Origin of the sequence: Orientia tsutsugamushi str. Boryong, assembly GCF_000063545.1 — a bacterium.
Taxonomy (GTDB): domain Bacteria; phylum Pseudomonadota; class Alphaproteobacteria; order Rickettsiales; family Rickettsiaceae; genus Orientia; species Orientia tsutsugamushi_C.
Map to the genome: position 1 here is coordinate 692057 of NC_009488.1, position 922746 is coordinate 1614802.

At 30.6% G+C, this 922746-nt stretch carries 722 protein-coding genes, 10 tRNA genes, 1 rRNA gene, 2 other RNA genes and 245 pseudogenes (2 of these 980 only partly in view); 450 read left to right on the top strand and 530 right to left on the bottom strand.

Annotation, left to right across the window (positions count from 1 at the left end; genetic code table 11):
• The 6 genes and pseudogenes from trbC (OTBS_RS03365) to OTBS_RS13970 all read left to right on the top strand — a co-directional run.
• Positions 1 to 262, top strand: partial view of a type-F conjugative transfer system pilin assembly protein TrbC gene (gene trbC, locus OTBS_RS03365; RefSeq protein ID WP_011944350.1) — the 3' portion only. The gene continues 59 nt to the left of window position 1, outside the view; the window shows 262 of its 321 coding nt (coding positions 60-321); the start codon falls outside the window, past its left edge; the stop codon is at positions 260 to 262.
• Positions 259 to 1950, top strand: a pseudogene (traN, locus tag OTBS_RS18245) (conjugal transfer protein TraN). The gene trbC (OTBS_RS03365) and the pseudogene traN (OTBS_RS18245) overlap by 4 nt, the downstream one beginning before the upstream one ends.
• 20 nt (positions 1951 to 1970) lie before the next feature.
• Positions 1971 to 2147 (top strand): hypothetical protein, encoded by a 177-nt coding sequence (locus OTBS_RS18250; RefSeq protein ID WP_193777005.1) that lies wholly within the window; start codon positions 1971 to 1973, stop codon positions 2145 to 2147.
• A 33-nt stretch (positions 2148 to 2180) separates the two neighbouring features.
• On the top strand, positions 2181 to 3215 hold the full coding sequence (locus OTBS_RS03385; protein WP_232488890.1) for a tetratricopeptide repeat protein: 1035 nt from the start codon (positions 2181 to 2183) through the stop codon (positions 3213 to 3215).
• Positions 3215 to 3730 (top strand): TraD N-terminal domain-containing protein, encoded by a 516-nt coding sequence (locus tag OTBS_RS13965; protein WP_232488891.1) that lies wholly within the window; start codon positions 3215 to 3217, stop codon positions 3728 to 3730. Before OTBS_RS03385 ends, OTBS_RS13965 begins: the two co-directional genes overlap by 1 nt.
• 38 nt (positions 3731 to 3768) lie before the next feature.
• A complete protein-coding gene (locus OTBS_RS13970) occupies positions 3769 to 3867 on the top strand; it encodes a type IV secretion system DNA-binding domain-containing protein (RefSeq protein ID WP_157866333.1) in 99 nt (32 codons plus the stop codon).
• Here the strand turns inward: OTBS_RS13970 and OTBS_RS16105 are convergent.
• The 5 genes from OTBS_RS16105 to OTBS_RS11665 form a co-directional block, all read right to left on the bottom strand.
• A complete protein-coding gene (locus OTBS_RS16105) occupies positions 3845 to 5164 on the bottom strand; it encodes a toprim domain-containing protein (RefSeq protein WP_041621173.1) in 1320 nt (439 codons plus the stop codon). The two genes, OTBS_RS13970 and OTBS_RS16105, sit on opposite strands and share 23 nt — an antisense overlap.
• On the bottom strand, positions 5109 to 5819 hold the full coding sequence (locus OTBS_RS13980; RefSeq protein ID WP_041621174.1) for a hypothetical protein: 711 nt from the start codon (positions 5817 to 5819) through the stop codon (positions 5109 to 5111). Before OTBS_RS13980 ends, OTBS_RS16105 begins: the two co-directional genes overlap by 56 nt.
• A 629-nt stretch (positions 5820 to 6448) precedes the next feature.
• Positions 6449 to 7999, bottom strand: a complete 1551-nt coding sequence (locus OTBS_RS03405) for an AAA family ATPase (RefSeq protein WP_041621175.1) — start codon at positions 7997 to 7999, stop codon at positions 6449 to 6451.
• Entirely contained in the window at positions 7984 to 8796 is an 813-nt protein-coding gene (locus OTBS_RS17545) for an AAA family ATPase (RefSeq protein ID WP_269763899.1), read from the bottom strand. The genes OTBS_RS03405 and OTBS_RS17545 overlap by 16 nt, the downstream gene beginning before the upstream one ends.
• A 17-nt stretch (positions 8797 to 8813) precedes the next feature.
• Complete coding sequence (locus OTBS_RS11665; protein ID WP_080571828.1) at positions 8814 to 9296, bottom strand: MobA/MobL family protein; 483 nt, start codon at positions 9294 to 9296, stop codon at positions 8814 to 8816.
• Positions 9297 to 9678: 382 nt separating this feature from the next.
• On the opposite strand from OTBS_RS11665, the pseudogene OTBS_RS03420 reads away from it, so the two are divergent.
• From OTBS_RS03420 to OTBS_RS03435, 4 genes and pseudogenes are all read left to right on the top strand, one after another.
• Positions 9679 to 10554 (top strand): annotated as a pseudogene (locus OTBS_RS03420) (IS982 family transposase).
• Between the two features lie 336 nt (positions 10555 to 10890).
• Positions 10891 to 12627 carry a hypothetical protein gene (locus OTBS_RS10250; RefSeq protein WP_011944623.1) on the top strand — a complete coding sequence of 579 codons (1737 nt, stop codon included), beginning with the start codon at positions 10891 to 10893 and terminating at the stop codon, positions 12625 to 12627.
• An 810-nt stretch (positions 12628 to 13437) separates the two neighbouring features.
• A pseudogene (locus OTBS_RS03430) lies at positions 13438 to 13894 on the top strand (conjugal transfer protein TraD).
• Between the two features lie 102 nt (positions 13895 to 13996).
• Positions 13997 to 14542: a hypothetical protein gene (locus OTBS_RS03435; RefSeq protein ID WP_011944624.1), complete on the top strand. Its 546-nt coding sequence runs from the start codon at positions 13997 to 13999 to the stop codon at positions 14540 to 14542.
• A 67-nt stretch (positions 14543 to 14609) separates the two neighbouring features.
• Here OTBS_RS03435 and OTBS_RS03440 read toward each other — a convergent pair whose 3' ends face one another.
• From OTBS_RS03440 to OTBS_RS13985, 5 genes are all read right to left on the bottom strand, one after another.
• Positions 14610 to 15203 carry an HD domain-containing protein gene (locus OTBS_RS03440; RefSeq protein ID WP_011944625.1) on the bottom strand — a complete coding sequence of 198 codons (594 nt, stop codon included), beginning with the start codon at positions 15201 to 15203 and terminating at the stop codon, positions 14610 to 14612.
• Positions 15204 to 15337: 134 nt separating this feature from the next.
• Positions 15338 to 15718 carry an ATP-binding protein gene (locus OTBS_RS16110; protein ID WP_232488892.1) on the bottom strand — a complete coding sequence of 127 codons (381 nt, stop codon included), beginning with the start codon at positions 15716 to 15718 and terminating at the stop codon, positions 15338 to 15340.
• Between the two features lie 26 nt (positions 15719 to 15744).
• Positions 15745 to 16161 (bottom strand): hypothetical protein, encoded by a 417-nt coding sequence (locus tag OTBS_RS16115; RefSeq protein ID WP_232488893.1) that lies wholly within the window; start codon positions 16159 to 16161, stop codon positions 15745 to 15747.
• Positions 16100 to 16927: a sensor histidine kinase gene (locus tag OTBS_RS03455; RefSeq protein ID WP_011944626.1), complete on the bottom strand. Its 828-nt coding sequence runs from the start codon at positions 16925 to 16927 to the stop codon at positions 16100 to 16102. Before OTBS_RS03455 ends, OTBS_RS16115 begins: the two co-directional genes overlap by 62 nt.
• Before the next feature lie 354 nt (positions 16928 to 17281).
• Complete coding sequence (locus OTBS_RS13985; protein WP_232488894.1) at positions 17282 to 17422, bottom strand: hypothetical protein; 141 nt, start codon at positions 17420 to 17422, stop codon at positions 17282 to 17284.
• Positions 17423 to 17618: 196 nt separating this feature from the next.
• On the opposite strand from OTBS_RS13985, the gene OTBS_RS03460 reads away from it, so the two are divergent.
• Both OTBS_RS03460 and OTBS_RS03465 read left to right on the top strand, forming a co-directional pair.
• Positions 17619 to 19523: a hypothetical protein gene (locus OTBS_RS03460; RefSeq protein ID WP_011944627.1), complete on the top strand. Its 1905-nt coding sequence runs from the start codon at positions 17619 to 17621 to the stop codon at positions 19521 to 19523.
• Positions 19524 to 20007: 484 nt separating this feature from the next.
• A pseudogene (locus tag OTBS_RS03465) lies at positions 20008 to 20820 on the top strand (DNA adenine methylase).
• A gap of 3 nt (positions 20821 to 20823) precedes the next feature.
• On the opposite strand, the pseudogene OTBS_RS03470 reads toward OTBS_RS03465, so the two are convergent.
• Positions 20824 to 21315, bottom strand: a pseudogene (locus tag OTBS_RS03470) (hypothetical protein).
• A 104-nt stretch (positions 21316 to 21419) separates the two neighbouring features.
• Here OTBS_RS03470 and OTBS_RS11675 point away from each other — a divergent pair.
• Positions 21420 to 22245: pseudogene (locus OTBS_RS11675) on the top strand (IS5 family transposase).
• Between the two features lie 426 nt (positions 22246 to 22671).
• Here the strand turns inward: OTBS_RS11675 and OTBS_RS16120 are convergent.
• The 4 genes and pseudogenes from OTBS_RS16120 to OTBS_RS03495 form a co-directional block, all read right to left on the bottom strand.
• A pseudogene (locus tag OTBS_RS16120) lies at positions 22672 to 22854 on the bottom strand (IS110 family transposase); the annotation flags it as partial.
• A gap of 270 nt (positions 22855 to 23124) precedes the next feature.
• Positions 23125 to 23529: a FoF1 ATP synthase subunit delta/epsilon gene (locus OTBS_RS03485; protein ID WP_011944629.1), complete on the bottom strand. Its 405-nt coding sequence runs from the start codon at positions 23527 to 23529 to the stop codon at positions 23125 to 23127.
• A complete protein-coding gene (atpD, locus tag OTBS_RS03490; protein ID WP_011944630.1) occupies positions 23526 to 24962 on the bottom strand; it encodes a F0F1 ATP synthase subunit beta in 1437 nt (478 codons plus the stop codon). Before atpD ends, OTBS_RS03485 begins: the two co-directional genes overlap by 4 nt.
• Before the next feature lie 349 nt (positions 24963 to 25311).
• A complete protein-coding gene (locus tag OTBS_RS03495; RefSeq protein ID WP_050897520.1) occupies positions 25312 to 26451 on the bottom strand; it encodes a glycosyltransferase family 4 protein in 1140 nt (379 codons plus the stop codon).
• 35 nt (positions 26452 to 26486) lie between these two features.
• Here OTBS_RS03495 and OTBS_RS03500 point away from each other — a divergent pair, with 35 nt between their 5' ends.
• Both OTBS_RS03500 and OTBS_RS18255 read left to right on the top strand, forming a co-directional pair.
• Complete coding sequence (locus tag OTBS_RS03500) at positions 26487 to 27260, top strand: alpha/beta hydrolase (protein ID WP_011944632.1); 774 nt, start codon at positions 26487 to 26489, stop codon at positions 27258 to 27260.
• Between the two features lie 22 nt (positions 27261 to 27282).
• Positions 27283 to 27378, top strand: a pseudogene (locus tag OTBS_RS18255) (IS982 family transposase); the annotation flags it as partial.
• A 271-nt stretch (positions 27379 to 27649) separates the two neighbouring features.
• On the opposite strand, the gene OTBS_RS03505 reads toward OTBS_RS18255, so the two are convergent.
• Positions 27650 to 29512 (bottom strand): lytic transglycosylase domain-containing protein, encoded by a 1863-nt coding sequence (locus OTBS_RS03505; protein WP_232488897.1) that lies wholly within the window; start codon positions 29510 to 29512, stop codon positions 27650 to 27652.
• A 176-nt stretch (positions 29513 to 29688) separates the two neighbouring features.
• On the opposite strand from OTBS_RS03505, the gene OTBS_RS03510 reads away from it, so the two are divergent.
• A complete protein-coding gene (locus tag OTBS_RS03510) occupies positions 29689 to 30627 on the top strand; it encodes an ACP S-malonyltransferase (protein ID WP_011944634.1) in 939 nt (312 codons plus the stop codon).
• Between the two features lie 1160 nt (positions 30628 to 31787).
• Here the strand turns inward: OTBS_RS03510 and OTBS_RS16125 are convergent.
• From OTBS_RS16125 to OTBS_RS03530, 6 genes and pseudogenes are all read right to left on the bottom strand, one after another.
• Positions 31788 to 32066, bottom strand: a complete 279-nt coding sequence (locus OTBS_RS16125) for a transposase (RefSeq protein ID WP_232488898.1) — start codon at positions 32064 to 32066, stop codon at positions 31788 to 31790.
• Between the two features lie 406 nt (positions 32067 to 32472).
• Complete coding sequence (locus OTBS_RS16130) at positions 32473 to 32667, bottom strand: helix-turn-helix domain-containing protein (protein WP_041621180.1); 195 nt, start codon at positions 32665 to 32667, stop codon at positions 32473 to 32475.
• A gap of 52 nt (positions 32668 to 32719) precedes the next feature.
• Positions 32720 to 32815, bottom strand: a pseudogene (locus OTBS_RS13990) (IS5/IS1182 family transposase); the annotation flags it as partial.
• Positions 32816 to 33046 carry a hypothetical protein gene (locus tag OTBS_RS03525; RefSeq protein ID WP_041621181.1) on the bottom strand — a complete coding sequence of 77 codons (231 nt, stop codon included), beginning with the start codon at positions 33044 to 33046 and terminating at the stop codon, positions 32816 to 32818. It abuts the pseudogene before it with no gap.
• Positions 33047 to 33061: 15 nt separating this feature from the next.
• Positions 33062 to 33118 (bottom strand): annotated as a pseudogene (locus OTBS_RS18260) (hypothetical protein); the annotation flags it as partial.
• Between the two features lie 16 nt (positions 33119 to 33134).
• Positions 33135 to 33317 carry a hypothetical protein gene (locus OTBS_RS03530; protein WP_041621182.1) on the bottom strand — a complete coding sequence of 61 codons (183 nt, stop codon included), beginning with the start codon at positions 33315 to 33317 and terminating at the stop codon, positions 33135 to 33137.
• A 438-nt stretch (positions 33318 to 33755) separates the two neighbouring features.
• Here OTBS_RS03530 and OTBS_RS16140 point away from each other — a divergent pair, with 438 nt between their 5' ends.
• From OTBS_RS16140 to OTBS_RS16155, 4 genes are read left to right on the top strand one after another with little or no spacing between them, the layout of a single operon-like run.
• Positions 33756 to 33968 carry a hypothetical protein gene (locus tag OTBS_RS16140; RefSeq protein ID WP_041621183.1) on the top strand — a complete coding sequence of 71 codons (213 nt, stop codon included), beginning with the start codon at positions 33756 to 33758 and terminating at the stop codon, positions 33966 to 33968.
• Entirely contained in the window at positions 33931 to 34182 is a 252-nt protein-coding gene (locus OTBS_RS16145) for a reverse transcriptase domain-containing protein (RefSeq protein ID WP_232488899.1), read from the top strand. The genes OTBS_RS16140 and OTBS_RS16145 overlap by 38 nt, the downstream gene beginning before the upstream one ends.
• 15 nt (positions 34183 to 34197) lie before the next feature.
• Positions 34198 to 34353 (top strand): hypothetical protein, encoded by a 156-nt coding sequence (locus OTBS_RS16150; protein ID WP_232488900.1) that lies wholly within the window; start codon positions 34198 to 34200, stop codon positions 34351 to 34353.
• Positions 34353 to 34736 carry a reverse transcriptase domain-containing protein gene (locus OTBS_RS16155; protein ID WP_041621184.1) on the top strand — a complete coding sequence of 128 codons (384 nt, stop codon included), beginning with the start codon at positions 34353 to 34355 and terminating at the stop codon, positions 34734 to 34736. The genes OTBS_RS16150 and OTBS_RS16155 overlap by 1 nt, the downstream gene beginning before the upstream one ends.
• Before the next feature lie 383 nt (positions 34737 to 35119).
• Here the strand turns inward: OTBS_RS16155 and OTBS_RS13995 are convergent.
• Together OTBS_RS13995 and OTBS_RS03550 are read right to left on the bottom strand one after the other, a co-directional pair.
• Positions 35120 to 35260 (bottom strand): annotated as a pseudogene (locus OTBS_RS13995) (IS110 family transposase); the annotation flags it as partial.
• A 699-nt stretch (positions 35261 to 35959) separates the two neighbouring features.
• Positions 35960 to 36835: an IS982 family transposase gene (locus tag OTBS_RS03550; protein ID WP_011944636.1), complete on the bottom strand. Its 876-nt coding sequence runs from the start codon at positions 36833 to 36835 to the stop codon at positions 35960 to 35962.
• A 291-nt stretch (positions 36836 to 37126) separates the two neighbouring features.
• On the opposite strand from OTBS_RS03550, the gene OTBS_RS03555 reads away from it, so the two are divergent.
• The 4 genes from OTBS_RS03555 (at position 37127) to OTBS_RS03570 (ending at position 39780) form a co-directional block, all read left to right on the top strand.
• Positions 37127 to 37591 carry a sensor histidine kinase gene (locus tag OTBS_RS03555; protein WP_011944637.1) on the top strand — a complete coding sequence of 155 codons (465 nt, stop codon included), beginning with the start codon at positions 37127 to 37129 and terminating at the stop codon, positions 37589 to 37591.
• Between the two features lie 5 nt (positions 37592 to 37596).
• Positions 37597 to 38103, top strand: coding sequence for an ATP-binding protein (locus OTBS_RS03560; protein ID WP_041621047.1), 507 nt, complete (start codon positions 37597 to 37599; stop codon positions 38101 to 38103).
• A gap of 41 nt (positions 38104 to 38144) precedes the next feature.
• Positions 38145 to 38732 carry an HD domain-containing protein gene (locus OTBS_RS03565; protein ID WP_041621046.1) on the top strand — a complete coding sequence of 196 codons (588 nt, stop codon included), beginning with the start codon at positions 38145 to 38147 and terminating at the stop codon, positions 38730 to 38732.
• Between the two features lie 121 nt (positions 38733 to 38853).
• Positions 38854 to 39780: an Rpn family recombination-promoting nuclease/putative transposase gene (locus OTBS_RS03570; protein WP_011944581.1), complete on the top strand. Its 927-nt coding sequence runs from the start codon at positions 38854 to 38856 to the stop codon at positions 39778 to 39780.
• Between the two features lie 78 nt (positions 39781 to 39858).
• Here OTBS_RS03570 and OTBS_RS03575 read toward each other — a convergent pair.
• From OTBS_RS03575 to OTBS_RS11705, 8 genes and pseudogenes are all read right to left on the bottom strand, one after another.
• Positions 39859 to 40113, bottom strand: a pseudogene (locus OTBS_RS03575) (conjugal transfer protein TraD); the annotation flags it as partial.
• 346 nt (positions 40114 to 40459) lie between these two features.
• Positions 40460 to 41653 carry a reverse transcriptase domain-containing protein gene (locus OTBS_RS03580; RefSeq protein ID WP_080571830.1) on the bottom strand — a complete coding sequence of 398 codons (1194 nt, stop codon included), beginning with the start codon at positions 41651 to 41653 and terminating at the stop codon, positions 40460 to 40462.
• Between the two features lie 364 nt (positions 41654 to 42017).
• Entirely contained in the window at positions 42018 to 42152 is a 135-nt protein-coding gene (locus tag OTBS_RS17550; RefSeq protein ID WP_269763911.1) for a hypothetical protein, read from the bottom strand.
• A 186-nt stretch (positions 42153 to 42338) separates the two neighbouring features.
• Positions 42339 to 44978 (bottom strand): ankyrin repeat domain-containing protein, encoded by a 2640-nt coding sequence (locus OTBS_RS03585; protein WP_232488901.1) that lies wholly within the window; start codon positions 44976 to 44978, stop codon positions 42339 to 42341.
• A gap of 419 nt (positions 44979 to 45397) precedes the next feature.
• A pseudogene (locus OTBS_RS18265) lies at positions 45398 to 45597 on the bottom strand (IS110 family transposase); the annotation flags it as partial.
• Positions 45598 to 45682: 85 nt separating this feature from the next.
• Positions 45683 to 45751 (bottom strand): annotated as a pseudogene (locus OTBS_RS18270) (hypothetical protein); the annotation flags it as partial.
• 100 nt (positions 45752 to 45851) lie between these two features.
• Positions 45852 to 46112 carry a transposase gene (locus OTBS_RS03590; RefSeq protein ID WP_331831655.1) on the bottom strand — a complete coding sequence of 87 codons (261 nt, stop codon included), beginning with the start codon at positions 46110 to 46112 and terminating at the stop codon, positions 45852 to 45854.
• 159 nt (positions 46113 to 46271) lie between these two features.
• Positions 46272 to 47096: pseudogene (locus OTBS_RS11705) on the bottom strand (IS5 family transposase).
• Positions 47097 to 47572: 476 nt separating this feature from the next.
• Here OTBS_RS11705 and trpS point away from each other — a divergent pair.
• Both trpS and OTBS_RS16160 read left to right on the top strand, forming a co-directional pair.
• Positions 47573 to 48580 carry a tryptophan--tRNA ligase gene (gene trpS, locus OTBS_RS03605; protein WP_011944639.1) on the top strand — a complete coding sequence of 336 codons (1008 nt, stop codon included), beginning with the start codon at positions 47573 to 47575 and terminating at the stop codon, positions 48578 to 48580.
• Between the two features lie 135 nt (positions 48581 to 48715).
• Positions 48716 to 48850, top strand: a complete 135-nt coding sequence (locus OTBS_RS16160) for an ankyrin repeat-containing protein (RefSeq protein WP_011945064.1) — start codon at positions 48716 to 48718, stop codon at positions 48848 to 48850.
• Positions 48851 to 49120: 270 nt separating this feature from the next.
• Here OTBS_RS16160 and OTBS_RS03610 read toward each other — a convergent pair whose 3' ends face one another.
• Positions 49121 to 50314, bottom strand: a complete 1194-nt coding sequence (locus OTBS_RS03610; protein WP_080571831.1) for a reverse transcriptase domain-containing protein — start codon at positions 50312 to 50314, stop codon at positions 49121 to 49123.
• A gap of 668 nt (positions 50315 to 50982) precedes the next feature.
• Complete coding sequence (locus tag OTBS_RS16165; protein ID WP_410517963.1) at positions 50983 to 51108, bottom strand: transposase; 126 nt, start codon at positions 51106 to 51108, stop codon at positions 50983 to 50985.
• 574 nt (positions 51109 to 51682) lie between these two features.
• Between OTBS_RS16165 and ppdK the strand changes: the two genes are divergently transcribed.
• A complete protein-coding gene (gene ppdK / locus OTBS_RS03615; protein WP_050897522.1) occupies positions 51683 to 54358 on the top strand; it encodes a pyruvate, phosphate dikinase in 2676 nt (891 codons plus the stop codon).
• Between the two features lie 507 nt (positions 54359 to 54865).
• A protein-coding gene (locus OTBS_RS11730) for an IS5 family transposase (RefSeq protein ID WP_157866335.1) occupies positions 54866 to 55689 on the top strand; the annotation gives its coding sequence in 2 pieces (ribosomal slippage) (positions 54866 to 55253 and positions 55253 to 55689; 825 coding nt in all).
• 404 nt (positions 55690 to 56093) lie between these two features.
• Here the strand turns inward: OTBS_RS11730 and OTBS_RS03630 are convergent.
• Complete coding sequence (locus tag OTBS_RS03630) at positions 56094 to 56768, bottom strand: queuosine precursor transporter (RefSeq protein ID WP_011944642.1); 675 nt, start codon at positions 56766 to 56768, stop codon at positions 56094 to 56096.
• A gap of 948 nt (positions 56769 to 57716) precedes the next feature.
• Between OTBS_RS03630 and ssrA the strand changes: the two genes are divergently transcribed.
• From ssrA to OTBS_RS11745, 7 genes and pseudogenes are all read left to right on the top strand, one after another.
• Positions 57717 to 58086, top strand: a transfer-messenger RNA (tmRNA) gene (gene ssrA / locus OTBS_RS11735).
• A 38-nt stretch (positions 58087 to 58124) separates the two neighbouring features.
• Positions 58125 to 58853 (top strand): F0F1 ATP synthase subunit A, encoded by a 729-nt coding sequence (locus OTBS_RS03640; RefSeq protein WP_011944644.1) that lies wholly within the window; start codon positions 58125 to 58127, stop codon positions 58851 to 58853.
• Between the two features lie 55 nt (positions 58854 to 58908).
• A complete protein-coding gene (locus OTBS_RS03645) occupies positions 58909 to 59133 on the top strand; it encodes a F0F1 ATP synthase subunit C (protein ID WP_011944645.1) in 225 nt (74 codons plus the stop codon).
• 7 nt (positions 59134 to 59140) lie between these two features.
• Complete coding sequence (locus tag OTBS_RS03650; protein ID WP_011944646.1) at positions 59141 to 59638, top strand: ATP synthase subunit B; 498 nt, start codon at positions 59141 to 59143, stop codon at positions 59636 to 59638.
• Positions 59639 to 59675: 37 nt separating this feature from the next.
• The gene (locus tag OTBS_RS03655) at positions 59676 to 60116 is read left to right on the top strand and encodes a hypothetical protein (RefSeq protein ID WP_080571832.1); all 441 of its coding nucleotides are present in this window, start codon (positions 59676 to 59678) and stop codon (positions 60114 to 60116) included.
• A 512-nt stretch (positions 60117 to 60628) separates the two neighbouring features.
• On the top strand, positions 60629 to 60838 hold the full coding sequence (locus OTBS_RS16170; RefSeq protein WP_232488902.1) for a transposase: 210 nt from the start codon (positions 60629 to 60631) through the stop codon (positions 60836 to 60838).
• A gap of 7 nt (positions 60839 to 60845) precedes the next feature.
• Positions 60846 to 61245: pseudogene (locus OTBS_RS11745) on the top strand (transposase family protein); the annotation flags it as partial.
• A gap of 28 nt (positions 61246 to 61273) precedes the next feature.
• Here the strand turns inward: OTBS_RS11745 and OTBS_RS11750 are convergent.
• Positions 61274 to 62097, bottom strand: a protein-coding gene (locus OTBS_RS11750; protein ID WP_157866337.1) for an IS5-like element ISOt6 family transposase whose coding sequence is annotated in 2 segments (ribosomal slippage) — positions 61274 to 61710 and positions 61710 to 62097 — 825 coding nt in all. Because the reading frame shifts where the segments join, the coding sequence is not laid out codon by codon here.
• A 75-nt stretch (positions 62098 to 62172) separates the two neighbouring features.
• On the opposite strand from OTBS_RS11750, the pseudogene OTBS_RS03675 reads away from it, so the two are divergent.
• Positions 62173 to 62580: pseudogene (locus tag OTBS_RS03675) on the top strand (transposase family protein); the annotation flags it as partial.
• Positions 62581 to 62861: 281 nt separating this feature from the next.
• Here OTBS_RS03675 and OTBS_RS03680 read toward each other — a convergent pair.
• From OTBS_RS03680 to OTBS_RS11755, 6 genes and pseudogenes are all read right to left on the bottom strand, one after another.
• Positions 62862 to 65150 (bottom strand): FtsK/SpoIIIE family DNA translocase, encoded by a 2289-nt coding sequence (locus tag OTBS_RS03680; RefSeq protein WP_011944648.1) that lies wholly within the window; start codon positions 65148 to 65150, stop codon positions 62862 to 62864.
• Positions 65151 to 65240: 90 nt separating this feature from the next.
• Positions 65241 to 65612, bottom strand: a complete 372-nt coding sequence (locus tag OTBS_RS03685; RefSeq protein ID WP_011944649.1) for a DUF2672 domain-containing protein — start codon at positions 65610 to 65612, stop codon at positions 65241 to 65243.
• 32 nt (positions 65613 to 65644) lie between these two features.
• Positions 65645 to 67312, bottom strand: coding sequence for an energy-dependent translational throttle protein EttA (gene ettA / locus OTBS_RS03690; protein ID WP_011944650.1), 1668 nt, complete (start codon positions 67310 to 67312; stop codon positions 65645 to 65647).
• 140 nt (positions 67313 to 67452) lie between these two features.
• Positions 67453 to 68286: a hypothetical protein gene (locus OTBS_RS03695; protein WP_011944651.1), complete on the bottom strand. Its 834-nt coding sequence runs from the start codon at positions 68284 to 68286 to the stop codon at positions 67453 to 67455.
• Positions 68287 to 68672: 386 nt separating this feature from the next.
• Positions 68673 to 68867 carry a transposase gene (locus OTBS_RS03700; protein WP_050897523.1) on the bottom strand — a complete coding sequence of 65 codons (195 nt, stop codon included), beginning with the start codon at positions 68865 to 68867 and terminating at the stop codon, positions 68673 to 68675.
• Positions 68868 to 68932: 65 nt separating this feature from the next.
• Positions 68933 to 69476: pseudogene (locus tag OTBS_RS11755) on the bottom strand (IS982 family transposase); the annotation flags it as partial.
• 27 nt (positions 69477 to 69503) lie between these two features.
• On the opposite strand from OTBS_RS11755, the pseudogene OTBS_RS14005 reads away from it, so the two are divergent.
• The 3 genes and pseudogenes from OTBS_RS14005 to cutA form a co-directional block, all read left to right on the top strand.
• Positions 69504 to 69599 (top strand): annotated as a pseudogene (locus OTBS_RS14005) (IS5/IS1182 family transposase); the annotation flags it as partial.
• A gap of 1151 nt (positions 69600 to 70750) precedes the next feature.
• Positions 70751 to 72103, top strand: a complete 1353-nt coding sequence (gene ffh, locus OTBS_RS03710) for a signal recognition particle protein (RefSeq protein WP_011944652.1) — start codon at positions 70751 to 70753, stop codon at positions 72101 to 72103.
• 55 nt (positions 72104 to 72158) lie between these two features.
• A complete protein-coding gene (cutA, locus tag OTBS_RS03715; protein ID WP_011944653.1) occupies positions 72159 to 72515 on the top strand; it encodes a divalent-cation tolerance protein CutA in 357 nt (118 codons plus the stop codon).
• Positions 72516 to 72715: 200 nt separating this feature from the next.
• Here the strand turns inward: cutA and OTBS_RS18275 are convergent.
• Positions 72716 to 72838 (bottom strand): annotated as a pseudogene (locus OTBS_RS18275) (hypothetical protein); the annotation flags it as partial.
• Positions 72839 to 73267: 429 nt separating this feature from the next.
• Here OTBS_RS18275 and OTBS_RS03720 point away from each other — a divergent pair.
• From OTBS_RS03720 to OTBS_RS11785, 10 genes and pseudogenes are all read left to right on the top strand, one after another.
• Entirely contained in the window at positions 73268 to 74098 is an 831-nt protein-coding gene (locus tag OTBS_RS03720) for a hypothetical protein (protein WP_011944654.1), read from the top strand.
• Between the two features lie 206 nt (positions 74099 to 74304).
• Entirely contained in the window at positions 74305 to 74970 is a 666-nt protein-coding gene (gene gmk / locus OTBS_RS03725) for a guanylate kinase (protein WP_011944655.1), read from the top strand.
• 133 nt (positions 74971 to 75103) lie between these two features.
• Positions 75104 to 75478, top strand: a complete 375-nt coding sequence (locus OTBS_RS03730) for a hypothetical protein (protein ID WP_011944656.1) — start codon at positions 75104 to 75106, stop codon at positions 75476 to 75478.
• Positions 75469 to 77748: a Sca4 family protein gene (locus OTBS_RS03735; protein ID WP_011944657.1), complete on the top strand. Its 2280-nt coding sequence runs from the start codon at positions 75469 to 75471 to the stop codon at positions 77746 to 77748. Before OTBS_RS03730 ends, OTBS_RS03735 begins: the two co-directional genes overlap by 10 nt.
• A gap of 193 nt (positions 77749 to 77941) precedes the next feature.
• Positions 77942 to 78259, top strand: a pseudogene (locus OTBS_RS11765) (IS630 transposase-related protein); the annotation flags it as partial.
• Positions 78260 to 78420: 161 nt separating this feature from the next.
• The gene (locus OTBS_RS16175; protein WP_232488904.1) at positions 78421 to 79974 is read left to right on the top strand and encodes a hypothetical protein; all 1554 of its coding nucleotides are present in this window, start codon (positions 78421 to 78423) and stop codon (positions 79972 to 79974) included.
• 98 nt (positions 79975 to 80072) lie between these two features.
• Positions 80073 to 80183: pseudogene (locus tag OTBS_RS17555) on the top strand (DNA helicase); the annotation flags it as partial.
• 236 nt (positions 80184 to 80419) lie between these two features.
• Positions 80420 to 80530, top strand: a pseudogene (locus OTBS_RS11775) (bifunctional (p)ppGpp synthetase/guanosine-3',5'-bis(diphosphate) 3'-pyrophosphohydrolase); the annotation flags it as partial.
• A gap of 429 nt (positions 80531 to 80959) precedes the next feature.
• The gene (locus tag OTBS_RS03745; RefSeq protein WP_041621193.1) at positions 80960 to 81229 is read left to right on the top strand and encodes an Arm DNA-binding domain-containing protein; all 270 of its coding nucleotides are present in this window, start codon (positions 80960 to 80962) and stop codon (positions 81227 to 81229) included.
• A 7-nt stretch (positions 81230 to 81236) separates the two neighbouring features.
• Positions 81237 to 82059, top strand: a protein-coding gene (locus OTBS_RS11785; protein ID WP_157866327.1) for an IS5 family transposase whose coding sequence is annotated in 2 segments (ribosomal slippage) — positions 81237 to 81622 and positions 81621 to 82059 — 825 coding nt in all. Because the reading frame shifts where the segments join, the coding sequence is not laid out codon by codon here.
• Here the strand turns inward: OTBS_RS11785 and OTBS_RS03760 are convergent.
• The 6 genes and pseudogenes from OTBS_RS03760 to OTBS_RS16195 all read right to left on the bottom strand — a co-directional run bounded on the left by OTBS_RS03760 (position 82019) and on the right by OTBS_RS16195 (position 86668).
• Entirely contained in the window at positions 82019 to 82201 is a 183-nt protein-coding gene (locus tag OTBS_RS03760) for an Rpn family recombination-promoting nuclease/putative transposase (protein WP_041621194.1), read from the bottom strand. The genes OTBS_RS11785 and OTBS_RS03760 overlap by 41 nt on opposite strands.
• Positions 82186 to 83282 (bottom strand): annotated as a pseudogene (locus tag OTBS_RS18280) (toprim domain-containing protein). The gene OTBS_RS03760 and the pseudogene OTBS_RS18280 overlap by 16 nt, the downstream one beginning before the upstream one ends.
• A gap of 25 nt (positions 83283 to 83307) precedes the next feature.
• Positions 83308 to 83985 (bottom strand): hypothetical protein, encoded by a 678-nt coding sequence (locus OTBS_RS03775; protein WP_041621197.1) that lies wholly within the window; start codon positions 83983 to 83985, stop codon positions 83308 to 83310.
• 181 nt (positions 83986 to 84166) lie between these two features.
• A complete protein-coding gene (locus OTBS_RS17560) occupies positions 84167 to 85363 on the bottom strand; it encodes an ATP-dependent RecD-like DNA helicase (protein ID WP_041621063.1) in 1197 nt (398 codons plus the stop codon).
• Positions 85348 to 86457, bottom strand: a complete 1110-nt coding sequence (locus OTBS_RS17565; RefSeq protein ID WP_269763913.1) for a MobA/MobL family protein — start codon at positions 86455 to 86457, stop codon at positions 85348 to 85350. Before OTBS_RS17565 ends, OTBS_RS17560 begins: the two co-directional genes overlap by 16 nt.
• Positions 86435 to 86668: a hypothetical protein gene (locus tag OTBS_RS16195; RefSeq protein ID WP_162097307.1), complete on the bottom strand. Its 234-nt coding sequence runs from the start codon at positions 86666 to 86668 to the stop codon at positions 86435 to 86437. The genes OTBS_RS17565 and OTBS_RS16195 overlap by 23 nt, the downstream gene beginning before the upstream one ends.
• Positions 86669 to 86942: 274 nt before the next feature.
• Between OTBS_RS16195 and OTBS_RS03785 the strand changes: the two are divergent.
• Positions 86943 to 87397: pseudogene (locus OTBS_RS03785) on the top strand (conjugal transfer protein TraD).
• 87 nt (positions 87398 to 87484) lie between these two features.
• On the top strand, positions 87485 to 88063 hold the full coding sequence (locus OTBS_RS03790) for a hypothetical protein (RefSeq protein ID WP_011944262.1): 579 nt from the start codon (positions 87485 to 87487) through the stop codon (positions 88061 to 88063).
• A gap of 77 nt (positions 88064 to 88140) precedes the next feature.
• On the opposite strand, the gene OTBS_RS03795 is transcribed toward OTBS_RS03790, so the two are convergent.
• The 11 genes and pseudogenes from OTBS_RS03795 to OTBS_RS16210 all read right to left on the bottom strand — a co-directional run bounded on the left by OTBS_RS03795 (position 88141) and on the right by OTBS_RS16210 (position 96526).
• Positions 88141 to 88716: an HD domain-containing protein gene (locus OTBS_RS03795; protein ID WP_011944658.1), complete on the bottom strand. Its 576-nt coding sequence runs from the start codon at positions 88714 to 88716 to the stop codon at positions 88141 to 88143.
• Positions 88717 to 88950: 234 nt separating this feature from the next.
• Positions 88951 to 90334, bottom strand: a pseudogene (locus tag OTBS_RS03800) (replicative DNA helicase).
• Positions 90335 to 90409: 75 nt separating this feature from the next.
• The gene (locus OTBS_RS18285) at positions 90410 to 90652 is read right to left on the bottom strand and encodes a DnaA N-terminal domain-containing protein (RefSeq protein ID WP_332370167.1); all 243 of its coding nucleotides are present in this window, start codon (positions 90650 to 90652) and stop codon (positions 90410 to 90412) included.
• A gap of 14 nt (positions 90653 to 90666) precedes the next feature.
• Entirely contained in the window at positions 90667 to 91068 is a 402-nt protein-coding gene (locus OTBS_RS18290) for a hypothetical protein (protein WP_332370166.1), read from the bottom strand.
• A 356-nt stretch (positions 91069 to 91424) separates the two neighbouring features.
• Positions 91425 to 91949, bottom strand: coding sequence for a hypothetical protein (locus OTBS_RS18295; protein WP_080571834.1), 525 nt, complete (start codon positions 91947 to 91949; stop codon positions 91425 to 91427).
• A 102-nt stretch (positions 91950 to 92051) separates the two neighbouring features.
• Positions 92052 to 92270 (bottom strand): hypothetical protein, encoded by a 219-nt coding sequence (locus OTBS_RS03810; protein WP_011944659.1) that lies wholly within the window; start codon positions 92268 to 92270, stop codon positions 92052 to 92054.
• A 74-nt stretch (positions 92271 to 92344) separates the two neighbouring features.
• A protein-coding gene (locus OTBS_RS11815; RefSeq protein ID WP_157866341.1) for an IS5-like element ISOt6 family transposase occupies positions 92345 to 93168 on the bottom strand; the annotation gives its coding sequence in 2 pieces (ribosomal slippage) (positions 92345 to 92781 and positions 92781 to 93168; 825 coding nt in all).
• Between the two features lie 715 nt (positions 93169 to 93883).
• Positions 93884 to 94630, bottom strand: a complete 747-nt coding sequence (locus tag OTBS_RS03825; RefSeq protein WP_173361692.1) for a rhodanese-like domain-containing protein — start codon at positions 94628 to 94630, stop codon at positions 93884 to 93886.
• 115 nt (positions 94631 to 94745) lie between these two features.
• Positions 94746 to 95381: a hypothetical protein gene (locus tag OTBS_RS03830; RefSeq protein WP_011944661.1), complete on the bottom strand. Its 636-nt coding sequence runs from the start codon at positions 95379 to 95381 to the stop codon at positions 94746 to 94748.
• A gap of 300 nt (positions 95382 to 95681) precedes the next feature.
• Positions 95682 to 95996, bottom strand: coding sequence for a transposase (locus tag OTBS_RS16205; RefSeq protein ID WP_232488905.1), 315 nt, complete (start codon positions 95994 to 95996; stop codon positions 95682 to 95684).
• A 152-nt stretch (positions 95997 to 96148) separates the two neighbouring features.
• On the bottom strand, positions 96149 to 96526 hold the full coding sequence (locus OTBS_RS16210) for a helix-turn-helix domain-containing protein (protein WP_041621200.1): 378 nt from the start codon (positions 96524 to 96526) through the stop codon (positions 96149 to 96151).
• 723 nt (positions 96527 to 97249) lie between these two features.
• Here OTBS_RS16210 and OTBS_RS14020 point away from each other — a divergent pair.
• A pseudogene (locus tag OTBS_RS14020) lies at positions 97250 to 97345 on the top strand (IS5/IS1182 family transposase); the annotation flags it as partial.
• Positions 97346 to 97639: 294 nt separating this feature from the next.
• Here the strand turns inward: OTBS_RS14020 and OTBS_RS03850 are convergent.
• Positions 97640 to 98794 carry a class I SAM-dependent methyltransferase gene (locus OTBS_RS03850; protein ID WP_041621201.1) on the bottom strand — a complete coding sequence of 385 codons (1155 nt, stop codon included), beginning with the start codon at positions 98792 to 98794 and terminating at the stop codon, positions 97640 to 97642.
• A 591-nt stretch (positions 98795 to 99385) separates the two neighbouring features.
• On the opposite strand from OTBS_RS03850, the gene OTBS_RS17570 reads away from it, so the two are divergent.
• Entirely contained in the window at positions 99386 to 99508 is a 123-nt protein-coding gene (locus tag OTBS_RS17570; protein WP_269459332.1) for a hypothetical protein, read from the top strand.
• Positions 99509 to 100392: 884 nt separating this feature from the next.
• Here the strand turns inward: OTBS_RS17570 and OTBS_RS17880 are convergent.
• A complete protein-coding gene (locus OTBS_RS17880) occupies positions 100393 to 100608 on the bottom strand; it encodes a type IV secretion system DNA-binding domain-containing protein (protein ID WP_041621202.1) in 216 nt (71 codons plus the stop codon).
• 776 nt (positions 100609 to 101384) lie between these two features.
• On the opposite strand from OTBS_RS17880, the gene OTBS_RS15070 reads away from it, so the two are divergent.
• From OTBS_RS15070 to OTBS_RS03870, 3 genes are all read left to right on the top strand, one after another.
• Positions 101385 to 101951 carry a hypothetical protein gene (locus OTBS_RS15070; RefSeq protein WP_173361677.1) on the top strand — a complete coding sequence of 189 codons (567 nt, stop codon included), beginning with the start codon at positions 101385 to 101387 and terminating at the stop codon, positions 101949 to 101951.
• A 41-nt stretch (positions 101952 to 101992) separates the two neighbouring features.
• Positions 101993 to 103099 carry a hypothetical protein gene (locus tag OTBS_RS15075; RefSeq protein ID WP_232488906.1) on the top strand — a complete coding sequence of 369 codons (1107 nt, stop codon included), beginning with the start codon at positions 101993 to 101995 and terminating at the stop codon, positions 103097 to 103099.
• A 730-nt stretch (positions 103100 to 103829) separates the two neighbouring features.
• A complete protein-coding gene (locus tag OTBS_RS03870) occupies positions 103830 to 105950 on the top strand; it encodes a hypothetical protein (RefSeq protein ID WP_011944664.1) in 2121 nt (706 codons plus the stop codon).
• A gap of 289 nt (positions 105951 to 106239) precedes the next feature.
• Here OTBS_RS03870 and OTBS_RS03875 read toward each other — a convergent pair whose 3' ends face one another.
• Complete coding sequence (locus tag OTBS_RS03875) at positions 106240 to 107046, bottom strand: DNA adenine methylase (protein ID WP_011944665.1); 807 nt, start codon at positions 107044 to 107046, stop codon at positions 106240 to 106242.
• A 717-nt stretch (positions 107047 to 107763) separates the two neighbouring features.
• On the opposite strand from OTBS_RS03875, the gene OTBS_RS16215 reads away from it, so the two are divergent.
• The 3 genes from OTBS_RS16215 (at position 107764) to OTBS_RS03890 (ending at position 110069) form a co-directional block, all read left to right on the top strand.
• A complete protein-coding gene (locus tag OTBS_RS16215; protein WP_011944666.1) occupies positions 107764 to 108018 on the top strand; it encodes a hypothetical protein in 255 nt (84 codons plus the stop codon).
• A 76-nt stretch (positions 108019 to 108094) separates the two neighbouring features.
• The gene (locus OTBS_RS16220; RefSeq protein WP_011944667.1) at positions 108095 to 109366 is read left to right on the top strand and encodes an ATP-binding protein; all 1272 of its coding nucleotides are present in this window, start codon (positions 108095 to 108097) and stop codon (positions 109364 to 109366) included.
• Positions 109367 to 109499: 133 nt separating this feature from the next.
• Positions 109500 to 110069, top strand: a complete 570-nt coding sequence (locus OTBS_RS03890) for an HD domain-containing protein (protein ID WP_011944668.1) — start codon at positions 109500 to 109502, stop codon at positions 110067 to 110069.
• 23 nt (positions 110070 to 110092) lie between these two features.
• On the opposite strand, the gene OTBS_RS03895 is transcribed toward OTBS_RS03890, so the two are convergent.
• The 3 genes and pseudogenes from OTBS_RS03895 to OTBS_RS03905 form a co-directional block, all read right to left on the bottom strand.
• The gene (locus OTBS_RS03895; RefSeq protein WP_041621203.1) at positions 110093 to 110605 is read right to left on the bottom strand and encodes a hypothetical protein; all 513 of its coding nucleotides are present in this window, start codon (positions 110603 to 110605) and stop codon (positions 110093 to 110095) included.
• A gap of 152 nt (positions 110606 to 110757) precedes the next feature.
• Positions 110758 to 111033 (bottom strand): hypothetical protein, encoded by a 276-nt coding sequence (locus tag OTBS_RS03900; protein WP_011944670.1) that lies wholly within the window; start codon positions 111031 to 111033, stop codon positions 110758 to 110760.
• A 73-nt stretch (positions 111034 to 111106) separates the two neighbouring features.
• Positions 111107 to 111541 (bottom strand): annotated as a pseudogene (locus tag OTBS_RS03905) (conjugal transfer protein TraD).
• A gap of 293 nt (positions 111542 to 111834) precedes the next feature.
• Here OTBS_RS03905 and OTBS_RS18300 point away from each other — a divergent pair.
• From OTBS_RS18300 to OTBS_RS03935, 4 genes and pseudogenes are all read left to right on the top strand, one after another.
• Positions 111835 to 114310, top strand: a pseudogene (locus OTBS_RS18300) (AAA family ATPase).
• Between the two features lie 181 nt (positions 114311 to 114491).
• Positions 114492 to 115169, top strand: a complete 678-nt coding sequence (locus tag OTBS_RS03920; RefSeq protein ID WP_041621197.1) for a hypothetical protein — start codon at positions 114492 to 114494, stop codon at positions 115167 to 115169.
• Between the two features lie 25 nt (positions 115170 to 115194).
• Positions 115195 to 116291: pseudogene (locus tag OTBS_RS18305) on the top strand (toprim domain-containing protein).
• A pseudogene (locus OTBS_RS03935) lies at positions 116276 to 117212 on the top strand (Rpn family recombination-promoting nuclease/putative transposase). Before OTBS_RS18305 ends, OTBS_RS03935 begins: the two co-directional pseudogenes overlap by 16 nt.
• A 1-nt stretch (position 117213) precedes the next feature.
• Here the strand turns inward: OTBS_RS03935 and OTBS_RS03940 are convergent.
• From OTBS_RS03940 to OTBS_RS04020, 17 genes and pseudogenes are all read right to left on the bottom strand, one after another.
• Complete coding sequence (locus OTBS_RS03940; protein WP_011944671.1) at positions 117214 to 118170, bottom strand: type IV secretion system DNA-binding domain-containing protein; 957 nt, start codon at positions 118168 to 118170, stop codon at positions 117214 to 117216.
• A 313-nt stretch (positions 118171 to 118483) separates the two neighbouring features.
• Positions 118484 to 119784: pseudogene (locus OTBS_RS03945) on the bottom strand (conjugal transfer protein TraH).
• Positions 119781 to 120487 (bottom strand): annotated as a pseudogene (locus tag OTBS_RS03950) (conjugal transfer protein TraF). Before OTBS_RS03950 ends, OTBS_RS03945 begins: the two co-directional pseudogenes overlap by 4 nt.
• 5 nt (positions 120488 to 120492) lie before the next feature.
• Positions 120493 to 122184, bottom strand: a pseudogene (gene traN, locus OTBS_RS18310) (conjugal transfer protein TraN).
• Positions 122181 to 122501, bottom strand: a complete 321-nt coding sequence (gene trbC, locus OTBS_RS03965; protein WP_011944350.1) for a type-F conjugative transfer system pilin assembly protein TrbC — start codon at positions 122499 to 122501, stop codon at positions 122181 to 122183. Before trbC (OTBS_RS03965) ends, traN (OTBS_RS18310) begins: the two are co-directional and overlap by 4 nt.
• 80 nt (positions 122502 to 122581) lie before the next feature.
• Positions 122582 to 123405: pseudogene (locus OTBS_RS03970) on the bottom strand (TraU family protein); the annotation flags it as partial.
• A gap of 52 nt (positions 123406 to 123457) precedes the next feature.
• Entirely contained in the window at positions 123458 to 123748 is a 291-nt protein-coding gene (locus tag OTBS_RS03975; protein ID WP_011944249.1) for a hypothetical protein, read from the bottom strand.
• Positions 123748 to 124212, bottom strand: a complete 465-nt coding sequence (locus tag OTBS_RS03980; RefSeq protein ID WP_011944248.1) for a TrbI/VirB10 family protein — start codon at positions 124210 to 124212, stop codon at positions 123748 to 123750. Before OTBS_RS03980 ends, OTBS_RS03975 begins: the two co-directional genes overlap by 1 nt.
• Before the next feature lie 111 nt (positions 124213 to 124323).
• A complete protein-coding gene (locus OTBS_RS03985; RefSeq protein ID WP_011944247.1) occupies positions 124324 to 124725 on the bottom strand; it encodes a hypothetical protein in 402 nt (133 codons plus the stop codon).
• Complete coding sequence (locus OTBS_RS03990) at positions 124722 to 125246, bottom strand: type IV conjugative transfer system protein TraE (RefSeq protein ID WP_232489023.1); 525 nt, start codon at positions 125244 to 125246, stop codon at positions 124722 to 124724. Before OTBS_RS03990 ends, OTBS_RS03985 begins: the two co-directional genes overlap by 4 nt.
• A gap of 26 nt (positions 125247 to 125272) precedes the next feature.
• Positions 125273 to 125608 (bottom strand): hypothetical protein, encoded by a 336-nt coding sequence (locus OTBS_RS03995; protein WP_011944246.1) that lies wholly within the window; start codon positions 125606 to 125608, stop codon positions 125273 to 125275.
• A 125-nt stretch (positions 125609 to 125733) separates the two neighbouring features.
• A complete protein-coding gene (locus tag OTBS_RS04000) occupies positions 125734 to 126972 on the bottom strand; it encodes a tyrosine-type recombinase/integrase (protein WP_080571797.1) in 1239 nt (412 codons plus the stop codon).
• Between the two features lie 130 nt (positions 126973 to 127102).
• Positions 127103 to 127303: a hypothetical protein gene (locus OTBS_RS04005; RefSeq protein WP_011944470.1), complete on the bottom strand. Its 201-nt coding sequence runs from the start codon at positions 127301 to 127303 to the stop codon at positions 127103 to 127105.
• 102 nt (positions 127304 to 127405) lie between these two features.
• Positions 127406 to 127585, bottom strand: a pseudogene (locus tag OTBS_RS11860) (transposase); the annotation flags it as partial.
• A 16-nt stretch (positions 127586 to 127601) separates the two neighbouring features.
• On the bottom strand, positions 127602 to 131039 hold the full coding sequence (locus OTBS_RS04010; protein ID WP_011944672.1) for a sodium:solute symporter family transporter: 3438 nt from the start codon (positions 131037 to 131039) through the stop codon (positions 127602 to 127604).
• Positions 131040 to 131450: 411 nt separating this feature from the next.
• Positions 131451 to 131527, bottom strand: a tRNA-Ile gene (locus tag OTBS_RS04015).
• A 150-nt stretch (positions 131528 to 131677) separates the two neighbouring features.
• Entirely contained in the window at positions 131678 to 133237 is a 1560-nt protein-coding gene (locus OTBS_RS04020) for an NADP-dependent isocitrate dehydrogenase (RefSeq protein WP_011944673.1), read from the bottom strand.
• A gap of 173 nt (positions 133238 to 133410) precedes the next feature.
• Here OTBS_RS04020 and hemC point away from each other — a divergent pair, with 173 nt between their 5' ends.
• The 7 genes from hemC to OTBS_RS11880 all read left to right on the top strand — a co-directional run bounded on the left by hemC (position 133411) and on the right by OTBS_RS11880 (position 141705).
• Positions 133411 to 134307, top strand: a complete 897-nt coding sequence (gene hemC / locus OTBS_RS04025; RefSeq protein WP_011944674.1) for a hydroxymethylbilane synthase — start codon at positions 133411 to 133413, stop codon at positions 134305 to 134307.
• A 300-nt stretch (positions 134308 to 134607) separates the two neighbouring features.
• Positions 134608 to 135828 (top strand): MFS transporter, encoded by a 1221-nt coding sequence (locus tag OTBS_RS04030; protein ID WP_011944675.1) that lies wholly within the window; start codon positions 134608 to 134610, stop codon positions 135826 to 135828.
• Positions 135829 to 136789: 961 nt separating this feature from the next.
• Positions 136790 to 137613 (top strand): IS5-like element ISOt6 family transposase gene (locus OTBS_RS11870; RefSeq protein ID WP_157866345.1). Its coding sequence is split into 2 segments (ribosomal slippage): positions 136790 to 137177 and positions 137177 to 137613, totalling 825 coding nucleotides; the frame shifts between segments, so codons are not numbered across the junction.
• The gene (locus OTBS_RS16250) at positions 137600 to 137851 is read left to right on the top strand and encodes a hypothetical protein (protein WP_041621208.1); all 252 of its coding nucleotides are present in this window, start codon (positions 137600 to 137602) and stop codon (positions 137849 to 137851) included. Before OTBS_RS11870 ends, OTBS_RS16250 begins: the two co-directional genes overlap by 14 nt.
• 35 nt (positions 137852 to 137886) lie before the next feature.
• Entirely contained in the window at positions 137887 to 138714 is an 828-nt protein-coding gene (locus OTBS_RS04050; protein WP_041621209.1) for a reverse transcriptase domain-containing protein, read from the top strand.
• Positions 138715 to 139871: 1157 nt separating this feature from the next.
• A complete protein-coding gene (locus OTBS_RS16255; protein WP_232488909.1) occupies positions 139872 to 140090 on the top strand; it encodes a hypothetical protein in 219 nt (72 codons plus the stop codon).
• Positions 140083 to 141705 (top strand): RAP domain-containing protein, encoded by a 1623-nt coding sequence (locus OTBS_RS11880; protein WP_011944676.1) that lies wholly within the window; start codon positions 140083 to 140085, stop codon positions 141703 to 141705. Before OTBS_RS16255 ends, OTBS_RS11880 begins: the two co-directional genes overlap by 8 nt.
• An 88-nt stretch (positions 141706 to 141793) precedes the next feature.
• On the opposite strand, the pseudogene OTBS_RS11885 reads toward OTBS_RS11880, so the two are convergent.
• A pseudogene (locus tag OTBS_RS11885) lies at positions 141794 to 141913 on the bottom strand (DNA helicase); the annotation flags it as partial.
• A gap of 346 nt (positions 141914 to 142259) precedes the next feature.
• On the opposite strand from OTBS_RS11885, the gene OTBS_RS04065 reads away from it, so the two are divergent.
• Positions 142260 to 144128, top strand: a complete 1869-nt coding sequence (locus OTBS_RS04065; protein ID WP_011944677.1) for a hypothetical protein — start codon at positions 142260 to 142262, stop codon at positions 144126 to 144128.
• A gap of 566 nt (positions 144129 to 144694) precedes the next feature.
• Here the strand turns inward: OTBS_RS04065 and OTBS_RS04070 are convergent.
• Positions 144695 to 145708, bottom strand: a complete 1014-nt coding sequence (locus OTBS_RS04070) for a serine/threonine dehydratase (protein WP_011944678.1) — start codon at positions 145706 to 145708, stop codon at positions 144695 to 144697.
• A gap of 137 nt (positions 145709 to 145845) precedes the next feature.
• Here OTBS_RS04070 and lon point away from each other — a divergent pair, with 137 nt between their 5' ends.
• Positions 145846 to 148185: an endopeptidase La gene (gene lon, locus OTBS_RS04075; RefSeq protein WP_041621473.1), complete on the top strand. Its 2340-nt coding sequence runs from the start codon at positions 145846 to 145848 to the stop codon at positions 148183 to 148185.
• A 76-nt stretch (positions 148186 to 148261) separates the two neighbouring features.
• Here lon and OTBS_RS04080 read toward each other — a convergent pair whose 3' ends face one another.
• The 3 genes from OTBS_RS04080 to OTBS_RS04090 form a co-directional block, all read right to left on the bottom strand.
• Entirely contained in the window at positions 148262 to 148912 is a 651-nt protein-coding gene (locus tag OTBS_RS04080) for an HdaA/DnaA family protein (RefSeq protein WP_011944680.1), read from the bottom strand.
• Positions 148913 to 149041: 129 nt separating this feature from the next.
• Complete coding sequence (locus OTBS_RS04085) at positions 149042 to 149791, bottom strand: ComF family protein (RefSeq protein WP_011944681.1); 750 nt, start codon at positions 149789 to 149791, stop codon at positions 149042 to 149044.
• Positions 149772 to 150809, bottom strand: a complete 1038-nt coding sequence (locus OTBS_RS04090) for a tRNA (adenosine(37)-N6)-dimethylallyltransferase (RefSeq protein WP_011944682.1) — start codon at positions 150807 to 150809, stop codon at positions 149772 to 149774. The genes OTBS_RS04085 and OTBS_RS04090 overlap by 20 nt, the downstream gene beginning before the upstream one ends.
• Before the next feature lie 70 nt (positions 150810 to 150879).
• Between OTBS_RS04090 and OTBS_RS04095 the strand changes: the two genes are divergently transcribed.
• The 3 genes from OTBS_RS04095 (at position 150880) to OTBS_RS04105 (ending at position 153228) form a co-directional block, all read left to right on the top strand.
• Positions 150880 to 151497: a ribonuclease HII gene (locus OTBS_RS04095; protein ID WP_011944683.1), complete on the top strand. Its 618-nt coding sequence runs from the start codon at positions 150880 to 150882 to the stop codon at positions 151495 to 151497.
• Positions 151498 to 152059: 562 nt separating this feature from the next.
• A complete protein-coding gene (locus OTBS_RS04100; protein ID WP_011944684.1) occupies positions 152060 to 152311 on the top strand; it encodes a DUF2312 domain-containing protein in 252 nt (83 codons plus the stop codon).
• A gap of 476 nt (positions 152312 to 152787) precedes the next feature.
• Entirely contained in the window at positions 152788 to 153228 is a 441-nt protein-coding gene (locus tag OTBS_RS04105; RefSeq protein ID WP_041621211.1) for an Arm DNA-binding domain-containing protein, read from the top strand.
• A 306-nt stretch (positions 153229 to 153534) separates the two neighbouring features.
• On the opposite strand, the gene OTBS_RS04110 is transcribed toward OTBS_RS04105, so the two are convergent.
• Complete coding sequence (locus OTBS_RS04110) at positions 153535 to 154557, bottom strand: reverse transcriptase domain-containing protein (protein ID WP_232488910.1); 1023 nt, start codon at positions 154555 to 154557, stop codon at positions 153535 to 153537.
• Between the two features lie 6 nt (positions 154558 to 154563).
• Here OTBS_RS04110 and OTBS_RS04115 point away from each other — a divergent pair.
• Positions 154564 to 154980 (top strand): annotated as a pseudogene (locus OTBS_RS04115) (transposase); the annotation flags it as partial.
• Between the two features lie 128 nt (positions 154981 to 155108).
• Here OTBS_RS04115 and OTBS_RS10290 read toward each other — a convergent pair.
• The gene (locus OTBS_RS10290; RefSeq protein WP_011944685.1) at positions 155109 to 157058 is read right to left on the bottom strand and encodes an autotransporter outer membrane beta-barrel domain-containing protein; all 1950 of its coding nucleotides are present in this window, start codon (positions 157056 to 157058) and stop codon (positions 155109 to 155111) included.
• 1145 nt (positions 157059 to 158203) lie between these two features.
• A pseudogene (locus tag OTBS_RS17885) lies at positions 158204 to 158506 on the bottom strand (IS982 family transposase); the annotation flags it as partial.
• 90 nt (positions 158507 to 158596) lie between these two features.
• On the opposite strand from OTBS_RS17885, the pseudogene OTBS_RS04130 reads away from it, so the two are divergent.
• Positions 158597 to 159039: pseudogene (locus OTBS_RS04130) on the top strand (IS982 family transposase); the annotation flags it as partial.
• 19 nt (positions 159040 to 159058) lie between these two features.
• Here the strand turns inward: OTBS_RS04130 and OTBS_RS11905 are convergent.
• Positions 159059 to 159881, bottom strand: a protein-coding gene (locus OTBS_RS11905; RefSeq protein WP_157866351.1) for an IS5 family transposase whose coding sequence is annotated in 2 segments (ribosomal slippage) — positions 159059 to 159494 and positions 159493 to 159881 — 825 coding nt in all. Because the reading frame shifts where the segments join, the coding sequence is not laid out codon by codon here.
• A 64-nt stretch (positions 159882 to 159945) separates the two neighbouring features.
• Here OTBS_RS11905 and OTBS_RS16260 point away from each other — a divergent pair.
• Positions 159946 to 160101 (top strand): annotated as a pseudogene (locus tag OTBS_RS16260) (IS982 family transposase); the annotation flags it as partial.
• A gap of 104 nt (positions 160102 to 160205) precedes the next feature.
• On the opposite strand, the gene OTBS_RS04145 reads toward OTBS_RS16260, so the two are convergent.
• From OTBS_RS04145 to OTBS_RS11915, 6 genes are all read right to left on the bottom strand, one after another.
• Complete coding sequence (locus tag OTBS_RS04145; RefSeq protein WP_011944686.1) at positions 160206 to 162362, bottom strand: hypothetical protein; 2157 nt, start codon at positions 162360 to 162362, stop codon at positions 160206 to 160208.
• A gap of 594 nt (positions 162363 to 162956) precedes the next feature.
• Complete coding sequence (locus OTBS_RS14045) at positions 162957 to 163094, bottom strand: hypothetical protein (RefSeq protein ID WP_157866353.1); 138 nt, start codon at positions 163092 to 163094, stop codon at positions 162957 to 162959.
• Positions 163095 to 163098: 4 nt separating this feature from the next.
• Positions 163099 to 163500, bottom strand: a complete 402-nt coding sequence (locus tag OTBS_RS11910) for a DnaA N-terminal domain-containing protein (RefSeq protein ID WP_232488911.1) — start codon at positions 163498 to 163500, stop codon at positions 163099 to 163101.
• A gap of 3 nt (positions 163501 to 163503) precedes the next feature.
• On the bottom strand, positions 163504 to 163914 hold the full coding sequence (locus OTBS_RS16265) for a hypothetical protein (RefSeq protein WP_232488912.1): 411 nt from the start codon (positions 163912 to 163914) through the stop codon (positions 163504 to 163506).
• The gene (locus OTBS_RS15080) at positions 163907 to 164194 is read right to left on the bottom strand and encodes a hypothetical protein (protein ID WP_173361678.1); all 288 of its coding nucleotides are present in this window, start codon (positions 164192 to 164194) and stop codon (positions 163907 to 163909) included. Before OTBS_RS15080 ends, OTBS_RS16265 begins: the two co-directional genes overlap by 8 nt.
• 73 nt (positions 164195 to 164267) lie before the next feature.
• The gene (locus tag OTBS_RS11915) at positions 164268 to 164810 is read right to left on the bottom strand and encodes a hypothetical protein (RefSeq protein ID WP_232488913.1); all 543 of its coding nucleotides are present in this window, start codon (positions 164808 to 164810) and stop codon (positions 164268 to 164270) included.
• A gap of 142 nt (positions 164811 to 164952) precedes the next feature.
• Here OTBS_RS11915 and OTBS_RS04155 point away from each other — a divergent pair.
• Positions 164953 to 165708, top strand: a pseudogene (locus OTBS_RS04155) (Rpn family recombination-promoting nuclease/putative transposase); the annotation flags it as partial.
• A 1-nt stretch (position 165709) separates the two neighbouring features.
• On the opposite strand, the gene OTBS_RS04160 reads toward OTBS_RS04155, so the two are convergent.
• From OTBS_RS04160 to OTBS_RS14865, 22 genes and pseudogenes are all read right to left on the bottom strand, one after another.
• Positions 165710 to 166666, bottom strand: a complete 957-nt coding sequence (locus OTBS_RS04160; RefSeq protein WP_011944687.1) for a type IV secretion system DNA-binding domain-containing protein — start codon at positions 166664 to 166666, stop codon at positions 165710 to 165712.
• Positions 166667 to 166979: 313 nt separating this feature from the next.
• Positions 166980 to 168280 (bottom strand): annotated as a pseudogene (locus OTBS_RS04165) (conjugal transfer protein TraH).
• Positions 168277 to 168981: pseudogene (locus tag OTBS_RS04170) on the bottom strand (conjugal transfer protein TraF). The pseudogenes OTBS_RS04165 and OTBS_RS04170 overlap by 4 nt, the downstream one beginning before the upstream one ends.
• A gap of 5 nt (positions 168982 to 168986) precedes the next feature.
• Positions 168987 to 170612 (bottom strand): conjugal transfer protein TraN, encoded by a 1626-nt coding sequence (traN, locus tag OTBS_RS04175; protein WP_232488837.1) that lies wholly within the window; start codon positions 170610 to 170612, stop codon positions 168987 to 168989.
• Between the two features lie 58 nt (positions 170613 to 170670).
• On the bottom strand, positions 170671 to 170991 hold the full coding sequence (trbC, locus tag OTBS_RS04180) for a type-F conjugative transfer system pilin assembly protein TrbC (protein WP_011944350.1): 321 nt from the start codon (positions 170989 to 170991) through the stop codon (positions 170671 to 170673).
• 80 nt (positions 170992 to 171071) lie between these two features.
• A pseudogene (locus OTBS_RS04185) lies at positions 171072 to 171895 on the bottom strand (TraU family protein); the annotation flags it as partial.
• Between the two features lie 52 nt (positions 171896 to 171947).
• Complete coding sequence (locus tag OTBS_RS04190) at positions 171948 to 172238, bottom strand: hypothetical protein (RefSeq protein ID WP_011944249.1); 291 nt, start codon at positions 172236 to 172238, stop codon at positions 171948 to 171950.
• Positions 172238 to 172702, bottom strand: coding sequence for a TrbI/VirB10 family protein (locus tag OTBS_RS04195; protein ID WP_011944248.1), 465 nt, complete (start codon positions 172700 to 172702; stop codon positions 172238 to 172240). Before OTBS_RS04195 ends, OTBS_RS04190 begins: the two co-directional genes overlap by 1 nt.
• A 111-nt stretch (positions 172703 to 172813) precedes the next feature.
• The gene (locus tag OTBS_RS04200; RefSeq protein WP_011944247.1) at positions 172814 to 173215 is read right to left on the bottom strand and encodes a hypothetical protein; all 402 of its coding nucleotides are present in this window, start codon (positions 173213 to 173215) and stop codon (positions 172814 to 172816) included.
• A complete protein-coding gene (locus OTBS_RS04205) occupies positions 173212 to 173763 on the bottom strand; it encodes a TraE/TraK family type IV conjugative transfer system protein (RefSeq protein ID WP_011944688.1) in 552 nt (183 codons plus the stop codon). Before OTBS_RS04205 ends, OTBS_RS04200 begins: the two co-directional genes overlap by 4 nt.
• A complete protein-coding gene (locus tag OTBS_RS04210) occupies positions 173763 to 174098 on the bottom strand; it encodes a hypothetical protein (RefSeq protein WP_011944246.1) in 336 nt (111 codons plus the stop codon). Before OTBS_RS04210 ends, OTBS_RS04205 begins: the two co-directional genes overlap by 1 nt.
• Before the next feature lie 91 nt (positions 174099 to 174189).
• Entirely contained in the window at positions 174190 to 174891 is a 702-nt protein-coding gene (locus OTBS_RS10295; protein WP_162097316.1) for a tyrosine-type recombinase/integrase, read from the bottom strand.
• Positions 174816 to 175061 (bottom strand): phage integrase central domain-containing protein, encoded by a 246-nt coding sequence (locus OTBS_RS14860; RefSeq protein WP_050897527.1) that lies wholly within the window; start codon positions 175059 to 175061, stop codon positions 174816 to 174818. Before OTBS_RS14860 ends, OTBS_RS10295 begins: the two co-directional genes overlap by 76 nt.
• A gap of 70 nt (positions 175062 to 175131) precedes the next feature.
• On the bottom strand, positions 175132 to 175296 hold the full coding sequence (locus OTBS_RS18315; protein WP_410517964.1) for an Arm DNA-binding domain-containing protein: 165 nt from the start codon (positions 175294 to 175296) through the stop codon (positions 175132 to 175134).
• 29 nt (positions 175297 to 175325) lie between these two features.
• A complete protein-coding gene (locus OTBS_RS16270) occupies positions 175326 to 175478 on the bottom strand; it encodes a hypothetical protein (protein WP_232488819.1) in 153 nt (50 codons plus the stop codon).
• Between the two features lie 439 nt (positions 175479 to 175917).
• A pseudogene (locus OTBS_RS11925) lies at positions 175918 to 176107 on the bottom strand (Rpn family recombination-promoting nuclease/putative transposase); the annotation flags it as partial.
• 168 nt (positions 176108 to 176275) lie between these two features.
• The gene (locus tag OTBS_RS16275; RefSeq protein ID WP_041621214.1) at positions 176276 to 176569 is read right to left on the bottom strand and encodes a hypothetical protein; all 294 of its coding nucleotides are present in this window, start codon (positions 176567 to 176569) and stop codon (positions 176276 to 176278) included.
• Positions 176541 to 177722, bottom strand: coding sequence for a toprim domain-containing protein (locus OTBS_RS16280; protein WP_041621215.1), 1182 nt, complete (start codon positions 177720 to 177722; stop codon positions 176541 to 176543). Before OTBS_RS16280 ends, OTBS_RS16275 begins: the two co-directional genes overlap by 29 nt.
• A gap of 340 nt (positions 177723 to 178062) precedes the next feature.
• On the bottom strand, positions 178063 to 178689 hold the full coding sequence (locus tag OTBS_RS04230) for a hypothetical protein (protein ID WP_232488914.1): 627 nt from the start codon (positions 178687 to 178689) through the stop codon (positions 178063 to 178065).
• A 173-nt stretch (positions 178690 to 178862) separates the two neighbouring features.
• On the bottom strand, positions 178863 to 180413 hold the full coding sequence (locus tag OTBS_RS17580; protein WP_050897528.1) for an AAA family ATPase: 1551 nt from the start codon (positions 180411 to 180413) through the stop codon (positions 178863 to 178865).
• On the bottom strand, positions 180398 to 181507 hold the full coding sequence (locus tag OTBS_RS17585; protein ID WP_269763914.1) for a MobA/MobL family protein: 1110 nt from the start codon (positions 181505 to 181507) through the stop codon (positions 180398 to 180400). Before OTBS_RS17585 ends, OTBS_RS17580 begins: the two co-directional genes overlap by 16 nt.
• Complete coding sequence (locus OTBS_RS14865) at positions 181485 to 181718, bottom strand: hypothetical protein (RefSeq protein WP_162097307.1); 234 nt, start codon at positions 181716 to 181718, stop codon at positions 181485 to 181487. The genes OTBS_RS17585 and OTBS_RS14865 overlap by 23 nt, the downstream gene beginning before the upstream one ends.
• Positions 181719 to 181992: 274 nt before the next feature.
• On the opposite strand from OTBS_RS14865, the pseudogene OTBS_RS04240 reads away from it, so the two are divergent.
• Positions 181993 to 182447: pseudogene (locus OTBS_RS04240) on the top strand (conjugal transfer protein TraD).
• 73 nt (positions 182448 to 182520) lie between these two features.
• Here OTBS_RS04240 and OTBS_RS16285 read toward each other — a convergent pair.
• Complete coding sequence (locus OTBS_RS16285) at positions 182521 to 183456, bottom strand: hypothetical protein (RefSeq protein ID WP_011944691.1); 936 nt, start codon at positions 183454 to 183456, stop codon at positions 182521 to 182523.
• Positions 183457 to 183973: 517 nt separating this feature from the next.
• Positions 183974 to 184534: pseudogene (locus OTBS_RS04250) on the bottom strand (HD domain-containing protein).
• 77 nt (positions 184535 to 184611) lie between these two features.
• On the opposite strand from OTBS_RS04250, the pseudogene OTBS_RS14050 reads away from it, so the two are divergent.
• A pseudogene (locus OTBS_RS14050) lies at positions 184612 to 184707 on the top strand (IS5/IS1182 family transposase); the annotation flags it as partial.
• 49 nt (positions 184708 to 184756) lie between these two features.
• Here the strand turns inward: OTBS_RS14050 and OTBS_RS04255 are convergent.
• From OTBS_RS04255 to OTBS_RS04270, 4 genes are all read right to left on the bottom strand, one after another.
• Positions 184757 to 185293, bottom strand: a complete 537-nt coding sequence (locus OTBS_RS04255) for a sensor histidine kinase (RefSeq protein ID WP_041621217.1) — start codon at positions 185291 to 185293, stop codon at positions 184757 to 184759.
• 22 nt (positions 185294 to 185315) lie between these two features.
• A complete protein-coding gene (locus OTBS_RS04260; protein ID WP_232488915.1) occupies positions 185316 to 185933 on the bottom strand; it encodes an ATP-binding protein in 618 nt (205 codons plus the stop codon).
• Positions 185934 to 185997: 64 nt separating this feature from the next.
• Entirely contained in the window at positions 185998 to 186687 is a 690-nt protein-coding gene (locus OTBS_RS04265; protein WP_232488916.1) for a sensor histidine kinase, read from the bottom strand.
• 96 nt (positions 186688 to 186783) lie between these two features.
• Complete coding sequence (locus OTBS_RS04270) at positions 186784 to 187056, bottom strand: hypothetical protein (protein WP_011944693.1); 273 nt, start codon at positions 187054 to 187056, stop codon at positions 186784 to 186786.
• A gap of 366 nt (positions 187057 to 187422) precedes the next feature.
• Here OTBS_RS04270 and OTBS_RS04275 point away from each other — a divergent pair.
• Positions 187423 to 188224 (top strand): annotated as a pseudogene (locus OTBS_RS04275) (DNA adenine methylase).
• 3 nt (positions 188225 to 188227) lie between these two features.
• On the opposite strand, the gene OTBS_RS04280 reads toward OTBS_RS04275, so the two are convergent.
• The 3 genes and pseudogenes from OTBS_RS04280 to OTBS_RS04285 form a co-directional block, all read right to left on the bottom strand.
• Positions 188228 to 188731, bottom strand: a complete 504-nt coding sequence (locus tag OTBS_RS04280) for a hypothetical protein (protein WP_041621477.1) — start codon at positions 188729 to 188731, stop codon at positions 188228 to 188230.
• Positions 188732 to 188777: 46 nt separating this feature from the next.
• Positions 188778 to 188960, bottom strand: a pseudogene (locus tag OTBS_RS14055) (ankyrin repeat domain-containing protein); the annotation flags it as partial.
• Positions 188932 to 189495 carry a hypothetical protein gene (locus OTBS_RS04285; protein ID WP_041621220.1) on the bottom strand — a complete coding sequence of 188 codons (564 nt, stop codon included), beginning with the start codon at positions 189493 to 189495 and terminating at the stop codon, positions 188932 to 188934. The gene OTBS_RS04285 and the pseudogene OTBS_RS14055, both read right to left, overlap by 29 nt.
• A 288-nt stretch (positions 189496 to 189783) precedes the next feature.
• Here OTBS_RS04285 and OTBS_RS11950 point away from each other — a divergent pair.
• Positions 189784 to 190124: pseudogene (locus tag OTBS_RS11950) on the top strand (helix-turn-helix domain-containing protein); the annotation flags it as partial.
• A gap of 674 nt (positions 190125 to 190798) precedes the next feature.
• On the opposite strand, the gene hpf reads toward OTBS_RS11950, so the two are convergent.
• Complete coding sequence (gene hpf, locus OTBS_RS04290) at positions 190799 to 191149, bottom strand: ribosome hibernation-promoting factor, HPF/YfiA family (protein ID WP_011944696.1); 351 nt, start codon at positions 191147 to 191149, stop codon at positions 190799 to 190801.
• Between the two features lie 296 nt (positions 191150 to 191445).
• On the opposite strand from hpf, the gene OTBS_RS04295 reads away from it, so the two are divergent.
• The gene (locus OTBS_RS04295) at positions 191446 to 192942 is read left to right on the top strand and encodes a sensor histidine kinase (protein WP_041621479.1); all 1497 of its coding nucleotides are present in this window, start codon (positions 191446 to 191448) and stop codon (positions 192940 to 192942) included.
• 229 nt (positions 192943 to 193171) lie between these two features.
• Here the strand turns inward: OTBS_RS04295 and OTBS_RS14060 are convergent.
• Positions 193172 to 193267: pseudogene (locus tag OTBS_RS14060) on the bottom strand (IS5/IS1182 family transposase); the annotation flags it as partial.
• Positions 193268 to 193972: 705 nt separating this feature from the next.
• Between OTBS_RS14060 and OTBS_RS04305 the strand changes: the two are divergent.
• Positions 193973 to 195427, top strand: coding sequence for a replicative DNA helicase (locus tag OTBS_RS04305; RefSeq protein WP_041621480.1), 1455 nt, complete (start codon positions 193973 to 193975; stop codon positions 195425 to 195427).
• Positions 195428 to 195915: 488 nt separating this feature from the next.
• Here OTBS_RS04305 and OTBS_RS04310 read toward each other — a convergent pair whose 3' ends face one another.
• Complete coding sequence (locus OTBS_RS04310) at positions 195916 to 197088, bottom strand: ankyrin repeat domain-containing protein (RefSeq protein ID WP_011944497.1); 1173 nt, start codon at positions 197086 to 197088, stop codon at positions 195916 to 195918.
• Between the two features lie 85 nt (positions 197089 to 197173).
• Between OTBS_RS04310 and OTBS_RS18320 the strand changes: the two genes are divergently transcribed.
• Together OTBS_RS18320 and OTBS_RS18325 are read left to right on the top strand one after the other, a co-directional pair.
• Positions 197174 to 197386 (top strand): reverse transcriptase N-terminal domain-containing protein, encoded by a 213-nt coding sequence (locus OTBS_RS18320; protein ID WP_157866309.1) that lies wholly within the window; start codon positions 197174 to 197176, stop codon positions 197384 to 197386.
• A 189-nt stretch (positions 197387 to 197575) separates the two neighbouring features.
• Entirely contained in the window at positions 197576 to 197746 is a 171-nt protein-coding gene (locus tag OTBS_RS18325) for a hypothetical protein (protein ID WP_410517959.1), read from the top strand.
• A 17-nt stretch (positions 197747 to 197763) separates the two neighbouring features.
• On the opposite strand, the gene OTBS_RS11970 is transcribed toward OTBS_RS18325, so the two are convergent.
• A protein-coding gene (locus tag OTBS_RS11970; RefSeq protein WP_157866351.1) for an IS5 family transposase occupies positions 197764 to 198586 on the bottom strand; the annotation gives its coding sequence in 2 pieces (ribosomal slippage) (positions 197764 to 198199 and positions 198198 to 198586; 825 coding nt in all).
• Positions 198587 to 198930: 344 nt separating this feature from the next.
• Between OTBS_RS11970 and OTBS_RS04325 the strand changes: the two genes are divergently transcribed.
• Entirely contained in the window at positions 198931 to 199215 is a 285-nt protein-coding gene (locus OTBS_RS04325) for a co-chaperone GroES (RefSeq protein ID WP_041621221.1), read from the top strand.
• Positions 199216 to 199287: 72 nt separating this feature from the next.
• A complete protein-coding gene (gene groL / locus OTBS_RS04330; RefSeq protein WP_011944700.1) occupies positions 199288 to 200952 on the top strand; it encodes a chaperonin GroEL in 1665 nt (554 codons plus the stop codon).
• Positions 200953 to 202102: 1150 nt separating this feature from the next.
• Here the strand turns inward: groL and acpS are convergent.
• Genes acpS through OTBS_RS04345 form a run of 3 tightly spaced genes read right to left on the bottom strand, consistent with a single transcriptional unit; the run spans position 202103 to position 205048 of the window.
• Positions 202103 to 202498: a holo-ACP synthase gene (acpS, locus tag OTBS_RS04335; RefSeq protein ID WP_011944701.1), complete on the bottom strand. Its 396-nt coding sequence runs from the start codon at positions 202496 to 202498 to the stop codon at positions 202103 to 202105.
• Between the two features lie 10 nt (positions 202499 to 202508).
• Complete coding sequence (locus OTBS_RS04340) at positions 202509 to 204644, bottom strand: RelA/SpoT family protein (protein ID WP_011944702.1); 2136 nt, start codon at positions 204642 to 204644, stop codon at positions 202509 to 202511.
• A 17-nt stretch (positions 204645 to 204661) separates the two neighbouring features.
• A complete protein-coding gene (locus tag OTBS_RS04345; RefSeq protein ID WP_157866356.1) occupies positions 204662 to 205048 on the bottom strand; it encodes a hypothetical protein in 387 nt (128 codons plus the stop codon).
• 366 nt (positions 205049 to 205414) lie between these two features.
• Between OTBS_RS04345 and OTBS_RS04350 the strand changes: the two genes are divergently transcribed.
• The 5 genes from OTBS_RS04350 (at position 205415) to tatA (ending at position 208746) form a co-directional block, all read left to right on the top strand.
• Positions 205415 to 206155: a Bax inhibitor-1/YccA family protein gene (locus OTBS_RS04350; RefSeq protein WP_011944704.1), complete on the top strand. Its 741-nt coding sequence runs from the start codon at positions 205415 to 205417 to the stop codon at positions 206153 to 206155.
• Between the two features lie 173 nt (positions 206156 to 206328).
• Positions 206329 to 206658 carry a hypothetical protein gene (locus OTBS_RS04355; protein ID WP_011944705.1) on the top strand — a complete coding sequence of 110 codons (330 nt, stop codon included), beginning with the start codon at positions 206329 to 206331 and terminating at the stop codon, positions 206656 to 206658.
• Between the two features lie 61 nt (positions 206659 to 206719).
• Positions 206720 to 207058: a cytochrome c-type biogenesis protein CcmH gene (locus tag OTBS_RS04360; protein ID WP_232488917.1), complete on the top strand. Its 339-nt coding sequence runs from the start codon at positions 206720 to 206722 to the stop codon at positions 207056 to 207058.
• 19 nt (positions 207059 to 207077) lie between these two features.
• Entirely contained in the window at positions 207078 to 208067 is a 990-nt protein-coding gene (gene obgE / locus OTBS_RS04365; RefSeq protein ID WP_011944707.1) for a GTPase ObgE, read from the top strand.
• Positions 208068 to 208587: 520 nt separating this feature from the next.
• The gene (gene tatA / locus OTBS_RS04370; protein WP_011944708.1) at positions 208588 to 208746 is read left to right on the top strand and encodes a twin-arginine translocase TatA/TatE family subunit; all 159 of its coding nucleotides are present in this window, start codon (positions 208588 to 208590) and stop codon (positions 208744 to 208746) included.
• A 424-nt stretch (positions 208747 to 209170) separates the two neighbouring features.
• On the opposite strand, the gene OTBS_RS04375 is transcribed toward tatA, so the two are convergent.
• Both OTBS_RS04375 and OTBS_RS14065 read right to left on the bottom strand, forming a co-directional pair.
• A complete protein-coding gene (locus OTBS_RS04375; RefSeq protein WP_232488918.1) occupies positions 209171 to 209593 on the bottom strand; it encodes a hypothetical protein in 423 nt (140 codons plus the stop codon).
• Between the two features lie 1364 nt (positions 209594 to 210957).
• Positions 210958 to 211053: pseudogene (locus OTBS_RS14065) on the bottom strand (IS5/IS1182 family transposase); the annotation flags it as partial.
• Between the two features lie 725 nt (positions 211054 to 211778).
• Between OTBS_RS14065 and OTBS_RS04380 the strand changes: the two are divergent.
• Complete coding sequence (locus OTBS_RS04380) at positions 211779 to 211988, top strand: integrase (RefSeq protein WP_041621222.1); 210 nt, start codon at positions 211779 to 211781, stop codon at positions 211986 to 211988.
• A 15-nt stretch (positions 211989 to 212003) separates the two neighbouring features.
• Here OTBS_RS04380 and OTBS_RS04385 read toward each other — a convergent pair whose 3' ends face one another.
• The 19 genes and pseudogenes from OTBS_RS04385 to efp all read right to left on the bottom strand — a co-directional run bounded on the left by OTBS_RS04385 (position 212004) and on the right by efp (position 226192).
• Positions 212004 to 212972 carry an IS110 family transposase gene (locus tag OTBS_RS04385; RefSeq protein ID WP_080571841.1) on the bottom strand — a complete coding sequence of 323 codons (969 nt, stop codon included), beginning with the start codon at positions 212970 to 212972 and terminating at the stop codon, positions 212004 to 212006.
• Positions 212973 to 213143: 171 nt separating this feature from the next.
• Complete coding sequence (locus OTBS_RS16295; protein WP_041621223.1) at positions 213144 to 213347, bottom strand: conjugal transfer protein TraG N-terminal domain-containing protein; 204 nt, start codon at positions 213345 to 213347, stop codon at positions 213144 to 213146.
• A gap of 190 nt (positions 213348 to 213537) precedes the next feature.
• A pseudogene (locus tag OTBS_RS14080) lies at positions 213538 to 214641 on the bottom strand (conjugal transfer protein TraH); the annotation flags it as partial.
• The gene (gene traF / locus OTBS_RS14085; protein ID WP_410517951.1) at positions 214629 to 215111 is read right to left on the bottom strand and encodes a conjugal transfer protein TraF; all 483 of its coding nucleotides are present in this window, start codon (positions 215109 to 215111) and stop codon (positions 214629 to 214631) included. The pseudogene OTBS_RS14080 and the gene traF (OTBS_RS14085), both read right to left, overlap by 13 nt.
• A 304-nt stretch (positions 215112 to 215415) precedes the next feature.
• Positions 215416 to 216597 (bottom strand): ankyrin repeat domain-containing protein, encoded by a 1182-nt coding sequence (locus OTBS_RS04405; protein ID WP_011944711.1) that lies wholly within the window; start codon positions 216595 to 216597, stop codon positions 215416 to 215418.
• Positions 216598 to 216742: 145 nt separating this feature from the next.
• A pseudogene (gene traN, locus OTBS_RS18330) lies at positions 216743 to 218455 on the bottom strand (conjugal transfer protein TraN).
• The gene (gene trbC / locus OTBS_RS04420; RefSeq protein ID WP_011944350.1) at positions 218452 to 218772 is read right to left on the bottom strand and encodes a type-F conjugative transfer system pilin assembly protein TrbC; all 321 of its coding nucleotides are present in this window, start codon (positions 218770 to 218772) and stop codon (positions 218452 to 218454) included. Before trbC (OTBS_RS04420) ends, traN (OTBS_RS18330) begins: the two are co-directional and overlap by 4 nt.
• A gap of 80 nt (positions 218773 to 218852) precedes the next feature.
• A pseudogene (locus OTBS_RS04425) lies at positions 218853 to 219676 on the bottom strand (TraU family protein); the annotation flags it as partial.
• Positions 219677 to 219728: 52 nt separating this feature from the next.
• The gene (locus OTBS_RS04430) at positions 219729 to 220019 is read right to left on the bottom strand and encodes a hypothetical protein (RefSeq protein WP_011944249.1); all 291 of its coding nucleotides are present in this window, start codon (positions 220017 to 220019) and stop codon (positions 219729 to 219731) included.
• On the bottom strand, positions 220019 to 220483 hold the full coding sequence (locus OTBS_RS04435; RefSeq protein WP_011944248.1) for a TrbI/VirB10 family protein: 465 nt from the start codon (positions 220481 to 220483) through the stop codon (positions 220019 to 220021). Before OTBS_RS04435 ends, OTBS_RS04430 begins: the two co-directional genes overlap by 1 nt.
• Before the next feature lie 111 nt (positions 220484 to 220594).
• Positions 220595 to 220996: a hypothetical protein gene (locus tag OTBS_RS04440; RefSeq protein ID WP_011944247.1), complete on the bottom strand. Its 402-nt coding sequence runs from the start codon at positions 220994 to 220996 to the stop codon at positions 220595 to 220597.
• Positions 220993 to 221544 carry a TraE/TraK family type IV conjugative transfer system protein gene (locus OTBS_RS04445; RefSeq protein WP_011944688.1) on the bottom strand — a complete coding sequence of 184 codons (552 nt, stop codon included), beginning with the start codon at positions 221542 to 221544 and terminating at the stop codon, positions 220993 to 220995. The genes OTBS_RS04440 and OTBS_RS04445 overlap by 4 nt, the downstream gene beginning before the upstream one ends.
• A complete protein-coding gene (locus OTBS_RS04450; RefSeq protein WP_011944246.1) occupies positions 221544 to 221879 on the bottom strand; it encodes a hypothetical protein in 336 nt (111 codons plus the stop codon). Before OTBS_RS04450 ends, OTBS_RS04445 begins: the two co-directional genes overlap by 1 nt.
• A 125-nt stretch (positions 221880 to 222004) precedes the next feature.
• Complete coding sequence (locus OTBS_RS04455) at positions 222005 to 223243, bottom strand: tyrosine-type recombinase/integrase (protein ID WP_080571797.1); 1239 nt, start codon at positions 223241 to 223243, stop codon at positions 222005 to 222007.
• A gap of 130 nt (positions 223244 to 223373) precedes the next feature.
• Entirely contained in the window at positions 223374 to 223574 is a 201-nt protein-coding gene (locus OTBS_RS04460) for a hypothetical protein (protein ID WP_011944470.1), read from the bottom strand.
• 150 nt (positions 223575 to 223724) lie between these two features.
• Positions 223725 to 223814, bottom strand: coding sequence for a hypothetical protein (locus OTBS_RS18335; protein ID WP_410517965.1), 90 nt, complete (start codon positions 223812 to 223814; stop codon positions 223725 to 223727).
• 305 nt (positions 223815 to 224119) lie between these two features.
• The gene (gene tsaB / locus OTBS_RS04465) at positions 224120 to 224821 is read right to left on the bottom strand and encodes a tRNA (adenosine(37)-N6)-threonylcarbamoyltransferase complex dimerization subunit type 1 TsaB (protein ID WP_011944712.1); all 702 of its coding nucleotides are present in this window, start codon (positions 224819 to 224821) and stop codon (positions 224120 to 224122) included.
• A gap of 19 nt (positions 224822 to 224840) precedes the next feature.
• A complete protein-coding gene (locus OTBS_RS04470) occupies positions 224841 to 225626 on the bottom strand; it encodes a hypothetical protein (RefSeq protein WP_011944713.1) in 786 nt (261 codons plus the stop codon).
• Positions 225623 to 226192, bottom strand: a complete 570-nt coding sequence (gene efp, locus OTBS_RS04475) for an elongation factor P (protein ID WP_011944714.1) — start codon at positions 226190 to 226192, stop codon at positions 225623 to 225625. Before efp ends, OTBS_RS04470 begins: the two co-directional genes overlap by 4 nt.
• A 205-nt stretch (positions 226193 to 226397) precedes the next feature.
• Between efp and clpX the strand changes: the two genes are divergently transcribed.
• Entirely contained in the window at positions 226398 to 227651 is a 1254-nt protein-coding gene (gene clpX / locus OTBS_RS04480) for an ATP-dependent Clp protease ATP-binding subunit ClpX (protein ID WP_011944715.1), read from the top strand.
• 127 nt (positions 227652 to 227778) lie between these two features.
• Here clpX and proS read toward each other — a convergent pair whose 3' ends face one another.
• The 4 genes from proS to gap form a co-directional block, all read right to left on the bottom strand.
• Positions 227779 to 229080, bottom strand: a complete 1302-nt coding sequence (gene proS, locus OTBS_RS04485) for a proline--tRNA ligase (protein WP_011944716.1) — start codon at positions 229078 to 229080, stop codon at positions 227779 to 227781.
• A gap of 13 nt (positions 229081 to 229093) precedes the next feature.
• Positions 229094 to 229387 (bottom strand): hypothetical protein, encoded by a 294-nt coding sequence (locus OTBS_RS04490; protein ID WP_011944717.1) that lies wholly within the window; start codon positions 229385 to 229387, stop codon positions 229094 to 229096.
• Positions 229388 to 229410: 23 nt separating this feature from the next.
• Complete coding sequence (locus OTBS_RS04495) at positions 229411 to 230622, bottom strand: phosphoglycerate kinase (RefSeq protein WP_011944718.1); 1212 nt, start codon at positions 230620 to 230622, stop codon at positions 229411 to 229413.
• 81 nt (positions 230623 to 230703) lie between these two features.
• A complete protein-coding gene (gene gap, locus OTBS_RS04500; protein ID WP_011944719.1) occupies positions 230704 to 231720 on the bottom strand; it encodes a type I glyceraldehyde-3-phosphate dehydrogenase in 1017 nt (338 codons plus the stop codon).
• 274 nt (positions 231721 to 231994) lie between these two features.
• On the opposite strand from gap, the gene OTBS_RS04505 reads away from it, so the two are divergent.
• Positions 231995 to 234448: a virB4 protein precursor gene (locus OTBS_RS04505; RefSeq protein WP_011944720.1), complete on the top strand. Its 2454-nt coding sequence runs from the start codon at positions 231995 to 231997 to the stop codon at positions 234446 to 234448.
• On the top strand, positions 234448 to 238974 hold the full coding sequence (locus OTBS_RS04510) for a hypothetical protein (RefSeq protein ID WP_011944721.1): 4527 nt from the start codon (positions 234448 to 234450) through the stop codon (positions 238972 to 238974). The genes OTBS_RS04505 and OTBS_RS04510 overlap by 1 nt, the downstream gene beginning before the upstream one ends.
• A gap of 697 nt (positions 238975 to 239671) precedes the next feature.
• On the opposite strand, the pseudogene OTBS_RS16320 reads toward OTBS_RS04510, so the two are convergent.
• A pseudogene (locus OTBS_RS16320) lies at positions 239672 to 239910 on the bottom strand (transposase); the annotation flags it as partial.
• 1252 nt (positions 239911 to 241162) lie between these two features.
• Entirely contained in the window at positions 241163 to 242272 is a 1110-nt protein-coding gene (locus tag OTBS_RS04515) for a reverse transcriptase domain-containing protein (RefSeq protein WP_080571842.1), read from the bottom strand.
• Between the two features lie 165 nt (positions 242273 to 242437).
• Here OTBS_RS04515 and OTBS_RS15085 point away from each other — a divergent pair, with 165 nt between their 5' ends.
• From OTBS_RS15085 to OTBS_RS10325, 3 genes are all read left to right on the top strand, one after another.
• The gene (locus OTBS_RS15085; protein WP_041621224.1) at positions 242438 to 242971 is read left to right on the top strand and encodes a hypothetical protein; all 534 of its coding nucleotides are present in this window, start codon (positions 242438 to 242440) and stop codon (positions 242969 to 242971) included.
• Between the two features lie 73 nt (positions 242972 to 243044).
• Complete coding sequence (locus OTBS_RS15090; RefSeq protein ID WP_232488919.1) at positions 243045 to 244139, top strand: hypothetical protein; 1095 nt, start codon at positions 243045 to 243047, stop codon at positions 244137 to 244139.
• Positions 244140 to 244379: 240 nt separating this feature from the next.
• Entirely contained in the window at positions 244380 to 245255 is an 876-nt protein-coding gene (locus tag OTBS_RS10325) for an ankyrin repeat domain-containing protein (RefSeq protein WP_011944722.1), read from the top strand.
• A gap of 60 nt (positions 245256 to 245315) precedes the next feature.
• On the opposite strand, the pseudogene OTBS_RS04535 reads toward OTBS_RS10325, so the two are convergent.
• Positions 245316 to 246117, bottom strand: a pseudogene (locus OTBS_RS04535) (DNA adenine methylase).
• Positions 246118 to 246468: 351 nt separating this feature from the next.
• Here OTBS_RS04535 and OTBS_RS16325 point away from each other — a divergent pair.
• On the top strand, positions 246469 to 248070 hold the full coding sequence (locus OTBS_RS16325; RefSeq protein WP_011944723.1) for an ATP-binding protein: 1602 nt from the start codon (positions 246469 to 246471) through the stop codon (positions 248068 to 248070).
• Between the two features lie 100 nt (positions 248071 to 248170).
• Positions 248171 to 248746, top strand: coding sequence for an HD domain-containing protein (locus OTBS_RS04550; protein ID WP_011944724.1), 576 nt, complete (start codon positions 248171 to 248173; stop codon positions 248744 to 248746).
• Between the two features lie 77 nt (positions 248747 to 248823).
• Here the strand turns inward: OTBS_RS04550 and OTBS_RS04555 are convergent, their stop codons facing one another.
• Both OTBS_RS04555 and OTBS_RS04560 read right to left on the bottom strand, forming a co-directional pair.
• Positions 248824 to 249402 carry a hypothetical protein gene (locus OTBS_RS04555; protein WP_011944262.1) on the bottom strand — a complete coding sequence of 193 codons (579 nt, stop codon included), beginning with the start codon at positions 249400 to 249402 and terminating at the stop codon, positions 248824 to 248826.
• Between the two features lie 87 nt (positions 249403 to 249489).
• Positions 249490 to 249944 (bottom strand): annotated as a pseudogene (locus tag OTBS_RS04560) (conjugal transfer protein TraD).
• A 274-nt stretch (positions 249945 to 250218) separates the two neighbouring features.
• Between OTBS_RS04560 and OTBS_RS16330 the strand changes: the two are divergent.
• The 3 genes from OTBS_RS16330 to OTBS_RS17595 are packed head-to-tail and all read left to right on the top strand — an operon-like array spanning position 250219 to position 252186.
• Positions 250219 to 250452 (top strand): hypothetical protein, encoded by a 234-nt coding sequence (locus OTBS_RS16330; protein ID WP_162097307.1) that lies wholly within the window; start codon positions 250219 to 250221, stop codon positions 250450 to 250452.
• Positions 250430 to 251539 carry a MobA/MobL family protein gene (locus OTBS_RS17590; protein ID WP_269763914.1) on the top strand — a complete coding sequence of 370 codons (1110 nt, stop codon included), beginning with the start codon at positions 250430 to 250432 and terminating at the stop codon, positions 251537 to 251539. The genes OTBS_RS16330 and OTBS_RS17590 overlap by 23 nt, the downstream gene beginning before the upstream one ends.
• Positions 251524 to 252186 carry an AAA family ATPase gene (locus OTBS_RS17595; protein WP_050897530.1) on the top strand — a complete coding sequence of 221 codons (663 nt, stop codon included), beginning with the start codon at positions 251524 to 251526 and terminating at the stop codon, positions 252184 to 252186. Before OTBS_RS17590 ends, OTBS_RS17595 begins: the two co-directional genes overlap by 16 nt.
• A gap of 17 nt (positions 252187 to 252203) precedes the next feature.
• Here the strand turns inward: OTBS_RS17595 and OTBS_RS12005 are convergent.
• Positions 252204 to 253026, bottom strand: a protein-coding gene (locus OTBS_RS12005) for an IS5 family transposase (RefSeq protein ID WP_157866362.1) whose coding sequence is annotated in 2 segments (ribosomal slippage) — positions 252204 to 252639 and positions 252638 to 253026 — 825 coding nt in all. Because the reading frame shifts where the segments join, the coding sequence is not laid out codon by codon here.
• A gap of 174 nt (positions 253027 to 253200) precedes the next feature.
• Here OTBS_RS12005 and OTBS_RS04580 point away from each other — a divergent pair.
• The 3 genes from OTBS_RS04580 (at position 253201) to OTBS_RS14095 (ending at position 255527) form a co-directional block, all read left to right on the top strand.
• Positions 253201 to 253983, top strand: a complete 783-nt coding sequence (locus tag OTBS_RS04580; protein ID WP_041621226.1) for a toprim domain-containing protein — start codon at positions 253201 to 253203, stop codon at positions 253981 to 253983.
• Between the two features lie 646 nt (positions 253984 to 254629).
• Positions 254630 to 255202 carry a hypothetical protein gene (locus OTBS_RS04585; RefSeq protein WP_041621227.1) on the top strand — a complete coding sequence of 191 codons (573 nt, stop codon included), beginning with the start codon at positions 254630 to 254632 and terminating at the stop codon, positions 255200 to 255202.
• A gap of 178 nt (positions 255203 to 255380) precedes the next feature.
• Entirely contained in the window at positions 255381 to 255527 is a 147-nt protein-coding gene (locus OTBS_RS14095) for a hypothetical protein (protein ID WP_157866365.1), read from the top strand.
• Positions 255528 to 255649: 122 nt separating this feature from the next.
• Here OTBS_RS14095 and OTBS_RS04590 read toward each other — a convergent pair whose 3' ends face one another.
• Positions 255650 to 256183 carry a hypothetical protein gene (locus OTBS_RS04590; protein ID WP_011944725.1) on the bottom strand — a complete coding sequence of 178 codons (534 nt, stop codon included), beginning with the start codon at positions 256181 to 256183 and terminating at the stop codon, positions 255650 to 255652.
• A gap of 205 nt (positions 256184 to 256388) precedes the next feature.
• On the opposite strand from OTBS_RS04590, the gene OTBS_RS04595 reads away from it, so the two are divergent.
• On the top strand, positions 256389 to 257459 hold the full coding sequence (locus OTBS_RS04595; protein ID WP_041621228.1) for a toprim domain-containing protein: 1071 nt from the start codon (positions 256389 to 256391) through the stop codon (positions 257457 to 257459).
• A gap of 50 nt (positions 257460 to 257509) precedes the next feature.
• Positions 257510 to 258422 (top strand): annotated as a pseudogene (locus tag OTBS_RS04600) (Rpn family recombination-promoting nuclease/putative transposase).
• Position 258423: 1 nt separating this feature from the next.
• Here the strand turns inward: OTBS_RS04600 and OTBS_RS04605 are convergent.
• Positions 258424 to 258738, bottom strand: coding sequence for a type IV secretion system DNA-binding domain-containing protein (locus tag OTBS_RS04605; protein ID WP_232489046.1), 315 nt, complete (start codon positions 258736 to 258738; stop codon positions 258424 to 258426).
• A 76-nt stretch (positions 258739 to 258814) separates the two neighbouring features.
• Here OTBS_RS04605 and OTBS_RS12010 point away from each other — a divergent pair.
• A pseudogene (locus OTBS_RS12010) lies at positions 258815 to 259639 on the top strand (IS5 family transposase).
• Here OTBS_RS12010 and OTBS_RS04620 read toward each other — a convergent pair.
• Positions 259599 to 259835 (bottom strand): annotated as a pseudogene (locus tag OTBS_RS04620) (type IV secretion system DNA-binding domain-containing protein); the annotation flags it as partial. The pseudogenes OTBS_RS12010 and OTBS_RS04620 overlap by 41 nt on opposite strands.
• Before the next feature lie 247 nt (positions 259836 to 260082).
• Here OTBS_RS04620 and OTBS_RS04625 point away from each other — a divergent pair.
• The 6 genes and pseudogenes from OTBS_RS04625 to OTBS_RS04650 form a co-directional block, all read left to right on the top strand.
• Positions 260083 to 260460 (top strand): annotated as a pseudogene (locus tag OTBS_RS04625) (IS110 family transposase); the annotation flags it as partial.
• A gap of 522 nt (positions 260461 to 260982) precedes the next feature.
• Positions 260983 to 262649, top strand: a pseudogene (locus OTBS_RS18340) (DnaA N-terminal domain-containing protein).
• Between the two features lie 8 nt (positions 262650 to 262657).
• Positions 262658 to 263009 (top strand): annotated as a pseudogene (locus OTBS_RS04635) (DnaB-like helicase N-terminal domain-containing protein); the annotation flags it as partial.
• Positions 263010 to 263111: 102 nt separating this feature from the next.
• Positions 263112 to 263454: pseudogene (locus OTBS_RS04640) on the top strand (DnaB-like helicase C-terminal domain-containing protein); the annotation flags it as partial.
• A 724-nt stretch (positions 263455 to 264178) separates the two neighbouring features.
• Entirely contained in the window at positions 264179 to 264601 is a 423-nt protein-coding gene (locus OTBS_RS04645; RefSeq protein WP_157866369.1) for a hypothetical protein, read from the top strand.
• Complete coding sequence (locus tag OTBS_RS04650) at positions 264594 to 271493, top strand: hypothetical protein (RefSeq protein WP_011944727.1); 6900 nt, start codon at positions 264594 to 264596, stop codon at positions 271491 to 271493. Before OTBS_RS04645 ends, OTBS_RS04650 begins: the two co-directional genes overlap by 8 nt.
• A 970-nt stretch (positions 271494 to 272463) precedes the next feature.
• Here the strand turns inward: OTBS_RS04650 and OTBS_RS17895 are convergent.
• The 19 genes and pseudogenes from OTBS_RS17895 to cyaY form a co-directional block, all read right to left on the bottom strand.
• Positions 272464 to 274902: pseudogene (locus OTBS_RS17895) on the bottom strand (type IV secretion system DNA-binding domain-containing protein); the annotation flags it as partial.
• A pseudogene (locus OTBS_RS04670) lies at positions 274902 to 276202 on the bottom strand (conjugal transfer protein TraH). The pseudogenes OTBS_RS17895 and OTBS_RS04670, both read right to left, overlap by 1 nt.
• Positions 276199 to 276903 (bottom strand): annotated as a pseudogene (locus tag OTBS_RS04675) (conjugal transfer protein TraF). The pseudogenes OTBS_RS04670 and OTBS_RS04675 overlap by 4 nt, the downstream one beginning before the upstream one ends.
• Positions 276904 to 276908: 5 nt before the next feature.
• Positions 276909 to 277811 carry a conjugal transfer protein TraN gene (locus OTBS_RS16345; RefSeq protein ID WP_332370185.1) on the bottom strand — a complete coding sequence of 301 codons (903 nt, stop codon included), beginning with the start codon at positions 277809 to 277811 and terminating at the stop codon, positions 276909 to 276911.
• Positions 277801 to 278535, bottom strand: a complete 735-nt coding sequence (locus OTBS_RS16350) for a hypothetical protein (RefSeq protein WP_041621235.1) — start codon at positions 278533 to 278535, stop codon at positions 277801 to 277803. Before OTBS_RS16350 ends, OTBS_RS16345 begins: the two co-directional genes overlap by 11 nt.
• Before the next feature lie 58 nt (positions 278536 to 278593).
• Positions 278594 to 278914: a type-F conjugative transfer system pilin assembly protein TrbC gene (gene trbC / locus OTBS_RS04690; protein WP_011944350.1), complete on the bottom strand. Its 321-nt coding sequence runs from the start codon at positions 278912 to 278914 to the stop codon at positions 278594 to 278596.
• Between the two features lie 80 nt (positions 278915 to 278994).
• A pseudogene (locus OTBS_RS04695) lies at positions 278995 to 279818 on the bottom strand (TraU family protein); the annotation flags it as partial.
• A 52-nt stretch (positions 279819 to 279870) separates the two neighbouring features.
• Positions 279871 to 280161 (bottom strand): hypothetical protein, encoded by a 291-nt coding sequence (locus OTBS_RS04700; RefSeq protein WP_011944249.1) that lies wholly within the window; start codon positions 280159 to 280161, stop codon positions 279871 to 279873.
• Positions 280161 to 280625 (bottom strand): TrbI/VirB10 family protein, encoded by a 465-nt coding sequence (locus OTBS_RS04705; protein WP_011944248.1) that lies wholly within the window; start codon positions 280623 to 280625, stop codon positions 280161 to 280163. The genes OTBS_RS04700 and OTBS_RS04705 overlap by 1 nt, the downstream gene beginning before the upstream one ends.
• 111 nt (positions 280626 to 280736) lie before the next feature.
• The gene (locus tag OTBS_RS04710) at positions 280737 to 281138 is read right to left on the bottom strand and encodes a hypothetical protein (RefSeq protein ID WP_011944247.1); all 402 of its coding nucleotides are present in this window, start codon (positions 281136 to 281138) and stop codon (positions 280737 to 280739) included.
• The gene (locus OTBS_RS04715; protein WP_011944688.1) at positions 281135 to 281686 is read right to left on the bottom strand and encodes a TraE/TraK family type IV conjugative transfer system protein; all 552 of its coding nucleotides are present in this window, start codon (positions 281684 to 281686) and stop codon (positions 281135 to 281137) included. Before OTBS_RS04715 ends, OTBS_RS04710 begins: the two co-directional genes overlap by 4 nt.
• The gene (locus OTBS_RS04720) at positions 281686 to 282021 is read right to left on the bottom strand and encodes a hypothetical protein (RefSeq protein ID WP_011944246.1); all 336 of its coding nucleotides are present in this window, start codon (positions 282019 to 282021) and stop codon (positions 281686 to 281688) included. Before OTBS_RS04720 ends, OTBS_RS04715 begins: the two co-directional genes overlap by 1 nt.
• 91 nt (positions 282022 to 282112) lie before the next feature.
• Positions 282113 to 282814 (bottom strand): tyrosine-type recombinase/integrase, encoded by a 702-nt coding sequence (locus OTBS_RS10340; protein ID WP_162097316.1) that lies wholly within the window; start codon positions 282812 to 282814, stop codon positions 282113 to 282115.
• On the bottom strand, positions 282739 to 282984 hold the full coding sequence (locus OTBS_RS14870) for a phage integrase central domain-containing protein (RefSeq protein ID WP_050897527.1): 246 nt from the start codon (positions 282982 to 282984) through the stop codon (positions 282739 to 282741). The genes OTBS_RS10340 and OTBS_RS14870 overlap by 76 nt, the downstream gene beginning before the upstream one ends.
• 70 nt (positions 282985 to 283054) lie before the next feature.
• Positions 283055 to 283219, bottom strand: coding sequence for an Arm DNA-binding domain-containing protein (locus OTBS_RS18345; protein WP_410517964.1), 165 nt, complete (start codon positions 283217 to 283219; stop codon positions 283055 to 283057).
• A gap of 29 nt (positions 283220 to 283248) precedes the next feature.
• Complete coding sequence (locus OTBS_RS16355) at positions 283249 to 283401, bottom strand: hypothetical protein (protein ID WP_232488819.1); 153 nt, start codon at positions 283399 to 283401, stop codon at positions 283249 to 283251.
• 913 nt (positions 283402 to 284314) lie between these two features.
• A pseudogene (locus OTBS_RS12055) lies at positions 284315 to 285116 on the bottom strand (transposase family protein).
• Positions 285117 to 285440: 324 nt separating this feature from the next.
• Positions 285441 to 287168, bottom strand: coding sequence for an ABC transporter ATP-binding protein (locus OTBS_RS04745; protein WP_232488921.1), 1728 nt, complete (start codon positions 287166 to 287168; stop codon positions 285441 to 285443).
• On the bottom strand, positions 287161 to 287493 hold the full coding sequence (gene cyaY / locus OTBS_RS04750; protein ID WP_011944730.1) for an iron donor protein CyaY: 333 nt from the start codon (positions 287491 to 287493) through the stop codon (positions 287161 to 287163). Before cyaY ends, OTBS_RS04745 begins: the two co-directional genes overlap by 8 nt.
• Positions 287494 to 287983: 490 nt before the next feature.
• On the opposite strand from cyaY, the pseudogene OTBS_RS14120 reads away from it, so the two are divergent.
• From OTBS_RS14120 to OTBS_RS04765, 6 genes and pseudogenes are all read left to right on the top strand, one after another.
• Positions 287984 to 288239 (top strand): annotated as a pseudogene (locus tag OTBS_RS14120) (transposase); the annotation flags it as partial.
• 157 nt (positions 288240 to 288396) lie between these two features.
• Positions 288397 to 292512 (top strand): Ulp1 family isopeptidase, encoded by a 4116-nt coding sequence (locus OTBS_RS04755; RefSeq protein WP_011944731.1) that lies wholly within the window; start codon positions 288397 to 288399, stop codon positions 292510 to 292512.
• A 209-nt stretch (positions 292513 to 292721) separates the two neighbouring features.
• Entirely contained in the window at positions 292722 to 293135 is a 414-nt protein-coding gene (locus OTBS_RS16360; protein WP_157866373.1) for a hypothetical protein, read from the top strand.
• Positions 293136 to 293229: 94 nt separating this feature from the next.
• On the top strand, positions 293230 to 293451 hold the full coding sequence (locus OTBS_RS16365) for a hypothetical protein (protein ID WP_232488922.1): 222 nt from the start codon (positions 293230 to 293232) through the stop codon (positions 293449 to 293451).
• Between the two features lie 47 nt (positions 293452 to 293498).
• The gene (locus tag OTBS_RS16370) at positions 293499 to 294251 is read left to right on the top strand and encodes a DnaA N-terminal domain-containing protein (RefSeq protein WP_232488923.1); all 753 of its coding nucleotides are present in this window, start codon (positions 293499 to 293501) and stop codon (positions 294249 to 294251) included.
• A gap of 37 nt (positions 294252 to 294288) precedes the next feature.
• Positions 294289 to 295376 (top strand): annotated as a pseudogene (locus OTBS_RS04765) (DnaB-like helicase C-terminal domain-containing protein); the annotation flags it as partial.
• Between the two features lie 24 nt (positions 295377 to 295400).
• Here OTBS_RS04765 and OTBS_RS04770 read toward each other — a convergent pair.
• From OTBS_RS04770 to hemE, 7 genes are all read right to left on the bottom strand, one after another.
• The gene (locus OTBS_RS04770) at positions 295401 to 295904 is read right to left on the bottom strand and encodes a hypothetical protein (RefSeq protein ID WP_041621237.1); all 504 of its coding nucleotides are present in this window, start codon (positions 295902 to 295904) and stop codon (positions 295401 to 295403) included.
• Positions 295905 to 298043: 2139 nt separating this feature from the next.
• Complete coding sequence (locus OTBS_RS04775; protein ID WP_011944732.1) at positions 298044 to 298433, bottom strand: hypothetical protein; 390 nt, start codon at positions 298431 to 298433, stop codon at positions 298044 to 298046.
• 960 nt (positions 298434 to 299393) lie between these two features.
• Positions 299394 to 300560: a reverse transcriptase domain-containing protein gene (locus OTBS_RS04780; protein ID WP_080571845.1), complete on the bottom strand. Its 1167-nt coding sequence runs from the start codon at positions 300558 to 300560 to the stop codon at positions 299394 to 299396.
• Between the two features lie 364 nt (positions 300561 to 300924).
• Positions 300925 to 301125 (bottom strand): hypothetical protein, encoded by a 201-nt coding sequence (locus OTBS_RS16375; RefSeq protein ID WP_011944733.1) that lies wholly within the window; start codon positions 301123 to 301125, stop codon positions 300925 to 300927.
• A 377-nt stretch (positions 301126 to 301502) separates the two neighbouring features.
• A complete protein-coding gene (locus tag OTBS_RS04790) occupies positions 301503 to 301937 on the bottom strand; it encodes a CopD family protein (RefSeq protein ID WP_011944734.1) in 435 nt (144 codons plus the stop codon).
• A gap of 8 nt (positions 301938 to 301945) precedes the next feature.
• Entirely contained in the window at positions 301946 to 302980 is a 1035-nt protein-coding gene (hemH, locus tag OTBS_RS04795; RefSeq protein ID WP_011944735.1) for a ferrochelatase, read from the bottom strand.
• A complete protein-coding gene (hemE, locus tag OTBS_RS04800; RefSeq protein WP_011944736.1) occupies positions 302973 to 304001 on the bottom strand; it encodes a uroporphyrinogen decarboxylase in 1029 nt (342 codons plus the stop codon). The genes hemH and hemE overlap by 8 nt, the downstream gene beginning before the upstream one ends.
• Before the next feature lie 1486 nt (positions 304002 to 305487).
• Between hemE and rho the strand changes: the two genes are divergently transcribed.
• From rho to OTBS_RS16380, 3 genes and pseudogenes are all read left to right on the top strand, one after another.
• The gene (gene rho, locus OTBS_RS04805) at positions 305488 to 306993 is read left to right on the top strand and encodes a transcription termination factor Rho (RefSeq protein ID WP_011944737.1); all 1506 of its coding nucleotides are present in this window, start codon (positions 305488 to 305490) and stop codon (positions 306991 to 306993) included.
• 741 nt (positions 306994 to 307734) lie between these two features.
• On the top strand, positions 307735 to 307923 hold the full coding sequence (locus tag OTBS_RS15415; protein WP_011944738.1) for a hypothetical protein: 189 nt from the start codon (positions 307735 to 307737) through the stop codon (positions 307921 to 307923).
• 89 nt (positions 307924 to 308012) lie between these two features.
• Positions 308013 to 308348: pseudogene (locus OTBS_RS16380) on the top strand (hypothetical protein).
• 24 nt (positions 308349 to 308372) lie between these two features.
• On the opposite strand, the pseudogene OTBS_RS12090 reads toward OTBS_RS16380, so the two are convergent.
• Positions 308373 to 309196: pseudogene (locus tag OTBS_RS12090) on the bottom strand (IS5 family transposase).
• A 292-nt stretch (positions 309197 to 309488) separates the two neighbouring features.
• Between OTBS_RS12090 and OTBS_RS04820 the strand changes: the two are divergent.
• Both OTBS_RS04820 and mnmG read left to right on the top strand, forming a co-directional pair.
• Positions 309489 to 310772 (top strand): hypothetical protein, encoded by a 1284-nt coding sequence (locus OTBS_RS04820; RefSeq protein WP_011944739.1) that lies wholly within the window; start codon positions 309489 to 309491, stop codon positions 310770 to 310772.
• Between the two features lie 660 nt (positions 310773 to 311432).
• Positions 311433 to 313301, top strand: coding sequence for a tRNA uridine-5-carboxymethylaminomethyl(34) synthesis enzyme MnmG (gene mnmG, locus OTBS_RS04825; RefSeq protein WP_011944740.1), 1869 nt, complete (start codon positions 311433 to 311435; stop codon positions 313299 to 313301).
• 139 nt (positions 313302 to 313440) lie between these two features.
• On the opposite strand, the gene tmk is transcribed toward mnmG, so the two are convergent.
• From tmk to OTBS_RS12095, 7 genes and pseudogenes are all read right to left on the bottom strand, one after another.
• Positions 313441 to 314094 carry a dTMP kinase gene (gene tmk / locus OTBS_RS04830; RefSeq protein WP_011944741.1) on the bottom strand — a complete coding sequence of 218 codons (654 nt, stop codon included), beginning with the start codon at positions 314092 to 314094 and terminating at the stop codon, positions 313441 to 313443.
• Positions 314087 to 315160: a cell division protein ZapE gene (gene zapE, locus OTBS_RS04835; RefSeq protein ID WP_011944742.1), complete on the bottom strand. Its 1074-nt coding sequence runs from the start codon at positions 315158 to 315160 to the stop codon at positions 314087 to 314089. Before zapE ends, tmk begins: the two co-directional genes overlap by 8 nt.
• Before the next feature lie 70 nt (positions 315161 to 315230).
• Positions 315231 to 315914, bottom strand: a complete 684-nt coding sequence (locus tag OTBS_RS04840; protein ID WP_041621239.1) for a uroporphyrinogen-III synthase — start codon at positions 315912 to 315914, stop codon at positions 315231 to 315233.
• An 8-nt stretch (positions 315915 to 315922) separates the two neighbouring features.
• Positions 315923 to 317287, bottom strand: coding sequence for a ribosome biogenesis GTPase Der (gene der / locus OTBS_RS04845; protein WP_011944743.1), 1365 nt, complete (start codon positions 317285 to 317287; stop codon positions 315923 to 315925).
• 60 nt (positions 317288 to 317347) lie between these two features.
• Positions 317348 to 320017: a DNA polymerase I gene (gene polA / locus OTBS_RS04850; RefSeq protein ID WP_041621487.1), complete on the bottom strand. Its 2670-nt coding sequence runs from the start codon at positions 320015 to 320017 to the stop codon at positions 317348 to 317350.
• 450 nt (positions 320018 to 320467) lie between these two features.
• Positions 320468 to 321904: pseudogene (locus tag OTBS_RS04855) on the bottom strand (sodium:solute symporter family protein); the annotation flags it as partial.
• Between the two features lie 679 nt (positions 321905 to 322583).
• A protein-coding gene (locus OTBS_RS12095; protein WP_157866375.1) for an IS5-like element ISOt6 family transposase occupies positions 322584 to 323407 on the bottom strand; the annotation gives its coding sequence in 2 pieces (ribosomal slippage) (positions 322584 to 323020 and positions 323020 to 323407; 825 coding nt in all).
• 226 nt (positions 323408 to 323633) lie between these two features.
• Between OTBS_RS12095 and OTBS_RS04870 the strand changes: the two genes are divergently transcribed.
• The 4 genes and pseudogenes from OTBS_RS04870 to OTBS_RS04885 form a co-directional block, all read left to right on the top strand.
• Entirely contained in the window at positions 323634 to 324464 is an 831-nt protein-coding gene (locus tag OTBS_RS04870) for a thioredoxin domain-containing protein (RefSeq protein WP_011944747.1), read from the top strand.
• 509 nt (positions 324465 to 324973) lie between these two features.
• Complete coding sequence (locus OTBS_RS04875; RefSeq protein WP_232488924.1) at positions 324974 to 325432, top strand: IS630 transposase-related protein; 459 nt, start codon at positions 324974 to 324976, stop codon at positions 325430 to 325432.
• 1 nt (position 325433) lies between these two features.
• The gene (locus OTBS_RS12100) at positions 325434 to 325598 is read left to right on the top strand and encodes a hypothetical protein (protein ID WP_232488925.1); all 165 of its coding nucleotides are present in this window, start codon (positions 325434 to 325436) and stop codon (positions 325596 to 325598) included.
• A 701-nt stretch (positions 325599 to 326299) separates the two neighbouring features.
• Positions 326300 to 326764, top strand: a pseudogene (locus OTBS_RS04885) (transposase); the annotation flags it as partial.
• A 19-nt stretch (positions 326765 to 326783) separates the two neighbouring features.
• Here OTBS_RS04885 and OTBS_RS12110 read toward each other — a convergent pair.
• Positions 326784 to 327608, bottom strand: a pseudogene (locus OTBS_RS12110) (IS5 family transposase).
• 64 nt (positions 327609 to 327672) lie between these two features.
• On the opposite strand from OTBS_RS12110, the pseudogene OTBS_RS12115 reads away from it, so the two are divergent.
• Positions 327673 to 328077: pseudogene (locus OTBS_RS12115) on the top strand (transposase); the annotation flags it as partial.
• Positions 328078 to 328437: 360 nt separating this feature from the next.
• Here OTBS_RS12115 and secF read toward each other — a convergent pair.
• The 4 genes from secF to OTBS_RS04915 all read right to left on the bottom strand — a co-directional run bounded on the left by secF (position 328438) and on the right by OTBS_RS04915 (position 333884).
• Positions 328438 to 329364: a protein translocase subunit SecF gene (gene secF / locus OTBS_RS04900; RefSeq protein WP_041621243.1), complete on the bottom strand. Its 927-nt coding sequence runs from the start codon at positions 329362 to 329364 to the stop codon at positions 328438 to 328440.
• Positions 329365 to 329447: 83 nt separating this feature from the next.
• The gene (mutS, locus tag OTBS_RS04905) at positions 329448 to 332117 is read right to left on the bottom strand and encodes a DNA mismatch repair protein MutS (protein ID WP_011944749.1); all 2670 of its coding nucleotides are present in this window, start codon (positions 332115 to 332117) and stop codon (positions 329448 to 329450) included.
• Between the two features lie 52 nt (positions 332118 to 332169).
• Positions 332170 to 333702: an Npt1/Npt2 family nucleotide transporter gene (locus OTBS_RS04910; RefSeq protein WP_011944750.1), complete on the bottom strand. Its 1533-nt coding sequence runs from the start codon at positions 333700 to 333702 to the stop codon at positions 332170 to 332172.
• A 105-nt stretch (positions 333703 to 333807) separates the two neighbouring features.
• Positions 333808 to 333884: transfer RNA gene (locus OTBS_RS04915), tRNA-Arg, on the bottom strand.
• A 182-nt stretch (positions 333885 to 334066) separates the two neighbouring features.
• Between OTBS_RS04915 and rsmI the strand changes: the two genes are divergently transcribed.
• A complete protein-coding gene (gene rsmI / locus OTBS_RS04920; RefSeq protein WP_011944751.1) occupies positions 334067 to 334924 on the top strand; it encodes a 16S rRNA (cytidine(1402)-2'-O)-methyltransferase in 858 nt (285 codons plus the stop codon).
• A gap of 1 nt (position 334925) precedes the next feature.
• Here rsmI and serS read toward each other — a convergent pair whose 3' ends face one another.
• Together serS and tatC are read right to left on the bottom strand one after the other, a co-directional pair.
• Positions 334926 to 336215, bottom strand: coding sequence for a serine--tRNA ligase (gene serS, locus OTBS_RS04925; RefSeq protein WP_011944752.1), 1290 nt, complete (start codon positions 336213 to 336215; stop codon positions 334926 to 334928).
• On the bottom strand, positions 336193 to 336960 hold the full coding sequence (tatC, locus tag OTBS_RS04930) for a twin-arginine translocase subunit TatC (RefSeq protein ID WP_011944753.1): 768 nt from the start codon (positions 336958 to 336960) through the stop codon (positions 336193 to 336195). Before tatC ends, serS begins: the two co-directional genes overlap by 23 nt.
• Before the next feature lie 145 nt (positions 336961 to 337105).
• Between tatC and rsmG the strand changes: the two genes are divergently transcribed.
• From rsmG to OTBS_RS12120, 5 genes and pseudogenes are all read left to right on the top strand, one after another.
• Positions 337106 to 337702 (top strand): 16S rRNA (guanine(527)-N(7))-methyltransferase RsmG, encoded by a 597-nt coding sequence (gene rsmG / locus OTBS_RS04935; protein ID WP_011944754.1) that lies wholly within the window; start codon positions 337106 to 337108, stop codon positions 337700 to 337702.
• Between the two features lie 6 nt (positions 337703 to 337708).
• Positions 337709 to 338506 carry a ParA family protein gene (locus OTBS_RS04940; RefSeq protein ID WP_011944755.1) on the top strand — a complete coding sequence of 266 codons (798 nt, stop codon included), beginning with the start codon at positions 337709 to 337711 and terminating at the stop codon, positions 338504 to 338506.
• 11 nt (positions 338507 to 338517) lie between these two features.
• Entirely contained in the window at positions 338518 to 339399 is an 882-nt protein-coding gene (locus tag OTBS_RS04945) for a ParB/RepB/Spo0J family partition protein (protein WP_011944756.1), read from the top strand.
• Positions 339400 to 339833: 434 nt separating this feature from the next.
• Positions 339834 to 340157: pseudogene (locus OTBS_RS17900) on the top strand (transposase); the annotation flags it as partial.
• A 64-nt stretch (positions 340158 to 340221) separates the two neighbouring features.
• Positions 340222 to 341052 (top strand): annotated as a pseudogene (locus tag OTBS_RS12120) (IS5 family transposase).
• A gap of 516 nt (positions 341053 to 341568) precedes the next feature.
• Here OTBS_RS12120 and OTBS_RS04965 read toward each other — a convergent pair.
• Positions 341569 to 341850: an NADH dehydrogenase ubiquinone Fe-S protein 4 gene (locus OTBS_RS04965; RefSeq protein WP_011944757.1), complete on the bottom strand. Its 282-nt coding sequence runs from the start codon at positions 341848 to 341850 to the stop codon at positions 341569 to 341571.
• A 53-nt stretch (positions 341851 to 341903) separates the two neighbouring features.
• On the opposite strand from OTBS_RS04965, the gene OTBS_RS04970 reads away from it, so the two are divergent.
• Positions 341904 to 342143, top strand: a complete 240-nt coding sequence (locus OTBS_RS04970) for an exodeoxyribonuclease VII small subunit (RefSeq protein ID WP_011944758.1) — start codon at positions 341904 to 341906, stop codon at positions 342141 to 342143.
• An 880-nt stretch (positions 342144 to 343023) separates the two neighbouring features.
• A protein-coding gene (locus OTBS_RS12125; protein ID WP_157866377.1) for an IS5-like element ISOt6 family transposase occupies positions 343024 to 343847 on the top strand; the annotation gives its coding sequence in 2 pieces (ribosomal slippage) (positions 343024 to 343411 and positions 343411 to 343847; 825 coding nt in all).
• A gap of 296 nt (positions 343848 to 344143) precedes the next feature.
• On the opposite strand, the pseudogene OTBS_RS04985 reads toward OTBS_RS12125, so the two are convergent.
• Positions 344144 to 344751: pseudogene (locus OTBS_RS04985) on the bottom strand (IS982 family transposase); the annotation flags it as partial.
• Positions 344752 to 344911: 160 nt separating this feature from the next.
• Between OTBS_RS04985 and OTBS_RS04990 the strand changes: the two are divergent.
• The 8 genes and pseudogenes from OTBS_RS04990 to OTBS_RS12150 form a co-directional block, all read left to right on the top strand.
• Entirely contained in the window at positions 344912 to 346636 is a 1725-nt protein-coding gene (locus OTBS_RS04990; protein WP_011944759.1) for a hypothetical protein, read from the top strand.
• A 221-nt stretch (positions 346637 to 346857) separates the two neighbouring features.
• Positions 346858 to 347403 (top strand): annotated as a pseudogene (locus tag OTBS_RS18350) (ankyrin repeat domain-containing protein); the annotation flags it as partial.
• 96 nt (positions 347404 to 347499) lie between these two features.
• Entirely contained in the window at positions 347500 to 347730 is a 231-nt protein-coding gene (locus OTBS_RS18355; RefSeq protein WP_410517966.1) for an ankyrin repeat domain-containing protein, read from the top strand.
• Between the two features lie 99 nt (positions 347731 to 347829).
• On the top strand, positions 347830 to 348327 hold the full coding sequence (locus OTBS_RS05005) for a hypothetical protein (RefSeq protein ID WP_193777006.1): 498 nt from the start codon (positions 347830 to 347832) through the stop codon (positions 348325 to 348327).
• 56 nt (positions 348328 to 348383) lie between these two features.
• A pseudogene (locus OTBS_RS12135) lies at positions 348384 to 349256 on the top strand (IS630 family transposase).
• Positions 349257 to 349277: 21 nt separating this feature from the next.
• Positions 349278 to 349355 (top strand): annotated as a pseudogene (locus tag OTBS_RS14140) (transposase family protein); the annotation flags it as partial.
• A 486-nt stretch (positions 349356 to 349841) separates the two neighbouring features.
• Positions 349842 to 350054 (top strand): annotated as a pseudogene (locus OTBS_RS18360) (IS982 family transposase); the annotation flags it as partial.
• Between the two features lie 351 nt (positions 350055 to 350405).
• A pseudogene (locus tag OTBS_RS12150) lies at positions 350406 to 350983 on the top strand (IS5 family transposase); the annotation flags it as partial.
• A 219-nt stretch (positions 350984 to 351202) separates the two neighbouring features.
• Here the strand turns inward: OTBS_RS12150 and OTBS_RS16390 are convergent.
• Positions 351203 to 351277, bottom strand: a pseudogene (locus OTBS_RS16390) (conjugal transfer protein); the annotation flags it as partial.
• 189 nt (positions 351278 to 351466) lie between these two features.
• Positions 351467 to 353293, bottom strand: coding sequence for a hypothetical protein (locus OTBS_RS05030; protein WP_011944762.1), 1827 nt, complete (start codon positions 353291 to 353293; stop codon positions 351467 to 351469).
• A gap of 311 nt (positions 353294 to 353604) precedes the next feature.
• On the opposite strand from OTBS_RS05030, the pseudogene OTBS_RS12155 reads away from it, so the two are divergent.
• From OTBS_RS12155 to OTBS_RS05050, 4 genes and pseudogenes are all read left to right on the top strand, one after another.
• Positions 353605 to 354407: pseudogene (locus OTBS_RS12155) on the top strand (IS5 family transposase).
• 20 nt (positions 354408 to 354427) lie between these two features.
• Positions 354428 to 354664 (top strand): hypothetical protein, encoded by a 237-nt coding sequence (locus tag OTBS_RS05040; protein WP_041621248.1) that lies wholly within the window; start codon positions 354428 to 354430, stop codon positions 354662 to 354664.
• Positions 354640 to 355737 (top strand): toprim domain-containing protein, encoded by a 1098-nt coding sequence (locus OTBS_RS05045; RefSeq protein ID WP_041621249.1) that lies wholly within the window; start codon positions 354640 to 354642, stop codon positions 355735 to 355737. The genes OTBS_RS05040 and OTBS_RS05045 overlap by 25 nt, the downstream gene beginning before the upstream one ends.
• A complete protein-coding gene (locus OTBS_RS05050) occupies positions 355722 to 356201 on the top strand; it encodes an Rpn family recombination-promoting nuclease/putative transposase (RefSeq protein ID WP_232488928.1) in 480 nt (159 codons plus the stop codon). The genes OTBS_RS05045 and OTBS_RS05050 overlap by 16 nt, the downstream gene beginning before the upstream one ends.
• Here the strand turns inward: OTBS_RS05050 and OTBS_RS12160 are convergent.
• The 4 genes and pseudogenes from OTBS_RS12160 to OTBS_RS05065 form a co-directional block, all read right to left on the bottom strand.
• Positions 356167 to 356700, bottom strand: a pseudogene (locus tag OTBS_RS12160) (conjugal transfer protein TraC); the annotation flags it as partial. The gene OTBS_RS05050 and the pseudogene OTBS_RS12160 overlap by 35 nt on opposite strands.
• 487 nt (positions 356701 to 357187) lie before the next feature.
• Positions 357188 to 357418, bottom strand: a complete 231-nt coding sequence (locus OTBS_RS05055; RefSeq protein ID WP_041621250.1) for a TraC family protein — start codon at positions 357416 to 357418, stop codon at positions 357188 to 357190.
• Positions 357399 to 357692, bottom strand: a complete 294-nt coding sequence (locus OTBS_RS05060; protein WP_011944763.1) for a hypothetical protein — start codon at positions 357690 to 357692, stop codon at positions 357399 to 357401. The genes OTBS_RS05055 and OTBS_RS05060 overlap by 20 nt, the downstream gene beginning before the upstream one ends.
• A gap of 13 nt (positions 357693 to 357705) precedes the next feature.
• The gene (locus tag OTBS_RS05065) at positions 357706 to 358176 is read right to left on the bottom strand and encodes a TrbI/VirB10 family protein (RefSeq protein ID WP_011944764.1); all 471 of its coding nucleotides are present in this window, start codon (positions 358174 to 358176) and stop codon (positions 357706 to 357708) included.
• Positions 358177 to 358591: 415 nt separating this feature from the next.
• Here OTBS_RS05065 and OTBS_RS05070 point away from each other — a divergent pair.
• Positions 358592 to 359758 (top strand): annotated as a pseudogene (locus OTBS_RS05070) (reverse transcriptase domain-containing protein).
• Between the two features lie 334 nt (positions 359759 to 360092).
• Entirely contained in the window at positions 360093 to 360959 is an 867-nt protein-coding gene (locus OTBS_RS12170) for an IS630 family transposase (protein ID WP_011944765.1), read from the top strand.
• 105 nt (positions 360960 to 361064) lie between these two features.
• On the opposite strand, the gene OTBS_RS05080 is transcribed toward OTBS_RS12170, so the two are convergent.
• Positions 361065 to 361868 (bottom strand): DNA adenine methylase, encoded by an 804-nt coding sequence (locus OTBS_RS05080; RefSeq protein WP_011944766.1) that lies wholly within the window; start codon positions 361866 to 361868, stop codon positions 361065 to 361067.
• A 475-nt stretch (positions 361869 to 362343) separates the two neighbouring features.
• Between OTBS_RS05080 and OTBS_RS05085 the strand changes: the two genes are divergently transcribed.
• The 4 genes from OTBS_RS05085 (at position 362344) to OTBS_RS05100 (ending at position 365696) form a co-directional block, all read left to right on the top strand.
• Positions 362344 to 363060, top strand: a complete 717-nt coding sequence (locus OTBS_RS05085; protein WP_011944767.1) for a hypothetical protein — start codon at positions 362344 to 362346, stop codon at positions 363058 to 363060.
• 351 nt (positions 363061 to 363411) lie between these two features.
• Positions 363412 to 364155, top strand: coding sequence for a sensor histidine kinase (locus OTBS_RS16395; RefSeq protein ID WP_011944768.1), 744 nt, complete (start codon positions 363412 to 363414; stop codon positions 364153 to 364155).
• Between the two features lie 7 nt (positions 364156 to 364162).
• Positions 364163 to 365020, top strand: a complete 858-nt coding sequence (locus OTBS_RS16400) for a sensor histidine kinase (RefSeq protein WP_011944769.1) — start codon at positions 364163 to 364165, stop codon at positions 365018 to 365020.
• A gap of 100 nt (positions 365021 to 365120) precedes the next feature.
• A complete protein-coding gene (locus OTBS_RS05100; RefSeq protein ID WP_011944770.1) occupies positions 365121 to 365696 on the top strand; it encodes an HD domain-containing protein in 576 nt (191 codons plus the stop codon).
• A 36-nt stretch (positions 365697 to 365732) separates the two neighbouring features.
• On the opposite strand, the gene OTBS_RS05105 is transcribed toward OTBS_RS05100, so the two are convergent.
• Positions 365733 to 366266: a hypothetical protein gene (locus tag OTBS_RS05105; protein WP_041621251.1), complete on the bottom strand. Its 534-nt coding sequence runs from the start codon at positions 366264 to 366266 to the stop codon at positions 365733 to 365735.
• A 93-nt stretch (positions 366267 to 366359) separates the two neighbouring features.
• Positions 366360 to 366815 carry a conjugal transfer protein TraD gene (locus OTBS_RS05110; RefSeq protein ID WP_011944772.1) on the bottom strand — a complete coding sequence of 152 codons (456 nt, stop codon included), beginning with the start codon at positions 366813 to 366815 and terminating at the stop codon, positions 366360 to 366362.
• A 293-nt stretch (positions 366816 to 367108) separates the two neighbouring features.
• Here OTBS_RS05110 and OTBS_RS12180 point away from each other — a divergent pair.
• From OTBS_RS12180 to OTBS_RS05125, 3 genes and pseudogenes are all read left to right on the top strand, one after another.
• Positions 367109 to 369578 (top strand): annotated as a pseudogene (locus OTBS_RS12180) (AAA family ATPase).
• 880 nt (positions 369579 to 370458) lie between these two features.
• Entirely contained in the window at positions 370459 to 371562 is a 1104-nt protein-coding gene (locus OTBS_RS16405) for a toprim domain-containing protein (protein ID WP_232489038.1), read from the top strand.
• A 50-nt stretch (positions 371563 to 371612) separates the two neighbouring features.
• On the top strand, positions 371613 to 372524 hold the full coding sequence (locus OTBS_RS05125; protein WP_011944584.1) for an Rpn family recombination-promoting nuclease/putative transposase: 912 nt from the start codon (positions 371613 to 371615) through the stop codon (positions 372522 to 372524).
• Position 372525: 1 nt separating this feature from the next.
• Here the strand turns inward: OTBS_RS05125 and OTBS_RS05130 are convergent.
• The 17 genes and pseudogenes from OTBS_RS05130 to OTBS_RS16425 all read right to left on the bottom strand — a co-directional run bounded on the left by OTBS_RS05130 (position 372526) and on the right by OTBS_RS16425 (position 385419).
• Positions 372526 to 374281 (bottom strand): annotated as a pseudogene (locus OTBS_RS05130) (type IV secretion system DNA-binding domain-containing protein).
• A complete protein-coding gene (locus OTBS_RS16410) occupies positions 374281 to 375003 on the bottom strand; it encodes a tetratricopeptide repeat protein (protein ID WP_162097311.1) in 723 nt (240 codons plus the stop codon). The pseudogene OTBS_RS05130 and the gene OTBS_RS16410 overlap by 1 nt, the downstream one beginning before the upstream one ends.
• 176 nt (positions 375004 to 375179) lie before the next feature.
• Entirely contained in the window at positions 375180 to 376610 is a 1431-nt protein-coding gene (locus tag OTBS_RS16415) for a conjugal transfer protein TraG N-terminal domain-containing protein (protein WP_232488825.1), read from the bottom strand.
• 8 nt (positions 376611 to 376618) lie between these two features.
• On the bottom strand, positions 376619 to 376795 hold the full coding sequence (locus OTBS_RS16420) for a hypothetical protein (protein WP_162097308.1): 177 nt from the start codon (positions 376793 to 376795) through the stop codon (positions 376619 to 376621).
• A gap of 127 nt (positions 376796 to 376922) precedes the next feature.
• Positions 376923 to 378223: pseudogene (locus OTBS_RS05150) on the bottom strand (conjugal transfer protein TraH).
• Positions 378220 to 378924 (bottom strand): annotated as a pseudogene (locus OTBS_RS05155) (conjugal transfer protein TraF). The pseudogenes OTBS_RS05150 and OTBS_RS05155 overlap by 4 nt, the downstream one beginning before the upstream one ends.
• A 5-nt stretch (positions 378925 to 378929) precedes the next feature.
• The gene (gene traN / locus OTBS_RS05160) at positions 378930 to 380555 is read right to left on the bottom strand and encodes a conjugal transfer protein TraN (RefSeq protein ID WP_232488837.1); all 1626 of its coding nucleotides are present in this window, start codon (positions 380553 to 380555) and stop codon (positions 378930 to 378932) included.
• A gap of 58 nt (positions 380556 to 380613) precedes the next feature.
• Positions 380614 to 380934, bottom strand: a complete 321-nt coding sequence (trbC, locus tag OTBS_RS05165) for a type-F conjugative transfer system pilin assembly protein TrbC (RefSeq protein ID WP_011944350.1) — start codon at positions 380932 to 380934, stop codon at positions 380614 to 380616.
• Positions 380935 to 381014: 80 nt separating this feature from the next.
• A pseudogene (locus tag OTBS_RS05170) lies at positions 381015 to 381838 on the bottom strand (TraU family protein); the annotation flags it as partial.
• Positions 381839 to 381890: 52 nt separating this feature from the next.
• Positions 381891 to 382181 carry a hypothetical protein gene (locus OTBS_RS05175; RefSeq protein WP_011944249.1) on the bottom strand — a complete coding sequence of 97 codons (291 nt, stop codon included), beginning with the start codon at positions 382179 to 382181 and terminating at the stop codon, positions 381891 to 381893.
• Positions 382181 to 382645 carry a TrbI/VirB10 family protein gene (locus OTBS_RS05180; RefSeq protein ID WP_011944248.1) on the bottom strand — a complete coding sequence of 155 codons (465 nt, stop codon included), beginning with the start codon at positions 382643 to 382645 and terminating at the stop codon, positions 382181 to 382183. The genes OTBS_RS05175 and OTBS_RS05180 overlap by 1 nt, the downstream gene beginning before the upstream one ends.
• Positions 382646 to 382756: 111 nt before the next feature.
• A complete protein-coding gene (locus OTBS_RS05185) occupies positions 382757 to 383158 on the bottom strand; it encodes a hypothetical protein (RefSeq protein ID WP_011944247.1) in 402 nt (133 codons plus the stop codon).
• Entirely contained in the window at positions 383155 to 383706 is a 552-nt protein-coding gene (locus OTBS_RS05190; protein WP_011944688.1) for a TraE/TraK family type IV conjugative transfer system protein, read from the bottom strand. Before OTBS_RS05190 ends, OTBS_RS05185 begins: the two co-directional genes overlap by 4 nt.
• A complete protein-coding gene (locus tag OTBS_RS05195; protein WP_011944246.1) occupies positions 383706 to 384041 on the bottom strand; it encodes a hypothetical protein in 336 nt (111 codons plus the stop codon). The genes OTBS_RS05190 and OTBS_RS05195 overlap by 1 nt, the downstream gene beginning before the upstream one ends.
• Positions 384042 to 384132: 91 nt before the next feature.
• Positions 384133 to 385002, bottom strand: a complete 870-nt coding sequence (locus OTBS_RS05200; RefSeq protein WP_050897536.1) for a tyrosine-type recombinase/integrase — start codon at positions 385000 to 385002, stop codon at positions 384133 to 384135.
• A 70-nt stretch (positions 385003 to 385072) separates the two neighbouring features.
• A complete protein-coding gene (locus OTBS_RS18365) occupies positions 385073 to 385237 on the bottom strand; it encodes an Arm DNA-binding domain-containing protein (RefSeq protein ID WP_410517964.1) in 165 nt (54 codons plus the stop codon).
• Positions 385238 to 385266: 29 nt separating this feature from the next.
• Positions 385267 to 385419: a hypothetical protein gene (locus tag OTBS_RS16425; protein WP_232488819.1), complete on the bottom strand. Its 153-nt coding sequence runs from the start codon at positions 385417 to 385419 to the stop codon at positions 385267 to 385269.
• Positions 385420 to 386456: 1037 nt separating this feature from the next.
• Here OTBS_RS16425 and OTBS_RS05205 point away from each other — a divergent pair.
• Together OTBS_RS05205 and OTBS_RS05210 are read left to right on the top strand one after the other, a co-directional pair.
• A complete protein-coding gene (locus OTBS_RS05205) occupies positions 386457 to 386861 on the top strand; it encodes a hypothetical protein (RefSeq protein ID WP_232488929.1) in 405 nt (134 codons plus the stop codon).
• A gap of 322 nt (positions 386862 to 387183) precedes the next feature.
• Positions 387184 to 388317 (top strand): hypothetical protein, encoded by a 1134-nt coding sequence (locus tag OTBS_RS05210; protein ID WP_157866379.1) that lies wholly within the window; start codon positions 387184 to 387186, stop codon positions 388315 to 388317.
• A 242-nt stretch (positions 388318 to 388559) separates the two neighbouring features.
• Here OTBS_RS05210 and OTBS_RS05215 read toward each other — a convergent pair.
• Positions 388560 to 388978: pseudogene (locus OTBS_RS05215) on the bottom strand (transposase); the annotation flags it as partial.
• Positions 388979 to 389255: 277 nt separating this feature from the next.
• Between OTBS_RS05215 and OTBS_RS12195 the strand changes: the two are divergent.
• Together OTBS_RS12195 and OTBS_RS14155 are read left to right on the top strand one after the other, a co-directional pair.
• On the top strand, positions 389256 to 390008 hold the full coding sequence (locus tag OTBS_RS12195) for a reverse transcriptase domain-containing protein (RefSeq protein WP_232489049.1): 753 nt from the start codon (positions 389256 to 389258) through the stop codon (positions 390006 to 390008).
• A 590-nt stretch (positions 390009 to 390598) separates the two neighbouring features.
• Positions 390599 to 390694, top strand: a pseudogene (locus OTBS_RS14155) (IS5/IS1182 family transposase); the annotation flags it as partial.
• A gap of 105 nt (positions 390695 to 390799) precedes the next feature.
• Here the strand turns inward: OTBS_RS14155 and OTBS_RS05225 are convergent.
• The 8 genes from OTBS_RS05225 to OTBS_RS05260 are packed head-to-tail and all read right to left on the bottom strand — an operon-like array spanning position 390800 to position 397395.
• Complete coding sequence (locus OTBS_RS05225) at positions 390800 to 391144, bottom strand: ferredoxin family 2Fe-2S iron-sulfur cluster binding protein (RefSeq protein WP_011944774.1); 345 nt, start codon at positions 391142 to 391144, stop codon at positions 390800 to 390802.
• 16 nt (positions 391145 to 391160) lie between these two features.
• Positions 391161 to 393011, bottom strand: a complete 1851-nt coding sequence (hscA, locus tag OTBS_RS05230; protein WP_011944775.1) for a Fe-S protein assembly chaperone HscA — start codon at positions 393009 to 393011, stop codon at positions 391161 to 391163.
• A complete protein-coding gene (gene hscB / locus OTBS_RS05235; RefSeq protein ID WP_011944776.1) occupies positions 392998 to 393501 on the bottom strand; it encodes a Fe-S protein assembly co-chaperone HscB in 504 nt (167 codons plus the stop codon). The genes hscA and hscB overlap by 14 nt, the downstream gene beginning before the upstream one ends.
• An 11-nt stretch (positions 393502 to 393512) precedes the next feature.
• Positions 393513 to 393887, bottom strand: coding sequence for a HesB/IscA family protein (locus tag OTBS_RS05240; RefSeq protein WP_011944777.1), 375 nt, complete (start codon positions 393885 to 393887; stop codon positions 393513 to 393515).
• 12 nt (positions 393888 to 393899) lie between these two features.
• Positions 393900 to 394325, bottom strand: a complete 426-nt coding sequence (iscU, locus tag OTBS_RS05245) for a Fe-S cluster assembly scaffold IscU (protein WP_011944778.1) — start codon at positions 394323 to 394325, stop codon at positions 393900 to 393902.
• A 41-nt stretch (positions 394326 to 394366) separates the two neighbouring features.
• Positions 394367 to 395638, bottom strand: coding sequence for an IscS subfamily cysteine desulfurase (locus OTBS_RS05250; RefSeq protein WP_050897538.1), 1272 nt, complete (start codon positions 395636 to 395638; stop codon positions 394367 to 394369).
• Between the two features lie 14 nt (positions 395639 to 395652).
• Positions 395653 to 396948: a cysteine desulfurase family protein gene (locus OTBS_RS05255; RefSeq protein ID WP_232488931.1), complete on the bottom strand. Its 1296-nt coding sequence runs from the start codon at positions 396946 to 396948 to the stop codon at positions 395653 to 395655.
• Positions 396949 to 397395, bottom strand: coding sequence for an Rrf2 family transcriptional regulator (locus OTBS_RS05260; protein WP_011944779.1), 447 nt, complete (start codon positions 397393 to 397395; stop codon positions 396949 to 396951).
• A 204-nt stretch (positions 397396 to 397599) separates the two neighbouring features.
• On the opposite strand from OTBS_RS05260, the gene OTBS_RS05265 reads away from it, so the two are divergent.
• Entirely contained in the window at positions 397600 to 398301 is a 702-nt protein-coding gene (locus OTBS_RS05265; protein ID WP_011944780.1) for an alpha/beta hydrolase, read from the top strand.
• Positions 398302 to 398329: 28 nt separating this feature from the next.
• On the opposite strand, the gene OTBS_RS05270 is transcribed toward OTBS_RS05265, so the two are convergent.
• Positions 398330 to 398420: transfer RNA gene (locus OTBS_RS05270), tRNA-Ser, on the bottom strand.
• A 174-nt stretch (positions 398421 to 398594) separates the two neighbouring features.
• Between OTBS_RS05270 and ftsA the strand changes: the two genes are divergently transcribed.
• Genes ftsA through OTBS_RS05285 form a run of 3 tightly spaced genes read left to right on the top strand, consistent with a single transcriptional unit; the run spans position 398595 to position 402858 of the window.
• Complete coding sequence (ftsA, locus tag OTBS_RS05275; protein WP_011944781.1) at positions 398595 to 399842, top strand: cell division protein FtsA; 1248 nt, start codon at positions 398595 to 398597, stop codon at positions 399840 to 399842.
• Entirely contained in the window at positions 399821 to 401122 is a 1302-nt protein-coding gene (locus OTBS_RS05280) for a hypothetical protein (RefSeq protein WP_011944782.1), read from the top strand. Before ftsA ends, OTBS_RS05280 begins: the two co-directional genes overlap by 22 nt.
• Complete coding sequence (locus OTBS_RS05285; RefSeq protein WP_011944783.1) at positions 401107 to 402858, top strand: glycosyltransferase family 2 protein; 1752 nt, start codon at positions 401107 to 401109, stop codon at positions 402856 to 402858. The genes OTBS_RS05280 and OTBS_RS05285 overlap by 16 nt, the downstream gene beginning before the upstream one ends.
• A gap of 465 nt (positions 402859 to 403323) precedes the next feature.
• Here OTBS_RS05285 and OTBS_RS12200 read toward each other — a convergent pair.
• Positions 403324 to 403560, bottom strand: a pseudogene (locus OTBS_RS12200) (transposase); the annotation flags it as partial.
• Between the two features lie 449 nt (positions 403561 to 404009).
• Between OTBS_RS12200 and OTBS_RS17905 the strand changes: the two are divergent.
• From OTBS_RS17905 to OTBS_RS05300, 4 genes and pseudogenes are all read left to right on the top strand, one after another.
• The gene (locus OTBS_RS17905; protein ID WP_332370186.1) at positions 404010 to 404168 is read left to right on the top strand and encodes a hypothetical protein; all 159 of its coding nucleotides are present in this window, start codon (positions 404010 to 404012) and stop codon (positions 404166 to 404168) included.
• 568 nt (positions 404169 to 404736) lie between these two features.
• On the top strand, positions 404737 to 404997 hold the full coding sequence (locus OTBS_RS16430; protein ID WP_041621158.1) for a hypothetical protein: 261 nt from the start codon (positions 404737 to 404739) through the stop codon (positions 404995 to 404997).
• A 77-nt stretch (positions 404998 to 405074) separates the two neighbouring features.
• Positions 405075 to 405221: a hypothetical protein gene (locus OTBS_RS16435; protein ID WP_232489039.1), complete on the top strand. Its 147-nt coding sequence runs from the start codon at positions 405075 to 405077 to the stop codon at positions 405219 to 405221.
• A 57-nt stretch (positions 405222 to 405278) separates the two neighbouring features.
• Positions 405279 to 406345 (top strand): annotated as a pseudogene (locus OTBS_RS05300) (DnaB-like helicase C-terminal domain-containing protein).
• Positions 406346 to 406553: 208 nt separating this feature from the next.
• Here OTBS_RS05300 and OTBS_RS05305 read toward each other — a convergent pair.
• The 6 genes from OTBS_RS05305 to OTBS_RS05330 all read right to left on the bottom strand — a co-directional run bounded on the left by OTBS_RS05305 (position 406554) and on the right by OTBS_RS05330 (position 415115).
• A complete protein-coding gene (locus OTBS_RS05305) occupies positions 406554 to 407558 on the bottom strand; it encodes a tyrosine-type recombinase/integrase (RefSeq protein ID WP_080571820.1) in 1005 nt (334 codons plus the stop codon).
• Positions 407559 to 408129: 571 nt separating this feature from the next.
• Positions 408130 to 408519 (bottom strand): hypothetical protein, encoded by a 390-nt coding sequence (locus OTBS_RS05310; RefSeq protein WP_041621253.1) that lies wholly within the window; start codon positions 408517 to 408519, stop codon positions 408130 to 408132.
• A 269-nt stretch (positions 408520 to 408788) separates the two neighbouring features.
• The gene (gene rpoD / locus OTBS_RS05315; RefSeq protein WP_011944785.1) at positions 408789 to 410633 is read right to left on the bottom strand and encodes an RNA polymerase sigma factor RpoD; all 1845 of its coding nucleotides are present in this window, start codon (positions 410631 to 410633) and stop codon (positions 408789 to 408791) included.
• Entirely contained in the window at positions 410617 to 412392 is a 1776-nt protein-coding gene (dnaG, locus tag OTBS_RS05320; RefSeq protein ID WP_011944786.1) for a DNA primase, read from the bottom strand. The genes rpoD and dnaG overlap by 17 nt, the downstream gene beginning before the upstream one ends.
• 919 nt (positions 412393 to 413311) lie before the next feature.
• Entirely contained in the window at positions 413312 to 414472 is a 1161-nt protein-coding gene (dprA, locus tag OTBS_RS05325) for a DNA-processing protein DprA (protein ID WP_011944787.1), read from the bottom strand.
• Between the two features lie 40 nt (positions 414473 to 414512).
• Positions 414513 to 415115, bottom strand: a complete 603-nt coding sequence (locus OTBS_RS05330) for a peroxiredoxin (RefSeq protein ID WP_011944788.1) — start codon at positions 415113 to 415115, stop codon at positions 414513 to 414515.
• Between the two features lie 1112 nt (positions 415116 to 416227).
• Here OTBS_RS05330 and OTBS_RS05335 point away from each other — a divergent pair.
• Entirely contained in the window at positions 416228 to 417394 is a 1167-nt protein-coding gene (locus OTBS_RS05335) for a reverse transcriptase domain-containing protein (protein ID WP_080571853.1), read from the top strand.
• Between the two features lie 1664 nt (positions 417395 to 419058).
• Here the strand turns inward: OTBS_RS05335 and OTBS_RS16440 are convergent.
• The 3 genes and pseudogenes from OTBS_RS16440 to OTBS_RS05340 form a co-directional block, all read right to left on the bottom strand.
• Positions 419059 to 419196: a hypothetical protein gene (locus OTBS_RS16440; RefSeq protein WP_232488933.1), complete on the bottom strand. Its 138-nt coding sequence runs from the start codon at positions 419194 to 419196 to the stop codon at positions 419059 to 419061.
• A 408-nt stretch (positions 419197 to 419604) separates the two neighbouring features.
• Positions 419605 to 419700: pseudogene (locus OTBS_RS14165) on the bottom strand (IS5/IS1182 family transposase); the annotation flags it as partial.
• 189 nt (positions 419701 to 419889) lie between these two features.
• Positions 419890 to 419966 (bottom strand) — tRNA-Ile (locus tag OTBS_RS05340).
• A gap of 1337 nt (positions 419967 to 421303) precedes the next feature.
• Here OTBS_RS05340 and OTBS_RS05345 point away from each other — a divergent pair.
• Both OTBS_RS05345 and OTBS_RS05350 read left to right on the top strand, forming a co-directional pair.
• Positions 421304 to 422470 carry a reverse transcriptase domain-containing protein gene (locus OTBS_RS05345; RefSeq protein ID WP_080571854.1) on the top strand — a complete coding sequence of 389 codons (1167 nt, stop codon included), beginning with the start codon at positions 421304 to 421306 and terminating at the stop codon, positions 422468 to 422470.
• A gap of 753 nt (positions 422471 to 423223) precedes the next feature.
• The gene (locus OTBS_RS05350) at positions 423224 to 424711 is read left to right on the top strand and encodes an ankyrin repeat domain-containing protein (RefSeq protein WP_011944791.1); all 1488 of its coding nucleotides are present in this window, start codon (positions 423224 to 423226) and stop codon (positions 424709 to 424711) included.
• 81 nt (positions 424712 to 424792) lie between these two features.
• Here OTBS_RS05350 and OTBS_RS18370 read toward each other — a convergent pair whose 3' ends face one another.
• Positions 424793 to 424936, bottom strand: a complete 144-nt coding sequence (locus OTBS_RS18370; protein WP_157866494.1) for an HNH endonuclease — start codon at positions 424934 to 424936, stop codon at positions 424793 to 424795.
• Between the two features lie 562 nt (positions 424937 to 425498).
• Here OTBS_RS18370 and OTBS_RS05355 point away from each other — a divergent pair.
• The 4 genes from OTBS_RS05355 to tsf all read left to right on the top strand — a co-directional run bounded on the left by OTBS_RS05355 (position 425499) and on the right by tsf (position 430113).
• Positions 425499 to 427151, top strand: coding sequence for a leucyl aminopeptidase (locus tag OTBS_RS05355; protein WP_011944792.1), 1653 nt, complete (start codon positions 425499 to 425501; stop codon positions 427149 to 427151).
• Positions 427135 to 427986, top strand: a complete 852-nt coding sequence (locus OTBS_RS05360; RefSeq protein WP_011944793.1) for a division plane positioning ATPase MipZ — start codon at positions 427135 to 427137, stop codon at positions 427984 to 427986. The genes OTBS_RS05355 and OTBS_RS05360 overlap by 17 nt, the downstream gene beginning before the upstream one ends.
• A gap of 340 nt (positions 427987 to 428326) precedes the next feature.
• On the top strand, positions 428327 to 429187 hold the full coding sequence (gene rpsB, locus OTBS_RS05365; protein ID WP_041621501.1) for a 30S ribosomal protein S2: 861 nt from the start codon (positions 428327 to 428329) through the stop codon (positions 429185 to 429187).
• On the top strand, positions 429184 to 430113 hold the full coding sequence (tsf, locus tag OTBS_RS05370; protein WP_011944795.1) for a translation elongation factor Ts: 930 nt from the start codon (positions 429184 to 429186) through the stop codon (positions 430111 to 430113). Before rpsB ends, tsf begins: the two co-directional genes overlap by 4 nt.
• Positions 430114 to 430192: 79 nt before the next feature.
• Here the strand turns inward: tsf and pheT are convergent, their stop codons facing one another.
• Positions 430193 to 432631 (bottom strand): phenylalanine--tRNA ligase subunit beta, encoded by a 2439-nt coding sequence (gene pheT, locus OTBS_RS05375; protein WP_011944796.1) that lies wholly within the window; start codon positions 432629 to 432631, stop codon positions 430193 to 430195.
• On the bottom strand, positions 432628 to 433662 hold the full coding sequence (pheS, locus tag OTBS_RS05380; RefSeq protein ID WP_011944797.1) for a phenylalanine--tRNA ligase subunit alpha: 1035 nt from the start codon (positions 433660 to 433662) through the stop codon (positions 432628 to 432630). Before pheS ends, pheT begins: the two co-directional genes overlap by 4 nt.
• A gap of 1272 nt (positions 433663 to 434934) precedes the next feature.
• Here pheS and OTBS_RS16450 point away from each other — a divergent pair.
• Positions 434935 to 435015: pseudogene (locus OTBS_RS16450) on the top strand (conjugal transfer protein); the annotation flags it as partial.
• A gap of 334 nt (positions 435016 to 435349) precedes the next feature.
• Here OTBS_RS16450 and OTBS_RS18375 read toward each other — a convergent pair.
• Positions 435350 to 435475 (bottom strand): transposase, encoded by a 126-nt coding sequence (locus OTBS_RS18375; RefSeq protein ID WP_232488934.1) that lies wholly within the window; start codon positions 435473 to 435475, stop codon positions 435350 to 435352.
• Positions 435476 to 436085: 610 nt separating this feature from the next.
• On the opposite strand from OTBS_RS18375, the gene OTBS_RS14180 reads away from it, so the two are divergent.
• The 21 genes and pseudogenes from OTBS_RS14180 (at position 436086) to OTBS_RS05470 (ending at position 451147) form a co-directional block, all read left to right on the top strand.
• On the top strand, positions 436086 to 436241 hold the full coding sequence (locus OTBS_RS14180) for a hypothetical protein (protein ID WP_157866381.1): 156 nt from the start codon (positions 436086 to 436088) through the stop codon (positions 436239 to 436241).
• Between the two features lie 157 nt (positions 436242 to 436398).
• Positions 436399 to 436580 (top strand): annotated as a pseudogene (locus OTBS_RS14185) (IS5/IS1182 family transposase); the annotation flags it as partial.
• A gap of 50 nt (positions 436581 to 436630) precedes the next feature.
• On the top strand, positions 436631 to 437374 hold the full coding sequence (locus OTBS_RS05385) for a tyrosine-type recombinase/integrase (protein WP_011944997.1): 744 nt from the start codon (positions 436631 to 436633) through the stop codon (positions 437372 to 437374).
• 125 nt (positions 437375 to 437499) lie between these two features.
• Entirely contained in the window at positions 437500 to 437835 is a 336-nt protein-coding gene (locus OTBS_RS05390) for a hypothetical protein (protein WP_011944246.1), read from the top strand.
• Positions 437835 to 438386, top strand: a complete 552-nt coding sequence (locus OTBS_RS05395) for a TraE/TraK family type IV conjugative transfer system protein (protein ID WP_011944688.1) — start codon at positions 437835 to 437837, stop codon at positions 438384 to 438386. Before OTBS_RS05390 ends, OTBS_RS05395 begins: the two co-directional genes overlap by 1 nt.
• Positions 438383 to 438784 (top strand): hypothetical protein, encoded by a 402-nt coding sequence (locus OTBS_RS05400; protein ID WP_011944247.1) that lies wholly within the window; start codon positions 438383 to 438385, stop codon positions 438782 to 438784. Before OTBS_RS05395 ends, OTBS_RS05400 begins: the two co-directional genes overlap by 4 nt.
• A gap of 111 nt (positions 438785 to 438895) precedes the next feature.
• A complete protein-coding gene (locus tag OTBS_RS05405) occupies positions 438896 to 439360 on the top strand; it encodes a TrbI/VirB10 family protein (RefSeq protein WP_011944248.1) in 465 nt (154 codons plus the stop codon).
• Positions 439360 to 439650 (top strand): hypothetical protein, encoded by a 291-nt coding sequence (locus OTBS_RS05410; RefSeq protein ID WP_011944249.1) that lies wholly within the window; start codon positions 439360 to 439362, stop codon positions 439648 to 439650. Before OTBS_RS05405 ends, OTBS_RS05410 begins: the two co-directional genes overlap by 1 nt.
• 52 nt (positions 439651 to 439702) lie before the next feature.
• Positions 439703 to 440526 (top strand): annotated as a pseudogene (locus tag OTBS_RS05415) (TraU family protein); the annotation flags it as partial.
• An 80-nt stretch (positions 440527 to 440606) separates the two neighbouring features.
• Positions 440607 to 440927 (top strand): type-F conjugative transfer system pilin assembly protein TrbC, encoded by a 321-nt coding sequence (gene trbC / locus OTBS_RS05420; protein WP_011944350.1) that lies wholly within the window; start codon positions 440607 to 440609, stop codon positions 440925 to 440927.
• A pseudogene (gene traN / locus OTBS_RS05425) lies at positions 440924 to 441925 on the top strand (conjugal transfer protein TraN); the annotation flags it as partial. The gene trbC (OTBS_RS05420) and the pseudogene traN (OTBS_RS05425), both read left to right, overlap by 4 nt.
• A gap of 68 nt (positions 441926 to 441993) precedes the next feature.
• On the top strand, positions 441994 to 443340 hold the full coding sequence (locus OTBS_RS05430; protein WP_041621254.1) for an ankyrin repeat domain-containing protein: 1347 nt from the start codon (positions 441994 to 441996) through the stop codon (positions 443338 to 443340).
• Complete coding sequence (locus OTBS_RS05435; RefSeq protein WP_050897539.1) at positions 443334 to 443810, top strand: hypothetical protein; 477 nt, start codon at positions 443334 to 443336, stop codon at positions 443808 to 443810. Before OTBS_RS05430 ends, OTBS_RS05435 begins: the two co-directional genes overlap by 7 nt.
• Positions 443804 to 444136 carry a hypothetical protein gene (locus OTBS_RS05440; RefSeq protein WP_041621255.1) on the top strand — a complete coding sequence of 111 codons (333 nt, stop codon included), beginning with the start codon at positions 443804 to 443806 and terminating at the stop codon, positions 444134 to 444136. The genes OTBS_RS05435 and OTBS_RS05440 overlap by 7 nt, the downstream gene beginning before the upstream one ends.
• Before the next feature lie 11 nt (positions 444137 to 444147).
• On the top strand, positions 444148 to 444300 hold the full coding sequence (locus OTBS_RS14190; protein ID WP_157866383.1) for a hypothetical protein: 153 nt from the start codon (positions 444148 to 444150) through the stop codon (positions 444298 to 444300).
• A 417-nt stretch (positions 444301 to 444717) separates the two neighbouring features.
• A complete protein-coding gene (traF, locus tag OTBS_RS05445; RefSeq protein ID WP_410517952.1) occupies positions 444718 to 445197 on the top strand; it encodes a conjugal transfer protein TraF in 480 nt (159 codons plus the stop codon).
• A pseudogene (locus tag OTBS_RS05450) lies at positions 445194 to 446479 on the top strand (conjugal transfer protein TraH). Before traF (OTBS_RS05445) ends, OTBS_RS05450 begins: the two are co-directional and overlap by 4 nt.
• A pseudogene (locus OTBS_RS18380) lies at positions 446479 to 448365 on the top strand (conjugal transfer protein TraG N-terminal domain-containing protein); the annotation flags it as partial. The pseudogenes OTBS_RS05450 and OTBS_RS18380, both read left to right, overlap by 1 nt.
• A 36-nt stretch (positions 448366 to 448401) precedes the next feature.
• Positions 448402 to 449124 carry a tetratricopeptide repeat protein gene (locus tag OTBS_RS14895; protein WP_162097311.1) on the top strand — a complete coding sequence of 241 codons (723 nt, stop codon included), beginning with the start codon at positions 448402 to 448404 and terminating at the stop codon, positions 449122 to 449124.
• Positions 449124 to 449971 (top strand): annotated as a pseudogene (locus OTBS_RS05465) (type IV secretion system DNA-binding domain-containing protein); the annotation flags it as partial. The gene OTBS_RS14895 and the pseudogene OTBS_RS05465, both read left to right, overlap by 1 nt.
• Positions 449972 to 450178: 207 nt before the next feature.
• A complete protein-coding gene (locus OTBS_RS05470) occupies positions 450179 to 451147 on the top strand; it encodes an IS110 family transposase (protein ID WP_080571857.1) in 969 nt (322 codons plus the stop codon).
• Positions 451148 to 451273: 126 nt separating this feature from the next.
• Here the strand turns inward: OTBS_RS05470 and OTBS_RS05475 are convergent.
• The 3 genes and pseudogenes from OTBS_RS05475 to OTBS_RS16470 form a co-directional block, all read right to left on the bottom strand.
• Positions 451274 to 451849 (bottom strand): annotated as a pseudogene (locus OTBS_RS05475) (HD domain-containing protein).
• A gap of 100 nt (positions 451850 to 451949) precedes the next feature.
• Complete coding sequence (locus OTBS_RS16465; RefSeq protein ID WP_011944799.1) at positions 451950 to 452807, bottom strand: sensor histidine kinase; 858 nt, start codon at positions 452805 to 452807, stop codon at positions 451950 to 451952.
• A 4-nt stretch (positions 452808 to 452811) separates the two neighbouring features.
• Positions 452812 to 453558, bottom strand: coding sequence for a sensor histidine kinase (locus tag OTBS_RS16470; protein ID WP_011944800.1), 747 nt, complete (start codon positions 453556 to 453558; stop codon positions 452812 to 452814).
• 348 nt (positions 453559 to 453906) lie between these two features.
• On the opposite strand from OTBS_RS16470, the pseudogene OTBS_RS12285 reads away from it, so the two are divergent.
• Positions 453907 to 454103 (top strand): annotated as a pseudogene (locus OTBS_RS12285) (DNA adenine methylase); the annotation flags it as partial.
• Positions 454104 to 454210: 107 nt separating this feature from the next.
• Here the strand turns inward: OTBS_RS12285 and OTBS_RS05490 are convergent.
• Complete coding sequence (locus OTBS_RS05490; protein ID WP_041621256.1) at positions 454211 to 454735, bottom strand: hypothetical protein; 525 nt, start codon at positions 454733 to 454735, stop codon at positions 454211 to 454213.
• 484 nt (positions 454736 to 455219) lie between these two features.
• On the opposite strand from OTBS_RS05490, the pseudogene OTBS_RS05500 reads away from it, so the two are divergent.
• Positions 455220 to 456020, top strand: a pseudogene (locus tag OTBS_RS05500) (DNA adenine methylase).
• Between the two features lie 16 nt (positions 456021 to 456036).
• On the opposite strand, the gene OTBS_RS05505 reads toward OTBS_RS05500, so the two are convergent.
• Entirely contained in the window at positions 456037 to 456558 is a 522-nt protein-coding gene (locus tag OTBS_RS05505) for a hypothetical protein (protein ID WP_011944804.1), read from the bottom strand.
• A gap of 101 nt (positions 456559 to 456659) precedes the next feature.
• Positions 456660 to 457034 (bottom strand): ankyrin repeat domain-containing protein, encoded by a 375-nt coding sequence (locus OTBS_RS05510; protein WP_011944805.1) that lies wholly within the window; start codon positions 457032 to 457034, stop codon positions 456660 to 456662.
• A 516-nt stretch (positions 457035 to 457550) separates the two neighbouring features.
• On the opposite strand from OTBS_RS05510, the gene OTBS_RS15545 reads away from it, so the two are divergent.
• Genes OTBS_RS15545 through OTBS_RS15555 form a run of 3 tightly spaced genes read left to right on the top strand, consistent with a single transcriptional unit; the run spans position 457551 to position 459264 of the window.
• The gene (locus OTBS_RS15545) at positions 457551 to 457802 is read left to right on the top strand and encodes a reverse transcriptase N-terminal domain-containing protein (RefSeq protein WP_198407835.1); all 252 of its coding nucleotides are present in this window, start codon (positions 457551 to 457553) and stop codon (positions 457800 to 457802) included.
• Positions 457759 to 458772, top strand: coding sequence for a group II intron reverse transcriptase/maturase (gene ltrA, locus OTBS_RS15550; RefSeq protein WP_198407836.1), 1014 nt, complete (start codon positions 457759 to 457761; stop codon positions 458770 to 458772). The genes OTBS_RS15545 and ltrA overlap by 44 nt, the downstream gene beginning before the upstream one ends.
• Complete coding sequence (locus OTBS_RS15555) at positions 458773 to 459264, top strand: HNH endonuclease (RefSeq protein WP_050897540.1); 492 nt, start codon at positions 458773 to 458775, stop codon at positions 459262 to 459264. It abuts the gene before it with no gap.
• A 121-nt stretch (positions 459265 to 459385) separates the two neighbouring features.
• Here OTBS_RS15555 and OTBS_RS05525 read toward each other — a convergent pair whose 3' ends face one another.
• The 6 genes and pseudogenes from OTBS_RS05525 to OTBS_RS17925 form a co-directional block, all read right to left on the bottom strand.
• Entirely contained in the window at positions 459386 to 459658 is a 273-nt protein-coding gene (locus tag OTBS_RS05525) for an ankyrin repeat domain-containing protein (RefSeq protein WP_011944806.1), read from the bottom strand.
• A gap of 39 nt (positions 459659 to 459697) precedes the next feature.
• The gene (locus OTBS_RS05530) at positions 459698 to 460273 is read right to left on the bottom strand and encodes an HD domain-containing protein (RefSeq protein WP_011944576.1); all 576 of its coding nucleotides are present in this window, start codon (positions 460271 to 460273) and stop codon (positions 459698 to 459700) included.
• A gap of 227 nt (positions 460274 to 460500) precedes the next feature.
• Positions 460501 to 461883 (bottom strand): annotated as a pseudogene (locus OTBS_RS05535) (replicative DNA helicase).
• Positions 461884 to 461958: 75 nt separating this feature from the next.
• Complete coding sequence (locus tag OTBS_RS17915) at positions 461959 to 462207, bottom strand: DnaA N-terminal domain-containing protein (RefSeq protein ID WP_232488979.1); 249 nt, start codon at positions 462205 to 462207, stop codon at positions 461959 to 461961.
• 14 nt (positions 462208 to 462221) lie between these two features.
• Positions 462222 to 462623: a hypothetical protein gene (locus OTBS_RS17920; protein ID WP_041621268.1), complete on the bottom strand. Its 402-nt coding sequence runs from the start codon at positions 462621 to 462623 to the stop codon at positions 462222 to 462224.
• Positions 462624 to 462979: 356 nt separating this feature from the next.
• The gene (locus OTBS_RS17925; RefSeq protein ID WP_041621267.1) at positions 462980 to 463504 is read right to left on the bottom strand and encodes a hypothetical protein; all 525 of its coding nucleotides are present in this window, start codon (positions 463502 to 463504) and stop codon (positions 462980 to 462982) included.
• A gap of 172 nt (positions 463505 to 463676) precedes the next feature.
• On the opposite strand from OTBS_RS17925, the pseudogene OTBS_RS05545 reads away from it, so the two are divergent.
• Positions 463677 to 463910: pseudogene (locus OTBS_RS05545) on the top strand (HD domain-containing protein); the annotation flags it as partial.
• 430 nt (positions 463911 to 464340) lie between these two features.
• On the opposite strand, the gene OTBS_RS05550 reads toward OTBS_RS05545, so the two are convergent.
• Both OTBS_RS05550 and OTBS_RS05555 read right to left on the bottom strand, forming a co-directional pair.
• Positions 464341 to 465432, bottom strand: coding sequence for a hypothetical protein (locus tag OTBS_RS05550; RefSeq protein ID WP_011944807.1), 1092 nt, complete (start codon positions 465430 to 465432; stop codon positions 464341 to 464343).
• A gap of 190 nt (positions 465433 to 465622) precedes the next feature.
• Positions 465623 to 466440, bottom strand: a pseudogene (locus tag OTBS_RS05555) (DNA adenine methylase).
• Between the two features lie 348 nt (positions 466441 to 466788).
• On the opposite strand from OTBS_RS05555, the gene OTBS_RS16480 reads away from it, so the two are divergent.
• The 3 genes and pseudogenes from OTBS_RS16480 (at position 466789) to OTBS_RS05570 (ending at position 469073) form a co-directional block, all read left to right on the top strand.
• On the top strand, positions 466789 to 467535 hold the full coding sequence (locus tag OTBS_RS16480; RefSeq protein ID WP_011944800.1) for a sensor histidine kinase: 747 nt from the start codon (positions 466789 to 466791) through the stop codon (positions 467533 to 467535).
• A gap of 4 nt (positions 467536 to 467539) precedes the next feature.
• Positions 467540 to 468397, top strand: coding sequence for a sensor histidine kinase (locus OTBS_RS16485; RefSeq protein ID WP_011944799.1), 858 nt, complete (start codon positions 467540 to 467542; stop codon positions 468395 to 468397).
• A 100-nt stretch (positions 468398 to 468497) separates the two neighbouring features.
• A pseudogene (locus tag OTBS_RS05570) lies at positions 468498 to 469073 on the top strand (HD domain-containing protein).
• 126 nt (positions 469074 to 469199) lie between these two features.
• On the opposite strand, the gene OTBS_RS05575 reads toward OTBS_RS05570, so the two are convergent.
• The 10 genes and pseudogenes from OTBS_RS05575 to OTBS_RS16510 form a co-directional block, all read right to left on the bottom strand.
• The gene (locus OTBS_RS05575; protein ID WP_080571857.1) at positions 469200 to 470168 is read right to left on the bottom strand and encodes an IS110 family transposase; all 969 of its coding nucleotides are present in this window, start codon (positions 470166 to 470168) and stop codon (positions 469200 to 469202) included.
• 207 nt (positions 470169 to 470375) lie between these two features.
• A pseudogene (locus OTBS_RS05580) lies at positions 470376 to 471223 on the bottom strand (type IV secretion system DNA-binding domain-containing protein); the annotation flags it as partial.
• Entirely contained in the window at positions 471223 to 471945 is a 723-nt protein-coding gene (locus OTBS_RS14900) for a tetratricopeptide repeat protein (protein WP_162097311.1), read from the bottom strand. The gene OTBS_RS14900 and the pseudogene OTBS_RS05580, both read right to left, overlap by 1 nt.
• A 36-nt stretch (positions 471946 to 471981) precedes the next feature.
• Positions 471982 to 473868: pseudogene (locus OTBS_RS18385) on the bottom strand (conjugal transfer protein TraG N-terminal domain-containing protein); the annotation flags it as partial.
• Positions 473868 to 475153, bottom strand: a pseudogene (locus tag OTBS_RS05595) (conjugal transfer protein TraH). The pseudogenes OTBS_RS18385 and OTBS_RS05595, both read right to left, overlap by 1 nt.
• Positions 475150 to 475875: pseudogene (locus OTBS_RS05600) on the bottom strand (conjugal transfer protein TraF). The pseudogenes OTBS_RS05595 and OTBS_RS05600 overlap by 4 nt, the downstream one beginning before the upstream one ends.
• 4 nt (positions 475876 to 475879) lie before the next feature.
• On the bottom strand, positions 475880 to 476035 hold the full coding sequence (locus OTBS_RS16505) for a hypothetical protein (RefSeq protein WP_232488937.1): 156 nt from the start codon (positions 476033 to 476035) through the stop codon (positions 475880 to 475882).
• 21 nt (positions 476036 to 476056) lie between these two features.
• Positions 476057 to 476446: a Panacea domain-containing protein gene (locus OTBS_RS05605; protein WP_011944808.1), complete on the bottom strand. Its 390-nt coding sequence runs from the start codon at positions 476444 to 476446 to the stop codon at positions 476057 to 476059.
• A 109-nt stretch (positions 476447 to 476555) separates the two neighbouring features.
• Positions 476556 to 476864 carry a tetratricopeptide repeat protein gene (locus OTBS_RS05610; RefSeq protein WP_011944810.1) on the bottom strand — a complete coding sequence of 103 codons (309 nt, stop codon included), beginning with the start codon at positions 476862 to 476864 and terminating at the stop codon, positions 476556 to 476558.
• Between the two features lie 153 nt (positions 476865 to 477017).
• The gene (locus OTBS_RS16510) at positions 477018 to 477311 is read right to left on the bottom strand and encodes a helix-turn-helix domain-containing protein (RefSeq protein ID WP_041621258.1); all 294 of its coding nucleotides are present in this window, start codon (positions 477309 to 477311) and stop codon (positions 477018 to 477020) included.
• A 299-nt stretch (positions 477312 to 477610) separates the two neighbouring features.
• Between OTBS_RS16510 and OTBS_RS05620 the strand changes: the two genes are divergently transcribed.
• Positions 477611 to 478642, top strand: a complete 1032-nt coding sequence (locus tag OTBS_RS05620) for an ankyrin repeat domain-containing protein (RefSeq protein WP_041621259.1) — start codon at positions 477611 to 477613, stop codon at positions 478640 to 478642.
• A 309-nt stretch (positions 478643 to 478951) separates the two neighbouring features.
• Positions 478952 to 479775, top strand: a protein-coding gene (locus OTBS_RS12320; protein WP_157866385.1) for an IS5-like element ISOt6 family transposase whose coding sequence is annotated in 2 segments (ribosomal slippage) — positions 478952 to 479339 and positions 479339 to 479775 — 825 coding nt in all. Because the reading frame shifts where the segments join, the coding sequence is not laid out codon by codon here.
• Between the two features lie 124 nt (positions 479776 to 479899).
• On the opposite strand, the gene OTBS_RS05635 is transcribed toward OTBS_RS12320, so the two are convergent.
• Complete coding sequence (locus OTBS_RS05635; RefSeq protein WP_080571859.1) at positions 479900 to 480868, bottom strand: IS110 family transposase; 969 nt, start codon at positions 480866 to 480868, stop codon at positions 479900 to 479902.
• A gap of 416 nt (positions 480869 to 481284) precedes the next feature.
• On the opposite strand from OTBS_RS05635, the pseudogene OTBS_RS14215 reads away from it, so the two are divergent.
• Positions 481285 to 481380 (top strand): annotated as a pseudogene (locus OTBS_RS14215) (IS5/IS1182 family transposase); the annotation flags it as partial.
• Between the two features lie 315 nt (positions 481381 to 481695).
• Here the strand turns inward: OTBS_RS14215 and traN (OTBS_RS18390) are convergent.
• The 10 genes and pseudogenes from traN (OTBS_RS18390) to OTBS_RS05690 all read right to left on the bottom strand — a co-directional run bounded on the left by traN (OTBS_RS18390) (position 481696) and on the right by OTBS_RS05690 (position 489137).
• Positions 481696 to 483393: pseudogene (traN, locus tag OTBS_RS18390) on the bottom strand (conjugal transfer protein TraN).
• Positions 483390 to 483710, bottom strand: coding sequence for a type-F conjugative transfer system pilin assembly protein TrbC (gene trbC, locus OTBS_RS05650; RefSeq protein ID WP_011944350.1), 321 nt, complete (start codon positions 483708 to 483710; stop codon positions 483390 to 483392). Before trbC (OTBS_RS05650) ends, traN (OTBS_RS18390) begins: the two are co-directional and overlap by 4 nt.
• Before the next feature lie 80 nt (positions 483711 to 483790).
• Positions 483791 to 484614 (bottom strand): annotated as a pseudogene (locus OTBS_RS05655) (TraU family protein); the annotation flags it as partial.
• A 105-nt stretch (positions 484615 to 484719) separates the two neighbouring features.
• Positions 484720 to 484956 (bottom strand): hypothetical protein, encoded by a 237-nt coding sequence (locus OTBS_RS05660; RefSeq protein WP_011944813.1) that lies wholly within the window; start codon positions 484954 to 484956, stop codon positions 484720 to 484722.
• Positions 484956 to 485420: a TrbI/VirB10 family protein gene (locus OTBS_RS05665; protein WP_011944814.1), complete on the bottom strand. Its 465-nt coding sequence runs from the start codon at positions 485418 to 485420 to the stop codon at positions 484956 to 484958. The genes OTBS_RS05660 and OTBS_RS05665 overlap by 1 nt, the downstream gene beginning before the upstream one ends.
• Positions 485421 to 485531: 111 nt before the next feature.
• Entirely contained in the window at positions 485532 to 485933 is a 402-nt protein-coding gene (locus OTBS_RS05670; protein ID WP_011944247.1) for a hypothetical protein, read from the bottom strand.
• Positions 485930 to 486481: a TraE/TraK family type IV conjugative transfer system protein gene (locus tag OTBS_RS05675; protein ID WP_011944688.1), complete on the bottom strand. Its 552-nt coding sequence runs from the start codon at positions 486479 to 486481 to the stop codon at positions 485930 to 485932. Before OTBS_RS05675 ends, OTBS_RS05670 begins: the two co-directional genes overlap by 4 nt.
• Positions 486481 to 486816, bottom strand: a complete 336-nt coding sequence (locus OTBS_RS05680; RefSeq protein WP_011944246.1) for a hypothetical protein — start codon at positions 486814 to 486816, stop codon at positions 486481 to 486483. Before OTBS_RS05680 ends, OTBS_RS05675 begins: the two co-directional genes overlap by 1 nt.
• A 125-nt stretch (positions 486817 to 486941) precedes the next feature.
• Positions 486942 to 488180 (bottom strand): tyrosine-type recombinase/integrase, encoded by a 1239-nt coding sequence (locus OTBS_RS05685; RefSeq protein ID WP_080571797.1) that lies wholly within the window; start codon positions 488178 to 488180, stop codon positions 486942 to 486944.
• A 450-nt stretch (positions 488181 to 488630) separates the two neighbouring features.
• Entirely contained in the window at positions 488631 to 489137 is a 507-nt protein-coding gene (locus OTBS_RS05690; RefSeq protein ID WP_231966179.1) for an SCO family protein, read from the bottom strand.
• 1067 nt (positions 489138 to 490204) lie between these two features.
• Between OTBS_RS05690 and OTBS_RS14220 the strand changes: the two are divergent.
• Positions 490205 to 490321 (top strand): annotated as a pseudogene (locus OTBS_RS14220) (IS5/IS1182 family transposase); the annotation flags it as partial.
• 53 nt (positions 490322 to 490374) lie between these two features.
• Positions 490375 to 490572: pseudogene (locus OTBS_RS14225) on the top strand (helix-turn-helix domain-containing protein); the annotation flags it as partial.
• Positions 490573 to 490579: 7 nt separating this feature from the next.
• On the opposite strand, the pseudogene OTBS_RS05695 reads toward OTBS_RS14225, so the two are convergent.
• Positions 490580 to 491334: pseudogene (locus OTBS_RS05695) on the bottom strand (transposase); the annotation flags it as partial.
• Positions 491330 to 494766: pseudogene (locus OTBS_RS05700) on the bottom strand (sodium:solute symporter family transporter). The pseudogenes OTBS_RS05700 and OTBS_RS05695, both read right to left, overlap by 5 nt.
• Positions 494767 to 495512: 746 nt before the next feature.
• On the opposite strand from OTBS_RS05700, the gene dnaQ reads away from it, so the two are divergent.
• The 4 genes from dnaQ (at position 495513) to OTBS_RS05720 (ending at position 498772) form a co-directional block, all read left to right on the top strand.
• Complete coding sequence (dnaQ, locus tag OTBS_RS05705) at positions 495513 to 496181, top strand: DNA polymerase III subunit epsilon (RefSeq protein ID WP_011944817.1); 669 nt, start codon at positions 495513 to 495515, stop codon at positions 496179 to 496181.
• A gap of 219 nt (positions 496182 to 496400) precedes the next feature.
• Positions 496401 to 496910, top strand: a complete 510-nt coding sequence (locus tag OTBS_RS05710; RefSeq protein ID WP_011944818.1) for a CarD family transcriptional regulator — start codon at positions 496401 to 496403, stop codon at positions 496908 to 496910.
• Positions 496911 to 496933: 23 nt separating this feature from the next.
• The gene (tsaD, locus tag OTBS_RS05715; RefSeq protein ID WP_011944819.1) at positions 496934 to 497968 is read left to right on the top strand and encodes a tRNA (adenosine(37)-N6)-threonylcarbamoyltransferase complex transferase subunit TsaD; all 1035 of its coding nucleotides are present in this window, start codon (positions 496934 to 496936) and stop codon (positions 497966 to 497968) included.
• A gap of 12 nt (positions 497969 to 497980) precedes the next feature.
• Complete coding sequence (locus tag OTBS_RS05720; protein ID WP_011944820.1) at positions 497981 to 498772, top strand: NAD kinase; 792 nt, start codon at positions 497981 to 497983, stop codon at positions 498770 to 498772.
• Positions 498773 to 498873: 101 nt separating this feature from the next.
• Here the strand turns inward: OTBS_RS05720 and OTBS_RS05725 are convergent, their stop codons facing one another.
• The 3 genes from OTBS_RS05725 to tolQ form a co-directional block, all read right to left on the bottom strand.
• Positions 498874 to 499959 carry a hypothetical protein gene (locus OTBS_RS05725; protein ID WP_232488940.1) on the bottom strand — a complete coding sequence of 362 codons (1086 nt, stop codon included), beginning with the start codon at positions 499957 to 499959 and terminating at the stop codon, positions 498874 to 498876.
• Positions 499960 to 500083: 124 nt separating this feature from the next.
• Positions 500084 to 500542, bottom strand: coding sequence for a protein TolR (gene tolR, locus OTBS_RS05730; RefSeq protein WP_011944822.1), 459 nt, complete (start codon positions 500540 to 500542; stop codon positions 500084 to 500086).
• Positions 500543 to 500547: 5 nt separating this feature from the next.
• On the bottom strand, positions 500548 to 501237 hold the full coding sequence (gene tolQ / locus OTBS_RS05735) for a protein TolQ (protein WP_011944823.1): 690 nt from the start codon (positions 501235 to 501237) through the stop codon (positions 500548 to 500550).
• A 163-nt stretch (positions 501238 to 501400) separates the two neighbouring features.
• On the opposite strand from tolQ, the gene hemB reads away from it, so the two are divergent.
• Positions 501401 to 502414: a porphobilinogen synthase gene (gene hemB / locus OTBS_RS05740; RefSeq protein WP_011944824.1), complete on the top strand. Its 1014-nt coding sequence runs from the start codon at positions 501401 to 501403 to the stop codon at positions 502412 to 502414.
• 220 nt (positions 502415 to 502634) lie between these two features.
• On the opposite strand, the gene OTBS_RS14235 is transcribed toward hemB, so the two are convergent.
• On the bottom strand, positions 502635 to 502799 hold the full coding sequence (locus tag OTBS_RS14235; RefSeq protein WP_157866389.1) for a hypothetical protein: 165 nt from the start codon (positions 502797 to 502799) through the stop codon (positions 502635 to 502637).
• A gap of 325 nt (positions 502800 to 503124) precedes the next feature.
• Here OTBS_RS14235 and OTBS_RS05745 point away from each other — a divergent pair, with 325 nt between their 5' ends.
• Complete coding sequence (locus OTBS_RS05745; protein WP_011944825.1) at positions 503125 to 505581, top strand: hypothetical protein; 2457 nt, start codon at positions 503125 to 503127, stop codon at positions 505579 to 505581.
• Between the two features lie 316 nt (positions 505582 to 505897).
• Here the strand turns inward: OTBS_RS05745 and prfB are convergent.
• Positions 505898 to 507002, bottom strand: a protein-coding gene (prfB, locus tag OTBS_RS05750; RefSeq protein WP_157866391.1) for a peptide chain release factor 2 whose coding sequence is annotated in 2 segments (ribosomal slippage) — positions 505898 to 506932 and positions 506934 to 507002 — 1104 coding nt in all. Because the reading frame shifts where the segments join, the coding sequence is not laid out codon by codon here.
• A 150-nt stretch (positions 507003 to 507152) separates the two neighbouring features.
• Between prfB and lepA the strand changes: the two genes are divergently transcribed.
• A complete protein-coding gene (gene lepA / locus OTBS_RS05755) occupies positions 507153 to 508958 on the top strand; it encodes a translation elongation factor 4 (protein ID WP_011944826.1) in 1806 nt (601 codons plus the stop codon).
• A 39-nt stretch (positions 508959 to 508997) separates the two neighbouring features.
• Positions 508998 to 509264: pseudogene (locus tag OTBS_RS16535) on the top strand (transposase); the annotation flags it as partial.
• 357 nt (positions 509265 to 509621) lie between these two features.
• Here the strand turns inward: OTBS_RS16535 and OTBS_RS14240 are convergent.
• Positions 509622 to 509717, bottom strand: a pseudogene (locus OTBS_RS14240) (IS5/IS1182 family transposase); the annotation flags it as partial.
• Positions 509718 to 509746: 29 nt separating this feature from the next.
• Between OTBS_RS14240 and OTBS_RS17930 the strand changes: the two are divergent.
• Positions 509747 to 509893 (top strand): annotated as a pseudogene (locus tag OTBS_RS17930) (conjugal transfer protein); the annotation flags it as partial.
• A gap of 705 nt (positions 509894 to 510598) precedes the next feature.
• On the opposite strand, the gene OTBS_RS05760 reads toward OTBS_RS17930, so the two are convergent.
• Complete coding sequence (locus OTBS_RS05760; RefSeq protein WP_050897503.1) at positions 510599 to 511735, bottom strand: reverse transcriptase domain-containing protein; 1137 nt, start codon at positions 511733 to 511735, stop codon at positions 510599 to 510601.
• A 592-nt stretch (positions 511736 to 512327) separates the two neighbouring features.
• On the opposite strand from OTBS_RS05760, the gene OTBS_RS12365 reads away from it, so the two are divergent.
• A protein-coding gene (locus OTBS_RS12365; protein ID WP_157866279.1) for an IS5 family transposase occupies positions 512328 to 513151 on the top strand; the annotation gives its coding sequence in 2 pieces (ribosomal slippage) (positions 512328 to 512715 and positions 512715 to 513151; 825 coding nt in all).
• A gap of 23 nt (positions 513152 to 513174) precedes the next feature.
• Here OTBS_RS12365 and OTBS_RS14245 read toward each other — a convergent pair.
• The 5 genes and pseudogenes from OTBS_RS14245 to ssb all read right to left on the bottom strand — a co-directional run.
• A pseudogene (locus OTBS_RS14245) lies at positions 513175 to 513328 on the bottom strand (IS5/IS1182 family transposase); the annotation flags it as partial.
• Positions 513329 to 513714: 386 nt separating this feature from the next.
• Positions 513715 to 513954, bottom strand: a pseudogene (locus OTBS_RS05775) (helix-turn-helix domain-containing protein); the annotation flags it as partial.
• Positions 513955 to 514808: 854 nt separating this feature from the next.
• Positions 514809 to 515633, bottom strand: a pseudogene (locus tag OTBS_RS12370) (IS5-like element ISOt6 family transposase).
• A gap of 191 nt (positions 515634 to 515824) precedes the next feature.
• Positions 515825 to 516667, bottom strand: coding sequence for an alpha/beta fold hydrolase (locus tag OTBS_RS05790; protein WP_232488941.1), 843 nt, complete (start codon positions 516665 to 516667; stop codon positions 515825 to 515827).
• A gap of 96 nt (positions 516668 to 516763) precedes the next feature.
• Complete coding sequence (gene ssb, locus OTBS_RS05795) at positions 516764 to 517231, bottom strand: single-stranded DNA-binding protein (protein WP_011944828.1); 468 nt, start codon at positions 517229 to 517231, stop codon at positions 516764 to 516766.
• A 972-nt stretch (positions 517232 to 518203) separates the two neighbouring features.
• On the opposite strand from ssb, the gene OTBS_RS05800 reads away from it, so the two are divergent.
• On the top strand, positions 518204 to 519370 hold the full coding sequence (locus OTBS_RS05800) for a reverse transcriptase domain-containing protein (RefSeq protein ID WP_080571863.1): 1167 nt from the start codon (positions 518204 to 518206) through the stop codon (positions 519368 to 519370).
• A 296-nt stretch (positions 519371 to 519666) separates the two neighbouring features.
• Here the strand turns inward: OTBS_RS05800 and OTBS_RS12390 are convergent, their stop codons facing one another.
• From OTBS_RS12390 to OTBS_RS12400, 6 genes are all read right to left on the bottom strand, one after another.
• Positions 519667 to 520224: an ankyrin repeat domain-containing protein gene (locus OTBS_RS12390; protein WP_011944830.1), complete on the bottom strand. Its 558-nt coding sequence runs from the start codon at positions 520222 to 520224 to the stop codon at positions 519667 to 519669.
• 88 nt (positions 520225 to 520312) lie between these two features.
• Positions 520313 to 520450: a hypothetical protein gene (locus OTBS_RS14255; RefSeq protein WP_157866353.1), complete on the bottom strand. Its 138-nt coding sequence runs from the start codon at positions 520448 to 520450 to the stop codon at positions 520313 to 520315.
• A 4-nt stretch (positions 520451 to 520454) separates the two neighbouring features.
• Complete coding sequence (locus tag OTBS_RS12395) at positions 520455 to 520856, bottom strand: DnaA N-terminal domain-containing protein (RefSeq protein WP_232488911.1); 402 nt, start codon at positions 520854 to 520856, stop codon at positions 520455 to 520457.
• 3 nt (positions 520857 to 520859) lie between these two features.
• The gene (locus OTBS_RS16540) at positions 520860 to 521270 is read right to left on the bottom strand and encodes a hypothetical protein (RefSeq protein WP_232488912.1); all 411 of its coding nucleotides are present in this window, start codon (positions 521268 to 521270) and stop codon (positions 520860 to 520862) included.
• Positions 521263 to 521550: a hypothetical protein gene (locus tag OTBS_RS15140; RefSeq protein ID WP_173361678.1), complete on the bottom strand. Its 288-nt coding sequence runs from the start codon at positions 521548 to 521550 to the stop codon at positions 521263 to 521265. Before OTBS_RS15140 ends, OTBS_RS16540 begins: the two co-directional genes overlap by 8 nt.
• 73 nt (positions 521551 to 521623) lie before the next feature.
• Positions 521624 to 522166 carry a hypothetical protein gene (locus OTBS_RS12400; protein WP_232488913.1) on the bottom strand — a complete coding sequence of 181 codons (543 nt, stop codon included), beginning with the start codon at positions 522164 to 522166 and terminating at the stop codon, positions 521624 to 521626.
• A gap of 154 nt (positions 522167 to 522320) precedes the next feature.
• On the opposite strand from OTBS_RS12400, the gene OTBS_RS17605 reads away from it, so the two are divergent.
• The 6 genes and pseudogenes from OTBS_RS17605 (at position 522321) to OTBS_RS18395 (ending at position 525731) form a co-directional block, all read left to right on the top strand.
• Complete coding sequence (locus tag OTBS_RS17605; protein WP_410517953.1) at positions 522321 to 522494, top strand: transposase; 174 nt, start codon at positions 522321 to 522323, stop codon at positions 522492 to 522494.
• A gap of 113 nt (positions 522495 to 522607) precedes the next feature.
• Positions 522608 to 523024 (top strand): annotated as a pseudogene (locus OTBS_RS17610) (transposase); the annotation flags it as partial.
• A 624-nt stretch (positions 523025 to 523648) separates the two neighbouring features.
• Complete coding sequence (gene greA, locus OTBS_RS05820) at positions 523649 to 524128, top strand: transcription elongation factor GreA (RefSeq protein ID WP_011944831.1); 480 nt, start codon at positions 523649 to 523651, stop codon at positions 524126 to 524128.
• 46 nt (positions 524129 to 524174) lie between these two features.
• Positions 524175 to 525074, top strand: coding sequence for an RNA polymerase sigma factor RpoH (rpoH, locus tag OTBS_RS05825; RefSeq protein WP_011944832.1), 900 nt, complete (start codon positions 524175 to 524177; stop codon positions 525072 to 525074).
• Between the two features lie 278 nt (positions 525075 to 525352).
• Positions 525353 to 525448 (top strand): annotated as a pseudogene (locus tag OTBS_RS14260) (IS5/IS1182 family transposase); the annotation flags it as partial.
• Positions 525449 to 525482: 34 nt separating this feature from the next.
• The gene (locus OTBS_RS18395; RefSeq protein WP_041621263.1) at positions 525483 to 525731 is read left to right on the top strand and encodes a transposase; all 249 of its coding nucleotides are present in this window, start codon (positions 525483 to 525485) and stop codon (positions 525729 to 525731) included.
• A gap of 306 nt (positions 525732 to 526037) precedes the next feature.
• On the opposite strand, the gene OTBS_RS05835 is transcribed toward OTBS_RS18395, so the two are convergent.
• From OTBS_RS05835 to OTBS_RS12420, 15 genes and pseudogenes are all read right to left on the bottom strand, one after another.
• Positions 526038 to 526580 carry a copper chaperone PCu(A)C gene (locus tag OTBS_RS05835; RefSeq protein WP_041621264.1) on the bottom strand — a complete coding sequence of 181 codons (543 nt, stop codon included), beginning with the start codon at positions 526578 to 526580 and terminating at the stop codon, positions 526038 to 526040.
• A gap of 2065 nt (positions 526581 to 528645) precedes the next feature.
• Positions 528646 to 529029: a PRANC domain-containing protein gene (locus tag OTBS_RS16550; protein WP_041621265.1), complete on the bottom strand. Its 384-nt coding sequence runs from the start codon at positions 529027 to 529029 to the stop codon at positions 528646 to 528648.
• 32 nt (positions 529030 to 529061) lie between these two features.
• The gene (locus OTBS_RS16555) at positions 529062 to 529613 is read right to left on the bottom strand and encodes an ankyrin repeat domain-containing protein (RefSeq protein ID WP_232488942.1); all 552 of its coding nucleotides are present in this window, start codon (positions 529611 to 529613) and stop codon (positions 529062 to 529064) included.
• Positions 529614 to 529636: 23 nt separating this feature from the next.
• Positions 529637 to 530038 (bottom strand): ankyrin repeat domain-containing protein, encoded by a 402-nt coding sequence (locus tag OTBS_RS16560; RefSeq protein ID WP_232488943.1) that lies wholly within the window; start codon positions 530036 to 530038, stop codon positions 529637 to 529639.
• A gap of 359 nt (positions 530039 to 530397) precedes the next feature.
• Positions 530398 to 530745 (bottom strand): annotated as a pseudogene (locus OTBS_RS05850) (TraC family protein); the annotation flags it as partial.
• A complete protein-coding gene (locus OTBS_RS05855) occupies positions 530726 to 531055 on the bottom strand; it encodes a hypothetical protein (RefSeq protein ID WP_011944836.1) in 330 nt (109 codons plus the stop codon). The pseudogene OTBS_RS05850 and the gene OTBS_RS05855, both read right to left, overlap by 20 nt.
• The gene (locus tag OTBS_RS05860; protein ID WP_011944248.1) at positions 531055 to 531519 is read right to left on the bottom strand and encodes a TrbI/VirB10 family protein; all 465 of its coding nucleotides are present in this window, start codon (positions 531517 to 531519) and stop codon (positions 531055 to 531057) included. The genes OTBS_RS05855 and OTBS_RS05860 overlap by 1 nt, the downstream gene beginning before the upstream one ends.
• A 111-nt stretch (positions 531520 to 531630) precedes the next feature.
• On the bottom strand, positions 531631 to 532032 hold the full coding sequence (locus OTBS_RS05865; protein WP_011944247.1) for a hypothetical protein: 402 nt from the start codon (positions 532030 to 532032) through the stop codon (positions 531631 to 531633).
• Positions 532029 to 532553, bottom strand: coding sequence for a type IV conjugative transfer system protein TraE (locus OTBS_RS05870; RefSeq protein ID WP_232489023.1), 525 nt, complete (start codon positions 532551 to 532553; stop codon positions 532029 to 532031). Before OTBS_RS05870 ends, OTBS_RS05865 begins: the two co-directional genes overlap by 4 nt.
• Before the next feature lie 26 nt (positions 532554 to 532579).
• Positions 532580 to 532915 (bottom strand): hypothetical protein, encoded by a 336-nt coding sequence (locus OTBS_RS05875; RefSeq protein WP_011944246.1) that lies wholly within the window; start codon positions 532913 to 532915, stop codon positions 532580 to 532582.
• Between the two features lie 125 nt (positions 532916 to 533040).
• A complete protein-coding gene (locus OTBS_RS05880) occupies positions 533041 to 534279 on the bottom strand; it encodes a tyrosine-type recombinase/integrase (RefSeq protein WP_080571797.1) in 1239 nt (412 codons plus the stop codon).
• A 130-nt stretch (positions 534280 to 534409) separates the two neighbouring features.
• Positions 534410 to 534610 (bottom strand): hypothetical protein, encoded by a 201-nt coding sequence (locus tag OTBS_RS05885; RefSeq protein ID WP_011944470.1) that lies wholly within the window; start codon positions 534608 to 534610, stop codon positions 534410 to 534412.
• Positions 534611 to 534694: 84 nt separating this feature from the next.
• Positions 534695 to 534832, bottom strand: coding sequence for a hypothetical protein (locus tag OTBS_RS16565; protein ID WP_232488944.1), 138 nt, complete (start codon positions 534830 to 534832; stop codon positions 534695 to 534697).
• 96 nt (positions 534833 to 534928) lie between these two features.
• Positions 534929 to 535321: a hypothetical protein gene (locus OTBS_RS16570; protein WP_232488945.1), complete on the bottom strand. Its 393-nt coding sequence runs from the start codon at positions 535319 to 535321 to the stop codon at positions 534929 to 534931.
• Positions 535322 to 535358: 37 nt separating this feature from the next.
• The gene (locus tag OTBS_RS12420; protein ID WP_232488946.1) at positions 535359 to 536141 is read right to left on the bottom strand and encodes a hypothetical protein; all 783 of its coding nucleotides are present in this window, start codon (positions 536139 to 536141) and stop codon (positions 535359 to 535361) included.
• Positions 536142 to 536344: 203 nt separating this feature from the next.
• Here OTBS_RS12420 and OTBS_RS12425 point away from each other — a divergent pair.
• A pseudogene (locus tag OTBS_RS12425) lies at positions 536345 to 536512 on the top strand (transposase); the annotation flags it as partial.
• Positions 536513 to 536641: 129 nt separating this feature from the next.
• Here OTBS_RS12425 and OTBS_RS14270 read toward each other — a convergent pair.
• From OTBS_RS14270 to OTBS_RS05905, 4 genes and pseudogenes are all read right to left on the bottom strand, one after another.
• Positions 536642 to 536737, bottom strand: a pseudogene (locus OTBS_RS14270) (IS5/IS1182 family transposase); the annotation flags it as partial.
• Positions 536738 to 537136: 399 nt separating this feature from the next.
• Positions 537137 to 538873: a pentapeptide repeat-containing protein gene (locus OTBS_RS05895; RefSeq protein ID WP_232488947.1), complete on the bottom strand. Its 1737-nt coding sequence runs from the start codon at positions 538871 to 538873 to the stop codon at positions 537137 to 537139.
• 131 nt (positions 538874 to 539004) lie between these two features.
• Entirely contained in the window at positions 539005 to 540474 is a 1470-nt protein-coding gene (locus OTBS_RS05900; protein WP_011944838.1) for a sigma-54-dependent transcriptional regulator, read from the bottom strand.
• A 140-nt stretch (positions 540475 to 540614) separates the two neighbouring features.
• Positions 540615 to 541958, bottom strand: a complete 1344-nt coding sequence (locus OTBS_RS05905; RefSeq protein ID WP_232488948.1) for a sensor histidine kinase — start codon at positions 541956 to 541958, stop codon at positions 540615 to 540617.
• A gap of 798 nt (positions 541959 to 542756) precedes the next feature.
• Between OTBS_RS05905 and OTBS_RS05910 the strand changes: the two genes are divergently transcribed.
• Positions 542757 to 542831 (top strand) — tRNA-Phe (locus tag OTBS_RS05910).
• A gap of 33 nt (positions 542832 to 542864) precedes the next feature.
• Here OTBS_RS05910 and OTBS_RS05915 read toward each other — a convergent pair.
• Both OTBS_RS05915 and OTBS_RS05920 read right to left on the bottom strand, forming a co-directional pair.
• Positions 542865 to 544913, bottom strand: coding sequence for a ComEC/Rec2 family competence protein (locus tag OTBS_RS05915; RefSeq protein WP_011944840.1), 2049 nt, complete (start codon positions 544911 to 544913; stop codon positions 542865 to 542867).
• A gap of 159 nt (positions 544914 to 545072) precedes the next feature.
• Positions 545073 to 545822 (bottom strand): hypothetical protein, encoded by a 750-nt coding sequence (locus OTBS_RS05920; protein WP_041621266.1) that lies wholly within the window; start codon positions 545820 to 545822, stop codon positions 545073 to 545075.
• Positions 545823 to 546143: 321 nt separating this feature from the next.
• Between OTBS_RS05920 and OTBS_RS17935 the strand changes: the two genes are divergently transcribed.
• The 6 genes and pseudogenes from OTBS_RS17935 (at position 546144) to OTBS_RS05950 (ending at position 550175) form a co-directional block, all read left to right on the top strand.
• The gene (locus OTBS_RS17935) at positions 546144 to 546668 is read left to right on the top strand and encodes a hypothetical protein (RefSeq protein ID WP_041621267.1); all 525 of its coding nucleotides are present in this window, start codon (positions 546144 to 546146) and stop codon (positions 546666 to 546668) included.
• Positions 546669 to 547024: 356 nt separating this feature from the next.
• The gene (locus OTBS_RS17940) at positions 547025 to 547426 is read left to right on the top strand and encodes a hypothetical protein (protein WP_041621268.1); all 402 of its coding nucleotides are present in this window, start codon (positions 547025 to 547027) and stop codon (positions 547424 to 547426) included.
• Positions 547427 to 547440: 14 nt separating this feature from the next.
• The gene (locus OTBS_RS17945) at positions 547441 to 547689 is read left to right on the top strand and encodes a DnaA N-terminal domain-containing protein (RefSeq protein WP_232488979.1); all 249 of its coding nucleotides are present in this window, start codon (positions 547441 to 547443) and stop codon (positions 547687 to 547689) included.
• A gap of 75 nt (positions 547690 to 547764) precedes the next feature.
• Positions 547765 to 549147, top strand: a pseudogene (locus OTBS_RS05940) (replicative DNA helicase).
• 227 nt (positions 549148 to 549374) lie between these two features.
• Positions 549375 to 549590 (top strand): annotated as a pseudogene (locus tag OTBS_RS10405) (bifunctional (p)ppGpp synthetase/guanosine-3',5'-bis(diphosphate) 3'-pyrophosphohydrolase); the annotation flags it as partial.
• An 81-nt stretch (positions 549591 to 549671) separates the two neighbouring features.
• Entirely contained in the window at positions 549672 to 550175 is a 504-nt protein-coding gene (locus OTBS_RS05950; protein ID WP_011944266.1) for a hypothetical protein, read from the top strand.
• A gap of 3 nt (positions 550176 to 550178) precedes the next feature.
• On the opposite strand, the pseudogene OTBS_RS05955 reads toward OTBS_RS05950, so the two are convergent.
• Positions 550179 to 550992: pseudogene (locus OTBS_RS05955) on the bottom strand (DNA adenine methylase).
• Between the two features lie 601 nt (positions 550993 to 551593).
• Between OTBS_RS05955 and OTBS_RS05960 the strand changes: the two are divergent.
• The 4 genes and pseudogenes from OTBS_RS05960 to OTBS_RS05975 all read left to right on the top strand — a co-directional run bounded on the left by OTBS_RS05960 (position 551594) and on the right by OTBS_RS05975 (position 554862).
• On the top strand, positions 551594 to 552184 hold the full coding sequence (locus tag OTBS_RS05960) for a hypothetical protein (protein ID WP_232488949.1): 591 nt from the start codon (positions 551594 to 551596) through the stop codon (positions 552182 to 552184).
• Positions 552185 to 552542: 358 nt separating this feature from the next.
• On the top strand, positions 552543 to 552797 hold the full coding sequence (locus OTBS_RS16580; RefSeq protein ID WP_011944844.1) for a hypothetical protein: 255 nt from the start codon (positions 552543 to 552545) through the stop codon (positions 552795 to 552797).
• Positions 552798 to 552873: 76 nt separating this feature from the next.
• On the top strand, positions 552874 to 554145 hold the full coding sequence (locus OTBS_RS16585) for an ATP-binding protein (protein ID WP_232488950.1): 1272 nt from the start codon (positions 552874 to 552876) through the stop codon (positions 554143 to 554145).
• Positions 554146 to 554279: 134 nt separating this feature from the next.
• Positions 554280 to 554862 (top strand): annotated as a pseudogene (locus tag OTBS_RS05975) (HD domain-containing protein).
• A gap of 114 nt (positions 554863 to 554976) precedes the next feature.
• Here OTBS_RS05975 and OTBS_RS16590 read toward each other — a convergent pair.
• From OTBS_RS16590 to OTBS_RS05985, 4 genes and pseudogenes are all read right to left on the bottom strand, one after another.
• Entirely contained in the window at positions 554977 to 555114 is a 138-nt protein-coding gene (locus tag OTBS_RS16590; RefSeq protein WP_157866393.1) for a hypothetical protein, read from the bottom strand.
• A 20-nt stretch (positions 555115 to 555134) separates the two neighbouring features.
• Positions 555135 to 555182: pseudogene (locus OTBS_RS17950) on the bottom strand (hypothetical protein); the annotation flags it as partial.
• The gene (locus OTBS_RS05980; protein WP_080571868.1) at positions 555169 to 556380 is read right to left on the bottom strand and encodes a tetratricopeptide repeat protein; all 1212 of its coding nucleotides are present in this window, start codon (positions 556378 to 556380) and stop codon (positions 555169 to 555171) included. The pseudogene OTBS_RS17950 and the gene OTBS_RS05980, both read right to left, overlap by 14 nt.
• A 324-nt stretch (positions 556381 to 556704) precedes the next feature.
• On the bottom strand, positions 556705 to 557160 hold the full coding sequence (locus tag OTBS_RS05985; protein WP_011944846.1) for a conjugal transfer protein TraD: 456 nt from the start codon (positions 557158 to 557160) through the stop codon (positions 556705 to 556707).
• 275 nt (positions 557161 to 557435) lie between these two features.
• On the opposite strand from OTBS_RS05985, the gene OTBS_RS14290 reads away from it, so the two are divergent.
• The 8 genes and pseudogenes from OTBS_RS14290 (at position 557436) to OTBS_RS06010 (ending at position 562840) form a co-directional block, all read left to right on the top strand.
• Positions 557436 to 557918 carry a MobA/MobL family protein gene (locus OTBS_RS14290; protein WP_080571828.1) on the top strand — a complete coding sequence of 161 codons (483 nt, stop codon included), beginning with the start codon at positions 557436 to 557438 and terminating at the stop codon, positions 557916 to 557918.
• A 17-nt stretch (positions 557919 to 557935) separates the two neighbouring features.
• Positions 557936 to 558208, top strand: a complete 273-nt coding sequence (locus OTBS_RS15155; protein WP_173361679.1) for a hypothetical protein — start codon at positions 557936 to 557938, stop codon at positions 558206 to 558208.
• A gap of 80 nt (positions 558209 to 558288) precedes the next feature.
• Positions 558289 to 558756 (top strand): AAA family ATPase, encoded by a 468-nt coding sequence (locus tag OTBS_RS17615; protein ID WP_269763917.1) that lies wholly within the window; start codon positions 558289 to 558291, stop codon positions 558754 to 558756.
• Between the two features lie 83 nt (positions 558757 to 558839).
• Positions 558840 to 559031, top strand: a complete 192-nt coding sequence (locus OTBS_RS17620; RefSeq protein WP_232489037.1) for an AAA family ATPase — start codon at positions 558840 to 558842, stop codon at positions 559029 to 559031.
• 34 nt (positions 559032 to 559065) lie between these two features.
• Positions 559066 to 559938, top strand: coding sequence for a hypothetical protein (locus OTBS_RS16605; protein ID WP_050897543.1), 873 nt, complete (start codon positions 559066 to 559068; stop codon positions 559936 to 559938).
• Positions 559939 to 560119: 181 nt separating this feature from the next.
• Entirely contained in the window at positions 560120 to 560797 is a 678-nt protein-coding gene (locus tag OTBS_RS05995; RefSeq protein ID WP_041621197.1) for a hypothetical protein, read from the top strand.
• 25 nt (positions 560798 to 560822) lie between these two features.
• Positions 560823 to 561919 (top strand): annotated as a pseudogene (locus OTBS_RS18400) (toprim domain-containing protein).
• Positions 561904 to 562840, top strand: a pseudogene (locus tag OTBS_RS06010) (Rpn family recombination-promoting nuclease/putative transposase). Before OTBS_RS18400 ends, OTBS_RS06010 begins: the two co-directional pseudogenes overlap by 16 nt.
• A 1-nt stretch (position 562841) precedes the next feature.
• Here the strand turns inward: OTBS_RS06010 and OTBS_RS06015 are convergent.
• The 10 genes and pseudogenes from OTBS_RS06015 to OTBS_RS16620 form a co-directional block, all read right to left on the bottom strand.
• Positions 562842 to 563798, bottom strand: coding sequence for a type IV secretion system DNA-binding domain-containing protein (locus OTBS_RS06015; protein WP_011944671.1), 957 nt, complete (start codon positions 563796 to 563798; stop codon positions 562842 to 562844).
• 313 nt (positions 563799 to 564111) lie between these two features.
• Positions 564112 to 565415 (bottom strand): annotated as a pseudogene (locus OTBS_RS06020) (conjugal transfer protein TraH).
• Positions 565412 to 566116 (bottom strand): annotated as a pseudogene (locus OTBS_RS06025) (conjugal transfer protein TraF). The pseudogenes OTBS_RS06020 and OTBS_RS06025 overlap by 4 nt, the downstream one beginning before the upstream one ends.
• A 5-nt stretch (positions 566117 to 566121) precedes the next feature.
• The gene (gene traN / locus OTBS_RS06030; RefSeq protein WP_232488951.1) at positions 566122 to 567747 is read right to left on the bottom strand and encodes a conjugal transfer protein TraN; all 1626 of its coding nucleotides are present in this window, start codon (positions 567745 to 567747) and stop codon (positions 566122 to 566124) included.
• A 58-nt stretch (positions 567748 to 567805) separates the two neighbouring features.
• Positions 567806 to 568126: a type-F conjugative transfer system pilin assembly protein TrbC gene (trbC, locus tag OTBS_RS06035; protein WP_011944350.1), complete on the bottom strand. Its 321-nt coding sequence runs from the start codon at positions 568124 to 568126 to the stop codon at positions 567806 to 567808.
• Positions 568127 to 568206: 80 nt separating this feature from the next.
• Positions 568207 to 569153: pseudogene (gene traU, locus OTBS_RS06040) on the bottom strand (conjugal transfer pilus assembly protein TraU).
• Between the two features lie 50 nt (positions 569154 to 569203).
• Complete coding sequence (locus OTBS_RS06045; protein ID WP_011944620.1) at positions 569204 to 569392, bottom strand: hypothetical protein; 189 nt, start codon at positions 569390 to 569392, stop codon at positions 569204 to 569206.
• Between the two features lie 82 nt (positions 569393 to 569474).
• On the bottom strand, positions 569475 to 570134 hold the full coding sequence (traW, locus tag OTBS_RS06050; protein WP_011944619.1) for a type-F conjugative transfer system protein TraW: 660 nt from the start codon (positions 570132 to 570134) through the stop codon (positions 569475 to 569477).
• Positions 570131 to 572621: pseudogene (locus OTBS_RS15445) on the bottom strand (TraC family protein). Before OTBS_RS15445 ends, traW (OTBS_RS06050) begins: the two are co-directional and overlap by 4 nt.
• Positions 572602 to 572790, bottom strand: a pseudogene (locus OTBS_RS16620) (conjugal transfer protein); the annotation flags it as partial. The pseudogenes OTBS_RS16620 and OTBS_RS15445, both read right to left, overlap by 20 nt.
• 218 nt (positions 572791 to 573008) lie before the next feature.
• Between OTBS_RS16620 and OTBS_RS12490 the strand changes: the two are divergent.
• Positions 573009 to 573314 (top strand): annotated as a pseudogene (locus OTBS_RS12490) (DNA adenine methylase); the annotation flags it as partial.
• 366 nt (positions 573315 to 573680) lie between these two features.
• Here the strand turns inward: OTBS_RS12490 and OTBS_RS06060 are convergent.
• The 3 genes and pseudogenes from OTBS_RS06060 to OTBS_RS06070 form a co-directional block, all read right to left on the bottom strand.
• Positions 573681 to 573971 (bottom strand): annotated as a pseudogene (locus OTBS_RS06060) (TraE/TraK family type IV conjugative transfer system protein); the annotation flags it as partial.
• A gap of 26 nt (positions 573972 to 573997) precedes the next feature.
• On the bottom strand, positions 573998 to 574333 hold the full coding sequence (locus OTBS_RS06065; protein ID WP_011944246.1) for a hypothetical protein: 336 nt from the start codon (positions 574331 to 574333) through the stop codon (positions 573998 to 574000).
• Positions 574334 to 574458: 125 nt separating this feature from the next.
• The gene (locus tag OTBS_RS06070) at positions 574459 to 575202 is read right to left on the bottom strand and encodes a tyrosine-type recombinase/integrase (RefSeq protein ID WP_011944997.1); all 744 of its coding nucleotides are present in this window, start codon (positions 575200 to 575202) and stop codon (positions 574459 to 574461) included.
• A gap of 169 nt (positions 575203 to 575371) precedes the next feature.
• Between OTBS_RS06070 and OTBS_RS12495 the strand changes: the two genes are divergently transcribed.
• From OTBS_RS12495 to OTBS_RS06105, 8 genes and pseudogenes are all read left to right on the top strand, one after another.
• Positions 575372 to 576194 (top strand): IS5 family transposase gene (locus OTBS_RS12495; RefSeq protein WP_157866279.1). Its coding sequence is split into 2 segments (ribosomal slippage): positions 575372 to 575760 and positions 575759 to 576194, totalling 825 coding nucleotides; the frame shifts between segments, so codons are not numbered across the junction.
• Positions 576195 to 576676: 482 nt separating this feature from the next.
• Positions 576677 to 576805: a hypothetical protein gene (locus OTBS_RS17625; RefSeq protein ID WP_269763897.1), complete on the top strand. Its 129-nt coding sequence runs from the start codon at positions 576677 to 576679 to the stop codon at positions 576803 to 576805.
• 9 nt (positions 576806 to 576814) lie between these two features.
• Positions 576815 to 577612, top strand: coding sequence for a reverse transcriptase domain-containing protein (locus OTBS_RS06085; RefSeq protein WP_269763933.1), 798 nt, complete (start codon positions 576815 to 576817; stop codon positions 577610 to 577612).
• A gap of 407 nt (positions 577613 to 578019) precedes the next feature.
• Positions 578020 to 578649: pseudogene (locus tag OTBS_RS06090) on the top strand (conjugal transfer protein TraH); the annotation flags it as partial.
• Positions 578650 to 578856: 207 nt separating this feature from the next.
• Complete coding sequence (locus OTBS_RS06095; protein ID WP_080571873.1) at positions 578857 to 579783, top strand: IS110 family transposase; 927 nt, start codon at positions 578857 to 578859, stop codon at positions 579781 to 579783.
• A gap of 974 nt (positions 579784 to 580757) precedes the next feature.
• Entirely contained in the window at positions 580758 to 580886 is a 129-nt protein-coding gene (locus tag OTBS_RS18405; RefSeq protein WP_109234817.1) for a hypothetical protein, read from the top strand.
• A gap of 138 nt (positions 580887 to 581024) precedes the next feature.
• Entirely contained in the window at positions 581025 to 581594 is a 570-nt protein-coding gene (locus OTBS_RS06100; protein ID WP_011944850.1) for a hypothetical protein, read from the top strand.
• A gap of 101 nt (positions 581595 to 581695) precedes the next feature.
• Positions 581696 to 581768: transfer RNA gene (locus OTBS_RS06105), tRNA-Thr, on the top strand.
• A 78-nt stretch (positions 581769 to 581846) separates the two neighbouring features.
• Here the strand turns inward: OTBS_RS06105 and OTBS_RS06110 are convergent.
• Both OTBS_RS06110 and mtaB read right to left on the bottom strand, forming a co-directional pair.
• On the bottom strand, positions 581847 to 582839 hold the full coding sequence (locus OTBS_RS06110; protein ID WP_011944851.1) for an NAD(P)H-dependent glycerol-3-phosphate dehydrogenase: 993 nt from the start codon (positions 582837 to 582839) through the stop codon (positions 581847 to 581849).
• Positions 582840 to 582901: 62 nt separating this feature from the next.
• A complete protein-coding gene (mtaB, locus tag OTBS_RS06115) occupies positions 582902 to 584173 on the bottom strand; it encodes a tRNA (N(6)-L-threonylcarbamoyladenosine(37)-C(2))-methylthiotransferase MtaB (RefSeq protein ID WP_011944852.1) in 1272 nt (423 codons plus the stop codon).
• Positions 584174 to 584670: 497 nt separating this feature from the next.
• On the opposite strand from mtaB, the pseudogene OTBS_RS16625 reads away from it, so the two are divergent.
• Together OTBS_RS16625 and OTBS_RS16630 are read left to right on the top strand one after the other, a co-directional pair.
• Positions 584671 to 585084, top strand: a pseudogene (locus OTBS_RS16625) (transposase); the annotation flags it as partial.
• Positions 585082 to 585249 (top strand): hypothetical protein, encoded by a 168-nt coding sequence (locus tag OTBS_RS16630; protein ID WP_232489052.1) that lies wholly within the window; start codon positions 585082 to 585084, stop codon positions 585247 to 585249. The pseudogene OTBS_RS16625 and the gene OTBS_RS16630, both read left to right, overlap by 3 nt.
• On the opposite strand, the gene OTBS_RS18410 is transcribed toward OTBS_RS16630, so the two are convergent.
• The gene (locus tag OTBS_RS18410; protein ID WP_157866395.1) at positions 585246 to 585344 is read right to left on the bottom strand and encodes a hypothetical protein; all 99 of its coding nucleotides are present in this window, start codon (positions 585342 to 585344) and stop codon (positions 585246 to 585248) included. The genes OTBS_RS16630 and OTBS_RS18410 overlap by 4 nt on opposite strands.
• Before the next feature lie 347 nt (positions 585345 to 585691).
• Positions 585692 to 586300, bottom strand: a complete 609-nt coding sequence (locus tag OTBS_RS06125; RefSeq protein ID WP_011944853.1) for a hypothetical protein — start codon at positions 586298 to 586300, stop codon at positions 585692 to 585694.
• A gap of 315 nt (positions 586301 to 586615) precedes the next feature.
• On the opposite strand from OTBS_RS06125, the gene OTBS_RS06130 reads away from it, so the two are divergent.
• The 4 genes and pseudogenes from OTBS_RS06130 to OTBS_RS16635 all read left to right on the top strand — a co-directional run.
• Complete coding sequence (locus OTBS_RS06130; RefSeq protein WP_011944854.1) at positions 586616 to 587542, top strand: AEC family transporter; 927 nt, start codon at positions 586616 to 586618, stop codon at positions 587540 to 587542.
• A 19-nt stretch (positions 587543 to 587561) separates the two neighbouring features.
• Positions 587562 to 588863 carry a malic enzyme-like NAD(P)-binding protein gene (locus OTBS_RS06135; protein ID WP_050897544.1) on the top strand — a complete coding sequence of 434 codons (1302 nt, stop codon included), beginning with the start codon at positions 587562 to 587564 and terminating at the stop codon, positions 588861 to 588863.
• Positions 588864 to 589454: 591 nt separating this feature from the next.
• Positions 589455 to 589766 (top strand): annotated as a pseudogene (locus OTBS_RS12505) (conjugal transfer protein TraD); the annotation flags it as partial.
• A gap of 103 nt (positions 589767 to 589869) precedes the next feature.
• A pseudogene (locus tag OTBS_RS16635) lies at positions 589870 to 589997 on the top strand (conjugal transfer protein TraD); the annotation flags it as partial.
• Here OTBS_RS16635 and OTBS_RS12510 read toward each other — a convergent pair.
• Positions 589989 to 590330 (bottom strand): annotated as a pseudogene (locus tag OTBS_RS12510) (transposase); the annotation flags it as partial. The pseudogenes OTBS_RS16635 and OTBS_RS12510 sit on opposite strands and share 9 nt — an antisense overlap.
• A gap of 29 nt (positions 590331 to 590359) precedes the next feature.
• Between OTBS_RS12510 and OTBS_RS14315 the strand changes: the two are divergent.
• Positions 590360 to 590455, top strand: a pseudogene (locus tag OTBS_RS14315) (IS5/IS1182 family transposase); the annotation flags it as partial.
• On the opposite strand, the gene OTBS_RS16640 reads toward OTBS_RS14315, so the two are convergent.
• Positions 590442 to 590858, bottom strand: a complete 417-nt coding sequence (locus OTBS_RS16640) for a hypothetical protein (protein ID WP_011944856.1) — start codon at positions 590856 to 590858, stop codon at positions 590442 to 590444. The pseudogene OTBS_RS14315 and the gene OTBS_RS16640 sit on opposite strands and share 14 nt — an antisense overlap.
• Before the next feature lie 366 nt (positions 590859 to 591224).
• On the opposite strand from OTBS_RS16640, the gene OTBS_RS06150 reads away from it, so the two are divergent.
• Positions 591225 to 592034 carry a DNA adenine methylase gene (locus OTBS_RS06150; RefSeq protein WP_011944857.1) on the top strand — a complete coding sequence of 270 codons (810 nt, stop codon included), beginning with the start codon at positions 591225 to 591227 and terminating at the stop codon, positions 592032 to 592034.
• 3 nt (positions 592035 to 592037) lie between these two features.
• Here the strand turns inward: OTBS_RS06150 and OTBS_RS06155 are convergent, their stop codons facing one another.
• Positions 592038 to 592547: a membrane protein gene (locus OTBS_RS06155; protein WP_011944858.1), complete on the bottom strand. Its 510-nt coding sequence runs from the start codon at positions 592545 to 592547 to the stop codon at positions 592038 to 592040.
• 97 nt (positions 592548 to 592644) lie between these two features.
• Positions 592645 to 593292 (bottom strand): annotated as a pseudogene (locus OTBS_RS16645) (ankyrin repeat domain-containing protein).
• A 69-nt stretch (positions 593293 to 593361) separates the two neighbouring features.
• On the opposite strand from OTBS_RS16645, the gene OTBS_RS12515 reads away from it, so the two are divergent.
• Together OTBS_RS12515 and OTBS_RS06180 are read left to right on the top strand one after the other, a co-directional pair.
• A protein-coding gene (locus OTBS_RS12515; protein WP_157866397.1) for an IS5-like element ISOt6 family transposase occupies positions 593362 to 594185 on the top strand; the annotation gives its coding sequence in 2 pieces (ribosomal slippage) (positions 593362 to 593749 and positions 593749 to 594185; 825 coding nt in all).
• Entirely contained in the window at positions 594172 to 594633 is a 462-nt protein-coding gene (locus OTBS_RS06180) for a sensor histidine kinase (protein WP_011944859.1), read from the top strand. Before OTBS_RS12515 ends, OTBS_RS06180 begins: the two co-directional genes overlap by 14 nt.
• A gap of 100 nt (positions 594634 to 594733) precedes the next feature.
• On the opposite strand, the pseudogene OTBS_RS12520 reads toward OTBS_RS06180, so the two are convergent.
• The 4 genes and pseudogenes from OTBS_RS12520 to OTBS_RS06200 form a co-directional block, all read right to left on the bottom strand.
• Positions 594734 to 595558: pseudogene (locus tag OTBS_RS12520) on the bottom strand (IS5 family transposase).
• A gap of 227 nt (positions 595559 to 595785) precedes the next feature.
• Positions 595786 to 596367: pseudogene (locus tag OTBS_RS17630) on the bottom strand (tetratricopeptide repeat protein); the annotation flags it as partial.
• Positions 596368 to 596385: 18 nt separating this feature from the next.
• On the bottom strand, positions 596386 to 596580 hold the full coding sequence (locus OTBS_RS15450; protein ID WP_050897486.1) for a tetratricopeptide repeat protein: 195 nt from the start codon (positions 596578 to 596580) through the stop codon (positions 596386 to 596388).
• Positions 596581 to 596904: 324 nt separating this feature from the next.
• Positions 596905 to 597359, bottom strand: a pseudogene (locus tag OTBS_RS06200) (conjugal transfer protein TraD).
• A gap of 274 nt (positions 597360 to 597633) precedes the next feature.
• On the opposite strand from OTBS_RS06200, the gene OTBS_RS14920 reads away from it, so the two are divergent.
• The 5 genes from OTBS_RS14920 (at position 597634) to OTBS_RS16660 (ending at position 603093) form a co-directional block, all read left to right on the top strand.
• Positions 597634 to 597867: a hypothetical protein gene (locus OTBS_RS14920; RefSeq protein WP_162097307.1), complete on the top strand. Its 234-nt coding sequence runs from the start codon at positions 597634 to 597636 to the stop codon at positions 597865 to 597867.
• Positions 597845 to 598954 (top strand): MobA/MobL family protein, encoded by a 1110-nt coding sequence (locus tag OTBS_RS17635; RefSeq protein ID WP_269763918.1) that lies wholly within the window; start codon positions 597845 to 597847, stop codon positions 598952 to 598954. Before OTBS_RS14920 ends, OTBS_RS17635 begins: the two co-directional genes overlap by 23 nt.
• Positions 598939 to 600489 carry an AAA family ATPase gene (locus OTBS_RS17640; RefSeq protein WP_050897545.1) on the top strand — a complete coding sequence of 517 codons (1551 nt, stop codon included), beginning with the start codon at positions 598939 to 598941 and terminating at the stop codon, positions 600487 to 600489. The genes OTBS_RS17635 and OTBS_RS17640 overlap by 16 nt, the downstream gene beginning before the upstream one ends.
• 629 nt (positions 600490 to 601118) lie before the next feature.
• On the top strand, positions 601119 to 601829 hold the full coding sequence (locus OTBS_RS14325; RefSeq protein ID WP_041621174.1) for a hypothetical protein: 711 nt from the start codon (positions 601119 to 601121) through the stop codon (positions 601827 to 601829).
• Positions 601774 to 603093 (top strand): toprim domain-containing protein, encoded by a 1320-nt coding sequence (locus OTBS_RS16660; RefSeq protein WP_041621273.1) that lies wholly within the window; start codon positions 601774 to 601776, stop codon positions 603091 to 603093. The genes OTBS_RS14325 and OTBS_RS16660 overlap by 56 nt, the downstream gene beginning before the upstream one ends.
• Here OTBS_RS16660 and OTBS_RS14335 read toward each other — a convergent pair.
• From OTBS_RS14335 to OTBS_RS06280, 15 genes and pseudogenes are all read right to left on the bottom strand, one after another.
• Positions 603071 to 603169, bottom strand: coding sequence for a type IV secretion system DNA-binding domain-containing protein (locus tag OTBS_RS14335; protein WP_157866333.1), 99 nt, complete (start codon positions 603167 to 603169; stop codon positions 603071 to 603073). The genes OTBS_RS16660 and OTBS_RS14335 overlap by 23 nt on opposite strands.
• A gap of 38 nt (positions 603170 to 603207) precedes the next feature.
• Positions 603208 to 603723, bottom strand: coding sequence for a TraD N-terminal domain-containing protein (locus OTBS_RS14340; protein ID WP_232488891.1), 516 nt, complete (start codon positions 603721 to 603723; stop codon positions 603208 to 603210).
• The gene (locus OTBS_RS06225; protein ID WP_232488953.1) at positions 603723 to 604415 is read right to left on the bottom strand and encodes a tetratricopeptide repeat protein; all 693 of its coding nucleotides are present in this window, start codon (positions 604413 to 604415) and stop codon (positions 603723 to 603725) included. The genes OTBS_RS14340 and OTBS_RS06225 overlap by 1 nt, the downstream gene beginning before the upstream one ends.
• Positions 604403 to 604504: pseudogene (locus OTBS_RS18415) on the bottom strand (hypothetical protein); the annotation flags it as partial. The gene OTBS_RS06225 and the pseudogene OTBS_RS18415, both read right to left, overlap by 13 nt.
• A 48-nt stretch (positions 604505 to 604552) precedes the next feature.
• Positions 604553 to 604984: pseudogene (gene traF, locus OTBS_RS16670) on the bottom strand (conjugal transfer protein TraF); the annotation flags it as partial.
• 5 nt (positions 604985 to 604989) lie between these two features.
• A pseudogene (gene traN / locus OTBS_RS18420) lies at positions 604990 to 606681 on the bottom strand (conjugal transfer protein TraN).
• On the bottom strand, positions 606678 to 606998 hold the full coding sequence (trbC, locus tag OTBS_RS06240; RefSeq protein WP_011944350.1) for a type-F conjugative transfer system pilin assembly protein TrbC: 321 nt from the start codon (positions 606996 to 606998) through the stop codon (positions 606678 to 606680). Before trbC (OTBS_RS06240) ends, traN (OTBS_RS18420) begins: the two are co-directional and overlap by 4 nt.
• 80 nt (positions 606999 to 607078) lie before the next feature.
• Positions 607079 to 607902 (bottom strand): annotated as a pseudogene (locus OTBS_RS06245) (TraU family protein); the annotation flags it as partial.
• Positions 607903 to 607954: 52 nt separating this feature from the next.
• Complete coding sequence (locus tag OTBS_RS06250; protein ID WP_011944249.1) at positions 607955 to 608245, bottom strand: hypothetical protein; 291 nt, start codon at positions 608243 to 608245, stop codon at positions 607955 to 607957.
• Positions 608245 to 608709 carry a TrbI/VirB10 family protein gene (locus tag OTBS_RS06255; RefSeq protein WP_011944248.1) on the bottom strand — a complete coding sequence of 155 codons (465 nt, stop codon included), beginning with the start codon at positions 608707 to 608709 and terminating at the stop codon, positions 608245 to 608247. The genes OTBS_RS06250 and OTBS_RS06255 overlap by 1 nt, the downstream gene beginning before the upstream one ends.
• A gap of 111 nt (positions 608710 to 608820) precedes the next feature.
• Positions 608821 to 609222, bottom strand: a complete 402-nt coding sequence (locus OTBS_RS06260; RefSeq protein ID WP_011944247.1) for a hypothetical protein — start codon at positions 609220 to 609222, stop codon at positions 608821 to 608823.
• The gene (locus tag OTBS_RS06265) at positions 609219 to 609770 is read right to left on the bottom strand and encodes a TraE/TraK family type IV conjugative transfer system protein (RefSeq protein WP_011944688.1); all 552 of its coding nucleotides are present in this window, start codon (positions 609768 to 609770) and stop codon (positions 609219 to 609221) included. Before OTBS_RS06265 ends, OTBS_RS06260 begins: the two co-directional genes overlap by 4 nt.
• On the bottom strand, positions 609770 to 610105 hold the full coding sequence (locus OTBS_RS06270; RefSeq protein ID WP_011944246.1) for a hypothetical protein: 336 nt from the start codon (positions 610103 to 610105) through the stop codon (positions 609770 to 609772). Before OTBS_RS06270 ends, OTBS_RS06265 begins: the two co-directional genes overlap by 1 nt.
• 125 nt (positions 610106 to 610230) lie before the next feature.
• Complete coding sequence (locus OTBS_RS06275; RefSeq protein WP_080571797.1) at positions 610231 to 611469, bottom strand: tyrosine-type recombinase/integrase; 1239 nt, start codon at positions 611467 to 611469, stop codon at positions 610231 to 610233.
• A gap of 130 nt (positions 611470 to 611599) precedes the next feature.
• On the bottom strand, positions 611600 to 611800 hold the full coding sequence (locus OTBS_RS06280) for a hypothetical protein (protein ID WP_011944860.1): 201 nt from the start codon (positions 611798 to 611800) through the stop codon (positions 611600 to 611602).
• Between the two features lie 515 nt (positions 611801 to 612315).
• Here OTBS_RS06280 and OTBS_RS06285 point away from each other — a divergent pair.
• Positions 612316 to 612669: a hypothetical protein gene (locus OTBS_RS06285; protein WP_232488954.1), complete on the top strand. Its 354-nt coding sequence runs from the start codon at positions 612316 to 612318 to the stop codon at positions 612667 to 612669.
• Here the strand turns inward: OTBS_RS06285 and OTBS_RS12555 are convergent.
• Positions 612629 to 613452 (bottom strand): IS5-like element ISOt6 family transposase gene (locus tag OTBS_RS12555; RefSeq protein ID WP_157866399.1). Its coding sequence is split into 2 segments (ribosomal slippage): positions 612629 to 613065 and positions 613065 to 613452, totalling 825 coding nucleotides; the frame shifts between segments, so codons are not numbered across the junction. The genes OTBS_RS06285 and OTBS_RS12555 overlap by 41 nt on opposite strands.
• Positions 613453 to 614351: 899 nt before the next feature.
• Here OTBS_RS12555 and OTBS_RS16690 point away from each other — a divergent pair.
• Together OTBS_RS16690 and OTBS_RS06305 are read left to right on the top strand one after the other, a co-directional pair.
• A complete protein-coding gene (locus OTBS_RS16690; RefSeq protein WP_232489055.1) occupies positions 614352 to 614657 on the top strand; it encodes an RAP domain-containing protein in 306 nt (101 codons plus the stop codon).
• 62 nt (positions 614658 to 614719) lie between these two features.
• A complete protein-coding gene (locus tag OTBS_RS06305; protein ID WP_041621276.1) occupies positions 614720 to 615544 on the top strand; it encodes an IS5-like element ISOt6 family transposase in 825 nt (274 codons plus the stop codon).
• Between the two features lie 355 nt (positions 615545 to 615899).
• Here the strand turns inward: OTBS_RS06305 and mreC are convergent, their stop codons facing one another.
• The 3 genes and pseudogenes from mreC to OTBS_RS12560 all read right to left on the bottom strand — a co-directional run bounded on the left by mreC (position 615900) and on the right by OTBS_RS12560 (position 618614).
• Positions 615900 to 616751 carry a rod shape-determining protein MreC gene (gene mreC, locus OTBS_RS06310; protein ID WP_011944863.1) on the bottom strand — a complete coding sequence of 284 codons (852 nt, stop codon included), beginning with the start codon at positions 616749 to 616751 and terminating at the stop codon, positions 615900 to 615902.
• A gap of 6 nt (positions 616752 to 616757) precedes the next feature.
• Positions 616758 to 617825, bottom strand: coding sequence for a rod shape-determining protein (locus tag OTBS_RS06315; protein ID WP_011944864.1), 1068 nt, complete (start codon positions 617823 to 617825; stop codon positions 616758 to 616760).
• 100 nt (positions 617826 to 617925) lie between these two features.
• Positions 617926 to 618614: pseudogene (locus OTBS_RS12560) on the bottom strand (2-oxo acid dehydrogenase subunit E2).
• 411 nt (positions 618615 to 619025) lie between these two features.
• On the opposite strand from OTBS_RS12560, the gene OTBS_RS06325 reads away from it, so the two are divergent.
• Positions 619026 to 620192: a reverse transcriptase domain-containing protein gene (locus OTBS_RS06325; protein ID WP_080571877.1), complete on the top strand. Its 1167-nt coding sequence runs from the start codon at positions 619026 to 619028 to the stop codon at positions 620190 to 620192.
• A 688-nt stretch (positions 620193 to 620880) separates the two neighbouring features.
• Here the strand turns inward: OTBS_RS06325 and OTBS_RS06330 are convergent.
• Both OTBS_RS06330 and OTBS_RS14355 read right to left on the bottom strand, forming a co-directional pair.
• On the bottom strand, positions 620881 to 621501 hold the full coding sequence (locus OTBS_RS06330) for an ATP-dependent Clp protease proteolytic subunit (protein WP_011944867.1): 621 nt from the start codon (positions 621499 to 621501) through the stop codon (positions 620881 to 620883).
• A 177-nt stretch (positions 621502 to 621678) separates the two neighbouring features.
• A pseudogene (locus tag OTBS_RS14355) lies at positions 621679 to 621774 on the bottom strand (IS5/IS1182 family transposase); the annotation flags it as partial.
• A gap of 296 nt (positions 621775 to 622070) precedes the next feature.
• On the opposite strand from OTBS_RS14355, the pseudogene OTBS_RS12570 reads away from it, so the two are divergent.
• Together OTBS_RS12570 and OTBS_RS12575 are read left to right on the top strand one after the other, a co-directional pair.
• Positions 622071 to 622541 (top strand): annotated as a pseudogene (locus tag OTBS_RS12570) (transposase family protein); the annotation flags it as partial.
• 117 nt (positions 622542 to 622658) lie between these two features.
• A pseudogene (locus tag OTBS_RS12575) lies at positions 622659 to 623478 on the top strand (IS5 family transposase).
• A 559-nt stretch (positions 623479 to 624037) separates the two neighbouring features.
• Here the strand turns inward: OTBS_RS12575 and map are convergent.
• The 5 genes and pseudogenes from map to OTBS_RS17645 form a co-directional block, all read right to left on the bottom strand.
• Positions 624038 to 624844 carry a type I methionyl aminopeptidase gene (gene map, locus OTBS_RS06355; protein WP_371220264.1) on the bottom strand — a complete coding sequence of 269 codons (807 nt, stop codon included), beginning with the start codon at positions 624842 to 624844 and terminating at the stop codon, positions 624038 to 624040.
• A gap of 1065 nt (positions 624845 to 625909) precedes the next feature.
• Positions 625910 to 626497: pseudogene (locus OTBS_RS12580) on the bottom strand (transposase); the annotation flags it as partial.
• A gap of 857 nt (positions 626498 to 627354) precedes the next feature.
• Positions 627355 to 627564 (bottom strand): hypothetical protein, encoded by a 210-nt coding sequence (locus OTBS_RS15460; protein WP_041621281.1) that lies wholly within the window; start codon positions 627562 to 627564, stop codon positions 627355 to 627357.
• Positions 627551 to 628374 (bottom strand): IS5-like element ISOt6 family transposase gene (locus tag OTBS_RS12590; protein WP_157866401.1). Its coding sequence is split into 2 segments (ribosomal slippage): positions 627551 to 627987 and positions 627987 to 628374, totalling 825 coding nucleotides; the frame shifts between segments, so codons are not numbered across the junction. The genes OTBS_RS15460 and OTBS_RS12590 overlap by 14 nt, the downstream gene beginning before the upstream one ends.
• Before the next feature lie 7 nt (positions 628375 to 628381).
• Positions 628382 to 628507 (bottom strand): hypothetical protein, encoded by a 126-nt coding sequence (locus OTBS_RS17645; RefSeq protein WP_269763919.1) that lies wholly within the window; start codon positions 628505 to 628507, stop codon positions 628382 to 628384.
• A gap of 811 nt (positions 628508 to 629318) precedes the next feature.
• On the opposite strand from OTBS_RS17645, the pseudogene OTBS_RS14365 reads away from it, so the two are divergent.
• Positions 629319 to 629414 (top strand): annotated as a pseudogene (locus tag OTBS_RS14365) (IS5/IS1182 family transposase); the annotation flags it as partial.
• Here OTBS_RS14365 and OTBS_RS18425 read toward each other — a convergent pair.
• On the bottom strand, positions 629374 to 629508 hold the full coding sequence (locus OTBS_RS18425; protein ID WP_080571878.1) for a hypothetical protein: 135 nt from the start codon (positions 629506 to 629508) through the stop codon (positions 629374 to 629376). The pseudogene OTBS_RS14365 and the gene OTBS_RS18425 overlap by 41 nt on opposite strands.
• A 229-nt stretch (positions 629509 to 629737) precedes the next feature.
• A complete protein-coding gene (locus OTBS_RS06380) occupies positions 629738 to 629926 on the bottom strand; it encodes a hypothetical protein (RefSeq protein ID WP_041621283.1) in 189 nt (62 codons plus the stop codon).
• A gap of 624 nt (positions 629927 to 630550) precedes the next feature.
• Between OTBS_RS06380 and OTBS_RS06385 the strand changes: the two genes are divergently transcribed.
• From OTBS_RS06385 to gatB, 6 genes are all read left to right on the top strand, one after another.
• A 16S ribosomal RNA gene (locus OTBS_RS06385) occupies positions 630551 to 632054 on the top strand.
• 848 nt (positions 632055 to 632902) lie between these two features.
• Positions 632903 to 633640, top strand: coding sequence for a response regulator transcription factor CtrA (ctrA, locus tag OTBS_RS06390; protein ID WP_011944869.1), 738 nt, complete (start codon positions 632903 to 632905; stop codon positions 633638 to 633640).
• Positions 633641 to 633775: 135 nt separating this feature from the next.
• Positions 633776 to 635512 carry a ribonuclease J gene (locus OTBS_RS06395; RefSeq protein WP_011944870.1) on the top strand — a complete coding sequence of 579 codons (1737 nt, stop codon included), beginning with the start codon at positions 633776 to 633778 and terminating at the stop codon, positions 635510 to 635512.
• An 82-nt stretch (positions 635513 to 635594) separates the two neighbouring features.
• Complete coding sequence (gene gatC / locus OTBS_RS06400; protein WP_011944871.1) at positions 635595 to 635894, top strand: Asp-tRNA(Asn)/Glu-tRNA(Gln) amidotransferase subunit GatC; 300 nt, start codon at positions 635595 to 635597, stop codon at positions 635892 to 635894.
• On the top strand, positions 635894 to 637372 hold the full coding sequence (gene gatA / locus OTBS_RS06405) for an Asp-tRNA(Asn)/Glu-tRNA(Gln) amidotransferase subunit GatA (RefSeq protein WP_011944872.1): 1479 nt from the start codon (positions 635894 to 635896) through the stop codon (positions 637370 to 637372). The genes gatC and gatA overlap by 1 nt, the downstream gene beginning before the upstream one ends.
• A 2-nt stretch (positions 637373 to 637374) precedes the next feature.
• Complete coding sequence (gene gatB, locus OTBS_RS06410) at positions 637375 to 638835, top strand: Asp-tRNA(Asn)/Glu-tRNA(Gln) amidotransferase subunit GatB (RefSeq protein ID WP_011944873.1); 1461 nt, start codon at positions 637375 to 637377, stop codon at positions 638833 to 638835.
• Positions 638836 to 638844: 9 nt separating this feature from the next.
• Here gatB and OTBS_RS06415 read toward each other — a convergent pair.
• A pseudogene (locus OTBS_RS06415) lies at positions 638845 to 639176 on the bottom strand (hypothetical protein); the annotation flags it as partial.
• Here OTBS_RS06415 and OTBS_RS16695 point away from each other — a divergent pair.
• Positions 639168 to 639278 (top strand): annotated as a pseudogene (locus tag OTBS_RS16695) (DNA methyltransferase); the annotation flags it as partial. The pseudogenes OTBS_RS06415 and OTBS_RS16695 overlap by 9 nt on opposite strands.
• 402 nt (positions 639279 to 639680) lie before the next feature.
• On the opposite strand, the gene OTBS_RS16700 reads toward OTBS_RS16695, so the two are convergent.
• Both OTBS_RS16700 and OTBS_RS16705 read right to left on the bottom strand, forming a co-directional pair.
• On the bottom strand, positions 639681 to 640484 hold the full coding sequence (locus OTBS_RS16700; protein ID WP_232488955.1) for a hypothetical protein: 804 nt from the start codon (positions 640482 to 640484) through the stop codon (positions 639681 to 639683).
• Between the two features lie 282 nt (positions 640485 to 640766).
• Complete coding sequence (locus OTBS_RS16705; protein ID WP_041621285.1) at positions 640767 to 641735, bottom strand: hypothetical protein; 969 nt, start codon at positions 641733 to 641735, stop codon at positions 640767 to 640769.
• A gap of 273 nt (positions 641736 to 642008) precedes the next feature.
• On the opposite strand from OTBS_RS16705, the gene OTBS_RS16710 reads away from it, so the two are divergent.
• The 7 genes and pseudogenes from OTBS_RS16710 to OTBS_RS06455 all read left to right on the top strand — a co-directional run bounded on the left by OTBS_RS16710 (position 642009) and on the right by OTBS_RS06455 (position 653087).
• Positions 642009 to 642191: a hypothetical protein gene (locus tag OTBS_RS16710; RefSeq protein ID WP_232488956.1), complete on the top strand. Its 183-nt coding sequence runs from the start codon at positions 642009 to 642011 to the stop codon at positions 642189 to 642191.
• A 22-nt stretch (positions 642192 to 642213) separates the two neighbouring features.
• Positions 642214 to 642408, top strand: a complete 195-nt coding sequence (locus tag OTBS_RS16715; RefSeq protein WP_041621286.1) for a hypothetical protein — start codon at positions 642214 to 642216, stop codon at positions 642406 to 642408.
• 1152 nt (positions 642409 to 643560) lie between these two features.
• Positions 643561 to 644256, top strand: a complete 696-nt coding sequence (locus OTBS_RS06435) for a hypothetical protein (RefSeq protein ID WP_011944874.1) — start codon at positions 643561 to 643563, stop codon at positions 644254 to 644256.
• A 483-nt stretch (positions 644257 to 644739) separates the two neighbouring features.
• Positions 644740 to 645156 carry a transposase gene (locus tag OTBS_RS16720; RefSeq protein ID WP_232488957.1) on the top strand — a complete coding sequence of 139 codons (417 nt, stop codon included), beginning with the start codon at positions 644740 to 644742 and terminating at the stop codon, positions 645154 to 645156.
• A 1133-nt stretch (positions 645157 to 646289) separates the two neighbouring features.
• Positions 646290 to 647054 (top strand): annotated as a pseudogene (locus tag OTBS_RS12610) (IS5 family transposase).
• A 335-nt stretch (positions 647055 to 647389) separates the two neighbouring features.
• Positions 647390 to 648784 (top strand): hypothetical protein, encoded by a 1395-nt coding sequence (locus tag OTBS_RS06450; RefSeq protein ID WP_011944875.1) that lies wholly within the window; start codon positions 647390 to 647392, stop codon positions 648782 to 648784.
• Between the two features lie 1045 nt (positions 648785 to 649829).
• The gene (locus tag OTBS_RS06455) at positions 649830 to 653087 is read left to right on the top strand and encodes a hybrid sensor histidine kinase/response regulator (protein ID WP_011944876.1); all 3258 of its coding nucleotides are present in this window, start codon (positions 649830 to 649832) and stop codon (positions 653085 to 653087) included.
• Between the two features lie 270 nt (positions 653088 to 653357).
• On the opposite strand, the pseudogene OTBS_RS06460 reads toward OTBS_RS06455, so the two are convergent.
• Positions 653358 to 654659 (bottom strand): annotated as a pseudogene (locus tag OTBS_RS06460) (reverse transcriptase domain-containing protein).
• A gap of 588 nt (positions 654660 to 655247) precedes the next feature.
• On the opposite strand from OTBS_RS06460, the gene OTBS_RS12625 reads away from it, so the two are divergent.
• From OTBS_RS12625 to OTBS_RS18430, 3 genes and pseudogenes are all read left to right on the top strand, one after another.
• Positions 655248 to 656071, top strand: a protein-coding gene (locus OTBS_RS12625) for an IS5-like element ISOt6 family transposase (protein ID WP_157866403.1) whose coding sequence is annotated in 2 segments (ribosomal slippage) — positions 655248 to 655635 and positions 655635 to 656071 — 825 coding nt in all. Because the reading frame shifts where the segments join, the coding sequence is not laid out codon by codon here.
• 177 nt (positions 656072 to 656248) lie between these two features.
• A pseudogene (locus tag OTBS_RS14380) lies at positions 656249 to 656494 on the top strand (transposase family protein); the annotation flags it as partial.
• A gap of 102 nt (positions 656495 to 656596) precedes the next feature.
• Positions 656597 to 657268: pseudogene (locus tag OTBS_RS18430) on the top strand (transposase family protein); the annotation flags it as partial.
• Positions 657269 to 658118: 850 nt separating this feature from the next.
• On the opposite strand, the gene OTBS_RS12640 reads toward OTBS_RS18430, so the two are convergent.
• A complete protein-coding gene (locus OTBS_RS12640; RefSeq protein WP_041621288.1) occupies positions 658119 to 658391 on the bottom strand; it encodes a hypothetical protein in 273 nt (90 codons plus the stop codon).
• Positions 658392 to 658573: 182 nt separating this feature from the next.
• Between OTBS_RS12640 and OTBS_RS14385 the strand changes: the two are divergent.
• The 3 pseudogenes from OTBS_RS14385 to OTBS_RS18435 all read left to right on the top strand — a co-directional run.
• Positions 658574 to 658669: pseudogene (locus tag OTBS_RS14385) on the top strand (IS5/IS1182 family transposase); the annotation flags it as partial.
• Between the two features lie 26 nt (positions 658670 to 658695).
• Positions 658696 to 659246: pseudogene (locus tag OTBS_RS14390) on the top strand (IS982 family transposase); the annotation flags it as partial.
• Positions 659247 to 659252: 6 nt separating this feature from the next.
• Positions 659253 to 659333 (top strand): annotated as a pseudogene (locus tag OTBS_RS18435) (DNA adenine methylase); the annotation flags it as partial.
• An 18-nt stretch (positions 659334 to 659351) separates the two neighbouring features.
• On the opposite strand, the pseudogene OTBS_RS14395 reads toward OTBS_RS18435, so the two are convergent.
• A pseudogene (locus OTBS_RS14395) lies at positions 659352 to 659447 on the bottom strand (IS5/IS1182 family transposase); the annotation flags it as partial.
• 649 nt (positions 659448 to 660096) lie between these two features.
• On the opposite strand from OTBS_RS14395, the gene OTBS_RS18440 reads away from it, so the two are divergent.
• Complete coding sequence (locus OTBS_RS18440; protein ID WP_371219420.1) at positions 660097 to 660159, top strand: hypothetical protein; 63 nt, start codon at positions 660097 to 660099, stop codon at positions 660157 to 660159.
• A 294-nt stretch (positions 660160 to 660453) separates the two neighbouring features.
• Here the strand turns inward: OTBS_RS18440 and OTBS_RS10460 are convergent, their stop codons facing one another.
• Positions 660454 to 661173, bottom strand: a complete 720-nt coding sequence (locus tag OTBS_RS10460; RefSeq protein WP_050897547.1) for an aconitase family protein — start codon at positions 661171 to 661173, stop codon at positions 660454 to 660456.
• Positions 661174 to 661655: 482 nt separating this feature from the next.
• Between OTBS_RS10460 and ccmA the strand changes: the two genes are divergently transcribed.
• The 7 genes and pseudogenes from ccmA (at position 661656) to OTBS_RS06525 (ending at position 670310) form a co-directional block, all read left to right on the top strand.
• Positions 661656 to 662261 (top strand): heme ABC exporter ATP-binding protein CcmA, encoded by a 606-nt coding sequence (ccmA, locus tag OTBS_RS06490; protein WP_011944877.1) that lies wholly within the window; start codon positions 661656 to 661658, stop codon positions 662259 to 662261.
• Complete coding sequence (locus OTBS_RS06495; protein ID WP_011944878.1) at positions 662258 to 662908, top strand: heme exporter protein CcmB; 651 nt, start codon at positions 662258 to 662260, stop codon at positions 662906 to 662908. Before ccmA ends, OTBS_RS06495 begins: the two co-directional genes overlap by 4 nt.
• A 153-nt stretch (positions 662909 to 663061) precedes the next feature.
• On the top strand, positions 663062 to 664201 hold the full coding sequence (locus OTBS_RS06500) for a DUF2670 domain-containing protein (protein ID WP_011944879.1): 1140 nt from the start codon (positions 663062 to 663064) through the stop codon (positions 664199 to 664201).
• 165 nt (positions 664202 to 664366) lie between these two features.
• Complete coding sequence (petA, locus tag OTBS_RS06505) at positions 664367 to 664978, top strand: ubiquinol-cytochrome c reductase iron-sulfur subunit (RefSeq protein WP_080571927.1); 612 nt, start codon at positions 664367 to 664369, stop codon at positions 664976 to 664978.
• 154 nt (positions 664979 to 665132) lie between these two features.
• A complete protein-coding gene (locus OTBS_RS06510; RefSeq protein WP_011944881.1) occupies positions 665133 to 666329 on the top strand; it encodes a cytochrome b in 1197 nt (398 codons plus the stop codon).
• A gap of 1372 nt (positions 666330 to 667701) precedes the next feature.
• A pseudogene (locus OTBS_RS14400) lies at positions 667702 to 667797 on the top strand (IS5/IS1182 family transposase); the annotation flags it as partial.
• An 83-nt stretch (positions 667798 to 667880) separates the two neighbouring features.
• Positions 667881 to 670310 carry a hypothetical protein gene (locus OTBS_RS06525; RefSeq protein WP_162097319.1) on the top strand — a complete coding sequence of 810 codons (2430 nt, stop codon included), beginning with the start codon at positions 667881 to 667883 and terminating at the stop codon, positions 670308 to 670310.
• A 339-nt stretch (positions 670311 to 670649) separates the two neighbouring features.
• Here the strand turns inward: OTBS_RS06525 and OTBS_RS06530 are convergent, their stop codons facing one another.
• The 5 genes and pseudogenes from OTBS_RS06530 to OTBS_RS17650 all read right to left on the bottom strand — a co-directional run bounded on the left by OTBS_RS06530 (position 670650) and on the right by OTBS_RS17650 (position 675814).
• A complete protein-coding gene (locus OTBS_RS06530; protein ID WP_041621291.1) occupies positions 670650 to 671933 on the bottom strand; it encodes an amino acid permease in 1284 nt (427 codons plus the stop codon).
• Between the two features lie 265 nt (positions 671934 to 672198).
• A pseudogene (locus OTBS_RS18445) lies at positions 672199 to 672444 on the bottom strand (transposase); the annotation flags it as partial.
• Between the two features lie 1113 nt (positions 672445 to 673557).
• Entirely contained in the window at positions 673558 to 674364 is an 807-nt protein-coding gene (locus tag OTBS_RS06535; RefSeq protein ID WP_011944885.1) for a uracil-DNA glycosylase, read from the bottom strand.
• A 550-nt stretch (positions 674365 to 674914) separates the two neighbouring features.
• On the bottom strand, positions 674915 to 675643 hold the full coding sequence (locus OTBS_RS06540) for a reverse transcriptase domain-containing protein (RefSeq protein WP_232488822.1): 729 nt from the start codon (positions 675641 to 675643) through the stop codon (positions 674915 to 674917).
• A gap of 42 nt (positions 675644 to 675685) precedes the next feature.
• Positions 675686 to 675814: a hypothetical protein gene (locus OTBS_RS17650; protein WP_269763920.1), complete on the bottom strand. Its 129-nt coding sequence runs from the start codon at positions 675812 to 675814 to the stop codon at positions 675686 to 675688.
• Between the two features lie 529 nt (positions 675815 to 676343).
• On the opposite strand from OTBS_RS17650, the gene OTBS_RS06545 reads away from it, so the two are divergent.
• Entirely contained in the window at positions 676344 to 677582 is a 1239-nt protein-coding gene (locus OTBS_RS06545; RefSeq protein WP_080571797.1) for a tyrosine-type recombinase/integrase, read from the top strand.
• 231 nt (positions 677583 to 677813) lie between these two features.
• Here OTBS_RS06545 and OTBS_RS10470 read toward each other — a convergent pair whose 3' ends face one another.
• The 4 genes and pseudogenes from OTBS_RS10470 to OTBS_RS16740 all read right to left on the bottom strand — a co-directional run bounded on the left by OTBS_RS10470 (position 677814) and on the right by OTBS_RS16740 (position 679101).
• On the bottom strand, positions 677814 to 678515 hold the full coding sequence (locus OTBS_RS10470) for a tyrosine-type recombinase/integrase (RefSeq protein ID WP_162097315.1): 702 nt from the start codon (positions 678513 to 678515) through the stop codon (positions 677814 to 677816).
• Positions 678440 to 678826 carry a phage integrase central domain-containing protein gene (locus tag OTBS_RS16735; RefSeq protein ID WP_050897507.1) on the bottom strand — a complete coding sequence of 129 codons (387 nt, stop codon included), beginning with the start codon at positions 678824 to 678826 and terminating at the stop codon, positions 678440 to 678442. Before OTBS_RS16735 ends, OTBS_RS10470 begins: the two co-directional genes overlap by 76 nt.
• A 33-nt stretch (positions 678827 to 678859) precedes the next feature.
• Positions 678860 to 678919: pseudogene (locus OTBS_RS18450) on the bottom strand (DUF4102 domain-containing protein); the annotation flags it as partial.
• A gap of 29 nt (positions 678920 to 678948) precedes the next feature.
• A complete protein-coding gene (locus tag OTBS_RS16740; RefSeq protein WP_232488819.1) occupies positions 678949 to 679101 on the bottom strand; it encodes a hypothetical protein in 153 nt (50 codons plus the stop codon).
• Positions 679102 to 679539: 438 nt separating this feature from the next.
• Between OTBS_RS16740 and OTBS_RS12690 the strand changes: the two are divergent.
• Together OTBS_RS12690 and OTBS_RS06555 are read left to right on the top strand one after the other, a co-directional pair.
• Positions 679540 to 679815, top strand: a pseudogene (locus OTBS_RS12690) (transposase); the annotation flags it as partial.
• A 9-nt stretch (positions 679816 to 679824) separates the two neighbouring features.
• A pseudogene (locus OTBS_RS06555) lies at positions 679825 to 680144 on the top strand (transposase family protein); the annotation flags it as partial.
• Between the two features lie 33 nt (positions 680145 to 680177).
• Here OTBS_RS06555 and OTBS_RS06560 read toward each other — a convergent pair.
• From OTBS_RS06560 to OTBS_RS06580, 5 genes are all read right to left on the bottom strand, one after another.
• A complete protein-coding gene (locus tag OTBS_RS06560) occupies positions 680178 to 681119 on the bottom strand; it encodes an acetylglutamate kinase (RefSeq protein WP_011944886.1) in 942 nt (313 codons plus the stop codon).
• Positions 681067 to 681690, bottom strand: a complete 624-nt coding sequence (gene yihA, locus OTBS_RS06565; protein ID WP_041621292.1) for a ribosome biogenesis GTP-binding protein YihA/YsxC — start codon at positions 681688 to 681690, stop codon at positions 681067 to 681069. Before yihA ends, OTBS_RS06560 begins: the two co-directional genes overlap by 53 nt.
• Positions 681687 to 683390, bottom strand: a complete 1704-nt coding sequence (yidC, locus tag OTBS_RS06570) for a membrane protein insertase YidC (RefSeq protein WP_011944888.1) — start codon at positions 683388 to 683390, stop codon at positions 681687 to 681689. Before yidC ends, yihA begins: the two co-directional genes overlap by 4 nt.
• A gap of 1659 nt (positions 683391 to 685049) precedes the next feature.
• A tRNA-Val gene (locus tag OTBS_RS06575) sits at positions 685050 to 685126 on the bottom strand.
• Positions 685127 to 685136: 10 nt separating this feature from the next.
• Positions 685137 to 686555, bottom strand: coding sequence for an amino acid permease (locus OTBS_RS06580; protein WP_011944889.1), 1419 nt, complete (start codon positions 686553 to 686555; stop codon positions 685137 to 685139).
• A gap of 408 nt (positions 686556 to 686963) precedes the next feature.
• On the opposite strand from OTBS_RS06580, the gene OTBS_RS14925 reads away from it, so the two are divergent.
• Positions 686964 to 687371, top strand: a complete 408-nt coding sequence (locus OTBS_RS14925; protein ID WP_011944890.1) for a hypothetical protein — start codon at positions 686964 to 686966, stop codon at positions 687369 to 687371.
• Positions 687372 to 687400: 29 nt separating this feature from the next.
• On the opposite strand, the gene gyrB is transcribed toward OTBS_RS14925, so the two are convergent.
• Entirely contained in the window at positions 687401 to 689806 is a 2406-nt protein-coding gene (gene gyrB, locus OTBS_RS06590; RefSeq protein ID WP_041621520.1) for a DNA topoisomerase (ATP-hydrolyzing) subunit B, read from the bottom strand.
• 134 nt (positions 689807 to 689940) lie between these two features.
• Here gyrB and OTBS_RS06595 point away from each other — a divergent pair, with 134 nt between their 5' ends.
• From OTBS_RS06595 to OTBS_RS06630, 8 genes are all read left to right on the top strand, one after another.
• Entirely contained in the window at positions 689941 to 690801 is an 861-nt protein-coding gene (locus OTBS_RS06595) for a TIGR01459 family HAD-type hydrolase (RefSeq protein ID WP_011944892.1), read from the top strand.
• 359 nt (positions 690802 to 691160) lie between these two features.
• Positions 691161 to 691235 (top strand) — tRNA-Glu (locus OTBS_RS06600).
• A 140-nt stretch (positions 691236 to 691375) separates the two neighbouring features.
• Positions 691376 to 691693, top strand: coding sequence for a monovalent cation/H(+) antiporter subunit G (locus OTBS_RS06605; RefSeq protein ID WP_232488959.1), 318 nt, complete (start codon positions 691376 to 691378; stop codon positions 691691 to 691693).
• Between the two features lie 65 nt (positions 691694 to 691758).
• The gene (locus OTBS_RS06610) at positions 691759 to 692280 is read left to right on the top strand and encodes a DUF4040 domain-containing protein (protein WP_232488960.1); all 522 of its coding nucleotides are present in this window, start codon (positions 691759 to 691761) and stop codon (positions 692278 to 692280) included.
• A 20-nt stretch (positions 692281 to 692300) separates the two neighbouring features.
• A complete protein-coding gene (locus OTBS_RS06615; protein WP_011944895.1) occupies positions 692301 to 692735 on the top strand; it encodes a Na(+)/H(+) antiporter subunit B in 435 nt (144 codons plus the stop codon).
• Positions 692713 to 693114, top strand: coding sequence for a cation:proton antiporter subunit C (locus tag OTBS_RS06620; RefSeq protein ID WP_011944896.1), 402 nt, complete (start codon positions 692713 to 692715; stop codon positions 693112 to 693114). The genes OTBS_RS06615 and OTBS_RS06620 overlap by 23 nt, the downstream gene beginning before the upstream one ends.
• Positions 693107 to 694597, top strand: coding sequence for a proton-conducting transporter membrane subunit (locus tag OTBS_RS06625; RefSeq protein WP_011944897.1), 1491 nt, complete (start codon positions 693107 to 693109; stop codon positions 694595 to 694597). Before OTBS_RS06620 ends, OTBS_RS06625 begins: the two co-directional genes overlap by 8 nt.
• A gap of 9 nt (positions 694598 to 694606) precedes the next feature.
• Positions 694607 to 696079, top strand: a complete 1473-nt coding sequence (locus OTBS_RS06630; RefSeq protein ID WP_011944898.1) for a proton-conducting transporter membrane subunit — start codon at positions 694607 to 694609, stop codon at positions 696077 to 696079.
• Positions 696080 to 697120: 1041 nt separating this feature from the next.
• On the opposite strand, the pseudogene OTBS_RS14410 reads toward OTBS_RS06630, so the two are convergent.
• Positions 697121 to 697216 (bottom strand): annotated as a pseudogene (locus OTBS_RS14410) (IS5/IS1182 family transposase); the annotation flags it as partial.
• Positions 697217 to 697402: 186 nt separating this feature from the next.
• Here OTBS_RS14410 and OTBS_RS12700 point away from each other — a divergent pair.
• Positions 697403 to 697810, top strand: a pseudogene (locus OTBS_RS12700) (transposase); the annotation flags it as partial.
• Here OTBS_RS12700 and OTBS_RS12705 read toward each other — a convergent pair.
• Positions 697803 to 698628, bottom strand: a protein-coding gene (locus OTBS_RS12705; protein WP_157866407.1) for an IS5 family transposase whose coding sequence is annotated in 2 segments (ribosomal slippage) — positions 697803 to 698238 and positions 698237 to 698628 — 828 coding nt in all. Because the reading frame shifts where the segments join, the coding sequence is not laid out codon by codon here. The pseudogene OTBS_RS12700 and the gene OTBS_RS12705 sit on opposite strands and share 8 nt — an antisense overlap.
• 52 nt (positions 698629 to 698680) lie before the next feature.
• On the opposite strand from OTBS_RS12705, the pseudogene OTBS_RS06650 reads away from it, so the two are divergent.
• Both OTBS_RS06650 and OTBS_RS06655 read left to right on the top strand, forming a co-directional pair.
• Positions 698681 to 699187: pseudogene (locus OTBS_RS06650) on the top strand (IS982 family transposase); the annotation flags it as partial.
• Positions 699186 to 699629 (top strand): annotated as a pseudogene (locus OTBS_RS06655) (DNA adenine methylase); the annotation flags it as partial. The pseudogenes OTBS_RS06650 and OTBS_RS06655, both read left to right, overlap by 2 nt.
• Before the next feature lie 289 nt (positions 699630 to 699918).
• Here OTBS_RS06655 and OTBS_RS06660 read toward each other — a convergent pair.
• The 6 genes from OTBS_RS06660 to OTBS_RS16750 form a co-directional block, all read right to left on the bottom strand.
• Positions 699919 to 702057 carry a hypothetical protein gene (locus OTBS_RS06660; protein WP_011944900.1) on the bottom strand — a complete coding sequence of 713 codons (2139 nt, stop codon included), beginning with the start codon at positions 702055 to 702057 and terminating at the stop codon, positions 699919 to 699921.
• Positions 702058 to 702651: 594 nt separating this feature from the next.
• A complete protein-coding gene (locus OTBS_RS14415) occupies positions 702652 to 702789 on the bottom strand; it encodes a hypothetical protein (protein WP_157866353.1) in 138 nt (45 codons plus the stop codon).
• Between the two features lie 4 nt (positions 702790 to 702793).
• Positions 702794 to 703195, bottom strand: a complete 402-nt coding sequence (locus OTBS_RS12710; protein ID WP_232488911.1) for a DnaA N-terminal domain-containing protein — start codon at positions 703193 to 703195, stop codon at positions 702794 to 702796.
• A 3-nt stretch (positions 703196 to 703198) separates the two neighbouring features.
• A complete protein-coding gene (locus OTBS_RS16745) occupies positions 703199 to 703609 on the bottom strand; it encodes a hypothetical protein (protein ID WP_232488912.1) in 411 nt (136 codons plus the stop codon).
• A complete protein-coding gene (locus OTBS_RS15175; RefSeq protein WP_173361678.1) occupies positions 703602 to 703889 on the bottom strand; it encodes a hypothetical protein in 288 nt (95 codons plus the stop codon). Before OTBS_RS15175 ends, OTBS_RS16745 begins: the two co-directional genes overlap by 8 nt.
• A 328-nt stretch (positions 703890 to 704217) precedes the next feature.
• Positions 704218 to 704505 carry a hypothetical protein gene (locus tag OTBS_RS16750; protein WP_232488962.1) on the bottom strand — a complete coding sequence of 96 codons (288 nt, stop codon included), beginning with the start codon at positions 704503 to 704505 and terminating at the stop codon, positions 704218 to 704220.
• Positions 704506 to 705119: 614 nt separating this feature from the next.
• On the opposite strand from OTBS_RS16750, the gene OTBS_RS16755 reads away from it, so the two are divergent.
• The 13 genes and pseudogenes from OTBS_RS16755 (at position 705120) to OTBS_RS06730 (ending at position 714890) form a co-directional block, all read left to right on the top strand.
• Entirely contained in the window at positions 705120 to 705272 is a 153-nt protein-coding gene (locus OTBS_RS16755; RefSeq protein ID WP_232488819.1) for a hypothetical protein, read from the top strand.
• Positions 705273 to 705394: 122 nt separating this feature from the next.
• A complete protein-coding gene (locus OTBS_RS16765; RefSeq protein ID WP_050897479.1) occupies positions 705395 to 706405 on the top strand; it encodes a tyrosine-type recombinase/integrase in 1011 nt (336 codons plus the stop codon).
• A gap of 91 nt (positions 706406 to 706496) precedes the next feature.
• Positions 706497 to 706832 (top strand): hypothetical protein, encoded by a 336-nt coding sequence (locus tag OTBS_RS06675; RefSeq protein WP_011944246.1) that lies wholly within the window; start codon positions 706497 to 706499, stop codon positions 706830 to 706832.
• Positions 706832 to 707384: pseudogene (locus tag OTBS_RS06680) on the top strand (TraE/TraK family type IV conjugative transfer system protein). The gene OTBS_RS06675 and the pseudogene OTBS_RS06680 overlap by 1 nt, the downstream one beginning before the upstream one ends.
• Positions 707381 to 707782: a hypothetical protein gene (locus OTBS_RS06685; RefSeq protein ID WP_011944247.1), complete on the top strand. Its 402-nt coding sequence runs from the start codon at positions 707381 to 707383 to the stop codon at positions 707780 to 707782. Before OTBS_RS06680 ends, OTBS_RS06685 begins: the two are co-directional and overlap by 4 nt.
• Before the next feature lie 111 nt (positions 707783 to 707893).
• Positions 707894 to 708358 carry a TrbI/VirB10 family protein gene (locus OTBS_RS06690; RefSeq protein WP_011944248.1) on the top strand — a complete coding sequence of 155 codons (465 nt, stop codon included), beginning with the start codon at positions 707894 to 707896 and terminating at the stop codon, positions 708356 to 708358.
• Positions 708358 to 708648, top strand: coding sequence for a hypothetical protein (locus OTBS_RS06695; protein WP_011944249.1), 291 nt, complete (start codon positions 708358 to 708360; stop codon positions 708646 to 708648). Before OTBS_RS06690 ends, OTBS_RS06695 begins: the two co-directional genes overlap by 1 nt.
• 52 nt (positions 708649 to 708700) lie before the next feature.
• A pseudogene (locus OTBS_RS06700) lies at positions 708701 to 709524 on the top strand (TraU family protein); the annotation flags it as partial.
• A gap of 80 nt (positions 709525 to 709604) precedes the next feature.
• Positions 709605 to 709925, top strand: a complete 321-nt coding sequence (trbC, locus tag OTBS_RS06705; RefSeq protein ID WP_011944350.1) for a type-F conjugative transfer system pilin assembly protein TrbC — start codon at positions 709605 to 709607, stop codon at positions 709923 to 709925.
• A pseudogene (gene traN, locus OTBS_RS18455) lies at positions 709922 to 711613 on the top strand (conjugal transfer protein TraN). The gene trbC (OTBS_RS06705) and the pseudogene traN (OTBS_RS18455) overlap by 4 nt, the downstream one beginning before the upstream one ends.
• A 5-nt stretch (positions 711614 to 711618) precedes the next feature.
• A complete protein-coding gene (locus OTBS_RS06720) occupies positions 711619 to 712323 on the top strand; it encodes a conjugal transfer protein TraF (RefSeq protein WP_011944901.1) in 705 nt (234 codons plus the stop codon).
• A pseudogene (locus OTBS_RS06725) lies at positions 712320 to 713620 on the top strand (conjugal transfer protein TraH). Before OTBS_RS06720 ends, OTBS_RS06725 begins: the two are co-directional and overlap by 4 nt.
• A 313-nt stretch (positions 713621 to 713933) precedes the next feature.
• Positions 713934 to 714890: a type IV secretion system DNA-binding domain-containing protein gene (locus tag OTBS_RS06730; RefSeq protein WP_041621523.1), complete on the top strand. Its 957-nt coding sequence runs from the start codon at positions 713934 to 713936 to the stop codon at positions 714888 to 714890.
• A gap of 1 nt (position 714891) precedes the next feature.
• On the opposite strand, the gene OTBS_RS06735 is transcribed toward OTBS_RS06730, so the two are convergent.
• The 5 genes from OTBS_RS06735 to OTBS_RS16790 form a co-directional block, all read right to left on the bottom strand.
• Entirely contained in the window at positions 714892 to 715803 is a 912-nt protein-coding gene (locus OTBS_RS06735; RefSeq protein WP_011944584.1) for an Rpn family recombination-promoting nuclease/putative transposase, read from the bottom strand.
• 50 nt (positions 715804 to 715853) lie between these two features.
• The gene (locus OTBS_RS16780) at positions 715854 to 716957 is read right to left on the bottom strand and encodes a toprim domain-containing protein (RefSeq protein WP_232489038.1); all 1104 of its coding nucleotides are present in this window, start codon (positions 716955 to 716957) and stop codon (positions 715854 to 715856) included.
• Between the two features lie 880 nt (positions 716958 to 717837).
• Positions 717838 to 719034, bottom strand: a complete 1197-nt coding sequence (locus OTBS_RS17655) for an ATP-dependent RecD-like DNA helicase (protein WP_041621204.1) — start codon at positions 719032 to 719034, stop codon at positions 717838 to 717840.
• Positions 719019 to 720125: a MobA/MobL family protein gene (locus tag OTBS_RS17660; RefSeq protein WP_269763921.1), complete on the bottom strand. Its 1107-nt coding sequence runs from the start codon at positions 720123 to 720125 to the stop codon at positions 719019 to 719021. Before OTBS_RS17660 ends, OTBS_RS17655 begins: the two co-directional genes overlap by 16 nt.
• Entirely contained in the window at positions 720103 to 720336 is a 234-nt protein-coding gene (locus OTBS_RS16790) for a hypothetical protein (RefSeq protein WP_162097307.1), read from the bottom strand. Before OTBS_RS16790 ends, OTBS_RS17660 begins: the two co-directional genes overlap by 23 nt.
• 274 nt (positions 720337 to 720610) lie before the next feature.
• On the opposite strand from OTBS_RS16790, the pseudogene OTBS_RS06750 reads away from it, so the two are divergent.
• Positions 720611 to 721065: pseudogene (locus OTBS_RS06750) on the top strand (conjugal transfer protein TraD).
• Between the two features lie 87 nt (positions 721066 to 721152).
• Positions 721153 to 721731 carry a hypothetical protein gene (locus OTBS_RS06755; RefSeq protein WP_011944262.1) on the top strand — a complete coding sequence of 193 codons (579 nt, stop codon included), beginning with the start codon at positions 721153 to 721155 and terminating at the stop codon, positions 721729 to 721731.
• 77 nt (positions 721732 to 721808) lie between these two features.
• Here the strand turns inward: OTBS_RS06755 and OTBS_RS06760 are convergent, their stop codons facing one another.
• Complete coding sequence (locus OTBS_RS06760) at positions 721809 to 722384, bottom strand: HD domain-containing protein (RefSeq protein ID WP_011944724.1); 576 nt, start codon at positions 722382 to 722384, stop codon at positions 721809 to 721811.
• 100 nt (positions 722385 to 722484) lie between these two features.
• The gene (locus tag OTBS_RS16795) at positions 722485 to 724086 is read right to left on the bottom strand and encodes an ATP-binding protein (protein WP_011944723.1); all 1602 of its coding nucleotides are present in this window, start codon (positions 724084 to 724086) and stop codon (positions 722485 to 722487) included.
• Positions 724087 to 725249: 1163 nt separating this feature from the next.
• Between OTBS_RS16795 and OTBS_RS06775 the strand changes: the two genes are divergently transcribed.
• Both OTBS_RS06775 and OTBS_RS06780 read left to right on the top strand, forming a co-directional pair.
• A complete protein-coding gene (locus OTBS_RS06775; protein WP_011944903.1) occupies positions 725250 to 727118 on the top strand; it encodes a hypothetical protein in 1869 nt (622 codons plus the stop codon).
• Positions 727119 to 728087: 969 nt separating this feature from the next.
• Positions 728088 to 728900, top strand: a pseudogene (locus OTBS_RS06780) (DNA adenine methylase).
• A 3-nt stretch (positions 728901 to 728903) separates the two neighbouring features.
• Here OTBS_RS06780 and OTBS_RS06785 read toward each other — a convergent pair.
• The 13 genes and pseudogenes from OTBS_RS06785 to OTBS_RS16810 form a co-directional block, all read right to left on the bottom strand.
• Positions 728904 to 729407, bottom strand: a complete 504-nt coding sequence (locus tag OTBS_RS06785; protein WP_011944266.1) for a hypothetical protein — start codon at positions 729405 to 729407, stop codon at positions 728904 to 728906.
• A gap of 81 nt (positions 729408 to 729488) precedes the next feature.
• Positions 729489 to 729704: pseudogene (locus OTBS_RS10490) on the bottom strand (bifunctional (p)ppGpp synthetase/guanosine-3',5'-bis(diphosphate) 3'-pyrophosphohydrolase); the annotation flags it as partial.
• A 227-nt stretch (positions 729705 to 729931) separates the two neighbouring features.
• Positions 729932 to 731314 (bottom strand): annotated as a pseudogene (locus tag OTBS_RS06795) (replicative DNA helicase).
• Positions 731315 to 731389: 75 nt separating this feature from the next.
• Positions 731390 to 731638 carry a DnaA N-terminal domain-containing protein gene (locus OTBS_RS17960; protein WP_232488979.1) on the bottom strand — a complete coding sequence of 83 codons (249 nt, stop codon included), beginning with the start codon at positions 731636 to 731638 and terminating at the stop codon, positions 731390 to 731392.
• 14 nt (positions 731639 to 731652) lie between these two features.
• A complete protein-coding gene (locus OTBS_RS17965; protein ID WP_041621268.1) occupies positions 731653 to 732054 on the bottom strand; it encodes a hypothetical protein in 402 nt (133 codons plus the stop codon).
• Between the two features lie 356 nt (positions 732055 to 732410).
• Complete coding sequence (locus tag OTBS_RS17970; RefSeq protein WP_332370165.1) at positions 732411 to 732698, bottom strand: hypothetical protein; 288 nt, start codon at positions 732696 to 732698, stop codon at positions 732411 to 732413.
• Entirely contained in the window at positions 732695 to 732937 is a 243-nt protein-coding gene (locus tag OTBS_RS17975; protein ID WP_332370164.1) for a hypothetical protein, read from the bottom strand. The genes OTBS_RS17970 and OTBS_RS17975 overlap by 4 nt, the downstream gene beginning before the upstream one ends.
• 102 nt (positions 732938 to 733039) lie before the next feature.
• The gene (locus OTBS_RS06805) at positions 733040 to 733258 is read right to left on the bottom strand and encodes a hypothetical protein (RefSeq protein ID WP_011944659.1); all 219 of its coding nucleotides are present in this window, start codon (positions 733256 to 733258) and stop codon (positions 733040 to 733042) included.
• Positions 733259 to 733766: 508 nt separating this feature from the next.
• Positions 733767 to 734075: pseudogene (traF, locus tag OTBS_RS14440) on the bottom strand (conjugal transfer protein TraF); the annotation flags it as partial.
• 641 nt (positions 734076 to 734716) lie between these two features.
• Positions 734717 to 735235 (bottom strand): tyrosine-type recombinase/integrase, encoded by a 519-nt coding sequence (locus tag OTBS_RS06815; protein ID WP_041621298.1) that lies wholly within the window; start codon positions 735233 to 735235, stop codon positions 734717 to 734719.
• Positions 735232 to 735366: a hypothetical protein gene (locus OTBS_RS17665; RefSeq protein WP_269763922.1), complete on the bottom strand. Its 135-nt coding sequence runs from the start codon at positions 735364 to 735366 to the stop codon at positions 735232 to 735234. The genes OTBS_RS06815 and OTBS_RS17665 overlap by 4 nt, the downstream gene beginning before the upstream one ends.
• Before the next feature lie 17 nt (positions 735367 to 735383).
• Complete coding sequence (locus tag OTBS_RS16805; protein ID WP_232489072.1) at positions 735384 to 735683, bottom strand: hypothetical protein; 300 nt, start codon at positions 735681 to 735683, stop codon at positions 735384 to 735386.
• Positions 735684 to 735686: 3 nt separating this feature from the next.
• Positions 735687 to 735848: pseudogene (locus OTBS_RS16810) on the bottom strand (hypothetical protein); the annotation flags it as partial.
• Between OTBS_RS16810 and OTBS_RS06825 the strand changes: the two are divergent.
• Positions 735799 to 736202, top strand: a pseudogene (locus OTBS_RS06825) (transposase); the annotation flags it as partial. The pseudogenes OTBS_RS16810 and OTBS_RS06825 overlap by 50 nt on opposite strands.
• 203 nt (positions 736203 to 736405) lie before the next feature.
• Here the strand turns inward: OTBS_RS06825 and OTBS_RS06830 are convergent.
• The 5 genes from OTBS_RS06830 to OTBS_RS16820 form a co-directional block, all read right to left on the bottom strand.
• Positions 736406 to 737758 (bottom strand): PQQ-binding-like beta-propeller repeat protein, encoded by a 1353-nt coding sequence (locus tag OTBS_RS06830; protein ID WP_041621300.1) that lies wholly within the window; start codon positions 737756 to 737758, stop codon positions 736406 to 736408.
• A 59-nt stretch (positions 737759 to 737817) separates the two neighbouring features.
• Complete coding sequence (locus tag OTBS_RS06835; protein WP_011944906.1) at positions 737818 to 738498, bottom strand: DUF2659 family protein; 681 nt, start codon at positions 738496 to 738498, stop codon at positions 737818 to 737820.
• A gap of 138 nt (positions 738499 to 738636) precedes the next feature.
• Positions 738637 to 738855 (bottom strand): transposase, encoded by a 219-nt coding sequence (locus tag OTBS_RS17670; RefSeq protein ID WP_050897550.1) that lies wholly within the window; start codon positions 738853 to 738855, stop codon positions 738637 to 738639.
• A gap of 2 nt (positions 738856 to 738857) precedes the next feature.
• The gene (locus OTBS_RS17675) at positions 738858 to 739202 is read right to left on the bottom strand and encodes a transposase (protein WP_269763923.1); all 345 of its coding nucleotides are present in this window, start codon (positions 739200 to 739202) and stop codon (positions 738858 to 738860) included.
• On the bottom strand, positions 739087 to 739407 hold the full coding sequence (locus tag OTBS_RS16820; protein WP_232489056.1) for a hypothetical protein: 321 nt from the start codon (positions 739405 to 739407) through the stop codon (positions 739087 to 739089). Before OTBS_RS16820 ends, OTBS_RS17675 begins: the two co-directional genes overlap by 116 nt.
• A 458-nt stretch (positions 739408 to 739865) precedes the next feature.
• Between OTBS_RS16820 and OTBS_RS12765 the strand changes: the two are divergent.
• A pseudogene (locus tag OTBS_RS12765) lies at positions 739866 to 740197 on the top strand (helix-turn-helix domain-containing protein); the annotation flags it as partial.
• Here the strand turns inward: OTBS_RS12765 and OTBS_RS12770 are convergent.
• Positions 740198 to 741022, bottom strand: a pseudogene (locus tag OTBS_RS12770) (IS5 family transposase).
• A 56-nt stretch (positions 741023 to 741078) separates the two neighbouring features.
• Here OTBS_RS12770 and OTBS_RS06860 point away from each other — a divergent pair.
• Positions 741079 to 741591 (top strand): annotated as a pseudogene (locus tag OTBS_RS06860) (transposase family protein); the annotation flags it as partial.
• Between the two features lie 22 nt (positions 741592 to 741613).
• Here OTBS_RS06860 and OTBS_RS06865 read toward each other — a convergent pair.
• From OTBS_RS06865 to OTBS_RS06920, 12 genes and pseudogenes are all read right to left on the bottom strand, one after another.
• Positions 741614 to 742557: pseudogene (locus OTBS_RS06865) on the bottom strand (type IV secretion system DNA-binding domain-containing protein); the annotation flags it as partial.
• A pseudogene (locus tag OTBS_RS06870) lies at positions 742557 to 743857 on the bottom strand (conjugal transfer protein TraH). The pseudogenes OTBS_RS06870 and OTBS_RS06865, both read right to left, overlap by 1 nt.
• A pseudogene (locus OTBS_RS06875) lies at positions 743854 to 744558 on the bottom strand (conjugal transfer protein TraF). Before OTBS_RS06875 ends, OTBS_RS06870 begins: the two co-directional pseudogenes overlap by 4 nt.
• A 5-nt stretch (positions 744559 to 744563) precedes the next feature.
• Positions 744564 to 746189, bottom strand: coding sequence for a conjugal transfer protein TraN (traN, locus tag OTBS_RS06880; protein ID WP_232488951.1), 1626 nt, complete (start codon positions 746187 to 746189; stop codon positions 744564 to 744566).
• Between the two features lie 58 nt (positions 746190 to 746247).
• The gene (trbC, locus tag OTBS_RS06885; RefSeq protein WP_011944350.1) at positions 746248 to 746568 is read right to left on the bottom strand and encodes a type-F conjugative transfer system pilin assembly protein TrbC; all 321 of its coding nucleotides are present in this window, start codon (positions 746566 to 746568) and stop codon (positions 746248 to 746250) included.
• Between the two features lie 80 nt (positions 746569 to 746648).
• Positions 746649 to 747595, bottom strand: a pseudogene (gene traU, locus OTBS_RS06890) (conjugal transfer pilus assembly protein TraU).
• 50 nt (positions 747596 to 747645) lie between these two features.
• Positions 747646 to 747834, bottom strand: a complete 189-nt coding sequence (locus OTBS_RS06895) for a hypothetical protein (protein ID WP_011944620.1) — start codon at positions 747832 to 747834, stop codon at positions 747646 to 747648.
• Positions 747835 to 747916: 82 nt separating this feature from the next.
• The gene (gene traW / locus OTBS_RS06900) at positions 747917 to 748576 is read right to left on the bottom strand and encodes a type-F conjugative transfer system protein TraW (protein WP_011944619.1); all 660 of its coding nucleotides are present in this window, start codon (positions 748574 to 748576) and stop codon (positions 747917 to 747919) included.
• A pseudogene (locus OTBS_RS15565) lies at positions 748573 to 750709 on the bottom strand (ATP-binding protein); the annotation flags it as partial. The pseudogene OTBS_RS15565 and the gene traW (OTBS_RS06900), both read right to left, overlap by 4 nt.
• A gap of 24 nt (positions 750710 to 750733) precedes the next feature.
• Positions 750734 to 751129, bottom strand: a pseudogene (locus OTBS_RS16825) (IS630 family transposase); the annotation flags it as partial.
• Positions 751130 to 752562: 1433 nt separating this feature from the next.
• Positions 752563 to 754302 carry a heme lyase CcmF/NrfE family subunit gene (locus tag OTBS_RS06915; RefSeq protein ID WP_232488964.1) on the bottom strand — a complete coding sequence of 580 codons (1740 nt, stop codon included), beginning with the start codon at positions 754300 to 754302 and terminating at the stop codon, positions 752563 to 752565.
• Between the two features lie 136 nt (positions 754303 to 754438).
• Complete coding sequence (locus tag OTBS_RS06920; protein WP_011944909.1) at positions 754439 to 755707, bottom strand: HlyC/CorC family transporter; 1269 nt, start codon at positions 755705 to 755707, stop codon at positions 754439 to 754441.
• A 1258-nt stretch (positions 755708 to 756965) separates the two neighbouring features.
• Between OTBS_RS06920 and OTBS_RS10515 the strand changes: the two genes are divergently transcribed.
• The 7 genes from OTBS_RS10515 (at position 756966) to OTBS_RS06955 (ending at position 765570) form a co-directional block, all read left to right on the top strand.
• Positions 756966 to 757136, top strand: a complete 171-nt coding sequence (locus tag OTBS_RS10515; RefSeq protein WP_157866413.1) for a hypothetical protein — start codon at positions 756966 to 756968, stop codon at positions 757134 to 757136.
• A 99-nt stretch (positions 757137 to 757235) separates the two neighbouring features.
• Positions 757236 to 757877, top strand: a complete 642-nt coding sequence (locus OTBS_RS06930; protein ID WP_011944910.1) for a superoxide dismutase — start codon at positions 757236 to 757238, stop codon at positions 757875 to 757877.
• A gap of 40 nt (positions 757878 to 757917) precedes the next feature.
• Positions 757918 to 760809 carry a 2-oxoglutarate dehydrogenase E1 component gene (locus tag OTBS_RS06935; RefSeq protein ID WP_011944911.1) on the top strand — a complete coding sequence of 964 codons (2892 nt, stop codon included), beginning with the start codon at positions 757918 to 757920 and terminating at the stop codon, positions 760807 to 760809.
• Positions 760809 to 762086 carry a 2-oxoglutarate dehydrogenase complex dihydrolipoyllysine-residue succinyltransferase gene (gene odhB / locus OTBS_RS06940; RefSeq protein ID WP_011944912.1) on the top strand — a complete coding sequence of 426 codons (1278 nt, stop codon included), beginning with the start codon at positions 760809 to 760811 and terminating at the stop codon, positions 762084 to 762086. Before OTBS_RS06935 ends, odhB begins: the two co-directional genes overlap by 1 nt.
• A 5-nt stretch (positions 762087 to 762091) precedes the next feature.
• Positions 762092 to 763570 (top strand): hypothetical protein, encoded by a 1479-nt coding sequence (locus tag OTBS_RS06945; RefSeq protein WP_011944913.1) that lies wholly within the window; start codon positions 762092 to 762094, stop codon positions 763568 to 763570.
• Between the two features lie 292 nt (positions 763571 to 763862).
• The gene (locus tag OTBS_RS06950; protein ID WP_011944914.1) at positions 763863 to 765164 is read left to right on the top strand and encodes an MFS transporter; all 1302 of its coding nucleotides are present in this window, start codon (positions 763863 to 763865) and stop codon (positions 765162 to 765164) included.
• A gap of 157 nt (positions 765165 to 765321) precedes the next feature.
• On the top strand, positions 765322 to 765570 hold the full coding sequence (locus OTBS_RS06955) for a YraN family protein (RefSeq protein ID WP_011944915.1): 249 nt from the start codon (positions 765322 to 765324) through the stop codon (positions 765568 to 765570).
• A 467-nt stretch (positions 765571 to 766037) separates the two neighbouring features.
• Here the strand turns inward: OTBS_RS06955 and OTBS_RS06960 are convergent, their stop codons facing one another.
• The 5 genes from OTBS_RS06960 to OTBS_RS06985 all read right to left on the bottom strand — a co-directional run bounded on the left by OTBS_RS06960 (position 766038) and on the right by OTBS_RS06985 (position 772592).
• Positions 766038 to 766862 (bottom strand): cytochrome c oxidase subunit 3, encoded by an 825-nt coding sequence (locus tag OTBS_RS06960; protein WP_011944916.1) that lies wholly within the window; start codon positions 766860 to 766862, stop codon positions 766038 to 766040.
• A gap of 181 nt (positions 766863 to 767043) precedes the next feature.
• Positions 767044 to 768021, bottom strand: coding sequence for a Holliday junction branch migration DNA helicase RuvB (gene ruvB, locus OTBS_RS06965; RefSeq protein WP_011944917.1), 978 nt, complete (start codon positions 768019 to 768021; stop codon positions 767044 to 767046).
• The gene (gene ruvA, locus OTBS_RS06970) at positions 768021 to 768638 is read right to left on the bottom strand and encodes a Holliday junction branch migration protein RuvA (protein WP_011944918.1); all 618 of its coding nucleotides are present in this window, start codon (positions 768636 to 768638) and stop codon (positions 768021 to 768023) included. The genes ruvB and ruvA overlap by 1 nt, the downstream gene beginning before the upstream one ends.
• Positions 768639 to 768882: 244 nt before the next feature.
• The gene (locus tag OTBS_RS06975) at positions 768883 to 771024 is read right to left on the bottom strand and encodes a hypothetical protein (RefSeq protein WP_011944919.1); all 2142 of its coding nucleotides are present in this window, start codon (positions 771022 to 771024) and stop codon (positions 768883 to 768885) included.
• Positions 771025 to 771407: 383 nt separating this feature from the next.
• Positions 771408 to 772592, bottom strand: coding sequence for a multidrug effflux MFS transporter (locus OTBS_RS06985; RefSeq protein ID WP_232488966.1), 1185 nt, complete (start codon positions 772590 to 772592; stop codon positions 771408 to 771410).
• 414 nt (positions 772593 to 773006) lie between these two features.
• Here OTBS_RS06985 and OTBS_RS06990 point away from each other — a divergent pair, with 414 nt between their 5' ends.
• The 17 genes and pseudogenes from OTBS_RS06990 (at position 773007) to OTBS_RS07070 (ending at position 788294) form a co-directional block, all read left to right on the top strand.
• Positions 773007 to 773192: a hypothetical protein gene (locus OTBS_RS06990; RefSeq protein ID WP_041621303.1), complete on the top strand. Its 186-nt coding sequence runs from the start codon at positions 773007 to 773009 to the stop codon at positions 773190 to 773192.
• A 736-nt stretch (positions 773193 to 773928) separates the two neighbouring features.
• Positions 773929 to 774207, top strand: coding sequence for a transposase (locus OTBS_RS18460; RefSeq protein ID WP_410517967.1), 279 nt, complete (start codon positions 773929 to 773931; stop codon positions 774205 to 774207).
• Positions 774208 to 774468: 261 nt separating this feature from the next.
• Entirely contained in the window at positions 774469 to 777906 is a 3438-nt protein-coding gene (locus OTBS_RS07000) for a sodium:solute symporter family transporter (protein WP_011944921.1), read from the top strand.
• A gap of 16 nt (positions 777907 to 777922) precedes the next feature.
• Positions 777923 to 778102, top strand: a pseudogene (locus OTBS_RS12800) (transposase); the annotation flags it as partial.
• Between the two features lie 102 nt (positions 778103 to 778204).
• The gene (locus OTBS_RS07005; protein ID WP_011944470.1) at positions 778205 to 778405 is read left to right on the top strand and encodes a hypothetical protein; all 201 of its coding nucleotides are present in this window, start codon (positions 778205 to 778207) and stop codon (positions 778403 to 778405) included.
• Positions 778406 to 778535: 130 nt separating this feature from the next.
• Positions 778536 to 779774: a tyrosine-type recombinase/integrase gene (locus tag OTBS_RS07010; RefSeq protein ID WP_080571797.1), complete on the top strand. Its 1239-nt coding sequence runs from the start codon at positions 778536 to 778538 to the stop codon at positions 779772 to 779774.
• Positions 779775 to 779899: 125 nt separating this feature from the next.
• Positions 779900 to 780235, top strand: a complete 336-nt coding sequence (locus tag OTBS_RS07015; protein WP_011944246.1) for a hypothetical protein — start codon at positions 779900 to 779902, stop codon at positions 780233 to 780235.
• Entirely contained in the window at positions 780235 to 780786 is a 552-nt protein-coding gene (locus tag OTBS_RS07020) for a TraE/TraK family type IV conjugative transfer system protein (RefSeq protein WP_011944688.1), read from the top strand. Before OTBS_RS07015 ends, OTBS_RS07020 begins: the two co-directional genes overlap by 1 nt.
• Positions 780783 to 781184 carry a hypothetical protein gene (locus tag OTBS_RS07025; protein WP_011944247.1) on the top strand — a complete coding sequence of 134 codons (402 nt, stop codon included), beginning with the start codon at positions 780783 to 780785 and terminating at the stop codon, positions 781182 to 781184. Before OTBS_RS07020 ends, OTBS_RS07025 begins: the two co-directional genes overlap by 4 nt.
• A 111-nt stretch (positions 781185 to 781295) precedes the next feature.
• Entirely contained in the window at positions 781296 to 781760 is a 465-nt protein-coding gene (locus OTBS_RS07030) for a TrbI/VirB10 family protein (RefSeq protein WP_011944248.1), read from the top strand.
• Positions 781760 to 782050, top strand: coding sequence for a hypothetical protein (locus OTBS_RS07035; RefSeq protein ID WP_011944249.1), 291 nt, complete (start codon positions 781760 to 781762; stop codon positions 782048 to 782050). Before OTBS_RS07030 ends, OTBS_RS07035 begins: the two co-directional genes overlap by 1 nt.
• Before the next feature lie 52 nt (positions 782051 to 782102).
• A pseudogene (locus OTBS_RS07040) lies at positions 782103 to 782926 on the top strand (TraU family protein); the annotation flags it as partial.
• 80 nt (positions 782927 to 783006) lie between these two features.
• Positions 783007 to 783327 carry a type-F conjugative transfer system pilin assembly protein TrbC gene (gene trbC / locus OTBS_RS07045; RefSeq protein WP_011944350.1) on the top strand — a complete coding sequence of 107 codons (321 nt, stop codon included), beginning with the start codon at positions 783007 to 783009 and terminating at the stop codon, positions 783325 to 783327.
• Positions 783324 to 785015, top strand: a pseudogene (traN, locus tag OTBS_RS18465) (conjugal transfer protein TraN). Before trbC (OTBS_RS07045) ends, traN (OTBS_RS18465) begins: the two are co-directional and overlap by 4 nt.
• 5 nt (positions 785016 to 785020) lie before the next feature.
• A pseudogene (locus OTBS_RS07060) lies at positions 785021 to 785727 on the top strand (conjugal transfer protein TraF).
• Positions 785724 to 787024: pseudogene (locus tag OTBS_RS07065) on the top strand (conjugal transfer protein TraH). Before OTBS_RS07060 ends, OTBS_RS07065 begins: the two co-directional pseudogenes overlap by 4 nt.
• Positions 787025 to 787337: 313 nt before the next feature.
• Positions 787338 to 788294 (top strand): type IV secretion system DNA-binding domain-containing protein, encoded by a 957-nt coding sequence (locus OTBS_RS07070; protein WP_011944671.1) that lies wholly within the window; start codon positions 787338 to 787340, stop codon positions 788292 to 788294.
• A 1-nt stretch (position 788295) separates the two neighbouring features.
• Here OTBS_RS07070 and OTBS_RS07075 read toward each other — a convergent pair whose 3' ends face one another.
• Genes OTBS_RS07075 through OTBS_RS16850 form a run of 3 tightly spaced genes read right to left on the bottom strand, consistent with a single transcriptional unit; the run spans position 788296 to position 790329 of the window.
• Positions 788296 to 789207 (bottom strand): Rpn family recombination-promoting nuclease/putative transposase, encoded by a 912-nt coding sequence (locus OTBS_RS07075; RefSeq protein ID WP_011944584.1) that lies wholly within the window; start codon positions 789205 to 789207, stop codon positions 788296 to 788298.
• A 50-nt stretch (positions 789208 to 789257) separates the two neighbouring features.
• A complete protein-coding gene (locus tag OTBS_RS16845) occupies positions 789258 to 789668 on the bottom strand; it encodes a hypothetical protein (protein WP_041621304.1) in 411 nt (136 codons plus the stop codon).
• Entirely contained in the window at positions 789640 to 790329 is a 690-nt protein-coding gene (locus tag OTBS_RS16850) for a toprim domain-containing protein (protein ID WP_041621305.1), read from the bottom strand. Before OTBS_RS16850 ends, OTBS_RS16845 begins: the two co-directional genes overlap by 29 nt.
• A gap of 258 nt (positions 790330 to 790587) precedes the next feature.
• Here OTBS_RS16850 and OTBS_RS07090 point away from each other — a divergent pair, with 258 nt between their 5' ends.
• Positions 790588 to 792180: an ankyrin repeat domain-containing protein gene (locus OTBS_RS07090; RefSeq protein WP_232488967.1), complete on the top strand. Its 1593-nt coding sequence runs from the start codon at positions 790588 to 790590 to the stop codon at positions 792178 to 792180.
• An 80-nt stretch (positions 792181 to 792260) separates the two neighbouring features.
• On the opposite strand, the gene OTBS_RS17680 is transcribed toward OTBS_RS07090, so the two are convergent.
• Genes OTBS_RS17680 through OTBS_RS14935 form a run of 3 tightly spaced genes read right to left on the bottom strand, consistent with a single transcriptional unit; the run spans position 792261 to position 795116 of the window.
• The gene (locus tag OTBS_RS17680) at positions 792261 to 793811 is read right to left on the bottom strand and encodes an AAA family ATPase (RefSeq protein WP_050897528.1); all 1551 of its coding nucleotides are present in this window, start codon (positions 793809 to 793811) and stop codon (positions 792261 to 792263) included.
• Positions 793796 to 794905, bottom strand: a complete 1110-nt coding sequence (locus OTBS_RS17685; RefSeq protein WP_269763918.1) for a MobA/MobL family protein — start codon at positions 794903 to 794905, stop codon at positions 793796 to 793798. Before OTBS_RS17685 ends, OTBS_RS17680 begins: the two co-directional genes overlap by 16 nt.
• The gene (locus tag OTBS_RS14935; RefSeq protein ID WP_162097307.1) at positions 794883 to 795116 is read right to left on the bottom strand and encodes a hypothetical protein; all 234 of its coding nucleotides are present in this window, start codon (positions 795114 to 795116) and stop codon (positions 794883 to 794885) included. Before OTBS_RS14935 ends, OTBS_RS17685 begins: the two co-directional genes overlap by 23 nt.
• 276 nt (positions 795117 to 795392) lie before the next feature.
• On the opposite strand from OTBS_RS14935, the pseudogene OTBS_RS07100 reads away from it, so the two are divergent.
• The 4 genes and pseudogenes from OTBS_RS07100 to OTBS_RS17695 all read left to right on the top strand — a co-directional run bounded on the left by OTBS_RS07100 (position 795393) and on the right by OTBS_RS17695 (position 798120).
• Positions 795393 to 795847 (top strand): annotated as a pseudogene (locus OTBS_RS07100) (conjugal transfer protein TraD).
• Between the two features lie 324 nt (positions 795848 to 796171).
• Positions 796172 to 796366, top strand: coding sequence for a tetratricopeptide repeat protein (locus OTBS_RS14455; protein WP_050897486.1), 195 nt, complete (start codon positions 796172 to 796174; stop codon positions 796364 to 796366).
• Between the two features lie 18 nt (positions 796367 to 796384).
• A pseudogene (locus OTBS_RS17690) lies at positions 796385 to 797068 on the top strand (tetratricopeptide repeat protein); the annotation flags it as partial.
• A 227-nt stretch (positions 797069 to 797295) separates the two neighbouring features.
• Positions 797296 to 798120 (top strand): annotated as a pseudogene (locus OTBS_RS17695) (IS5-like element ISOt6 family transposase).
• Positions 798121 to 799051: 931 nt separating this feature from the next.
• Here the strand turns inward: OTBS_RS17695 and lipB are convergent.
• Positions 799052 to 799678 (bottom strand): lipoyl(octanoyl) transferase LipB, encoded by a 627-nt coding sequence (lipB, locus tag OTBS_RS07120; RefSeq protein WP_011944926.1) that lies wholly within the window; start codon positions 799676 to 799678, stop codon positions 799052 to 799054.
• A 121-nt stretch (positions 799679 to 799799) separates the two neighbouring features.
• On the opposite strand from lipB, the gene murD reads away from it, so the two are divergent.
• From murD to OTBS_RS16875, 4 genes are all read left to right on the top strand, one after another.
• Positions 799800 to 801179: a UDP-N-acetylmuramoyl-L-alanine--D-glutamate ligase gene (gene murD / locus OTBS_RS07125; RefSeq protein ID WP_232488969.1), complete on the top strand. Its 1380-nt coding sequence runs from the start codon at positions 799800 to 799802 to the stop codon at positions 801177 to 801179.
• 6 nt (positions 801180 to 801185) lie between these two features.
• The gene (locus OTBS_RS07130; protein ID WP_011944928.1) at positions 801186 to 802313 is read left to right on the top strand and encodes an FtsW/RodA/SpoVE family cell cycle protein; all 1128 of its coding nucleotides are present in this window, start codon (positions 801186 to 801188) and stop codon (positions 802311 to 802313) included.
• A 3-nt stretch (positions 802314 to 802316) separates the two neighbouring features.
• A complete protein-coding gene (murG, locus tag OTBS_RS07135) occupies positions 802317 to 803396 on the top strand; it encodes an undecaprenyldiphospho-muramoylpentapeptide beta-N-acetylglucosaminyltransferase (RefSeq protein WP_011944929.1) in 1080 nt (359 codons plus the stop codon).
• Positions 803397 to 804153: 757 nt separating this feature from the next.
• Entirely contained in the window at positions 804154 to 804264 is a 111-nt protein-coding gene (locus tag OTBS_RS16875) for a hypothetical protein (RefSeq protein ID WP_232489057.1), read from the top strand.
• Positions 804265 to 805288: 1024 nt separating this feature from the next.
• Here the strand turns inward: OTBS_RS16875 and OTBS_RS12845 are convergent.
• The 4 genes and pseudogenes from OTBS_RS12845 to OTBS_RS07160 form a co-directional block, all read right to left on the bottom strand.
• Positions 805289 to 806113 (bottom strand): annotated as a pseudogene (locus OTBS_RS12845) (IS5 family transposase).
• Between the two features lie 419 nt (positions 806114 to 806532).
• Positions 806533 to 807747: an aspartate kinase gene (locus OTBS_RS07150; protein ID WP_011944930.1), complete on the bottom strand. Its 1215-nt coding sequence runs from the start codon at positions 807745 to 807747 to the stop codon at positions 806533 to 806535.
• A gap of 280 nt (positions 807748 to 808027) precedes the next feature.
• Positions 808028 to 808525, bottom strand: a complete 498-nt coding sequence (locus tag OTBS_RS07155) for an SH3 domain-containing protein (protein WP_011944931.1) — start codon at positions 808523 to 808525, stop codon at positions 808028 to 808030.
• On the bottom strand, positions 808506 to 810248 hold the full coding sequence (locus OTBS_RS07160; protein WP_011944932.1) for a cation:proton antiporter: 1743 nt from the start codon (positions 810246 to 810248) through the stop codon (positions 808506 to 808508). The genes OTBS_RS07155 and OTBS_RS07160 overlap by 20 nt, the downstream gene beginning before the upstream one ends.
• A 172-nt stretch (positions 810249 to 810420) precedes the next feature.
• On the opposite strand from OTBS_RS07160, the gene OTBS_RS07165 reads away from it, so the two are divergent.
• Together OTBS_RS07165 and OTBS_RS07170 are read left to right on the top strand one after the other, a co-directional pair.
• A complete protein-coding gene (locus OTBS_RS07165) occupies positions 810421 to 810993 on the top strand; it encodes a 5-formyltetrahydrofolate cyclo-ligase (RefSeq protein ID WP_011944933.1) in 573 nt (190 codons plus the stop codon).
• A complete protein-coding gene (locus OTBS_RS07170) occupies positions 810990 to 811601 on the top strand; it encodes a CvpA family protein (RefSeq protein ID WP_011944934.1) in 612 nt (203 codons plus the stop codon). Before OTBS_RS07165 ends, OTBS_RS07170 begins: the two co-directional genes overlap by 4 nt.
• Before the next feature lie 198 nt (positions 811602 to 811799).
• Here the strand turns inward: OTBS_RS07170 and OTBS_RS07175 are convergent.
• Positions 811800 to 812600 (bottom strand): annotated as a pseudogene (locus OTBS_RS07175) (conjugal transfer protein TraC); the annotation flags it as partial.
• Positions 812581 to 812910 carry a hypothetical protein gene (locus OTBS_RS07180; RefSeq protein ID WP_041621308.1) on the bottom strand — a complete coding sequence of 110 codons (330 nt, stop codon included), beginning with the start codon at positions 812908 to 812910 and terminating at the stop codon, positions 812581 to 812583. The pseudogene OTBS_RS07175 and the gene OTBS_RS07180, both read right to left, overlap by 20 nt.
• 242 nt (positions 812911 to 813152) lie before the next feature.
• Here OTBS_RS07180 and OTBS_RS07185 point away from each other — a divergent pair, with 242 nt between their 5' ends.
• Entirely contained in the window at positions 813153 to 815744 is a 2592-nt protein-coding gene (locus tag OTBS_RS07185; protein ID WP_011944935.1) for a hypothetical protein, read from the top strand.
• Between the two features lie 34 nt (positions 815745 to 815778).
• A complete protein-coding gene (locus OTBS_RS07190) occupies positions 815779 to 818268 on the top strand; it encodes a hypothetical protein (RefSeq protein ID WP_011944936.1) in 2490 nt (829 codons plus the stop codon).
• A gap of 82 nt (positions 818269 to 818350) precedes the next feature.
• On the opposite strand, the gene OTBS_RS16880 is transcribed toward OTBS_RS07190, so the two are convergent.
• Positions 818351 to 818581: a transposase gene (locus OTBS_RS16880; protein ID WP_332370189.1), complete on the bottom strand. Its 231-nt coding sequence runs from the start codon at positions 818579 to 818581 to the stop codon at positions 818351 to 818353.
• 36 nt (positions 818582 to 818617) lie between these two features.
• On the bottom strand, positions 818618 to 818836 hold the full coding sequence (locus tag OTBS_RS16885) for a transposase (RefSeq protein ID WP_332370190.1): 219 nt from the start codon (positions 818834 to 818836) through the stop codon (positions 818618 to 818620).
• Between the two features lie 438 nt (positions 818837 to 819274).
• On the opposite strand from OTBS_RS16885, the pseudogene OTBS_RS17980 reads away from it, so the two are divergent.
• Both OTBS_RS17980 and OTBS_RS14470 read left to right on the top strand, forming a co-directional pair.
• Positions 819275 to 819394 (top strand): annotated as a pseudogene (locus OTBS_RS17980) (reverse transcriptase); the annotation flags it as partial.
• A 750-nt stretch (positions 819395 to 820144) separates the two neighbouring features.
• Positions 820145 to 820285 (top strand): hypothetical protein, encoded by a 141-nt coding sequence (locus OTBS_RS14470; RefSeq protein ID WP_157866419.1) that lies wholly within the window; start codon positions 820145 to 820147, stop codon positions 820283 to 820285.
• Here OTBS_RS14470 and OTBS_RS14475 read toward each other — a convergent pair.
• The 4 genes and pseudogenes from OTBS_RS14475 to OTBS_RS17985 all read right to left on the bottom strand — a co-directional run.
• A pseudogene (locus OTBS_RS14475) lies at positions 820245 to 820340 on the bottom strand (IS5/IS1182 family transposase); the annotation flags it as partial. The gene OTBS_RS14470 and the pseudogene OTBS_RS14475 sit on opposite strands and share 41 nt — an antisense overlap.
• Positions 820341 to 820823, bottom strand: a complete 483-nt coding sequence (locus OTBS_RS07195) for an Arm DNA-binding domain-containing protein (protein WP_041621309.1) — start codon at positions 820821 to 820823, stop codon at positions 820341 to 820343.
• Between the two features lie 130 nt (positions 820824 to 820953).
• Entirely contained in the window at positions 820954 to 821154 is a 201-nt protein-coding gene (locus OTBS_RS07200) for a hypothetical protein (protein ID WP_011944470.1), read from the bottom strand.
• A gap of 102 nt (positions 821155 to 821256) precedes the next feature.
• Positions 821257 to 821721 (bottom strand): annotated as a pseudogene (locus tag OTBS_RS17985) (transposase); the annotation flags it as partial.
• A gap of 200 nt (positions 821722 to 821921) precedes the next feature.
• Between OTBS_RS17985 and OTBS_RS14480 the strand changes: the two are divergent.
• Positions 821922 to 822017, top strand: a pseudogene (locus OTBS_RS14480) (IS5/IS1182 family transposase); the annotation flags it as partial.
• 572 nt (positions 822018 to 822589) lie between these two features.
• Here OTBS_RS14480 and OTBS_RS07205 read toward each other — a convergent pair.
• Entirely contained in the window at positions 822590 to 824617 is a 2028-nt protein-coding gene (locus OTBS_RS07205) for an Rne/Rng family ribonuclease (protein ID WP_011944937.1), read from the bottom strand.
• A gap of 770 nt (positions 824618 to 825387) precedes the next feature.
• Between OTBS_RS07205 and OTBS_RS07210 the strand changes: the two genes are divergently transcribed.
• A complete protein-coding gene (locus OTBS_RS07210; protein ID WP_011944938.1) occupies positions 825388 to 829554 on the top strand; it encodes a bifunctional (p)ppGpp synthetase/guanosine-3',5'-bis(diphosphate) 3'-pyrophosphohydrolase in 4167 nt (1388 codons plus the stop codon).
• 33 nt (positions 829555 to 829587) lie between these two features.
• Here OTBS_RS07210 and OTBS_RS14485 read toward each other — a convergent pair.
• Positions 829588 to 829683, bottom strand: a pseudogene (locus OTBS_RS14485) (IS5/IS1182 family transposase); the annotation flags it as partial.
• A 312-nt stretch (positions 829684 to 829995) separates the two neighbouring features.
• Between OTBS_RS14485 and OTBS_RS07215 the strand changes: the two are divergent.
• Positions 829996 to 831987: a hypothetical protein gene (locus OTBS_RS07215; RefSeq protein WP_011944939.1), complete on the top strand. Its 1992-nt coding sequence runs from the start codon at positions 829996 to 829998 to the stop codon at positions 831985 to 831987.
• A gap of 431 nt (positions 831988 to 832418) precedes the next feature.
• Here OTBS_RS07215 and OTBS_RS07220 read toward each other — a convergent pair whose 3' ends face one another.
• The 6 genes and pseudogenes from OTBS_RS07220 to ubiE all read right to left on the bottom strand — a co-directional run bounded on the left by OTBS_RS07220 (position 832419) and on the right by ubiE (position 838221).
• Positions 832419 to 833492, bottom strand: a complete 1074-nt coding sequence (locus OTBS_RS07220) for a reverse transcriptase domain-containing protein (RefSeq protein ID WP_232488970.1) — start codon at positions 833490 to 833492, stop codon at positions 832419 to 832421.
• Positions 833493 to 833856: 364 nt separating this feature from the next.
• A complete protein-coding gene (locus tag OTBS_RS17700) occupies positions 833857 to 833991 on the bottom strand; it encodes a hypothetical protein (protein WP_269763911.1) in 135 nt (44 codons plus the stop codon).
• A 186-nt stretch (positions 833992 to 834177) separates the two neighbouring features.
• Positions 834178 to 835071 carry a hypothetical protein gene (locus OTBS_RS07225; protein ID WP_011944940.1) on the bottom strand — a complete coding sequence of 298 codons (894 nt, stop codon included), beginning with the start codon at positions 835069 to 835071 and terminating at the stop codon, positions 834178 to 834180.
• Positions 835058 to 835878, bottom strand: a pseudogene (locus OTBS_RS12875) (IS5 family transposase). Before OTBS_RS12875 ends, OTBS_RS07225 begins: the two are co-directional and overlap by 14 nt.
• Before the next feature lie 193 nt (positions 835879 to 836071).
• A complete protein-coding gene (ubiB, locus tag OTBS_RS07235) occupies positions 836072 to 837451 on the bottom strand; it encodes a 2-polyprenylphenol 6-hydroxylase (protein WP_011944941.1) in 1380 nt (459 codons plus the stop codon).
• Positions 837448 to 838221, bottom strand: a complete 774-nt coding sequence (gene ubiE / locus OTBS_RS07240) for a bifunctional demethylmenaquinone methyltransferase/2-methoxy-6-polyprenyl-1,4-benzoquinol methylase UbiE (RefSeq protein WP_011944943.1) — start codon at positions 838219 to 838221, stop codon at positions 837448 to 837450. Before ubiE ends, ubiB begins: the two co-directional genes overlap by 4 nt.
• 593 nt (positions 838222 to 838814) lie before the next feature.
• On the opposite strand from ubiE, the gene rimP reads away from it, so the two are divergent.
• From rimP to rbfA, 4 genes are all read left to right on the top strand, one after another.
• On the top strand, positions 838815 to 839297 hold the full coding sequence (gene rimP / locus OTBS_RS07245) for a ribosome maturation factor RimP (protein ID WP_011944944.1): 483 nt from the start codon (positions 838815 to 838817) through the stop codon (positions 839295 to 839297).
• Between the two features lie 15 nt (positions 839298 to 839312).
• Positions 839313 to 840815 (top strand): transcription termination factor NusA, encoded by a 1503-nt coding sequence (gene nusA, locus OTBS_RS07250; protein ID WP_011944945.1) that lies wholly within the window; start codon positions 839313 to 839315, stop codon positions 840813 to 840815.
• A 246-nt stretch (positions 840816 to 841061) separates the two neighbouring features.
• Positions 841062 to 843608, top strand: coding sequence for a translation initiation factor IF-2 (gene infB, locus OTBS_RS07255; protein WP_011944946.1), 2547 nt, complete (start codon positions 841062 to 841064; stop codon positions 843606 to 843608).
• Positions 843609 to 843638: 30 nt separating this feature from the next.
• A complete protein-coding gene (gene rbfA, locus OTBS_RS07260; RefSeq protein ID WP_011944947.1) occupies positions 843639 to 844001 on the top strand; it encodes a 30S ribosome-binding factor RbfA in 363 nt (120 codons plus the stop codon).
• A 411-nt stretch (positions 844002 to 844412) separates the two neighbouring features.
• On the opposite strand, the gene OTBS_RS07265 is transcribed toward rbfA, so the two are convergent.
• Both OTBS_RS07265 and OTBS_RS16900 read right to left on the bottom strand, forming a co-directional pair.
• Positions 844413 to 845141 carry a reverse transcriptase domain-containing protein gene (locus OTBS_RS07265; protein WP_232488822.1) on the bottom strand — a complete coding sequence of 243 codons (729 nt, stop codon included), beginning with the start codon at positions 845139 to 845141 and terminating at the stop codon, positions 844413 to 844415.
• A 42-nt stretch (positions 845142 to 845183) separates the two neighbouring features.
• Complete coding sequence (locus tag OTBS_RS16900) at positions 845184 to 845396, bottom strand: hypothetical protein (RefSeq protein WP_232488971.1); 213 nt, start codon at positions 845394 to 845396, stop codon at positions 845184 to 845186.
• Between the two features lie 6 nt (positions 845397 to 845402).
• On the opposite strand from OTBS_RS16900, the pseudogene OTBS_RS07270 reads away from it, so the two are divergent.
• Positions 845403 to 845834: pseudogene (locus OTBS_RS07270) on the top strand (transposase); the annotation flags it as partial.
• A 173-nt stretch (positions 845835 to 846007) separates the two neighbouring features.
• On the opposite strand, the pseudogene OTBS_RS07275 reads toward OTBS_RS07270, so the two are convergent.
• Positions 846008 to 846415 (bottom strand): annotated as a pseudogene (locus tag OTBS_RS07275) (transposase family protein); the annotation flags it as partial.
• 75 nt (positions 846416 to 846490) lie between these two features.
• Here OTBS_RS07275 and OTBS_RS12880 point away from each other — a divergent pair.
• A protein-coding gene (locus tag OTBS_RS12880; protein ID WP_157866421.1) for an IS5-like element ISOt6 family transposase occupies positions 846491 to 847314 on the top strand; the annotation gives its coding sequence in 2 pieces (ribosomal slippage) (positions 846491 to 846878 and positions 846878 to 847314; 825 coding nt in all).
• 28 nt (positions 847315 to 847342) lie between these two features.
• Here the strand turns inward: OTBS_RS12880 and OTBS_RS12885 are convergent.
• A pseudogene (locus OTBS_RS12885) lies at positions 847343 to 847742 on the bottom strand (transposase family protein); the annotation flags it as partial.
• 123 nt (positions 847743 to 847865) lie between these two features.
• Positions 847866 to 848696, bottom strand: coding sequence for a glutamine synthetase (locus OTBS_RS07295; protein ID WP_041621312.1), 831 nt, complete (start codon positions 848694 to 848696; stop codon positions 847866 to 847868).
• On the opposite strand from OTBS_RS07295, the gene pgeF reads away from it, so the two are divergent.
• From pgeF to nusB, 10 genes are all read left to right on the top strand, one after another.
• Positions 848695 to 849426 (top strand): peptidoglycan editing factor PgeF, encoded by a 732-nt coding sequence (pgeF, locus tag OTBS_RS07300; protein WP_011944949.1) that lies wholly within the window; start codon positions 848695 to 848697, stop codon positions 849424 to 849426. The two genes, OTBS_RS07295 and pgeF, sit on opposite strands and share 2 nt — an antisense overlap.
• Entirely contained in the window at positions 849419 to 850129 is a 711-nt protein-coding gene (gene ccmC, locus OTBS_RS07305) for a heme ABC transporter permease CcmC (RefSeq protein WP_011944950.1), read from the top strand. The genes pgeF and ccmC overlap by 8 nt, the downstream gene beginning before the upstream one ends.
• A gap of 5 nt (positions 850130 to 850134) precedes the next feature.
• Positions 850135 to 850455, top strand: coding sequence for a ferredoxin FdxA (gene fdxA / locus OTBS_RS07310; RefSeq protein WP_011944951.1), 321 nt, complete (start codon positions 850135 to 850137; stop codon positions 850453 to 850455).
• A 135-nt stretch (positions 850456 to 850590) separates the two neighbouring features.
• Positions 850591 to 851415 carry a DsbA family protein gene (locus OTBS_RS07315; RefSeq protein WP_011944952.1) on the top strand — a complete coding sequence of 275 codons (825 nt, stop codon included), beginning with the start codon at positions 850591 to 850593 and terminating at the stop codon, positions 851413 to 851415.
• Positions 851416 to 851543: 128 nt separating this feature from the next.
• Positions 851544 to 852071, top strand: coding sequence for a ClpXP protease specificity-enhancing factor SspB (locus OTBS_RS07320; protein WP_011944953.1), 528 nt, complete (start codon positions 851544 to 851546; stop codon positions 852069 to 852071).
• Positions 852071 to 852577, top strand: a complete 507-nt coding sequence (gene rnhA / locus OTBS_RS07325; protein ID WP_011944954.1) for a ribonuclease HI — start codon at positions 852071 to 852073, stop codon at positions 852575 to 852577. The genes OTBS_RS07320 and rnhA overlap by 1 nt, the downstream gene beginning before the upstream one ends.
• Positions 852549 to 852911, top strand: coding sequence for a complex I NDUFA12 subunit family protein (locus OTBS_RS07330; protein WP_011944955.1), 363 nt, complete (start codon positions 852549 to 852551; stop codon positions 852909 to 852911). Before rnhA ends, OTBS_RS07330 begins: the two co-directional genes overlap by 29 nt.
• Positions 852912 to 852915: 4 nt before the next feature.
• The gene (mlaD, locus tag OTBS_RS07335) at positions 852916 to 853401 is read left to right on the top strand and encodes an outer membrane lipid asymmetry maintenance protein MlaD (protein WP_011944956.1); all 486 of its coding nucleotides are present in this window, start codon (positions 852916 to 852918) and stop codon (positions 853399 to 853401) included.
• Positions 853402 to 853403: 2 nt separating this feature from the next.
• Entirely contained in the window at positions 853404 to 854675 is a 1272-nt protein-coding gene (hisS, locus tag OTBS_RS07340) for a histidine--tRNA ligase (protein ID WP_011944957.1), read from the top strand.
• Between the two features lie 11 nt (positions 854676 to 854686).
• Complete coding sequence (nusB, locus tag OTBS_RS07345; protein ID WP_011944958.1) at positions 854687 to 855175, top strand: transcription antitermination factor NusB; 489 nt, start codon at positions 854687 to 854689, stop codon at positions 855173 to 855175.
• 984 nt (positions 855176 to 856159) lie between these two features.
• Here nusB and OTBS_RS07350 read toward each other — a convergent pair.
• Complete coding sequence (locus tag OTBS_RS07350) at positions 856160 to 856828, bottom strand: glutathione S-transferase family protein (RefSeq protein WP_011944959.1); 669 nt, start codon at positions 856826 to 856828, stop codon at positions 856160 to 856162.
• A gap of 19 nt (positions 856829 to 856847) precedes the next feature.
• Positions 856848 to 857232: RNase P RNA component class A (rnpB, locus tag OTBS_RS10760), an RNA gene on the bottom strand.
• A 238-nt stretch (positions 857233 to 857470) separates the two neighbouring features.
• Between rnpB and OTBS_RS14490 the strand changes: the two genes are divergently transcribed.
• The 3 genes and pseudogenes from OTBS_RS14490 to OTBS_RS07360 all read left to right on the top strand — a co-directional run bounded on the left by OTBS_RS14490 (position 857471) and on the right by OTBS_RS07360 (position 858479).
• Positions 857471 to 857662: a hypothetical protein gene (locus tag OTBS_RS14490; protein WP_041621314.1), complete on the top strand. Its 192-nt coding sequence runs from the start codon at positions 857471 to 857473 to the stop codon at positions 857660 to 857662.
• Positions 857634 to 857932, top strand: a pseudogene (locus OTBS_RS12890) (transposase family protein); the annotation flags it as partial. The gene OTBS_RS14490 and the pseudogene OTBS_RS12890, both read left to right, overlap by 29 nt.
• The gene (locus tag OTBS_RS07360; RefSeq protein WP_011944960.1) at positions 857919 to 858479 is read left to right on the top strand and encodes an HD domain-containing protein; all 561 of its coding nucleotides are present in this window, start codon (positions 857919 to 857921) and stop codon (positions 858477 to 858479) included. The pseudogene OTBS_RS12890 and the gene OTBS_RS07360, both read left to right, overlap by 14 nt.
• A 77-nt stretch (positions 858480 to 858556) precedes the next feature.
• Here the strand turns inward: OTBS_RS07360 and OTBS_RS07365 are convergent, their stop codons facing one another.
• Together OTBS_RS07365 and OTBS_RS07370 are read right to left on the bottom strand one after the other, a co-directional pair.
• Positions 858557 to 859126 carry a hypothetical protein gene (locus OTBS_RS07365; protein ID WP_011944961.1) on the bottom strand — a complete coding sequence of 190 codons (570 nt, stop codon included), beginning with the start codon at positions 859124 to 859126 and terminating at the stop codon, positions 858557 to 858559.
• A gap of 96 nt (positions 859127 to 859222) precedes the next feature.
• A pseudogene (locus OTBS_RS07370) lies at positions 859223 to 859677 on the bottom strand (conjugal transfer protein TraD).
• A gap of 292 nt (positions 859678 to 859969) precedes the next feature.
• On the opposite strand from OTBS_RS07370, the pseudogene OTBS_RS07375 reads away from it, so the two are divergent.
• Positions 859970 to 860155, top strand: a pseudogene (locus tag OTBS_RS07375) (conjugal transfer protein TraA); the annotation flags it as partial.
• Here the strand turns inward: OTBS_RS07375 and OTBS_RS18470 are convergent.
• The 4 genes and pseudogenes from OTBS_RS18470 to OTBS_RS07385 all read right to left on the bottom strand — a co-directional run.
• Positions 860154 to 860414, bottom strand: a pseudogene (locus tag OTBS_RS18470) (sensor histidine kinase); the annotation flags it as partial. The pseudogenes OTBS_RS07375 and OTBS_RS18470 sit on opposite strands and share 2 nt — an antisense overlap.
• 21 nt (positions 860415 to 860435) lie before the next feature.
• On the bottom strand, positions 860436 to 861260 hold the full coding sequence (locus tag OTBS_RS07380; protein WP_041621317.1) for an IS5 family transposase: 825 nt from the start codon (positions 861258 to 861260) through the stop codon (positions 860436 to 860438).
• 65 nt (positions 861261 to 861325) lie between these two features.
• A pseudogene (locus OTBS_RS17990) lies at positions 861326 to 861582 on the bottom strand (sensor histidine kinase); the annotation flags it as partial.
• A gap of 354 nt (positions 861583 to 861936) precedes the next feature.
• On the bottom strand, positions 861937 to 862653 hold the full coding sequence (locus OTBS_RS07385) for a hypothetical protein (RefSeq protein ID WP_011944963.1): 717 nt from the start codon (positions 862651 to 862653) through the stop codon (positions 861937 to 861939).
• Positions 862654 to 863127: 474 nt separating this feature from the next.
• Here OTBS_RS07385 and OTBS_RS07390 point away from each other — a divergent pair, with 474 nt between their 5' ends.
• Complete coding sequence (locus tag OTBS_RS07390) at positions 863128 to 863934, top strand: DNA adenine methylase (RefSeq protein ID WP_011944665.1); 807 nt, start codon at positions 863128 to 863130, stop codon at positions 863932 to 863934.
• Between the two features lie 289 nt (positions 863935 to 864223).
• On the opposite strand, the gene OTBS_RS07395 is transcribed toward OTBS_RS07390, so the two are convergent.
• The 3 genes from OTBS_RS07395 to OTBS_RS15210 all read right to left on the bottom strand — a co-directional run bounded on the left by OTBS_RS07395 (position 864224) and on the right by OTBS_RS15210 (position 868829).
• Entirely contained in the window at positions 864224 to 866392 is a 2169-nt protein-coding gene (locus tag OTBS_RS07395) for a hypothetical protein (RefSeq protein WP_011944965.1), read from the bottom strand.
• Positions 866393 to 867127: 735 nt separating this feature from the next.
• Positions 867128 to 868222, bottom strand: coding sequence for a hypothetical protein (locus tag OTBS_RS15205; protein WP_232488824.1), 1095 nt, complete (start codon positions 868220 to 868222; stop codon positions 867128 to 867130).
• A gap of 73 nt (positions 868223 to 868295) precedes the next feature.
• Positions 868296 to 868829 (bottom strand): hypothetical protein, encoded by a 534-nt coding sequence (locus OTBS_RS15210; protein WP_041621224.1) that lies wholly within the window; start codon positions 868827 to 868829, stop codon positions 868296 to 868298.
• Positions 868830 to 868994: 165 nt separating this feature from the next.
• Here OTBS_RS15210 and OTBS_RS07410 point away from each other — a divergent pair, with 165 nt between their 5' ends.
• The gene (locus OTBS_RS07410) at positions 868995 to 870134 is read left to right on the top strand and encodes a reverse transcriptase domain-containing protein (protein ID WP_080571891.1); all 1140 of its coding nucleotides are present in this window, start codon (positions 868995 to 868997) and stop codon (positions 870132 to 870134) included.
• Between the two features lie 921 nt (positions 870135 to 871055).
• On the opposite strand, the gene OTBS_RS07415 is transcribed toward OTBS_RS07410, so the two are convergent.
• Positions 871056 to 872567, bottom strand: a complete 1512-nt coding sequence (locus tag OTBS_RS07415) for a YifB family Mg chelatase-like AAA ATPase (protein ID WP_011944966.1) — start codon at positions 872565 to 872567, stop codon at positions 871056 to 871058.
• 403 nt (positions 872568 to 872970) lie between these two features.
• On the opposite strand from OTBS_RS07415, the pseudogene OTBS_RS14495 reads away from it, so the two are divergent.
• The 3 genes and pseudogenes from OTBS_RS14495 to OTBS_RS07425 form a co-directional block, all read left to right on the top strand.
• Positions 872971 to 873072: pseudogene (locus OTBS_RS14495) on the top strand (IS110 family transposase); the annotation flags it as partial.
• A 37-nt stretch (positions 873073 to 873109) separates the two neighbouring features.
• Positions 873110 to 873908: pseudogene (locus OTBS_RS12910) on the top strand (IS5 family transposase).
• 464 nt (positions 873909 to 874372) lie between these two features.
• Complete coding sequence (locus tag OTBS_RS07425) at positions 874373 to 875500, top strand: reverse transcriptase domain-containing protein (protein ID WP_232488973.1); 1128 nt, start codon at positions 874373 to 874375, stop codon at positions 875498 to 875500.
• Between the two features lie 987 nt (positions 875501 to 876487).
• Here the strand turns inward: OTBS_RS07425 and OTBS_RS07430 are convergent.
• The 4 genes and pseudogenes from OTBS_RS07430 to OTBS_RS18475 all read right to left on the bottom strand — a co-directional run.
• Positions 876488 to 877459, bottom strand: a complete 972-nt coding sequence (locus OTBS_RS07430; RefSeq protein WP_011944968.1) for a hypothetical protein — start codon at positions 877457 to 877459, stop codon at positions 876488 to 876490.
• An 82-nt stretch (positions 877460 to 877541) separates the two neighbouring features.
• Positions 877542 to 878903, bottom strand: a complete 1362-nt coding sequence (ftsZ, locus tag OTBS_RS07435; RefSeq protein ID WP_011944969.1) for a cell division protein FtsZ — start codon at positions 878901 to 878903, stop codon at positions 877542 to 877544.
• Between the two features lie 205 nt (positions 878904 to 879108).
• Positions 879109 to 880374: a UDP-N-acetylglucosamine 1-carboxyvinyltransferase gene (gene murA, locus OTBS_RS07440; protein WP_011944970.1), complete on the bottom strand. Its 1266-nt coding sequence runs from the start codon at positions 880372 to 880374 to the stop codon at positions 879109 to 879111.
• A gap of 637 nt (positions 880375 to 881011) precedes the next feature.
• Positions 881012 to 881101 (bottom strand): annotated as a pseudogene (locus OTBS_RS18475) (IS5/IS1182 family transposase); the annotation flags it as partial.
• 222 nt (positions 881102 to 881323) lie between these two features.
• On the opposite strand from OTBS_RS18475, the gene OTBS_RS07445 reads away from it, so the two are divergent.
• Positions 881324 to 882019 carry a hypothetical protein gene (locus OTBS_RS07445; protein WP_041621319.1) on the top strand — a complete coding sequence of 232 codons (696 nt, stop codon included), beginning with the start codon at positions 881324 to 881326 and terminating at the stop codon, positions 882017 to 882019.
• Positions 882020 to 882533: 514 nt separating this feature from the next.
• Positions 882534 to 882619: transfer RNA gene (locus OTBS_RS07450), tRNA-Leu, on the top strand.
• Between the two features lie 1497 nt (positions 882620 to 884116).
• Here OTBS_RS07450 and OTBS_RS07455 read toward each other — a convergent pair.
• The 3 genes and pseudogenes from OTBS_RS07455 to OTBS_RS07465 all read right to left on the bottom strand — a co-directional run bounded on the left by OTBS_RS07455 (position 884117) and on the right by OTBS_RS07465 (position 887818).
• Positions 884117 to 884962: a YihY/virulence factor BrkB family protein gene (locus OTBS_RS07455; protein WP_011944973.1), complete on the bottom strand. Its 846-nt coding sequence runs from the start codon at positions 884960 to 884962 to the stop codon at positions 884117 to 884119.
• Between the two features lie 439 nt (positions 884963 to 885401).
• Positions 885402 to 886224: pseudogene (locus OTBS_RS12930) on the bottom strand (IS5 family transposase).
• Between the two features lie 1363 nt (positions 886225 to 887587).
• The gene (locus tag OTBS_RS07465; RefSeq protein ID WP_011944975.1) at positions 887588 to 887818 is read right to left on the bottom strand and encodes a hypothetical protein; all 231 of its coding nucleotides are present in this window, start codon (positions 887816 to 887818) and stop codon (positions 887588 to 887590) included.
• A gap of 205 nt (positions 887819 to 888023) precedes the next feature.
• Between OTBS_RS07465 and OTBS_RS07470 the strand changes: the two genes are divergently transcribed.
• The 6 genes from OTBS_RS07470 to nuoF are packed head-to-tail and all read left to right on the top strand — an operon-like array spanning position 888024 to position 892574.
• Positions 888024 to 888395 carry an NADH-quinone oxidoreductase subunit A gene (locus OTBS_RS07470; protein ID WP_011944976.1) on the top strand — a complete coding sequence of 124 codons (372 nt, stop codon included), beginning with the start codon at positions 888024 to 888026 and terminating at the stop codon, positions 888393 to 888395.
• Between the two features lie 12 nt (positions 888396 to 888407).
• Positions 888408 to 888923 carry a NuoB/complex I 20 kDa subunit family protein gene (locus tag OTBS_RS07475; protein ID WP_011944977.1) on the top strand — a complete coding sequence of 172 codons (516 nt, stop codon included), beginning with the start codon at positions 888408 to 888410 and terminating at the stop codon, positions 888921 to 888923.
• Positions 888924 to 888933: 10 nt separating this feature from the next.
• On the top strand, positions 888934 to 889521 hold the full coding sequence (locus tag OTBS_RS07480; protein WP_011944978.1) for an NADH-quinone oxidoreductase subunit C: 588 nt from the start codon (positions 888934 to 888936) through the stop codon (positions 889519 to 889521).
• A gap of 25 nt (positions 889522 to 889546) precedes the next feature.
• Positions 889547 to 890737 (top strand): NADH dehydrogenase (quinone) subunit D, encoded by a 1191-nt coding sequence (nuoD, locus tag OTBS_RS07485; protein ID WP_011944979.1) that lies wholly within the window; start codon positions 889547 to 889549, stop codon positions 890735 to 890737.
• Positions 890734 to 891312 (top strand): NADH-quinone oxidoreductase subunit NuoE, encoded by a 579-nt coding sequence (gene nuoE, locus OTBS_RS07490; protein ID WP_011944980.1) that lies wholly within the window; start codon positions 890734 to 890736, stop codon positions 891310 to 891312. Before nuoD ends, nuoE begins: the two co-directional genes overlap by 4 nt.
• Positions 891306 to 892574, top strand: coding sequence for an NADH-quinone oxidoreductase subunit NuoF (gene nuoF / locus OTBS_RS07495; protein WP_011944981.1), 1269 nt, complete (start codon positions 891306 to 891308; stop codon positions 892572 to 892574). The genes nuoE and nuoF overlap by 7 nt, the downstream gene beginning before the upstream one ends.
• Positions 892575 to 892977: 403 nt before the next feature.
• Here nuoF and OTBS_RS07500 read toward each other — a convergent pair whose 3' ends face one another.
• Positions 892978 to 893691, bottom strand: a complete 714-nt coding sequence (locus OTBS_RS07500) for a hypothetical protein (protein WP_011944982.1) — start codon at positions 893689 to 893691, stop codon at positions 892978 to 892980.
• A 411-nt stretch (positions 893692 to 894102) separates the two neighbouring features.
• Here OTBS_RS07500 and OTBS_RS17705 point away from each other — a divergent pair, with 411 nt between their 5' ends.
• Positions 894103 to 894267 (top strand): hypothetical protein, encoded by a 165-nt coding sequence (locus tag OTBS_RS17705; RefSeq protein ID WP_410517968.1) that lies wholly within the window; start codon positions 894103 to 894105, stop codon positions 894265 to 894267.
• On the opposite strand, the pseudogene OTBS_RS14515 reads toward OTBS_RS17705, so the two are convergent.
• Positions 894227 to 894322 (bottom strand): annotated as a pseudogene (locus OTBS_RS14515) (IS5/IS1182 family transposase); the annotation flags it as partial. The gene OTBS_RS17705 and the pseudogene OTBS_RS14515 sit on opposite strands and share 41 nt — an antisense overlap.
• A gap of 495 nt (positions 894323 to 894817) precedes the next feature.
• Between OTBS_RS14515 and OTBS_RS07505 the strand changes: the two are divergent.
• The 5 genes from OTBS_RS07505 (at position 894818) to dusB (ending at position 899004) form a co-directional block, all read left to right on the top strand.
• Positions 894818 to 896317, top strand: coding sequence for an Npt1/Npt2 family nucleotide transporter (locus tag OTBS_RS07505; protein WP_011944983.1), 1500 nt, complete (start codon positions 894818 to 894820; stop codon positions 896315 to 896317).
• Positions 896318 to 896563: 246 nt separating this feature from the next.
• Complete coding sequence (locus OTBS_RS07510) at positions 896564 to 896923, top strand: TrbC/VirB2 family protein (RefSeq protein ID WP_050897555.1); 360 nt, start codon at positions 896564 to 896566, stop codon at positions 896921 to 896923.
• Between the two features lie 59 nt (positions 896924 to 896982).
• The gene (locus OTBS_RS07515) at positions 896983 to 897339 is read left to right on the top strand and encodes a TrbC/VirB2 family protein (RefSeq protein ID WP_041621322.1); all 357 of its coding nucleotides are present in this window, start codon (positions 896983 to 896985) and stop codon (positions 897337 to 897339) included.
• A 161-nt stretch (positions 897340 to 897500) separates the two neighbouring features.
• On the top strand, positions 897501 to 897980 hold the full coding sequence (gene ruvC, locus OTBS_RS07520) for a crossover junction endodeoxyribonuclease RuvC (RefSeq protein WP_041621530.1): 480 nt from the start codon (positions 897501 to 897503) through the stop codon (positions 897978 to 897980).
• Between the two features lie 55 nt (positions 897981 to 898035).
• Positions 898036 to 899004, top strand: coding sequence for a tRNA dihydrouridine synthase DusB (dusB, locus tag OTBS_RS07525; protein ID WP_011944985.1), 969 nt, complete (start codon positions 898036 to 898038; stop codon positions 899002 to 899004).
• 28 nt (positions 899005 to 899032) lie between these two features.
• Here dusB and OTBS_RS07530 read toward each other — a convergent pair whose 3' ends face one another.
• Complete coding sequence (locus tag OTBS_RS07530; protein ID WP_011944986.1) at positions 899033 to 899371, bottom strand: DUF167 family protein; 339 nt, start codon at positions 899369 to 899371, stop codon at positions 899033 to 899035.
• Positions 899372 to 899532: 161 nt separating this feature from the next.
• Between OTBS_RS07530 and ubiG the strand changes: the two genes are divergently transcribed.
• Positions 899533 to 900273, top strand: coding sequence for a bifunctional 2-polyprenyl-6-hydroxyphenol methylase/3-demethylubiquinol 3-O-methyltransferase UbiG (gene ubiG / locus OTBS_RS07535; protein ID WP_011944987.1), 741 nt, complete (start codon positions 899533 to 899535; stop codon positions 900271 to 900273).
• Here ubiG and prmC read toward each other — a convergent pair.
• On the bottom strand, positions 900260 to 901126 hold the full coding sequence (gene prmC, locus OTBS_RS07540) for a peptide chain release factor N(5)-glutamine methyltransferase (protein ID WP_041621323.1): 867 nt from the start codon (positions 901124 to 901126) through the stop codon (positions 900260 to 900262). The genes ubiG and prmC overlap by 14 nt on opposite strands.
• A 1-nt stretch (position 901127) precedes the next feature.
• Positions 901128 to 901982, bottom strand: coding sequence for a tRNA pseudouridine(38-40) synthase TruA (gene truA, locus OTBS_RS07545; RefSeq protein WP_011944988.1), 855 nt, complete (start codon positions 901980 to 901982; stop codon positions 901128 to 901130).
• Between the two features lie 141 nt (positions 901983 to 902123).
• On the opposite strand from truA, the gene rplM reads away from it, so the two are divergent.
• The 6 genes and pseudogenes from rplM (at position 902124) to OTBS_RS14525 (ending at position 906713) form a co-directional block, all read left to right on the top strand.
• Positions 902124 to 902606: a 50S ribosomal protein L13 gene (gene rplM, locus OTBS_RS07550; RefSeq protein ID WP_011944989.1), complete on the top strand. Its 483-nt coding sequence runs from the start codon at positions 902124 to 902126 to the stop codon at positions 902604 to 902606.
• Positions 902607 to 902609: 3 nt separating this feature from the next.
• A complete protein-coding gene (rpsI, locus tag OTBS_RS07555; protein WP_011944990.1) occupies positions 902610 to 903101 on the top strand; it encodes a 30S ribosomal protein S9 in 492 nt (163 codons plus the stop codon).
• Positions 903102 to 903229: 128 nt separating this feature from the next.
• A tRNA-Met gene (locus OTBS_RS07560) sits at positions 903230 to 903306 on the top strand.
• Between the two features lie 193 nt (positions 903307 to 903499).
• Complete coding sequence (locus OTBS_RS07565; RefSeq protein ID WP_232488974.1) at positions 903500 to 904177, top strand: hypothetical protein; 678 nt, start codon at positions 903500 to 903502, stop codon at positions 904175 to 904177.
• 975 nt (positions 904178 to 905152) lie between these two features.
• A pseudogene (locus OTBS_RS14520) lies at positions 905153 to 905248 on the top strand (IS5/IS1182 family transposase); the annotation flags it as partial.
• A 1324-nt stretch (positions 905249 to 906572) separates the two neighbouring features.
• On the top strand, positions 906573 to 906713 hold the full coding sequence (locus OTBS_RS14525) for a hypothetical protein (protein ID WP_157866425.1): 141 nt from the start codon (positions 906573 to 906575) through the stop codon (positions 906711 to 906713).
• A gap of 45 nt (positions 906714 to 906758) precedes the next feature.
• Here OTBS_RS14525 and OTBS_RS12940 read toward each other — a convergent pair.
• Positions 906759 to 907580 (bottom strand): annotated as a pseudogene (locus tag OTBS_RS12940) (IS5 family transposase).
• A 295-nt stretch (positions 907581 to 907875) separates the two neighbouring features.
• Here OTBS_RS12940 and OTBS_RS07580 point away from each other — a divergent pair.
• The 3 genes from OTBS_RS07580 to OTBS_RS07585 all read left to right on the top strand — a co-directional run bounded on the left by OTBS_RS07580 (position 907876) and on the right by OTBS_RS07585 (position 912484).
• Positions 907876 to 909192, top strand: coding sequence for a hypothetical protein (locus tag OTBS_RS07580; RefSeq protein WP_232488975.1), 1317 nt, complete (start codon positions 907876 to 907878; stop codon positions 909190 to 909192).
• A gap of 3 nt (positions 909193 to 909195) precedes the next feature.
• A complete protein-coding gene (locus OTBS_RS18480; protein ID WP_232488976.1) occupies positions 909196 to 909609 on the top strand; it encodes a hypothetical protein in 414 nt (137 codons plus the stop codon).
• Positions 909610 to 910333: 724 nt separating this feature from the next.
• Positions 910334 to 912484, top strand: coding sequence for a hypothetical protein (locus OTBS_RS07585; protein WP_011944992.1), 2151 nt, complete (start codon positions 910334 to 910336; stop codon positions 912482 to 912484).
• A 289-nt stretch (positions 912485 to 912773) separates the two neighbouring features.
• Here OTBS_RS07585 and OTBS_RS07590 read toward each other — a convergent pair whose 3' ends face one another.
• Complete coding sequence (locus OTBS_RS07590) at positions 912774 to 913580, bottom strand: DNA adenine methylase (protein WP_011944665.1); 807 nt, start codon at positions 913578 to 913580, stop codon at positions 912774 to 912776.
• Between the two features lie 717 nt (positions 913581 to 914297).
• Between OTBS_RS07590 and OTBS_RS16920 the strand changes: the two genes are divergently transcribed.
• The 4 genes from OTBS_RS16920 (at position 914298) to OTBS_RS14535 (ending at position 918240) form a co-directional block, all read left to right on the top strand.
• The gene (locus tag OTBS_RS16920; protein WP_011944844.1) at positions 914298 to 914552 is read left to right on the top strand and encodes a hypothetical protein; all 255 of its coding nucleotides are present in this window, start codon (positions 914298 to 914300) and stop codon (positions 914550 to 914552) included.
• A 76-nt stretch (positions 914553 to 914628) separates the two neighbouring features.
• Positions 914629 to 915900, top strand: a complete 1272-nt coding sequence (locus OTBS_RS16925; RefSeq protein ID WP_232488977.1) for an ATP-binding protein — start codon at positions 914629 to 914631, stop codon at positions 915898 to 915900.
• Between the two features lie 133 nt (positions 915901 to 916033).
• Positions 916034 to 916609, top strand: coding sequence for an HD domain-containing protein (locus tag OTBS_RS07605; RefSeq protein WP_011944994.1), 576 nt, complete (start codon positions 916034 to 916036; stop codon positions 916607 to 916609).
• Between the two features lie 392 nt (positions 916610 to 917001).
• Positions 917002 to 918240, top strand: a complete 1239-nt coding sequence (locus OTBS_RS14535) for a hypothetical protein (RefSeq protein WP_157866427.1) — start codon at positions 917002 to 917004, stop codon at positions 918238 to 918240.
• Here OTBS_RS14535 and OTBS_RS14540 read toward each other — a convergent pair.
• Positions 918200 to 918295, bottom strand: a pseudogene (locus tag OTBS_RS14540) (IS5/IS1182 family transposase); the annotation flags it as partial. The gene OTBS_RS14535 and the pseudogene OTBS_RS14540 overlap by 41 nt on opposite strands.
• Positions 918296 to 918696: 401 nt before the next feature.
• Between OTBS_RS14540 and OTBS_RS16930 the strand changes: the two are divergent.
• The 3 genes and pseudogenes from OTBS_RS16930 to xth all read left to right on the top strand — a co-directional run bounded on the left by OTBS_RS16930 (position 918697) and on the right by xth (position 920367).
• Positions 918697 to 918966: a hypothetical protein gene (locus OTBS_RS16930; RefSeq protein WP_232488978.1), complete on the top strand. Its 270-nt coding sequence runs from the start codon at positions 918697 to 918699 to the stop codon at positions 918964 to 918966.
• A 270-nt stretch (positions 918967 to 919236) separates the two neighbouring features.
• Positions 919237 to 919419 (top strand): annotated as a pseudogene (locus OTBS_RS07615) (bifunctional (p)ppGpp synthetase/guanosine-3',5'-bis(diphosphate) 3'-pyrophosphohydrolase); the annotation flags it as partial.
• A gap of 162 nt (positions 919420 to 919581) precedes the next feature.
• Positions 919582 to 920367, top strand: a complete 786-nt coding sequence (xth, locus tag OTBS_RS07620; protein ID WP_011944995.1) for an exodeoxyribonuclease III — start codon at positions 919582 to 919584, stop codon at positions 920365 to 920367.
• Positions 920368 to 920408: 41 nt separating this feature from the next.
• On the opposite strand, the pseudogene OTBS_RS07625 reads toward xth, so the two are convergent.
• Positions 920409 to 920863 (bottom strand): annotated as a pseudogene (locus tag OTBS_RS07625) (conjugal transfer protein TraD).
• Positions 920864 to 921137: 274 nt separating this feature from the next.
• Between OTBS_RS07625 and OTBS_RS14940 the strand changes: the two are divergent.
• The 3 genes in view from OTBS_RS14940 to OTBS_RS17715 are tightly spaced (each overlapping or abutting the next) and all read left to right on the top strand, a layout consistent with a single transcriptional unit that may run on beyond the window.
• Positions 921138 to 921371: a hypothetical protein gene (locus OTBS_RS14940; RefSeq protein WP_162097307.1), complete on the top strand. Its 234-nt coding sequence runs from the start codon at positions 921138 to 921140 to the stop codon at positions 921369 to 921371.
• Entirely contained in the window at positions 921349 to 922458 is a 1110-nt protein-coding gene (locus OTBS_RS17710; protein WP_269763918.1) for a MobA/MobL family protein, read from the top strand. Before OTBS_RS14940 ends, OTBS_RS17710 begins: the two co-directional genes overlap by 23 nt.
• Positions 922443 to 922746 carry the beginning of an AAA family ATPase gene (locus OTBS_RS17715; RefSeq protein WP_050897545.1) on the top strand. Its footprint extends 1247 nt past the window's final position, so only the first 304 of its 1551 coding nucleotides appear in the window; the start codon lies at positions 922443 to 922445; its stop codon lies off the right edge, out of view. Before OTBS_RS17710 ends, OTBS_RS17715 begins: the two co-directional genes overlap by 16 nt.

Consider the following 922746-nt stretch of genomic DNA (forward strand, 5'->3'; position numbering starts at 1 on the left):
AAGCTATTTTGCTGAATCTCAAAAGGCTGGAGCTCAATTGATTATGCGTGGGTTAATTAATAACTCATTTACACAAACAAAGAATAAAACTATGGAGCTTGGTATTAGCTTCGATATAGATCCTAGCTTGTTTGAACAATATAAAATTGATGTTGTTCCTGTGATAGTAATAGATGATGAAAAAAGAGGATTAACCAAGAAATTAACTGGCCATATTCCTTTAGCAATAGCATTAGAAATTATGAATGAGAATACTCAATGAGATTATTATCTATATTAACTTTTTGATAGTGCTCAATATTAGCTGTTGTTTAGCTTCAATGCAAAGCAGTTATAATGAAGCTAGCAACTATAATGTAAATCTTGGAAATTCTTCAAATACACAAGAATTATTTCATCAAGGTAGTAATGTCAATTATCCTAACAATGATGAGGATTTAACCTACCATGGCCGTAATCAGCTTGGTACAGAAAGTGGGGCAATGTTATTTCAAGCTGAAAACAGTAAAAACAATGCCTTAACTCAACATAATATCAACGATCAAAATTATATGATAGCTAATTCAATGAGAATTGAATCTGATCCTTTAAGTGCCCTTGATAGCAGTAACTTCGTAACTCAGACAAGTAAAACTAATACTGAAATTATTCAAAGTTGTAATGAAGGTAGTAATTTTAACATTGAACTTATTCGAGAATTAAATGTTGAGTGCAGATTAGAGAATGTATGGCTTTCTTGGCAAAACCGGCAAATGGAATTTGCAACAGAAGAAATAGTAGAGAATCATAGTAATTGGCTTAATGGTCGTGCAGATTTCCATGACGTAGATAAAAATAATGAAAAAATATACAAGTTAGCAGGTGATAGCCAAATGGCTGCAAGACGAATGAGGAGTGCTGTTGCTGATAGGCTTGGCGTATCTATAGAGCATATTGGAACAAAGTTTATATTATATCAAAAAGAGGTAAAATATGTATACTTCGCTATGACTACAGAGATAAGACTCAAGAACTAAGGGAAGTAGCAGAATATTGGCAAGTTGTAAAGCCTGAACTTGAACAATTAATAGAAAGTAATGAATGCTATGAGGCGAATAGACTCAACTATGAGAGTGGTGATAGAGTATTTTTTGACAAGTTTAGAGTCAATCGTTCATATTGGAAACAAAAGATTGTTTTTTCATGTACTAGCGATCCAAAAGATGGTTGCAAACACCTTAAAATTCAAAATTGTGAATTAAAAACAGCACTTGCCAAAAATCAGTAGCAAATATTTGTTTACTATGGCAGCACGATTATAGCTGTTCAACTGAGAAGCAAACAATGCTACACTCATCATTGCGTAATAACTCAATTTTTTGTTTAGGAGGTAATTGCAACACTCCAACTATTATACCAAATAGAGATATAGCTAAAGTAGCTCATCTAGCAATGCTAAATCAGATGAGCAAGGACATTAAAACAAATCCCGTTTCTGTATTTTCAGGTAAACATCGAAAATGCAAAAAAGATGTATTTAGTTTTTTGAATTGCTGCTCTTCAATGACTGGCTGGGGGCGTGATATAGGCTTATCGCAATGCAAATCTAAGGAACAAGAATTAGCTCTATATAGAAAAAAAGGTTACTGCTATTACATTGGAACCTATTGTTCTTCAAGAATTCCGATATTGGGTATTTGCCTAGCTAGAAAGTCTACTTATTGCTGCTTTCAGTCAAAACTTGCAAGAATTTTTCAGGAAGAAGCAAGAAAGCAGCTAAAAATAGACTTCGGTACACCTGAATGTCCAAAGTGTAGAGGCCTTACTGTTGAAGAGTTACAAAAAGTTGATTTCACTAAAATCAATATGGATGAACTATTTGGAGATATACTCACTAAGGCTCAAAACAGCATGAACAAAGACATTATTGCAGGAATCAAAGATAAAGTTCATCGTATGCAACAAACTTAGTCTAAATGAGCAGATTATTAATGTTTATGATATTAATTAGTCATTTATCCACTGTTGATGCTTCACCAACAAGATTTTTATGGTACAATGATAAACATGGTCATGAGCTTGATGACTCTGCTGCTAATTCTAAGTTGATGAGTAGGCCTCATGACCAGAGAATCGAGGAATTAAAGGAGCGATTTAATCGAGCTTAGCGTATAGCGCTGGATAATCCAACGCTCGAAAATGTGATTACAGCTCAAAGATTGCAGAAGCAAATCATGGAGAAGGCTCATAAGTTTGCTACTATGTGGCAACTAGCTACTCTACTTGATTACCAACTGATTAATGCTAATGAGCCTGCTAATAGCTTACATAGAAAGCTATATCAAGAAAAATCAGAGCAGAAAGAAGCTATAGAAAATTATAATTTAGCTATTAAGAACAAACCTGATTTTGCAGAAGCTTATAATAACAAAGGAGCATCTTATGGGAAGTTAGAAAAAGATAAAGAGGCTATAACACTTTGTAATCTTGCAATTAAGTATAAACCTCATTTTGCAGAAGCTTATAATAATAAAGGAGTTTCTTTGGCTATATTAGGAAAGTATGAAGATGCGCTGGAAAATTTTGATATTGCTATTAAGTACAGATCAGATAATCCAGAAGCTTATTATAACAAAGGTATAGCGTTAATGTATTTAGGCTACATTCAAGAAGCTATTGAAAACTATGATACAGCTATTAGATACAGACCAAATTATTCAGAAGCATATCATAATAAAGGATTAACTTTAGCATTTTTAGGACAATTTCAGAAAGCAATAGAACATTTTGATTTAGCTATTAAATACGATCCTAATGATGCAACAGCATACTGTAATAAAGGTTATGTGCTAAGTATGTTAAAAAGGTATTCTGAAGCAATAGAAAGCTGCAATCTAGCAATTAAATACAATCCAAATTGTGCAGAGGCTTACTACCGTAGAGGAATGATTTTTGAGAAATTAGGTAAACACCAAAAAGCGATAGAAAATTTTGACATTGCTATCGCTATTAAGTACAAACCTAATTTTGCTGAAAACTATCTTGAAAAAGGAATTTCATTAGTAAGTTTAGGACAGTACTCAAAAGCTAAGGAGAATTTTAACTTAGCTATTAAATATAATCCTAATATCATTGCAGAATACGAAGCAATGTTTAAAAAGTTAACAGAATTAGAGAATTTTACTGGAGTAAAAGAGTATGAGCAAAAACTACAGATTTTGAAAAAATACTCTTGATGAATTTTCAGAATCAAGGCAATTTCACAAGGGGATCGCAGTTATTTGCTCATAAGTTAAGAATGTTTGGGCAAGGTAGTGCCAATGTTTTTACAATTGGGTTAGGATTATCGATATTCTGGATTATATGTCGATTATATCAAAAAGTTTTTCTGAGCAGTTTGTATTATTTTGCGATTGAGCGATATGTACAGCTTAAGCTAACAATTGGTGAACATTTTTATGATATCGATCAAATAGGAATCGTATTTTATAGTTTAAGGTTTAAAAAATGGATACACCTCAATGCTCAGGACTTTCTACATGAATTTTATACAGGTCAACATGGATTTAAAATACAGCAATTATGGGAATTCTTAATCAATTCAGCATTGTTAGAAGGATTAATTGTTTTTGCTATTGGTGTAATAATCTCAATTGTTTTCTTTAAGGCTCAAGGTAAAAAAACGATTATTAAGGCCAAAATTAGAGGCGCTGATTTTGTAGAGTATCCCAATGCCTATCTAAAATACTAAAAAACGCTAAAAAGGCCTCAAAAATCTGTTTTAGAGGCTTGCCATTAGTAAAGAATAGTGAAAGGTTACACATTCTTATTACTGGAACAACAGGTACTGGTAAAACTAATATGCTTAATGAACTGCAACATTCGTAATATCATTTTGTTTTGCTATACTATTATTTTCTGTTTGAGTAAGTTTGGTTGTTTCAACTGCCTTAGTCAGTTTAGTAATTTCAGGTTCTATAATGTCTCTAATTGACTGGTCTCCACAAGTTTGCAGAAGATTATTAAAATCACCATTTTCTGGTGGTTTGACTATACAAGTTATCGCTCCCTTCATTTCTAACGTTTTTGCAGCTTTAATTACAGTATTATTAGTTATAGAATTTTTGCTATCATTATCTGCTGCAATGATGATTTTTTCACCAGGAAATGGTGAATAATTTGTCAAATTCGAAATTCCTGCACTAGCAATGATATTACCTTTAATGCCTGATTGCTGCAAGCTCAATGCTGTTTCGGCGCCTTCTGCTATAATTGTTATATTAGGGTCATTCGCATTTCGTTTTGCTATTGTTATGAACGATCCACTGATTTTACCGAAAGATCTTCTGTTAATTGAAATATTCGCCTTATCTCCTGCCAAATTTAGATATACAGCCTGTACTCCGGTAATTTCTCCTTTTGAATTTCTTGCAAATGCTGTAAATGCTGGATAATTTTCTCTCGTTTGAGTATCAAACAGTATACTTGCTTTTAAGTCTGAACTTGCAGTGCTTTTGTCAAAAGTAATATCACGATTTTCAAGATACTTGTTTACTACTTCTGCATGTGGATTCTTATCTATATCATAACCATGTATTCTGCTTGATAGTTCATACAAGTTTTGAACTTTTGCGATTTTAACACTTTCAGGTTGTTGAGTATATTGTTGAGAATCGTCAGTCCTAAGCTGTCTATGATACCGTTGGCTAATATTAGACATTCCAACTATAGTTTTCAAATATTCCTTTGCCTCAAAAAAGCTGTATCCTTTTTCTCTTTGAACCAGGGATAATAAATCACCCTTTTGTCCTGTACTAAAGTCATACCATTTTCCAGCGTATTTGCCCTCGGTGGTTACTTGTATTTTGCCAGTGTCTCCCCAACGTATTCTTCCATGTCTAGATAGGCGCTTATTTGGATCTCCAAGAACATCACGAGCTATAGTGTCAGCTCTATAAGCTATTGCATCCCTCAATTTTTGTAGTTCTTCCTGGCTATTTGAATAATAATCGTTTTGTCTATAGTTTTGAGCAGATTGATATTGCCTTACTTCATTTGCTTGAACATTATTATTCTCATCTTTTGAATTCATAGACTCTGTCTTAGCTGTGCTAAGCTGCTCTATTAGATTAGCAACATTTTTTCGTAGCTTGCACGTTGTAGTACAGCCGTACTTGCTCTGCATTCCCTATCATGCTTATGTTAGAACTTTCTATGCCTACACCATTATTATGAAGAACATATACATCTTTTTTGAAAGCCGTTTGTGGGTTACAAATTGTCGTAGCATATCCATGTTTAAAGCTTATTTTATTCAAATCAAAGCTTACCTCGTTTCCTGTATCTGTCTTAGCTACAAACTTATTTTCATCAATTGATACTAGAGTTGCAAATTCACTGTTTTGTATTTGTAAATCCTTATCGTTTGTTTGAAAAATAATTCTGTCTCCAGCCATGTAGTTAGCATATTTTTTTGATTCAGCTCCTGAAATTAAAATGCTGTATTCTGGGCCTTTTAGATCACCATTTTCCTTCATATAATTTCTGATGTGTTGATTAATATTTTCAGCTTCCTTATGACCAGCAATTATCAAGCGGTCATGCGGCTCAACTTTACTATTTTTCCAATCATTGATTAATTGGTTTATTGATTCTTTCAGAGTGTTATTAGCCTTTAAGCTATTATGATCACTAAGCAGCACTATACCATCAGCAATATCACCATTTATCAACTTTACAGCCACGTTGTGGTTCCAGCTGTTAGCCTTAGAATTTTCTATCTCTGTTTTTGAATTATGAATGTTATTGAAATTATTTGAATCATTGATTTTGTCAGTCATATAAAACCTCACCTTCGCGTCACTAAATTGTTTTGCGGTATAAACATTTGCTATTTTTACCGTTTGAATTATAATTTTATTGCTAAGTGATTATTGAGATAGTTTTCCTGTTAAATGTAGAGCTTGCAAAAGTTCAAATGCTTTCAGTATTCTCTTAGCGTGGCATAATGCGAATTACATAGATTATACTGTGAGATGTTTTATATCTATTACTTTAACTTGAATAGTTAATAAAAGAAGTAGCAATAATTGGAGTATTAAGATATACTGACGGTATAATTCTAGATTAAGTATTTATTGGTTAAAGCTGCGATATAAAAATAAGACGTAGATATACACAATAATTGATGCAATTATAAGATTAAACACAAGATTAAGACGCCATGGTCAGTATTATTGCCATAGTGCGACAGAAGAGTATATTAGTTTTATTATAGTTGCATCAATTATTATGTATACTATACTTAATCACTACAAATCTAAGTTAGTTTAATAATACATAGTAAGATTAGATTTTTCAATAATAATCTTTGGAGTCTAAATTTCTCAACTATTTGACACTAAATTAGAGCTTTATTTGTTTATTTACTATTTTTACGTAGGCATGTGTGTAATTTCTATCTTCAGTACTACCGTCTAACTCCAATTTTTGGAGATATATCAGTTTTTACAATTTGTTCAGGGTCTGTTTTTACGTTCTGATTATTAACTAATTTCATGATTTCAGGTATCACAAGCTCCTTAACAGCTGTGGCTCCTTTATTTTTTAGCATTTCGTTAAAATCTTCACCTTCTGAAGGAACTACGATGCTAGTGATTGCTCCTTTACTTTTCAGTACTTTTGCAGCATCGTTTATAGTGCTTACATATTCTTTATTCTGTTTATCATTATTTGCAGCTATAAGAATCTTTTCTCCTTGAAATGGTTGATAGTACTTCAAATTATTAACATTTGAGCTATATACCATTCTGCTATCAATGCCAGCTTCCTGAAAACTTGATATCGTTTTTCCTTCTGCAGACAAAATGGTTACATCATAATTGTACTGTCTTTGTTCTTTGATTTGCATAAACAATGGAGTAGAAATATCTTTGGTGGTACATTGCTTTATGCAATTCTCTTGCTGGACTCTTTCTACTTTAGCTTCTTGCTCTGGTTTAGCAGTAAAGTGATAATATTCTTCATTCACATGAGATCTATCATTGATATCATTGATTATAGACTTAAACCAGTTTTCGATTTTACTAAAAACAGTTGTCTTTGTCCGTGCTTTCTCCAAATCATGAGCAGTTTTCAGAGTTATGCTAGCTGATTTATCATTTGGTCTGCTAAGCTGATTTATTAAGCTGTTAATGCTTCTAGTTGCTTCCTTATTGCAATATAGCTGTAATTTCTCTATATGCCTTGTCATAGCTACGTATGAGCTGCTTATATTACTTACTCCATTATGTAAAACGTATACATCTTTTATAGAAGCTCCCTGGGCCTTATAAACAGTACTTGCATAACCATGTTTAAATTGTATTTTGCTTGGGTCAAAACTCACATCTTGTCCTGCATCTGTCTTAGCTACAAATTCATTTTTATTAACCGAAGTTAAAGTTGCAAATTCACTATTTTGTATTTGTAAATCCTTATCGCTTTTTTGAAATACAATTCGATCTCCAGCCATGTAGGACTCTTTCCTTCCAGCTATTGAACGCCTATATTCTGTGCCTTGTAGCGTGCCATTAGCTTTTAACAAAGATCTAATACTTGAATTAAGAATGTCTACCTCTTTATTACGTACTGTAATTACCAATTTTTCATGTAGCTTAAACTTGCTTAGACTCCAGTTGTATCTTAACTTACTCATTGAGTCCTGCAACGTATTATCAAACTTAATACATTTATTTTGTCTCAGTAATGTTATACCGCTTAAAATATTACTCTCAGCAAACTTTGTTGCTGCTTCTCTACTCCAGTTTTCACTTTGTCTTCGAATATTCACTAAAACATGTGAACTGAAAATATTACTCAGCATCTCAAACATTCCGCCTCTTTCTATTGAAGCTAACTGCTTTTCATCTCCAGCAAGTATCAGTTGACAATTATTGTTTCTAACTACTCTAAACAGCTCTGCATATTCTCTAGTAGCAACCATTCCAGCTTCATCTACTACTATTAACCTATTTTGCATAAAAATTTTTTTTTTCGATTATACAAAAATCCTTTTACTGTATAGACTTCCTTATAACCTTTGCTCCTCAGCTCTGATACCGCTTTATGAGTAGGAGCAAGTCCAATAACATTTTGTCCACGATTTGTTGCAATTTTATATGCTTTTGCTAAAACAGTGGATTTACCTGTTCCAGCTCTTCCTCTTAGTACTCTAACTCCACTAGTGCTAAGCAAAATATGCCTTAGAGCTTGTTTCTGTTCTTCACTAACATTTGCTAGACCTTCTATATCACTTTTAAGATTGTAAATATCGTTGTAATAAACTTGATTATTGATTTTATTAGCTATTCTTATTATTCTTACTTCCTCGTCTCTAACATCAGTTGTAGTAAAATATTTGCTACTTTCACCATCATCATGATATAACTCTAGTATTCTATTTGAACTGAACACTTGCTGAACTAACATTCCCCTTTCTGTTAGGTCTGGTATATCTTTTACTGCTTTTTCAATATCCTGCTTAGTAAAAATAGATTTGTAATGTGTTATAGCATCCGTTATTACATCAACATCCTTAATAATTTTTAAATTAGCCTCTTTACGTAACTCATTTTCATTTGCAACTTCATTAATTAAACCCCTAATTCTAGTAGGGCCAATATGCTCTTGCGGTACTGCACTTATCTTATCAACTCTATTTGTTAAGCCTAATTTAGCAAAATATGCATTAATTATTTCCTTCACTTTTTCATGAATCATCTCAGCTTCTAGAATAATAAATGCCTTACCTTTTGATGTTCTGAATTTAGGCTCCAAGTCAACAGCTTTACCACCTAATTCTTCGCCATTCTCTTTAATCTTCTTGTAGTAACCAATATATGCGCATGCCAGTTTTTATCTCCTCTATGAAGCTTATGAATGTCTATCTGTACTCCAAGACCATTTTGCACCCATTCCATTGCATCAACTATTTCATGTGTAATCTTTATTCTATCTTCTAAATTCAATTCCTTATCGTCTGGCAGTGCTATTACGATATCCTTCAACAACTTACTGTTTCTTCGTTTTTCTGTTTGTTCCACCTCATTCATTAATCTTTGGACATTCTTGAATTTTTGATTTACATAATCTGGTATCAGTACTGTATGATATACGTTATCTTTCTTATAAGAGAAGTTATACCTTATATTTGTCTGCTCATTTTTAACAATAGTTCTTGCATTATACGCTGCCTTACAACAACTATCTCCTCCTTTACTTCTACTTAAAAATTCAATCATTGCAAACTGTATAGCCATCTCAACACCAATTCTCACCTGAGTTTTAAGTTAGCATGGTTTTTTTGATTTTGCTAGCACAAACTTCTTTTTTTTAACACTCAATCGGCTAATGAGTGCTCATTTTTTAGCAGTAAACTTTCAAGTTTACATATTGCGTATAAGCTTATTCTTTAATGAAGCTTCTAACCTGAATTCACGTTTTTTTGACTATAATTATTTGATGTTGGTTTGGCAGGTGCGGTTTTTTTCTTTACTGGAATTTTATTTTGATATATTCTTGCCTGATTTTTTTATCTTTCTGAATTACTAACAACGCCAATTTAGGATAAGGAAAATATGAAAGGTAGTGAATAAAAGGTATACAAAGAGAGGATGTTGAGTTAAAAAGAAAATTTAAATAAAAAAGGAATAATCCAACATGAAAAAATGTATCATAACAGTATACTATTTAATAGACAATTTTTGCAAGATATATCAAGAGTGGGAAAAACAGAGATTAATACCAAGTAGCAATCAAAGGAACAGAGATGGAAAGTTGTCCTTAGCTGAGTTATTAACAATAGCGATATATTTTTATTTGTCTCCATGCAAGGATTTTAAAAATTATTATCTATATTACTTGAGTCATAAGTATAAAGGATACTTTTGTTTACCAAGCTATAGTAGAATAATACAACTGTAGCCTAGAATGTTGCTACCGCTAGCTGTATTAATGCATTATCTGAAAGGAGAAGAGACTAGTATATATTACATCGATTCTACAAAGTTAGCAATTTGTCATAATAAACGTATTTCTAGCAATAGAGTTTTTAACAGAATTTCTAAAATTGGTAAGAGTAGTTATGGCTGGTTCTTAGGCTTTAAGCTACATATTATAATCAATAATAAAGGTGAAATAATGTCAGTTAAAATTACTAAAGGCAATAAAAGCGATCTATCTATAGCTTCAGTTATTTCTGAAGGCTTATCTGGTAAATTGTTTGGTGATAAAGCCTATATATCTAAAGAGTTATTTCATCAACTGTTGTCCAATGGTCTACGTTTATTTACTAATCTTCGCAAAGATATGAAAACATATTTATTGGACATAGATGATAAGCGTTTATTAAATAAACGTTCCTTAATTGAGTCTGTTTTTAATGTACTAAAAAAACATATGCATTTAGAGCATACTCGACATCGCTCTCCTATTAATTTCTTTGTTCATATCATTGCTTCTCTTGCTTCTTATTCTATCTCCAAACTTAATCACTATCTTATCTCCTCTTCTTCCTATTCTAACTCCTTATCCTAAATTGGCGTTTAAAAAGCCGTTTTTTTGCAGGGAAATATGGTGGAAATTTTTTTTTTAATTCTTATATCTGAAAGGCTTATGGTAACTGCTTCTTTAATTTACTGACACTATGTAAGCTTTGCATAAGCCTTAATTATTTTTAATTAAAAAAGTATTCAAAAACAGGAAAATTTCCAGTAATTTTAAAGAAAAGAAATCGATAATAACTATAACTTAATTTGTATATCTTCAAATTTTATAAGTTAAATGAGTATACAAAATATATGTTCTAGCCTACTCGTTATATTAAACTCAGATTTCTTAAACTTTGGCATATAGCAACTAGCGACAAATAACATGCGTACAAAAGATGAAAATTATAGAATAGCAGTAAAAAAATTATGTGAGAAATTTAAGGCATATACCTATGAAATAAACCAAGTTCAGCATTATGAATCTGTTGATTATACAGATTCATACAAAGAAGAACATAGTGTAAATATACCTGGCATTGCTTCTTTTGCTCAAGCCTTGAAGGGTTATCAACTGCTTATTGATTGTTATCTATTTCTGTCTGATAATACCTGTTTGGAACTTGAAGAAATAAGCTATCATATTAATGAGATGTTTAAGCACAGACTTTATATTGATTTAGCTGATGGATTCGATCGTAAGTATTACAAGAATCTATTAAGTAAAAGAATGGATGATATAGAAAATAAAAAAGCAGCTTACATAGCTCATGTTGAGCGAGCAGTATTCAGTAGAGAAGATGGCACCATTGTTGATGGCAAACATGCTACTATTGTAAAGTATTCTAAAGATGATAATGGATATTATAAAATAATTTATAATGCTGGTTACGGAGTTAGGAAGGCTAATATGGCTCTTCAAGATAAAGAGGAATTATTAAAAGTTGCAAAAATTACTGATTATAAAAACAAGACACTGAATGCATATTACAGCGGAATTAAGTATTATATACCTGAAGATATCTTCTCTACAGAAGAAATAGAAGAATTAATAACTGCAGAGTTATACGATCGTGCGCTACAAAGTTCATTTAATAACCCAAGTGCTGCTAGTACAAAATTAGTAACACAGCAATTATATGGTAATTGTACTACCAGATGTATTAGAGAAGCAGTACGAGATAATATTGATGAAGCAGTATTTAGAGACTTATACTGCTTTATTACATTAGTTCCATATTCAAGTAAGTTGAAAATGTTGGAAAAACTAATAGATAAACCATTAGCAATTGGAATGCCAATTTTAGAAGAATGCAAAAAATCACTTACTCCAAATGAAAGATTTTTTAGTGAGTTACAATATAAAGTTAATAATATTTTGAGCATTAGCTCAGATGCATCTGTTAAAAATTTACAGCTTATAAAACTTCTAGACACAACTCACCCATTAATGTTACTAGACGATGGCTATCAATTTCTAGCTGATGTTATTGCTATGAAGCTTATTGATGCTGATATTATACAAAAGAATGTAGATAAATCACAAGCAGAAGTAGTATATAGTACTGACCTCTACTTAAATTTTGGCAATTTATATGATCAAGGATATAACTTTATTACTAAAAAATGTTTAATTAATGAGATAACAACCATGATTTTGTCATCTGATATTGCAAATCAATGTATGAGTGTAGAAAATATCAAGTATATAGTTAGAAAGCTGTTTTTTCCAGTAATTCAAGATAATGATTTATATTTAACTAAACCATTACTTTTGCCTATTAAGGAAAGATTATTGCAATGTATTGCAGACTATAACAGTAAATTTACATCAGATGCTTTAATGTTAAGTGAAGATTTAAATCAAGTTCTTAATTCTTGGCGTAATGCTTGTCTACAAGATTCAAAAATTGCTTCGATTATTAAAGCGCAAATAATTGGTGGAGATGCTGCACCGATAAATGTATTTGAACATTCTATAAAAAAAGAAAAAGTAATTTTAGAAACAAATGTGATAAAAAAAGGATATGTAAAGGAGGCCAAGCATGCGTTAGATTTAAATAGTAAGAAAGATCAATTAATACTAAGAGGCAGAAATAAAAAATATACTATAAGCAGATGAGATGTAACGATCTTTTGTTGCAAACATTTGCAATTAACCTTAAATTTATCAAAAAATACATTATCGCTACTGTCACAGTAGATTATATTTACCTCATAGCATAAATTGCTGATACATCTTAGCCATAAACTTGCTTACCATTAATATAGAAGTTCCAACTCCACCAGTATTTATAACGCCAGATTAGGATAAGGGAAAGCATGAAAAGCATAATGAAAAAGGCCTACAAGAGATAATATACAATTAAATTATGCGATATATTTAAATATAATTTCAATTAATAACGGTTTATTTATTGCTCATATTTTTACAAGTATTAGTTCGTAATACTATACTTAATAACTTAAACATTGACCATTGTAATACTTGTATATTATCTCTTTCTAAGCGTTTCTTATTCTAAATTTGCATTTGCAGACATGCGAGCAATAAATAAACCGTTATTAATTGAAATTATATTTAAATATATCGCATAATTTAATTGTATATTATCTCTTGTAGGCCTTTTTCATTATGCTTTTCATGCTTTCCCTTATCCTAATCTGGCGTTTATAATACATTTTTTCATGTTGGGTTATTCCTTTTTTATTTAAATTTTCTTTTTAACTCAACATCATCTCTTTGTATACCTTTTATTCACTACCTTTCATATTTTCCTTATCCTAAATTGGCGTTACTAGACATCGCTCTCCCATTAATTTCTTTGTTCATATCATTGCTTCTCTTGCTACTTATTCTATCTCCAAACTTAATCCCTATCTTATCTCCTCTTCTTCCTATTCTAACTCCTTATCCTAAATTGGCGTTAACATGGCAAATCTTATGCAGCAAAAAATTACTCTCCAACAAAAAAAGGCTAAGCTAATCATGGATGAGGTTAACCTCAAAATCAAAGAACGTAAAATGCGTACTCGACGTCTTATCGAAATGGGTGGACTAGTCGCTAAGGCTAAGCTTGATCACTTATCAGCAAACACTTTATTTGGTGCGATTGGTTTCACTAAAAGAAACTTTAACACAACATCCAAATGTTCAGAATCATTGGACTACAATCGGTAAAGATATTTTTGATAAAGAACAGCAAAATAAAGCTGCTGTGATTTTAAAATTTTCCTCTGAACCAGACGAAAACACTAAGCACCACATTCGCCTTCATGGCTTAAAATGGAACAGTTTTCGTCAAGAATGGTGCGGCAATGTTAAGGACATTGAGGCCTTAAAGAATTGCCTTCTCAATGTTCAGTGCAAACTAGAGCTTGTATCTTAGTTTTTAAATACTTATATGAACTAAACAGAACTTGATAATATAGCTAATATAATTTATAAATCAGAAGTGTAATACAATATTTATTAACAACAAGGGTGATTTATGTATAGTACTAATTTTTATCAAGCTGAATCTAGTAGCGAAAGTTCGATAAATATAGCGCAGCTAGCTACAACTTTTACATTAAAAAAAGAAGGCAATAATACTTTAATCTTGATTGGATGGAGTAATATTGAATATGCCAATATTATTCAACAAGTAAAATTGAATTGTAATAGAGAAAAAGAATCAGTTAGTTATCGTTATGTAGATAGTGATAGTAGTTATATAGCAATAGAATATCATGAGTACGCTGTACAAACATGCAATACATTATACGCAGTAGAAAACTTTAATTATGACCAACTTATGTCTGTAGTATTAAAGTATGATCATGAACCTCTTAATTATCAAAGACAAAAGTCATTAGATAATAAGGATTTAACCATTGCATGTAATGATTTGAGTGAAAATCTACTAGAGCAATTAGATACATTCACTGATGACGATAGACTTGCCTATTATAGTGATAATATTCGTGTTCATAATCAGGATCAATTTAGAGATTTTGTAGGTAATATACTATTAATTGATGATCCAGAACGATAATATATCTATGCCAAGCAGCTATACTCCATTGTGAAAGTAGAAATATATGTAATGCTATGTATGCTAGTTAGAAAAAGTTTGTATTCCAACTAGCATAAAGCTCACAGTATTTATTTAGCTCTATGGCAATTTCTGGTAATTTAAGATATTCAGCAAGAGGTATAAATTCTTGCTGAGTTTCAATAACGATTTTTTGTCTTTTTTCATAAGGTTTTATGTGTATGGTTTGAATATTATGTAGTCGATCGAAAAGCTTAATTAATAATAGTTCTGTTTTATTTTGGCTATAAAATGTTTGAATCATTTCTCTAGAACTGATTTTTTTATTATCCTTAATTCTGGTGAGGTCTGAAACCTGTTCTGCAATATTATTACCAAATTCTTGACTTATTATTTCTTTGGTTAGTGTTGTGTCTTCGAGTGTATCATGTAGTATTGCTGTAATAATTGTATCAGTTTCAAAGCTGTAGTCTGATACCATATAAGCTACTTCTAATGGATGCATATAATATGGCTCTCCTGTATCTCGAAGTTGTTTGTCATGATATTTTTTAGCGTAAAGTATTGCTCTTTCAACTTTATCAAGATCAATTTTAGTATTAAATCTTACGTTGGTTTCAAACAGCTTATTTAGTAAGCTCTCGCTATAAAAGTCTATCATTTTCCATCTCCAAATAATCTTTAATAAATTATACCATAATTTAAACTTTTTATATGCTTCAATCTCAGACAAAGTCTAGGAAAGAAGCAAATCAAATTGTAAAATTTTTAATCATTAAAATGTGTTATTTTTGATTAAAAAAATTGTACTGGAATATTGCAAGTAATGGTTGTAAACTTGCCTTTCTCACTTTCTATTTCCATTTCTCCATTAAGTTGATTAATAAGGTAATTTACAAACCATAATCCTGATTCTAACATTTGTGGATAGTCTCGTACCAACTCAAAATCAGCTAATTTAGCTTTTATATCTCCTAATTTTTCTTTTGAAATACTGCTTCCTTTATCGTGTATTCTAAATTGTAGTATGTTATCGCTTTTTATATAATTTTTTACAGTAAACAAATGAACTGTAATTATAACCTTGCAGCTGTGATTAAATCTAATGACTCCTCCTATTAATTGACTTAATATAGCTTGTAAGTGATCACTATTTCCAATCACAATATCCTTCATTTTGTACTGAAAATTGTAATTGATTTTTATATCTTTCTCTTTTGCAATGTCTTAAGTCTCATGACAGCATCCTTTACTAGCTTTTGTATGCTAAATTTTTTTAAACATAAATTTTCATTCTCAATTTCGCTTCTAAGCGTGTAAACTACATCATTACAGTACTCTTGGAGATTTACTGCTCGATTTAATATTGTTTCCAGCTTATCTTTATTTTTTGAATCACTTAACATGATCTCGCTTGCTAGCCTTACAATTTCACTAGTTGCAATATTAAATCTATATTTGATATTCTGTATCAGATTCACACAATATTCTTTCAATGATTCAGCTACCTCGACCTGATACTTAGCTTTTCTTAACTTTGTTATTATCTCTATATATTCATCGATATTCTCCCTTTCTCCATTCACTAGCGTAATTGGTATTGGAGGAATTTGTACCATCCATTGGTTTTTCATAACATTCGCCAAAAGAAGAGTTAAAACTAGTTATTGGCACTTCAAATGCAAAAGTTATGTAATTATTTTCCTCTTTTGCTCTTAGCCTTCCTTTTAGCTGATGTATAAGATGTTTAATAAATGCTAATCCTTCTCCTAGTTCTTGATATGTTACCAAATTCAAATTCTCTAGTTCGGAATTTATTCTTTCTAATTTTTCTTTAGAAGGGCTTAGTACTATGTTTTGTACTGTAAATTGTAATATTTCTGAATACTGATTGATGTTAATAGTAATCTTGCTATGCTTACTACTATTTATAATAGCACTACCAATTAACTGACTTATTACTGCTTTTATTCTAAAACTATCTCCAATCAGAACCGTCTTTATGTCATTTTGAACATTTAGCTTTATATTCTCATTTTCAAAATGTTTCCTCATTCTGATAACGGTATTATTTATTAGCAATTCTATGTTAAATGTTTCAATCCTTACATTTGTTGATGCTATGTATTGTCTAAATAAAAAAATCATTCCATTTAGAGAAGTTATTATATTTACTTTTTTTCTGTCGTAGTTATTTACTATTAGCCTAAAATATTGTATCCACTCTATGCAATTTATGCTTACTTGCTCAGATTCCTCTAGCTGGCAGTATAGTTTTTGCATTTCAGAATCTATCTGTTTTATTGTTGTGCTATTAATTCCTTCTGTAGATAATTTTTCAGTTAATTTATTGATTTTATTTTGACCTTCGTATTCTATAGGCATAGAATTACACTGCTGTTTTAAGTGTTAAAATAGTTATGCTAGAGATTAAAAAGATAAATTTAGTTGTTTATATGCTTTTAATCTCTATCGGAATATTATCTAAATCTTGAATCTCAGATAACATCAGGTATACAGTATCATTTCATTTTTTGTCAGTACATGACTTTTTGTCATAATTATGAAAATTTTTTCATAATATTACACATTGATGCGAAATTATCGCATTGTTATTTACACCGAAAAAAGCAAAATCTCATTCAAAATGAGATATGCAATTTATCTCTGTATAAAAAGACTTTGATAATTTAGTATATTAACTGAAAAAGTTCTGGACTTATCTTCTTTGCTCTTAATTTAAACATCAGGTTCAAACACATCTTTAAAACGACCTACAATATCCAAAATATAAAAATCAAGGGCTGTATTAACTAAGTCAAGATCTTTTTTCTCTATAGAATTAAAGTCTTCTTTTATTTCAAGCTGCCCTTGAGCCAATAGTACTTGTTTGATAGTTACTTTTCTTTGTTTCGGATTAATGCAATGATAATTTCAAAATATAACAATGTTGTTAAAAGTTATTGATTGTTATTGATAACAGTATATAATTTTACTAGTGATTATTCATTTAACATATAATAACCGATATTACAGTGTTAACTATTTAGATTATTAATTTTAAGGGTGAAGTATTATGTATGAAGATATACCTGAAACGGATATAAATAAATTATATGATGAGTTTATCAATCATAGTTATGAAATAAATTTAGTACACCATTTTGAATCTGTTGATAGATCAAATAATCATGATAATATAAATGTACCAGGTAGTACGAGTGAAATAGCGTTATCTGGATATATAAATCTAATTAACTGTTATAAAGCTTTATTTAATAAAGATTGTATAGAACTTAAGAATATTACTTATCATCTTGAACAAATGTTAAAAAGTAAATTTTATATAGAGCTTTTAAGAGATAAATATGCATTTTTTACAAAATTATGTAACGGTGAATGCGTTTATGATGATTTTGGAATTCTTTTTGCAAATATGGAACAAAATGATGATACATATACTTATGCAAAAAAGATGGCTGACAGAGGGATGCAATGGATTCAAACTGTAGAAATAATAAAAAAATCACGTGATTTAGATCATAGAGGAGAAACTTATATAGACTTTAGTACTGTTAGTACTGTTAGTACTGTTAGTACTGTTAGTACTGTTAATGCTGTTGATAATGTTGACAATTTAAGTCATTTGAATATCGCAAAGTATTATCGTGATAATAATACAAACGTCAATTATGGAGTCTTATATAACCCAGACAACACAGTAATGTCTAATCATTATCGTATTGCTACATCAAAAAGCACAAATGACTATGATGAACTTAAGAAAATAGATGAACTTAAGAAAAGAGAATGTCTTACTAAGGATCAAGTAGTTTTTACAGGAATACACTATATGATTAGTGGTTCGGTAACTGATGATATAAGACAAAAAAAAATGTTTTATTTCACTGATTCTTCTGAACTAATGCTATTAGAGCCTACCCCAGTCAATAAAATACCAGTAATTAATCCTCGTTATAGTAATTGTTCAACACGAACTGTTAGAGAGGTATTGAGAGATAATCTTCCTGATCAAATATTTAGAGAGTTATATGATTTTATTACTTTAGTTCCATATTCCAGTAAATTAGAAATGTTAGAAAGTGTTATAGGTGGGCTGTCATCATCAAATATAAAACATTCTACTGAACTTCCTACTTTAGGATCACTTACTGCAGATGAAGTTAAGGAAAATTTTCTTAGCATATTTCAATTTAAGGTAAACAATATTTTAGGAATTAAGCCTACAGTTCCAATTCATGACTTACACTTAATTGAATTGACACGCTATCTATATGTTAATGCACCATTAGTATTATACAGTGAAGGACTAAAATTTTTAGCAGAATCTAAAGCTATATATTTGATCAATGCAGGTGTTATAAAAGCAAATTCTGATCAATCTCAAGCAATGATAGATACAATGTTATCAAATTTTCTTATACCAGAACAGTTTGTTGTAAAATATGGTGGCTACTATACTACTGGATATAATCTTATTACTAAAAAATGTTTGCTTATGGATGTATTTATAAACGAATCGCTGTTAGATACAACACCTATAGATGCAAATAACCAATCTAATACTAAAACAAATTGGGACTCTATAAATGCAGAAGATAAAAAATATATAGTGCAGAAACTATTTTCTAGTACACTGAAAGATTCTGACTTTTATTTAAATAAAAAAATACTTTTCGTTATTAAGGAAGTATTACTTCAATCTGCTGAACATACTCTTAAAGATGATTTCTTAGATAATTCTCCATTACCTTTAGATATTAAAGATGAAATTGTTAATTCCTGCCGCAGATCTTGTCTTCAAAATCATAAAATAGATTTACCTGTCAGAGCTCAAATAGCTGGAGATAATTACTCTTCGAAAAACGCATTGAAGAATTTAAAGTTGGGCATAGAAACTGAGATAATACCGAAAGGACATGTTGCAAAAATAAAGAGTGAGTTAGAGTCAGAACTTTGACAAAAATATTAAGAAATTGCTTTTAAAATTTTAATTGCACATTAGGTACAAAATTTAAGCTATATGGAATGGAGAATTTTTTTGTTTATTGTTATTCTTATCACTAATAATCATAGCATTACTTTTGCTGTTTGAAGTAGTGATTAAAGAGTAGCTAGAGATTCATTTATACCTTTAATAGCAGATTCTGAAGTTTTAATGAAATAACCTCTAGCTAAATATTATCTAAATCTTGAATCTCGGATAACATCAGGTATACAGTATCATTTCATTTTTTGTCAGTACATGACTTTTTGTCATAATTATGAAAGATTTTTTCATCTTTTTTAAAATAGATGCGAAATTATCACATTGTATCTTTAGCTTCAAAAACATCATTCAAAAAAGATTTATAAAAAAAGCTCTGCAGCAGTTATTATTACTGGCTTTAAGGCTTATTTTCTACTATAATTCATAGTAGAGATTTAATTAATCAAAAATTCTTGTGTCAATAGCAATTTCTAATGAACCAAAGCCTTTTTTCCACTGGGTTGGAGGCAAAAGGAGAATTGTTGCTAAACTAATAAAGCATCTTCCTTCAGGGCCATACTATAATTACTATGAACCATTCCTTGGAGGTGGGGCTTTATTTTTTCAAGTTAGGCATCTGTTTAAACAATGTTTTTTGTCTGATATTAATCTCAACTTAATTACTAGTTATCACGCTGTAAAAAAGAATCCAAATGAAGTCAACAGGTTACTAAATCTATATCACAAAAACCATTCTGAAAATCTCTACTATAAAATAAGAGACAATTATTATAGTAATGATCCTAACGATATTACTGCAAAATTTATATATCTTAATAAATATTCCTTTAGGGGAATTTATAGGCTAAACAGAGATGGTACATCTGCTCAAACATTTTCTGATAAGTGATATCTTAAGCTTCATATTTGCTCTAGAATAAACAAATGTAGTAAACTTTTAACCGATGTATCAATTTGCGCAATGGATTTTTCATTTATAGAGCCTCAACAAAATGACTTTGTTTATTTCGATCCTCCTTACCACCAATCAGGAGAAAGGTTCTACACTAGAGTCCCATTTGATGAAAAAGAGCAAATCAGACTACGAGATTTTGTATATGAACTAAACAATAAAGGTGTTAAAATTATGCTTTCAAATAATAACACTACCTTCATTAAAGACTTATACAAAGACTTCTTCATTACTCATATTGGAGTTACATACTCAATCAATCAAAAACGCAATCTCGTTAATGAGCTAATCATTACTAACTATAAAACTTGCTAGTTATTAAATGTGAACCCGCCATCCAACACGTATATGAATAGGAAGTGGTCTATAGTTAGCTATTGTGGAGCATTCAATATCTAAATATGCATCTCTTGATAAGTTTATTGTTGTGCCAACTCACAAATCTATACCAGTACCACTGCAACACGCGAGAACTGATACTAGGCCACCTGTAACAAAAATTGATGCTTTGTTACCTTCAATTATATTGTAATAATAATTTCCTTGAACAAAGTTATCTCTACAGTTGTGATGACACATAAATCCTAATCTTACATCCATTCTGTGACGATCTAATCTATAACCAATTCCAGCTTCTAATGTATCGTAGTTAGTAGCAATACCAGTTGAAAATTTTATATAGAATTGTGAAGTATCAATACTATCTTTGAAAGCATTGAAGTTTACATTATTATTTGCTGTACATATCGATGGTGAAAGCAATATAGCTATTATTATACAAGGTTGTAAAAGTGATTTCAAAATACTCATAGCAGTATCTATCTAATTTAATATTTTCTATAAACTTAATAGACTTCTTTCGAAACTAGAGAATGATGTAGAATAGTGTTATAAAAATCTGATTTGAAGTAACAATGAAATTAGATCAGATTAAAGAGTTAAAGGATGAAAAATTTCGTCGATTAACAGTAGTAAGGAAGGGAACATTCTCAAAGATGGTGGATATTTTGAGGAAAGCTGATGGTGTTAAGAAATCAAAAGGAGGGCGTAAAAATAAGCTCAATTTGGAGGAACAGTTATTGATGGCCTTAGAATACCTTAGAGAATACCGTACTTATTTTCATATAGGTCAGAACTATGGGATTAGTGAAAGTTCAGCATATAAAGCTGTAAAATGGGTAGAAGACACCTTAGTTAAACACCCAAACTTTGCTCTTCCAGGTCGTAAAGCTCTAATGAATAGCGATATGAATTATGAAGTAGTCTTGATTGGTGCTACTGAGAGTCCTATAGAAGGACCTAAAAAAAAATAAAAATTCTATTATTCAGGAAAGAAGAAAAAGCATACACTAAAAACTCAAATAGTGGTAGACAAGAAAACGCACCAAGTAATATGTACAGATTTTTCTAACGGTAAAAAACATGACTTTAGATTATTTAAGGAATCCAAAATTCTTATCCATCCTAAGATTAAAGCGATTACTGATACAGGATATCAAGGTATACAAAAAATTCGCAATAATTCTGCATTACCAAAGAAAAAAAGCAAGAAAAATCCTTTAACTAAAAATGATAAAAAGAATAATCGTAGGTTAGCAGGAGAAAGAGTTGTCAATGAAAATGTTATTGGTATGCTAAAAACGGTTCAAAATTATTGCTGACAAATATCGAAATAGACGTAAAAGATTCGGTCTTAGATTTAATTTGATCTCTGGCATTTATAATTTTGAACTACCTTAACCAGTTTCGAAAGAAGTCTATTCTCTCTTTGTATACCTTTTATTCTCTACATTTCATATTTCCACTTATCCTAATCTGGCGTTTACAACATCTCAAGGCAAAAAAAGAAAAGAGATTAAAATTTCATGATAAGATAAAAAGGTCAAAGACAAAGGAAAGGTTATTGTCTTTACGCATGATAGCAGTCTTGTTCATAGTGCACCTAGAACTGAACGGATATAGCTAAACTACTATAAAACAGTTATAATAATTTGGATGTATGATAAAAAAGATGGACACATATTAGAATATTTACCGTATTATTCTCTTAAATCCTATTGAGAAAAAATAGTTTTAAGCTAAATCAGGAAGAATAAAAGATCACTCTGACTTAAACACCATTTTCAAAAAGTATACAACATAACTGTTTTATACTGTTTTAGCTATATAATCGTATAGATATTGTGCTAAGCATTTTCAGTAAATCCCCCAGCTGCTTCCATACAAACATGATCCGTGATTATCTCCTCTGCTTTTTAAGCATGTTACTAATTTGTAAAATCCATCAGCATTATTATTAAACTTTTTTATTTGCACTTTATTATTAATTAACACAGCTGCATTAAATATCTCTTATACTATTCATAATCACTGCTTTTATGTTAAATTTAACTGAATATCTTGAAATCAACCTTGTAAATACAGAATTTTTAGCCTAAGAATACTGCCGGTTTTTTTTGTTATTCAAAAAAGCTAGTTACTTATCTTGAGTACAAGCTATTAGCCTAAGGAGCAGACCTATTACTAGCTTCCTTTTGTGTTATTGCTATAACTTTTATTTTATTATAACTTCACATATTTTCATCATATAAGGATACATTTAGTAATAAATAATACTATCTAACTTAATAATTCTAAATTAGCAATTAAAAATTTATGCTCTTCTTGTAATAAAGTGCTCTGTTTTGACGAAGTTACAGCATTAATTTCCTCAATTTTAGCTTTTATTTTGAGTCCATCTATGTGCGTACAATTCATTGCAAACATTGAAATTATATCTACTACTTGAGAATCAACTTTTACTATTCCACCGCTAATAGTAAAACGATCAATATTTCTATCATTATAATGAACCTCTACTATTCCAAATTTTAATACAACTAGCATAGGTAAATGTTGAGGTAAAACCGCTAACACTCCCTCCAAACCTGGAAGTACTAACATGTCAACAGTATTATTATTGTATATTATTTTTTCTAAAGCTAAAATTTTAACTATAAGCGTTGTACTATTTATAGGTTTCATAATGTTTTAGATTTTTCAATAGCTTCATCAATACTACCAACCATGTAAAAAGCCATTTCTGGCAAATCATCATATTTTCCCTCAATCAGCCCTTTGAATCCATAAATTGTATCTTCTAAACTAACAAATCTACCTTGTTTACCTGTAAACACTTCCGCAACATGAAAAGGCTGAGTTAAAAACCTCTGTATTTTTCTAGCTCTAGAAACAATTCTTTTCTCATCATCTGACAATTCATCTACACCTAATATAGCTATTACATCTTGTAATGACTTGTATGTTTGCAAAATTTCTTGTACCTGAGTAGCTACTGAATAGTGTTCTTGTCCTATTACATTAGCATCAAGAATTTGTGAACTACTATTTAACGGATCAACAGCTGGATAAATACCAAGCTCAGCAATTTTACGACTAAGAACTGTAGTAGCGTCAAGATGTGCAAAACAAGCTACTGGAGCTGGATCAGTTAAATCATCAGCTGGCACATAAATTGCTTGTATTGAAGTAATAGCTCCAAATTTTGTCGATGTAATCCGCTCCTGTAAACTTCCTATATCAGTAGCTAAGGTAGGCTGATAACCAACTGCAGACGGAATACGTCCTAATAATGTAGATATTTCTGCTCCTGCTTGAGTAAATCTAAAAATATTATCAATAAATAATAGAACTTCACCTTCGTTCATATCCCGAAATGACTCTGCTATTGTTAAGCCAGTTAATGCCACTCTAGCTCTTGCTCCAGGAGGTTCATTCATTTGCCCAAACACCAAAGTAACTTTAGAATTTTCTAACTTATTAAGATCAATTATATTAGATCCAACCATTTCTTTATATAAATCTCCACCTTCTCTAGTACGCTCTCCAACTCCAGTAAAAACTGTATAACCTTTATAAGCCTTAGCTACATTGTTAATAATCTCCATTATTAATACAGTTTTACCAACTCCAGCACCACCAAAAAGGCCAATTTTTCCTCCACTGATGTATGGAGTAAGTAAATCTATTACTTTAATACCAGTAATTAGTATTTTTCTCGAAGTAGATTGATTGATAAACTTTGGAGCATCTTTATGTATTTGCGAAAAGTTGTCGCATTTAATTGGACCTAAATCATCTATTGGTTGTCCAACTACATTCAATATCCTTCCTAAAATTGATTTACCAACTGGTACTTTAATTTGTTCTCCAGTATCAATTACTTCAGCTCCTCTAAATAATCCATCAGTTGAGTTCATAGCTAGACATCGTACTATATCATCTCCTATGTGTTGTAAAACTTCCAGAACTATTTTTTCATTATTAATAGTGCACTCTAAAGCATTTAAAATATGCGGTAAGTCTTTACCTGCAAAACTAACATCAACAACAGCTGAAACTACTTGTACAACCTTACCAACTTTGGATTGCTGTTTATATTTGGCTTTTAACTTCATTGGTAAATCGAAATTCGTTTAAAGTATACGCTCAGTATAATATGCTTTATACTATGCTACAATAGAAAAAATAACAAATATAAACAATTGTAAATTAGATTTTCTGCAAAATACAAAACAAAATTTAGGATATGTATGCTTCTAATAAAGTTAAGGTAGAGAGAGAAGAGATTGTAATAACGGTAGCATCTGCAAAATGCCATATGCATTAACTCTATAAATCTGTTATAGCTTACTATCTTTGAAAAGTCTTTTTTATAATGTGTACTCAGACAATATTAATAAAAATCTTTAATTTTAGCTATATCATAACTAGCCCTAGCTAAAAAACTATAATTTTTTATTATAATCATAATTCATTGTAAACACTTAAAGTCTTGCTTTGCATTTGTTGTAAAGAAAATTGCAATAATGTAGATTGCCTTGCTTGCTTGCGCATAGTTTGCATTTTATTACTAGTTAAATTTAGTAGTACATACTTAATTTTCTCTGATAAATCCTGTACATCAGATGCGTTAATATGAAACCCTGTAACTTCATCAGCAATAGTTTCCATGGTACTACCAATATTGCTAGCAATTATGACTTTTTCCATAGCTTGAGCTTCAACTATAACACGACTAAAGGCTTCTGGCTCAATTGAAGGGCAAAGAACAATATCAGCTAAGGCATATAATTCTGGTAAATGAGCTGTAGATCCAAAAATTTGAATTTTGCTTTGCAGCTTATAATGCATAATCTTCTTTTTTATTTCATTAGTAAAATTACGATTAGATAATATATCTCCAGTCATGATACAATAAAAATCGCAATCCTTGATTGCATTTAAAGCTTCAATCACAATTTCATGCCCTTTTCTTTTAGTCATTTTTGCTGGTAACAATATTACACAAGTATCTTTGGGAATATTATACATTGCCTTGCACTGCTCTAACTTTTTTGGTGAAATGTTGTCAGGATTAAAGTACTCTAAATCAATGCCACGATGTATTACTCTGATTTTTTCCTCAGGCACATTGTAATGTTTTATAATATGATCTTTCACAAAGTTTGAAACTACAATAACTATATCGCCTTTAACCAGAATACTGTTATACATTTTCTTAATTAAAGTTGAAAAATTATAAAACCCATGAAAGGTAGTAATAAATTTAATTTTAGTCTTACGAGCTGCAAGATATGAGCTAAAAGCTGAAGCTCTTGACCTAACATGTATTATGTCTACTTTCTGTTGTTTTATGATGTCAGATAGTATTGTATGATTATACCAAATAACAAATGGATTTTTACTTGCAGTATTTACTAGATAATGTGTGCTGCCAGTATTATTTAACTGCTCAAGTAGTACTCCACCAGATGATGCTACTAAGGATTTATAGCCACTTTGTACCAAATAGTTAGCAATGTCAATAGTACTACGCTCAACACCAACATTTACGAGTGATGGTACGACTTGTAAAATTGTTTTTTTATGGTAAGTTATACTCATAATATTTTTCAATCTTTAATATTGATACTAAATAAATGCATAAAATTTATACCTTAGATGATGGTAGGTTTATTGCTTACAGGCAACATAAAAGTCAAAAAAACAGTTTAATTAATATTATTTTTCTCCATGGTATGATGTCCAACATGTCAGGTAAGAAGTCTAGTTATTTATATCAACTATGTCAAGAAGAAGATCTCAACTTCTTAGCTTTTGACAATTATGGCCATGGTAATTCTTCTGGTCGATTTATTGATCAAACCATTGAGAGTTGGTTTGATGCAACTCGAGCTATTATGTATCACACTAGCAATAATTTTAAGAATATTATTGTTGGCTCGAGTTTAGGAGGTTGGTTAGCAATGCTAGCTGCTATTAAAAACGAAATTGAAATTAGTGGAGTAGTTGCTTTAGCTCCTGCAATAGATTTTACAGAAACTTTAATTTGGAATAAGCTTACTGAAAAAAATAAAAACAGTATGATTCATACAGGATATATTGAATTGGGTGGAACAGGAAATACGTGTAACAATAAGTATCATATAAGTTATAATCTAATATGTAATGCTAGGAAATATTTATTATTAAATAAACCTACTATTAATATTCAGTGTCCTATTGCTATTATTCATGGTATGCAGGATCAAGAGGTGCCATATCAAGGCTCTATAGATCTAATTAATAAAGTTCAAACTCATTATTCTACTCTTAAGCTACTAAAATATGCCGACCATTTTCTTTCAGATTCTGTTAGCTTAAGTCATATATCTTATGCTATCAAGGAAATTATTAATGCCAGATTAGTGTAATGAAGAATGATTGGCGAGTAACCGTTCCTTAATTGAGTCTATATTTAATGTATTCAAAAAACATCTACATTTAGAGCATACTAGACATCGTTCTCTTATTAATTGTTTCATATATAATCGCTCCTCTTGCTAGTCATTCTATCTCCAAACTTAATTCCAATCTTATCTCATGTTCTTTTTCTTCTACTTCAGTATTATGCTCTAGCGTTTATAATAGTATAATAGAAGTATTAATAAACAATAGAAAAAAAGACATTTGCCAAAATGGTTTATCACGAGCTCATTGCCTTACTTAAGCACGATATGGGTTCTAAATAGAATAGTAATAGGTTCTACGCTGACTATACCTAGATTTTGACTTACTTCTTATATCAAGCTCTTAATTTAAATCAAAATAAGAAATCCATATAATATATTTCATTACGCTGCTGATGAAGAATAGTTCTGTATACATGGACATTTTCTAATACTCTCTGTACATAATTTCGTTTGTCAGATGGAATAATTTCTATCCAATCAATCACTTTATACTTATCATCTTTATATTTACGTGGATCACCATAAATTTCTATCCAACCCTTCATTCCTGTTCTACCTCTAACTCGAGATGGACCAGCATTATATGAAGCAGTAGCTAATACATATGAACCATCATTAATATCTAGCATTCTTTTCCAGTAGTGACTACCAAGGTTAATATTATAACTAGGATCAGTAATAAGCTTAGTAGCTACATATGGAATTTTTAGAAATTTAGTAGCAACATCTTTTGCTGTTGCTGGCATTATCTGCATTAATCCTTGATCATTAGATGCTCCAATAGCTGATTGATCAAACATTGATTCATGCATAATAACGCTGTACAATATGTCCTTATCTATGTGAGAATCTATCATGTTATATGGTGTTGGATAAGAATAGTGAGTAGGGAATAAAGCTTCACATTCAGCAAATTTAATTAATTTTGCAACATAAGAAACGTCTTTTATACCAGTTAATTCTTGTATATTAATTAGTCTGTGTATAATAGCGTACATTTCGATATTATTACAAGCGTGTCTGATAGCTTGTACTGCATATACTTTTGATAATTCTGGTAAATTATTACTTAGTAACATTTCAGCAGCTGTTACGCATTCAATATCGCTAAACTCAATATTGTCTATGTTAATTTGCAAATCAGAGAATAGTGGCAACACTTTATTCTCAGTTTCAAGAATAGCTAATTGTCCATAAAAGGTATATGGATACTGAGTAGCTTTTTTATAATAATCCTGAGCAATTTGACTGTTTCCTGCTACTTGATTAGCTCTACCTAGCCAATAATATGATTTTGATATATCTATAGGTTTTGTAACTTGTTGTGCCATGTTAGTAAAATAAGTAATAGCATCAGCTGAATTATGTAAAAACCTAAGAGCAATCCAGCCAGCTAGCCAATTATATTCGATAGAAGTATATACATCATCCACTATAGCATTCTTTATAATGTTATATGCAGCAGAGTAATTATGTGTAGCTAGCAATCCTTTTGCAGCCTCTGATCTTAATTGCCACCATAATTTTGAAGAAAATAAAAAATTATCTGTAATTTTTGACTCTAGAACTTGAGAAAAAAGTTGTTCTAGTTCAGAGCTATAATCATTATTTTTCAATTTATATGTTAAAATGCTATATAATACTTCATTTTTATAACGCTGAGTTGTTGGTAACTGTGCAAATAATTTCTCTGTATTATTATCATTACTAGCTGCTGCAACCATAAAATTCAAAACTTGTTGATTTAGTTTTTTTTTACCAGCCTTGCTTAACAAAGCTTTAGCATTAGGTATTTTATTTGTTAATATAAACTGTGTGATCTTAGCATAATAATCGTCTATTGTTAACAAATCACAAAAATTATCTAAAAAAGGTATTATATAGTCAGAATCGCAAAACCTCCAGGCAGTATGTATTATCTTATTTCTTATGTCCAAATCTGTTATAAGCTTATAAGCAGCTAAAGCATAATAATAATAGCCTTTAGCTGTTTGAGGAGGTGTTTTATTAAACCATCTAATTATTAAATTTTGATCAGTAAAATGATTAATAACTTTCTCTGCACGTTTAGCTATATGATTTTTTTGCGGATGATTTGGATTAGCTTGTAAAAAAGCTATAACATCTTCAAATGTTATGCTACTGTCAGAATACAGAAATTTTTGCGCTAAGGCTATCTTGTATAAAATTTCGTTGCCAGAATTTTCAGCCATCAATACAGCTTCATCCCACTGTTTATTTCTTAGATGCTGATATGTTATGTTTTCATAAGAATCTTGAGCGCATACTGAGTACAATAAATAAATATTGATAACAACAGTAAAAAAGATTAACTTAATGATTTTCATATTTAATATCCAACTCTAGAATATATAACAAAAGAATATCTATGTATACAGTATTTGTTTTTCCTGGTCAAGGAGTACAATTTGTTGGTATGGGAAAAGACTTATATGATAATTTTCCTGTAGCTAGAGATGTTTTTCATGAGGTAAACGATATTATTGCAGAAAAATTAACTGATATTATATTTAATGGTCCTATCAGTACTCTAACATTAACTAAGAATGCTCAACTAGCAATTATTGCAGTTTCAATGGCAATAATTAGAGTATTGGAGCAACAAGCTACTATGGAATGTTATCAAATGGCAGATTATGTAGCTGGCCATTCTTTGGGTGAATACAGCGCACTGTGCGCAGCTGGTGCTTTATCATTAGATGAAGTTACGAAGATACTTAAGGTTAGAGCTAATGCTATGCATGCTGTAGCATCTAGATGTGATGGTAGTATGGCGGCTTGTCTTGGTGTTACCATGGAAGAATTAAATCCAATTCTTGACTATTGTTCCACTATAGGAGTCTGCGAAATTGCTAATGACAATATATTGGGGCAAGTAGTTATTAGTGGTCATACTACTGCAATTAACTTAGCAATGAATATGTTGCGCGCTAAAGGCAAGAGAGCTATCAAATTAAACGTAAGTGGTCCTTTTCACTGTTCGCTAATGGCAGATGCTACAAGCATATTTAGGCAAGCTATTGATAAAGTAAATATTCAACCTACCAAAATGATTGTTGTAGCTAATTACAGCGCTAATATTGTTACTACGCCTATTGATATTAAAAATTGCCTAATAAGACAGATTGAAGGGAAAGTAAGGTGGCGAGAAACTTTAGATTTACTACAACAAAAAAATGTTAGTAGACTAATTGAAATAGGTCCTGGCAAAGTTTTAATTAATCTAGCAAAAAAAGGGCAGTATACTTTTAAATGTAGTAGCATCAATTCAATATTTGAAATTGATGCTTTCTTAAATAATATATAGCATTTTTTTAATTGAAAATTGAAGCATAAAAAATTATATTGCTATAACTTAAACTTATGCAAAAACAATAAAAAGCGTCTAGAATCTAAGCTTCAGTTTATTATTGAAACTATCAAATCACTTGTCCAAAAGTAATAAAGGAATGGAACTAAAAAGCTTTTTTGTTAAATTGAGTAAATACCTTATATAAAGCAACAATAGACTTCTTTCGGCCATAGAATAGTATAGAGTGTATGAATTAAGTAGTATGATAACAAAGAAATATTGCCATTTTCCCATACCATAATGTATTGACAAGTAAAGGTGATGTAGTTTAGTTATCCCAGTTTCTATCATACGTCACATCAAACGTAATGTATGGGTTTTACGTATTACGCTTTTCCTGATAACTTCATATCATTGCATATAGCTTATCTGAAGTTACTGCTTTCAAAGATCTATAACTATACCACTATAAAACAGTTATATTATATAATCATTTACAACGAAGTTTGAGTATAGAAAGAAGCGATAAAATTAATATAATCTGTTGGTTATAAAGTTATTTTCTTGCTACCTTATTCTCTAGATTTAAATCCGATAGAACAGTTTTGGGCTAATATAAAGCTGTGAATTAGGAATCAAATTACTCAATTTGGTAAATTTTATGAATCTATTATCGCTTTTTTCTATGCTCAAACCTCATTGTAAATGACTATATATGTCCCTGAAAAAAGTTTCAGTTTGACATGAAGTTTCTTTCATGTTTGGGCAAATTTTTTTTCTGGTAAGGTTATATTTTCTTCTTTTTCTTTTTTGTTATAGTGCTGAAAATTTTTTAGAAGTTTTATGCAATTGACATTATGTAACTTAACATTGTCTTTAATTATTATCCTATTTTCAACTTCAATAGTTAGCTTTCTCCATTCTGTTGGAATGATATTTCCAATAAAGTTATAAAATATTATGTGATTATTGTGTGAGTAGACCTAACCAATCGCTCAATTAGAACCATCTTCAGAGCCTGATTTGCAGAATTACCGCATTCTTATTCCCGAAAAATAAGATAAGCTTTATGCCTGATTTGTTGGAAAATTTACTCTTTTAACGCCAGATTATGATAAGAAAAAATATGAAAAGCATAATGAAAAAGGTCTACAAGAGATAATGTACAATTATAATTATGCAATATATTTATAGTCATTTACAAATGAAGTTTGAGCATAGAAAAAAGAGATAATAGAATTAGCAAATTGAGTAATTTGATGTTTAATCCACAGCTTCATATTAGCCGAAAACTTTTCTATCGGATTTAAATCTGGAGAATAAGGTGGAAGAAAAATAACTTTACAACCAACAGATTCTATTAACTCTTTAGTTTTTTTAGACTTATGAAAAGCAGCATTATCCATTACTACAAACTGAGCAGGCTCTAACTCATTAATTAATACCTGCTGCACCCAAGCTTCAAATAATCTTGTATTACATATGCACCATTAAATATCATAGGTGCGATTGATTTATTATTAACATAACCAGCTATAATATTTGTACGCTCGTAATATTTACCACTCTTTTTGCTGCTTACATGAGTTCCTTTTTTCTCCACCCTCTATTCTTGCATATAGACATTTCAATGCCACTTTCATCTATGTATACCAAGTTTTCCTTAGGTATAGCACACTTATTCACTTGTTGATATTTTTCTCTTATTTCTGGTTTTGCTTCCATGTAGGTAAACGTTTTTTTTATAACTATAGCCGAATTTTTTCATATAATAACTCGCTACCCTTATTGAAATTCCAAAATGTTTCCCTGCTTGTGCCAGAGTTAGATTTTGATTTAGCGAAATGTATTTTTCAAATTCTATCTTATATATTTTCCTTTTTTACCAAGACGATCTCTTTCTTTATAATGACCTTCTGATTTATATCTTTTATACCAATTTCTTACTGTGTTTGCTGCTATATCAAATTTTACTGAAGCAGCATTACAACTTTTTCCTTGATTAACACATTTTATTACTTTCTCCCAAAAGTCTTGGCTATATGATTTTGGCATTTTCTTTTCAGAATACTATGCTTAAACTTCATTAGACTTCTTTCGAAACTGGTTAACGTAGTTCAAAATTATAAATACCAGAGATCAAATTAAATCTAAGACCGAATCTTTCACGTCTATTTCGATATTTATCAGCAATAATTTTGAACTACGTTAACCAGTTTCGAAAGAGGTCTAATGCTTGTGCATAAGTATGTACTCTGTCAGCATTCTCTTTCCAGTTTATAGTATATATTTTGGCATACTCTTCAATATACTTATAACACAGCTCTTTGAATGTAATATCGTTAGCTTTTCTTTCTCTTTCTTTTATACGTTTCTCATTTTCTTCTATCTGTTGTTGACGTTTTACTGCTCTTGGATCTATTCCTTTCGCCATTAATGTCTTTAATTCTCTTGCTATTTTTCTAGCTTCTTTAATAGATAAATCTGGAAATACCCCTATCGTTATTTTTAAACTCTGGTTTTTAAATTTTTGTTCTAAAAACCCATGTTTTTCTTACTCTTACTCCACGGACTACCCATGAGATTTTCAGTTTAAGTCCTATTGTATCTGGATCGTGGATAATTAATAATTTTTCTCCCTCAGGGATATTAATTTTATTTAATAACCGCTTTCTAAACTTTGATGATAATGATATTGAAGGCATAATTACCCCACATAATATTAATGTTGATATTATTAATATATATTACGCTTTATTAAACATCTGATATAAATTATGCTTTTTTTGATATCAAATTTTTTATACTAAATTTGTTCATTATACGTATAACTTGAAAATCATTTATCAATCCTAGGTTGTATATATTTTTCGATCATTAGATTAACCCCTAGATTGAAAACTGGATCCAAATTCCCTAAATTTTTTTTCAACCTTTTGCTTTAATTTTTTTGTTATATTGACAAATATTGTAATTATATTTATAGTTAAAGTTGAAGATTGATTATAAATATTAATAAAAGTTAACATAAGTTAATAGTAGGTTCTATAAAGTGTAGAAGTTAATAAAAATTAACCTTTCTTCTCCCTTATACTTGATCTACCTTTGCACATTTTCCTATAGAACATCTTATTGATTTAAAGATGTTAGAAGAACAATATAAGGAACTCGATAGCAAGAAAGCGATAGGAATAGATGGTATAACCAAAGAGGATTATGGTAAGAAGTTGAAAGCAAATCTGCTCTCGCTTCTTACTAGAATTTGCAATGGGAAATATCAGGCTAAACCTGCACGAATAACGGAAATTCCAAAAGAAGATGGAGGGCAAAAGACCTTTGATAATATCATGTTTTGAAGATAAGATAATCGAGTCTACAGTAAGCAAGATATTAAACTCTGTGTTTGAGCCAATATTCTTAAAGTATTCCTATGGATTTCGACCTAAATTAAATGCACACGACGCTTTAAGGGAGTTAAATAGACTTACGTATAACTTCAATAAAGGGGCTATAGTAGAGATTGATATAACAAAGTGTTTCAATACAATCAAGCATTGTGAGTTGATGTAATTTCTAAGACTAGTTATGAAACTGATTGAAACACCAATCATAGAAAATGGTACTATAGTTACTAACAAAGAAGGTTGTCGTCAAGGATCAATAGTTTCACCAATTCTGGCAAATGTCTTTCTGCATTATGTTATAGATAGCTGGTTGCAAAAATCAGCAAAGAAAACTTAATGGGACAAACAGGAATGGTGAGGTACTGCGACGATATGGTATTTGTCTTTGAAAAGGAAACAGATGCGAAAAGGTTTTATGATGTTTTGCCTAAAAGGTTAAATAAGTATGGGCTAAATATCAATGAAGCTAAATCACAAATGATTAAATCTGGTAGAGACCATGCTGCAAATTTAGCCAAACAAGACAAGAAGATCGCAAGTTATAATTTTCTTGGATTTACTTGCTATTGGGGCAAATCAAGATTTGGCACAACATGGAGACTAAAATATACCTCAAGGAGAGATCGTTTTACTGAGAAACTGAAAGGACTGAGAAAATATTTGCGTAGTCAGTCAGCTAAATACGCAAGACAAAACGCAGGCATTATCACAAGTCATTAGAGTTATTAGGTGAATGGATCAACTATCATGGTATATCTGATAATAAAAGACGAGTAAGTTCATTTATCAACCAAAGTAAACGGGCAATATATAACTGGTTTAATAGAATGGGAGGAAAACGTAAGATGAATTGGAAAAGACTAACCGAGATACTTAAAAGAGTAAATTTTCCTAAAATTGGAAAGATTGTCTCAATGTTCTAGACAACAAATAAGGCATAATGCTTATCTTATTTTTGAGAGCCGGATGCGGTAATTCTGCAAGTCCGGTTCTGAGGAGAGGCCTAATTGAGCAATTGGTTAGGTCTACTCACAAAATAAGGAATACAAAAATAGATCAATTAGCTGCTGTAGTTCTTGAATATAAGGTGTTTGTGGATGCTAAGCTTTTGGTTTCATTGCCTCAAAAAAGTATGATATTAATGCACTGTCTGCTTTATCTGTTTTTGTACAATTAAGTCTATTCATTGCAAAACCTTTAATACGTGCAGGATTTACTACGCTGACTTTATAGCTATAGCCAAACTACTATAAAACAATTATAATAATAAAATGCAATGAAAAAGTAATTAATATGACATATTCGATATATTTTGGAAAAAAGTGCTAACATAAATGAAGGAGAAAAAATTAGTTTTGAAAAAGTATCAAAACGTTTTGAGATATGAAAGAATACAGTATTTGTATGAAGTAAAAGCATATTGCTGTAAAAAAACAGAAACATAGCTCCAAGAAAAATCTCTATTGAAAAACTAAAAGAAGATGTGAGTCAACATAGTTAGGCATATCAATATGAAAGAGCTGAACGACTAGGAGTAAGTAAGTCTAGTAACGTCAGTTTAGGACAAGAAAAAGTATGAAAGATATAATACAAAAGGTCTACAAGAGATATTATGTAATATCTTTAAATATAGTTTCAATTAATAACAGTTTATTTATTGCTCACATGTCTGTAAATGCAATTTTAGGATAAGAAACAATTAGAAATATGTAATATACAAGTGTTATAATAGTGAATGTTTATGAAAGAATATTTGTAGAAATATGAGCAATAAATAAACGGTTATTAATTAAAACGACAGATAATATATAATTATACATTATCTTTTGTATACATTTTACTCACTACCTTTCATATTTTCTCTTATCCTAAATTAGCATTAGTATACAAAAAGCATTAAAGAGATTAAATATTACATATAAAAAAAGCTTTAAAACGTCAATTTAGGATAAGGAGTTAGAAGAAGAAGAAGAAGAGATAAGATGGAGATTAAGTTTAGAGATAGAATAACTAGCAAGAGAAGCAATTATATGAACAAAGAAATTAAGAGGAGAGCAGTGTCTAGTATGCTCTAAAAGCATATGTTTTTTTAGTACATTAAAGACAGGTTCAATTAAGGAACGTTTATTTAATAAGCGCTTATCTTCTATGTGCAATAAATATGTTTTCATATCTTTACGAAGATTAGTAAATAAACGTAGAGCATTGGACAACAGTTGATGAAATAACTTTTTAGATATGTAAGCTTTATCACCAAACAATTTACCAGATAAGCCTTTAGAAATAACTGAAGCCATAGATAGGTCGCTTTTATTGCCTTTAGTAATTTTAACTGACATTATTTCGCCTTTATTATTGATTATAAGATGAAGCTTAAAGCCTAAGAACCAGCCATAACTACTCTTACCAATTTTAGAAAATCTGTTAAAAACTCTATTGCTGGAAGTACGTTTATTATGACAAATTGCTAACTTTGTAGAATCGATGTAATATATACCAGTCTCATCTCCTTTCAGATAATGCATTAATACGGCTAATAGTAGCAACATTCTAGGTAATAGTTGTATTATCCTACTATAGCTTGGCAAGCAAAAGTATTCTTTATACTTATAACGCAAGTAATATAGATAATAATTTTTAAAATCCTTGCATGGAGATAAATAAAAATATATCGTTATTGTTAATAACTCAGCTAAAGATAACTTTCCATCTCTGTTCCTTTGATTACTACTTGGTATTAATCTCTTTCTTTCCCACTCTTGATATATCTTGCAAAAATTATCTATTAAATAGTATACTGTTACAATACATTTTTTCATGTTGGGTTATTTCATTTTTATTTAAATTTTCTTTATAACTCAACATTCTCTCTTTGTATACCTTTTATTTACTACCTTTTATATTTCCTCTTATCCTATTCTAGCGTATTTAAATATATTGCATAATTTAATTGTACATTATCTCTTGTAGACCTTTTTCATTATGCTTTTCATACTTTTTCTTATCCTAAACTGACGTTACAAGACTACTGTAACAGGATAGTTTACTCACTTAGAGGCCAAATTAAGCTTCAAAATGTACATTCAAAAAAATTTAGCATACAAAAACTATTGAAGGATACAATTAGCTCGCTGAAAGAAATTGCTGAAGATAGAGAAATATCGATCAGTTACAATGTTCAGGATAACATCAATGATATTGTTATTGGAGATAGTTGTCTATTGCAAACTATACTTAGTCAATTAATAAGTGGAGCTATTAGAGTTAATAAATTCTGTCAGGTTGATGTTATAGTTAGGTTATTTACTTCGCCGTATCGAAAGGCGAATGAAAAAGACAGAATATTAAGATTCATAGTACGTGATAACGGAAAAGGTATTTCACAAGAAAAACTACAAGAAATAAATGCAAAATTTACTGATTTGCATCCAGCATTAGAGTATCCAGAAATATTAAACTCGAGTCTAGAATTTGCAAATTACATTGTTAACAAACTAAGTGGCAAATTAGAAATAAAGAGCGAGGCAAATAAGTTCACAGCTATTACTTGCGATATACCAGTACAACTTAATTAAAAGATATGGAAGCATTTTATGAGTCATACTATAAAATCTGGAGATTTTGGTATTCAGGCAAAAGTAAATGTAATATTAGAGCACTGAAGCCATTCACAGAAAATAAAGGAATAAATCTTAGCTGCAATTTTAAAAATGATATAAAAGATTTAATCATTGTAAATAGTATTCAAATACAGGCAGTACTAACACTATTAATTTGCAATGCTACTAATAGTAAATGCAGCGAAATTAGTGTTGAAGTTGATTTGCTACCTTCTACAAATCAAAAGACAAATTATAGAATATTACAATTAATTGTTCGTAATAATGGAATTGGAATTTCAGCTGAGAAAGTGAAAAAGATAAATAATGAGCTCAGAAACTTACATATCAAAAGCTATGCAGTACTAGGATCTGAATTACTACTCGTTAAACAGTTTATACATGAAATTACTGGAAAAATTAAACTAGAAAGTAAGCAAGGCAAGTATACAGCCTTCACGTATAGTATACCTATAGAAGTTCATTGAGAAACTGAAAATTAGAATTATTAATGGAGATGGAGGAAATAATGTTGGCATTTTTAAATTGTGAACATATCAATAAACTACTTGATAAGCTGGACTTGATTAATCATAGTTTTAATAAACACATTGATCTTGATAAAGTAAAAAAAGCTATATTTTATGCAAAAAAATATCATAGCAATCAAAAGCGAGATACAGGAGAACTATACTACACACATCCATTAGAAGTAGCCCACATGGTATCAGACCACACCTTTAAAACTGATATAATTATTACTGCAATATTACACGATGTAATTGAGGATACAAAACTAACCAAAGAAAAGATAGCAATGGAATTTAATAATAACATTGCCGAGCAAGTTCTAGCTCTTATAAGAAACATATGTGGTAAGAAAACCAGTTCCATGAAAATGATTAAAACATTAGTGAATCAAGATAAAGTAGAGCTATTACTAATCAAACTATTGGACAGATTGGATAATATTAAAACTATATTCATAAAGCCAGCCAAAAGAAGACAAGAAATCATACTAGAAACGCAGCAAGAATTTATACCTCTTGCTGAATACCTTAAATTACCAGAGATTGCTATAGAGCTAAATAAATACTGTGAGCTTTATGCTACCTAATAAACTAAAGTTTAATAGGGGGTTAATGTAGTGAATTGCAGAAATTAAAATTCAATAAGAGAATGTTCATGTAAGTTATTTTGTTGTATAATTTAAAAAGAATAGAAAATATGAAAAATATATGCATTTATCAAGATTTTTAGATCCAAAGAATGATGTAGCATTTAAAAAGATATTTGGATCAGAAAAAAACAAGGACATACTAATACATTTTCTGAACGATATATTATTGTTTGAAGGGAATAGAGAAATAACAGAAGTAGAGTTTTTAGGTACGATATTAGACGCTGATATAGCGTCCAAAAAAGAATCAATAGTAGATGTTTTGTGTAAAGATAAAAACGGAGCGCAATATATAATAGAAATGCAAGTAGATCCTACACAAGGATTTGAAAAAAGAGCGCAGTATTATGCAGCAAAAGCATATGGTAGGCAACCAAATAGAGGAAAGGAAGGAAAATACTCAGACCTAAAGGAAGTTATATTTATAGCTATAGCAGATTATAAATTGTTTCCAAACAAAGAAGACTATATATCAAGGCATGTAATATTGGATAAAAAGACATATGAGCATGATCTAAAGGACTTTTCATTTACCTTTATAGAATTACCAAAATTTAAAAAAAATAGAGTGGAAGAGTTAAGTGATATAACAGAGAAGTGGTGCTATTTTTTTAAACATGCAAAAGAAACAACATTAGATGGATATCATAAAATAATAGGTGAAGATTTAATAATCAAAAGAGCGTATGAGGCATTAGATCAGTTTAATTGGAGCGAAGACGAACTAATAACCTATGAACAAGAGTTAAAGCGTATATGGGATAATAAAGCAGTAGAAGATTATAAACTCGAACGCGCTAAAGCTGAAGGTAAAGCTGAAGGTAAAGCTGAAGGTAAAGCTGAAGGTAAAGCTGAAGGCAAAGCTGAAGCAAAAAAAGATTTTGCAATAAAATTATTGAAATCTGAATTATCAGTTGAGACAATTGCTGAATATACGGATTTATCAATACAAGAAGTATTAAATTTAAAAAATAGCGTAAAATAATAAGAAATATACAACATACAAAATTTTACCTTTAATGTGTTGTATGCTATTTCTATTAAATCATATAGATGCCTTATATCACACTACAAGTTCTATACTATACTGAACATTGAGAAGGGTATTCTTTAAGGCCTCAATATCTTTAACATGGCCGCACCATTCTTGACGAAAGCTATTCCATTTTAAGCCATGAAGGCGAATGTGGCGCTTAGTGTTTTCATCTAGTTCAGAGGAAAATTTTAAAATCACAGCAGCTTTATTTTGCTGTTCCTTATCAAAAATATTTTTACCGATTGTAGTCCAATGATTCTGAACATTTGGATGTAAAGATAGCTGGTTCAAAAAAAAGTAGCATTATTTTTTGAACTCTAAGATTTATGTGAGTAGACCTAACCAATTGCTCAATTAGGCCCCTCCTCAGAACCGGAGTTGCAGAATTACCGCATCCGGCTCTCAAAAATAAGATAAGCATTATGCCTTATTTGTTGTCTAGAACATTGAGACAATCTTTCCAATTTTAGGAAAATTTACTCTTTTAAGTATCTCGGTTAGTCTTTTCCAATTCATCTTACGTTTTCCTCCCATTCTATTAAACCAGTTATATATTGCCCGTTTACTTTGGTTGATAAATGAACTTACTCGTCTTTTATTATCAGATATACCATGATAGTTGATCCATTCACCTAATAACTTTAATGACTTGTGATAATGTTTGTGTTTTATCTTGCTTGTTTAGCTGACTACGCAAATATTTTCTCAGTCCTTTCAGTTTCTCAGTAAAACGATCTCTCCTTGAGGTATATTTTAGTCTCCATGTTATGCCAAATCTTGATTTTCTCCAATAGCAAGTAAATCCAAGAAAATTATAACTTGCGATCTTCCTGCATTGTTGGGCTAAATTTGCAGCATGGTCTCTACCAGATTTTATCATTTGTGATTTAGCTTCATTGATATTTAGCCCATACTTATTTAACCTTTTAGGCAAAACATCATAAAACCTTTTCGCATCTGCTTCCCTTTCAAAGACAAATACCATATCGTCGCAGTACCTCACCATTCCTGTTTGTCCCATTAAGTTTTCTTTGCTGATTTTTGCAAACCAGCTATCTATAACATAATGCAGAAAGACATTTGCCAGAATTGGTGAAACTATTGATCCTTGACGACAACCTTCTTTGTTAGTAACTATAGTACCATTTTCTATGATTGGTGTTTCAATCAGTTTCATAACTAGTCTTAGAAATTTCTTGTCAGATATTCTCTTTCTTAGAAATTCCATCAACTCACAATGCTTGATTGTATTGAAACACTTTGTTATATCAATCTCTACTATAGCCCCTTTATTGAAGTTATACGTAAGTCTATTTAACTCCCTTAAAGCGTCGTGTGCATTTAATTTAGGTCGAAATCCATATGAATACTTTAAGAATATTTGCTCAAACACAGAGTTTAATATCTTGCTTACTGTAGACTCGATTATCTTATCTTCAAAACATGATATTATCAAAGGTCTTTTGCCTCCATCTTCTTTTGGAATTTCCGTTATTCGTGCAGGTTTAGCCTGATATTTCCCATTGCAAATTCTAGTAAGAAGCGAGAGCAGATTTGCTTTCAACTTCTTACCATAATCCTCTTTGGTTATACCATCTATTCCTATCGCTTTCTTGCTATCGAGTTCCTTATATTGTTCTTCTAATATCTTTAAATCAATGATATGTCCAAGATTATTAAACTTTATGTCTTGATTTAGATTATTAAACTTTATGTCTTGATTTAGATTATTAAACTTTATGTCTTGATTTTTCGATGATAGCAACTTTATACGCTCAAGTTTCGTTAACCATGTATTTCTGTCTATGCTGTGTACAGCCATTGTTTCCCTCTTGCATTCTTACTTTTCTGCTAACCCTTTGCTCCACCCACATTACTAGGTTTCATCACTACTATGGCTAACTCAGCCATCCTTACACCATCTCCAAAGCCTTATGTTTCATCACTTGTACTTTGAATACTTACTTAATTACGTAAGAGTTATAAGGACTTCTCAAGTTGTGTCATTAATCTTTACAAACTCGCTGACGCCTGCGACCCCGGTGGTTGAAAATTTTTGGATTTTTACTAGTTTGACCTCCAATCTTCTTTTGCCTACTATGTGCTAGAACATATCGGCTTCCACTACATCTCACTTTCAGGGCTATCACGTTCACCATTTGGTTTCGGCTCGAATGTTTCACTGTCTACGCTTTACTACTGTCGTTACCTTCAGCAGCACAAGACTCGCTATATGGTGGATCTAGCTTCTCCTTCCATAACTGGACTTTCACCAGTAAGATTAATTCACCTTTTCTTGACGCACCAACTATATCTATCATATCTTCTTATATCGAACTCGTGTATAATATAGCATATTCATTATATAGAATTTGTGTTAATTCAGGAATTAAATATTCCTAACATTGTTTTTGTGTAAGGAATACTTAAACATAATTAGTTATTTTAACATTGCTGTAATGCTTAATCCATCTACTTTATGCTCTATTTTTTATATCAAACTTGCGTTATAATAAGCTTCTTCCAGATAACGAAAAGCCTTCATCTTTGCTGCTACCTAGTATTTCTCTGTCTTCATTATTTTCACAATGACTTTCTGCTAAATCGCTTGTATCAGTTATATCTAATGTTGTAAATTCATCAATCATGCACTTGGTTTCAACTTTTGCATGAATTTGTTCGCTTAATGAACATGATTGTGCAGTAGCAGCGCTTTCCTCTGGTGGTATGAACGATTTTTCTATTTTAAATTTATCTACTTCAGTGCAATTGACAGGGCATGTAGAGTTTTTAGTAATATACTTACTTTTGACTATATTTTTTTGAAGAGTAGAATGAGTAGCTAATTTGTTAAATATTATTAGAATTTTATTCTCTGGATTTATGTAAAGAGTAGTAGCAATAAGGCGCAAATCCCTGCTAATAAGTTTTAATTCTATTACCTTATTATCTTTAACGTGTAAAATTTTTATTCCACTGCATTTTTTTTGTCTATGTATTATACCTTTTTCTAATGCTGCCTGACATTGTTGCTTTGTAACAGTGTCAAGCTGCCGTGATATCTTTTCATCAATAATTGCAAATAATCCATCTGAGTTTATAAAAGATGAGCTATTGGCTATGGATGTAGTATTATTAGATGATATTATTCTTTGATCATCAATATGCCAATGTGTAGTATTTAAGTCTGCCTCTATCTCATTTTGAGATTCTGCTTGAAAAAGTCTTGGTAATGCTTCTAAGATACTATCTTCATCACTAGATTGGCACTCTACATTTTCTTGCAAAGAATACTTGTTAACTTCTTCTTCTTCTGAATTAACTTTCTGCTGAAACAAAGCTTGTAATGCTGCTAATATTGTATCTTCATTATCAGATTGATGCTTGATCTTTTTTTGCATAGCACTTTGATCAAGTTCTTTTGCTTTACTGTATAAAATTGAACATACTTTACTATTCTGTGACTTTTGCTCAAGTTCTTTAAGAAATTTGCTTGCTAACTTACGTTTAGCATGTTTAGCACTATTATCGCTATTACTGTATAGTACATATTTATGATATAATATATGCGGTTGTGATGTAGGATATTGTGTGCTGTATTTTTGTAAAAATTTTATTCCTTCATTATATAACTCTGCTTTAGCATAAATTAATAACGTGTTTTTGATTATTGAGAAAGCTATTGCTGGATCAGGAAATAAACTCAGCCCAGATTCTGCAATTTGAATAGCATGGGTGAGAGTTTGTAAATCTTGCGCATGAGTACATATAAAAACATAAGTATTAACAAAGTATGGATATTTCCAGCCTAGATTTTCTATTAATTTATTATGTTTCTTTATATTAGCTGACTTATTAAACTTAACACTTGATAATTCTTCTAATTCAGCTACTTCTTTTACAAGATCTGTAACTTTGACAGAAGTATATTGTTTAAATTTTAATTTCTGAGTTATTAAACACAAATCTTTGAAAGATTTAGGTAAATTACCATGCTGTATACACTCGTTTGCATCTTGTTCCTTATTACATGCTTGATAAATATTAATTTTATTAACCAATGCTCTAAAACATTTAGTAGCTAGTTTTGGTAATAAACTAGATCTGCAAGTTTCTATAGCTTTATCAAGATAGAATATAGCTTTACGTGAGGTATACAGTGATTCATAAAGAAATGCTAAACTAATACATGCTTCTGCTTTATCCTCTGGATTAACTACTGCTGCTGGATTAAATAGTAATTCTGCGTAATAATTTGCTTTATCCACATTTAGTTCCTTACAAGCCCTAGATATCATATAACAGTATAGACCATGAAGTTTATCTATTTGTATAAGGTCTTCATTTTGTGGAATAATAACAGTATTTAATAGATTCTCTAGTGCTGTTTGAGCCCTATCTGTAAGTTCAAAGCATGTAGCAGAAAAAGATATGAAGTTTAGAACATGTCTTTTGTGAGCTAATCCAAAACTGCTTGATGTCAATATTTTGGAAGTAGATTCTAATAATTTTAGAAAATATTTTTGAGATTTGCAGGATAATACTTTGATAAAAAGGATTGTACATGTTTGAAAATCATTTTGATTATGATCTTCTATTTGGAATGGATTCTCATAAAGTTGCCGAGAAAACAACTGCATTTGTAATGATTGAGCTTTGAATTTGCAATGAGTATTTAATAGTTTAGTTTGTCCTTTAAGTCTATAATGTATTCTAAGGGTTGTTGTATATATACATTGATGAGATTGAATGTCAATCTCATCCTTCCATATTGCAACATGAATTGGTCTAAAGTTGCAACTATTTGGTTTTGTATAGTCTACACTATTCATTTTTAATAATAGCTTTACACCTTCTAGGTTACCACCTAATATTGCATTACCAAGGATAGTATTGCCATTACCAGGACTTAATGCATTGAGATCAAGATTAAATTTAGGATTTAATAGGAGCTTAAGATTTCTGTTTGCTTTGAAGTAAGCGGCATAATGTACTGCTTCATGTGCATGATCTGTAATTAGCGATGGAAAAAGTCTGCTTAGCGCTCTTAGAGACCAATAATACTTATCTTGTATTGCAAAATGCTCAATTAAAGCTTTCCACTGATTTTGAGGTAGCATTAATGTATCATATTGCCGAACTTTCATTTCCTTTAATAGTATTTGGAATACCACAGAATCATTATTACTAATTGAATAAATTATACAGGCTGCTGTCTGCGCTTGATTTTTTAATAGATGATCAAGAGCTTGCTCAACAGCGTTCTTAAGTTTGATTTTCATGATACAATTTTATATAAAATAAATAATCTTGTTCAGTATTAGTGATTTCAAAAGCAATGGAGGTTAAGACAAAGCTAAAATTCAACATTGGTTTATCTTAAAGTTCTTTGCTTTTTTAATGCTGATTTCTTGTAATTATTAAAATTTATTGTATTATTCTTAAACATATTAGCGCTGTTATAACTTTCATGAAATGAACAAAGATTATACAGTAATTGTATATTATATTATATTTTTGGCCATTTGTCTATGGATTTCATCAAATAAAAGCTAAACACTATGTGCTAGAATGAGTTGAATATATAGTAAATTAGAGATAGCATGTTAAAAATCAAGAAAAATGATAAACATGTTTGTTTGCCACTATCAGATGATAAACGATCAGCAAATTGCCTAATATAATACAATTATGTTTTAATGCAGACATTTCAGGAATATAAAAAGCTTTACGTAGGTCTGAATTACCAATTTTAGAGATTCTACTGTAGCTAGACCACTATAAAACAGTTATGTTATATATTTTTTTGAAAAGCATCTCTAAGCCACAGTGATATTTCATTCTCCTTGATTTAGCTTGAAACAATTTTTTCAATAGGATTTAAATCATGAGAATAAGGAGGTAAATACTCTAATATATGTCTATCTTTTTATAGCAAGCCTATATAAAACAGTTATAATAGTTTGGCTATTACTATGACCTAAGTATATTTTTCAAAAAGTATATAATATATAACTGTTTTATAGTGATTTAGCTGTAATTTTTAAATGAGTATGTTTATGAAAACTTGCATTGCCTACTATAACTACAGAATTATTAGGTAATTTCTGAATTAAATCCTGTTCTATCAAACAGTTAAAAATAGCAGTATTAACATCGCAGTCAAAAATTGATACTGTTAGCAGACATTTGTCTACTAATGCTCCTATAACATTAGTTTTCTTTGATGGATGCCAATCATAAACTCTATAACACCTCATGCCTGCATATCCGTAAGTTATAGTTGTACTATGAACAAACCTCTCTCATCCGTAAAAACAATAACTTTTCATTTGTCTTTGTGCCTTTTTATCCTATTCTAACATTTTAATCTCTCTTCTTTTTTTGCCTTCTGATATTTTATAGCTTTTTTTAGTACATTAGACCTCTTTCGAAACTGGTTAAGGTAGTTCAAAATTATAAATGCCAGAGATCAAATTAAATCTAAGACCGAATCTTTTACGTCTATTTCGATATTTGTCAGCAATAATTTTGAACCGTTTTAGCATAGCAATAACGTTTTCATTGACAACTCTTTTTCCTGCTAACCTACGATTATTCTTTTTATCATTTTTAGTTAAAGGATTTTTCTTGCTTTTTTTCTTTGGTAATGCAGAATTATTGCGAATTTTTTGTATACCTTGATATCCTGTATCAGTAATCGCTTTAATCTTAGGATGGATAAGAATTTTGGATTCCTTAAATAATCTAAAGTCATGTTTTTTACCGTTAGAAAAATCTGTACATATTACTTGGTGCGTTTTCTTGTCTACCACTATTTGAGTTTTTAGTGTATGCTTTTTCTTCTTTCCCGAATAATAGAATTTTTATTTTTTTTTAGGTCCTTCTATAGGACTCTCAGTAGCACCAATCAAGACTACTTCATAATTCATATCGCTATTCATTAGAGCTTTACGACCTGGAAGAGCAAAGTTTGGGTGTTTAACTAAGGTGTCTTCTACCCATTTTACAGCTTTATATGCTGAACTTTCACTAATCCCATAGTTCTGACCTATATGAAAATAAGTACGGTATTCTCTAAGGTATTCTAAGGCCATCAATAACTGTTCCTCCAAATTGAGCTTATTTTTACGCCCTCCTTTTGATTTCTTAACACCATCAGCTTTCCTCAAAATATCCACCATCTTTGAGAATGTTCCCTTCCTTACTACTGTTAATCGACGAAATTTTTCATCCTTTAACTCTTTAATCTGATCTAATTTCATTGTTACTTCAAATCAGATTTTTATAACACCATTTTACATCATTGTATAGTTTCGAAAGAAGTCTTATGTAATAATTTAATCTCTTTAATGCTTTTTGTACACCAGACTTACTTACTCATAGTCCTTTAGCTCTTTCGTATTAATATGTGTCACTATATTGGCTCACATCTTCATTTTAGTTTATCAATAAAGGCTTTTATTGGAGCTCTGTTTCTGTTTTTTAACTACAATATGTTTTTACTAAATACAAATACTGTATTCTTTCCTATCACAAAATATTTTGATACTTTTTCAAAAGTAATTTTCTCTCTTCCCTTTATGTCCAGTACTTTTTTCCAAAATATATCGAATATGTCATACTAATTACTTTTTTATTTTAATACTTCAAAATTAGAATTTAAAAAATTATTAATGCTAAAAACTTCAAATATGTTTATAATAAACACCATTTAAAACATTTAAAGTCAGGTATATTAATGTCCAAACGTATATTATCTGGTATACAGGTTACAGGAAAGCAGCATCTTGGCAATTATTTAGGATCTATACAGAAATGGGTTCAAATGCAATCAAAATTTCAGTCCATATTTTTTCTTGCTAATCTACATTCAATTACTACTTCACAAGAATCATTGAAACTAAGTGAGTCGATATTTAGTTCAGCTTGCATGCTTCTAGCATGCGGAATAAATCCCAAACAATCAATAATTTTTCTTCAATCTGATGTTAAAGAACATTCAGAGCTTGCATGGATACTAAATTGCGTTACTCCACTTGGACAATTAAAACGAATGACTCAATTTAAAGATAAAACTATCAAATGCAGCTCAAATAATATCAACTTAGGATTGCTAGCATATCCTGTACTGATGGCTGCAGATGTTCTGTTATATCAAGCAGATTTAGTACCAGTTGGGGCTGATCAAAAGCAACATTTAGAACTAGTAAGAGATATAGTTAAAATAATCCATCATAAGTTTAATGATGATACCATTTTCAAGTTACCGGAACTATTTATAGATCATACAGCAGGAAAAATCATGAGTCTAAAAGATGGCAGAAAAAAAATGAGTAAGTCAGATATCTCTGATTTTAGTAGAATTAATCTAACTGATTCACAAGACGTTATTTTTAGAAAGTTGCAAAAAGCAAAAACTGATTGCTATACTCAAATCACATATGACCCTACAAGCAGACCAGAGATTTCTAATCTAATTAATATATTTGCTGCACTATCTAATAAAACCACTAATGATATAGTAAAAGAATATGAATATGCAGAATTAACTAAATTTAAAAAAGACTTAGCAATGTTAATTATTGATTGTCTTAACCCTATTTTGAAAGAATATAATAATTATATGAATAATTTAGATTATGTTAATCAAGTATTGATTACAGGGGCTAATCAGGCTAAAATAATAGCTGAAAAAACCATAACAAAAGTAAAACAAAAATTTGGACTACAAATTTTGTCAACATAAATATGATATCTAAATCTAAAACTAAATATGCTTTACATCGAGCTATTAAAGAGGCGATATTGAAAAAGTACAGCAAGAATAGCACACTTTGTAAATTCAAAATATAAAGATGGTATCACCGCTTTACATGTATCTTTGAAATATAAGAATCTACATATTGCTAAGATTTTGCTGAACAATGGAGCTAACGTAAACGCAAAAAATAATGATGGGCACACTGCTTTACCATCTTGTTGTTGTGTGAGTAGACCTAACCAATTGCTCAATTAGGCCCCTCCTCAGAACCGGACTTGCAGAATTACCGCATCCGGCTCTCAAAAATAAGATAAGCATTATGCCTTATTTGTTGTCTAGAACATTGAGACAATCTTTCCAATTTTAGGAAAATTTACTCTTTTAAGTATCTCGGTTAGTCTTTTCCAATTCATCTTACGTTTTCCTCCCATTCTATTAAACCAGTTATATATTGCCCGTTTACTTTGGTTGATAAATGAACTTACTCGTCTTTTATTATCAGATATACCATGATAGTTGATCCATTCACCTAATAACTCTAATGACTTGTGATAATGTTTGTGTTTTATCTTGCTTGTTTAGCTGACTACGCAAATATTTTCTCAGTCCTTTCAGTTTCTCAGTAAAACGATCTCTCCTTGAGGTATATTTTAGTCTCCATGTTATGCCAAATCTTGATTTTCTCCAATAGCAAGTAAATCCAAGAAAATTATAACTTGCGATCTTCCTGCATTGTTGGGCTAAATTTGCAGCATGGTCTCTACCAGATTTTATCATTTGTGATTTAGCTTCATTGATATTTAGCCCATACTTATTTAACCTTTTAGGCAAAACATCATAAAACCTTTTCGCATCTGCTTCCCTTTCAAAGACAAATACCATATCGTCGCAGTACCTCACCATTCCTGTTTGTCCCATTAAGTTTTCTTTGCTGATTTTTGCAAACCAGCTATCTATAACATAATGCAGAAAGACATTTGCCAGGATTGGTGAAACTATTGATCCTTGACGACAACCTTCTTTGTTAGTAACTATAGTACCATTTTCTATGATTGGTGTTTCAATCAGTTTCATAACTAGTCTTAGAAACTTCTTGTCAGATATTCTCTTTCTTAGAAATTCCATCAACTCGCAATGCTTAATTGTATTGAAACACTTTGTTATATCAATCTCTACTATAGCCCCTTTATTGAAGTTATACGTAAGTCTGTTTAACTCCCTTAAAGCATCGTGTGCATTTAATTTAGGTCGAAATCCATAGGAATACTTTAAGAATATTGGCTCAAACACAGAGTTTAATATCTTGCTTACTGTAGACTCGATTATCTTATCTTCAAAACATGATATTATCAAAGGTCTTTTGCCTCCATCTTCTTTTGGAATTTCTGTTATTCGTGCAGGTTTAGCCTGATATTTCCCATTGCAAATTCTAGTAAGAAGCGAGAGCAGATTTGCTTTCAACTTCTTACCATAATCCTCTTTGGTTATACCATCTATTCCTATCGCTTTCTTGCTATCGAGTTCCTTATATTGTTCTTCTAATATCTTTAAATCAATGATATGTCCAAGATTATTAAACTTTATGTCTTGATTTAGATTATTAAACTTTATGTCTTGATTTAGATTATTAAACTTTATGTCTTGATTTTTCGATGATAGCAACTTTATACGCTCAAGTTTCGTTAACCATGTATTTCTGTCTATGCTGTGTACAGCCATTGTTTCCTCTTGCATTCTTACTTTTCTGCTAACCCTTTGCTCCACCCACATTACTAGGTTTCATCACTACTATGGTTAACTCAGCCATCCTTACACCATCTCCAAAGCTTTATGTTTCACCACTTGTACTTTGAATACTTACTTAATTACGTAAGAGTTATAAGGACTTCTCAAGTTGTGTCATTAATCTTTACAAACTCGCTGACGCCTGCGACCCCGGTGGTTGAAAATTTTTGGATTTTTACTAGTTTGACCTCCAATCTTCTTTTGCCTACTATGTGCTAGAACATATCGGCTTCCACTACATCTCACTTTCAGGGCTATCACGTTCACCATTTGGTTTCGGCTCGAATGTTTCACTGTCTACGCTTTACTACTGTCGTTACCTTCAGCAGCACAAGACTCGCTATATGGTGGATCTAGCTTCTCCTTCCATAACTGGACTTTCACCAGTAAGATTAATTCACCTTTTCTCTTGACGCACAGACCGAATCTTTTACGTCTATTTCGATATTTATCAGCAATAATTTTGAACTACCTTAAGCAGTTTCGAAAGAGGTATAATTATGTTTTAATGTAGGTATATAGCTAAACCAGTATAAAACAGTTATGTTATATACTTTTTGAAAAGCGTGTCTAAGTTACAGTGATATTTCATTCTGCTTAATTTATCTTGAAACTATTTTTTCAATAGAATTTAAATCAGGAGAATAAGGAGGTAAATACTCTAATATATGTTTATCTTTTTCTATCATGATTTTTAAATGATGACTTTTATGAAAACTTTGTATTATTGATCACAACTACAGAATTATTAGGTAATTCCTGAATTAAATCATGTTCTATGCAACAGTTTAAAATAGCAGTATTAACATTGCATTCAAAATTGATACGGTTGCAGAGATTTATCTACTAATGCTCTTGTAGCTAAGTCACTATAAAACAGTTATATGATTTACTTTTCAAAAGTATATCTAGCTCATAGTGATAGCCAAACTATTATAACTGTTTTATAGTAGTTTAGTTATATAAAATTAGTTCTCTTTGACTGATGCAAATCATAAACGCAGTAACATCTTATACCTTTTGCTGCATATCCGTAAGTTCTAGCTGTACTGTGAACAAAACCACTTTCATCATAAAGACAATAATAGAAAAAATTAAGAGATACGATTTACAAACAATGTTATATTATAAATAAATACTACTTTCTATACTTTTTTAGCTATTGCTATATGTTAAATTATATAAGCATAAAATTAATAACTTTGAAAATAACATGACCTAACTTAATAATTAGTTTATGCAAATACTATACAATCATTTAGAGGCAATATTATGACAAAGTGGATTTATCGATTTTCAAGTATGTCTGCAAACTTACCTCATATTAATTCAGTAGGCCAATCCTGTAATATAATAGAGGATAATCTGCAAAATCTACTTGGTAACAAAGGTATAACACTTGCTCAGATGTTTAGTCAAAAGCTACCTGTACCGCATGGTTTTATTATATCAACTAAATTATATCGTTACTATCGGCAAAATAATGATTCTCTACCAAGTGATTTCATATCTGATTTAAAATCATCTATTCTAGATTTAGAACATCAAACTGGAAAAAATTTTGGTGATTATAATAATCCGCTATTGGTTGCAGTAAGGTCTAGTGCTGCAGTATCTATGCCTGGAATTATGAACACTATACTTAATCTAGGTATAAATGATATTATAGTTGAAGGATTAAGTACTGCAACAGGTAATAGAATTTTTGCATTAGATACTTATGTGCGCTTTATTCAAACTTATGGACAAGTAGTTATGGGAGTATCACCCGCAGAATTTGAACTTGCTTTAAATCAGTTTAAAACATTAAATAATATTACTAGTCAAGAGCAGCTAACTCCAGAACATTTGCATAATCTAATTACAATTTTTAAGCAAATTATTCATAAAGAAACTAAACAAGAATTTCCACAAGATGTTAATATTCAATTACACCAAGCTATTCAAGCAGTATTAAAATCATGGATGAACCACCATGCTATTACGTATAGAAAACTTAACAATATTTCAGAAAATATTGGAACTGCTATTATTGTACAAACTATGGTTTTTGGTAATATGGGTAGTGATTCAGCAACAGGAGTAGTGTTTACTAGAAATCCTTTAACAGGTGATAATAAACTATATGGCGAATTTTTAATTAATGCTCAAGGAGATAACGTTGTATCTGGAGCTAGTATACCTAATTCCATATTAAGTGATAATAAGGATCAAAAATGCACCTTAAAGTATGCTATGCCTAAGATGTATGAAGAGTTATTACAGCATTGCAAACAATTGGAACAGCATTACTGTAATATTCAAGATATTGAATTTACTATAGAAAAGCAGAAATTATATATATTACAGACAAGATCCGCAAAATGCACAGCATTAGCAACTATTAAGGCACTAGTAGATATGGTTGCCTCTGGGTTAATAACTAAAAAAGATGCGATAGCTAAAATCAATCCAATGTCACTCAATCAATTACTACACTCATATATTGATGAAAGTGAGAATTATAAAGTAATAACTCAAGGACTTCCGTCTACATCAGGAGCTGTAACTGGAGTAATTGCATTATCAGTAGCTGCTGCTGAAAAATTATCTAATCAACATCATAAAGTGATTTTTATATGTTCGAATATTAGTCCAGAAGACATTAAAGCTATGCATATATCTTCTGGCATTTTAACTACTGGTGGAAATACAACTTCTCATGCAGCAATTCTTAGCAGAGCATTAGGAAAGCCATATATTTGCGCTGCTAAAGATGTTATAATTGACCAACAGAATGGACTGATAAAGATAGGCGATATTAGTTTGTATCAAGGCAGTAAAATTACTATAGATGGTAACAGTGGTAAAGTATTTGTAGGAGAAGTAAGATTACTACAGCCAGAATTTTCTAAGGAATGCCAATTATTTATGGAGTGGGCTGATGAAATAAAAACAGTTGAGGTAAAGGCTAATGCAGATACTAGCGATGATGTAAAATTAGCACTGCGACTTGGGGCAACATCTATCGGTCTTTGCCGTACTGAGCATATGCTTCTTGAGGACAACAAAATTAGCCTAGTTCAGGAGACAATTATTGCTGATAATGATAAATGTAGATTGAATGCGCTTGAAAAATTGTTTTTGTTGCATAAAGCTGATTTTAAAGAGCTATTTGCTGCTACAATGCAAACCCCAATTAATATCAGGCTACTTGACGCACCATTACATGAATTTCTACCTACAACATTTACAACTGCACACAATAGAATCATAGATAATCTAAACATTTCTCAAGAAACGTTTAATGCAAGAATTAACACGTTAAAGGAAGTAAATCCTATGTTAGGTCATAGAGGTTGTAGAATCGGTATAAGTTTCCCTGAAATTTATGAAATGCAGGTTCAAGCAATATTTGAAGCTGCAGCTGAAATATTACTTGAGTTAAAAGTTATGCCTAAAATTGAAGTTACTATACCGTTAATTAGCCATAAAAAAGAGTTGCAATTGTTAAAGCAAATAATTTATAAAATAGTAGAAAAAGTAGAACAGCAAAAATTACTTAAATATAGATGTAAGTTTGATTATACAATAGGAACTATGATTGAATTGCCTAGAGCTGCTCTTCAGGCATATGAACTGGCTCAGGAAGTGGATTTTTTCTGTTTTGGTACTAACGATTTAACGCAAACTACATATGGTATTTCAAGAGATGATTCTACATCTTTTATTAATCAATATATTGAAAATGATATTTTTGCAGCTGATCCTTTTGCAACTTTAGATTGCGAAGCTGTAGGTGAATTAATTCAAATAGCCATTGAACGTGGCAGAACTGCTAAAAAACATCTGAAAATAGGAATTTGTGGTGAACATGCTGCTGATTTAAATTCAGTAGAATTTTTTCATAAAGTTAAAGTAGATTCAATATCATGTTCGCCATATAAAATTCCAATTGCTAGATTAGCAGCAGCACAAGCAGCATTAAAAAATAATTAACTACGAGTTAGATATAAGAAATAATGTAAAAAATCTAGAAGAATAAATTTTAATGCTTATAGCTTAATTCGAGAAGGTAGTTGCACATTGTAAAGATAAAAAGACAGAATCAAAAAAGTCCTTCTTAAAAAAGAAACAGAAATTTTGTTAGGTTTAAAAACATAAGCAAGGCAATGCAGAGAGGACATTAGTTTGAAAATTCATAACAAGACCTATAGCAAGTGTGATCAATATGAAAAAGATGTTCTGACTGACCATTATATAGTTTCTATAAAAATGCCAGTTTCCAGGTATACAGAAGGTAACCAACTTAATGCATCTCTGATAAGTGAAACATGGTAAGCATATTACTAGGCATATGATAGTAGGTAAGAGAGGCCTTAGAAAGTAAACGACACTGAGTCGAAAGACTAAAAGAATTAATAACTATAGTCATTTACAATAGACTTCTTTCGAAACTATACAATGATGTAAAATGGTGTTATAAAAATCTGATTTGAAGTAATAATGAAATTAGATCAGATTAAAGAGTTAAAGGATGAAAAATTTCGTCGATTAACAGTAGTAAGGAAGGGAACATTCTCAAAGATGGTGGATATTTTGAGGAAAGCTGATGGTGTTAAGAAATCAAAAGGAAGGCGTAAAAATAAGCTCAATTTGGAGGAACAGTTATTGATGGTCTTAGAATACCTTAGAGAATACTGTACTTATTTTCATATAGGTCAGAACTATGGGATTAGTGAAAGTTCAGCATATAAAGCTGTAAAATGGGTAGAAGACACCTTAGTTAAACACCCAAACTTTGCTCTTCCAGGTCGTAAAGCTCTAATGAATAGCGATATGAATTATGAAGTAGTCTTGATTGATGCTACTGAGAGTCCAATAGAAAGACCCAAAAAAAACAAAAATTCTATTATTCAGGAAAGAAGAAAAGGCATACACTAAAGACTCAAATAGTGGTAGACAAGAAAACACGCCAAGTAATATGTACAGATTTTTCTAACGGTAAAAAACATGACTTTAGATTATTTAAGGAATCCAAAATTCTTATCCACCCTAAGATTAAAGCGATTACTGATACAGGATATCAAGGTATACAAAAAATTCACAATAATTCTGCATTACCAAAGAAAAAAAGCAAAAAAAATCCTTTAACTAAAAATGATAAAAAGAATAATCGTAGGTTAGCAGGAGAAAGAGTTGTCAATGAAAACGTTATTGCTATGCTAAAACGGTTCAAAATTATTGCTGACAAATATCGAAATAGACGTAAAAGATTCGGTCTTAGATTTAATTTGATCTCTGGCATTTATAATTTTGAACTACCTTAACCAGTTTCGAAAGAGGTCTAATGAAGTTTGAGTATATAAAAAGCGATAATAGCATCATAAGATTTACCAACATGATATTTTATACGCAAACTTCATTGTAAATGACTATAGACTCTTCATTAAACCAGTTTCGAAAGAGGTCTAATATATTTTTTCATGTTGGGTTATTTCTTTTTTATTTAAATTTTCTTTTTAACTCAACATTATCTCCTTGTATACATTTTATTCACTACCTTGCATATCTTCCATTATCCTGATCTGGCGTTATTAGACTATAGTTAGAATAAGAATTGCAGTAATAGTATACAGAAAAGCGTAATAGAAGGAATAAAAAAAGATAAGAGGGAGTATAAAGATCTCAAAACTAAATAAAAAATAGTAATAAGCTTACATCTCTATATGACCTATTTTTTATATTGAACTCTGGTTAGTATAGTTACTGCTAGGTAAAATAGTGGAGTACTTAATATAGTAAATAATAATTTAAAAGTATAGCTGTTAAATATTAAATTAAATGCTATCTGAATAGGTAGAATTTTAAATATACATAAAAATCCTACAACAATACACGTATCAATAAACAAAGAAATTGCAGTACTGACATTATTTCTGACTAATAAATATTTTCCCTTAGTCAGTGATTTTAATCCTAGATATATGTTTATATCAACAATTTGCGATATATAACTAGCTAATAACGAACCAACAAAAGCTATATGATACATACTAAACATTTGATTAAAAAGATTATTATCAATTTTAGACCAGCTAGTTGCATTAAGTAAACTGAAAACTTTAATGATTACAGCAACTAATATATTCATTAATATTGCCATTCTAATGCAGTATTTTGCATGATTTTTTCCATAAAATTCAGCTATTATATCTGTAATTAGAAAATTTATAGGATACAATATAGCTCCTACAGAAAGTTCAAAAATATGCAACCCGAAAAACGGCAAATAAACAAATTTTTGATAAACCATATTGTTAGTTATAACTAATACAGAAAATAGAACACATAATGCTATGTATAATTTATTCTGATCAGTTAATATTAATATATTCTTTTGATGCATTACTCTATAAATACTGGATTAGGATGATGAAAAGTATGAAAATTATAGCATAAAAGGTATATAAAGGGAAAATGTTGAATTACAAAGAAAATTTAAATAAAAATAAAACAACCCAACATGAAAAAATGTATTATAACAGTATACTATTTAATAGATAATTTTTGCAAGATATATCAAGAGTGGGAAAGAAAGAGATTAATATCAAGTAGTAATCAAAAGAACAAAGATGGAAAATTATCCTTAGCTGAGTTATTAACAGCAGAAAAGGATATAATCATAAAAGTCTTCAAAGGTAATATTTCGTTATAACTTTTAATACATTACATAAAATACAACTTAATTCAGAACTATGTATTTAACATTTGCTGATCTAATATTTTTAGCAAATATGCCTGGTGTAATATCCATTCTTAATAACTGATTATTCTTTGTAAGCTTTCTGTATTACACTTTTCATACTTTCCATTATCCTAATCTGGCGTTACTATCCTTATTAATAAGCTGCTGTACTTTTTCAATATCACAATCTTTAATAGCGATATATAAAGCATATTTAGTCTTAGATTTAGATATCATATATTTAATCGCTTCATTCTTAATTATTTACTATATTAACTAGCATTAAGTCTACAATTGTTAATACTGCTATTTTTAACTGTTAGAATAGAATAGGATTTAATTCAGAAATTATCTAATAATTCTATGGTTGTGATAGACAATGCAAGTTTTCATAAAAGTCCTCATTTAAAACTATGATAGAAAAAGATAGACATAGACATATATTAAAGTATTTACCTCCATGATTTAAATCTTATTAAAAAAATTGTTTCAAGCTAAATCAAGAAGAATCAAATATCACTGTGATGTAGACGCCTTTTTCCAAAATGATATAACATAACTGTTTTATACTGTTTAGCTATATAACCTCATATTGCATATTAATAATATGTTATTGTAAATAAAAAATCATAATGTTATAATTAATAAGCTAATAAGCTATGGCAATAAGTTTTATTAAGAATAGAGGTAGTGGACCCGGGGGCAGTACTCGGCACCTCCACCAAGCTATGAAGTAGTTGTGTTTTACGGGGGTGACAAAGTTTCGACACACCTAATAAAATAATAAATTTTGCCCGATATGATTCCGTCGTTTTAAGCAGTATTTATAAAAATTGTTTAAATGGGTCAAAAAAAGAAATGCAAATGATAACATAAAGCATTCTACAGACGGTAATTTCCAATTGAGTGCATTAGCAGCTTAAGGAAATTGGCGTACTGAGCGGTAGTAGGGCTTACCGGGCAACAGAAAAGCCCTAATTAATCTACTTAAAACACAAAAATATACTATTTCTTGTAATGTTAGCTAATCCATTAAGCCAGTTTTTGATTAAACCTATTATACCTCTAAAAGCGCTAGGTTATAATATCAGCATTACTAACTCAGCAGTGGCTATGATATTTGTCAGCATAGCCGCTAGTTTGTTGTTGATTATAGCATTTGTTAATAGTAAACTTGTTCCTTCAAGGTGGCAAGCTTTTGGAGAAATATTATACGAGTCAAACATAAAACTAGTACATAGCATTATAGGTCCACAAGGGAAAGTTTTTTTTCCTTTGATACTTACTTTATTTCTTTTTATTAGTCTTGGTAACATTATTGGAATGGTTCCACATGCCTTTACATTTACTAGCCATATAATAGTTACATTCAGTTTAGCAATGATAGTATTTACTACTACTTTAGTTTATGGCATCTATAGACACAAGTTAGGATTTTTTTCGTTATTCTTACCCAAAAATATACCTCTTTGGTTAGCACCGATAATGGTCATAATTGAATTATGTGTTTTCATTTCTAAACCAATTAGTTTATCTCTACGACTAACTGCAAATATGGTAGCAGGACATATATTACTAAAAATTATTGCTTGGTCTATTGTTAGTTTAACTTGGTTTTTTAAGCCATTGCCTATAGCTTTAGTTATTGTACTCATTGGATTTGAATTATTTATTTCTATCCTACAAGCATATATTTTTACAATTTTATCTTGTGTATATTTAAGAGATGTAGTAAATTTACATTGAAAATATAGTATGTAATACTATATTTAAATAACAAAATTATACAGGAGATTAATGCATGGACCCTATATCTTTTAAGTACATAGCTATAGCTTTCATGGCGTTTGGCATGGCTGGAGCAGCATTAGGAGTTGCAAGCATATTTAATGCACTGATGAATTCTATAGCCCGTAACCCTTCAGCTATTGAAGATTTACAGAAGGCTGCTTTAATTGGAGCTGGACTAGCTGAAGCTATGGGGTTATTTTCGTTTATTTTGGCAATATTATTAATGTTTACTTAAAAAGTATATGCCTCAATTAGATTATATTTTTTTTCCTACACAGTTATTTTGGTTAGTTATTACTTTTACTTTTTTATTATTAATGATCAACTTTGTAATTGTACCTTTAGCTGAAAAGCTCTTTAGCAAAAGAAATGATCATATTTCTTCATACATCAAAAAAGCCGAGCAAACTAATATTCAAATACAAAAAATTAATGAAGAGGTTAGCCGTATTGCTCGCATGTCTGAACTTGAAGCTGAAGAAATTATAAACCAGGCAAAAAAATCTACTGAAGAAATTTATAATCAAAGATTGATGAAACATTCTCAAAAAATTGATCAAAAAGTTACAGATTGTATTGCCGAAATTGAAAAAATGACAATAAATTTTCAAAATAGTTATAAAGAGCAAGTAATTAAATATTCACAAGATCTCATAAAAAAACTTACGAATCATGAAGCTAATATTGATCAGTTGCATAAGTATTATAATAAATTAAATAACAATAAAACAATTAATTAAGAGAGTATAAAAGTGCTACTTTGTTTTATTCTATTTTATTATTATTTGCTATAGGCCTTTTAAGAACTTTTTAATAAATATTTTAGACTGTAAAATCAAAAATATAAGAAGCAAAATAGACCAGTCAATCTCTATCAGTAATAATGCTGAAGAAATGCTTATTGAAGCTAAAAAAAAGTTAATAGAAGCAAAACATAGAAAAATAACTACAGTTACCCAAGCGCAAAAGATAGCTAATAACATTACTGAATCAAGATTAAACGAGTTAGAGATAAGAATCAAAGAATATGAATTGCACGCTCATGAGAGAATTGAATACGAGAAATATAAAGCTAAAGAAAGAATATTTAGCCATTTTTTTGATTTTTCTAGTAATATTGCTTTAAAGTATATTAATAATACACTACAAAATCCTACAACAAATATGATAACAAGCATGATTGATAATAAGTATAAAAATCAAAATGCCAACCACTAAAAAATTAATATTCTTATCTAAATTAGATACTATAACTTATGCAAAATGAGTGATATTAATATAAAATTTATATGAGGAAAAAAGCTTTTAAAATGAAAGTCAAAACCTATAGTTTAAATTAACAACTATTACAGCTATAATAGTAAAATATAGCATAAATCTTATTTCTTTGAGTTAGTTAAATTGCTTTAACACCGAATGTATATGACATAAATGAGTTATGTTCTACCTCTATGCCTATAATCTTAAAGTCTACGTATTTTGCAAGATATATCAAGAGTGTAAAAGAAAGAGATTAATACCAAGTAATGATCAAAGGAACAGAGATGGATAGTTATCCTTAGCTGAGTTATTAACAATAGTGATATATTTTTATTTATCTTCATGCAAGGATTTTAAAAATTATTATCTATATTACGCACGTAATAAGTATAAAGGATACTTTTGTTTACCAAGTTATAGTAGAATAATACAACAGAATGTTGCTACCACTCAAATGCATTGTCTAGGAGATGAGACAGGTATATTATATCGATTCTATAAAGTTAGCAATTTATCATAACAAATATATTTCCAGCAATAGAGTTTGTAATAAAATTTCTAAAATTTGCAAGAGTAGTTATTGCTTGTTCTTAGGCTTTAAGCTACATCTTGTAATTAATAATAGACTTCTTTCGAAACTAGACAATGATGTAGAATGGTGTTATAAATATGTGATTTGAAGTAATAATGAAATTAGATCAGATTAAAGAGTTAAAGGATGAAAAATTTCGTCGATTAACAGGAGTAAGGAAGGGAACATTTGCAAAGATGGTGGATATTTTGAGGAAAGCTGATGGTCTTAAGAAATCAAAAAGTAGGCGTAAAAATAAGCTCAATTTGGAGGAACAGTTGCTGATGGTCTTAGAATACCTTAGAGAATACTGTACTTATTTCCATATAGGTCAGAAACTATGGGATTAGTGAAAGTTCAGCATATAAAGCTGTTAAATGGGTAGAAGGCACCTTAGTTAAACACCCAAACTTTGCTCTTCCAAGTCGTAAAACTCTAATGAAGAGTGATATGAATTATAAAGTAGTCTTGATTGATGCTACTAAGAGTCCTATAGAAAGACATAAAAAAAACAAAAATTCTATTAGACCTCTTTCGAAACTGGTTAAGGTAGTTCAAAATTATAAATGCCAGAGATCAAATTAAATCTAAGACCGAATCTTTTACGTCTATTTCGATATTTGTCAGCAATAATTTTGAACCGTTTTAGCATAGCAATAACGTTTTCATTGACAACTCTTTTTCCTGCTAACCTACGATTATTCTCTTTATCATTTTTAGTTAAAGGATTTTTCTTGCTTTTTTTCTTTGGTAATGCAGAATTATTGTGAATTTTTTGTATACCTTGATATCCTATATCAGTAATCGCTTTAATCTTAGGATGGATAAGAATTTTGGATTCCTTAAATAATCTAAAGTCATGTTTTTTACCGTTAGAAAAATCTGTACATATTACTTGGTGTGTTTTCTTGTCTACCACTATTTGAGTCTTTAGTGTATGCCTTTTCTTCTTTCCTGAATAATAGAATTTTTGTTTTTTTTGGGTCTTTCTATTGGACTCTCAGTAGCATCAATCAAGACTACTTCATAATTCATATCGCTATTCATTAGAGCTTTACGACCTGGAAGAGCAAAGTTTGGGTGTTTAACTAAGGTGTCTTCTACCCATTTTACAGCTTTATATGCTGAACTTTCACTAATCCCATAGTTCTGACCTATATGAAAATAAGTACGGTATTCTCTAAGGTATTCTAAGGCCATCAATAACTGTTCCTCCAAATTGAGCTTATTTTTACGCCCTCCTTTTGATTTCTTAACACCATCAGCTTTCCTCAAAATATCCACCATCTTTGAGAATGTTCCCTTCCTTACTCCTGTTAATCGACGAAATTTTTCATCCTTTAACTCTTTAATCTGATCTAATTTCATTGTTACTTCAAATCAGATTTTTATAACACCATTTTACATCATTGTATAGTTTCGAAAGAAGTCTATTATTCATGAAAGAAGAAAAGGCATACACTAAAAACTCAAATAGTGGTAGACAAGAAAACCAACCAAGTAATATGTACAGATTTTTCTAACGGTAAAAAACATGACTTTAGATTATTTAAGGAATCCAAAATCCTTATCCATCCTAAGATTAAAGCTATTACTGATATAGGATATCAAGGTATACAAAAAATTCACAATAATTCTGAATTACCAAAGAAAAAAAGCAAGAAAAATCCTTTAACTAAAAATGATAAAAAGAATAATCTTAGGTTAGCACGAGAAAAAGTTGTGAATGAAACCGTTATCGGTATGCTAAAACAGTTCAAAATTATTGCTGACAAATATCGAAATAGACGTAAAAGATTCGGTCTTAGATTTAATTTGATCTCTGGCATTTATAATTTTGAACTACCTTAACTAGTTTCGAAAGATGTCTATTATAAAAAAGTTGAAGCAAAAGGTAGAAAATAAGTAGACTAAAAATTTAGGAAATTGAGTACTAATTTTTAATTCAGATGTTCAACTGATAATTGAACTTAAAGAGGCTTGAGCTGTATGATACCAAAGCATCATGTGCAGTTCTTATGGAACGTAGAAGTAGCAACATGTTCTTTGTTATGAAGCACAGTTAAAAACTCATAATGTCTTTTTTGCGTAAGCCCATGCTATTAAATCTAAGCTAATATCAAGTAGCGCTGTTACTCTTTTATTAAAATCTCTCTTTTGCCACTATGATTTGGAGGGCTAACAACTCCCTCTCGTTCCATTTTTTCAACTATTAATGCTGCTCTATTATACCCTATTCGTAAACATCTTTGAATATAACTCGTAGAAACTCTTTTATCTGTTTTAATGATCTGTACAGCCTGCTTATATAAACTTTCATCATCTGTTGATTCATCACCATTTGATGAAAAAGAAGTAATATTTATGTTATCATCTGATATCTCAGTAATATTATCAATATACTGTGGAGTTGCTTGAGCCCTTAAAAATTTAGCAACTTGCTCAACTTCACTATCATCTACAAAAGGAGCATGCACTCTTTTAATAGTGGTTCCATTACCCATATATAACATATCACCCATACCTAGTAACTGCTCAGCTCCCATTTCTCCTAAAATAGTTCTACTATCAATTTTTGATGTCACCTTAAAACTAATTCTACTTGGAAAATTTGCCTTTATTACTCCTGTAATAACATCCACAGAAGGCCGCTGAGTTGCCATAATAATATGAATTCCTGCAGCTCTTGCCATTTGCGCTAGCCTTTGTATTGATGATTCAATGTCTTTACCAGCTACTATCATTAAATCAGCCATTTCATCTACTATAATAACTATAAATGGCAACTTTTCTAATGGAATAGGTATTGACTCATATATAGGCTGCCCTGTTTCGTGATCAAAACCAGTATGTAAAGTCTTAGCCAAAGTTTGCTTTTTTGCAATCGCTTCCTCAATTCTGCTATTATAACCAGCAATGTTTCTAACTCCCAAAGTAGACATTAATCTATATCTGTTTTCCATTTCTTTAACTCCCCATTTTAAAGCAATAATTGCTTTGCTAGGATCAGTTACTACAGGTGTAAGTAAATGAGGGATGCCTTCATACACTGATAATTCAAGCATTTTAGGATCAATCATAATAAATTTACACTCATTAGGAGTAAGACGATAGAGCAATGAAATAATCATAGCATTAATTGCTACTGATTTTCCAGAACCAGTTGTTCCAGCTACTAGTAAATGAGGCATTTTAGCTAAATCGATTATTTCTGGCTCCCCGCTTAAATCTTTACCAAGGATAATTGGTAGAGATTTATCAGATTTCTGATATTCAGCTGACTCTATCAATTCTCTAATACTAAAAAACATTCTATGTAAATTAGGTAATTCAATTCCTAAAACATTTTTACCTGGAATAACTGATATTCTGGTAGATAAGGCACTTAAAGACCTAGCTATATCATCAGATAAACCAATAACACGTGAAGATTTAGTTCCAGCGGCTGGTTCAAATTCATATAATGTAACAACTGGTCCTTGATTAATGTTAAAAATATGCCCTTTAATTCCAAAATCATTCAATATTTTTAACAATTGTTTGGAATTATAAATCAACTTTTCTTCACTTTCTGGTGCTACATTACGGTTATCATATTGTCCTAGTAGATCAACTTCAGGTAAAACAATAGTTTGGTCAGTATTACTCTTATGATTTATAGCAACATCATTATTTTTATCCCAACTAAAATTACTATCAGAGAACGGAGAAACACTAGGCATCACAGCGTTATCATTACCATCTTCTTCGTCTTTTATTAGCAAATCATTATCATTATTGCATACAACCAACTGATGCTGCTGTAACTGCCCATCTGAATCATTATTACGAGTCAAATATTTTAAACTTATCAGTCCAACAAAAAAATTTTTTATATAAATAAAAGCATGTGCAGCAAGTGAGCGTATTAATGGTATAATATTTGATAACGGATAGTCTATAATAAACGATAGATTGACTATCAGAATTGCTATCATAATGCTGTTAATTCCTATAACAGTGCTATGGTTAAAGATTTTAACTAAATCATAGATACTGCTGCTGATAATTCCCTTATACTGAAAATCTAGGCTCTCAATATTACTTATAAAATAAGAACACTCCAATATTATTATTATGGCAGATAAAATCTTGAGTTTTAAATATCTTATTTCTTGCTGAAAATAATATTTCCTTCCTAATGCAAACAAAAATATTGGAAAAAAAAATGCTGTTGAGCCTAAAATAGCTATCAGCATTCTAGTAAAATTAGCTCCAGCATGCCCTAACAAGTTGTTTGGTGTAACATCAGTCGCGATATTAAATCCAGGATCATTACTATCATATGACAATAATACCAAGAAAATTAAGAAGGAAGTAATAAAGCAAAGCGCAGACTTGAATCTGCTATCCTCAAATATTATTTTCAAGATATTAAACATTACAATCTTCTCTTAAATCAATATCATTATAGGTAATATAAGAAACTTTAGATGTAATAACAGCTAGAAAGCTAATAAACTCGATGCTACTTAACTATCTTTTTTCTTATTGTAACTTTGTTTTTTTATCATTATAAAATATTTCTTTATAGAAGGTAAGTTATAATCTCCATGATATGTTTCTCCTTGCTCTGCAATTTTTTGTAGATAAAAATTCATTTGGTCTACCTTAGATTTATCAATATCACTGTTAGTATTACTAATTAAATTTAAAGTATGATTATTATAATCCTCATCTTCTTTATCATCTAAGTCAAGGCTAGATAATATCTCATGATACGCACGTTGCAACAGCAACTTTAATGAGTAAATTTGTTTAAGTAAATACTTTATATCATGAGGCTTTGCAACCAATATTGCAATTATAACAACAACAATAATCTCGCCAAAAGATAATCCCATTTTATGCCAAAATTAATATATTAAAATTTAACTTATACAAATTTTTTATGTTTATATTTAGGATTTTTAGTGTCATGACCACAAATTTTAGTCATATAACTATGATAGTCTTGATAATTACCTTCAAACCAGGTTGCATTACTGGATTGGTCAAATGCAATAATATGAGTTGCAATTCTATCTAAAAACCACCTATCATGTGTTACTACTATAACACAGCCAGCAAAGTCTAAAATAGCTTCTTCCAGCGCCCTTAAAGTTTCAACATCTAAATCATTAGATGGTTCGTCAAGAAGAATAACATTAGCCCCCCATCTCAGTAATTTAGCCAGATGTACTCTATTACGTTCTCCACCAGATAACTGACCTACTTTTTTTTGTTGATCGCTACCTCGAAAGTTAAATGCAGCACAATATGCTCTACTTTTAACAATTGTATTACCAAGCTGCATCTCATCCAACCCACCTGAAATCTCCTCCCATACTGTTTTGCTATCATCTAGGTGATCTCTAGATTGGTCAACATAACCTAATTTAACTGTTGAACCTATTTTAATAGTACCACTATCAGCTGTATCCTTACCAACGATCATATTTAATAAAGTTGATTTACCAGCTCCGTTTGGTCCTATTATACCAACAATTGCTCCTGGAGGGATTTTAAAGCTAAAATCTTGTAGCAAGACTCGAGAGTTAAAACTTTTAGATATATTATTTCCTTCAATAACTAAATCTCCAAGGCGTGGTCCATTTGGAATAATAATTTGCGCAGGGCCAACTTTTTTTTCATTTTGTTGATTAACTAGATCATTATATGCTGTAATTCTAGCTTTACTTTTAGATTGTCTAGCTTTAGGAGATTGATTTATCCACTCTAATTCTTTTTTAAGATACTTTCTTATATTGCTTTCTTCTTTTTCCTCAATAGCAAGTTTTTTTTCTTTAAGATCAAGCCATTGAGAATAATTGGATTGCCATGGCACACAAACTCCTCGATCTATTTCTAATATCCACTGTGCTACATTATCAAGAAAGTACCGATCATGAGTAATAGATACAACTGTACCTTTATACGCTTTTAAATAGTTTTCAAGCCATGAAACTGATTCAGCATCAAGATGGTTAGTTGGCTCATCGAGTAATAATATATCAGGCTTTTCCAACAACAACTTACATAATGCTACCCTACGCTTCTCTCCACCAGAAATTTGATCGATTTTAGCATCTTTACTAGGACATCTTAATGCTTCCATAGCAATATCAATTTCACGATCCAAATTCCATGCATCAATAGCATCAATCTTTTCTTGTAATTCAGCTTGTTTTGCTAGCAAATCTGACATTTCATCATCTGTCATTTCTTCAGCAAATTTAGAGCTAATACTAGTAAATTGATTCAATAGATCTGTTTTTTCTTTTAAACCATCTGAAATATTTTCTCCAACATTTTTATTTAAATCTAACGGTGGTTCTTGAGCTAAATAGCCAATTTTAACTCCATTAGCTGCCCAAGCTTCACCATCAAATTCCTTATCAAGTCCTGCCATAATTTTTAACAGTGTAGACTTTCCAGCACCATTTGGACCTATTATACCAATCTTTGCACCAGGAATAAATGACAGCCAGGTTTCTTTTAAGATTGGCTTTCCATTAATTACCTTACTTAATCCTTTCATTACATAAACATACTGATAGGACATTATTACCTTTTATTTATTTAAATTCTTATAATTATGTTATCGCTATATTATAACTAAAAATAATCATATTGCTATAAATGGCAATATGATTATTTTTAGTTAAATTTCATGTTTCTCTAGGAAGATTGGTTTAAACCTTCTCAAAGAGAAAAACCTTGTGCCCCTGAACCTTCTCCTTTAGAGTTTTTGTCTTTATCAGACTGTGATGACTGCCTAGAATGACCAACTTTTGCAGCAAATGATTGTTGCGATAGTTGCATAGATAGCGCAGTACTATACTTATCAACAGCTTGTTCTACTAAGTTTTGCAACTCATTAATAGCAACTTGACTGTACCTTTTTACTTCTTTAGTAATTTCATTCTTTACTTCTTCACCAAGAGTATTAAGCCTCTGCATATCTACAGTTTCGATAGCCTTTTGCGCAGTTTCGCTTAATTTATTCTTTAATTCAGATAAGAAATTTGGGCTTGGTGTACTGGTTTCAGATATATACTCAGCTAGCTTACATGGATCTAATAACTGACTATAATTCTCACATGACGCTGTGCTAGCTTCTTCCATACTGCTATGTTGTTCTAATTTGCCAGATACTAGATCATATAGAGCCTTTATGCACTTAAAGCAAGCAGAAACTACAGCTGAAACTATAGCAGCAACCAATACAGCCTTAGCAGATCCTGCTGGAGCAGCTAATACTTCTGGATGTTTTCTGCAAAATTCCTTGCATTTCCCTAAACATTGCACAGCAATTCCACCAACTGCAGTAGCAGTATCTACTAAGCATCTTACTTGAGTAGATTCTTCTGTATTCCAAATACCATCTATATTATCATACCCATCTTTCATTGACTGGCATAGCTCTTGTAATAGTTCTCTACTATCCTCAAGTAAACTATTTTTCATTAAACTTTCTACAGTTTGAATACCTTGCCCTAAAACTTGGCTTATGTTTTGCAAAAAAAGATTTTTCATATTATTTATCTTATTAACTTTAATAAACTTATAGAGACATAATATGTTATATTTTATTAAAGACAAATGAATTCAATGATATTTTAGTTATAAACCGTAATAATTTTTACGTTATATGTATATTTAAAACACACTTAATAAGTAAGTCTGCATGATTTAACCCATATCTTATATAGCTTCTGCAAAAAATCATATGCGACAAAAAGCATACAATATAATTGACTTACTAAAAATTTACAAACTTTGATTGTATCAAAATCATTAAATGCACTCTATGAATCGTATATAATCCTGCTGTCAAAATTACAGAATTGAATGATACCACGCATATCAAGTATCAAACCTTGGGCAGATTGGAGTAATATAGCTAAGCTACTATAAAACAGTTATGTTATATACTTTTCGAAAATAGTCTCTAAGTTACATTGATATTTCATTCTGCTTGATTTATCTTGAAACAATTTTTTCTCAATAGAATTTAAATCAGGAGAATAAGAAGGTAAATACTCTAAATATTGTCCATCTTTTTCTATCCTAGTTTTTAAATGAGAACGTTTATGAAAACTTGCATTGTTGATCATAACTACAGAATCATTAGGTAATTTTTGAATTAAATCATGTTCTATCCAACAGTTAAAACGTCAATTTATGATAAGGAGTCAGGAGAAGAAGAGATAAGATGGGAATTAAGTTTAGAGATAGAATAACTAGCAAGAGAAGCAATTATATGAACAAAAAAATTAAGAGGAAAACGGTGTTTAGTATGCTCTAAATGCATATGTTTTTTTAGTACATTAAAGACAGACTCAATTAAAGAACGTTTATTTAATAACCGATTATCTTGTATGTCCAATAAATATGTTTTCATATCTTTGCGAAGATTAGTAAATAAACGTAGAGCACTGGAGAAGAGTTGATGAAATAATGCTTTAGATATGTAAGCTTTATCACCAAACAATTTAACAGAAACCACTTTAGAAATAATTGAAGCTACAGATAGATCGCTTTTATTGCCTTTAAGTAAATTTAACTGACATTATTTCACCTTTATTATTAATTGCAAGATGTAGCTTAAAGCGTAAGAAGCAGACATAACTACTTTTACCAATTTTAGAGATTCTGTTAAAAACTCTATTGCTTGAGGTACGTTTATTATGACAAATTGCTAACTTTGTAGAATCGATGTAATAGACCTCTTTCGAAACTGGTTAACGTAGTTCAAAATTATTGCTGATAAATATCGAAATAGACGTGAAAGATTCGGTCTTAGATTTAATTTGATCTCTGGTATTTATAATTTTGAACTACGTTAACCAGTTTCGAAAGAAGTCTAATATATACCAGCCTCTTCTCCTTTCAGATAATGCATTAATACGGCTAATGGTAGCAATATTCTAGGCCACAGTTGTATTATCCTACTATAGCTTGCTAAACAAAAGTATCCTTTATACTTATGACTCAAGTAATATAGATAATAACTTTTAAAATCCTTGCATGGAGATAAATAAAAATATATCGCTATTGTTAATAACTCAGCTAAGGACAACTTCACACCTCTGTTCCTTTGATTACTACTTGGTATTAATCTCTTTCTCTCCTACTCTTGATATATCTTGCAAAAATTGTCTATTAAATAGTATACTGTTATAATACATTTTTTCATGTTGGGTTATTCCTTGTTTATTTAAATTTTTTTTATAACTCAACATTCTCTCTTTGTATACCTCTTATTCTCTACATTTCATATTTCCACTTATCCTAATCTGGCGTTATAGATCTTTGAAAGCAATAACATCCGATATGCTATAGGCAATGATATGAAGTTATCAGAAAAGTGTAATACTGGAAATCCATATGTTACGTTTGATGGTGCTGGTGATGGAAACATGGCTAACTAAACTACTGCGCCTTCACTCGACTATATAGTCATTTACAATGAAGTTTGAGCATAGAAAAAGCGACAATAGCATCATAAGATTTACCAACATGATATTTTATACGCAAACTTCATTGTAAATGACTATACTTATGGAACGGAGATATAGCAACATTTCTTTGTTACCCGACAAATTGAAGAATTTTATCACTATTGAATACATACATTAAAAGCTTATTATCTTTTTGCTGTGTTGTAGTAGCAAACTATTTTGCAATACTTACTTTTTCTACTCTCTGACATATTTCTTATGTTGAATTTATGTTGTTTGGTAAGGTATATGCTCAAGTGATAAGAAGTTATTATGAAAGATGTAATACTGTAAATTTACACATATGAAAAATAGTAATATTTGTTTTCTATTACTAAACTGAATAGTGCTTTAATGAGTTGATTGAAGTTGCTTTTTGACTTAAAAAAGCATAGTATCTTAATATAGATTATGTTATATATTTATAGGAATAAGTAAAAATCAACAATTTTTAGCAGTAAAATATTTAACCAATTTCATGAACTTAAGATAGAAGTATGTTTCAAACTTTAACTCAAAAACTTAGTAATATTTTCGATAAGATTAAAGGTAGTACTGCTCTATCTGAACAACAAGTTTTAACAATAGCACGGGAAGTAAGAATTGCATTATTAGAGGCAGATGTTTCATTAGTAGTTATTAAAGATTTTATTAATAATGTTGTAGAAAAAGCTAAAGGGCAGGAAGTTATTCGTTCTGTAACACCAGGCCAGATGGTTATTAAAATTATTAGCGATGAGATGATAAAGGTCCTTAGCAGCTCAGAAACAGAACAAGCACTGCGCATTGAGTTTGAGCCACCTGTAAACATTATGATGATTGGTCTACAAGGTAGCGGAAAAACAACTACAACGGCTAAATTAGCAATGAAGCTTGCTAAAAAAAATAAAAAAGTTATGGTTGTATCACTAGATATTTATAGACCAGCTGCTAGAGAACAGCTCGAAACATTAGTGCGAAATCACGAAACTATACTATCATTACCTATAGTTTCAAATGAGAATGTGTTTCAGATTATAGCACGAAGTACTAAGGAAGCTAAGTTGCTTGGTTGTGATGTAGTAATTTATGATACTGCAGGTCGTCTACATATTGATGAGACAATGTTGCAAGAGCTAAGTAATATAAAAGAAATAATTACCCCTAAAGAAATACTTTTAGTAGTTGATTCACTTATTGGTCAAGAATCAGTCAATGTAGCTAATCAATTTAATCAAACATTGAATATTTCTGGCGTAGTATTAACTAAAATTGACGGTGATTCAAGAGGAGGAGCAGCATTAAGTATTAAATATGTTACTGGCAAGCCAATAAAATTTCTTGGCATAGGAGAAAAAACTAATGATTTAGAGGAATTTCATCCAGAAAGAATTGCTTCACGGATATTAGGTAAAGGTGATATTGTTTCTCTAGTAGAGAAAGCAGCTGAAGTAATTAGTAAAGAGGATGCAGCTAAATCAGTTGAGAAATTAAAAAAAGGCAGTTTTAATCTTGAGGATTACTATCAACAGCTGCAAAACATTAATAAGATGGGAGGAATTAGCTCAATACTTAATCTTATGCCTGGAATAAATAAACTATTGCCGAAAATTGATCAAAATCCATTTGATCAAAACAGTGTAAAGTTACAACAGGCAATAATTTTATCAATGACAAGGCATGAAAAATTAAATCCAGATATAATTAATGGAAAACGAAAAAAACGTATTGCAGCTGGCTCAGGAACATCAGTTCAAGAAGTCAATAAGCTATTGAAACAATTTCAAAATATTACTTCTTTGCTTAAAAGTGGAATGAAAGGTAATAATATACTAAGAGATAAATTTAATAATTTGAAAAATTTTTTCTAAGTTATTTGAACAAAGGTTTTAATTTAGCAACTAAAGAGCTGCAAAATTTAAGTATATGATTGACTATGAAAATAATAGTTCTAATACAGAAGATTATATCATTATATTAACTACTATTGCTTCTAATCATAAAACTGAACAAATCGCTAGCAAGCTGGTGAAACTCAATCTTGCCGCATGTATACAAATCGATAAGGTACGTAGTATATATTTTTGGAAAAATGATATTTGCAAGTCTAGTGAATATAGATTAATGATTAAAACCATAAGCACTAATTATCAAGATATTGAAAATGTAATTCGTCAACTTAGTGATTATGATAATCCACAAATTATTCAGTTAAAGCTATCTGCTGGTAGCAATGAGTATTTAAATTGGATTTCTAAAAGCTGTAAGAAGCAAAGCCAATAGACTACTTCAAAGATCTTAAGTTAAAAATATGACAGCTGCTCTTTTTAATGGTAAAGTTATTGCTCCTTTTTTATTTGATGGGTAATTATAATAAAAGCATTTTTGAGTCTTATGTAGAGCTTGCATAGCTCTATCTCTCATAGTAGTTAAGTGGACCGTTTATTAGCAATATCATATAATAGATTAATTCAGACAGGTTATTATACATTGTAAAATGGAAAATATGGCATCAAAAAGGTCGTTAAATAAGTGAGATCTTTACATATGTTATTTTTAACTTTAAACCAATAATGCTCAATTAGATTTACATCTGGAGAATAAGGAGGTAAATACTACTCTAAATATATATGTTCATCTGTATTCTTTCCTATCACAAAACGTGTTAATACTAATTCAAAACTGATTTTCTCTCTTTCATTTATGTGTCCAGCATCTTTTTTCTGAAATCTATAGAATATGTCATACTAATTACTTTTTCATTACATCTTAACATGTTATTATAATTGTTTTATAGTAGTTTAGCTATATTTTGCTATGTTAATTATATTAAGCTCTAGTTGTAATAGCGTCATGAGTTGTGATATTTTTTCATTATAGAACAATAAGTTTTTGAAAGAGATATAAATTTGTTAGTCTTTATTTTACATAAAATAAGTAAAATACTATAGTAGAAATACTTTTAGTAATTTGCATTAAATAGTGATATACTAAATGTATATAGTAATATTAAAAAATACAAAAAAGTAATTATTATGACCACAGATAACAAACACATTCATGGTAACCATCCAGACAAAAAACCAGGGCCTGGATTTATTGAGAAACTAAAATTGATACTACAGCAACTCAAGGCTTTGTACATGACATTTAAATCATTACTAGAAGATAATACACACGAAAACACACAAAATTTGGAAGAATTAGTCAAACTACTTGCTCAACTTCAAAGTAATTTAGAAGATCATATTGATAAATGCAGTAATACTGTATCAAAACCACAAGAGCAAAGTAACAAACAAAACAATAATCAGCAAATACAAAATAGTAATATTGATAACTGCTCAGTAACTTCGCAAGATGCTACAGTATCATCAAAACAAACTCAGAATATAATACCACCACCATCACCACCACCTCCACCACCTCCACCACCTCCTTTTCAAGCTCAGAAAGAAAGGTCTGAAACATCATCAAAAAAAAAACAACAAAAAGAAGAAGATGATTCAATCAAGCCAGTAAAACCATCTCCTCAGGAGCTACTAGATAGTATGAAAAGGTTGAAGCATGTAGATAAAGACGACAATTCAGATCGTGGTAAGAAACCTTTTGATAATTCTTTAATGGATGAACTGAAAAAACAGTTAAAAAGCCGTAGGAGTGGAATAGCAGGTGATATAGATAAAGAAAAAAATAAAAAAAATCCTAAATTAGAAGGTATGGCAAGTAGCTTATCACAAGCTATACCTTATGTACCTAACAGCAAGGATGGTGATAAAGAAAAACCGATCGTTCCTCCTAAACCAAGTTTCGCAGCTCAATTAACAAATAAATCGAACCAAAAGAACAATAGTAGAGACAGGTAACCCACTTAGCTAAAGGATATATTCTTACATTACATTTTACACATATAAAAGCTAATTTTGAGCTTTTATATGTAATTGCTCTTCTTAATAAAGCGTCATACAATAGAATAGCTTTTATGCAAATAATTATAATATGATATGTTGTATTTTACTTTTAAAAATTAAGTTATTGAATAATAATACAATTTAGAATATATTGACTTACCATGTTTATTAGTTTTCCAAAACCTGCTATAGCACTTATAATATCATCTCCATCTGGGGCTGGGAAATCAAGCTTAGCTCATGCGGTTATTCAAAATAATATCAATATTAAATTCTCTGTTTCAATGACAACTAGAGAAAAACGTAATAATGAAATAAATGGCAAAGACTATATCTTTGTGACAAAAGAACAATTCGAACAGGAAATTAACAACAATACACTTCTTGAATTTTCTAAAGTATTCAACAACTACTATGGCATTCCAAAAGCTGGGGTGTTAGAAGATCTTAGTCAAGGTCAGAGCATTATTTTTGATATCGATTGGCAAGGCGCTAAAACAATACGAAAGGCTCTGAAATGTTATGTCGTTAGTGTATGCATACTTCCTCCATCAATGCAAGAGCTAGAAAATAGATTAAAAAAACGTAATAAAGATTCTCCAGAAACTATTCGCTACCGTTTAGAACAAGCAAAAGAAGATATTAAGCATTATAGCGAATATGATTATGTAATAGTAAATGACCGCTTTGATCAAGCATTACTTGCTTTGCAATCAATACTGATAGCTGAACAGCATAAGTTAAAAAGACTGAGTTTTAAAAATGATACACTGTTAAATTATGAACAATTGTTACAAAGAGATGCATGCTTTAATTATAGACAATGAAATATTGATCTTTTATTTTATTTTACATAAAATGAGGAAAATTGTATAAAAAATGTTTTAGAACTCAAATTAAATTGAGGTACACTAAAATTATATTACAATATTACATAACAAAACATTTAAAGTAATTATTATGGCTCGAGACAATAAACCAATTAGCAACAAATCTTCAGGCTTAATATCAAAATCACAAAAGCAAAATATTAAAGATCTTGGCAAGAAAATAGATTTAATGATACAACAAGTTGGTACTCTTGATAGTAAAGTGCGATCAAGTTCAGCAGAAGGCAATACACTAAATGTTAAAGTAATTAGAGAATTAAATAATGTAATGAAGAGTGTGCCAGATACGCTACAACAATTCTCACAAAAAATACTTCAACAATCTAAACTAGCACGTCAACAACCTCAAAAAGGTAAATATAATGATGCCTTTCGTAAGAAAAGAGCTAAGGCTAAAAAAAAAAAGAACACCTTGAAAAGCAAAAGCAAGAATTCATGGGGTTAGTATCTAAATTAGGCGAGGAAATGAAGCTAGTAGGCAAAACAGGTGGACAGATGTCTGAGATAAAAGATACTTTAGATAAGCTTCATGCAATAGTTAGTAAGTCAGCACAGCATCAACTGCAAAATACTCTTGGTGAGCTGCTTCAGGCAATGATTAATGAACATAAACAGAACCAGCTACAAGATGCTCTAGACGATCTGGAAAATATAATCAATGATCATAAACAGAATCAAAAAGAACAGAAAGCTACTATTCCACCTGAAAAACATACACATGATGTAACATCTGTTAAAAACCAAGCTCAACAAAATACTGGTATTAGTCAACCAGATGCACCTAAATCTGCTATCAAATCAGCGGCAGATATATTACAATCTCCTCAGCATTCTTCTCCAGCAACACCAACTGCTACAGTACAACAACAAGAACAAAAAAAAACACCTCCTCCTGTTCCGCCTAAACCTAGTAAAGATACAATCGAAGCTATAAAAGCTAAAATAGCTCAAGCTCAACAAAATGCTGGTATTAATAAACCAGATGCACCTAAATCTGCTATCAAATCAGCAGCAGATATATCACAATCTCCTCAGTATTCTTCTCCAGCAACACCAACTGCTACAGTGCAACAACATGAGCCACAAAAAACGCCTCCTCCTGTTCCACCTAAACCTAGTAAAAATATAATCGAAGAATTAAAAGCTAAGATATCACAAACTCAACAACAGGTTAATCAGCAATCATATATTAATCCAAGTAGTAGTCCCCAACCTCTTAGTTCAACTATAGAGCATGCTAAAGACAGAGTATTAACATTAGATCCACAATATAGACACGCTCAAGCTGCTCAAAATATGAGTGGACCAGAGGCTGAAACAAATCAGATGCCAGTAGATCAAATTCTACAAGCATTTAAAGATTTAAAAGCACTTATAAATAGCGTGATTGCTGAAGATGATAAGTTTAAAGTATGGCAACAGCAAAATCCAAGCAAAAGCCTAGATGATTTTAAACGTGATACAACACAAATAGATAGCTTATCTCAAGAGACTAAAGAGTTACTATCTGGCATTGGATCTGCAGGATATGCTAACATTATGGGCTCAACAGCAAATATTGAACAAGCTCAGCAAATGTCATTTGCTGCATCTTTTAGTACATTAGATTGGGCTACTCATGCTAATTCTGTTGGCAATACTACTCAAAAAACTATTACCAATGATGCTGGTGAAAAAGTTACAGACCTTATAAGCCATAGCCATAAAACTCAGCTCAGTGCTAGTGTTAATGGTGTTACAAAAATTGTTACTAAACACCGTACCATAGATATTCCAAGGGCAGTTGAAGAAAACAAAGGACCTTTAGATCTTGCCTTAGTAGCACAAGATACAACTGGAAAAAATATGCCTGAGTCAAAAGCAGTATATCTAACTGCTCATTATAACCAAGAAGGAAAATTAGTAGAAATGACTCATCCGGAACCTCTGAGATTCTTTAGTGATGAACCTGGCTCTCCAGCTTATACAGTTATAAATAATGAAGTTTATACTTTGCCAATTACTAGAGAAAAATATGACCAGCTAACCAAAGAAATATCACAAAATATACAGGAACAAGATAAAGATAAAGAGAGAGAACAGGAAGCTGTGGATAAGTTTACAGTAGGTTCTCGTCAAACTGATATTCATAAAGAAAAAAGTATTCAACAGGCTGATGAAGTAAGTAACGATGCTCCTAAATCCTTAAAGTCTATGAATGAGTTTACAAGAGACTCTCGTCAAACTGATGATATCTATAACGAGAAAAGTACTCGAAATCCTGAAGAAATAAGTAGCAATGCTCCTAAATCTTTAAAATCTATTGCTCATGATGAAAACAAAAATAAAATTCAAAGCACTGATCATAAATCGAAAAACAGCAATGAATATGTTAAACAGATGATTAAATTGCTTAATCAAAACTATAACAAAATTGATTCTAACGAACAAAATCGTACTGAACAGGTTAAACTTAAGCCTGTAGTCAAATCAATACCAGAATCTCCAAAAAACTCTACTCAGATTGATCCTAATGAGGAAGGTAGTATTGGATACGTAAAACGTGTAGTTGAATCAATGGAACAAACATCACCAAATCCTAGTGAAATAGCACAAAGATTACAGGTAAATCTAGCTAATAGTTCTCAGCGTAGTTCTAGTATGTCTATTAATACTCCTACTAATACTCCTCGCAATAATAACCAAAGCAAATCTCAGACAAAAGGTATAGTGTAGATAAATTAAGAAACAATTAAGAAATAAGCTCTTGAAAATTAGGTTGTATAAAGAAAAATTTTAATACAACCTATATTTAGTCTGATAACAAAGAAATGTTGCCATACCCCATCCACTAAGGTATAGCACTAACGTAGGAAATAGGTACATAATATGCTAATATGAAAAGAGTATAAATAATAATAGATAAATAATGGCAAGAAGTTACAGTTATGATTTAAGAATGAAGCTATTCAAAGCCCTAGATGAGGGACTATCAATTGTTAAAGCATGTAAAATATTTTGACGTAATAGGATATATAGATGGAAACATCTTAAATGCGAAACAGTGGGGATATTAAAGCAAAACCTTATGTGCCAGCAAAAGGTTATAATGCAAAAATAGATCTCAAAGAATTTGAGTGGTTAATTATTCAACCATCATGATAAAACAGCTAAAGAATTAAGTATTATACTAGGTAATAGATTACAAAAAACTAGAATAAATTATTATAGAAAACTACTAGTGTACATTTCAATGTTTAAGACTACTGTGTTATTATAAGCCTTTCAGAGTGTTAAATTTCGAGTATAGCTACTAAATTGCTATATTTACGCGGTATAAAAACGTGGTTTTTGATAGCGAAAATCGCCTGAACCACCTGCTATATCTGACATTTTTGGAGGTTAGAAATGGCGCAAAATTTGCGTAATTTGGCAAGCAATAATTGCAAAATTGCTAATAATAACAGCAGCAATAATGCAACTGTCTTTTATCGTTTTATTGGAAATTTTGTTCCAGCAGAATGGAAAGATCTGATTGGAGATAATGCTAAAGCTTTAAGCAAGACATCTAAACAGCTTTTATCATTGATAGTATATAGACTACAGATCTATTACAATAATGATATAGATGAATTACAGGAAAGTTATTACTTTTTTGAAAAGGAGTTAAACCTTCGTTACCGCAGAGTTAGGCAATGCTTGGTTGAATTAAGAAATGCAGGTTTTATTAAAGTTGAAAATAGAACAATAATTAAAGGCAATCTCAAGGTACGTAATGTTCTTTGTGTAAAACTTATAAAAAATTTTCAGCGTTTCACTGAAAAAGAAAAAAAAGAAGAAAAAATTGTCCTTCTACAACAAAAAAATTTTCACATCAATTTGCAAGAATTTGCAGGTGAACCTGCAAAAAATTGCAGCTACATATATAGATATAATAATAAAAAAAATAATAATAGATCTAGATCTACTGAAGTTAAGTTAATAGAGAATGATCAAAATAAAAAAGAAGATCAACAGCAACAACAGAATTTGAATTTCTATGAGCTTAGTGATTTTAGTAATAAAAAGCCATCAAACAAGGATTATGAGCAAAATAGTGAGTTAGCAACTCCAGCTATTACTAAGGATTCAGAGGTTGAAAAGAATAAATGCTGTTCCAAAAGAAAAAGACTAGCAGATTATTATCCACTAACGCCAGAAGATGCAGTTATACTGCAACGTATGTCTAGTAGAAGCTTCAACATATACTTTATAAATCAATTACTGTTGAAGTTATCAAATAAATATCCAAACCGTCATTTTAAAAATAAGACAGCAGTGCTAAACTATATGGCAAAAGCCTTAGCAAATGAATTACTAACTACTGAGCAGGCTAATAGCGGAAATTTTAGATTTAATGATGTAGGAAGATTTAAAGAACAGTATCTAGCAAATATTGAATCTGATACAGATCGTAGTATGAAGGCTCAGTTGAAGCGTAAAATAGCTGGAGTCTTTGAAGCAAATATGGCTTATCAAATTTTAACATCTTGTGATTTTGGGGCAGCAGTTAAAAACAAATATTACATCAAGTTGATTAAGAATATTTTACTATCAGATCATATTAAATTCAAGATACTACAAGAGGTACGAGCTGTGCATAGCAATGATATTGAGCAGTTGCAAGTTATACCATTTGATGAATCAAAACAAGTTACCAATAGCACAACGGAGTATCAAAAAACAACAGTTTTACAGCAACAAATAAGCGATGAAGATTACCTTTCAGAACTTAGTAAAGAGCTAGGTTCTAACTCTATATTGTTCAAAGTACGAAAATACATACTTCAACATTACGAATATGAGCAAGTTATTGATAAAATATGGTTTAGTAAATTAGAAATTGTAAATGAAGATAATGTCAATAAAAAGATATTCATTAAGGCTCTAACAAGCTTTGCGAATAGCTATATCAAATTTTAAGCTCATTCTAGAGCGTGCTTTTGAAGCTCAAGGGTTTTCGTTTGCATTAGTTCAGTGTAAGTAAACTTAAGGGTAATATGGAAGTTGCTGAATCTCATGAAATAATTGTTGCTAAACACCGTAATTGGCTAGTTGGTACAGTAAACTTACACTATGGTAATAGGTATTCTAAATTTGGCAATATTGTTAAAAACTCTCAGCAAGGTTAATAAATGCTAGATTATGCATAAGATGAAAAAATGCTGGTCCAAAAAAAAATTACAGCAAAATTTTACTCATTAACACCAAAGATATGCAACTCAAGATTGGTTTTTTTGGCATCGTGATAACTGAATCCAAAAATTTATAATTTAATTTGCTTCTTTTCCAGTTTTTATCTGGGATTGGAGTATACAAAAAGTTTAAATTATGGTATAATTTATTAATAACCATTTAGAGGTGGAAAATGATAGATTTTTATAGTGAGAGCTTAATAAATAAGCTGTTCAGAACCAACATAAGATTTAACACCAAAATTGATCTTGATAGAGTTGAAAAAGCAATACTTTACGCTAAAACATTGCCTACTAATAAAGCTACAAAGACATATCAAATATAAAGAAGAAAAAATGTTAATTTTTGTTAACTTCTACACTTTATAGAACCTACTATTAACTTATGTTAACTTTTATTAATATTTATAATTAATCTTCAACTTTAACTATAAATGTATTTGCAATATTTGTCAATATAACAAAAAAATTAATGCGAAAGGTAGAAAATAGGTAGAAAAAAAAATCAGGAAATTGGGGGTCAGTTTTCAATCTAAAGGTTAAGATGATGGTTGAAAAATGTATACCAACCTAGAGTTGACAAAGCGGTTTTGAAGTCAGGTATGTTATAAATAAATTAGTATAAAATTTTATTCAAATAAAGAGAATAATATAGATACCTTGTTTAGGTAATTGTAATATGAATTAATATACAATTAATCTATGGTATAATTATGGAATCAAGATCATTAACATTAAAGTTAACAGATAAGTTAATAAGAAAAATAAAAATTCCGACTGAAAGAACATCAACCATCAAGGATAAAATTGAACCAGGACTTAACCTAAGAATATCACCGTCAGGAAGAAAAACATGGTCTTTTGAAAAAAAATTTAGAAAAGAAGTGATAAAAATAAGGATAGGGGAATTTCCATATTTATCTATTAGACTTCTTTCGAAACTATACAATGATGTAAAATGGTGTTATAAAAATCTGATTTGAAGTAATAATGAAATTAGATCAGATTAAAGAGTTAAAGGATGAAAAATTTCGTCGATTAACAGTAGTAAGGAAGGGAACATTCTCAAAGATGGTGGATATTTTGAGGAAAGCTGATGGTGTTAAGAAATCAAAAGGAGGGCGTAAAAATAAGCTCAATTTGGAGGAACAGTTATTGATGGCCTTAGAATACCTTAGAGAATACCGTACTTATTTTCATATAGGTCAGAACTATGGGATTAGTGAAAGTTCAGCATATAAAGCTGTAAAATGGGTAGAAGACACCTTAGTTAAACACCCAAACTTTGCTCTTCCAGGTCGTAAAGCTCTAATGAATAGCGATATGAATTATGAAGTAGTCTTGATTGATGCTACTGAGAGTCCAATAGAAAGACTCAAAAAAACAAAAATTCTATTATTCAGGAAAGAAGAAAAGGCATACACTAAAGACTCAAATAGTGGTAGACAAGAAAACACACCAAGTAATATGTACAGATTTTTCTAACGGTAAAAAACATGACTTTAGATTATTTAAGGAATCCAAAATTCTTATCCATCCTAAGATTAAAGCGATTACTGATATAGGATATCAAGGTATACAAAAAATTCACAATAATTCTGCATTACCAAAGAAAAAAAGCAAGAAAAATCCTTTAACTAAAAATGATAAAAAGAATAATCGTAGGTTAGCAGGAAAAAGAGTTGTCAATGAAAACGTTATTGCTATGCTAAAACGGTTCAAAATTATTGCTGACAAATATCGAAATAGACGTAAAAGATTCGGTCTTAGATTTAATTTGATCTCTGGCATTTATAATTTTGAACTACCTTAACCAGTTTCGAAAGAGGTCTAGTATTTAAATCTAGTACGTTTTTAACTTCATTTGGTAAAAAGTCATTTATAAAATCCAGAGCTGCTTTTGGTTCATTCATTAAATCTTTAAATAGCCCATCGTGTTTTAAATTTTCAGACATAATCTTGGTTGTATATTAGTTTGTATGGATTTATTCTTTTCATTAAGTTTTCTTATTTCAGGGCTGATAATATTTCTAACAGCATATAATCCTTGAGTTTTTAATACATTATTGAAGTCATTTTTGACTGTACAGACTACTGCTTCCTTATCCTCTAGAACTTTTTCAGCTTTTTCAGTATTTACGTCATTTTTAACTGCTAGAATGATCTTTTCTTTTGGGCCAGGATTATAGTTTTGCAAATTTTCTGCTTCAATTGCACATAAGATTTTGCCTTCGACTCCAGCTTGTTGAATGGTTAACGCTGTTTCAATATCCTTTGTAATGATTGTTACAGGTGAATATTTTGAATTTTGTTGAGCAATTTCAACAAATGATCCACTAATTGTACCAACAGAATTTTCAGCTGCATCCGCTTTATTACATGTTTTTGAATTCAAGGCTAATATCTTAGCTCCAGTAATTTCATCTTTGTCATTTTTAACAAAAATAGTGAGTGCAGGCCAGGATTTTTGAGTCTTTTCATCAAAAACCATATTTGCTCTTAAATTAGGATTGTCAAAGATTTTTGAACTATAAATTTCTGTATGATTTTCTAAAAATTTGTTGACTGTTGTTACTTCCGCATTAGCTTTTTCCTTTTTGTTATAGTCGTATAGGGGTAAAGATTTTGCATATAATTCTTTAACCTCACTTTGATTCGTTATTAATTCACTTTGTATTTCATTAAATTTAGTAAGTTTAGCAATTTCAGGTATTATGATCTGTCTAATAGCTTCAGCCCCATGAATTTGTAATAGGTCGTGAAATCACCTTCTTGTGTTGGCATCACTTTTAACACCTTTGCTCCACTATTTTCGAGTGTTTTTTTCGCTTTATCAACAGTATTCATTGTTATAGAATTTTGTCCATCATTATCTGCCGCTATGATTATTTTTTCTCCTTCAAATGGTTGATAGTTCTTGAAATTATGTATACCAACAGCAGCGATAATTTTTCCATTAATTCCTGCTTGTTTTAGACTTAAAGCTGTTTCAACGCCTTCTGTTATGATTGTTATAGGCGAATCATGTGGTGCCAATGTACTAATTCTAACAAACGATTCGCTAAATTTTGCCAAAAGCTCGCCTAGGGACTGAAATATCTGCCTTATCGCACGTTTGCGAATTCAAATATACAACTTGTACACCAGTAATTTCACCTTTCGCATTTCTAGCAAATGCTGAAAATGCTGGATAATTTTCATTCGTTTCTCTATCAAGAATTACGCTTGCTCTCAAGTCAGAATTCATTGTAAAACAATCAATTCTTCTATGTTGTTCAAGATATCTTTTTACGATTTGAACTTCAGTATTATTAGTAAAATATAATGGAGAAGACTGATTATAAAAGTATTGAACTTTTCGAATTTTAGCTAGCTCATTTTGAGCAGCGTTTTGAGTGGTTTCTTTACGTTGGTAATTCTGCTTATAACTTGTTATTCCTACCATGCTTGTTAGATATTCCTTGGCTTTAACAAAATCACCGCCACGTTCTTTTCTGGCTAAGTCAAATAAATCTCCACCTTCGCCAGAACTAAAGTCATACCATTTTCCAGCATGCTTGCCACTAGTATTGACGACAATTTTCCCTGTATCTCCCCAACGTATTTCTCCACGTCTAGAGAAATGTTTATTAGGCTCTCCAAGCAAATCACAGGCTATGGTTTCTGCATGAGAAGCTATTTTATTTCTCAATTCTTCCATTAAATTATGATTGTTTGAATTATTGATTTTATCAGTCATACAGAACCTCACCTTCGCTAAATTTATTTGTATTTTTACCGTTTAAATGGTATAATATTTTTGCTGAGTGATTGTTGAGATAGTATTTCTGTTAACGAATCTTTCTAAGTTTCATAACTTTCACATTCTACTTAGTAAATTCATATCTTTATTATCCTTGAGCTGCTCTATGCAGCTCATTTTACCTTCGAATACTAACTCTTGGATTTTGTTGTTCAGGCTTTGTGTTGAGTTTTTCTGTAGTTGAAATATCGTTTGCGGTCTTTGTAGCCTTTAATTCATTATTTGGACTTATTTCTGATTTTCTTATATCATTAACTATATTAGGTTGTTCGATCTTAATGTCAGCTAATTGCTCTGGTTTTTTATCGTACTGATAATATTTAGCGTTTTTATGAAATCTGTCTCCTACATCAGTTACTATAGACTTAAACCAACCACAAATTTTACTTAAAATAGTTGGATTTTCTTTATTTAAATCTTCATTAGTTTTTAAGTTTATGCTAGCTGATTTATCATTTGGTCTGCTAAGCTGATTTATTAAGCTGTTAATGCTTCTAGTTGCTTCCTTATTGCAATATAGCTGTAATTTCTCTATATGCCTTGTCATAGCTACGTATGAGCTGCTTATATTACTTACTCCATTATGTAAAACGTATACATCTTTTATAGAAGCTCCCTGGGCCTTATAAACAGTACTTGCATAACCATGTTTAAATTGTATTTTGCTTGGGTCAAAACTCACATCTTGTCCTGCATCTGTCTTAGCTACAAATTCATTTTTATTAACCGAAGTTAAAGTTGCAAATTCACTATTTTGTATTTGTAAATCCTTATCGCTTTTTTGAAATACAATTCGATCTCCAGCCATGTAGGACTCTTTCCTTCCAGCTATTGAACGCCTATATTCTGTGCCTTGTAGCGTGCCATTAGCTTTTAACAAAGATCTAATACTTGAATTAAGAATGTCTACCTCTTTATTACGTACTGTAATTACCAATTTTTCATGTAGCTTAAACTTGCTTAGACTCCAGTTGTATCTTAACTTACTCATTGAGTCCTGCAACGTATTATCAAACTTAATACATTTATTTTGTCTCAGTAATGTTATACCGCTTAAAATATTACTCTCAGCAAACTTTGTTGCTGCTTCTCTACTCCAGTTTTCACTTTGTCTTCGAATATTCACTAAAACATGTGAACTGAAAATATTACTCAGCATCTCAAACATTCCGCCTCTTTCTATTGAAGCTAACTGCTTTTCATCTCCAGCAAGTATCAGTTGACAATTATTGTTTCTAACTACTCTAAACAGCTCTGCATATTCTCTAGTAGCAACCATTCCAGCTTCATCTACTACTATTAACCTATTTTGCATAAAAATTTTTTTTTTCGATTATACAAAAATCCTTTTACTGTATAGACTTCCTTATAACCTTTGCTCCTCAGCTCTGATACCGCTTTATGAGTAGGAGCAAGTCCAATAACATTTTGTCCACGATTTGTTGCAATTTTATATGCTTTTGCTAAAACAGTGGATTTACCTGTTCCAGCTCTTCCTCTTAGTACTCTAACTCCACTAGTGCTAAGCAAAATATGCCTTAGAGCTTGTTTCTGTTCTTCACTAACATTTGCTAGACCTTCTATATCACTTTTAAGATTGTAAATATCGTTGTAATAAACTTGATTATTGATTTTATTAGCTATTCTTATTATTCTTACTTCCTCGTCTCTAACATCAGTTGTAGTAAAATATTTGCTACTTTCACCATCATCATGATATAACTCTAGTATTCTATTTGAACTGAACACTTGCTGAACTAACATTCCCCTTTCTGTTAGGTCTGGTATATCTTTTACTGCTTTTTCAATATCCTGCTTAGTAAAAATAGATTTGTAATGTGTTATAGCATCCGTTATCACATCAACATCCTTAATAATTTTTAAGTTAGCCTCTTTACGTAACTCATTTTCATTTGCAACTTCATTAATTAAACCCCTAATTCTAGTAGGGCCAATATGCTCTTGCGGTACTGCACTTATCTTATCAACTCTATTTGTTAAGCCTAATTTAGCAAAATATGCATTAATTATTTCCTTCACTTTTTCATGAATCATCTCGGAATCTCGAATAACAACCTTTTTGCCATTACTTAATGTTATGCATTTTGGGTTTAAATTTACTGCTTTATCACCTAAACCAGTTCCATCTTCTCTAAATCTTCTTGTAGTAACCAATATGTGCGCATGCCAGTTTTTATCTCCTCTATGAGGCTTATGAATGTCTATCTGTACTCCAAGACCATTTTGCACCCATTCCCCCATTGCATCAACTATTTGATGAGTTATTTCTATTCTATGCTCTAAATTCAATTCCTTATCGTCTGGCAGTGCTATTACGATATCCTTCAATAGCTGACTGTTTCTTCGTTTTTCTGTTTGTTCAACCTCATTCATTAATTGTTTGGACATTCTTGAATTTTTGATTTACATAAGCTGGTATCAGCACTGTATGATATACGTTATCTTTTTTACAAGAGAAGTTATAACTTACATTTGTCTTCTCGTTTTTAACAATAGTTCTTGCATTATACGCTGCCTTACGACAACTATCTCCTCCTTTGATTCTACTTAAAAATTCAATCCTTGCAAACTGTATTGCCATTTCAACTCCAATCCTCACCTGAGTTTCAGGTTAGCATGAGTTTTTTGATTTTGCCAGTACAAACTGCTTTTTTTAACACTCAATCGGCTAATTGGCACCCATTTTTTAGCAGTAAACTTTCAAGTTTACATATTGCGTATAAGCTTATTCTTTAATGAAGCTTCTAACCTGAATTCACGTTTTTTTGACTATAATTATTTGATGTTGGTTTGGCAGGTGCGGTTTTTTTCTTTACTGGAATTTTATTTTGATATATTCTTGCCTGATTTTTTTATCTTTCTGAATTACTAACATGGCAAATCTTATGCAGCAAAAAATTACTCTCCAACAAAAAAAGCTAAGCTAATCATGGATGAGGTTAACCTCAAAATCAAAGAACGTAAAATGCGTACTCGACGTCTTATCGAAATGGGTGGACTAGTCGCTAAGGCTAAGCTTGATCACTTACAGACAAACACTTTATTTGGTGCAATTGTTTCACTAAAAGAAACTTTAACACAACATCCAAATGTTCAGAATCATTGGACTACAATCGGTAAAAATATTTTTGATAAGGAACAGCAAAATAAAGCTGCTGTGATTTTAAAATTTTCCTCTGAACCAGATGAAAACACTAAGCGCTACATTCGCCTTCATGGCTTAAAATGGAATAGCTTTCGTCAAGAATGGTGCAGCAATGTTAAGGACATTGAGGCCTTAAAGAATGGCCTTCTTAATGTTCAGTATAAACTTGAGCTTGTGTATTAGTTTTTTAATACTTATACAACAAACACAGCTTGATAATTCAGCTAATGTAATTTATAAACCAGGAGTGTAATGCAATTTTAAATATATATGGTGGTTATGCGAATCAGTGATACTAGTGATTCTATTCAAATCTTACCTAACAGCAATAATTTAGCTGAGCTAACAAAATTAGTTTACAATTGTATATTTAACCATGGAGGTTATAATATTTTGTTCTTGCTTGGATGGAATAACAGCACATATCGATGCATTCAAGATAAAATTGTGCAGCTTCGTAATACTGAAACAGAAACAATTAGGGTTATACGTAGTACTCAAGATGATCTTCCTATATCCTTAGAATACTTTTGTGAAGACCAAAGCAAACAAAATGTATTATATACACAAGTAAGTTTTACTTTTAATACACTAAGATTAATAGTAGAGAAGTATTATTATGTATCTCTACGGTTCAAACCTTACAAATCTAGCCTAGCTATTGTATACAATAGTCACAGTGAAAATTTACAGAAACAATTAGATGATTTTTTTACTCAACAATGCATGAATCACAATGAAAGTAGCAAATGCATCCATCACAGTGAAAGTAGCATTAGTGTTTTAGATATTGATCAATTTAGAGATTTTGTAGGTGATATATTATTAATTGATGATCCAGAACGATAGTATATGTATTTCAAGCAGCAATGCTCCATTTTGCAAATATATAATGCTATGTATGCTAGTTAGAAAAAGTTTGCATTCTAACTAGCATAAAGCTCACAGTATTTATTTAGCTCTATTGCAATCTCTGGTAGTTTAAGGTATTGAGCAAGAGGTATAAATTCTTGCTGAGTTTCAAATATTATTTCTTGCCTTTTTTGAGGAGGTTTGATGAATATAGTTGTAATATTATGGAATCTATCAAAAAGTTTGATCAGTAATAGTTCTGTTTTATTTTGGCTGCGTAATATTTGTATCATTTCCATAGCACTGATTTTCTTATTATCCCTAACTCTGGTAAGGTCTGAAACCTGTTCTGCAATATTACTACCAAATTCGTAACTTATTCTTTCTTTAGTTAGTTTTGTGTCTTCAAGTGTATCATGTAGTATTGCAGTAATAATTGTATCTGTTTCAAAGCTGTGGTCTGATACCATGTGAGCTACTTTCAATGGATGTGTATAGTATAGTTCTCCAGTATCTCTCTTTTGCTGGCCATGATATTTTTTAGCGTAAAGTATTGCTCTTTCAACTTTATCAAGATCAATTTTGGTGTTAAATCTTACGTTGGTTCTGAGCAGCTTATTTATTAAGCTCTCACTATAAAAATCTATCATTTTCCATCTCTAAATGGTTATTAATAAATTATACCATAATTCAAACTTTTTGTATACTCCAATCCCAGATAAAAACTGGAAAAGAAGCAAATTAAATTATAAAATTTTTGATTCAGTTATCACGATGCTAAAACTAACCTTAAGTTGTATATCTCTGGTGTTAATGAGTAAAATTTTGCTGTAATTTTTTTTTTTGGACCAGCATTTTTTCATTTATGCATAATCTAGTGTTTATTAACCTTGCTGAGAGTTTTTAACAATATTGCCAAATTTAGAATACTGATTAGTATAGTGTAACTTCACTGTACCAACTGGCCCATTACGGTGTTTAGCAACAATTATTTCAGCAGTATTATGACATCTATCTTGTTTAGCAATCCATTCCGTATATTCTGGCGTTCCAGGAGCTGGCTCTGATCTAGATAAGTAATATTCCTCTCTATATATGAGCATTACAATATCTGCATCCTGTTCAATGGAGCCTGATTCTCTTAGATCTGATAGCAACGGCTTTTTATCAGGCCTTTGTTCAACAGCTCTAGATAATTGTGATAATGCAATTATTGGAATATTAAGTTCTTTTGCAAGTGCTTTTAGGCTTTGAGTAATTTCAGAAATTTCATTTACTCTATTATATTGACTTCTATTTGAATCAATCTTAATTAACTGCAAATAATCAATAAATAATATTGCTAAATTATGAGTGCGTTTAAGTCTACGAGCTCGTGATCTAATTGCTGATATTGAGATTGCAGGAGCATCATCTATAAAAAAATTCCACTTTTGTATTTCATTTTGTACAGTCTTTAACTTATCAACATCTTGTTCACCTATTTTACCGTTAAATAATGCAGAGCTATTAATTTCAGATTCTATAGAAAGAATTCGAGTAGAGATTTGCTGAGATGACATTTCTAAAGAAAAGAAGCCAACTGATGGTACATTATCTTTAGTATTTTTTTTGAGTAAGAAAATATTTACAAGCATTTATTGCTAAGTTAACTCCTAAAGCAGTTTTACCCATTGAGGGCCTGCCAGCTAATATTATTAGGTCAGAATTTTTAAATCCTCCAAGCTTTGAATCAAGGTCAGGTAGTCCACTACTAATACCGTTAATAGAGTTTTTATTTTTAATAGCAGATGAAATTGATGTCCATGATTCTTCAATTGAAGTTTATAATTTTATAAATCCTTGACTTAAAGTTCCTCTTGAAGCTAGATCATATAATTGAGATTCAGCAGTTTCGATCTTACTGATAGCTGTATCTGCTAAAGTAGAAGAATATGCATTCGTTGCTATTTTTTCTGCAATTTCAATTAAATAACGCCGCAGTGCGAGATCATATACTATTTTGCCGTATTCATTAACATTAACTATACTTAATGCTAAAGTTGTAAGTTTAGCTAGATAATCTACTCCACCTATTTCCTCAAATGCGAGTTCATTGCCTAGCATATTTTTGAGCGAAATTACAGTAGCACTAATTCCTTTACTAATAATGAGATTAATTGACTTATATATTTTACCATGTAATGGTTCATAAAAATGTTCCGGCAGTAAAAATTCGTTAATGTTATATAGCGCACGATTGTTAATCAGAATTGCCCCAAGTATCATTTGCTCTGCTTAAATATTATTTGGAGCAATCTTTGCAAGATCTTTTTCCATATCACTCTTTAAATTTTATTAAAATTATTCGAACTTAACTAACTCAAAAGAAAACCCTTGAGCTTTAAAAGCGTGCGCAAGATTTTCCATATGGTTGATTGTGATGTAACTATCAGCAAATCCTGTTTTAGCTTTAATGAATATTTTTTTATTAACATTATCTTCATTTACAACTTTTAATGGACTAAACCATGATTTATCGATAGCTTGACCATAACTTTTAATCAAAGATTCTCGTACTTTGTACCAAGTTGAGTTGGAGTCCAATTGTTTACTCAGATTCAAGAGATACTCTTCTTCATTGATTTGTTTCTGTGAAACAGTTTTGAGTTGCTCAAATGGTGTAACTTGTAATTCTTGTCGTATCCATATACATCTTGTACAGCTTGTAATATCTTTGATCTATCACATTCTGTTAGTGTAATATTTTTAAGCAACTTAACAAAAAACTTAGTTCGAACTGCTGGCCCAAAACTACAAGAAGTCAAAATTTGATAAGCCATAGCTGCTTCAAAAGAACCAGCAATTTTATGCTTCAACTGGCTTTCCTTACTAAGATTTGTCCTTGTTTCAATTTGCGCAAGATATTTTTCCTTATTAAATTTTTCTACGTTATCAAATCCACAGTTGTCACTATTTGCCTGATCAGTAGTTCGTAATTCATTTGCTAACGCTTTTGCCATATAGTTTAGAACTGATGCCTTACCGCCAAAATGATAATTCGAATATTGATCTGCTAGCTTTAATAGTAATTTGTTGATAAAGTATATGTTAAAACCTCTATCAGACTTATGTTGCAGTGTAACTACATCTTCTGGTGTTAGTTGGGTAAAAGTCTTCTAGCCTGTACCTTTTGAACCATTCTTTTTTACCATTCGAAGACTTGAGAATCTTTGTTATTAGTGATTCAATGTCTTTATTGCGATTTTTAGTTGAAGTCCGTATATCATTTTCAAAATCATCAACATTTTGAAAATTTTATTCTTCATTTTCATTTTTGTTATTCTCTACTAACTCACCTTCAGTAGATCTAGATATTTTAGACTTTTTTTATATATCTATATATGTCCCTGAAAAAAGTTTCAGGTTGACCTGAAATTTCTTTCATGTTGGGACGAAATTTTTTTTCTGGTAAGGCTATATTTTCTTCTTTTCCTTTTTCACTATAGTGCTGAAAATTTTTCAGAATTTTTATGCAAGGAACATTACGTAACTTAACATTGTCTTTAATTATTGTCCTATTTTCAACTTCAATAAAACCTGCATCTCTTAATTCTACTAAGCATTGCCTAACTCTTCTTTGACCAACATTCAGCTTATCTTCATAAAGTTGATAACTTTCCTGTAATTCATCTATATCTTTGTTGTAATAGATATGTAGTCTAAATACTATGAATGATAAAAGCTGTTTAGATGTTTTACTTAATGCTTTTCCATTATCTCCACTTAGCTTTCTCCATTCTGGTGGAATGATATTTCCAATAAAGTTATAAAATATTGTGTCATTATTGTTACTATTATTTTTAATAATATTACAACTATTACTACAGGGCGCATTTTTCATCTCCAAAAATACAGCTATAGTAGGTGTTTTAGAAAATAATTTTTTTATAAAATTACAGTCAAATTTTTGTTCAAAAGGTTGAAAATAGGTTGAAAAAAATTTTTATGCCAAACATATATAAATCTTCATACTTATACTATCTGCCTTAGAAGACCAATTTTTCCTATAGCACATCTTTAAATCAATGATATGTCCAAGATTATTAAACTTTATGTCTTGATTTAGATTATTAAACTTTATGTCTTGATTTTTCGATGATAGCAACTTTATACGCTCAAGTTTCGTTAACCATGTATTTCTGTCTATGCTGTGTACAGCCATTGTTTCCCTCTTACGTTCTTACTTTTCTGCTAACCCTTCGGGCTCCACCCACATTAGACCTCTTTCGAAACTGGTTAAGGTAGTTCAAAATTATAAATGCCAGAGATCAAATTAAATCTAAGACCAAATCTTTTACGTCTATTTCGATATTTGTCAGCAATAATTTTGAACCGTTTTAGCATAGCAATAACGTTTTCATTGACAACTCTTTTTCCTGCTAACCTACGATTATTCTTTTTATCATTTTTAGTTAAAGGATTTTTCTTGCTTTTTTTCTTTGGTAATGCAGAATTATTGTGAATTTTTTGTATACCTTGATATCCTGTATCAGTAATCGCTTTAATCTTAGGATGGATAAGAATTTTGGATTCCTTAAATAATCTAAAGTCATGTTTTTTACCGTTAGAAAAATCTGTACATATTACTTGGTGTGTTTTCTTGTCTACCACTATTTGAGTCTTTAGTGTATGCCTTTTCTTCTTTCCTGAATAATAGAATTTTTGTTTTTTTTGGGTCTTTCTATTGGACTCTCAGTAGCATCAATCAAGACTACTTCATAATTCATATCGCTATTCATTAGAGCTTTACGACCTGGAAGAGCAAAGTTTGGGTGTTTAACTAAGGTGTCTTCTACCCATTTTACAGCTTTATATGCTGAACTTTCACTAATCCCATAGTTCTGACCTATATGAAAATAAGTACGGTATTCTCTAAGGTATTCTAAGGCCATCAATAACTGTTCCTCCAAATTGAGCTTATTTTTACGCCCTCCTTTTGATTTCTTAACACCATCAGCTTTCCTCAAAATATCCACCATCTTTGAGAATGTTCCCTTCCTTACTCCTGTTAATCGACGAAATTTTTCATCCTTTAACTCTTTAATCTGATCTAATTTCATTATTACTTCAAATCAGATTTTTATAACACCATTTTACATCATTGTATAGTTTCGAAAGAAGTCTATTACTGGATTTCATCACTACTATGGCTAACTCAGCCATCCTTACACCATCTCCAAAGCATCACTTGTACTTTGAATACTTACTTAATTACGTAAGAGTTATAAGGACTTCTCAAGTTGTGTCATTAATCTTTACAAACTCGCTGACGCCTGTGACCCCGGTGGTTGAAAATTTTTGGATTTTTACTAGTTTGACCTCCAATCTTCTTTTGCCTACTATGTAGTCTAACATATCGGCTTCCACTATATAAGCCTTTCGGGGATATCACGTTCACCATTTGGTTTCGGCTCGAATGTTTCACTGTCTACGCTTTACTACTGTCGTTACCTTCAGCAGCACAAGACTCGCTATATGGTGGATCTAGCTTCTCCTTCCATAACTCGACTTTCACCAGTAAGATTAAATTTACCTTATCTTGACTTACTTACCAATCTTGCCGCTCAATAGCAGTAACTTAGGTATAAATGCAACCTTGCTACATCTCTATAGTCTCTGTTTGAGAAACCTCATGTCCGCATATTCTTTCATTTAAATAATCATATACATATAACCTCACACCGCACTCTTTTCAACAAATTTTTAGCCATGATGCTATTAGTTCTTAAACACTAGTTATTACCTACTTGAAAATGCCTACCTAATTATGTCTACTTATGTATACTGAATGCTAGTATTAACTGGTCTAAGCTTGTTATCAACAGCTATTCTATTATCAAACACAAAGCAATTACCTTGCCATAAATTTTGCAGATTACCAGTATCCATAAGATACTTTAATATTCCTCCTTTTAGATGATAAACCTGATCAAAGCCTATATTTTTCAAATATGCAGTAGATTTAACGCATCTTATGCCACCAGTACAATACATAGCAATTTTTTTTCCTTTTAGTTTATCTTTATTTTTATGAATCCAATCAGGAAATTGCTTAAAGGTATCAGTATTAGGAATAACAGCATTTTTAAAAGCTCCAATGTTAGTTTCATAATTATTGCGTGTATCTATCACTATACAATCTGGACGTAAAATAAAACTGTCCCACTCATCAGCTTGTATGTATTCTCCCATTAGAGCCTGCACATTAATACTTCCAACTCCTAAAGCTATGATTTCATTTTTAAATTTAACTTTCAATTTATCGAATGGATTATAACTGCAGTAGTTTATTTTAACATTTAGATCAATGGCGTAACCAAATATATCTTTAATTTGGTTGAGAACAATGTTAATATTATCATTGGTTCCAGCAATAGAACCATTAATTCCTTCTTTTGCAATGATAATAGTACCTTTTATATATTTTTTCTTACAAAGCAGTAGAAGCCTTGGTAATAAGGTATCCAAATCTTCTATGTTAGTAAAATAATAAAAACTTGCTATGGAAAATGGTAGTTTGATCACTTAATAATACATTATTTACTGATATAAAAAGTACTTTTTATTATAAAAGCTATCATTTTGCTATTATAAATAAAATAATTGAAACTTCATAACTTAAAGAAATTATGTTAAACTAACTCACTTCTTCAATATTGCTTAAATACCATTGTGGGCCTGGTGTAGTAATATTCTTGCTAAAGGTCCACTCTTCTTTAAGTTTATTGCCATTGATTTCTATTCTTATCTTAATGAAAATATTATTGCCTAGAGAATTAAGATTGGAAAGCTTAAAATTAATACTATTAACATGAATATTAGCATACTTGCTTGACATTTGATGAAATTGATCAACAAATCTTTTATCAAGTAATGAAAAAATTGTTTTATAATCAACATTTTGTACTGCTTCAATAATCATTTTTATTACATTGATAGCAGTATTATAAAACCTATTAATATTAAAGCTAGGCACTTTACTTTTTAATTTTATTAATTCAGTGATTATGTAATCTGCGGCTTCATCAACCACTAAATTATTTTGTTTGAAATAATTTAAGTCTTGATTACATGATAAGCGAATTGATGAAGATTCAACAACATTAGTATTAGTTACATCCTTTAAATTATAAGGCTCTCCAAAATACGATTTAAAACTTTTATGTTTTTGCCTTTCAGCTTCATCAACACTACCAAGTACAGCAATTAACTTTCTGATTAATAGCAACATTATGCCTAATAAAATTATTGATTCAATTAAGTGAGTAAACATTTTATTTCTTATTATTTTTTGGAATCAAAATCAAAGATAAATAGAATATTATCATGACTTACGAAAAAGTAAAGAGAGGTTATGTATAATGATTGGTTAACTATGAGAATAGAATTTATATAGCTAAGACAAACAGTCAACATATGTTCATAGATATGCTTACTATGAGAGAAAGAGCTATGCAAGCTTTATATAAACTAGCATTTAGAACAAGTTGCAGAAACACAGCAGATAAATATTCGTATAGTTTTAGAACTGCAAGATCAGCTGCAGATGCAATAAAAAAAGTGTTATAGTCATTTACAATGAAGTTTGAGCATAGAAAAAAGAGATAATAGAATTAGCAAATTGAGTAATTTGATGTTTAATCCACAGCTTCATATTAGCCGAAAACTTTTCTATCGGATTTAAATCTGGAGAATAAGGTGGAAGAAAAATAACTTTACAACCAACAGATTCTATTAACTCTTTAGTTTTTTTAGACTTATGAAAAGCAGCATTATCGATTACTACAAACTGAGCAGGCTTTAACTCATTAATTAATACCTGCTGCACCCAAGCTTCAAATAATCTTGTATTACATGCACCATTGTGCGATTGATTTATTATTAACATAACCAGCTATAATATTTGTACGCTCGTAATATTTACCACTCTTTTTGCTGCTTACATGAGTTCCTTTTTTGCTCCACCCTCTATTCTTGCATATAGACATTTCAATGCCACTTTCATCTATGTATACCAAGTTTTCCTTAGGTATAGCACACTTATTCACTTGTTGATATTTTTCTCTTATTTCTGGTTTTGCTTCCATGTAGGTAAACGTTTTTTTTATAACTATAGCCGAATTTTTTCATATAATAACTCGCTACCCTTATTGAAATTCCAAAATGTTTCCCTGCTTGTGCCAGAGTTAGATTTTGATTTAGCGAAATGTATTTTTCAAATTCTATCTTATATATTTTCCCTTTTTTACCAAGACGATCTCTTTCTTTATAATGACCTTCTGATTTATATCTTTTATACCAATTTCTTACTGTGTTTGCTGCTATATCAAATTTTACTGAGGCAGCATTACAACTTTTTCCTTCATTAACACATTTTATTACTTTCTCTCGAAAGTCTTGGCTATATGATTTTGGCATTCTCTTTTCAGAATACTATGCTTAAACTTCATTGTAAATGACTATATATATAGCTAAACTACTATAAAAAATTATAATAATAAGATGTTAAGATGTAATGAAAAAGTAATTAGTATGACATATACTATTGCTTTTGGAAAAAAGTGCTGGACATAAAGGAAAGAGAGAGAAAATTAGTTTTGAATCAGCATTAAAACGTTTAGAAATAGGAAGGAGTACGGTATTTGCATGGAGTAAAAAATATTGCAATTAAAAAATAGAAACAAAGATCCAATAAAAATCTCCATTGATAAACTAAAAGAAGATGTGAGTTAATATAGTAACGCATATCAATATGAAAGAGCTGAACAACTAGAGGTAAGTAAGTCTCATATACAAAAAATATTCAAGAAATTAAATATTACATATAAAAAAGCTTTAAAATATCCTAAGTCCAAAAAAGAAGATAGATTAAAACTTCAGGATAAGATAAAAAGTACAAAAACGAAGGAAAAGTTATTGTTTTTACGATGCGAGAGGTTTGGTTCATAGCTTCCTAGAACTCATAGATATACAAGCAAAATGTATGAGGAGATGTTACGACGTTTATATCTAAACTACTATAAAACAGCCATATTATATATTTTTCAAAAAGCGCGGTTATGTCATAGTAATATTTTATTATTCTTGATTTTGCTTGAAACAATTTTTTCAATAGACCTCTTTCGAAACTGGTTAAGGTAGTTCAAAATTATTGCTGATAAATATCGAAATGGACGTAAAAGATTCGGTCTTAGTTTTAATTTGATCTCTGGCATTTATAATTTTAAACTACCTTAACCAGTTTCGAAAGAGGTCTAATATAACACAACTGTTTTATAGTAGTTTAGCTATATGATTGGCATCAGTCAAAGAGAACTAATGTTATAGGAAGATTAGTAGATAAATCTCTGCTTAAACAGTTTCAATTTTTGACTGCAATGTTAATACTTCTATTTTTAACTGTTGGATAGAACAGTATTTAATTCAGAAATTACATAATAACTCTGTAGTTGTGATAAACAATGTAAGTTTTCATAAACATCATCATTTAAAGTAGACGTATGTTTTAGATAATAGATAATACAACTTAAACTACAATCGCTTAAAACTATTGTAGTTGCTATTGTAAAACCCAAGCGGAATAATAGAAGGTGCTGAAGTTATTGCTATTGCTTTGAAAAGTTCTCCCATAGCTCGAACAGATGTAAGCCTATTATATTGTAGATCTAATTTTGAAGCTAAATTCTCATCTGAGTTTATTTGTTTTAACATATTTAATCTTGTTTTTATACCTAATTTATGTAAGAGAACATTTTGTGATATGCTTCCAAAACTTACTATACCTTCAGCAACGGCAATATTTTTCAAGCTCCAAAAGTCAACATGTGCTGACAAGTCAGCACATCCTAAATTTTCTAATAATGGATGATATTGGTGATGTTTTACAGCCTGCAAACTACTATTATATTGATAATTTTTTCGCTGTTCAGGAGAAATATCATAACCATAATCAATTATTAAGCCCCCTCCTCCATTTTTTTTCAATAAGTTGCTTACTGCTTGTATAGTTTGATGTTGTGCTGGTGAGATTTCTAGCACTCCACCATTTGGAGCATTATTGTGCAACTTTAAAAACTTATTTTCATTAATATCAGCGTCTATTGTATCAAAATATAATTTATTATTGTTATCAATTTTCACTACTCGTTCTAGCCAATTTATTTGTCCAGACTGTTGATTGATTTTTTTTATGTATTGCTTGATTGGTAAAGCATCAAAAAATTCATTTGCTAAAATAATAGTTGGATAACTACTAACAATATGGTTAACTGATTTAACCCATTTTATCGGCACATTAAAACTTAATAAAGTGTCTCGCTGAATCTTTTTAAGAGTGCAATTAATTTCTACAAGAATAAGGCTGATAGCAGTGCTAAACTTTTTTATATGTCTTGTAGCATTTAAGATGTCATGCAACAACGTGCCATTACCTGGTCCTAGTTCTATAAGATCAATTTTCTGTGGACAGTTAAGCTTATGCCATAGATCTATACACCATATTCCTATCATTTCTCCAAACATTTGTGAAATTTCTGGAGCAGTAATAAAATCTCCAGCTTTACCTAACGGTTGCTGAATACGATAATAAGAATTATACCTTGATTCCATAACAATAGACATTAGATTTTCAACTGTTATGTTATTTTCTGAGCGTATAATTTGCCTAATATGTTGTTCTATTTCCATAAGCAAATAATGTTATTTAATTTTTATTCTTTCATATTGATATGCGTAACTATATTGTGATACATTTTCTTTTAGTTTATCAATAGAGATTTTTGTTAAGTCATACTCATTCCAGAAAGAAAGATTCTAGAGCAATGTAGATTCTATAGCTAGTAAACTATATGAAATGCATTGAAAATGAGAGGATAACGTAGTGGCGTGTATTAGCAATGAAGCATGGTAATGCCTGTGGAGAAAAGGCGCAATACTGATAACATTATTTCAACAACAATGGAGATAATGACGAATGATAAAAACATCTATAGAATTACAAGACCTGAAAAAGAAAATATATATCAAAACTAAAGCTGAAAAGTAATGGTGATTTCGTGGATTATATGTACATGTATGTAAGATAGAAACACTTAGATAAGCCTTACAAGATTGCTAAGAACAATAAGTGAGTGCCAGTAATAGATTACGTTATCTTTGAAATGATAGAGTTAGCTGGGGTTGGAACAATTTCTAGAAAATATATAAACAGCATTGCAAGCCAAAAGCTATTATCCACAAAGAAAAAGAGTTAAGGTAATCCCTAAAGCTGGGAATAAAATGAAAAATCTATCTATACCAGCTACCAAAGATAGAGTGGTAGCAAGAGTACTAAAACTAATTTTAGAACTAATATTTGAAGCTAACTTTCAACCTGGATCATATGGATATCGCCCTAAATGAATTGCAGCTAAGGCTATAGAAACAGTTACAATATCAGCAATCAAGTAGAAGATAAGAGTAATAGATGTAGACCTATCGCTCTTACTTTGAAACAATTACACACCATGATCTATTCAACAAGATAGAGTAGAACATGTAAGTGATAAAGATGTTATGAAGCTATTAAAACTGATAGTAAAAGCAGGTGAAAAAAGAGAAATATCTCAGGGTGGACCACTATCACCTCTTTTAGGCAATATTTATCTTAATGAAGTAGATCAAATGCTAGAAAGAGCAAAGATCGTGAGTAAACTAAGAGATGGCTATAGAAAATAGCGGTGGTTAGAAAAAGCAATCAATATAAGCCTAAGACAAGAACTGTTGAAAATAAATGTTAAACTAAACGAAGAAAAAAGACAAAAGTAGTTGATTTAAAGAATGGTGAAACATTTTGATTTTAGGCTAGTAAAAACTAACCAATGTAAAACTAAAATTCAGAAAACACCTAGAATGATAGCACAAACTTCTATGCTAAAAAAGACTAAAAAAAATATTCCGCAAGGTTTGTATCGCAACCAGTTGATAGAGTAATATAGTCATTTACAATGATGTTTGAGCATAGAAAGAAGCAATAATAGATTCATAAAATTTACCAAATTGAGTAATTTGATTTCTAATTCACATCTTCATATTAGCCCAAAACTTTTCTATTAGATTTAAATCTGGAGAATAAGGTAGCAAAAAAATAACTTTATAACCAACGATTCTATTAATTTTTATCGCTTCTTTCTATGCTCAAACCTCATTGTAAATGACTATATTTCTTCTAATTGATGAATATTCTGCAATTCACTAACAAAGCAGCTTTCATACTTTCTACTTTCAGCTAAAGCAACTTGTAAAGACTAAACTTTTTGTAGAGGGGGCAGTTCATCGAGTATAAACCACATAGTTTTATTTTTACTATTAGTGTTTCTGCATATCAAAGCCTTAATAGCTATGCTTATCCAGACTGAAATCAGTAGGTGTAAAGTAGCTCTTTGACTTGGGTTAGCAATAACTAATTCTATCGACAAGTAATTAAGTAGCGTAATAATTAGCATTATTGCTAATGGATTCATCGCTGTATTATTTCTAAAATGAAATTTAGTAAAAGAAGAGAAGTATGATACAACACAAAATTGTTGAAAATGCTTCAACTATAATCCATAATAGTTATTATCTTATTTGCGATAATACTCGTTACTGCAAGTCTAAGAAAGTAAAAAATACCTAAAAACATAATAAATTCAGAACTAGCATTTTAACCTACATATAAGTGTTACCATAAGCTTGATGTTTAGCTATAAAATTTATGCATTTATAAAGCAACTACAGCTGTATTAATATTACTTGCCAATATGATAATAATATCTTGATGGTAATTGCACAAATGTAACACAAATATGTGTATAATATTTAGCTAATTGGAATGCTAATTTTTAATCAAGCAACTTGAATTTATAGTTGATAAGCTTAGAGCAACCTTCAGTTGGTAATGTTGCTTAAAAATATTTTTTATTTTTACAAAAGTATTTGCTATTAAATAAAAATCATACTACACACTATAAGTTTAAGCTAATTTTAAAAATTAATAAGTTATTACTTAATTACTTCAATTTAAAATTAATGAATGGTGATAAATATGCCAGTAATATTATTTAACTTTTTAAATATGAAAGGTATGTAATATATACCTTTCAATATTTAAGACTACTGTGTTGTTATAAGCCTTTCAGAGTGTTAAATTTCGAGTATAGCTACAAAATTGCTATATTTACGCGGCATAAAAACGTGGTTTTGGATAGCGAAAATCGCCTGAACCCCCTGCCATATCTGACATTTTTGGAGGTTAGAAATGGCGCAAGATTTGCGTAATTTTGCAAGCAATAATTGTAAAATTGCTAATAATAACAGTAGCAATAATGCAACTGTCTTTTATCGTTTTATTGGAAATTTTGTTCCAGCAGAATGGAAAGATCTGATTGGAGATAATGCTAAAGCTTTAAGCAAAACATCTAAACAGCTTTTATCATTGATAGTATATAGACTACATATCTATTACAACAAAGATATAGATGAATTACAGGAAAGTTATTACTTTTTTGAAAAGGAGTTAAACCTTCGTTACCGCAGAGTTAGGCAATGCTTAGTTGAATTAAGAAATGCAGGTTTTATTAAAGTTGAAAATAGAACAATAATTAAAGGCAATCTCAAGGTACGTAATATTCTTTGTGTAAAACTTCTAAAAAATTTTCAGCGTTTCACTGAAAAAGAAAAAAAAGAAGAAAAAGTTGTCCTTCTACAACAAAAAAATTTTCACATCAATTTGCAAGAATTTGCAGGTGAACCTGCAAAAAATTGCAGCTACATATATAGATATAATAAAATAATAATAGATCTAGATCTACTGAAGTTAAGTTAGTAGAGAATGATCAAAATAAAAATGAAGATCAGCAGCAAAATTTGAAGTTTAAATATACTGAATCTGATGATTTTATAGAAATTGAGTTAGTAGGAAATGAAAAAGAAGATCAACAGCAACAACAGAATTTGAATTTCTATGAGCTTAGTGATGTTAGTAATGACAAGCCATCAAACAATGATTATGAGCAAAACAGTAAGTTAGCAACTCCAGCTATTATCGATAATTCAGAGGTTGAAAAGAATGAATGCTGCCCCAAAAGAAAAAGACTAGCAGATTATTATCCACTAACACCAGAAGATGCAGTTATACTACAACGTATGTCTAGTAGAAGCTTCAACATATACTTCATAAATCAATTACTGTTGAAGTTATCAAATAAATATTCATTCCGTTATTTTGAAAATAAGATAGCAGTGCTAAACTATATGGCAAAAGCGTTAGCAAATGAATTGCTAACTACTGATCAGGCTAATAGTGGAAATTTTAGATTTAATGACGTAGGAAGATTTAAAGAACAGTATCTAGCAAACATTGAATCTGGTACAGATCGTAGTATGAAGGCTCAGTTGAAGCGTAAAATAGCTGGAGTTTTTGAAGCAGATACTGCTTATCAAGTTTTAACATCTTGTGATTTTGGAGCAGCAGTTAAAAACAAATATTACATCAAGTTGATTAAGAATATTTCACTGTCAGATCATATTAAATTCAAGATACTACAAGAGGTACGAGCTGTGCATGGCAACGATATTGAGCAGTTGCAAGTTATACCATTTGATGAATCAAAACAAGTTACCAATAGCACAACTGAGTATCAAAAAACAACAGTTTTACAGCAACAAATAAGCGATGAAGATTACCTTTCAGAACTTAGTAAAGAGCTAGGTTCTAACTCTATATTGTTCAAAGTACGAAAATACATACTTCAACATTACGAATATGAGCAAGTTATTGATAAACTATGGTTTAGTAAATTAGAAGTTGTAAATGAAGATAATGTTAATAAAAAGATATTCATTAAGGCTCTAACAAGCTTTGCAAATAGCTATATCAAATCAAATTATAAGCACATTCTAGAGCATGCTTTTGAAGCTCATGGGTTTTCGTTTGAATTAGTTGAGTTTGTAGATAGTAGGCTTAATGATTAATAGCAGTGAAATACAAAGTTCTACTCAGAATAAAATTATATGGTGCTTCATTTATTTTTTTGTTATATTGTAAGTTATATGATAATCCTTTAACAGATTGCGAAGGTTCAAAAAGGTGAAAATTCATGAATAATTATTTATCGTTCTATACTTTGCTGCTAAGTAAAGCTGTACTGAAGGTTATATTACAATAGTGATAGTATAATTTCAGGAGTAAAATGATGGCTGAATCTAAGGCTAAATATAGATATTCTTTACATCGCGCTATTAATGATACAATAAGTTAATATATTTAAATTTTAATTATAGTTAACCAGAATTTGATATCTAAACATAGCAAAACCTAGGAAGAATAAGTGTTATAGTTCTTTTAATACTTATGTATAGATTAAACATTTATCGTCGTAGATTCTTTGTTTAAAATACTTGCTACATGTTTCTACTAAGAAAGAATCTCTGCTAGATAGATAATAATAGTTTCACTTGGTTTTTTATGTACCTTTTTTGTAATGTTACACTATAGTTGCAATACTTTCTATTCATACAGTTTGTCATACTTTTTATCTCAAATTCTGGTTATTATAGCTAACTTGAATTTATTAAGTTAGCTGTTTGTTCACTTTTCCTATTGCTTTATCGTATTTTGCAATTTTCTTAATTGACTTTAATAATTTTTACAATTATACATTTAGTATAAAATTTTAAACAGAGATTAAGGATTATTAAATATATGATATCAGATGAAATACGAAGAGAGGCTTTTGGGTATGTGCAAGCAGGTAATAAGGCCGCTCTTCTAAAATTAACAGCATTGCATCCTAAATTAGTTTATACCAGATCTCAAGCAAACAATGATACACTACTCATAAGAGCGTTTAAGTATCTAAGAGAGGACATCATCGAAGCTCTATTGACTCTTGAAGCTGATATTAATGCTAAAGATAGGCATGGTATACCTGCCATAATGTGGATTTATGATACTGAACGTACTGATTTAACTACTGAAGAGTATGATAATACTGCATTACGTATATCAAAAAAATATCTTTCTCTTAATGAAGATGCTAAACTTTATTCAGATGAATACACTAATTTTCTGCTAAACTGCGCCAAAGATAAGTTTCCAGTACATTGTAATAATGAGGGATATGATCATACTACTATACTAACAAAAATTATACAGAGAAATTTAGTACAGTCTGCAGAATGGTTTATTAAAAGCTTTCAACTTAATCAAAATGAGATAGCAGAAAGCCTTATAGCAGGTACTATCAGAATGTCTAGCGGTAACTTAACTAGTACTGAAGTAAGAAAAGTAGAACTTTTTTTAGAAAAACATTTGAGTCTAATAGATGAAAACTCAAAGTGCGCTAATAATTTAGCAGAAATGCTCTTTCAAGAAAGATTCTATAAGGAATATGATAAATTTGATCATATTAATAGTGAATTAAAAATGTTGCAAAGTGGTCAATCTATTGGAGAGGCTGGATATATGATTTACCATGATATTCATGTATTGGTTGCCAAGATATTAATAAAATTTGGAATTGATTTACAAAAATATGAATCATATGTTGAAAGTTTGACATCTGTGCATGATAGTCTTATTACATTATCACGTAATAAAATCAAAACAGAAGATTATAAATCATACTTAAAAAACCTACCTAATAACGTTAAGGAGTTATTAAAGTCAGAGCTTCCTGATCATTATACAAAACCTTTTTCTAATTATCCTACAATAGATCTAGCAGATGTAGTTATTACTCGCAGAATATATCGCAAAATACAAGGTGCAGTCATATTGGAATCTACTAAGAAAAAAATATTACAGCTTACTAAAGTTAGCAGTATTCTTTCTGAGATAAAGCATAATAAAGATTACGAAGATTTTCATATTTCACATGAAGATTTACCTATTACAATAGATGTAGTATTAAATAGAATCGATTATCTAAGAAAAAAAGATAATGCTCAAGAATCTGATAAACAAGAAATTGAAGCTATATCAAACTTTATTAGCAATAAAATTATCTTATCTGTTGCAACTGATGAAGAAGCTATAGATGTATGCAATAACTTCATAGAATATTTTATGAATAAATGTAACAGCAAGACACGTTTTGAAGAGTTCTTGAATGAAAATATGCTAGAAGATAAAGCTAATAAGGCTCTTAAATCTATGCTATATCAAACAACAGAAGATAGTTTTAAAACAAATATTTCTAGCTTAGCAACTAAAATTATAGAACTAACAAATGGAATAGTACTTCCATTTGACATTGATTTTTTAAATTTAAATGATACTAATTCAAAAATAGTAGATATTGATTATGATAAACAAATCTTAATAAAAAATAACCTAAAAGTATTCAGTTTTCCGAATACATATCGCCTTCCTAATGTTGATAAATTAGAAGAATTATCATCAGAGTATAATAGTCCTGATATGTGTCAGTATTATAAAAATCATCTAGAAGCATTTAATCCAATATCAATGTTGTTAGAGATCGCTCATGATGAAGATAAATTATCTGAGCAAAAGCAAGCTTTTAGTAATGACTATGCAAATATAAAATCAAAAGCTGAAGAGCAGAGTTCAGATCCATTAAAATTAACGCAAGTAATGTCAAAATTAACACATATAACTCTAGTTATTGATGAGTCTCTTAATTTATGTATGAAATTAAGCAAATATTTAAATATTAGTCCACTTAAGCTATTACTTAAAGAGTATCAAGATAAGTATGCTTTATTATCTGAAGAGTATAACAATGTATTGATGGAGCATAATGATGAACAGGGCGTTATTGGTGATATAGAAATTGAATCGAGTAGTATAGATTTGTAAAAAAGCTTGCAAAATAACTTGGTTTAGTTTTATAAGAGGTATATTAAATTTATTAAATACAAAGGTTGATATAAGAAAGGTATTAAAATATAGGAAAGGTAAGGATGATAGGATTTTTTGCTTATGGATAGTGTTAAACATTATTTTTTCTTGATAATGCGCTTTCTATTAAGTATAAAATCTTTACTAAATGCATCATAACAGTTCTACTTGTTTCTTTTTATGAATCTAGTAGTTTTTAATACGCCTTCTTTATTCTTTTTTTTCTATTTTTTATATCGAGCTCTGGTTAATTATAGTTAGTAATGATTAGCTCATTAACGAGATTTCGCTGTTCATTGATTGAGTATGTAACTCCAATATGAGTGATGAATAACTCTTTGTATAAGTCTCTAATAAAGGCAGTATTATTATTTGAGATCATAATCTTAACACCTTTATTGTTTAGTTCATAAACAAAATCTCGTAGTCTGATTTGCTCTTTGTCATCAAATGGGACTCTAGTGTAGAACCGTTCTCCTGATTGGTGATAAGGTGGATCAAGATAAACGAAGTCACCTTTTTTAGGTTCTATAAACGAAAAATCCATAGCGCAAATTGATACACCAGCCAGAAGGTTACTACATTTATTTATTCTAGAGCAAATATGAAGCTTAAGATATCGCTTATCAGAAAATGTTTGAGCGGATGTGCCGTCTCTGTTTAGCCTATAAATTCCCCTAAAGGAATATTTATTAAGATATATAAATTTTGCCGTGATATCATTAGGATCATTACTATAATAATTGTCTCTTATTTTATAGTAGTAATTTTCAGAATGATTTTTGTGATATAGATTTAGTAATCTATTGACCTCATTTGGATTCTTTTTTACAGCGTGATAACTAGTAATTAAGTCGAGATTAATATCAGACAAAAAACATTGTTTAAACAGATGCCTAACTTGAAAAAATAAAGCCCCACATCCAAGGAATGGTTCATAGTAATTATAGTATGGCCCTGAAGGAAGATGCTCTATTAATTTATTAACAATTCTCCTTTTACCTCCAACCCAGTGAAGAAAAGGCTTTAGTTCATTAGAAATTGCTATTGACACAAGAATTTTTGATTAATTAAATCTCTACTATGAATTATAGCAGAAAATAAGCCTTAAAGCCAGTAATAATAACTGCTGCAGAGCTTTTTTTATAAATCTTTTTTGAATGATGTTTTTGAAGCTAGAGATACAATGTGATAATTTTGCATCTACTTTAAAAAAGATGAAAAAAAATTTCATAAATATGACAAAAAGTCATGTACTGATAAAAATTGAAATGATACTGTATACCTGATATTATCTGAGATTCAAGATTTAGATAATATTTAGCTAGAGGTTATTTCATTAAAACTTCAAAATCTGCTATTAAAGGTATAAATGAATCTCTAGCTACTCTTTAATCACTACTTCAAACAGCAAAAGTAATGCTATGGTTATTAATGGCCTAATTATTTTAGGCTATCTCAATTTATAACTCAAGATTAATAATAAATATATAATTGTTAAATATTATGCTGGTTTTAAAAGGTAAAGTATGCATATACAAGTCTTAAACAATGCGATAATTTCGCATCAATGTGTAATATTATGAAAAAAAATTTCATAAATATGACAAAAAGTCATGTACTGATAAAAATCGAAATGATACTGTATACCTGATATTATCTGAGATTTAAGATTTAGATAATATTCTGATAGAGATTAAAACTTAAACCGCAAAATTTTCTTTTTAATCTCTAGGAAGCAATTTAACAACTTAAATAGCAGGAGAATTCTATGCCTATTGAAGACGAAGGTCAAAATAAAATCAATAAATTAACCGAAAAATTATCTACAGAGGGAATTAATAGCACAACAATAAAACAGATAGATTCTGAAATGCAAAAACTATACTGCCAGCTAGAGGAATCTGAGGAAGTAAGCATAAATTGCATAGAGTGGATACAATATTTTAGGCTAATAGTAAATAACTACGACAGAAAAAAAGTAAATATAATAGCTTCTCTAAGTAGAGTGATTTTTTTTATTTAGACAATACATAGCATCAACAAATGTAAGGATTGAAACATTTAACATAGAATTGCTAATAAATAATACCGTTATCAGAATGAGGAAACATTTTGAAAATGAGAATATAAATCTAAATGTTCAAAATGATATAAAGACAGTTCTGATTGGAGATAGTTTTCGAATAAAAGCAGTAATAAGCCAGTTAATTGGTAGTGCTATTATAAATAGTAGTAAGCATAGCAAGATTACTATTAACATCAATCAGTATTCAGAAATATTACAATTTACAGTACAAAATATAGTACTAAGCCCTTCTAAAGAAAAATTAGAAAGAATAAATTCCGAACTAGAGAATTTGAATTTGGTAACATATCAAGAACTAGGAGAAGGATTAGCATTTATTAAACATCTTATACATCAGCTAAAAGGAAGGCTAAGAGCAAAAGAGGAAAATAATTACATAACTTTTGCATTTGAAGTTCCAATAACTAGTTTTAACTCTTCTTTTGGCGAATGTTATGAAAAAAAAATAAGTAACCAATGGATAGTACAAATCCCTTCAATGCTAATTACGTTGGTAAATGGAGAAAGGGAGAATATCGATGAATATATAGAGATAATAACAAAGTTAAGAAAAGCTAAGTATCAGGTCGAGGTAGCTGAATCATTGAAAGAATATTGTGTGAATCTGATACAGAATATCAAATATAGATTTAATATTGCAACTAGTGAAATTGTAAGGCTAGCAAGCGAGATCATGTTAAGTGATTCAAAAAATAAAGATAAGCTGAAAACAATATTAAATCGAGCAGTAAATCTCCAAGAGTACTGTAATGATGTAGTTTACACGCTTAGAAGCGAAATTGAGAATGAAAATTTATGTTTAAAAAAATTTAGCATACAAAAGTTAGTAAAGGATGCTGTCAGGAGACTAGAAGACATTGCAAAAGAGAAAGATATAAAAATCAATTACAATTTTCAGTACAAAATGAAGGATATTGTGATTGGAAATAGTGATCACTTACAAGCTATATTAAGTCAATTAATAGGAGGAGTCATTAGATTTAATCACAGCTACAAGGTTATAATTACAGTTCATTTGTTTACTGTAAAAAATTATATAAAAAGCGATAACATACTACAATTTAGAATACACGATAAAGGAAGCGGTATTTCAAAAGAAAAATTAGGGAATATAAAAGCTAAATTAGCTGATTTTGACTTGGTAAGAGACTGTCCGCTAATGCTTGAATCAGGATTATGGTTTGTAAATTACCTTATTAATCAACTTAATGGAGAAATGGAAATAGAGAGTGAAAAAGACAAGTTTACAACCATTACTTGCAATATTCCAGTACAACTTTTTTAATCAAAAATAACACATTTTAATGACTTAAAAATTCACAATTTATTTGCTTCTTTTGCAGTTTTTATCTGAGATTGGAGTATATAAAAAGTTTAAATTATGGTATAATTTATTAAAGATTATTTAGAGATGGGAAATGATAGACTTTTATAGCGAGAGCTTACTAAATAAGCTGTTTAGAATCAACGTAAGACTTAACGCTGAAATTGATCTTGATAAAGTTGAAAAAGCTATATTTTATACTAAAAAATATCATGACAAACAACTTCGAGATACAGGAGAGCCATATTATATGCATCAATTAGAAGTAGCTTATATGGTATCAGACTACAGCTTTGAAACTGATACAATTATTACAGCAATACTACATGATACACTCGAAGACACAACACTAACCAAAGAAATAATAAGTCAAGAATTTGGTAATAATATTGCAGAACAGGTTTTAGACCTCACCAGGATTAAGGATAATAAAAAAATCAGTTCTAGAGAAATGATTCAAACATTTTATAGGCAAAATAAAATAGAACTATTATTAATTAAGCTTTTCGATCGATTCCATAATATTCAAACCATACATATAAAACCTTATGAAAAAAGACAAAAAATACTCATTGAAACTCAGCAAGAATTTATACCTCTTGCTGAATACCTTAAATTACCAGAAATTGGAGAACTACTATGTGAATATTGCAAATTTAACTAGTTAAAACCTAGCCTTGCATTTATTCATGAAATAACGCATTTAGGAATATAAGTTTCTGAATTCATTCCAATATATAATTTCTCTTCTGAATCTATATCGTTTGATTCATTATATGAAAGTTTTATAAAATCATCAGCATTTAAAACCGATGTGTTATCACAAGTAATGCTTTTGTCATAGCTCACTTTCTCTAATTCTAAGTACGCATTTTTCTTTAAATTATTGAATACAATAGATATATCATTTTGATATCGGATAATTTTCATCCTATTGTTAAATTCAGTGTATGCATATAACATATTCCATATCTTTTTCTTGCAATCAAAATAATCAAATATCACATAATATATACCTTGAGGAGACTGGTACACAATATGTGTAACTTTAGAATAATTCTTACTCTGTTTATAAGCATTAAGATATTCATCTACACTCCAGCCAATTAAGAAAGTATCATTCATGTTTCTTCCAGCAGATAAACGATCTATAGCTACTTTTACTACTTCTAATGAATTGCTAAAATTAGCTTTATACATAACCACCCTTAAGAAAATTAGATTGTATACTGATCTATAAAATATATTAGCTATGTTATCAAGTACTAATGATCTATTCTAGCTAAAGAATTAAAAATTGAACCTACCAATAATAACTTTTCTAAATCATTCTTGATATCTAGTTTTTAATATTATATGAAGAAATTAAGTCTCCAACTATGATGTTCTATATCTGAGTAAAACTCTATACCTCTACTGTAAGCAAACTCTCTTGCTAATTCTGGCGCAAATATATATATGCCTACTTTATACTTAACTCTTTCTTCCATTCTTTGGCCTGGCCTTCCTTGGTATAAGCCATATTCCCCTGTTCTAAAAGAATGATCATAAAGATCAAGAGAGTTTGCGATTCTGATTAAAGGCTTAGTTTCATAAAACTTATTTGGTAATTTTTTAGTTTTTCTCATTATTGTATATACTTATTGATAACTTCTTATCATTAAATATTTTTAAAATCTAAGACACAAGCTCAAGTTTATACTAAACATTGAGAAGGGTATTCTTTAAGGTCTCAATATCTTTAACATGGCCGCACCATTATTCTTGACGAAAACTGTTCCATTTTAAGCCATGAAGGCGAATGTGGTGCTTAGTGTTTTCGTCTGGTTCAGAGGAAAATTTTAAAATCACAGCAGCTTTATTTTGCTGTTCTTTATCAAAAATATCTTTACCGATTGTAGTCCAATGATTCTGAACATTTGGATGTTGTGTTAAAGTTTCTTTTAGTGAAACCAATCGCACCAAATAAAGTGTTTGCTGATAAGTGATCAAGCTTAGCCTTAGCGACTAGTCCACCCATTTCGATAAGACGTCGAGTACGCATTTTACGTTCTTTGATTTTGAGGTTAACCTCATCCATGATTAGCTTAGCTTTTTTTGTTGGAGAGTAATTTTTTGCTGCATAAGATTTGCCATGTTAGTAATTCAGAAAGATAAAAAAATCAGGCAAGAATATATCAAAATAAAATTCCAGTAAAGAAAAAAACCGCACCTGCCAAACCAACATCAAATAATTATAGTCAAAAAAACGTGAATTCAGGTTAGAAGCTTCATTAAAGAATAAGCTTATACGCAATATGTAAACTTGAAAGTTTACTGCTAAAAAATGAGCACTCATTAGCCGATTGAGTGTTAAAAAAAAGAAGTTTGTGCTAGCAAAATCAAAAAAACCATGCTAACTTAAAACTCAGGTGAGAATTGGTGTTGAGATGGCTATACAGTTTGCAATGATTGAATTTTTAAGTAGAAGTAAAGGAGGAGATAGTTGTTGTAAGGCAGCGTATAATGCAAGAACTATTGTTAAAAATGAGCAGACAAATATAAGGTATAACTTCTCTTATAAGAAAGATAACGTATATCATACAGTACTGATACCAGATTATGTAAATCAAAAATTCAAGAATGTCCAAAGATTAATGAATGAGGTGGAACAAACAGAAAAACGAAGAAACAGTAAGTTGTTGAAGGATATCGTAATAGCACTGCCAGACGATAAGGAATTGAATTTAGAAGATAGAATAAAGATTACACATGAAATAGTTGATGCAATGGAATGGGTGCAAAATGGTCTTGGAGTACAGATAGACATTCATAAGCTTCATAGAGGAGATAAAAACTGGCATGCGCATATATTGGTTACTACAAGAAGATTAAAGAGAATGGCGAAGAATTAGGTGGTAAAGCTGTTGACTTGGAGCCTAAATTCAGAACATCAAAAGGTAAGGCATTTATTATTCTAGAAGCTGAGATGATTCATGAAAAAGTGAAGGAAATAATTAATGCATATTTTGCTAAATTAGGCTTAACAAATAGAGTTGATAAGATAAGTGCAGTACCGCAAGAGCATATTGGCCCTACTAGAATTAGGGGTTTAATTAATGAAGTTGCAAATGAAAATGAGTTACGTAAAGAGGCTAATTTAAAAATTATTAAGGATGTTGATGTAATAACGGATGCTATAACACATTACAAATCTATTTTTACTAAGCAGGATATTGAAAAAGCAGTAAAAGATATACCAGACCTAACAGAAAGGGGAATGTTAGTTCAGCAAGTGTTCAGTTCAAATAGAATACTAGAGTTATATCATGATGATGGTGAAAGTAGCAAATATTTTACTACAACTGATGTTAGAGACGAGGAAGTAAGAATAATAAGAATAGCTAATAAAATCAATAATCAAGTTTATTACAACGATATTTACAATCTTAAAAGTGATATAGAAGGTCTAGCAAATGTTAGTGAAGAACAGAAACAAGCTCTAAGGCATATTTTGCTTAGCACTAGTGGAGTTAGAGTACTAAGAGGAAGAGCTGGAACAGGTAAATCCACTGTTTTAGCAAAAGCATATAAAATTGCAACAAATCGTGGACAAAATGTTATTGGACTTGCTCCTACTCATAAAGCGGTATCAGAGCTGAGGAGCAAAGGTTATAAGGAAGTCTATACAGTAAAAGGATTTTTGTATAATCGAAAAAAAAAATTTTTATGCAAAATAGGTTAATAGTAGTAGATGAAGCTGGAATGGTTGCTACTAGAGAATATGCAGAGCTGTTTAGAGTAGTTAGAAACAATAATTGTCAACTGATACTTGCTGGAGATGAAAAGCAGTTAGCTTCAATAGAAAGAGGCGGAATGTTTGAGATGCTGAGTAATATTTTCAGTTCACATGTTTTAGTGAATATTCGAAGACAAAGTGAAAACTGGAGTAGAGAAGCAGCAACAAAGTTTGCTGAGAGTAATATTTTAAGCGGTATAACATTACTGAGACAAAATAAATGTATTAAGTTTGATAATACGTTGCAGGACTCAATGAGTAAGTTAAGATACAACTGGAGTCTAAGCAAGTTTAAGCTACATGAAAAATTGGTAATTACAGTACGTAATAAAGAGGTAGACATTCTTAATTCAAGTATTAGATCTTTGTTAAAAGCTAATGGCACGCTACAAGGCACAGAATATAGGCGTTCAATAGCTGGAAGGAAAGAGTCCTACATGGCTGGAGATCGAATTGTATTTCAAAAAAGCGATAAGGATTTACAAATACAAAATAGTGAATTTGCAACTTTAACTTCGGTTAATAAAAATGAATTTGTAGCTAAGACAGATGCAGGACAAGATGTGAGTTTTGACCCAAGCAAAATACAATTTAAACATGGTTATGCAAGTACTGTTTATAAGGCCCAGGGAGCTTCTATAAAAGATGTATACGTTTTACATAATGGAGTAAGTAATATAAGCAGCTCATACGTAGCTATGACAAGGCATATAGAGAAATTACAGCTATATTGCAATAAGGAAGCAACTAGAAGCATTAACAGCTTAATAAATCAGCTTAGCAGACCAAATGATAAATCAGCTAGCATAAACTTAAAAACTAATGAAGATTTAAATAAAGAAAATCCAACTATTTTAAGTAAAATTTGTGGTTGGTTTAAGTCTATAGTAACTGATGTAGGAGACAGATTTCATAAAAACGCTAAATATTATCAGTACGATAAAAAACCAGAGCAATTAGCTGACATTAAGATCGAACAACCTAATATAGTTAATGATATAAGAAAATCAGAAATAAGTCCAAATAATGAATTAAAGGCTACAAAGACCGCAAACGATATTTCAACTACAGAAAAAATCAACACAAAGCCTGAACAACAAAATCCAAGAATTAGTATTCGAAGGTAAAATGAGCTGCATAGAGCAGCTCAAGGGTAATAAAAATACGACTTTGCTAAGCAGAATGCGAAAGTCCTGAAACTTAGAGAGATTCGTTAACAGAAATACTATCTCAACAATCACTCAGCAAAAATATTATACCATTTAAACGGTAAAAATACAAATAAATTTAGCGAAGGTGAGGTTCTGTATGACTGATAAAATCAATAATTCAAACAATCATAATTTAATGGAAGAATTGAGAAATAAAATAGCTTCTCATGCAGAAACCATAGCCTGTGATTTGCTTGGAGAGCCTAATAAACATTTCTCTAGACGTGGAGAAATACGTTGGGGAGATACAGGGAAAATTGTCGTCAATACTAGTGGCAAGCATGCTGGAAAATGGTATGACTTTAGTTCTGGCGAAGGTGGAGATTTATTTGACTTAGCCAGAAAAGAACGTGGCGGTGATTTTGTTAAAGCCAAGGAATATCTAACAAGCATGGTAGGAATAACAAGTTATAAGCAGAATTACCAACGTAAAGAAACCACTCAAAACGCTGCTCAAAATGAGCTAGCTAAAATTCGAAAAGTTCAATACTTTTATAATCAGTCTTCTCCATTATATTTTACTAATAATACTGAAGTTCAAATCGTAAAAAGATATCTTGAACAACATAGAAGAATTGATTGTTTTACAATGAATTCTGACTTGAGAGCAAGCGTAATTCTTGATAGAGAAACGAATGAAAATTATCCAGCATTTTCAGCATTTGCTAGAAATGCGAAAGGTGAAATTACTGGTGTACAAGTTGTATATTTGAATTCGCAAACGTGCGATAAGGCAGATATTTCAGTCCCTAGGCGAGCTTTTGGCAAAATTTAGCGAATCGTTTGTTAGAATTAGTACATTGGCACCACATGATTCGCCTATAACAATCATAACAGAAGGCGTTGAAACAGCTTTAAGTCTAAAACAAGCAGGAATTAATGGAAAAATTATCGCTGCTGTTGGTATACATAATTTCAAGAACTATCAACCATTTGAAGGAGAAAAAATAATCATAGCGGCAGATAATGATGGACAAAATTCTATAACAATGAATACTGTTGATAAAGCGAAAAAAACACTCGAAAATAGTGGAGCAAAGGTGTTAAAAGTGATGCCAACACAAGAAGGTGATTTCACGACCTATTACAAATTCATGGGGCTGAAGCTATTAGACAGATCATAATACCTGAAATTGCTAAACTTACTAAATTTAATGAAATACAAAGTGAATTAATAACGAATCAAAGTGAGGTTAAAGAATTATATGCAAAATCTTTACCCCTATACGACTATAACAAAAAGGAAAAAGCTAATGCGGAAGTAACAACAGTCAACAAATTTTTAGAAAATCATACAGAAATTTATAGTTCAAAAATCTTTGACAATCCTAATTTAAGAGCAAATATGGTTTTTGATGAAAAGACTCAAAAATCCTGGCCTGCACTCACTATTTTTGTTAAAAATGACAAAGATGAAATTACTGGAGCTAAGATATTAGCCTTGAATTCAAAAACATGTAATAAAGCGGATGCAGCTGAAAATTCTGTTGGTACAATTAGTGGATCATTTGTTGAAATTGCTCAACAAAATTCAGACTACTCTTCTATAACAATTCTTACAGAGAATATTGAAACTGCTCTAAGCATTAAACATGCTGGAGTCGAAGGAAAAATCTTATGTGCCATTGAAGCCCAAAATTTGCAAAACTATAATCCTGCCTCAAAAGAAAAGATCATTCTAGCAGTTAAAAATGACGTAAATACTGAAAAAGCAGAAAAAGTTTTAGATGATAAGGGAGCAACAGTCTGCACAGTCAAAAATGACTTCAATAATCTATTAAAAACTCAAGGGTTATATGCTGTTAGAAATATTATCAGCCCTGAAATAAGAAAACTTACTGAAAAGAATGAATCCATACAAACTAATATACAACCAAGATTATGTCTGAAAATTTAAAACACGATGGGCTATTTAAAGATTTAATGAATGAACCAAAAGCAGCTCTGGATTTTATAAATGACTTTTTACCAAATGAAGTTAAAAACGTACTAGATTTAAATACTATAAAAGTTGAGCAAGAATCGTTTGTTGAAGCCAATCTACGCCGTAGTATGTGTGACGTACTATTTTCAGTTAAAACAAAAAATAATAATAATGCATTTATATATGTACTTATTGAGGCAGAATTAAGATCTGATTATTGGATTGCGTTCAAATTATGGCAATACACATTATCAATATTAAAAAGGCATAAAAAAGGACTTAAAAAGCGTAAAAAAGAACGTGGAAAATTACCAATTGTTGTACCAATTGTAGTATATCATGGAGCTGACCGATTTAATGCTACGAGAAGCTTATGGGAACTGTTTGATGATCCTAAATTAGCTAAAGGAGTTGATGAGCTCTGAATACTTATTAATCGATTGGCAAGCAATGCCAGATAGTGAAATAAAAAGAAAAGCAACTGCTGCACTAGTTCATTTTATGAAGTATATTCATAATCAACAGGATATAATAGAGCTATGGGCAAAATTTTTTAATACACTACACGAAATAGCACAAAAAGATAAAGAAAATGGCTTTCTTTACATAAAAGCGTTATTGCATTATACTATAAGTAAGGTTAGTAAAAATGAGCAACCTAGGTTAAAACAATTACTGGACGAAAATTTATCAATTGAGGATAGAAAAAGGATTATGGAAACAATTGCTGCAAAATATATTGATGAAGGCATAGCTAAAGGCAGAGCTGAAGCTGCACAAGGGCTTGCAAGGAACTTATTAAAAGCTGGCTTTTCAGTTGAATTTATTGCTGAAAATACTGGGTTATCAAACGAAGAAGTGGTTAATTTAAAAGTTAGCATGGATAATTCTTGAATTAATAATTCACTAACTTAAGTTTTTTGAGCAATGTATATCCCCAAACATATGCTATATTTAAGTTTTGTAGCTTCATAGTTAGTTTTGTGATGGGAAAGTTACCAACAAGCTTTACATAACATGTAAGGTCTGGTAGATTCATAATTTCAGATGGCATAACTAAAAGCTTTTTACGCTCAACATTATTCATATTTACTCCATCTCGCATAGTATTTGATCCATATGACAAGTTTTCTTGAGTTTCAATTATCTCTTGCTCACCTAGTGTTAATGCTGATTTATAAGCTGTAACCTGATCGCTAACTCGAAAAATAAATTTACTATTAAACAAATCAAGCATAGAAGCACATTCAGCAGAACCATATATTGCTTCTAATTGATGAATGTTCTGCAACCCAGCAACAAAGCAGCCTCCATACTTTCTACTTTCAGCTAAAGCAACTGGTAAAGATGAAACTTTTTGTAGAGCTGGCAGTTCATCAAGTATAAACCATATGTTTTTGTTATCATGATTAGGATTTCTACACATCAAAGCTTTGATAGCTATACTTATCCATGCTGAAATAAGTGGCTGTAAAGTAGCTCTTTGACTTGGAGTAGCTGTGATAAATAGCCATCCAGTTTCAGCAGAATTACTAAACCATTCCTTGATGCTAAAATTACCTCCAGGCTTTAAATATTGTAGCGAAGTAATATTCTTTCCAAGAGTAGATTGAATTCCCGCAGAAGTTTCAGGCGCGCTTTCGCTTATAATGCCTGATACAGCGGTGTTTCTAAAAGCTTTTACAAATTGTCTATTATCAGAGTAAATGATTGTATGAATTAGTTTTATGATATCTTTGTCATCCTGATATAGCTTCAACGCTTCAGACAAGACTAATTCAGCATTTTTAGCAAAAAAGTCATCAATTTTAGATACAAAGTAACTCGTTTGCGATGAAAGAGAAGCAAACATTGCAATACTTATGGGAATATTATCAACCTTTACTGGCGCACTCATTGATACTTCATCCTTCAGCCAAACAGTAGATTTGGGGGCAAATAACAGCGTAAAAATAAATATCGATGGAAAAAACCATTCCCATAGCAAAGATGCCGATATTTCCTCTAAAAATAGCCCTAGTAGCAGCCCATATGCCACCAATAGTCAAGGCTAAGTGACCCACTGGAGTGAAGTATTCGCTATTTGAAGCAAAGACCTCTGCCTATGCCATTAAACACATGCCATAACAGATCTCCACCACCAAATGTGTATATTACGTAATCCATTAACTTTTCTCCTTCGCTATTAAATGCTGCTCTATTAATCTAGCCCTTTTATCTATTCGACTTGCATCGGTTTGTAGGCTAGTCCATTTTTCATTTGCAAAAAGTTGTACTCGATTCAATTCCTTCAAATATCTTTCTAAATGTTCATTCGAAACTTGCTTAGCACCTAGTGAAGTAACGGCTCTACGTATTTCGGTGATTACTTCCTTCAAATGCTGAACTAATGTATAGCTAGCTATTAATTCTGATGAGATCTCTAAAATTGTGACTCCAGAAATAGCTTCTAATGTGATATAATCATAAATTGGAAATATATCTCCAATCGAAGATAAAAAGGCTATTTCAGAGTTGCTATATTCAGAATTCTTATCAAACTTATTTTTTAGATCAGTCAATTTTTGCTTAGCTTTACCTGCATAAGACTGCTCTGGTGATATTGTGATATTTCGTTGTAGGCTTGGATGCAGGCAACTAACACTATCACAGCTGTAAATTGAAGCTGATTCTCCACCTTTTAAATGACTAATCCAACTTTTTTCATCCTGAGCTAAGGAGTCAAAAAAGTACACATTATTGTTTGTAACCACGATAGTGCCAGTCATAGACATGATTGAATCACGCATATTTGATGGTATTCCAACCTTTGCTGCTGCTTTAGTGAAGATGTTATAATCATCCAGCATAACTCTGAATCCTTATTTTGTGCTTGTCGCAGAGCTTGTTTTTGGGCTAAATCATTACGACATTTTTTACCAGCAGCAAAATAATCAAACCCGCTTTGTGACTGTATATCACGGCAAACAGCTTCTCTCATAGCCCAGTTCTTTGGTAAAGCTGTAGCAAATAATGCTTTTGTTAATTCACAATCTCCTTTGGCAAATTGATTCATCTCCATTGCTAGATTACGTAAGTCCTTGAGAGCGTTCTCAATCTGTGGAGCAAATGTTTTTAATCCTAATGAAAAAGCATAGACTTTAGCTTGAGAACCAATGTTTTTCATCAATTGAACTAATTCTTCTCCAGAAATAACAGAGAAGCTACCAAGATAGGCATCAATACTGCTACAGCTCATGTTTAAAGATGGTGGAGTTATAGCAAATGGCTGAAATGATGTTTGGCTTGTTCTGGCAGATAATCCGCCAGCCGCATAATATCCAGCCGCTTGATCCTGATATGATCCAGCTCTAGTAACATTAACACTCATTCCTTGAAATACGTTTTCGATATTCCAAGCTAGTGATACTGGAGCTTGTAGCAATAATAGCATTGTAATGGCATAAACTCTGATTTTGGTGCTCATGTAGTCTCCAACTTATGATAATATCTATCGATTGCTAGAATATTGTCGATAATTTTATCTTCAGAGATTATGCCTCTAGCTACTGCATATATTTTTTTACCATCGCTAGCTACTGAATATAATACAGGTACAATATGCTTAGGATTTAGTTTATTAAGCAACTCATTATTCTTACTGACAGCTAGCAACTGAAATGCATATTTATTAGCAAAGCACTGAACAATAGGCATAAAGGCCTTACAGAGCAAGCAATCTTGTTTAACTTGCAAAATCAATCCCCAGTTTTTAGCAATGTTTTTGAGTTTGAAATCATTTTTTTGCTCTGATTTTTCTTGATATAGCTTTCTATGTAAGCTATTAGCAGGCTCATTAGCATTAATCAGTTGGTAATCAAGTAGAGTAGCTAGTTGCCACATAGTAGCAAACTTATGAGCCTTCTCCATGATTTGCTTCTGCAATCTTTGAGCTGTAATCACATTTTCGAGCGTTGGATTATCAAGCGCTATACGCGCTGAGCTCGATTAAATTGCTCCTTTAATTCCTCGATTCTCTGGTCATGAGCCACACTCATCAACTTAGAATTAGCAGCAGAGTCATCAAGCTCATGACCATGTTTATCATTGTACCATAAAAATCTTGTTGGTGAAGCATCAACAGTGGATAAATGACTAATTAATATCATAAACATTAATAATCTGCTCATTTAGACTAACTTTGTTGCATACGATGAACTTTATCTTTGATTCCTGCAATAATGTCTTTGTTCATGCTGTTTTGAGCCTTAGTGAGTATATCTCCAAATAGTTCATCCATATTGATTTTAGTGAAATCAACTTTTTGTAACTCTTCAACAGTAAGGCCTCTACACTTTGGACATTCAGGTGTACCGAAGTCTATTTTTAGCTGCTTTCTTGCTTCTTCCTGAAAAATTCTTGCAAGTTTTGACTGAAAGCAGCAATAAGTAGACTTTCTAGCTAGGCAAATACCCAATATCGGAATTCTTGAAGAACAATAGGTTCCAATGTAATAGCAGTAACCTTTTTTTCTATATAGAGCTAATTCTTGTTCCTTAGATTTGCATTGCGATAAGCCTATATCACGCCCCCAGCCAGTCATTGAAGAGCAGCAATTCAAAAAACTAAATACATCTTTTTTGCATTTTCGATGTTTACCTGAAAATACAGAAACGGGATTTGTTTTAATGTCCTTGCTCATCTGATTTAGCATCGCTAGATGAGCTACCTTAGCTATATCTCTGTTTGGTATAATAGTCGGAGTGTTGCAATTACCTCCTAAACAAAAAATTGAGTTATTACGCAATGATGAGTGTAGCATTGTTTGCTCATCAGTTGAACAGCTATAGTCATGCTGCCATAGTAAACAAATATTTGCTACTGATTTTTGGCAAGTGCTGTTTTTAATTCACAATTTTGAATTTTAAGGTGTTTGCAACCATCTTTTGGATCGCTAGTACAAGAAAAAACAATCTTTTGTTTCCAATATGAACGATTGACTCTAAACTTGTCAAAAAATACTCTATCACCACTCTCATAGTTGAGTCTATTCACCTCATAGCATTCATTACTTTCTATTAATTGTTCAAGTTCAGGCTTTACAACTTGCCAATATTCTGCTACTTCCCTTAGTTCTTGAGTCTTATCTCTGTAGTCATAGCGAAGTATACATATTTTACCTCTTTTTGATATAATATAAACTTTGTTCCAATATGCTCTATAGATACGCCAAGCCTATCAGCAACAGCACTCCTCATTCGTCTTGCAGCCATTTGGCTATCACCTGCTAACTTGTATATTTTTTCATTATTTTTATCTACGTCATGGAAATCTGCACGACCATTAAGCCAATTACTATGATTCTCTACTATTTCTTCTGTTGCAAATTCCATTTGCCGGTTTTGCCAAGAAAGCCATACATTCTCTAATCTGCACTCAACATTTAATTCTCGAATAAGTTCAATGTTAAAATTACTACCTTCATTACAACTTTGAATAATTTCAGTATTAGTTTTACTTGTCTGAGTTACGAAGTTACTGCTATCAAGGGCACTTAAAGGATCAGATTCAATTCTCATTGAATTAGCTATCATATAATTTTGATCGTTGATATTATGTTGAGTTAAGGCATTGTTTTTACTGTTTTCAGCTTGAAATAACATTGCCCCACTTTCTGTACCAAGCTGATTACGGCCATGGTAGGTTAAATCCTCATCATTGTTAGGATAATTGACATTACTACCTTGATGAAATAATTCTTGTGTATTTGAAGAATTTCCAAGATTTACATTATAGTTGCTAGCTTCATTATAACTGCTTTGCATTGAAGCTAAACAACAGCTAATATTGAGCACTATCAAAAAGTTAATATAGATAATAATCTCATTGAGTATTCTCATTCATAATTTCTAATGCTATTGCTAAAGGAATATGGCCAGTTAATTTCTTGGTTAATCCTCTTTTTTCATCATCTATTACTATCACAGGAACAACATCAATTTTATATTGTTCAAACAAGCTAGGATCTATATCGAAGCTAATACCAAGCTCCATAGTTTTATTCTTTGTTTGTGTAAATGAGTTATTAATTAACCCACGCATAATCAATTGAGCTCCAGCCTTTTGAGATTCAGCAAAATAGCTTTTTAAAGCCTCATCACTCATTGAAAATGAGACAAAAATAAAAGTTTTTTGCTGGCCCAAAAAAAAGCATTAGCATTATTAACAAATAATAAAACCATCAACATCATTACTCGTATAACCATATTCCTCTCTAACCCTTATCAAAGCAAACAGTAATCTCTTTTTCGCCAAATCAAGTAACCAAAATCTTCACCATTAACTGGAAATTCTCTTCCAGCCTGCCATGTAGCTTCTGTTTGGCCTATGCTCTTGCAGGATCTGGTTTCTGGAATCGGATAAGTCATTTGTAGTCGATACTGACTTTTCTTCATAATAGGCATGGGATACTTGCCACATAAGCCTTTATAACCATAATATCCCCATAACATCAGTTGCCTATGCATTCTAGCCATAAACTTACTTACCATTAATACAGATGTTCCAACTCCACCATTATGCGCCGCAGCTGTTCCAGTAAAAGGGTAAAGCATTCCTTGACATTCAGCACACCAAAAAGCATAATCACTTGCTAATAAACCAGCGCTGCAACTCATGCAATCAGCTATACATGCTTGATAAGCAGCTACATTTTGAAACAACAGCGTTTCTGGATTTAAAATCGCAGATTTAGCGTCATCACTCCATAATGGATCAAACTCTGTTAAATATGCTATATCGACTGCAGCCATTTCCAGACAAATAAAATCAAGCAAAATTTCCAGCCAATAAATCACAGGATAGACATACCAATGAATGTGATAAAAAGCACTTCCTTCAGCCTCATCTTTCATGCCTTTTTGAGTAGCACTTCCAAATGACAAACCTCCAAGACTTACCATACACATTGGCGACTTTGTAACATCTACAAGGCGTACTGGCTCCCAAAATCCTACCGGAATATACCAGGTACAGGTATTGGAATCCCTGGCTTAGGACAAAGACATATAAGTCTACCAGAAGCATTAGTATCAGGCATTGAAGTGTTTGTAAAGTACAGAGATATAGTAATTTAACCTATATTATCACATAAATCATTTTTAAGTTGCAATATCACTCATTTTTGGTTTTTTAGGTGAAGTGTTAACAACAGCTACACCTTGAACTGCTTTAGATCGCTTACAGTATAGAACACAACGCCTTTTTGATTTAATTTTTGATGTTTCAACTTTCTCAACATTATCAGGGTCAAAAACTCCTTGAGCAGCCATTTTCTTTATTTCATATAAAGACTTACATTTTTGCCCTTTAGGAATTTTACAATCAAAATTACTTTCGAAAAAGAAGCTTGTTAGGCTCATACAGCCCAATAGCAATAATAAAAACTTCATTATAAATGCTCCTCTAACTTTTGTGATTGGTCGAATTTATTATGCAAATTAACTTTTTCATTGTTAGTTGATTGTGAATAAGTTAAATTATGTGGCTTCTTCTTGTGCTCACGTAAGTCAAAACCTTTTTTAAATACAACATCGATGACTCTACCTGACGCAATAAGAACGACTGGGCTCATAGAATCAGCTTGTTTTATAGCAAAATCAGCTAGCTTATCAAAAGCATTACTAGCTCCAGAGTAAGCTCCAGACTGAAGCGCATCTCCAATCTGAAACTCTTGTTGTTGATGACCTCCAGCTACTAGGTTTAAAGTTGGTAGCATATCAGGTTTAATAGCCTTAGCTTGTAGAAACTTAGCAATATTGCTAAATACTCCATTTAATGCAGCCATGCTTGCTATGTTAGACGATTTATCTACCACGATTCCTTTAATTCCAGAACGTCCATCTTCACCTATCAACCAGCCTTCCGCCTTGTTTTCAATAATATCTCCATAATGAAATTTTACTTTGAAGCAGTTTTAATATGCTTGATGCTGAGCTTAACAAGCTTTAAAGTAAAAACTAGCATTTTAAGCTAATTTTATTTTTCCTTTTGAATTATCCTTTTCAGCTTCTTCTGTAGCAGCATTAATAAGCGTTACATGGCTTGGAGTTTTTGGAGTAAAAGTTAACATTAAATCTTGAATTGTTTTGTGTTCTCCTATTACTGTTAAATAAAGCTTCTTTTCTTCTTCTCGTGGAGCAATAAACAAACATCCAGACTCATGAACTACAACTTCGGCTGCATTTTGAGGATACATAAAAATATCATTGATTTTTTCATCTTTAAGATTAATTCTTGTTGGCCCACTATCAGAAATCTCAAGCTTCAGCAAATTATCAACTTCTAACTCATATTCTACCGCATATACATCACTAAACTTGACTAAAGCAATAAACCCTATCATAAACCTCAAAATTCTAATACTCATTTTTTTATTCCATTCTCTTTAACGCCAGTTAACAACAAAAGGTAATTAGGACTTCGCTTGTAAGTCAAAAGGTAAGTCTTATCGACAGCTATATGTTTACTATCGCTAAACCAATAACGAAGCGTTCCACTAATTAATACTCCATCCTTTATCACTTCAACCTTCTTCGGAAAAAAGACTGAAGACACATTTGAGCCTTTAACAAATTGCAAGTGATCATGAAAAAATTTATTTAAAGATTCAGTATTACTAGATGCAACTTTCATGTCTGCTATTTGTCTTTCTACCTCATTTGGAGAAGTAGTAAATAAGAGTTTCGTTACATAAATTGCCCATTCCTTTAAATAGGTTTCATGGTAATTTTTTGATGAAACCATCATTTTACGATCAGGCTCCATTGCTGGAATTAATAACCACTTTTCTTCTTTGGTAATTGCAGCCATTATCGCAATTATATTAGCTGCAGCTAGCAATATAGTTACTGAAAGTAAGCATTTATTATATTTAACCAGCTCTTGTATAGCATTTTACTTAAAGAGATGATTCATTACTTGCCAACTTTTTTGCCCAAAAGCCTTGGATATCCTAATGGAGCTGGCAATAAACCTTTAGCTACTAAAAAACTTTTTAGCAAAAAATTCTCAGATACCTTCTTAATTTTCTTAAAGCAATAACATAGAGCAATTCCTCCAACCATAAAGGCTAGGCCTAATTTAGCATGCCTGCTGTTTAGTAGTACAATTCCTGGAGCTACTCCAGCTAGCACTACTCCCCATTCGTCAATGCTCAAACCCATATACTTCAACGGCCTCGATAATGCCCAACATAATTTTTGATTTTGTATAATCACCTTCAGCCTCAATTGTAGCATGAGATTTCTCATTCTGCTACTATAATGTTTAAATTAGCTAAATATCTTCAAACACAGATTTTACCTGCAATAATTAGTGTTCATATATGCATGTGCGACATGAAATCGCACTATTCTTACCACAACGTTTATATCAGTCAGATAGTATTATAAATATTATAACTTCTAGCACATTCACTAATTATTTGTATAGCCTTAGACATATACTCTCGTACTAACTCCATACAAGCTATAGTATAAGGTATTGTTGAGTTTGGATTAATATGATTCAATGCTATACTAATTGTCCTCTGACTTTCGCCTGCATCCCCCATACAACTTGCAAACGTCCTTCTTAGATCGTGTATTCTGAAATTTTTTATGCTTGCCTTTTCACAAATTATCTTCCATGCGGTATTTGGATGCGATAAGTGTCCGCTTTCGCTAGTAGAACTTGGTAGTACCCATTTACTTGTAGATATTAATTTCCTTGCTTGCAATATTTCCATTGCCTCATCTGTTAATGGTATATTTTGCGCCTTTCCGTTCTTAGTTTTTGGTATATGCCATATTTTTCTTTCAAAATCTATATTGTCCCATTCCATCTCTAACACATTACTTTTTCTAGCTCCAGTATATAACGCTAGTAATGCAAAATCTCTTATCAATGGACTTGCTTCTCCGCATAATACTTGTAAAAATCTACCCATTTCATCGTAACTTAGACGTCTCTCTCTTGCTTGCAGTTTATGCTGCTCTATCCCTAGAGTAGGATTGTTTTCTATTAATCCCCATTTTATTGCCTTATTAAATATAGTGCGTAAGGTTGCTAGCAATGCATTTGCTGTGGCATATTTTCCCTCTTTGCTGATATCATTGAATATTGGTTCAATATCACTCATTCGAATCTTGCTTATCTTTTTTTCATATAATGCTTGTGCATAAGTATGTACTCTGTCAGCATTCTCTTTCCAGTTTATAGTATATATTTTGGCATACTCTTCAATATACTTATAACACAGCTCTTTGAATGTAATATCGTTAGCTTTTCTTTCTCTTTCTTTTATACGATTCTCATTTTCTTCTATCTGTTGTTGATGTTTTACTGCTCTTGGATCTATTCCGTTCGCCATTAATGTCTTTAATTCTCTTGCTATTTTTCTAGCTTCTTTAATAGATAAATATGGAAATTCCACTATCCTTATTTTTAAACTCTGGTTTTTATATTTTTGTTCTAAAATCCATGTTTTTCTTACTATTCCTCCACAGACTGTACATGAGATTTTCAGTTTAAGTCCTATTATATCTGGATCGTGGATAATTAATAATTTTTCTCCCTTAGGAATTTTAATTTTACGTAGTGCTCGATTTATAAACTTTGATGATATTGAAGTCATAATCACCCCACATAATATTAATATTTATTATTAAAGTATTACGTTTAATTAAACAGATGATCTATATTATACTTTTTATTTGATAGCAAATTTTTATACTAATTTGTTCATAATACATATAACTTGAAAATCACTTATCAATCCTAGATTGTATATATTTTTCGATCATTAGATTAACCTCTAGATTGAAAACTGGCCCCCAATTTCCTAAATTTTCTGTCAACCTTTTGTCAACCTTTTGCTTTAATTTTTTTGTTATATTGACAAATATTGGAAATATATTTATAGTTAAAGTTGAAGCTTGATTAAAAATATTAATAAAAGTTAACACAAGTTAATAGTAGGTTCTATAAAGTATAGAAGTTAATAAAAATTAACTTTTCTTCTCCCTTATATTTGATCTACCTTTGCATTTTTACCTATAGCACATCTTATTGATTATAAGATGAAGCTTAAAGACTAAGAACCAGCCATAACTACTTTTACCAATTTTAGAAATTTTGTTAAAAACTCTATTGCTGGAGGTACGTTTATTATGACAAATTGCTAACTTTGTAGAATCGATGCAATATATACTTTTCAAAAAGCCTATCTGAACTCTAATAGTTAACATAAAAGAGGGATATAATCTAAGGGAGATAAGAATAAGGAAGGGGAATAATTGTTTGCTTAAGATAGTGGTTGATAACATTACGGAGCTGATTATAGGTATAAGGTTTTTCAATGAAGGCTACTACTCCCATGGAATAAAGCAGGTTTTTAGTTTCATAGGTTTGACTATAACCTGAAATAATAATAATAGGAATGCCATACATTTTTGTTACCGTATAAATTTCCTGCACAACTTGCTCTCCACTTTTTTCAGGCATTACCATATCAAGTAATACCAAAGAGTACTGTAATGGATTTTCCTTAATCAACTTAACAGCTTCAAAAGCATTATTAACTGGTTCTGGAGTATATTGTTCAGCATATATATCTAAAGATATCGCATCTAAAATATTTTGATCATCATCAACTATTAAAATGCTTTTATTAACTCTAATATGATTTTCAAGCTCCTTGAGAGAATTAATAGAGTTGCATTCATAACCAAATCCTTTTAATAATTTTGCTATTCTGTCTTTATATATTTTACCAAAAACCTCGCTTTTACTATAAACAGCTTTATTGAAGCCGCCTTCTGGCTGTCGTAATGGTAATCTAAAAGTAAATTTGCTTCCTCTATTATTAGGTCGATTTTCTGCCCAAATTTCACCATGATGTGCTAATATAATTTCTTTAGCAAGTGTTAGCCCTAACCCACGGCCACAAGCCTTAGATTTAGTTCTGCTACTTTCCTCAAATGGTACAAAGATTGCTTCTAGCTCATTTTCTGGTATTCCAACGCCTTCATCTTCAATTGATACTTCTACTCCAGATCTATATGGCTTTACTGTAATTAGAATCAAACCAGACTGAGAATATTGAATCGCATTTGAAATAAGATTCAGCATCACAGTTTTAATTCTGGTATGATCAAATTCAAACATTGTCTCAGCTTGAGGAACATAGTTTAAACTAATTATATGTTTTTCAGCTACATTTACTTTGTTGCACTCAGCAATTATTTCTTTTAGCATTAATTGAAAGTTATTGAGCTCTATGTCAAATATCATCTGCCCTTGTGCAAATTTTGATAAATCAAACAAATTATTGCTGTACGCTACTAATCTCTCGATACCAGAATTTGCTAATGTTACCATAGTTAATACTCTTTCTTTTTCTTTGAGAATCATCTGGGTATCTTTATAGTATTTTGGTAAAAATTTGCTTAGTAAATTAATAGTAGTGCGAACGACTGATAATGGTGACTTTATTTCATGACTTAAATTATTAAGTATATGTTTTTCAGTATTAAGAAGTATTTCCATTTTTTGGCTTTTAGTATTTAAACGCAGATTAAGAACATCAACATCATTTTTTAGCTCTAGCATAGATCTAGTGTTATCTACAAATTGATTTTGTCTTAATCTAATGAACAATAGTATAGCAGTCAATAATGCTAATGCCCATATGACATACATTCCTAAATTATTATCAACTTCATTATAATCAGCTAAGTAACCTCGCCAACTGGCTAATATGTTAAATACTCTAGCTCCAACTGGCACACCTAACAATATCATAAACAAAGCTGTATGCCATTGTAATAATATTCCTGCTACAACTAAGTTAGATATAAAACACATTAGTAATATTGGAGATGAACCACCAATCATAGTTAATAAAGTATTACTAAATACTAAAGTATAAAATATCGTAATATGCCAAATCAGACCTAAATATTTAGTTCGAAAATCTGCATTCCATTTATTATTATATAGCAAAGCCGTAGTCATCACTAACCCTAAAAGTATAACTGACACTTTTGTAACTAACCAAGCTGAGGCAATATTATGTTCTACCTGTCCACATAATGACATAACCATTAATGATGCTGCTGTAATAACGGAGTACTCAATATAATAATGCCTACCACGGAATGTTTCATTATTGCAGTAAGCGCAAATATTATCCCAGCTAAAACTATGAGATAAAGACTTAAAGAAGCTTGAAATAGAATTAATCTGTTGCTTGCGTTTTTCTTTAAGAACATTTAGTGGCCTACGATCACTAGGTCCAACCCATCCTCCTGGCTCCCCAAGACAGTAGTGCATTATCATCATTACCGAGAAGTTTACTATAGCTGTAGGAATTACATCGCCTATTGGTAATACTGCATCAAAATACCTATTCCAAATAAATACAGTTGCAATACCAGCAATCATACCTGATAATATTACTCTAGTAGTAGTTCTAAATCCTAAAATTGTAAACATTAATGGTATTCCTACTATTGCAGTCGAAAAACTTGCTCCAAATAATAATATATCTAATAAGTTTTTTTGCGATAGTGCAATATATAATCCTATTCCTCCGATAAATATGGCAAATATCCTAACTGCTTTAAACTCTAATTTTGCATCATTTTGAAATAATCCTAAAGGCTTGCACAAATCGTTAACAAATATCACAGAAGCAGAATTAATCCATGAATCGGCAGTTGACATAATCATGGCAGATATTCCAATTACTACCAGTCCTTTAAATCCAGGATATGCATAGCTATCTATTATATATGGTACTAAATTGTTAGCTTCTATATTCTGGTGCGCTGATAGCAGTGTTAATCCTATGAATCCAACAAAAATGCAAAACGACAAATGCACAAGAAGCATGACTTTAAAAGCAGTAGCTGCTTGCACTGTACTGCGAGCAATTAAAACTCTATGAAACATAGCTGGATTTATTTCAGGCAATACAAAATAAACAAACATTCCATAATATTTTAGTGTATTGATATTATGGTAGTCTAGTAATATTTTAGGATCAAATATAGGGTTTGTAGTTAAAGTATTTACTATAGATTCCCAACTACCAAACATACCCCAGATAAGTATTGCTAAAGTTGGAATAAATGCTCCAAAAGCTAGAGATTGAAAAACATCAGTAAATACTACAGCCCTAATTCCTCCAAAGGCTGAATATATAATAACTATCATACTGCTAATCAGAGTTGCATATACACTATCTACTCCTAAAAAATGATAGAATATTGTAGAAAAAACTTTAATTTGCATAGCAATTCTTGTAGATGCTCTAATTATAGAACAAATAGCTGTAATGGTTCTAATATGCGTACCATATAAATCTCCCATTACATCTGCAACAGATAACTTACCTAAGAATTCCTGCATCCTTGGAATTAAAATATAAGCCGTTATAAGTAAGTTCAATACTTGCCCTATAACAGGAAGGAAGGCAAGTATTCCAAGTGTGTATATCTGAGATAATTTAAAGCTAAAAGTACTACCACCAATCCATGTAGCTATGAGAGTTGCAGTAAGTGCTGCTGTACTAAAATTTCTTCCACTAATAGCATAATCTCTAACAGACTTTACTTCTTTTCCATACCATAACCCTATAGCTAGATTAGCTATCAAGAATAATCCTACTAAAATTATGTCTATATTTAATGCTGGCATTTAAAACTTACTCCTTATCCTATTATTGTAACTGCAACTACATAACTAACATTATGAGATATAATCAACTTGACGATGGTGCTTTATGATTTTCTTATCTTATATAAATCTTTTTTTAATATATTATATCACTTAATTAATTAATTAGTGATATAATATATTTGCATTGTCAATATCGTACTTTTAGTAGAAAAGTTTCTATAACTAAGTATAAACAAGTGGTATAGATAGCTTTACTGATGCACAACATAACGAAGCAGCTCATTCAAAGACTGCAGAAAGCGTAAAAATATTTCATTTAACTTAATTAGCAAGTATAGCTTTATTCTGAAAGGCAGTTACACATTGGAAAATGAAAAATACATCATCAAAAAAGTCGTTAAATAAGTTTATATAGACTGCCAAAAAATCTGGTAGGCCCAACAGGACTTGAACCTGTGACAACCTCGTTATGAGCGAGGGGCTCTAACCAACTGAGCTATGGGCCTATATAGTAAACTTGATATGATATAAAGCTTAGTTGAAAAATTTTAGCAAGCTTAGTAATACTTGCTACATGTTTGCAAGTAAATATATACTTAATAATATATACAGTCAAGTCTTAACAACACCTTCATTTGTAACTTGTGATTTGATTTTTACTCTCCTTGCGCTAAGCTAAATCCTACTGTATCATTAAATAGATATAGATTTTCCACTTTAATTAGTTCAAATTTGATGCTGTTATCATAATTATCATCTTTAGATTTAGAATTTGTTGAATTATTAATTGTAGCTACTAAATCATTAAGTAGGCTTAGAATATCGTTCATTGTAAGGTTTTTTGCTGTAACAGTCTTATCTTTACCGCTACTTTGTACCATAAAACGACAACACCAATGATCACTGAACATTTCTCTAACAGTACTATGAGGCCATAATTTTAGCCCTTTTGCTGAAATAGTAACTAGGTGCATACCATGCAAGCTACTGAAGCTAGCTATTCTTTTTGTTAATTGCTTAGTAATGAGATGGTAATCAATTATATTATGACTATCAAAAAATACGTCTACTCCAACTAATTTTTTTTGTTGTCTAGTTTCAGTGATAGTTTGAATTTGAGGATTATTGATAATATTGCTTTCGATATCAAGATTGTGATATTCTGCTATCTTTAATTTTTTAGGCTTATGTTCTAAATTGTTAATTATAGCCTGAGCAAATTCTTTAGTTCCAACTTTTGTACTAGAAATGCTTGGATTATAAATATCTGCAGTGTGAATACCATCTTCAATAGTTTTTTTTAAGGCATTTTCTATTTTAGCTGCATGCTCAGTTAACCCAAGATGGACTAACATCATTATAGCTGCATTAAGTAATCCAGAAGGGTTAGCAATATTTTGACCAGCTATATCAGGTGCTGATCCATGTACAGCTTCAAACATAGCATAGTCTTTACCAATATTTGCTGAACCAGCTAGTCCTATTGAACCAGAAATTTTAGCTGCAATATCAGATAAGATATCGCCATATAAATTTGATGTTACTATTACATCGAATTTTTGAGGAGAGCTAATCAAACGTGCGCTACCAATATCAATAAGATAATGGTCTACTTGAATATTGCTATATTGACTTGCTATTTCATTAAATGTTTTATGAAATATTCCATCTGTAAATTTCATGATATTATCTTTACTAAAACAGCTGATTGTTTTTCTATTATTTTTTAGTGCGTACTCAAAAGCAAACCGAATAATTTTTTCACTACCACTACGACTAATTAACTTAACGGATTCATATGTATCTGCTGTATGATGATATTCAATACCTGCATATAAATCTTCTTCATTTTCACGAATTATTACTACATCTATTTCTGGAGCTGAAGTATTAACAAATGGAAAATAAGAACAGCTAGGTCTAACGTTTGCATATAATCCTAAAGTTTTTCTTAGAGTGACATTCAAGCTTTTATATCCTCCACCTTGAGGAGTAGTAACAGGCCCTTTAAGTAATGCTTTTGTACGAAATATTTGAGACCATGTATCTTCAGTAATACCATAAGTATAGTATTTGTTGTATAATTTTTCGCCTATTTCTATTGTTTCAAGCCTTAAAGGTACAGCTGCTTCTTTTAAAACATAAACTACTGCTTCCATAATTTCTGGGCCAATACCATCACCATATGCAATTGTTACTGGAATAACATTTTTCATGCTTGCTATTAAGGTTGTGTTATATTTTTATCTTTAGTTTAGTATATGTAGTATATGCGCTAAATATATAAAGAAAAGCTATTTTTTTATACTAATTTATGAATTTATATAGTTTAAATATACACTTATTCAGTGTGGAATAATAAGTCAGTGAAAGTAGTAATATCAAGTTTATGATTATTAGAGTAGGTAGTAGAGCAAGCAGATTGGCATTGATACAGGCACAAGCAGTAGTTCAAAAAATTAATGATTTACTTGGGTTAAATGCTATAATAATTCCTATTAAAACTACTGGTGATTTAATTCAAAATAAAAACCTTTATGATATAGGAGGTAAAGGGCTATTTTTAAAAGAAATAGAGTATGCCTTATTGAATAATACTATTGATATTGCTGTTCATTCCTTAAAAGATGTGCCAGCTTATTTACCTGATGGATTACAGCTTGCAGCTGTACTAGAAAGAGGTGATGTTGGCGATATGCTTGTATCTAAAATAGCAAATAAAATTACTGACTTGCCTTTAGGTGCAATAGTTGGAACTTCTTCTGTACGAAGACGAATACAGCTATTAATGCTTCGTCCTGATCTTAATATTGTGTTATTTAGAGGTAATGTTGATACCAGATGGAATAAAATTATCAATAATGAGGTAGATGCAACAGTTTTAGCTGCTGCTGGACTACAGAGATTGAATTATGATACTAGCCGTTTTTGTAATATTATTCCTCAAAGTGAGATGTTGCCAGCAATTGGGCAAGGAGCAATTGCAATTGAAGCTAGAAAAGACGATAAACTAATAATGCCATTATGTGCTAAAATTAATCATCAGTTAACTTGGCAATTAATACAAGTCGAAAGAGGTTATTTAAAAACTTTAAATGCAGATTGTAACGTTCCAATAGGTGGGATTGCAAGCTATATTGGTAATAATAGTTTTGAGGCTAAATTTATGCTTGGAGATTATAATATGAGATATTTTTTTTATTCTGAGGTGCGTGGAAAGTTACAACATGGTTACGATATTGGAGTTGAAGCAGCAAAAAATTTTCAAAAAAGATTATTTATCTGAATTTTATTTGATCTATTTAGCAACTATATGTCTATGTTATGCTATCCAACATCTAATAATTAGGGAAAGCTTTAGCTAAAATACGTATATGATGAAACGATATAATATAACTGAGATATACAAACTGATAAACTATGATTGTATCATGATTATTGCAGTTTTTATCATGAGTTATTTTTTACCTCAAAAGTAATTATTTTGGTAGTTTTAATATTTATTAATTTGTAGGTAAAAGTCCTGATAAACTACAACATAATCTATAGTATTATTTTATTTTTATAAGAAGCTTTAGAAAATTTTATGAGTAACAAAGATCTGATAGTTGCATATTTTGCTAGTATCGTCCAAGTATGTAATTATGCATTATTTGGGCATGCAATTACTTTTTTAGCTGCTGAATATATGCCACCTGATGTTTCAACTAATCCTACTACCAGTATCTTTATTTTGCTAGGAGCCACTTCTATTGCTAAACCAATAGGAGCGGTAATATATGGGATTATAGGTGATTATTATAGCCGAAGATTAGCAATTAGAACAGCTTCATTACTATCAACACTAGCTGTAATCTCTATTGGGTTTATACCTGCATACCAAAGAATAGGGATGTTATCGAGCATTTTATTTATTCTATGCCGTAGTATTTTTATTATGGGGTTAATAGGTGAGACTGATGGAGTGCGAATATATGTATTTGAAGCAGTAGATAAGTACAAAAACTTAGCGAACGGAATAATAGCTGGTTGTTGGCAAATAGGAGCACAATTAGCTGTATTGCTTTTATTAGTAGCAAATATTAATAATTTTCAATATAGTTGGCGCTTCTGTTTTATTACTGGAGGAGTATTAGGATTGTTGGTGTTTTTTCAGAGTAAACATTTAAAGATTAATAATATCAAAACTTCAAAAACTACAACAGCAAGCAAATTATTTCAGTCCTGTAAACTTATACCAGGATATTGGAGGTTACTAATACCCTGTATAATTATACAGGGATGTATTGGTGCTATTTATAGTTTTCAACTATATTTTTTCCCTGTATATGTTATTAAAATGCTAAACATTGTTGACTTCAATAATATGAATTTTACTATTGTATTAGCATTATTATTATATTCTATAATGGCTGTATGGTCAGGATATTTAGCAGATAAATATTACTTGCATTATCAAACCATCTTTTCTGCTTTAATGTTAAGTATAGTTTTCAGTACAGTTAATATGGCTATGATGATAAATTATCAAGAATTCTTACCAGTATTATATATTATACCAATTCTATTAATACCTTTTTATTCTGTTCCGCTACAGGTAAAAGTATGTAAATTATTTTCTGATAATATTAGACTAAGATTGTTTAGCTTATCACATTCTATTGGATCAGTATTAATATCAGCACAAATATGTGCTATATCAGCATTAGCATATAATAAGGCTAATTTTTTGCCAATGCTGATTTTAATCTTATTATTTCTTATCTTAGGGCTTACAGTATTAGTAATAAAACCTAGAATACAGTAAATTATGTCTTGTTAATACTGTTTTGACACATTATTGTTTTTAATGTTAACTTATATAGCTAAACTACTATAAAACAATTTTAATAATAAGATGTTAAGATGTAATGAAAAAGTAATTAGTATGACATATTCTATAGACTTTAGGAAAAAATGTGCTGGACATAAATGAAAGAGAGAAAATCAGTTTTAAATCAGTATCAAAACGTTTTGTGATAGGAAAGAATACAGTATTTGTATTGCATTAAAACATATTGCGTTAAAAAACAGAAACAGAGCTTTAACAAAAATTTTTATTGATAAACTAAAAGAAGACATGAGACAAGATAGTAACGCATATCAATATGAAAGAGCTGAACGACTATGAGTAAGTAAGTTAGGTATACAAAAAGCTTAAAGAGATTAAATATTACATATAAGAAAAACTTTAAAACATCTAAAGTCAAAAAAGAAGAGAGATTAAAATTTCAGAATAAAATAAAACGATACAAAGACAAAGAAAAAATTATTTTCTTGATGGATGAGAGAGGTTTTGTTCATAGTACAATTAGAACTCACAGATATGTAGCAAAAGGCATGAGATGTTACTTAGGTTATGATTCATCAGTCAAAGAGAACTAATGTTAAGCAGCACTAGTAGATAAATTTCTGCTAACAGTATCAATTTTTGATTGCAATGTTAATCTGCTATTTTAAACTAGACCTCTTTCGAAACTGGTTAAGGTAGTTCAAAATTATTGCTGATAAATATCGAAATAGACGTAAAAGATTCGGTCTGTGCGTCAAGAAAAGGTGAATTAATCTCACTGGTGAAAGTCCAGTTATGGAAGGAGAAGCTAGATCCACCGTATAGCGAGTCTTGTGCTGCTGAAGGTAACGACAGTAGTAAAGCGTAGACAGTAGACTTCTTTCGAAACTATACAATGATGTAAAATGGTGTTATAAAAATCTGATTTGAAGTAATAATGAAATTAGATCAGATTAAAGAGTTAAAGGATGAAAAATTTCGTCGATTAACAGTAGTAAGGAAGGGAACATTCTCAAAGATGGTGGATATTTTGAGGAAAGCTGATGGTGTTAAGAAATCAAAAGGAGGGCGTAAAAATAAGCTCAATTTGGAGGAACAGTTATTGATGGCCTTAGAATACCTTAGAGAATACCGTACTTATTTTCATATAGGTCAGAACTATGGGATTAGTGAAAGTTCAGCATATAAAGCTGTAAAATGGGTAGAAGACACCTTAGTTAAACACCCAAACTTTGCTCTTCCAGGTCGTAAAGCTCTAATGAATAGCGATATGAATTATGAAGTAGTCTTGATTGATGCTACTGAGAGTCCAATAGAAAGACCCAAAAAAAACAAAAATTCTATTATTCAGGAAAGAAGAAAAGGCATACACTAAAGACTCAAATAGTGGTAGACAAGAAAACACACCAAGTAATATGTACAGATTTTTCTAACGGTAAAAAACATAACTTTAGATTATTTAAGGAATCCAAAATTCTTATCCATCCTAAGATTAAAGCGATTACTGATACAGGATATCAAGGTATACAAAAAATTCACAATAATTCTGCATTACCAAAGAAGAAAAGCAAGAAAAATCCTTTAACTAAAAATGATAAAAAGAATAATCGTAGGTTAGCAGGAGAAAGAGTTGTCAATGAAAACTTTATTGGTATGCTAAAACGGTTCAAAATTATTGCTGACAAATATCGAAATAGACGTAAAAGATTCGGTCTTAGATTTATTTTAATCTCTGGCATTTATAATTTTGCACTACCTTAACCAGTTTCGAAAGAGGTCTAATCTAAATCAAGACATAAAGTTTAATAATCTTGGACATATCATTGATTTAAAGATATTAGAAGAACAATATAAGGAACTCGATAGCAAGAAAGCGATAGGAATAGATGGTATAACCAAAGAGGATTATGGTAAGAAGTTGAAAGCAAATCTGCTCTCGCTTCTTACTAGAATTTGCAATGGGAAATATCAGGCTAAACCTGCACGAATACACGAATAACGGAAATTCCAAAAGAAGATGGAGGCAAAAGACCTTTGATAATATCATGTTTTGAAGATAAGATAATCGAGTCTACAGTAAGCAAGATATTAAACTCTGTGTTTGAGCAAATATTCTTAAAGTATTCATATGGATTTCGACCTAAATTAAATGCACACGACGCTTTAAGGGAGTTAAATAGACTTACGTATAACTTCAATAAAGGGGCTATAGTAGAGATTGATATAACAAAGTGTTTCAATACAATCAAGCATTGTGAGTTGATGGAATTTCTAAGAAAGAGAATATCTGACAAGAAATTTCTAAGACTAGTTATGAAACTGATTGAAACACCAATCATAGAAAATGGTACTATAGTTACTAACAAAGAAGGTTGTCGTCAAGGATCAATAGTTTTACCAATCCTGGCAAATGTCTTTCTGCATTATGTTATAGATAGCTGGTTTGCAAAAATCAGCAAAGAAAACTTAATGGGACAAACAGGAATGGTGAGGTACTGCGACGATATGGTATTTGTCTTTGAAAAGGAAACAGATGCGAAAAGGTTTTATGATGTTTTGCCTAAAAGGTTAAATAAGTATGGGCTAAATATCAATGAAGCTAAATCACAAATGATAAAATCTGGTAGAGACCATGCTGCAAATTTAGCCCAACAATGCAGGAAGATCGCAAGTTATAATTTTCTTGGATTTACTTGCTATTGTGGTAAATCAAGATTTGGCACAACATGGAGACTAAAATATACCTCAAGAAGAGATCGTTTTACTGAGAAACTGAAAGGACTGAGAAAATATTTGCGTGGTCAGCTAAATACGCAAGACAAAACGCAGGCATTATCACAAGTCATTAGAGTTATTAGGTGAATGGATCAACTATCATGGTATATCTGATAATAAAAGACGAGTAAGTTCATTTATCAACCAAAGTAAACGGGCAATATATAACTGGTTTAATAGAATGGGAGGAAAACGTAAGGTAAATTGTAAAAGACTAACCGAGATACTTAAAAGAGTAAATTTTCCTAAAATTGGAAAGATTGTCTCAATGTTCTAGACAACAAATAAGGCATAATGCTTATCTTATTTTTGAGAGCCGGATGCGGTAATTCTGCAAGTCCGGTTCTGAGGAGGGGCCTAATTGAGCAATTGGTTAGGTCTACTCACATAGATTTAATTTGACCTCTGGCATTTATAATTTTGAACTACATTAACCAGTTTCGACAGAGGTCTATTATATAGACCTTGCTTAGGCCGATTCTTCAATATCTCAAGTTTTTGGTTAAAATTATTAATTTTGGCTGTAGTTTTTAAATATCTATTTTCTATTATGCTATTTAATCTATACTTTCAGAATATTAGTCCAAAACTTTTCTAGCAGTTAAATCTTGAGAGGAAGGTATCAAAAAAATAACTTTATAACCAACAGATTTTATTAATTTTATTGCTTCTTTTTATGCTCAAACCTCGTTGTAAATGACTATATATATGTAAATACTATACCAAAAATTCAAGAATTTATTAATAAATGCAGTAACATTGGCACATTAAATGTTAATATTGATAAAATGAGTAAAATTGCCGTGCTAATAAATCTTATAGAATTGACTGTTATTCTTAGTAATTTTGTCTTAATGGATTATATGGTACTGGGGCATTATTTGGATGTCCAACACGGGATGAGAAGGATTATGCTGAAGAATTTTTGCACAACACATAAATTCTTCTAATTATAATTAGACATTATCTCTTGTAGACTTTTCATCTTTTTTCTTATCCTAAACTGACATTAAAAGTGATTTTTAATTTTTTACTAAAGTTCTTATTTTGAACAAGTGCTCAATTACAGATTGATTTAAAAAGAATGGCATGATATATATTACTCGATTAATGTATATTATATTCTTTATCAAAAGACGTATTTAGTATTACAAAGTCAAACTATATAAGGAGCTTAGAACATGCATCGTGGGAGCAGTACGCAATTTAATATCCAGGCAATGGGTAGCATCCAATTATGTAAGATGCTTAAAGATAGAGATGTATTATCCAAACCTATTATAACAGAGATTTACAATAGAGCTTTGTTTTTACTGCAAACTGAAGATGCAAGATACAATAGATTGCAGTTTGATGCTAGAGGCTTAGCAACAATTCTATATCAATTTGCAAAATTAAACTATGTTATAGGTTGGGAGTTTATTGAGGCTTGGACAAATAAAGCTATAAATCTTAATGGATGAGTTTAACCCTCAGGAGTTAGCTAATTCCATATGGGCATTAGGACGGTTAGAAATTCATCCATCAGATCAATTTATTAATGCTTGGATACATCACGCTACTAAAACTATTGATAACTTTAATACTCAAAATTTAGCTAATTCCATATGGGCGTTTGGACGGTTAGGAATTCATCCATCAGATCAATTCATTAATGCTTGGATACATCACGCTACTAAAACTATTGATAACTTTAATACTCAAGGGTTAGCTAATTCCATATGGGCATTTGGACGGTTAGGAATTCATCCATCAGACCAATTCATTAAGGCTTGGATACATCATGCTACTAAAACTATTGATAACTTTAATACTCAAGGGTTAGCTAATTCCATATGGGCATTAGGACGGTTAGAAATTCATCCATCAGACCAATTTATTAAGGCTTGGATACATCATGCTACTAAAACTATTGATAACTTTAATACTCAAAATTTAGCTAATTCAGTATTGGCATTTGGACGGTTAGAAATTCATCCATCAGATCAATTCATTAAGGCTTGGATACATCATGCTACTAAAACTATTGATAACTTTAATACTCAAAATTTAGCTAATTCAGTATTGGCATTTGGACGGTTAGAAATTCATCCATCAGATCAATTCATTAAGGCTTGGATACATCATGCTACTAAAACTATTGATAACTTTAATACTCAAGGGTTAGCTAATTCCATATGGGCATTAGGACAGTTAGAAATTCATCCATCAGATCAATTCATTAAGGCTTGGATACATCATGCTACTAAAACTATTGATAACTTTAGTCTTCAAGAGTTAGCTAATTCTATTTATGGAATATTCACATTAAATGTTTTATGTAACTCTAAAATTAAAGTACCACAGCAATTTATTTCTGCTGTTAATCAAAATATTGAACTGTTTGATGAAAATAATGAGTGTATTAGTCAAATTTTAAAAGCGCATTATTATTTTGGTAAACAAGGTGTAGGAATATTAACTTCACAAAATCGTCAACTTCTTGAAAAAAAGTTTAAAACCAAATTAACACCTTGTCATACTTCAAATTTACAACTAAATGTTCTGAAGGTAGTCAAAAAAGTATTAGCACAACACACTGTTAAAAGCGAGCATTATATTAAGCAGATTACTTCTAGTGTTGATATCTTTATTAAAGAGAAAAATATAGTAATTCAAGTAGATGGCCCATCCCATTTTGATGACAATAATGCTCCCAATTTTTCAACTAGGCTTAATACTGAATTATTGAAAAGTTATGGATACATAGTACATAGAATTCCATATTGGGTTTGGAATAAGTTAAAAACAAATATTGCCAAAGAAGAATATATATGTGAATTGATATGCACTGATGAATTTGTTTCTCAATCAGAGATGTTAGAGGAGGTGTTCTATGATGCACAAGAGAATATATCAGAGCAATCAACAAGCGAAATTTTACCTCATTCTGAATCACAAATATCAGATGATGATGTATTTTATGATGCGTACGAATATATTCCACAAGATCCATTAACACATGAATCTTTATCTCATTATGACATGCAAGCATTTGGTAACATAGATTTTCCTGATTTTGAGACACGTAGTTTGTAATCCTTTTTACAAAAACTTAGCAAGCTTTTGATGCGAATGTATGCTAGAAAAATATGAGTTCTATATATAGGGGAAGGCATAACTATAGTTACATCACAATATTATCAAATTTAGAATACTGATTATCATAGTGTAACTTCACTGTACAAACTGACCCATTACAGTGTTTAGCAACAATTATTTCAGCAGTATTATAATATTTATCTTGAATTTAGTCTGTCTTTAATGTACTAAAAAAACATATCCTTTAGAGCATACTAGACATTGTTCTATTATTAATTTCTTTGTTCATATAATTGCTTCTCTTGTAACTTATTCTATCTCAAAACTTAATTCCTATCTTAATCTCCCCCTTTTTTCTCTTTACTCCAACTTATCCTAATCTAGCCTTATTAATTGTTTTGACACATTATTTTATATCAAACTCTGATGCTTTTGCATATTTTCTGTCTTTTACGTAAATTCTAGCCTCATTATTTTCAACTTTAACTTGCTAGAGTTTATAGGATCATATACAATTAAAAGTTGAAGATATTTTATTCAGGAAGGTTCTAATGTTTAAAAACATATTTTCAGAAGACATCTTAATAAATCAACTGCTTACAGCTCTAACAACTTCTGACCAATCTAAATTCACAGAAGACAATATTTTTTTGTTAGGCAAAAATCTTGCAAAAGTTTTAAATAATATTGCTGAAAATCCTAGTATATCTAATGTAGAGGAATACCAAAAATGTTTTTCAGACTTGAATAACCAAGACTTATGCAAAGTATTAAAAATACTACAAAATATGATTATAGCAGATGAAAATAAGGAATTAATAGAAATTATAAGTTCACCACTTTTATATAGATTAACTAAAAAATATAAAGCAGAGCGTGCAGAAGAATTAAATAATAATCATAGTCAAATTTCTGGTAAACATTTTAAAAATAGCAATATTGCGGAACTACTACGTGATAGAAACATTGCTAAACAGGACGAATTCCCTAAAACAGAGGCTAAAGCAATTGGAATATCTGAAGGATACATAGCTACTGAGAAGTCAAGCGGTCATACATTTCTTTTAAAGAAATTTTATAAAAAAGATATTAGTATTGGAAAAAATTTAGCTAAGATGCCAAGTGAAGAATTGGATAAACTTCAACTAGCTTGGAGCGACAGAAGAGACGCTGTACAAGAATTACTAGCGTCTTCTATATATCAGTTATTATTGTATGGACAAGCTCCAAAAGAAGAATTAGTAATACCTGATAGATCTAATGCAGATTCGCTGTATATTAGGTCTAAGTTTCTTGATAATGCAGTACAGCTTTCAAGATTTTCTGGTATGAAAAGATCAACTGGACTTAAAGCTGAAGCTAAAAATTTACAAAAATTAGAAGGATTTGAAAAAGTAATTGCTGCTTGTCATATACTAGGAGAATTAGATTATCATTCCGGTAATTTAATAGTACAAAATGGTAAAACTATAGCTAAAGTAGACCATGGTAGATCTTTAATGCAATTCTATGCAGATTTTGAAAGTATGGTTAGCACAACTGATAACATATTTAATGATCCTTTTTTAAATTATAACTCAGCAATTCAAAAAGGTAATTTATCATTTGATATTAACAAATATAATGACGCATTAAAGCAGATGCTTGCTCAAATAGATGAAAGTCAAATAGATGCTATAATAGAACAAAAAGTTTCTGAGTTAGCAAAATTAGGATTTGATCCAAAAGGCTTTATTGGAAAGGTTAAGTTTAAAGGAGAAACTTTCATTAGCACCCCTATTAATGACTATCATGCACTGATAAAGTTCTATCAAGTCAATTTAAAAGAAAATATTAAAAATATGAAAGAAATAGTAAAAGCAACTGATGTAATAAGCAGATTTAGCAACGTATCATCTAAATTTAAGAAAGGGGGATGGTTAAATGCTTTTGCTATTACTAGTATAAAAGAGCCAGTTTTATATGCATACAATCATAACATAAAAATTGATGGAAAAGATGCTTTAACATGGGCTATTGATAATAATTATCAAATGAATAGCTTAAACCATAGCTATATAGAAGTAGAAAAGTGTAATTATGAGCCACAATGGCAAAAGGATAGTAATGGAAAGTGGCAAAAAAAAGAACATTTGGTGCAAACAATAACAAATGATATTGTTAAGTGGCATGCTGCAGATTATATTCTAGAAATAGAGAAGAGTAGAAATGATCTCAAAAAACAATTGCAACCCTTATTAGAGCAATCACAAAATATATTAACAAAAAAATCAGTATCAAAAGAAATAAAAAAATTTGATGATTCTGAGTTAGCTAGAAAGAGAATGTTATTAAATCCTAGGATAAATTACCGTACAAGGATTCAAAAAGCTCGTTCAGCATTTAAGTCTAAAAATTCTCAAGGTTTTGAAATTTCTTGATTAGATATTCTGCAAAACTTGTAAAGCTTGTAATAAGAAATGCTAGAATAGGATAAGGGGAAATACGAAAGGTAGTAAATAAAAGGTATGCAAAGAGAAAATATTGAGTTATAAATAAAATTTAAATAAAAATAAAATAACCCAACATGAAAAAGTGTATTACAACAGTATACTATTTAATAGACAATTTTGGCACGATATATCATAAAGAAATTAATACCAAGTAACAATCAAAGAAACAGAGATGGAAAAAATGCTTTAACATTGGGCTATTTTTAATAACTCAGCTAATGATAACTTTCAATATTGCAAATGACTATATACTATTCATAATCACCAATTTATGTAAAAAATTAACTGAATATACTTGAAACTAATCTTGTAAATACATGCTTTGCACCTAAGAATATCGCCATGTTTAAGTTATTCAAAAAAGTTAGTTACTTATCTAAAATTTAGGCTATTAGCCTCAGAATCAAAACTGTATACTAGCTTTCTTTTATGCTATTGCTATAACTTTTATTTTATTACAATTTCACATATTTCCAACATACAAGGCTATATCATCAAGAATTTTTGAATGAAATAGTTCCCTTGCTACACTCTTCAATTTTAGGAATTTGTTGTATAAATTTATCCTGCATTAGTTTTGAGTGTGTATTTGGATCAGTGTTACCACCAGATAGTATAACTAAAGCCTTTTTGGGTGAATTTTGCCTTAAAAGCCAATTACACACTGCAGCCATGTTGATTGCGCTTGATGGTTCACAAGTAATTTTTAGTAAAGTAACAAGCCAAGTAGTCCAATAATAAATTGATTTTTCCGGAACAAGTACCATATCATCTAGTTTTTTGATATATTGAAAAGTTCTTTCTGATAGGTTTAATGCACTAAGACCATCAGCAACTGTATTTGGTGATTTAGGCAAGGTAAAAATATTACCATAACACAACGAAGTAAATGCATCGTTAGCATTTACTGGTTCAGATCCTATAATTTGAACTGAAGTATCAGTTCTAATTTTAGTTAGGTATGTGCCTGATAATAACCCTCCTCCACCACAAGAAGCAAATACTGCATCAGGAGAAAAGTTTAATTGTTGCAGAGCCTCATAATATACAGTTCCAGCTCCGGCAATAATACTATTGCTATCTGATGGGTGTAGATAATAAAATTCATTGTCTTGCTCTAACTTTGCTTTTTGCTCTGCTTCAATTCTTGAATTTGCCAAAATTACCTTTGCTCCATAATGTTTTGCCATATGTAATTTTGTTTTAGAAATGCAGTTAGAATATATTTTAACAGTATTTAATTTTAGTAATTTAGCTACCAATGCTACTGCTACTCCATGATTTCCAGTAGTATAAGTAGAAATTTTTGTTGGTAGTAATTTCTTTTCTTGCAATTCAAGTAAATGATTAAGTACTCCTCTTATCTTAAATGAACCAGATTTCTGTAATGATTCTGCTTTAAAGTATATTTCATGTCCTAAAACGTGGTTTAGGTAATCAGAATACAGAATAGGTGTTTGATAGATATATGGTTTAATTCGATTATAAGCTTTAATAATACTTAACATACAAAAATACTATCTACTATGCAAAATATTCATATGTAAAATAATTGAATTTAATTATCTGTGTGATTATATAGATTATCATGATATACTAGTAAATAAAAATTTAATTATATTTAGTGGCACAAGTTTTAAATGATATTAGTAATCGTGTTTTACCATTATTTCCAATAAGAAACACAGTATTATTTCCTGGGCTAGTATTGCCTATATTAATTGGCAGAGATGATTCGGTTAAAAATTTGCTAAGATTAGGCAATGATTCTGAGAATCAGCATACTATCTTGCTTACTACTCAAAAAAATGCTGATGATATCAAACCTTCAATAAATTCTTTATATAAAATTGGAGTATTGGCAAAAATAACTGAGCTAGTTCAATTGCCTAATGACAATTATAAAATCTTGATAAAAGTATTAGATCGAGTCAGACTGACAATAAGACGCTCGCAGGACCTTTTAGTAGCTGAATATGTAATTGTTCCAGATGATGAAATTAATAATGCTGAGGAAATAAAAGATAAGTTAGCAAATGCAATTGTTCTTTTTAATAAATATATTAGGTTAAGTAAAAAAATCAACCCAGACTTATTAGTTCATGTTTTATCGTACACTAATCAAAGCTATGTAGTTAACGCTTTAGCTGCAAATTTAATTTGCAGTGTTTCTAACAAGCAATCTTTGTTAGAAATAACTGATGTTAAACAAAGAATAGAAAAGCTAACTGATCATGTTGCTAAAGAAATCATTATAATGGAAACAGATGAGTTGATTACTTCAAAGGCTCAGAAAAATCTAGAAAAAATGCAGCGTGATTGCTTTCTTAATGAAAAGATGAAAATAATTAAAAACGTTTTAGGAGTAGATGATGAAAAATCTGATATTGCTGAACTGCAAAAAAAAATCGACACTCTCCATCTTTCAAAAGAAGCAAAAGCTAAAGCTGAAAGCGAGTTAAAAAAATTAAAGATGATGAATCCAATTTCTGCTGAAGCTGCATTAACGCGTAATTATTTAGATATTCTTCTAGGATTACCATGGAAAAAAGAAAAAGAAAGTAAGATTAACATTAATATTGACAATGCCTTACAAGACTTGAATGCAGATCATCATGGGCTAGAAAAAGTTAAGGAAAGAATAACTGAATATTTAGCAGTACTGCAAAGGACTAAAAAATCTATAGGGACAATCTTATGTTTTATTGGTCCACCTGGAGTAGGAAAAACATCTTTAGTAAAATCTATTGCAGAAGCTACAAAATGTAAATATGCGAAATTTGCTCTAGGTGGAGTGAGAGATGAAGCAGAAATTCGTGGGCACAGAAAAACTTATATTGGAGCAATGCCAGGTAAAATTATTTCTTTAATAAAAAGGGAAAATAGTAATAATCTTGTCATATTACTAGATGAAATTGATAAGATTTCTAGAGATTCTAGAGGTGATCCAGCATTTGCTTTATTAGAAGCATTAGATCCAGAGCAAAATAGCCGATTTCAAGATAATTACCTAGAAGTAGAGTATGATCTTTCAAAAGTACTTTTTATTGCTACTGCTAACAGTTTTAATTTTCCTCTTCCTTTGCGTGATCGTATGGAAATCATTCAAATTCCTGGGTATGTTGAAGATGAAAAATTAGAAATAGCTAAACATCACCTCATTCCTAAACAGATCAAAAATAACGGCTTAAAAAATACTGAAATCAGTTTTTCAGATGAAGCAATATTAGAGTTAATAAGATATTATACACGAGAAGCTGGAGTTAGAGGTCTAGAAAGAAATATCGGAGGAATATGCCGTAAGGTGCTTAAGAAAATTTTAAGTTCTAAAGATATAAAATCAGAAAATGTTAGCAAAGAAAATATTAAAGATTATCTTGGATCTAGAAAATATAAGTATGGGCTTGCTGAAGATGATAATCAAGTAGGTATTACTATTGGATTAGCTTATACTGAAACAGGTGGAGATTTGATTTGGGTTGAAGCAGTAATGATACCTGGCAAAGGAAAAATTAAAGCTACAGGTAAGTTAGGTGATGTTATGAAGGAGTCAAGCCAAACTGCATTTAGCTATTTTTGCTCCAGAGCACAAAAATATAATGTAAAGTATGAGCAATATCATAAGTATGATATTCATCTTCATTTTCCTGAAGGAGCTACACCTAAAGATGGACCTTCTGCAGGTATAGCTATTTTTACTACGATAGTTTCCTTAATGACAGGAATACCTGTCAAGCTTTCAGTAGCAATGACTGGTGAAATTACTTTAAGAGGACGGATATTACCTATTGGAGGACTTAAAGAAAAGTTAATGGCAGCAAAACGAGGAGGAATTAAAACAGTAATTATTCCAGAAGGAAATACTAGTGATTTAGAAGATATACCTAATAGTATTAAAGATGATTTAGATATTATCCCATTATCAGAAGCAGATCAAGTACTAGATATTGCTTTGGCTACTACAGTAACCAGTTTTCATGCATAAAAAGCTTGTTAGTATTTGTTAATTTCTCTATAAAATAGAAAGCAAATCAGAATATAGCTTTAAAGCCTTTGATATACTACTTAAGTAGCTCTTTGAGTAATGGAATGGTGATGTTGCGTTTATGTTCTAATGAATACTTATCAATTAATTTTACTGTTTCATGAATTATACTAAATTCCCTAGTTAGCCTGGAGGATAAGTAGTTAATAATTTCATTTGATACTTTCAGCGAACGTTCAGAGAACGCTTTCATTAAAACAATTTTCATCATTTCATCATCTGGTCGATGAAGCTTTATAGTTAAAACAGCGCTTAGTCTAGAAGTAAGATCTGGTAATATAAAATTAGTAGGATGCATACTGCATGTTAGCATTAAAAATTTATTATTTTCGTGTAATATATTAAAAATATGTAATAACTTTTTATCTGACCAATGGGTTTTATCTATATCTTCTATAATAAAGCTTGGTTTCGTTTGATAAAATTGATCAATATTATCTGAGCTAGACATAAAAACTGCATTAGCATATCTTTGCCAAATGTTTGCTAAGTAAGTTTTACCAGAAGAAGCTGGGCCACAAACAAGTAAGGATCTAGAATATGGAGTTATTCCCCACATAGAAGGCCAGTTTTTAATTAACTGATATGCATCAAAGTTTGAACTTGCAACAATATAATCTTCTTCTAAGAATTTGGAGTTATTTGGAAAATTTATAGTATGTTGCATATTAAAATATTAAAACTTTAAAGATAATAAATATATTATTTACTGCAAAGCTAGCTTAAGTATTAGATAAAAATACAAAAAAGAAAACTATTAAGCTATACTAGTAAAAAGATAAATGAATTTTTTAACTTAAGTATATGCAATGCAAAGCACAAATACGCTTTTTGCTCCAGCATTTTTAAGAAGCTTAGCACATAAGTTAACAGTTGTTCCAGTTGTAACAACATCGTCTAGCAATATTATTTTTTTATTTTTTATAATTTCTGAGTTATTAATTTTAAAGCTTCCACTGATGTTTTTTATGCGCTCTTTTTTCGTTAACTTAGTTTGTGATTTAGTCCATTTATACTTGATCAATATGTTGGATTTTATAGGTAGCTTAGCAATATCCGATAAATATTTACCTAAGACTTGTGCTTGGTTGTATCCTCGTAACAAAAGTTTAAATCGATGTATAGGTACTGGTATTATATAATCTGCAGATAAAATATTATATTGATAACGTACATATAATAATTGCGCTAACATCATTGCAATTAAAGGTTTGTCATAATATTTGAAAGCATGAATTAAAAATTTACTATCTTCATTAAAAATTAATAATGCTCTTGCTAATTCGTAATTAGGTACAGCGTGGCAACATTTCAGGCAAATTACATCAGCTCCATAATCATAAGGCAAAGCTCTGCCGCATTTTTGACAAAATGGCAAAGTAATAAAGTTGATTTTATTCCAACAAGTTGAACATAATCCAGCTGGTAATGCGCTTTGAATAAGCTGTTGGCATGTCAAACATTGTCTTGGAAAAAAATAATTTAATAATATTATTAACGGATAGATGATTATTTGTAACCAAGAACTAATTAAAGAAAACATCATTGACTTGTGCTTTGTATAACTCACTCATACTTTGATAATGTAATGTATATCCATTAATTGTCTGATTTCTAAACCAAGTTAATTGTCTTTTGGCATATTGTCTAATTTTTTGCTGAGCTATTGTTATAGCTTCTTCAATTGTTAGTTCTTGATTAAGATATGAGATTATCTCATTAATGCCTAGCGCCTTTTTGGCTGAAATGCTAATGTGATCATAATATGGCTTTATTTTAGTTATTTCATCTACTAATTCTCCATTAGTTGCTAGCTTAGCAAATCTTTGATTACAGTTTTGATATAAAAGCTGCCTATCTGGTAACAATATTATTTTTTTTACATTGTAACATTCAAGAGGAGAAACTAGTTTAGAGTTATGGTAACTAAAAATTGATTTATTAGTTTGCAGTGCAACTTCATATGCCCTAATCATTCTCTGGGCATCACTTGAATGAATGTAATTCTTAGAAATAGGGTCTAAATCTATTAATTTTTGATAAAATTCTTGTTTAGTTAGTTTTTTATAGAGATCTTGAACTTGCATACGAATCTCGCAAGTTATTTCAGGAATATGATGAATACCATAAACTAGTGCCTTAATATACATTCCACTACCTCCAACAACAATTGGTAATTTTAATGCATGTATAACACTTCTAATAATTTTACAAGCTTCTTGTACATACTGCGCTACCGAATACCTCCTATCTGTTAAGTGTTTTGTTATAGATTGCTGTAAGTTTATATTATTATAATTAGCATTTACTTTAGATTGAGAAATATTATCGAAGGAATTAAGTTCATTAATATCAGAATGAAAAATTGATACATAATTATATAAATAGTGATCAACTTGCTTTTTTTCTGAAATGCTTGGAGAAGCTGTAATTATTGGAATTTCTTTATATATTTGCATTGAGTCAGCATTAATAATAACACCATTGAATTTCTGAGCTAATAACATTGCTAGTTCAGATTTACCACTAGCTGTAGGTCCAGCAATTATAAATACATCATTCATTGTTAATTATAGTTTCAATAATAAGTGCACATTATAATATAATGTATACTAAATCAATAACTTCTATAGCATGAATCCTAACTTAAATATTGAACAAGATAATGCCTCTGAAATAGTTGCTGGTGTAGATGAAGCTGGCAGAGGTCCATTAGCTGGACCAGTAGTAGCTGCTGCTGTAGTTGTCAACCAATCAATTATGATCGATGATATTAAAGATTCAAAAGTTTTATCTAAATCCAAAAGAGAAAGTTGCTATGATAAGATTACTAATAGCTACTACTATAGTATTGGTATAGCATCAGTTCAAGAGATTGATAAATATAATATTTTAGAAGCAACAAAGCTTGCATGTATAAGAGCTGTTAAGAATTTAGCAATCATACCCACAAAAGTGCTAGTAGATGGCAATATGAATTTTACTGACAATAGATTTATTAGTATAGTTCGTGGTGATCAGATTTGCTACTCTATATCATCTGCTTCAATAGTAGCAAAGGTAACAAGAGATCGCATAATGCAGATTTTACACAAAGAGTATCCAGTTTATGGTTGGAATCAGAATTGTGGGTATGGAACTAAACTGCATATTGATGCAATTAAAACTTATGGTCAAACTATACATCATAGAGTTAGCTTTAAATTTAAAGGCAATATCAACCATAGTGCGATATTAGGGAATATGGTATAATATAGCTAAACCACTATAAAACAGTTATGTTATATTGAAAAAATGGTTTCAAGCTAAATCAAGAAGAATAAAATATCACTGTGAGTAAACACGCTTTTCGAAAAATATATAACATAACTATTTTATACTAGTTTAGCTATATTAAAAAAGTTAAAACATTACAGATTTCTTTTAACACCATTAGGATAAGAAGCAGCTGGAAAAAGTGTTATAATGATGAATAATGTTCCATGTGGTAAGTATGGTATTCTAAAAAATATTTGCAGCAATGTAGAAATAAATGTTTATTAATTGGAATCATATATTTAATATATTAAAAGTTATAACTGTATATTATCTTTTTTAGATTTTTCTTACTATATCTTTTCATCTTTGTTATTATATTAAATCTTGCGTTATAAGCATGGTTAGTAAATAGATATAGCTCTTATGTTATGAAAAAAGATGATTTCTTAATTACCAACAAATTTTCTCCTATTTGCAATTACTTTAAATAGTGTATATTATTACCAAGATTTAGTATTTCAAATCAAAAAATTTAATAACACAAAGAAGGATTTATATGTCAGAAAATGTTGTCTCTAGTAACCAACTCAAACAAATTATTGAAAAAATTGAAAGATTAGAAGTAGAAAAAGCTAATATAACCGAAGACATTCAAGCAGTATATGCTGAAGCAAAAAGTTATGGATTAGACACTCATACACTGAAGCAAGTAATTAAAATCAAAAAAATGGATAAAAGTAAATTTAAAGAACAAGAAGAATTACTTGAGACTTACTTAAGTGCTTTAGGAATAATTAAGAGTTGTTAAATGCATTAAATTATGTAATTAATAAATTGTCAGTACAGATATTTTGTATAAACATTACCTAATAATAAAGCTGCAAAGACATATCAAATATAAAGAAGAATAAAAGTTAATTTTTATTAATTTCTACACTTTATAGAACCTACTATTAACTTGTGTTAACTTTTATTAATATTTTTAATAAAGCTTCAACCTTAACTATAAACATATTTGCAATATTTGTCAATATAACAAAAAAATTAAAGCAAAAGGTTGACAGAAAATTTAGGAAATTGGGGGCCAGTTTTCAATCTAGAGGTTAATCTAATGATCGAAAAATATATACAATCTAGGATTGATAAGTGATTTTCAAGTTATATGTATTATGAACAAATTAGTATAAAAAATTTGATATCAAAAAAAAGCATAATTTAGATCAGATGTTTAATAAAATGTAATATATATTAATAATATCAACATTAATATTATGTGGGATGATTATGACTTCAATATCATCAAAGTTTATAAATCGAGCACTACGTAAAATTAAAATTCCTAAGGGAGAAACATTAGTAATTATCCACCATCCAGATATAATAGGACTTAAACTGAAAATCTCATGTACAGTCTGTGGAGGAAGAGTAAGAAAAACATGGGTTTTAGAACAAAAATATAAAAACCAGAGTTTAAAAATAAGGATAGGGGAATTTCCATATTTATCTATTAAAGAAGCTATAAAAAAAGCAATAGAATTAAAGACATTAATGGCGAACGGAATAGATCCAAGAGAAGTAAGACGTCAACAACAGATAGAAGAAAATGAGAATCGTATAAAAGAAAGACAAGAGATTACATTCAAAGAGCTGTGTTATAAGTATATTAGACCTCTTTCGAAACTGGTTAATGTAGTTCAAAATTATAAATGCCAGAGATCAAATTAAATCTATGTGAGTAGACCTAACCAATCGCTCAATTAGGCCCCTCCTCAGAACCGGACTTGCAGAATTACCGCATCCGGCTCTCAAAAATAAGATAAGCATTATGCCTTATTTGTTGTCTAGAACATTGAGACAATCTTTCCAATTTTAGGAAAATTTACTCTTTTAAGTATCTCGGTTAGTCTTTTCCAATTCATCTTACGTTTTCCTCCCATTCTATTGAACCAGTTATATATTGCACGTGTACTTTGGTTGATAAATGAACTTACTCGTCTTTTGTTATCCGATATACCATGATAGTTGATCCATTCACCTAATAACTCTAATGACTTGTGATAATGTTTGTGTTTTATCTTGCTTGTTTAGCTGACTACGCAAATATTTTCTCAGTCCTTTCAGTTTCTCAGTAAAACGATCTCTCCTTGAGGTATATTTTAGTCTCCATGTTATGCCAAATCTTGATTTTCTCCAATAGCAAGTAAATCCAAGAAAATTATAACTTGCGATCTTCCTGCATTGTTGGGCTAAATTTGCAGCATGGTCTCTACCAGATTTTATCATTTGTGATTTAGCTTCATTGATATTTAGCCCATACTTATTTAACCTTTTAGGCAAAACATCATAAAACCTTTTCGCATCTGCTTCCCTTTCAAAGACAAATACCATATCGTCGCAGTACCTCACCATTCCTGTTTGTCCCATTAAGTTTTCTTTGCTGATTTTTGCAAACCAGCTATCTATAACATAATGCAGAAAGACATTTGCCAGGATTGGTGAAACTATTGATCCTTGACGACAACCTTCTTTGTTAGTAACTATAGTACCATTTTCTATGATTGGTGTTTCAATCAGTTTCATAACTAGTCTTAGAAATTTCTTGTCAGATATTCTCTTTCTTAGAAATTCCATCAACTCACAATGCTTGATTGTATTGAAACACTTTGTTATATCAATCTCTACTATAGCCCCTTTATTGAAGTTATACGTAAGTTTATTTAACTCCCTTAAAGCGTCGTGTGCATTTAATTTAGGTCGAAATCCATATGAATACTTTAAGAATATTTGCTCAAACACAGAGTTTAGTATCTTGCTTACTGTAGACTCGATTATCTTATCTTCAAAACATGATATTATCAAAGGTCTTTTTTTGACTCCATCTTCTTTTGGAATTTCCGTTATTCGTGTAGGTTTAGCTTGATATTGCCCTTTGCGAATTCTAGTAAGAAGCGAAAGCAGATTTGCTTTCAACTTCTTACCATAATCCTCTTTAGTTATACCATCTATTCCAATAGCTTTATTGCTATCGAGTTCCTTATATTGTTCTTCTAACATCTTTAAATCAATAATAAAGGCGAAATAGTGTCAGTTAAAATTACTAAAAGCAATAAAAGCGACCTATCTATAGCTTCAGTTATTTCTAAAGTCTTATCTGGTAAATTGTTTGGTGATAAAGCTTACATATCTAAAGAGTTATTTCATCAACTGCTGACAAATGGTCTACGTTTATTTACTAATCTTCGTAAAGATATGAAAACATATTTATTGGTCATACAAGATAAGCAGTTATTAAATAAACGTTCTTTAATTGAGTCTGTCTTTAATGTACTAAAAAAACATATGCTTTTAGAGCATACTAGACACCGTTCTCCTATTAATTTCTTTGTTCATATAATTGCTTCTCTTGCTAGTTATTCTATCTCCAAACTTAATCCTTATCTTATCTCCTCTTCTTTCTCTTCTATCTCCTTATCCTAAATTGGCGTTATATATAATCATTAAAAAAAGCCATAATACTTACTCCTCCTATAGTCTAAGCATTTCTTATCAAACTTTGTGCTTTCAATATATAACATCAGATATTTAAGTAGCAAAAAATATAAAAGCTAGAAATTAGCTTTTATATTTAAAGATCCAACATGAGCAATATATTTTTCAGCAAAATAAGCACTATATGATGCTCCAAATCGAATTGGACCACGATATATAGTTACTGTTCCACCTAACTGACCAAATAGTGTATGCATTTTTGCTGGTTTAATATCCACAGTACTAGAGTTTGATGAAGCAACATATTCTAGTTTTATATTACTACTGTTAGTTGGCAAATTGCTATGAATAAAAGCATATACTTCAGGTATTATTGATATATTTTTATTATCAATAACATATTTTACTGTCCCCCCTGCTCTAGCTTCTAGTATATGATGCTCTGCATCACTTACATTAACATCATTAAATAATTTATAGCTAGAGTTGTTAAACTTATTATACCTAATTCCAACTATTGGTGATACAGTTAACTTCGGATTATATGCTATTGAATTTAAATCTCCTCCTAACATAAAATCTACATAGTAACCTTTACCACTAATTTCACTTGAAGGTTTGTTAGCTATATATTCAGTTTTACCATCATATGTAATAAACCCAATTATGCCTTGCGTAAATACATTGTCTTGAGGATAATATCTACCATTTAAAGATAATGAGAATGTTTTACAGTCTGTTTTGTTGAATATGTGCTTAATGTTTTCATCATACTGAATATTAAGATTTGAATATAAGCCTGTAGCACCAACAATAGTGTTCTCATTTACATATTTATTTACTGTAATAAATACTCCATTAATTCCTGCATCATATTTCTTTAGTTCTTCATTCTCTTCTTGGCTACTTTTGGAAGTAAAAATATTCCCCTGAATATTCCAACCATTATTACTACTACAAATGTTTGATCCAGAACTTATAATATTAGTCTGGTTACCTTGTCCACTCACAATATTACCCATACTGGATGTTACTCCACTTACTGCAGTGTTAATATTCATATTCATAGCACCAGTAACTGCAGAGTCATGATTTTTCACAGCTTCTTCTAATGTTTTATCTTCTCTTATCACATGTTCTATAACACTTGCATCTGGCTTAGTATTATCCAAATCATCTAGCTTACTATTAATAGCTTTAACTTTTTGATCAGCCTTAATTATTTCTTGATTCAACTCAGCAATTTGACAATTCAGCTCAGCTATTTCTACACGAAGTTCTTGCACTAGTTGATTTACAAACATATCAATTTTTTGTAATGTATTATTACTTAATGGCTTTATCTTGCGTCTAGCCTTAATAAGTGGCGTATCTTGCAACGCGTGTATAAGTGTATTAACCAACTGTATTTTGTCATTAATATCCTTGGCAGCATAAGGTTGTATATTCATTAGAATTATCGCGTCTCGCATAGCTAAACACGCATATTCTAGACTAGCTAATGCATCCTGTAGATCATATTTTACAACCCGGACAACGCCTACAAATTTATCGAATTGATATCCCCTTAAACCCTTTAATACCTCTTCTGAACCTACTTGATTTATGTCATGATAAAAACCTTCTACTAACTGCTTACAATCATTTACTTTGTCATATTGTTGACGTAACTCTGCTGCCCTCTGCTGCACTTCATTATTATCATTAGTATTAACCCGTTGTACTCGCAAATTTTTTATAAAATCAAATGCCTTGGCATTAACTAGCAAATTTCTTAGTACCTGATTTAGCTGAGTAACACTTTGACGCATGCCATGAAGATCTTGTATTCCTTGCTGAAGATTCGTTTGATTGGCAATAAATTCACTAACTTGACGTTCTAAATTACCTATATTCCGAGTTAGATGAATCTTATCTTGATCTAAGGTTTTAAACTTGCTTTGTTTAGTTTCTAAATCAAGTAGTAGATTCATACCTAATATCCTTTGAGTTGTACTAGCAAAAAATAAAGTAGAAACAATTAGCGATATTTTAACAATAGTTCCTTGTTTGTTGGTTTTTAACATATTTAACAATCATTATTAATTATATACTAAAATAAGATAAATGATAATATAAGTTAATCTATAATTCAATGATATTTCTTTAAATTACATAGAAAATATGTATATATGTGTATATATAGTAACTTTAAAGTAGCTAATGCAGCAAATTTTATATAATTTTAACTTCTGTAAAAATGTATAATGCAAAGACATAGCTAAACTAGTATAAAACAGTTATGTTATATACTTTTCAAGTAGAGTACCCATGTCACAGTAATATTTCATTTTGCTTGATTTAGCTTGAAAGCATTTTTTTAATTGAATTTAAATCAGGAGAATAATGCTGTAAATATTCTAATATATGTCTCTTTTTCTATAATAGTTTTTAAATGAGTACTTTTATGAAAACTTGCATTGTACATCACAACTAGAGAATTATTAGGTAATTTCGGTATTAAATCCTGTTCTATCAAACAGTTAAAAATAGCAGTATTAACATTCCAGTTAAAATTGATATAGTCAGCAGAGATTTATCTACTAATGCTCCTATAACATTATTGTGATACATCTTCTTTTTTTAGTTTTTTAATAGAGATTTTTGTTGGCGCTTGTGTTTCTCTTTTGTAACGGTAATATGTTTTTACTCCATACAAATACTGTATTTTTCCTATTCCAAAACGTCTTGCTACTGTTTCGAAACTGATTTTCTGCATTGCCTTTATCCTCAGCACTGTTTTCCGAAAATCTATAGTACATGTCATACTAATTTCTTTTTTATTATATATTATTACTATAAACGCCAGATTAGGATAAGAGAAAGTATGAAAAGCATAATGAAAAAAGTTTACAAGAGATAATGTACAATTAAATTATGCAACATATTTAAACATAATTTCAATTAATAACGGTTTATTTATTGATCATATTTCTACAAGTATTAGTTCATAATACTATACTTAATAACCTGAACATTGACAATTGTAACACTTGTATATTATCTCTTTCTAACTGTTTCTTATTCTAAATTTGCATTTGCAGATATGTGAGCAATAAATGTCTATTAATTAAAACTATATTTAATATCTCGCATAATCATAATTGTACATTATCTCTTGTAGACCTTTTTCATTATGCTTTTCATACTTTCCCTTATCCTAATCTGGCGTTAATACGGCTAATGGTAGCAATATTCTAGGCCACAGTTGTATTATCCTACTATAGCTTGGTAAACAAAAGTATCCTTTATACTTATAACGCAAGTAATATAGATAATAATTTTTAAAATCCTTGCATGGAGATAAATAAAAATATATCGTTATTGTTAATAACTCAGCTAAGGACAACTTTCCATCTCTGTTCCTTTGATTACTACTTGGTATTAATCTCTTTCTTTCCCACTCTTGATATATCTTGCAAAAATTATCTATTAAATAGTATACTGTTATAATACATTTTTCATGTTGGGTTATTCCTTGTTTATTTAAATTTTCTTTTTAACTTAACATCCTCTCTTTGTATACCTTTTATTCACTACCTTTTATACTCTTACTTATCCTAAATTGGCGTTATTAATGCATTATCTGAAAGGAGAAGAGACTGGTATATATTACATCGATTCTACAAAGTTAGCAATTTGTCATAACAAACGCATTTCCAGTAATAGAGTTTTCAACAGAATTTCTAAAATTGGTAAGAGTAGTTATAGCTGGTTCTTAGGCTTTAAGCTTCATCTTGTAATTAATAATAAAGGTGAAATAAAATGTTAGTTAAATTTACTAAATGTAATAAAAGCACCCTATCTGTATCTTCAGTTTTTTCTAAATGCTTATCTGGTAAATTGTTTGGTGATAAAGCTTACATATCTAAAGAGTTATTTCATCAACTGCTGACCAATGGTCTACGTTTATTTACTAATCTTCGTAAAGATATGAAAACATATTTATTGGACATACAAGATAAGCGGTTATTAAATAAACGTTCTTTAATTGAGTCTGTCTTTAATAGACCTCTTTCGAAACTGGTTAAGGTAGTTCAAAATTATAAATGCAAGAGATCAAATTAAATCTAAGACCGAATCTTTTACGTCTATTTCGATATTTGTCAGCAATAATTTTGAACCGTTTTAGCATAGCAATAACGTTTTCATTGACAACTCTTTTTCCTGCTAACCTACGATTATTCTTTTTATCATTTTTAGTTAAAGGATTTTTCTTGCTTTTTTTCTTTGGTAATGCAGAATTATTGTGAATTTTTTGTATACCTTGATATCCTATATCAGTAATCGCTTTAATCTTAGGATGGATAAGAATTTTGGATTCCTTAAATAATCTAAAGTCATGTTTTTTACCGTTAGAAAAATCTGTACATATTACTTGGTGTGTTTTCTTGTCTACCACTATTTGAGTCTTTAGTGTATGCCTTTTCTTCTTTCCTGAATAATAGAATTTTTGTTTTTTTGGGTCTTTCTATTGGACTCTCAGTAGCATCAATCAAGACTACTTCATAATTCATATCGCTATTCATTAGAGCTTTACGACCTGGAAGAGCAAAGTTTGGGTGTTTAACTAAGGTGTCTTCTACCCATTTTACAGCTTTATATGCTGAACTTTCACTAATCCCATAGTTCTGACCTATATGAAAATAAGTACGGTATTCTCTAAGGTATTCTAAGGCCATCAATAACTGTTCCTCCAAATTGAGCTTATTTTTACGCCCTCCTTTTGATTTCTTAACACCATCAGCTTTCCTCAAAATATCCACCATCTTTGAGAATGTTCCCTTCCTTACTACTGTTAATCGACGAAATTTTTCATCCTTTAACTCTTTAATCTGATCTAATTTCATTATTACTTCAAATCAGATTTTTATAACACCATTTTACATCATTGTATAGTTTCGAAAGAAGTCTAATGTACTAAAAAAACATATGCATTTAGAGCATACTAGACATCGCTCTCCCATTAATTTCTTTGTTCATATCATTGCTTCTCTTGCTAGTTATTCTATCTCCAAACTTAATCCCTATCTTATTTCCTCTTCTTCCTATTCTAACTCCTTATCCTAAATTGGCGTTTTCTATATTTTAATACCTTTCTTATATCAACCTTTGTATTTAATAAATTTAATATACCTCTTATAAAACTAAACCAAGTTATTTTGCAAGCTTTTTTACAAATCTATACTACTCGATTCAATTTCTATATCACCAATAACGCCCTGTTCATCATTATGCTCCATCAATACATTGTTATACTCTTCAGATAATAAAGCATACTTATCTTGATACTCTTTAAGTAATAGCTTAAGTGGACTAATATTTAAATATTTGCTTAATTTCATACATAAATTAAGAGACTCATCAATAACTAGAGTTATATGTGTTAATTTTGACATTACTTGCGTTAATTTTAATGGATCTGAACTCTGCTCTTCAGCTTTTGATTTTATATTTGCATAGTCATTACTAAAAGCTTGCTTTTGCTCAGATAATTTATCTTCATCATGAGCGATCTCTAACAACATTGATATTGGATTAAATGCTTCTAGATGATTTTTATAATACTGACACATATCAGGACTATTATACTCTGATGATAATTCTTCTAATTTATCAACATTAGGAAGGCGATATGTATTCGGAAAACTGAATACTTTTAGGTTATTTTTTATTAAGATTTGTTTATCATAATCAATATCTACTATTTTTGAATTAGTATCATTTAAATTTAAAAAATCAATGTCAAATGGAAGTACTATTCCATTTGTTAGTTCTATAATTTTAGTTGCTAAGCTAGAAATATTTGTTTTAAAACTATCTTCTGTTGTTTGATATAGCATAGATTTAAGAGCCTTATTAGCTTTATCTTCTAGCATATTTTCATTCAAGAACTCTTCAAAACGTGTCTTGCTGTTACATTTATTCATAAAATATTCTATGAAGTTATTGCATACATCTATAGCTTCTTCATCAGTTGCAACAGATAAGATAATTTTATTGCTAATAAAGTTTGATATAGCTTCAATTTCTTGTTTATCAGATTCTTGAGCATTATCTTTTTTTCTTAGATAATCGATTCTATTTAATACTACATCTATTGTAATAGGTAAATCTTCATGTGAAATATGAAAATCTTCGTAATCTTTATTATGCTTTATCTCAGAAAGAATACTGCTAACTTTAGTAAGCTGTAATATTTTTTTCTTAGTAGATTCCAATATGACTGCATCTCGTGTGTTACAATATACTTCGGAATTAATAAATACAGTATATGGATCTATATTTTCTTCTCCTTCTGGATTATAAGGAGGAGGCGAAGCGCTTCTTGAATTCTCCTCATTATCTTCAGCAGGAAGTTCTGGTTTCAATAATAACTCCTTAACATTATTAGGTAGGCCTTCAAAGTATGATTGATAATCATATGTATCGATTTGCTCGCATAATAGCGGAATAAGGCTATCATGTACCGATGTTAAACTTTGAACGTCTGGTTTATAGTCTTGTAAATCAATTCCAAATTTTATTAATATCTTTGCAACTAATAAATGAATATCATGGTAAACCATATATCCATAATGTCCAATAGATTGACCACTTTGCAACTCTTCAAAATTATTCATAACCATATCAATTCCATCATATAAATTATAGAATTTTCTTTGAAAGAGCATTTCTGCTAAATTATTAGCGCACTTTGAGTTTTCATCTATTAGACTCAAATGTTTTTCTAAAAAAAGTTCTACTTTTCTTACTTCAGTACTAGTTAAGTTACCGCTAGACATTCTGATGGTACCTGCTATAAGGCTTTCTGCTATCTCATTTTGATTAAGTTGAAAGTTTTTAATAAACCATTCTGCAGACTGTACTAAATTTCTCTGTATAATTTTTGTTAGTATAGTAGTATGATCATATCCTTCATCATTATAATGTACTGGAAACTTATCTTTAGTGCTGTTAAGTAGCAAATTAGTGTAGTCATCTGAATAAAGTTTAGCCTTTTCATCAAGAGAAAGATATTTTTTTGATATACGTAATGCAGTATTATCGTACTCCTCAGTAGTTAAATCAGTACGTTTAGTATCATAAATCCACATTGTGGCAGGCATACCATGCTCATCTTTAGCACTGATATCAGCTTCAAGAATCAATAGAGCTTCGATGATGTCCTCTCTTAGATACTTAAACGCTCTTATGAGTAGTGTATCATTGTTTGCTTGAGATCTGGTATAAACTAATTTAGGATGCAAGGCTGTTAATTCTAGAAGAGCGGCCTTATTACCTGCTTGCACATACCCAAAAGCCTCTCTTCGTATTTCATCTGATATCATATATTTAATAATCCTTAATCTCTGTTTAAAATTTTATACTAAATGTATAATTGTAAAAAATATTAAAGTCAATTAAGAAAATTGCAAAATACGAAGCAATAGGAAAAGTGAACAAACAGCTAACTTAATAAATTCAAGTTAGCTATAATAACCAGAATTTGAGATAAAAAGTATGACAAACTGTATGAATAGAAAGTATCGCAACTATAGTGTAACATTACAAAAAAGGTACATAAAAAACCAAGTGAAACTATTATTATCTATCTAGCAGAGATTCTTTCTTAGTAGAAACATGTAGCAAGTATTTTAAACAAAGAATCTACGACGATAAATGTTTAATCTATACATAAGTATTAAAAGAACTATAACACTTATTCTTCCTAGGTTTTGCTATGTTTAGATATCAAATTCTGGTTAACTATAATTAAAATTTAAATATATTAACTTATTGTATCATTAATAGCGCGATGTAAAGAATATCTATATTTAGTCTTAGATTCAGACATCATTTTACTCCTGAAATTATACTATCACTATTGTAATATAATCTCCAGTACAGCTTTGCTTAGCAGCAAAGTATAGAACGATAAATAATTATTCATGAATTTTCAACCTTTTTGAACCTTCGCAATCTGTTAAATGATTATCATATAGCTTACAATATAACAAAAAAATAAATAAAGCACCATAATTTTTCTGAGTAGAATTTTGTATATCACTGCTATTAATCATTAATCTAACTTGCTATAAACTCAACTAATTTCAACAAAAACCCTTGAGCTGCAAAAGCATGCTCTAGAATGTGCTTATAATTTGATTTGATATAGCTATCTGCAAAGCTTGTTAAAGCCTTAATGAATATCTTTTTATTAACATTATCTTCATTTACAACTTCTAATTTACTAAACCATGTTTTATCAATAACTTTCTTATATTCGTAATGTTGAAGTATGTATTTTCGTACTTTGAACAATATAGAGTTAGAACCTAGCTCTTTACTAAGTTCTGAAAGGTAATCTTCATCACTTATTTGTTGCTGTAAAACTGTGGTTTTTTGATACTCCGTTGTGCTATTGGTAACTTGTTTTGATTCATCAAATGGTATAACTTGTAACTGCTCAATATCGTTGCCATGCACAGCTCATACCTCTTGTAGTATCTTGAATTTAATATGATCTGACAGTGAAATATTCTTAATCAACTTGATGTAATATTTGTTTTTAACTGCTGCTCCAAAATCACAAGATGTTAAAATTTGATAAGCAGTATCTGCTTCAAAAACTCCAGCTATTTTACGCTTCAACTGAGCCTTCATACTACGGTCTGTACCAGCTTCAATGTTTGCTATATACTGTTCTTTAAATCTTCCTACGTCATTAAATCGAAAATTTCCACTATTAGCCTGATCAGTAGTTAGTAATTCATTTGCTAACGCTTTTGCCATATAGTTTAGCACTGCTGTCTTATTTTCAAAATGACGTAGTAAATATTTATTTGATAACTTCAACAGTAATTGATTTATAAAGTATATGTTGAAGCTTCTACTAGACATACGTTGCAGTATAACTGCATCTTCTGGTGTTAGTGGATAAATAATCTGCTAGTCTTTTTCTTTTGAGCAAGCATTCATTCTTTTCAACCTCTAAATCCTTAGTAATAGCTGGAGTTGCTAACTCACTATTTTGCTCATAATCCTTGTTTGCTTGCTTTTCATTACTAAAATCACTAAGCTCATAGAAATTCAAATTCTGTTGTTGCTGTTGATCTTCTTTTTCATTTCCTACTAACTCAATTTCTATAAAATCATCAGATTCAGTATATTTAAACTTCAAATTTTGCTGTTGATCTTCATTTTTATTTTGATCATTCTCTACTAACTTATCTTCAGTAGATCTAGATCTATTATTATTTTTTTATTATTATTATATCTATATATGTAGCTGCAATTTTTTGCAGGTTCACCTGCAAATTCTTGCAAATTGATGTGAAAATTTTTTTGTTGTAGAAGGACAATTTTTTCTTCTTTTTTTCTTTTTCAGTGGAACGCTGAAAATTTTTTAGAAGTTTTATACAAAGAATATTACGTACCTTGAGATTGCCTTTAATTATTGTTCTATTTTCAACTTTAATAAAACCTGCATTTCTTAATTCAACCAAGCATTGCCTAACTCTGCGGTAACGAAGGTTTAACTCCTTTTCAAAAAAGTAATAACTTTCCTGTAATTCATCTATATCATTATTGTAATAGATCTGTAGTTTATATACTATCAATGATAGAAGCTGTTTAGATGTCTTGCTTAAAGCTTTAGCATTATCTCCAATCAGATCTTTCCATTCTGCTGGAACAAAATTTCCAATAAAACGATAAAAAACAGTTGCATTATTGCTACTGTTATTATTAGCAATTTTGCAATTATTGCTTGCCAAATTACGCAAATCTCGCACCATTTCAACCTCCAAAAATGTCAGGTATAGCAGGTGATTTAGGCAATTTTTGCTATCAAAAACCACATTTTTTTTAGCACAAATGTAGCAATTTTGTTGCTACACTCGAAATTTAACGCTCTGAAAGGCTTATAATAACTTAAGTAGTTTTAAACTATACATCTATATCGTCTATAAAGTTGCAACCAAAAAGCATGGCAATGCTTTTATTTATATATTAATTGAAGCTCAATCAACCGTTGATTATTGGACAGCTCTGCGGTTATGGAGATACACATTGTTATTGTGCGAAAGGCATAAGAAAGAAAAAACTAAATTACCATTAGTGTATAATTTAGTGATCTATAACGGCAAAGAAGTCTACAACGCACCTAGAAATTTGTGGGATTTATTTACCGATTCAATGATAGCTAAGCAATTAATGACCTCTGACTATCAATTAGTCGATTTGCAAAGTATGTCGAATGATGAAATTATTAGGAAAAAGCATATCGGAATGCTCGAATATATGCTAAAACACATTCATCAACGAGATATGTTAAAGCTTTGGCAAGAGTTTCTAATAAACTTCAAACATGTTTTAATACTTGATAAAGAAAAAGGTTATGTTTACCTAAGATCATTTTTATGGTATACTGATACTAAATTACTAGAGAATCAGCAACCAGAATTAGAGCAGATTCTGGCTAAGTATTTATCTGAAGAAGAAAAAGGTAATATTATGAGAACTATTGCTGCAAAATATATTGATGAAGGCATAGCTAAAGGCAGAGCTGAAGCCGCACAAGGGCTTGCAAGGAACTTATTAAAAGCTGGCTTTTCAGTTGAATTTATTGCTGAAAATACTGGGTTATCAAACGAAGAAGTGGTTAATTTAAAAGTTAGCATGGATAATTCTTGAATTAATAATTCACTAACTTAAGTTTTTTGAGCAATGTATATCCCCAAACATATGCTATATTTAAGTTTTGTAGCTTCATAGTTAGTTTTGTGATGGGAAAGTTACCAACAAGCTTTACATAACATGTAAGGTCTGGTAGATTCATAATTTCAGATGGCATAACTAAAAGCTTTTTACGCTCAACATTATTCATATTTACTCCATCTCGCATAGTATTAGATCCATAGGACAAGTTTTCTTGAGTTTCAATAATTTCTTCCTCACCTAGTGTTAATGCTGATTTATAAGCTGTAACCTGATCGCTAACTCGAAAAATAAATTTACTATTAAACAAATCCAGCATAGAAGCACACCCTGCAGAGCCATATATTTCTTCTAATTGATGAATGTTCTGCAACCCAGCAACAAAGCAGCCTCCATACTTTCTACTTTCAGCTAAAGCAACTGGTAAAGATGAAACTTTTTGTAGAGCTGGCAGTTCATCAAGTATAAACCATATGTTTTTGTTATCATGATTAGGATTTCTACACATCAAAGCTTTGATAGCTATACTTATCCATGCTGAAATAAGTGGCTGTAAAGTAGCTCTTTGACTTGGAGTAGCTGTGATAAATAGCCATCCAGTTTCAGCAGAATTACTAAACCATTCCTTGATGCTAAAATTACCTCCAGGCTTTAAATATTGTAGCGAAGTAATATTCTTTCCAAGAGTAGATTGAATTCCCGCAGAAGTTTCAGGCGCGCTTTCGCTTATAATGCCTGATACAGCGGTGTTTCTAAAAGCTTTTACAAATTGTCTATTATCAGAGTAAATGATTGTATGAATTAGTTTTATGATATCTTTGTCATCCTGATATAGCTTCAACGCTTCAGACAAGACTAATTCAGCATTTTTAGCAAAAAAGTCATCAATTTTAGATACAAAGTAACTCGTTTGCGATGAAAGAGAAGCAAACATTGCAATACTTATGGGAATATTATCAACCTTTACTGGCGCACTCATTGATACTTCATCCTTCAGCCAAACAGTAGATTTGGGGGCAAATAACAGCGTAAAAATAAATATCGATGGAAAAAACCATTCCCATAGCAAAGATGCCGATATTTCCTCTAAAAATAGCCCTAGTAGCAGCCCATATGCCACCAATAGTCAAGGCTAAGTGACCCACTGGAGTGAAGTATTCGCTATTTGAAGCAAAGACCTCTGCCTATGCCATTAAACACATGCCATAACAGATCTCCACCACCAAATGTGTATATTACGTAATCCATTAACTTTTCTCCTTCGCTATTAAATGCTGCTCTATTAATCTAGCCCTTTTATCTATTCGACTTGCATCGGTTTGTAGGCTAGTCCATTTTTCATTTGCAAAAAGTTGTACTCGATTCAATTCCTTCAAATATCTTTCTAAATGTTCATTCGAAACTTGCTTAGCACCTAGTGAAGTAACGGCTCTACGTATTTCGGTGATTACTTCCTTCAAATGCTGAACTAATGTATAGCTAGCTATTAATTCTGATGAGATCTCTAAAATTGTGACTCCAGAAATAGCTTCTAATGTGATATAATCATAAATTGGAAATATATCTCCAATCGAAGATAAAAAGGCTATTTCAGAGTTGCTATATTCAGAATTCTTATCAAACTTATTTTTTAGATCAGTCAATTTTTGCTTAGCTTTACCTGCATAAGACTGCTCTGGTGATATTGTGATATTTCGTTGTAGGCTTGGATGCAGGCAACTAACACTATCACAGCTGTAAATTGAAGCTGATTCTCCACCTTTTAAATGACTAATCCAACTTTTTTCATCCTGAGCTAAGGAGTCAAAAAAGTACACATTATTGTTTGTAACCACGATAGTGCCAGTCATAGACATGATTGAATCACGCATATTTGATGGTATTCCAACCTTTGCTGCTGCTTTAGTGAAGATGTTATAATCATCCAGCATAACTCTGAATCCTTATTTTGTGCTTGTCGCAGAGCTTGTTTTTGATCTAAATAATTACGACATTTTTTACCAGCAGCAAAATAATCAAACCCGCTTTGTGACTGTATATCACGGCAAACAGCTTCTCTCATAGCCCAGTTCTTTGGTAAAGCTGTAGCAAATAATGCTTTTGTTAATTCACAATCTCCTTTGGCAAATTGATTCATCTCCATTGCTAGATTACGTAAGTCCTTGAGAGCGTTCTCAATCTGTGGAGCAAATGTTTTTAATCCTAATGAAAAAGCATAGACTTTAGCTTGAGAACCAATGTTTTTCATCAATTGAACTAATTCTTCTCCAGAAATAACAGAGAAGCTACCAAGATAGGCATCAATACTGCTACAGCTCATGTTTAAAGATGGTGGAGTTATAGCAAATGGCTGAAATGATGTTTGGCTTGTTCTGGCAGATAATCCGCCAGCCGCATAATATCCAGCCGCTTGATCTTGATATGATCCAGATCTTGTGACATTAATACTCATTCCTTGAAATACGTTTTCGATATTCCAAGCTAGTGATACTGGAGCTTGTAGCAATAATAGCATTGTAATGGCATAAACTCTGATTTTGGTGCTCATGTAGTCTCCAACTTATGATAATATCTATCGATTGCTAGAATATTGTCGATAATTTTATCTTCAGAGATTATGCCTCTAGCTACTGCATATATTTTTTTACCATCGCTAGCTACTGAATATAATACAGGTACAATATGCTTAGGATTTAGTTTATTAAGCAACTCATTATTCTTACTGACAGCTAGCAACTGAAATGCATATTTATTAGCAAAGCACTGAACAATAGGCATAAAGGCCTTACAGAGCAAGCAATCTTGTTTAACTTGCAAAATCAATCCCCAGTTTTTAGCAATGTTTTTGAGTTTGAAATCATTTTTTTGCTCTGATTTTTCTTGATATAGCTTTCTATGTAAGCTATTAGCAGGCTCATTAGCATTAATCAGTTGGTAATCAAGTAGAGTAGCTAGTTGCCACATAGTAGCAAACTTATGAGCCTTCTCCATGATTTGCTTCTGCAATCTTTGAGCTGTAATCACATTTTCGAGCGTTGGATTATCCAGCGCTATACGCTAAGCTCGATTAAATCGCTCCTTTAATTCCTCGATTCTCTGGTCATGAGGCCTACTCATCAACTTAGAATTAGCAGCAGAGTCATCAAGCTCATGACCATGTTTATCATTGTACCATAAAAATCTTGTTGGTGAAGCATCAACAGTGGATAAATGACTAATTAATATCATAAACATTAATAATCTGCTCATTTAGACTAAGTTTGTTGCATACGATGAACTTTATCTTTGATTCCTGCAATAATGTCTTTGTTCATGCTGTTTTGAGCCTTAGTGAGTATATCTCCAAATAGTTCATCCATATTGATTTTAGTGAAATCAACTTTTTGTAACTCTTCAACAGTAAGGCCTCTACACTTTGGACATTCAGGTGTACCAAAGTTCATTTTTAGCTGTTTTCTTGCTTCTTCCTGAAAAATTCTTGCAAGTTTCGACTGAAAGCAGCAATAAGTAGACTTTCTAGCTAAGCAAATACCTAATATCGGAATTCTTGAAGAACAGTAGGTTCCAATATAGTAGCAGTAACCTTTTTTCCTATATAAAGCTAATTCTTGTTCCTTAGACTTACATTGCGATAAGCCTATATCACGCCCCCAGCCAGTCATTGAAGAGCAGCAATTCAAAAAACTAAATACATCTTTTTTGCATTTTCGATGTTTACCTGAAAATACAGAAACGGGATTTGTTTTAATGTCCTTGCTCATCTGATTTAGCATCGCTAGATGAGCTACTTTAGCTATATCTCTATTTGGTATAATAGTTGGAGTGTTGCAATTACCTCCTAAACAAAAGATTGAGTTATTATGCAACGATGAGTGTAGCATTGTTTGCTTCTCAGTTGAACAGCTATAATCGTGCTGCCATAGTAAACAAATATTTGCTACTGATTTTTGGCAAGTGCTGTTTTTTAATTCACAATTCTGAATTTTAAGGTGTTTGCAGCCATCTTTTGGATCGCTAGTACAAGAAAAAAGAATCTTTTGTTTCCAATATGGACGATTGACTTTAAACTTGTCAAAAAATACTCTATCACCACCATCATAGTTGATTCTATTGACCTCATAGCATTCATTACTCTCAGTTAATTGCTCAAGTTCAGGGTTTAAAACTTGCCAATATTCTGCTACTTTCCTTAGTTCTTGAGTCTTATCTCTGTAGTCATAGTGAAGTATACATATTTTTTCATTTACTTCTAATAAAAAATTTCTACCAATATGGTGTATAGATACACCAAGCCTATTAGCAATAGCCCATTTCATTTGTTTTACAATTGCTTCGGGATCATCTACTAGGCAGTATATTTGTGCACCTAATTCATCATCATAGACATCGCTACGACTCTTAAGCCAATTACTATGATTCTCCTTTATTTCTTCTGTTGCAAATTCCATTTGCCGGTTTTGCCAAGAAAGCCATACATTCTCTAATCTGCACTCAACATTTAATTCTCGAATAAGTTCAATGTTAAAATTACTACCTTCATTACAACTTTGAATAATTTCAGTATTAGTTTTACTTGTTTGAGTTACGAAGTTACTGCTATCAAGGGCACTTAAAGGATCAGATTCAATTCTCATTGAATTAGCTATCATATAATTTTGATCGTTGATATTATGTTGAGTTAAGGCATTGTTTTTACTGTTTTCAGCTTGAAATAACATTGCCCCACTTTCTGTACCAAGCTGATTACGGCCATGGTAGGTTAAATCCTCATCATTGTTAGGATAATTGACATTACTACCTTGATGAAATAATTCTTGTGTATTTGAAGAATTTCCAAGATTTACATTATAGTTGCTAGCTTCATTATAACTGCTTTGCATTGAAGCTAAACAACAGCTAATATTGAGCACTATCAAAAAGTTAATATAGATAATAATCTCATTGAGTATTCTCATTCATAATTTCTAATGCTATTGCTAAAGGAATATGGCCAGTTAATTTCTTGGTTAATCCTCTTTTTTCATCATCTATTACTATCACAGGAACAACATCAATTTTATATTGTTCAAACAAGCTAGGATCTATATCGAAGCTAATACCAAGCTCCATAGTTTTATTCTTTGTTTGTGTAAATGAGTTATTAATTAACCCACGCATAATCAATTGAGCTCCAGCCTTTTGAGATTCAGCAAAATAGCTTTTTAAAGCCTCATCACTCATTGAAAATGAGACAAAAATAAAAGTTTTTTGCTGGCCCAAAAAAAAGCATTAGCATTATTAACAAATAATAAAACCATCAACATCATTACTCGTATAACCATATTCCTCTCTAACCCTTATCAAAGCAAACAGTAATCTCTTTTTCGCCAAATCAAGTAACCAAAATCTTCACCATTAACTGGAAATTCTCTTCCAGCCTGCCATGTAGCTTCTGTTTGGCCTATGCTCTTGCAGGATCTGGTTTCTGGAATCGGATAAGTCATTTGTAGTCGATACTGACTTTTCTTCATAATAGGCATGGGATACTTGCCACATAAGCCTTTATAACCATAATATCCCCATAACATCAGTTGCCTATGCATTCTAGCCATAAACTTACTTACCATTAATACAGATGTTCCAACTCCACCATTATGCGCCGCAGCTGTTCCAGTAAAAGGGTAAAGCATTCCTTGACATTCAGCACACCAAAAAGCATAATCACTTGCTAATAAACCAGCGCTGCAACTCATGCAATCAGCTATACATGCTTGATAAGCAGCTACATTTTGAAACAACAGCGTTTCTGGATTTAAAATCGCAGATTTAGCGTCATCACTCCATAATGGATCAAACTCTGTTAAATATGCTATATCGACTGCAGCCATTTCCAGACAAATAAAATCAAGCAAAATTTCCAGCCAATAAATCACAGGATAGACATACCAATGAATGTGATAAAAAGCACTTCCTTCAGCCTCATCTTTCATGCCTTTTTGAGTAGCACTTCCAAATGACAAACCTCCAAGACTTACCATACACATTGGCGACTTTGTAACATCTACAAGGCGTACTGGCTCCCAAAATCCTACCGGAATATACCAGGTACAGGTATTGGAATCCCTGGCTTAGGACAAAGACATATAAGTCTACCAGAAGCATTAGTATCAGGCATTGAAGTGTTTGTAAAGTACAGAGATATAGTAATTTAACCTATATTATCACATAAATCATTTTTAAGTTGCAATATCACTCATTTTTGGTTTTTTAGGTGAAGTGTTAACAACAGCTACACCTTGAACTGCTTTAGATCGCTTACAGTATAGAACACAACGCCTTTTTGATTTAATTTTTGATGTTTCAACTTTCTCAACATTATCAGGGTCAAAAACTCCTTGAGCAGCCATTTTCTTTATTTCATATAAAGACTTACATTTTTGCCCTTTAGGAATTTTACAATCAAAATTACTTTCGAAAAAGAAGCTTGTTAGGCTCATACAGCCCAATAGCAATAATAAAAACTTCATTATAAATGCTCCTCTAACTTTTGTGATTGGTCGAATTTATTATGCAAATTAACTTTTTCATTGTTAGTTGATTGTGAATAAGTTAAATTATGTGGCTTCTTCTTGTGCTCACGTAAGTCAAAACCTTTTTTAAATACAACATCGATGACTCTACCTGACGCAATAAGAACGACTGGGCTCATAGAATCAGCTTGTTTTATAGCAAAATCAGCTAGCTTATCAAAAGCATTACTAGCTCCAGAGTAAGCTCCAGACTGAAGCGCATCTCCAATCTGAAACTCTTGTTGTTGATGACCTCCAGCTACTAGGTTTAAAGTTGGTAGCATATCAGGTTTAATAGCCTTAGCTTGTAGAAACTTAGCAATATTGCTAAATACTCCATTTAATGCAGCCATGCTTGCTATGTTAGACGATTTATCTACCACGATTCCTTTAATTCCAGAACGTCCATCTTCACCTATCAACCAGCCTTCCGCCTTGTTTTCAATAATATCTCCATAATGAAATTTTACTTTGAAGCAGTTTTAATATGCTTGATGCTGAGCTTAACAAGCTTTAAAGTAAAAACTAGCATTTTAAGCTAATTTTATTTTTCCTTTTGAATTATCCTTTTCAGCTTCTTCTGTAGCAGCATTAATAAGCGTTACATGGCTTGGAGTTTTTGGAGTAAAAGTTAACATTAAATCTTGAATTGTTTTGTGTTCTCCTATTACTGTTAAATAAAGCTTCTTTTCTTCTTCTCGTGGAGCAATAAACAAACATCCAGACTCATGAACTACAACTTCGGCTGCATTTTGAGGATACATAAAAATATCATTGATTTTTTCATCTTTAAGATTAATTCTTGTTGGCCCACTATCAGAAATCTCAAGCTTCAGCAAATTATCAACTTCTAACTCATATTCTACCGCATATACATCACTAAACTTGACTAAAGCAATAAACCCTATCATAAACCTCAAAATTCTAATACTCATTTTTTTATTCCATTCTCTTTAACGCCAGTTAACAACAAAAGGTAATTAGGACTTCGCTTGTAAGTCAAAAGGTAAGTCTTATCGACAGCTATATGTTTACTATCGCTAAACCAATAACGAAGCGTTCCACTAATTAATACTCCATCCTTTATCACTTCAACCTTCTTCGGAAAAAAGACTGAAGACACATTTGAGCCTTTAACAAATTGCAAGTGATCATGAAAAAATTTATTTAAAGATTCAGTATTACTAGATGCAACTTTCATGTCTGCTATTTGTCTTTCTACCTCATTTGGAGAAGTAGTAAATAAGAGTTTCGTTACATAAATTGCCCATTCCTTTAAATAGGTTTCATGGTAATTTTTTGATGAAACCATCATTTTACGATCAGGCTCCATTGCTGGAATTAATAACCACTTTTCTTCTTTGGTAATTGCAGCCATTATCGCAATTATATTAGCTGCAGCTAGCAATATAGTTACTGAAAGTAAGCATTTATTATATTTAACCAGCTCTTGTATAGCATTTTGCTTAAAGAGATGATTCATTACTTGCCAACTTTTTTGCCCAAAAGCCTTGGATATCCTAATGGAGCTGGCAATAAACCTTTAGCTACTAAAAAACTTTTTAGCAAAAAATTCTCAGATACCTTCTTAATTTTCTTAAAGCAATAACATAGAGCAATTCCTCCAACCATAAAGGCTAGGCCTAATTTAGCATGCCTGCTGTTTAGTAGTACAATTCCTGGAGCTACTCCAGCTAGCACTACTCCCCATTCGTCAATGCTCAAACCCATATACTTCAACGGCCTCGATAATGCCCAACATAATTTTTGATTTTGTATAATTACCTTCAGCCTCAATTGTAGCATGAGATTTCTCATTCTGCTACTGCGATTTTCAAAAATTTACAAAATCTAATGTAGAGTAACTACTTAGCTAAGTTGTTGTCAATTTTTCTTCTCCGCAACTTAATTATGGCACTATTCCAGATAGTATCTCGTTCAAACAAACATTGGTACCGAATATACTCAGCATATTTTCGACAACTTTATTTGTAGCAATTGTTGCCTTATCTAAACTATGTATAGTATAAATTTTAGTTATATTAGTATTACTATGTCCTAATATTTGAGATATTGTATCTAGTGTTTCACCATTATTTTTCATCCAAGTTGCAAACGTTCTTCTAAGATCATGTATTGTTACATTCTGTATTCCGGCTTTTTTTCGAATCTTAGCCCATGCTCGATGCATTGTTGAACTTGATATGTGTTTACTATTGTCTGCTGAACTTGGCAATACCCATTCACTTTTTGAGCATAGTTTTCTGGTTTGCAATACTTCTATTAATTTATCAGCTAACCCTATATATAGAGTTTTACCATTTTTACTCTTAGTTTTTGGTATACACCATATTTTTTCGCTAAGGCTTATCTCGTCCCATCTCATTCCTGATACATTACTTTTACGTGCTGCAGTGAATAAACTTATAAATGTAAAAATTTTTCCTGATCGTTCTGCTCGCTTTTGCGATTCTGTTAATTGACTATTTCCCTTTTCTTTTAGCACGGCCATAAGTCTTCTCATTTCTTCATTTGTTACATATCTAGATCTTGATTCTTTTGCTTGTGCCTTTTTATTCCACATACAGGATTCTTTTCTAATAATCCCCACTCTATAGCCTTATTAAATATAGGGCTTAACAGTTTTAGAATACTGTTTGCTGTTACATAGTGTTTCTTTGCTGTTTTTTCGTCAAAAAGCTTCTGAATATCTTCTTTGGTAATCTCAGATATCTTTGTATTGTATAAAGATTCTAGATATCTCTTTACTCTTTGAGCCATTATTTTCCAACTTTTATGATAAAGACTACTATATTCAGTATATTTTACATGCACCTGTCCGAATGTTAGTTCATTCTTTAATTTTAAGCCTCTTCTCTCTTTTTTCTCTTCTTTCTTTATTTATCTTCCGTCTTTCATCCATTGGATTTATTCCTTTAGCAATATCACTTTTTAACTGCTGTATCTTTTTTCTAGCTTCTGCTACCGTTAGATCTGGAAAATCTCCTATTTTTATTTTTTATAATACATGCCATTAATGTTTATTCATAAATATAGTCTTCTAAATCCAGTATATGATATTATAAACAGTAAGTTCCTTTGTGTTATATCTCTAAACTTGATTATTTTTTCTTCTTTGGTTGGTACTTTTATTTTATTTAATGCTGCTTGTGTAAATTTAAATACTTTTACTGGCATATTTATCACCCTTCATTAATTTAAAATTGAAGTAATTAAATAATAACTTATTAATTTTTAAAATTAGCTTAAACTTATAGTCTGTAGTATGGTTTTTATTGAATAGCAAATACTTTTGTAAAAATAAAAAATATTTTTAAGCGACGTTATCAATTGAAGGTTACTCTAAGCTTATCAACTATAAATTCAAGTTGCTGGATTAAAAATTAGCACTTCAACTAGCCAAATATTAGACATAAATTTACGTTATATTTCCGCAATTAACATCAAGATATTATTGTCATATTGACAAATAATATTAATACAGCTACAGTTAAATTCATGTATCAACTCAAACGAGAATAAACTACATAGCAGATTTTATAAAGCTTATAAAGCTCATAATAGCTCTTAATCTAACTTATTTCTTCTAGTTAGTTAAATCATCTTAAACTATACATCTATAGACGATATCGCTATATTTTTTTTAACGATTCTTCTATATAACTTTCTTGCTCTACTTTTATTTTTGATAAATCTATTAAACTCTTGAAATCACTTGGTAAATAATACTCTAGAAATTCTTGTGCAGCCACTGGATCGCTCATGATTGTCTTTGCCAATGAATCATGCTTTAATTTTTTTGTCATATTTTTTTACTCTATAGTTTTTTTAATAAAAAATGCTGTGTCATACTCTGCCTAGTGTTTCGGACATAATCCTGGTTGTATATTAGTTTGTATTGATTCAATTTTTTCATTAAGTTTTCTTATTTCAGGGCTGATAATATTTCTAACAGCATATAATCCTTGAGTTTTTTATACATTATTGAAGTCATTTTTGACTGTACAGACTACTGCTTCCTTATCCTCTAGAACTTTTTCAGCTTTTTCAGTATTTACGTCATTTTTAACTGCTAGAATGATCTTTTCTTTTGGGCCAGGATTATAGTTTTGCAAATTTTCTGCTTCAATTGCACATAAGATTTTGCCTTCGACTCCAGCTTGTTGAATGGTTAACGCTGTTTCAATATCCTTTGTAATGATTGTTACAGGTGAATATTTTGAATTTTGTTGAGCAATTTCAGCAAATGATCCAACTAATTGTACCAACAGATTTTTCAGCTACATCAGCTTTATTACATGTTTTTGAATTCAGAGCTAATATCTTAGCTCCAGTAATTTCATCTTTGTCATTTTTAACAAAAATAGTGAGTGTAGGCCAGGATTTTTGAGTCTTTTCATCAAAAACCATATTTGCTCTTAAATTAGGATTATCAAAGATTTTTGAACTATAAATTTCTGTATGGTTTTCTAGATATTTATTCACAACTATCGTTTCCACCTTAGCTTCCTCTTCTTGTTTACAGTAGTATAGAGATGAAGATTTATTATACAATTCTTTAACATTCGTAATATCATTTTGTTTTGCTATACTATTATTTTCTGTTTGAGTAAGTTTGGTTGTTTCAACTGCCTTAGTCAGTTTAGTAATTTCAGGTTCTATAATGTCTCTAATTGACTGGTCTCCACAAGTTTGCAGAAGATTATTAAAATCACCATTTTCTGGTGGTTTGACTATACAAGTTATCGCTCCCTTCATTTCTAACGTTTTTGCAGCTTTAATTACAGTATTATTAGTTATAGAATTTTTGCTATCATTATCTGCTGCAATGATGATTTTTTCACCAGGAAATGGTGAATAATTTGTCAAATTCGAAATTCCTGCACTAGCAATGATATTACCTTTAATGCCTGATTGCTGCAAGCTCAATGCTGTTTCGGCGCCTTCTGCTATAATTGTTATATTAGGGTCATTCGCATTTCGTTTTGCTATTGTTATGAACGATCCACTGATTTTACCGAAAGATCTTCTGTTAATTGAAATATTCGCCTTATCTCCTGCCAAATTTAGATATACAGCCTGTACTCCGGTAATTTCTCCTTTTGAATTTCTTGCAAATGCTGTAAATGCTGGATAATTTTCTCTCGTTTGAGTATCAAACAGTATACTTGCTTTTAAGTCTGAACTTGCAGTGCTTTTGTCAAAAGTAATATCACGATTTTCAAGATACTTGTTTACTACTTCTGCATGTGGATTCTTATCTATATCATAACCATGTATTCTGCTTGATAGTTCATACAAGTTTTGAACTTTTGCGATTTTAACACTTTCAGGTTGTTGAGTATATTGTTGAGAATCGTCAGTCCTAAGCTGTCTATGATACCGTTGGCTAATATTAGACATTCCAACTATAGTTTTCAAATATTCCTTTGCCTCAAAAAAGCTGTATCCTTTTTCTCTTTGAACCAGGGATAATAAATCACTACCTTTCTACTAGCTATTTGATCCTTTAATTCTCGTAGTTCTTCTTGGCTGTTTGAATAATAATCGTTTTGCCTATATCTTCGCATCGCTTTTTACAGTTTGGATTACAATTTTATTGCTAAATGCACAAGGTGAAACTTAGCTGTTGAAATCTTTATACTGTATTTTAGAAAATTTTCCTTGTTTAGAGTATCACATAGAAGCAAAAACATACATAGAACCCGACCGTGCGAAACAAATTTGATGGTTATTTCTTTGTTTCGCAGAGGGTATATTATTAAGATAAGTGTTCTGTTACATTAACTCCAAGTAAATTATTATCTAGATCATTAGAAGGAATATGAGAGTCATTGTTACCATTATCCTCATAGCTAACATCAGAAACTGATAACACTTTAATCTCATTTTCTTGAAGTGGAATGTCTACCTTAACGCAATTTAGATCTGAAAGCTCATAATTTTTACTTGATTTATCTTCTAATGGTTTAGTTCTTTTCTTGTATAAGTATGCTAATCCACACACGGCACCCAACGTGCATATTGTAAATCCAACAGCTAGCCATGTTCCTAACTGTGAATAATAATAACCTTCGCTTTCTTGAGATTGGCTATTATTACCAATCATTTCATCACTTGTAGTACTACTTATAATACTATTGATAGTGCTACTTATAATACTACTTATAGTACTACCTATGTCTGTGACAGTGCTAGTCATGTCTGTGACAGTGCTAGTCATGTCTGTGACAGTGCTAGTCATGTCTGTGACAGCGCTAGTCATGTCTGTGACAGTGCTAGTCATGTCTGTGACAGTGCTAGTCATGTCTGTGACAGCGCTAGTCATGTCTGTGACAACACTAGTCATGTCTGCTACAGTACTACTTATAATATCTGAATTTTCCATAAATAACTCCGTTACATTTATTGTTTCCATCTTAAAGTTAATATATTGATTTATTGCAACTGTCAATACATATTATAACTCATAATATGAAAAATAAATTCAGTGAACTTAAATTGCATTACAATACCAAAAAGTTAATATGGTAGTAAATTTTTAATCTTCAGTACTACCGTCTACCGTCTAATTCCAATTTTTGGAGCTATATTAGCTTTTACAATTTGTTCAGGGTCTGTTTTTACGTTCTGATTATTAACTAATTTCATGATTTCAGGTATCACAAGCTCCTTAACAGCTGTGGCTCCTTTATTTTTTAGCATTTCGTTAAAATCTTCACCTTCTGAAGGAACTACGATGCTAGTGATTGCTCCTTTACTTTTCAGTACTTTTGCAGCATCGTTTATAGTGCTTACATATTCTTTATTCTGTTTATCATTATTTGCAGCTATAAGAATCTTTTCTCCTTGAAATGGTTGATAGTACTTCAAATTATTAACATTTGAGCTATATACCATTCTGCTATCAATGCCAGCTTCCTGAAAACTTGATATCGTTTTTCCTTCTGCAGACAAAATGGTTACATCATAATTGTACTGTCTTTGTTCTTTGATTTGCATAAACAATGGAGTAGAAATATCTTTGGTGGTACATTGCTTTATGCAATTCTCTTGCTGGACTCTTTCTACTTTAGCTTCTTGCTCTGGTTTAGCAGTAAAGTGATAATATTCTTCATTCACATGAGATCTATCATTGATATCATTGATTATAGACTTAAACCAGTTTTCGATTTTACTAAAAACAGTTGTCTTTGTCCGTGCTTTCTCCAAATCATGAGCAGTTTTCAGAGTTATGCTAGCTGATTTATCATTTGGTCTGCTAAGCTGATTTATTAAGCTGTTAATGCTTCTAGTTGCTTCCTTATTGCAATATAGCTGTAATTTCTCTATATGCCTTGTCATAGCTACGTATGAGCTGCTTATATTACTTACTCCATTATGTAAAACGTATACATCTTTTATAGAAGCTCCCTGGGCCTTATAAACAGTACTTGCATAACCATGTTTAAATTGTATTTTGCTTGGGTCAAAACTCACATCTTGTCCTGCATCTGTCTTAGCTACAAATTCATTTTTATTAACCGAAGTTAAAGTTGCAAATTCACTATTTTGTATTTGTAAATCCTTATCGCTTTTTTGAAATACAATTCGATCTCCAGCCATGTAGGACTCTTTCCTTCCAGCTATTGAACGCCTATATTCTGTGCCTTGTAGCGTGCCATTAGCTTTTAACAAAGATCTAATACTTGAATTAAGAATGTCTACCTCTTTATTACGTACTGTAATTACCAATTTTTCATGTAGCTTAAACTTGCTTAGACTCCAGTTGTATCTTAACTTACTCATTGAGTCCTGCAACGTATTATCAAACTTAATACATTTATTTTGTCTCAGTAATGTTATACCGCTTAAAATATTACTCTCAGCAAACTTTGTTGCTGCTTCTCTGCTCCAGTTTTCACTTTGTCTTCGAATATTCACTAAAACATGTGAACTGAAAATATTACTCAGCATCTCAAACATTCCGCCTCTTTCTATTGAAGCTAACTGCTTTTCATCTCCAGCAAGTATCAGTTGACAATTATTGTTTCTAACTACTCTAAACAGCTCTGCATATTCTCTAGTAGCAACCATTCCAGCTTCATCTACTACTATTAACCTATTTTGCATAAAAATTTTTTTTTTCGATTATACAAAAATCCTTTTACTGTATAGACTTCCTTATAACCTTTGCTCCTCAGCTCTGATACCGCTTTATGAGTAGGAGCAAGTCCAATAACATTTTGTCCACGATTTGTTGCAATTTTATATGCTTTTGCTAAAACAGTGGATTTACCTGTTCCAGCTCTTCCTCTTAGTACTCTAACTCCACTAGTGCTAAGCAAAATATGCCTTAGAGCTTGTTTCTGTTCTTCACTAACATTTGCTAGACCTTCTATATCACTTTTAAGATTGTAAATATCGTTGTAATAAACTTGATTATTGATTTTATTAGCTATTCTTATTATTCTTACTTCCTCGTCTCTAACATCAGTTGTAGTAAAATATTTGCTACTTTCACCATCATCATGATATAACTCTAGTATTCTATTTGAACTGAACACTTGCTGAACTAACATTCCCCTTTCTGTTAGGTCTGGTATATCTTTTACTGCTTTTTCAATATCCTGCTTAGTAAAAATAGATTTGTAATGTGTTATAGCATCCGTTATTACATCAACATCCTTAATAATTTTTAAATTAGCCTCTTTACGTAACTCATTTTCATTTGCAACTTCATTAATTAAACCCCTAATTCTAGTAGGGCCAATATGCTCTTGCGGTACTGCACTTATCTTATCAACTCTATTTGATAAGCCTAATTTAGCAAAATATGCATTAATTATTTCTTTTACTTTTTCATGAATCATCTCGGGATCTTTAATAACAACCTTTTTGCCATTACTTAATGTTATGCATTTTGGGTTTAAATTTACTGCTTTATCACCTAAACCAGTTCCATCTTCTCTAAATCTTCTTGTAGTAACCAATATGTGCGCATGCCAGTTTTTATCTCCTCTATGAGGCTTATGAATGTCTATCTGTACTCCAAGACCATTTTGCACCCATTCCCCCATTGCATCAACTATTTGATGAGTTATTTCTATTCTATGCTCTAAATTCAATTCCTTATCGTCTGGCAGTGCTATTACGATATCCTTCAATAGCTGACTGTTTCTTCGTTTTTCTGTTTGTTCAACCTCATTCATTAATTGTTTGGACATTCTTGAATTTTTGATTTACATAAGCTGGTATCAGCACTGTATGATATACGTTATCTTTTTTACAAGAGAAGTTATAACTTACATTTGTCTTCTCGTTTTTAACAATAGTTCTTGCATTATACGCTGCCTTACGACAACTATCTCCTCCTTTGATTCTACTTAAAAATTCAATCCTTGCAAACTGTATTGCCATTTCAACTCCAATCCTCACCTGAGTTTCAGGTTAGCATGAGTTTTTTGATTTTGCCAGTACAAACTGCTTTTTTTAACACTCAATCGGCTAATTGGCACCCATTTTTTAGCAGTAAACTTTCAAGTTTACATATTGCGTATAAGCTTATTCTTTAATGAAGCTTCTAACCTGAATTCACGTTTTTTTGACTATAATTATTTGATGTTGGTTTGGCAGGTGCGGTTTTTTTCTTTACTGGAATTTTATTTTGATATATTCTTGCCTGATTTTTTTATCTTTCTGAATTACTAACATGGCAAATCTTATGCAGCAAAAAATTACTCTCCAACAAAAAAAGCTAAGCTAATCATGGATGAGGTTAACCTCAAAATCAAAGAACGTAAAATGCGTACTCGACGTCTTATCGAAATGGGTGGACTAGTCGCTAAGGCTAAGCTTGATCACTTACAGACAAACACTTTATTTGGTGCAATTGTTTCACTAAAAGAAACTTTAACACAACATCCAAATGTTCAGAATCATTGGACTACAATCGGTAAAAATATTTTTGATAAGGAACAGCAAAATAAAGCTGCTGTGATTTTAAAATTTTCCTCTGAACCAGACGAAAACACTAAGCACCACATTCGCCTTCATGGCTTAAAATGGAATAGCTTTCGTCAAGAATGGTGCAGCAATGTTAAGGACATTGAGGCCTTAAAGAATGGCCTTCTCAATATTCAGTATAAACTTGAGCTTGTATCTTAAATAAGAAGAAAGTACCTCCTATTAATAATAAATTAATAATAAAGATTATGATAAGAGGTATTCAGAATAATGTTTATACAACAGCTTCAGCCATTATTACATATTGACCTGATATTGGCCGTGCAGTGTCATCATATTCTGCTTCTTTATATTTAAATTGTAGGTCTTCATACAACTGTTGTTGTTCATTATTATCTAGGAAATATGTTGGCATTTTTTCTGCACTTAAATTTTTAACACTAGTATTAGCATTTGTACCTACATCTACACTGTTTTCAGCAGAAGAACTGGTTTTATTTTTTGGGTAGCACAAACAATATATTCCATATAATATAAATCCAGAAGCTGTTAGTACTGCAGCTGTTGGCACTATCCATGGAACTATTCCCCATGCTACTGTTTCTGGAGCAGAAGTGACAAAATTTTCCTCTTCAGGACTAGTTGTGACATTAAGAAAATTTACATTAGAACTAACTGTTATATCATCAAATGTTGCTTTGCTATATGTAGTATTATCATAATTATTCCCCCAAATGCTAGAGCAAAATTCTTTCAGCTTGATTAAGTTGCAGTTGATTATTTTGCAAGAGTTAATACAGTAGCTAGCTACAGTGTTCTGGATACTATTATCATAATTTGGAACATTATGTTCATTATGTTCATATAGTAACTCATGTTTTTCACACGATATAGCATTATTCGATGTTAATATTTCCTGACCTGTACACTCACGAAGACGGTCAGGATTATATGTTATTTCAAACATACGAATTGAATCCATAGTGTTGCCGAGATACCTATATGGATCTATGTTAGCATTATTACATATAAGCATACTTTTTGTGCTAGCAAACAAGTTGTTAGCTGGAGGTATTGTCCTAATTGTAGTCACATTACAGTCAACGTCTGCAGAATTCAACATAATTTTGTTAACGCATTTGACTGCATCACTCATAGATCGATTTGTAAATGATACTGCTTTAGCCGCTGCTATTGAAAAAAGATTCATTATAATTACCTTGCTTAATCTCTATATTTTGTATTATAACATGCATTTACTAATAGTTGTCAATATAATTATGCAATGTAATAGCTAAAATACTATAGGAGAGTTATGTTATAAACTGTTCGCGTATCTAAGTCACAGTGATATTTCACTCTTGTCGATTTAGCTTGACGCCATTTTTTTAATAGAATTTAAATTAGGAGAATAATGAGGTAAATACTAAATATATGTTCATCTTTTTCTATCATATTTTTAAATTTGAGAGATGCCAATCATAAATGCCATAACATCTTATGCCTTTTGCTGCATATCCATGAGTTCTAGGTGTACTATGAACAAAACTTCTCTCATCAGTTGAACTTGCAAAAAAAATTAAAAAAAGCAATCTCCGCATCATAACTGATTAATTTTTAGAATCAAGGTACAGAGAATCAGATGTTCAAAATAAAAAAATGCTACTTTTTTTTGAACCAAATATTTTATTTAAAAATAAAATATTGTTGTTTTTTTGAATTAGAATTTATTCCAGATAAGTATGAAGTAAACAGTATCCACTTAACTTGTCAGCAATCTTTGGTAGTTTAAGGTATTGATCAAGAGGTATAAATTCTTGCTAAGTTTGAATGAGTATTTTTTGTCTTTTTTCATAAGGTTTTATTGATACAGTCTGAATATTATGGAATCGGTCGCATAATTTGATTAATAACAAATCTTTTTTGTTTTGCTGACGCAATATTTTAATCATTTCTCTAGAACTAATTTTTTTATTATCCCTAATTCTGGTAAGGTCAAAAACCTGTTCTGCAATATTATTACCGAATTCTTGACCTATTTTTTCTTTAGTTAATGTTGTGTCTTCGATGGTATTATGTAGTATTGCTGTAATAATCGTATCTGTTTCAAAGCTGTAATCTGCTATCATATAAGCTACTTCCAATGGATGCATATAATATGGCTCTCCTGTATCTCGAAGTTGTTTGTCATGATATTTTTTAGCATATTTTATTGCCTTTGTAACTTCATAAAGATTAATATATCCTTGTGTATGTTGATTTATTAGTATCAGTTTATTTAATAGAATTTGACTAAAATCTGAAACTGTCGTTTTGCAGTAACATGTTGAATATGTTAGACTTCTTTCGAAACTGGTTAAGGTAGTTCAAAATTATTGCTGACAAATATCGAAATAGACCTAAAAGATTCGGTCTTAGATTTAATTTGATCTCTTGCATTTATAATTTTGAACTACCTTAACCAGTTTCGAAAGAAGTCTGTTATCATTTTGCTTCCATCTTTTATTGGATCATATTGTTAGCTTGTTAAATAGGCCAGATAATGAATTAGTTATACCAGTATTTACGAGCTTTAATGGAACATTGAATATAAAGCATGAACCTTTTGTTTCCTCGCTTTCCAGCATAATTTCACCATTCATCTCCTGTATAAATTGCCTTACAAGTTTCATTCTAAAACCAAGTGTAGAAGCTTCCTCTGAATACGTATCTTTAAATTCTTTATTTATCTGATCTACTTTGCTTTTTGAAAATCCTGGTCCTGTATCAATTACAATAACCTTCAACATTCTGTATTTGTCATCCATTGGTATTGGATATAACGTCATCTGGACTCCAACTTTGCTTCCTTTGCTATTAAATCTGATAGCATTAGTCATTAGTATTGTGAGTACTGCCTGTAGTCTATAATTGTCACCAATTACTTCTTTTATTGTAGTTAAATAATCGCAACTAAGTTTTATTCCTTTACATTCTGCAACTGAATTTAGAGCAGATTTAGTAATCTTCATTTCTATTTCTGAATCGAATTCTTTTTCTAATATCATAAATCACCCTTATTTTAGAAAATTAAAGATAGTGAGCATATATCGGTACACGGCATATAACCTCTGTATACTCATTTTTTACGTATGTAATTTCTCCCTTGATTGCTTGAAGTAGTAGCTTAACAAATGTTAGCCCTAAACCTAAGATATTATCTTTATTTGGAGTTTTAAAAGCAGTATTTATTTTTTGTAATTCTTTTATATCTTTTCCATTATTTCGAATTGTAAGTTCTAGTGTTTTGTCTCGTATTTCTGGATTTAGTAATCTAACTCTAATGAGTATTACTTTAACTTTTTCTCCAAATCGATTTACATTATCAAGCAGCTGAGTTAGTATTTGCTGTATTTCATCTCCATATCCAATCATACGAATTTTTTCATAGTCATAATCCGTATAAACAATGCAATCTGATTCGTTATCCCTTATATCAGAAATTGATTTTTCTAGCAGACTTCTTAAATAAATTTCTTCGTGTGCTGTCGATATGAATAATTCTTTGTATTCCCTTACAAGCCTGTATATTGTACTCTTTATTCTCTTGTAATCAATTGACTCTCTTTGAATTATTTTAAATAAACCTATTACACTTAACCTTAGTCTTAAAATTTGCTTCGAAAGCTTTAAAAAGTCGCCTTTCACTAAATATTGAAGCAACAATTGTATATTTTTTATATATTTTCGTTTTGCATAGTTGCCTCATAATTCAGGTATATAATTGAATTGGCACTTCACACGAAGAAGATATGTAGTTACTTCCTTGATCTATTCTGAGATTTCCTTTCATTTTATGTGTTAGCTGTTTTATAAACACTAACCCTTGTCCTAGCTCTTGATGTTTTATTAAATCCGAATTGCTTAATTCAGAATTCATCTTTTGCAATTTTTCTTTCTGAATGCTGAGCCCTATGTTTTGTACTAAAAATTGTAATATTTTATCTTTTGAATCTGTTTTTCCATCTTGAGAAGGTAACAAATGAACACAAATATTAATCGTCATACCTTTAGTACCATGTATAATGGCACTTCCAACTAACTGGCTTAGTACAGCTCTTATTCGAAAACTATCTCCAATAATACTGTCTTTTATATTAGCCTGAAAATTGCTTTTTAGATCTATTCTATCATCTTCAGCAATTGCTTTTAGTCCAGCAACAGCATTCCTTACAAACTTTTGTAGGCTAAAATTTTCTAGTTCTACATTCTTTGATTCTATGTCTTTTCTAAATACACAAATTTTATCATTTAGATGATCCATTAGTTCATCTAGTTCATCAAGTAAGCCTAATGTATCTGTTATTTTTGCTTCTACATCTTGCTTATATCCTATTAGTTCTAGTATATTCCACTTTGTTTTATTACAGTTATTTTCTATATGCCTAATATATTGAATCAACTCTATATTGTTATTTTCAATATTATTCTCCTACGGTTAAGTTTATTAACTTTGTTTTTTTAGAAATTTAAAATAGCAAGCTTAGCTAACAATTAGCTAAGCTGATTGGCATATGACATATGGCTTCCATATCTTAATGTTGATTTTTTTATTTTCTGTTATTTCGGACTGAAGTATTCTAACATCTTCTGACTCACTTTTGAGCTGTTTGAATACATCTATTATGTTTAAGTTTAGTGTTTTAAGTTGATGTGTAAGTTTTAAAAGCTCTTTATCACCAGCTGCTAGATGTCTTAGTAACAGTTTTGACTGTATATTTTTATTAAATATACTTTTATTTTTCTGTTGACCTTCGTTTCCAATAGACATAGAATTCCCCTGCTATTTTTTTAAAAAAAATGCTTTCTGAAGATTAAAGTTAAAAGTTCAACTCTTTATTTCATTTAATCTTCAGCTTAGTATCATTAAAGTTTTGAAACCTAGATAATATAAGGTATAGAGTAGCATTATAATTTTTATCAGTCTATTAAAATCTTTTAATTTTCAGGCTAAATTTTTGCATAATAATTTAATGTTGATGTAAAATTATTACATTCCCTACTTATTGTTATAATAAATCTTATTCAAAAATGATGCATAAAAAGCCTTGTAAGCGTTATTTTTACTAGCGTTACGAGCTATTTTCTGGTATAATCTCAATAGAGATTCAACTAACCAAAATTAATTAAACTTCCTGTGTCAGTAGCTGTTGCTAATAAGTCTAAGCCTTTTCTTCATTGGATTGGTAGTAAACGAAGAATTGTTAATAAATTAATAGAACATCTTCCTCAAGGTCCATACTATAATTACTACGAACCATTCCTTGGTGGAGGTGCTTTATTTTTTCAAGTTAGGCATCTTTTTAAACAATGTTTTTTGTCTGACATCAATCTTGACTAGCTATAATGCTGTTAAAAATAATCCTAATGAGGTCAATAGATTACTGAGTTTATATCACAAACATCATTCAAAGGATTATTATTATAAAGTTAAAAACAAATATAGTAATGATCCGAATGAAATTACCGCAAAATTTATATATCTTAATAAATACTCTTTTAGGGGAATTTATAGAGTCTACAAAAATGGACAATCTGCTCAAACATTTTCTGGTGAATGCTACATTAAACTCCACATTGCATCTAGAATAAACCAATGCAGCAGCCTTCTACATGGTGTATCAATTTATGCTACAGATTTTTCGTTTATAGAACCTAAAAAAGGTGACTTCGTTTATTTTGATCCTCCTTACCATAAATCTGGAGAAAGGTTCTACACTAGACTTCCATTTGATGAAAGAGATCAAATTAGATTGCGAGATTTTGTCAAAAAATCAACCAGCAAAGGTGTTAAGGTTATGATTTCTAACAATAACACTTCTTTTATTAGAGACTTATACAAAGATTTTAATATCAATACCGTTACAGTCGTATACTCAATCAATGAACAACGCAATCCTGTTAATGAGCTAATCATTACTAACTATAAAACTTGCTAGTTATTAAATGTGAACCCGCAATCCAAATCGTATATGAATAGGAAGTGGTCTATAGTTAGCCGTTGTGCTGCATTCAATATCTAAATATGTATCTCTTGATAAGTTTATTGTTGTACCAACTCCTAAGTCTATTCCAATATCACTATAAGACTTGAGAACTGATACTAGGCCACCTATAACAAAAATTGATGCTTTGTTACCTTCAATTATATTGTAATAATAATTTCCTTGAATAAAGTTATCTCTACAGTTGTGATAACACATAAATCCTAATCTTACATCCATTCTGTGCCGATCTAATCTATAACCAATTCCAGCTTCTAATGTATCGTAGTTAGTAGCAATACCAGTTGAAAATTTTATATAGAATTGTGAAGTATCAATACTATCTTTGAAAGCATTGAAGTTTACATTATTATTTGCTGTACATATCGATGGTGAAGATAATACAACGAATGCTAATATAACAGCATAACACGGTTGTAAAAGTGATTTCAAAACATTCATATTAACTTCTCTTTTTAATATTAACATATTAGCTATCTGTTAAAACCTAATACCATGGGACCGATTGTTCTGTTAGAAGATTGAATACATCTGCATTACCGCTTTTAGCAGCATAATCTATAGTAGTCATGCCATTATCATCTTTTGCATCAATATCTGCTCCATAATCAATCAAAAGCTGTATAACATCTATGATTTCATTACGAACAGCAATATGTAGTAGTGTTTCTTTTAGATTTTTTTATATATCTATATATGTCCTTGAAAAAAGTTTCAGGTTGACCTGAAATTTCTTTCATGTTGGAGCGAAAATTTTTTTCTGGTAAGGCTATATTTTCTTCTTTTCCTTTTTCACTATAACGATGAAAATTTTTTAGAAATTTTACGCAAGGGACATTACGTAACTTAACATTGTCTTTAATTATTGTCCTATTTTCAATTTCAATAAAACCTGCATCTCTTAATTCTACTAAGCATTGCCTAACTCTTCTTTGACCAACATTAAGCTTATCCTCATAAAGCTGATAACTTTCCTGTAATTCATCTATATCTTTGTTGTAATAGATATGTAGTCTAAATACTATAAATGATAAAAGCTGTTTAGATGTTTTACTTAATGCTTTTCCATTATCTCCACTTAGCTTTCTCCATTCTGGTGGAATGATATTTCCAATAAAGTTATAAAATATTGTGTCATTATTGTTACTATTATTTTTAATAATATTACAACTATTAGTTAAAAAATCGAATACTACAGGGCGCATTTTTCATCTCCAAAAATACAGCTATAGTAGGTGTTTTAGAAAATAATTTTTTTACAAATTACCATCAAATTTTTGTTCAAAAGGTTGACAAAAGGTTGACAAAAATCATTATGCCAAACATATATAAATCTTCATACTGATACTATCTGCCTTAGAAGACCAATTTGCCTATAGATCATGTTATTACATATTATTTACGATGTTTTAAAGCATAATTCTTCATTAGATCTCTTTCGAAACTAGAGAATGATGTAGAATAGTGTTATAAGGATCTGATTTGAGGTAATAATGAAATTCGATCAGATTAAAGAGTTAAAGGATGAAAAATTTCGTCGATTAACAGTAGTAAGGAAGGGATCATTTTCAAAGATGGTGAATATTTTGAGGAAAGCTGATGGTCTTAAGAAGTAAAAAGATGGGCGAAAAATAAGCTTAATTTGGAGGAACAGTTGCTGATGGACTTAGAATACCTTAGAGAATACTGTACTTATTTCCATATAGGTCAGAACTATGGGATTAGTGAAAGTTGAGCATATAAAGCTGTAAAATGGGTAGAAGACCCCCTAGTTAAACACCCAAATTTTGCTCTTCTAGGTCGTAAAGCTATATTAGACCTCTTTCGAAACTGGTTAAGGTAGTTCAAAATTATTGCTGATAAATATCGAAATAGACGTAAAAGATCAGGCCTTAGATTTAATTTGATCTCTGGCATTTATAATTTTGAACTACCTTAACCAGTTTCGAAAGAGGTCTAATTTCTAATCTCTCTGCTTACGCTATGTTTGTGATATTACTGCAATCTACAATCTACTCAAGGCTCGATACTTAGTGCGCCAGATTAAGATAATATGTAAGAAGTAAGGCATAGAATAAAAGGTATACAAAGAGTAGTCAGTTATTAAGAATTGATATTTTCTAGAAATATTTAGACTAGAAAATATTAAATACATAGTCCTGGATAATGTAATATATTAGAAGTTATAACTAAATGTTGTTATTTATATACCTTATAATCATAAAAATAGCTGTAATACTTATTCTGCATGCACTCTTATGATACTTCTTATATCAAACTTGTGGTTTAACTAAAGATCTATTAATGAAAGTGTTATTAGTATGTTAAAATTATTAAACATAACCCATGATGTGTACCAAAATATGTGTGAAATTTTGATTTAGATTTTTAATCTTATTCATGCTATTATAACTTTAAACCATAATGCATAGTTTCAAAAGATGTCTAAAATAAATTATTTTGAATAATTTTACCAGCTGATACTAGCTTAGCTACATATGATTGACTTTAAACACCTAGTTTGCATGACTGAGATATCTTAACTTTAGCATGTTTATCTTTAAGTTTGGATTTATATCGTCTAAGCTGCTGCTCTAATTTAACACGAGCAAGATCAAAACTTGCAAAGACATCATTTGAGTATCCTGTACTATTAATAATACGGTGCTGTTTGGTAATAGGATTAACTACAATATGACATTTAAACTGGTTATGTTCTTCTTTGCTGAAATGAACATTTGGAGCCTTTAGATTATCAAAATACTTGTTAGCTACATTAATAATCTTCCTATTAACGTACTGGTTTAAATTGAATTTAACAGAATTGTATTGTGGTGAGCCAGAGATTATAATATTCATAAATTCCTCCTATTTATGCTATTATAATTTAAATTGTATCATTATTAGCAAGATATGAAAAGAGTTTTATTAAAAAATTATTTTTTTGTATAAAATCTATAATATATAGTTTTGCAAAAAAATTTGAACGCTTTTATGAATAGCAATAGAAAGACTTAGACCATAAAATATAAATTTTAGCAAATTTAAGTATATAAAATACTTATACCATATAAATGAAATTTAAATAATACTGAAGTATTAAAGTGTATAATAATGTACTATTTAATTACAATGGGCAATATACAAAGAAATATATGCATTATAGATATGCGATTAGATTATCATTTATAGCTGTTTTTCTAACTTTAGTAGGCTTAACAATTTATTATAGATATAATGTGATCAAATGGTATAGCCTAATTCCTGCACAAAAAAATGCAAGGAATATTGTTTCAAAATATAGAACCAAATTTTTAAATCAAAATCATAATAAAGATATTATTTCTAAACTTGCGACCAATTCTTATGATTTAAAGTTGGATTTAGATTTAAAAAATTTAGCTAAACAATCTCTTAATTTCTTTAGGGAAATTGAGTTTATGGAGTCTATAGAACAAATAACATTATATGATAATATGAAAAATATTATCATTAGATCAAAAGATGATTATGTTGCTACTAATAATGTTCGTAAAAATATAGGAATTGAAAGTTTGCTACTTTATCTAGATAAACTGCTTTTTTATACATACCAGAAGCCAAATCAAAAACCTACTTTTAAACATGGAGCACGAATTACAAACTGCTTTGTTGAATTTGATAATAACACATATCCTTCTAGAGCTAATACGTCTCTATTTTCTGCTAATGTATTAATTCATTGTGAAAGCCCTATTATTTTAGACCATGCAGTAATTGCATTTTTAAAAATTACCTATAATGCTACTCAACAATGGATGTACATAAATAATATTAGCAAACAAGTATTAACAATTCTTTTGCTAATGTCTTTAATTTTTTTCTTTATTATAAAAAGCAGTATATCTAATGTTCAGAAAATTATTAATGTTCAATTGAATGCCAATAAATATCTTGAACAAGCAAGGCAAAAAGCAGAAAAGGAAAATATAGCTAAAAACAAATTTTTAGCTAATGTTAGTCATGAACTACGAACACCGTTAAGTGCTATTATTGGACTTACAGAAATAATATTATCTAACTCTCATTGCAAAATAAACTACTACAACTATATTCGTGATATTCATAATTCTGGAAAGCACTTATTAGCAGTAATTAATGATATTCTTGATTTTTCTAAGGCTTCAGCTAACAAATTAACAGTAGAAAATGTCGCAGTAGACCTTAACAAATTGGCAGCTTCAAGTTTACGCTTGATGTATACTAAGGCCAAAAAAGCTGGTATAAAACTGATTTCTAAGTTTCCACCAGATCAAATTATTATTAATGCAGATGCTAAACGTTTAAAACAAGCCTTGTTTAACTTGTTATCTAATTCAATAAAATTTACTCCTAGTAAAGGTTCTATAACACTTGAAATTAGTATGAACGAACTAAAGTCTTTAGTTTATATAAAAGTTATTGATACAGGTATTGGTATTGCGGAACAGGATATTCCTAAAGCATTATCAAGTTTTGAACAAGTAAATAATAACCTAAGTAATCAGCGTGAAGGTACAGGATTAGGCTTGCCACTAACGAAGAAGCTCATTTACTTAATGGAAGGAGATTTCGAAATAACAAGCAATATAGGACAAGGCACAACTGTTACAATAACATTTAAATATCCTTAACATTTAAATATCCTTCCAGAACAATAAATTAATACTATAATGGCAAATCTATATAGTCATTTACAATGAGGTTTGAGCATAGAAAAAAGCGACAATAGCATCATAAGATTTATCAACAGGATTTTTATACGCAAACTTCATTGTAAATGACTATAGTTTATGCTAAGAGGTATTTGGCATAACTAAAATGATAGAAATGTAAGAGCAAATAGACTTCTTTCGAAACTGGTTAACGTAGTTCAAAATTATAAATACCAGAGATCAAATTAAATCTAAGACCGAATCTTTCACGTCTATTTCGATATTTATCAGCAATAATTTTGAACTACGTTAACCAGTTTCGAAAGAGGTCTAATATAGCCACACTGCTATAAAACAATTATAATAATAAGATGTCTTTATGGATGAGAGAGGTTTTGTTCATAGTACAACTAGAACTCACAGATATGCAGCAAAATGCATGAGATGTTATGGCGTTTATGATTGGTATCTATCAAAGAGAACTAATATTATAGTAGCATTAGTAGATAAATCGCTGCTAATCCAGTATCAATTCTTGACTGCAATGTTAATACTGCTATTTTTAACTGTTGAGTAGAACAGGATTTAATTCAGAAATTACCTAATAATTCTGTAGTTGTGATCGACAATACAAGTTTTCATAAATGGCCTTATTTAAAAACTATGATAGAAAAAATGTGCATATATTTTAGAGTATTTACCTCCTTATTCTCATGATTTAAATTCTATTGAAAAAATGGTTTCAAGATAAATCAAGCAGAATGAAATATCACTATGACGTAGACAACATTTTTGAAAAGCATATAACATAACTGTTTTATACTGGTTTAGCTATAGTTATATTGAACTGTTGCTATAATCTTATTTTCAAGATATTAAACACATATCTCGTTATGTCAAACTTGTGTTTAAATGAGTATATCATTTTGGTTTTTGCTATAGTATTTTTAATAAGTAAAAAATAATCTAAGTTTAAGAATATACAAATAATTTTAATATTATGAAGAATATGGAAAAAGATTTACCTATTGCAAAGTCAGCTCCAAGTAATATTCAAGCTGAGCAAATGATACTTGGAGCAGTCCTAATTAACAACCGTGTACTATATAGTATTAATGAGTTTTTACTACCTGAGCATTTTTATGAACCATTACATGGCAAAATATACAAGTCGATTAATCTTATTATTAGTAAAGGAATTAGCGCTACTCCAATTTCGCTAAAAAATATGCTAGGTAATGAACCTACATTTGATGAAATTGGTGGAGTAAATTATCTTGCGAAACTTACAACTTTAGCACTAAGTATTATTAATGTAACTGAGTATGGCAGAATAGTATATGATCTGGCGTTACGACGTTATTTAATTGAAATTGGTGAAAAAATAGTTACAAATGCATATTCTTCTACTTTAGCAGATACAGCTATCAGTCAAATAGAAGCTGCTGAATCTCAATTATATGATTTAGCGTCAATAGGAACTTTAAGTAAAGGATTTATCAAATTACAAACTTCAGTTGAGGAATCATGGGAATCTATTTCTGCTGCCATCAAGAATAAAAACTCAATTAATGGTATTAGTAGTGGCTTTCTAGATCTTGATTCTAAGCTTGGAGGGTTTAAAAATTCTGATCTAATCATATTAGCAGGGAGACCTTCAATGGGGAAAACGGCTCTAGGAGCTAATTTAGCAGTGAATTCTTGCAAATATTTTTTATCATTATCTACTCAACAAAATAGCAAAGTTTCTAACATAGCACCATCAGTTGGTTTTTTTTCTTTAGAAATGTCTTCTCAGCAAATTGCAACTCGAATCCTTGCTATAGAGTCGGAAATTGATAGTTCTTCCTTATTTAACGGGAAAATTGGTGAACAAGAGGTTAATAAATTAAAGAATGTCCAAGATGCAATACAGAAGTGGAATTTTTACATAGATGATGCTCCTGCAATCTCAATATCAGCAATTAGATCACGAGCTCGTAGACTTAAACGCACTCATAATTTAGCAATATTATTTATTGATTATTTGCAGTTAATTAAGATTGATTCAAATAGAAGTCAATATAATAGAGTAAATGAAATTTCTGAAATTACTCAAAGCCTAAAAGCACTTGCAAAAGAACTTAATATTCCAATAATTGCATTATCACAATTATCTAGAGCTGTTGAACAAAGGCCTGATAAAAAGCCGTTGCTATCAGATCTAAGAGAATCAGGCTCCATTGAACAGGATGCAGATATTGTAATGCTCATATATAGAGAGGAATATTACTTATCTAGATCAGAGCCAGCTCCTGGAACGCCAGAATATACGGAATGGATTGCTAAACAAGATAGATGTCATAATACTGCTGAAATAATTGTTGCTAAACACCGTAATGGGCCAGTTGGTACAGTGAAGTTACACTATACTAATCAGTATTCTAAATTTGCCAATATGGTTAAGCACTCTCTGCAAAGTTAATAAAAACCAAGATGTGAATTTAGTACTGCTAACAAAGTAATTTGAAGGATTTTTAGTAAGCAAGAGCACAATGAAAGTAAGAAAAGAAACGTACAATTTTTAATCTAAGGAAGATAGTAATAGCATATTCTGAAGAATGAAGTAGTCGTCATCAAGAAGCATCAAAAAGATAAAGTAAGTATATCAACCTTAGGATCTAGCTACAAAAATTTATAAGAAAAAAAAATGGGAAAGTAATAATAAATTTCTTTTGAAACTATAATAGATTAGAGTTTAAGAAAGAGATAAGTTTATAACATTATGCAAAAAGAGTATTATGTTGTAGAGGTAAGGTTTTGAATTTTATTTATGCAATTCAAAACCTTAATAGTGCAAGCAATATGATTTTCTGTATTTTAGCAATTTTGTACTGACATTTTGCAATACCTATAAGATGTTTTAGTTTGCGATTACTATTTCTTTCGTTACAGAAAGCTTTGATATTTGTGCTACGATTCTTCATGCATAACATTATTGCCCCCTGCAATTTCAACTTCTTCATGATGTTGAAGTTTTGTTAAATCATCCTTACTGCAGTACTCTAGTACCATAAATTTCATTTCTAGTGGTAAATGAGGCCAAGATGTTGAATCATCTTGATTTGGTTCAAATATATCATCTATTGATTCTACTGCATTTTGTAACATCAAAGTTCTACTCTCGATAGCTTTTTCAATAAAAGGAGAATACGTGCAAAATTCTTTCTTAAACTTATGCCTAATATGTCTATAATTAGTGGACCTTGCTATCTTATCAAGATCCGATTCCATAAACATATCAAAAAGAGATGTTTTTTCGCTTTCGCAAACAATTGTGTCTTTCATCTTTTGAATTTCTTTCTGGCAGTTCTGCCAAATTTCATTTAGAGATTGGTTTTTATCTATAAGAGATTTATTGGATTTAAACCATTCTGATTCAGCTGTAAGATATTTATTGTATTTAAACCATGCTGGCTGTGTTGTTGTACTTTCTTCTTTGTTACAATGTTCTCTCATAACAAGATGAGCAATACATGATGTTATTATTTTTTGCTTTTGCTCTGTAGGTTGATTTAGAAAAGAATTGCAAATCTTTTTAAAAGGAGTAGTACCAGCTGTATTTGGTACATTGAGACTACATCCATTAGTTAACAAAAGATCTATAATTTCAGAATTATGTTGAGTCATAGCAACGTGCAAAGCAGTATTACGAAAAGCGTCTGGATAATTACCATCAGACCCATAAAATAACAAAATCTTTATAATATCTATGGATTTGTTTCGAACAGCCATATGTAGAGCTGTTTGATTCATATTACCTGGTAAATCAATATTATTATCTGTGTGAACTACATTAGTTGTTTGAGCTGCGTGAGCTGCCAGAATCTTTACAACATCTACATGCTTGTTTTGTGTAGCTATGTGCAAAGCAGTATTAGTGCACTGACATTGTAAACTACTATCAGCTCCATGAGTTAACAGAAATTTTACAACATCCGTATGCCCTTCCTTTGCTGCACAATATAAAGGAGTATTTTTATCCTCATCTTGAAAATTAACATCTCTATTCTCTTCCAAAATGAGGTGCTTTACCTTGTTTATATCGCCCTGTTTTGCAGCATCATGTAAATCAGTATTATACATTATTAGTTCCTAAATTATATGAATATCTTTAACAAAGATATTATACATTAAATAAGTAATAATTCAATCTAAAATTGATTATTTTTTGCAGATATTTTATATACTTTGGCATATCGTAAAGGTAATACAGGTAAATAAATATGATAAAGTGAAAGCTTTGCAACATTTAATTGCCAATTCTTTTGACAGTAATGTAATTGCAGTTAGAAAAGTGACTGAAACCTCAGAAAAAAGAATTGTAGGAGTTAATTGCTTAATACAATATTTATATCTAATAGTAAAACATTTGACTTTCTGAGTTTTAATTTTAGGCTAGTGAAAACTGATCAATCTAAAATTAAAATTCAGAAAAATGTCTAGAACGAGAGCACAAACTTCTCTGCTAAAAATACTAAAAGAAATATTTTGCAAGTTTATATTGTAACCAATTGATAGAGTAATATATCTTATCAACCAGATATTACAAGGCTGGATAAATTACTTTAGGATTGGTAACTCTAGTAGTTGGTTTAGATATGTAATGGACTGGTTTGATAAGATAGTAAGACCTCATCTAATGCAATCAAGTGGATTGAAAGGCTTCTGCTGGAAAAGGTTGTGTAGAAGAAAGTTATATGAAAAGGTGGAATTATATAATGATTACCAAATTCGATATTAGACCTCTTTCGAAACTGGTTAAGGTAGTTCAAAATTATAAATGCAAGAGATCAAATTAAATCTAAGACCGAATCTTTTACGTCTATTTCGATATTTGTCAGCAATAATTTTGAACCGTTTTAGCATAGCAATAACGTTTTCATTGACAACTCTTTTTCCTGCTAACCTACGATTATTCTTTTTATCATTTTTAGTTAAAGGATTTTTCTTGCTTTTTTTCTTTGGTAATGCAGAATTATTGTGAATTTTTTGTATACCTTGATATCCTATATCAGTAATCGCTTTAATCTTAGGATGGATAAGAATTTTGGATTCCTTAAATAATCTAAAGTCATGTTTTTTACCGTTAGAAAAATCTGTACATATTACTTGGTGTGTTTTCTTGTCTACCACTATTTGAGTCTTTAGTGTATGCCTTTTCTTCTTTCCTGAATAATAGAATTTTTGTTTTTTTGGGTCTTTCTATTGGACTCTCAGTAGCATCAATCAAGACTACTTCATAATTCATATCGCTATTCATTAGAGCTTTACGACCTGGAAGAGCAAAGTTTGGGTGTTTAACTAAGGTGTCTTCTACCCATTTTACAGCTTTATATGCTGAACTTTCACTAATCCCATAGTTCTGACCTATATGAAAATAAGTACGGTATTCTCTAAGGTATTCTAAGGCCATCAATAACTGTTCCTCCAAATTGAGCTTATTTTTACGCCCTCCTTTTGATTTCTTAACACCATCAGCTTTCCTCAAAATATCCACCATCTTTGAGAATGTTCCCTTCCTTACTACTGTTAATCGACGAAATTTTTCATCCTTTAACTCTTTAATCTGATCTAATTTCATTATTACTTCAAATCAGATTTTTATAACACCATTTTACATCATTGTATAGTTTCGAAAGAAGTCTATTATAGATCTTTGGAAGCAATAACTTCTGATAGGCTATAGGCAATGATATAGCTAAACCAGTATAAAACAGTTATGTTATATACTTTTTCAAATTAATTAAGAAAACAGTTAGTACATATTAATTGTTTAAACTCATTGTGTAAAAGAAAAATGTAAAAATTTTTTATTCACACTTGAAATAAGTAGTAACAGAAGATATATGATTAGGGCATAGTAAAAGTATAGATTAACTAATTATGCTAATTTAATTATATAGAGTTAAATTTTTGGAGGATTATATGAAATACCAACCACTGTATGATCGTGTGCTAGTTGAGCCAATACAAAATGATGAAGCACATGGAAAAATTCTTATTCCAGATACCGCAAAGGAGAAACCAACAGAAGGAATAGTAGTTATGGTTGGCGGTGGCTATAGAAATGATAAAGGTGATATTACACCGTTGAAAGTAAAGAAAGGAGATACTATAGTCTATACAAAATGGGCTGGTACTGAAATAAAATTAGAAAGTAAAGACTATGTAGTTATTAAAGAATCAGATATATTATTAGTTAAAAGCTAAAATGCTTAATGAATTAATAATTAAATGATGCTAGACTAATCAAATTATAAAATATTTTAAGGAGTTTTCAGTATGAGTAAACAAATTGTACATAGCGATCAATGTCGTAAAAAAATAATAGAAGGCATAAATGTTGTAGCTAACGCAGTAGGTATAACATTAGGACCTAAAGGTAGATGTGTAGCAATAGAACAATCTTATGGTCCACCTAAAATTACTAAAGATGGAGTTAGTGTTGCTAAAGCAATTCAACTTAAGGATAAATCTCTTAATGTTGGAGCCCAATTTGTTATATCAGTTGCTAGTAAAACAGCTGATGTAGCTGGTGATGGTACAACTACTGCGACAGTTATAGCTGATGCTGCAGTTAGGGAGCTAAATAAAGCTGAAGTTGCAGGCATTGATATACAGGAAGTAAGAAAAGGTGCTGAGAAAGCTGTTGAAGCAGTTATTGCAGATGTACGTAAAAACAGTAGCCCTGTTAAAAACGAAGAAGAAATTGCTCAAGTAGCTACTGTTTCATCTAATGGAGACCGTGAAATTGGTGAAAAGATTGCTAATGCAATGAAACAAGTTGGCCAAGAAGGAGTGATAACTGTTGAAGATTCTAAAAATTTTAACTTTGAAGTTGAAGTTGTTAAAGGAATGAGATTTGACCGTGGATATATATCACAGTACTTTGCAACGAATCGTGAAAAGATGATTACCGAATTTGAAAATCCTTATATTTTGCTGTTGGATCAGAAGGTATCTACAGTACAGCCACTTGTCCCTGTTCTTGAGGCAGTTGCTCATACTGGCAAACCATTAGTATTAATTGCTGATGATGTAGACGGAGAAGCTCTTACCGCATTGATATTAAACAATTTAAAAGGTTCCATTAAAGTAGTGGCAGTTAAAGCGCCAGGTTTTGGTGATCGTAAAAAAGAAATGTTGGAAGATATTGCTATTTTAACAAATGGAGAAGTAATTACTGAACAACTAGGAATCAAACTAGAAAAGGTTAATGATACATCTAAGTTAGGAACTGCAAATAGAGTTATTGTTACAAAAGATCATACTACTATAGTTCATGATAAGAATAATAGTGATATAGAGAAGAAAGTTAATTCTCGTTGTGAACAGATTCGTGAAGCAATTAAAGATACAACTTCAGATTATGAAAAAGAAAAATTACAAGAGCGCTTAGCAAAACTTAGAAACGGTGTAGCTGTACTAAAAGTTGGTGGTGCTACTGAAGTAGAACAAAAAGAACGTAAGGATAGAGTAGAAGATGCTTTACATGCTACTAGAGCAGCTGTTGAAGAAGGTATAGTGCCTGGTGGTGGTGTTGCGCTATTTTATGCCTCTCGTGTTTTAGATAGTTTGAAGTTTGATAATGAAGATCAAAGGGTAGGTATTAACATTATCAAAAAAGTATTAGAAGCTCCGGTAAGACAAATAGTTAAAAATGCTGGAGGCAAAGAGGATGTTGTTGTTAATGAACTAAGCAAGAGTAACGATAAAAACCGTGGATTTGATGCTAGAACAATGCAATATGTTGATATGATAAAAGCAGGTATTGTGGATCCAACTAAAGTCGTACGTACTGCATTACAAGACGCTTTTTCTGTGGCTTCATTAGTAATTGCTACCTCAGCTATGATTACTGATCATGAGGAAGATAATAATACTAACCGCAGTGGTGGTGGAGTAGGTGGCGGACATCATGGTGGTATGGGCGGAATGGATTTCTAATCCGCCCACATGTCTACCTTCAAAAAAAAATAGAGTATAACTTTTGTATAAGGTTGCTAGTTATGTATTTTTTTACAAAATTGCAGTATAATATTTCAAGCTTTGTTTTTAAAAAGAGTTATACGTAAGGAGTAGCTTATGCATTGTTATAACGTGTACCACATGAAGAATAGATGAACTAGCTGTTTGAAAGAACAGAGTTGAAAATGGAAATCTAATATACTATAAAAAAATAAAGAAGCAAGTTAGAATAAGTCTTTCATATATAAGCATTGTTAAGACAGTCGTTTTTCTGTAATATTTCTTCACTATAAAAAAACGGCTGTTTAAAAGCTAAATATGTGATGTGCTCTTTGATATTTTATACTGTTATAGGATGGATAATAATGCCACCAAGATTCTTCAATTTTACAGGCAATGATTGCAAAATTTTCAATAATAATGACAGTAGTGATAATGTAGAAGAATGGAGATGACTAACTGATGCTTTTTGATGGAAAAGCTATTTAGGAGAAGCTAAAAAGTAGTTGCTAGCACTAATAGTTCGCAAGCTACAAGTATATAATAATGAAAATATAGAAGAATTACATGAAAGTTCAACTTTTTACAGAATTATTAGGAATAAGGCTTCCCAAAGTTAGTTAGTGTTTATCTAAATTAAAAAAAAGGTTTTTTGAATACGAAAATAGAACTACAAATAGTAATAATACCATATTAACACCAGATTGGGATAATGTAGTAGCTATACCGCTATAAAACAGTTATATTAGATACTTTTCGAAAAAAGTATCTAGATCATAGTGATAGCTAAACTATTATAACTGCTTTATAGTAGTTTAGCTATAGAAGAGAAAGAATAGGAGATAAGATTGAGATTAAGCTTGGAGATAGAATAACTTTTCAAGAGAAGCATTTATTAAATAAACGCTTATTAATTGAGTCTTGTTGTCTTTTGTTCAATATACTATCATCTAGAGCTAATAATTATTTCTTCTCTACTATTGTATACTAATCTTAGAGTTAATTTTGCTTTCATTAGATATCTTCTTATTTTTATATATTTAATTCTATTATCTCTGAATAATGATAAACGTTCTTTTACATATTTTCACAATGTTGCAGAAGTGTTAATAATGATGAATAGAAAAAACTATGTGGAAGCTGAGATTACAGTGAATGCAATAGCTAGTGGGTGGTCATCCGAGAGCGAAATATCAATTTTATATTCTGTTAATTTTTTGTTATTCAACAATATTTTAGCTGCATTAGGAATATAAACTATAGGTTTGCCAAGGTTGTTGTTTAGTATTTCAATATCGGGCAATAATAATGATGAAGTTATGCCTGTTCCAATAGCTTTGGCTACTGATTCTTTGCCAGCAAAGCGCTTAGCAACAAAATTAGTTTGCTGTTTAATAGAAAGGGATTGATATATGGTTATTTCATTTTTTCCTAGAATACGATTAATAAATTTAGTTGAGTATTTATTAATTAATTGTTCAATTCTTGGTATGTGTATTATATCAGTTCCTATTCCATATATCATATAAAAACCATTATGTAGATACTCTTTTAACAGATATTATGTCTTGAGATGACTGTAATATATTTATTATTTTATTTAACTGCTCAAGTGTAGATATTTCTATATCTATTATTATTTGAGTTGTACTCTGAGTACAATTAGTAGTTTTGATATTACAGATGTTAATATTATTATTTTCAAGTATAGTAGTAATACTGGCTAAGCTGCCTATTTTATTACGTGCAGATAATTGCACACTTGAAGTATAGAACATATTTTGAGCATTACCAGTCCAGCTAAAGTCTAATAATTTTATAGATTCCAAAACATAATTAGAAGCAACAGTGCAGTAGGTAGTGTGAATTACTATTTCTGTTTTTGTGCAAAGACCAATAATTAAGTCACCAGGCAATGGGTAACAGCATTTAGCAAAATCTATAGGTAAGTTTTGGTTGACTTTATCAATCTTATTATTATCAGATATAGCAATTGGTGATAGTTCATTACTTAGACAATACGCTTTATTTAATGTTACTGGGTTAACTGGATCTGATATTGAAGTGATAATTTTGATAATTTCTTTCTTTGATAATAATTCACTGCCAATTGAGAAAAATACTTCTTCTACATTCTTTTTATTTAGCTCGTGAGCAATTTTAGCAATGCATACATTAATATTGGCAACTTGTATTTTTTTTAATGTTTGTATTAGTATTTCTTTACCTAAATCAATGTATTTTTTGTATGCTTGACTACGTATAAATTTACGAATTTCTGATTGAGCTTTACCTGTTACAGCAAATGTTTTCCATTGAGGAATAGGGAATTGTGTATGCGATGTTATAATTTCTACTTGATCTCCATTTTGCAGTTGTGTATCTAATGGTACAACTTTGTTGCTAATTTTTGCTCCTATGCATTTATTTCCTAATTCTGAGTGTACTTTATAAGCAAAGTCTACTACAGTAGCTCCTTTAGGTAAAGCAATCAGTTTTCCTTCTGGAGTAAAACAGATAACTTGATCATAATACATTGCTAATTTTGTATCCTGCAAAAATTCAGTTGCTGTATAAGAGCGTCCTAATATATCTAATAATTCTAAAACCCATTTATGCTGCTCTACATTGTCTTTATGTTGTTTATATTGCCAATGTGCTGCTATTCCAAACTCTGATATTTCATGCATTTTTACAGTTCTAATTTGAACTTCTATTCTTCTTTGCTGAGGGCCAATAATTGTAGTATGTATTGATTGATAGCCGTTATTCTTTGGAATACTAATGAAATCTTGAAAGCTGCCAGGTATTGTTTTGTAATTTGAATGAATAATACCTAAGACTTGATAACATTCTGGAATAGTATCGACAATAATCCTGAAGGCCATAAGATCAGATAACTGATCTAGCCCAATGCATTTTTGTCTCATTTTCATCCAAATGGAGTAAGGTGCTTTATGTCTGCCAGATACCTGAGCTTTAATACCAGCTTTCATTAAAGTGTTTTGAATTTCAATGATGATAGTATCTGATGTTATGCGGTTATTATCATTATATTGCGTGATTTTGCTAATAATGGCATTTCTGATTTTAGGATACATTACTTTAAATGCAAGATCCTGTAATTCTAGTTTAATATACTGAGCTCCAATTCTTTCAGCTAGTGGGGCATAAATTTCTATTGTTTCTAAAGCTATTCTAATACGCTTATTTAATAGCTTGATCGACTCAATTGTGCGCATATTATGTAGACGGTCAGCTAATTTAACCAATAAAACCCTGATATCATTACTTATAGCTAACAGTAGCTTACGAAAGTTCTTGGCTTGTTGTAGATGATAGGACTGGAATCGAAGTTTGGCAAGCTTAGTAACTCCATCTACTAACGTTGCTACTTCTTTGCCAAATTCACGCTCAATATCACTTAAAGTTAGTTCAGTATCTTCTACTGTATCATGTAATAGCGCAGTAATTACAGATACGGTATCAATCTTCATTTGAGCAATAATAAGAGCTACATGTAGTGGGTGATAGTAATATGGATCGCCAGACTCACGCGTTTGTTTGCCGTGATAGTGAATAGCATAATCTATAGCTTTGTTTACAAGAGTTTTATTAAATGTTAGATCATAAGAAGATACTTGATTAATAATGTCTTCACGACTAACCATAGCTGCTAAGTTGTTTTTTATATTTTTCTTGTATCATCATCATTAATAATACTTAAGTTCTCACTGCTCAGATATATTTGCTGGTTGTAAAATTCAGAGTCGCTTTCGAAGTTGTTAAAATATCCTTCTTGATCATTATTAAATTTATTTTTTTGTAATTTAGATAAGTAATTATGACTTTGAGTCTGATGTTTCAAAATAAGCTTTTCTCTCAGCTCAGGAATATTAACTTCTTCTGTTAAAATTCCATTAAGAGCAGTTATGATAAGATTGCTATCTTTTTTTGCATGAGATGCCATAATGTTAGAACCGGAATTTAGTTCAATTACTAGGTGCGCTGATAAAGATACTAACTCAAATCTATTAGCTACATGTTGAGGATAGTGTGTAATAGTGTTTGCCATAATATACTCCATAATTAAAATTTAATGTATTATACTTAAACTTAAAAAAATATAGTTAATATAAATAATACATAATTTTTTAATTAATAGCTACTGCTAATAGTGAATTAATATCTTAAATACTTGAAATTAATATGCATAGATTTAGTTGCTTTGTTAATTAATTTTTTTTGTATTAAAAGCTTTTAATTGGTGATTTGAATTTAAATATTATATTATTTAAATTAATTAATTCTAGCTACTATCTAGCTACTATCTAGCTACTATGCAATAAAATTTTTGCACTTGCATTTAGTATATATCTAGTGTATGCTTACATTCAAGTATTTAAATATACTTTAAATTTCTTTTAAGGAGTTTTTTTATATGATTGACTATACAAGAGCTTATTCAGGTGGAGTGCATAAAAGTATTGATGAAGGGTTGCGAGCTTACATGCTGAGAATATATAACTTAATGGCTATGGCTCTTTTTATTACAGCTGTTGCAGGAACCGCTACTTTTTCACTAGAGCCACTTGCAAGGTTAATGTTTAATTTTTCGCCTAATGGATATGTAATTGGTCAAACGCCTATAGGATTGCTAGTTAATGTGGCGCCTATTGGTATAGCCCTGTACTTTTTCTGGGGAATAGGTAGGCTTGATATTTCTACAGCTCAAACTTTGTTCTGGGTATATGCTGTTCTTGTAGGCATGTCGCTTTCAGCTTTGGGTTATATTTATACTGGAGAATCTTTAGTTAGCAGTTTTTTTATTACTGCTTCAGCTTTTGCTGCTATGAGTATTTATGGTCATACTACTCAAAGAGACCTTACTTCGCTTGGGGCATTATTATTAATGGGGCTATGGGGAATTATAATTTCATCTTTAGTAAATATTTTTTTAGGTAGTCCTGCAATTCATTTTGCTACTTCAGTGTTAGGTGTAGGGATATTTATGGGACTGATTGCTTGGGATACACAAAAGTTAAAGCATATCTATTATAGCTCTGGGGGTGGTGAGTTAGGGCAAAAATTAGCAGTTGTTGGGGCATTTACTTTATATTTAGATTTTATTAATCTTTTCTTATATGTTTTGCGCTTTTTTGGTAACAGAAGAAAAGACTAAAAATTGTGGTTTTGTTTTGCGCACAAAACAGTATAGAGATTAGGCGATTATGTCTTTATATAATTGTGCGTTGTGTATTTTTAGTTATTTTGCAAAGCGTATATCATGTTTTGAGAAACCCATAATCCATGGATAAATGAATAATAAGTAACTCATAGATAGGGTAAAAGGATATGTTTTCTGATATTGGGGCAAATTTGGGGGCTATTGGTCATGGAGGTAATAGCAGTAGTGCAGGTGGAGTGCATGGTATATATTCCACTATACTTGAAGGAGCTAGGTTACCAAGTATTGATCAGTTGCTTTCTGAAAGCCATGTAGTTAAGATGCTTACTTTTGGGTTGGATAGTATTTTTCCAGCAGCAGCTGCATCTTTTGGACAAACTTTTAGATCAGTTCTTCAGTTTGCTGATTTGGGTGGGTGTACTAGTGGATTAAGTATATCACTAACTTCTATTTTTTCTACAAAAGGTAAGTCAAGTAGTCGAGGAGCATCCAGATAAATAACACTAACTCAATATTTTAATGCAGAAAAGCTATATTATAAAGCTAGCGCTGTTCATATTGTTAATATTTATAGTTGCAGTTAATAATATTAAAAATAGAGATAATGTTAATAATATAAGTGAATTTTATAAAACTATTAGATGTACAGTTTGCAATGGCCAAACTATTTATGATTCTAATACTGATGTTGCTCAAAAACTAAGGGAGTATATTGCAATGGAAAATCAGCAAGGAAAGAGTTTTGCAGAAATACGTCAGGATATGATACAAAATTACGGTTCAGAAATTAGTATAACTGCTGAAAGTGCTACGATAATATCGGTATTCCTTACTAAAGTTGTTCCGTGGATGTTTATTACTTTTAGTTTAGCGTGGGTATATTTAAACTTTGTTTAAGGTTTTACTTGATTAAATGATGCAATTTATAGATGAAGCAAAGATTTTTATAAAAGGTGGTAATGGAGGAGATGGGTGTGTAAGTTTCAGGCGAGAAAAATTTGTTCCTAATGGTGGACCTGATGGTGGAAATGGAGGTTGTGGCGGAGATATTATTTTTATTGGTGATCGCCACCTAAACACTCTTATAAATTTTAAATTCAAGCAACATTTTCTAGCACAAAATGGTAGAGCTGGGGCAGGAAATAATAGAACTGGTAAATCTGGACAAAATTTAGTACTAAAAGTACCTGTTGGCACTCAAATTTTAAGTAATAATAAAGAACACGTAATCTTTGATTTAACTAAAGATGGACAAGAATTTATAATTATTAGAGGAGGAAAAGGTGGTTTAGGAAACACTTATTTTAAATCATCGATTAATCAAAAACCTAGAAAAAATACTGTAGGCGAGATTGGTGATTCGATGTGGGTATGGTTGCATTTAAAATTGCTTTCTGATGTTGGATTAGTAGGACTACCTAATGCAGGCAAGTCTACTTTTTTATCAGCAATTACTTCTGCTAAACCTAAAATTGCTGATTATCCATTTACTACATTAACTCCGAATTTAGGAGTAGTTTATATTAATAATAATAGTTTTGTTGTTGCTGATATTCCAGGTTTAATTGCTGGAGCACACCTTGGGCAAGGTTTAGGAGATAAATTCTTGAAACATATTGAACGATGTCGCATAATAGTTCATTTGCTTGATATTACTGCAGAGAATTTGCTGCAAAACTATTATACTATTCGTGATGAACTGTCATCATATTCTTTATCTCTTAAAGATAAGACAGAAATTTTATGTTTTACCAAAACTGATACGCAATCTAACGAAGTAATAATGTCTAAGCTATTAGAACTACAGCCAGTAATTAATAGGGTAATATATCCAATATCATCTTATACTAAATATGGAATAAAAAAGTTACTAGCGAATATTTTATCAGAGTTACAAAAATCATAATAGAAAAAATAGCTTATTAATTACAATCGTATTTTTAGATATTTTTCATTCGCTCTAATATGTCTTAAATCATCACTTATTATACCTTCAGCAAAACGGCAAAGGAAGGTATGTAAAGATTGAAAAAAAGAAGCAAGAAAAAGTGTAATAACGCCAAATTTGGATAAAGAAAGTTAAGAAGAAGAATACGAAATTATTAGAAAAGCGTGTAATATTGGAAATATATATGTTATGTTTGATGAGGATGATGATGGAAAATGGAAACATGAATCATAACAACACAGCACATTAACTTAACTCTGCTTTTATGTATAGAAGATGAAAATATGGTACCATCTATTCTTATCCAAGTCTCATAACTTTATATCACTCTATACTATTCTAGATTTGAAAGAAGTATATTAAACACTTAGACTTATTCAGTTATAAAAACTGAGCTGAACCAACAAATAATATTGCAATAATATTATTTGTGTTTTAGTATATAATGCTAAGTGATATCAAAATTAACGTGAAATGAATGGGGATTAGTTCTGCGCAGTTGCTTATTATATTATTGATTATTTTGGTGCTTTTTGGGGCAGGGCGCTTGCCTCAAGTAATGTCTGACTTAGGTAAAGGAATTAAAGCGTTTAAGGATAGCCTAGACAATGATACTAAAAAAAAGAAAAAAGATTAATTAAAGTTTGTATGTAATGAGTTTGTATAAGTCATACAATTATTAATGAAATATGGGATTTAAATTTTTGCTATAATGATGGGCTATAATGAGTCAAGTAAATTAACCATTGTGTACTTTTCTAAATAAATATTGTGTATAACGAAGAGTATATTAATTAGCTGTAGAAATAGCAGTATCAAAAGTGTATACCTAACAGATTAGAGTAAGTTAAAGAACCAAGAATCCTTCTATAGGTTAGCATACTTCTTATATCGAACTTGGGTTCTATTAGGCAAGAAATTATAGACTTCTTCTTAGTTTTTAGAGTATTTTTTCTGTCTTTAATATGGGTTCTTTATTCTTAATTTTTATTTAAATTTATCTTTATAAATCAATGTTTTCTCTTTGTCTAATTTGGCATATAAAGTCTGTTATATTATGATTATTTCAATTTTGATCCTGATTTGTTTTTTGATTTGAAAGTAATTTTTTGATGTTGTTGCTGAAGTCCAGATTTATGTCTTAGTTTGCTGAAAGTTCGTTGTCCGAAATAAAAACTAATAATACCAGCAAAAATCGCTTGATCATCGCTAGTCCATAATATATTTATAAATTCTGTAATATATATTGTTGATTGAATAGTCAGAGATTTATATTGTACAATTTTAATAATAGCATACATAAAGAAAAAGCTATATGCTAATATAGGCCTAACAGTACCATTAATTGCATCTATCCATGCTATACCAGTTTTGTACGTTGTATATATAATAGCGGTATGTTCAGCTAAATCTTTAGCAAATTCCATTTTTTTTAAACTATGCTCTTGTAAACAGTAAGCAAGATATGCTTTCTTGTCAAGCATATCCATAGTATGTTGCCTTTCATTCTTATCTTTAATTAGTTTTAGTATTTCTGGAACAACGGAGCTAATAAATCCCACTATTGATGCAAGTAGAGCAACCATATTTTTTAATAATTTATAAAGTTAGTTATTCTGTTTGTAAGATAATTAATTGCAAGGGATCTATCTAACTACTAGAGTACTCTAGAGAATACAAGCGAGATTATTTATATTTCTTATGCAATTTTTATTTCATTTATTTAACAAAATATATATTTTTTAATTACTTAACTAAGCTATAAATTAGATTTTCTTACTTCATCAATCTGAGTTTGAAATAAGAAATATATCAAAATGCAGCAAGAAAAAGAATTGCAGCCTGTTCAGGCTTATGTATAGTAAATCAAAAAGATAGTTACATCAGGACAGAATGGAAAAGGGATATAGTCAAGAAAAATAAGCAGAATAATTGATACTATAGCATATCAGCCTATTAATGAAGTACTGTTAACCAAAATTTATTATGTTGTGTTAAGGCATACAACCATTACTCTGCCTATATTTTAGTATATTTTTTACGTCAAACTTAAAATTTCTTTATATATTTTCTTGAGTATTTGTTTAAATTAAATATTGTATATATTACACGGTTACTAAAAAGTATTCAATCAGTGAAAAAAGAAATACTAATAAATATAGTCATTTACAATGAAGTTTGCGTATAAAACGTCAGTTTAGGATAAGAGAAAGCAGGGAAGTCATAATACAAAAGGTCTACAAGAGATAATGTGCAATTATAATTATGTGATATATTAAATATAGTTTTAATTAATAGCCATTTATTTGTTGCTCGCATGTTTGCACATGCAAATTTAGAATAAGAAACAGTTAGAAAGAGATATATATACAAGTATTACAATGGTCAATGTTCAGGTTATTAAGTATAGTATTATGAACTAATACTTGTAGAAATATGAGCAATAAATAAACTGTTATTAATTGAAATTATAGTTTAATATATCACATAATTTAATTGTGCATTATCTCTCGTAGACCTTTTACATTATGCTTTCCCTGCTTTTTCTTATCCTAAACTGGCGTTTTATAACTTTATTGGAAATATCATTCCGCTAGAATGGAGAAAGCTGACTTGAGATAATGGAAAAGCATTAAGCAAAACATCTAAACAGCTTTTATCATTTATAGTATTTAGACTACATATCTATTACAACAAAGATATAGATGAATTACAGGAAAGTTATCAGCTTTATGAGGATAAGCTAAATGTTGGTCAAAGAAGAGTTAGGCAATGCTTAGTAGAATTAAGAGATGCAGGTTTTATTGAAGTTGAAAATAGGACAATAATAGACCTCTTTCGAAACTGGTTAAGGTAGTTCAAAATTATAAATGCCAGAGATCAAATTAAATCTAAGATAGAATCTTTTACGTCTATTTCGATATTTGTCAGCAATAATTTTGAACTACCTTAACCAGTTTCGAAAGAGGTCTAATTAAAGACAATGTGAAGTTACGTAATGTCCCTTGCATAAAAATTCTGAAAAATTTTCAGCACTATAGTAAAAAAGAAAAAGAAGAAAATATAGCCTTACCAGAAAAAAATTTCGTTCTAACATGAAAGAAATTTCAAGTCAACCTGAAACTTTTTTCAGTGACATATATAGATATATAGTCATTTACAATGAGGTTTGAGCATAGAAAAAAGCGACAATAGCATCATAAGATTTACCAACAGGATATTTTATACGCAAACTTCATTGTAAATGACTATATAAAAATATCTAAAAGTTCTATGACTAACACTTTTTACAAAAAGTGAGTTAATAGATAGCAGCAAAAAATAATGTTCTATTACCTGTAAAGTATATGAAACCTACTATTAATGTTTAATGTATCGTTAGTTTAACAGTAGTTGAATTTATATTTTTTGTCAATGCAAGTATACATATTTAAAAAAAAATCAGAACATATACAGCACAAATACACCCTAAATGAGTATTAATTCGCGATTTTTCAACTAAGACTTAAAATTGCAATGCTGCTATAATCTATAGTTGAAGCGAAGATTTTAAAAATCATTTAATTTTTTTATTGAATTATTACAAAAAAACTTACTTTTTCAAAAAAAGCATACAACAGCTTGTTTTTCTAATCTTAAATATTAATAGTTGAATAAAGGTGATTTATTATGGTAGTGATATTATATTTTACACAAATAGCTATAAGTAAAATAAAGCCCCCAAAAGAAAAAAGAGATGTATACAGAGATACTAAAGACAAAGGTTTATTTCTAGAAGTATTGTATGGAGGAACTAAAACACTTTATTTAGGGATAACAATTAAAGATACCGTGTTAAGAATCAAGAAAAGAAATAATAATTTTATAAAAAAGATGTAAGTTTTTATAAAATTATTATTTTTGCTGGATTGAAACATTAGGATTAAAAGGAGAATTATGCTTCAAAACGCCATAAATAATATGTAGTAACTTACGCATAGCAGCAGTAAGGATAAGCATTTTGGGTTTACCAGTGTTAGATAAACGTTGAGAAAATTGCTTGATAATACAATTATGTCTTAAAGCAGACATAGCAGGCATATAAAAAGCCTTACGTAGATCTGAATTACCAGTTCTAGAGATTCTACTGACACCACGCACAGAACTACCAGATTGACGATGCTTAGGATTAAGACCTACAAAAGCTACAACTTGTTTAGCAGAACTAAATTTCTCAATATCTGCAAAAAAAGCAAGAACTATAGCTTGTGTTTTTGCTCCTATACCTGGTATTGACTCAAGCAACATAGCTTTATCGTGAAAATCTTTGTTATTTTTAATATGGGCATTGATTAGTTGTTCAATTTCTTTAACTTGCGTTTCAAGAAATTCAATGTGCATTTGAATATTATTAGCAATTGCTTTAGAAGCTCCTTCTAATCTATTTGTTTCTTGTGTTTTATGATTAATTAAAACATTCAAGCGATTAACTAGCTGCTGTAGTTCTTGAATATAAGGCGGCTGTGGATACCATGCTTCCGGTTTCATTGCTTTGCAAAAATCTGCGATTAATACACTGTCTGCTTTATCTGTTTTTGTACGACTAAGTTTACTCATTGCAAAACCTTTAATACGAGCAGGATTTACTACACTCACTTTATAGCCATAATCGTACAGATATTTCGCTAAGCTTTTCCAGTAGATACCTGTTGCTTCCATACAAACATGTCCAGTTTCTCTGCTTTTTAACCATGTTACTAATTTGTTAAATCCTTCAGAATTATTATTAAATTTTCTTGTTTGAACTTTATGATTAATTAACACAGCGGCATCAAATGTCTCTTTAGAAATATCAATTCCTACAATTATACTATTCATAATCACCAAATTTTATGTTAAATATCTCAAAACCAACCTTGTAAATACAGGCTTTTTTGCCTAAGAATACCGTCCGGTTTTTAGTTAAAAAAGATAGTTACTTATCTAAAATTCAGGCTAGTAGCCTTAGGAGCATAACTGTATACTAGCTTTCTTTTGTGCTATTGCTATAATCTTTTATTTTATTGCAATTTCACTTATTTTTATCATACAAGATACAAAGTAACTCGTTTGCGAGGAAAGAGAAGCAAACATTGCAATACCTATAGGAATGTTATCAACCTTCACTGGCGCACTCATTGATACTTCATCCTTCAGCCAAACAGTAGATTTGGGGGCAAATAACAGCGTAAAAATAAATATCGATGGAAAAAAAACCACTCCATAGCAAAAATGCCGATATTTCCTCTAAAAATAGCCCTAGTAGCAGCCCATATGCCACCAATAGTCAAGGCTAAGTGTCCTACTCTGGAGTGAAGTATTCGCTATTTGAAGCAAAGACCTCTGCCTATGCCATTAAACACATGCCATAACAGATCTCCACCACCAAATGTGTATATTACGTAATCCATTAACTTTTCTCCTTCGCTATTAAATGCTGCTCTATTAATCTAGCCCTTTTATCTATTCGACTTGCATCGGTTTGTAGGCTAGTCCATTTTTCATTTGCAAAAAGTTGTACTCGATTCAATTCCTTCAAATATCTTTCTAAATGTTCATTCGAAACTTGCTTAGCACCTAGTGAAGTAACGGCTCTACGTATTTCGGTGATTACTTCCTTCAAATGCTGAACTAATGTGTAGCTAGCTATTAATTCTGATGAACTATCTAAAATCGTGACTCCAGAAATAGCTTCTAATGTGATATAATCATAAATTGGAAATATATCTCCAATCGAAGATAAAAAGGCTATCGCAGAGTTGCTAAATTCAAAATTATTATCAAACTTAATTTTTAGATTAGTCAATTGTTGTTTAGCTTTACCTGCATAAGATTGCTCTGGTAATATTGTGATATTTCGTTGCAAGCTTGGATGCAAGCAACTGACACTATCACAGCTGTAAATCGAGGCTTATTCTCCACCTTTTAAATGACTAATCCAACTTTTTTCATCCTGAGCTAAGGAGTCATAAAAGTGTACATTATTGTTTGTAACAACGATAGTACCAGTCATAGACATGATTGAATCACGCATATCTGATGGTATTCCAACCTTTGCTGCTGCTTTAGTGAAGATGTTATAATCATCAAGCATTAACTCTGAATCTTTATTTTGTGCTTGTCTCAGAGCTTGTTTTTGATCTAAATAATTACGACATTTTTTACCAGCTGCAAAATAATCAAACCCGCTTTGTGACTGTATATCACGGCAAACAGCTTCTCTCATAGCCCAGTTCTTTGGTAAAGCTGTAGCAAATAATGCTTTTGTTAATTCACAATCTCCTTTAGCAAATTGATTCATCTCCATTGCTAGATTACGTAGGTCCTTAAGAGCATTCTCGATCTGTGGAGCAAAGGTTTTTAATCCTAATGAAAATGCATAAACTTTAGCTTGAGAACCAATGTTTTTCATTAGTTGAACTAATTCTTCTCCAGAAATAACAGAGAAGCTACCAAGATAGGCATCAATACCGCTACAGCTCATGTTTAAAGATGGTGGAGTCATAGCAAATGGCTGATCAGCAACTCATTATTCTTACTGACAGCTAGCAACTGAAATTCATATTTATTAGCAAAGCTCTGAACAATATGAAGAAAGGCTTTACAGAGCAAGCAATCTTGTTTAACTTGCAGAATCAATCCCCAGTTTTTAGCAATGTTTTTGAGTTTGAAATCATTTTTTTGCTCTGATTTTTCTTGATATAGCTTTCTATGTAAGCTATTAGCAGTCTCATTAGCATTAATCAGTTGGTAATCAAGTAGAGTAGCTAGTTGCCACATAGTAGCAAACTTATGCGCCTTCTCCATGATTTGCTTCTGTAATCTTTGTGCTGTAATCACATTTTCGAGCGTTGGATTATCAAGCGCTATACGCTGAGCTCGATTAAATTGCTCCTTTAATTCCTCAATTCTATGATCATGAGGCCTACTCATCAACTTAGAATTAGCAGAAGATTCATTAGGCTCATGACCATGGTTTATCATTGTACCATAAAAACCCTGTAGGCAAAGAGTTAGCAGTAGCTAATTCTATCGACAAGTAATTAAGTAGCCCAATAGTTAGCATTATTGCTAATGGATTCATTATTGCATTATTTTTATATCTATTTAAAATGAAGTTTAGTCAAAGAAGAGAAGCATGATGCAATCAAAGACTGCTAAAATGCTTCAACTATAACCCATAATAGTTATTATCTTATTTGCGATAATACTAGTTACTATAAATCTAAGAACATAACAAATCAAAACAAAGCAACTAAAAATAGATGTTGTTAAATCTTAAATCATTTCATGAATTAGTGTTCTCTCCCTTTAACACTACTTTATATTCTTCGTAAAGCTGTTGAAATGTTCCCAAATCATCATCCTGCAATGCTTCTACTATCTGCTTAGTTATTCCGATATCTAACTCAAGCCACTTTTCCAAAAATTTATCAGCATCGTTTTTTTCTGAATCTGGTTTTAATATCTGCTCCTTATTTTTTGCTATTATTATCAGCGATTCATTTACAACATATCTTTGTTCTTTCATCCATAATAGCCTTTTCTCTTGCAAGTGCTCTGCGATTTTATGCTGATCATGTTCAATAGCTAAAGCTAAATCTAAAACTGTATAACCATTTGCATTCTTTAAACTAAAATTAATACCACCATGGTCATACATCATTTTTATCCGCTCCGCTGAATGACTTAAAGCAGCTAACCTTTCATCCTCACTTAACCACCTTTCATCATACCTTATATATTCATCATCAAGTTCTCTACTTAACAATGCATAGTGCTTTAAAACAGCTAGATGTAAAACAGTTTGACCATTATTGTCTTGTAAATTTATTATACTATGATCTCTATCTAATAAAAGCTTCATTATATCCTTATAACCATATTGAGCAGCAAAATGTGCAGGAATTTTACCACTATTATCTCTTAAAAGAGTATTAGCATTCCTAGCTAATAACCACTCTACTATATCTTTTTGACCACATGTAGCAGCCTCATGTAAGACAGTTCTATCATTATTCCTCTGTACATTAATATCACCTCCTCTACTTACTAGAAGCTCTATTCTATCTATATTAGAGTAGGTAGGTGTAATAACACAATGTAAAGGTGTTGTACCTTCGTTGTCTGGTACATTTACATCAGCCCCACTATTCAACAAAAGCATTACCATATTTGCATTATAGGCACGAGTGATAGCATAATGTAAAGCAGTAACACCATAACCATCTTTTAGATTTACATCAGCCCCACTATTCAACAGAAATGTTGCTATATTAATGCGCTTATATAAAACTGCTGTATGCAACGCAGCATGATTTACCTCACAAAAAAGGCTACCACTATTATATACTACATTATGTATTAAATTGATCAAAGACATATCTTGTGCTAGAATGCGCTCCACATTCTCTATATTATCATGTTTAACAGCATGATATAATTCATGTAATAAATTACCGTTATTCATTAGTTTTTCACCCTATTTTAATATATAATAAAACATACACATAAAATGTATATATTTATTATATATTAAAATATGAGTACAAAGCAATATATAATATAATGATTACTAATTATATAGTAATCACAATTACTACAACTCTTCAAGTTCAATAAGTACCTGAATAATGCTGGTTTTGTTGCATACGATGAACTTTATCTTTGATTCCTGCAATAATGTCTTTGTTCATGCTGTTTTGAGCCTTAGTGAGTATATCTCCAAATAGTTCATCCATATTGATTTTAGTGAAATCAACTTTTTGTAACTCTTCAACAGTAAGGCCTCTACACTTTGGACATTCAGGTGTACCGAAGTCTATTTTTAGCTGCTTTCTTGCTTCTTCCTGAAAAATTCTTGCAAGTTTTGACTGAAAGCAGCAATAAGTAGACTTTCTAGCTAGGCAAATACCCAATATCGGAATTCTTGAAGAACAATAGGTTCCAATGTAATAGCAGTAACCTTTTTTTCTATATAGAGCTAATTCTTGTTCCTTAGATTTGCATTGCGATAAGCCTATATCACGCCCCCAGCCAGTCATTGAAGAGCAGCAATTCAAAAAACTAAATACATCTTTTTTGCATTTTCGATGTTTACCTGAAAATACAGAAACGGGATTTGTTTTAATGTCCTTGCTCATCTGATTTAGCATTGCTAGATGAGCTACTTTAGCTATATCTCTATTTGGTATAATAGTTGGAGTGTTGCAATTACCTCCTAAACAAAAAATTGAGTTATTACGCAATGATGAGTGTAGCATTGTTTGCTTCTCAGTTGAACAGCTATAATCGTGCTGCCATAGTAAACAAATATTTGCTACTGATTTTTGGCAAGTGCTGTTTTTAATTCACAATTTTGAATTTTAAGGTGTTTGCAACCATCTTTTGGATCGCTAGTACATGAAAAAACAATCTTTTGTTTCCAATATGAACGATTGACTCTAAACTTGTCAAAAAATACTCTATCACCACTCTCATAGTTGAGTCTATTCGCCTCATAGCATTCATTACTTTCTATTAATTGTTCAAGTTCAGGCTTTACAACTTGCCAATATTCTGCTACTTCCCTTAGTTCTTGAGTCTTATCTCTGTAGTCATAGCGAAGTATACATATTTTACCTCTTTTTGATATAATATAAACTTTGTTCCAATATGCTCTATAGATACGCCAAGCCTATCAGCAACAGCACTCCTCATTCGTCTTGCAGCCATTTGGCTATCACCTGCTAACTTGTATATTTTTTCATTATTTTTATCTACGTCATGGAAATCTGCACGACCATTAAGCCAATTACTATGATTCTCTACTATTTCTTCTGTTGCAAATTCCATTTGCCGGTTTTGCCAAGAAAGCCATACATTCTCTAATCTGCACTCAACATTTAATTCTCGAATAAGTTCAATGTTAAAATTACTACCTTCATTACAACTTTGAATAATTTCAGTATTAGTTTTACTTGTCTGAGTTACGAAGTTACTGCTATCAAGGGCACTTAAAGGATCAGATTCAATTCTCATTGAATTAGCTATCATATAATTTTGATCGTTGATATTATGTTGAGTTAAGGCATTGTTTTTACTGTTTTCAGCTTGAAATAACATTGCCCCACTTTCTGTACCAAGCTGATTACGGCCATGGTAGGTTAAATCCTCATCATTGTTAGGATAATTGACATTACTACCTTGATGAAATAATTCTTGTGTATTTGAAGAATTTCCAAGATTTACATTATAGTTGCTAGCTTCATTATAACTGCTTTGCATTGAAGCTAAACAACAGCTAATATTGAGCACTATCAAAAAGTTAATATAGATAATAATCTCATTGAGTATTCTCATTCATAATTTCTAATGCTATTGCTAAAGGAATATGGCCAGTTAATTTCTTGGTTAATCCTCTTTTTTCATCATCTATTACTATCACAGGAACAACATCAATTTTATATTGTTCAAACAAGCTAGGATCTATATCGAAGCTAATACCAAGCTCCATAGTTTTATTCTTTGTTTGTGTAAATGAGTTATTAATTAACCCACGCATAATCAATTGAGCTCCAGCCTTTTGAGATTCAGCAAAATAGCTTTTTAAAGCCTCATCACTCATTGAAAATGAGACAAAAATAAAAGTTTTTTGCTGGCCCAAAAAAAAGCATTAGCATTATTAACAAATAATAAAACCATCAACATCATTACTCGTATAACCATATTCCTCTCTAACCCTTATCAAAGCAAACAGTAATCTCTTTTTCGCCAAATCAAGTAACCAAAATCTTCACCATTAACTGGAAATTCTCTTCCAGCCTGCCATGTAGCTTCTGTTTGGCCTATGCTCTTGCAGGATCTGGTTTCTGGAATCGGATAAGTCATTTGTAGTCGATACTGACTTTTCTTCATAATAGGCATGGGATACTTGCCACATAAGCCTTTATAACCATAATATCCCCATAACATCAGTTGCCTATGCATTCTAGCCATAAACTTACTTACCATTAATACAGATGTTCCAACTCCACCATTATGCGCCGCAGCTGTTCCAGTAAAAGGGTAAAGCATTCCTTGACATTCAGCACACCAAAAAGCATAATCACTTGCTAATAAACCAGCGCTGCAACTCATGCAATCAGCTATACATGCTTGATAAGCAGCTACATTTTGAAACAACAGCGTTTCTGGATTTAAAATCGCAGATTTAGCGTCATCACTCCATAATGGATCAAACTCTGTTAAATATGCTATATCGACTGCAGCCATTTCCAGACAAATAAAATCAAGCAAAATTTCCAGCCAATAAATCACAGGATAGACATACCAATGAATGTGATAAAAAGCACTTCCTTCAGCCTCATCTTTCATGCCTTTTTGAGTAGCACTTCCAAATGACAAACCTCCAAGACTTACCATACACATTGGCGACTTTGTAACATCTACAAGGCGTACTGGCTCCCAAAATCCTACCGGAATATACCAGGTACAGGTATTGGAATCCCTGGCTTAGGACAAAGACATATAAGTCTACCAGAAGCATTAGTATCAGGCATTGAAGTGTTTGTAAAGTACAGAGATATAGTAATTTAACCTATATTATCACATAAATCATTTTTAAGTTGCAATATCACTCATTTTTGGTTTTTTAGGTGAAGTGTTAACAACAGCTACACCTTGAACTGCTTTAGATCGCTTACAGTATAGAACACAACGCCTTTTTGATTTAATTTTTGATGTTTCAACTTTCTCAACATTATCAGGGTCAAAAACTCCTTGAGCAGCCATTTTCTTTATTTCATATAAAGACTTACATTTTTGCCCTTTAGGAATTTTACAATCAAAATTACTTTCGAAAAAGAAGCTTGTTAGGCTCATACAGCCCAATAGCAATAATAAAAACTTCATTATAAATGCTCCTCTAACTTTTGTGATTGGTCGAATTTATTATGCAAATTAACTTTTTCATTGTTAGTTGATTGTGAATAAGTTAAATTATGTGGCTTCTTCTTGTGCTCACGTAAGTCAAAACCTTTTTTAAATACAACATCGATGACTCTACCTGACGCAATAAGAACGACTGGGCTCATAGAATCAGCTTGTTTTATAGCAAAATCAGCTAGCTTATCAAAAGCATTACTAGCTCCAGAGTAAGCTCCAGACTGAAGCGCATCTCCAATCTGAAACTCTTGTTGTTGATGACCTCCAGCTACTAGGTTTAAAGTTGGTAGCATATCAGGTTTAATAGCCTTAGCTTGTAGAAACTTAGCAATATTGCTAAATACTCCATTTAATGCAGCCATGCTTGCTATGTTAGACGATTTATCTACCACGATTCCTTTAATTCCAGAACGTCCATCTTCACCTATCAACCAGCCTTCCGCCTTGTTTTCAATAATATCTCCATAATGAAATTTTACTTTGAAGCAGTTTTAATATGCTTGATGCTGAGCTTAACAAGCTTTAAAGTAAAAACTAGCATTTTAAGCTAATTTTATTTTTCCTTTTGAATTATCCTTTTCAGCTTCTTCTGTAGCAGCATTAATAAGCGTTACATGGCTTGGAGTTTTTGGAGTAAAAGTTAACATTAAATCTTGAATTGTTTTGTGTTCTCCTATTACTGTTAAATAAAGCTTCTTTTCTTCTTCTCGTGGAGCAATAAACAAACATCCAGACTCATGAACTACAACTTCGGCTGCATTTTGAGGATACATAAAAATATCATTGATTTTTTCATCTTTAAGATTAATTCTTGTTGGCCCACTATCAGAAATCTCAAGCTTCAGCAAATTATCAACTTCTAACTCATATTCTACCGCATATACATCACTAAACTTGACTAAAGCAATAAACCCTATCATAAACCTCAAAATTCTAATACTCATTTTTTTATTCCATTCTCTTTAACGCCAGTTAACAACAAAAGGTAATTAGGACTTCGCTTGTAAGTCAAAAGGTAAGTCTTATCGACAGCTATATGTTTACTATCGCTAAACCAATAACGAAGCGTTCCACTAATTAATACTCCATCCTTTATCACTTCAACCTTCTTCGGAAAAAAGACTGAAGACACATTTGAGCCTTTAACAAATTGCAAGTGATCATGAAAAAATTTATTTAAAGATTCAGTATTACTAGATGCAACTTTCATGTCTGCTATTTGTCTTTCTACCTCATTTGGAGAAGTAGTAAATAAGAGTTTCGTTACATAAATTGCCCATTCCTTTAAATAGGTTTCATGGTAATTTTTTGATGAAACCATCATTTTACGATCAGGCTCCATTGCTGGAATTAATAACCACTTTTCTTCTTTGGTAATTGCAGCCATTATCGCAATTATATTAGCTGCAGCTAGCAATATAGTTACTGAAAGTAAGCATTTATTATATTTAACCAGCTCTTGTATAGCATTTTGCTTAAAGAGATGATTCATTACTTGCCAACTTTTTTGCCCAAAAGCCTTGGATATCCTAATGGAGCTGGCAATAAACCTTTAGCTACTAAAAAACTTTTTAGCAAAAAATTCTCAGATACCTTCTTAATTTTCTTAAAGCAATAACATAGAGCAATTCCTCCAACCATAAAGGCTAGGCCTAATTTAGCATGCCTGCTGTTTAGTAGTACAATTCCTGGAGCTACTCCAGCTAGCACTACTCCCCATTCGTCAATGCTCAAACCCATATACTTCAACGGCCTCGATAATGCCCAACATAATTTTTGATTTTGTATAATCACCTTCAGCCTCAATTGTAGCATGAGATTTCTCATTCTGCTACTATAATGTTTAAATTAGCTAAATATCTTCAAACACAGATTTTACCTGCAATAATTAGTGTTCATATATGCATGTGCGACATGAAATCGCACTATTCTTACCACAACGTTTATATCAGTCAGATAGTATTATAAATATTATAACTTCTAGCACATTCACTAATTATTTGTATAGCCTTAGACATATACTCTCGTACTAACTCCATACAAGCTATAGTATAAGGTATTGTTGAGTTTGGATTAATATGATTCAATGCTATACTAATTGTCCTCTGACTTTCGCCTGCATCCCCCATACAACTTGCAAACGTCCTTCTTAGATCGTGTATTCTGAAATTTTTTATGCTTGCCTTTTCACAAATTATCTTCCATGCGGTATTTGGATGCGATAAGTGTCCGCTTTCGCTAGTAGAACTTGGTAGTACCCATTTACTTGTAGATATTAATTTCCTTGCTTGCAATATTTCCATTGCCTCATCTGTTAATGGTATATTTTGCGCCTTTCCGTTCTTAGTTTTTGGTATATGCCATATTTTTCTTTCAAAATCTATATTGTCCCATTCCATCTCTAACACATTACTTTTTCTAGCTCCAGTATATAACGCTAGTAATGCAAAATCTCTTATCAATGGACTTGCTTCTCCGCATAATACTTGTAAAAATCTACCCATTTCATCGTAACTTAGACGTCTCTCTCTTGCTTGCAGTTTATGCTGCTCTATCCCTAGAGTAGGATTGTTTTCTATTAATCCCCATTTTATTGCCTTATTAAATATAGTGCGTAAGGTTGCTAGCAATGCATTTGCTGTGGCATATTTTCCCTCTTTGCTGATATCATTGAATATTGGTTCAATATCACTCATTCGAATCTTGCTTATCTTTTTTTCATATAATGCTTGTGCATAAGTATGTACTCTGTCAGCATTCTCTTTCCAGTTTATAGTATATATTTTGGCATACTCTTCAATATACTTATAACACAGCTCTTTGAATGTAATATCGTTAGCTTTTCTTTCTCTTTCTTTTATACGATTCTCATTTTCTTCTATCTGTTGTTGATGTTTTACTGCTCTTGGATCTATTCCGTTCGCCATTAATGTCTTTAATTCTCTTGCTATTTTTCTAGCTTCTTTAATAGATAAATATGGAAATTCCACTATCCTTATTTTTAAACTCTGGTTTTTATATTTTTGTTCTAAAATCCATGTTTTTCTTACTATTCCTCCACAGACTGTACATGAGATTTTCAGTTTAAGTCCTATTATATCTGGATCGTGGATAATTAATAATTTTTCTCCCTTAGGAATTTTAATTTTACGTAGTGCTCGATTTATAAACTTTGATGATATTGAAGTCATAATCACCCCACATAATATTAATATTTATTATTAAAGTATTACGTTTAATTAAACAGATGATCTATATTATACTTTTTATTTGATAGCAAATTTTTATACTAATTTGTTCATAATACATATAACTTAAAAATCACTTATCAATCCTAGATTGTATATATTTTTCGATCATTAGATTAACCTCTAGATTGAAAACTGGCCCCCAATTTCCTAAATTTTCTGTCAACCTTTTGTCAACCTTTTGCTTTAATTTTTTTGTTATATTGACAAATATTGGAAATATATTTATAGTTAAAGTTGAAGCTTGATTAAAAATATTAATAAAAGTTAACACAAGTTAATAGTAGGTTCTATAAAGTATAGAAGTTAATAAAAATTAACTTTTCTTCTCCCTTATATTTGATCTACCTTTGCATTTTTACCTATAGAACATCTTATTGATTATAAGATGAAGCTAAAAGACTAAGAACCAGCCATACTACTTTTACCATTTTAGAAATTTGTTTAAAACTCTATTGCTGAAGGTACGTTTATTATGACAAATTGCTACCTTGGTAGATTCGATGTAATATATATCTGTTTCTTCTCTTTTTCATATAATGCATTAATACAGCTAGTGGCAGCAGCATTCTATGCCATAATTGTAATAATCTACTATATAACTTGGTAAACCAAAAGGTTCCCCCCTCGAGGTAACGTGCGTAATAATGAAGAAAGATAAAAAAATCATGCAAACATATATCAAAATAAAATTTCAGTAAAGAAAAAACGCACCTACCGAACCAACATCAAATAATTATAGTCAAAAAACGTTAATTCAAGGTTAGATGCTTCATTGAAAAATAAGCCTTAAGAGAGTATAGGTGAGTGCGAGAGAGCTTACCTATACTCTAGTTTCCAATGCTTAAAATCTCTATTACATATGTATAATGGACAAAGTTCAGTTGAATAACTTTGTTTTGATGCTAATAATTGATATGCCAATCTGCATACTGGTCTTGCATCATAATATGCAAATCGTGGTAAGAAGAAGATGTTATTTGGAATAGTTGTAGTAGTTGTAACTAATAACTCATATATCATCTTAGTTGCGTTTCCTGCGCAACCAGATAGAGATTTGGTATTTAATATCAAGTTTACTGCTTCGGTAGCATCAATTAATACTGCTTGAAATGATGAGCTGCTATTAAAATCAAATTTTTGTAGATATACCTTATTTCTATATGCATTAATAATAGCGAAGGCTATATTTACTCCTTTAATTTGTTGTTTAATAAGAAATTTTAATACCTCAAAGTCAGAGATAACTATAGGAACGATCTTGGATACTGTAATAATACCTAATGCTGCAGCAAGTCCTACTCTTATTCCAGTAAAGCTACCTGGCCCTTGAGTAACAGCTAAGTAATCAATGTCTTCAAATGTTACTTTTGCCTGTATCATTGTTTTTTTAATCATACAAACAAGATATTGAGCTTGCATAGCAGGTTCAACATTGTAATTAGCAGCTAAAACACTGCTATGATTGCTAATTGCTACCGAACAACTATTATTAGAAGTGCAAATGCCAAGAATTTTCATTTTATCAAACTCATTATAATTATACACTTATTCTTATTGATGGCGCACAAATTACATTAATATTAGAACTAATGTGGTTAATTACGCCTCCAGCTTTAGTTACAATTAATTTGATTAAATCATCTGAATCGTAATTTTTTGCTAAGTGATCATATATAATAACATCCAGTTTACCTGTTAAAAATAATGTGCATGCATATCTCAAACTACCAAAACACCTAATTTGTTCACTTTTAATAATAGTATCGTTAATCTTCATTGGAATGGCCTTATGCCATGAATCAGCTAACATAAATTCCATTGCCAATAACTTAGATTTATTAGTTTTTGAACTTGGAACTCGTATCTTAAAACGATTTGATTGCTGATGGTTAAATTTATCAACCCATACTTCATTATTATCCATGTAGTAAATTTCTCCTATAGCTGGGAAATATTGTATTCCACATTGAATGTTTCTTTTTTGATGTACTATTTCATGCAGAGAAAATTCAATACAAAAAAATGGTAATGCTTTTTCTAAATTAATTAAGTTATCTATTAAATTTACTAATAAGTACTTACCATCTGGTAAATTTTGTATTTGTTGTTCGTGGTAGAAAATTAATTTTCCAATATCATTTTGCGAATACTTACTTACTCCTTCAATTATGCGTTTTTGAATTTGAATGCAAGAATGAATAACAAATGACCTTGTGTCACACTTAGTGTTTTGTATTACATCTAATTCGCTAAAATCTCTTAATAAAAAAACTGTTGCCTTTCTAATAATTTGCTCAAGTATATTAATAATAGGTAATGTCATTTAGCACGCTCAACAAATGAAATATCTTCTAGCTTAACAACGATTTTTTCTCCAGCGCTTAGATAAGGAGGAACCATGATTTTAGCTCCATTTGATAAAATTGCAGGCTTATATGAAGCAGTTACAGTTGCTCCCTTAATATTAGGACTAGTTTCTAGTATCTCTACTACTACAGTATGTGGTAAAACAAGCCTGATTGGCTCATCTTTATAAGTTTCTACAGTAACAACTGTATTTTCTAGTAAGAATGGCAACTTATTGCTAGCTATAATGCTTTTTTGTACTAGAATTTGTTCAAAACTTTCAAGATCCATCAGGACTAAGTGATTATTTTCTTGATAAAGATATTGGTAATTTCTCTGCTCTAAAGTTGCCTTCTCTAGATAATCAGATGAGCTAAACCTCTCATAAATTTTAGTGCCAGTTTTTAGATTTTTCATCTCTAACTGAATATATGCGCCACCTTTTCCAGGTTTAGTATGGTCTGGTTTTTTACTCACTATCCATAAATTATTTTGATATTCTAGAATATTACCCTCTCGAATAGCATTTGCCAAAATTTTCATAGTAACTGAATTTTAAAAAAGTTAATAGATGATGAAAGCTATAGTATAACTTAAAACTACTAAAACACAAGAGCATATAGAATTATCGTAATTATCTCTTATAGGCTTGAAAATTATGATTTATATATATATAGTAATCAAAAGGTAGTTTATTAAAAATCAAAATATAAGACCACTATAAATTTCTAAATAACAATATTAAGTTATGGCTAAAAAAATTGACAATAAAGCATTGTCCTGTTCGTTTTGTTGTAAAAATCAAAATGAAGTTAAAAAATTAATAGCTGGCTTTTCAGGCTTTATTTGCGATGAATGCATTGAGCTATGTATTCATCTAATTGAGGAAGAGCGTAAATCTAATTTAGCTATATCTAACTATTCAAAATTACCACCAAAAAAAATATATGAAGCAATTAATGCTCATGTTGTAGGGCAGCAGCAGGCTGCTAAAATTCTAGCTGTGGCTGTTTATATTCAGTGTATAAGGTTTGAGCATCGAGAATTAGCTGATCTTGTAGCAAAATCTAATGTGTTGCTTATTGGACCTACTGGTTGCGGTAAGACTTTAATAGCACAAACTTTAGCAAAGATAATTAATGTACCATTTGCAATGGCTGATGCTACTTCGTTAACTGAAGCGGGCTATGTAGGAGAGGATGTTGAGAATATTATTCTAAGACTATTACAAGCAGCAGATTTTAATGTTGAAAGAGCCCAAAAAGGGATCATATATATTGATGAAATAGATAAAATTGCCCGCAAGTCAGAAAACCCTTCTATTACAAGAGATGTATCTGGCGAAGGAGTACAGCAAGCTTTATTAAAAATTATGGAGGGAACTATTGCATTGGTGCCTCCTCAAGGAGGGAGAAAGCATCCTCAGCAAGATTTTATTCAAATAGATACAACTAATATGTTATTCATATGCGGAGGTGCTTTTACTGGAATTGAAAAAATTATTGAAGCCAGAACTTCACAAAGTACTATAGGATTTGAAGCAACAGTGAAATCAAAACATGATCAAGATTATAATCAAATTCTGAATAATCTTGAAGCTGATGATTTAACTAAATTTGGATTAATTCCTGAATTTTTGGGTAGATTACCTGTAATTGCTACATTATCTGATCTAAATCAACAGTCTTTAGTAGATATATTAACAAAACCTAAAAATGCTTTAGTAAAGCAATATCAGAAACTTTTTGAACTTGATGGAGCAGAGTTGATTTTTGAAGAAGAAGCGCTAATAGCAATTGCCCAAAAGGCATTAGCAAAAAAAACTGGTGCTAGAGGGTTACGTGCAATTTTAGAATGCGTATTATTAGATACAATGTTTGAGTTAAGCAATCTTAAAAATATGCAAGTAATAATCACAGCTGATATTGTCAAAAATAATCTAAAGCCTATTATAAAGCCTAAACTGCAAAAAAAATCAGTGAAAAAAAAAGTTACAGCTTAAACAAATCAGTGCAATTTAGTTAAGACAATTTCTTTCTTATGGTTTTGGCAAAGTAAGAAGAAAGCTTTTTTAAGATATAGCTTTTTTAATAAAGCTGAATCAAGAATTAGCAATTAGTTAGATAATATTAATGCTTAGATATTTCAGTTAATCGATTAATTAAAGCATCAATGCTTAATTTTTGAAGCTGGTGATTATGACGATATTTAAATTCTATAGTTGAGGTTTCAATAAAATTTTTGCCTATAATTATCTGATATGGTATACCTATTAAATCATGAACAGCTAATTTATGGCCAGCAGAACTTGAAGTATCATCTAATAATGCATCTGTTTTTTGCTGAGTTAAGATTTGATACAGCTGATTTGATGTTTGTTTGCACTTGTCATTATTAGGTAGTAAGTTAATAACAGAAACTTTAAATGGTGCAACATTTTGTGGCCATATTATGCCATACTGATCATGATTAGCTTCAATAATGGCACCTATTAATCTAGAGATTCCAATGCCATATGACCCCATTTCAACAGCTGTAAGTTTTCCGTTTTGCATTTGAATACAAGCCTTCATTAACTCACTATATTTAGTTCCAAAGTAAAATATATGACCAACTTCTATTCCTGATATAGTAGATATTTTATCATTTGAAATCTGATTTTGATAAGTTTTATGCTTGTCTTCTGTAACTATGTATAATTGCTCTAATTTATTCAAAGATAAATCTTGGTTGTAGTCAAAAGGGTTAAATTTAGTGCTATCATAATATATTTTGCTATCACCTGTAGCAGTAATAATATGAAACTCATGACTTAATTTACCACCAATAGCTCCATTATCAGCCTGAACTGGAATAACTTTAAGACCTAAATCCTTAAAAATTTTCAAGTAAGTGAGATACATTAAATTATAACTTTGTATAGCAGAAGTTTGATCTATATCGAAAGAGTAAGCATCTTTCATTATAAATTCTCTGCTTCGCATTACACCAAATCTTGGTCTAATTTCATCTCTAAATTTCCACTGAATGTGATAAAAATTCTTTGGTAAATCTTTATATGACTGAATACAGCTTCTAAAAATATCTGTGATTAGTTCTTCATTAGTAGGTCCAAATAGGAGATCATTGTCATGTCTATCCTTGATTTTAAGCATTTCTTTTCCATAAGCATTATATCGAGATGATTCTTTCCATAGGCTAGCAGGTTGAATGCATGGCATTAGCAGCTCGGTGCATTGAGCTGCATTCATATTTTTTCTAACAATATCCTGAATGTTCTGTAAAACTTTAATTCCTAGTGGTAACCAGTTATAAATTCCTGCACATGCTTGCTTAATCATACCTGCACGCAACATTAGTTTGTGAGATATAATTTCAGCTCCAGCTGGATCTTCTTTAAGAAGTGGTAAAAAATATTGTGATAAGCGCATTAACTTGATTTTCTTAATTATATAGTTGCAATAGTTTTTTAGCAGATTCAGAAGATCCTGTATAAATGATTTCTGATCTACTGTAATTTAACTTTAATAGCGTAAACAATGCTGGTATATCATCTTCAACATTGATTATTACTTTTGAGATATTATTAAATTTATTTTTTAATATTTTAAACAAATAATCAATAGTGAGTGCTCCTAGGTACTTAATACTACCTGGTGGATTAGTGATAATAACAGGAACATAAATACTATTTAGTTCTTTTATAGCATCCTCAAGATTATAGACTATAACTATCATAATTACTATAACATTATATGTATTTAGCTGTATCTAAATTTCTGCATCAAAGCTTCAACTCCTGGCAACGTTTTGCCTTGTAACCATTCAAGAAAAGCCCCGCCTCCAGTTGAGATATAGCTAAAATCATCAATTACTCCAGACTTTTTTATTGCTGATATGGTATCTCCACCACCAGCAATACTACAAAGGCTACCAGTTCTAGTTTTTTCAGCTATTGCTTTACTTAGATAGGTTGAACCATAATCAAAAGGAGTTTGTTCAAAAGCTCCAACTGGTCCATTCCATACTACAGTTTTAGATATTTTGATTATGTTAATTATCTGCGCAATGGTTTGAGGACCAATATCCATAATTTTAGCATTAGATTGCATCACTAGAGAGGAGTTTAATTCTAGTATAGTTATGTTGTTACTATTAAAATTTTGTATTACTGCATCGAACGGAAGTATTATTTTACAATTTGTAGAGGTTGCTTTTTTTAAAATTAGTGAAGCTACATTTATCAGTTCTGGTTTATATAATGATGCTCCAATATTAAAGCGCTTCATAGCTAGAAAAATATTAGCCATAGCACCAGCAACGATTAAATAATCTGCTTTAGTAATCAAACTATTCAATAAATCTAATTTTGTAGACATTTTTGCTCCGCCTATAATTACAGTAAATGGCTTATTGGCGTTACTAAAAATTGAAGTTAAATGTTTTAGCTCGCTTAATAATAAAAACCCAGCTGCTGAAGGTAATTTAGTAGGCAAACCACAAATAGATGCATGTTTTCTATGAGAGCAAGAAAAAGCATCGTTAACATATATATCTCCTGAGCTACCAAGCTCGTTAATGAAAGTAGCATCGTTTAGCTCTTCTCCTGAATTAAATCTTAAATTTTCAAGCAATAAAACTTCTCCAGCTTTCATATTTATTATAGCGTTTTTAGGAGTTGCTCCAATTGATTCAGGACAAAATTGCACCTTAATATTTAACAACGCTTCAAGTTCAGTCACAACTGATCTTAGCGATAATGTTAATTCTATTCTGCCTTTTGGGTTGCCAAGGTGTGAGATAATTACTACCTTTGCTCCATGTAAAATTAGATATTTTATTGTTGGTATAGTACGAACTATACGTGTATTATCAGTTATCTTCCCACCTTCTTGAGGTATATTAAGATCCAGTCTTAGTAAAACTACTTTATCTTTTACTATAACATCTGAAAGTTGTCTTAACTGTATCATAAATATTTCATACTTGTGTCAGTTTACATATTATAGTCAAGGAAGTTAAATTACTGTGCTAGTAGTGTAATATTATTTCTTTCATCTCTCATCTTTGCAACATAATTCAACTATTTTAACTATGTCTATTATACGATGTACAAAACCCCACTCATTATCATACCATGCTACTATTCTACCAAGATTTTTACCTACTACCTTGGTTTCGTATGGATCAAATATAGCACTAAATTTTGAATGATTAAAATCTACTGAAACTAGTGGAGCTAGCGCAATATCAAGAATATCCTTCATATTAGCTAATTTAGCTGATTCTTTAATTTCATTATTGATAGATTGAACAGTAAGAGTTTTATGACTATAAAAAGTAAAATCAATTAGTGACACATTAGATGTTGGAACTCTAACTGATGAGCCATCTAAACAGTTAGCTAATTCTGGTATTACCTCTTTCAAAGATGTTGAAACACCTGTCTTAGTTGGTATTATTGATGCGAAACATGATCTTGCTCGTCTAAAATCTTTATGACTATTATCCAAAATATTTTGATCGCTAGTATAAGCATGAACAGTAGTAATATGACCACATTGAATGCCAAATTTATCATTTAAAATTTTAACTATAGGAGCAACTGCATTAGTAGTGCAGGATCCAACTGATATAATGTTATGATTTGAATTGAGTAAATGATCATTAACTCCAACTATAATTGTAGCGTCAGCATTTTTACATGGAGCAGAGATAATTACTTTTTTTACTCCAGCTGTTAAATGAGCTATGGCAGCATTTTTACTATTAAATTTGCCAGAACACTCTATAACTATATCAATGTTTTCTTTTTCCCATGGAATAGTTTCTGGTTTACTTTGCCTAAAGAGGCTAATCTTGCTTGTACTATTAAATAGATAATTATTATTATATTGAAATTTGTTTGTTAATTCGCCATGAGTTGAGTCATAATTCAAAAGATGAGCAATGATATCTGACTCTGCAAGGCTATTTGCAGCTACTAATTCAAGTCTGCTATCCTGTAGCGAAGTGATTGCCCTAACTACTAATCTTCCAATACGTCCAAGACCGTTAACAGCAATTCTCATAAATTTCTTCTGCTTTTTATAAGTAATAATTTTACACTAAAAACTATAATATAATTATTTAGTCTTTGATAAACAATTACTTAAAGTTATATTTATTGATTTTAATTTACTAAAGATAATATGTTACCATGGTATAAATAATATAGTTTTATAGTAGTAACGTAGTAACATTGCTGTAATATTTACATTTTTTATTTAATTCTTGAAATGAAAATGTAGTAAATATCATATTAAATTAATATAGTATGCTAATAACAATATAAGCTTATAATTTATGGGGTTTATACATAAATTTTTACATAGTAGACAAATAGATGCAAAACAGTTTGATAGCAATGCCCAGAACTTTATTCCTATAACTTGCCACTACAATGATGAAACTTTATTAACTAAAAATGGCGAATTGATTCAAATATTACAAATAAAAGGTATTAATTCTGAATATACTAATAAGGATTTATTGGGTATTAGAGCAGCAATACGTAATGCTATTAAAAATCATATTAATAATAACAACTTTGCAGTTTGGATACATGTTGTAAGACGCTGCGATAATATTGATGACCCTACTCCTTACAGTCAAGCATTGCCAAATTTTATTCATAATGTTTGGAGCAAAAAAAACTACTGGCAAGATAAATTTGTTAGTACATTATATATCTCAATTGTGCATCATGGATGTAACTTAAATATTAGAAACTTAGATAGTTTTTTGAACTCTTTATCGTTTAAGACATTGGATAATTTTTATGATAAGTTCATAGCATCTGCATTAAAAAATTTATCCATGGCTATAAATAATATAATAACTGAGCTGCAACGTTATAATCCATGCAAGTTAAGTATTAAAATTGATAATAATAAAGTATATTCTGACCTTTTAAATTTTTATAAAAAAATAATACAACTTAATACTGGGTTAATAGAAGTAAAAGATGTTGATTGTGCTGTACAGTTAGCCACTCATAAATATTCTTTTGGAGGAGACAAAATAGAGGTTATACATCAACAAGAAAAAAAGTTTGCATCTATTTTAGGTATTAAGGAATATCAAGATATTAAAGATGAATTAGTGAGTAAGTGCTTACATGCTCCAGTGGAATTTATTGCTACAGAAATTTTTTATTTTGCTGACCAAGTAAAAGCTATTAATAGTTACTCTCAACAAAGTAAAATTATCAGTGCAAGCCGTGACAGTGAACTAGCTCTATTCAAAGGAATAGACCCAATTGTGAATTCTGATAACACATTACCACAGTTTTGCCATCAACAAATTAGCATAATGATTATGGCTGATAGCATTGATCTGCTTGAGAGTAGAGTAGCTTATATATCACAAAGATTAGTAAAACAAGGAATAATACATGTTCGAGAGGATATTAATCTAGCGCAAACATTTTGGTCTCAGTTGCCAGGTAATTTTAATTACATTAGACGTGTTTCTTATAATATTATTGATAATGTAGCTGCTTTAGCAGCATTACATCATTATCCGGTTGGCATGCAGCATAGTCGATGGGGTAGATCTGTCACTATATTTCGAACAGAATGCGGTACTCCTTATTTCATGAATTTTCATGATGAGAGTGCAAAAGGACATACTTGTATAATTGGTGGAGCTCAATCTGGTCGAGCTACTGTCACTAATTTTTTATTGTCTGAAGCATCAAAATATTCTCCAACTATACTTTATTTAACTAATAGAAATAATGCTCAAGTTTTTATAAAAGGAATAGAAGGAACATGGTACAACGGTGATTTACCATTTAATCCATTAAGCTACTTAGAAAGCTCTGATGACTTACTAGAACTATTTAAGATAATAACAGGCAGTTATTTTAATAATTTATCTGATAGCGAAATTGAATGCCTTACAGAGCTAGCTATTGCAGTTATGGATATGCCACCTGAATCACGTTCTTTGATTAAAATTATCAAAGATTTTAATTTTAAGGATTATAGTGCTGGAGCTAGTGTAAAGAAGCGTATTAAGTTATTTATTAGTGATGATAAATGCAGTAAAATTTTTAATCAATCTTCTACTTTAGAATTGCAAGATAATAATGTAACTGCTATAAACTTAGCTGATTATACTGATTATCAATTTAATCAATCTTATACACCTCAAGTAGGAGAAAAGCCGGAAATTTATCATAACAAATTACAAACTTTGCACTGTCTAAGGTCTGGAATTATATTTTCTTTAATAAAAAAATTCAGCTTACTAGACTCTTCAGAGCCTAAAATACTAGTTGTTGATAATATGCCTGATTTAATAGTAGAGCAAGTGTTTATGAACTTAATTAAACAGATCACTGAACAACTATCTGAAAATAATGGAATAATTCTTTCTGTTGTTCAAGTAAATCAGAATGATCAATTTTATTATTCTGATTTCTGGAAGAAATGGTTAAAGTTTAATAATACTAAAATTATACTACCAACTAATATAAGAAATTTACCTATTGCTGAAATCTGTAACCTAAGTACTAGCGAAGCTAAAAAATTTAATACTATTTCACCAAATTCTAGATTATTTATGGTAAAACAAGATAATAATTATGTTATTGTAGAACTTAATTTGGAAGGGTTTCCAGCAATTAGAAAGCTTCTATCAGCTGAAGAAGAAGATTTGAATCTTTTTCATAAAATTATGCAAAAAATAGGTGATGATGCTCCTTCAGCTTGGTTAAGTGATGTTTATGATCAGTTTCAGAACAGTGAGTAATGAAGCCACAACATATCTTTTTAGTTATAATTGTTGCTGTAATTAATTTTATAACCGTTGCTAATGCCACAGCTTCGATTTGTACATGGTTTCGTGGAAGTAGGACTGAAACTTGGAATGGAGATAATGAAGATCTTCAAGGCATTATAAAAAGAAGAAAACATTTATCATTCTGGAAAAAAAGGGAAAAACAGTTTACAAGCACAGAAAATTGCCCACCATATAATAAGTATGGAGGTAGAAGAGGATGCTTACTAAAATTTGAAGAACCAGCAACAATATTTGATTCAAAATTTTGGACAACAGTAGTGGACAATAGCCAAACTCCTGATTGGTATTATGCTCCAGGATATTTACGATATTGTGGTGAAGAAACTATGGCAACATCATATTTTAATCCTAAAATTAGAGTAAGACATCAAAGCTGTAATGCTATTGCTTGTTGGCATAATGATTCTAACTTATCACACGGTGATTGTGCTGTTTTTGCAACGAGTTTAGGTATTCCACTATTAAGAATATGTGCTAGAATAGCTATACCAGATACTACATCATTTGATCAAGATGAAAAGTCTATTTGTGCTTCTGACTCAATAACAAATGATCCTTTATGTCAATATAATGCTAAAGATGATCCTGGCTATACCAGGTGTTATCATTTAAATCATCAAGGAGGACAAGATCCTGATAAAATTTATGATAGTGTAGATGATAATTGTAACGTTCGAATGATAGCTCCTAAATTATGCTTATATGTTGATCCTTCGCTTACATCATTATCATCATTATTAGACCCTTTTGATTACAATCCTATAAGTCAACCTTTACATTCTGGAAGTCAAATTTTCCCTGTTGGTAAAATATTAATTGAATTAATAAATGCAGGAACTAGTTTAGCAGATGCTTTGGTATCATTAGTTGGTATAGTAGTAGACAAAATTGGTTTAAGCTTTTTAAAAGATGTAGTGCGATTTATTGGTAACGTTATTCAGTTTATAGGTAGCGCATTTGTAGACATACTAAAGGATGTTTTTGATCTAAATAGAGTTGTAAATCCTGAAGTGCTAGGATGCGTTGAATTGCCTATTGGGCCGCTTCCACCTCCTTTTTATAATGAGCTTCAAAAAATAGCTTCTGGGAAAGTTGAGATTATTCCTATTTGTACTAAGGAAGAACTTAATCTAGAAAACAAGGAGAATATAAATGTTGCTAGTAGTCAATGCGCTGTTTCTAATATTCATAATAATATTATTAGTAATGCTGTCAGAATTAGTAATAGTAATCAGTTACCTCTTTGTCAGAATGGTGAAGAAGGAGAAAAAAGCTATAAAGCTAATCAGTGCGTTAAAATTCAAAATATTGAGCTGTTTGGTCCTTCAGTAATCAGAAAAAAATATAATGATGTTTTAAAACTATGCAAGTATAGTAATTCTGATGAGCCATGTGTTAATTATAATGGTTGCGAAGACTCAGATAACCAACTAGCTGGTTGCCAAGGAAGAGAATTCAGAGTGTTATATGCAACTAATATCAAAGGAAAAGTAGTTGATGATATAAGTCAATTAGAGCCATCTGAGAAATTTAATTATTGTTTACCAGATTGTGTAGGTGCAAGATGTCCAATTCCAGCCAGTCCTGGAGCAGATAGTTGCTGTGAAGGGGCACAATTATGTCAACAAGTATATGGAGTAGACGTTGGTAATTTCGATGATATAAAGTTAGTGTTTCAACAAGATAAAGTTAATGAAGGAAAGAATGGAGTAGTAAAAGAAAGCATTAGGTTTAATGGCAAAGATCTGATAGCATTAATCACTCGTACTACTCGTTCTATATGTCGAGAGTTGCTTCAGAGTTCAGATAGCAATATTAAATGTGATGATTCACTAATTATTCATGAGCAAACTTCAGATGATATCTGTGTATATAATATTAATAATACAAAAAAGCCATTAATTGGTTGTGTAAAGCGTGCTGCTCCGCCTTTGCCTACTGCTTTCAAATGTAGAAATAGTAAAAATAATCATTTTAAGCCTGACATTGGTATTAAACTTGAAGTGAAAGAGTCTGAAACAAACTATTCACTTGAAGGTTGTATTGAAGCAAAGCATAGCCATCATCAAAATAGGACTAATGATGTTGAAGATGATGAAAATAATAATCAATTTAATATTAATTTAGCAGGATATGATTACAATGCTTATGTTACTGATCATAAAGGTTCTGTATCACCAGATGTAGGTACTAAGTGGGGCAAGTATGATTCAGAAGCTCCTAAAGAAGCTCAAGATGTACAATCACATAATGCAAAGTATCGTTATCTTAAAGGAATAGAGTTTATAAATAATGAGTATGTAGTAGGAGGTAAGCTTATTTGCGTTAACCAAAATAGCAATGCTATTCCTAAATGTCCTTTGTATGAGAAGATGTGTGTATTAGCTAAGGTAAAAAAGAATCCAGAATGTATAAAAGCTCAAAAAAATAATAATACTCAACAAAATTTTGGGCCAGAAACTTGTAAAGAAGTTAGTCAATCAATTGAAGATAGAGTATACCCTAGAGATTTTGCATTATGTAATGAAGAAAGTGCTGATTACCCAAATTGTTTTAAACTAGGCCCTAATGAGTATTATCAATTAACAAAAACTAGCTTTGGCAATACTATGTCACTATCTGGCAGCTCAATAAAAACTGAGGAAGACATAATGAAAACTATAGGTAATTGTGGTAGTGAGACAGTGAAATCTAAAGAATGTGTTTCATATTCTCCTAGAAAATATATTTATAGATTTAATACTGTACAGGAAGTTTTAAAATGTAAGACAGATCATTCAAGATGTACAGTTAATGTGCCAAGCTGTACTAATGATGAATTAATGGATAGAGCTAATACTCAACTAACTAATGATGCTGTAAAATCAGAAACAGCACTAATCGGCCTTTTCAAAACAATTAATAATTTAATTTGTAGTGGTGTAATTGATAAAGTATGTAAAGATGTAAAATATAAATGTCAACCTAAATTTAACATATCAGACAATGGCACAGTTATAGCTATTGAAACATGTATAGATCCTGCTTCTGCTTCTGCTTCTGCGAATAAAAAAAATGCAGCACCTATTACTGATTTTGTATGTAGTACTACTAAATTAGAGTCTTGTGATAAATTATCTAAGAGTAAATTTTATACTTTCACTAATAGTCATGAAAATTTGATACGTCATTATAATAGTGCTAATTTATTAGGCGAACTAGTTGAAACAAAAACATATGTTAATAAACTAGATACTAAAGCTGTATTAATAGATCCTAAATTTTGTGGCAATAGAATTAAGCAATGCACTGAAAATAAACACTGTACTATATTTGACGAAGGTAAAAAGTTTATTCTAGGTGATGAACAAGAATATGTAATAAAACGTTGCCAAACTCAGTTGTGTTATGCAAAAACTTCAGAAGACAAGAAGGTTAATAAAGATGATGTCTTAGTTAAATCACCTTATGAAGGTGATGGCAAAACAAGATTTCGTAGCAAAAATGCGCTAGAGCTAGGATTATGTCAAGTAATACCAGATATACCAAAATGCAAACAAGAAGAAAGCTATAACGCAATATGGCCAGAAACTAATCCAGGAGATCAAGCTATAGGAAAATGCAAGCAAGGAACTAATCCAAGGATAAAATATATTCCTATTAATAAGGATTCTCTAAAGAGACGTTGTCTATTTGATCCAGCTATAGATGCAAGTTCAAATGTTCATTTTACATCTGGAGATACTGCAAAACCAGTTTTGGAACTTCCAACGAAGAAAACAGTTGGATGCAAAGAATATAAAGTGAGATGCTCTAAAATATCAGAAAACGGAGTTATATGGCCAACTGTTGAAGTTGATGCAATATCTCAACCAAAATGTGCAAATTCAGCTTATAAACTATCTAATCCAAATGCAACTAGAAAGTGTGAACTAGATCATAAGAATAATCCTGTATTTACAAAACCTACAGCTAATGTAACTTGCAGTCATCCAGATAAGTGCGATAGACTTGTAGATACAAAAAATGGAGTTATATGGTCAGAAGCTAAAGTACAAGAAATATCTCGTCCAACATGTGTAAACAAAAATCATAAACTATCTCATCCAACTGCACGTAGAAAGTGTGTATTAGATAATAAAGGAGGTATCCATAGACTAGAATTGAACGCAATGATAGACACTGAAGATCCCATAACAAGAAATCACAGAATAAGACCTATTTTAGCATCTAAGATAACTTGTTATGATCCAAATAAGTGCTCCGAAGTATTAGAAAATGGAATTATATGGTCAGAAGCTGAAGTAGGTAAAGAATCTAGCCCTCGATGCGAAAATCCAGATTATAAACTATCAGAGTCTGTTGTAACTAGAATGTGTTTAAAAAATGATAATGGGGTTCCTAAGCTAGCATCTACGGTATCATATTCGTTTTATCCAATTGGTAGAGTTAATGGTTCTGTATCTTCTATAAAGTGTTTACCAAGGTTACGCTAATGAACTTTATAGAATGAAAACGAAAGTAAAATATCAAATTCAGTTTAAATGCTAGGTTAGAGTAAGAAAAAAGATGCTTAAAACTTGAAAAAGAAACAGAAATTTTATTATGGTTAAAAAGATAAGAAAGCAATGCAGAAAAAACATTAGTTTTGAAAATACATAATTGAACAAACCTGTGATGAGTATGGTCAATATGGAAAAGATTTTTTAACTGACCATTAATAGTTTCTAAAGAGGTCTAATGTACCTTTTATTAAGAAGTAGAGGTTTTATATGATGAATTACTTTTTCTTTCATGTTAGATCTGATTCTTGTAATCAGCTCTAAACATTGATTAGCAAATAAAGCAGAGAGTAGAATGAGTAAGTATGTTAACACAAATAGTTGAGTGATAAAAAAGATAAGAACGATGTCTATAGCAAAGATTTTTAAGTTAATGAAATACTTTTAGTAAGGAAGAGAGAAAAAGTAATTTTAATACTATATAGTCATTTACAATGAAGTTTGCGTATAAAATATCATGTTGGTAAATCTTATGATGCTATTGTCGCTTTTTCTATGCTCAAACTTCATTGTACATGACTATACATAAGCGTAAAAGTCTATAATCTTTACTTTGCATTACTATCGTTATATCAAATTTTGGATTACTAAAATAATTTATTATTGCTTCTTCATTCATAACACCAGAATAGGATAATGGAGTAGTAGAGAAGGAAGATGAGATAATGTGATTAAGTTTGTAGATAGAATAACTTGCAAGAGAAGCACAATTATATGAACCAAGAAATTAATGTGAGAACAATGTCTAGTATGCTATAAATGAAGATGTTTTTTGAAAACACTAAATACAGACCTAATTAATGAATGTTTATTTAATAAAAGCTTATCTTCTATGTCAAATAAATATGTTTTCATATCTTTACGAAGATTGTGCGATGTAAGGTTATATATACGATTGTTTGACTAAGGAAAGATAAACCGTTCTATCAACAGAAGCTTACTTGGGGCATATGCAAAGAAGTGATTTGATGTATAAAAGTCTATGTACTCGGCTTGAAAAAGGGATTGGAATTGCAAGATGAAGATTAGACTGCTAGTATCTCATAACATAGTAAAAAAGTTTGAAAAGCATATCCAATAAAGAAGAATAGAAGTTAGTTTTTATTAACTTTTACACTTTATAGAACCTACTATTAACTTGTGTTAACTTTTATTAGTTTTTATAATTAATCCTCAACTTTGATTATAAACGCCAGATTAGGATAAGGGAAAGTATGAAAAGCATAATGAAAAAGCTCTACAAGAGATAATGTACAATTATGATTATGCGAGATATTAAATATAGTTTTAATTAATAGACATTTATTGCTCACATATCTGCAAATGCAAATTTAGAATAAAAAACAGTTAGAAAGAGATAATATACAAGTGTTACAATTGTCAATGTTCAGGTTATTAAGTATAGTATTATGAACTAATACTTGTAGAAATATGATCAATAAATAAACCGTTATTAATTGAAATTATGTTTAAATATGTTGCATAATTTAATTGTACATTATCTCTTGTAAACTTTTTTCATTATGCTTTTCATACTTTCTCTTATCCTAATCTGGCGTTATAAATATATTTGCAATAATAGGTAAAAAAATTTAGAAAATTTGGAGCTAGTATTCAATCTAAGATTGAACTGAGGATCAAGCTTATGCAATTCAAGATTAACCAAGATGTTTTCAAGTTAGGTATATTACGAACAAATTGGTATAAAAAATTTGATTCAAATAAAAAGCATAATGCTGTTTAAGTAATTGTATTAGACCTCTTTCGAAACTGGTTAACGTAGTTTAAAATTATAAATGCCAGAGGTCAAATTAAATCTATGTGAGTAAGACCTAACCAATTGCTCAATTAGGCCCCTCCTCAGAACCGGACTTGCAGAATTACCGCATCCGGCTCTCAAAAATAAGATAAGCATTATGCCTTATTTGTTGTCTAGAACATTGAGACAATCTTTCCAATTTTAGGAAAATTTACTCTTTTAAGTATCTCGGTTAGTCTTTTCCAATTCATCTTACGTTTTCCTCCCATTCTATTAAACCAGTTATATATTGCCCGTTTACTTTGGTTGATAAATGAACTTACTCGTCTTTTATTATCAGATATACCATGATAGTTGATCCATTCACCTAATAACTCTAATGACTTGTGATAATGCCTGCGTTTTGTCTTGCGTATTTAGCTGACCACGCAAATATTTTCTCAGTCCTTTCAGTTTCTCAGTAAAACGATCTCTTCTTGAGGTATATTTTAGTCTCCATGTTGTGCCAAATCTTGATTTACCACAATAGCAAGTAAATCCAAGAAAATTATAACTTGTGATCTTCTTGCCTTGTTTGGCTAAATTTGCAGCATGGTCTCTACCAGATTTTATCATTTGTGATTTAGCTTCATTGATATTTAGCCCATACTTATTTAACCTTTTAGGCAAAACATCATAAAACCTTTTCGCATCTGTTTCCTTTTCAAAGACAAATACCATATCGTCGCAGTACCTCACCATTCCTGTTTGTCCCATTAAGTTTTCTTTGCTGATTTTTGCAAACCAGCTATCTATAACATAATGCAGAAAGACATTTGCCAGAATTGGTGAAACTATTGATCCTTGACGACAACCTTCTTTGTTAGTAACTATAGTACCATTTTCTATGATTGGTGTTTCAATCAGTTTCATAACTAGTCTTAGAAATTCCATCAACTCACAATGCTTGATTGTATTGAAACACTTTGTTATATCAATCTCTACTATAGCCCCTTTATTGAAGTTATACGTAAGTCTATTTAACTCCCTTAAAGCGTCGTGTGCATTTAATTTAGGTCGAAATCCATATGAATACTTTAAGAATATTTGCTCAAACACAGAGTTTAGTATCTTGCTTACTGTAGACTCGATTATCTTATCTTCAAAACATGATATTACCAAAGGTCTTTTGCCTCCATCTTCTTTTGGAATTTCTGTTATTCGTGCAGGTTTAGCCTGATATTTCCCATTGCAAATTCTAGTAAGAAGCGAGAGCAGATTTGCTTTCAACTTCTTACCATAATCCTCTTTGGTTATACCATCTATTCCTATCGCTTTCTTGCTATCGAGTTCCTTATATTGTTCTTCTAATATCTTTAAATCAATGATATGTCCAAGATTATTAAACTTTATGTCTTGATTTTTCGATGATAGCAACTTTATACGCTCAAGTTTCGTTAACCATGTATTTCTGTCTATGCTGTGTACAGTCATTGTACATTTCAATGTTTAAGACTACTTGTTATTATAAGCCTTTCAGAGTGTTAAATTTTGAGTATAGCTACTAAATTGCTATATTTACGCGGGATAAAAACGTGGTTTTTGATAGCAAAAATTGCCTAAATCACCTGCTATACCTGACATTTTTGGAGGTTAGAAATGGCGCTAAATTTGCGTAATTTGGCAAGCAATAATTGTAAAATTGCTAATAATAACAGTAGCAATAATGCAACTGTTTTTTATCGTTTTATTGGAAATTTTGTTCCAGCAGAATGGAAAGATCTGATTGGAGATAATGCTAAAGCTTTAAGCAAGACATCTAAACAGCTTCTATCATTGATAGTATATAAACTACAGATCTATTACAATAATGATATAGAGGAATTACAAGACAGTTATCACTCTTTTGAAAAGGAGTTGCAGGTTTGTCAACGCAGGGTTAGGCAATGCTTAGTTGAACTACAAAAAGCTGGTTTCATTGAAGTTGAAAATAGGACAATAATTAAAAACAATTTTAAGTTGCGTAATGTTCCTTGTATAAAACTTCTAAAAAATTTTCAGCGTTTTACTGAAAAAGAAAAAAAGAAGAAAAAATTGTCCTTCTACAACAAAAAAATTTTCACATCAATTTGCAAGAATTTGCAGGTGAACCTGCAAAAAATTGCAGCTACATATATAGATATAATAAAATAATAATAGATCTAGATCTACTGAAGTTAAGTTAGTAGAGAATGATCAAAATAAAAATGAAGATCAGCAGCAAAATTTGAAGTTTAAATATACTGAATCTGATGATTTTATAGAAATTGAGTTAGTAGGAAATGAAAAAGAAGATCAACAGCAACAACAGAATTTGAATTTCTATGAGCTTAGTGATGTTAGTAATGACAAGCCATCAAACAATGATTATGAGCAAAACAGTAAGTTAGCAACTCCAGCTATTATCGATAATTCAGAGGTTGAAAAGAATGAATGCTGCCCCAAAAGAAAAAGACTAGCAGATTATTATCCACTAACACCAGAAGATGCAGTTATACTACAACGTATGTCTAGTAGAAGCTTCAACATATACTTCATAAATCAATTACTGTTGAAGTTATCAAATAAATATTCATTCCGTTATTTTGAAAATAAGATAGCAGTGCTAAACTATATGGCAAAAGCCTTAGCAAATGAATTACTAACTACTGATCAGGCTAATAGTGGAAATTTTCGATTTAATGATGTAGGAAGATTTAAAGAACAGTATCTAGCAAATATTGAATCTGATACAGATCGTAGTATGAAGGCTCAGTTGAAGCGTAAAATAGCTGGAGTTTTTGAAGCAGATACTGCTTATCAAATTTTAACATCTTGTGATTTTGGAGCAGCAGTTAAAAACAAATATTACATCAAGTTGATTAAGAATATTTCACTGTCAGATCATATTAAATTCAAGATACTACAGGAGGTACGAGCTGTGCATAGCAATGATATTGAGCAGTTACAAGTTATACCATTTGATGAATCAAAACAAGTTATCAATAACACAACGGAGTATCAAAAAACAACAATTTTACAGCAACAAATGAGTGATGAAGATTACCTTTCAGAACTTAGTAAAGAGCTAAGTTCTAACTCTATATTGTTCAAAGTACGAAAATACATACTTCAACATTACGAATATGAGCAAGTTATTGATAAACTATGGTTTAGTAAGTTAGAAGTTGTAAATGAAGATAATGTTAATAAAAAGATATTCATTAAGGCTCTAACAAGCTTTGCAAATAGCTATATCAAATCAAATTTTAAACCCATTCTAGAGCGTGCTTTTGCAGCTCAAGGGTTTTCGTTTGAATTAGTTGAGTTTGTAGAAAGTTAGATTAATGATTAATAGCTGTGAAATACAAAATTCTACTCAGAAAAATTATGGTGCTTTATTTATTTTTTTGTTATATTGTAAGTTATATGATAACCCTTTAACAGATTGCGAAGGTTTCAAAAGGTTAAAATTCATGGATAATTTTTAATTGATTTATATGTTATTGCTAAGTAAAGTTATGCAAGATATTATAAAATTTCTGCTTGCTAATTAAGTATAAAGTTAATTTAGAGGGGAACAATGCCTAAATCTGAGCGCAGATTACATAATGATATTAAAAAGGCTATTAAAGGTAAAGGTATAGATATAGAAAAAATACAGTATCTGATTAATAAAGATAGTGCTATTGTTAATGCCAAAGATAAATATGGCTGCTATCCTTTACATCTTGCTGCTAAATACGGCAAGGAGGATATTGCTAATTGTTTATTGGATAATGGCGCTGAAATTGATGCAAAAGATAGTAAAGGTCAAACTGCTTTACATTATGCTATTAAGCATTTTAGGATTGATGCTGCAAAATTTTTGATATTACGTAAAGCTGATATAAATGCGAAAGATTATGAAGGTTATACTCCATTACATATTGCTCAGAGTAATTGGTTTATCTGCCAAGAGGCTATACATCTTCTACTTGATAGTGGTGCTAATATCAACGAAAAAGATACACAAGGTAACACTATTTTATATCATGCTATTAAAAATTACAACTTTGAGAATGTGTATCACTGTCACATAGCATCAGAAAAAAAGTATAAGTTTTCCTATCAATCTTATATAGAAGATCTACTTGAACATAATGCGGATGTCAATGATGAAAATAATGCAGGTGAGACTCCTTTACGTTTAGCTGTAAATAAAAACTATGCAGAAATTGTAGAAATTATGCTTAAACACTGTTCTACGATAAAAGATGATCAAAATATGCCTCCTATTGATTCTACTAAAAGCAGAAATTTGATGACAGAATATCATGATGCTAATACCAGATATGCTGAAGACTGTGCTCTCATAGAAAAAGATAAAGTTGTTGATGATTATTCAACAATAGAATCCAGTTTATCTGGAAGAGCTCAGAGTAATATAAAAAGCGACGGTAGTTGCAATATTATTTAGCTAGAGTTTAAAAAGATGATTTTAAACTTTGTTTATAATTTGAAAATAATGCTTTAGTAATTAGTAATGAATAAGTTCATTAACAGTGTTTCGTTGTTCATTGATTGAGTATGTAACTCCAATATGAGTGATGAAAAAATCTTTGTATAAATCTTTAATAAAGGTAGTGTTATTATTTGAAAGCATAATTTTAACACCTTTATTGGTTAGTTCATATACAAAATCTCGTAGTCTGATTTGCTCTTTTTCATCAAATGGAACTCTAGTGTAGAACCGTTCTCCAGATTGGTGATAAGGTGGATCAAGATAAACGAAGTCACCTTTTTTAGGTTCTATATATAAACGAAAAATCCATAGCGCAAATTGATACATCGGTTAAAAGTTTACTACATTTGTTTATTCTAGAGCAAATATGAAGCTTAAGATATCACTTATCAGAAAATGTTTGAGCAGATGTACCATCTCTGTTTAGCCTATAAATTCCCCTAAAGGAATATTTATTAAGATATATAAATTTTGCAGTAATATCGTTAGGATCATTACTATAATAATTGTCTCTTATTTTATAGTAGAGATTTTCAGAATGGTTTTTGTGATATAGATTTAGTAACCTGTTGACTTCATTTGGATTCTTTTTTACAGCGTGATAACTAGTAATTAAGTTGAGATTAATATCAGACAAAAAACATTGTTTAAACAGATGCCTAACTTGAAAAAATAAAGCCCCACCTCCAAGGAATGGTTCATAGTAATTATAGTATGGCCCTGAAGGAAGATGCTTTATTAGTTTAGCAACAATTCTCCTTTTACCTCCAACCCAGTGAAGAAAAGGCTTTAGTTCATTAGAAATTGCTGTTGACACAAGAATTTTGATTTAGTTTAATCTCTACCATGAATTAGAGCAAAAAATAAGCCTTAAAGCTAGTAATAATAACTATTGCAGAGCTTTTTTGTAAATCTTTTTTAATGATATTTTTGTAGCTAGGGATACAATGTGATAATTTCGCATCTATTTTAAAAAAAAATGAAAAAATTTTTCATAATTATGACAAAAAGTCATGTACTGATAAAAATCGAAATGATACTGTATACCTGATATTATCTGAGATTTAAGATTTAGATAATATTCTGATAGAGATTAAAACTTAAACCGCAAAATTTTCTTTTTAATCTCTAGGAAGCAATTTAACAACTTAAATAGCAGGAGAATTCTATGCCTATTGAAGACGAAGGTCAAAATAAAATCAATAAATTAACCGAAAAATTATCTACAGAAGGAATTAATAGCACAACAATAAAACAGGTAGATGCAGAATTGCAAAAACTATACTGTCAGCTGGAAAAATCTGGGCAAGTAAGCATAAAACTCATAGATTGGATACAATATTTTAGGCGAATCGTAAATAACTATGATAAAAAAAAGATAAATATAATAGCTTCTCTGAATGGAATAATTTTTTTATTTAGACAATACATAGCATCAACAAATATAAGGATTGAAACATTTAACATAGAATCACTAATAAATAATACTGTTATCAGAATGAGGAAAAATTTTGAAAATGAGAATATAAATCTAAATGTTCAAAATGATATAAAGACAGTTCTGATTGGAGATAGTTTTCGAATAAAAGCAGTAATAAGCCAGTTAATTGGTAGTGCTATTATAAATAGTAGTAAGCATAGCAAGATTACTATTAACATCAATCAGTATTCAGAAATATTACAATTTACAGTACAAAATATAGTACTAAGCCCTTCTAAAGAAAAATTAGAAAGAATAAATTCCGAACTAGAGAATTTGAATTTGGTAACATATCAAGAACTAGGAGAAGGATTAGCATTTATTAAACATCTTATACATCAGCTAAAAGGAAGGCTAAGAGCAAAAGAGGAAAATAATTACATAACTTTTGCATTTGAAGTTCCAATAACTAGTTTTAACTCTTCTTTTGGCGAATGTTATGAAAAAAAAATAAGTAACCAATGGATAGTACAAATCCCTTCAATGCTAATTACGTTGGTAAATGGAGAAAGGGAGAATATCGATGAATATATAGAGATAATAACAAAGTTAAGAAAAGCTAAGTATCAGGTCGAGGTAGCTGAATCATTGAAAGAATATTGTGTGAATCTGATACAGAATATCAAATATAGATTTAATATTGCAACTAGTGAAATTGTAAGGCTAGCAAGCGAGATCATGTTAAGTGATTCAAAAAATAAAGATAAGCTGAAAACAATATTAAATCGATCAGCAAATCTCCAAGAGTACTGTAACGATGTAGTTTACACGCTTAGAAGCGAAATTGAGAATGAAAATTTATGTTTAAAAAAATTTAGCATACAAAAGTTAGTAAAGGATGCTGTCAGGAGACTAGAAGACATTGCAAAAGAGAAAGATATAAAAATCAATTACAATTTTCAGTACAAAATGAAGGATATTGTGATTGGAAATAATGATCACTTACAAGCTATATTAAGTCAATTAATAGGAAGCGTCATTAGATTTAATCACAGCTACAAGGTTATAATTACAGTTCATTTGTTTACTGTAAAAAATTATATAAAAAGCGATAACATACTACAATTTAGAATACACGATAAAGGAAGCGGTATTTCAAAAGAAAAATTAGGGAATATAAAAGCTAAATTAGCTGATTTTGACTTGGTAAGAGACTGTCCGCTAATGCTTGAATCAGGATTATGGTTTGTAAATTACCTTATTAATCAACTTAATGGAGAAATGGAAATAGAGAGTGAAAAAGACAAGTTTACAACCATTACTTGCAATATTCCAGTACAACTTTTTTAATCAAATTAATTCGCTTCTTTTACAGTTTTTATCTGAGATTGAAGTATATAAAAAGTTTAATTTATTGTATAATTTATTAAAGATTATTTAGAGATGAAAAATGATAGACTTTTATAGCGAAAGCTTACTAAATAAGCTGTTTGAAACCAACGTAAGATTTAATACTGAAATTGATCTTGATAAAGTTGAAAAAGCTATATTTTATGCCCAAAAATATCATGGTCAGCAAAAGCGAGATACTGGAGAACTATACTACACACATCAATTAGAAGTAGCTTATATGGTATCAGACTACAGCTTTGAAACTGATACAATTATTACAGCAATACTACATGATACACTCGAAGACACAACACTAACCAAAGAAATAATAAGTCAAGAATTTGGTAATAATATTGCAGAACAGGTTTCAGACCTCACCAGAATTAAGGATAATCAAAAAATCAGTTCTGGAGAAATGATTCAAACATTTTATAGGCAAAATAAAATAGAACTATTATTAATTAAGCTTTTCGATCGATTCCATAATATTCAGACTGTATCAATAAAACCTTATGAAAAAAGACAAAAAATCGTCATTGAAACTCAGCAAGAATTTATACCTCTTGCTCAATACCTTAAACTACCAGAGATTGCCATAGAGCTAAATAAATACTGTGAGCTTTATGCTAGTTAGAATGCAAACTTTTTCTAACTAGCATACATAGCATTATATATTTGCAAAATGGAGCATTGCTGCTTGAAATACATATACTATCGTTCTGGATCATCAATTAATAATATATCACCTACAAAATCTCTAAATTGATCAATATCTAAAACACTAATGCTACTTTCACTGTGATGGATGCATTTGCTACTTTCATTGTGATTCATGCATTGTTGAGTAAAAAAATCATCTAATTGTTTCTGTAAATTTTCACTGTGACTATTGTATACAATAGCTAGGCTAGATTTGTAAGGTTTGAACCGTAGAGATACATAATAATACTTCTCTACTATTAATCTTAGTGTATTAAAAGTAAAACTTACTTGTGTATATAATACATTTTGTTTGCTTTGGTCTTCACAAAAGTATTCTAAGGATATAGGAAGATCATCTTGAGTACTACGTATAACCCTAATTGTTTCTGTTTCAGTATTACGAAGCTGCACAATTTTATCTTGAATGCATCGATATGTGCTGTTATTCCATCCAAGCAAGAACAAAATATTATAACCTCCATGGTTAAATATACAATTGTAAACTAATTTTGTTAGCTCAGCTAAATTATTGCTGTTAGGTAAGATTTGAATAGAATCACTAGTATCACTGATTCGCATAACCACCATATATATTTAAAATTGCATTACACTCCTGGTTTATAAATTACATTAGCTGAATTATCAAGCTGTGTTTGTTGTATAAGTATTAAAAAACTAATACACAAGCTCAAGTTTATACTGAACATTAAGAAGGCCATTCTTTAAGGCCTCAATGTCCTTAACATTGCTGCACCATTCTTGACGAAAGCTATTCCATTTTAAGCCATGAAGGCGAATGTAGCGCTTAGTGTTTTCATCTGGTTCAGAGGAAAATTTTAAAATCACAGCAGCTTTATTTTGCTGTTCCTTATCAAAAATATTTTTACCGATTGTAGTCCAATGATTCTGAACATTTGGATGTTGTGTTAAAGTTTCTTTTAGTGAAACAATTGCACCAAATAAAGTGTTTGTCTGTAAGTGATCAAGCTTAGCCTTAGCGACTAGTCCACCCATTTCGATAAGACGTCGAGTACGCATTTTACGTTCTTTGATTTTGAGGTTAACCTCATCCATGATTAGCTTAGCTTTTTTTGTTGGAGAGTAATTTTTTGCTGCATAAGATTTGCCATGTTAGTAATTCAGAAAGATAAAAAAATCAGGCAAGAATATATCAAAATAAAATTCCAGTAAAGAAAAAAACCGCACCTGCCAAACCAACATCAAATAATTATAGTCAAAAAAACGTGAATTCAGGTTAGAAGCTTCATTAAAGAATAAGCTTATACGCAATATGTAAACTTGAAAGTTTACTGCTAAAAAATGGGTGCCAATTAGCCGATTGAGTGTTAAAAAAAGCAGTTTGTACTGGCAAAATCAAAAAACTCATGCTAACCTGAAACTCAGGTGAGGATTGGAGTTGAAATGGCAATACAGTTTGCAAGGATTGAATTTTTAAGTAGAATCAAAGGAGGAGATAGTTGTCGTAAGGCAGCGTATAATGCAAGAACTATTGTTAAAAACGAGAAGACAAATGTAAGTTATAACTTCTCTTGTAAAAAAGATAACGTATATCATACAGTGCTGATACCAGCTTATGTAAATCAAAAATTCAAGAATGTCCAAACAATTAATGAATGAGGTTGAACAAACAGAAAAACGAAGAAACAGTCAGCTATTGAAGGATATCGTAATAGCACTGCCAGACGATAAGGAATTGAATTTAGAGCATAGAATAGAAATAACTCATCAAATAGTTGATGCAATGGGGGAATGGGTGCAAAATGGTCTTGGAGTACAGATAGACATTCATAAGCCTCATAGAGGAGATAAAAACTGGCATGCGCACATATTGGTTACTACAAGAAGATTTAGAGAAGATGGAACTGGTTTAGGTGATAAAGCAGTAAATTTAAACCCAAAATGCATAACATTAAGTAATGGCAAAAAGGTTGTTATTAAAGATCCCGAGATGATTCATGAAAAAGTAAAAGAAATAATTAATGCATATTTTGCTAAATTAGGCTTATCAAATAGAGTTGATAAGATAAGTGCAGTACCGCAAGAGCATATTGGCCCTACTAGAATTAGGGGTTTAATTAATGAAGTTGCAAATGAAAATGAGTTACGTAAAGAGGCTAATTTAAAAATTATTAAGGATGTTGATGTAATAACGGATGCTATAACACATTACAAATCTATTTTTACTAAGCAGGATATTGAAAAAGCAGTAAAAGATATACCAGACCTAACAGAAAGGGGAATGTTAGTTCAGCAAGTGTTCAGTTCAAATAGAATACTAGAGTTATATCATGATGATGGTGAAAGTAGCAAATATTTTACTACAACTGATGTTAGAGACGAGGAAGTAAGAATAATAAGAATAGCTAATAAAATCAATAATCAAGTTTATTACAACGATATTTACAATCTTAAAAGTGATATAGAAGGTCTAGCAAATGTTAGTGAAGAACAGAAACAAGCTCTAAGGCATATTTTGCTTAGCACTAGTGGAGTTAGAGTACTAAGAGGAAGAGCTGGAACAGGTAAATCCACTGTTTTAGCAAAAGCATATAAAATTGCAACAAATCGTGGACAAAATGTTATTGGACTTGCTCCTACTCATAAAGCGGTATCAGAGCTGAGGAGCAAAGGTTATAAGGAAGTCTATACAGTAAAAGGATTTTTGTATAATCGAAAAAAAAAATTTTTATGCAAAATAGGTTAATAGTAGTAGATGAAGCTGGAATGGTTGCTACTAGAGAATATGCAGAGCTGTTTAGAGTAGTTAGAAACAATAATTGTCAACTGATACTTGCTGGAGATGAAAAGCAGTTAGCTTCAATAGAAAGAGGCGGAATGTTTGAGATGCTGAGTAATATTTTCAGTTCACATGTTTTAGTGAATATTCGAAGACAAAGTGAAAACTGGAGTAGAGAAGCAGCAACAAAGTTTGCTGAGAGTAATATTTTAAGCGGTATAACATTACTGAGACAAAATAAATGTATTAAGTTTGATAATACGTTGCAGGACTCAATGAGTAAGTTAAGATACAACTGGAGTCTAAGCAAGTTTAAGCTACATGAAAAATTGGTAATTACAGTACGTAATAAAGAGGTAGACATTCTTAATTCAAGTATTAGATCTTTGTTAAAAGCTAATGGCACGCTACAAGGCACAGAATATAGGCGTTCAATAGCTGGAAGGAAAGAGTCCTACATGGCTGGAGATCGAATTGTATTTCAAAAAAGCGATAAGGATTTACAAATACAAAATAGTGAATTTGCAACTTTAACTTCGGTTAATAAAAATGAATTTGTAGCTAAGACAGATGCAGGACAAGATGTGAGTTTTGACCCAAGCAAAATACAATAGACCTCTTTCGAAACTGGTTAAGGTAGTTCAAAATTATAAATGCCAGAGATCAAATTAAATCTAAGACCGAATCTTTTACCTCTATTTCGATATTTGTCAGCAATAATTTTGAACCGTTTTAGCATAGCAATAACGTTTTCATTGACAACTCTTTTTCCTGCTAACCTACGATTATTCTTTTTATCATTTTTAGTTAAAGGATTTTTCTTGCTTTTTTTCTTTGGTAATGCAGAATTATTGTGAATTTTTTGTATACCTTGATATCCTATATCAGTAATCGCTTTAATCTTAGGATGGATAAGAATTTTGGATTCCTTAAATAATCTAAAGTCATGTTTTTTACCGTTAGAAAAATCTGTACATATTACTTGGTGTGTTTTCTTGTCTACCACTATTTGAGTCTTTAGTGTATGCCTTTTCTTCTTTCCTGAATAATAGAATTTTTGTTTTTTTGGGTCTTTCTATTGGACTCTCAGTAGCATCAATCAAGACTACTTCATAATTCATATCGCTATTCATTAGAGCTTTACGACCTGGAAGAGCAAAGTTTGGGTGTTTAACTAAGGTGTCTTCTACCCATTTTACAGCTTTATATGCTGAACTTTCACTAATCCCATAGTTCTGACCTATATGAAAATAAGTACGGTATTCTCTAAGGTATTCTAAGGCCATCAATAACTGTTCCTCCAAATTGAGCTTATTTTTACGCCCTCCTTTTGATTTCTTAACACCATCAGCTTTCCTCAAAATATCCACCATCTTTGAGAATGTTCCCTTCCTTACTACTGTTAATCGACGAAATTTTTCATCCTTTAACTCTTTAATCTGATCTAATTTCATTATTACTTCAAATCAGATTTTTATAACACCATTTTACATCATTGTATAGTTTCGAAAGAAGTCTAATTTAAACATGGTTATGCAAGTACTGTTTATAAGGCCCAGGGAGCTTCTATAAAAGATGTATACGTTTTACATAATGGAGTAAGTAATATAAGCAGCTCATACGTAGCTATGACAAGGCATATAGAGAAATTACAGCTATATTGCAATAAGGAAGCAACTAGAAGCATTAACAGCTTAATAAATCAGCTTAGCAGACCAAATGATAAATCAGCTAGCATAACTCTGAAAACTGCTCATGATTTGGAGAAAGCACGGACAAAGACAACTGTTTTTAGTAAAATCGAAAACTGGTTTAAGTCTATAATCAATGATATCAATGATAGATCTCATGTGAATGAAGAATATTATCACTTTACTGCTAAACCAGAGCAAGAAGCTAAAGTAGAAAGAGTCCAGCAAGAGAATTGCATAAAGCAATGTACCACCAAAGATATTTCTACTCCATTGTTTATGCAAATCAAAGAACAAAGACAGTACAATTATGATGTAACCATTTTGTCTGCAGAAGGAAAAACGATATCAAGTTTTCAGGAAGCTGGCATTGATAGCAGAATGGTATATAGCTCAAATGTTAATAATTTGAAGTACTATCAACCATTTCAAGGAGAAAAGATTCTTATAGCTGCAAATAATGATAAACAGAATAAAGAATATGTAAGCACTATAAACGATGCTGCAAAAGTACTGAAAAGTAAAGGAGCAATCACTAGCATCGTAGTTCCTTCAGAAGGTGAAGATTTTAACGAAATGCTAAAAAATAAAGGAGCCACAGCTGTTAAGGAGCTTGTGATACCTGAAATCATGAAATTAGTTAATAATCAGAACGTAAAAACAGACCCTGAACAAATTGTAAAAGCTAATATAGCTCCAAAAATTGGAATTAGACGGTAGACGGTAGTACTGAAGATAGAAATTACACACATGCCTACGTAAAAATAGTAAATAAACAAATAAAGCTCTAATTTAGTGTCAAATAGTTGAGAAATTTAGACTCCAAAGATTATTATTGAAAAATCTAATCTTACTATGTATTATGAGATGTATTGGTAAGTTAAGAATACTTTTTACTGTAACAAAAATATACACAATAACTGAGGCGGCTATAACAAAAATGATTCCTGCTTGTATGTTACATAACAATAGTTATCATTGACAACAATATTACCAATCATTTCATTGCCTTAGTCGACTCAGTTATTGCGTATATCTACCTTATTTTATATGTTATTATTTTAACCAATAAATATTTAACCTATAACTATACTATCGTCAGTATATCTCAATATTCCAATTATTACTACTTCTTTTGTTAACCAATCCAAGCTAAAGTAATAGCTATAAAATAGCTCATAGCATGGTCTATGTAATTTTCGTTACGCTAAGTAGAATATCGGAAGTTATGTAACTTTTGCAAGCTCTACATTTAACAGGAAAACTATCTCAATAATCACTTAGCAATAAAATTATAATTCAAACGGTAAAAATAGCAAATGTTTATACCGCAAAACAATTTAGTGACGCGAAGGTGAGGTTTTATATGACTGACAAAATCAATGATTCAAATAATTTCAATAACATTCATAATTCAAAAACAGAGATAGAAAATTCTAAGGCTAACAGCTGGAACCACAACGTGGCTGTAAAGTTGATAAATGGTGATATTGCTGATGGTATAGTGCTGCTTAGTGATCATAATAGCTTAAAGGCTAATAACACTCTGAAAGAATCAATAAACCAATTAATCAATGATTGGAAAAATAGTAAAGTTGAGCCGCATGACCGCTTGATAATTGCTGGTCATAAGGAAGCTGAAAATATTAATCAACACATCAGAAATTATATGAAGGAAAATGGTGATCTAAAAGGCCCAGAATACAGCATTTTAATTTCAGGAGCTGAATCAAAAAAATATGCTAACTACATGGCTGGAGACAGAATTATTTTTCAAACAAACGATAAGGATTTACAAATACAAAACAGTGAATTTGCAACTCTAGTATCAATTGATGAAAATAAGTTTGTAGCTAAGACAGATACAGGAAACGAGGTAAGCTTTGATTTGAATAAAATAAGCTTTAAACATGGAACATCTATAATGGAACATCTATAAAAGATGTATATATTGTGCATAATGGAGGAGTAAGCAATATAAGTAACTCTCGTAGCTATAGACATATATTGTAAAAGAAGCTACTAAAAGCGTTAACAGTTTAGTAAATTAGTTCAAGCAAGGCAAATAAAAACTCAGCTAGCATAACTCTGAAAATCGCGTACAATTTCAATGAAGGATGGATCCAGGAAAAACAACTGTTTTTAGTAAAATTGAACATTGGTTTAAGTCGGTAGCAACTGATATCAATGACAGATATCATGCGAACGAAGAATATTACAAGTTTCCTTATGAAGTAGATGAATCAGCTGAAGTAGAGAGCTAAGGCAAGAGAACATCATAAAGTAATGCTCACTCAAAAGACATTTCTACTCCATTGTTTATGCAAATCAAAGAAATAAAGACGCTACAATTTTGCTTTATAAAATAAAAGCAAAATTAGCAACTTTAATTATTGTTGCTTGTTGTATCACTTACATCACCTGATAAGCAGTGTTCTCTAAATTCCTCAATAGTAAAGACATTAACTTCATCACAGCGATGATTACTTTGCTGATATTGAGCAAACTCGCGCACTGCATTTATAAAACCTTGGCTTGAATCGCTACATACAAAAGTAAAATCTACAGGTTGCGAGTGTTGCTGTTGACATTCTATAATTTTGGATTCTAGTGTTTTTAGCTTATCTTCTCCATCAGCATGATCCTCAAAGTTTGGTACTTGATATACTACATCCCTGAAATTAGAATTAACATATTTTATTGTTGTTAGTATAGCAGGTATCATATCATAATCAACACGTCCACTAACTTTTGACTGATAAAAACTAGCTGTTTTAGCGATATTATACTGCTCATCATCATCTCCTCCAATAAAAATCAACTCCCTATCCTTATTTGAATTTGATTTTAATTTAAACAAAAAATCGAGAATTAACTTTCCATTTTCTGATAATGGTCTATCAGATTCATATTCGTACATAATTACCTAAGTTATTTAATTGATAATATATTAATAATTTTATTTAATTATTAATATATTATCAATTAAATAACAAGAAAATATGCAATTTAATTAAAATATATTAAGATCTTTCGGTAAAATCAGTGGATCGTTCATAACAATCGCAAAACGAAATGCGAATGACCCTAATATAACAATTATAGCCGAAGGGGCTGAAACAGCATTGAGCTTACAGCAATCAGGCATTAAAGGTAATATCATTGCCAGTGCAGGAATTTCAAATTTGACAAATTATTCACCATTTCTAGGCGAAAAAATCATCATTGCAGCAGATAATGATGGAAAAATTTCTCTAACTAATAATACTGTAATTAAAGCTGCAAAAACGTTAGAAATGAAGGGAGCGATAACTTGTATAGTCAAACCACCAGAAAATGGTGATTTTAATAATCTTCTGCAAACTTGTGGAGACCAGTCAATTAGAGACATTATAGAACCTGAAATTACTAAACTGACTAAGGCAGTTGAAACAACCAAACTTACTCAAACAGAAAATAATAGTATAGCAAAACAAAATGATATTACGAATGTTAAAGAATTGTATAATAAATCTTCATCTCTATACTACTGTAAACAAGAAGAGGAAGCTAAGGTGGAAACGATAGTTGTGAATAAATATCTAGAAAACCATACAGAAATTTATAGTTCAAAAATCTTTGATAATCCTAATTTAAGAGCAAATATGGTTTTTGATGAAAAGACTCAAAAATCCTGGCCTACACTCACTATTTTTGTTAAAAATGACAAAGATGAAATTACTGGAGCTAAGATATTAACTCTGAATTCAAAAACATGTAATAAAGCTGATGTAGCTGAAAAATCTGTTGGTACAATTAGTGGCTCATTTGCTGAAATTGCTCAACAAAATTCAAAATATTCACCTGTAACAATCATTACAAAGGATATTGAAACAGCGTTAACCATTCAACAAGCTGGAGTCGAAGGCAAAATCTTATGTGCAATTGAAGCAGAAAATTTGCAAAACTATAATCCTGGCCCAAAAGAAAAGATCATTCTAGCAGTTAAAAATGACGTAAATACTGAAAAAGCTGAAAAAGTTCTAGAGGATAAGGAAGCAGTAGTCTGTACAGTCAAAAATGACTTCAATAATGTATTAAAAACTCAAGGATTATATGCTGTTAGAAATATTATCAGCCCTGAAATAAGAAAACTTAATGAAAAGAATAAATCCATACAAACTAATATACAACCAAGATTATGTCTGAAACACTAGGCAGAGTATGACGCAGCATTTTTTATAAAAAAAACTATAGGCTGAAAAATATGACAAAAAAATTAAAGCATGATTCATTGGCAAAGACAATCATGAGCGATCCAGTGGCTGCACAAGAATTTCTAGAGTATTATTTACCAAGTGATTTCAAGAGTTTAATAGATTTATCAAAAATAAAAGTAGAGCAAGAAAGTTATATAGAAGAATCGTTAAAAAAAATATAGCGATATCGTCTATAAAGTTGCAACCAAAAAGCATGGCAATGCTTTTATTTATATATTAATTGAAGCTCAATCAACCGTTGATTATTGGACAGCTCTGCGGTTATGGAGATACACATTGTTATTGTGCGAAAGGCATAAGAAAGAAAAAACTAAATTACCATTAGTGTATAATTTAGTGATCTATAACGGCAAAGAAGTCTACAACGCACCTAGAAATTTGTGGGATTTATTTACCGATTCAATGATAGCTAAGCAATTAATGACCTCTGACTATCAATTAGTCGATTTGCAAAGTATGTCGAATGATGAAATTATTAGGAAAAAGCATATCGGAATGCTCGAATATATGCTAAAACACATTCATCAACGAGATATGTTAAAGCTTTGGCAAGAGTTTCTAATAAACTTCAAACATGTTTTAATACTTGATAAAGAAAAAGGTTATGTTTACCTAAGATCATTTTTATGGTATACTGATACTAAATTACTAGAGAATCAGCAACCAGAATTAGAGCAGATTCTGGCTAAGTATTTATCTGAAGAAGAAAAAGGTAATATTATGAGAACTATTGCTGCAAAATATATTGATGAAGGCATAGCTAAAGGCAGAGCTGAAGCTGCACAAGGGCTTGCAAGGAACTTATTAAAAGCTGGCTTTTCAGTTGAATTTATTGCTGAAAATACTGGGTTATCAAACGAAGAAGTGGTTAATTTAAAAGTTAGCATGGATAATTCTTGAATTAATAATTCACTAACTTAAGTTTTTTGAGCAATGTATATCCCCAAACATATGCTATATTTAAGTTTTGTAGCTTCATAGTTAGTTTTGTGATGGGAAAGTTACCAACAAGCTTTACATAACATGTAAGGTCTGGTAGATTCATAATTTCAGATGGCATAACTAAAAGCTTTTTACGCTCAACATTATTCATATTTACTCCATCTCTCATAGTATTTGATCCATATGACAAGTTCTCTTGAGTTTCAATTATCTCTTGCTCACCTAGTGTTAATGCTGATTTATAAGCTGTAACCTGATCGCTAACTCGAAAAATAAATTTACTATTAGACTTCTTTCGAAACTATACAATGATGTAAAATGGTGTTATAAAAATCTGATTTGAAGTAATAATGAAATTAGATCAGATTAAAGAGTTAAAGGATGAAAAATTTCGTCGATTAACAGTAGTAAGGAAGGGAACATTCTCAAAGATGGTGGATATTTTGAGGAAAGCTGATGGTGTTAAGAAATCAAAAGGAGGGCGTAAAAATAAGCTCAATTTGGAGGAACAGTTATTGATGGCCTTAGAATACCTTAGAGAATACCGTACTTATTTTCATATAGGTCAGAACTATGGGATTAGTGAAAGTTCAGCATATAAAGCTGTAAAATGGGTAGAAGACACCTTAGTTAAACACCCAAACTTTGCTCTTCCAGGTCGTAAAGCTCTAATGAATAGCGATATGAATTATGAAGTAGTCTTGATTGGTGCTACTGAGAGTCCTATAGAAGGACCTAAAAAAAAATAAAAATTCTATTATTCAGGAAAGAAGAAAAAGCATACACTAAAAACTCAAATAGTGGTAGACAAGAAAACGCACCAAGTAATATGTACAGATTTTTCTAACGGTAAAAAACATGACTTTAGATTATTTAAGGAATCCAAAATTCTTATCCATCCTAAGATTAAAGCGATTACTGATACAGGATATCAAGGTATACAAAAAATTCGCAATAATTCTGCATTACCAAAGAAAAAAAGCAAGAAAAATCCTTTAACTAAAAATGATAAAAAGAATAATCGTAGGTTAGCAGGAAAAAGAGTTGTCAATGAAAACGTTATTGCTATGCTAAAACGGTTCAAAATTATTGCTGACAAATATCGAAATAGACGTAAAAGATTCGGTCTTAGATTTAATTTGATCTCTGGCATTTATAATTTTGAACTACCTTAACCAGTTTCGAAAGAGGTCTATTAAACAAATCAAGCATAGAAGCACATTCAGCAGAACCATATATTGCTTCTAATTGATGAATGTTCTGCAACCCAGCAACAAAGCAGCCTCCATACTTTCTACTTTCAGCTAAAGCAACTGGTAAAGATGAAACTTTTTGTAGAGCTGGCAGTTCATCAAGTATAAACCACATGTTTTTGTTATTATGATTAACGCAAGATTAGGATAAGGGAAAGTATGAAAAGCATAATACAGAATGCCTGCAAAGAATAGCTAATTATTAAGAATTGATATTACAAAGGCGAATTTGCTAGAAATATTAGAGCAGTAAATAGTTCTGAATTAAGATTGTATTTAATGTAATGTATTAAAAGTCATAACGAAATATTATCCTTTGTATACCTTTTGCATTATATCTTTTATACTTTCCCTTATCCTAATCTGGCGTTAACAAATTAGTAACATGGTTAAAAAGCAGAGGAACTTGAGATATTTGTATGGAAGCAACAGGTATCTACTGGAAAAGCTTAGCGAAATATCTGTACGATTATGGATATAAAGTGAGCGTAGTAAATCCTGCCCGTATTAAAGGTTTTGCAATAAGTAAACTTAGTCGTACAAAAACAGATAAAGCAGACAGTGTATTAATAGCAGATTTTTGCAAAGCAATGAAACCGTAAGCATGGTATCCACAGCCTCTTTATATTCAAGAACTACAGCAGCTAGTTAATCGCCTGAATGTTTTAATTAAGCATAAAACACAAGAAACAAATAGATTAGAAGGAGCTTCTAAGGCAATTGCTAATAATATTCAAATTTATAAACGCCAGATTAGGATAAGGAGAAATATGAAAGTTAGTGAATAAAAGGTATCCAAGAGATAATATATAATTATATATTATCTGTAGTTTCAATTAATAACCGTTTATTTATTGCTCATATTTCTACAAATATTCTTTCATAATACTATCCTTAATAATCTGAACATTCGCCATTATAACACTTGTATATTACATATTTCTAATTGTTTCTTATCCTAAATTTGCATTTACAGACATGTGAGCAATAAATAAACTGTTATTAATTGAAACTATATTTAAAGATATTACATAATTTAATTGTACATGATCTCTTACAGACCTTTTTCATTATGCTTTTCATACTTTCCCTTATCCTAATCTCGCGTTTTTAAGGCAGATAGTATCAGTATGAAGATTTATATATGTTTGGCATAAAATTTTTTTTCTACCTATTTTCTACCTTTTGCATAAAAATTTGAGTGTAATTTGTAAAAAAATTATTTTCTAAAACACCTACTATAGCTGTATTTTTGGAGATGAAAAATGCGACCTGTAGTATTCGATTTTTTAACTAATAGTTGTAATATTATTAAAAATAATAGTAACAATAATGATACAATATTTTATAACTTTATTGGAAATATCATTCCGCCCGAATGGAGAAAGCTAACTGGAGATAATGGAAAAGCATTAAGCAAGACATCTAAACAGCTTTTATCATTTATAGTATTTAGACTACATATCTATTACAACAAAGATATAGATGAATTACAGGAAAGTTATCAGCTTTATGAGGATAAGCTGAATGTTGGTCAAAGAAGAGTTAGGCAATGCTTAGTAGAATTAAGAGATGCAGGTTTTATTGAAGTTGAAAATAGAACAATAATTAAAGACAATGTTAAGTTACGTAATGTTCCTTGCATAAAACTTCTAAAAAATTTTCAGCACTATAGTGAAAAAGGAAAAGAAGAAAATATAGCCTTACCAGAAAAAAAATTTCGTCCCAACATGAAAGAAATTTCAGGTCAACCTGAAACTTTTTTCAGGGACATATATAGTCATTTACAATGAAGTTTGCGTATAAAATATCCTGTTAGTAAATCTTATGATGCTATTGCCGCTTTTTCTATGCTCAAACTTCATTGTAAATAACTATATAGATATATAAAAAAATCTAAAATATCTAGATCTACTGAAGGTGAGTTAGTAGAGAATAACAAAAATGAAAATGAAGAACAAAATTTTCAAAATGTTGATGATTTTGAAAATGATATACAGACTTCACTAAAAATTGCAATCAAGACATTGAATCACTAATAACAAAGATTCTCAAGTCTTCGAATGGTAAAAAAGAATGGTTCAAAAGGTACAGGCTAGAAGAATTTTACCCACTAACACCAGAAGATGTAGTTACACTGCAACATAAGTCCGATAGAGGTTTTAACATATACTTTATCAACAAATTGCTATTAAAGCTAGCAGGTCGATCTCCGGATTATCATTTTGGCTGTAAGGCATCAGTTCTAAACTATATAGCACAAGCGTTAGCAAATGAATTACGAACTACTGATCAGGCAAATAGAGACAACTGTAAATTTGATAACGTAGAAAAATCTAATCAGGAAAAATATCTTACTCAAATTGAAAAAGCGCAAATCTTAGTAAGGAAAGTCAGTTGAAGCATAAAATTGCTGGTTCTTTTGAAGCAGCTATGGCTTATCAAATTTTGACTTCTTGTAGTTTTGGGCCAGCAGTTCGAACTAGATTTTTTGTTAAGTTGCTTAAAAATATTACACTAACAGAATGTGATAGATCAAAGATATTACAAGCTGTACAAGATGTATATGGATACGAAATTCAAGAATTGCAAGTTACTCCATTTGAGCAACTCAAAACTGTTTCACAGAAACAAATCAATGAAGAAGAGTATCTCTTGAATCTCAGTAAACAACTGGACTCCAACTCAACTTGGTACAAAGTACGAGAATCTTTAGTTACAGGTTATGGTCAAGCTATCGATAAATCATGGTTTAGTCCATTGAAAGTTGTAAATGAAGATAATGTTAATAAAAAAATATTCATCAAAGCAAAAACAGAATTTGCAGATGATTACATTAGAAATAACTGTATGCAAGGTCTTGAATATGCTTTTAAAGCTCAAGGATTTTCTTTTGAGTTAGTTAAGTTCGAATAATTTTAATAAAATTTAAAGTGTGATATGGAAAAAGATCTTGCAAAGATTGCTCCAAATAATATTCAAGCAGAGCAAATGATACTTGGAGCAATTCTGATTAACAATCGTGCGCTAATATAACATTAACGAATTTTTAGTGCCGGAACATTTTTATGAACCATTACATGGTAAAATATATAAGTCAATTAATCTCATTATTAGTAAAGGAATTAGTGCTACTGTAATTTCGCTCAAAAATATGCTAGGCAATGAACTCGCATTTGAGGAAATAGGTGGAGTGGATTATCTAGCTAAACTTACAACTTTAGCATTAAGTATAGTTAATGTTAATGAGTACGGCAAAATAGTATATGATCTTGCGCTGCGGCGTTATTTATAGTCATTTACAATGAAGTTTGAGCATAGAAAAAGCGGCAATAGCATCATAAGATTTACTAACAGGATATTTTATACGCAAACTTCATTGTAAATGACTATAATTGAAATTGGAGAAAAAAATAGTAACAAATGCATATTCTTCTACTTTAGCAGATTTAGCTATAAGTCAGATCGAAACTGCTGAATCTCAATTATATGATCTAGGTTCAAGAGGAACTTTAAGTAAAGGATTTACAAAATTACAAACTTCAATTGAAGAATCATGGGCATCAATTTCATCTGCTATTAAAAATAAAAACTCTATTAACGGTATTAGTAGTGGACTACTTGACCTTGATTCAAAGCTTGGAGGATTTAAAAATTCTGACCTAATAATATTAGCTGGTAGGCCCTCAATGGGCAAAACTGCTTTAGGACTTAACTTAGCAATAAATGCTTGTAAACGTCAGTTTAGGATAAGAAAAACTATGAAAGGCATAATGAAAAAGAGCTACAAGATATAAGGCACAATTATAATTATGCAAGATATTTAAATATAATTTCAATTAATAACAGTTTATTTATTGATCATATTTCTACAAGTATTAGTTCATAATACTATACTTAATAACCTGAACATTGTTGTAACACTTGTATATTACCTCTTTCTAACTGTTTCTTATTCTAAATTTGCATTTGCAGACATGCGAGCAATAAATAAACCGTTATTAATTGAAATTATATTTAAATATATTGCATAATTTAATTGTGTATTATCTCTTGTATACCTTTTTCATTACGCCTTTCATACTTTCTCTTATCCTAATCTTGCGTTATAACACTTATTTTTGCTGGTGGTTGCCATATCTCTTATATTGAACTATATACTGTTCTTTCAAAAGTTATTTCATCTATAGTCGAATAAAACAATCAAAGGTTAATAGAAATTAAATAATCATTGTAAAATTATTTTTCATTACATACACTAAAATAATGTGCTATGTGAAAGCGCATTATTGCTATTTTGTGTAGTAATAAACTTACAATTTATAAAGGAAGGTATATATGATATATGATTCATTAGATGTCAACATTAGTTATTTTCACAAAAAATATTTAAAAAAAGCAGACAATGTATTAACATTTGAGATAAATGATTACATATACGAGTCATTATTACACAATATAATGCTTGATCTGAAACAGTATCAATGGAACCAAGGGCCTATCACAATAGAGTTCAACTTTAACTATAGTAACTTTGGATATGTAGACTCATATATTTTATGTGATGGGTTATCTGAAGTAGAATGGTCTTCAGAAGCAACGATTAAATTATCATTGCAATGTCGAAGTTTAAACTTTGAAGGAGCTATGAAGGTTATTGCCCTTTATCACATGCTACCAAATGTTAATTTATGGATCGACTTACAAGGTATTAATAGTAATCGTAGGATGCTAATATCTTATATTAAACAAGTAATAGATGCAAATACAGAAAATGCGGAAGAAGATGAAGATATTGTAACTATCCATAATGATAGGATGACTGTACTGTGCAGTCAAGAAATAGATGATTTAATATGCGAAGGAGATATAAATTATGAGTAACGAAATCATTTTTGATACAAATAATTATGCTTTACTTAAAGCACTGTTTGACACTATTTGTGTGGCATATAACGAAGTATCGCCAGAGGCTATGCGGGCACTTTTTAAAAATGAAGGTATTGTTAATGAGTCAGGAAATGCACATGAGGAAATAAAATATGAGCATATAGTTGAATATTTTAAATCTGCTAATACTCCGGATGCATTTGATCAGTTAATAATAAAGTTAAAGGAAGCAGCAGGGAATAGCAAATCGTTTTATATAAATAGAAAAACTAAGTATTACAGAGATATAATAGTATTTTCACTATCTACAGTGGAGCATGAACTAAAAAAGCCTGCATATCATGGAAACACAAACGAAGACAAATCACAGTTCCAAGAAAGCATACGTGAATATTTTGGCATTTTTGACAAAGCTAAATCTTTTTCAGAAATTATAGATCCATACGGACCAGATCTTAGATACAATAAGCGTGCTATATTACTACTAAACTTAGCAAAAAACCTTAATATGAACATTAAAGTTATTCCACCTGTTTTTCATGAATTTGTACAGCGTAGATCAGCACAATTACTATATAATAATAACCCAAAAACAGCAAACCAACCAGAATTTTCTGTAGAAGCAAGAAAAATATATGATTATGCTATTAAGCAAAGCTCTTATGACACTAGAATATCATTTTTAAAAAGCATTAATGCAGAACAAACAGATAAATACGTAGGACATATTGGACCTACACAGATAACAGATTCTCAAAAGGCTACTGATGATAAGAAATCTGAACCTTACTCACCAATACACGAATTCTTAAAACGAGTTTACAACGCTGACCCTGCAGATGTTAGCTTTTTCTATTATAAAGCATATCTAAAGTATATTGTAGATCATATTTATGATAATTTAAATTCACAAAGCGTAAGTGATAACTTTCAGAAGTTAAAAAATATATGTAGTAAATATTCTCATCTGCATGATTATATAGATTCTTACATTATGCTTGCCCTAGATGCTGTCAAAGGCAAAGGTGGAGGCGGAAACAGCAAAGGCACAAAAAATAGTAACAATTATTATGCTGCATTATCTAAAACTTGGACTGAGATTTCTCATGGCATACATGATATACAAAATGCTAATACAATGTACAATGATAAACAACAAATATTGGAGGTTATTGCACGTGTATTATATCAAAGAGGCCAAGAGTTTAATTTTTACGATTTTATGATGAATGCTTATGCTAAAGTGCATAATGTTTTTTTAGCAACTGCTAATACTAAAATGATATATCAACTACATAGCGGTGTTTTTAAAAACTATTTTGATGATGTAAAAATATTATTTACATCGTTGGATTATAGTTATAGTAAAGAAACACTTTCTAAAGAAAGAGAGAATAGTTTTAGAGCAGTAGCAACAGAATTAGAAGGAAAGTTTTATGAATTTCTGAACGAGAAAACTATAATACATTTGCGAAGTGTATTTGAAGACTATGGATTAGCCATTTTTTTTTCTCAACCTAGTTTAGATACATATACAGTGCAGTTAAATGAATATATTGAAACCTTAAAAAGATATTATCATAATTATGAAAACCACGAAATTAACTTTAATACAAAAACATGGGAATCATCAGTAACTAACTGGCAATTAATATGTGATACATTGCATACTATGTCTTTTTTGTTAAAACCTAGTCATCAATCACATCTTAAAATAAATGCTGCAGCTATATCAAATCGTGCACGTGATTTAAGTAAACTTAAGTCAGATGAAAAAAATTCCCAAGAAGATATTGAGAAATATAAAAGAGAATTTAAAAGAGTATTAGATATATTAGATAATAATGCCATAGGAGGAATAAATGATAATAATGTACACATACACAGCAGATTTAAAGGCACCTCACGAGAAATACTATTAAATAGACAAAAACAATTTGCAGGTATATTACACAAATTCAGAGCTGATAATAGTGATCAAATTGAGCGACTTAGCTTAGATCTGAACAATGCAATAAACCCAGGCGTAGTAGGCACAAGTAGCGGACTATGTCTTACTAATTCTCAAGGTAGGAAGAAGAGAGAGGCTGGTATCAAATGTAGAATAAGCTGGGACCATATTGATAAGTTTAATGCAAATGAAGAAGTTTCAGAGAAACGGAACTATTATCAAATTAAGATTGATACTAGAAAATTTAATAAGCTATTATCTGAGAATAGTAACATAATTCTTGAGGATCAATTATTAGATTTAGCAAAAGGTATACTAGCAGATGATGGTGACAGAATAGTTGGTGATGAGAAATACTTATTTAGTCAGATTGTCGAGAATAATGGTTATGCAAACTGGCGTAATAATAAGTTCTTAGAGGAAATGAATAATATTGCTAAGGCACCTTTGTCAGGCTTTAGTACTATACTTAAGAATCGATTAACCAATGCCGGATCACGTATTCTACTAGTAAGAGGAATACATGGAACTATTGTTACATGCCAGCAAGCCATTCAAGGCGAATCAGAGCAAAACCTAGACTGCGCATTAAGCCTTAGTGAGATAAGTTCTTCATTTTTAATTCAACGTGGTGAAGATGCATTAATAAAAAAATTTCCTAAATTTCCAAAAACAATTAGGATTGGAGGAGCTGTAGTAGGTGGAATATTTGATGTTATAGAAATAGTACGATCAACAATTAAGTTAATTAAATGCGCTAAAGCAGCAAATACTGATAATGCATGTAGTGAAAAGGAGATAAGAGATAGCATCGCTGCTATTGTATTTGCTGGAATAGCACTTGTTTCTAGTATTATTTTATTAGCTGCTGCAGCTGGTGGGCCAGTTTCTATTCTAGTTGCTGTAATTATAATTGGATCTAATATAATATATGGTGGCATCAGTACCATTATAGAATGGAAACAAAAGTATGATACTACACTTTCGGAAAATATTCATCTGTTCATAAGAAGCACGTTGATGTTAAGTCCACAGGAAAGTCTGGAGGAGCTTGCATTTAAAACGGATTCAGTAAATTCGATAGTTAAGTCAGCATGGAATGCATTAAACTCTTTTCCGAATAATACAGTCGCTTATGCTACTGGACTTGGGAAAGCAGAAAAGGCCAAACCTAGGATTGTAAGCAAATGCCCAACCGAACTAAAACAATATGAGAAATGTGAACTGTCTCCAGTTAATGGGGGGGTTGTTATACAAATTGCTAGAACTATACATGGTAAACCTATTAATGAAGTCACATCTGATGGATTCAAAGTGTTTAAAATAACTAACAAATACATTGTCCCAGGCAACTCTAATATTAACACTAAAAATCGTCCATTACCTACTGAAAAATTGTCTCGTGTTTTACCAAATGAAATATCAGGAGCTGCATTTATCTGTTTACCAAAAATCACTAGTAGTAGCTATGAAAATGGAGGAGAGAGTAGCTACAAGGTGTCTTCATATCCAAATATTAGATATTATTGTGATAATGCAGTAATTATTGAAGATGATAGTAGGAAATCAAAAATAGAAATTATTAGGTACAAGCTTGATAAAACACGAACATTAGTTATTCCAGATGATAGTAGGAAATCGCAAGATCGTAAAAAATATATTATTTTTGATTTTAAGTATATAAACTCTGGTTATATTAAAGGTCTCAATGATCTAAATAACATTTTCATGATTAGTTCGGATGGTAATGTAGAAGTAGAAGGTGGTTATGGTGTTACTAATCACTTTATGTTTTTGAATGATCAGTTTACAGGTAAAATATATTTTGGCAACTATATAAACATAATAGATGTAAGTAATATAAAGTCTCCAGTTGTAAAATTTGAAGTTGATCTTGTTCAGTGCAGGATGAGATTAAGAGGTATTCAATATACTTCTAGCTTAATTCAAAAAGATTTAAATGATGAGGAGATTAGAGATACTCCATATATAAACAAGCTGAAGATTCAATATATAGGTAGAGTAAATAAAAAAGATAATGTTAACTGCGATACTGTTGATGCATCTATTAGAGTGAGTAGAATAGGAGACAGTATATATAAGGACAAAGAGATACTTAATTCTGATAGTATGCATATAGACAGCAATGGAGGTAATGGAGAAGACGAATTTGATGTTATAAAAAACTGCAAAAAGTTAACGATAGGACCATATACAAAGGTAGAAGGTGGTAGCGGTGATTACACTATTTTTGTTAAATCAATGAAAAACGAGTATGCAAATTATAAGAACACAAAATCAATAATAGACGTACGTGGTACTGGTGATATTGTTTTTCTAGATATTCCTTTGTTGGAAGAGTGTTTCTATAATTTACTTGATAATACTATGACTATAGACATCATCTTATCTCAAGATAGTATGTTTACTCTTAAGATAAACAACTATTTTAATCAAGTAAAAAAAACTCCAAATTTTAATCTAATTGATAAGTATGGTAGTGTTGTAATTCCTAAAGTTAGTTTTGAATCTATGAGCAGTGGCCAAGATGTTGGAGTTTTTATTGACAAGTTTGAATTGCATCTAAACTCTAAAAAAGTAAAAAGTTTGACAAATCAAGATGTAGTTACGTATTACAAAGAAGTATCTAAAAGCAGAAAATCATTTCAAGTGTTTTGCACTGCAAAATCTGCTAGAACATTCTTTATTTTTGGTTCAGATAGTAAAGATATTATTGTTTTAGATCAAGCAAATATGTTTATCAAAGGTGGAGGAAAATCAGATATATACTTGCTTTTAAAGGATGATAATTCTAAGATAAATACCATATATATTGATAATTTTGACGAAGATAAAATTTTAGACATATTAGAACTATCTAGTATACGTGATCTTCACATAGATATGAATGCCAATAATGATTTAAATATAATACATATAGGAATTAATACACAAAATGGGTTCGAAATTATTGTTCTAAATTGGAAGAATAGTAATTCCCATAAACATCTTATCTTAATGGATCAACAAAATAACTATTATATACCATGTGAATGCTATGTACATAGAAATATAGCTCAATTTTATATGGCAAGCAATAACCAAAAAGAATTTGAAGTAAGGAAGAATGGGCCAGTTGTAGTTTTTACTGAAAGTAGAAATGTTAAATTTTTCAAAGTAGAGAATTCACTTATTCTATCTATAGGTGATAAAGAAAGTAATGAGCTTATATTAACTGTAAAGAATTTTTATTTAGATACTTCTAAGTGGAAAGACTTAAAAATATATTTCTACCATGATGGAGATATTGATTATACTTATTCAATTGATGTATTTGCTGAAAGCCGCAAAATAGAAGACTATAGCTATAAGGCCATTGTAAGTGAGTACACTATTACGCACTTTAATACTGTAAAAACACAGCCAATAATACAACATAATCATCGTGATGAGGAAAAAGTAGGTGTTTTAGTACTAGAGAATGTAATTCCAGATGATATACTTGCAACACAAGAGGAGAAAAATTTTGTATTAACTCATACTACTAGCAAAAGTAAAGTTATAATAGAGGAATGTTTTTTTGATATAAGGTATGCAATTGATGTAATTAAGTTTAGTTATACCAATGATATGCTTAATTATAACAATGAACCGATAATAATATATTTAGTATGCAATTTTTCTATTGAGAACATGAATTCAGCATTGAAGATTGCTGGAGAACTATATTCATGGCGAGCATCTAGGATAGCACCACATCACGAAGACATTGTAAAGTGTCTTGTATCATTATATAGCTTAAACTCTGAGAATAAAAACTCTGAGGACAAACTTATCAATTATAAAATGCTTGGATTTGTATCGGAAGCTGATCAAATAGTTTTTAATAATGCATGCGTTACAAATATCCTTACAGATGATAATTTAGCATCATATTCATATTTATATTCTAACACAGAAGTCCATCTGAAAGAGTACAAAGATGTATTGCTAAATCGGATTAAGTTAAAGTGTTATGACGATATTCAAATTCAGAAATATGAGAAAAAAATACTTTCTCTCAACGAATATGATATTATTAATACAGCAAATGAATACTTAGATTTAGATATTAAGTTTAAGTATTCATTAACATACTCTGGGTTATCAGAACAATTAAAAAATATATCACAAGACTTTGGAACACCAGATTTTGGAATGCCAACTGTAGTACCACTACTACCAGATTTAAGCAATAAACTCAATGTCTTATCATCATCGATAAACAAAAATGAATCCAACAGCTTACCATCAAAACCACGTTCTAAAAGGTCAGATACTTCGTTTGAAACTATAGATAGCTATGAAAGTGATATAGCTGATAATGAGAGTGATGAGTATGATGAAGAGTATAATGACGAGTATAATGAGCAGCAGGATCAATTAGAGCAGGTATCTAGTAGCGCTAGCAGAGCTGAATCATTTATAAGTACATGGATAGGAAATAGTATTAATACAGTTACTCACTATCTTAAAGAATCAATTCAATTGTTTGAAAATAGTGCTAGTAAATTGAATTCTGATGATACTATGAGTATGTCAAGTAAAGGATTATCCTATGATTTTGTTGATACTGATAGTACTAATAGTACTGATAATACAAATATTATCGTTTCTACTGCAGATTTCAATTCTACGATATTATTAATACAGTATTTAGTACAATCCTTTAGCTTTTGGAGAAAAAAATGTAATGTTAGCAAGACATGCTTATCTGAAGAACAGCGCAGACAAGTCGAACTGAACAAAAAAGCGAAAGAAATTATAGATGGACTGAAGATATTTTATAAACGTTATGAAGATGATGATTATCAGTCAGAAAATTCAGAAAATGTTATAGAAGAAGATCAATTTGTTGGAGAAGAAGTAAATTATGAGCATGATTTATATTGGTAATGAGATTCTGTACGATGTAAGATAATAGTTCTTATTTAAAATATAGCAAAACCAGTATAAAACAGTTATGCTATATACTTTTCAAGAAGAGTGTTCTAGGTCACAGTGATATTACATTCTTCTTGATTTAGCTTGAAACTATTTTTTTAATTTTCACTAGCCTAAAATCAAACCACAGAAAGCTAAATGTTTCACCATTTCTTAGATCAACTGTTTTTGTCTTTTCTTCGTTTAGTTCAACATTTATTTTCGACAATTCTTGTCTTAGCCTTATATTGATTGCTTTTTCTAACCACTGCAATTGTCTGTAGGAATCAATTAGTATGATCAAATCATCGCCAATCTAACGTACTCTAAGTAGTCATAGCCATCTTTTAGCTTACTCACGATCTTTGCTTTTTCTAGCATTTTATCTACTTCATTAAGATAAATATTGTTTAAAAGAGGTGATATAGTCATTTACAATGAAGTTTGAGCATAGAAAAAGTGGAAATAGCATCATAAGATTTACTAACAGGGTATTTTATACGCAAACCTCATTGTAAATGACTATAGTGGCCCACCTTGAGATATTCCTCTTTTTCCACCTGCTTTGACTATCAGTTTTAATACGCCAGATTAGGATAAGAGAAAGTATGAAAAGCATAATGAAAAAGGTCTACAAGAGATAATGTACAATTAAATTATGCAATATATTTAAATATAATTTTAATTAATAACGGTTTATTTATTGCTCATATTAGTTCATAATACTATATTTAATAACCTGAACATTGCCCATTGTAACACTTGTATATTATCTCTTTCTAACTGTTTCTTATTCTAAAATTGCGTTTGTAGATATGTGAGCAATAAATAAATTGCTATTCATTAAAACTATATTTAATATATCACATAATCATAATTGTATATTATCTCTTGTAGACCTTCCTTATTATGCCTTTCATACTTTTTCTTATCCTAAACCGACATGATTAGGATTTCTACACATCAAAGCTTTGATAGCTATACTTATCCATGCTGAAATAAGTTGCTGTAAAGTAGCTCTTTGACTTGGAGTAGCTGTGATAAATAGCCATCCAGTTTCAGCAGAATTACTAAACCATTCCTTGATGCTAAAATTACCTCCAGGCTTTAAATATTGTAGCGAAGTAATATTCTTTCCAAGAGTAGATTGAATTCCTGCAGAAGTTTCAGGCGCGCTTTCGCTTATAATGCCTGATACAGCGGTGTTTCTAAAAGCTTTTACAAATTGTCTATTATCAGAGTAAATGATTGTATGAATTAATTTTATGATATCTTTATTATCCTGATATAGCTTCAATGCTTCAGACAAGACTAATTCAGCATTTTTAGCAAAAAAGTCATCGATTCTATGGGTATAATTACTAAAACTACTAGCTATATCATGAAAATCAGCTGCTTCAAAACAATCATTCCAAGGCAACCACTGCTCACTATTTTTTTCCAAAGGATTAAGCAGCTTATCACATTTAGGGTCAAAAAATCTATCAGTAAAAGCTCCAGTTGTGTCTGCAATTATTGCTCGATCTTTGTGTAATCGAATTTGTGGTAGCAGTTCATTAAGCATATTAGTTTTACCAGTACCTGTTGTTCCAGTAATAAGAATGTGTAACCTTTCACTATTCTTTACTAATGGCAAGCCTCCAAAACAGATTTTCGAGGCCTTTTTAGCGCTTTTTAGCATTTTAGCTAAATTATTCTACTCCGTACAAAATCAGCACCTCTAATTTTGGCCTTAATAATCGTTTTTTTGCCTTGAGCAGTAAAGAAGACAATTGAGATTATTATACCAATAGAATCTACAGCTTGAGTTACAAATTGTTTGCCATCATTTGCAGTAACAACTCTGTAGCTACCATTGTCGATAATATCACTAGCCATATGTAATGAAGGAGCTAGGTTTTGTTGAGAGATAGTTCTATTGCCTATGCTGTAATTATCCATACTCAAGTTATTGTCGACTATGTTACTGCCTAAGCTGCTAGCAACTGGTATAGGAGAGAACTGGCTGGCCAAGTTAGCTGTAGCATGAGCACAAGCTTTTATCACTGCCCAAGAAAGCATTGGTATCGATGATGCAAGCATTTGAAACGTCGCATAGCTATATAAAATCATCTCTGCGAAGCTTCCTTGCGATAGCATATTCAAGCCATAATCATTACCAAAAGCTCCAGATTTACTGGATAAGCTGATCATTCCTAGGCAATGGATTATTGTAAAAAATACTGGCCAGCTGCTGACCCATATTATTAATAGAATCCAGGTTTTGAGTATATTGTAGCCGCCAGGTAATAGGCCCATTGGAAATACAATAAAGATCATTGAGACTACTAATGCAAAAAAAACAGATTGTAAAATAGGCATCATGTGAGCAGCCATTTCGCCAGCTACTAAGTACGAAAATGACTGTTGAAATAGCCCTCTGATTGCATGCATACTAACTAAATTAGGATAAATTCTTGATAACGAAAACTTCTCACGCCAGTCATCATATGACTCACGATTAGCATTAAGTAGCATAGCTTGCTTCATCCATTCATGAATATCTTGTTGCTCTCTTTGTAAATATTTTAGTGTATCTCCAGTCATGACTTTTAGTCTTTGACTTAACATGTGTGACTGATCAGATTGAACTCCAATCGCTGCTGCAAACTTTGTTAGGAGTCCTTCATTTAATTCTTTATGAATTGCCGCTTTAATCAATGGAGTAGCTTGTCTACAGGTCTTGAAACTAATGGCTAAATTACTAGGCTCGCGATAATAAATACCAAAATTATTAGGTATATTTTGCTCGATAAATCCTATAATGTCGTTAGTTTGTTGAGCAGCAGCTTTTTTACCTAGAATATTGCCTATGATGTAAGGCTTCATAAAGCATTGTCTAAGGAATTCCTTCGTATTAGTTAAAGTTATTGGATCCTGTATTTGCACATCTCGAATCTTAGCTACAGCCTTAGCTCCAAACATAATACCAGTTTTTCTGCTCGATAGTCCTTCATAAGCTGGCAAAAGATGCTGTTCCAACATTTTAGATACAAAGTAACTCGTTTGCGATGAAAGAGAAGCAAACATTGCAATACTTATGGGATATTATCAACCTTTACTGGCGCACTCATTGATACTTCATCCTTCAGCCAAACAGTAGATTTGGGGGCAAATAACAGCGTAAAAATAAATATCGATGGAAAAAACCATTCCCATAGCAAAGATGCCGATATTTCCTCTAAAAATAGCCCTAGTAGCAGCCCATATGCCACCAATAGTCAAGGCTAAGTGACCCACTGGAGTGAAGTATTCGCTATTTGAAGCAAAGACCTCTGCCTATGCCATTAAACACATGCCATAACAGATCTCCACCACCAAATGTGTATATTACGTAATCCATTAACTTTTCTCCTTCGCTATTAAATGCTGCTCTATTAATCTAGCCCTTTTATCTATTCGACTTGCATCGGTTTGTAGGCTAGTCCATTTTTCATTTGCAAAAAGTTGTACTCGATTCAATTCCTTCAAATATCTTTCTAAATGTTCATTCGAAACTTGCTTAGCACCTAGTGAAGTAACGGCTCTACGTATTTCGGTGATTACTTCCTTCAAATGCTGAACTAATGTATAGCTAGCTATTAATTCTGATGAGATCTCTAAAATTGTGACTCCAGAAATAGCTTCTAATGTGATATAATCATAAATTGGAAATATATCTCCAATCGAAGATAAAAAGGCTATTTCAGAGTTGCTATATTCAGAATTCTTATCAAACTTATTTTTTAGATCAGTCAATTTTTGCTTAGCTTTACCTGCATAAGACTGCTCTGGTGATATTGTGATATTTCGTTGTAGGCTTGGATGCAGGCAACTAACACTATCACAGCTGTAAATTGAAGCTGATTCTCCACCTTTTAAATGACTAATCCAACTTTTTTCATCCTGAGCTAAGGAGTCAAAAAAGTACACATTATTGTTTGTAACCACGATAGTGCCAGTCATAGACATGATTGAATCACGCATATTTGATGGTATTCCAACCTTTGCTGCTGCTTTAGTGAAGATGTTATAATCATCCAGCATAACTCTGAATCCTTATTTTGTGCTTGTCGCAGAGCTTGTTTTTGATCTAAATAATTACGACATTTTTTACCAGCAGCAAAATAATCAAACCCGCTTTGTGACTGTATATCACGGCAAACAGCTTCTCTCATAGCTGAGTTTCTTGGTAAAGCTGTAGCAAATAATGCTTTTGTTAATTTGCAATCTCCCTTAGCAAATTGATTCATCTCCATTGCTAGATTACGTAAGTCTTTGAGAGCATTCTCAATTTGAGGAGCAAAGGTTTTTAATCCTAATGAAAAAGCATAGACTTTAGCTTGAGAACCAATGTTTTTCATCAATTGAACTAATTCTTCTCCAGAAATAACAGAGAAGCTACCAAGATAGGCATCAATACCGCTACAGCTCATGTTTAAAGATGGTGGAGTTATAGCAAATGGCTGAAATGATGTTTGGCTTGTTCTGGCAGATAATCCGCCAGCCGCATAATATCCAGCCGCTTGATCTTGATATGATCCAGATCTTGTGACATTAATACTCATTCCTTGAAATACGTTTTCGATATTCCAAGCTAGTGATACTGGAGCTTGTAGCAATAATAGCATTGTAATGGCATAAACTCTGATTTTGGTGCTCATGTAGTCTCCAACTTATGATAATATCTATCGATTGCTAGAATATTGTCGATAATTTTATCTTCAGAGATTATGCCTCTAGCTACTGCATATATTTTTTTACCATCGCTAGCTACTGAATATAATACAGGTACAATATGCTTAGGATTTAGTTTATTAAGCAACTCATTATTCTTACTGACAGCTAGCAACTGAAATGCATATTTATTAGCAAAGCACTGAACAATAGGCATAAAGGCCTTACAGAGCAAGCAATCTTGTTTAACTTGCAAAATCAATCCCCAGTTTTTAGCAATGTTTTTGAGTTTGAAATCATTTTTTTGCTCTGATTTTTCTTGATATAGCTTTCTATGTAAGCTATTAGCAGGCTCATTAGCATTAATCAGTTGGTAATCAAGTAGAGTAGCTAGTTGCCACATAGTAGCAAACTTATGAGCCTTCTCCATGATTTGCTTCTGCAATCTTTGAGCTGTAATCACATTTTCGAGCGTTGGATTATCCAGCGCTATACGCTAAGCTCGATTAAATCGCTCCTTTAATTCCTCGATTCTCTGGTCATGAGGCCTACTCATCAACTTAGAATTAGCAGCAGAGTCATCAAGCTCATGACCATGTTTATCATTGTACCATAAAAATCTTGTTGGTGAAGCATCAACAGTGGATAAATGACTAATTAATATCATAAACATTAATAATCTGCTCATTTAGACTAAGTTTGTTGCATACGATGAACTTTATCTTTGATTCCTGCAATAATGTCTTTGTTCATGCTGTTTTGAGCCTTAGTGAGTATATCTCCAAATAGTTCATCCATATTGATTTTAGTGAAATCAACTTTTTGTAACTCTTCAACAGTAAGGCCTCTACACTTTGGACATTCAGGTGTACCAAAGTTCATTTTTAGCTGTTTTCTTGCTTCTTCCTGAAAAATTCTTGCAAGTTTCGACTGAAAGCAGCAATAAGTAGACTTTCTAGCTAAGCAAATACCTAATATCGGAATTCTTGAAGAACAGTAGGTTCCAATATAGTAGCAGTAACCTTTTTTCCTATATAAAGCTAATTCTTGTTCCTTAGACTTACATTGCGATAAGCCTATATCACGCCCCCAGCCAGTCATTGAAGAGCAGCAATTCAAAAAACTAAATACATCTTTTTTGCATTTTCGATGTTTACCTGAAAATACAGAAACGGGATTTGTTTTAATGTCCTTGCTCATCTGATTTAGCATCGCTAGATGAGCTACTTTAGCTATATCTCTATTTGGTATAATAGTTGGAGTGTTGCAATTACCTCCTAAACAAAAGATTGAGTTATTATGCAACGATGAGTGTAGCATTGTTTGCTTCTCAGTTGAACAGCTATAATCGTGCTGCCATAGTAAACAAATATTTGCTACTGATTTTTGGCAAGTGCTGTTTTTTAATTCACAATTCTGAATTTTAAGGTGTTTGCAGCCATCTTTTGGATCGCTAGTACAAGAAAAAAGAATCTTTTGTTTCCAATATGGACGATTGACTTTAAACTTGTCAAAAAATACTCTATCACCACCATCATAGTTGATTCTATTGACCTCATAGCATTCATTACTCTCAGTTAATTGCTCAAGTTTCAGGGTTTAAAACTTGCCAATATTCTGCTACTTTCCTTAGTTCTTGAGTCTTATCTCTGTAGTCATAGTGAAGTATACATATTTTTTCATTTACTTCTAATAAAAAATTTCTACCAATATGGTGTATAGATACACCAAGCCTATTAGCAATAGCCCATTTCATTTGTTTTACAATTGCTTCGGGATCATCTACTAGGCAGTATATTTGTGCACCTAATTCATCATCATAGACATCGCTACGACTCTTAAGCCAATTACTATGATTCTCCTTTATTTCTTCTGTTGCAAATTCCATTTGCCGGTTTTGCCAAGAAAGCCATACATTCTCTAATCTGCACTCAACATTTAATTCTCGAATAAGTTCAATGTTAAAATTACTACCTTCATTACAACTTTGAATAATTTCAGTATTAGTTTTACTTGTTTGAGTTACGAAGTTACTGCTATCAAGGGCACTTAAAGGATCAGATTCAATTCTCATTGAATTAGCTATCATATAATTTTGATCGTTGATATTATGTTGAGTTAAGGCATTGTTTTTACTGTTTTCAGCTTGAAATAACATTGCCCCACTTTCTGTACCAAGCTGATTACGGCCATGGTAGGTTAAATCCTCATCATTGTTAGGATAATTGACATTACTACCTTGATGAAATAATTCTTGTGTATTTGAAGAATTTCCAAGATTTACATTATAGTTGCTAGCTTCATTATAACTGCTTTGCATTGAAGCTAAACAACAGCTAATATTGAGCACTATCAAAAAGTTAATATAGATAATAATCTCATTGAGTATTCTCATTCATAATTTCTAATGCTATTGCTAAAGGAATATGGCCAGTTAATTTCTTGGTTAATCCTCTTTTTTCATCATCTATTACTATCACAGGAACAACATCAATTTTATATTGTTCAAACAAGCTAGGATCTATATCGAAGCTAATACCAAGCTCCATAGTTTTATTCTTTGTTTGTGTAAATGAGTTATTAATTAACCCACGCATAATCAATTGAGCTCCAGCCTTTTGAGATTCAGCAAAATAGCTTTTTAAAGCCTCATCACTCATTGAAAATGAGACAAAAATAAAAGTTTTTTGCTGGCCCAAAAAAAAGCATTAGCATTATTAACAAATAATAAAACCATCAACATCATTACTCGTATAACCATATTCCTCTCTAACCCTTATCAAAGCAAACAGTAATCTCTTTTTCGCCAAATCAAGTAACCAAAATCTTCACCATTAACTGGAAATTCTCTTCCAGCCTGCCATGTAGCTTCTGTTTGGCCTATGCTCTTGCAGGATCTGGTTTCTGGAATCGGATAAGTCATTTGTAGTCGATACTGACTTTTCTTCATAATAGGCATGGGATACTTGCCACATAAGCCTTTATAACCATAATATCCCCATAACATCAGTTGCCTATGCATTCTAGCCATAAACTTACTTACCATTAATACAGATGTTCCAACTCCACCATTATGCGCCGCAGCTGTTCCAGTAAAAGGGTAAAGCATTCCTTGACATTCAGCACACCAAAAAGCATAATCACTTGCTAATAAACCAGCGCTGCAACTCATGCAATCAGCTATACATGCTTGATAAGCAGCTACATTTTGAAACAACAGCGTTTCTGGATTTAAAATCGCAGATTTAGCGTCATCACTCCATAATGGATCAAACTCTGTTAAATATGCTATATCGACTGCAGCCATTTCCAGACAAATAAAATCAAGCAAAATTTCCAGCCAATAAATCACAGGATAGACATACCAATGAATGTGATAAAAAGCACTTCCTTCAGCCTCATCTTTCATGCCTTTTTGAGTAGCACTTCCAAATGACAAACCTCCAAGACTTACCATACACATTGGCGACTTTGTAACATCTACAAGGCGTACTGGCTCCCAAAATCCTACCGGAATATACCAGGTACAGGTATTGGAATCCCTGGCTTAGGACAAAGACATATAAGTCTACCAGAAGCATTAGTATCAGGCATTGAAGTGTTTGTAAAGTACAGAGATATAGTAATTTAACCTATATTATCACATAAATCATTTTTAAGTTGCAATATCACTCATTTTTGGTTTTTTAGGTGAAGTGTTAACAACAGCTACACCTTGAACTGCTTTAGATCGCTTACAGTATAGAACACAACGCCTTTTTGATTTAATTTTTGATGTTTCAACTTTCTCAACATTATCAGGGTCAAAAACTCCTTGAGCAGCCATTTTCTTTATTTCATATAAAGACTTACATTTTTGCCCTTTAGGAATTTTACAATCAAAATTACTTTCGAAAAAGAAGCTTGTTAGGCTCATACAGCCCAATAGCAATAATAAAAACTTCATTATAAATGCTCCTCTAACTTTTGTGATTGGTCGAATTTATTATGCAAATTAACTTTTTCATTGTTAGTTGATTGTGAATAAGTTAAATTATGTGGCTTCTTCTTGTGCTCACGTAAGTCAAAACCTTTTTTAAATACAACATCGATGACTCTACCTGACGCAATAAGAACGACTGGGCTCATAGAATCAGCTTGTTTTATAGCAAAATCAGCTAGCTTATCAAAAGCATTACTAGCTCCAGAGTAAGCTCCAGACTGAAGCGCATCTCCAATCTGAAACTCTTGTTGTTGATGACCTCCAGCTACTAGGTTTAAAGTTGGTAGCATATCAGGTTTAATAGCCTTAGCTTGTAGAAACTTAGCAATATTGCTAAATACTCCATTTAATGCAGCCATGCTTGCTATGTTAGACGATTTATCTACCACGATTCCTTTAATTCCAGAACGTCCATCTTCACCTATCAACCAGCCTTCCGCCTTGTTTTCAATAATATCTCCATAATGAAATTTTACTTTGAAGCAGTTTTAATATGCTTGATGCTGAGCTTAACAAGCTTTAAAGTAAAAACTAGCATTTTAAGCTAATTTTATTTTTCCTTTTGAATTATCCTTTTCAGCTTCTTCTGTAGCAGCATTAATAAGCGTTACATGGCTTGGAGTTTTTGGAGTAAAAGTTAACATTAAATCTTGAATTGTTTTGTGTTCTCCTATTACTGTTAAATAAAGCTTCTTTTCTTCTTCTCGTGGAGCAATAAACAAACATCCAGACTCATGAACTACAACTTCGGCTGCATTTTGAGGATACATAAAAATATCATTGATTTTTTCATCTTTAAGATTAATTCTTGTTGGCCCACTATCAGAAATCTCAAGCTTCAGCAAATTATCAACTTCTAACTCATATTCTACCGCATATACATCACTAAACTTGACTAAAGCAATAAACCCTATCATAAACCTCAAAATTCTAATACTCATTTTTTTATTCCATTCTCTTTAACGCCAGTTAACAACAAAAGGTAATTAGGACTTCGCTTGTAAGTCAAAAGGTAAGTCTTATCGACAGCTATATGTTTACTATCGCTAAACCAATAACGAAGCGTTCCACTAATTAATACTCCATCCTTTATCACTTCAACCTTCTTCGGAAAAAAGACTGAAGACACATTTGAGCCTTTAACAAATTGCAAGTGATCATGAAAAAATTTATTTAAAGATTCAGTATTACTAGATGCAACTTTCATGTCTGCTATTTGTCTTTCTACCTCATTTGGAGAAGTAGTAAATAAGAGTTTCGTTACATAAATTGCCCATTCCTTTAAATAGGTTTCATGGTAATTTTTTGATGAAACCATCATTTTACGATCAGGCTCCATTGCTGGAATTAATAACCACTTTTCTTCTTTGGTAATTGCAGCCATTATCGCAATTATATTAGCTGCAGCTAGCAATATAGTTACTGAAAGTAAGCATTTATTATATTTAACCAGCTCTTGTATAGCATTTTGCTTAAAGAGATGATTCATTACTTGCCAACTTTTTTGCCCAAAAGCCTTGGATATCCTAATGGAGCTGGCAATAAACCTTTAGCTACTAAAAAACTTTTTAGCAAAAAATTCTCAGATACCTTCTTAATTTTCTTAAAGCAATAACATAGAGCAATTCCTCCAACCATAAAGGCTAGGCCTAATTTAGCATGCCTGCTGTTTAGTAGTACAATTCCTGGAGCTACTCCAGCTAGCACTACTCCCCATTCGTCAATGCTCAAACCCATATACTTCAACGGCCTCGATAATGCCCAACATAATTTTTGATTTTGTATAATTACCTTCAGCCTCAATTGTAGCATGAGATTTCTCATTCTGCTACTGCGATTTTCAAAAATTTACAAAATCTAATGTAGAGTAACTACTTAGCTAAGTTGTTGTCAATTTTTCTTCTCCGCAACTTAATTATGGCACTATTCCAGATAGTATCTCGTTCAAACAAACATTGGTACCGAATATACTCAGCATATTTTCGACAACTTTATTTGTAGCAATTGTTGCCTTATCTAAACTATGTATAGTATAAATTTTAGTTATATTAGTATTACTATGTCCTAATATTTGAGATATTGTATCTAGTGTTTCACCATTATTTTTCATCCAAGTTGCAAACGTTCTTCTAAGATCATGTATTGTTACATTCTGTATTCCGGCTTTTTTTCGAATCTTAGCCCATGCTCGATGCATTGTTGAACTTGATATGTGTTTACTATTGTCTGCTGAACTTGGCAATACCCATTCACTTTTTGAGCATAGTTTTCTGGTTTGCAATACTTCTATTAATTTATCAGCTAACCCTATATATAGAGTTTTACCATTTTTACTCTTAGTTTTTGGTATACACCATATTTTTTCGCTAAGGCTTATCTCGTCCCATCTCATTCCTGATACATTACTTTTACGTGCTGCAGTGAATAAACTTATAAATGTAAAAATTTTTCCTGATCGTTCTGCTCGCTTTTGCGATTCTGTTAATTGACTATTTCCCTTTTCTTTTAGCACGGCCATAAGTCTTCTCATTTCTTCATTTGTTACATATCTAGATCTTGATTCTTTTGCTTGTGCCTTTTTATTCCACATACAGGATTCTTTTCTAATAATCCCCACTCTATAGCCTTATTAAATATAGGGCTTAACAGTTTTAGAATACTGTTTGCTGTTACATAGTGTTTCTTTGCTGTTTTTTCGTCAAAAAGCTTCTGAATATCTTCTTTGGTAATCTCAGATATCTTTGTATTGTATAAAGATTCTAGATATCTCTTTACTCTTTGAGCCATTATTTTCCAACTTTTATGATAAAGACTACTATATTCAGTATATTTTACATGCACCTGTCCGAATGTTAGTTCATTCTTTAATTTTAAGCCTCTTCTCTCTTTTTTCTCTTCTTTCTTTATTTATCTTCCGTCTTTCATCCATTGGATTTATTCCTTTAGCAATATCACTTTTTAACTGCTGTATCTTTTTTCTAGCTTCTGCTACCGTTAGATCTGGAAAATCTCCTATTTTTATTTTTTATAATACATGCCATTAATGTTTATTCATAAATATAGTCTTCTAAATCCAGTATATGATATTATAAACAGTAAGTTCCTTTGTGTTATATCTCTAAACTTGATTATTTTTTCTTCTTTGGTTGGTACTTTTATTTTATTTAATGCTGCTTGTGTAAATTTAAATACTTTTACTGGCATATTTATCACCCTTCATTAATTTAAAATTGAAGTAATTAAATAATAACTTATTAATTTTTAAAATTAGCTTAAACTTATAGTCTGTAGTATGGTTTTTATTGAATAGCAAATACTTTTGTAAAAATAAAAAATATTTTTAAGCGACGTTATCAATTGAAGGTTACTCTAAGCTTATCAACTATAAATTCAAGTTGCTGGATTAAAAATTAGCACTTCAACTAGCCAAATATTAGACATAAATTTACGTTATATTTCCGCAATTAACATCAAGATATTATTGTCATATTGACAAATAATATTAATACAGCTACAGTTAAATTCATGTATCAACTCAAACGAGAATAAACTACATAGCAGATTTTATAAAGCTTATAAAGCTCATAATAGCTCTTAATCTAACTTATTTCTTCTAGTTAGTTAAATCATCTTAAACATGAAAGGTACATGATTGTTTCCCTCTTACGTTCTTACTTTTCTGTTAACCCTTCGCTCCACCCACATTACTAGATTTCATCACTACTATGGCTAACTCAGCCATCCTTACACCATCTCCAAAGCCTTATGTTTCACCACTTGTACTTTGAATACTTACTTAATTACGTAAGAGTTATAAGGACTTCTCAAGTTGTGTCATTAATCTTTACAAACTCGCTGACGCCTGCGACCCCGGTGGTTGAAAATTTTTGGATTTTTACTAGTTTGACCTCCAATCTTCTTTTGCCTACTATGTGCTAGAACATATCGGCTTCCACTACATCTCACTTTCAGGGCTATCACGTTCACCATTTGGTTTCGGCTCGAATGTTTCACTGTCTACGCTTTACTACTGTAGTTACCTTCAGCAGCACAAGACTCGCTATATGGTGGATCTAGCTTCTCCTTCCATAACTGGACTTTCACCAGTAAGATTAATTCACCTTTTCTTGACGCACAGACCGAATCTTTTACGTCTATTTCGATATTTGTCAGCAATAATTTTGAACTGTTTTAGCATACCGATAACGGTTTCATTCACAACCCTTTCTCCTGCTAATCTAGGATTATTCTTTTTATCATTTTTAGTTAAAGGATTTTTCTTGCTTTTTTTCTTTGGTAATTCAGAATTATTGTGAATTTTTTGTATACCTTGATATCCTGTATCAGTAATCGCTTTAACCTTAGGATGGATAAGAATTTTGGATTCCTTAAATAATCTAAAGTCATGCTTTTTACCGTTAGAAAAATTTGTATAGTCATTTACAATGAAGTTTGAGCATAGAAAAAGCGACAATAGCATCATAAGATTTACCAACATGATATTTTATACGCAAACTTCACTGTAAATGACTATATATATTACTTGATGCGTTTTCTTGTCTACCACTATTTGAGTTTTTAGTGTATGCCATTTCTTCTTTCATGAATAATAGAATTTTTGTTTTTTTAGGTCTTTCTATATGAGTCTCAGTAGCATCAATCAAGACTACTTCATAATTCATATCGCTCTTCATTAGAGCTTTACGCGACCTGGAAGAGCAAAGTTTGGGTGTTTATTAACTAGGGTGTCTTCTACCCATTTATGGAAGTAAGTACGGTATTCTCTAAGGTATTCTAAGGCCATCAGCAACTGTTCCTTCAAATTAAGCTTATTTTTACGCCAACTTTTTGATTTCTTAAGACCATCAGCTTTCCTCAAAATATCCACCATCTTTGCAAATGTTCCCTTCCTTACTCATTGTTAATCAACGAAATTTTTCATCACCTAACTCTTTAATCTGATCTAATTTCATTATTACTTCAAATCAGATTTTTATAACACCATTTTACATCATTGTATAGTTTCGAAAGAAGTCTAATGTTTATTAATTAATATAAACATTACAATATAGGTAATTATGGCTTCAATAGCATTAAAGTTTACAAAACTGTCGTAATAAAGAAGCGTTTCCACATCTCTGTCATAAGAACAATACGTGATGTTTTGGTATCATATGCTCAAGCATCTTTAAGTCCAATTTCTATTGAACAGGTTCTACTCTATAAGTTTGTTAACACTGCTATTATGCTTTACAATTAGAAGAATTAGTTCTTCTTCTTATGAGTTCCTTATATAGCTGACAATGGTGCATTAACTTAGCATGATTGCCTTGAGCATTAACTTTTCCATTGTCTAGTACTATAATATTATCTGCTTTCTCTATAGCACTAATTCTGTGTGTAACAACAATTATTGTTTTTTGTGGAGAAATACTGCGAAGATTATTTAAAATTATCTTTTCAGTTTTACTGTCAATAGCATTAGTAGCCTCATCTAAAAGCATTACAGGAGCTTTAGTAATTAATCCTCGAGCAATTGCTAATCTTTGTTTTTGGCCACCTGACAGCATATTTCCTTTTTCTCCGATAAAGCTATTCAAACCATCTGGCATTTTCGTTAAAAACTCATCAAGCAGTGCTACTTGTATAGCATATGCAATATCTTCACTACTTGCATGTTGATTTGAGAAAAGAATATTATTTTTTATTGTATCTGAAAAAATATAAGTCTCTTGTGGAATGTAACTGAAATTTTTTCGCAGTTGAGGCAAGTGAACTGAACTAATATCTACATTATTTATTTGAATAGTGCCTGTTGTAGGATCATAAAACTTAATTAATAGTTGTAATATTGTACTTTTACCTGCTCCAGATTTACCAACTATGCCAACAAATTGACCAGGAGCAATTGACAAACTACAATTGGATAGTATTGCAATATTTGGCCTTGATGGATAGGAAAAACTGACGTTGTTAAATTTAATAACTCCATTATTGAGCTCGTTGGTTGATAAATTACTTTCAACACTATCAATCTCAAATAAGCTAAAAACTTTTTCTGCAGCCATAAAGTATCCAGGAAATTTTGCAAATGATTCGATAATACCTCCTAAACTTGCTACTGCAACAATTGCATAATAAAGAAATGACGTTAAGTCTCCAGATGACATAACTCCAACAGCTATATCATTGCTACCAAGCCAAATAATAAAAGTAATAGCACTAATAACTAATGCCATTGTTAGTGCAAAGAACATTGATCTTAACTTTATTTTACGTTTAAATTCAACAAAATATTCTCGTTGAATTGTATTAAGTGTATCAACTTGATGTGATTGCTGATTAAAAGCATATATTAATTTGATATTATTAAATGATTCATCAATCTTAGAATGAATTTTTAATAGCTCAAATTGAGTAATATGTGCTAAAGTGCGAATATAATGTCCTATTTTTATCATTGGCAATGCTATAGTGATAAACATTATTATTACTAAATAGGTAAACTTATTACTTTGCGTAAACATTAGCATTAAGCTTCCAAGAAACATAATACTGTTTCTAAGAATGAACGAGAATAAATTGTTAATAAGTTCTCCAATACTATTAATATTTGATAAAAGTCTATTATTAATGTCTGTAACTTTTAACTTAGCAAAAGTGCTAATTCTTAGTTTTAGCAAATGCTTAAATAAGTCTGATCTAATATCTAATATTAAATTTTCACTAATACTATTAATTGTGAAAGATCTAAGAAAGCTAAATATACTGAATATTACAATTGTAATGCTGATTTGAGCTATAATTATATTAACACAACTACAATTATGATCTATTAAAAGTTTAATTGCACTGCCTACATAAAGCAATGATCCAGAAACCATAATTAAAGATATTAATACAATAAAAATTTTAAATCTATAAGGTTGAAGATATTTAAGGAATAAATGTAATATTTTATAATTACTCATTAGATGCATTTAAATGAATATTAAAACCTGTAAGTTGATTGATTTCTGTTTGTAGTAAAGGCCATATATCTTGCTTATCGCGATTAAGCCACTTATTGTCAATATAACTAAAATGATGAGGTCCGCTTATTGGAGATACTAACCATATTTGACGAGCAAATGTGTGACCAGTAATAACAAATTGCTTAGTTGATATAGTGATATATAAAATCATTTCATCAATGAAGTTGACATCAATTATCCCATCCAAGTCTTGCAATATGATACTATCAGCAATTTGACTAATGGCTTGACTAGCTAGTACTATAAAACTCCTTTCTAGCATAAACTATAACTCATATAAATAATATATAAATAATATTACGTTATTTTAATAAATCAAAATAAATTTGTATTAGATATCTTTCCAAACTAGCGTTAGATTCAAAGTTACAAATGTAAGCAATAAGGTATAAATATAAATCTAAACTTTTACACATCTTTCGATATCTTTAAGAGATTATTTTGAGATGTTTTAACATGTCAATAACATTTTCATTAAGAAATCTTTAAATAGTAGATGTAATGAAAATGCTTGAAAAAAGTTTTGCAGTACAATAGATATTCATAAGCCTCATGGAGGAGATAAAAACTCTTATGTGCATAATTAGATTAGTTACTAAAGTAAAAGAAATAATTAATGCATTTTTCGCTAAATTAGCCTTACCAAATATAGTTGATAAGACAAGTATAGTGCTGCACAAGTCCATATTGGAACAACTAGGGTTAGAGATACCGTGTTAAAAACCAAGAAAAAAAATAAAGAAATAGAGTAGATGATTAATGATCATATTTAAGAATAACAAAGATCTTTTCGATAAAGCTGCATTACTTGCATAAATAACATGTGTAGAATCAAAAACACAAACTATAGTTCTTGCTTTTTTAGCTAATATTGAAAAATTTAATTCTGCTAAATAAGTTGTAACTTTTGTAGGTCTTGATCCTAAGCACAGCCAATCCTGTAGTGCTGTGTGTGGTGTTAGTAGAATCTCTAGAACTTATAATTCAGATCTACGTAAAGCTTTTTATAAACTTCTTATTTAGTTTTCTGCCTTATTCTTGTTGACAGTATCTAGAAACTTTGATTACTATTTACATAGTGAATATAATTAAATATATATGTTTATTTAAATTATTAGCTATAGATTTACAATAAATATGTTATTTTACTAGGAGCAAAATTGTTATGGCGAATGATCAAGATTTATCCAATCCTAAATATTTATATACTGAAGATGATATTAATCAGCTGTTAAAGCATTATTTAGGTTTAGATGACAGGATTAGTATAATACAGCATGTTGCACTAAATGAAAGTCTGCTGCTTAAGCAGACTTTACATCAAGTCTTATCTGATATTTTTAGTGGCATACAGGAAAAAGCAGTTATACCACTACATACTGGTAATAATCATTGGGTAGCAATGGCAATTAAGAAAGGTGTAAATAATGATATTGTTGTTTCATATAATGATCCAATGGGTATACCAATAGGTGATAAAGTTACGCTCATAAACTGCATAAAAGAGCTATGCCCTGAAGCTAAAATCAATGATTTGCACACAGTTCAGCAAACTAATGTCTATGATTGTGGTCCATTTGTTGTAGATAATTTAATTAAAATGTCTCAAGGACAGCCTATACTTAGTACCGAAGAAGCCAAGCAACAAGCGCAAAACATTAGACAATCACAGGTAAGTTTCCTTTCTGAAAATAGAATGATAACTAGTGCTGCTGCAGCTCTTGCAGATACATTATTGAAGGATAATAACAGAATTACTGAAGGTGTTTTAGTAGATAAGATTTTTGATAATAAAATTTTGTCTGTACAAGAAAAGCAGCAACTACTTAATAATTTATTAGATGCTCATATTAAAGAAAATAAATCTTTAACTAAGGAAAGTTTAACAAAAATGTTGGCTGGTACGCATTTTGTGCAGCAGCAAGCTAATGTTTTGTTAAATGAAAAATTTAATAAAAGTACAGCAAATTTACAAGCAAGCAATACTAGTTCTGAAGTGAGTAGTCAAGAAGAATTATCTGTACTTAAGCTAAATGAAGTTGAAGAAAGTCTTGAAGCTCAACTAAAATACATTAACGAACATATTGCTAGTCAATTGATGCAAATAGTTAAAAACAATAATGGCGAAATTGACTGTAATAGTCCAAATTTTCAAGAGGAAGTATCATCTCTATTAAATTCTCAATCAAAAGAGACAACTAGTTTAGCTACTATAGAGCAAAGTTTTAATAAGATGATTCAGCAACTAAGAAAAGAAAAAGTTCATGAAGAAAGAGTAAGTGCTATAGAATTACAATTGAAGGCTAATCGAGCTGTTTTAGAAGCTAAATTATCTAATACTGAAGACGTAAAAAGTTTAGTTAATCAAAAAATCAAGGAAGAAACCTTGCAAGCAATTCCTTTTTTTGGAAATGCAGCAGAACGTGCAAATTTTAAAAAACATTTAGCTCATTTTGTAAAATTACCAGATAATAGCTATTCATTGCTAAAGCAAAAGGAAAAATGTCACCCATTTTGTAATATTGTAGGTGCTAATGCAGTAAAATTCTTTTCTCCTCAAAGCAACGCAGTATACCTTAATACTAGCGCTTACAATCAAATAACTTCTGATAATTTAAAAGCTTTTGAAGCAGCAGTTACAACTGGTATTAATAATTTGATGTTAAAGGAAGCAGCGGTAACTATCGATTCTGTTTCACCGAATAAAGAATCAGTCGAATCAGGTAAAGATTTATCAAAAATAGATGAGTTAGCTGAACTTAAAGAAGTTAAATCTAATCTAGAAACTGAGTTAAAAATTCTTAAAGAACGTCTTGTCAAAAAAGTTACATCTAATCTAGAAACTGAGTTAAAATTCTTTAAAGGACGTCTTGTCCAAGAACTAATGCAAATAGTTAAAAATGAAAATGGAAGAATTGATCATACAAGTAAAAATTGGCAAGAAAGTGCATCTGTTTTACTAAATTCTCAAGAAAAAGGAGCGGTTAGTTTAGCTGAGGTAGAACGTGCAGTAAGTAAAATGACTCAAAAATTACGAGATCAAAAAGTTAGCGAGGAAGAAGTAGTTAATATAGAATCAAAACTTAAGTTTGAGCGTGCAAGTTTAGAGGCTAAATTATTCGATGATAACGAAATAAAAGAATTAATTAATAAAAGAATTAAAGAGGATGCATTGCGTGTCATTCCTTTTTTAGGTTCTGGTTCTGAAAGTTTCATGGAAAAAATAAGTCCTTTTGTCAAATTGCCTGATGATAGTTATTCTTTATTAAAAGCAAATGATAAACATCATCCATTTCAGAATATTTTATATTCTAATGCTTTGAAATTTTTTGCAAATTCAAGTGATATAGGATATCTAGATGATGATTCTTTAAAAAACTTAACTCCTGAAAACTTAAATGCATTTGAAAAAGCTGTAGCAGCTGATATTGATAAATTAATGTCAAGAGATGTAACTCTGAATGTATCTGATCTTAAATCTTATGTTGCTAATAATCCTAATCCAGATCTAATAGCAGATTATTTAGCATTGGAGTGGCAGGTTCATACACCTGGATTAAAAGCATTATATGATAATTTACAGGCTAGTCCTCAATTGCCATTGAATGAATTAGAGAACAAGCATGCTAAACAACTATTAAGCGATTTGGCTAGTTTATCTAAGTTACCAAGTGTCCGTGGTATACTTCCAGAGTTTAAAGAGGAGTTTTATAATGAGATTTCTAAAAAACCTGAAGAAAGATCAGTTGAATATACGAATTTTATTAACAAATGTTCAGAATTGCCTGATACTATGTTGCAGCCTGCAAAATGCTCGGCTCAAGCATTATTAGAGTTTAACAAGTGTGAGCGAGACTTGAATAGCTTTAAACAAGGACTATTTTGCGCAATTGATAACTATAAAAATAGCGGTACTGCACAATCAAAACGTGATTTTGACCGTGCAGAGATTTTATATAAAGGCCCAGATAATATAGTGAAAGAAATTACTTTGCAAGAATTGCAAGAGTCACAGGATCTTGCTTTATCTAATGAGCAGAGAGAGTTTTTAATTACATCTTGGCAGCAAGGTACTTTTCGCTCAGGAAGTACAGCAATCTATAGTGGTAGTAAGTTTTTGTCAAAATCTATTGGTATGATATTTGAAGGCGGCGGAAGATGTGATATTTTAATCGATGCATCAAATGGTACCAAGGTTCATAGTAGATATTTTAGTACATTTGCTAAGTCGCAAAATATTGATGAAGAAAGAGTTCCTTGCTTTGACAGTACAATATCAGTTGATATTTCTGATATGACTGGTGATAAGTTTATACCTGGTTGTTCATCAGCACCTAAAATTTTGATTAATATGCATAAATTTGATCCAGCAGTTAGTGTTTTAGATGTTCCTGAAGAATTAAAAGTTACAAGATCTTATGCTAGAGAAGAAATAGATAATGTTAAAAAAGATTTTGTATCAGGATCTTTGAATATGATATGTTCTCAATATACAAAAAAAGATATAAGCGCTCAGTTAAGCCAAGAAACTTTAGATACAAAATTTGCTAGAGGTTGGTGTAATATTACAGAAACATTAGGATTAGATAATGCTTTGGAGTCTATAATAAAAGAAGTATATTCTCAAAATAGTTATGATAAGTCTTTAAAAACCGAGCCAGATATTCAGAGTAGCGCTAATGAAGTTATAATGGAGGATATACTTGATATTGTAAAAAGAGCTAGATCTGGTGTAGATAGTAGTTCATTACATGAGTCACAGTCATTAACACTACAGAAAGCTGTAGATCACTTTTGTAAAGTTGAAGTTGATCCTATACTAAGAGAAAAATTTGCTGGTAAATGTTTAGATACGTTCTTTTCTGAGCAACAGGGTAATATTTATGATAAAAATGTACAAAAAGCTGTTGAAGAAGAAGTGACATCAATACTATTGCCATTATGTAATGATAAAAACAAAAAGGAAAAAGCAACACTTAAAAAAAATACGTCTGCTATGGTAAAAAAATTAGTCTATCAGTATAATAATAAAAAAGGATGGCATGGAGCTTGGGAAAGTTTTAAGAACACTGTATCTAATGTTGTAGGATATTTAACTGGTCAAAATCGCAAAGTTGAAAAGTTGATATCTTCTCATCCAGAAATTACTAGATCTTTAAAGAGACATCTGTCTGATAGCGCGTTGTCAGAATGTAGAGCAAGTTCTGAGTCTATAAGCGAAACTTTGAGCACAGCTATAACAAGTAAAGTTAGGAGAAATAGTACTGGAAACATTAGATAAAAGATGATCTAGCTGTGTGTTATGTAGAGTAATAAAACTGATTGGTACAATTCAATGTTTAAGACCACTGTGTTGTTATAAGCATTTCAGAGTGTTAAATTTTGAGTATAGCTACTAAATTGCTATATTTACGCGGTATAAAAACGTGGTTTTTGATATCGAAAATCGCCTGAACCACCTGCCATATCTGACATTTTTGGAGGTTAGAAATGGCGCAAAATTTTCGTAATTTTGCAAGCAATAATTGCATTATTGCTAATAACAATAGTAGCAATAATGCAACTGTCTTTTATCGTTTTATTGGAAATTTTGTTCCAGCAGAATGGAAAGATCTGATTGGAGATAATGGAAAAGCATTAAGCAAGACACCTAAACAGCTTTTATCATTGATAGTATATAAACTACAGATCTATTACAATAATGATATAGAGGAATTACAAGACAGTTATTACTCTTTTGAAAAGGAGTTGCAGGTTTGTCAACGCAGAGTTAGGCAATGCTTAGTTGAACTACAAAAAGCCGGTTTCATTGAAGTTGAAAATAGGACAATAATGAAAAACAATTTTAAGTTGCGTAATGTTCCGTGTATAAAACTTCTAAAAAATTTTCAGGTACATATATAGATATAATAATAAAAAAAATAATAATAGATCTAGATCTACTGAAGATAAGTTAATAGAGAATGATCAAAATAAAAATGAAGATCAACAGCAAAATTTGAAGTTTAAATATACTGAATCTGATGATTTTATAGAAATTGAGTTAGTAGGAAATGAAAAAGAAGATCAACAGCAACAACAGAATTTGAATTTCTATGAGCTTAGTGATTTTAACAATAAAAAGCCATCAAACAAGAATTATGAGCAAAATAGTGAGTTAGCAACACTACGGATTCAAAGGTTAAAAAGAATGAATGCTGCCCCAAAAGAAAAAGACTAGCAGATTATTATCCACTAACGCCAGAAGATGCAGTTATACTACAACGTATGTCTAGTAGAAGCTTCAACATATACTTCATAAATCAATTACTGTTGAAGTTATCAAATAAATATCCAAACCGTCATTTTGCAAATAAGATAGCAGTGCTAAACTATATTGCAAAAGCGTTAGCAAATGAATTACTAACTACTGATCAGGCTAATAGTGGAAATTTTAGATTTAATGATGTAGGAAGATTTAAAGAACAGTATCTAGCAAATATTGAATCTGGTATAGATCGTAGTATGAAGGGTCAGTTGAAGCATAAAATTGCTGGTTCTTTTGAAGCAGCTATGGCTTATCAAATTTTGACTTCTTGTAGTTTTGGGCCAGCGGTTCGAACTAGGTTTTTTGTTAAGTTGCTTAAAAATATTACACTAACAGAATGTGATGAATCAAAGATATTACAAGCTGTACAAGATGTATATGGATACGAAATTCAAGAATTACAAGTTACACCATTTGAGCAACCTACAACTGTTTCACAGAAACAAATCAATGAAGAAGAGTATCTCTTGAATCTCACTAAACAACTGGGCTCTAACTCGACTTGGTACAAAGTACGAGAATCTTTAGTTACATGTTATGGTCAAGCTATCGATAAATCATGGTTTAGTAAATTAAAAGTTGTAAATGAAGATAATGTTAATAAAAAAATATTCATCAAAACAAAAACAGAATTTGAAGATGATTACATTAGAAACAACTGTATGCAAGGTCTTGAATATGCTTTTAAAGCTCAAGGATTTTCTTTGAGTTAGTTAAGTTTAGTAATTTTAATAAAATTTAAAGAGTGATATGGAAAAAGATCTTGCAAAGATTGCTCCAAATAATATTCAAGCAGAGCAAATGATACTTGGAGCAATTCTGATTAACAATCGTGCGCCTATATAACATTAACGAATTTTTACTGCCTAAACATTTTTATGAACCATTACATGGTAAAATATATAAGTCAATTAATCTCATTATTAGTAAAGGAATTAGAGCTACTGTAATTTCGCTCAAAAATATGCTAGGCAATGAACTCGCATTTGAGGAAATAGGTGGAGTGGATTATCTAGTTAAACTTACAACTTAGCATTAAGTATAGTTAATGTTAATGAGTACGGCAAAATAGTATATGATCTCGCACTGCGGCGTTATTTAATTTAAATTAGAGAAAAAATAGTAACAAATGCATATTCTTCTACTTTAGCAGATTCAGCTATAAGTCAGATCGAAACTGCTGAATCTCAATTATATGATCTAGGTTCAAGAGGAACTTTAAGTAAAGGATTTATAAAATTACAAACTTCAATTGAAGAATCATGGATATCAATTTCAGCTTCCATTCAGAATAAAAACTCTATTAATGGCATTAGTAGTGGACTACTGGATCTTGATTCAAAGCTTGGAGGATTTAAAAATTCTGACCTAATAATATTAGCTGGCAGGCCCTCAATTGGTAAAACTGCTTTAGGAGTTAACTTAATGTTGATAAGTTGAAGACTGTACAAGACGAAATACAAAAGTGGAATTTTTTTATAGATGATGCTCCAGCAATCTCGATATCTGCAATTAGATCTCGAGCTCGTAGACTTAAACGTACTCATAATTTAGCAATATTATTTATTGATTATTTACAGCTAATAAAAATTGACCCCAGAGGGAGTCAGTATAATCGAGTGCAGGAAATTTCTGAAATTACTCAAAGCTCAAAAGCTCTTGCTAAAGAGCTCAATATTCCAGTCATTGCATTATCTCAATTGTCTAGAGCTGTAGGACAAAGATCAGATAAAAAGCCTATTCTCTCAGATCTGAGAGAATCAGGCTCCATTGAACAGGACGCCGATATTGTAATGCTCATATATCAGGACGAATATTACTTGTCTAGATCAGAACCAGATCTTTTAGATATTTTTATATATCTATATGTCCATGAAAAAAGTTTCAGGTTGACCTGAAATTTCTTTCATGTTGGGACGAAATTTTTTTTCTGGTAAGGCTATATTTTCTTCTTTTCCTTTTTTACTATAGTGCTGAAAATTTTTCAGAATTTTTATGCAAGAGACATTACGTAACTTCACATTGTCTTTAATGATTGTCCTATTTTCAACTTCAATAAAACCTGCATCTCTTAATTCTACTAAGCATTGCCTAACTCTTCTCTGACCAACATTTAGCTTATCCTCATAAAGCTGATAACTTTCCTGTAATTCATCTATATCTTTGTTGTAATAGATATATAGTCTAAATACTATAAATGATAAAAGCTGTTTAGATGTCTTGCTTAATGCTTTTCCATTATCTCCAGTTAGCTTTCTCCATTCTAGCGGAATGATATTTCCAATAAAGTTATAAAATATTGTGTCATTATTGTTACTAATAATATTACAACTATTAGTTAAAAAATCGAATACTACAGGACGCATTTTTCACCTCCAAAAATACAGCTATAGTAGGTGTTTTAGAAAAAAATTTTTTTACAGATTACCATCAAATTTTTATGCAAAAGTTTTTATGCCAAACCTATATAAATTTTCATACTTATACTATCTGCATTAGAAGACTAATGTTACCTATAGATAATGTTTTAGAGTAAATGTATGTTGAGCAAAGGCGCCATACTAATAACATTATTTCAATAACAAGTGAAGTAATAATGATGAATGATAAAAAAATGTCTATAGAATTACAAGACTTGAGAAGGAAAATATAGCCAAACTACTATAAAACAATTATAATAATAAGACGTAATAAAAAAGTAATTAGTATGACATATTCTATAGAGCTTTGGAGGAAAGTACTAGACATAAAGGAAAGAGAAAGAAAATTAGTTTTGAATCAGTATTAAAACGTTTTGAAATAGGAAGGAGTGCGGTATTTGCATAGAGTAAAAAATATTACAGTTAAAAAATAGAAACAGAGCTCCAATAAAAGTCTCCATTGATAAACTAAAAGAAGATGTGAGTCAATATAGTGGTGCACATCAATATGAAAGAGCTGAACGACTAGGAGTAAGTAAGCATTATACAAAGAATATTCAAGAAATTAAATATTACATATAAAAAAAGCTTTAAAATATCCTAAGGCTAAAAAAGAAGAGAGATTAAAATTTCATGATAAGATAAAATGTGCAAAGACAACGGGAAAGTTATTGTTTTTACGATGCGATAGTTTTTTTATAGCCTCCTAGAACTCATGGATATGCGCAAAAGACATGAGATGTTACGTCATTTGTATCTAAACTACTATAAAACAGCCATATTATATATTTTTCAAAAAGCGCGGTTACGTCACAGTGATATTTTATTCTTCTTGATTTTGCTTGAAACCATTTTTTCAATATAACACAACTGTTTTATAGTAGTTTATCTATATGATTGGCATCAGTCAAAGAGAACTAATGTTATAGGAGGATTAGTAGATAAATCTCTGCTTAACAGTATTAATTTTTGACTGTAATGGTAATACTGATATTTTTAACTGTTGGATAGAACAGGATTTAATTCTGAAATTACCTAATAATTACTGTAGTTGTAATAAACAATGCAAGCTTTCATAAACATCCTTATTTAAAAACTATGATAGAAAAAGATGGACATATACTTAGAGTATTTACATCCTTATTTGCATGATTTAAATCTTATTAAAAAAAGCTTTCAAGCTAAATCAAGAAGAATAAAATACTACTGTAACTTAACTCTATTCCAAAAGTATATAACATAACTGTTTTATACTGGTTTAGCTATATATAGCAAAGCTAAAGCTGAAAAAGTAATTGAAAGGTTTCAGCTGGAAAAGTTGAAGTAAAAGAGAATTATATGAGAAGATGTAATTATAATAATGATTACCAAATTCAATATTATAGATCTTTGAAAGCAATAACTTACGATAGGCTATAGACAATGATATGAAGTTATCAGAAAGGTGTAGTACTTAACATCTGTATATTATGTTTATATAGTGTGTGATCGAAATTGAGATAACTAAAAACTATCGCACTTTCACTTGACTAGACCTTATGTGACTGAGATATGGCAACATTTCTTTGTTACCATACCATATAAATGCTTATACACCCAGTTATTAATTCATGTAGTCTTTTGACTCAGTATCATTAGCTTTCTAAGGCCTATCTTACTTAGTATCACAAATAATAGGATTACAATGTTTCACTCATCAGAGATACGTTAAGTTGATTACCTTCTATATACCTTGGAACTAGCATTTTTTAAAGAAGGTGAGAAATCCATTCTTACAGCTAAATTTTTTAGCTTTATCCAATAACAGAATTTATCTAGAGTATCGCTTCTGCATTTACCATATTTTCCATATGAAGATTCACTTTCGTTTAACCAATTTTAACTTTACCTTGCCACTATTTTCCATCCATATCAGTACTATATTAGCCTTCTATAACGCTTACTACAAAATCATTGCTAATTCTACGCCTTAATAGAGGAGCTGTAACTTAGGTCTAAATGCTATCCTTCTACATCTCTATAGCCTTTCTTTGAGCCAACGCACGTTAAACAATTATATAAAAAACTCACATCGCACAACAATGTCTAATATTCTGATTCATTATTTAGCTTCTGTTTACTATCATCATTAATAATGTTTTTTAGCTTTTTCTTAAATACTTGTACTTGTTTTAGATAATCTTGAGCTTCAAATGAAAGTTTATTATAAAGATTCTGCTTTTCTTGGTTAATTTTATGTAGTTTGATACGATAATCGCTAATTTCAGTACGAACACTTTCTGGTACAGTACGAATATATATTTTATATTCTTCTATTGTTTGATTGGCCAAATTAATGGTATCATTTTGCTCATGAACTGCTGTTTGAGGATTAGGGTCATCAGTCTTACTTTGTGGTATAGTGCTTGCTAGAGATGATACTGATAAAGTTAATAAACTACTAGCAGATATTAATCCAGTTAAAAACTTATGCATTGTTATTTATCCTGAAACGTTAAAACTTTATAAGTATAGCAAATAAACTAATTACTGTATAGCTTGAATTGTTACTGAGTAACTTATTATACTTATTTTGAAACTGATTTTCTAAGCTAGAAGTTATAAAAAAAATAAATTAGACATAAATTATGAAGTATATATGAAATACATGGCGACATAACACATATATAAAAGTACTGAGCATAACGTTTTTATTAGCTTTATAATTATAGGCATTAATATTTGCCTAAGAAGTCAACATATTGTATAATTTGGTTTATAGTATGCCAAGTGTCACAAGGTACTATTTGAAAAGTAATATTTTTGCTATGCATAACCCAAGTTTGATACACAAAAACATGCTGTATTACAGGCTAAATAAGTACTACAGTGCTTTTCATATTTATGTATGTAGTTATATTTTTTTATTCCTTCTTCAAAATACTTGCAAAAATCATCTACTATGCAGAAACTCTCTACTAGAGTGGTCATATTCAGTTCTCCTTTTTTCTTGCTTTATACTCCCTCACATCTTTTTTATAATTCTCTTTGTTTATATTACTTTTATCATATACTTCTGTTAATTTATTAGACCTCTTTCGAAACTGGTTAAGGTAGATCAAAATTATAAATGCCAGAGATCAAATTAAATCTATGTGAGTAGACCTAACCAATTTCTCAATTAGGCCCCTCCTCAAAACCGGACTTTGCAGAATTACCGCATCAGGCTCTCAAAAATAAGATAAGCATTATGCCTTATTTGTTTTCTAGAACATTGAGACAATCTTTCCAATTTTAGGAAAATTTACTTTTTTAAGTATCTCGGTTAGTCTTTTCCAATTCATCTTACGTTTTCCTCCCATTCTATTAAACCAGTTATATATTGCCCGTTTACTTTGGTTGATAAATGAACTTACTCGTCTTTTGTTATCCGATATACCATGATAGTTGATCCATTCACCTAATAACTCTAATGACTTGTGATAATGTTTGTGTTTTATCTTGCTTGTTTAGCTGAGCACGCAAATATTTTCTCAGTCCTTTCAGTTTCTCAGTAAAACGATCTCTCCTTGAGGTATATTTTAGTCTCCATGTTGTGCCAAATCTTGATTTGCCCCAATAGCAAGTAAATCCAAGAAAATTATAACTTGCGATCTTCTTGTCTTGTTTGGCTAAATTTGCAGCATGGTCTCTACCAGATTTAATCATTTGTGATTTAGCTTCATTGATATTTAGCCCATACTTATTTAACCTTTTAGGCAAAACATCATAAAACCTTTTCGCATCTGTTTCCTTTTCAAAGACAAATACCATATCGTCGCAGTACCTCACCATTCCTGTTTGTCCCATTAAGTTTTCTTTGCTGATTTTTGCAAACCAGCTATCTATAACATAATGCAGAAAGACATTTGCCAGAATTGGCGAAACTATTGAGCCTTGACGACAACCTTCTTTGTTAGTAACTATAGTACCATTTTCTATGATTGGTGTTTCAATCAGTTTCATAACTAGTCTTAGAAACTTCTTGTCAGATATTCTCTTTCTTAGAAATTCCATCAACTCGCAATGCTTAATTGTATTGAAACACTTTGTTATATCAATCTCTACTATAGCCCCTTTATTGAAGTTATACGTAAGTCTGTTTAACTCCCTTAAAGCATCGTGTGCATTTAATTTAGGTCGAAATCCATAGGAATACTTTAAGAATATTGGCTCAAACACAGAGTTTAATATCTTGCTTACTGTAGACTCGATTATCTTATCTTCAAAACATGATATTATCAAAGGTCTTTTGCCTCCATCTTCTTTTGGAATTTCTGTTATTCGTGCAGGTTTAGCTTGATATTGCCATTTGCGAATTTTAGTAAGAAGCGAGAGCAGATTTGCTTTCAACTTCTTACCATAATCAGCTTTGGTTATACCATCTATTCCTATCGCTTTCTTGCTATCGAGTTCCTTATATTGTTCTTCTAACATCTTTAAATCAATGATATGTCCAAGATTATTAAACTTTATGTCTTGATTTAGATTATTAAACTTTATGTCTTGATTTTTCGATGATAGCAACTTTATACGCTCAAGTTTCGTTAACCATGTATTTCTGTCTATGCTGTGTACAGCCATTGTTTCCCTCTTGCATTCTTACTTTTCTGCTAACCCTTTGCTCCACCCACATTACTAGGTTTCATCACTACTATGGCTAACTCAGCCATCCTTACACCATCTCCAAAGCCTTATGTTTCACCACTTGTACTTTGAATACTTACTTAATTACGTAAGAGTTATAAGGACTTCTCAAGTTGTGTCATTAATCTTTACAAACTCGCTGACGCCTGCGACCCCAGTGGTTGAAAATTTTTGGATTTTTACTAGTTTGACCTCCAATCTTCTTTTGCCTACTATGTGCTAGAACATATCGGCTTCCACTACATCTCACTTTCAGGGCTATCACGTTCACCATTTGGTTTCGGCTCGAATGTTTCACTGTCTACGCTTTACTACTGTCGTTACCTTCAGCAGCACAAGACTCGCTATATGGTGGATCTAGCTTCTCCTTCCATAACTGGACTTTCACCAGTAAGATTAATTCACCTTTTCTTGACGCACAAACTATTGAGCTTTGACGACAACATTCTTTGTTAATAACTATAGTACCATTTTCTATGATTGGTGTTTCAATCAGTTTCATAACTAGTCTTAGAAATTCTATCAACTCACAATACTTAATTGTATTAAAACACTTTGTTATATCGATCTCTAATATACTCTATTACTAACTCAGCCATCCTTATACCATCTCCAAAGCATCATGTTTTAGCACTTGTACTTTGAATACTTACTTAATTAAGTAAGAGTTATAAGGACTTCTCAAGTTGTATCATTAATCTTTACAAACTCGCTGACGCCTGTGACCCAGGTGGTTGAAAATTTTTGAATTTTCACTATCAAGCAGAATGAAATATTACTGTGACATAGATATTATTTTCCAAAAGAATATACCATAACTGTTTTATAATGGTTTAGCTATATATAATATAACTATTCTCAAATTACACTAATCAAAAGTTACCAGTATGGTTTTAGTACAACCATAAAGATAGCAACAACTATTAATAATGCTACTAACTCATTAATAACTTTGTAAAACATTGTTGATTTTTTATTGCTTTTGTTAACGAATCTCTTGTGGTATCTAATAAACATTCCATGCATTGTTGAAAGAAGTAACACTGACAGCATCTTAACATGAAACCAGGTGTCATAAATTGTAATATTATAGATAAAAAATAAAATTCCTCCCATAATAAATACTAGTAACATTGATAAGCTCATAATAAATATGAGCCTTCTTTCCATTGTACACAGCATATTATATGATTCTGATTCAGTCTGAACCTGAGTATGATATACATACAATCTAGGAAGATATAACATTCCAGCCATCCAGAAAATTACTGATATAATATGTATAGATTTAAAATAATCATAATAGTTTTGCATTTTGTTACCTATCTTTTATATATACACTGTATAAATTTTTGTGGGCATATTTTATCACAATTTCCTGAAATAACATCATCATTACTATTAATAGCTTTTAGTATTATATCTGCTATTCCATTTATGAATAAATCATTTACGCCTACAGTTTCAGCTCTGCAATAACTAACTCCATAGTGTTTAGCAATACTAGAGTAATCTATATCAAGCTCAACTAAAGTTTCTACATGTTCAGACACAAAACTTATAGGTACAATTATAATATTTTTTTTACTTTTAGCTGCACAAATAATTTCAGACTTTGTATCAGGCTCTAGCCACTTTAATGGCCCTATTTTACTTTGGTAAGATATTTTCCAATATAATCCTTTTACATTTAGTTTTTTAACAATTGACTTTACCGAATTTTCAATTTGCCATTGATATGGATCTCCTTGAGTAATAAATTTTTTTGGTAGTCCATGTGCAGAAAACAACAAAACAGTATTAGAAAAATCGTTAGTGCAGTTTTTAATTATACTTGAGTATCCATCCACTAATCCTTTGTTAATTGGATAGCAACAAACAGTTTTAACTAAACAACTAAAGTTATTTTTTAATAAACTGCTTCTAAATTCCTCTATTGCAGATAAGGTAGTACTAGTAGAAAACTGAGGATATAGTGGCAATAATATAACTTTGCTTGGTTGGTATTCTTTTATTTGTGAAACTACTTCGTGAATCAATGGATTCCAATAACGCATGGCTATAAAAATCTTATATGGATGAAGTAACTTATTTTTTAGCTTAATTCTTAGTGCTTCAGCTTGTAAAGTTGTTTGAAATAAAATTGGAGATTTACCTCCAATTTTATTATAAATTTTTTGTGAAGACTTGTTTCTTACTGATGCTATTATTTTAGCAACTAAGAATCTAAATGGATTAGGAAGTTGAACTATATGTTTATCGTAAAACAAATTAAACAAAAACTGTTTAACAGATTCAATTTTATCTGGCCCTCCAAGGTTTAGTAGAACTATTGCTATCTTTTTTTTGTTACTCACTTGAATGGTAGTTTTTTACTAGTTTAACTATTAACTCAACATTTTTTATTGGAGTCTCTGGTAGAATACCATGACCTAAATTAAAAATAAATCTATTGTTTGATAAAGTATCCATAATTTTTATTACAGATTCCTCAATGATTTTGCTATTTTTTGATAATATTGTATTAGGATTAAGATTTCCTTGTACAAGAACATTTTTTTGTAATTTTAACATTTCATCTAGTTGTAAATCATAATCACAGCTTATTCCATCAACATTAGTTTCCTTAGTATATTTGTGATATAATTTACCTGCTCCTTTAGGAAATCCAATAATCTTTATATGAGGAAATTTTTCTTTCAATGTTTTGACTATATTAGAAGTTGGTTTAATCACATATTCAGAAAACTCTTGATATGGTAAAATTCCAGCCCAACTATCAAATATTTGAACTATATCAGCTCCTGCTAGTATCTGATTTGCTAGGTGATCTATTGTATGCTTTGTTAGAATGTTGATAGAATCTACAATAAGTTCATGCTTATTATTAGATTTTATTTCGTGAAACTTTGGAGTATTTCTACTGTTATATCCTAAAATATAAGTTAATACTGTCCATGGTCCTCCACAGAATCCTATAAGAGATTTTTTTTTATTTAACTTTTTTCTTACTATGTCTATTGCCTCATATACTTTACTAATTTTTGTATTTTGTATTTTTGATTTTTGTAAGTCTAGTAAATTTGGTATTTTTTCTGCTGTTGGACATAAGTTATTAATAAATCTAATATTTATTCCTAGAGAGTCAGGAAGTACTAAAATATCTGAGAATATTATTGCTGCATCAAAGTCAAATCTTGCTATTGGTTGTAAAGTAGCTTCAGCTGCTTTAATTGGATTGTAACATAATTCAAAAAAGCTATTTGTTGTTCTTTTTAACACTTGATATTCTGGTAGATACCTACCTGCTTGTCTCATAAACCATATTGGAGTGTAATTTTTATTAGAACTATGAAAAGCTTGTATAATTTTACTCATGACTAAATTAACAATATTAAATATATAAATATTATTTGGTAGTTATTTATGTAAGCAGTTTTTAGTGGATTATTTTTTATCCACATTTTTATCCACATTTTTATTTTGTTAGTTTTTAACTAAATCTCTTAATATACAAGAATTATAGTAAACTGAAATATATATATTAACAACATGTAGATAATATAAATAAACTATCCACATGTTGATAAAAAATATAATAACATTTTAAATAATCTAAATTTAGTAATCATACAATAAATTACTATAGTTATCCACAATATTATCCACGTATTACTTACAATGTATTTTTTCAAAATAATTGTTAAATCTCGTAATTATACCAATGTTTATTACTAACTAATCATTATTAAAATCAGATTATGATAAGAAAAATGAAGGAAAAGAATAGGATATAAGATTTGGATTATTACTGGAGGTAATTATTGCTAAACTTAATGCTGCATCAAAAAGTGGATTGTTAGACCAAATTAAGCTAGAATTTTATGAAAAAGTTAAACATAAAATTTTGAGGCAAGCGCTAGTAAAAAATTCAAGATAGCTTGTGAAAATAAGACTCTAATACATAATCCAACATACATTTAAAAGTATGACATTAAAAAAAATGGTATAATAATAGTAAAGAGAGGGACTAGAATAAATACTTTTTAGATGATAAACTTTGGTGAACAACTAAATTAGCAGATATTTATATACTAATTCTACTATAACATTAGTTCTATTTGATTGATAGAATCAATATATTATTACACATCTTCTTTTAGTTTATCAATAGAGATTTTTCTTGGAGATATGTTTCTGTTTTTTAATGCAATATGTTCTTACTACATACAAATACTGTATTCTTTCTTATTCCAAAATGTTTTGATACTTTTTAAAACTAATTTTCTATCTTTCATTTATTGTTAGCACATTTTTCTGAAAAATCTATAGAATATATCATACTAAGTTACTTTTTCATTACATCTTAACATCTTATTATTATAATTGTTCTATAGTAGTTTGGATATACTTAATCATATCTTTTTTACAACTATCTTTTTTCTATTACTTCTACCATATCTTCAAGTTCAGCCTTTTATCTAATACTTATTTTTAACATACTATAACATATCTCTTTATATCGAACTTGTGTTAAATAGCTTTAAAATTAATTTTGTTTGAGTATTAAAGAATTTATTTGACAAAATCTTCAAATTTTGCTATTCACTGTAGTAGTAAAGCTGCCTTCTTGGTGATATGTAGCAATTATAAAACTGTTCCTAACAAGTATCATGTGCTACTCTGTTTAAAATATTTATGATCTATAGCTAAAGCCATTGTATTTAATAAATAAATCCATATACAAAATGTTTATTTTTGCTTTTAAGTTTACTATACACCTTAATTATCAGTTTAATTAATATTTCATACTAGAAAGCTAATGCATTTATATCAAACTCAATATAATCTTTAATAATATATTATGACTACAGAAAAAGAACATAGAATAAAAAACATATTAAAACCTGTATCTAATAATAATCCAGCCAACAGCGAAGCTGTAGATTCTTCAGTTGAAATAACTGCTCATTTGAACGAACCAAAGAAAAAATCTCCTGAAGCCTTGCAATGTTATGCTGAAAGTAAAGAACATAGAATAAAAAAACCATCCAAACCTGTATCTAACAATAATCAAGTTAACATCGAAGCTGTAGATTCTTCAGTTGAAATAACTGTTCATTTGAACGAACTAAAGAAAAAATCTCCTGAAGCATTGCAATGTTATGCTGAAAGTTTAGCAATTGAAAATGCTAGTTCATTAACTAAGAATGAACTAATATCAGCTATTTTAAAAATGGTAGTAGAACGTAATGGTACAGTTATTGAAGAAGGAGTAATTGAAATTTTAAACGGAGGATTTGGTTTTTTACGATCACCAGAAGTAAATTATTTATCAGGAGCAGGAGATATTTATGTATCTTTAAGTCAGATTAAACGTTGTGAATTACGCACTGGAGATACTGTTGAAGGACAAATTAGAGCTCCAAAGTCTGGAGAACGTTACTTTGCTTTATTAAAAGTACTAAAAGTTAATGGAGAAGATATTAAAAAATCTATTCAACGGCTACATTTTGATGATTTAGTAGCTTTATACCCAGAGGAAAAAATTTTTTTTGAAGTTGATCTAGATTATAAAAACCTTAGTACTAGAGTTATGGAACTAGTTTCACCTATGGGGAAAGGGCAACGAGCTCTTATAGTCGCTCCGCCTCGTACTGGTAAAACAATTTTATTGCAGAACATTGCTCATTCTATTGCTACTAATCATCCTGAAATTTACCTAATAGTATTGCTAATAGGAGAAAGGCCAGAAGAAGTTACCGATATGATTAGGTCAGTTAAAGGAGAAGTTGTAAGTTCTACTTTTGATGAGCCAGCAGTACGGCATACTCAACTAGCTGAAATTGTAATTGAAAAAGCAAAAAGATTGGTAGAGCATAAAAGAGATGTAGTAATATTACTGGATTCAATCACTAGACTAGCTAGGGCATACAATACTGTTGTTCCATCTTCAGGTAAGGTACTAACTGGTGGAGTTGATTCAAACGCTTTACAAAAACCAAAAAGCTTTTTTGGAGCAGCTCGTAATATCGAAAATGGTGGGTCTTTAACTATTATTGCAACTGCATTAGTTGATACAGGTTCTAGAATGGATGAAGTGATTTTTGAGGAGTTTAAAGGAACTGGCAACTCAGAAATTGTATTAGACAGAAAGATATCTGATAAAAGAATCTATCCAGCAATTGATATTAATAAATCTGGCACTAGAAAAGAGGAGCTGTTAGTTGGTAAATCAGAATTATCAAAAATGTGGATGCTTAGAAGAATTATTAATCAAATGGGAGCTGTGGACGCTATGGAATTTTTACTTGATAAACTTAAAAACACTAAATCTAATAGTGAATTCTTTGATTTGATGAATTCATAGAAACGTAAGATTAGGATAAGTAAAGATAAGAAAAAGAATAGGATATAAGATTGGGATTAAGTTTAGATATATAATAACTTACAACAGAAGATATTATATGAACCAAGAAATTTAATAGCAGAACAATGTTTATTTAATAAAAGCTTATCTTTCTGTGTATAATAAATATGTTTTCAATTTTTATGAAGATTGTGCGATGTGAAGTTATGTATATGATTGTTTAACAGCAAGAGCTGATTTTAAACATATTGTTCTGTCAACATAAGCATACTGGTATATGCAAAGAAGTAATTTGATAAAGCTATCAGGACAATACATTCAGTGGTTAAGAAGATTTAACTAAATGATAATAATATCTTGATGAAAATTGGGCAAATATAACGCAAATTTGTGTACGATATTTAGCTAATTGAGTGCTGATTTTAAATTCAACAACTGGAATTTATAGTTGATAAGCTTAGAGTAAGCTGCAATTGATAATGTTGCTTTAAAATATGTTTATTGTTACAAAATTATTTGCTTTTAATAAAAAGCATACTATAGATTCACAATTTAATCAAATTATAAAATAAGTTATCATGTAATTACTTCAATTTTAAATTTACGCAAGCACCATTAAATAAAATAAAAGTACCAACCAAAGAAGAAAAAATAATTCAGTTTAGAGATATAAAAGAAAGGAACATACTTTTGATAATATCATACCAGATCTGACTGTAACAGTGTCTAGAAAAGAAGGTAATGAAGTTAAAAAAGGATATTGCTAACGGAATAAATACAATGGAGGAAAGACGCAAGATAACTAGAACTAGTGTAGATAAGGTAAAAGCAGCTACAAATAAAGTTGTAACCAATATGTTAACAAGTGATAATGCTAATATTGAACTAGACAAGATAATGCCTGAAATCTTAGCATCATTAGGTTGCTAATAAGAAAGACTGATAATAAACAGCTTATCTGAGAAATAAGGCCTGCTATATTAGAGATTTTGCGAATTTTTGAAAATCACAGGAGAAGAATGAGATTTTTTATGCTAGAATTGATGCTGAATGTGATTATGCAAAATCCAAAATTATGTTTTGCATTATCGGGGCCGATGAAGTGTATGGGTTTGAGCATTGATGAATAGAGAGTAGTGCTAGCTGGAGTAGCTCCATGGATTGTACTACTAAACAGCAAGTATACTAAATTAGGTCTAGCTTTTATAGTTGAAGGGATTGCTCTATGTTGTTGTTTTAAGAAATTTAAGAAGATATCGGAGAATTTGTAGCTAAAAAATTTTTTAGTAGATAAAGGATTACTGCCAGCTTCATTAGGATATCCAAGGCTATTTGGCAAAAAAGTTGGCAAGTGATGAATCATCTCTTTTCGAAACTGGTTAAGGTAGATCAAAATTATAAATACCAGAGATCAAATTAAAACTAAGAACGAATCTTTTACGTCTATTTCGATATTTGTCAGCAATAATCTTGAACCGTTTTAGCATAGCAATAACGTTTTCATTGACAACTCTTTCTCATGCTAACCTACGATTATTCTTTTTATCATTTTTAGTTAAAGGATTTTTCTTGCTTTTTTTCTTTGGCAATTCAGAATTATTGTGAATTTTTTGTATACCTTGATATCCTGTATCAGTAATAGCGTTAACCTTAGGATGAATAAGAATTTTGGATTCCTTAAATAATCTAAAGTTATGTTTTTTACCGTTAGAAAAATCTGTACATATTACTTGGTGTGTTTGCTTGTCTACAACTATTTGAGTTTTTAGTGTATGCCTTTTATTCTTTCATGAATAATAGAATTTTTGTTTTTTTTATGTCTTTCTATAGGATTCTCAGTAGCATCAACCAAGACTACTTCATAATTCATATCACTCTTCATTAGAGCTTTACGACCTGGAAGAGCAAAGTTTGGGTGTTTAACTAAGGTGTCTTCTACCCATTTTACAGCTTTATATGCTGAACTTTCACTAATCCCATAGTTCTGACCTATATGAAAATAAGTACGGTATTCTCTAAGGTATTCTAAGGCCATCAATAACTGTTCCTCCAAATTGAGCTTATTTTTACGCACTCCTTTTGATTTCTTAACACCATCAGCTTTCCTCAAAATATCCACCATCTTTGAGAATGTTCCCTTCCTTACTCCTGTTAATCGACGAAATTTTTCATCACCTAACTCTTTAATCTGATCGAATTTCATTATCACATCAAATCAGATCTTTATAACACTATTCTACATCATTGTCTAGTTTTGAAAGAAGTCTATTGCTGTAATCCTTATTTTAACTATCTTTAACATGTCAATTATATCGAACTATTATTGGTATACAGCTAAACTTCATAAATTCAATTTATAGTTGTGAATAAGCAACTTATTTGACGAATAATACTATCAGCTTGTAATATTTTTTACTTTTTCATTGCTTAAACCCTCTATCTATAACATAAAATCAATTTAAAATTGAAGAATTGATTTTAAAGCTAACATTACTATGCAAATCTATAAAAAAACAACTTTTTTTGTGTTACTTTTTACACTGCTAAGCAGTACTACTATTTATGCTAATGCTAATTATACAGTAGTTAATAATTGCATTATTCAAAATAGAAAATTTCCAGTCACTATCTCAACTGATGGTATTGATAATGCTTTAAGCGCAGTTAATGTTCTTGGGTTAATAAATGATAAATATGGCTTGAGTAATAGCATTATTGGCAGAATTATAGCAGGCTATTCTAGCTTTTATATAGTATTGCTTCATCATGAGGTTATAGGGCATGGTCGCAGAGCATATGAATTTGGTGGTACAGTAGATGGATATACACTAAGATTATTTAGCGCTGCTACTGATTATAATCTTTCACCAAATTCCCATCCACAACAACACAATGCAATAACTCTTGCAGGAGTACAAGTTAATACTTGCTTAGCGTCTAGAATTATCAATCAATTGCTACAAACAAAACAACTTTTAAGTCCAGTTACTGCTTGGAGTTATATTTTTAGCGCAGGAAATCAACTTTGGTATGTATTGCATGATGTTATATTTGAACAAGCTCATGAATTAGGAACAGGTGATATTAGAAGTCATATACTAGATATGGAAAAGATTTATGGTAAAACTTCAATACAGAATAAAATCCGTTCTTTATGTTTTTTAGATCTTATGAATCCAATGGTATTCGCATCCTTTTATGCAATAGCATCTGGTCAAAACATCCAAGTTCCTATGATACCTCTAGGACAGATAAATGGGTTGGGGCAAATTGGATTTATGCCTTCAGTAAATCTTATCTTAACTCCATATAACGTACTAGAAAAACGAATAACAGTGCATATTAACACTGAATATACTCCTATAAAAATAGCATTTGGATTTGGGCAAGAGCTAAAATCAAATGATACTGTATATCATACTTCAGATGATTCTGTATGTGATTCTTCAAATTCGTGGTATTTTATTAAAAAAGATTCAACTCCTTCTAAAGAACACGATACTTATTACTTAGAACTTAGCGTTGCACGCTTTTTCTCTATAAGTAAAGTTGATTTAGGTGGAAGTTTAATAATATGGAGACAACCAGAGTTAATGACTCCAGTTCCAAGGCATGCTGAAATTAAAAATGGCATCATGGGATCACTAAATTTAACTTTTAACATAGATGACAGGTTCAGCATTTTCGCTGAAGCAGGTTATAAAACCAAGGGGTTCATTTTAGACAGACCAGTAGATGAAGGTCCTCTCATAAGTTTTGCAGTGCAATGTTTAGTATAGAAAACATGTAATTCTTTTGCTAGATCTATTGCAAATTCAATCAAGGTTGAGATTATAAATATAGCTTAATTAGAAAGGTATTTACACATTATTTCATTTCCTCTTTTTGATGTAACTATCTTTTTGATTTATGCTATATAATCATCTAAAGTAGACATTGTATGTTGAAAATATGTACATGTGTTATAAAACTAAAGGATATTACCATTTTAAAGCTATAATTAATATTACAATTAGTTGCCAAAAATTATACATTTGGATTAATATAAGTAGAGAGATATGGGATGAGAAGTTAGAAAAATAGATGATGCATGTATAGACATTGCTGTTTAGGGATTCTAAGGTTACTTTTTTGATAAATCAAGATTTTGCATACACTCTAAGAGATAATATTCATGGTTTAAAATCTGTACATTACATTTTGCAAGTCTGATGTTTCGCAATTATATATAATCTCGACATAAATAAAGCAAAAATGTAAAAGCCGTTAAGTGATAATTTCAAAAAACCAATTACAAATATTCGGTTTAAATTTTTAATTTGCTTCTAACAAAACAATATACATAATGTTATTAGTTTAACTAGCGCATGTTAGGTAGTTGATTGTTACATCATCTATAATGAGCTAGCTTAGTTAGTTTTTAGTAAAATGTTGAAAGAATGAATAAATTTGATGTTGTAGTAGTTGGTGGTGGCCATGCTGGCTGTGAAGCAGCTGCAGCAGCAGCACGAATTGGTGTTAAAGTTGCATTAATTACTCTTAAACCTGAAAATCTTGGAGAAATGCCATGTAACCCAGCTATTGGTGGCCGTGGTAAAGGTCACATAGTCAAAGAAGTTGATGCTCTTGATGGCCTTATTGGGTATATAGCAGATCAAGCTGGCATACACTATAAAATGTTGAATCATACTAAAGGACCAGCTGTTTGGGGGCCTAGGGCACAAATAGATCGTGCGCTATATAAATCTGCAATGTACAGTACAATAATGAATTATCCTAATTTAACTACAATATTTGCATCAGTAGAGGATATTAAAGTTATTGCTAATAAAGTTACTGCAGTAATTGTCAATGGAAAAGAAATTTATTGTCAAAAGGTTATACTAACTACTGGTACTTTCTTATCTGGTGTAATTCACCGTGGTAAAGAGCAAATAAAAGCTGGACGCTTGGGAGAAAATGCATCTTATGGATTATCTAATACTTTATCAGAACTTGGATTGAGACTAGGTAGATTAAAAACTGGTACTCCGCCTAGAATTGATAGTAGAACCATAGATTACTCGAAATTAGAGGAGCAACCAGGGGATTTAATTCCTACTCCATTTTCTGAAATTACTAAGAAGGTTTTAGTTCCGCAAATTAAGTGTTATATTACCAGAACTAATGAAATAACACATAAAATTATAAAGGAAAATTTACATCTTTCTGCAATGTATAGCGGGCAAATTCAAGGAACAGGCCCAAGATATTGTCCATCAATAGAGGATAAAATTATAAGGTTTAGTCATAATGCGAGTCATCAAATCTTTTTAGAGCCAGAAGGATTAAACAGTAACACTATCTATCCCAATGGAATATCAACATCTTTACCAAGTGATGTGCAAGAAAATATGATTAGAACGATAGAAGGTTTGGAAAATTGCAAAATAATAGCATATGGCTACGCTATTGAATATGATTATGTTGATCCTAGACAACTAAAGCATAGCCTAGAAGTGAAATCTGTAGGTGGGCTATATTTAGCTGGACAGATTAATGGTACTACAGGTTATGAGGAAGCAGCAGGGCAAGGCATCATGGCAGGAATAAATGCTGCACTAGCAGTAAAAAAGCAAGATCCATTTATCTTAGATAGAACAGATGCTTATATTGGAGTAATGATTGATGATTTAACAAACGGAATAGATGAACCTTACCGTATGTTTACTTCAAGATCAGAATACAGATTAAGTATTAGAGCTGACAATGCTGACCAGCGTCTCACACCAAAAGCAATAGATCTTGGTTGTGTAAGTCAGTTAAGACAGGAAGTATTTCAGAAAAAATTATCTAAATTAAATACTTTACGTGATTATGTTCAGTCACTAACCATTACTCCTAAACAACTTCAAAATTGTGGTTATCAAATTTCACAGAATGGTATAGCGCGTACTGCGTTTAGCTTACTTGGGCTTCCAAATTTTGGTATTAATATAGTAAAAGATATTTACCCTGAATTAAATCGATATGATAACAATTTATTATTATTACTAACTTATGAATCTAAATATCATGTATATTTAGAGCGTCAAAAAGAAGATATTGAGCTTTTTAAGCAAGAAGAAACATATCAAATTCCTCAAGATTTGAACTATGACCAGATTCCTAGTTTATCAATTGAAGTACGAGAAAAGCTTAAGCAGTATCAACCTGAGACTATAAGAGCTGCAAAACATATAAATGGAGTAACTCCATCAGCAATTATGGCAATAATCATTTTTTTAAAAACCAAATATTTGAATTCTTCCATAACTGATAAAAAATGATTATATGTTATATAACTTTTGAATATTAGATAAGTACATAGCAATTTTAACACTAAATTAATTAATACAAGAGAACCATAAACTAAAAATTAATAGCAGAGAAATGTCTAGTATGCTCTAAATACATAAAATAATTGATTCACCTAAGTAAATTAACTTTCATTTTATTATTTATGATATTTATAACTTCTGAACTAACATCTTCTATCATTGGTTCACCATTGATTTGTACTATACGTTCTGGGAATAATTTACTAACTTGAATAAATGCATCAGTAATTTTTTGATGAAACTGTTGATTTCTATTATCAAACTTATTAAGTTGATTTGTGTTCTTATGTATTTCTCTTATCTTTATTCTTTGCATTGCAATACTTGGTGATACATTAATTATTAAAGTAAGATCTGGAAAAAAATTGTCTAATAATTTACGGTGTAGCTCAAGTATTAGCTGCTGTTCCTCGCTATTTTTAGATTGGTAACATAAAGTAGAATCTATAAATCTATCACATATTACCCATTTTCCTTCATTTAAATTTGGCCTAATAAATTTTTCAATATGTTCATACCTAGCTGCCATTATTAACAATAATTCTGTGGTAATAGACATATCTTTAAATAAAACTATATCACGAATTAACTCTGCAATATCAGTTCCACCAATTTCTCTAGTCCATACTGCTTTTATACCATTATCTAATAATTTTTCATAAAGTAGTTTGCTTTGAGTAGTTTTACCGCTTCCTTCATTTCCTTCAAAAGTTATAAATTTTCCTATTGTAGTATTACTCATATGCCTCTTGATATTTTGAATGAAATAAATATTCATTACTATTCATTTCATATAGCCTAGATAATGTTCTTTGAAAAGGTTGTTGATAATTATGTCCTATATATATTTGATCAAGTGATGTATTAACGCTCATATAAATTAGTACTTTCATGCTATAAGCGTTATCTATAAAATTAATAAATCTTATTATGACATCATTATTAGCGCTTTCAATAATGGTTACATTTTTAACAATGATAACATCAAAATGCTGACACATAGCAATATAATCATTGTATGATCTTTCTTGATAGCATAGCTCATCAAAAGTTATAATTAGGATATTACCATAATTATTATTTACATTAAGATTACGCCCCAAAACTTTTACATCATGATTCAATAATTCTTTGTTCCTAATTAACTTATCAATTATTAATTGCAGTTGCTTATTTGCATCTATTCCAATAAGTATTCTTTGTTCTTTTGACTGTACTTTAGCTTTTCTATAATCATGATCTGACTTTAGATAAAATATTTGCATGTTTTGCTTAATAGTATCTATATAAGGTAGAAATAATTCTCTCTTTAATCCGTTATTATATAAAAGTTCTGGAGCAATATTGCTAGTTAATACTATATAGACTTTTTTAATAAACAGCCATTTTATAAAACTACCGATCAATAGAGCTTCAGCAATATCTATTATTTCAAACTCGTCTATTAGAATAATTCTATATTTGCTAGAATACTCATATGCTAATGTTTTCATTAAATTATTGCTATTATCAGTATGGTTACTTGTGCTTTGTCTTACAACTTTATGTAAGCTATGCATTAAAAACTGATAGTGAAAATACCCTACTTCTCCTAACTTTTCTAACGATTGATTCAGAGCTTGCATAAGCATAGTTTTTCCGCTTCCTACTTTACCATAAATATATGTTCCATTATACGGTAATTGGCGAAAATATCTAATAATCTTTCTGCTATTAAAGTAATCGCTAATACTCTGTAGAATAGATGCCAGCTCTATTTGGCTAGCATTTAACTCTTTTTTACTAGCAAAATAAGACTTAATATCCATTGCAGTTATTTTTTACTAATATCCTCTTGCTCATTGCATATAGTACTCAATTAATGAATTTTGAATTAATTCAAATAGTATGATTACGATTAAGTAATATTTTAATCATATTCTTACTAGTCGGAGTTGTAGGGAAAGATACTTTTTTCGCTATTTTTGTGAATAAAGATCCAACTTTTGAACTTATACATATTATTCTAACGTTCTGTAATGTCCAGAGTAATTTGTTTTTTTTCAATAGTTTAATCAAATTTAGTCCTGCATTATATGAATATATCAAACTATGACTAATTTGACTTAAAGATAAGTTAATTTTGGCTTCATCTGTAAGATCTTGGGCATATTTTACTAGATAAACTATTTTTTTTGTCCAATGATTCGGAGGATCATGAGTTATATAGTTACCACAGTAATATATTATATTTTTAGCTTCAGATGTATTAAGTAACAATTTTTCTACTGTATTATATACTCCTACAACTCTTATAAACTTATTTTGCTGTAAAATTTGAGATGATGCTTTACCAACAACGAAACAATTTACATTAGAATTCATATTTTCAGCAATAATCTTGGCAGCAAATTTACTTGTAATAACAATGTTTTGTCCTCTACTTATTTTGCTATAATCTAACTTAATAACTTCATAATTTATTAATGGGCAATTGCATACCGTAAACTTGCCTACTAACCTAGATTGCAATAGCTTATTTTCTTCTATAGTTCTAATTAGCAGTAATTTGTTTAATGCCATAACCCTATCTATCTGTAAGGATTTTTTCCTTTAACAAAACTTAACCTTACTGGTACTCCTGCTGCAATATCGAAATTAAGTTTAAAGTTATTAATTAGATATCTTTTATATGATTCATCTATAGATTCAATATTATTACAAAATAATTTAATAGTTGGTGGTCTTGCTTTAGTTTGAGTACAATATTTAATTTTAACTCTCTTGCCATGGCTTTGAAATGGTAAAGGCCTATTGCTCATAGCTTTAGCTAGCCACTGATTTAATGTGCCAGTAGTAACTCTTTTTTGCCAACTAGCGTATGTTAATACGCACTTCTGTAATACAGATTCAAGATTGAACTTTTCTTTTGCCGATATATAAATTGGATTTATGCCTTTAATTTGAAAAACAGAATAAGCAACCAATCTATTTAGCTCTTTTTGAAACTCTTCTTTCTTTTTAATTAAATCACATTTATTTACTACTAGTACTATGCCACGTCCCTCGTTAACTGCATAACTAATGATGCTAAGATCTTGTTGTTCTAGGCCTCGTGTAGCATCAATCATTACAATAACAATATTGGCAAATCTAATGGTTTTAAAAGTATCATTTACTGATAGTAATTCGCATGATTGAGTAACAGCGTTTTTTTTTCTTACTCCAGCAGTGTCAACTAATCTGATTAGTTGACCACAATATTTCCAATCTACCTCAACTGAATTACGAGTAAGTCCACTCTCTGGTCCTGTTAGTACTCTTTCCTCGTTTAAAATAGCATTAATAAATGTTGATTTGCCACAATTAGGTCTACCTACTATTGCTAACTGTAATTCTGGACATTGCTGATTATACTCACACTTAGTATTAGTGGTAGTTAAGACATTTATTTTTTTATCTTCTGATAATATGTTTTGAATTATATCTCCAAGCTCATATATACCTTGACCGTGTTTAGCTGAAATACATATTGATTCACTAAATCCAAGTTTATAATAACTCTTATCTAATATAATAGGCTTCTCAGTTTTATTAATTACTAATATAGTACTAGATTGTTTATTGTGTTTTCGTATTAGGTTTGCACATTCTTCATCAATTGGCAAAATACCAGTGATTGCATCAACTACAAAACAAATAATATTTGCCTCGTTAATTGCTACTAAACTTTGTTGCATCATATTAAATTCTAGTGAACCAGCAGCAGCAAATTCTAATCCAGGAGTATCTACAACAATTAAATCTGAGAATAAATTAGCTTTAGCATATTTACGATCCCTAGTTATGCCAGGTAAGTCATGTACTATAGATTTTTCCCTTAAACTAAGGCGATTAAATAAAGTAGATTTGCCAACGTTTGGCTTTCCTACCAATGCTACAATAGCCTGGGGCATAACATGTTTTCCTAATTTTTTTGCGTATTAATATAATAATATGTTCAATTTTGCAAACTGTTAAAACTTCACCTTTTGCATCTCTCCCCAGTTATCTCCAATTTTTAACTCAACTTTTAATGGAAAAGAAAAGTACGGTATGTTTTCCATAGTGCATTTTATTAAATTGCATGCAGTATCTACTAACTCGTTAGGTAATTCAAAAACTAATTCATCATGAACCTGTAATAATAATTTTATTGCTGGGTATTTAGAATATATGAGTTTTTCATATTGAATCATAGCAATTTTTGCTATGTCAGAAGCAGTACTTTGAATTGGTGCATTAATTGCAGCTCGTTGAGCAAAATTTCTTGTTGTTAAATTAGAACTATTGATTAATGGAATATAACATCTTCTACCTATCATATTCTTGACATAACCATTCTCAACTGCAAATTTTTTTGTTTCATCCATATATTGTCTTATAGATGGATATTCTTGAAAGTAATGATTAATATATTGCGCTGCTTCTGTATTGCTAATATTTAACTGTTTTGCTACTCCAAAAGCACTGATACCGTAAATTACACCAAAATTTATTGCTTTAGCTTTTCTTCTATGCTCTTCTGTTACTTGATCAGCATTAATCTTAAAGATCTGAGCAGCAGTACTACTGTGAATGTCTTCGCCCATAATAAAAACATTCTTTAACTGTTCTATATTAGCAAAATAACTAAGTATGCGTAATTCTATTTGAGAATAATCAGCAGATAAAATTTTAGAGCCTTGAGGTGCAACAAATGCTGATCTCACCTTTAATCCATATTCTGATCTTATTGGAATATTTTGTAAATTAGGTGAATGCGAGCTTAATCTACTTGTAGTAGTAGAGGTTTGTAGCAAAGTAGTATGTATTCTGAAAGTGTTGTTATTAATTTGAGTTGGTAATGTATCTATATATGTAGTTAACAGTTTTGTTAATTGGCGCCATTTTAATAGTAGATCTGCTATCTTAATTCCAGCACGACTTAAATTTTCTAGCACTTCTGAATCTGTAGAGTAAGATTTAGTTTTTTGAGAAACTTTAGCATGAGGCAGCTTTAAAACGTCAAATAATATTTCCCCCAATTGTTTTGGAGAAGCGATGTTAAATTCTTGACCACAAATCTTATAAATTTGCTGTTCGAGCAGCTCAATTTTATGTTTTAACTGAGCTGACAACTCTTTTAGCAATGGTACATTAATTTTAATTCCATTATTTTCTATATTACGTAATATATAGCATATTGGCAGATCTATTTCATAATAACAATGCAATAGCTTATTCTTAAATAACTCTGACATTAAATTATCGAAAGTATTTTTTAGCCAGCAAACTTTGTTTTCTGAATATTGTTCTGAATAAGATTTATTATAGGTTTGTATAATTTCATTCAAAGAAAGATCGTTTTTGCCAGCTGATAAAATATAATGCATTAACATTATATCATCTATACAACTAGCTGATGTAATTTCAGTGCGCAAAAAGTTTAATAAAAATATTAATAATTCCTTAAGATTATAAGTAATTTTTTGAATAGAACTATCAAGCAAAAGCTCAATGATTGATGACTTCCACCATGGATTAGTTGCTATTGCACGGTTCTGTTCTTTAGATGTAATTGCTGTTAAGTCAATAAAATATAACTTATGCAAATCTAAAGAAAACGTTATACTTATATAATTATTTTTTTCTTTCTCTAATAAAACAGCAAGATAACCACTTTCTTGAGCTTTATTTTTTACCTGTAGCCATATTTCAGGGTTAGTAATTTCTATTTTGCTAATATTGCTAGCTCTAGAAAGAGGATACTTTGCAATAAGATGACTTAATTCAAGCTTAAAAAGCTTAGAAGCTTTTGTAATGAGCGATGTAAATCCAAATTTATGGATTAGTGTGCGTATTTGTTCAGCATTAGGAGGAGACCAGCGTAGATTCTCAACAGACAAGTTAAGATTCAGGTCTTGTTTTAGCCCAACTAATTGCCATGACAATTCTGCTAGCTGACGATGCTCTTCTATAAGTTTTCTATGTCTAGGTGAAGCAATATTTGCATAATTATGCAAAATATTATTTAAGCTATCAAACTGTTCCAGAAGTTTAATAGCAGTCTTAGGGCCAATTCCTGGGATTCCTGGAATATTATCAGACACATCCCCAGTTAATGACAGAAAATCTCTTACTTGAGAAGGTCTAACTCCTAACTTTTCTATAGTTTCTTTTTCTCTGATATATTGCTTTTTTATTGGATCGTATATGTAAACTTTATTATTAACTAATTGTAATAGGTCCTTATCAGATGAAACAATAATAATTTCATCTGATGCATTGCCAAATTTATTAGCCAAGGAAGCAATAACATCATCTGCTTCCACACCTTCCATTTCAATTGTGTTAATATTTAGATATTTTACAATCTCCCTAACTAATGGAAATTGTATTTTTAGCTCAGAAGGTAATTCTGGCCTATGACTTTTATACTCAGGATAAATCTTATGACGAAAATTATCTAATCCAGTATCAAACACTACAACCATGTATTCAGGATTAAATTCACTAATGATATTCATGATCATTGTAGCAAATCCATATACTCCACCAATTGGATTGCCATTATGGGATGTAAGATCTTGATTAACAAAATATGCTCTAAAAATGAATGGATAGCCATCAAGTAAGAATATTTTTTTGTTTTTAAATGAACACATAAAGTTTATATTGTTGTATTGGCAAGTTTTATGAATTGATACAAAGATTGTTATTTTAAACATACTTGTATCTGTAGAAAAAGTAAAAATTTTTACTCTATGCTATTCCATGTTTTTTAGTAAGGATGAAATCAGGTACATTATGTAGTATTTTTACTCAACCATGCTGCATTATTTTCAAATTTTACAAAGTGTAACCACTTTTGCTAATTAGGCAATATTTCATAATTCAAGAATTTATAATTACAAAATGTTTCAAAATATAGCAAAAATGAGTAAAAAGTCTATGTAATAGGTTTTTGTGATAAAAACTACATATAGTTTAATCATCATGGAGCAATTGTTAGTTTTACCTTAACACCTACTACTTTTGATCAAAGATTAGTAATATTTGATATATTATTCTTATATCAAATATCAAACTCTGGTGCAGACTCCACGTTTTTGTTAAACATTCAGTTTTTGTTTGCAATTACTAGGCCCAACCCATCCACCTAACTCTCCAAGAGAGTAATGCATTATCATCATTACAACAAAATTTGCTATAGTTGCTGGTATAAGATCACCTATTGGAATTGCTGTATTAAAATATGTATTCCAAATAAATGAAGTTGAAATTCCAGCAATCATTCCAGCTAATATTACTCTAGTAGTAGTTCTAAAACCTAGAATTGTAAATAATAATGGTATTCCTACCGTTGGAATATAAAAACTAGCTCCAAATAACAATATATCTAACAAATTTCTTTGTAATAGTGCTACATATAATCCTACTACTCCGATAACTATAGCAAATATTCTAACTGCTGTAAGTTCTAATTTAATATTGTTTTGAAATAAACCTAAAGGTTTACATAAGTCGTTAACAAAGATAACAGAAGCAGAATTAATATACGAATCAGCTGTTGACATAATCATTGCAGATATTCCAATTACTACTAATCCCTTAAATCCAGCGTAAGAATAGCTATCTATTATATATGGTATTAAATTGCTAGCTTCTATATTCTGGTTCGATGACAGAAGCGTTAATCCTATACATCCCGCAAAAAAACAAAACAATAAATATATAACAGTCATAATTTTAAAAGCATTAGCTGCCTGTTCTGTATTACGAGCTATTAAAACTCTGTGAAATGAAGCTGGTAGAAAGCAAGGAATTACATCATAGAAAAATACTCCATAATATTTTAGTGTATTACTATTATGGTAGTCTAGTAATATTTTAGGATTAAACATATGATTCGTAGTTAAGGTATTCACTATAGAATCCCAACTACCAAACATTCCCCAAATTAGCATTGCCAAAGTTGGAATAAACACTCCAAAAGCCAAAGCTTGAAAAATATCAGTAAATACTACAGCCCTAACCCCACCAAATGCTGAATATATAATTACTACTGCACTACTAAGCAAAGTAGCATAAACACTGTCTAGTCCTAAAAAATGATTAAATACTGCAGAAAAGACTTTGATTTGCATAGCAATCATTGTTGATGATATAATAATGGAACAAATAGCTACAATAGTTCTAATATGCTTACCATAAAGATCACCCATTACTTCTGCAACTGATAACTTACCAAAAAACTCCTGCATTCTTGGAGTTAAGATATAAGCAAAAATAAGTAAACATAATGTTTGCCCTATAATAGACAATAATGAAAGTATTCCAACTGAATATATTTGGTACACTCTGAAACTAAAAGTACTACCACCAATCCAGGTAGCTATAAGAGTTGCAGTAAGCGTTGCTGTACTAAAATTTCTTCCACCAAGAGCATAATCTTTAGTAGATTTTACTTCTTTTCCATACCATAATCCTATAGCTAGATTAGATATTAAGAACAATCCAACTAAAATTATGTCTATATTTAACGCTAGCATTTTAAACTTCCTCATTTTATATTGTAATTGCAATAATATAATACACTTGCTTTATATCTTTCTCTATTTAAACTATAAACACCTTAAAAATAAAATAATTATAGCGGTACTATATTTTTAGTTATTGTCAATATCGTATTTTTACAAAAATTTTATATATGACAATAATATCTTGAAGATAATTGCGACAACATAACGAAAAGTTATGTACTAATATTTGACAAATTGAGCGCTAATTTTCAATTTAGAAATTAGATTCATAATTGATGAACTTAGTATACGTTATAATTTGATAATGATGGTTTAAAATATTTTTATTGTTACATAATTATAACAAAATTATTTGTTATTAACATGCATTCTGCAGAACATCAAAAAATTATTTCAAAGCAAAAAACAAACCAGGATCAAAATTATAGTAATCTTAACACAATTAAGTTTTATCAGGTTTTAGAGTATAATTGCATTATATTTTTTTTTGTCATATTTTCTTGCAGAGTTATTGCTTTTTGATATTCTACTCTAGCACAGTTTAAAGTAAAGTATGTTATACCTTATCTTTGCTTCATATCAAAACTTCAGTGCAAGAATACATTTACAGATTTTAAACTTTCGTTGTTCTTTTTAAATCCATACTTGTAAAAAATAACAGAAAGCAATAGACCTCTTTCGAAACTGGTTAAGGTAGTTCAAAATTATAAATGCCAGAGATCAAATTAAATCTAAGACCGAATCTTTTACGTCTATTTCGATATTTGTCAGCAATAATTTTGAACCGTTTTAGCATAGCAATAACGTTTTCATTGACAACTCTTTTTCCTGCTAACCTACGATTATTCTTTTTATCATTTTTAGTTAAAGGATTTTTCTTGCTTTTTTTCTTTGGTAATGCAGAATTATTGTGAATTTTTTGTATACCTTGATATCCTGTATCAGTAATCGCTTTAATCTTAGGATGGATAAGAATTTTGGATTCCTTAAATAATCTAAAGTCATGTTTTTTACCGTTAGAAAAATCTGTACATATTACTTGGTATGTTTTCTTGTCTACCACTATTTGAGTCTTTAGTGTATGCCTTTTCTTCTTTCCTGAATAATAGAATTTTTGTTTTTTTTGGGTCTTTCTATTGGACTCTCAGTAGCATCAATCAAGACTACTTCATAATTCATATCGCTATTCATTAGAGCTTTACGACCTGGAAGAGCAAAGTTTGGGTGTTTAACTAAGGTGTCTTCTACCCATTTTACAGCTTTATATGCTGAACTTTCACTAATCCCATAGTTCTGACCTATATGAAAATAAGTACGGTATTCTCTAAGGTATTCTAAGGCCATCAATAACTGTTCCTCCAAATTGAGCTTATTTTTACGCCCTCCTTTTGATTTCTTAACACCATCAGCTTTCCTCAAAATATCCACCATCTTTGAGAATGTTCCCTTCCTTACTCCTGTTAATCGACGAAATTTTTCATCCTTTAACTCTTTAATCTGATCTAATTTCATTATTACTTCAAATCAGATTTTTATAACACCATTTTACATCATTGTATAGTTTCGAAAGAAGTCTAATATAAAAATTGATTCACATATTATAGTGAATTATGTTATAACATGTACAATGTATACTTTAAGTAGTATATAGTTTTTTAGAGATATGAAGTGTGAATGGTAAACTGTAATAGATTACAAGAATCACTATATCTAACTCATATAAATATAAATACTAAATATGAAATACTTACACAGAAATTTCTATATATTAGCTGCAATCTGTTTAATAGCTGTATATCATGTATTTAGCAAGTCTGACAATTTAGTAGAACGTAATATAAGTTCTACTAATGATATTAATCAGCATGATAACTCTCAACAAATAGGCAATAATAATGTCCAACTTGCTACTACTTCTGAAGATCAAGACAACAATATTAATGAAGATAATAATATTTCTACTAATAATTCGAAAGAAACCATTAATTCAGTATTAAAAATCAATAAGTATGATATTGTACTAGGAAATAAAGACTCTAATATTAAGATTTTTGAATATTTTTCATATGCTTGTTATCATTGTGCTCGCTACCATGAAAAGATTTTTCCTACAATTAAGCATAAATTTATAGATACCAATAAAATAGCTTACATTACACGTGAGTTTATAACTTCAAAACAAGATTTAGATGGAGCAATGCTATCTAGATGTGGTGGGACATTAATGTGGAATAAGTTTCATACTACATTATTAGAGCAGCAAGATAAATGGGTGTTTAACAAAAATTACATGAATTGGCTGAAGGATATAGGAAAAATTGGAGGTATTACCGCAGATCAGTTTCTTAATTGTTTTAAAGATGAAATATTAGCTCAGCAGCTAATGCTTAATACTGTAAATATTAGTAAGTTTGAAATATTTGATGGAACTCCATGTATTATTGCTGTTATTAATGATGAACATATAATTAGAATAGAAAACGTTATTACAGAAATTTCAGACATAGTTGAAAAAGCAGCTAATTCTAAAGATAAGAAAAATGATATTACAGAAGCTCAAGAAAAGTAAAAATATGCTCGTATTTACTCATTAGCATTTGGTTTTTTAGAAAATAATAGTTTAAAAATATAGTAGTAAATAGAAAGATAGTTTTTTTAATATTTATATAGCTAAACACTATAAACGCCAATTTAGGATAAGAGAAAATATGAAAGGTAGTGAATAAAAGATATACAAGAGATAATGTATAATTATATATTATCTGTAGTGTCAATTAATAACAGTTTATTTATTGCTCATATTTCTACAAATATTCTTTCATAATACTATACTTAATAACCTGAACATTGACCATTGTAACACTTGTATATTATATATTTCTAATTGTTTCTTATCCTAAATTTGTATTTACAGACATGTGATTAATAAATAAACTGTTATTAATTGAAACTATATTTAAAGATATTACATAATATCTCTTATATACCTTTTTATTATGCCTTTCATACTTTTTCTTATCCTAAATTGGCGTTATAAAACAGTTATAATAAGTAAGATGTAATGAAAAAATAATTAGTATGACATATTCTATAGATTTTCGGAAAAAAGTGCTGAACATAAAGGAAAGAGAGAAAATTAGTTTTGAAAAAGTATCAAAACGTTTTTGGATAGGAAAAAATACAGTATTTGTATGGAGTAAAAACATATTGCCGTTAAAAAACAGAAACAGAGCTCCAACAAAAATCTCTATTGATAAACTAAAAGAAGATGTATCACAATATAGTGATGCATATCAATATGAAAGGGCTGAACGGCTAGGAGTAAGTAAGTCAGGTATACAAAAAGCATTAAAGAGATTAAATATTACATATAAAAAAAGCTATAAAACATTCGAAGGAAAAAAAGAAGAAAGATTAAAATTTCAGAATAAGATAAAAAGGTACAAAAACATAGGAAAAGTTGTCATCTTTACAGATGAGAGCAGTTTTGTTCCTAGTGCACTTCTAGAACTTACGTATATGCAGCAAGATACATGAGATGTTTACTGGTGTTCATAATTTGCATCTATCAAATAGAACTAATGTTATAGGAGCATTAGTAGATAAATTTCTGCTAACCGTATCAGTTTTTGACTGTAATGTTAATACTACTATTTTTAACTGTGTGATAGAACAGTATTTAATTCATAAAATTACCGAATAATTCTGTAGTTGTGATAGATAATGCAAATTTTCATAAACGTCCTCATTTAAAAACTATGATAGAATAATAATTTTTAAAATCCTTGCATGGAGACAAATAAAAATATATCAGTATTGTTAATAACTTAGCTAAGGATAACTTTCTATCTTTGTTTCTTGGGTTACTACTTAGTATTAATTTTTTTCTACTCTTGATGTATCTTGCAAAAATTATCTATTAAATAGTATACTGTTATGATACATTTTTTCATGCTGGGTTATTTCTTGTTTATTTAAATTTTCTTTGTAACTTAACATTATCTTTTTGTATATCTTTTATTCTATGACTTTCATACTTTACCTTATCCTATTCTGGAGTTTTAAGCAATGTTTACCTAAATGAAGTAGATAACATGTCAGAAAGAGCAAAGTATGTGAGTAAGCCAAGTAATTGGACTACACAGAGTATGTTAAATGGTCGATAATCTGATCGTACTAATTGATTGCTATAGAAAATAGAAGTGCTTAGAGAAAGTAATCAATATAAGGCAAGGCAAGAATTATTGAAAATAAAGATTTAACTAAACGAATAGAAGGCAAAAACAGTAGATTTAAAACTCCAGATTAGGATAAGTTGGAATATGAAATGTAGAGAATAAGAGGTATACAAAGAGAGAATGTTGAGTTATAAAAAAAATTTAAATAAACAAGGAATAACCCAACATGAAAAAATGTATTATAACAGTATACTATTTAATAGACAATTTTTACAAGATATATCAAGAGTGGGAGAGAAAGAGATTAATACCAAGTAGTAATCAAAGGAACAGAGATGGAAAGTTGTCCTTAGCTGAGTTATTAACAATAACGATATATTTTTATTTGTCTTCATGCAAGGATTTTAAAAATTATTATCTATATTACTTGCGTTATAAGTATAAAGAATACTTTTGTTTACCAAGTTATAGTAGAATAATACAACTGTGGCCTAGAATGTTGCTACCGCTAGCTGTATTAATGCCTTATCTGAAAGGAGAAGAGACTGGTATATATTACATCGATTCTACAAAGTTAGCAATTTGTCATAACAAACGCATTTCCAGTAATAGAGTTTTCAACAGAATTTCTAAAATTGGTAAGAGTAGTTATGGCTGGTTCTTAGGCTTTAAGCTACATATTATAATCAATAGACCTCTTTCGAAACTGGTTAAGGTAGTTCAAAATTATAAATGACAGAGATCAAATTAAATCTAAGACCGAATTCTTTTACGTCTATTTCGATATTTGTCAGCAATAATTTTGAACCGTTTTAGCATACCAATAACATTTTCATTGACAACTCTTTCTCCTGCTAACCTACGATTATTCTTTTTATCATTTTTAGTTAAAGGATTTTTCTTGCTTTTTTTCTTTGGTAATGCAGAATTATTGTGAATTTTTTGTATACTTTGATATCCTGTATCAGTAATCGCTTTAACCTTAGGATGGATAAGAATTTTGGATTCATTAAATAATCTAAAGTCATGTTTTTTACCGTTAGAAAAATCTGTGCATATTACTTGGTGCGTTTTCTTGTCTACCACTATTTGAGTTTTTAGTGTATGCCTTTTCTTCTTTTTTTGAATAATAGAATTTTTGTTTTTTTGAGTCTTTCTATAGGACTCTCAGTAGCATCAATCAAGACTACTTCATAATTCATATCACTCTTCATTAGAGTTTTACGACTTGAAAGAGCAAAGTTTTGGTGTTTAACTAAGGTGTTTTCTACCCATTTAACAGCTTTATATGCTGAACTTTCACTAATCCCATAGTTCTGACCTATATGAAAATAAGTACGGTATTCTCTAAGGTATTCTAAGGCCATCAATAACTGTTCCTCCAAATTGAGCTTATTTTTACGCCCTCCTTTTGATTTCTTAACACCATCAGCTTTCCTCAAAATATCCACCATCTTTGAGAATGTTCCCTTCCTTACTACTGTTAATCGACGAAATTTTTCATCCTTTAACTCTTTAATCTGATCTAATTTCATTATTACTTCAAATCAGATTTTTATAACACCATTTTACATCATTGTATAGTTTCGAAAGAAGTCTAATAATAAAAGCGAAATAATATCAGTTAAAATTACTAAAGGCAATAAAAGCGATCTATCTATAGCTTTAGTTATTTCTGAAGGCTTATCTGGTAAATTGTTTGGTGATAAAGCTTACATATCTAAAGAGTTATTTCATCAACTGTTGTCCAATGGTCTACGTTTATTTACTAATCTTCGCAAAGATATGAAAACATATTTATTGGACATAGATGATAAGCGTTTATTAAATAAACGTTCCTTAATTGAGTCTGTTTTTAATGTACTAAAAAAACATATGCATTTAGAGCATACTCGACATCGCTCTCCTATTAATTTCTTTGTTCATATAATTGCTTCTTATTCTATCTCCAAACTTAATCCCTATCTTATCTCCTCTTCTTTTTCTTCTCTCAACTTATCCTAAATTGGCGTTATTAATCTCTTTCTTTTCAACTCTTGATATATCTTGCAAAAATTATCTATTAAATAGTATACTGTTATAATACATTTTTTCATGTTTGGTTATTCCTTTTTTATTTAAATTTTCTTTTTAACTTAACATTCTTTCTTTGTATACCTTTTATTCACTACCTTTCATATTTTACCTTATCCTAAATTGGCGTTATTATACTCACCATAGGTCTGTTATGAATTTTAAAACTAATGTCCTTGCTTATATTTTTAAGCATAACAAAATTTCTGTTTCTTTTCCAAGTTTAAATTATCTTTCTCTTTCTTTGCCTTACCTGCGCTTTCTCAATTATATTAAACTCGTGTATATTAACTACAGCTTTTTTTGATGTTGAATATTAAACAGCATTAGTATTGGTGCTGAAACAAATATTGATGAGTAAGTTCCCACTATAATACCAATAAATACAAGAATACTGAAACTTTTAATAGCAGCTCCGCCAAATAATATTAGTGCTAAGTTTGCTAACAAAGTTGTAAATACAGTTAATATAGTTCTTGATAATGTTGCTCTAATACTGATATTGATTATGTCTTCAATAGGTTTACTAGAAATATTGTTTTTATTCATATTTTCCCTAATACGATCATATATAATAACTGAATCATTTACTGAATAACCAATAACTGTCAGTAAAGCTGCTACACTACTTAAATCAAATTCAAGGCCACTAATACTCATAAATCCCATAGACAATATAGCATCATGCATAATTGCAACTAATATACCTACACCAAATTGCCATTTAAAACGAATCCATACATATATAGCGATTCCAACAAGAGCTAGAGCTAAAGCTTTAATACTAGACTTAACTAAATATCTACTTACCTGTGGTCCAATAAAACTAGTTTTTCTTAACGTAACTTTACAATTGAGTTGTGTTTCTAGAATGCTTTTTACTTTGTTAGTTATTAAGCCAATATTATTATTATCTTGAGATTTGTTTGCTATTTTAATTGAGAAAACATCTTCAGCTCCAAAATTATGTATAGATAATTTACCAAGATCTGCATTATTTAAAGCTGATCGAATTGAGCTTAGTTGCTGTAGAGGAGATATTTTAACCTCTAAATTTATTCCACCAATAAAGCTAGTGCTAAGGTTAAGCTTAAAAATTAATAGACTAGCTATACTAAATATAATTAGTAGAATTGAAACTACATAATTTAGCTTTCTTAGTCTAATAAAGTCAATGTTTATCTTACTAAGTATTAGTTCGAGTGATAAAGCAGGCATTTTAACTCCAAAATATTTTATATTATCTATCCGCAATATTCTTTAACATATCAGTTAATATTAATTTAAGTCAACATTATAGGTCATATCATTTTTTCATCTTCTTCTAATAAGATTGTGTTTTTAATTTTATAAATTATACTTAAGGCTTCTTTAGGGGTTAGTTGGTCAGGATTAAGTTGTTTTATAATTTCTATTGTTTTAACAGGATAAGGTGGTACAGCTATATCTATACTTTTTGTAATGTTGTTGTTAGATTGATTGATATTTACTTTATTGTGTTCAAGCTCTAGTAATATTTCCTTAGCTCTATTAAGTACTATCCTAGGTAAGCCAGCAAGTTCTGCAACATGTATTCCGTAAGATTTATTTGCTGCTCCTTCAATAATCTTGTATAAAAATGATAATTTATCATTTGAGTCATGAATTTTAACAGTAAAATTTTTTAATGACAGTAATTTTGATGCAAGATCTACTAATTCATGGTAGTGAGTCGCAAACAAACATCGACAGCGAATGTTAGAATGAATATATTCAAGACAAGACCATGCAATTGAAATGCCGTCATAAGTAGAAGTACCTCGACCAATTTCATCTAATATTACAAGCGACATAAATGTGGATTGAGCTAGAATCACAGATGTTTCCACCATTTCAACCATAAAAGTAGACTGTCCACTAGCAAGATCATCTGCTGCTCCAATACGACTAAATAACTTATCAACCACACCAATTTGAGCAGATTGAGCTGGAACATAGCAACCTATCTGAGCAAGTATTACAATTATTGCATTCTGTCGCAAAAATGTGCTTTTACCTGCCATATTTGGACCAGTAATTAACCATATTCGTTGATCGTTTTGTAAATTACAGTCATTACTAATAAAACTTTCATGCTTTTTTGTTATTAATTTTTCAATTACAGCATGTCTGCCATCAACAATATTGAAGGCTAAATCACTTGTTATCTCTGGTCTGCAGTAATTATATTCATGTGATATATAAGCAAAATTACAAAATACATCTATTAAACTAATACTTTTTGCTAAGTGACTTAATTTTTCAGACTTTAAAGATATAGCTTTACATAGCTCAGCTAAAATCTCTTGTTCAAGAGCTGCTGCCATTGTCTTAGCATTTAGCATTTTAGCTTCTAAAGTCTGTAATTCAGTAGTGGTAAATCGAACAGCAGTAGTAGTAGTTTGCTTATGTACAAATTTTGAATCAGTAATTTTATGAGCATTCTTACTACTAACCTCAATAAACATTCCCCAAACATTATTATGACAGATTTTTAATGTCTCAATGCATGTTTCTTGACGATATTGTAACTTTAATTGTTCAATAAAGTTAGAACTGTTGTGAATTAAATTTCGTAATTCTTCCAACTTAGTGCTATAACTACTTTTAATAAATCCACAATCATTAGCACTATTGGATAAATCATCTAACAAAGCTGAGTCTAGTAGCTCATATAATTCATTATCTCCGAATAATGGATTATAAATTTCCTCTAGGTATTTAGGGGTATTTCCTTCTTCTAAAACTTTATTTAACTCTTTTTTAATGCTTAATGCTATCTTTAAAGATATTTTTATAGATTCCAAGTCTTTAGGTAGTGCTTTTGCTATTAATATTCTGCTTAGTGCTCGTTCTATATCTGGTACCAACTTAACAAGTTGTCTTAAATTTTCAACTAACTGTAAATTTTGGTAAAAGAAATCCGTTATTTGTAATCTTGAGTTAATCAAGTTAACTTCTGCTAAAGGCGTTGACAAAAACTTATGTAATAACCTACCACCTTGATTTGTTACTGTAGCATCAATTATTGATAATAAACTACCTTTAAAATTTCCGCTTAAAGTAGATGTTAGCTCTAAATTTTTTCTTGCTGAAGCATCAATTAACATGAAGTTTTCATAACTTACTATCTGTGGAAACGGTAACTTAGATTTACTATGCTTTTGCATAATGCTAAGATACTCAAGAATAGCTCCTACTGCTGATACTTGAGTACTATTAAGACTACCAATAGAATCAATTGTAATAATTTCGTAATAATTTTGAATAACTCTTTGAGCTTTATTAAATGAAAAATAACTTTCTACTTGGTATACTATTTTTTGCTTATAGTTATCAAATAAAGCCAATAAACCTGAATTATGCTGTAAAGATTCTGATAAAATTATTTCTTTAGGATTTATTCTTGATAATTCACTGGTTAAATTATGTATTGCAACATCGATAACTATAAATTCTGCAGTGCTAACATCACAATATCCTATAGATGCTATATCTTTATGAATAACAATTGCTGCTAAATAATTAGGAACGTTAGCTTTAATTAAACTTTCTTCAGTTATAGTACCAGAAGTGATAATTCTTACGACTTCTCTTTTTACTACAGCTTTATATCCATTTCTTTTTTTAGCTTCTTCTGGCGATTCTAACTGCTCACATAATGCTACTTTATGCTCTTGTTCAACTAATCTTGGTAAATAAGACTCTAAGGCATGATATGGTATTCCGCACATTGGTAAATCTTGACCAGCATGTTTGCCTTTTTTAGCTAAAATAAGACCTAGTAACTTACTCACAACAATAGCATCATCAAAAAACAATTCGTAAAAGTCTCCTACACGAAATAAGAGAATACAGCATTGATGTGTAAATTTTATATCAAGATATTGCTGCAACATTGGTGTTGCCTGATGATATTGATACTTATTTCTAAAATCTTCTTTAGTAAGCATTATTAAACAGTAATTTTAGGAAATAATATTAATTATATAACTAAAAAGTTATTTATTTTTTATTATTAGCTACTAGTAAAATATAATCTTTATATAAGAATTTTACATTTAATATCCAAATTATACATACAATAATAAAGAATATAGTTAAGAATATAATAATATCATCATATTTTATAGATGGCATAATTGAAAAAATTGCAAACTGCATAATGCTACTAACTGCTTTACCTATTTTAGCTCCAGCAACTTCAACTGCTGCTTTGCCTTTAGTTTTCATTTCATCATTAAGAGGAATATAAGCCATTTCCTTTGTAGCATCAAATACTGAGTATTTTACTCCTTTAGCTAAAACATTTTGTATAGTTCCAATTAATACAATAATATATAATGTAGACATACCATCTTTTATTATTGATACAAGATAATTTTCAAATGCAATACTGCTAAAAAAACATGTACCAATAACTAAAATTATTACTGGTGTAATAACTGCTCCCCAGTACCATCCTAAATAACAGATTATACTACAACTTAAGAATGAACATATTATTGAACTTATTCCTGTATAAATAAGAGTTGTACCTTGATATGCCATAAATTGCTCGGTAGTAGAATATAACTCTTGAGTCTTAGACATCCATACTCCTTCTATAATATTTATTACAATACTATAAGAGATAATCATACAACAAATTCGCCACAAATAGCTCGATGATAGAATTACTTTTATGCTTTCTTTAAAATTCATTTTGGAGTATTCATTACTGCTTGAGCGTATACTATTATTTTTGAGTGAGTGTATTATGTAAGTTTCTATCAAACGATGTAATAACAATATGATAATTGTTGATAGAATAACAATTATCATTAATGATTTTATCGATAATTCATCTTTACTTAGCTCGCTACCAAACCATTTTGTTAAAATATGATTTTCCCTAGAAAAATATACCACTATATTACCAGATATAAGTAAATTAGATTGCCCAAATAAAGTAAGGAATGGATAAAAATGACCAGCCTCTTCAGTAGTAGTAATTTTATTAGCTAACTGCCAATAAAGTAATGAAAAAACTACAATTGGCCATAACTCACCTATGATGTAAAATAATACATCGCCCCAATGTCCCCACATTTTTATAAACCATTTAAAGTGAGGAAATTGTAATATATATAGTTCAACAGTTTCAGGATTTGGATAAAATAAAGTATGATTTGGCAAAATGATAAAACTATAAGATGCAAAGAATAGTAAAAAAGATAGAACTATAATTCTAAACACTTTTTCAGCTGTAACTACATTGCATAATTTTGAGTAAAAAATGATAAACAGAAATCCAATTGGCATTTCTCCCCAAAACTTTATGAAACTAATTGACTCTGCTCCAATTTGAGTTGTTACAATAGTATTTTTAATAGCTCTAACAACATTTTGATTTAATAGAACAGCAAACATTAATAAAGCCATTAAAATGAATTTCATTAGTTCTGGCGACCTAATTGGCCATAATATTTGTCGTAATTTGCTATTACGTAGCTTTTGAAGATAAGATAGTCCTAAATTTGATTGTATATAAAACATAACATTTTCTTTTGAAGGCTATCAAGCTGCAAAATGCTTATTAATTTTATTGTGTAGTGATGTAGATGTTTTGTAACTTTATGGAGTCAAGAAAATAACACTTTTTGGTGCACCCGATTGGATTTGAACCAACAACCTTTGCCTTCGGAGGGCAATACTCTATCCAGTTAAGCTACGAGTGCTTAATTTTAATATCTGCACCAACCCAATAATTACTAATAATCTACTTGTGATTTTTGACATCAAAGACATTATATTAATAAGCATCTTTTATTGCAACTACTTCATAATTCTTTTAGGTAAAGTTATTGAAAATCATTGAATTAATTATTTAATTTTGTATTAACTTAATTTTTATTTAAGCATGCCCTATAAACCTGGATTATATATTGTTTCTACTCCTATTGGTAACTTTAAAGATATTACACTTAGAGCGCTAGAAGTATTGCAATGTTCGAGCTATATATTATGCGAAGATACTAGAAAATCAAAAAAACTACTAGCAGAATATAATATTAGCAAGAAAATGATATTATATAATGACTATAGCACACTTAAAACTAGAGAATATATAAAGCATCTTATTACTAATAAGGAAGTAGTTAGCATAATTTCTGATGCAGGTACACCTTTAATATCAGATCCTGGTTATAAACTTGTAAAGTTTCTTCAGGAGAATGATTGCTATGTTGATATAATTCCTGGAGCTTGTTCTGTTATTGCTGCATTAACAATTTCAGGTATGTCAACAGATAAATTTATATTTTTAGGATTTTTGCCTAAAACTACTACTGCTAAAGAGAAGCTTCTAAAAACTCTATATAACTCTAACTTAACCATTATCATGCTTGAAACCGCTAAGCGATTACTTTCATCTCTTAGCAGCATATTAAAAATTTTAGGTGACATTGAAATCTGTGTTGCACGCGAGTTAACAAAAATTCATCAAGAAGTAAAAAGAATGAAAGCTAATGCAATGATTCAATATTATCAGAATAATATAGCAAAAGGAGAAATAGTATTACTAATTTCTCAGCAATCTATAACAAAATCTGATATTGAGCAAGTAACATGTTCAATAGAAGACAGAATATTTAAACTTATCAATCAGAATTCTACAACAAAAGACATTGTAAATTTAATTTATAATACTAGCAACAAACTTTATAATAAATCTGATTTATACAAGATGGTAACTAAAATAAAGAACAATTTACAGTAAATCAAAATACTGTTTCTGTTAAAGGTGTAATCAGTTTCTGCCCTCCCATGTAATTCCTAAGCTTTTCAGGAATGGTAACTGATCCATCTGGATTTTGATAATTTTCTAGAATAGCAATTATAGTTCTGCCAACAGCAAGTCCAGATCCATTGATTGTATGTAGAAAATTAACTTTTTTAGAGCAAAGTTCTCTATATTTACTTAGTGATCTTCTAGCTTGAAAAGAACTAAAATGTGAACAGCTTGAAATTTCTCTATAACAATTTTGTGCTGGTAACCACACTTCAAGATCATATGTTTTATGAGCTGCAAATCCTATATCCCCGCTACATAATAACACTACTCTATATGGTAAACATAATTTTTTTAGAATTGTTTCAGCAGCAGTAGTAAGATACTCAAATTCTCTATTTGATTCTTCAGGTGTAGCGATAGTAAAAAGTTCTACTTTACCAAATTGATGCATTCGCAACATACCTTTAACGTCTTTGCCAGCGCTTCCTACTTCTGATCTAAAGCAAGGAGTAAACGCTACCAATCTTATTGGTAATTTTTCTTCTAATAAAGTAGTATTAGCAAAAATATTCGTTAATGGCACTTCTGCAGTAGGTATCAATCTATATCCAGTTGTAGTCTCAAATGATGCATCAGCAAATTTAGGTAGTTGGCCAACATTATACATAGCATGGTCCTTAACTAAGCATGGCGGAGAAACTTCAAAAAAATTAAACTCAGTAGTATGTACATCAATCATAAAATTGATTAAAGCTCTTTCAAGTTTCGCAAGATCATGTTTTAAAATTACAAACCTACTGCCTGACATCTTAGTAGCTGTATTAAAATCGATCATTCCTAAATTTTTTCCAATTTCATAATGATGTTTAGGGAATTTGATATTTTGAATTGTGCCACATTCTTTAAGCACTTTATTCATATCACTATTGGTACCATAGGGTACATCATCAGCTACTAAATTAGGAAGGTTATCCATAATCTCAGATAACCTTTTTTCATGATGCAATAATGAAGTTTCTAATTCAGTTATCTTTTGATTGATCAGCTTAACATCGTTTTGTATTTCTTCAAAATCAGTACTTGATTTGTCATAAATATGTGCTACACTGTTAGATTTTTCTTTTCTTTCATGCTGTAATTTCTGAATTAGAGATATTAATGTTCTTTTTTCTGAATCAATATGTATTATTGATTTAGATACTGAATCAATTCCTCGTTTGCTTAGTGATTCATCAAGTTTATCTGGGTTTGCTCTAATCCATTTTATGTCCAGCATTTGTCCTCAATTTTAAAATTTTACATATTATTATAGAAGCCTCATATAACAAAATCAATGGAGTTGCAAGAGCAAACTGACTGAGAATATCTGGTGGAGTTAATATAGCAGCTATTATAAAGTTTAATACTATAGCTATTCTTCGTTTTTGTATTAATGTAGATATTGAAATAATATTCAATACATTTAATGTTATTAGTATTAATGGTAATTCAAAAGAAATTCCAAATGCTAGACTAAATTGAATTAATAAAGTTAAATATTCACTCATTCTTGCTTCTAAAACTATTGGAAGTTCATTTTCTTTTAGCGACTCAAATCCTAAAAAAAAATGACACGCATTAGGTATAACAAAATAAAAGACAAATAAGTTTCCAATATAAAATAATATTGGCGACATAAACATTAAAATTTTAAAATAGATTTTTTCAGATTTATACAATCCTGGCGCAATAAACAAATAAATTTGTGCTGATAATATTGGAATAATAATTAGAAATCCTGTGTAAAATGACAACTGCAAATAAGTAAAAAAACCCTCTGCTAAACCAGTATATATTATTCTATGATTCTGATCTGGTAAGATATTTTTGAGTGGAATAGTCAAAAAATGATATATATTTTTGCTATAGTAGTAACTTATTCCACAAGCTAAAAAAAAACAAATTAGTACTTTTAGTATTCTAACCTTAAGTTCAGCTAAATGTTCACCAAGTGTATAAGTTTTAGAGTTCATAGTTTGCATTAACTTTAACTATTGTATATGAGATTATAACAAAGTGATTTATAAATAATGTTTCACGTGAAACATTATTTATAATATGATATTCATTATAATTTCTAGAAAATAACTTTGCCATTAATTAATAGATAATTTTAGTAACATAAATATGCTTCAGCAAATATATGATTTTTTAAATATTAATTATAATGTTTCACGTGAAACATTTAATAAATTTAAAGAGTATTATTCTCTATTAAGCAAATGGAATTCAACAATTAATTTAGTTTCAGCAACTACTTTACAAAATTTTTGGCAAAGGCACATTTTTGACTCTATACAATTATTAAATTATATTCATAATAAAGATATTATTGTTGCAGATTTAGGTAGTGGAGCTGGATTCCCTGGAGTAGTACTATCTATATCAGGAATAAAAAATGTAATATTAATAGAATCTGATAGTCGCAAAGCTGCTTTTTTACTACAAGCAGCTCAATTATCTGATCAAAAAATTGAAATTATAAATGATAGAATACAAAATCTAAAGGTAAAATGTGATCTTGTTACTGTAAGAGCATTAGCAAATTTAAGTACAATATTGTCACATACAAAGCAATTCACTGTTAAAGACAAATATTTAATTTTAAAAGGTAAGAATTATCAGCATGAGATCACTCAAGCATTATTACATAATAAATTTAACTATACGCTATATCAAAGTTGTACTGATGATAGTTCATGGATACTAGAAATTAGAATATAACAATCAATGAGTTACAACGCACAAATTATAGTTATTGTTAATCAAAAAGGTGGTGTAGGTAAAACTACTACTGCTACTAACTTAGCTACAGCATTTGCTGCCACAGGAAAAAAAACGCTTCTTGTTGACCTAGATCCTCAAGGAAATGTAGGAATAGGATTTGGAATAAATAAGCTTAGTACTGATAAAAGTATATATCAGGTTTTCGTTAACCATAACATTAATATTCCTGAGCAAGCATACAATATTGTTCAGTCATTAATAACACCAACTATAGTACCTAACTTAGATATAATAATTTCAAATATGGATCTTAGTGCTACTGAAATTGAACTCGTTTCCCAAGAAGCAAAAGAATCAAAGTTGAAATCCGCTCTTAGTAATATTCAATCTCAATATGATTATATAATAGTTGACTGTTTACCTTCACTTGGATTACTAACTTTAAATGCTTTAATGGCAGCTACTCAGGTAATTATTCCTATGCAATGTGAATTTTTAGCTTTAGTAGGGTTAAGCCAACTGTTAAAGATTATTGATAGGTTTAAAAAAAATTTTAACCCTAATCTAAAAATTCAAGGTATATTATTAACCATGCATGATAGAAGAAATAAATTAACTTTACAAGTTGAAGAGGATGTCAGAAAGCATCTAGAAGATCTAGTATTTAAGACTGTCATTCCAAGAAATGTAAGAATATCAGAGGCTCCATCTTTTGGTAAACCAGTAATCTTATACGATCATAAATGTTTAGGATCTATAGCATACATGCACTTAGCTAAGGAAATATTAGGTAACAACTAATGGATATATAAATGCGTACATCTAAAACTAGAGGATTAGGAAGAGGATTATCAGCTTTACTAAATGATAATATTAGCAGTTCTTCCAGTACTATTTCTCAAAACGATTCTGTTAGTATTTTAAATATAAATCAGTTAACTGTTAATCCATATCAACCACGTAAATCTTTTGATCATGATAGTTTAGTTGAGCTATCTGAATCAATACTAGTTCATGGTATAATACAGCCAATCATTGTTAACAAAACTGAAGATCAAAGCAAATATATTATAATTGCTGGAGAACGTAGGTGGAGAGCAGCAAAAATTGCAAATTTAATCGAAGTACCAGTTGTTATTAGAGATATTGATAATGATCAGGTGCTACAAGTTGCACTAATTGAAAATATTCAAAGACAAAAATTAAATATTATTGAAGAAGCTGAAGGATACTTAAAGTTAATTGAAGAGTTCAATTTTACTCAAGATAGCCTAAGTAAAATTTTAGGTAAAAGTCGTAGCCATATTGCTAATGTATTAAGGCTCAACAGTTTACCTATACCGGTAAAAGATAGTCTAATTCAAGGCAAAATTACTATGGGACATGCTAGAACTCTTATTGGACATGAAGATGCTATTAAAATTGCTGAAACTATTATTAAGCAAAACTTAAATGTTCGACAAACAGAAAAATACATAAAAAAACTAACTAATCCAAACAAGTTAGACAAATATAATCACGTAATTAAGTATTCCACTAGCTCAGAATTAGATGAATTAAGTATACTTACACAAAATCTATCACAGAGATTAAATACAAAAGTTTTCATTGAAAACTCAAATCATGGAGGGAAAATAACTATTTTTTTTTCTAACCTGGAAAAATTAGACAATATTTTATCTAGAATAAAGTAATTATGTGATGTTAACAAACATCTAACTTAGTAAAAACGCAGTTTGATATAGCTAAACCACTATCAAACAGTTATGTTATATACTTTTTGAAAAGAGTGTCTAAGTCACAGTGATATTTTATTCTTCTTGATTTAGCTTGAAAGCATTTTTTTAATAGGATTTAAATCATGTAGGTAAATACTCTAATAACGGCAATTTAGGATAAGTGACAATATGGAAGGTAGTGAAAAAAGGTATACAAAGTGAGAATGTTGAGTTATAAAAAAATTTAAATAAACAAGGAATAACCCAACATGAAAAAATGTATTATAACAGTATACTATTTAATAGACAATTTTTGCAAGATATATCAAGAGTGGGAGAGAAAGAGATTAATACCAAGTAATAATCAAAGAAACTGAGATGGGAAGTTGTCCTTAGCTGAGTTATTAACAATAGCGATATATTTTTATTTATCTCCATGCAAGGATTGTAAAAATTATTATCTATATTACTTGAGTTATAAGTATAAAGGATACTTTTGCTTACCAAGCTATAGTAGAATAATACAACTGTGGCCTAGAATGTTGCTACCATTAGTCGTATTAATGCATTATCTGAAAGGAGAAGAGGCTGGTATATATTACATCGATGCTACAAAGTTAACAATTTGTCATAATAAACGTACCTCCAGCAATAGAGTTTTTAACAAAATTTCTAAAATTGGTAAAAGTAGTTATGGCTGGTTCTTAGTTTTCAAGCTTCATCTTATAATCAATAGACTTCTTTTGAAACTAGAGAATGATGTAGAATAGTGTTATAAAGATCTGATTTGAGGTAATAATGAAATTCGATCAGATTAAAGAGTTGAAGGATGAAAAATTTAGTCGATTAACAGGAGTAAGGAAGGGAACATTTTCAAAGATGGTGAATATTTTGAGGAAAGCTGATGGTCTTAAGAAATCAAAAGGTGGGCGTAAAAATAAGCCTAATTTGGAGGAACAGTTGCTGGATTGGCATTAGAATACCTTAGAGAATATCGTACTTATTTCCATATAGGTCAGAACTATGGGATTAGTGAAAGTTGAGCATATAAAGCTGTAAAATGGGTAGAAGACACCCTAGTTAAACACCTAAACTTTGCTCTTCCAGGTCGTAAAGCTATAATGAAGAGTGATATGAATTATGAATATGAAGTAGTCTTGATTGATGCTACTGAGACTCATATAGAAAGACATAAAAAAACAAAAATTCTATTATTCAGGAAAGAAGAAAAGGCATACACTAAAAACTCAAATAGTGGTAAACAAGAAAACGCACCAAGTAATATGTACAGATTTTTCTAACGGTAAAAAACATAACTTTAGATTATTTAAGGAATCCAAAATTCTTATTCATCCTAAAGTTAAAGCGATTACTGATACAGGATATCAAGGTATACAAAAAATTCACAATAATTCTGAATTGCCAAAGAAAAAAAGCAAGAAAAATCCTTTAACTAAAAATGATAAAAAGAATAATCGTAGGTTAGCATGAGAAAGAGTTGTCAATGAAAACGTTATTGCTATGCTAAAACGGTTCAAGATTATTGCTGACAAATATCGAAATAGACGTAAAAGATTCGTTCTTAGTTTTAATTTGATCTCTGGTATTTATAATTTTGAACTACGTTAACCAGTTTCGAAAGAAGTCTATTATTACTTCAAATCAGATTTTTATAACACCATTTTACATCATTGTATAGTTTCGAAAGAAGTTTAATAAAAGACGAGTAAGTTCATTTATCAACCAAAGTAAAGGTGCAATATATAACTGGTTTAATAGAATGGGAGGAAAACGTAAGATGAATTGGAAAAGACTAACCGAGATACTTAAAAGAGTAAATTTTCCTAAAATTGGAAAGATTGTCTCAATGTTCTAGACAACAAATAAGGCATAATGCTTATCTTATTTTTGAGAGCCGGATGCGGTAATTCTGCAAGTCCGGTTCTGAGGAGGGACCTAATTGAGCAATTGGTTAGGTCTACTCACATAGATTTAATTTGACCTCTGGCATTTATAATTTTGAACTACATTAACCAGTTTCGACAGAGGTCTAATATTAAATCCCATAAAATCAAAACCTTCATTAATATGAAGTATCCTGTCGCATACATATAGCTGTAACTCTTGCCTATACCAATTTGAATATTACTTAAAATTTTCTGTATAGCTTTTTACAATTAATTTTCTGCGCTTTGGAGTGATTAATTCATAATTCAGATAATTATTAAGACAGAATTTTATTGCACTTAATTTATTTTTAAAGTAAATTTTTGTTGAAGCATATGGGTTAGTAGTGCCTGTCCATCCTAAAGTTGTATCAATAAATCTGTTTTTTTTCTCTTCACAAGAAAAATCTACTGTCCAGAGCTTACTAGTTGGTCCTGATTGAGTTGGTAATTTAGATAATTGATAAATTCTGACTTGCATACTTAATATTAATAATGTTAAACTAAAACCTATAGTCTAAATTATAATTATCTATGAATAAAGAAAAAGTTATTGATGAAATGAGTTTTGAAGAAGCGCTAAATGAACTCGAAAAAATAGTTAAAATGATAGATTCTGGGCAAGAAAAGCTAGAAGATATTATTAAAGCTTTTGAAAGGGGAGCAGCGCTAAAAAAGCACTGTGAACAAAAATTAAATGAAGCTAAGTTTAGAATTGAAAAAGTTGTTTACGATAATGCTAATAATATAAGCAGTACAGAAGTAAAACTGTAAGCATATTAATTTAGATTTAATCTTACATTATTTAGTGACACGCTGAAAATTGTTTAGAAGTTTTATAAAATGAAAATTTTGTAGAATGTAATTTTGTAATCCTTATAGGTCTATTTTTCTCTTTGATCTATTCCAAGTTCATTAATAAATACTATCTTATTTTTTAGAATTATCTTAATTTTTTCTGATGAGTATGATACAGCCATATTTTTATCTTATTTTATATTTTGCTTTTCTCTCATAACGTAACTTCCTTTTTGATGTATGCTATATGGTTATTTACAATGAGGTTTGAAAATAGAGAGAAGCGATAATAGATTCATAGATTTAGCAAATTGAGTAATTTGATTTCTAATCCACATCTTCATATCAGCACAAAAGTTTTCTATCGGATTTAAATCTAGAGAATAATGTAGCAGAAAAATAACTTTACAACCAAACAGATTCCTATAACTATTTTATCGCCTCTTTCTATGCTCAAACCTCATGTAAATGACTATATATGCACCTAATTTTTTTTGTACTGAGGAAAAAATTTGTTTATGGTAGAGCGATAATTTTTTAGAAGTTTATACAAGAGATATTACACAACTTAAAATTGTTTTTAATTCTTGTCCTATTTTCAACTTCAATGAAACCAGCTTTTCTTAGTTCAGCTAAGCATTGTCTAACACTTCCTTGACAAACCTACAACTCATTTTCAAAAGAGCAATAACTGTATTGTAATTCCTCTCTATCATTATTGTAATAGATCTGTAGTTTATATACTATCAATGATAAAAGCTGTTTAGATGTTTTGATTAATGCTTTTCTATTAGACTTCTTTTGAAACTAGAGAATGATGTAGAATAGTGTTATAAAGATCTGATTTGAAGTAATAATGAAATTAGATCAGATTAAAGAGTTAAAGGATGAAAAATTTCGTCGATTAACAGGAGTAAGGAAGGGAACATTCTCAAAGATGGTGGATATTTTGAGGAAAGCTGATGGTGTTAAGAAATCAAAAGTAGGGCGTAAAAATAAGCTCAATTTGGAGGAACAGTTATTGATGGTCTTAGAATACCTTAGAGAATACCGTACTTATTTTCATATAGGTCAGAACTATGGGATTAGTGAAAGTTCAGCATATAAAGCTGTAAAATGGGTAGAAGACACCTTAGTTAAACACCCAAACTTTGCTCTTCCAGGTCGTAAAGCTCTAATGAATAGCGATATGAATTATGAAGTAGTCTTGATTGATGCTACTGAGAGTCCAATAGAAAGACCCAAAAAAAACAAAAATTCTATTATTCAGGAAAGAAGAAAAGGCATACACTAAAGACTCAAATAGTGGTAGACAAGAAAACACGCCAAGTAATATGTACAGATTTTTCTAACGGTAAAAAACATGACTTTAGATTATTTAAGGAATCCAAAATTCTTATCCACCCTAAGATTAAAGCGATTACTGATACAGGATATCAAGGTATACAAAAAATTCACAATAATTCTGCATTACCAAAGAAAAAAAGCAAAAAAAATCCTTTAACTAAAAATGATAAAAAGAATAATCGTAGGTTAGCAGGAGAAAGAGTTGTCAATGAAAACGTTATTGCTATGCTAAAACGGTTCAAAATTATTGCTGACAAATATCGAAATAGACGTAAAAGATTCGGTCTTAGATTTAATTTGATCTCTGGCATTTATAATTTTGAACTACCTTAACCAGTTTCGAAAGAGGTCTATTATCTCCAGTTAGCTTTCTTCATTCTACTGAAATAAAATTTCCAATAAACTGATAAAAGACAGTTGCATTATTGCGAATGTTATTATTGGCAATTTTGCAATTAGTAATTGTGAAATTGCGTACCATATGTGTCATTTTTAATCTCAGAAATATCAGATATAGCAAGTAGTTCAGACGCTTTTTGCGAGAAAACACACGTTTTATACCACAAAATATATAGCGTTTAATAGCTAATACTTAACATATAAGCCTCTGAAAGGCTTATAACGCCAAATTAGGATAAGGGAAAGTATGAAAAACGTAATGAAAAAGGTCTACAAAACGTCAATTTAGGATAATGAGTCAGGAGAAGAAGAAGGATAGGATGGGGATTAAGTTTAGAGATAGAATAACTAACAAGAGAAGCAATTATATGAACAAAGAAATTAAGAGGAGAACAGTGTCTAGTATGCTCTAAATGCATATGTTTTTTTAGTACATTAAAGACAGACTCAATTAAAGAACGTTTATTTAATAACCGCTTATCTTGTATGTCCAATAAATATGTTTTCATATCTTTACGAAGATTAGTAAATAAACGTAGACCATTGGTCAGCAGTTGATGAAATAACTCTTTAGATATGTAAGCTTTATCACCAAACAATTTACCAGATAAGCATTTAGAAAAAACTGAAGATACAGATAGGGTGCTTTTATTACATTTAGTAAATTTAACTAACATTTTATTTCACCTTTATTATTAATTACAAGATGAAGCTTAAAGCCTAAGAACCAGCTATAACTACTCTTACCAATTTTAGAAATTCTGTTGAAAACTCTATTACTGGAAATGCGTTTGTTATGACAAATTGCTAACTTTGTAGAATCGATGTAATATATACCTTTCAATATTTAAGACTACTGTGTTGTTATAAGCCTTTCAGAGTGTTAAATTTCGAGTATAGCTACAAAATTGCTATATTTACGCGGCATAAAAACGTGGTTTTGGATAGCGAAAATCGCCTGAACCCCCTGCCATATCTGACATTTTTGGAGGTTAGAAATGGCGCAAGATTTGCGTAATTTTGCAAGCAATAATTGTAAAATTGCTAATAATAACAGTAGCAATAATGCAACTGTCTTTTATCGTTTTATTGGAAATTTTGTTCCAGCAGAATGGAAAGATCTGATTGGAGATAATGCTAAAGCTTTAAGCAAAACATCTAAACAGCTTTTATCATTGATAGTATATAGACTACATATCTATTACAACAAAGATATAGATGAATTACAGGAAAGTTATTACTTTTTTGAAAAGGAGTTAAACCTTCGTTACCGCAGAGTTAGGCAATGCTTAGTTGAATTAAGAAATGCAGGTTTTATTAAAGTTGAAAATAGAACAATAATTAAAGGCAATCTCAAGGTACGTAATATTCTTTGTGTAAAACTTCTAAAAAATTTTCAGCGTTTCACTGAAAAAGAAAAAAAAGAAGAAAAAGTTGTCCTTCTACAACAAAAAAATTTTCACATCAATTTGCAAGAATTTGCAGGTGAACCTGCAAAAAATTGCAGCTACATATATAGATATAATAATAATAAAAAAAATAATAATAGATCTAGATCTACTGAAGATAAGTTAGTAGAGAATGATCAAAATGAAAATGAAGATCAACAGCAAAATTTGAAGTTTAAATATACGGAATCTGATGATTTTATAGAAATTGAGTTAGTGGAAAATGAAAAAGAAGATCAACTGCAACAACAGAATTTGAATTTTTATGAGCTTAGTGATTTTAGTAATAAAAAGCCATCAAACAAGGATTATGAGCAAAACAGTAAGTTAGCAACTCCAGCTATTATCGATAATTCAGAGGTTGAAAAGAATGAATGCTGCCCCAAAAGAAAAAGACTAGCAGATTATTATCCACTAACACCAGAAGATGCAGTTATACTGCAACGTATGTCTAGTAGAAGCTTCAACATATACTTCATAAATCAATTACTGTTGAAGTTATCAAATAAATATTTACTCCGTCATTTTGTAAATAAGATAGCAGTGCTAAGCTATATGGCAAAAGCGTTAGCAAATGAATTGCTAACTACTGATCAGGCTAATAGTGGAAATTTTAGATTTAATGACGTAGGAAGATTTAAAGAACAGTATCTAGCAAACATTGAATCTGGTACAGACCGTAGTATGAAGGCTCAGTTGAAGCGTAAAATAGCTGGAGTTTTTGAAGCAGATACTGCTTATCAAGTTTTAACATCTTGTGATTTTGGAGCAGCAGTTAAAAACAAATATTACATCAAGTTGATTAAGAATATTTCACTGTCAGATCATATTAAATTCAAGATACTACAAGAGGTACGAGCTGTGCATGGCAACGATATTGAGCAGTTGCAAGTTATACCATTTGATGAATCAAAACAAGTTACCAATAGCACAACTGAGTATCAAAAAACAACAGTTTTACAGCAACAAATAAGCGATGAAGATTACCTTTCAGAACTTAGTAAAGAGCTAGGTTCTAACTCTATATTGTTCAAAGTACGAAAATACATACTTCAACATTACGAATATGAGCAAGTTATTGATAAACTATGGTTTAGTAAATTAGAAGTTGTAAATGAAGATAATGTTAATAAAAAGATATTCATTAAGGCTCTAACAAGCTTTGCAAATAGCTATATCAAATCAAATTATAAGCACATTCTAGAGCATGCTTTTGAAGCTCATGGGTTTTCGTTTGAATTAGTTGAGTTTGTAGATAGTAGGCTTAATGATTAATAGCAGTGAAATACAAAGTTCTACTCAGAATAAAATTATATGGTGCTTCATTTATTTTTTTGTTATATTGTAAGTTATATGATAATCCTTTAACAGATTGCGAAGGTTCAAAAAGGTGAAAATTCATGAATAATTATTTATCGTTCTATACTTTGCTGCTAAGTAAAGCTGTACTGAAGGTTATATTACAATAGTGATAGTATAATTTCAGGAGTAAAATGATGGCTGAATCTAAGACTAAATATGCTTTGCATCGTGCTATTAAAGATGGTGATATTGAAAAAGTGAAGCATCTTATTAATAATGATAGTACACTTGTCAATTCAAAATATAAAGACGGTATTACAGCTTTATCTGTTGCTTTAAAATATAAGAATCTACCTATTGCTAAGGTTTTGCTGAACAATGGAGCTGACATCAATGCAAAAAATAATAGTGGACACACGGCTTTGCATATAGCTTTGCATATGTCTATTATTCCTGATGGTGGTAATTATAATGGTAAAAATATTGCAGATTCTATCGGGATTTTAACACAGCATGAGACTAATAACCACAGTGTAAATGACGATATAAATGCAATTATCAAGTTTTTAATAAAGAATGGTGCTAATACAAATGTAAAAGACAATGTTGATCAAACTCCATTACATTGTACAGCAAATTCTTTTATTAACAACCTAGATATTGTACAGCTTCTACTTGATCATGATGCTGATCCAAATATGCAGAATGTGCATGGTCTAACTCCTTTACATTTTGTTGTTGACACAATTCAAGTATATTATGATTTTTTCGAAAAATATTCTGTCTATTGCAATGATCATATAGCATTACTGTTAAAATATAATGCTGATGTAAATATCGAAGATAATCAAGGTAATACACCTTTATCTGATGCTGTTGAATGCAAATGTGCAGAACCTTTAGAAATTATGCTAAAACATAATTCTACTAGTATTAATAAAAAATATGATGAAGGAGAAACACTACTACATATTGCTGTTCGCGATGAAAGCATAGATGTTATACAGCTTTTGATTGATTATGGAGCTGATATTGATGCAAAAGATGATAAGGGGCATGACTCCTAAAGATTATGCTGATGGAAAGCGGTAATACAGATGTATTCGCTATTCTAACGCAACAATCGGTTCCATGGTATTAGTTTTCAACAGACAGCTAATATGTTAATGCTAAAAAGAGAAGTTAATATGAATGTTTTGAAATCACTTTTACAACCGTGTTATGCTGTAATAGCATCTGTTGTATTATTTTTACCATCAATATGTACAGCAAATAATATAAACTCAGCTATATTATTTTTTCCATCTGCACATGTAGTGAATGATAATATAAAAATTGATTCTTCGCCATTTTACATAAAATTGTCAGCAGGTATTGTTAATACAAATCGTATATTAGAGGCAGGATTAGGTTACAGGCTAAATCGACATAGAATGGATATAAGACTAGGGTTTATGACTAATATCCTTAAAGCATATAATTTTGTCCAAGGAAATTATTATTATAATATAATTACTGGTAATATAGGATCAATTTTTGCTACAGGTGGCATAATGTCAGTTTTCAAGGAAGGTATTAGAGGAGAGTTAGGAGTTGGCATTGCAGTAGACTTATATGGTATATATTATACAGACATTGAATTTGGTGGTATAGCACTAACGTAGAAAATAGGTACATAATATGCTAATATGTAAAGAGTATAAATAATAATAGATAAATAATGGCAAGAAGTTACAGTTACGATTTAAGAATGAAGCTATTCAAAGCTCTAGATGATGGACTATCAATTGTTAAAGCATGAAAATATTCAATATAATATAAGTCGTAATACGATATATAGATGGAAACATCTTAAATGCGAAACAGGAGATATTAAAGCAAAACCTTATGGCCCCAGCAAAAGGTTATAATGCAAAAATAGATCTCAAAGAATTTGAGGGGTTAATTATCAATCATCATGATAAAACAGCTAAAGAATTAAGTATTATACTAGGTAATAGATTACAAAAAACTAGAATAAATTATTATAGAAAACCTAGTAGATACACTTATAAAAAAACTCACCTTCATTCCAAAAGGGATATTGGGTTAAGGAATGAATTTATAGAGAAGACAAAGCAAATTTCTAAAGAAAATCTAGTATTCATTGATGAGTCATGAATAGAGGATAATGCTTGTATAGAATATGGATGGAGTATAAAGGGTACTAGATGTTATGGGCATTAAAGCTTATCAACATAAATCCAGGGTCAGTATGATAGCAGGGCTTTGTAATAATCAAATTATAGCACCAGTAATATTTGAAGGAAATTGTAATAAAGCAATATTTACAACTTATGTAGAGACTATATTAATCAAAAAATTGCGCCTTGGTCAAATAGTAACTATGGATAATATCAACTTCCATAAGAATAATATAATTAAAGTATTAATAGAATTGGTTGGCTGCAGTATTCTATTCTTACCTACATATAGTCCAGATTTAAATCCTATAGAACATTATTGGTTTAAGATTAAGAACGAAATAAGAAAAGTTACTGCTCAATTCAAAGATATTAGCATTGCTGTAGAACACGTAATGAAGTTTTTCTGATTGTACCTATTTCCTGCGTTATTGCTATACCTTAGAGAATACCGTACTTATTTTCATATAGGTCAGAACTATGGGATTAGTGAAAGTTCAGCATATAAACGCCAGATTAGGATAAGGGAAAGCATGAAAAGCATAATGTAAAAGGTCTGCAAAAGATAATGTGCAATTATAATTATGCAATATATTTAAATATAATTTCAATTAATAACGGTTTATTTATTGCTTATATTTCTACAAGTATTAGTTCATAATACTATACTTAATAACCTAAACATTGCCCATTGTAACACTTGTATATTATCTCTTTCTAACTGTTTCTTATTCTAAATTTGCATTTGCAGACATGTGAGCAATAAATAAACCATTATTAATTGAAATTATATTTAAATATATTGCATAATTTAATTGTACATTATCTTTTGCAGACCTTTTACATTATGCTTTTCATGCTTTCCATTATCCTAATCTGGCGTTATAAACGCCAATTTAGGATAAGGAAAAATATGAAAAGTAGTGAATAAAAGGTATACAAAGAGAGGATGTTGAGTTAAAAAGAAAATTTAAATAAAAAAAGAATAACGCAACATGAAAAAATGTATTATAACAGTATACTATTTAATAGATAATTTTTGCAAGATATATCAAGAGTGGGAAAGAAAGAGATTAATACCAAGTAGCAATCAAAGGAACAGAGATGGAAAGTTGTCCTTAGCTGAGTTATTAACAATAGTGATATATTTTTATTTGTCTCCATGCAAGGATTTTAAAAATTATTATCTACGCCAGATTAGGATAAGGGAAAGTATGAAAAGCATAATGAAAAAGGTCTACAAGAGATAATGTACAATTATGATTATGCGAGATATTAAATATAGTTTTAATTAATAGCCATTTATTGCTCACATATCTGCAAATGCAAATTTAGAATAAGAAACAGTTAGAAAGAGATAATATACAAGTGTTACAATTGTCAATGTTCAGGTTATTAAGTATAGTATTATGAACTAATACTTGTAGAAATATGAGCAATAAATAAACCGTTATTAATTGAAATTATGTTTAAATATGTTGCATAATTTAATTGTACATTATCTCTTGTAAACCTTTTTCATTATGCTTTTCATACTTTCTCTTATCCTAATCTGGCGTTATAAAGCTGTAAAATGGGTAGAAGATACCCTAGTTAAACACACAAACTTTGCTCTTCCAGGTCGTAAAGCTCTAATGAAGAGCGATATGAATTATGAAGTAGTCTTGATTGATGCTACTGAGAGTCCTATAGAAAGACCTGAAAAAAACAAAAATTCTATTATTCAGGAAAGAAGAAAAGGCATACACTAAAAACTCAAATAGTGGTAGATAAGAAAACGCGCCAAGTAATATGTACAAATTTTTCTAACGGTAAAAAACATGACTTTAGATTATTTAAGGAGTCCAAAATTCTTATCCATCCTAAGGTTAAAGCGATTACTGACACAGGATATCAAGGCATACAAAAAATTCACAATAATTCTGAATTACCAAAGAAAAAAAGCAAGAAAAATCCTTTAACTAAAAATGATAAAAAGAATAATCGTAGGTTAGCAGGAGCAAGAGTTATGAATGAAAACGTTATTTGTATGCTAAAACGGTTCAGAATTATTGCTGACAAATATCGAAATAGACGTAAAAGATTCTCTCTTAGATTTAATTTGATCTCTGGCATTTATAATTTTGAATTACCTTAACCAGTTTCGAAAGAGGTCTATTATTTTTTATACTCTTTTCATATTAGCATATTATGTACCTATTTTCTACGTTAGTGCTATACCAGTAGGCTTCTGTTGGTAGAACCACAGGTTTGATCTATTTTTTATAGTTAAACACAATCATATATATAATTTCACATCGGCACAGCACAAGCGCCAAACAAAGTATTTAGTGATCAAGCCTTAGCCCTTTTAGCAAACTAGTCTACCAATTTTGATAAGACGCCGAGTACGCATTTTACGTTCTTTAATTTTGAGGTTAACTTCGTCCATAATCAGTTTAGCTTTTTTATTGTAATACAAATGTATTAAAAGTTATAACGGAATATGGCCCCTTGCAGATCTTTGTAATGACACCTTTAATACTTCTTCTTATCCTAATCTAGATTTATACAACTTAAGCTTTAAAAAGTAGTTAATATTGCTACCATTTAATAACTTTCGAACTCAATTGACTAGCTACTAAACAGAATCATGATAATGGAATAATCCACCTGCATTCTGAATATTATTATGATCTGGTAACCCTGAATATAAGTCTAATGCATCATCCAATATACCTGGAGTTATACGAGTGTTTAATGCATAGCCGCTTGATTCATCTTCATCTATTATATCTGTCTCCTCGATCTCATCAGTTTCTTCATTATAATCTTCAAAGCCAGGAATACTTTCCAAACAGGATATTAAGTCAAAGTTAGATTTTACTTCATTTACGAATTGATATAACTTTTCTACTTCATTAGGATTTCTAGCAATTTTTCTAATTGCAACTTCTATTGCATGTGCGTAAAACTGTGAACGTGGATCGTCTGGTAATTTAAGCTCATTTCTTAAAAAACTTTTCCTATCTGTACATCCATCATTGAGTCCATCATCGCATCTATCATTAGCTACAAGACTTAGCACATAGTTTTCAGTATCACACAAACATCTATTACTTAAAAAAGTACTTGCGGCATTTAAAATAATTGCATGATGATACATAATTTTATGTTTTTTAAACTCTTCAAAATTGAAAGATGGTATACTATTTATATAATTACAATTCGGACTGATACTTTGTTTAAAGTAAACAAAAATTTTCCATGCATCAGTGTTTTTTCTATCCTTTGCCAAAGATTCAGATCCAATATGGTATTTTAATTCAGGAAATCGTGGAAATACTATATCAAGTTTAGGATCTTGCATCTCTTTTGAAAGCTCAGCAAATGGAGTTCTAGAAAAATGATCTTCATGATTGTAAGTAAATAATGTACAAGGAAACGAATGTAAATAAGTACTTGGATTATCTACCAAATAACTACTACAAGATGGTCCACCATTGCTTCGTGATTGGGAAACTGCTCTAGCTAATGCTGGATCGATATGTTGATAACTATTAGCTGTGCTTGCCCTAGAACTACTATCGCTTATTGACATTACTGTTACTGCCTCTGATATATCATCATCAATGTGCATATTATTACTACTAATCCACTGTGGTGAAGGGCTAACCAAATCTACAACCTCTTGCTCATTATTAATATCTAGAAGCTTCCTAAGGTTACCATGCTGATAATTTAGACTATCAAGTACTTTAAGTTTTACATCATTCTTAGTATTGTCTGTTAATATAAACTCAGTCAATTTCGGCATGACATTTATTGGTTGAGCAAATCCATCAAAGTTACTTATCTTATAATTATTTGAGTTAAAACTATCTATCAAATCAAGTTTGATAATATTTGGATTTTTATGTATAGTAAAACACTTAAGTATGTTCTGCCCTATATGATAATTAATTGTTACATGAGTCAATGATGTTTTATCTAGAATCTTTTTGAAGCTGTTGCCATCTTGATCACTATCTAAATCTTTTCTTGTTGTAGTGCTTGTACCTTCCCAGCGATTTATAGGAGTAGCGTATTTAAGAGAAAATTCTTCCAGTACAGTATTATCCTTTAATAGCTCAGATAGGGACTTCAGGGCCTTAGATCCAAAATTATCTAAACTAATATCTACTTTTCTAATGCCATTACCATAGCAGTTTACTTTTAATTCATTTAAAATTTTATTAAGAATAAGCTGATCTAACTTTGCATACTTCCAATTTTTCTGTATCGTAAGAGCTGTGATTGTTGTATCGCAAATAATCGGTTTTATTGAATGAACTGCATAAAATGAAGTACCTGCATTTGATAACCTGCAAACTGTTCCTTCGAACTCCTTTACAACATGATCAATATTAGGTAAAAAACCTCCTTTATCTACTTTTGGCTGTATTGTTAATGTTACTTTATCACCCATTTTTTGCTCTATATTATTTTTTACAAGTTTATAAATTATTTAAATAAATGTAAATGATTTTATAAACTATTTTTACATATGATTTATGAAATCCTTCAGAATCATGACTTCAGCAAAACACCAAAAAATCGCGTTTAAAGCAAAAAACAAATCAGAATCAAAATTGCAGTAATCCTAATACAATCAAAGTTTTTCAGATTTTAGTAGTTTAATTGCATTATTATATTTTTTCATTAGACTTTTTTCGAAACTAGACAATGATGTATAATGGTGTTATAAATAACTGATTTGAAGTAATATGAAATTCGAACATATTTAAAGAGTTAGAGGATGAAAAATTTCGTCGATTAACAGGAGCAAGGAAGGGAACATTTTCAAAGATAGTAGATATTTTGAGGCAGGCTGATGGTCTTAAGAAATCGAAAGGTGGGTGTAAAAATAAGCTCAATCTGGATTTATGGCTTTAGAATACCTTAGAGAATACCGTACTTATTTTCATATAGGTCAGAACTATGGGATTAGTGAAAGTTCAGCATATAAAGCTGTTAAATGGGTAGAAGACGCCCGTTAAACACCCAAACTTTGCTCTTCCAGGTCGCAAAGCTCTAATGAAGAGTGATATGAATTATGTAAGTAGTCTTGATTGATGCTACTGAGAGTCCTATAGAAAGACCCCAAAAAAACAAAAATTCTATTATTCATGAAAGAAGAAAAAGGCATACACTAAAAACTCAAATAGTGGTAGACAAGAAAACACACCAAGTAATATGTACAGATTTTTCTAACGGTAAAAAACATGACTTTAGATTATTTAAGGAATCCAAAATTCTTATCCATCCTAAGGTTAAAGCGATTACTGATACAGGATATCAAGGCATACAAAAAATTCACAATAATTCTGAATTACCAAAGAAAAAAAGCAAGAAAATTCCTTTAACTAAAAATGATAAAAAAAAATAATCGTAGGTTAGCAGGAGCAAGAGTTGCGAATGAAAACGTTATTGTTAGGCTAAAACGGTTCAAAATTATTGCTGCCAAATATCGAAATAGACGTAAAAGATTCTCTCTTAGATTTAATTTGATCTCTGGCATTTATAATTTTGAATTACCTTAACCAGTTTCGAAAGAGGTCTAATGAATTCTGACTTGAGAGCAAGTGTAATTCTTGATAGAGAAACGAATGAAAATTATCCAGCATTTTCAGCATTTGCTAGAAATGCGAAAGGTGAAATTACTGGTGTACAAGTTGTATATTTGAATTCGCAAACGTGCGATAAGGCAGATATTTCAGTCCCTAGGAGGGCTTTTGGCAAAATTATAGCGAATCGTTTGTTAGAATTACTCCATTGGCACCACATGATTCGCCTATAACAATTATAACAGAAGGCGTTGAAACAGCTTTAAGTCTAAAACAAGCAGGAATTAATGGAAAAATTATCGCTGCTATTGGCATACATAATTTCAAGAACTATCAACCATTTGAAGGAGAAAACATAATCATAGCGGCAGATAATGATGGACAAAATTCTATAACAATGAATACTGTTGATAAAGCGAAAAAAACACTCGAAAATAGTGGAGCAAAGGTGTTAAAAGTGATGCCAACACAAGAAGGTGATTTCAACGACCTATTACAAATTCATGGAGCTGAAGCTATTAGACAGATTATAATACCTGAAATTGCCAAACTTATTAAATTGAACGAAATACAAAGTGAATCAATAACGAATCAAAGTGAGGTTAAAGAATTATATGCAAAATCTTTACCCCTATACGACTATAACAAAAAGGAAAAAGCTAATGCGGAAGTAACAACAGTCAACAAATTTTTGGAAAAATATACAGGAATTTATAATTCAAAAGTCTTTGATAATCCTAATTTAAGAGCAACCATGGTTTTTGATGAAAAGACTCAAAAATCCCGGCCTGCACTTACTGTTTTTGTTAAAAATGAAAAAGGTGAAATTACTGGAGCTAAGATATTAGCCTTGAATTCAAAAACCTGTAATAAAGCTGATATTCCAGAAAAATCTGTTGGTACAATTAGTGGATCATTTGCTGAAATTGCTCAACAAAATTCAAACTACTCACCTGTAACAATCATTACAAATGATATTGAGACAGCGTTAACCATTCAACAAGCTAGAGTCGAAGGAAAAATCTTATGTGCCATTGAAGCTGAAAATTTGCAAAACTATAATCCTGGCTCAAAAGAAAAGATCATTCTAGCGGTTAAAAATGACGTAAATACTGAAAAAGCAGAAAAAGTTTTGGAAGATAAGGGAGCAATAGTCTGTACGGTCAAAAATGACTTCAATAATGTATTAAAAACTCAAGGATCATATGCCGTTAGAAATATTATCAGCCCTGAAATAAGCAACCTTACTGAAAAAAATGAATCAATCCAAACTAACATACAACCAAGATTATGTCTGAAAATTTAAAACACGATGGGCTATTTAAAGATTTAATGAATGACCCAAAAGCAGCTCTGGATTTTATAAATGATTTTTTACCAAATGAAGTTAAAAACGTACTAGATTTAAATACTATAAAAGTTGAGCAAGAATCATTTGTTGAAGCTAATCTACGCCGTAGTATGTGTGACGTGCTATTTTCAGTTAAAACAAAAAATAATAATGAGGCATTTATATATGTGCTTATTGAGGCAGAATTAAGATCTGATTATTGGATCGCGTTCAAATTATGGCAATATACATTATCAATATTAAAAAGGCATAAAAAAGGACTAAAAGAGCGTAAAAAAGAACGTGGTAAATTACCAATTGTTGTACCAATTGTAGTATATCATGGAGCTGACCGATTTAATGCTCCGAGAAGCTTATGGGAACTGTTTGATGCCCCTAAATTAGCTAAAGAGTTGGATGGGGCTCTGAATACTTACTAATAGATTGGCAAGCAATGCCAGATACTGAAATAAACTCTCCTGAACGCTTTCCAGCTAGCAGCTTCCAGGCTTCATCTATCATAATTAAAAATGGTCTACTTCTATCTCCTTTAACCATTGTTTGATTAATATGAACAATCATAATCTGTACAATCACAGCTAACAGCTCTGGTACAGAGCGTAGATGATCTGTTTCAATCACTACTATGTCTGAATTCAAGGATAATTGCGCCTTGCCGCTAAAAAATCTTCCATGTTGCCCATCTTTAGTAAAAGGGAAAAGCATATTTCCAAGCTCTTTAGCATATGATTCTTCTCTATTTGATAACCAGTCTGCAATATCGGTTATTTCAGCCTTAGAGCGACTTTTTTGCCATACAGATATTAAAGCTCTTTGTAACATTGGTTGTTGTAGATCGCTTGTTCCATACTGAGGTGCAGCCATGGTTGCTAAAATAGACGGAAAGTTAGATAAAAAGTCTGATCTAGCTTCTATTTGAGCTTGATCACGCAAAAACTCTGTTCTTTTGTTGGCTAACTCAATAAATATCTCTCCTTTACGATATGACTGCCAGTTGCTTAAAAAATGCTCTATATTATTACTACCAATCATTAAGACTTGTAACGCCAGATTAGGATAAGGGAAAGTATGAAAAGCATAATACAAAAGGCCTGCAAGAGATAATGTACAATTATGATTATGCGAGATATTAAATATAGTTTTAATTAATAACGGTTTATTTATTGCTCATATTTCTACAAGTATTAGTTCATAATACTATACTTAATAACCTGAACATTGACCATTGTAACACTTGTATATTATCTCTTTCTGACTGTTTCTTATTCTAAAATTGCACTTGCAGATATGTGAGCAATAAATTAACTGTTATTAATTAAAACTATATTTAATATCTCGCATAATCATAATTGTACATTATCTCTTGTAGACCTTTTTCATTATGCTTTTCATACTTTCCCTTATCCTAAACTGACGTTTGTAGGCTACTTTCAGCTGGTAAATTTTCATCACTTTTCAGAAATTCAGCAATTTCATTTTGAGCCGAAACACTAGCTCCAACCAATGGCCATGCAAGCAATACAAAGCCTATTGAACCACGATTAAAGAATAGCTGAGTCTCCTCATCATATGATTCATAGACAAAATGTTTAGAAAATCTTTTTCGATCAAAATCCTTATGTATGCTTGTGTTCACCTTGGCTCTGTTTTGGTTTAAATAAGTTAATTAGGTACTTCTTAGAGTTTTTATCAACACGTCTTCTATAACATGTAATACAAGTCTTTTTTCGAGTTTTTTTTACTTCAACTTTTTCAACATTATTAGTATCAAAAACGCCTTGAGCAACCATATTCTTTATTTCGTATAAAGACTTACATTTTTGCCCTTTAGGAATTTTACAATCAAAATTACTTTCGAAAAAGAAGCTGGTTAGGCTTATACAGCCGAATAGCAATAATAAAAACTTCATTATAAATGCTCCTCTAGCCTTTGTGATTGGTCGAATTTATTATGCAAATTAACTTTTTCATTGCTAATTGATGGCGCATAAGTTGAATTTTTAACTTTTTCTTGTGCTCGCATAAGTCAAAACCTTTTTTAAATACAACATCTATGACTCTACCTGAGGCAACAACAATGACTGGGCTCATGGAATCAGCTCGTTTTATAGCAAAATCAGCTAGCTTATCAAAAGCATTGCTAGCTCCAGAGTAAGCTCCAGACTGAAGTGCATCTCCAATCTGAAACTCTTGTTGTTGCTGACCTCCAGCTACTAGGTTTAAAGTTGGTGTCATATCAGGTTTAATAGCCTTAGTCTGAAGAAATTTAGCTATACTGCTAAATATAGCGCTAACATAGGAAATAGGTACATAATATGCTAAGTGCGTCAAGATAAGGTGAATTAATCTTACTGGTGAAAGTCCAGTTATGGAAGGAGAAGCTAGATCCACCATATAGCGAGTCTTGTGCTGCTGAAGGTAACGACAGTAGTAAAGCGTAGACAGTGAAACATTCGAGCCGAAACCAAATGGTGAACGTGATATCCCCGAAAGGCTTATATAGTGGAAGCCGATATGTTAGACTACATAGTAGGCAAAAGAAGATTGGAGGTCAAACTAGTAAAAAAAAACCCAAAAATTTTCAACCACCGGGGTCGCAGGCGTCAGCGAGTTTGTAAAGATTAATGACACAACTTGAGAAGTCCTTATAACTCTTACGTAATTAAGTAAGTATTCAAAGTACAAGTGATGAAACATAAGGCTTTGGAGATGGTGTAAGGATGGCTGAGTTAGCCATAGTAGTGATGAAACCTAGTAATGTGGGTGGAGCAAAGGGTTAGCAGAAAAGTAAGAATGCAAGAGGGAAACAATGGCTGTACACAGCATAGACAGAAATACATGGTTAACGAAACTTGAGCGTATAAAGTTGCTATCATCGAAAAATCAAGACATAAAGTTTAATAATCTAAATCAAGACATAAAGTTTAATAATCTTGGACATATCATTGATTTAAAGATATTAGAAGAACAATATAAGGAACTCGATAGCAAGAAAGCGATAGGAATAGATGGTATAACCAAAGAGGATTATGGTAAGAAGTTGAAAGCAAATCTGCTCTCGCTTCTTACTAGAATTTGCAATGGGAAATATCAGGCTAAACCTGCACGAATAACAGAAATTCCAAAAGAAGATGGAGGCAAAAGACCTTTGATAATATCATGTTTTGAAGATAAGATAATCGAGTCTACAGTAAGCAAGATATTAAACTCTGTGTTTGAGCCAATATTCTTAAAGTATTCATATGGATTTCGACCTAAATTAAATGCACACGACGCTTTAAGGGAGTTAAATAGACTTACGTATAACTTCAATAAAGGGGCTATAGTAGAGATTGATATAACAAAGTGTTTCAATACAATCAAGCATTGTGAGTTGATGTAATTTCTAAGAAAGAGAATATCTGACAAGAAATTTCTAAGACTAGTTATGAAACTGATTGAAACACCAATCATAGAAAATGGTACTATAGTTACTAACAAAGAAGGTTGTCGTCAAGGATCAATAGTTTCACCAATTCTGGCAAATGTCTTTCTGCATTATGTTATAGATAGCTGGTTTGCAAAAATCAGCAAAGAAAACTTAATGGGACAAACAGGAATGGTGAGGTACTGCGACGATATGGTATTTGTCTTTGAAAAGGAAACAGATGCGAAAAGGTTTTATGATGTTTTGCCTAAAAGGTTAAATAAGTATGGGCTAAATATCAATGAAGCTAAATCACAAATGATTAAATCTGGTAGAGACCATGCTGCAAATTTAGCCAAACAAGACAAGAAGATCGCAAGTTATAATTTTCTTGGATTTACTTGCTATTGGAGAAAATCAAGATTTGGCATAACATGGAGACTAAAATATACCTCAAGGAGAGATCGTTTTACTGAGAAACTGAAAGGACTGAGAAAATATTTGCGTAGTCAGCTAAACAAGCAAGATAAAACACAAACATTATCACAAGTCATTAGAGTTATTAGGTGAATGGATCAACTATCATGGTATATCTGATAATAAAAGACGAGTAAGTTCATTTATCAACCAAAGTACACGTGCAATATATAACTGGTTCAATAAAATGGGAGGAAAACGTAAGATGAATTGGAAAAGACTAACCGAGATACTTAAAAGAGTAAATTTTCCTAAAATTGGAAAGATTGTCTCAATGTTCTAGACAACAAATAAGGCATAATGCTTATCTTATTTTTGAGAGCCGGATGCGGTAATTCTGCAACTCCGGTTCTGAGGAGGGGCCTAATTGAGCGATTGGTTAGGTCTACTCACATATGAAAAGAGTATAAAAAATAATAGATAAATAATGGCAAGAAGCTACAGTTACGATTTAAGAATGAAGCTATTCAAAGCCCTAGATGAGGGGCTATCAATTGTTAAAGCATGTAAAATATTCAACATAAGTCGTAATACGAGATATAGATGGAAACATCTTAAAAGAGAAACAGGAGATATTAAAGCAAAACCTTATGGAGCAGCAAAAGGTTATAATGCAAAAATAGACCTCAAAGAATTTGAGGGGTTAATTATCAATCATCATGATAAAACAGCTAAAGAATTAAGTATTATACTAGGTAATAGATTACAAAAAACTAGAATAAATTATTACAGAAAACTACTAGGATATACTTATAAAAAAACTCATTTTCATCCCAAAAGGGATATTGTGTTAAGGAATGAATTTATCGAGAAGGTAAAGCAAATTTCTAAAGAAAATCTAGTATTTATTGATGAGTCAGGAATAGAGGATAATGCTTGTAGAGAATATGGATGGAGTATAAAAGGTACTAGATGTTATGTCAATAAAGCTTATCAACATAAATCCAGGGTCAGTATGATAGCAGGGCTTTGTAATAATCAAATTATAGCACCAGTAATATTTGAAGGAAATTGTAATAAAGAAATATTTACAACTTATGTAGAAACTATATTAATCAAAGAATTGCGCCCTGGACAAATAGTAATTATGGATAATATCAATTTCCATAAGAATAATACAATTAAAGTATTAATAGAATCGGTTGGCTGCAGTATTCTATTCTTACCTACATATAGTCCAGATTTAAATCCTATAGAACATTATTGGTTTAAGATTAAGAACGAAATAAGAAAAGTTACTGCTCAATTCAAAGATATTAGCATGGCTGTAGCACACGTAATGCAGTTTATCTGATTGTACCTATTTCCTACGTTATTGCTATACCTATAATAATAGCGATAATTCACTTCCTTTTTATATACGTTCTGGATTTCGTTTGCATTGTTGAATGAAATGAGTTCAGTAGTTAGTAATGATTAGCTCATTAACAGTGTTTCGTTGTTGATTGATTGAGTATGTAACTGGAATATGAGTGATGAAAAAGTCTTTGTATAGATCTTTAATGAAGGCAGTGTTATTATTTGAAAGCATAATTTTAACACCTTTATTGTTTAGTTCATAAACAAAATCTCGTAGTCTGATTTGCTCTTTTTCATCAAATGGAACTCTGGTATAGAAACGTTCTCCTGATTGGTGATAAGGGGGGTCAAGATAAACGAAGTCACCTTTTTTAGGTTCTATAAACGAAAAATCCATAGCGCAAATTGATACATCGGTTAAAAGTTTGCTACATTTATTTATTCTAGAGCAAATATGAAGCTTAAGATATCGCTTATCAGAAAATGTTTGAGCAGATGTACCATCTCTGTTTAGCCTATAAATTCCCCTAAAAGAGTATTTATTAAGATATATAAATTTTGCCGTGATATCATTAGGATCATTACTATAATAATTGTCTCTTATTTTATAGTAGTAATTTTCAGAATGGTTTTTGTGATATAGATTCAGTAATCTGTTGACTTCATTTGGATTCTTTTTTACAGCGTGATAACTAGTAATTAAGTCGAGATTAATATCAGACAAAAAACATTGTTTAAACAGATGCCTAACTTGAAAAAATAAAGCCCCACCTCCAAGAAATGGTTCATAGTAATTATAGTATGGCCCTGAAGGAAGATGCTCTATTAATTTATTAACAATTCTCCTTTTACCTCCAACCCAGTGAAGAAAAGGCTTTGGTTCATTAGAAATTGCCGTTGACACAAGAATTTTTGATTAATTAAATCTCTACTATGAATTATAGCAGAAAATAAGCCTTAAAGCCAGTAATAATAACTGTTGTAGAACTTTTTTATAAACCTTTTGTGAATGATATTTTTGTAGCTAGAGATACAATGCGATAATTTCGCATCTATTTTAAAAAAGATGAAAAAATTTTTCATAATTATGACAAAAAGTCATGTACTGATAAAAATTGAAATGATACTGTATACCTGATATTATCTGAGATTCAAGATTTAGATAATATTTAGCTAGAGGTTATTTCATTAAAACTTCAAAATCTGCTATTAAAGGTATAAATGAATCTCTAGCTACACTTTAATTGCTACTTCAAATAGCAAAAGTAATGCTATGGTTATTAATGGCCTAATTATTTTAGGCTATCTCAATTTATAACTCAAGATTAATAATAAATATATAATTGTTAAATATTATGCGGGATTTTAAAGGGTAAAGTATGCATATACAAGTCTTAAGCGCAGCAAAACACTTGTTCTATCGAATGTTTAACCTATACAAACAAAATAAAGTAACACAAATTTTTTCAGTTTCACAGGAAAAATGGTTTGCTTTTTTTAATGACTTGCACAGTCATACAGAACAAAAAAATTTAATACAACTTCTAATAACTCATCTTATAAAGATAAAATCTAATTTAAAAACAAATCAGCAAAAAAAGTGTTTAACTGGTTATTTAACTGATCCAAATTATAACTTAACCAGAAAGGAACAAAAATATATTTTAAAATTAATAAATGAAAATGATTTTATTTGGAATAAGAAAGGTCAAAACTTTCTTGATTTTTGTATGTATAAAATTATACGAATGCATTCCATAGCACTTGAAATACCAATCAAAAAATGTTCTAGCAATATGCTAATAAATAAAGGTATCAAACCCTTTCAGGAATTTATTACACCAGAACATTTTAAGAATATAATTTATCTTGAACAAAAGCTACTATACCGCACACTTAAGTATGATCATTGCATTAATTCGAAACAAAGAAAAGTAACTATCAAACAACTACTATTGGCTCCAGGACAACTTGAAATAAAAGAAGATCTTAATTCGATAGAGAAAAAAGATTTTGACTTAGTTAATACAGCCCTTGATTTTTATATTTTGGATATTATAGGTCGTTTTAAAGATGTGTTTGAACCTGATGTTTAAATTAAGAGCAAAAAAGATAAGTCCAGAACTTTTTCAGTTAATATACTAAATTATCAAAGTCTTTTTATAACTCAGAATCAATTGTATATCTCATTTTGAGAGATATTTTGTTTTTTTAGATGTAAATAACAATGCGATAATTTCGCATCAATGTGTAATATTATGAAAAAATTTTTCAGAAATATTACAAAAAGTCATGTACTGACAAAAATCGAAATGATACTGTATACCTGATATTATCTGAGATTTAAGATTTAGATGATATTCTGATAGAGATTAAAACTTAAACCGCAAAATTTTCTTTTTAATCTCTAGGAAGCAATTTAACAACTTAAATAGCAGGAGAATTCTATGCCTATTGAAGACGAAGGTCAAAATAAAATCAATAAATTAACTGAAAAATTATCCACAGAGGGAATTAATAGCACAACAATAAAACAGATAGATGCTGAAATGCAAAAACTATACTGCCAGCTAGAGGAATCTGAGGAAGTAAGCATAAATTGCATAGAGTGGATACAATATTTTAGGCTAATAGTAAATAACTACGACAGAAAAAAAGTAAATATAATAGCTTCTCTAAATGGAATGATTTTTTTATTTAGACAATACATAGCATCAACGAATGTAAGGATTGAAACATTTAACATAGAATTGCTAATAAATAATACCGTTATCAGAATGAGGGAACATTTTGAAGATGAGAATATAAAGCTAAATGTTCAAAATGACATAAAGACAATTCTGATTGGAGATAGTTTTCGAATAAAAGCAGTAATAAGTCAGTTAATTGGTAGTGCTATTATAAATAGTAGTAAGAATAGCAAGATTACTATTAACATCAATCAGTATTCAGAAATATTACAATTTACAGTACAAAACATAGGACTAAGCCCTTCTAAAGAAAAATTAGAAAGAATAAATGCTGAACTAGAGAATTTGAATTTGGTAACATATCAAGAACTAGGAGAAGGATTAGCATTTATTAAACATCTTACAGATCAGCTAAAAGGAAGACTAAGAGCAAAAGAGGAAAATAATTACATAACTTTTTCATTTGATGTACCAATAACTAGTTTTAACTCTTCTTTATGAGAATGCTATGAAAGAAAAGAATAAAACAATTAACCAATGGATAGTACAGATACCTCCAATACCAGTTATGTTGCTGAATGGAGAGAGGGAGAATATCGATGAATATATGGAGATAATAACAAAGTTAAGAAAAGCTAAGTATCAGGTCGAGGTAGCTGAATCATTGAAAGAATATTGTGTGAATCTGATACAGAATATCAAATATAGATTTAATATTGCAACTAGCGAAATTGTAAGGCTAGCAAGCGATATCATGTTAAATGATTCAAAAAATAAAGATAAGCTGGAAACAATATTAAATCGAGCAGCAAATCTCCAAAGGTACTGTAACGATGTAGTTTACACGCTTAGAAGCGAAATTGAGAATGAAAATTTATGTTTAAAAAAATTTAGCATACAAAAGCTAGTAAAGGATGCCGTCAGGAGACTAGAAGACATTGCAAAAGAGAAAGATATAAAAATCAATTACAATTTTCAGTACAAAATGAAGGATATTGTGATTGGAAATAGTGATCACTTACAAGCTATATTAAGTCAATTAATAGGCAGCACGATTAGATTTAATCACAGCTGCAAGGTTATAATTACAGTTCATTTGTTTACTATAAAAAATTATATAAAAAGCGATAACATACTACAATTTAGAATACACGATAAAGGAAGCGGTATTTCAAAGAAAAAATTAGGAGATATAAAAGCAAAAATAGCTGATTTTGAGTTGGTACGAGACTATCCACAAATGCTGGAATCAGGATTATGGTTTGTAAATTACCTTGTTAATCAACTTAATGGAGAAATGGAAATAGAAAGCGAAAAAGACAAGTTTACAACCATTACTTGCAATATTCCAGTACAACTTTTTTAATCAAATTAATTCGCTTCTTTCACAGTTTTTATCTGAGATTGAAGTATATAAAAAGTTTAATTTATTGTATAATTTATTAAAGATTATTTAGAGATGGAAAATGATAGACTTTTATAGCGAGAGCTTACTAAATAAGCTGTTTAGAATCAACGTAAGATTTAACGCTGAAATTGATCTTGATAAAGTTGAAAGAGCAATATTTTACGCTAAAAAATATCATGACAAACAACTTCGAGATACAGGAGAGCCATATTATATGCATCCATTAGAGGTAGCTTATATGGTAGCAGACTACAGTTTTGAAACAGATACGATTATTACAGCAATACTACATGATACCCTCGAAGACACAACACTAACTAAAGAAAAGATTGTTAAGGTATTTGGTAAAAAAATTGCAGAACAGGTTTCAGAACTCACAAGGATTAAGGATAATAAAAAAATCAGTTCTAGAGAAATGATTCAAACATTTTATAGCCAAAATAAAACAGAACTATTATTAATTAAGCTTTTCGACCGATTCCATAATATTCAGACTATATCAATAAAACCTTATGAAAAAAGACAAAAAATCGTCATTGAAACTCAGCAAGAATTTATACCTCTTGCTGAATACCTTAATCTACCAGAGATTAGAGAACGCTTAAGCGAATATTGCAAACTTAATGCTAGCTAGAATATGGTTTAACTAGTAAAATATTATCTCTATTATTTATTCGGATGTACAACTTGATATGTCACCTATACAATCTTTAAATTGATTAGGTGTATAAATATGAATATTATCTTCATAGTAAGCAATTCTGTTATCATCAGTAAATGTATCTAATTCTGATGGTCTCTCCTTCAGATCATTATATACAATAGTTAACTCTTTATCAGTTAATAATTTTTTGCTACTATTTAGAATAGATTCATTATCATATTTTACTACTATAGGCATTAGCTGGTTATGATTAAGCTTTTCTACTGCATATAATGTGTTATATGTTTTTTTAGCATATTCATAGTGTTCAACTACTGTATACTGTTTTATACCTGAAAAAATATAACTAATCGCTTCTTTTGCTCTGGTACAATCAGATTTAGCTTTTTTAATAATGTCATTGTATTGGCTATTATCCCACCCAATCAAGAGTAAAGAATTATTACTTTCTTTTTTAAATATAAAATTAGTAGCTAACTGTACTATTTCTGTGGAAGTAGGATTATTAGCTGAATTATGGTACAAATTGTTTCTATACATAATCACCCTATTGTTAAGTAAGTTTATATTATAAGTTTATAAATTATACTAGCTAATTAGCAATAACTTTTTTGTTGCTTAAATATTTTCAATTCAGGATACCAATTCTAGATTATATTGAACATTAAGAAGGCCATTCTTTAAGGCCTCAATATCCTTAACATTGCCGCACCATTCTTGGTGAAAGCTATTCCATTTTAAGCCATGAAGGCGAATGTGGAGCTTAGTGTTTTCGTCTGGTTCAGAGGAAAATTTTAAAATCACGGCAGCTTTATTTTGCTGTTCTTTATCAAAAATATCTTTACCGATTGTAGTCCAATGATTCTGAACATTTGGATGTTGTGTTAAAGTTTCTTTTAGTGAAACAATTGCACCAAATAAAGTATTTGCTGATAAGTGATCAAGCTTAGCCTTAGCAACTAATCCACCCATTTCGATAAGACGTCGAGTACGCATTTTACGTTCTTTAATTTTAAGGTTAACCTCATCCATGATTAGCTTAGCCTTTTTTTGTTGGAGAGTAATTTTTTGCTGCATAAGATTTGCCATGTTAGTAATTCAGAAAGATAAAAAAATCAGGCAAGAATATATCAAAATAAAATTCCAGTAAAGAAAAAAACCGCACCTGCCAAACCAACATCAAATAATTATAGTCAAAAAAACGTGAATTCAGGTTAGAAGCTTCATTAAAGAATAAGCTTATACGCAATATGTAAACTTGAAAGTTTACTGCTAAAAAATGAGCACTCATTAGCCGATTGAGTGTTAAAAAAAAGAAGTTTGTGCTAGCAAAATCAAAAAAACCATGCTAACTTAAAACTCAGGTGAGAATTGGTGTTGAGATGGCTATACAGTTTGCAATGATTGAATTTTTAAGTAGAAGTAAAGGAGGAGATAGTTGTTGTAAGGCAGCGTATAATGCAAGAACTATTGTTAAAAATGAGCAGACAAATATAAGGTATAACTTCTCTTATAAGAAAGATAACGTATATCATACAGTACTGATACCAGATTATGTAAATCAAAAATTCAAGAATGTCCAAAGATTAATGAATGAGGTGGAACAAACAGAAAAACGAAGAAACAGTAAGTTGTTGAAGGATATCGTAATAGCACTGCCAGACGATAAGGAATTGAATTTAGAGCATAGAATAGAAATAACTCATCAAATAGTTGATGTAATGGAATGGGTAAAAAATGGTCTTGGAGTACAGATAGATATTCATAAGCCTCATAGAGGAGATAAAAACTGGCATGTGCATATATTGGTTACTACAAGAAGATTTAAAGAGAATGGCGAAGAATTAGGTGGTAAAGCTGTTGACTTGGAGCCTAAATTCAGAACATCAAAAGGTAAGGCATTTATTATTCCAGAAGCTGAGATGATTCACGAAAAAGTGAAGGAAATAATTAATGCATATTTTGCTAAATTAGGCTTAACAAATAGAGTTGATAAGATAAGTACAGTTCCGCAAGAGCATATTGGACCTACTAGAATTAGGGGTTTAATTAATGAAGTTGCAAATGAAAATGAGTTACGTAAAGAGGCTCATTTGAAGATTATTAATGATGTTGATGTAATAACGGATTCTATAACACATTACAAATCTATTTTTACTAAGCATGATATTGAAAAAGCCGTGAAAGATATACCAGACCTAACAGCAAGAGAACTGTTAGTTCAGCAAGTGCTTAGTTCAAATAGAATACTAGAGTTATATCATGATGATGGTGAAAGTAGTAAATATTTTACGACAACTGAGGTTAGAGATGAGGAAGCAAGAATAATAAGAATAGCTAATAAAATCGATACTCAAGCTTATTACAATGATATTTATCATCTTAAAAACGATATCGAAAGCTTAACAAGTGTTAGTGAAGAGCAAAAACATGCTCTACGACGTATTTTGCTTAGTAATAGTGGAGTTAGAATACTAAGAGGAAGAGCTGGAACAGGTAAATCCACTGTTTTAGCAAAAGCATATAAAATTGCAACAAATCGTAGACAAAATGTTATTGGACTTGCTCCTACACATAAGGCTATATCAGTGCTGAAGGATAATGGCTACCAGAAATGTGATACAATAAAAGGATTTTTATATAAAAATAGCGTTACTAGAGACAGTTTAATAGTAGTAGATGAAGCTGGAATGGTTGCTACTAGAGAATATGCAGAGCTGTTTAGAGTAGTTAGAAACAATAATTGTCAACTGATACTTGCTGGAGATGAAAAGCAGTTAGCTTCAATAGAAAGAGGCGGAATGTTTGAGATGCTGAGTAATATTTTCAGTTCACATGTTTTAGTGAATATTCGAAGACAAAGTGAAAACTGGAGCAGAGAGGTAGCAATGAAGTTTGCTGAGAGTAATATTTTAAGCGGTATAACCTTACCTGAGGCAAAATAACTGCGTTAAGTTTGATAATACGTTGCAGGACTCAATGAGTAAGTTAAGATACAACTGGAGTCTAAGCAAGTTTAAGCTACATGAAAAATTGGTAATTACAGTACGTAATAAAGAGGTAGACATTCTTAATTCAAGTATTAGATCTTTGTTAAAAGCTAATGGCACGCTACAAGGCACAGAATATAGGCGTTCAATAGCTGGAAGGAAAGAGTCCTACATGGCTGGAGATCGAATTGTATTTCAAAAAAGCGATAAGGATTTACAAATACAAAATAGTGAATTTGCAACTTTAACTTCGGTTAATAAAAATGAATTTGTAGCTAAGACAGATGCAGGACAAGATGTGAGTTTTGACCCAAGCAAAATACAATTTAAACATGGTTATGCAAGTACTGTTTATAAGGCCCAGGGAGCTTCTATAAAAGATGTATACATTCTTCATAACGGAGTTGGTAATATAAGCAGCTCATACGTAGCCATGACAAGGCATATAGAACAGTTAAAGTTATATTGTAATAAAGAAGCTACTAGCAGTTTTAGCAGCTTAGTATATCAGCTCAGCAGAGCAAATTACAAATCGGCAAGCATAAACTTAAAAACTAATGAAGATTTAAATAAAGAAAATCCAACTATTTTAAGTAAAATTTGTGGTTGGTTTAAGTCTATAGTAACTGATGTAGGAGACAGATTTCATAAAAACGCTAAATATTATCAGTACGATAAAAAACCAGAGCAATTAGCTGACATTAAGATCGAACAACCTAATATAGTTAATGATATAAGAAAATCAGAAATAAGTCCAAATAATGAATTAAAGGCTACAAAGACCGCAAACGATATTTCAACTACAGAAAAACTCAACACAAAGCCTGAACAACAAAATCCAAGAGTTAGTATTCGAAGGTAAAATGAGCTGCATAGAGCAGCTCAAGGATAATAAAGATATGAATTTACTAAGTAGAATGTGAAAGTTATGAAACTTAGAAAGATTCGTTAACAGAAATACTATCTCAACAATCACTCAGCAAAAATATTATACCATTTAAACGGTAAAAATACAAATAAATTTAGCGAAGGTGAGGTTCTGTATGACTGATAAAATCAATAATTCAAACAATCATAATTTAATGGAAGAATTGAGAAATAAAATAGCTTCTCATGCAGAAACCATAGCCTGTGATTTGCTTGGAGAGCCTAATAAACATTTCTCTAGACGTGGAGAAATACGTTGGGGAGATACAGGGAAAATTGTCGTCAATACTAGTGGCAAGCATGCTGGAAAATGGTATGACTTTAGTTCTGGCGAAGGTGGAGATTTATTTGACTTAGCCAGAAAAGAACGTGGCGGTGATTTTGTTAGAGCTAAGGAATATCTAACAAGCATAGTAGGAATGTCAACTTATAATGAGTCTTATCCTCGGCAGGTACATAAAGAAGCCACTCAAAATGAGCTAGCTAAAATTCGAAAAGTTCAATACTTTTATAATCAGTCTTCTCCATTATATTTTACTAATAATACTGAAGTTCAAATCGTAAAAAGATATCTTGAACAACATAGAGGAATTGATTGTTTTACAATGAATTCTGACTTGAGAGCAAGTGTAATTCTTGATAGAGAAACGAATGAAAATTATCCAGCATTTTCAGCATTTTCAAGAAATGCGAAAGGTAAAATTACTGGTGTACAAGTTGTATATTTGAATTCGCAAACGTGCGATAAGGCAGATATTTCAGTCCCTAGGAGGGCTTTTGGCAAAATTAGCGAATCGTTTGTTAGAATTACTCCATTGGCACCACATGATTCGCCTATAACAATTATAACAGAAGGCGTTGAAACAGCTTTAAGTCTAAAACAAGCAGGAATTAATGGAAAAATTATCGCTGCTATTGGCATACATAATTTCAAGAACTATCAACCATTTGAAGGAGAAAACATAATCATAGCGGCAGATAATGATGGACAAAATTCTATAACAATGAATACTGTTGATAAAGCGAAAAAAACACTCGAAAATAGTGGAGCAAAGGTGTTAAAAGTGATGCCAACACAAGAAGGTGATTTCAACGACCTATTACAAATTCATGGGGCTGAAGCTATTAGACAGATTATAATACCTGAAATTGCCAAACTTATTAAATTGAACGAAATACAAAATAAATCATCTGAAATACCTAATCAAAGTGACGTTAAAGAATTATATGCAAAATCTTTGCCCCTATACGACTATAACAAAAAGGAAAAAGCTAATGCGGAAGTAACAACAGTCAACAAATTTTTAGAAAATCATACAGAAATTTATAGTTCAAAAATCTTTGACAATCCTAATTTAAGAGCAAATATGGTTTTTGATGAAGAGACTCAAAAATCCTGGCCTGCACTCACTATTTTTGTTAAAAATGACAAAGATGAAATTACTGGAGCTAAGATATTAGCCTTGAATTCAAAAACATGTAATAAAGCGGATGCAGCTGAAAATTCTGTTGGTACAATTAGTGGATCATTTGTTGAAATTGCTCAACAAAATTCAGACTACTCTTCTATAACAATTCTTACAGAGAATATTGAAACTGCTCTAAGCATTAAACATGCTGGAGTCGAAGGAAAAATCTTATGTGCCATTGAAGCCCAAAATTTGCAAAACTATAATCCTGCCTCAAAAGAAAAGATCATTCTAGCAGTTAAAAATGACGTAAATACTGAAAAAGCTGAAAAAGTTCTAGAGGATAAGGAAGCAGTAGTCTGTACAGTCAAAAATGACTTCAATAATGTATTAAAAACTCAAGGATTATATGCTGTTAGAAATATTATCAGCCCTGAAATAAGAAAACTTAATGAAAAGAATAAATCCATACAAACTAATATACAACCAAGATTATGTCTGAAACACTAGGCAGAGTATGACGCAGCATTTTTTATAAAAAAAACTATAGGCTGAAAAATATGACAAAAAAATTAAAGCATGATTCATTGGCAAAGACAATCATGAGCGATCCAGTGGCTGCACAAGAATTTCTAGAGTATTATTTACCAAGTGATTTCAAGAGTTTAATAGATTTATCAAAAATAAAAGTAGAGCAAGAAAGTTATATAGAAGAATCGTTAAAAAAATATAGCGATATCGTCTATAAAGTTGCAACCAAAAAGCATGGCAATGCTTTTATTTATATATTAATTGAAGCTCAATCAACCGTTGATTATTGGACAGCTCTGCGGTTATGGAGATACACATTGTTATTGTGCGAAAGGCATAAGAAAGAAAAAACTAAATTACCATTAGTGTATAATTTAGTGATCTATAACGGCAAAGAAGTCTACAACGCACCTAGAAATTTGTGGGATTTATTTACCGATTCAATGATAGCTAAGCAATTAATGACCTCTGACTATCAATTAGTCGATTTGCAAAGTATGTCGAATGATGAAATTATTAGGAAAAAGCATATCGGAATGCTCGAATATATGCTAAAACACATTCATCAACGAGATATGTTAAAGCTTTGGCAAGAGTTTCTAATAAACTTCAAACATGTTTTAATACTTGATAAAGAAAAAGGTTATGTTTACCTAAGATCATTTTTATGGTATACTGATACTAAATTACTAGAGAATCAGCAACCAGAATTAGAGCAGATTCTGGCTAAGTATTTATCTGAAGAAGAAAAAGGTAATATTATGAGAACTATTGCTGCAAAATATATTGATGAAGGCATAGCTAAAGGCAGAGCTGAAGCTGCACAAGGGCTTGCAAGGAACTTATTAAAAGCTGGCTTTTCAGTTGAATTTATTGCTGAAAATACTGGGTTATCAAACGAAGAAGTGGTTAATTTAAAAGTTAGCATGGATAATTCTTGAATTAATAATTCACTAACTTAAGTTTTTTGAGCAATGTATATCCCCAAACATATGCTATATTTAAGTTTTGTAGCTTCATAGTTAGTTTTGTGATGGGAAAGTTACCAACAAGCTTTACATAACATGTAAGGTCTGGTAGATTCATAATTTCAGATGGCATAACTAAAAGCTTTTTACGCTCAACATTATTCATATTTACTCCATCTCGCATAGTATTTGATCCATATGACAAGTTCTCTTGAGTTTCAATAATTTCTTCCTCACCTAGTGTTAATGCTGATTTATAAGCTGTAACCTGATCGCTAACTCGAAAAATAAATTTACTATTAAACAAATCAAGCATAGAAGCACATTCAGCAGAACCATATATTGCTTCTAATTGATGAATGTTCTGCAACCCAGCAACAAAGCAGCCTCCATACTTTCTACTTTCAGCTAAAGCAACTGGTAAAGATGAAACTTTTTGTAGAGCTGGCAGTTCATCAAGTATAAACCATATGTTTTTGTTATCATGATTAGGATTTCTACACATCAAAGCTTTGATAGCTATACTTATCCATGCTGAAATAAGTGGCTGTAAAGTAGCTCTTTGACTTGGAGTAGCTGTGATAAATAGCCATCCAGTTTCAGCAGAATTACTAAACCATTCCTTGATGCTAAAATTACCTCCAGGCTTTAAATATTGTAGCGAAGTAATATTCTTTCCAAGAGTAGATTGAATTCCCGCAGAAGTTTCAGGCGCGCTTTCGCTTATAATGCCTGATACAGCGGTGTTTCTAAAAGCTTTTACAAATTGTCTATTATCAGAGTAAATGATTGTATGAATTAATTTTATGATATCTTTGTCATCCTGATATAGCTTCAATGCTTCAGACAAGACTAATTCAGCATTTTTAGCAAAAAAGTCATCGATTCTATGGGTATAATTACTAAAACTACTAGCTATATCATGAAAATCAGCTGCTTCAAAACAATCGTTCCAAGGCAACCATTGCTCGCTATTTTTTTCCAAAGGATTAAGCAGCTTATCACATTTAGAATCAAAAAATCTATCAGTAAAAGCTCCAGTAAGGTCTATAATTATTGCTCGATCCTGTTGTGATCGAATTTGTGGTAGCAGTTCGTTAAGCATATTAGTTTTACCAGTACCTGTTGTTCCGGTAATAAGAATGTGCAGCCTTTCACTATTCTTTACTAATGGCAAGCCTCCAAAACAGATTTTCGAGGCCTTTTTAGCGCTTTTTAGCATTTTAGCTAGATTTCTCTCTCCGTACAAAATCAGCACCTCTAATTTTAGCCTTAATAATCGTTTTTTTACCTTGAGCCGTAAAGAAAACAATTGAGATTATCACACCAATAGCAAAAACAATTAATCCTTCTAATAATGCTGAATTGATTAGGAATTCCCATAATTGCTGTATTTTAAATCCATGTTGACCTGTATAAAATTCATGTAGAAAGTCCTGAGCATTGAGGTGTATCCATTTTTTAAACCTTAAACTATAAAATACGATTCCTATTTGATCGATATCATAAAAATGTTCACCAATTGTTAGCTTAAGCTGTACATATCGCTCAATCGCAAAATAATACAAACTGCTCAGAAAAACTTTTTGATATAATCGACATATAATCCAGAATATCGATAATCCTAACCCAATTGTAAAAACATTGGCACTACCTTGCCCAAACATTCTTAACTTATGAGCAAATAACTGCGATCCCCTTGTGAAATTGCCTTGATTCTGAAAATTCATCAAGAGTATTTTTTCAAAATCTGTAGTTTTTGCTCATACTCTTTTACTCCAGTAAAATTCTCTAATTCTGTTAACTTTTTAAACATTGCTTCGTATTCTGCAATGATATTAGGATTATATTTAATAGCTAAGTTAAAATTCTCCTTAGCTTTTGAGTACTGTCCTAAACTTACTAATGAAATTCCTTTTTCAAGATAGTTTTCAGCAAAATTAGGTTTGTACTTAATAGCGATAGCAATGTCAAAATTTTCTATCGCTTTTTGGTGTTTACCTAATTTCTCAAGAATCATTCCTTTATTATAATAAATATCCGCACAATTTGGATCATATTTAATAGCTATGTTACAGCTTTCTATTGCTTCAGAATATCTATTCAATAAGCTTAATATATACCCTTTATTACAGTATGATTTCACACAACTAGGATCGTATTTAATAGCTAAATCAAAATGTTCTATTGCATTCTGCAATTGCCCTAAAAATGCTAAAGTTAAACCTTTATTAATATAAGCTTCTGCATAATCTGGTCTATATTTAATAGCTATATCATAGTTTTCGATTGCATTTTGAATGTATCCTAAATTCATTAACGCTATGCCTTTGTTATAATAAGCTTCTGGATTATCTGATCTGTACTTAATAGCAATATCAAAATTTTCCATTGCATCTTCATACTGTCCTAATCTAGCTAAAGAAGCTCCTTTATTGTTATGTCTTTCCACTCCTTCAACTTTAACTTGTGCAAAAAATGCTCTACCACCAGCACTAGCACTAGTTCCACTACTTTTACTGTGGCTACTACCTGTATGATCAGTAGTAGCAATGCTACTAGAACCAACCTCCTGTAGAGCTTGAGATTCACTATCAGTGATGCTTATAGACTGAGCTTCATCGTGAGTTATCCTGTCGGCTCTATTTCCATGGTAATGGAGTTTCCTGTTGAAATAAGATTGGCCTCTCTTTTTGTCAGTGAATCAAGAATGCTCTGAGAGTGCGTAAACTGGTTTTGATATCCAGCTTGTAGCATAGCAGAAGCTCGGAAGTTATTTCCCAATGAATCTACGTTTTCATTTATAATTTGTCGACCATCAGCCGTTGTAGTGACTGTTCTACCACCATCATTGATAATATTAGCCATATGTAATGAAGGAGCTAGGTTTTGTTGAGAGATAGTTCTATTGCCTATGCTGTAATTATCCATACTCAAGTTATTGTCGACTATGTTACTGCCTAAGCTGCTAGCAACTGGTATAGGAGAGAACTGGCTGGCCAAGTTAGCTGTAGCATGAGCACAAGCTTTTATCACTGCCCAAGAAAGCATTGGTATCGATGATGCAAGCATTTGAAACGTCGCATAGCTATATAAAATCATCTCTGCGAAGCTTCCTTGCGATAGCATATTCAAGCCATAATCATTACCAAAAGCTCCAGATTTACTGGATAAGCTGATCATTCCTAGGCAATGGATTATTGTAAAAAATACTGGCCAGCTGCTGACCCATATTATTAATAGAATCCAGGTTTTGAGTATATTGTAGCCGCCAGGTAATAGGCCCATTGGAAATACAATAAAGATCATTGAGACTACTAATGCAAAAAAAACAGATTGTAAAATAGGCATCATGTGAGCAGCCATTTCGCCAGCTACTAAGTACGAAAATGACTGTTGAAATAGCCCTCTAATTGCATGCATACTAACTAAATTAGAATAAATTCTTGATAACGAAAACTTCTCACGCCAGTCATCATATGACTCACGATTAGCATTAAGTAACATCGCTTGCTTCATCCATTCATGAATATCTTGTTGCTCTCTCTGTAAATATTTTAGTGTGTCTCCAGTCATGACTTTTAGTCTTTGACTTAACATATTTGACTTATCAGATTGAACTCCAATCGCAGCTGCAAACTTTGTTAGGAGTCCTTCATTTAATTCTTTATGAATTGCCGCTTTAATCAATGGAGTAGCTTGTCTACAGGTCTTGAAACTAATGGCTAAATTACTAGGCTCGCGATAATAAATACCAAAATTATTAGGTATATTTTGCTCGATAAATCCTATAATGTCGTTAGTTTGTTGAGCAGCAGCTTTTTTACCTAGAATATTGCCTATGATGTAAGGCTTCATAAAGCATTGTCTAAGGAATTCCTTCGTATTAGTTAAAGTTATTGGATCCTGTATTTGCACATCTCGAATCTTAGCTACAGCCTTAGCTCCAAACATAATACCAGTTTTTCTGCTCGATAGTCCTTCATAAGCTGGCAAAAGATGCTGTTCCAACATTTTAGATACAAAGTAACTCGTTTGCGATGAAAGAGAAGCAAACATTGCAATACTTATGGGATATTATCAACCTTTACTGGCGCACTCATTGATACTTCATCCTTCAGCCAAACAGTAGATTTGGGGGCAAATAACAGCGTAAAAATAAATATCGATGGAAAAAACCATTCCCATAGCAAAGATGCCGATATTTCCTCTAAAAATAGCCCTAGTAGCAGCCCATATGCCACCAATAGTCAAGGCTAAGTGACCCACTGGAGTGAAGTATTCGCTATTTGAAGCAAAGACCTCTGCCTATGCCATTAAACACATGCCATAACAGATCTCCACCACCAAATGTGTATATTACGTAATCCATTAACTTTTCTCCTTCGCTATTAAATGCTGCTCTATTAATCTAGCCCTTTTATCTATTCGACTTGCATCGGTTTGTAGGCTAGTCCATTTTTCATTTGCAAAAAGTTGTACTCGATTCAATTCCTTCAAATATCTTTCTAAATGTTCATTCGAAACTTGCTTAGCACCTAGTGAAGTAACGGCTCTACGTATTTCGGTGATTACTTCCTTCAAATGCTGAACTAATGTATAGCTAGCTATTAATTCTGATGAGATCTCTAAAATTGTGACTCCAGAAATAGCTTCTAATGTGATATAATCATAAATTGGAAATATATCTCCAATCGAAGATAAAAAGGCTATTTCAGAGTTGCTATATTCAGAATTCTTATCAAACTTATTTTTTAGATCAGTCAATTTTTGCTTAGCTTTACCTGCATAAGACTGCTCTGGTGATATTGTGATATTTCGTTGTAGGCTTGGATGCAGGCAACTAACACTATCACAGCTGTAAATTGAAGCTGATTCTCCACCTTTTAAATGACTAATCCAACTTTTTTCATCCTGAGCTAAGGAGTCAAAAAAGTACACATTATTGTTTGTAACCACGATAGTGCCAGTCATAGACATGATTGAATCACGCATATTTGATGGTATTCCAACCTTTGCTGCTGCTTTAGTGAAGATGTTATAATCATCCAGCATAACTCTGAATCCTTATTTTGTGCTTGTCGCAGAGCTTGTTTTTGATCTAAATAATTACGACATTTTTTACCAGCAGCAAAATAATCAAACCCGCTTTGTGACTGTATATCACGGCAAACAGCTTCTCTCATAGCTGAGTTTCTTGGTAAAGCTGTAGCAAATAATGCTTTTGTTAATTTGCAATCTCCCTTAGCAAATTGATTCATCTCCATTGCTAGATTACGTAAGTCTTTGAGAGCATTCTCAATTTGAGGAGCAAAGGTTTTTAATCCTAATGAAAAAGCATAGACTTTAGCTTGAGAACCAATGTTTTTCATCAATTGAACTAATTCTTCTCCAGAAATAACAGAGAAGCTACCAAGATAGGCATCAATACCGCTACAGCTCATGTTTAAAGATGGTGGAGTTATAGCAAATGGCTGAAATGATGTTTGGCTTGTTCTGGCAGATAATCCGCCAGCCGCATAATATCCAGCCGCTTGATCTTGATATGATCCAGATCTTGTGACATTAATACTCATTCCTTGAAATACGTTTTCGATATTCCAAGCTAGTGATACTGGAGCTTGTAGCAATAATAGCATTGTAATGGCATAAACTCTGATTTTGGTGCTCATGTAGTCTCCAACTTATGATAATATCTATCGATTGCTAGAATATTGTCGATAATTTTATCTTCAGAGATTATGCCTCTAGCTACTGCATATATTTTTTTACCATCGCTAGCTACTGAATATAATACAGGTACAATATGCTTAGGATTTAGTTTATTAAGCAACTCATTATTCTTACTGACAGCTAGCAACTGAAATGCATATTTATTAGCAAAGCACTGAACAATAGGCATAAAGGCCTTACAGAGCAAGCAATCTTGTTTAACTTGCAAAATCAATCCCCAGTTTTTAGCAATGTTTTTGAGTTTGAAATCATTTTTTTGCTCTGATTTTTCTTGATATAGCTTTCTATGTAAGCTATTAGCAGGCTCATTAGCATTAATCAGTTGGTAATCAAGTAGAGTAGCTAGTTGCCACATAGTAGCAAACTTATGAGCCTTCTCCATGATTTGCTTCTGCAATCTTTGAGCTGTAATCACATTTTCGAGCGTTGGATTATCCAGCGCTATACGCTAAGCTCGATTAAATCGCTCCTTTAATTCCTCGATTCTCTGGTCATGAGGCCTACTCATCAACTTAGAATTAGCAGCAGAGTCATCAAGCTCATGACCATGTTTATCATTGTACCATAAAAATCTTGTTGGTGAAGCATCAACAGTGGATAAATGACTAATTAATATCATAAACATTAATAATCTGCTCATTTAGACTAAGTTTGTTGCATACGATGAACTTTATCTTTGATTCCTGCAATAATGTCTTTGTTCATGCTGTTTTGAGCCTTAGTGAGTATATCTCCAAATAGTTCATCCATATTGATTTTAGTGAAATCAACTTTTTGTAACTCTTCAACAGTAAGGCCTCTACACTTTGGACATTCAGGTGTACCAAAGTTCATTTTTAGCTGTTTTCTTGCTTCTTCCTGAAAAATTCTTGCAAGTTTCGACTGAAAGCAGCAATAAGTAGACTTTCTAGCTAAGCAAATACCTAATATCGGAATTCTTGAAGAACAGTAGGTTCCAATATAGTAGCAGTAACCTTTTTTCCTATATAAAGCTAATTCTTGTTCCTTAGACTTACATTGCGATAAGCCTATATCACGCCCCCAGCCAGTCATTGAAGAGCAGCAATTCAAAAAACTAAATACATCTTTTTTGCATTTTCGATGTTTACCTGAAAATACAGAAACGGGATTTGTTTTAATGTCCTTGCTCATCTGATTTAGCATCGCTAGATGAGCTACTTTAGCTATATCTCTATTTGGTATAATAGTTGGAGTGTTGCAATTACCTCCTAAACAAAAGATTGAGTTATTATGCAACGATGAGTGTAGCATTGTTTGCTTCTCAGTTGAACAGCTATAATCGTGCTGCCATAGTAAACAAATATTTGCTACTGATTTTTGGCAAGTGCTGTTTTTTAATTCACAATTCTGAATTTTAAGGTGTTTGCAGCCATCTTTTGGATCGCTAGTACAAGAAAAAAGAATCTTTTGTTTCCAATATGGACGATTGACTTTAAACTTGTCAAAAAATACTCTATCACCACCATCATAGTTGATTCTATTGACCTCATAGCATTCATTACTCTCAGTTAATTGCTCAAGTTCAGGGTTTAAAACTTGCCAATATTCTGCTACTTTCCTTAGTTCTTGAGTCTTATCTCTGTAGTCATAGTGAAGTATACATATTTTTTCATTTACTTCTAATAAAAAATTTCTACCAATATGGTGTATAGATACACCAAGCCTATTAGCAATAGCCCATTTCATTTGTTTTACAATTGCTTCGGGATCATCTACTAGGCAGTATATTTGTGCACCTAATTCATCATCATAGACATCGCTACGACTCTTAAGCCAATTACTATGATTCTCCTTTATTTCTTCTGTTGCAAATTCCATTTGCCGGTTTTGCCAAGAAAGCCATACATTCTCTAATCTGCACTCAACATTTAATTCTCGAATAAGTTCAATGTTAAAATTACTACCTTCATTACAACTTTGAATAATTTCAGTATTAGTTTTACTTGTTTGAGTTACGAAGTTACTGCTATCAAGGGCACTTAAAGGATCAGATTCAATTCTCATTGAATTAGCTATCATATAATTTTGATCGTTGATATTATGTTGAGTTAAGGCATTGTTTTTACTGTTTTCAGCTTGAAATAACATTGCCCCACTTTCTGTACCAAGCTGATTACGGCCATGGTAGGTTAAATCCTCATCATTGTTAGGATAATTGACATTACTACCTTGATGAAATAATTCTTGTGTATTTGAAGAATTTCCAAGATTTACATTATAGTTGCTAGCTTCATTATAACTGCTTTGCATTGAAGCTAAACAACAGCTAATATTGAGCACTATCAAAAAGTTAATATAGATAATAATCTCATTGAGTATTCTCATTCATAATTTCTAATGCTATTGCTAAAGGAATATGGCCAGTTAATTTCTTGGTTAATCCTCTTTTTTCATCATCTATTACTATCACAGGAACAACATCAATTTTATATTGTTCAAACAAGCTAGGATCTATATCGAAGCTAATACCAAGCTCCATAGTTTTATTCTTTGTTTGTGTAAATGAGTTATTAATTAACCCACGCATAATCAATTGAGCTCCAGCCTTTTGAGATTCAGCAAAATAGCTTTTTAAAGCCTCATCACTCATTGAAAATGAGACAAAAATAAAAGTTTTTTGCTGGCCCAAAAAAAAGCATTAGCATTATTAACAAATAATAAAACCATCAACATCATTACTCGTATAACCATATTCCTCTCTAACCCTTATCAAAGCAAACAACAATCTCTTTTTCGCCAAATCAAGTAACCAAAATCTTCACCATTAACTGGAAATTCTCTTCCAGCCTGCCATGTAGCTTCTGTTTGGCCTATGCTCTTGCAGGATCTGGTTTCTGGAATCGGATAAGTCATTTGTAGTCGATACTGACTTTTCTTCATAATAGGCATGGGATACTTGCCACATAAGCCTTTATAACCATAATATCCCCATAACATCAGTTGCCTATGCATTCTAGCCATAAACTTACTTACCATTAATACAGATGTTCCAACTCCACCATTATGCGCCGCAGCTGTTCCAGTAAAAGGGTAAAGCATTCCTTGACATTCAGCACACCAAAAAGCATAATCACTTGCTAATAAACCAGCGCCACAACTCATGCAATCAGCTATACATGCTTGATAAGCAGCTACATTTTGAAACAACAGCGTTTCTGGATTTAAAATCGCAGATTTAGCGTCATCACTCCATAATGGATCAAACTCTGTTAAATATGCTATATCGACTGCAGCCATTTCCAGACAAATAAAATCAAGCAAAATTTCCAGCCAATAAATCACAGGATAGACATACCAATGAATGTGATAAAAAGCACTTCCTTCAGCCTCATCTTTCATGCCTTTTTGAGTAGCACTTCCAAATGACAAACCTCCAAGACTTACCATACACATTGGCGACTTTGTAACATCTACAAGGCGTACTGGCTCCCAAAATCCTACCGGAATATACCAGGTACAGGTATTGGAATCCCTGGCTTAGGACAAAGACATATAAGTCTACCAGAAGCATTAGTATCAGGCATTGAAGTGTTTGTAAAGTACAGAGATATAGTAATTTAACCTATATTATCACATAAATCATTTTTAAGTTGCAATATCACTCATTTTTGGTTTTTTAGGTGAAGTGTTAACAACAGCTACACCTTGAACTGCTTTAGATCGCTTACAGTATAGAACACAACGCCTTTTTGATTTAATTTTTGATGTTTCAACTTTCTCAACATTATCAGGGTCAAAAACTCCTTGAGCAGCCATTTTCTTTATTTCATATAAAGACTTACATTTTTGCCCTTTAGGAATTTTACAATCAAAATTACTTTCGAAAAAGAAGCTTGTTAGGCTCATACAGCCCAATAGCAATAATAAAAACTTCATTATAAATGCTCCTCTAACTTTTGTGATTGGTCGAATTTATTATGCAAATTAACTTTTTCATTGTTAGTTGATTGTGAATAAGTTAAATTATGTGGCTTCTTCTTGTGCTCACGTAAGTCAAAACCTTTTTTAAATACAACATCGATGACTCTACCTGACGCAATAAGAACGACTGGGCTCATAGAATCAGCTTGTTTTATAGCAAAATCAGCTAGCTTATCAAAAGCATTACTAGCTCCAGAGTAAGCTCCAGACTGAAGCGCATCTCCAATCTGAAACTCTTGTTGTTGATGACCTCCAGCTACTAGGTTTAAAGTTGGTAGCATATCAGGTTTAATAGCCTTAGCTTGTAGAAACTTAGCAATATTGCTAAATACTCCATTTAATGCAGCCATGCTTGCTATGTTAGACGATTTATCTACCACGATTCCTTTAATTCCAGAACGTCCATCTTCACCTATCAACCAGCCTTCCGCCTTGTTTTCAATAATATCTCCATAATGAAATTTTACTTTGAAGCAGTTTTAATATGCTTGATGCTGAGCTTAACAAGCTTTAAAGTAAAAACTAGCATTTTAAGCTAATTTTATTTTTCCTTTTGAATTATCCTTTTCAGCTTCTTCTGTAGCAGCATTAATAAGCGTTACATGGCTTGGAGTTTTTGGAGTAAAAGTTAACATTAAATCTTGAATTGTTTTGTGTTCTCCTATTACTGTTAAATAAAGCTTCTTTTCTTCTTCTCGTGGAGCAATAAACAAACATCCAGACTCATGAACTACAACTTCGGCTGCATTTTGAGGATACATAAAAATATCATTGATTTTTTCATCTTTAAGATTAATTCTTGTTGGCCCACTATCAGAAATCTCAAGCTTCAGCAAATTATCAACTTCTAACTCATATTCTACCGCATATACATCACTAAACTTGACTAAAGCAATAAACCCTATCATAAACCTCAAAATTCTAATACTCATTTTTTTATTCCATTCTCTTTAACGCCAGTTAACAACAAAAGGTAATTAGGACTTCGCTTGTAAGTCAAAAGGTAAGTCTTATCGACAGCTATATGTTTACTATCGCTAAACCAATAACGAAGCGTTCCACTAATTAATACTCCATCCTTTATCACTTCAACCTTCTTCGGAAAAAAGACTGAAGACACATTTGAGCCTTTAACAAATTGCAAGTGATCATGAAAAAATTTATTTAAAGATTCAGTATTACTAGATGCAACTTTCATGTCTGCTATTTGTCTTTCTACCTCATTTGGAGAAGTAGTAAATAAGAGTTTCGTTACATAAATTGCCCATTCCTTTAAATAGGTTTCATGGTAATTTTTTGATGAAACCATCATTTTACGATCAGGCTCCATTGCTGGAATTAATAACCACTTTTCTTCTTTGGTAATTGCAGCCATTATCGCAATTATATTAGCTGCAGCTAGCAATATAGTTACTGAAAGTAAGCATTTATTATATTTAACCAGCTCTTGTATAGCATTTTGCTTAAAGAGATGATTCATTACTTGCCAACTTTTTTGCCCAAAAGCCTTGGATATCCTAATGGAGCTGGCAATAAACCTTTAGCTACTAAAAAACTTTTTAGCAAAAAATTCTCAGATACCTTCTTAATTTTCTTAAAGCAATAACATAGAGCAATTCCTCCAACCATAAAGGCTAGGCCTAATTTAGCATGCCTGCTGTTTAGTAGTACAATTCCTGGAGCTACTCCAGCTAGCACTACTCCCCATTCGTCAATGCTCAAACCCATATACTTCAACGGCCTCGATAATGCCCAACATAATTTTTGATTTTGTATAATTACCTTCAGCCTCAATTGTAGCATGAGATTTCTCATTCTGCTACTGCGATTTTCAAAAATTTACAAAATCTAATGTAGAGTAACTACTTAGCTAAGTTGTTGTCAATTTTTCTTCTCCGCAACTTAATTATGGCACTATTCCAGATAGTATCTCGTTCAAACAAACATTGGTACCGAATATACTCAGCATATTTTCGACAACTTTATTTGTAGCAATTGTTGCCTTATCTAAACTATGTATAGTATAAATTTTAGTTATATTAGTATTACTATGTCCTAATATTTGAGATATTGTATCTAGTGTTTCACCATTATTTTTCATCCAAGTTGCAAACGTTCTTCTAAGATCATGTATTGTTACATTCTGTATTCCGGCTTTTTTTCGAATCTTAGCCCATGCTCGATGCATTGTTGAACTTGATATGTGTTTACTATTGTCTGCTGAACTTGGCAATACCCATTCACTTTTTGAGCATAGTTTTCTGGTTTGCAATACTTCTATTAATTTATCAGCTAACCCTATATATAGAGTTTTACCATTTTTACTCTTAGTTTTTGGTATACACCATATTTTTTCGCTAAGGCTTATCTCGTCCCATCTCATTCCTGATACATTACTTTTACGTGCTGCAGTGAATAAACTTATAAATGTAAAAATTTTTCCTGATCGTTCTGCTCGCTTTTGCGATTCTGTTAATTGACTATTTCCCTTTTCTTTTAGCACGGCCATAAGTCTTCTCATTTCTTCATTTGTTACATATCTAGATCTTGATTCTTGCTTGTGCCTTTTTATTCCACATACAGGATTCTTTTCTAATAATCCCCACTCTATAGCCTTATTAAATATAGGGCTTAACAGTTTTAGAATACTGTTTGCTGTTACATAGTGTTTCTTTGCTGTTTTTTCGTCAAAAAGCTTCTGAATATCTTCTTTGGTAATCTCAGATATCTTTGTATTGTATAAAGATTCTAGATATCTCTTTACTCTTTGAGCCATTATTTTCCAACTTTTATGATAAAGACTACTATATTCAGTATATTTTACATGCACCTGTCCGAATGTTAGTTCATTCTTTAATTTTAAGCCTCTTCTCTCTTTTTTCTCTTCTTTCTTTATTTATCTTCCGTCTTTCATCCATTGGATTTATTCCTTTAGCAATATCACTTTTTAACTGCTGTATCTTTTTTCTAGCTTCTGCTACCGTTAGATCTGGAAAATCTCCTATTTTTATTTTTTATAATACATGCCATTAATGTTTATTCATAAATATAGTCTTCTAAATCCAGTATATGATATTATAAACAGTAAGTTCCTTTGTGTTATATCTCTAAACTTGATTATTTTTTCTTCTTTGGTTGGTACTTTTATTTTATTTAATGCTGCTTGTGTAAATTTAAATACTTTTACTGGCATATTTATCACCCTTCATTAATTTAAAATTGAAGTAATTAAATAATAACTTATTAATTTTTAAAATTAGCTTAAACTTATAGTCTGTAGTATGGTTTTTATTGAATAGCAAATACTTTTGTAAAAATAAAAAATATTTTTAAGCGACGTTATCAATTGAAGGTTACTCTAAGCTTATCAACTATAAATTCAAGTTGCTGGATTAAAAATTAGCACTTCAACTAGCCAAATATTAGACATAAATTTACGTTATATTTCCGCAATTAACATCAAGATATTATTGTCATATTGACAAATAATATTAATACAGCTACAGTTAAATTCATGTATCAACTCAAACGAGAATAAACTACATAGCAGATTTTATAAAGCTTATAAAGCTCATAATAGCTCTTAATCTAACTTATTTCTTCTAGTTAGTTAAATCATCTTAAACATGAAAGGTATGTAATATATACCAGTCTCTTCTCCTTTCAGATAATGCATTAATACGGCTAATGGTAGCAATATTCTAGGCCACAGTTGTATTATCCTACTATAGCTTGGTAAACAAAAGTATCCTTTATACTTATGACGCAAGTAATATAGATAATAATTTTTAAAATCCTTGCATGGAGACAAATAAAAATATATCGCTATTGTTAATAACTCAGCTAAGGACAACTTTCCATCTCTCTGTTTCTTTGATTACTACTTGGTATTAATCTCTTCCTTTCCTACTCTTGATATATCTTGCAAAAATTGTCTATTAAATAGTATACCGTTATGATACATTTTTTCATGTTGGGTTATTCCTTTTTTATTTAAATTTTCTTTTTAACTCAACATCCTCTCTTTGTATACCTTTTATTCACTACCTTTTATACTCTTACTTATCCTAAATTGGCGTTAATAACGAAATATTATCCTGTGTATACCATTGTTATGCATTTCAGACTTTCTATTATCCTAAATTAGCGTTAAGCTATATTATCATCTCTTTACTTTTTCTGAGGTTCTGTTATTAATATAGTAAATCTTCAAAATATTGGGTGAATAAAATGCGATATATTGAATTCAAAAGTACATGCATGAAAAAGTTAAATAATCTTTCAATTGAGAGGAAGAAAGCACAGCAACTTGTTAAGTTCGCAAAAATAAACTTACAAAATATACAAAAAAAGAATGAGGAATATAATAAGAAATTTTTGGCTGAATTAGTCACTGACATGACGCAAGGATATAATGATGATCAAAAAATTAAACGTATGGAGAGTAAGATAGAAAAGTACTCAAGTAAGTTTAAATCTTTAATGCAGAAGGATCAATCTGGAAGTAGAAGTAAGGATTTAGATTATGTAACTAATGAAATATCAGAATGTGCAATGAAAGTTCGTTTAGCATTTGAGGAGCAAGTAGTAAAGTACTGCGGAGAAGAAAATCTTATCAATGACTGGGACATGTGAGTAGACATCTTTATAAGAGATGAATGAATTACAGGATGTCTTTTTTGTGATAGGTAAGCTTATATGTATCAATAAAGTGTCTTCTTAAATTAAGAAATATATAGAGTAATTCTCAAAATTATATAATTACTGTTTAATTTAGTGTTTTATGCCAGTTAAAGTGCTTTATGCATAATTTGGCTTAATTTACTATAATATAAGGTATATTTAGTTAATTATCAACTTAAAATTTAACCTAAAAAGCCTATCAATTAATTCTTAATGTAGTGTAATTTAATAAAAATAAGCCAGGAGCTGCGCAAAGATGCAAGCAATATCATATATGCTAGCTACTATAAGTTATTGTGGTTATGTTACTTATAACAAATTAATTCATGGGCCTTTACTAAGTGCTAATTTGGCTATTCATGAAAATTCATGTATTTTTACTAAAGGAACAAGTAATAGTTTTGAATGTGATGGCATTAGAAAATTATTATATATATGTGAGCGTATTAATTGTAGCATACTTAATAAAAAACTGCATTTACTTGAGCTAAATGCATCAGCAGAAAAAAAAATTGATGATGATTTCAAGATCAATAGTTTTTGTTCAGCAAATTCACTAGTTTGGATTGATAATACTACAGTTTTTAATAAAGTTCATAAAGCATATTCTATGCCTATAATAGATTCATTGTCTAGTGCTTGTATTTATCGCCAAACAAAAGTACTTTCTTTTTCATCTTATGAACGGCACAATTTTCAATTGTGGTCTTTAATACGTGGCAGCGTTCTAGAAAAAATAAAAAGTGTATTAAAAAGTGAAAGTATAATGGATAAGGATATGCATCCAACAGAATGGCAAGCGTTTTGTTCATTTATGGATATATTTTTTGTTGAACTTAATCGCAATCCATCTACCTTAATTACTTTCCCAATGTGTTTTGACTTATATGATTACCTAACTGCTGATGGACATACAGATGATTTAGAAAATTTTATTATTGCCCATGGCTTGCGTTCAGACAGTACAAGCAATCAAGACATTTTACGTTGTATAATATTAAACTATTTTCCAATGTCTATGGTAGGCGCTGTAGGTTCTAGCATATACTTTACTTGTAAGATACAGAAAGTATTAGAAACTAATAAATTAGGACAATATTCTCACCACTATGATGCACGTGGCGAGCAGGATCAGCAACAGCCATCACTTTGGCATATAAAAAAGTTTATCAGTCTTGAAAAGAAACTTGCGAAAGCATATAGCTCTTTTCATGATATTGATGAAACGAGTAATGTATCCACAGCAATGACCAACTTTGCAAAAGCGATAGATGACTTGCTTTGTGATTGGTATGGAAGTAATGATATTGGCGATAGTTTATGCTCTGATGCAATAGCTGATGGCAATATAGGTCGACTAGCAATAACTGGAATTGCGACAAGCATATATAGTAGTTATGAGGATTAAGATACAAAAAATAGTGAGACGTTTTAAACAATAGTACTTCTTACATAGCATTCAAAGATTAAAATTACAAATGATTGTTTAGGATAAGAAACAGTTAGAAAGGTATAATCTAAAATGCCTTCAAAGGAAAATATTTTGTTAAACTTTTAATACATTACACTAAATACAATCTTAATTCAGAACTATGTAGCTAACAGGTACAGTTCAATGTTTAAGACTACTGTGTTGTTATAAACGCCAAATTAGGATAAGGGATTAGAAGATGAAGAAGAGGAGATAAGATAGGGATTAAGTTTGGAGATAGAATAAGAAGCAAGAGAAGCAATTATATGAACAAAGAAATTAATAGGGGAGCGATGTCGAGTATGCTCTAAATGCATATGTTTTTTTAGTACATTAAAAACAGACTCAATTAAGGAACGTTTATTTAATAAACGCTTATCATCTATGTCCAATAAATATGTTTTCATATCTTTGCGAAGATTAGTAAATAAACGTAGACCATTGGACAACAGTTGATGAAATAACTCTTTAGATATGTAAGCTTTATATCACCAAACAATTTACCAGATAAGCCTTCAGAAATAACTAAAGCTATAGATAGATCGCTTTTATTGCCTTTAGTAATTTTAACTGACATTATTTCACCTTTATTATTGATTTAAAGATGTTAGAAGAACAATATAAGGAACTCGATAGCAAGAAAAGCGATAGGAATAGATGGTATAACCAAAGAGGATTATGGTAAGAAATTGAAAGCAAATCTGCTCTCGCTTCTTACTAGGAATTTGCAATGGGAAATATCAGGCTAAACCTGCACGAATAACGGAAATTCCAAAAGAAGATGGAGGCAAAAGACCTTTGGTAATATCATGTTTTGAAGATAAGATAATCGAGTCTACAGTAAGCAAGATACTAAACTCTGTGTTTGAGCAAATATTCTTTTAAAGTATTCATATGGATTTCGACCTAAATTAAATGCACACGATGCTTTAAGGAAGTTAAATAGACTTACGTATAACTTCAATAAAGGGGCTATAGTAGAGATTGATATAACAAAGTGTTTCAATACAATCAAGCATTGTGAGTTGATGGAATTTCTAAGAAAGAGAATATCTGACAAGAAATTTCTAAGACTAGTTATGAAACTGATTGAAACACCAATCATAGAAAATGGTACTATAGTTACTAACAAAGAAGGTTGTCGTCAAGGATCAATAGTTTCACCAATCCTGGCAAATGTCTTTCTGCATTATGTTATAGATAGCTGGTTTGCAAAAATCAGCAAAGAAAACTTAATGGGACAAACAGGAATGGTGAGGTACTGCGACGATATGGTATTTGTCTTTGAAAGGGAAGCAGATGCGAAAAGGTTTTATGATGTTTTGCCTAAAAGGTTAAATAAGTATGGGCTAAATATCAATGAAGCTAAATCACAAATGATAAAATCTGGTAGAGACCATGCTGCAAATTTAGCCCAACAATGCAGGAAGATCGCAAGTTATAATTTTCTTGGATTTACTTGCTATTGGAGAAAATCAAGATTTGGCATAACATGGAGACTAAAATATACCTCAAGGAGAGATCGTTTTACTGAGAAACTGAAAGGACTGAGAAAATATTTGCGTGCTCAGCTAAACAAGCAAGATAAAACACAAACATTATCACAAGTCATTAGAGTTATTAGGTGAATGGATCAACTATCATGGTATATCGGATAACAAAAGACGAGTAAGTTCATTTATCAACCAAAGTAAACGGGCAATATATAACTGGTTTAATAGAATGGGAGGAAAACGTAAGATGAATTGGAAAAGACTAACCGAGATACTTAAAAAAGTAAATTTTCCTAAAATTGGAAAGATTGTCTCAATGTTCTAGACAACAAATAAGGCATAATGCTTATCTTATTTTTGAGAGCCGGATGCGGTAATTCTGCAAGTACGGTTCTGAGGAGGGGCCTAATTGAGCAATTGGTTAGGTCTACTCACATAGATTTAATTTGATCTCTGGCATTTATAATTTTGATCTACCTTAACCAGTTTCGAAAGAGGTCTATTAGTTTTATTACTCTCTTTCTTAAATCATATGAATATGCTGCTTCCATATTTCTTATTCTCTTCTTATTTTTACCGCTTTTCTCTCCTAATGTAACTCCCTTTTTGTTTTATGCTATATCTTGAGCTTCTCGTTTCCTTAATTAAGCACGATGTTGTTCTAAGTTGGAGCATATTGAGGTAAAACTCTTACATTAGACCTCTTTCGAAACTGGTTAACGTAGTTCAAAATTATTGCTGATAAATATCGAAATAGACGTGAAAGATTCGGTCTTAGATTTAATTTGATCTCTGGTATTTATAATTTTGAACTACGTTAACCAGTTTCGAAAGAAGTCTATTTACTACGCTTAATTTTTTAAATTTGAATGATCTTCCCATTTTTCTACTTTCTATCTGATCTGCTGTCTTATATCAAACTTTAGTTATAATAAACTCACATTTCTAGTTGCTATTGGTAGTTTGACAATTAATCCGTCAAGTTCCTCTGTAATAATAATTTGACACCCAAGCCTAGATGTATTAGTTAGCCCAAATGCTAAATCTAGCATATCTTCTTCCTCTTCAACAGGTAAAGGAAGTTTTTTATACCAACCTGGATCAACTATTACGTGGCAAGTTGAACATGCTAATGAACCTTCACAAGCTCCTTCGAGGTCTATTTTATTATGGTGAGCTACTTCTAATAATGACAGCCCAATTTGGGCATCAACCATTTTTTCTTCTGTATCATTAATTATAAAAATAACTTTTACTGTTTGTGGTATCATAATAGCAATTAAAAATCTACTTTAGTTTATTATTTAGTAATTTATCAATGTTTTTACCTTGTAAAGCAAGTTTTAAACTACTGTTTAGCAAAAAACTTTTAAAATCTTCAAGCTGCTTAATACCTTCCTGAATTGCACTTATATGACCTGATTTTATAGATTTTTGTAAATGCTGAATGACATTTTCAATTAAATTCATATTGTCTGGAGAGATTAAGTTTGTATTTTGAGCTATTAATTGGTTAATATTGTTAATCATAAAATTAGCTTTAGTAATCGCTTCATTAAGCTGTTTCTTGTTATAATCTAAAAGATTGTTCTGATAAGCATTTTCTAAAATTTTATTTACTTCTTCTCCGCTGATATTCAAAGCAGATTTGATGGTAATAAATTCATATATTCCAGTTCTTTGCTCACTGGTACTAACAAATAACAAACCATCAACATCAATAGCAAAAGTAACTTCAACACTAATGCTACCAGCAGGACCTAATGGTAAATTGCTTAACGTAAATTTTGCTAAAGATCGGCAATCAGCTGCCATTTCTCTTTCACCTTGTACTATATGGAAGTTTATTGCTGTTTGATTATTTGCATAGGTAGTAAATTTCTTAATAATTGCAATTGGTATAGGAGAATTTCTTGGAATTAAAATTTCTGTTATACCTCCCATTACTTCTAATCCTAATGATAGTGGAACTACATCTATTAGTAAATGTTGGTTTGATGAAGTTAAATTTTCAGCTTGAAGAGCTGCCCCAGTTGCTACTACCGTTTCAGGATTTAAATCAGATAATATCTGTACTTTAAAGGTTTGTTTTAATAATTTTTTTATTAAAGGAATATTGCTACTTCCTCCAACTAATATTATGCCTTTTAACTGTTCGCTTATTTTACTTTCTTGGATAACTTGATTAGTAATGTGGATTGTTTTACTAATAATATGACTTATAACTTGTTCAAATTCTGTTCTGGTAATATATAACTTAAGATTTTGGCCATTATATTTTATTGTTTGATTAAAAAATTTATTGTTAGTTAAGTGTTCTTTAGCTATTTTGCAATGCTCAGTAATTAATACTAAAAATTCAGTTGAAAGATGATCTTGGTTAAGAGTCAATTTATTACAAAGATAGTCTCGAATTAAATAATCAATATCATTTCCTCCAAGTTGATTATCTCCTCCTGTAGCAATAACTTGAAAAATTTTATTCTTGATTTTTAGAAGTGAAACATCAAAAGTTCCGCCTCCAAAATCATAAACTAAATAAACACCATTTGAACCTTTATCAAGTCCATATGAATATGCTGCAGCGGTAGGCTCGCTAATTAATCTCAATACATCAAGATCAGCAATTTTAGCTGCTTGCTTTATGCTATTACGAGCTGCATCATCAAAGTGAGCTGGAACTGAAATAACAGCCTTTTTTATTTTTTGATTAAAATACTGCTCTGCTTGCAACTTTAGCTGATTAATAATTTTAGCAGATATTTCTATTGGACTAATAGTTTTATCGGCAATTTTTAAGCTAGTAATATTAGTATTTTTAACTAACAATTCTTTAATTTCTTGTCCAATAGCGCTAGAATTCAATATTTCTTCAGTACTTTTACCTAGTAATCTTTTAACTGATGTGATTGCAATATAATGTTTTTCTTTACTTCCTATAGATATAACATTGCCTTCATGATTAAAACTAACAATAGAAGGAAGCTTGTTTAAACCTTGAGAATTAGCAATAACATATGCCTTACTATTAATTGAATGAGCTACTAAAGAGTTAGTAGTGCCAAAATCAATACCAACTACAATCTCTGAAGTATGAATTGATTGGTTTTGGGGTTCTTCAATGTTAATTAGAGGCATCTCTTAGCCTATGATTTATAATATTTATTAAATTCACCCAATACTTTAACTCCATTGTTTTTACTGTTGCTGCCTCATAATTTCTGCTAGCTAATAAAGACTCTAGCTCTGTAGTAGTGTTATTATAAGATACGTTTAAAATATTCTGTAATTTTTTTAATTCAGTAACAGTATTCATAGCATTTAACCTAGTTTGAAATGAAAAAATTTTTTCCAAAAAATCAATAGTTATTACTGATTTAAGATTTGGCGCAGTTAAATCGATTCCTTTCAGGTTTAGAATATGTTCAGCTCGAGTATATGGACATTTTAATGTTTTATATGCTAGATTTAAATTACTGGATATTTGTAAATATTTATTTTTTTCTTCAACATTTTTAACTTGGTCGGGATGATACTTTAACTGTAACTGAAAATAATTATCTTCAATATTTTCCAAAACCAAACTAAAAGTTTCAGGTAAGTTCAATAGTTGAAAATAATTTATCATAGTAAGTATAATTAAAAATTTGCAGATTTACCACAACCACAGCGATTTTTTTCATTAGGATTACTAAACTCAAATCCTGAATTAAATTTACCTTCAATATAATCCATTGTAGTTCCAACTAAATAAAGTATCGCTTTTTGATCAACTAGCACTGTTACTCCCTTATCTATAATAACTTCATCAAAATCTCCCTTAACATCAGCATATTCTATATAATATGAATAGCCAGAGCATCCTCCTGTCTTAATGCCTACTTTAATGCCTAAAGATGGTTTCTCTCGTTTAGCAAGCAATTCTTTAATTCTTTTAGCTGCCCGACTTGAAATAGTAATAACCTGCTTACGAGCTTCATTAATTTGTAATTGTGAAGAATTAATAGCACTCATAATAAAAATTATTTATGTTTTATTTTGCTTAGACTTGTAATCAACAATAGCTGCCTTAATAGCATCTTCAGCTAACATTGAGCAATGCATTTTAATTGGCAGCAATGCTAAATGTTCAGCAATCTTACTATTTTTAATTTGCTCTGCATCACTTAAAGATTGAGATTTTATCCATTCAGTAACTAAAGCACTTGAAGCTATTGCTGATCCACAGCCAAAAGTCTTAAATTTTGCATCTTCAATTATTCCGTGATCATTTACTTTAATTTGCAGTTTCATAACGTCGCCGCAAGCAGGAGCACCAACTAATCCAGTGCCAACTGATTTATCTGTTTCATCAAGTGATCCAACATTAGATCTATCTTCATAGTACTTTATAACTTCTGAACTATAACCAGCTGTACGAGTACCTGTAACTGTTTTTGCATCATTATTCATAATATTTTTTTCCTCTTATTGATTGAGAGTTAATTAGTTGTTTAATGCACTGACCAATTAATTTGTTTTATATCTATTCCTTTTTGTGTCATTTCCCAAAGTGGACTAATATCCCGAAGTTGATTTACTTGATCAACAATCAGTGATACTGCATAGTCCACTTCTTCTTCAGTAGTAAATCTTCCAAGGCCAAATCTTAAGGAAGTGTGAGCTAAATCTTCATCAACTCCCATTGCCTTTAAAACATAAGAAGGCTCTAATGAAGCAGAAGTGCAAGCAGATCCAGAAGAAATTGCAAGATCCTTGAGTGCTAATATTAAAGATTCTCCTTCTACACATGCAAAGCTGATATTAATATTGCCTGGATATCTGCTTTTAATATCTCCATTTAAATAAGTTTGTGGTATATGGTTCAATATATAGTTAACAAACTTACTAAACATTTTTTGAATACGATTATATTCTTCAAACATTTCAATATTTGCAATTCTTGCTGCTTCTCCAAATCCTACTACTAAAGGAGTAGGTACAGTACCTGATCGCATTCCTCTTTCTTGCCCTCCACCATGAATGATTGGGCTAATACGTATTCTTGGCCTTTTTCTAACATAGAGAGCACCTATACCTTTTGGCCCATAAATCTTATGAGCAGAAATGCTAGCAAGGTCAATATTATATTTAGTGACATCAATTGGTATTTTACCAAAAGCTTGAGCAATATCGGTATGAAAAAAAACTTTTCTCTCACGACAAATTTGGCCTATGGCCTCGATTGGTTGAATAACCCCAATTTCATTGTTAACTGTTGAAATTGATACCATAATAGTACTGTCACTGATTGCATCATTAAGATTATTTATATCAATTAATCCATTACTATTAACAGGTAAGTAAGTAACCTTAATACCTTTTTGTTCTAGATGCCTACAAGTATTTATAACGCATTTATGTTCAGTCATAACAGTAATTATATGATTTTTTTTGTCATTACTATAAAAATCTACTACTCCTTTAATGGCTAAATTATTTGCTTCTGTTGCTCCAGAAGTAAAAATAATTTCTCCTGGATCTGATTTAATTAAGTATGCAACATGTTTACGTGCTACTTCTACTGCTTCTTCTGATTCCCAGCCAAATAAATGACTACGTGAATGTGGATTGCCGAATTTATCAGTTAAATATGGCAACATTGCAGTAACTACTCGAGTATCAATAGGTGTAGTTGCTTGATAGTCCATATAAATAGGAAACTTAACATTATTGTTTTTTAATTTTGACCTTAACTCTGCTGTTTTTGTTGCTGTGTTTATCATAATATTTATTTGATTTAAGCTTGTTTCTTTATATTGCTAGCCTTGATATGATACAAATATTGTTTTTGCCATAATGTATAAAATTGTTTTATTTCTTCTTCAGTGTTATTCCATCCAAGAGATATTCTAATTGCACAGTCTGCTTCATGATCTGGAATCTTCATAGCTGTAAGTACGTAAGATTGTTTTAGCTGGCCTGAAGAACATGCTGAACCAACACTAACAGCAAATCCATTAATATCAAAATAAAGAATTTGTTGTTGAGATGTTACCTCTGGCATCATTATCATGCTAGTATTACCAACTCTGGGAGCATTTTGGCCAAAAATTTTTATTTTATTGTCTATTCTGCTAATTTTGTCTTCAAGATATTGTCTTAATGTTTTAGTAAAATTACTTTGTTTCAGCATTTTAGGTAAAAGTTCAACAGCTTTGCCAAATCCAGCTATTGCAGCAACATTTTCAGTGCCGGCTCTAATCCCATTTTCTTGACCTCCACCAACCATTTGTGGTGTAATAAAATTTGGAGATTTTGCTATAAGAGATGCAGCACCTATTGGTCCTCCAATTTTGTGGCTTGAAATTGTAGCAAAATCGAGATTTAACTGAGTGATATTAACTGGAATCTTAGAAAAAGCTTGGCTGCAATCACTATGAACCCATGCTTGATGTTCTTTAGATAGTCTAACTATCTCTTCAAGTGGCTGTATAACTCCAGTTTCATTATTTACCAACATAATTGTAACTAACAAAGGCAAACCTTTATTACTATAAAGCGTATTTTGTAACTGTATAAGATCAACAATACCTTTGTCATCTACATCTATAATTTGCGTGTCATTATAATTTCTAGCGCAATTTAATATTGATAGGTGCTCTGTTGCACAGGTAATAATTATTCCATTTTTATAGACTTTTTTAAAGCTAGTAAGCAGTAAATTATTTGCTTCAGTACCTGAAGAAACAAATATGCAATTAAATTTGTCATGACTTAATGGTATATCTAATGTATTAGCAATTTGCAATCTAGCTTTTTCTATAAACCCTTTAGCTATTTGTCCAAAATAGTGGATCGAAGAAGGATTAGCTGGCATATGTAACACTTCTAACATAACTTCTAGTGACTCTGAATGTATGGGAGTTGTTGCATTGTAATCAAAATATACTTTTTTATTTTTTTGTTTTGTTTTCGCTTGATTATCTATGTTAAAACTAGAGAAAGAATACTTGTCAGTAGAATTATAATACCTAGCTTTTTCAATAGCTGCTGCAGTGCTATGATCAATAAAGTTATACATTACTGAACCCATTTAATTTAACCTAAGTGATCTTGCTCTTAAAGCTTGTGACTTTACTTTCCCGGAAATTATATCATCCAAAGAGATTTCACTAAAGTAGTGTTTAATTTTATATTCTAATTCTTCCCACAAATAGTGAGCAGTACATCTAATATTTAATGCTAAACATCCTTTGCTATTATTACATCTAGTAATTTGAATTTTTTCTTCAACAGCAAAAATAATATCATTAATAGTTGTTTTTTTTATATCGCAGCTTAATAAATAACCTCCATTTGGGCCTTTAACTGATTTTACTATCCCCTTATTTTTAAGCTTATTGAATAGCTGCTCTAAGTAATTGAGTGCTATATTCTGACGCTTGGCAATTTCAAATAATTTAGCTGGTTTGCTTGACTCTCTACTTGCAATATCTAGCACTCCCATAACAGCATATTTGCTTTTAGTGGTTAATATCAATAGACTTACAACCTCTTGTTTTATTTTGGTATATAGAAAAAATTCTAAATAAACTAGACTAAAAAATATTTGCTATAACTATAGCAAACATCTAATTATTACTGTTGAAATATTTTTTATCATATGCTTTAGTATAGCTTAATTAGATTTTTTATTATCTAATACATTACTATTTTAGTCAACTATTATTAAGTACAAAATATTATGTCTGAAGTGTTTTTTAATGGACCAGCTGGTAGAATTGAGGGAGAATATGTTCAATCGGATGATTCAAAAGCTCCAGTAGCTTTAGTGTTACACCCTCATTTACCACCAGACTTTTTTCAAGGCAACATGAATCATGATGTTATAATCTGCTTACACACTCTTTTAGTAAAAAATGGGTTTTCAGCATTGAAGATTAACTTTAGAGGTATAGGCAAATCTCAAGGCGCTTTTGATAATGGAGTTGGTGAATTAATGGATGCAGCTACTGCTTTAGATTGGCTGCAATTACATAATCCTTCAAGTATAGATTACTTGGTAGCAGGTTTTTCATTTGGAGCTTGGATATGTATGCAATTAATTATGCGAAGGCCAGAAGTAAATAATTTTATTGCAGTATCACCTCCTACTAATAAATTTGATTTTTCATTTTTATCTCCTTGCCCAATACCTGGTTTGATAGTTCAGGGAGAGCAAGATAGTATAGTACCAGAAGAATCTGTACTAGAATTAGTTAACAAGTTATCAAGGCAAAAGAATATTGATGTTGAATATAAATCTTTGAGTGGTGCTGATCACTTTTTTCGAGGAAAGCTAGATGAGCTAGCTAATGTAGTAGATGAGTATATTAAACAAAATAATAGATTATCTACAGGTAAAAAAAACACATCTAAGAAGCATCAAAATAAGTTATTACTATAAACTTAAAGTCATGATAAGATGAATTATATGGCGGATAGAGTGGGATTCGAACCCACGGTACAATTTCTTGTAGCGCCGGTTTTCAAGACCGGTTCCTTAAACCACTCGGACATCTATCCAAACTTTGGTATAACAGATTATTAAAAATAAGGCAAGGAAAACTATATGACTATTGCATAATTTGTTATTTGCTGCACACTCAGCATTATGTTTGAATATCATACGGTTAGTAGGCTGTAATATTGATTAGCTTTTGTAAATAATTGAATGTTAGGAAAATTTTGTAGTAACCCATGGGAACTAAGCTTAGTAATTTTGTATCAATAGATATAGGTAGTAGTAAAATTGCAGCTGTGGCATCTTATGTTGAAAATAATGGCTTAATTAGTGTAGTAAGCCAAGGGTTTTACTATTCATCAGGAATTAAATCTGGCATTATTTCAGATTTTAAAAAAGCTGAAAATAGTGTTATTAGCGCAATATATAATTTAGAAAAAGATCTTGGCAAAACTATAAAACATGTTACTATTTCTCTGTCAAATGTTTGCACAAAATCTTACTATACCTATAGCAAAATTAAAATTGCAACGCAATACGTAACCAAGCAGGACATTATCAAGCTTATATCCAAGGCATTATACAATTTCAAAATACAGAATCAAGAAATAATACACTACTTTCCTATTGAGTTTTCACTTGATAATAATAATTCAATTCAAGATCCAATAGGAATGCATGGTAAGGAGTTAGGATGCAGATTACATTTAATAAGCGCTAATTCTAATGTGCTACTTAATATTATTAATTGCCTTGCAAAGTGTCAGGTAGAGGTACAAGAGGTTGTTTTGTCAATTTATGCATCCGGCTTAGCTTGTTTAACTGAAGATGAAAAAAATTTGGGCGCAATAATAATTGACGTAGGAGCTCAAACTACTTCTTTTGGAGTGTTTTTTGATGGTAAGTTATTATATAGCGGCAATGTAGCTATCGGAGGCTGGCATATTACTTCTGATATTGCAAAAGTACTATCATTAAGCATGAAAACAGCTGAAAAACTAAAAGTATTATATGGCTACGCTATGGTCAATATGGTAAATAAAGATAATATTATTAATTTTGAAGATCTTGATCCCGAAGCTAACTATAGTAATGGCAAATCTAGTATTACTATTTCTCAGTTATCAAAAATTATTCAGCCAAGAGCTGAAGAGATATTAGAATTAGTCAAAATAGAATATGATAAAGTAGGAGTTGACTATTTAATCGCTCGTTGTATAGTGTTAACTGGTGGTGGAGCAATCTTGCGAGGGTTCAGAGAATTAGTAAGTAAAATTTTTGATAAATACACCAGGATTGGAATTCCACATTTGTTGCCTGGTTTAGCAGAAGATTGCAATTCAAGCTCTTATTCGGCTGTAATAGGGGTTATTCAATATTATGCTAACAAGCAGCATAAATTTTATGTGAATGCTAACGATTCAGATAAATTAAAACATGGGTTGTTTAAACAAATAATGTTATGGCTAAGGGAGAATATATAAGTCATGGTACAGTTTATTTCTTTTTATTTATAATATTCTTCAATACTCAAGCAATTACTGCTACTCCCTGGATACCTGATGTTAATAAGTATAACATTTTTATTACCTATAATTCTACAGATTCTAGAGTTACTGAATCTTGTAGAATGCTGTATGAGCAGCGATTATTGCAAAAAAAGGAAGTATTAGAATATAATCAGGCTCTTCATAAAGGCATTTCATCTCTTTTAAGTGAAATACAATCTATACATTATAGAATTATAGAAAGTCTTAATGAAAAGATACAGTCTCAACGAGCCAATGTAAAACTACTACAGCAATGGGAAATATTGATGCTACTTGAAGGTGGTATGTATAGTCCTTTAGGAGAGAAAGGTGTAAGAAAAGCGCAAGAACTAATGATTAAAAAGGCTGATAGCACTCCAACTTCTCAGTTAGCATTTAATGCAATTAATAACTTACAGCTTACTTTAACTAATCTAGAATCTGCTTTGATTGATCCTATGAATATGTCTGAAGAGCTTAAGCGATTATTAAAGCAAGATTTAAAAAATACTATTAATACTATTCAAGGAATGCCAAATATCAGTGTTAAAGATTTAACAACTATTCGTCAGTTAATTGATAAGCTGAAGTTTGAGGTAAAAAAATTAGCTGAGGATAATACTAAATATTATCCTACTAGTACAATATCTATTGCTGTCGAATGCGGAATTTTTTCAGGCTTGGCTTTGGGGATAAATTTTCATTACCAAGAAATGCCTAGTTTTATTAATGATATACTTGGTAAAATTATTGATTTTAAATTATTAGCTAAATGGCAACTATATAAAAGCAACAGAATGCTTATAGCGATTCAGCCTATGTTAGCATTTAAATTTGGCACAGCGCAAAAAGCTAAACAGTTCAGTGAACTTTACTTATTAGCAGCTTATATTTATCGTTTACGCTCAATAAAGCTCATACATTTAGTTGAGGTTGGAGGAGCGATTGAATCTATCAGTCAACTGATGAGTGATTATGTATTAAAATGTGGAATTGGTTACGTTGCAGAATTTAAAAATAGTTTCAAAATTATAGCTCAAAGAAATTATTATATTTATCAAAATAACAAACAGGATCAGAATACCATAATTCATGATCAAATATCTATTGCTCGATCGGTCAAAAAAGATCAATTAGAATTAACAGTCCAGTTTGGCATTTTTATGGAACGTTATAGAGCATATAAAGGACCTAATAGCAAAGGAATAGTAGTAGGTTTATGGATAAAGAATTAGATTTATTAGTTATATCAATTGATAATTTTATTTGTAATATTCAAGATGGTGATATAGATAGCTTAGAATCCTTGTTAGTTAAAGGCCTAACTACTGAGACTGAGGTATTAGATACAATTCAAAAAGAATGCAAGCTTGAGCTAATTAACACTAAGCAACTCATAAAATATAATGTACTTGACCACATCAGGCAAAGCGAATATTGCCAAAAACGATATTTGTTGTGTACTGATATTGATCAAAATAAGATAATAGTATTAAACAATTATAACCCTTTAAAAATAAAATTAATTGCTCAACATTTCTCAACTTATCTAGTTAAATTAGTTAGCAAACAAGATTTTTTTTCTCTGATCGATCACTCTTTTAAAAGACTAAATGTTGCAAGATCTAAATATTTGCTTGATTTGCATAATGATAAGGTCAATGCTAAAAATATTAACTATGTTTTACTTACTGGAAAAATTATCTTAACACTAAGTTTTTTTCATCAGTTTTCTAGAGAAGGGTTTTTATTCATTATGCATTTACTATACTTTGCGCATGGTGTTTTAAAGTTATTATTATTTAAAGTAGCTATGTTAAGATATCAACTTCATTTAAGTAGTTTATATTATAGTGTAGAGCTTTTTCCATTTTATACTATTTTAGTACCTTTATATCATGAAGTAGAGAAGCTTAGAGACATAGTTAAAGCAATAGAGTTACTTAATTATCCTAAAAACAGAATTGAGGTAAAAATTATTATTGAGGAAGATGATGTATATACTATGCTTGAGCTGACTACAATGCATCTAGCTCATTATTTTCATGTTATTAAAGTACCTTTCTCATTTCCTCAAACTAAGCCTAAAGCATTAAATTATGCAATGAATTATATTGTCGGAGAGTATATCACTGTCTATGATGCTGAAGACAGTCCAGAACCTGATCAATTATTAAAAGTAATATATCATTTTCAAAATTTGCAACCTGATTATCAATGTATACAAGCTAGAATTAACTTTTATAACAAAAATGAAAATGTATTAACTAAGTTAATGAGCATAGAATATTGCTTATGGTTTGATTTTTTTTTGTATGGATTAACATGTTTAGGGCTGCCTGTAACTTTAGGCGGAACTAGCAATCATTGTAGAGCAAAGATGCTAAAATCTTTAGGTTACTGGGATGCTTATAATGTTACTGAAGATGCTGACTTAGGATTAAGAATTTATATTGCTGGATTTAAAACTGCAGTTATTGATTCTTATACTTATGGTGAAGCTGTGATTGATTGTAAAGGATGGTTGCATCAAAGATCAAGATGGATTAAAGGGTTTATTCAAACTTCCTTTGTTTTTATGAGTTATAATAAAAATATAAGAAATAGATTGGGGTTATGTGCTAATATTTGTATCTGCCTTTTTATATTGTTCTCGCCTCTTATGTTTTTATTTATTCCGCTATGGCTTATTAGTGGTATAATTGATAATGACTGTACATTAGGAACAATATTGTGGTATAATATGCTTTTTGCGTTAGCTTATATGCATGTGATGTCTTGGATAGCATTGTGTAGGATTAAAGGTCATTGGAGCAATTTGACATTACAAGACTTATTATGTTTTATAATTTGGCCGCTATATTCTATGTTACATGTAATAGCAAGCTATAAAGCAATTTTTGAACTATGTGTTAAACCGTTTAAATGGAATAAGACAAAACATGGAGTTAGTCGCATTAATATTAATTGATAGTTAAATCAAAGGTTTGTTACTATAAAAAGTAAGTTATTATGAGAATTAGTATTATTTGCAAGTATGTATTTAAGTATTTATTGCTAGGAATAAATATAATAATGTGCGCTTTTGTTGTATTTATTATTGCATTCAATTGCTTGAATATTAAGAAGATAGGATATAACAAAGTTAATGAAGAGCTTTATGCTTTTTCTGAATAGCTCTCAAAATAGTAAGAGTCATAAAGCCAAAAACTGTGCTTTGCATAAATATCTGACATTGTAATTGCTTCAGCGATAATTTAGAAATTGCATCATTAATTTATATAAAACAGAGTTTAATATAAGAAGTATGTCAAACTCTAGTAAGAGCAATGATTGTATACTTTTTATGCTTATGTATTATAGTATTAAACATGCATTTTATACTTCATTATTCATAATATTTTTCAAGTCTTCTATTAGCTATTTAAACGCCAGATTAGGATAAGGTAGTAGAAGAGAAGATAAGAGGTAGGAAGTTAAGTTTGGAGATAGAGTAACTTGCAAGAGAAGTGATTATATGAACCAAGAAATTAATAGAAGAACGATATCTAATATGCTCTAAATGCATATGTTTTTTTAATACATTAAAGACAGACTCAATTAATGAACGTTTATTTAATAAACGCTTATCTTCAGTATCTAATAAATATGTTTTCATATCTTTACAAAAATTGTGCGATAGGAATCAATGTAGTAATGCATATCAATATGAAAGAGCTGAAGGACTAGGGTGGTAAGTAAGCCCGCTATACAAAAAGCATTAAAGAGACTAAATATTACATATAAAAAAAGCTATAAAACATACGAAGTCAAAAAAAGAAGAGAAATTAAAATTTAAGAATAAGATAAAAAGGTATAAAAACAAAGGAAAAGTTTTGTTTTTACGAATGATAGTTTTGTTCATAGTCCCCATAGAACTGACGGATATGCAGCAACAAGCATGAGATGTTACAGCGTTTATGATTGAACATTCGTCAAAGAGAACTAATATTATAGAAGCATTAGTAGATAAATCCATGCTAACCGCGTATCAATTTTAACTGCAATGTTAATACTGCTGTGTTTAACTGTTGAATAGAACAGTATTTAATTCCGAAACTACCTAATCATTCTGTAGTTGTGATGAACAATCCAAGTTTTCATAAACATCCTCATTTAAAAACTACGATAGAAAAAGATGGACATGTATTAGACTATTTACCTTTTCATTTTCCTGATTTAGACCTATTGAAAAAATATTTTCAAGCTAATCAAGCAGAATCAAATATTACTGTGACATAGACACCATTTTCGAAAAGTATATAACATAACTATTTTATACTAGTTTAGCTATAGATACCGTGATAAGAATCAAGAAAAGAAATAATAATTTTATAAAAAAGATGTAAGTTTTTATAAAATTATTATTTCTGATGGATTGAAACATTAAGATTAAAAGGAGAATTATTCTTCAAGACGCCATAAATAATATGTAATAACATGTATAGTATTTAGACTACATATCTATTACAACAAAGATATAGATGAATTACAGGAAAGTTATCAGCTTTATGAGGATAAGCTGAATGTTGGTCAAAGAAGAGTTAAGCAATGCTTAGTAGAATTAAGAGATGCAGGTTTTATTGAAGTTGAAAATAGGACAATAATTAAAGACAATGTTAAGTTACGTAATGTCCCTTGCATAAAACTTCTAAAAAATTTTCAGCATTATAACGAAAAATGAAAAGAAGAAAATATAGCCTTACCAGAAAAAAATCTCGCTCCAACATGAAAGAAATTTCATGTCCACCTGAGACTTTTTTCAGGGACATATATTGAAACAAGCGCAAATCTTAGTAAGGAAAGTCAGTTGAAGCATAAAATTGCTGGTTCTTTTGAAGCAGCTATGGCTTATCAAATTTTGACTTCTTGTAGTTTTGGGCAAGCGGTTCGAACTAGGTTTTTTGTTAAGTTGCTTAAAAATATCACACTAACAGAATGTGATGAATCAAAGATATTACAAGCTGTACAGGATGTATATGGATACGAAATTCAAAAATTGCAAGTTACACCATTTGAGAACTCAAAACTGTTTCACAGAAACAAATCAATGAAGAAGAGTATCTCTTAAATCTCAGTAAACAACTAGATTCCAACTCGGTTTGGTACAAAGTACGAGAATCTTTAGTTAAAAGTTATGGTCAAGCTATCGACAAATCATGGTTTAGTACATTGAAAGTTGTAAATGAAGACAGTGTTAATAAAAAAATATTCATCAAAGCAAAAACAGAATTTGAAGATGATTACATTAGAAACAACTGTATGCAAGGTCTTGAATATGCTTTTAAAGCTTAAGGGTTTTCTTTTGAGTTAGTTAACTTCGAATAATTTTAATAAAATTTAAAGAGTGATATGGAAAAAGATCTTGCAAAGATTGCTCCAAATAATATTCAAGCAGAGCAAATGATACTTGGAGCAATTCTGATTAACAATCGTGCGCTATATAACATTAACGAATTTTTACTGCCGGAACATTTTTATGAACCATTACATGGTAAAATATACAAGTCAATTAATCTCATTATTAGTAAAGGAATTAGCGCTACTGTAATTTCGCTCAAAAATATGCTAGGCAATGAACTCGTATTTGAGGAAATAGGTGGAGTGGATTATCTAGCTAAACTTACAACTTTAGCATTAAGTTAGGAGTTAACTTAGCAATAAATGCTTGTAAATATTTTCTTACTCAAAAAAATACTAAAGATAATGTAGTACCATCAGTTGGCTTCTTTTCTTTAGAAATGTCATCTCAGCAAATCTCAACTCGAATTCTTTCTATAGAATCAGAAATTAATAGCTCTGCATTATTTAACGGTAAAATAGGTGAACAAGATGTTGATAAGTTAAAGACTGTACAAGACGAAATACAAAAGTGGAATTTTTTTATAGATGATGCTCCAGCAATCTCGATATCTGCAATTAGATCTCGAGCTCGTAGACTTAAACGTACTCATAATTTAGCAATATTATTTATTGATTATTTACAGCTAATAAAAATTGATTCCAGAGGGAGTCAGTATAATCGAGTGCAGGAAATTTCTGAAATTACTCAGAGCTTAAAAGCTCTTGCTAAAGAGCTCAATATTTCAATAATTGCATTATCTCAATTGTCTAGAGCTGTAGAACAAAGGTCAGATAAAAAGCCTATTCTCTCAGATCTAAGAGAATCAGGCTCAATTGAACAGGACGCCGATATTGTAATGCTCATATATCGGTACGAATATTACTTGTCTAGATCAGAACCAGATCTAGGAACTCCAGAACACATGGAATGGCAGAAAAAGCAAGATAGATGCTTTAATACTGCTGAAATAATTGTTGCTAAACACCGTAATTGGCAAGTTGGTACAGTGAAGTTGCACTATAATAGTAGGTATTCTAAATTTGGCAATATTGTTAAAAACTCTCAGCAAGGCTAATAAGCGCTAGATTATGCATAAGATGAAAAAATGCTGGTCCAAAAAAAATTACAGAAAAATTTTACTCATTAACACCAGAGATATGCAACTCAAGATTGGTTTTTGACATCATGATAACTGAATCAAAAATTTTATAACTTAATTTGCTTTTTTTTAGTTTTTATCTGGGATTGGAGTATACAAAAAGTTTAAATTATGGTATAATTTATTAATAACCATTTAGAGATGGAATGGGACAATAAGGATATTCCAAGTGCCCGCTTTCGCTAGTAGAACTTGGTAGTACCCATTTACTTGTAGATATTAATTTCCTTGCTTGCAATATTTCCATTGCCTCATCTGTTAATGGTATATTTTGCGCCTTTCCGTTCTTAGTTTTTGGTATATGCCATATTTTTCTTTCAAAATCTATATTGTCCCATTCCATCTCTAACACATTACTTTTTCTAGCTCCAGTATATAACGCTAGTAATGCAAAATCTCTTATCAATGGACTTGCTTCTCCGCATAATACTTGTAAAAATCTACCCATTTCATCGTAACTTAGACGTCTCTCTCTTGCTTGCAGTTTATGCTGCTCTATCCCTAGAGTAGGATTGTTTTCTATTAATCCCCATTTTATTGCCTTATTAAATATAGTGCGTAAGGTTGCTAGCAATGCATTTGCTGTGGCATATTTTCCCTCTTTGCTGATATCATTGAATATTGGTTCAATATCACTCATTCGAATCTGGCTTATCTTTTTTCCATATAATGATTGTGCATAAGTATGTACTCTGTCAGTATACTCTTTCCAGTTTATAGTATATATTTTGGCATACTCTTCAATATACTTATAACACAGCTCTTTGAATGTAATCTCTTGTCTTTCTTTTATACGATTCTCATTTTCTTCTATCTGTTGTTGACGTCTTACTTCTCTTGGATCTATTCCGTTCGCCATTAATATCTTTAATTCTATTGCTTTTTTTATAGCTTCTTTAATAGATAAATATGGAAATACCATTATCGTCATTTTTATCCCTTCTTTTCTAAATTTTTTTTCAAAAGACCATGTTTTTCTTACTCTTCCTCCACAGACTGTACATGAGATTTTCAGTTTAAGTCCTATTATATCTAGATGGTGGATAATTAATAATTTTTCTCCCTCAGGAATTTTTATTTTTCTTAGTAACTTATTTGTTAACTTTAATGTTAATGATATTGATTCCATAATTACACCATATATTAATTGTTATATTAATTTATATTACAATTACCTAAACAAAGTATCTATATTATTCTCTTTATTTGAATCAAATTTTTATACTAATTTATTTATAATATACCTGACTTCCAAACCGCTTTATCAACCTTGAGTTGGTATGTATTTTTCAACTATCATCTTAACCTTTAGATTGAAAACTGGCCCCCAATTTCCTGAATTTTTTTTCTACCTATTTTCTATCTTTCGCCTTAATTTTTTGTTATATTGACAAATATTGCAAATATATTTATACTTAAAGTTGAAGCTTGATTAAAAATATTAATAAAAGTTAACATAAGTTAATAGTAGGTTCTATAAAGTGTAGAGGTTAACAAAAATTAACTTTTCTTTTTCTTTATATTTGATATATCTTTGTAGCTTTATTATTAGGTAATAGACCTCTTTCGAAACTGGTTAACGTAGGTTCAAAATTATTGCTGATAAATATCGAAATAGACGTAAAAGATTAGGTATTAGATTTAATTTGATCTCTGGCATTTATAATTTTGAACCTACGTTAACCAGTTTCGAAAGAGGTCTAATGTTTAATACAAGGAACATTACGTAACTTCACATTGTCTTTAATTATTGTCCTATTTTCAACTTCAATAAAACCTGCATTTCTTAATTCTACTAAGCATTGCCTAACTCTTCTTTGACCAACATTTAGCTTATCCTCATAAAGCTGATAACTTTCCTGTAATTCATCTATATCTTTGTTGTAATAGATATGTAGTCTAAATACTATAAATGATAAAAGCTGTTTAGATGTCTTGCTTAATGCTTTTCCATTATCTCCAGTTAGCTTTCTCCATTCAGCTGGTATAAAATTTCCAATAAAACGATAAAATATTGTGTCATTATTGCTACTGTTATTTTTAATAATATTACAACTATTAGTTAAAAAAACGAATACTACAGGACACATTTTTCATCTCCAAAAATACAGCTATAGTAGGTGTTTTAGAAAATAACTTTTTTACAAATTACCCTAAAATTTTTATGCAAAAGGTCGAAAATAGGTTGAAAAATTTTTTATGCCAAACCTATATAAATTTTCATACTTATACTATCTGCCTTAGAGGAAAAATATTACCTATTGTCTTTCTTACTTTCATTTACCACTTCTATAATTATGAGAGCAGCATAACATATTTCTTTTTTTATAGCTATTCCTGAACAAAAAAGTAGAATACATTAATCATTCTCGTTATTACTTAAAGTTTTATTTTTACTACTTAAAAAACTCTTTAATTTTTTTGATCTAACAGGATGTTTAAGTTTTCTTAGAGCCTTGGCTTCAATTTGTCTAACTCTTTCTCTTGTTACTTTAAATTCGCCACCAACTTCTTCAAGTGTATAATCAGTAGGTAACCCAATGCCAAATCTTAACCTTAATACTCGTTCTTCTCTAGCTGTAAGAGTTGATAGAGCGCGCGTAGTAGTCTCACGTAAACTAAATTTGATAGCTTCTTCTATTGGTAATACAGCGTTTTTATCCTCAATGAAGTCTGATAAGCAACTTCCATCTTCTTCACCGATAGGGTTTTCTAAACTAACTGGCTCTTTAGCAATTCTCATTACTTTTTTAACCTTATCTATTGGCATTGACAACTTCTCAGCGATTTCAGAGGCAGTAGGTTCATAACCTAATTCGTTATGCATTTGCTTGCTAACTCTAACAATCTTGCTGATGGTATCAGCCATGTGAACTGGTATACGAATAGTTCGAGCTTGATCTGCAACAGCGCGGCTAATTGATTGCCTAACCCACCAAGTAGCACAAGTGGAAAATTTATATCCAAGAAGATAATTGTATTTATCTACAGCCTTCATAAGCCCGATATTACCTTCCTGAATTAAGTCTAAAAATGGTAATCCGCGATTAACATATGGTTTAGCAACATGTACTACCAAACGTGTATTAGATTCAACCATTTTCTTTTTTGCTACTCTAACTTTCCGTTCACCATTTTGAATAGCTTGAATAATTTCCTTAAACCTTTTTAAAGGCAATAACATTGCTTGTTCAATTTCGCCGAAACAATCAATGGTGGACTTAATAAGATCCTTTTCCTTGCTTAAAAATTTATTCCACTCATCTTGATGTAATAATTTTACTTTCTGTAACCAATTACTACCGCTATTATATTGAAATAAGAAATCATGGCGGCTTATTTTATATTTTTCCGCAGCTTTAAGCAAATTAATTTCTTTACTAATTATATCTTTATTAACACTATATAATTTGTTTAAAATATTTTTAATAGACTGCTTGTTAAAGTGAATATTACTAACTGCTGCAATTAATTCTTTTGATAACTCAGTAAATTTTTTACTTTCTTGATAACTACAGCTAGATTTATGCAATTTAAAATCATGAGCTGCAACTTCAAAAAGCTGAGTTGCTAAGTCGGAAACAACTTGCATCTTATCAAGAATTTTAGGCAAAATTTCTGATTCTACCTTGGTTAAAGGTTCATTTTGCAATTCTTCACAATCACCATCAGAATCATAATCCTGTTGGTTATCATCTTCAGGCTGATCATAAATGTTACTTTCTAGCTCAATAAGATTCCTTACTAATATTCTACTATGAACTAAGTCTTCATACCACTGTATTAAGAGTTTCATAACATATGGAAGATGGCAAATGAAGTGTATCACTGTTTTTTTCCCTTCTTCCATTTGCTTAGCAAGTTCAATTTCTCCTTCTCTCGAAAGTAAAGTGGTATTGCTCATATCTTTTAGATATGCTCTAACAATATCAGTAGAGTATATATTATCATCTAAATCTTCTTCAAATTCTCCTTCAGTAGCATTAGAAGCTAGTGCTACTTCTTCTTCGATTTTATCAGGACATACACCCAATTTAGTATAATCAAAATCTTTATCTAAGTTAATGTCAGAATCAGAAATTTTAGACGATAATTTTTCTGATTCATCAACAAAATTGCTAGCTAACTCTTCTACATTTGTATTTTTTTTAGTTTTTTTATTGCAGATAATAGTTTTATTATTTTTATTACGCAGACTTGCCATGTTCTTCTTGTTCTAAGTGTAAAGCTTCATTTAAAAGGTCAATTTCATGTTCAATTTTAAAAATTTCTTGCTGATACAGACTCGCATTGTCAACACTATTTTGACAATCTATGGTTAAACTATTAACATATTCTTCTTTTATAAGTAGAACTTGATACTTTTTATAAAATAAACTCCATAATAACTTTGCGCCGTATTTTTTATTTATTGTTAGCGACATACGACACACTGTTTCAGGTAATTTAAGTATAGATTCAGTAATGTCAGTTTTTATCGAATCCAGTAGACTGAAGTTATTACCTGATATGCTATCTATCAACCATTTTCTAGCATTATATGCTTCTTTGTTACAAAATTCAAGATTAACAAAATTTTCTGCAATTACATCATCGTTTAGCAACTCTGGAAAGTGTACTATTAGTGATAATAACAGATACTCTAGGTATTCTTTGCTAGTTGGAGTGTTCAGATTTAATTTTTGTTTGTCAAAATATGAATTATTGCTATTAAACCTATTTAATTGCCAATATTTTTGTTTAAAATATGTTTGATAGTTTTTTATTAATATCCAATCTTTGATTTCTTTAATATAATTATTAATTTTTTTCTCTAACTGAGCTTTAGATTCTGCTGTAGAAAATACTTTACCATTTGTTTCTAAACGCCATAAAGTTTCTGAAACTGCTAGCCTTGTATCTATAAGTTTTTGAAACTGCGTAATTCCATGCTGTTTTAATAGTTGATCTGGATCTAATCCATCTGGTAACATGATAAAACTCATACTTTGAGAACAACTAATATGTGGTAAAACTTTTATAACAGCCCTCTGTATAGCTCTGTTGCCAGCTTGATCTCCATCAAAGCATAAAATTATTTCATCGCAAATTTGCCATAATTTGTGTAAATGTTTTTCAGTTAGAGCTGTTCCTAAAGTCGCTACTGTTTCATAAATACCTTGAGATTGCAAAGCAATTAAGTCCATATATCCTTCTACAACTATCGCTCTATTTTTAGAGTAAATATGACTAGTTGCAATATCTTCGCCATATAATGCTTCATTTTTCTTAAATACAGCAGTTTCTGGAGAGTTAAGGTATTTTGGTTGGCTATTATTATTTATAACTCGGCCTCCAAATCCTATGGTTTTATTGGCTAAATTAATAATGGGAAACATAATACGATCCCTAAAAATTTCATAGCTTTGCCCATTATCATTTTTGGCTATTAAGCCAGACTTTACGATAAATGCTAAAGGAATTCCCCTCATTTCTAAAAATTCTTGCAATAAGTTTTTACCTGGAGCATAACCTATCTTATATTTTTCGATTTGGAGATCAGATAAGCCTCTGTCATATAAATATGACCTAATATCATTAGAAAGAGAAGCAATGAAAAAATTCTGTGCAAGCTCAAGTGTATTATGAATTATATCTATTTCTTCATATAATTTTTCTTGCTCTTTTGAAAATATTGGTATATCAATACCATTTTCTTGAGCTAGCCTTAGCGCTGATTCTCTATAAGATAGACCAGAAGTATCTGCCACAAATTTTATTACATCACCATGAGCAGAGCAGCCAAAACAATGATAAAATTTCTTGCGGTCGTTAACAGTAAATGATGGTGTTTTCTCAGAATGAAATGGACAAATTCCTACATATTCTCCTCCTCTTTTAATAAGAGTAACTTTTTGCTTAACAATCGTAGAAACATTGAGTATAGTTCTAATATTTTCATAAAAGAAATTAGTAGATCTCATTAGTATAACCAATTAAAGTGATTGTTGTTAACTTTACATAACAAACTATCATATTTTCTATTGCCTTATAAAACAAGCGCAATTTTTTAGGTATTGTTGAATTAATAGTAACAAATCTGATATTAAAAGTTGCAATTAAGTTTAGTAATAAACTGTAATTATAAGTATATCTTAACAGCAATAAAATTTCAAAGCCTAATCTTCAATGATAGCATTGTAATAACTTGAGCTTGATATAAGAAATATGTTGGACTATATGAAGAATAAGTACGACAACTATTTTATATAGAGTAAAACACTTGCTGCCTTACTTGCTAACCAAGGTTTAGAGCTAATCACAAAAATTAGATCCAAAATGAAAGAAACAGTACTATGAAATCTCTACTTCTTAACAAAAGGCATATTATAGAAACCATTAATTGTTAGTTGAAATATCTTTTCCATATTGATCACACTCGCTATAGGTTTGTTATGAATTTTTAAACTATAGTCATTTACAATGAAGTTTGCGTATAAAATATCCTGTTGGTAAATCTTATGATGCTATTGTCGCTTTTTTTATGCTCATCAAACCTCATTGTAAATGACTATAATGTTCTCTCTGCATTGCTTGCTTATGTTTTTAAAACTAATAAAATTTCTGTTTCTTTTTCAAGTTTGAATTATCTTTTACTTTCTTTGCCTTGCCTACTATTTCTCAATTAGATTGAACTCATGTTATTAAATAGTATACTTTTATAATACATTTTTTTATGTTGGGTTATTCCTTTTTTATTTAAATTTTTCTTTTTAACTCAACATTCTTTCTTTGTATACCCTTTTTATATACCTTTCATTATCATATTCTAGCGTTGTTAAACTACATATATAGGCATTAAAAAAATATAACACTTATTTTTATTAGGTTTTGCAATATTTCTTATATCAAACTCTGATTGTATAAAATAACAATTTTGTTACCTAAACAACGAGCAACTATGCCAGCTAATTCAAGTTCTAAGATGATGACATTAACTATATTCATTGGTAATTTAGTTTGGTTAACAATAACTTCTATGTCTAGTGGTACTGAAGATAATATATTTTTTACAATTGTTCGTTGATCATCAGTGATAGTAGTAGACTGATAGCTGCCATGGTCTTTATATTGTGTAAAATTTTCTTGATCGTAACAATTATTACTAGTATCAAGATTATATGTTGGAAGTTGTTCAATGATATCCTCAACTTGTTCTACTAAATAAGCTCCATTTTTAATCAAATGATTAGTGCCTTGATATCTTGGATCATATGGAAAACCTGGAACTGCAAATAGTTCTCTATTATATTCAAGTGTTAAACGAGCAGTGATAAGTGATCCAGATTTTAAATTTGCTTCTACAACTAAGGTTCCATATGATATTCCAGCAATAATTCTGTTACGTTGAGGAAAATGTTTACTGATAGGAGGGCAATAAATTGGCAACTCAGCTAAAATAAGTCCTTCATTAGCAATTTTATGATATAAATTAATATTTTCTTGAGGGTAAATATGATCAACTCCACCAGCTATTACAGCAATAGTACTAGGTAATGCTGATTGATGTGCTGCAGTATCTATTCCTCTAGCTAAGCCAGATGCTATAACTATTTTGTTATCAACTAATTTTTTAACAATGTTTTTAGTAAAAGTTACTCCATTTAAAGAAGCGTTTCTAGATCCAACTACAGCAAGAATTTTATGATTAAGTAATTTAATATCTCCTTTATAGATAATGACTGGCGGAGGATCTGGAATATGTAATAATAGTTTTGAGTATTCAGAATGATGATGAGTAAGAAGAAAAGCATTGAATTTTCTCAACACTTCTATTTCCTGTAATGCTTCTGAGTTAGTGTAGATTTTTATTGGCTTTCGCTTTCCTCCTTTAAGAGAAAAATATGCAACATTCTGTAAAGCTATTTTAGCGCTACCAAATAATCTAATTAGCTCAAAAAAAGTTTTAGGACCAACATTCTCACTTCTAGCTAAACGTAGGGTATAAATTGTTTCATCATCATACTCAGTAGAACTATTATCACTAACTGGCACTTTTAGCATACAGTCCGTAGCAATTTATAAACTGCAAAGGAACTTAAAATTACAACTTCTCAGCATTTGATGTTAAGTAGTGACATATACCATCTGATGTTGCTTCTATTCCTTCAGTTCCTGGAGTCCAACCAGCTGGGCATACATCACCGTACTTTTTATGAAAATCTATTGCATCAATTATTCTTAAACTTTCTTCAACATTTCGTCCTATACTTAAATCATTAATAGTGACATGGCGTAGTACAAACTCTTGATCAATAATAAATGTTGCTCGAACAGCTACTCCAGCCTGGTTGAGCACATTATACGTCTTGGAAATATCTTTATTTATGTCTGACACTAATGGAAATTGTATGTCACCTATTCCTCCCTTATTATAAGGAGTAAGTTTCCAAGCTTTATGGCAAAAATGTGAGTCTACACTAATTCCAATCACTTCAGTATTTCTTTTTAAGAACTCACCATATCTATTATTAAAAGCAATAATTTCCGTTGGACAAACAAAAGTAAAGTTTAAAGGATAAAAAAATAAAACTGCCTTTCTACCGTCCAGTTCATGTTTTAAGTTAAATTTTTCATTAATATTGTTCTTTGGCAAAACTGCTGGAGCTGTAAAATCACAAGCTGACTTACCTACAAAAATTTCCATAGCTACTACTCTCTAACTAAATAAATTATTTGAATAAATTATACTAATAAAATATATCCATGTACCCATAATATTCTAAATTAAAAATACTGCAACTAGAATCTAACAGCAATATACCTATTAAATTTGTCCAAGAAAAAAGAAATTGTAATAAGCTAAACTTAAGATATTAGTAAAAAAGTGATAAATTATTTTAAGATACCTAAACATGCGCCACTTACCATATAAGCAATATAGCATAAGTCAAAAAAATATTTACATTAGAAAGGATATTAGTTTGAAAACGCAAAAATAGAATAAAATTGGAAGGCAAAGAAGAGAAGATAAAATTGGAATTAAGTTTAGAGATAGAATAACTTGAAGAAGAAGCAATTATATGAACTAAGAAATTAATAGGAGCACGGTGTTTAGTATGCTCTAAATGTAAGATGGTTTTTTTAATACACTAAGTACAGATTCAATTAAGGAAGGTCTATTTAATAAACCAGAGTTTGATATTTAGATATAAGGAGATAGATTATAGTATATTTGGAATAAGGATTACAATAATAGATCTCTTTCGAAACTGGTTAACGTAGTTCAAAATTATTGCTGACAAATATCGAAATAGACGTAAAAGATTCGGTCTGTGCGTCAAGAAAAGGTGAATTAATCTTACTGGTGAAAGTCCAGTTATGGAAGGAGAAGCTAGATCCACCATATAGCGAGTCTTGTGCTGCTGAAGGTAACGACAGTAGTAAAGCGTAGACAGTGAAACATTCGAGCCGAAACCAAATGGTGAACGTGATAGCCCTGAAAGTGAGATGTAGTGGAAGCCGATATGTTCTAGCACATAGTAGGCAAAAGAAGATTGGAGGTCAAACTAGTAAAAATCCAAAAATTTTCAACCACCGGGGTCGCAGGCGTCAGCGAGTTTGTAAAGATTAATGACACAACTTGAGAAGTCCTTATAACTCTTACGTAATTAAGTAAGTATTCAAAGTACAAGTGGTGAAACATAAGGCTTTGGAGATGGTGTAAGGATGGCTGAGTTAGCCATAGTAGTGATGAAACCTAGTAATGTGGGTGGAGCAAAGGGGTTAGCAGAAAAGTAAGAATGCAAGAGGGAAACAATGGCTGTACACAGCATAGACAGAAATACATGGTTAACGAAACTTGAGCGTATAAAGTTGCTATCATCGAAAAATCAAGACATAAAGTTTAATAATCTAAATCAAGACATAAAGTTTAATAATCTTGGACATATCATTGATTTAAAGATATTAGAAGAACAATATAAGGAACTCGATAGCAAGAAAGCGATAGGAATAGATGGTATAACCAAAGAGGATTATGGTAAGAAGTTGAAAGCAAATCTGCTCTCGCTTCTTACTAGAATTTGCAATGGGAAATATCAGGCTAAACCTGCACGAATAACAGAAATTCCAAAAGAAGATGGAGGCAAAAGACATTTGGTAATATCATGTTTTGAAGATAAGATAATCGAGTCTACAGTAAGCAAGATACTAAACTCTGTGTTTGAGCAAATATTCTTAAAGTATTCATATGGATTTCGACCTAAATTAAATGCACACGACGCTTTAAGGGAGTTAAATAGACTTACGTATAACTTCAATAAAGGGGCTATAGTAGAGATTGATATAACAAAGTGTTTCAATACAATCAAGCATTGTGAGTTGATGGAATTTCTAAGAAAGAGAATATCTGACAAGAAATTTCTAAGACTAGTTATGAAACTGATTGAAACACCAATCATAGAAAATGGTACTATAGTTACTAACAAAGAAGGTTGTCGTCAAGGATCAATAGTTTCACCAATCCTGGCAAATGTCTTTCTGCATTATGTTATAGATAGCTGGTTTGCAAAAATCAGCAAAGAAAACTTAATGGGACAAACAGGAATGGTGAGGTACTGCGACGATATGGTATTTGTCTTTGAAAAGGAAACAGATGCGAAAAGGTTTTATGATGTTTTGCCTAAAAGGTTAAATAAGTATGGGCTAAATATCAATGAAGCTAAATCACAAATGATTAAATCTGGTAGAGACCATGCTGCAAATTTAGCCAAACAAGACAAGAAGATCGCAAGTTATAATTTTCTTGGATTTACTTGCTATTGGAGAAAATCAAGATTTGGCATAACATGGAGACTAAAATATACCTCAAGGAGAGATCGTTTTACTGAGAAACTGAAAGGACTGAGAAAATATTTGCGTAGTCAGCTAAACAAGCAAGATAAAACACAAACATTATCACAAGTCATTAGAGTTATTAGGTGAATGGATCAACTATCATGGTATATCGGATAACAAAAGACGAGTAAGTTCATTTATCAACCAAAGTACACGTGCAATATATAACTGGTTCAATAAAATGGGAGGAAAACGTAAGATGAATTGGAAAAGACTAACCGAGATACTTAAAAGAGTAAATTTTCCTAAAATTGGAAAGATTGTCTCAATGTTCTAGACAACAAATAAGGCATAATGCTTATCTTATTTTTGAGAGCCGGATGCGGTAATTCTGCAAGTCCGGTTCTGAGGAGGGGCCTAATTGAGCAATTGGTTAGGTCTACTCACATAGATTTAATTTGATCTCTGACATTTATAATTTTGAACTACCTTAGCCAGTTTCGAACGAGGTCTAATTTTTAAATTAGCTAAATATCCTCAAACACAGATTTTACCTGCAATAATTAGTTTACATGCATGCATGTGCGACATGAAGTCGCACTATTCTTACCACAACGTTTATATTAGTCAGATAGTATTATAAATATTATAACTTCTAGCACATTTACTAATTATTTGTGTAGCCTTAGACATATACTCTCGTACTAACTCCATACAAGGTTTTGTTGAATATCACTCATTCGAATCTTGCTTATCTTTTTTTCATATAATGCTTGTGCATAAGTATGTATTCTTTCAGCATTCTCTTTCCAGTTTATAGTATATATTTTGCTATACTCTTCAATATACTTATAACACAGCTCTTTGAATGTAATATCGTTAGCTTTTCTTTCTCTTTCTTTTATATGATTCTCATTTTCTTCTATCTTTTTTGTTGACGTTTTACTTCTCTTGGATCTATTCCGTTCGCCATTAATTTCTTTAATTCTATTGCTTTTTCTAGCTTCTCTAACAGATAAATATGGAAATACAACTATCTTTATTTTTAAAAACTCTGGTTTTTAAATTTTTGTTCTACATAAAGTGTTAATCTTCCACTAGATGATTTTCTTCCACGAAGCCACTGTACAACTTTATCACTATAGATTCGTGTTTTTTTCCTTTGGAGTTTTAATTTTACGTAGTGCTCGATTTGTAAACTTTAATGATATTGAAGGCATAATCACTCCACATAATATTAATGTATATATTATTATTAATATATATTACACTTACTTAAACATCTGATCTATATTATGCTTCTTTTTGATAGCAAATTTTTTATACTAATTTGTTCATAATACATATAACTTGAAAATCATTTATCAATCTTAAGTTGTATATATTTTTCGATCATTAGATTAACCTCTAGATTGAAAACTTGTCCACAATTTCCTAAATTTTTTCAACCTATTTTCAACCTATTGCTTTAATTTTTTTGTTATATTAACAAATATTGCAAATATGTTTATAGTTAAAGTTGAAGATTGATTATAAATATTAATAAAAATTAACATAAGTTAATAGTAAGTTCTATAAAGTGTAGAAGTTAACAAAAATTAATATTTTTTCTTCTTTATATTTGATATGTCTTTGCACCTTTACCTATAGACATGTTATATAGTATAAGGTATTGTTGAGTCTGAATTAATATGATTCAATGACACGCTAATTGTGTAGTCTGACTTACACCTGTATCTGCCATACAACTTGCAAACGTCCTTCTTAGATCATGTATTCTGAAATTTTTTATGCCTGCCTTTTCACAAATCCTATTCCATGGTCCATGTGGCTGTTCTAAGTGTTAGCTTTTTGCTACTATCACTTGGTAGCACCCATGTACTTTTAGATGTTAATTTCCTTGCTTGTAATATTTCTATTATCTCATTTGTTAATGATATATTTTGCACCTTCCAGTTCTTAGTTTTTGGTATATTATTTTTCTTACAAAATCTATATTGTCCTATTCCATCTTCAACACATTCTTTTTTCTAGCTCAAGTGTATAAACGTCAGTTTAGGATAAGAAAAAGTATGAAAGGTATAATACAAAAGGTCTACAAAAGATATTGTGTAATATCTTTAAATATAGTTTCAATTAATAACAGTTTATTTATTGCTCACATGTCTGTAAATGCAATTTTAGAATAAGAAACAATTAGAAATATGTAATATACAAGTGTTATAATGGTGAATGTTAAGGTTATTAAGTATAGTATTATGAAAGAATATTTGTAGAAATATGAGCAATAAATAAACGGTTATTAATTGAAACTACAGATAATGTATAATTATACATTAGACCTCTTTCGAAACTGGTTAACGTAGTTCAAAATTATAAATGCAAGAGATCAAATTAAATCTAAGACCGAATCTTTTACGTCTATTTCGATATTTATCAGCGATAATTTTGAACTACGTTAACCAGTTTCGAAAGAGGTCTATTATCTCTTGTATACCTTTTATTCACTACCTTTCATATTTTCTCTTATCTTAAATTAGCGTTTATAACTATGAAATGCTAAAAATTAATTTAGAGCAATGATAAATTTATTATATTTTTCTGATAAAAAGATGAAAGAAAAAGTAACATATCTAAATAGATGGTGGGCTTGAGAAGACTTGAACTTCCGACCTCACGTTTATCAGACGTGTGCTCTAACCAGCTGAGCTACAAACCCACTATTTTATATAACAAATAAGGCTTGATATTATCAAAAAACGCCATTGTAATAACTTACACATATTTAATTGTAATATATTCCAATGATTTTAAGAATCAAATATTATTTTTTACACACAGTATAATAATGTTGATTTCATGTAAAAAAGTATAGGAATAGCAATAAAAAAATTATGTTCTTTATTTATATAGAACACATTTGTATTAAATACAGGCGTAATAAAAAAAATTGTTATTACGCCTGGAATAGATACCATGTTAAAAATCAAGAAAAGATAAAATAATTTTATAAAAAAGATGTGAGTTTTTATAAAATTATTAAGCTAGCAGGTAAGCGCAGTAGCACTTTTTCTCCCAAAGAGCCGTACAAGCGAATTACTCCGCATACAACTCAAGCATATGATGTATATGAACATTTTCACCATTATCTGTTAAATCAAAACAAATAAGACATTTACCTTTTTGTTTACACCAAAGAATCTACCTGATTTTAAACAAGCACTTAGGGATATCAGCTTGACATTTTTATGCAAATATTCTCTAAGTTTTGAATTATTATGAGAAGATTTACTTTTGACTGGAGTATATCGTTTAATCATTGTTCATTGTAATTTCTATAGATATAGATCTTTTATTCTCTCAATATTCCATGAGAGACTTTTTTTCCATTCTATTAATATTCATTTTTTAAACAACTTTATAGAGCCTTTAGACTGTTTAACTAGTAAAGCTACACTTCTTCTTGTACTATTGATGTTATATTGTTGAATAGACCTCTGTCGAAACTGGTTAAGGTAGTTCAAAATTATTTCTGATAAATATCGAAATAGACGTAAAAGATTCGGTCTGTGCGTCAAGAAAAGGTGAATTAATCTTACTGGTGAAAGTCCAGTTATGGAAGGAGAAGCTAGATCCACCGTATAGCGAGTCTTGTGCTGCTGAAGGTAACGACAGTAGTAAAGCGTAGACAGTGAAACATTCGAGCCGAAACCAAATGGTGAACGTGATATCCCCGAAAGGCTTATATAGTGGAAGCCGATATGTTAGACTACATAGTAGGCAAAAGAAGATTGGAGGTCAAACTAGTAAAAAAAAACCCAAAAATTTTCAACCACCGGGGTCGCAGGCGTCAGCGAGTTTGTAAAGATTAATGACACAACTTGAGAAGTCCTTATAACTCTTACGTAATTAAGTAAGTATTCAAAGTACAAGTGGTGAAACATAAGGCTTTGGAGATGGTGTAAGGATGGCTGAGTTAGCCATAGTAGTGATGAAACCTAGTAATGTGGGTGGAGCAAAGGGTTAGCAGAAAAGTAAGAATGCAAGAGGGAAACAATGGCTGTACACAGCATAGACAGAAATACATGGTTAACGAAACTTGAGCGTATAAAGTTGCTATCATCGAAAAATCAAGACATAAAGTTTAATAATCTAAATCAAGACATAAAGTTTAATAATCTTGGACATATCATTGATTTAAAGATGTTAGAAGAACAATATAAGGAACTCGATAGCAAGAAAGCGATAGGAATAGATGGTATAACCAAAGAGGATTATGGTAAGAAGTTGAAAGCAAATCTGCTCTCGCTTCTTACTAGAATTTGCAATGGGAAATATCAGGCTAAACCTGCACGAATAACAGAAATTCCAAAAGAAGATGGAGGCAAAAGACCTTTGGTAATATCATGTTTTGAAGATAAGATAATCGAGTCTACAGTAAGCAAGATACTAAACTCTGTGTTTGAGCAAATATTCTTAAAGTATTCATATGGATTTCGACCTAAATTAAATGCACACGACGCTTTAAGGGAGTTAAATAGACTTACGTATAACTTCAATAAAGGGGCTATAGTAGAGATTGATATAACAAAGTGTTTCAATACAATCAAGCATTGTGAGTTGATGGAATTTCTAAGAAAGAGAATATCTGACAAGAAATTTCTAAGACTAGTTATGAAACTGATTGAAACACCAATCATAGAAAATGGTACTATAGTTACTAACAAAGAAGGTTGTCGTCAAGGATCAATAGTTTCACCAATTCTGGCAAATGTCTTTCTGCATTATGTTATAGATAGCTGGTTTGCAAAAATCAGCAAAGAAAACTTAATGGGACAAACAGGAATGGTGAGGTACTGCGACGATATGGTATTTGTCTTTGAAAAGGAAACAGATGCGAAAAGGTTTTATGATGTTTTGCCTAAAAGGTTAAATAAGTATGGGCTAAATATCAATGAAGCTAAATCACAAATGATAAAATCTGGTAGAGACCATGCTGCAAATTTAGCCAAACAAGGCAAGAAGATCACAAGTTATAATTTTCTTGGATTTACTTGCTATTGTGGTAAATCAAGATTTGGCACAACATGGAGACTAAAATATACCTCAAGAAGAGATCGTTTTACTGAGAAACTGAAAGGACTGAGAAAATATTTGCGTGGTCAGCTAAATACGCAAGACAAAACGCAGGCATTATCACAAGTCATTAGAGTTATTAGGTGAATGGATCAACTATCATGGTATATCTGATAATAAAAGACGAGTAAGTTCATTTATCAACCAAAGTAAACGGGCAATATATAACTGGTTTAATAGAATGGGAGGAAAACGTAAGATGAATTGGAAAAGACTAACCGAGATACTTAAAAGAGTAAATTTTCCTAAAATTGGAAAGATTGTCTCAATGTTCTAGACAACAAATAAGGCATAATGCTTATCTTATTTTTGAGAGCCGGATGCGGTAATTCTGCAAGTCCGGTTCTGAGGAGGGGCCTAATTGAGCAATTGGTTAGGTCTACTCACATAGTTTTAATTTGATCTCTGACATTTATAATTTTGAACTACCTTAGCCAGTTTCGAACGAGGTCTATTGTATTATCAAGCAATTTTGTTAACGTTTATCTGATAGTGGTAGACACAAAATGCTTATCCTTATTGTTTCTATACGTAAATTATTACTCCATACAAATACTGTATTCTTTCCTATTCTAAAACGTTTTGATACTGATTCAAAACTAATTTTCTTTCTTTATGTTATTGTTCAGCACTTTTTTCCAAAATCTATAGTATATGTCATACTAATTACTTGTTCACTACATCTTATTACTATAATTGTTTTATAGTAGTTTAGCTATATTTCCATTATATCGAACTTTGGTAATAAAAAATAATTGTATAATTTAATTAATTAAAGTAACATTGATCTCAATTTAAAATTGAAAATACCAGTTTAACTAAGATTAAGATGTAATCAATATGAATACTGCTTTGAGTTTTGCTATTAAGCGTGGTGATGTAAAGGCTGTACTAGATATTTTAAATACAAATCCTGGTCTTGTTAATTTTCAACAAGATGGCGATTTCAAAACTCCTCTACATACATCAGTTGAGAATAAACAATCAGAAATTACTAAGGTGCTATTAGAGCGTAATGCTAATGTCACACTGCAAGATAAGGATGGAAACGCACCATTGCATTTTGCTGCTAGGGATCACAATTTAAGAATGACTGAAACACTGTTAAGTTATGGTAATGCTATTGTTGATATACAAAACAACAATGGGCAGACTCCTTTACACCTAGCATCAACAAGACCACGCACTTACCAAGGTCCTTCCGACTTGCTAAGTACAGAATCACTAAAGATTGCTCAAGCATTATTAACTCATGGTGCAAAAGTTAATTTACAAGATGATAATGGTAATACAGCTTTACATTACGCTACAAACAGTTTTCACCACCTAGAGATAACTGAGATATTGTTAAATCATGGTGCCAATGTTAATGCGCAAAATAATCTTGGTGATACTGCTTTGCATCGTGCTGCAAAAAATGGACTCCTACCTACTGTTGTTTGTTTATTGAAAAGTGGTGCAAACGTGCATTTAAAAGGTGAAAATGGTAACAGTGTTTTACATTGTGCTGCGCAGCAAGGCCGTGGTCCAAATGAAAAAATTGTAAAAGCTGTATTACATCATGGAGCTGATGTTAATGCACGAAACAATGATGGTAGCACTCCGTTACATCATGCTGCTGAAAAAATACATGATCCATTACCAGCTATTCAAGCTTTATTAAAGCATGGTGCTGATATTAATGCATGTGATGGCAGAGGTTGTACACCGCTGAATAATGCTATTTCATCTAGTTCGATCATCAATATGCAAACAGGAATTCCTGAATTTTTAACTTCTCATATTACCAAGTTAGAATATTCTAGTGATAAAAAGACTAGTTCAGCAGGTAGCCTAACAAATCAGCAACTTATACAACAATCATCAACTCTTAGTGAGTATAAGCTGGCGTGTGAAAAAGAACTAAAAGAATTAAGTAACATCAAAGTTGGTGGTGGCCAAAAAAGTATGTTGAGTGCTTTTCTTGCTAATACAACAAATGATAATGAATCATCAAGATATATACATGATCCTAAAGTTCAAGAAATTTATGAATGTTGTGAAGAAAAATTTCCTATATATTCCGGTGCCCTCAAAGAACATATAGATGCAGGAAGTACTAGAAACCAGCTGCTACATGGGGCACTTGAATCAATGGATGATATATGTAAAGAACAGCTTAAAGAGCATTCTACGGAAAGCAAGGTAGGTTGGGATACTATACCACCTGAAGTTAAATTTAATATACTAAAGCATCTGAGTAATGAAGATTTATCAAAAATTCAACAAAATAAGACAAGCGAAGCTAAGAAAAAAGATCCTCAGCCTTCAGGTCACAGATGCATATAATTTAATAGATTAATCACAAAATTAACAGCTTAAAAAGACAAAAAAATTTATTGTGATAACTTAAGAGTTAGAAGAGTTATATTATAAATCTGGTTTACACTTTAACATTAGGCTGTGAATTTGTTTATAGCAATTAATATGCAGTATCATTAAATTAGAGCTGATATTATCACTACCTTTTGACTTTAGAATAATATGATGTATAGCTAAACCAGCATAAAACAGTTATGTTATATACTTTTCAAAAAATGGTCTAAGTCATAGTGATATTTCATTCTGCTTGATTTAGCTTGAAACAATTTTTTCAATAAGATTTAAATCAGAGGAATAAGGAGGTAAATACACAATAAAAGTATTTTTGAGTCTTACATATAAGCTATATTTATCAAAAAGTGTTAACCAATCGATAAACAGTAATATTATATAATATAAGTTTTCATAAAACAGTTATGGTTAAGTTTCTAATAGAATCTGTAGGTTGTAATTTGTTATATCTGCTAACTTATTCAAGATTTAAATCTAATTCAGTATTATTGGTTTAAAGTTGAAAATAAAATACGTAAAGTAGTTTACTTAATTTAGCGGCTTTTTTGATCCTGTCTCTTTTACTTTACAATCTGTAACTTCTTTTCCTAATTAAGCGACATCTAGCTCGAATTATTAATCACATAATTGATATGATTATGAGTTTTATCGTTTCAGTAATGATGTACAGACTTGCAAATCTGTACCATAAACTTTAATATCAAAGAATAATAAATTATTATTCTAAATTTAGTGAGTCCAAATGATTATAAATTTTATACAAACAGATAGTCAGAATTTTTTTAATTGCTTAGAAGGAATAAATAAAACAGATGTTACAGATATATCCAATAGTCAGTCTATATGTTTATTGATTGGTTCAGATTTAGTGTTAACAGATAGCATGTTACAGCTTGATCAGCAATGTGGTGGAATTATATCAAAATTTTTGCAACAAAATACGAAGAATAAGCAAATATTTAGTGGCAAGTTTGGTGAAATTAAATTTTTAACTATTGCTAACGGTGAAGAGATTAAAAATATAATTTTGTTAGGTATTGGCCAAAGTAATCAACTGAAGGAGTTTCAAATTCAGGAACTAGGAGGAATTATACAAAAATCGATTGCTGCAAATACAATAATGGATGTAATAATTTTGGTGGATTATGATATTAGTAATTACAACAGATTTAAAATTGCATCATTGATTGCATCAGGGGCTGAATTAGCATCTTATAAATTTAAAAAGTATTTCACTAAAAAGAATATTAATAATAATGATAATAAGTTGCAAGAAACTAGCGAAATGCATTTATTTATCAGCTTAAAAGATGCTAGTGATATTGAGCAGGCTAAAGCTTATTTTAACAATATTTTACAACCAATTAATGAAGGTGTTGTGTTAGCTAGAAATCTAATCTCAGAACCTCCAAATAAATTATATCCTGCTACTTATGCTCAAAAGATTGAAGAAGAATTTAAGATATTAAAAAATGAGTTTGGGGTTGAAGTAAATGTAAAAATTTTAGGCACACAAGAGATGCGTGATTTAAATATGGGAGCATTACTTGGAGTTGGGCAAGGATCCCAAAAAGAATCAAAATTAGTATCAATATCTTATTTAGGAGCAGTTAATAAAGATCAAGCACCATTAGCTTTAGTAGGAAAAGGAGTAACTTTTGATACTGGAGGAATTAGTTTGAAACCATCTGCTGGTATGGAAGATATGAAATATGATATGGCTGGATCAGCAGCAGTAGTTGGAGCTATAAAAGCTTTAGCGCGTAGAAAGGCAAAAGTAAATGTAGTTGGAGTAGTGGCTTTAGTTGAAAATATGCCAGGCAGTAACGCTCAAAGACCTAGTGATGTTGTAACAACAATGTCAGGTCAAACAGTAGAAGTACTTAATACTGATGCAGAAGGGCGGTTAATACTTGCTGATGCATTATGGTATGTTCAAGAAGTATTTAAGCCTGAGTCTATTATAGATTTAGCAACTTTAACTGGAGCAATAACTATAGCACTTGGTTATAGTTATGCTGGATGTTTTTCTAATAATAATGAATTAGCTCAGAAATTAATTATATCAGGCGAAAAGGTTAATGAAAATTTGTGGCGTATGCCATTACATAAAGATTATGAAGACATGCTTAAATCTAATATTGCTGATATAGCAAATATTGGCAATGTTCGTGGTGCCGCTGGTAGCTGTACTGCCGCTAGTTTTTTACAAAAATTTATTCAATTTAAGCAGAATCATGATAGTAGCAAAACTTCTATTCCATGGGCTCATTTAGATATAGCTTCTGTTGCTTGGAACAGAAAAGGAGGCAATATTTGTCCTGCAGGAGCAGTAGGATTTGGAGTTAGATTAATTAACCAGTTTGTAGAAGATAATTATGAATGCATCAAATAAAGAAATCACATTACCTTACATTTTTGTTATAGGAAATGAAAAAGGTGGTGCAGGTAAGACTACTGTTGCTATGCACTTAATTGCTGCTTTGCTTGACAATAACCTAAAAGTTGGAAGTATTGATACTGATTCACGTCAGCATTCACTTACTACTTATATACAAAATCGCAATGCTTATAATGATAAGCATGCAAATAGTAAAGTTACTGTTCCATTGCATTTTTTAGTAACTAGAGGTGATAATAGATTTGAAAATGATGAATGTCAGCAGTTTGAAAATATACTTAATGAATTGAAGCAAAAAGCTGATGTTATAGTTATTGATACCCCAGGCAGCTATTCTACTATTTCATGTTTAGCTCATTCATATGCAGATACTATTATTACTCCTGTGAATGATAGTTTTTTAGATATTGATGTATTGGCTAAAATTGATGCTAAAAGTTTCAAAGTTATTACTCCATCGATTTATAGTCAGATGGTTTGGGAGCAAAAAATGCGCAAAACTCAACGTTGCGGTGTATCCATTGAATGGGTAGTGCTAAGAAATAGATTAAGTAATTTAGATGCTATTAATAAGAGAAATATAAATTATGTTTTAGAACAATTAGCTAAACGTATTTGCTTTAAAAATGCTTCTGGTTTTAGTGAAAGAGTAATATTTAAAGAGTTATTTTTGGATGGCTTAACTTTACTTGATTTGACTCAGGTTAAATTAAGTAGAAGTTTGAATATTGCTCACGTAGCTGCTAGACAGGAATTACGAGATTTTCTTAACTGCATTAATATTGATAAAATTATGGATGTAACTAAAAATAAAGCAGCAGCTGTATAAATAGCTTTAAATTAAAAACTTTAATTAATAACAAAAAAATTCATTGCTAAAAAAATTAAAATACAATAATTATGTATAGTAGTTATAATAAATAATTGATCTATTTAATAAAAAATTACTAGCAAATATTTTTATAACGGCTAGATTTAGTTGTAATTAAGTTAACAAAATTAAACAGACAAAGTTGCTATATTTTTTTGTTAATAATATTACTTTTGAACTACAAAATGTAAATTCGCACACATTGCTTATATAGTTAGTCGCTAAATGAATAGTGTTTTTCAAGCATTGTGGAGGTATAACTAACAAAATTATGGAAAAAAACATGTCAAATAATAATATATCTACCCTATCTTCTGTAACAATAAGTGAACTATTAGATGCTGGAATCCATTATGGACATAAGGCTTCACGATGGAATCCTAAAATGGCTCCTTATATTTATGGTAAAAGAGATGATGTTCATATTATTAATCTAGATTATACTGTTTCGCAGATTGATGTTATTAGCAAAGTCATTTATAAGGAAATTAAAGAAAAAAATGGCAGAATATTATTCGTTGATACTAGGAGGCATCGTGATATTGTCGCTCAATATGCTGAAAATTGTGGTCAATATTATGTTACTCATAGATGGTTAGGAGGAATGCTGACTAATTGGGTAACGGTATCAAAAGCAATAAATAAACTTGATCAATTAGAAAAAAAATTAGCAGATCCAGAAAAGATAGTTGGCTATACTAAGAGAGAGATATTATCCATGCAGCGTATGCGAGATAATTTGCATCGCTCGTTTGGTGGTATTAGAAATATGGGAGGAAAGCCTACATTGTTAATAGTAATGGATATTAATAAAGATCATATAGCTGTTAAAGAAGCTAGAAGAGAAAAAATACCAATTATTGCAATAGTAGATACTAATTCTGATCCAGATCTAGTTGATTATCCAATTCCTGGTAATGATGATGCTATTAGGTCTATACGCTTATACTGTAAAATATTTTCTGATGCTGTGCTTCTCGCTATTGAACATATGCTTGCTGCTTCTGGAGTTGATTTAGGCGCAATTAATGGTGATAATCCTAGCGAAAGGCTTAAAGCTGCTAAAAAAATTACTAAAATGAAACTTAGTAAAAAAGTAACAAAAATAAATGTTGAACAAGATCAAAATAAATTAGAAAAAGATAATAAAGATTTATGAAAGAAAAAGAATTAGTGGTTAATACTAAAACTAATGGATCTAAATCCGAAGATGTAATTATAAGTATTAGCTTAGTCAAGAAGTTACGCGATGCTACTGGCGCTGCTATGACTAGCTGTAAGCAAGCATTGCAGGAGGCTAAAGGTGATATTGAAGAAGCTATTAAAGTTTTACGTAAGACTAACTTAGCTCAAATGTCTTCAAAGTTACAACGTAAAGCTGACGAGGGAATAGTAGCATTAGCTGTAGATAACAACAAAGGGGCAATTATAGAAATTAAGTTTGAAACAGATTTTGTTGCACGAAATGAAAGATTGCAAAAATTAGCTATGGAAGCTGCTCAACTAGCTTTAGTGCATGATAATTTAACAGACTTAAAAAACGCTAAATTATCATCAGGAGAGACTCTTGAATCTCAAATAAGCCAAGATATTGCTGTTATAGGCGAAAATATACAAGTAAGCAGAATTAGACAAGTTAAGCTAGTTGACAATGGTATTATAGCATCATATATACATAATAGCGTAGCTCCTAATTTAGGGCAGATTGCTGTATTAGTAGCTTTAGAAGGTAATGTTGAATCAGACAAGCTGACAAAACTAGGAAAAAATATAGCAATGCATATTGCTGCTACTAATCCTAGGTTTTTAAGTTCAAATGAGGTACCAGAAAGTGTAATTATGCAAGAAAAGGAAATTTTTACCGCTCAAGCTCGTACTACTGGCAAACCAGAAAAAGTAATTGAAAAAATGATTGAGGGGCGAGTAAGTAAGTTTCTAGAAGAAACTGTGTTGCTAGAGCAAGCTTTTGTTATTGATGGTAAAACAAAAATTTCTGAAGTGTTGAGTAATGCAGCTAAAGAACTTGGCAGTGAAATTAAGATTACTGGATTTTCTTGCTTAAAAGCTGGAGAAGTAGTAGAATAGTGACTAAGAATTTTTTCTTAGTCCTTGTAAGAATTAAAGCTTGTTACGTTAAATGGTAGAGAATACGACTTTTTAATAGCTAATGATCTCTCAATACCGCATTAAATTTCTTTTCTATCTTTGATATTATATTGCTGCTAATTTCTTTTATTATTGGTTCAGTTAAAGTTTGATCATTAGATTGCATTGTTACTCTAAGAGCTAAGGATTTTTTATTATCATCTATTTTTTCTCCGGTATATACATCAAATACTTCAACTGTTTTAATTAAATGTTTGTCAACTTCATTAATAGATGCTACTACTTCTGATGCTGGTATACATTGGTCCATTATAAACGCAAAATCTCGTTCAATATGCTGATAATTAGATATTATAATTGGTTTCTTATGACAATATTGAGCTTTTTTTATTGGTAACAAATCAATATTTAGCTCGAATGCAATAACTCTACTTGTAATATTAATTCCACAAAAATCAACTTGAGATAAAATTTTAGGATGAATTTCACCAAAACATCCAATACAAGTTTTACCTAGCATAATGCTACCAAATCTACCAGGATGGTAATATTCCTGTGCAGTAGTATCAATAATTTTGCAATTTTCAATATTGATTCCTAACTCAAGTAGTATAACCTCTAAATCAGCTTTTATATCAAAAATATTCCACTGTAATATTAAGCTATGTGGATGCATCAATTCCTTATTACCACATTTTACAGCAGCAAGCATGCATTGTTCATTGCATGTCTCTGTTTTAGAAAAAACTGGTCCGATTTCAAAAAAAGCTTGATTTTTAAGTGACCTTGCTTGATTTTTTGCTATTGCTTCAAGTAAATTAGGAATAATTGTAGGCCTCATATAATCAAGATCTTGACTTATAGGATTCAAAATTTTTAATTTCTCATTATAAGTACTAAAATATTTAACTATTTTGCTATTCATAAATGACCAAGTGATCACTTCATTATATCCACATGCAGCAGCAACTCTTTTGATTGTTAAAATGTTTTGTTGCTTACTAGGTAATGCTGTAAATGATTGGTTATTCCTCTTAATTGGTACCTCAGGCAGAAACTTATAGCCGTATACTCTTAATAATTCTTCTACTATATCTTCTTTAATTGCAATATCAGAACGCCATGATGGTATTTCAAGTTTCAAAATACTAGAAGTATCATCAGCAATGTTGGAAATAGTGAATCCCAAATTACCTAAAATATTTATTATTGTTGACTTTGTTAATCTAATTCCAGTTTTCTTCTCAAATTCATTAATTGGAAACTCTAAGGTTTTAGCTGGTGTTGTTGTAGCATCATCATATAGGACAGTTTCTGAAATCTTGCCTCCGCAGATTGAAATAATTAAGTTTAAGGCAATAGCATGAACCTTACTGGCCATATTATAATCAACTTGTCTTTCAAAGCGGTAACGTGCATCGCTTTCAATATTCAATTTTCGACCAGTAGTCATAATACTATCTGCCAAAAAGTACCCAGTTTCTAAGATTATATTCTTAGTTTCAGACTTACATTCACTATCTAATGTTCCTATAATACCAGCTAATGCAATAACCTTATTACCACAACTTACAACTAAATCTGCAGTATCTAATTTATAACTTTGATGATTTAACGCTATTATGCTTTCATTTGCATAAGCTTTTCTAACTTCAATTTCATTGTTTGACAACTTATCTTTAGCATAAGCATGTATTGGGTAACCAAAACTATAACAAACATAATTAGTAATATCTACGACAGGAGAAATTGATTTAAGACCAACATTACGTAAAAAATGTTGCAACCAAGAAGGGCTACTACAAGCATTATTAATATCTTGAATTTCAGTAATAATAAATAATGAGCAAGTATCCTTAGCAGATATCTTCAATTTTATATTGCTTTTAAAATGTCCGTTAGTAGAGGTTTTAAAATTATCATCTACTAATTGTAGCTTACCTAATCCCTTAGCATGAAGCTCTCTAGCAATGCCATAAATTCCTAAACAATCTCCACGATTTGGCGTAACATTAATTTGAATAACTGGATCATTATATCCAAAAGTTGCTGCAAACGAATCTCCTACAGTTGCAGTAGGTGATAATTCCATTATACTATTATTATCATTACTATCCAGTAGTAATTCTTCTTCTGAACATAACATTCCATCGCTTGCAACTCCCCTAATGCTAGTTGCTTTGATTACAAAATTACCATTAGGAATTTTAGTACCAGGTACAGCAAGAACTACCTTAAGGCCTACTCTTACATTTGATGCTCCACATACAATTTGTAATATTTTTGTTCCAGAATTAACTTTGCAAATTTGCAACTTTTGTGCGTTAGGATGAGGTTTGATATCTATAATCTCAGCTATAATAAAATCTTTTAATTTAACAGAACGATCTATTATTGATTCAACTTCTAGACCAAGGTCTGTTAATGCCTGAGTAATATCGATTAAGTTTGCATCAGTAACTAAAAACTGTTTTAACCATTTTAGTGTAAACTTCATCTGCTTAGACCATGTAATATTGTAGGTATATTAAATGCTGAAAAGCTATAATGCTGTAGCCACCTCTGATCGTTTTCAAAGAATTTTCTTAAGTCAGTAATACCGTATTTTAACATTGCTAATCGTTCAATTCCTAATCCAAAAGCTAACCCTTGATATTCATCTGGATCAATATTAACATTACGTAAAACATTAGGATGTACTATACCACATCCTAATACTTCCAACCATTTATTGTTGATTAAGCATTTAATATCTACCTCAGCTGAAGGCTCAGTAAATGGGAAAAAGCTTGGTCTAAACATTATTTCAATATCTTGCCGCTCAAAAAACATTTTTATAAAATTAATAATTATATGTTTTAAATGCCCCATATGAATATTTTTATCTACTATTAACCCCTCTATTTGATGAAACATTGGTGTATGAGTTGAGTCAAAATCTGAACGATAAACACGTCCTGGAGCAATAAGATAGATTGGAGGTTTTTGCTGTTCCATAGCTCGTATTTGAATAGTAGAAGTGTGAGTCCTTAATAAGCTAGTATCACTGTTATTTAAATAAAAGGTATCATGCATCTGTTTTGCTGCATGGTTACTACCAATATTTAATGCGCCGAAATTATACCAATCATTTTCTATATTTGGGCCTTCGACAGCTGTAAGATTAAACATAGAAAATATACTTAATAGTTCTTCAGTAACCTGAGAAATTGGATGAATACTACCATAAAATTTTTTTCTTGATGGCAAAGTTACATCAACTTTCTCACTAGCAAGCAATGTCACCATTTCTTGCTTTTGAATTTTAGCTAGCTTAGCAGCAATTAATGTTTCAATCTCAGTTTTAACTAAATTGACTCTACTACTATACTCCTTTCTGTTTTCAACATTTAGTTCTACTATCTTTTTTAATTGTAATGTAATAATGCCTGACTTTCCTAAATATGATAATTTAAGATCATTTAATGCCTTCTTTTCATTAATGTTGCTAATTTCTTCTTTAAATTTAGTTAAAATTTGATTAAGCATTGAGTATTATAAAATCATTAAATTTAATACAAAAATTAGTATAACTAATTTTGATTGTCAACGTAATTCGGAAACTTTTCTGAGTGTGATACTAAGGGTAAGTGAACTAGCTGTTGAAAGAAAAGAACATAGTTAGAAATGAAAGACCTAATATACTATAAAAAATTAAAGCAGGCTACCATAAGCCCTTCATATATAAGAATTTTTAAAAAAGTTTTTCCTACTTATATTTCCACAAAAAAACTACTTTTGTTAAGCTAAATATGCTCTGCACTCACTGTTATATCTGATATTTAATGACAGTAATGATAATGCAACAATCTTTTATTATTTTGTCATGAATTTTCTTTCAGAATAGTGGAGATGGTGAACAAATGCTGATGGAAAAGCTTTAAGAAAAACTAAAAAGCAGTGGCTAGCACTAATAGTTCACCAACTATAAGTATATAATAATGAAAATTATAGAAGAATTACAGGGAAATTACAACTTTTTAATAGAATTATTTGGCATTGAGCAATCTAAAGTTAGCAGTATTTATCTAAATTACAAAAAGTTGGTTTTATTGAATATGAAAATAGAACTGTAACTAAAGGTAGATATAAGTTGAGTCATATTCTATAGTTAAACTATTATAAAACAATTATAATAGTAAGATGTAATGAAAAAGTAATTAGTAAAACCCTCAATCTCTCCATGATAATTAATAACTTATGCAGCTTACATTCAAAAACCATCCTGTAGAACTTTTGCCAATTCGGACTATATTTTAAAACGTCAATTTAGGATAAGGAGTCATGAGAATAAGAGAATTGTTTTTAACAAGTTGACTTAATCCATTCATTTATATAATAATTTTTAAGTTAATTTAGATAATTACTGATAACTTTAGCATAAAATCTCTAAAAAGTTAATAATTATTAATCTCTTATGTTGTAGTTAAGTCACATATGCAAGATTTTATTATTTATTTTATAAGTAAATTTCGGTGCTGATTTTAGCTAGCATAAAGCTTACAGTTTTTTTATTCAGCTCTATAGCAATTTCTGGTAGTTTAAGGTATTGAGCAAGAGGTAAGAATTCTTGCTTAGTTTCAATGATAATTTTTTGTCTTTTTTTATCTGATTTTATGAATACGGTTTGAATGTTATGTAAACAGTTGCTAATAACAAATCTTTTTTTTTGCTAACGCAATATTTTAATCATTTCTCTAGAACTGATTTTTTTATTCCAATTAATTCTGATAATATCAAAAACCTGTTCTGCAATATTTTTACCAAGAAACTTATTTAAAAGAGTGGGCAATTTTTGTGATGAAATGCTTGTTTACTACTTCTCCAAATGAGGTAGAAAGATAAATAGCTGACATGAAGGTAGTATCTAGTAATACTGAATCTTTAGATAAGTTTTTTCAGAATCTTAGCCCATGCTTGATGTATTGTTGAACTTGATATGTGTTTACTATTGTCTTTTACACTTGGCAATATCCATTCACTTTTTAAGCATAGTTTGCTGTTTTGCAGTACTTCTATTAATTTATCAGCTAACCCTATATACGTCAATTTAGGATAAGGAGTCAGGAGAAGAAGAAGAGATAAAGATGGGGATTAAGTTTAGAGATAGAATAACTAGCAAGAGAAGCAATTATACGAACAAAGAAATTAAGAGGAGAACGGTGTCTAATATGCTCTAAATGCATATGTTTTTTAGTACATTAAAGACAGATTCAATTAAAGAACGTTTATTTAATAACCGCTTATCTATAGCAATATCCCTTTTTAACTGCTGTATCTTTTTTCTAGCTTCTACTACCATTAGATTTGGCTAATCTCCTATTTTTATTTTATAATACATGCCATTAATGTTTATTCCTAAATATAGTCTTCTAAATCCAGTATATGATATTATAAAAAGTAAGTTCATTTCTTTTTTATCTCTAAACTTGAATGTGTTTTCTTCTTTGGTTGGTACTTTTATTGTATTTAATGCTGCTTGTGTAAATTTAAATACTATATACTGCCATATTTATCGCCCTTTATAAATTTAAAATTGGCGTAAACTTATAGTCTGTAGTATGATTTTTATTTGATAGCAAATACTTTTGTAACAATAAGAAATATTTTTAAGCAACATTATCAACTGAAGGTTATTCTAAGCTTATCAACTATAAATTCAAGTTGTTGGATTAAAAATTAGCATTCCAACTAGCCAAATATTAGACATAAATTCACTCTATATTTCTGCAATTGACATCAAGATATTATTGTCATATTGACAAATAATATTAATACAGCTACAGTTAAATTCATGTATCAACTTAAACGAGAATAAACTAAATAGCTGCTTTTATAAAGCGCATAAAGCTCATAATAACTCTTACTCTAACTTATTTCTTCTAGTTAGTTTAAATCATCTTAAACATGAAATGCACCTGATTGAAACACCAATCATAGAAAATTGTACTATAGCTATTAACAAAGAATGTTGTAGTCAAAGCTCAATAGTTTCGCCAATTTTGGCTAATGTCTTTCTGCATTATGTTATAGATAGCTGGTTTGCCAAAATCAGCAAAAAAACTTAATTGAACAAACAGGAATGGTGAGGTATTGCGACGATATGGTATTTGTCTTTGAAAATGAAGAAGATGCGAAAAGGTTTTATGATGTTTGGCCTAAAAAGTGAAATAAGTATGGGCTAAATATCAATGAAGCTAAATCACAAATATACTTCTTTCGAAACTAGAGAATAATGATAAAAGGAATAATCGTAGATTAGCATGGAGAAAGAGCTGTGAATGAAAACGTTATTGGTATGCTAAAACGGGTTCAAAATTATTGCTGATAAATATCGAAATAGACGTGAAAGATTCGGTCTTAGATTTAATTTGATCTCTGGTATTTATAATTTTGAACTACGTTAACCAGTTTCGAAAGAAGTCTATTATATGAAAAAAAGATAAGCAAGATTCGAATGAGTGATATTGAACCAATATTCAATGATATCAGCAAAGAGGGAAAATATGCCACAGCAAATGCATTGCTAGCAACCTTACGCACTATATTTAATAAGGCAATAAAATGGGGATTAATAGAAAACAATCCTACTCTAGGGATAGAGCAGCATAAACTGCAAGCAAGAGAGAGACGTCTAAGTTACGATGAAATGGGTAGATTTTTACAAGTATTATGCGGAGAAGCAAGTCCATTGATAAGAGATTTTGCATTACTAGCGTTATATACTGGAGCTAGAAAAAGTAATGTGTTAGAGATGGAATGGGACAATATAGATTTTGAAAGAAAAATATGGCATATACCAAAAACTAAGAACGGAAAGGCGCAAAATATACCATTAACAGATGAGGCAATGGAAATATTGCAAGCAAGGAAATTAATATCTACAAGTAAATGGGTACTACCAAGTTCTACTAGCGAAAGCGGACACTTATCGCATCCAAATACCGCATGGAAGATAATTTGTGAAAAGGCAAGCATAAAAAATTTCAGAATACACGATCTAAGAAGGACGTTTGCAAGTTGTATGGGGGATGCAGGCGAAAGTCAGAGGACAATTAGTATAGCATTGAATCATATTAATCCAAACTCAACAATACCTTATACTATAGCTTGTATGGAGTTAGTACGAGAGTATATGTCTAAGGCTATACAAATAATTAGTGAATGTGCTAGAAGTTATAATATTTATAATACTATCTGACTGATATAAACGTTGTGGTAAGAATAGTGCGATTTCATGTCGCACATGCATATATGAACACTAATTATTGCAGGTAAAATCTGTGTTTGAAGATATTTAGCTAATTTAAACATTATAGTAGCAGAATGAGAAATCTCATGCTACAATTGAGGCTGAAGGTGATTATACAAAATCAAAAATTATGTTGGGCATTATCGAGGCCGTTGAAGTATATGGGTTTGAGCATTGACGAATGGGGAGTAGTGCTAGCTGGAGTAGCTCCAGGAATTGTACTACTAAACAGCAGGCATGCTAAATTAGGCCTAGCCTTTATGGTTGGAGGAATTGCTCTATGTTATTGCTTTAAGAAAATTAAGAAGGTATCTGAGAATTTTTTGCTAAAAAGTTTTTTAGTAGCTAAAGGTTTATTGCCAGCTCCATTAGGATATCCAAGGCTTTTGGGCAAAAAAGTTGGCAAGTAATGAATCATCTCTTTAAGCAAAATGCTATACAAGAGCTGGTTAAATATAATAAATGCTTACTTTCAGTAACTATATTGCTAGCTGCAGCTAATATAATTGCGATAATGGCTGCAATTACCAAAGAAGAAAAGTGGTTATTAATTCCAGCAATGGAGCCTGATCGTAAAATGATGGTTTCATCAAAAAATTACCATGAAACCTATTTAAAGGAATGGGCAATTTATGTAACGAAACTCTTATTTACTACTTCTCCAAATGAGGTAGAAAGACAAATAGCAGACATGAAAGTTGCATCTAGTAATACTGAATCTTTAAATAAATTTTTTCATGATCACTTGCAATTTGTTAAAGGCTCAAATGTGTCTTCAGTCTTTTTTCCGAAGAAGGTTGAAGTGATAAAGGATGGAGTATTAATTAGTGGAACGCTTCGTTATTGGTTTAGCGATAGTAAACATATAGCTGTCGATAAGACTTACCTTTTGACTTACAAGCGAAGTCCTAATTACCTTTTGTTGTTAACTGGCGTTAAAGAGAATGGAATAAAAAAATGAGTATTAGAATTTTGAGGTTTATGATAGGGTTTATTGCTTTAGTCAAGTTTAGTGATGTATATGCGGTAGAATATGAGTTAGAAGTTGATAATTTGCTGAAGCTTGAGATTTCTGATAGTGGGCCAACAAGAATTAATCTTAAAGATGAAAAAATCAATGATATTTTTATGTATCCTCAAAATGCAGCCGAAGTTGTAGTTCATGAGTCTGGATGTTTGTTTATTGCTCCACGAGAAGAAGAAAAGAAGCTTTATTTAACAGTAATAGGAGAACACAAAACAATTCAAGATTTAATGTTAACTTTTACTCCAAAAACTCCAAGCCATGTAACGCTTATTAATGCTGCTACAGAAGAAGCTGAAAAGGATAATTCAAAAGGAAAAATAAAATTAGCTTAAAATGCTAGTTTTTACTTTAAAGCTTGTTAAGCTCAGCATCAAGCATATTAAAACTGCTTCAAAGTAAAATTTCATTATGGAGATATTATTGAAAACAAGGCGGAAGGCTGGTTGATAGGTGAAGATGGACGTTCTGGAATTAAAGGAATCGTGGTAGATAAATCGTCTAACATAGCAAGCATGGCTGCATTAAATGGAGTATTTAGCAATATTGCTAAGTTTCTACAAGCTAAGGCTATTAAACCTGATATGCTACCAACTTTAAACCTAGTAGCTGGAGGTCATCAACAACAAGAGTTTCAGATTGGAGATGCGCTTCAGTCTGGAGCTTACTCTGGAGCTAGTAATGCTTTTGATAAGCTAGCTGATTTTGCTATAAAACAAGCTGATTCTATGAGCCCAGTCGTTCTTATTGCGTCAGGTAGAGTCATCGATGTTGTATTTAAAAAAGGTTTTGACTTACGTGAGCACAAGAAGAAGCCACATAATTTAACTTATTCACAATCAACTAACAATGAAAAAGTTAATTTGCATAATAAATTCGACCAATCACAAAAGTTAGAGGAGCATTTATAATGAAGTTTTTATTATTGCTATTGGGCTGTATGAGCCTAACAAGCTTCTTTTTCGAAAGTAATTTTGATTGTAAAATTCCTAAAGGGCAAAAATGTAAGTCTTTATATGAAATAAAGAAAATGGCTGCTCAAGGAGTTTTTGACCCTGATAATGTTGAGAAAGTTGAAACATCAAAAATTAAATCAAAAAGGCGTTGTGTTCTATACTGTAAGCGATCTAAAGCAGTTCAAGGTGTAGCTGTTGTTAACACTTCACCTAAAAAACCAAAAATGAGTGATATTGCAACTTAAAAATGATTTATGTGATAATATAGGTTAAATTACTATATCTCTGTACTTTACAAACACTTCAATGCCTGATACTAATGCTTCTGGTAGACTTATATGTCTTTGTCCTAAGCCAGGGATTCCAATACCTGTACCTGGTATATTCCGGTAGGATTTTGGGAGCCAGTACGCCTTGTAGATGTTACAAAGTCGCCAATGTGTATGGTAAGTCTTGGAGGTTTGTCATTTGGAAGTGCTACTCAAAAAGGCATGAAAGATGAGGCTGAAGGAAGTGCTTTTTATCACATTCATTGGTATGTCTATCCTGTGATTTATTGGCTGGAAATTTTGCTTGATTTTATTTGTCTGGAAATGGCTGCAGTCGATATAGCATATTTAACAGAGTTTGATCCATTATGGAGTGATGACGCTAAATCTGCGATTTTAAATCCAGAAACGCTGTTGTTTCAAAATGTAGCTGCTTATCAAGCATGTATAGCTGATTGCATGAGTTGCAGCGCTGGTTTATTAGCAAGTGATTATGCTTTTTGGTGTGCTGAATGTCAAGGAATGCTTTACCCTTTTACTGGAACAGCTGCGGCGCATAATGGTGGAGTTGGAACATCTGTATTAATGGTAAGTAAGTTTATGGCTAGAATGCATAGGCAACTGATGTTATGGGGATATTATGGTTATAAAGGCTTATGTGGCAAGTATCCCATGCCTATTATGAAGAAAAGTCAGTATCGACTACAAATGACTTATCCGATTCCAGAAACCAGATCCTGCAAGAGCATAGGCCAAACAGAAGCTACATGGCAGGCTGGAAGAGAATTTCCAGTTAATGGTGAAGATTTTGGTTACTTGATTTGGCGAAAAAGAGATTGTTGTTTGCTTTGATAAGGGTTAGAGAGGAATATGGTTATACGAGTAATGATGTTGATGGTTTTATTATTTGTTAATAATGCTAATGCTTTTTTTTGGGCCAGCAAAAAACTTTTATTTTTGTCTCATTTTCAATGAGTGATGAGGCTTTAAAAAGCTATTTTGCTGAATCTCAAAAGGCTGGAGCTCAATTGATTATGCGTGGGTTAATTAATAACTCATTTACACAAACAAAGAATAAAACTATGGAGCTTGGTATTAGCTTCGATATAGATCCTAGCTTGTTTGAACAATATAAAATTGATGTTGTTCCTGTGATAGTAATAGATGATGAAAAAAGAGGATTAACCAAGAAATTAACTGGCCATATTCCTTTAGCAATAGCATTAGAAATTATGAATGAGAATACTCAATGAGATTATTATCTATATTAACTTTTTGATAGTGCTCAATATTAGCTGTTGTTTAGCTTCAATGCAAAGCAGTTATAATGAAGCTAGCAACTATAATGTAAATCTTGGAAATTCTTCAAATACACAAGAATTATTTCATCAAGGTAGTAATGTCAATTATCCTAACAATGATGAGGATTTAACCTACCATGGCCGTAATCAGCTTGGTACAGAAAGTGGGGCAATGTTATTTCAAGCTGAAAACAGTAAAAACAATGCCTTAACTCAACATAATATCAACGATCAAAATTATATGATAGCTAATTCAATGAGAATTGAATCTGATCCTTTAAGTGCCCTTGATAGCAGTAACTTCGTAACTCAGACAAGTAAAACTAATACTGAAATTATTCAAAGTTGTAATGAAGGTAGTAATTTTAACATTGAACTTATTCGAGAATTAAATGTTGAGTGCAGATTAGAGAATGTATGGCTTTCTTGGCAAAACCGGCAAATGGAATTTGCAACAGAAGAAATAGTAGAGAATCATAGTAATTGGCTTAATGGTCGTGCAGATTTCCATGACGTAGATAAAAATAATGAAAAAATATACAAGTTAGCAGGTGATAGCCAAATGGCTGCAAGACGAATGAGGAGTGCTGTTGCTGATAGGCTTGGCGTATCTATAGAGCATATTGGAACAAAGTTTATATTATATCAAAAAGAGGTAAAATATGTATACTTCGCTATGACTACAGAGATAAGACTCAAGAACTAAGGGAAGTAGCAGAATATTGGCAAGTTGTAAAGCCTGAACTTGAACAATTAATAGAAAGTAATGAATGCTATGAGGTGAATAGACTCAACTATGAGAGTGGTGATAGAGTATTTTTTGACAAGTTTAGAGTCAATCGTTCATATTGGAAACAAAAGATTGTTTTTTCTTGTACTAGCGATCCAAAAGATGGTTGCAAACACCTTAAAATTCAAAATTGTGAATTAAAAACAGCACTTGCCAAAAAATTGAGTATTGCTTTATATTTTTATTTTAAGATATAATAACCACATATATTTTTAGGGTGAAAAATATATGAATAACGATGATTTAGCACGTAACTTATATTACGCAGCCGCACAGAACAATGTAGAGAATGTAGAGCGTATTCTAGCACAAGATAATGCTTGTAACATTATCAATACAGTATTTGTTAATGAGGTACTTGGTCCGAGTGGATCTGCTTTGCATGCAGCAGTTTCGCGTGGGTACATAAATATAGCAATACTTCTGTTAAAAAAGGGCGCTGATGTCAATATCAAAAAACAATATGGATCCACTCCTTTGCATCTTGCTAGTAAGTTGAACCATGACATAAATATGTTAACGCTTCTGTTAAACAGTGACGCTGATGCCAATTTACCAGATGGTAATGGTATCGCCCCTGTACATTGTATTATCAATGCTGAATGCGACATCGATAAATTAAAGCTTCTACTTGATAATGGAGCTAATGTTAATTTGATGGATAATGATGGTTGCACTACTTTACATCATGCTTCTGGATGTGGGCGCATAGATATAGTAGAGTTTTTATTGAATAATAATGCTGATATTAATATAACAGGTAAGAATACTGTAGTACATTCTGCTGCTAAAAATGGCTACAAAGACATGGTACAGTTTTGGTTAGATAGATATCCTAACATGATAAATTTAAATTTACAAGATAATGATGGTAACACTGCCTTACATTTAGTTGCCAAGCATAGATTCACCATATTACCACATGACTTCACCATATTACCACATGATATACATATGCCCAACCTTATAAATGCTGATAATAATGACAAGCGCTTTATAGATATAGCGGAAATGCTGTTGAATAGAGGAGTAGATACAAACATACAAAATAATGATTGTCAAACTGCTTTACATTTAGCTCTTTTAAGCTACTCTGGATTGTTAGATATAATACATCTAATGATGGATAATTTAGATAGTTTTTTATGCCGATCAATAGATTTGATAAAAAGTTTATGTAAGAATAATAATGTTAATTTTATTTTAAAGAATAACGATGGTTATACAGTTTTAGATTTAGCTTTAGCTATTGAACATGATCAGCACAAAATCGCAGAGCACTTGCAAGAGAAAAGGCTATTATGGAGGACAGAACAAATAGATGCTATAAATGAATCGCTGACAATAATAGCAAGAAATAATGAGCAGATATTAAAAACCTATCCAGAAAAAAATGATGCTGAGAAATTTTTGGGAAATTGGCGTGAGTTAGCACGTCTCGGAATGGCTGAGCGGATATTAGACGCATTGGATGATGATGATTTTAGAACATTTCAACAGCTTAACGAAGAACGTAAAGTAGAGTTGGATAAAGTAGCGTTGGGAGAGAACACTAATTCAGGACTGGATTGTTAGATATAATACATCTAATGATAGATAATTTAGATAGTTTTTTATGCCGATCAATAGATTTGATAAAAAGTTTATGTAAGAATAATAATGTTAATTTTATTTTAAAGAATAACGATGGTTATACAGTTTTAGATTTAGCTTTAGCTATTGAACATGATCAGCACAAAATCGCAGAGCACTTGCAAGAGAAAAGGCTATTATGGAGGACAGAACAAATAGATGCTATAAATGAATCGCTGACAATAATAGCAAGAAATAATGAGCAGATATTAAAAACCTATCCAGAAAAAAATGATGCTGAGAAATTTTTGGGAAATTGGCGTGAGTTAGCACGTCTCGGAATGGCTGAGCGGATATTAGACGCATTGGATGATGATGATTTTAGAACATTTCAACAGCTTAACGAAGAACGTAAAGTAGAGTTGGATAAAGTAGCGTTGGGAGAGAACACTAATTCAGGACTGGATTGTTAGATATAATACATCTAATGATAGATAATTTAGATAGTTTTTTATGCCGATCAATAGATTTGATAAAAAGTTTATGTAAGAATAATAATGTTAATTTTATTTTAAAGAATAACGATGGTTATACAGTTTTAGATTTAGCTTTAGCTATTGAACATGATCAGCACAAAATCGCAGAGCACTTGCAAGAGAAAAGGCTATTATGGAGGACAGAACAAATAGATGCTATAAATGAATCGCTGACAATAATAGCAAGAAATAATGAGCAGATATTAAAAACCTATCCAGAAAAAATGATGCTGAGAAATTTTTGGGAAATTGGCGTGAGTTAGCACGTCTCGGAATGGCTGAGCGGATATTAGACGCATTGGATGATGATGATTTTAGAACATTTCAACAGCTTAACGAAGAACGTAAAGTAGAGTTGGATAAAGTAGCGTTGGGAGAGAACACTAATTCAGGAAATGATTTAAGGTTTAACGGCATCTATTTTTAGTTGCTTTGTTTTGATTTGTTATGTGCTTAGATTTGTAGTAACTAGTATTATCGCAAATAAGATAATAACTATTATGGGTTATAGTTGAAGCATTTCAGCAATCTTTGATTGTGTCATGCTTCCCTTCTTTGACTAAACTTCATTTTAGATAGATATAAAAATAATTCAATAATGAATCCATTAGCAATAATGCTAATTATGGGGCTACTTAATTACTTGTCGATAGAATTAGCTGATACTAACTCTTTGGCTACAGGGGTTTTTATGGTACAATGATAAACATGGTCATGAGCTTGATGACTCTGCTGCTAATTCTAAGTTGATGAGTGTGGCTCATGACCAGAGAATCGAGGAATTAAAGGAGCAATTTAATCGAGCTCAGCGCGTATAGCGCTTGATAATCCAACGCTCGAAAATGTGATTACAGCCCAAAGATTGCAGAAGCGAATCATGGAGAAGGCTCATAAGTTTGCTACTATGTGGCAGCTGGCTACTCTACTTGATTATCAACTGATTAATGCTAATGAGCCAGCTAATAGCTTACATAGAAAGCTGTATCAAGAAAAATCAGAGCAAAAAAATGATTTCAAACTCAAAAACATTGCTAAAAACTGGGGATTGATTCTGCAAGTTAAACAAGATTGCTTGCTCTGTAAGGCCTTTATTCCTATTGTTCAGAGCTTTGCTAATAAATATGCATTTCAGTTGCTAGCTGTCAGTAAGAATAATGAGTTGCTAAATAAACTAAACCCTAAGCATATTGTACCTGTATTATATTCAGTAGCTAGCGATGGTAAAAAAATATATGCAGTAGCTAGAGGCATAATCTCTGAAGATAAAATTATCGACAATATTCTAGCAATCGATAGATATTATCATAAGTTGGAGACTACATGAGCACCAAAATCAGAGTTTATGCCATTACAATGCTATTATTGCTACAAGCTCCAGTATCACTAGCTTGGAATATCGAAAACGTATTTCAAGGAATGAGTATTAATGTCACAAGATCTGGATCATATCAAGATCAAGCGGCTGGCGGATTATCTGCCAGAACAAGCCAAACATCATTTCAGCCATTTGCTATAACTCCACCATCTTTAAACATGAGCTGTAGCGGTATTGATGCCTATCTTGGTAGCTTCTCTGTTATTTCTGGAGAAGAATTAGTTCAATTGATGAAAAACATTGGTTCTCAAGCTAAAGTCTATGCTTTTTCATTAGGATTAAAAACCTTTGCTCCTCAAATTGAGAATGCTCTCAAAGACTTACGTAATCTAGCAATGGAGATGAATCAATTTGCTAAGGAAGATTGCAAATTAACAAAAGCATTATTTGCTACAGCTTTACCAAGAAACTCAGCTATGAGAGAAGCTGTTTGCCGTGATATACAGTCACAAAGCGGGTTTGATTATTTTGCTGCTGGTAAAAAATGTCGTAATTATTTAGATCAAAAACAAGCTCTGCGACAAGCACAAAATAAGGATTCAGAGTTATGCTGGATGATTATAACATCTTCACTAAAGCAGCAGCAAAGGTTGGAATACCATCAAATATGCGTGATTCAATCATGTCTATGACTGGCACTATCGTGGTTACAAACAATAATGTGTACTTTTTTGACTCCTTAGCTCAGGATGAAAAAAGTTGGATTAGTCATTTAAAAGGTGGAGAATCAGCTTCAATTTACAGCTGTGATAGTGTTAGTTGCCTGCATCCAAGCCTACAACGAAATATCACAATATCACCAGAGCAGTCTTATGCAGGTAAAGCTAAGCAAAAATTGACTGATCTAAAAAATAAGTTTGATAAGAATTCTGAATATAGCAACTCTGAAATAGCCTTTTTATCTTCGATTGGAGATATATTTCCAATTTATGATTATATCACATTAGAAGCTATTTCTGGAGTCACAATTTTAGAGATCTCATCAGAATTAATAGCTAGCTATACATTAGTTCAGCATTTGAAGGAAGTAATCACCGAAATACGTAGAGCCGTTACTTCACTAGGTGCTAAGCAAGTTTCGAATGAACATTTAGAAAGATATTTGAAGGAATTGAATCGAGTACAACTTTTTGCAAATGAAAAATGGACTAGCCTACAAACCGATGCAAGTCGAATAGATAAAAGGGCTAGATTAATAGAGCAGCATTTAATAGCGAAGGAGAAAAGTTAATGGATTACGTAATATACACATTTGGTGGTGGAGATCTGTTATGGCATGTGTTTAATGGCATAGGCAGAGGTCTTTGCTTCAAATAGCGAATACTTCACTCCAGTGGGTCACTTAGCCTTGACTATTGGTGGCATATGGGCTGCTACTAGGGCTATTTTTAGAGGAAATATCGGCATCTTTGCTATGGGAATGGTTTTTTCCATCGATATTTATTTTTACGCTGTTATTTGCCCCCAAATCTACTGTTTGGCTGAAGGATGAAGTATCAATGAGTGCGCCAGTAAAGGTTGATAATATTCCCATAAGTATTGCAATGTTTGCTTCTCTTTCATCGCAAACGAGTTACTTTGTATCTAAAATGTTGGAACAGCATCTTTTGCCAGCTTATGAAGGACTATCGAGCAGAAAAACTGGTATTATGTTTGGAGCTAAGGCTGTAGCTAAGATTCGAGATGTGCAAATACAGGATCCAATAACTTTAACTAATACGAAGGAATTCCTTAGACAATGCTTTATGAAGCCTTACATCATAGGCAATATCTTAGGTAAAAAAGCTGCTGCTCAACAAACTAACGACATTATAGGATTTATCGAGCAAAATATACCTAATAATTTTGGTATTTATTATCGCGAGCCTAGTAATTTAGCCATTAGTTTCAAGACCTGTAGACAAGCTACTCCATTGATTAAAGCGGCAATTCATAAAGAATTAAATGAAGGACTTTTAACCAAGTTTGCAGCAGCAATTGGAGTTCAATCTGATCAGTCACACATGTTAAGTCAAAGACTAAAAGTCATGACTGGAGATACACTAAAATATTTACAAAGAGAGCAGCAAGATATTCATGAATGGATGAAGCAAGCTATGCTTCTTAATGCTAATCGTGAGTCATATGATGACTGGCGTGAGAAGTTTTCGTTATCAAGAATTTATCCTAATTTAGTTAGTATGCATGCAATCAGAGGCCTCTTTCAACAATCATTTTCGTATCTAGTAGCTGGAGAAATGGCTGCTCACATGATGCCTATTTTACAATCTGTTTTTTTTGCATTAGTAGTCTCAATGATCTTTATTGTATTTCCAATGGGCCTATTACCTGGCGGCTACAATATACTCAAAACCTGGATTCTATTAATAATATGGGTCAGCAGCTGGCCAGTATTTTTTACAATAATCCATTGCCTAGGAATGATCAGCTTATCCAGTAAATCTGGAGCTTTTGGTAATGATTATGGCTTGAATATGCTATCGCAAGGAAGCTTCGCAGAGATGATTTTATAATAGCTATGCGACGTTTCAAATGCTTGCATCATCGATACCAATGCTTTCTTGGGCAGTGATAAAAGCTTGTGCTCATGCTACAGCTAACTTGGCCAGCCAGTTCTCTCCTATACCAGTTGCTAGCAGCTTAGGCAGTAACATAGTCGACAATAACTTGAGTATGGATAATTACAGCATAGGCAATAGAACTATCTCTCAACAAAACCTAGCTCCTTCATTACATATGGCTAATATTTATCAATGATGGTGGTAGAACAGTCACTACAACGGCTGATGGTCGACAAATTATAAATGAAAACGTAGATTCATTGGGAAATAACTTCCGAGCTTCTGCTATGCTACAAGCTGGATATCAAAACCAGTTTACGCACTCTCAGAGCATTCTTGATTCACTGACAAAAAGAGAGGCCAATCTTATTTCAACAGGAAACTCCATTACCATGGAAATAGAGCCGACAGGATAACTCACGATGAAGCTCAGTCTATAAGCATCACTGATAGTGAATCTCAAGCTCTACAGGAGGTTGGTTCTAGTAGCATTGCTACTACTGATCATACAGGTAGTAGCCACAGTAAAAGTAGTGGAACTAGTGCTAGTGCTGGTGGTAGAGCATTTTTTGCACAAGTTAAAGTTGAAGGAGTGGAAAGACATAACAATAAAGGAGCTTCTTTAGCTAGATTAGGACAGTATGAAGATGCAATGGAAAATTTTGATATTGCTATTAAGTACAGATCAGATAATCCAGAAGCTTATTATAACAAAGGCATAGCGTTAATGAATTTAGGATACATTCAAAATGCAATCGAAAACTATGATATAGCTATTAAATATAGACCAGATTATGCAGAAGCTTATATTAATAAAGGTTTAACTTTAGCATTTTTAGGGCAATTGCAGAATGCAATAGAACATTTTGATTTAGCTATTAAATACGATCCTAGTTGTGTGAAATCATACTGTAATAAAGGGTATATATTAAGCTTATTGAATAGATATTCTGAAGCAATAGAAAGCTGTAACATAGCTATTAAATATGATCCAAATTGTGCGGATATTTATTATAATAAAGGAATGATTCTTGAGAAATTAGGTAAACACCAAAAAGCGATAGAAAATTTTGACATTGCTATCGCTATTAAGTACAAACCTAATTTTGCTGAAAACTATCTTGAAAAAGGAATTTCATTAGTAAGTTTAGGACAGTACTCAAAAGCTAAGGAGAATTTTAACTTAGCTATTAAATATAATCCTAATATCATTGCAGAATACGAAGCAATGTTTAAAAAGTTAACAGAATTAGAGAATTTTACTGGAGTAAAAGAGTATGAGCAAAAACTACAGATTTTGAAAAAATACTCTTGATGAATTTTCAGAATCAAGGCAATTTCACAAGGGGATCGCAGTTATTTGCTCATAAGTTAAGAATGTTTGGGCAAGGTAGTGCCAATGTTTTTACAATTGGGTTAGGATTATCGATATTCTGGATTATATGTCGATTATATCAAAAAGTTTTTCTGAGCAGTTTGTATTATTTTGCGATTGAGCGATATGTACAGCTTAAGCTAACAATTGGTGAACATTTTTATGATATCGATCAAATAGGAATCGTATTTTATAGTTTAAGGTTTAAAAAATGGATACACCTCAATGCTCAGGACTTTCTACATGAATTTTATACAGGTCAACATGGATTTAAAATACAGCAATTATGGGAATTCTTAATCAATTCAGCATTGTTAGAAGGATTAATTGTTTTTGCTATTGGTGTAATAATCTCAATTGTTTTCTTTAAGGCTCAAGGTAAAAAAACGATTATTAAGGCCAAAATTAGAGGCGCTGATTTTGTAGAGTATCCCCCCAATGCCTTATCTAAAATACTAAAAAACGCTAAAAAGGCCTCAAAAATCTGTTTTAGAGGCTTGCCATTAGTAAAGAATAGTGAAAGGTTACACATTCTTATTACTGGAACAACAGGTACTGGTAAAACTAATATGCTTAACGAACTGCTGCCACAAATTCGATTACACAAAGATCGAGCAATAATTGTAGACACTACTGGGGCTTTTACTGATAGATTTTTTGATCCTAAATGTGATAAACTGCTTATAATCCTTTGGAAAAAAATAGTGAGCAGTGGTTGCCTTGGAATGATTGTTTTGAAGCAGCTGATTTTCATGATATAGCTAGTAGTTTTAGTAATTATACTCCTTGTATGATAAAAATAAGTGAAATTGCAATAAAATAAAAGATTATAGCAATAGCACAAAAGAAAGCTAGTATACAGTTATGCTCCTAAGGCTACTAGCCTGAATTTTAGATAAGTAACTATCTTTTTTAACTAAAAACCGGACGGTATTCTTAGGCAAAAAAGCCTGTATTTACAAGGTTGGTTTTGAGATATTTAACATAAAATTTGGTGATTATGAATAGTATAATTGTAGGAATTGATATTTCTAAAGAGACATTTGATGCCGCTGTGTTAATTAATCATAAAGTTCAAACAAGAAAATTTAATAATAATTCTGAAGGATTTAACAAATTAGTAACATGGTTAAAAAGCAGAGAAACTGGACATGTTTGTATGGAAGCAACAGGTATCTACTGGAAAAGCTTAGCGAAATATCTGTACGATTATGGCTATAAAGTGAGCGTAGTAAATCCTGCACGTATTAAAGGTTTTGCAATAAGTAAACTTAGTCGTACAAAAACAGATAAAGCAGACAGTGTATTAATCGCAGATTTTTGCAAAGCAATGAAACAGGAAGCATGGTATCCACAGCCGCATTATATTCAAGAACTACAGCAGCTGGTTAATCGCCTGAATGTTTTAATTAAGCATAAAACACAAGAAACAAATAGATTAGAAGGAGCTTCTAAAGCAATTGCTAATAATATTCAAATGCACATTGAATTTCTTGAAACACAAATTAAAGAAATTGAACAACTAATCAATGACCATATTAAAAATAACAAAGATCTTCACAATAAAGCTATGTTACTTGAATCAATACCAGGTATAGGAGCAAAAACACAAGCTATAGTTCTGGCTTTTTTAGCAGATATTGAGAAATTTAGTTCTGCTAAACAAGTTGTAGCTTTTGTAGGTCTTAATCCTAAGCATCGTCAATCTGGTAGTTCTGTGCGTGGCGCTAGTAGAATCTCTAGAACTGGTAATTCAGATCTACGTAAGTCTTTTTATATGCCTGCTATGTCTGCCTTAAGACATAATTGTATTATCAAGCATTTTTCTCAACGTTTATCTAACACTGGTAAACCCAAAATGCTTATCCTTACTGCTGCTATGCGTAAGTTACTACATATTATTTATGGCGTTTTGAAGCATAATTCTCCTTTTAATCCTAATGTTTCAATCCAGCAAAAATAATAATTTTATAAAAACTTACATCTTTTTTATAAAATTATTATTTCTTTTCTTGACTCTTAACACGGTATCTTGTGCAAGTAGAAATATATGTAATGCTATGTATGCTAGTTAGAAAAAGTTTGCATTCTAACTAGCATAAAGCTCACAGTATTTATTTAGCTCTATTGCAATCTCTGGTAGTTTAAGGTATTGAGCAAGAGGTATAAATTCTTGCTGAGTTTCAATGACGATTTTTTGTCTTTTTTCATAAGGTTTTATATGTATGGTTTGAATATTATGGAATCGATCGAAAAGCTTAATTAATAATAGTTCTATTTTATTTTGCCTATAAAATGTTTGAATCATTTCTCTAGAACTGATTTTTTTATTATCCTTAATCCTGGTGAGGTCTAAAACCTATTCTGCAATATTATTACCAAATTCTTGACTTATTATTTCTTTGGTTAGTGTTGTGTCTTCGAGTGTATCATGTAGTATTGCTGTAATAATTGTATCAGTTTCAAAGCTGTAGTCTGATACCATATAAGCTACTTCTAATTGATGTGTGTAGTATAGTTCTCCAGTATCTCGCTTTTGCTGACCATGATATTTTTGGGCATAAAATATAGCTTTTTCAACTTTATCAAGATCAATTTCAGTATTAAATCTTACGTTGGTTTCAAACAGCTTATTTAGTAAGCTTTCGCTATAAAAGTCTATCATTTTTCATCTCTAAATAATCTTTAATAAATTATACAATAAATTAAACTTTTTATATACTTCAATCTCAGATAAAAACTGTAAAAGAAGCGAATTAATTTGATTAAAAAAGTTGTACTGGAATATTGCAAGTAATGGTTGTAAACTTGTCTTTTTCACTCTCTATTTCCATTTCTCCATTAAGTTGATTAATAAGGTAATTTACAAACCATAATCCTGATTCAAGCATTAGCGGACAGTCTCTTACCAAGTCAAAATCAGCTAATTTAGCTTTTATATTCCCTAATTTTTCTTTTGAAATACCGCTTCCTTTATCGTGTATTCTAAATTGTAGTATGTTATCGCTTTTTATATAATTTTTTACAGTAAACAAATGAACTGTAATTATAACCTTGTAGCTGTGATTAAATCTAATGACGCTTCCTATTAATTGACTTAATATAGCTTGTAAGTGATCACTATTTCCAATCACAATATCCTTCATTTTGTACTGAAAATTGTAATTGATTTTTATATCTTTCTCTTTTGCAATGTCTTCTAGTCTCCTGACAGCATCCTTTACTAACTTTTGTATGCTAAATTTTTTTAAACATAAATTTTCATTCTCAATTTCGCTTCTAAGCGTGTAAACTACATCATTACAGTACTCTTGGAGATTTACTGCTCGATTTAATATTGTTTTCAGCTTATCTTTATTTTTTGAATCACTTAACATGATCTCGCTTGCTAGCCTTACAATTTCACTAGTTGCAATATTAAATCTATATTTGATATTCTGTATCAGATTCACACAATATTCTTTCAATGATTCAGCTACCTCGACCTGATACTTAGCTTTTCTTAACTTTGTTATTATCTCCATATATTCATCGATATTCTCCCTTTCTCTATTCACTAGCGTAATTGGTATTGGAGGTATTTGTACCATCCATTGGTTAATTGTTTTCTTTTTTGCTTTCATAGCATTATCCTAAAGAAGAGTTAAAACTAGTTATTGGCACTTCAAATGCAAAAGTTATGTAATTCTTTTCCTCTTTTGCTCTTAGTCTTCCTTTTAGCTGATGTGTAAGATGTTTAATAAATGCTAATCCTTCTCCTAGTTCTTGATATGTTACCAAATTCAAATTCTCTAGTTCAGCATTTATTCTTTCTAATTTTTCTTTAGAAGGACTTAGTCCTATGTTTTGTACTGTAAATTGTAATATTTCTGAATACTGATTGATGTTAATAGTAATTTTGCTATTCTTACTACTATTTATAATAGCACTACCAATTAACTGGCTTATTACTGCTTTTATTCGAAAACTATCTCCAATCAGAACTGTCTTTATATCATTTTGAACATTTAGATTTATATTCTCATTTTCAAAATTTTTCCTCATTCTGATAACAGTATTATTTATTAGTGATTCTATGTTAAATGTTTCAATCCTTATATTTGTTGATGCTATGTATTGTCTAAATAAAAAAATTATTCCATTCAGAGAAGCTATTATATTTATCTTTTTTTTATCATAGTTATTTACGATTCGCCTAAAATATTGTATCCAATCTATGAAATTTATGCTTACTTGCCCAGATTTTTCCAGCTGACAGTATAGTTTTTGCAATTCTGCATCTACCTGTTTTATTGTTGTGCTATTAATTCCATCTGTAGATAATTTTTCAGTTAATTTATTGATTTTATTTTGACCTTCGTATTCTATAGGCATAGAATTACCCTGCTATTTAAGTTGTTAAATTGCTTCCTAGAGATTAAAAAGAAAATTTTGCGGTTTAAGTTTTAATCTCTATCAGAATATTATCTAAATCTTAAATCTCAGATAACATCAGGTATACAGTATCATTTCGGTTTTTGTCAGTACATGACTTTTTGTCATAATTATGAAATTTTTTCATCTTTTTTAAAATAGATGCGAAATTATCGCATTGTATCTCTAGCTACAAAAATATCATTAAAAAAGATTTACAAAAAAGCTCTGCAATAGTTATTATTACTAGCTTTAAGGCTTATTTTTTGCTCTAATTCATGGTAGAGATTAAACTAAATCAAAATTCTTGTGTCAACAGCAATTTCTAATGAACTAAAGCCTTTTCTTCACTGGGTTGGAAGTAAAAGGAGAATTGTTAATAAATTAATAGAGCATCTTCCTTCAGGGCCATACTATAATTACCATGAACCATTCCTTGGTGGATGGGCTCTTTATTTTTTCAGGTCAGGCATCTGTTTAAACAATGTTTTTTATCCGATATTAACTAAGGTTTATTGCTGATACTTTTGCTGATGAAATTATAATTTTGCTTTGCTGAGGTTTAAAAAAAGTAGGAAGTCAAAACATGACTTCCATATAGCGCTATAATTGATTATTCAACACCTAAATCACCTGATAAAAACTCTTCAAATTGATCAAGATTTAAAATGTGAGTTTGTTCATAATAATTGTTTAGTTTTTGATCTTCAGCAAACTCTTGTAATTCATTTTTGGCATCCTCATTTAAATCATTAGATACAATAATTAAAACTTTAGCACGTTCTAACTCTGTCTTTTTAATCATGCCAAGAGATTTATTCTGATGTGCAGCCATCTCAGATGTAAGTTCATCCTTATGATTATGACTAAAATCTTTTACTAAATACACCGTATTATATGACCTTGGATGATCATAATTTACATATTCTACTGAATATATTCTATTACTAAAATGATGATCATTAACTTGTCCATTACCTTTACTTTCATAAAAACGAGCTACCTGAGTAATATTAAAATTTTGGTCATCAGTTTCTCCAATAACAATTAAAGACTTATTTGTTTTTTCTGTCTTGAATAAAAAATCGATTGTTTTCTTTCCAAGGTCTGATAACTGTTCAAAATATCTTCTATACATAATCACCTCTCATTTAAGATTAAGTCATATTATTATACTTTATACTATCTATATTTTCAAGAATTATCCTTAACTAATATTTTTTCTAACCTCTTCTGTACATTGAATTCTGATTTATTATTCTAAACTGATTATTTCTGTTGAAAGTAGTAAGGAAAATAGCGAGAGATTAGTTTCTAAAAGAGATATATGACTTTGAAACGGAATAAAATTTAGTTAGATATCATTTATACCTTAAATCTCAGATAACATCAGGTATACAGTATCATTTCGATTTTTATCAGTACATGGCTTTTTGTAATATTTCTGAAAATTTTTTCATTTTTTTAAAATAGATGCGAAATTATCGCATTGTATCTCTAGCTACAAAAATATCATTCAAAAAAGATTTACAAAAAAAGCTCTGTAACAGTTATTATTACTGGCTTCAAGGCTTGTTTTCTGCTATAATTCATAGTAGAGATTTAATTAATCAAAAATTCTTGTGTCAACAGCAATTTCTAATGAACCAAAGCCTTTTATTCACTGGGTTGGAGGCTAAAGGAGAATTGTTAATAAATTAATAGAACATCTTCCTTCAGGGCCATACTATAATTACCATGAACCATTCCTTGGTGGAGGTGCTTTATTTTTTCAAGTTAGGCATCTGTTTAAACAATGTTTTTTGTCTGATATTAATCTCGACTTAATTACTAGTTATCACGCTGTAAAAAAGAATCCAAATGAAGTCAACAGGTTACTAAATCTATATCACAAAAACCATTCTGAAAATCACTACTATAAAATAAGAGACAATTATTATAGTAATGATCCTAATGATATCACGGCAAAATTTATATATCTTAATAAATACTCTTTTAGAGGAATTTATAGGCTAAACAGAGATGGTACATCTGCTCAAACATTTTCTGATAAGCAATATCTTAAGCTTCATATTTGCTCTAGAATAAATAAATGTAGTAACCTTCTGGCTGGTGTATCAATTTGCGCTATGGATTTTTCGTTTATAGAACCTAAAAAAGGTGACTTCGTTTATCTTGATCAGCCTTACCACCAATCAGGAGAACGTTTCTATACCAGAGTTCCATTTGATGAAAAAGAGCAAATCAGACTACGGGATTTTGTTTATGAACTAAACAATAAAGGTGTTAAAATTATGCTTTCAAATAATAATACTGCATTCATTAGAGACATATACAAAGACTTTTTCATCACTCATATTCCAGTCACATACTCAATCAATGAACAGCGAAATTTCGTTAATGAGCTAATCATTACTAACTAATAAAACCTGTTAGTAATTAGAAATGAAGCCGCGACCCAATACGTATATGAATAGGAAATGGTCTATAGTTAGCCATTGTGCTACATTCAATGTCTAAATATTCTAAATATCTATCTTTTTTTGATAAGTTTATTGTTGTACCAACTCCAAGCTCTATACCAGTACAACTACAACACTTGAAAACTGATATTAGTCCACCTGTAACAAAAATTGACGCTTTGTTACCTTCAATTATATTGTAATAATAATTTCCTTGAATAAAGTTATCTTGAAAGATATAAATTCCTAATTTTACATCTATTCTATGCCGATCTAATCTATAACCAACTCCAGCTTCTAATATATAATAATAACAGTTAGTAGTTTCAAGAGCACTTGAAAATTTTAGATAAAATGGAAAAGCATTAGACACAATACTGGATTTAGAATTTTCAGAGTTGTTATATCTATCTGCTGCATATATAGATTGTGAAAATAATATAACAGATGCTAATATAACAGCATAACACGGTTGTAAAAGTGATTTCAAAATACTCATAGCAGTATCTATCTAATTTAATATTTTTTATACAGTTAATGTTAATTATACTTTTTGTCAATTCTATTTCCTGGAATTAATCTATAGTTGTCTGTTGAAAATTAATACCATGGTACCGATTGTTCAGTTAAAAGATTTAATACATCTGCATTACCGCTTTTAGCAGCATAATCTATAGGATTCATGCCGTTATCATCTTTTGCATCAATATCTGCTCCATAATCAATCAAAAGCTGTATAACATCTATGCTTTCAGCGCGAACAGCAATATGTAGTAGTGTTTCTCCATTATCATATTTTTTATTAATACTAGTAGAATTATGTTTTAGCATAATTTCTAAAGGTTCTACACATCTGCATTCAACAGCATCAGATAAAGGGGTATTACCTTGATTATCTTCGATATTTACATCAGCATTATATTTTAGCAGGTGCGACATGAGGTCGCTCAAACAGAGACTACAGAGATGTAGCAAGGTTGCATTTGAACCTTAGTTACCGCTATTGCGGTGCGAGATTGGCAACGGTCTTGTACTAAGTGCGATAGAAAGCCTAACTAAAGTACTAATCTGGATGGGAAATAGGGCAAGGTAAAGTTAAAATTGGTTAAACGAAAGTGAATCTTCGTATGGAAAATATCGTAAACGCAGAAGCAGATACTCCAGATAAATTCTGTTATATGGATAAAGCTGAAAAGCTTAGCTGTAAGAAGGAATACGCATCCTTCTTTAAAAATGCCAGCTCCTCGGTATAAAGAAGATAGCCAACTTAACGTATCCTCTGATGAGTGAAACATGGTAAGCCTATTATTAGGCAGCTGATAGTAGGTAAGAGAGGTCTTAGAAAGCAAATGACACTAAGTCGAAAGACTACAGGAATTAATAACTGAGTGTATAGGCATTTATATGTGCTAATCAGAAATGATGCTAACTTAAGACTGGTGATTTACCCTAAATAGGTAAACAAGATTATGAATTAATTGGAAAAGTTGGATGCTAAACGCAAATGTAACAATTGAGACTAAGGATAATTTCAAGAAAATCTATTGGCATTCAATAGATTGGAAAGAAATTATACAAAAGGTTAATAATCTTCGTAGACGTATTTATATGGCATCTGCAAATGGTAATATGAAGTTAGTACGTAACTTACAAAGATTGATGTTAAGGTCAAGAGCAAATAGGTTACTTGCTATAAGACGTGTTAACTCAAATCAACAAAGGACGAAAAAGTCCTGGAGTTGATAAAATAGTTGTTAATACAGATAAAGAAAGGAATCTGTTGATGGAAATAGCAGATAACAGACTATCATCTGTAAAACCGATTAAGCGTGTGTACATACCAAAAAGTAACGGCAAATCTAGACCTTTAGGGTTGCAGACTATTTTGGATAGGTGTAGGCAAGCTGTTGTAAAATCAGCACTTGAACCATATTGGGAAGCTAAGTTTGAAGGTTGCAGTTATGGCTTTAGACCTGGACGTAGCGCTCATGATGCAATACAGAGAATATCTGGTATTATTCGCCATGGAACTAATAGAAATTGGATATTAGATGCTGATATCAAAGGAGCATTTGATAATATTGATCATAATTTTCTTTTGGAAATTATAGGAAATTTCCCGGCTCGTAATTGGATTCAAGCATGGCTTAAATCTGGTGTAATGCAGGATTATCAAATTATCAAAACAACAACTGGCACTCCACAAGGTGGATTAATTTCTCCATTACTTTTAAACATAACTCTTCATGGAATGGGTGATATACTTAATATTATCTATAATAAATATGATCACCTTCATTCTAAATCCGAATATGCTTTAGTGAGATACGCTGATGATTTTGTAATTTGTGCTAAGTCAGAAAGCTCATGTATCAGAGCCAAAAGTATTATTAATGATTGGTTAAGTATTAGAGGCTTAGAATTGTCGAAGGAAAAAACCAGGATACTTCATATTAATGAGGGTTTTGATTTCATTGGATTTAATATTCGACAATATAACACCAATAGTACAAGAAGAGGTATAGCTCTACTAGTTAAACCGTCTAAAGACTCTATAAAGTTGTTTAAAAAACGAATGTCAATAGAATGGAAAAAAAGTTTCTCATGGAATATTGATAGAATAATTGATAATCTAAATTCTAAAATATTTGGATGGTGCAGTTATTTTAACAAAGTCGTATCAAAAAAAAATTTTTCCAATTTAGACTGCTGAATGTGGATTCGACAAGCAAGATTTGCATGTAGAAAACATCCTAAAAAATCCTGGGAATGGCTTAAGAAAAAGTATTGGGGACGCATTAAAGGCAGAAATGATAATTGGGTCTTTATGAATAAAGATCTATATCTATGGAAATTACAATGGACAACGATCAAACGACATATTCTTGTTAAAGGTAAATCTTCTCCCGATAATTCAAAACTTAGAGAATATTGGCATAAACGTCAGGCTGATAGTCCTAAGTATTTGTTTAAATCCAGGCAGATTCTTTGGCGTAGACAAAAAGGTAAATGTCTTGTTTGTTTTGATTTAATAGATAATGGTGAAAATGTTCATGTACATCATATAACTCCTATAAGATGTGGTGGCATTGACCATATTAACAATTTGTGCTTATTGCATGAAAACTGCCATCAACAAGTACACAGTAATCGCGGACAACTTATTGCAGCTGTTTGTAAATTGCTTGAGCCGTATGCGGAGTAATTCGCTTGTACGATTCTTTGGGAGGAAAAGCGCTCCTGCGCTTACCTACCCGCTTAATGCTATATGATCATTGCAATATGTAGGATATTTTTCGAAAAATTCATAATATACTTGAATTCTGTCAACGACAAGATGTAAAGCAGTGTGCAACGACAAGATGTAAAGCAGTGTGCCCATCATTATCTTGTGCGTTTACGTTAGCTCCATTGTTCAGCAAAATCTCAGCAATAGGTAGATTCTTATATTTTAAAGCAACAGATAAAGCTGTAGTACCATCTTTATATTTTGAATTGACAAGTGTACTATCCTTATTAATAAGCTGCTTCACTTTTTCAATATCACCATCTTGAATAGCGCTATGTAAGGTATATTTAGCCTTAGATTTGAATATCATATATATTTAATCCATTCATTCTCAATTATTTACTACATTTTAACTAGCATGAAGTTTACAATATTCACTTAAGCGTTCTCCAATCTCTGGTAGTTTAAGGTATTCAGCAAGAGCTATAAATTCTTGCTGAGTTTCAAATATTATTTCTTGCCTTTTTTGAGGAGGTTTGATGAATATAGTTGTAATATTATGGAATCTATCAAAAAGTTTGATCAGTAATAGTTCTGTTTTATTTTGGCTGCGTAATATTTGTATCATTTCCATAGCACTGATTTTCTTATTATCCCTAACTCTGGTAAGGTCTGAAACCTGTTCTGCAATATTACTACCAAATTCGTAACTTATTCTTTCTTTAGTTAGTTTTGTGTCTTCAAGTGTATCATGTAGTATTGCAGTAATAATTGTATCTGTTTCAAAGCTGTGGTCTGATACCATGTGAGCTACTTTCAATGGATGTGTATAGTATAGTTCTCCAGTATCTCTCTTTTGCTGGCCATGATATTTTTTAGCGTAAAGTATTGCTCTTTCAACTTTATCAAGATCAATTTTGGTGTTAAATCTTACGTTGGTTCTGAGCAGCTTATTTATTAAGCTCTCACTATAAAAATCTATCATTTTCCATCTCTAAATGGTTATTAATAAATTATACCATAATTCAAACTTTTTGTATACTCCAATCCCAGATAAAAACTGGAAAAGAAGCAAATTAAATTATAAAATTTTTGATTCAGTTATCACGAACTAACCTTAAGTTGTATATCTCTGGTGTTAATGAGTAAAATTTTGCTGTAATTTTTTTTTTTGGACCAGCATTTTTTCATTTATGCATAATCTAGTGTTTATTAACCTTGCTGAGAGTTTTTAACAATATTGCCAAATTTAGAATACTGATTAGTATAGTGTAACTTCACTGTACCAACTGGCCCATTACGGTGTTTAGCAACAATTATTTCAGCAGTATTATGACATCTATCTTGTTTAGCAATCCATTCCGTATATTCTGGCGTTCCAGGAGCTGGCTCTGATCTAGATAAGTAATATTCGTCACGATATATAAGCATTACAATATCGGCATCCTGTTCAATGGAGCCTGATTCTCTTAGATCTGATAGCAACGGCTTTTTATCAGGCCTTTGTTCAACAGCTCTAGATAATTGTGATAATGCAATTATTGGAATATTAAGTTCTTTTGCAAGTGCTTTTAGGCTTTGAGTAATTTCAGAAATTTCATTTACTCTATTATATTGACTTCTATTTGAATCAATCTTAATTAACTGCAAATAATCAATAAATAATATTGCTAAATTATGAGTGCGTTTAAGTCTACGAGCTCGTGATCTAATTGCTGATATTGAGATTGCAGGAGCATCATCTATAAAAAAATTCCACTTTTGTATTTCATTTTGTACAGTCTTTAACTTATCAACATCTTGTTCACCTATTTTACCGTTAAATAATGCAGAGCTATTAATTTCAGATTCTATAGAAAGAATTCGAGTAGAGATTTGCTGAGATGACATTTCTAAAGAAAAGAAGCCAACTGATGGTACATTATCTTTAGTATTTTTTTGAGTAAGAAAATATTTACAAGCATTTATTGCTAAGTTAACTCCTAAAGCAGTTTTACCCATTGAGGGCCTGCCAGCTAATATTATTAGGTCAGAATTTTTAAATCCTCCAAGCTTTGAATCAAGGTCAGGTAGTCCACTACTAATACCGTTAATAGAGTTTTTATTTTTAATAGCAGATGAAATTGATGTCCATGATTCTTCAATTGAAGTTTATAATTTTATAAATCCTTGACTTAAAGTTCCTCTTGAAGCTAGATCATATAATTGAGATTCAGCAGTTTCGATCTTACTGATAGCTGTATCTGCTAAAGTAGAAGAATATGCATTCGTTGCTATTTTTTCTGCAATTTCAATTAAATAACGCCGCAGTGCGAGATCATATACTATTTTGCCGTATTCATTAACATTAACTATACTTAATGCTAAAGTTGTAAGTTTAGCTAGATAATCTACTCCACCTATTTCCTCAAATGCGAGTTCATTGCCTAGCATATTTTTGAGCGAAATTACAGTAGCACTAATTCCTTTACTAATAATGAGATTAATTGACTTATATATTTTACCATGTAATGGTTCATAAAAATGTTCCGGCAGTAAAAATTCGTTAATGTTATATAGCGCACGATTGTTAATCAGAATTGCCCCAAGTATCATTTGCTCTGCTTAAATATTATTTGGAGCAATCTTTGCAAGATCTTTTTCCATATCACTCTTTAAATTTTATTAAAATTATTCGAACTTAACTAACTCAAAAGAAAACCCTTGAGCTTTAAAAGCGTACTCAAAATCTTTCAGATAATTTCCTCTGATGTAACTATCTTCAAATTCTGTTTTTGCTTTAATGAATATTTTTTTATTAACATTATCTTCATTTACAACTTTTAATTTACTAAACCATATTTTATCAATAACTTGCTCATATTTGTAATGTTGAAGTATGTATTTTCGTACTTTGTACCAAGTTGAGTTGGAGTCCAATTGTTTACTCAGATTCAAGAGATACTCTTCTTCATTGATTTGTTTCTGTGAAACAGTTTTGAGTTGCTCAAATGGTGTAACTTGTAATTCTTGTCGTATCCATATACATCTTGTACAGCTTGTAATATCTTTGATCTATCACATTCTGTTAGTGTAATATTTTTAAGCAACTTAACAAAAAACTTAGTTCGAACTGCTGGCCCAAAACTACAAGAAGTCAAAATTTGATAAGCCATAGCTGCTTCAAAAGAACCAGCAATTTTATGCTTCAACTGGCTTTCCTTACTAAGATTTGTCCTTGTTTCAATTTGCGCAAGATATTTTTCCTTATTAAATTTTTCTACGTTATCAAGTCCACAGTTGTCACTATTTGCCTGATCAGTAGTTCGTAATTCATTTGCTAACGCTTTTGCCATATAGTTTAGAACTGATGCCTTACCGCCAAAATGATAATTCGAATATTGATCTGCTAGCTTTAATAGTAATTTGTTGATAAAGTATATGTTAAAACCTCTATCAGACTTATGTTGCAGTGTAACTACATCTTCTGGTGTTAGTTGGGTAAAAGTCTTCTAGCCTGTACCTTTTGAACCATTCTTTTTTACCATTCGAAGACTTGAGAATCTTTGTTATTAGTGATTCAATGTCTTTATTGCGATTTTTAGTTGAAGTCCGTATATCATTTTCAAAATCATCAACATTTTGAAAATTTTGTTCTTCATTTTCATTTTTGTTATTCTCTACTAACTCACCTTCAGTAGATCTAGATATTTTAGATTTTTTTTATATATCTATATATGTCCCTGAAAAAAGTTTCAGGTTGACCTGAAATTTCTTTCATGTTGGGACGAAATTTTTTTTCTGGTAAGGCTATATTTTCTTCTTTTCCTTTTTCACTATAGTGCTGAAAATTTTTCAGAATTTTTATGCAAGGAACATTACGTAACTTAACATTGTCTTTAATTATTGTCCTATTTTCAACTTCAATAAAACCTGCATCTCTTAATTCTACTAAGCATTGCCTAACTCTTCTTTGACCAACATTCAGCTTATCTTCATAAAGTTGATAACTTTCCTGTAATTCATCTATATCTTTGTTGTAATAGATATGTAGTCTAAATACTATGAATGATAAAAGCTGTTTAGATGTTTTACTTAATGCTTTTCCATTATCTCCACTTAGCTTTCTCCATTCTGGTGGAATGATATTTCCAATAAAGTTATAAAATATTGTGTCATTATTGTTACTATTATTTTTAATAATATTACAACTATTACTACAGGGCGCATTTTTCATCTCCAAAAATACAGCTATAGTAGGTGTTTTAGAAAATAATTTTTTTATAAAATTACAGTCAAATTTTTGTTCAAAAGGTTGAAAATAGGTTGAAAAAAATTTTTATGCCAAACATATATAAATCTTCATACTTATACTATCTGCCTTAGAAGACCAATTTTGCTTATAGGTAATGTTCTATACTAAAAAATATCATGACAAACAACTTCGAGATACAGGAGAGCCATATTATATGCATCCATTAGAAGTAGCTTATATGATAGCAGACTACAGCTTTGAAACAGATACGATTATTACAGCAATACTACATGATACACTTGAAGACACAAAACTAACTAAAGAAAGAATAAGTTACGAATTTGGTAGTAATATTGCAGAACATGTTTCAGACCTTACAAACGCCAGATTAGGATAAGGGAAAGCATGAAAAGTATAATGAAAAAGGTCTACAAGATATAATGTACAATTATAATTATGCAATATATTTAAATATAATTTCAATTAATAACGGTTTATTTATTGATCATATTTCTACAAGTATTAGTTCATAATACTATACTTAATAACCCGAACATTGGCCATGGTAACACTTGTATATTATCTCTTTCTAACTGTTTCTTATTCTTAAAATTACGTTTGCAGATATGTGAGCAATAAATGGCTATTAATTAAAACTTATATTTAATATCTCACATAATTATAATTGTATATTATATCTTGTAGACCTTTTTCATTATGCTTTTCATAATTTTTCTTATCCTAATCTGGTGTTAGAAACAATAATCTTCACACATTTATTGTGTAATTCTTATATAAAATTGTTTTTATGAATGGCGTTACTCACATCTGTCTTCATCAATTACCAAACTTCTATCACTGCTATCTTCACCAGATAGCAATACATCATCAGATTCTTTAGATGATATATTTGATGTTATATCTAATATATTTATGTGATTACTTGAAGTACTAGTGCTAGCATCAACATTATTGCAATTAGAAAACAAAGAATGATAAGATGGATGAGGATAAGGTGGAATATCCTTATAAAAGCAGTATGGAGTCATCTCATCAAAAATATCAAAAAAATGCGGTAAGACACTAGTACCATTTATATCACATTTGCTTTGAGGTTCAATAGTAGAAGATTCTACAGTTAAATCAATTACTTGCTGTTCTTGGTCTTGCTGATTATGTTTCGTGCTTAAGTTTGGAGCTAGAATACTTATAAGTTTTGAATAACTATCAGTATAATTACCTGATTCCAAGTTATTTAGCAGTATTTGCTTCGTATCTTCATCGCAAATACATTCCTTAAGATTAGGCATACTGTTTAGCAGTATATTTGTAAATTTTGGAGTATAAGTATTGAGATCTTCTTTTGAATTGCGATCAAAACTACCTGATAGATCAAGTGTTATTAGATTTAAATATTTTATCGAACTAAAATAATTAACTATATGTTGCAGTGCTGTATGGTAATTTAAAACTATTTTTTCCAAACTTGTTTTTGTTAAAATACTTTTAAGCCCTGTAGAAAATCTACTGTCAAAATTGTTGCACTTAAGTTCAAATACAGTTAACGCATTATTATCTTCTAACAAAGCAGATAATTTGTGCATAGACGGTAAACTAAATTGATCTAAAACGATTTCTACCTTTTTAAGGTTTGAGCTACATATTTCTTTTTTTAACTCTATTAAAAGAGGGTATAACAGTGAATTTTTGATTTTAATATTACTGCCTTTATCACTAATTTTTAGAAATTGTATATTTTCTCCTTTGTACATATCTGTGACAATACTAATGTTTAGTGCATTTTTACTGAAAATGTTCCAGCTGTTGCTAACTTTGAATATAACTTCATCTTGAGATACAGATTTATCATATGGCATGATTTGTACTCCTATTGTGTTTTCATCAAACATAAAATCCTCACCCTTAACTATGTTAGATAATCAATTACTTATACTTAAAATGAATAAAGTGTTTTGTAAAACTAAAATTTTATAAATAGTCAGAGAAGCTTATATAGTCATTTACAATGAAGTTTGCGTATAATATCGTGTTAGCAGCAAATCTTATGCAGCTATTATCGCTTTTTTCTATACGCAAACTTCATTGTAAATGACTATAGTTAGTAATGATTAGCTCATTAACGAGATTGCGTTTTTGATTGATTGAGTATGTAACTCCAATATGAGTGATGAAAAAATCTTTGTATAAATCTTTAATAAAGGTAGTGTTATTATTTGAAAGCATAATTTTAACACCTTTATTGGTTAGTTCATATACAAAATCTCGTAGTCTGATTTGCTCTTTTTCATCAAATGGGACTCTAGTGTAGAACCTTTCTCCTGATTGGTGGTAAGGAGGATCGAAATAAACAAAGTCATTTTGTTGAGGCTCTATAAATGAAAAATCCATTGCGCAAATTGATACATCGGTTAAAAGTTTACTACATTTGTTTATTCTAGAGCAAATATGAAGCTTAAGATATCACTTATCAGAAAATGTTTGAGCAGATGTACCATCTCTGTTTAGCCTATAAATTCCCCTAAAGGAATATTTATTAAGATATATAAATTTTGCAGTAATATCGTTAGGATCATTACTATAATAATTGTCTCTTATTTTATAGTAGAGACTTTCAGAATGGTTTTTGTGATATAGATTTAGTAACCTGTTGACTTCATTTGGATTCTTTTTTACAGCGTGATAACTAGTAATTAAGTTGAGATTAATATCAGACAAAAAACATTGTTTAAACAGATGCCTGACCTGAAAAAATAAAGAGCCCATCCACCAAGGAATGGTTCATGGTAATTATAGTATGGCCCTGAAGGAAGATGCTCTATTAATTTATTAACAATTCTCCTTTTACTTCCAACCCAGTGAAGAAAAGGCTTTAGTTCATTAGAAATTGCTGTTGACACAAGAATTTTGATTTAGTTTAATCTCTACCATGAATTAGAGCAAAAAATAAGCCTTAAAGCTAGTAATAATAACTATTGCAGAGCTTTTTTGTAAATCTTTTTTAATGATATTTTTGTAGCTAGAGATACAATGCGATAATTTCGCATCTATTTTAAAAAAGATGAAAAAATTTCATAATTATGACAAAAAGTCATGTACTGACAAAAACCGAAATGATACTGTATACCTGATGTTATCTGAGATTTAAGATTTAGATAATATTCTGATAGAGATTAAAACTTAAACCGCAAAATTTTCTTTTTAATCTCTAGGAAGCAATTTAACAACTTAAATAGCAGGGTAATTCTATGCCTATAGAATACGAAGGTCAAAATAAAATCAATAAATTAACTGAAAAATTATCTACAGATGGAATTAATAGCACAACAATAAAACAGGTAGATGCAGAATTGCAAAAACTATACTGTCAGCTGGAAAAATCTGGGCAAGTAAGCATAAATTTCATAGATTGGATACAATATTTTAGGCGAATCGTAAATAACTATGATAAAAAAAAGATAAATATAATAGCTTCTCTGAATGGAATAATTTTTTTATTTAGACAATACATAGCATCAACAAATATAAGGATTGAAACATTTAACATAGAATCACTAATAAATAATACTGTTATCAGAATGAGGAAAAATTTTGAAAATGAGAATATAAATCTAAATGTTCAAAATGATATAAAGACAGTTCTGATTGGAGATAGTTTTCGAATAAAAGCAGTAATAAGCCAGTTAATTGGTAGTGCTATTATAAATAGTAGTAAGAATAGCAAAATTACTATTAACATCAATCAGTATTCAGAAATATTACAATTTACAGTACAAAACATAGGACTAAGTCCTTCTAAAGAAAAATTAGAAAGAATAAATGCTGAACTAGAGAATTTGAATTTGGTAACATATCAAGAACTAGGAGAAGGATTAGCATTTATTAAACATCTTACACATCAGCTAAAAGGAAGACTAAGAGCAAAAGAGGAAAAGAATTACATAACTTTTGCATTTGAAGTGCCAATAACTAGTTTTAACTCTTCTTTAGGATAATGCTATGAAAGCAAAAAAGAAAACAATTAACCAATGGATGGTACAAATACCTCCAATACCAATTACGCTAGTGAATAGAGAAAGGGAGAATATCGATGAATATATGGAGATAATAACAAAGTTAAGAAAAGCTAAGTATCAGGTCGAGGTAGCTGAATCATTGAAAGAATATTGTGTGAATCTGATACAGAATATCAAATATAGATTTAATATTGCAACTAGTGAAATTGTAAGGCTAGCAAGCGAGATCATGTTAAGTGATTCAAAAAATAAAGATAAGCTGAAAACAATATTAAATCGAGCAGTAAATCTCCAAGAGTACTGTAATGATGTAGTTTACACGCTTAGAAGCGAAATTGAGAATGAAAATTTATGTTTAAAAAAATTTAGCATACAAAAGTTAGTAAAGGATGCTGTCAGGAGACTAGAAGACATTGCAAAAGAGAAAGATATAAAAATCAATTACAATTTTCAGTACAAAATGAAGGATATTGTGATTGGAAATAGTGATCACTTACAAGCTATATTAAGTCAATTAATAGGAAGCGTCATTAGATTTAATCACAGCTACAAGGTTATAATTACAGTTCATTTGTTTACTGTAAAAAATTATATAAAAAGCGATAACATACTACAATTTAGAATACACGATAAAGGAAGCGGTATTTCAAAAGAAAAATTAGGGAATATAAAAGCTAAATTAGCTGATTTTGACTTGGTAAGAGACTGTCCGCTAATGCTTGAATCAGGATTATGGTTTGTAAATTACCTTATTAATCAACTTAATGGAGAAATGGAAATAGAGAGTGAAAAAGACAAGTTTACAACCATTACTTGCAATATTCCAGTACAACTTTTTTAATCAAATTAATTCGCTTCTTTTACAGTTTTTATCTGAGATTGAAGTATATAAAAAGTTTAATTTATTGTATAATTTATTAAAGATTATTTAGAGATGAAAAATGATAGACTTTTATAGCGAAAGCTTACTAAATAAGCTGTTTGAAACCAACGTAAGATTTAATACTGAAATTGATCTTGATAAAGTTGAAAAAGCTATATTTTATGCCCAAAAATATCATGGTCAGCAAAAGCGAGATACTGGAGAACTATACTACACACATCAATTAGAAGTAGCTTATATGGTATCAGACTACAGCTTTGAAACTGATACAATTATTACAGCAATACTACATGATACACTCGAAGACACAACACTAACCAAAGAAATAATAAGTCAAGAATTTGGTAATAATATTGCAGAATAGGTTTTAGACCTCACCAGGATTAAGGATAATAAAAAAATCAGTTCTAGAGAAATGATTCAAACATTTTATAGGCAAAATAAAATAGAACTATTATTAATTAAGCTTTTCGATCGATTCCATAATATTCAAACCATACATATAAAACCTTATGAAAAAAGACAAAAAATCGTCATTGAAACTCAGCAAGAATTTATACCTCTTGCTCAATACCTTAAACTACCAGAGATTGCAATAGAGCTAAATAAATACTGTGAGCTTTATGCTAGTTAGAATGCAAACTTTTTCTAACTAGCATACATAGCATTACATATATTTCTACTTGCACAAGATACCGTGTTAAGAGTCAAGAAAAGAAATAATAATTTTATAAAAAAGATGTAAGTTTTTATAAAATTATTATTTTTGCTGGATTGAAACATTAGGATTAAAAGGAGAATTATGCTTCAAAACGCCATAAATAATATGTAGTAACTTACGCATAGCAGCAGTAAGGATAAGCATTTTGGGTTTACCAGTGTTAGATAAACGTTGAGAAAAATGCTTGATAATACAATTATGTCTTAAGGCAGACATAGCAGGCATATAAAAAGACTTACGTAGATCTGAATTACCAGTTCTAGAGATTCTACTAGCGCCACGCACAGAACTACCAGATTGACGATGCTTAGGATTAAGACCTACAAAAGCTACAACTTGTTTAGCAGAACTAAATTTCTCAATATCTGCTAAAAAAGCCAGAACTATAGCTTGTGTTTTTGCTCCTATACCTGGTATTGATTCAAGTAACATAGCTTTATTGTGAAGATCTTTGTTATTTTTAATATGGTCATTGATTAGTTGTTCAATTTCTTTAATTTGTGTTTCAAGAAATTCAATGTGCATTTGAATATTATTAGCAATTGCTTTAGAAGCTCCTTCTAATCTATTTGTTTCTTGTGTTTTATGCTTAATTAAAACATTCAGGCGATTAACCAGCTGCTGTAGTTCTTGAATATAATGCGGCTGTGGATACCATGCTTCCTGTTTCATTGCTTTGCAAAAATCTGCGATTAATACACTGTCTGCTTTATCTGTTTTTGTACGACTAAGTTTACTTATTGCAAAACCTTTAATACGTGCAGGATTTACTACGCTCACTTTATAGCCATAATCGTACAGATATTTCGCTAAGCTTTTCCAGTAGATACCTGTTGCTTCCATACAAACATGTCCAGTTTCTCTGCTTTTTAACCATGTTACTAATTTGTTAAATCCTTCAGAATTATTATTAAATTTTCTTGTTTGAACTTTATGATTAATTAACACAGCGGCATCAAATGTCTCTTTAGAAATATCAATTCCTACAATTATACTATTCATAATCACCAAATTTTATGTTAAATATCTCAAAACCAACCTTGTAAATACAGGCTTTTTTGCCTAAGAATACCGTCCGGTTTTTAGTTAAAAAAGATAGTTACTTATCTAAAATTCAGGCTAGTAGCCTTAGGAGCATAACTGTATACTAGCTTTCTTTTGTGCTATTGCTATAATCTTTTATTTTATTGCAATTTCACTTATTTTTATCATACAAGGAGTATAATTACTAAAACTACTAGCTATATCATGAAAATCAGCTGCTTCAAAACAATCATTCCAAGGCAACCACTGCTCACTATTTTTTTCCAAAGGATTATAAGCAGTTTATCACATTTAGGATCAAAAAATCTATCAGTAAAAGCCCCAGTAGTGTCTACAATTATTGCTCGATCTTTGTGTAATCGAATTTGTGGCAGCAGTTCGTTAAGCATATTAGTTTTACCAGTACCTGTTGTTCCAGTAATAAGAATGTGTAACCTTTCACTATTCTTTACTAATGGCAAGCCTCTAAAACAGATTTTTGAGGCCTTTTTAGCGTTTTTTAGTATTTTAGATAAGGCATTGGGGGGATACTCTACAAAATCAGCGCCTCTAATTTTGGCCTTAATAATCGTTTTTTTACCTTGAGCCTTAAAGAAAACAATTGAGATTATTACACCAATAGCAAAAACAATTAATCCTTCTAACAATGCTGAATTGATTAAGAATTCCCATAATTGCTGTATTTTAAATCCATGTTGACCTGTATAAAATTCATGTAGAAAGTCCTGAGCATTGAGGTGTATCCATTTTTTAAACCTTAAACTATAAAATACGATTCCTATTTGATCGATATCATAAAAATGTTCACCAATTGTTAGCTTAAGCTGTACATATCGCTCAATCGCAAAATAATACAAACTGCTCAGAAAAACTTTTTGATATAATCGACATATAATCCAGAATATCGATAATCCTAACCCAATTGTAAAAACATTGGCACTACCTTGCCCAAACATTCTTAACTTATGAGCAAATAACTGCGATCCCCTTGTGAAATTGCCTTGATTCTGAAAATTCATCAAGAGTATTTTTTCAAAATCTGTAGTTTTTGCTCATACTCTTTTACTCCAGTAAAATTCTCTAATTCTGTTAACTTTTTAAACATTGCTTCGTATTCTGCAATGATATTAGGATTATATTTAATAGCTAAGTTAAAATTCTCCTTAGCTTTTGAGTACTGTCCTAAACTTACTAATGAAATTCCTTTTTCAAGATAGTTTTCAGCAAAATTAGGTTTGTACTTAATAGCGATAGCAATGTCAAAATTTTCTATCGCTTTTTGGTGTTTACCTAATTTCTCAAGAATCATTCCTTTATTATAATAAATATCCGCACAATTTGGATCATATTTAATAGCTATGTTACAGCTTTCTATTGCTTCAGAATATCTATTCAATAAGCTTAATATATACCCTTTATTACAGTATGATTTCACACAACTAGGATCGTATTTAATAGCTAAATCAAAATGTTCTATTGCATTCTGCAATTGCCCTAAAAATGCTAAAGTTAAACCTTTATTAATATAAGCTTCTGCATAATCTGGTCTATATTTAATAGCTATATCATAGTTTTCGATTGCATTTTGAATGTATCCTAAATTCATTAACGCTATGCCTTTGTTATAATAAGCTTCTGGATTATCTGATCTGTACTTAATAGCAATATCAAAATTTTCCATTGCATCTTCATACTGTCCTAATCTAGCTAAAGAAGCTCCTTTATTGTTATGTCTTTCCACTCCTTCAACTTTAACTTGTGCAAAAAATGCTCTACCACCAGCACTAGCACTAGTTCCACTACTTTTACTGTGGCTACTACCTGTATGATCAGTAGTAGCAATGCTACTAGAACCAACCTCCTGTAGAGCTTGAGATTCACTATCAGTGATGCTTATAGACTGAGCTTCATCGTGAGTTATCCTGTCGGCTCTATTTCCATGGTAATGGAGTTTCCTGTTGAAATAAGATTGGCCTCTCTTTTTGTCAGTGAATCAAGAATGCTCTGAGAGTGCGTAAACTGGTTTTGATATCCAGCTTGTAGCATAGCAGAAGCTCGGAAGTTATTTCCCAATGAATCTACGTTTTCATTTATAATTTGTCGACCATCAGCCGTTGTAGTGACTGTTCTACCACCATCATTGATAAATATTAGCCATATGTAATGAAGGAGCTAGGTTTTGTTGAGAGATAGTTCTATTGCCTATGCTGTAATTATCCATACTCAAGTTATTGTCGACTATGTTACTGCCTAAGCTGCTAGCAACTGGTATAGGAGAGAACTGGCTGGCCAAGTTAGCTGTAGCATGAGCACAAGCTTTTATCACTGCCCAAGAAAGCATTGGTATCGATGATGCAAGCATTTGAAACGTCGCATAGCTATTATAAAATCATCTCTGCGAAGCTTCCTTGCGATAGCATATTCAAGCCATAATCATTACCAAAAGCTCCAGATTTACTGGATAAGCTGATCATTCCTAGGCAATGGATTATTGTAAAAAATACTGGCCAGCTGCTGACCCATATTATTAATAGAATCCAGGTTTTGAGTATATTGTAGCCGCCAGGTAATAGGCCCATTGGAAATACAATAAAGATCATTGAGACTACTAATGCAAAAAAAACAGATTGTAAAATAGGCATCATGTGAGCAGCCATTTCTCCAGCTACTAGATACGAAAATGATTGTTGAAAGAGGCCTCTGATTGCATGCATACTAACTAAATTAGGATAAATTCTTGATAACGAAAACTTCTCACGCCAGTCATCATATGACTCACGATTAGCATTAAGAAGCATAGCTTGCTTCATCCATTCATGAATATCTTGCTGCTCTCTTTGTAAATATTTTAGTGTATCTCCAGTCATGACTTTTAGTCTTTGACTTAACATGTGTGACTGATCAGATTGAACTCCAATTGCTGCTGCAAACTTGGTTAAAAGTCCTTCATTTAATTCTTTATGAATTGCCGCTTTAATCAATGGAGTAGCTTGTCTACAGGTCTTGAAACTAATGGCTAAATTACTAGGCTCGCGATAATAAATACCAAAATTATTAGGTATATTTTGCTCGATAAATCCTATAATGTCGTTAGTTTGTTGAGCAGCAGCTTTTTTACCTAAGATATTGCCTATGATGTAAGGCTTCATAAAGCATTGTCTAAGGAATTCCTTCGTATTAGTTAAAGTTATTGGATCCTGTATTTGCACATCTCGAATCTTAGCTACAGCCTTAGCTCCAAACATAATACCAGTTTTTCTGCTCGATAGTCCTTCATAAGCTGGCAAAAGATGCTGTTCCAACATTTTAGATACAAAGTAACTCGTTTGCGATGAAAGAGAAGCAAACATTGCAATACTTATGGGAATATTATCAACCTTTACTGGCGCACTCATTGATACTTCATCCTTCAGCCAAACAGTAGATTTGGGGGCAAATAACAGCGTAAAAATAAATATCGATGGAAAAAACCATTCCCATAGCAAAGATGCCGATATTTCCTCTAAAAATAGCCCTAGTAGCAGCCCATATGCCACCAATAGTCAAGGCTAAGTGACCCACTGGAGTGAAGTATTCGCTATTTGAAGCAAAGACCTCTGCCTATGCCATTAAACACATGCCATAACAGATCTCCACCACCAAATGTGTATATTACGTAATCCATTAACTTTTCTCCTTCGCTATTAAATGCTGCTCTATTAATCTAGCCCTTTTATCTATTCGACTTGCATCGGTTTGTAGGCTAGTCCATTTTTCATTTGCAAAAAGTTGTACTCGATTCAATTCCTTCAAATATCTTTCTAAATGTTCATTCGAAACTTGCTTAGCACCTAGTGAAGTAACGGCTCTACGTATTTCGGTGATTACTTCCTTCAAATGCTGAACTAATGTATAGCTAGCTATTAATTCTGATGAGATCTCTAAAATTGTGACTCCAGAAATAGCTTCTAATGTGATATAATCATAAATTGGAAATATATCTCCAATCGAAGATAAAAAGGCTATTTCAGAGTTGCTATATTCAGAATTCTTATCAAACTTATTTTTTAGATCAGTCAATTTTTGCTTAGCTTTACCTGCATAAGACTGCTCTGGTGATATTGTGATATTTCGTTGTAGGCTTGGATGCAGGCAACTAACACTATCACAGCTGTAAATTGAAGCTGATTCTCCACCTTTTAAATGACTAATCCAACTTTTTTCATCCTGAGCTAAGGAGTCAAAAAAGTACACATTATTGTTTGTAACCACGATAGTGCCAGTCATAGACATGATTGAATCACGCATATTTGATGGTATTCCAACCTTTGCTGCTGCTTTAGTGAAGATGTTATAATCATCCAGCATAACTCTGAATCCTTATTTTGTGCTTGTCGCAGAGCTTGTTTTTGATCTAAATAATTACGACATTTTTTACCAGCAGCAAAATAATCAAACCCGCTTTGTGACTGTATATCACGGCAAACAGCTTCTCTCATAGCTGAGTTTCTTGGTAAAGCTGTAGCAAATAATGCTTTTGTTAATTTGCAATCTTCCTTAGCAAATTGATTCATCTCCATTGCTAGATTACGTAAGTCTTTGAGAGCATTCTCAATTTGAGGAGCAAAGGTTTTTAATCCTAATGAAAAAGCATAGACTTTAGCTTGAGAACCAATGTTTTTCATCAATTGAACTAATTCTTCTCCAGAAATAACAGAGAAGCTACCAAGATAGGCATCAATACCGCTACAGCTCATGTTTAAAGATGGTGGAGTTATAGCAAATGGCTGAAATGATGTTTGGCTTGTTCTGGCAGATAATCCGCCAGCCGCTTGATCTTGATATGATCCAGATCTTGTGACATTAATACTCATTCCTTGAAATACGTTTTCGATATTCCAAGCTAGTGATACTGGAGCTTGTAGCAATAATAGCATTGTAATGGCATAAACTCTGATTTTGGTGCTCATGTAGTCTCCAATTTATGATAATATCTATCGATTGCTAGAATATTGTCGATAATTTTATCTTCAGAGATTATGCCTCTAGCTACTGCATATATTTTCTTACCATCGCTAGCTACTGAATATAATACAGGTACAATATGCTTAGGATTTAGTTTATTAAGCAACTCATTATTCTTACTGACAGCTAGCAACTGAAATGCATATTTATTAGCAAAGCACTGAACAATAGGCATAAAGGCCTTACAGAGCAAGCAATCTTGTTTAACTTGCAAAATCAATCCCCAGTTTTTAGCAATGTTTTTGAGTTTGAAATCATTTTTTTGCTCTGATTTTTCTTGATATAGCTTTCTATGTAAGCTATTAGCAGGCTCATTAGCATTAATCAGTTGGTAATCAAGTAGAGTAGCTAGTTGCCACATAGTAGCAAACTTATGAGCCTTCTCCATGATTTGCTTCTGCAATCTTTGAGCTGTAATCACATTTTCGAGCGTTGGATTATCCAGCGCTATACGCTAAGCTCGATTAAATCGCTCCTTTAATTCCTCGATTCTCTGGTCATGAGGCCTACTCATCAACTTAGAATTAGCAGCAGAGTCATCAAGCTCATGACCATGTTTATCATTGTACCATAAAAACTCTGTAGGCAAAGAGTTAGCAGTAACTAATTCTATCGACAAGTAACCAAATAGTAGCACTATTATTACCGATAAGTGTATTGCATTCATTCTCTCAATCCCAAGGGACGCCGCTATCATACTTCAGCCACCATTGATCTTCAGCATTTACTATTTCTGCAGTATCTTTTTTTGAAATAGGTAAAAGATAATCTTCAATATTTTTTATATGATTTTTAAAAAATATTCTCATCTCTTTTTTAGTAATCACACGGCTAGTGCGTATAATGGCTTATTGCCAAATAGAATGCAAATGTGTTAAGTCACGTAAATAAGATGCTGTATGTTCACCATAAGAAGAATATATTTTATAAATTAACTCTTTTTGTTGATTAGTATAAATACTGAAATCTATTTCTCCTGGACCAGGAATTGCATTAGCTTCAAAGCTGCCAAATATCGAACGTAAATGCCGTACTACAGGTCCATTTTGCCATGCTTCAATATCTTCTTTAAAAAGAGGCTTATCAAATAAAGCTAGATGCACACCTTGGGAAAAATACACTAATTTTTGCAATTTCAATTGAGTTATTACATCTCCTGCTTCTCTATCAACCAATACCAGAAAATAGCTAGCAACATCAAAGCAACTCAATAACTCACCCTTTTGTTGTACAGTCATGATTTTATTATTATATCTTATGACTATTTTATAACAATTTGTATCACAAATAAATCATGATAATGCTTTATAATACCTGCTTATCACAGATATCATTTAAAAATCAAGATTACTTTTTAATACCTGCAATTTCTTGTCTAAGTATATTTATTAACTTGTATAATGTTCCATTATTAGGATCATATTTAATAGCTAAATCAAAATTTACTATTACTTCTTGGTGTTGTCCTAATTTATATAAGCAAACTCCTTTATTACAATAAGCATTTGCATGATTAGGTTTATACTTAATAGCTAAATCAAAACTTTCTATTGCTTCTTTATATTGTTCTAATTTACTTAAACAAATTCCTTTATTGTAATAACGCCAATTTAGGATAAGAGAAAATATGGAAAGCAGAGAATAAAAGGCATACAAGAGATAATGTATAATTATATATTATCTGTAGTTTTAATTAATAATAGTTTATTTATTGCTCATATTTCTACAAATATTCTTTCATATACTATACTTAATAATCTGAGCATTCACCATTATAACACTTGTATATTACATATTTCTAATTGTTTCTTATCCTAAGTTTGCATTTACAGACATGCGAGCAATAAATAAACTGTTATTAATTGAAACTATATTTAAAGATATTACATAATATCTCTTGCAGGCCTTTTGTATCATGCTTTTCATGCTTTTTCTTATCCTAAACTGACGGTTATAATGACCTTCTGATTTATATCTTTTATACCAATTTCTTACTGTGTTTGCTGCTATATCAAATTTTACTGAGGTAGCATTACAACTTTTTCCTCGATTAACACATTTCATTACTTTATCTCGAAAGTCTTGTCTATATGATTTTGGCATTTTCTTTTCAGAATATTATATGCAAACTTCATTGTAAATAACTATATATAAAGTAACATGCATATGCTGATGTTACATGAAATATTATGATGGCAACAAGGAAAAGTTAAGATATTACAACAAAAAACAAAGAATTTTAGAATTTTATTGCTTTTTAATTATATTTAGCAAATATTACAAAATAGCTAAGGTTTAAAAATGTAAAATTCATGAATAATTATTCATATTTTGCATTTGACTGCAGTGCAAGCTATGAAAGATATTATAAATTTTCTAAAGGTAATTTATGAGGTGTGATAATGCCTAAATCCAATCTCTGTTCATACAGCAACATTAAAAACGCTATTAAAAATGGCAAAATGAACACAGTACAGAACATTATAACTAATGACAATACTGCTATCAAGTTACAAGATAAACATCATAACTCTCTTTTGCATCTTGCTGTTAGATATGATGATCCAGATATTGCGAGGTTATTGGTGGAGGCTTCTAGTAACGTAAATGCAAAAAATAAAAATGAGGAAACTCCTTTACATATTGCTGTTAAATATCTTAATCTAGATATTATCATGCTTTTGTTGGATAATGGTGCTGATGTAAATGCAAAAAATAAAAATGAGGAAACGGCCTTACATACAGTTTTTGCACATCCTAATACATCTGCAACAAGGGCTAAGCAAGTTGCTGATATTACTAAATTGTTGATAGAGCGTGCGGCTAATATCAATGAAAAAGATGGTAAAGGTTATACTCCATTGAGTCATGTCATAGATTTCTGGCTTAACAATTTTGATGCAATTAAGCTTCTGGTTAAGCATGGTGCTGACATCAATAAGGAAGATAAGAAAGGTAACACTATTTTACACAATGTTGTCAAAAAGTATAAGTCTTGTGAAGATGCAGTCTACCTCCTTGGTCTACCAAAAAAGGATTATAAGCTTGAGTATACTAATTATATAGAACTTCTGCTTAAGCTTGGTGCTAATATAAATGCTACAAATAAAAACGGTGAGACTATTTTACATGCTGCTGCTCACTATAGTAGTAAAGATTCAGATATGATAAAGCTTCTGCTTAGTTATAATGCTAATCCTAGTATAACAGATAAACAAGGCAAGTATCCTATGAATAATGCTACCAGTAGCAAAATTTTCGATATTCTATACGATGCTTATTTTAGCTGCTTAACTTCGCAGTCTGATTTAGCAGCAGAATATCAGAACGTTAATAATACTAGCTATGCTGAAGATTGTGGTCTCATGGATGAAAATCAAACAGAATTGGTTTATCTGGAAGAGTGCATAGCAATAGACTTCTTTCGAAACTAGGCAATGATGTAGAATAGTGTTATATAGTCATTTACAATGAAGTTTGCGTATAATATCTTGTTGGTAAATCTTATGATAAAGCTATTATCGTTTTTTTCTATGCTCAAACCTCATTGTAAATGACTATATTATCTCTTTCTAACTGTTTCTTATTCTAAATTTGCATTTGCAGACATGAAAGCAATAAATAAACCGTTATTAATTGAAATTATGTTTAAATATGTTGCATAATTTAATTGTACATTAGACTTCTTTCGAAACTATACAATGATGTAAAATGGTGTTATAAAAATCTGATTTGAAGTAATAATGAAATTAGATCAGATTAAAGAGTTAAAGGATGAAAAATTTCGTCGATTAACAGTAGTAAGGAAGGGAACATTCTCAAAGATGGTGGATATTTTGAGGAAAGCTGATGGTGTTAAGAAATCAAAAGGAGGGCGTAAAAATAAGCTCAATTTGGAGGAACAGTTATTGATGGCCTTAGAATACCTTAGAGAATACCGTACTTATTTTCATATAGGTCAGAACTATGGGATTAGTGAAAGTTCAGCATATAAAGCTGTAAAATGGGTAGAAGACACCTTAGTTAAACACCCAAACTTTGCTCTTCCAGGTCGTAAAGCTCTAATGAATAGCGATATGAATTATGAAGTAGTCTTGATTGATGCTACTGAGAGTCCAATAGAAAGACCCAAAAAAAACAAAAATTCTATTATTCAGGAAAGAAGAAAAGGCATACACTAAAGACTCAAATAGTGGTAGACAAGAAAACACACCAAGTAATATGTACAGATTTTTCTAACGGTAAAAAACATGACTTTAGATTATTTAAGGAATCCAAAATTCTTATCCATCCTAAGATTAAAGCGATTACTGATACAGGATATCAAGGTATACAAAAAATTCACAATAATTCTGCATTACCAAAGAAAAAAAGCAAGAAAAATCCTTTAACTAAAAATGATAAAAAGAATAATCGTAGGTTAGCAGGAAAAAGAGTTGTCAATGAAAACGTTATTGCTATGCTAAAACGGTTCAAAATTATTGCTGACAAATATCGAAATAGACGTAAAAGATTCGGTCTTAGATTTAATTTGATCTCTGGCATTTATAATTTTGAACTACCTTAACCAGTTTCGAAAGAGGTCTATTATCTCTTGTAAACTTTTTTCATTATGCTTTTCATACTTTCTCTTATCCTAATCTGGCGTAAATAATAATTTTATAAAAAAGATGTAAGTTTTTATAAAATTATTATTTTTGCTGGATTGAAACATTAGGATTAAAAGGAGAATTATGCTTCAAAACGCCATAAATAATATGTAGTAACTTACGCATAGCAGCAGTAAGGATAAGCATTTTGGGTTTACCAGTGTTAGATAAACGTTGAGAAAAATGCTTGATAATACAATTATGTCTTAAGGCAGACATAGCAGGCATATAAAAAGACTTACGTAGATCTGAATTACCAGTTCTAGAGATTCTACTAGCGCTACGCACAGAACTACCAGATTGACGATGCTTAGGATTAAGACCTACAAAAGCTACAACTTGTTTAGCAGAACTAAATTTCTCAATATCTGCTAAAAAAGCCAGAACTATAGCTTGTGTTTTTGCTCCTATACCTGGTATTGATTCAAGTAACATAGCTTTATTGTGAAGATCTTTGTTATTTTTAATATGGTCATTGATTAGTTGTTCAATTTCTTTAATTTGTGTTTCAAGAAATTCAATGTGCATTTGAATATTATTAGCAATTGCTTTAGAAGCTCCTTCTAATCTATTTGTTTCTTGTGTTTTATGCTTAATTAAAACATTCAGGCGATTAACCAGCTGCTGTAGTTCTTGAATATAATGCGGCTGTGGATACCATGCTTCCTGTTTCATTGCTTTGCAAAAATCTGCTATTAATACACTGTCTGCTTTATCTGTTTTTGTACGACTAAGTTTACTCATTGCAAAACCTTTAATACGAGCAGGATTTACTACACTCACTTTATAGCCATAATCGTACAGATATTTCGCTAAGCTTTTCCAGTAGATACATGTTGCTTCCATACAAACATGTCCAGTTTCTCTGCTTTTTAACCATGTTACTAATTTGTTAAATCCTTCAGAATTATTATTAAATTTTCTTGTTTGAACTTTATGATTAATTAACACAGCGGCATCAAATGTCTCTTTAGAAATATCAATTCCTACAATTATACTATTCATAATCACCAAATTTTATGTTAAATATCTCAAAACCAACCTTGTAAATACAGGCTTTTTTGCCTAAGAATACCGTCCGGTTTTTAGTTAAAAAAGATAGTTACTTATCTAAAATTCAGGCTAGTAGCCTTAGGAGCATAACTGTATACTAGCTTTCTTTTGTGCTATTGCTATAATCTTTTATTTTATTGCAATTTCACTTATTTTTATCATACAAGGAGTATACTTAATAGCTAAATCAAAATTTTTCATTGCTTCTTAATATTTGTTTAACTCAAGAAATGAAATTCCAACATAAAAATGTTTTTCTTCTAACATGGCTTTATCCTGCATTAAAATTTCTGATGTAACAGGTTGATTGTTGTTTCGTTTTGATGCGATGGTCGTATTTAACAGTAGACCTCTTTCGAAACTGGTTAACGTAGTTCAAAATTATTGCTGATAAATATCGAAATAGACGTGAAAGATTCGGTCTTAGATTTAATTTGATCTCTGGTATTTATAATTTTGAACTACGTTAACCAGTTTCGAAAGAAGTCTAGTGTTAATAATAAAACAGCTGTTATATATTTTACAAATTTCATATGATTATTAATTACCCTTTAAATTTTTGATTAGCTACTGAACACCAAATAATTACTAAATTATAGGTGTTACAATTAATCCTTCTTTTATATTTTTTTTCAGTCTTATCAATAAGACTATCAGAAATTCTATTAATATTCTTTATTTTTTATTATTACAACCAGTTATAACAAATGATGTTGCATTAAATACGTGTGATTTTCTATAGGTAAAGGCATTGATATAAAGTCAATAGGAACTAGCTATAGTATTTAATGATGACTTTGTTGCATACGATGAACTTTATCTTTGATTCCTGCAATAATGTCTTTGTTCATGCTGTTTTGAGCTTTAGTGAGTATATCTCCAAATAGTTCATCCATATTGATTTTAGTGAAATCAACTTTTTGTAACTCTTCAACAGTAAGGCCTCTACACTTTGGACATTCAGGTGTACCGAAGTCTATTTTTAGCTGCTTTCTTGCTTCTTCCTGAAAAATTCTTGCAAGTTTTGACTGAAAGCAGCAATAAGTAGACTTTCTAGCTAGGCAAATACCCAATATCGGAATTCTTGAAGAACAATAGGTTCCAATGTAATAGCAGTAACCTTTTTTTCTATATAGAGCTAATTCTTGTTCCTTAGATTTGCATTGCGATAAGCCTATATCACGCCCCCAGCCAGTCATTGAAGAGCAGCAATTCAAAAAACTAAATACATCTTTTTTGCATTTTCGATGTTTACCTGAAAATACAGAAACGGGATTTGTTTTAATGTCCTTGCTCATCTGATTTAGCATCGCTAGATGAGCTACCTTAGCTATATCTCTGTTTGGTATAATAGTCGGAGTGTTGCAATTACCTCCTAAACAAAAAATTGAGTTATTACGCAATGATGAGTGTAGCATTGTTTGCTCATCAGTTGAACAGCTATAGTCATGCTGCCATAGTAAACAAATATTTGCTACTGATTTTTGGCAAGTGCTGTTTTTAATTCACAATTTTGAATTTTAAGGTGTTTGCAACCATCTTTTGGATCGCTAGTACAAGAAAAAACAATCTTTTGTTTCCAATATGAACGATTGACTCTAAACTTGTCAAAAAATACTCTATCACCACTCTCATAGTTGAGTCTATTCACCTCATAGCATTCATTACTTTCTATTAATTGTTCAAGTTCAGGCTTTACAACTTGCCAATATTCTGCTACTTCCCTTAGTTCTTGAGTCTTATCTCTGTAGTCATAGCGAAGTATACATATTTTACCTCTTTTTGATATAATATAAACTTTGTTCCAATATGCTCTATAGATACGCCAAGCCTATCAGCAACAGCACTCCTCATTCGTCTTGCAGCCATTTGGCTATCACCTGCTAACTTGTATATTTTTTCATTATTTTTATCTACGTCATGGAAATCTGCACGACCATTAAGCCAATTACTATGATTCTCTACTATTTCTTCTGTTGCAAATTCCATTTGCCGGTTTTGCCAAGAAAGCCATACATTCTCTAATCTGCACTCAACATTTAATTCTCGAATAAGTTCAATGTTAAAATTACTACCTTCATTACAACTTTGAATAATTTCAGTATTAGTTTTACTTGTCTGAGTTACGAAGTTACTGCTATCAAGGGCACTTAAAGGATCAGATTCAATTCTCATTGAATTAGCTATCATATAATTTTGATCGTTGATATTATGTTGAGTTAAGGCATTGTTTTTACTGTTTTCAGCTTGAAATAACATTGCCCCACTTTCTGTACCAAGCTGATTACGGCCATGGTAGGTTAAATCCTCATCATTGTTAGGATAATTGACATTACTACCTTGATGAAATAATTCTTGTGTATTTGAAGAATTTCCAAGATTTACATTATAGTTGCTAGCTTCATTATAACTGCTTTGCATTGAAGCTAAACAACAGCTAATATTGAGCACTATCAAAAAGTTAATATAGATAATAATCTCATTGAGTATTCTCATTCATAATTTCTAATGCTATTGCTAAAGGAATATGGCCAGTTAATTTCTTGGTTAATCCTCTTTTTTCATCATCTATTACTATCACAGGAACAACATCAATTTTATATTGTTCAAACAAGCTAGGATCTATATCGAAGCTAATACCAAGCTCCATAGTTTTATTCTTTGTTTGTGTAAATGAGTTATTAATTAACCCACGCATAATCAATTGAGCTCCAGCCTTTTGAGATTCAGCAAAATAGCTTTTTAAAGCCTCATCACTCATTGAAAATGAGACAAAAATAAAAGTTTTTTGCTGGCCCAAAAAAAAGCATTAGCATTATTAACAAATAATAAAACCATCAACATCATTACTCGTATAACCATATTCCTCTCTAACCCTTATCAAAGCAAACAGTAATCTCTTTTTCGCCAAATCAAGTAACCAAAATCTTCACCATTAACTGGAAATTCTCTTCCAGCCTGCCATGTAGCTTCTGTTTGGCCTATGCTCTTGCAGGATCTGGTTTCTGGAATCGGATAAGTCATTTGTAGTCGATACTGACTTTTCTTCATAATAGGCATGGGATACTTGCCACATAAGCCTTTATAACCATAATATCCCCATAACATCAGTTGCCTATGCATTCTAGCCATAAACTTACTTACCATTAATACAGATGTTCCAACTCCACCATTATGCGCCGCAGCTGTTCCAGTAAAAGGGTAAAGCATTCCTTGACATTCAGCACACCAAAAAGCATAATCACTTGCTAATAAACCAGCGCTGCAACTCATGCAATCAGCTATACATGCTTGATAAGCAGCTACATTTTGAAACAACAGCGTTTCTGGATTTAAAATCGCAGATTTAGCGTCATCACTCCATAATGGATCAAACTCTGTTAAATATGCTATATCGACTGCAGCCATTTCCAGACAAATAAAATCAAGCAAAATTTCCAGCCAATAAATCACAGGATAGACATACCAATGAATGTGATAAAAAGCACTTCCTTCAGCCTCATCTTTCATGCCTTTTTGAGTAGCACTTCCAAATGACAAACCTCCAAGACTTACCATACACATTGGCGACTTTGTAACATCTACAAGGCGTACTGGCTCCCAAAATCCTACCGGAATATACCAGGTACAGGTATTGGAATCCCTGGCTTAGGACAAAGACATATAAGTCTACCAGAAGCATTAGTATCAGGCATTGAAGTGTTTGTAAAGTACAGAGATATAGTAATTTAACCTATATTATCACATAAATCATTTTTAAGTTGCAATATCACTCATTTTTGGTTTTTTAGGTGAAGTGTTAACAACAGCTACACCTTGAACTGCTTTAGATCGCTTACAGTATAGAACACAACGCCTTTTTGATTAATTTTTGATGTTTCAACTTTCTCAACATTATCAGGGTCAAAAACTCCTTGAGCAGCCATTTTCTTTATTTCATATAAAGACTTACATTTTTGCCCTTTAGGAATTTTACAATCAAAATTACTTTCGAAAAAGAAGCTTGTTAGGCTCATACAGCCCAATAGCAATAATAAAAACTTCATTATAAATGCTCCTCTAACTTTTGTGATTGGTCGAATTTATTATGCAAATTAACTTTTTCATTGTTAGTTGATTGTGAATAAGTTAAATTATGTGGCTTCTTCTTGTGCTCACGTAAGTCAAAAACTTTTTTAAATACAACATCGATGACTCTACCTGACGCAATAAGAACGACTGGGCTCATAGAATCAGCTTGTTTTATAGCAAAATCAGCTAGCTTATCAAAAGCATTACTAGCTCCAGAGTAAGCTCCAGACTGAAGCGCATCTCCAATCTGAAACTCTTGTTGTTGATGACCTCCAGCTACTAGGTTTAAAGTTGGTAGCATATCAGGTTTAATAGCCTTAGCTTGTAGAAACTTAGCAATATTGCTAAATACTCCATTTAATGCAGCCATGCTTGCTATGTTAGACGATTTATCTACCACGATTCCTTTAATTCCAGAACGTCCATCTTCACCTATCAACCAGCCTTCCGCCTTGTTTTCAATAATATCTCCATAATGAAATTTTACTTTGAAGCAGTTTTAATATGCTTGATGCTGAGCTTAACAAGCTTTAAAGTAAAAACTAGCATTTTAAGCTAATTTTATTTTTCCTTTTGAATTATCCTTTTCAGCTTCTTCTGTAGCAGCATTAATAAGCGTTACATGGCTTGGAGTTTTTGGAGTAAAAGTTAACATTAAATCTTGAATTGTTTTGTGTTCTCCTATTACTGTTAAATAAAGCTTCTTTTCTTCTTCTCGTGGAGCAATAAACAAACATCCAGACTCATGAACTACAACTTCGGCTGCATTTTGAGGATACATAAAAATATCATTGATTTTTTCATCTTTAAGATTAATTCTTGTTGGCCCACTATCAGAAATCTCAAGCTTCAGCAAATTATCAACTTCTAACTCATATTCTACCGCATATACATCACTAAACTTGACTAAAGCAATAAACCCTATCATAAACCTCAAAATTCTAATACTCATTTTTTTATTCCATTCTCTTTAACGCCAGTTAACAACAAAAGGTAATTAGGACTTCGCTTGTAAGTCAAAAGGTAAGTCTTATCGACAGCTATATGTTTACTATCGCTAAACCAATAACGAAGCGTTCCACTAATTAATACTCCATCCTTTATCACTTCAACCTTCTTCGGAAAAAAGACTGAAGACACATTTGAGCCTTTAACAAATTGCAAGTGATCATGAAAAAATTTATTTAAAGATTCAGTATTACTAGATGCAACTTTCATGTCTGCTATTTGTCTTTCTACCTCATTTGGAGAAGTAGTAAATAAGAGTTTCGTTACATAAATTGCCCATTCCTTTAAATAGGTTTCATGGTAATTTTTTGATGAAACCATCATTTTACGATCAGGCTCCATTGCTGGAATTAATAACCACTTTTCTTCTTTGGTAATTGCAGCCATTATCGCAATTATATTAGCTGCAGCTAGCAATATAGTTACTGAAAGTAAGCATTTATTATATTTAACCAGCTCTTGTATAGCATTTTGCTTAAAGAGATGATTCATTACTTGCCAACTTTTTTGCCCAAAAGCCTTGGATATCCTAATGGAGCTGGCAATAAACCTTTAGCTACTAAAAAACTTTTTAGCAAAAAATTCTCAGATACCTTCTTAATTTTCTTAAAGCAATAACATAGAGCAATTCCTCCAACCATAAAGGCTAGGCCTAATTTAGCATGCCTGCTGTTTAGTAGTACAATTCCTGGAGCTACTCCAGCTAGCACTACTCCCCATTCGTCAATGCTCAAACCCATATACTTCAACGGCCTCGATAATGCCCAACATAATTTTTGATTTTGTATAATCACCTTCAGCCTCAATTGTAGCATGAGATTTCTCATTCTGCTACTATAATGTTTAAATTAGCTAAATATCTTCAAACACAGATTTTACCTGCAATAATTAGTGTTCATATATGCATGTGCGACATGAAATCGCACTATTCTTACCACAACGTTTATATCAGTCAGATAGTATTATAAATATTATAACTTCTAGCACATTCACTAATTATTTGTATAGCCTTAGACATATACTCTCGTACTAACTCCATACAAGCTATAGTATAAGGTATTGTTGAGTTTGGATTAATATGATTCAATGCTATACTAATTGTCCTCTGACTTTCGCCTGCATCCCCCATACAACTTGCAAACGTCCTTCTTAGATCGTGTATTCTGAAATTTTTTATGCTTGCCTTTTCACAAATTATCTTCCATGCGGTATTTGGATGCGATAAGTGTCCGCTTTCGCTAGTAGAACTTGGTAGTACCCATTTACTTGTAGATATTAATTTCCTTGCTTGCAATATTTCCATTGCCTCATCTGTTAATGGTATATTTTGCGCCTTTCCGTTCTTAGTTTTTGGTATATGCCATATTTTTCTTTCAAAATCTATATTGTCCCATTCCATCTCTAACACATTACTTTTTCTAGCTCCAGTATATAACGCTAGTAATGCAAAATCTCTTATCAATGGACTTGCTTCTCCGCATAATACTTGTAAAAATCTACCCATTTCATCGTAACTTAGACGTCTCTCTCTTGCTTGCAGTTTATGCTGCTCTATCCCTAGAGTAGGATTGTTTTCTATTAATCCCCATTTTATTGCCTTATTAAATATAGTGCGTAAGGTTGCTAGCAATGCATTTGCTGTGGCATATTTTCCCTCTTTGCTGATATCATTGAATATTGGTTCAATATCACTCATTCGAATCTTGCTTATCTTTTTTTCATATAATGCTTGTGCATAAGTATGTACTCTGTCAGCATTCTCTTTCCAGTTTATAGTATATATTTTGGCATACTCTTCAATATACTTATAACACAGCTCTTTGAATGTAATATCGTTAGCTTTTCTTTCTCTTTCTTTTATACGATTCTCATTTTCTTCTATCTGTTGTTGATGTTTTACTGCTCTTGGATCTATTCCGTTCGCCATTAATGTCTTTAATTCTCTTGCTATTTTTCTAGCTTCTTTAATAGATAAATATGGAAATTCCACTATCCTTATTTTTAAACTCTGGTTTTTATATTTTTGTTCTAAAATCCATGTTTTTCTTACTATTCCTCCACAGACTGTACATGAGATTTTCAGTTTAAGTCCTATTATATCTGGATCGTGGATAATTAATAATTTTTCTCCCTTAGGAATTTTAATTTTACGTAGTGCTCGATTTATAAACTTTGATGATATTGAAGTCATAATCACCCCACATAATATTAATATTTATTATTAAAGTATTACGTTTAATTAAACAGATGATCTATATTATACTTTTTATTTGATAGCAAATTTTTATACTAATTTGTTCATAATACATATAACTTGAAAATCACTTATCAATCCTAGATTGTATATATTTTTCGATCATTAGATTAACCTCTAGATTGAAAACTGGCCCCCAATTTCCTAAATTTTCTGTCAACCTTTTGTCAACCTTTTGCTTTAATTTTTTTGTTATATTGACAAATATTGGAAATATATTTATAGTTAAAGTTGAAGATTAATTATAAATATTAATAAAAGTTAACATAAGTTAATAGTAGGTTCTATAAAGTGTAGAAGTTAATAAAAATTAACTTTTCTTCTCCCTTATATTTGATATGTCTTTGCACCTTTACTTATTGATATGTTATATCTGATACGATATTGTTATTTTAAATGAATTCTAATATATTCTATTATTTTCTCTGGGGTATCATCAAGAGTAAAATGTGACATGTATTTGCCATTTTTATCTATTAAATATATAAAAGTAGAGTGATCTATTAGATAATCATTACTGTTTCTATCACTTAATGCAGAAATAGAATAATAAACACCGAATTTCTTAGTTATATCCTCGATTTGAGGTTTAGTACCTGTTAATGCAATAATTTTGCTGTGAAAATTTGTCATGTAATTCTTTAAAGTACTAGCATTATCTCGTTTAGGATCAACTGTAACAAAAATTGTAGAGATATCTATATGATACATATCTAAAACTTTAATAACTTTTGATAATTTTTCTAATGTAGCTGGACATACATCAGGACAAAAAGTAAAGCCAAAATAGATAAGATAAGGTTTACCTCTTAAAGATTTACTGTAAAATTCTCGGTTATTAGTATCAATTAAAGTAAAATCTCCACCAAGTAAAATTTCGCTGCTTGTGACCATAGAATAGCTAATATTATCTGTATTAGCTACTTTTTTTTTAGATTGAGGCCATAAAATAAATATGAAGTATAGAGATAACATTCCTATAATTATAGACAGAATAGCTAATAGCTTAAAAAAGCACTTGTTACTTGTAATATTCATTTATTTGCGATTTTCATTTTTAATTTAAACTAAATTACTAATATTACTTTAAGAATTTTTTTACTACAAGTTAATTTTTTACTAATCTAAATATAATATATATATACCACTATAAAACAAAAATGAAGTTAGAGCATCAAAGAAAGGAGAAATAATAGAGAAAAAATAAGAAGAGATAGGAAATATATGGAAGCAGCATATTCATAAGATTTAGGAAAGAGAGTAATGAAATTAATAGAAGATGGATAAACAATAGCAAAAGCAAGCAGAGTATTTAAATTAAAGAGTATTTAAATAAGTAGAAAATAATATAGATAGTAGGTAATAGAGATCTTATAGAAAGCAAACTACACGTAATTGAAAGACTATAGGAATTAATAACTGAGTGTATAAGCATTTATATGCTAAATCAGAAATAATACTAACTTAAGATTGGTGACTTTTAGCCTAAATTGCAAACAAGATTATGAATTAATTGAAAAAGTTGAAAGCTAAATGCAAATGTAACAATTGAACAAATGATAAATTTAAGAAAATCTATTGACATTCAATAGATTGGAAAGAAATTATATAAAAAGTTAATAATCTTCGTAAGTAGAAGTATTTATAGTCATTTACAATGAGATTTGAGTATAGAAAAAAACTCCAATTGCCTCATAAGATTTAACAAATTGAGTAATTGGATTTCTAATCTACATCTTCATATTAGACAACACTTCTCTATCAGATTTAAATCTAGAGAATAAGGTGGCAGAAAAATAACTTTACAACCAACATATTTTATTAACTCTTTTGTTTTTTAGATTTATGAAACGCAGCATTACCCATTAGACTTCTTTCGAAAGTAGACAATGATGTAGAATGGCGTTATAAAGATCTGATTTGAAGTAATAATAGACCTCTTTCGAAACTGGTTGATGTAGTTCAAAATTATTGCTGATAAATATCAAAATAGACGTAAAAGATTAGGTCTTAGATTTAATTTGATATCTGGCATTTATAATTTTGAACTACATCAACCAGTTTCGAAAGAGATCTAATGAAGTTCGAATAGATTAAAGAGTTAGAGAATGAAAAATTTCGTTGATTAACAGTGGTAAGGAAGGGAACATTCTCAAAGATGGGTAGATATTTTTAGGCAAGCTGATTGTCTTAAGAAATCAAAATGTGTGAGTAAAAATAGCTCAATTTGGAGGAACAGTTGCTGATGGTCTTAGAACACCTTAGAGAATACCGTACTTATTTCCATATAGGCCAGAACTATGGGATTAGCAAAAGTTCAGAATATAAACGTCAATTTAGGATAAGGAGTCAGGAGAAGAAGAAGAGATAAGATGGGGATTAAGTTTAGAGATAGAATAACTAGCAAGAGAAGCAATTATATGAACAAAGAAATTAAGAGGAGAACGGTGTCTAGTATGCTCTAAATGCATATGTTTTTTTAGTACATTAGACCTCTTTCGAAACTGGTTAAGGTAGTTCAAAATTATAAATGCCAAAGATCAAAATAAATCTAAGAACGAATCTTTTACGTCTATTTCGATATTTGTAAGCAATAATTTTGAACTACCTTAACCAGTTTCGAAAGAGGTCTATTAAAGACAGACTCAATTAAAGAACGTTTATTTAATAACCGCTTATCTTGTATGTCCAATAAATATGTTTTCATATCTTTACGAAGATTAGTAAATAAACGTAGACAATTGGTCAGCAGTTGATGAAATAACTCTTTAGATATGTAAGCTTTATCACTAAACAATTTACCAGATAAGCCTTTAGAAAAAACTGAAGATACAGATAGGTCGCTTTTATTGCCTTTAGTAATTTTAACTGACATTATTTTGCCTTTATTATTGATTATAAGATGAAGCTTAAAGACTAAGAACCAGCCATAACTACTTTTACCAATTTTAGAAATTTTGTTAAAAACTCTATTGCTGGAGGTACGTTTATTATGACAAATTGCTAACTTTGTAGAATCGATGCAATATATACTTTTCAAAAAGCCTATCTGAACTCTAATAGTTAACATAAAAGAGGGATATAATCTAAGGGAGATAAGAATAAGGAAGGGGAATAATTGTTTGCTTAAGATAGTGGTTGATAACATTACGGAGCTGATTATAGGTATAAGGTTTTTCAATGAAGGCTACTACTCCCATGGAATAAAGCAGGTTTTTAGTTTCATAGGTTTGACTATAACCTGAAATAATAATAATAGGAATGCCATACATTTTTGTTACCGTATAAATTTCCTGCACAACTTGCTCTCCACTTTTTTCAGGCATTACCATATCAAGTAATACCAAAGAGTACTGTAATGGATTTTCCTTAATCAACTTAACAGCTTCAAAAGCATTATTAACTGGTTCTGGAGTATATTGTTCAGCATATATATCTAAAGATATCGCATCTAAAATATTTTGATCATCATCAACTATTAAAATGCTTTTATTAACTCTAATATGATTTTCAAGCTCCTTGAGAGAATTAATAGAGTTGCATTCATAACCAAATCCTTTTAATAATTTTGCTATTCTGTCTTTATATATTTTACCAAAAACCTCGCTTTTACTATAAACAGCTTTATTGAAGCCGCCTTCTGGCTGTCGTAATGGTAATCTAAAAGTAAATTTGCTTCCTCTATTATTAGGTCGATTTTCTGCCCAAATTTCACCATGATGTGCTAATATAATTTCTTTAGCAAGTGTTAGCCCTAACCCACGGCCACAAGCCTTAGATTTAGTTCTGCTACTTTCCTCAAATGGTACAAAGATTGCTTCTAGCTCATTTTCTGGTATTCCAACGCCTTCATCTTCAATTGATACTTCTACTCCAGATCTATATGGCTTTACTGTAATTAGAATCAAACCAGACTGAGAATATTGAATCGCATTTGAAATAAGATTCAGCATCACAGTTTTAATTCTGGTATGATCAAATTCAAACATTGTCTCAGCTTGAGGAACATAGTTTAAACTAATTATATGTTTTTCAGCTACATTTACTTTGTTGCACTCAGCAATTATTTCTTTTAGCATTAATTGAAAGTTATTGAGCTCTATGTCAAATATCATCTGCCCTTGTGCAAATTTTGATAAATCAAACAAATTATTGCTGTACGCTACTAATCTCTCGATACCAGAATTTGCTAATGTTACCATAGTTAATACTCTTTCTTTTTCTTTGAGAATCATCTGGGTATCTTTATAGTATTTTGGTAAAAATTTGCTTAGTAAATTAATAGTAGTGCGAACGACTGATAATGGTGACTTTATTTCATGACTTAAATTATTAAGTATATGTTTTTCAGTATTAAGAAGTATTTCCATTTTTTGGCTTTTAGTATTTAAACGCAGATTAAGAACATCAACATCATTTTTTAGCTCTAGCATAGATCTAGTGTTATCTACAAATTGATTTTGTCTTAATCTAATGAACAATAGTATAGCAGTCAATAATGCTAATGCCCATATGACATACATTCCTAAATTATTATCAACTTCATTATAATCAGCTAAGTAACCTCGCCAACTGGCTAATATGTTAAATACTCTAGCTCCAACTGGCACACCTAACAATATCATAAACAAAGCTGTATGCCATTGTAATAATATTCCTGCTACAACTAAGTTAGATATAAAACACATTAGTAATATTGGAGATGAACCACCAATCATAGTTAATAAAGTATTACTAAATACTAAAGTATAAAATATCGTAATATGCCAAATCAGACCTAAATATTTAGTTCGAAAATCTGCATTCCATTTATTATTATATAGCAAAGCCGTAGTCATCACTAACCCTAAAAGTATAACTGACACTTTTGTAACTAACCAAGCTGAGGCAATATTATGTTCTACCTGTCCACATAATGACATAACCATTAATGATGCTGCTGTAATAACGGAGTACTCAATATAATAATGCCTACCACGGAATGTTTCATTATTGCAGTAAGCGCAAATATTATCCCAGCTAAAACTATGAGATAAAGACTTAAAGAAGCTTGAAATAGAATTAATCTGTTGCTTGCGTTTTTCTTTAAGAACATTTAGTGGCCTACGATCACTAGGTCCAACCCATCCTCCTGGCTCCCCAAGACAGTAGTGCATTATCATCATTACAACAAAATTTGCTATAGTTGCTGGCATTAGATCACCTATTGGTAATGCTGCATTAAAAAATTTGTTCCAAATAAATGTAGTTGAGATTCCAGCAATCATACCTGATACTATAACTCTAGTGGTAGTTCTAAATCCTAAAATTGTAAACATTACTGGTATTCCTATTATTGGGCTATAAAAACTAGCTCCAAATAATAATATACCTATCAAATTTTTTTGCGAAATAGCCATACATAATCCCAATATACCAATAAATATGGAAAATATTCTAACTGCTATAATCTCTAATGTTGTATTTTTTTGAAATAATCCTAAAGGCTTACACAAATCGTTTGCAAATACAACTGAGGCAGAATTAATATATGAGTCCGCTGTTGACATAATCATTGCAGATATTCCAATTACTACTAATCCCTTAAATCCAGGATATGCATAGCTATCTATTATATACGGTACTAAATTATTAGTTTCTATGTTTTGATGTGATGATAGCAGTATTAATCCTATAAATCCAACAAACACGCAAAATAGCAAATGCATTGGGATCATAATTTTAAAAGCTTTAGCTGCTTGTACTGTATTACGAGAAATTAAAATTCTGTGAAACATAGCTGGATTTGTATCTGGTAAAAAACAATAAAAAAATATTCCATAATATCCTAGTGTATTGATATTATGATAGTCTAGCAATATTTTAGGATCAAATATAGGATTTGCAGTTAAAGTATTTGCTATAGATTCCCAACTACCTAACATTCCCCAAATCAGTATTGCTAAAGTTGGAATAAATGCTCCAAAGGCTAAAGACTGAAAAATATCAGTAAATACTACAGCTCTAATGCCTCCAAATGCAGAATATATAATAACTACCATACTGCTAATTACGGTTGCATATACACTATCTATTACTAAAAAATGATTAAATATTGTAGAAAAAACTTTAATTGCATAGCAATCCCTGTTGCAGACCTGATAATAACACAGGTAGCCCCTATGATTCTAATATGTTTACCATATAAATCTCCCATTACATCTGCCACAGATAATTTACCAAAAAATTCCTGCATTCTTGGAATTAAGATATAAGGATAACAAAGTAACCCTAGTATTTGCCCAATAATAGGAAGTACTGCAAGTATCCCAAGTGCATATATCTCATATAATCCTAAACTAAAAGTACTACCACCAATAAAGGTGGCTATAAGAGTTGAGACAAGTGATGCTGTACTAAAATTTCTTCCCCCAAGAGCATAATCTCTAACAGACTTTACTTCCTTTCCATACCATAACCCTATAGCTAGATTAGATATCAAGAATAATCCTACTAAAATTAGGTCTATATTCAATGCTGGCATTTAAAACTTACTCCTTCTCATGTTATTGTATGTATATAAATAATATTAAGACACATAATAAAACTTAACTGTATATTAATGTGCTTAGCTTGTATAAAGCTTTCTTTATTTAGCTACACTAACGTAATAATTAATTAGTGATATAATATGTTAGTATTGTCAATATCATACTTTTAGTAGAAAATTCTTTAGCTTAATGTAAACAAACAGTGTAGGCAGTTTTACTTGAATGTGCTATGAAGAGTATATAAGCTTGCTATAGAAAGAGCAGAGTTGAAAAAGAAGATCTAACTACATAAATAGAAATAGAGCCTATGTAGATTTCAGTAATATAATAGCATACCGTAATCAAAGTTTGATATAAAATATCGTAGCACAAAATCTAGTTGAAATAAAAATCATTACTTTATTTAATACTGATGTGTAGAGTTAAACATGTATTTTTGTGCTTCTTTTATTCAGAATAATTTGAAAAAGTTCTTTATTATACAAAAGTCTTTGCTATAGAAAGTGTAGCAGTTTGTATGGTTTCTTAGGGTACTATGTCTGTCTTTATATATGTCTTCTTTATTCTTATAATTTTTCTGTTTTTTAATATTAATTTATCGCTGTAACTCTTATTCTTCCTCCTTTCATTGTTCTGCGCATATTGAACTTGAGCTAAGATTAAGTATGGTTATATTTGTATTGCACAAATAGTAAACTTAAATTATAAGTCTACTTAAACCAATAAATTAGTAGTTAATATGCAAAGAAAGATAGTATTAGATACAGAAACAAGTGGTCTTGACCATAAGCAAGGACATAGAATTATAGAAATAGGCGCAGTTGAGTTAGATAGCGATTGTACAGAAATACGCAACACTTTTCATTACTATATAAATCCAGAGCGAGATATATCTAAAGAAGCATATAAAGTACATGGATTATCTCGTGATTTTCTTTCTGATAAGCCTAAGTTTCGAGAAATTGTTGATGAGTTTTTGCAATTTATTGACAGAGCGCAGCTTATTATGCATAATGCAAATTTTGATATGCAGTTCTTAAATTCTGAATTATTTAGAATTCGTAAATCTGCTATTCCAAATACTTGTGTAATAGATACTTTAACATTAGCAAGAAAGCGCTTTCCAAAAGAAAGGGTGAATCTAGACGCATTATGTTATAAATTTCGTATTGATACTTCAGATAGGCATTTGCATGGAGCTTTAAAGGATGCTAAGTTGCTTGCTTTAGTTTATGGACGTATGATGCATGGTATGCAGGTAGTTCTACTTGATGATACTAAACATAACAAAGAGATAATAATATCTAATTGTGCTACAAACATTAACAATACAGTAGTTGTAGAGCCTACATGCGATGAAATTATACAACATCAACAATTGTTATCTAAAATTCATAAGCATTTGTAAAAAGAATTATAGTATTTATTTTTTGTATATTAAGTATCTTGAAGTAAGAAATAAAATATGGTATAATTGCCGCTTAATAGCATATTTAATTGTGTTTAAAGCTAGTTTTACAAAAACTTTATTAACTTGTTGTAACTCAAAAGCTATATGAGTTTTTTTAATAGCTTTCAAGGTTTATAATTTAAGGTATGTAAAAAATTTAAAGATTATACTGAAAGTATGGAACATCAACAACAGGAACAATTTAAGATTGGAGATAAGGTAGTTTATCCATCTCATGGAGTAGGTGAGGTAATTGGTATTGAAAATCAAGTATTTTGCGGAAAAGAGTTAAGGGTGTATGTTGTTTCCTTTCCAATGGATAAAATGACTTTAAAGGTGCCAGTAAATAGCAAAAGTACTTCAGGATTAAGAGCGATCAGTTATAAAACTGACACTGATAAAATATATAAAATATTATCCAGTCAGTCTCAACCAGGAAATAGGATGTGGAGTCGCCGTGCTCAAGAATATGAAAATAAGATTAATTCTGGAGATCTTTGTTCTATTGCAGAAGTAGTTAGAGACTTGTATAAAAATGCTGAAGTTGATCGCTCTTATAGCGAAAGGATAATTTATGAGTCAGCAATAACTAGACTTGCAAGAGAGTTAGCTATCTTGGAATCTGTAAAATATGAAGAAATAATTGAAAAGCTAACTGAAATCTTGAAAAATAGAAATACTGTATAATCAACATACATAAGAAGTTTATTGTGAATGTTATTGGTATTGAGTCTAGTTGTGATGATACAGCTATTGCTATAGTTAATAGTAATAGAGAGATAATTGCTAATGTAGTAATTTCCCAATATACTGAACATCTTCCTTATAGCGGTGTAGTACCTGAAATTGCAGCTAGGGCTCATCTGAAAAATTTGCAATATGCTATGAAAGAAACTTTAAATCAAGCAAAAATTAATTTCACAGATATTGATGTAATTGCAGCTACATCTGGTCCTGGCTTAATTGGGGGGATAATAGTAGGCTCAGTATTTGGGCAGGCAATTGCATGCGCATTAGGCAAAGATTTCATTGCAGTAAATCATTTAGAAGGGCATATACTAGCAGTGCGACTAAATGAGAACATTAGTTTTCCTTATTTGGTATTGCTTGTTTCTGGAGGGCATTGCCAATTTATTGCAGTATTAGGAGTTGGTAAATATAAGATTTTAGGACAAACTATTGATGATGCTGTTGGTGAAGCATTTGATAAAACAGCTAGACTATTAAAACTTGGATATCCTGGAGGACCAATCATTGAAAAATTAGCTAGTAAAGGTGATCCTCACAAATATTCTTTACCATTGTCAATGACAAAGAAATCTGGCTGTGATCTATCATTTTCTGGATTAAAAACAGCAGTTAAGCAATTAATATTTAGTATAGAATCTTTATCTGAAAAAGTAATTTGTGATATATGCGCTTCGTTTCAATACACTGTAGTTCAGATTCTACTGTGCCGTAGTATTAATGCTATTAAATTGTTTGAAAGTTATTGTAGCAATAATTTTAAAATTAATAGGAAAAATTATTTTGTTATATCAGGAGGAGTAGCAGCTAATCAATATCTGAGACAAGAAATATTTAATTTAGCTAATACATATGGCTACTGCGGTGTTGCTCCACCTAGCAATTTGTGTACTGATAATGCAGCAATGATAGCTTGGGCAGGAATAGAAAGATTAAACGCTAATTTATTTAGTAGTAATTTTGTTCCAAGAGCTAAATGGAGTGTTGAAGAACTTTAATTTAATAGCCCCATGAATGTAAAGAACATAAGATATTTTACTTCTAATTTAGCTAAGTCTGCACAGATAGCAAATGAATTACAACAAAAATATAATATTCTATCATTAAATGATAAAGATAATTACAGTGATAGTATTGATACTATCATAGTTATTGGTGATGATGGTGTATTCTTAGATGCCTTAAAAAATTTTCTGCATCTAAACGTAGGCTTTTATGGTATTAATGTTGGAAATTTAGGTTTTTTAATGAATAGCTATAACAATAAGCACGATTTAATAGAACAAATTAGCTCTGCTAAAGTAGTTGCAATTAATCCTTTACGAGCTAAAGTTGCTTATAACGATGCTACTGAGGAAAAAATTTGTTTTGCTTTTAATGAGTGCACTATCTTACGGTATAGCTCTCAAGCAATTAAGGTAGATATTAAAACTGATAATGTGTTTCGACTTAATTTATTTGGAGACGGTGTATTAGTAGCAACAGCAGTTGGTAGCGCTGCATATAATTATGCAGCTGGAGGAATGGTGTTACCGTTGGCAGCAAATTTATTATCAATTACTGCAATATCTCCGTTTAGGCCAAAAGGATGGCATGGAGCATTAATACACAATCGTAGCAGTATCGATATTACTATACATGATTATACAACAAGGCCAGGGTATTTTACAGCTGATTTACAAGAAATTTATAATGTTACTACTGTAAATATTACAGAAGCTCAAGATCAGAAAGTTAAATTACTTTTTAATGCTGAAAGTGATCTAGAATATAAATTGCTTAAAGAACAATTTAGTACATAGAGAAATATCAGAGTTGAAAAAAAATCTTCTTTAGTATACAAAGAATCGGCTATTGCATATCAATATAGTAATATAGCAAGAACTTCAGTATTGAAAAATACTTAATCTTCAGGATTAAACTCAAGAACAAGTTGTTGCCATGCATTATATTCTTCTTTTGGTAACTCTTGAAATGGGCTTGCTGCCCAAATTGCTCGTTTAACATTTTGAATAAATACATTGCAAACTGTAGTGTTACTGTTAGGGCAGTTATGACTAATATCTGTAATATTTTCAATTGTGCCATCTAATGTTAAGTTTACCATTAATACTGTACTGATTCCTGGTATGAATCCTATAGTATGATTCCAATGCGCTTGAATTTGATACTTAATTGCGTCTGTATAACTTGTGCTATTAGTATTATTAGTATTTTGTCTGCTAGCATGATTGTTAGCTATATATTGTTGTTCAGCTGCAACATTGCTTGTAACAAGATTATTCTTTTGAGTAATTGAATGCCTTATATCGGTAGTATGAGCAACACTAGTTTTATCCTCGATATGACTACTTTTTAAAGGTGGATCTATAACTTTAGGAATTATAGGCTGAGTAGTAGAAGCGCTACTTTCTGTTATAGTAGGAACATTAGTTTTATGTTCGATAGGTGGGCTTTGTAAAGTTGGATCTATGACTTTCGGTGTAGCTTGAGGAGCGGAAGCAATTTTTTCTGGAATATAAGAAGTACTACTAGCTTTTTGTTCGATAGAACCACTTTGTAAAGGTGGTTCTGTAACTTTAGGAATTATAGGCTGAGTAGTAGAAGCGCTACTTTCTGTTATAGTAGGAACATTAGTTTTATGTTCGATAGGTGGGCTTTGTAAAGTTGGATCTATGACTTTCGGTGTAGCTTGAGGAGCGGAAGCAATTTTTTCTGGAATATAAGAAGTACTACTAGCTTTTTGTTCGATAGAGTCGCTTTTTAAAGGTGGTTCTGTAACTTTAGGAGTTATAGGTGGAGTAGGTAATGGAGCAGGAGTAGTGATAAGCTTTGTCTTATTGCTAATTGAGTTATAATTAGTTAGATTATTTCTAGCATTATGCTTTTTAGGTTTACGAAGATTGTTTTGTTTTAATTGAAAAGTGGTTTGTTTGTTATTGGTTGCTTTTTGAGCATTGCTGGTTGTTTTATTGGTTACTTTATTCATTTGAACAAGCTCAAGACTGATTATTTTATTATGAAGTTGAGGTTGTTGTGAGGTAAAGAATATTGCTGCATAACTTAATATTAAGTGGCAACTAAATGATATAAGAAAGAAAACATAAAAATTATTACTTGTGTTCATTACAGTTATCTGTAATTAAAGCTACTTTTGTAAACCCAGCACTTGTAATTTCAGCAAGTAGTTTTGCTATTTCGCCATACTGCAAATTTTGATCTGCTTTGATAAAAATTCTGGTATTAAATTTTCCTTTAGTTCTAGTAAGTGCTTTAAGCTTATTGACTAATTGCGTTTTACTGATTTTAGTTTTAAATATATATATATTATTGCTTTTATCAATACTAATAGTTAAAGGTTCGCTTTGCTCTGATAATGGTTGACTTGCGCTAGTTTTAGGTAAATTAATATTAACGCCTAAAGTCAACATTGGAGATGTGACCATAAATACAATTAATAATACTAACATTACATCTACTAGAGGCGTGACATTTATATTGCTAATTAATGCTCTCTTAGAGCGTTTTTTAGCGAATACATTGCTAATAGCATTTATTGTATTGTTGTCCATATTGATTATCTTTTGTCTATAGTTTTACACAATACAGTATAAAATTTTCTAATAAAATTCTCTAATTTGCTTTCTACCAATGACAACTTATGAGTTAATATATTATAAAATATTCCAGCTGGAATAGCTGCAAATAATCCTATAGCAGTTGCAAGTAAGGCTTCTGCTATACCAGGTGCTACAACTGCTATGCTGGTATTTTTTGTGGCCGCGATTGCCTGAAAGCTATGCATAATACCCCATACAGTGCCTAATAATCCTATAAATGGTGCTGTGGAGCTAATTGTTGCAAGAACAATTAAGTAAGTTTCTAATTGCTCTGATATCTGATTTTTTGTTAACTCGATTGTATACAAAAGTCTATCTTTCAAATTACTGTTATTACCTGCAGTCACATTATGTTCATATTTGTATTCATTCAAAACTATTGTTAACATTGATGATATGGAATTACCATTGTTTTTATTAATTTTACTATATAGTTCATCTACCTGTTGATTAGATTGTAGTAGTTTATTAAACGTATTTATTTCTTTTTTTATATTATTAAAATGATAGTATTTATAAAAAATTATGGCCCAAGACCAAATTGATGCTATAATTAGTGTAACCATAACTGTTTTACAGATTATATCTGCTGATAAAAACGCTGAAATAATAGAGATTTGAGAAGTTAGAGAAGAATGTTCTAGCATTTAATACTTATTCTTAAATTTAAATAATTTCATATTATACTTTACCTTATCATAGGAGTTAAGTTTTACTTTCCAGTATACTTAAAGTGTTGTGAGCACGCAATAAGATATTGCTTTGCATTATTGAATGATTTAATTGATTGTTAAAAAGGATATTATTTTAATGGATTACTTGAGTTGCAAATTTGTAAGATTAAGACGTAATCGACAATATGAATGGCTAAGAGATTTAGTTGCAGAGACAAGCATTTTGTCTTCAGATTTAATTTTGCCGATTTTTATTACTGATGGTATGAATAAAGAAATAATAATTAACACTATGCCTAGCGTTAAAATTGTTTCACCTGATTTAGCTTTGCAGAAAGTTGAGGAAGCTATTGATTATGGTATAAGAGCTGTTGCATTGTTTCCTAGTATTTCTGCAGCACAAAAAAGCAATGATGCAGCAGAAGCTTGTAATGCTAATAACCTTATTTGTCAAACTATTAGATTATTAAAAAGTAATAATAGGTTTAGAAAAGTAGGAATTATTGCTGATGTTGCACTGGATCCTTATACTATACATGGCCATGACGGATTACTAACTGATGATTGTTTAGATATAGATAATGATAGGACTTTAGCAGTGCTATGCAAGCAATCACTAAAGTTAGCTGATGCTGGAGCTGATATAATTGCCCCATCCGATATGATGGATGGTAGGGTTAAGGCAATACGAGGATCCTTAAATAGCAAAGGGTATTGTAATACTATTATTTTATCTTATGCAGTTAAATATGCATCAAATTTTTATGGACCATTTCGTAATGTAGTAGGAGCAAAATTATCTTCTGGACCATCCTCAAAAAAAACTTATCAAATGGATTATCGTAATACTAGAGAAGCATTAAAAGCAGTAGAAATTAATATTCAAGAAGGAGCAGATATGGTAGTAGTTAAGCCTGCTATGACATATTTAGATATAATTTCTAATGTTAAAAATAATTTTAATATTCCAGTTTTTGCTTATCAAACTAGCGGTGAATATTCTATGATAAAGTATGCAGCTCTTAATGATTGCATGGACTTTGATCAAGCAATATTAGAATCAATTCAATGTATTAAAAGAGCAGGCGCAACAGCAATTTTTACTTATGCTGCGATTAAACTAGCAAGGTTTCTAGCAGCTAATCATTAGATATGATTTAGGTATAGATGATTTTTGCAAGTATTTTGAAAAAGGAATAAAAAAAATGTATGCTTCAAATCCTAAATACAAAGGTAAAATGAGTTGTAATCTGAGCTTATCGGAAATTATAACTAAACTACTATAAAACAGTTATAATAGTTTGGCTATCACCATGGTCTAGATATACTTTTCAAAAAGTATATAATATAACTGTTTTATAGTAGTTTAGCTATATCATACTTACTCTTTGTGTATGTTGATAAGCTTTTTTACCATAGCGCCTGCTACCTCCATAGTTACAGTATGCAGTATCTTCTATTCCAGACTCATCAATAAGTGCTATCTTGTCTTTTGGTATTATCTTAATTGTTTTTGTGAATTCATTTCTTAACATATTGTTACTTTTGAATAATAAAAACTTTTTTATAGCTATATCGAAAGTTCTTGATCGTTCTTAGTATTATGCTACTTGCAATCTTTCTGATATAAACTTGCTAATTCTTTGCTAGTTTTATCAGTATTATTTTTAAGCATTTTTTATTAAAGGTATTAGGTTAGTTATTCTATGACTATATCATTTTGAGTTATGCTACATCTTTTTTCTATATATTTTCTATCTTTCATTAAAAGCATATTGATATAAATTCATATTTTGTCTTGAAAGATTAATATAAATTAAGTATTATGCGATATTATACATTTAATAAGGAAATAAGCTTATGAAAGCAAAGAAAAAAAAGCATAATAAAGTTGTTAATCTTAAAAATAAAACTGAAAAAACAGCAAATAACAGTGCTGCTGAACAGCAAATAATGGAAATAAATGCTGCATTTTCCGATAAAATTAAGAAATCTCTATATAAAGGTGCTGTATTAGAATCAATCTTCGCTTGCGCATTAAAAACTGAAGATATCGAAACTTTAAAAATTATAGAATCGCAAAATATTAAAATAAATACAGAATGTATTACTGAATTATTTGTGGGCTTTATTACAGAATTCAGTAAGTATAAATTTGCTATACAATGGCTACAAGAACAATTTTCATCAATAATAGATGATTTAGTTACTGAAACCCCAAAAATTATAAAGTGTATGATAATAGATAGTTGCGAAAATAGAGATGATGAACTCATTTCCTTCATTATAAAAAATTACAGTAACAAAATAGATATTGATGAGGCTTTTGATAGCCTTGTTACATTAAATTTTGGACGTGGTATAACTCTGTTATTAAATAACTGTAAAGTAACACAAGAGTCTATACAAAAAGCTATAAAAACAGCTCAAACATTAGGCAATATTGCAGCTGAAAAGATATTAAATCCTAATATTAAACTAAAAAAACCACCACGCAAAAAAAAAAGTGAAATACAATATTCTAATTTCAAAGAAGCTGAAATAAAAGATAAATTCAAACATTGTACTTCTTGCCCTAATGATTACGAGATATTTTTAACTAAATTTTTTAAGATTGTTCACTCTTGTAATAAAAATGATATTAATAAATTCATTAGCGATTGCGAAATATGCCTACAATCCAGTAATGAGGATAATGAAAAAAATTATGTTATAGATTTCCTTATACAGGTTCAAAATTATTTTATATTACCTGCTCACAAAACAGAAAGCCTTACTAAAGTTATATTGCCTTATTTTGAAGCAAAAGAAGATTGGTATAACATTGCAGTATTCCATATAAACAGATGCATTGAGAACAAGATATTTCATTTCGAAAAAGCTATTGATGCTGTTTTTAAAATTAACAAAACCTCTGAAAGAGATAAGTATGCTTTTGTATCAACGGTATTGAAATATAATATACTAAATGATGCAGTAAATTGGGCTAGATATTTAAAATTTTCAGATAAACTACAAAAATTTTCTACAGGTGTATATAATACACTGAATACAGCTATTTTATATAAAAAAATTTCAACTTTTATATTGAAAGGTGATAAAAACAATGCTGAAAAATATATAGAAAAATTACACGAATCGCTCCCAAAAGAAATTATACACTTAGAATACAGATTGAAATTTGATAGTAATTTTGATTACAGTAATGAAGTACAACGTGTATATAATATAAAGGCTAAAATTGACCAACAAAAATTAATGATTGCAGGTAGAATTTTATCAGAACCATTTCTAAGGGTTCTGATAAAATTTTGGCAACATTTTGATACCTGTAATAATGATCAGCAATGTAATAACATTCAACAAATTTACGATGATTTAGCAAAATATCGCTCATTATCAAGTGCGCAAGATGATATAATAAATCTTCTTAATAACTCTTCTATAAAAAACAAACCTGCATCAGATGTGATAGTTACAAATGATCTTAAAAAAGATGACATAGCTGATAAACGTAAAAATAATCAAGGCGTATCACTGAAAAAAGAATCATTAAATGACTATGCTACTACATCTTCTCATAAGAAGAATCAAGTAACTACCAAAAATGAGTTGGAGCAAAATGTAGAGACAAAATCAGGAGATGCAGTAGATTTTTTAGATAATGTGAACACAGATGAAGTAAGTGAAGTAGATGAAAATATAGATAATTCATGTGTAAATAATACTGTATTTGATGAACAGTATACACCAGATGAGTTTTATACAAAATTAATGCAAGTATATACAAATCACAATACTTTGTTTACAAATCATGATAAGCATCAGCACATTCATTGCCATACTAAAAAACATACTTATTGTACCTTTGATCCAGATGTAAAGAAGTGTACATGGAATGGAAAGACATATTATTGCGCTATCTCTAAAGACCTCAAATTAGATTCTGTAAAACAGATGTATTATCGTAATGCTTTAGAAAAAGAATTTGTTTCATCGAATATCAACCAATCTGGTATAAAATGCTTGCCTAATAAGATGTTTGAATTAAAGGTTTGCAAAGAAGATTTTAGATTATTAGCTTGTAATACATACGTAGACAATAAAGGAAATTATTTTATTATTTTTAATAAAGAAACTAATCATACAGGAATATCAAATATTATTAGTAACTCAACTCTTAGCAATAATCCAATTTTGACAGAATCATGTAAAGACTGTAATGACGAAGCTGATAGTACTACAGTAAATACTGATATTACCCCATGTGTAATAGGACAAATGCTTAATCAAACTGAATATTATAATGATTGTTAATCATGCAACAAAAAAGTACACAAAATTAAATTTATTGTAACAAGTTTTCCAAGAGTTGGGAGATTTATATTAACTATAGTTCGATATAAGAGCTACATTAAAAATAGCTAAGATAAGGATTACAGACTTCTTTTTAAACAGCAAGTATATGCCATCGTGGTTGATTTAAGGATCTATCACATGGTATATAATATCTCTACGCTTATGCTATTACATTACTGTAATTTACACAATGCTAAATACCTAGTTTATCTATGCTTCATAGCACATACTAATTCTTTCAAGAGAATTCCTGTTTTTGTTAGTTCTTCTATAATTAGAATGTAATATTCTGGTGTATTAAGCTAGCATAAATAAATTTCTCCAAATCACCATCTAATACACGTTTTGTATCAGAAGTTTCAACGTTAGTACGTAGATCCTTAACTAGTTGATATGGCTGCAGAATATAAGATCTGATGTGATATCCCCAACTATTATCTGTTTTAGCAGCATTATGGTTATTAATGATTTCATTTTGTTTTTTTTGTTCTAGCTCATAAATTTTAGCTTTTAACATCCTCATAGCTTCAGCTTTATTTTTGTGTTGAGATCGATCATTTTGGCATTGTACAACAATTTTAGTAGGAAAGTGAGTGATGCGTATCGCTGAATCAGTCGTATTAACATGTTGTCCTCCTGCTCCAGAAGCTCTATAAGTATCGATTCTAATATCTTTATCCTCAATAACTACTTGAATATTATCATTAATCACCGGGTATACCCACGCACTAGCAAAACTGGTCATTCTTTTACCAAGAGCATTAAAAGGAGAATTTCTAACAAGACGATGTACTCCTGATTCTGTTTTAAACCATCCGTAAGCATTATGTCCACAGATTTTAACTGATGCTGATTTAACACCTGCTTCCTCACCATCTAATAAATAAACAACCTCTGTTTTAAAATTCATGCTTTCAGCAAATCTTAGGTACATTCTTAACATCATTGAAGCCCAGTCGTTACTTTCAGTACCTCCAGCTCCAGCATTAATATCAAGAAAACAATCATTAACATCAACATCACTAGTAAATAAGCACTCGACCTGTAGCTTTTTAGCTTCTTCCTGTAGTTTCTTCCATTCTTGTTCTATATTATGAATAAACTCAATATCATTTTCTTTGATAGCAATGTTACTTAATTCAACATAATCATCAAATGCCGAAGCAATTTTATTATATGTAGCTAACTTATTCTCTATAGTTTTTTTTTCCTTTAAGACTAAAGATGCATGTTGATAATTATTCCATAATGAATGGTCCTCTACATCATGTTCTAACTTAGCTAGTTGAGACTTTAAGCTTTCTGGATCAAAGTGACCTCCTAATTAACTCTAGAATTTTGTTGGTTTCTTTTATGTAATCTTTAAGTTCTATTCGCATTTATATAATTGTAATATATTTCAAGCAATTATATTAAGAAGTAGAATGGAATTAAAGATTTTTTTATTATATGGTATGAATGTATATTGATATTATAGCTATAGTGGTTAAAATCACTTGAAATAAATAATAATTAAGATCACTAAAAAAATGCAACAGCAATCTAATATTAGAAATTTTGCAATTATTGCTCATATTGATCATGGCAAATCTACTTTAGCTGATAGATTAATAGAATACTGTAATGCTTTGGAAGCAAGAGAAATGTGTCAGCAAGTACTTGATTCAATGGACATAGAAAAAGAAAGAGGTATTACTATTAAAGCTCAAACTGTAAGGCTAGTTTATAAGGCTGATGATGGTTGTGTATATCATCTTAATTTAATGGATACACCTGGGCATGTGGATTTTGCATATGAGGTTAGTAGGTCTTTGGCAGCTTGTGAGAGTTCATTGTTAGTAGTAGATGCTAGCCAAGGAGTTGAAGCACAAACTTTAGCTAATTTATATCAAGCAGTAGACAATAATCATAAAATTTTGATTGTTCTTAATAAAATTGATTTACCAGCAGCAAATCCTCAACAAGTTCAGCAACAAATTGAAGATGTTATTGGTATTGATGCAAGTGATGCTTTAATGATTTCTGCTAAAATTGGTTTAGGTATCAAGGATGTTTTGCAAGCAATAGTAACTAAATTACCATCACCTAATGGTGATTCTCAATCTCAACTGAAGGCATTATTAATTGATAGCTGGTATGACTCTTATCTTGGAGTTGTTATACTAGTTAGGGTAGTAGATGGGAAAATTGAAAAGGGTATGCGAATTAGAATGTGTTCTAATAATGCAGTTTATACAGTTGAGAATGTTGGCTTTTTTTCTCCTAAAAAACAAATTTCAGGTGTACTATATACTGGTGAAATAGGGTTTGTTACTGCAGCAATTAAACAGGTTGCTGATTGCAGAGTTGGTGATACAATAACTGATGATAAAAAGCCATGCGCTCAAATATTACCAGGGTTTAAACCTAATTTGCCAGTTGTTTTTTGTGGATTATACCCTTCTGATGCTTCACAATTTAACCATTTAAAAGATTCCTTGCAAAAATTAAGATTAAATGACGCTAGCTTTGAATTTGAACAGGAAAGCTCTGGCGCTCTTGGATTTGGATTTCGTTGCGGCTTTTTAGGATTGCTACATCTAGAAATTATTCAAGAACGTTTAGAGCGTGAATTTGATCTTGATATGATTACTACTGCACCAAGTGTTATGTATAAAGTATACTTAAATACTGGAAAAGTGATTGATGTGCATAATCCAGCAGATTTACCTGAAATGCAAAAGATTAAAAGCATGAGTGAGCCATGGGTTGAAGCAACTATTTTTATACCTGATCAATATTTGGGAGCTATTCTTGGTTTATGCACTGAAAAACGTGGAGTGCAAGTAGATCTAACTTATGTAAATGGCAGAGCTAAACTAGTATATCTGTTGCCTCTAAATGAAATAGTATTTGATTTTTATGACAAACTAAAATCTTACTCTAAGGGATATGCAAGTTTTGATTGGCAGATAGATAGCTATAAACAAAGCGACTTAATCAAGCTTAGTATATTAGTTAATGGAAATCCTGTTGATGCTTTATCAACAATTGTACACCGTTCAAAAGCAGAATTTAGAGGACGAGAATTATGCAAAAGGCTTAAAGATTTAATTCCAGCTCATTTATTTCAAATTGCAATTCAAGCAGCTATTGGTAGCAGAATAATTGCGCGAGAAACTATTAGGGCTTTAAGAAAAGACGTATTGGCGAAGTGCTATGGTGGCGACATTACTAGAAAACGAAAATTACTTGAAAAGCAAAAAGCTGGGAAAAAACGCATGAGAAACATTGGTAACGTTGAAATACCTCAATCAGCGTTTATTGCTGCATTGAAGATTACTAATAAAGATTAAGAATAGTAAAGATGAAATAAACGAAGAGATAGTATGCCATTAGATCAGTTTAATTTGAGCTAAGAAGAACTACTAACCTATGAACAAGAGTTAAAGCGTATATGAGATAATAAAGCAGTTGAAGATTATAAACTCGAACGTGCTAAAGCTGAATTCATAAAGTTTGGTGAGGTTAAAGGTAAAGCTAAAGCAAAAAAAGATTTTACAATAAAATTATTGAAATCTAAATTCTAAGTTGAGATGATTGCTGAATATACGGATTTATCAATACAAGAAGTATTAAATCTGAAAAATAGTGCAAAATAATAATGAATATACAACATATAAAATTTTCCACTTTGATGTGTTGTGTGCTATTGCTATTAAATCATATAGATGCTTTATATTACACTATAAGTTCTAAATTATACTCAACATTGAGAAGGCCATGCTTTAATACTCCAATGTTCTTAACATATCTTCAATGTTTAGACTACTGTGTTATTATAAGCATCTCTTAGTAGCTAAAGGTTTATTGCTAGCTCCATTAGGATATCCAAGGCTTTTAGGCAAAAAAGTTGGCAAATAATGAATCATCTCTTTAAGCAAAATGCTATACAAGAGCTGGTTAAATATAATAAATGCTTACTTTCTGTAACTATATTAGACCTCTTTCGAAACTGGTTAAGGTAGTTCAAAATTATAAATGCCAGAGATCAAATTAACTCTAAGACCGAATCTTTTACGTCTATTTCGATATTTATCAGCAATAATTTTGAACTACCTTAACCAGTTTCGAAAGAGGTCTATTACTGTCTGCAGCTAATATAATTGCGATAATGGTTGCGATTACAAAAGAAGAAAAGTGGTTATTAATTCCAGCGATAGAGCCTGATCGTAAAATGAGTGTTTCATCGAAAAATTACCATGAGACTTATTTAAAAGAATTGGTAATTTAGAGTTTTTATCAACACGTCTTCTATAACATATAATACAAGTCTTTTTTCGAGTTTTTTGCTTCAACTTTCTCAAGATTATTAACGCCAGATTAGGATAAGGGAAAGCATGAAAACCATAATGCAAAAGGCCTACAAGAGATAATACGCAATTATAATTATGCAATATTTAAATATAATTCTAATTAATAACAGTTTATTTATTGATCATATTTCTACAAGTATTAGTTCATAATACTATACTTAATAACCTTAACATTGACCCATTGTAACACTTGTATATTATCTCTTCCTAACTGTTTCTCATTCTAAATTTGCATTTGCAGATATGAAAGCAATAAATAAATGGCTATTAATTAAAACTATATTAGACCTTATAAATGCCAGAGATCAAATTAAAACTATGTGAGTAGACCTAACCAATTGCTCAATTAGGCCCCTCATCAGAACCGGACTTGCAGAATTACCGCATCCGGCTCTCAAAAATAAGATAAGCATTATGCCTTATTTGTTGTCTAGAACATTGAGACAATCTTTCCAATTTTAGGAAAATTTACTCTTTTAAGTATCTCGGTTAGTCTTTTCCAATTCATCTTACGTTTTCCTCCCATTTTATTGAACCAGTTATATATTGCACGTGTACTTTGGTTGATAAATGAACTTACTCGTCTTTTATTATCAGATATACCATGATAGTTGATCCATTCACCTAATAACTCTAATGACTTGTGATAATGTTTGTGTTTTATCTTGCTTGTTTAGCTGACTACGCAAATATTTTCTCAGTCCTTTCAGTTTCTCAGTAAAACGATCTCTCCTTGAGGTATATTTTAGTCTCCATGTTATGCCAAATCTTGATTTTCTCCAATAGCAAGTAAATCCAAGAAAATTATAACTTGAGATCTTCTTGTCTTGTTTGGCTAAATTTGCAGCATGGTCTCTACCAGATTTAATCATTTGTGATTTAGCTTCATTGATATTTAGCCCATACTTATTTAACCTTTTAGGCAAAACATCATAAAACCTTTTCGCATCTGTTTCCTTTTCAAAGACAAATACCATATCGTCGCAGTACCTCACCATTCCTGTTTGTCCCATTAAGTTTTCTTTGCTGATTTTTGCAAACCAGCTATCTATAACATAATGCAGAAAGACATTTGCCAGAATTGGTGAAACTATTGATCCTTGACGACAACCTTCTTTGTTAGTAACTATAGTACCATTTTCTATGATTGGTGTTTCAATCAGTTTCATAACTAGTCTTAGAAATTCCATCAACTCACAATGCTTGATTGTATTGAAACACTTTGTTATATCAATCTCTACTATAGCCCCTTTATTGAAGTTATACGTAAGTCTATTTAACTCCCTTAAAGCGTCGTGTGCATTTAATTTAGGTCGAAATCCATATGAATACTTTAAGAATATTTGCTCAAACACAGAGTTTAGTATCTTGCTTACTGTAGACTCGATTATCTTATCTTCAAAACATGATATTACCAAATGTCTTTTGCCTCCATCTTCTTTTGGAATTTCTGTTATTCGTGCAGGTTTAGCCTGATATTTCCCATTGCAAATTCTAGTAAGAAGCGAGAGCAGATTTGCTTTCAACTTCTTACCATAATCCTCTTTGGTTATACCATCTATTCCTATCGCTTTCTTGCTATCGAGTTCCTTATATTGTTCTTCTAATATCTTTAAATCAATGATATGTCCAAGATTATTAAACTTTATGTCTTGATTTAGATTATTAAACTTTATGTCTTGATTTTTCGATGATAGCAACTTTATACGCTCAAGTTTCGTTAACCATGTATTTCTGTCTATGCTGTGTACAGCCATTGTTTCCCTCTTGCATTCTTACTTTTCTGCTAACCCTTTGCTCCACCCACATTACTAGGTTTCATCACTACTATGGCTAACTCAGCCATCCTTACACCATCTCCAAAGCCTTATGTTTCACCACTTGTACTTTGAATACTTACTTAATTACGTAAGAGTTATAAGGACTTCTCAAGTTGTGTCATTAATCTTTACAAACTCGCTGACGCCTGCGACCCCGGTGGTTGAAAATTTTTGGGTTTTTTTTTACTAGTTTGACCTCCAATCTTCTTTTGCCTACTATGTAGTCTAACATATCGGCTTCCACTACATCTCACTTTCAGGGCTATCACGTTCACCATTTGGTTTCGGCTCGAATGTTTCACTGTCTACGCTTTACTACTGTAGTTACCTTCAGCAGCACAAGACTCGCTATATGGTGGATCTAGCTTCTCCTTCCATAACTGGACTTTCACCAGTAAGATTAATTCACCTTTTCTTGACGCACGGACTATTGCTCTAATTCAAGAAAGTAGTAACAGCAATAATAGACTTCTTTCGAAACTATACAATGATGTAAAATGGTGTTATAAAAATCTGATTTGAAGTAATAATGAAATTAGATCAGATTAAAGAGTTAAAGGATGAAAAATTTCGTCGATTAACAGTAGTAAGGAAGGGAACATTCTCAAAGATGGTGGATATTTTGAGGAAAGCTGATGGTGTTAAGAAATCAAAAGGAGGGCGTAAAAATAAGCTCAATTTGGAGGAACAGTTATTGATGGCCTTAGAATACCTTAGAGAATACCGTACTTATTTTCATATAGGTCAGAACTATGGGATTAGTGAAAGTTCAGCATATAAAGCTGTAAAATGGGTAGAAGACACCTTAGTTAAACACCCAAACTTTGCTCTTCCAGGTCGTAAAGCTCTAATGAATAGCGATATGAATTATGAAGTAGTCTTGATTGATGCTACTGAGAGTCCAATAGAAAGACCCAAAAAAAACAAAAATTCTATTATTCAGGAAAGAAGAAAAGGCATACACTAAAGACTCAAATAGTGGTAGACAAGAAAACACACCAAGTAATATGTACAGATTTTTCTAACGGTAAAAAACATGACTTTAGATTATTTAAGGAATCCAAAATTCTTATCCATCCTAAGATTAAAGCGATTACTGATATAGGATATCAAGGTATACAAAAAATTCACAATAATTCTGCATTACCAAAGAAAAAAAGCAAGAAAAATCCTTTAACTAAAAATGATAAAAAGAATAATCGTAGGTTAGCAGGAAAAAGAGTTGTCAATGAAAACGTTATTGCTATGCTAAAACGGTTCAAAATTATTGCTGACAAATATCGAAATAGACGTAAAAGATTCGGTCTTAGATTTAATTTGATCTCTGGCATTTATAATTTTGATCTACCTTAACCAGTTTCGAAAGAGGTCTAATTTTTGTTTTTTTTATGTCTTTCTATAGGAGTCTCAGTAGCATCAATCAAGACTACTTCATAATTCATATCACTCGTCATTAGAGCTTTACGACCTGGAAAGAGCAAAATTTGGGTGTTTAACTAGGGGGTCTTCTACCCATTTTACAGCTTTATAACGCCAGTTTAGGATAAGAAAAAGCAGGGAAAGCATAATGTAAAAGGTCTACGAGAGATAATGCACAATTAAATTATGTAATATATTAAACTATAATTTCAATTAATAACAGTTTATTTATTGCTCATATTTCTACAAGTATTAGTTCATAATACTATACTTAATAACCTGAACATTGACCATTGTAATACTTGTATATATATCTCTTTCTAACTGTTTCTTATTCTAAATTTGCATGTGCAAACATGCGAGCAATAAATAAATGGCTATTAATTAAAACTATATTTAATATATCACATAATTATAATTGCACATTATCTCTTGTAGACCTTTTGTATTATGACTTCCCTGCTTTCTCTTATCCTAAACTGACGTTTATATGCTCAACTTTCACTAATCCCATAGTTCTGACCTATATGGAAATAAGTACGGTATTCTCTAAGGTATTCTAAGGCCATCAGCAACTGTTCCTCCAAATTAAGCTTATTTTTACGCCCACCTTTTGATTTCTTAAGACCATCATCTTTCCTCAAAATATCCACCATCTTTGAAAATGTTCCCTTCCTTACTCCTGTTAATCGACGAAATTTTTCATCACCTAACTCTTTAATCTGATCTAATTTCATTATTACTTCAAATAACATATTTATAACACCATTCTACATCATTGTCTACTTTCGAAAGAAGTCTATTATAGTTAAAAAACAGAAACAGGGCTCCAACAAAAATCTCCATTGATAAACTAAAAGAAGGTATGAGTCAATTGATGCATATCAGTATGGAAGAGCTGAACGACTAGGAGTAAGTAAGTCTGGTATACAAAAGAATTAAAGAGATTAAATATTACATAATAAAAAAAGCTATCAAACGCCAGATTAGGATAAGGGAAAGTATGAAAAGCATAATGAAAAAGGGCTGCAAGAGATAATATACAATTATAATTGCGCAATATATTTTAATATAATTTCAATTAATAAAGGTTTATTTATTGCTCATATTTCTACAAGTATTAGTTCATAATACTATACTTAATAACCTGAACATTGACCATTATAACACTTGTATATTATCTCTTTCTAACTGTTTCTTATTCTAAATTTGCATATAAAATATCCAAATACAAAAAAAGCAAAGAGATTAGAATTCCAGAATAAGATAAAAAGGTATAAAGATAAAGGAAAAGTTATTGTCTTTACAAATGAGAGCAGTTTTGTTAATAATACACCTAGAACTCACGGATATGCAAAGGCATAAGATGTTACTGCGTTTATGGTTAGCATCCATAAAAGAAAATTAATATTATAGGAGCATTAGTAGATAAATTTCTGCTCTAGCTGTTAGATAGAACAGTATTTAATTCCAACATTAACTAATAATTCTGTGGTTGTGATAGATAATGCAAGTTTTTATAAAAGTCAGCATTTTAAAAACTATAATAGAAAAAGATGGACATATTAGAGTAGACCTCTTTCGAAACTGGTTAAGGTAGTTCAAAATTATAAATGCCAGAGATCAAATTAAATCTAAGACCGAATCTTTTACGTCTATTTCGATATTTGTCAGCAATAATTTTGAACCGTTTTAGCATACCAATAAAGTTTTCATTGACAACTCTTTCTCCTGCTAACCTACGATTATTCTTTTTATCATTTTTAGTTAAAGGATTTTTTCTTGCTTTTTTTCTTTGGTAATGCAGAATTATTGTGAATTTTTTGTATACCTTGATATCCTGTATCAGTAATCGCTTTAATCTTAGGATGGATAAGAATTTTGGATTCCTTAAATAATCTAAAGTTATGTTTTTTACCGTTAGAAAAATCTGTACATATTACTTGGTGTGTTTTCTTGTCTACCACTATTTGAGTCTTTAGTGTATGCCTTTTCTTCTTTCCTGAATAATAGAATTTTTGTTTTTTTTGGGTCTTTCTATTGGACTCTCAGTAGCATCAATCAAGACTACTTCATAATTCATATCGCTATTCATTAGAGCTTTACGACCTGGAAGAGCAAAGTTTGGGTGTTTAACTAAGGTGTCTTCTACCCATTTTACAGCTTTATATGCTGAACTTTCACTAATCCCATAGTTCTGACCTATATGAAAATAAGTACGGTATTCTCTAAGGTATTCTAAGGCCATCAATAACTGTTCCTCCAAATTGAGCTTATTTTTACGCCCTCCTTTTGATTTCTTAACACCATCAGCTTTCCTCAAAATATCCACCATCTTTGAGAATGTTCCCTTCCTTACTACTGTTAATCGACGAAATTTTTCATCCTTTAACTCTTTAATCTGATCTAATTTCATTATTACTTCAAATCAGATTTTTATAACACCATTTTACATCATTGTATAGTTTCGAAAGAAGTCTAGTATTTACCGCCTTATTTTCCTGATTTAAATCTTATTGAGGAAAAATAGTTTCAAGCTAAATCAAGAATAATGAAGTATCACTGTAACTTAGACCAGCTTTTCAAAAAGTATATAATATAACTGTTTTATAATGGTTTAGCTATATATGCTTCATGACGTATGCAAAATTTTTGCCAAATTGATTTCCACCCCTTATCATGACTAATGGATTCAAACTTAATTACTTTTGCAAAGTTTACGTGTTGTACAAACTTATCAGCAATAAATGTGGGTACTATCTTGTCTTTCATGCCAGATAAATGAAGCTGTGGTATGTACTTAACTTGTTCAGCATAGTCAATAGGATTAAGAGAATCTGTCATGTGAGGATTATTATGAAAATTATTAAATGCAATATGATCAAGATTACCAGCTATAGTTGTAATTGTCCTGACATTAGGGTTAATTGCTGCAACTAATACTGCTAGTCCTCCACCACCAGAGTAACCAATAATATCACATGGTTGATTATTACTAATTTTTACAATAGCCTCATTGATAGCATCGACAATTTCTTTGGCAAATCTTTTGTTAGTCCAGTATTCTTTTACGCAATTTTGCTGCAGTGATAGAGGAGTATATTGGCAAGGCCTGGCTATATAAACCACATTTGGTCGCGGATCAATAGTAGCAAGCTCTATTACCAACGGAAGTAATGGTGTCGGATTATTAGATATACTGTCATTATAATATATCAAGCCATCACCTTCAATATAAAACACAAAGTTTGTATTTGGGTTTGTGATTTTATGAAAAACTGTAAGTAAGAACTTATTAGTTTTTATTATATCATGTTTCATTTCTGTATTTTGAACAACTTTGTTTGCCCTATTTACACGAGCATTATAGCTTGTATTGATATAACTCGATAATAATAAACTTATAAGTAAGTTTATTAACACTAACTCTAGATTTTTTTTTCGTGCCACAAATACAGAATAATTCATAATTATTTTTATTAATGCTTATTACGTTTATTACTAATAACTAGTATACTCAAAAGTTCATTTGAAATATTCTATAAGCTAAAATGGTAGATCATCATCATCTAGTGATTGACTTAAATTTGACTGTGTTTTGTTTTGAACAGACAGCGTATCACTTGGTGTTTTAGTATGAAGAGATGATGCATCACTAGAAGATTTTGAATCAAGCAAAATTAAACTCGCATTATAATTTTGTAATATTATTTCAGTGGTATATTTTTCTTGTCCAGATGAATCTTGCCATTTTCTAGTTTGTAAACTACCTTCAATAAGCACTTTACTACCTTTTTTAACATAATTTTTGATAATATTGACTATGCCATCATTAAATACTACTATACGATGCCACTCTGTTTTCTCCTTCTTTTCATTGCTATGCTTATCACGCCATGTTTCTGTTGTTGCTAAGCTAAATGCTGCTATCTCTTTACCGTCATTTGTTTTTCTAATTTCTGGATCATGACCAAGATTTCCTATTAATGTTACTCTATTTAAGCTGCCAGCCATTACACTTTTCTCCAATAAATTTATGAAAACAACGTTTAATATAAGTTAAAATTTTATATTATGCTAATATTTTTTGTTATGTTTATTTTGAAACATGTTTTAGTAAGTATGATATACACTGATTTATATGAATCATGACTTACGAAAAACAAGCTTATAACGCCAGATTAGGATAAGTGGAAATATGAAATTTAGAGAATAAAAGGTATACAAAGAGAGAATGTTGAGTTATAAAAAAAATTTAAATAAACAAGGAATAACCCAACATGAAAAAATGTATTATAACAGTATACTATTTAATAGACAATTTTTGCAAGATATATCACGAGTTGGAGAGAAAGAGGTTAATACCAAGTAGAGTAATCAAAGGAACAGAGATGGGAAGTTGTCCTTAGCTGAGTTATTAACAATAGACCTCTTTCGAAACTGGTTAAAGTAGTTCAAAATTATTGCTGACAAATATCGAAATAGACGTAAAAGATTCGGTCTGTGCGTCAAGAAAAGGTGAATTAATCTTACTGGTGAAAGTCCAGTTATGGAAGGAGAAGCTAGATCCACCATATAGCGAGTCTTGTGCTGCTGAAGGTAACGACAGTAGTAAAGCGTAGACAGTGAAACATTCGAGCCGAAACCAAATGGTGAACGTGATAGCCCTGAAAGTGAGATGTAGTGGAAGCCGATATGTTCTAGCACATAGTAGGCAAAAGAAGATTGGAGGTCAAACTAGTAAAAATCCAAAAATTTTCAACCACCGGGGTCGCAGGCGTCAGCGAGTTTGTAAAGATTAATGACACAACTTGAGAAGTCCTTATAACTCTTACGTAATTAAGTAAGTATTCAAAGTACAAGTGATGAAACATAAGGCTTTGGAGATGGTGTAAGGATGGCTGAGTTAGCCATAGTAGTGATGAAACCTAGTAATGTGGGTGGAGCAAAGGGTTAGCAGAAAAGTAAGAATGCAAGAGGGAAACAATGGCTGTACACAGCATAGACAGAAATACATGGTTAACGAAACTTGAGCGTATAAAGTTGCTATCATCGAAAAATCAAGACATAAAGTTTAATAATCTAAATCAAGACATAAAGTTTAATAATCTTGGACATATCATTGATTTAAAGATGTTAGAAGAACAATATAAGGAACTCGATAGCAAGAAAGCGATAGGAATAGATGGTATAACCAAAGCTGATTATGGTAAGAAGTTGAAAGCAAATCTGCTCTCGCTTCTTACTAGAATTCGCAAATGGCAATATCAAGCTAAACCTGCACGAATAACAGAAATTCCAAAAGAAGATGGAGGCAAAAGACCTTTGATAATATCATGTTTTGAAGATAAGATAATCGAGTCTACAGTAAGCAAGATATTAAACTCTGTGTTTGAGCCAATATTCTTAAAGTATTCCTATGGATTTCGACCTAAATTAAATGCACACGATGCTTTAAGGAAGTTAAATAGACTTACGTATAACTTCAATAAAGGGGCTATAGTAGAGATTGATATAACAAAGTGTTTCAATACAATCAAGCATTGTGAGTTGATGGAATTTCTAAGAAAGAGAATATCTGACAAGAAATTTCTAAGACTAGTTATGAAACTGATTGAAACACCAATCATAGAAAATGGTACTATAGTTACTAACAAAGAAGGTTGTCGTCAAGGATCAATAGTTTCACCAATCCTGGCAAATGTCTTTCTGCATTATGTTATAGATAGCTGGTTTGCAAAAATCAGCAAAGAAAACTTAATGGGACAAACAGGAATGGTGAGGTACTGCGACGATATGGTATTTGTCTTTGAAAAGGAAACAGATGCGAAAAGGTTTTATGATGTTTTGCCTAAAAGGTTAAATAAGTATGGGCTAAATATCAATGAAGCTAAATCACAAATGATTAAATCTGGTAGAGACCATGCTGCAAATTTAGCCAAACAAGACAAGAAGATCGCAAGTTATAATTTTCTTGGATTTACTTGCTATTGGGGCAAATCAAGATTTGGCACAACATGGAGACTAAAATATACCTCAAGGAGAGATCGTTTTACTGAGAAACTGAAAGGACTGAGAAAATATTTGCGTGGTCAGCTAAATACGCAAGACAAAACGCAGGCATTATCACAAGTCATTAGAGTTATTAGGTGAATGGATCAACTATCATGGTATATCTGATAATAAAAGACGAGTAAGTTCATTTATCAACCAAAGTAAACGGGCAATATATAACTGGTTTAATAGAATGGGAGGAAAACGTAAGATGAATTGGAAAAGACTAACCGAGATACTTAAAAGAGTAAATTTTCCTAAAATTGGAAAGATTGTCTCAATGTTCTAGACAACAAATAAGGCATAATGCTTATCTTATTTTTGAGAGCCGGATGCGGTAATTCTGCAACTCCGGTTCTGAGGAGGGGCCTAATTAAGCAATTGGTTAGGTCTACTCACACAACAACAAGATGTAAAGGAGTTAGGCCATGCACATTCTGCATATTGGGATCAGCATCGTGATCAAGTAGAAGCTGTACAATATCTAGGTTGTTAATAAAAGAATTTGCTGTACAATGTAATGGAGTTTGATCAACATTGTCTTTTACATTTGTATTAGCGCCATTCTTTACTAAAAACTTGATAATTGCATTTATATCGTCATTTACACTGTGGTTATTAGTCTCATGCTGTGTTAAAATCCCGACAGAATCTGCAATATTTTTACCATTATAATTACCACCATCCGGAATAATAGACATATGCAAAGCTGTATGTAAAGCAGTGTGTCCACTATTATTTTTTGCATTGATGTCAGCTCCATTGTTCAGCAAAATCTTAGCAATAGGTATATTCTTATATTTTAAAGCAACAGATAAAGCGGTAATACCGTCTTTATATTTTGAATTGATAAGTGTACTATCATTATTAATAAGATGCTTCACTTTTTCAGTATCACCATCTTTAATAGCACGATGTAAAGCATATCTATATTTAGCCTTAGATTCAGACATCATTTTACTCCTGAAATTATACTATCACTATTGTAATATAATCTTCAGTACAGCTTTGCTTAGCAGCAAAGTATAGAACGATAAATAATTATTCATGAATTTTCAACCTTTTTGAACCTTCGCAATCTGTTAAATGATTATCATATAGCTTACAATATAACAAAAAAATAAATAAAGCACCATAATTTTTCTGAGTAGAATTTTGTATATCACTGCTATTAATCATTAATCTAACTTGCTATAAACTCAACTAATTTCAACAAAAACCCTTGAGCTGCAAAAGCATGCTCTAGAATGTGCTTATAATTTGATTTGATATAGCTATCTGCAAAGCTTGTTAAAGCCTTAATGAATATCTTTTTATTAACATTATCTTCATTTACAACTTCTAATTTACTAAACCATGTTTTATCAATAACTTTCTTATATTCGTAATGTTGAAGTATGTATTTTCGTACTTTGAACAATATAGAGTTAGAACCTAGCTCTTTACTAAGTTCTGAAAGGTAATCTTCATCACTTATTTGTTGCTGTAAAACTGTGGTTTTTTGATACTCCGTTGTGCTATTGGTAACTTGTTTTGATTCATCAAATGGTATAACTTGTAACTGCTCAATATCGTTGCCATGCACAGCTCATACCTCTTGTAGTATCTTGAATTTAATATGATCTGACAGTGAAATATTCTTAATCAACTTGATGTAATATTTGTTTTTAACTGCTGCTCCAAAATCACAAGATGTTAAAATTTGATAAGCAGTATCTGCTTCAAAAACTCCAGCTATTTTACGCTTCAACTGAGCCTTCATACTACGGTCTGTACCAGCTTCAATGTTTGCTATATACTGTTCTTTAAATCTTCCTACGTCATTAAATCGAAAATTTCCACTATTAGCCTGATCAGTAGTTAGTAATTCATTTGCTAACGCTTTTGCCATATAGTTTAGCACTGCTGTCTTATTTTCAAAATGACGTAGTAAATATTTATTTGATAACTTCAACAGTAATTGATTTATAAAGTATATGTTGAAGCTTCTACTAGACATACGTTGCAGTATAACTGCATCTTCTGGTGTTAGTGGATAAATAATCTGCTAGTCTTTTTCTTTTGAGCAAGCATTCATTCTTTTCAACCTCTAAATCCTTAGTAATAGCTGGAGTTGCTAACTCACTATTTTGCTCATAATCCTTGTTTGCTTGCTTTTCATTACTAAAATCACTAAGCTCATAGAAATTCAAATTCTGTTGTTGCTGTTGATCTTCTTTTTCATTTCCTACTAACTCAATTTCTATAAAATCATCAGATTCAGTATATTTAAACTTCAAATTTTGCTGTTGATCTTCATTTTTATTTTGATCATTCTCTACTAACTTATCTTCAGTAGATCTAGATCTATTATTATTTTTTTATTATTATTATATCTATATATGTAGCTGCAATTTTTTGCAGGTTCACCTGCAAATTCTTGCAAATTGATGTGAAAATTTTTTTGTTGTAGAAGGACAATTTTTTCTTCTTTTTTTCTTTTTCAGTGGAACGCTGAAAATTTTTTAGAAGTTTTATACAAAGAATATTACGTACCTTGAGATTGCCTTTAATTATTGTTCTATTTTCAACTTTAATAAAACCTGCATTTCTTAATTCAACCAAGCATTGCCTAACTCTGCGGTAACGAAGGTTTAACTCCTTTTCAAAAAAGTAATAACTTTCCTGTAATTCATCTATATCATTATTGTAATAGATCTGTAGTTTATATACTATCAATGATAGAAGCTGTTTAGATGTCTTGCTTAAAGCTTTAGCATTATCTCCAATCAGATCTTTCCATTCTGCTGGAACAAAATTTCCAATAAAACGATAAAAAACAGTTGCATTATTGCTACTGTTATTATTAGCAATTTTGCAATTATTGCTTGCCAAATTACGCAAATCTCGCACCATTTCAACCTCCAAAAATGTCAGGTATAGCAGGTGATTTAGGCAATTTTTGCTATCAAAAACCACGTTTTTATCCCGCGTAAATATAGCAATTTAGTAGCTATACTCAAAATTTAACACTCTGAAAGGCTTATAATAACTTAAGTAGTTTTAAATATTGAAAGGTATATATTACATCGATTCTACAAAGTTAGCAATTTGTCATAATAAACGTACCTCCAGCAATAGAGTTTTTAACAAAATTTCTAAAATTGGTAAAAATAGTTATGGCTGGTTCTTAGTCTTTAAGCTTCATCTTATAATAGACCTCTTTCGAAACTGGTTGACGTAGTTCAAAATTATAAATGCCAGAGATCAAATTAAATCTAAGACCTAATCTTTTACGTCTATTTTGATATTTATCAGCAATAATTTTGAACTACGTCAACCAGTTTCGAAAGAGATCTAATCAATAATAAAGGCGAAATAATGTCAGTTAAAATTATTAAAGGCAATAAAAGCGACCTATCTGTATCTTCAGTTTTTTCTAAAGGCTTATCTGGTAAATTGTTTAGTGATAAAGCTTACATATCTAAAAAGTTATTTCATCAACTGCTGACCAATTGTCTACGTTTATTTACTAATCTTCGTAAAGATATGAAAACATATTTATTGGACATACAAGATAAGCGGTTATTAAATAAACGTTCTTTAATTGAGTCTGTCTTTAATGTACTAAAAAAACATATGCATTTAGAGCATACTAGACACCGTTCTCCTCTTAATTTCTTTGTTCATATAATTGCTTCTCTTGCTAGTTATTCTATCTCTAAACTTAATCCCCATCCTATCTCTTCTTCTTCTCCTGACTCCTTATCCTAAATTGACGTTTGAAAGCAATAACTTCAGATAGGCCATAGGCAATAATATGAAATTATCAGGAAAATGTAATACGTGAAACCCATACGTTACGTTTGATATAGCATGTGATGGAAACTGTGATAACTAAACTACTGTGCCTTAACTTGCCCATCCTTAGAGGCGAAGATAATGGCAATATTTCTTTGTTAAATGACAAGATATACTTGCTAGCAATATTAGAGCAGCAAATATTAAATATACAGTACTGAATTGAGATTGTACTTAATGTAATGTATTAAAAATTATAACAAAAAATTGTGCTTTATATACCACTATGATTATACTTTTCATTTCCATTACTCAGCTCTAATCTGCTAATTATATCAAACTCAGGTTATAATCAAGGTGTTTTAGACAAACTTTTACTAGATTTGATAAAAATACTTTTTTCATCTAGTATATTTTTTACAGTTGTTGTTTTATAGTTACGATAAAGTAAGTGCACAGAGCCAGTTAAAGTAATTTTTGCGCGATTTAAAAATTATATTTACCATATAGTATTTTAATGATAAAATTGCTTTTGATAATTTTATTAGTGATATATACTTCTAAAGTAACTTAAGTAATTACTTAAAATAAAAAGATATGGCAAGATTTCCGATTACTATAAAAGGGTTTCATAAGCTTGAGCAAGAACTTAAGCATTTAAAGTATGTTGAGCGGCTTAAGATTACAACAGACATATCTACTGCTAGAGAGTTTGGAGATTTATCTGAAAATGCTGAGTACAAGGCAGCAAAGGAAAGGCAGTTATTAAATGATAAAAAAATTTACGACTTAGAAAATAAATTAGCAAATGCAGAAGTTATTGAAATAACTAAGATTAATAGTAACTCAGTTAAGTTTGGGGCGCGAGTAGTATTATTGGACCTAGATACTGAAAAGGAAGTAGTATATCAAATTGTTGGAGAGTATGAAGCAGATATTACACAAAACCTTATTTCTATAGCATCTCCAATAGCACAAGCATTGATTGGAAAAAAGGCAGGAGATATTATTGAAGTTATTACTCCTAAAGGTGGAAGATTTTATGAGCTACTAAAAGTTCAATATGTTGATTTTTAAAGTAATGCATTTAATTCATAGTTACATATAAAATAAAGAAATTGTTATGGATAATGAAATAGATAATTTACCAATATCAGCTTCAGATACAGATAATGGATTTTATATTTACTTACAAAAGATTAATAGAATTCCTTCTTTGACTGCCGAGGAGGAATATATGCTTGCAAAGTCTTATTTTGAGCAAAACAACTTAAAGGCAGCGCATTCATTAGTCAAAAGCCATCTTAAGCTGGTTGCTAAAATAGCTTTGTCTTATCGTGGCTATGGTCTTCCAGTAGTTGATTTAGTTTCAGAGGGGAATATAGGGTTACTACAAGCAGTAAAAAAATATAATCCTGAACTTGGCTTTAGGTTGTCTACATATGCAATTTGGTGGATTAAAGCTGCAATACAGGATTATATTTTACGATCATGGTCTCTAGTAAAATTAGGAACAACAGCAGCTCAAAAAAAACTGTTTTTTAATTTAGGTAAAATTAAAAATAAAATTACTAAGATGCATGCAAGAGCTATTAATTCATCTGATTATAAGCAAATTGCTGATGAGTCAGGAGTATCAATAGCAGAAGTATCAGAAGTTAATCAACGATTATCAAACTCCGATCTATCGCTTAATACTCCTATTAGTTATCACGAAGATGATGCTACTGAATTAGTTGAATTAGTACCAGAGCATAGACCAAATCAAGAAATAATTTTAGCTAATCAGCAGGATTTAAACTTAAAAAAAGAAGTTTTGGAAAACGCTTTACAAACTCTTACACAAAGAGAATTATATATTATTCGTGCACGAAAGCTACAAGATGAACCTGATACGCTAGAAAAATTAAGTTTGCACTTTAATGTCTCCAAGGAGAGGATTCGCCAGATAGAAAGCAAAGCTTTTGAGAAGCTACAGCAGTATGCAATGAACACTAAGCATAAGTTATTACATTTTGTTTAGTAATGTAGAGTAAGGCTTGATTTTTTTGCTGTAGTATAATATTTCAATTTCATTATTGCTATATAAGCTTTGATGCAAGATTTATACTTTATTACTTGAAGAACTAGATAATCTGTAAATTAAATATCAATAGTATAAATTAAACATTGTATTATCTTATTGTTTGCTACTTATTACTATTTACTATTTCTATTTTTTAAAACTCTTCAAGCGTATTTTTCTTTTGCTATTTATTGTACCAGTAATTAATAGACCTCTTTCGAAACTGGTTAACGTAGTTCAAAATTATTGCTGATAAATATTGAAATAGACGTAAAAGATTCGGTCTGAGATTTAATTTGATCTCTGGCATTTATAATTTTGAACTACGTTAACCAGTTTCGAAAGAGGTCTAATAAAAGCGAAATAATGTCAGTTAAAATTACTAAAGGCAATAAAAGCTACCTATTTATAGCTTCAGTTATTTCTAAAGGCTTGTCTGATAAATTGTTTTGTGATAAAGCTTACATACCAAAAGCATTATTTCATCAACTGCTAACCAACGATTTACGTATGTTTACAAATCTTCGTAAACATACGCAAACATACTTATTGAACATAGAAGATAAGCTTTTATTAAAAAGATGTTCCTTAATTGAGTTGTCTTTAATGTACTAAAAAAACATATGTATTTAGAGATACTAGACATCGTTCTCCTATTAATTTCTTGGTTCATATAATTGCTTCTCTTATACAACTTATTCTATCTCCAAACTTAACCCCTATTTATCTCCTCTTCTTTTCTTTCATCTATTCTATCCTAATCTGATGTTTAAATAGTATACTGTTATAATACATTTTGTCATGTTGAGTTATTCCTTTTTTTTATTTAAATTTTTCTTTATAACTCAACATTTTCTCTTCCTATACCTTTTATTCTATGCCTTTCATCTTTTTCTTATCATAATCTGACATTATTAAACTCTATTTCTTAACCTGAACTTTAATTGTTTTAGTACTTTGATCTTTCATACAAAAAGTCAGATCGAATGAATCACCAACTGTTAATTGTTTTGTAACTCCAGTTAGCATAATATGGAAACCTCCAGGTTTTAACTTAAATGTAGTTTGCAGAGGAATTAATAAATGCTCAATATGGCTCATACTAATAACTCCATTATTATCTCTTATGGATTGATGGAACATAGCTGCATTAGCTATATTAGGAGCAGAAACACCTATAATTTCAAGATTACTAAGAGACTGATTGTTAATTGTTAAGTAAACAGCAGTATTTTTACCTTTCTCTGCTGGTCTTGCCCATGCATTTAGGAATTGAACTGCAGTATTGCTAAATTCGTTATTATTAGATAGTGATGTATTGTCTTGGTCAAAATGTTGGCTATTGTGATGTACTAAGCAACAGCTAGAACTAACCTCTTTTGGCTCTAATTGAAGCTCTGTAGCATAAATTTGCCAAGTAAAAATATTTGATAAAGTTAATAAAATTACTGTACTTTTTCTCATATATCTTTCCAATTTGTAAAAAATAGTATATATAATAACTGTATTTCTTTATGTATAAAAGATAAAATGAATACAAAGTATAATTATTTATATTTATTATATCCAAAAGCAACATAGCTAATAAGTCTGATAATAGAAGAGATGTTACCATATCTCGCATTCTATAAGGTATGATCGAGTAATTATGAGGTAGTTTTGTGATTTCAGTTTTCATCAGCTATCTAGTCAAAAATAGCGTAAAAATTTCCCGCATTATGCTTTTCTGATAGCCTAGTGTTGCCTATGGATTATCTGCTGTTAATGCTTTCAAAAATCTATAATATAGAATTTAGTAATCATTATATAATTCCATCTTCTCAAACGGCTAGAGTTACCAATAGTATAAACTTTAAATTTAATGATGTAGAAAGATTTAAAGAACAGTATCTAACTAAGATTAAATCTATTATAGATCATAGTATAAAGGCTTAGTTGAAGCGTAAAATAGCTTGAGCTTTTGAGAGGCGGATACTGCTTATCAAATTTTGATCTCATGTGCTTTTGAGTAAGTAGTTGAAAACAAATATTACATCAAGTTACTTAAGAATACTTCACTATCAGATCATATTAAATTTAAGATATAGCAAAACCAGTAAAAACAGTTACGTTGTATACTGTCCAAAAATGGTGTCTACGCCACAGCAATACTTCATTCTTCTTGATTTAGCTTGAAACTATTTTTTCAATAAGATTTAGGAAAATAAGAAGGTAAATACTATAAATATATGTTCATTTTTTCTATCATAGTTTTTAAATGAGAACTTTTATAAAAACTTGCATTACATATCACAACTACAAAATTATTAAGGTAATTTCTGAATTAAATCCTGTTCTATCGAACAGTCAAAAATTGATACTGTTAGCAGCAATTTATCTACTAATCATCCTGTATAGCCAAGGAACTATAAAATAGTAGTTATATTATATACTTTTCGAAAAGGATATCTAGGGCATAGTGATAGCCAAACTATTATAACTGTTTTATAGTAGTTTAGCTATATATTAAAAGAAGAGTATAAATTGTTAAAATTAAGATTTGGTCTGGTGGTAGTATCATGTTGTCATAGACTAGTCAAATGGCATGGTTAACATAGTGCGATGTGAAGTTATGTATATGATTGTTTAACGGCGAGAGCAGATTAAACCTGTTGTTCTACCAACAGAAGCCTACTGGTACATGCAATGGAGTGATCCTATGTATGAAGCTATCAGGACAATACATTCAGTTGTTAAGAAGATTTAACTAACTTGAAGAAATAAGTTAGAGTAAGAGTTATTATGAGCTTTATACACTTTATAAAAGCTGCTATTTAGTTTATACTCGTTTGAGTTGATATATAAACTTAACTGTATTACAATATGATGATAACACCTTAATGATAATTGCGCAAATATAACGCAAATTTATATATGACACTTAGCTAATTGAGTGCTGATTTTAAATCCAACAACTTAAATTTATAGTTGATAAGCTTAGAGCAATCTACAATTGATAATGTTGCCCTAAAATATTTTTATTGTTACAAAATTATTATAAAATTATTTGCTTTTAAATAAAAAACATACTATAGATTCATAATTTAATCAAATTATAAAATAAGTTATTATTTAATTACTTCAATTTTAAATTTATGAATGTGGTGATAAATATGTCAGTTGGATAATTCCATCTTATCATATAACTTTCTTCTACTCCGCTTTTTCCAGCTGAAGCCTTTCAATTGATTTTTCAGATTTGGCTTTGATATATATTTTCCTTTTCGTGTTTTGTAATTCTATAGATGTTTTTATTATTCGTCTTTATTTCTATGCTCTACAGACATTAAACTGCTTTATTGCTTATATAGCTAAACTACTATAAAACAATTATAATAAATTGTCATAAAAAAAATTCATAGCCTAAGGTTAAAGTGTAAACCAGCTTTTTGATTTATGCTATATAATATAACTCTTCTAACTCTTAAGTTATCACAATAAATTTTATTTTGTATTTTTAAGCTGTTAATTTTGCGCTTAATCCATTAAATTATATGTATCTGTGACCTGAGAAAGGCTGAGGATCTTTTTTCTTAGCTTCGCTTGTCTTATTTTGTTGAATTTTTGATAAATCTTCATTACTCAGATGCTTTAGTATATTGAGTTTGACTTCAGGTGGTAGAACATTCCAACTTTCCTTGCTTTCCGTGGAATGTTCTTTAGGATGTTCTTTACATATATCATCCATTGATTCAAGTGCTCCATGTAGCAGCTGGTTTCTAGTACTTCCTGCATCTATATGTTTTTTGAGGTCATCGGAATATATAGGAAAATTTTCTTCACAACATTCATAAATTTTTTGAACTTTAGGATCATTTATATATCTTGATAATTCATTATCATCTGTTGTATTAGCAAGAAAAGCACTCAACATACTTTTTTTGCCACCACCAACTTTGATGTTATTTAGTTTTTTTCTAGTTCTTTTTCACACGCAAGCTTATACTCACTAAGAGTTAATGATTGTTGTATAAGTTGCTGATTTGTTAGGCTGCCTGCTGAATTAGTCTTTTTATCACTAGAATATTCTAACTTGGTAATATGAGCAGTTAAAAATTCAGGAATTCCTGTTTGCATATTGATGATCGAACTACATAAAATAGCATTACTCAGCGGTGTACAACCTCTGCTATCATATGCATTAATATCAGCACCATACTTTAATAAAGCTTGAATAGCTGGTAAGGCACTATATATTTTTTCAGCAGCATGATGTAACGGAGCGCTACCGTCATTGTTTTGTGCATTAACATCAGCTCCATGATGTAATACAGCTTCTACAATTCTTTCATTTGGAGCACGGCCTTGCGCAGCACAATGTAAAACACTGTTACCATGTTGACCTTTTAAATGCACGTTTGCACCACTTTCCAATAAACAAACAACAGTAGAGAGGAGTCCATTTCTTGCAGCACGATGCAAAGAAGTATCACCTACATTATTTTGTGCATTAACCATTGGCACCATGATTTAACAATATCTCAGTCACATCTAGGTGGTGGAAAATGGTTTGCTGCGTAATGTAAAGCTGTATTACCATTCTTATCTTGTAAATTAACGTTTGCACCATGGGTTAATAATGCTTGAGCAATTTTTAGTGATTCTGTACTTAGCAAACTAGAAACAGATTGGGAACTAACTAGTCTTGTTAATGCTAGGTGTAAAGGAGTACGACCCATGTTGTTTTGTACATCAACAATAGTTTTATTATAACTTAACAGTATTTCAGTTATTTTTAAATTGTAACACTGAGCAGCTAAATGCAATGGTGTGTTTTGATTATTATCTTGCAGTGTAGCATCAGCATTATGCCCTAATAGCACATTAATAATTTTTTCTTGTTTATATATACTGAACTGATAAATGCATAGGGGTTCTGCCATACCTATCTTGCGAATTAACAATAGTAGGATCTACATCTAAAATACGCTTTACAGCATTTACATCACCATGCTTAATAGCTAAACTCAAAGCAACAGTATTCATATTGATTACCTCTTAATCTTAGTTAATTAGCACTTTTCAATTTTAAATTGAGTTCAATATTATTCTAATTAATTAAACTATACAATTATTTTTTATTACCAAAGTTCGATATAAGGAGAATATAGCTAAACTACTATAAAACAATTATAATAATAAGATGTAATGAAAAAGTAATTAGTATGACATATACTATAGATTTTGGAAAAAAGTGCTAGCATAAAAGAAAGCGAGAAAATTAATTTTGAAAAAGTATCAAAACGTTTTGAGCTTGATCATGCAAAAACTCTGTTCTTTTATTAGCTAACTCAATAAATATCTCTCCTTTACGATATGACTGCCAGTTGCTTAAAAAATTCTCTATATTATTACTACCAACCATCAATACTTGCAGGCTACTTTCAGCTGGTAAATTTTCATCGCTTTTCAGAAATTCAGCAATTTCATTTTGAGCCGAAACGCTAGCTCCAACCAATGGCCATGCAAGCAATACAAAACCTATTGAACCACAATTAAAGAATAGCTGAGTCTCCTCATCATATGATTCATAGACAAAATGTTTAGAAAATCTTTCTCGATCAAAATCCTTATGTATGCTTGCGTTCACCTTGACTCTGTTTTGATTTAAATAAATTAATAAGATATTTTTTTGGTTTTTTAGGTGAAGTGTTAACAACAGCTACACCTTGAACTGCTTTAGATCGCTTACAGTATAGAACACAACGCCTTTTTGATTTAATTTTTGATGTTTCAACTTTCTCAACATTATCAGGGTCAAAAACTCCTTGAGCAGCCATTTTCTTTATTTCATATAAAGACTTACATTTTTGCCCTTTAGGAATTTTACAATCAAAATTACTTTCGAAAAAGAAGCTTGTTAGGCTCATACAGCCCAATAGCAATAATAAAAACTTCATTATAAATGCTCCTCTAACTTTTGTGATTGGTCGAATTTATTATGCAAATTAACTTTTTCATTGTTAGTTGATTGTGAATAAGTTAAATTATGTGGCTTCTTCTTGTGCTCACGTAAGTCAAAACCTTTTTTAAATACAACATCGATGACTCTACCTGACGCAATAAGAACGACTGGGCTCATAGAATCAGCTTGTTTTATAGCAAAATCAGCTAGCTTATCAAAAGCATTACTAGCTCCAGAGTAAGCTCCAGACTGAAGCGCATCTCCAATCTGAAACTCTTGTTGTTGATGACCTCCAGCTACTAGGTTTAAAGTTGGTAGCATATCAGGTTTAATAGCCTTAGCTTGTAGAAACTTAGCAATATTGCTAAATACTCCATTTAATGCAGCCATGCTTGCTATGTTAGACGATTTATCTACCACGATTCCTTTAATTCCAGAACGTCCATCTTCACCTATCAACCAGCCTTCCGCCTTGTTTTCAATAATATCTCCATAATGAAATTTTACTTTGAAGCAGTTTTAATATGCTTGATGCTGAGCTTAACAAGCTTTAAAGTAAAAACTAGCATTTTAAGCTAATTTTATTTTTCCTTTTGAATTATCCTTTTCAGCTTCTTCTGTAGCAGCATTAATAAGCGTTACATGGCTTGGAGTTTTTGGAGTAAAAGTTAACATTAAATCTTGAATTGTTTTGTGTTCTCCTATTACTGTTAAATAAAGCTTCTTTTCTTCTTCTCGTGGAGCAATAAACAAACATCCAGACTCATGAACTACAACTTCGGCTGCATTTTGAGGATACATAAAAATATCATTGATTTTTTCATCTTTAAGATTAATTCTTGTTGGCCCACTATCAGAAATCTCAAGCTTCAGCAAATTATCAACTTCTAACTCATATTCTACCGCATATACATCACTAAACTTGACTAAAGCAATAAACCCTATCATAAACCTCAAAATTCTAATACTCATTTTTTTATTCCATTCTCTTTAACGCCAGTTAACAACAAAAGGTAATTAGGACTTCGCTTGTAAGTCAAAAGGTAAGTCTTATCGACAGCTATATGTTTACTATCGCTAAACCAATAACGAAGCGTTCCACTAATTAATACTCCATCCTTTATCACTTCAACCTTCTTCGGAAAAAAGACTGAAGACACATTTGAGCCTTTAACAAATTGCAAGTGATCATGAAAAAATTTATTTAAAGATTCAGTATTACTAGATGCAACTTTCATGTCTGCTATTTGTCTTTCTACCTCATTTGGAGAAGTAGTAAATAAGAGTTTCGTTACATAAATTGCCCATTCCTTTAAATAGGTTTCATGGTAATTTTTTGATGAAACCATCATTTTACGATCAGGCTCCATTGCTGGAATTAATAACCACTTTTCTTCTTTGGTAATTGCAGCCATTATCGCAATTATATTAGCTGCAGCTAGCAATATAGTTACTGAAAGTAAGCATTTATTATATTTAACCAGCTCTTGTATAGCATTTTACTTAAAGAGATGATTCATTACTTGCCAACTTTTTTGCCCAAAAGCCTTGGATATCCTAATGGAGCTGGCAATAAACCTTTAGCTACTAAAAAACTTTTTAGCAAAAAATTCTCAGATACCTTCTTAATTTTCTTAAAGCAATAACATAGAGCAATTCCTCCAACCATAAAGGCTAGGCCTAATTTAGCATGCCTGCTGTTTAGTAGTACAATTCCTGGAGCTACTCCAGCTAGCACTACTCCCCATTCGTCAATGCTCAAACCCATATACTTCAACGGCCTCGATAATGCCCAACATAATTTTTGATTTTGTATAATCACCTTCAGCCTCAATTGTAGCATGAGATTTCTCATTCTGCTACTATAATGTTTAAATTAGCTAAATATCTTCAAACACAGATTTTACCTGCAATAATTAGTGTTCATATATGCATGTGCGACATGAAATCGCACTATTCTTACCACAACGTTTATATCAGTCAGATAGTATTATAAATATTATAACTTCTAGCACATTCACTAATTATTTGTATAGCCTTAGACATATACTCTCGTACTAACTCCATACAAGCTATAGTATAAGGTATTGTTGAGTTTGGATTAATATGATTCAATGCTATACTAATTGTCCTCTGACTTTCGCCTGCATCCCCCATACAACTTGCAAACGTCCTTCTTAGATCGTGTATTCTGAAATTTTTTATGCTTGCCTTTTCACAAATTATCTTCCATGCGGTATTTGGATGCGATAAGTGTCCGCTTTCGCTAGTAGAACTTGGTAGTACCCATTTACTTGTAGATATTAATTTCCTTGCTTGCAATATTTCCATTGCCTCATCTGTTAATGGTATATTTTGCGCCTTTCCGTTCTTAGTTTTTGGTATATGCCATATTTTTCTTTCAAAATCTATATTGTCCCATTCCATCTCTAACACATTACTTTTTCTAGCTCCAGTATATAACGCTAGTAATGCAAAATCTCTTATCAATGGACTTGCTTCTCCGCATAATACTTGTAAAAATCTACCCATTTCATCGTAACTTAGACGTCTCTCTCTTGCTTGCAGTTTATGCTGCTCTATCCCTAGAGTAGGATTGTTTTCTATTAATCCCCATTTTATTGCCTTATTAAATATAGTGCGTAAGGTTGCTAGCAATGCATTTGCTGTGGCATATTTTCCCTCTTTGCTGATATCATTGAATATTGGTTCAATATCACTCATTCGAATCTTGCTTATCTTTTTTTCATATAATGCTTGTGCATAAGTATGTACTCTGTCAGCATTCTCTTTCCAGTTTATAGTATATATTTTGGCATACTCTTCAATATACTTATAACACAGCTCTTTGAATGTAATATCGTTAGCTTTTCTTTCTCTTTCTTTTATACGATTCTCATTTTCTTCTATCTGTTGTTGATGTTTTACTGCTCTTGGATCTATTCCGTTCGCCATTAATGTCTTTAATTCTCTTGCTATTTTTCTAGCTTCTTTAATAGATAAATATGGAAATTCCACTATCCTTATTTTTAAACTCTGGTTTTTATATTTTTGTTCTAAAATCCATGTTTTTCTTACTATTCCTCCACAGACTGTACATGAGATTTTCAGTTTAAGTCCTATTATATCTGGATCGTGGATAATTAATAATTTTTCTCCCTTAGGAATTTTAATTTTACGTAGTGCTCGATTTATAAACTTTGATGATATTGAAGTCATAATCACCCCACATAATATTAATATTTATTATTAAAGTATTACGTTTAATTAAACAGATGATCTATATTATACTTTTTATTTGATAGCAAATTTTTATACTAATTTGTTCATAATACATATAACTTAAAAATCACTTATCAATCCTAGATTGTATATATTTTTCGATCATTAGATTAACCTCTAGATTGAAAACTGGCCCCCAATTTCCTAAATTTTCTGTCAACCTTTTGTCAACCTTTTGCTTTAATTTTTTTGTTATATTGACAAATATTGGAAATATATTTATAGTTAAAGTTGAAGCTTGATTAAAAATATTAATAAAAGTTAACACAAGTTAATAGTAGGTTCTATAAAGTATAGAAGTTAATAAAAATTAACTTTTCTTCTCCCTTATATTTGATCTACCTTTGCATTTTTACCTATAGAACATCTTATTAATAACATTATCTTCATTTACAACTTTTAATTTACTAAACCATGATTTATCGATAGCTTGACCATAACTTTTAATCAAAGATTCTCGTACTTTGTACCAAGTTGAGTTGGAGTCCAATTGTTTACTCAGATTCAAGAGATACTCTTCTTCATTGATTTGTTTCTGTGAAACAGTTTTGAGTTGCTCAAATGGTGTAACTTGCAATTCTTGAATTTAGTATCCATATACATCTTGTACAGCTTGTAATATCTTTGATTCATCACATTCTGTTAGTGTGATATTTTTAAGCAACTTAACAAAAAACCTAGTTCGAACCGCTGGCCCAAAACTACAAGAAGTCAAAATTTGATAAGCCATAGCTGCTTCAAAAGAACCAGCAATTTTATGCTTCAACTGACTTTCCTTACTAAGATTTGCGCTTGTTTCAATTTGAGCAAGATATTTTTCCTTATTAAATTTTTCTACGTTATCAAATTTACAGTTGCCACTATTTGCCTGATCAGTAGTTCGTAATTCATTTGCTAACGCTTGTGCTATATAGTTTAGAACTGATGCCTTACAGCCAAAATGATAATCCGGAGATCGACCTGCTAGCTTTAATAGCAATTTGTTGATAAAGTATATGTTAAAACCTCTATCAGACTTATGTTGCAGTGTAACTACATCTTCTGGTGTTAGTTGGGTAAAAGTCTTCTAGCCTGTACCTTTTGAACCATTCTTTTTTACCATTCGAAGACTTGAGAATCTTTGTTATTAGTGATTCAATGTCTTTATTGCGATTTTTAGTTGAAGTCCGTATATCATTTGCAAAATCATCAACATTTTGAAAATTTTGTTCTTCATTTTCATTTTTGTTATTCTCTACTAACTCACCTTTAGTAGATCTAGATATTTTAGATTTTTTTATATATCTATATATGTCCCTGAAAAAAGTTTCAGGTTGACCTGAAATTTCTTTCATGTTGGGACGAAATTTTTTTTCTGGTAAGGCTATATTTTCTTCTTTTCCTTTTTCACTATAGTGCTGAAAATTTTTCAGAATTTTTATGCAAGGGACATTACGTAACTTAACATTGTCTTTAATTATTGCCCTATTTTCAACTTCAATAAAACCTGCATCTCTTAATTCTACTAAGCATTGCCTAACTCTTCTTTGACCAACATTCAGCTTATCTTCATAAAGCTGATAACTTTCCTGTAATTCATCTATATCTTTGTTGTAATAGATATGTAGTCTAAATACTATGAATGATAAAAGCTGTTTAGATGTTTTACTTAATGCTTTTCCATTATCTCCACTTAGCTTTCTCCATTCTGGTGGAATGATATTTCCAATAAAGTTATAAAATATTGTGTCATTATTGTTACTATTATTTTTAATAATATTACAACTATTAGTTAAAAAATCGAATACTACAGGGCGCATTTTTCATCTCCAAAAATACAGCTATAGTAGGTGTTTTAGAAAATAATTTTTTTATAAAATTACAGTCAAATTTTTGTTCAAAAGGTTGAAAATAGGTTGAAAAAAATCATTATGCCAAACATATATAAATCTTCATACTGATACTATCTGCCTTAGAAGACCAATTTTTCCTATAGATCATGTTATTACATAGAAGATAAGCAGTTATTAAAAAACGTTCCTTAATTGAATCTGTCTTTAATATACTGAAAAAACATATGCATTTAGAGCATACTAGACATCGCTCTCCTATTAATTTCTTTGTTCGTATAATTGCTTCTCTTGCTAGTTATTCTATCTCCAAACTTAATTCCAATCTTATCTCCAAATAAGTGAATATTTCAACAATAGTTGAATGCTAAAAAATATAAAAAAGATGAGAACAAAGCAGTAATATTAAAAACTGCTATAGCCATAAAAAAACAAGAAGAATTATTATAATAGATCCCCTTCGAAACTGGTTAACGTAGTTCAAAATTATAAATACCAGAGATCAAATTAAATCTAAGACCGAATCTTTTACGTCTATTTCGATATTTATCAGCAATAATTTTGAACTACGTTAACCAGTTTTGAAAGAGATCTAATGTCTATTCTAACGGTATCAATTTTTGATTGCAATGTTAATACTGCTATTTTTAACTGTTTGATAGAACAGGATTTAATTCAGAAATCACCTCATAATTCTGTAGTTATGATAGACAATGCAAGTTTTCATAAACGTCATCATTTAAAAACCATCATAGAAAAGAGATATATAGTCATTTACAATGAGGTTTGAGCATAAAAAGAAGAGATAAAAATTAATAGTATTGGTTATAAAGTTATTTTTTTGCTACCTTATTCTCCAGATTTAAACCTATTGAAAAAATAATTTTAAGCTAAATTAAGAAGAATCAAATATTACTATGACGTAGACACCATTTTCGATTCAAAAAGTATATAACATAACTGTTTTACAGTGCTTTAGCTATAGAATTTGTACTATACGCTGAATTAGTATTATTAAATGTGCTATCTTTTATATTACTTAAATTTAGGTCAGTATTATTTAAGTTGGCATTATCAAAATTAGAATTTGATATCTTAGCTAATGTAAATTTAGTATTGGTAAAATTAGAGTTTTTAAAATCTGATTGATTAATTTTTGCTTCATGAAAATTACAGTTGCTAAAGTCTGAATCAGTAATGCTTGTATTAGATATGCTAGTTCTTCTGAAAATACTATTTTGTAAATTTATATTAGATAAATTATATCCTGATATTTTTAACTCGCTAAAATTCATTGAAGATAGATCTTGGTAGCTAAATGCTTGGTTTAAACTATAAGCAATGTTAGCAGTTATTGCATTCTCAATTTTATCAGAATTTAGAATAATACAATTTGTTAATTGGAGCTTATTAAAATCACAATTTTTATGAGTAACATTGTTCATTATTCCACCAATCATAACTGAATTTTTCAATGAGCTTGAGTCAAAAAAATTATTAATAAAAGCTGCTTGTTGCAAATTTAGTAAATTTAAATAGCTATGATAAAATTTGTTGTCTCTAAATCTTGTTCTAATTAAAACAATATTATTAAAGTTTGACTCTTTAAAAGTTACATTAATAAGTTCACTATCATCCATATAGGAATCTTTAATTACTAACTTACTAGATTCGCTATGCTTAATAGCTATATTATTTAGCTGCGATTGATTTATAGTAGTATTAGAAATTGCTCCTTGTGTAATAATAGCAGAGTTAGCTTGGCATTCATGAATTACTGTATTATTTATGTTGCTCTTACTAAATGTTACTTTATTTAATTGATTTTTAATAAAAACCACCTTATCTAATGTAGTTGTTGAAAAATATGCTTGTTGTAGATCGGAGTGATCAAAAGTTGTATTTGTTATGACAGATAACAATATCGGTACATTAGTTAAAGATGATTGGCTAAACCTCGAATTGTTAATTTTAGTATTATCAATAACAGCATGTGATAAAATTGAAGAAAAAAAAGTAGAATTATCAATCGTGCTATAATTAAAATCGCTGGATTCAAGGTAGTTCGCAATAACTTTAGTAAAAGAAAAATGTGAATGCGTTAAATCTGCTCCTAAAAAATTATTGTTTATTAGTTTACTACGATGAAACTTTCCAAGGCTAATACTAGCACTTTGAAAGTTTGAATTAACAATAGTACTGTTTAAAAAATGAATGGATTTAGCTATAACATTTACAAATTTAGTATTTTGTATATTACATGCATCAAAACGACTGTCTTCTAAGTTTGACCTAGAAAAATCAGAATTGTGAATCTCTGATTTAATAAATTTAGATGCTCCAAAATCAGCATTAATAGCTTGAAACTGAGACATCATAGATTGTTCCAGTTTACATTCCTGTATTACAGAGCCATTAGCTGTTGCATTAGTAAGATCGCAGTAAGATAAATTTACTCTTATGAATTGAGCATTGCTAATATCTACGTTTGAAAAATCAGTATGACTTAGGTCTAATGATATCAACCTTAAACCACGTAAATTTGTACCAAACTTTTTCTTTAGCTCTATTGGAGCCTTTTTAGCGTTTTGAGTATCAATATACTTTCTAATTTCTTCATTTTGTTTTGGAGTAAGTAATTTGTTTTTGGGCATAATGCCAACACGAGCTCTGTGTGCTGTTAGTAGCAGCAGAACCATCATTATATTAGTCAGTTTTAAAACCATTCTCGGTATGTATTTACGTTTTTTAATATTAAGTGTTTTAAAATACCTAAAGAACAATCATCTGTCTATCATTAAAATATATCATTAAAGGAATATATTATTACCAGTTAAGCTAGACACTCTTTATTTTGCTGTCCTGTTGCAAGTAAATTATCATCACTCGGATAATCATTATTATGTGCATCTTTATTACTACAATTAATGTTCAGCAATTTAAGCTTTCGATGTAATGCTGACCTTTCCATTCCAACAAAAGCAGAAGTTTTAGAAATATTATTATTAAATCTATTCATTTGAGCAACAAGATATTCACGCTCAAATACTTCTCGAGCTTTTCTTAAAGGCATAGACATCATATTAACCTTAGCCTTAGATTTTATAATACTTACTGCCTTATTATTGATAATATCATGTGGAAGCATATCTACCTCAATTTCATGGTTGCTATTTGATGTTAGTGGATTCATGATTAAGGTCCATTCTATTGCATTTCTCAATTGTCTTATATTTCCTAGCCAATCATAAGCTTGCAAAGCTGCAATTGCTTCATTTGAAAACTTTCTGGCCTTCAATCCAGATGACTTTGCTAGCTGCTGAACAAAATGTTGCACAAGCAGAGGAATATCTTCCTTACGCTTAGCAAGTGATGGAACATGAATTGGAATCACATTTAGCCTGTAATATAAATCCTGTCTAAATCTTCCTAGTGTTACTTCTTCTTGAATATTTTTAGCAGTAGCGCTAATTAATCTAATATTAAGTTTAACTGATGTACTAGAACCATTTTTTTCGAAATTATTATCTTGTAAAAATTTCAGTAATCGAGATTGAAGGCTTAGAGGTAAATCAGCAATTTCATCAATATAAAGTGTACCATTATTGGCAGCTTCAAGCGCGCAAACCTTATAAGTAAAATCTGAGTTGTTATTAATATTTCTCTCACCAAATAATTCGTATTTTGCTTGTTCTTCAGTAAGAGCTGTTGGACAAAAAGTAACAAATGGTCCTAATGCATATTTTGAACGCCGATGAATGAGTTGTGCTACTAGCTCCTTTCCACACCCAATATTACCAGTAATCATTACTCTGCCAGAAGTTGGCGAAATTTTCTCTATTTCTGCTTTAAGTTTGTTGATTGCAGGTGACTGCCCTATAATCTCTGATCTATCAATTACTTTGGTTTTAAGATCAATGTTTTCTTTTTTTAACCTTGCTGTTTCACATGCTCGCTTTAATACTGTAACTATTTTGTCAGCTGTAAATGGCTTCTCTACATAATCATATGCTCCCATTTTGATAGCAGTAACTGCTGTTTCAATTGTAGCATGACCACTGATAATTATAACAGGAACTAAAGGATGTTTTTTTCTTATAATTTCTAATATTCCTAATCCATCTAAATCACTGCCATGCAACCATACATCCAGAATTACTATTTTAGGTAGTTTTACATCTAGAATACTTAGTGCTTCAGAGCTATTTTCAGCAGTGGTTGGTGTAAATCCTTTACTTTTAACAATATCTGATAGCAGTGCTCTAACATCGTGTTCATCATCTATTATTAAAACATGGCCCATAATTTATCTCCTGAGAATTGTACTAATGATTTAAGTGGTTAACTAAAATTTGCTTATAATCTTAAATTAGTACTCTATTCTAGATAAATCAATAAGAAATAATTATTTTAACTATAAAATTGATAAAAATTAGTGCTATGCTACTCATAGCACCGATTAAGACAGGTTTGCAATTTTAAATTGTCAAATATAATTTGAACTGCTGCTCCTCCATTTGGTAAATTTCGAATTTGTAATGTACCAAAGTGATCCTCAACAATTTTTTTTACAATGGAAAGTCCTAAGCCACTACCTCGTAAGCGTGTTGTAACATATGGCTCAGTAATATAGTTAATTAAATCTAGAGAGAATCCATTGCCAGTATCTTGAACCTCAATAGTTACAATTTCAAAGACAGGTTGTTGTAAGAATATTTTAATTATTTTAGTGGAATGAAACTTAGATTCCAAAGATTCTTCAGCATTGTTTAATAAGTTCGCAATAATTTGATGAATTTGAGTAACATCTGCTACAAAATCTAGTTTGCTGAGTGTACTAATAAACTTATACTGTATTTTCTCATTTATTATTTGCCTTGATTCAACTAACCCTTTAATCACTGCAACTAGATCGCAGTTAGTAAACTTAGGAACTGGTATTTTAGCAAAATCAGCAAATTCTTTAATAATTGTTTTAATATCTTTAGCATGCCTTGAGATAGTGTTTAGATACTTTGTAAACATAATAGGATCACTTACTTCTTTACCAAATTTATCTGCTAGCATACTAGCAGATAGCTGTATAGGAGTAAGTGGATTATTAATTTCATGAGCTACTTTTCTTGCTATATCAGACCAAACTAATGTTTTCTGCGTTATTGTTAAATCTTTGTTTTGATATTCTAATTGCTTTATCATTTGGTTAAATACAGAAGTTAGAAAATCTAATTCATTCTCAATATTTGTGTGCTTTAATTGAATATTTAGCTTTGCTAGTTTAATAGATTTAGTCGCAGTAACTAATAATTCTGTAACCGGTAGAAAAATTCTATTTGCTAAAATCAAGCTCATATGAATTGCTATTAGCAGCATTAATAAAGCAATACAGAGAAAAGCAATTAAACATTTTACCTGTAGTAAAATTAGTTGATATTTTAGCTTAATATATTCTTGATTAGAATCAAAATTTTTAGTTAGATAATCTATAATTTCTTTATGTTTTAAAAAGTGCCAAAGCTTGTTAGTGTTAGTGTATAATTTTGCTATTTTCTTGCTAGTTAGCTCATTTGCTATATTCAACATCGTATTTGGTTCGTTAGAGTTGCTCTTTAAATAAAGCCTGCTAATTGTTGATGAATAGCAAAAAATTTTGTTAATATATTGGTCAAAGTAATTTTGAATAGCAAAGTTAAAAAAAAATATAAACAATACTGCAAGCGCAATTATTGGTATTACAGCAGTTATACTAAAAGTCACTGCAACTTTTTGTTGTAACCTTTCAGTCACTGTTTTAACATTATATCTTAAGTATTTCCATACTACTTTAGCTAGTAATATTATGATAATTAATAAAGATGTGAAATCTAATAATAAAGAATAACTGATAAATTTAGAGTTATAGGTAATATAATCCTTAGTAAAAAAAACAATAAAGAAGTATACTGAATTAAGCAGTAGAATTAGGCTATAAATGCAATATAAGACTACTGTTTTTTTGAATGAATTTGATATTTTATTGTTAGTAGCCATATTTTTAACTAATTTAAAGTTATTAATATTTTTATCAACTATTAATATTAAGCAATATTTTTAATGATATATTAAATTTTTTTTATTTATAGCTGAAGCTAAATGTGTACTGTTGTTTTTATTACTTAACTGCTGTTATCAATAAGGTATCGAAAGAACACAAGTTCGATATAAGAATAGATTAATTAGTAGAAAGAGGTATTGCAACAACCGCTTAAACACTATAAAATAGAAAACAAGATAAGTAATATTAAAACCTGCTAGAGCTATAAAAAGAAACAAACATAACTGTGATGATCTATCTAGCAGATATTTTCTAGTGAATAGAAAGTTTTGAAAAGAAAGAATTGCAAAATAATGTTTAACACTATACATACATCTCAATATTTTGCACCACTTACTCTCCCTATATTTTGATACATTACTTATATCGAACTAAAATTAAAACAACCATCAAAAAGCTGAATTATTATAGACAAATAGTTATGAGTGGATTATATATATTTGTTATATTAGCTTTTATTTATTTTCTTTAAAAAGATTTAATGTATTTTTGGCTTGGTAGCTCAGTGGTAGAGCGTAGGACTGAAAATCCTTGCGTCGCCGGTTCAATCCCGGCTCAAGCCACCATATTTACTCATGCTATCTTGAGTACTTTTGAATTTATTGACTTAGCTTGAATCTATTACTCTTCAATTTAGTCTTATATTCACATTCTTGTTTATAACAATATACTTCTACTATATTGGACTTATTCAATATAGCGGCATCAATTATCTTTGCTGTAGTGTATTTGCATTTATCATTTGGTATTACACTAATTATCAAATCAGCTGGTACGCATTCAGTATTTTTAAATCTAATAGATACTATTTTACCTGAGTTAGTAATAATTCTATGGTTCAATGTTTCTATTGCACTATCACGAAATAGAATTTCATCCTGCCCATACCAATTACTCCAATAATTTAAAAAAAAATCTGGTATGTTAGAAGAAGCATGTATCTCGAATTTACTATTGGCATTCTTAATACCAAGAGCTGTAAGTTCACCATTGAAAACAAGATCTGGTTTAGAAACTAATGCTGCTCTTATAATAGCTATAATAATTATTACTACTCCAATCATCCTCCAGCATTTATGCCAAATAACTACCCATAAGAATCCAAACAAATAGAGTAATAAGCTAACATCATCAATATGCCCAAAGTAAGTTACTGCATACGGAAGCGTTGAGATTATCTTAGCTATTTTAATTATAACATCAACTCCTTGCCCTGCTAATAACAAGGAATAGTTTTCTATGTTAAAAGGCATTAGTAATAAAGATACCAGAGTTAATGGCATAACCCAAAATGCTGTTAATGGCACTATCAATAGATTTGCTAATACTGAGTAGTTAGGGAAACTGTAAAAATGATATATTACAATTGGAGCAGTTGCTATGCTAGCAAAAGCACTTGAATATATATTTGACTCAAAAAATAGCTGTATTTTAGATAATATATCTTTTTGATCTACATTGAATTTATATAGCTGTATAACACTTTGGAGCTCATAGCAACTAATCAATGATATCACAGCTATAAACGATAGCTGAAAACTCGGATGCATAATATATTCTGGATTAAATAACAGAATTATAATAGCAGCTAAGCCAACTGATCGTAATGGAACTACTCCACGCTTTATTAGCACAACTACCATAGTAGTTGAAGTCATTATAAAAGCTCTAATTGTAGCAATATGCCCATCAGCTAATACTAGATAGCAAAAACTACCTATTAAAGACATTATTATTGCTATAGTTCTTACATCACAATTAAAAGCAACAGTGGTTGATAAATTTAAGATAAATCTGCATCCAATAAACAATGCAATTGCAACCATAGAAAGATGTAATCCTGATATGCACAATATGTGTGATACTCCAGCTTGCCTCATACTGATAATAATATCTTTATTAAGTGCATGATTTTCTCCTAATAAAATCGCATTAATAAAACCACCTAAATAACTATCTAAAGCATCTATAACTCTATCATGTATTTTAATTCTAATATACTCAATAGTAGCAATTAATTTATGGCTTAGTAATCCATTGTTTTGATTATTACTTTGAACTAATTTCACTGATGATGTTGCATAACCTATTGCGCTGATATTGTTAAAATATGCAAGTATATTGAATGGTAATTCATTAATCATTAGTGTATTACTTGTTGGAGGATATAAAGTTACATTTAAAGTAACTTGATCTCCAACCGTAATATTATGCACTTGTTTTCTAAAAGCTGATATTTTTATACTTGCTAATGTATTATAATTATCAAGTGTTTCAACATAGCAGTTATCAATAACTAGTATCACTCCTCTAGAAGTAGGATGAATTTTTTTTATTGTTCCATAAATTTTAGATTTTATAATCGTATCAATATGGTATGTGTTTGCGGTTAAATATCTTATTTTACCAACTATGATACCTAAATAGCAACAAAACAGAATTAACAGTAATGTTCGGCTTAAAAAGCTATTTCTTATAACTATGAAAATAACTATGAAGATTGGTAATACAAGCAAAATTTGCCAAATCTGGAGTTCAAAAGGCAAAGCAAAATATAGCGCTATGCCAAATATAAAACTAACAATAAACCATAAACCAATATTATGATACTCTTCTGCTATTAATTTATTAACTGAAGATATAATCATTAATTTGTTATTAGGTTGTGTTGTAAAATCAAAATTTGATCTGACTAGATAAAATATTATAGAAACACAGAAATTATACTTCTTTCATTTCTTCTATGTTTCTATCTTAATATTTATGCTATAATACTACTTTGATACTAACATAAATAGATAAAAAACTTAAGATATACTACTATCTTTCACTGCTCCACATACTTCATATTGAGATTCCATTACTGGTTCTATTACTGGTTCCATTGGTAGTGGCCTGTTTTCGTACTTTTTCGTTTCTTCAATGCTATCAATATTAATAGTTATATCTGCATTTTCTCTATATTTTTTGTATGCTAAAGTAGCAGCGTAACCAGCTAATAGACCTACTACACATCCACTAGATATCCATAATAGCACTGTTGACAAATTGTTTTTATCATTATTAGCATTCATTTCATTATAACTAGCTACTAATAACTTTATACTACAGTTTGGTGCTACTACACATGCTCCTCTGCTCCACTCTGTTAGAGTAGCATTTATATCATAATTATTACTAGCATATACTTTAGCAACAACTATGTTGTTATCATTTATCCCTGACGTAAAATTAGCAGGAAAAATTAACTTCAAGTTTTGGTCATCTTTGATGATTGCATCTTTATTAGAAACAAGGTTATGTAAAACTGTCATAGGAATATAAGGACCATCAATTCTATTGATATAACTATTATGAATTTTATTGAGATAATGAATAAACATAGATCCACATATGCTGTAACATTTGAAAGCCATCTTACCAGCAGCATCAGCGCCAGAAATTAATACTTCGCTGATACTGTCACCTGGAATAAGTACGCAATCTTTCACCCAACTAGTAGTGTTGGATGTAACTTGTTGAACTGCTTTTGTAATAAAACTATAAACATCTCTCATTGCAATCACTCCGTTAATTAATTAAAAATTTATAGAAGTAATTTTATGTTATAAATTTATAATTATTAATTAATTTATGGTAACATTCTGACTTTAATTTCTGAATATTATCTCTTAATTTGAATGCTTTTATGCTTATATATGAACATTACCTATAAGCAAAATTGGTCTTCTAAGGCAGATAGTATAAGTATGAAGATTTATATATGTTTGGCATAAAAATTTTTTTCAACCTATTTTCAACCTTTTGAACAAAAATTTGACTGTAATTTTATAAAAAAATTATTTTCTAAAACACCTACTATAGCTGTATTTTTGGAGATGAAAAATGCGCCCTGTAGTAATAGTTGTAATATTATTAAAAATAATAGTAACAATAATGACACAATATTTTATAACTTTATTGGAAATATCATTCCACCAGAATGGAGAAAGCTAAGTGGAGATAATGGAAAAGCATTAAGTAAAACATCTAAACAGCTTTTATCATTCATAGTATTTAGACTACATATCTATTACAACAAAGATATAGATGAATTACAGGAAAGTTATCAACTTTATGAAGATAAGCTGAATGTTGGTCAAAGAAGAGTTAGGCAATGCTTAGTAGAATTAAGAGATGCAGGTTTTATTGAAGTTGAAAATAGGACAATAATTAAAGACAATGTTAAGTTACGTAATGTTCCTTGCATAAAAATTCTGAAAAATTTTCAGCACTATAGTGAAAAAGGAAAAGAAGAAAATATAGCCTTACCAGAAAAAAAATTTCGTCCCAACATGAAAGAAATTTCAGGTCAACCTGAAACTTTTTTCAGGGACATATATAGATATATAAAAAAAATCTAAAATATCTAGATCTACTGAAGGTGAGTTAGTAGAGAATAACAAAAATGAAAATGAAGAACAAAATTTTCAAAATGTTGATGATTTTGAAAATGATATACGGACTTCAACTAAAAATCGCAATAAAGACATTGAATCACTAATAACAAAGATTCTCAAGTCTTCGAATGGTAAAAAAGAATGGTTCAAAAGGTACAGGCTAGAAGACTTTTACCCAACTAACACCAGAAGATGTAGTTACACTGCAACATAAGTCTGATAGAGGTTTTAACATATACTTTATCAACAAATTACTATTAAAGCTAGCAGATCAATATTCGAATTATCATTTTGGCGGTAAGGCATCAGTTCTAAACTATATGGCAAAAGCGTTAGCAAATGAATTACGAACTACTGATCAGGCAAATAGTGACAACTGTGGACTTGATAACGTAGAAAAATTTAATAAGGAAAAATATCTTGCGCAAATTGAAACAAGGACAAATCTTAGTAAGGAAAGCCAGTTGAAGCATAAAATTGCTGGTTCTTTTGAAGCAGCTATGGCTTATCAAATTTTGACTTCTTGTAGTTTTGGGCCAGCAGTTCGAACTAAGTTTTTTGTTAAGTTGCTTAAAAATATTACACTAACAGAATGTGATAGATCAAAGATATTACAAGCTGTACAAGATGTATATGGATACGACAAGAATTACAAGTTACACCATTTGAGCAACTCAAAACTGTTTCACAGAAACAAATCAATGAAGAAGAGTATCTCTTGAATCTGAGTAAACAATTGGACTCCAACTCAACTTGGTACAAAGTACGAAAATACATACTTCAACATTACAAATATGAGCAAGTTATTGATAAAATATGGTTTAGTAAATTAAAAGTTGTAAATGAAGATAATGTTAATAAAAAAATATTCATTAAAGCAAAAACAGAATTTGAAGATAGTTACATCAGAGGAAATTATCTGAAAGATTTTGAGTACGCTTTTAAAGCTCAAGGGTTTTCTTTTGAGTTAGTTAAGTTCGAATAATTTTAATAAAATTTAAAGAGTGATATGGAAAAAGATCTTGCAAAGATTGCTCCAAATAATATTTAAGCAGAGCAAATGATACTTGGGGCAATTCTGATTAACAATCGTGCGCTATATAACATTAACGAATTTTTACTGCCGGAACATTTTTATGAACCATTACATGGTAAAATATATAAGTCAATTAATCTCATTATTAGTAAAGGAATTAGTGCTACTGTAATTTCGCTCAAAAATATGCTAGGCAATGAACTCGCATTTGAGGAAATAGGTGGAGTAGATTATCTAGCTAAACTTACAACTTTAGCATTAAGTATAGTTAATGTTAATGAATACGGCAAAATAGTATATGATCTCGCACTGCGGCGTTATTTAATTGAAATTGCAGAAAAAATAGCAACGAATGCATATTCTTCTACTTTAGCAGATACAGCTATCAGTAAGATCGAAACTGCTGAATCTCAATTATATGATCTAGCTTCAAGAGGAACTTTAAGTCAAGGATTTATAAAATTATAAACTTCAATTGAAGAATCATGGACATCAATTTCATCTGCTATTAAAAATAAAAACTCTATTAACGGTATTAGTAGTGGACTACCTGACCTTGATTCAAAGCTTGGAGGATTTAAAAATTCTGACCTAATAATATTAGCTGGCAGGCCCTCAATGGGTAAAACTGCTTTAGGAGTTAACTTAGCAATAAATGCTTGTAAATATTTTCTTACTCAAAAAAATACTAAAGATAATGTACCATCAGTTGGCTTCTTTTCTTTAGAAATGTCATCTCAGCAAATCTCTACTCGAATTCTTTCTATAGAATCTGAAATTAATAGCTCTGCATTATTTAACGGTAAAATAGGTGAACAAGATGTTGATAAGTTAAAGACTGTACAAAATGAAATACAAAAGTGGAATTTTTTTATAGATGATGCTCCTGCAATCTCAATATCAGCAATTAGATCACGAGCTCGTAGACTTAAACGCACTCATAATTTAGCAATATTATTTATTGATTATTTGCAGTTAATTAAGATTGATTCAAATAGAAGTCAATATAATAGAGTAAATGAAATTTCTGAAATTACTCAAAGCCTAAAAGCACTTGCAAAAGAACTTAATATTCCAATAATTGCATTATCACAATTATCTAGAGCTGTTGAACAAAGGCCTGATAAAAAGCCGTTGCTATCAGATCTAAGAGAATCAGGCTCCATTGAACAGGATGCCGATATTGTAATGCTTATATATCGTGACGAATATTACTTATCTAGATCAGAGCCAGCTCCTGGAACGCCAGAATATACGGAATGGATTGCTAAACAAGATAGATGTCATAATACTGCTGAAATAATTGTTGCTAAACACCGTAATGGGCCAGTTGGTACAGTGAAGTTACACTATACTAATCAGTATTCTAAATTTGGCAATATTGTTAAAAACTCTCAGCAAGGTTAATAAACACTAGATTATGCATAAATGAAAAAATGCTGGTCCAAAAAAAAAAATTACAGCAAAATTTTACTCATTAACACCAGAGATATACAACTTAAGGTTAGTTCGTGATAACTGAATCAAAAATTTTATAATTTAATTTGCTTCTTTTCCAGTTTTTATCTGGGATTGGAGTATACAAAAAGTTTGAATTATGGTATAATTTATTAATAACCATTTAGAGATGGAAAATGATAGATTTTTATAGTGAGAGCTTAATAAATAAGCTGCTCAGAACCAACGTAAGATTTAACACCAAAATTGATCTTGATAAAGTTGAAAGAGCAATACTTTACGCTAAAAAATATCATGGCCAGCAAAAGAGAGATACTGGAGAACTATACTATACACATCCATTGAAAGTAGCTCACATGGTATCAGACCACAGCTTTGAAACAGATACAATAGATTAATTCTAGGAAATAGAATTGACAAAAAGTATAATTAACATTAACTTTATAAAAATATTAAATTAGATAGATACTGATATGAGTATTTTAAAATCACTTTTACAACCGTGTTATGCTGTTATATTAGCATTCGTTGTATTATCTTCACCATCAATATGTACAGCGAATAATAATGTAAACTTCAATACTTCTAAAGTTAGTATTGATACTTCACAATTCTATATAAAATTTTCAACTGGTATTGCTACTAACTACGATACATTAGAAGCTGGAATTGGTTATAGATTAGATCGGCACAGAATGGATATAAGATTAGGATTTATTGGGCATCACAACTGTAGAGATAACTTTGTTCAAGGAAATTATTATTACAATATAATTGAAGGTAACAAAGCATCAATTTTTGTTACAGGTGGCCTAGTATCAGTTTTCAATGGTGATAGTGGTACTGGTATAGATGTAGGAGTTGGTACAACAATAAACTTATCAAGAGATACATATTTAGACATTGAATGTAGCACAATGGCTAACTATAGACCACTTCCTATTCATATACGTTTTGGATGGCGGGTTCACATTTAATAACTAATAAGTTTTATAGTTGGTAATTATTAGCCCATTAACGAGATTGCGTTGTTCATTAATTGAGTATGTAACTCCAATATGAGTGATGAAGAGGTCTTTGTATAAAGCTTTAATAAAGGTAGTGTTATTATTTGAAAGCATAATTTTAACACCTTTATTGTTGAGTTCATAAACAAAATCTCGTAGTCTGATTTGCTCTTTTTCATCAAATGGGACTCTAGTGTAGAACCTTTCTCCTGATTGGTGGTAAGGAGGATCGAAATAAACAAAGTCATTTTGTTGAGGCCCTATAAATGAAAAATCCATTGCGCAAATTGATACATCGGTTAAAAGTTTACTACATTTGTTTATTCTAGAGCAAATATGAAGCTTAAGATATTACTTATCAGAAAATGTTTGAGCGGATGTGCCGTCTCTGTTTAGCCTATAAATTCCCCTAAAGGAATATTTATTAAGATATATAAATTTTGCAGTAATATCGTTAGGATCATTACTATAATAATTGTCCCTTATTTTATAGTAATAATTTTCAGAATGGTTTTTGTGATATAGATTTAGTAATCTATTAACCTCATTTGGATTCTTTTTTACAGCGTTATAACTAGTAATTAAGTTGAGATTAATATCAGACAAAAAACATTGTTTAAACAGATGCCTAACTTGAAAAAATAAAGCCCCACCTCCAAGGAATGGTTCATAGTAATTATAGTATGGCCCTTGAAGGAAGATGCTCTATTAATTTATTAACAATTCTCCTTTTGCCTCCAACCCAGTGAAGAAAAGGCTTTGGTTCATTAGAAATTGCTATTGACACAAGAATTTTTGATTAATTAAATCTCTACTATGAATTATAGTAGAAAATAAGCCTTAAAGCTAGTAATAATAACTGCTGCAGAGCTTTTTTTATAAATCTTTTTTGAATGATGTTTTTGAAGCTAGAGATACAATGTGATAATTTCGCATCTACTTTAAAAAAGATGAAAAAATTTTCAGAAATATTACAAAAAGTCATGTACTGATAAAAATCTAAATGATACTGTATACCTGATGTTATCTGAGATTTAAGATCAGCTAATATTTAGCTAGAGGTTATTTCATTAAAACTTCATAATCTGCTATTAAAGGTATAAATGAATCTCTAGCTACTCTTTAATCACTACTTCAAATAGCAAAAGTAATGCTATGGTTATTAATGGCCTAATTATTTTAGGCTATCTCAATTTATAACTCAAGATTAATAATAAATATATAATTGTTAAATATTATGCGGGATTTTAAAGGGTAAAGTATGCATATACAAGTCTTAAGCGCAGCAAAACACTTGTTCTATCGAATGTTTAACCTTATACAAACAAAATAAAGTAACACAAATTTTTTCAGTTTCACAGGAAAAATGGTTTGCTTTTTTTAATGACTTGCACAGTCATACAGAACAAAAAAATTTAATACAACTTCTAATAACTCATCTTATAAAGATAAAATCTAATTTAAAAACAAATCAGCAAAAAAAGTGTTTAACTGGTTATTTAACTGATCCAAATTATAACTTAACCAGAAAGGAACAAAAATATATTTTAAAATTAATAAATGAAAATGATTTTATTTGGAATAAGAAAGGTCAAAACTTTCTTGATTTTTGTATGTATAAAATTATACGAATGCATTCCATAGCACTTGAAATACCAATCAAAAAATGTTCTAGCAATATGCTAATAAATAAAGGTATCAAACCCTTTCAGGAATTTATTACACCAGAACATTTTAAGAATATAATTTATCTTGAACAAAAACTACTATACCGCACACTTAAGTATGATCATTGCATTAATTCGAAACAAAGAAAAGTAACTATCAAACAACTACTATTGGCTCCAGGACAACTTGAAATAAAAGAAGATCTTAATTCGATAGAGAAAAAAGATTTTGACTTAGTTAATACAGCCCTTGATTTTTATATTTTGGATATTATAGGTCGTTTTAAAGATGTGTTTGAACCTGATGTTTAAATTAAGAGCAAAAAAGATAAGTCCAGAACTTTTTCAGTTAATATACTAAATTATCAAAGTCTTTTTATAACTCAGAATCAATTGTATATCTCATTTTGAAAGATATTTTGTTTTTTTTAGATGTAAATAACAATGCGATAATTTCGCATCAATGTGTAATATTATGAAAAAAAATTTCATAAATATGACAAAAAGTCATGTACTGACAAAAATCGAAATGATACTGTATACCTGATATTATCTGAGATTTAAGATTTAGATAATATTCCGATAGAGATTAAAAGCATATAAACAACTAAATTTATCTTTTTAATCTCTAGCATAACAGTTTTAACACTTAAAACAGCAGGGTAATTCTATGCCTATAGAAGACGAAGGTCAAAATAAAATCAATAAATTAACTGAAAAATTATCTACAGAGGGAATTAATAGCACAACAATAAAACAGATAGATGCTGAAATGCAAAAACTATACTGCCAGCTAGAGGAATCTGAGGAAGTAAGCATAAATTGCATAGAGTGGATACAATATTTTAGGCTAATAGTAAATAACTACGACAGAAAAAAAGTAAATATAATAGCTTCTCTAAGTAGAGTGATTTTTTTTATTTAGACAATACATAGCATCAACAAATGTAAGGATTGAAACATTTAACATAGAATTGCTAATAAATAATACCGTTATCAGAATGAGGAAACATTTTGAAAATGAGAATATAAAGCTAAATGTTCAAAATGACATAAAGACGGTTCTGATTGGAGATAGTTTTAGAATAAAAGCAGTAATAAGTCAGTTAATTGGTAGTGCTATTATAAATAGTAGTAAGCATAGCAAGATTACTATTAACATCAATCAGTATTCAGAAATATTACAATTTACAGTACAAAATATAGTACTAAGCCCTTCTAAAGAAAAATTAGAAAGAATAAATTCCGAACTAGAGAATTTGAATTTGGTAACATATCAAGAACTAGGAGAAGGATTAGCATTTATTAAACATCTTATACATCAGCTAAAAGGAAGGCTAAGAGCAAAAGAGGAAAATAATTACATAACTTTTGCATTTGAAGTTCAAATAACTAGTTTTAACTCTTCTTTTGGCGAATGTTATGAAAAAAAAATAAGTAACCAATGGATAGTACAAATCCCTTCAATGCTAATTACGTTGGTAAATGGAGAAAGGGAGAATATCGATGAATATATAGAGATAATAACAAAGTTAAGAAAAGCTAAGTATCAGGTCGAGGTAGCTGAATCATTGAAAGAATATTGTGTGAATCTGATACAGAATATCAAATATAGATTTAATATTGCAACGAGTGAAATTGTAAGGCTTGCAAGCGAGATCATGTTAAATGATTCTGAAAATAAAGATAAGCTGAAAACAATATTAAATCGATCAGCAAATCTCCAAGAGTACTGTAACGATGTAGTTTACACGCTTAGAAGCGAAATTGAGAATGAAAATTTATGTTTAAAAAAATTTAGCATACAAAAGCTAGTAAAGGATGCCGTCAGGAGACTAGAAGACATTGCAAAAGAGAAAGATATAAAAATCAATTACAATTTTCAGTACAAAATGAAGGATATTGTGATTGGAAATAGTGATCACTTACAAGCTATATTAAGTCAATTAATAGGCAGCACGATTAGATTTAATCACAGCTGCAAGGTTATAATTACAGTTCATTTGTTTACTATAAAAAATTATATAAAAAGCGATAACATACTACAATTTAGAATACACGATAAAGGAAGCGGTATTTCAAAAGAAAAATTAGGGAATATAAAAGCTAAATTAGCTGATTTTGACTTGGTAAGAGACTGTCCGCTAATGCTTGAATCAGGATTATGGTTTGTAAATTACCTTATTAATCAACTTAATGGAGAAATGGAAATAGAGAGTGAAAAAGACAAGTTTACAACCATTACTTGCAATATTCCAGTACAACTTTTTTAATCAAAAATAACACATTTTAATGACTTAAAAATTCACAATTTATTTTGCTTCTTTCCTAGATTTTGTCTGAGATTGAAGTATATAAAAAGTTTAAATTATGGTATAATTTATTAAAGATTATTTGGAGATGGAAAATGATAGACTTTTATAGCGAGAGCTTACTAAATAAGCTGTTTAGAATCAACGTAAGATTTAACACTAAAATTGATCTTGATAAAGTTGAAAAAGCTATATTTTATGCCCAAAAATATCATGGTCAGCAAAAGCGAGATACTGGAGAACTATACTACACACATCAATTAGAAGTAGCTTATATGGTTGCAGACTACAGCTTTGAAACTGATACGATTATTACAGCAATACTACATGATACACTCGAAGACACAACACTAACCAAAGAAATAATAAGTCAAGAATTTGGTAATAATATTGCAGAACAGGTTTTAGACCTCACCAGGATTAAGGATAATAAAAAAATCAGTTCTAGAGAAATGATTCAAACATTTTATAGGCAAAATAAAATAGAACTATTATTAATTAAGCTTTTCGATCGATTCCATAATATTCAAACCATACATATAAAACCTTATGAAAAAAGACAAAAAAATACTCATTGAAACTCAGCAAGAATTTATACCTCTTGCTCAATACCTTAATCTACCAAAGATTGCTGACAAATTAAGTGGATACTGTTTACTTAATACTTATCTGGAATAAATGCTAATTCAAAAGAACAACAATATTTTATTTTTAAATAAAATAGCTGGTTCAAAAAAAAGTAGCATTTTTTTTATTTTGAACATCTGATTCTCTGTACCTTGATTCTAAAAATTAATCAGTTATGATGCTGAGATTGCTTTTTTTAATTTTTTTTGCAAGTTCAGTTGCTAGCTGGTATGCATACACATTATCAGAATCATATTTAATAGCCAGGTCATAACTTTCCATTGCTTCTTGATGTCGCCCCATTCCTTCAAAGCAATTCCTTTATTATAGTAAGATTCTGCATCAGTTGGGTTATATCTAACAAGCTGCATCAAAATTCTCTATTGTTTCTTGATGTTGTCCTAATTCCTTCAAAGACATTACTTCATTATAAGCATCTGCATCATTTGGGCTGTATTTAATAGCTGTATCAAAATTCTCTATTGCTTCTAGTAGCTTTCCAAGATTCTTTAAAGCTATTCCTTTATTATAGTAAGCTGTTGCAAAATCAGGTTTATATCTAATAGCGATATCAAAATTCTCCATTGCCTCTTGATGTTTACCTAATCTGCCTAAAGCAGTTCCTTTATTATAGTAAGCGTTTACAAAATCAGGTTTATATCTAATAGCGGTATCAAAATTCTCTATTGCCTCTTGATGTTTACCTAACTTTTCTAAAGTAGTTCCTTTATTATAGTAAGCTGTTGCAAAATCAGGTTTATATCTAATAGCTGTATCAAAATTCTCTATTGCCTCTTGATGTTTACCTAATTCATCTAAAGCTATTCCTTTATTAATATAAGCTGCTATAAAATCAGGTTTATATCTAATAGCGGTATCAAAATTCTCTATTGCCTCTTGATGTTTATCTAATTCGTCTAAAGCATTTCCTTTATTATAGTAAGCTGTTGCAAAATCAGGTTTATACCGAATAGCAGTATCATAATTTTTTATTGCCTCTTGATGTTTACCTAATTCATCTAAAGCATTTCCTTTATTATAGTAAGCTGTTGCAAAATCAGGTTTATATCTAATAGCTGTATCAAAATTCTCTATTGCCTCTTGATGTTTACCTAATCTGCCTAAAGCTATTCCTTTATTATAGTAAGCTGTTGCAAAATCAGGTTTATATCTAATAGCGGTATCAAAATTCTCTATTGCCTCTTGATGTTTACCTAATCTGCCTAAAGCTATTCCTTTATTAATATAAGCTGCTATAAAATCAGGTTCATATCTAATAGCAGTATCATAATTTTCAATTGCCTTTTGATATTGACCTAACTCTTGAAAAGTTATTCCTTTAGCATAATAACCTTCTGCCAAATCTGGTTTATATCGAATAGTAGTATCAAAAATTTCTATTGCCTTTTGATGTTGTCCTAATGCCTTTAAAGCCATTCCTTTATTAATATAAGCTTCTATACAATCTGGATTACACTTAATAGCTATATCAAAATTCTTTATTGCTTTTTGATATTTTCTTAACTGAAAAAATGAATTCCCTTTATTAAAATATTTGTCTGCTAGCATATCTTTACCCTAAATTGAATACTGTTATATGAGCAGATTATTTTGATGCAATAGATGTAACTGTATTAATAATACTGTCATATATTTCATATGATTTATAAAAATTCCCCTTTAAATTTTTGATTAGCTATGATAATTGCTAAATCAAATGTGCTGTTATCAAATTTTCTTTTTTACAGCCTTATTTTTAACACTATCAGAAATTTCATCAAAATTCTTTATTTTTTTTTATTATTACCATCAGTTATGTTACTCTGGAATTCTTACTCTATATTTTCTATCAGTAGTGATATTGCTAGCTGCGCATATAGTTTGAACTATTATCTAAGACACAAGCTCTAGTTTGCACTGAACATTGAGAAGGCAATTCTTTAAGGCCTCAATGTCCTTAACATTGCCGCACCATTCTTGACGAAAACTGTTCCATTTTAAGCCATGAAGGCGAATGTGGCGCTTAGTGTCTTCATCTGGTTCAGAGGAAAATTTTAAAATCACAGCAGCTTTATTTTGCTGTTCTTTATCAAAAATATCTTTACCGATTGTAGTCCAATGATTCTGAACATTTGGATGTTGTATTAAAGTTTCTTTTAGTGAAACAATTGCACCAAATAAAGTATTTGTTGGTAAGTGATCAAGTTTAGCCTTAGCAACTAGTCCAGCCATTTCGATAAGACGTCTAGTACGCATTTTACGTTCTTTAATTTTAAGGCTAACCTCATCCATGATTAGCTTAGCCTTTTTTTGTTGGAGAGTAATTTTTTGCTGCATAAGATTTGCCATGTTAGTAATTCAGAAAGATAAAAAAATCAGGCAAGAATATATCAAAATAAAATTTCAGTAAAGAAAAAAACCGCACCTGCCAAACCAACATCAAATAATTATAGTCAAAAAAACGTGAATTCAGGTTAGAAGCTTCATTAAAGAATAAGCTTATACGCAATATGTAAACTTGAAAGTTTACTGCTAAAAAATGAGCACTCATTAGCCGATTGAGTGTTAAAAAAAAGAAGTTTGTGCTAGCAAAATCAAAAAAACCATGCTAACTTAAAACTCAGGTGAGAATTGGTGTTGAGATGGCTATACAGTTTGCAATGATTGAATTTTTAAGTAGAAGTAAAGGAGGAGATAGTTGTTGTAAGGCAGCGTATAATGCAAGAACTATTGTTAAAAATGAGCAGACAAATATAAGGTATAACTTCTCTTATAAGAAAGATAACGTATATCATACAGTACTGATACCAGATTATGTAAATCAAAAATTCAAGAATGTCCAAAGATTAATGAATGAGGTGGAACAAACAGAAAAACGAAGAAACAGTAAGTTGTTGAAGGATATCGTAATAGCACTGCCAGACGATAAGGAATTGAATTTAGAAGATAGAATAAAGATTACACATGAAATAGTTGATGCAATGGAATGGGTGCAAAATGGTCTTGGAGTACAGATAGACATTCATAAGCTTCATAGAGGAGATAAAAACTGGCATGCGCATATATTGGTTACTACAAGAAGATTAAAGAGAATGGCGAAGAATTAGGTGGTAAAGCTGTTGACTTGGAGCCTAAATTCAGAACATCAAAAGGTAAGGCATTTATTATTCTAGAAGCTGAGATGATTCATGAAAAAGTGAAGGAAATAATTAATGCATATTTTGCTAAATTAGGCTTAACAAATAGAGTTGATAAGATAAGTGCAGTACCGCAAGAGCATATTGGCCCTACTAGAATTAGGGGTTTAATTAATGAAGTTGCAAATGAAAATGAGTTACGTAAAGAGGCTAATTTAAAAATTATTAAGGATGCTGATGTAATAACGGATTCTCTATAACACATTACAAATCTATTTTTACTTAAGCAGGATATCGAAAAAGCAGTAAAAGATATACCATATATTCAGCGAAAGCAGAAATGAAACTGTTAGTTCAGCAAGTACTTAGTTCAAATAGAATACTAGAGTTATACCATGATGATGGTGAAAGTAGCAAATATTTTACTACAACTGAGGTTCGAAATGAGGAGACGAGAATAATCAGAATAGCTAATAAAATCAATGATCAGGTTTATTACAACGATATTTACAATCTTAAAAGCGATATAGAAGGACTAACAAATGTTAGTGAAGAACAGAAACAAGCTCTAAGACATATTTTGCTTAGCACTAGTGGAGTTAAAGTCTTAAGAGGAAGAGCTGGTACAGGAAAATCTTATGTTTTAGCAAAAGCGTATGAGCTTGCAACAAATTGTAGACAAAAAGTTATTGGCCTTGCTCCCACTCATAAGGCAGTATTAGAGCTGAAGAACAAAGGTTATACAGATGTCTATACAGTAAAGGGATTTTTGTATAATCGAAAAAAATTTTTATGCAAAATAGGTTAATAGTAGTAGATGAAGCTGGAATGGTAGGTACTAAAGCTTAGGCAGAGCTATTTAGAGTAGTTAGAAACAATAATTGTCAACTGATACTCGCTGGGGATGAAAAGCAGTTAGCTTCAATAGAAAGAGGCGGAATGTTTGAGATTCTGAGTAATATTTTCGGTTCACATGTTTTAGTGAATATTCGAAGACAAAGTGAAAACTGGAGCAGAGAGGTAGCAATGAAGTTTGCTGAGAGTAATATTTTAAGCGGTATAACCTTACCTGAGGCAAAATAACTGCGTTAAGTTTGATAATACGTTGCAGGACTCAATGAGTAAGTTAAGATACAACTGGAGTCTAAGCAAGTTTAAGCTACATGAAAAATTGGTAATTACAGTACGTAATAAAGAGGTAGACATTCTTAATTCAAGTATTAGATCTTTGTTAAAAGCTAATGGCACGCTACAAGGCACAGAATATAGGCGTTCAATAGCTGGAAGGAAAGAGTCCTACATGGCTGGAGATCGAATTGTATTTCAAAAAAGCGATAAGGATTTACAAATACAAAATAGTGAATTTGCAACTTTAACTTCGGTTAATAAAAATGAATTTGTAGCTAAGACAGATGCAGGACAAGATGTGAGTTTTGACCCAAGCAAAATACAATTTAAACATGGTTATGCAAGTACTGTTTATAAGGCCCAGGGAGCTTCTATAAAAGATGTATACGTTTTACATAATGGAGTAAGTAATATAAGCAGCTCATACGTAGCTATGACAAGGCATATAGAGAAATTACAGCTATATTGCAATAAGGAAGCAACTAGAAGCATTAACAGCTTAATAAATCAGCTTAGCAGACCAAATGATAAATCAGCAAGCATAAACTTAAAAACTAATGAAGATTTAAATAAAGAAAATCCAACTATTTTAAGTAAAATTTGTGGTTGGTTTAAGTCTATAGTAACTGATGTAGGAGACAGATTTCATAAAAACGCTAAATATTATCAGTACGATAAAAAACCAGAGCAATTAGCTGACATTAAGATCGAACAACCTAATATAGTTAATGATATAAGAAAATCAGAAATAAGTCCAAATAATGAATTAAAGGCTACAAAGACCGCAAACGATATTTCAACTACAGAAAAAATCAACACAAAGCCTGAACAACAAAATCCAAGAATTAGTATTCGAAGGTAAAATGAGCTGCATAGAGCAGCTCAAGGGTAATAAAAATACGACTTTGCTAAGCAGAATGCGAAAGTCCTGAAACTTAGAGAGATTCGTTAACAGAAATACTATCTCAACAATCACTCAGCAAAAATATTATACCATTTAAACGGTAAAAATACAAATAAATTTAGCGAAGGTGAGGTTCTGTATGACTGATAAAATCAATAATTCAAACAATCATAATTTAATGGAAGAATTGAGAAATAAAATAGCTTCTCATGCAGAAACCATAGCCTGTGATTTGCTTGGAGAGCCTAATAAACATTTCTCTAGACGTGGAGAAATACGTTGGGGAGATACAGGGAAAATTGTCGTCAATACTAGTGGCAAGCATGCTGGAAAATGGTATGACTTTAGTTCTGGCGAAGGTGGAGATTTATTTGACTTAGCCAGAAAAGAACGTGGCGGTGATTTTGTTAAAGCCAAGGAATATCTAACAAGCATGGTAGGAATAACAAGTTATAAGCAGAATTACCAACGTAAAGAAACCACTCAAAACGCTGCTCAAAATGAGCTAGCTAAAATTCGAAAAGTTCAATACTTTTATAATCAGTCTTCTCCATTATATTTTACTAATAATACTGAAGTTCAAATCGTAAAAAGATATCTTGAACAACATAGAAGAATTGATTGTTTTACAATGAATTCTGACTTGAGAGCAAGCGTAATTCTTGATAGAGAAACGAATGAAAATTATCCAGCATTTTCAGCATTTGCTAGAAATGCGAAAGGTGAAATTACTGGTGTACAAGTTGTATATTTGAATTCGCAAACGTGCGATAAGGCAGATATTTCAGTCCCTAGGCGAGCTTTTGGCAAAATTTAGCGAATCGTTTGTTAGAATTAGTACATTGGCACCACATGATTCGCCTATAACAATCATAACAGAAGGCGTTGAAACAGCTTTAAGTCTAAAACAAGCAGGAATTAATGGAAAAATTATCGCTGCTGTTGGTATACATAATTTCAAGAACTATCAACCATTTGAAGGAGAAAAAATAATCATAGCGGCAGATAATGATGGACAAAATTCTATAACAATGAATACTGTTGATAAAGCGAAAAAAACACTCGAAAATAGTGGAGCAAAGGTGTTAAAAGTGATGCCAACACAAGAAGGTGATTTCACGACCTATTACAAATTCATGGGGCTGAAGCTATTAGACAGATCATAATACCTGAAATTGCTAAACTTACTAAATTTAATGAAATACAAAGTGAATTAATAACGAATCAAAGTGAGGTTAAAGAATTATATGCAAAATCTTTACCCCTATACGACTATAACAAAAAGGAAAAAGCTAATGCGGAAGTAACAACAGTCAACAAATTTTTAGAAAATCATACAGAAATTTATAGTTCAAAAATCTTTGACAATCCTAATTTAAGAGCAAATATGGTTTTTGATGAAAAGACTCAAAAATCCTGGCCTGCACTCACTATTTTTGTTAAAAATGACAAAGATGAAATTACTGGAGCTAAGATATTAGCCTTGAATTCAAAAACATGTAATAAAGCGGATGCAGCTGAAAATTCTGTTGGTACAATTAGTGGATCATTTGTTGAAATTGCTCAACAAAATTCAGACTACTCTTCTATAACAATTCTTACAGAGAATATTGAAACTGCTCTAAGCATTAAACATGCTGGAGTCGAAGGAAAAATCTTATGTGCCATTGAAGCCCAAAATTTGCAAAACTATAATCCTGCCTCAAAAGAAAAGATCATTCTAGCAGTTAAAAATGACGTAAATACTGAAAAAGCAGAAAAAGTTTTAGATGATAAGGGAGCAACAGTCTGCACAGTCAAAAATGACTTCAATAATCTATTAAAAACTCAAGGGTTATATGCTGTTAGAAATATTATCAGCCATGAAATAAGAAAACTTACTGAAAAGAATGAATCCATACAAACTAATATACAACCAAGATTATGTCTGAAAATTTAAAACACGATGGGCTATTTAAAGATTTAATGAATGAACCAAAAGCAGCTCTGGATTTTATAAATGACTTTTTACCAAATGAAGTTAAAAACGTACTAGATTTAAATACTATAAAAGTTGAGCAAGAATCGTTTGTTGAAGCCAATCTACGCCGTAGTATGTGTGACGTACTATTTTCAGTTAAAACAAAAAATAATAATAATGCATTTATATATGTACTTATTGAGGCAGAATTAAGATCTGATTATTGGATTGCGTTCAAATTATGGCAATACACATTATCAATATTAAAAAGGCATAAAAAAGGACTTAAAAAGCGTAAAAAAGAACGTGGAAAATTACCAATTGTTGTACCAATTGTAGTATATCATGGAGCTGACCGATTTAATGCTACGAGAAGCTTATGGGAACTGTTTGATGATCCTAAATTAGCTAAAGGAGTTGATGAGCTCTGAATACTTATTAATCGATTGGCAAGCAATGCCAGATAGTGAAATAAAAAGAAAAGCAACTGCTGCACTAGTTCATTTTATGAAGTATATTCATAATCAACAGGATATAATAGAGCTATGGGCAAAATTTTTTAATACACTACACGAAATAGCACAAAAAGATAAAGAAAATGGCTTTCTTTACATAAAAGCGTTATTGCATTATACTATAAGTAAGGTTAGTAAAAATGAGCAACCTAGGTTAAAACAATTACTGGACGAAAATTTATCAATTGAGGATAGAAAAAGGATTATGGAAACAATTGCTGCACAATATATTGATGAAGGCATAGCTAAAGGCAGAGCTGAAGCTGCACAAGGGCTTGCAAGGAACTTATTAAACGCTGGCTTTTCAGTTGAATTTATTGCTGAAAATACTGGGTTATCAAACGAAGAAGTGGTTAATTTAAAAGTTAGCATGGATAATTCTTGAATTAATAATTCACTAACTTAAGTTTTTTGAGCAATGTATATCCCCAAACATATGCTATATTTAAGTTTTGTAGCTTCATAGTTAGTTTTGTGATGGGAAAGTTACCAACAAGCTTTACATAACATGTAAGGTCTGGTAGATTCATAATTTCAGATGGCATAACTAAAAGCTTTTTACGCTCAACATTATTCATATTTACTCCATCTCGCATAGTATTTGATCCATATGACAAGTTTTCTTGAGTTTCAATTATCTCTTGCTCACCTAGTGTTAATGCTGATTTATAAGCTGTAACCTGATCGCTAACTCGAAAAATAAATTTACTATTAAACAAATCAAGCATAGAAGCACATTCAGCAGAACCATATATTGCTTCTAATTGATGAATGTTCTGCAACCCAGCAACAAAGCAGCCTCCATACTTTCTACTTTCAGCTAAAGCAACTGGTAAAGATGAAACTTTTTGTAGAGCTGGCAGTTCATCAAGTATAAACCATATGTTTTTGTTATCATGATTAGGATTTCTACACATCAAAGCTTTGATAGCTATACTTATCCATGCTGAAATAAGTGGCTGTAAAGTAGCTCTTTGACTTGGAGTAGCTGTGATAAATAGCCATCCAGTTTCAGCAGAATTACTAAACCATTCCTTGATGCTAAAATTACCTCCAGGCTTTAAATATTGTAGCGAAGTAATATTCTTTCCAAGAGTAGATTGAATTCCCGCAGAAGTTTCAGGCGCGCTTTCGCTTATAATGCCTGATACAGCGGTGTTTCTAAAAGCTTTTACAAATTGTCTATTATCAGAGTAAATGATTGTATGAATTAGTTTTATGATATCTTTGTCATCCTGATATAGCTTCAACGCTTCAGACAAGACTAATTCAGCATTTTTAGCAAAAAAGTCATCAATTTTAGATACAAAGTAACTCGTTTGCGATGAAAGAGAAGCAAACATTGCAATACTTATGGGAATATTATCAACCTTTACTGGCGCACTCATTGATACTTCATCCTTCAGCCAAACAGTAGATTTGGGGGCAAATAACAGCGTAAAAATAAATATCGATGGAAAAAACCATTCCCATAGCAAAGATGCCGATATTTCCTCTAAAAATAGCCCTAGTAGCAGCCCATATGCCACCAATAGTCAAGGCTAAGTGACCCACTGGAGTGAAGTATTCGCTATTTGAAGCAAAGACCTCTGCCTATGCCATTAAACACATGCCATAACAGATCTCCACCACCAAATGTGTATATTACGTAATCCATTAACTTTTCTCCTTCGCTATTAAATGCTGCTCTATTAATCTAGCCCTTTTATCTATTCGACTTGCATCGGTTTGTAGGCTAGTCCATTTTTCATTTGCAAAAAGTTGTACTCGATTCAATTCCTTCAAATATCTTTCTAAATGTTCATTCGAAACTTGCTTAGCACCTAGTGAAGTAACGGCTCTACGTATTTCGGTGATTACTTCCTTCAAATGCTGAACTAATGTATAGCTAGCTATTAATTCTGATGAGATCTCTAAAATTGTGACTCCAGAAATAGCTTCTAATGTGATATAATCATAAATTGGGAAATATACTCTCCAATCCGAAGATAAAAAGGCTATTTCAGAGTTGCTATATTCAGAATTCTTATCAAACTTATTTTTTAGATCAGTCAATTTTTGCTTAGCTTTACCTGCATAAGACTGCTCTGGTGATATTGTGATATTTCGTTGTAGGCTTGGATGCAGGCAACTAACACTATCACAGCTGTAAATTGAAGCTGATTCTCCACCTTTTAAATGACTAATCCAACTTTTTTCATCCTGAGCTAAGGAGTCAAAAAAGTACACATTATTGTTTGTAACCACGATAGTGCCAGTCATAGACATGATTGAATCACGCATATTTGATGGTATTCCAACCTTTGCTGCTGCTTTAGTGAAGATGTTATAATCATCCAGCATAACTCTGAATCCTTATTTTGTGCTTGTCGCAGAGCTTGTTTTTGATCTAAATAATTACGACATTTTTTACCAGCAGCAAAATAATCAAACCCGCTTTGTGACTGTATATCACGGCAAACAGCTTCTCTCATAGCTGAGTTTCTTGGTAAAGCTGTAGCAAATAATGCTTTTGTTAATTTGCAATCTCCCTTAGCAAATTGATTCATCTCCATTGCTAGATTACGTAAGTCTTTGAGAGCATTCTCAATTTGAGGAGCAAAGGTTTTTAATCCTAATGAAAAAGCATAGACTTTAGCTTGAGAACCAATGTTTTTCATCAATTGAACTAATTCTTCTCCAGAAATAACAGAGAAGCTACCAAGATAGGCATCAATACCGCTACAGCTCATGTTTAAAGATGGTGGAGTTATAGCAAATGGCTGAAATGATGTTTGGCTTGTTCTGGCAGATAATCCGCCAGCCGCATAATATCCAGCCGCTTGATCCTGATATGATCCAGCTCTAGTAACATTAACACTCATTCCTTGAAATACGTTTTCGATATTCCAAGCTAGTGATACTGGAGCTTGTAGCAATAATAGCATTGTAATGGCATAAACTCTGATTTTGGTGCTCATGTAGTCTCCAACTTATGATAATATCTATCGATTGCTAGAATATTGTCGATAATTTTATCTTCAGAGATTATGCCTCTAGCTACTGCATATATTTTTTTACCATCGCTAGCTACTGAATATAATACAGGTACAATATGCTTAGGATTTAGTTTATTAAGCAACTCATTATTCTTACTGACAGCTAGCAACTGAAATGCATATTTATTAGCAAAGCACTGAACAATAGGCATAAAGGCCTTACAGAGCAAGCAATCTTGTTTAACTTGCAAAATCAATCCCCAGTTTTTAGCAATGTTTTTGAGTTTGAAATCATTTTTTTGCTCTGATTTTTCTTGATATAGCTTTCTATGTAAGCTATTAGCAGGCTCATTAGCATTAATCAGTTGGTAATCAAGTAGAGTAGCTAGTTGCCACATAGTAGCAAACTTATGAGCCTTCTCCATGATTTGCTTCTGCAATCTTTGAGCTGTAATCACATTTTCGAGCGTTGGATTATCCAGCGCTATACGCTAAGCTCGATTAAATCGCTCCTTTAATTCCTCGATTCTCTGGTCATGAGGCCTACTCATCAACTTAGAATTAGCAGCAGAGTCATCAAGCTCATGACCATGTTTATCATTGTACCATAAAAATCTTGTTGGTGAAGCATCAACAGTGGATAAATGACTAATTAATATCATAAACATTAATAATCTGCTCATTTAGACTAACTTTGTTGCATACGATGAACTTTATCTTTGATTCCTGCAATAATGTCTTTGTTCATGCTGCTTTGAGCCTTAGTGAGTATATCACCAAATAGTTCATCCATATTGATTTTAGTGAAATCAACTTTTTGTAATTCCTCAACTGTAAGGCCTCTACACTTTGGACATTCAGGTGTACCAAAGTTCATTTTTAGCTGTTTTCTTGCTTCTTCCTGAAAAATTCTTGCAAGTTTCGACTGAAAGCAGCAATAAGTAGACTTTCTAGCTAAGCAAATACCTAATATCGGAATTCTTGAAGAACAGTAGGTTCCAATATAGTAGCAGTAACCTTTTTTCCTATATAAAGCTAATTCTTGTTCCTTAGACTTACATTGCGATAAGCCTATATCACGCCCCCAGCCAGTCATTGAAGAGCAGCAATTCAAAAAACTAAATACATCTTTTTTGCATTTTCGATGTTTACCTGAAAATACAGAAACGGGATTTGTTTTAATGTCCTTGCTCATCTGATTTAGCATCGCTAGATGAGCTACTTTAGCTATATCTCTATTTGGTATAATAGTTGGAGTGTTGCAATTACCTCCTAAACAAAAGATTGAGTTATTATGCAACGATGAGTGTAGCATTGTTTGCTTCTCAGTTGAACAGCTATAATCGTGCTGCCATAGTAAACAAATATTTGCTACTGATTTTTGGCAAGTGCTGTTTTTTAATTCACAATTCTGAATTTTAAGGTGTTTGCAGCCATCTTTTGGATCGCTAGTACAAGAAAAAAGAATCTTTTGTTTCCAATATGGACGATTGACTTTAAACTTGTCAAAAAATACTCTATCACCACCATCATAGTTGATTCTATTGACCTCATAGCATTCATTACTCTCAGTTAATTGCTCAAGTTCAGGGTTTAAAACTTGCCAATATTCTGCTACTTTCCTTAGTTCTTGAGTCTTATCTCTGTAGTCATAGTGAAGTATACATATTTTTTCATTTACTTCTAATAAAAAATTTCTACCAATATGGTGTATAGATACACCAAGCCTATTAGCAATAGCCCATTTCATTTGTTTTACAATTGCTTCGGGATCATCTACTAGGCAGTATATTTGTGCACCTAATTCATCATCATAGACATCGCTACGACTCTTAAGCCAATTACTATGATTCTCCTTTATTTCTTCTGTTGCAAATTCCATTTGCCGGTTTTGCCAAGAAAGCCATACATTCTCTAATCTGCACTCAACATTTAATTCTCGAATAAGTTCAATGTTAAAATTACTACCTTCATTACAACTTTGAATAATTTCAGTATTAGTTTTACTTGTTTGAGTTACGAAGTTACTGCTATCAAGGGCACTTAAAGGATCAGATTCAATTCTCATTGAATTAGCTATCATATAATTTTGATCGTTGATATTATGTTGAGTTAAGGCATTGTTTTTACTGTTTTCAGCTTGAAATAACATTGCCCCACTTTCTGTACCAAGCTGATTACGGCCATGGTAGGTTAAATCCTCATCATTGTTAGGATAATTGACATTACTACCTTGATGAAATAATTCTTGTGTATTTGAAGAATTTCCAAGATTTACATTATAGTTGCTAGCTTCATTATAACTGCTTTGCATTGAAGCTAAACAACAGCTAATATTGAGCACTATCAAAAAGTTAATATAGATAATAATCTCATTGAGTATTCTCATTCATAATTTCTAATGCTATTGCTAAAGGAATATGGCCAGTTAATTTCTTGGTTAATCCTCTTTTTTCATCATCTATTACTATCACAGGAACAACATCAATTTTATATTGTTCAAACAAGCTAGGATCTATATCGAAGCTAATACCAAGCTCCATAGTTTTATTCTTTGTTTGTGTAAATGAGTTATTAATTAACCCACGCATAATCAATTGAGCTCCAGCCTTTTGAGATTCAGCAAAATAGCTTTTTAAAGCCTCATCACTCATTGAAAATGAGACAAAAATAAAAGTTTTTTGCTGGCCCAAAAAAAAGCATTAGCATTATTAACAAATAATAAAACCATCAACATCATTACTCGTATAACCATATTCCTCTCTAACCCTTATCAAAGCAAACAACAATCTCTTTTTCGCCAAATCAAGTAACCAAAATCTTCACCATTAACTGGAAATTCTCTTCCAGCCTGCCATGTAGCTTCTGTTTGGCCTATGCTCTTGCAGGATCTGGTTTCTGGAATCGGATAAGTCATTTGTAGTCGATACTGACTTTTCTTCATAATAGGCATGGGATACTTGCCACATAAGCCTTTATAACCATAATATCCCCATAACATCAGTTGCCTATGCATTCTAGCCATAAACTTACTTACCATTAATACAGATGTTCCAACTCCACCATTATGCGCCGCAGCTGTTCCAGTAAAAGGGTAAAGCATTCCTTGACATTCAGCACACCAAAAAGCATAATCACTTGCTAATAAACCAGCGCCACAACTCATGCAATCAGCTATACATGCTTGATAAGCAGCTACATTTTGAAACAACAGCGTTTCTGGATTTAAAATCGCAGATTTAGCGTCATCACTCCATAATGGATCAAACTCTGTTAAATATGCTATATCGACTGCAGCCATTTCCAGACAAATAAAATCAAGCAAAATTTCCAGCCAATAAATCACAGGATAGACATACCAATGAATGTGATAAAAAGCACTTCCTTCAGCATCATCTTTCATGCCTTTTTGAGTAGCACTTCCAAATGACAAACCTCCAAGACTTACCATACACATTGGCGACTTTGTAACATCTACAAGGCGTACTGGCTCCCAAAATCCTACCGGAATATACCAGGTACAGGTATTGGAATCCCTGGCTTAGGACAAAGACATATAAGTCTACCAGAAGCATTAGTATCAGGCATTGAACTGCTAACTACCTTAAATCCAGCTATAGTAATTGGAAACAAGAACTTCCAACATACATCTGTTATAGGATTTACAAATCTTCCAACACATCCAGCAGCTGCATAACAGTTATTAGCTGTTATAGACATTACTATCGCTAACAAAATTACCAGTTCCTTCACTTACCAGCTTTTCTTGATTATGTATACTTCCTTTTTTTATATTTTCGAAATTTGCTAGCAGTATTTTCTATATCTTTTACACCTGGCACTAAATATGCAGTTTCACCACTCGAATTTACTATCTCCTGTATTTCACCACTTATAAGCGTATAATTGAATATTTTGACTAGATCTTGTTCTAATTGCTGTAATTTCCAACTTTTCATATAAAACCTTCTTTTAAGTTGAATCGACTAGTATATTGAGTTATACTATTTACAGCGTACTTCCATCGTACGTCATATGGTTTTAATAGGTGCTTACTTCGCTAATTTTAAGCACGTTATTTTCTTGCTCTATTATGGCTGGCACAGCTTGTATTTTAAATTTTCTAATCAACATACCAAATTGATCAAAAAATATGTGTCGGCCTAATAGATTGCTCAGTTCAATAGGATTTCCATTAACTAACACTATCTTTCCTGGTCTTGATTTTACCCAAGCGACCTGATCTTCATCATCTCCATCAATTAATATTAGTGGTTCACCCCAATTTATCATCTCTAAAGGATTTATTTTAGTTCCTCTCCTTACTATTATTATACCATTTTTTGTCTTAATGTCATCCTTTTGAACATAGGTAGAATCATATATTCGCGTTTTATTTTCAGTAGCTTTACTCAAATTTTTTACTGGAACTGGTCTCATGATTTTTTGCCTAATTTTTTCCTGAAATTCCAGCTGCATTTGGTTCAACAATCCACTTTTTGATGCAGCATTAAGTTTAGCCATAATCACCTCCAGTAATGATTCCTCAATGATTGGAAAAACATGCCCTCTAGTACCATAATCCTTAATCTCAACACCTATATCAGCATTTAATGAATTAGCCATTGTATCACTTACCTGATAAGCAACAGCAAATAAAGCAAAGAATGCGCCTATACTCATCATTACCTGGTGCTTCATGGAATTATTTCTCGCTCTCTTATCACATAATTAATTGCCTCACTGACATTCATACCCTTAGCCATATGATCTTCTATAGCCTGATAATCTCTAGCATTCGTTGAGGTTAACAGTAGAGTAAATGGATCAATCATTAATCTGCCTATCACACCAGAGACATTAGGGCTATAAATTGCTACTTCGCTATAATATGGAGGATTTGAATGTACAGATTGCAGTAAATTCAGCTTCCAATCTTCATCAACAAAGCCTGCAAGCTTTGGATTAGCTCGCATCGCCTTAAAGGATTCCGAATTTTGCTTCAAAATTATCTTATGCGATGAGTTCTCAAAGGCCTTTTCAGACGCAGAGCCCTCTTGACGAAAGTAATCCGTGAGTTGCTGAGTAGCTAAAGCAATCGATCCATTATATTTTCGAGCTATTCTGCCAGCTTCTTCAATAAACTCTCCTGAACGCTTTCCAGCTAATAGCTTCCAGGCTTCATCTATCATAATTAAAAATGGTCTACTTCTATCTCCCTTGACCATTGTTTGATTAATATGAACAATCATGATTTGAACTATCACTGCTAGCAGCTCTGGTACAGACCTTAAATGATCAGTTTCAATTACTACGATATCAGAGTTCAATGATAACTTAGCTTTACCGCTAAAAAATCTTCCATGTTGACCATCCTTAGTAAAAGGAAAAAGCATATTTCCAAGTTCTTTAGCATATGATTCTTCTCTATTCGATAACCAGTCTGCAATATCGGTTATTTCAGCCTTAGAGCCACTTTTTTGCCAGACTGATATCAAAGCTCTCTGTAAGCATTGGTTGTTGTAAATCGCTTGTTCCATACTGTGGAGCAGCCATAGTAGCTAAAATAGATGGAAAGTTAGATAAAAATCCGATCTAGCTTCTATAGACTTTGCACTATCATCTTCTGGTACTTCGGAAAATGGATTAATTGATACAGGATTTTTCATGTCAAATTCTATGTAGCTGCCACCTAGAATCAAGCATGTACGCTTAAATAATCTTCCGTAATCAAGAACAAAAACTTTACCACCAACTCCTAAAACTGATAGCATTAGTTCTTGCATAAAAACAGATTTTCCAAACCCTGGAACTCCAGCTATACAAAGGTTAAAGTTCTCATTTGGAGCTGCTCCATGCTTATTTAATGCAGGTAATAAAGCTCCACCAAAAGGAGACCAATACATTATTTGGCCTCGTCTGCCAGCTAACAACATACCTGGAGAGCTTAAATCACCTTTCCATTCACCAATTATTGGTAATAATACTTTGCTCTCTACGGAAACAGTTTTTATGCCTCTACCTAAGCTAGAAAGGGCTACTCCAACTCCTGATGTTTTTTGACCCAATACACCTCTTTGACCTTGTTCAACCAATTGCATTGGCAGCGCTGCTAGCAACACGGCTACATGATCATATTTGCATGGAACAAAATACCATCCACTGCGTCTTAACATCGAACAAAAAGCTGATGCAGATTGCTTAGCCTTTTTTGTTTTATCAAACATAATAACATTGAAGTGAATATTAACTACTCTATCACCACTCTGTAAAGCAGCTACTACATCAGCTAAATCTTCTGCTTCTTGCTGTATATCATGAAAAAAATTTACCCATTCCTGCATTAATATTTCTTTCTAGCGCCTCTCTTTTAGTTATGGCTGCAGTTCTTTCCATTGCTTGATTTGGCAACATTTGTAAACCAAAATGAATCAGGAAATTTGATTTTATATATTCATCACGACGCATTTCATTGCCTAAAAACAGATCCATGGCAGATAATTTGCACTCTGCAGGCCTTTTTCGAGCTTCTAGGCTGATAAATATTTGATCATTATTTACATTTACACAATCATCATTCTCAAATAACGAAAAATCTCCACTTAGAATTTGTTCAGACAATATTTCATACTCATTAATATTCGAATGTTCTTCTTCAGGCCAGCCAAATATTACTCTCAGAAACTTTAATAATTGCTGTGCATTCACATTGTCAGTGCTTAATCCAATGGACCTAAACGTATCTTTTAAAGCATCTCGTCTGCGAATCATATCATCGATATTTGCATTTAAATTAGGTATAGTAACTGAAATTAACAATACTACATCCTTTATAGAACCTACTTTTTGAGCTTGATCACGCAAAAACTCTGTTCTTTTGTTGGCTAACTCAATAAATATCTCTCCTTTACGATATAACTGCCAGTTGCTTAAAAAATGTTCGATATTATTACTACCAATCATTAAGACTTGCATGCTACTTTCAGCTGGTAAATTTTCATCACTTTTTAGAAATTCAGCAATTTCATTTTGAGCCGAAACACTAGCTTCAGCCAATGGGCATGCAAGCAATACAAAACCTATTGAACCACGATTAAAGAATAGCTGAGTCTCCTCATCATACGATTCATAGACAAAGTGTTTAGAAAATCTTTCTCGATCAAAATCCTTATGTATGCTTGCGTTCACCTTGACTCTGTTTTGATTTAAATAAATTAATAAGATATTTTTTTGGTTTTTTCGGCGACTTGTGAACAACATCTACACCTTGAACTGCTTTAGATCGCTTACAGTATAGAACACAACGCCTTTTTGATTTAATTTTTGATGTTTCAACTTTCTCAAGATTATTAACGTCAGTTTAGGATAAGGGAAAGTATGAAAGATATAATGCAAAAGGTTTACAAAGGATAATATTTCGTTATGACTTTTAATACATTACATTAAATATAATCTTAATTCAAAACCATTTACTGCTCTAATATTTCTAGTAAATTCGCCTTTGTAATATCAATGTTTAATAACTAGCTATTCTTTATAAGCCTTCTGTATTATGCTTTTCATACTTTTCCTTATCTTGATCTGGCGTTTATAGAACCTAAAAAAGGTGATTTCGTTTATCTTGATCCACCTTACCACCAATCAGGAGAACGGTTCTACACTAGAGTTCAATTTGATGAAAAAGAGCAAATCAGACTACGAGATTTTGTTTATGAACTAAACAATAAAGGTGTTAAAATTATGCTTTCAAATAATAACACTACCTTCATTAAAGATTTATACAAAGATTTTTTCATCACTCATATTGGAGTTACATACTCAATCAATGAACATCGTAATCTCGTTAATGAGCTAATCATTACTAACTATAAAACTTATTAGTTATTAAACGCCAGATTAGGATAATGGGAAGTATGAAAAGCATAATGAAAAAGGTATACAAGAGATACTGTACAATTATAATTATGCAATATATTTAAATATAATTTCAATTAATGACGGTTTATTTATTGCTCATATTTCTACAAAAATTAGTTCATAATACTATCTTGCTAACCTGAACATTGACCATTGTAACACTTCTATATTATCTCTTTCTAACTGTTTTTTATTCTAAATTTGCATTTACAGACATGTGAGCAATAAATAAACTATTATTAATTAAAACTATATTTAAAGATATTACATAATATCTCTTGTAAACCTTTTGCATTATATCTTTCATACTTTCTCTTATCCTAAATTGGCGTTTAAAGATTCAGTATTACTGAATACTACCTTCATGTCTGCTATTTGTCTTTCTACCTCATTTGGAGAAGTAGTAAATAAGAGTTTCGTCACATAAATTGCCCATTCCTTTAAATAGGTTTCATGGTAATTTTTCGATGAAACCGTCATTTTACGATCAGGCTCTATTGCTGGAATTAACAACCACTTTTCTTCTTTGGTAATTGCAGCCATTATCGCAATTATATTAGCTGCAGCTAGCAATATAGTTACTGAAAGTAAGCATTTATTATATTTAACCAGCTCTTGTATAGCATTTTACTTAAAGAGATGATTCATTACTTGCCAACTTTTTTGCCCAAAAGCCTTGGATATCCTAATGGAGCTGGCAATAAACCTTTAGCTACTAAAAAACTTTTTAGCAAAAAATTCTCAGATACCTTCTTAATTTTCTTAAAGCAATAACATAGAGCAATTCCTCCAACCATAAAGGCTAGGCCTAATTTAGCATGCCTGCTGTTTAGTAGTACAATTCCTGGAGCTACTCCAGCTAGCACTACTCCCCATTCGTCAATGCTCAAACCCATATACTTCAACGGCCTCGATAATGCCCAACATAATTTTTGATTTTGTATAATCACCTTCAGCCTCAATTGTAGCATGAGATTTCTCATTCTGCTACTATAATGTTTAAATTAGCTAAATATCTTCAAACACAGATTTTACCTGCAATAATTAGTGTTCATATATGCATGTGCGACATGAAATCGCACTATTCTTACCACAACGTTTATATCAGTCAGATAGTATTATAAATATTATAACTTCTAGCACATTCACTAATTATTTGTATAGCCTTAGACATATACTCTCGTACTAACTCCATACAAGCTATAGTATAAGGTATTGTTGAGTTTGGATTAATATGATTCAATGCTATACTAATTGTCCTCTGACTTTCGCCTGCATCCCCCATACAACTTGCAAACGTCCTTCTTAGATCGTGTATTCTGAAATTTTTTATGCTTGCCTTTTCACAAATTATCTTCCATGCGGTATTTGGATGCGATAAGTGTCCGCTTTCGCTAGTAGAACTTGGTAGTACCCATTTACTTGTAGATATTAATTTCCTTGCTTGCAATATTTCCATTGCCTCATCTGTTAATGGTATATTTTGCGCCTTTCCGTTCTTAGTTTTTGGTATATGCCATATTTTTCTTTCAAAATCTATATTGTCCCATTCCATCTCTAACACATTACTTTTTCTAGCTCCAGTATATAACGCTAGTAATGCAAAATCTCTTATCAATGGACTTGCTTCTCCGCATAATACTTGTAAAAATCTACCCATTTCATCGTAACTTAGACGTCTCTCTCTTGCTTGCAGTTTATGCTGCTCTATCCCTAGAGTAGGATTGTTTTCTATTAATCCCCATTTTATTGCCTTATTAAATATAGTGCGTAAGGTTGCTAGCAATGCATTTGCTGTGGCATATTTTCCCTCTTTGCTGATATCATTGAATATTGGTTCAATATCACTCATTCGAATCTTGCTTATCTTTTTTTCATATAATGCTTGTGCATAAGTATGTACTCTGTCAGCATTCTCTTTCCAGTTTATAGTATATATTTTGGCATACTCTTCAATAGACTTCTTTCGAAACTATACAATGATGTAAAATGGTGTTATAAAAATCTGATTTGAAGTAATAATGAAATTAGATCAGATTAAAGAGTTAAAGGATGAAAAATTTCGTCGATTAACAGTAGTAAGGAAGGGAACATTCTCAAAGATGGTGGATATTTTGAGGAAAGCTGATGGTGTTAAGAAATCAAAAGGAGGGCGTAAAAATAAGCTCAATTTGGAGGAACAGTTATTGATGGCCTTAGAATACCTTAGAGAATACCGTACTTATTTTCATATAGGTCAGAACTATGGGATTAGTGAAAGTTCAGCATATAAAGCTGTAAAATGGGTAGAAGACACCTTAGTTAAACACCCAAACTTTGCTCTTCCAGGTCGTAAAGCTCTAATGAATAGCGATATGAATTATGAAGTAGTCTTGATTGATGCTACTGAGAGTCCAATAGAAAGACCCAAAAAAACAAAAATTCTATTATTCAGGAAAGAAGAAAAGGCATACACTAAAGACTCAAATAGTGGTAGACAAGAAAACACACCAAGTAATATGTACAGATTTTTCTAACGGTAAAAAACATGACTTTAGATTATTTAAGGAATCCAAAATTCTTATCCATCCTAAGATTAAAGCGATTACTGATATAGGATATCAAGGTATACAAAAAATTCACAATAATTCTGCATTACCAAAGAAAAAAAGCAAGAAAAATCCTTTAACTAAAAATGATAAAAAGAATAATCGTAGGTTAGCAGGAAAAAGAGTTGTCAATGAAAACGTTATTGCTATGCTAAAACGGTTCAAAATTATTGCTGACAAATATCGAAATAGACGTAAAAGATTCGGTCTTAGATTTAATTTGATCTCTGGCATTTATAATTTTGATCTACCTTAACCAGTTTCGAAAGAGGTCTATTATACTTTTTTTGATATCAAATTTTTTATACTAATTTGTTCATAATACATATAACTTGAAAATCACTTATCAATCCTAGATTGTATATATTTTTCGATCATTAGATTAACCTCTAGATTGAAAACTGGCCCCAAATTCCCTAAATTTTTTTTCAACCTATTTTCAACCTTTTGCTTTAATTTTTTTGTTATATTGACAAATATTGCAAATACATTTATAGTTAAAGTTGAAGATTAATTATAAATATTAATAAAAGTTAACACAAGTTAATAGTAGGTTCTATAAAGTGTAGAAGTTAATAAAAATTAACTTTTCTTCTTCCTTATATTTGATCTACCTTTGCACTTTTACCTATAGAACATCTTATTGATTTAAAGATATTAGAAGAACAATATAAGGAACTCGATAGCAAGAAAGCGATAGGAATAGATGGTATAACCAAAGAGGATTATGGTAAGAAGTTGAAAGCAAATCTGCTCTCGCTTCTTACTAGAATTTGCAATGGGAAATATCAGGCTAAACCTGCACGAATAACGGAAATTCCAAAAGAAGATGGAGTCAAAAGACCTTTGATAATATCATGTTTTTAAGATAAGATAATCGAGTCTACAGTAAGCAAGATACTAAACTCTGTGTTTGAGCCAATATTCTTAAAGTATTCCTATGGATTTCGACCTAAATTAAATGCACACGATGCTTTAAGGAAGTTAAATAGACTTACGTATAACTTCAATAAAGGGGCTATAGTAGAGATTGATATAACAAAGTGTTTCAATACAATCAAGCATTGTGAGTTGATGGAATTTCTAAGAAAGAGAATATCTGACAAGAAATTTCTAAGACTAGTTATGAAACTGATTGAAACACCAATCATAGAAAATGGTACTATAGTTACTAACAAAGAAGGTTGTCGTCAAGGTTCAATAGTTTCGCCAATCCTGGCAAATGTCTTTCTGCATTATGTTATAGATAGCTGGTTTGCAAAAATCAGCAAAGAAAACTTAATGGGACAAACAGGAATGGTGAGGTACTGCGACGATATGGTATTTGTCTTTGAAAAGGAAACAGATGCGAAAAGGTTTTATGATGTTTTGCCTAAAAGGTTAAATAAGTATGGGCTAAATATCAATGAAGCTAAATCACAAATGATTAAATCTGGTAGAGACCATGCTGCAAATTTAGCCAAACAAGACAAGAAGATCTCAAGTTATAATTTTCTTGGATTTACTTGCTATTGGAGAAAATCAAGATTTGGCACAACATGGAGACTAAAATATACCTCAAGGAGAGATCGTTTTACTGAGAAACTGAAAGGACTGAGAAAATATTTGCGTAGTCAGCTAAACAAGCAAGATAAAACACAAACATTATCACAAGTCATTAGAGTTATTAGGTGAATGGATCAACTATCATGGTATATCGGATAACAAAAGACGAGTAAGTTCATTTATCAACCAAAGTACACGTGCAATATATAACTGGTTCAATAGAATGGGAGGAAAACGTAAGATGAATTGGAAAAGACTAACCGAGATACTTAAAAGAGTAAATTTTCCTAAAATTGGAAAGATTGTCTCAATGTTCTAGACAACAAATAAGGCATAATGCTTATCTTATTTTTGAGAGCTGGATGCGGTAATTCTGCAAGTCCGGTTCTGAGGAGGGGCCTAATTGAGCGATTGGTTAGGTCTACTCACATAGATTTAATTTGATCTCTGGCATTTATAATTTTGAACTACATTAACCAGTTTCGAACGAGGTCTATTCTAGCAATCGATAGACATTATCATAAGTTGGAGACTACATGAGCATCAGAATCAGAGTTTATAGTATTGCAATACTATTATTGCTATAAGCTACAGTATCGCTATCTTGGAATATCGAAGACGTATTTCAAGGAATGAGTGTTAATGTTACTAGAGCTGGATCATATCAAGATCAGGCTGCTGGATATTATGCAGCTGGTGGATTGTCTGCTAGAACAAGCCAAACATCCTGTCAGCCATTTGCTATAATAAACATCAGCTGTAGCGGTATTGACGCATATCTTGGTAGCTTCTCTGTTATTTCTGGAGAAGAATTAGTTCAACTAATGAAGAATATTGGTTCTGAGGCTAAAGTTTATGCATTTTCATTAAGATTAAAAACCTTTGCTCCTCAAATTGAGAATGCTCTTAAAGACTTACGTAATCTAGCAATGGAGATGAATCAATTTGCTAAGGAAGATTGTGAATTAACAAAAGCATTATTTGCTACAGCTTTACCAAAGAACTGGGCTATGAGAGAAGCTGCTTGCTGTGATATACAGTCACAAAGCTGGTTTGATTATTTTTCAGCTAGTAAAAAATGTCGTAATTATTTAGATCAAAAACAAACTCTGCAACAAGCACAAAATAAGGATTCAGAGCTAATGCTGGATGATTATAACATCTTCCGTATGATAAAAATAAGTGAAATTGCAATAAAATAAAAGATTATAGCAATAGCACAAAAGAAAGCTAGTATACAGTTATGCTCCTAAGGCTACTAGCCTGAATTTTAGATAAGTAACTATCTTTTTTAACTAAAAACCGGACGGTATTCTTAGGCAAAAAAGCCTGTATTTACAAGGTTGGTTTTGAGATATTTAACATAAAATTTGGTGATTATGAATAGTATAATTGTAGGAATTGATATTTCTAAAGAGACATTTGATGCCGCTGTGTTAATTAATCATAAAGTTCAAACAAGAAAATTTAATAATAATTCTGAAGGATTTAACAAATTAGTAACATGGTTAAAAAGCAGAGAAACTGGACATGTTTGTATGGAAGCAACATGTATCTACTGGAAAAGCTTAGCGAAATATCTGTACGATTATGGCTATAAAGTGAGTGTAGTAAATCCTGCTCGTATTAAAGGTTTTGCAATGAGTAAACTTAGTCGTACAAAAACAGATAAAGCAGACAGTGTATTAATAGCAGATTTTTGCAAAGCAATGAAACAGGAAGCATGGTATCCACAGCCGCATTATATTCAAGAACTACAGCAGCTGGTTAATCGCCTGAATGTTTTAATTAAGCATAAAACACAAGAAACAAATAGATTAGAAGGAGCTTCTAAAGCAATTGCTAATAATATTCAAATGCACATTGAATTTCTTGAAACACAAATTAAAGAAATTGAACAACTAATCAATGACCATATTAAAAATAACAAAGATCTTCACAATAAAGCTATGTTACTTGAATCAATACCAGGTATAGGAGCAAAAACACAAGCTATAGTTCTGGCTTTTTTAGCAGATATTGAGAAATTTAGTTCTGCTAAACAAGTTGTAGCTTTTGTAGGTCTTAATCCTAAGCATCGTCAATCTGGTAGTTCTGTGCGTAGCGCTAGTAGAATCTCTAGAACTGGTAATTCAGATCTACGTAAGTCTTTTTATATGCCTGCTATGTCTGCCTTAAGACATAATTGTATTATCAAGCATTTTTCTCAACGTTTATCTAACACTGGTAAACCCAAAATGCTTATCCTTACTGCTGCTATGCGTAAGTTATTACATAGAACATCTTATAATCAAAAGTAGGTTCCTTTCTTTTGTATCTCTAAACTGGATTATTTTTCTTCTTTGGTTGGTACTTTTATTTTATTTAATGCTGCTTGTGTAAATTTAAATACTGTTACTGGCATATTTATCACCCTTCATTAATTTAAAATTGAAGTAATTAAATAATAACTTATTAATTTTTAAAATTAGCTTAAACTTATAGTGTGTAGTATGATTTTTATTTAATAGCAAATACTTTTGTAAAAATAAAAAATATTTTTAAGCAACATTGCCAACTGAAGGTTACTCTAAGCTTATCAACTACAAATTCAAGTTGCTTGATTAAAAATCAGCATTCCAATTAGCTAAATATCATACATATATTTGTGTTATATTTGTGCAATTACCATCAAGATATTATTATCATATTGACAAGTAATATTAATACATCTACAGTTAAATTTATATATCAATTTAACGAGAATAAACTACATAGCAGATTTTATAAGGCGTATAAAGCTCACAATAACTCTTCCTTTGACTTATTTTTTCTAGTTAGTTAAATCATCTTAAACATGAAAGGTACTCGTATATTGTGATACATCATAATATGAAAGAGCTGAACGGCTAAGAGTAAGTAAGTTAAGTATACAAAAAGCCATTCAAGAGATTAAATATTACATATAAAAAAGCTTTAAAACATCCGAAGGCAAAAAAGAAGAGAGGTTAAAATTGCAGAATAAGATAAAAAGGTACAAAAATAAAGGAAAAGTTATTGTCTTTACGGATGAGCAGTTTTATTCATAGTACCTAGAACTCACGAATATGCAGCAAAAGGCATGAGATGTTATGGTGTTTATAATTGACATCTATCAAAGAGAGAACTAATATTATAGGAATATTAGTAGATAAATCTCTGTAACAGTATCAATTTTTGACTGCAATGTTAATACTGCTATTTTTATTGGGTAGAACAGGATTTAATTTCAAGATTACCTAGTAATTCTGTAGTTATGATCTATAATGCAAGCTTTCATAAACTTCCTCATTTAATAAAAACTATGATAGAAAAAGATGGATACATATTAGACTATTTACCTCCTTATTCTCATAATTTAAATTCTATTTCACAAAGTATATAACATAACTGTTTTATATAGATTTAGCTATATAGCTCAAGATATGTATCTTATTTTATAAGATACATAATATACTATTGACAATTTTAGTAAAAAACTATCAATGTAAGGTTGAAAAAATGAAAGAAAGAAATTTTGTTTATGAATGGTTGGAACAACATGACTGATAGTACTACTAGTAACATAACGTGTAATTGTAGTCAATCTTGTCAAGAAAATATATACGGTTCGTATTGTCAAGGAATTGATATCTGGCTTGCTTTAGGATATACAGTGGCATTATTGATTTTATGTTTTATAGCATACTACTATAAGAATAAGTGTCAGGACCTAGAAAGAAAAATAAAACATATACCTCAATCTTTAAATGTTATGCCTGGTACTCAAGGTGATTATTATTTTAGTGCTGCAGAAGAAGTAATATCTGAATGTCGTGTTTCTAGTTTAGAATTAAATAATGTACTTAGCCCACGTAATTACAACTGCGAAGAATCTCTTCAGCAAAATCTTAGCTCTAATAATCAAAATAACAATGAAGAGCATATTATTGTTCAGCAAAATCCTACTTATTTTTTTAGAGGCATCAATGCAAATTCTTGCACCTCTATTGATAATAATTTGTTTTCTATAGATGATAGTTCTATGGTTGGAGCAACAGGTAGTATCATGATGGGGACACTTACTGGTAATGTAATGGATGACTTAGAATAATAAATCTGTTTTAGTTTGCCTAGAATAAGATGGTTAATATTATTAATTATTTTATTGATTTGAATATTAAATTATATTAGTTGTTTATATAAGCAAATATAGCCGATATAGCTCAGTTGGTAGAGCAGCATATTCGTAACATGCAGGTCAGGGGTTCAACTCCCTTTATCGGCACCGCAATATCTTTCTGTTTGTAATCAGATTTCTGTAATATTAATTTCCTACTTAAATGACCAATAATTTACACAGTTACTACTTTGTTTCATGATTAATTTTCTTTAACATGCATTCTATAGCATAGCTTATTTTGCTTCCATTATGTAATATCGAATAAGCGCAGTCAATAATATGACAATTAAGGTTTTGTTTAACTGTTAGAGGATATAAGATTTTAGCTGCTTTAATTCCTTCTATTAAATTTGGATTAGTATTATTGATTAGATTAGTATAGTATTCATGTTGCCCTAAATCATAACCAAATTTTGTATTACGAGAAGTAATGGCATAACTAGTTAATATTAGGTCTCCTATTACTCCAAATTGACTAATATCTGGGTTTGTACTGCCAGCTGCTCTAGCAAATGCCACAATTTCCTTTATTCCTTGAGTGATAATAGATGCTTTACAGTTTTGACCATATTGTTTAGCAATAATAATACCAGCAATGATAGCAATGATATTTTTAAATGCGCTTGCAACTTGAATAGTAATAATATCTTCAGTAGTACTAGTTATAACATTAGTACTATGAAATAATGTAGAAATATTGAATTGCACTTCTTTTTGAATAGCAGCAATTGTCAGAGCACATGGCAAACCTTGGGCTACCTCATTTGCTAAATTTGGTCCAGCTATGATGAATAAAGGATTATTTGCTAAATAATCTTTTACTACGTCACTTAATAGTTTAGATTGATTATGATCTAATCCTTTTGATGCAATTCCAATAATGGCATTATTAGATATGCTATGTTGCTTTAAATTTTCAATAGTAGCTCTTACTTGATCTGATGGTGTAACAATAATAATTATTTCATGATCAACAATATCAGAAAAGTTGCTAGTAGCCTTAATGATATTTGGTAATATGATATTAGGTAGGTATTTTTTATTAGTATGCAGCTGATTGATTTCTTGAGTATGGGCTGAGTGTCTAGTATATAATGTTACTCTGTAATTATTACGAGCTAGAAGCATAGCTATCGCTGTTCCCCAAGCTCCAGCTCCTATTATTGCGATTTTCATATTTAAAATAATTTTAGTTATTGAAATAGTTTATTTGATTTTAAAAAGTATAAATTGTTGATTTAATTAACCACTGTTCCAGTCATATGATCATTATCAATACCTGTTAATTTTACATTTACTATCTCGCCTATTGTTTGCCTAGTAGCAATATAAGTAGGAATAAAATTTTCACTGTGTCCAAATTGTTCTTTTTCTACTAACACTTTAACTATCTTGCCTATTTGTTGTTGAAAAAATAGTTGTAGTTGTTTTTTTCCTTCATTACGCAATAATTGAGCTCTTTTTTTTCTGATATGTTTTTGCACTTGTGGCATTTTACTAGCTGGAGTATTTTCTCTTTCTGAATAAGGAAAAACATGTAAATATTGAATTCCAGTTTCTGAAATCAAGTTTAAGCTATTGTTAAACATAATTTCAGTTTCAGTAGGAAAGCCAGCTATCATATCAGCTCCAAATGATGCATCTGGAAGAATTTTGCGCATTTTGTTGCAAAATTCTATTATTTGTTCTCTAGTGTGACGTCTTTTCATACGTTTTAATATCATATTATCACCTGCTTGCAAACTAATATGAAAGTGTGGCATTAAACGTGGTTCATCAGTCATCAATTTAAATAATTCTTGATCTATTTCAGCTATATCTATTGAAGATAATCTCAATCTTGGTAAAGCTGGTACTAGCATTAAAACACGTTTAATCATTTGAGCTAAAGTAGGAGATCCTGGTAAGTCAGCTCCATAAGAAGTTAAATCTACTCCTGTAAAAACTATTTCCTTGTACCCTTGATTGATAAGAAGCTGAATCTGCTGAGTTATTACACCAATTGGTACAGATCTACTATTACCTCGAACATATGGTATTATGCAAAACGTACAGCGATGGTTACATCCATTTTGGACCTGTATAAATGCTCTTGTTTTACCATCAAAATTGCTAATCATATGAGTAGCAGTTTCTTGAATTGACATAATATCATTTACTTGAATTTTATTTTCATCAAATTGATAAAATTCAGGATACAGTTTTTCCTCATTGCCAAGTATCTTATTCACTTGTGGCATTTGATTAAAGAGATCAGGGTTGTTCTGAGCAGCGCAGCCAGTAACAATAATCTTAATGTTAGGATTTTCTCTTTTTGCTTTTCTAATAGCTTGCTTAGCCTGCCTTTCAGCTTCTTGTGTTACAGTACAAGTATTAAATACTATAACGTTATCAAGATTAGCAATTTTAAGATTCTGTTTAATAATCTCACTTTCATATGCATTTAAGCGGCAACCAAATGTTATTACCTTATTAGTGTAAGTACTAGTACTTATTTTATCTTCATTCATTTGAATTGTTATAATTATAGGAGTATTAAGTAGCTTTATTTAATACTACTTTACTAAGATTAGCAAACTATATTACTATATAATATAGTTGATAGTTTTTAACGCCAGATTAGGATAAGTGGAAAGATGAAATGTAGAGAATAAGAGGTATACAAAGAGAGAATGTTAAGTTATAAAAAAAATTTAAATAAACAGTGAATAACCCAACATAAAAAAATGTATTATAACAGTATACTATTTAATAGACAATTTTTGCAAGATATATCAAGAGTGGGAGAGAAAGAGATTAATACCAAGTAGTAATCAAAGGAACAGAGATGGGAAGTTGCCCTTAGTGAGTTATTAACAATAGCGATATATTTTTATGTATCTCCATGCAAGGATTGTAAAAATTACTATCTATATTACTTGAGTCATAAGTATAAAAGATACTTTTGTTTACCAAGTTATAGTAGAATAATACAACTGTGGCCTAGAATGTTACTACCGCTAGATTAATGCATTATCTGAGAGGAGAAGAGACTGGTATATATTACATCGATTCTACAAAGTTAGCAATTTGTCATAATAAACGCACCTCCAGCAATAGAGTTTTTAACAGAATTTCTAAAATTGCTAAGAGTAGTTATGGCTGGTTCTTATGCTTTAAGCTACATATTATAATCAATAATAAAGGCGAAATAATGTCAGTTAAAATTACTAAAGGCAATAAAAACGACCTTATCTGTAGCTTTAGTTTTTTCTAAAGGCTTATCTGGTAAATTGTTTGGTGATAAAGCTACATATCTAAAGAGTTATTTCATCAACTGTTGTCCAATGCTCTACGTTTATTTACTAATCTTCGTAAAGATATGAAAACATATTTATTGCACATAGAAGATAAGCGCTTATTAAATAAACGTTCCTTAATTGAACCTGTCTTTAATGTACTAAAAAAACATATGCATTTAGAGCATACTAGACACCGTTCTCCTCTTAATTTCTTTGTTCATATAATTGCTTCTCTTGCTAGTTATTCTATCTCTAAACTTAATCCCCATCTTATCTCTTCTTCTTCTCCTGACTCCTTATCCTAAATTAACGTTATTAACAAATTACAAAGTTGTTCAGTTAGTATAGTATGATCACTCACCTCTTTAGCAAAATTTTCGTTTTGTTTTTGAGTAGGCAATGAACCATTTAGTAATAAATAACATACCTCTTAAAAAAACTGCAACTAGTAGCTAAGTCTCTAATATCATATCTACGATGCATTAATATACCTTGGTTATCATCTATATAAGTTATTGATGATTTGCATGAAGCAGTTATATAAAACGAGGATCATAAGTACAACAATTACTCTCAGTATATAATTTGGTGATATCTATTATTCATACCCATAGTAGATTTTTTAATGGGAAGTAAAATTATTTGATTTCCAACCTTAAGTTCAGCATAATTTTTATCTGTCATTATCTTCAATTTTAAATAATATTATAAATCTACAAATCAAAAAAACGCTGTTCAGTTAAAGTGCTACTTATTCTCTGTAGGATCTGTTTGCACATTATTTGCTTGAGCACAAGAGCAAGTTGCTGCAACAGGATTTTTAACTTGCATTCTGACTAACTTTAACTCTTTCTCAAGTTCATCTATTTTATTTTGAAGATTACTACAATCTACATTCATATTACTAGCTTTTATTTCTTTTACTTGTAATACTTGAGCTGTTTGATTTTTGTCTAATAATCTAGTAGGAATAATTCTGTTTGGCAGTATTTTAGAAACTTTAGATGGCTTAGAAGAATAACAGGCTGCTTTTCCTAATTTTGTTTTTCTCATTGTTCCTAACTGTTGCTGTTCCATTTCCAGCATTTGCCTATACATTTGCCTATTAATAGCAGCTGCATTTGTTAATTCTTCATCTTCTATATCATTATCATCAATGTTATGTTGACTAACATTTTGTTGAGCTTTACGAATATATTTATAATTGTATATTGGAAAACGCTTTTTCTTGATAAACCCTGTAGCATTAATATTCTTAATATCATTAAAGCTATTAGTTATATTAGCATTCTTACTCTGAGTAGCTCCTGTCAGCATTAATACTAAAACTGCAATAAAAAAAATAAACCTTACCATAATTTACTCAATAAAATTATTTACACAATTGCAATATTATGTAAATATAATATATATTCTTCTAAAAAAACTAGATATGAATTTATCAATTCTGTCTAGAAAAATGTGAGAGTAGTAGAAAGAAAAAATTAAGTAAACAATTTTTTGATGAATTAATGTATTCTCACTATTTTATTACCTTAATTATTTATTTAATTTATCAAAGCTAAATTTAACTAGCAACTATAGCAACTAGTTTTTAGGTTTTACATTAAATACACTTACATAGAATAGTACTATACTAAAGAAAATATACTAATTAATAAGCACTAAATAATGAATAATATATTTGTAAGCATACTGCCTATATTCATTATCACAATGCTTGGTATTATTATTAAGAGAACTTGGATTAGCTCAGAAGAGTTTTGGCGTGGATTAGAAAAATTATCTTATTTTTTATTGTTTCCATTAGTATTATTCAATCATACATCTGCAATAGAAACTAGTTCGCATGATTTGCTTAGATTAATTCTTCTATTAATGTTATCTATTGGTATAGTCTCTATTATGTTGATAATATATAGAAGAAGAACTCAAAGTTGTAAGATGGTTTTTACATCTCTATTTCAGGGATCAATTAGGTTTAATAATTATATCTTTCTTGCATTAAGCAATGGTCTTTTTGGAAGCAAGAAGATGGCTATTGTAGCAATTGTTTCAGTTTATATGGTTATCTATACCAATGTGCTTTCAGTATTAATTTTTAGCATCTATACCAATAATCCTGACAATAACATTAAACCAAATTTTTCCAGTGCAATAAAAAATTTTGTGGCTAATCCACTAATTATTGCAAGTTTAATAGGATTAACTTTTAATTATTTTAATATAGTACTCAATGTTGGTATTAAAAACACTATTGATATATTATCAAATTCCGCGCTTGCAATTGGAGTAATGAGTGTTGGAGCTAGACTGCAATTTAATCTTAATACTAAACACATACATCAAATTCTTATAGCAGTGCTTACGAAGTTGATTATTTTACCTTTAATTACCATAATACTCTTTTTTATTGCTGGTATTACAGGTGATTTAAGAGTAGTTGGAATATTATTTAGTTGTTTACCACCAGCTAGCACATCATACTTACTTTCTCGACAACTACATGGAGATCCTGACTCCATGGCAACAATCATTACTTTTACTACAATATTTTCCTTATTGTCTTTATCAATTATTATGTATATCTTTGCTTAAAATTAATCGGATAATCTTTATGACTAATAACTTATCTAAAAATGATTCATTAATCTCAAAGTTAAGTCTTGAATATCATAAAAAAGATAACATGCCAGGTAAAATAGCTATGGTAACTACCAAACCACTTGCAACTCAACACGACTTAGCGCTAGCTTATTCCCCTGGTGTATCTGCTCCATGTCTAAAGATTTTTGATAATATTAATGCAATTTATGACTACACCTCTAGAGGTAACACAGTTGCAGTAATTTCAAATGGCACAGCAGTTCTAGGGCTAGGCAATTTAGGAGCTGCTGCTGCTAAACCTGTTATGGAAGGTAAGGCAGCATTATTTAAAAAATTTGCTGATATTGATGCTATAGATCTTGAGGTAGATACTGAAGATCCTTATGAAATTATTAAGATTATTCAATATCTTAAATATAATTGGGGTGGTATTAATTTAGAAGATATTAAGGCTCCTGAATGCTTTATTATAGAAAATAAGCTACAAGAACTTGTAGATATTCCAGTATTTCATGATGACCAACATGGTACAGCTGTTGCAGTTACAGCAGGAGTTATTAATGCTGCTGATCTTACAGGACGTCAGAATTTAAGAAATTTAAAAGTTATAATTAATGGAGCTGGAGCTGCTGGCATTGCTTGTGCAGAATTATTAAAGTCTATAGGTATAGAAAATATAATATTATGCGATAGCCAGGGCGTAATTTATAAAGGACGAACTAAAGGCATGAATGCATGGAAAGAGGCTCATGCTATCGATACTAAGTATAGAACTCTCAAAGAAGCAATAATTGGTGCTGATTTATTTTTAGGGTTATCAGTTAAAGGCACTTTAACACAAGAAATGTTAGCTACTATGGCTGATAAGCCAATTATCTTTGCCTTAGCTAATCCAGATCCTGAAATTATGCCTGATGAAGTTAAGTTTGTACGTCCAAATGCTATTGTTGCTACAGGAAGATCTGATTTTAGTAACCAAATAAATAATGTAATAGTGTTTCCTTATATTTTTAGAGGGGCATTAGATGCTATGGCAACAACAATAAATAACTCAATGAAAATAGCTGCAGCTAAGGAAATAGCAGCGCTTGCTGCTTGTCCAGTGCCAGAGTTAGTTACTAAAGCTCATTTAGGTCGAAAAATGGAATATGGCTTCGATTACATTCTTCCTTCACCATTTGACCCAAGGCTACTTTATACTATTCCACCATTAGTAGCTAGTGCAGCAGTAAAAACTGGAGTAGCTAGAAAAAATATTGATCTTCAAAAGTATAAAAATTATCTTTTTGATAAAGCTGCATTTGCTGAGTAAATAGTTATATAAGTAGCTATAATAACGTAGATAATAGTAAAGAAGGTGGCAATTTTTTTTGTACACATCTAAACTTTGCAAATTCTTAAAGCTATTTAATCTTAAGTTGCTTAGAACTTAGTCGTAAAGTTAGCAAAACAACGACATGCATTAACTCAAGCTTGATATAAAACATGCTAAAACATAGGAAAAACAAGGATTATAGGACTTTTATGCTTATGTATAGTCATTTACAATGAGGTTTGAGTATAGAAAAAAGCGATAAAAATTAATAGAATCATTGGTTATAAAGTTATTTTTTTGATACCTTATTCTCCAGATTTAAATCTATAGTCATTTACAATGAGGTTTGAGCATAAAAAAAGCAACAATAGCATCATAGATTTACCAACAGGATATTTTATACGCAAACTTCATTGTAAATGACTATATCATTTTTTGCCACAACTATTTCTTACTAAAGTCTTCTATGTGGAGTAGAAGAAAGTTATATGAGAATACAGGATTATATAATGATTACCAAATTTGATACTGGAATTTTATTTTGATATATTCTTGCCTGATTTTTTTTTATCTTTATGAATTACTAATATAGCAAATCTTATGCAGCAAAAAATTACTCTCCAACAAAAAAAAGGCTAAGCTAATTATGGATGAGGTTAACCTCAAAATTAAAGAACGTAAAATGCGTACTCAACGTCTTATTGAAATTGGTGGATTAGTTGCTAAGGCTAAGCTTGATCACTTACCAACAAATACTTTATTTGGTGCGATTATTTCACTAAAAGAAACTCTAACACAACATCCAAATGTTCAAGATCATTGAACTACAATTGGTAAAGATATTTTTGATAAAGAACAGCAAAATAAAGCTGCTGTGATTTTAAAATTTTCCTCTGAACTATAGTCATTTACAATGAAGTTTGCGTATAAAATATCCTGTTAGTAAATCTTATGATGCTATTGTCGCTTTTTTTATGCTCAAACCTCATTGTAAATGACTATAGACAAAGATACCAAGTGCTACATTCGTCTTCATGGCTTAAAATGGAATAGCTTTCGACAAGAATGGGCAGTTATGTTAAGGACATTGAGGCCTTAAAGAATGACCTTCTCAACGTCAATTTAGGATAAGGAGTCAGGAGAAGAAGAAGAGATAAGATTGGGATTAAGTTTAGAGATAGAATAACTAGCAAGAGAAGCAATTATATGAATAAAGAAATTAAGAGGAGAACGGTGTCTAGTATGCTCTAAATGCATATGTTTTTTTAGTACATTAAAGACAGACTCAATTAAAGAACGTTTATTTAATAACCGATTATCTTGTATGTCCAATAAATATGTTTTCATATCTTTACGAAGATTAGTAAATAAACGTAGACCATTGGAGAAGAGTTAATGAAGTAATAATTTAGATATGTAAGCTTTATCACCAAACAATTTACCAGATAAGACTTTAGAAATAACTAGACCTCTTTCGAAACTGGTTAAGGTAGTTCAAAATTATTGCTGATAAATATCGAAATGGACGTAAAAGATTCGGTCTTAGTTTTAATTTGATCTCTGGCATTTATAATTTTAAACTACCTTAACCAGTTTCGAAAGAGGTCTATTATAATTTTTAATAACATTGTTTAATATTCCTTCTAAATAAAGTCTTTCTTTCTTTGCTTCTACAAATGATTCAGTTCTTCCTGTCAACAGTTTATATGCAGTCTTAATATACATTAATACTTCGCTATAACAGTTTAAGTGTTTGCTTAATATTGATTTTTTATTTTCTGTTATTTCGGACTGAAAATTTCTAACTTCTTCTGGCTCACTTTTGAGCTGTTTGAACACATCTATTATATTTAGGTTTAGTGTTTTAAGTTGATGTGTAAGTTTTAAAAGCTCTTTATCACCAGCTGCTAGATGTCTTAGTAACAGTTTTGACTGTATATTTTTATTAAATATACTTTTATTTTTCTGTTGACCTTCGTTTCCAAGAGACATAAAATTCCCCTACTGTTTTTGTTTGAAAAATGGTTTCTGAAGATTAAAATAAAAAGCGTCATACCTTATTTCATTTAATCTTCAGCTTAGTATCATTAAAGTTTTGAAACCTAGATAATATAAGGTATAGAGTAGCATTATAATTTTTATCAGTCTATTAAAATCTTTTAATTTTCAGGCTAAATTTTTGCATAATAATTTAATGTTGATGTAAAATTATTACATTCCCTACTTATTGTTATAATAAATCTTATTCAAAAATGATGCATAAAAAGCCTTGTAAGCGTTATTTTTACTAGCGTTATGAGCTATTTTCTGGTATAATCTCAATAGAGATTCAACTAACAGAAATTAATTAAACTTCCTGTGTCAATAGCTGTTGCTAATAAGTCTAAACCTTTCCTTCATTGGATTGGTAGTAAACGAAGAATTGTTAATAAATTAATAGAACATCTTCCTCAAGGTTCACACTATAATTATTATGAACCATTCCTTGGTGGAGGTGCTTTATTTTTTCAAGTTAGGCATCTTTTTAAACAATGTTTTTTGTCTGACATCAATCTTGATTTAATTACTAGCTATAATGCTGTTAAAAATAATCCTAATGAGGTCAATAGATTACTGAGTTTATATCACAAACATCATTCAAAGGATTATTATTATAAAGTTAAAAACAAATATAGTAATAATCCGAATGAGATTACCGCAAAATTTATATATCTTAATAAATACTCTTTTAGGGGAATTTATAGAGTCTACAAAAATGGACAATCTGCTCAAACATTTTCTGGTGAATGCTACATTAAACTCCACATTGCATCTAGAATAAACCAATGCAGCAACCTTCTATATGGTGTATCAATTTATGCTACAGATTTTTCATTTATAGAGCCTCAACAAAATGACTTTGTTTATTTCGATCCTCCTTATCATAAATCTGGAGAACGATTCTATACTAGACTTCCATTTGGTGAAAAAGATCAAATTAGATTACTGGATTTTGTCCAAAAATTAACCAGCAAAGGTGTTAAGGTTATGATCTCAAATAATAATACTCCTTTTATTAGAGACTTATACAAAGATTTTAATATCAATATCGTTACAGTCGTATACTCAATCAATGAACAACGCAATCCTGTTAATGAGCTAATAATTACTAACTATAAAACTTATTAGTTATTAAATGTGAACCCGCCATTCAGCACGTATATGAATAGGAAGTGGTCTATAGTTAGCCGTTGTGCTGCATTCAATATCTAAATATGTATCTCTTGATAAGTTTATTGTTGTACCAACTCCCAAGTTTATATGAGTATTACTAGAAGACTTGTGAGCTGATATTAGTCCACCTGTAACAAACATTGAGGCTTTGTTACCTTCAATTATATTGTAATAATAATTAACTCGAGTATAACTATTTATACAGTTATCATAATACAAAAATCCTAATCTTAAATCTATTCTATGATGCCTAGCTACTCTATAACCAATGCCTGTTTCTAATGTAATGCCATGGTCAATAGCAACACCAGGTGAAAATTTTATATATAATGGTGAAGAATCAACACTATCTTCAGAAGCATTAAAGTTTACATTATTATTTGCTGTACATATTGATGGTGAAAATAATACAACAGCTGCTAACATAACAGCATAACACGGTTGCAAAAGTGATTTCAAAACATTCATAGCAGTATCTATTTAATTAGAATATTTTTTATGAAGTTTAATATTAATTATATTCTGAGTCAATTTTCTTTATTAGTATTAACATATTGGTTGAAAATTAATACCATGGGACTGATTGTTCCGTTAGAAAGTTGAATACATCTGCATTACCGCTTTTAGCAGCATAATCTATAGGATTCATGCCGCGTTATCATCTTTTGCATCAATATCTGCTCCATAATCAATCAAAAGCTGTATAACATCTATGATTTCATTACGAACAGCAATATGTAGTAGTGTTTCTCCTTCATCATATTTTTTATTAATACTAGTAGAATTATGTTTTAGCATAATTGCTAAAGGTTCTATACATCTGCATTCAACAGCATCAGATAAAGGTGTATTACCTTGATTATTCTCGATATTTACATCAGCGTTATATTTTAGCAGTAATGCTATATGATCATTGCAATATGTAGGATATTTTTCGAAAAATTCATAATATACTTGAATTCTGTCAACGACAAAATGTAAAAGCAGTGTGCCCATCATTATCTTGTGCGTTTACGTTAGCTCCATTGTTCAGCAAAATCTCAGCAATAGGTAGATTCTTATATTTTAAAGCAACAGATAAAGCTGTAGTACCATCTTTATATTTTGAATTGACAAGTGTACTATCCTTATTAATAAGCTGCTTCACTTTTTCAATATCACCATCTTGAATAGCGCTATGTAAGGTATATTTAGCCTTAGATTTGAATATCATATATTAGACTTCTTTCGAAACTATACAATGATGTAAAATGGTGTTATAAAAATCTGATTTGAAGTAATAATGAAATTAGATCAGATTAAAGAGTTAAAGGATGAAAAATTTCGTCGATTAACAGTAGTAAGGAAGGGAACATTCTCAAAGATGGTGGATATTTTGAGGAAAGCTGATGGTGTTAAGAAATCAAAAGGAGGGCGTAAAAATAAGCTCAATTTGGAGGAACAGTTATTGATGGTCTTAGAATACCTTAGAGAATACCGTACTTATTTTCATATAGGTCAGAACTATGGGATTAGTGAAAGTTCAGCATATAAAGCTGTAAAATGGGTAGAAGACACCTTAGTTAAACACCCAAACTTTGCTCTTCCAGGTCGTAAAGCTCTAATGAATAGCGATATGAATTATGAAGTAGTCTTGATTGATGCTACTGAGAGTCCAATAGAAAGACCCAAAAAAAACAAAAATTCTATTATTCAGGAAAGAAGAAAAGGCATACACTAAAGACTCAAATAGTGGTAGACAAGAAAACACGCCAAGTAATATGTACAGATTTTTCTAACGGTAAAAAACATGACTTTAGATTATTTAAGGAATCCAAAATTCTTATCCACCCTAAGATTAAAGCGATTACTGATACAGGATATCAAGGTATACAAAAAATTCACAATAATTCTGCATTACCAAAGAAAAAAAGCAAAAAAAATCCTTTAACTAAAAATGATAAAAAGAATAATCGTAGGTTAGCAGGAGAAAGAGTTGTCAATGAAAACGTTATTGCTATGCTAAAACGGTTCAAAATTATTGCTGACAAATATCGAAATAGACGTAAAAGATTCGGTCTTAGATTTAATTTGATCTCTGGCATTTATAATTTTGAACTACCTTAACCAGTTTCGAAAGAGGTCTAATGAATCGAAATCAAAGTTTTTATATAAGATCAAGTGCGATAAGAATAGTATTTTCATAGGCTATAGTTATCAAATACAGCAAATACTACATCAGTTAATAGATAATGCTAATCGCTTTAATAAAAACAGCAAAAATAAAGAAGTAGTAATTACAGTAGAATTATTACCTCCTACAATTTCAGAAAATACAGAAAGAATACTACAATTTACTGTTCATGATAATGGACAAGGCATATCAAAAGAAACTCTACAACAAATCAATAATGATTTTAGAGATATAAGTCAGAATAGTGAAGCATTAAGATTAAGCTTAACGTTTGTTAAGCTGATGCTTCAAGAAATACGAGGGGAAATTACTATGAAAAGTGAAGAAAAAAAGTATACGGAAGCCATATTTCATATACCAGTCAGCTTAGCTAATTGTTAGCTAAGCTTGCTATTTTAAATTTCTAAAAAACAAAGTTAATAAACTTAACCGTAGGAGAATAATGTGGAAAATAACAATATTAGACCTCTTTCGAAACTGGTTAAGGTAGTTCAAAATTATAAATGCCAGAGATCAAATTAAATCTAAGACCGAATCTTTTACGTCTATTTCGATATTTGTCAGCAATAATTTTGAACCGTTTTAGCATAGCAATAACGTTTTCATTGACAACTCTTTTTCCTGCTAACCTACGATTATTCTTTTTATCATTTTTAGTTAAAGGATTTTTCTTGCTTTTTTTCTTTGGTAATGCAGAATTATTGCGAATTTTTTGTATACCTTGATATCCTGTATCAGTAATCGCTTTAATCTTAGGATGGATAAGAATTTTGGATTCCTTAAATAATCTAAAGTCATGTTTTTTACCGTTAGAAAAATCTGTACATATTACTTGGTGCGTTTTCTTGTCTACCACTATTTGAGTTTTTAGTGTATGCTTTTTCTTCTTTCCTGAATAATAGAATTTTTATTTTTTTTTAGGTCCTTCTATAGGACTCTCAGTAGCACCAATCAAGACTACTTCATAATTCATATCGCTATTCATTAGAGCTTTACGACCTGGAAGAGCAAAGTTTGGGTGTTTAACTAAGGTGTCTTCTACCCATTTTACAGCTTTATATGCTGAACTTTCACTAATCCCATAGTTCTGACCTATATGAAAATAAGTACGGTATTCTCTAAGGTATTCTAAGGCCATCAATAACTGTTCCTCCAAATTGAGCTTATTTTTACGCCCTCCTTTTGATTTCTTAACACCATCAGCTTTCCTCAAAATATCCACCATCTTTGAGAATGTTCCCTTCCTTACTACTGTTAATCGACGAAATTTTTCATCCTTTAACTCTTTAATCTGATCTAATTTCATTATTACTTCAAATCAGATCTTTATAACACCATTTTACATCATTGTATAGTTTCGAAAGAAGTCTAATGAAGTTTGCGTATAAAATATCCTGTTAGTAAATCTTATGATGCTATTGTCGCTTTTTTTATGCTCAAACCTCATTGTAAATAACTATAGTTTATAATTCTAGAATAATAAAACATTCTTAGCTTATGAACATCTGATTCTCTGTGCCTTGATTCTAAAAATTAATCAGTTATGATGCGGAGATTGCTTTTTTTAATTTTTTTTGTAAGTTCATTTGCTAACTGGTATGCGTATACATTATCAGAATCATATTTGATAGCCAGGCTACAACTTTCAATTGCTTCTTGATGTCGCCCCAATTCATTCAAAGCAATTCCTTTATTATAGTAAGCCTCTGGAAAATCTGGTTGATACTTAATAGCCAAATCAAAATTCTCTATTACCTCTTGATATTGTTCTAGTATACATAAAGCAGATCCTTTATTATTGTAAGAGCCTGCGTAATTTGTGCTGTATCGAATAGCTTGATCATAATTGTTAATTGCTTCTAGTAGCTTTCCAAGATTTTTCAAAGCATTTCCTTTAGCATGATAAGCTTCTATCAAATCTGGTTTATACTTAATAGCTACATCATAATTTTTTATTGCTTCTTGATATTGCCCTAGTTCGTATAAAGAAGTTCCTTTACCAATATAATAGTCTGCATCATTTGGATTGTATTGAATAGCTGTATCATAATTCTTTATTGCCTCTTGATATTGTCCTAGTTCGTATAAAGAAATTCCTTTAGCATAATAAGTTTCTGAAAAATCAGGTTTATATCAAATAGTAGTATCAAAAGTTTCTATTGCTTTTTGATGTTGCCATAATGCCTTTAAAGCCATTCCTTTATTAATATAAGCTTCTATACAATCTGGATTACACTTAATAGCTATATCAAAATTCTTTATTGCTTTTTGATATTTTCTTAACTGAAAAAATGAATTCCCTTTATTAAAATATTTGTCTGCTAGCATATCTTTACCCTAAATTGAATACTGTTATATGAGCAGATTATTTTGATGCAATAGATGTAACTGTATTAATAATACTGTCATATATTTCATATGATTTATAAAAATTCCCCTTTAAATTTTTGATTAGCTATGATAATTGCTAAATCAAATGTGCTGTTATCAAATTTTCTTTTTTACAGCCTTATTTTTAACACTATCAGAAATTTCATCAAAATTCTTTATTTTTTTTTATTATTACCATCAGTTATGTTACTCTGGAATTCTTACTCTATATTTTCTATCAGTAGTGATATTGCTAGCTGCGCATATAGTTTGAACTATTATCTAAGACACAAGCTCAAGTTTATACTGAACATTAAGAAGGCCATTCTTTAAGGCCTCAATGTCCTTAACATTGCTGCACCATTCTTGACGAAAGCTATTCCATTTTAAGCCATGAAGGCGAATGTAGCGCTTAGTGTTTTCATCTGGTTCAGAGGAAAATTTTAAAATCACAGCAGCTTTATTTTGCTGTTCCTTATCAAAAATATTTTTACCGATTGTAGTCCAATGATTCTGAACATTTGGATGTTGTGTTAAAGTTTCTTTTAGTGAAACAATTGCACCAAATAAAGTGTTTGTCTGTAAGTGATCAAGCTTAGCCTTAGCGACTAGTCCACCCATTTCGATAAGACGTCGAGTACGCATTTTACGTTCTTTGATTTTGAGGTTAACCTCATCCATGATTAGCTTAGCTTTTTTTGTTGGAGAGTAATTTTTTGCTGCATAAGATTTGCCATGTTAGTAATTCAGAAAGATAAAAAAATCAGGCAAGAATATATCAAAATAAAATTCCAGTAAAGAAAAAAACCGCACCTGCCAAACCAACATCAAATAATTATAGTCAAAAAAACGTGAATTCAGGTTAGAAGCTTCATTAAAGAATAAGCTTATACGCAATATGTAAACTTGAAAGTTTACTGCTAAAAAATGGGTGCCAATTAGCCGATTGAGTGTTAAAAAAAGCAGTTTGTACTGGCAAAATCAAAAAACTCATGCTAACCTGAAACTCAGGTGAGGATTGGAGTTGAAATGGCAATACAGTTTGCAAGGATTGAATTTTTAAGTAGAATCAAAGGAGGAGATAGTTGTCGTAAGGCAGCGTATAATGCAAGAACTATTGTTAAAAACGAGAAGACAAATGTAAGTTATAACTTCTCTTGTAAAAAAGATAACGTATATCATACAGTGCTGATACCAGCTTATGTAAATCAAAAATTCAAGAATGTCCAAACAATTAATGAATGAGGTTGAACAAACAGAAAAACGAAGAAACAGTCAGCTATTGAAGGATATCGTAATAGCACTGCCAGACGATAAGGAATTGAATTTAGAGCATAGAATAGAAATAACTCATCAAATAGTTGATGCAATGGGGGAATGGGTGCAAAATGGTCTTGGAGTACAGATAGACATTCATAAGCCTCATAGAGGAGATAAAAACTGGCATGCGCACATATTGGTTACTACAAGAAGATTTAGAGAAGATGGAACTGGTTTAGGTGATAAAGCAGTAAATTTAAACCCAAAATGCATAACATTAAGTAATGGCAAAAAGTTTGTTATTCGAGATTCCGAGATGATTCATGAAAAAGTGAAGGAAATAATTAATGCATATTTTGCTAAATTAGGCTTAACAAATAGAGTTGATAAGATAAGTGCAGTACCGCAAGAGCATATTGGCCCTACTAGAATTAGGGGTTTAATTAATGAAGTTGCAAATGAAAATGAGTTACGTAAAGAGGCTAATTTAAAAATTATTAAGGATGTTGATGTAATAACGGATGCTATAACACATTACAAATCTATTTTTACTAAGCAGGATATTGAAAAAGCAGTAAAAGATATACCAGACCTAACAGAAAGGGGAATGTTAGTTCAGCAAGTGTTCAGTTCAAATAGAATACTAGAGTTATATCATGATGATGGTGAAAGTAGCAAATATTTTACTACAACTGATGTTAGAGACGAGGAAGTAAGAATAATAAGAATAGCTAATAAAATCAATAATCAAGTTTATTACAACGATATTTACAATCTTAAAAGTGATATAGAAGGTCTAGCAAATGTTAGTGAAGAACAGAAACAAGCTCTAAGGCATATTTTGCTTAGCACTAGTGGAGTTAGAGTACTAAGAGGAAGAGCTGGAACAGGTAAATCCACTGTTTTAGCAAAAGCATATAAAATTGCAACAAATCGTGGACAAAATGTTATTGGACTTGCTCCTACTCATAAAGCGGTATCAGAGCTGAGGAGCAAAGGTTATAAGGAAGTCTATACAGTAAAAGGATTTTTGTATAATCGAAAAAAAAAATTTTTATGCAAAATAGGTTAATAGTAGTAGATGAAGCTGGAATGGTTGCTACTAGAGAATATGCAGAGCTGTTTAGAGTAGTTAGAAACAATAATTGTCAACTGATACTTGCTGGAGATGAAAAGCAGTTAGCTTCAATAGAAAGAGGCGGAATGTTTGAGATGCTGAGTAATATTTTCAGTTCACATATTTTAGTGAATATTCGAAGACAAAGTGAAAACTGGAGTAGAGAAGCAGCAACAAAGTTTGCTGAGAGTAATATTTTAAGCGGTATAACATTACTGAGACAAAATAAATGTATTAAGTTTGATAATACGTTGCAGGACTCAATGAGTAAGTTAAGATACAACTGGAGTCTAAGCAAGTTTAAGCTACATGAAAAATTGGTAATTACAGTACGTAATAAAGAGGTAGACATTCTTAATTCAAGTATTAGATCTTTGTTAAAAGCTAATGGCACGCTACAAGGCACAGAATATAGGCGTTCAATAGCTGGAAGGAAAGAGTCCTACATGGCTGGAGATCGAATTGTATTTCAAAAAAGCGATAAGGATTTACAAATACAAAATAGTGAATTTGCAACTTTAACTTCGGTTAATAAAAATGAATTTGTAGCTAAGACAGATGCAGGACAAGATGTGAGTTTTGACCCAAGCAAAATACAATTTAAACATGGTTATGCAAGTACTGTTTATAAGGCCCAGGGAGCTTCTATAAAAGATGTATACGTTTTACATAATGGAGTAAGTAATATAAGCAGCTCATACGTAGCTATGACAAGGCATATAGAGAAATTACAGCTATATTGCAATAAGGAAGCAACTAGAAGCATTAACAGCTTAATAAATCAGCTTAGCAGACCAAATGATAAATCAGCTAGCATAACTCTGAAAACTGCTCATGATTTGGAGAAAGCACGGACAAAGACAACTGTTTTTAGTAAAATCGAAAACTGGTTTAAGTCTATAATCAATGATATCAATGATAGATCTCATGTGAATGAAGAATATTATCACTTTACTGCTAAACCAGAGCAAGAAGCTAAAGTAGAAAGAGTCCAGCAAGAGAATTGCATAAAGCAATGTACCACCAAAGATATTTCTACTCCATTGTTTATGCAAATCAAAGAACAAAGACAGTACAATTATGATGTAACCATTTTGTCTGCAGAAGGAAAAACGATATCAAGTTTTCAGGAAGCTGGCATTGATAGCAGAATGGTATATAGCTCAAATGTTAATAATTTGAAGTACTATCAACCATTTCAAGGAGAAAAGATTCTTATAGCTGCAAATAATGATAAACAGAATAAAGAATATGTAAGCACTATAAACGATGCTGCAAAAGTACTGAAAAGTAAAGGAGCAATCACTAGCATCGTAGTTCCTTCAGAAGGTGAAGATTTTAACGAAATGCTAAAAAATAAAGGAGCCACAGCTGTTAAGGAGCTTGTGATACCTGAAATCATGAAATTAGTTAATAATCAGAACGTAAAAACAGACCCTGAACAAATTGTAAAAACTGATATATCTCCAAAAATTGGAGTTAGACGGTAGTACTGAAGATAGAAATTACACACATGCCTACGTAAAAATAGTAAATAAACAAATAAAGCTCTAATTTAGTGTCAAATAGTTGAGAAATTTAGACTCCAAAGATTATTATTGAAAAATCTAATCTTACTATGTATTATTAAACTAACTTAGATTTGTAGTGATTAAGTATAGTATACATAATAATTGATGCAACTATAATAAAACTAATATACTCTTCTGTCGCACTATGGCAATAATACTGACCATGGCGTCTTAATCTTGTGTTTAATCTTATAATTGCATCAATTATTGTGTATATCTACGTCTTATTTTTATATCGCAGCTTTAACCAATAAATACTTAATCTAGAATTATACCGTCAGTATATCTTAATACTCCAATTATTGCTACTTCTTTTATTAACTATTCAAGTTAAAGTAATAGATATAAAACATCTCACAGTATAATCTATGTAATTCGCATTATGCCACGCTAAGAGAATACTGAAAGCATTTGAACTTTTGCAAGCTCTACATTTAACAGGAAAACTATCTCAATAATCACTTAGCAATAAAATTATAATTCAAACGGTAAAAATAGCAAATGTTTATACCGCAAAACAATTTAGTGACGCGAAGGTGAGGTTTTATATGACTGACAAAATCAATGATTCAAATAATTTCAATAACATTCATAATTCAAAAACAGAGATAGAAAATTCTAAGGCTAACAGCTGGAACCACAACGTGGCTGTAAAGTTGATAAATGGTGATATTGCTGATGGTATAGTGCTGCTTAGTGATCATAATAGCTTAAAGGCTAATAACACTCTGAAAGAATCAATAAACCAATTAATCAATGATTGGAAAAATAGTAAAGTTGAGCCGCATGACCGCTTGATAATTGCTGGTCATAAGGAAGCTGAAAATATTAATCAACACATCAGAAATTATATGAAGGAAAATGGTGATCTAAAAGGCCCAGAATACAGCATTTTAATTTCAGGAGCTGAATCAAAAAAATATGCTAACTACATGGCTGGAGACAGAATTATTTTTCAAACAAACGATAAGGATTTACAAATACAAAACAGTGAATTTGCAACTCTAGTATCAATTGATGAAAATAAGTTTGTAGCTAAGACAGATACAGGAAACGAGGTAAGCTTTGATTTGAATAAAATAAGCTTTAAACATGGATATGCTACGACAATTTGTAACCCACAAACGGCTTTCAAAAAAGATGTATATGTTCTTCATAATAATGGTGTAGGCATAGAAAGTTCTAACATAAGCATGATAGGGAATGCAGAGCAAGTACGGCTGTACTACAACGTGCAAGCTACGAAAAAATGTTGCTAATCTAATAGAGCAGCTTAGCACAGCTAAGACAGAGTCTATGAATTCAAAAGATGAGAATAATAATGTTCAAGCAAATGAAGTAAGGCAATATCAATCTGCTCAAAACTATAGACAAAACGATTATTATTCAAATAGCCAGGAAGAACTACAAAAATTGAGGGATGCAATAGCTTATAGAGCTGACACTATAGCTCGTGATGTTCTTGGAGATCCAAATAAGCGCCTATCTAGACATGGAAGAATACGTTGGGGAGACACTGGCAAAATACAAGTAACCACCGAGGGCAAATACGCTGGAAAATGGTATGACTTTAGTACAGGACAAAAGGGTGATTTATTATCCCTGGTTCAAAGAGAAAAAGGATACAGCTTTTTTGAGGCAAAGGAATATTTGAAAACTATAGTTGGAATGTCTAATATTAGCCAACGGTATCATAGACAGCTTAGGACTGACGATTCTCAACAATATACTCAACAACCTGAAAGTGTTAAAATCGCAAAAGTTCAAAACTTGTATGAACTATCAAGCAGAATACATGGTTATGATATAGATAAGAATCCACATGCAGAAGTAGTAAACAAGTATCTTGAAAATCGTGGTATTACTTTTGACAAAAGCACTGCAAGTTCAGACTTAAAAGCAAGTATACTGTTTGATACTGAAACGAGAGAAAATTATCCAGCATTTACAGCATTTGCAAGAAATTCAAAAGGAGAAATTACCGGAGTACAGGCTGTATATTTAAATTTGGCAGGAGATAAGGCGAATATTTCAATTAACAGAAGATCTTTCGGTAAAATCAGTGGATCGTTCATAACAATAGCAAAACGAAATGCGAATGACCCTAATATAACAATTATAGCAGAAGGCGCCGAAACAGCATTGAGCTTGCAGCAATCAGGCATTAAAGGTAATATCATTGCTAGTGCAGGAATTTCGAATTTGACAAATTATTCACCATTTCCTGGTGAAAAAATCATCATTGCAGCAGATAATGATAGCAAAAATTCTATAACTAATAATACTGTAATTAAAGCTGCAAAAACGTTAGAAATGAAGGGAGCGATAACTTGTATAGTCAAACCACCAGAAAATGGTGATTTTAATAATCTTCTGCAAACTTGTGGAGACCAGTCAATTAGAGACATTATAGAACCTGAAATTACTAAACTGACTAAGGCAGTTGAAACAACCAAACTTACTCAAACAGAAAATAATAGTATAGCAAAACAAAATGATATTACGAATGTTGCAGTTCATTAAGCATATTAGTTTTACCAGTACCTGTTGTTCCAGTAATAAGAATGTGTAACCTTTCACTATTCTTTACTAATGGCAAGCCTCTAAAACAGATTTTTGAGGCCTTTTTAGCGTTTTTTAGTATTTTAGATAGGCATTGGGATACTCTACAAAATCAGCGCCTCTAATTTTGGCCTTAATAATCGTTTTTTTACCTTGAGCCTTAAAGAAAACAATTGAGATTATTACACCAATAGCAAAAACAATTAATCCTTCTAACAATGCTGAATTGATTAAGAATTCCCATAATTGCTGTATTTTAAATCCATGTTGACCTGTATAAAATTCATGTAGAAAGTCCTGAGCATTGAGGTGTATCCATTTTTTAAACCTTAAACTATAAAATACGATTCCTATTTGATCGATATCATAAAAATGTTCACCAATTGTTAGCTTAAGCTGTACATATCGCTCAATCGCAAAATAATACAAACTGCTCAGAAAAACTTTTTGATATAATCGACATATAATCCAGAATATCGATAATCCTAACCCAATTGTAAAAACATTGGCACTACCTTGCCCAAACATTCTTAACTTATGAGCAAATAACTGCGATCCCCTTGTGAAATTGCCTTGATTCTGAAAATTCATCAAGAGTATTTTTTCAAAATCTGTAGTTTTTGCTCATACTCTTTTACTCCAGTAAAATTCTCTAATTCTGTTAACTTTTTAAACATTGCTTCGTATTCTGCAATGATATTAGGATTATATTTAATAGCTAAGTTAAAATTCTCCTTAGCTTTTGAGTACTGTCCTAAACTTACTAATGAAATTCCTTTTTCAAGATAGTTTTCAGCAAAATTAGGTTTGTACTTAATAGCGATAGCAATGTCAAAATTTTCTATCGCTTTTTGGTGTTTACCTAATTTCTCAAAAATCATTCCTCTACGGTAGTAAGCCTCTGCACAATTTGGATTGTATTTAATTGCTAGATTGCAGCTTTCTATTGCTTCAGAATACCTTTTTAACATACTTAGCACATAACCTTTATTACAGTATGCTGTTGCATCATTAGGATCGTATTTAATAGCTAAATCAAAATGTTCTATTGCTTTCTGAAATTGTCCTAAAAATGCTAAAGTTAATCCTTTATTATGATATGCTTCTGAATAATTTGGTCTGTATCTAATAGCTGTATCATAGTTTTCAATAGCTTCTTGAATGTAGCCTAAATACATTAACGCTATACCTTTGTTATAATAAGCTTCTGGATTATCTGATCTGTACTTAATAGCAATATCAAAATTTTCCAGCGCATCTTCATACTTTCCTAATATAGCCAAAGAAACTCTCCTTTATTATTATAAGCTTCTGCAAAATGAGGTTTATACTTAATTGCAAGATTACAAAGTGTTATAGCCTCTTTATCTTTTTCTAACTTCCCATAAGATGCTCCTTTGTTATTATAAGCTTCTGCAAAATCAGGTTTGTTCTTAATAGCTAAATTATAATTTTCTATAGCTTCTTTCTGCTCTGATTTTTCTTGATATAGCTTTCTATGTAAGCTATTAGCAGGCTCATTAGCATTAATCAGTTGGTAATCAAGTAGAGTAGCTAGTTGCCACATAGTAGCAAACTTATGAGCCTTCTCCATGATTTGCTTCTGCAATCTTTGAGCTGTAATCACATTTTCGAGCGTTGGATTATCCAGCGCTATACGCTAAGCTCGATTAAATCGCTCCTTTAATTCCTCGATTCTCTGGTCATGAGGCCTACTCATCAACTTAGAATTAGCAGCAGAGTCATCAAGCTCATGACCATGTTTATCATTGTACCATAAAAATCTTGTTGGTGAAGCATCAACAGTGGATAAATGACTAATTAATATCATAAACATTAATAATCTGCTCATTTAGACTAAGTTTGTTGCATACGATGAACTTTATCTTTGATTCCTGCAATAATGTCTTTGTTCATGCTGTTTTGAGCCTTAGTGAGTATATCTCCAAATAGTTCATCCATATTGATTTTAGTGAAATCAACTTTTTGTAACTCTTCAACAGTAAGGCCTCTACACTTTGGACATTCAGGTGTACCGAAGTCTATTTTTAGCTGCTTTCTTGCTTCTTCCTGAAAAATTCTTGCAAGTTTTGACTGAAAGCAGCAATAAGTAGACTTTCTAGCTAGGCAAATACCCAATATCGGAATTCTTGAAGAACAATAGGTTCCAATGTAATAGCAGTAACCTTTTTTTCTATATAGAGCTAATTCTTGTTCCTTAGATTTGCATTGCGATAAGCCTATATCACGCCCCCAGCCAGTCATTGAAGAGCAGCAATTCAAAAAACTAAATACATCTTTTTTGCATTTTCGATGTTTACCTGAAAATACAGAAACGGGATTTGTTTTAATGTCCTTGCTCATCTGATTTAGCATTGCTAGATGAGCTACTTTAGCTATATCTCTATTTGGTATAATAGTTGGAGTGTTGCAATTACCTCCTAAACAAAAAATTGAGTTATTACGCAATGATGAGTGTAGCATTGTTTGCTTCTCAGTTGAACAGCTATAATCGTGCTGCCATAGTAAACAAATATTTGCTACTGATTTTTGGCAAGTGCTGTTTTTAATTCACAATTTTGAATTTTAAGGTGTTTGCAACCATCTTTTGGATCGCTAGTACATGAAAAAACAATCTTTTGTTTCCAATATGAACGATTGACTCTAAACTTGTCAAAAAATACTCTATCACCACTCTCATAGTTGAGTCTATTCGCCTCATAGCATTCATTACTTTCTATTAATTGTTCAAGTTCAGGCTTTACAACTTGCCAATATTCTGCTACTTCCCTTAGTTCTTGAGTCTTATCTCTGTAGTCATAGCGAAGTATACATATTTTACCTCTTTTTGATATAATATAAACTTTGTTCCAATATGCTCTATAGATACGCCAAGCCTATCAGCAACAGCACTCCTCATTCGTCTTGCAGCCATTTGGCTATCACCTGCTAACTTGTATATTTTTTCATTATTTTTATCTACGTCATGGAAATCTGCACGACCATTAAGCCAATTACTATGATTCTCTACTATTTCTTCTGTTGCAAATTCCATTTGCCGGTTTTGCCAAGAAAGCCATACATTCTCTAATCTGCACTCAACATTTAATTCTCGAATAAGTTCAATGTTAAAATTACTACCTTCATTACAACTTTGAATAATTTCAGTATTAGTTTTACTTGTCTGAGTTACGAAGTTACTGCTATCAAGGGCACTTAAAGGATCAGATTCAATTCTCATTGAATTAGCTATCATATAATTTTGATCGTTGATATTATGTTGAGTTAAGGCATTGTTTTTACTGTTTTCAGCTTGAAATAACATTGCCCCACTTTCTGTACCAAGCTGATTACGGCCATGGTAGGTTAAATCCTCATCATTGTTAGGATAATTGACATTACTACCTTGATGAAATAATTCTTGTGTATTTGAAGAATTTCCAAGATTTACATTATAGTTGCTAGCTTCATTATAACTGCTTTGCATTGAAGCTAAACAACAGCTAATATTGAGCACTATCAAAAAGTTAATATAGATAATAATCTCATTGAGTATTCTCATTCATAATTTCTAATGCTATTGCTAAAGGAATATGGCCAGTTAATTTCTTGGTTAATCCTCTTTTTTCATCATCTATTACTATCACAGGAACAACATCAATTTTATATTGTTCAAACAAGCTAGGATCTATATCGAAGCTAATACCAAGCTCCATAGTTTTATTCTTTGTTTGTGTAAATGAGTTATTAATTAACCCACGCATAATCAATTGAGCTCCAGCCTTTTGAGATTCAGCAAAATAGCTTTTTAAAGCCTCATCACTCATTGAAAATGAGACAAAAATAAAAGTTTTTTGCTGGCCCAAAAAAAAGCATTAGCATTATTAACAAATAATAAAACCATCAACATCATTACTCGTATAACCATATTCCTCTCTAACCCTTATCAAAGCAAACAACAATCTCTTTTTCGCCAAATCAAGTAACCAAAATCTTCACCATTAACTGGAAATTCTCTTCCAGCCTGCCATGTAGCTTCTGTTTGGCCTATGCTCTTGCAGGATCTGGTTTCTGGAATCGGATAAGTCATTTGTAGTCGATACTGACTTTTCTTCATAATAGGCATGGGATACTTGCCACATAAGCCTTTATAACCATAATATCCCCATAACATCAGTTGCCTATGCATTCTAGCCATAAACTTACTTACCATTAATACAGATGTTCCAACTCCACCATTATGCGCCGCAGCTGTTCCAGTAAAAGGGTAAAGCATTCCTTGACATTCAGCACACCAAAAAGCATAATCACTTGCTAATAAACCAGCGCCACAACTCATGCAATCAGCTATACATGCTTGATAAGCAGCTACATTTTGAAACAACAGCGTTTCTGGATTTAAAATCGCAGATTTAGCGTCATCACTCCATAATGGATCAAACTCTGTTAAATATGCTATATCGACTGCAGCCATTTCCAGACAAATAAAATCAAGCAAAATTTCCAGCCAATAAATCACAGGATAGACATACCAATGAATGTGATAAAAAGCACTTCCTTCAGCCTCATCTTTCATGCCTTTTTGAGTAGCACTTCCAAATGACAAACCTCCAAGACTTACCATACACATTGGCGACTTTGTAACATCTACAAGGCGTACTGGCTCCCAAAATCCTACCGGAATATACCAGGTACAGGTATTGGAATCCCTGGCTTAGGACAAAGACATATAAGTCTACCAGAAGCATTAGTATCAGGCATTGAAGTGTTTGTAAAGTACAGAGATATAGTAATTTAACCTATATTATCACATAAATCATTTTTAAGTTGCAATATCACTCATTTTTGGTTTTTTAGGTGAAGTGTTAACAACAGCTACACCTTGAACTGCTTTAGATCGCTTACAGTATAGAACACAACGCCTTTTTGATTTAATTTTTGATGTTTCAACTTTCTCAACATTATCAGGGTCAAAAACTCCTTGAGCAGCCATTTTCTTTATTTCATATAAAGACTTACATTTTTGCCCTTTAGGAATTTTACAATCAAAATTACTTTCGAAAAAGAAGCTTGTTAGGCTCATACAGCCCAATAGCAATAATAAAAACTTCATTATAAATGCTCCTCTAACTTTTGTGATTGGTCGAATTTATTATGCAAATTAACTTTTTCATTGTTAGTTGATTGTGAATAAGTTAAATTATGTGGCTTCTTCTTGTGCTCACGTAAGTCAAAACCTTTTTTAAATACAACATCGATGACTCTACCTGACGCAATAAGAACGACTGGGCTCATAGAATCAGCTTGTTTTATAGCAAAATCAGCTAGCTTATCAAAAGCATTACTAGCTCCAGAGTAAGCTCCAGACTGAAGCGCATCTCCAATCTGAAACTCTTGTTGTTGATGACCTCCAGCTACTAGGTTTAAAGTTGGTAGCATATCAGGTTTAATAGCCTTAGCTTGTAGAAACTTAGCAATATTGCTAAATACTCCATTTAATGCAGCCATGCTTGCTATGTTAGACGATTTATCTACCACGATTCCTTTAATTCCAGAACGTCCATCTTCACCTATCAACCAGCCTTCCGCCTTGTTTTCAATAATATCTCCATAATGAAATTTTACTTTGAAGCAGTTTTAATATGCTTGATGCTGAGCTTAACAAGCTTTAAAGTAAAAACTAGCATTTTAAGCTAATTTTATTTTTCCTTTTGAATTATCCTTTTCAGCTTCTTCTGTAGCAGCATTAATAAGCGTTACATGGCTTGGAGTTTTTGGAGTAAAAGTTAACATTAAATCTTGAATTGTTTTGTGTTCTCCTATTACTGTTAAATAAAGCTTCTTTTCTTCTTCTCGTGGAGCAATAAACAAACATCCAGACTCATGAACTACAACTTCGGCTGCATTTTGAGGATACATAAAAATATCATTGATTTTTTCATCTTTAAGATTAATTCTTGTTGGCCCACTATCAGAAATCTCAAGCTTCAGCAAATTATCAACTTCTAACTCATATTCTACCGCATATACATCACTAAACTTGACTAAAGCAATAAACCCTATCATAAACCTCAAAATTCTAATACTCATTTTTTTATTCCATTCTCTTTAACGCCAGTTAACAACAAAAGGTAATTAGGACTTCGCTTGTAAGTCAAAAGGTAAGTCTTATCGACAGCTATATGTTTACTATCGCTAAACCAATAACGAAGCGTTCCACTAATTAATACTCCATCCTTTATCACTTCAACCTTCTTCGGAAAAAAGACTGAAGACACATTTGAGCCTTTAACAAATTGCAAGTGATCATGAAAAAATTTATTTAAAGATTCAGTATTACTAGATGCAACTTTCATGTCTGCTATTTGTCTTTCTACCTCATTTGGAGAAGTAGTAAATAAGAGTTTCGTTACATAAATTGCCCATTCCTTTAAATAGGTTTCATGGTAATTTTTTGATGAAACCATCATTTTACGATCAGGCTCCATTGCTGGAATTAATAACCACTTTTCTTCTTTGGTAATTGCAGCCATTATCGCAATTATATTAGCTGCAGCTAGCAATATAGTTACTGAAAGTAAGCATTTATTATATTTAACCAGCTCTTGTATAGCATTTTGCTTAAAGAGATGATTCATTACTTGCCAACTTTTTTGCCCAAAAGCCTTGGATATCCTAATGGAGCTGGCAATAAACCTTTAGCTACTAAAAAACTTTTTAGCAAAAAATTCTCAGATACCTTCTTAATTTTCTTAAAGCAATAACATAGAGCAATTCCTCCAACCATAAAGGCTAGGCCTAATTTAGCATGCCTGCTGTTTAGTAGTACAATTCCTGGAGCTACTCCAGCTAGCACTACTCCCCATTCGTCAATGCTCAAACCCATATACTTCAACGGCCTCGATAATGCCCAACATAATTTTTGATTTTGTATAATCACCTTCAGCCTCAATTGTAGCATGAGATTTCTCATTCTGCTACTATAATGTTTAAATTAGCTAAATATCTTCAAACACAGATTTTACCTGCAATAATTAGTGTTCATATATGCATGTGCGACATGAAATCGCACTATTCTTACCACAACGTTTATATCAGTCAGATAGTATTATAAATATTATAACTTCTAGCACATTCACTAATTATTTGTATAGCCTTAGACATATACTCTCGTACTAACTCCATACAAGCTATAGTATAAGGTATTGTTGAGTTTGGATTAATATGATTCAATGCTATACTAATTGTCCTCTGACTTTCGCCTGCATCCCCCATACAACTTGCAAACGTCCTTCTTAGATCGTGTATTCTGAAATTTTTTATGCTTGCCTTTTCACAAATTATCTTCCATGCGGTATTTGGATGCGATAAGTGTCCGCTTTCGCTAGTAGAACTTGGTAGTACCCATTTACTTGTAGATATTAATTTCCTTGCTTGCAATATTTCCATTGCCTCATCTGTTAATGGTATATTTTGCGCCTTTCCGTTCTTAGTTTTTGGTATATGCCATATTTTTCTTTCAAAATCTATATTGTCCCATTCCATCTCTAACACATTACTTTTTCTAGCTCCAGTATATAACGCTAGTAATGCAAAATCTCTTATCAATGGACTTGCTTCTCCGCATAATACTTGTAAAAATCTACCCATTTCATCGTAACTTAGACGTCTCTCTCTTGCTTGCAGTTTATGCTGCTCTATCCCTAGAGTAGGATTGTTTTCTATTAATCCCCATTTTATTGCCTTATTAAATATAGTGCGTAAGGTTGCTAGCAATGCATTTGCTGTGGCATATTTTCCCTCTTTGCTGATATCATTGAATATTGGTTCAATATCACTCATTCGAATCTTGCTTATCTTTTTTTCATATAATGCTTGTGCATAAGTATGTACTCTGTCAGCATTCTCTTTCCAGTTTATAGTATATATTTTGGCATACTCTTCAATATACTTATAACACAGCTCTTTGAATGTAATATCGTTAGCTTTTCTTTCTCTTTCTTTTATACGATTCTCATTTTCTTCTATCTGTTGTTGATGTTTTACTGCTCTTGGATCTATTCCGTTCGCCATTAATGTCTTTAATTCTCTTGCTATTTTTCTAGCTTCTTTAATAGATAAATATGGAAATTCCACTATCCTTATTTTTAAACTCTGGTTTTTATATTTTTGTTCTAAAATCCATGTTTTTCTTACTATTCCTCCACAGACTGTACATGAGATTTTCAGTTTAAGTCCTATTATATCTGGATCGTGGATAATTAATAATTTTTCTCCCTTAGGAATTTTAATTTTACGTAGTGCTCGATTTATAAACTTTGATGATATTGAAGTCATAATCACCCCACATAATATTAATATTTATTATTAAAGTATTACGTTTAATTAAACAGATGATCTATATTATACTTTTTATTTGATAGCAAATTTTTATACTAATTTGTTCATAATACATATAACTTAAAAATCACTTATCAATCCCAGGTTGTATATATTTTTCGATCATTAGATTAACCTCTAGATTGAAAACTGGCCCCCAATTTCCTAAATTTTCTGTCAACCTTTTGTCAACCTTTTGCTTTAATTTTTTTGTTATATTGACAAATATTGGAAATATATTTATAGTTAAAGTTGAAGCTTGATTAAAAATATTAATAAAAGTTAACACAAGTTAATAGTAGGTTCTATAAAGTGTAGAAGTTAATAAAAATTAACTTTTCTTCTCCCTTATACTTGATCTACCTTTGCACTTTTACCTATAGAACATCTTATTGATTTAAAGATATTAGAAGAACAATATAAGGAACTCGATAGCAATAAAGCTATAGTCATTTTCAATGAAGTTTGCGTATAAAATATCCTATTGGTAAATTTTATAGCTATTGTCGCTTTTTTCTATGCTCAAACTTCATTGAAAATGACTATATAAGAATAGATGGTATAGCTAAAGTACTATAAAACAGTTATGTTATATATTTTTCAAATTTATAAACTTATATTAACTAAATATTGATTCTAAAAGAATAGTGTGATATATAGTACTCAATTAATGCATATTATAACCTTTCTAAAAAGCAACGCTTAGTATTGCAAAGCTAAATTATATAAGGAGCCTAGAACATGCGTTGCAGAAGCACTACGCAACTTAATATCCAAGCAATGGACAGCATTAAACTATGTCGTATGCTTAAAGATAGAAAGATATTATCTGAAACTATTATAACAGAGATTTTAAATAGAGCTTTGTTTTTACTACAAACTGAAGATACAAGATACAATAGACTGCAGTTTGATGCCAGAGGTTTAGCAACAATTGTATACCAATTGGCAAAATTAGACTATGGTATAAGTACTGAATTTCTTCATGCTTGGACAAATAAAGCTATAAATCTAATTGAGGATTTTATACCTCAAGGGTTAGCTAATTCCATATGGGCATTTGGACATTTAGGAATAAAACCATCAGCTCAATTCATTAGACCTTTTTCGAAACTGGTTAAGGTAGTTCAAAATTATAAATGCCAGAGATCAAATTAAATCTAAGACCGAATCTTTTACCTCTATTTCGATATTTGTCAGCAATAATTTTGAACCGTTTTAGCATAGCAATAACGTTTTCATTGACAACTCTTTTTCCTGCTAACCTACGATTATTCTTTTTATCATTTTTAGTTAAAGGATTTTTCTTGCTTTTTTTCTTTGGTAATGCAGAATTATTGTGAATTTTTTGTATACCTTGATATCCTGTATCAGTAATCGCTTTAATCTTAGGATGGATAAGAATTTTGGATTCCTTAAATAATCTAAAGTCATGTTTTTTACCGTTAGAAAAATCTGTACATATTACTTGGTGTGTTTTCTTGTCTACCACTATTTGAGTCTTTAGTGTATGCCTTTTCTTCTTTCCTGAATAATAGAATTTTTGTTTTTTTTGGGTCTTTCTATTGGACTCTCAGTAGCATCAATCAAGACTACTTCATAATTCATATCGCTATTCATTAGAGCTTTACGACCTGGAAGAGCAAAGTTTGGGTGTTTAACTAAGGTGTCTTCTACCCATTTTACAGCCTTATATGCTGAACTTTCACTAATCCCATAGTTCTGACCTATATGAAAATAAGTACGGTATTCTCTAAGGTATTCTAAGGCCATCAATAACTGTTCCTCCAAATTGAGCTTATTTTTACGCCCTCCTTTTGATTTCTTAACACCATCAGCTTTCCTCAAAATATCCACCATCTTTGAGAATGTTTTCTTCCTTACTCCTGTTAATCGACGAAATTTTTCATCCTTTAACTCTTTAATCTGATCTAATTTCATTATTACTTCAAATCAGATTTTTATAACACCATTTTACATCATTGTGTAGTTTCGAAAGAAGTCTATTAATGCTTGGATACATCAGGCTACTACAAGCATAGATAAGTTTATACCTCAAAATTTAGCTAATTCCATATGGGCATTTGGACATTTAGGAATCAAGCTAACAACTCAATTCATTAATGCTTGGATACATCAGGCTACTACAATCATAGATCAGTTTAATACTCAAGAGTTAGCCAATTCCATATGTGCATTTGGACATTTAGGAATCAAGCCAACAGCTCAATTTATTAATGCTTGGATACATCAGGCTACTACAATCATAGATCAGTTTAATACTCAAGTGTTATCTAATTCCCTATGGGCATTTGGGCATTTAGAAATCAAACCCATCAGCTCAATTCATTAATGCTTGGATACATCAGGCTACTACAATCATAGATCAGTTTAATACTCAAGGGTTAGCTAGTTCTATTTATGGAATATTTATATTAAATATTTTATGCAACTCTAAAATTAAAGTACCACAGCCATTTATTGATACTGTTAATAAAAACATTGCACTGGTTGATGAGAATAATGAGAATATTAGTCAAATTTTAAAAGCGCATTATTATTTTGGTAAACAAGGTGTAGGAATATTAACTTCACAAAATCGCCAACTTTTTGAAAAGAAGTGTAAAACTAATTTTACACATTCCCATACTTCAAATCTACAACTAAATGTACTGAAGGTAGTCAAAAAAGTAGTAGCACAACATACTGTTAAAAGTGAGCATTATATTAAGCAGATTACTTCCAGAGTTGATATCTTTATTAAAGAGGAAAATACAGTAATCCAAGTAGATGGGCCAAGTCATTTTAACGACAATAATGCTCCTAACGTTTCGACTAGGCTGAATACTGAATTATTGAAAAGTTACGGATACACAGTACATAGAATTCCATATTGGATTTGGGATAAGTTAAGAACAGATACTGACCAAGGACAATATATATGTAAATTGATATGTAATGATAAATCTGCTTCTAAATCAGATATGTTAGAGGAAATATTCTATGATGCACAGGAGAATATACCAGAGCAATCAACAAGTGAATTTCTACCTCATTCTGAATTATCGATATCAGAAGATGTATTTTATGATGCATACGAATATATTCTACCAGATTCATTAACACATGAATCTTTATCTCATTAGACTTCTTTCGAAACTATACAATGATGTAAAATGGTGTTATAAAAATCTGATTTGAAGTAATAATGAAATTAGATCAGATTAAAGAGTTAAAGGATGAAAAATTTCGTCGATTAACAGGAGTAAGGAAGGGAACATTCTCAAAGATGGTGGATATTTTGAGGAAAGCTGATGGTGTTAAGAAATCAAAAGGAGGGCGTAAAAATAAGCTCAATTTGGAGGAACAGTTATTGATGGCCTTAGAATACCTTAGAGAATACCGTACTTATTTTCATATAGGTCAGAACTATGGGATTAGTGAAAGTTCAGCATATAAAGCTGTAAAATGGGTAGAAGACACCTTAGTTAAACACCCAAACTTTGCTCTTCCAGGTCGTAAAGCTCTAATGAATAGCGATATGAATTATGAAGTAGTCTTGATTGATGCTACTGAGAGTCCAATAGAAAGACCCAAAAAAAAACAAAAATTCTATTATTCAGGAAAGAAGAAAAGGCATACACTAAAGACTCAAATAGTGGTAGACAAGAAAACACACCAAGTAATATGTACAGATTTTTCTAACGGTAAAAAACATGACTTTAGATTATTTAAGGAATCCAAAATTCTTATCCATCCTAAGATTAAAGCGATTACTGATACAGGATATCAAGGTATACAAAAAATTCACAATAATTCTGCATTACCAAAGAAGAAAAGCAAGAAAAATCCTTTAACTAAAAATGATAAAAAGAATAATCGTAGGTTAGCAGGAGAAAGAGTTGTCAATGAAAACTTTATTGGTATGCTAAAACGGTTCAAAATTATTGCTGACAAATATCGAAATAGACGTAAAAGATTTGGTCTTAGATTTAATTTGATCTCTGGCATTTATAATTTTGAACTACCTTAACCAGTTTCGAAAGAGGCCTAATATCAATCTATCCCTGTAACTCTTATTCTACTTCTATCGAACTCGGAATATATTTTATAAAGTTATTATATACTAAATAAGCAAATATTCAATCTTAAATTGATTCATATTTTAACTATTTTTATATGTTTCTTATTTTGTAAAAGAAAAGAGAAAATAGTTATAAGTATACAAGTTAGATATAAAAATATGCTAAAACACAGAGAAATAAGTGTTACAGATCTTTTTATGCTTATATATTAAGCTATTTGTTGATATTTGCACTTCAGATTATCTCATCACCATATCTAATTCAACATAATTTACTATATTCCAAACCTTGGTTACTATAATATTAACTAGACAATTTCACTTTGACAAACTCAACTCTATTTAAATTAGAGCATAAAGTTAAGTGAATATCTCCATTATTTATAGCAGTTACTTTAGCTACTGCTATCCCATATGGATAATATTGCCCATCACCTGATGTAACAAATATTTCTCCAAGTTGGACCTTAGTATTTTCATCGAGATATAAAGGCTTTACAGCATAGTTATCACTTCCTCCGCCAACAAGGATAGCTCTTTCTTGAGAAATTGAAGATATCACTGGTATTTTTGAATTTGAATCAGCCAAAAGGAGAATTTTAGAGTAATTATTACTTACCTCAATTACTCGGCCAATTAATCCATGATTATCATATACAACATTATTTTTCTCAATGCCTTGATTAAATCCTGCTGATATAATTCCTAATTTATTATAAGGTGTAGAGCTAATTGATAATAGCCTTGTAGTAATTGAGTTATTAAGCGCTTCACCACTAAAGCTGATAAAATTTTTTAATCTTTGATTTTCAGCATTTAATATAACTAGTTTTTGCTCAACATCTTGTAAATAAGATATTCTTGAGTTTAATTCAGCATTATCTCGTTTTAACTGATCCAGTGGTTTAAAATATTGCAATAAATTAGCATAGGCATTACTAATATAATTTAGAACTGATAAAGAAGTCTCAAGTATTTGACCAGTATTTTCAAGTACAATAGCCTTGACATGTGTAGTATTAGAAAAATGCATTGTACACATAGACACGATAATTATAAAAATAGCTGTAACTAGGCGAAATTTTGTTAATACAGTTACTAAATGTTTAAGTATATTTTTGCTCTGGTACTTATAACGATTTTCTAAAAGTGCCATAGAAAATTAGTGCTGTTTAAACAGTACATGCTTTAATCTGTCAAAGTCTTCTAAGATTTCGCCGCTCCCTAAAGCTACGCAAAATAAAGGATTTTCAGCAATGAATACTGGCAATTGAGTTGTTTCTTTTATTAATAAGTCTAAATTTTTAATTAAAGAGCCTCCACCGCTTAACACTATACCTTTATCTGCAATATCTGCAGAAAGCTCTGGAGGTGTGCACTCAAGTGTAGCTTTGATTGTTTCTATTATCTGATTTACTGGCTCAACTAAACTCTCAGCAATTTGTTGTTCAGAAATTGTAATTCCTTTTGGTACACCATTAATTAAATCTCGACCTCTAATCTGGATAGTTTTAGCTTCTGTATTTGTAGAAACATAAGCTGTTGCAATTTCCTTTTTTATTCTTTCTGCTGTAGGATCTCCTATTAACAAGTTATGATAGCGCCTGATATATGAAGATATTGCTTCATCCATTTTATCACCACCTACTCGCACTGATTTTGAATATACAACTCCACCAAGTGATAGTACAGCTACTTGCGTAGTTCCACCTCCAATTTCTACTATCATTGATCCAGTTGGAGATGTAACAGGTAATCCAGCCCCAATTGCTGCTGCCATTGGCTCTTCTATTAAAAATACTTCACGCCCTCCAGCGCTTTCTGCTGCCTCTTGTATGGCACGCCGCTCAACTGGTGTTGAACCTGAAGGTACACATATAATTATTACTGGTCCAGCAAAGCTTCTACGATTATGTACTGAATGAATAAAGTGCTTAATCATTTCTTCAGCACTTTTAAAATCAGCAATAACACCATCTTTCAGTGGTCTTTTAGCTTCAATATCTGATGGAGTTTTACCTAACATCATTTTAGCTTCATGCCCAAATGCATAAGGTTTATAAGATCCTCCTTCTCTAATCAATGCAACAACCGATGGTTCATTTAATACTATTCCTTTGCCCTGTACATAGACAAGTGTATTAGCTGTACCTAGATCAATAGCCATATTAGAAGAATAAAAACTTAGTATTTTTTCTTTTGCTTGTTTAATATATTTCTTTAAAACCATAATCTATATAGAATAAAAATATAAGTTAACAAATATAATATAGCTGCACTTGTTTTTAAGTAAACGTAAAATATTCATTACGTAATAAATTAATTAACAATTATACTAACATTATCATTGGATTTTCTATGATTTCTCTAAAAATATTTAAGAACTTTGCTCCAACTATACCATCAACTACTCTGTGATCACATGAAAGTGATATATCAATTACTCTAGCAACAGTAATTTGATTATCAACAACGACTGGCATCTTAATAGCAGCTCCAATACTAAGTATACAACTTTGAGGAGGATTAATTATTGCATTAAATTGCTTAATACCATACATACCAAGATTAGAAATAGTAAAACTACCCCTTGAAACTTACTATGGTTAAATTCATTAGCTCGAGCACACATAATCAAACTTTTTGCCTCATTAGAAATTACAAATAAAGATTTTTTATCAGCATTTCTAATAATAGGAGTTAATAGGCCATCTTTAACAGCAACAGCAATACCAATAGCAATATCTATTGAATCATATTTTCTAGTACCACACTCTTCCCAGCTAGAGTTAATTATAGGTACTCTAACTAAAGCTATAGCAGTAATCTTGATCAGCAAATCGTTAACTGATATTTTTATTTCTTCATTAAACCTCGTTCGAAACTGGTTAAGGTAGTTCAAAATTATTTCTGATAAATATCGAAATAGACGTAAAAGATTCGGTCTGTGCGTCAAGAAAAGGTGAATTAATCTTACTGGTGAAAGTCCAGTTATGGAAGGAGAAGCTAGATCCACCATATAGCGAGTCTTGTGCTGCTGAAGGTAACGACAGTAGTAAAGCGTAGACAGTGAAACATTCGAGCCGAAACCAAATGGTGAACGTGATAGCCCTGAAAGTGAGATGTAGTGGAAGCCGATATGTTCTAGCACATAGTAGGCAAAAGAAGATTGGAGGTCAAACTAGTAAAAATCCAAAAATTTTCAACCACCGGGGTCGCAGGCGTCAGCGAGTTTGTAAAGATTAATGACACAACTTGAGAAGTCCTTATAACTCTTACGTAATTAAGTAAGTATTCAAAGTACAAGTGATGAAACATAAGGCTTTGGAGATGGTGTAAGGATGGCTGAGTTAGCCATAGTAGTGATGAAACCTAGTAATGTGGGTGGAGCAAAGGGTTAGCAGAAAAGTAAGAATGCAAGAGGGAAACAATGGCTGTACACAGCATAGACAGAAATACATGGTTAACGAAACTTGAGCGTATAAAGTTGCTATCATCGAAAAATCAAGACATAAAGTTTAATAATCTAAATCAAGACATAAAGTTTAATAATCTTGGACATATCATTGATTTAAAGATATTAGAAGAACAATATAAGGAACTCGATAGCAAGAAAGCGATAGGAATAGATGGTATAACCAAAGAGGATTATGGTAAGAAGTTGAAAGCAAATCTGCTCTCGCTTCTTACTAGAATTCGCAAATGGCAATATCAAGCTAAACCTGCACGAATAACAGAAATTCCAAAAGAAGATGGAGGCAAAAGACCTTTGGTAATATCATGTTTTGAAGATAAGATAATCGAGTCTACAGTAAGCAAGATACTAAACTCTGTGTTTGAGCAAATATTCTTAAAGTATTCCTATGGATTTCGACCTAAATTAAATGCACACGATGCTTTAAGGAAGTTAAATAGACTTACGTATAACTTCAATAAAGGGGCTATAGTAGAGATTGATATAACAAAGTGTTTCAATACAATCAAGCATTGTGAGTTGATGGAATTTCTAAGAAAGAGAATATCTGACAAGAAATTTCTAAGACTAGTTATGAAACTGATTGAAACACCAATCATAGAAAATGGTACTATAGTTACTAACAAAGAAGGTTGTCGTCAAGGATCAATAGTTTCACCAATTCTGGCAAATGTCTTTCTGCATTATGTTATAGATAGCTGGTTTGCAAAAATCAGCAAAGAAAACTTAATGGGACAAACAGGAATGGTGAGGTACTGCGACGATATGGTATTTGTCTTTGAAAAGGAAACAGATGCGAAAAGGTTTTATGATGTTTTGCCTAAAAGGTTAAATAAGTATGGGCTAAATATCAATGAAGCTAAATCACAAATGATAAAATCTGGTAGAGACCATGCTGCAAATTTAGCCAAACAAGGCAAGAAGATCACAAGTTATAATTTTCTTGGATTTACTTGCTATTGTGGTAAATCAAGATTTGGCACAACATGGAGACTAAAATATACCTCAAGAAGAGATCGTTTTACTGAGAAACTGAAAGGACTGAGAAAATATTTGCGTGGTCAGCTAAATACGCAAGACAAAACGCAGGCATTATCACAAGTCATTAGAGTTATTAGGTGAATGGATCAACTATCATGGTATATCTGATAATAAAAGACGAGTAAGTTCATTTATCAACCAAAGTAAACGGGCAATATATAACTGGTTTAATAGAATGGGAGGAAAACGTAAGATGAATTGGAAAAGACTAACCGAGATACTTAAAAGAGTAAATTTTCCTAAAATTGGAAAGATTGTCTCAATGTTCTAGACAACAAATAAGGCATAATGCTTATCTTATTTTTGAGAGCCGGATGCGGTAATTCTGCAAGTCCGGTTCTGAGGAGGGGCCTAATTGAGCAATTGGTTAGGTCTACTCACATAGTTTTAATTTGATCTCTGACATTTATAATTTTGAACTACCTTAACCAGTTTCGAAAGAGGTCTAATGTAGGTAATCATATTTATTATAGATAATATTAAGTATATCACCTATTCCATAAAGAGTTATGTTTAAAAGTAATGGAGAAATTAATCCACATTATGGAGTATAAGTTGTTGTTTTGATAATCCTGCATTACACCATATTTAAGCCATGCTTGAGCCCAATTACGAATAGAAAAATTTCCTATAATTTTCAAAAGAAAATTATGATCAATATTATCAAATGCTCCTTTTACGTTTGATACAGGTTAGAGGTATCAAACGCATAAAACATCTACAGTGCACTATAAAGATGAAAAATCTAACTTGCTGGAACGATAAATGTTTATTTTCTTTCTGCTACTTGAGCACGTTCTGTAGTTATATGGTCAACTAATCCAAACTCTTTTGCTGCTACTGGATCCATAAAGTTATCACGTTCCATACTTTCCTCTATTACCTGTAATGGTTGATTAGTATGATGAACATACAAGTTATTAATAATCTTTTTCATTTTAAGTATTTCCTGTGCATGAATTTGAATATCTGTAGCCTGCCCTCGAAATCCGCCTGATGGCTGATGAATCATGATTCTGCTATTAGGCAAACAATGACGCATACTCTTCTGGCCTGCTGCAAGTAGCAATGATCCCATTGAACATGCTTGTCCAAGGCATAATGTTAATACAGGTGACTTAATATATTGCATTGTGTCATATATAGCCATGCCTGCAGTTACTGCTCCACCTGGGGAATTAATATACATAAAAATCTTTTTATCAGGTGATTCAGCTTCAAGAAACAATAATTGCGCTACAACCAAATTTGCCATATGATCCTCTATTTCACCACAAACAAATACAATTCTCTCTTTAAGTAATCTAGAGTAGATGTCATAAGCTCGCTCCCCACGATTAGTTTGTTCGACAACCATAGGTACATATAAAGAGGTTTGATTATTATTCATAAAATATCCTTAATTTGTATTGAAAATTATTATAGATAAATTTTAGCTAAATAAGTATTAGCAATTTTTACATAATGCGCGTGATTGTCAAGGGCTGATGTTATAATATTCTGAAATGAAGAAGCGATATGATATAAAGATATAGAAAAATATTTAATAGACCTCTTTCGAAACTGGTTAAGGTAGTTCAAAATTATAAATGCCAGAGATCAAATTAAATCTAAGACCGAATCTTTTACGTCTATTTCGATATTTGTCAGCAATAATTTTGAACTACTTTAACCAGTTTCGAAAGAGGTCTAATGTAAGAAAAAGAACTAAAATTAAGATTAAGTAATATATAGCTAAACTAGTATAAAGCAATTATAACAATAAGATGTAATGAAAAAGTAATTAGTATGACATATTCTATAGATTTTTGGAGAAAAGGGCTAAGCATAAAGACAAGATAGAAAATTAGTTTTGAAAAAGCATCTAAACGTTTTGTGACAGAAAAGAATACATTAGACTTCTTTCGAAACTAGACAATGATGTAAAATGGTGTTATAAAAATCTGATTTGAAGTAATAATGAAATTAGATCATATTAAAGAGTTAGGTGATGAAAAATTTCGTCGATTAACAGGAGTAAGGAATGGAACATTCTCAAAGATGGTGGATATTTTGAGGAAAGCTGATGGTCTTAAGAAATCAAAAGGTTGGCGTAAAAAAATAAGCTTAATTTGGAGGAACAGTTGCTGATGGCCTTAGAATACCTTAGAGAATACCGTACTTATTTCCATATAGGTCAGAACTATGTGATTAGTGAAAGTTGAACATATAAAGCTGTAAAATGAGTAGAAGACAGCCTAGTTAAACACCTAAACTTTGATCTTACAGGTTGTAAGGCTATAATGAAGAGTGATATGAATTATGAAGTAGTCTTGATTGATGCTACTGAGAGTCATACAGAAAGATCCAAAAAAACAAAAATTCTATTATTCAGAAAAGAAGAAAAGACATACACTAAAAACTCAAATAGTGGTAGACAAGCAAACACACTAAGTAATATATACAGATTTTTCTAACGGTAAAAAACATGACTTTAGATTATTAGACTTCTTTCGAAACTATACAATGATGTAAAATGGTGTTATAAAAATCTGATTTGAAGTAATAATGAAATTAGATCAGATTAAAGAGTTAAAGGATGAAAAATTTCGTCGATTAACAGTAGTAAGGGAGGGAACATTCTCAAAGATGGTGGATATTTTGAGGAAAGCTGATGGTGTTAAGAAATCAAAAGGAGGGCGTAAAAATAAGCTCAATTTGGAGGAACAGTTATTGATGGCCTTAGAATACCTTAGAGAATACCGTACTTATTTTCATATAGGTCAGAACTATGGGATTAGTGAAAGTTCAGCATATAAAGCTGTAAAATGGGTAGAAGACACCTTAGTTAAACACCCAAACTTTGCTCTTCCAGGTCGTAAAGCTCTAATGAATAGCGATATGAATTATGAAGTAGTCTTGATTGATGCTACTGAGAGTCCAATAGAAAGACCCAAAAAAAAAATTCTATTATTCAGGAAAGAAGAAAAGGCATACACTAAAGACTCAAATAGTGGTAGACAAGAAAACATACCAAGTAATATGTACAGATTTTTCTAACGGTAAAAAACATGACTTTAGATTATTTAAGGAATCCAAAATTCTTATCCATCCTAAGATTAAAGCGATTACTGATACAGGATATCAAGGTATACAAAAAATTCACAATAATTCTGCATTACCAAAGAAAAAAAGCAAGAAAAATCCTTTAACTAAAAATGATAAAAAGAATAATCGTAGGTTAGCAGGAAAAAGAGTTGTCAATGAAAACGTTATTGCTATGCTAAAACGGTTCAAAATTATTGCTGATAAATATCAAAATAGACGTAAAAGATCGGTCTTAGATTTTAATTTGATCTCTGGCATTTATAATTTTGATCTACCTTAACCAGTTTCGAAAGAGGTCTAGTATTTTTTTTGGTATAAACTTCTTTCCAAATCTTATCTTTTACCATCTCATTCCTGATACATTATTTTTACGAGTTGCAGTTAATAAACCTATAAATGTAAAAATTTTTCCTGGTTTGTGCTGATAACTTTTGTGATTCTGTTGATTGACTACCTTTCTTCTCTTTCAGCACTTCTATAAATCTGTCCATCTCTTTCTCTGTCACATATCTATTTCTTGATTCTTCCTTATGATTTTTCATTCTATGAATAGGATTTCTATCTACTATAGTCATTTACAATGAGATTTGAGCATAAAAAAAAGCGATAAAAATTAATATAATCTGTGGGTTATAAAGTTATTTTTTTGCTACCTTATTCTCTAATTTAAATCTGATAGAAAAGTTTTGAGCTAATATGAAGATGTGGATTAGAAATCAAATTACTCAATTACTAAAAATACGTTTATTATAACAAATTGCTAACTTTGTAGAATCAATGTAATATATCTAGTCTAAGTATAATAATAGGTTAATACTATGTTTACTAGTTAAATAAAGTCATACTTTTGTAAAACTATTAATATAACTAAGATCTTCCTCACTGCGTAAAGTCAAAATTTCAACTCCAGCATCTGCTACTAATAATGTATGTTCATATTGTGCTGATAAAGAACGATCTTTAGTAACTGCAGTCCAGCCATCAGATAAAATTGTTGCATAAGGTTTACCAACATTAATCATAGGTTCAATAGTAAACGTCATACCTACTTTCATATATTGATCTTCACAACTTGCATCATCATAATGCAAAATTTGTGGATCCTGATGTAACATTTTGCCAATACCATGTCCACAAAAATCTCTTACCACGGAGTAACCATATTTTTTAGCATTATTCTGAATAACTCTACCAATATTTCTTATACTTGCATTGGCCTTTACCTGATTGATACCATAATATAAACATTCTTGTGCACATTGAACTATCCTTTTTGCCATTACTGATGGCTGACCTACAAAATACATTTTACAAGTATCCGCAAAAACGCCATCTTTACTTAAAGATATATCAATATTTAGTATATCTCCATTTTTCAACAATTTATCATTAGGTATACCATGACAGATTACATGATTAACTGATGTACATATTGATTTTGGAAACCCTTTATATCCTAAAGGAGCTGGAACTGCTCCATGCGATATAATGTAATCGTGGCAAATTTTATTTAACAGATTACTCGTTACTCCTGGCTGAACATATTTTTCAATCATTTCTAAAGTAGATGCTGCAATCTTGCTAGCAGCTCGCATTTTTTCTAGAAAATCACTTTGTTGTTGAACCAATCGCATATCATTAACCATTCAATCAAGAATTGCTAAATTAGCAAAACTGAAACTTAAAACCAGTACACCAAATCAATTATCATTAACAAAAATTACAATTTATAGATAACCTTATATTGTTCCATCTACAATAGGTTACTTTAACTTGTAATATAGACTTCTTTAAGCTTCAAATTATATAAGGCAGTGATTCAATTAATCATAAGCCCAGATCAATTAACTTTTTGTTATTTACAAGCAATGACTTGTCTTTAAACTTCTGACAACATTTGTGCATGCAATTTTATTGCGCGTGCTGATTTTTAGTTTTTTATCTTATCATTTTACCATATTTGTTTTTAATTTTCCAATTTAAAAAACATAACCTCAACAAAAATATCAAAATAATTACTTTATAATGTAAAAAACAAATCAGAATCGACGCTCTCTGCAATAATCCTGATACAATCATAAATGTTTATCAATTGTTAATGGTTGAATTACACCAAATCTTTTTCTTTAAATTTTTTGAAAAACTTCGACGATATAAAAGTTGAAAAGAAATAAAAAGAGATACATTTGAAAAAGAAATAGAAATTTTTTATGTTTCAAAAAATGTAGAGAAGACATTATAGTTATCCACAATGAGGTTTGAGCATAGAAAAAAGCAATAAAATAGTTAATATAATCTGTTGGTTGTAAAGTTATTTTTCTGCTACCTTATTCTCTAGATTTAAATCCGATAGAAAAATTTTGGGCTAATATGAAGCTGTGTATTAGAAATCAAATTACTCAATTTGGTAAATTTTATGAATCTATTATCGCTTTTCGCTATTCTCAAACCTCATTGTAAATGACTATAGTGTGAAAATTCATAACAGATCACAGATCTATGATGAGTATAATCAATATAGAAAAGATGTTTTAACTAACCATTAATAGTTTCTATAATATGCCCTTTGTTAAGAAGTAAAGATTTATAGAAGTCTAAAACAAATTTTATAAAAAAGTGAGTTGCTATCAACGTAAGAAAGAGAAGTAATTATATAAACCAAGAAATAATTAATTAGAAAACAGTATCTAGTATGCTTTAAATGCATATGTTTTAGGATTAAGACCTATAAAAGCTACAACTTGTTTAGCAGAACTAAATTTCTCAATATTTGCTAAAAAAGCAAGAACTATAGCTTGTGTTTTTGCTCATACACATGGTATTGATGTAAGTAATGCAGCTTTATTAAGAAGATCTTTGTTATTTTTAATATGACCATTTCTCTAGTTTGTTTTTCAAGGAATTCAATATGAATGTGAATGTTATCAGCAATTGCTTTAGATGTGTCTTCTAATCTACTTGTTTCTTAGGTTTTATGTTCAAAAAACATTCATGTGATTAACTAGCTGCTGCAGTTCTTAAATATGAACTGGCAGTGATACTATCTGGTTTCAGTACCTCGCAAAAATATGCTATCAGTTGTTTGCTTTATCTATTTTTGTATGACTAAGTTTACCCATTGCAAAACCTTTCATACAAACATGTCCAGTTTCTCTGCTTTTTAACCATGTGACTAATTTGTTAAACTATTCAGAATTATTATTAAATTTTCTTGTTTGAGCTTTATTATTAGTTAACACAGCTGAGTCAAATATCTCTTTAAAAACGTTAATTCCTACAATTATACTATTTATAGTCACAAAATTTTATGTTAAACTTAATACCTCAAAACCAGCCTTGTAAATACAGGCTTTTTAGCCTAAGAATACTGTCCAGTTTAAAAAAGCTAGTTACTTATCTACAACACACGCTATTAGCCTTAGGCTTAATATATGCTAGCTTTCTTTTGTGCTATTGCTATAACTTTTATTTTATTGCAATTTTACTTATTTTTATCATACAAAGATCCAATTAAAATCACTTTTTTGATTTGATCAGTTTTATATTCATCATAAAGAATAGCTGTATCTACTAGCTGCAGAACGATTGGCTCTTGTGATGAAGGCTGTTAGCCACTGTACCTACGACGACTCCAGTAAGCAGCTCAGCTCTAGCAGAACTATCGCTAGTAACATAGTGCTCAACATTCTTTTTTGGTTCAGCTTCAGCTCTCCTAAGATTTACAAATGATTTTACTACTACAGGAGCTTACTTTGTTTTGTCATCATGGCTGGAATTTGAAATATGATATTAACATCAGCACTAAACCCATTGCTATCATTATTATAGACCTTGCTTATGCTGATTCTCAAATATCTCAAATTTTTGGTTAAAATTATTAATTTTTGTAGTAGTTTCTAAATATCTGCTCTCTATTACACTTTCTAATCTATCTTATAATGTTTTGACTTCACTAAGTATTCCATCTGTCTATTTTGCTCTCAAGTCTACAGCTTATTCTACTCCAAAAACCTCTTCTCCTGACTCACGATTTTCTGTAAAAGTTATAGATTCTTTCGTTTTTCCACTTTCAGATAAAAAATACGACACAAGCATTATTGTGATGCTTATAAAAGAAAAGTTAAGGCAATTACTGGCTTTCAGCGAATAATACTCGCTAATTCTGATAACTTGCTATTAGACCTAACATCAGATTCAGACTTTTTGGTTTGTCATTTAGCTCTAAATCTTCTTCTTTTGTATTCTCATTGTTTGAATTGTCCTGTTGCACTATTCCTCTGCTTTTTGAACGCGGAATGATATTTTCAATAAAGTTATAAAATATTGTTGCATTAGACCTCTTTCGAAACTGGTTAAGGTAGTTCAAAATTATAAATGCCAGAGATCAAATTAAATCTAAGACCAAATCTTTTACGTCTATTTCGATATTTGTCAGCAATAATTTTGAACCGTTTTAGCATACCAATAACGTTTTCATTGACAACTCTTTCTCCTGCTAACCTACGATTATTCTTTTTATCATTTTTAGTTAAAGGATTTTTCTTGCTTTTTTTCTTTGGTAATGCAGAATTATTGTGAATTTTTTGTATACCTTGATATCCTGTATCAGTAATCGCTTTAATCTTAGGATGGATAAGAATTTTGGATTCCTTAAATAATCTAAAGTCATGTTTTTTACCGTTAGAAAAATCTGTACATATTACTTGGTGTGTTTTCTTGTCTACCACTATTTGAGTCTTTAGTGTATGCCTTTTCTTCTTTCCTGAATAATAGAATTTTTGTTTTTTTTGGGTCTTTCTATTGGACTCTCAGTAGCATCAATCAAGACTACTTCATAATTCATATCGCTATTCATTAGAGCTTTACGACCTGGAAGAGCAAAGTTTGGGTGTTTAACTAAGGTGTCTTCTACCCATTTTACAGCTTTATATGCTGAACTTTCACTAATCCCATAGTTCTGACCTATATGAAAATAAGTACGGTATTCTCTAAGGTATTCTAAGGCCATCAATAACTGTTCCTCCAAATTGAGCTTATTTTTACGCCCTCCTTTTGATTTCTTAACACCATCAGCTTTCCTCAAAATATCCACCATCTTTGAGAATGTTCCCTCCCTTACTACTGTTAATCGACGAAATTTTTCATCCTTTAACTCTTTAATCTGATCTAATTTCATTATTACTTCAAATCAGATTTTTATAACACCATTTTACATCATTGTATAGTTTCGAAAGAAGTCTATTATTGCTACTGTTATTATTAGCAATAATGCAATTATTGCTTGCAAAATTACGCAATTTTTGCGCCATTTCTAACCTCTAAAAATGTCAGATATAGCAGGTGGTTCAAGCGGTTTTTGCTTTCAAAAACCACGTTTTTATACCGCGTAAATATAGCAATTTAGTAGCCATACTCGAAATTTAACACTCTGAAAGACTTATAATAACACATTAGTCTTAAATATTAAAATAGATCTCTTTCGAAACTGGTTAAGGTAGTTTAAAATTATAAATGCCAGAGATCAAATTAAATCTAAGGCGGGATCCTTTACGTCTATCATTTATCATCAATAATTTTGAACTACCTTAACCAGTTTCGAAAGAGGTCTATTGCATAATTATATTGTATATTATCTCTTGTATACCTTTTTCATTATGCTTTTCATATTTTTTCGTATCCTAATCTTGCGTTTTAAGTATGGATTCTTATCTTCTTTCACTGCTGCTAGAATTTTAGCATTTCTTCTAGAGTTATATATAGTCATTTACAATGAGGTTTGAGGATAGAAAGAAGTGATAATAGATTCATAAAATTTACCAAATTAAGTAATTTGATTTCTAATCCACGGATTTATATTAGTCCAAAACTTTTCTATCGAATTTAAATCTAGAGAATAAGGTAGCAGAAAAATAACTTTACAACAACAGATTATATTAACTATTTTATCTCTTCTTTCTATGCTCAAACATCATTGTAGATGACTATATACTGATTCTATCTGCCTTATAAGATAAATTTTACCTATAGACAAGGTTTTAGAGTAAAACTAGCAATCTCTCTATGATGATTAATAATTATATGTAGCTTACATTAGACCTCTTTCGAAACTGGTTAACGTAGTTCAAAATTATTGCTGATAAATGTCGAAATAGACGTAAAAGATTCGGTCTTAGATTTAATTTGATCTCTGACATTTATAATTTTGAACTACGTTAATCAGTTTCGAAAGAGGCCTATTCAAAAACCATCCTGTAGAACTCTTACAAATTTGTACTATACTTTGAAATGTTTTATGTTTATAAATTCTCAAATTATCACATACAGGAAGCTTTGTTGAGTCACTGTATTATACCAAATAATATTTTTTCTGTTTCTTTGTTCTGACATGGATTGTAAAATAGTACCATAGGCATTAACTCTATAAATCTGTTATGGCTTACTATCTTTGAAAACTCCTTTTTATAATCTTGATACATACAATTATAAATAAAAAATTTTTAATTGTCATATTACCATTATCGTAATGATTTCCGATAGGATCATATTACAACTCCTTTTATATTTGTTGGAGGGTTTGATATTACATATTTTTTTATTCCTTCTTCAAAATACTTGCAAAAATTATCTGTTATGCAGAAAATCTCTACCAGAGAAATCATATTAACTTTTCCTTTTTTATTCTTGAGATCTTTATACTTTCTCATATATTTTTCTATTACTTCTATCATATATTTCTATTAATCTATTCTTGTAATCCTTATTTCAAATATATTCCAACATTTTTCCTTATATCAAACTCTGGTTTATATCCTGAGTTTGATATAAGGAATAGGCTAAGATGTAGGAAGAACAATTGTTATCGATCTTAATACATATTATAGTGTTAAACATATGTTTTTATTAAAAATGTGGTAGTTATAACAATTCTTTTATGCTTATTTTTTTACTTTTTAGGTTTGCACTATTCCTGTAATTATTACTCTTCTTAATAGTAAAGCATATTCTCTTATATCAAACTTTGGTTTCTATAAAGTCTTTCTGCATATTGAATAATTTATCATTGCTATGTTTACATTATTATAGTAGTTTCAATAATTTTAATTTTGGTGGCAAAATTAAAATTATGATTTAAAAGATAGTAGTTGACAATCTAAAGAGTATAGCATATTAATAAGCTTAATTAAACTACATACTTTTGAATCTATTAATTTTAGAAAAAAGTATAGCTGTTTGGTAAGTAAATAATTAGACAAAGGTAGTGACAAGTACATTTTTCGCAAAAAGTGCGAAATTAAGTTCATGTCTCGTCAAAACATAATAAATAAGTTGAGACAGATTAAACTTTAAGTATCAAACTTAAGAGTTTGATCCTGGCTCAGAACGAACGCTGGCGGCATGCCTAACACATGCAAGTCGAACGAATTAATGCTGAGCTTGCTTAGCATTAATTAGTGGCAAACGGGTGAGTAACACGTGGGAATCTGCCCATCAGTACGGAATAACATTTAGAAATAAGTGCTAATACCGTATGCCCTCTATAAGGAGGAAAGATTTATCGCTGATGGATGAGCCCGCGGCAGATTAGGTAGTTGGTAAGGTAATGGCTTACCAAGCCTGTGATCTGTAGCTGGTCTGAGAGGACGAACAGCCACACTGGGACTGAGACACGGCCCAGACTCCTACGGGGGGCAGCAGTGGGGAATATTGGACAATGGGCGAAAGCCTGATCCAGCAATGCCGCGTGAGTGATGAAGGCCTTAGGGTTGTAAAGCTCTTTTAGTAGGGATGATAATGACAGTACCTACAGAAAAAGCCCCGGCTAACTCCGTGCCAGCAGCCGCGGTAAGACGGAGGGGGCTAGCGTTGTTCGGAATTACTGGGCGTAAAGGGCGCGTAGGCGGTTTAATAAGTTAGGAGTGAAATCCCGGGGCTTAACCCTGGAACTGCTTCTAAAACTGTTAGGCTAGAGTATGGTAGAGGATGATGGAATTTCTAGTGTAGAGGTAAAATTCTTAGATATTAGAAGGAACACCAGTGGCGAAAGCTGTCATCTGGGCCATTACTGACGCTGAGGCGCGAAAGCGTGGGGAGCAAACAGGATTAGATACCCTGGTAGTCCACGCTGTAAACGATGAGTGCTAGATATTGGGGGATTTTTCTTTCAGTTTCGTAGCTAACGCATTAAGCACTCCGCCTGGGGAGTACGGTCGCAAGATTAAAACTCAAAGGAATTGACGGGGGCCCGCACAAGCGGTGGAGCATGCGGTTTAATTCGATGATCCGCGAAAAACCTTACCAACTCTTGACATGGTAGTCGCGAAAAATGGAGACATTTTTCTTCAGTTTGGCTGGACTACACACAGGTGTTGCATGGCTGTCGTCAGCTCGTGTCGTGAGATGTTGGGTTAAGTCCCGCAACGAGCGCAACCCTTATTCTTATTTGCCAGCGGGTAATGCCGGGAACTATAGGAAAACTGCCGGTGCTAAGCCGGAGGAAGGTGGGGATGAGGTCAAGTCATCATGGCCCTTATGAGTTGGGCTACACGCGTGCTACAATGGTACCTACAGAGTGATGCGATACGGTGACGTGGAGCTAATCATTAAAAGGTATCTCAGTTCGGATTGCACTCTGCAACTCGAGTGCATGAAGTCGGAATCGCTAGTAATCGCGGATCAGCATGCCGCGGTGAATACGTTCTCGGGCCTTGTACACACTGCCCGTCGCACCATGGGAGTCAGTGGTACCTGAAGTTGGTGAGCTAACGTAAGAGGCAGCTAACCACGGTAGAACTGGTGACTGGGGTAAAGTCGTAACAAGGTAGCCGTAGGGGAACCTGCGGCTGGATTACCTCCTTTAAAGACAATTCTATTACCTTAATTTTCTTTAAAATTAGTGTAATAAGTTAAATTTTAGTCACTACCTTTGTCTGATTATTTACTTTATTTGTTCTAGCAATAACATTAGAGTTTTTCAGTTTTGATGATAAAAATTTTTAGCTGTAGCAAAGATTTTTTTAGTTAATGGAAAGGCTTTTAGCAAAGAAGAGTAGAAAAAAATAGTGTTTAACATGTACATAAGTAAAAAAAATCTATAATTTATACTTTTCATGCTTTCTATTGCTATCTTTATATTGTTTCCAGAATTTTAATAAAGAGGTTCTACTCTTCCTAAATGTAAAGAGCTAATTGAAGAGTGGTGTTGATTATAAAGTGGTGTTTGTTGATATAACTGTGAAATTCATAATATTTGCAACTAAAGCTTTTTATAGTAGGTAAGAAGTAGCATAAACGGTACAATAGATAATGTTTTTTGCTTAAAAAATATATAAATCTTATTTATTAAATGTTATTATCTCACTCATATCCCTCATTTTAACTATAGTTGAGTTTATATTTTTTATCAATGCAAGTATTCATGCTTAAAAGAAGCAGAGCATATACAGCGTAAGTATGGTATAAACTGAGTATTAATTCTCAATTTAATAACTAGAACATAACTTCAATATAGCTAAGAGTTTAAAGAGTTTAAGTCGTACTTTGTAAATATTAATACATTTTACAATTTGGTGTAGTTTTTTTGATTTAAACTGCAATTCTTGATTGTCTTATAAAGAAATAACTTGATTTTATGATAAGTTCATGAGATTATACGTTAAAATTAATCTTTAGAATTATGTTATAATAACGCTCATGAGGCAAAATAAATGCGTGTTCTACTAATTGAAGATGATCCAGCACAAGCATCATCTATTGAGCTATCTTTAGCTAATGAAGGTATCATTGCTGATAAAGCTCATTTAGGTAAAGATGGAATTGAGATCTCAAAATTATATGATTATTCTCTTATCATATTAGATTTAATGTTACCAGATATAAGTGGATATGAGGTTCTACTAAGCTTAAGATCGCAAAAAATCCAAACTCCTGTTTTGATTTTATCTGGTTTGTCAACTATTGATAATAAAATTAAGGGCTTGTCATTTGGTGCAGATGATTATATAACTAAACCTTTTGATTCTGATGAGCTATCTGCTAGGGTAAAAGCTATTATACGTCGATCAAAAGGGCATTCAGAAGCGGTAATTAGAGTTGGACATTTATCAATAAATCTTGATACAAGGTCTGTTTCTATGTATAACAAAGATAAGCAAAAGAATATACCTATACATTTGACTAATAAAGAATATAAAATCCTTGAGCTTTTAGCGATTAAGAAAGGTACTGTTTTAACTAAAGAAATGTTCTTAAGTCATCTTTATAGTGGTATAGATGAACCAGAAATTAAAATTATTGATGTATTTATATGCAAGCTGCGTCGAAAACTTGAAAAAGCGTCTAATGGTATTAACTTCATTGAGACAGTATGGGGAAGAGGATATATATTTGCAGAATTTAAGTCTAACGATGATAGTTATAGCTTAAATAATGTTGAAGAAGAATAGTAATTATATAGTGAATATTAATAATATATATATTATTTTTAGATAATAATATTTGCTCTTAATGCTATAATCAAAAATGTTCTTAACAAAAAAATTATTACTACCTATTTTTAGTTCAATAAACTCAATTCTATAATGTCAAATAATCTAGATCAAAGTAATAATGAATCAATAAATTCATTAATTCAAACAGATAAATTAGTGTTTATTCCAATTGGTGGATGCAACGAAATAGGTATGAATGTCAATATCTATCATTACCAAGGAGAATTTATAATGGTAGATTGTGGTGCAGGCTTTCCTAGTGATTTTACACCTGGAGCTAACATGTTAATAACAGACCTAAGCTTCATCAAAGCTAGCGGAAAAAAATTAGCTGGGTTGATACTAACACATGCTCATGAAGATCATTTAGGAGGAGTTCAGTACCTTCTTCAAGATCTGGATTGCCCTATCTATACTACTAACTTTACAGCTAATTTTTTGTCACTTAGATTAAAAGAGTATGACCCAACTTGTCAAGTTACTATTAATAAGATTACTCCTGGTCATAGATTTAATATTGGGCCATTTGCCATTGAGATGTTAACTCTAACTCATTCCGCACCAGAAATGCAAGCATTAATGATTAGAACTGATGCTGGTACTATTTTACATACTGGAGACTGGAAATTTGATGATGATCCTATTATTGGCAAAGAATCTGATAAAGCTTTATTGCAAAAATACGGAGATGAAGGAATAACAGCGCTAGTGTGTGATTCTACTAATGTATTTTATAGCGGTTTTTCAGGATCAGAAGGTAATCTGCAAAAAAGTTTAATTGATATTATTGGCAGTGCATCAGGATTAATAATTACTACAACATTTGCTTCAAATTTAGCTAGATTGCAGTCATTAATTGTTGCTGCTAAGCATGCTGGTCGTAAAGTTATACTTGCAGGAAAAAGTTTGCTACGGATGATGCGTGCTGCACAAGATAGTGACTATCTGAATGATGTGAACGAGCAATTATTAGACATCAAAGAATTTAGTAAATATCCACGTGAAAAATTAATGATTATCTCAACAGGGTGCCAAGGTGAGCCGTTAGCAGCAGTTAATAAGATAGTAACTGGAAGTCATCAACATATTAAACTACAGGCTAAAGATACAGTTATCTTTTCATCAAAAATTATTCCTGGTAATGAAAAAAGAATATACAAACTATTTAACCAGTTAACTAGAGCACAAGTTAAAGTTATTACTGAAAAAGATAATTTTGTACATGTATCAGGGCATCCTGCAATTGAAGAACTGAAAGCTATGTATAAGCTAACACGACCTAAAATATGTATACCAGTACATGGAGAGCCAATACATATACATGAACATGCTAATTTAGCCAAAAGTTGTGGAATTAAGAATGTTGTTGAACTAGAAAATGGTTCCATTCTACAAATTAACTCAGACTCACATAAAATTTTGGGAAAAATAAAAGTGCAATATCTAGCAATAGATGGCAATTATATACTTTCAGCGAATTCTGATATTTTTTATAAGCGTAGAAGAATGCAAGAAAATGGTATTGTTATTGCTACTTTGATTTTTAACAATAGAAATATTTTAGCTATTGAGCCAATATTATCATTTCCTGGTCTTCTAGATCCTAATCCTAAAAATGAACATGATCCTGATTACTCTATTGCTACACTAATCAAGCAAGAGCTTCAGCAAATATTATCAATTAATAACAGCACTAAAAGATCCATTAAACGAGATAAAATTGAAGAAGTTACAAAAAGCTGTATAAGGCGTATTATTAAACAAGAAGTTAATAAGAACCCAATAATTATGGTCAATATCCATAAATTATATCAACAAAAAAATTAGCAAATAACGCGTAATTACTAACATTGACTTAGCTGAATTGTTCAGATATATTACCATTATTCCATAGTACAATTAGTGAATTATGATATCTATAAATGAAGTACAATTAATTGCTAGTTACTGCAAGTTGAGGTTTAATAACCAAGAACTAAATCATATGGTTAACCAACTATCCAGTATAGTGGAAATGATGAACAAGCTGGAAAAAATTGATTGTACGGGTGTCCCCCCTATGAGGCACTTTGAAGAAAATAACAGAATGCGAAAAGATCAAGTTGAGCAGAATATTACAGTGGATCAGTTATTATCTAATGTACCACAGTCATCAGCAACTATAGCTAAAAACACAAAATATTTTGTTGTACCAAAGATAATAGAATAATGAACAATCTAGTAAAATTAACAATTTCTCAAGCAGTTAGTGGGCTAAAAAATAAAGAGTTTACTGCTACTGATCTAGTAACTGCGCATATCAACCAAATGGATAAGTATAGGTATATTAATTCTTATATTACTGAGATACCAGAACTTGCTTTACAGGCAGCTAAAAAATCTGATTTTTTAATTCAAAATAATCAAGCTCGGCCAATTGAAGGTATTCCAGTTTCTATTAAGGATCTTTTCTGTACTAAAGGAATATTAACTACTGCTGCATCAAAGATGCTACAAAACTTTACTCCTGTTTACGATGCTACTGCATATAGTAAAATCATTAATGCTGGCGGCATTATGCTAGGAAAAGGTAATATGGATGAATTTGCTATGGGATCAGCAAACATTAATAGTTATTTTGGTAATGTAATTAATCCCTGGAAGGCTGAAAGTGATGATGTAGATTTGACTCCTGGTGGATCTTCAGGTGGATCTTCAGCTGCCGTTGCAGCATTTATGGCAATGGCAGCATTAGGTAGTGATACTGGAGGATCTGTTAGGCAACCAGCATCTTATACTGGAACTGTTGGTATAAAGCCAAGTTATGGACGATGCTCAAGATGGGGTATGATTGCATTTTCATGCTCGCTGGATCAACCTGGAGTAATTACTCGTACAGTTGAAGATGCAGCAATTATGCTAGAAATCATGATGGGATATGATGAGAAGGACTCGACAAGCTTAAATGCAGAAGTTCCTAACCTAAGATCAGCTGTTAATCAACCTATTAAAGGTATGAAAATAGGTATACCTTATGATTTAATGGAAAATAGGAGCTTAAGTAGTGAAATTATAACAATGTGGCAAAACACTATAAATTTGTTAAAAGATCATGGTGTAGAAATTGTATCTATTGGCTTGCCATATATTAATTATGCATTACCAGTATATTATGTGCTTTCTTCTGCTGAAGCTTCATCAAATTTAGCAAGATATGATGGAGTAAGATATGGGTTAAGGGTAGAGGGAAAAGATTCAAATATTAATGAAATTTATGAACTTTCCAGATCAGAAGGATTTGGAGCTGAAGTTAAAAGAAGAATTATGATGGGTACATATGCACTTGCATCAACAAATATCAATTCGTATTATATTAAAGCTCAACAAGTAAGACGATTAATAGTGAATGACTTCACAAATAGTTTTAATAAAGTAGATTGTATATTAATTCCATCTGCGCCTACTGCAGCTTTTCCACTTAACTCTAATCAAGATGATCCAGTTACTATGTATTTAAATGATATATTGACAATACCAGCAAGTTTAGCTGGGTTGCCATGCATTTCAATACCAGCTGGGTTTTCAGCTAACAAGTTGCCATTAGGTATGCAAGTTATTGGTTCTCGCTTAGATGAGTATAATATTATTAAAATATCATCAGCTATTGAAAAAGCACTCAATCTCAAATTTATTCCAAAAGGTTTTTAAATATGACATTTATAGAAGGCAAAACTGAAAAATGGGAATATGTTATAGGACTTGAAATTCATGCTCAAATAAAATCCAATGCTAAGTTATTTTCTAGTGCTTCAACTGAATTTGGAAGTTCTCCAAACTCACAGGTCGAATTGTTAGATGCAGCTATGCCAGGATCTTTACCAGTATTAAATGAATTTTGTGTGCATCAAGCTATAAAAACTGCTCTAGGAATTAATGCGAAAATAAATAAATTATCTATTTTTGACCGTAAAAACTACTTTTATGCTGATTTACCAGCAGGTTATCAAATTTCGCAATTTTATCATCCAATTGCTCAAGGCGGTTGGATAGAAATATTAGATGAAAATGGTAATATTAAGTGCATTCAGATTAATAGGTTGCATATAGAACAAGATACAGGAAAAAGTACCCACGATCAATCGGACACTTATAGCTATATAGATCTTAATCGAAGTGGTATAGCATTAATGGAGATAGTTTCTGAACCTGATATTTCTTCTCCTATGCAAGCAGCCGAATATATCAAAAAACTTAGAGCAATATTGAGATATTTAGATAGTTGTAATGGTGATATGGAAAAAGGGGCTCTAAGATGTGATGCTAATATATCAGTAAGAAAGCCAAATAGTGAATTAGGAACTAAATGTGAAATTAAGAACCTTAATTCAATTAAATCAATTGTTAGAGCACTAGAATTTGAAGGTCAAAGGCAGGTCAATATATTAGAATCTGGTGGTACAGTTAAACAGGAAAGTCTTCTATTTGATGCTACACTAGGCAAAACATTTCCAATGAGATCTAAAGAGAATGCTACCGATTATAGATATTTTCCTGATCCAGACCTACCTCCAATAATATTAGATCAGTCATTAATTGACAATATTGCTAGTAGTTTACCCGAATTACCAGATGCTAAAATTACAAGATATGTTAATGAAATCAAGCTTAGTGATTATAATGCTCAAGTTTTAGCAGCTGATAAGGATATTTCCTGCTTTTTTGAAGAAGTTATTAAAACTGCAAATCCTATATTAACTGCTAACTGGATATTAAGTGAGTTATTTGGATTAATGAATAAAGATGGTATTACTATTAACGAATGTAAAATTACTGCTAATCACTTTTCTGAATTAATACAGTTGATTAGTTCCAAAGCAATATCTAGCAAAATTGCAAAAACAGTCTTAAAAGAAATGTTTGATAGTGGAAAGAGTCCAAAGATAATTATGCAAGAAAAAAATATACAGCAAATTTCAGATCCTAATCAAATTGCTGATATTATTGATGATGTACTTAAGGATAATTATCAGTCTGTTGTTTCCTATAGAAATGGTAAAGACAGATTATTTGGATTTTTTGTTGGCCAAGTAATGAAGAAAACTGCTGGTAATGCAAATCCTGAGCTTATCAATGAAATATTGCATACAAAATTAAAACAATTTCAAATTTAAATTTGTTTTCTAATCTAATAAAAGTCTAACATCAATAAAACAGTTTATTTGTTTTGATTTTTTATACAATCTCTTATCCATATATTCAGCAATTACCTCAACTGATAATTCAGATTTCAGTAATTTTATTGCAAAATCTTTTTTTGCTTCGGCTTTACCTTTAGCCTCACCGAGTTTTATGCCTTCAGCTTTAGCTCGTTCGAGTTTATAATCTTCAACTGCTTTATTATCCCATATACACTTTAACTCTTGTTCATAGGTTTTAGTTCGTCTTCGCTTCAATTAAACTGATCTAATGCCTTATACGCTCTTTTTATTATTAAATCTTCACCTTTATTAAAGATTTATACAAAGACTTTTTTATCATTCATATTGGAGTTACATACTCAATCAATGAACAACAAAGTCTCGTTAATGAACTTCTAATTACTAACTATAATTAATCAGAGTTCGATATAAAAAATAGAAAAAAGATAAGAATAAAAAATCCATATTAAAAACTACTAGATTCAACAAAGAAAAAAGCATAACTGTTATGCTAACTCTAGTAAAGATTTTATACTTAATAGAAAGCACATTATCAAGAAAAAATAATGTTTAACACTATCCATAAAAGCAAAAAATCCTATAATCCTTATCTTTCATATATTTCAACACCTTTCTTATATCAAACTTTGTATTTAATAAGTTTAATATACCTTTTAACTAAGTCAAGTTATTTTACAAGTCTTTTATAAATCTACACTACTTGGCTCCATTTCTACATTACCGATAATGACTGCCTCATTACAAAACTCCCTCACATTGTCATACTCTTCAAATAATAAAGCATACTTATCTTGATATTATTTAAGTAATAGCTCAAGTGGAGTAATATTTAAACATTTTTTTAATTTCATACATAAATTAACAGAGTCATGAATAACTAGATTTGCCTGTGTTAATTCTAACATTACTTGCGTTAATTTATTAAAACTCTCCTCTTTAGCTTTTTTGTCTTTACAACGAATGATAATATCTACCAACCATGGCATTTCTTCAGCTTTTGATTTCATATTTGCATATGCATTACTTAATCCTTCCTCTTGCTTAGATAACTTGTCTTCATCATAAGCGATATCTAACAACATCGACATTGGCTCAAATGCTTCTGGATGATTTTTATAATACTCAGTAATATTATGGCCCAGATACTCGTCTGATGATAATTCTTCTAATTTATCATCATTAGGAATACGATATGTATTTGGACAACTGAACAATTTTAGGTTATTTTTAATTAAGCTTTGTTTTTCATAATCAATATTTACTATTTTTGAATTAGTATTATTTAAACTTAAAAAATCAATGTCCAATGGAAGCACTACTCCATCTGTTAGTTCTGCAATTTTAGTTGCTAAGCTAGAAACTTTTGTTTTAAAACTATCTTCTGTTGTTTGATAGAGTATAGATTTAAGAGCCTTATTAGCTTTATCTTCTAGCATATTTTCATTCAAGAACTCTTCAAAACGTGTTATGCTGTTACATTTATTCATAAAATATTCTATGAAGCTATTGCATACATCTATAGCTTCTTCATCAGTTGTAACGGATAAGATAATTTTATTACTAATAAAGTTTGCTAAAGCTTCAATTTTCCTGTTTTTCAAATTCTTGAGCATTATCTTTTTTCCTTAAATAATCTATTCTATTTAATACTACATCTATTGTAATAGGTAAATCTTCGTGTGAAATATGAAAATCTTCGTAATCTTTAGCATGTTTTATCGCAGAAATAATACTACTAACTTTAGTAAGCTGTAATATTTTTTCTTAGTGGATTCCAATATGACTACACTGCGTAATTTTCCATGCATTTTGCGATTAATAAATACATCATATGAATCTATTGTAGTATAAGGAGAAAATGGTCGTAGATACTTATGAGGAAGCTATGACTTCAATAACTCTTTAACATTATTAGGTAGGTTTTTAAAGTACGAATTATAATCCTCTGGATTCATGTTCTCGCAGAATAATAGAATAAGGCTATCATGTATAGATGCTAAATTTTCAACGTATGATTCATATTTTTGTAAATCAATTCCAAATTTTATTAGTATCTTTGCAACTAATACATGAATATCATGGTAAACCCTACTTCCATACTGTCCAATAGATTGACTACTTTGCAAATTTTTAAAGTTAGGCCGAAAATGCTCATATGCAAAATATTTCGTATAGAATTTTTCTTGAAAGAGCATCTCTGCTAAATTATTAGCACACTTTGAGTTTTCATCTATTAGATTCAAATGTTTTTCTAGTAACAATTCTACATTTCTTACTTCAGTACTAGTTAAGTTACCGCTAGACATTCTAATGGTACCTGCTATAAAGCTTTCAGCTATCTCATTTTGATTATTAAGTTGAAAGTTTTTAATAAACCATTCTGCAGACTGTACTAAATTTCTCTGTATAATTTTTGTTAGTATAGTAGTATGATCATATCCGTCATTATTACAATGTACTGAAAACTTACCTTTGGCGCCGTTTAGTAGAAAATTAGTGTATTTATCTGAATAAGATTTAGCATTTTCTAGAGAAAGATATTTTTTTGATATACGTAATGCAGTATTATCGTACTCCTTAGTAGTTAAATCAGTACGTTCAGTAGCATAAATCCACATTGTAGCAGGCATACCATGCTTATCTTTAGCACTGATATCAGCTCCAAGAATCAATAGGTCTTCTACGATGTTCTCTCTTAGATACTTAAACGCTCTTATGAGTAGTGTATCATTGTTTGCTTGAGATCGTATATCAACTAATTCAGAATGCAAGGCTGTTAATTTTAGAAGAGCTGCCTTATTACCTGCTTCTACATATCTAAAGGCATCTCTTCGTATTTCATCTGATATCATATATTTGATAATTCTTAATTTATGTTTAAAGTTTTATATTAAATGTATAACTGTAAAAATTGCTAAAATCAATTAAGAAAATTGTAAAATATGATAAAGCAACAGGAAAAATGAACAAATAGCTAACTTAATAAATTCAAGTTGGCTATAATAATCAGAGTTTGATATAAAAAGTATGCTAAACTATATGAATAGAACACCAATCATAGAAAATGGTACTATAGTTACTAACAAAAAGAAGGTTGTCGTCAAGGCTCAATTGTTTCATTAATCTTGGCTAATGTATCTCTGCATTATGTTATAGATAGCTGGTTTGCAAAAATCAGTAAAGAAAACCTAATGTTACAAACAGGAACGGTGAGGTATTGCGACGATATGGTATTTGTCTTTGAAAGGAAAGCAGATGTGAAAAGGTTTTATGATGTTTTGCCTAAAAGGTTAAATAAGTTGTGCTAAATATCAATGAACTAAATTACAAATGATAAAATCTGGTAGAGACCATGCTGCAAATTTAGCCAAACAAGGCAAGAAGATTATAAGCTATAATTTTCTTGGATTGACTTGCTATTGGTGCAAATCAAGATTTGACGCAACATTGAGACTAAAATATAGCACAAGGAGAGATCGTTTTACCGAAAAACTGAAAGGACTGAGAAAATATTTGCGTGGTTAGTAAAATTAGCAAGACAAAACACAGATATTATCATAAGTCATTAGAGTTATTAGGTGATGAATCAACTATCATGGTATATCCGATAACGAAAGACGAGTAAGTTCATTTATCAACCAAATTACACTGGCAATATAACTGGTTTAATAGAATTGGAAGAAAACGTAAGATAAATTGGAAAAGACTAACTGAGATACTTAAAAAGGCCAGTTTAGGATAAGAGAAAGCAGGGAAAGCATAATACAAAAGGTATACAAGAGATAATGTGCAATTATAATTATGTGATATATTAAATATAGTTTTAATTAATAGCCATTTATTTATTGCTCGAATGTTTGCAAATGCAAATTTAGAATAAGAAACAGTTAGAAAGAGATATATATACAAGTGTTACAATGGTCAATGTTCAGGTTATTAAGTATAGTATTATGAACTAATACTTGTAGAAATATGAGCAATAAATAAACTGTTATTAATTGAAATTATATTTAAATATATCGCATAATTTAATTGTACATTATCTCTCATAGGCCTTTTACATTATGCCTTCCCTGCTTTTTCTTATCCTAAACTGGCGTTTAAAAACACCAGATTAGGATAATGAAAATTATTAAATGTAGCAAATAAAAGGCTTCTGCTGGAAAATGCGGAGTAGAAGAAAGTTATATGGGAAGATAGAATTATATAATGATTACCAAATTCGATATTATAGATCTTTGAAAGCAATAACTTCAGATAGGCTATAGGCAATGATATGACGTTATCAGGAAAGTGTAATACTTGAAATCCATACATTAAGTTTGATGTGGTTGGTGATGGAAACGAAGATAACTAAACTACTGCGTTTTCATTCAACTCTACTTTATGTGACAAAGAAAATAGCAACATTTGCTTTGTTGGCCAGAGAGATACAAATATTATCGCTTCTTGATATGCTTAAACCTCATTGCAAATGATTATATTATCTCTTTATAACTTTTTCTTATTATAAATTCAGTGTTTAAAAATCAAGAACTATTGCAAAGATATTAATTTTTTTTAGTTATTATGTCTATAACTTAAAAAATAATTTACTAATCATTGATTTTATCGTAATACTTGCAAGAAGTTTATAGTTTATAAAATACATTAATTATAAAAGAAGGTAATTATTTTATGGAAGACTTTTTAAATATTACAGAAGCTAATATAGAAAAGCAGAATTTTTGCGTAGAAACTGATGAAATTTTTTATAAAGGTAGAGCTATGAATAACATTTGTCATAGCGTGTTTACTAGCACTACAAAAGAAATTAGCATAGAAAAAACTTTTTACTCTTATCGAGAATGTAAAAGAAGTTATAATGAACTGGACTGCAGTAATGCAACAAGCTTTCTAGGTGAAATTATAGAATATAGTTCGAAGTTATGGATTCAATTTAAAAAAGATATACCTATTTTTTTTGAAAATATATGTAACCCAGGTGAAATCAAAGTTTGTATTGATGGCAGAGTACTAGATAACGATGCTGAACAAATCAACAATACAGATAATAGTGATTTATGGAAGATAAGTATACCAACTGTAATTATTTTAACATTAACATTAGGAGTAGTAACATTTTTGATTAAAAAAAAGTATAGAAGCAGCAATACTACAAATAAAAGTGATGCTGATGTTGAATCAGAAACGCCTTGCCTTGATAAATCTCATATAAAAGAAGCAACTAAGCAAGTTAGCAATGACTCTAATGATAATATCATTCCAGCTGTTGATAACATTCAAGTATGTAATACTTTGAATGCTGGTTTGGAAGCTCAAGAAGAACATACTATACAAGGAAAATTATCTTATTATGAGAGCGATATATAACACAAGTTTGATATAATGAGAATATCAGCGAAGAGTGAGACACAGCTAAGATTTTAAAAATTATTATCTATATTAAGTGCGTTATAAACGCCAGATTAGGATAAGTGGAAAGATGAAATGTAGAGAATAAGAGGTATACAAAGAGAGAATGTTGAGTTATAAAAAAAATTTAAATAAACAGTGAATAACCCAACATAAAAAAATGTATTATAACAGTATACTATTTAATAGACAATTTTTGCAAGATATATCAAGAGTGGGAGAGAAAGAGATTAATACCAAGTAGTAATCAAAGGAACAGAGATGGGAAGTTGCCCTTAGTGAGTTATTAACAATAGCGATATATTTTTATGTATCTCCATGCAAGGATTGTAAAAATTACTATCTATATTACTTGAGTCATAAGTATAAAAGATACTTTTGTTTACCAAGTTATAGTAGAATAATACAACTGTGGCCTAGAATGTTACTACCGCTAGATTAATGCATTATCTGAGAGGAGAAGAGACTGGTATATATTACATCGATTCTACAAAGTTAGCAATTTGTCATAATAAACGCACCTCCAGCAATAGAGTTTTTAACAGAATTTCTAAAATTGCTAAGAGTAGTTATGGCTGGTTCTTATGCTTTAAGCTACATATTATAATCAATAATAAAGGCGAAATAATGTCAGTTAAAATTACTAAAGGCAATAAAAGCGACCTATCTGTATCTTCAGTTTTTTCTAAGGGCTTATCTGGTAAATCGTTTAGTGATAAAGCCTACATATCTAAGGAGTTATTTCATCAACTGCTGACCAATGGTCTACGTTTATTTACTAATCTTCGTAAAGATATAAAAACATATTTATTGGACATACAAGATAATCGGTTATTAAATAAACATTCTTTAATTTAGTCTGTCTTTAATGTACTAAAAAAACATATGCTTTTAGAGCATACTAGACACCGTTCTCCTCTTAATTTCTTTGTTCATATAATTGCTTCTCTTGCTAGTTATTCTATCTCTAAACTTAATCCCAGTCTTATCTCTTCTTCTTCTCCTGACTCCTTATCCTAAATTGATGTTTAAAGAATGGTGAAATATTTAGCTTTCTTATACTTGATTTTAGATGATTAGAAACTAAGCAAAGTAAAATTTGGATTCTCAGAAGACGCAGGGAATGAGAGCGTAAACTGTACTTCTGGAAAGACCAAAAGAAATGTTCAGCCAGTTTATATTGCAACCAATAGATAGATATATATTATTAACCAGATATTACATGATAGATAAATTACTTTATGATTGGTAACTCTATCAGTTGTTTTGGATATGCAAGGTACTTTGTGAACAAGGAAGTAAGACACAACTTAATGAAATCACGTGGATTGAAAGGCTTCATCTTGAAATTGAGGATTAGTAGAGAGTTGTATGTAAAAGTAAAATTATATTGTGATTACCAAATTTGATATAGCTATACTACTATAAAACAGTCATAATAGTTTGGCTATCACTATGACTTAGATATGCCTTTCAAAAAGCATATAATCTAACTGTTTTAACGTCAGTTTAGGATAAGAAAAAGTATGAAAGGTATAATAAAAAGGTATACAAGAGATATTATGTAATATCTTTAAATATAGTTTCAATTAATAACCGTTTATTTATTGCTCATATGTTTGTAAATGCAATTTTAGGATAAGAAACAATTAGAAATATGTAATATACAAGTGTTATAATGGTGAATGTTCAGGTTATTAAGTATAGTATTATGAAAGAATATTTGTAAAAATATGAGCAATAAATAAACGGTTATTAATTGAAACTACAGATAATATATAATTATACATTATCTCTTGTATACCTTTTACTCATTACCTTTCATATTTTCTCTTATCCTAAATTAGCGTTTTTATAGTAGCTTAGCTATATTAGACTTCTTTCGAAACTAGAGAATGATGTAGAATAGTGTTATAAAGATCTGATTTAAGGTAATAATGAAATTCGATCATATTAAAGAGTTAAAGGATGAAAAATTTCGTTGATTAACAGTGGTAAGGAAGGGAACATTCTCAAAGATGGTGGATATTTTTAGGCAAGCTGATTGTCTTAAGAAATCAAAATGTGTGAAAAATAGCTCAATTTGGATGAACAGTTGCTGATGGTCTTAGAATACCTTAGAGAATACCACACTTATTTCCATATAGGTCAGAACTATGGGATTAGTGAAAGTTGAGCATATAAAGCTGTAAAATGGGTAGAAGATACCCTAGTTAAACACCAAAACTTTGCTCTTCCAGGTCGTAAAGCTCTAATGAAGAGTGATATGAATTATGAAGTAGTCTTGATTGATGCTACTGAGACTCCTATAGAAAGACCCAAAAAAACAAAAATTCTATTATTCAGGAAAGAAGAAATGGTATACACTAAAAACTCAAATAGTGTTAGACAAGCAAACATACCAAGTAATATGTACAGATTTTCCTAACGGTAAAAAGCATGACTTTAGATTATTTAAGGAATCCAAAATTCTTATTCATCATAAGGTTAAAGCGATTACTGATACAGGATATCAAGGTATACAAAAAATTCACAATAATTCTGAATTATCAAAGAAAAAAAGCAAGAAAAATCCTTTAACTAAAAATGATAAAAAGAATAATCCTAGATTAGTAGGAGAATGAGTTGTGAATGAAAACATTATTGGTATGCTAAAACGGTTCAAAATTATTGCTGACAAATATCGAAATAGACGTAAAAGATTCAGTCTTAGATTTAACTTGATCTCTGGCATTTATAATTTTGAACTACCTTAACCAGTTTCGAAAGAGGTCTATTATAGATCTTTGAAAGCAATAATAGTAAACACAAGCTATAGACAATAATATGAAGTTATCAGGAAAGCATAATATGTGAAATCTATACGTTACGTTTTGATGAATTGCGCTATAGAAACTTGGATAACAAAACCATCTGATTCTATATTTAAGAATGGAAGAAGTGCTAACATCTCTTCTATTACCTGATTTAAAAAACTGAAAATATATTTTTATACTCCTAACATAATATACAAAACCAACTCAAAGTTGTTTTTTTAAGATTTTAGTTTATAATTAAGTTAATTTTTTTAGTTAATAGGAAGGTTAAATATATGTTTGTTATAAGCACTTTAATAGATGAATTAAAGGACATAGAGAAATATACTGATATACTTGATGATAATATTCTAACTACAGATCAGTATATTAAACAGATCATTGATATACTTAATATTAATAAAATAAAATTGGATAGTGAGTATAATACTAGTAGTGAGCTACTTAATAATTTAATTACTAATGTTGGTATTGATGAGCCAAATAAAACATTTGAGTTAAGTGATAAAGAAATTAATGATTTAATTGATGAAATAGTTGGAAGTAATAATGGTAATTATTTGGTAATAAAAATTATAGATTATGTAACTGATCTAATAAATATTAGAAATGAAGTAATAAAGTTTGTCAAAAAATATAAAATAGCTGAAGCACAGCATTTGATTACATTTCAAACAAAAAATGATAATTTAAGTGATTTTATACGTAAGATGCAAGTTATGCATATAGGACTTAAGTATGCAATTGAAAATCAAGATCCTGAATTGTTTAAGTTTTTCATTCAAAATAGTCATGAACATATTAAGTATATTACTTATTTCAATAATCATCATAATGATATAATAAGATTAGAAAATATAATTGTTTGCTGGATATTACAGCATATAGTGGAAGCTACAAATACGTATAGTTTAAGTAATGTATATGCAGCCAAAATGCTTGATGATATGTTCAGTGTTTTTTCATCTCTTAACTTTGATTTTGATCCATGTATTACACGTTGTAAGTTAAGATTTGACACTGATAAGACATTGGTAAATGCACTAAATATCGTTATTAATAGTAACAAGGTAGTCCCAACATTAGAATTGTTAAAAATTTATAATGGAGATAATACTAAGCTTAAAGTCTTTAATAATAACATTATCTCTACTGAGATAATGTTATTATTAAAGATAAATGATTTTGTTAATTATCAATGTTGTAACAGTAGCATCTTGCAAGAAATGTTTTCATTCGAGAGTTCTATCAACCTTTTGCAGCATAAGCTTCCACATAAAGAATTTTATGAACTTAAGGCTGCAGCAGACTCTGTTAAAGCAAGTAAACAAATTGATCTGCAGAAGTTACAAACTATAAAACTAGATAATATTTGTGATGATGATAGTAGTATCAATAATGAAAGTTATGACTATGCGAAATTATTTAAAAAGCTTCTCTTTAGAAGTAATTCTTATAAGTTACAAAAGTGTGAGCGTAGTAATCATCAAGAAGTTATAGTTAGACAAAGTGGATATGTACCCACGCATGAGAAGAAAGACAATTATTATTCTGAGAAACAACTACTACATGAAGTTACTTTAGAACGTCATTATGATGACAATACCACATTTGATGTTGATTCAATTTCAATAGGAAATGATATACAATATACTACAATAACACTTTAATAAAGCTAGAGTTCAATAAGCTGCTAGGTAAGTATGAGAGCACTTTTCCTCCAAAAGAACAGTACATGATAGTCACATCATACAGCTCAAGCCTCTTTAAGGCTAAGTTTTTTAGAGCTAGCTTCAACATTGAATATCAGATTATGTATCTGCTTATTGTAGTTGATGTGTAACAACATCAAATTTGAGTTTCTATTATTACCACCTTTGGACTTTAGAATAATATAATGTGTATCCAAATCTGTCTCTAATATAATGATTTGCTTGTAATTTGGGCATTTATAGCCATTTACAATGAGGTTTGAGCATAGAAAAAAGTGATAATAGATTCATAAGATTTAGCAAATTGAGTAATTTGATTTCTAATTTACGTTTTCATATTAGCCCAAAACTTTTCTATCGGATTTAAATCTAGAGAATAAGGTAGCAGAAAAATAACTTTACAACCAACAGATTCTATTAACTATTTTATCGCTTTTTTCTATGCCAAACTTCATTGTAGATGACTATACAACTATATTTGCATCAACTTTGCTATATATTATCTGAGTATTCTTTGTCCAATATACTATCATCTAGAGTGATAATTATTTCTCATTTACTCCACTTACACACTAAATCTTAGAGTTAATTTTGCTTTCATTAGATATCTTCTTATTATGTCATCACTTATCTCATCTACATATCTTGCTAAATTTGTAATTGCATAATTTTTTTTGCTAGATAGCTCTACTAGGAATATTTTTTCTTGTCATCATTTTTTACCTAAATCTATTATTTCTTAATAATAGCATTCTTTGACATATTTTCATCGTTTTGCTGAAGGTACTGCATGTACATTATAATCTAACTATAATTTAATTTTAGTAATACATACTTTTACATTATAATAAAATTAGCCATGTTATTTTCTAGATTTTTACTGTTGTATTTTCAGTAAATTAAAAATTTTGTCTGTAGAATATATGGTATTGTCTGCTATAATTCCAATATACACATCATAGTTTGATTATTCATTTCGTTCAATAATATATAAAAGAACACAATGTTTTTAAATATCAATGCAACTACCGTTATAGCAATTATATTTTTAATGCTCAACATTATTGTAAGTATTTACTATAGAGGTAGTACTAACAGCATTCAAAAATATGCTTTAGGCAGAAGAAAATTTGCTACTGTAGCTATTGCTACTAGTATTATAGGCACATACTTTAGTGGTAACATTTTTCATTATGCTTTGCTATATACATTGCAGCCAGGAATACTGAAATTATCAATGCTAGCAACTGCTGTAAGTTTTATAATTCAAAGCTTAATATTGGCACCACGTATACAAAAATTTCTAGGAAAATTATCAGTAGCAGATGTTATGGGAAGCTTATATGGTAATCATATTAAAGTTATTACTGCTATTGGATCTATTGTTATTTCTTTAACCATTAGTGCAATGGAAATAAAGTTATTATACAACATTATTCAGTATATAAGTTACAATGGTTTGTTCATTATTGCTATTACAATCATTATTTATCTAGCCTGTATAGGAATTAGAGCAATAGTATTTACTGACATGTTTCATTGCTTTACTATAATCTTCTTGTATGCCGCATTGTTTGTTTTTTTTAATAAAGTTGCTGATTTAAGTACAATAATTACTACGCTTACAACGAATCAAATTTTTGATTTCAAAGGATTCATTGACTATACTAATCCACTAATTATGCAATATTGGTGGGTACTAGCTTTTAATATCTTGCCAATAGTTAGACCATTAATGTTTTATAAGTACCTAATAGTAACTAACTCTCGGCAAGTTGTTAATGTTCTTAATACATTATCTGTTGTAATATTTGCAGCTACTATATTATTGATCATCTTCGCAACAATATTATTACCTATAGATATTAGAAATGCTAATCCTAGCGACATATTAACAGAAGTAATAAAACGTTGTTCAGACCTTGAATTTACACAGTTAATGATAATTGTTATGATAGTTATTACAATCTCAACTGCTATCTCGCATATTAGTATGGCTGCTGTTATTTGTTTCAATGACTTATGTAATCCACTAGGAATATTGAAACAGTATTCTCCCAAAAATGAGCTAAGAATTGTTAGAATATTTGTTATACTATTTACTATAGCTTCTGTATTGATATCTTTTACCAATCAAGAATTATGGAATATGCATATTCTTGGAGAACATTTTTACAGTCCAATTATAGGAGCACCATTATTAGTTACTGTTCTAGGATTTAGAAGTACTAGTAAAGTAATATTATTTGGTATGCTATCAGGAGGAGTATCTCTACTATTACTGGATTGGTATAACCAATCAGTTACTGAGATCTATCACATAGTTTTGGCTATCATTATCAACTTTACAGTAATGATGACAATGCACTATGGACTTCAAGAGCCAGGAAGATGGGAAAACTATAAAATAGTTTCAAAATTACATGAAGCATATTGCAAGAGAGAGAATAATGCTATTAACTGGCTTAGAGCATTGCTTCAATACTTTGAATGGAACAGAATATTAGCATACAGTTCAGATATGTTAAGACATCAACATTATTGTTTATATACATCAATATTTACCATTTTATCGCTATCAATAATGTCAGTTTTAAGTATTAGTTCAAATTCATTGGATAATTCTCAAATTATTAATATCCTATTACTTTTATCATTTGGCCTTACAACAATATTTACTGTTTATCAATTTTTATCACTAACACCAAACAATAATAAATATTTAGGATTGATTTGGCTTATATTTATATTTTTTGCATTAATTTTAACTAATACCGCACTATTAGTTGTAAGCGAATTTCATAAAGTATCGTTAATTTGTTTTATAGTGAACTTAATTGTAGTTGGTATTCTAATTAGATGGCAAGTTGCTCTAATTATGATTATTAGTGGAGTTATAATAGCAATAGAAATCTTAAGCATTTTTGAACCACAAATTAGTTTAATACCTCCTACAGATTCTGGACTTATTCCAACCACACTTATGGTTAGCAGCGTATTATTAATGTTTATAAAAATTAAGCAAGAGGAATACATTCTTGAACAAAACATGAGAAACAAAGCTGAAAACAAGATAAAAAGTATGAATATTCGGCTTAACATAAAAAAAGAAATATTAAATCACTTAAGTCATGAAGTTAGAACTCCACTGCAAGGTGTTAAATCTTGTATTGATTTACTAATAAAGCACTGTAATGAATACAGTAACAGCGAACAATTGTTAGGAATAGTAAATCGAGTTAATAGCAGTGTTGAAAGGGTATGTAATCATATTGATAATTTATTAGATTTATCAAAAATAGAAGCTAATAAAATGGCATTTAACATTCAACAGTGTAATCTTCGAACATTATTAAATGAAATAGTATTTGATTTTAATACTTTACAAGTTAGCAAACAACATAAGATTGATATAAACTATCCACAGCAAGTAACTGAAGCAGTAGATTGTGACAGAGGGCGTATCACGCAGGTAATGCTTAATCTAATATCTAATGCAATTAAATATTCTAAACCAGGACTAATCTTAATTAGCGTTAAGCAAGATAACGAAAATATTTATGTATCAGTTAAAGATAATGGAGATGGTATTCCTAAACACAAACTTAATACTATATTTCAGCCTTTTGAACAATGTGGCTACGATAAATTTAGAATTAGTAGCACAGGACTTGGTTTAAATGTATGTAAGGAACTAATTACTAAACATAATGGTAATATTTGGGCTGAAAATCAAAGTCATGGGGGTGGTAGCGAATTTTGTTTTTCTTTACCACTTTACAGATATCATAAACAGCATAGTCATGCTAATAAACCAAAAATCAGCTTACCAATGTTGAATAAAAAAATGACAATTCTTATTATAGATGATGATCAAATAATCTTAGATTCTATGCATCTACTTATCGATACGATAAATTATCAAATTACTACTGCAAACAATGGTGAAGATGCTATTAATTTAATTAAAAGTAATCCAGCACTGTATCAAGTTATTTTACTTGATATTTCTTTACCAGATAAAAACGCTGACATGGTGCTAAAAGAAATACAACCAATCTTGAAACAATATAATATTCCTGTTGTTATTCAGTCAGGTTATCTACACGATGATAAATCACAGCAATATTTACTTAGTCTAGGAGCTACTGCATTTATTACTAAACCTTATTCTCAAGATGCATTGTTTAGCGTTATAGCTGATATTACACGTCAGAATAGCATAAACTATGTGAGTAGACCTAACCAATCGCTCAATTAGGCCCCTCCTCAGAACCGGAGTTGCAGAATTACCGCATCCGGCTCTCAAAAATAAGATAAGCATTATGCCTTATTTGTTGTCTAGAACATTGAGACAATCTTTCCAATTTTAGGAAAATTTACTCTTTTAAGTATCTCGGTTAGTCTTTTCCAATTCATCTTACGTTTTCCTCCCATTTTATTGAACCAGTTATATATTGCACGTGTACTTTGGTTGATAAATGAACTTACTCGTCTTTTATTATCAGATATACCATGATAGTTGATCCATTCACCTAATAACTCTAATGACTTGTGATAATGCCTGCGTTTTGTCTTGCGTATTTAGCTGACCACGCAAATATTTTCTCAGTCCTTTCAGTTTCTCAGTAAAACGATCTCTTCTTGAGGTATATTTTAGTCTCCATGTTATGCCAAATCTTGATTTTCTCCAATAGCAAGTAAATCCAAGAAAATTATAACTTGCGATCTTCTTGTCTTGTTTGGCTAAATTTGCAGCATGGTCTCTACCAGATTTAATCATTTGTGATTTAGCTTCATTGATATTTAGCCCATACTTATTTAACCTTTTAGGCAAAACATCATAAAACCTTTTCGCATCTGTTTCCTTTTCAAAGACAAATACCATATCGTCGCAGTACCTCACCATTCCTGTTTGTCCCATTAAGTTTTCTTTGCTGATTTTTGCAAACCAGCTATCTATAACATAATGCAGAAAGACATTTGCCAGAATTGGTGAAACTATTGATCCTTGACGACAACCTTCTTTGTTAGTAACTATAGTACCATTTTCTATGATTGGTGTTTCAATCAGTTTCATAACTAGTCTTAGAAATTTCTTGTCAGATATTCTCTTTCTTAGAAATTACATCAACTCACAATGCTTGATTGTATTGAAACACTTTGTTATATCAATCTCTACTATAGCCCCTTTATTGAAGTTATACGTAAGTCTATTTAACTCCCTTAAAGCGTCGTGTGCATTTAATTTAGGTCGAAATCCATATGAATACTTTAAGAATATTGGCTCAAACACAGAGTTTAATATCTTGCTTACTGTAGACTCGATTATCTTATCTTCAAAACATGATATTATCAAAGGTCTTTTGCCTCCATCTTCTTTTGGAATTTCTGTTATTCGTGCAGGTTTAGCCTGATATTTCCCATTGCAAATTCTAGTAAGAAGCGAGAGCAGATTTGCTTTCAACTTCTTACCATAATCCTCTTTGGTTATACCATCTATTCCTATCGCTTTCTTGCTATCGAGTTCCTTATATTGTTCTTCTAATATCTTTAAATCAATGATATGTCCAAGATTATTAAACTTTATGTCTTGATTTAGATTATTAAACTTTATGTCTTGATTTAGATTATTAAACTTTATGTCTTGATTTAGATTATTAAACTTTATGTCTTGATTTAGATTATTAAACTTTATGTCTTGATTTAGATTATTAAACTTTATGTCTTGATTTAGATTATTAAACTTTATGTCTTGATTTTTCGATGATAGCAACTTTATACGCTCAAGTTTCGTTAACCATGTATTTCTGTCTATGCTGTGTACAGCCATTGTTTCCCTCTTGCATTCTTACTTTTCTGCTAACCCTTTGCTCCACCCACATTACTAGGTTTCATCACTACTATGGCTAACTCAGCCATCCTTACACCATCTCCAAAGCCTTATGTTTCATCACTTGTACTTTGAATACTTACTTAATTACGTAAGAGTTATAAGGACTTCTCAAGTTGTGTCATTAATCTTTATAAACTCGCTGACGCCTGCGACCCCGGTGGTTGAAAATTTTTGGATTTTTACTAGTTTGACCTCCAATCTTCTTTTGCCTACTATGTAGTCTAACATATCGGCTTCCACTATATAAGCCTTTCGGGGATATCACGTTCACCATTTGGTTTCGGCTCGAATGTTTCACTGTCTACGCTTTACTACTGTCGTTACCTTCAGCAGCACAAGACTCGCTATACGGTGGATCTAGCTTCTCCTTCCATAACTGGACTTTCACCAGTAAGATTAATTCACCTTTTCTTGACGCACGGACTATTGCTCTAATTCAAGAAAGTAGTAACAGCAATAATAGACTTCTTTCGAAACTATACAATGATGTAAAATGGTGTTATAAAAATCTGATTTGAAGTAATAATGAAATTAGATCAGATTAAAGAGTTAAAGGATGAAAAATTTCGTCGATTAACAGTAGTAAGGAAGGGAACATTCTCAAAGATGGTGGATATTTTGAGGAAAGCTGATGGTGTTAAGAAATCAAAAGGAGGGCGTAAAAATAAGCTCAATTTGGAGGAACAGTTATTGATGGCCTTAGAATACCTTAGAGAATACCGTACTTATTTTCATATAGGTCAGAACTATGGGATTAGTGAAAGTTCAGCATATAAAGCTGTAAAATGGGTAGAAGACACCTTAGTTAAACACCCAAACTTTGCTCTTCCAGGTCGTAAAGCTCTAATGAATAGCGATATGAATTATGAAGTAGTCTTGATTGATGCTACTGAGAGTCCAATAGAAAGACCCAAAAAAAACAAAAATTCTATTATTCAGGAAAGAAGAAAAGGCATACACTAAAGACTCAAATAGTGGTAGACAAGAAAACACACCAAGTAATATGTACAGATTTTTCTAACGGTAAAAAACATGACTTTAGATTATTTAAGGAATCCAAAATTCTTATCCATCCTAAGATTAAAGCGATTACTGATACAGGATATCAAGGTATACAAAAAATTCACAATAATTCTGCATTACCAAAGAAAAAAAGCAAGAAAAATCCTTTAACTAAAAATGATAAAAAGAATAATCGTAGGTTAGCAGGAAAAAGAGTTGTCAATGAAAACGTTATTGCTATGCTAAAACGGTTCAAAATTATTGCTGACAAATATCGAAATAGAGGTAAAAGATTCGGTCTTAGATTTAATTTGATCTCTGGCATTTATAATTTTGAACTACCTTAACCAGTTTCGAAAGAGGTCTAATATATAAGAGAGGCAATGGTCAGCGAAAGCAATTAAAAGAGTTACCATAAAAATATTACATATAACTTAATTTAGGAAGGTAGTTACATATTAGACTTCTTTCGAAACTAGAGAATGATGTAGAATAGTGTTATAAAGATCTGATTTGAGGTAATAATGAAATTCGATCAGATTAAAGAGTTAAAGGATGAAAAATTTCGTTGATTAACAGGAGTAAGGAAGGGAACATTTTCAAAGATGGTGGATATTTTGAGGAAAGCTGATGGTCTTAAGAAATCAAAAGACGGGCGTAAAAATAAGCTTAATTTGGAGGAATAGTTGCTGATGGCGTTAGAATACCTTAGAGAATACCATACTTATTTCCATATAGGCCAGAACTATGAGATTAGTGAAAGTTCAGCATATATAGTCATTTACAATGAAGTTTGAGCATAGAAAAAGCGACAATGGCATCATAAGATTTACCAACATGATATTTTATACGCAAACTTCATTGTAAATAACTATAAAGCTGTAAAATTGGTAGAAGACACCCTAGTTAAATACCAAAACTTTGCTCTTCCAGGTCATAAAGCTCTAATGAAGAGTGATATGAATTATGAAGTAGTCTTGATTGATACCACTGAAAGTCCTACAGAAAGACCTAAAAAAACAAAAATTCTATTATTCAGGAAAGAAGAAAAGGCATACACTTCAAATAGTGTTAGACAAGAAAACGCACCAAGTAATATGTATAGTCATTTACAATGAAGTTTGAGCATAAAAAAAGCAGCAATAGCATCATAAGATTTACCAACATGATATTTTATACGCAAACTTCATTGTAAATGACTATACAGATTTTTCTAACGGTAAAAACCATGACTTTAGATTATTTAAGGAACCCAAAATTCTTATTCATCCTAAGGTTAAAGCGATTACTGATACAGGATATCAAGGTATACAAAAAATTCACAATAATTCTGAATTACCAAAGAAAAAACGCAAAAAAAATCCTGTAACTAAAAATGATAAAAAAATAATCGTAGGTTAGCAGGAGAAAGAGTTGTGAATGAAAACGTTATTGGTATTCTAAAACGCTTCAAAATTATTGCTGATAAATATCGAAATAGACGTAAAAGATTCGGTCTTAGATTTAATTTGATCTCTGGCATTTATAATTTTGAACTACCTTAACTAGTTTCGAAAGAGGTCTATTGTAAAACATCAGATTAGGATAAGGTATAGAAAGAGAAAGAAGAGAAGATTAAATTGGAATTAAGTTTGGAGATAGAATAAGTTGCAAAAGAAGCGATTATATGAACAGAACAGTGTTTATAGTCATTTACAATGCAGTCATAAGATTTACCAACATGATATTTTATATGTAAACTTCATTGTAAATGACTATAGTATTTTTAAATTCAATCATTCTTTAGCGCTAGCATAAGGGTTTAAAATGCAAAAAATATACATAAAGTTAGTATACTCATCATATGTTCGTAAAAAAAATAAAAAATTTCTGCTATAGCTGGCATCTTAGGAGATAATTTATGCAATCTATAGTAAAAACATTTACAGTAAATAGTTGCAGAATTATAAAAAACTATGATTGCAATAATGCAGCTGTCTTTTATCGTTTTGTTGAAAATTTTAGTCTAGCAGAATGAATATAGTCATTTACAATGAGGTTTGGGCATAAAAAAAGCAACAATAGCATCGTAAGATTTACCAACATGATATTTTATACGCAAACTTCATTGTAAATGACTATAAAGCTAACTTGAGATAATGGAAAAGCATTAAGTAAAACCTCTAAGCAGCTTTTGTCATTCATAGTATTTAGACTACAGATCTATTACAACAAAGATATAGATGAATTACAAGACAGTTGTTACTTCTTTTGAAAATGAGTTGCAGGTTTGTCAACACAAGGTTTTATGCAATGGACATTATGTAACCTAAAACTGTCTTTAATTATTGCCCTACTTTCAACTTCAATAAAAACTGCGTCTCTTAATTCTATTAAGAATTTCCTAACTATATGTTAACCAACATCTAGCTTATCATCGAAAAGATGATAACTTTCCTGTAATTCATCTATATCTTTGTTGTAATAGATATGTAGTCTATATACCATCAATGACAAAAGCTGTTTAGATGTTTTGCTTAAAGCTTTAGCATTATCTCCAATCAGATCTTTCCATTCTGCTGGAACAAAATTTCCAATAAAACGATAAAAGACAGTTGCATTATTGCTACTGTTATTATTAGCAATTTTACAATTATTGCTTGCCAAATTACGCAAATCTCGCACCATTTCAACCTCCAAAAATGTCAGGTATAGCAGGTGATTTAGGCAATTTTTGCTATCAAAAACCACATTTTTTTTAGCATAAATGTAGCAATTTTGTAGCTATACTCGAAATTTAACACTCTGAAAGGCTTATAATAACACAGTAGTCTTAAATATTAGACCTCTTTCGAAACTGGTTAATGTAGTTCAAAATTATTGATGATAAATATAGAAATAGACGTAAAAGATTCGGTTTTAGATTTAATTTGATCTCTGGCATTTATAATTTTGAACTACATTAACCAGTTTCGAAAGAAGTCTATTGAAAGGTATATATTACATCGATTCTACAAAGTTAGCAATTTGTCATAATAAACGTACCTCCAGCAATAGAGTTTTTAACAGATTTTCTAAAATTGGTAAGAGTAGTTATGCCTGGTTCTTAGGTTTTAAGCTACATCTCGTAATTAATAATAAAGGTGAATTAATGTCAGTTAAAATTATAAAGGCAATAAAAGTGATCTATCTGTAGCTTCAGTTATTTCTAAAGGCTTATCTGGTAAATTGTTTGGTGATAAAGCTTACATATCTAAAGAGTTATTTCATCAACTCTTCTCCAATGGTCTACGTTTATTTACTAATCTTCTTAAAGATATGAAAACATATTTATTAGACATAGATGATAAGCGGTTATTAAATAAACGTTCATTAATTGAGTCTGTCTTTAATGTACTAAAAAAACACATGCATTTAGAGCATACTAGACACCGTTCTCCTCTTAATTTCTTTGTTCATATAATTGCTTCTCTTGCTAGTTATTCTATCTCTAAACTTAATCTCCATCTTATCTCTTCTTCTTCTCCTGACTCCTTATCCTAAATTGACGTTAATAAATTAATAGAACATCTTCTTCAAGGTCCACACTATAATTACTATGAGCCATTCCTTGGTGGATGTACTTTATTAGACCTCTTTCGAAACTGGTTAAGGTAGTTCAAAATTATAAATGCCAAAGATCAAAATAAATCTAAGAACGAATCTTTTACGTCTATTTCGATATTTGTAAGCAATAATTTTGAACTACCTTAACTAGTTTCGAAAGAGGTCTATTTTTTATTTAAAATGTTTTTCTGACATCAATCTCGATTTAATTACTAGCTATAATACTGTTAAAAATAATCCTAATGAGATCAATCCTCATTATAGATGACTATATATCTGTTTCTTCCCTTTTCAGATAATGCATTAATACAGCTAGTTGCAGCAACACTCTAGGCCATAATTGTATTATTCTGCAGTTAACAAACAAAAGTATCATTTATACTTATAACGCAAGTAATATAGATAATAATTTTTAAAATCCTTGCATAGAGACAAATAAAAATATATCACTATTGTTAATAACTCAGCTAAGGATAACTTTCCATCTCTGTTTCTTTGATTATACTTGGTATTAGTCTATTTCTTTCCCGTTCTTGATATATCTTGCAAAAATTGCCTATTAAATAGTATACTACTATAATACATTTTTTCATGTTGTGTTATTTTATTTTTATTTAAATTTTTTTTATAACTCAATATTTTCTCTGTGTATACCTTTTGCATTATGCCTTTCATATTTCTACTTATCCTAATCTGACTTTATTAAAGTTGTTAGAAGTCATCAAACGCGTATCGTAAAGAGATAATACAGGTAAATAGATATGACAAAGTAAAAGCTTTGCAACGTTTGCTTATCAATTCTTTTAGCTGTAAAGTAATTGCAGTTAGAAGAGTAACGAAAAAACTATGAAAAAGAATATTGGAGCTAATTGCTTTAGGCAAATTTCATATTCCAATACTAAAGTTTGAAACCTGGACAATAAAAATTAGCCTTAAAGATGCTTAAGCTGTATATTGGAGACCATCATGTACAGAGTTCTTAGTGTAGAAGATAACAGCAACATTTCTTTGTTCATGTAATTGCTTCTTTTGCAAGTTATTCTTATCTCCAAACTTAATTCAAATTTTATCTACTCTTCTTTTTACTTATTCTATTCTTGTTGTTACAAAATATGGTAATGACTTAATTTGAACATTACAACTATTATAATAATTTCTGAAAAATAATTTCATCGTTAGTTTTACGCCACAATAATTGCTTTTTTGCATATTTTTCAACTAATTCAATATCCTCGCTCTTTCTACAAGTTAAAGTAAGGTATTTTATTATTTCTTGATCGATTGGAAAATAAGCACAAGTTGCTCCAAATTCAGGACACATATTACTAATAATAGCTCTATTAGGCAAAGATAAATTATCTACTCCTGTTCCAAAGAACTCAATAAATTTACCTACTACGCCTTTTTCACGCAGTATTTTAGTAACTGTAAGTACCAAATCTGTAGCATTAACTCCTTTTCTTAGAGAGTTGGTTAGCTTTACTCCTATGATCTCAGGTAGGACAAGTGGTATCATTTGTCCTAGCATAGCAGCTTCTGCTTCAATGCTACCTATCCCCAACCAAAGCGCACCTAATCCATTAGCCATAGTTGTATGACTATCTAGACCAACTATGGTATCAGGATAAGCATAAAGCTGACCATTAATATTGTTAGTCCATACTACTTTGCTAAGATATTCTAGGTTAACTTGATGACAAATACCAGTTCCAGGTGGAAATAGACGAAAATTTTGAAACGCATTAGCTCTCCATCTTAAAAATTCATATCTTTCAATGCTGCGTTTAATTTTTAATTCAGTGTTTTTTTGTTTAGCATCGTTTGTACCATAAACATCTACTTGTATAGAGCGATCAATAATCAAGTCAATTGGAATTAACGGATTAATTTTATTTATATCTCCACCAATATTGTGCTACAGTATCACGCATAGAAGCTAAGTCTACTAATGCTGGAACACCTGTATAATCCTGCATTAAAATAGCTGGCATAAATTCAATTTCGCTTTTAGCTGCTTTAGGGTTCGTTAGCTAATTTGAAAAACTGTTAATAGTTTCTATTACATTGTTATTATTATGGCTATGTCTTAAGATATTTTCCAAAAGAATTCTTAAGCTATAAGGCATTTGCTTAAGAGAGATGTTAAAATTTTTAGCAGCTTGTACTAAACTGAAGAAAGAATATGTTTTATTATTAATCTTTAATTTCTTTACAATATCTAAATTCAATTTATTTTTGTAAATGATTTTCATATAATTTACTAAATTCACAAGTTTTAAAACCCTAATACTATAAAATTATTACTAGTATTTTGAATTAATTAAAAACTAATCAATATAGCTTATAGTGCTCACTTGTCAAAATATATCACTTATATCATCCAATAATACAGTAATATTTGCCAATCTAAGCATTACTTTATTACCTCGAGCCATAGCAATAATAAGAGGGAAAAATGGTGCTGGCAAAAGTTCATTATTAAAGATAATAGGTAACATACAATCTCCAACAGCAGGCGAAGTATATATTCATAATATTCAAACTAATAAATTACAAAAGCCTTTTTTAGGGTACATAGGGCATCAACTAGGGTTAAAGCTTGACTTAACTGTGGAAGACAATTTAGTTATGTGGGCAAAATTTTATGATTCTGTAACTTTAATTCCAGCGGCCGTAACATATTTTCGATTAACAGATTTCTTATCAGAAAAAGTATATAAATTGTCTAGCGGTATGAAGAAAAAAGTAGCACTAGCACGCCTAATGGCATGTTACTCTAAAATATGGCTTCTTGACGAGGTCGAAACTAACTTAGATGAAGAAAATCGTAAATTAGTTTACAATTTGATAGCCATACACACTAATTCTGGTGGTATAGTCTTGTGGGCGTCGCATTCTCCATCACCATGGCCAAATGCACTGGAAGTTAATTTAGAGCAGTATAAAAAATGAATAGACTATTACTTTTATTAAAGCATGAAATATATATCTACCATAAAGTTTATACTATACCACAATATGTATTTATTCATGCTATAACAGCAATTTTAGCACTATCAATGATTACAGCGCCGCAAAATCTTTCAACTTTTGGCACATTACTAACACTAATAGTATATATCTTAGCAATATTAAATCTTTCAGTTTTTGGTATTAAAAAAGATTTAGAAGACGGTAGCTTAGATAATTTATTGATTGTTGAAAATGCTTACCATATTACTGTCGCAAAAATAATAGGTTTATTTACTGTAGTAATTATACCATTTATTTTAACTATACCAATAATAGCAATATTGTATAATTTAACTTGTGATCAAATTGCAAAACTTCTTTCAAGTTTATTATTATTTCTTCAAATTTCTAGCATAACTACCTTAACATCAATTATTCAATCATATTTTTATGTTAACTCCTATCTGATTTCAGTAATTATTATACCATTAATTATTCCTGGGCTCATTATTACTGGCTTAATTATTGAATATGCTAACAATATTGAAAATTTTTTACCCATCTTAGTAGGAATTACGTTGTTATTCTTATCAATTTCTGTACTATTAGGAGAGTATCTTATCAAGAATATTTATAATATTCAGTAAAAATCTTAAGAGAGAAAGAAATTAATTTATAGAATACTCAAACTATTTTAGTTAAGTTGAAAAAAGGTTAAGTTTAACATGCTAAAATATAAAATGATATGATATTTTAACTGCTAGAAATATGAAATTAATTAATTTAATTAAATAATACTAATGTGGTTTTACTATTTTACAGAGCCAATACTTAGATATGTTGGTCGAATTTTTAAAAATCCAATGGCATTGGTACCTTACATTTTTATCAAAAAGTGGACTCTAGCTATCTATACAACTAGCATAATAGTAATATATCTGATTTTTACAAATCAGGCAGTACAAGAAAAATTATTGTTTTTTACTCAAATAATGAATTATGAATTAGGAGAGGCTAAAGCAATTGCTAAACATTGCACTTCGCATCTTGCTAATGGTCAATGGTCTGAGCTATGGAAGTGTATTGGAGATCATCCTAAATATGAATCTACAGAACATGATCAAATTCTTGAAGAAGGAGATGCTCAGGAAATAAATAACGATCTTGAACAAGTAGAAAGGTATCAAGAAATCATAAAAAAAAAAGATCAACGTAATTATAATGATTCTTGTTCAGAATTACTTGCTACCATTAATGTACAGAGTAGCAGAGCTCAGACATTAAGAGAAGAGCGTGAAACATTCAAGAATGAATGTCAAGCATATCGGGCTCAATCAAACAAAATTACAAGTACTGCATTATCTACTGATTCACAAGTGTTAGCACGACAAGAAATATCATTACAAGCAAAGCGACAAGTTATACTACAAAAACAAACAAAGCTAAACACAGAAATGATGGAAACTAAAATGAGAATTAATAGTTTAATTCCATATATTCGTAGTAATATGCGTTCTAGTATTGATCATGAATTTGTTAAGAAACTTCATCAACTAAAAGGATCATTGGATGAAAAGTTAGTAGAAGGTTTGGTCTATGAAAGCAATGAGTTAGAGTGTCAAGAAGGAGAATTATTAGATCATGAGCAGGAAACTAAAGAGAAAGAAACTGCAGTAGAAGAAGAATTTCAGCAAAATAAGCATGAAACTGAGGTCTTAGAAGAAACATTAAAAGGAATTATAGAAAATAATAATGATTTTGCTGAAAAGAATAGAATAGAGTTACGGCTAAAGCAGATATCAATACAGCAACAAAAATTAATACAAGAAAAAAAATTATTACATACTAAAATTACTATGTTACAAACACAAAAAGATGAATTATCTCAAAAAAAAGCTGACTTAAAAGCAAGAATAGAAATATTTAATCAAATAAGTTAATAAACAATAGAATTAGATAATAATTTTGCTAAACTGATAAGTTATTGATTTTTTCTAGTAATGGAGTAATATTATAGCAATAGGTTGTTATTAACGTTACTAACTATTAAGATGAGTAATATTGATAAAAATATCGAATCTGCAAAATCTATTGCAGAGGCCAATATTGATAAACGTAGTACAAGGCAAACACAAAAGCTAAATAATGTATCTCTAAATCAAACTTTGAGTTCAGATCTAAATTTATCAATAAGTAATGATGACTCAAATACAAAAGTAACTAGAAGAGATTTTATGGTACTTACAGCCACCAGCATGGCTAGTATTGGAGCAGTTAGCAGTTTATGGCCATTTATTGATTCATTAAATCCAGCAGCAAATGTTTCAGCTTTATCATCTGTTGAAGTGGATATTGATAAAATTCAGTGCGGACAAGCTATAACAATAAGCTGGCAAGGTAAGCCGGTATTTATTAAGCATAGAACTGATGAGGAAATAAAGGAAGCAAGAGCAGTTAACTTATCTGAGTTAATTGATCCAGAAGAAGATAATACTAGAGTAAAGTCTGGATACGATCAATGGTTAGTTATAATAGGAATATGTACGCATCTTGGATGTATTCCTATAGATCGTAGTGGAGAGTATAATGGATGGTTTTGCCCATGCCATGGGTCACATTATGATACTTCTGGGCGAATAAGAAAAGGACCAGCTCCTAAAAATTTAGAAATTCCTCCTTATCAATTTATTACTGATAAAAAAATTAAAATTGGTTAACTTTGGTTAGCTGTTGTTTTTTAAGTTTACACTCATAAAAGTCAACTTTTTTAAGAAAATATGATGATATACAAAAGTTACTTAGTAATTATAAGTTAAAGTAAGTTAGTATTATTTCAAAATATACCAAGCTAGAGGAGAGGAAATAAAATTAATGCAGCATAGTAGTAAAAAGCCTAAAAGTTCAATAGTAGAATGGATTAATTATAGATTACCAATGTTTTCATTTTTTAAGCATTTGGCTTCTTATCAAGTTCCAAAAAATCTTAATTACTTTTGGAATCTTGGGTCTATTGCTGGTATCGCGCTACTAATACAGATTATTAGCGGAATTTTCTTAGCTATGCATTATACTCCTCATGTTGACCATGCATTTGATAGTGTAGAAAATATTATGCGAAATGTAAATTATGGTTGGTTAATACGCTATATGCATGCAGTAGGAGCATCAATGTTTTTTGCTGTAGTATATATTCATATAGCTCGTGGTTTATATTATGGCTCATATAAGGCACCTAGAGAATTATTATGGCACATTGGCATTGTGATTTTTTTATGCATGATGGCTACTGCTTTTATGGGATATGTTTTACCTTGGGGCCAAATGAGTTATTGGGGAGCAACAGTAATTACTAATCTTTTTTCAGCAATTCCATTAATAGGTAAGAGTATTGTTACTTGGTTATGGGGAGGATTTTCAGTAGCTAATCCAACCTTAAATCGCTTTTTTGCTTTGCATTATCTACTACCTTTTGTTATTACTGCTTTGGTAGGATTACATTTAATAGCGCTTCATGTTCATGGTTCTAATAACCCTACTGGAATTGATATTAAATCTAAAAAAGATACTATTCCTTTTCACCCTTACTATACTATAAAAGATTTTTTTGGTTTTGGGATTTACTTTTTAATTTTTGCTGCTTTTATTTTTTATCAGCCTAATTATTTAGGCCATCCTGATAATTATATTCCAGCTGATCCATTATTAACTCCACATCATATTGTTCCTGAGTGGTATTTTTTACCATTTTATGCAATCCTAAGAGCTGTTCCTTCAAAACTTGGAGGAATTACATTAATGTTTTCGTCTATTTTATTACTGTTTTTCTTGCCATGGTTAGACTACTCAAAAGTGAGAAGCTGTAATTATAGACCTATATATCGTATTGCTTTTTGGTTATTTATTATTGACTGTTTAGTTTTAGGTTATGTTGGTGGCAAGCCGGCCGAAGAACCTTATTTGACAGTAAGTAGATTAGCTGCTACATATTATTTTTTACACTTTTTGGTACTAGTACCTTTTATATCTCGTTATGAGCAGACTTTACCTACTCCTAGTAATATTATCTAAGAAAAAATGTTGTTATTGAACCTAAGTTGGATATAATTAAGAGATCAGAGCTGATATAAAGAAAGTGAAAAATAATTCAAACTTGAAAAAAGAAACAAAAATTTTGTTATGCTTAAAAACATAAGCAAGAAATAAAGCAATGATATTAGTTTGAAAATACATAACACAGACCTATGGTGATTATAATCAGTATGGAAAAGATGTTTTAACTAATTATTAATAGTTTCTATAATATGCTTTTTATTAAGAAGTAGATATTTTATAGGATGAATTACTTTTTCTTTCTTGTTGAACCTAATTTTTGTGATTAGCTCTAAGCTTTACTTAGCAAGTGATACAGCAAGTTTTTTTACTAATAAATCAACTATCAGCAAATATCACCATTTACTTTTACGTACTAAATATTTTGCTACTATTCTAGTATCAATACTACAAGTAGTAAGAGTAAAACCTTGTCTACTGATAAATCTGCAAATATATAGTCATTTTTCAATGAAGTTTGGGTATAACGCCAGTTTAGGATAAGAGAAAGCAGGGAAAGCATAATACAAAAGGTATACAAGAGATAATGTGCAATTATAATTATGTGATATATTAAATATAGTTTTAATTAATAGCCATTTATTTATTGCTCGCATGTTTGCAAATGCAAATTTAGAATAAGAAACAGTTAGAAAGAGATAATATACGAGTGTTACAATGATCAATGTGCAGGTTATTAAGTATAGTATTATGAACTAATTCTTGTAGAAATATAAGCAATAAATAAACTGTTATTAATTAAAACTATATTTAATATTTCTCGCATAATCATAATTGCGCATTATCTCTTGTAGACCTTTTGTATTACGTCTTTCATACTTTTTCTTATCCTAAACTGACGTTATAGAAAAAGCGACAATAACATCATAAGATTTACCAACATGATATTTTATACGCAAACTTCATTATAAATGGCTATATATAGAGAAGAGTATTATTTATCTAGATCAGAACCAGATCCTGGTACTGCAGAACACATAGAATAGAATGGAAAGCTAGACGAGATAGATCTCATAACACTGCTGAAATAATTGTTGCTGAACACTGTAATGGACCAGTTGGTACAGTATAGCCAAATTTTTTCATGTAATAACTCTCTACCCTTATTGAAATTCCAAAATGTTTTCCTGCTTGTGCCAGAGTTAGATTTGGATTTAGCGAAATATATTTTTTCTATCTTATCTATTTTCCCCTTTTTGCCAAAATGAGATTTTTCTTTATAATAACCTTCTAAAAAGTACAACTTAAAGTTGACTATATTTCTATACCCTATATGTTAATGCTGAACTTTTCATTAAAAATAGACCTCTTTCGAAACTGGTTAAGGTAGTTCAAAATTATTGCTTACAAATATCGAAATAGACGTAAAAGATTCGTTCTTAGATTTATTTTGATCTTTGGCATTTATAATTTTGAACTACCTTAACAATGTAAGCTATATAACTAAAGTTTTTAATGATTTGTACTTATTTTGAAAAATCTTAAATAAACTTACAAACGATTAATCACTTGAGACCTGAACAGCCTAAAATACTAACTAATACGTGTAATCTAGAAGAATATCTTAATCATAATGCCGAAGTAAAAGATATGCTGGAAAAACTTCCAGCAGTTAAGAAGTATATTCACAATATTCTTAAAAGTCATCGTTATTTTGAACCAGATTTTACGCTTCTATTTGCTAAAACAGGTAATATCTATACAAGTATAGAATATGTTAAAATACTGATACAACATGGTACTATTTCAGCATCTAACATTTCTAGTCTCTTACATAATCATACAACAGCAACAGTAAAAATATTAGCACTGCTATTACCTAAATTAGCAGATTCTAGAGTAGAATGCCTAAAGAAATATGGTATCCCTTTTTCTAGCATTGTCAGTATTTTAAGAGATGAGTTACATAGTGATCTACTAAATAGTTTAGAAAAAATATTAGATACATTATGCATCCTAAGACCAGATGGCACTTATACAATATCAACTCAGTTAACAAAAATGTTAGAATGCTGTAAGTGTCAATTTTCTAGTATTACTGTTATCTTACGTGGAATGCCCCATAATACTAGCGATGCTTTAGAAAAGCTATTAAAGGTATTAGAAGGCCCTAGAATACAACAACTAAATGATCAGGGAATTCGATTTTCTAATATTAGTAGCATCTTAGCTGGAGCTGGTGCAGCTGGCCCACAAGCTTTAGAAAAGCTATTAAAGGTATTAGAAAGTTCTAGAATACAAGAACTAACTAAGCTTGGAATTCAATTTTCTAATATTAGTAGCATCTTAAATGGAGCTGGTGCAGCTGGCCCACAAGCTTTAGAAAAGCTATTAAAGGTATTAGAAAGTTCTAGAATACAAGAACTAACTAAGCTTGGAATTCAATTTTCTAATATTAGTCACATCTTAAATGGAGCTGGTGCAGCTGCAGCAGAAGCTTTAGAAAAGCTATTACAGATATTAGATAAAAAAGCACTTATGTTACTGCAGAAATATGAAATCAAATTTTCTAATTTTTGTACTATTTTAAGTAGTGCTAGAGCTAAGATAACAGAGACTGTTCAAGAGGTATTAGAAATATTATCAGATCAGCAAATAAATAAGATCGGTAAGAAACAATTTTTTCAGAATATTGCAAAATTTGCTAAAAGCGGCTCTAAGGCTCCGGCTATCTTCAAAAAATTTTTGTCATCATTATCATATGATGACACTACACAACAAACAGAAGAAGATACTGATACTACTAATCAGCTTGAACAACAAGATGATGATATACAAGAATTGCCAAGTACTTCAACGAAAGAGTCTAGTACTAATATTGAGATGATGGAATCTGTGGCTATATCTTCATCAGATTTAGAAGAAGGGCTTAAGTTAGTTACGGATGTTATAAGTCAAAATTGTGGATCTTCTTCTAGCATTACAGCAGATATAAGTCCTAATATTTACATGGCAGAAGAAGAATATATTAATAGTATTATTCCAGATTTGGAGCAACAAAGTAGTAATATATTACCTGATCCTGATTATTATACAGCTTATAATGAAGGCATGAAATTTGGACTAAACCATAGTTATGCAAGTATCTATGCCTCTATTGTTAGCAAGCATATGGCTCATGGAATAACGGAACATTCTGCCAAATTTTTTGCTCAAAGCTATATTGAAGGTTTAAGTTTGTCTATTGAAATTCATCAAAAGGGAGAATGTTATGCTCACAACTATGCTGAAGCTTACGCTGATTGTATAAGTAGTGGTAAACAACCAGAGTATGCTAAAAACTATGCTGAACTTTTTGCTGATGCTATAGCAAGTGGAAAAGATCCTGATTATGCTCGAAACTATGCTGAAGATAATGCAGATTTTATGTTTTTTGAACAATCTGAAGCTACTCAAGAGCATATTTTGGAGCAAATGAGTGCTAATGTTGATAGTATTATTCCAGATTTGGAGCAACAAAGTAGTAATATATTATCTGATCCTAATGATGATTATTCTAGAGCTTATAACGAAGGCATGCAATTTGGACTAAACCATAGTTATGCAAGTATCTATGCTTCTATTGTTAGCAAGCATATGGCTCATGGAATAACGGAACATTCTGCCAAATTTTTTGCTCAAAGCTATATCGAAGGTTTTAGTTGGTCTATTGAAAATCATCAAAAGGGAGATTGTCATGCTCGCAACTATGCTGAAGCTTACGCTGATTGCCTAAGTAGTGGTAAAAAACCAGAGTATGCTAAAAACTATGCTGAACTTTTTGCTGATGCTATAGCAAGTGGAAAAGATCCTGATTATGCTCGAAACTATGCTGAAGATAATGCAGATTTTATGTTTTTTGAACAATCTGAAGCTACTCAAGAGCATATTTTGGAGCAAATGAGTGCTAATGTTGACCATACTGGAGGTGGTATTTTTAATAATAATGTTGAACAATAGATTAGCACTACCAACAAAGATATAATTTTCAATCTTAGCTTGATATAAGAAAAATAGCAATAGGAATAAGTATTAACCAGATTATGTAACTGTTACTCATCTACAAGATGATTAATTTTTATAATACAAGGGTAAAATTTACTATTGTTTATTTGCAATAATTACATTGTAGTATAGCTTAATTTATAAACACTTGATAAAGTTTTCTATTACATAGAAAGTCTTTAGTTAGCTAGATAATAATAGTTTTATTTGTTTTTTTATGTACATTTTTATTTTTTAGCGTTTAACTAACAGTTGTAATACTTGCTCTGTTTATAGTTTGAAATTCTACTCGTATCAAACTCGGGTTATATATAGGTAAACTGGTATACCAGTAGTAATAAAAAATAAAGATGATAATAACATATACCAGCCTGATCCTAGCATAATCCATATACAAAATGTTAAAGCAATAACACTAATAATAATGCTGCTATAGTTAATTTGTTTATGATTTGAAATAGATAGAATTTTTAAATAGCTAATAGTGCAAATAGCATAAATCCATAAGAATGCAACAACAGATATGTTAATCACGAAATTTATTTGTTCAGCTAAATTTGAATTTATAGTACAAAGTATTAATACTATCATTCCTAATGATGAGATAATGATTCCCCATATTGGAGCTCCTTGTTGATTTGTTTTTAAAAAAAGTTGAGGAAATAATTGATCCTTAGCAGCTCCTAATGCTATTTGGCCACTAGTTAAAATCCAAGCATTTAGAGTACTTAGGCAGATTATTATTGCTGTAAATGCAATAATTTTATTCCAATGACCTCCAAGAATGATATTTGCAGCTTCAGCAAATGGGGCTGTAGATACTTTCAAAATATTATTTGGAACTGTTCCTAATATTGCTATGTTCGACAGTAAATACATTGCTATGACACAACTAGTACCAATAATAATTGCTCGCGGGATAGTTTTAGTTGGATTTATAACAGCTTCAGCTGGTGCTGTAGCTGTTTCAACTCCAATAAATCCCCAAAATGTTATAAAAGCCGCTGCTTGTAAAGCTTGTAGATAGGAGTGTATGGTATAATTTTCGTTAATGAAAAAATAGCTATAATTAATTGAAGGTATACAAATAAGCGGTAAAATTACTAAGGAAGGTATTTTAAGTAAGGTAAGCGCAAAATCTAACCATCTAGAAGCATATAATCCATTAAGGTTTAATAGCATTGATATAATTGTTATTGCGACTTTTAATGTTATGGTAATATATATGTTGTGGCAATCAAATATGTAACTGATATAGCTAACTGCAGTCAATACAAGTGCTACAGAACTAATCCAAGATATTATCCAGTAAGTCCAAGCAGTAAAAAATGCTGCTTTTATTCCGAAAGCTTTATAAACAAAAGCATGAGGCCCTCCTGTCTTAGTGAATTGTCTGCATAAATTTGCAAAAATCAGTGCTAAAAGTGTTGCACATAAGCCAGTTAACAGCAAGCTTAGAATTCCAATATAACCAAATGGCGCTAAAGTGCTTGGTAAAAGAAATATACCAGAGCCAACTTGGCTGCTTATTACAATTGATAAAACTGACCAAAAACCTATTTTTTTTACTGTTGACATAAAAATTAAAGTTATATTAAATTTATAGGATAAAAATATTTTTATTGAATATTAATAATAGTAACTTTTTTAAATAGTGTAACTAAGAATTTAGATATAAGAAGCTATTGTTTCTGCTATAAGTTTAAAAAATATTACTATAAACCAACACGAGTTTGATATATTCATAGGCGAGTAAAGAAATAGAAAGATGATTTAAACTTGAAAAAGAAACAGAAATTTTATTAGTTTTAAAAAGATAAGCAAGCAATGTACAGAGAGGAGATTAGTTTGAAAATTCATAACACCTATGGCGAGTACGATTAATATGGAAAAGATATTTTAACTGATTATTAATAGTTTCTATAATATGTCTTTTGCTAAGAAGCAAAGTTTTTATATGATGAATTACTTTTTCTTTCATGTTGGATCTAATTTTTATGATTAGCTCTAAACCATGATTAGCAAGCAATACAGCAAGTCTTTTACTAATAAATCCGCGATCATTAAATAGCCATCCTTTAAGTTTCGTACCAAATGTTCTACTACTGTTCTATCATCAATATTATCATGAGTTAGAATAAAAGCTCACATTCAAAAACAATTCTGTAGAACTCTTACCAATTCGTACTATATTTTGAAATGTTTTATGCTTATAAATTCTCGAATTATATATTATTTATTGTGTTGTGAAGAATAATTCTTCAGTTGATGCTAATGTTTTAATTGCATATCAGAAAAAATAATTTTATAAAAACCTGCATTTTTTTTATAAAATTATTTTTTCTTTTCTTAATTTTTAACACAGTATCTTTTGTGTACTTAGTATAACTTTTATTTTATTGCAATTTTACATATTTTCAACATACAAGGATTAATTTTAAAACAAATAACTTAAATTTATAGTTGATAAACTTAGAGTAAGCTACAAAGGAACCTACTTTTACAGCCTCATATAGCCTAAACTATTATAAACAAGAATGCGATGGAAAAAATAAGCTTTTTGGAAAAAATATAGCGTATACCAAAAACTAAGAGTAAAAGTGGAAAAACAATATTTGAATACTTAAAGCAACACTCAATAGTAAATTGGTATTGCTAAGTCTAATAGACAATGGCAAACACTTATCACATTCAGCAGTACACAATGCATGGAATACAATTCCTAAAAAAGCTAGAATAAGTAGTATTAAATCAACGGAAGTTTATGCACGAACTAGTGTAAATATAGTAACAGTGTATACAAATGGAGTTATAAACAAGATGTTGACTATAGATTATTCAAATGTTCATCTAAATAAGATCATATCCGAAATCTTAGTATAATTAGGTTGTGAAGAAGAAAGATTGACAATAAAATAGCTTAGCTAAAAAGTAAAGCCTGCTATAAGGTAGATTTTGCATGCATTACACAAATGGTATAAGTAAGCTAGCTATTGAAAGAATAGAGATGTGAAAATACAAGCCTAACATACCAAGTGTAGAGTCTTGAGTAGATTGCAGTAATGTAATAGACAAAGCATAGGTAGGCAGAGCTGTGATAGACAGTATGATAGGTTATCATTTCCAACTTTGTTCTTTTCTTTCAACAGCTAGCTCATATATACTTCATAGTACATATCAATTACCATTAGATACATACAGTTTATATTGTAATATATTTTTGTAATATGAATTGTTGTATTTTTAGCAAATCAAACCAGCAAGCTTTTTTTTGTAAAGGCTGTCTTAACATATATGCTGGGTGAAAAATTGCAGTAATAGGAATCGAGAAAGTTAGATAACAGTTTTTGTATAAAAAATATTCTTGTCTTATTTTGGAAATTTTAACATGATCTCCTAACATGCTTGTTGCTGCAGTACTTCCAACCAAGATTATCAGCTTGGGGTTGATTATAGCAATGTGTTTTTCAACAAATGGCCTGCAAATTACTAACTCATCAGATGTAGGTCTGCGATTAGCTGGTGGACGCCAAAATACTGTATTAGTAATATATACATTTTTAGTGCGTGATAAATTAATGGATTGTAACATATTATCAAGTAACTTACCACTTTCGCCGCAAAAAGGAATACCGTGTTTATCTTCATTTTGCCCTGGAGCTTCACCTATAAGCATAATTGGAGCTGATGGAATACCATCTCCAAATACTGTATTTAATGCTGTTTTTTTGAGCAAGCAGCCATCAAAAGAAGTGACTGATGATTTTAAATCTTCTAATGTATGCACACTATCTGCAAGTTGCCTTGAATCTGATAATACAGCTAAATGTGTGTTTTGATTATTATTAAATCCAGCTGAATTTTGATCTATTAATGTTTTAGCTTTGCTAATACTAATAGAATTACATTGATCAAAAGATGCTGTACCATCATAAATTATGTTATCATCAATACCCATGTAGCTATACCATTTTAATGCTTTAACTGCTGAAATGAATTTATGATTCATGAAACATTACCTTAATAATTTTATCAAAAATATCACTAAGTTTTTAGATTAAACATTACTTATAAAAATGAGCTTAAAGCATTTTAACACTTGAATTAAATAAGTATATAAAAATTTTCAAACAAAGGACTTAACTTGTATAATAGACCTCGTTCGAAACTGGTTAATGTAGTTCAAAATTATAAATGCCAGAGATCAAATTAAATCTATGTGAGTAGACCTAACCAATCGCTCAATTAGGCCCCTCCTCAGAACCGGACTTGCAGAATTACCGCATCCGGCTCTCAAAAATAAGATAAGCATTATGCCTTATTTGTTGTCTAGAACATTGAGACAATCTTTCCAATTTTAGGAAAATTTACTCTTTTAAGTATCTCGGTTAGTCTTTTCCAATTCATCTTACGTTTTCCTCCCATTCTATTGAACCAGTTATATATTGCACGTGTACTTTGGTTGATAAATGAACTTACTCGTCTTTTATTATCAGATATACCATGATAGTTGATCCATTCACCTAATAACTCTAATGACTTGTGATAATGTTTGTGTTTTATCTTGCTTGTTTAGCTGACTGACTACGCAAATATTTTCTCAGTCCTTTCAGTTTCTCAGTAAAACGATCTCTCCTTGAGGTATATTTTAGTCTCCATGTTGTGCCAAATCTTGATTTGCCCCAATAGCAAGTAAATCCAAGAAAATTATAACTTGCGATCTTCTTGTCTTGTTTTGCTAAATTTGCAGCATGGTCTCTACCAGATTTAATCATTTGTGATTTAGCTTCATTGATATTTAGCCCATACTTATTTAACCTTTTAGGCAAAACATCATAAAACCTTTTCGCATCTGTTTCCTTTTCAAAGACAAATACCATATCGTCGCAGTACCTCACCATTCCTGTTTGTCCCATTAAGTTTTCTTTGCTGATTTTTGCAAACCAGCTATCTATAACATAATGCAGAAAGACATTTGCCAGGATTGGTGAAACTATTGATCCTTGACGACAACCTTCTTTGTTAGTAACTATAGTACCATTTTCTATGATTGGTGTTTCAATCAGTTTCATAACTAGTCTTAGAAATTTCTTGTCAGATATTCTCTTTCTTAGAAATTCCATCAACTCACAATGCTTGATTGTATTGAAACACTTTGTTATATCAATCTCTACTATAGCCCCTTTATTGAAGTTATACGTAAGTCTATTTAACTTCCTTAAAGCATCGTGTGCATTTAATTTAGGTCGAAATCCATAGGAATACTTTAAGAATATTGGCTCAAACACAGAGTTTAGTATCTTGCTTACTGTAGACTCGATTATCTTATCTTAAAAACATGATATTATCAAAGGTCTTTTGCCTCCATCTTCTTTTGGAATTTCCGTTATTCGTGCAGGTTTAGCCTGATATTTCCCATTGCAAATTCTAGTAAGAAGCGAGAGCAGATTTGCTTTCAACTTCTTACCATAATCCTCTTTGGTTATACCATCTATTCCTATCGCTTTCTTGCTATCGAGTTCCTTATATTGTTCTTCTAATATCTTTAAATCAATAAGATGTTCTATAGGTAAAAGTGCAAAGGTAGATCAAATATAAGGAAGAAGAAAAGTTAATTTTTATTAACTTCTACACTTTATAGAACCTACTATTAACTTATGTTAACTTTTATTAATATTTATAATTAATCTTCAACTTTAACTATAAATATATTTCCAATATTTGTCAATATAACAAAAAAATTAAAGCAAAAGGTTGACAAAAGGTTGACAGAAAATTTAGGAAATTGGGGGCCAGTTTTCAATCTAGAGGTTAATCTAATGATCGAAAAATATATACAATCTAGGATTGATAAGTGATTTTCAAGTTATATGTATTATGAACAAATTAGTATAAAAATTTGCTATCAAATAAAAAGTATAATATAGATCATCTGTTTAATTAAACGTAATACTTTAATAATAAATATTAATATTATGTGGGGTGATTATGACTTCAATATCATCAAAGTTTATAAATCGAGCACTACGTAAAATTAAAATTCCTAAGGGAGAAAAATTATTAATTATCCACGATCCAGATATAATAGGACTTAAACTGAAAATCTCATGTACAGTCTGTGGAGGAATAGTAAGAAAAACATGGATTTTAGAACAAAAATATAAAAACCAGAGTTTAAAAATAAGGATAGTGGAATTTCCATATTTATCTATTAAAGAAGCTAGAAAAATAGCAAGAGAATTAAAGACATTAATGGCGAACGGAATAGATCCAAGAGCAGTAAAACATCAACAACAGATAGAAGAAAATGAGAATCGTATAAAAGAAAGAGAAAGAAAAGCTAACGATATTACATTCAAAGAGCTGTGTTATAAGTATATTGAAGAGTATGCCAAAATATATACTATAAACTGGAAAGAGAATGCTGACAGAGTACATACTTATGCACAAGCATTATATGAAAAAAAGATAAGCAAGATTCGAATGAGTGATATTGAACCAATATTCAATGATATCAGCAAAGAGGGAAAATATGCCACAGCAAATGCATTGCTAGCAACCTTACGCACTATATTTAATAAGGCAATAAAATGGGGATTAATAGAAAACAATCCTACTCTAGGGATAGAGCAGCATAAACTGCAAGCAAGAGAGAGACGTCTAAGTTACGATGAAATGGGTAGATTTTTACAAGTATTATGCGGAGAAGCAAGTCCATTGATAAGAGATTTTGCATTACTAGCGTTATATACTGGAGCTAGAAAAAGTAATGTGTTAGAGATGGAATGGGACAATATAGATTTTGAAAGAAAAATATGGCATATACCAAAAACTAAGAACGGAAAGGCGCAAAATATACCATTAACAGATGAGGCAATGGAAATATTGCAAGCAAGGAAATTAATATCTACAAGTAAATGGGTACTACCAAGTTCTACTAGCGAAAGCGGACACTTATCGCATCCAAATACCGCATGGAAGATAATTTGTGAAAAGGCAAGCATAAAAAATTTCAGAATACACGATCTAAGAAGGACGTTTGCAAGTTGTATGGGGGATGCAGGCGAAAGTCAGAGGACAATTAGTATAGCATTGAATCATATTAATCCAAACTCAACAATACCTTATACTATAGCTTGTATGGAGTTAGTACGAGAGTATATGTCTAAGGCTATACAAATAATTAGTGAATGTGCTAGAAGTTATAATATTTATAATACTATCTGACTGATATAAACGTTGTGGTAAGAATAGTGCGATTTCATGTCGCACATGCATATATGAACACTAATTATTGCAGGTAAAATCTGTGTTTGAAGATAATTTAGCTAATTTAAACATTATAGTAGCAGAATGAGATTTCTCATTCTGCTACTGCGATTTTCAAAAATTTACAAAATCTAATGTAGAGTAACTACTTAGCTAAGTTGTTGTCAATTTTTCTTCTCCGCAACTTAATTATGGCACTATTCCAGATAGTATCTCGTTCAAACAAACATTGGTACCGAATATACTCAGCATATTTTCGACAACTTTATTTGTAGCAATTGTTGCCTTATCTAAACTATGTATAGTATAAATTTTAGTTATATTAGTATTACTATGTCCTAATATTTGAGATATTGTATCTAGTGTTTCACCATTATTTTTCATCCAAGTTGCAAACGTTCTTCTAAGATCATGTATTGTTACATTCTGTATTCCGGCTTTTTTTCGAATCTTAGCCCATGCTCGATGCATTGTTGAACTTGATATGTGTTTACTATTGTCTGCTGAACTTGGCAATACCCATTCACTTTTTGAGCATAGTTTTCTGGTTTGCAATACTTCTATTAATTTATCAGCTAACCCTATATATAGAGTTTTACCATTTTTACTCTTAGTTTTTGGTATACACCATATTTTTTCGCTAAGGCTTATCTCGTCCCATCTCATTCCTGATACATTACTTTTACGTGCTGCAGTGAATAAACTTATAAATGTAAAAATTTTTCCTGATCGTTCTGCTCGCTTTTGCGATTCTGTTAATTGACTATTTCCCTTTTCTTTTAGCACGGCCATAAGTCTTCTCATTTCTTCATTTGTTACATATCTAGATCTTGATTCTTGTGCTTGTGCCTTTTTATTCCACATACAGGATTCTTTTCTAATAATCCCCACTCTATAGCCTTATTAAATATAGGGCTTAACAGTTTTAGAATACTGTTTGCTGTTACATAGTGTTTCTTTGCTGTTTTTTCGTCAAAAAGCTTCTGAATATCTTCTTTGGTAATCTCAGATATCTTTGTATTGTATAAAGATTCTAGATATCTCTTTACTCTTTGAGCCATTATTTTCCAACTTTTATGATAAAGACTACTATATTCAGTATATTTTACATGCACCTGTCCGAATGTTAGTTCATTCTTTAATTTAAGCCTCTTCTCTCTTTTTTCTCTTCTTTCTTTATTTATCTTCCGTCTTTCATCCATTGGATTTATTCCTTTAGCAATATCACTTTTTAACTGCTGTATCTTTTTTCTAGCTTCTGCTACCGTTAGATCTGGAAAATCTCCTATTTTTATTTTTTATAATACATGCCATTAATGTTTATTCATAAATATAGTCTTCTAAATCCAGTATATGATATTATAAACAGTAAGTTCCTTTGTGTTATATCTCTAAACTTGATTATTTTTTCTTCTTTGGTTGGTACTTTTATTTTATTTAATGCTGCTTGTGTAAATTTAAATACTTTTACTGGCATATTTATCACCCTTCATTAATTTAAAATTGAAGTAATTAAATAATAACTTATTAATTTTTAAAATTAGCTTAAACTTATAGTCTGTAGTATGGTTTTTATTGAATAGCAAATACTTTTGTAAAAATAAAAAATATTTTTAAGCGACGTTATCAATTGAAGGTTACTCTAAGCTTATCAACTATAAATTCAAGTTGCTGGATTAAAAATTAGCACTTCAACTAGCCAAATATTAGACATAAATTTACGTTATATTTCCGCAATTAACATCAAGATATTATTGTCATATTGACAAATAATATTAATACAGCTACAGTTAAATTCATGTATCAACTCAAACGAGAATAAACTACATAGCAGATTTTATAAAGCTTATAAAGCTCATAATAGCTCTTAATCTAACTTATTTCTTCTAGTTAGTTAAATCATCTTAAACATGAAAGGTACCTACTAGGATACACTTATAAAAAAACTCATCTTCATTCCAAAAGGGATATTGGGTTAAGGAATGAATTTATAGAGAAGATAAAGCAATTTTCTAAAGAAGGTATAGTATTCATTGATGAGTTAGGAATAGAGGATAATGCTTGTAGAGAATATGGATGGAGTATAAAATGTACTAGATGTTATGGAAATAAAGCTTATCAACATAAATCCAGGTTCAGTATGATAGCTGGGCTTTGTAATAATCAAATTATAGCACCAGTAATATTTGAAAGATATTAGTATGGCTTTAGATTATTTAAGAAATCCAAAATTCTTATCCATCCTAAGGTTAAAATGATTACTGATACAGGATATCAAGGTATACAAAAAATTCACAATAATTCTGAATTACCAAAGAAAAAAAAGCAAGAAAAATCCTTTAACTAAAAATGATAAAAAGAATAATCTTAGGTTAGCAGGAGCAAGCGTTGTGAATGAAGCCGTTATTGGTATGCTAAAACGGTTCAAAATTATTGCTGAACAAATATCGAAATAGACGTAAAAGATTCTCTCTTAGATTTAATTTGATCTCTGGCATTTATAATTTTGAACTACCTTAACCAGTTTCGAAAGAGGTCTAATATAATTGGTAGCTATAATTTAACTTCTATAATATTATCAGTATTATTAAAAAGACCTTCAATTAATGCATCAGGTATGGCTGAGTTTATGATTCTTACTCTCTCTACATAATTATTTAAAGCTCCATCAGTTGCTTGTACAATAGATTGATCAATACAACTATTTTGATTATTTTCATAAGATTTTTTAAATTGAGATAAGCTATGATCTTGAAATTGTATATTCTGCTTAAAATCAGTTAAAAACACTAAACATTTAGCTGTCATACTAGCTGCAATTACTGAACTTGTTATATTTACATCAAGTAAACAGGTTGAATTATTTGGTCCAATTGATACTGGCGAAATAACAGTTACTAAATTTGCATCTTCTAAGCTAATTAAGATTTCTGGATTAACCATTGCAGGACTAGTCGAAAATTGCAAATCAATAACTGATTTAGATTTTGTTTCATCATTTGAATAGGATATTCCTGATTTTTTTGCTTCAATAAGATTAGCACTTTTGCCTGAGATACCCATTGCCATACATCCAACATTACATAAACTACTTACTATTTTTGGATTAATATGTCCAACTAATACCATTTCAATAATCTGAGTAGTCCGATAACTAGTAATATTATTTTTATATTTCAGATCTTCAGATAATCCTAATAATTGTAATGTTGAATCTATGGCTTGGATATAATCATGAATAATAATAACATTTATCTCCAAAATTGTTAATAAATAAACATTTTCAGAAAAATTTGCTAACTGAGCATCATCATTTATTATATCCGCTGAAAGTTTTATAACTACAGTTTCTCCTTTTAGATCAACGCCTTGAGCTAGCAAAAGTTTTATTGCTTTAGGATTTAAATTACAATTACTACTTTGTAAATTATTAGTACTAATATTAAGTTCTTTTTGAGTATTTGAGTATATTATACTGAATTTCCTGCGTACCATTCTTATTCCTAATACTTGTAAATATTATTTTATCATTATAATCAAGCAAATTTTTGCTTGTAGCTATTAAACTATTTTTTTCTAAATCTGAAATCTTATCTTCCTTAGTGAAAACAATTTTCATGGTATAATTAAAGTGATGTACTAAATTTATTACAGCAAGATCATTATCCTTTATACCTCGTCTAGCATCAATTAATACATATATTAATCTCAGATTTTTTCTATCCTCTAAGTAGCTTAAAATTAATTTTTCCCAATTCTTACATGTGACTACTGCAGTTTTAGAATAGCCGTAACCTGGCAAATCTACTAGAATTAATTTGTTTGCTATTAGAAAAAAGTTTATTTCCCTAGTTCGGCCAGGAGTTTTAGAAACCCTGGCAAGACTGTGCTTATTACATAATAAATTAATTAAGGAAGACTTGCCTACATTTGACTTACCAACAAATACAAACTCTGGTAAATTTGTAGCTGGGAACTGACTTTTATGGCTTGCTCCAAGCAAAAACTTAGCATCAAGAAAAAGCTTTAACTTATTTGTTGAGTTTTTACATATAACTTCTTTCATTTATTATTAATCTTATTAATAATAAATTGTTGTACAATGGATAATATATTATTCCATGTCCAATAAATTAGCAACCCAGCTGGAAAATTATTAAACACTATTAAAAGAATTAATGGCATAAACTTTAATACTTGAGCTTGAGCAGGATCAGCAGTAGGAGCTGGATTTATTTTTTGCTGCAGTATCATTGTTGCAGATGTTAAAACTGGTAAAGCACCAATATTTAAAAACCCAGGTACATGAAAAGGTAGCAATCCAAATAGGTTAAATATACAAGTTGGATCAAGAGCTGATAGATCTTTGATCCAACTTAAAAAAGGAGCATGCCTCATTTCTATAGTCACATGTAAAACCTTATATAGCGAAAAGAAAATAGGAAGTTGAATTAATGACTGCAGAAAGCTTCCAGCAAGACTTACTTTTTCTTTCTTATATAGAGCCATTATTTCTTGGTGAAGTTTAATTTTATCATCTCCATATAGTTCTTGAAGACGTTGAATTCTAGGCTGTAAGTCGCGCATCTTTTTCATTGAAGAGTAAGATCGATTAGAAAAACTAAACATCATTATTTTTATTAATATAGTAACAATTAAAATACTTACACCAAAATTACCACAGTATTTATAGAAAAAACTCAAAGTATAAAAAAGAGGCTTAGTAAGAATATAGAACCAACCAAAATCAATTGCTCTGTCAAATAGCTTAATATTGTATTTTTCAGCATAATAGTCTAGTAATTTTACTTCCTTAGCTCCAAGAAATAGATGATGTACAACCGATAAACTTCCGCCATCGGAATTTACTACTTCTTTAGGAGATAAGAAACTAACTTGGTATTTTTCAAATCCAGCTTTACCATACATAAAACTTGTAGAATAACGATATTTAACGTCAGGAATAAAAGATGTTAGCCAATATTTATCACTTATACCTAGCCAATGAACAACATTAAGATTATAATCAATATGTTTTTTTTCCTTTAATTTATTGTAAGTTACCTCATTTAAGTAACTATCAATAGATGCTATAGGCCCTTGAAAAATGTTAGCAGAATTTTCATTTTCTGCTAAATTGCGATGTATTAGACCATGAAATTGAACAGCAAGTTGTTGCTTGCTGTTATTAACAATCGATTGGTTAATTGTAAACATATAATTGTCATCTATTGATACACTAACTATAAACTGTACATTATGTTTATTAGTCCAGGTAAAAGTTGTTGTATCATTAGCTTGTAGTATAGACTTATCAGTTTGCCATAATGTATCGCTATTTGGAAAATCAGAATCTGCATTTTTAGCACAGTACCAGCCAACTTCAGCAAAGTAAGCTGTTGCTGTTTCTGAAGGAGATAATAGTTCAACATCAGGACTATTTTCTAGAACATCTTGTTTATAACCTACAAGTATCAAGTCATCAAATCTTAATCCTTTTAATGAAATTGACCCATGCAGCTTATTTGTCATAATTTTTACTCTGGTACTATAGTCAATTATATCTACTTTATCTTTAATTTTTAATGCAGATTCATGTAGTAAATATTGATTAGTACTAGAACGCTTGTTATACTCTATTTTTTCTTTCTGGGCATTAGACATTTTTATTAAGCGTGGTTTTTCATAAAAGAAGTGCCATCCTAAAATAATTGCCAATGACAAAGTTATTGCTAAAATAAGATTTAGCCTATTATCACTATCCATTACTTAAATTTTAATTTTTATGATTCCGTTAACTTTGTTTCTATAGGATTTATACAAAATAAGCAATAAAAATTGTCCTACTACTATGCTCTATTGACAAAATATGTTCAGTAATAGAAGAGATGTTACCATGTCTTCCATCCACTAAGGTGTGCTTCAAGTGATGATGGTGAGGTGATTTTTTCAACTCTAGTTTCTATCACAGGCCTTATCAAACGTAATGTATGGATTTTCAGCAATTACCTGCACTTTCCTGATAACTTTATATCATTGCCTATAGCTTATCTGCTGTTAAAGGTCTATAATATCGAATTTGGTAATTATTATACAGTCTCATCTTCTGATATAACTTTCTTCTACTATACCTTTTCCAGTCTAAGCTATTCGATGATCCACATGATTGCATTAGATGGTGTGTGCATCAAGATAAGGTGAATTAATCTTACTGGTGAAAATCCAGTTATGGAAGGATAAGCTACTTCCACTATATAGCGAGTTTTGTGCTGCTGAAGGTAGCAACAGTAGTAAAGCGTAGACAGTGAAACATTCGAGCAGAAACCAAATGGTGAACGTGATAGCCCTGAAAGTAAGATGTAGTTGGAAGCCGATATATTCTACTACATAGTAGGCAAAAGAAGATTGGAGGTTAAACTAGTGAAAATCCAAAAGTCTTCAACCACCGGGGGCGCATGTGTCAGCTAGTTTGTAAACGCCAGATTAGGATAAGGGAAAGCATGAAAAGCATAATGCAAAAGGTATACAAGAGATAATGTACAATTATAATTATGTGAGATATTAAATATAGTTTTAATTAATAGCCATTTATTTATTGCTCGCATGTCTCTGCAAATGCAAATTTAGAATAAGAAACAGTTAGAAAGAGATAATATACAAGTGTTAGAATGGTCAATGTTCAGGTTATTAAGTATAGTATTATGAACTAATACTTGTAGAAATATGAGCAATAAATAAACTGTTATTAATTGAAATTATATTTAAATATATCGCATAATTTAATTGCACATTATCTCTCGCAGGCCTTTTACATTATGCCTTCTCTGCTTTTTCTTATCCTAAACTTGCGTTATTATACATAAGAGTAAAAAGCTATAATCTTTACTTTTACTACTTTCCATTACTCTCCTTATATCAAACTCTGGGTACTTTATCTTTTACTATAAGTCTATAATGTTCAATGGCATTGAAATCTTGAAAATAAGTTGTAGATATAATAAATTACATCTTGCAGATTCTATCAAGACTTAAAATCACTTCACCTTATAGAAAACTCTTATATTATCTAATATTACTGTTTGTCCAGGCATTAACTCCTTGATTAATGCAGATTCTACATAAACATCAAAAATACTTTAATACTTTTATTGCAATCACCCTAAATAAAAAAGTAGCAATACTGTCCTATCTTTTGTAATTATATTAATTAATGCTATAAACACATTAATTAATATATGCTTCATTTTTGGATGATAAAAATTTTTTTATAGCTATATCCAAGTTTTCTTGATTGCCATTAGTATTGAGCTACTCAAAATCTTTCCAGCATACAAAACATATAAATTCTTTGCACTGGTTTTATCTGTAGTATTCTATACTCTACTATTACCTTATCTCGAACTTGATTAATAAAAGCTTTTTGGTTGGTGGGCGATAGAGGATTCGAACCACTGACCCTTACGACGTCAACGTAATGCTCTAACCAACTGAGCTAATCGCCCTATTAATATCTCATTGCTTGCTCTTATAAGCTAATGCTTGACAAGATTGTTTTGCATAGTAGAAGATAAAATATAATACCAATACTAATATCATCCAAGCAATAATTATTTTTCCAGTATCAAGTAAATTACCATCTTCATCAAGAATTTGCTTAAACAACAAATAAATACAAGATACTAATGATATCGGAGCAACAACAAATACAGCAGGGCACTTAAATGCTCTAACAGCATTAGGCATTTTGATTCTAAGCAGCATTACTATTACAGATACTACCATATAATCAATAAGCGCCCCCATACTTGATAGCTGAGCTACTGTTTGATAAGGAAAAAAACCTCCAATTAAGGCTACTATTACCGCAAAAAATAAAATAGCAACGTATGGACTATCATATGTAGGATGTACTTTTTGAAAAATTTTTGGCAATAATCCATCTCTAGCAATAGCAAAGAATATTCTTGATTGCCCATAAATATTTAGCATTAAAACTGTAGTCATGCCACTAATTGCTCCAATTGCAACAATTGCTGATCCAATAGTACTACCGTTAAGTTTTAAAGCATAAGCTAACGGTTGAGCGTTATCAAGCTGATCAAATGTGGCCATACCAGTTAATAATCCAGCAATAACAACATAAACTATTGTTGAGATTATTAGAGAGCCTATGATGCCTACTGTCAAATCCTTTGTAGGATTTTTACATTCTTCAGCAGCTGCTGCTAATACACTAAATCCAGTAAATGCAAAAAACAAAATAGATGCTCCAACCAAAGTACTATTAACTGTAAAAGGCATAAAATTTTTCCAATTCTCTGCTTGAAAATGTGGAGCTGCAACAATTATAAAAATCCCAACTGATAAAAGCTTAACAATAACTAAAATTATATTTAACCTTTTGCTATCACTTGTTCCTAAATATAAAATAAAGCTAGCAAAAGCAACAATTAGTACTGCTGGTAGATTTATAATGCCACCTTCAAATGGAGTAGCAGCATATATTTTTGGTATAATTATTCCACCTGCTTCTAATATACCCTGAGTATAAGCTGACCAACTAGCTGCTACAGTAGCAGCACCAAATGTTAATTCTAAAATTATAACACTAGCCATTATCCAAGCAAATACTTCCCCAAGCGCTATATAAGAATAAGTATAAACGCTACCAGATGCAGGAATCATAACTGCAAGTTCAGTATATGCTAAAGCTACTAATATACAAACAACTCCAGCTATAATATAAGATATTGTTACTGCAGGTCCAGAATATTTAGCAGCTACCATACCAGTTAACGAAAATACTCCAGTACCAATAATAGCTCCAAGCCCTAACAATATTAAGTCAAAAGCAGTAAAGCTTTTTTTTAAGTTGTTGCTACTCGTCGTAGACTTAGCTAAGTCAAAATTTTTTTTTCTGAATATACTCATACATTATACTAAAATTAAATGCACTACATTTTTTTATATCAGCATTTCTAAAATTCTAAGAAGAATTTACGAGGTATTTTAAGGACTAAATTTTAAAATTATAAATTACTTTATCTAAATAACTCTGCTACATTATATACAAATTACTATGCTTTGCAAGAATTAAATTTTTAATACTATCTATCACAAATAATACACATGAAAAACTACATTTGACATTAAGCTGCAAATTTAGTACTTTTTGTAAAGTTTTTTTTATAGATTTCATGGATAATTTTAAGGAGTAGAAATATGTTGTCACAGATTTTACCAGTATTATTATTTGGCTGCATTCTAGGATTAAATATAACAAATAAGCTGATAGTATGCTCTTTCTTGTTTATATTATCAGTCTTAATTACTAATCTTATGGCAAAGTTATATCATACAGCTAATGCAATTAGTATTGCAATGTTATGTGTATTGGGAAGCCTTGCCTTAAATTGGTATAACATCAATATTTTGTTTATAGGTTCATCTGCTGCAATTACCATATCACTATTTTGCAGTACAAATCTATTTAATATTCTTGATAAGAAATTTGCGTTGTCATTTCCAATTAGCAATTTAATTAGTTCTGCTATAGTAGCCATAATAGATAGTATTATTGTTTCTATTGCTTTGTTAAACAAATTTCAACTTAATAAAGTTGTAGAAATATGTCTTAAAGATTGCGTTTTTAAGCTATCGTATGTATCAGTAATAACTATTTGTATATATGCAGTACTATATTTTATAGAGCATTTAAGAAAAACAAATGTCGCCAGTAAGGCATAATTTATAATGCCAGCAAAAATTATATTTATTTATACATCTAAATTATTAACATTTAAAGCATTAGCTTGAATGAATTCACGTCTAGGCTCTACTATATTGCTCATTAAAGTTGAAAATACTTCTTCTGCTTCATCAAAATCAGTGATTTTTACCTGCAGTAGAGTTCTGTTCTCTGGATCTAATGTAGTTTCCCAGAGTTGATCAGAATTCATCTCTCCCAACCCTTTAAACCTTTGAATGCTCATTCCATGCTTACCAATTGCTAATAATTTATCCAATAAAGCCGATGGTAAACTGATATTAATTTCTTCTGATTTATGCTTTAATGTTAACCGATTTTCAAATAGTTCAGATAATTCTTGGCCTAACCTTATCAAACTAACAAACTCAGGAGATTCCAATTGGCTTTTGAAAAGACTTTGAGCTTTTTTTATCCCTCGTACAAAACAATAAAATTGCATATAATCATCATGAACTTCAACTTGCCAATTAGTTTTATCTAAAGTCTGAGTTGGAAGCGTTTTTTGTATAAGAGATGATAATTTATCCTGATAGATAGAGTTAAAAGTATCTGCAGAAAGATTTTTGGTAATAGCTAAAACCTCAGCAATATATTTATTCAGTTTATTACCTACTTTATTTAAAACAGCAGTTAACTTTCTAATCGAAGCAACAATTGTTGTTAACTTGGCATTCGATATTCTATCACCAGAAGATTTGATTACATCAATCTCATCAATAGCTATTTTTAATAAATAATCATATAATGCTTGATCGTTTTTAAGATACAGCTCATTAGCTCCACGCTTAATTTTATATAAAGGAGGCTGAGCAATATATAAATAACCTTTTTCAATAACTGTGGGCATATAACGATAAAAAAATGTCAGAAGCAATGCTCGAATATGAGATCCATCAACATCAGCATCAGTCATAATAATTACTTTATGATAACGTATTTTATCAATAGCAAAGTCATCACTTCCGATTCCGGTTCCAAGGGCGGTAATTAAAGTGCCAATTTGATCAGATTGTAACATCTTATCAAATCTAGCTCTTTCAACATTTAATACTTTACCTCTTAGTGGAAGAATAGCTTGAAACTTTCTATTACGTCCTTGTTTAGCTGTGCCTCCAGCTGAATCCCCTTCTACTATAAATAACTCAGATTTCTCAGGAGCTCGTTGTTGACAATCTGCTAATTTACCTGGTAGATTTGCTACTCCTAATGCTGATTTACGTCTAGTTAATTCTCTAGCTTTACGGGCTGCTTCGCGTGCAAGCGCTGATTCAGTAATTTTAGCAATAATCTTCTTACCTTCACTAGGGCGATGTTCTAACCACTCTACAAGTTTTTCATATACTATACCTTCAACTATAGCTCTAGCTTCCGGACTAACCAACTTATCCTTAGTTTGTGAAGCAAATTTAGGATCAGGCAATTTTAATGATAACACACAAGATAGCCCTTCTCGAATATCATCACCATTATAATTGATATTATTTTTAGGAAAATGATCTTTAGTGTATTTAGTGATAGCTCTAGTTACTGCTGATCTATATCCCTGTAAATGACTTCCACCATCTCTTTGTCTAATATTATTAGTAAAACACACTATATTTTCATAGAAAGAATCATTCCACTGCATAGCTAACTCTACAGTTGCTCCATGAGAATCAGTTTGATGAAAGCTTATAGTCGAATGCAATGCTGCCTTAGCTTTATCAATATATTGCACATATGATTCTACTCCACCAGTATAAAAAAATTTAACATCTTTTACTTCACTAGAACGCTCATCAGTTAATGAAAATTCAACAGAAGAATTTAAAAATGCTAATTCTCTTAATCTATGCTCTAACTCTGAAAAGCTAAACTCAACAGAAGTAAAAATTGCAATTGAAGGATAAAAAGTAATTTCTGTACCTTGCTTGTTCGGAGCTTCTCCGACTATTGATAAAGGATTTTGAGGTTCTCCATTATTGAAACGCATAAAATGTTCTTGGTTGTTTTTCCAGATACGTAATTCTAACCAATCTGATAACGCATTAACTACTGATACTCCAACTCCGTGTAATCCTCCTGACACTTTATATGCATTTTGATCAAATTTTCCTCCAGCATGCAACTGAGTCATAATTACCTGAGCAGCAGACACTCCCTCTTCTTGATGAATGTCAACAGGTATCCCTCTACCATTATCTCTAACTGTTACAGAGCCATTTTTATTAAGAATAACCTCAATTTTATTACAATCACCAGCTAATGACTCATCAGTTGAATTATCAAGAACCTCATAAATCAACTGATGTAATCCAGATCCATTACTAATGTCACCAATATACATACCAGGACGCACTCTAACTGCTTCAAGACCGCGTAAGATCTTTATTGAATCAGCATTATATTGATCTGATTTTGTGTTTGTTGGCATATTTAAACTTGATGACATAATATTTGCAACTTTATAATGGATAACTTAGTGGAAAAACCTATTATGATAACATATAGTATAATCTTTAAGAAGTCAAAAATACTTAAATCAATATTACACAGCGAGAAATTAAAATGTATAAATATGAAACTCCCATTAACTTATCTGATATAGTCAAAAATTATGAAGTCATATTATTTGATATATACGGAGTATTGCTAGAGAATAACATTCCGTATACTAAAACAATAGAAGTGGTTAACAATCTATCAAAAAGTATAAAAATATGTTTTGTATCTAATACTCCTCAGCCAGTTCAGCATTCTAGTAATAGACTTAATACTTATGGAATCAATGCCGCTCCACAAAATGTTTATACTTCTGGTGAAATAGCTAGAGAAATATTAAAGAATTCAGGTAAAAATCTTAAAATTGATAATCCTATTGTATTTCATTTAGGGCCCGACTTTAAAAAAAATGTATTAGAAGATCTCCCTATTAAAACTACTGAAAAAATTCATGATGCTAATATATTACTTTTAACAGCATTTGAGGATTATGAAGAAAAGTTAGATCAATATAATTCTATGTTTCAAACTGCTATAACTAACAAAGCAATATGTCTTTGCGCAAATCCAGATATTATAAATCCATTTGAAAACAAAAATAGATATTGCGCTGGATATTTTAGTGCTATTTATAAATCTATGGGAGGAAAAGTAGTATATAGCGGTAAACCACATTCAGAAATTTTTCAAGCTGTATTAAATACCTTAGCACAAAATGTCAAAAAAGAAAAAATACTAATGATAGGGGATACTTTAGAAACAGATATTCTTGGAGCAAATAACATAGGCATAGATTCAGCTCTAGTGTTAACAGGAAATGCTTTTAGAATAGCTAAAACTTCAAATGTTCCTGATCAAATTAATATACTTAAAAATGCATTTAAACTAAAAAATATTTATCCAAAATACATAATTAACATCATTTAACCAGTTTCGGATAATAAAAATGACAGAGAGTAGAGCAAGTAAGTATTTCAGCAATAGTTAAACGCTAAAAAATATAAAAAAGATAAGAATAAAGAAGTAATTATTAAAAACATAAAAAGAAACAAGAAAAACGACTATGATGTCTATAGCAAAGATTTTTTGTTAATAAGAAGGCTTATAGCAAGTGAAAGCAGAAAAATAATATTTAACACTATTATACATAAGAGTAAAAAGTCTATAATCTTTACTTTCTACTACTTTCCATTATTCCTTATATCAAACTCAGAATATGTTAGCCTATACTTAGCTCTTGCATAATACAAAATTTAATGTATAAATACTTTTATATTTATTTATAAGGCCCCTTCGTCTAGCGGTTAGGACATCACCCTTTCACGGTGGAAACACGGGTTCGATTCCCGTAGGGGTCACCACTTAGGCTTTGACTTGGCTCGCTTTTTCCTGTTTGTTTGCAAAACTGCAGCTGCTATTAATACTTGATTATAACCGGCATTTAATAGTACAATATTATTTAGATAAATAATATTTATTCCAGTTACATATGCTTCATATTTTGATTAACAGTTGTGGCTTCTTTTTTCTATCCTGCGGGTTATTCTTCATTATCTCAAGTGTAGTTGGACTAAGCAGATTTCATGATTTTTATGCTAAAGTACATGCTGCAGGAGTATCTGATAGTTGTGGGATACCGATGTCATTAATTGGCTTAACTATCATTAATTATCAAAGCATTAGTATTTTTAAAATCTTAATTTTAATCACTTTAATATATATTTTAGGGCCAACAGCTGCTCATATATTGCTTAAAACATGGTATAATTGTAATAGTCAGTCTGAATCTACAAAAATTAATACAGATTCAAACACATGATGCTATCTGCTAATTATTTTCCAAATTTACCTCTAGAATTTAATATTGCTAACATATTTTTATACATGTTCTGTTTTTTGTTAATTGTAGTAAATATACATTTAGCACTAAGCTATAATTTGCTAAAATCTATATTGTTAATGTCATTATCTAGCTTAATTATTTGCATATGCTACTTATTAATGGATGCTCCAGATGTAGCAATGACTGAAGCATCTCTTGGCGCTTGTCTATCAACTGCAATATTATTAAAAATAGCTAAGAAACTACAACTTAGTTTTAACTCAGCAGAAAAGTTACCAGTATATAAAAATATACTTTGCAGCTTACTATGTATACTGTTTGCAGTATGCTTTATGTTAGTTTGTTATGACCTACCTGATTTTGGTCAACTATCAACTCCAATGCATCAACATATTTCAAAATACTATATTAATAATACTACAGAACAAATTGGCATTCCATCATTTGTAGCTGCTATACTGGCTAGCTATAGAGGATACGATACTTTAGGAGAAACTACAGTAATCCTTTGTGCTGGAATATCAGTAATTTTAATTTTTGCTAACAAAAAAACTAATCAATAATAAATTGAAAACAAGTTTCTATGCAAAATAATAATATTATCGTAGCTTCAATTATTGCTAAAATTATTACGCCATATATATTGCTTTTTGCATTATATATTCAAATTAATGGTGAAGTTTCTCCTGGAGGGGGTTTTCAAGCAGGATCTATACTTGCTTCTGCAGTAATTGGGTATGATATTATCTATCCACAACAACTAATTAAATATAACCTAGCAATTCTACCACTTAGTATTATGGGTGCTTTAGGAGTAATGATATATGGATTAACAGGGTTACTAGCACTATTTTATGGCAAGAATTACTTAAATTATTATGTAATATCCTGTACCAAGTATAGTCAGTCATTAGGTATTTTTATTGTTGAATTAGGTGTAGGTATAGCAGTAACCGCTAGCTTATTGATTATTTATTATGTATTTGTAATTAATAATGATTATGATACTAACAAGTAAGTTAATTTATTTTTGTTCTGCAGCATTGTTATCCTTAGGGTTATATATAATTCTTAGCAGTTATAATTACATTAAGAAAACCATTGGCTTAGCAGTATTTCAAAACTCTGTCTTGATTTTTTATATAGCTCTCGCAAAAGCTAAAGAAGGAATAGTGCCAATAGATCAATGTTTTAACCAACTATCTCAACATTGTTCATATATCACTTATTCTAGCCCTGTATCACATGTATTAATGCTAACTGCTATTGTTGTAGGTATAGCAACTATGTCTGTAAGTCTTAGTATCATTCGTCAAATTTACCAAAGTTTTAATAGCTGTAATGAAAATGATATTCTATTAGAGCTACAAAAAATGGAGTTAAAGCCAGATGAGTAATATTTTTCAGGCTGTTAAAGACCATTTTGTGATATTAGAAGTTTTAATACCATTTTTTGGTAGTTTAATAGTAGTATTATATAAAAAAGTTGAGTACGCACTAATAGTATCACGTTTATGTGCAATATTAGGAATAATATTAGGAATATATGGGGTATTATCAATGATAAATTCACCTCCGTATTTTTATGCAATTGGTAATTGGCAGGCACCGATAGGTATAGAATATCGAGTTGATCATGTTAATCAAATAATTATCGTTTTTAGTTATTTTATTCTATTTTTATTACTAACATTTAATTCTCAGCTCATAAAAACAAACTTATTATCATCTCTTAATCCATCTCGATCTCATTTACTATATTCCATCTTACTATTATTGCACACAGGATTTTGTGGTATTATTCTTAGTAATGATTTATTTAATATTTACGTTTTTATAGAAATTGCTTCATTAGCAAGTTACACTTTGGTTTCTCAGGGAGTTGATAAACGAGCTTTAATTGGTAGTATTAATTATTTAATACTTGGTACTATTGGTGCTACTTTTATACTTATTGCTATAGGATTCATATTGAGTAATACTGGCAGCTTGAATATTACTGATATAATTTCCAGGTTACCACAACAACATACAAAAACCTTAATTGCAGCAATAATGTTTTATATTACTGGATGCTTATTAAAGGTAGCTATGTTTCCTATGAGTTCATGGCTTATTAGTACTTATAAATATACTTCTTCAGTAATTTTATCATATTTTGCTCCAATTTCATGTATGGTTGGATTTTATATTCTACTATATTTTGTCTATCAAATTATTGGAATTACTAATATTAATACCTTGCATTCATATTATATAATCAATGCCCTAGGGTTAGCAGGAGCAATTTTTTGTTCTTGTTATGCTGTGCAACAAAGCAACCTCAAATCAATTATGGCATATTCTGTATTAGCAGAAACAAGTTACATATCTCTAATGGCATTTAACATACAAAGCTCCACTATTGGTGCGCAAATTATTGTTATACTGTTAACTAGTTGTATACTTAAATCCATAATATATTCTTTAATTAGCAGAATAGAAGTACATTATCATGATAGCGAGCTTAAACATATTGCAGGTATTGGATCGACTTATCCAGTGTTTGGTATATTATTTACATTAGCTTTAATAAGTAACTTGGGATTACCGCTGACTATTGGCTTTGTTAATAAATTAAACATTTTTTTAACGGTTTTACAGTCACTTGGCTATTTTGGTATAATAATCTTGGCTATTAGTAGCTGCATGAGTTTTAATTATCATTATAAAATTTTTCATTATCTATATTCTACTCAGCAAACTTCTCATAGCAGCTTTACACTTAATGGTAACAACAGTGTAGCAATAATTTTAACTATTATCAGCTATTTGATGCTAATATTTTACAATCACTTATTAGTATACTTAAAGCCGTTTTTTCTACCAAAAATCATGTGAGTTTTATAAATGCTTAAAAACATTATTTTATTATACAACGACATGATATACTATATTCCATTTACTATAATCGGTATAGTAGGTATATGGAATTTAATTATTCCATTTCTGATTCGCAAAAATTTTATTAAAGAAATATTAATGCTTGCAATATCCATATTGCATGCTATTAATGCAATACTATTGTATTTTAGTTATAAAGCCGGGTATGAGCACTATACTACTATTTTCAGTATCGGAGCATTTGATTTTAGCCTAAGATTAAGTTTATTAGGTAGTAACATACTTTTACTAATAGCAATATTGTGGCCAATATCAATTATATATACTATTGGTTTTTTGAAAGCTCATAGTGAGCCAAATCAGGCTAAATTTTTACTTTGCACTAATCTATGTATATTAATTAGTAACTATATTGTATGTTCTGCTAATTTTTTTACTATGTTGATATGTTACGAACTTTTAACCTTTGCCACAATTCCATTAATAAGGCATGTAACTTCTCATAGAACTAGCAAAGTTTTGAGTAAATACACTCAAGGATTATATTTACCATCTTTACTGTTTTTAATGCCAACCTTAGTAGCTTTGCAATATCAATATAGTACAACAGATTTTGTAGAAATTGCTAACATATTACAATCACGTACTCTATTACAAGTAAGTCCTGTTATTTTTGCATTATGTATACTGTGTGGTACTGCTAAAGCAGCTATTGTCCCTTTTCATAGCTGGCTTCCACCTGCTATGATAGCTCCATATCCAGTAAGCGCAATTTTACATGCTGTTGCAGTTGTTAATGTTGGTATTTTTTGCTTGATAACTGGAATCCTCTCAGTATTAGGAAAGGAAACATGGTTATTAAATTATATACAGTATTTTATAGGATATGGAATTGTATATAGCAGCATAAAGGCATTATTTCAAACTAATATAAAAAGAATTTTGGCTTACTCAACTATATCTAACTTAGGTATAATAGCTTTAACAGCATTTATGAATAGCCATGAATCTTTACTTGCTACTATTACTCACATAATTGCTCATTCAATAGGTAAGATTACAGTATTCTATTCTGCAGGTTGTTTATATACAATTAGTAAATGTACTAATGTTGAAGATTTAACATCAATGTCTTATAAAGCTCCTATAATAACATCATGCCTAACAATAGGAAGTTTATCATTAATAGGCATACCACCATTAGCAGGCTTTTTCAGTAAACATCATATAATCCTAGAAGCAGCAAATGAACATAATTATTTAGTAATCGCTATTACAGTTTTTTCAGGAATAACTTCATGCTTGTATTTATCAAAAATAATAAAAACTGCCTATAGCAAAATAGATAATGAATGTAATATTAACTCTGCAAATAACATTCATTCAGAACATATGATACCTAAACATATGCTTTATAGCACGGTATCATGTGCTAGTTTAGTTGTATTAATTCCTATTATTAATGCTTTAATAATGTAACATGATTGACAGAACTGTCAACTATCAGTATATTGCTATAATATTAGATTGATGGACGAAGATTTAAAATGCAACAATGTTTTCTTACTTTAACTGTATTAATACTATTGATTATCATGACAACTGTATTTAACCCATTGGTTTTTATTGTTAATTATTTCTTTATACCGATGGTGGGCAGCTGTATAATTAGTATTATAGCAAGAATATTTGGTTTTTTTTTTAGAAAAAAACTTGATTCTTTATATGCAAAAACAAATATAAAAAAAGCTATATAGTCATTTACAATGAAGTTTGCGTATAAAATATCCTGTTGGTAAATTTTATGAAGCTATTATCATTTTTTTATACACAAACTTCATTGTAAATGACTATATAGGTCACTCACTTTTAACTTCAATAACCATAGATTGATATAAACGCCAGATTAAGATAGCTGAGAAGCAAAGAAACCTAGTTATAAATCAATCTTTTTAACTTAAGGTTAGAATAATGGAAGAGAAGGAAAAGAATAGGAGATATAGTTATTTGCCTTCATGCTTGGCAAAACAGACTATATGATCAACGGAAGATAGGTATAACCTAACCCATTTATGTTATATAGATAGAACACACTAATCATGTATCTTTTCCAATTGGAAAGGTGATCCGTAAGATAACCTGATGCAGGTGCAAGTATAGGAGAACAGAGAAAGCGAAAGCTATTTTCTAATGATGTAAATAGGAGTTGAAACATCATTCCACATGAAAGTAAGTAAACTTATGTTATGGTCTCTTACTATGAGAGAATTTGATGAAACTTTTAAATGAGAAAAGTAGATGATAGTTGTAAATACAGTTAGTGCATTTGCTGACAATAGAATACATTAGTCCAGTATAGACTGGAGTAAATGTAATAAAGCATAAGCTTTGCAACGTTCACTTATCCATTCTTTTAGCAGTAAGGCAATTGCAGTTAGAAGAGTAACTAAAAGCAAGTGGAAAATTACGTAGAAGTTAATTGCTTTAGATAAGTTCATATTAGACCTCTTTTGAAACTGGTTAAGGTAGATCAAAATTATAAATGCCAGAGATCAAATTAAATCTAAGACCGAATCTTTTACGTCTATTTCAATATTTATCAGCAATAATTTTGAACTACGTTAACCAGTTTCAAAAGAGGTCTATTCTAAGACTAAAGTGTATAAACCTGTTCAACAGAAAATTGGCCTTAAACAACGCCAATTTAGGATAAGTGGCAATATGAAAGGTAGTGAATAAAAGGTATACAAAGAGAGAATGCTGAGTTATAAAAAAATTTAAATAAACAAGGAATAACCCAACATAAAAAAATGTATTATAACAGTATACTATTTAATAGACAATTTTTGCAAGATATATCAAGAGTGGGAGAGAAAGAGATCAATACCAAGTAGTAATCAAAGGAACAAAGATGGGAAATTGTCCTTAGCTGAGTTATTAACAATAGCGATATATTTTTATTTATCTCAATGCAAGGATTGTAAAAATTATTATCTATATTACTTGAGTTATAAGTATAAAGGATACTTTTGCTTACCAAGCTATAGTAGAATAATACAACTATTACCTAGAATGTTGCTACCATTAGCCGTAATGTATTATCTGAAAGGAGATGAGACTGGTATATATTACATCGATTCTACAAAATTAGCAATTTGTCATAATAAACGTATTTCCAGCAATAGACCTCTTTCGAAACTGGTTAAGGTAGTTCAAAATTATAAATGCCAGAGATCAAATTAAATCTAAGACCGAATCTTTTACGTCTATTTCGATATTTGTCAGCAATAATTTTGAACCGTTTTAGCATACCAATAACATTTTCATTGACAACTCTTTCTCCTGCTAACCTACGATTATTCTTTTTATCATTTTTAGTTAAAGGATTTTTCTTGCTTTTTTTCTTTGGTAATGCAGAATTATTGTGAATTTTTTGTATACTTTGATATCCTGTATCAGTAATCGCTTTAACCTTAGGATGGATAAGAATTTTGGATTCATTAAATAATCTAAAGTCATGTTTTTTACCGTTAGAAAAATCTGTACATATTACTTGGTGCGTTTTCTTGTCTACCACTATTTGAGTTTTTAGTGTATGCCTTTTCTTCTTTCCTGAATAATAGAATTTTTGTTTTTTTAGGTCTTTCTATAGGAGTCTCAGTAGCATCAATCAAGACTACTTCATAATTCATATCACTCTTCATTAGAGCTTTACGACCTGGAAGAGCAGCAAAGTTTGGGTGTTTAACTAGTGTATCTTCTACCCATTTAACAGCTTTATATGCTGAACTTTCACTAATTCCATAGTTCTGACCTATATGAAAATAAGTACGGTATTCTCTAAGGTATTCTAAGTCCATCAGCAACTGTTCATCGAAATTGAGCTTATTTTTACCCCTACCTTTTGATTTCTTAAGACCATCAGCTTGTCTCAAAATATCCACCATCTTTGAGAATGTTCCCTTCCTTACTACTGTTAATCGACGAAATTTTTCATCCTTTAACTCTTTAATCTGATCTAATTTCATTATTACTTCAAATCAGATTTTTATAACACCATTTTACATCATTGTATAGTTTCGAAAGAAGTCTAATAGAGTTTTTAACAGAATTTCTAAAATTGGTAAGAGTAGTTATGGCTGGTTCTTAGGCTTTAAGCTACATATTATTATCAATAATAAAGGCGAAATAATGTCAGTTAAAATTACTAAAGGCAATAAAAGCGATCTATCTATAGCTTCAGTTATTTCTGAAGGCTTATCTGGTAAATTGTTTGGTGATAAAGCCTACATATCTAAAGAGTTATTTCATCAACTGTTGACCAATGGTCTACGTTTATTTACTAATCTTCGCAAAGATATGAAAACATATTTATTGGACATAGATGATAAGCGTTTATTAAATAAACGTTCCTTAATTGAGTCTGTTTTTAATGTACTAAAAAAACATATGCATTTAGAGCATACTCGACATCGCTCTCCTATTAATTTCTTTGTTCATATAATTGCTTCTCTTGCTTCTTATTCTATCTCCAAACTTAATCCCTATCTTATCTCCTCTTCTTTTTCTTCTCTCAACTTATCCTAAATTGGCGTTTAGAGGAATTTATAGGCTAAACAGAGACGGCACATCTGCTCAAACATTTTCTGATAAGCAATATCTTAAGCTTCATATTTGCTCTAGAATAAATAAATGTAGCAAACTTTTAACCGATGTATCAATTTGTGCTATGGATTTTTCATTTATAGAGCCTAAAAAAGGTGACTTCGTTTATCTTGATCCACCTTATCACCAATCAGGAGAACGGTTCTACACTAGAGTCCCATTTGATGACAAAGAGCAAATCAGACTACGAGATTTTGTTTATGAACTAAACAATAAAGGTGTTAAGATTATGATCTCAAATAATAATACTGCCTTTATTAGAGACTTATACAAAGAGTTATTCATCACTCATATTGGAGTTACATACTCAATCAATGAACAGCGAAATCTCGTTAATGAGCTAATCATTACTAACTATAATTAACCAGAGCTCGATATAAAAAATAGAAAAAAAAGAATAAAGAAGGCGTATTAAAAACTACTAGATTCATAAAAAGAAACAAGTAGAACTGTTATGATGCATTTAGTAAAGATTTTATACTTAATAGAAAGCGCATTATCAAGAAAAAATAATGTTTAACACTATCCATAAGCAAAAAATCCTATCATCCTTACCTTTCCTATATTTTAATACCTTTCTTATATCAACCTTTGTATTTAATAAATTTAATATACCTCTTATAAAACTAAACCAAGTTATTTTGCAAGCTTTTTTACAAATCTATACTACTCGATTCAATTTCTATATCACCAATAACGCCATGTTCATCATTATGCTCCATCAATACATTGTTATACTCTTCAGATAATAAAGCATACTTATCTTGATACTCTTTAAGTAATAGCTTAAGTGGACTAATATTTAAATATTTGCTTAATTTCATACATAAATTAAGAGACTCATCAATAACTAGAGTTATATGTGTTAATTTTGACATTACTTGCGTTAATTTTAATGGATCTGAACTCTGCTCTTCAGCTTTTGATTTTATATTTGCATAGTCATTACTAAAAGCTTGCTTTTGCTCAGATAATTTATCTTCATCATGAGCGATCTCTAACAACATTGATATTGGATTAAATGCTTCTAGATGATTTTTATAATACTGACACATATCAGGACTATTATACTCTGATGATAATTCTTCTAATTTATCAACATTAGGAAGGCGATATGTATTCGGAAAACTGAATACTTTTAGGTTATTTTTTATTAAGATTTGTTTATCATAATCAATATCTACTATTTTTGAATTAGTATCATTTAAATTTAAAAAATCAATGTCAAATGGAAGTACTATTCCATTTGTTAGTTCTATAATTTTAGTTGCTAAGCTAGAAATATTTGTTTTAAAACTATCTTCTGTTGTTTGATATAGCATAGATTTAAGAGCCTTATTAGCTTTATCTTCTAGCATATTTTCATTCAAGAACTCTTCAAAACGTGTCTTGCTGTTACATTTATTCATAAAATATTCTATGAAGTTATTGCATACATCTATAGCTTCTTCATCAGTTGCAACAGATAAGATAATTTTATTGCTAATAAAGTTTGATAGAGCTTCAATTTCTTGTTTATCAGATTCTTGAGCATTATCTTTTTTTCTTAGATAATCGATTCTATTTAATACTACATCTATTGTAATAGGTAAATCTTCAGCTAAAATCTGAGAATCTTCGTAATCTTTAGTATGTTTTATCTTAGAAAGAATACTACTAACTTTAGTAAGCTGTAATATTTTTTTCTTAGTAGATTCCAATATGACTGCATCTCGTGTGTTACAATATACTTCGGAATTAATAAATACAGTATATGGATTTATTCCTCGATTATAAAAAAAATGTGAATCGCTTCTTGGATTCTCGTCATTATATTTAGCAAGAAGTTCTGGTTTCAATAATAACTCCTTAACATTATTAGGTAGGCCTTCAAAGTATGATTGATAATCATATGTATCGATTTGCTCGCATAATAGCGGAATAAGGCTATCATGTACCGATGTTAAACTTTGAACGTCTGGTTCATAGTCTTGTAAATCAATTCCAAATTTTATTAATATCTTTGCAACTAATACATGAATATCATGGTAAACCATATATCCAAAAGTTCCAATAGATTGACCACTTTGCAACTCTTCAAAGTGACTTGTACCCATTGGGTCAAATACATTACATAATTTTGGTTGAAAGAGCATTTCTACTAAATTACGAGCGCACTGTGAGTTTTTATTTATTAGAGTCAAATGTTTTTCTAGTAAAATTTCTACATTTCTTATTTCAGTACTAGTTAAGTTACCGCTAGACATTCTAATAGTGCCTGCTATAAAATTTTTTGCTATCTCATTTTGATTAAGTTGAAAATTTTTAATAAACCATTCTGCGGACTGTACTAAATTTTTCTGTATAATTTTTGCGAGCATAGTAGTGTAATCATAGTTGTAATTATTACAACATACTTCAAACTTATCTTTAGCGCTTTTAAGTAGCAAATTAATGTATTCATCTGAATAAAGATGAGCATTTTTATCTAGAGAAAGATATTTTTTTGATATACGTAATGCAGTATTATCGTACTCCTCAGTAGTTAAATCAGTACGTTCAGTAATGTAAATACACATTATAGCAGGTATACCATTCTCATTTTTAACAGTGATATCAGCTCCATGAATTAATAGAGCTTCGATGATGTCCTCTCTTAGATACTTAAACGCTGTTATGAGTAGTGTATCATTGTTCAATTTAGACACAAAATAAACTAATTGATGATGCAAGGCTAGTAATTTTAGAAGCTCTTCTTTATTACCTTCTTCCACATGCCAAAAAGCTTTGTTTAGTATTTCATCTGATATCATATATTTAATAATCCTTAATCTCTGTTTAAAATTTTATACTAAATGTATAATTGTAAAAAATATTAAAGTCAATTAAGAAAATTGCAAAATACGAAGCAATAGGAAAAGTGAACAAACAGCTAACTTAATAAATTCAAGTTAGCTATAATAACCAGAATTTGAGATAAAAAGTATGACAAACTGTATGAATAGAAAGTATTGCAACTATAGTGTAACATTACAAAAAAGGTACATAAAAAACCAAGTGAAACTATTATTATCTATCTAGCAGAGATTCTTTCTTAGTAGAAACATGTAGCAAGTATTTTAAACAAAGAATCTACGACGATAAATGTTTAATCTATACATAAGTATTAAAAGAACTATAACACTTATTCTTCCTAGGTTTTGCTATGTTTAGATATCAAATTCTGGTTAACTATAATTAAAATTTAAATATATTAACTTATTGTATCATTAATAGCGCGATGTAAAGAATATCTATATTTAGTCTTAGATTCAGACATCATTTTACTCCTGAAATTATACTATCACTATTGTAATATAATCTCCAGTACAGCTTTGCTTAGCAGCAAAGTATAGAACGATAAATAATTATTCATGAATTTTCAACCTTTTTGAACCTTCGCAATCTGTTAAATGATTATCATATAGCTTACAATATAACAAAAAAATAAATAAAGCACCATAATTTTTCTGAGTAGAATTTTGTATATCACTGCTATTAATCATTAATCTAACTTGCTATAAACTCAACTAATTTCAACAAAAACCCTTGAGCTGCAAAAGCATGCTCTAGAATGTGCTTATAATTTGATTTGATATAGCTATCTGCAAAGCTTGTTAAAGCCTTAATGAATATCTTTTTATTAACATTATCTTCATTTACAACTTCTAATTTACTAAACCATGTTTTATCAATAACTTTCTTATATTCGTAATGTTGAAGTATGTATTTTCGTACTTTGAACAATATAGAGTTAGAACCTAGCTCTTTACTAAGTTCTGAAAGGTAATCTTCATCACTTATTTGTTGCTGTAAAACTGTGGTTTTTTGATACTCCGTTGTGCTATTGGTAACTTGTTTTGATTCATCAAATGGTATAACTTGTAACTGCTCAATATCGTTGCCATGCACAGCTCATACCTCTTGTAGTATCTTGAATTTAATATGATCTGACAGTGAAATATTCTTAATCAACTTGATGTAATATTTGTTTTTAACTGCTGCTCCAAAATCACAAGATGTTAAAATTTGATAAGCAGTATCTGCTTCAAAAACTCCAGCTATTTTACGCTTCAACTGAGCCTTCATACTACGGTCTGTACCAGCTTCAATGTTTGCTATATACTGTTCTTTAAATCTTCCTACGTCATTAAATCGAAAATTTCCACTATTAGCCTGATCAGTAGTTAGTAATTCATTTGCTAACGCTTTTGCCATATAGTTTAGCACTGCTGTCTTATTTTCAAAATGACGTAGTAAATATTTATTTGATAACTTCAACAGTAATTGATTTATAAAGTATATGTTGAAGCTTCTACTAGACATACGTTGCAGTATAACTGCATCTTCTGGTGTTAGTGGATAAATAATCTGCTAGTCTTTTTCTTTTGAGCAAGCATTCATTCTTTTCAACCTCTAAATCCTTAGTAATAGCTGGAGTTGCTAACTCACTATTTTGCTCATAATCCTTGTTTGCTTGCTTTTCATTACTAAAATCACTAAGCTCATAGAAATTCAAATTCTGTTGTTGCTGTTGATCTTCTTTTTCATTTCCTACTAACTCAATTTCTATAAAATCATCAGATTCAGTATATTTAAACTTCAAATTTTGCTGTTGATCTTCATTTTTATTTTGATCATTCTCTACTAACTTATCTTCAGTAGATCTAGATCTATTATTATTTTTTTATTATTATTATATCTATATATGTAGCTGCAATTTTTTGCAGGTTCACCTGCAAATTCTTGCAAATTGATGTGAAAATTTTTTTGTTGTAGAAGGACAATTTTTTCTTCTTTTTTTCTTTTTCAGTGGAACGCTGAAAATTTTTTAGAAGTTTTATACAAGGAACATTACGCAACTTAAAATTGTTTTTAATTATTGTCCTATTTTCAACTTCAATGAAACCAGCTTTTTGTAGTTCAACTAAGCATTACCTAACCCTGCGTTGACAAACCTGCAACTCCTTTTCAAAAGAGTGATAACTGTCTTGTAATTCCTCTATATCATTATTGTAATAGATCTGTAGTTTATATACTATCAATGATAGAAGCTGTTTAGATGTCTTGCTTAAAGCTTTAGCATTATCTCCAATCAGATCTTTCCATTCTGCTGGAACAAAATTTCCAATAAAACGATAAAAAACAGTTGCATTATTGCTACTGTTATTATTAGCAATTTTACAATTATTGCTTGCCAAATTACGCAAATCTCGCACCATTTCAACCTCCAAAAATGTCAGGTATAGCAGGTGATTTAGGCAATTTTTGCTATCAAAAACCACATTTTTTTTAGCACAAATGTAGCAATTTTGTTGCTACACTCGAAATTTAACGCTCTGAAAGGCTTATAATAACTTAAGTAGTTTTAAACTATACATCTATATCGTCTATAGATGTATAGTTTAAGATGATTTAACTAACTAGAAGAAATAAGTTAGATTAAGAGCTATTATGAGCTTTATAAGCTTTATAAAATCTGCTATGTAGTTTATTCTCGTTTGAGTTGATACATGAATTTAACTGTAGCTGTATTAATATTATTTGTCAATATGACAATAATATCTTGATGTTAATTGCGGAAATATAACGTAAATTTATGTCTAATATTTGGCTAGTTGAAGTGCTAATTTTTAATCCAGCAACTTGAATTTATAGTTGATAAGCTTAGAGTAACCTTCAATTGATAACGTCGCTTAAAAATATTTTTTATTTTTACAAAAGTATTTGCTATTCAATAAAAACCATACTACAGACTATAAGTTTAAGCTAATTTTAAAAATTAATAAGTTATTATTTAATTACTTCAATTTTAAATTAATGAAGGGTGATAAATATGCCAGTAAAAGTATTTAAATTTACACAAGCAGCATTAAATAAAATAAAAGTACCAACCAAAGAAGAAAAAATAATCAAGTTTAGAGATATAACACAAAGGAACTTACTGTTTATAATATCATATACTGGATTTAGAAGACTATATTTATGAATAAACATTAATGGCATGTATTATAAAAAATAAAAATAGGAGATTTTCCAGATCTAACGGTAGCAGAAGCTAGAAAAAAGATACAGCAGTTAAAAAGTGATATTGCTAAAGGAATAAATCCAATGGATGAAAGACGGAAGATAAATAAAGAAAGAAGAGAAAAAAGAGAGAAGAGGCTTAAATTAAAGAATGAACTAACATTCGGACAGGTGCATGTAAAATATACTGAATATAGTAGTCTTTATCATAAAAGTTGGAAAATAATGGCTCAAAGAGTAAAGAGATATCTAGAATCTTTATACAATACAAAGATATCTGAGATTACCAAAGAAGATATTCAGAAGCTTTTTGACGAAAAAACAGCAAAGAAACACTATGTAACAGCAAACAGTATTCTAAAACTGTTAAGCCCTATATTTAATAAGGCTATAGAGTGGGGATTATTAGAAAAGAATCCTGTATGTGGAATAAAAAGGCACAAGCAAGAATCAAGATCTAGATATGTAACAAATGAAGAAATGAGAAGACTTATGGCCGTGCTAAAAGAAAAGGGAAATAGTCAATTAACAGAATCGCAAAAGCGAGCAGAACGATCAGGAAAAATTTTTACATTTATAAGTTTATTCACTGCAGCACGTAAAAGTAATGTATCAGGAATGAGATGGGACGAGATAAGCCTTAGCGAAAAAATATGGTGTATACCAAAAACTAAGAGTAAAAATGGTAAAACTCTATATATAGGGTTAGCTGATAAATTAATAGAAGTATTGCAAACCAGAAAACTATGCTCAAAAAGTGAATGGGTATTGCCAAGTTCAGCAGACAATAGTAAACACATATCAAGTTCAACAATGCATCGAGCATGGGCTAAGATTCGAAAAAAAGCCGGAATACAGAATGTAACAATACATGATCTTAGAAGAACGTTTGCAACTTGGATGAAAAATAATGGTGAAACACTAGATACAATATCTCAAATATTAGGACATAGTAATACTAATATAACTAAAATTTATACTATACATAGTTTAGATAAGGCAACAATTGCTACAAATAAAGTTGTCGAAAATATGCTGAGTATATTCGGTACCAATGTTTGTTTGAACGAGATACTATCTGGAATAGTGCCATAATTAAGTTGCGGAGAAGAAAAATTGACAACAACTTAGCTAAGTAGTTACTCTACATTAGATTTTGTAAATTTTTGAAAATCGCAGTAGCAGAATGAGAAATCTCATGCTACAATTGAGGCTGAAGGTAATTATACAAAATCAAAAATTATGTTGGGCATTATCGAGGCCGTTGAAGTATATGGGTTTGAGCATTGACGAATGGGGAGTAGTGCTAGCTGGAGTAGCTCCAGGAATTGTACTACTAAACAGCAGGCATGCTAAATTAGGCCTAGCCTTTATGGTTGGAGGAATTGCTCTATGTTATTGCTTTAAGAAAATTAAGAAGGTATCTGAGAATTTTTTGCTAAAAAGTTTTTTAGTAGCTAAAGGTTTATTGCCAGCTCCATTAGGATATCCAAGGCTTTTGGGCAAAAAAGTTGGCAAGTAATGAATCATCTCTTTAAGCAAAATGCTATACAAGAGCTGGTTAAATATAATAAATGCTTACTTTCAGTAACTATATTGCTAGCTGCAGCTAATATAATTGCGATAATGGCTGCAATTACCAAAGAAGAAAAGTGGTTATTAATTCCAGCAATGGAGCCTGATCGTAAAATGATGGTTTCATCAAAAAATTACCATGAAACCTATTTAAAGGAATGGGCAATTTATGTAACGAAACTCTTATTTACTACTTCTCCAAATGAGGTAGAAAGACAAATAGCAGACATGAAAGTTGCATCTAGTAATACTGAATCTTTAAATAAATTTTTTCATGATCACTTGCAATTTGTTAAAGGCTCAAATGTGTCTTCAGTCTTTTTTCCGAAGAAGGTTGAAGTGATAAAGGATGGAGTATTAATTAGTGGAACGCTTCGTTATTGGTTTAGCGATAGTAAACATATTAGCTGTCGATAAGACTTACCTTTTGACTTACAAGCGAAGTCCTAATTACCTTTTGTTGTTAACTGGCGTTAAAGAGAATGGAATAAAAAAATGAGTATTAGAATTTTGAGGTTTATGATAGGGTTTATTGCTTTAGTCAAGTTTAGTGATGTATATGCGGTAGAATATGAGTTAGAAGTTGATAATTTGCTGAAGCTTGAGATTTCTGATAGTGGGCCAACAAGAATTAATCTTAAAGATGAAAAAATCAATGATATTTTTATGTATCCTCAAAATGCAGCCGAAGTTGTAGTTCATGAGTCTGGATGTTTGTTTATTGCTCCACGAGAAGAAGAAAAGAAGCTTTATTTAACAGTAATAGGAGAACACAAAACAATTCAAGATTTAATGTTAACTTTTACTCCAAAAACTCCAAGCCATGTAACGCTTATTAATGCTGCTACAGAAGAAGCTGAAAAGGATAATTCAAAAGGAAAAATAAAATTAGCTTAAAATGCTAGTTTTTACTTTAAAGCTTGTTAAGCTCAGCATCAAGCATATTAAAACTGCTTCAAAGTAAAATTTCATTATGGAGATATTATTGAAAACAAGGCGGAAGGCTGGTTGATAGGTGAAGATGGACGTTCTGGAATTAAAGGAATCGTGGTAGATAAATCGTCTAACATAGCAAGCATGGCTGCATTAAATGGAGTATTTAGCAATATTGCTAAGTTTCTACAAGCTAAGGCTATTAAACCTGATATGCTACCAACTTTAAACCTAGTAGCTGGAGGTCATCAACAACAAGAGTTTCAGATTGGAGATGCGCTTCAGTCTGGAGCTTACTCTGGAGCTAGTAATGCTTTTGATAAGCTAGCTGATTTTGCTATAAAACAAGCTGATTCTATGAGCCCAGTCGTTCTTATTGCGTCAGGTAGAGTCATCGATGTTGTATTTAAAAAAGGTTTTGACTTACGTGAGCACAAGAAGAAGCCACATAATTTAACTTATTCACAATCAACTAACAATGAAAAAGTTAATTTGCATAATAAATTCGACCAATCACAAAAGTTAGAGGAGCATTTATAATGAAGTTTTTATTATTGCTATTGGGCTGTATGAGCCTAACAAGCTTCTTTTTCGAAAGTAATTTTGATTGTAAAATTCCTAAAGGGCAAAAATGTAAGTCTTTATATGAAATAAAGAAAATGGCTGCTCAAGGAGTTTTTGACCCTGATAATGTTGAGAAAGTTGAAACATCAAAAATTAAATCAAAAAGGCGTTGTGTTCTATACTGTAAGCGATCTAAAGCAGTTCAAGGTGTAGCTGTTGTTAACACTTCACCTAAAAAACCAAAAATGAGTGATATTGCAACTTAAAAATGATTTATGTGATAATATAGGTTAAATTACTATATCTCTGTACTTTACAAACACTTCAATGCCTGATACTAATGCTTCTGGTAGACTTATATGTCTTTGTCCTAAGCCAGGGATTCCAATACCTGTACCTGGTATATTCCGGTAGGATTTTGGGAGCCAGTACGCCTTGTAGATGTTACAAAGTCGCCAATGTGTATGGTAAGTCTTGGAGGTTTGTCATTTGGAAGTGCTACTCAAAAAGGCATGAAAGATGAGGCTGAAGGAAGTGCTTTTTATCACATTCATTGGTATGTCTATCCTGTGATTTATTGGCTGGAAATTTTGCTTGATTTTATTTGTCTGGAAATGGCTGCAGTCGATATAGCATATTTAACAGAGTTTGATCCATTATGGAGTGATGACGCTAAATCTGCGATTTTAAATCCAGAAACGCTGTTGTTTCAAAATGTAGCTGCTTATCAAGCATGTATAGCTGATTGCATGAGTTGCAGCGCTGGTTTATTAGCAAGTGATTATGCTTTTTGGTGTGCTGAATGTCAAGGAATGCTTTACCCTTTTACTGGAACAGCTGCGGCGCATAATGGTGGAGTTGGAACATCTGTATTAATGGTAAGTAAGTTTATGGCTAGAATGCATAGGCAACTGATGTTATGGGGATATTATGGTTATAAAGGCTTATGTGGCAAGTATCCCATGCCTATTATGAAGAAAAGTCAGTATCGACTACAAATGACTTATCCGATTCCAGAAACCAGATCCTGCAAGAGCATAGGCCAAACAGAAGCTACATGGCAGGCTGGAAGAGAATTTCCAGTTAATGGTGAAGATTTTGGTTACTTGATTTGGCGAAAAAGAGATTACTGTTTGCTTTGATAAGGGTTAGAGAGGAATATGGTTATACGAGTAATGATGTTGATGGTTTTATTATTTGTTAATAATGCTAATGCTTTTTTTTGGGCCAGCAAAAAACTTTTATTTTTGTCTCATTTTCAATGAGTGATGAGGCTTTAAAAAGCTATTTTGCTGAATCTCAAAAGGCTGGAGCTCAATTGATTATGCGTGGGTTAATTAATAACTCATTTACACAAACAAAGAATAAAACTATGGAGCTTGGTATTAGCTTCGATATAGATCCTAGCTTGTTTGAACAATATAAAATTGATGTTGTTCCTGTGATAGTAATAGATGATGAAAAAAGAGGATTAACCAAGAAATTAACTGGCCATATTCCTTTAGCAATAGCATTAGAAATTATGAATGAGAATACTCAATGAGATTATTATCTATATTAACTTTTTGATAGTGCTCAATATTAGCTGTTGTTTAGCTTCAATGCAAAGCAGTTATAATGAAGCTAGCAACTATAATGTAAATCTTGGAAATTCTTCAAATACACAAGAATTATTTCATCAAGGTAGTAATGTCAATTATCCTAACAATGATGAGGATTTAACCTACCATGGCCGTAATCAGCTTGGTACAGAAAGTGGGGCAATGTTATTTCAAGCTGAAAACAGTAAAAACAATGCCTTAACTCAACATAATATCAACGATCAAAATTATATGATAGCTAATTCAATGAGAATTGAATCTGATCCTTTAAGTGCCCTTGATAGCAGTAACTTCGTAACTCAGACAAGTAAAACTAATACTGAAATTATTCAAAGTTGTAATGAAGGTAGTAATTTTAACATTGAACTTATTCGAGAATTAAATGTTGAGTGCAGATTAGAGAATGTATGGCTTTCTTGGCAAAACCGGCAAATGGAATTTGCAACAGAAGAAATAGTAGAGAATCATAGTAATTGGCTTAATGGTCGTGCAGATTTCCATGACGTAGATAAAAATAATGAAAAAATATACAAGTTAGCAGGTGATAGCCAAATGGCTGCAAGACGAATGAGGAGTGCTGTTGCTGATAGGCTTGGCGTATCTATAGAGCATATTGGAACAAAGTTTATATTATATCAAAAAGAGGTAAAATATGTATACTTCGCTATGACTACAGAGATAAGACTCAAGAACTAAGGGAAGTAGCAGAATATTGGCAAGTTGTAAAGCCTGAACTTGAACAATTAATAGAAAGTAATGAATGCTATGAGGCGAATAGACTCAACTATGAGAGTGGTGATAGAGTATTTTTTGACAAGTTTAGAGTCAATCGTTCATATTGGAAACAAAAGATTGTTTTTTCATGTACTAGCGATCCAAAAGATGGTTGCAAACACCTTAAAATTCAAAATTGTGAATTAAAAACAGCACTTGCCAAAAATCAGTAGCAAATATTTGTTTACTATGGCAGCACGATTATAGCTGTTCAACTGAGAAGCAAACAATGCTACACTCATCATTGCGTAATAACTCAATTTTTTGTTTAGGAGGTAATTGCAACACTCCAACTATTATACCAAATAGAGATATAGCTAAAGTAGCTCATCTAGCAATGCTAAATCAGATGAGCAAGGACATTAAAACAAATCCCGTTTCTGTATTTTCAGGTAAACATCGAAAATGCAAAAAAGATGTATTTAGTTTTTTGAATTGCTGCTCTTCAATGACTGGCTGGGGGCGTGATATAGGCTTATCGCAATGCAAATCTAAGGAACAAGAATTAGCTCTATATAGAAAAAAAGGTTACTGCTATTACATTGGAACCTATTGTTCTTCAAGAATTCCGATATTGGGTATTTGCCTAGCTAGAAAGTCTACTTATTGCTGCTTTCAGTCAAAACTTGCAAGAATTTTTCAGGAAGAAGCAAGAAAACAGCTAAAAATGAACTTTGGTACACCTGAATGTCCAAAGTGTAGAGGCCTTACAGTTGAGGAATTACAAAAAGTTGATTTCACTAAAATCAATATGGATGAACTATTTGGTGATATACTCACTAAGGCTCAAAGCAGCATGAACAAAGACATTATTGCAGGAATCAAAGATAAAGTTCATCGTATGCAACAAAGTTAGTCTAAATGAGCAGATTATTAATGTTTATGATATTAATTAGTCATTTATCCACTGTTGATGCTTCACCAACAAGATTTTTATGGTACAATGATAAACATGGTCATGAGCTTGATGACTCTGCTGCTAATTCTAAGTTGATGAGTGTGGCTCATGACCAGAGAATCGAGGAATTAAAGAAGCAATTTAATCGAGCTCAGCGTATAGCGCTGGATAATCCAACGCTCGAAAATGTGATTACAGCTCAAAGATTGCAGAAGCAAATCATGGAGAAGGCTCATAAGTTTGCTACTATGTGGCAACTAGCTACTCTACTTGATTACCAACTGATTAATGCTAATGAGCCTGCTAATAGCTTACATAGAAAGCTATATCAAGAAAAATCAGAGCAAAAAAATGATTTCAAACTCAAAAACATTGCTAAAAACTGGGGATTGATTCTGCAAGTTAAACAAGATTGCTTGCTCTGTAAGGCCTTTATTCCTATTGTTCAGAGCTTTGCTAATAAATATGCATTTCAGTTGCTAGCTGTCAGTAAGAATAATGAGTTGCTAAATAAACTAAACCCTAAGCATATTGTACCTGTATTATATTCAGTAGCTAGCGATGGTAAAAAAATATATGCAGTAGCTAGAGGCATAATCTCTGAAGATAAAATTATCGACAATATTCTAGCAATCGATAGATATTATCATAAGTTGGAGACTACATGAGCACCAAAATCAGAGTTTATGCCATTACAATGCTATTATTGCTACAAGCTCCAGTATCACTAGCTTGGAATATCGAAAACGTATTTCAAGGAATGAGTATTAATGTCACAAGATCTGGATCATATCAAGATCAAGCGGCTGGATATTATGCGGCTGGCGGATTATCTGCCAGAACAAGCCAAACATCATTTCAGCCATTTGCTATAACTCCACCATCTTTAAACATGAGCTGTAGCAGTATTGATGCCTATCTTGGTAGCTTCTCTGTTATTTCTGGAGAAGAATTAGTTCAATTGATGAAAAACATTGGTTCTCAAGCTAAAGTCTATGCTTTTTCATTAGGATTAAAAACATTTGCTCCACAGATTGAGAACGCTCTCAAGGACTTACGTAATCTAGCAATGGAGATGAATCAATTTGCCAAAGGAGATTGTGAATTAACAAAAGCATTATTTGCTACAGCTTTACCAAAGAACTGGGCTATGAGAGAAGCTGTTTGCCGTGATATACAGTCACAAAGCGGGTTTGATTATTTTGCTGCTGGTAAAAAATGTCGTAATGATTTAGCCCAAAAACAAGCTCTGCGACAAGCACAAAATAAGGATTCAGAGTTATGCTGGATGATTATAACATCTTCACTAAAGCAGCAGCAAAGGTTGGAATACCATCAAATATGCGTGATTCAATCATGTCTATGACTGGCACTATCGTGGTTACAAACAATAATGTGTACTTTTTTGACTCCTTAGCTCAGGATGAAAAAAGTTGGATTAGTCATTTAAAAGGTGGAGAATCAGCTTCAATTTACAGCTGTGATAGTGTTAGTTGCCTGCATCCAAGCCTACAACGAAATATCACAATATCACCAGAGCAGTCTTATGCAGGTAAAGCTAAGCAAAAATTGACTGATCTAAAAAATAAGTTTGATAAGAATTCTGAATATAGCAACTCTGAGATAGCCTTTTTATCTTCGATTGGAGATATATTTCCAATTTATGATTATATCACATTAGAAGCTATTTCTGGAGTCACAATTTTAGAGATCTCATCAGAATTAATAGCTAGCTATACATTAGTTCAGCATTTGAAGGAAGTAATCACCGAAATACGTAGAGCCGTTACTTCACTAGGTGCTAAGCAAGTTTCGAATGAACATTTAGAAAGATATTTGAAGGAATTGAATCGAGTACAACTTTTTGCAAATGAAAAATGGACTAGCCTACAAACCGATGCAAGTCGAATAGATAAAAGGGCTAGATTAATAGAGCAGCATTTAATAGCGAAGGAGAAAAGTTAATGGATTACGTAATATACACATTTGGTGGTGGAGATCTGTTATGGCATGTGTTTAATGGCATAGGCAGAGGTCTTTGCTTCAAATAGCGAATACTTCACTCCAGTGGGTCACTTAGCCTTGACTATTGGTGGCATATGGGCTGCTACTAGGGCTATTTTTAGAGGAAATATCGGCATCTTTGCTATGGGAATGGTTTTTTCCATCGATATTTATTTTTACGCTGTTATTTGCCCCCAAATCTACTGTTTGGCTGAAGGATGAAGTATCAATGAGTGCGCCAGTAAAGGTTGATAATATTCCCATAAGTATTGCAATGTTTGCTTCTCTTTCATCGCAAACGAGTTACTTTGTATCTAAAATTGATGACTTTTTTGCTAAAAATGCTGAATTAGTCTTGTCTGAAGCGTTGAAGCTATATCAGGATGACAAAGATATCATAAAACTAATTCATACAATCATTTACTCTGATAATAGACAATTTGTAAAAGCTTTTAGAAACACCGCTGTATCAGGCATTATAAGCGAAAGCGCGCCTGAAACTTCTGCAGGAATTCAATCTACTCTTGGAAAGAATATTACTTCGCTACAATATTTAAAGCCTGGAGGTAATTTTAGCATCAAGGAATGGTTTAGTAATTCTGCTGAAACTGGATGGTTATTTATCACAGCTAACCCAAGTCAAAGAGCTACTTTACGCCCACTTATTTCAGCCTGGATAAGCATAGCTATCAAGGCTTTGATGTGTAGAAATCCTAATCATGATAACAAAAACATGTGGTTTATACTTGATGAACTTCCAGCTCTACAAAAAGTTTCGTCTTTACCAGTTGCTTTAGCTGAAAGTAGAAAGTATGGAGGTTGCTTTGTTGCTGGATTGCAGAATATTCATCAATTAGAAGCAATATATGGTTCTGCTGAATGCGCTTCTATGCTGGATTTGTTTAATAGTAAATTTATTTTTCGAGTTAGCGATCAGGTTACAGCTTATAAATCAGCATTAACACTAGGTGAGGAAGAAATTATTGAAACTCAAGAGAACTTGTCATATGGATCAAATACTATGAGAGATGGAGTAAATATGAATAATGTTGAGCGTAAAAAGCTTTTAGTTATGCCATCTGAAATTATGAATCTACCAGACCTTACATGTTATGTAAAGCTTGTTGGTAACTTTCACATCACAAAACTAACTATGAAGCTACAAAACTTAAATATAGCATATGTTTGGGGATATACATTGCTCAAAAAACTTAAGTTAGTGAATTATTAATTCAAGAATTATCCATGCTAACTTTTAAATTAACCACTTCTTCGTTTGATAACCCAGTATTTTCAGCAATAAATTCAACTGAAAAGCCAGCTTTTAATAAGTTCCTTGCAAGCCCTTGTGCAGCTTCAGCTCTGCCTTTAGCTATGCCTTCATCAATATATTTTGCAGCAATAGTTCTCATAATATTACCTTTTTCTTCTTCAGATAAATACTTAGCCAGAATCTGCTCTAATTCTGGTTGCTGATTCTCTAGTAATTTAGTATCAGTATACCATAAAAATGATCTTAGGTAAACATAACCTTTTTCTTTATCAAGTATTAAAACATGTTTGAAGTTTATTAGAAACTCTTGCCAAAGCTTTAACATATCTCGTTGATGAATGTGTTTTAGCATATATTCGAGCATTCCGATATGCTTTTTCCTAATAATTTCATCATTCGACATACTTTGCAAATCGACTAATTGATAGTCAGAGGTCATTAATTGCTTAGCTATCATTGAATCGGTAAATAAATCCCACAAATTTCTAGGTGCGTTGTAGACTTCTTTGCCGTTATAGATCACTAAATTATACACTAATGGTAATTTAGTTTTTTCTTTCTTATGCCTTTCGCACAATAACAATGTGTATCTCCATAACCGCAGAGCTGTCCAATAATCAACGGTTGATTGAGCTTCAATTAATATATAAATAAAAGCATTGCCATGCTTTTTGGTTGCAACTTTATAGACGATATCGCTATATTTTTTTAACGATTCTTCTATATAACTTTCTTGCTCTACTTTTATTTTTGATAAATCTATTAAACTCTTGAAATCACTTGGTAAATAATACTCTAGAAATTCTTGTGCAGCCACTGGATCGCTCATGATTGTCTTTGCCAATGAATCATGCTTTAATTTTTTTGTCATATTTTTCAGCCTATAGTTTTTTTTATAAAAAATGCTGCGTCATACTCTGCCTAGTGTTTCAGACATAATCTTGGTTGTATATTAGTTTGTATGGATTTATTCTTTTCATTAAGTTTTCTTATTTCAGGGCTGATAATATTTCTAACAGCATATAATCCTTGAGTTTTTAATACATTATTGAAGTCATTTTTGACTGTACAGACTACTGCTTCCTTATCCTCTAGAACTTTTTCAGCTTTTTCAGTATTTACGTCATTTTTAACTGCTAGAATGATCTTTTCTTTTGAGGCAGGATTATAGTTTTGCAAATTTTGGGCTTCAATGGCACATAAGATTTTTCCTTCGACTCCAGCATGTTTAATGCTTAGAGCAGTTTCAATATTCTCTGTAAGAATTGTTATAGAAGAGTAGTCTGAATTTTGTTGAGCAATTTCAACAAATGATCCACTAATTGTACCAACAGAATTTTCAGCTGCATCCGCTTTATTACATGTTTTTGAATTCAAGGCTAATATCTTAGCTCCAGTAATTTCATCTTTGTCATTTTTAACAAAAATAGTGAGTGCAGGCCAGGATTTTTGAGTCTCTTCATCAAAAACCATATTTGCTCTTAAATTAGGATTGTCAAAGATTTTTGAACTATAAATTTCTGTATGATTTTCTAAAAATTTGTTGACTGTTGTTACTTCCGCATTAGCTTTTTCCTTTTTGTTATAGTCGTATAGGGGCAAAGATTTTGCATATAATTCTTTAACGTCACTTTGATTAGGTATTTCAGATGATTTATTTTGTATTTCGTTCAATTTAATAAGTTTGGCAATTTCAGGTATTATAATCTGTCTAATAGCTTCAGCCCCATGAATTTGTAATAGGTCGTTGAAATCACCTTCTTGTGTTGGCATCACTTTTAACACCTTTGCTCCACTATTTTCGAGTGTTTTTTTCGCTTTATCAACAGTATTCATTGTTATAGAATTTTGTCCATCATTATCTGCCGCTATGATTATGTTTTCTCCTTCAAATGGTTGATAGTTCTTGAAATTATGTATGCCAATAGCAGCGATAATTTTTCCATTAATTCCTGCTTGTTTTAGACTTAAAGCTGTTTCAACGCCTTCTGTTATAATTGTTATAGGCGAATCATGTGGTGCCAATGGAGTAATTCTAACAAACGATTCGCTAATTTTGCCAAAAGCCCTCCTAGGGACTGAAATATCTGCCTTATCGCACGTTTGCGAATTCAAATATACAACTTGTACACCAGTAATTTTACCTTTCGCATTTCTTGAAAATGCTGAAAATGCTGGATAATTTTCATTCGTTTCTCTATCAAGAATTACACTTGCTCTCAAGTCAGAATTCATTGTAAAACAATCAATTCCTCTATGTTGTTCAAGATATCTTTTTACGATTTGAACTTCAGTATTATTAGTAAAATATAATGGAGAAGACTGATTATAAAAGTATTGAACTTTTCGAATTTTAGCTAGCTCATTTTGAGTGGCTTCTTTATGTACCTGCCGAGGATAAGACTCATTATAAGTTGACATTCCTACTATGCTTGTTAGATATTCCTTAGCTCTAACAAAATCACCGCCACGTTCTTTTCTGGCTAAGTCAAATAAATCTCCACCTTCGCCAGAACTAAAGTCATACCATTTTCCAGCATGCTTGCCACTAGTATTGACGACAATTTTCCCTTTATCTCCCCAACGTGTCTCTCCACGTCTTGATAAATGTTTATTAGGCTCTCCAAGCAAATCACATGCTATGGTTTCTGCATGAGAAGCTATTCTGTCTCTCAATTCTTCCATTAAATTATGATTGTTTGAATTATTGATTTTATCAGTCATACAGAACCTCACCTTCGCTAAATTTATTTGTATTTTTACCGTTTAAATGGTATAATATTTTTGCTGAGTGATTGTTGAGATAGTATTTCTGTTAACGAATCTCTCTAAGTTTCAGGACTTTCGCATTCTGCTTAGCAAAGTCGTATTTTTATTACCCTTGAGCTGCTCTATGCAGCTCATTTTACCTTCGAATACTAATTCTTGGATTTTGTTGTTCAGGCTTTGTGTTGATTTTTTCTGTAGTTGAAATATCGTTTGCGGTCTTTGTAGCCTTTAATTCATTATTTGGACTTATTTCTGATTTTCTTATATCATTAACTATATTAGGTTGTTCGATCTTAATGTCAGCTAATTGCTCTGGTTTTTTATCGTACTGATAATATTTAGCGTTTTTATGAAATCTGTCTCCTACATCAGTTACTATAGACTTAAACCAACCACAAATTTTACTTAAAATAGTTGGATTTTCTTTATTTAAATCTTCATTAGTTTTTAAGTTTATGCTTGCTGATTTATCATTTGGTCTGCTAAGCTGATTTATTAAGCTGTTAATGCTTCTAGTTGCTTCCTTATTGCAATATAGCTGTAATTTCTCTATATGCCTTGTCATAGCTACGTATGAGCTGCTTATATTACTTACTCCATTATGTAAAACGTATACATCTTTTATAGAAGCTCCCTGGGCCTTATAAACAGTACTTGCATAACCATGTTTAAATTGTATTTTGCTTGGGTCAAAACTCACATCTTGTCCTGCATCTGTCTTAGCTACAAATTCATTTTTATTAACCGAAGTTAAAGTTGCAAATTCACTATTTTGTATTTGTAAATCCTTATCGCTTTTTTGAAATACAATTCGATCTCCAGCCATGTAGGACTCTTTCCTTCCAGCTATTGAACGCCTATATTCTGTGCCTTGTAGCGTGCCATTAGCTTTTAACAAAGATCTAATACTTGAATTAAGAATGTCTACCTCTTTATTACGTACTGTAATTACCAATTTTTCATGTAGCTTAAACTTGCTTAGACTCCAGTTGTATCTTAACTTACTCATTGAGTCCTGCAACGTATTATCAAACTTAATACATTTATTTTGTCTCAGTAATGTTATACCGCTTAAAATATTACTCTCAGCAAACTTTGTTGCTGCTTCTCTACTCCAGTTTTCACTTTGTCTTCGAATATTCACTAAAACATGTGAACTGAAAATATTACTCAGCATCTCAAACATTCCGCCTCTTTCTATTGAAGCTAACTGCTTTTCATCTCCAGCAAGTATCAGTTGACAATTATTGTTTCTAACTACTCTAAACAGCTCTGCATATTCTCTAGTAGCAACCATTCCAGCTTCATCTACTACTATTAACCTATTTTGCATAAAAATTTTTTTTTTCGATTATACAAAAATCCTTTTACTGTATAGACTTCCTTATAACCTTTGCTCCTCAGCTCTGATACCGCTTTATGAGTAGGAGCAAGTCCAATAACATTTTGTCCACGATTTGTTGCAATTTTATATGCTTTTGCTAAAACAGTGGATTTACCTGTTCCAGCTCTTCCTCTTAGTACTCTAACTCCACTAGTGCTAAGCAAAATATGCCTTAGAGCTTGTTTCTGTTCTTCACTAACATTTGCTAGACCTTCTATATCACTTTTAAGATTGTAAATATCGTTGTAATAAACTTGATTATTGATTTTATTAGCTATTCTTATTATTCTTACTTCCTCGTCTCTAACATCAGTTGTAGTAAAATATTTGCTACTTTCACCATCATCATGATATAACTCTAGTATTCTATTTGAACTGAACACTTGCTGAACTAACATTCCCCTTTCTGTTAGGTCTGGTATATCTTTTACTGCTTTTTCAATATCCTGCTTAGTAAAAATAGATTTGTAATGTGTTATAGCATCCGTTATTACATCAACATCCTTAATAATTTTTAAATTAGCCTCTTTACGTAACTCATTTTCATTTGCAACTTCATTAATTAAACCCCTAATTCTAGTAGGGCCAATATGCTCTTGCGGTACTGCACTTATCTTATCAACTCTATTTGATAAGCCTAATTTAGCAAAATATGCATTAATTATTTCCTTCACTTTTTCATGAATCATCTCGGAATCTCGAATAACAAACTTTTTGCCATTAACTGTTCTGCATTTGGGGTTTAAATTTACTGCTTTATCTCCTAAACCAGTTCCATCTTCTCTAAATCTTCTTGTAGTAACCAATATATGCGCATGCCAGTTTTTATCTCCTCTATGAGGCTTATGAATGTCTATCTGTACTCCAAGACCATTTTGCACCCATTCCCCCATTGCATCAACTATTTGATGAGTTATTTCTATTCTATGCTCTAAATTCAATTCCTTATCGTCTGGCAGTGCTATTACGATATCCTTCAATAGCTGACTGTTTCTTCGTTTTTCTGTTTGTTCAACCTCATTCATTAATTGTTTGGACATTCTTGAATTTTTGATTTACATAAGCTGGTATCAGCACTGTATGATATACGTTATCTTTTTTACAAGAGAAGTTATAACTTACATTTGTCTTCTCGTTTTTAACAATAGTTCTTGCATTATACGCTGCCTTACGACAACTATCTCCTCCTTTGATTCTACTTAAAAATTCAATCCTTGCAAACTGTATTGCCATTTCAACTCCAATCCTCACCTGAGTTTCAGGTTAGCATGAGTTTTTTGATTTTGCCAGTACAAACTGCTTTTTTTAACACTCAATCGGCTAATTGGCACCCATTTTTTAGCAGTAAACTTTCAAGTTTACATATTGCGTATAAGCTTATTCTTTAATGAAGCTTCTAACCTGAATTCACGTTTTTTTGACTATAATTATTTGATGTTGGTTTGGCAGGTGCGGTTTTTTTCTTTACTGGAATTTTATTTTGATATATTCTTGCCTGATTTTTTTATCTTTCTGAATTACTAACATGGCAAATCTTATGCAGCAAAAAATTACTCTCCAACAAAAAAAGCTAAGCTAATCATGGATGAGGTTAACCTCAAAATCAAAGAACGTAAAATGCGTACTCGACGTCTTATCGAAATGGGTGGACTAGTCGCTAAGGCTAAGCTTGATCACTTACAGACAAACACTTTATTTGGTGCAATTGTTTCACTAAAAGAAACTTTAACACAACATCCAAATGTTCAGAATCATTGGACTACAATCGGTAAAAATATTTTTGATAAGGAACAGCAAAATAAAGCTGCTGTGATTTTAAAATTTTCCTCTGAACCAGATGAAAACACTAAGCGCTACATTCGCCTTCATGGCTTAAAATGGAATAGCTTTCGTCAAGAATGGTGCAGCAATGTTAAGGACATTGAGGCCTTAAAGAATGGCCTTCTTAATGTTCAGTATAAACTTGAGCTTGTGTATTAGTTTTTTAATACTTATACAACAAACACAGCTTGATAATTCAGCTAATGTAATTTATAAACCAGGAGTGTAATGCAATTTTAAATATATATGGTGGTTATGCGAATCAGTGATACTAGTGATTCTATTCAAATCTTACCTAACAGCAATAATTTAGCTGAGCTAACAAAATTAGTTTACAATTGTATATTTAACCATGGAGGTTATAATATTTTGTTCTTGCTTGGATGGAATAACAGCACATATCGATGCATTCAAGATAAAATTGTGCAGCTTCGTAATACTGAAACAGAAACAATTAGGGTTATACGTAGTACTCAAGATGATCTTCCTATATCCTTAGAATACTTTTGTGAAGACCAAAGCAAACAAAATGTATTATATACACAAGTAAGTTTTACTTTTAATACACTAAGATTAATAGTAGAGAAGTATTATTATGTATCTCTACGGTTCAAACCTTACAAATCTAGCCTAGCTATTGTATACAATAGTCACAGTGAAAATTTACAGAAACAATTAGATGATTTTTTTACTCAACAATGCATGAATCACAATGAAAGTAGCAAATGCATCCATCACAGTGAAAGTAGCATTAGTGTTTTAGATATTGATCAATTTAGAGATTTTGTAGGTGATATATTATTAATTGATGATCCAGAACGATAGTATATGTATTTCAAGCAGCAATGCTCCATTTTGCAAATATATAATGCTATGTATGCTAGTTAGAAAAAGTTTGCATTCTAACTAGCATAAAGCTCACAGTATTTATTTAGCTCTATGGCAATCTCTGGTAGTTTAAGGTATTGAGCAAGAGGTATAAATTCTTGCTGAGTTTCAATGACGATTTTTTGTCTTTTTTCATAAGGTTTTATTGATACAGTCTGAATATTATGGAATCGATCGAAAAGCTTAATTAATAATAGTTCTATTTTATTTTGCCTATAAAATGTTTGAATCATTTCTCCAGAACTGATTTTTTGATTATCCTTAATTCTGGTGAGGTCTGAAACCTGTTCTGCAATATTATTACCAAATTCTTGACTTATTATTTCTTTGGTTAGTGTTGTGTCTTCGAGTGTATCATGTAGTATTGCTGTAATAATTGTATCAGTTTCAAAGCTGTAGTCTGATACCATATAAGCTACTTCTAATTGATGTGTGTAGTATAGTTCTCCAGTATCTCGCTTTTGCTGACCATGATATTTTTGGGCATAAAATATAGCTTTTTCAACTTTATCAAGATCAATTTCAGTATTAAATCTTACGTTGGTTTCAAACAGCTTATTTAGTAAGCTTTCGCTATAAAAGTCTATCATTTTTCATCTCTAAATAATCTTTAATAAATTATACAATAAATTAAACTTTTTATATACTTCAATCTCAGATAAAAACTGTAAAAGAAGCGAATTAATTTGATTAAAAAAGTTGTACTGGAATATTGCAAGTAATGGTTGTAAACTTGTCTTTTTCACTCTCTATTTCCATTTCTCCATTAAGTTGATTAATAAGGTAATTTACAAACCATAATCCTGATTCAAGCATTAGCGGACAGTCTCTTACCAAGTCAAAATCAGCTAATTTAGCTTTTATATTCCCTAATTTTTCTTTTGAAATACCGCTTCCTTTATCGTGTATTCTAAATTGTAGTATGTTATCGCTTTTTATATAATTTTTTACAGTAAACAAATGAACTGTAATTATAACCTTGTAGCTGTGATTAAATCTAATGACGCTTCCTATTAATTGACTTAATATAGCTTGTAAGTGATCATTATTTCCAATCACAATATCCTTCATTTTGTACTGAAAATTGTAATTGATTTTTATATCTTTCTCTTTTGCAATGTCTTCTAGTCTCCTGACAGCATCCTTTACTAACTTTTGTATGCTAAATTTTTTTAAACATAAATTTTCATTCTCAATTTCGCTTCTAAGCGTGTAAACTACATCGTTACAGTACTCTTGGAGATTTGCTGATCGATTTAATATTGTTTTCAGCTTATCTTTATTTTTTGAATCACTTAACATGATCTCGCTTGCTAGCCTTACAATTTCACTAGTTGCAATATTAAATCTATATTTGATATTCTGTATCAGATTCACACAATATTCTTTCAATGATTCAGCTACCTCGACCTGATACTTAGCTTTTCTTAACTTTGTTATTATCTCTATATATTCATCGATATTCTCCCTTTCTCCATTTACCAACGTAATTAGCATTGAAGGGATTTGTACTATCCATTGGTTACTTATTTTTTTTTCATAACATTCGCCAAAAGAAGAGTTAAAACTAGTTATTGGAACTTCAAATGCAAAAGTTATGTAATTATTTTCCTCTTTTGCTCTTAGCCTTCCTTTTAGCTGATGTATAAGATGTTTAATAAATGCTAATCCTTCTCCTAGTTCTTGATATGTTACCAAATTCAAATTCTCTAGTTCGGAATTTATTCTTTCTAATTTTTCTTTAGAAGGGCTTAGTACTATATTTTGTACTGTAAATTGTAATATTTCTGAATACTGATTGATGTTAATAGTAATCTTGCTATGCTTACTACTATTTATAATAGCACTACCAATTAACTGGCTTATTACTGCTTTTATTCGAAAACTATCTCCAATCAGAACTGTCTTTATATCATTTTGAACATTTAGATTTATATTCTCATTTTCAAAATTTTTCCTCATTCTGATAACAGTATTATTTATTAGTGATTCTATGTTAAATGTTTCAATCCTTATATTTGTTGATGCTATGTATTGTCTAAATAAAAAAATTATTCCATTCAGAGAAGCTATTATATTTATCTTTTTTTTATCATAGTTATTTACGATTCGCCTAAAATATTGTATCCAATCTATGAGTTTTATGCTTACTTGCCCAGATTTTTCCAGCTGACAGTATAGTTTTTGCAATTCTGCATCTACCTGTTTTATTGTTGTGCTATTAATTCCTTCTGTAGATAATTTTTCGGTTAATTTATTGATTTTATTTTGACCTTCGTCTTCAATAGGCATAGAATTCTCCTGCTATTTAAGTTGTTAAATTGCTTCCTAGAGATTAAAAAGAAAATTTTGCGGTTTAAGTTTTAATCTCTATCAGAATATTATCTAAATCTTAAATCTCAGATAATATCAGGTATACAGTATCATTTCGATTTTTATCAGTACATGACTTTTTGTTATATTTATGAAATTTTTTTTCATAATATTACACATTGATGCGAAATTATCGCATTGTCATTTACATCTGAAAAAAGCAAAATATCTTTCAAAATGAGATATACAATTGATCCTGAGTTATAAAAGGACTTTGATAATTTAGTATATTAATTGAAAAAGTTCTGGACTTATCTTATTTGCTCTTAACTTAAACATCAGGTTCAAACACGTCTTTAAAACGACCTATAATATCTAAAATATAAAAATCAAGCGCTGTATTAACTAAGTCAAAATCTTTTTTCTCTATAGAATTAAGACACAAGCTTAGGATAAAGAAAAGTATGAAAGGTATAATCTAACAGTTCTGCAAAGAAAAATATTTTGTTATAACGTTTAATACACTACATTAAATACAATCTTAATTTAGAACTATGCATTTAACATTTACTGCTCTAATATTTCTAGCAAATATGCATTTATAATATCCATTCTTAATAATTGACTGTTTTTTGTATGCCTTCTATATTATACCTTTCATGCTTTCCATTATCCTAATAATCTGGCGTTTAAGAGCTTCTTAAGTTGTAATACTGCTCTGTTAAACAACTGTTTAAATATAAGTTAGGTATAAGAAATACAGCAAAACTTAAGAAGAATAAGTGTTATATCTCTTTTAATACTTATGTATGGCGTAACATATGTATTTTTGTACTTCTTTTGTTTAAATGCTTACTGAAATTCTCTATTAGGAAAAAAACTTAACTATAGAAATCATAGTAGTTCTTCTTGTTTTTTAGAGTTATTCTATCCGTATTTATATTTCTTCTTTAGTTTTATCTTTTTTTATTTTTTTGTAAATCTATCACTGTAACTCTTATTCTTCCTACTTCTCATTATTTTACTTATATCGAACTTGTGATAAATCAGATCCTAATCTTAACATTTCTTAACTTTTTAGTTGCGTTTTTTAATTATTCATAATATATATAAAAAAACTTTAAACTATAAGGTAACGATATATGGCAAATTTTATCCTTGAGTATATAGAAAATGCTCATACAAATATAGAAGCTAAAATTGAACAACAGGAATATGTCCAGCGAAAGTTGTTCATTATGACTCAAACCATAAAAACATCAGACTTTAATATAAAATATGCAATTGCGTACTTAACGCCGTATGATCAGCAACTTGTAAAACAAAAATTAATAACCAAATTAACTCCACTGTTTAAGGAATATTTTACAAAGTATGGTTGCGTTGAAGAAGTAAGCGAAAGAATGGCTGAATGGCTTATAAATCAAGAATCACAGTCTGATAAACCAAAGCTTATAGCATCAAATTTTGCCAACTTTTTTAACGATAATAAATTACAAAAGACTATTAAAAATAATATAACAAAGCTAACAACAGATACTCAGAATCTGTATAAAGGAATTTTTTGCTTAAAAGTTTTGTCACATATAACACAATCTTCACTACAAAATATAACTTCAGGCGCAATCGATATTTTAAAAACAGAATTAACACAGCGATTTGAAGAAGAATACTTGGTTGAATGTTTTATAGAATGTATAAAACCATTTATACACAAATTTGCATGTTTTTTTATTATGCGCACTGAAGGAGATGGACATATTGATATGGCAGATGAGTTCTCAGATGTTAATAGTTGTATAGAAGATATTTACAATTTCAAGTTTGATGAATCAGGCAAAAATGCAGTTACAAAAATGAAATCTGAAATAAATCATCTTATAGAACTAAATCATCTAAATAAGAATTTTTTTACAAGCTTAAGTAGTAAAATGGTTACATTTATAGAAAAACATAAAACACAACAGCCTAATTTCATTGCCATGAAAACAGACATTGAGACTGAAAATGGAAAAAGCAACAGTGACATTCAGTCAATACAATCTGATCAATATTGTGACTTGAGTTATATGGAAGCTGAAACTGAAATTGATACTGAAAGTGAAACTGAAAATGGAAAAAGTAACACTGACATTCAGTTAATGCAATCTGATCAATATTATGATTTGAGTTACATGGAAGCTGAAACTGAAATTGATACTGAAAGTGAAATTGAAAGTGAAAATGGAAAAAGCAATAGTGACATTCAGTCAATACAATCTGATTTATATTATGACCTAACTGATATAGAAGATCAAATAGAAGTTGACCTGCGAGATGCTGGATTGCTATCTGAAGACAATCTACCTCAATCTGAAAAATTGTCTGAAAACATTACAGAGCAGCTTAGATTGATACTTGAAAACCAACAACACGACTTAACTAATAGTAATATTGACAGCGACAATGAGATTATGTTAACAGAAGCTGCAGACTTAGTAATAGACGGACGGGTATTGAAAGATATTCCTCAACCTGCAAAATTTTCTGAAAACATTACAGAGCAGATTAGATTGACATCTGAAAACCAACAACATGACTTAACTAATAGTAATATTGACAGCAACAATGAGTTTCTGGTAAGAGAAGCTGAAGACTTGGTAATAGACGTATGGGTATTGGAAGATATTCCTCAATCTGAAAAATGGCCTGAAAACATTACAGAGCTGATTAGATTGACATCTGAAAACCAACAACATGACTTAACTAATAGTAATATTGACAGCGACAATGAGTTTCTGGTAACAGAAGATCAAGACTTGGTAATAGACGTATGGGTATTGGAAGATATTCCTCAACCTGCAAAATTTCCTGAAAACATTACAGAGCTGATTAGATTGACACCTGAAAACCAACAACATGACTTAACTAATAGTAATATTGACAGCTACAATGAGATTATGTTAACAGAAGCTGAAGAATTGGTATTTGAAAAGCTTCCTAACCATAATGAAATACCTGACTGGATATAAACTGCTTTTTATTAAGTAAAGATGAAACTAAAATGCTATACCGCATGTAGATCAGCCTGAAGAGTAGTCACTTATTGCGCTATGTTATCAGCACAGCCTCAATTTAATTATGTAATAGTAACACATAGTATTCTTGTTAACTAACCAGAGTTTGATATAACGGTAAGGAAGTATAAAGATAGTAAGCATTATAGCTCTTTTTACACTTATTATGCCTAAGGTTTTATATTTCTTATATCGAACTCATGTTATTAAAATTTGTATTAAATTTTTTTGTTCTGTATGACTATGCAAGTCATTAAAAAAAGCAAACCATTTTTCCTGTGAAACTGAAAAAATTTGTGTTGCTTTATTTTGTTTGTATAGGTTAAACATTCGATAGAACAAGTGTTTTGCTGCGCTTAAGACTTGTATATGCATACTTTACTCTTTAAAACCCCGCATAATATTTAACAATTATATATTTATTATTAATCTTGAGTTATAAATTGAGATAGCCTAAAATAATTAGGCCATTAGCAAAATGTAAAACGTAGCTATGGAGATAGCGTATTTTTAGATTTTTTTTGTTTATTGTTATTCTTATAACTAATAATCATAGCATTACTTTTGCTATTTGAAGTAGTAATTAAAGTGTAGCTAGAGATTCATTTGTACCTTTAATAGCAGATTATGAAGTTTTAATGAAATAACCTCTAGCTAAATATTATCTAAATCTTGAATCTCAGATAATATCAGGTATACAGTATCATTTTGATTTTTATCAGTACATGACTTTTTGTCATAATTATGAAAAATTTTTTCATCTTTTTTAAAGTAGATGCGAAATTATCACATTGTATCTCTAGCTTCAAAAACATCATTCAAAAAAGATTTATAAAAAAAGCTCTGCAGCAGTTATTATTACTAGCTTTAAGGCTTATTTTCTACTATAATTCATAGTAGAGATTTAATTAATCAAAAATTCTTGTGTCAATAGCAATTTCTAATGAACCAAAGCCTTTTCTTCACTGGGTTGGAGGCAAAAGGAGAATTGTTGCTAAACTAATAAAGCATCTTCCTTCAGGGCCATACTATAATTACTATGAACCATTCCTTGGAGGTGGGGCTTTATTTTTTCAAGTTAGGCATCTGTTTAAACAATGTTTTTTGTCTGATATTAATCTCAACTTAATTACTAGTTATAACGCTGTAAAAAAGAATCCAAATGAGGTTAATAGATTACTAAATCTATATCACAAAAACCATTCTGAAAATTATTACTATAAAATAAGGGACAATTATTATAGTAATGATCCTAACGATATTACTGCAAAATTTATATATCTTAATAAATATTCCTTTAGGGGAATTTATAGGCTAAACAGAGACGGCACATCCGCTCAAACATTTTCTGATAAGTAATATCTTAAGCTTCATATTTGCTCTAGAATAAACAAATGTAGTAAACTTTTAACCGATGTATCAATTTGCGCAATGGATTTTTCATTTATAGGGCCTCAACAAAATGACTTTGTTTATTTCGATCCTCCTTACCACCAATCAGGAGAAAGGTTCTACACTAGAGTCCCATTTGATGAAAAAGAGCAAATCAGACTACGAGATTTTGTTTATGAACTCAACAATAAAGGTGTTAAAATTATGCTTTCAAATAATAACACTACCTTTATTAAAGCTTTATACAAAGACCTCTTCATCACTCATATTGGAGTTACATACTCAATTAATGAACAACGCAATCTCGTTAATGGGCTAATAATTACCAACTATAAAACTTATTAGTTATTAAATGTGAACCCGCCATCCAAAACGTATATGAATAGGAAGTGGTCTATAGTTAGCCATTGTGCTACATTCAATGTCTAAATATGTATCTCTTGATAAGTTTATTGTTGTACCAACTCCTACATCTATACCAGTACCACTATCACCATTGAAAACTGATACTAGGCCACCTGTAACAAAAATTGATGCTTTGTTACCTTCAATTATATTGTAATAATAATTTCCTTGAACAAAGTTATCTCTACAGTTGTGATGCCCAATAAATCCTAATCTTATATCCATTCTGTGCCGATCTAATCTATAACCAATTCCAGCTTCTAATGTATCGTAGTTAGTAGCAATACCAGTTGAAAATTTTATATAGAATTGTGAAGTATCAATACTAACTTTAGAAGTATTGAAGTTTACATTATTATTCGCTGTACATATTGATGGTGAAGATAATACAACGAATGCTAATATAACAGCATAACACGGTTGTAAAAGTGATTTTAAAATACTCATATCAGTATCTATCTAATTTAATATTTTTATAAAGTTAATGTTAATTATACTTTTTGTCAATTCTATTTCCTAGAATTAATCTATTGTATCTGTTTCAAAGCTGTGGTCTGATACCATGTGAGCTACTTTCAATGGATGTGTATAGTATAGTTCTCCAGTATCTCTCTTTTGCTGGCCATGATATTTTTTAGCGTAAAGTATTGCTCTTTCAACTTTATCAAGATCAATTTTGGTGTTAAATCTTACGTTGGTTCTGAGCAGCTTATTTATTAAGCTCTCACTATAAAAATCTATCATTTTCCATCTCTAAATGGTTATTAATAAATTATACCATAATTCAAACTTTTTGTATACTCCAATCCCAGATAAAAACTGGAAAAGAAGCAAATTAAATTATAAAATTTTTGATTCAGTTATCACGAACTAACCTTAAGTTGTATATCTCTGGTGTTAATGAGTAAAATTTTGCTGTAATTTTTTTTTTTGGACCAGCATTTTTTCATTTATGCATAATCTAGTGTTTATTAACCTTGCTGAGAGTTTTTAACAATATTGCCAAATTTAGAATACTGATTAGTATAGTGTAACTTCACTGTACCAACTGGCCCATTACGGTGTTTAGCAACAATTATTTCAGCAGTATTATGACATCTATCTTGTTTAGCAATCCATTCCGTATATTCTGGCGTTCCAGGAGCTGGCTCTGATCTAGATAAGTAATATTCGTCACGATATATAAGCATTACAATATCGGCATCCTGTTCAATGGAGCCTGATTCTCTTAGATCTGATAGCAACGGCTTTTTATCAGGCCTTTGTTCAACAGCTCTAGATAATTGTGATAATGCAATTATTGGAATATTAAGTTCTTTTGCAAGTGCTTTTAGGCTTTGAGTAATTTCAGAAATTTCATTTACTCTATTATATTGACTTCTATTTGAATCAATCTTAATTAACTGCAAATAATCAATAAATAATATTGCTAAATTATGAGTGCGTTTAAGTCTACGAGCTCGTGATCTAATTGCTGATATTGAGATTGCAGGAGCATCATCTATAAAAAAATTCCACTTTTGTATTTCATTTTGTACAGTCTTTAACTTATCAACATCTTGTTCACCTATTTTACCGTTAAATAATGCAGAGCTATTAATTTCAGATTCTATAGAAAGAATTCGAGTAGAGATTTGCTGAGATGACATTTCTAAAGAAAAGAAGCCAACTGATGGTACATTATCTTTAGTATTTTTTTGAGTAAGAAAATATTTACAAGCATTTATTGCTAAGTTAACTCCTAAAGCAGTTTTACCCATTGAGGGCCTGCCAGCTAATATTATTAGGTCAGAATTTTTAAATCCTCCAAGCTTTGAATCAAGGTCAGGTAGTCCACTACTAATACCGTTAATAGAGTTTTTATTTTTAATAGCAGATGAAATTGATGTCCATGATTCTTCAATTGAAGTTTATAATTTTATAAATCCTTGACTTAAAGTTCCTCTTGAAGCTAGATCATATAATTGAGATTCAGCAGTTTCGATCTTACTGATAGCTGTATCTGCTAAAGTAGAAGAATATGCATTCGTTGCTATTTTTTCTGCAATTTCAATTAAATAACGCCGCAGTGCGAGATCATATACTATTTTGCCGTATTCATTAACATTAACTATACTTAATGCTAAAGTTGTAAGTTTAGCTAGATAATCTACTCCACCTATTTCCTCAAATGCGAGTTCATTGCCTAGCATATTTTTGAGCGAAATTACAGTAGCACTAATTCCTTTACTAATAATGAGATTAATTGACTTATATATTTTACCATGTAATGGTTCATAAAAATGTTCCGGCAGTAAAAATTCGTTAATGTTATATAGCGCACGATTGTTAATCAGAATTGCCCCAAGTATCATTTGCTCTGCTTAAATATTATTTGGAGCAATCTTTGCAAGATCTTTTTCCATATCACTCTTTAAATTTTATTAAAATTATTCGAACTTAACTAACTCAAAAGAAAACCCTTGAGCTTTAAAAGCGTACTCAAAATCTTTCAGATAATTTCCTCTGATGTAACTATCTTCAAATTCTGTTTTTGCTTTAATGAATATTTTTTTATTAACATTATCTTCATTTACAACTTTTAATTTACTAAACCATATTTTATCAATAACTTGCTCATATTTGTAATGTTGAAGTATGTATTTTCGTACTTTGTACCAAGTTGAGTTGGAGTCCAATTGTTTACTCAGATTCAAGAGATACTCTTCTTCATTGATTTGTTTCTGTGAAACAGTTTTGAGTTGCTCAAATGGTGTAACTTGTAATTCTTGTCGTATCCATATACATCTTGTACAGCTTGTAATATCTTTGATCTATCACATTCTGTTAGTGTAATATTTTTAAGCAACTTAACAAAAAACTTAGTTCGAACTGCTGGCCCAAAACTACAAGAAGTCAAAATTTGATAAGCCATAGCTGCTTCAAAAGAACCAGCAATTTTATGCTTCAACTGGCTTTCCTTACTAAGATTTGTCCTTGTTTCAATTTGCGCAAGATATTTTTCCTTATTAAATTTTTCTACGTTATCAAGTCCACAGTTGTCACTATTTGCCTGATCAGTAGTTCGTAATTCATTTGCTAACGCTTTTGCCATATAGTTTAGAACTGATGCCTTACCGCCAAAATGATAATTCGAATATTGATCTGCTAGCTTTAATAGTAATTTGTTGATAAAGTATATGTTAAAACCTCTATCAGACTTATGTTGCAGTGTAACTACATCTTCTGGTGTTAGTTGGGTAAAAGTCTTCTAGCCTGTACCTTTTGAACCATTCTTTTTTACCATTCGAAGACTTGAGAATCTTTGTTATTAGTGATTCAATGTCTTTATTGCGATTTTTAGTTGAAGTCCGTATATCATTTTCAAAATCATCAACATTTTGAAAATTTTGTTCTTCATTTTCATTTTTGTTATTCTCTACTAACTCACCTTCAGTAGATCTAGATATTTTAGATTTTTTTTATATATCTATATATGTCCCTGAAAAAAGTTTCAGGTTGACCTGAAATTTCTTTCATGTTGGGACGAAATTTTTTTTCTGGTAAGGCTATATTTTCTTCTTTTCCTTTTTCACTATAGTGCTGAAAATTTTTCAGAATTTTTATGCAAGGAACATTACGTAACTTAACATTGTCTTTAATTATTGTCCTATTTTCAACTTCAATAAAACCTGCATCTCTTAATTCTACTAAGCATTGCCTAACTCTTCTTTGACCAACATTCAGCTTTATCTTCATAAAAGTTGATAACTTTCCTGTAATTCATCTATATCTTTGTTGTAATAGATATGTAGTCTAAATACTATGAATGATAAAAGCTGTTTAGATGTTTTACTTAATGCTTTTCCATTATCTCCACTTAGCTTTCTCCATTCTGGTGGAATGATATTTCCAATAAAGTTATAAAATATTGTGTCATTATTGTTACTATTATTTTTAATAATATTACAACTATTACTACAGGGCGCATTTTTCATCTCCAAAAATACAGCTATAGTAGGTGTTTTAGAAAATAATTTTTTTATAAAATTACAGTCAAATTTTTGTTCAAAAGGTTGAAAATAGGTTGAAAAAAATTTTTATGCCAAACATATATAAATCTTCATACTTATACTATCTGCCTTAGAAGACCAATTTTTCCTATAGCACATCTTTAAATCAATGATATGTCCAAGATTATTAAACTTTATGTCTTGATTTAGATTATTAAACTTTATGTCTTGATTTTTCGATGATAGCAACTTTATACGCTCAAGTTTCGTTAACCATGTATTTCTGTCTATGCTGTGTACAGCCATTGTTTCCCTCTTACGTTCTTACTTTTCTGCTAACCCTTCGGGCTCCACCCACATTACTGGATTTCATCACTACTATGGCTAACTCAGCCATCCTTACACCATCTCCAAAGCATCACTTGTACTTTGAATACTTACTTAATTACGTAAGAGTTATAAGGACTTCTCAAGTTGTGTCATTAATCTTTACAAACTCGCTGACGCCTGTGACCCCGGTGGTTGAAAATTTTTGGATTTTTACTAGTTTGACCTCCAATCTTCTTTTGCCTACTATGTAGTCTAACATATCGGCTTCCACTACATCTCACTTTCAGGGCTATCACGTTCACCATTTGGTTTCGGCTCGAATGTTTCACTGTCTACGCTTTACTACTGTCGTTACCTTCAGCAGCACAAGACTCGCTATATGGTGGATCTAGCTTCTCCTTCCATAACTGGACTTTCACCAGTAAGATTAATTCACCTTTTCTTGACGCACAGACCGAATCTTTTACGTCTATTTCGACATTTATCAGCAATAATTTTGAACTACCTTAACCAGTTTCGAACGAGGTCTAATATTGTCGATAATTTTATCATCAGAGATTATGCCTCTAGCTACTGAATATATTTTCTTACCATCGCTAGCTACTAGATATAACACAGGTACAACATGCTTAGGGTTTAGTTTATTCAGCAACTCATTATTCTTACTGACGGCTAGCAACTAAAATGCATATTTATTAGCAAAGTTCTGAACAATAGGAATAAAGGCTTTACAGAGCAAGCAATCTTGTTTAACTTGTAAAATTAATCCTCAGTTTTTAGCTAGATCTTTTAGATATTTTATTTTTATCTATATATGTCTCTGAAAAAAGTTTCAGGTTGACCTGAAATTTCTTTCATGTTGGGACGAAAATTTTTTTTCTGGTAAGGCTATATTTTCTTCTTTTCCTTTTTCACTATAGTGCTGAAAATTTTTTAGAAGTTTTATGCAAGGAACATTACGTAACTTAACATTGTCTTTAATGATTGTCCTATTTTCAACTTCAATAAAACCTGCATCTCTTAATTCTACTAAGCATTGCCTAACTCTTCTCTGACAAACATTTAGCTTATCCTCATAAAGCTGATAACTTTCCTGTAATTCATCTATATCTTTGTTGTAATAGATATATAGTCTAAATACTATAAATGATAAAAGCTGTTTAGATGTCTTGCTTAATGCTTTTCCATTATCTCCAGTTAGCTTTCTCCATTCTGGCGGAATGATATTTCCAATAAAGTTATAAAATATTGTGTCATTATTGTTACTGTTTTTTTTTAATAATATTACAACTATTAGTTAAAAAATCGAATACTACAGGTCGCATTTTTCATCTCCAAAAATACAGCTATAGTAGGTATTTTAGAAAATAATTTTTTTTACAAATTACCCTCAAATTTTTATGCAAAAGGTTGAAAATAGGTTGAAAAAAATTTTTATGCCAAACATATATAAGTCTTCATACTGATACTATCTGCCTTAGAAAGCCAATTTTGCTTATAGGTAGTGTTTTCAGGTATTATCTTGTCTAGTTCAGTATTAGCATTATCACTTGTTAATATATTGTTTACAACTTTATTTATAGCTGCTTTTACCTTATCTACACTAATTTTAGTATAAATTTCAGCTGTTGAAATACGACTATGCCCTAACATTTCAGCTATTGTCTGTAGTTCCTCTCCATTATTTATCGACCAAGTTGCAAACGTTCTTCTAAGATCATGTATTGTTACATCTGGCATTCTAGCTTTTTTGCGAATTTTATCCCATGCGCATTGTATTGCCACATTTGACCAGTGTTTGCTATTATCTCTTGGGCTTGGCAATACCCATTCACTATTTGTTTCTTGCTTTAGGTATTTCAATATTGTTATTAATGCATCAGCTAATCCTATATATAGTGTCTTTCCACTTTTACTCTTAGTTTTTTGGTATATGCCATATTTTCTCTTCAAATCTTATCTCTTTCACATCTCATTCCTGATACATTACTTTTACGTGCTGCAGTTAATAAACTTATAAATGTAAAAATTTTTCCTGCTCGTTCTGCTCGCTTTTGCGATTCTGTTATAGGGCTTAATTTCATAAGAATATCGTTTGCTGTTACACATGTTTTTTGGCTGTTTTTTCGTCAAAAAGCTTCTGAATATCTTCTACGGTAATCTCAGATATCTTTGTATGGTAGAAAGGTGCTGTATAACTCTTTACCATTACATAGGTTTTCTTCCAACTTTTTTCATGATAAATACTACTATATTCAGTATATTTTTCATGCACCTGTCCGAATGTTAGTTCATTCTGTAATTCAAGTCTCTTATGTCTTTTTTCTCTCCTTTCTTTATTTATCTTCCGTCTTTCATCCATTGTATTTATTCCGTTAGCAATGGCCTTTTTCAACTTCATTACCTTCTTCCTAGCCTCTGTTATAGTCAGATCTGGTGAAGTTCCTATTTTTATCTTATAATATATGCCACCAATGTTTATTACTAAATAAAATCTTCTAAATCCAGTATATGATATAATCAATAATAAAGGCGAAATAATGTCAGTTAAAATTACTAAAAGCAATAAAAGCGACCTATCTATAGCTTCAGTTATTTCTAAAGTCTTATCTGGTAAATTGTTTGGTGATAAAGCTTACATATCTAAAGAGTTATTTCATCAACTGCTGACCAATGGTCTACGTTTATTTACTAATCTTCGTAAAGATATGAAAACATATTTATTGGACATACAAGATAATCGGTTATTAAATAAACGTTCTTTAATTGAGTCTGTCTTTAATGTACTAAAAAAACATATGCTTTTAGAGCATACTAGAGACACCGTTCTCCTCTTAATTTCTTTGTTCATATAATTGCTTCTCTTGCTAGTTATTCTATCTCTAAACTTAATCCTCATCTTATCTCTTCTTCCTTCTGATCTCTTAATTATATCAAACTATAGTTCTAATAATAAAAGTGAAATAACTACAGTTTAAATTACCAAAGCTAATAAGAGTGATCTGTCTATTTTTAAAGATATGCGTTTATTAAATAAATGTTCTTAATTGAGACTATATTTAATGTATAAAAAACATCTCCGCTTAGAATACATAACAGTGGTTAAACTAATTTGCTCGTATTCTATCTACTACTATTAACATAACTTTCGCCAAAAATATATAATTTATCTGACACAGCAAAGAATTTGGGATTTCTATTAATAGGTATACGAGATAGTATTTGACCATCACTTGGAGAAATTACTAAACATTGGTACTTACTAACTACTACTATATTGTTATTTATCGCTATAGGTGAAAGAGCATACTGTGTATTACTTGACCCTAATTTTACAAGCTTGTTTTTAATACTAGAAAGTAGATTTTTATTACTCTTACCATTTTTTGTGCTAGATTTATCTTTGTTACTACCATATAAATTTATTACCCAGTTAATGTTACCATTATCAGCTGATACAGCTAACAATTTTCCATCAATGGTTGTAATGAATAATGTATTACCAATTAAATTAAAATTGCTAATACCAGTAATACTTTTACTCCACTGCATAACAGCTTTTTGCCCATTCTGATTTTCTTTGTCAACAGCATCAAACCTGTGAGCTTCTATAACCTCTTCGTTTGCTATATATAGTATATCATTATTAATGATAGGCTGAGAAACTAAATTAGACAATGAAAATGTGTCCCAAGAATTTTTCTCTTCTACTGTGCTTTTACCTAAACTTGTTGACCATACTAACCTTCCATTTTCTAAATTTAAACCTACAATTTGATCTGAAGAATAACTTACGATAACCAAATTACCTCTTATTATTGGAGCAATTAAGCTATTACAAATAAGTGCCTCTTGTGCTCCTTGATGCATCCATATAATATCTGCATTTGTTAGATTGATACAATATAGTTGTTTATTTACTGTTAAAACTAACATTAAATTATTATGTATTAATGGCGGTGCTTTAATTATATCAGGTAACCGTTTACTTAAAACTTCATCTCCATTACTAGCATTAAGTATAACTATATCTCTACTACCATAACTAATATAAAGTTTTCCATCATTAAATAATATACTTCCTCCACCAAATCTTTTATTGTTTCTGTGCTGAGGCTCTAATTTTTTTGCCCAAACTTTCTTCATACCATTTAAATCGTAACAACTTACTTGAGCATAATTATTTAGTATAAAGAGCTTATCTTGTATAACGACAGGTGGAGCAGATATATTATCAGCTAACTTCAGTTTATTAAACACAATAAATTCTTTAACAGCAAAATTATTACTGCTAGCATTTATAGGATCTATATTATTATTCCAATTACTTATATGTTTTAACATTGGTAATATTACTTTGTTATCTCCAATTTCTGATTCAATCTTTGGCAGATTAGATAACGGCTCAACATTTTGAACAGTAGAACTTGACAATATTAAAGATAGTAAAGACAATAAAGCCAACTTTTTATTCATAAACACAAACCTATATTTTATTTTACTTAATTTTTATTGTTTAATTGTAGCTTTTAATTCTACATATTAATTTCATAATTTTGTTTTAACATCTTAGCCTGAGACTTTAAATTCCAGGAAGAATATTTACTTCTTATTACTGCTTCTAAATACTGTACAGCTTTATTATCATCGCCATTTTCATGAGCCCAAATAGCGTAATAAATTGAAGCAATAGACCAAAACGGCATACTTGGACTAAATTCTGAAAAGAGCTGTTCGATTAATTTAATTTGAGAATCATAATTACTATTATTATCATCATTTTGCTTAACATCAATAGCCATAGCTAATAGATTTAATCTCACATATGCTTTAGTAAAATTACTATAACTTTTCATTGCTAAAATCTCATTTGCTAACTGTTTTACTTCAGTAAAACTACCAACCTTAATTTTATGAGCTAATAATTGAATATGAGCTAGCTCTTGAACTTTAGTATTATAATTAGATAATAAAAATTTTTCTAAGCTTTGAACTATTAGATCAGAGTTATTGGAATCTTGATCAATGGATTCAATGAATATATCAGTTATTTTTTGATAATAAGCCTCTTGTCTTGCATTATAGAAATTATTTATCATCATTGCTGCTGTTATAAAAAGCGACGAGCTAAAAACTATTAGTAGAAATTTTTTGTAGTATAGCAAGCACCTTTGATAACGATCAGAGTCTTTAATCTCTTGTAATATATCTGCCATAAAAAATTTATAATCTTTTTGTGCTATAAGTTTTGTATTATAGCAACTACATAAGCTACTTTAACAAGTTTATTGTTCTTTTGCAATGGTTATGTTAAATATAATATACTATAAGTAGTTTATAGTTTTACTTTATAGTCATTTACAATGAGGTTTGAGCATAAAAAAAGAGACAATAGCATCATAGGATTTAACAAATTGAGTAATTTGATGTCTAATACACCGCATCATATTAGCCCAAAATTTCTCTATCGGATTTAAATCTGGAGAATAAGATGGCAAAAAAATAACTATACAACCAACAGACTCTATTAACTCTTTAGTTTTGTTTGATTTATGAAATGCTGCATTATCCATTACTACGAACTGAGCAGGTTTAATTCCTTAAGTAATAACTGCTCCACCCAAGCTTCAAATAATCTTGTATTACACGAACCATTGAATATCATAGGTGCAATTGATTTATTATTAACATAACCAGCTATAATATTTGTACGTTCATAATATTTACCACTCTTATTGCTGCTAACATGAGTTCCTTTTTTGCTCGACCATCTATCCTTGCATATGGACATTCCAATGCCACTTTCATCTATGTATACTAAGTTTTCCTTGAGTATAGAACTTATCACTTGTTGATATTTTTCTCTTATTTCTGGTTTTGCTTCCATGTAGGTCAACGTTTTTTTTATAACTATAGCCAAATTTTTTCATGTAATAACTTGCTCCTCTTATTGAAATTTTAAAATGCTTTCCCGCTTGTGCAAGAGTTACATTTAGATTTAGCAAAACGTATTTTTCAAATTCTATCTTATATATTTTCCCTTTTTTGCCAAGACGATCTCTTTCTTTATAATGACCTTCTGATTTATATCTTTTATACCAATTTCTTACTGTGTTTGCTGCTATATCAAATTTTACTGAGGTAGCATTACAACTTTTTCCTCAATTAACACATTTCATTACTTTATCTCAAAAGTCTTGGCTATATGATTTTGCCATTTCCTTTTCAGAATATTATATGCAAACTTCATTGTAAATGACTATACATATTCAGATGTTAAGCTTTAGTCTAAATTAAGTAGATGTAGTGTAACAAAGAAATGTTGCAATACTCAATACACTAAGGTAAGGGCGAGTGAAGGCGCAGAGTTTAGTTATCCAAGCTTCCATCACACACCATGTTAAACGTAACTGTAAGAATTTCCCATATTACACTTTCCTGATAACTTCATATCATTGCTTATAGCCTGTCGTAAGTTATTGCTTTCAAAGATCCATAATATCAAATTTGGTAATCATTAGACTTCTTTCGAAACTATACAATGATGTAAAATGGTGTTATAAAAATCTGATTTGAAGTAATAATGAAATTAGATCAGATTAAAGAGTTAAAGGATGAAAAATTTCGTCGATTAACAGTAGTAAGGAAGGGAACATTCTCAAAGATGGTGGATATTTTGAGGAAAGCTGATGGTGTTAAGAAATCAAAAGGAGGGCGTAAAAATAAGCTCAATTTGGAGGAACAGTTATTGATGGCCTTAGAGAATACCGTACTTATTTTCATATAGGTCAGAACTATGGGATTAGTGAAAGTTCAGCATATAAAGCTGTAAAATGGGTAGAAGACACCTTAGTTAAACACCCAAACTTTGCTCTTCCAGGTCGTAAAGCTCTAATAGACCTCTTTCGAAACTGGTTAAGGTAGTTCAAAATTATAAATGCCAGAGATCAAATTAAATCTAAGACCAAATCTTTTACGTCTATTTCGATATTTGTCAGCAATAATTTTGAACCGTTTTAGCATAGCAATAACGTTTTCATTGACAACTCTTTTTCCTGCTAACCTACGATTATTCTTTTTATCATTTTTAGTTAAAGGATTTTTCTTGCTTTTTTTCTTTGGTAATGCAGAATTATTGCGAATTTTTTGTATACCTTGATATCCTGTATCAGTAATCGCTTTAATCTTAGGATGGATAAGAATTTTGGATTCCTTAAATAATCTAAAGTCATGTTTTTTACCGTTAGAAAAATCTGTACATATTACTTGGTGCGTTTTCTTGTCTACCACTATTTGAGTTTTTAGTGTATGCTTTTTCTTCTTTCCTGAATAATAGAATTTTTATTTTTTTTTAGGTCCTTCTATAGGACTCTCAGTAGCACCAATCAAGACTACTTCATAATTCATATCGCTATTCATTAGAGCTTTACGACCTGGAAGAGCAAAGTTTGGGTGTTTAACTAAGGTGTCTTCTACCCATTTTACAGCTTTATATGCTGAACTTTCACTAATCCCATAGTTCTGACCTATATGAAAATAAGTACGGTATTCTCTAAGGTATTCTAAGGCCATCAATAACTGTTCCTCCAAATTGAGCTTATTTTTACGCCCTCCTTTTGATTTCTTAACACCATCAGCTTTCCTCAAAATATCCACCATCTTTGAGAATGTTCCCTTCCTTACTACTGTTAATCGACGAAATTTTTCATCCTTTAACTCTTTAATCTGATCTAATTTCATTATTACTTCAAATCAGATTTTTATAATACCATTTTACATCATTGTATAGTTTCGAAAGAAGTCTAATGAATAGCGATATGAATTATGAAGTAGTCTTGATTGGTGCTACTGAGAGTCCTATAGAAGGACCTAAAAAAAAATAAAAATTCTATTATTCAGGAAAGAAGAAAAAGCATACACTAAAAACTCAAATAGTGGTAGACAAGAAAACGCACCAAGTAATATGTACAGATTTTTCTAACGGTAAAAAACATGACTTTAGATTATTTAAGGAATCCAAAATTCTTATCCATCCTAAGATTAAAGCGATTACTGATACAGGATATCAAGGTATACAAAAAATTCGCAATAATTCTGCATTACCAAAGAAAAAAAGCAAGAAAAATCCTTTAACTAAAAATGATAAAAAGAATAATCGTAGGTTAGCAGGAAAAAGAGTTGTCAATGAAAACGTTATTGCTATGCTAAAACGGTTCAAAATTATTGCTGACAAATATCGAAATAGACGTAAAAGATTCGGTCTTAGATTTAATTTGATCTCTGGCATTTATAATTTTGAACTACCTTAACCAGTTTCGAAAGAGGTCTATTAAACAAATCAAGCATAGAAGCACATTCAGCAGAACCATATATTGCTTCTAATTGATGAATGTTCTGCAACCCAGCAACAAAGCAGCCTCCATACTTTCTACTTTCAGCTAAAGCAACTGGTAAAGATGAAACTTTTTGTAGAGCTGGCAGTTCATCAAGTATAAACCATATGTTTTTGTTATCATGATTAGGATTTCTACACATCAAAGCTTTGATAGCTATACTTATCCATGCTGAAATAAGTGGCTGTAAAGTAGCTCTTTGACTTGGAGTAGCTGTGATAAATAGCCATCCAGTTTCAGCAGAATTACTAAACCATTCCTTGATGCTAAAATTACCTCCAGGCTTTAAATATTGTAGCGAAGTAATATTCTTTCCAAGAGTAGATTGAATTCCCGCAGAAGTTTCAGGCGCGCTTTCGCTTATAATGCCTGATACAGCGGTGTTTCTAAAAGCTTTTACAAATTGTCTATTATCAGAGTAAATGATTGTATGAATTAGTTTTATGATATCTTTGTCATCCTGATATAGCTTCAACGCTTCAGACAAGACTAATTCAGCATTTTTAGCAAAAAAGTCATCAATTTTAGATACAAAGTAACTCGTTTGCGATGAAAGAGAAGCAAACATTGCAATACTTATGGGAATATTATCAACCTTTACTGGCGCACTCATTGATACTTCATCCTTCAGCCAAACAGTAGATTTGGGGGCAAATAACAGCGTAAAAATAAATATCGATGGAAAAAACCATTCCCATAGCAAAGATGCCGATATTTCCTCTAAAAATAGCCCTAGTAGCAGCCCATATGCCACCAATAGTCAAGGCTAAGTGACCCACTGGAGTGAAGTATTCGCTATTTGAAGCAAAGACCTCTGCCTATGCCATTAAACACATGCCATAACAGATCTCCACCACCAAATGTGTATATTACGTAATCCATTAACTTTTCTCCTTCGCTATTAAATGCTGCTCTATTAATCTAGCCCTTTTATCTATTCGACTTGCATCGGTTTGTAGGCTAGTCCATTTTTCATTTGCAAAAAGTTGTACTCGATTCAATTCCTTCAAATATCTTTCTAAATGTTCATTCGAAACTTGCTTAGCACCTAGTGAAGTAACGGCTCTACGTATTTCGGTGATTACTTCCTTCAAATGCTGAACTAATGTATAGCTAGCTATTAATTCTGATGAGATCTCTAAAATTGTGACTCCAGAAATAGCTTCTAATGTGATATAATCATAAATTGGAAATATATCTCCAATCGAAGATAAAAAGGCTATTTCAGAGTTGCTATATTCAGAATTCTTATCAAACTTATTTTTTAGATCAGTCAATTTTTGCTTAGCTTTACCTGCATAAGACTGCTCTGGTGATATTGTGATATTTCGTTGTAGGCTTGGATGCAGGCAACTAACACTATCACAGCTGTAAATTGAAGCTGATTCTCCACCTTTTAAATGACTAATCCAACTTTTTTCATCCTGAGCTAAGGAGTCAAAAAAGTACACATTATTGTTTGTAACCACGATAGTGCCAGTCATAGACATGATTGAATCACGCATATTTGATGGTATTCCAACCTTTGCTGCTGCTTTAGTGAAGATGTTATAATCATCCAGCATAACTCTGAATCCTTATTTTGTGCTTGTCGCAGAGCTTGTTTTTGATCTAAATAATTACGACATTTTTTACCAGCAGCAAAATAATCAAACCCGCTTTGTGACTGTATATCACGGCAAACAGCTTCTCTCATAGCTGAGTTTCTTGGTAAAGCTGTAGCAAATAATGCTTTTGTTAATTTGCAATCTCCCTTAGCAAATTGATTCATCTCCATTGCTAGATTACGTAAGTCTTTGAGAGCATTCTCAATTTGAGGAGCAAAGGTTTTTAATCCTAATGAAAAAGCATAGACTTTAGCTTGAGAACCAATGTTTTTCATCAATTGAACTAATTCTTCTCCAGAAATAACAGAGAAGCTACCAAGATAGGCATCAATACCGCTACAGCTCATGTTTAAAGATGGTGGAGTTATAGCAAATGGCTGAAATGATGTTTGGCTTGTTCTGGCAGATAATCCGCCAGCCGCATAATATCCAGCCGCTTGATCCTGATATGATCCAGCTCTAGTAACATTAACACTCATTCCTTGAAATACGTTTTCGATATTCCAAGCTAGTGATACTGGAGCTTGTAGCAATAATAGCATTGTAATGGCATAAACTCTGATTTTGGTGCTCATGTAGTCTCCAACTTATGATAATATCTATCGATTGCTAGAATATTGTCGATAATTTTATCTTCAGAGATTATGCCTCTAGCTACTGCATATATTTTTTTACCATCGCTAGCTACTGAATATAATACAGGTACAATATGCTTAGGATTTAGTTTATTAAGCAACTCATTATTCTTACTGACAGCTAGCAACTGAAATGCATATTTATTAGCAAAGCACTGAACAATAGGCATAAAGGCCTTACAGAGCAAGCAATCTTGTTTAACTTGCAAAATCAATCCCCAGTTTTTAGCAATGTTTTTGAGTTTGAAATCATTTTTTTGCTCTGATTTTTCTTGATATAGCTTTCTATGTAAGCTATTAGCAGGCTCATTAGCATTAATCAGTTGGTAATCAAGTAGAGTAGCTAGTTGCCACATAGTAGCAAACTTATGAGCCTTCTCCATGATTTGCTTCTGCAATCTTTGAGCTGTAATCACATTTTCGAGCGTTGGATTATCCAGCGCTATACGCTAAGCTCGATTAAATCGCTCCTTTAATTCCTCGATTCTCTGGTCATGAGGCCTACTCATCAACTTAGAATTAGCAGCAGAGTCATCAAGCTCATGACCATGTTTATCATTGTACCATAAAAATCTTGTTGGTGAAGCATCAACAGTGGATAAATGACTAATTAATATCATAAACATTAATAATCTGCTCATTTAGACTAACTTTGTTGCATACGATGAACTTTATCTTTGATTCCTGCAATAATGTCTTTGTTCATGCTGCTTTGAGCCTTAGTGAGTATATCACCAAATAGTTCATCCATATTGATTTTAGTGAAATCAACTTTTTGTAATTCCTCAACTGTAAGGCCTCTACACTTTGGACATTCAGGTGTACCAAAGTTCATTTTTAGCTGTTTTCTTGCTTCTTCCTGAAAAATTCTTGCAAGTTTCGACTGAAAGCAGCAATAAGTAGACTTTCTAGCTAAGCAAATACCTAATATCGGAATTCTTGAAGAACAGTAGGTTCCAATATAGTAGCAGTAACCTTTTTTCCTATATAAAGCTAATTCTTGTTCCTTAGACTTACATTGCGATAAGCCTATATCACGCCCCCAGCCAGTCATTGAAGAGCAGCAATTCAAAAAACTAAATACATCTTTTTTGCATTTTCGATGTTTACCTGAAAATACAGAAACGGGATTTGTTTTAATGTCCTTGCTCATCTGATTTAGCATCGCTAGATGAGCTACTTTAGCTATATCTCTATTTGGTATAATAGTTGGAGTGTTGCAATTACCTCCTAAACAAAAGATTGAGTTATTATGCAACGATGAGTGTAGCATTGTTTGCTTCTCAGTTGAACAGCTATAATCGTGCTGCCATAGTAAACAAATATTTGCTACTGATTTTTGGCAAGTGCTGTTTTTTAATTCACAATTCTGAATTTTAAGGTGTTTGCAGCCATCTTTTGGATCGCTAGTACAAGAAAAAAGAATCTTTTGTTTCCAATATGGACGATTGACTTTAAACTTGTCAAAAAATACTCTATCACCACCATCATAGTTGATTCTATTGACCTCATAGCATTCATTACTCTCAGTTAATTGCTCAAGTTCAGGGTTTAAAACTTGCCAATATTCTGCTACTTTCCTTAGTTCTTGAGTCTTATCTCTGTAGTCATAGTGAAGTATACATATTTTTTCATTTACTTCTAATAAAAAATTTCTACCAATATGGTGTATAGATACACCAAGCCTATTAGCAATAGCCCATTTCATTTGTTTTACAATTGCTTCGGGATCATCTACTAGGCAGTATATTTGTGCACCTAATTCATCATCATAGACATCGCTACGACTCTTAAGCCAATTACTATGATTCTCCTTTATTTCTTCTGTTGCAAATTCCATTTGCCGGTTTTGCCAAGAAAGCCATACATTCTCTAATCTGCACTCAACATTTAATTCTCGAATAAGTTCAATGTTAAAATTACTACCTTCATTACAACTTTGAATAATTTCAGTATTAGTTTTACTTGTTTGAGTTACGAAGTTACTGCTATCAAGGGCACTTAAAGGATCAGATTCAATTCTCATTGAATTAGCTATCATATAATTTTGATCGTTGATATTATGTTGAGTTAAGGCATTGTTTTTACTGTTTTCAGCTTGAAATAACATTGCCCCACTTTCTGTACCAAGCTGATTACGGCCATGGTAGGTTAAATCCTCATCATTGTTAGGATAATTGACATTACTACCTTGATGAAATAATTCTTGTGTATTTGAAGAATTTCCAAGATTTACATTATAGTTGCTAGCTTCATTATAACTGCTTTGCATTGAAGCTAAACAACAGCTAATATTGAGCACTATCAAAAAGTTAATATAGATAATAATCTCATTGAGTATTCTCATTCATAATTTCTAATGCTATTGCTAAAGGAATATGGCCAGTTAATTTCTTGGTTAATCCTCTTTTTTCATCATCTATTACTATCACAGGAACAACATCAATTTTATATTGTTCAAACAAGCTAGGATCTATATCGAAGCTAATACCAAGCTCCATAGTTTTATTCTTTGTTTGTGTAAATGAGTTATTAATTAACCCACGCATAATCAATTGAGCTCCAGCCTTTTGAGATTCAGCAAAATAGCTTTTTAAAGCCTCATCACTCATTGAAAATGAGACAAAAATAAAAGTTTTTTGCTGGCCCAAAAAAAAGCATTAGCATTATTAACAAATAATAAAACCATCAACATCATTACTCGTATAACCATATTCCTCTCTAACCCTTATCAAAGCAAACAACAATCTCTTTTTCGCCAAATCAAGTAACCAAAATCTTCACCATTAACTGGAAATTCTCTTCCAGCCTGCCATGTAGCTTCTGTTTGGCCTATGCTCTTGCAGGATCTGGTTTCTGGAATCGGATAAGTCATTTGTAGTCGATACTGACTTTTCTTCATAATAGGCATGGGATACTTGCCACATAAGCCTTTATAACCATAATATCCCCATAACATCAGTTGCCTATGCATTCTAGCCATAAACTTACTTACCATTAATACAGATGTTCCAACTCCACCATTATGCGCCGCAGCTGTTCCAGTAAAAGGGTAAAGCATTCCTTGACATTCAGCACACCAAAAAGCATAATCACTTGCTAATAAACCAGCGCCACAACTCATGCAATCAGCTATACATGCTTGATAAGCAGCTACATTTTGAAACAACAGCGTTTCTGGATTTAAAATCGCAGATTTAGCGTCATCACTCCATAATGGATCAAACTCTGTTAAATATGCTATATCGACTGCAGCCATTTCCAGACAAATAAAATCAAGCAAAATTTCCAGCCAATAAATCACAGGATAGACATACCAATGAATGTGATAAAAAGCACTTCCTTCAGCATCATCTTTCATGCCTTTTTGAGTAGCACTTCCAAATGACAAACCTCCAAGACTTACCATACACATTGGCGACTTTGTAACATCTACAAGGCGTACTGGCTCCCAAAATCCTACCGGAATATACCAGGTACAGGTATTGGAATCCCTGGCTTAGGACAAAGACATATAAGTCTACCAGAAGCATTAGTATCAGGCATTGAACTGCTAACTACCTTAAATCCAGCTATAGTAATTGGAAACAAGAACTTCCAACATACATCTGTTATAGGATTTACAAATCTTCCAACACATCCAGCAGCTGCATAACAGTTATTAGCTGTTATAGACATTACTATCGCTAACAAAATTACCAGTTCCTTCACTTACCAGCTTTTCTTGATTATGTATACTTCCTTTTTTTATATTTTCGAAATTTGCTAGCAGTATTTTCTATATCTTTTACACCTGGCACTAAATATGCAGTTTCACCACTCGAATTTACTATCTCCTGTATTTCACCACTTATAAGCGTATAATTGAATATTTTGACTAGATCTTGTTCTAATTGCTGTAATTTCCAACTTTTCATATAAAACCTTCTTTTAAGTTGAATCGACTAGTATATTGAGTTATACTATTTACAGCGTACTTCCATCGTACGTCATATGGTTTTAATAGGTGCTTACTTCGCTAATTTTAAGCACGTTATTTTCTTGCTCTATTATGGCTGGCACAGCTTGTATTTTAAATTTTCTAATCAACATACCAAATTGATCAAAAAATATGTGTCGGCCTAATAGATTGCTCAGTTCAATAGGATTTCCATTAACTAACACTATCTTTCCTGGTCTTGATTTTACCCAAGCGACCTGATCTTCATCATCTCCATCAATTAATATTAGTGGTTCACCCCAATTTATCATCTCTAAAGGATTTATTTTAGTTCCTCTCCTTACTATTATTATACCATTTTTTGTCTTAATGTCATCCTTTTGAACATAGGTAGAATCATATATTCGCGTTTTATTTTCAGTAGCTTTACTCAAATTTTTTACTGGAACTGGTCTCATGATTTTTTGCCTAATTTTTTCCTGAAATTCCAGCTGCATTTGGTTCAACAATCCACTTTTTGATGCAGCATTAAGTTTAGCCATAATCACCTCCAGTAATGATTCCTCAATGATTGGAAAAACATGCCCTCTAGTACCATAATCCTTAATCTCAACACCTATATCAGCATTTAATGAATTAGCCATTGTATCACTTACCTGATAAGCAACAGCAAATAAAGCAAAGAATGCGCCTATACTCATCATTACCTGGTGCTTCATGGAATTATTTCTCGCTCTCTTATCACATAATTAATTGCCTCACTGACATTCATACCCTTAGCCATATGATCTTCTATAGCCTGATAATCTCTAGCATTCGTTGAGGTTAACAGTAGAGTAAATGGATCAATCATTAATCTGCCTATCACACCAGAGACATTAGGGCTATAAATTGCTACTTCGCTATAATATGGAGGATTTGAATGTACAGATTGCAGTAAATTCAGCTTCCAATCTTCATCAACAAAGCCTGCAAGCTTTGGATTAGCTCGCATCGCCTTAAAGGATTCCGAATTTTGCTTCAAAATTATCTTATGCGATGAGTTCTCAAAGGCCTTTTCAGACGCAGAGCCCTCTTGACGAAAGTAATCCGTGAGTTGCTGAGTAGCTAAAGCAATCGATCCATTATATTTTCGAGCTATTCTGCCAGCTTCTTCAATAAACTCTCCTGAACGCTTTCCAGCTAATAGCTTCCAGGCTTCATCTATCATAATTAAAAATGGTCTACTTCTATCTCCCTTGACCATTGTTTGATTAATATGAACAATCATGATTTGAACTATCACTGCTAGCAGCTCTGGTACAGACCTTAAATGATCAGTTTCAATTACTACGATATCAGAGTTCAATGATAACTTAGCTTTACCGCTAAAAAATCTTCCATGTTGACCATCCTTAGTAAAAGGAAAAAGCATATTTCCAAGTTCTTTAGCATATGATTCTTCTCTATTCGATAACCAGTCTGCAATATCGGTTATTTCAGCCTTAGAGCCACTTTTTTGCCAGACTGATATCAAAGCTCTCTGTAAGCATTGGTTGTTGTAAATCGCTTGTTCCATACTGTGGAGCAGCCATAGTAGCTAAAATAGATGGAAAGTTAGATAAAAATCCGATCTAGCTTCTATAGACTTTGCACTATCATCTTCTGGTACTTCGGAAAATGGATTAATTGATACAGGATTTTTCATGTCAAATTCTATGTAGCTGCCACCTAGAATCAAGCATGTACGCTTAAATAATCTTCCGTAATCAAGAACAAAAACTTTACCACCAACTCCTAAAACTGATAGCATTAGTTCTTGCATAAAAACAGATTTTCCAAACCCTGGAACTCCAGCTATACAAAGGTTAAAGTTCTCATTTGGAGCTGCTCCATGCTTATTTAATGCAGGTAATAAAGCTCCACCAAAAGGAGACCAATACATTATTTGGCCTCGTCTGCCAGCTAACAACATACCTGGAGAGCTTAAATCACCTTTCCATTCACCAATTATTGGTAATAATACTTTGCTCTCTACGGAAACAGTTTTTATGCCTCTACCTAAGCTAGAAAGGGCTACTCCAACTCCTGATGTTTTTTGACCCAATACACCTCTTTGACCTTGTTCAACCAATTGCATTGGCAGCGCTGCTAGCAACACGGCTACATGATCATATTTGCATGGAACAAAATACCATCCACTGCGTCTTAACATCGAACAAAAAGCTGATGCAGATTGCTTAGCCTTTTTTGTTTTATCAAACATAATAACATTGAAGTGAATATTAACTACTCTATCACCACTCTGTAAAGCAGCTACTACATCAGCTAAATCTTCTGCTTCTTGCTGTATATCATGAAAAAAATTTACCCATTCCTGCATTAATATTTCTTTCTAGCGCCTCTCTTTTAGTTATGGCTGCAGTTCTTTCCATTGCTTGATTTGGCAACATTTGTAAACCAAAATGAATCAGGAAATTTGATTTTATATATTCATCACGACGCATTTCATTGCCTAAAAACAGATCCATGGCAGATAATTTGCACTCTGCAGGCCTTTTTCGAGCTTCTAGGCTGATAAATATTTGATCATTATTTACATTTACACAATCATCATTCTCAAATAACGAAAAATCTCCACTTAGAATTTGTTCAGACAATATTTCATACTCATTAATATTCGAATGTTCTTCTTCAGGCCAGCCAAATATTACTCTCAGAAACTTTAATAATTGCTGTGCATTCACATTGTCAGTGCTTAATCCAATGGACCTAAACGTATCTTTTAAAGCATCTCGTCTGCGAATCATATCATCGATATTTGCATTTAAATTAGGTATAGTAACTGAAATTAACAATACTACATCCTTAGATTTAGCAAATTGAGTAATTTGATGTCTAATCCACCGCTTCATATTAGCCAAAAACTTTTCTATCGGATTTAAATCTGGAGAATAAGGTGGAAGAAAAATAACTTTACAACCAACAGATTCTATTAACTCTTTAGTTTTTTTAGACTTATGAAAAGCAGCATTATCCATTACTACAAACTGAGCAGGCTTTAACTCATTAATTAATACCTGTTGCCCCCAAGTTTCAAATAATCTTGTATTACATGCACCATTAAATATCATAGGTGCGATTGATTTATTATTAACATAACCAGCTATAATATTTGTGAGCTCGTAATATTTACCACTCTTTTTGCTGCTTACATGAGTTCCTTTTTTGCTCCACACTCTATCCTTGCATATAGACATTTCAATGCCACTTTCATCTATGTATATAGTCATTTACAATGAAGTTTGAGTATAAAATATCATGTTGGTAAATTTTATGATGCTATTGTTGCTTTTTCTATGCTCAAACTTCATTATAAATGACTATACCAAGTTTTCCTTAGGTATAGAACTTATTACTTGTTGATATTTTTCTCTTATTTCTGGTTTTGCTTCCATGTAGGTAAACGTTTTTTTATAACTATAGCCGAATTTTTTCATGTAATAACTTGCTACTCTTATTGAAATTCCAAAATGTTTTCCTGTTTGTGCTAGAGTTAGATTTTAATTTAGAAAAATGTATTTTTCAAATTCTATCTTATATATTTTTCCTTTTTTACCAAGACGATCTCTTTCTTTATAATGGCCTTCTGATTTATATCTTTTATACCAATTTCTTACTGTGTTTGCTGCTATATCAAATTTTACTGAGGCAGCATTTTACAACTTTTTCCTTCATTAACACATTTTATTACTTTCTCACGAAAGTCTTAGCCATATGATTTTGGCATTCTCTTTTCAGAATACTATGCTCAAACTTCATTGTAAATGACTATAAGCATAGAGAGAAGCAAAAAATAGTTAATATAATAGAATCTGTTAGTTGTAAAGTTATTTTTCTGCTACCTTATTCTCTAGATTTAAATCCAAGAGAAAAGTTTTGGGCTAATATGAAGATGTGTATTAGAAATCAAATTACTCAATTTGCTAAATCTTAGAATCTATTATTGCTTCTTTCTATGCTTAAACCTCATTGTAAATGACTATAATTACTTTTTCATTACATCTTATTATTATAGTTGTTTTATAGTAGTTTTGCTATATAAGTACAAAACATTTCAAAATATAGCGCGAATGAGCAAGACATCTACAGAATGGTTTTTGAATGTAAGCTGCATATATAGTCATTTACAATGAAGTTTGAGTATAGAAAAAGCGACAATAGCATCATAAGATTTACCAACATGATATTTTATACGCAAACTTCATTGTAAATGACTATAGTTCATGATGGAGAAATTGTGAGCTTTGCTCTTATTCCTTGTAACGTTGATGATGGAACAGTAGTAAAATATTTAGTACGAAAACTTAAAAGATAGCTATTTGTTGATCGTGGGTTATTAGAAAAATGCTGTATCACTTACTAATCAAGGTTTAGAGCTAATCACAAAAATTAGATCCAACATGAAAGAAAAAAGTAATTCATCTTAACAAAAGGCACATTATAGAAACTATTAATGGTCAGTTAAAATATCTTTTCCGCACTGATCATACTTGCTATAGATGCTTTATGAATTTTTAAATTAACGCCTTGTCTCATTGCTTGCTTATGTTTTTAAACATAATAAAATTTTTGTTTCTTTTTTCCAAGTTAAATCATCTTTCTAGTTCTTTACATCAGCTCTGATTTCCTAATTATATCGAATTCTGGTAATATAGTGAAATTTTTATAATTTATTAAAAGCATAGTTAGTATCTTTATAGCTAGTATCTTTTTTGGTACTAACTATAATAGATAGTACCATTCCAATTGATATTAAAGCAGCACCTATCCATAACGTAGACATAAACGGACGATAATATATTTTAGCATAAACTACATCATCATCTACTTTGCTGAGAACTACATATATATCATATAATAAAGTACTATATATATCACTTTCAGGTATTATAACGTCTTCAACATAATAATATCTATTCTCAGGCTTAAGTATAAATATTTCTTGTTTATCATTTTCAATCCAAAATTCAGCTATTTGCCTAAAGTAGTTGGCGCCCTTAGCATAGTTAGTATTTCTTAGAGTAATATGCAACCCGTTATTATGAATTGTACTACCGATTTTACCAATAAAATCAGTATCATGCTGAAGTTTTGCATTAAGGCTAATAGATAACATAAGAATACCAAAACCTAAATGGCTAATAGTAACAACTAATACTTTATAAGGTATTTTAACTGTAAAGCAATTAGAAGACTTTATTAAGTGATATAATGACTCTTGAATAAGATATACTGAACAAACTATTGCTAAACTACCAATACTTAAATCTCTATAACTAAAGTAAATAATTACTGCTGATATGCTGAGAGTAATTACAACGCTACAATAATTAGATTTTTGCTTTATCTTATAGATACTACCTGCTAATAAAGCTGTTGGTAGTATAATTGGAATAAAAGTACTAACAAAATAATTATACCCAATTGATATTTTACTACCATAAATTAATTTATAAAATATTGGATAAAAAATAGCAATGAAAATTACTATAAGTGCTGATAACCATAAAATATTACCTAATAATATTAATAGTTCTCGCACATTAACTTTTGCCTTACTAGGAAATTTACTAATTCGTAAAGTATATAACACTAAACTAGCAAGAGATAAAATGACAAGAAAAATCAATACAAAATATGTTCTTAAACCATTCAAAGAAAAAGAATGTACAGAAGTTAATATATCACTCCTAACTAAAAATGTCCCTAATATGCAAAATAAAAACGTCATAATAGCTGATAAAATAGAACATCGCAGTAATGTGTTATTGAATCGTGTATATAAAGATGAGTGATGGTATATAGTTGCTGATAACCATGGCATCAAAGAAATGTTTTCTACTGGATCAAAGAACCAATATCCGCCCCAACCAAGTTCTCGATAGGCCCACCAGCTTCCTAAAGCAATGCTAATAGTTAAAGCTAACCATCCAACTTTAGAAAATACCATAGCCTTATCTATTAGTACTGAAGCTTGATCATTATATAAAAGAGCTACAGAGTTATAAACAAATGGTATTAAATAACAAGCATAAGCAAAAAAAAGAACTGGCGGATGAACTACTAATCCTACATCCTGTAGTATAGGATTTAGTCCTAAACCAATCTCATGACGAGGTAATTTACCTATTAAAGGATTAAAAGCAAAATAAACTAAACTAATAAATCCAAGTAGGATAAAGCTTTGGCAAGCGATAATTAATTTTTTACACTGAAATTGAAAATTACATGTAATTAATGAGTAAACGCTAACTATACTCATGAATGAAGACCATAATAACATTGATCCTTCATGGCTTGCCCAAGATCCAGAGATTTTATAAATTAATGGTGTAATTACACTAGAGTTTAATAATACATTTTGAACAGTAAAGTCAGAAATAACAAAGCTAACAACTAGCATACAAAATGCTAAAACTACATTTATACTAGCTACAATATGAATAATTTTTAATAAGTTAATATTGTTACATAAAAAAAAGTATCCTAAATTTATTGAATAAAGCACCATTGCAATTATTAATAAATAAGAGCCAATACTAGCCAACATTAAGTAATTCCTGATTATCGATATTCACTATTTCTACTTTAACTAATTGAATATAATGAGCATGCATCTTATCAATTAGTATTTTAAGACCGAATAAATAATATACCTCTCCTTGCTGTGGAATTTTTTGAATATGATAAATTATTAATCCAGCAATAGTGGTTGCATCATCAGGTAAATTCCAATTTAGCTCTCTATTCACATCTCTAATTGAACTACTGCCATCAATAATATAAGTTGAATTATTAACTTTAATAATATTATTAGGTGTATTATCAAAAACTGGACCAACAATTTCTTCTAAGATATCTTGTCTAGTAATCATTCCCTGTAAGACTCCATATTCATCAATTACTAATGCTATATTACTATATTTCTGCTTAAACTTACCTAGTTGATTAGTTACCAAAGCATTTTCAGGAATAAACCATGGATCGGCTATTAGCTCATTTAATTTGATATCTCGAACATCAAAATTATTTGCATGCAATTCCTTTATTAAATCACGAACATATAATATACCTACAATATTTTCGCTACTTTCCTTCCATACAGGTATTCTAGAGTACTGTAGAGCAATTGCTTTAGCAACAAATTCCTCTATTGGCAAATCAAAATTAATAGTACACATTTTACTTCTATGTACCATAATTTGTGATACTTCCATATCCTTAATATCTAATACTCCACCAAGCATATCTCGATCCATTTTATCAAACACATTACCTTCTTGATGTTGGTGTTCAATTAATCCTCTAATTTCCTCTGTCCCAGAAACCTTACTAACAAGGTTAATATTAAAAAGCCAACAAATAAAGTTAATAATACGAGACAAAGAGTAACTTACAGGAGCTAAAATTGTTGAAAGTACTTGAATAACATCAACAGCTAATAAAGCTATTGTTTCAGCTTTAGAAACTGCGATTGCTTTTGGTACCACTTCAGCAAATACTATTATTATGCCTGACATTACAATCGATGAGATAATAGTTCCTAATTCTTTATAAATTGCTATTGCAATACTAGTACCAACAGTAGTTGCAACTGTATTTACAATACTATTAGCAGTCAGCAACGTACTAATAACTTGCTCCTTATTTTTCATTAATTTTAGCAGCAAATCTGTTTTTAGAGTACCCTTAGATTTTAGTTGCTGTACTTTACCTATAGATGTTGCAGTCACAGCTGTTTCGATAGCTGATAAAACTGAAGAAAAAAGAACTAACAAGATTACAATTATTGTTTCTAATAAATACATAATTTTAATTAATCATCACAATACTTAACGGTCTGGCATATTTTATATTAAAACATATTACATAAACACTTTAGCAAAAATTGCTACTTATATTTTTTAATATTATAGAAGTTAATTTATCTCATAAACAATCTTGAATTACTACTTTTACTCTAATTTAACATTTATTTTTTATTTCACAATTAGATAATATTAATAAAATAAGAAATAGAGCATATATAGTTAGAGTAAGCATTACAGCAATAGTTAAATAGAAAAATAATCATGTCCTATAAATCTATAAATGATATATTGCTCTACTGAAAGCAAATGAAAAAGGAGTGTAGAAGTTAATTGCTTTATAAATTCATATTCTAAGACTAAAGTGTGTAAACATGTTTAACAAAAATTGTGCTTAAAGAGGCTTGAGTAATGTGATGCCAAAGCATCACATACTAGTTGTATATCCAGAGGAGCTAATATGTGCAGTGTGAGGCAAACCTACTAGATAAAGAGTTAGAAATCTATAGCTAGGATAGGCAGCATAAAGAGAAATTGAGATGTTGAAACCTATCAACAAACTTATCGAAAAGATAAGAGCGAATTATCATGCCGCAGTGAAAGCTAACATATAGGTAGCTCAGAAAGTGATAAACACCAAAGGCTGAGCTAGTGACCGTATAGCGAAAGCAGAATGCTTAACTGAAAACTAACTGATACAGTTGAATACTGTGGTTGAGTGGTAGTGGTAGCATGATAATAAGAATATATTAAGTAACTGGAGAAGTTTTACTCATTCCAGAAAGAAAGATTCTAGAGCAATGTAGATTCTATACTAGTAAACTATGAAATAAATTGAAAATGAGAGGATGACGGAGTAGCGTGTATTAGCAATGAAGCATAGTAATGCCTGTAGAGTAAAGGCGCAATACTGATAACATTATTCCAACAACAATGGAGGTAATGAAGAATGATAAAAAAACGTCTATAGAATTACAAAACCTGAGAAGGAAAATATATATCAAAGCTAAAGCTGAAAAGCAATTGCAATTTTGTGGATTATATGTACATCTATATAAGATAGAAACACTTAGATAAGCCTACAAGATTGCTAAGAATAATAAGGGAGTGCTAAGAATAGATTGCGTTATCTTTGAAATGATAGAGTTAGCTGTGGTTGAAACAATTTCTAGAAAATATATAAACAGCATTGCAAGCCAAAAGCTATTATCTACAAAGGAAAAGAGTTAAGATAATCCCTAAAGATACTGGAAATAAAATGAGAAATCTATCTATACCAACTACCAAAGATAGAGTGGTAGAAGGAGCACTAAAGCTTATTTTAGAACCAATATTTAAAGCTAATTTTCAACCTGAATCATATAGATATTGCTCTAAACGAACTGCAGCTGAGGCTATAGAAACAGTTACAATATCAGCAATCAAATAGATACTTAATTTATAACAATTTATTGATATATTGATAGCAATAAGATGATATAATAATATTAATTATATCACATAAATAATATATGGAGTATTGTGTAATATGACTTTTTCTAAAACTGCTAATCAAACAAGTTATCCGTTTAAATTAATGGAGTTGCCATATTCTAAAAATTCAATGGAGCAATATATATCAAGTGAAGCATTTGATTACCATCATGGTAAGCACCATGCTGCTTATGTTAATAACTTAAATCGATTGCTTGAACATAAAGCTGAATTACAGCAAAAATCGTTAGAAGATATTATCTTAACTTCATTTAATTCCGAAGGAAGCAAAGCTATATTTAATAATGCAGCACAAATTTGGAATCATAATTTTTTTTGGCATTCGATATGCAATAATAATGCAACTAAACCTGAAGGAAATTTTTTACAAAAAATCAATCAGGATTTTGGTAGCTATGAAAATTTTACTAATCAATTTCAAGAGCTAGCACTTGCGCAATTTGGTAGTGGTTGGGTCTGGTTGATATCTGAAAATTGTAAGCTAAAAATTATAACCACATCTAATGCTGAATTGCCAATAATTTATAATCAAATACCGTTATTAACTTGTGATGTATGGGAACATTCTTATTATATTGATTATCGTAATAATAGGGCAAAATATTTACAACAGTTTATAGAGCATTTAGCAAATTGGCAATTTGCTGAACAAAATTTTTTGAATTCTATTAAGTGAGCAAAGTAAAAATAAATTAAGTAGATTAAAAGAGGGCTATGTGAGCAGCTGTAATTCTGTAAATCAAAGTTTTTTATTTAGACAAAATGCTGAGTATATTGAGCATTTACATCAAAAATATCTTAAAGATCCAGCTTCTATAGATAGCAGCTGGATTACTTTTTTTCAAGAGTATTGTCGTAATGAGTGTGAACATCCTATTGTTGTTACTAATAAATCTGAGCTTAATTACAACAATTTTAGGTTTAAGTTAGCATCTAATAATGGTGTAGGAAGTGCTATATCTTCAACCACAAACAAATTAGATGATCTTGATAGTAATAAGCAGCTGATTAATTTGAAACAGCTGCAAATTCAGCAATTAATTGAAGTTTATCGATCTAATGGGCATTTATGCGCTAAACTTGATCCTTTGAATTTGCAAGAGCAAAAAACTAAGGAACAAGCTCATCTTAGTTTAAACTATTTTGGATTATCAGAATTTGATCTTGATAAAAACTTTCATTTTACACTATGTAACAATTTTGCTCAAGTATCAAATTTAAGAACATTAATTAGTCAATTAGAACAAATTTATTGCGGTAATATTGCTGTTGAGTTTAATCATTTAACAGATCGTGATGAAATTGATTGGTTATATGATCAATTAGAGCAAGTATCTTTAAATTTAAATGATAATATCGACAGAGAGTTATTACTAAAAAACTTAATATCAATTACAGGATTTGAAGAATTTTTGCATACAAAATTTGTAGGCGCAAAACGTTTTTCTATTCAAGGAGCTGAAGCGTCAATAGCTGCGGTTATTGATGCTATTGAACAAGCTATTGATTATTGTATAAAAGAAGTAGTAATTGGTATGGCTCATAGGGGAAGGTTAGTTACCTTAGCTGAGGTAGCTAAGAAACCGCATTATGCTATAATATCAGAATTTATGAATGAAGTTCATATAAATGATAAAAACATTTCAGGTGATGTTAAATATCATATGGGGTATTCTGGCGTATATACTGGTAAAAATAATAATATTAAAATATCATTAACTCCTAATCCTTCTCATCTTGAAGCAGTAAATTCAGTAGTTGCAGGTAAAGTTAGGGCAAAGCAAGATGATTTGGAAGATATTGAACGTAAGCAAGTGATGGGAATTTTAATTCATGGTGATGCTGCTTTTAGCGGGCAGGGGGTTGTAGCAGAAAGCTTGCTATTATCAGCACTTAAACCATATGCTGCTGGTGGTATACTGCACTATATCATTAATAATCAGATAGGGTTTACAGCTAACACTGATGAAATTTATCCAGGGCAATATACCACTGAAGTTGCTAAAACTATTAAAGCACCTATTTTTCATGTTAATGGAGATGATCCAGAATCAGTACTGAAAATAACAGCAATTGCTATGGCATATAGGCAAAAATTCGCTAAAGATGTTGTTATAGATATAATTTGTTATCGTAAATATGGTCATAATGAAGGCGATGAGCCAATGTTTACTCAAGCTTCAATGTATAATGTTATTAAAAATAAAGTAAGTGTTACAGAACTCTATGCTCAAAAACTGATTAATCAGAAATTCATACTTGAATCTGATTATCAAGATATGAAAAATCAATTTAAAAATTTCTTGAATGAGCAGTTTGAGATAGCAAAAACTTATCAACCAACTTTACCATTAAATGATAATAACAATACATACAAGACAGCTGAGATTAATTCAGAAGAATATGGAAAAATACTAACTGGAGTAAAAAAAGAGAGTTTATTAGCACTTAATCACAAATTATGTACTATTCCACCTGAATTTGCTATTCATTCGCGATTAAAAAAAATACTGAGTGACCGTTTAAATAAGGTAGCTATTAATGAACAAGTTGATTGGGCAACAGCTGAGCAATTAGCTTTTGCTAGCTTATTGATTGAAAAAACTCCAGTAAGATTAACTGGACAGGATGCAATACGTGGAACTTTTTCTCATAGACATGCAGTATTATATAGTCAATTGGATCAGAGTAATTATATTCCTCTTAATCATTTATCTCCAGATCAAGCATATTTTCAAGTAGCTAATAGTCCATTATCTGAATATGCAGTACTTGGGTTTGAATATGGTTACTCACTAGTTAATTCTAGGCAGTTAGTGATATGGGAGGCGCAATTTGGTGATTTTGCCAATGGAGCTCAAATAATCTTTGACCAATTTATTAGCTCAGCTGAAACAAAATGGCAAATGAAGAGTAATATAGTTTTGTTATTGCCTCATGGATATGAAGGGCAGGGGCCAGAGCATAGTTCAGCTAGAATTGAAAGATATTTACAGCTAGCAGTTAATAATAATATTCAAGTAGTATATCCAACTACTCCGGCATCATTTTTTCATTTATTGCGCAGGCAAATTATTGGTAAAATTTTTAAACCTTTAATAGTTATGTCACCAAAATCATTATTAAGACATAAGTTGGTGTTATCAAGTCTAACTGACTTAGGACCTCAAAGCTATTTTCAGGCAATAATTGATGAGATTGATCCATCTATTCAAGGAAAAATCAAGAAAGTAATTATCTGTAGTGGTAAATTGTTTTATGATCTTTATGAGTTTAGAAATAAAAATAAAATTGCAAATGTAGCAATTATTAGAATAGAACAATATTTTCCTTTTCCAACTGAGTCATTATCTACAATTTTGGCAAAATATTCAGTATGTGACGAAATTATATGGTGTCAAGAAGAACCGCAAAATATGGGAGCTTGGACGTTTATTAAGCCTTATTTAGAAGATATTATTGATAAAGCTAAAAAACATATTAAATTAAAGTATATTGGTCGAGATAGTGCTTCAGCTCCTGCAGTAGGATATAGTTATCTTCATAATAAGCAGCAGCAGGAATTAATACAGTGCGCTTTTAGTATAGATATAGGAGAAAGAATATAATGACAGAAAAAAATAAGGAAACAAATATAGTGTTGCCATCACTTGGAGAATCAGTATCAACTGGGACAATATCTAAATGGCATAAAAAAGAAGGGGATATAGTCGCGCTAGATGAGAAAATAGTAGAGGTAGAAAGTGACAAAGTAGGAATAGATATTAACGCTAATGTACCTGGAAAAATAACTAAAATTTTAAAAAACGAAGGCGATAATGTTGAGGTTGGAGAAGTAATTTGTGTTATTAGATCAGATGTTTTACAGAAAGAAATTCATAGCAGTAAAAGTAGTGAGATTGATATAAATCTATCAATCTGCGAAGATATTATTTCTGCTAATAAATTGTCTCCTGCTGTTGCTAAAATGGTAGCAGAGCATAAAATTAATCCTGAGAATATTAGCGGTAGTGGAAAAAATAATAGAATTACAAAAGGTGATATTATTGATGTTATAGATTCAAACTTAAATAATAACAATATAACATCAACAAAAGATATACAAACTCAGCAATTACAGATATCAACATTAATACGTGAGACATCAACGCAAACAGCATCAGTGTTAACTGATGTAAAAGCTAGTAGAACAATAGAACGAGTGAAAATGACTAGATTGAGACGTACTATTGCTCAACGCTTAAAAGATTCTCAAAACAATGCTGCTATTCTATCTACCTTTAATGAAGTTGATATGTTTAATGTATCGGAATTAAGGAAAAAATATAAAGAAGAATTTGAAAAAAAACATGAAATTAAACTTGGTTTTATGTCATTTTTTGTTAAAGCAGCAACTGCAGCTTTGCAAGAGCTTCCAATAATTAATGCTCAAGTTGATGGTTATGACATACTATATCACAATTACTGCGATATAGGAGTAGCAGTAAGTACTAATTCCGGATTAGTTGTGCCAATAATAAGGAATGCTGAACATCTTTCTTTTGCTGAGATAGAAATGGAAATTTCTCAGTTAGGTAAAAAAGCTAGAGAAGGAAATTTATCGATTAATGAACTTAGTGGAGGAACTTTCTCTATTACTAATGGAGGAGTGTTTGGTTCATTGCTGTCAACCCCAATTATTAATCCGCCTCAATCTGCAATAATGGGAATGCATAAAATACAGGACAGGCCTGTAGTAATTAATGGCACTATACAAATTAGGCCAATGATGTATATAGTATTATCATATGATCACAGAATTATTGATGGTAAGGAGGCAGTGACATTTTTAACTAAAGTAAAAAGCTATATAGAATCACCAGAAAGGCTATTGCTTAATATTTAATTTTTATGAAAAAGAAAATAACTATTGTTATTATAGTATTAGTAGCTTTAATAACTGTTAATTTTGCTGCTGATGGATGCGGAGAAAAGTCTATGGTATTATCTAATTTTGAATTAGCAGCAAGTAGGCTAGGATTTAATGGTTACAAAACGTCAAACTTAACAGTAAGTGCAACAGAACATCAAGAAGCTCTGTTGAATGTACTACAAATAGCTGGTTATTTTCATTCAGAACAATTGTGGCAAGCTATTAATGCTTTGAAAGTCAAAGATCCTGTGGCAACTTTTAAGCAGATATATTCTGTTGTAAAAGCGTCTGGAGCTAATCAAGATGATCCTAGTAAGTTTGACACTAAAATATTACGTAAAAATTTCGGAGAAGGCACAGAGTTAAGTATACAAGATATTATGGATTTAATTCTTTATTTATCTCAAAATGCTTTTAATAGGACATTTGGTCAAGAACGTAGTGAAGTAGTTGCTCAGAATTGGATGGCAAAGTATAAAGATGAGTATTTGAAAGAAGCCGAAATTTTACAACTCATAGACCGCGAAATTCCAAAATATAAGCATTATGATGTAGCTTGGATTGCTGGTGCATCTCGCTTCAATATGATAACACGTATCATAGACTACTACTATGCAATATCAAAGTATAATATTAAAATCAATAGTAATGTAGCAGTATTAACAGGGAATCGCGAATTATGGGCTAATATTGATGGGGTTGTGCCTACAGTTTTGGAGAAACTAATACATGCTTATCAAACAAACTTAAATTTTGATCTGTTAGACATAGATAATTCAGACATAAAACGTGTTGATGAAGGCAAAGAATATATTCTCAGGTTAGCTAAAAAATATCACATAAAGTTAAATTCATTATCTCCTTTTATTCAATATACTAATTTAAGTGAATGTCCTACTGGGTGTTTTCCCAATAGGCTATATCCAGATTATATAGAGAGTGGAGGCATAAAACTAAATGAAGCTTTGATGGTGCGTGATTTAATAGATACTATTTTTAGTTCTAAAGTTATTACTATAGTTGATGAAACGGTTGGTGTAGATTCATATAGATCTACTACAGAAAGTACTGTACATGATGCAACAATAGAATTCCTTGAGGATGTTATTAATACAAATGAATATGTGAATAAAAAAGAATTTATTATCTTATTTCAGAGCAATAATCCGTTTATTTTACGTCAAACTATTGTTACACAAAGACAAGTTAATGAGGTAGTAGATTATTATAATAAGTTGTACGGTAAAGATTATTCAATACAAGTTGATGGCATAGGCTATAAGTGTAAAGCAGATGTATCGATAATTCATTCTGAGTTTGCAGCATTAGTACTAGAAAAATGGAAGGATGCAACTAATAAAAATAAAAACTTGGCCTCAAAACGATCTATCAATGATTTGCAATTTCAGAATCGAGACCATTCCGAAACAATTTTACCTATGCTTGCTATTTCTTAATAACCAAGTTATTAGCTGTTAACATGACATCTTATGTAGTATATACAAAATAAGAAGTGGGTGTGTTAATACTTGACAATCTGACATATTCTGCCAAAATGCTGGTATATTCTTCTTAGGAATAAATGAAAGGTTATCATAATTTTACTTTATTATAATTTACTCAATTAGGGCAAAGTTTTGTCTTCTAAATATCAATGCATCATTTATTTTACAGAAATATTGACGATTACTTTCTATCATAATCATCGTAGATCAACAAATAATAGTTTAACAATTTGGTTAAAGTTTTATGTATAAAAATAAGCATAGGTTTATCTTTCTTGCAGCAATATTTGGAAATATATTAGAGTATTTTGACTACACGCTATATACAATTTTTGTATTACAATTGGGACAAGCCTTTTTTCCAAAAAGTTCTGAATTTGTACAAGTAATCTCAGCCTTATCTCTATTTGCTGTAGGCTTTCTTGCTAGGCCTATAGGCGGAATATTTTTTGGTTATATTGGTGATAAGTATGGTAGAAAAACATCTTTAGTTATATCAATGTTAGGCATGACAATTCCTACTTTTTTAATAGGATTAATTCCTACTTTTAGCCAAATTGGCTATCTAGCACCACTTGCACTAGCATTATTGCGGTTAATGCAAGGGCTATGCTTAAGCGGTGAGGGAGCAGGAACAGCTATTTTTGTTCTAGAACACCAACATAATTTAAAACCAGGATTAGTTACAGGGTTGGTACATGGGTCCAATACTGCAGGGATGCTACTAGCTGCTCTGGTAGGAATAATAGTTGAAAATTATTATTCTGATATTACATATGCTTGGAGAATAGCATTTTTACTAGGTGGTATTTTGGGGTTAATAGGACTCTATATACGGGTGAAAGTTGCTGAAACTCCAGTGTTTTTAGAATTAGTCAAAAAGAGGAATATATTAAAATATCCACTAATTCATGTTATTAAAACTGCTAAACATAAAATGTTGATAACTTTCTGTGTTGGCGGAGTAACAAGTAGTATTGTATATCTTGTTAAGAGTGTTAATGTTTTCTATAAAACTATATTACATTTTAATAATAGCAGCGCTTTATATTATTTGTTTTATACTTCTTGTATTTTAATGATTTGCATGCCAATATCTGGTGCTATTTCTGATTTTTATGGTCGAACTAAAGTAATGATATGCTCAGTTGCTGCTACAGTAATTGCGGCAGTTGCAGTTTTTTTTCTTATGTCATCAGATATTATGTGGCATCAACTTTTAGGATTGACAGGTCTTGGTATACTTGCAGGAGGAGTCTCAGGAGTATCTTATATATTTATAATTTCATTATTTACTCCTGAACAACGATTTACTGGTATAGCTTTTAGTTTTAACTTAGGTAATGCTATATTTGGCGGTACTGCTCCAACAATTACAACTTGGTTAGCTGGAACAATAAAACATAATTATGGTCCAACACTTGGACATATTGCTCCAGCTTTTTATATTATGACTACTTCAACAATCTTTTTGTTGATAATGTATTTTACATATCACTGGATCAAGGAGTATGATAATCAACAAAATTTCAGTAATAAGCATTAAAATTTGCACTTAACAATGTGCTTTCTTATATACAAGGCCTAATAATTTAAAAAGCTAAGAGTATTGATGATAAGTAGTTACAATTTAGGAGTATTAGCTGAATGGTTAATAATTGCTAGATACAGTGTTAGATTGTACTCTTTCATAGGCTCATAGAATGCGTAATAGTGCTGGTGAAATCGATATTATATGCACTAAAGGTCAAGTTATTGTTTTTATTGAAGTTAAAGCTCGTAGATCAAATTTTGATAATACTATATGTAATCATCAGCAAATTACTAAAATTAGGAAATCAGCTGAGCTATACCTTTATTATAATAGGCAATATAGTAATTTTGATGTTAGATTTGATTTAGCGATAGTCAGACCAATGCAATGGCCATTAATTATTGAAAATGCATGGTAGCAACACAAAGCTATATAGTCATTTACAATGAGGTGTTTGAGCATAAAAAAGCGACAATAGCATCATAAGATTTACTAACAGGATATTTTATACGCAAACTTCATTGTAAATGACTATATAGTTTCACATCATATTGCTCAAGTGTCTTTAAGTTCAATTTTCTTTGGTACTAATCTCTTTCTTTTTTAACTCTTAATATAATCTTGCAAAAATTATCTATTATAAATAGTACACTTTATAATATACTTTTTCATGTTGTGTTATTCCTTTTTTATTTAAATTTTTTTATAACTCAACATTCTCTCTTTGTATAACTTTTTTTCATATTTTCCATTATTCTAATTTAGCGTTTTTAGTGTTAAACACAGTTGTAATACTTACTCTTTTTACATTTTGGAATGCTCATTATATCAAACTTAGGTTATTTAAAGGTATATATTTTTTAGCTGAAATAATTGTTGATATACCTAACTTAAGACATAAACAAATATAAAAAGAAATAACCATACGACATCAACAAAGTGCCAGTACCATACAGCAAATTCAAAATTTAAATGATTATTAGGTTTTATAAAATGTCCTTTTTTAGCTCTAAAATAACATACTGCTAAGAATAGAACTCCTAAAATTACATGCAAACCGTGAGCTCCAGTAATTATATAGAAGTTTGAAGCAAATATTCCATCAGTGAACTTAAATGGTAAATGTATATATTCAAAAATTTGCATCAGTATAAAAAATATACCTAATAATACTGTATAACCTAGAGTTTTAACAGTAATTTCCTGATTGTTTTCAATGATAGCATAGTGTGCGCAACTAACAGTAGTACTTGATAATAATAAGATCATAGTATTCAACAGAGGTATAGTCCAAGGATTAGGAGTTATAATTCCATCTGGTGGCCATATTCCTTTATGCGCTACCCAAACTTCTTCTAAAATACCAGCAGGAAAAAACTTGTTATAAAAGAATGAACAGAACAAACAAACAAAAAAAACTATTTCTGATAGAATGAATAAGATCATACCTATTCGTAAAGAATGCTGAACCTCTTTAGTATGCTGCTTTTCAAGCATTGCTTCCTTAATAACATCATACCACCAACCAAACAATGAGTATAATAAGCATACAACTCCAACTACAAGAGCAACTTTACTAATGGTATAATAGTAGTTATGTATTAACATTGCAGCCGCAAGAGTTGACAATAATAAGGAAAATGATACTGCCAACGGCCATATGCTTAGATCTACAATATGGTATGGATGATTTTTTTTTATATACTGCATATTTTAGTTTGAATTTTTAACTTAATGTAGTTGTAAAACCAAATTAGTGTATAAAAATAGATTTAAATATAAGAAAAGTCTTAACATTATAAAATAACGCAGTTCTAGACTATGTTAAGAGATTTTGCTATTATTATTTTATACTGCATAGCATGTGTTATAGTCAAGATTTAAATGTGATTTAATGTAAATGTTTAAGAGCATTAGCAGTAATAACTCTGCCGCGCTGAGTTCGTTGTACGAATCCAATTTGGATTAAGTAAGGTTCTATCATTTCTTCTATAGTATCTCGTTGTTCTGATAAAGCAGCAGCAATAGTATCAATACCTACTGGTCCACCATCATAATTTTCAGCAATAAATCTTAGATATTTATGATCGCTGCTATCTAATCCTAATTTATCAATTCCTAACTGATTAAGAGCATAATCAGTTATTTGTTGATTTAATGGATTAATATTTTGATAAATTCCGAAATCTCGTACTCTCTTTAATAAGCGTAATGCTATTCTTGGAGTACCACGAGAACGATTTGCAATCTCTATTGCAGCATTAGTATCAAGAGCTACGTTTAACACTTTTGCTCCGCGTTCAACAATTTGAGTTAGTTCTTCACAACTATAAAAATTAAGCTTTAGGTGAATACCAAATCGGTCACATAATGGTTTGCTGATAAGTCCTAATCTAGTTGTAGCACCTATTAACGTAAATTTGGGTAAATAAATTTTTACAGATCTAGCAGATGGGCCTTCACCAATCATAATATCAAGCGAAAAATCTTCCATAGCGGAATATAATATTTCTTCAACATGAATGTTTAGACGATGAATTTCATCAATGAATAAAACATCATTTTTTTGTAAATTAGTTAAAATAGCAGCAAGATCAGCAGCTTTTGACAATATTGGTCCAGCTGTAGATTTTAAATTAACATTTTTTTCTTTTGCGATAATTTGAGCAATGCTAGTTTTACCTAATCCAGGTGGACCATGTAATAGTGTATGATCCAATGATTCATCTCTTTCAATTGAAGACGTAATAAAGATTGTCAAATTACTCTTCATTTGATTTTGGCCAATAAAATCATTTAGCAAACTAGGTCGTAAAACTGTCTCCTGTTCTTCTGATGCTACTTTAGCATCTAATAATTGATTTTTCATTACTTAGCTCTTCGCTGCAAGGCGGTTCTAACTAATTCATTAACTGATATACTAGGAAATAATGCATAAATATCAGACAGTATTTGAGTTGCTTCAGCTCTACTGATACCTAAAGCTATTAAAGCAGTAATAGCATCTGATAAAATATTATCGTGTGTATTACTATCGGTTGATAAAATAGCTAAACTAGTATTATTAGCTATGGTATTAATATTAGCAACCTTATCTCTTAATTCTATCATCAATCTATCAATCAACTTAGGGCCAACTCCTGAAATTGCTTTTAATTGATGCCTATTTTGTGAACTAATTGCTATTTGAAGCTGATGTGGAGTTAAATTAGATAGAATGTGTAATGCCATTTTTGTTCCTATACCACTTACGCTTTGTAGCATATTAAAAGCTACTTTTTCAGTATTGTCTAAAAAGCCAAAAAGGTGAATTCTGTCTTCTCGAACATGAGTTTCAATAAATAGGCTTACAATGCTACCTTCTTCTTTTATCAACTTCATTAAAGTTTTGCCTGAAGAATACACTTGATATCCTACTCCATTAATATCAATTATTAAATAGCTATCAGTTATTGAATCAAGTATACCTTTAAGTTTAGCTATCATGGAAATAGTACTAATTATTTGGCTACTAATAGTACAGTATTATAGACTCACGTAAAAGTAAATATTAAATTTTGTAGTTTTTTGTTACTCTTTAACTTTATTGCTATATTAGAGCTGTTGTATATAAAAGCATGGCATTAAATGCTAGTTAAAAACTAGCATTTGTTAATTTTTATAGTTTGCATATATTTATAAGAATATATTTCAATGTATTACTTAATACTAACTCAGGCAAACATTATTTTTATATAAGCCTAGACTTATTATTCTTCTTATGTGAAGTTGGTATAGCACTTAAATTAAGCTGTTGATCTTTTGTCTGATGCATTTTAATATTGCCGTTTTGTATATTAGATATTACTGCATTGCCAAGCTTTATATCTTGATAGAGATTAAGATTATTCTTATAGTTTATTTGCTGTGCTGAAGCTTGTGAATTTTCACGATTATTATTGAGATGTTCATGTTTATACTTAGTAGTATTAGATTTAGATATTGCTTTAATAGAACTTAGTACAGTAGTTTTGATATTACTTATCTTATTTGCAATTTTATGCCCAAAGGAATTAAATTTAATATAGTTTGTATCAGCTATAGCAGAAGGAGTCATACGACTTTTATATCGTGACAGAATATGCTCTTTTAACCCTGTAAATACTCCACCTGCTTTCAATCCAGCTGCGCCTCTGCTACTACCATGATGTCCAGCTAGAAATTCTGAATGATTAGACAACATTACTGAATTAGCAATTTTAGAACTATCTTGATTTGTAGAACTACATAGCTGTTGAAGGAAATTATTTGTAGCTACCATGCCGGTACGATCTTTACCACTTTTACACATAAGCCATGATATTTGATTTTGGGTTGCATTAGAGCTAGATCTATCAGCTATTGTATCCAATGCTTCATTTTTATGATATCTTGCGGCTCCGTTGGTAGCTGTAATATTTAGTGTGGCTTGGCTTTTTCCAAGCTTGGTAACTTCTACTGATTTAATACCTTTACGCAAGAGTTTGCAGATCTTTCTTTCTTCACCCATTATAGCAGCCATAACATTATGGAATATACCTTGTTTGGGGTTAAATTCTGTATTTAGGCATTCAATATTTAGATTTTTGTCACCAGATAGTTCAACTACTCTTTTAAAATTTGAAGTAGTTATGCGCTTAGCTTCATTTGCATCTGAGTATAAAAATTGAGCTAGTGTACCTGAACGACATTCTAAATGACTATTTTCCAACTTGCCATTCTCACTTATTCCTCTAACTTCAACATAAGCATTTCTTAGTCCTGGCAAATTACGAAGTGATGTAGGAAGAATATGCTTATTATCAGTAATTTTATCGAAGTGTTTTGTAATTAGGTCTTGCTCTAATGTCGATAAACCTTGAAACCATAGTGGAGCTTGTTTCAGTTTCTGAGTTAAAATTGGTTTATAAATATCTGAAACATTTTTATGGTATTTAGATTTCAGATTATTAAGTTCAGCTATTTTGGAACACTCTTGAAGAATATCTTTAGATAATGGAGCAACAATCATTGAAGCAATAACTGGATGCTGCTTATCAGCGCTATTGCTAGTATGAATTTTACTGCCAATAGTTAGAACATGTTCATGCTCGTCGTTAAAATTACAATAATCCCTAATTAATGCAATATTCTTTTTGGATACATCAACAACGCTATTATTGTATTTTTTTAAAGTTTTAAGAGATTGCTCATTAAATTGACGAGATATACTTTCTAGTTTCTTTTCAGTAATGTTTTGTTGCATTATTTGATCTTTAGACTCCTTTAGCAACTCAACTATCTTCTCCTTAGCGTGAGGTGCTAAATTTGAATCTATGTACATGTTAGTAAATTCAAAGCAAGCTCTAGCTTGATTTGCTATTACAGCTAACCAATGTTCTGGAATTTCTCCTGGTTTTTTATCTACTGGTATTCCTGATTCTGAAATACCTTGCAATCTGCAATCTCTTACAATTACTTTAGATGTATTAGATGATCCTAATATAGGTTGAGGAGTATTATATCTAAAATGCATAATACCCTGCTCCGCATCGGCTTTTTGACGACTCATTGTAATTATAGAACTAAAAGCTTGGCTACTAGAATTTGCATCTAATTGAGAGAATAAACGATCAACTAACTTATCTAGTAGCAAAAGATCAGTAGAATGCTGTTCACGCAATTTATTTATGTCAGTTTCTTTAAAATGATCGGCAACAAAACTGTGAACGCTGAGCTGTACATCTTGCAGATTAGCAGCATGATTATTTTTTTCTGATTGTTGATATAGATTATCATGCTGGTTATGTTGCTGAGAAGTATTTATTATTTTATCATCTGAAGAGTGATGATTAAATAAATTTTTTTTATCCATAAATAATTTGTTCTCCTTATTTCAATTTTTGCAGAACTATAGTATTTATGCAAATATTATGGTATTTTTTTAAAAAAAGCAAAAAATACTCATTTTATGAACATAATTTACAAGCTAATGTAACAATAACTATACTTAAATTTAAAAAAACAATGATTTTGATAGTTCTTTTATTATACTATTTGACTGTTATAAAGATATCAAAAATAAATAAAGGAAGTGTAATATGAGTCTATCAAAATTATTACAATAATGGTAATAGTTCAATAATATTTCAATTAAGTTATTATCATATATTAAAAGATTTTAATTTGTATTATTGTCAACTTTCTTATATTGAACCTGGTATTTAAGGACTTTTTTTTAATGTTGTCTTTTACATTTTATAATAATGTGTAACTACTACTTTTGCGTATTATGCTATACCATTTAAGAATCAATAAAGAAGTTAATGAAGTTGCTATTATGAATAATAGCACTGGTAATATTGTTCCATGGTAAAAATATCCTGCCATTTCTACTCCTAATGAACCAAAAAGCATTTCTGATGAACTTAGCAGTGCTACTGCAGCTCCGTAATTGGTAATTGTTGCCACAGATAGTGCTGCTGCATTACCTAAAATAAATCCAATTCCAAACGATGCTATTAGTTTGAGTAATAAAACTATATGCAACTTTGCAGCAAAGTATGTAAAGCTAAAGGTTGATAATATGCCGCCAAATAATACAAATATAACTCCATAAAATAACATTTTTTCTGCTCCATGTAATATCACTAACTTTTGATTAATTATAGAAGCTATCATAAAAGTCCCAATACATGCTATAATATAGTACTCGTAATATCTACTTGGAATATTCATGTCTTTAAAAATGAAAGGTAAAATTACTGAATCTGCCCATAACCACAAAAATGTTAAAGATTGAATGAGCAAATAGCATACAAAATTTTTGTTAACAAGCGCATTCTTAAAGCCAACTTTAAGATTATTAAAATCAAATTTTTTAGTTATTACAGTTAAAGTTTCTTTAAATATAGTTATCAATAACAATAAAGCCGGAAAAGCAATCATAGGAACAACTGCTATTGGCAAATACCACCTATCATCATATGAAGATATTCTATTGCCAATTACTGGGCCAAGTACCGGCGAAAAGGCCATTATCATGTGTAGACGTGACATTATTTTTGCTTGTTCATTGCCTTTGTATACGTCGCTTATGGATGCAAAACTTACTGGTATAGCCGCTCCTGCTCCAATACCTTGTAGAAGTATCCAAAATGCAACCAATTCAATAGATCTAGAGTATATGCAAAAGAAACTAGAAACACAAAAAATAGTTGTTCCTAATAATAAAGCTTTTTTACGACCTATTGCATCAGATAATGGGCCATATACTAATCCTGATAGTGATAATCCTATTAAATTTAAGCTTACAGTCCACATTACTTTATGTTCTGGAACGTTAAATGCGTTTGCTATTCTAGGTAATCCAGGTATATAAATATCAACTGCTAACTGTGTAATAAATATTAATACAGTGACTATTGTTAAATTATATTTCATTATATCATTCTGCATATTATTTCCTATAAAACTTAATTAACTAACAATATTTTATAAACTTTAACAACAATATGCAGTACACTTAAGTATTAATAGATTAGTTATACTATTTTTTATTCTGAAGCTAATGCACTATTATACATACTGAATATTTATAGCAATTCTTGTTAAGAAGGAATTAAAGTATTTCACCAAATATAATATTGCTGGCGCAAGCATAATAATTTCGGCAGTATAATAAATATTAAATTGTCAGTCAATCAACTTCTGTAGAATGTATAATGATTTCTGTAAGTAGTATTTAAGTAGGATTATGATAAGAAAAAGTATGAAAGGTATAGAATAAAAGATATAGAAAGAGAGAATGTTGAGCTATAAAGAGAAATTTTAATAAAATAAGCAGGAAACTAATATATGATTGGAAGAAAATACAAAGAGAAACAATGGAATATAAAAGCAAAATTAGAATATCAAAAAGGATATATTCATAGAGTAACTGACCTAATGGCTTTTAAAAAATTACTTCAAAGTAATACAGATAAAACTAGCAAAAAATTAGCAAGTTTATGGCCTCGAAAGATTTCAAATAGCGCATACTAATGGCAATTAAAAACCTTGGCTATAGCTATAAAAAAGTTTTTATCCTTCAAAAAGAACAGCATGTTAACGCCAGATTAGGATAAGAGAAAGCAGGGAAGGCATAATACAAAAGGTATACAAGAGATAATGTGCAATTATAATTATGTGATATATTAAATATAGTTTTAATTAATAGCCATTTATTTGTTGCTCGCATGTTTGCACATGCAAATTTAGAATAAGAAACAGTTAGAAAGAGATATATATACAAGTGTTACAATGGTCAATGTTCGGGTTATTAAGTATAGTATTATGAACTAATACTTGTAGAAATATGAGCAATAAATAAACTGTTATTAATTGAAATTATATTTAAATATATCGCATAATTTAATTGTGCATTATCTCTCGTAAGCCTTTTACATTATGCCTTCCCTGCTTTTTCTTATCCTAAACTGGCGTTGTTAAGGAATGAGTTCATAGAAAGGATAAGACAATACCAAGAGACAAGATAGTATTTATTGATGAGTTTTGAATAGAAGATAATACATAACTTAACTATGGATCTAGCTCTATATGTAGTCGGGGCTATGGTGAAAAAACTTATCAACATACACGAATGGTAAGTATGATAGCTGGCCTTTCTAATGGTAAAGTTATTGCCCCTTTTTTATTTGATGGTAATTGCAATAAAAGTATTTTTGAGCCCTATGTTCAAGCTATCCTGATCAAAGATTGAACTCCTGGACAAACAGTAATATTAGATAATATAAATTTTCATAAAAGAGTTATGATTAAATCTCTAATAGAATCCGTAGGATGTACATTATTATATCTTCGAACTTATTCTCCAGATTTGAATCTAATTGAGCATTATTGGTTTAAAGTTAAAAATGACATACGCAAAGTATCTCACTTATTTAACGACTTTTTTGATGAAGTATTTTTCATTTTACAATGTGTAACTTCCTTTCAGGATAAGCTATACTTGCTAATTAAGTTAAATGAAATATTTTTACGCTTCTGCAGTCTTTGAATGAGCTGCTTCGTTATGTTGTGCATCAGTAAAGCTATCTATACAACTTGTTTATCTTAGTTATAGAAACTTTTCTACTAAAAGTACGATATTGACAATGCAAATATATTATATCACTAATTAATTAATAAGTGATATAATTAATTAAAAAAAGATTTATATAAGATAAGAAAATCATAAAGCACCATCGTCAAGTTGATTATATCTCATAATGTTAGTTATACAGTTGCAATTGCAATATAGGAAAGGAGTAAGTTTTAAATGCCAGCATTAAATATAGACATAATTTTAGTAGGATTATTCTTGATAGCTAATCTAGTTATAGGGTTATGGTATGGAAAAGACGTGAAGTCTACAAGAGATTATGCTCTTGGTGGAAGAAATTTCAGTACAGCATCCCTTGTTTCGACTCTTATAGCTACGTGGATTGGTGGCAGTACTTTTAATTTTATATTGCATGAGACATATGCACTTGGAATACTTGCAGTACTTGGTATTATAGGGCAAATATTAGGGTTACTTTGTTATCCTTATATCTTAATTCCAAGAATGCAGGAATTTTTTGGTAAGTTATCTGTAGCAGATGTAATGGGAGATTTATATGGTACGCATGTTAGAGTAATTTCAGCTATTTGTTCTATAATTAGAGCATCCACAAGAATTGCTATGCAAATTAAAGTTTTTTCTACAATATTTAATCATTTTTTAGGAATAGATAGTGTATATGCTACTCTAATTAGTAGTATGATAGTTATTATATATTCAGCCTTTGGAGGAATTAGGGCTGTAGTATTTACTGATGTTTTTCAATCTCTGGCTTTTGGAGCATTTATTCCAACTTTAGCAATACTTATCTGGGGAATGTTTGGTAGTTGGGAATCTATAGTAAATACTTTAACAACAAATCCTATATTTGATCCTAAAATATTGTTAGACTATAGTAGTCATAATACACTAAAATATTATGGAATGTTTTTCTATTGTTTTTTGCCTGAAATGAATCCAGCCTTATTTCATAGGGTTTTAATAGCTCGTAATACAGCACAAGCAGCTAAAGCTTTTAAAATTATGATACCTATGTATTTATCGTTTTGCATTTTTGTTGGATTTATAGGATTAACACTGCTATCATCACACCAGAATATAAGTGCTATAAATTTAGTACCATATATAATAGATAGTTATGCATATCCTGGATTTAAGGGATTAGTAGTAATTGGAATATCCGCAATGATTATGTCAACAGCTGATTCATGGATTAACTCTGCTTCTGTGATGTTTGTTAATGATTTGTGTAAGCCTTTAGGATTATTTCAAAATAATGCAAAATTAGAGTTTAAAGCTGTTAGAGTATTTGCAGTAGTTATTGGAGTAGTAGGGTTATATATGGCACTATCACAAAAAACCTTATTAGATATATTATTCCTTGGAGCTAGTTTTTATAGCCCAATAATAGGAATACCAGTAATGTTTACAATTTTAGGATTTAGAACTACCACTAGAGTTATAGTATCAGGTATGATTGCTGGAATCTCAACTACATTTATTTGGAACAAATTTTTTAATGCAGCATTACCAATAGGTGATCTAATGCCAGCAACTATAGCAAATTTTGTTGTAATGATGATAATGCACTACTGTCTTGGGGAGCCAGGAGGATGGGTTGGACCTAGTGATCGTAGGCCACTAAATGTTCTTAAAGAAAAACGCAAGCAACAGATTAATTCTATTTCAAGCTTCTTTAAGTCTTTATCTCATAGTTTTAGCTGGGATAATATTTGCGCTTACTGCAATAATGAAACATTCCGTGGTAGGCATTATTATATTGAGTACTCCGTTATTACAGCAGCATCATTAATGGTTATGTCATTATGTGGACAGGTAGAACATAATATTGCCTCAGCTTGGTTAGTTACAAAAGTGTCAGTTATACTTTTAGGGTTAGTGATGACTACGGCTTTGCTATATAATAATAAATGGAATGCAGATTTTCGAACTAAATATTTAGGTCTGATTTGGCATATTACGATATTTTATACTTTAGTATTTAGTAATACTTTATTAACTATGATTGGTGGTTCATCTCCAATATTACTAATGTGTTTTATATCTAACTTAGTTGTAGCAGGAATATTATTACAATGGCATACAGCTTTGTTTATGATATTGTTAGGTGTGCCAGTTGGAGCTAGAGTATTTAACATATTAGCCAGTTGGCGAGGTTACTTAGCTGATTATAATGAAGTTGATAATAATTTAGGAATGTATGTCATATGGGCATTAGCATTATTGACTGCTATACTATTGTTCATTAGATTAAGACAAAATCAATTTGTAGATAACACTAGATCTATGCTAGAGCTAAAAAATGATGTTGATGTTCTTAATCTGCGTTTAAATACTAAAAGCCAAAAAATGGAAATACTTCTTAATACTGAAAAACATATACTTAATAATTTAAGTCATGAAATAAAGTCACCATTATCAGTCGTTCGCACTACTATTAATTTACTAAGCAAATTTTTACCAAAATACTATAAAGATACCCAGATGATTCTCAAAGAAAAAGAAAGAGTATTAACTATGGTAACATTAGCAAATTCTGGTATCGAGAGATTAGTAGCGTACAGCAATAATTTGTTTGATTTATCAAAATTTGCACAAGGGCAGATGATATTTGACATAGAGCTCAATAACTTTCAATTAATGCTAAAAGAAATAATTGCTGAGTGCAACAAAGTAAATGTAGCTGAAAAACATATAATTAGTTTAAACTATGTTCCTCAAGCTGAGACAATGTTTGAATTTGATCATACCAGAATTAAAACTGTGATGCTGAATCTTATTTCAAATGCGATTCAATATTCTCAGTCTGGTTTGATTCTAATTACAGTAAAGCCATATAGATCTGGAGTAGAAGTATCAATTGAAGATGAAGGCGTTGGAATACCAGAAAATGAGCTAGAAGCAATCTTTGTACCATTTGAGGAAAGTAGCAGAACTAAATCTAAGGCTTGTGGCCGTGGGTTAGGGCTAACACTTGCTAAAGAAATTATATTAGCACATCATGGTGAAATTTGGGCAGAAAATCGACCTAATAATAGAGGAAGCAAATTTACTTTTAGATTACCATTACGACAGCCAGAAGGCGGCTTCAATAAAGCTGTTTATAGTAAAAGCGAGGTTTTTGGTAAAATATATAAAGACAGAATAGCAAAATTATTAAAAGGATTTGGTTATGAATGCAACTCTATTAATTCTCTCAAGGAGCTTGAAAATCATATTAGAGTTAATAAAAGCATTTTAATAGTTGATGATGATCAAAATATTTTAGATGCGATATCTTTAGATATATATGCTGAACAATATACTCCAGAACCAGTTAATAATGCTTTTGAAGCTGTTAAGTTGATTAAGGAAAATCCATTACAGTACTCTTTGGTATTACTTGATATGGTAATGCCTGAAAAAAGTGGAGAGCAAGTTGTGCAGGAAATTTATACGGTAACAAAAATGTATGGCATTCCTATTATTATTATTTCAGGTTATAGTCAAACCTATGAAACTAAAAACCTGCTTTATTCCATGGGAGTAGTAGCCTTCATTGAAAAACCTTATACCTATAATCAGCTCCGTAATGTTATCAACCACTATCTTAAGCAAACAATTATTCCCCTTCCTTATTCTTATCTCCCTTAGATTATATCCCTCTTTTATGTTAACTATTAGAGTTCAGATAGGCTTTTTGAAAAGTATATATTGCATCGATTCTACAAAGTTAGCAATTTGTCATAATAAACGTACCTCCAGCAATAGAGTTTTTAACAAAATTTCTAAAATTGGTAAAAGTAGTTATGGCTGGTTCTTAGTCTTTAAGCTTCATCTTATAATCAATAAGATGTGCTATAGGTAAAAATGCAAAGGTAGATCAAATATAAGGGAGAAGAAAAGTTAATTTTTATTAACTTCTATACTTTATAGAACCTACTATTAACTTGTGTTAACTTTTATTAATATTTTTAATCAAGCTTCAACTTTAACTATAAATATATTTCCAATATTTGTCAATATAACAAAAAAATTAAAGCAAAAGGTTGACAAAAGGTTGACAGAAAATTTAGGAAATTGGGGGCCAGTTTTCAATCTAGAGGTTAATCTAATGATCGAAAAATATATACAATCTAGGATTGATAAGTGATTTTCAAGTTATATGTATTATGAACAAATTAGTATAAAAATTTGCTATCAAATAAAAAGTATAATATAGATCATCTGTTTAATTAAACGTAATACTTTAATAATAAATATTAATATTATGTGGGGTGATTATGACTTCAATATCATCAAAGTTTATAAATCGAGCACTACGTAAAATTAAAATTCCTAAGGGAGAAAAATTATTAATTATCCACGATCCAGATATAATAGGACTTAAACTGAAAATCTCATGTACAGTCTGTGGAGGAATAGTAAGAAAAACATGGATTTTAGAACAAAAATATAAAAACCAGAGTTTAAAAATAAGGATAGTGGAATTTCCATATTTATCTATTAAAGAAGCTAGAAAAATAGCAAGAGAATTAAAGACATTAATGGCGAACGGAATAGATCCAAGAGCAGTAAAACATCAACAACAGATAGAAGAAAATGAGAATCGTATAAAAGAAAGAGAAAGAAAAGCTAACGATATTACATTCAAAGAGCTGTGTTATAAGTATATTGAAGAGTATGCCAAAATATATACTATAAACTGGAAAGAGAATGCTGACAGAGTACATACTTATGCACAAGCATTATATGAAAAAAAGATAAGCAAGATTCGAATGAGTGATATTGAACCAATATTCAATGATATCAGCAAAGAGGGAAAATATGCCACAGCAAATGCATTGCTAGCAACCTTACGCACTATATTTAATAAGGCAATAAAATGGGGATTAATAGAAAACAATCCTACTCTAGGGATAGAGCAGCATAAACTGCAAGCAAGAGAGAGACGTCTAAGTTACGATGAAATGGGTAGATTTTTACAAGTATTATGCGGAGAAGCAAGTCCATTGATAAGAGATTTTGCATTACTAGCGTTATATACTGGAGCTAGAAAAAGTAATGTGTTAGAGATGGAATGGGACAATATAGATTTTGAAAGAAAAATATGGCATATACCAAAAACTAAGAACGGAAAGGCGCAAAATATACCATTAACAGATGAGGCAATGGAAATATTGCAAGCAAGGAAATTAATATCTACAAGTAAATGGGTACTACCAAGTTCTACTAGCGAAAGCGGACACTTATCGCATCCAAATACCGCATGGAAGATAATTTGTGAAAAGGCAAGCATAAAAAATTTCAGAATACACGATCTAAGAAGGACGTTTGCAAGTTGTATGGGGGATGCAGGCGAAAGTCAGAGGACAATTAGTATAGCATTGAATCATATTAATCCAAACTCAACAATACCTTATACTATAGCTTGTATGGAGTTAGTACGAGAGTATATGTCTAAGGCTATACAAATAATTAGTGAATGTGCTAGAAGTTATAATATTTATAATACTATCTGACTGATATAAACGTTGTGGTAAGAATAGTGCGATTTCATGTCGCACATGCATATATGAACACTAATTATTGCAGGTAAAATCTGTGTTTGAAGATATTTAGCTAATTTAAACATTATAGTAGCAGAATGAGAAATCTCATGCTACAATTGAGGCTGAAGGTGATTATACAAAATCAAAAATTATGTTGGGCATTATCGAGGCCGTTGAAGTATATGGGTTTGAGCATTGACGAATGGGGAGTAGTGCTAGCTGGAGTAGCTCCAGGAATTGTACTACTAAACAGCAGGCATGCTAAATTAGGCCTAGCCTTTATGGTTGGAGGAATTGCTCTATGTTATTGCTTTAAGAAAATTAAGAAGGTATCTGAGAATTTTTTGCTAAAAAGTTTTTTAGTAGCTAAAGGTTTATTGCCAGCTCCATTAGGATATCCAAGGCTTTTGGGCAAAAAAGTTGGCAAGTAATGAATCATCTCTTTAAGCAAAATGCTATACAAGAGCTGGTTAAATATAATAAATGCTTACTTTCAGTAACTATATTGCTAGCTGCAGCTAATATAATTGCGATAATGGCTGCAATTACCAAAGAAGAAAAGTGGTTATTAATTCCAGCAATGGAGCCTGATCGTAAAATGATGGTTTCATCAAAAAATTACCATGAAACCTATTTAAAGGAATGGGCAATTTATGTAACGAAACTCTTATTTACTACTTCTCCAAATGAGGTAGAAAGACAAATAGCAGACATGAAAGTTGCATCTAGTAATACTGAATCTTTAAATAAATTTTTTCATGATCACTTGCAATTTGTTAAAGGCTCAAATGTGTCTTCAGTCTTTTTTCCGAAGAAGGTTGAAGTGATAAAGGATGGAGTATTAATTAGTGGAACGCTTCGTTATTGGTTTAGCGATAGTAAACATATAGCTGTCGATAAGACTTACCTTTTGACTTACAAGCGAAGTCCTAATTACCTTTTGTTGTTAACTGGCGTTAAAGAGAATGGAATAAAAAAATGAGTATTAGAATTTTGAGGTTTATGATAGGGTTTATTGCTTTAGTCAAGTTTAGTGATGTATATGCGGTAGAATATGAGTTAGAAGTTGATAATTTGCTGAAGCTTGAGATTTCTGATAGTGGGCCAACAAGAATTAATCTTAAAGATGAAAAAATCAATGATATTTTTATGTATCCTCAAAATGCAGCCGAAGTTGTAGTTCATGAGTCTGGATGTTTGTTTATTGCTCCACGAGAAGAAGAAAAGAAGCTTTATTTAACAGTAATAGGAGAACACAAAACAATTCAAGATTTAATGTTAACTTTTACTCCAAAAACTCCAAGCCATGTAACGCTTATTAATGCTGCTACAGAAGAAGCTGAAAAGGATAATTCAAAAGGAAAAATAAAATTAGCTTAAAATGCTAGTTTTTACTTTAAAGCTTGTTAAGCTCAGCATCAAGCATATTAAAACTGCTTCAAAGTAAAATTTCATTATGGAGATATTATTGAAAACAAGGCGGAAGGCTGGTTGATAGGTGAAGATGGACGTTCTGGAATTAAAGGAATCGTGGTAGATAAATCGTCTAACATAGCAAGCATGGCTGCATTAAATGGAGTATTTAGCAATATTGCTAAGTTTCTACAAGCTAAGGCTATTAAACCTGATATGCTACCAACTTTAAACCTAGTAGCTGGAGGTCATCAACAACAAGAGTTTCAGATTGGAGATGCGCTTCAGTCTGGAGCTTACTCTGGAGCTAGTAATGCTTTTGATAAGCTAGCTGATTTTGCTATAAAACAAGCTGATTCTATGAGCCCAGTCGTTCTTATTGCGTCAGGTAGAGTCATCGATGTTGTATTTAAAAAAGGTTTTGACTTACGTGAGCACAAGAAGAAGCCACATAATTTAACTTATTCACAATCAACTAACAATGAAAAAGTTAATTTGCATAATAAATTCGACCAATCACAAAAGTTAGAGGAGCATTTATAATGAAGTTTTTATTATTGCTATTGGGCTGTATGAGCCTAACAAGCTTCTTTTTCGAAAGTAATTTTGATTGTAAAATTCCTAAAGGGCAAAAATGTAAGTCTTTATATGAAATAAAGAAAATGGCTGCTCAAGGAGTTTTTGACCCTGATAATGTTGAGAAAGTTGAAACATCAAAAATTAAATCAAAAAGGCGTTGTGTTCTATACTGTAAGCGATCTAAAGCAGTTCAAGGTGTAGCTGTTGTTAACACTTCACCTAAAAAACCAAAAATGAGTGATATTGCAACTTAAAAATGATTTATGTGATAATATAGGTTAAATTACTATATCTCTGTACTTTACAAACACTTCAATGCCTGATACTAATGCTTCTGGTAGACTTATATGTCTTTGTCCTAAGCCAGGGATTCCAATACCTGTACCTGGTATATTCCGGTAGGATTTTGGGAGCCAGTACGCCTTGTAGATGTTACAAAGTCGCCAATGTGTATGGTAAGTCTTGGAGGTTTGTCATTTGGAAGTGCTACTCAAAAAGGCATGAAAGATGAGGCTGAAGGAAGTGCTTTTTATCACATTCATTGGTATGTCTATCCTGTGATTTATTGGCTGGAAATTTTGCTTGATTTTATTTGTCTGGAAATGGCTGCAGTCGATATAGCATATTTAACAGAGTTTGATCCATTATGGAGTGATGACGCTAAATCTGCGATTTTAAATCCAGAAACGCTGTTGTTTCAAAATGTAGCTGCTTATCAAGCATGTATAGCTGATTGCATGAGTTGCAGCGCTGGTTTATTAGCAAGTGATTATGCTTTTTGGTGTGCTGAATGTCAAGGAATGCTTTACCCTTTTACTGGAACAGCTGCGGCGCATAATGGTGGAGTTGGAACATCTGTATTAATGGTAAGTAAGTTTATGGCTAGAATGCATAGGCAACTGATGTTATGGGGATATTATGGTTATAAAGGCTTATGTGGCAAGTATCCCATGCCTATTATGAAGAAAAGTCAGTATCGACTACAAATGACTTATCCGATTCCAGAAACCAGATCCTGCAAGAGCATAGGCCAAACAGAAGCTACATGGCAGGCTGGAAGAGAATTTCCAGTTAATGGTGAAGATTTTGGTTACTTGATTTGGCGAAAAAGAGATTACTGTTTGCTTTGATAAGGGTTAGAGAGGAATATGGTTATACGAGTAATGATGTTGATGGTTTTATTATTTGTTAATAATGCTAATGCTTTTTTTTGGGCCAGCAAAAAACTTTTATTTTTGTCTCATTTTCAATGAGTGATGAGGCTTTAAAAAGCTATTTTGCTGAATCTCAAAAGGCTGGAGCTCAATTGATTATGCGTGGGTTAATTAATAACTCATTTACACAAACAAAGAATAAAACTATGGAGCTTGGTATTAGCTTCGATATAGATCCTAGCTTGTTTGAACAATATAAAATTGATGTTGTTCCTGTGATAGTAATAGATGATGAAAAAAGAGGATTAACCAAGAAATTAACTGGCCATATTCCTTTAGCAATAGCATTAGAAATTATGAATGAGAATACTCAATGAGATTATTATCTATATTAACTTTTTGATAGTGCTCAATATTAGCTGTTGTTTAGCTTCAATGCAAAGCAGTTATAATGAAGCTAGCAACTATAATGTAAATCTTGGAAATTCTTCAAATACACAAGAATTATTTCATCAAGGTAGTAATGTCAATTATCCTAACAATGATGAGGATTTAACCTACCATGGCCGTAATCAGCTTGGTACAGAAAGTGGGGCAATGTTATTTCAAGCTGAAAACAGTAAAAACAATGCCTTAACTCAACATAATATCAACGATCAAAATTATATGATAGCTAATTCAATGAGAATTGAATCTGATCCTTTAAGTGCCCTTGATAGCAGTAACTTCGTAACTCAGACAAGTAAAACTAATACTGAAATTATTCAAAGTTGTAATGAAGGTAGTAATTTTAACATTGAACTTATTCGAGAATTAAATGTTGAGTGCAGATTAGAGAATGTATGGCTTTCTTGGCAAAACCGGCAAATGGAATTTGCAACAGAAGAAATAGTAGAGAATCATAGTAATTGGCTTAATGGTCGTGCAGATTTCCATGACGTAGATAAAAATAATGAAAAAATATACAAGTTAGCAGGTGATAGCCAAATGGCTGCAAGACGAATGAGGAGTGCTGTTGCTGATAGGCTTGGCGTATCTATAGAGCATATTGGAACAAAGTTTATATTATATCAAAAAGAGGTAAAATATGTATACTTCGCTATGACTACAGAGATAAGACTCAAGAACTAAGGGAAGTAGCAGAATATTGGCAAGTTGTAAAGCCTGAACTTGAACAATTAATAGAAAGTAATGAATGCTATGAGGTGAATAGACTCAACTATGAGAGTGGTGATAGAGTATTTTTTGACAAGTTTAGAGTCAATCGTTCATATTGGAAACAAAAGATTGTTTTTTCTTGTACTAGCGATCCAAAAGATGGTTGCAAACACCTTAAAATTCAAAATTGTGAATTAAAAACAGCACTTGCCAAAAATCAGTAGCAAATATTTGTTTACTATGGCAGCATGACTATAGCTGTTCAACTGATGAGCAAACAATGCTACACTCATCATTGCGTAATAACTCAATTTTTTGTTTAGGAGGTAATTGCAACACTCCGACTATTATACCAAACAGAGATATAGCTAAGGTAGCTCATCTAGCGATGCTAAATCAGATGAGCAAGGACATTAAAACAAATCCCGTTTCTGTATTTTCAGGTAAACATCGAAAATGCAAAAAAGATGTATTTAGTTTTTTGAATTGCTGCTCTTCAATGACTGGCTGGGGGCGTGATATAGGCTTATCGCAATGCAAATCTAAGGAACAAGAATTAGCTCTATATAGAAAAAAAGGTTACTGCTATTACATTGGAACCTATTGTTCTTCAAGAATTCCGATATTGGGTATTTGCCTAGCTAGAAAGTCTACTTATTGCTGCTTTCAGTCAAAACTTGCAAGAATTTTTCAGGAAGAAGCAAGAAAGCAGCTAAAAATAGACTTCGGTACACCTGAATGTCCAAAGTGTAGAGGCCTTACTGTTGAAGAGTTACAAAAAGTTGATTTCACTAAAATCAATATGGATGAACTATTTGGAGATATACTCACTAAGGCTCAAAACAGCATGAACAAAGACATTATTGCAGGAATCAAAGATAAAGTTCATCGTATGCAACAAAGTTAGTCTAAATGAGCAGATTATTAATGTTTATGATATTAATTAGTCATTTATCCACTGTTGATGCTTCACCAACAAGATTTTTATGGTACAATGATAAACATGGTCATGAGCTTGATGACTCTGCTGCTAATTCTAAGTTGATGAGTGTGGCTCATGACCAGAGAATCGAGGAATTAAAGGAGCAATTTAATCGAGCTCAGCGCGTATAGCGCTTGATAATCCAACGCTCGAAAATGTGATTACAGCTCAAAGATTGCAGAAGCAAATCATGGAGAAGGCTCATAAGTTTGCTACTATGTGGCAACTAGCTACTCTACTTGATTACCAACTGATTAATGCTAATGAGCCTGCTAATAGCTTACATAGAAAGCTATATCAAGAAAAATCAGAGCAAAAAAATGATTTCAAACTCAAAAACATTGCTAAAAACTGGGGATTGATTTTGCAAGTTAAACAAGATTGCTTGCTCTGTAAGGCCTTTATGCCTATTGTTCAGTGCTTTGCTAATAAATATGCATTTCAGTTGCTAGCTGTCAGTAAGAATAATGAGTTGCTTAATAAACTAAATCCTAAGCATATTGTACCTGTATTATATTCAGTAGCTAGCGATGGTAAAAAAATATATGCAGTAGCTAGAGGCATAATCTCTGAAGATAAAATTATCGACAATATTCTAGCAATCGATAGATATTATCATAAGTTGGAGACTACATGAGCACCAAAATCAGAGTTTATGCCATTACAATGCTATTATTGCTACAAGCTCCAGTATCACTAGCTTGGAATATCGAAAACGTATTTCAAGGAATGAGTGTTAATGTTACTAGAGCTGGATCATATCAGGATCAAGCGGCTGGATATTATGCGGCTGGCGGATTATCTGCCAGAACAAGCCAAACATCATTTCAGCCATTTGCTATAACTCCACCATCTTTAAACATGAGCTGTAGCAGTATTGATGCCTATCTTGGTAGCTTCTCTGTTATTTCTGGAGAAGAATTAGTTCAATTGATGAAAAACATTGGTTCTCAAGCTAAAGTCTATGCTTTTTCATTAGGATTAAAAACATTTGCTCCACAGATTGAGAACGCTCTCAAGGACTTACGTAATCTAGCAATGGAGATGAATCAATTTGCCAAAGGAGATTGTGAATTAACAAAAGCATTATTTGCTACAGCTTTACCAAAGAACTGGGCTATGAGAGAAGCTGTTTGCCGTGATATACAGTCACAAAGCGGGTTTGATTATTTTGCTGCTGGTAAAAAATGTCGTAATGATTTAGCCCAAAAACAAGCTCTGCGACAAGCACAAAATAAGGATTCAGAGTTATGCTGGATGATTATAACATCTTCACTAAAGCAGCAGCAAAGGTTGGAATACCATCAAATATGCGTGATTCAATCATGTCTATGACTGGCACTATCGTGGTTACAAACAATAATGTGTACTTTTTTGACTCCTTAGCTCAGGATGAAAAAAGTTGGATTAGTCATTTAAAAGGTGGAGAATCAGCTTCAATTTACAGCTGTGATAGTGTTAGTTGCCTGCATCCAAGCCTACAACGAAATATCACAATATCACCAGAGCAGTCTTATGCAGGTAAAGCTAAGCAAAAATTGACTGATCTAAAAAATAAGTTTGATAAGAATTCTGAATATAGCAACTCTGAAATAGCCTTTTTATCTTCGATTGGAGATATATTTCCAATTTATGATTATATCACATTAGAAGCTATTTCTGGAGTCACAATTTTAGAGATCTCATCAGAATTAATAGCTAGCTATACATTAGTTCAGCATTTGAAGGAAGTAATCACCGAAATACGTAGAGCCGTTACTTCACTAGGTGCTAAGCAAGTTTCGAATGAACATTTAGAAAGATATTTGAAGGAATTGAATCGAGTACAACTTTTTGCAAATGAAAAATGGACTAGCCTACAAACCGATGCAAGTCGAATAGATAAAAGGGCTAGATTAATAGAGCAGCATTTAATAGCGAAGGAGAAAAGTTAATGGATTACGTAATATACACATTTGGTGGTGGAGATCTGTTATGGCATGTGTTTAATGGCATAGGCAGAGGTCTTTGCTTCAAATAGCGAATACTTCACTCCAGTGGGTCACTTAGCCTTGACTATTGGTGGCATATGGGCTGCTACTAGGGCTATTTTTAGAGGAAATATCGGCATCTTTGCTATGGGAATGGTTTTTTCCATCGATATTTATTTTTACGCTGTTATTTGCCCCCAAATCTACTGTTTGGCTGAAGGATGAAGTATCAATGAGTGCGCCAGTAAAGGTTGATAATATTCCCATAAGTATTGCAATGTTTGCTTCTCTTTCATCGCAAACGAGTTACTTTGTATCTAAAATTGATGACTTTTTTGCTAAAAATGCTGAATTAGTCTTGTCTGAAGCGTTGAAGCTATATCAGGATGACAAAGATATCATAAAACTAATTCATACAATCATTTACTCTGATAATAGACAATTTGTAAAAGCTTTTAGAAACACCGCTGTATCAGGCATTATAAGCGAAAGCGCGCCTGAAACTTCTGCGGGAATTCAATCTACTCTTGGAAAGAATATTACTTCGCTACAATATTTAAAGCCTGGAGGTAATTTTAGCATCAAGGAATGGTTTAGTAATTCTGCTGAAACTGGATGGCTATTTATCACAGCTACTCCAAGTCAAAGAGCTACTTTACAGCCACTTATTTCAGCATGGATAAGTATAGCTATCAAAGCTTTGATGTGTAGAAATCCTAATCATGATAACAAAAACATATGGTTTATACTTGATGAACTGCCAGCTCTACAAAAAGTTTCATCTTTACCAGTTGCTTTAGCTGAAAGTAGAAAGTATGGAGGCTGCTTTGTTGCTGGGTTGCAGAACATTCATCAATTAGAAGCAATATATGGTTCTGCTGAATGTGCTTCTATGCTTGATTTGTTTAATAGTAAATTTATTTTTCGAGTTAGCGATCAGGTTACAGCTTATAAATCAGCATTAACACTAGGTGAGCAAGAGATAATTGAAACTCAAGAAAACTTGTCATATGGATCAAATACTATGCGAGATGGAGTAAATATGAATAATGTTGAGCGTAAAAAGCTTTTAGTTATGCCATCTGAAATTATGAATCTACCAGACCTTACATGTTATGTAAAGCTTGTTGGTAACTTTCCCATCACAAAACTAACTATGAAGCTACAAAACTTAAATATAGCATATGTTTGGGGATATACATTGCTCAAAAAACTTAAGTTAGTGAATTATTAATTCAAGAATTATCCATGCTAACTTTTAAATTAACCACTTCTTCGTTTGATAACCCAGTATTTTCAGCAATAAATTCAACTGAAAAGCCAGCTTTTAATAAGTTCCTTGCAAGCCCTTGTGCAGCTTCAGCTCTGCCTTTAGCTATGCCTTCATCAATATATTTTGCAGCAATAGTTCTCATAATATTACCTTTTTCTTCTTCAGATAAATACTTAGCCAGAATCTGCTCTAATTCTGGTTGCTGATTCTCTAGTAATTTAGTATCAGTATACCATAAAAATGATCTTAGGTAAACATAACCTTTTTCTTTATCAAGTATTAAAACATGTTTGAAGTTTATTAGAAACTCTTGCCAAAGCTTTAACATATCTCGTTGATGAATGTGTTTTAGCATATATTCGAGCATTCCGATATGCTTTTTCCTAATAATTTCATCATTCGACATACTTTGCAAATCGACTAATTGATAGTCAGAGGTCATTAATTGCTTAGCTATCATTGAATCGGTAAATAAATCCCACAAATTTCTAGGTGCGTTGTAGACTTCTTTGCCGTTATAGATCACTAAATTATACACTAATGGTAATTTAGTTTTTTCTTTCTTATGCCTTTCGCACAATAACAATGTGTATCTCCATAACCGCAGAGCTGTCCAATAATCAACGGTTGATTGAGCTTCAATTAATATATAAATAAAAGCATTGCCATGCTTTTTGGTTGCAACTTTATAGACGATATCGCTATATTTTTTTAACGATTCTTCTATATAACTTTCTTGCTCTACTTTTATTTTTGATAAATCTATTAAACTCTTGAAATCACTTGGTAAATAATACTCTAGAAATTCTTGTGCAGCCACTGGATCGCTCATGATTGTCTTTGCCAATGAATCATGCTTTAATTTTTTTGTCATATTTTTCAGCCTATAGTTTTTTTTATAAAAAATGCTGCGTCATACTCTGCCTAGTGTTTCAGACATAATCTTGGTTGTATATTAGTTTGTATGGATTTATTCTTTTCATTAAGTTTTCTTATTTCAGGGCTGATAATATTTCTAACAGCATATAATCCTTGAGTTTTTAATACATTATTGAAGTCATTTTTGACTGTACAGACTACTGCTTCCTTATCCTCTAGAACTTTTTCAGCTTTTTCAGTATTTACGTCATTTTTAACTGCTAGAATGATCTTTTCTTTTGAGGCAGGATTATAGTTTTGCAAATTTTGGGCTTCAATGGCACATAAGATTTTTCCTTCGACTCCAGCTTGTTGAATGGTTAACGCTGTTTCAATATCCTTTGTAATGATTGTTACAGGTGAATATTTTGAATTTTGTTGAGCAATTTCAGCAAATGATCCAACTAATTGTACCAACAGATTTTTCAGCTACATCAGCTTTATTACATGTTTTTGAATTCAGAGCTAATATCTTAGCTCCAGTAATTTCATCTTTGTCATTTTTAACAAAAATAGTGAGTGTAGGCCAGGATTTTTGAGTCTTTTCATCAAAAACCATATTTGCTCTTAAATTAGGATTATCAAAGATTTTTGAACTATAAATTTCTGTATGGTTTTCTAGATATTTATTCACAACTATCGTTTCCACCTTAGCTTCCTCTTCTTGTTTACAGTAGTATAGAGATGAAGATTTATTATACAATTCTTTAACATTCGTAATATCATTTTGTTTTGCTATACTATTATTTTCTGTTTGAGTAAGTTTGGTTGTTTCAACTGCCTTAGTCAGTTTAGTAATTTCAGGTTCTATAATGTCTCTAATTGACTGGTCTCCACAAGTTTGCAGAAGATTATTAAAATCACCATTTTCTGGTGGTTTGACTATACAAGTTATCGCTCCCTTCATTTCTAACGTTTTTGCAGCTTTAATTACAGTATTATTAGTTAGAGAAATTTTTCCATCATTATCTGCTGCAATGATGATTTTTTCGCCTAGAAATGGTGAATAATTTGTCAAATTTGAAATTCCTGCACTGGCAATGATATTACCTTTAATGCCTGATTGCTGTAAGCTCAATGCTGTTTCAGCCCCTTCGGCTATAATTGTTATATTAGGGTCATTCGCATTTCGTTTTGCTATTGTTATAAATGATCCTCTGATTTTACCTAAGGATCTATTCTAAAAATTTAGATATTAGATAACACTATTCATAGTATGAATAATCGCATTGCTTTATTTATCAATTTAATATATTAGATTGATAAATATTTTAGGGTGACAAAATTTATGAAAAATTGTCTTTCTTGGATATATAGTGTTGTACAGAAGTTGAAAATGTTTTTTTCTAAAAGCATTGATTTACAAGACGCTGTTATATCTGGAGATATCAAGTATGTAAAATGTTTTTTTTCTCAAGAAAATACCATTATTAACTTACAAGATGAGGATAATTATACAGCTCTACATTATGCTGTTATATGTAATCAAATAGAAATTATAAAAATTATTCTGAAGTATAATCCTAATATCAATTTACAAGATAATTTAGGTAATACCGCTTTGCATTATGCTGCTGCATGTGGTTATACAAGTATTGTAGAGCTTTTACTAAAGTATGATCCTGATTGTATCAATTTACTTAATGAAGATAACTGGACATCTTTGCATTATGCTGCTGCACATGGCAACATAGGCAGTATAAAGTTACTGTTAAAGTATAATTCTGAAATTAGTAATTTACAGGACATTTGGGGAAATACTGCTTTGCAGTATGCTGCAGAATGCGGTAATACAAAGATTATCAAGTTGTTGTTAAAGCATAATCCTGGTGTTATCAATTTACTTGATGAAGATAACCGTACAGCTTTGCATTATGCTGCTGCATATGGCAACATAGGTAGTATAAAGTTACTGTTAAAGTATAATTCTGAAATTAGTAATTTACAGGATATTTGGGGAAATACTGCTTTGCATTACGCTGCTGCATGTGGTTATACAAGCATTACAGAGCTTTTATTAAAGTATGATCCTGATTGTATCAATTTACTTGATGAAGATAACTGGACATCTTTGCATTATGCTGCTGCACATGGCAACATAGGTAGTATAAAGTTACTGTTAAAGTATAATTCTAAAATTAGTAATTTACAGGATATTTGGGGAAAGACTGCTTTGTATTATGCTGCTACCAGATGTCACATAGAAAGTGCAAAGCTTTTGTTGAATCATAATCTTGAAATCGAATTACAGAACTATCTTTACAATGAATTAAATACATACGAAAAGGAAGTGGTTGAATTATTCATAACTCATGCTGTAAAGATAAAACACTTTAGTAAAGATATTAACTCAAAAATTGTTACACGGAATACAGATTTTATACAAAACTCACAAAATCTAAGCAAATTAGCTCAGAAATGTGAACAAGAAATTCAAAAGCTGCAAGATATTAAGATTGGTAGCAGTGATAAAACTATATATAGCATATACTTGTTTCCAAATAATACTAACGTACTAGCAAGATATGCTAATTATCCTAAAGTTCTAGATTGGTATGAAAATTCTAAACAAGAATTTCCTCTATATGGACCTGAAGTCGCAAGAACAATTGAGAATGGGACTAATAGAAAAAAATTACTTGAAGGAGTATGTAAAGAAAAAATCTCTATAATACTGAATCAGCAGTATCATATCGTTCCTAATAATCCTTTATCAAAAACTCAATATAGCGAAACTCTAGATGAAGAGTTACATAAGTCTATAACTTTTAGTCAGTTGAATAATTATGATACACATAAAATATATGAATATTTAGACAACACTGTTTTGAAAGAGTTTCAGCATGAGTATAAAACTATTGATAGTAATGATAAAAAATGTTTTTTCTGTAGTTTGTCTGGAGAAGAAGTAGTTGATATAGAAAACTGATATAATTATACAACAAATTTATTATTTAATTATATAAGTTTTATATAAAAGTATGATAAATTTGTTTCAAATATTCAGCACTACCGTCTAATTCCAATTTTTGGAGCTATATTAGCTTTTACAATTTGTTCAGGGTCTGTTTTTACGTTCTGATTATTAACTAATTTCATGATTTCAGGTATCACAAGCTCCTTAACAGCTGTGGCTCCTTTATTTTTTAGCATTTCGTTAAAATCTTCACCTTCTGAAGGAACTACGATGCTAGTGATTGCTCCTTTACTTTTCAGTACTTTTGCAGCATCGTTTATAGTGCTTACATATTCTTTATTCTGTTTATCATTATTTGCAGCTATAAGAATCTTTTCTCCTTGAAATGGTTGATAGTACTTCAAATTATTAACATTTGAGCTATATACCATTCTGCTATCAATGCCAGCTTCCTGAAAACTTGATATCGTTTTTCCTTCTGCAGACAAAATGGTTACATCATAATTGTACTGTCTTTGTTCTTTGATTTGCATAAACAATGGAGTAGAAATATCTTTGGTGGTACATTGCTTTATGCAATTCTCTTGCTGGACTCTTTCTACTTTAGCTTCTTGCTCTGGTTTAGCAGTAAAGTGATAATATTCTTCATTCACATGAGATCTATCATTGATATCATTGATTATAGACTTAAACCAGTTTTCGATTTTACTAAAAACAGTTGTCTTTGTCCGTGCTTTCTCCAAATCATGAGCAGTTTTCAGAGTTATGCTAGCTGATTTATCATTTGGTCTGCTAAGCTGATTTATTAAGCTGTTAATGCTTCTAGTTGCTTCCTTATTGCAATATAGCTGTAATTTCTCTATATGCCTTGTCATAGCTACGTATGAGCTGCTTATATTACTTACTCCATTATGTAAAACGTATACATCTTTTATAGAAGCTCCCTGGGCCTTATAAACAGTACTTGCATAACCATGTTTAAATTGTATTTTGCTTGGGTCAAAACTCACATCTTGTCCTGCATCTGTCTTAGCTACAAATTCATTTTTATTAACCGAAGTTAAAGTTGCAAATTCACTATTTTGTATTTGTAAATCCTTATCGCTTTTTTGAAATACAATTCGATCTCCAGCCATGTAGGACTCTTTCCTTCCAGCTATTGAACGCCTATATTCTGTGCCTTGTAGCGTGCCATTAGCTTTTAACAAAGATCTAATACTTGAATTAAGAATGTCTACCTCTTTATTACGTACTGTAATTACCAATTTTTCATGTAGCTTAAACTTGCTTAGACTCCAGTTGTATCTTAACTTACTCATTGAGTCCTGCAACGTATTATCAAACTTAATACATTTATTTTGTCTCAGTAATGTTATACCGCTTAAAATATTACTCTCAGCAAACTTTGTTGCTGCTTCTCTACTCCAGTTTTCACTTTGTCTTCGAATATTCACTAAAACATGTGAACTGAAAATATTACTCAGCATCTCAAACATTCCGCCTCTTTCTATTGAAGCTAACTGCTTTTCATCTCCAGCAAGTATCAGTTGACAATTATTGTTTCTAACTACTCTAAACAGCTCTGCATATTCTCTAGTAGCAACCATTCCAGCTTCATCTACTACTATTAACCTATTTTGCATAAAAATTTTTTTTTTCGATTATACAAAAATCCTTTTACTGTATAGACTTCCTTATAACCTTTGCTCCTCAGCTCTGATACCGCTTTATGAGTAGGAGCAAGTCCAATAACATTTTGTCCACGATTTGTTGCAATTTTATATGCTTTTGCTAAAACAGTGGATTTACCTGTTCCAGCTCTTCCTCTTAGTACTCTAACTCCACTAGTGCTAAGCAAAATATGCCTTAGAGCTTGTTTCTGTTCTTCACTAACATTTGCTAGACCTTCTATATCACTTTTAAGATTGTAAATATCGTTGTAATAAACTTGATTATTGATTTTATTAGCTATTCTTATTATTCTTACTTCCTCGTCTCTAACATCAGTTGTAGTAAAATATTTGCTACTTTCACCATCATCATGATATAACTCTAGTATTCTATTTGAACTGAACACTTGCTGAACTAACATTCCCCTTTCTGTTAGGTCTGGTATATCTTTTACTGCTTTTTCAATATCCTGCTTAGTAAAAATAGATTTGTAATGTGTTATAGCATCCGTTATTACATCAACATCCTTAATAATTTTTAAATTAGCCTCTTTACGTAACTCATTTTCATTTGCAACTTCATTAATTAAACCCCTAATTCTAGTAGGGCCAATATGCTCTTGCGGTACTGCACTTATCTTATCAACTCTATTTGTTAAGCCTAATTTAGCAAAATATGCATTAATTATTTCCTTCACTTTTTCATGAATCATCTCGGAATCTCGAATAACAAACTTTTTGCCATTACTTAATGTTATGCATTTTGGGTTTAAATTTACTGCTTTATCACCTAAACCAGTTCCATCTTCTCTAAATCTTCTTGTAGTAACCAATATGTGCGCATGCCAGTTTTTATCTCCTCTATGAGGCTTATGAATGTCTATCTGTACTCCAAGACCATTTTGCACCCATTCCCCCATTGCATCAACTATTTGATGAGTTATTTCTATTCTATGCTCTAAATTCAATTCCTTATCGTCTGGCAGTGCTATTACGATATCCTTCAATAGCTGACTGTTTCTTCGTTTTTCTGTTTGTTCAACCTCATTCATTAATTGTTTGGACATTCTTGAATTTTTGATTTACATAAGCTGGTATCAGCACTGTATGATATACGTTATCTTTTTTACAAGAGAAGTTATAACTTACATTTGTCTTCTCGTTTTTAACAATAGTTCTTGCATTATACGCTGCCTTACGACAACTATCTCCTCCTTTGATTCTACTTAAAAATTCAATCCTTGCAAACTGTATTGCCATTTCAACTCCAATCCTCACCTGAGTTTCAGGTTAGCATGAGTTTTTTGATTTTGCCAGTACAAACTGCTTTTTGTTAACACTAGATCAGCTAATGAGTACTCATTTTTTAGCATCGCTCTTTATGGAGCGCATATTGCGTATAAGCTTATTCTTTAATAAAGCTTCTAACCTTGGATTCACGTTTTTTTGACTATAATTATTTGATGTTGGTTTGGCAGGTGCGGTTTTTTTCTTTACTGGAATTTTATTTTGATATATTCTTGCCTGATTTTTTTATCTTTCTGAATTACTAACATGGCAAATCTTATGCAGCAAAAAATTACTCTCCAACAAAAAAAGCTAAGCTAATCATGGATGAGGTTAACCTCAAAATCAAAGAACGTAAAATGCGTACTCGACGTCTTATCGAAATGGGTGGACTAGTCGCTAAGGCTAAGCTTGATCACTTACAGACAAACACTTTATTTGGTGCAATTGTTTCACTAAAAGAAACTTTAACACAACATCCAAATGTTCAGAATCATTGGACTACAATCGGTAAAAATATTTTTGATAAGGAACAGCAAAATAAAGCTGCTGTGATTTTAAAATTTTCCTCTGAACCAGATGAAAACACTAAGCGCTACATTCGCCTTCATGGCTTAAAATGGAATAGCTTTCGTCAAGAATGGTGCAGCAATGTTAAGGACATTGAGGCCTTAAAGAATGGCCTTCTTAATGTTCAGTATAAACTTGAGCTTGTGTCTTAGATAATAGTTCAAACTATATGCGCAGCTAGCAATATCACTACTGATAGAAAATATAGAGTAAGAATTCCAGAGTAACATAACTGATGGTAATAATAAAAAAAAATAAAGAATTTTGATGAAATTTCTGATAGTGTTAAAAATAAGGCTGTAAAAAAGAAAATTTGATAACAGCACATTTGATTTAGCAATTATCATAGCTAATCAAAAATTTAAAGGGGAATTTTTATAAATCATATGAAATATATGACAGTATTATTAATACAGTTACATCTATTGCATCAAAATAATCTGCTCATATAACAGTATTCAATTTAGGGTAAAGATATGCTAGCAGACAAATATTTTAATAAAGGGAATTCATTTTTTCAGTTAAGAAAATATCAAAAAGCAATAAAGAATTTTGATATAGCTATTAAGTGTAATCCAGATTGTATAGAAGCTTATATTAATAAAGGAATGGCTTTAAAGGCATTATGGCAACATCAAAAAGCAATAGAAACTTTTGATACTACTATTTGATATAAACCTGATTTTTCAGAAACTTATTATGCTAAAGGAATTTCTTTATACGAACTAGGACAATATCAAGAGGCAATAAAGAATTATGATACAGCTATTCAATACAATCCAAATGATGCAGACTATTATATTGGTAAAGGAACTTCTTTATACGAACTAGGGCAATATCAAGAAGCAATAAAAAATTATGATGTAGCTATTAAGTATAAACCAGATTTTGTAGAAGCTTATGTTAATAAAGGAGCGTCTTTAAAGGAATTAGGGCGCAATCAAGAGGCAATTGAAAATTATGATATAGCTATTAAGTATAAACCAGATTTGATAGAAGCTTATCATGCTAAAGGAAATGCTTTGAAAAATCTTGGAAAGCTACTAGAAGCAATTAACAATTATGATCAAGCTATTCGATACAGCACAAATTACGCAAGCTCTTACAATAATAAAGGATCTGCTTTATGTATACTAGAACAATATCAAGAGGTAATAGAGAATTTTGATTTGGCTATTAAGTATCAACCAGATTTTCCAGAGGCTTACTATAATAAAGGAATTGCTTTGAATGAATTGGGGCGACATCAAGAAGCAATTGAAAGTTGTAGCCTGGCTATCAAATATGATTCTGATAATGTGTACGCATACCAGTTAGCAAATGAACTTACAAAAAAAATTAAAAAAAGCAATCTCCGCATCATAACTGATTAATTTTTAGAATCAAGGCACAGAGAATCAGATGTTCATAAGCTAAGAATGTTTTATTATTCTAGAATTATAAACTATAGTTATTTACAATGAGGTTTGAGCATAAAAAAAGCGACAATAGCATCATAAGATTTACTAACAGGATATTTTATACGCAAACTTCATTAGACTTCTTTCGAAACTATACAATGATGTAAAATGGTGTTATAAAGATCTGATTTGAAGTAATAATGAAATTAGATCAGATTAAAGAGTTAAAGGATGAAAAATTTCGTCGATTAACAGTAGTAAGGAAGGGAACATTCTCAAAGATGGTGGATATTTTGAGGAAAGCTGATGGTGTTAAGAAATCAAAAGGAGGGCGTAAAAATAAGCTCAATTTGGAGGAACAGTTATTGATGGCCTTAGAATACCTTAGAGAATACCGTACTTATTTTCATATAGGTCAGAACTATGGGATTAGTGAAAGTTCAGCATATAAAGCTGTAAAATGGGTAGAAGACACCTTAGTTAAACACCCAAACTTTGCTCTTCCAGGTCGTAAAGCTCTAATGAATAGCGATATGAATTATGAAGTAGTCTTGATTGATGCTACTGAGAGTCCAATAGAAAGACCCAAAAAAAACAAAAATTCTATTATTCAGGAAAGAAGAAAAGGCATACACTAAAGACTCAAATAGTGGTAGACAAGAAAACATACCAAGTAATATGTACAGATTTTTCTAACGGTAAAAAACATGACTTTAGATTATTTAAGGAATCCAAAATTCTTATCCATCCTAAGATTAAAGCGATTACTGATACAGGATATCAAGGTATACAAAAAATTCACAATAATTCTGCATTACCAAAGAAAAAAAGCAAGAAAAAATCCTTTAACTAAAAATGATAAAAAGAATAATCGTAGGTTAGCAGGAGAAAGAGTTGTCAATGAAAACTTTATTGGTATGCTAAAACGGTTCAAAATTATTGCTGACAAATATCGAAATAGACGTAAAAGATTCGGTCTTAGATTTAATTTGATCTCTGGCATTTATAATTTTGAACTACCTTAACCAGTTTCAAAAGAGGTCTATTTAAATCTGATAGAAAAATTTTGGGCTAATATGAAGAGGTGGATTAGACATCAAATTACTCAATTTGGTGGTAAATCTTATGATGCTATTGTCGATTTTTTCTATGCTCAAACCTCATTGTAAATAACTATATATCAAATTTTACTGAGGTAGCATTACAACTTTTTCCTCGATTAACACATTTCATTACTTTATCTTGAAAGTCTTGGCTATATGATTTTGGCATTTCCTTTTTAGAATATTATATGCAAACTTCATTGTAAATGACTATATAACTGGTTTAATAGAATTGGAGGAAAACGTAAGGTAAATTGGAAAAGACTAACTGAGATACTTAAAAACGCCAATTTAGGATAAGAAAAAGTATGAAAAGCATAATACAAAAGGTCTACAAGAGATATTATGTAATATCTTTAAATATAGTTTCAATTAATAACAGTTTATTTATTGCTCTCATGTTTGTAAATGCAATTTTAGGATAAGAAACAATTAGAAATATGTAATATACAAGTGTTATAATGGTGAATGTTCAGGTTATTACGCATAGTATTATGAAAGAATATTTGTAGAAATATGATCAATGAATAAACTGTTATTAATTGAAACTACAGATAATATATAATTATACATTATCTCCTGTATGCTTCTTATTCTCTACCTTTCATATTTTTCCTTATCCAAAATTGGCGTTAAAAGAGTAAATTTTCCTAAAAATGGAAAGATTATCTCAATGTTCTAAACAACAAATAAGGCATAATGCTTATCTTATTTTTTCGGGAAGCCGGATGCGGTAATTCTGCAAATCCTGTTCTGCGCGGAGGGGCCTAATTAAGCGATTGGTTAGGTCTACTCACACAATTATACTTTATATATTTCTTAATTTTTAAGTTAAATTTTAGTATACCTTATATTAAAATATCTTATAGAATTCTTGCTTTAATATAGCTTTGTAGTAATCTAGATCTATCTTTTGATCAAGTAATTCATTAATTGAAGTTACAATAGTGTCACGGTCTCCACACGGAATTATTCCTTTAAACTTTTTTAAATCTGGACATACATTAATAGCTACTCCGTGATAAGTGATCCACTTATGTATTCGCACTCCTATTGATGCTATTTTTTTTCTACCAAACTCACTATCTATCCAAACTCCAATAGTATCTTGAACAGTTATACCTATAATATTAAAGAACTTTAGAGAATTAATAACAAGAGAAGCAAGATTGTTTACATAATTTCTAATATCTTTTACCCTTCCGTTAGCTGCTAAATTGATAACAGGATATATTATAATTTGCCCAGGACCATGATAAGTAAACTTTCCTCCTCGATCAGTATGATGTACTGGAATATCATAGCAATTTAATAATTCATCATTCTTAGCGCTAATTCCAGCAGTATAAACATCTTGATGCTCAAGAATAAATACAGCTTCTGAAGCAGTACCGTTTAGTATTCCTGTTAATCTTGATTTCATCATTTTATAAGCTTCGCTATATTCGATAGGATACTGAATTTCTATCCACTCTACCATAAGAAAAACTTTGTTTAGAAAAAATAATAATATAAAATACGCATAACTATTATCAAAAACAATTAAATTTATTTAAAAAAACGTGATTAGACTATATTCACAAAGGAATAAAAAAATAGGTGTGTTTGGATTATCTCGTACCGGTTTAGCAGTTTGTAAATCTCTAGCTGGACTGGCTGATTTAATTGTTTACGATGATTCACATGACAGTCGGAATTCTTTCTACAAACATAATATTAGTTCGAAAGATTACAAGATGATCAACATTGATCAACCAGAATGGCAAGTATGTGACTTTATTATATTAAGCCCTGGTATACCATATTATACCACACCTCATCCTATTGTAAAGCATGCGCAAAAGTATAACATACCAATTAAATCAGACATAGATCTTCTATATAATGAATATCCTAATCGTAAATACATTGGTATTACTGGAACAAATGGCAAAAGTACAACCTCTACTCTTATTCATCATATTTTAACATTTACAAATGGTAAATTTGATATTGGAGGTAATATAGGTAAAGCGGTTTTATCTTTAAGAGATAATGTAGAAGGATATGTCTTAGAGCTTTCATCATTTCAACTAGATTTAATAACTGATCTGAAGCTAGATGTTGCAGTATTATTAAACATCACCGCTGATCATATAGATCGTTATTATTCATTTGACCAATATATACTATCTAAGCAAAAGATACTTTCTCTTGCCACAAAAAATGGTTATGCTTTAATTAATAAAGAGTGTTCTATTATTTCTAACGCCAATTACAATACATTATATGCAAGCAAGTTTAGAAATACTACGTGTAGCTTAGAATTAATAAAGAAAGCTATAAACACTGATGAATTAAATAAATCTATTGCAGATGAAAGTATAAATTGTCAATCTCAGCCTACATTAGTGAAATTTTCATCTCACATACCTCAACATATAAATTTTACTTCTTTACTATTAGGTAAGCATAATAATCAAAATATTGCTGCTGCTTTTTATGCATGTAAAATTTTAGGTAGAAATGAATATGATATTACTAGCGCTATAAATCAATTTCAACCTTTACCTCATCGTATGCAATATATAGGGAAAAAAAACAACATACATATTTATAATGATAGTAAGGCAACCAATGCAGATGCTGCTAGTAAAGCATTATTAAGCTTATCAAATATCTATTGGATAGCTGGAGGAGTTGCTAAAGAAGGAGGAGTTAATTCGATAGTAAATACGCTATATGAAGTTAAAAAAGCATATTTATATGGGCAATCTAGATATGCTCTTGCAGAAACATTAAAAGGAGTAGTTGCTTTTTCAATTAATAACACCATGGAGGAAGCATTTAATCAAGCGATAATAGATGCTGAATCTGATCAAAGTGGGCTAGATAAAAATATATTATTTGCTCCTGCTTGCGCTTCATTTGATCAGTTTAAGAACTTTGAAGATAGGGGTAATCAATTTATAAAAATATCTCAAAAATTTATAACAGAATAAAAATATATGAACTATAATTCGACTGAAAAGTTTAGAATATTATGGCGCTGGTGGAAAAGTATAGATCAATACACGGTATTTTTATTATGTATTTTATCTGCTTTAAGCCTAATGCTAGTAACAACCTCTGGCGCTGCAGTAGCAAATAGAATAGGAGTTCCACAGTCGTATTTTGCTAGCAAGCATATATTTTATGTTGTACTAGCAGTAGGTACAACATTTGTTGTATCGTTTCTCAATAAAACTACAATAAAGCGTTTAGCTATTTTAGGATTTATTCTAAATATTATATTATTAATATTTATTAAATTTTATGGTAATCCTATTAAGGGAGCTAAAAGGTGGATTAATATTGGAGGAATATCATTGCAACCTTCTGAATTTGTAAAACCATTTTTTTTAGTGATTACTGGATGGCTTCTTTCAGCTATTCAAAGCAATGAAATTCGCTTTATTGTTACTATTATCTTATATTTAATAGTAGCATTACTGCTAATTACTCAGCCTGATTTTGGTATGTTAATAACAATTTCGGTTGCATTTGGAATACAATTATTTATAGCAGGTATACCGTTACTATGGCTCTTGATTTTGATATGTATATCAATTGCTGGAACAGCAGGAGCATATTCATTATTACCGCATGTTAAGAGAAGAATTAATAGTTTTTTGGATCCAGCCAATAGCGAAAATTACCAAGTCATGAAGTCTTTACAAGCATTTAAAAATGGAGGACTATATGGCAAAGGGCCAGGAGAAGGTTTAGTCAAGCACATGTTACCTGATTCTCATACTGACTTTATTTTTGCTGTTGCTGGTGAAGAGTTAGGAGCTATAGTCTGTTTAATAATTGTAGCAATTTTTACTTTTATTGTTATATATGGATTCATCAAATTGCTCTTTGAAGAGGATAATTATACAATTTTTGTATCTTCAGGCATACTTTCACAGTTTGGATTTCAGGCTATAGTTAATATGTGTGTTAGTACTAACCTGCTTCCAACTAAAGGTATGACTTTGCCATTTATTAGTTACGGTGGATCTTCCAGCGTCGCAGTAGCGATAGGAGTTGGAATATTACTTGCTCTTACAAGGCATAAAACTGATCTTAGTAAATATAAACTCAAGATATAAAATATGAAAACAATATTTTTAGTTGGAGGTGGAACAGGTGGGCACTTATTTCCAGCGATTGCATTAGGAGAAGAACTACAGGAGCGTGGTTATAATGTATACTTGATTACAGACACTAGGTGCGAAAAATATCTCCTAAATTTTAATTATAGTTTTAAAATCCATATTATGAATATGGTATCCATCTCTAATACAGGGATTAAAAAACTTTATGCCTATATAAGAATATTAGCTGCTTGTATAACTGGATTCAAATTAGTCTACTCAAATTCTCCAAGCCTCATAGTAGCTTTTGGAGGATATACTATTGCTCCTATTATTATAAATGGAATATTATTTAGAATTCCATTTATTCTACATGAGCAAAACAGTGTTTTAGGCCTAGCTAATAGGCTTTTTTTAAGATATGCTAAAGCTATAACTGTAACGTTTGCTAATACTCTCAATTTGAATAATCGCTATAAACATAAAGTAATAGTTACAGGAACTCCTGTGCGAAAAGCCTTAAGATTTACTCCAAAACGTAATTTTAACTCTAAAAATTTTCAGCTGTTAGTAATTGGAGGTAGTCAAGGAACCAAAATCTTTTCTACTCTTGTGCCTAATGCAATCAAATTACTAGTCAATTGTGATCATGACTTTAAAATTACTATTGTTCATCAGGCTGTAGCAAAGGATATTAATTACGTTAAAGCAATGTATACTGAACTAAATATAGAGCATGAAGTGAGTGATTTTTTTTACAATATTGCTGACAAGTACAAAAATTCTCATTTAGCAATTTGCAGAGCTGGAGCATCTACTATATCTGAAATAATATCTTTATGTCAACCTGCAATATTAGTACCATATCCTGTCTCTGCACAAAATCATCAGCTTTTTAATGCAAAAGCTATTGCAGATAATAAAGCTGGTTGGTGTATAGAGCAAAGCACTATCACACCTCATATTTTATTTGAAAAAATATTCACATTAATGCAATCACCAACATTATTAGCTTCTACTGAGTTGAAACTGAGAGAGATGAAAATTAATGCCGAAAACCTACTAGCTAATGTGGTAGATAAATTTATAGTAACTTAGGTAAAATTAGATATAACTAAACCACTATAAAACAGTTATATTATATACTTTTTGAAAGGTATATCTGAGTTGTAGTGATAGCCAAACTGTTATAACTGTTTTATAGTAGTTTAGCTATATATTAAAAGAAGCGTATAAATTGTTAAAATCAAGATTTGCTTTGGTGGTAGTATCATGCAGCCAGAGGCTAGGTAAATGGCATAGTTAACATAAGTAAACTACTGATGAATGTTGTTAGTAATAAAAAGCAAAGGATACTGTAAGGCTTTGTTCAAAAGAGAAATGATCTGATTATTTGCCTTAGAACCTGACAATACGTAGACTATATGATCACATGCGGACAGGTAGAACATAACCAATTTATGTTATATAGATAGAACACAGTAAGCCTGTATCTTTTCCAATATTGAAGGTGAAATGTAAGGTAAGCTGATGAAGGTGCAAGCAGAGGAAAACAGAAAAAATGCTCCACACGAAAGTTTGAGCCTTCTGTTATGGTTTCTTATGACGAGAGAATTTGATGACACTTTGAAATTAGAAAAGCAAAATGATGGTTATAAATTTTACAGCTATAGTCATTTACAATGAGGTTTGAGCATAGAAAAAAGCGACAATAGCGTCATAAGATTTACCAACAGGATATTTTATATGCAAACTTCATTGTAAATGACTACAGTGGGTTATTGATAACAAAATACATTGGTACAGTATAAACTGGAAGAAATGTAATAAAGTTGTTAAAAATTATCGAACTCGCATCGTAAAGGCAATACAGGAAAGCAGATGGAATAAAGCAAAAGCTTTGCAATGTTTGCTTACACATATTAAACCTGTTCAACAGAAATTGTGCTTAAAGAGGCTTGAGTAATGTGATGCCAAAGCATCACGTACTAGTTGTATATCCAGAGGAGCTAATATGTACAGTGTGAGGTAAGCATACTAGATGAAGAGTTAGAAATCTATAGTTAGGATAGCAGCATGGAGAGAAATTGAGATGTTGGAACATATCTACAAACTTATCAAAAGGATAAGAGCAAATTATTCAAGCTGCAACGAAAGCAAATACATGGATGGCTCTGAAAGTGATAAGTCCAAAAGGCTGAGCTAGCGACCGTATAGCGAAAGCAGAATGCTTAACTGAAAACTATAACTGATACAGTTGAACACTATAGCTGAGTGGTAGTGGCGGCATGATAATAAGTACATATTAAGTAATTGAAGAAGTACTCTCGTTCCAGAAAGAAAGATTCTAGAGCAATGTAGATTCTATAACTAGTAAACTATGAAATAAATTGAACATGAGAGGATGACAGAGTGGTATGTCTTAGCAATGACGTAGTGTAATGCCTGTGGAGCAAACGTACCATACTGATAACAGTATTTCAACAACAATGGAGGTAATGACGAATGATAAAAATATCTATAGAATTACAAGGCATGAGAAGGAAAATATAGTCATCTACAATGATGTTTGAGCATAGAAAGAAGAGATAAAATAGTTAATATATAATCTGTTGGTTGTAAAGTTATTTTTCTGCTATTTTATTCTCTAGATTTAAATTCGATAGAAAAGTTTTGAGCTAATATGAAGAGGTGGATTAGAAATCAAATTACTCAATTTTATGAATCTATTATCGCTTTTTTCTATGCTTGAACCCCATTGAAAATGACTATATATCTTATCAACCAAATATTACGAGCTGCTGGATAAATTACTTTAGTGTTGGTAACTCTAGCAGTTGTTTTGGATATGTAAGCGACTTGATAGAGAAGAAAGTAGGATATCATCTAATGCAATTACGTGAATTGAGAAGGCTTATGCTGAAAAAGGTGGCGTAGAAGAGAATTATATGAGAAGATTGGATTATATAATAGACCTCTTTCGAAACTGGTTAAGGTAGTTCAAAATTATAAATGCCAGAGATCAAATTAAATCTAAGACCGAATCTTTTACGTCTATTTCGATATTTGATAGCAATAATTTTGAACCGTTTTAGCATACCAATAACGTTTTCATTGACAACTCTTTCTCCTGCTAACCTACAATTATTCTTTTTATCATTTTTAGTTAAAGGATTTTTCTTGCTTTTTTTCTTTAGTAATTCAGAATTATTGTGAATTTTTTGTATACCTTGATATCCTGTATCAGTAATCTCTTTAACTTTAGAATGAATAAGAATTTTGGATTCCTTAAATAATCTAAAGTCATGCTTTTTACCGTTAGAAAAATTTGTACATATTACTTGATGCGTTTTCTTGTCTACCACTATTTGAGTTTTTAGTGTATGCCTTTTCTTCTTTCCTGAATAATAGAATTTTTGTTTTTTTTGGGTCTTTCTATTGGACTCTCAGTAGCATCAATCAAGACTACTTCATAATTCATATCGCTCTTCATTAGAGCTTTACGACCTGGAAGAGCAAAATTTGGGTGTTTAACTAGGGTGTCTTCTACCCATTTTACAGCTTTATATGCTGAACTTTCACTAATCCGATAGTTCTGACCCTATATGGAAATAAGTATGGTATTCTCTAAGGTATTCTAACGCCATCAGCAACTGTTCCTCCAAATTAAGCTTATTTTTACGCCCGTCTTTTGATTTCTTAAGACCATCAGCTTTCCTCAAAATATCCACCATCTTTGAAAATGTTCCCTTCCTTACTCCTGTTAATCAACGAAATTTTTCATCCTTTAACTCTTTAATCTGATCGAATTTCATTATTAGACCTCTTTCGAAACTGGTTAAGGTAGTTCAAAATTATAAATGCCAGAGATCAAATTAACTCTAAGACCGAATCTTTTACGTCTATTTCGATATTTATCAGCAATAATTTTGAACTACCTTAACCAGTTTCGAAAGAGGTCTATTACCTCAAATCAGATCTTTATAACACTATTCTACATCATTCTCTAGTTTCGAAAGAAGTCTAATGATTACCAAATTCCATATTATAGATCTTTGAAAGCAATAACTTACAACATGCTATAGGCAATGATATGAAGTTATCAGGAAAGCGCATATAGGTAATCTATACGTTAAGTTTAACATGGCGTGTAATGGATATGTTGATAACTAAACTACTACGCCTTCACTCGACTATACTTATGTAACAAAGATATTGCAACACTTCCTTGTTACTAGATTGCGGAACTAGCAGTTGAAATTAGATGATGATGTAGCTCAGCTACTATTGGTTCAACATCTATTTTATTCAATATAATAGATATTCTAGCTTCTAAGGCTAATATTCCTAAAATTTGCACTTCAAACTTGCTAAGAACCATGGTAATTTGCTGAAATATTGATGGGTTATATTTTATCGCATATCCTACTACTGACACTGATGCTACATTATTAATTTGGTAGCTATTAATGATACATTGGTTCTGTAATTCATCAAATGCCTTTTTTGATGCAGTTAAATCAGATAATGGTATGATTATACTAACCTTATTTAACTGGTAGTTGGTAATTTGCTCTATTGAGACTGAATATTTAAGCATATGATTTATAACAAGAAAAAATTGTTTGTTATCATTGATACATATAGTTACTAAAATTATATCTTTATTATACGTAATGCCTGTAATTTGAGGTTGTTCCATTGTTGTAATCTCTTGAATTATTGTTCCTTGACCTTTTCCAAATGCATGTATTACTTTGATAGGAACATTATAGCGCATACCCATTTGTACTGCTCGATAATGAACTACTCTTGATCCAAGCGAAGCTAATTCTAGCATTTCTGTATAAGTGATTTTATCATGCTTGCAGGCTTGTGGTATTAGTTCTGGATCAGCTGAAAATACTCCATCAACGGTAGTATATATATCACATCTTTTTGCTTGCAATGCTGCTGCAATAGCCACAGCTGTAATATCAGATCCTCCGCGTCCTAAAGTTGTAATTCTATTGTGATTCGTGATACCTTGAAACCCAGAAATAACTGGTACTATACCTTGTAATAGCATATCATGAATTAAGTTAGTATTAATATCTATAATTATTGCTTTAGAATGATAATTATTAGTTTTAATAGGTATTTGCCATGAGTGTAATGATCTAGACTTAATTGATTTTTGTTGTAAAGCTAATGCAAATAGTGAGGCTGTCATAATCTCTCCGCTACTTAAAGCGCTATCATACTCTGCTAATGTTTCAGGAGTATATAATTCACTGTTTAAATTGTAACAAAATGAAATTAATTTTTTAGTAATACCAGCCATAGCTGAAACTACTACTATAACCTTATTGCTAGCATCAATTTCACGCTGTACTTTTGTTACTAAGTTAGCAATTTTAGCAGTATCAGATACACATGCTCCACCAAATTTTTGTACAATAATATTCATATAAATTAATAGTCAGCGTATATCTTTTTTTATGTGTCAAAAAATTTTAAAAAAATTATTATTTACTGTAGTATTAATTTATGTTTTTAGCCCAAACTACATTACTCAATTAAGTTAGTTCAGCTGTTATTATAGCTAAAATAGTTGAATTATATTACAGAGAAGAAAAAAATAATATGTTAAGATAATATAAATTATGGTATTAATATATCATTATTAGTACTATAATTCAAATTACTTATTAACTATATTTATAAAAAATAAACTTTTGTAAATATATTTATTCATGATCATATACACCCCATAAAATTTTCCGATCTACCCAGCCAATATAATTTTTGCAGTGCAACTTGCACATTAAAGCTGTGCATTTTTTTAATTCACACCTTACTTTAGGCTCAAGATATGCAATAATTCTACTTTCATAATTAGATGATTTATAAAGATTCTGTATTTTATTACTGTTAATAACTACTGTTCTTTTTTGAGATAAAACACTTGAGTGAATCCATCCAAAGTCACCTGTTATATCGCGCACATAGTACCATTGGTCAAATTTATCGACTATTTCTAATGGCTCATCTTTTTTGGTAAATATCCACTTAATTGGATATTTGATATTCGGGCCTGTCCTCATGTTGATTTCATTTGTTTTGGTTGAAATAAACCTTGGAATTTTAGTATTTTTGTTATCTGATAACGCAGCATTGATAAATACAGTAACCATAATTATAAATGTTATAATAAAGCTGTAAATTCTACTCGTTTTCATCATCATTATCTAGGGTTTGGCTTTGCTTTGTAGCTACGTAATTACCTGAACGAAATTGGTTTTTAATTCTATTAACTTCGTAATCGCTAATGCCTATTACTTTTAAGACTTCGCTACCTAACTGCAATCCAACCTCATAATCTGATGGAACAATAACTGTTGCTCCACATTCATATAGTTCATTAGAGCGCTGCAAATCTTTTGCTTTTACAATTATAGCAATATGTGAAAAATTATTTGATATAGCTTTTAGAGTTTTTTTGATGGTAATTTCATTAGTTAAAGATAAAATAATTGCTGATGCACGCTCTATTCCTAGCGCTTTTAATGTGTCAACTTGAGAAATATCTCCCTGAACAATAGGAAAACTACTATGATTATCTTCTTTTACAGCTTGTTCATTAATATCAATTGCAATATAACGTATATTTTCTGCTTCTAGAACATTTGCTACCATTCTACCTACACGGCCAAATCCTGCTATAATAATATGATTAGTTAAATCTCTAGCTCCTTGTTCGATAATTTGAAGTGGATTATACTCCTCCTTTTTACCATTACCAAGCAGGTCAGCAATTTTTGATCCTGCTACAGATAATAATGGAGTTAAAGCCATAGTACAAGTTACAACTAATAATAAGGTTTTACCAATTGAGTTTTCAATAATTCCCTCCTTCATTGCTTCATTAAACAAAATAAAAGCAAACTCACTACCTTGAGATAACAGTAATCCTGTATGTAATGCAATACTCTTATTAAAGTTAAATAGAATACACAAGCCAGTAACAATAGTCGCCTTAATTAAAATCAATCCTATTGAGCAAACCAAGATTGTTTGCAGATTTTGAATAATTTCATTAACATTGATATGCATTCCTACAGACATGAAGAATAAGCCAAGTAATAACCCCTTAAATGGATATATACTTTCTTCTGCTTGTAATCTAAATTCAGTTTCAGCCACTAATATACCTGAAACAAATGCACCTAGTGCAAGTGATAAACCCTGATGGCTTGTTCCCCAAGCAGCAGATAATACAATAAGTAGAGTTGTAGCTATGAATAATTCATTTGTACTTCCAGGTGGTTTATCAATAGAAATTACTTTGAATAAAGGCCTTAAGAATAGTTGACCAGTAATAAATATGACTATTAGTGCTATCATAGCTTTAACCAGAGCAATACCCATAGCTTGAGCAATAGATATGTCTGTTTTATTAGATAGCATTGGTAGTATTACAAGTAATGGTACTACAGCAAAATCTTGCATTAGTAATACTGATAATGCAACTCTACCAACTTGACTGGACTGGCTACGACTTTCTTCAATTACCTGAAGAACGATAGCGGTAGAAGACAGAGATAACACTGTTCCAATAATAATTGATACATCAACATTATCGTAATATGACATGACACAACCACCGATTATTACACTAGTGATGATCACTTGCAACGATCCTAAGCCAAAGACATACCTTCTCATAGCTTTTAATCTTTCAATTGATAATTCTAATCCAATCGCAAATAATAGAAAAACTACTCCAAATTCAGCAATAGCACTAGTATACTGAACGTTGACAATTTTAAGGCCATGATCACCAATTAGAGCTCCAGCTACCAAATATCCAAGTACAGGACTAAGCTTTAGTTTTTTAAAAACTATTACAATACAAATTGCAGTAGCAAGTAGTATAACGATATTTGGTAAAAAGTCATAAGATTCCATTCTGCTCTTCTAAAACTTAATTAGTTAAATTTTAAGAACGTAATATATATCTGGAGTTACTTTACATTCTATTGCAATAAACTATTATACATTATACTTAAAATAATTCTAAATTAAGCAATTACTGTGTTTAATAATGTTTTATTACTCAATCTGTTAATATAACCTCAGTATGCATCAAAATTATTATAAACAAACTCTACGTTCCAAATATAAGAATATACGAATCTTGGCAAATAAACAATTAAAAAGTTGTTGTCAACAAAGCCATCAAATCTTGTTACAAGCTGTATATATTCTTACTTCATTACTTCCTACTAATTCTGTAATTGGTATTTATTATCCATTTAAAGGCGAAGTTAATGTATTAGATTTGTTAATGATGATGCCTAACTATAAATTTGCTCTACCAGCTCTTATTAACAAAAAAATGTTATATAGATACTATTATATAGGCTGCCCAATCAAAAAACAAGAACACGAAATATATACTCCAGTTGGTACTGATATAGTGATACCATCTGCATTATTAGTTCCTGGTTTGGTGTTTGATGTTGCTGGTTATAGAATTGGCTTTGGTAAAGGATATTATGATCAATACATATCGCAAGTCAGAAGTATTAATAGCAATAACATAGCAATTGGAGTATGTTTTGATGTACAGCTAAGAAACTTTGTACCTAGGGAGTTGCATGATCAAAAAATGGACTATATTATAACAAATAAAATATTAATTGTAACATGAATATAATAGATATAATTTCTCTTGTAATCTTTATTAGCGCAATTACCTTAGGGTTTTATAAAGGTGGTTTAAAATTGATTATTGGGTCAATTTTTTTTGTGAGTTCAATATTTTTAACTGTACTTTTAACTCCTACATTGCAGGATATAATTATTGAATATACTCATAGTCTGCTTTATGCAACTATTATAAGTGGTATTTTATCTTATGTTATGTCGTTGATATTATGCACAGTGTTAAGTAATCAGGTTATTAGGCTTATTAATCCAATTACTGATGGCTTATTAGATAAATTTTTTGGTATGTTGTTAGGTGGAATGCAAGGTATATTACTTTGTGTCTTTTTATACTCTATATTAGCTATTATGTCTACACGAAGTTATATTGGTACATCAAATCATAAAGAAGTAAAACAAAAAATAAAACAATATCTGCCAATATGGCTGCATAATTCAGATTTCTTTACTTTGTCTGGGAATTTAACAGTAGATTTAATTGATGTTATTCCTGAAAAACAATTTAATGATATATTAAAATCAATTAATATATCACATGAAAATAATAAAAAGCATAACTTAGTTCATAATAGCAATGGCAGTATTGAGTAATCAACTTACTAAGTATAGCTGAGCAATGAATAGTGCAGTGATGTTATTATACAAGCCATAGCTATACAAAGGTTAAAGTTCTCATTTGGAGCTACTCCATGCTTATTTAATGTAGGTAATAAAGCTCAGCCAAAAGGTGACCAATACATTATTTGTCTTCATCTGCCAGCTAATAACATACCTAAAAAGCTTAAATCACCTTTCCATCGCTTGATTTGGTAAAATTTGCAGACCAAAATGAATCAGGAAATTTGATTTTATATATTCATCACGACGCATTTCATTGCCTAAAAACAGATCCATGGCAGATAATTTGCACTCTGCAGGCCTTTTTCGAGCTTCTAGGCTGATAAATATTTGATCATTATTTACATTTACACAATCATCATTCTCAAATAACGAAAAATCTCCACTTAGAATTTGTTCAGACAATATTTCATACTCATTAATATTCGAATGTTCTTCTTCAGGCCAGCCAAATATTACTCTCAGAAACTTTAATAATTGCTGTGCATTCACATTGTCAGTGCTTAATCCAATGGACCTAAACGTATCTTTTAAAGCATCTCGTCTGCGAATCATATCATCGATATTTGCATTTAAATTAGGTATAGTAACTGAAATTAACAATACTACATCCTTTATAGAACCTACTTTTTGAGCTTGATCACGCAAAAACTCTGTTCTTTTGTTGGCTAACTCAATAAATATCTCTCCTTTACGATATAACTGCCAGTTGCTTAAAAAATGTTCGATATTATTACTACCAATCATTAAGACTTGCATGCTACTTTCAGCTGGTAAATTTTCATCACTTTTTAGAAATTCAGCAATTTCATTTTGAGCCGAAACACTAGCTTCAGCCAATGGGCATGCAAGCAATACAAAACCTATTGAACCACGATTAAAGAATAGCTGAGTCTCCTCATCATACGATTCATAGACAAAGTGTTTAGAAAATCTTTCTCGATCAAAATCCTTATGTATGCTTGCGTTCACCTTGACTCTGTTTTGATTTAAATAAATTAATAAGATATTTTTTTGATTTTTTCGGTGAAGTGTTAACAACAGCTACACCTTGAACTGCTTTAGATCGCTTACAGTATAGAACACAACGTCTTTTTGATTTAACTTTTGATGTTTCAACTTTCTCAAGATTATTAATATCAAAAGCGCCTTGAGCAACCATATTCTTTATTTCGTATAAAGACTTACATTTTTGCCCTTTAGGAATTTTACAATCAAAATTACTTTCGAAAAAGAAGCTGGTTAGGCTTATACAGCCCAATAGCAATAATAAAAACTTCATTATAAATGCTCCTCCAGCTTTTGTGGTTGGTCGAATTTATTATGCAAATTAACTTTTCATTGCTAGTTGATGGTGAATAAGTTGAATTATGTGGCTTCTTCTTGTACTCACGTATCGAAAAGTGTATCTATGTCATACATAGTGATAGCTAAACTATTACAACCTAAACAGGTATTTATAATGAATAGCAAAATAGTAGATATTATGGTAATATCTCGATAAATCTTTTTTGAGAAGGAAGCATGTCTAAAAGAAAAAATGAAAATCAGATTTCTAGTACAAGTAATGACAATTTATATAAAAAAAGGAAGTATGATGAAAAAGAGACCTCCATAACAAAGAATACTAATCTACAAAAGAAAAGAAAGTATGATGAAGACCAGAGTTCAGTAACAAATGATGACAATATACAAAGTATTAGTTCTCATAAAAAACAACGTACACAACAAAGTAATTTACTAGATGAGAATATATTTAAAGATTGGTTTATGGTATCACTTAAACACATCGCTTCAACCAATATCATTATTCGCTTATGGATAAATCAAAGTACTATAAATCAAATAAGCAATTTATTTAATCATTCTGCTGATATATTACGCGACTGGCGTAAACTGAAAAATAGTATAAATGATAAAATACTAACGTTGCGGTTGCCTGAATCTATAACTCAACAATTGGTAAATATCAATAAATTCATAGGAACAGAGCTATATAAGTGGATAAAATATCATGATAACGATGTTCTTTACAATGACAAATCTGAGTATTTAGCAATAAATTACATCTATAATATAGAATGGACTCCAAGAGGAACAATTAACTATCTACAAACAGCTAGGAATATTTTAGCAAGAAATGATAATGGTTTGAGTAATGATCAAAAATATCGACTTGCTTGTAATTATTGTTTAGAGGATAGTATTACAAATTATGATCAAAAAGTTAATCTAGCAAGTTATTTACAAAACATTAGCGTTTATAGCCAGCCTATGGTTTATTTTTGGACTTCTCATACGTACTCTACTAATATTGATAGTGCAGCTATTGATATAAAGACAATTGATGCATTAGTGAGTGATTATAATAATCGCAATAGAACCAACATAGACACAAATACTTATATATTCAATATACTTGTTGAGGATAACTGTCATAAAGCCATGAATTGTGTGCCAATAGAGTACATTTGGAATAGACTTAGTTATGAAGAAAAATTAAAAAAGATAACATTAGCAATAAACAAAATAAATAATCGAGAGTTTAGATCTTTATTATTATCTCAACTTAATTACGAACAGCAGAAAAAAATTCTTCAGAATTCTTACTTTTTAAGTGTTACACTAACAAGTTTTTTGAATGATTTATTATTGAGTGATTACTTCTTACCTATAGCATATAATGCATTAAATATCATGCAAGAAGAATCGTTCTTGTACTTAATAAAAGCAGTAGTTAATAGAATTGGTTCAAGCTTGTATTCAAAAATTTATGATGATAATCATTATAAATTTATATTCAAGGAATTATGGCAGTTTGCTCCAAAGCGGTTAAAGGAACATGTACTTGAATGCAATGATACATACATAATACAAAATTTTATTGTATTCAAGTTATTTTTGAATGATGAGATTAATAATGATATAGATATAGCAAAGTTAGTATTAGCTGACGCAAATGTTACGCACAAATATAATATAATGTTTTGCGGCTCACTGCAATGCGGAGTTAAGAAATGCAGTGATTTAATTATCAAGAACCAATGGAATTTTTTAGATACATTTATTAAGCTGCTTATATCGTCTACAGAAGATATAAAAACGCTTAAACAAGAACTTATAAAAGATCATGGATATCAGATAACAATACATTTTTATCAAAAGCAAGAATATGATAAAGCTGAACATTTTCTCAAGTGGTGTCTAGAATCAGATGAAAAAATAAAAACTTTCAAAAAAGAATTAGCAAGCAAGGAATTTTCTTGCAAAATATTAGAGTCGATTGTTACAAGCAATAAAGCTGATTTTATAGAGATAGAACACTATTTTCAGTGGTGCGCTTCAAATGATTTAAAAATAATTAATGAGTTAAAGGAATCAATTCCACAAAAATGGTTTCAGGAAGTAATTTTTAAATTAATAGAACAAGATCAGTATAAATTATTAGACCAAATTTTAAATTGGTGTTTTTCAAATGATCAAGAAAAAATTGATAATTGTAAAAATAGTTTCTATACAACAAAGGAAAGCAATTCATATTGTTGTTTTAGCTACCTAATTTATAGATTAATAGAGAAAGATGATTCATTTCAATTATTAGATAAATTTGTTAAGTGGTGTTTTACTGACATACAAAAAATAAATCATTTTAAAAAATGGATACTTTGTCCTCAAGATGGTATCTATAGTCTTTGCACATATCAATTGCAGAAATATAAATTTGAATTAGCTGATAAAAGTGTCGGCTGGGCTGCAATGTCTCATGAAGAAATTGATCTATTTAAAAATAAGTTCATGGTTGCTAAAGAGATTGAATATATTTTGGATGATTATATGGAAGAGCCAGATAAATTACAATCTCTAATCAAATGGTTTAGTCCATCAATAGAAATAATAAAAAAGTTTAAAGAGATAATCCTTAATATGCATTATAATAGCGATTTTAGTGAATCGTTAGATAGATATTTACAAGAATGTGAGAATGTAGACCATAACATAAAGAATGATGTTAATGATACTATGGAAAAATTGCTACTTAATGTGGAAAACATTACTTCTAATAATCAGTCAGCAATGAATACTATAGGAGAATTAGCTTTTAATATTCAGATTTAGTGTAATAGTAATACAAAATTAAAATATATCAAAAATGGGTAATAAATCAGAGTTAATTGAGATTTTTTTAAATGACTATAACCACTTTGAAAAGTCGTTAACTAAAATATTTTACAAAATTCCTATAGCAAGAAATACTAATAACGAGGATTTTTGGATGTTCATTTTTATTGGGTCTACATTAACTATTCTAAATAGCGAGTTAAGAAAAAGTGTTAAATCTATTTGCTATAGTATTACTAATAACAACATCTTGAGGTTAGCATTTAACTTCAACAATAAAATTATATTACGATCTATATCTATTGGATCTAATGATAAAGTTTCTAAAAAATATCAATATTCAAATCAAGATCTTGATCAGATAAAAGAGCTTTTTTCTTATGACAAAATTATAAACCTGAAAAGTACTTGCTCAAAACATCTTCATATCAAAATTATTCGCGGCAAAACTATCAAAAAACCAAAAATTAGTGTTGTATGTACAGATAATATTGAAGAAGGAGACTATAATGCTAGCAGCAAGTTTATTAATGTTAATTCTTTAGATATGAAAGGAAAAACATTAGATGAATATTTAGAGTTTATTCGGCCAACAAATAGTAATAATGATGATGATAATGACGACGAGCAAGATTATACAGAAAATGTAGAGCAGCTATTTAATTGCTTTAAAGATTTATATAAGCAAGGCCAAGGAATCTTTGGTACTTCAGAATCACGTTATCATGGGTTTGTTTATGGAGCATTAGTATTAAACTTCAAACAAAAATATTCGATGGATGTATATGTTGAACAAAGTGCAGGCAGAGGATATCTAGATTTGTATTTGCTATGTAAACATTATAATCATAATCAGATAGCTAATGCTGATGCTGTTAAAATAATAGCTGAATTTAAAAATGGGAATAATAAATACCCTTCTGTTGCAGATGCAATAAAACAGGTAGAAGATAGGTGTTATGCACAACTTGTTGGTAGAACTCAATCGAATAAGACTATAATAGTAGGAGCTGATTTTGGGGATATAACTAAGCAAGTACAGGCAAAATTTATGCTGCTTGATAAGTTGCCTGAGCGAGATTTTATAACTTTTATAGCTGATTCAAAGACACAACTGTCTAAAGCTAATATAAAAGAAGAAATAAGGTGGATATTTAAATCAACACGTTCAGAGGAATCATTAGCTAAAATATTATTAGGAGAGTTATTATCAAGCAAAGTACAAAAAAAGTCTGCAGTTTTTCTGAATAAAATTGATAATGATGAGACCAAGGCTAGTATATTTATTCTTAAGCTATCTAATAACAATATAATATTATCTACTATTGAGAAAGATGACAAGCCGCTACAGAAATATTGCAGACTAGGTAGTACTAGATTGCAGAGCAGGCACAATAAAGAAGTTAACGTAACAGATGAAGTAGAATATGCAGTACGATATATTCAAAAACAGTATAAAATTAATTCTGGCACAAAAATTACTATAATAGTTAATAGAAAAGGACAGAACTATGAAACTTACTTAGAAAGTATAGATATGACAAATTTAAACTCTAATCCTGCTGACACTGATGTGGGCTATAATATAAAAGACTATATAACACAACCATATAATATTAAGCACAATATTGATGTATGCAAGCTAATACTAGAATTACTACAAGATATACAAGATGATAAGTTGGGAGAACTTGCTAAGTTTAAAGATGAGCTCTGCGAATTTCAAGCATTTATCACAGAGGAACGCGACTTTCAGGCTATATTACATGGATTATTCTCATTCAAGAAATTTGAAAATACAACTTTAAGGGCAATATCAGAAGTAACATTTGGCACAGGCAAAGCAGATTTAGTGTTGGCATCTAACCGTAGTATACTTTATTTTGAGTTAGCCTTATTAAAGGAACATAATGTGGATACTTTGCTAAATAAAAAAAAACAGCAACTGGATAAATACCTGGTAAATGCTAAAGTTATTACTAATGATAAGAATGCTAACGGAGTAGTACTAATTTTTGATAGCAAAACAGGTAAGTTATATAACAGGTATCATACTACGCCAGTTGAGCATTCTTCAGATGAAGGAGGGCAAACACCTATATATAATCAAAGAGAAACGCTGGAACCGCGGCTTTTGTCACCAATAGATCAAAATAGCCCTACTAAAGCTAAAAAAACAAAAAACTCTCATAATGAAGAAGATTTTAATATAAATATAATAAAAAAAAGCAAGATGAAGTCAGTTGGCAATTTTAGCAGCATTAATGATTCTAATAGACAAAAAAAAGTATCTCAAAACTACAACATAAATAACTTTGATGACATTGAAGGAAATCGAGATAAAATTTATATAGGTAGTGAAAACTCCATAGAAGACAAAAAAAAAACTGAAGTTGATAAAAATGCTCAACTGCTTGCATTTGTACAAGATGGGTGGCATGGACAAGAAGATTTAAATTACAATAATCAATCAGCTTTTATTCTTAGTAAAACAATAGGGTTAGATAATATACCTGAGTAAGCCTTTAAACTTCAATTTAGGATAAAGTATAGGAAGAGAAAGAATAGGAGATAAGATTAGGATTAAGTTGTAGATAGAATAACTAGCAAGAGAAGCAATTTATATGAACAAAGAAATTAAGAGGAGAACTGTGTCTAGTATGCTCTAAAAGCATATGTTTTTTTAGTACATTAAAGACAGACTCAATTAAAGAACGTTTATTTAATAATAGATTATCTTGTATGTCCAATAAATATGTTTTCATGTCTTTACGAAGATTAGTAAATAAACGTAGACCATTTGTCAGCAGTTGATGAAATAACTCTTTAGATATGTAGCTTTATCACCAAACAATTTACCAGATAAGCATTTAGAAAAAACTAAAGCTACAGATAAGGTCGTTTTTATTGCCTTTAGTAATTTTAACTGACATTATTTCGCCTTTATTATTGATTATAATATGTAGCTTAAAGCATAAGAACCAGCCATAACTACTCTTAGCAATTTTAGAAATTCTGTTAAAAACTCTATTGCTGGAGGTGCGTTTATTATGACAAATTGCTAACTTTGTAGAATCGATGTAATATATACCAGTTTATTCTTCTTTCAAATGATGCATTAATACAGCTAATGTAGCAATATTCTAGGCCACAGTTGTATTATCCTACTATAGCTTGGTAAACAAAAGTATCTTTTATACTTATGACTCAAGTAATATAGATAATAATTTTTACAATCCTTGCATTGAGATAAATAAAAATATATCTATTGTTAATAACTAAGCTAAGGACAACTTTCCATCTATGTTCCTTTGGATTACTACTTGGTATTAATCTCTTTCTCTCCTACTCTTGGTATATCTTGCAAAAATTGTCTATTAAATAGTATACTGTTATAATACATTTTTTCATGTTGTGTTATTCCTTGTTTATTTAATTTTTTTTTTTTTTATAACTCAACATTCTCTCTTTGTATACCTTTTATTCTCTACATTTCATATTTCCGCTTATCATAATCTGGCGTTTAAAGGGCCTTAAACAGACTTACGTATAACTTCAATAAATGAGCTATAGTAGAGATTGATATCACAAAGTGTGTCAATACAATTAAGCATTGTGAGTTGATGGAATTTCTAAGAAAAAGAATAGACCTCTTTCGAAACTGATTGAATTACTCCGCATACGGCTCAAGCAATTTACAGACAGATGCAATAAGTTGTCTGCGATTACTGTGTACTTGTTTGATAGCAGTTTTTATGTAATAAGCACAAATTGTTAATATGGTTAGTGCCATCACATCTTATAGGTGTTATATGATGTGTATGAATATTTTCACCATTATCTATTAAATCAAAACAAACAAGACATTTATCTTTTTGTCTACGCCAAAGAATCTGCCTGGATTTAAACAAATACTTAGTGCTATCAGCTTAACGTTTATGCCAATATTCTCTAAGTTTTGAATTATCAGGAGAAGATTTACCTTTAACTAGAATACGTAGTTTTATCGTTATCAATTGTAATTTCCATAGATATAGATCTTTATTCATCGAGATCCAATTATCATTTCTACCTTTGGTGCTACCTCAATACTTTTTCTTAAGCCATTCCCAAGATTTTTTAAGATGTTTTCTACATGCAAATCTTGCTTGTCTAACCTACATCCAGCAGTATAATTTGGCTAAAATTCTCTTTGAATACAACTTTGTTAAAATAACTACACCATCCAAATATTTTAGAATTTAACTAGTAAAGCTATATCTCTTCTTGTACTATTGGTGTTATATTGTTGAATATTAAATCTCAGAAAATCAAAACCTTCATTAATATGAAGTATCATGGTTTTTTTGACAATTCTAAGCTTCTAATTTAACCAACTATTAATAATGCTTTTGGCTGTGATACGTGAGCTTTCAGATTTAGCACAAGTTATAAAATCATCAGTGTATCTTACTAAAGCATATTCAGATTTAGAAAATAGACTTCTTTCGAAACTGGTTAACGTAGTTCAAAATTATAAATACCAGAGATCAAATTAAATCTAAGACCGAATCTTTCACGTCTATTTCGATATTTATCAGCAATAATTTTGAACTACGTTAACCAGTTTCGAAAGAGGTCTAATGCTTGTGCATAAGTATGTACTCTGTCAGCATTCTCTTTCCAGTTTATAGTATATATTTTGGCATACTCTTCAATATACTTATAACACAGCTCTTTGAATGTAATCTCTTGTCTTTCTTTTATACGATTCTCATTTTCTTCTATCTGTTGTTGACGTCTTACTTCTCTTGGATCTATTCCGTTCGCCATTAATGTCTTTAATTCTATTGCTTTTTTTATAGCTTCTTTAATAGATAAATATGGAAATTCCACTATCCTTATTTTTAAACTCTGGTTTTTATATTTTTGTTCTAAAATCCATGTTTTTCTTACTATTCCTCCACAGACTGTACATGAGATTTTCAGTTTAAGTCCTATTATATCTGGATCGTGGATAATTAATAATTTTTCTCCCTTAGGAATTTTAATTTTACGTAGTGCTCGATTTATAAACTTTGATGATATTGAAGTCATAATCACCCCACATAATATTAATATTTATTATTAAAGTATTACGTTTAATTAAACAGATGATCTATATTATACTTTTTATTTGATAGCAAATTTTTATACTAATTTGTTCATAATACATATAACTTGAAAATCACTTATCAATCCTAGATTGTATATATTTTTCGATCATTAGATTAACCTCTAGATTGAAAACTGGCCCCCAATTTCCTAAATTTTCTGTCAACCTTTTGTCAACCTTTTGCTTTAATTTTTTTGTTATATTGACAAATATTGGAAATATATTTATAGTTAAAGTTGAAGCTTGATTAAAAATATTAATAAAAGTTAACACAAGTTAATAGTAGGTTCTATAAAGTATAGAAGTTAATAAAAATTAACTTTTCTTCTCCCTTATACTTGATCTACCTTTGCACTTTTACCTATAGAACATCTTATTGATTATAAGATGAAGCTTAAAGACTAAGAACCAGCAATAACTACTTTTACCAATTTTAGAAATTTTGTTAAAAACTCTATTGCTGGAGGTACGTTTATTATGACAAATTGCTAACTTTGTAGAATCGATGTAATATATACTAGTCTTCTCCTTTCAGATAGTGCATTAATACAGCTAGTGATAGCAACACTCCAGGTCATAGCTGTATTATTCTACTATAACTTGATAAACAAAAGTATCCCTTATACTTATAACTCAGGTAATATAGATAATAATCTTTAAAATCCTTGCATGGAGATAAATAAAAATATATCGCTATTGTTAATAACTCAGCTAAGGATAACTTCCCATCTCTGTTCCTTTGATTACTCTACTTGGTATTAATCTCTTTCTCTCCAACTCGTGATATATTTTGCAAAAATTGTCTATTAAATAGTATACTGTTATAATACATTTTTTCATGTTGGGTTATTCCTTGTTTATTTAAATTTTTTTTATAACTCAACATTCTCTCTTTGTATACCTCTTATTCTCTACATTTCATATTTCCACTTATCCTAATCTGGCGTTATTAAACTTTACGTTTTGATTTTGTAATGACAGCACCTTTATACGCTCAAGTTTCATTAACAATAGACCTCTTTCGAAACTGGTTAACGTAGTTCAAAATTATTGCTGATAAATATCGAAATAGACGTGAAAGATTCGGTCTTAGATTTAATTTGATCTCTGGTATTTATAATTTTGAACTACGTTAACCAGTTTCGAAAGAAGTCTAATGTATTTTTATCTATGCTAAGTACGGTCATTGCTTCCCTCTTTTACTTTCTGTGCTAATCCTTCGCTCAATCCGCATTATTGAGTTTCATCGCTACTATAGCTAACTCAGCAATCCTTATACCATCTTCAAAGCTTTATGTTTCAGCACTTGTAGTTTAAATACTTACTTAATTAAGTAAGAGTTATAAGTACTTCTCAAGTTGTGTCATTAATCTTTACAAACTCGCTGACGCCTGCAACGCTGGTGGTTGAAAATTTTTAGATTTTTCGCTAGTAGTTTGACCTCCATATACTATGTGGTAGAACATATCGGCTTCCACTACATCATACTTTCGTGACTATTACGTTCACCATTTGGTTTCGGCTAGAATGTTTCACTGTCTACGCTTTACTACTGTTGTTACCTTTAGCAGCATAAGACTCACTATATGGTGTGCCAGCTTTTACTTCCATAACTGGACTTTCACCAGTAAGATTATAATGCTCCTTATCTTGACTCACCTACCATATATAGCTAGCTACTGTTATTTGCTATAGTAGGACATCACAATTATGATTTTGTAGTCTCTAGTATACTTGGTTTTGTTCTTCTTTTTATTGGCCTAGTAGGTTGGTTTTTATTATTTGAAGCATTATCTTTTTTATCATTTACTGGTTTAGATATTTGTTGAACTGATTGTTCTGCTGATAAATCTAGGTTATGAGTTTGTTTCCTTGCTCTTCGTTTATTTGATTTTATTGATAATATTTTAGAGCCTGAAATATTAGTGTTAGATATTGCTTGTGAAGCAGGATTTTCTATATTCTCCAATAATTTAGCACTAGTGACTACTGGCTGTTCTGTAAGAGCACTTTTAGTAGTACTTGCAGATAATGTAACTTTTTCTATGGAAAAACTATCTGAAGTAGATTGGAAATCATTATAAAATTTCAACTGTACATTATATTTTTTTTCTATATCAGCTATTTCGGTTCGCTTATTATTTAGAATATATGTAACTGAATGTAAGTGAGCATAAACATTTATAATATTTGATTTAGATGTATGTATTTCATTTTCGATAGTGCGTAATATAATCATAGCATTAGATTCTTCAGCTCTAACTATTCCTTTACCACTGCAATGTGAGCATATAACTGAGTTAGATTCTAAGAAAGATGGTCTTAATCTCTGCCTAGACAGTTGTAATACTCCAAAAGAGTTAATAGAATCAACTTGTATTTTTGCTTTATCTTTAGCAAGATATTTTTTGAAGCTTTTTTCAATTAATTTATGATTCTTAGAATCTGTCATGCAAATAAAGTCTATAGTAATTAGTCCTGATAAGTTTCTTAACTTAATTTGGTGACTAATTTCTTTTGCTGCTTCTAAATTAGTTTTGACAGCTGTTTCTTCGATATTTTGTTCAGAAGTATCTTTGCCAGAGTTTACATCAATTGCGATTAAAGCTTCTGTTGGATTAATAACAATATACCCTCCAGATGGAAGAGTAACTATTGGTTTATATAATGTTGCAAGCTGCTCTTCTAGATTATATTGAGCAAAGATTGGAATTGTAGATTTATGTTCTTTAATTTTATGTACTTCTGATGGCAAAATAGCATTCATAAACTTAACAGCATAATCATAAGCTGCTTTACCTTGTATAATCATTTCTTGCACAGAAATATTATAAATATCAAGAATAGTTTTTCTGATAATATCATTTTCAACGTAAATGAATGCAGGTGGCTTAGCTTGCTTAGCTGTATTGATAATTTCATTCCAGAGCTTTAATAAATAATTAAAATCTTTTTTAATTTCATATGCAGTTCTACGAGAACCTGCAGTTCTAATAATAACGCTTGATGTCTTTGTTATTTTTGATATTAGATTGCCTACGATTGTTTTTAATTGTTTTCTATCTTCTGAATTTGTAATTCTTCTTGAAATGCCACTATGGTTTGATAAGTTAGGGGTTAGTATACAATATTTACCTGATAAAGAAATATAAGTGGTAAAGGATGCGTTTTTGTTACCTCTAGATTCCTTAGTTGCTTGAACTAGAACAATCTGCCCGCTGCTAATTACATCTTGAATTTCTTGTTGCTTATGAGGTGGTAAAAATTCTGCAATTTCTTGGCTGTTTTGTTTACTTACTGGTTCAATTTCATCGTTTTGGATATTTGTAGTATTTTTAAATGCTGTAATTATTTTACTGTCATCAGCATCAGATTCTTCTGTATCAATGTCTTCTTCATTTTGAATGTTCTTGCATGATTCTTGCTCCTTAATCTCCTCTGAAGTTATTTCTACTAAAGGAACAGTATCAAATGGTAAGCTGTTAGTAACATTATTATAATAATCTGGGTGTATTTCACTAAATGGCAGAAAGCCGCTTTTTCCGTTACTGTAATCAATAAATGCAGCTTGCAAAGAAGGTTCGATCTTAGTAATTGTTGCAAGATATATATTCCCCTTAATTAAATGTTTGCTTGCTGTTTCATATTCAATTTCTGCTATACGGCAATTATTATCTATTAAAGCTACTCTAGTTTCATTAGGGTAACTTGCATCTACTAGAATTCGTTTAGTCATCTTTATAAATTCTCCATAAACTCTACTGACTGTTCTATAATTTACAAATTTAATAATTTGAAGTCATGCAGGCTTTATTGCATACTTATTGCAAGTATGCATAATACAACCTCACTACTTTGATTTTTAGATTTAGCATTTTTATGCAAATATTCAAATTTAAGGTTCGGTATAAAATCTTAATCTTTACTAGTTAAACTATAATAAATTAAATATAGAATAAACCTTATAAACATAATTTTAATTTTATTTATATCTACAGAATTATTATCTAAATAAAGTTATTCAGATATCTTTAAATATTGCCTCATAAAAAATTCTAAAATCGTTTTACTGAACATGAGAAAATTAATTAAATACTTTTATTATAAATCATAACAATCACCATATATAAAACAGTACTTTGCTAATACAATTTAGATAATAGTGATGGATATACTTAAACTTGTTAGTGCTTTATAATCAATTATTTTAGTTCTATAACTTCTATCCTGAAATAACATGACATAGTTATAGATAATTTTATTAGTGTAACTTATACATCAAACTACTAAATTTAGCAATTTAATTGTTTTAATATAATGATAATTTGACAATGATACTAAATCTCAGTGCTTTTCATAAAAAAGTATTGTACTATAATTTTATATAGTTTATTTACGATGGGTTTATATTAGAGGTGGAGGGTTTTATATGCTATGTATGATAAAATATATACAAGGTTATTATTGCAAACCTAATGCAATTATAGCTTAGATATATATATCGTTATGCAAAAAACTATAGATTTTGCTGTTAAACATTGTATGTATTATGAGCTTTATCCATTAGAGATAGGGCAAATGATTGTAGCTATATATCCAAACTACAATGCATTAATTACATCTATGCTTTACACTACCGTGAATATATCTAACATAGAAACTGTTCAGTTTAGTTTAAAAAATATTGAAGATGGTTTTGGTGCAGAAGTAGTTAAGCGAGTTAGCAATGTTCTTAAATTGCCGTTTAATAACTGTGTAGATGATAAACTAAATCAATATGATCTAAATAAAATAAAAATTATATTATTAGAAATAGGCAAAGAAGAGAAAACAGAAGTAGTACTTGTTCGATTAGCCTATTTATTACACTATATAAGCATATTTAATCGTGTTCCGTTAACTGAGGAGCAAATCCAATTTATTGTACTAGAGATAGTAGAATCTTATTTGCCACTGATAGCTGAACTTGAAATAGATGATATACATGCAACAGTGCATCAATTTCTCTTGAGCAATTTACCACTCAATGCTACAGAACAAACTGTTACAGACTACCTAAATATTATAAAAAATGTAACGCCTTTAATTTACAACGTAGTTAATAAGATTAACGATAATTTACAGCATGCTGGAATTAGTGCAGAAGTATCAGCTAGAATTAAATCTTTTTATTCTATTCAGCAAAAAATGGAAAATAAGAATATTAAATTCAATCAATTAGATGACATTATCGCTCTTAGAATTATTATAGATTCTACTAATGGCGCATTAGCACTCTGTTATAAAGTGTTAAATCTTATACATAACAGCTATATGTTTTTACCTAATAAGATTCAAGATTTTATCAAAATTCCAAAAGAAAATGGCTATCAGTCTTTGCATACGATAATTCTTGGTCCAGCAAATCAGAAGATAGAAGTGCAGATACGTACTAGTGAAATGCATAGAGTTGCTCAATCTGGTACTGCTGCTCACTGGAGGTATAAAAGTAATTTTATCAAGGAAAGGAGAATACACAATATAATGCAGAAACTATATGAATTTAGTAATGCATCACATAATCTTATTCTGAGAGTAAGAATATTATCTACTGATAAACTTATAAGTATGACATTGCTTTATTCTATTGATTCAATAGGTGTATTTTTTGCTAAAGAATTACATTTAGATGTTCGTAGTGCTAATTATAATGGTGTTAATATACGTTTTGATTTGTTAATGCAATTTGTACAATGTAATGCAGAAAATCAGCAGTTTGTTATATTTAGGAACAAGGATATTTATTTTAGAGAACACATCAAGCCTAGCAATAATATTATTGCTGATTGTAGTGTAGCAAGAGTTAAAATGGAGACTTTTGAAGTGCCTATTAACAATACTATTTATTCTTTTGCAAATATGGGCTTAGTAAGCATGAATAGTGATTACAATTTGAAAATAGTGAGACAGATAAAAAACCAAAATCATAAAGGTGTTGAAAATGGAATATTGACTAATAAGAAGAGTACTACTTTTAGACAAAATACCATAAAGCATGGTATTAATGTAGCAACCATAAGCGATGAAAATGAAACTGTACTATTAAGGATTATAGATCAGCCTAGAGTTCAGACAATAATGCAATTACATATTCCATTAGCTAGAATGAATAAGGTTAGTAATACAGGCAATCAAAGCAACAAGGAGGTATTGTTAAACTCTATATGCCAAGTTGTTAAAGTTCAGACGATCGCAATGCAATGTACTATTTCCATAACAAGTGTCACTACAGCAGCATTGTTAGAAACCATAGGTAAAGATGAATTGCGTAAGATGGAAGCAGTTAGTCCTGCTGTACTGTTAGAGACTGAGATGCTTAGGAAATGTACTAGCGATGATGATGAGATACCATATATAAAAGTCCTAGTTGACGATGACAAGAATTGGAAAGATTCTACAGATGATGATTGGGAAGATGATGATTGGGAAGATGATGATTTACTAGAAAATCCTGAAAAAATTGAGCGTAATAAACTCTTTTTTGATTTGAACTTTATAAGAAGTACAATGAAAGAACTGGCGAGATGTGCAAGCAATAAGGTTTTAGCAGCTGAACATCCAAAACGCGTTTTAACAAAGTATAGAAATATGTGTAAAAGTTTGCTTGCGATATTGACTAATGTGCTAGTTGTAGAAGATGTTTTTGAAGGGATAGTTGATCAGTTTGAAGAAGGATATGCTAGAGAATTGATTAGTTGCATCCCTTCACCTGCTAATAAAGACGCTTTTTCAATTTTTTGTGAAGAAGCAATAAAGCAAAAATACATTCACCTAATGGTGCAGATGCTTGCATGTAATGCTGTAGATCATGATTTATTCAAAAAGCTTGCAACATATCAAACTACAAACAGGAATACAATTCATTCAATTCTATTTCAATTCATAGACCAAAATATGCATCAAAGATGTGATAATGATAATATTGTTACATTAATTATATACGCATTGTATGCATACACTCTTAAAGCACCAAATGAGTTGTTTAAAAAGTTTATGGAAGAAAAACTTGACGGTAAGATGTCAATTGATGATATGGCAGTAACAATTATAGTACATAATCCTCAGTATACAGCTGGATTAGCTGCTCAGCTATTATGCACATACGCTATTAAAGGACCATATATCCGCTTTGTTGTTCAAGCTATGAATCATCAATTTCCTTCTAATAATAATAATTATTGTACAATCGGTACTGTGATATTAGAATATTTAAAAACTGTAAAAAAACTCTGGCCTATAACTTTTATCTGTAAGCAATTGGAAAATGCTGGTAAACATGAGTCATGTTATATGATTCTAACTCATAGAACTGAATATCATGAAACTTTTCTTTCTGTAACATTAAAATGCATAACAGATAGTATTAAAGATAGAAAAGATAGTTCTGAAATGATGGAATGTATTCTTGCAATGATTTCTGTTGCTAAATCAAATGTAATTGACTTGATTGATAAGTTAATAAACGAAAAGCTTGATCATGAAAACACGGTTTTTTCAATTGTGTTGAAATATATAAAAGAGCAGAAAAATTACCAGCCTGTTGATATTATATGGGAAGCATTAAGGCATGACTCACAAAAAATGATTCCATTGGCACAAAGATATGATTTGATTGAGCTGATGTTTGATATATTACGTGAAATTAAAGGACACGATATTGCAGATGATGAAGTATATAATAAGCTAATAAATCCGAAAATGCTGAATGATAGAACTATTTTTTCTGAAGCATCTCAAGCAGTTAAGGAAAGTTCAAGTATAATTGATTCGTATTTAAGAAAAATTCAAGAAAAAATAGAAGATTGTGCAAAAGATAAGAAATACATAATACAGGAATCAAATGCAGATGATTTAACTCAGCTAATATTATTGTGTAGTACAGACTGTAAAGTATTTTTTACAAAAAGTGAGGTATTGGCTAAATTAATATTTCATGCATTAATGAGCAATGATTTTGATGAGATAGTACATCGTAAAATTGAAGAAAATGTAGAATTATTTGAAAATATATTACGCCTAACCAATACTTTTAAAGTTGCTGGATCTATTAAAGTTGAAAAAACTACAGAATTAGCTGAGAACCTAAGAAAAAAAATGATTGATGTGTTAATTAACTGTAAAAATGTAAGTGAAGAAACATTTAGTAAGTTGCTGTGCTTTAAAGATGAGAGTAATAAACCATTCGTATTTACGAGAACAGATAATAGTGAAATCGTAGGTATACTAAAGAATAGGAATATGGATGATCAGAAAACATTTGTGAATATTTTTGGAACTCAAAAGCTATGCGATTATATACGATGGCTTTCATGTGGTGATAAGAAGGTGTATGACATGTTATTAGATATAGGCAATGTTGATGATAACATTGAGATTAAGTTTGATGATCAGTTCGCTGCTGCAAGAAATTTGGCTGCATATATAATAAGGCAAGCATTATATGATAATACTCCATCTAAAAGCAATAAATGCAATACAGAATCAAGAGATGATACATATTTATACACACATACATCAGGTATGATATCTGAAAAAGAAACCAGTGATATGAATATAGACGATATACTCTGTGAGAGTTCTCTAGAGAATTCAGATGATGGTGATGATGAAGTTAGCTTTACTGGTTGTAGTTAACAAATTTTATTAATAGACCTCTTTCGAAACTGGTTAAGGTAGTTCAAAATTATAGATGCCAGAGATCAAATTAAATCTAAGACCGAATCTTTTACGTCTATTTTGATGTTTATCAGCAATAATTTTGAACTACCTTAACCAGTTTCGAAAGAGGTCTAATGTACTAAAAAAACATATGCATTTAGATCATGCTAGACGTTGCTTTCATCTTAAGTTCTTTGTTCATATAACTTCTTCTCTTGCTAGTTATTCTATCTCCAAACTTAATCCCTATCTTATTCCATCTTTTTTTTCTTCACTCAACTTATCCTAATCTGGTGTTATAAAACTTTGAGCTTCTAAAATCAGTTTAGAAAAAATACTAATGGCTGCTCTATATTCAACTTAAGCTTGTAACTTTTTTATACACATGTATTATTAATAATTAAGGTTATTCTATTCATGAAGGTTCTGATGTACAAGAAAGAAATTACAGAAAGTATATTAGCTAAGCAACTTTTTGAATCTTTAGCTCTGGTAGGGCTATCAAAAACTACAGATGAAACTATTTTATCTTTAAGTCAAAGTCTTGCTAAAACATTAAATAGTATTTCTAAAAGTTTTTCTACATCTAGTCTAGAAGAATACCAAAAATGTTTTTCTAATTTAAATGATCATGATTTACACAAAGTATTGAAAGTACTAAAAGATACGTTTGCAGAAGATGAGTATAAAGAGTTAAGAAATATTATTGAGTTACCACTTTTAGATAGACTAACTACAAAATTTAAAATAGAACGTGAAAAAGAATTAAGCATTCAACAAGCACCAAATTTTAACAATAGTAGTATTGAGGAACTGCTGCGTGATAAAAATGTTTCTAAACAGAGTGAATTTTTTCAAACAGGAGATAAGCAAGATGGTGTCTCTGCAGGATATGTTGCTAATGAAAAGTTAAGTAATAATACTTTTCTTCTTAAAAAATTTTATAAAAACAATGATAGTGTTTTAGCTATAATGGATCCAGCAGAGAGGCAAAAAGCTCAGAATGATGTAAGAGATGCTGTACAAGAATTGCTAACTTCTTCTATGTACAAGTTATTATTATATGGACGTGCTCCAAAAGAAGAATTAGTAACACCAGATGAAGTTAATTCAGATTTGCTGTATATAAGATCTAAATTTTTTGAGAATGCAGTACCACTTTCAGAATTTTCTGGATCAAAAAATTCTATTCATATTAAAGCAGATGCAAAAAACCTACAAGGATTAGAAGGATTTGAGAAAATAATTGCATCTTGTCATATTTTAGGTGAAGCTGATTATCATCCAGGAAATTTAATGGTACAAGATGGTAAAACTGTTGTTAAAATAGATCACGGTAGATCTATGATGCAGTTTCATAAAGATTTTGAAAGTATGGTTAAGTCAACGTATAACATTTTTAACCACAATCAAATAGGTTACAATTCAGCGATTGAAGCAGGCAACCTATCGTTTAGTATTGAAAAATATAACGCTGCATTAAACCAAATGCTTGCCCAACTTGATGAATACCAAATAGATACTGTAGTAGAAAAAAAAACGTCTGAGCTACAAAAAGTTGGATTTAATCCAAAAGGATTAATGGCTAAGGTTAGGTTTGATGATAAAACGTTTATGCATACTACCATTAATAATTATCAAGATTTTACAGCATTTTACAAAGATAATGTAAAAGAAAATCTTCAGAATATGAGAAGAATAGCACAAACAACTGACATAATAAGTAAATTTAGTAATGTATCACCTGAATTTAAAAATGGTAGATGGTTAAAGGATTTTGCTATTTCTGATATTAAAGAGCCAGTTATATATGCATCCTTTCATAATATCAAAATTGAAGGGAAAAGTGCTTTAGAATGGGCTATTTCAAATAAGTATCATGCTGTAGAAAATGTTATTAAAGTAGAAAAAGTTCTAAAAGGTATTGAAGATGAGTTATTTCCTTTAGTCCAAAGATTGCAAGATACCCCAATGAAAAAATTAACCTTAAAAGAGGTAAAGCAGTTTTATGACTCAGTGTTAACCACCTTTGAACAAAAACAATATTTAACTCAACAAGAAGTTAAGGATATACAAGAATGCTTAGACTATAAAAAACACATTAAAAATACTACTGCATTTATAAAATTAAATATAGAATCTATATCAATGGTTGATAAAATGCGTTATAAACTAGCAACATTTTGCAATATACTATCTTTGCCTAGTAAAGCAAAATATTTTATGGATAGAATCACTCCTGAAAGTTTAAATATAATACAACAGCTAAAAAAAGACATTTCAAATAGCTCAGGATTTAAAAAAGTTTTGTTAAAATCTAGCACAAATTACAAGTCAAATACTCACAGCACATACTCAATATCCAAATCTAAAAATGATAGCAATAATCAAAAGGGTATACTCATGTAACTTTTAGATTTATTACCGTTGAATAGACCTCGTTCGAAACTGGTTAAGGTAGATCAAAATTATAAATGCCAGAGATCAAATTAAATCTATATGAGTAGACCTAACCAATCGCTCAATTAGGCCCCTCCTCAGAACCGGACTTTGCAGAATTACCGCATCCGGCTCTCAAAAATAAGATAAGCATTATGCCTTATTTGTTTTCTAGAACATTGAGACAATCTTTCCAATTTTAGGAAAATTTACTTTTTTAAGTATCTCGGTTAGTCTTTTCCAATTCATCTTACGTTTTCCTCCCATTCTATTAAACCAGTTATATATTGCCCGTTTACTTTGGTTGATAAATGAACTTACTCGTCTTTTGTTATCCGATATACCATGATAGTTGATCCATTCACCTAATAACTCTAATGACTTGTGATAATGTTTGTGTTTTATCTTGCTTGTTTAGCTGACTGACTACGCAAATATTTTCTCAGTCCTTTCAGTTTCTCAGTAAAACGATCTCTCCTTGAGGTATATTTTAGTCTCCATGTTGTGCCAAATCTTGATTTGCCCCAATAGCAAGTAAATCCAAGAAAATTATAACTTGCGATCTTCTTGTCTTGTTTGGCTAAATTTGCAGCATGGTCTCTACCAGATTTAATCATTTGTGATTTAGCTTCATTGATATTTAGCCCATACTTATTTAACCTTTTAGGCAAAACATCATAAAACCTTTTCGCATCTGTTTCCTTTTCAAAGACAAATACCATATCGTCGCAGTACCTCACCATTCCTGTTTGTCCCATTAAGTTTTCTTTGCTGATTTTTGCAAACCAGCTATCTATAACATAATGCAGAAAGACATTTGCCAGAATTGGTGAAACTATTGATCCTTGACGACAACCTTCTTTGTTAGTAACTATAGTACCATTTTCTATGATTGGTGTTTCAATCAGTTTCATAACTAGTCTTAGAAATTCCATCAACTCACAATGCTTGATTGTATTGAAACACTTTGTTATATCAATCTCTACTATAGCCCCTTTATTGAAGTTATACGTAAGTCTATTTAACTCCCTTAAAGCGTCGTGTGCATTTAATTTAGGTCGAAATCCATATGAATACTTTAAGAATATTGGCTCAAACACAGAGTTTAATATCTTGCTTACTGTAGACTCGATTATCTTATCTTCAAAACATGATATTATCAAAGGTCTTTTGCCTCCATCTTCTTTTGGAATTTCTGTTATTCGTGCAGGTTTAGCTTGATATTGCCATTTGCGAATTCTAGTAAGAAGCGAGAGCAGATTTGCTTTCAACTTCTTACCATAATCAGCTTTGGTTATACCATCTATTCCTATCGCTTTCTTGCTATCGAGTTCCTTATATTGTTCTTCTAACATCTTTAAATCAATGATATGTCCAAGATTATTAAACTTTATGTCTTGATTTTTCGATGATAGCAACTTTATACGCTCAAGTTTCGTTAACCATGTATTTCTGTCTATGCTGTGTACAGCCATTGTTTCCCTCTTGCATTCTTACTTTTCTGCTAACCCTTTGCTCCACCCACATTACTAGGTTTCATCACTACTATGGCTAACTCAGCCATCCTTACACCATCTCCAAAGCCTTATGTTTCACCACTTGTACTTTGAATACTTACTTAATTACGTAAGAGTTATAAGGACTTCTCAAGTTGTGTCATTAATCTTTACAAACTCGCTGACGCCTGCGACCCCGGTGGTTGAAAATTTTTGGATTTTTACTAGTTTGACCTCCAATCTTCTTTTGCCTACTATGTGCTAGAACATATCGGCTTCCACTACATCTCACTTTCAGGGCTATCACGTTCACCATTTGGTTTCGGCTCGAATGTTTCACTGTCTACGCTTTACTACTGTCGTTACCTTCAGCAGCACAAGACTCGCTATATGGTGGATCTAGCTTCTCCTTCCATAACTGGACTTTCACCAGTAAGATTAATTCACCTTTTCTTGACGCACCAACTATATCTATCATATCTTCTTATATCGAACTCGTGTATAATATAGCATATTCATTATATAGAATTTGTGTTAATTCAGGAATTAAATATTCCTAACATTGTTTTTGTGTAAGGAATACTTAAACATAATTAGTTATTTTAACATTGCTGTAATGCTTAATCCATCTACTTTATGCTCTATTTTTTATATCAAACTTGCGTTATAATAAGCTTCTTCCAGATAACGAAAAGCCTTCATCTTTGCTGCTACCTAGTATTTCTCTGTCTTCATTATTTTCACAATGACTTTCTGCTAAATCGCTTGTATCAGTTATATCTAATGTTGTAAATTCATCAATCATGCACTTGGTTTCAACTTTTGCATGAATTTGTTCGCTTAATGAACATGATTGTGCAGTAGCAGCGCTTTCCTCTGGTGGTATGAACGATTTTTCTATTTTAAATTTATCTACTTCAGTGCAATTGACAGGGCATGTAGAGTTTTTAGTAATATACTTACTTTTGACTATATTTTTTTGAAGAGTAGAATGAGTAGCTAATTTGTTAAATATTATTAGAATTTTATTCTCTGGATTTATGTAAAGAGTAGTAGCAATAAGGCGCAAATCCCTGCTAATAAGTTTTAATTCTATTACCTTATTATCTTTAACGTGTAAAATTTTTATTCCACTGCATTTTTTTTGTCTATGTATTATACCTTTTTCTAATGCTGCCTGACATTGTTGCTTTGTAACAGTGTCAAGCTGCCGTGATATCTTTTCATCAATAATTGCAAATAATCCATCTGAGTTTATAAAAGATGAGCTATTGGCTATGGATGTAGTATTATTAGATGATATTATTCTTTGATCATCAATATGCCAATGTGTAGTATTTAAGTCTGCCTCTATCTCATTTTGAGATTCTGCTTGAAAAAGTCTTGGTAATGCTTCTAAGATATCATCTTCATCACCAGATTGGCACTCGACTTTTTCTTGCAACAAACACTTGTTAACTTCTTCTTCTGAATTAACTTCCTGCTGAAACAAAGCTTGTAATGCTGCTAAGATTGTATCTTCATTAGACCTCTTTCGAAACTGGTTAAGGTAGTTCAAAATTATAAATGCCAGAGATCAAATTAAATCTAAGACCGAATCTTTTACGTCTATTTCGATATTTGTCAGCAATAATTTTGAACCGTTTTAGCATACCAATAACATTTTCATTGACAACTCTTTCTCCTGCTAACCTACGATTATTCTTTTTATCATTTTTAGTTAAAGGATTTTTCTTGCTTTTTTTCTTTGGTAATGCAGAATTATTGTGAATTTTTTGTATACCTTGATATCCTGTATCAGTAATCGCTTTAATCTTAGGATGGATAAGAATTTTGGATTCCTTAAATAATCTAAAGTCATGTTTTTTACCGTTAGAAAAATCTGTACATATTACTTGGTGTGTTTTCTTGTCTACCACTATTTGAGTCTTTAGTGTATGCCTTTTCTTCTTTCCTGAATAATAGAATTTTTGTTTTTTTGGGTCTTTCTATTGGACTCTCAGTAGCATCAATCAAGACTACTTCATAATTCATATCGCTATTCATTAGAGCTTTACGACCTGGAAGAGCAAAGTTTGGGTGTTTAACTAGGGCATCTTCTACCCATTTTACAGCTTTATATGCTCAACTTTCACTAATCCCATAGTTCTGACCTATATGGAAATAAGTGCGGTATTCTCTAAGGTATTCTAAGACCATCAGCAACTGTTCATCCAAATTGAGCTATTTTTACACACACATTTTGATTTCTTAAGACAATCAGCTTGCCTAAAAATATCCACCATCTTTGAGAATGTTCCCTTCCTTACCACTGTTAATCAACGAAATTTTTCATCCTTTAATTTTTAATCTGATCACATTTCATTATTACCTCAAATCAGATCTTTATAACACTATTCTACATCATTGTCTAGTTTTGAAAGAAATCTATTATATCGAACTTAGGTTAATAATTAACTATAGTCATTTACAATGAAGTTTGTGTATAAAATATCCTGTTGGTAAATCTTATGATGCTATTGTCGCTTTTTTCTATGCTCAAACCTCATTGTAAATGACTATAATTGTTTTAAAATGCTAGACAATGATCTAAATAATCTTGCCTCAATACTAATATTTTTTGCTGCCCATTTTTTCATCCATGGTTTCATTAATTCCCATATATTAATATCAGGATTTAGATCTCTGCTTATTCCCTCAACTACTATCATAGTCTTTTGCAACAGTAATAATTGCGGCTGAGTTTCCATGCCAAAATTCTTTGTTATCATGAACAATTGAGCAAGCAATTTACCAAGAGATAAATTTTTCAGTGATAATCCAATAATAGGTTCAGCTATAGACCTGCAATATTGGGAAAATAAGTCTAAATTGGTATTTTCTGGTATATAGCCAGCTTGCAGATGAATTTTAGCAACTTTCTTATAGTCTCGTTCCAGAAAAGCGTACAAAATCTCAGCTACTGCAATTCTATCCTTTTCAGATAGCCTTCCTATTATACCAAAATCTACTAATCCTATCTTACCGTCTGGCAAAACTAGAACATTTCCATGATGTAAATCAGCATGAAAAAATCCATCTCTGTAAGCCTGATTAAAAAACATCAAGACAACTTTTTCTGATAGATCTTTCAACGATGTTCCTTGATTTATTATTAGCTGCCGTTCACGAATTGGCAATCCATGAATCCACTCAACAGTTAAAACTTTTTCGGCAGTAAATTCCCAATACACTTTTGGTATATAAGTATTGCGATCTGATATAAAATTATCTAGCATTTCAGAATATGATGCTGCTTCAATTCTCATATCCAATTCACTGACCATAGAGTTTCGTAATATATCTATTACCTCTACTAATTTCAGCCTCTTAACTTTAGGCAAAAACTTTAATAAAATCTTGGCAATGAAATGTAATGTTTCTATGTTTTCAAGATATTCAGCTTGTACATTAGGTCTTAGCACCTTTACTGCCACTTCTTCTCCAGTGACTAGCTGGGCTTTATATACTTGAGCAATAGATGCTGCAACTACTACTTCTTTTGGAAAAAAAGAAAATACTTGATCTATTTCCATTTTAAGGCAAGCTGTAATAATTTTTTTTGCTTCTTGAGTTGAAAACGGAGGCAATTTATCCTGTAATATCTTTAATGAATCAGCCATGTTGCTACCAATTAAGTCAGGTCTAGTAGATAATGTTTGCCCTAACTTAATATATGCGGGGCCAAGTTCTTTTAAGCAGTTTGTTAATCTATCACTATATTGCTGATTATTTCTATATACCAAACAAATTGGATAAAAAAGAAAGTTAATTAGTTTAATGATACTTCTGAATAAAAAAGATAAGTTAGTACAATCAATATTTTGCAATATTTTGTATTTACTAACTATTGCCAAAACTCCTATTAATGCTATTACATTCTTAATAAAGTTAATCATAATTTGAAAGCTGAGTGTATTGCAACAATGCCAAAAGTTAAATTGCAAAACTTAACGTTCTGAAATCCTACGCTATTAATTATTTGACAAAAATCTTGTTGATCAGGAAATGTTCTAATACTTTCGACTAAGTATTGATAGGCTTGTTGATTATTTGCAACTATTTTACCTATTAAAGGTATTAAGTTAAATGAATATAAGTCATACAGTTTGCTTATACATCGATTTTCTACTTTAGAAAACTCTAAACATAAAAACTGGCCACCAGGCTTTAAAACTCGGTAAGCTTCTTGTAATGAAGCTTCAATGTTGGTAACATTACGAATTCCAAAAGCAATTGAAAAATTATCAAAACTATTATCTGCAAAAGGTAAATTTTCTGCATTACAATTAATATAATGTATATTTTCTAATAAGTTACTATCTACAGCCTTCTCTCTACACTTTTGTAACATATTATAGTTTATATCACAAATAGTAACATTAGGAATAGTATGATATTTCTTTGCTTTACGATAAAATGTTAAAGCTATATCACCAGTTCCTGAAGCAACATCAATCAATGAACCATTAAAATCGAAAAATCTATTACAAAATTTTTGTTTCCAAAAATAATGAACACCTAAACTAAGTATATTATTCATTAAATCATAATGCTGAGTAACAGAATCAAATACGTTGGCAACTAATTGGTTCTTTTTTTCACTATCAACAAGTTGAAATCCAAAAGTAGATCTATTACCATTATTATGATTATAATTCTTCATCATCGAATTATTTTCTAAATATGATCAAAACAAATAATATAATAACTAAACAGCATAAAAATCAAACTAAAAAGATATGCCATTGTTGCATGAAGTCAGGAAGTTAAGACAAGAAACAATTATTTACTTGACGTAAAATTGATAAAAAATAATAAAATAAAAAAAACTCATTCCTCATAATAAATATGAACTTAGAGAAAGCTACTTAAGCGCAGCAAAGAATTAATCATGTAATTATATTAATTAGATCACAACTGCAAAACGGTATAATCTCTCTGCTTTTATATATTTTCACTTTTGTAAACCAATCCTTCCGTTCAACAATTTATATGTAGAATATGTAGGATAATACATTAAATTAAAAATATATACGGACTAAATTATTATCGTTGATTTCTTAATAAATTAGTATTAGAATTACGGTTGATAAGTTCATAAGTTAAGCTACTATTAAAATTAATCACTCAGAAAGTACTAAGACTAAAGGCAATATTACAGAAGCTATTGCTTTGAATTTATATTAGTTGATAATTGCATATATATTTTAATAGCTATTCTAATGAGTAGTATGTCAATAACAAATACTTTACATAAGAATGTTAAACGATAAAATAAAAGAGCTAATTACTCCTACTGCAAAAACCTTAGGATATAAGGTTATAAATGTAAGCTTTATTGTAAAGCCAGCTATATTAAAAATAGTTATTGATCGTTTTGATGAAAAAAAAGTTAACGTTTTAGATTGTCAAGTGTTTAGTAAAGCTATTTCAGCAGTTTTAGATGTTGAAAACATAATACCAGGTAAGTACTTTTTAGAAGTTGAATCTGCTGGTATTGAGCGAAGTCTAATGGATTTAGAAGATTTTATAAAATTTTTAGGATATACAATACAAGTAAAGCTAGTTGCAGCTATTAATGAAAACAAAAAATATATAGGTGTAATTTCTAATATTAAGGGACAAGAAATCACACTAAATTTGCAAAATGATAGTACTATTGCTATAGATTATGATAATATAAAGGTTGCAAAGATAGTTTTTACAGATGAAATGTTTAGACAAATCACCAAAAATTATTAGCTCAGGAGATATAATATGGTTAATCCTATCAATGCTGAAGTGTTAAGAGTTGTTAATTATATTGCTAGAGATAAGGATATTTCACAAGATGCTTTAATATCAATTGTAGAGGAAATGATTCAATTGATCAGTAAAAAAAAATATGGCGCTGAGCATAATATTAAGGTTGAAATTAATAAAAAAAGCGGTGAATGTAAGTTGTATAGAGTGCTTGATGTAGTTGAAGAAACAGAAGATATGTGCTCTCAAATCTCGTTAAACGATGCTTTACAACTTAATGCTAATATTAAGGTTGGAGAACAAATTTTTGAAACTCTTCCTCCTATAAATCTTGGTAGAGTTTCTGCTCAAACTGCTAGATACTTTATTGCTCAAAAGATTGCAGAAATAGAGAGAAGAAAGCAATATTTAGAAGTTAAAGATAGAGTTGGAGAAATAATTACTGTAATAGTTTCCAGAATTGATGCAGGTAATATAATAGGAGAGTTTGGTGGAGTAGAAGTTATTATTCCAAGAGATCAATTAATAAAAAGCGAAGCTTATAAAAAGAACGATAGAATTAAAGCATATGTACAAAGAGTAAATGAAGAGCTAAAAGGCCCTCTAATGTTTTTGTCTAGAACAGATAATCAAATGTTGGTTAAGCTATTAGAAATGGAGGTTCCAGAAATTTATGAAGGTACAATTAGTATTAAAGCAGTAGCAAGAGATCCAGGATCAAGAGCTAAAGTTGCAGTGTTTTCACCTGATTCATCCATTGATGCTGTTGGATCATGTATAGGGATGAGAGGCAACAGAATTAAAAATATTTCTAATGAACTTTCTGGAGAAAGAATTAATGTTATAAAGTGGAACCAAGATATTGCAGGCTTTGCTATTAATGCTATGTCGCCAGTACAAATAACAAAAGTCATCATTGATGAGTCTAGACATTTAATTGAGTTGATAGTATCTGCTAATCAGCTTAGCATTTCTATTGGCAGACGCGGGCAAAATGTTAGACTTGTATCTAAACTTTTAGGTTGGAATATTGATATTATTACTGAAGAGCAAGAATCATCACGTAGAACAGATGAATTCACTTCTGCTACGGATTTATTCACAAAAAATTTAGGAATTGATGAAATGTTAGCTCAATTATTAGTAGCTGAGGGACTCATTTCGATCGAGCAAATAGCTCATGCTGATCTTAATGTTCTAACTAGTATTGATAGACTTAATTCTGAGTTAGTTCTTGAATTGCAACAAAAAGCAATAGATTATGTTAATAATCAAAATAAACTTATTCTTACAAAACTAGAGGAGCTAGGAGTAGAGCAAGAGTTATTAGAAACTTTAGAGATTCCATTAGAATCTTTTATAACTCTTGCAGAGAATGGTATTAAGAATTTAGAAGATCTTGAAGAACTTACATTTAGCGAGTTTAACACTTTAGTGCCAAATAATTGTCTGAGCGAAGAAGAGTTTAATTATATTATTTTAACTAATAAAAAACATTTAACTGATTCAGTGCAGTAATATATTCCTGAATAAATATATAAATTTAAGTAGCTAGTTAATTTATTTAATAATAAGTGGTTCACTATAATAAATATTGCTGTATAATAAAAAAGCTAATTTAAAGCAATATTTAGATTTATTAGACGCAGCAAATAAAATACTAGTACAAAGTACTCAGTACTTTAAGTTAAAAAATCCTGTTTAATAATAAAAGTACATTAAATTTACATAATAACAAAGCAATATTACAAGCAGTAAATAATTATGACAGATAAGCACAATGAAGAAGGAAAAGAAAAAAAACTGAAGTTGCCATCTAAAATGATTATTGGCAAGCACGTAGATTCTAAAAAATTTAAAACTAGCTACTTCACTTCTCATAATAATAGCGTTACAGTGGAAATTAAGGGTGGTAGAAAGTTTAGCAGTAGCTCTTCATTGCCGCATAAAATTAATACACAAATTTCAACTATAGATGAATTTAATGAAAAAATCAGTCTTTTAAAAAAGGCTGCTTCATTTGCTAAGAGCGAAGAATATAGAAGCAACGTTACTAATTTTTCTTCTACAGTAGAAGTAACAGAGCAGCAAACAGAAGCAGAAAATTCAACTAATATCAACTTATCAGAGCAAACAATAAAAAATAATTCACATCAAAGCAGCAGCAATACCATAGAAACAACTCAAGAAAAAAAACAAAATGATGATCTTTCTTCAAACATTACACCTGTTGAAGCTATAACACAGCTGGAACCTAATCAAAAAATCTTACAAAATCAGCAAAATAGCAGCAGTATATCTTTGAATTCTATTATATCTAAACCACAAAATAAGTCATCTATCGAGAATAATGTTGAGTTTGAAACAGAAGCAACATCAACTAAATCTAGTGCTATTTGGACTAAAAAAAATAATAGTGCTAAACCTAAGAAGTCAGATATTTATCAAATGTTGGATAGTGATTCTAAATCTAAGACTAGAAGTTTTGCAGCTATTAAACGAGCTAGAGACAAAGAAAAGCGTAAGTTACAGAATAATGCTCTTACAAAAAAAATATATCGCGAAGTTATTATACCAGATACCATTACGGTTAATGAGCTTGCATTACGTATGTCAGAAAAACTTTCAGATGTAATGCAAGCCCTTTTAAAACTTGGAATTAAAGCTAATATAAATCAAAGTATAGATGTTGATACAGCAGAACTAATTGCTATTAGTTTAGGCCATTCTGTAAAAAGAACGCAGGATTCTGATGTAGAAAATATTTTGCACTCAGATAAAGATACGCAAGATTCATTATTACCTAGAGCGCCTATTATAACAGTAATGGGGCATGTAGATCATGGTAAAACTTGTTTATTGGACGCGTTAAGGTCAACTGATGTAATAAGCACAGAAGCTGGAGGTATAACTCAACATATTGGAGCATATAAGGTCAATCTACCTAACAATAAATCAATAACGTTCATTGATACTCCTGGACATGAAGCTTTCAGCGAAATACGAACTAGAGGAGCTAAGGTTACTGACATTGTAGTATTAGTTATTGCTGCTAATGATGGTATCAAGCCTCAAACAATAGAAGCAATTAATCATGCCAAAGCTGCTAAAGTACCTATATTAGTAGCAATTAATAAAATTGATGCTCCAGATGCTAATCCTGATAAAGTTAAAAACGCTCTGCTAGCTCACAATATAGTACCAGAAGATTTAGGAGGAGAAACACTTGTAGTTCCAATATCTGCATTAAAAAAAATCAATCTTGACAAACTTGAAGAAGCAATTTTGTTGCTTGCCGATATGCTCGAGCTTAAAGCTAATCCAAATGCCTTAGCATCAGGCACAGTTATTGAATCTCAAGTTGATCATAAAAGCGGTGTAATAGCTACTATACTAGTTCAGCGCGGAACTTTAAAAATTGGAGATATCTTAATAGCTGGCAATGGTTTTGGTAAAGTAAAAAGAATGATCAATGATAAAAACCAGCAAGTAAATTATGCTTATCCATCAGATCCAGTTAAAATACTTGGATTAAGCCAAATACCCAATGCTGGAGATGCAGTTGCAGTAGTTCAAAATGAAAAGCAAGCCCGTAGTATAGTTGATTATCGTATCAGAAAAGCTAAAGAAGAACAAGATCTTAAGGTTCATAATATTTCTTTAGAAGAACTTCTTAAACAAGCATCTGCGAACCAATTTAAGGAGCTATCTTTAATTTTAAAAACTGATGTTCATGGCTCTCTTGAAGCTATTGTAGCTAGTATAAATAAAATTGTTAATGATGAAGTTAAAATAAAGATTCTGCATGCAGCAGTTGGAGTTATTAATGAATCTGATATAATATTAGCTAATGCTTCTAATGCAACTATTTTAGGGTTTAATGTTAAAATTGATTCTACAGCTAGCATTAAAGCAGAAAGAAATAAAACCAATATTAAATACTATTCTATAATATATGACTTAATTGACTATGTTAAAAGCGCTGTATCTGGGATGTTATCACCTATTATTCATGAAGAATATACTGGTAGAGCAGAAGTAAGAGCTGTATTTAATATTACTAAAGTTGGTAAGATAGCTGGGTGTTATGTTACTAAAGGGTACATTCAGCGTAATAGCAAAGTTAAATTGCTTAGAAATAACGAAGTGATTTTTAGTGGGCCATTGCAAACCTTAAAACGTTTTAAAGAACACACTAAAGAAGTAAAAGAGGGGTTTGAGTGCGGAATAGAGTTAGCTAATTATTATGATATCAATGTGGGAGATATAATTGAAGCATTTATAGTAACAGAAGAAAAAGCTAAACTTTAACTTATTGACTAATGCTAATAGTGAATTGTTATGAAGAAAATATATCAAGCAAAATCATATAAGACTTTAAGAACTGCTAATATGATAAGACTAGCTTTAATTGATGTTCTACACTCAAATAAACTGCATACAGATTTATTTGAGTGCAAGATAACTGTCACAAAAGTGCTAGCACAAGCCGGTCAAGGAATGTATCACTGCTACATTTTACCATTTAGCAATTCAAAACTATCTCAAGATAAACTTATGCATGCTATTAATGATTCTCTTCCTATAATTAGGAGAATGATTACGCAAAAAATCAATTTAAAATACTCGCCAGAATTAAGAATTTTCTATGATTATGGATTTGATAATGCTGCAAATGTAGATAAAATTTTAAAATCATTATGATAATAGACCTCGTTCGAAACTGGTTAAGGTAGATCAAAATTATAAATGCCAGAGATCAAATTAAATCTATATGAGTAGACCTAACCAATCGCTCAATTAGGCCCCTCCTCAGAACCGGACTTTGCAGAATTACCGCATCCGGCTCTCAAAAATAAGATAAGCATTATGCCTTATTTGTTTTCTAGAACATTGAGACAATCTTTCCAATTTTAGGAAAATTTACTTTTTTAAGTATCTCGGTTAGTCTTTTCCAATTCATCTTACGTTTTCCTCCCATTCTATTAAACCAGTTATATATTGCCCGTTTACTTTGGTTGATAAATGAACTTACTCGTCTTTTGTTATCCGATATACCATGATAGTTGATCCATTCACCTAATAACTCTAATGACTTGTGATAATGTTTGTGTTTTATCTTGCTTGTTTAGCTGACTGACTACGCAAATATTTTCTCAGTCCTTTCAGTTTCTCAGTAAAACGATCTCTCCTTGAGGTATATTTTAGTCTCCATGTTGTGCCAAATCTTGATTTGCCCCAATAGCAAGTAAATCCAAGAAAATTATAACTTGCGATCTTCTTGTCTTGTTTGGCTAAATTTGCAGCATGGTCTCTACCAGATTTAATCATTTGTGATTTAGCTTCATTGATATTTAGCCCATACTTATTTAACCTTTTAGGCAAAACATCATAAAACCTTTTCGCATCTGTTTCCTTTTCAAAGACAAATACCATATCGTCGCAGTACCTCACCATTCCTGTTTGTCCCATTAAGTTTTCTTTGCTGATTTTTGCAAACCAGCTATCTATAACATAATGCAGAAAGACATTTGCCAGGATTGGTGAAACTATTGATCCTTGACGACAACCTTCTTTGTTAGTAACTATAGTACCATTTTCTATGATTGGTGTTTCAATCAGTTTCATAACTAGTCTTAGAAATTTCTTGTCAGATATTCTCTTTCTTAGAAATTCCATCAACTCACAATGCTTGATTGTATTGAAACACTTTGTTATATCAATCTCTACTATAGCCCCTTTATTGAAGTTATACGTAAGTCTATTTAACTTCCTTAAAGCATCGTGTGCATTTAATTTAGGTCGAAATCCATAGGAATACTTTAAGAATATTGGCTCAAACACAGAGTTTAGTATCTTGCTTACTGTAGACTCGATTATCTTATCTTAAAAACATGATATTATCAAAGGTCTTTTGCCTCCATCTTCTTTTGGAATTTCCGTTATTCGTGCAGGTTTAGCCTGATATTGCCCTTTGCGAATTCTAGTAAGAAGCGAAAGCAGATTTGCTTTCAACTTCTTACCATAATCCTCTTTAGTTATACCATCTATTCCAATAGCTTTATTGCTATCGAGTTCCTTATATTGTTCTTCTAACATCTTTAAATCAATAATAAAGGCGAAATAATGTCAGTTAAAATTACTAAAAGCAATAAAAGCGACCTATCTATAGCTTCAGTTATTTCTAAAGTCTTATCTGGTAAATTGTTTGGTGATAAAGCTTACATATCTAAAGAGTTATTTCATCAACTGCTGACCAATGGTCTACGTTTATTTACTAATCTTCGTAAAGATATGAAAACATATTTATTGGTCATACAAGATAAGCAGTTATTAAATAAACGTTCCTTAATTGAGTCTGTTTTTAATGTACTAAAAAAACATATGCATTTAGAGCATACTCGACACCCTTCTCCTCTTAATTTCTTTGTTCATATAATTGCTTCTCTTGCTAGTTATTCTATCTCTAAACTTAATCCCCATTTATCTCTTCTTCTTCTGACTCCTTATCCTAAATTGACGTTTATATTCTCATGATTTAAATCTTTTGAGAAAAAGTAGTTTTAAGCCAAATCAAGAGAATGAAATATCACTATAACTTTAGATATGCTTTGTAAAATATATAACATAACTGTTTTATACTGGTTTAGCTATATCATCTTAAAAGCTCTTTGATACTTAATTATTTAATAGACATCTTTCGAAACTAGTTAAGGTAGTTCAAAATTATAAATGCCAGAGATCAAATTAAATCTAAGACCGAATCTTTTACGTCTATTTCGATATTTGTCAGCAATAATTTTGAACTGTTTTAGCATACCGATAACGGTTTCATTCACAACTTTTTCTCGTGCTAACCTAAGATTATTCTTTTTATCATTTTTAGTTAAAGGATTTTTCTTGCTTTTTTTCTTTGGTAATTCAGAATTATTGTGAATTTTTTGTATACCTTGATATCCTATATCAGTAATAGCTTTAATCTTAGGATGGATAAGGATTTTGGATTCCTTAAATAATCTAAAGTCATGTTTTTTACCGTTAGAAAAATCTGTACATATTACTTGGTTGGTTTTCTTGTCTACCACTATTTGAGTTTTTAGTGTATGCCTTTTCTTCTTTCATGAATAATAGACTTCTTTCGAAACTATACAATGATGTAAAATGGTGTTATAAAAATCTGATTTGAAGTAACAATGAAATTAGATCAGATTAAAGAGTTAAAGGATGAAAAATTTCGTCGATTAACAGGAGTAAGGAAGGGAACATTCTCAAAGATGGTGGATATTTTGAGGAAAGCTGATGGTGTTAAGAAATCAAAAGGAGGGCGTAAAAATAAGCTCAATTTGGAGGAACAGTTATTGATGGCCTTAGAATACCTTAGAGAATACCGTACTTATTTTCATATAGGTCAGAACTATGGGATTAGTGAAAGTTCAGCATATAAAGCTGTAAAATGGGTAGAAGACACCTTAGTTAAACACCCAAACTTTGCTCTTCCAGGTCGTAAAGCTCTAATGAATAGCGATATGAATTATGAAGTAGTCTTGATTGATGCTACTGAGAGTCCAATAGAAAGACCCAAAAAAAACAAAAATTCTATTATTCAGGAAAGAAGAAAAGGCATACACTAAAGACTCAAATAGTGGTAGACAAGAAAACACGCCAAGTAATATGTACAGATTTTTCTAACGGTAAAAAACATGACTTTAGATTATTTAAGGAATCCAAAATTCTTATCCACCCTAAGATTAAAGCGATTACTGATACAGGATATCAAGGTATACAAAAAATTCACAATAATTCTGCATTACCAAAGAAAAAAAGCAAAAAAAATCCTTTAACTAAAAATGATAAAAAGAATAATCGTAGGTTAGCAGGAAAAAGAGTTGTCAATGAAAACGTTATTGCTATGCTAAAACGGTTCAAAATTATTGCTGACAAATATCGAAATAGACGTAAAAGATTCGGTCTTAGATTTAATTTGATCTCTGGCATTTATAATTTTGAACTACCTTAACCAGTTTTGAAAGAGGTCTAATAGAATTTTTGTTTTTTTTATGTCTTTCTATAGGACTCTTAGTAGCATCAATCAAGACTACTTTATAATTCATATCACTCTTCATTAGAGTTTTACGACTTGGAAGAGCAAAGTTTGGGTGTTTAACTAAGGTGCCTTCTACCCATTTAACAGCTTTATATGCTGAACTTTCACTAATCCCATAGTTTCTGACCTATATGGAAATAAGTACAGTATTCTCTAAGGTATTCTAAGACCATCAGCAACTGTTCCTCCAAATTGAGCTTATTTTTACGCCTACTTTTTGATTTCTTAAGACCATCAGCTTTCCTCAAAATATCCACCATCTTTGCAAATGTTCCCTTCCTTACTCCTGTTAATCGACGAAATTTTTCATCCTTTAACTCTTTAATCTGATCGAATTTCATTATTACTTCAAATCACATATTTATAACACCATTCTACATCATTGTCTAGTTTCGAAAGAAGTCTAATTTAGGAATTAAAATTTTGCATATATCATGCTCATGTTCTAAGCACGTGATACTTATCTATATTTCATTCATTTCAAAGAATTTTATATTAAAACAGTTAGTGGCAGTAATAATGTTATTTGGTAGTAGTTCTAAGTTGTATTGACTATCATAAGCATTGCCATAGATTTTTGTATAGCTATTAATTTTATCAGGTGCTTTTATTCCAAGATATATTGACTTTAATATAGTGTATAATGCTAAATATTGGCAAATTAACGGCGATGCTAAACGATGCTCTATTCTTAAAGGTAAGCTATTTGGAATCCTAATTGCGACTGTGCGATTATTGCAACCATAAGCAATATGAGTTGGAGCCATGAAATTTTTATTTAGTCTTAAAAAATCTTCTTCACGATGGACAAATACTAAAAAAGTTTCCTTCATATAATGACAAATACTATTAATTGTTGAGGTTAGAATATTAGAATCTTGTTCAAAGACGTTTAAATTGTTGCAATCTAACAATTCGATGTGAAAATGTAATGCATTACCATAATCAGATAGATATGGTTTAGCATCAAACTTTGATACTCCATTATATGATCTAGCCATTAACTGAATTTTGGTAATAGTATTATTAATTAATTGAGCTAAGTATGTTAGGTTTTCAGTAGGTGAAATTTCAATTTCATATTGACAGTATCCTCTTTCTTTCTTTAAATTATAGGTTTTGAGATATGAGTATAATTTTTGTTTAACATCATTTGGTTCTAAGTAAAATTCTATTTCTACGCCAACTCTAATCTTATAATTAAAATTTTGTGCTAATTTTTTTTGCAATTGCTCTAATGCGTTTACTTTTTTTAAATTATTTGATAGGCTTAATGGAAAATCGTTATTCTGCATGCAAAACTTAATACCTGACAATATATCATATAAATTTTTTGATAAAAGTTTTATACAATCTAGCGGAGTATACTCACTTTCACATCAGGATAATAAAACTATTAATTCTAAGCAAGTAGCAAATAATAGGCAGTTAGTTATCAATTATTTTTCAGCCAAAGGTCTGATGATCTTAAATCAAAAACATGGCAATAGCGTATATTGCGCTAAAGAGATTAACTGTGTGCATGATCCTATTGCTGATGGTGTGGTTACTAATCTCTCACAGTTAATACTAGGCATTCAAACAGCTGATTGCGTGCCGGTTCTATTGTTTGATAGAGATGGAACAACAATTGGAGCAGCTCATTGTGGTTGGAGAGGTACTAAAGCTAATATTCTAAAGAATGTTATTTACTTAATGCGAAATTTAAATAATATGGTTAATATAAAAGCTATAGTAGGGCCAGCTATTCAACAAGCTTCTTATGAAGTTGATCAAAATTTGTATAGTGCTTTTATACAAGAAAATAGCGATTATCAATCTTTTTTTAAACCATTAGACTTTGATGGTAAATTTTTATTTGATTTGGTAGGCCTTGTACAAGCTAAACTATTAGAAGAAAATGTTGAGATAGTTAAAGTTTATCAAGATAATACTTACTCGTTACCAAAATTGTATCCAAGCTATAGACGTGATCGTCATATAAATTACCATATATTATCTACTATAGTGATCAATAATGCTTAAGTTACTTAATCCTAAAGTTTTTTTACAGTTATCACGACAAATATTGCCTTATTTGATAGTTATATTTGTAGCTATTTTTAGCTATGGTATTTATTTATCTCTTTTTAATTCTCCAATTGATTATCAGCAGGGAGAGTTAGTAAGAATAATGTATATACATGTTCCATCAGCATGGTTAGCAGTAATGATATATGTTATAATGGCTATATGCAGCTTTGGATCAATAGTTTGGAAGATTAGAATGTTATATATAATTGCTATATCAGCAGCTCCTATAGGTTGTTGTTTTACAGCAATTACGTTGATTACTGGATCAATTTGGGGAAAAATGACTTGGGGGACTTGGTGGGTATGGGATGCTAGATTAACATCAACACTAGTATTGTTATTATTATATCTAAGTTATATTATAGTAGTAAATGCTGGAGATAATATATTACGCTGTGAAAAACCAGCTGCAGTGACTTCTTTAATTGGAGTTATTAATATACCTATCGTTAAATTTTCAGTTAACATTTGGAGTACGCTACATCAACAATCTAGCGTTCTAAAAATTGGAGGACCTGCTATTCATATTTCAATGTTAAAACCTCTGATAGTAATGTTCTTAGCATTTGTAATTTATTTTATTATTGTAATTATTTGTAGAGTAAATATACTATTTATTCGATTAAAGTTATTTAATTCTATGAGCTTTAGGTAATAGTTATGACTTACGTTGTTACAGATTCTTGTGTAAAATGCAAGTATACTGATTGTGTAGAAGTCTGTCCTGTAGACTGCTTTCATGAAGGAGAAATGATGGTTGTTATTGATCCTGAGAAATGCATTGATTGTGGTGTTTGTGAAGCAGAATGTCCAGTAGGAGCTATTAAACCAGAAGCTGAAGAATTAATTAAATGGATAGAGCTTGGCCAGGAATTTTCTAAGAAATGGCCACAGATTTTACATAAAAAAGCTCCACTACCTCAAGCTGATTTGTACAAGGATAAAACTAATAAGTTTGAGAAGTATTGCATTTCAAAATAAAGAATATTATTAATTGCTACCAAGTATTAAAGCGTATGTGCAAATTATAGTATATATTTAATTTATTAGAAACTGGCCACTTAAGGTAGATGATAAAGTAACTTTTTTAATAGAAATACTAAATTTATAATAATTATGGTGATATTATCCTTATATAAAAAAACAGTTGCTATAATAATATTATTAATAATGATTCTGTGTAATAGTATTAGTATAGTTTGCGCTAAGTTATTAAAAGATGCATCAACTACAATAGAGCTAGTTCCATATCAAGCTAATGAGCTGACTCCTGAAAAAATTAATGATCAGATAAGACAATATATTCTTAGTCATCCTGAGGTAATTTTAGAGTCTATCGAAATTATGCAACAAAAGCAACAGCAGCAAGAACAAGAGTATTTTGCTGGTGCTATTAATGAACAACTAAAAATTTTGCATGATACTCATAACTTGCCTATGGTTGGCAATATACATGGTAATGTAATTATAACTATTTTTTATGATTATAATTGTAAATATTGCAAACTATTAAATAACATAGTTAATAAGTTAATTATTGAAAATGAAGATATAAAAATTATATGGGTGCCTTTAGCAATTTTAGAAGGGCTATCAGAACATGCTGCTAAAATTGCTTTAGCAGTCTACGAAAAAGCTCCAAGTAAATTTCATATATTCCATAATAAAATAATGAGTTTAACTAAAGTTACTTTACAGGATATTGAAAATATCTTAGTTGAAGCTGAAATAGATGTTGATAAAGTTAATGATTTAACTAATAGTCCTAATATACAGAATATATTGTCTATGATTAATAATATAGCTTCTAAGTGTAATTTAAATGGAGTACCACTCACAGTCATTGGTAATAGGGTATATACAGGCTTAGTTGATAAATTACAACAAGGAGTTAATGAAGCCAGGGAAAAAAACAAAGCTATTGTTTGTCCTCTTAAATAAAAACAGTAAAATTGTGTAATTCGTGAAGTTATAGACATTTGATGAGCGTTACTCTATAATAATATAATTCATAAGTCTGATAAGTAAATTTAAATAAGATATTAAACTTAGAGTCTTGGTAAATAACAATGAAAAAAATCAATTACGAAGAACTTATTGATCAATCCATGTTAAATGTTGTTAAACAAGCTCTTAAGTTTGCTTCTACTGCCTGCAATTTAGAAGATAATTATTTTTATATATCATTTTGTACAATATTCCCAGGTGTGAAAATATCTGAGCACTTAAGAGTTAAGTATGTAGAACAAATGACTATTGTGTTACAACATCAGTTTTCAGATTTAGTAATTGAGAGTGACTTTTTTTCAGTTTGTTTAAGTTTTAGTGGTAAAATTGAAAAAATTGTTGTTCCGTGGAAATCAATAATTATGTTTATTGATCCAGAAGCGCAGCTACGAATCAAGCTGTTTTATTATGTAAATAAGTATAAACAGCAGCTTTATAAAAATGTCGATAGTATTGTTGAGGATAGTAGCAAAGAAAATAAAAATCAATATTGCGATCAGTTAGTAGCTACAAATGAAAAGTTGAAAAATATGAAAGACATAGTAGGAAATAAAGTTGTTAGTCTTGACAGCTTTAGGAAGAAGATCTAGTGACTAACTATGCTTGCTCTATCACTAACAACATTCCAGTTAAGATATATACAGATGGCGCATGTAGCCATAATCCAGGGCCAGGAGGTTGGGGAGTATATTTAAGTTATAAGAATCATGAAAAAAAAGTTTATGGATCTAACATAAATACTACAAATAACCGAATGGAGTTAACAGCAACAATAGAGGCGTTGCGGCTTCTTAAGCATAGTTATAAAGTAGAATTATATACTGACAGTCAGTATGTTCAAATGGGTATTACTAAGTGGATAAAAAAGTGGATAAAAAATAATTGGGAAACAAGCAACAAGCAATTGGTTTGTAATGTTGATTTATGGCAGTTATTATATACTTTGATTCAAAAACATCAAGTTAGTTGGCATTGGGTGAGAGGACACTCTGGTAATATAGGTAATGAAATTGCTGATAAATTAGCAACTAATGGAAAAATTGAAGCAATGAAAATAGCAAAAAATAATGAAAATACTAAGAAATTTCTTGATTAGATATACAAGTAAGTTCGTTGGTGTTGACCAATATGGTAATAATTATTATATCTCTTTAATGAAAAGTAATTATTTAAAGAACAAAAATAGAATAATAATTTTTAATGGTGTAGAAGATCCTTCATCAATACCATGCGAGTGGTATCAATGGTTGCATTATATGACTGATCATGTTCCATCTCTAGCAAATTTTAAAAAGTATGATTGGCAAATTAACAGAATACCAAATATGACTGGTACGGAATTTTCATATTCTCCATTAATAAGAAATGTGGATAGCTTGTTAAGACAAGAAGTATCTTCTGATTATAAATCTTGGCAACCAAAAAAATAAGAACATGCAGTATAGTTATTTAGAAACATTTGTAGGCTTTTGTGTGATGCTATTTGTTACACTATGCATATATTTTGGTTATAAAACATATAATGATTATTATATAAAAGATAATAATTTTAAAACTGTTTTTGCTACTTTTCAGAATGTTGAAGGATTAAACAAGGGGAGTAGTGTATTCGTATCTGGTATTAAGATTGGTACAGTTGAAAAATTAACTCTAGTGCCATCATCTTTTGATGTAGCTGCAGAGTTAAAACTATCTGCCGATATAAATCTTCCTAATGATTCCCAGGCAATAATTATGAACCGCGGACTACTAGGCGAGAAGTATATTACTATTATTCCTGGAGTAGAGGAAAATTATATTGCAGACAAAGGGGAAATACATTTTACACAATCAGCTATAAATGTTGAAAGAATGATTGGCAAAGTATTCTCTGAACTTTTTGGCAGTAATTATTTTAAAATCTCTTCTAGCAGGCATTAAAAATGTCAATCAAATTACAGCCAGTTAAAGGTAGCAAAGATTTACTACCTGAAGAATTTGGAAAACATGACTACATTATTAGCGTTTCTAGGAATTTAAGTAAGTTATATGGATTTCAACCTATATCTACTCCAATCATAGAATACACAGAAATATTTAACCGTACTTTAGGTAAAGACTCAGATGTTCTTAGTAAAGAGATGTACGTTTTTCTTGATAAAGGAAATCGTAGTGTTAGTTTAAGGCCAGAATTTACTGCGAGTATTATGCGTGCAGTTATCTATAATAATCTACAAAATAAAAAACTACCATTAAAATATTTTTCATCAGGACCAGCATTTAGGTATGATAATCCTCAAGCTGGTAGACAGCGTCAATTTCATCAAATCAATTTGGAGTGTATTGGTGATGGCTCTCCATTTAGTGATGCAGAAATAGTTCTGCTAGCTTATGATATATTAAAAAAATTAAATTTAGTTGATAAAGTAAACTTAGAAATAAATTCACTTGGCTGCATGGAATCAAGAGCAAAATATCAACAGGCTTTGGTTGAGTATTTTAGTAAATACAGAACTGAATTATCACAAGATAGTCAAAGTCGTCTTATTGAAAATCCACTGCGAATTTTAGATTCTAAAAATTTGCATGATAAAAAAATATCTGCATCAGCACCTAGTATACATGATTATTACACTATTGAAGCTAGAGGTTACTTTGATAAAGTGCTAGAATATTTAGAATTTTGTGGTATTAAATATACTATAAATGCTAATTTAGTACGTGGGTTAGATTATTACTGTCATACAGTTTTTGAGTATGTATCAACTCAAATTGGAGCTCAATCTACTGTTTTGGGAGGAGGGAGATATGATGGACTATTCGAACAAATGGGAGGTAAATTAGCAAGTGGCAAAAAAATGTTACCTGCTATTGGTTTTGCTGCTGGAATAGAAAGATTAGCACTTTTAACTAATTATACCCCAGTGGATGTAAGACCTATAGTTATTATACCAGTAGATGAAGAATATCACCAACACGGTATTATATTGCTGCAAAAATTAAGAAATAATAATATTACAACTGTAATTGATTTGCAGGACAGCATTTCAAAAAGATTAAATCGAGCTAATCACATTAAGGCAAGTAAGGTAATATTTATTGGAGCAATCGAAATGCGAGAACAAAGTTATAGAATCAAAGACTTAGATACTAGTAATGAATGTGTAATAATACATAATGAACTACTTAGCTATTTGCAAAATAACTGCTCTTAATATCAAATTGGTTGTTCTATTATATGATTAAGATTAATACTAAGACTATAACTAGAATTGCGAGCATTCAAGGAGTTTATAGTTACCAAATTTTAGACTCAGAGCCTACAATAGATTCTATAATAGATTTTATTATTACATATTATAAAGATAAAAGTTCTTTAGAAGATCTTGAATTAGATTCTGCTATACCTTGCTTTAAGCTAAGGACAAATTATCTAACAAAGTTAGTGAATGAAACTATAGATAACTTAGAAACCATTGATATGATAATTTCCTCTTATCTTGCTGACAATTGGCAAATTAAAGACTTACATTTAATTTTACTATCAATTTTACGTGTTGCTACTTGTGAATTAAAATTTTTTACTAGTACTCCATATAAAGTCGTGATCAATGAGTTTACAAATATAGCTAGTGATTTTGTTAAAGAAAGTGAAATTGGCTTTGTTAACTCTTTATTAGAAAAAATTAGTTTCAATGTACGAACAAATTTCTAAACTAAAGTGTCATAATATCCTATCATTTTACAAAAAGTAGTAGAATATTCATAGAGTAAGTATGATAGCTGGCCTTTCTAATTGACAGTTATTGCTTCTTTTTTTATTTAAAAGCAATTGCAATAAAAATATTTTTGATGCTTATGTATAAGCTATATTGACCCAAGAGTTAACTACTCTACAAACGCCAGTTTAGGATAAGAAAAAGCAGGGAAGGCATAATGTAAAAGGCCTATGAGAGATAATGTACAATTAAATTATGCGATATATTTAAATATAATTTCAATTAATAACAGTTAATTTATTGCTCATATTTCTACAAGTATTAGTTCATAATACTATACTTAATAACCTGAACATTGACCATTGTAACACTTGTATATATATCTCTTTCTAACTGTTTCTTATTCTAAATTTGCATTTGCAAACATTCGAGCAATAAATAAATGGCTATTAATTAAAACTATATTTAATATATCACATAATTATAATTGCACATTATCTCTTGTATACCTTTTACATTATGCCTTCTCTGCTTTTTCTTATCCTAAACTGGCGTTACAAACATTAATATTAGATAATATAAGTTTTCATAAAGCAGTTACGGTTAAGTATCTAATAGAATCTGTAGGCTGTAAATTATTATATAGCTAAACTACTATAAAACAATTATTATAAAACGAAACATCACTGTAACTTAAATACCGTTTTTGAAAAGTATATAACATAACTGTTTTGTAATGGTTTAGCTATATTTTCCAATTCTTTAGATTTTAATGTAATTTGTCGTTACTTGCTTAAACTTAGAAATGAAATACGTAAAGTAGTTGACTTATTTAACGCCATTCTTGATGTTGTCTTTTACATTTTATAAAGTATAACTACCTTAGCAAATTAAGCTATATATCTTTTGCAAATTACATTAATTTGGCACAATATTAGATATGTGTGATGTGATGTATGTTCTAATACTATTTATTTAACTTAAAAATCTAGTTCAGCATAATATTTAGGCGGGAAAAAACCAGGAGTATAATCTTGTAATAAAGGCTTAAAACTAGGCCTAGACTTTATCAATACATACCAGTTTTTCACGCTGGGATAATAATCCCAAATAACTTCGTTAAAATAATCAATTACTGAGATATGACTAGCTGCAGCAATATCTGCAATAGTTACTTGATCTCCGGCTAAATATGAATTTGATTGTAAAAGATTGGCAATAAAATTAAAATGAACTTTTTGACTTGTTTTTGCTATTTTTAGCAAATCAGATCTTGGTGAACCGTAATTTTTTAAAAATTTAATTAATTTTTCATCTAATATTATTTTTGTGACTTCATGATAAAATTTATCATTAAACCAAGTAAACAGCTTTCTAATTGCGACATTTTTTTCTGGCTCATTGCATATAAAATGAAAGTTTGGTTCAATTTCCCTTAGATATTCAATAATAGTAAAAATATCATATACTACTAATCCTGATGTTTCAATTAACACAGGCAATTTGCCATTTGGGTTAAGAGTAATAAATTCCTTTTTCTTTAACCAAAATTCTTCCTTTATCAAAGTAAATACTGAATCTACTTCCTTTAATATAATTCGCAGTTGTCTTGAAAAAGGACATAAAGGATAATAATATACTTTTCTCATGCATTTTACATAATCTAAATTGTATTGATAGCCTATAAGCCGAGTTCTGTAAAATATATTAATTAATATATTAATTACGGCTATTTATCTGGGGTAAATATTACTATTTACCTCAAGCGACCTACCCAAGCAACTAGATAAAAACGCCTTCTAACTTATTAGTTATGTTGCTTCTATTTGGTCTTGCTCCTAGTGGGGTTTACCATGCGTAATTTATTACTAAACTACCGGTAAGCTCTTACCTCACCTTTTCACCCTTACCAAATTAATTTATTTGGCGGTATATTCTCTGTGGTACTTTCCCTAGAATTACTTCTGCTGGGCGTTACCCAGCACTATGCTTTTATGGAGCTCGGACTTTCCTCACAAATCTATAAATTTTGTGTAGCCATACAGCTATCAACATAATAATTATGATACTATATTCAAAATTAGTCAACTAATTATCATACTTAAATTAAATCTATGCCGATATAAGTAGTATTCTAAGAACATATGAAAATCAGTGTTAAAGAAGATTTAGAGCTAAATAATAAACCAAAGGCTGAATCTGATGTTAGGTCTAATAGCAAATTATCAGAACTAACGAGTATTATTCGCTGAAAGCTAGTAATTGCCTTAATTTTTATAAGCATCACAATAATGCTTGTTTCGTATTTTTTATCTGAAAGTGGTAAAACGAAAGAATCTATAACTTTTACGGAAAATCATGAGTCAAGAGAAGCGATTTCTAGAATAGAACAAGCTGTAGACTTGAGAGCAAAATGGATAGAAGAAATACTAAGTGAAGTCAAAACATTAAAAGAAGGAATCCAAAATTCTTATTCATCCTAAGGTTAAAGCGATTACTGATACAGGATATCAAGATATACAAAAAATTCACAATAATTCTGAATTACCAAGGAAAAAAGCAAGAAAAACCCTTTAACTAAAAATGATAAAAAGAATAACCGTAGATTAGCAGGAGAAAGAGTTGTGAATGAAAACGTTATTGGTATGCTAAAACGGTTCAAAATTATTGCCGATAAATATCGAAATAGATGTAAAAGATTCGGTCTTAGATTTAATTTGACCTCTGGCATTTATAATTTTGAACTATGTTAACCAGTTTCGAAAGAGGTCTAATGTAAGATTTAATACTGAAATTGATCTTGATAAAGTTGAAAAAGCTATATTTTATGCCCAAAAATATCATGGTCAGCAAAAGCGAGATACTGGAGAACTATACTACACACATCAATTAGAAGTAGCTTATATGGTATCAGACTACAGCTTTGAAACTGATACAATTATTACAGCAATACTACATGATACACTCGAAGACACAACACTAACCAAAGAAATAATAAGTCAAGAATTTGGTAATAATATTGCAGAACAGGTTTCAGACCTCACCAGAATTAAGGATAATCAAAAAATCAGTTCTGGAGAAATGATTCAAACATTTTATAGGCAAAATAAAATAGAACTATTATTAATTAAGCTTTTCGATCGATTCCATAATATTCAGACTGTATCAATAAAACCTTATGAAAAAAGACAAAAAATCGTCATTGAAACTCAGCAAGAATTTATACCTCTTGCTCAATACCTTAAACTACCAGAGATTGCCATAGAGCTAAATAAATACTGTGAGCTTTATGCTAGTTAGAATGCAAACTTTTTCTAACTAGCATACATAGCATTATATATTTGCAAAATGGAGCATTGCTGCTTGAAATACATATACTATCGTTCTGGATCATCAATTAATAATATATCACCTACAAAATCTCTAAATTGATCAATATCTAAAACACTAATGCTACTTTCACTGTGATGGATGCATTTGCTACTTTCATTGTGATTCATGCATTGTTGAGTAAAAAAATCATCTAATTGTTTCTGTAAATTTTCACTGTGACTATTGTATACAATAGCTAGGCTAGATTTGTAAGGTTTGAACCGTAGAGATACATAATAATACTTCTCTACTATTAATCTTAGTGTATTAAAAGTAAAACTTACTTGTGTATATAATACATTTTGTTTGCTTTGGTCTTCACAAAAGTATTCTAAGGATATAGGAAGATCATCTTGAGTACTACGTATAACCCTAATTGTTTCTGTTTCAGTATTACGAAGCTGCACAATTTTATCTTGAATGCATCGATATGTGCTGTTATTCCATCCAAGCAAGAACAAAATATTATAACCTCCATGGTTAAATATACAATTGTAAACTAATTTTGTTAGCTCAGCTAAATTATTGCTGTTAGGTAAGATTTGAATAGAATCATTAGTATCACTGATGCGCATACTATCCTCTTATTAAGAAAATTGTATTACACTCCTGGTTTATAAATTACATTAGCTGAATTATCAAGCTGTGTTTGTTGTATAAGTATTAAAAAACTAATACACAAGCTCAAGTTTATACTGAACATTAAGAAGGCCATTCTTTAAGGCCTCAATGTCCTTAACATTGCTGCACCATTCTTGACGAAAGCTATTCCATTTTAAGCCATGAAGGCGAATGTAGCGCTTAGTGTTTTCATCTGGTTCAGAGGAAAATTTTAAAATCACAGCAGCTTTATTTTGCTGTTCCTTATCAAAAATATTTTTACCGATTGTAGTCCAATGATTCTGAACATTTGGATGTTGTGTTAAAGTTTCTTTTAGTGAAACAATTGCACCAAATAAAGTGTTTGTCTGTAAGTGATCAAGCTTAGCCTTAGCGACTAGTCCACCCATTTCGATAAGACGTCGAGTACGCATTTTACGTTCTTTGATTTTGAGGTTAACCTCATCCATGATTAGCTTAGCTTTTTTTGTTGGAGAGTAATTTTTTGCTGCATAAGATTTGCCATGTTAGTAATTCAGAAAGATAAAAAAATCAGGCAAGAATATATCAAAATAAAATTCCAGTAAAGAAAAAAACCGCACCTGCCAAACCAACATCAAATAATTATAGTCAAAAAAACGTGAATTCAGGTTAGAAGCTTCATTAAAGAATAAGCTTATACGCAATATGTAAACTTGAAAGTTTACTGCTAAAAAATGGGTGCCAATTAGCCGATTGAGTGTTAAAAAAAGCAGTTTGTACTGGCAAAATCAAAAAACTCATGCTAACCTGAAACTCAGGTGAGGATTGGAGTTGAAATGGCAATACAGTTTGCAAGGATTGAATTTTTAAGTAGAATCAAAGGAGGAGATAGTTGTCGTAAGGCAGCGTATAATGCAAGAACTATTGTTAAAAACGAGAAGACAAATGTAAGTTATAACTTCTCTTGTAAAAAAGATAACGTATATCATACAGTGCTGATACCAGCTTATGTAAATCAAAAAATTGTAATATTTCTGAATTCTGATTAACGTTGACAATAATCTTGCTATTCTTACTACTATTTATAACTGCACTACCAATTAACTGGCTTATTACTGCTTTTATTCTGAAACTGTCTCCAATCAGAATCGGCTTTATGTCATTTTGAACATTTAGATTTATATTCTCATTCTCAAAATTTTTCCTCATTCTGATAACAGTATTATTTATTAGCGGTTCTATATTAAATGTTTCAATCCTTATATTTGTTGATGCTATGTATTAGACCTCTTTCGAAACTGGTTAAGGTAGATCAAAATTATAAATGCCAGAGATCAAATTAAATCTAAGACCGAATCTTTTACGTCTATTTCGATATTTGTCAGCAATAATTTTGAACCGTTTTAGCATAGCAATAACGTTTTCATTGACAACTCTTTTTCCTGCTAACCTACGATTATTCTTTTTATCATTTTTAGTTAAAGGATTTTTCTTGCTTTTTTTCTTTGGTAATGCAGAATTATTGTGAATTTTTTGTATACCTTGATATCCTGTATCAGTAATCGCTTTAATCTTAGGATGGATAAGAATTTTGGATTCCTTAAATAATCTAAAGTCATGTTTTTTACCGTTAGAAAAATCTGTACATATTACTTGGTGTGTTTTCTTGTCTACCACTATTTGAGTCTTTAGTGTATGCCTTTTCTTCTTTCCTGAATAATAGAATTTTTGTTTTTTTTTGGGTCTTTCTATTGGACTCTCAGTAGCATCAATCAAGACTACTTCATAATTCATATCGCTATTCATTAGAGCTTTACGACCTGGAAGAGCAAAGTTTGGGTGTTTAACTAAGGTGTCTTCTACCCATTTTACAGCTTTATATGCTGAACTTTTACTAATCCCATAGTTCTGACCTATATGAAAATAAGTACGGTATTCTCTAAGGTATTCTAAGGCCATCAATAACTGTTCCTCCAAATTGAGCTTATTTTTACGCCCTCCTTTTGATTTCTTAACACCATCAGCTTTCCTCAAAATATCCACCATCTTTGAGAATGTTCCCTCCCTTACTACTGTTAATCGACGAAATTTTTCATCCTTTAACTCTTTAATCTGATCTAATTTCATTATTACTTCAAATCAGATTTTTATAACACCATTTTACATCATTGTATAGTTTCGAAAGAAGTCTATTGTCTAAATAAAAAAATTATTCCATTCAGAGAAGCTATTATATTTACTTTTTTTCTGTCGTAGTTATTTACTATTAGCCTAAAATATTGTATCCACTCTATGCAATTTATGCTTACTTCCTCAGACTCCTCTAGCTGGCAGTATAGTTTTTGCATTTCAGTATCTATCTGTTTTATTGTTGTGCTATTAATTTCCTCTGTGAATAATTTTCAGTTAATTTATTGATTTTATTTTGACCTTCGTCTTCTATAGGCATAGAATTCTCCTGCTGTTTTAAGTGTTAAAATAGTTATGCTAGAGATTCAAAGGATAAATTTGGTTGTTTTAGCATTTGATCTCTAGACTTAATATTACTGGATACTGAATCTCAGATAACATCAGGTATACAGTATCATTTTGATTTTTGTCAGTACATGACTTTTTGTCATATTTATGAAATTTTTTTTCATAATATTACACATTGATGCGAAATTATCGCATTGTTATTTACATCCGAAAAAAGCAAAATCTCATTCAAAATGAGATATGCAATTTATCTCTGTATAAAAAGACTTTGATAATTTAGTATATTAACTGAAAAAGTTCTGGACTTATCTTATTTGCTCTTAACTTAAACATCAGGTTCAAACACGTCTTTAAAACGACCCATAATATCCAAAATATAAAAATCAAGTGCTGTATTAACTAAGTCAAAATCTTTTTTCTCTATCGAATTAAGATCTTCTTTTATTTCAAGTTGTCCTTGAGCCAATAGTAGTTGTTTGATAATTACTTTTCTTTGTTTCGAATTAATGCAATGATAATACTTAAGTGTGCGGTATAGTAATTTTTGTTCAAGATCAATTATATTCTTAAAATGTTCTGGTGTAATAAATTCCTGAAAGGGCTTGATCCCTTTATTTATTAGCATATTGCTAGAACATTTTTTGATTGGTATTTCAAGTGCTATGGAATGCATTCGTATGATTTTATACATACAAAAATCAAGAAAGTTTTGACCTTTTTGATTCCAAATAAAATCATTTTTATTTATTAATTTTTGAATATATTTTTGTTCCTTTTTTGTTAAGTTGTAATTTGGATTCATTAAATAACCAGTTAAACACTTTTCTTGCTGATCTATTGTTAAACTAGATTTTATCTTTATAAGATGAGTTATTAGAAGTTGTATTAAATTTTTTTGTTCTGTATGACTGTGCAAGTCATTAAAAAAAGCAAACCACTTTTCCTGTGAAACTGAAAAAATTTGTGTTGCTTTATTTTGTTTGCGTAGGTTAAACATTCGATAGAACAAGTGTTTTGCTACACTTAAGACTTGTATATGCATACTTTACCCTTTAAAACCCTCATAATATTTAACAATTATATATTTATTATTAATCTTGAGTTATAAATTGAGATAGCCTAAAATAATTAGGCCATTAATAACCATAGCATTACTTTTGCTATTTGAAGTAGTAATTAAAGTGTAGCTAGAGATTCATTTGTACCTTTAATAGCAGATTTTGAAGTTTTAATGAAATAACCTCTAGCTAAATATTATCTAAATCTTAAATCTCAGATAACATCAGGTATACAGCATCATTTCAATTTTTGTCAGTACATGACTTTTTATCATAATTATGAAAAATTTTTCATCTTTTTTAAAGTAGATGCGAAATTATCACATTGTATCTCTAGCTACAAAAATATCATTCAAAAAAGATTTATAAAAAAAGCTCTGCAGCAGTTATTATTACTGGCTTTAAGGCTTATTTTCTGCTATAATTCATAGTAGAGATTTAATTAATCAAAAATTCTTGTGTCAATAGCAATTTCTAATGAACTAAAGCCTTTTCTTCACTGGGTTGGAGGTAAAAGGAGAATTGTTAATAAATTAATAGAGCATCTTCCTTCAGGGCCATACTATAATTACTATGAACCATTCCTTGGATGTGGGGCTTTATTTTTTCAAGTTAGGCATCTGTTTAAACAATGTTTTTTGTCTGATATTAATCTCGACTTAATTACTAGTTATCACGCTGTAAAAAAGAATCCAAATGAGGTCAATAGATTACTAAATCTATATCACAAAAATCATTCTGAAAATTACTACTATAAAATAAGAGACAATTATTATAGTAATGATCCTAATGATATCACGGCAAAATTTATATATCTTAATAAATATTCCTTTAGGGGAATTTATAGGCTAAACAGAGACGGCACATCCGCTCAAACATTTTCTGATAAGCGATATCTTAAGCTTCATATTTGCTCTAGAATAAATAAATGTAGTAACCTTCTGGCTGGTGTATCAATTTGCGCTATGGATTTTTCGTTTATAGAACCTAAAAAAGGTGACTTCGTTTATCTTGATCCACCTTATCACCAATCAGGAGAACGGTTCTACACTAGAGTCCCATTTGATGACAAAGAGCAAATCAGACTACGAGATTTTGTTTATGAACTAAACAATAAAGGTGTTAAGATTATGATCTCAAATAATAATACTGCCTTTATTAGAGACTTATACAAAGAGTTATTCATCACTCATATTGGAGTTACATACTCAATCAATGAACAGCGAAATCTCGTTAATGAGCTAATCATTACTAACTATAATTAACCAGAGCTCGATATAAAAAATAGAAAAAAAAGAATAAAGAAGGCGTATTAAAAACTACTAGATTCATAAAAAGAAACAAGTAGAACTGTTATGATGCATTTAGTAAAGATTTTATACTTAATAGAAAGCGCATTATCAAGAAAAAATAATGTTTAACACTATCCATAAGCAAAAAATCCTATCATCCTTACCTTTCCTATATTTTAATACCTTTCTTATATCAACCTTTGTATTTAATAAATTTAATATACCTCTTATAAAACTAAACCAAGTTATTTTGCAAGCTTTTTTACAAATCTATACTACTCGATTCAATTTCTATATCACCAATAACGCCCTGTTCATCATTATGCTCCATCAATACATTGTTATACTCTTCAGATAATAAAGCATACTTATCTTGATACTCTTTAAGTAATAGCTTAAGTGGACTAATATTTAAATATTTGCTTAATTTCATACATAAATTAAGAGACTCATCAATAACTAGAGTTATATGTGTTAATTTTGACATTACTTGCGTTAATTTTAATGGATCTGAACTCTGCTCTTCAGCTTTTGATTTTATATTTGCATAGTCATTACTAAAAGCTTGCTTTTGCTCAGATAATTTATCTTCATCATGAGCGATCTCTAACAACATTGATATTGGATTAAATGCTTCTAGATGATTTTTATAATACTGACACATATCAGGACTATTATACTCTGATGATAATTCTTCTAATTTATCAACATTAGGAAGGCGATATGTATTCGGAGAACTGAATACTTTTAGGTTATTTTTTATTAAGATTTGTTTATCATAATCAATATCTACTATTTTTGAATTAGTATCATTTAAATTTAAAAAATCAATGTCAAATGGAAGTACTATTCCATTTGTTAGTTCTATAATTTTAGTTGCTAAGCTAGAAATATTTGTTTTAAAACTATCTTCTGTTGTTTGATATAGCATAAATTTAAGAGCCTTATTAGCTTTATCTTCTAGCATATTTTCATTCAAGAACTCTTCAAAACGTGTCTTGCTGTTACATTTATTCATAAAATATTCTATGAAGTTATTGCATACATCTATAGCTTCTTCATCAGTTGCAACAGATAAGATAATTTTATTGCTAATAAAGTTTGATAGAGCTTCAATTTCTTGTTTATCAGATTCTTGAGCATTATCTTTTTTTCTTAGATAATCGATTCTATTTAATACTACATCTATTGTAATAGGTAAATCTTCAGCTAAAATCTGAGAATCTTCGTAATCTTTAGTATGTTTTATCTTAGAAAGAATACTACTAACTTTAGTAAGCTGTAACATTTTTTTCTTAGTAGATTCCAATATGACTGCATATTGTTCTAGATGAAAATGCATTCTTGTATTAATAAATACATCATATACATCTACTATTTCTAACTCCTCATCATAATCTGAATCATCATCTATTACTACGAATTCGTTGTGAGAAGGAGGCTCATCTTTAGCAGGAAACTCTGACTCCAATAACTCCTTAACATTACTAGGTAGTTTATCATAGTATGATTTATAGTTCTTTACGTTAATTTGCCTACAGAATAATGGAATAAGGTTATCATGTACTGATATTAAACTTTCAACATATGATTCGTACTTTTTTAAATCAATTCCAAATTTTATTAACATCTTTGCAACTAATACATGAATATCATTGTAAATCATAGCTCCATGATGTCCAATAGATTGACCACTTTGCAACCTTCCCAATTCACTAAAGCAATAATGACAGTAACCAATATCTGCCTCATAGAATTTTCTTTGAAAGAGCATTTCTGCTAAATTATTAGCGCACTTTGAGTTTTCATCTATTAGACTCAAATGTTTTTCTAAAAAAAGTTCTACTTTTCTTACTTCAGTACTAGTTAAGTTACCGCTAGACATTCTGATGGTACCTGCTATAAGGCTTTCTGCTATCTCATTTTGATTAAGTTGAAAGTTTTTAATAAACCATTCTGCAGACTGTACTAAATTTCTCTGTATAATTTTTGTTAGTATAGTAGTATGATCATATCCTTCATCATTATAATGTACTGGAAACTTATCTTTAGTGCTGTTAAGTAGCAAATTAGTGTAGTCATCTGAATAAAGTTTAGCCTTTTCATCAAGAGAAAGATATTTTTTTGATATACGTAATGCAGTATTATCGTACTCCTCAGTAGTTAAATCAGTACGTTTAGTATCATAAATCCACATTGTGGCAGGCATACCATGCTCATCTTTAGCACTGATATCAGCTTCAAGAATCAATAGAGCTTCGATGATGTCCTCTCTTAGATACTTAAACGCTCTTATGAGTAGTGTATCATTGTTTGCTTGAGATCTGGTATAAACTAATTTAGGATGCAAGGCTGTTAATTCTAGAAGAGCGGCCTTATTACCTGCTTGCACATACCCAAAAGCCTCTCTTCGTATTTCATCTGATATCATATATTTAATAATCCTTAATCTCTGTTTAAAATTTTATACTAAATGTATAATTGTAAAAAATATTAAAGTCAATTAAGAAAATTGCAAAATACGAAGCAATAGGAAAAGTGAACAAACAGCTAACTTAATAAATTCAAGTTAGCTATAATAACCAGAATTTGAGATAAAAAGTATGGCAAACTGTATGAATAGAAAGTATTGCAACTATAGTGTAACATTACAAAAAAGGTACATAAAAAACCAAGTGAAACTATTATTATCTATCTAGCAGAGATTTTTTCTTACTAGAAACATGTAGCAAGTATTTTAAACAAAGAATCTACGACGATAAATGTTTAATCTATACATAAGTATTAAAAGAACTATAACACTTATTTTTCCTAGGTTTTGCTATATTTGGATATCAAACTCTGGTTAACTATAATTAAAATTTAAATATATTAACTTATTGTATTATTAATATCACAATGCAAAGCATATCTATATTTAGCCTTAGATTCAGACATCATTTTACTCCTGAAATTATACTATCCCTATTGTAATATAATCTCCAGTACAGCTTTGCTTAGCAGCAAAGCATAGAACGATAAATAATTATTCATGAATTTTCACCTTTTTGAACCTTCGCAATCTGTTAAAGGATTATCATATAACTTACAATATAACAAAAAAATAAATAAAGCACCATAATTTTTCTGAGTAGAATTTTGTATTTCACAGCTATTAATCATTAATCTAACTTTCTACAAACTCAACTAATTCAAACGAAAACCCTTGAGCTGCAAAAGCACGCTCTAGAATGGGTTTAAAATTTGATTTGATATAGCTATTTGCAAAGCTTGTTAGAGCCTTAATGAATATCTTTTTATTAACATTATCTTCATTTACAACTTCTAACTTACTAAACCATAGTTTATCAATAACTTGCTCATATTCGTAATGTTGAAGTATGTATTTTCGTACTTTGAACAATATAGAGTTAGAACTTAGCTCTTTACTAAGTTCTGAAAGGTAATCTTCATCACTCATTTGTTGCTGTAAAATTGTTGTTTTTTGATACTCCGTTGTGTTATTGATAACTTGTTTTGATTCATCAAATGGTATAACTTGTAACTGCTCAATATCATTGCTATGCACAGCTCGTACCTCCTGTAATATCTTGAATTTAATATGATCTGATAGTAAAATATTCTTAATCAACTTGATGTAATATTTGTTTTTAACTGCTGCCCCAAAATCACAAGATGTTAAAATTTGATAAGCAGTATCTGCTTCAAAGACTCCAGCTATTTTACGCTTCAACTGAGCCTTCATACTACGATCTGTACCAGATTCAATGTTTGCTAGATACTGTTCTTTAAATCTTCCTACATCATTAAATCGAAAATTTCCACTATTAGCCTGATCAGTAGTTAGTAATTCATTTGCTAAGGCTTTTGCCATATAGTTTAGCACTGCTATCTTATTTTCAAAATAACGGAATGAATATTTATTTGATAACTTCAACAGTAATTGATTTATGAAGTATATGTTGAAGCTTCTACTAGACATACGTTGTAGTATAACTGCATCTTCTGGTGTTAGTGGATAATAATCTGCTAGTCTTTTTCTTTTGGGGCAGCATTCATTCTTTTCAACCTCTGAATTATCGATAATAGCTGGAGTTGCTAACTTACTGTTTTGCTCATAATCATTGTTTGATGGCTTGTCATTACTAACATCACTAAGCTCATAGAAATTCAAATTCTGTTGTTGCTGTTGATCTTCTTTTTCATTTCCTACTAACTCAATTTCTATAAAATCATCAGATTCAGTATATTTAAACTTCAAATTTTGCTGCTGATCTTCATTTTTATTTTGATCATTCTCTACTAACTTAACTTCAGTAGATCTAGATCTATTATTATTTTATTATATCTATATATGTAGCTGCAATTTTTTGCAGGTTCACCTGCAAATTCTTGCAAATTGATGTGAAAATTTTTTTGTTGTAGAAGGACAATTTTTTCTTCTTTTTTTCTTTTTCAGTAAAACGCTGAAAATTTTTTAGAAGTTTTATACAAGGAACATTACGCAACTTAAAATTGTTTTTAATTATTGTCCTATTTTCAACTTCAATGAAACCAGCTTTTTGTAGTTCAACTAAGCATTGCCTAACCCTGCGTTGACAAACCTGCAACTCCTTTTCAAAAGAGTGATAACTGTCTTGTAATTCCTCTATATCATTATTGTAATAGATCTGTAGTTTATATACTATCAATGATAGAAGCTGTTTAGATGTCTTGCTTAAAGCTTTAGCATTATCTCCAATCAGATCTTTCCATTCTGCTGGAACAAAATTTCCAATAAAACGATAAAAAACAGTTGCATTATTGCTACTGTTATTATTAGCAATTTTACAATTATTGCTTGCCAAATTACGCAAATTTAGCGCCATTTCTAACCTCCAAAAATGTCAGGTATAGCAGGTGATTTAGGCAATTTTTGCTATCAAAAACCACGTTTTTATCCCGCGTAAATATAGCAATTTAGTAGCTATACTCAAAATTTAACACTCTGAAAGGCTTATAATAACAAGTAGTCTTAAACATTGAAATGTACAATGACTGTACACAGCATAGACAGAAATACATGGTTAACGAAACTTGAGCGTATAAAGTTGCTATCATCGAAAAATCAAGACATAAAGTTTAATAATCTTGGACATATCATTGATTTAAAGATATTAGAAGAACAATATAAGGAACTCGATAGCAAGAAAGCGATAGGAATAGATGGTATAACCAAAGAGGATTATGGTAAGAAGTTGAAAGCAAATCTGCTCTCGCTTCTTACTAGAATTTGCAATGGGAAATATCAGGCTAAACCTGCACGAATAACAGAAATTCCAAAAGAAGATGGAGGCAAAAGACCTTTGGTAATATCATGTTTTGAAGATAAGATAATCGAGTCTACAGTAAGCAAGATACTAAACTCTGTGTTTGAGCAAATATTCTTAAAGTATTCATATGGATTTCGACCTAAATTAAATGCACACGACGCTTTAAGGGAGTTAAATAGACTTACGTATAACTTCAATAAAGGGGCTATAGTAGAGATTGATATAACAAAGTGTTTCAATACAATCAAGCATTGTGAGTTGATGGAATTTCTAAGAAAGAGAATATCTGACAAGAAATTTCTAAGACTAGTTATGAAACTGATTGAAACACCAATCATAGAAAATGGTACTATAGTTACTAACAAAGAAGGTTGTCGTCAAGGATCAATAGTTTCACCAATTCTGGCAAATGTCTTTCTGCATTATGTTATAGATAGCTGGTTTGCAAAAATCAGCAAAGAAAACTTAATGGGACAAACAGGAATGGTGAGGTACTGCGACGATATGGTATTTGTCTTTGAAAAGGAAACAGATGCGAAAAGGTTTTATGATGTTTTGCCTAAAAGGTTAAATAAGTATGGGCTAAATATCAATGAAGCTAAATCACAAATGATAAAATCTGGTAGAGACCATGCTGCAAATTTAGCCAAACAAGGCAAGAAGATCACAAGTTATAATTTTCTTGGATTTACTTGCTATTGTGGTAAATCAAGATTTGGCACAACATGGAGACTAAAATATACCTCAAGAAGAGATCGTTTTACTGAGAAACTGAAAGGACTGAGAAAATATTTGCGTGGTCAGCTAAATACGCAAGACAAAACGCAGGCATTATCACAAGTCATTAGAGTTATTAGGTGAATGGATCAACTATCATGGTATATCTGATAATAAAAGACGAGTAAGTTCATTTATCAACCAAAGTAAACGGGCAATATATAACTGGTTTAATAGAATGGGAGGAAAACGTAAGATGAATTGGAAAAGACTAACCGAGATACTTAAAAGAGTAAATTTTCCTAAAATTGGAAAGATTGTCTCAATGTTCTAGACAACAAATAAGGCATAATGCTTATCTTATTTTTGAGAGCCGGATGCGGTAATTCTGCAAGTCCGGTTCTGAGGAGGGGCCTAATTGAGCAATTGGTTAGGTCTACTCGCATAGATTTAATTTGACCTCTGGCATTTATAATTTTAAACTACGTTAACCAGTTTCGAAAGATGTATAATATACAAGTGTTATAATGGTGAATGTTCAGGTTATTAAGTATAGTATTATGAAAGAATATTTGTAGAAATATGAGCAATAAATAAACGTTTATTAATTGAAACTACAGATAATATAATTATACATTATCTCTTGTATACCTTTTACTCACTACCTTTCATATTTTCTCTTATCCTAAATTAGCGTTTATAGTCATCTACAATGAGGTTTAAGCATAGAAAGAGGCGATAAAATAGTTAATATAATCTGTTGGTTGTAAAGTTATTTTTCTGCTACCTTATTCTCCTGATTTAAATCCTATTGAAAAAATGATTTCAAGCTAAATCAAGCAGAATGAAATATCACTGTAACTTAGACATCCTTTTCGAAAAGTATATAACATAACTGTTTTATACTAGTTTAGCTATATAGCTAATGATTTTTAAAATCCTTTCATAGTAACAAATAAAATTTTTACCTTACCACCTTTTTTGATTTATTATCCTAATTCTCTATTTCTATTTTATTGTACCAAGATCAATATTTTTCAATTCACAATGTCATATCTACTGTACCTAATTTAAATTTAGTTGTCTATAACTTAAAGCCTCAGCTATATGAAACTTATTTACCATTTTAATATTTTCTAAATCTGCTATTGTACGTGCAACTTTTAATACTTTATTATATCCTCGCATAGACAACTTAAATTTTATAGCAGCATCATTTAATAACTTCTGTCCTTCACTAGTAGGAGCAGCAAAATCTGTTAATAACTGACCAAATAACTGACTATTTGAGCTTATACCATATCCATCATACCTAGTGAGTTGTATTGTATGAGCATTGTCAACTCGTTTTAAGACTTCAGTTGAAGACTCAGATATTGAACATTTATCATCCACATTATATGTAACTTCTGCTACTTCAACATAAATATCAAAACGATCTCTCATAGGACCAGAAATTCTCATTTGATAGTCAATTCCACATCTTGGAGCTTTATTACAAGCTTTAGCAGCATCAGATAAATATCCGCATTTGCATGGATTCATAGCTGCAATTAACTGAAACCTAGCAGGATATTTTACACTGAAGTTAACACGAGAAATATGCACTTCAGCTGATTCTAAAGGTTGACGCAAAGCTTCAATAGTATTAGTTGAAAATTCAGGTAGCTCATCTAGAAATAGTATACCATTATGAGCTAAAGAAATTTCTCCTGGTTTAACTCGCTTGCTAATTCCTCCTCCAACCATAGCAGCAATAGAACAAGTATGATGAGGTGATCTAAATGGTCTATGTTGAATTAAGTTACCTTCCTTAATAAGATTAGCAACGCTAGCTATCATACTGCACTCTAAAATTTCTATTGGAGACATTTCAGGTAGTATACCAGGCAATCTTTCAGCTAACATTGACTTGCCAGTACCTGGTGGACCTGACATTAACATATGATGTCTACCAGCAGCAGCAATCTCTAAAGCTCTTTTAGGTATAGCTTGTCCAACAATATCTTTTAAATCATGATAATTATCTTTCACAGAACTAATATTAACTTCTGGCTGTCGTATTACTTGAGTACCTTTAAAATGATTAACTAATGATAATAAATCTATTGGAGTAACTATTTTTTTATTGCTAGACCATGCAGCTTCCTTACAATTAGCTGCAGGACAGATAATCCCTTTGTCTCTTTCAAGAGCTCCAATAGCTGCTGGCAAAACTCCAGCTACAGGTAATAATGCTCCATCTAATGATAACTCACCTAGAATAAGATATTCTGCCATTTCATTACAATGCAAAATATTCATACTGGTTAATATTGCACATGCAATAGCTAAATCGAAATGACTTCCTTCCTTAACTAAGTCAGCTGGAGCTAAATTAACTAATATTTTCTTAGCAGGTAACGCTAATCCAATAGAAGATAAAGCAGCTTTTACCCTTTCTCTTGCTTCTGTAACAGTCTTGTCTGCCAAACCTACTATTGTAAAACATGGTATTCCAGTAGAAATTTTAACTTGTATGTCAACATCAAGCACATTAATACCACTCCATGTTACACTTGAAATTCGTGTTACCATATTATTTATCAAAGTCAGTTATTTTAATCACGCATCTTTTAATACTAGCACAGCATAGTAACATAATTCTATTATTACAATCAGTTTCCATAACTAGTCTTAAAAATTTCTTGTCAGATATTCTCTTTCTTAGAAATTCCATCAACATTCGTACAGGTTTAGCTTGATATTGCTCATTTCAAATTCTAGTAAAAAGCGAGAGCAGATTTGCTTTCAACTTCTTACCATAATCAGCTTTGGTTATACCACCTATTCCTTGTATGATGAAAATAAGTGAAATTGCAATAAAATAAAAGATTATAGCAATAGTACAAAAGAAAGCTAGTATACAGTAGTGATCCTAAGGCTAATAGCCTGTATTTACAAGGTTGGTTTGGATATATTAAGTTTAACATAAAATTTGGTGATTATGAATAGTATAATTGTAGGAATTGATATTTCTAAAGAAACATTTGGTGCAGCTGTATTAATTAATAATAGACTTCTTTCGAAACTAGAGAATGATGTAGAATAGTGTTATAAAGATCTGATTTGAAGTAATAATGAAATTCGATCAGATTAAAAATTATAAAGGATGAAAAATTTCGTTGATTAACAGTGGTAAGGAAGGGAACATTCTCAAAGATGGTGGATATTTTTAGGCAAGCTGATTGTCTTAAGAAATCAAAATGTGTGTGTAAAAATAGCTCAATTTGGATGAACAGTTGCTGATGGTCTTAGAATACCTTAGAGAATACCGCACTTATTTCCATATAGGTCAGAACTATGGGATTAGTGAAAGTTGAGCATATAAAGCTGTAAAATGGGTAGAAGATATGCCCTAGTTAAACACCCAAACTCTGCTCTTCCAGGTCGTAAAGCTCTAATGAAGAGCGATATGAATTATGAAGTAGTCTTGATTGATGCTACTGAGAGTCCTATAGAAAGACCTAAAAAAAACAAAAATTCTATTATTCAGAAAAGAAGAAAAGACATACACTAAAAACTCAAATAGTGGTAGACAAGCAAACACACTAAGTAATATATACAGATTTTTCTAACGGTAAAAAGCATGACTTTAGATTATTTAAGGAATCCAAAATTCTTATTCATCCTAAGGTTAAAGCGATTACTGATACAGGATATCAAGGTATACAAAAAATTCACAATAATTCTGAATTACCAAAGAAAAAAAGCAAGAAAAATCCTTTAACTAAAAATGATAAAAAGAATAATCCTAGATTAGCAGGAGAAAGGGTTGTGAATGAAACCGTTATCGGTATGCTAAAACAGTTCAAAATTATTGCTGACAAATATCGAAATAGACGTAAAAGATTCGGTCTGTGCGTCAAGAAAAGGTGAATTAATCTTACTGGTGAAAGTCCAGTTATGGAAGGAGAAGCTAGATCCACCATATAGCGAGTCTTGTGCTGCTGAAGGTAACGACAGTAGTAAAGCGTAGACAGTGAAACATTCGAGCCGAAACCAAATGGTGAACGTGATAGCCCTGAAAGTGAGATGTAGTGGAAGCCGATATGTTCTAGCACATAGTAGGCAAAAGAAGATTGGAGGTCAAACTAGTAAAAATCCAAAAATTTTCAACCACCGGGGTCGCAGGCGTCAGCGAGTTTGTAAAGATTAATGACACAACTTGAGAAGTCCTTATAACTCTTACGTAATTAAGTAAGTATTCAAAGTACAAGTGGTGAAACATAAGGCTTTGGAGATGGTGTAAGGATGGCTGAGTTAGCCATAGTAGTGATGAAACCTAGTAATGTGGGTGGAGCAAAGGGTTAGCAGAAAAGTAAGAATGCAAGAGGGAAACAATGGCTGTACACAGCATAGACAGAAATACATGGTTAACGAAACTTGAGCGTATAAAGTTGCTATCATCGAAAAATCAAGACATAAAGTTTAATAATCTAAATCAAGACATAAAGTTTAATAATCTTGGACATATCATTGATTTAAAGATGTTAGAAGAACAATATAAGGAACTCGATAGCAAGAAAGCGATAGGAATAGATGGTATAACCAAAGCTGATTATGGTAAGAAGTTGAAAGCAAATCTGCTCTCGCTTCTTACTAGAATTCGCAAATGGCAATATCAAGCTAAACCTGCACGAATAACAGAAATTCCAAAAGAAGATGGAGGCAAAAGACCTTTGATAATATCATGTTTTGAAGATAAGATAATCGAGTCTACAGTAAGCAAGATATTAAACTCTGTGTTTGAGCCAATATTCTTAAAGTATTCATATGGATTTCGACCTAAATTAAATGCACACGACGCTTTAAGGGAGTTAAATAGACTTACGTATAACTTCAATAAAGGGGCTATAGTAGAGATTGATATAACAAAGTGTTTCAATACAATCAAGCATTGTGAGTTGATGGAATTTCTAAGACTAGTTATGAAACTGATTGAAACACCAATCATAGAAAATGGTACTATAGTTACTAACAAAGAAGGTTGTCGTCAAGGATCAATAGTTTCACCAATTCTGGCAAATGTCTTTCTGCATTATGTTATAGATAGCTGGTTTGCAAAAATCAGCAAAGAAAACTTAATGGGACAAACAGGAATGGTGAGGTACTGCGACGATATGGTATTTGTCTTTGAAAAGGAAACAGATGCGAAAAGGTTTTATGATGTTTTGCCTAAAAGGTTAAATAAGTATGGGCTAAATATCAATGAAGCTAAATCACAAATGATTAAATCTGGTAGAGACCATGCTGCAAATTTAGCCAAACAAGACAAGAAGATCGCAAGTTATAATTTTCTTGGATTTACTTGCTATTGGGGCAAATCAAGATTTGGCACAACATGGAGACTAAAATATACCTCAAGGAGAGATCGTTTTACTGAGAAACTGAAAGGACTGAGAAAATATTTGCGTAGTCAGTCAGCTAAATACGCAAGACAAAACGCAGGCATTATCACAAGTCATTAGAGTTATTAGGTGAATGGATCAACTATCATGGTATATCTGATAATAAAAGACGAGTAAGTTCATTTATCAACCAAAGTAAACGGGCAATATATAACTGGTTTAATAGAATGGGAGGAAAACGTAAGATGAATTGGAAAAGACTAACCGAGATACTTAAAAGAGTAAATTTTCCTAAAATTGGAAAGATTGTCTCAATGTTCTAGACAACAAATAAGGCATAATGCTTATCTTATTTTTGAGAGCCGGATGCGGTAATTCTGCAACTCCGGTTCTGAGGAGGGGCCTAATTGAGCGATTGGTTAGGTCTACTCATATAGATTTAATTTGATCTCTGGCATTTATAATTTTGAACTACATTAACCAGTTTCGAACGAGGTCTAATATATAAAATTCATATTTTGATTTTCCAATTAAACCTGAAGAATTGTTTAGAAAGTATTGTAAAGCCTGAACAGCAATGTTATAAAATCTGTCAAAAAGGAGTATGAGTTAAAATTAGACTTGCTGTGAAATAAAAATTTAGTAATATGAACAAAATCGATATAGCTATAATTATTTTTATTATTTTGCGGAAGATCTAATGATATTTATGTACAACTTTTTCTTATAGAAAATAATGAATATCTAATTTTAGACTAATTTTATTACATGCAATACTTTATAACTTCTGAGATCATATCTATATTTCATTAATTTATAATATAGCTAAGCTACTATAAAACAGTTATATTGCATACTTTTTGAAAAGCCTATCTAAGAACCATAGAGATAGCTGAACTATTATCACTGTTTTATAATAGCTTGGCTATATACATAAATTTATAACAGACTACTTTGCTCACTGTTTTTTATTTATGCTTGCTTACATAGGTATAGATCATAGTAACCTTTAGGAAAGTATATGAGTAGTGAAATAATGCATTGCAATATTCTTGCTACTATCAAGCTATTATTTTGCAATTTCCGCAAATAATATAATTTACTCTATTACTGAAAATCCTGAAAGCGGCTTTTAGAATTTTTACTACTATTATTAATATTAGCAGCAGTTCTATTTGAGCGGCTATTTGATGTTGATTCTGCTACTGCTTGACCGTTATCTAATGCTAACGCAGAAGTTAGCTTTTGAGGAATATGCTTTGCTTCTATCTCATCTTTCATAGATGATTCAACCAAATTACGTGTATTACCAAGACTACTTATATGTTCAGATAGCATACTAACTTCCGTTGTTAATTTTGCAAGAATATTTTCAAGAGTATTCTTAGCTACTGTAAAATCTTCTGTACTATCTAGCGATAGATCTTTCAAGCGGCTAATTTCTTCTTCTAACCCAGTCAATTTCATTGAGCTTTCCTTTGCAAATTTTGCGCAATTTTCCGCTAAACCATGCAAAATATCACTACTTAATGATGCAACATCAGGCGCTATTACATCCATTTCGGTATATTTTTGTGCTAAATCAGATAGTTTAGGGTATTTTCTCATCTTATCTACATTAGGAGAGCGTTCTTCAATATCTTGCTTGGTATTTGCTACAGCGCTTTTTTCTGGAGGTGGATTTTTTATAACCTTATCTAAAGCATATATCAACAATGTTGATCCCAAGATTACTGGAGCAATAATTTCGCCTACTATAGGTATAGCAATTGAAAGCAGCGCTGCTTCCCCTTTACGTGCTAACAAAAACTTTTGCACACATTTAATTTGCCCAAGCAACATCTTTAAAACTTCTTTAAGGACCTCCTTGACAGCTTCAAAACCATGAAACTTATCTCCGTAAATAACCTCTTTTATTTTTTCACAACCTTCTTTTGTTTCTTTAGAAAATCCATGATAAAACTCTGATGTATCATCAGTAACACCCTGGGCATAATCTTTAATCTCTGATAATACTGTACCTGCTATCCACTCTAAAAAAGATGCGGTACTTTGAAGCGTGTCTGTTAAAGTAATCATAAAAAATAGTTCCGTAAATTTTATGTTAGATATTGAATAACTATGTATAAAATAATTAGCAGATCAATCTAAATATTGATCATCATTTCTTATTTTTTCTTAAAAAAGTTGGTATTTCATAAATATTTCCATCAGATGCTACTTGGGAATCATTATCTTCGGTTGCTTTAGCAGTTGGATAATCAGATTTTATGCTACGCCACATTCTAGCAAAAATTGACATCTTAGGCTTTGTTTGAGGTTCTTCTAGTTGTCTTATAGATGATGAGTGTAATAATGATAAACTATCATCTTTTGGTGGCTTATTGTTGATGATACCGCTATTTTTAGTAACATTAGCATTGAATGAGTCATGCGCCATATTGCAATTTAATTCACTTACATTTAATTTATCAGTTTCATCCGTTTTAATACATTCCATGTTACTATCATCTACTAAGTCAGTATTTTCTGCATTTTCTGCTGATTTCTTTTCTTCTGATAATTGATTGCAAATAGATGATGCAATTACTGATATCTTGATCTTGCCTTGTAAATCTGGATTGAAAGTTGCGCCGAATATAATTCTAGACTCATCATCATCTATTTCTTTACGAATACGATTTACTGCTTCATCAACTTCCATTAAAGTGAGATCATTTCCGCCAATAATATGAATCAATACTCCCTCAGCTTTTCTGATGGAGGAATTATCAAGCAAAGGATTAGATATAGCAATTTCTGCAGCCTTAATAGCTCTATCCTCGCCGCTAGCTTCTCCTGTTCCCATCATTGACCTTCCTCCTTTTTTGATAATAGTAACAACATCAGCAAAATCTAAATTAATTAGTCCAGGTAAGTTAATTAAGCTAGTCATATTAGTTACTGCATCTGTTAACACAGTATCAGCCATCTTAAATGCTTCAATAAAAGTAGTAATATGATTACTAACTCTAAATAAATATTGATTTGGAATTATTATTACAGTATCAACATTCTTTTGCAATTCTTCAATTCCAGCTTCAGCGATTCTCATTCTTTGCCCACCTTCAAGAGTAAAAGGTTTTGTTACAACTGCAACAGTGAGAATTCCAAGCTCTTTAGCAATTCTTGCAACTACTGGAGCTGCGCCGGTTCCAGTTCCTCCGCCCATTCCAGCTGCAATGAATATCATATTACTATTTTCAATATGGCGTTTAATTTCATCGGCTGACTCTTCTGCTGCTGCTGCCCCAACATTAGGATCAGCTCCAGCTCCCATGGTACTTTTTCCAAGCTGAATCTTATTTTCGGCTAAAGACATGTTTAATGCCTGAGCATCAGTATTTGCGACAATAAAAGTTACTCCTTGCAAATTGGATGTAATCATATTATCTACAGCGTTACTTCCTCCTCCTCCTACTCCAAATACAGTAATCACTGGAGCTCCTGTTAATTTTTCTGGAGTTTGTAAATCTGCACTCATAAAAAAATCTGCCCTTAATTAACCTTAACTAATCATAAATTGTTTATATCGAATACATACAGTTGTTTATATTATTTTACATAGTATGTAAGTACTATTTAATTTTTTATACTATAAGTAATAGTAATTATGGCTCTTAAACTTAACATATAGCCTATTTATAATAGCATATCAAGCTCAATTATAAAATACAAATTTTTAAATACTAATCAGGAATTCTTTGGACTCTTGCATTACAGTTCTGTAATTTTTCAACTAAAGACTCATATCCGCGGTCTAAGTGATGCATGCGTTTAACTTTAGTAATCCCTACAGCTGATAATCCAGCTAAAACCAAAGATACTGAAGCTCTAAGGTCTGTTGCTATTACATCAGCACCATGTAATTTCTTGACTCCTGTAACTACTGCTTCTCTGGATTGAATGACAATATTGGCTCCCATTTTAATTAGCTCAAATACATGCATGTAGCGATTTTCATATATATTCTCGGTAATAATTGATACTCCATCTGCAATAGACATTAGGCTCATAAATTGAGCTTGAAGGTCAGTTGGAAATTTTGGATATGGATTAGTTTGTATATTAAGAGGCTTAATAATATTAGCCCCTTCGATAATTAAGCTATTTTCATTCTGATATTGTATTATTGCGCCTGATAATCGCAGTTTTGTAATTGCTGATTTAAGATGTTTAAATATAACATTATTAAGCTTAATTTTCCCTTGTGTTATAGCTGCTGCTACCATATAAGTACCAGCTTCAATACGGTCAGGAATAATACTGTAGTTAGCCCCATTAAGCTCTTTAACTCCTATGATACTAATATTAGCAGTACCAATACCTGTAATATTTGCCCCCATTTTTCTTAAACAATAACATAAATCAGCAATTTCAGGTTCTTGAGCACAATTAGCAAGTTTAGTACTACCATTAGCTAACACTGCACACATAATAGCAGTAATAGTTGCTCCTACTGAAACCTTATCAAACTTGAAACTTATACCGTGCATTCTACTACTACAATTCGCACTAATATAGTCGTCTTCTAGTTGAATATTAGCGCCAAATGCCTTTAATGCAGCTAAATGCAGGTCAATACGTCTTTGCCCAATTGCACATCCACCTGGTGATGCTATTCTAACTTGCCCAAGACGTAATAATAAAGGGGCTAATATCCAAATAGAAGCCCTCATTTTTTTTACTATATTACATGGAGGAGAAAAATGACCGCTAATGTTATTAGCTGTTAATGCAATAGTTCCACTTCCAACAATTTCTACATGAACACCACAACTTTTCAATATGAATAGCATATCACTAACATCTGACAATTGTGGTACATTATTGATAACTAAAGTTTTAGAACTTAATAAGCTTGCAACTATAATTGGTAAAGCTGCATTTTTAGCACCACTAATATTTATCTCGCCCCTTAATGATTTGCCGCCTTCAACTAATATACTACTCACCGATTATTAATTTTTTACAATTTTAACGTTATGAACTATTTATGCTTATAATTCTAACGTTATTAGATCAAACTTTACTTTGTATATAAACAAAAAAAGCATAAAAATTACATCGTTATTTTAGTTTTTGGCATTTTGCTGATGTAAAATTATATCAATCATACTTAGAACATTTAAACAATGATAATATATTTTACTAGAAACTATGCAAAAAATATAGCTTCAATGCAATAAGAGATGCAATATAAAAAAGCGCGAGAAGAAAGGATAAGCTTTTTAAAAGCTATAGTATAGCAAAGAATGATATGTTTTTTATGTTTTTGATTTCTTAAAATTATAACTCTAAATTATTTTTAGCGTTATGAAGAAAGTATAATATCTTAAATTGCTATAATTTTATGCTCTATCTTCATTTAAAAAAATCAAGGTTTTTATTCTATAAGTTCAATGTACACTTTTGAGTTTTCTTGAATTATAACTTATACATTGCTCTGTAGATTTGCAATACCTAACATCTAGAATCAGTATGCTTAATAATATTTATAATGACTTTTTCTTCTTTTTAACTAATGCGAAAACTGTATACTATGCCTTTATGAGACTGTGATACAATAGACTTCTTTCGAAACTGGTTAAAGAGTTCAAAATTATAAATGCAAGAGATCAAATTAAATCTAAGATCGAATCTTTTACGTCTATTTCGATATTTGTCAGCGATAATTTTGAACTACCTTAACCAGTTTCGAAAGAAGTCTAATAAATTAGATGTTTGTTAATACTGCATGATATTTCAAAAACCATCCCAAGTTTCATAGAATATGTGTATTATTTATATAACATGTTATAGTACTTTTATGTATTTGTATATTGACATTGATATATATGCAATCTATATTAACTGAGTATAAATAATTGTTTATATTTAGTTAATTAATATTAAAAGGTGTCTATGTCTTACTTTTTACGTAGAATTTTTTCAAGAGAAACATATAACTGTGTATCCAAAGCAGTTCAAGCTATACAAGAAGCAAAACCTGTAGCGAATAGTGCTATAAATCATTATAGTAGCATACATAACGCTATTTATAGTTTTGAGAAAGTGAAAGTGAATCAGTTTGCTAAAAATAGTACTGAAAATAACCCTACTCAATCTATACCAGATTTAACAAAGTATGCTGTTGATTTAGCAGCTCCTATTATATTACAGCGTATTACGAATGTAGAAATTGCTGCAGTAGGAGCAGCAGCATTCGAATTATATAAACAAGATGGCGGTAAAAAATTAGGTAAAATTTTTTCACATGGTGCTAATCTTATATGTGATGGCCTTAACCTTGTTTCAAAAGTAGCGCAGTTTGCATTTTATGGAGGGAAAGCAGGTATCAATGCTGCTGGTGATTATATATATACAAATGAACCATTGGATAACGAAATAGAAAAAGGATCGAATGGTGCTGAAAATTTCACAATGCGTGAGATGACAACAACAGAAGATACTGCTTTCAGTAGCTTTATAGCAGTAGAGAAAATAATAGAAGATAATCACAATACATCAATAAGTGAAAGCATAGAAAATAATTTTTCAATGGTGCTAGATGCTAACGATGTTCCTCTTGCAGGAAGCATGCAGGAAGTTATTGTATAAGCATAATAACGCCAGTTTAGGATAAGAGAAAGCAGGGAAGGCATAATACAAAAGGTATACAAAAGATAATGTGCAATTATAATTATGTGATATATTAAATATAGTTTTAATTAATAGCCATTTATTTATTGCTCGCATGTTTGCACATGCAAATTTAGAATAAGAAACAGTTAGAAAGAGATATATATACAAGTATTACAATGGTCAATGTTCAGGTTATTAAGTATAGTATTATGAACTAATACTTGTAGAAATATGATCAATGAATAAACTGTTATTAATTGAAATTATATTTAAATATATCGCATAATTTAATTGTGCATTATCTCTCGTAGACCTTTTACATTATGCTTTCTCTGCTTTTTCTTATCCTAAACTGGCGTTAATAGAATTCAACGTCTAATGATACTCTTTATTATTCCAGATAAAATAGATTTCTAACTGAAAAAATATCTTGCTTTTTAGTAAATATCTAGTTATCATCTTTTTTAGTTTATAAGTTGTTAGATGTTTAGCCCGTGTGATGGAATGGTAGACATAACGGACTTAAAATCCGTGGGACATTAGTCCTTGCCGGTTCAAGTCCGGCCATGGGTACCATAATATAAAATTCCTTAAGAGTAGTTATAGTTTGTTCTTAGGTTTTAAGCTGCATCTTATAAATAATAATAATTGTTTTCTGATAAAGCTTATATATCTAAAAGCATTATTTCATCAACTGTTAACCAATGGTATATATTTTTTACTGTATTGCAAGAAAGAAATCTTGCCATTATCTCCTTCCAATAAGTTAGTAAAGGCGCAGTAGTTTAGTTATCCAAGTTTCCATCACCAGCCACATCAAACGTAACATACGAATTTTTCTGTATTGCCGCTTTCCTGATAACTTCATATAGCTATAAACTACTATAAAACAGTTAGGTTATATATTTTTCGAAAAGTGTGTCTATGTCACAGTGATATTTTGTTCTTTAATGGCGGTAACTTAAGTCTAAATGCTACCTTGCTATATCTATGCTAACTTTTTAAAGTTATTATCTATAAAGATATTGTGCTAAGCCTTACCAGTAAATACATCTAAGCTACTATAAAACAGTTATATTATATACTTTTTGAAAAGTGTATCTAGGTCATAGTTATAGCAGAACTATTACAACTGTTTTATAGTAGCTTAGCTATAGCAGGTTATCAGAATTAGCGGATGTTATTCGCAAGAGAAGCAGGTAGTTGACTTAACTGTTATAAGCATAACAATAATGCTCGTTTCTTATTTTTTGTATGAAAGCTGTAAAACGAAAAAATCTATAGCCTTTTCAGAAAATCGTGAGTTAAGAGAAGAGATTTCTGGAGTAGAGCAGGTTGTAGATTTGAGAGCGAAATAGACAGAGGAAATACTTGCTGAAGTCAAAACATTAAAAGATAGATTAGAGAGCGTAATAGAAAGCCGGTATTTAGAAACTACTGCAAAAATTAATAATTTTAACTAAAAACTTGAGATATTAGAGAATCAGCATAAGCAGAGTCTATATAGCCAAGCCACTATAAAACGGGTATGTTATATATCTTTCGAAAAACTTATCTAGATCATAGTTATAACCAGACTATTATAATTTTTTTTGTAGTAGTTTAGCTATACCAGCAGATTCTATACAAACATGTCACTAGTTTGTAAAGCCATTCAGCGCGTTATTATTAAATTTTTTTGTTTGAACTTTATTATTAATTAGCATAGCCGTATCAAATGTGTCATTAGAAACATCAATTCCTAAAATTATACTATTCATAACCCGAGTTTGATATAAGAAATATGCCATACTACAGGAAAAGTAAAAATTACAGCACGTTTCACACTATACATAGGTGTGAAACGTGCTGTAATTTTTACTTTTTTATTGCAAAAAGCGTTCTATTAACTTAAAAATCTTTGCTATAGACATCATAATCGTGTTTCTTTTTATGGCTATAGGAGTTTTTAATATTACCTCTTTATTCTTGCTTTTTTATATTTTTTTTGCATTCAACTATTGGAAGTACTTACTCATTCTGTTCTCTGCTATATTTCTTATATCGAACTTTGGTTATTATAAGTATAGTCAATTAGTATTTGTGCCAATATTTTTTGCCATTTTTTTTCAGTAATTGATGATTAAATTCTGCTCCATATATGAAGATTATAGCTATTATATGAAAGAATAATAACGTAATAATTATGCTTCCTAAAGATCCATATATAAGATTTAATTGACTATAGTAAGCTGTAGATTTAGATAGCATTGTACCACTGAATATCCATAACATCACAGTAATTATTGCTCCTGGTACTACTTCTCTAAATTTTAAATTAGTATTTGGAACAAAATAGTAGATTGTTGATACAGTAAAAAACAATGTTAGCACAATAAATGTATATCTTAACAAAATCCATATTGGACTTAATGTTTTGGTAAAGACAATTGTTGTTGGTATCTTTCTTAATATTATTGGAGTAAAGACAAATAGTACTATGGTTAAAAAAATGATAATACTTGTTATTAAAAACTGTGTTATACTTAATAGTCTCCGTAACCAATAAGGCGGGGGACAATTTACTTGATGTACTCTATTCAATATTGTACGTATGCCTTCAACAAATGATGAAGATGTCCAGATTGTGCCAAAGATTGCTAGAGTTAGCAAACTTTGGGGAGGATTTTCAAGTATTTCATGTATTCTTGGAACGATAGTTTCTGCAACATTTGCTGGTAAATTACTGAGTAATATAGCAATACCATTTTTTCCTAATTCCGATACCCCTAAGAAGCTACTGGAAGCTAAAAAAAACATTACAAATGGAAAAATTGATAACAATATCATAAAGGCCATATAACCTGCATGCTCAATACCATCATGCTCTATTGTTTTAAAGATAGCTTGTGCTAAACAGCGTATATAACGCCAAATCATAACATGTATTTCAAATTTTTAAATATAATTATATTTGATGATATTATATATGAAAAAATGTATAACCGCCAGAACTTCTGCAAAAATGCTATAATAAAAAGATAGTACCATTAAACTACCAAAAATTGATGTGTGCTATGAAGCAGAGTATATAAGCTAGCTGTTGAAAGAACAGCATTAAAAATAGTGATATAAAATATTGTATAAAAAATCAAGAAACAAAATTACCATAAGCCTTTCAGGTATAAAAATTTTAAAAGTAATTGCGTTTTTAATATTTTTGCCCATAAAAAAATAAGACTTAAAAATCCTAATATGTGCTGCAATTACTGTTATGTCTGATCTTTTTCTGAGGTAATGATGGTACTAAGATTTTACTATTTTACAAGCGGTAATTGCTGCATTACCAATAATAACAGTAGACCTTTTTCGAAACTGGTTAAGGTAGATCAAAATTATAAATGCCAGAGATCAAATTAAATCTAATACCGAATCTTTTACGTCTATTTCGATATTTGTCAGCAATAATTTTGAACCGTTTTAGCATACCAATAACGTTTTCATTGACAACTCTTTCTCCTGCTAACCTACGATTATTCTTTTTATCATTTTTTGTTAAAGGATTTTTCTTGCTTTTTTTCTTTGATAATTCAGAATTATTGTGAATTTTTTGTATACCTTGATATCCTGAATCAGTAATCGCTTTAACCTTAGGATGAATAAGAATTTTGGATTCCTTAAATAATCTAAAGTCATGTTTTTTTAGCGTTAGAAAAATCTGTACATATTACTTGGTGGGTTTTCTTATCTGACACTATTTGAGTTTTTAGTGTATGCCTTTTCTTCTTTCCTGAATAATAGAATTTTTGTTTTTTTTAGGTCTTTCTATAGGACTTTCAGTAGCATCAATCAAGACTACTTCATAATTCATATCACTCTTCATTAAAGCTTTACGATCTGGAAGAGCAAAGTTTGAGTGTTTAACTAGGGTGTCTTCTACCCATTTTACAGCTTTATATGCTGAACTTTCACTAATCCCATAGTTCTGGCCTATATGAATAAGTACAGTATTCTCTAAGGTATTCTAAGACCATCAGCAACTGTTCCTCCAAATTGAGCTTATTTTTACGCCCGCCTTTTGATTTCTTAAGACAATCAGCTTGCCTCAAAATATCCACCATCTTTGAAAATGTTCCCTTCCTTACTTCTGTTAATCGACGAAATTTTTCATCACCTAACTCTTTAATCTGATCTAATTTCATTATTACTTCAAATCAGATCTTTATAACGCTATTCTACATCATTCTCTAGTTTTGAAAAAAGTCTAGTTTTGAAAAAAGTCTAGTGATGATAATGTGATAGTTTCTTATCGTTTTGTTACACAAGTTTGATATAATGAGATAGGATAGAGATAGAGGAAATAAGGATTAGAGTAGCAGTTTAACAGGAATATGATAGAAAGAATAAAAAAAGAGAGTTGTAAAAAAGATAAGATAGAGTATAAAGATCTGAAGAATAAAAAATGAGTTCTGAATATGATTCCTCTGGTAGAGAATTTCTGCATAATAGATGATTTTTTGCAAGTTTTTTGAAGAATGAATAAAAAAATATATAGCTAAACTAGTATAAAACAGTTATAATAGTTTTGCTGCCACTATAGATATACTTAAAAAGTATATAATACAGCTGTTTTATACTGGTTTAGCTATATTAGGCAATTTGCTTAACATTTATCTGATAGAAAAAAACTCAAAACGCTTATCCTTACTGATGTTATGTGTAAATTATTATTCCATACAAATACTGTATTCTTTCCTATCTCAAAACGTTTTGACTCTTTTTCAAAACTAATTTTCTCTCTTTCATTTATGTCCAGCGCCTTTTCCAAAATCTATAGTATATGTCATACTAATTACTTTTTCTTTAACATTTTATTATTATGATTATTTCATAGTAGTTTAGCTGTATCATTTGCTTTTTTCCTTTAAAAGTCTCATCAAATTCTCTCGTAATAAGATACCATAACAGAATTCTACTCACCTTTGTGCGGAGAATAATGGTTCAACTCATATCTATAGTCATTTACAACGAGGTTTAAGCATAGAAAGAAGCGATAAAAATTAATAGAATCCGTTAGTTATAAAGTTATTTTTTGCTACCTTATTCTCTAATTTAAATCTTATAGAAAAGCTTTGTGCTAATATGAAGATGTGAATAAGTATGATAGCTGATCTTTTGTAATAGTAAAGCTATTGATCCTTTTTTATTTGAATGTAATTGCAATAAAAGTGTTTTTGATGCTTATGTACAAGCTATATTAATCAAAGATGCAACCACTTAACAAAATTTAGATCTAATTAAGCATTACTTGTTTAAAGTTAAAAATGACATACGCAAAGTAGCTCACTTATTTAACTACTTTTTTGATGCTACCTTTTACACTTAAAATATGTAACTACCTTTCAAAATCAAGCTATACTAGCTTCTCTGAACACACAACACTGCAAGTGAATTACTTCAACATAATATCTCAAAACTACAACATTTAGGTTTTAATTATTATTTAGTATCATTATAATTAAATTCAGATATACTTGTCATATTCTTGAGCCAAATATCTATGAGCTATGTATACTTAGAAGAATTTTGATGCTGCAAAGATTCTTCACGTTTTTGCTTAGCCAGCTTAGAATCAAATAACTCAGGCCTATCCTTTGAAACTAGCTTATAGTTAACATAAGTTGCAACTGACATTAACACAAAAAACAACGAATATTTTAACCAAGGTTTTTGATTTATTACTTCAACTAACTTCATCAATTTTGTTTTCATTCCTGTATTCATTTTTGTTTCCATAAAACAATTATCATTTAAGTTCTAAATTTGTTAAAAGTAGTATTACAATTGACAACATCTCTAAATTCCGCTTATAATAACAACTATATCTATAGTTAAGCTATTTTACACTTGAATCTTAGGTTGTTTTTATAAATTGATATTATATAATTTAGTTTAGTTTACAATATTACAGCTTACGGGGCAATACATAAGATTAAATATAATGCTGCATTTGTTAACTTCATTAGAATATCTTCCTATAGTTATATTTTTTGCTATAGCGCTAGCTTTATCGTTTTTTATTATAATTTTACCAAAAATATTTGCTAGCAAAAAATACAATAAGAGCAAGCTAGAGAGTTACGAATGTGGATTTGATACTTTTAGTGAAGCTAGAAGTAAGTTTGATATTAGATTTTACCTAATTTCTATGCTATTCATAATTTTTGATTTAGAAATAGCATTTTTGATACCCTGGGCAGTCAATTTAAAAGAAACAAAAATGTTTGGCTTTTATTCTATGATGTTTTTCCTACTGATATTAGTAATCGGATTTATCTATGAATGGAAAAAAGGTGCGTTAGAATGGGAGTAATTCAGTAGTTAAATGTCAGAAAATACATTTAGTGATACAACAAGTATCTATAATCAAAATTTATCTAATCAAGGATTTATCTTAGCTAATCTAGAAAATTTAGTTAGCTGGGCTAGAACACGCTCGTTATGGCCTATGACATTTGGGTTAGCTTGCTGCGCTATAGAAATGATGCAAACAGCAGGTAGCAGATATGACATGGATCGTTATGGAATGTTATTTAGACCTAGTCCACGCCAAGCTGATGTAATGATAGTAGCTGGAACACTAACTAATAAGATGGCACCAGCATTACGTAGAGTTTACGATCAAATGACTGAGCCAAAATGGGTGATATCAATGGGTAGCTGTGCAAATGGAGGTGGATATTACCATTACTCTTATTCAGTAGTTAGAGGCTGTGATAAAATTGTTCCTGTAGATATTTATGTTCCTGGTTGTCCTCCTACACCAGAAGCTTTACTTTATGGTATTTTACAATTACAAAAAAAAATCAATAGAACTCAACAAGTCAAATTTAAAAGATAGAGTGTAGTTTATGAAATTACATCACCTCAAAGAACTAAAAGAGCTAGTAGAAAGTCAATTTGCTATATCTAGCATTAGCGCTAAGTTTAATATTACCAATCACGTTGAAGCAATAATCAATAAGGAACAGTTAATTGAGGTTTTAAAATTACTCAAAAATGACAAAGAATTAAAATTTACAATACTAACAGATGTTTTTGCAGCAGATTTTCCAGATCGGAATAAGAGATTTGAGATCGTATATAATTTACTTAGTATAATAAAAAATATCAGACTAATAGTTAAGATTAATCTTAATGACAATGAACTAATTCAATCAGCAACCCCGGTGTTTAGTAATGCAAACTGGTATGAACGTGAAATATATGATCTCTTTGGAATTAAATTTGCTAACCATCCACATTTAAAGCGTATATTAACAGATTATGGATTTGTTGGGCATCCATTAAGAAAAGATTTTGCTCTTAGTGGATATTCTCAAGTAAAATATGATGATAAGCTAGAAAAAGTTGTATATGAACCTGTAAAATTAGATCAAGAATATAGAAATTTTAACTTTTCTTCTCCTTGGCAAGGGCCAAAATCAACAACTAATTAACAATTCAACACTAAGTGATATAGTAATGGCATTAAAAAAAAGGTCCAAACACTCTAAAAAATTCAAGTTAAATCTCGGGCCACAGCATCCTGCTACGCATGGAGTATTGCGGTTAATATTAGAAATGGATGGCGAAATAGTTGAAAGAGCTGATCCGCATATTGGACTCTTACATCGTGGCACTGAAAAGTTAATTGAATATAAAACATATTTGCAGGCAATACCTTATTTTGATAGGTTAGATTATGTTTCTCCGATGTGTCAAGAACATGCTTTTGCTTTAGCAATAGAACATTTATTAAAGTGCGAAGTGCCATTAAGAGCACAATATATTAGAGTTATGTTTTCTGAGTTAACTAGAATACTAAATCATACCTTAAATATAGCTACTCAAGCACTTGATGTTGGAGCTACTACTCCATTATTGTGGATGTTTGAAGAGCGAGAAAAAATCATGGAATTTTACGAAAGAGTTTCAGGATCAAGATTACATGCTAATTATTTTCGTCCTGGAGGTGTAGCCCAAGATTTACCTGAAGGTTTAATTGAGAATATCGTAGATTTTTGCGAACAATTTCCATGCAAAATAGCAGACCTTGAAACCTTGCTTACTGATAATCGAATTTGGAAACAAAGAACAGTAGATATTGGTATTGTATCTAAGCAGCAAGCTATGGATTGGGGATTCTCAGGAGTAATGCTTAGAGGGTCTGGTATTGCTTGGGATTTAAGAAAATCTCAACCTTATGACCAATATGCTAATTTAGATTTTGATGTAGCTATCGGTAAAAATGGCGACTGTTATGATAGATATTTGATTAGAATTGAAGAAATGTATCAATCAATAAAAATAATTAAGCAATGCATTCAAAAAATGCCAGTAGGAGAAATTAAAACTCAGGATCCATCTATTTCGCCTCCTAAAAGATCAGAAATCAAAAAATCAATGGAAGCACTCATTAATCATTTTAAACTCTACTCTGAAGGATATAATGTTCCAGCAGGAGAAGTATATGCAGCAGTTGAAGCACCTAAAGGTGAATTTGGAGTTTACTTATATTCTGATGGTACTAATCGGCCGTATCGGTGCCGCATTAAAGCCCCAGGCTTTGCTCATCTACAAGGATTAGATTTTATGGCTCGAGGACATTCACTATCTGATATCATAACCATTATAGCAACACTTGATATAGTTTTTGGAGAAATAGACAGATGAATTCAGCTACAAAACCAGAGTTTTCATTTTCCAATGAAACATTAGTAATAGCAAAAAAAATCATTAATAATTACCCAGCAGGAAAAGAAGCAAGTGCAGTTTTAGCAATATTAGACCTAGCGCAAAATCAAAATAACAATTGGCTTTCTAATAGTTGTATTGAATATGTTGCAAATTTACTTAAGATGCCATATATCAAGGTGTATGAAATTGCAAGTTTTTATACTATGTTTAATCTACAACCAGTAGGTAAATATCATATACAAATTTGCGGTACTACACCATGCTGGTTAAGAGGATCAGATGATATAATGAATTTCTGTAAAAAACTATTAAAAATCGAAACTGGCAAAACTTCTCAGGATAAATTATTTACAGTAAGCGAAACTGAATGTCTTGGAGCTTGTAGAAATGCTCCAGTAGTACAAATTAATCATGATTATTACGAAAATCTTACCAATGATAAAATCAAAGAAATTATCAATAACTTGCATGCTAAAGATTTACAAAAAAAATCTGAACTAAAACCTGATAATAAAGCTGACTTATCACTCAAGAGTAATTATAAATGTTAAATATTGAGGATAAAATTTTTACCAATTTATCTGGGGCTATGGCCGTTGACCTTGCCAGCGCAAAAAAGCGTGGTGACTGGTATACAACGAAAAATTTAATATTAAATAGTCGAGAATGGATTATTGAAGAAATTAAAAGCTCTGGCTTACGTGGTCGAGGTGGAGCAGGATTTCCTACAGGTTTAAAATGGTCTTTTATGCCTAAAAACTCTGAAAAGGCAACTTATCTAGTTGTTAATGCTGATGAATCAGAACCAGGGACATGTAAAGATAGGGATATAATTCGTTATGAACCTCATAAATTAATTGAAGGGTGCTTACTCGCAGCATATGCCATTGGAGCTCAAACATGTTATATATATATACGTGGCGAATATTATAATGAAGCCTTAATATTACAAAATGCAATTCAAGAAGCCTATGGTGCTAGGCTTATAGGACTAAATGCATGTGGCACAGACTTTAACTTCAATCTTTATCTGCATAGAGGAGCTGGAGCATATATTTGTGGAGAGGAAACAGCTCTTCTTGAAAGCTTAGAAGGAAAAAAGGGAATGCCGCGTTTAAAACCTCCATTTCCAGCTAATACTGGATTATATGGATGCCCTACTACTATTAATAATGTTGAATCTATAGCCGTAGTTCCAACAATACTCAGAAGGGGGGCAAAATGGTTCGCTAGTATTGGCAAACCAAACAATACAGGAACTAAAATTTTTAGCATTTCAGGACATGTTAATAATCCTTGTAATATTGAAGAAGCGATGGGAGTTCCGCTTAAATATCTAATAGAAAAATATGCTGGAGGAGTACGTGGTGGATGGGATAATCTTAAAGCTATTATTCCAGGTGGATCATCTGTTCCACTGATTCCTAAAAATATCTGTGATACAGTAGAAATGGACTTTGATAGCTTAAAAGCAGTAGGTTCAGGATTAGGAACAGGTGGTATTATAGTAATGGATAATAATACTGATATCATTTACGCTATCGCCAGGCTAAGTAAGTTTTATATGCATGAATCATGTGGCCAATGTACACCATGCCGAGAAGGAACAGGCTGGATGTGGCGAATTATGATGAGACTAGTAGAAGGAAATGCATCAGTAAGCGATATAGACATGATATTAGATGTTACTAAGCAAATAGAAGGAAATACTATATGCGCATTAGGTGATGCAGCAGCTTGGCCTATTCAAGGGTTAATAAAGCATTTTAGGCATGAAATTGAAGATCGTATAAAAAACTTTAATATTCAATAATATTGCAAGCTTAACTAAGAATTAAATCACTAAGAACAACTACTCTTTTGTGAATATAATTTACTACTTTCTAGAACTCATAGTGTAAGCCTTGTAATAAATGTAGATGATTTTGCACTCTTTTTTAATATATAAACAGATAAACAAAATTTTCCTCTAATGATTCATATAACTACCTACTTATGATATATCAATTAGATATGCAGATGCTAATATAGTCATTTACAATGAAGTTTGCGTATAAAATATCCTGTTGGTAAATCTTATGATGCTATTGTCGCTTTTTTCTATGCTCAAACCTCATTGTAAATGACTATACATCAAAGAATAGAAACCATCAGCACAATAAGCATATGGTTTTGATGCTTTTTGAATTCCTAAATTTACATTTTTATAAACAAACCTAGAAATCAACCCATACACTGCCTAATATATTATAGCCATACAAATTATTTAACTTCAGCTGACCTAATGATTGCGAGTCAATCTTTGAATTCTCTTTTACACTCAAGCTTGTATAATTACACTCAATACCAAAATGTACACGGCTTATATTAAGTGATACACCTCCTCCAACTAAAAAACCAGGAAAAACAGACATTGGCTCATGTGACATATTAAGACCATACATACTCAAACCTCCAGTAGCGAAAGCAGATACTATATCAAATACACTAATTATATTCCAGTACACCTTAATCATTCCGGCAATACCAGAGATACCGCCTTCTATATCAGAACCTATCTTATGATTACTAACTTTAATGTCTTGATCTACTGCCTCAATATCACCTCCAAATTGAAGATTCTTTATATACTGCCCTCCTACTTCTAATCTTATTGATTGAGTACAATGCATACCAAGAGACATTCCATAAATTGTACTACTTCTATTAGTAATAGCATCATTTATCATTTGAAGATTAGTACGCCAATCATTGTCTAAGATATTTTTAGAATTCTCGATACTAAACTGCCCTGTAGGCTTAGTTATTCCCATAGATATTTTTAAATAATAATTTCTACCATAACATTCTATATCTGATGCTACTGATGGAAATGAATAAAGTGATAACATAGTAACAGCTAATAGTACCTTTTTAATTCTTGTATTCATATAATTATTTACTTGACTCTTTGCTAAGATTTTATGGACTAATTTCAAAGAACCTTATTGTACATTTAACTTAATAAAATAACAATCAAAATTTGATTTAATCATTGGCACTAAAAGGAGAATTATGCTTCAAAACACCATAAATAATATTAACTTTTTTATTGCTTTTTTATGCTCAAACTTCATTGCAAATGACTATAACTTCCTTTCAGCATTAAGATATACAGAAAAAGGTATGAAATGTTAAGGAGTTGATAATTTGCATCCTTCAAAGAGAATTAATGTTATCGGAGCATTCATGCGCAAATATCTGCTAACCGTATCAATGACTGCAATGTTAATACTGCTATTTTACACTGTTAGATAGAACAGGACTTAATACCTAAATTACCTAATAATTCTGTAATTGTAATAGACAATGCAAGTTTTTATAAAAGCCAGCATTTAAAAATTATGATAAAAGAAGATGGATATATATTAGAGTATTTACTTCCTTATTCTTCTGATTTAAATATTAGACCTCTTTTGAAACTGGTTAACGTAGTTCAAAATTATAAATGCCAGAGATCAAATTAAAACTAAGACCGAATTTTTTACGTCTATTTCGATATTTATCAGCAATAATTTTGAACTAAGTTAACCAGTTTCGAAAGAGGTCTATTATTGAAAAAAAAATTGTTGCAAGCTAAATCGAGAAAATAAAATATCACTGTGACGTAAACCAACTTTTTGAAAAGTATATAACATAACTGTTTTGTACTTGGTCAGCTATGTAACCTCATATCGCACTATGTTAAACTGTACTTATAATGATTATTCTCATAATCATCTACCATATGTCTTGTATCAAATTGTAGGTTGTAAGGCAATGATTTTATTGTTTTGCATAGCTATTAAAAATAAGAAATTGAGCTTTTGCCTCAGAGTAGCTAAATGTTGGTTACAGTTGTATACAAAATACAGATATCTATATATTTATTTTAAGATAGCTTAATTTTGATTTTTAAATAAGAAATTTATAGATAAATTACTCTTAATTAACTACAATTCAGTTCTCATTCTCAGAATGCAAAAATATAAGGTATTAGCATTTGTTTGAAATAAGCTGTAGGAGTAAATCTTAAGTATGGCTATCTCCAAGATAAAGCTTTTTTTTTCTAGATTGGTTATTCATTTATGGCCTGTGCACCGCCATGAGCTGCAAAAATTTATTCCTACAGCTCTTTTAATGTTTTTCATACTTTTTAATCAAAATATTCTGCGTATTCTTAAAGATAGTATTGTAATACCAGAAATAAGTGCTGAAATTACAAGTTTTATAAAAGCATATTGTGTTACACCAACAGCAGCATTGCTTGTAATACTATATGCATATATGGTTAATAATTTAAATTATGAAAAAATATACCGGTATTTAACATTAGCATTTTTATCATTTTTTCTTTGTTTTGCTTTTTGGTTTTATCCCAAAGCAAGTATATTTCACCTAAACATTGAAAAAGTTAACGAGTTAATGTTAATTTATCCACATTTTAAATGGTATATAGCTCTTGCTGCTAATTGGAGTTACATAATTTTTTATGTATTATCAGAACTATGGCCTAATATATTCTATGCTTTATTATTTTGGCAATTGGTTAATGAAATTACTACTACTGAAGAAGCTAAACGTTTCTATATGCTGTTTTCATTATTTGGCAATTCTTCTTTAATAGTTGTAGGATTAATTGTAATGCATCTAGCATCTAGCAACTCTATACTTCAGGGGTATTTTTTAGGAGTATCAAATAACATATTACTTGTACAGTCTTCAATAGCTATAATGGCAGCTAGCTCTATATGCTCAATTTTTTTAGTACGATTTATTTATTATAATGCTATACCAAAAACACAGTTACAGCATAAAATGCAGCATGAAAGAGAAGCGAGACCAAAAATGAATTTACATGAAAGCTTCAAGTATATTATTTCATCAAGATATTTATGGCTTATTTTAATTTGCACTGCTTCTTTTGGTTTTAGTATGAATTTAGTTGAAGGGATTTGGAAAGCTCAAATTAAAAACTTATACTCTACTACTAATACATATGCTGAGTTTAATGGCTCTTGTGTTGTATGGACAGGAGTATTAATAATTTTCTTAACAATTATTGGCAATAGTGTACTACGATATCATAGCTGGTTTGTAGTTGCTATTATTACTCCTATTATTATTATTACTACTGGTACAATATTTTTTATTTTTGTAGTCTTTGATAAAGACATATTATTATGGGTTAATATGCTAAGTTCCGCCCAGCCTATTGCTATAGCTGTAATGGCTGGTGCAATTCAAAATATTATTGCTAAAGGAGCTAAATACTCAATATGGGATACATCAAAGGAAATGTTATATATTCCGCTTGATAAAGAGCTAAAAACTAAAGGAAAAGCTGCTGTTGATATAATTAGTGCTAAAGTAGGAAAATCTTCAGGTGGATTAATTCAGTCTCTTTTATTTGTTCTATTTCCAACAGCGAGCTATATTTCACTTTCTCCAGCTTTAATGATAATTTTTATTGTAGTATGTATAGTATGGATTTTTGCTGTTAAGCAAATTTATTCAGAATATAAAAAAATAGCGTAATTTATTGATTATTAAATATAGCAAAAGAGATACATTTGTTAATCGTATGTAAGGTACAAATAAGGAATATTATAAGTTTATTGATTAAACAAAAAATTAATGTTATTTTTTTGTTTAGTTAATGTAGCATCTAGAAGTTTATTCTAAATCACTATGGTTATATATTTACTATAAGTATGTTTTAGTAACCAAGAGATATAATAGATAGTTTAAATTTTATTTGTAATGTAATTTAGGAGAAAAATTATGAGGTTATTAAATTTTAAGCATGATTGTCATTTGAAACCATTATTAATGGTGGGTTTTTTTATACTTCTTCTGTCTACTAGTAGTATTATTAGCGCTAAAACATCCCAACCTGATCCAATAGGTGAGAAGCTATGTGATATAATAGGAATTCTTAGTGGTAAAACTACCAAAGCAATATGTTTGATTGCAATTATCGTCTTAGGGATAACAGTATTTACTGGAAAAGTAAATTGGAGTACAGCTATGATTACTGTTATCGCTATTATTATTATTACTCAAGCTCCTAAGGTATATGAGTTTATTGCTGGTAAAGATTCTAATGGTAGTACTACTCAATGCCAAGGAAGTTCTAAGTAGCAAGGAGATATAATAGATGGTTTGTTACTTCATTTGTAATGTAATTTAGGAGAGAAATCATGAGGTTATTAAGTTTTAAGCAAAATTGTCATTTGAAGGCACTATTAATGCTGTGTTTTTTTATACTTTTTCTGTCTACTAGTGGTATTGTTAGTGCTGCTAATGGTGATGAAGATGTAATAGGTTCAAAGCTATGTAATATAGTAGGTATGCTGAGTGGAAGAACTACCAAAGCAATATGTTTGATTGCGATCATCGTCTTAGGAATAACAGTATTTACTGGAAGGGTAAATTGGAGTACAGCTATGATTACTGTTATCGCTATTGTTATTATTACTCAAGCTCCTGCAGTATTAAAGTTCGTGTCTGGAAATGATGCTAGTGATTGCAAAGCAACAACTACTGCATCGCCGTAGTAAGTTTTAGCCAGAAGTGAAACATAGCCATCAGTAAGGTTGCTATAGTTATTATTAATTAATGAGAATTTAAAGTTAATTCTCTAAGGATATTAGCAGCACATCATTTACATATACATATGTAAATGATGTGCTGCTTTCACTTAACTGTTAATATTATTGTGATAATTTTAGGAATAGATCCATCACTAGTAAGTACTGGTTGGGGGGTAATCAGTATATCAGATAGCATGGTGAATTATATTGATAGTGGAGTAATAAAAACTGTTTCTAAAGATTCATTAGTACTAAAGCTAGGGAATATTAGCTTAATGATAGAAAAATTAATCACTCGTTTTAATCCATTTCATGTAGCAATGGAAGAGGTGTTTATCAATAAAAACTATAGTTCTTCTGTTACGTTAATTCAAGCTAGAGGAGCTATAATGTCAGTAATAGGTCGTTATAATATTGATTTTAGTGAATATGCTCCTAATAAAATTAAAAAAGCAATTGTTGGAGCTGGCAAAGCAGAAAAGCATCAAGTGCAACAAATGGTGAAATTATTAATGCATATAAAAAAAGCCATTAGCAAAGATGAATCTGATGCTTTAGCTACTGCTTATACGGCATCAGTGAACCAGCAAATTAAAATTATCTAACTATTGCTTTTGATTTATAATTTAATTAAAAATTTACAATTGGGCGATAATATTTATGACAATAAAAATTGGTAATATTGAATTATCTGCTCCAGTTATTTTAGCTCCAATGTCTGGAGTTACTGATCTGCCATTTCGTAAACTAGTTAAACAATTTGGAGCAGGGTTAGTAGTTTCAGAAATGGTAGCTAGTAGAGCTATGATTCAAGAAACTCGTAGATCTATGATGAAATCTGCTATTATTGAGAATGACATTACTGGATCTTGTGTACAGCTTGCTGGCTGCGAACCAGATGTTGTAGCTGATGCAGCTAAGATGAATCAGGATATGGGAGCGCAAATTATTGATATTAATTTTGGTTGTCCAGCTAAAAAAGTAGTAGGAGGATATGCTGGTTCTGCATTAATGAAAGATGAGTCATTGGCAGCAAAAATATTGGCTGAAACCGTTAAAAGTGTTTCTATTCCAGTAACTTTAAAGATGCGTACAGGCTGGGATGAAAGTTGCCGTAATGCGCACATAATAGCTAAAATAGCAGAAGATTGTGGTATTCAAATGATTACAGTTCATGGTCGTACCAGGTGTCAGTTTTATTCAGGTAAATCTGATTGGGCATTTATTAGAAAAGTCAAGGAAAGTATAAAAATTCCTGTGGTAGCTAATGGTGATATTACTAGTGTTGATGATGCTATTGATTGTCTTCGAATATCTGGAGCTGATGGAGTTATGGTTGGACGTGGGGCATATGGTAAACCGTGGCTATTATCACAAATTTCGCACTATCTAGCTTTTCAAGATTATTTGCCATCACCTAGCTTAATAGAGCAAAAAAAAATCATTTTAAATCATTATGAATCCATGCTAAGCTATTATGGTACTGAACATGGTATAAAAATAGCACGTAAGCATTTAGGATGGTATAGTAAAGGACTGCCTAATTCAACTGAATTTAGATCTAAAGTCACAACTATAACAAGTGTAGAGCAGGTGCAGGAGATTATTAATCAATTTTTTCAACTGTAAAATTAATATGATATTTTATATCATTAACCTATAGATTGATACTTTTTAATTTACTTATAATAAGATTAGAAATGTTACCATTAGTATTCATTACTGATATAACTTTTAAGTTACTATGCAATCCATAAACTATTTTGATATTTGATCTTCCAGTTTCAAGCCATTGTGATAGAAATTTTATAATTAACTGATTAGCTTTATTATTTTCAGGTATTGTATTAATGCTAATATATAAAAAGCTTTTGTTATTTATATGATATAATCCTATAATTTTATTGATTTTAGCACCTGCTTTCACTTTAAGATTAATAAATATAGAATTTGTTATAGAATCCAAATACCAATAATGTTGAAGTTGATGTGACATATATCGTCTATGATTGAAAAGTAGCAATTTAACTTTTATTATAGTTTTTTAAAAAATCTGTATATAATTATTTTATTTACAGTATTTTTTAAATTAATCTTACTTTAATATAATTGATTCAACTGCATATTCCATATATCACTTTTTGAATAAAGCTTCTTATGTATAATAACTCAACAATAGATCAAGATGAAATAGAAAAATTCAATACTATAGCCAACGAATGGTGGAATCCTAATGGAAAGTTTAATCAATTACATTTAATGAATCCAGCTAGAATCAGATTTATTAAGCAAAAAATACTATTACATTATAATTTAATTGATAGTATAACAAGGCCTTTTCATGGGCTAAAAATTGCTGATATCGGTTGTGGAGGTGGAATAACATCAATACCAATGGCTAAACTAGGCGCTACAGTTACAGGTATTGATGCTAGCTGTAAGAATATAGCAGTAGCAAGAATGCATGCTAATAAAATAGGAATACAAGTTAATTACATTCATAGTTCGATCGAAGAGTATGCAAAAATTAGCAATGAAAAATATGATGTAGTTTTATGTTTAGAAGTAATTGAACATGTAAGTAATATTCAGAGTTTTATTTTATATTTAAGTAAAATTTTAAAGCTTGAAGGCATGCTCATCATCTCAACTATTAACAAAACTTTAAAATCTTATGTTTTTGCTATAGGTTTAGCTGAATATTTGTTAAGATATTTACCAATAGGTACTCATGATTTTAATAAATTTTTAAAACCATCTACTATTAATAACATTTTACTTTCACATAATATGACTTTAAAAGAAATTCAAGGATTATCATATAATCCTATATTGCAGCAATGGCGCTTAACTAATGATATAAGCGTTAATTATATCATGTATATTACTGCAATTTAAATTTTAAGCATCTGCAATAACCATTAAAATCATAATATTTATTCTCAAGTATTAAGCCATTTTTGAAGCAAATTGCACATACCATTTCTGCTTTATTATAACTGCACTCTAAGTATAACCTTCCATTTGAATTTAGAAAACTAGGAATCATAGGAGCTATTTCTTGATAGGACTGAAGCCCATTATTATTACTAAATAAAGCTATATGTGGCTCATGCAACAATGTTTCACGTGATAATATTCTTAATTCAGAATCAGATACATAAGGTGGATTTGCGATAATGATATCATATTTTTCACCTACATCTAATCCACTGAACCAGTTACTTTGTACTAAATTTAATGACTTTTCCAATTTATATTTTTGGCAATTACGACTAGCAATATTTAAAGCTGATATTGAAATGTCTGATCCAACTCCAATAGCATTACTTAGCTCAAGAAGTAGAGTAATAATTAAGCATCCACTACCAACTCCCAATTCGAGGATTTTTATTGGTGCTGAAGGTTGATAGTTAGCTATCTTGGTATAATCTTGGACTACTGCATCAATTAAAGTTTCAGAATCTGGTCTAGGAATTAATACTGATTTATCAACTATAAAATTCCGACTGTAAAATTCTTTATATCCTATCAAATAAGCGATAGGTAAGTACTTAGTGCGTAATTTTATCAATTTTAAAAATTGATTGTAGTCGCTATTTAATAACAAATGATCGGAATGAAAAAGTATATATTCTTGGCTTTGACCAATTATATGAGCTAGCAGTAGCCTAGACTCAAAAGCAGAATTTGGTATTTCATACTGTGATAGTAAGTTGTTGCCGACCGCAAGAGCATCTTTAATACGCAAACTAGTAATCTACCTTAACAAAATATAAACCTGAAGATGGTGCTGTAGGTCCAGCCATTGCTCTGTTTTTTGCAAATAAGATTGTTTTGATAGCAGCTGGAGATATTTTGCATAAACCAATATAAACTAATGTACCCACTATATTTCTTACCATGTGGTGTAAAAATGATGGAGCTGAAAAATAAATTTGTATTTCTGGATAATTAGTAGTATCTACTTCAATTTTAGTTAAAGTTTTTAATGGAGATTTTGCTTGGCATGCAGAAGATCTAAAAGATGTAAAATCATGCTTGCCAATCAGATGCTGAGATGCATCAATCATATCAATAACATTTAGTGGAGGCTTAATCCACCAAGTGCGATTTTGTTCGATAACTGAAGGAACTGTGCGGTTTATAATTCTATATTTATAATGTCTAGCTTTAGCAGAAAATCTAGCATGAAATTGTAAAGTAGTTATCTCACAACTTGTTAATATTATACGGTGAGGTTTTAATAAATAATTAACTGCTGACATTAACTTGTAAGCATTATATCGGCATGGAAGCATTTTTTTTAAGCTGTCAATTGTAGTAGTAGTATTATTCTGCTTGCTTACTTCTTTGTTATCTGTTTCTTTGTTAATACAAGCAAGATCTTTGCTATTATTAGGAGCTATTAAGTCAAAATGTACTACTTGACCTAAGGCGTGTACACCAGCATCAGTGCGACCAGCAGCAATAAGATTGACAGTTTGTTTAGTAAATGTTGATATTTTATCTTCAAGTAATTGCTGTATTGATAATCCATTTTGTTGCCGTTGCCATCCAACAAAATTAGTGCCATCATACTCAACAATAGCTTTGTAACGCAACATTAGAAATATGAAATATTTAAAATAATATTCATATATATAACAAATATAAATAAAGTAAATAAAAAACCTTTAATTTTGTTGCGTTATAGAGCATTTTATGCTATTAATATAGTTAAATTTCTAATTTAAAATTTATATACTGTGAAAACATATTCAGCTAAGCCTGCAGAAATTAGCAAAAAATGGATTTTAATAGATGCAACAAATTTGGTTTTAGGACGCTTAGCTGCTAAGGTAGCTGTGGTATTGCGTGGTAAAGATAAGCCTACTTATACACCACATATGGATTGCGGAAATAATGTAATTATAATTAATGCAGAACATGTAAAATTGACTGGTGATAAGTCTAATGCTAAAAGCGGTAAATTTTACTATAGACATAGTGGCTTTCCAGGTGGAATTAAAGTTACAACTGCTGGAAAAATACTCCAAAGTAATTATCCTGAACGAATAATACAACTTGCTGTAAAAAGAATGCTGCCTTCTAATAAATTAGGAAGAAAGCAGTTTAGTAATTTATATGTTTATAAAGGACAAACTCACCCACATGCAGCTCAAACTCCAGTATTATATGATTTTGCTGGCAAGAATAGTAAAAATATTAGAAATCAAAATATAGTTTAATTTATGTCTGACACACTAATTCAAGATGTACATTTATCAGATTTAAGTGCTAGCTTAACTACTGAGCCTAAGGTAGTAAGTCAACCAGTTTTACCTAAAAAGGATAAGTTGGGATATAGCTATGGAACTGGCCGTAGAAAATGTGCCGTTGCAAGAGTTTGGATAAAACAAGGAACAGGTGTTACTACTGTTAATAAAATACCAATAACCAGTTATTTTAAGCGTTTAGCTCATACTCAAATAGCATTAAGTGCGCTAACTATTACTGATGTTGCTCAACAGTTTGATGTAAAATGTACAGTAAAAGGCGGTGGCCTTTCTGGCCAAGCTGGAGCAATACAATTGGGTATATCTAGGGCTCTCAATAACTTCAATCCAGAGCTACATTCTGTATTGAAGAAGCATAAATTGCTAACTCGTGATTCGCGTATTGTTGAGCGTAAAAAATATGGTAGACATAAAGCCCGTAAAAAAACGCAATTTTCTAAGCGTTAAAATAAGTTTATTAAGCTTGTTTTTTACTATTCATCATGTAAACGAGCAGTAGCCTATAGTAAGTAAAGCTTGATGGGTAGCTCTAAATAAAAAAGGATAATTTTAAGTCAAAATGCTGACTTATTTAGGGCGAGGTAGCTCAGATGGTTAGAGCAGTAGAATCATAATCTACGGGTCGGGGGTTCAATTCCCTCCTTCGCTACCAGTACTTTATTTGCTGTTATCTGCAATTTATATAATGCTATTTTAAAGCTTGCTACAGTTAAAGAATAATCGTATCAAATATATGCTAAGGCAAATTTATTGTTGCCAATTAGGCAATTGCTATTATGAACGATAATGATATTGACCTTGTTAAAAAATTTTGTCTTTATACTTTATCAAATGACAGTGCTAAAATGCAACTATTGCTTTTCAGCGAATTTGAGAAACAATTGTTGTCAATTATAGCTAATAGTAAAACTGCTTTTTCTGGATTAATAAAACTTAGTTGGTTTCACGAGCAAATAAAGTTATCTAAGCATAAAAAATCATATCTTGGCAGTAAATTAATGAATAATATTAATGAAATATATGATCATAACCAAAAAATCATATTATTAGACTTTGTTCGGTTATTTGATTTAGTAGTAGAAAGAAAAATTTTTGATTCACTAGAAGAGTTAAATAATCAAATATTATTGCCATTAGCTAGTATTTATACAAGATTTTTTTTAACTTTAGAGCCTCAAATTGATGCATATTTAAGCATCAGGCAAGTATTTTATATTTATGCAGCACTAGTTTTTATAAGGTTACAAAAATATTTCATTTTTCACCAATGGTATTGCTTTGGTCAGAATCTTAATTCTGACCTTTATGATACATACTTTAACAACCTAATTACAAAGTTATATTCTATACATAAATTACATAATTACAGCTTCAAATTACCAAAGTTGTTAAAATTTTTACTAAAAGCGAATAAGATTTATCTTATTCATTACTTACTGCATATTAGGAAGTATGGCTATAACTGTCCTGATATTAACCAAGGTATTGTTAGAATAAAATTAGCTTTAGCTGTTATATTCTAAGTTCTAGAGATCTAATACCATTTTCCAGTTATAATATAATTACATAAGAATATAGAAGATATAGTATCATTTAAAATAGATAGGGATAACTGAAGAAGGCCTCATGCTAGCATCTAAAGTTTTAAAATGCAAGTTTATGATAAGGAAAAAGTTTTTATACTTTTTTCTTGCACGGCATTAGATTAGATAGAAATCTAATCTTTATGGATCAGAACAGCATTCCTTGTTACTTTAAAGGTTTTTTGTACTCTTTTTTATATCCGCAACTTTTTGCAACCTCTTATATTAGACTACTCTTGTAACACTTACTCTTCCTATATTTTGACATATTTCTTACATCAAACTCTGGATTTAATACATTATATTAAATTCAGTATCAATTAAGAAATATAGCTTAATTCAGGAATGTAGTTACACACTTTAAAGTGTAAAAAGCACCATCAAAAAAGTAGTTGAATAAGTGATCTACTTTACGTATGTTATTTTTAGCTTTAACCAAGTAATGCTCAATTAGATTCAAATCTGAAGAATAAGTTAGTAGATATAATAATTTACACACTATGGATTCTATTAGCTAAATATTTGCTGATCTTAGATTTCAGATAATACTAAGCGTACAGTATAATTTTAATTTTTATCAGTACATAACATTCTGCAATATTTCTGAAAAAGTTTTTTATATTTTTAAAAATAGATGCAACAATATCGAATTGTTAGTTATAATTGAAAAATTTTATCTAAAAAAATTATCCAAAAAGATGCTGTAACAGAAATTATTACTGGCTTTAAGGCATATTTTTTGATCTAACTAGTAGTAGTAATTTAACTAATCAGAAGTCTTGTATCAATAGCAATTGCTAATAAGCCAAAACCTTTTCTTAATTGGATTAGAGACAAAAGGAGGATTGTTAATGAATTAATAAATCATCTTCCTTCATAGCAATACTAGACCTCTTTCGAAACTGGTTAAGGTAGTTCAAAATTATTGCTGATAAATATCGAAATAGACGTAAAAGATCAGGCCTTAGATTTAATTTGATCTCTGGCATTTATAATTTTGAACTACCTTAACCAGTTTCGAAAGAGGTCTACTATATAGTCATCTACAATTAGGTTTGAGAATAGAAAGAAGTGATAAAATAGTTAATAGAATCTGTAGGTTGTGAAGTTATTTTTCTGCTACCTTATTCTCTGGATTTAAATCCAATAGAAAAGTTTTGGGATAATATGAAGATGTAGATTATAGAAATCAAATTACTCAATTTAGTAAATTTTATGAATCTATTATCGCTTTTTTCTATGCTTAAAACTCATTATAAATGACTATAGCTAAATCAGAATAAAACAGTTATGTTATTACTTTTTGGAAATTGTATCTACGTCACAGTAATATTTCATTTTTCTTGATTTAGCTTAAAATTATTTTTTTTCAATAGAATTTAAATCATAAGAATAAGGAAGTAAATACTCTAATATATGTCTATCCTTTTTCTATCATACTTTTGAAATGAGGACTGTTATGAAAACTTGCATTGTTGATTACAACTACAGAATTATTAGGTAATTTCAGAATTATTAGGTAATTTCAGAATTATTAGGTAATTTCAGAATTAATACTGTTCTACATAACAGTTAAAAATAGCAGTATTAACCCCAATTTAGGACAAGGGATTAGAAGAGAAAGAAGATGAGATAAGATAGGAATTAAGCTTGGAGATAGAATAAGTTGCAAGAGAAGCAATTATATGAACAAAAAGAAATTAATATAGGAGAACGATGTCTAGTATGCTCTAAATTTAGCTACTAAAGCAGCATAGTATTAATTATAGTTCTTTAAAGGGTGATTATTTAGAGATGGAAGCGAAGGTAAACTATAAGTTAACAATCTATACTGCTTTGTAAGTAAGCTATCATTCAATATTATGCAACTTTAGAATTAATTAACTTACTTAACCACTTAATCTATACCTTTGCATAATAATTATCTATAGTTTTACGACATAAGTTAAATATATAAGCTATAAATAACTTCAAGTTGTGTTAATTAGGCAACTATTAACTTAAAATTATATTTATACAAAAATGTGCTTATTACATCTTAATTCTTGAATTAACTAGAGTTTGATATAAAGAATAGATAAGAGAAAAGCATAATAGCTGCTAGTGAGCGATGTAAGATTATGTATATAATTGTTTGACTATGAGAAAGTGCTACATAAGGTTGCTCAAAGAGAGAGTACAGAGATGTAGCAAGGCAGCCATTTAGACCTAAGTTACTGCTATTGAAGCGCAAAATTAGCAATGATCCTGTACTAAGAGCGATAAGAAGCTTAACTAAAGTACTGATCTGGATAGGAAATAGTAGCAAAGTAAAGTTAAAATTGGTTATACGAAAGTGAATCCTCTTATGGAAAATATCCTAAATGCAGAAGCAGATACTCCAGATAAAGGCTGTTATAGTGATAAAGCTGAAAAGCTTAAGATTTCTTACCTTCTTTTACCTAAGGTATGGGCAAGTGAAGGCGTGGTAGTTTAGTTATCAACGCTTCCATCACATACAATAGGCCTCTTTCGAAACTAGTTAAGGTAGTTCAAAATTATAAATGCCAGAGATCAAATTAAATCTAAGACCTAATCTTTTACGTCTATTTCGATATTTATCAGCAATAATTTTGAACCGTTTTAGCATAGCAATAACGTTTTCATTCACAACTCTTTCTCCTGCTAACCTACGATTATTCTTTTTATCATTTTTAGTTAAAGGATTTTTCTTGCCTTTTTTCTTTGGTAATTCAGAATTATTGTGAATTTTTTGTATACCTTGATATCCTGTATCAGTAATCGCTTTAACTTTAGGATGAATAAGAATTTTGGATTCCTTAAATAATCTAAAGTTATGTTTTTTACCGTTAGAAAAATCTGTACATATTACTTGGTGCGTTTTCTTGTCTACCACTATTTGAGTTTTTAGTGTATGCCTTTTCTTCTTTCCTGAATAATAGAATTTTTGTTTTTTTATGTCTTTCTATAGGAGTCTCAGTAGCATCAATCAAGACTACTTCATAATTCATATCACTCTTCATTATAGCTTTACGACCTGTAAGAGAAAGTTTAGGTGTTTAACTAGTGTGTCTTCTACCCATTTTACAGCTTTATATGCTCAACTTTCACTAATCCCATAGTTCTGACCTATATGGAAATAAGTACAGTATTCTCTAAGGTATTCTAAGGCCATCAGCAACTGTTCCTCCAAATTAAGCTTATTTTTACGCCCACCTTTTGATTTCTTAAGACCATCAGCTTTCCTCAAAATATTCACCATCTTTGAAAATGTTCCCTTCCTTACTCCTATTAATCGACTAAATTTTTCATCCTTTAACTCTTTAATCTGATCGAATTTCATTATTACTTCAAATCAGATATTTATAACACTATTCTACATCATTCTCTAGTTTCGAAAGAAGTCTATTGATTATAAGATGAAGCTTAAAGACTAAGAACCAGCCATAACTACTTTGTAGCATCGATGTAATATATACCTTTCAATATTTAAGACTACTTGTTATTATAAGCCTTTCAGAGTGTTAAATTTTGAGTATAGCTACTAAATTGCTATATTTACGCGGGATAAAAACGTGGTTTTTGATAGCAAAAATTGCCTAAATCACCTGCTATACCTGACATTTTTGGAGGTTGAAATGGTGCGAGATTTGCGTAATTTGGCAAGCAATAATTGCAAAATTGCTAATAATAACAGTAGCAATAATGCAACTGTTTTTTATCGTTTTATTGGAAATTTTGTTCCAGCAGAATGGAAAGATCTGATTGGAGATAATGCTAAAGCTTTAAGCAAGACATCTAAACAGCTTCTATCATTGATAGTATATAAACTACAGATCTATTACAATAATGATATAGAGGAATTACAAGACAGTTATCACTCTTTTGAAAAGGAGTTGCAGGTTTGTCAACGCAGGGTTAGGCAATGCTTAGTTGAACTACAAAAAGCTGGTTTCATTGAAGTTGAAAATAGGACAATAATTAAAAACAATTTTAAGTTGCGTAATGTTCCATGTATAAAACTTCTAAAAAATTTTCAGCGTTTCACTGAAAAAGAAACAAAAGGAGAAAAAATTATTGATCTAACCCAAAAAATTTTTCGCTCCAACCTGAAAGAAATTTCAGGTCAACCTGAAAAAAGTTTCAGGTACATATATAGATATAATAATAATAAAAAAAATAATAATAGATCTAGATCTACTGAAGATAAGTTAGTAGAGAATGATCAAAATAAAAATGAAGACCAACAGCAAAATTTGAAGTTTAAATATACGGAATCTGATGATTATGTAGAAATTGAGTTAGTAGGAAATGATGAAAATGAAAAAGAAGATCAACATCAACAACAAAATTTGAATTTTTATGAGCTTAGTCATTTTAGTAATAAAAAGCCATCAAACAAGGATTATGAGCAAAACAGTAAGTTAGCAACTCCAGCTATTATCGATAATTCAGAGGTTGAAAAGAATGAATGCTTGCTCAAAAGAAAAAGACTAGCAGATTATTATCCACTAACACCAGAAGATGCAGTTATACTGCAATCAATATCTAGCAGAAGCTTCAACATATACTTCATAAATCAATTACTATTGAAGTTATCGAATAAATATTCATTCCGTCATTTTGAAAATAAGACAGCAGTGCTAAACTATATGGCAAAAGCCTTAGCAAATGAATTACTAACTACTGATCAGGCTAATAGTGAAAATTTTAGATTTAATGACGTAGGAAGATTTAAAGAACAGTATATAGCAAACATTGAATCTGGTACAGATCGTAGTATGAAGGCTCAGTTGAAGCGTAAAATAGCTGGAGTCTTTGAAGCAGATATGGCTTATCAAATTTTGACCTCTTGTGATTTTGGAGCAGCGGTTAAAAACAAATATTACATCAAGTTGATTAAGAATATTTCACTGTCAGATCATATTAAATTCAAGATACTACAAGAGGTATGAGCTGTGCATGGCAACGATATTGAGCAGTTACAAGTTATACCATTTGATGAATCAAAACAAGTTACCAATAGCACAACGGAGTATCAAAAAACCACAGTTTTACAGCAACAAATAAGCGATGAAGATTACCTTTCAGAACTTAGTAAAGAGCTAGGTTCTAACTCTATATTGTTCAAAGTACGAAAATACATACTTCAACATTACGAATATAAGCAAGTTATTGATAAAATATGGTTTAGTAAATTAGAAATTGTAAATGAAGATAGCGTTAATAAAAAAATATTCATTAAGGCTCTAACAAGCTTTGCAAATAGCTATATCAAATCAAATTTTAAACCCATTCTAGAGCGTGCTTTTGAAGCTCATGGGTTTTCGTTTGAATTAGTTGAGTTTGTAGATAGTAGGCTTAATGATTAATAGCAGTGAAATACAAAATTCTACTCAGAATAAAATTATGGTGCTTTATTTATTTTTTTGTTATATTGTAAGTTATATGATAATCCTTTAACAGATTGCGAAGGTTCAAAAAGGTGAAAATTCATGAATAATTATTTATCGTTCTATGCTTTGCTGCTAAGTAAAGCTGTACTGAAGATTATATTACAATAGTGATAGTATAATTTCTGGAGTAAATGATGTCTGAATCTAAGGCTAAATATAGATATTCTTTACATCGCGCTATTAATGATACAATAAGTTAATATATTTAAATTTTAATTATAGTTAACCAGAATTTGATATCTAAACATAGCAAAACCTAGGAAGAATAAGTGTTATAGTTCTTTTAATACTTATGTATAGATTAAACATTTATCGTCGTAGATTCTTTGTTTAAAATACTTGCTACATGTTTCTACTAAGAAAGAATCTCTGCTAGATAGATAATAATAGTTTCACTTGGTTTTTTATGTACCTTTTTTGTAATGTTACACTATAGTTGCAATACTTTCTATTCATACAGTTTGTCATACTTTTTATCTCAAATTCTGGTTATTATAGCTAACTTGAATTTATTAAGTTAGCTGTTTGTTCACTTTTCCTATTGCTTCGTATTTTGCAATTTTCTTAATTGACTTTAATATTTTTTACAATTATACATTTAGTATAAAATTTTAAACAGAGATTAAGGATTATTAAATATATGATATCAGATGAAATACTAAACAAAGCTTTTTGGCATGTGGAAGAAGGTAATAAAGAAGAGCTTCTAAAATTACTAGCCTTGCATCATCAATTAGTTTATTTTGTGTCTAAATTGAACAATGATACACTACTCATAACAGCGTTTAAGTATCTAAGAGAGGACATCATCGAAGCTCTATTAATTCATGGAGCTGATATCACTGTTAAAAATGAGAATGGTATACCTGCTATAATGTGTATTTACATTACTGAACGTACTGATTTAACTACTGAGGAGTACGATAATACTGCATTACGTATATCAAAAAAATATCTTTCTCTTGATGAAAAGGCTAAACTTTATTCAGATGACTACACTAATTTGCTACTTAACAGCACTAAAGCTAAGTTTCCAGTATATTGTAATGATGATGGATATGATCATACTACTATACTAACAAAAATTATACAGAGAAATTTAGTACAGTCTGCAGAATGGTTTATTAAAAACTTTCAACTTAATCAAAATGAGATAGCAGAAAGCCTTATAGCAGGTACCATCAGAATGTCTAGCGGTAACTTAACTAGTACTGAAGTAAGAAATGTAGAATTTTTACTAGAAAAACATTTGAATCTAATAGATGAAAACTCAAAGTGCGCTAATAATTTAGCAGAAATGCTCTTTCAAGAAAAATTCTATAAGGAAGATACGTACTTTGATATGATTTTTACTGAATTTCACAGGTTGCAAAGTGGTCAATCTATTGGACATTATGGATATATGGTTTATCATGATATTCATTTATTAGTTGCAAAGATATTAATAAAATTTGGAATTGATTTACAAAAATATGAATCATACGTTGAAAATTTAGCATCTGTACATGATAGCCTTATTCCGCTATTATGCGAGCAAATCGATACATATGATTATCAATCGTACTTTAAAAACCTACCTAATAATGTTAAGGAGCTATTGAAGTCTGAACTTCCTAATTCATCAGGACCTTTTTTTGGATTAGGAGCATTAGATAGCGATGATGAGTCATACTATAATATTACAGATCCACGTGATGTATTTATTAATCGCAGAATATATAGCAAAATAGAAGATGCATTCATATTGGAATCTACTAAGAAAAAAATATTACAGCTTACTAAAGTTAGTAGTATTCTTTCTAAGATAAAACATACTAAAGATTACGAAGATTCTCAGATTTTAGCTGAAGATTTACCTATTACAATAGATGTAGTATTAAATAGAATCGATTATCTAAGAAAAAAAGATAATGCTCAAGAATCTGATAAACAAGAAATTGAAGCTCTATCAAACTTTATTAGCAATAAAATTATCTTATCTGTTGCAACTGATGAAGAAGCTATAGATGTATGCAATAACTTCATAGAATATTTTATGAATAAATGTAACAGCAAGACACGTTTTGAAGAGTTCTTGAATGAAAATATGCTAGAAGATAAAGCTAATAAGGCTCTTAAATTTATGCTATATCAAACAACAGAAGATAGTTTTAAAACAAATATTTCTAGCTTAGCAACTAAAATTATAGAACTAACAAATGGAATAGTACTTCCATTTGACATTGATTTTTTAAATTTAAATGATACTAATTCAAAAATAGTAGATATTGATTATGATAAACAAATCTTAATAAAAAATAACCTAAAAGTATTCAGTTCTCCGAATACATATCGCCTTCCTAATGTTGATAAATTAGAAGAATTATCATCAGAGTATAATAGTCCTGATATGTGTCAGTATTATAAAAATCATCTAGAAGCATTTAATCCAATATCAATGTTGTTAGAGATCGCTCATGATGAAGATAAATTATCTGAGCAAAAGCAAGCTTTTAGTAATGACTATGCAAATATAAAATCAAAAGCTGAAGAGCAGAGTTCAGATCCATTAAAATTAACGCAAGTAATGTCAAAATTAACACATATAACTCTAGTTATTGATGAGTCTCTTAATTTATGTATGAAATTAAGCAAATATTTAAATATTAGTCCACTTAAGCTATTACTTAAAGAGTATCAAGATAAGTATGCTTTATTATCTGAAGAGTATAACAATGTATTGATGGAGCATAATGATGAACAGGGCGTTATTGGTGATATAGAAATTGAATCGAGTAGTATAGATTTGTAAAAAAGCTTGCAAAATAACTTGGTTTAGTTTTATAAGAGGTATATTAAATTTATTAAATACAAAGGTTGATATAAGAAAGGTATTAAAATATAGGAAAGGTAAGGATGATAGGATTTTTTGCTTATGGATAGTGTTAAACATTATTTTTTCTTGATAATGCGCTTTCTATTAAGTATAAAATCTTTACTAAATGCATCATAACAGTTCTACTTGTTTCTTTTTATGAATCTAGTAGTTTTTAATACGCCTTCTTTATTCTTTTTTTTCTATTTTTTATATCGAGCTCTGGTTAATTATAGTTAGTAATGATTAGCTCATTAACGAGATTTCGCTGTTCATTGATTGAGTATGTAACTCCAATATGAGTGATGAATAACTCTTTGTATAAGTCTCTAATAAAGGCAGTATTATTATTTGAGATCATAATCTTAACACCTTTATTGTTTAGTTCATAAACAAAATCTCGTAGTCTGATTTGCTCTTTGTCATCAAATGGGACTCTAGTGTAGAACCGTTCTCCTGATTGGTGATAAGGTGGATCAAGATAAACGAAGTCACCTTTTTTAGGTTCTATAAACGAAAAATCCATAGCGCAAATTGATACACCAGCCAGAAGGTTACTACATTTATTTATTCTAGAGCAAATATGAAGCTTAAGATATCGCTTATCAGAAAATGTTTGAGCGGATGTGCCGTCTCTGTTTAGCCTATAAATTCCCCTAAAGGAATATTTATTAAGATATATAAATTTTGCCGTGATATCATTAGGATCATTACTATAATAATTGTCTCTTATTTTATAGTAGTAATTTTCAGAATGATTTTTGTGATATAGATTTAGTAATCTATTGACCTCATTTGGATTCTTTTTTACAGCGTGATAACTAGTAATTAAGTCGAGATTAATATCAGACAAAAAACATTGTTTAAACAGATGCCTAACTTGAAAAAATAAAGCCCCACATCCAAGGAATGGTTCATAGTAATTATAGTATGGCCCTGAAGGAAGATGCTCTATTAATTTATTAACAATTCTCCTTTTACCTCCAACCCAGTGAAGAAAAGGCTTTAGTTCATTAGAAATTGCTATTGACACAAGAATTTTTGATTAATTAAATCTCTACTATGAATTATAGCAGAAAATAAGCCTTAAAGCCAGTAATAATAACTGCTGCAGAGCTTTTTTTATAAATCTTTTTTGAATGATGTTTTTGAAGCTAGAGATACAATGTGATAATTTTGCATCTACTTTAAAAAAGATGAAAAAAAATTTCATAAATATGACAAAAAGTCATGTACTGATAAAAATTGAAATGATACTGTATACCTGATATTATCTGAGATTCAAGATTTAGATAATATTTAGCTAGAGGTTATTTCATTAAAACTTCAAAATCTGCTATTAAAGGTATAAATGAATCTCTAGCTACTCTTTAATCACTACTTCAAACAGCAAAAGTAATGCTATGGTTATTAATGGCCTAATTATTTTAGGCTATCTCAATTTATAACTCAAGATTAATAATAAATATATAATTGTTAAATATTATGCTGGTTTTAAAAGGTAAAGTATGCATATACAAGTCTTAAACAATGCGATAATTTCGCATCAATGTGTAATATTATGAAAAAAAATTTCATAAATATGACAAAAAGTCATGTACTGATAAAAATCGAAATGATACTGTATACCTGATATTATCTGAGATTTAAGATTTAGATAATATTCTGATAGAGATTAAAACTTAAACCGCAAAATTTTCTTTTTAATCTCTAGGAAGCAATTTAACAACTTAAATAGCAGGAGAATTCTATGCCTATAGAAGACGAAGGTCAAAATAAAATCAATAAATTAACTGAAAAATTATCTACAGAGGGAATTAATAGCACAACAATAAAACAGATAGATGCTGAAATGCAAAAACTATACTGCCAGCTAGAGGAATCTGAGGAAGTAAGCATAAATTGCATAGAGTGGATACAATATTTTAGGCTAATAGTAAATAACTACGACAGAAAAAAAGTAAATATAATAGCTTCTCTAAGTAGAGTGATTTTTTTTATTTAGACAATACATAGCATCAACAAATGTAAGGATTGAAACATTTAACATAGAATTGCTAATAAATAATACCGTTATCAGAATGAGGAAACATTTTGAAAATGAGAATATAAAGCTAAATGTTCAAAATGACATAAAGACGGTTCTGATTGGAGATAGTTTTAGAATAAAAGCAGTAATAAGTCAGTTAATTGGTAGTGCTATTATAAATAGTAGTAAGCATAGCAAGATTACTATTAACATCAATCAGTATTCAGAAATATTACAATTTACAGTACAAAATATAGTACTAAGCCCTTCTAAAGAAAAATTAGAAAGAATAAATTCCGAACTAGAGAATTTGAATTTGGTAACATATCAAGAACTAGGAGAAGGATTAGCATTTATTAAACATCTTATACATCAGCTAAAAGGAAGGCTAAGAGCAAAAGAGGAAAATAATTACATAACTTTTGCATTTGAAGTTCCAATAACTAGTTTTAACTCTTCTTTTGGCGAATGTTATGAAAAAAAAATAAGTAACCAATGGATAGTACAAATCCCTTCAATGCTAATTACGTTGGTAAATGGAGAAAGGGAGAATATCGATGAATATATAGAGATAATAACAAAGTTAAGAAAAGCTAAGTATCAGGTCGAGGTAGCTGAATCATTGAAAGAATATTGTGTGAATCTGATACAGAATATCAAATATAGATTTAATATTGCAACTAGTGAAATTGTAAGGCTAGCAAGCGAGATCATGTTAAGTGATTCAAAAAATAAAGATAAGCTGAAAACAATATTAAATCGAGCAGTAAATCTCCAAGAGTACTGTAATGATGTAGTTTACACGCTTAGAAGCGAAATTGAGAATGAAAATTTATGTTTAAAAAAATTTAGCATACAAAAGTTAGTAAAGGATGCTGTCAGGAGACTAGAAGACATTGCAAAAGAGAAAGATATAAAAATCAATTACAATTTTCAGTACAAAATGAAGGATATTGTGATTGGAAATAGTGATCACTTACAAGCTATATTAAGTCAATTAATAGGAGGAGTCATTAGATTTAATCACAGCTACAAGGTTATAATTACAGTTCATTTGTTTACTGTAAAAAATTATATAAAAAGCGATAACATACTACAATTTAGAATACACGATAAAGGAAGCGGTATTTCAAAAGAAAAATTAGGGAATATAAAAGCTAAATTAGCTGATTTTGACTTGGTAAGAGACTGTCCGCTAATGCTTGAATCAGGATTATGGTTTGTAAATTACCTTATTAATCAACTTAATGGAGAAATGGAAATAGAGAGTGAAAAAGACAAGTTTACAACCATTACTTGCAATATTCCAGTACAACTTTTTTAATCAAAAATAACACATTTTAATGACTTAAAAATTCACAATTTATTTGCTTCTTTTGCAGTTTTTATCTGAGATTGGAGTATATAAAAAGTTTAAATTATGGTATAATTTATTAAAGATTATTTAGAGATGGAAAATGATAGACTTTTATAGCGAGAGCTTACTAAATAAGCTGTTTAGAATCAACGTAAGATTTAACACTAAAATTGATCTTGATAAAGTTGAAAAAGCAATATTTTATGCCAAAAAATATCATGACAAACAACTTCGAGATACAGGAGAGCCATATTATATGCATCCATTAGAAGTAGCTGATATGGTATCAGACTACAGTTTTGAAACAGATACGATTATTACAGCAATACTACATGATACCATCGAAGACACAACACTAACTAAAGAAAAAATAGGTCAAGAATTTGGTAATAATATTGCAGAACAGGTTTCAGACCTCACCAGGATTAAGGATAATAAAAAAATTAGTTCTAGAGAAATGATTCAAACATTTTATAGGCAAAATAAAACAGAACTATTATTAATTAAGCTTTTCGATCGATTCCATAATATTCAGACTATATCAATAAAACCTTATGAAAAAAGACAAAAAATTGTCATTGAAACTCAGCAAGAATTTATACCTCTTGCTCAATACCTTAATCTACCAGAGATTGCCATAGAGCTAAATAAATACTGTGAGCTTTATGCTAGTTAGAATGCAAACTTTTTCTAACTAGCATACATAGCATTAACATATATCTCTATTTGCACAATGGAGTATAGCTGCTTGGCATAGATATATTATCTTTCTGGATCATCAATTAATAATAGACCTCTTTTTAACTTTTTCTTATCCTAATCTTGCGTTACAAGTATAATTCTTATTCTTGTTATCGTCTAACCTATCACTTTATATCAAACTCTAGTTTATATAAATAACTGCATATCAAAACTTAGAATGGTTTAATGGATGTTTCAAATTAATTTAATTTTATTAGGGTTTTTGTTTGACTTTGAATCAAGTAATGCTATGTTTGTATTATTATTTGTTTAGAAAATGAGTATATAGGAAGCGTTTTATTTAATGAATTAATAAAGGGAGCTTATATGCTATCTAGAAAAAAAGCATCTAAAAAAAAAGATAGTTTATATACTTTCAACGAATACCTTGATAACAAAGATAACTTAGCAACAAAATCATTAGAAGGTCATCCGTGGTCTAAGAAATTTTTAAGTAAAATTTTTCAGATCAATCGGAAAAGTGCTTACTCAAATGAAGATTTTGATGAATTCATTTCTAAGCTAGACTTAGATAACTTAGAAAAACTACTATATCCAGCTAGAATAATAAAAGCTACCAATATCACAAGTATGTTATTCAGTTTGAATAGCGCGATCAATCCAGATGTATTAGCAGACACATTAACCGTATTAACTTCAAATATTGATATATTAAAAAACTTATACACCTTAGACATACCTTTTTCTGCTATTTCCAGTAAGTTATCTCGTATAGAATCTAAGGTACCAGGTATTTTAAAAAAGGTATTGGAAGGTTCTAAGACAATGCTGCCAAATCTGAATAAAAACACATATGAAGAAATATGTAAAAAAAGAGCAGATGTTCTGAATTTTGTAAAAAAAATCAAAATAAAGTCTGATGCAATTAACAGTGCTAATGATGATGTTGATAATAATATTACGAATCAGACAACGATAGAACAAAATCCATTAGACCTATACATTGCCAACAACAATAAATTAAAAGGTAGTTTATGGTCTACGAAATTTTTTTTAAGTAAAATTTTTCAGACCAATCGGAAAAGTGCTTGCTCAAATGGAAATTTTGATAAATTCATTTCTAAGCTAGACTTAGATAACTTAGAAAAACTACTATATCCAGCTAGAATAATAGAAGCTACCAATATCACAAATATGTTATCCAGGTTGAATAGGATGATCAATCTAGATGTATTAGCAAAAACATTAACCGTATTAACTTCAAATATTTATATGTTAAAAAACTTATACACCTTAGGCAGATCTTTTTCTACTATTTCCGGTAAGTTATGTCATATAGGATCTAGTGCTCCATATTGTTTGGACAAACTATTTACATTTCTTAAGATAGAAATAGAATTACAGAAAAATGACGAAGATTTTTTAACATCTTTAAAAATATGTGTACAGAAATTAGATTTTGTGAAAAATAAGGGTCAAGAAACTCGTAAAAACGTCATAGATATAATGCTCAAAAAACATAGCAATATTCAAGAAATAAATAATAGACCTCTTTCGAAACTGGTTAAGGTAGTTCAAAATTATAAATGCCAAAGATCAAAATAAATCTAAGAACGAATCTTTTACGTCTATTTCGATATTTGTAAGCAATAATTTTGAACTACCTTTAACCAGTTTCGAAAGAGGTCTAATGATAATGACGAAAAAATAAACGAAACAGTACATGAATTAACAAATAACTTAACAATCAATAATACTCGATCTCAGATAATAGATAAACACAGAGAAGATGATATTGAAACCAATAGTGATGAGATAAATACGCATAGTAATAGTCAAGAATTAGCAGCTAACATATCAAATTCTGCGCTAGTAGCTTGTGATATATTAAATAGGGAGCTAGTTATAGATGATGATGATAATAATATTAAAGAAATAGAACTGGACTTAAACAATGACATTACACATCAATTTGAAAATCAATCTCAACCGATAGAAAGCTATCAAGAAAATAATATTGAAAATCTGCAAATAATAAGACAGACACATACTGAAGAAGTTATGCAATCAGTAAAAAAGCGAAAATCATGTTATGATGAGCATGAAGATCTTTACACTCGTAAACGTCAGTGTAGCAATCCTGAGCTGAATAGCGATCATGGCACAGAAGTAGCATTAGATAAGCTAGCAGATAGCATTAATGTAGATTGTCCTACTTCTGTCACTATTAGTCATCTAGCAGGCAAATCGACTTACATCCTTAGTGATACCGAAGAATCGATTTACATCCTTAGTGATATAGCATGGTATTCGGATTACATCTTGGAATAAGTCTCAAAAAAGATATCAGATTAAGTAAGAATTAATAGCAACTCCAGTTTAGGACAATAAAAAGAGATGGAAAGTATCAGTCAAAAGCTATACAAGAGATAATATACAGTTAGAATTGTATATTATCTCTTGTATATAGTTTCAACTAATAACGGTTTATTATTGCTTATAACGCAAATTTAGGATAAATAAAAGTATGAAAGCCATAATACAGAAGCCCTACAAATGCCAGAACATTTTAAGAATGTAATTGCTCTTGAACAAAAACTACTATTACTAATTAAACTCTTCGATAGATTTGATAATATTAAAACTATATTCATAAAGCTGCTTAAAAGAAGACAAAAAATCCTTATTGAAACTCAACAAGAATTTATACCTCTTGCTGAATACCTTAATCTGGCAGAGATTGCTGTAGAGCTAAATAAATACTGTAAGCTTTATGCTAGTTAATGTATGTGTTTCAAAGCATATATTCTAATATTAAGATAGAGTTATATAAACTATTGATATCAAGAATAGTAATTGTTGTAACGTTTTCTTGAATTATTAACATAAAAAGGCAAAAGTACGAAACAGGAAAATATAGCACAATAGAAAAAATTAACTTTCAAAATGAAAATAATTACTTGGAACATTAACTCTATTAGGATACGTATACATCTTTTACAAAAATTAGTTCATCTATATAATCCAGATATTATTGCTTTACAAGAGACAAAAGTAGAAGACAGGCTGTTTCCAGTAACAGAATGCATAAATTTGGGATATAAATATATTACTTATAGTGGACAAAAATCTTATAATGGAGTAGCAATCTTATCCAGAATTTCATTTGAATCTACGTTTGTAATAAATCTATATAATGATGAAAAAAGGCATATTGCTATTAACATAGGAGAGTTAAGCATCCATAATTTTTATGTGCCTGCAGGAGGAGATATTCCGGATGCAAATGTAAATATAAAGTTTAAGCATAAATTATGCTATGTTGATTTTATGAATGCTTGGTTTTTGAATAATAAGTCTAAAAAAGATAAGATTATACTGCTTGGAGACCTTAATATTGCGCCATTAGAAAGCGATGTATGGTCAAGTTATCAATTACGCAATGTTGTGTCTCATACAGATATTGAACGAAAAAAATTAATGCATAATATTACTAGCTTTGATTGGATTGATGCAGTGCGCTTTTTTTCAGGTAAACACGAAAAATTGTATTCATGGTGGAGCTATCGAAATATTGACTGGAGCAAATCCGATCGCGGCCGCAGGCTAGATCATATATGGATTAGTCACCCTTTAGAATCCAAAATTAAATCTTGTATAATCATCAAAGATGCCAGGGGATGGGATATGCCATCTGATCATGTTCCAGTTATGCTAGAAATAGAAACTTAAATGCTATATCAACCTACTGCAGTATACTAAGTATTTAAAAACTAAGATACAAGCTCAAGTTTATACTGAACATTGAGAAGGCCATTCTTTAAGGCCTCAATGTCCTTAACATTGCCGCACCATTCTTGACGAAAACTGTTCCATTTTAAGCCATGAAGGCGAATGTGGTGCTTAGTGTTTTCGTCTGGTTCAGAGGAAAATTTTAAAATCACAGCAGCTTTATTTTGCTGTTCTTTATCAAAAATATCTTTACCGATTGTAGTCCAATGATTCTGAACATTTGGATGTTGTGTTAAAGTTTCTTTTAGTGAAACAATTGCACCAAATAAAGTGTTTGTCTGTAAGTGATCAAGCTTAGCCTTAGCGACTAGTCCACCCATTTCGATAAGACGTCGAGTACGCATTTTACGTTCTTTGATTTTGAGGTTAACCTCATCCATGATTAGCTTAGCTTTTTTTGTTGGAGAGTAATTTTTTGCTGCATAAGATTTGCCATGTTAGTAATTCAGAAAGATAAAAAAATCAGGCAAGAATATATCAAAATAAAATTCCAGTAAAGAAAAAAACCGCACCTGCCAAACCAACATCAAATAATTATAGTCAAAAAAACGTGAATTCAGGTTAGAAGCTTCATTAAAGAATAAGCTTATACGCAATATGTAAACTTGAAAGTTTACTGCTAAAAAATGGGTGCCAATTAGCCGATTGAGTGTTAAAAAAAGCAGTTTGTACTGGCAAAATCAAAAAACTCATGCTAACCTGAAACTCAGGTGAGGATTGGAGTTGAAATGGCAATACAGTTTGCAAGGATTGAATTTTTAAGTAGAATCAAAGGAGGAGATAGTTGTCGTAAGGCAGCGTATAATGCAAGAACTATTGTTAAAAACGAGAAGACAAATGTAAGTTATAACTTCTCTTGTAAAAAAGATAACGTATATCATACAGTGCTGATACCAGCTTATGTAAATCAAAAATTCAAGAATGTCCAAACAATTAATGAATGAGGTTGAACAAACAGAAAAACGAAGAAACAGTCAGCTATTGAAGGATATCGTAATAGCACTGCCAGACGATAAGGAATTGAATTTAGAGCATAGAATAGAAATAACTCATCAAATAGTTGATGCAATGGGGGAATGGGTGCAAAATGGTCTTGGAGTACAGATAGACATTCATAAGCCTCATAGAGGAGATAAAAACTGGCATGCGCACATATTGGTTACTACAAGAAGATTTAGAGAAGATGGAACTGGTTTAGGTGATAAAGCAGTAAATTTAAACCCAAAATGCATAACATTAAGTAATGGCAAAAAGTTTGTTATTCGAGATTCCGAGATGATTCATGAAAAAGTGAAGGAAATAATTAATGCATATTTTGCTAAATTAGGCTTAACAAATAGAGTTGATAAGATAAGTGCAGTACCGCAAGAGCATATTGGCCCTACTAGAATTAGGGGTTTAATTAATGAAGTTGCAAATGAAAATGAGTTACGTAAAGAGGCTAATTTAAAAATTATTAAGGATGTTGATGTAATAACGGATGCTATAACACATTACAAATCTATTTTTACTAAGCAGGATATTGAAAAAGCAGTAAAAGATATACCAGACCTAACAGAAAGGGGAATGTTAGTTCAGCAAGTGTTCAGTTCAAATAGAATACTAGAGTTATATCATGATGATGGTGAAAGTAGCAAATATTTTACTACAACTGATGTTAGAGACGAGGAAGTAAGAATAATAAGAATAGCTAATAAAATCAATAATCAAGTTTATTACAACGATATTTACAATCTTAAAAGTGATATAGAAGGTCTAGCAAATGTTAGTGAAGAACAGAAACAAGCTCTAAGGCATATTTTGCTTAGCACTAGTGGAGTTAGAGTACTAAGAGGAAGAGCTGGAACAGGTAAATCCACTGTTTTAGCAAAAGCATATAAAATTGCAACAAATCGTGGACAAAATGTTATTGGACTTGCTCCTACTCATAAAGCGGTATCAGAGCTGAGGAGCAAAGGTTATAAGGAAGTCTATACAGTAAAAGGATTTTTGTATAATCGAAAAAAAAAATTTTTATGCAAAATAGGTTAATAGTAGTAGATGAAGCTGGAATGGTTGCTACTAGAGAATATGCAGAGCTGTTTAGAGTAGTTAGAAACAATAATTGTCAACTGATACTTGCTGGAGATGAAAAGCAGTTAGCTTCAATAGAAAGAGGCGGAATGTTTGAGATGCTGAGTAATATTTTCAGTTCACATATTTTAGTGAATATTCGAAGACAAAGTGAAAACTGGAGCAGAGAAGCAGCAACAAAGTTTGCTGAGAGTAATATTTTAAGCGGTATAACATTACTGAGACAAAATAAATGTATTAAGTTTG

What these genes read in the sequence shown, in the direction of transcription:
- OTBS_RS05065 (WP_011944764.1), bottom strand. Translation starts at nt 358,176, where the DNA reads ATGGTGGATCTAGCTTCTCCTTCCATAACTGGACTTTCACCAGTAAGA.
- OTBS_RS06135 (WP_050897544.1), top strand. Translation starts at nt 587,562, where the DNA reads ATGACTAATAACTTATCTAAAAATGATTCATTAATCTCAAAGTTAAGT.
- OTBS_RS13980 (WP_041621174.1), bottom strand. Translation starts at nt 5,819, where the DNA reads ATGACTGACAAAATCAATGATTCAAATAATTTCAATAACATTCATAAT.
- OTBS_RS07530 (WP_011944986.1), bottom strand. Translation starts at nt 899,371, where the DNA reads ATGTCACATCAACTTCAACATTATTGGTATTTGGATTCTATAACAAAT.
- OTBS_RS04650 (WP_011944727.1), top strand. Translation starts at nt 264,594, where the DNA reads ATGAGTAACGAAATCATTTTTGATACAAATAATTATGCTTTACTTAAA.
- OTBS_RS06015 (WP_011944671.1), bottom strand. Translation starts at nt 563,798, where the DNA reads ATGTTTGCTTCTCTTTCATCGCAAACGAGTTACTTTGTATCTAAAATT.
- OTBS_RS16140 (WP_041621183.1), top strand. Translation starts at nt 33,756, where the DNA reads ATGTTAGAAGAACAATATAAGGAACTCGATAGCAAGAAAGCGATAGGA.
- clpX (WP_011944715.1), top strand. Translation starts at nt 226,398, where the DNA reads ATGGCTAAAAAAATTGACAATAAAGCATTGTCCTGTTCGTTTTGTTGT.
- OTBS_RS17905 (WP_332370186.1), top strand. Translation starts at nt 404,010, where the DNA reads ATGAACAATCCAAGTTTTCATAAACATCCTCATTTAAAAACTACGATA.
- OTBS_RS15415 (WP_011944738.1), top strand. Translation starts at nt 307,735, where the DNA reads ATGAAGTTAAAAAAGGATATTGCTAACGGAATAAATACAATGGAGGAA.
- OTBS_RS16425 (WP_232488819.1), bottom strand. Translation starts at nt 385,419, where the DNA reads ATGCCAGTAAAAGTATTTAAATTTACACAAGCAGCATTAAATAAAATA.
- OTBS_RS10290 (WP_011944685.1), bottom strand. Translation starts at nt 157,058, where the DNA reads ATGTTAAAAACCAACAAACAAGGAACTATTGTTAAAATATCGCTAATT.
- OTBS_RS14925 (WP_011944890.1), top strand. Translation starts at nt 686,964, where the DNA reads ATGGCAAAGTTATATCATACAGCTAATGCAATTAGTATTGCAATGTTA.
- gyrB (WP_041621520.1), bottom strand. Translation starts at nt 689,806, where the DNA reads ATGCCAACAAACACAAAATCAGATCAATATAATGCTGATTCAATAAAG.
- OTBS_RS16145 (WP_232488899.1), top strand. Translation starts at nt 33,931, where the DNA reads ATGGAGGGCAAAAGACCTTTGATAATATCATGTTTTGAAGATAAGATA.
- OTBS_RS03565 (WP_041621046.1), top strand. Translation starts at nt 38,145, where the DNA reads ATGTTGGCATTTTTAAATTGTGAACATATCAATAAACTACTTGATAAG.
- pheS (WP_011944797.1), bottom strand. Translation starts at nt 433,662, where the DNA reads ATGCTTAATCAAATTTTAACTAAATTTAAAGAAGAAATTAGCAACATT.
- OTBS_RS03920 (WP_041621197.1), top strand. Translation starts at nt 114,492, where the DNA reads ATGACTGATAAAATCAATAATTCAAACAATCATAATTTAATGGAAGAA.
- OTBS_RS04310 (WP_011944497.1), bottom strand. Translation starts at nt 197,088, where the DNA reads ATGTATAATACTGATTTACATGATGCTGCAAAACAGGGCGATATAAAC.
- OTBS_RS10515 (WP_157866413.1), top strand. Translation starts at nt 756,966, where the DNA reads ATGAGAAATCTATCTATACCAACTACCAAAGATAGAGTGGTAGAAGGA.
- OTBS_RS05175 (WP_011944249.1), bottom strand. Translation starts at nt 382,181, where the DNA reads ATGAAGTTTTTATTATTGCTATTGGGCTGTATGAGCCTAACAAGCTTC.
- ubiE (WP_011944943.1), bottom strand. Translation starts at nt 838,221, where the DNA reads ATGATGAAGAATTATAATCATAATAATGGTAATAGATCTACTTTTGGA.
- OTBS_RS17975 (WP_332370164.1), bottom strand. Translation starts at nt 732,937, where the DNA reads ATGAAAAATGCGCCCTGTAGTAATAGTTGTAATATTATTAAAAATAAT.
- OTBS_RS18290 (WP_332370166.1), bottom strand. Translation starts at nt 91,068, where the DNA reads ATGGCAAAAGCGTTAGCAAATGAATTACGAACTACTGATCAGGCAAAT.
- OTBS_RS06065 (WP_011944246.1), bottom strand. Translation starts at nt 574,333, where the DNA reads ATGAGAAATCTCATGCTACAATTGAGGCTGAAGGTGATTATACAAAAT.
- OTBS_RS11915 (WP_232488913.1), bottom strand. Translation starts at nt 164,810, where the DNA reads ATGGTGCGAGATTTGCGTAATTTGGCAAGCAATAATTGCAAAATTGCT.
- OTBS_RS06830 (WP_041621300.1), bottom strand. Translation starts at nt 737,758, where the DNA reads ATGAATAAAAAGTTGGCTTTATTGTCTTTACTATCTTTAATATTGTCA.
- OTBS_RS07585 (WP_011944992.1), top strand. Translation starts at nt 910,334, where the DNA reads ATGATATCAGATGAAATACTAAACAAAGCTTTTTGGCATGTGGAAGAA.
- OTBS_RS06495 (WP_011944878.1), top strand. Translation starts at nt 662,258, where the DNA reads ATGAATAGACTATTACTTTTATTAAAGCATGAAATATATATCTACCAT.
- OTBS_RS05680 (WP_011944246.1), bottom strand. Translation starts at nt 486,816, where the DNA reads ATGAGAAATCTCATGCTACAATTGAGGCTGAAGGTGATTATACAAAAT.
- OTBS_RS17940 (WP_041621268.1), top strand. Translation starts at nt 547,025, where the DNA reads ATGGCAAAAGCGTTAGCAAATGAATTACGAACTACTGATCAGGCAAAT.
- ettA (WP_011944650.1), bottom strand. Translation starts at nt 67,312, where the DNA reads ATGTCCTATCAGTATGTTTATGTAATGAAAGGATTAAGTAAGGTAATT.
- OTBS_RS04440 (WP_011944247.1), bottom strand. Translation starts at nt 220,996, where the DNA reads ATGAGTATTAGAATTTTGAGGTTTATGATAGGGTTTATTGCTTTAGTC.
- OTBS_RS07025 (WP_011944247.1), top strand. Translation starts at nt 780,783, where the DNA reads ATGAGTATTAGAATTTTGAGGTTTATGATAGGGTTTATTGCTTTAGTC.
- OTBS_RS06685 (WP_011944247.1), top strand. Translation starts at nt 707,381, where the DNA reads ATGAGTATTAGAATTTTGAGGTTTATGATAGGGTTTATTGCTTTAGTC.
- OTBS_RS03485 (WP_011944629.1), bottom strand. Translation starts at nt 23,529, where the DNA reads ATGAAACCTATAAATAGTACAACGCTTATAGTTAAAATTTTAGCTTTA.
- efp (WP_011944714.1), bottom strand. Translation starts at nt 226,192, where the DNA reads ATGAAAATTTTGGCAAATGCTATTCGAGAGGGTAATATTCTAGAATAT.
- OTBS_RS10325 (WP_011944722.1), top strand. Translation starts at nt 244,380, where the DNA reads ATGCCTAAATCTGAGCGCAGATTACATAATGATATTAAAAAGGCTATT.
- OTBS_RS04710 (WP_011944247.1), bottom strand. Translation starts at nt 281,138, where the DNA reads ATGAGTATTAGAATTTTGAGGTTTATGATAGGGTTTATTGCTTTAGTC.
- OTBS_RS07215 (WP_011944939.1), top strand. Translation starts at nt 829,996, where the DNA reads ATGAAGGTTCTGATGTACAAGAAAGAAATTACAGAAAGTATATTAGCT.
- OTBS_RS04350 (WP_011944704.1), top strand. Translation starts at nt 205,415, where the DNA reads ATGATTGACTATACAAGAGCTTATTCAGGTGGAGTGCATAAAAGTATT.
- OTBS_RS05550 (WP_011944807.1), bottom strand. Translation starts at nt 465,432, where the DNA reads ATGTTTGATGAAAACACAATAGGAGTACAAATCATGCCATATGATAAA.
- OTBS_RS05530 (WP_011944576.1), bottom strand. Translation starts at nt 460,273, where the DNA reads ATGATAGATTTTTATAGTGAGAGCTTAATAAATAAGCTGCTCAGAACC.
- OTBS_RS16370 (WP_232488923.1), top strand. Translation starts at nt 293,499, where the DNA reads ATGTCTAGTAGAAGCTTCAACATATACTTCATAAATCAATTACTGTTG.
- greA (WP_011944831.1), top strand. Translation starts at nt 523,649, where the DNA reads ATGGCAAGATTTCCGATTACTATAAAAGGGTTTCATAAGCTTGAGCAA.
- OTBS_RS06730 (WP_041621523.1), top strand. Translation starts at nt 713,934, where the DNA reads ATGTTTGCTTCTCTTTCATCGCAAACGAGTTACTTTGTATCTAAAATT.
- OTBS_RS07075 (WP_011944584.1), bottom strand. Translation starts at nt 789,207, where the DNA reads ATGACAAAAAAATTAAAGCATGATTCATTGGCAAAGACAATCATGAGC.
- OTBS_RS06785 (WP_011944266.1), bottom strand. Translation starts at nt 729,407, where the DNA reads ATGAGTATTTTAAAATCACTTTTACAACCGTGTTATGCTGTTATATTA.
- rsmI (WP_011944751.1), top strand. Translation starts at nt 334,067, where the DNA reads ATGCCCTATAAACCTGGATTATATATTGTTTCTACTCCTATTGGTAAC.
- OTBS_RS07090 (WP_232488967.1), top strand. Translation starts at nt 790,588, where the DNA reads ATGTTTTTTTCTAAAAGCATTGATTTACAAGACGCTGTTATATCTGGA.
- OTBS_RS06110 (WP_011944851.1), bottom strand. Translation starts at nt 582,839, where the DNA reads ATGAAAATCGCAATAATAGGAGCTGGAGCTTGGGGAACAGCGATAGCT.
- OTBS_RS07465 (WP_011944975.1), bottom strand. Translation starts at nt 887,818, where the DNA reads ATGGAAACAAAAATGAATACAGGAATGAAAACAAAATTGATGAAGTTA.
- der (WP_011944743.1), bottom strand. Translation starts at nt 317,287, where the DNA reads ATGCCCCAGGCTATTGTAGCATTGGTAGGAAAGCCAAACGTTGGCAAA.
- OTBS_RS05880 (WP_080571797.1), bottom strand. Translation starts at nt 534,279, where the DNA reads ATGACTTCAATATCATCAAAGTTTATAAATCGAGCACTACGTAAAATT.
- ccmC (WP_011944950.1), top strand. Translation starts at nt 849,419, where the DNA reads ATGCTTAAGTTACTTAATCCTAAAGTTTTTTTACAGTTATCACGACAA.
- OTBS_RS18250 (WP_193777005.1), top strand. Translation starts at nt 1,971, where the DNA reads ATGTTTATGATATTAATTAGTCATTTATCCACTGTTGATGCTTCACCA.
- OTBS_RS05875 (WP_011944246.1), bottom strand. Translation starts at nt 532,915, where the DNA reads ATGAGAAATCTCATGCTACAATTGAGGCTGAAGGTGATTATACAAAAT.
- OTBS_RS18375 (WP_232488934.1), bottom strand. Translation starts at nt 435,475, where the DNA reads ATGGTAGTAGAAGCTAGAAAAAAGATACAGCAGTTAAAAAGGGATATT.
- OTBS_RS06155 (WP_011944858.1), bottom strand. Translation starts at nt 592,547, where the DNA reads ATGAATGTTTTGAAATCACTTTTGCAACCGTGTTATGCTGTTATGTTA.
- OTBS_RS06330 (WP_011944867.1), bottom strand. Translation starts at nt 621,501, where the DNA reads ATGAATAATAATCAAACCTCTTTATATGTACCTATGGTTGTCGAACAA.
- OTBS_RS07220 (WP_232488970.1), bottom strand. Translation starts at nt 833,492, where the DNA reads ATGGCTGTACACAGCATAGACAGAAATACATGGTTAACGAAACTTGAG.
- OTBS_RS14325 (WP_041621174.1), top strand. Translation starts at nt 601,119, where the DNA reads ATGACTGACAAAATCAATGATTCAAATAATTTCAATAACATTCATAAT.
- OTBS_RS10250 (WP_011944623.1), top strand. Translation starts at nt 10,891, where the DNA reads ATGCGTACAAAAGATGAAAATTATAGAATAGCAGTAAAAAAATTATGT.
- OTBS_RS03695 (WP_011944651.1), bottom strand. Translation starts at nt 68,286, where the DNA reads ATGAAAAATCTTTTTTTGCAAAACATAAGCCAAGTTTTAGGGCAAGGT.
- OTBS_RS04910 (WP_011944750.1), bottom strand. Translation starts at nt 333,702, where the DNA reads ATGTTTTATATACAATCAAATTTAGGACTATCTTATCTTCAAAAGCTA.
- OTBS_RS03830 (WP_011944661.1), bottom strand. Translation starts at nt 95,381, where the DNA reads ATGTTTACTCACTTAATTGAATCAATAATTTTATTAGGCATAATGTTG.
- OTBS_RS05330 (WP_011944788.1), bottom strand. Translation starts at nt 415,115, where the DNA reads ATGGAAATTTTTGTAGGTAAGTCAGCTTGTGATTTTACAGCTCCAGCA.
- OTBS_RS04455 (WP_080571797.1), bottom strand. Translation starts at nt 223,243, where the DNA reads ATGACTTCAATATCATCAAAGTTTATAAATCGAGCACTACGTAAAATT.
- OTBS_RS07070 (WP_011944671.1), top strand. Translation starts at nt 787,338, where the DNA reads ATGTTTGCTTCTCTTTCATCGCAAACGAGTTACTTTGTATCTAAAATT.
- OTBS_RS17920 (WP_041621268.1), bottom strand. Translation starts at nt 462,623, where the DNA reads ATGGCAAAAGCGTTAGCAAATGAATTACGAACTACTGATCAGGCAAAT.
- OTBS_RS05355 (WP_011944792.1), top strand. Translation starts at nt 425,499, where the DNA reads ATGATTATAAATTTTATACAAACAGATAGTCAGAATTTTTTTAATTGC.
- OTBS_RS05525 (WP_011944806.1), bottom strand. Translation starts at nt 459,658, where the DNA reads ATGATATTCAAATCTAAGGCTAAATATACCTTACATAGCGCTATTCAA.
- OTBS_RS17580 (WP_050897528.1), bottom strand. Translation starts at nt 180,413, where the DNA reads ATGCAAAATAGGTTAATAGTAGTAGATGAAGCTGGAATGGTTGCTACT.
- OTBS_RS07430 (WP_011944968.1), bottom strand. Translation starts at nt 877,459, where the DNA reads ATGATTACTTTAACAGACACGCTTCAAAGTACCGCATCTTTTTTAGAG.
- OTBS_RS06760 (WP_011944724.1), bottom strand. Translation starts at nt 722,384, where the DNA reads ATGATAGACTTTTATAGCGAAAGCTTACTAAATAAGCTGTTTGAAACC.
- OTBS_RS16550 (WP_041621265.1), bottom strand. Translation starts at nt 529,029, where the DNA reads ATGTTGAGTGCTTTTCTTGCTAATACAACAGATGATAATGAATTATCA.
- OTBS_RS07320 (WP_011944953.1), top strand. Translation starts at nt 851,544, where the DNA reads ATGAAAAAAATCAATTACGAAGAACTTATTGATCAATCCATGTTAAAT.
- OTBS_RS16155 (WP_041621184.1), top strand. Translation starts at nt 34,353, where the DNA reads ATGGGACAAACAGGAATGGTGAGGTACTGCGACGATATGGTATTTGTC.
- OTBS_RS07170 (WP_011944934.1), top strand. Translation starts at nt 810,990, where the DNA reads ATGAATATAATAGATATAATTTCTCTTGTAATCTTTATTAGCGCAATT.
- OTBS_RS14255 (WP_157866353.1), bottom strand. Translation starts at nt 520,450, where the DNA reads ATGATTAATAGCAGTGATATACAAAATTCTACTCAGAAAAATTATGGT.
- OTBS_RS05410 (WP_011944249.1), top strand. Translation starts at nt 439,360, where the DNA reads ATGAAGTTTTTATTATTGCTATTGGGCTGTATGAGCCTAACAAGCTTC.
- OTBS_RS03680 (WP_011944648.1), bottom strand. Translation starts at nt 65,150, where the DNA reads ATGTTTAATATCTTGAAAATAATATTTGAGGATAGCAGATTCAAGTCT.
- OTBS_RS16220 (WP_011944667.1), top strand. Translation starts at nt 108,095, where the DNA reads ATGAGGAAACATTTTGAAAATGAGAATATAAATCTAAATGTTCAAAAT.
- odhB (WP_011944912.1), top strand. Translation starts at nt 760,809, where the DNA reads ATGACAGAAAAAAATAAGGAAACAAATATAGTGTTGCCATCACTTGGA.
- OTBS_RS05250 (WP_050897538.1), bottom strand. Translation starts at nt 395,638, where the DNA reads ATGATAAACACAGCAACAAAAACAGCAGAGTTAAGGTCAAAATTAAAA.
- OTBS_RS03610 (WP_080571831.1), bottom strand. Translation starts at nt 50,314, where the DNA reads ATGGCTGTACACAGCATAGACAGAAATACATGGTTAACGAAACTTGAG.
- OTBS_RS06990 (WP_041621303.1), top strand. Translation starts at nt 773,007, where the DNA reads ATGATTGGAAGAAAATACAAAGAGAAACAATGGAATATAAAAGCAAAA.
- OTBS_RS05350 (WP_011944791.1), top strand. Translation starts at nt 423,224, where the DNA reads ATGAATACTGCTTTGAGTTTTGCTATTAAGCGTGGTGATGTAAAGGCT.
- polA (WP_041621487.1), bottom strand. Translation starts at nt 320,017, where the DNA reads ATGTGTTCATTTAAAAACAAAAAAATATTCTTACTTGATGGCTATCCA.
- OTBS_RS04145 (WP_011944686.1), bottom strand. Translation starts at nt 162,362, where the DNA reads ATGATATCAGATGAAATACGAAGAGAGGCTTTTGGGTATGTGCAAGCA.
- OTBS_RS06930 (WP_011944910.1), top strand. Translation starts at nt 757,236, where the DNA reads ATGACTTTTTCTAAAACTGCTAATCAAACAAGTTATCCGTTTAAATTA.
- hemC (WP_011944674.1), top strand. Translation starts at nt 133,411, where the DNA reads ATGATTATTAGAGTAGGTAGTAGAGCAAGCAGATTGGCATTGATACAG.
- infB (WP_011944946.1), top strand. Translation starts at nt 841,062, where the DNA reads ATGACAGATAAGCACAATGAAGAAGGAAAAGAAAAAAAACTGAAGTTG.
- OTBS_RS04405 (WP_011944711.1), bottom strand. Translation starts at nt 216,597, where the DNA reads ATGAATAACGGTAATTTATTACATGAATTATATCATGCTGTTAAACAT.
- OTBS_RS03995 (WP_011944246.1), bottom strand. Translation starts at nt 125,608, where the DNA reads ATGAGAAATCTCATGCTACAATTGAGGCTGAAGGTGATTATACAAAAT.
- hscA (WP_011944775.1), bottom strand. Translation starts at nt 393,011, where the DNA reads ATGCCTCTAATTAACATTGAAGAACCCCAAAACCAATCAATTCATACT.
- acpS (WP_011944701.1), bottom strand. Translation starts at nt 202,498, where the DNA reads ATGATATATGGAATAGGAACTGATATAATACACATACCAAGAATTGAA.
- OTBS_RS03505 (WP_232488897.1), bottom strand. Translation starts at nt 29,512, where the DNA reads ATGGCTGAAAATTCTGGCAACGAAATTTTATACAAGATAGCCTTAGCG.
- ruvB (WP_011944917.1), bottom strand. Translation starts at nt 768,021, where the DNA reads ATGAAAAATCAATTATTAGATGCTAAAGTAGCATCAGAAGAACAGGAG.
- OTBS_RS16660 (WP_041621273.1), top strand. Translation starts at nt 601,774, where the DNA reads ATGCAGAGCAAGTACGGCTGTACTACAACGTGCAAGCTACGAAAAAAT.
- xth (WP_011944995.1), top strand. Translation starts at nt 919,582, where the DNA reads ATGAAAATAATTACTTGGAACATTAACTCTATTAGGATACGTATACAT.
- OTBS_RS04875 (WP_232488924.1), top strand. Translation starts at nt 324,974, where the DNA reads ATGACATATTCTATAGATTTTCGGAAAAAAGTGCTGAACATAAAGGAA.
- OTBS_RS04355 (WP_011944705.1), top strand. Translation starts at nt 206,329, where the DNA reads ATGTTTTCTGATATTGGGGCAAATTTGGGGGCTATTGGTCATGGAGGT.
- OTBS_RS16415 (WP_232488825.1), bottom strand. Translation starts at nt 376,610, where the DNA reads ATGTTTGCTTCTCTTTCATCGCAAACGAGTTACTTTGTATCTAAAATG.
- OTBS_RS04550 (WP_011944724.1), top strand. Translation starts at nt 248,171, where the DNA reads ATGATAGACTTTTATAGCGAAAGCTTACTAAATAAGCTGTTTGAAACC.
- OTBS_RS06920 (WP_011944909.1), bottom strand. Translation starts at nt 755,707, where the DNA reads ATGTATTTATTAGAAACAATAATTGTAATCTTGTTAGTTCTTTTTTCT.
- OTBS_RS07415 (WP_011944966.1), bottom strand. Translation starts at nt 872,567, where the DNA reads ATGGTAACACGAATTTCAAGTGTAACATGGAGTGGTATTAATGTGCTT.
- OTBS_RS17680 (WP_050897528.1), bottom strand. Translation starts at nt 793,811, where the DNA reads ATGCAAAATAGGTTAATAGTAGTAGATGAAGCTGGAATGGTTGCTACT.
- rpoD (WP_011944785.1), bottom strand. Translation starts at nt 410,633, where the DNA reads ATGGCAAGTCTGCGTAATAAAAATAATAAAACTATTATCTGCAATAAA.
- OTBS_RS04430 (WP_011944249.1), bottom strand. Translation starts at nt 220,019, where the DNA reads ATGAAGTTTTTATTATTGCTATTGGGCTGTATGAGCCTAACAAGCTTC.
- OTBS_RS03525 (WP_041621181.1), bottom strand. Translation starts at nt 33,046, where the DNA reads ATGGCGAAAGGAATAGATCCAAGAGCAGTAAAACGTCAACAACAGATA.
- OTBS_RS05265 (WP_011944780.1), top strand. Translation starts at nt 397,600, where the DNA reads ATGTCTGAAGTGTTTTTTAATGGACCAGCTGGTAGAATTGAGGGAGAA.
- OTBS_RS03630 (WP_011944642.1), bottom strand. Translation starts at nt 56,768, where the DNA reads ATGCATCAAAAGAATATATTAATATTAACTGATCAGAATAAATTATAC.
- OTBS_RS03775 (WP_041621197.1), bottom strand. Translation starts at nt 83,985, where the DNA reads ATGACTGATAAAATCAATAATTCAAACAATCATAATTTAATGGAAGAA.
- rpsI (WP_011944990.1), top strand. Translation starts at nt 902,610, where the DNA reads ATGTCTGACACACTAATTCAAGATGTACATTTATCAGATTTAAGTGCT.
- OTBS_RS17590 (WP_269763914.1), top strand. Translation starts at nt 250,430, where the DNA reads ATGTCCAAACAATTAATGAATGAGGTTGAACAAACAGAAAAACGAAGA.
- tsf (WP_011944795.1), top strand. Translation starts at nt 429,184, where the DNA reads ATGAAAGAAAAAGAATTAGTGGTTAATACTAAAACTAATGGATCTAAA.
- OTBS_RS04755 (WP_011944731.1), top strand. Translation starts at nt 288,397, where the DNA reads ATGGCGAATGATCAAGATTTATCCAATCCTAAATATTTATATACTGAA.
- OTBS_RS14180 (WP_157866381.1), top strand. Translation starts at nt 436,086, where the DNA reads ATGCACCTGATTGAAACACCAATCATAGAAAATTGTACTATAGCTATT.
- OTBS_RS06285 (WP_232488954.1), top strand. Translation starts at nt 612,316, where the DNA reads ATGCTTAAAGATAGAAAGATATTATCTGAAACTATTATAACAGAGATT.
- OTBS_RS05125 (WP_011944584.1), top strand. Translation starts at nt 371,613, where the DNA reads ATGACAAAAAAATTAAAGCATGATTCATTGGCAAAGACAATCATGAGC.
- OTBS_RS05190 (WP_011944688.1), bottom strand. Translation starts at nt 383,706, where the DNA reads ATGAATCATCTCTTTAAGCAAAATGCTATACAAGAGCTGGTTAAATAT.
- OTBS_RS06125 (WP_011944853.1), bottom strand. Translation starts at nt 586,300, where the DNA reads ATGGTAAGGTTTATTTTTTTTATTGCAGTTTTAGTATTAATGCTGACA.
- OTBS_RS07180 (WP_041621308.1), bottom strand. Translation starts at nt 812,910, where the DNA reads ATGAAGTTTTTATTATTGCTATTGGGCTGTATAAGCCTAACCAGCTTC.
- OTBS_RS06960 (WP_011944916.1), bottom strand. Translation starts at nt 766,862, where the DNA reads ATGCAGTATATAAAAAAAAATCATCCATACCATATTGTAGATCTAAGC.
- OTBS_RS03550 (WP_011944636.1), bottom strand. Translation starts at nt 36,835, where the DNA reads ATGAAAAAATGTATTGTAACAGTATACTATTTAATAGATAATTTTTGC.
- OTBS_RS06305 (WP_041621276.1), top strand. Translation starts at nt 614,720, where the DNA reads ATGAAATTAGATCAGATTAAAGAGTTAAAGGATGAAAAATTTCGTCGA.
- OTBS_RS03700 (WP_050897523.1), bottom strand. Translation starts at nt 68,867, where the DNA reads ATGATCAACAATGCAAGTTTTCATAAACGTTCTCATTTAAAAACTAGG.
- traN (WP_232488837.1), bottom strand. Translation starts at nt 380,555, where the DNA reads ATGCAAAGCAGTTATAATGAAGCTAGCAACTATAATGTAAATCTTGGA.
- OTBS_RS16265 (WP_232488912.1), bottom strand. Translation starts at nt 163,914, where the DNA reads ATGTCTAGTAGAAGCTTCAACATATACTTTATAAATCAATTACTGTTG.
- OTBS_RS07330 (WP_011944955.1), top strand. Translation starts at nt 852,549, where the DNA reads ATGAAAATACTAAGAAATTTCTTGATTAGATATACAAGTAAGTTCGTT.
- gatC (WP_011944871.1), top strand. Translation starts at nt 635,595, where the DNA reads ATGATATCTATAAATGAAGTACAATTAATTGCTAGTTACTGCAAGTTG.
- OTBS_RS06720 (WP_011944901.1), top strand. Translation starts at nt 711,619, where the DNA reads ATGAGCAGATTATTAATGTTTATGATATTAATTAGTCATTTATCCACT.
- OTBS_RS16400 (WP_011944769.1), top strand. Translation starts at nt 364,163, where the DNA reads ATGAAAGAAAAGAATAAAACAATTAACCAATGGATAGTACAGATACCT.
- OTBS_RS04255 (WP_041621217.1), bottom strand. Translation starts at nt 185,293, where the DNA reads ATGATATTAGAAAAAGAATTCGATTCAGAAATAGAAATGAAGATTACT.
- OTBS_RS06620 (WP_011944896.1), top strand. Translation starts at nt 692,713, where the DNA reads ATGATTATGATACTAACAAGTAAGTTAATTTATTTTTGTTCTGCAGCA.
- OTBS_RS04470 (WP_011944713.1), bottom strand. Translation starts at nt 225,626, where the DNA reads ATGACATTACCTATTATTAATATACTTGAGCAAATTATTAGAAAGGCA.
- OTBS_RS16485 (WP_011944799.1), top strand. Translation starts at nt 467,540, where the DNA reads ATGAAAGCAAAAAAGAAAACAATTAACCAATGGATGGTACAAATACCT.
- OTBS_RS16325 (WP_011944723.1), top strand. Translation starts at nt 246,469, where the DNA reads ATGCCTATTGAAGACGAAGGTCAAAATAAAATCAATAAATTAACCGAA.
- OTBS_RS16395 (WP_011944768.1), top strand. Translation starts at nt 363,412, where the DNA reads ATGCCTATTGAAGACGAAGGTCAAAATAAAATCAATAAATTAACTGAA.
- OTBS_RS16255 (WP_232488909.1), top strand. Translation starts at nt 139,872, where the DNA reads ATGCTTAAAGATAGAGATGTATTATCCAAACCTATTATAACAGAGATT.
- OTBS_RS16360 (WP_157866373.1), top strand. Translation starts at nt 292,722, where the DNA reads ATGGCGCAAAATTTTCGTAATTTTGCAAGCAATAATTGCATTATTGCT.
- traN (WP_232488951.1), bottom strand. Translation starts at nt 567,747, where the DNA reads ATGCAAAGCAGTTATAATGAAGCTAGCAACTATAATGTAAATCTTGGA.
- OTBS_RS05835 (WP_041621264.1), bottom strand. Translation starts at nt 526,580, where the DNA reads ATGAGAAAAAGTACAGTAATTTTATTAACTTTATCAAATATTTTTACT.
- OTBS_RS06435 (WP_011944874.1), top strand. Translation starts at nt 643,561, where the DNA reads ATGGAAGACTTTTTAAATATTACAGAAGCTAATATAGAAAAGCAGAAT.
- OTBS_RS06595 (WP_011944892.1), top strand. Translation starts at nt 689,941, where the DNA reads ATGTATAAATATGAAACTCCCATTAACTTATCTGATATAGTCAAAAAT.
- OTBS_RS12400 (WP_232488913.1), bottom strand. Translation starts at nt 522,166, where the DNA reads ATGGTGCGAGATTTGCGTAATTTGGCAAGCAATAATTGCAAAATTGCT.
- OTBS_RS03640 (WP_011944644.1), top strand. Translation starts at nt 58,125, where the DNA reads ATGTTAGCTAATCCATTAAGCCAGTTTTTGATTAAACCTATTATACCT.
- OTBS_RS15545 (WP_198407835.1), top strand. Translation starts at nt 457,551, where the DNA reads ATGCTAAACGCAAATGTAACAATTGAGACTAAGGATAATTTCAAGAAA.
- OTBS_RS04945 (WP_011944756.1), top strand. Translation starts at nt 338,518, where the DNA reads ATGCGTACATCTAAAACTAGAGGATTAGGAAGAGGATTATCAGCTTTA.
- hisS (WP_011944957.1), top strand. Translation starts at nt 853,404, where the DNA reads ATGTCAATCAAATTACAGCCAGTTAAAGGTAGCAAAGATTTACTACCT.
- OTBS_RS04490 (WP_011944717.1), bottom strand. Translation starts at nt 229,387, where the DNA reads ATGATAGTTATAGTCTATAATCTTGAGGATGCTATAAAAGAACTAAAT.
- OTBS_RS05085 (WP_011944767.1), top strand. Translation starts at nt 362,344, where the DNA reads ATGCATATACAAGTCTTAAGCGCAGCAAAACACTTGTTCTATCGAATG.
- OTBS_RS07410 (WP_080571891.1), top strand. Translation starts at nt 868,995, where the DNA reads ATGACTGTACACAGCATAGACAGAAATACATGGTTAACGAAACTTGAG.
- OTBS_RS04820 (WP_011944739.1), top strand. Translation starts at nt 309,489, where the DNA reads ATGCAAATCTATAAAAAAACAACTTTTTTTGTGTTACTTTTTACACTG.
- rbfA (WP_011944947.1), top strand. Translation starts at nt 843,639, where the DNA reads ATGAAGAAAATATATCAAGCAAAATCATATAAGACTTTAAGAACTGCT.
- OTBS_RS04700 (WP_011944249.1), bottom strand. Translation starts at nt 280,161, where the DNA reads ATGAAGTTTTTATTATTGCTATTGGGCTGTATGAGCCTAACAAGCTTC.
- OTBS_RS16175 (WP_232488904.1), top strand. Translation starts at nt 78,421, where the DNA reads ATGGCGCAAAATTTGCGTAATTTGGCAAGCAATAATTGCAAAATTGCT.
- OTBS_RS13965 (WP_232488891.1), top strand. Translation starts at nt 3,215, where the DNA reads ATGAATTTTCAGAATCAAGGCAATTTCACAAGGGGATCGCAGTTATTT.
- OTBS_RS06675 (WP_011944246.1), top strand. Translation starts at nt 706,497, where the DNA reads ATGAGAAATCTCATGCTACAATTGAGGCTGAAGGTAATTATACAAAAT.
- OTBS_RS16580 (WP_011944844.1), top strand. Translation starts at nt 552,543, where the DNA reads ATGCCTATAGAAGACGAAGGTCAAAATAAAATCAATAAATTAACTGAA.
- hscB (WP_011944776.1), bottom strand. Translation starts at nt 393,501, where the DNA reads ATGATAAATTATTTTCAACTATTGAACTTACCTGAAACTTTTAGTTTG.
- OTBS_RS06945 (WP_011944913.1), top strand. Translation starts at nt 762,092, where the DNA reads ATGAAAAAGAAAATAACTATTGTTATTATAGTATTAGTAGCTTTAATA.
- OTBS_RS03745 (WP_041621193.1), top strand. Translation starts at nt 80,960, where the DNA reads ATGGAATCAAGATCATTAACATTAAAGTTAACAGATAAGTTAATAAGA.
- dprA (WP_011944787.1), bottom strand. Translation starts at nt 414,472, where the DNA reads ATGCTAAAAGTGCCAGTTAGTGATAATAGTTCTACTGAGTATGATGAT.
- tmk (WP_011944741.1), bottom strand. Translation starts at nt 314,094, where the DNA reads ATGAGTAATACTACAATAGGAAAATTTATAACTTTTGAAGGAAATGAA.
- yihA (WP_041621292.1), bottom strand. Translation starts at nt 681,690, where the DNA reads ATGAAAGAAGTTATATGTAAAAACTCAACAAATAAGTTAAAGCTTTTT.
- OTBS_RS14235 (WP_157866389.1), bottom strand. Translation starts at nt 502,799, where the DNA reads ATGTTAAGAAATGAATTCACAAAAACAATTAAGATAATACCAAAAGAC.
- OTBS_RS07020 (WP_011944688.1), top strand. Translation starts at nt 780,235, where the DNA reads ATGAATCATCTCTTTAAGCAAAATGCTATACAAGAGCTGGTTAAATAT.
- OTBS_RS07210 (WP_011944938.1), top strand. Translation starts at nt 825,388, where the DNA reads ATGCAAAAAACTATAGATTTTGCTGTTAAACATTGTATGTATTATGAG.
- OTBS_RS04580 (WP_041621226.1), top strand. Translation starts at nt 253,201, where the DNA reads ATGACAAGGCATATAGAGAAATTACAGCTATATTGCAATAAGGAAGCA.
- OTBS_RS04105 (WP_041621211.1), top strand. Translation starts at nt 152,788, where the DNA reads ATGACTTCAATATCATCAAAGTTTATAAATCGAGCACTACGTAAAATT.
- OTBS_RS05490 (WP_041621256.1), bottom strand. Translation starts at nt 454,735, where the DNA reads ATGTATAGAAGATATTTTGAACAGTTATCAGACCTTGGAAAGAAAACA.
- OTBS_RS12100 (WP_232488925.1), top strand. Translation starts at nt 325,434, where the DNA reads ATGTTTACTGGTGTTCATAATTTGCATCTATCAAATAGAACTAATGTT.
- OTBS_RS14415 (WP_157866353.1), bottom strand. Translation starts at nt 702,789, where the DNA reads ATGATTAATAGCAGTGATATACAAAATTCTACTCAGAAAAATTATGGT.
- OTBS_RS16720 (WP_232488957.1), top strand. Translation starts at nt 644,740, where the DNA reads ATGCATTATCTGAGAGGAGAAGAGACTGGTATATATTACATCGATTCT.
- OTBS_RS14455 (WP_050897486.1), top strand. Translation starts at nt 796,172, where the DNA reads ATGCTAGCAGACAAATATTTTAATAAAGGGAATTCATTTTTTCAGTTA.
- proS (WP_011944716.1), bottom strand. Translation starts at nt 229,080, where the DNA reads ATGCGCTTATCACAATATTTTTTACCACTTCTTAAAGAAGATCCAGCT.
- OTBS_RS07380 (WP_041621317.1), bottom strand. Translation starts at nt 861,260, where the DNA reads ATGAAATTAGATCAGATTAAAGAGTTAAAGGATGAAAAATTTCGTCGA.
- OTBS_RS17655 (WP_041621204.1), bottom strand. Translation starts at nt 719,034, where the DNA reads ATGCAAAATAGGTTAATAGTAGTAGATGAAGCTGGAATGGTTGCTACT.
- OTBS_RS07035 (WP_011944249.1), top strand. Translation starts at nt 781,760, where the DNA reads ATGAAGTTTTTATTATTGCTATTGGGCTGTATGAGCCTAACAAGCTTC.
- secF (WP_041621243.1), bottom strand. Translation starts at nt 329,364, where the DNA reads ATGCCTGCTTTATCACTCGAACTAATACTTAGTAAGATAAACATTGAC.
- mnmG (WP_011944740.1), top strand. Translation starts at nt 311,433, where the DNA reads ATGAATAAATTTGATGTTGTAGTAGTTGGTGGTGGCCATGCTGGCTGT.
- OTBS_RS07580 (WP_232488975.1), top strand. Translation starts at nt 907,876, where the DNA reads ATGGTGCGAGATTTGCGTAATTTGGCAAGCAATAATTGCAAAATTGCT.
- OTBS_RS05205 (WP_232488929.1), top strand. Translation starts at nt 386,457, where the DNA reads ATGCGATATATTGAATTCAAAAGTACATGCATGAAAAAGTTAAATAAT.
- OTBS_RS03460 (WP_011944627.1), top strand. Translation starts at nt 17,619, where the DNA reads ATGTATGAAGATATACCTGAAACGGATATAAATAAATTATATGATGAG.
- OTBS_RS07515 (WP_041621322.1), top strand. Translation starts at nt 896,983, where the DNA reads ATGAGGTTATTAAGTTTTAAGCAAAATTGTCATTTGAAGGCACTATTA.
- OTBS_RS05685 (WP_080571797.1), bottom strand. Translation starts at nt 488,180, where the DNA reads ATGACTTCAATATCATCAAAGTTTATAAATCGAGCACTACGTAAAATT.
- OTBS_RS05920 (WP_041621266.1), bottom strand. Translation starts at nt 545,822, where the DNA reads ATGAGAGATGTTTATAGTTTTATTACAAAAGCAGTTCAACAAGTTACA.
- OTBS_RS16350 (WP_041621235.1), bottom strand. Translation starts at nt 278,535, where the DNA reads ATGCAAAGCAGTTATAATGAAGCTAGCAACTATAATGTAAATCTTGGA.
- OTBS_RS05195 (WP_011944246.1), bottom strand. Translation starts at nt 384,041, where the DNA reads ATGAGAAATCTCATGCTACAATTGAGGCTGAAGGTAATTATACAAAAT.
- OTBS_RS04770 (WP_041621237.1), bottom strand. Translation starts at nt 295,904, where the DNA reads ATGCGTCCTGTAGTATTCGATTTTTTAACTAATAGTTGTAATATTATT.
- OTBS_RS07155 (WP_011944931.1), bottom strand. Translation starts at nt 808,525, where the DNA reads ATGATGATGAAAACGAGTAGAATTTACAGCTTTATTATAACATTTATA.
- map (WP_371220264.1), bottom strand. Translation starts at nt 624,844, where the DNA reads ATGGTTAATGATATGCGATTGGTTCAACAACAAAGTGATTTTCTAGAA.
- traN (WP_232488837.1), bottom strand. Translation starts at nt 170,612, where the DNA reads ATGCAAAGCAGTTATAATGAAGCTAGCAACTATAATGTAAATCTTGGA.
- mlaD (WP_011944956.1), top strand. Translation starts at nt 852,916, where the DNA reads ATGCAGTATAGTTATTTAGAAACATTTGTAGGCTTTTGTGTGATGCTA.
- OTBS_RS06615 (WP_011944895.1), top strand. Translation starts at nt 692,301, where the DNA reads ATGCAAAATAATAATATTATCGTAGCTTCAATTATTGCTAAAATTATT.
- OTBS_RS05980 (WP_080571868.1), bottom strand. Translation starts at nt 556,380, where the DNA reads ATGCTAGCAGACAAATATTTTAATAAAGGGAATTCATTTTTTCAGTTA.
- OTBS_RS04970 (WP_011944758.1), top strand. Translation starts at nt 341,904, where the DNA reads ATGAATAAAGAAAAAGTTATTGATGAAATGAGTTTTGAAGAAGCGCTA.
- OTBS_RS16375 (WP_011944733.1), bottom strand. Translation starts at nt 301,125, where the DNA reads ATGAAACTGATTGAAACACCAATCATAGAAAATGGTACTATAGTTATT.
- OTBS_RS04510 (WP_011944721.1), top strand. Translation starts at nt 234,448, where the DNA reads ATGAAGCCACAACATATCTTTTTAGTTATAATTGTTGCTGTAATTAAT.
- OTBS_RS03730 (WP_011944656.1), top strand. Translation starts at nt 75,104, where the DNA reads ATGGCTCGAGACAATAAACCAATTAGCAACAAATCTTCAGGCTTAATA.
- OTBS_RS16805 (WP_232489072.1), bottom strand. Translation starts at nt 735,683, where the DNA reads ATGAAGTTGAAAAAGGCCATTGCTAACGGAATAAATACAATGGATGAA.
- OTBS_RS17615 (WP_269763917.1), top strand. Translation starts at nt 558,289, where the DNA reads ATGAAACTGTTAGTTCAGCAAGTACTTAGTTCAAATAGAATACTAGAG.
- OTBS_RS03850 (WP_041621201.1), bottom strand. Translation starts at nt 98,794, where the DNA reads ATGGAAATAGAACAACATATTAGGCAAATTATACGCTCAGAAAATAAC.
- OTBS_RS04965 (WP_011944757.1), bottom strand. Translation starts at nt 341,850, where the DNA reads ATGCAAGTCAGAATTTATCAATTATCTAAATTACCAACTCAATCAGGA.
- OTBS_RS04305 (WP_041621480.1), top strand. Translation starts at nt 193,973, where the DNA reads ATGGAAAAAGATTTACCTATTGCAAAGTCAGCTCCAAGTAATATTCAA.
- OTBS_RS12170 (WP_011944765.1), top strand. Translation starts at nt 360,093, where the DNA reads ATGGCAAGAAGCTACAGTTACGATTTAAGAATGAAGCTATTCAAAGCC.
- pheT (WP_011944796.1), bottom strand. Translation starts at nt 432,631, where the DNA reads ATGAAGTTTACACTAAAATGGTTAAAACAGTTTTTAGTTACTGATGCA.
- OTBS_RS04030 (WP_011944675.1), top strand. Translation starts at nt 134,608, where the DNA reads ATGAGTAACAAAGATCTGATAGTTGCATATTTTGCTAGTATCGTCCAA.
- OTBS_RS05060 (WP_011944763.1), bottom strand. Translation starts at nt 357,692, where the DNA reads ATGAAGTTTTTATTATTGCTATTCGGCTGTATAAGCCTAACCAGCTTC.
- OTBS_RS17670 (WP_050897550.1), bottom strand. Translation starts at nt 738,855, where the DNA reads ATGGATAATGCAGCATTTCATAAATCAAACAAAACTAAAGAGTTAATA.
- OTBS_RS05105 (WP_041621251.1), bottom strand. Translation starts at nt 366,266, where the DNA reads ATGTATAGAAACAATTTGTACCATAATTCAGCTAATAATCCTACTTCC.
- OTBS_RS06560 (WP_011944886.1), bottom strand. Translation starts at nt 681,119, where the DNA reads ATGGTACGCAGGAAATTCAGTATAATATACTCAAATACTCAAAAAGAA.
- OTBS_RS06580 (WP_011944889.1), bottom strand. Translation starts at nt 686,555, where the DNA reads ATGAGTATATTCAGAAAAAAAAATTTTGACTTAGCTAAGTCTACGACG.
- OTBS_RS04280 (WP_041621477.1), bottom strand. Translation starts at nt 188,731, where the DNA reads ATGAATGTTTTGAAATCACTTTTACAACCGTGTTATGCTGTTATATTA.
- rpoH (WP_011944832.1), top strand. Translation starts at nt 524,175, where the DNA reads ATGGATAATGAAATAGATAATTTACCAATATCAGCTTCAGATACAGAT.
- OTBS_RS04110 (WP_232488910.1), bottom strand. Translation starts at nt 154,557, where the DNA reads ATGTTAGAAGAACAATATAAGGAACTCGATAGCAATAAAGCTATTGGA.
- OTBS_RS16115 (WP_232488893.1), bottom strand. Translation starts at nt 16,161, where the DNA reads ATGGTACAAATTCCTCCAATACCAATTACGCTAGTGAATGGAGAAAGG.
- OTBS_RS16755 (WP_232488819.1), top strand. Translation starts at nt 705,120, where the DNA reads ATGCCAGTAAAAGTATTTAAATTTACACAAGCAGCATTAAATAAAATA.
- OTBS_RS05210 (WP_157866379.1), top strand. Translation starts at nt 387,184, where the DNA reads ATGCTAGCTACTATAAGTTATTGTGGTTATGTTACTTATAACAAATTA.
- OTBS_RS04340 (WP_011944702.1), bottom strand. Translation starts at nt 204,644, where the DNA reads ATGGTTAGTCGTGAAGACATTATTAATCAAGTATCTTCTTATGATCTA.
- yidC (WP_011944888.1), bottom strand. Translation starts at nt 683,390, where the DNA reads ATGGATAGTGATAATAGGCTAAATCTTATTTTAGCAATAACTTTGTCA.
- OTBS_RS17970 (WP_332370165.1), bottom strand. Translation starts at nt 732,698, where the DNA reads ATGAAGATAAAGCTGAATGTTGGTCAAAGAAGAGTTAGGCAATGCTTA.
- OTBS_RS06625 (WP_011944897.1), top strand. Translation starts at nt 693,107, where the DNA reads ATGAGTAATATTTTTCAGGCTGTTAAAGACCATTTTGTGATATTAGAA.
- OTBS_RS07195 (WP_041621309.1), bottom strand. Translation starts at nt 820,823, where the DNA reads ATGACTTCAATATCATCAAAGTTTATAAATCGAGCACTACGTAAAATT.
- OTBS_RS15085 (WP_041621224.1), top strand. Translation starts at nt 242,438, where the DNA reads ATGGCGCTAAATTTGCGTAATTTGGCAAGCAATAATTGTAAAATTGCT.
- OTBS_RS14045 (WP_157866353.1), bottom strand. Translation starts at nt 163,094, where the DNA reads ATGATTAATAGCAGTGATATACAAAATTCTACTCAGAAAAATTATGGT.
- OTBS_RS17560 (WP_041621063.1), bottom strand. Translation starts at nt 85,363, where the DNA reads ATGCAAAATAGGTTAATAGTAGTAGATGAAGCTGGAATGGTTGCTACT.
- OTBS_RS16925 (WP_232488977.1), top strand. Translation starts at nt 914,629, where the DNA reads ATGAGGAAACATTTTGAAAATGAGAATATAAAGCTAAATGTTCAAAAT.
- OTBS_RS07385 (WP_011944963.1), bottom strand. Translation starts at nt 862,653, where the DNA reads ATGCATATACAAGTCTTAAGTGTAGCAAAACACTTGTTCTATCGAATG.
- OTBS_RS16920 (WP_011944844.1), top strand. Translation starts at nt 914,298, where the DNA reads ATGCCTATAGAAGACGAAGGTCAAAATAAAATCAATAAATTAACTGAA.
- OTBS_RS15070 (WP_173361677.1), top strand. Translation starts at nt 101,385, where the DNA reads ATGGCGCAAGATTTGCGTAATTTTGCAAGCAATAATTGTAAAATTGCT.
- OTBS_RS06500 (WP_011944879.1), top strand. Translation starts at nt 663,062, where the DNA reads ATGTGGTTTTACTATTTTACAGAGCCAATACTTAGATATGTTGGTCGA.
- OTBS_RS15555 (WP_050897540.1), top strand. Translation starts at nt 458,773, where the DNA reads ATGTGGATTCGACAAGCAAGATTTGCATGTAGAAAACATCCTAAAAAA.
- OTBS_RS16795 (WP_011944723.1), bottom strand. Translation starts at nt 724,086, where the DNA reads ATGCCTATTGAAGACGAAGGTCAAAATAAAATCAATAAATTAACCGAA.
- OTBS_RS18405 (WP_109234817.1), top strand. Translation starts at nt 580,758, where the DNA reads ATGATCTATAATGCAAGCTTTCATAAACTTCCTCATTTAATAAAAACT.
- OTBS_RS03760 (WP_041621194.1), bottom strand. Translation starts at nt 82,201, where the DNA reads ATGTCTGAAAATTTAAAACACGATGGGCTATTTAAAGATTTAATGAAT.
- OTBS_RS03895 (WP_041621203.1), bottom strand. Translation starts at nt 110,605, where the DNA reads ATGTATAAAGCTAATTTTAGCAATTCATTAGAAGTAGTAAAAGTAGCT.
- OTBS_RS04990 (WP_011944759.1), top strand. Translation starts at nt 344,912, where the DNA reads ATGGCGCAAGATTTGCGTAATTTTGCAAGCAATAATTGTAAAATTGCT.
- tolR (WP_011944822.1), bottom strand. Translation starts at nt 500,542, where the DNA reads ATGGACAACAATACAATAAATGCTATTAGCAATGTATTCGCTAAAAAA.
- OTBS_RS06695 (WP_011944249.1), top strand. Translation starts at nt 708,358, where the DNA reads ATGAAGTTTTTATTATTGCTATTGGGCTGTATGAGCCTAACAAGCTTC.
- OTBS_RS05620 (WP_041621259.1), top strand. Translation starts at nt 477,611, where the DNA reads ATGCCTAAATCCAATCTCTGTTCATACAGCAACATTAAAAACGCTATT.
- OTBS_RS03580 (WP_080571830.1), bottom strand. Translation starts at nt 41,653, where the DNA reads ATGGCTGTACACAGCATAGACAGAAATACATGGTTAACGAAACTTGAG.
- OTBS_RS05360 (WP_011944793.1), top strand. Translation starts at nt 427,135, where the DNA reads ATGAATGCATCAAATAAAGAAATCACATTACCTTACATTTTTGTTATA.
- OTBS_RS16605 (WP_050897543.1), top strand. Translation starts at nt 559,066, where the DNA reads ATGAGTAAGTTAAGATACAACTGGAGTCTAAGCAAGTTTAAGCTACAT.
- OTBS_RS07605 (WP_011944994.1), top strand. Translation starts at nt 916,034, where the DNA reads ATGATAGACTTTTATAGCGAGAGCTTACTAAATAAGCTGTTTAGAATC.
- OTBS_RS04505 (WP_011944720.1), top strand. Translation starts at nt 231,995, where the DNA reads ATGGGGTTTATACATAAATTTTTACATAGTAGACAAATAGATGCAAAA.
- OTBS_RS16510 (WP_041621258.1), bottom strand. Translation starts at nt 477,311, where the DNA reads ATGCCAAAATCATATAGACAAGACTTTCGAGATAAAGTAATGAAATGT.
- OTBS_RS04790 (WP_011944734.1), bottom strand. Translation starts at nt 301,937, where the DNA reads ATGCAAAACTATTATGATTATTTTAAATCTATACATATTATATCAGTA.
- gap (WP_011944719.1), bottom strand. Translation starts at nt 231,720, where the DNA reads ATGAGAATTGCTGTTAACGGTCTTGGACGTATTGGAAGATTAGTAGTT.
- OTBS_RS06985 (WP_232488966.1), bottom strand. Translation starts at nt 772,592, where the DNA reads ATGAAATATAATTTAACAATAGTCACTGTATTAATATTTATTACACAG.
- OTBS_RS07165 (WP_011944933.1), top strand. Translation starts at nt 810,421, where the DNA reads ATGCATCAAAATTATTATAAACAAACTCTACGTTCCAAATATAAGAAT.
- OTBS_RS04010 (WP_011944672.1), bottom strand. Translation starts at nt 131,039, where the DNA reads ATGCCAGCATTAAATATAGACATAATTTTAGTAGGATTATTCTTGATA.
- OTBS_RS04870 (WP_011944747.1), top strand. Translation starts at nt 323,634, where the DNA reads ATGAAATACTTACACAGAAATTTCTATATATTAGCTGCAATCTGTTTA.
- OTBS_RS07315 (WP_011944952.1), top strand. Translation starts at nt 850,591, where the DNA reads ATGGTGATATTATCCTTATATAAAAAAACAGTTGCTATAATAATATTA.
- OTBS_RS07010 (WP_080571797.1), top strand. Translation starts at nt 778,536, where the DNA reads ATGACTTCAATATCATCAAAGTTTATAAATCGAGCACTACGTAAAATT.
- OTBS_RS14095 (WP_157866365.1), top strand. Translation starts at nt 255,381, where the DNA reads ATGGATCCAGGAAAAACAACTGTTTTTAGTAAAATTGAACATTGGTTT.
- OTBS_RS16210 (WP_041621200.1), bottom strand. Translation starts at nt 96,526, where the DNA reads ATGCCAAAATCATATAGCCAAGACTTTCGAGAGAAAGTAATAAAATGT.
- OTBS_RS17710 (WP_269763918.1), top strand. Translation starts at nt 921,349, where the DNA reads ATGTCCAAACAATTAATGAATGAGGTTGAACAAACAGAAAAACGAAGA.
- OTBS_RS06270 (WP_011944246.1), bottom strand. Translation starts at nt 610,105, where the DNA reads ATGAGAAATCTCATGCTACAATTGAGGCTGAAGGTGATTATACAAAAT.
- OTBS_RS04555 (WP_011944262.1), bottom strand. Translation starts at nt 249,402, where the DNA reads ATGGTGGTTATGCGAATCAGTGATACTAGTGATTCTATTCAAATCTTA.
- OTBS_RS06510 (WP_011944881.1), top strand. Translation starts at nt 665,133, where the DNA reads ATGCAGCATAGTAGTAAAAAGCCTAAAAGTTCAATAGTAGAATGGATT.
- OTBS_RS07395 (WP_011944965.1), bottom strand. Translation starts at nt 866,392, where the DNA reads ATGATATCAGATGAAATACGAAGAGAGGCTTTTGGGTATGTGCAAGCA.
- OTBS_RS03900 (WP_011944670.1), bottom strand. Translation starts at nt 111,033, where the DNA reads ATGAGAAAAACTAAAAAATTACCAAATAAGTTTTATGAAACTAAGCCT.
- OTBS_RS07445 (WP_041621319.1), top strand. Translation starts at nt 881,324, where the DNA reads ATGTCTTACTTTTTACGTAGAATTTTTTCAAGAGAAACATATAACTGT.
- OTBS_RS06735 (WP_011944584.1), bottom strand. Translation starts at nt 715,803, where the DNA reads ATGACAAAAAAATTAAAGCATGATTCATTGGCAAAGACAATCATGAGC.
- OTBS_RS03495 (WP_050897520.1), bottom strand. Translation starts at nt 26,451, where the DNA reads ATGAGTATAACTTACCATAAAAAAACAATTTTACAAGTCGTACCATCA.
- truA (WP_011944988.1), bottom strand. Translation starts at nt 901,982, where the DNA reads ATGTTGCGTTACAAAGCTATTGTTGAGTATGATGGCACTAATTTTGTT.
- OTBS_RS06045 (WP_011944620.1), bottom strand. Translation starts at nt 569,392, where the DNA reads ATGAAAAGTTGGAAATTACAGCAATTAGAACAAGATCTAGTCAAAATA.
- OTBS_RS06530 (WP_041621291.1), bottom strand. Translation starts at nt 671,933, where the DNA reads ATGTCAACAGTAAAAAAAATAGGTTTTTGGTCAGTTTTATCAATTGTA.
- OTBS_RS17935 (WP_041621267.1), top strand. Translation starts at nt 546,144, where the DNA reads ATGAAAAATGCGCCCTGTAGTAATAGTTGTAATATTATTAAAAATAAT.
- ctrA (WP_011944869.1), top strand. Translation starts at nt 632,903, where the DNA reads ATGCGTGTTCTACTAATTGAAGATGATCCAGCACAAGCATCATCTATT.
- OTBS_RS14535 (WP_157866427.1), top strand. Translation starts at nt 917,002, where the DNA reads ATGCTATCTAGAAAAAAAGCATCTAAAAAAAAAGATAGTTTATATACT.
- OTBS_RS05255 (WP_232488931.1), bottom strand. Translation starts at nt 396,948, where the DNA reads ATGGGTTCAGTAATGTATAACTTTATTGATCATAGCACTGCAGCAGCT.
- OTBS_RS14870 (WP_050897527.1), bottom strand. Translation starts at nt 282,984, where the DNA reads ATGGCTCAAAGAGTAAAGAGATATCTAGAATCTTTATACAATACAAAG.
- OTBS_RS05285 (WP_011944783.1), top strand. Translation starts at nt 401,107, where the DNA reads ATGGATAAAGAATTAGATTTATTAGTTATATCAATTGATAATTTTATT.
- OTBS_RS05040 (WP_041621248.1), top strand. Translation starts at nt 354,428, where the DNA reads ATGAATTCTGACTTGAGAGCAAGTGTAATTCTTGATAGAGAAACGAAT.
- hemB (WP_011944824.1), top strand. Translation starts at nt 501,401, where the DNA reads ATGGATTACTTGAGTTGCAAATTTGTAAGATTAAGACGTAATCGACAA.
- OTBS_RS16130 (WP_041621180.1), bottom strand. Translation starts at nt 32,667, where the DNA reads ATGCCAAAATCATATAGCCAAGACTTTTGGGAGAAAGTAATAAAATGT.
- ruvA (WP_011944918.1), bottom strand. Translation starts at nt 768,638, where the DNA reads ATGATAGCTAAACTTAAAGGTATACTTGATTCAATAACTGATAGCTAT.
- OTBS_RS06630 (WP_011944898.1), top strand. Translation starts at nt 694,607, where the DNA reads ATGCTTAAAAACATTATTTTATTATACAACGACATGATATACTATATT.
- nuoD (WP_011944979.1), top strand. Translation starts at nt 889,547, where the DNA reads ATGGCATTAAAAAAAAGGTCCAAACACTCTAAAAAATTCAAGTTAAAT.
- OTBS_RS06260 (WP_011944247.1), bottom strand. Translation starts at nt 609,222, where the DNA reads ATGAGTATTAGAATTTTGAGGTTTATGATAGGGTTTATTGCTTTAGTC.
- OTBS_RS03870 (WP_011944664.1), top strand. Translation starts at nt 103,830, where the DNA reads ATGATATCAGATGAAATACGAAGAGAGGCTTTTGGGTATGTGCAAGCA.
- OTBS_RS05110 (WP_011944772.1), bottom strand. Translation starts at nt 366,815, where the DNA reads ATGGCAAATCTTATGCAGCAAAAAATTACTCTCCAACAAAAAAAGGCT.
- OTBS_RS04780 (WP_080571845.1), bottom strand. Translation starts at nt 300,560, where the DNA reads ATGGCTGTACACAGCATAGACAGAAATACATGGTTAACGAAACTTGAG.
- OTBS_RS06100 (WP_011944850.1), top strand. Translation starts at nt 581,025, where the DNA reads ATGAATGGTTGGAACAACATGACTGATAGTACTACTAGTAACATAACG.
- nuoF (WP_011944981.1), top strand. Translation starts at nt 891,306, where the DNA reads ATGTTAAATATTGAGGATAAAATTTTTACCAATTTATCTGGGGCTATG.
- OTBS_RS12640 (WP_041621288.1), bottom strand. Translation starts at nt 658,391, where the DNA reads ATGGTGCGAGATTTGCGTAATTTGGCAAGCAATAATTGTAAAATTGCT.
- OTBS_RS04230 (WP_232488914.1), bottom strand. Translation starts at nt 178,689, where the DNA reads ATGGAAAATTCAGATATTATAAGTAGTACTGTAGCAGACATGACTAGT.
- OTBS_RS06380 (WP_041621283.1), bottom strand. Translation starts at nt 629,926, where the DNA reads ATGATAGAAGTAATAGAAAAATATATGAGAAAGTATAAAGATCTCAAG.
- gatB (WP_011944873.1), top strand. Translation starts at nt 637,375, where the DNA reads ATGACATTTATAGAAGGCAAAACTGAAAAATGGGAATATGTTATAGGA.
- OTBS_RS04495 (WP_011944718.1), bottom strand. Translation starts at nt 230,622, where the DNA reads ATGATACAGTTAAGACAACTTTCAGATGTTATAGTAAAAGATAAAGTA.
- OTBS_RS06775 (WP_011944903.1), top strand. Translation starts at nt 725,250, where the DNA reads ATGGCAAATTTTATCCTTGAGTATATAGAAAATGCTCATACAAATATA.
- OTBS_RS06070 (WP_011944997.1), bottom strand. Translation starts at nt 575,202, where the DNA reads ATGAGTGATATTGAACCAATATTCAATGATATCAGCAAAGAGGGAAAA.
- OTBS_RS04445 (WP_011944688.1), bottom strand. Translation starts at nt 221,544, where the DNA reads ATGAATCATCTCTTTAAGCAAAATGCTATACAAGAGCTGGTTAAATAT.
- OTBS_RS06325 (WP_080571877.1), top strand. Translation starts at nt 619,026, where the DNA reads ATGGCTGTACACAGCATAGACAGAAATACATGGTTAACGAAACTTGAG.
- traF (WP_410517951.1), bottom strand. Translation starts at nt 215,111, where the DNA reads ATGATAAACCATGGTCATGAGCCTAATGAATCTTCTGCTAATTCTAAG.
- rimP (WP_011944944.1), top strand. Translation starts at nt 838,815, where the DNA reads ATGTTAAACGATAAAATAAAAGAGCTAATTACTCCTACTGCAAAAACC.
- OTBS_RS03645 (WP_011944645.1), top strand. Translation starts at nt 58,909, where the DNA reads ATGGACCCTATATCTTTTAAGTACATAGCTATAGCTTTCATGGCGTTT.
- ubiG (WP_011944987.1), top strand. Translation starts at nt 899,533, where the DNA reads ATGTATAATAACTCAACAATAGATCAAGATGAAATAGAAAAATTCAAT.
- traW (WP_011944619.1), bottom strand. Translation starts at nt 748,576, where the DNA reads ATGAAGCACCAGGTAATGATGAGTATAGGCGCATTCTTTGCTTTATTT.
- OTBS_RS16715 (WP_041621286.1), top strand. Translation starts at nt 642,214, where the DNA reads ATGATAAAATCTGGTAGAGACCATGCTGCAAATTTAGCCAAACAAGGC.
- OTBS_RS05280 (WP_011944782.1), top strand. Translation starts at nt 399,821, where the DNA reads ATGGCTAAGGGAGAATATATAAGTCATGGTACAGTTTATTTCTTTTTA.
- OTBS_RS05605 (WP_011944808.1), bottom strand. Translation starts at nt 476,446, where the DNA reads ATGACTGTACAACAAAAGGGTGAGTTATTGAGTTGCTTTGATGTTGCT.
- hemE (WP_011944736.1), bottom strand. Translation starts at nt 304,001, where the DNA reads ATGAGTAAAATTATACAAGCTTTTCATAGTTCTAATAAAAATTACACT.
- OTBS_RS05305 (WP_080571820.1), bottom strand. Translation starts at nt 407,558, where the DNA reads ATGGAATCAATATCATTAACATTAAAGTTAACAAATAAGTTACTAAGA.
- OTBS_RS17550 (WP_269763911.1), bottom strand. Translation starts at nt 42,152, where the DNA reads ATGATAGATATAGTTGGTGCGTCAAGAAAAGGTGAATTAATCTTACTG.
- OTBS_RS16205 (WP_232488905.1), bottom strand. Translation starts at nt 95,996, where the DNA reads ATGTTAATAATAAATCAATCGCACAATGGTGCATGTAATACAAGATTA.
- trpS (WP_011944639.1), top strand. Translation starts at nt 47,573, where the DNA reads ATGTCCAAACGTATATTATCTGGTATACAGGTTACAGGAAAGCAGCAT.
- OTBS_RS06950 (WP_011944914.1), top strand. Translation starts at nt 763,863, where the DNA reads ATGTATAAAAATAAGCATAGGTTTATCTTTCTTGCAGCAATATTTGGA.
- OTBS_RS06315 (WP_011944864.1), bottom strand. Translation starts at nt 617,825, where the DNA reads ATGGTTTTAAAGAAATATATTAAACAAGCAAAAGAAAAAATACTAAGT.
- OTBS_RS17585 (WP_269763914.1), bottom strand. Translation starts at nt 181,507, where the DNA reads ATGTCCAAACAATTAATGAATGAGGTTGAACAAACAGAAAAACGAAGA.
- obgE (WP_011944707.1), top strand. Translation starts at nt 207,078, where the DNA reads ATGCAATTTATAGATGAAGCAAAGATTTTTATAAAAGGTGGTAATGGA.
- OTBS_RS12390 (WP_011944830.1), bottom strand. Translation starts at nt 520,224, where the DNA reads ATGTCTGAATCTAAGGCTAAATATAGATATGCTTTACATCGTGCTATT.
- OTBS_RS03530 (WP_041621182.1), bottom strand. Translation starts at nt 33,317, where the DNA reads ATGCCTTCAATATCATTATCATCAAAGTTTAGAAAGCGGTTATTAAAT.
- OTBS_RS06395 (WP_011944870.1), top strand. Translation starts at nt 633,776, where the DNA reads ATGTCAAATAATCTAGATCAAAGTAATAATGAATCAATAAATTCATTA.
- OTBS_RS17635 (WP_269763918.1), top strand. Translation starts at nt 597,845, where the DNA reads ATGTCCAAACAATTAATGAATGAGGTTGAACAAACAGAAAAACGAAGA.
- OTBS_RS05760 (WP_050897503.1), bottom strand. Translation starts at nt 511,735, where the DNA reads ATGGCTGTACACAGCATAGACAGAAATACATGGTTAACGAAACTTGAG.
- OTBS_RS05400 (WP_011944247.1), top strand. Translation starts at nt 438,383, where the DNA reads ATGAGTATTAGAATTTTGAGGTTTATGATAGGGTTTATTGCTTTAGTC.
- nuoE (WP_011944980.1), top strand. Translation starts at nt 890,734, where the DNA reads ATGAATTCAGCTACAAAACCAGAGTTTTCATTTTCCAATGAAACATTA.
- OTBS_RS06450 (WP_011944875.1), top strand. Translation starts at nt 647,390, where the DNA reads ATGTTTGTTATAAGCACTTTAATAGATGAATTAAAGGACATAGAGAAA.
- hpf (WP_011944696.1), bottom strand. Translation starts at nt 191,149, where the DNA reads ATGAATATTATAATCTCTGGCTCACCACAATACAATTCTGTTAAATTC.
- OTBS_RS05030 (WP_011944762.1), bottom strand. Translation starts at nt 353,293, where the DNA reads ATGGGTGATAAAGTAACATTAACAATACAGCCAAAAGTAGATAAAGGA.
- lepA (WP_011944826.1), top strand. Translation starts at nt 507,153, where the DNA reads ATGCAACAGCAATCTAATATTAGAAATTTTGCAATTATTGCTCATATT.
- OTBS_RS14340 (WP_232488891.1), bottom strand. Translation starts at nt 603,723, where the DNA reads ATGAATTTTCAGAATCAAGGCAATTTCACAAGGGGATCGCAGTTATTT.
- OTBS_RS04590 (WP_011944725.1), bottom strand. Translation starts at nt 256,183, where the DNA reads ATGTACGAATATGAATCTGATAGACCATTATCAGAAAATGGAAAGTTA.
- OTBS_RS05950 (WP_011944266.1), top strand. Translation starts at nt 549,672, where the DNA reads ATGAGTATTTTAAAATCACTTTTACAACCGTGTTATGCTGTTATATTA.
- OTBS_RS05185 (WP_011944247.1), bottom strand. Translation starts at nt 383,158, where the DNA reads ATGAGTATTAGAATTTTGAGGTTTATGATAGGGTTTATTGCTTTAGTC.
- tsaB (WP_011944712.1), bottom strand. Translation starts at nt 224,821, where the DNA reads ATGAAAATTCTTGGCATTTGCACTTCTAATAATAGTTGTTCGGTAGCA.
- OTBS_RS16465 (WP_011944799.1), bottom strand. Translation starts at nt 452,807, where the DNA reads ATGAAAGCAAAAAAGAAAACAATTAACCAATGGATGGTACAAATACCT.
- OTBS_RS11880 (WP_011944676.1), top strand. Translation starts at nt 140,083, where the DNA reads ATGGATGAGTTTAACCCTCAGGAGTTAGCTAATTCCATATGGGCATTA.
- tatC (WP_011944753.1), bottom strand. Translation starts at nt 336,960, where the DNA reads ATGCAAACTATGAACTCTAAAACTTATACACTTGGTGAACATTTAGCT.
- OTBS_RS03735 (WP_011944657.1), top strand. Translation starts at nt 75,469, where the DNA reads ATGGGGTTAGTATCTAAATTAGGCGAGGAAATGAAGCTAGTAGGCAAA.
- OTBS_RS04325 (WP_041621221.1), top strand. Translation starts at nt 198,931, where the DNA reads ATGAAATACCAACCACTGTATGATCGTGTGCTAGTTGAGCCAATACAA.
- ffh (WP_011944652.1), top strand. Translation starts at nt 70,751, where the DNA reads ATGTTTCAAACTTTAACTCAAAAACTTAGTAATATTTTCGATAAGATT.
- OTBS_RS03985 (WP_011944247.1), bottom strand. Translation starts at nt 124,725, where the DNA reads ATGAGTATTAGAATTTTGAGGTTTATGATAGGGTTTATTGCTTTAGTC.
- OTBS_RS06610 (WP_232488960.1), top strand. Translation starts at nt 691,759, where the DNA reads ATGTTCTGTTTTTTGTTAATTGTAGTAAATATACATTTAGCACTAAGC.
- OTBS_RS17660 (WP_269763921.1), bottom strand. Translation starts at nt 720,125, where the DNA reads ATGTCCAAACAATTAATGAATGAGGTTGAACAAACAGAAAAACGAAGA.
- OTBS_RS16560 (WP_232488943.1), bottom strand. Translation starts at nt 530,038, where the DNA reads ATGGCAGAACCCCTATGCATTTATCAGTTCAGTATATATAAACAAGAA.
- OTBS_RS04020 (WP_011944673.1), bottom strand. Translation starts at nt 133,237, where the DNA reads ATGAAAAATGTTATTCCAGTAACAATTGCATATGGTGATGGTATTGGC.
- ppdK (WP_050897522.1), top strand. Translation starts at nt 51,683, where the DNA reads ATGTCTGCAAACTTACCTCATATTAATTCAGTAGGCCAATCCTGTAAT.
- OTBS_RS16270 (WP_232488819.1), bottom strand. Translation starts at nt 175,478, where the DNA reads ATGCCAGTAAAAGTATTTAAATTTACACAAGCAGCATTAAATAAAATA.
- OTBS_RS16355 (WP_232488819.1), bottom strand. Translation starts at nt 283,401, where the DNA reads ATGCCAGTAAAAGTATTTAAATTTACACAAGCAGCATTAAATAAAATA.
- OTBS_RS04720 (WP_011944246.1), bottom strand. Translation starts at nt 282,021, where the DNA reads ATGAGAAATCTCATGCTACAATTGAGGCTGAAGGTAATTATACAAAAT.
- OTBS_RS03560 (WP_041621047.1), top strand. Translation starts at nt 37,597, where the DNA reads ATGGAAGCATTTTATGAGTCATACTATAAAATCTGGAGATTTTGGTAT.
- dnaQ (WP_011944817.1), top strand. Translation starts at nt 495,513, where the DNA reads ATGCAAAGAAAGATAGTATTAGATACAGAAACAAGTGGTCTTGACCAT.
- OTBS_RS07190 (WP_011944936.1), top strand. Translation starts at nt 815,779, where the DNA reads ATGGGTAATAAATCAGAGTTAATTGAGATTTTTTTAAATGACTATAAC.
- OTBS_RS06660 (WP_011944900.1), bottom strand. Translation starts at nt 702,057, where the DNA reads ATGATATCAGATGAAATACTAAACAAAGCTTTTTGGCATGTGGAAGAA.
- OTBS_RS04375 (WP_232488918.1), bottom strand. Translation starts at nt 209,593, where the DNA reads ATGCTTGACAAGAAAGCATATCTTGCTTACTGTTTACAAGAGCATAGT.
- OTBS_RS05395 (WP_011944688.1), top strand. Translation starts at nt 437,835, where the DNA reads ATGAATCATCTCTTTAAGCAAAATGCTATACAAGAGCTGGTTAAATAT.
- OTBS_RS05745 (WP_011944825.1), top strand. Translation starts at nt 503,125, where the DNA reads ATGAAAGCAAAGAAAAAAAAGCATAATAAAGTTGTTAATCTTAAAAAT.
- OTBS_RS16150 (WP_232488900.1), top strand. Translation starts at nt 34,198, where the DNA reads ATGAAACTGATTGAAACACCAATCATAGAAAATGGTACTATAGTTACT.
- OTBS_RS16480 (WP_011944800.1), top strand. Translation starts at nt 466,789, where the DNA reads ATGCCTATAGAATACGAAGGTCAAAATAAAATCAATAAATTAACTGAA.
- OTBS_RS03585 (WP_232488901.1), bottom strand. Translation starts at nt 44,978, where the DNA reads ATGAAAGTTCGGCAATATGATACATTAATGCTACCTCAAAATCAGTGG.
- OTBS_RS06835 (WP_011944906.1), bottom strand. Translation starts at nt 738,498, where the DNA reads ATGGCAGATATATTACAAGAGATTAAAGACTCTGATCGTTATCAAAGG.
- OTBS_RS16930 (WP_232488978.1), top strand. Translation starts at nt 918,697, where the DNA reads ATGCAATCAGTAAAAAAGCGAAAATCATGTTATGATGAGCATGAAGAT.
- OTBS_RS18295 (WP_080571834.1), bottom strand. Translation starts at nt 91,949, where the DNA reads ATGAAAAATGCGCCCTGTAGTAATAGTTGTAATATTATTAAAAATAAT.
- cutA (WP_011944653.1), top strand. Translation starts at nt 72,159, where the DNA reads ATGATTGACTATGAAAATAATAGTTCTAATACAGAAGATTATATCATT.
- atpD (WP_011944630.1), bottom strand. Translation starts at nt 24,962, where the DNA reads ATGAAGTTAAAAGCCAAATATAAACAGCAATCCAAAGTTGGTAAGGTT.
- OTBS_RS03790 (WP_011944262.1), top strand. Translation starts at nt 87,485, where the DNA reads ATGGTGGTTATGCGAATCAGTGATACTAGTGATTCTATTCAAATCTTA.
- OTBS_RS04840 (WP_041621239.1), bottom strand. Translation starts at nt 315,914, where the DNA reads ATGGCATTAAACAAATTACTGCTAATTAGAACTATAGAAGAAAATAAG.
- OTBS_RS17565 (WP_269763913.1), bottom strand. Translation starts at nt 86,457, where the DNA reads ATGTCCAAACAATTAATGAATGAGGTTGAACAAACAGAAAAACGAAGA.
- ubiB (WP_011944941.1), bottom strand. Translation starts at nt 837,451, where the DNA reads ATGATTAACTTTATTAAGAATGTAATAGCATTAATAGGAGTTTTGGCA.
- OTBS_RS04775 (WP_011944732.1), bottom strand. Translation starts at nt 298,433, where the DNA reads ATGCATAAGTTTTTAACTGGATTAATATCTGCTAGTAGTTTATTAACT.
- traN (WP_232488951.1), bottom strand. Translation starts at nt 746,189, where the DNA reads ATGCAAAGCAGTTATAATGAAGCTAGCAACTATAATGTAAATCTTGGA.
- OTBS_RS06265 (WP_011944688.1), bottom strand. Translation starts at nt 609,770, where the DNA reads ATGAATCATCTCTTTAAGCAAAATGCTATACAAGAGCTGGTTAAATAT.
- rsmG (WP_011944754.1), top strand. Translation starts at nt 337,106, where the DNA reads ATGCTTCAGCAAATATATGATTTTTTAAATATTAATTATAATGTTTCA.
- OTBS_RS04210 (WP_011944246.1), bottom strand. Translation starts at nt 174,098, where the DNA reads ATGAGAAATCTCATGCTACAATTGAGGCTGAAGGTAATTATACAAAAT.
- OTBS_RS03455 (WP_011944626.1), bottom strand. Translation starts at nt 16,927, where the DNA reads ATGCCTATAGAATACGAAGGTCAAAATAAAATCAATAAATTAACTGAA.
- OTBS_RS06545 (WP_080571797.1), top strand. Translation starts at nt 676,344, where the DNA reads ATGACTTCAATATCATCAAAGTTTATAAATCGAGCACTACGTAAAATT.
- OTBS_RS04380 (WP_041621222.1), top strand. Translation starts at nt 211,779, where the DNA reads ATGGTAGTGATATTATATTTTACACAAATAGCTATAAGTAAAATAAAG.
- OTBS_RS04270 (WP_011944693.1), bottom strand. Translation starts at nt 187,056, where the DNA reads ATGTCTATTGGAAACGAAGGTCAACAGAAAAATAAAAGTATATTTAAT.
- OTBS_RS03720 (WP_011944654.1), top strand. Translation starts at nt 73,268, where the DNA reads ATGACCACAGATAACAAACACATTCATGGTAACCATCCAGACAAAAAA.
- OTBS_RS05995 (WP_041621197.1), top strand. Translation starts at nt 560,120, where the DNA reads ATGACTGATAAAATCAATAATTCAAACAATCATAATTTAATGGAAGAA.
- OTBS_RS16540 (WP_232488912.1), bottom strand. Translation starts at nt 521,270, where the DNA reads ATGTCTAGTAGAAGCTTCAACATATACTTTATAAATCAATTACTGTTG.
- OTBS_RS17570 (WP_269459332.1), top strand. Translation starts at nt 99,386, where the DNA reads ATGAAAAATCTATCTATACCAGCTACCAAAGATAGAGTGGTAGCAAGA.
- OTBS_RS06535 (WP_011944885.1), bottom strand. Translation starts at nt 674,364, where the DNA reads ATGAATCATAAATTCATTTCAGCAGTTAAAGCATTAAAATGGTATAGC.
- OTBS_RS05335 (WP_080571853.1), top strand. Translation starts at nt 416,228, where the DNA reads ATGGCTGTACACAGCATAGACAGAAATACATGGTTAACGAAACTTGAG.
- serS (WP_011944752.1), bottom strand. Translation starts at nt 336,215, where the DNA reads ATGCTGGACATAAAATGGATTAGAGCAAACCCAGATAAACTTGATGAA.
- OTBS_RS04100 (WP_011944684.1), top strand. Translation starts at nt 152,060, where the DNA reads ATGTCAGAAAATGTTGTCTCTAGTAACCAACTCAAACAAATTATTGAA.
- OTBS_RS04160 (WP_011944687.1), bottom strand. Translation starts at nt 166,666, where the DNA reads ATGTTTGCTTCTCTTTCATCGCAAACGAGTTACTTTGTATCTAAAATT.
- OTBS_RS06915 (WP_232488964.1), bottom strand. Translation starts at nt 754,302, where the DNA reads ATGCTAGTTGTTAGCTTTGTTATTTCTGACTTTACTGTTCAAAATGTA.
- OTBS_RS04345 (WP_157866356.1), bottom strand. Translation starts at nt 205,048, where the DNA reads ATGGCAAACACTATTACACACTATCCTCAACATGTAGCTAATAGATTT.
- OTBS_RS05345 (WP_080571854.1), top strand. Translation starts at nt 421,304, where the DNA reads ATGGCTGTACACAGCATAGACAGAAATACATGGTTAACGAAACTTGAG.
- OTBS_RS07000 (WP_011944921.1), top strand. Translation starts at nt 774,469, where the DNA reads ATGCCAGCATTAAATATAGACATAATTTTAGTAGGATTATTCTTGATA.
- ftsZ (WP_011944969.1), bottom strand. Translation starts at nt 878,903, where the DNA reads ATGAGTGCAGATTTACAAACTCCAGAAAAATTAACAGGAGCTCCAGTG.
- cyaY (WP_011944730.1), bottom strand. Translation starts at nt 287,493, where the DNA reads ATGCTAGAAAGGAGTTTTATAGTACTAGCTAGTCAAGCCATTAGTCAA.
- OTBS_RS16285 (WP_011944691.1), bottom strand. Translation starts at nt 183,456, where the DNA reads ATGAATCTTTTTTCAATAGCAGCGGCTAAAGCAGTATCATTTACAAAT.
- OTBS_RS04190 (WP_011944249.1), bottom strand. Translation starts at nt 172,238, where the DNA reads ATGAAGTTTTTATTATTGCTATTGGGCTGTATGAGCCTAACAAGCTTC.
- OTBS_RS03500 (WP_011944632.1), top strand. Translation starts at nt 26,487, where the DNA reads ATGCATAAAATTTATACCTTAGATGATGGTAGGTTTATTGCTTACAGG.
- OTBS_RS05915 (WP_011944840.1), bottom strand. Translation starts at nt 544,913, where the DNA reads ATGATTATATCTTCAGTTAATAAATTAATAGCAGAAGAGTATCATAAT.
- OTBS_RS16590 (WP_157866393.1), bottom strand. Translation starts at nt 555,114, where the DNA reads ATGGGGCGACATCAAGAAGCAATGGAAAGTTATGACCTGGCTATTAAA.
- OTBS_RS16900 (WP_232488971.1), bottom strand. Translation starts at nt 845,396, where the DNA reads ATGTTAGAAGAACAATATAAGGAACTCGATAGCAATAAAGCTATTGGA.
- OTBS_RS04715 (WP_011944688.1), bottom strand. Translation starts at nt 281,686, where the DNA reads ATGAATCATCTCTTTAAGCAAAATGCTATACAAGAGCTGGTTAAATAT.
- OTBS_RS05675 (WP_011944688.1), bottom strand. Translation starts at nt 486,481, where the DNA reads ATGAATCATCTCTTTAAGCAAAATGCTATACAAGAGCTGGTTAAATAT.
- OTBS_RS04200 (WP_011944247.1), bottom strand. Translation starts at nt 173,215, where the DNA reads ATGAGTATTAGAATTTTGAGGTTTATGATAGGGTTTATTGCTTTAGTC.
- OTBS_RS07470 (WP_011944976.1), top strand. Translation starts at nt 888,024, where the DNA reads ATGCTGCATTTGTTAACTTCATTAGAATATCTTCCTATAGTTATATTT.
- OTBS_RS07350 (WP_011944959.1), bottom strand. Translation starts at nt 856,828, where the DNA reads ATGAGAAAAGTATATTATTATCCTTTATGTCCTTTTTCAAGACAACTG.
- OTBS_RS16215 (WP_011944666.1), top strand. Translation starts at nt 107,764, where the DNA reads ATGCCTATTGAAGACGAAGGTCAAAATAAAATCAATAAATTAACCGAA.
- OTBS_RS05505 (WP_011944804.1), bottom strand. Translation starts at nt 456,558, where the DNA reads ATGAGTATTTTGAAATCACTTTTACAACCGTGTTATGCTGTTATATTA.
- rho (WP_011944737.1), top strand. Translation starts at nt 305,488, where the DNA reads ATGACTACAGAAAAAGAACATAGAATAAAAAACATATTAAAACCTGTA.
- traW (WP_011944619.1), bottom strand. Translation starts at nt 570,134, where the DNA reads ATGAAGCACCAGGTAATGATGAGTATAGGCGCATTCTTTGCTTTATTT.
- OTBS_RS07500 (WP_011944982.1), bottom strand. Translation starts at nt 893,691, where the DNA reads ATGAATACAAGAATTAAAAAGGTACTATTAGCTGTTACTATGTTATCA.
- OTBS_RS03405 (WP_041621175.1), bottom strand. Translation starts at nt 7,999, where the DNA reads ATGCAAAATAGGTTAATAGTAGTAGATGAAGCTGGAATGGTTGCTACT.
- lipB (WP_011944926.1), bottom strand. Translation starts at nt 799,678, where the DNA reads ATGGTAGAGTGGATAGAAATTCAGTATCCTATCGAATATAGCGAAGCT.
- OTBS_RS07475 (WP_011944977.1), top strand. Translation starts at nt 888,408, where the DNA reads ATGTCAGAAAATACATTTAGTGATACAACAAGTATCTATAATCAAAAT.
- mtaB (WP_011944852.1), bottom strand. Translation starts at nt 584,173, where the DNA reads ATGAATGAAGATAAAATAAGTACTAGTACTTACACTAATAAGGTAATA.
- OTBS_RS05225 (WP_011944774.1), bottom strand. Translation starts at nt 391,144, where the DNA reads ATGATACCACAAACAGTAAAAGTTATTTTTATAATTAATGATACAGAA.
- OTBS_RS16555 (WP_232488942.1), bottom strand. Translation starts at nt 529,613, where the DNA reads ATGGTTAATGCACAAAATAATGTAGGTGATACTTCTTTGCATCGTGCT.
- OTBS_RS05725 (WP_232488940.1), bottom strand. Translation starts at nt 499,959, where the DNA reads ATGAATAAAGTAACCAATAAAACAACCAGCAATGCTCAAAAAGCAACC.
- zapE (WP_011944742.1), bottom strand. Translation starts at nt 315,160, where the DNA reads ATGGATATTAAGTCTTATTTTGCTAGTAAAAAAGAGTTAAATGCTAGC.
- dnaG (WP_011944786.1), bottom strand. Translation starts at nt 412,392, where the DNA reads ATGAGATCTACTAATTTCTTTTATGAAAATATTAGAACTATACTCAAT.
- OTBS_RS05900 (WP_011944838.1), bottom strand. Translation starts at nt 540,474, where the DNA reads ATGGGCCATGTTTTAATAATAGATGATGAACACGATGTTAGAGCACTG.
- OTBS_RS16735 (WP_050897507.1), bottom strand. Translation starts at nt 678,826, where the DNA reads ATGGATGAAAGACGGAAGATAAATAAAGAAAGAAGAGAAAAAAGAGAG.
- OTBS_RS07185 (WP_011944935.1), top strand. Translation starts at nt 813,153, where the DNA reads ATGTCTAAAAGAAAAAATGAAAATCAGATTTCTAGTACAAGTAATGAC.
- OTBS_RS03810 (WP_011944659.1), bottom strand. Translation starts at nt 92,270, where the DNA reads ATGGCTGTACACAGCATAGACAGAAATACATGGTTAACGAAACTTGAG.
- gatA (WP_011944872.1), top strand. Translation starts at nt 635,894, where the DNA reads ATGAACAATCTAGTAAAATTAACAATTTCTCAAGCAGTTAGTGGGCTA.
- OTBS_RS06805 (WP_011944659.1), bottom strand. Translation starts at nt 733,258, where the DNA reads ATGGCTGTACACAGCATAGACAGAAATACATGGTTAACGAAACTTGAG.
- OTBS_RS03975 (WP_011944249.1), bottom strand. Translation starts at nt 123,748, where the DNA reads ATGAAGTTTTTATTATTGCTATTGGGCTGTATGAGCCTAACAAGCTTC.
- OTBS_RS06755 (WP_011944262.1), top strand. Translation starts at nt 721,153, where the DNA reads ATGGTGGTTATGCGAATCAGTGATACTAGTGATTCTATTCAAATCTTA.
- OTBS_RS05310 (WP_041621253.1), bottom strand. Translation starts at nt 408,519, where the DNA reads ATGTGTCCTGTAGTATTCGTTTTTTTAACTAATAGTTGTAATATTATT.
- OTBS_RS16745 (WP_232488912.1), bottom strand. Translation starts at nt 703,609, where the DNA reads ATGTCTAGTAGAAGCTTCAACATATACTTTATAAATCAATTACTGTTG.
- dusB (WP_011944985.1), top strand. Translation starts at nt 898,036, where the DNA reads ATGACAATAAAAATTGGTAATATTGAATTATCTGCTCCAGTTATTTTA.
- OTBS_RS04285 (WP_041621220.1), bottom strand. Translation starts at nt 189,495, where the DNA reads ATGCGCCCTGTAGTATTCGATTTTTTAACTAATAGTTGTAATATTATT.
- OTBS_RS04295 (WP_041621479.1), top strand. Translation starts at nt 191,446, where the DNA reads ATGCATTATAGATATGCGATTAGATTATCATTTATAGCTGTTTTTCTA.
- OTBS_RS04585 (WP_041621227.1), top strand. Translation starts at nt 254,630, where the DNA reads ATGACTGACAAAATCAATGATTCAAATAATTTCAATAACATTCATAAT.
- OTBS_RS03940 (WP_011944671.1), bottom strand. Translation starts at nt 118,170, where the DNA reads ATGTTTGCTTCTCTTTCATCGCAAACGAGTTACTTTGTATCTAAAATT.
- OTBS_RS03510 (WP_011944634.1), top strand. Translation starts at nt 29,689, where the DNA reads ATGTATACAGTATTTGTTTTTCCTGGTCAAGGAGTACAATTTGTTGGT.
- OTBS_RS05100 (WP_011944770.1), top strand. Translation starts at nt 365,121, where the DNA reads ATGATAGACTTTTATAGCGAGAGCTTACTAAATAAGCTGTTTAGAATC.
- OTBS_RS05800 (WP_080571863.1), top strand. Translation starts at nt 518,204, where the DNA reads ATGGCTGTACACAGCATAGACAGAAATACATGGTTAACGAAACTTGAG.
- OTBS_RS07160 (WP_011944932.1), bottom strand. Translation starts at nt 810,248, where the DNA reads ATGGAATCTTATGACTTTTTACCAAATATCGTTATACTACTTGCTACT.
- OTBS_RS17880 (WP_041621202.1), bottom strand. Translation starts at nt 100,608, where the DNA reads ATGAATCCATTAGCAATAATGCTAATTATTACGCTACTTAATTACTTG.
- mutS (WP_011944749.1), bottom strand. Translation starts at nt 332,117, where the DNA reads ATGCTTACTAAAGAAGATTTTAGAAATAAGTATCAATATCATCAGGCA.
- OTBS_RS03440 (WP_011944625.1), bottom strand. Translation starts at nt 15,203, where the DNA reads ATGATAGACTTTTATAGCGAGAGCTTACTAAATAAGCTGTTTGAAACC.
- OTBS_RS04515 (WP_080571842.1), bottom strand. Translation starts at nt 242,272, where the DNA reads ATGACTGTACACAGCATAGACAGAAATACATGGTTAACGAAACTTGAG.
- OTBS_RS04645 (WP_157866369.1), top strand. Translation starts at nt 264,179, where the DNA reads ATGCTTGATCTGAAACAGTATCAATGGAACCAAGGGCCTATCACAATA.
- OTBS_RS17685 (WP_269763918.1), bottom strand. Translation starts at nt 794,905, where the DNA reads ATGTCCAAACAATTAATGAATGAGGTTGAACAAACAGAAAAACGAAGA.
- OTBS_RS07425 (WP_232488973.1), top strand. Translation starts at nt 874,373, where the DNA reads ATGGCTGTACACAGCATAGACAGAAATACATGGTTAACGAAACTTGAG.
- OTBS_RS07130 (WP_011944928.1), top strand. Translation starts at nt 801,186, where the DNA reads ATGAACTATAATTCGACTGAAAAGTTTAGAATATTATGGCGCTGGTGG.
- OTBS_RS05865 (WP_011944247.1), bottom strand. Translation starts at nt 532,032, where the DNA reads ATGAGTATTAGAATTTTGAGGTTTATGATAGGGTTTATTGCTTTAGTC.
- OTBS_RS07205 (WP_011944937.1), bottom strand. Translation starts at nt 824,617, where the DNA reads ATGACTAAACGAATTCTAGTAGATGCAAGTTACCCTAATGAAACTAGA.
- OTBS_RS04095 (WP_011944683.1), top strand. Translation starts at nt 150,880, where the DNA reads ATGAATCCTAACTTAAATATTGAACAAGATAATGCCTCTGAAATAGTT.
- OTBS_RS06955 (WP_011944915.1), top strand. Translation starts at nt 765,322, where the DNA reads ATGCGTAATAGTGCTGGTGAAATCGATATTATATGCACTAAAGGTCAA.
- OTBS_RS16640 (WP_011944856.1), bottom strand. Translation starts at nt 590,858, where the DNA reads ATGTCTCTTGGAAACGAAGGTCAACAGAAAAATAAAAGTATATTTAAT.
- OTBS_RS07150 (WP_011944930.1), bottom strand. Translation starts at nt 807,747, where the DNA reads ATGAATATTATTGTACAAAAATTTGGTGGAGCATGTGTATCTGATACT.
- OTBS_RS05390 (WP_011944246.1), top strand. Translation starts at nt 437,500, where the DNA reads ATGAGAAATCTCATGCTACAATTGAGGCTGAAGGTGATTATACAAAAT.
- OTBS_RS05690 (WP_231966179.1), bottom strand. Translation starts at nt 489,137, where the DNA reads ATGGTCACAAGCAGCGAAATTTTACTTGGTGGAGATTTTACTTTAATT.
- OTBS_RS16110 (WP_232488892.1), bottom strand. Translation starts at nt 15,718, where the DNA reads ATGAAGGATATTGTGATTGGAAATAGTGATCACTTACAAGCTATATTA.
- iscU (WP_011944778.1), bottom strand. Translation starts at nt 394,325, where the DNA reads ATGAATAATGATGCAAAAACAGTTACAGGTACTCGTACAGCTGGTTAT.
- OTBS_RS17925 (WP_041621267.1), bottom strand. Translation starts at nt 463,504, where the DNA reads ATGAAAAATGCGCCCTGTAGTAATAGTTGTAATATTATTAAAAATAAT.
- OTBS_RS03570 (WP_011944581.1), top strand. Translation starts at nt 38,854, where the DNA reads ATGCATTTATCAAGATTTTTAGATCCAAAGAATGATGTAGCATTTAAA.
- OTBS_RS05985 (WP_011944846.1), bottom strand. Translation starts at nt 557,160, where the DNA reads ATGGCAAATCTTATGCAGCAAAAAATTACTCTCCAACAAAAAAAGGCT.
- OTBS_RS04090 (WP_011944682.1), bottom strand. Translation starts at nt 150,809, where the DNA reads ATGAATGATGTATTTATAATTGCTGGACCTACAGCTAGTGGTAAATCT.
- gmk (WP_011944655.1), top strand. Translation starts at nt 74,305, where the DNA reads ATGTTTATTAGTTTTCCAAAACCTGCTATAGCACTTATAATATCATCT.
- OTBS_RS07565 (WP_232488974.1), top strand. Translation starts at nt 903,500, where the DNA reads ATGCAACTATTGCTTTTCAGCGAATTTGAGAAACAATTGTTGTCAATT.
- OTBS_RS06455 (WP_011944876.1), top strand. Translation starts at nt 649,830, where the DNA reads ATGTTTTTAAATATCAATGCAACTACCGTTATAGCAATTATATTTTTA.
- OTBS_RS05385 (WP_011944997.1), top strand. Translation starts at nt 436,631, where the DNA reads ATGAGTGATATTGAACCAATATTCAATGATATCAGCAAAGAGGGAAAA.
- mreC (WP_011944863.1), bottom strand. Translation starts at nt 616,751, where the DNA reads ATGGCACTTTTAGAAAATCGTTATAAGTACCAGAGCAAAAATATACTT.
- OTBS_RS03890 (WP_011944668.1), top strand. Translation starts at nt 109,500, where the DNA reads ATGATAGACTTTTATAGCGAGAGCTTACTAAATAAGCTGTTTAGAATC.
- OTBS_RS14860 (WP_050897527.1), bottom strand. Translation starts at nt 175,061, where the DNA reads ATGGCTCAAAGAGTAAAGAGATATCTAGAATCTTTATACAATACAAAG.
- OTBS_RS15210 (WP_041621224.1), bottom strand. Translation starts at nt 868,829, where the DNA reads ATGGCGCTAAATTTGCGTAATTTGGCAAGCAATAATTGTAAAATTGCT.
- OTBS_RS16705 (WP_041621285.1), bottom strand. Translation starts at nt 641,735, where the DNA reads ATGATATCAGATGAAATACGAAGAGATGCCTTTAGATATGTAGAAGCA.
- OTBS_RS07015 (WP_011944246.1), top strand. Translation starts at nt 779,900, where the DNA reads ATGAGAAATCTCATGCTACAATTGAGGCTGAAGGTGATTATACAAAAT.
- OTBS_RS16765 (WP_050897479.1), top strand. Translation starts at nt 705,395, where the DNA reads ATGGATGAAAGACGGAAGATAAATAAAGAAAGAAGAGAAAAAAGAGAG.
- OTBS_RS16470 (WP_011944800.1), bottom strand. Translation starts at nt 453,558, where the DNA reads ATGCCTATAGAATACGAAGGTCAAAATAAAATCAATAAATTAACTGAA.
- OTBS_RS17595 (WP_050897530.1), top strand. Translation starts at nt 251,524, where the DNA reads ATGCAAAATAGGTTAATAGTAGTAGATGAAGCTGGAATGGTTGCTACT.
- OTBS_RS05005 (WP_193777006.1), top strand. Translation starts at nt 347,830, where the DNA reads ATGCTAAAAAGAGAAGTTAATATGAATGTTTTGAAATCACTTTTACAA.
- OTBS_RS04940 (WP_011944755.1), top strand. Translation starts at nt 337,709, where the DNA reads ATGAGTTACAACGCACAAATTATAGTTATTGTTAATCAAAAAGGTGGT.
- OTBS_RS04205 (WP_011944688.1), bottom strand. Translation starts at nt 173,763, where the DNA reads ATGAATCATCTCTTTAAGCAAAATGCTATACAAGAGCTGGTTAAATAT.
- OTBS_RS17640 (WP_050897545.1), top strand. Translation starts at nt 598,939, where the DNA reads ATGCAAAATAGGTTAATAGTAGTAGATGAAGCTGGAATGGTTGCTACT.
- OTBS_RS07295 (WP_041621312.1), bottom strand. Translation starts at nt 848,696, where the DNA reads ATGCAGAATAACGATTTTCCATTAAGCCTATCAAATAATTTAAAAAAA.
- OTBS_RS14190 (WP_157866383.1), top strand. Translation starts at nt 444,148, where the DNA reads ATGGCTGAGCGGATATTAGACGCATTGGATGATGATGATTTTAGAACA.
- OTBS_RS07505 (WP_011944983.1), top strand. Translation starts at nt 894,818, where the DNA reads ATGGCTATCTCCAAGATAAAGCTTTTTTTTTCTAGATTGGTTATTCAT.
- OTBS_RS05660 (WP_011944813.1), bottom strand. Translation starts at nt 484,956, where the DNA reads ATGAAGTTTTTATTATTGCTATTGGGCTGTATGAGCCTAACAAGCTTC.
- OTBS_RS18395 (WP_041621263.1), top strand. Translation starts at nt 525,483, where the DNA reads ATGTCAGTTAAAATTACTAAAGGCAATAAAAGCTACCTATTTATAGCT.
- OTBS_RS17965 (WP_041621268.1), bottom strand. Translation starts at nt 732,054, where the DNA reads ATGGCAAAAGCGTTAGCAAATGAATTACGAACTACTGATCAGGCAAAT.
- OTBS_RS04065 (WP_011944677.1), top strand. Translation starts at nt 142,260, where the DNA reads ATGTTTAAAAACATATTTTCAGAAGACATCTTAATAAATCAACTGCTT.
- tolQ (WP_011944823.1), bottom strand. Translation starts at nt 501,237, where the DNA reads ATGCTAGAACATTCTTCTCTAACTTCTCAAATCTCTATTATTTCAGCG.
- OTBS_RS05670 (WP_011944247.1), bottom strand. Translation starts at nt 485,933, where the DNA reads ATGAGTATTAGAATTTTGAGGTTTATGATAGGGTTTATTGCTTTAGTC.
- OTBS_RS04450 (WP_011944246.1), bottom strand. Translation starts at nt 221,879, where the DNA reads ATGAGAAATCTCATGCTACAATTGAGGCTGAAGGTGATTATACAAAAT.
- OTBS_RS16170 (WP_232488902.1), top strand. Translation starts at nt 60,629, where the DNA reads ATGAGACAGGTATATTATATCGATTCTATAAAGTTAGCAATTTATCAT.
- OTBS_RS17700 (WP_269763911.1), bottom strand. Translation starts at nt 833,991, where the DNA reads ATGATAGATATAGTTGGTGCGTCAAGAAAAGGTGAATTAATCTTACTG.
- OTBS_RS12420 (WP_232488946.1), bottom strand. Translation starts at nt 536,141, where the DNA reads ATGCGCCCTGTAGTATTCGATTTTTTAACTAATAGTTGTAATATTATT.
- OTBS_RS17645 (WP_269763919.1), bottom strand. Translation starts at nt 628,507, where the DNA reads ATGGCGCAAAAATTGCGTAATTTTGCAAGCAATAATTGCATTATTGCT.
- OTBS_RS03650 (WP_011944646.1), top strand. Translation starts at nt 59,141, where the DNA reads ATGCCTCAATTAGATTATATTTTTTTTCCTACACAGTTATTTTGGTTA.
- OTBS_RS06975 (WP_011944919.1), bottom strand. Translation starts at nt 771,024, where the DNA reads ATGGATAAAAAAAATTTATTTAATCATCACTCTTCAGATGATAAAATA.
- OTBS_RS04745 (WP_232488921.1), bottom strand. Translation starts at nt 287,168, where the DNA reads ATGAGTAATTATAAAATATTACATTTATTCCTTAAATATCTTCAACCT.
- nusA (WP_011944945.1), top strand. Translation starts at nt 839,313, where the DNA reads ATGGTTAATCCTATCAATGCTGAAGTGTTAAGAGTTGTTAATTATATT.
- pgeF (WP_011944949.1), top strand. Translation starts at nt 848,695, where the DNA reads ATGCAAAACTTAATACCTGACAATATATCATATAAATTTTTTGATAAA.
- OTBS_RS16105 (WP_041621173.1), bottom strand. Translation starts at nt 5,164, where the DNA reads ATGCAGAGCAAGTACGGCTGTACTACAACGTGCAAGCTACGAAAAAAT.
- OTBS_RS06250 (WP_011944249.1), bottom strand. Translation starts at nt 608,245, where the DNA reads ATGAAGTTTTTATTATTGCTATTGGGCTGTATGAGCCTAACAAGCTTC.
- OTBS_RS07365 (WP_011944961.1), bottom strand. Translation starts at nt 859,126, where the DNA reads ATGCGCATCAGTGATACTAATGATTCTATTCAAATCTTACCTAACAGC.
- OTBS_RS16740 (WP_232488819.1), bottom strand. Translation starts at nt 679,101, where the DNA reads ATGCCAGTAAAAGTATTTAAATTTACACAAGCAGCATTAAATAAAATA.
- OTBS_RS05855 (WP_011944836.1), bottom strand. Translation starts at nt 531,055, where the DNA reads ATGAAGTTTTTATTATTGCTATTGGGCTGTATGAGCCTAACAAGCTTC.
- OTBS_RS05895 (WP_232488947.1), bottom strand. Translation starts at nt 538,873, where the DNA reads ATGATGGTTCTGCTGCTACTAACAGCACACAGAGCTCGTGTTGGCATT.
- OTBS_RS05720 (WP_011944820.1), top strand. Translation starts at nt 497,981, where the DNA reads ATGAATGTAAAGAACATAAGATATTTTACTTCTAATTTAGCTAAGTCT.
- OTBS_RS07510 (WP_050897555.1), top strand. Translation starts at nt 896,564, where the DNA reads ATGAGGTTATTAAATTTTAAGCATGATTGTCATTTGAAACCATTATTA.
- OTBS_RS06895 (WP_011944620.1), bottom strand. Translation starts at nt 747,834, where the DNA reads ATGAAAAGTTGGAAATTACAGCAATTAGAACAAGATCTAGTCAAAATA.
- OTBS_RS05200 (WP_050897536.1), bottom strand. Translation starts at nt 385,002, where the DNA reads ATGGCTCAAAGAGTAAAGAGATATCTAGAATCTTTATACAATACAAAG.
- OTBS_RS06275 (WP_080571797.1), bottom strand. Translation starts at nt 611,469, where the DNA reads ATGACTTCAATATCATCAAAGTTTATAAATCGAGCACTACGTAAAATT.
- OTBS_RS16585 (WP_232488950.1), top strand. Translation starts at nt 552,874, where the DNA reads ATGAGGAAACATTTTGAAAATGAGAATATAAAGCTAAATGTTCAAAAT.
- OTBS_RS06130 (WP_011944854.1), top strand. Translation starts at nt 586,616, where the DNA reads ATGAATAATATATTTGTAAGCATACTGCCTATATTCATTATCACAATG.
- ftsA (WP_011944781.1), top strand. Translation starts at nt 398,595, where the DNA reads ATGGGAACTAAGCTTAGTAATTTTGTATCAATAGATATAGGTAGTAGT.
- OTBS_RS05240 (WP_011944777.1), bottom strand. Translation starts at nt 393,887, where the DNA reads ATGAGTGCTATTAATTCTTCACAATTACAAATTAATGAAGCTCGTAAG.
- OTBS_RS17665 (WP_269763922.1), bottom strand. Translation starts at nt 735,366, where the DNA reads ATGAAATTAAGCCCTATAACAGAATCGCAAAAGCGAGCAGAACGAGCA.
- OTBS_RS04000 (WP_080571797.1), bottom strand. Translation starts at nt 126,972, where the DNA reads ATGACTTCAATATCATCAAAGTTTATAAATCGAGCACTACGTAAAATT.
- OTBS_RS07480 (WP_011944978.1), top strand. Translation starts at nt 888,934, where the DNA reads ATGAAATTACATCACCTCAAAGAACTAAAAGAGCTAGTAGAAAGTCAA.
- OTBS_RS05710 (WP_011944818.1), top strand. Translation starts at nt 496,401, where the DNA reads ATGGAACATCAACAACAGGAACAATTTAAGATTGGAGATAAGGTAGTT.
- OTBS_RS16750 (WP_232488962.1), bottom strand. Translation starts at nt 704,505, where the DNA reads ATGGTGCGAGATTTGCGTAATTTGGCAAGCAATAATTGTAAAATTGCT.
- OTBS_RS04080 (WP_011944680.1), bottom strand. Translation starts at nt 148,912, where the DNA reads ATGCAACATACTATAAATTTTCCAAATAACTCCAAATTCTTAGAAGAA.
- ssb (WP_011944828.1), bottom strand. Translation starts at nt 517,231, where the DNA reads ATGGCTGGCAGCTTAAATAGAGTAACATTAATAGGAAATCTTGGTCAT.
- OTBS_RS15450 (WP_050897486.1), bottom strand. Translation starts at nt 596,580, where the DNA reads ATGCTAGCAGACAAATATTTTAATAAAGGGAATTCATTTTTTCAGTTA.
- OTBS_RS03435 (WP_011944624.1), top strand. Translation starts at nt 13,997, where the DNA reads ATGTATAGTACTAATTTTTATCAAGCTGAATCTAGTAGCGAAAGTTCG.
- murG (WP_011944929.1), top strand. Translation starts at nt 802,317, where the DNA reads ATGAAAACAATATTTTTAGTTGGAGGTGGAACAGGTGGGCACTTATTT.
- OTBS_RS07455 (WP_011944973.1), bottom strand. Translation starts at nt 884,962, where the DNA reads ATGATTTGGCGTTATATACGCTGTTTAGCACAAGCTATCTTTAAAACA.
- OTBS_RS04070 (WP_011944678.1), bottom strand. Translation starts at nt 145,708, where the DNA reads ATGTTAAGTATTATTAAAGCTTATAATCGAATTAAACCATATATCTAT.
- OTBS_RS03795 (WP_011944658.1), bottom strand. Translation starts at nt 88,716, where the DNA reads ATGATAGATTTTTATAGTGAGAGCTTAATAAATAAGCTGCTCAGAACC.
- OTBS_RS05430 (WP_041621254.1), top strand. Translation starts at nt 441,994, where the DNA reads ATGAATAACGATGATTTAGCACGTAACTTATATTACGCAGCCGCACAG.
- OTBS_RS14490 (WP_041621314.1), top strand. Translation starts at nt 857,471, where the DNA reads ATGCTTGTTTCGTATTTTTTATCTGAAAGTGGTAAAACGAAAGAATCT.
- OTBS_RS03685 (WP_011944649.1), bottom strand. Translation starts at nt 65,612, where the DNA reads ATGGGATTATCTTTTGGCGAGATTATTGTTGTTGTTATAATTGCAATA.
- fdxA (WP_011944951.1), top strand. Translation starts at nt 850,135, where the DNA reads ATGACTTACGTTGTTACAGATTCTTGTGTAAAATGCAAGTATACTGAT.
- OTBS_RS04085 (WP_011944681.1), bottom strand. Translation starts at nt 149,791, where the DNA reads ATGATGTTTTCTTTAATTAGTTCTTGGTTACAAATAATCATCTATCCG.
- OTBS_RS05050 (WP_232488928.1), top strand. Translation starts at nt 355,722, where the DNA reads ATGTCTGAAAATTTAAAACACGATGGGCTATTTAAAGATTTAATGAAT.
- tatA (WP_011944708.1), top strand. Translation starts at nt 208,588, where the DNA reads ATGGGGATTAGTTCTGCGCAGTTGCTTATTATATTATTGATTATTTTG.
- groL (WP_011944700.1), top strand. Translation starts at nt 199,288, where the DNA reads ATGAGTAAACAAATTGTACATAGCGATCAATGTCGTAAAAAAATAATA.